Annotated in this window: 705 protein-coding genes, 3 tRNA genes, 2 other RNA genes, 1 pseudogene and 4 riboswitches (2 of these 715 only partly in view); of the genes and pseudogenes, 376 read left to right on the top strand and 335 right to left on the bottom strand. The window is 41.2% G+C overall.

From position 1 onward, the window contains the following. From BLU33_RS16880 to BLU33_RS16865, 4 genes are all read right to left on the bottom strand, one after another. Window positions 1-1,482, bottom strand: partial view of a phosphatase PAP2 family protein gene (locus BLU33_RS16880; protein WP_091375607.1) — the 5' portion only. Its footprint begins 72 nt before the window's first position; 1,482 of the gene's 1,554 nt are visible here — the first part of the coding sequence; its start codon is at window positions 1,480-1,482; its stop codon lies beyond the left edge, outside the window. Between the two features lie 11 nt (window positions 1,483-1,493). Then, window positions 1,494-2,429 (bottom strand): hypothetical protein, encoded by a 936-nt coding sequence (locus BLU33_RS16875; protein WP_157682196.1) that lies wholly within the window; start codon window positions 2,427-2,429, stop codon window positions 1,494-1,496. Window positions 2,430-2,655: 226 nt separating this feature from the next. Then, window positions 2,656-3,207, bottom strand: a complete 552-nt coding sequence (locus tag BLU33_RS16870) for a hypothetical protein (protein WP_157682194.1) — start codon at window positions 3,205-3,207, stop codon at window positions 2,656-2,658. Between the two features lie 263 nt (window positions 3,208-3,470). Further along, a complete protein-coding gene (locus tag BLU33_RS16865) occupies window positions 3,471-4,247 on the bottom strand; it encodes an SDR family oxidoreductase (RefSeq protein WP_091380742.1) in 777 nt (258 codons plus the stop codon). Between the two features lie 190 nt (window positions 4,248-4,437). On the opposite strand from BLU33_RS16865, the gene BLU33_RS16860 reads away from it, so the two are divergent. Together BLU33_RS16860 and BLU33_RS16855 are read left to right on the top strand one after the other, a co-directional pair. Next, a complete protein-coding gene (locus BLU33_RS16860; protein ID WP_091375599.1) occupies window positions 4,438-5,379 on the top strand; it encodes a helix-turn-helix domain-containing protein in 942 nt (313 codons plus the stop codon). A 79-nt stretch (window positions 5,380-5,458) separates the two neighbouring features. Continuing rightward, window positions 5,459-5,824, top strand: a complete 366-nt coding sequence (locus BLU33_RS16855; RefSeq protein WP_091375594.1) for a hypothetical protein — start codon at window positions 5,459-5,461, stop codon at window positions 5,822-5,824. Between the two features lie 38 nt (window positions 5,825-5,862). Here the strand turns inward: BLU33_RS16855 and BLU33_RS16850 are convergent, their stop codons facing one another. Both BLU33_RS16850 and BLU33_RS16845 read right to left on the bottom strand, forming a co-directional pair. Next, window positions 5,863-6,471 carry a TetR/AcrR family transcriptional regulator gene (locus BLU33_RS16850; RefSeq protein ID WP_091375591.1) on the bottom strand — a complete coding sequence of 203 codons (609 nt, stop codon included), beginning with the start codon at window positions 6,469-6,471 and terminating at the stop codon, window positions 5,863-5,865. A gap of 59 nt (window positions 6,472-6,530) precedes the next feature. Further along, entirely contained in the window at window positions 6,531-8,078 is a 1,548-nt protein-coding gene (locus BLU33_RS16845) for a DHA2 family efflux MFS transporter permease subunit (protein WP_091375588.1), read from the bottom strand. A 215-nt stretch (window positions 8,079-8,293) separates the two neighbouring features. Here BLU33_RS16845 and BLU33_RS16840 point away from each other — a divergent pair, with 215 nt between their 5' ends. Both BLU33_RS16840 and BLU33_RS16835 read left to right on the top strand, forming a co-directional pair. Continuing rightward, window positions 8,294-10,162, top strand: a complete 1,869-nt coding sequence (locus BLU33_RS16840; protein ID WP_091375585.1) for a CocE/NonD family hydrolase — start codon at window positions 8,294-8,296, stop codon at window positions 10,160-10,162. 261 nt (window positions 10,163-10,423) lie between these two features. Then, complete coding sequence (locus tag BLU33_RS16835; RefSeq protein ID WP_091375582.1) at window positions 10,424-11,368, top strand: DUF6515 family protein; 945 nt, start codon at window positions 10,424-10,426, stop codon at window positions 11,366-11,368. 124 nt (window positions 11,369-11,492) lie between these two features. On the opposite strand, the gene BLU33_RS16830 is transcribed toward BLU33_RS16835, so the two are convergent. After that, window positions 11,493-13,952, bottom strand: coding sequence for an AsmA family protein (locus BLU33_RS16830; protein ID WP_232009317.1), 2,460 nt, complete (start codon window positions 13,950-13,952; stop codon window positions 11,493-11,495). A gap of 81 nt (window positions 13,953-14,033) precedes the next feature. After that, window positions 14,034-14,918: an alpha/beta hydrolase gene (locus BLU33_RS16825; RefSeq protein ID WP_091375575.1), complete on the bottom strand. Its 885-nt coding sequence runs from the start codon at window positions 14,916-14,918 to the stop codon at window positions 14,034-14,036. Window positions 14,919-15,089: 171 nt separating this feature from the next. Then, window positions 15,090-15,295, top strand: a riboswitch (cobalamin riboswitch). A gap of 157 nt (window positions 15,296-15,452) precedes the next feature. On the opposite strand from BLU33_RS16825, the gene metE reads away from it, so the two are divergent. The 3 genes from metE (at window position 15,453) to BLU33_RS16810 (ending at window position 18,963) form a co-directional block, all read left to right on the top strand. Further along, on the top strand, window positions 15,453-17,756 hold the full coding sequence (metE, locus tag BLU33_RS16820; protein ID WP_091380739.1) for a 5-methyltetrahydropteroyltriglutamate--homocysteine S-methyltransferase: 2,304 nt from the start codon (window positions 15,453-15,455) through the stop codon (window positions 17,754-17,756). Window positions 17,757-17,974: 218 nt separating this feature from the next. Beyond that, window positions 17,975-18,361 (top strand): acyl-CoA thioesterase, encoded by a 387-nt coding sequence (locus BLU33_RS16815; RefSeq protein WP_091375572.1) that lies wholly within the window; start codon window positions 17,975-17,977, stop codon window positions 18,359-18,361. 98 nt (window positions 18,362-18,459) lie between these two features. Further along, window positions 18,460-18,963 (top strand): DUF695 domain-containing protein, encoded by a 504-nt coding sequence (locus BLU33_RS16810; RefSeq protein ID WP_091375569.1) that lies wholly within the window; start codon window positions 18,460-18,462, stop codon window positions 18,961-18,963. A gap of 1 nt (window position 18,964) precedes the next feature. Here BLU33_RS16810 and BLU33_RS16805 read toward each other — a convergent pair whose 3' ends face one another. From BLU33_RS16805 to sucD, 5 genes are all read right to left on the bottom strand, one after another. Continuing rightward, entirely contained in the window at window positions 18,965-19,177 is a 213-nt protein-coding gene (locus BLU33_RS16805; RefSeq protein ID WP_091375566.1) for a cysteine-rich CWC family protein, read from the bottom strand. 121 nt (window positions 19,178-19,298) lie between these two features. Continuing rightward, window positions 19,299-21,671 carry a ribonucleoside-diphosphate reductase subunit alpha gene (locus BLU33_RS16800; RefSeq protein ID WP_091375563.1) on the bottom strand — a complete coding sequence of 791 codons (2,373 nt, stop codon included), beginning with the start codon at window positions 21,669-21,671 and terminating at the stop codon, window positions 19,299-19,301. Between the two features lie 119 nt (window positions 21,672-21,790). Continuing rightward, complete coding sequence (locus BLU33_RS16795; protein WP_091375560.1) at window positions 21,791-22,765, bottom strand: ribonucleoside-diphosphate reductase small subunit; 975 nt, start codon at window positions 22,763-22,765, stop codon at window positions 21,791-21,793. 110 nt (window positions 22,766-22,875) lie between these two features. Next, window positions 22,876-23,087: riboswitch (cobalamin riboswitch) on the bottom strand. A gap of 289 nt (window positions 23,088-23,376) precedes the next feature. After that, a complete protein-coding gene (locus BLU33_RS16790) occupies window positions 23,377-23,742 on the bottom strand; it encodes a methionine-R-sulfoxide reductase (RefSeq protein WP_091375557.1) in 366 nt (121 codons plus the stop codon). Window positions 23,743-24,288: 546 nt separating this feature from the next. Then, window positions 24,289-25,164: a succinate--CoA ligase subunit alpha gene (gene sucD / locus BLU33_RS16785; RefSeq protein ID WP_091375555.1), complete on the bottom strand. Its 876-nt coding sequence runs from the start codon at window positions 25,162-25,164 to the stop codon at window positions 24,289-24,291. A 573-nt stretch (window positions 25,165-25,737) separates the two neighbouring features. Here sucD and BLU33_RS16780 point away from each other — a divergent pair. From BLU33_RS16780 to BLU33_RS16770, 3 genes are read left to right on the top strand one after another with little or no spacing between them, the layout of a single operon-like run. Next, window positions 25,738-26,880 carry a tetraacyldisaccharide 4'-kinase gene (locus tag BLU33_RS16780; RefSeq protein WP_091380736.1) on the top strand — a complete coding sequence of 381 codons (1,143 nt, stop codon included), beginning with the start codon at window positions 25,738-25,740 and terminating at the stop codon, window positions 26,878-26,880. Continuing rightward, window positions 26,870-27,685, top strand: a complete 816-nt coding sequence (locus BLU33_RS16775; RefSeq protein WP_091375552.1) for a purine-nucleoside phosphorylase — start codon at window positions 26,870-26,872, stop codon at window positions 27,683-27,685. Before BLU33_RS16780 ends, BLU33_RS16775 begins: the two co-directional genes overlap by 11 nt. Beyond that, the gene (locus tag BLU33_RS16770; protein ID WP_091375548.1) at window positions 27,685-29,808 is read left to right on the top strand and encodes a putative porin; all 2,124 of its coding nucleotides are present in this window, start codon (window positions 27,685-27,687) and stop codon (window positions 29,806-29,808) included. The genes BLU33_RS16775 and BLU33_RS16770 overlap by 1 nt, the downstream gene beginning before the upstream one ends. A 30-nt stretch (window positions 29,809-29,838) precedes the next feature. On the opposite strand, the gene BLU33_RS16765 is transcribed toward BLU33_RS16770, so the two are convergent. Together BLU33_RS16765 and BLU33_RS16760 are read right to left on the bottom strand one after the other, a co-directional pair. Next, window positions 29,839-30,924 (bottom strand): hypothetical protein, encoded by a 1,086-nt coding sequence (locus tag BLU33_RS16765; protein WP_091375547.1) that lies wholly within the window; start codon window positions 30,922-30,924, stop codon window positions 29,839-29,841. 72 nt (window positions 30,925-30,996) lie between these two features. After that, a complete protein-coding gene (locus BLU33_RS16760; protein ID WP_091375546.1) occupies window positions 30,997-32,277 on the bottom strand; it encodes an asparagine synthetase B in 1,281 nt (426 codons plus the stop codon). A gap of 277 nt (window positions 32,278-32,554) precedes the next feature. Between BLU33_RS16760 and BLU33_RS16755 the strand changes: the two genes are divergently transcribed. Further along, window positions 32,555-32,992: a peptidylprolyl isomerase gene (locus tag BLU33_RS16755; protein ID WP_091375543.1), complete on the top strand. Its 438-nt coding sequence runs from the start codon at window positions 32,555-32,557 to the stop codon at window positions 32,990-32,992. Window positions 32,993-33,086: 94 nt separating this feature from the next. Next, window positions 33,087-33,644, top strand: a complete 558-nt coding sequence (locus tag BLU33_RS16750) for a DUF5606 family protein (protein ID WP_091375539.1) — start codon at window positions 33,087-33,089, stop codon at window positions 33,642-33,644. An 868-nt stretch (window positions 33,645-34,512) separates the two neighbouring features. Here BLU33_RS16750 and BLU33_RS16740 read toward each other — a convergent pair. The 3 genes from BLU33_RS16740 to rlmH all read right to left on the bottom strand — a co-directional run bounded on the left by BLU33_RS16740 (window position 34,513) and on the right by rlmH (window position 37,028). Next, entirely contained in the window at window positions 34,513-35,451 is a 939-nt protein-coding gene (locus BLU33_RS16740) for a cation diffusion facilitator family transporter (protein WP_091375533.1), read from the bottom strand. Between the two features lie 71 nt (window positions 35,452-35,522). After that, window positions 35,523-36,449: an aspartyl/asparaginyl beta-hydroxylase domain-containing protein gene (locus BLU33_RS16735; RefSeq protein WP_091375530.1), complete on the bottom strand. Its 927-nt coding sequence runs from the start codon at window positions 36,447-36,449 to the stop codon at window positions 35,523-35,525. Between the two features lie 105 nt (window positions 36,450-36,554). Beyond that, the gene (gene rlmH, locus BLU33_RS16730; RefSeq protein ID WP_091375527.1) at window positions 36,555-37,028 is read right to left on the bottom strand and encodes a 23S rRNA (pseudouridine(1915)-N(3))-methyltransferase RlmH; all 474 of its coding nucleotides are present in this window, start codon (window positions 37,026-37,028) and stop codon (window positions 36,555-36,557) included. A 1,175-nt stretch (window positions 37,029-38,203) separates the two neighbouring features. Here rlmH and BLU33_RS25705 point away from each other — a divergent pair. After that, window positions 38,204-38,902, top strand: coding sequence for a MutS-related protein (locus BLU33_RS25705; RefSeq protein WP_394331798.1), 699 nt, complete (start codon window positions 38,204-38,206; stop codon window positions 38,900-38,902). A 61-nt stretch (window positions 38,903-38,963) separates the two neighbouring features. Here the strand turns inward: BLU33_RS25705 and BLU33_RS16720 are convergent, their stop codons facing one another. Then, on the bottom strand, window positions 38,964-41,438 hold the full coding sequence (locus tag BLU33_RS16720; RefSeq protein ID WP_091375520.1) for an outer membrane beta-barrel family protein: 2,475 nt from the start codon (window positions 41,436-41,438) through the stop codon (window positions 38,964-38,966). Window positions 41,439-41,765: 327 nt separating this feature from the next. Continuing rightward, window positions 41,766-44,603, bottom strand: coding sequence for a leucine--tRNA ligase (gene leuS, locus BLU33_RS16715; RefSeq protein WP_091375517.1), 2,838 nt, complete (start codon window positions 44,601-44,603; stop codon window positions 41,766-41,768). 271 nt (window positions 44,604-44,874) lie between these two features. Between leuS and BLU33_RS16710 the strand changes: the two genes are divergently transcribed. Then, window positions 44,875-45,474, top strand: a complete 600-nt coding sequence (locus BLU33_RS16710; RefSeq protein ID WP_157682190.1) for a hypothetical protein — start codon at window positions 44,875-44,877, stop codon at window positions 45,472-45,474. Window positions 45,475-45,533: 59 nt separating this feature from the next. Here BLU33_RS16710 and BLU33_RS16705 read toward each other — a convergent pair whose 3' ends face one another. The 4 genes from BLU33_RS16705 to dctA all read right to left on the bottom strand — a co-directional run bounded on the left by BLU33_RS16705 (window position 45,534) and on the right by dctA (window position 50,480). Continuing rightward, window positions 45,534-46,511 (bottom strand): integrase core domain-containing protein, encoded by a 978-nt coding sequence (locus tag BLU33_RS16705; RefSeq protein ID WP_091375511.1) that lies wholly within the window; start codon window positions 46,509-46,511, stop codon window positions 45,534-45,536. A 768-nt stretch (window positions 46,512-47,279) separates the two neighbouring features. Beyond that, window positions 47,280-48,218: a DUF5996 family protein gene (locus BLU33_RS16695; RefSeq protein ID WP_091375506.1), complete on the bottom strand. Its 939-nt coding sequence runs from the start codon at window positions 48,216-48,218 to the stop codon at window positions 47,280-47,282. Between the two features lie 45 nt (window positions 48,219-48,263). Next, window positions 48,264-49,184, bottom strand: a complete 921-nt coding sequence (locus BLU33_RS16690) for a serine hydrolase (protein WP_091375503.1) — start codon at window positions 49,182-49,184, stop codon at window positions 48,264-48,266. 48 nt (window positions 49,185-49,232) lie between these two features. Then, window positions 49,233-50,480: a C4-dicarboxylate transporter DctA gene (gene dctA / locus BLU33_RS16685; RefSeq protein WP_091375500.1), complete on the bottom strand. Its 1,248-nt coding sequence runs from the start codon at window positions 50,478-50,480 to the stop codon at window positions 49,233-49,235. A gap of 225 nt (window positions 50,481-50,705) precedes the next feature. Between dctA and BLU33_RS16680 the strand changes: the two genes are divergently transcribed. The 3 genes from BLU33_RS16680 (at window position 50,706) to pruA (ending at window position 56,415) form a co-directional block, all read left to right on the top strand. Then, entirely contained in the window at window positions 50,706-53,474 is a 2,769-nt protein-coding gene (locus BLU33_RS16680; protein WP_091375498.1) for a T9SS type A sorting domain-containing protein, read from the top strand. Window positions 53,475-53,856: 382 nt separating this feature from the next. Next, a complete protein-coding gene (locus BLU33_RS16675; RefSeq protein WP_091375495.1) occupies window positions 53,857-54,264 on the top strand; it encodes a hypothetical protein in 408 nt (135 codons plus the stop codon). Between the two features lie 513 nt (window positions 54,265-54,777). Then, window positions 54,778-56,415, top strand: a complete 1,638-nt coding sequence (pruA, locus tag BLU33_RS16670) for an L-glutamate gamma-semialdehyde dehydrogenase (RefSeq protein ID WP_091375493.1) — start codon at window positions 54,778-54,780, stop codon at window positions 56,413-56,415. Between the two features lie 22 nt (window positions 56,416-56,437). Here the strand turns inward: pruA and BLU33_RS25170 are convergent, their stop codons facing one another. The 4 genes from BLU33_RS25170 to BLU33_RS16650 all read right to left on the bottom strand — a co-directional run bounded on the left by BLU33_RS25170 (window position 56,438) and on the right by BLU33_RS16650 (window position 59,690). Beyond that, on the bottom strand, window positions 56,438-56,587 hold the full coding sequence (locus BLU33_RS25170) for a hypothetical protein (RefSeq protein WP_157682188.1): 150 nt from the start codon (window positions 56,585-56,587) through the stop codon (window positions 56,438-56,440). Window positions 56,588-57,233: 646 nt separating this feature from the next. Then, a complete protein-coding gene (gene can / locus BLU33_RS16660) occupies window positions 57,234-57,902 on the bottom strand; it encodes a carbonate dehydratase (RefSeq protein ID WP_091375487.1) in 669 nt (222 codons plus the stop codon). A gap of 24 nt (window positions 57,903-57,926) precedes the next feature. Then, complete coding sequence (locus BLU33_RS16655) at window positions 57,927-58,676, bottom strand: YoaK family protein (protein ID WP_091375484.1); 750 nt, start codon at window positions 58,674-58,676, stop codon at window positions 57,927-57,929. A 117-nt stretch (window positions 58,677-58,793) separates the two neighbouring features. Continuing rightward, window positions 58,794-59,690: a Nif3-like dinuclear metal center hexameric protein gene (locus BLU33_RS16650; protein WP_091375481.1), complete on the bottom strand. Its 897-nt coding sequence runs from the start codon at window positions 59,688-59,690 to the stop codon at window positions 58,794-58,796. A 538-nt stretch (window positions 59,691-60,228) separates the two neighbouring features. Here BLU33_RS16650 and BLU33_RS16640 point away from each other — a divergent pair. Next, the gene (locus BLU33_RS16640) at window positions 60,229-61,770 is read left to right on the top strand and encodes an acyl-CoA carboxylase subunit beta (RefSeq protein ID WP_091375476.1); all 1,542 of its coding nucleotides are present in this window, start codon (window positions 60,229-60,231) and stop codon (window positions 61,768-61,770) included. Window positions 61,771-62,171: 401 nt separating this feature from the next. Here the strand turns inward: BLU33_RS16640 and BLU33_RS16635 are convergent, their stop codons facing one another. Continuing rightward, window positions 62,172-62,519: a hypothetical protein gene (locus tag BLU33_RS16635; RefSeq protein WP_091375472.1), complete on the bottom strand. Its 348-nt coding sequence runs from the start codon at window positions 62,517-62,519 to the stop codon at window positions 62,172-62,174. A 194-nt stretch (window positions 62,520-62,713) separates the two neighbouring features. Here BLU33_RS16635 and BLU33_RS16630 point away from each other — a divergent pair, with 194 nt between their 5' ends. Further along, window positions 62,714-63,400: a hypothetical protein gene (locus tag BLU33_RS16630; protein ID WP_091375469.1), complete on the top strand. Its 687-nt coding sequence runs from the start codon at window positions 62,714-62,716 to the stop codon at window positions 63,398-63,400. Window positions 63,401-63,490: 90 nt separating this feature from the next. After that, on the top strand, window positions 63,491-64,219 hold the full coding sequence (locus BLU33_RS16625) for a CPBP family intramembrane glutamic endopeptidase (protein ID WP_091375466.1): 729 nt from the start codon (window positions 63,491-63,493) through the stop codon (window positions 64,217-64,219). A 2-nt stretch (window positions 64,220-64,221) separates the two neighbouring features. Here the strand turns inward: BLU33_RS16625 and BLU33_RS16620 are convergent, their stop codons facing one another. Both BLU33_RS16620 and BLU33_RS16615 read right to left on the bottom strand, forming a co-directional pair. Continuing rightward, window positions 64,222-65,571, bottom strand: a complete 1,350-nt coding sequence (locus BLU33_RS16620) for a MutS-related protein (protein ID WP_091375462.1) — start codon at window positions 65,569-65,571, stop codon at window positions 64,222-64,224. 771 nt (window positions 65,572-66,342) lie between these two features. Beyond that, entirely contained in the window at window positions 66,343-69,816 is a 3,474-nt protein-coding gene (locus tag BLU33_RS16615; protein WP_091375459.1) for a methylmalonyl-CoA mutase family protein, read from the bottom strand. 322 nt (window positions 69,817-70,138) lie between these two features. Between BLU33_RS16615 and pgmB the strand changes: the two genes are divergently transcribed. The 7 genes from pgmB (at window position 70,139) to BLU33_RS16580 (ending at window position 82,326) form a co-directional block, all read left to right on the top strand. Further along, on the top strand, window positions 70,139-70,789 hold the full coding sequence (gene pgmB / locus BLU33_RS16610; protein WP_091375455.1) for a beta-phosphoglucomutase: 651 nt from the start codon (window positions 70,139-70,141) through the stop codon (window positions 70,787-70,789). A gap of 117 nt (window positions 70,790-70,906) precedes the next feature. Continuing rightward, window positions 70,907-73,210: a glycoside hydrolase family 65 protein gene (locus BLU33_RS16605; RefSeq protein ID WP_091375451.1), complete on the top strand. Its 2,304-nt coding sequence runs from the start codon at window positions 70,907-70,909 to the stop codon at window positions 73,208-73,210. 156 nt (window positions 73,211-73,366) lie between these two features. Further along, window positions 73,367-75,076 (top strand): alpha-amylase family glycosyl hydrolase, encoded by a 1,710-nt coding sequence (locus tag BLU33_RS16600; protein ID WP_091375449.1) that lies wholly within the window; start codon window positions 73,367-73,369, stop codon window positions 75,074-75,076. Window positions 75,077-75,200: 124 nt separating this feature from the next. After that, window positions 75,201-76,577 (top strand): MFS transporter, encoded by a 1,377-nt coding sequence (locus BLU33_RS16595; protein ID WP_091375445.1) that lies wholly within the window; start codon window positions 75,201-75,203, stop codon window positions 76,575-76,577. 170 nt (window positions 76,578-76,747) lie between these two features. Continuing rightward, the gene (locus BLU33_RS16590) at window positions 76,748-79,204 is read left to right on the top strand and encodes a glycoside hydrolase family 31 protein (protein WP_091375442.1); all 2,457 of its coding nucleotides are present in this window, start codon (window positions 76,748-76,750) and stop codon (window positions 79,202-79,204) included. 635 nt (window positions 79,205-79,839) lie between these two features. Continuing rightward, entirely contained in the window at window positions 79,840-81,942 is a 2,103-nt protein-coding gene (gene glgB / locus BLU33_RS16585; RefSeq protein ID WP_091375438.1) for a 1,4-alpha-glucan branching protein GlgB, read from the top strand. Between the two features lie 189 nt (window positions 81,943-82,131). Beyond that, window positions 82,132-82,326, top strand: coding sequence for a hypothetical protein (locus BLU33_RS16580; RefSeq protein WP_157682187.1), 195 nt, complete (start codon window positions 82,132-82,134; stop codon window positions 82,324-82,326). Window positions 82,327-82,415: 89 nt separating this feature from the next. Here the strand turns inward: BLU33_RS16580 and BLU33_RS16575 are convergent, their stop codons facing one another. The 3 genes and pseudogenes from BLU33_RS16575 to yihA all read right to left on the bottom strand — a co-directional run bounded on the left by BLU33_RS16575 (window position 82,416) and on the right by yihA (window position 84,353). Further along, window positions 82,416-83,270 (bottom strand): UbiA-like polyprenyltransferase, encoded by an 855-nt coding sequence (locus BLU33_RS16575; RefSeq protein ID WP_091375433.1) that lies wholly within the window; start codon window positions 83,268-83,270, stop codon window positions 82,416-82,418. A 100-nt stretch (window positions 83,271-83,370) separates the two neighbouring features. Further along, a pseudogene (locus BLU33_RS25700) lies at window positions 83,371-83,693 on the bottom strand (endonuclease domain-containing protein). Between the two features lie 24 nt (window positions 83,694-83,717). Then, the gene (yihA, locus tag BLU33_RS16565; RefSeq protein WP_091380734.1) at window positions 83,718-84,353 is read right to left on the bottom strand and encodes a ribosome biogenesis GTP-binding protein YihA/YsxC; all 636 of its coding nucleotides are present in this window, start codon (window positions 84,351-84,353) and stop codon (window positions 83,718-83,720) included. Between the two features lie 54 nt (window positions 84,354-84,407). On the opposite strand from yihA, the gene BLU33_RS16560 reads away from it, so the two are divergent. From BLU33_RS16560 to BLU33_RS16515, 10 genes are all read left to right on the top strand, one after another. Further along, the gene (locus BLU33_RS16560) at window positions 84,408-84,896 is read left to right on the top strand and encodes a VOC family protein (protein WP_091375431.1); all 489 of its coding nucleotides are present in this window, start codon (window positions 84,408-84,410) and stop codon (window positions 84,894-84,896) included. 126 nt (window positions 84,897-85,022) lie between these two features. Next, on the top strand, window positions 85,023-85,754 hold the full coding sequence (ubiE, locus tag BLU33_RS16555) for a bifunctional demethylmenaquinone methyltransferase/2-methoxy-6-polyprenyl-1,4-benzoquinol methylase UbiE (protein WP_091375428.1): 732 nt from the start codon (window positions 85,023-85,025) through the stop codon (window positions 85,752-85,754). Beyond that, window positions 85,751-86,497, top strand: a complete 747-nt coding sequence (gene porT / locus BLU33_RS16550; RefSeq protein ID WP_091375425.1) for a type IX secretion/gliding motility protein PorT/SprT — start codon at window positions 85,751-85,753, stop codon at window positions 86,495-86,497. The genes ubiE and porT overlap by 4 nt, the downstream gene beginning before the upstream one ends. A 42-nt stretch (window positions 86,498-86,539) precedes the next feature. Further along, window positions 86,540-87,298 (top strand): SDR family NAD(P)-dependent oxidoreductase, encoded by a 759-nt coding sequence (locus tag BLU33_RS16545; RefSeq protein ID WP_091375422.1) that lies wholly within the window; start codon window positions 86,540-86,542, stop codon window positions 87,296-87,298. 174 nt (window positions 87,299-87,472) lie between these two features. Beyond that, on the top strand, window positions 87,473-87,922 hold the full coding sequence (locus BLU33_RS16540; protein ID WP_091375419.1) for a GatB/YqeY domain-containing protein: 450 nt from the start codon (window positions 87,473-87,475) through the stop codon (window positions 87,920-87,922). Between the two features lie 202 nt (window positions 87,923-88,124). Continuing rightward, entirely contained in the window at window positions 88,125-88,886 is a 762-nt protein-coding gene (locus BLU33_RS16535; protein ID WP_091375416.1) for an alpha/beta fold hydrolase, read from the top strand. Window positions 88,887-88,888: 2 nt separating this feature from the next. Next, a complete protein-coding gene (locus BLU33_RS16530) occupies window positions 88,889-89,551 on the top strand; it encodes a CBS domain-containing protein (RefSeq protein ID WP_091375413.1) in 663 nt (220 codons plus the stop codon). Window positions 89,552-89,685: 134 nt separating this feature from the next. Next, entirely contained in the window at window positions 89,686-90,564 is an 879-nt protein-coding gene (locus BLU33_RS16525) for an NAD kinase (protein ID WP_091375411.1), read from the top strand. 9 nt (window positions 90,565-90,573) lie between these two features. Next, window positions 90,574-91,362 carry a type IX secretion system protein PorG gene (porG, locus tag BLU33_RS16520; RefSeq protein WP_091375408.1) on the top strand — a complete coding sequence of 263 codons (789 nt, stop codon included), beginning with the start codon at window positions 90,574-90,576 and terminating at the stop codon, window positions 91,360-91,362. Window positions 91,363-91,756: 394 nt separating this feature from the next. Beyond that, window positions 91,757-92,272 (top strand): ExbD/TolR family protein, encoded by a 516-nt coding sequence (locus tag BLU33_RS16515; RefSeq protein WP_091375405.1) that lies wholly within the window; start codon window positions 91,757-91,759, stop codon window positions 92,270-92,272. A 59-nt stretch (window positions 92,273-92,331) separates the two neighbouring features. Here the strand turns inward: BLU33_RS16515 and BLU33_RS16510 are convergent, their stop codons facing one another. Beyond that, window positions 92,332-93,852: a S10 family peptidase gene (locus BLU33_RS16510; RefSeq protein ID WP_091375402.1), complete on the bottom strand. Its 1,521-nt coding sequence runs from the start codon at window positions 93,850-93,852 to the stop codon at window positions 92,332-92,334. Window positions 93,853-94,215: 363 nt separating this feature from the next. Between BLU33_RS16510 and BLU33_RS16505 the strand changes: the two genes are divergently transcribed. From BLU33_RS16505 to BLU33_RS16440, 14 genes are all read left to right on the top strand, one after another. Further along, a complete protein-coding gene (locus tag BLU33_RS16505; protein WP_091375400.1) occupies window positions 94,216-94,956 on the top strand; it encodes an isoprenyl transferase in 741 nt (246 codons plus the stop codon). A 62-nt stretch (window positions 94,957-95,018) separates the two neighbouring features. Next, a complete protein-coding gene (gene bamA, locus BLU33_RS16500; RefSeq protein WP_091375397.1) occupies window positions 95,019-97,580 on the top strand; it encodes an outer membrane protein assembly factor BamA in 2,562 nt (853 codons plus the stop codon). 17 nt (window positions 97,581-97,597) lie between these two features. Continuing rightward, window positions 97,598-98,128 carry an OmpH family outer membrane protein gene (locus tag BLU33_RS16495; RefSeq protein ID WP_091375395.1) on the top strand — a complete coding sequence of 177 codons (531 nt, stop codon included), beginning with the start codon at window positions 97,598-97,600 and terminating at the stop codon, window positions 98,126-98,128. 49 nt (window positions 98,129-98,177) lie between these two features. Further along, entirely contained in the window at window positions 98,178-98,693 is a 516-nt protein-coding gene (locus tag BLU33_RS16490; RefSeq protein WP_091375392.1) for an OmpH family outer membrane protein, read from the top strand. Between the two features lie 74 nt (window positions 98,694-98,767). Beyond that, entirely contained in the window at window positions 98,768-99,601 is an 834-nt protein-coding gene (gene murI, locus BLU33_RS16485; protein WP_091375391.1) for a glutamate racemase, read from the top strand. 135 nt (window positions 99,602-99,736) lie between these two features. Further along, window positions 99,737-100,807 (top strand): NADH-quinone oxidoreductase subunit NuoH, encoded by a 1,071-nt coding sequence (gene nuoH / locus BLU33_RS16480; RefSeq protein WP_091375388.1) that lies wholly within the window; start codon window positions 99,737-99,739, stop codon window positions 100,805-100,807. A 98-nt stretch (window positions 100,808-100,905) separates the two neighbouring features. After that, window positions 100,906-101,496, top strand: a complete 591-nt coding sequence (locus BLU33_RS16475; RefSeq protein WP_091375385.1) for a 4Fe-4S dicluster domain-containing protein — start codon at window positions 100,906-100,908, stop codon at window positions 101,494-101,496. Window positions 101,497-101,522: 26 nt separating this feature from the next. Beyond that, entirely contained in the window at window positions 101,523-102,041 is a 519-nt protein-coding gene (locus BLU33_RS16470) for an NADH-quinone oxidoreductase subunit J family protein (protein ID WP_232009316.1), read from the top strand. Then, entirely contained in the window at window positions 102,038-102,343 is a 306-nt protein-coding gene (gene nuoK, locus BLU33_RS16465) for an NADH-quinone oxidoreductase subunit NuoK (RefSeq protein ID WP_091375379.1), read from the top strand. Before BLU33_RS16470 ends, nuoK begins: the two co-directional genes overlap by 4 nt. 1 nt (window position 102,344) lies before the next feature. Continuing rightward, window positions 102,345-102,824, top strand: a complete 480-nt coding sequence (locus BLU33_RS16460) for a hypothetical protein (RefSeq protein WP_091375375.1) — start codon at window positions 102,345-102,347, stop codon at window positions 102,822-102,824. Continuing rightward, window positions 102,821-104,881: an NADH-quinone oxidoreductase subunit 5 family protein gene (locus BLU33_RS16455; protein WP_232009315.1), complete on the top strand. Its 2,061-nt coding sequence runs from the start codon at window positions 102,821-102,823 to the stop codon at window positions 104,879-104,881. Before BLU33_RS16460 ends, BLU33_RS16455 begins: the two co-directional genes overlap by 4 nt. A gap of 152 nt (window positions 104,882-105,033) precedes the next feature. Beyond that, on the top strand, window positions 105,034-106,638 hold the full coding sequence (locus tag BLU33_RS16450; protein ID WP_091375371.1) for a complex I subunit 4 family protein: 1,605 nt from the start codon (window positions 105,034-105,036) through the stop codon (window positions 106,636-106,638). Window positions 106,639-106,641: 3 nt separating this feature from the next. Continuing rightward, complete coding sequence (locus tag BLU33_RS16445) at window positions 106,642-108,153, top strand: NADH-quinone oxidoreductase subunit N (RefSeq protein ID WP_091375368.1); 1,512 nt, start codon at window positions 106,642-106,644, stop codon at window positions 108,151-108,153. A 103-nt stretch (window positions 108,154-108,256) separates the two neighbouring features. Further along, window positions 108,257-109,564 carry an ammonium transporter gene (locus BLU33_RS16440; protein ID WP_091375366.1) on the top strand — a complete coding sequence of 436 codons (1,308 nt, stop codon included), beginning with the start codon at window positions 108,257-108,259 and terminating at the stop codon, window positions 109,562-109,564. A gap of 142 nt (window positions 109,565-109,706) precedes the next feature. Here BLU33_RS16440 and BLU33_RS16435 read toward each other — a convergent pair whose 3' ends face one another. Both BLU33_RS16435 and BLU33_RS16430 read right to left on the bottom strand, forming a co-directional pair. Further along, window positions 109,707-109,922 (bottom strand): VF530 family protein, encoded by a 216-nt coding sequence (locus BLU33_RS16435; RefSeq protein WP_091375362.1) that lies wholly within the window; start codon window positions 109,920-109,922, stop codon window positions 109,707-109,709. A gap of 2 nt (window positions 109,923-109,924) precedes the next feature. Beyond that, window positions 109,925-110,749, bottom strand: a complete 825-nt coding sequence (locus BLU33_RS16430; RefSeq protein ID WP_197684514.1) for an alpha/beta fold hydrolase — start codon at window positions 110,747-110,749, stop codon at window positions 109,925-109,927. Window positions 110,750-110,871: 122 nt separating this feature from the next. Between BLU33_RS16430 and BLU33_RS16425 the strand changes: the two genes are divergently transcribed. Then, a complete protein-coding gene (locus BLU33_RS16425; protein ID WP_172829259.1) occupies window positions 110,872-112,245 on the top strand; it encodes a glycoside hydrolase family 28 protein in 1,374 nt (457 codons plus the stop codon). A 442-nt stretch (window positions 112,246-112,687) separates the two neighbouring features. Here BLU33_RS16425 and BLU33_RS16420 read toward each other — a convergent pair whose 3' ends face one another. From BLU33_RS16420 to BLU33_RS16390, 7 genes are all read right to left on the bottom strand, one after another. After that, complete coding sequence (locus tag BLU33_RS16420; RefSeq protein ID WP_091375356.1) at window positions 112,688-113,482, bottom strand: DUF4249 domain-containing protein; 795 nt, start codon at window positions 113,480-113,482, stop codon at window positions 112,688-112,690. 14 nt (window positions 113,483-113,496) lie between these two features. Beyond that, a complete protein-coding gene (locus tag BLU33_RS16415; protein WP_091375353.1) occupies window positions 113,497-115,860 on the bottom strand; it encodes a TonB-dependent receptor in 2,364 nt (787 codons plus the stop codon). Between the two features lie 41 nt (window positions 115,861-115,901). Continuing rightward, window positions 115,902-117,296, bottom strand: coding sequence for an alpha-L-fucosidase (locus BLU33_RS16410; protein ID WP_091375350.1), 1,395 nt, complete (start codon window positions 117,294-117,296; stop codon window positions 115,902-115,904). Window positions 117,297-117,409: 113 nt separating this feature from the next. Then, on the bottom strand, window positions 117,410-119,317 hold the full coding sequence (locus BLU33_RS16405; protein ID WP_091375347.1) for a class II glutamine amidotransferase: 1,908 nt from the start codon (window positions 119,315-119,317) through the stop codon (window positions 117,410-117,412). A 285-nt stretch (window positions 119,318-119,602) separates the two neighbouring features. Beyond that, window positions 119,603-120,907 (bottom strand): DEAD/DEAH box helicase, encoded by a 1,305-nt coding sequence (locus BLU33_RS16400; RefSeq protein WP_317040525.1) that lies wholly within the window; start codon window positions 120,905-120,907, stop codon window positions 119,603-119,605. Window positions 120,908-121,063: 156 nt separating this feature from the next. Further along, entirely contained in the window at window positions 121,064-121,864 is an 801-nt protein-coding gene (locus tag BLU33_RS16395; RefSeq protein WP_091375344.1) for a tRNA pseudouridine synthase A, read from the bottom strand. Window positions 121,865-121,980: 116 nt separating this feature from the next. Beyond that, the gene (locus BLU33_RS16390; protein WP_091375341.1) at window positions 121,981-122,205 is read right to left on the bottom strand and encodes a CDGSH iron-sulfur domain-containing protein; all 225 of its coding nucleotides are present in this window, start codon (window positions 122,203-122,205) and stop codon (window positions 121,981-121,983) included. A 213-nt stretch (window positions 122,206-122,418) separates the two neighbouring features. Here BLU33_RS16390 and BLU33_RS16385 point away from each other — a divergent pair, with 213 nt between their 5' ends. Both BLU33_RS16385 and BLU33_RS16380 read left to right on the top strand, forming a co-directional pair. Further along, the gene (locus BLU33_RS16385; RefSeq protein ID WP_232009314.1) at window positions 122,419-124,494 is read left to right on the top strand and encodes a beta-L-arabinofuranosidase domain-containing protein; all 2,076 of its coding nucleotides are present in this window, start codon (window positions 122,419-122,421) and stop codon (window positions 124,492-124,494) included. A gap of 93 nt (window positions 124,495-124,587) precedes the next feature. Then, window positions 124,588-125,631: a LacI family DNA-binding transcriptional regulator gene (locus BLU33_RS16380; protein WP_091375338.1), complete on the top strand. Its 1,044-nt coding sequence runs from the start codon at window positions 124,588-124,590 to the stop codon at window positions 125,629-125,631. Window positions 125,632-125,794: 163 nt separating this feature from the next. Here BLU33_RS16380 and BLU33_RS16375 read toward each other — a convergent pair whose 3' ends face one another. Further along, window positions 125,795-126,397, bottom strand: coding sequence for a GNAT family N-acetyltransferase (locus BLU33_RS16375; RefSeq protein WP_091380718.1), 603 nt, complete (start codon window positions 126,395-126,397; stop codon window positions 125,795-125,797). 199 nt (window positions 126,398-126,596) lie between these two features. Between BLU33_RS16375 and BLU33_RS16370 the strand changes: the two genes are divergently transcribed. The 7 genes from BLU33_RS16370 (at window position 126,597) to BLU33_RS16340 (ending at window position 140,647) form a co-directional block, all read left to right on the top strand. Next, window positions 126,597-128,354 carry an ABC transporter ATP-binding protein gene (locus BLU33_RS16370; protein WP_091375336.1) on the top strand — a complete coding sequence of 586 codons (1,758 nt, stop codon included), beginning with the start codon at window positions 126,597-126,599 and terminating at the stop codon, window positions 128,352-128,354. Between the two features lie 28 nt (window positions 128,355-128,382). Continuing rightward, window positions 128,383-130,143 carry an ABC transporter ATP-binding protein gene (locus tag BLU33_RS16365; RefSeq protein ID WP_091375333.1) on the top strand — a complete coding sequence of 587 codons (1,761 nt, stop codon included), beginning with the start codon at window positions 128,383-128,385 and terminating at the stop codon, window positions 130,141-130,143. 173 nt (window positions 130,144-130,316) lie between these two features. Beyond that, complete coding sequence (locus tag BLU33_RS16360; protein WP_091375330.1) at window positions 130,317-131,021, top strand: NUDIX hydrolase; 705 nt, start codon at window positions 130,317-130,319, stop codon at window positions 131,019-131,021. A gap of 157 nt (window positions 131,022-131,178) precedes the next feature. Then, entirely contained in the window at window positions 131,179-134,694 is a 3,516-nt protein-coding gene (locus tag BLU33_RS16355) for a PKD domain-containing protein (RefSeq protein WP_157682185.1), read from the top strand. A gap of 197 nt (window positions 134,695-134,891) precedes the next feature. Next, window positions 134,892-139,049, top strand: coding sequence for a T9SS type B sorting domain-containing protein (locus tag BLU33_RS16350; RefSeq protein ID WP_157682183.1), 4,158 nt, complete (start codon window positions 134,892-134,894; stop codon window positions 139,047-139,049). 381 nt (window positions 139,050-139,430) lie between these two features. Then, window positions 139,431-139,568 (top strand): T9SS type B sorting domain-containing protein, encoded by a 138-nt coding sequence (locus BLU33_RS25695; RefSeq protein WP_091380669.1) that lies wholly within the window; start codon window positions 139,431-139,433, stop codon window positions 139,566-139,568. A gap of 62 nt (window positions 139,569-139,630) precedes the next feature. Further along, window positions 139,631-140,647 carry a PorP/SprF family type IX secretion system membrane protein gene (locus BLU33_RS16340; protein WP_091375322.1) on the top strand — a complete coding sequence of 339 codons (1,017 nt, stop codon included), beginning with the start codon at window positions 139,631-139,633 and terminating at the stop codon, window positions 140,645-140,647. A gap of 121 nt (window positions 140,648-140,768) precedes the next feature. Here the strand turns inward: BLU33_RS16340 and rpoN are convergent, their stop codons facing one another. After that, complete coding sequence (gene rpoN / locus BLU33_RS16335) at window positions 140,769-142,244, bottom strand: RNA polymerase factor sigma-54 (RefSeq protein ID WP_091375318.1); 1,476 nt, start codon at window positions 142,242-142,244, stop codon at window positions 140,769-140,771. Window positions 142,245-142,394: 150 nt separating this feature from the next. Between rpoN and mscL the strand changes: the two genes are divergently transcribed. After that, window positions 142,395-142,802, top strand: a complete 408-nt coding sequence (gene mscL, locus BLU33_RS16330; protein ID WP_091375315.1) for a large-conductance mechanosensitive channel protein MscL — start codon at window positions 142,395-142,397, stop codon at window positions 142,800-142,802. A gap of 144 nt (window positions 142,803-142,946) precedes the next feature. Here mscL and BLU33_RS16325 read toward each other — a convergent pair whose 3' ends face one another. After that, on the bottom strand, window positions 142,947-143,825 hold the full coding sequence (locus tag BLU33_RS16325; protein WP_091375313.1) for a ChaN family lipoprotein: 879 nt from the start codon (window positions 143,823-143,825) through the stop codon (window positions 142,947-142,949). A 135-nt stretch (window positions 143,826-143,960) separates the two neighbouring features. On the opposite strand from BLU33_RS16325, the gene BLU33_RS16320 reads away from it, so the two are divergent. Further along, window positions 143,961-144,179: a hypothetical protein gene (locus tag BLU33_RS16320; RefSeq protein WP_091375311.1), complete on the top strand. Its 219-nt coding sequence runs from the start codon at window positions 143,961-143,963 to the stop codon at window positions 144,177-144,179. Between the two features lie 215 nt (window positions 144,180-144,394). Here BLU33_RS16320 and BLU33_RS16315 read toward each other — a convergent pair whose 3' ends face one another. Beyond that, entirely contained in the window at window positions 144,395-144,946 is a 552-nt protein-coding gene (locus BLU33_RS16315) for a hypothetical protein (RefSeq protein WP_091375308.1), read from the bottom strand. A gap of 73 nt (window positions 144,947-145,019) precedes the next feature. Here BLU33_RS16315 and ung point away from each other — a divergent pair, with 73 nt between their 5' ends. After that, window positions 145,020-145,709 carry a uracil-DNA glycosylase gene (gene ung / locus BLU33_RS16310; RefSeq protein ID WP_091375305.1) on the top strand — a complete coding sequence of 230 codons (690 nt, stop codon included), beginning with the start codon at window positions 145,020-145,022 and terminating at the stop codon, window positions 145,707-145,709. Between the two features lie 56 nt (window positions 145,710-145,765). Here the strand turns inward: ung and BLU33_RS16305 are convergent, their stop codons facing one another. After that, window positions 145,766-146,236 (bottom strand): Lrp/AsnC family transcriptional regulator, encoded by a 471-nt coding sequence (locus tag BLU33_RS16305; RefSeq protein WP_091375303.1) that lies wholly within the window; start codon window positions 146,234-146,236, stop codon window positions 145,766-145,768. Between the two features lie 126 nt (window positions 146,237-146,362). Here BLU33_RS16305 and BLU33_RS16300 point away from each other — a divergent pair, with 126 nt between their 5' ends. The 3 genes from BLU33_RS16300 to smpB all read left to right on the top strand — a co-directional run bounded on the left by BLU33_RS16300 (window position 146,363) and on the right by smpB (window position 149,572). Beyond that, a complete protein-coding gene (locus BLU33_RS16300; RefSeq protein ID WP_091375300.1) occupies window positions 146,363-147,013 on the top strand; it encodes a metal-dependent transcriptional regulator in 651 nt (216 codons plus the stop codon). Next, the gene (locus tag BLU33_RS16295) at window positions 147,010-148,899 is read left to right on the top strand and encodes an Nramp family divalent metal transporter (protein WP_091375298.1); all 1,890 of its coding nucleotides are present in this window, start codon (window positions 147,010-147,012) and stop codon (window positions 148,897-148,899) included. The genes BLU33_RS16300 and BLU33_RS16295 overlap by 4 nt, the downstream gene beginning before the upstream one ends. A gap of 220 nt (window positions 148,900-149,119) precedes the next feature. After that, window positions 149,120-149,572, top strand: a complete 453-nt coding sequence (smpB, locus tag BLU33_RS16290) for an SsrA-binding protein SmpB (protein WP_091375295.1) — start codon at window positions 149,120-149,122, stop codon at window positions 149,570-149,572. Between the two features lie 88 nt (window positions 149,573-149,660). Here smpB and BLU33_RS16285 read toward each other — a convergent pair whose 3' ends face one another. Then, window positions 149,661-150,317, bottom strand: a complete 657-nt coding sequence (locus tag BLU33_RS16285; RefSeq protein WP_091375292.1) for a protein-L-isoaspartate(D-aspartate) O-methyltransferase — start codon at window positions 150,315-150,317, stop codon at window positions 149,661-149,663. A gap of 363 nt (window positions 150,318-150,680) precedes the next feature. On the opposite strand from BLU33_RS16285, the gene BLU33_RS16280 reads away from it, so the two are divergent. After that, entirely contained in the window at window positions 150,681-151,028 is a 348-nt protein-coding gene (locus BLU33_RS16280; RefSeq protein WP_091375290.1) for a hypothetical protein, read from the top strand. A gap of 84 nt (window positions 151,029-151,112) precedes the next feature. Here BLU33_RS16280 and BLU33_RS16275 read toward each other — a convergent pair whose 3' ends face one another. Genes BLU33_RS16275 through BLU33_RS16265 form a run of 3 tightly spaced genes read right to left on the bottom strand, consistent with a single transcriptional unit; the run spans window position 151,113 to window position 154,480 of the window. Beyond that, the gene (locus tag BLU33_RS16275) at window positions 151,113-151,586 is read right to left on the bottom strand and encodes an OsmC family protein (protein ID WP_091375287.1); all 474 of its coding nucleotides are present in this window, start codon (window positions 151,584-151,586) and stop codon (window positions 151,113-151,115) included. A gap of 9 nt (window positions 151,587-151,595) precedes the next feature. Beyond that, on the bottom strand, window positions 151,596-154,085 hold the full coding sequence (priA, locus tag BLU33_RS16270; protein WP_091380665.1) for a replication restart helicase PriA: 2,490 nt from the start codon (window positions 154,083-154,085) through the stop codon (window positions 151,596-151,598). A gap of 8 nt (window positions 154,086-154,093) precedes the next feature. Further along, window positions 154,094-154,480 (bottom strand): DUF423 domain-containing protein, encoded by a 387-nt coding sequence (locus tag BLU33_RS16265; RefSeq protein ID WP_091375282.1) that lies wholly within the window; start codon window positions 154,478-154,480, stop codon window positions 154,094-154,096. Between the two features lie 359 nt (window positions 154,481-154,839). On the opposite strand from BLU33_RS16265, the gene BLU33_RS16260 reads away from it, so the two are divergent. Then, entirely contained in the window at window positions 154,840-156,429 is a 1,590-nt protein-coding gene (locus BLU33_RS16260; protein ID WP_091375280.1) for a hypothetical protein, read from the top strand. A 114-nt stretch (window positions 156,430-156,543) separates the two neighbouring features. After that, window positions 156,544-157,995: a DUF5723 family protein gene (locus BLU33_RS16255; protein WP_091375277.1), complete on the top strand. Its 1,452-nt coding sequence runs from the start codon at window positions 156,544-156,546 to the stop codon at window positions 157,993-157,995. A gap of 3 nt (window positions 157,996-157,998) precedes the next feature. On the opposite strand, the gene tsaB is transcribed toward BLU33_RS16255, so the two are convergent. The 5 genes from tsaB to lysS all read right to left on the bottom strand — a co-directional run bounded on the left by tsaB (window position 157,999) and on the right by lysS (window position 161,957). Next, window positions 157,999-158,682, bottom strand: coding sequence for a tRNA (adenosine(37)-N6)-threonylcarbamoyltransferase complex dimerization subunit type 1 TsaB (gene tsaB, locus BLU33_RS16250; protein WP_091375273.1), 684 nt, complete (start codon window positions 158,680-158,682; stop codon window positions 157,999-158,001). Between the two features lie 101 nt (window positions 158,683-158,783). Beyond that, window positions 158,784-159,026, bottom strand: coding sequence for a membrane protein insertion efficiency factor YidD (gene yidD / locus BLU33_RS16245; protein WP_091375269.1), 243 nt, complete (start codon window positions 159,024-159,026; stop codon window positions 158,784-158,786). Further along, window positions 159,023-159,409: a ribonuclease P protein component gene (gene rnpA / locus BLU33_RS16240; protein ID WP_091375265.1), complete on the bottom strand. Its 387-nt coding sequence runs from the start codon at window positions 159,407-159,409 to the stop codon at window positions 159,023-159,025. The genes yidD and rnpA overlap by 4 nt, the downstream gene beginning before the upstream one ends. A 75-nt stretch (window positions 159,410-159,484) precedes the next feature. Beyond that, complete coding sequence (gene rpmH, locus BLU33_RS16235) at window positions 159,485-159,643, bottom strand: 50S ribosomal protein L34 (RefSeq protein WP_091375262.1); 159 nt, start codon at window positions 159,641-159,643, stop codon at window positions 159,485-159,487. A gap of 592 nt (window positions 159,644-160,235) precedes the next feature. Next, window positions 160,236-161,957 carry a lysine--tRNA ligase gene (gene lysS / locus BLU33_RS16230; RefSeq protein ID WP_091375259.1) on the bottom strand — a complete coding sequence of 574 codons (1,722 nt, stop codon included), beginning with the start codon at window positions 161,955-161,957 and terminating at the stop codon, window positions 160,236-160,238. A gap of 144 nt (window positions 161,958-162,101) precedes the next feature. Here lysS and BLU33_RS16225 point away from each other — a divergent pair, with 144 nt between their 5' ends. From BLU33_RS16225 to BLU33_RS16210, 4 genes are all read left to right on the top strand, one after another. Further along, window positions 162,102-162,995: a helix-turn-helix domain-containing protein gene (locus tag BLU33_RS16225; protein WP_091375256.1), complete on the top strand. Its 894-nt coding sequence runs from the start codon at window positions 162,102-162,104 to the stop codon at window positions 162,993-162,995. A 76-nt stretch (window positions 162,996-163,071) separates the two neighbouring features. Further along, window positions 163,072-163,500: an ester cyclase gene (locus tag BLU33_RS16220; protein WP_091375255.1), complete on the top strand. Its 429-nt coding sequence runs from the start codon at window positions 163,072-163,074 to the stop codon at window positions 163,498-163,500. Between the two features lie 2 nt (window positions 163,501-163,502). After that, window positions 163,503-164,240, top strand: coding sequence for an SDR family oxidoreductase (locus BLU33_RS16215; RefSeq protein WP_091375252.1), 738 nt, complete (start codon window positions 163,503-163,505; stop codon window positions 164,238-164,240). Between the two features lie 125 nt (window positions 164,241-164,365). Then, window positions 164,366-165,187, top strand: coding sequence for a DUF2971 domain-containing protein (locus BLU33_RS16210; RefSeq protein WP_091375249.1), 822 nt, complete (start codon window positions 164,366-164,368; stop codon window positions 165,185-165,187). A gap of 134 nt (window positions 165,188-165,321) precedes the next feature. On the opposite strand, the gene BLU33_RS16205 is transcribed toward BLU33_RS16210, so the two are convergent. Then, window positions 165,322-167,235, bottom strand: a complete 1,914-nt coding sequence (locus tag BLU33_RS16205; protein WP_091375246.1) for an AMP-dependent synthetase/ligase — start codon at window positions 167,233-167,235, stop codon at window positions 165,322-165,324. 324 nt (window positions 167,236-167,559) lie between these two features. Between BLU33_RS16205 and BLU33_RS16200 the strand changes: the two genes are divergently transcribed. Next, entirely contained in the window at window positions 167,560-168,270 is a 711-nt protein-coding gene (locus BLU33_RS16200; RefSeq protein ID WP_157682181.1) for a nuclear transport factor 2 family protein, read from the top strand. A gap of 175 nt (window positions 168,271-168,445) precedes the next feature. On the opposite strand, the gene BLU33_RS16195 is transcribed toward BLU33_RS16200, so the two are convergent. The 3 genes from BLU33_RS16195 to BLU33_RS16185 form a co-directional block, all read right to left on the bottom strand. Then, a complete protein-coding gene (locus BLU33_RS16195; protein ID WP_091375239.1) occupies window positions 168,446-168,772 on the bottom strand; it encodes a HesB/IscA family protein in 327 nt (108 codons plus the stop codon). Window positions 168,773-168,884: 112 nt separating this feature from the next. Next, window positions 168,885-169,298, bottom strand: a complete 414-nt coding sequence (iscU, locus tag BLU33_RS16190; protein ID WP_091375236.1) for a Fe-S cluster assembly scaffold IscU — start codon at window positions 169,296-169,298, stop codon at window positions 168,885-168,887. Window positions 169,299-169,410: 112 nt separating this feature from the next. Beyond that, on the bottom strand, window positions 169,411-170,622 hold the full coding sequence (locus BLU33_RS16185; protein WP_091375232.1) for an IscS subfamily cysteine desulfurase: 1,212 nt from the start codon (window positions 170,620-170,622) through the stop codon (window positions 169,411-169,413). A gap of 102 nt (window positions 170,623-170,724) precedes the next feature. On the opposite strand from BLU33_RS16185, the gene mce reads away from it, so the two are divergent. Continuing rightward, window positions 170,725-171,138, top strand: a complete 414-nt coding sequence (mce, locus tag BLU33_RS16180) for a methylmalonyl-CoA epimerase (RefSeq protein WP_091375229.1) — start codon at window positions 170,725-170,727, stop codon at window positions 171,136-171,138. Between the two features lie 364 nt (window positions 171,139-171,502). Here the strand turns inward: mce and BLU33_RS16175 are convergent, their stop codons facing one another. Further along, window positions 171,503-172,495 carry a hypothetical protein gene (locus tag BLU33_RS16175; protein WP_157682179.1) on the bottom strand — a complete coding sequence of 331 codons (993 nt, stop codon included), beginning with the start codon at window positions 172,493-172,495 and terminating at the stop codon, window positions 171,503-171,505. Window positions 172,496-173,168: 673 nt separating this feature from the next. Here BLU33_RS16175 and mqnC point away from each other — a divergent pair. Further along, entirely contained in the window at window positions 173,169-174,293 is a 1,125-nt protein-coding gene (mqnC, locus tag BLU33_RS16170; RefSeq protein ID WP_091375222.1) for a cyclic dehypoxanthinyl futalosine synthase, read from the top strand. Between the two features lie 69 nt (window positions 174,294-174,362). Here mqnC and BLU33_RS16165 read toward each other — a convergent pair whose 3' ends face one another. Further along, window positions 174,363-175,241 carry a ferritin-like domain-containing protein gene (locus tag BLU33_RS16165; protein WP_091375219.1) on the bottom strand — a complete coding sequence of 293 codons (879 nt, stop codon included), beginning with the start codon at window positions 175,239-175,241 and terminating at the stop codon, window positions 174,363-174,365. 23 nt (window positions 175,242-175,264) lie between these two features. Continuing rightward, window positions 175,265-175,951, bottom strand: coding sequence for a ferritin-like domain-containing protein (locus tag BLU33_RS16160; RefSeq protein ID WP_091375216.1), 687 nt, complete (start codon window positions 175,949-175,951; stop codon window positions 175,265-175,267). 122 nt (window positions 175,952-176,073) lie between these two features. Between BLU33_RS16160 and scpB the strand changes: the two genes are divergently transcribed. The 3 genes from scpB to BLU33_RS16145 all read left to right on the top strand — a co-directional run bounded on the left by scpB (window position 176,074) and on the right by BLU33_RS16145 (window position 178,180). After that, entirely contained in the window at window positions 176,074-176,634 is a 561-nt protein-coding gene (gene scpB, locus BLU33_RS16155; RefSeq protein ID WP_091375213.1) for an SMC-Scp complex subunit ScpB, read from the top strand. Window positions 176,635-176,773: 139 nt separating this feature from the next. After that, window positions 176,774-176,971, top strand: a complete 198-nt coding sequence (locus tag BLU33_RS16150; RefSeq protein WP_091375208.1) for a hypothetical protein — start codon at window positions 176,774-176,776, stop codon at window positions 176,969-176,971. A gap of 84 nt (window positions 176,972-177,055) precedes the next feature. Beyond that, on the top strand, window positions 177,056-178,180 hold the full coding sequence (locus BLU33_RS16145; RefSeq protein ID WP_091375204.1) for an N-acetyltransferase: 1,125 nt from the start codon (window positions 177,056-177,058) through the stop codon (window positions 178,178-178,180). Window positions 178,181-178,246: 66 nt separating this feature from the next. Here the strand turns inward: BLU33_RS16145 and BLU33_RS16140 are convergent, their stop codons facing one another. The 6 genes from BLU33_RS16140 to BLU33_RS16115 form a co-directional block, all read right to left on the bottom strand. Then, window positions 178,247-178,588, bottom strand: a complete 342-nt coding sequence (locus tag BLU33_RS16140; protein WP_091375201.1) for a helix-turn-helix domain-containing protein — start codon at window positions 178,586-178,588, stop codon at window positions 178,247-178,249. Window positions 178,589-178,732: 144 nt separating this feature from the next. Further along, window positions 178,733-179,569 (bottom strand): 50S ribosomal protein L11 methyltransferase, encoded by an 837-nt coding sequence (gene prmA, locus BLU33_RS16135; protein WP_091375197.1) that lies wholly within the window; start codon window positions 179,567-179,569, stop codon window positions 178,733-178,735. After that, window positions 179,569-180,045: a hypothetical protein gene (locus BLU33_RS16130; protein ID WP_091375194.1), complete on the bottom strand. Its 477-nt coding sequence runs from the start codon at window positions 180,043-180,045 to the stop codon at window positions 179,569-179,571. The genes prmA and BLU33_RS16130 overlap by 1 nt, the downstream gene beginning before the upstream one ends. A gap of 232 nt (window positions 180,046-180,277) precedes the next feature. Beyond that, entirely contained in the window at window positions 180,278-181,048 is a 771-nt protein-coding gene (gene tpiA, locus BLU33_RS16125) for a triose-phosphate isomerase (protein ID WP_091375191.1), read from the bottom strand. 107 nt (window positions 181,049-181,155) lie between these two features. Further along, a complete protein-coding gene (locus BLU33_RS16120; protein ID WP_091375188.1) occupies window positions 181,156-182,343 on the bottom strand; it encodes a putative sugar nucleotidyl transferase in 1,188 nt (395 codons plus the stop codon). A gap of 65 nt (window positions 182,344-182,408) precedes the next feature. Next, window positions 182,409-182,657 carry a type B 50S ribosomal protein L31 gene (locus BLU33_RS16115; protein WP_076378181.1) on the bottom strand — a complete coding sequence of 83 codons (249 nt, stop codon included), beginning with the start codon at window positions 182,655-182,657 and terminating at the stop codon, window positions 182,409-182,411. Window positions 182,658-182,926: 269 nt separating this feature from the next. Between BLU33_RS16115 and BLU33_RS16110 the strand changes: the two genes are divergently transcribed. Next, window positions 182,927-183,484, top strand: coding sequence for a hypothetical protein (locus BLU33_RS16110; protein WP_157682178.1), 558 nt, complete (start codon window positions 182,927-182,929; stop codon window positions 183,482-183,484). Between the two features lie 237 nt (window positions 183,485-183,721). Here the strand turns inward: BLU33_RS16110 and BLU33_RS16105 are convergent, their stop codons facing one another. Next, window positions 183,722-185,224 carry an ATP-binding cassette domain-containing protein gene (locus tag BLU33_RS16105; RefSeq protein ID WP_091375180.1) on the bottom strand — a complete coding sequence of 501 codons (1,503 nt, stop codon included), beginning with the start codon at window positions 185,222-185,224 and terminating at the stop codon, window positions 183,722-183,724. A gap of 141 nt (window positions 185,225-185,365) precedes the next feature. Between BLU33_RS16105 and BLU33_RS16100 the strand changes: the two genes are divergently transcribed. Then, window positions 185,366-185,530 (top strand): phosphatidate cytidylyltransferase, encoded by a 165-nt coding sequence (locus tag BLU33_RS16100; RefSeq protein ID WP_091375177.1) that lies wholly within the window; start codon window positions 185,366-185,368, stop codon window positions 185,528-185,530. A 73-nt stretch (window positions 185,531-185,603) separates the two neighbouring features. Here BLU33_RS16100 and BLU33_RS16095 read toward each other — a convergent pair whose 3' ends face one another. From BLU33_RS16095 to BLU33_RS16080, 4 genes are all read right to left on the bottom strand, one after another. Next, the gene (locus BLU33_RS16095) at window positions 185,604-185,822 is read right to left on the bottom strand and encodes a hypothetical protein (protein WP_091375174.1); all 219 of its coding nucleotides are present in this window, start codon (window positions 185,820-185,822) and stop codon (window positions 185,604-185,606) included. A 135-nt stretch (window positions 185,823-185,957) separates the two neighbouring features. Next, a complete protein-coding gene (locus BLU33_RS16090) occupies window positions 185,958-186,161 on the bottom strand; it encodes a hypothetical protein (RefSeq protein WP_091375171.1) in 204 nt (67 codons plus the stop codon). Window positions 186,162-186,192: 31 nt separating this feature from the next. Then, window positions 186,193-186,432, bottom strand: coding sequence for a hypothetical protein (locus BLU33_RS16085; RefSeq protein WP_091375168.1), 240 nt, complete (start codon window positions 186,430-186,432; stop codon window positions 186,193-186,195). 216 nt (window positions 186,433-186,648) lie between these two features. Continuing rightward, a complete protein-coding gene (locus BLU33_RS16080) occupies window positions 186,649-186,831 on the bottom strand; it encodes a hypothetical protein (RefSeq protein WP_091375165.1) in 183 nt (60 codons plus the stop codon). Window positions 186,832-186,957: 126 nt separating this feature from the next. Between BLU33_RS16080 and BLU33_RS16075 the strand changes: the two genes are divergently transcribed. Both BLU33_RS16075 and BLU33_RS16070 read left to right on the top strand, forming a co-directional pair. Continuing rightward, window positions 186,958-187,527, top strand: a complete 570-nt coding sequence (locus BLU33_RS16075) for an RNA polymerase sigma factor (RefSeq protein WP_091375161.1) — start codon at window positions 186,958-186,960, stop codon at window positions 187,525-187,527. Window positions 187,528-187,539: 12 nt separating this feature from the next. Continuing rightward, complete coding sequence (locus BLU33_RS16070; RefSeq protein WP_091375158.1) at window positions 187,540-188,634, top strand: S1C family serine protease; 1,095 nt, start codon at window positions 187,540-187,542, stop codon at window positions 188,632-188,634. Between the two features lie 64 nt (window positions 188,635-188,698). On the opposite strand, the gene BLU33_RS16065 is transcribed toward BLU33_RS16070, so the two are convergent. From BLU33_RS16065 to pdxH, 3 genes are all read right to left on the bottom strand, one after another. After that, window positions 188,699-189,823 (bottom strand): NADH-quinone oxidoreductase subunit D, encoded by a 1,125-nt coding sequence (locus tag BLU33_RS16065; RefSeq protein WP_091380662.1) that lies wholly within the window; start codon window positions 189,821-189,823, stop codon window positions 188,699-188,701. A gap of 192 nt (window positions 189,824-190,015) precedes the next feature. Then, window positions 190,016-190,513: an NADH-quinone oxidoreductase subunit C gene (locus tag BLU33_RS16060; protein ID WP_091375155.1), complete on the bottom strand. Its 498-nt coding sequence runs from the start codon at window positions 190,511-190,513 to the stop codon at window positions 190,016-190,018. Beyond that, a complete protein-coding gene (pdxH, locus tag BLU33_RS16055) occupies window positions 190,510-191,157 on the bottom strand; it encodes a pyridoxamine 5'-phosphate oxidase (protein WP_091375152.1) in 648 nt (215 codons plus the stop codon). Before pdxH ends, BLU33_RS16060 begins: the two co-directional genes overlap by 4 nt. Before the next feature lie 111 nt (window positions 191,158-191,268). Between pdxH and BLU33_RS16050 the strand changes: the two genes are divergently transcribed. Next, a complete protein-coding gene (locus BLU33_RS16050) occupies window positions 191,269-191,832 on the top strand; it encodes a YqgE/AlgH family protein (protein WP_091375148.1) in 564 nt (187 codons plus the stop codon). A gap of 94 nt (window positions 191,833-191,926) precedes the next feature. Here the strand turns inward: BLU33_RS16050 and purE are convergent, their stop codons facing one another. From purE to BLU33_RS16030, 4 genes are all read right to left on the bottom strand, one after another. After that, window positions 191,927-192,430, bottom strand: a complete 504-nt coding sequence (gene purE / locus BLU33_RS16045; protein WP_091380659.1) for a 5-(carboxyamino)imidazole ribonucleotide mutase — start codon at window positions 192,428-192,430, stop codon at window positions 191,927-191,929. 31 nt (window positions 192,431-192,461) lie between these two features. Further along, on the bottom strand, window positions 192,462-192,812 hold the full coding sequence (locus BLU33_RS16040) for a four helix bundle protein (RefSeq protein ID WP_091375145.1): 351 nt from the start codon (window positions 192,810-192,812) through the stop codon (window positions 192,462-192,464). A 52-nt stretch (window positions 192,813-192,864) separates the two neighbouring features. Beyond that, window positions 192,865-194,004 (bottom strand): 5-(carboxyamino)imidazole ribonucleotide synthase, encoded by a 1,140-nt coding sequence (locus tag BLU33_RS16035; protein ID WP_091375141.1) that lies wholly within the window; start codon window positions 194,002-194,004, stop codon window positions 192,865-192,867. Window positions 194,005-194,506: 502 nt separating this feature from the next. Then, complete coding sequence (locus BLU33_RS16030) at window positions 194,507-194,896, bottom strand: hypothetical protein (protein WP_091375138.1); 390 nt, start codon at window positions 194,894-194,896, stop codon at window positions 194,507-194,509. Between the two features lie 136 nt (window positions 194,897-195,032). Here BLU33_RS16030 and BLU33_RS16025 point away from each other — a divergent pair, with 136 nt between their 5' ends. Continuing rightward, the gene (locus BLU33_RS16025) at window positions 195,033-195,650 is read left to right on the top strand and encodes a hypothetical protein (RefSeq protein WP_091375135.1); all 618 of its coding nucleotides are present in this window, start codon (window positions 195,033-195,035) and stop codon (window positions 195,648-195,650) included. Window positions 195,651-195,654: 4 nt separating this feature from the next. Here BLU33_RS16025 and BLU33_RS16020 read toward each other — a convergent pair whose 3' ends face one another. Beyond that, window positions 195,655-196,425, bottom strand: coding sequence for an SGNH/GDSL hydrolase family protein (locus BLU33_RS16020; RefSeq protein ID WP_091375133.1), 771 nt, complete (start codon window positions 196,423-196,425; stop codon window positions 195,655-195,657). 203 nt (window positions 196,426-196,628) lie between these two features. Between BLU33_RS16020 and BLU33_RS16015 the strand changes: the two genes are divergently transcribed. After that, a complete protein-coding gene (locus BLU33_RS16015; RefSeq protein WP_091375130.1) occupies window positions 196,629-197,672 on the top strand; it encodes a quinone-dependent dihydroorotate dehydrogenase in 1,044 nt (347 codons plus the stop codon). A gap of 24 nt (window positions 197,673-197,696) precedes the next feature. After that, window positions 197,697-198,956, top strand: coding sequence for a glycosyltransferase (locus BLU33_RS16010; protein WP_157682177.1), 1,260 nt, complete (start codon window positions 197,697-197,699; stop codon window positions 198,954-198,956). Window positions 198,957-199,126: 170 nt separating this feature from the next. Here BLU33_RS16010 and BLU33_RS16005 read toward each other — a convergent pair whose 3' ends face one another. The 3 genes from BLU33_RS16005 to BLU33_RS15995 form a co-directional block, all read right to left on the bottom strand. Then, a complete protein-coding gene (locus tag BLU33_RS16005) occupies window positions 199,127-199,300 on the bottom strand; it encodes a spore protein (protein WP_091375128.1) in 174 nt (57 codons plus the stop codon). A gap of 29 nt (window positions 199,301-199,329) precedes the next feature. Continuing rightward, a tRNA-Cys gene (locus BLU33_RS16000) sits at window positions 199,330-199,400 on the bottom strand. Window positions 199,401-199,448: 48 nt separating this feature from the next. After that, window positions 199,449-200,141 carry a TrmH family RNA methyltransferase gene (locus tag BLU33_RS15995; protein WP_317040524.1) on the bottom strand — a complete coding sequence of 231 codons (693 nt, stop codon included), beginning with the start codon at window positions 200,139-200,141 and terminating at the stop codon, window positions 199,449-199,451. Between the two features lie 41 nt (window positions 200,142-200,182). Between BLU33_RS15995 and tamL the strand changes: the two genes are divergently transcribed. Beyond that, window positions 200,183-202,585, top strand: a complete 2,403-nt coding sequence (gene tamL, locus BLU33_RS15990; RefSeq protein WP_449406512.1) for a BamA/TamA family outer membrane protein — start codon at window positions 200,183-200,185, stop codon at window positions 202,583-202,585. A gap of 120 nt (window positions 202,586-202,705) precedes the next feature. Here the strand turns inward: tamL and BLU33_RS15985 are convergent, their stop codons facing one another. The 3 genes from BLU33_RS15985 to BLU33_RS15975 form a co-directional block, all read right to left on the bottom strand. Next, entirely contained in the window at window positions 202,706-203,236 is a 531-nt protein-coding gene (locus tag BLU33_RS15985) for a hypothetical protein (RefSeq protein WP_091375119.1), read from the bottom strand. A gap of 229 nt (window positions 203,237-203,465) precedes the next feature. Then, window positions 203,466-204,308: a transglutaminase-like domain-containing protein gene (locus BLU33_RS15980; protein ID WP_091375116.1), complete on the bottom strand. Its 843-nt coding sequence runs from the start codon at window positions 204,306-204,308 to the stop codon at window positions 203,466-203,468. Window positions 204,309-204,322: 14 nt separating this feature from the next. Next, window positions 204,323-205,054: a peptidase gene (locus BLU33_RS15975; RefSeq protein ID WP_091375113.1), complete on the bottom strand. Its 732-nt coding sequence runs from the start codon at window positions 205,052-205,054 to the stop codon at window positions 204,323-204,325. A 143-nt stretch (window positions 205,055-205,197) separates the two neighbouring features. On the opposite strand from BLU33_RS15975, the gene BLU33_RS15970 reads away from it, so the two are divergent. From BLU33_RS15970 to BLU33_RS15950, 5 genes are all read left to right on the top strand, one after another. Continuing rightward, window positions 205,198-205,977 (top strand): ABC transporter ATP-binding protein, encoded by a 780-nt coding sequence (locus BLU33_RS15970; protein WP_091375110.1) that lies wholly within the window; start codon window positions 205,198-205,200, stop codon window positions 205,975-205,977. Window positions 205,978-205,989: 12 nt separating this feature from the next. After that, complete coding sequence (locus tag BLU33_RS15965; protein WP_091375107.1) at window positions 205,990-206,739, top strand: ABC transporter permease; 750 nt, start codon at window positions 205,990-205,992, stop codon at window positions 206,737-206,739. A gap of 575 nt (window positions 206,740-207,314) precedes the next feature. Next, complete coding sequence (gene proS, locus BLU33_RS15960; protein ID WP_091375103.1) at window positions 207,315-208,787, top strand: proline--tRNA ligase; 1,473 nt, start codon at window positions 207,315-207,317, stop codon at window positions 208,785-208,787. A 137-nt stretch (window positions 208,788-208,924) separates the two neighbouring features. Next, window positions 208,925-210,064, top strand: coding sequence for a cystathionine gamma-synthase (locus BLU33_RS15955; protein WP_091375100.1), 1,140 nt, complete (start codon window positions 208,925-208,927; stop codon window positions 210,062-210,064). A gap of 73 nt (window positions 210,065-210,137) precedes the next feature. After that, window positions 210,138-210,941, top strand: coding sequence for a TIGR02757 family protein (locus BLU33_RS15950; protein WP_091375096.1), 804 nt, complete (start codon window positions 210,138-210,140; stop codon window positions 210,939-210,941). Here the strand turns inward: BLU33_RS15950 and BLU33_RS15945 are convergent. Next, window positions 210,938-211,405, bottom strand: coding sequence for a hypothetical protein (locus tag BLU33_RS15945; RefSeq protein WP_091375093.1), 468 nt, complete (start codon window positions 211,403-211,405; stop codon window positions 210,938-210,940). The genes BLU33_RS15950 and BLU33_RS15945 overlap by 4 nt on opposite strands. 54 nt (window positions 211,406-211,459) lie before the next feature. On the opposite strand from BLU33_RS15945, the gene BLU33_RS15940 reads away from it, so the two are divergent. Beyond that, window positions 211,460-211,834, top strand: a complete 375-nt coding sequence (locus BLU33_RS15940) for a DUF5655 domain-containing protein (RefSeq protein ID WP_091375091.1) — start codon at window positions 211,460-211,462, stop codon at window positions 211,832-211,834. Window positions 211,835-211,939: 105 nt separating this feature from the next. Here the strand turns inward: BLU33_RS15940 and BLU33_RS15935 are convergent, their stop codons facing one another. After that, a complete protein-coding gene (locus BLU33_RS15935; RefSeq protein ID WP_091375088.1) occupies window positions 211,940-212,998 on the bottom strand; it encodes a nucleoid-associated protein in 1,059 nt (352 codons plus the stop codon). Window positions 212,999-213,173: 175 nt separating this feature from the next. On the opposite strand from BLU33_RS15935, the gene mnmE reads away from it, so the two are divergent. Continuing rightward, entirely contained in the window at window positions 213,174-214,541 is a 1,368-nt protein-coding gene (mnmE, locus tag BLU33_RS15930; RefSeq protein WP_091375085.1) for a tRNA uridine-5-carboxymethylaminomethyl(34) synthesis GTPase MnmE, read from the top strand. 355 nt (window positions 214,542-214,896) lie between these two features. Here the strand turns inward: mnmE and BLU33_RS15925 are convergent, their stop codons facing one another. The 7 genes from BLU33_RS15925 to BLU33_RS15895 form a co-directional block, all read right to left on the bottom strand. Then, window positions 214,897-215,331, bottom strand: a complete 435-nt coding sequence (locus BLU33_RS15925; RefSeq protein WP_091375082.1) for a hypothetical protein — start codon at window positions 215,329-215,331, stop codon at window positions 214,897-214,899. A gap of 105 nt (window positions 215,332-215,436) precedes the next feature. Continuing rightward, window positions 215,437-217,833, bottom strand: coding sequence for an ABC transporter permease (locus BLU33_RS15920; protein WP_091375080.1), 2,397 nt, complete (start codon window positions 217,831-217,833; stop codon window positions 215,437-215,439). 17 nt (window positions 217,834-217,850) lie between these two features. Next, entirely contained in the window at window positions 217,851-218,348 is a 498-nt protein-coding gene (locus BLU33_RS15915) for a hypothetical protein (protein WP_091375077.1), read from the bottom strand. After that, window positions 218,348-220,519, bottom strand: coding sequence for a peptidase domain-containing ABC transporter (locus BLU33_RS15910; protein ID WP_091375074.1), 2,172 nt, complete (start codon window positions 220,517-220,519; stop codon window positions 218,348-218,350). The genes BLU33_RS15915 and BLU33_RS15910 overlap by 1 nt, the downstream gene beginning before the upstream one ends. 23 nt (window positions 220,520-220,542) lie before the next feature. Continuing rightward, a complete protein-coding gene (locus BLU33_RS15905) occupies window positions 220,543-222,099 on the bottom strand; it encodes a vitamin K epoxide reductase family protein (protein ID WP_091375071.1) in 1,557 nt (518 codons plus the stop codon). A gap of 1,133 nt (window positions 222,100-223,232) precedes the next feature. Then, a complete protein-coding gene (locus tag BLU33_RS15900; RefSeq protein WP_091375068.1) occupies window positions 223,233-230,411 on the bottom strand; it encodes an RHS repeat domain-containing protein in 7,179 nt (2,392 codons plus the stop codon). Window positions 230,412-230,428: 17 nt separating this feature from the next. Beyond that, a complete protein-coding gene (locus BLU33_RS15895) occupies window positions 230,429-236,521 on the bottom strand; it encodes a hypothetical protein (RefSeq protein ID WP_091375065.1) in 6,093 nt (2,030 codons plus the stop codon). 375 nt (window positions 236,522-236,896) lie between these two features. Between BLU33_RS15895 and BLU33_RS15890 the strand changes: the two genes are divergently transcribed. Then, window positions 236,897-237,169: a hypothetical protein gene (locus tag BLU33_RS15890; protein ID WP_091375062.1), complete on the top strand. Its 273-nt coding sequence runs from the start codon at window positions 236,897-236,899 to the stop codon at window positions 237,167-237,169. Window positions 237,170-237,377: 208 nt separating this feature from the next. On the opposite strand, the gene BLU33_RS15885 is transcribed toward BLU33_RS15890, so the two are convergent. The 4 genes from BLU33_RS15885 to BLU33_RS15870 form a co-directional block, all read right to left on the bottom strand. Further along, complete coding sequence (locus tag BLU33_RS15885) at window positions 237,378-237,578, bottom strand: hypothetical protein (protein WP_091375059.1); 201 nt, start codon at window positions 237,576-237,578, stop codon at window positions 237,378-237,380. A gap of 74 nt (window positions 237,579-237,652) precedes the next feature. Further along, window positions 237,653-238,387, bottom strand: a complete 735-nt coding sequence (locus BLU33_RS15880) for a hypothetical protein (RefSeq protein WP_091375056.1) — start codon at window positions 238,385-238,387, stop codon at window positions 237,653-237,655. A gap of 67 nt (window positions 238,388-238,454) precedes the next feature. Then, complete coding sequence (locus BLU33_RS15875; RefSeq protein WP_091375053.1) at window positions 238,455-238,973, bottom strand: hypothetical protein; 519 nt, start codon at window positions 238,971-238,973, stop codon at window positions 238,455-238,457. A gap of 317 nt (window positions 238,974-239,290) precedes the next feature. Continuing rightward, window positions 239,291-239,827, bottom strand: coding sequence for a hypothetical protein (locus BLU33_RS15870; RefSeq protein ID WP_091375049.1), 537 nt, complete (start codon window positions 239,825-239,827; stop codon window positions 239,291-239,293). A 52-nt stretch (window positions 239,828-239,879) separates the two neighbouring features. On the opposite strand from BLU33_RS15870, the gene BLU33_RS15865 reads away from it, so the two are divergent. The 24 genes from BLU33_RS15865 to BLU33_RS15750 all read left to right on the top strand — a co-directional run bounded on the left by BLU33_RS15865 (window position 239,880) and on the right by BLU33_RS15750 (window position 280,552). Continuing rightward, entirely contained in the window at window positions 239,880-240,269 is a 390-nt protein-coding gene (locus BLU33_RS15865) for a hypothetical protein (protein WP_091375045.1), read from the top strand. A 478-nt stretch (window positions 240,270-240,747) separates the two neighbouring features. Then, the gene (locus BLU33_RS15860; protein WP_091375042.1) at window positions 240,748-243,531 is read left to right on the top strand and encodes a glycoside hydrolase family 2 protein; all 2,784 of its coding nucleotides are present in this window, start codon (window positions 240,748-240,750) and stop codon (window positions 243,529-243,531) included. 280 nt (window positions 243,532-243,811) lie between these two features. After that, on the top strand, window positions 243,812-244,783 hold the full coding sequence (locus BLU33_RS15855; protein WP_232009311.1) for a family 43 glycosylhydrolase: 972 nt from the start codon (window positions 243,812-243,814) through the stop codon (window positions 244,781-244,783). 432 nt (window positions 244,784-245,215) lie between these two features. Next, on the top strand, window positions 245,216-246,652 hold the full coding sequence (locus BLU33_RS15850) for a glycosyl hydrolase family 28 protein (RefSeq protein WP_091375034.1): 1,437 nt from the start codon (window positions 245,216-245,218) through the stop codon (window positions 246,650-246,652). Window positions 246,653-246,958: 306 nt separating this feature from the next. After that, the gene (locus tag BLU33_RS15845) at window positions 246,959-248,857 is read left to right on the top strand and encodes a glycoside hydrolase family 97 protein (protein ID WP_091375031.1); all 1,899 of its coding nucleotides are present in this window, start codon (window positions 246,959-246,961) and stop codon (window positions 248,855-248,857) included. 28 nt (window positions 248,858-248,885) lie between these two features. Then, entirely contained in the window at window positions 248,886-249,788 is a 903-nt protein-coding gene (locus tag BLU33_RS15840) for an ROK family protein (RefSeq protein ID WP_091375028.1), read from the top strand. Between the two features lie 105 nt (window positions 249,789-249,893). Further along, on the top strand, window positions 249,894-250,928 hold the full coding sequence (locus BLU33_RS15835; protein ID WP_091375025.1) for a LacI family DNA-binding transcriptional regulator: 1,035 nt from the start codon (window positions 249,894-249,896) through the stop codon (window positions 250,926-250,928). 572 nt (window positions 250,929-251,500) lie between these two features. Continuing rightward, the gene (locus tag BLU33_RS15830) at window positions 251,501-254,572 is read left to right on the top strand and encodes a SusC/RagA family TonB-linked outer membrane protein (RefSeq protein ID WP_197684513.1); all 3,072 of its coding nucleotides are present in this window, start codon (window positions 251,501-251,503) and stop codon (window positions 254,570-254,572) included. A 34-nt stretch (window positions 254,573-254,606) separates the two neighbouring features. Continuing rightward, window positions 254,607-256,403 carry a RagB/SusD family nutrient uptake outer membrane protein gene (locus BLU33_RS15825; protein ID WP_091375019.1) on the top strand — a complete coding sequence of 599 codons (1,797 nt, stop codon included), beginning with the start codon at window positions 254,607-254,609 and terminating at the stop codon, window positions 256,401-256,403. A gap of 69 nt (window positions 256,404-256,472) precedes the next feature. Further along, window positions 256,473-257,789 (top strand): IPT/TIG domain-containing protein, encoded by a 1,317-nt coding sequence (locus BLU33_RS15820; protein ID WP_091375017.1) that lies wholly within the window; start codon window positions 256,473-256,475, stop codon window positions 257,787-257,789. 85 nt (window positions 257,790-257,874) lie between these two features. Then, entirely contained in the window at window positions 257,875-259,158 is a 1,284-nt protein-coding gene (locus BLU33_RS15815; RefSeq protein ID WP_091375015.1) for an alginate lyase family protein, read from the top strand. A 328-nt stretch (window positions 259,159-259,486) separates the two neighbouring features. Continuing rightward, on the top strand, window positions 259,487-263,581 hold the full coding sequence (locus BLU33_RS15810) for a two-component regulator propeller domain-containing protein (RefSeq protein ID WP_091375012.1): 4,095 nt from the start codon (window positions 259,487-259,489) through the stop codon (window positions 263,579-263,581). Between the two features lie 248 nt (window positions 263,582-263,829). Beyond that, window positions 263,830-265,488 carry a hypothetical protein gene (locus BLU33_RS15805; protein WP_091375008.1) on the top strand — a complete coding sequence of 553 codons (1,659 nt, stop codon included), beginning with the start codon at window positions 263,830-263,832 and terminating at the stop codon, window positions 265,486-265,488. A gap of 28 nt (window positions 265,489-265,516) precedes the next feature. Then, window positions 265,517-267,550: an alginate lyase family protein gene (locus tag BLU33_RS15800; protein ID WP_091375005.1), complete on the top strand. Its 2,034-nt coding sequence runs from the start codon at window positions 265,517-265,519 to the stop codon at window positions 267,548-267,550. Window positions 267,551-267,606: 56 nt separating this feature from the next. Then, window positions 267,607-269,232, top strand: coding sequence for a hypothetical protein (locus tag BLU33_RS15795; protein ID WP_197684512.1), 1,626 nt, complete (start codon window positions 267,607-267,609; stop codon window positions 269,230-269,232). A 121-nt stretch (window positions 269,233-269,353) separates the two neighbouring features. Beyond that, the gene (locus BLU33_RS15790) at window positions 269,354-269,566 is read left to right on the top strand and encodes a hypothetical protein (protein ID WP_091374999.1); all 213 of its coding nucleotides are present in this window, start codon (window positions 269,354-269,356) and stop codon (window positions 269,564-269,566) included. A gap of 60 nt (window positions 269,567-269,626) precedes the next feature. Next, the gene (locus tag BLU33_RS15785) at window positions 269,627-271,468 is read left to right on the top strand and encodes a right-handed parallel beta-helix repeat-containing protein (RefSeq protein ID WP_091374996.1); all 1,842 of its coding nucleotides are present in this window, start codon (window positions 269,627-269,629) and stop codon (window positions 271,466-271,468) included. A 12-nt stretch (window positions 271,469-271,480) separates the two neighbouring features. Then, window positions 271,481-272,692 (top strand): alginate lyase family protein, encoded by a 1,212-nt coding sequence (locus BLU33_RS15780; RefSeq protein ID WP_091374992.1) that lies wholly within the window; start codon window positions 271,481-271,483, stop codon window positions 272,690-272,692. A gap of 34 nt (window positions 272,693-272,726) precedes the next feature. Next, window positions 272,727-273,515 (top strand): DUF4350 domain-containing protein, encoded by a 789-nt coding sequence (locus BLU33_RS15775; RefSeq protein WP_091374989.1) that lies wholly within the window; start codon window positions 272,727-272,729, stop codon window positions 273,513-273,515. 38 nt (window positions 273,516-273,553) lie between these two features. After that, a complete protein-coding gene (locus tag BLU33_RS15770) occupies window positions 273,554-274,744 on the top strand; it encodes a glycoside hydrolase family 88 protein (RefSeq protein WP_091374986.1) in 1,191 nt (396 codons plus the stop codon). Window positions 274,745-274,807: 63 nt separating this feature from the next. Further along, window positions 274,808-276,040 (top strand): L-fucose:H+ symporter permease, encoded by a 1,233-nt coding sequence (gene fucP / locus BLU33_RS15765; RefSeq protein ID WP_091374983.1) that lies wholly within the window; start codon window positions 274,808-274,810, stop codon window positions 276,038-276,040. Then, window positions 276,040-277,119 (top strand): serine hydrolase domain-containing protein, encoded by a 1,080-nt coding sequence (locus BLU33_RS15760; protein WP_091374980.1) that lies wholly within the window; start codon window positions 276,040-276,042, stop codon window positions 277,117-277,119. Before fucP ends, BLU33_RS15760 begins: the two co-directional genes overlap by 1 nt. Before the next feature lie 30 nt (window positions 277,120-277,149). Continuing rightward, window positions 277,150-278,832: a glycoside hydrolase family 43 protein gene (locus BLU33_RS15755; protein ID WP_232009310.1), complete on the top strand. Its 1,683-nt coding sequence runs from the start codon at window positions 277,150-277,152 to the stop codon at window positions 278,830-278,832. A 64-nt stretch (window positions 278,833-278,896) separates the two neighbouring features. Further along, complete coding sequence (locus BLU33_RS15750) at window positions 278,897-280,552, top strand: alpha/beta hydrolase family protein (RefSeq protein WP_157682175.1); 1,656 nt, start codon at window positions 278,897-278,899, stop codon at window positions 280,550-280,552. Window positions 280,553-280,618: 66 nt separating this feature from the next. Here the strand turns inward: BLU33_RS15750 and BLU33_RS15745 are convergent, their stop codons facing one another. The 3 genes from BLU33_RS15745 to BLU33_RS15735 all read right to left on the bottom strand — a co-directional run bounded on the left by BLU33_RS15745 (window position 280,619) and on the right by BLU33_RS15735 (window position 284,310). Beyond that, the gene (locus BLU33_RS15745) at window positions 280,619-281,833 is read right to left on the bottom strand and encodes a glycoside hydrolase family 27 protein (protein WP_091374974.1); all 1,215 of its coding nucleotides are present in this window, start codon (window positions 281,831-281,833) and stop codon (window positions 280,619-280,621) included. Between the two features lie 107 nt (window positions 281,834-281,940). Further along, window positions 281,941-283,356, bottom strand: coding sequence for an alpha-L-fucosidase (locus BLU33_RS15740; RefSeq protein ID WP_091374971.1), 1,416 nt, complete (start codon window positions 283,354-283,356; stop codon window positions 281,941-281,943). Window positions 283,357-283,407: 51 nt separating this feature from the next. After that, the gene (locus tag BLU33_RS15735; protein ID WP_091374968.1) at window positions 283,408-284,310 is read right to left on the bottom strand and encodes a glycoside hydrolase family 16 protein; all 903 of its coding nucleotides are present in this window, start codon (window positions 284,308-284,310) and stop codon (window positions 283,408-283,410) included. 785 nt (window positions 284,311-285,095) lie between these two features. Here BLU33_RS15735 and BLU33_RS15730 point away from each other — a divergent pair. From BLU33_RS15730 to BLU33_RS25165, 20 genes are all read left to right on the top strand, one after another. Beyond that, window positions 285,096-289,274 carry a response regulator gene (locus tag BLU33_RS15730; RefSeq protein ID WP_157682174.1) on the top strand — a complete coding sequence of 1,393 codons (4,179 nt, stop codon included), beginning with the start codon at window positions 285,096-285,098 and terminating at the stop codon, window positions 289,272-289,274. A gap of 208 nt (window positions 289,275-289,482) precedes the next feature. After that, window positions 289,483-292,590 carry a SusC/RagA family TonB-linked outer membrane protein gene (locus BLU33_RS15725; RefSeq protein WP_091374962.1) on the top strand — a complete coding sequence of 1,036 codons (3,108 nt, stop codon included), beginning with the start codon at window positions 289,483-289,485 and terminating at the stop codon, window positions 292,588-292,590. A gap of 14 nt (window positions 292,591-292,604) precedes the next feature. Continuing rightward, entirely contained in the window at window positions 292,605-294,056 is a 1,452-nt protein-coding gene (locus BLU33_RS15720; protein WP_091374959.1) for a RagB/SusD family nutrient uptake outer membrane protein, read from the top strand. A 43-nt stretch (window positions 294,057-294,099) separates the two neighbouring features. Next, window positions 294,100-294,330, top strand: coding sequence for a hypothetical protein (locus BLU33_RS15715; RefSeq protein WP_091374956.1), 231 nt, complete (start codon window positions 294,100-294,102; stop codon window positions 294,328-294,330). Next, entirely contained in the window at window positions 294,327-295,337 is a 1,011-nt protein-coding gene (locus BLU33_RS15710) for a glycoside hydrolase family 43 protein (protein ID WP_232009309.1), read from the top strand. The genes BLU33_RS15715 and BLU33_RS15710 overlap by 4 nt, the downstream gene beginning before the upstream one ends. Before the next feature lie 196 nt (window positions 295,338-295,533). After that, window positions 295,534-297,549 carry an alpha-L-arabinofuranosidase C-terminal domain-containing protein gene (locus tag BLU33_RS15705; protein ID WP_091374953.1) on the top strand — a complete coding sequence of 672 codons (2,016 nt, stop codon included), beginning with the start codon at window positions 295,534-295,536 and terminating at the stop codon, window positions 297,547-297,549. 4 nt (window positions 297,550-297,553) lie between these two features. Next, window positions 297,554-298,900, top strand: coding sequence for an alpha-L-fucosidase (locus BLU33_RS15700; protein WP_157682173.1), 1,347 nt, complete (start codon window positions 297,554-297,556; stop codon window positions 298,898-298,900). Window positions 298,901-299,389: 489 nt separating this feature from the next. Then, window positions 299,390-301,597 carry an RICIN domain-containing protein gene (locus BLU33_RS15695; RefSeq protein WP_091374943.1) on the top strand — a complete coding sequence of 736 codons (2,208 nt, stop codon included), beginning with the start codon at window positions 299,390-299,392 and terminating at the stop codon, window positions 301,595-301,597. Between the two features lie 196 nt (window positions 301,598-301,793). Continuing rightward, window positions 301,794-302,753 (top strand): PorP/SprF family type IX secretion system membrane protein, encoded by a 960-nt coding sequence (locus tag BLU33_RS15690; RefSeq protein ID WP_091374940.1) that lies wholly within the window; start codon window positions 301,794-301,796, stop codon window positions 302,751-302,753. Window positions 302,754-302,771: 18 nt separating this feature from the next. Beyond that, window positions 302,772-303,119 carry a hypothetical protein gene (locus tag BLU33_RS15685; protein ID WP_091374938.1) on the top strand — a complete coding sequence of 116 codons (348 nt, stop codon included), beginning with the start codon at window positions 302,772-302,774 and terminating at the stop codon, window positions 303,117-303,119. A gap of 571 nt (window positions 303,120-303,690) precedes the next feature. Next, window positions 303,691-304,350: an RNA polymerase sigma factor gene (locus BLU33_RS15680; RefSeq protein ID WP_091374933.1), complete on the top strand. Its 660-nt coding sequence runs from the start codon at window positions 303,691-303,693 to the stop codon at window positions 304,348-304,350. Between the two features lie 36 nt (window positions 304,351-304,386). Beyond that, window positions 304,387-305,496 (top strand): FecR family protein, encoded by a 1,110-nt coding sequence (locus BLU33_RS15675; RefSeq protein ID WP_091374930.1) that lies wholly within the window; start codon window positions 304,387-304,389, stop codon window positions 305,494-305,496. A 233-nt stretch (window positions 305,497-305,729) separates the two neighbouring features. Beyond that, window positions 305,730-309,140, top strand: coding sequence for a SusC/RagA family TonB-linked outer membrane protein (locus BLU33_RS15670; RefSeq protein ID WP_232009308.1), 3,411 nt, complete (start codon window positions 305,730-305,732; stop codon window positions 309,138-309,140). A gap of 12 nt (window positions 309,141-309,152) precedes the next feature. Further along, on the top strand, window positions 309,153-310,547 hold the full coding sequence (locus tag BLU33_RS15665) for a RagB/SusD family nutrient uptake outer membrane protein (protein WP_091380652.1): 1,395 nt from the start codon (window positions 309,153-309,155) through the stop codon (window positions 310,545-310,547). 86 nt (window positions 310,548-310,633) lie between these two features. After that, window positions 310,634-311,569 (top strand): ABC transporter ATP-binding protein, encoded by a 936-nt coding sequence (locus BLU33_RS15660; RefSeq protein ID WP_394331781.1) that lies wholly within the window; start codon window positions 310,634-310,636, stop codon window positions 311,567-311,569. 12 nt (window positions 311,570-311,581) lie between these two features. Continuing rightward, on the top strand, window positions 311,582-314,023 hold the full coding sequence (locus BLU33_RS15655; protein WP_091374922.1) for a Gldg family protein: 2,442 nt from the start codon (window positions 311,582-311,584) through the stop codon (window positions 314,021-314,023). A gap of 2 nt (window positions 314,024-314,025) precedes the next feature. Then, window positions 314,026-315,375, top strand: a complete 1,350-nt coding sequence (locus tag BLU33_RS15650) for a MutS-related protein (RefSeq protein ID WP_091374918.1) — start codon at window positions 314,026-314,028, stop codon at window positions 315,373-315,375. Next, window positions 315,372-316,700 (top strand): MutS-related protein, encoded by a 1,329-nt coding sequence (locus tag BLU33_RS15645; protein ID WP_091374915.1) that lies wholly within the window; start codon window positions 315,372-315,374, stop codon window positions 316,698-316,700. Before BLU33_RS15650 ends, BLU33_RS15645 begins: the two co-directional genes overlap by 4 nt. 51 nt (window positions 316,701-316,751) lie before the next feature. Next, entirely contained in the window at window positions 316,752-319,589 is a 2,838-nt protein-coding gene (locus BLU33_RS15640) for a M16 family metallopeptidase (RefSeq protein WP_091374912.1), read from the top strand. Window positions 319,590-319,592: 3 nt separating this feature from the next. Then, the gene (locus BLU33_RS25165) at window positions 319,593-319,736 is read left to right on the top strand and encodes a hypothetical protein (protein ID WP_157682172.1); all 144 of its coding nucleotides are present in this window, start codon (window positions 319,593-319,595) and stop codon (window positions 319,734-319,736) included. Window positions 319,737-320,125: 389 nt separating this feature from the next. On the opposite strand, the gene BLU33_RS15635 is transcribed toward BLU33_RS25165, so the two are convergent. From BLU33_RS15635 to BLU33_RS25690, 6 genes are all read right to left on the bottom strand, one after another. Continuing rightward, window positions 320,126-321,727, bottom strand: a complete 1,602-nt coding sequence (locus BLU33_RS15635) for a SusD/RagB family nutrient-binding outer membrane lipoprotein (RefSeq protein WP_091374909.1) — start codon at window positions 321,725-321,727, stop codon at window positions 320,126-320,128. 21 nt (window positions 321,728-321,748) lie between these two features. Further along, window positions 321,749-325,405: a SusC/RagA family TonB-linked outer membrane protein gene (locus tag BLU33_RS15630; RefSeq protein WP_091374904.1), complete on the bottom strand. Its 3,657-nt coding sequence runs from the start codon at window positions 325,403-325,405 to the stop codon at window positions 321,749-321,751. Between the two features lie 191 nt (window positions 325,406-325,596). Beyond that, window positions 325,597-326,577 carry a FecR family protein gene (locus tag BLU33_RS15625; protein WP_091374900.1) on the bottom strand — a complete coding sequence of 327 codons (981 nt, stop codon included), beginning with the start codon at window positions 326,575-326,577 and terminating at the stop codon, window positions 325,597-325,599. Between the two features lie 68 nt (window positions 326,578-326,645). Beyond that, window positions 326,646-327,227 carry an RNA polymerase sigma factor gene (locus BLU33_RS15620; RefSeq protein ID WP_091374897.1) on the bottom strand — a complete coding sequence of 194 codons (582 nt, stop codon included), beginning with the start codon at window positions 327,225-327,227 and terminating at the stop codon, window positions 326,646-326,648. A gap of 151 nt (window positions 327,228-327,378) precedes the next feature. Continuing rightward, the gene (locus tag BLU33_RS15615) at window positions 327,379-328,587 is read right to left on the bottom strand and encodes an ROK family protein (protein ID WP_091374894.1); all 1,209 of its coding nucleotides are present in this window, start codon (window positions 328,585-328,587) and stop codon (window positions 327,379-327,381) included. Between the two features lie 85 nt (window positions 328,588-328,672). Continuing rightward, window positions 328,673-328,861 carry a DUF2147 domain-containing protein gene (locus BLU33_RS25690; protein WP_157682171.1) on the bottom strand — a complete coding sequence of 63 codons (189 nt, stop codon included), beginning with the start codon at window positions 328,859-328,861 and terminating at the stop codon, window positions 328,673-328,675. Here BLU33_RS25690 and BLU33_RS25585 point away from each other — a divergent pair. From BLU33_RS25585 to BLU33_RS15600, 3 genes are all read left to right on the top strand, one after another. After that, window positions 328,814-328,948, top strand: coding sequence for a hypothetical protein (locus BLU33_RS25585; protein WP_262493816.1), 135 nt, complete (start codon window positions 328,814-328,816; stop codon window positions 328,946-328,948). The genes BLU33_RS25690 and BLU33_RS25585 overlap by 48 nt on opposite strands. Before the next feature lie 179 nt (window positions 328,949-329,127). Next, window positions 329,128-332,298, top strand: a complete 3,171-nt coding sequence (locus BLU33_RS15605; RefSeq protein WP_091374888.1) for a glycoside hydrolase family 2 TIM barrel-domain containing protein — start codon at window positions 329,128-329,130, stop codon at window positions 332,296-332,298. A gap of 20 nt (window positions 332,299-332,318) precedes the next feature. Then, complete coding sequence (locus BLU33_RS15600) at window positions 332,319-334,589, top strand: GH92 family glycosyl hydrolase (protein ID WP_091374885.1); 2,271 nt, start codon at window positions 332,319-332,321, stop codon at window positions 334,587-334,589. A gap of 21 nt (window positions 334,590-334,610) precedes the next feature. Here BLU33_RS15600 and BLU33_RS15595 read toward each other — a convergent pair whose 3' ends face one another. Together BLU33_RS15595 and BLU33_RS15590 are read right to left on the bottom strand one after the other, a co-directional pair. Then, window positions 334,611-336,209 (bottom strand): solute:sodium symporter family transporter, encoded by a 1,599-nt coding sequence (locus BLU33_RS15595; protein ID WP_091374882.1) that lies wholly within the window; start codon window positions 336,207-336,209, stop codon window positions 334,611-334,613. Between the two features lie 3 nt (window positions 336,210-336,212). Next, the gene (locus BLU33_RS15590; protein ID WP_091374878.1) at window positions 336,213-337,229 is read right to left on the bottom strand and encodes a GntR family transcriptional regulator; all 1,017 of its coding nucleotides are present in this window, start codon (window positions 337,227-337,229) and stop codon (window positions 336,213-336,215) included. A 585-nt stretch (window positions 337,230-337,814) separates the two neighbouring features. On the opposite strand from BLU33_RS15590, the gene BLU33_RS15585 reads away from it, so the two are divergent. From BLU33_RS15585 to BLU33_RS15565, 5 genes are all read left to right on the top strand, one after another. After that, window positions 337,815-339,794 (top strand): hypothetical protein, encoded by a 1,980-nt coding sequence (locus BLU33_RS15585; protein WP_091374875.1) that lies wholly within the window; start codon window positions 337,815-337,817, stop codon window positions 339,792-339,794. A 22-nt stretch (window positions 339,795-339,816) separates the two neighbouring features. Next, the gene (locus tag BLU33_RS15580) at window positions 339,817-341,253 is read left to right on the top strand and encodes a hypothetical protein (RefSeq protein WP_157682170.1); all 1,437 of its coding nucleotides are present in this window, start codon (window positions 339,817-339,819) and stop codon (window positions 341,251-341,253) included. A 60-nt stretch (window positions 341,254-341,313) separates the two neighbouring features. After that, complete coding sequence (locus tag BLU33_RS15575) at window positions 341,314-343,176, top strand: right-handed parallel beta-helix repeat-containing protein (protein WP_157682169.1); 1,863 nt, start codon at window positions 341,314-341,316, stop codon at window positions 343,174-343,176. A gap of 327 nt (window positions 343,177-343,503) precedes the next feature. Next, the gene (locus tag BLU33_RS15570) at window positions 343,504-346,596 is read left to right on the top strand and encodes a SusC/RagA family TonB-linked outer membrane protein (RefSeq protein WP_091374866.1); all 3,093 of its coding nucleotides are present in this window, start codon (window positions 343,504-343,506) and stop codon (window positions 346,594-346,596) included. Between the two features lie 11 nt (window positions 346,597-346,607). Beyond that, window positions 346,608-348,269 (top strand): RagB/SusD family nutrient uptake outer membrane protein, encoded by a 1,662-nt coding sequence (locus BLU33_RS15565; RefSeq protein ID WP_091374863.1) that lies wholly within the window; start codon window positions 346,608-346,610, stop codon window positions 348,267-348,269. An 82-nt stretch (window positions 348,270-348,351) separates the two neighbouring features. Here the strand turns inward: BLU33_RS15565 and BLU33_RS25525 are convergent, their stop codons facing one another. From BLU33_RS25525 to BLU33_RS15535, 6 genes are all read right to left on the bottom strand, one after another. Then, window positions 348,352-348,474: a hypothetical protein gene (locus BLU33_RS25525; RefSeq protein WP_232009307.1), complete on the bottom strand. Its 123-nt coding sequence runs from the start codon at window positions 348,472-348,474 to the stop codon at window positions 348,352-348,354. 236 nt (window positions 348,475-348,710) lie between these two features. Next, a complete protein-coding gene (locus BLU33_RS15555) occupies window positions 348,711-350,186 on the bottom strand; it encodes a SusD/RagB family nutrient-binding outer membrane lipoprotein (RefSeq protein ID WP_091374860.1) in 1,476 nt (491 codons plus the stop codon). Window positions 350,187-350,197: 11 nt separating this feature from the next. Next, window positions 350,198-353,416 carry a SusC/RagA family TonB-linked outer membrane protein gene (locus tag BLU33_RS15550; protein WP_091374857.1) on the bottom strand — a complete coding sequence of 1,073 codons (3,219 nt, stop codon included), beginning with the start codon at window positions 353,414-353,416 and terminating at the stop codon, window positions 350,198-350,200. A gap of 658 nt (window positions 353,417-354,074) precedes the next feature. Continuing rightward, window positions 354,075-354,956: a helix-turn-helix transcriptional regulator gene (locus BLU33_RS15545; protein ID WP_091374854.1), complete on the bottom strand. Its 882-nt coding sequence runs from the start codon at window positions 354,954-354,956 to the stop codon at window positions 354,075-354,077. A 5-nt stretch (window positions 354,957-354,961) separates the two neighbouring features. Further along, the gene (locus BLU33_RS15540) at window positions 354,962-355,330 is read right to left on the bottom strand and encodes a VOC family protein (protein ID WP_091374851.1); all 369 of its coding nucleotides are present in this window, start codon (window positions 355,328-355,330) and stop codon (window positions 354,962-354,964) included. Between the two features lie 163 nt (window positions 355,331-355,493). Beyond that, window positions 355,494-355,883, bottom strand: a complete 390-nt coding sequence (locus BLU33_RS15535; protein WP_157682168.1) for a hypothetical protein — start codon at window positions 355,881-355,883, stop codon at window positions 355,494-355,496. An 861-nt stretch (window positions 355,884-356,744) separates the two neighbouring features. Here BLU33_RS15535 and BLU33_RS15530 point away from each other — a divergent pair. The 15 genes from BLU33_RS15530 (at window position 356,745) to BLU33_RS15465 (ending at window position 376,073) form a co-directional block, all read left to right on the top strand. After that, window positions 356,745-360,005, top strand: coding sequence for a SusC/RagA family TonB-linked outer membrane protein (locus BLU33_RS15530; protein WP_232009306.1), 3,261 nt, complete (start codon window positions 356,745-356,747; stop codon window positions 360,003-360,005). Between the two features lie 4 nt (window positions 360,006-360,009). After that, window positions 360,010-361,461: a SusD/RagB family nutrient-binding outer membrane lipoprotein gene (locus BLU33_RS15525; protein ID WP_091374843.1), complete on the top strand. Its 1,452-nt coding sequence runs from the start codon at window positions 360,010-360,012 to the stop codon at window positions 361,459-361,461. A gap of 22 nt (window positions 361,462-361,483) precedes the next feature. After that, window positions 361,484-361,945: a hypothetical protein gene (locus BLU33_RS15520; RefSeq protein ID WP_232009305.1), complete on the top strand. Its 462-nt coding sequence runs from the start codon at window positions 361,484-361,486 to the stop codon at window positions 361,943-361,945. A gap of 37 nt (window positions 361,946-361,982) precedes the next feature. After that, window positions 361,983-363,263, top strand: coding sequence for a metal-dependent hydrolase family protein (locus tag BLU33_RS15515; RefSeq protein ID WP_197684511.1), 1,281 nt, complete (start codon window positions 361,983-361,985; stop codon window positions 363,261-363,263). 99 nt (window positions 363,264-363,362) lie between these two features. Beyond that, window positions 363,363-363,477: riboswitch (SAM riboswitch) on the top strand. A 250-nt stretch (window positions 363,478-363,727) separates the two neighbouring features. Next, window positions 363,728-363,798 (top strand) — tRNA-Cys (locus tag BLU33_RS25160). Between the two features lie 27 nt (window positions 363,799-363,825). After that, the gene (locus tag BLU33_RS15510) at window positions 363,826-364,272 is read left to right on the top strand and encodes a protein-disulfide reductase DsbD domain-containing protein (RefSeq protein ID WP_091374840.1); all 447 of its coding nucleotides are present in this window, start codon (window positions 363,826-363,828) and stop codon (window positions 364,270-364,272) included. Window positions 364,273-364,841: 569 nt separating this feature from the next. Continuing rightward, window positions 364,842-364,945: riboswitch (SAM riboswitch) on the top strand. Between the two features lie 194 nt (window positions 364,946-365,139). Continuing rightward, window positions 365,140-366,456, top strand: a complete 1,317-nt coding sequence (locus BLU33_RS15505) for a peroxiredoxin family protein (protein WP_091374837.1) — start codon at window positions 365,140-365,142, stop codon at window positions 366,454-366,456. Window positions 366,457-366,481: 25 nt separating this feature from the next. Further along, on the top strand, window positions 366,482-367,798 hold the full coding sequence (locus BLU33_RS15500) for a peroxiredoxin family protein (RefSeq protein ID WP_091374835.1): 1,317 nt from the start codon (window positions 366,482-366,484) through the stop codon (window positions 367,796-367,798). Window positions 367,799-367,887: 89 nt separating this feature from the next. Then, on the top strand, window positions 367,888-368,529 hold the full coding sequence (locus BLU33_RS15495) for a YceI family protein (protein ID WP_091374832.1): 642 nt from the start codon (window positions 367,888-367,890) through the stop codon (window positions 368,527-368,529). Window positions 368,530-368,593: 64 nt separating this feature from the next. Continuing rightward, entirely contained in the window at window positions 368,594-369,625 is a 1,032-nt protein-coding gene (locus BLU33_RS15490) for a cytochrome-c peroxidase (protein ID WP_197684510.1), read from the top strand. 87 nt (window positions 369,626-369,712) lie between these two features. Beyond that, window positions 369,713-372,478: a TonB-dependent receptor gene (locus tag BLU33_RS15485; RefSeq protein WP_091374828.1), complete on the top strand. Its 2,766-nt coding sequence runs from the start codon at window positions 369,713-369,715 to the stop codon at window positions 372,476-372,478. Window positions 372,479-372,498: 20 nt separating this feature from the next. Continuing rightward, window positions 372,499-373,338, top strand: coding sequence for a DUF4397 domain-containing protein (locus tag BLU33_RS15480; RefSeq protein ID WP_091374825.1), 840 nt, complete (start codon window positions 372,499-372,501; stop codon window positions 373,336-373,338). Window positions 373,339-373,355: 17 nt separating this feature from the next. Continuing rightward, window positions 373,356-374,102 (top strand): superoxide dismutase, encoded by a 747-nt coding sequence (locus tag BLU33_RS15475; RefSeq protein WP_091374821.1) that lies wholly within the window; start codon window positions 373,356-373,358, stop codon window positions 374,100-374,102. 198 nt (window positions 374,103-374,300) lie between these two features. After that, the gene (locus BLU33_RS15470; RefSeq protein ID WP_091374818.1) at window positions 374,301-375,053 is read left to right on the top strand and encodes an SDR family NAD(P)-dependent oxidoreductase; all 753 of its coding nucleotides are present in this window, start codon (window positions 374,301-374,303) and stop codon (window positions 375,051-375,053) included. 216 nt (window positions 375,054-375,269) lie between these two features. After that, entirely contained in the window at window positions 375,270-376,073 is an 804-nt protein-coding gene (locus BLU33_RS15465) for a phytanoyl-CoA dioxygenase family protein (RefSeq protein ID WP_091367682.1), read from the top strand. Window positions 376,074-376,361: 288 nt separating this feature from the next. Here the strand turns inward: BLU33_RS15465 and BLU33_RS15460 are convergent, their stop codons facing one another. Beyond that, on the bottom strand, window positions 376,362-377,132 hold the full coding sequence (locus tag BLU33_RS15460; RefSeq protein WP_091374815.1) for a DeoR/GlpR family DNA-binding transcription regulator: 771 nt from the start codon (window positions 377,130-377,132) through the stop codon (window positions 376,362-376,364). A gap of 294 nt (window positions 377,133-377,426) precedes the next feature. Here BLU33_RS15460 and BLU33_RS15455 point away from each other — a divergent pair, with 294 nt between their 5' ends. From BLU33_RS15455 to BLU33_RS15440, 4 genes are read left to right on the top strand one after another with little or no spacing between them, the layout of a single operon-like run. After that, window positions 377,427-379,019, top strand: coding sequence for a glycerol-3-phosphate dehydrogenase/oxidase (locus BLU33_RS15455; RefSeq protein WP_091374812.1), 1,593 nt, complete (start codon window positions 377,427-377,429; stop codon window positions 379,017-379,019). Window positions 379,020-379,066: 47 nt separating this feature from the next. After that, window positions 379,067-380,581, top strand: a complete 1,515-nt coding sequence (glpK, locus tag BLU33_RS15450; protein WP_091374810.1) for a glycerol kinase GlpK — start codon at window positions 379,067-379,069, stop codon at window positions 380,579-380,581. Window positions 380,582-380,605: 24 nt separating this feature from the next. Continuing rightward, window positions 380,606-381,337: an MIP/aquaporin family protein gene (locus BLU33_RS15445; protein ID WP_091374807.1), complete on the top strand. Its 732-nt coding sequence runs from the start codon at window positions 380,606-380,608 to the stop codon at window positions 381,335-381,337. Window positions 381,338-381,355: 18 nt separating this feature from the next. Further along, complete coding sequence (locus tag BLU33_RS15440) at window positions 381,356-382,132, top strand: hypothetical protein (RefSeq protein ID WP_091374804.1); 777 nt, start codon at window positions 381,356-381,358, stop codon at window positions 382,130-382,132. A gap of 158 nt (window positions 382,133-382,290) precedes the next feature. Here the strand turns inward: BLU33_RS15440 and BLU33_RS15435 are convergent, their stop codons facing one another. The 5 genes from BLU33_RS15435 to BLU33_RS15415 form a co-directional block, all read right to left on the bottom strand. After that, window positions 382,291-383,493 (bottom strand): glycosyltransferase WbsX family protein, encoded by a 1,203-nt coding sequence (locus BLU33_RS15435; RefSeq protein ID WP_091380636.1) that lies wholly within the window; start codon window positions 383,491-383,493, stop codon window positions 382,291-382,293. 89 nt (window positions 383,494-383,582) lie between these two features. Continuing rightward, a complete protein-coding gene (locus BLU33_RS15430; protein WP_091374800.1) occupies window positions 383,583-385,382 on the bottom strand; it encodes a RagB/SusD family nutrient uptake outer membrane protein in 1,800 nt (599 codons plus the stop codon). Between the two features lie 11 nt (window positions 385,383-385,393). Next, window positions 385,394-388,588: a TonB-dependent receptor gene (locus tag BLU33_RS15425; RefSeq protein ID WP_157682167.1), complete on the bottom strand. Its 3,195-nt coding sequence runs from the start codon at window positions 388,586-388,588 to the stop codon at window positions 385,394-385,396. A gap of 308 nt (window positions 388,589-388,896) precedes the next feature. Continuing rightward, window positions 388,897-390,039, bottom strand: a complete 1,143-nt coding sequence (locus tag BLU33_RS15420; protein WP_091374793.1) for a FecR family protein — start codon at window positions 390,037-390,039, stop codon at window positions 388,897-388,899. A 186-nt stretch (window positions 390,040-390,225) separates the two neighbouring features. Further along, window positions 390,226-390,816 (bottom strand): RNA polymerase sigma-70 factor, encoded by a 591-nt coding sequence (locus BLU33_RS15415; RefSeq protein ID WP_091374790.1) that lies wholly within the window; start codon window positions 390,814-390,816, stop codon window positions 390,226-390,228. A gap of 222 nt (window positions 390,817-391,038) precedes the next feature. Here BLU33_RS15415 and BLU33_RS15410 point away from each other — a divergent pair, with 222 nt between their 5' ends. Genes BLU33_RS15410 through BLU33_RS15385 form a run of 6 tightly spaced genes read left to right on the top strand, consistent with a single transcriptional unit; the run spans window position 391,039 to window position 398,275 of the window. Beyond that, on the top strand, window positions 391,039-391,875 hold the full coding sequence (locus BLU33_RS15410) for an ABC transporter ATP-binding protein (protein WP_091374787.1): 837 nt from the start codon (window positions 391,039-391,041) through the stop codon (window positions 391,873-391,875). Further along, window positions 391,868-392,638 carry a hypothetical protein gene (locus BLU33_RS15405; protein ID WP_091374784.1) on the top strand — a complete coding sequence of 257 codons (771 nt, stop codon included), beginning with the start codon at window positions 391,868-391,870 and terminating at the stop codon, window positions 392,636-392,638. The genes BLU33_RS15410 and BLU33_RS15405 overlap by 8 nt, the downstream gene beginning before the upstream one ends. Before the next feature lie 2 nt (window positions 392,639-392,640). Then, window positions 392,641-393,024 (top strand): GntR family transcriptional regulator, encoded by a 384-nt coding sequence (locus BLU33_RS15400; protein ID WP_091374782.1) that lies wholly within the window; start codon window positions 392,641-392,643, stop codon window positions 393,022-393,024. Then, on the top strand, window positions 393,008-393,739 hold the full coding sequence (locus BLU33_RS15395; protein ID WP_157682166.1) for a DUF2807 domain-containing protein: 732 nt from the start codon (window positions 393,008-393,010) through the stop codon (window positions 393,737-393,739). The genes BLU33_RS15400 and BLU33_RS15395 overlap by 17 nt, the downstream gene beginning before the upstream one ends. A gap of 1 nt (window position 393,740) precedes the next feature. Next, window positions 393,741-394,628 (top strand): ABC transporter ATP-binding protein, encoded by an 888-nt coding sequence (locus tag BLU33_RS15390; protein WP_091374775.1) that lies wholly within the window; start codon window positions 393,741-393,743, stop codon window positions 394,626-394,628. Window positions 394,629-394,639: 11 nt separating this feature from the next. Next, entirely contained in the window at window positions 394,640-398,275 is a 3,636-nt protein-coding gene (locus BLU33_RS15385) for an ABC transporter permease/M1 family aminopeptidase (RefSeq protein WP_091374772.1), read from the top strand. Between the two features lie 6 nt (window positions 398,276-398,281). Here the strand turns inward: BLU33_RS15385 and BLU33_RS15380 are convergent, their stop codons facing one another. Together BLU33_RS15380 and BLU33_RS15375 are read right to left on the bottom strand one after the other, a co-directional pair. Further along, on the bottom strand, window positions 398,282-399,532 hold the full coding sequence (locus BLU33_RS15380) for a sensor histidine kinase (protein ID WP_091374769.1): 1,251 nt from the start codon (window positions 399,530-399,532) through the stop codon (window positions 398,282-398,284). Further along, window positions 399,533-400,207, bottom strand: coding sequence for a response regulator transcription factor (locus tag BLU33_RS15375; RefSeq protein ID WP_091380632.1), 675 nt, complete (start codon window positions 400,205-400,207; stop codon window positions 399,533-399,535). A 140-nt stretch (window positions 400,208-400,347) separates the two neighbouring features. Here BLU33_RS15375 and BLU33_RS15370 point away from each other — a divergent pair, with 140 nt between their 5' ends. The 3 genes from BLU33_RS15370 (at window position 400,348) to BLU33_RS15360 (ending at window position 402,193) form a co-directional block, all read left to right on the top strand. Continuing rightward, window positions 400,348-400,833, top strand: a complete 486-nt coding sequence (locus tag BLU33_RS15370) for a VIT1/CCC1 transporter family protein (protein ID WP_091374766.1) — start codon at window positions 400,348-400,350, stop codon at window positions 400,831-400,833. Window positions 400,834-400,843: 10 nt separating this feature from the next. Then, window positions 400,844-401,512, top strand: a complete 669-nt coding sequence (locus tag BLU33_RS15365; RefSeq protein ID WP_091374764.1) for a cytochrome b/b6 domain-containing protein — start codon at window positions 400,844-400,846, stop codon at window positions 401,510-401,512. 135 nt (window positions 401,513-401,647) lie between these two features. Beyond that, complete coding sequence (locus BLU33_RS15360; protein ID WP_157682165.1) at window positions 401,648-402,193, top strand: YceI family protein; 546 nt, start codon at window positions 401,648-401,650, stop codon at window positions 402,191-402,193. Between the two features lie 18 nt (window positions 402,194-402,211). Here the strand turns inward: BLU33_RS15360 and BLU33_RS15355 are convergent, their stop codons facing one another. The 5 genes from BLU33_RS15355 to BLU33_RS15335 form a co-directional block, all read right to left on the bottom strand. Continuing rightward, complete coding sequence (locus BLU33_RS15355; protein WP_091374759.1) at window positions 402,212-403,501, bottom strand: DUF3570 domain-containing protein; 1,290 nt, start codon at window positions 403,499-403,501, stop codon at window positions 402,212-402,214. Between the two features lie 2 nt (window positions 403,502-403,503). Further along, the gene (locus tag BLU33_RS15350; RefSeq protein ID WP_091374756.1) at window positions 403,504-403,725 is read right to left on the bottom strand and encodes a DUF4266 domain-containing protein; all 222 of its coding nucleotides are present in this window, start codon (window positions 403,723-403,725) and stop codon (window positions 403,504-403,506) included. Then, on the bottom strand, window positions 403,725-404,681 hold the full coding sequence (locus tag BLU33_RS15345) for an FAD:protein FMN transferase (protein WP_091374753.1): 957 nt from the start codon (window positions 404,679-404,681) through the stop codon (window positions 403,725-403,727). Before BLU33_RS15345 ends, BLU33_RS15350 begins: the two co-directional genes overlap by 1 nt. Next, complete coding sequence (locus BLU33_RS15340) at window positions 404,668-405,105, bottom strand: thioredoxin family protein (RefSeq protein ID WP_091374750.1); 438 nt, start codon at window positions 405,103-405,105, stop codon at window positions 404,668-404,670. The genes BLU33_RS15345 and BLU33_RS15340 overlap by 14 nt, the downstream gene beginning before the upstream one ends. Window positions 405,106-405,392: 287 nt before the next feature. Beyond that, complete coding sequence (locus BLU33_RS15335; RefSeq protein WP_091374747.1) at window positions 405,393-407,072, bottom strand: GH39 family glycosyl hydrolase; 1,680 nt, start codon at window positions 407,070-407,072, stop codon at window positions 405,393-405,395. A gap of 513 nt (window positions 407,073-407,585) precedes the next feature. Between BLU33_RS15335 and BLU33_RS15330 the strand changes: the two genes are divergently transcribed. The 3 genes from BLU33_RS15330 to BLU33_RS15320 are packed head-to-tail and all read left to right on the top strand — an operon-like array spanning window position 407,586 to window position 408,475. Next, window positions 407,586-407,777 (top strand): cold-shock protein, encoded by a 192-nt coding sequence (locus BLU33_RS15330; RefSeq protein WP_091374744.1) that lies wholly within the window; start codon window positions 407,586-407,588, stop codon window positions 407,775-407,777. A 6-nt stretch (window positions 407,778-407,783) separates the two neighbouring features. Then, entirely contained in the window at window positions 407,784-408,233 is a 450-nt protein-coding gene (locus BLU33_RS15325) for a cold-shock protein (RefSeq protein WP_091374740.1), read from the top strand. A gap of 2 nt (window positions 408,234-408,235) precedes the next feature. Continuing rightward, window positions 408,236-408,475, top strand: a complete 240-nt coding sequence (locus BLU33_RS15320; RefSeq protein ID WP_091374737.1) for a hypothetical protein — start codon at window positions 408,236-408,238, stop codon at window positions 408,473-408,475. 183 nt (window positions 408,476-408,658) lie between these two features. Here BLU33_RS15320 and BLU33_RS15315 read toward each other — a convergent pair whose 3' ends face one another. Then, window positions 408,659-409,327 carry an NAD(P)H-dependent oxidoreductase gene (locus BLU33_RS15315; RefSeq protein ID WP_091374734.1) on the bottom strand — a complete coding sequence of 223 codons (669 nt, stop codon included), beginning with the start codon at window positions 409,325-409,327 and terminating at the stop codon, window positions 408,659-408,661. Window positions 409,328-409,426: 99 nt separating this feature from the next. Here BLU33_RS15315 and BLU33_RS15310 point away from each other — a divergent pair, with 99 nt between their 5' ends. The 13 genes from BLU33_RS15310 to BLU33_RS15250 all read left to right on the top strand — a co-directional run bounded on the left by BLU33_RS15310 (window position 409,427) and on the right by BLU33_RS15250 (window position 429,528). Further along, the gene (locus BLU33_RS15310; RefSeq protein WP_091374731.1) at window positions 409,427-409,798 is read left to right on the top strand and encodes a winged helix-turn-helix transcriptional regulator; all 372 of its coding nucleotides are present in this window, start codon (window positions 409,427-409,429) and stop codon (window positions 409,796-409,798) included. Window positions 409,799-410,141: 343 nt separating this feature from the next. After that, window positions 410,142-411,050, top strand: coding sequence for a helix-turn-helix domain-containing protein (locus BLU33_RS15305; RefSeq protein WP_091374727.1), 909 nt, complete (start codon window positions 410,142-410,144; stop codon window positions 411,048-411,050). An 85-nt stretch (window positions 411,051-411,135) separates the two neighbouring features. Continuing rightward, window positions 411,136-412,380, top strand: coding sequence for an MFS transporter (locus tag BLU33_RS15300; protein ID WP_197684509.1), 1,245 nt, complete (start codon window positions 411,136-411,138; stop codon window positions 412,378-412,380). Between the two features lie 296 nt (window positions 412,381-412,676). Then, a complete protein-coding gene (locus tag BLU33_RS15295; protein ID WP_091374722.1) occupies window positions 412,677-415,046 on the top strand; it encodes a glycoside hydrolase family 20 protein in 2,370 nt (789 codons plus the stop codon). Between the two features lie 87 nt (window positions 415,047-415,133). Beyond that, entirely contained in the window at window positions 415,134-415,718 is a 585-nt protein-coding gene (locus BLU33_RS15290) for an RNA polymerase sigma factor (RefSeq protein ID WP_157682164.1), read from the top strand. Window positions 415,719-415,828: 110 nt separating this feature from the next. Beyond that, window positions 415,829-416,971 carry a FecR family protein gene (locus tag BLU33_RS15285; RefSeq protein WP_091374716.1) on the top strand — a complete coding sequence of 381 codons (1,143 nt, stop codon included), beginning with the start codon at window positions 415,829-415,831 and terminating at the stop codon, window positions 416,969-416,971. Between the two features lie 212 nt (window positions 416,972-417,183). Next, window positions 417,184-420,867, top strand: coding sequence for a SusC/RagA family TonB-linked outer membrane protein (locus BLU33_RS15280; RefSeq protein WP_157682163.1), 3,684 nt, complete (start codon window positions 417,184-417,186; stop codon window positions 420,865-420,867). 18 nt (window positions 420,868-420,885) lie between these two features. Continuing rightward, a complete protein-coding gene (locus BLU33_RS15275; RefSeq protein WP_091374709.1) occupies window positions 420,886-422,727 on the top strand; it encodes a SusD/RagB family nutrient-binding outer membrane lipoprotein in 1,842 nt (613 codons plus the stop codon). Between the two features lie 498 nt (window positions 422,728-423,225). Continuing rightward, window positions 423,226-424,752, top strand: coding sequence for a sulfatase family protein (locus BLU33_RS15270; protein WP_091374706.1), 1,527 nt, complete (start codon window positions 423,226-423,228; stop codon window positions 424,750-424,752). Between the two features lie 480 nt (window positions 424,753-425,232). Further along, a complete protein-coding gene (locus BLU33_RS15265) occupies window positions 425,233-427,746 on the top strand; it encodes a TonB-dependent receptor (protein WP_091374703.1) in 2,514 nt (837 codons plus the stop codon). A gap of 13 nt (window positions 427,747-427,759) precedes the next feature. Further along, a complete protein-coding gene (locus tag BLU33_RS15260; RefSeq protein ID WP_091374699.1) occupies window positions 427,760-428,950 on the top strand; it encodes a PepSY-associated TM helix domain-containing protein in 1,191 nt (396 codons plus the stop codon). Beyond that, on the top strand, window positions 428,934-429,134 hold the full coding sequence (locus tag BLU33_RS15255) for a hypothetical protein (protein WP_091374695.1): 201 nt from the start codon (window positions 428,934-428,936) through the stop codon (window positions 429,132-429,134). The genes BLU33_RS15260 and BLU33_RS15255 overlap by 17 nt, the downstream gene beginning before the upstream one ends. A gap of 127 nt (window positions 429,135-429,261) precedes the next feature. Next, window positions 429,262-429,528 carry a DUF6686 family protein gene (locus tag BLU33_RS15250; protein WP_232009304.1) on the top strand — a complete coding sequence of 89 codons (267 nt, stop codon included), beginning with the start codon at window positions 429,262-429,264 and terminating at the stop codon, window positions 429,526-429,528. A gap of 25 nt (window positions 429,529-429,553) precedes the next feature. On the opposite strand, the gene BLU33_RS15245 is transcribed toward BLU33_RS15250, so the two are convergent. Beyond that, window positions 429,554-432,301: a substrate-binding domain-containing protein gene (locus BLU33_RS15245; RefSeq protein WP_232009303.1), complete on the bottom strand. Its 2,748-nt coding sequence runs from the start codon at window positions 432,299-432,301 to the stop codon at window positions 429,554-429,556. 344 nt (window positions 432,302-432,645) lie between these two features. Between BLU33_RS15245 and BLU33_RS15240 the strand changes: the two genes are divergently transcribed. From BLU33_RS15240 to BLU33_RS15220, 5 genes are all read left to right on the top strand, one after another. Then, window positions 432,646-433,983, top strand: coding sequence for a sugar porter family MFS transporter (locus BLU33_RS15240; protein ID WP_091374691.1), 1,338 nt, complete (start codon window positions 432,646-432,648; stop codon window positions 433,981-433,983). Between the two features lie 9 nt (window positions 433,984-433,992). Continuing rightward, a complete protein-coding gene (locus BLU33_RS15235) occupies window positions 433,993-434,913 on the top strand; it encodes a carbohydrate kinase family protein (protein WP_091374688.1) in 921 nt (306 codons plus the stop codon). A gap of 36 nt (window positions 434,914-434,949) precedes the next feature. Further along, complete coding sequence (locus BLU33_RS15230; RefSeq protein WP_091374685.1) at window positions 434,950-438,069, top strand: SusC/RagA family TonB-linked outer membrane protein; 3,120 nt, start codon at window positions 434,950-434,952, stop codon at window positions 438,067-438,069. Window positions 438,070-438,084: 15 nt separating this feature from the next. Continuing rightward, on the top strand, window positions 438,085-439,812 hold the full coding sequence (locus BLU33_RS15225; protein WP_091374683.1) for a RagB/SusD family nutrient uptake outer membrane protein: 1,728 nt from the start codon (window positions 438,085-438,087) through the stop codon (window positions 439,810-439,812). 264 nt (window positions 439,813-440,076) lie between these two features. Next, window positions 440,077-441,651, top strand: coding sequence for a glycoside hydrolase family 32 protein (locus BLU33_RS15220; protein ID WP_232009302.1), 1,575 nt, complete (start codon window positions 440,077-440,079; stop codon window positions 441,649-441,651). Between the two features lie 75 nt (window positions 441,652-441,726). Here BLU33_RS15220 and BLU33_RS15215 read toward each other — a convergent pair whose 3' ends face one another. Further along, window positions 441,727-444,627, bottom strand: a complete 2,901-nt coding sequence (locus BLU33_RS15215; RefSeq protein ID WP_091374681.1) for a glycoside hydrolase family 9 protein — start codon at window positions 444,625-444,627, stop codon at window positions 441,727-441,729. A gap of 225 nt (window positions 444,628-444,852) precedes the next feature. Here BLU33_RS15215 and BLU33_RS15210 point away from each other — a divergent pair, with 225 nt between their 5' ends. Together BLU33_RS15210 and BLU33_RS15205 are read left to right on the top strand one after the other, a co-directional pair. Continuing rightward, on the top strand, window positions 444,853-445,971 hold the full coding sequence (locus BLU33_RS15210) for a Gfo/Idh/MocA family protein (protein ID WP_091374678.1): 1,119 nt from the start codon (window positions 444,853-444,855) through the stop codon (window positions 445,969-445,971). Window positions 445,972-446,220: 249 nt separating this feature from the next. Continuing rightward, complete coding sequence (locus tag BLU33_RS15205; protein ID WP_091374675.1) at window positions 446,221-447,141, top strand: PepSY-like domain-containing protein; 921 nt, start codon at window positions 446,221-446,223, stop codon at window positions 447,139-447,141. An 88-nt stretch (window positions 447,142-447,229) separates the two neighbouring features. Here BLU33_RS15205 and BLU33_RS15200 read toward each other — a convergent pair whose 3' ends face one another. From BLU33_RS15200 to BLU33_RS15160, 9 genes are all read right to left on the bottom strand, one after another. Next, window positions 447,230-447,850, bottom strand: coding sequence for a tetratricopeptide repeat protein (locus tag BLU33_RS15200; protein WP_091374669.1), 621 nt, complete (start codon window positions 447,848-447,850; stop codon window positions 447,230-447,232). After that, entirely contained in the window at window positions 447,838-449,031 is a 1,194-nt protein-coding gene (locus tag BLU33_RS15195) for a hypothetical protein (protein WP_091374667.1), read from the bottom strand. The genes BLU33_RS15200 and BLU33_RS15195 overlap by 13 nt, the downstream gene beginning before the upstream one ends. Beyond that, a complete protein-coding gene (locus BLU33_RS15190) occupies window positions 449,010-451,169 on the bottom strand; it encodes an urea transporter (RefSeq protein ID WP_091374663.1) in 2,160 nt (719 codons plus the stop codon). Before BLU33_RS15190 ends, BLU33_RS15195 begins: the two co-directional genes overlap by 22 nt. Before the next feature lie 4 nt (window positions 451,170-451,173). Next, window positions 451,174-452,520, bottom strand: coding sequence for a type III PLP-dependent enzyme domain-containing protein (locus BLU33_RS15185; protein WP_091374659.1), 1,347 nt, complete (start codon window positions 452,518-452,520; stop codon window positions 451,174-451,176). A gap of 15 nt (window positions 452,521-452,535) precedes the next feature. Next, window positions 452,536-453,591, bottom strand: coding sequence for an ATP-grasp domain-containing protein (locus tag BLU33_RS15180; RefSeq protein WP_091374656.1), 1,056 nt, complete (start codon window positions 453,589-453,591; stop codon window positions 452,536-452,538). Then, window positions 453,578-453,838, bottom strand: a complete 261-nt coding sequence (locus BLU33_RS15175) for a PqqD family protein (RefSeq protein WP_091374653.1) — start codon at window positions 453,836-453,838, stop codon at window positions 453,578-453,580. Before BLU33_RS15175 ends, BLU33_RS15180 begins: the two co-directional genes overlap by 14 nt. A gap of 50 nt (window positions 453,839-453,888) precedes the next feature. Next, window positions 453,889-454,266, bottom strand: a complete 378-nt coding sequence (locus BLU33_RS15170) for a response regulator (RefSeq protein ID WP_157682162.1) — start codon at window positions 454,264-454,266, stop codon at window positions 453,889-453,891. A 114-nt stretch (window positions 454,267-454,380) separates the two neighbouring features. Then, window positions 454,381-455,076, bottom strand: coding sequence for a LytR/AlgR family response regulator transcription factor (locus BLU33_RS15165; protein WP_091374647.1), 696 nt, complete (start codon window positions 455,074-455,076; stop codon window positions 454,381-454,383). An 18-nt stretch (window positions 455,077-455,094) separates the two neighbouring features. Next, window positions 455,095-456,285: a sensor histidine kinase gene (locus BLU33_RS15160; RefSeq protein WP_091374644.1), complete on the bottom strand. Its 1,191-nt coding sequence runs from the start codon at window positions 456,283-456,285 to the stop codon at window positions 455,095-455,097. Window positions 456,286-456,633: 348 nt separating this feature from the next. On the opposite strand from BLU33_RS15160, the gene BLU33_RS15155 reads away from it, so the two are divergent. Beyond that, window positions 456,634-457,371: an NUDIX hydrolase gene (locus BLU33_RS15155; protein WP_091374641.1), complete on the top strand. Its 738-nt coding sequence runs from the start codon at window positions 456,634-456,636 to the stop codon at window positions 457,369-457,371. A 2-nt stretch (window positions 457,372-457,373) separates the two neighbouring features. Here BLU33_RS15155 and BLU33_RS15150 read toward each other — a convergent pair whose 3' ends face one another. Further along, window positions 457,374-457,994, bottom strand: coding sequence for a hypothetical protein (locus BLU33_RS15150; RefSeq protein WP_091374638.1), 621 nt, complete (start codon window positions 457,992-457,994; stop codon window positions 457,374-457,376). Between the two features lie 357 nt (window positions 457,995-458,351). On the opposite strand from BLU33_RS15150, the gene BLU33_RS15145 reads away from it, so the two are divergent. From BLU33_RS15145 to BLU33_RS15115, 7 genes are all read left to right on the top strand, one after another. Beyond that, window positions 458,352-460,895, top strand: coding sequence for a Kelch repeat-containing protein (locus BLU33_RS15145; RefSeq protein WP_091374635.1), 2,544 nt, complete (start codon window positions 458,352-458,354; stop codon window positions 460,893-460,895). Window positions 460,896-461,222: 327 nt separating this feature from the next. Next, window positions 461,223-464,447: a SusC/RagA family TonB-linked outer membrane protein gene (locus BLU33_RS15140; RefSeq protein WP_091374632.1), complete on the top strand. Its 3,225-nt coding sequence runs from the start codon at window positions 461,223-461,225 to the stop codon at window positions 464,445-464,447. A 12-nt stretch (window positions 464,448-464,459) separates the two neighbouring features. Then, a complete protein-coding gene (locus BLU33_RS15135; RefSeq protein WP_091374629.1) occupies window positions 464,460-466,397 on the top strand; it encodes a RagB/SusD family nutrient uptake outer membrane protein in 1,938 nt (645 codons plus the stop codon). 10 nt (window positions 466,398-466,407) lie between these two features. Next, window positions 466,408-467,163 carry a DUF3823 domain-containing protein gene (locus BLU33_RS15130; protein ID WP_091374626.1) on the top strand — a complete coding sequence of 252 codons (756 nt, stop codon included), beginning with the start codon at window positions 466,408-466,410 and terminating at the stop codon, window positions 467,161-467,163. 68 nt (window positions 467,164-467,231) lie between these two features. Then, window positions 467,232-469,409 carry a hypothetical protein gene (locus BLU33_RS15125; RefSeq protein WP_197684508.1) on the top strand — a complete coding sequence of 726 codons (2,178 nt, stop codon included), beginning with the start codon at window positions 467,232-467,234 and terminating at the stop codon, window positions 469,407-469,409. 163 nt (window positions 469,410-469,572) lie between these two features. Further along, on the top strand, window positions 469,573-471,849 hold the full coding sequence (locus tag BLU33_RS15120; RefSeq protein WP_091380618.1) for a GH92 family glycosyl hydrolase: 2,277 nt from the start codon (window positions 469,573-469,575) through the stop codon (window positions 471,847-471,849). A 161-nt stretch (window positions 471,850-472,010) separates the two neighbouring features. Next, entirely contained in the window at window positions 472,011-474,458 is a 2,448-nt protein-coding gene (locus BLU33_RS15115) for a glutaminase family protein (protein WP_091374623.1), read from the top strand. Window positions 474,459-474,511: 53 nt separating this feature from the next. Here the strand turns inward: BLU33_RS15115 and BLU33_RS15110 are convergent, their stop codons facing one another. From BLU33_RS15110 to BLU33_RS15100, 3 genes are all read right to left on the bottom strand, one after another. Further along, on the bottom strand, window positions 474,512-477,031 hold the full coding sequence (locus BLU33_RS15110; protein ID WP_091374619.1) for a glycosyl hydrolase: 2,520 nt from the start codon (window positions 477,029-477,031) through the stop codon (window positions 474,512-474,514). Window positions 477,032-477,191: 160 nt separating this feature from the next. Further along, entirely contained in the window at window positions 477,192-478,307 is a 1,116-nt protein-coding gene (locus BLU33_RS15105; RefSeq protein WP_091374617.1) for a DUF3472 domain-containing protein, read from the bottom strand. A 19-nt stretch (window positions 478,308-478,326) separates the two neighbouring features. Next, a complete protein-coding gene (locus BLU33_RS15100) occupies window positions 478,327-479,403 on the bottom strand; it encodes a phosphotransferase enzyme family protein (protein ID WP_091374613.1) in 1,077 nt (358 codons plus the stop codon). A gap of 280 nt (window positions 479,404-479,683) precedes the next feature. Here BLU33_RS15100 and chrA (BLU33_RS15095) point away from each other — a divergent pair, with 280 nt between their 5' ends. From chrA (BLU33_RS15095) to cysQ, 10 genes are all read left to right on the top strand, one after another. Beyond that, the gene (gene chrA, locus BLU33_RS15095) at window positions 479,684-480,910 is read left to right on the top strand and encodes a chromate efflux transporter (RefSeq protein WP_091374609.1); all 1,227 of its coding nucleotides are present in this window, start codon (window positions 479,684-479,686) and stop codon (window positions 480,908-480,910) included. Further along, complete coding sequence (locus BLU33_RS15090) at window positions 480,907-481,953, top strand: sulfotransferase family protein (protein WP_091374605.1); 1,047 nt, start codon at window positions 480,907-480,909, stop codon at window positions 481,951-481,953. Before chrA (BLU33_RS15095) ends, BLU33_RS15090 begins: the two co-directional genes overlap by 4 nt. A gap of 40 nt (window positions 481,954-481,993) precedes the next feature. Next, window positions 481,994-483,946: a M1 family metallopeptidase gene (locus BLU33_RS15085; RefSeq protein ID WP_091374602.1), complete on the top strand. Its 1,953-nt coding sequence runs from the start codon at window positions 481,994-481,996 to the stop codon at window positions 483,944-483,946. Window positions 483,947-484,420: 474 nt separating this feature from the next. Next, the gene (locus tag BLU33_RS15080; protein WP_197684507.1) at window positions 484,421-487,477 is read left to right on the top strand and encodes a SusC/RagA family TonB-linked outer membrane protein; all 3,057 of its coding nucleotides are present in this window, start codon (window positions 484,421-484,423) and stop codon (window positions 487,475-487,477) included. A 50-nt stretch (window positions 487,478-487,527) separates the two neighbouring features. Continuing rightward, a complete protein-coding gene (locus BLU33_RS15075) occupies window positions 487,528-489,045 on the top strand; it encodes a RagB/SusD family nutrient uptake outer membrane protein (protein ID WP_091374595.1) in 1,518 nt (505 codons plus the stop codon). Between the two features lie 94 nt (window positions 489,046-489,139). After that, entirely contained in the window at window positions 489,140-490,549 is a 1,410-nt protein-coding gene (locus BLU33_RS15070) for an aryl-sulfate sulfotransferase (RefSeq protein ID WP_091374590.1), read from the top strand. Window positions 490,550-490,610: 61 nt separating this feature from the next. Further along, a complete protein-coding gene (locus BLU33_RS15065; RefSeq protein WP_091374588.1) occupies window positions 490,611-493,598 on the top strand; it encodes a glycoside hydrolase domain-containing protein in 2,988 nt (995 codons plus the stop codon). 29 nt (window positions 493,599-493,627) lie between these two features. Then, window positions 493,628-495,160 (top strand): M60 family metallopeptidase, encoded by a 1,533-nt coding sequence (locus BLU33_RS15060; RefSeq protein WP_091374585.1) that lies wholly within the window; start codon window positions 493,628-493,630, stop codon window positions 495,158-495,160. Between the two features lie 22 nt (window positions 495,161-495,182). Beyond that, the gene (locus BLU33_RS15055) at window positions 495,183-498,290 is read left to right on the top strand and encodes a DUF5107 domain-containing protein (RefSeq protein ID WP_091374580.1); all 3,108 of its coding nucleotides are present in this window, start codon (window positions 495,183-495,185) and stop codon (window positions 498,288-498,290) included. A 23-nt stretch (window positions 498,291-498,313) separates the two neighbouring features. Further along, window positions 498,314-499,114, top strand: a complete 801-nt coding sequence (gene cysQ, locus BLU33_RS15050) for a 3'(2'),5'-bisphosphate nucleotidase CysQ (protein WP_091374577.1) — start codon at window positions 498,314-498,316, stop codon at window positions 499,112-499,114. Here cysQ and cysC read toward each other — a convergent pair whose 3' ends face one another. Beyond that, complete coding sequence (gene cysC, locus BLU33_RS15045) at window positions 499,115-499,657, bottom strand: adenylyl-sulfate kinase (RefSeq protein ID WP_091374574.1); 543 nt, start codon at window positions 499,655-499,657, stop codon at window positions 499,115-499,117. A 180-nt stretch (window positions 499,658-499,837) separates the two neighbouring features. On the opposite strand from cysC, the gene BLU33_RS15040 reads away from it, so the two are divergent. Genes BLU33_RS15040 through BLU33_RS15030 form a run of 3 tightly spaced genes read left to right on the top strand, consistent with a single transcriptional unit; the run spans window position 499,838 to window position 503,228 of the window. Beyond that, a complete protein-coding gene (locus BLU33_RS15040) occupies window positions 499,838-501,748 on the top strand; it encodes a tetratricopeptide repeat-containing sensor histidine kinase (RefSeq protein ID WP_091374571.1) in 1,911 nt (636 codons plus the stop codon). Window positions 501,749-501,803: 55 nt separating this feature from the next. Further along, the gene (locus BLU33_RS15035) at window positions 501,804-502,103 is read left to right on the top strand and encodes an ArsR/SmtB family transcription factor (protein WP_091374568.1); all 300 of its coding nucleotides are present in this window, start codon (window positions 501,804-501,806) and stop codon (window positions 502,101-502,103) included. A gap of 18 nt (window positions 502,104-502,121) precedes the next feature. Next, window positions 502,122-503,228 (top strand): NADH:flavin oxidoreductase, encoded by a 1,107-nt coding sequence (locus tag BLU33_RS15030; RefSeq protein ID WP_091374565.1) that lies wholly within the window; start codon window positions 502,122-502,124, stop codon window positions 503,226-503,228. A 69-nt stretch (window positions 503,229-503,297) separates the two neighbouring features. Here BLU33_RS15030 and BLU33_RS15025 read toward each other — a convergent pair whose 3' ends face one another. The 7 genes from BLU33_RS15025 to BLU33_RS14995 form a co-directional block, all read right to left on the bottom strand. Then, entirely contained in the window at window positions 503,298-504,302 is a 1,005-nt protein-coding gene (locus BLU33_RS15025) for an LLM class flavin-dependent oxidoreductase (RefSeq protein WP_091374561.1), read from the bottom strand. Between the two features lie 73 nt (window positions 504,303-504,375). Beyond that, window positions 504,376-505,062 carry a GNAT family N-acetyltransferase gene (locus tag BLU33_RS15020; protein WP_091374558.1) on the bottom strand — a complete coding sequence of 229 codons (687 nt, stop codon included), beginning with the start codon at window positions 505,060-505,062 and terminating at the stop codon, window positions 504,376-504,378. A gap of 92 nt (window positions 505,063-505,154) precedes the next feature. Continuing rightward, complete coding sequence (locus tag BLU33_RS15015) at window positions 505,155-507,293, bottom strand: glycoside hydrolase family 97 protein (RefSeq protein WP_091374555.1); 2,139 nt, start codon at window positions 507,291-507,293, stop codon at window positions 505,155-505,157. A gap of 52 nt (window positions 507,294-507,345) precedes the next feature. Then, window positions 507,346-508,980: an endo-1,3-alpha-glucanase family glycosylhydrolase gene (locus tag BLU33_RS15010; protein WP_091374551.1), complete on the bottom strand. Its 1,635-nt coding sequence runs from the start codon at window positions 508,978-508,980 to the stop codon at window positions 507,346-507,348. Between the two features lie 73 nt (window positions 508,981-509,053). Further along, window positions 509,054-510,913, bottom strand: a complete 1,860-nt coding sequence (locus BLU33_RS15005; protein WP_091374548.1) for a RagB/SusD family nutrient uptake outer membrane protein — start codon at window positions 510,911-510,913, stop codon at window positions 509,054-509,056. Between the two features lie 24 nt (window positions 510,914-510,937). After that, complete coding sequence (locus tag BLU33_RS15000) at window positions 510,938-514,066, bottom strand: SusC/RagA family TonB-linked outer membrane protein (RefSeq protein WP_091374545.1); 3,129 nt, start codon at window positions 514,064-514,066, stop codon at window positions 510,938-510,940. 421 nt (window positions 514,067-514,487) lie between these two features. Next, entirely contained in the window at window positions 514,488-516,092 is a 1,605-nt protein-coding gene (locus BLU33_RS14995; protein ID WP_172829258.1) for a DUF6377 domain-containing protein, read from the bottom strand. Between the two features lie 278 nt (window positions 516,093-516,370). Here BLU33_RS14995 and BLU33_RS14990 point away from each other — a divergent pair, with 278 nt between their 5' ends. The 5 genes from BLU33_RS14990 to BLU33_RS14970 all read left to right on the top strand — a co-directional run bounded on the left by BLU33_RS14990 (window position 516,371) and on the right by BLU33_RS14970 (window position 519,622). Beyond that, window positions 516,371-517,048, top strand: coding sequence for a pseudouridine synthase (locus BLU33_RS14990; RefSeq protein WP_091374542.1), 678 nt, complete (start codon window positions 516,371-516,373; stop codon window positions 517,046-517,048). A gap of 60 nt (window positions 517,049-517,108) precedes the next feature. Then, window positions 517,109-517,375, top strand: coding sequence for a hypothetical protein (locus BLU33_RS14985; protein WP_157682160.1), 267 nt, complete (start codon window positions 517,109-517,111; stop codon window positions 517,373-517,375). An 89-nt stretch (window positions 517,376-517,464) separates the two neighbouring features. Then, window positions 517,465-518,019, top strand: coding sequence for a DUF4337 domain-containing protein (locus BLU33_RS14980; protein WP_091374535.1), 555 nt, complete (start codon window positions 517,465-517,467; stop codon window positions 518,017-518,019). Window positions 518,020-518,075: 56 nt separating this feature from the next. Next, window positions 518,076-519,377, top strand: a complete 1,302-nt coding sequence (locus BLU33_RS14975) for a DEAD/DEAH box helicase (RefSeq protein ID WP_091374533.1) — start codon at window positions 518,076-518,078, stop codon at window positions 519,375-519,377. Window positions 519,378-519,391: 14 nt separating this feature from the next. After that, a complete protein-coding gene (locus BLU33_RS14970; RefSeq protein ID WP_232009298.1) occupies window positions 519,392-519,622 on the top strand; it encodes a DUF1456 family protein in 231 nt (76 codons plus the stop codon). Here the strand turns inward: BLU33_RS14970 and BLU33_RS14965 are convergent. The 12 genes from BLU33_RS14965 to spt all read right to left on the bottom strand — a co-directional run bounded on the left by BLU33_RS14965 (window position 519,603) and on the right by spt (window position 531,917). Further along, complete coding sequence (locus BLU33_RS14965) at window positions 519,603-520,178, bottom strand: CAP domain-containing protein (protein WP_091374526.1); 576 nt, start codon at window positions 520,176-520,178, stop codon at window positions 519,603-519,605. The two genes, BLU33_RS14970 and BLU33_RS14965, sit on opposite strands and share 20 nt — an antisense overlap. A 158-nt stretch (window positions 520,179-520,336) precedes the next feature. Beyond that, complete coding sequence (locus BLU33_RS14960) at window positions 520,337-521,065, bottom strand: hypothetical protein (RefSeq protein WP_091374523.1); 729 nt, start codon at window positions 521,063-521,065, stop codon at window positions 520,337-520,339. 234 nt (window positions 521,066-521,299) lie between these two features. Further along, window positions 521,300-522,238: a phosphatase PAP2 family protein gene (locus BLU33_RS14955; RefSeq protein ID WP_091374520.1), complete on the bottom strand. Its 939-nt coding sequence runs from the start codon at window positions 522,236-522,238 to the stop codon at window positions 521,300-521,302. A gap of 1 nt (window position 522,239) precedes the next feature. Continuing rightward, entirely contained in the window at window positions 522,240-522,860 is a 621-nt protein-coding gene (locus BLU33_RS14950) for a sterol desaturase family protein (RefSeq protein ID WP_091374517.1), read from the bottom strand. Window positions 522,861-523,111: 251 nt separating this feature from the next. Continuing rightward, complete coding sequence (locus BLU33_RS14945; RefSeq protein ID WP_091374514.1) at window positions 523,112-523,828, bottom strand: CDP-alcohol phosphatidyltransferase family protein; 717 nt, start codon at window positions 523,826-523,828, stop codon at window positions 523,112-523,114. A 27-nt stretch (window positions 523,829-523,855) separates the two neighbouring features. Then, the gene (locus tag BLU33_RS14940; RefSeq protein WP_091374511.1) at window positions 523,856-526,417 is read right to left on the bottom strand and encodes a DUF5686 and carboxypeptidase-like regulatory domain-containing protein; all 2,562 of its coding nucleotides are present in this window, start codon (window positions 526,415-526,417) and stop codon (window positions 523,856-523,858) included. A 13-nt stretch (window positions 526,418-526,430) separates the two neighbouring features. Next, window positions 526,431-526,802 (bottom strand): GtrA family protein, encoded by a 372-nt coding sequence (locus BLU33_RS14935; RefSeq protein WP_091374508.1) that lies wholly within the window; start codon window positions 526,800-526,802, stop codon window positions 526,431-526,433. Further along, a complete protein-coding gene (locus BLU33_RS14930; protein ID WP_091374504.1) occupies window positions 526,802-527,260 on the bottom strand; it encodes a phosphatidylglycerophosphatase A family protein in 459 nt (152 codons plus the stop codon). The genes BLU33_RS14935 and BLU33_RS14930 overlap by 1 nt, the downstream gene beginning before the upstream one ends. A gap of 5 nt (window positions 527,261-527,265) precedes the next feature. After that, complete coding sequence (locus tag BLU33_RS14925; protein ID WP_091374501.1) at window positions 527,266-528,588, bottom strand: inositol-3-phosphate synthase; 1,323 nt, start codon at window positions 528,586-528,588, stop codon at window positions 527,266-527,268. A 25-nt stretch (window positions 528,589-528,613) separates the two neighbouring features. Further along, window positions 528,614-529,600, bottom strand: coding sequence for an NAD-dependent epimerase/dehydratase family protein (locus BLU33_RS14920; protein WP_091374499.1), 987 nt, complete (start codon window positions 529,598-529,600; stop codon window positions 528,614-528,616). Beyond that, on the bottom strand, window positions 529,597-530,715 hold the full coding sequence (locus BLU33_RS14915) for a GNAT family N-acetyltransferase (protein WP_091374496.1): 1,119 nt from the start codon (window positions 530,713-530,715) through the stop codon (window positions 529,597-529,599). Before BLU33_RS14915 ends, BLU33_RS14920 begins: the two co-directional genes overlap by 4 nt. After that, window positions 530,712-531,917, bottom strand: coding sequence for a serine palmitoyltransferase (gene spt, locus BLU33_RS14910; protein WP_091374493.1), 1,206 nt, complete (start codon window positions 531,915-531,917; stop codon window positions 530,712-530,714). Before spt ends, BLU33_RS14915 begins: the two co-directional genes overlap by 4 nt. A gap of 349 nt (window positions 531,918-532,266) precedes the next feature. On the opposite strand from spt, the gene BLU33_RS14905 reads away from it, so the two are divergent. The 4 genes from BLU33_RS14905 (at window position 532,267) to BLU33_RS14890 (ending at window position 539,121) form a co-directional block, all read left to right on the top strand. Then, complete coding sequence (locus tag BLU33_RS14905) at window positions 532,267-533,619, top strand: TolC family protein (RefSeq protein ID WP_091374491.1); 1,353 nt, start codon at window positions 532,267-532,269, stop codon at window positions 533,617-533,619. A gap of 11 nt (window positions 533,620-533,630) precedes the next feature. Continuing rightward, window positions 533,631-534,758 carry an efflux RND transporter periplasmic adaptor subunit gene (locus BLU33_RS14900; protein ID WP_091374432.1) on the top strand — a complete coding sequence of 376 codons (1,128 nt, stop codon included), beginning with the start codon at window positions 533,631-533,633 and terminating at the stop codon, window positions 534,756-534,758. Window positions 534,759-534,822: 64 nt separating this feature from the next. Further along, window positions 534,823-537,999 carry an efflux RND transporter permease subunit gene (locus BLU33_RS14895; RefSeq protein WP_091374426.1) on the top strand — a complete coding sequence of 1,059 codons (3,177 nt, stop codon included), beginning with the start codon at window positions 534,823-534,825 and terminating at the stop codon, window positions 537,997-537,999. 561 nt (window positions 538,000-538,560) lie between these two features. Continuing rightward, complete coding sequence (locus tag BLU33_RS14890; RefSeq protein WP_091374424.1) at window positions 538,561-539,121, top strand: hypothetical protein; 561 nt, start codon at window positions 538,561-538,563, stop codon at window positions 539,119-539,121. A 173-nt stretch (window positions 539,122-539,294) separates the two neighbouring features. Here BLU33_RS14890 and BLU33_RS14885 read toward each other — a convergent pair whose 3' ends face one another. Continuing rightward, window positions 539,295-540,488, bottom strand: a complete 1,194-nt coding sequence (locus BLU33_RS14885; RefSeq protein ID WP_172829257.1) for a pyridoxal phosphate-dependent aminotransferase — start codon at window positions 540,486-540,488, stop codon at window positions 539,295-539,297. A 243-nt stretch (window positions 540,489-540,731) separates the two neighbouring features. On the opposite strand from BLU33_RS14885, the gene BLU33_RS14880 reads away from it, so the two are divergent. Genes BLU33_RS14880 through BLU33_RS14865 form a run of 4 tightly spaced genes read left to right on the top strand, consistent with a single transcriptional unit; the run spans window position 540,732 to window position 544,019 of the window. Next, complete coding sequence (locus BLU33_RS14880) at window positions 540,732-541,706, top strand: cation diffusion facilitator family transporter (RefSeq protein WP_091380608.1); 975 nt, start codon at window positions 540,732-540,734, stop codon at window positions 541,704-541,706. Beyond that, window positions 541,706-542,146 carry an NUDIX domain-containing protein gene (locus tag BLU33_RS14875; protein WP_091374420.1) on the top strand — a complete coding sequence of 147 codons (441 nt, stop codon included), beginning with the start codon at window positions 541,706-541,708 and terminating at the stop codon, window positions 542,144-542,146. The genes BLU33_RS14880 and BLU33_RS14875 overlap by 1 nt, the downstream gene beginning before the upstream one ends. Continuing rightward, window positions 542,143-543,408, top strand: coding sequence for an adenosylmethionine--8-amino-7-oxononanoate transaminase (gene bioA, locus BLU33_RS14870; protein ID WP_091374417.1), 1,266 nt, complete (start codon window positions 542,143-542,145; stop codon window positions 543,406-543,408). Before BLU33_RS14875 ends, bioA begins: the two co-directional genes overlap by 4 nt. A 2-nt stretch (window positions 543,409-543,410) precedes the next feature. Then, complete coding sequence (locus tag BLU33_RS14865) at window positions 543,411-544,019, top strand: hypothetical protein (protein WP_172829256.1); 609 nt, start codon at window positions 543,411-543,413, stop codon at window positions 544,017-544,019. Window positions 544,020-544,091: 72 nt separating this feature from the next. Here BLU33_RS14865 and BLU33_RS14860 read toward each other — a convergent pair whose 3' ends face one another. The 3 genes from BLU33_RS14860 to BLU33_RS14850 form a co-directional block, all read right to left on the bottom strand. After that, window positions 544,092-544,721, bottom strand: coding sequence for a DUF4412 domain-containing protein (locus tag BLU33_RS14860; protein WP_091374414.1), 630 nt, complete (start codon window positions 544,719-544,721; stop codon window positions 544,092-544,094). Between the two features lie 58 nt (window positions 544,722-544,779). Continuing rightward, on the bottom strand, window positions 544,780-546,885 hold the full coding sequence (locus BLU33_RS14855) for a ComEC/Rec2 family competence protein (RefSeq protein WP_091374411.1): 2,106 nt from the start codon (window positions 546,883-546,885) through the stop codon (window positions 544,780-544,782). A gap of 148 nt (window positions 546,886-547,033) precedes the next feature. Further along, window positions 547,034-547,369: a MerR family transcriptional regulator gene (locus BLU33_RS14850; protein ID WP_091374408.1), complete on the bottom strand. Its 336-nt coding sequence runs from the start codon at window positions 547,367-547,369 to the stop codon at window positions 547,034-547,036. 224 nt (window positions 547,370-547,593) lie between these two features. Between BLU33_RS14850 and alaS the strand changes: the two genes are divergently transcribed. Then, a complete protein-coding gene (gene alaS / locus BLU33_RS25520) occupies window positions 547,594-550,461 on the top strand; it encodes an alanine--tRNA ligase (protein ID WP_232009297.1) in 2,868 nt (955 codons plus the stop codon). A gap of 132 nt (window positions 550,462-550,593) precedes the next feature. Here the strand turns inward: alaS and BLU33_RS14835 are convergent, their stop codons facing one another. Beyond that, window positions 550,594-550,854 (bottom strand): RNA-binding protein, encoded by a 261-nt coding sequence (locus BLU33_RS14835; protein WP_091374406.1) that lies wholly within the window; start codon window positions 550,852-550,854, stop codon window positions 550,594-550,596. Window positions 550,855-550,992: 138 nt separating this feature from the next. Here BLU33_RS14835 and eat point away from each other — a divergent pair, with 138 nt between their 5' ends. From eat to eutC, 3 genes are all read left to right on the top strand, one after another. Next, on the top strand, window positions 550,993-552,414 hold the full coding sequence (gene eat / locus BLU33_RS14830; RefSeq protein ID WP_232009295.1) for an ethanolamine permease: 1,422 nt from the start codon (window positions 550,993-550,995) through the stop codon (window positions 552,412-552,414). A gap of 149 nt (window positions 552,415-552,563) precedes the next feature. Continuing rightward, window positions 552,564-553,958 (top strand): ethanolamine ammonia-lyase subunit EutB, encoded by a 1,395-nt coding sequence (locus BLU33_RS14825; RefSeq protein ID WP_091374403.1) that lies wholly within the window; start codon window positions 552,564-552,566, stop codon window positions 553,956-553,958. Then, the gene (gene eutC / locus BLU33_RS14820) at window positions 553,946-554,710 is read left to right on the top strand and encodes an ethanolamine ammonia-lyase subunit EutC (RefSeq protein ID WP_091374400.1); all 765 of its coding nucleotides are present in this window, start codon (window positions 553,946-553,948) and stop codon (window positions 554,708-554,710) included. Before BLU33_RS14825 ends, eutC begins: the two co-directional genes overlap by 13 nt. Window positions 554,711-554,881: 171 nt before the next feature. Here eutC and BLU33_RS14815 read toward each other — a convergent pair whose 3' ends face one another. After that, window positions 554,882-555,388: a DUF4251 domain-containing protein gene (locus BLU33_RS14815; RefSeq protein ID WP_091374398.1), complete on the bottom strand. Its 507-nt coding sequence runs from the start codon at window positions 555,386-555,388 to the stop codon at window positions 554,882-554,884. 271 nt (window positions 555,389-555,659) lie between these two features. Further along, window positions 555,660-557,543, bottom strand: coding sequence for a molecular chaperone HtpG (htpG, locus tag BLU33_RS14810; protein ID WP_091374395.1), 1,884 nt, complete (start codon window positions 557,541-557,543; stop codon window positions 555,660-555,662). A 294-nt stretch (window positions 557,544-557,837) separates the two neighbouring features. Here htpG and BLU33_RS14805 point away from each other — a divergent pair, with 294 nt between their 5' ends. Beyond that, window positions 557,838-558,464: a porin family protein gene (locus tag BLU33_RS14805; RefSeq protein WP_091374392.1), complete on the top strand. Its 627-nt coding sequence runs from the start codon at window positions 557,838-557,840 to the stop codon at window positions 558,462-558,464. On the opposite strand, the gene BLU33_RS14800 is transcribed toward BLU33_RS14805, so the two are convergent. The 3 genes from BLU33_RS14800 to BLU33_RS14790 all read right to left on the bottom strand — a co-directional run bounded on the left by BLU33_RS14800 (window position 558,461) and on the right by BLU33_RS14790 (window position 561,911). Next, window positions 558,461-558,985, bottom strand: a complete 525-nt coding sequence (locus tag BLU33_RS14800) for an NADPH-dependent FMN reductase (RefSeq protein ID WP_091374389.1) — start codon at window positions 558,983-558,985, stop codon at window positions 558,461-558,463. The two genes, BLU33_RS14805 and BLU33_RS14800, sit on opposite strands and share 4 nt — an antisense overlap. Window positions 558,986-559,201: 216 nt before the next feature. Further along, entirely contained in the window at window positions 559,202-560,566 is a 1,365-nt protein-coding gene (locus tag BLU33_RS14795; protein ID WP_091374387.1) for a sensor histidine kinase, read from the bottom strand. Next, complete coding sequence (locus tag BLU33_RS14790) at window positions 560,556-561,911, bottom strand: sigma-54-dependent transcriptional regulator (RefSeq protein WP_091374383.1); 1,356 nt, start codon at window positions 561,909-561,911, stop codon at window positions 560,556-560,558. The genes BLU33_RS14795 and BLU33_RS14790 overlap by 11 nt, the downstream gene beginning before the upstream one ends. A 368-nt stretch (window positions 561,912-562,279) precedes the next feature. Here BLU33_RS14790 and BLU33_RS14785 point away from each other — a divergent pair, with 368 nt between their 5' ends. From BLU33_RS14785 to BLU33_RS14690, 20 genes are all read left to right on the top strand, one after another. Continuing rightward, window positions 562,280-563,542 (top strand): efflux RND transporter periplasmic adaptor subunit, encoded by a 1,263-nt coding sequence (locus tag BLU33_RS14785; protein WP_091374379.1) that lies wholly within the window; start codon window positions 562,280-562,282, stop codon window positions 563,540-563,542. Window positions 563,543-563,650: 108 nt separating this feature from the next. Next, window positions 563,651-564,328 carry an ABC transporter ATP-binding protein gene (locus BLU33_RS14780; protein WP_091374376.1) on the top strand — a complete coding sequence of 226 codons (678 nt, stop codon included), beginning with the start codon at window positions 563,651-563,653 and terminating at the stop codon, window positions 564,326-564,328. 228 nt (window positions 564,329-564,556) lie between these two features. Continuing rightward, complete coding sequence (locus tag BLU33_RS14775; RefSeq protein ID WP_091374373.1) at window positions 564,557-566,902, top strand: ABC transporter permease; 2,346 nt, start codon at window positions 564,557-564,559, stop codon at window positions 566,900-566,902. Window positions 566,903-567,027: 125 nt separating this feature from the next. Further along, window positions 567,028-569,448, top strand: a complete 2,421-nt coding sequence (locus BLU33_RS14770) for an ABC transporter permease (protein WP_091380595.1) — start codon at window positions 567,028-567,030, stop codon at window positions 569,446-569,448. Window positions 569,449-569,571: 123 nt separating this feature from the next. Further along, a complete protein-coding gene (locus BLU33_RS14765; protein WP_091374369.1) occupies window positions 569,572-571,941 on the top strand; it encodes an ABC transporter permease in 2,370 nt (789 codons plus the stop codon). A 286-nt stretch (window positions 571,942-572,227) separates the two neighbouring features. After that, window positions 572,228-574,657: an ABC transporter permease gene (locus BLU33_RS14760; RefSeq protein WP_091374367.1), complete on the top strand. Its 2,430-nt coding sequence runs from the start codon at window positions 572,228-572,230 to the stop codon at window positions 574,655-574,657. A 121-nt stretch (window positions 574,658-574,778) separates the two neighbouring features. Then, window positions 574,779-577,154: an ABC transporter permease gene (locus tag BLU33_RS14755; RefSeq protein ID WP_091374364.1), complete on the top strand. Its 2,376-nt coding sequence runs from the start codon at window positions 574,779-574,781 to the stop codon at window positions 577,152-577,154. Between the two features lie 106 nt (window positions 577,155-577,260). Further along, the gene (locus BLU33_RS14750) at window positions 577,261-579,699 is read left to right on the top strand and encodes an ABC transporter permease (protein ID WP_091374362.1); all 2,439 of its coding nucleotides are present in this window, start codon (window positions 577,261-577,263) and stop codon (window positions 579,697-579,699) included. 104 nt (window positions 579,700-579,803) lie between these two features. Continuing rightward, the gene (locus BLU33_RS14745) at window positions 579,804-582,194 is read left to right on the top strand and encodes an ABC transporter permease (protein ID WP_091374360.1); all 2,391 of its coding nucleotides are present in this window, start codon (window positions 579,804-579,806) and stop codon (window positions 582,192-582,194) included. Between the two features lie 90 nt (window positions 582,195-582,284). Next, window positions 582,285-584,681 (top strand): ABC transporter permease, encoded by a 2,397-nt coding sequence (locus tag BLU33_RS14740; RefSeq protein WP_091380590.1) that lies wholly within the window; start codon window positions 582,285-582,287, stop codon window positions 584,679-584,681. 157 nt (window positions 584,682-584,838) lie between these two features. Then, on the top strand, window positions 584,839-587,214 hold the full coding sequence (locus tag BLU33_RS14735; protein ID WP_091374359.1) for an ABC transporter permease: 2,376 nt from the start codon (window positions 584,839-584,841) through the stop codon (window positions 587,212-587,214). Between the two features lie 239 nt (window positions 587,215-587,453). Next, a complete protein-coding gene (locus BLU33_RS14730; protein ID WP_091374357.1) occupies window positions 587,454-589,868 on the top strand; it encodes an ABC transporter permease in 2,415 nt (804 codons plus the stop codon). Between the two features lie 146 nt (window positions 589,869-590,014). Next, a complete protein-coding gene (locus tag BLU33_RS14725) occupies window positions 590,015-592,414 on the top strand; it encodes an ABC transporter permease (protein ID WP_091374354.1) in 2,400 nt (799 codons plus the stop codon). A 112-nt stretch (window positions 592,415-592,526) separates the two neighbouring features. After that, window positions 592,527-594,947 carry an ABC transporter permease gene (locus BLU33_RS14720; RefSeq protein ID WP_091374352.1) on the top strand — a complete coding sequence of 807 codons (2,421 nt, stop codon included), beginning with the start codon at window positions 592,527-592,529 and terminating at the stop codon, window positions 594,945-594,947. A 101-nt stretch (window positions 594,948-595,048) separates the two neighbouring features. Then, window positions 595,049-597,508 carry an ABC transporter permease gene (locus BLU33_RS14715; protein ID WP_091374349.1) on the top strand — a complete coding sequence of 820 codons (2,460 nt, stop codon included), beginning with the start codon at window positions 595,049-595,051 and terminating at the stop codon, window positions 597,506-597,508. A gap of 126 nt (window positions 597,509-597,634) precedes the next feature. Further along, window positions 597,635-600,139: an ABC transporter permease gene (locus BLU33_RS14710; protein ID WP_091374346.1), complete on the top strand. Its 2,505-nt coding sequence runs from the start codon at window positions 597,635-597,637 to the stop codon at window positions 600,137-600,139. A gap of 261 nt (window positions 600,140-600,400) precedes the next feature. Continuing rightward, window positions 600,401-601,078 carry an ABC transporter ATP-binding protein gene (locus tag BLU33_RS14705; RefSeq protein WP_091374344.1) on the top strand — a complete coding sequence of 226 codons (678 nt, stop codon included), beginning with the start codon at window positions 600,401-600,403 and terminating at the stop codon, window positions 601,076-601,078. Between the two features lie 26 nt (window positions 601,079-601,104). Then, window positions 601,105-602,427 (top strand): TolC family protein, encoded by a 1,323-nt coding sequence (locus BLU33_RS14700; protein ID WP_091374341.1) that lies wholly within the window; start codon window positions 601,105-601,107, stop codon window positions 602,425-602,427. Window positions 602,428-602,631: 204 nt separating this feature from the next. Beyond that, a complete protein-coding gene (locus tag BLU33_RS14695; RefSeq protein ID WP_091374340.1) occupies window positions 602,632-603,243 on the top strand; it encodes a porin family protein in 612 nt (203 codons plus the stop codon). A 114-nt stretch (window positions 603,244-603,357) separates the two neighbouring features. Beyond that, window positions 603,358-604,410, top strand: coding sequence for a glycoside hydrolase family 53 protein (locus tag BLU33_RS14690; RefSeq protein ID WP_091374338.1), 1,053 nt, complete (start codon window positions 603,358-603,360; stop codon window positions 604,408-604,410). Here the strand turns inward: BLU33_RS14690 and BLU33_RS14685 are convergent. The 4 genes from BLU33_RS14685 to BLU33_RS25640 form a co-directional block, all read right to left on the bottom strand. Then, window positions 604,407-605,459, bottom strand: coding sequence for a DUF3667 domain-containing protein (locus BLU33_RS14685; protein ID WP_091374335.1), 1,053 nt, complete (start codon window positions 605,457-605,459; stop codon window positions 604,407-604,409). The two genes, BLU33_RS14690 and BLU33_RS14685, sit on opposite strands and share 4 nt — an antisense overlap. Before the next feature lie 7 nt (window positions 605,460-605,466). Continuing rightward, window positions 605,467-606,726: a nucleoside permease gene (locus tag BLU33_RS14680; RefSeq protein WP_091374334.1), complete on the bottom strand. Its 1,260-nt coding sequence runs from the start codon at window positions 606,724-606,726 to the stop codon at window positions 605,467-605,469. Window positions 606,727-606,864: 138 nt separating this feature from the next. Beyond that, window positions 606,865-607,476, bottom strand: a complete 612-nt coding sequence (locus BLU33_RS14675) for a bifunctional nuclease family protein (RefSeq protein ID WP_091380587.1) — start codon at window positions 607,474-607,476, stop codon at window positions 606,865-606,867. Between the two features lie 29 nt (window positions 607,477-607,505). Then, window positions 607,506-607,856 (bottom strand): hypothetical protein, encoded by a 351-nt coding sequence (locus tag BLU33_RS25640; RefSeq protein WP_157682159.1) that lies wholly within the window; start codon window positions 607,854-607,856, stop codon window positions 607,506-607,508. Between the two features lie 121 nt (window positions 607,857-607,977). On the opposite strand from BLU33_RS25640, the gene BLU33_RS14665 reads away from it, so the two are divergent. Together BLU33_RS14665 and chrA (BLU33_RS14660) are read left to right on the top strand one after the other, a co-directional pair. Beyond that, entirely contained in the window at window positions 607,978-608,319 is a 342-nt protein-coding gene (locus tag BLU33_RS14665) for a tetratricopeptide repeat protein (RefSeq protein ID WP_091374329.1), read from the top strand. Between the two features lie 190 nt (window positions 608,320-608,509). After that, window positions 608,510-609,709 (top strand): chromate efflux transporter, encoded by a 1,200-nt coding sequence (chrA, locus tag BLU33_RS14660; RefSeq protein ID WP_232009294.1) that lies wholly within the window; start codon window positions 608,510-608,512, stop codon window positions 609,707-609,709. 110 nt (window positions 609,710-609,819) lie between these two features. Here the strand turns inward: chrA (BLU33_RS14660) and dnaB are convergent, their stop codons facing one another. After that, a complete protein-coding gene (gene dnaB, locus BLU33_RS14655) occupies window positions 609,820-611,379 on the bottom strand; it encodes a replicative DNA helicase (RefSeq protein WP_091374326.1) in 1,560 nt (519 codons plus the stop codon). Window positions 611,380-611,785: 406 nt separating this feature from the next. Between dnaB and rlmB the strand changes: the two genes are divergently transcribed. Both rlmB and BLU33_RS14645 read left to right on the top strand, forming a co-directional pair. Next, entirely contained in the window at window positions 611,786-612,556 is a 771-nt protein-coding gene (gene rlmB / locus BLU33_RS14650; RefSeq protein WP_091374324.1) for a 23S rRNA (guanosine(2251)-2'-O)-methyltransferase RlmB, read from the top strand. A 41-nt stretch (window positions 612,557-612,597) separates the two neighbouring features. After that, window positions 612,598-613,041 carry a hypothetical protein gene (locus BLU33_RS14645; protein WP_091374321.1) on the top strand — a complete coding sequence of 148 codons (444 nt, stop codon included), beginning with the start codon at window positions 612,598-612,600 and terminating at the stop codon, window positions 613,039-613,041. Between the two features lie 69 nt (window positions 613,042-613,110). Here the strand turns inward: BLU33_RS14645 and BLU33_RS14640 are convergent, their stop codons facing one another. After that, window positions 613,111-614,196: a mannose-1-phosphate guanylyltransferase gene (locus tag BLU33_RS14640; protein WP_091374318.1), complete on the bottom strand. Its 1,086-nt coding sequence runs from the start codon at window positions 614,194-614,196 to the stop codon at window positions 613,111-613,113. A gap of 238 nt (window positions 614,197-614,434) precedes the next feature. Here BLU33_RS14640 and recQ point away from each other — a divergent pair, with 238 nt between their 5' ends. The 4 genes from recQ (at window position 614,435) to BLU33_RS14620 (ending at window position 619,503) form a co-directional block, all read left to right on the top strand. Then, on the top strand, window positions 614,435-616,627 hold the full coding sequence (recQ, locus tag BLU33_RS14635) for a DNA helicase RecQ (RefSeq protein WP_091380581.1): 2,193 nt from the start codon (window positions 614,435-614,437) through the stop codon (window positions 616,625-616,627). 198 nt (window positions 616,628-616,825) lie between these two features. Beyond that, window positions 616,826-617,233: a DUF3052 family protein gene (locus BLU33_RS14630; protein WP_091374315.1), complete on the top strand. Its 408-nt coding sequence runs from the start codon at window positions 616,826-616,828 to the stop codon at window positions 617,231-617,233. A 105-nt stretch (window positions 617,234-617,338) separates the two neighbouring features. Further along, a complete protein-coding gene (locus BLU33_RS14625) occupies window positions 617,339-617,767 on the top strand; it encodes an OsmC family protein (RefSeq protein WP_091374312.1) in 429 nt (142 codons plus the stop codon). A 392-nt stretch (window positions 617,768-618,159) separates the two neighbouring features. Next, complete coding sequence (locus BLU33_RS14620; RefSeq protein WP_091374310.1) at window positions 618,160-619,503, top strand: OmpA family protein; 1,344 nt, start codon at window positions 618,160-618,162, stop codon at window positions 619,501-619,503. Window positions 619,504-619,569: 66 nt separating this feature from the next. Here the strand turns inward: BLU33_RS14620 and BLU33_RS14615 are convergent, their stop codons facing one another. Both BLU33_RS14615 and BLU33_RS14610 read right to left on the bottom strand, forming a co-directional pair. Continuing rightward, the gene (locus BLU33_RS14615; protein ID WP_091374306.1) at window positions 619,570-619,950 is read right to left on the bottom strand and encodes an SRPBCC domain-containing protein; all 381 of its coding nucleotides are present in this window, start codon (window positions 619,948-619,950) and stop codon (window positions 619,570-619,572) included. A 17-nt stretch (window positions 619,951-619,967) separates the two neighbouring features. Further along, window positions 619,968-620,564, bottom strand: a complete 597-nt coding sequence (locus BLU33_RS14610; RefSeq protein ID WP_091374303.1) for an acetate uptake transporter — start codon at window positions 620,562-620,564, stop codon at window positions 619,968-619,970. Window positions 620,565-620,671: 107 nt separating this feature from the next. On the opposite strand from BLU33_RS14610, the gene gpmA reads away from it, so the two are divergent. Next, on the top strand, window positions 620,672-621,358 hold the full coding sequence (gpmA, locus tag BLU33_RS14605; protein WP_091374301.1) for a 2,3-diphosphoglycerate-dependent phosphoglycerate mutase: 687 nt from the start codon (window positions 620,672-620,674) through the stop codon (window positions 621,356-621,358). A 136-nt stretch (window positions 621,359-621,494) separates the two neighbouring features. Here gpmA and BLU33_RS14600 read toward each other — a convergent pair whose 3' ends face one another. After that, window positions 621,495-622,502, bottom strand: coding sequence for a chitinase (locus BLU33_RS14600; RefSeq protein ID WP_091374298.1), 1,008 nt, complete (start codon window positions 622,500-622,502; stop codon window positions 621,495-621,497). A gap of 217 nt (window positions 622,503-622,719) precedes the next feature. On the opposite strand from BLU33_RS14600, the gene BLU33_RS14595 reads away from it, so the two are divergent. The 3 genes from BLU33_RS14595 to BLU33_RS25150 all read left to right on the top strand — a co-directional run bounded on the left by BLU33_RS14595 (window position 622,720) and on the right by BLU33_RS25150 (window position 623,843). Further along, the gene (locus BLU33_RS14595; RefSeq protein ID WP_091374296.1) at window positions 622,720-623,268 is read left to right on the top strand and encodes a cob(I)yrinic acid a,c-diamide adenosyltransferase; all 549 of its coding nucleotides are present in this window, start codon (window positions 622,720-622,722) and stop codon (window positions 623,266-623,268) included. 91 nt (window positions 623,269-623,359) lie between these two features. Continuing rightward, window positions 623,360-623,581, top strand: coding sequence for a DUF2795 domain-containing protein (locus BLU33_RS14590; protein WP_002996718.1), 222 nt, complete (start codon window positions 623,360-623,362; stop codon window positions 623,579-623,581). Window positions 623,582-623,696: 115 nt separating this feature from the next. After that, a complete protein-coding gene (locus tag BLU33_RS25150) occupies window positions 623,697-623,843 on the top strand; it encodes a lmo0937 family membrane protein (RefSeq protein WP_157682158.1) in 147 nt (48 codons plus the stop codon). Window positions 623,844-623,882: 39 nt separating this feature from the next. On the opposite strand, the gene BLU33_RS14585 is transcribed toward BLU33_RS25150, so the two are convergent. Together BLU33_RS14585 and queA are read right to left on the bottom strand one after the other, a co-directional pair. After that, complete coding sequence (locus tag BLU33_RS14585; RefSeq protein WP_091374293.1) at window positions 623,883-624,605, bottom strand: 2-C-methyl-D-erythritol 4-phosphate cytidylyltransferase; 723 nt, start codon at window positions 624,603-624,605, stop codon at window positions 623,883-623,885. 75 nt (window positions 624,606-624,680) lie between these two features. Beyond that, a complete protein-coding gene (queA, locus tag BLU33_RS14580) occupies window positions 624,681-625,730 on the bottom strand; it encodes a tRNA preQ1(34) S-adenosylmethionine ribosyltransferase-isomerase QueA (RefSeq protein ID WP_091374290.1) in 1,050 nt (349 codons plus the stop codon). Between the two features lie 260 nt (window positions 625,731-625,990). Here queA and BLU33_RS14575 point away from each other — a divergent pair, with 260 nt between their 5' ends. The 6 genes from BLU33_RS14575 to BLU33_RS14550 all read left to right on the top strand — a co-directional run bounded on the left by BLU33_RS14575 (window position 625,991) and on the right by BLU33_RS14550 (window position 633,868). After that, window positions 625,991-627,238: an ABC transporter permease gene (locus BLU33_RS14575; RefSeq protein ID WP_091374287.1), complete on the top strand. Its 1,248-nt coding sequence runs from the start codon at window positions 625,991-625,993 to the stop codon at window positions 627,236-627,238. Between the two features lie 225 nt (window positions 627,239-627,463). Next, window positions 627,464-628,750 carry a citrate synthase gene (locus BLU33_RS14570; RefSeq protein ID WP_091374285.1) on the top strand — a complete coding sequence of 429 codons (1,287 nt, stop codon included), beginning with the start codon at window positions 627,464-627,466 and terminating at the stop codon, window positions 628,748-628,750. 53 nt (window positions 628,751-628,803) lie between these two features. Next, window positions 628,804-629,943 carry an alpha/beta hydrolase gene (locus BLU33_RS14565; protein ID WP_091374281.1) on the top strand — a complete coding sequence of 380 codons (1,140 nt, stop codon included), beginning with the start codon at window positions 628,804-628,806 and terminating at the stop codon, window positions 629,941-629,943. Between the two features lie 28 nt (window positions 629,944-629,971). Next, complete coding sequence (locus tag BLU33_RS14560) at window positions 629,972-630,835, top strand: AMP nucleosidase (protein WP_091380578.1); 864 nt, start codon at window positions 629,972-629,974, stop codon at window positions 630,833-630,835. A 153-nt stretch (window positions 630,836-630,988) separates the two neighbouring features. After that, window positions 630,989-632,347: a cystathionine beta-synthase gene (locus tag BLU33_RS14555; protein WP_091374278.1), complete on the top strand. Its 1,359-nt coding sequence runs from the start codon at window positions 630,989-630,991 to the stop codon at window positions 632,345-632,347. Between the two features lie 159 nt (window positions 632,348-632,506). Continuing rightward, entirely contained in the window at window positions 632,507-633,868 is a 1,362-nt protein-coding gene (locus BLU33_RS14550) for an alpha-L-fucosidase (protein ID WP_091374276.1), read from the top strand. A 131-nt stretch (window positions 633,869-633,999) separates the two neighbouring features. On the opposite strand, the gene BLU33_RS14545 is transcribed toward BLU33_RS14550, so the two are convergent. The 4 genes from BLU33_RS14545 to BLU33_RS14530 all read right to left on the bottom strand — a co-directional run bounded on the left by BLU33_RS14545 (window position 634,000) and on the right by BLU33_RS14530 (window position 638,425). Further along, window positions 634,000-634,371, bottom strand: a complete 372-nt coding sequence (locus BLU33_RS14545; RefSeq protein ID WP_091374273.1) for a DMT family protein — start codon at window positions 634,369-634,371, stop codon at window positions 634,000-634,002. A gap of 101 nt (window positions 634,372-634,472) precedes the next feature. Further along, window positions 634,473-636,023, bottom strand: coding sequence for an ArnT family glycosyltransferase (locus BLU33_RS14540; protein WP_091374270.1), 1,551 nt, complete (start codon window positions 636,021-636,023; stop codon window positions 634,473-634,475). 133 nt (window positions 636,024-636,156) lie between these two features. Next, window positions 636,157-637,464 (bottom strand): UDP-N-acetylglucosamine 1-carboxyvinyltransferase, encoded by a 1,308-nt coding sequence (gene murA / locus BLU33_RS14535; RefSeq protein WP_091374267.1) that lies wholly within the window; start codon window positions 637,462-637,464, stop codon window positions 636,157-636,159. Window positions 637,465-637,672: 208 nt separating this feature from the next. Beyond that, complete coding sequence (locus BLU33_RS14530) at window positions 637,673-638,425, bottom strand: DUF4290 domain-containing protein (protein ID WP_091374264.1); 753 nt, start codon at window positions 638,423-638,425, stop codon at window positions 637,673-637,675. A gap of 697 nt (window positions 638,426-639,122) precedes the next feature. Between BLU33_RS14530 and BLU33_RS14525 the strand changes: the two genes are divergently transcribed. Beyond that, entirely contained in the window at window positions 639,123-640,220 is a 1,098-nt protein-coding gene (locus tag BLU33_RS14525) for a mandelate racemase/muconate lactonizing enzyme family protein (protein ID WP_091380575.1), read from the top strand. Between the two features lie 611 nt (window positions 640,221-640,831). On the opposite strand, the gene BLU33_RS14520 is transcribed toward BLU33_RS14525, so the two are convergent. Genes BLU33_RS14520 through BLU33_RS25125 form a run of 7 tightly spaced genes read right to left on the bottom strand, consistent with a single transcriptional unit; the run spans window position 640,832 to window position 644,105 of the window. Continuing rightward, on the bottom strand, window positions 640,832-642,205 hold the full coding sequence (locus tag BLU33_RS14520; protein WP_091374261.1) for a dipeptidase: 1,374 nt from the start codon (window positions 642,203-642,205) through the stop codon (window positions 640,832-640,834). Window positions 642,206-642,255: 50 nt separating this feature from the next. Beyond that, complete coding sequence (locus BLU33_RS25145; RefSeq protein ID WP_157682157.1) at window positions 642,256-642,426, bottom strand: hypothetical protein; 171 nt, start codon at window positions 642,424-642,426, stop codon at window positions 642,256-642,258. A 36-nt stretch (window positions 642,427-642,462) separates the two neighbouring features. After that, window positions 642,463-643,338, bottom strand: coding sequence for a pentapeptide repeat-containing protein (locus BLU33_RS14515; RefSeq protein WP_091374258.1), 876 nt, complete (start codon window positions 643,336-643,338; stop codon window positions 642,463-642,465). 54 nt (window positions 643,339-643,392) lie between these two features. Then, window positions 643,393-643,536, bottom strand: a complete 144-nt coding sequence (locus BLU33_RS25140; RefSeq protein ID WP_157682156.1) for a hypothetical protein — start codon at window positions 643,534-643,536, stop codon at window positions 643,393-643,395. A 40-nt stretch (window positions 643,537-643,576) separates the two neighbouring features. Further along, the gene (locus BLU33_RS25135; protein WP_157682155.1) at window positions 643,577-643,723 is read right to left on the bottom strand and encodes a hypothetical protein; all 147 of its coding nucleotides are present in this window, start codon (window positions 643,721-643,723) and stop codon (window positions 643,577-643,579) included. A gap of 55 nt (window positions 643,724-643,778) precedes the next feature. Beyond that, the gene (locus BLU33_RS25130) at window positions 643,779-643,928 is read right to left on the bottom strand and encodes a hypothetical protein (RefSeq protein WP_157682154.1); all 150 of its coding nucleotides are present in this window, start codon (window positions 643,926-643,928) and stop codon (window positions 643,779-643,781) included. 27 nt (window positions 643,929-643,955) lie between these two features. Continuing rightward, window positions 643,956-644,105 carry a hypothetical protein gene (locus tag BLU33_RS25125; protein ID WP_157682153.1) on the bottom strand — a complete coding sequence of 50 codons (150 nt, stop codon included), beginning with the start codon at window positions 644,103-644,105 and terminating at the stop codon, window positions 643,956-643,958. A 342-nt stretch (window positions 644,106-644,447) separates the two neighbouring features. Here BLU33_RS25125 and BLU33_RS14510 point away from each other — a divergent pair, with 342 nt between their 5' ends. Further along, entirely contained in the window at window positions 644,448-645,884 is a 1,437-nt protein-coding gene (locus BLU33_RS14510) for a tetratricopeptide repeat protein (RefSeq protein ID WP_091374255.1), read from the top strand. A gap of 79 nt (window positions 645,885-645,963) precedes the next feature. Here BLU33_RS14510 and BLU33_RS14505 read toward each other — a convergent pair whose 3' ends face one another. The 3 genes from BLU33_RS14505 to BLU33_RS14495 form a co-directional block, all read right to left on the bottom strand. Beyond that, entirely contained in the window at window positions 645,964-646,230 is a 267-nt protein-coding gene (locus tag BLU33_RS14505; protein ID WP_157682152.1) for a hypothetical protein, read from the bottom strand. Between the two features lie 235 nt (window positions 646,231-646,465). After that, window positions 646,466-646,834, bottom strand: coding sequence for a helix-turn-helix domain-containing protein (locus BLU33_RS14500; RefSeq protein WP_091380571.1), 369 nt, complete (start codon window positions 646,832-646,834; stop codon window positions 646,466-646,468). Window positions 646,835-646,998: 164 nt separating this feature from the next. Continuing rightward, window positions 646,999-649,272, bottom strand: a complete 2,274-nt coding sequence (locus BLU33_RS14495; protein WP_091374250.1) for an ATP-dependent helicase — start codon at window positions 649,270-649,272, stop codon at window positions 646,999-647,001. A gap of 186 nt (window positions 649,273-649,458) precedes the next feature. Between BLU33_RS14495 and BLU33_RS14490 the strand changes: the two genes are divergently transcribed. Both BLU33_RS14490 and BLU33_RS14485 read left to right on the top strand, forming a co-directional pair. Beyond that, complete coding sequence (locus BLU33_RS14490) at window positions 649,459-650,178, top strand: RluA family pseudouridine synthase (RefSeq protein ID WP_091374247.1); 720 nt, start codon at window positions 649,459-649,461, stop codon at window positions 650,176-650,178. Window positions 650,179-650,321: 143 nt separating this feature from the next. Beyond that, window positions 650,322-651,791, top strand: coding sequence for a tetratricopeptide repeat protein (locus tag BLU33_RS14485; protein WP_157682151.1), 1,470 nt, complete (start codon window positions 650,322-650,324; stop codon window positions 651,789-651,791). A gap of 44 nt (window positions 651,792-651,835) precedes the next feature. Here the strand turns inward: BLU33_RS14485 and BLU33_RS14480 are convergent, their stop codons facing one another. Continuing rightward, window positions 651,836-653,839, bottom strand: a complete 2,004-nt coding sequence (locus BLU33_RS14480) for a M1 family metallopeptidase (RefSeq protein WP_157682150.1) — start codon at window positions 653,837-653,839, stop codon at window positions 651,836-651,838. Window positions 653,840-653,981: 142 nt separating this feature from the next. Here BLU33_RS14480 and BLU33_RS14475 point away from each other — a divergent pair, with 142 nt between their 5' ends. Then, complete coding sequence (locus tag BLU33_RS14475) at window positions 653,982-654,719, top strand: carboxypeptidase-like regulatory domain-containing protein (protein WP_091374240.1); 738 nt, start codon at window positions 653,982-653,984, stop codon at window positions 654,717-654,719. A gap of 1 nt (window position 654,720) precedes the next feature. Here the strand turns inward: BLU33_RS14475 and BLU33_RS14470 are convergent, their stop codons facing one another. The 9 genes from BLU33_RS14470 to BLU33_RS14430 all read right to left on the bottom strand — a co-directional run bounded on the left by BLU33_RS14470 (window position 654,721) and on the right by BLU33_RS14430 (window position 662,834). After that, on the bottom strand, window positions 654,721-655,677 hold the full coding sequence (locus BLU33_RS14470; RefSeq protein ID WP_091374236.1) for a Ppx/GppA phosphatase family protein: 957 nt from the start codon (window positions 655,675-655,677) through the stop codon (window positions 654,721-654,723). 98 nt (window positions 655,678-655,775) lie between these two features. Further along, the gene (locus BLU33_RS14465; RefSeq protein ID WP_091374233.1) at window positions 655,776-657,026 is read right to left on the bottom strand and encodes an ABC transporter permease; all 1,251 of its coding nucleotides are present in this window, start codon (window positions 657,024-657,026) and stop codon (window positions 655,776-655,778) included. Next, window positions 657,023-657,940, bottom strand: a complete 918-nt coding sequence (locus BLU33_RS14460; protein ID WP_091374230.1) for an ABC transporter ATP-binding protein — start codon at window positions 657,938-657,940, stop codon at window positions 657,023-657,025. Before BLU33_RS14460 ends, BLU33_RS14465 begins: the two co-directional genes overlap by 4 nt. 118 nt (window positions 657,941-658,058) lie before the next feature. Next, window positions 658,059-658,661, bottom strand: a complete 603-nt coding sequence (locus BLU33_RS14455) for a hypothetical protein (protein ID WP_157682149.1) — start codon at window positions 658,659-658,661, stop codon at window positions 658,059-658,061. A 133-nt stretch (window positions 658,662-658,794) separates the two neighbouring features. Then, window positions 658,795-659,967 carry a molecular chaperone DnaJ gene (gene dnaJ / locus BLU33_RS14450; RefSeq protein WP_091374224.1) on the bottom strand — a complete coding sequence of 391 codons (1,173 nt, stop codon included), beginning with the start codon at window positions 659,965-659,967 and terminating at the stop codon, window positions 658,795-658,797. Between the two features lie 128 nt (window positions 659,968-660,095). Beyond that, complete coding sequence (locus tag BLU33_RS14445) at window positions 660,096-660,647, bottom strand: nucleotide exchange factor GrpE (protein ID WP_091374220.1); 552 nt, start codon at window positions 660,645-660,647, stop codon at window positions 660,096-660,098. A 164-nt stretch (window positions 660,648-660,811) separates the two neighbouring features. Next, entirely contained in the window at window positions 660,812-661,498 is a 687-nt protein-coding gene (locus BLU33_RS14440) for a cell division ATP-binding protein FtsE (protein WP_091374217.1), read from the bottom strand. 1 nt (window position 661,499) lies between these two features. Next, window positions 661,500-661,703, bottom strand: coding sequence for a fructose-6-phosphate aldolase (locus BLU33_RS14435; protein WP_091374213.1), 204 nt, complete (start codon window positions 661,701-661,703; stop codon window positions 661,500-661,502). 108 nt (window positions 661,704-661,811) lie between these two features. Beyond that, window positions 661,812-662,834, bottom strand: coding sequence for an acyl-CoA reductase (locus BLU33_RS14430; RefSeq protein WP_091374210.1), 1,023 nt, complete (start codon window positions 662,832-662,834; stop codon window positions 661,812-661,814). Between the two features lie 106 nt (window positions 662,835-662,940). Between BLU33_RS14430 and BLU33_RS14425 the strand changes: the two genes are divergently transcribed. Next, on the top strand, window positions 662,941-663,294 hold the full coding sequence (locus tag BLU33_RS14425; RefSeq protein WP_091374205.1) for a 4Fe-4S dicluster domain-containing protein: 354 nt from the start codon (window positions 662,941-662,943) through the stop codon (window positions 663,292-663,294). Window positions 663,295-663,408: 114 nt separating this feature from the next. Further along, the gene (locus BLU33_RS14420; protein WP_091374202.1) at window positions 663,409-664,182 is read left to right on the top strand and encodes a C40 family peptidase; all 774 of its coding nucleotides are present in this window, start codon (window positions 663,409-663,411) and stop codon (window positions 664,180-664,182) included. On the opposite strand, the gene BLU33_RS14415 is transcribed toward BLU33_RS14420, so the two are convergent. The 15 genes from BLU33_RS14415 to trpS all read right to left on the bottom strand — a co-directional run bounded on the left by BLU33_RS14415 (window position 664,183) and on the right by trpS (window position 678,978). Continuing rightward, on the bottom strand, window positions 664,183-665,091 hold the full coding sequence (locus BLU33_RS14415; protein WP_091374199.1) for a WD40 repeat domain-containing protein: 909 nt from the start codon (window positions 665,089-665,091) through the stop codon (window positions 664,183-664,185). A gap of 145 nt (window positions 665,092-665,236) precedes the next feature. Further along, window positions 665,237-665,824, bottom strand: a complete 588-nt coding sequence (hisIE, locus tag BLU33_RS14410; RefSeq protein ID WP_091374196.1) for a bifunctional phosphoribosyl-AMP cyclohydrolase/phosphoribosyl-ATP diphosphatase HisIE — start codon at window positions 665,822-665,824, stop codon at window positions 665,237-665,239. Between the two features lie 113 nt (window positions 665,825-665,937). Continuing rightward, window positions 665,938-666,453 carry a GNAT family N-acetyltransferase gene (locus BLU33_RS14405; protein ID WP_091374192.1) on the bottom strand — a complete coding sequence of 172 codons (516 nt, stop codon included), beginning with the start codon at window positions 666,451-666,453 and terminating at the stop codon, window positions 665,938-665,940. 5 nt (window positions 666,454-666,458) lie between these two features. Further along, window positions 666,459-667,223, bottom strand: a complete 765-nt coding sequence (hisF, locus tag BLU33_RS14400) for an imidazole glycerol phosphate synthase subunit HisF (protein ID WP_091374189.1) — start codon at window positions 667,221-667,223, stop codon at window positions 666,459-666,461. A gap of 133 nt (window positions 667,224-667,356) precedes the next feature. Then, a complete protein-coding gene (locus BLU33_RS14395) occupies window positions 667,357-668,106 on the bottom strand; it encodes a 1-(5-phosphoribosyl)-5-[(5-phosphoribosylamino)methylideneamino]imidazole-4-carboxamide isomerase (protein ID WP_091374186.1) in 750 nt (249 codons plus the stop codon). A gap of 4 nt (window positions 668,107-668,110) precedes the next feature. Beyond that, entirely contained in the window at window positions 668,111-668,779 is a 669-nt protein-coding gene (gene hisH / locus BLU33_RS14390; RefSeq protein WP_091374184.1) for an imidazole glycerol phosphate synthase subunit HisH, read from the bottom strand. A 36-nt stretch (window positions 668,780-668,815) separates the two neighbouring features. Next, window positions 668,816-669,964: a bifunctional histidinol-phosphatase/imidazoleglycerol-phosphate dehydratase HisB gene (gene hisB / locus BLU33_RS14385; protein WP_091374181.1), complete on the bottom strand. Its 1,149-nt coding sequence runs from the start codon at window positions 669,962-669,964 to the stop codon at window positions 668,816-668,818. After that, the gene (gene hisC / locus BLU33_RS14380) at window positions 669,961-671,007 is read right to left on the bottom strand and encodes a histidinol-phosphate transaminase (protein WP_091374177.1); all 1,047 of its coding nucleotides are present in this window, start codon (window positions 671,005-671,007) and stop codon (window positions 669,961-669,963) included. Before hisC ends, hisB begins: the two co-directional genes overlap by 4 nt. 120 nt (window positions 671,008-671,127) lie before the next feature. Next, complete coding sequence (hisD, locus tag BLU33_RS14375; RefSeq protein ID WP_091374174.1) at window positions 671,128-672,417, bottom strand: histidinol dehydrogenase; 1,290 nt, start codon at window positions 672,415-672,417, stop codon at window positions 671,128-671,130. A 98-nt stretch (window positions 672,418-672,515) separates the two neighbouring features. Then, window positions 672,516-673,367, bottom strand: coding sequence for an ATP phosphoribosyltransferase (hisG, locus tag BLU33_RS14370; RefSeq protein WP_091374171.1), 852 nt, complete (start codon window positions 673,365-673,367; stop codon window positions 672,516-672,518). Window positions 673,368-673,587: 220 nt separating this feature from the next. Next, a complete protein-coding gene (locus BLU33_RS14365) occupies window positions 673,588-675,120 on the bottom strand; it encodes an ATP-binding protein (RefSeq protein ID WP_091374168.1) in 1,533 nt (510 codons plus the stop codon). 4 nt (window positions 675,121-675,124) lie between these two features. After that, window positions 675,125-676,258 (bottom strand): FIST signal transduction protein, encoded by a 1,134-nt coding sequence (locus BLU33_RS14360; protein WP_091374165.1) that lies wholly within the window; start codon window positions 676,256-676,258, stop codon window positions 675,125-675,127. Window positions 676,259-676,407: 149 nt separating this feature from the next. Continuing rightward, window positions 676,408-677,145 (bottom strand): 3-deoxy-manno-octulosonate cytidylyltransferase, encoded by a 738-nt coding sequence (gene kdsB / locus BLU33_RS14355; RefSeq protein WP_091374162.1) that lies wholly within the window; start codon window positions 677,143-677,145, stop codon window positions 676,408-676,410. Between the two features lie 86 nt (window positions 677,146-677,231). Beyond that, window positions 677,232-677,846 (bottom strand): deoxynucleoside kinase, encoded by a 615-nt coding sequence (locus BLU33_RS14350; protein WP_091374159.1) that lies wholly within the window; start codon window positions 677,844-677,846, stop codon window positions 677,232-677,234. 136 nt (window positions 677,847-677,982) lie between these two features. Beyond that, entirely contained in the window at window positions 677,983-678,978 is a 996-nt protein-coding gene (gene trpS / locus BLU33_RS14345; protein WP_091374155.1) for a tryptophan--tRNA ligase, read from the bottom strand. 158 nt (window positions 678,979-679,136) lie between these two features. Between trpS and BLU33_RS14340 the strand changes: the two genes are divergently transcribed. The 4 genes from BLU33_RS14340 to BLU33_RS14325 all read left to right on the top strand — a co-directional run bounded on the left by BLU33_RS14340 (window position 679,137) and on the right by BLU33_RS14325 (window position 681,746). Next, complete coding sequence (locus BLU33_RS14340; protein WP_232009290.1) at window positions 679,137-679,769, top strand: lysophospholipid acyltransferase family protein; 633 nt, start codon at window positions 679,137-679,139, stop codon at window positions 679,767-679,769. Window positions 679,770-679,880: 111 nt separating this feature from the next. Beyond that, window positions 679,881-680,618, top strand: coding sequence for a lysophospholipid acyltransferase family protein (locus tag BLU33_RS14335; RefSeq protein ID WP_091380568.1), 738 nt, complete (start codon window positions 679,881-679,883; stop codon window positions 680,616-680,618). After that, window positions 680,615-680,905, top strand: coding sequence for an Asp-tRNA(Asn)/Glu-tRNA(Gln) amidotransferase subunit GatC (gene gatC, locus BLU33_RS14330; RefSeq protein ID WP_091374149.1), 291 nt, complete (start codon window positions 680,615-680,617; stop codon window positions 680,903-680,905). The genes BLU33_RS14335 and gatC overlap by 4 nt, the downstream gene beginning before the upstream one ends. Before the next feature lie 118 nt (window positions 680,906-681,023). Next, window positions 681,024-681,746 carry an ABC transporter ATP-binding protein gene (locus BLU33_RS14325; protein ID WP_091374146.1) on the top strand — a complete coding sequence of 241 codons (723 nt, stop codon included), beginning with the start codon at window positions 681,024-681,026 and terminating at the stop codon, window positions 681,744-681,746. A gap of 173 nt (window positions 681,747-681,919) precedes the next feature. On the opposite strand, the gene BLU33_RS14320 is transcribed toward BLU33_RS14325, so the two are convergent. The 4 genes from BLU33_RS14320 to BLU33_RS14305 form a co-directional block, all read right to left on the bottom strand. Continuing rightward, window positions 681,920-682,543 carry a hypothetical protein gene (locus BLU33_RS14320; protein WP_091374143.1) on the bottom strand — a complete coding sequence of 208 codons (624 nt, stop codon included), beginning with the start codon at window positions 682,541-682,543 and terminating at the stop codon, window positions 681,920-681,922. Between the two features lie 61 nt (window positions 682,544-682,604). Next, on the bottom strand, window positions 682,605-683,426 hold the full coding sequence (proC, locus tag BLU33_RS14315; protein WP_091374140.1) for a pyrroline-5-carboxylate reductase: 822 nt from the start codon (window positions 683,424-683,426) through the stop codon (window positions 682,605-682,607). Beyond that, on the bottom strand, window positions 683,423-684,262 hold the full coding sequence (argB, locus tag BLU33_RS14310; RefSeq protein ID WP_091374136.1) for an acetylglutamate kinase: 840 nt from the start codon (window positions 684,260-684,262) through the stop codon (window positions 683,423-683,425). Before argB ends, proC begins: the two co-directional genes overlap by 4 nt. A gap of 86 nt (window positions 684,263-684,348) precedes the next feature. Next, complete coding sequence (locus BLU33_RS14305) at window positions 684,349-685,341, bottom strand: alpha/beta fold hydrolase (protein ID WP_091374131.1); 993 nt, start codon at window positions 685,339-685,341, stop codon at window positions 684,349-684,351. Between the two features lie 385 nt (window positions 685,342-685,726). On the opposite strand from BLU33_RS14305, the gene BLU33_RS14300 reads away from it, so the two are divergent. Both BLU33_RS14300 and BLU33_RS14295 read left to right on the top strand, forming a co-directional pair. Further along, window positions 685,727-687,025, top strand: coding sequence for an NAD(P)/FAD-dependent oxidoreductase (locus BLU33_RS14300; protein ID WP_091374128.1), 1,299 nt, complete (start codon window positions 685,727-685,729; stop codon window positions 687,023-687,025). A 129-nt stretch (window positions 687,026-687,154) separates the two neighbouring features. Further along, complete coding sequence (locus tag BLU33_RS14295; RefSeq protein ID WP_091374125.1) at window positions 687,155-688,393, top strand: cation:proton antiporter; 1,239 nt, start codon at window positions 687,155-687,157, stop codon at window positions 688,391-688,393. A 7-nt stretch (window positions 688,394-688,400) separates the two neighbouring features. On the opposite strand, the gene BLU33_RS14290 is transcribed toward BLU33_RS14295, so the two are convergent. The 12 genes from BLU33_RS14290 to BLU33_RS14230 all read right to left on the bottom strand — a co-directional run bounded on the left by BLU33_RS14290 (window position 688,401) and on the right by BLU33_RS14230 (window position 700,619). Then, the gene (locus tag BLU33_RS14290) at window positions 688,401-689,012 is read right to left on the bottom strand and encodes an FMN-binding negative transcriptional regulator (protein WP_091374122.1); all 612 of its coding nucleotides are present in this window, start codon (window positions 689,010-689,012) and stop codon (window positions 688,401-688,403) included. Between the two features lie 51 nt (window positions 689,013-689,063). Then, window positions 689,064-690,011, bottom strand: a complete 948-nt coding sequence (locus tag BLU33_RS14285) for an N-acetylornithine carbamoyltransferase (protein WP_091374118.1) — start codon at window positions 690,009-690,011, stop codon at window positions 689,064-689,066. Window positions 690,012-690,119: 108 nt separating this feature from the next. Next, window positions 690,120-691,265, bottom strand: coding sequence for an aspartate aminotransferase family protein (locus tag BLU33_RS14280; protein ID WP_091374115.1), 1,146 nt, complete (start codon window positions 691,263-691,265; stop codon window positions 690,120-690,122). A 130-nt stretch (window positions 691,266-691,395) separates the two neighbouring features. Continuing rightward, window positions 691,396-692,427 carry an N-acetyl-gamma-glutamyl-phosphate reductase gene (argC, locus tag BLU33_RS14275; protein WP_091374112.1) on the bottom strand — a complete coding sequence of 344 codons (1,032 nt, stop codon included), beginning with the start codon at window positions 692,425-692,427 and terminating at the stop codon, window positions 691,396-691,398. Between the two features lie 37 nt (window positions 692,428-692,464). Further along, complete coding sequence (locus BLU33_RS14270) at window positions 692,465-692,821, bottom strand: cupin domain-containing protein (protein ID WP_091374109.1); 357 nt, start codon at window positions 692,819-692,821, stop codon at window positions 692,465-692,467. A 1-nt stretch (window position 692,822) separates the two neighbouring features. Further along, window positions 692,823-694,016, bottom strand: a complete 1,194-nt coding sequence (argG, locus tag BLU33_RS14265; protein WP_091374106.1) for an argininosuccinate synthase — start codon at window positions 694,014-694,016, stop codon at window positions 692,823-692,825. A gap of 109 nt (window positions 694,017-694,125) precedes the next feature. Then, window positions 694,126-694,773, bottom strand: a complete 648-nt coding sequence (locus BLU33_RS14260) for an N-acetyltransferase (protein WP_091374099.1) — start codon at window positions 694,771-694,773, stop codon at window positions 694,126-694,128. 409 nt (window positions 694,774-695,182) lie between these two features. Continuing rightward, complete coding sequence (locus tag BLU33_RS14255; protein ID WP_091380563.1) at window positions 695,183-696,148, bottom strand: YpdA family putative bacillithiol disulfide reductase; 966 nt, start codon at window positions 696,146-696,148, stop codon at window positions 695,183-695,185. A 142-nt stretch (window positions 696,149-696,290) separates the two neighbouring features. Then, window positions 696,291-698,348 (bottom strand): M3 family metallopeptidase, encoded by a 2,058-nt coding sequence (locus BLU33_RS14250; protein WP_091374097.1) that lies wholly within the window; start codon window positions 698,346-698,348, stop codon window positions 696,291-696,293. Between the two features lie 45 nt (window positions 698,349-698,393). Further along, window positions 698,394-698,999 carry a hypothetical protein gene (locus tag BLU33_RS14245; protein WP_091374094.1) on the bottom strand — a complete coding sequence of 202 codons (606 nt, stop codon included), beginning with the start codon at window positions 698,997-698,999 and terminating at the stop codon, window positions 698,394-698,396. Window positions 699,000-699,135: 136 nt separating this feature from the next. Next, window positions 699,136-699,235: signal recognition particle sRNA small type (gene ffs / locus BLU33_RS14240), an RNA gene on the bottom strand. Between the two features lie 763 nt (window positions 699,236-699,998). Then, a complete protein-coding gene (locus BLU33_RS14230) occupies window positions 699,999-700,619 on the bottom strand; it encodes a 2'-5' RNA ligase family protein (protein ID WP_091374088.1) in 621 nt (206 codons plus the stop codon). Window positions 700,620-700,691: 72 nt separating this feature from the next. Between BLU33_RS14230 and dinB the strand changes: the two genes are divergently transcribed. Together dinB and BLU33_RS14220 are read left to right on the top strand one after the other, a co-directional pair. After that, the gene (dinB, locus tag BLU33_RS14225) at window positions 700,692-701,876 is read left to right on the top strand and encodes a DNA polymerase IV (protein WP_091374086.1); all 1,185 of its coding nucleotides are present in this window, start codon (window positions 700,692-700,694) and stop codon (window positions 701,874-701,876) included. A gap of 91 nt (window positions 701,877-701,967) precedes the next feature. Then, complete coding sequence (locus BLU33_RS14220) at window positions 701,968-702,513, top strand: REP-associated tyrosine transposase (protein WP_091374084.1); 546 nt, start codon at window positions 701,968-701,970, stop codon at window positions 702,511-702,513. 80 nt (window positions 702,514-702,593) lie between these two features. Here BLU33_RS14220 and BLU33_RS14215 read toward each other — a convergent pair whose 3' ends face one another. From BLU33_RS14215 to BLU33_RS14200, 4 genes are read right to left on the bottom strand one after another with little or no spacing between them, the layout of a single operon-like run. After that, a complete protein-coding gene (locus tag BLU33_RS14215) occupies window positions 702,594-703,106 on the bottom strand; it encodes a GNAT family N-acetyltransferase (protein ID WP_091374082.1) in 513 nt (170 codons plus the stop codon). Window positions 703,107-703,134: 28 nt separating this feature from the next. Further along, window positions 703,135-703,725, bottom strand: a complete 591-nt coding sequence (locus BLU33_RS14210; protein WP_091374080.1) for a hypothetical protein — start codon at window positions 703,723-703,725, stop codon at window positions 703,135-703,137. Continuing rightward, window positions 703,712-704,212 (bottom strand): RNA polymerase sigma factor, encoded by a 501-nt coding sequence (locus tag BLU33_RS14205; protein ID WP_091374076.1) that lies wholly within the window; start codon window positions 704,210-704,212, stop codon window positions 703,712-703,714. The genes BLU33_RS14210 and BLU33_RS14205 overlap by 14 nt, the downstream gene beginning before the upstream one ends. Window positions 704,213-704,255: 43 nt before the next feature. Beyond that, window positions 704,256-704,783: a hypothetical protein gene (locus BLU33_RS14200; protein WP_091374073.1), complete on the bottom strand. Its 528-nt coding sequence runs from the start codon at window positions 704,781-704,783 to the stop codon at window positions 704,256-704,258. A gap of 62 nt (window positions 704,784-704,845) precedes the next feature. Here BLU33_RS14200 and BLU33_RS14195 point away from each other — a divergent pair, with 62 nt between their 5' ends. The 4 genes from BLU33_RS14195 (at window position 704,846) to rpmA (ending at window position 707,654) form a co-directional block, all read left to right on the top strand. Beyond that, entirely contained in the window at window positions 704,846-706,237 is a 1,392-nt protein-coding gene (locus BLU33_RS14195) for a dicarboxylate/amino acid:cation symporter (protein ID WP_091374071.1), read from the top strand. A 35-nt stretch (window positions 706,238-706,272) separates the two neighbouring features. Continuing rightward, window positions 706,273-706,782, top strand: coding sequence for a hypothetical protein (locus BLU33_RS14190; RefSeq protein ID WP_232009288.1), 510 nt, complete (start codon window positions 706,273-706,275; stop codon window positions 706,780-706,782). 73 nt (window positions 706,783-706,855) lie between these two features. Next, window positions 706,856-707,164 (top strand): 50S ribosomal protein L21, encoded by a 309-nt coding sequence (gene rplU, locus BLU33_RS14185; RefSeq protein WP_091374057.1) that lies wholly within the window; start codon window positions 706,856-706,858, stop codon window positions 707,162-707,164. Between the two features lie 49 nt (window positions 707,165-707,213). Continuing rightward, window positions 707,214-707,654 (top strand): 50S ribosomal protein L27, encoded by a 441-nt coding sequence (rpmA, locus tag BLU33_RS14180; RefSeq protein ID WP_091374051.1) that lies wholly within the window; start codon window positions 707,214-707,216, stop codon window positions 707,652-707,654. 100 nt (window positions 707,655-707,754) lie between these two features. Here the strand turns inward: rpmA and BLU33_RS14175 are convergent, their stop codons facing one another. The 6 genes from BLU33_RS14175 to BLU33_RS25400 form a co-directional block, all read right to left on the bottom strand. After that, complete coding sequence (locus tag BLU33_RS14175) at window positions 707,755-708,498, bottom strand: energy transducer TonB (RefSeq protein WP_091374047.1); 744 nt, start codon at window positions 708,496-708,498, stop codon at window positions 707,755-707,757. A gap of 29 nt (window positions 708,499-708,527) precedes the next feature. Further along, complete coding sequence (locus tag BLU33_RS14170) at window positions 708,528-709,247, bottom strand: hypothetical protein (protein WP_091374044.1); 720 nt, start codon at window positions 709,245-709,247, stop codon at window positions 708,528-708,530. Between the two features lie 155 nt (window positions 709,248-709,402). After that, window positions 709,403-710,377 (bottom strand): polyprenyl synthetase family protein, encoded by a 975-nt coding sequence (locus tag BLU33_RS14165; protein WP_091374040.1) that lies wholly within the window; start codon window positions 710,375-710,377, stop codon window positions 709,403-709,405. Between the two features lie 87 nt (window positions 710,378-710,464). Continuing rightward, a complete protein-coding gene (rnr, locus tag BLU33_RS14160) occupies window positions 710,465-712,600 on the bottom strand; it encodes a ribonuclease R (protein WP_091374037.1) in 2,136 nt (711 codons plus the stop codon). Between the two features lie 127 nt (window positions 712,601-712,727). After that, window positions 712,728-715,583 (bottom strand): TonB-dependent receptor, encoded by a 2,856-nt coding sequence (locus BLU33_RS14155; RefSeq protein ID WP_091374034.1) that lies wholly within the window; start codon window positions 715,581-715,583, stop codon window positions 712,728-712,730. Window positions 715,584-715,598: 15 nt separating this feature from the next. Continuing rightward, window positions 715,599-716,459: a hypothetical protein gene (locus BLU33_RS25400; protein WP_091374031.1), complete on the bottom strand. Its 861-nt coding sequence runs from the start codon at window positions 716,457-716,459 to the stop codon at window positions 715,599-715,601. 308 nt (window positions 716,460-716,767) lie between these two features. Between BLU33_RS25400 and BLU33_RS14145 the strand changes: the two genes are divergently transcribed. Together BLU33_RS14145 and BLU33_RS14135 are read left to right on the top strand one after the other, a co-directional pair. Continuing rightward, a tRNA-Pro gene (locus BLU33_RS14145) sits at window positions 716,768-716,841 on the top strand. A 308-nt stretch (window positions 716,842-717,149) separates the two neighbouring features. Beyond that, entirely contained in the window at window positions 717,150-717,407 is a 258-nt protein-coding gene (locus BLU33_RS14135; protein WP_091374023.1) for an Arm DNA-binding domain-containing protein, read from the top strand. A 4-nt stretch (window positions 717,408-717,411) separates the two neighbouring features. On the opposite strand, the gene BLU33_RS14130 is transcribed toward BLU33_RS14135, so the two are convergent. Further along, complete coding sequence (locus BLU33_RS14130; RefSeq protein ID WP_091374020.1) at window positions 717,412-717,792, bottom strand: helix-turn-helix domain-containing protein; 381 nt, start codon at window positions 717,790-717,792, stop codon at window positions 717,412-717,414. 223 nt (window positions 717,793-718,015) lie between these two features. Here BLU33_RS14130 and BLU33_RS14125 point away from each other — a divergent pair, with 223 nt between their 5' ends. The 6 genes from BLU33_RS14125 to BLU33_RS14105 all read left to right on the top strand — a co-directional run bounded on the left by BLU33_RS14125 (window position 718,016) and on the right by BLU33_RS14105 (window position 723,834). Then, complete coding sequence (locus BLU33_RS14125; RefSeq protein ID WP_157682148.1) at window positions 718,016-718,180, top strand: hypothetical protein; 165 nt, start codon at window positions 718,016-718,018, stop codon at window positions 718,178-718,180. A gap of 139 nt (window positions 718,181-718,319) precedes the next feature. Beyond that, window positions 718,320-718,493, top strand: coding sequence for a hypothetical protein (locus BLU33_RS25115; RefSeq protein WP_157682147.1), 174 nt, complete (start codon window positions 718,320-718,322; stop codon window positions 718,491-718,493). A 51-nt stretch (window positions 718,494-718,544) separates the two neighbouring features. Beyond that, on the top strand, window positions 718,545-719,255 hold the full coding sequence (locus BLU33_RS14120; protein WP_091374014.1) for a CPBP family glutamic-type intramembrane protease: 711 nt from the start codon (window positions 718,545-718,547) through the stop codon (window positions 719,253-719,255). A gap of 345 nt (window positions 719,256-719,600) precedes the next feature. Then, window positions 719,601-720,338 carry a CPBP family glutamic-type intramembrane protease gene (locus tag BLU33_RS14115; RefSeq protein ID WP_091374011.1) on the top strand — a complete coding sequence of 246 codons (738 nt, stop codon included), beginning with the start codon at window positions 719,601-719,603 and terminating at the stop codon, window positions 720,336-720,338. A gap of 150 nt (window positions 720,339-720,488) precedes the next feature. Then, on the top strand, window positions 720,489-721,649 hold the full coding sequence (locus BLU33_RS14110) for an HlyD family secretion protein (protein ID WP_091374008.1): 1,161 nt from the start codon (window positions 720,489-720,491) through the stop codon (window positions 721,647-721,649). A gap of 25 nt (window positions 721,650-721,674) precedes the next feature. Continuing rightward, window positions 721,675-723,834, top strand: coding sequence for a peptidase domain-containing ABC transporter (locus BLU33_RS14105; RefSeq protein ID WP_091374003.1), 2,160 nt, complete (start codon window positions 721,675-721,677; stop codon window positions 723,832-723,834). A 165-nt stretch (window positions 723,835-723,999) separates the two neighbouring features. Here the strand turns inward: BLU33_RS14105 and BLU33_RS14100 are convergent, their stop codons facing one another. Next, a complete protein-coding gene (locus BLU33_RS14100; RefSeq protein WP_232009286.1) occupies window positions 724,000-724,530 on the bottom strand; it encodes a phospholipase D-like domain-containing protein in 531 nt (176 codons plus the stop codon). A gap of 213 nt (window positions 724,531-724,743) precedes the next feature. On the opposite strand from BLU33_RS14100, the gene BLU33_RS14095 reads away from it, so the two are divergent. Further along, on the top strand, window positions 724,744-724,848 hold the full coding sequence (locus BLU33_RS14095; protein ID WP_091380560.1) for a carbohydrate-binding family 9-like protein: 105 nt from the start codon (window positions 724,744-724,746) through the stop codon (window positions 724,846-724,848). A 276-nt stretch (window positions 724,849-725,124) separates the two neighbouring features. Here the strand turns inward: BLU33_RS14095 and BLU33_RS14090 are convergent, their stop codons facing one another. Continuing rightward, a complete protein-coding gene (locus BLU33_RS14090) occupies window positions 725,125-726,150 on the bottom strand; it encodes a hypothetical protein (protein ID WP_091373998.1) in 1,026 nt (341 codons plus the stop codon). Window positions 726,151-726,558: 408 nt separating this feature from the next. Here BLU33_RS14090 and BLU33_RS14080 point away from each other — a divergent pair, with 408 nt between their 5' ends. The 10 genes from BLU33_RS14080 to BLU33_RS14035 all read left to right on the top strand — a co-directional run bounded on the left by BLU33_RS14080 (window position 726,559) and on the right by BLU33_RS14035 (window position 742,338). Further along, window positions 726,559-729,735 carry a SusC/RagA family TonB-linked outer membrane protein gene (locus tag BLU33_RS14080; protein ID WP_091373993.1) on the top strand — a complete coding sequence of 1,059 codons (3,177 nt, stop codon included), beginning with the start codon at window positions 726,559-726,561 and terminating at the stop codon, window positions 729,733-729,735. A 14-nt stretch (window positions 729,736-729,749) separates the two neighbouring features. Next, window positions 729,750-731,144 carry a RagB/SusD family nutrient uptake outer membrane protein gene (locus BLU33_RS14075; protein WP_091373990.1) on the top strand — a complete coding sequence of 465 codons (1,395 nt, stop codon included), beginning with the start codon at window positions 729,750-729,752 and terminating at the stop codon, window positions 731,142-731,144. Between the two features lie 40 nt (window positions 731,145-731,184). Continuing rightward, window positions 731,185-732,741 carry a flavin monoamine oxidase family protein gene (locus BLU33_RS14070; protein ID WP_091373987.1) on the top strand — a complete coding sequence of 519 codons (1,557 nt, stop codon included), beginning with the start codon at window positions 731,185-731,187 and terminating at the stop codon, window positions 732,739-732,741. Between the two features lie 134 nt (window positions 732,742-732,875). Then, complete coding sequence (locus BLU33_RS14065) at window positions 732,876-734,237, top strand: NAD-dependent succinate-semialdehyde dehydrogenase (protein ID WP_091373984.1); 1,362 nt, start codon at window positions 732,876-732,878, stop codon at window positions 734,235-734,237. Window positions 734,238-734,295: 58 nt separating this feature from the next. Next, a complete protein-coding gene (locus tag BLU33_RS14060; RefSeq protein WP_091373981.1) occupies window positions 734,296-735,627 on the top strand; it encodes an aspartate aminotransferase family protein in 1,332 nt (443 codons plus the stop codon). Between the two features lie 13 nt (window positions 735,628-735,640). Further along, window positions 735,641-737,095: an NAD-dependent succinate-semialdehyde dehydrogenase gene (locus tag BLU33_RS14055; protein ID WP_091373978.1), complete on the top strand. Its 1,455-nt coding sequence runs from the start codon at window positions 735,641-735,643 to the stop codon at window positions 737,093-737,095. Window positions 737,096-737,157: 62 nt separating this feature from the next. Beyond that, the gene (locus BLU33_RS14050; protein WP_091373976.1) at window positions 737,158-738,531 is read left to right on the top strand and encodes a Na+/H+ antiporter NhaC family protein; all 1,374 of its coding nucleotides are present in this window, start codon (window positions 737,158-737,160) and stop codon (window positions 738,529-738,531) included. Between the two features lie 11 nt (window positions 738,532-738,542). Next, window positions 738,543-739,202 (top strand): GNAT family N-acetyltransferase, encoded by a 660-nt coding sequence (locus BLU33_RS14045; RefSeq protein WP_091373974.1) that lies wholly within the window; start codon window positions 738,543-738,545, stop codon window positions 739,200-739,202. 194 nt (window positions 739,203-739,396) lie between these two features. Then, window positions 739,397-740,752, top strand: coding sequence for an aspartate aminotransferase family protein (locus BLU33_RS14040; RefSeq protein ID WP_091373970.1), 1,356 nt, complete (start codon window positions 739,397-739,399; stop codon window positions 740,750-740,752). A 5-nt stretch (window positions 740,753-740,757) separates the two neighbouring features. Then, window positions 740,758-742,338, top strand: coding sequence for an amidohydrolase (locus BLU33_RS14035; protein WP_091373967.1), 1,581 nt, complete (start codon window positions 740,758-740,760; stop codon window positions 742,336-742,338). Window positions 742,339-742,821: 483 nt separating this feature from the next. Here BLU33_RS14035 and BLU33_RS14030 read toward each other — a convergent pair whose 3' ends face one another. After that, entirely contained in the window at window positions 742,822-743,586 is a 765-nt protein-coding gene (locus BLU33_RS14030; RefSeq protein WP_091380557.1) for a hypothetical protein, read from the bottom strand. Window positions 743,587-744,135: 549 nt separating this feature from the next. Between BLU33_RS14030 and BLU33_RS14025 the strand changes: the two genes are divergently transcribed. Continuing rightward, complete coding sequence (locus tag BLU33_RS14025; protein WP_172829255.1) at window positions 744,136-746,826, top strand: ABC transporter permease; 2,691 nt, start codon at window positions 744,136-744,138, stop codon at window positions 746,824-746,826. Between the two features lie 189 nt (window positions 746,827-747,015). On the opposite strand, the gene BLU33_RS14020 is transcribed toward BLU33_RS14025, so the two are convergent. After that, window positions 747,016-747,927, bottom strand: coding sequence for a metallophosphoesterase family protein (locus BLU33_RS14020; RefSeq protein ID WP_091380554.1), 912 nt, complete (start codon window positions 747,925-747,927; stop codon window positions 747,016-747,018). A gap of 242 nt (window positions 747,928-748,169) precedes the next feature. Between BLU33_RS14020 and BLU33_RS14015 the strand changes: the two genes are divergently transcribed. From BLU33_RS14015 to BLU33_RS13975, 9 genes are all read left to right on the top strand, one after another. Then, window positions 748,170-749,252: an alkaline phosphatase family protein gene (locus BLU33_RS14015; protein ID WP_091373961.1), complete on the top strand. Its 1,083-nt coding sequence runs from the start codon at window positions 748,170-748,172 to the stop codon at window positions 749,250-749,252. 217 nt (window positions 749,253-749,469) lie between these two features. Further along, complete coding sequence (locus BLU33_RS14010) at window positions 749,470-752,649, top strand: SusC/RagA family TonB-linked outer membrane protein (protein ID WP_091373958.1); 3,180 nt, start codon at window positions 749,470-749,472, stop codon at window positions 752,647-752,649. Between the two features lie 26 nt (window positions 752,650-752,675). Beyond that, window positions 752,676-754,451: a RagB/SusD family nutrient uptake outer membrane protein gene (locus BLU33_RS14005; protein WP_091373955.1), complete on the top strand. Its 1,776-nt coding sequence runs from the start codon at window positions 752,676-752,678 to the stop codon at window positions 754,449-754,451. A gap of 116 nt (window positions 754,452-754,567) precedes the next feature. Further along, a complete protein-coding gene (locus BLU33_RS14000; RefSeq protein WP_091373952.1) occupies window positions 754,568-755,602 on the top strand; it encodes an alpha-L-fucosidase in 1,035 nt (344 codons plus the stop codon). Window positions 755,603-755,693: 91 nt separating this feature from the next. Next, on the top strand, window positions 755,694-757,166 hold the full coding sequence (locus BLU33_RS13995) for an alpha-L-fucosidase (protein ID WP_091373948.1): 1,473 nt from the start codon (window positions 755,694-755,696) through the stop codon (window positions 757,164-757,166). 37 nt (window positions 757,167-757,203) lie between these two features. Continuing rightward, complete coding sequence (locus tag BLU33_RS13990; protein WP_091373943.1) at window positions 757,204-758,172, top strand: metallophosphoesterase family protein; 969 nt, start codon at window positions 757,204-757,206, stop codon at window positions 758,170-758,172. Window positions 758,173-758,338: 166 nt separating this feature from the next. Then, a complete protein-coding gene (locus BLU33_RS13985; protein WP_197684504.1) occupies window positions 758,339-759,703 on the top strand; it encodes a DUF5690 family protein in 1,365 nt (454 codons plus the stop codon). Window positions 759,704-759,708: 5 nt separating this feature from the next. After that, complete coding sequence (locus tag BLU33_RS13980; RefSeq protein ID WP_091373941.1) at window positions 759,709-760,869, top strand: TIGR03364 family FAD-dependent oxidoreductase; 1,161 nt, start codon at window positions 759,709-759,711, stop codon at window positions 760,867-760,869. Window positions 760,870-760,971: 102 nt separating this feature from the next. Continuing rightward, the gene (locus tag BLU33_RS13975; protein WP_091373939.1) at window positions 760,972-761,568 is read left to right on the top strand and encodes a helix-turn-helix domain-containing protein; all 597 of its coding nucleotides are present in this window, start codon (window positions 760,972-760,974) and stop codon (window positions 761,566-761,568) included. Window positions 761,569-761,662: 94 nt separating this feature from the next. Here the strand turns inward: BLU33_RS13975 and BLU33_RS13970 are convergent, their stop codons facing one another. Then, the gene (locus tag BLU33_RS13970; protein WP_172829254.1) at window positions 761,663-763,327 is read right to left on the bottom strand and encodes a S8 family peptidase; all 1,665 of its coding nucleotides are present in this window, start codon (window positions 763,325-763,327) and stop codon (window positions 761,663-761,665) included. Window positions 763,328-763,716: 389 nt separating this feature from the next. Here BLU33_RS13970 and BLU33_RS13965 point away from each other — a divergent pair, with 389 nt between their 5' ends. After that, window positions 763,717-764,637 carry a family 2A encapsulin nanocompartment shell protein gene (locus BLU33_RS13965; protein ID WP_091373933.1) on the top strand — a complete coding sequence of 307 codons (921 nt, stop codon included), beginning with the start codon at window positions 763,717-763,719 and terminating at the stop codon, window positions 764,635-764,637. Further along, entirely contained in the window at window positions 764,621-766,315 is a 1,695-nt protein-coding gene (locus BLU33_RS13960) for a family 2A encapsulin nanocompartment cargo protein cysteine desulfurase (protein ID WP_091373929.1), read from the top strand. The genes BLU33_RS13965 and BLU33_RS13960 overlap by 17 nt, the downstream gene beginning before the upstream one ends. Window positions 766,316-766,359: 44 nt before the next feature. On the opposite strand, the gene BLU33_RS13955 is transcribed toward BLU33_RS13960, so the two are convergent. Genes BLU33_RS13955 through BLU33_RS13945 form a run of 3 tightly spaced genes read right to left on the bottom strand, consistent with a single transcriptional unit; the run spans window position 766,360 to window position 767,839 of the window. Next, window positions 766,360-766,644 (bottom strand): RNA polymerase sigma factor, encoded by a 285-nt coding sequence (locus BLU33_RS13955; RefSeq protein WP_091373927.1) that lies wholly within the window; start codon window positions 766,642-766,644, stop codon window positions 766,360-766,362. Continuing rightward, window positions 766,644-766,820, bottom strand: a complete 177-nt coding sequence (locus tag BLU33_RS13950) for a histone H1 (protein WP_091373924.1) — start codon at window positions 766,818-766,820, stop codon at window positions 766,644-766,646. Before BLU33_RS13950 ends, BLU33_RS13955 begins: the two co-directional genes overlap by 1 nt. 8 nt (window positions 766,821-766,828) lie before the next feature. Continuing rightward, entirely contained in the window at window positions 766,829-767,839 is a 1,011-nt protein-coding gene (locus tag BLU33_RS13945) for a hypothetical protein (protein WP_091373921.1), read from the bottom strand. 357 nt (window positions 767,840-768,196) lie between these two features. On the opposite strand from BLU33_RS13945, the gene BLU33_RS13940 reads away from it, so the two are divergent. From BLU33_RS13940 to BLU33_RS13930, 3 genes are all read left to right on the top strand, one after another. Continuing rightward, window positions 768,197-769,111, top strand: coding sequence for a PIG-L family deacetylase (locus BLU33_RS13940; protein WP_091373917.1), 915 nt, complete (start codon window positions 768,197-768,199; stop codon window positions 769,109-769,111). Window positions 769,112-769,517: 406 nt separating this feature from the next. Next, entirely contained in the window at window positions 769,518-771,326 is a 1,809-nt protein-coding gene (locus BLU33_RS13935; protein ID WP_091373914.1) for a glycoside hydrolase family 35 protein, read from the top strand. A gap of 64 nt (window positions 771,327-771,390) precedes the next feature. Then, window positions 771,391-772,734, top strand: a complete 1,344-nt coding sequence (locus tag BLU33_RS13930; RefSeq protein ID WP_091373910.1) for a Gfo/Idh/MocA family protein — start codon at window positions 771,391-771,393, stop codon at window positions 772,732-772,734. Between the two features lie 277 nt (window positions 772,735-773,011). On the opposite strand, the gene BLU33_RS13925 is transcribed toward BLU33_RS13930, so the two are convergent. Beyond that, window positions 773,012-774,040: a beta-propeller fold lactonase family protein gene (locus BLU33_RS13925; RefSeq protein WP_091373907.1), complete on the bottom strand. Its 1,029-nt coding sequence runs from the start codon at window positions 774,038-774,040 to the stop codon at window positions 773,012-773,014. A gap of 138 nt (window positions 774,041-774,178) precedes the next feature. Between BLU33_RS13925 and BLU33_RS13920 the strand changes: the two genes are divergently transcribed. The 3 genes from BLU33_RS13920 to BLU33_RS13910 all read left to right on the top strand — a co-directional run bounded on the left by BLU33_RS13920 (window position 774,179) and on the right by BLU33_RS13910 (window position 776,198). After that, window positions 774,179-774,655 carry a DUF1772 domain-containing protein gene (locus BLU33_RS13920; protein WP_157682146.1) on the top strand — a complete coding sequence of 159 codons (477 nt, stop codon included), beginning with the start codon at window positions 774,179-774,181 and terminating at the stop codon, window positions 774,653-774,655. 138 nt (window positions 774,656-774,793) lie between these two features. Beyond that, a complete protein-coding gene (locus BLU33_RS13915) occupies window positions 774,794-775,543 on the top strand; it encodes an SDR family NAD(P)-dependent oxidoreductase (RefSeq protein ID WP_091373901.1) in 750 nt (249 codons plus the stop codon). A gap of 73 nt (window positions 775,544-775,616) precedes the next feature. Then, window positions 775,617-776,198 (top strand): TetR/AcrR family transcriptional regulator, encoded by a 582-nt coding sequence (locus tag BLU33_RS13910; protein ID WP_091373898.1) that lies wholly within the window; start codon window positions 775,617-775,619, stop codon window positions 776,196-776,198. A gap of 82 nt (window positions 776,199-776,280) precedes the next feature. On the opposite strand, the gene pbpC is transcribed toward BLU33_RS13910, so the two are convergent. After that, window positions 776,281-778,674: a penicillin-binding protein 1C gene (gene pbpC, locus BLU33_RS13905; protein ID WP_091373894.1), complete on the bottom strand. Its 2,394-nt coding sequence runs from the start codon at window positions 778,672-778,674 to the stop codon at window positions 776,281-776,283. Window positions 778,675-778,679: 5 nt separating this feature from the next. Then, a complete protein-coding gene (locus BLU33_RS13900) occupies window positions 778,680-784,265 on the bottom strand; it encodes an alpha-2-macroglobulin family protein (protein ID WP_091373892.1) in 5,586 nt (1,861 codons plus the stop codon). 262 nt (window positions 784,266-784,527) lie between these two features. Between BLU33_RS13900 and BLU33_RS13895 the strand changes: the two genes are divergently transcribed. The 9 genes from BLU33_RS13895 to BLU33_RS13855 all read left to right on the top strand — a co-directional run bounded on the left by BLU33_RS13895 (window position 784,528) and on the right by BLU33_RS13855 (window position 793,836). Continuing rightward, complete coding sequence (locus BLU33_RS13895; protein WP_091373889.1) at window positions 784,528-785,379, top strand: phosphatidylinositol-specific phospholipase C/glycerophosphodiester phosphodiesterase family protein; 852 nt, start codon at window positions 784,528-784,530, stop codon at window positions 785,377-785,379. 216 nt (window positions 785,380-785,595) lie between these two features. Next, window positions 785,596-786,651, top strand: coding sequence for a UDP-N-acetyl glucosamine 2-epimerase (locus tag BLU33_RS13890; protein ID WP_091373886.1), 1,056 nt, complete (start codon window positions 785,596-785,598; stop codon window positions 786,649-786,651). Continuing rightward, window positions 786,652-787,464: a cytidylyltransferase domain-containing protein gene (locus tag BLU33_RS13885; RefSeq protein ID WP_091373884.1), complete on the top strand. Its 813-nt coding sequence runs from the start codon at window positions 786,652-786,654 to the stop codon at window positions 787,462-787,464. 10 nt (window positions 787,465-787,474) lie between these two features. Beyond that, window positions 787,475-788,338, top strand: a complete 864-nt coding sequence (locus BLU33_RS13880) for a transketolase (protein WP_091373881.1) — start codon at window positions 787,475-787,477, stop codon at window positions 788,336-788,338. A gap of 1 nt (window position 788,339) precedes the next feature. After that, a complete protein-coding gene (locus BLU33_RS13875; protein WP_091373878.1) occupies window positions 788,340-789,278 on the top strand; it encodes a transketolase family protein in 939 nt (312 codons plus the stop codon). Between the two features lie 13 nt (window positions 789,279-789,291). Next, complete coding sequence (locus BLU33_RS13870; protein WP_091373875.1) at window positions 789,292-790,638, top strand: aminotransferase class III-fold pyridoxal phosphate-dependent enzyme; 1,347 nt, start codon at window positions 789,292-789,294, stop codon at window positions 790,636-790,638. Between the two features lies 1 nt (window position 790,639). Beyond that, entirely contained in the window at window positions 790,640-791,443 is an 804-nt protein-coding gene (locus BLU33_RS13865; RefSeq protein WP_091373873.1) for an SDR family oxidoreductase, read from the top strand. A 14-nt stretch (window positions 791,444-791,457) separates the two neighbouring features. Further along, window positions 791,458-792,891, top strand: coding sequence for an N-acetylneuraminate synthase family protein (locus tag BLU33_RS25515; protein WP_091373871.1), 1,434 nt, complete (start codon window positions 791,458-791,460; stop codon window positions 792,889-792,891). Then, complete coding sequence (locus BLU33_RS13855) at window positions 792,892-793,836, top strand: sterol desaturase family protein (RefSeq protein WP_091373868.1); 945 nt, start codon at window positions 792,892-792,894, stop codon at window positions 793,834-793,836. A gap of 141 nt (window positions 793,837-793,977) precedes the next feature. Here BLU33_RS13855 and BLU33_RS13850 read toward each other — a convergent pair whose 3' ends face one another. The 4 genes from BLU33_RS13850 to BLU33_RS13835 are packed head-to-tail and all read right to left on the bottom strand — an operon-like array spanning window position 793,978 to window position 805,389. Continuing rightward, a complete protein-coding gene (locus BLU33_RS13850) occupies window positions 793,978-794,913 on the bottom strand; it encodes a PorP/SprF family type IX secretion system membrane protein (RefSeq protein WP_091373867.1) in 936 nt (311 codons plus the stop codon). Then, window positions 794,913-803,639, bottom strand: coding sequence for an MBG domain-containing protein (locus BLU33_RS13845; protein WP_157682145.1), 8,727 nt, complete (start codon window positions 803,637-803,639; stop codon window positions 794,913-794,915). The genes BLU33_RS13850 and BLU33_RS13845 overlap by 1 nt, the downstream gene beginning before the upstream one ends. 13 nt (window positions 803,640-803,652) lie before the next feature. Then, the gene (locus BLU33_RS13840; RefSeq protein WP_091373861.1) at window positions 803,653-804,816 is read right to left on the bottom strand and encodes an ABC transporter substrate-binding protein; all 1,164 of its coding nucleotides are present in this window, start codon (window positions 804,814-804,816) and stop codon (window positions 803,653-803,655) included. Between the two features lie 27 nt (window positions 804,817-804,843). Further along, on the bottom strand, window positions 804,844-805,389 hold the full coding sequence (locus BLU33_RS13835) for a phage tail protein (RefSeq protein ID WP_091373857.1): 546 nt from the start codon (window positions 805,387-805,389) through the stop codon (window positions 804,844-804,846). 314 nt (window positions 805,390-805,703) lie between these two features. On the opposite strand from BLU33_RS13835, the gene BLU33_RS13830 reads away from it, so the two are divergent. From BLU33_RS13830 to BLU33_RS13815, 4 genes are read left to right on the top strand one after another with little or no spacing between them, the layout of a single operon-like run. Beyond that, window positions 805,704-806,657 carry a metallophosphoesterase gene (locus BLU33_RS13830; RefSeq protein ID WP_091373853.1) on the top strand — a complete coding sequence of 318 codons (954 nt, stop codon included), beginning with the start codon at window positions 805,704-805,706 and terminating at the stop codon, window positions 806,655-806,657. A 10-nt stretch (window positions 806,658-806,667) separates the two neighbouring features. Next, window positions 806,668-807,165 carry a hypothetical protein gene (locus BLU33_RS13825; protein WP_091373850.1) on the top strand — a complete coding sequence of 166 codons (498 nt, stop codon included), beginning with the start codon at window positions 806,668-806,670 and terminating at the stop codon, window positions 807,163-807,165. Between the two features lie 12 nt (window positions 807,166-807,177). Beyond that, on the top strand, window positions 807,178-807,867 hold the full coding sequence (locus BLU33_RS13820) for an aspartyl/asparaginyl beta-hydroxylase domain-containing protein (protein WP_091373849.1): 690 nt from the start codon (window positions 807,178-807,180) through the stop codon (window positions 807,865-807,867). Then, window positions 807,860-808,819: a sulfotransferase family protein gene (locus tag BLU33_RS13815; RefSeq protein ID WP_091373845.1), complete on the top strand. Its 960-nt coding sequence runs from the start codon at window positions 807,860-807,862 to the stop codon at window positions 808,817-808,819. The genes BLU33_RS13820 and BLU33_RS13815 overlap by 8 nt, the downstream gene beginning before the upstream one ends. Before the next feature lie 6 nt (window positions 808,820-808,825). Here the strand turns inward: BLU33_RS13815 and BLU33_RS13810 are convergent, their stop codons facing one another. Continuing rightward, the gene (locus BLU33_RS13810) at window positions 808,826-809,845 is read right to left on the bottom strand and encodes a phytanoyl-CoA dioxygenase family protein (protein ID WP_091373842.1); all 1,020 of its coding nucleotides are present in this window, start codon (window positions 809,843-809,845) and stop codon (window positions 808,826-808,828) included. Between the two features lie 73 nt (window positions 809,846-809,918). Next, window positions 809,919-810,218, bottom strand: a complete 300-nt coding sequence (ppnP, locus tag BLU33_RS13805; RefSeq protein ID WP_091373839.1) for a pyrimidine/purine nucleoside phosphorylase — start codon at window positions 810,216-810,218, stop codon at window positions 809,919-809,921. 270 nt (window positions 810,219-810,488) lie between these two features. Between ppnP and BLU33_RS13800 the strand changes: the two genes are divergently transcribed. After that, window positions 810,489-811,991, top strand: coding sequence for a nicotinate-nucleotide adenylyltransferase (locus BLU33_RS13800; protein WP_091373837.1), 1,503 nt, complete (start codon window positions 810,489-810,491; stop codon window positions 811,989-811,991). Further along, window positions 811,992-815,384, top strand: coding sequence for a DEAD/DEAH box helicase (locus BLU33_RS13795; protein WP_091373834.1), 3,393 nt, complete (start codon window positions 811,992-811,994; stop codon window positions 815,382-815,384). 5 nt (window positions 815,385-815,389) lie between these two features. Here BLU33_RS13795 and BLU33_RS13790 read toward each other — a convergent pair whose 3' ends face one another. Further along, the gene (locus tag BLU33_RS13790; protein WP_091373831.1) at window positions 815,390-820,684 is read right to left on the bottom strand and encodes an Ig-like domain-containing protein; all 5,295 of its coding nucleotides are present in this window, start codon (window positions 820,682-820,684) and stop codon (window positions 815,390-815,392) included. Window positions 820,685-821,334: 650 nt separating this feature from the next. Between BLU33_RS13790 and acpA the strand changes: the two genes are divergently transcribed. After that, complete coding sequence (gene acpA / locus BLU33_RS13785) at window positions 821,335-822,732, top strand: acid phosphatase (protein WP_091373829.1); 1,398 nt, start codon at window positions 821,335-821,337, stop codon at window positions 822,730-822,732. A gap of 116 nt (window positions 822,733-822,848) precedes the next feature. Further along, window positions 822,849-824,645 carry a cytochrome-c peroxidase gene (locus BLU33_RS13780; RefSeq protein ID WP_091373827.1) on the top strand — a complete coding sequence of 599 codons (1,797 nt, stop codon included), beginning with the start codon at window positions 822,849-822,851 and terminating at the stop codon, window positions 824,643-824,645. 87 nt (window positions 824,646-824,732) lie between these two features. Here the strand turns inward: BLU33_RS13780 and BLU33_RS13775 are convergent, their stop codons facing one another. Together BLU33_RS13775 and BLU33_RS13770 are read right to left on the bottom strand one after the other, a co-directional pair. Further along, entirely contained in the window at window positions 824,733-826,469 is a 1,737-nt protein-coding gene (locus BLU33_RS13775; protein ID WP_091373824.1) for a phospho-sugar mutase, read from the bottom strand. An 84-nt stretch (window positions 826,470-826,553) separates the two neighbouring features. After that, window positions 826,554-827,639 carry a mechanosensitive ion channel family protein gene (locus BLU33_RS13770; RefSeq protein WP_091373822.1) on the bottom strand — a complete coding sequence of 362 codons (1,086 nt, stop codon included), beginning with the start codon at window positions 827,637-827,639 and terminating at the stop codon, window positions 826,554-826,556. Between the two features lie 346 nt (window positions 827,640-827,985). Here BLU33_RS13770 and BLU33_RS13765 point away from each other — a divergent pair, with 346 nt between their 5' ends. Together BLU33_RS13765 and BLU33_RS13760 are read left to right on the top strand one after the other, a co-directional pair. Continuing rightward, window positions 827,986-829,752 (top strand): ATP-binding response regulator, encoded by a 1,767-nt coding sequence (locus BLU33_RS13765; RefSeq protein ID WP_091373820.1) that lies wholly within the window; start codon window positions 827,986-827,988, stop codon window positions 829,750-829,752. An 85-nt stretch (window positions 829,753-829,837) separates the two neighbouring features. Beyond that, the gene (locus BLU33_RS13760) at window positions 829,838-830,161 is read left to right on the top strand and encodes a hypothetical protein (RefSeq protein ID WP_091373817.1); all 324 of its coding nucleotides are present in this window, start codon (window positions 829,838-829,840) and stop codon (window positions 830,159-830,161) included. Window positions 830,162-830,235: 74 nt separating this feature from the next. On the opposite strand, the gene BLU33_RS25110 is transcribed toward BLU33_RS13760, so the two are convergent. The 13 genes from BLU33_RS25110 to BLU33_RS13700 form a co-directional block, all read right to left on the bottom strand. Beyond that, window positions 830,236-830,397, bottom strand: a complete 162-nt coding sequence (locus BLU33_RS25110) for a hypothetical protein (RefSeq protein ID WP_157682144.1) — start codon at window positions 830,395-830,397, stop codon at window positions 830,236-830,238. A gap of 34 nt (window positions 830,398-830,431) precedes the next feature. Then, the gene (locus BLU33_RS13755; protein WP_091373816.1) at window positions 830,432-831,781 is read right to left on the bottom strand and encodes a sugar transferase; all 1,350 of its coding nucleotides are present in this window, start codon (window positions 831,779-831,781) and stop codon (window positions 830,432-830,434) included. Window positions 831,782-832,147: 366 nt separating this feature from the next. After that, window positions 832,148-833,014: a glycosyltransferase gene (locus BLU33_RS13750; protein ID WP_232009284.1), complete on the bottom strand. Its 867-nt coding sequence runs from the start codon at window positions 833,012-833,014 to the stop codon at window positions 832,148-832,150. A 102-nt stretch (window positions 833,015-833,116) separates the two neighbouring features. Continuing rightward, window positions 833,117-834,001, bottom strand: a complete 885-nt coding sequence (locus tag BLU33_RS13745; RefSeq protein WP_091373810.1) for a glycosyltransferase family 2 protein — start codon at window positions 833,999-834,001, stop codon at window positions 833,117-833,119. Beyond that, window positions 833,970-835,139, bottom strand: a complete 1,170-nt coding sequence (locus BLU33_RS13740; RefSeq protein WP_091373807.1) for an O-antigen polymerase — start codon at window positions 835,137-835,139, stop codon at window positions 833,970-833,972. Before BLU33_RS13740 ends, BLU33_RS13745 begins: the two co-directional genes overlap by 32 nt. Before the next feature lie 17 nt (window positions 835,140-835,156). Then, complete coding sequence (locus BLU33_RS13735) at window positions 835,157-836,044, bottom strand: glycosyltransferase family 2 protein (protein WP_091373804.1); 888 nt, start codon at window positions 836,042-836,044, stop codon at window positions 835,157-835,159. Then, window positions 836,031-836,891 (bottom strand): glycosyltransferase, encoded by an 861-nt coding sequence (locus tag BLU33_RS13730; protein ID WP_091373802.1) that lies wholly within the window; start codon window positions 836,889-836,891, stop codon window positions 836,031-836,033. Before BLU33_RS13730 ends, BLU33_RS13735 begins: the two co-directional genes overlap by 14 nt. Before the next feature lie 19 nt (window positions 836,892-836,910). Then, window positions 836,911-837,543, bottom strand: coding sequence for a DapH/DapD/GlmU-related protein (locus BLU33_RS13725; protein WP_091373799.1), 633 nt, complete (start codon window positions 837,541-837,543; stop codon window positions 836,911-836,913). A gap of 179 nt (window positions 837,544-837,722) precedes the next feature. Beyond that, window positions 837,723-838,787: a GumC domain-containing protein gene (locus BLU33_RS13720; RefSeq protein WP_091373796.1), complete on the bottom strand. Its 1,065-nt coding sequence runs from the start codon at window positions 838,785-838,787 to the stop codon at window positions 837,723-837,725. Window positions 838,788-838,811: 24 nt separating this feature from the next. Then, window positions 838,812-841,277 carry an SLBB domain-containing protein gene (locus tag BLU33_RS13715; protein ID WP_091373792.1) on the bottom strand — a complete coding sequence of 822 codons (2,466 nt, stop codon included), beginning with the start codon at window positions 841,275-841,277 and terminating at the stop codon, window positions 838,812-838,814. 305 nt (window positions 841,278-841,582) lie between these two features. Beyond that, window positions 841,583-842,059, bottom strand: a complete 477-nt coding sequence (locus BLU33_RS13710) for a DinB family protein (protein ID WP_091373789.1) — start codon at window positions 842,057-842,059, stop codon at window positions 841,583-841,585. 12 nt (window positions 842,060-842,071) lie between these two features. Continuing rightward, window positions 842,072-843,082, bottom strand: a complete 1,011-nt coding sequence (locus BLU33_RS13705; RefSeq protein ID WP_091373786.1) for a cytochrome d ubiquinol oxidase subunit II — start codon at window positions 843,080-843,082, stop codon at window positions 842,072-842,074. A gap of 10 nt (window positions 843,083-843,092) precedes the next feature. Next, window positions 843,093-844,400, bottom strand: coding sequence for a cytochrome ubiquinol oxidase subunit I (locus BLU33_RS13700; protein WP_091373783.1), 1,308 nt, complete (start codon window positions 844,398-844,400; stop codon window positions 843,093-843,095). A gap of 215 nt (window positions 844,401-844,615) precedes the next feature. Here BLU33_RS13700 and BLU33_RS13695 point away from each other — a divergent pair, with 215 nt between their 5' ends. After that, window positions 844,616-847,216, top strand: a complete 2,601-nt coding sequence (locus BLU33_RS13695; RefSeq protein ID WP_091373780.1) for an MGH1-like glycoside hydrolase domain-containing protein — start codon at window positions 844,616-844,618, stop codon at window positions 847,214-847,216. 96 nt (window positions 847,217-847,312) lie between these two features. On the opposite strand, the gene BLU33_RS13690 is transcribed toward BLU33_RS13695, so the two are convergent. Beyond that, complete coding sequence (locus BLU33_RS13690; protein ID WP_091373777.1) at window positions 847,313-847,759, bottom strand: c-type cytochrome; 447 nt, start codon at window positions 847,757-847,759, stop codon at window positions 847,313-847,315. Window positions 847,760-847,762: 3 nt separating this feature from the next. Then, a complete protein-coding gene (locus BLU33_RS13685; RefSeq protein WP_091373774.1) occupies window positions 847,763-849,049 on the bottom strand; it encodes a PQQ-dependent sugar dehydrogenase in 1,287 nt (428 codons plus the stop codon). A 255-nt stretch (window positions 849,050-849,304) separates the two neighbouring features. On the opposite strand from BLU33_RS13685, the gene BLU33_RS13680 reads away from it, so the two are divergent. The 3 genes from BLU33_RS13680 (at window position 849,305) to msrA (ending at window position 851,103) form a co-directional block, all read left to right on the top strand. After that, complete coding sequence (locus BLU33_RS13680) at window positions 849,305-849,970, top strand: hypothetical protein (RefSeq protein ID WP_091373772.1); 666 nt, start codon at window positions 849,305-849,307, stop codon at window positions 849,968-849,970. A 170-nt stretch (window positions 849,971-850,140) separates the two neighbouring features. After that, window positions 850,141-850,389, top strand: coding sequence for a DUF3820 family protein (locus BLU33_RS13675; RefSeq protein WP_091380551.1), 249 nt, complete (start codon window positions 850,141-850,143; stop codon window positions 850,387-850,389). Window positions 850,390-850,458: 69 nt separating this feature from the next. Further along, a complete protein-coding gene (msrA, locus tag BLU33_RS13670; protein ID WP_091373769.1) occupies window positions 850,459-851,103 on the top strand; it encodes a peptide-methionine (S)-S-oxide reductase MsrA in 645 nt (214 codons plus the stop codon). A 138-nt stretch (window positions 851,104-851,241) separates the two neighbouring features. On the opposite strand, the gene BLU33_RS13665 is transcribed toward msrA, so the two are convergent. The 9 genes from BLU33_RS13665 to BLU33_RS13625 all read right to left on the bottom strand — a co-directional run bounded on the left by BLU33_RS13665 (window position 851,242) and on the right by BLU33_RS13625 (window position 860,988). Then, entirely contained in the window at window positions 851,242-852,621 is a 1,380-nt protein-coding gene (locus BLU33_RS13665; protein ID WP_091373766.1) for a sigma-54-dependent transcriptional regulator, read from the bottom strand. 133 nt (window positions 852,622-852,754) lie between these two features. Beyond that, an RNA gene (rnpB, locus tag BLU33_RS13660) (RNase P RNA component class A) lies at window positions 852,755-853,147 on the bottom strand. A gap of 134 nt (window positions 853,148-853,281) precedes the next feature. Continuing rightward, window positions 853,282-854,139 carry a hydroxymethylglutaryl-CoA lyase gene (locus BLU33_RS13655; RefSeq protein WP_091373763.1) on the bottom strand — a complete coding sequence of 286 codons (858 nt, stop codon included), beginning with the start codon at window positions 854,137-854,139 and terminating at the stop codon, window positions 853,282-853,284. A 13-nt stretch (window positions 854,140-854,152) separates the two neighbouring features. Further along, window positions 854,153-854,737 (bottom strand): hypothetical protein, encoded by a 585-nt coding sequence (locus tag BLU33_RS13650; RefSeq protein WP_091373760.1) that lies wholly within the window; start codon window positions 854,735-854,737, stop codon window positions 854,153-854,155. 23 nt (window positions 854,738-854,760) lie between these two features. Continuing rightward, complete coding sequence (locus BLU33_RS13645; protein ID WP_091373756.1) at window positions 854,761-856,074, bottom strand: NAD(P)/FAD-dependent oxidoreductase; 1,314 nt, start codon at window positions 856,072-856,074, stop codon at window positions 854,761-854,763. A gap of 84 nt (window positions 856,075-856,158) precedes the next feature. Next, window positions 856,159-859,152, bottom strand: coding sequence for a protein translocase subunit SecDF (secDF, locus tag BLU33_RS13640; protein WP_091373753.1), 2,994 nt, complete (start codon window positions 859,150-859,152; stop codon window positions 856,159-856,161). A gap of 117 nt (window positions 859,153-859,269) precedes the next feature. After that, complete coding sequence (locus tag BLU33_RS13635) at window positions 859,270-859,752, bottom strand: dihydrofolate reductase (RefSeq protein WP_091380547.1); 483 nt, start codon at window positions 859,750-859,752, stop codon at window positions 859,270-859,272. Window positions 859,753-859,756: 4 nt separating this feature from the next. Further along, window positions 859,757-860,149, bottom strand: a complete 393-nt coding sequence (locus BLU33_RS13630; protein WP_091373750.1) for a four helix bundle protein — start codon at window positions 860,147-860,149, stop codon at window positions 859,757-859,759. A 44-nt stretch (window positions 860,150-860,193) separates the two neighbouring features. Next, window positions 860,194-860,988 (bottom strand): thymidylate synthase, encoded by a 795-nt coding sequence (locus tag BLU33_RS13625; RefSeq protein ID WP_091380542.1) that lies wholly within the window; start codon window positions 860,986-860,988, stop codon window positions 860,194-860,196. Between the two features lie 161 nt (window positions 860,989-861,149). Here BLU33_RS13625 and ispE point away from each other — a divergent pair, with 161 nt between their 5' ends. Beyond that, entirely contained in the window at window positions 861,150-861,968 is an 819-nt protein-coding gene (gene ispE, locus BLU33_RS13620; RefSeq protein ID WP_317040516.1) for a 4-(cytidine 5'-diphospho)-2-C-methyl-D-erythritol kinase, read from the top strand. Window positions 861,969-862,106: 138 nt separating this feature from the next. Here the strand turns inward: ispE and BLU33_RS13615 are convergent, their stop codons facing one another. From BLU33_RS13615 to tgt, 5 genes are all read right to left on the bottom strand, one after another. Further along, window positions 862,107-862,994, bottom strand: a complete 888-nt coding sequence (locus BLU33_RS13615; protein ID WP_091373748.1) for an NAD(P)-dependent oxidoreductase — start codon at window positions 862,992-862,994, stop codon at window positions 862,107-862,109. A gap of 4 nt (window positions 862,995-862,998) precedes the next feature. Next, entirely contained in the window at window positions 862,999-863,277 is a 279-nt protein-coding gene (locus tag BLU33_RS13610) for a LapA family protein (protein ID WP_091373745.1), read from the bottom strand. Between the two features lie 864 nt (window positions 863,278-864,141). Next, window positions 864,142-865,044, bottom strand: coding sequence for a DMT family transporter (locus BLU33_RS13605; protein WP_091373743.1), 903 nt, complete (start codon window positions 865,042-865,044; stop codon window positions 864,142-864,144). Then, the gene (locus BLU33_RS13600; protein WP_172829253.1) at window positions 865,044-866,150 is read right to left on the bottom strand and encodes an LptF/LptG family permease; all 1,107 of its coding nucleotides are present in this window, start codon (window positions 866,148-866,150) and stop codon (window positions 865,044-865,046) included. Before BLU33_RS13600 ends, BLU33_RS13605 begins: the two co-directional genes overlap by 1 nt. Further along, window positions 866,151-867,281: a tRNA guanosine(34) transglycosylase Tgt gene (gene tgt, locus BLU33_RS13595; protein WP_091373740.1), complete on the bottom strand. Its 1,131-nt coding sequence runs from the start codon at window positions 867,279-867,281 to the stop codon at window positions 866,151-866,153. Between the two features lie 216 nt (window positions 867,282-867,497). Here tgt and BLU33_RS13590 point away from each other — a divergent pair, with 216 nt between their 5' ends. From BLU33_RS13590 to rsmG, 3 genes are read left to right on the top strand one after another with little or no spacing between them, the layout of a single operon-like run. After that, on the top strand, window positions 867,498-868,616 hold the full coding sequence (locus tag BLU33_RS13590) for a glycosyltransferase (protein ID WP_232009276.1): 1,119 nt from the start codon (window positions 867,498-867,500) through the stop codon (window positions 868,614-868,616). Continuing rightward, entirely contained in the window at window positions 868,607-869,212 is a 606-nt protein-coding gene (locus BLU33_RS13585) for an RNA polymerase sigma factor (RefSeq protein ID WP_091373737.1), read from the top strand. The genes BLU33_RS13590 and BLU33_RS13585 overlap by 10 nt, the downstream gene beginning before the upstream one ends. After that, on the top strand, window positions 869,202-869,828 hold the full coding sequence (gene rsmG, locus BLU33_RS13580) for a 16S rRNA (guanine(527)-N(7))-methyltransferase RsmG (RefSeq protein ID WP_091373733.1): 627 nt from the start codon (window positions 869,202-869,204) through the stop codon (window positions 869,826-869,828). The genes BLU33_RS13585 and rsmG overlap by 11 nt, the downstream gene beginning before the upstream one ends. A 108-nt stretch (window positions 869,829-869,936) precedes the next feature. Here rsmG and BLU33_RS13575 read toward each other — a convergent pair whose 3' ends face one another. Both BLU33_RS13575 and BLU33_RS13570 read right to left on the bottom strand, forming a co-directional pair. Continuing rightward, window positions 869,937-871,466, bottom strand: coding sequence for a M56 family metallopeptidase (locus tag BLU33_RS13575; RefSeq protein ID WP_091373730.1), 1,530 nt, complete (start codon window positions 871,464-871,466; stop codon window positions 869,937-869,939). Beyond that, complete coding sequence (locus tag BLU33_RS13570; protein ID WP_091373727.1) at window positions 871,463-871,840, bottom strand: BlaI/MecI/CopY family transcriptional regulator; 378 nt, start codon at window positions 871,838-871,840, stop codon at window positions 871,463-871,465. The genes BLU33_RS13575 and BLU33_RS13570 overlap by 4 nt, the downstream gene beginning before the upstream one ends. Window positions 871,841-871,975: 135 nt before the next feature. Here BLU33_RS13570 and dprA point away from each other — a divergent pair, with 135 nt between their 5' ends. Then, window positions 871,976-873,073 carry a DNA-processing protein DprA gene (gene dprA / locus BLU33_RS13565; RefSeq protein WP_091373724.1) on the top strand — a complete coding sequence of 366 codons (1,098 nt, stop codon included), beginning with the start codon at window positions 871,976-871,978 and terminating at the stop codon, window positions 873,071-873,073. 115 nt (window positions 873,074-873,188) lie between these two features. Here dprA and BLU33_RS13560 read toward each other — a convergent pair whose 3' ends face one another. From BLU33_RS13560 to sppA, 8 genes are all read right to left on the bottom strand, one after another. Next, a complete protein-coding gene (locus BLU33_RS13560; protein WP_091373721.1) occupies window positions 873,189-873,659 on the bottom strand; it encodes a SixA phosphatase family protein in 471 nt (156 codons plus the stop codon). Continuing rightward, window positions 873,656-874,660 (bottom strand): glycosyltransferase family 9 protein, encoded by a 1,005-nt coding sequence (locus BLU33_RS13555; protein WP_232009275.1) that lies wholly within the window; start codon window positions 874,658-874,660, stop codon window positions 873,656-873,658. The genes BLU33_RS13560 and BLU33_RS13555 overlap by 4 nt, the downstream gene beginning before the upstream one ends. A gap of 26 nt (window positions 874,661-874,686) precedes the next feature. Next, window positions 874,687-875,292, bottom strand: coding sequence for a DUF4254 domain-containing protein (locus tag BLU33_RS13550; RefSeq protein ID WP_091373714.1), 606 nt, complete (start codon window positions 875,290-875,292; stop codon window positions 874,687-874,689). A 21-nt stretch (window positions 875,293-875,313) separates the two neighbouring features. After that, on the bottom strand, window positions 875,314-875,808 hold the full coding sequence (gene rfaE2, locus BLU33_RS13545) for a D-glycero-beta-D-manno-heptose 1-phosphate adenylyltransferase (protein ID WP_091373711.1): 495 nt from the start codon (window positions 875,806-875,808) through the stop codon (window positions 875,314-875,316). A 12-nt stretch (window positions 875,809-875,820) separates the two neighbouring features. Next, a complete protein-coding gene (locus BLU33_RS13540) occupies window positions 875,821-876,375 on the bottom strand; it encodes a D-sedoheptulose 7-phosphate isomerase (protein ID WP_091373708.1) in 555 nt (184 codons plus the stop codon). A gap of 2 nt (window positions 876,376-876,377) precedes the next feature. Next, window positions 876,378-877,364: a D-glycero-beta-D-manno-heptose-7-phosphate kinase gene (gene rfaE1, locus BLU33_RS13535; protein WP_091373705.1), complete on the bottom strand. Its 987-nt coding sequence runs from the start codon at window positions 877,362-877,364 to the stop codon at window positions 876,378-876,380. A gap of 63 nt (window positions 877,365-877,427) precedes the next feature. Next, window positions 877,428-879,101: a DNA polymerase/3'-5' exonuclease PolX gene (locus BLU33_RS13530; RefSeq protein WP_091373703.1), complete on the bottom strand. Its 1,674-nt coding sequence runs from the start codon at window positions 879,099-879,101 to the stop codon at window positions 877,428-877,430. Window positions 879,102-879,210: 109 nt separating this feature from the next. Further along, on the bottom strand, window positions 879,211-880,986 hold the full coding sequence (gene sppA, locus BLU33_RS13525; protein ID WP_091373700.1) for a signal peptide peptidase SppA: 1,776 nt from the start codon (window positions 880,984-880,986) through the stop codon (window positions 879,211-879,213). An 88-nt stretch (window positions 880,987-881,074) separates the two neighbouring features. Here sppA and folK point away from each other — a divergent pair, with 88 nt between their 5' ends. Together folK and BLU33_RS13515 are read left to right on the top strand one after the other, a co-directional pair. Further along, window positions 881,075-881,560, top strand: coding sequence for a 2-amino-4-hydroxy-6-hydroxymethyldihydropteridine diphosphokinase (gene folK / locus BLU33_RS13520; protein WP_091373697.1), 486 nt, complete (start codon window positions 881,075-881,077; stop codon window positions 881,558-881,560). Window positions 881,561-881,578: 18 nt separating this feature from the next. Further along, a complete protein-coding gene (locus BLU33_RS13515) occupies window positions 881,579-881,956 on the top strand; it encodes an Hpt domain-containing protein (protein ID WP_091373695.1) in 378 nt (125 codons plus the stop codon). On the opposite strand, the gene purS is transcribed toward BLU33_RS13515, so the two are convergent. From purS to rho, 3 genes are all read right to left on the bottom strand, one after another. Then, window positions 881,953-882,207, bottom strand: a complete 255-nt coding sequence (purS, locus tag BLU33_RS13510; RefSeq protein ID WP_197684503.1) for a phosphoribosylformylglycinamidine synthase subunit PurS — start codon at window positions 882,205-882,207, stop codon at window positions 881,953-881,955. The genes BLU33_RS13515 and purS overlap by 4 nt on opposite strands. Next, the gene (gene pssA / locus BLU33_RS13505; protein WP_232009274.1) at window positions 882,188-882,898 is read right to left on the bottom strand and encodes a CDP-diacylglycerol--serine O-phosphatidyltransferase; all 711 of its coding nucleotides are present in this window, start codon (window positions 882,896-882,898) and stop codon (window positions 882,188-882,190) included. The genes purS and pssA overlap by 20 nt, the downstream gene beginning before the upstream one ends. Before the next feature lie 92 nt (window positions 882,899-882,990). Beyond that, complete coding sequence (gene rho, locus BLU33_RS13500) at window positions 882,991-884,643, bottom strand: transcription termination factor Rho (protein WP_091373689.1); 1,653 nt, start codon at window positions 884,641-884,643, stop codon at window positions 882,991-882,993. Window positions 884,644-884,994: 351 nt separating this feature from the next. On the opposite strand from rho, the gene pyrF reads away from it, so the two are divergent. Beyond that, complete coding sequence (gene pyrF, locus BLU33_RS13495) at window positions 884,995-885,825, top strand: orotidine-5'-phosphate decarboxylase (RefSeq protein WP_091380526.1); 831 nt, start codon at window positions 884,995-884,997, stop codon at window positions 885,823-885,825. 28 nt (window positions 885,826-885,853) lie between these two features. Then, entirely contained in the window at window positions 885,854-886,549 is a 696-nt protein-coding gene (locus BLU33_RS13490; protein ID WP_091373686.1) for a hypothetical protein, read from the top strand. A gap of 114 nt (window positions 886,550-886,663) precedes the next feature. On the opposite strand, the gene BLU33_RS13485 is transcribed toward BLU33_RS13490, so the two are convergent. From BLU33_RS13485 to BLU33_RS13465, 5 genes are all read right to left on the bottom strand, one after another. After that, on the bottom strand, window positions 886,664-888,028 hold the full coding sequence (locus tag BLU33_RS13485; protein WP_091373684.1) for an exonuclease domain-containing protein: 1,365 nt from the start codon (window positions 888,026-888,028) through the stop codon (window positions 886,664-886,666). Window positions 888,029-888,224: 196 nt separating this feature from the next. Then, window positions 888,225-890,054 (bottom strand): membrane protein insertase YidC, encoded by a 1,830-nt coding sequence (gene yidC, locus BLU33_RS13480; protein ID WP_091373681.1) that lies wholly within the window; start codon window positions 890,052-890,054, stop codon window positions 888,225-888,227. A gap of 18 nt (window positions 890,055-890,072) precedes the next feature. Then, on the bottom strand, window positions 890,073-891,683 hold the full coding sequence (locus BLU33_RS13475; RefSeq protein ID WP_091373678.1) for a CTP synthase: 1,611 nt from the start codon (window positions 891,681-891,683) through the stop codon (window positions 890,073-890,075). 175 nt (window positions 891,684-891,858) lie between these two features. Next, window positions 891,859-893,367 (bottom strand): hypothetical protein, encoded by a 1,509-nt coding sequence (locus BLU33_RS13470; protein ID WP_091373675.1) that lies wholly within the window; start codon window positions 893,365-893,367, stop codon window positions 891,859-891,861. 8 nt (window positions 893,368-893,375) lie between these two features. Next, window positions 893,376-893,867: a D-glycero-alpha-D-manno-heptose-1,7-bisphosphate 7-phosphatase gene (locus BLU33_RS13465; protein ID WP_091373672.1), complete on the bottom strand. Its 492-nt coding sequence runs from the start codon at window positions 893,865-893,867 to the stop codon at window positions 893,376-893,378. A gap of 175 nt (window positions 893,868-894,042) precedes the next feature. Here BLU33_RS13465 and BLU33_RS13460 point away from each other — a divergent pair, with 175 nt between their 5' ends. From BLU33_RS13460 to BLU33_RS13450, 3 genes are all read left to right on the top strand, one after another. Next, window positions 894,043-895,434 carry a S41 family peptidase gene (locus BLU33_RS13460; protein ID WP_091373668.1) on the top strand — a complete coding sequence of 464 codons (1,392 nt, stop codon included), beginning with the start codon at window positions 894,043-894,045 and terminating at the stop codon, window positions 895,432-895,434. A gap of 262 nt (window positions 895,435-895,696) precedes the next feature. After that, complete coding sequence (gene gltB, locus BLU33_RS13455; RefSeq protein ID WP_091373663.1) at window positions 895,697-900,217, top strand: glutamate synthase large subunit; 4,521 nt, start codon at window positions 895,697-895,699, stop codon at window positions 900,215-900,217. Between the two features lie 2 nt (window positions 900,218-900,219). Next, complete coding sequence (locus BLU33_RS13450; RefSeq protein WP_091373660.1) at window positions 900,220-901,698, top strand: glutamate synthase subunit beta; 1,479 nt, start codon at window positions 900,220-900,222, stop codon at window positions 901,696-901,698. A gap of 170 nt (window positions 901,699-901,868) precedes the next feature. Here the strand turns inward: BLU33_RS13450 and BLU33_RS13445 are convergent, their stop codons facing one another. The 5 genes from BLU33_RS13445 to BLU33_RS13425 form a co-directional block, all read right to left on the bottom strand. Beyond that, the gene (locus BLU33_RS13445; RefSeq protein ID WP_091373657.1) at window positions 901,869-902,294 is read right to left on the bottom strand and encodes an SRPBCC family protein; all 426 of its coding nucleotides are present in this window, start codon (window positions 902,292-902,294) and stop codon (window positions 901,869-901,871) included. Window positions 902,295-902,329: 35 nt separating this feature from the next. Continuing rightward, a complete protein-coding gene (locus BLU33_RS13440; protein WP_091373654.1) occupies window positions 902,330-902,638 on the bottom strand; it encodes an ArsR/SmtB family transcription factor in 309 nt (102 codons plus the stop codon). Between the two features lie 192 nt (window positions 902,639-902,830). Beyond that, a complete protein-coding gene (locus BLU33_RS13435) occupies window positions 902,831-903,487 on the bottom strand; it encodes a YdeI/OmpD-associated family protein (protein ID WP_091373652.1) in 657 nt (218 codons plus the stop codon). Window positions 903,488-903,576: 89 nt separating this feature from the next. Continuing rightward, on the bottom strand, window positions 903,577-904,134 hold the full coding sequence (locus tag BLU33_RS13430) for an RNA methyltransferase (RefSeq protein WP_091373649.1): 558 nt from the start codon (window positions 904,132-904,134) through the stop codon (window positions 903,577-903,579). 50 nt (window positions 904,135-904,184) lie between these two features. Next, window positions 904,185-905,360, bottom strand: a complete 1,176-nt coding sequence (locus tag BLU33_RS13425) for a galactokinase (RefSeq protein ID WP_091373647.1) — start codon at window positions 905,358-905,360, stop codon at window positions 904,185-904,187. A gap of 164 nt (window positions 905,361-905,524) precedes the next feature. Between BLU33_RS13425 and BLU33_RS13420 the strand changes: the two genes are divergently transcribed. Beyond that, the gene (locus BLU33_RS13420; protein WP_091373644.1) at window positions 905,525-905,815 is read left to right on the top strand and encodes a YciI family protein; all 291 of its coding nucleotides are present in this window, start codon (window positions 905,525-905,527) and stop codon (window positions 905,813-905,815) included. 76 nt (window positions 905,816-905,891) lie between these two features. On the opposite strand, the gene BLU33_RS13415 is transcribed toward BLU33_RS13420, so the two are convergent. Together BLU33_RS13415 and BLU33_RS13410 are read right to left on the bottom strand one after the other, a co-directional pair. After that, complete coding sequence (locus BLU33_RS13415) at window positions 905,892-906,626, bottom strand: hypothetical protein (protein ID WP_157682143.1); 735 nt, start codon at window positions 906,624-906,626, stop codon at window positions 905,892-905,894. Between the two features lie 131 nt (window positions 906,627-906,757). After that, the gene (locus BLU33_RS13410; RefSeq protein WP_091373639.1) at window positions 906,758-907,618 is read right to left on the bottom strand and encodes an aldo/keto reductase; all 861 of its coding nucleotides are present in this window, start codon (window positions 907,616-907,618) and stop codon (window positions 906,758-906,760) included. A gap of 132 nt (window positions 907,619-907,750) precedes the next feature. Between BLU33_RS13410 and BLU33_RS13405 the strand changes: the two genes are divergently transcribed. The 4 genes from BLU33_RS13405 to BLU33_RS13390 all read left to right on the top strand — a co-directional run bounded on the left by BLU33_RS13405 (window position 907,751) and on the right by BLU33_RS13390 (window position 911,248). Continuing rightward, complete coding sequence (locus tag BLU33_RS13405; RefSeq protein WP_091373636.1) at window positions 907,751-908,185, top strand: DUF6526 family protein; 435 nt, start codon at window positions 907,751-907,753, stop codon at window positions 908,183-908,185. A 16-nt stretch (window positions 908,186-908,201) separates the two neighbouring features. Continuing rightward, window positions 908,202-909,635 carry a phytoene desaturase family protein gene (locus tag BLU33_RS13400; RefSeq protein WP_091373633.1) on the top strand — a complete coding sequence of 478 codons (1,434 nt, stop codon included), beginning with the start codon at window positions 908,202-908,204 and terminating at the stop codon, window positions 909,633-909,635. Between the two features lie 106 nt (window positions 909,636-909,741). Then, the gene (locus BLU33_RS13395; protein WP_091373628.1) at window positions 909,742-910,332 is read left to right on the top strand and encodes a TMEM175 family protein; all 591 of its coding nucleotides are present in this window, start codon (window positions 909,742-909,744) and stop codon (window positions 910,330-910,332) included. A 250-nt stretch (window positions 910,333-910,582) separates the two neighbouring features. Continuing rightward, complete coding sequence (locus tag BLU33_RS13390) at window positions 910,583-911,248, top strand: autotransporter outer membrane beta-barrel domain-containing protein (protein WP_091373623.1); 666 nt, start codon at window positions 910,583-910,585, stop codon at window positions 911,246-911,248. 56 nt (window positions 911,249-911,304) lie between these two features. Here the strand turns inward: BLU33_RS13390 and BLU33_RS13385 are convergent, their stop codons facing one another. From BLU33_RS13385 to BLU33_RS13365, 5 genes are all read right to left on the bottom strand, one after another. Beyond that, on the bottom strand, window positions 911,305-912,399 hold the full coding sequence (locus BLU33_RS13385) for a glycosyltransferase family 4 protein (RefSeq protein WP_091373620.1): 1,095 nt from the start codon (window positions 912,397-912,399) through the stop codon (window positions 911,305-911,307). Between the two features lie 49 nt (window positions 912,400-912,448). Next, window positions 912,449-914,635 (bottom strand): tetratricopeptide repeat-containing sensor histidine kinase, encoded by a 2,187-nt coding sequence (locus BLU33_RS13380; RefSeq protein WP_172829252.1) that lies wholly within the window; start codon window positions 914,633-914,635, stop codon window positions 912,449-912,451. Between the two features lie 627 nt (window positions 914,636-915,262). After that, window positions 915,263-916,915, bottom strand: a complete 1,653-nt coding sequence (locus BLU33_RS13375) for a SusD/RagB family nutrient-binding outer membrane lipoprotein (RefSeq protein ID WP_091380523.1) — start codon at window positions 916,913-916,915, stop codon at window positions 915,263-915,265. 20 nt (window positions 916,916-916,935) lie between these two features. Continuing rightward, window positions 916,936-920,223 carry a SusC/RagA family TonB-linked outer membrane protein gene (locus BLU33_RS13370; protein ID WP_091373613.1) on the bottom strand — a complete coding sequence of 1,096 codons (3,288 nt, stop codon included), beginning with the start codon at window positions 920,221-920,223 and terminating at the stop codon, window positions 916,936-916,938. Between the two features lie 190 nt (window positions 920,224-920,413). Continuing rightward, the gene (locus tag BLU33_RS13365) at window positions 920,414-920,986 is read right to left on the bottom strand and encodes a phosphonate degradation HD-domain oxygenase (RefSeq protein ID WP_091373610.1); all 573 of its coding nucleotides are present in this window, start codon (window positions 920,984-920,986) and stop codon (window positions 920,414-920,416) included. 188 nt (window positions 920,987-921,174) lie between these two features. Between BLU33_RS13365 and BLU33_RS13360 the strand changes: the two genes are divergently transcribed. From BLU33_RS13360 to BLU33_RS13350, 3 genes are all read left to right on the top strand, one after another. Next, complete coding sequence (locus tag BLU33_RS13360; protein WP_091373607.1) at window positions 921,175-921,753, top strand: helix-turn-helix domain-containing protein; 579 nt, start codon at window positions 921,175-921,177, stop codon at window positions 921,751-921,753. A gap of 133 nt (window positions 921,754-921,886) precedes the next feature. Continuing rightward, a complete protein-coding gene (locus tag BLU33_RS13355) occupies window positions 921,887-922,570 on the top strand; it encodes an HAD hydrolase-like protein (protein WP_091373604.1) in 684 nt (227 codons plus the stop codon). 2 nt (window positions 922,571-922,572) lie between these two features. Then, window positions 922,573-922,746, top strand: the 5' end (the start) of a protein-coding gene (locus BLU33_RS13350) for a DUF5690 family protein (RefSeq protein ID WP_197684502.1). Its footprint extends 1,143 nt past the window's final position; the window shows 174 of its 1,317 coding nt (coding positions 1-174); its start codon is at window positions 922,573-922,575; the stop codon falls past the right edge of the window.

Genomic DNA, 922,746 nt, shown 5'->3' with positions numbered 1-922,746 from the left:
TATCTCAATATCGCTGCGGTAATGTATAGCGCCATATAGCCTTGATAGTGCAGCCTGCTGAGCCAGATCGGTAAACTTTGTACCTCTATCAGGCAATAAGTAGGTTAACACAGTTGCCGCGGCGCTACTAAAATTGGAGTGCCCCGAGGTGTATGATGGAAAATTGGGGATGCCGGTATAGGTTTTAATTTTAGGATTAGCCTGTGTAGGCCGCTCGTTAAAATAGAAATATTTGGTATCCCAGCAGCAGATTGCGGCATCCATTTCGGCCATGTTAAGCAGGGCGAAATTGCGTGCCCAGCGTACCTCGCTGTAATTTTGCTTTACAAACTCGGCGGCAGCGATTGCGTTCCAATGTCCGGCAGGGGTATAAGTGCCGGGGCCATCAGCCCAGAAACTAACCTGTGCCTGCTGATCGCGGGTAGCGTTCTGGCTATAGTAAAGTACTTCAGCTACTTCTTTTTGAAAGGCCGGTGAGCCTGCTAAATTTGGCGGGCCCGGGCGCATTGTCACAACGGTAAGGGTATCAAACAAAAACGGGATCACTTTGCTGAATAAGGGCAATTGAGGCGGGCGTGCAGGTGATTCAAGGCTCACCCAATACTGATCGCCGCGTGAGGTTGCGTTGCTTTGTAATGATAACCATTCCGCCGGTGTTCCGATGGCTTTTCCGGCCCTGTCGGCACGTGCACGTGCTGCAAATACATCAGCTACCTGTGTGCCTAACAACTGGCCCGCGGTTAGCTCGCCACGCACATTAGCACCTGCCATTATGCGGTATTGCATTTCTTCAGCGGCTTTTTGCTCTATGTAAGCCACTTCCGTTGGGAACAATAACTTCATGATCTCCACAGTAGCGCCAGCTACCACAGCATCCTCGCTTGGGTATGATGGCAAAGCCGATTTGGGTATTAATGCCTGTATGCCCTGCATATTGTAAGGCGCTGCACGGTTATACAGCTTTTTAAAGTGATAAGCAGTTACCAACGCATCATACTGGGCCGCGCTCACATAAGCGTAAGCCCGTGCCGCATATGGAGGGTTAGAGAACGGGAACTGCGGGTAAGCGAACGGATTGGTGGAACTTGGAAATGGATAGCTCCCATCATCATTTTGATATGGAGGTAAATTGTGTTTAGCCACCAGATCACGCAGAATCTCGTTCCATCGTAATACGGCACCCGCGCTCCAGTAATTAATTATCGCCTGCTGATCGCTGGTTAAACCGCTTTGGTATCCTTTGATCTCATTCAGATCATTAACATATGCAGGCGAAGTAACAGCATCAGGCGCTGCAACGGTAAATACGGTTGGATCAGTTACGAGGATAGGTTTCCAGGTGTCGGCATTCAGATCAATATTAGTTGGATCGAGCGCTGTATACTTACTGGTTGGGTCAATTACATTTTTATTGCATGACACTAAAAAAACAGGTGCTAATAAAGCAACCAGTGTGAATTTGTGTAGTATATACTTTTTCATGTCGGTTGTTTTTATTTGGTTTTTGAAAGATTGAACAGGTAAAGCACACCACCGTAAATGGTTGTACTTTGGCCCACGTTTCTGCCATTTAAAATATAATTGCCGCCGGCAGTAAGCTCCAGCCCGGCAACCCTATCGAAGCTGTATTTAAATAGTACGCCGGCTTCAGAATAATTCATGGTGTTACTTGGGAAAGGCATATCATTTTTGCGGATATCGAACCCTCCCAATGAGGTAAACTGTTCAAACATAAACTGTGCATTAAACTGCGGACTGCGGTACCCGGCGCTGAGCATGTAATTATTGGCATTTGGGATATCAACACGGTTACTATTTATTAAATAGGTTGTGTAGTATGCAGTGCGATCAATGGTGATATCATTACGCCTGATGTACTGGCCCGATGCCGAAAGAAAAAACCCGCTGATCTGATAATTAACCAGTGCTCTGATTGCCGCTGCCTCGCTATGCAAACCGATTGACATTGGCTGAAAATCCGGCTGGTAATTACTTAACGGCGTGGAACCCTGAAGGAAGGCATAAGTGCTGAAAATACCTGTGCCAATCTTTGTTTTATAAGGCTCCCATTTAAGTGTAAGCGAAAGATCCTGAAAGCCTTGCTGCCCCTTGAGCGTTCCGGCTGACGCGTTGGTTGTAACATAGGGTACATTAAATAAAACATCGAGATTATTGAAAATACCATAGTTGCCAAAAATACTGTAGGTGTTTGTAGTTAGGGTGCCTAAGTTGCCATTATCACGCTTAAAAGTTCCTTCCCAGTAATTTTTCCAGGAGTTGTTGGTAAACATAGCACCCGCGCAATAAAAATTCTTAGGAATCATGAGGGCATCGGCATCTGTTTGGGCACTAACCATTTTAGGCAGGGCCAGGCAACAGCATATGAGTAAGCAGTATCTATAAAAATACAGAAGTAAAGATTTCATCATCTTTATTAATTGAAATGATTTTAAGTAAAAAGGTGATTATGTGCGGTGAAAATACTGTCAACTATACATTTAATTGCAAGCGTATAGATTAACCGCATAAAGGTGAAACTGTTATAAACTTGAATTCAGCAGGTATAAACCAGGCCCATGCAGATTTTTGCAATAACCTTGTTGAATTACACTCTGTAATAATAATACAAAGCAGAATGGAAGCTTAAAAGCAGTTTTAGCCGATGAAGTTCGGCGGTTTAACAGGAGATTCGATAAAAGGCCTGTCGAATTTTAGCGACACAGGCTTGTTGGTTTGTGTAAGAAATATTCCATAGCGGGAATATATATCCTGTAAAGCCAGTAAATTATACTCGCTTAGGGTATTGGCTTTTTTAGTGGTTTGCTCGTGGCTCTTTTTATTTAGCGGGATGCCATTTATTTGTTTGGCGTATATATTTTTCGCATTTATGATATGCGCCTTATCATGGTTGGGGATAACCATGAGGTACATGGTATCGCGGGTCATTTTAAGTGCCGCGTAATTGTAGCAGTTATCTTTAACCTTTACCTGCCCGCTAACGGGTTTAAACTCATCCCAGCTTTGAAAATTATTCAGTTGGACAGGGATCTTTACCTCAACAAGGTCGGCAGGTTTATAGTTATTGTTATTGATCTGCTGGGTGATAGAAACATCCGACTCATAAATAAAATATTGAAACAACAGCTGGTAACCGCCCAAATTAAAAAGGAACAGCACAAGCATAGCTATTGCAAATATTTTTTTCAAGTAAACAGGTTTAATCAGAATTAGTACTTAAAAAGTATTAAAATAAATTGGCTTTGCAGCATATGTTACGCTACATGTAATATGGTATAAATATATTATTTAATAAGCTTTATATCATAATATTATTTTTTCAATTACTATACTAATTATAACCCGGGAGGATAGAAAGTTGTGAATTTTCACGATCGGGAGGATTCAGTTGCAAACTGAATCTAATGAGTGGTTATTTACGGGACGACTTATTATATGCCATTGCGCCATTATTATCCTGCCATTTCCTTTGCACCCGGCTTGCTCAATTGTTTTAACATAAAAGCAGGAAAAATACGACTCATAATCAGCAATAAGCGGGCTATACCAGGGTAGATTTCCAATTTGTCGTTTTGTAGTCCTTTGATGGCAGTATCAATTAATTTGCCCGGTTCCATCAATAGTTTTTCATCAAAGCCATCCATGTTGTTAAACTTATCATTTAGCGGTGTTTTTGATCCCGGTGCAACTAATTCAAATACTTTAATATTGGTGTTTTTTAATTGTATGCGCAGGGATTTGGTATATGACCTAAGTCCGGCTTTTGTAGCACCATAAATAGGAGCAATAGGGAAGGGGATAAGAGCAATACCTGATGTTACATTCAATATAGCAGCAGATGGCTTGCTTTTAAGGTGAGGCAAAAATTGCTGCACCATTCGGATAGGACCTATGAGATTGATATCAATTTCACGGGTGATATCATTTATATCTATTGAAGAATCGTGCAGACTGATCTTGCGCATTTCGCCAGCGTTATTAATCAGCATATTAAGATCAGGAAACTGACTGGTTACCTGTTGGTATAACTGCGTAATCTGCTCAGCATCGCTAACATCGCTTTTAAATGTATGGATTTGAGGTAGTGTTTTTTTAATGAGATCGAGTTTGGTTTGATCCCGGCCGGTAATAATTACGATATTACCGAGGTTGAGTAATTTGGTGGCAAATTCATGGCCGAAACCACTTGTCCCGCCTGTTATCAATATAGTGTTATTCTTAAGTTCCATTTTCTTGCTTTTTAATGAAACAAAGGTAGGTTGCTGAAATGCCGGGAGTTTATCCAATTCAATCCATTGTTTATCAGATTCAAATGTGTGGTATTGTTGCCCTGGTAAAAGGTTATATTTGATAAGGTTAAAATGCCGGTTTGGTAAATTAATGGTTTATCATATTCAATTTAATTAATACGGATGCATTATGAAAGATTATACTGTAGATGATTTTTATAAAGATACATCAGCCGCTATTGATCAAAGCGTGGATTCGTTGTTGCCCGAGGGTATTAATAAGGAAATAGGGCATTTTAACGTGTTCAATGTTGAGGACCTGGTATCAAAGTTTATAGCAGATCCGGGGCATATGCCGTATAATCGGCGGGCATATTATAAGATAAGTCTGGTACAGGGCCGCAACGTTGCTGAATATGCTGACAAGGTGATCAATATTGAAAAGAATGCCCTGGTATTTGCAACTCCACATATCCCATATATATGGGTGCCTCAGGACATTGATCAGAAAGGCTATTTCTGCATTTTTACGAGTGATTTTTTAGTGCAATCAAAAAGCGGGGCTGTTTTAGATGAACTGCCCATATTTCGACCCGGTGGGTATCCTGTTTTCCAGATCTCAGATAAGCAGGCAGAAGACATAAAACTGTTATTTAAAAAAATGCAGGAGGAGATCGCATCCAATTACCTGTATAAGTATGACCTGATCCGCAACTTTGTAATGGAAATGATCCATTACGGGCAAAAGCTGGAGCCTTTAACCACCTATAATAATACCCATAATGCATCTGCACGGGTTTCTTCCTTATTTATTGAATTGCTTGAAAGGCAGTTCCCCATAGCATCGGCACAACAAAGGGTAAGCCTGCGTACCGCCAAAGATTATGCCGATAGGTTAGCAGTTCACAGCAATCATTTAAACAAGGTTTTAAAGGAAAGTACAGGTAAAACAACAACAGAACATATAAGCAGCCGCTTAATACAGGAAGCCAAGATATTGCTGCGACAAACTGATATGAACGTTTCCGAAATAGCTTATAGTTTGGGTTTTGAGCAATTATCTCATTTTTCAAGTTTCTTTAAAAAGCAAACATCGTTAACACCGGTTGAGGTAAGAACACAACTTATTTGAATTTGATAAACAATGGATTGATGTTTGTAAACATCGGTGCTTATAGGGATATAGCTTTGTATATTAAAATCAAGGTATCATGATCATTAAATTAATTAGCGGTGCGCTCATTCTCTTTACAGCATTTATGGGTATTAAACACGGTTGGCAAGGCTTAACCATGAAACCGGGTGACACCGGGCCCGAAGCAGACCTGTTTGCCAAAATAAATTTGAGCCAGGGTGTATCAAAAGTTATTTCGGTATTAAGCATATTAAGCGCGTTGCTAATACTGGTACCGCAAACATTTGTAGTAGGGAATATAATAAATGCTGCTGTAATTTTATTGCTGATGGTTTTGTTTCTTAAAGCAGGTGAATTTAAACCAGCCCTTATTGAAATACCCTTTTTGCTTATTCCGTTGTTATTAATATTTCTTAAACATCCGTTTGCCCAGAATATATGATATACCGATAAGACGGATTGCTTAACGCTCTGGCCTGATTATAAAATATTCATCATCCCTTTTAGCCAAATGGGAATGAGTTTTTTACGTTCCTGCATTAAGTTATAAAATTCATCAGCATTAAAATATCCGGCCTCTAATATTTGGGGGCGGGCCAGGAATGGGAACATGATCATACCCGAAATATTCCATATTAAGTGAACAGGCTGGAACTTGATACTGCCATTGGTTTGCAGCGCCCGGAGCTGTTTGGCAAAATAGGAATTGATTAACAATCGCAGATTGGCGATCATGGGTAGTTTGGTTGTGCCGGCCATTACCTCGTTCACCATAAAGAAAGGGAAGTCGGGGTTTTCTAATACCTGGTCTATATAATAACCAACGCAGATCTCTATTTTGGTTGATAGGGAAGTACTTTCATCGTTTAATACGGGCTCTATTTTATCAAAGAGTTTCTTTATCACCTCATCCATAATTACGGCAAACAATTTTTCCTTACTGCGGAAGTAATAATTAACCGATGCTACATTAATATCAGCCTCGGCAGCAATGTCTCGGACTGTAGTAGCCAGGAATCCTTTTTTTGTAAAGATCATCCTGGCTGCCTCTATAATTTTTTCTTCGGTTGATATTTCTGCTGTTACCATAATTAATTTGTTCTCAAATTTAATTATTCACAGCACATTTCAACTATATAATTTCGGTATTAATGGGAATCTGCAACTGCTTTTTGTCCTTTCTTAAAAGGTGCTAAGAATACTACCGGGATGGCGCAAAGCATCACTATACCAACTATCCAGTAAGCATCATTATAGGTAAGCAATAAACTTTGCCTGTTAACAGTGCCATCTATTGCTGCATAAGCAGATCGCGCAGCATCTGAAACAGTTTGCCCTTTGGCAACAAATGCCTGGACATAGCTGTTGTACCTGTCGGTAAAATAAGAGTTATAAGGGTTGATGCTATCTAAAAGGTTATTACGGTGCATTGCCTGGCGAACATGGATCATGGTGGTTAGGCCTGCAATACCAAATGAACCGCCTAACTGGCGCATCATATTATTTAAACCTGCACCCTGACCGATCTCCTGTCCTTTTAAACCACCGATAGCCAATGTAGTTAAGGGAACAAAAAGCAATGCTAATCCCAGGCCCCTTATCGCCAAAGGCCAAAAGAAATCAGTAGTTCCAGTAGCCAGGGTAGAGTGGCTCAGCATTAACGAAAATATATAAAAGAGGATCATGCCAACAGCAGCCATTAACTGGGCAGGCACACCCTTATTAAGCATGATACCCACTATTGGCATCAATGCTACGGTAAACATACCACCAGGGAACAATACTTCACCTGTTTGCTGGGCCGAAAACCCTAATAAACTTTGACAGAATACCGGGAACACAAATGTAGATCCATACAAGCCCACGCCCAATACAAAGGAAGTTACCATCCCTGCTGCAAAACTACGATGCCGCATGATCTTGAAATTTACAATGGGAAATTCGGTACTTAGCTCTCTCCATATAAATAACAGGAGGCCTATTACCGCGGTAACTGTTAATACGATGATATAGGTGGCCGAGAACCAATCGTCATCTTCGCCTTTCTCCAGTATAGTTTGCAGGCTACCTACTGAAACGGCGAGTAAAGCAATTCCCCACCAATCGATAGGGTTGCCCTTGCCTGTGCTTGGCGTTACCTTTACAAACAGGTAGGTACAGGTAGCTGCTAAACATCCAACCGGTATGTTCACATAAAAGATCCAGCGCCATGCGGCGTGGTCGGTAATATAACCACCAATAGTTGGGCCGATAGTAGGGCCCACGATAGCACCGAGGCCAAATAATGCTGTAGCTGTACCAACCTGCTCAGGTGGCCAGGTATCTAATAATATAGCTTGTGCGGTAGATATTAAACCGCCACCGGCAATACCCTGTAATATACGAAAGCCTATTAATTCGGTGAGGCTATGTGCATTACCGCATAAAAATGATGCGATGGTAAATACAATAATTGAGGTCAAAAAATATTGCTTGCGCCCGAAAAAGCTACCCAACCAGCCGGTCATGGGTAAAATAATTACGTTGGCTACGCTATAGCCGGTGACTACCCAGGCAGCATCAGTTAAAGTTGCACCCAAGTTTCCTTGTATCTGGGGGAGGGAAACGTTTACGATAGTGGTGTCAATGAGTTCAAGGAGCGACGCTGTAATTACAGTAATGGTGATGATCCATTTTTTTAATCCTGTTTCGGCCATTTTATTAATCTTATGAGTAGTAAATAATGGGACAAAATTAATCAATCGTTTGATTAAAACATATGTTTTAAATGTTGGTTTTGATTTATGGCATTTTTATGACAGCATGGGGATTTACGAAGGGAGATTGGGATTTAATAAGGGGGGATGAATCAAAATTATAATTGGATATAGTGGATCTTGTTTTTTGTAATTATATTAGTGTAATACCTATTATGCGCAAATACATTTATCTCATCTTCTTGTTCTTCCCTTTACTATCATTTGCCCAAAACATTGATTCGGCTTGGATAGTAGATCATTATTTAAAAAAGGAATTATATGTGCCAATGCGTGATAAAGCAAGGCTTTTCACATCGGTTTACATGCCGAAGGACAGTATTGAAAAAACACATCCAATTTTAATATTACGTACACCGTACTCCTGTGCGCCATACGGCAAGGAATGGATCTCTTTTTGGAAAGTTTATGTTAAGGACTATTTTAAAGAGGGGTATATTGTAGTATTGCAGGACGTAAGGGGCCGGTATATGAGCGATGGCGAATTTGTGAACATACGCCCGTTTATCCCCAACAAAAAAACAAACAAAGATGTGGACGAAGCCAGCGATACGTATGATACCATCGACTGGTTGATAAAAAATATACCCGGCAACAATGGCAAAGTAGGTGCCTTGGGAACATCATATGGTGGCTTTTATACAACTATGGCGGGCCTGAGCGGGCATAAAGCGCTAAAAGCGATTAGTCCGCAGGCACCGGTTACCGATTGGTTTATGGGCGATGATATTCATCATAATGGTGCTTTTATGTTGATGGATATGTTTGGTTTTTTTGTACGTTCGGGTTTCGGATACCCCCGCCCTAAACCTACAACTGTTGATGCACCGCCATTAACCGATGGAACAGATGACGCTTATGGATATTATTTAACAACAGGGGCATTTCCAAACTTTACAAGAATCGCTAATGATAGGGGGATTGCTTTCTGGAATGATTTGGTAGCACATCCCAATTACGATAGTTGGTGGATTGCCCGTAATGACCGTAATTATGCCGGCCGGATACCAGAGGGTACAGCAAGCCTGGTTGTTGGTGGTTTGTTTGATGCTGAGGATTGTTTTGGCGCCTTAAACCTGTACAAGGCTATTGAAACCAAGGCTAAAAACAATAATAAATTTGTATTTGGCCCCTGGCGGCATGGGCAATGGGGGAGTAGTATGGATGGTTATAACCTTGGCAATATCCAGTTTGGTAGCAATACCAGCGAGTGGTATGAAGAAAATATAGAGCTGCCATTTTTCAATTACTACTTAAAAGGAATAGGTTCTGCCGACTCACTTGCCGAAGCTACCGTGTTTTTTACCGGGGAGAATAAATGGCATAAACTGAAGCAATGGCCGCCTAAAGGTATTAAGCCGACAGATTTATATCTGCACAAAGGGGGCAAGTTATTATTTACTCAACCACAGGTAAGTAATAGTTACGAGGAATATACCAGCGACCCGGCTAAGCCGGTGCCTTACACCGATGGGATACACAAAAACCGGACGGCTGAGTATATGGATGATGATCAGCGCTTCGCAGCTACGCGCACGGATGTTTTAACTTTTGAAACGGATACCTTGACCAAGGATATGACACTTGCCGGTCCGCTGAATGCAGACCTGATGGTTAGCTTATCAACCACTGATGCTGATTTTGTGGTGAAGCTGATTGATGTTTTTCCGGATAATTTTAAATACAGTGATACGGATAAATATATTATGAATGGTTATGAAATGTTGGTTCGCGGAGATATTATAAGGGGCCGTTACCGCAATAGTTTAAGTAAGCCCGAGGCATTTGTGCCGGGCAAAGTTACCGAAGTGAAATATACGCTGAATGACATTGCCCACACCTTTAAAAAAAGCCACCGGATAATGGTACAAATACAAAGCAGCTGGTTCCCGATAGCGGATCGGAACCCGCAGCAGTTTATCGACATTTATCATGCCCGGGATACCGATTTTGTAAAATCTAATATCCGGGTGTATATGTCGGCTGGTGCAGGGAGCAAGATTGTGTTACTGGTTATGCAATAAGTTTTTGATGAACTGGATAGTTTAGGTTATACCCATAGCATATCCTTGAACGTAACATATCTATATCAATTAATTATTAGTCAGTCATTTTTATTTTTTAAAAGAATAATCATTTATATTTACTACTATAATGCCCTTTTTTAAAGTATTCACGGTTTATATAATGTGTGTACTTTGCTCATTTTAAAAGTATATTACCTAACCAAGTATTCGTCTCCTGAATTAATAAAGTTCCTCTATAAAATAAATAAGAATGATTTTATGAAAAACAACTATCAAAAATACCGGCATACAAGGATACTGGCGTTAATGCTGTTATTTGTATTGGGTACAGTAACAAGCGTTTTCGCGCAAAGAAAAGGGGGTAATAGCGGAGGAGGGCATTCAAAACCTAGTCCGCAACGTCCATCACCAAGTCGTCCATCGCCGGGTCATTCACCAAGTCCGCAGCGGCCGTCGCCAAGCAGGCCAACACCAAGTCGCCCGTCACCGGGTCATTCACCAGGCCCGCAGCGGCCGTCACCAAGCAGGCCTACTCCAAGCAGACCATCGCCTGGCCATTCAACAGGTCCGCACCGGCCATCAACCGGACATAGGCCCGGGGGAAGTGTGCATAGACCAGGTTATAATAATGGCCATAGAGTAGTAGCTGTAAGGCGCAATGTATATCGCCCGTATACAAGGCCTCCGCGTATTTATGGCGGCCGCAGGTATTATAGCTATCACCCATATTTTTACCATCCATACCGTCCTTATTATTGGGGACCTTCATATCATCCATGGGGCTTTTTTATAGCTGCAATTGCTACAACCGCTATAATAGTAAGTGTTGAAAGTCATCATTATCATTATGATCAGGGTGTTTATTATGCACCATCAAACGGAGGTTATACTGTAGTACAGGCGCCGGTTGGGGCTGTAATTACAACGCTACCGCCGGGATATCAAACGGTGACAGTAAGTGGTTCGGGGGGCACAACCGTTAATAATTATTACTACGGCGGCACTTATTACGAAAGGGAATCAGCTGGCTATAGAGTTGTGCCGCCTACAGCAGGAACTATAATTACTAATATGCCTGCAGGTGGTAAGGAAGTAAAAATGGGCGATGTAACCTATGTACAGGTTGGCGACACTTATTATCAGCCAATACAGCAGAATGGGCAGAATGTATATGAGGTAGTTGATGTAGAAGCAGTGAATTAAATTCAGTAACAATTGAATTGTATAGTTTATACATAAAAAAAGAAAGTCCGGCATATTTGTCGGGCTTTCTTTTTATACTAATTTGAAACTTCAAATAGAAAACCGCAATGAGAGGTTTATGCTTTTACAACAGTTTTTTATCCCTATTACGACCTATTTTTACTTTTCCTGTCCCATCATCCTTAGCACGCAGGTGTACTACTATACCTTTATTCCGTTTTTTGGCACGTTCAGCAGCATCGGTAATGGTTGAATCCTTGCCCGGGTCTCTTAAAGGAATATCAATAGTGATATCCGTTCCGTTTGTTAATCCGTAAACTCCGGCGACATCAGCATTGATTAGGCTTGAGGTGATCTGGAAGGGATGGATGGTTACCATGCGGTTGTGGATCTCAAAGTGCGCATCGAGTAAGGGTATAGATATATTATGCAGGTTACGGAATGGAAAGGCAAATTTACCGATGCTTATCAGCGGCTGATAATTTATTAACACGCCATTTTGTAAGTTAATATCCATTGTGCCATCAACTGATCCGGGCACAAGCGCACCTGCATTATTTACCAGCCCGCTGATGTTTGCCTTTGCCGATAAAAAGCCTTTCAGATTTTGGTCGGTAAGATCTTTTAACCCGAAACTATCAAAGGCATAAAAAAACTCGCGCACATTAACCTTTGAAATGGTGGTATTTACCGTAAAGTGGTTCTGCGTATTACCCTGTACCAGGGCGGCATCCATTTTTAATGAACCACCTGCATGTTTAAGGCTCACATTGTTCAGTTGAAGCCCATCTTTTGAAAAATGCAGGTCGGCGGTGGCATCAGTAGCCAAAAATTTAAAGTAATGCACATTTGCAGCCCTTATATGCATGGTAGCTTTTGCTTTGTTTAAGGCTACACTTAACTGTTTAACAACATTGCCACTGTTGGCTGGGTTTGTTTGTTTAGCTTTTACAGAAACTATCGCCGCCGAATGCTTGCTGTTCAAAAATCCTAAAAACTCACCTAGATAAAGTTGCGGACTATTAATCTGCCAGTTTACCAGTATTTTCTCAGGGGCATTGTAATACAGGTTTAGGAAATTATCTATGCGGCCTTGCATCAATACAATGCTTTTGCCGCTTTGGAGGCGGATATTATTTAATATAAGGTTGTTATTGGTAAAATCGAGCGACAAAGAGGTGTTTCTAAAGGTAAGGTTACGGGGCACGTATACGATATCGGAATTTTTTAAATTGATATGACCTGCAAATATGGGTTTGTTTATCCTGTAATTAACAATATCGGCATTAAAGCGCAGTGCCATTTCTGCCGTACCGCTATTGAATTTTGTTACGCCAGCCAATAAATAATTAAGATCAGCAGCGGGGAAATTAGCCCTGAAATTACCTGCTGCTATAGGCTTAATAAGGTTAATAATGCTACCGGTATCTATGGCAAATGGTATATGGTTATAAGTGCCTGTTAAGTGGGCCAGGCGGATAATAGAATTTTCGTCGCCGTTTTCCTTGCCTTTGGCATAGGTGTTATTGAACACGCCTTTAAAGCTGCAATCATCAATAACACTACCTGGGATGGTGAGCCTGTTATGGTTTACGTCGGCAGTTATATACAGGTACGGGTCGCCGCCACCACTAAAGCTGCCCGCTATTTTAGCGTCGACACCGATAGGGGAATCCATATTAAACATATTAAGCTTGAGCGAAATATTTGGCGTAACCAATTGCGAGGCATGCGACCATAACAACTGGGGCGCGGTGATGTGAAAAAGAAAGCTTGCCGGTTTTTTACCTACAGCAAAGCGTGCAATTATGCCAAAATCATCACCGCCTATGGTGAAATTGCTGGATGTTACATTAATATTCCCGGTTTTTTGATTGTAGCCTGCCGCCAGATCGCCACCAAGCACCTTGTCTTTTATAAAACTACCATGACTGGTGCTAAAAGCCATGCTTTTAGCCAGCACATTCAGATGCAGATTAGCGGTCCATCCACTATCGGGAAAATCCATTTTGGCCCTCAACTCACTTACGGCAAAGCTGAAAAGTTTTTTAGCCTTCTGATCGTCGATAATAAAGTTTACATTTTTGAGGCTGAACTTGCCCAGCTCGGCAGATGAACTGCCTTTGCTTTTATTATCTTTTTTGGTACTGCTCTTTTTGAAGATGGAAGTATTGCTGTATCCTGTACTATCGGTATAAAGATCAACGCTGGCACCGTTAATATCAATATGTTCAACACTAATGGTGCCTTTTAATAAGGCGGCAGTATTAACAACAACATCAAAGCTTTTGGCATCAAGCAATGTATGGTGGTGCTGCGCCCATTGTTTATCTTTTAATGATACATTTTTTAAGGTGAGTGCAAAATCGGGGAAACTGGTAAAAAATGAGGTCTCAATACTGCCAACGTTTATTTTACCATTCAGGTTTTCATTAAGCTTCTGGGTAAGCTGAGTAAGCACCTTTTCTTTATGACTGGAAACATATATGGATAAGCCCACTAATATCAGGATGATCAGCAGCAGTAAAGCCCCAATAATTTTTAGTGATGTTTTTAACCAGGCAGGCATATATAAACTTAACAATAAATATAGTGTTAAGTTTATATAATTATTTGATTCATAGCGTAAATAGTTGTAAAAGCCGTTGAGGGATGGATGCTCTTTTTAAAAAGTAGTGTTGAACAACCAATTTTGTAATAGTTTGGGATATCCTGCTAAATCACCCTCTGTTATTCTCATGCCGTAGCCGTGCCCGCCTTTGGGGTACAGGTGTATTTCAGAGGGCACTTTGAAATTTTTAAGTTCAGAATAATAGGTTAAGGCATTTTGTACATCAATGGGGTCGTCCTCGGTTTGTACAATAAACGTTGGTGGGGTATTGTCTGTTACCTGTACCTCGGGGGCAAGTTTTGCTGGGTCGGCGTTACTTTTTAAATAAGCAGGATATATTAGTACCGCAAAATCAGGCCGGCAGTTTACAGCATCGGCAGCATCAACCTTTAGATATGTTCTTTGTGTATTGTTATTACTTAAAGCAGCGGTAAGATGCCCTCCGGCCGAAAAGCCTAATATGCCGATATGATCCGGCTTGATATTCCATTTAGCGGCGTTGTACCTTACCAATCCCAGTGCCCGTTGCGCATCCTGTAAAGGCAATTCATACCTTAACTTGCCTCCGGGAGCCGGAACCCTGTATTTTAATAGGACAGCAGTAACACCTATAGAGTTTAGCCAGGTGCAGATCTCTGTTCCTTCCAAATCCAGAGCTAATATGGCATAGCCACCGCCTGGGCATACAATCACCGCTGTACCATTCGGGTTTTTAGGCACATAAATTGTAATTGTCGGGTCGCTGATATCGGCCAGGCGGATCACACCTTTGCCACCAGGTTTATTGTCGGTAGCTTTGGTTGCATCATGTTCAATTAGTTTATGCCCGTTTGCGGTATCAATGAGCCTGTTTTGCGGCCATAAATGAATAGGGGTTGGTATTTGAGCTTTTGCAATAGTCATGGTAAAACAAGCGAGCAGTAATATACAGTTTTTCATTTGTTAAGAATGGTAGATAGGTTAAATGATAATTGGAGCAGCATTTTCTACTACACAAATATAAATTAATCAGGCGCTATTTTAGTACTTCGGTTAGTTGGATTTTGCACTGCAGCGTTTAAAAATATACACCCTATAAGTTTAAAGCCTATATTTGATGCCAAGTTCTTTACTTTATTTTCAACAGTGAGGTTTCCGGGTCTATTAGATCCGGGATGAAAAAGGAACCGTGTGTAAATCACGGGCTGTCGCGCAACTGTAAGTAACATAAAAGGTTGTTGCCTTTACCATGTCCATTGTCTGATGCTCCCAAGCAGGATGAGAAGGACGGCAACAACGTTACAAGCCAGGATACTTGCCCCCTGTTTAAGACAATGCTTTCGCGTTTTGAAGCAGTAGTCAGAGCATAAAGGATACTTATGGCATTTTTGCCGATGTATTACTTTGTCTTTAATTACCATTTCCCGAAAGCATACCGAAAACCGTAAGGAGCATTAATTCAAATTAATGTTTAACCAAAAAAGTTTTATGCGTATGCTCAAAAACAATCTTGGGTACCCTCGTGTAGGGGCCCATCGTGAACTCAAAAAGGCCAGTGAACAATACTGGCAAGGTAAAACAGGCAGGCAAGAGCTGTTTGCCGCCGCCCGCAAAATCCGTGAAGAAAACTGGAAGTTGCAGCAGGAGGCAGGCATCGACCTGATCCCTTGTAATGATTTTAGCTTTTATGACCAGGTGCTGGATACATCGCTGATGCTGGGTGTTATCCCACAGCGATACACGGATGTATTGGCTAAAAACAGCCAGAACTCCGAGATCGACCTGTATTTTGCCATGGCAAGAGGCTATCAAAAAGATGGACTGGACATTACCGCCATGGAAATGACCAAATGGTTTGATACCAATTACCATTACATCGTACCTGAATTTACAGCCGATCAGCAGTTTAGGTTATTCTCTGACAAAGTATTTGAGGAATTTAACCTGGCGAAACAAATTACAGGCAGTACGCCTAAACCGGTATTAATTGGCCCGGTATCCTATCTTTTATTAGGTAAGGAAAAAGAAGCAGGTTTTGATAAGATCGACCTGATTAAAAAGCTAGTGCCTGTTTATGTGGAGATATTAACCAAATTAAAAGCACAAGGCGCGGTTTGGGTGCAGCTGGATGAACCATTTTTGGTGATGGATCTGACCCAAAAAGAAAAAGACGCGTTTACCTATGCCTACAAAGAGATCAACAAACAATGCCCTGAAATTAAGACCCTACTTACTACCTATTTTGAAAATCTTAATGACATCTCTTTAACCGTTAATCTACCCGTAAATGCCCTGCATATCGACCTTGTAAGAGCTCCTGAGCAATTGAATGATGTACTTGTTCAATCGCCTGAGAAATTGATCCTGTCACTTGGTGTGGTTGATGGACGCAACATCTGGAAGAATGATTATATCCGTTCGTTGGGCCACATTAAAAAGGCGATAGCCGTTGTGGGTAAGGACAGGGTGATGATAGCGCCGAGCTGCTCATTGCTGCATACACCGTTTGACCTTGATCTGGAAACAACCATCAACCCGGAAATAAAAAACTGGATGGCCTTTGCCAAACAGAAACTGAACGAGGTAAATGAACTGGATAAAATTTTAAGGGACGATAATGAGCTTTTACATAATAACCTGAAAGCGATATCGAGCAGAAACCTTTCTAAGCTCATTCATAAACAGGAGATCAAAAAAAGGGTAGAGGCTATTACAGAGGCTGATGCTAATCGTGCCAGTCAATTCATCGCAAGGCAAAAAATACAGCAGGATAACTTTAAGCTGCCATTATTCCCGACAACTACAATAGGTTCTTTTCCGCAAACGGATGATATCCGCCAGTTAAGGTCGAGATTGAAAAAAGGTGAGCTTACCACAGAGCAATATGATGCTGAAATAGAGAAAGCCACTATCGCCGCCATTCGCTGGCAAGAAGAGATCGGTTTGGATGTTTTGGTACATGGTGAGTTTGAGCGTAATGATATGGTGGAGTACTTCGGCGAACTGCTGGATGGCTTTTTATTCACCAAAAATGGCTGGGTGCAAAGTTATGGCAGCAGGTGTGTTAAACCGCCCGTTATTTATGGCGATGTAAGCCGCCCGAATGATATGACCGTGCGCTGGAGCAGCTTTGCCCAGGCAAATACCGAAAAATTAATGAAGGGGATGTTGACCGGTCCGGTTACTATTCTGCAATGGTCGTTTGTTAGGGATGATCAGCCAAGAGCAGAAACTACTAACCAGATAGCGTTAGCTATACGCGACGAAGTGGTGGCTTTGGAGCAAGCGGGTATTAAAGTGATACAGATTGATGAACCTGCCATTCGCGAAGGATTGCCATTACGTAAAGCGGATTGGGCTGCCTACCTGGATTGGGCTGTAAAGGCATTCCGTATTTCGGCAAGCGGGGTGAAGGACGAAACGCAGATCCACACGCACATGTGTTACAGCGAGTTTAATGATATTATTGAGCACATTGCCCAAATGGACGCGGATGTGATCACCATTGAAACATCGCGCTCGCAAATGGAACTGCTGGAAGCATTCTCTGATTTTAAATACCCTGCGGAGATTGGCCCGGGTGTGTATGATATTCACTCGCCGCGTGTGCCAACGGTTGAGGAAATGGTGAGTTTGCTTGAAAAAGCTGCCGCGATATTACCTGTTGAAAACCTTTGGGTAAATCCTGACTGTGGACTAAAAACCCGTAAATGGCCAGAAACACAAACCGCGCTTGAAAATATGGTAAAGGCAGCGAAAGCCGCAAGAGAAGTATTTAGTAAGCAGGTGGTTAATTAATACTAAGCCGAGCAGTAACTACATATGTCATTGCGAGCGATAGCGCGGCAACCTCGTCGCTTGCCTATTGAACGCGACGAGGTTGCTTCGTCGTTCCTCCTCGCAATGACATATAGTTTAGATTTCGCTGGTCGACCCTCTCTCCCGTAAACGGGAAAGAGGGTTAAGGCAGTTTACTTTTTTAATAATATTACTGTGCGGCTTTTATCTTTACAACAATGGATTTAGAACAAAGAATACAATTGGCCGAAACACGCATTTTTAAAGCTGTTTTCCCGAATACTACTAATCACTATGATACCCTTTTTGGCGGTACTGCCATGGCTTTAATGGATGAAGTAGCATTTATAACGGCTACCCGTTTTAGCCGTAAAACGATGGTTACAGTGTCATCAGACAAGATAGATTTTAATATGCCCATCCCGTCAGGAACTATAATAGAACTGGTTGGGAAGATATTGCACATTGGTAATACCAGTTTAAAGGTGTTAGTAGAAATCTATGTAGAAGAGATGTATGCTTTTGGCAGGCAGAAAGCAATTACCGGCTCATTTACCTTTGTGGCGATAGATGAGCATAAACAGCCGGTAAAAGTGGTGGATTGATTATGCTCAAATATAGTTTGAACTAATTAAAATGGAAAGAACTATACAGAGACCCCATTAATTTCTATATTTTTAGAGCCTAAGACTTATCATATTTAATGAAATTATCAATCGTTATAATGGCTGGATTTTTATCATTGATTTTTGGCGATAAAAGTCAAAACAAACAAGCTGTTTATCCTCCTGAAAAATTTTCTGTAGTTCAAGCTAAATTGAGCAATGGTAAACCGGTAGTTGGATCAATTAATATGGCTTACAAAAATTACCCAATGGCTGCAAAATATCCATGGTGTTTGACGATAAATATGGCGTTGGATTTGAAAAACGTTAGAAAAGACGGGCTACCGCTTCAATCAGAGTCGGATATTGCTAATAAGTTTGAAGATCAATTAATAAAGGAGATCAGCAAATTAGCCACGGTGCATTATATAGGTCATCTTTACAATGATACATTCCTGGATATATACGCCTATCTTGATAATCCTGAAAAAGTAAATCAATACTTACAAAAGGAAGTTAATAAAGAAGGGGTTACACGTGGTTTCAGATATGAGATTAAACAAGATCCTAAATGGAGTGTAGTGCAACCATTTTTGAGATAGATTAAGAATTTATTCCCATCATAACTTTATATTCTTGCTGCAAAACCAGCAGGCAATCGGCGCACAAGCAACCATCATAATTTTCACTCACATACTGGGTTTCATTCAGCGTAAGCTGAACCGTACTGCACTGGCATTTGGTGAATGAATTGGCTTTACATTCAAAGGGTGCTTTGCAACGTTCGCAGTGTACGGTTTCGTGTTTGGGATGCATTTTATTAAGTCCGAAAGTTGGTAAGACAGAAAGTCCGAAAGATAAAAAATAAAAAGACCGGAAGTTGGAAAAGTCTTTACTTTCTGACTTTTCCGACTTCCGGTCTTTCCGACTAAATAATTTATGCTGAGCAGGTTACGCAGCCTTCTTCCATTGAGCATGATGGGCCTTCAGGTACATCATTGGTTAGCTCTGCTACTGTTTCTGGTATTACAGCGTCCATGTTTTTGCCGCCCTGGTTCTCTACAGTAAACTTAACCGCTTGTGATGCAGCTTGAGTACGCAGGTAGTACATGCCGGTTTTTAAACCTTTCTTCCATGCGTAGAAATGCATTGAAGTTAGTTTCGACGCGTTTGGCGCATTGATGAACAGGTTTAATGATTGCGACTGGCAAACATAAGCACCCCTGTCGGCAGCCATATCAATAATGCTGCGCATTTTTATTTCCCAAACGGTTTTGTATAGTTCTTTAAGTTCAGTTGGGATCTCTTCAATTTCCTGTATTGATCCGTTTGCGGTGATGATCCTGTCTTTCATGGCAGTGTTCCATAAGCCAAGGTTTACCAGATCGCGCAGCAAATATTTGTTTACAACGATGAACTCACCGCTTAATACACGACGGGTGTAGATATTTGAAGTAAATGGCTCAAAACATTCGTTGTTACCCAATATTTGTGAAGTTGATGCAGTTGGCATAGGTGCAACTAATAATGAGTTACGTACACCATGGTTCATTACATCTAAACGCAGGTTTTCCCAATCCCAACGGCCGCTTTCAGGTGTTACGTTCCACAGATCAAACTGGAACTGACCTTTTGACAATGGAGAACCTTTGAAAGTCTCATATGGTCCGTCTTTTATAGCCAAATCTTTTGAAGCTGTCATAGCCGCGAAATAGATGGTTTCAAAGATCTCTTTGTTCAGTTGTTTAGCTTCTTCGCTTTCAAACGGTAAACGCAACAGGATGAAAGTGTCAGCCAAGCCTTGTACGCCTAAGCCGATAGGGCGGTGGCGCAGGTTTGAGTAACGTGCTTCTTCAACCGGGTAGTAGTTATTGTCGATAACCGTATTCAGGTTTAATGCTACCTGGTAGGTTACTTCGTATAATTTATTGTGATCGAAAACACCGTTCTGGATATAACGTGGCAATGCTAATGAAGCCAGGTTACAAACAGCAACCTCATCTTTAGAAGTATACTCCATTATCTCGGTACAAAGGTTTGAGCTTTTTATAGTACCTAAGTTTTGCTGGTTTGATTTGCCGTTGGCAGCATCCTTATATAATAAGTATGGTGTGCCGGTTTCTACCTGTGCATCTAATATGGCAAACCAAAGTTCCTGTGCTTTTACAGTTCTGCGGGCGCGGCCTTCTTTTTCGTAACGCTCGTAAAGGTCCTCAAACTCTTTACCCCAGCAATCAGCTAATCCCGGTGCTTCGTGCGGGCAGAACAGGCTCCATTCTTCATTGGCCTCAACACGGCGCATGAACAAGTCAGATACCCAAAGAGCATAGAACAAGTCGCGGGCACGCATTTCTTCCTTACCGTGGTTTTTACGCAGGTCTAAAAAGTCGAACACATCAGCATGCCATGGCTCTAAATAAATAGCGAAAGCGCCTTTACGTTTACCACCACCCTGATCAACATAACGGGCCGTGTCATTAAACACCTTCAGCATTGGGATGATACCGTTGCTGGTACCGTTAGTGCCGCTGATGTAAGAACCTGTTGCACGCACATTGTGGATGCTTAAACCGATACCACCAGCGCTTTGTGAGATTTTGGCAGTTTGTTTAAGCGTATCATAGATGCCATCGATGCTGTCATCCTGCATGGTTAACAAAAAGCACGACGACATTTGTGGTTTTGGCGTACCTGCATTGAACAGGGTAGGCGTGGCGTGGGTGAACCAACGCTCGCTCATCAGGTTATAAGTTTTTATAACGCTGTCGACATCCGCTTTGTGGATACCAACTGATACGCGCATAAATAAATGCTGCGGGCGTTCAACTATTTTACCTTCAATTTTTAACAGGTATGATTTTTCAAGGGTTTTAAAACCGAAGTAATCAAAACCGAAGTCACGGTCGTATATAATGGTGCTGTCTAATAATTCAGCGTTATCTTTTATTACTTCCCAAACATCGTCAGCAATTAATGAAGCATTTTTACCGGTTTTTTCGTCGATATACTCATGCAGCTTACGCATGGTTTCTGAGAACGACTTTACCGTATTTTTATGCAGGTTTGATACCGCTATACGCGATGCCAACAAAGCATAGTCGGGGTGTTTGGTCGTTAACGAGGCGGCAGTTTCGGCAGCCAGGTTATCCAGCTCGGAGGTAGTTACCCCGTCATACAAACCTTCGATCACTTTTTTGGCTACATCTATCGGATCAACCAAATTAAAACCATAACACAGCTTCTCGATGCGTGCGGTTATCTTGTCGAATTTTACTGATTCTCTTTTTCCGTCTCTTTTAATTACAAACATATTATTGGGTATTTAGTAGCTAGTATCAAGTAGTAAGACTTTTTACTTCGCTTAGTTAATATTCTATTTAATGCTGTAGCTATATCCTGATACTTGATACTAGCTACCTGATACTATCCTTAAAAGTCATCATCCAGTGAAAAACTTTTGCTGTCTGCCGTAGCATTCAGTACGCCACTTTTCTGGTAGTCGCCTACGCGTTTTTCAAAGAAATTGGTTTTGCCTTGCAGGGATATCATCTCCATAAAATCAAATGGGTTTGATGCTCCATAAACTTTGTCGTAACCCAGTTCACCAAGCCATCTGTCGGCAACAAACTCAATGTATTGGCTCATTAATTTTGCATTCATACCGATAAGGTTTACCGGTAAGGCGTCGGTAACAAATTCTTTTTCTATTTCAACCGCGTCGGTAATAATTTTGGTTGCAGCTTCTTTTGAAAGTTTGTTCTCCAGCATGCGGTATAATAAGCAGGCAAATTCGCAATGCATGCCTTCATCGCGCGAGATGAGCTCATTGCTGAAGGTTAAGCCCGGCATTAAACCACGTTTCTTTAACCAGAAGATAGAGCAGAAGCTACCTGAGAAGAAGATGCCTTCAACCGCAGCAAAAGCAATCAGGCGTTCGGCAAATGTGCCATTATTGATCCATCTTAATGCCCACTCTGCTTTTTTATTTACGCATGGTACGGTATCAATGGCGTGGAACAAACGGTCTTTTTCAGCCGGATCTTTAATATAAGTGTCGATCAGCAGGGCGTAGGTTTCAGAGTGGATATTTTCCATCATGATCTGGAAACCGTAGAAGCAACGTGCCTCTGGCAATTGTACCTCGCTCATGAAATTGATGGCTAGGTTCTCGTTCACAATACCATCGCTGGCAGCAAAAAAGGCAAGTATGTGCGAAATGAAATGTTTTTCGCCGGCATTCATGGTTTCCCAATGTTTCATGTCGTCGGAGAGGTCGATCTCTTCGGCGGTCCAGAAACTGGCTTCACATTTTTTATACATTTCCCAGATAGCGGGATACTTTATTGGAAGGATAACAAACCGGTCCTTGTTCTCTCTTAGTAATAATTCGTTTTCCTGATTCATATTTACCTTTTGTTATTTTATTTGGGTGTCGACAAAAGGCAGTGAACCGCCTGCGTTCATGATTGAAGCTACGGTAGACTTATCTTTTGGCAAAACCTTATTCGTGAAAGTTTCGTCAAGCTATGCAGGCAGGTGTCTGGCTTTGTAGTTGAAAGTTGTGAGTTGAAGGTTGAAAGTAAAGTTTGGTATAGCTAAATTTTACTTTCAACTTTTAACATTAAACTTATTACTAATCACACAGTTGCACGTCAGCCCATGATTTTAACATGGTTCCCTTTTAATGCCGGCAATAAAACCGGTAACCCTTATAGCGCTTGAAAGAACTTATAATCCAAAGATAAGGCATCCTGCTTTTATTGTGTTAGTGATAGTTTTTAACAACAGGTACAAGTTGTTAACAGTTGACTTTATTGAGTTGATTTAATGAGTACTTGGCTGGGTTTGTAAAGTTATTAGTGAGGTTAACCTTTGTTTTGATTGATTGTATCAGTTACTTACGCGCTTCGTTGACTCACCCGGTCGTTGCTTCGCTCCTATACCCTCTCTGCCGCAAGCGGCAAAGAGGGTATAGGAGCAAGTGCTGATCAAACTCCCCTTTAGGGGCTGGGGGCTTATTTTACCAGTGGCACAAATTTCATACTCACCGAATTTACGCAATGCCTTACATTTTTTGGTGTGAGGTATTCGCCTTCAAATACGTGGCCGAGGTGTGCTCCGCAATTGGCGCATACGATCTCCACACGGCGACCGTCGGCATCGGGTACGCGTTTTACAGATCCTAGGATCTCGTCGTCAAAGCTTGGCCATCCGCAGTGCGATTCAAATTTGGTAGCTGATTCATACAAAGGCGTATCGCAGCGTTTGCACACGTAAACTCCCTCAGCCTTGTTGTTTAATAAAGAGCCGGTGAACGGCCTTTCAGTACCCTTATGCAGTATAACCCATTCTTCGTCGGGTGTTAATTTATTATATTCCATTGTTAATTATTGAGTTATTGATGTAGTGAATTAGTGATTTCACTGTACATAAATATACGACAATTTTAGGGGAGATTATGTTTGCCGGGAGGATGTTTACAATGGGTTGACGGAGTAATATTATGGTTGAAGAAACGCGTCATTGCGAGGAACGAAGCAATCTAAAACTGTGCAGAGCGAACTTTCATACTGCTTACTTTCCTCATGGTATCGCTTGTCGCTAAGACGTCACTTTTTGTCTTGATACAAAAAGTAACCAAAAAAATCAAGTCAGCCGGAATGCTTCTTTGCGCACCCGGCCTTTGCCCTGCAAAACAGGCAGAACCTGGGCTGCAATATTTTGCCCCTTACTGCGCTCGCTTTTTTCTCTGCTTCTGCAAAATTTGCTATGCCCTGCAGCCGCCCTAGCCCACCATCGTTCTGCCCGTTTTCGGCTGAAGCTGTCCGGTTGACGGATTGCGGAAAATTATATCAAACAAAAAATCCCAGCCATACGACCAGGATTTTAAATATGTTTACTCGTTCCCCCTTTAGGGGGCTAGGGGGTTATAGTTTAGCTAATTCCTCTGCCATGGCAGCGCCAATTTCGGCAGGAGATTCAACTACGCGGATACCACACTCGCGCATGATCTTCATTTTAGCAGCAGCTGTATCATCGGCACCGCCAACAATTGCACCCGCGTGGCCCATACGGCGGCCCGGAGGCGCTGTTTGGCCTGCAATGAAACCTACAACCGGCTTAGTGCCGTTTGCTTTTATCCAGCGTGCAGCTTCAGCTTCCATGCCTCCACCAATTTCGCCTATCATAATGATGCCGTGAGTTTCAGGGTCGTTCATCAATAACTCAACCGCTTCTTTGGTTGGGGTTCCGATGATCGGGTCGCCACCAATACCTATAGCTGTAGTGATACCTAAACCGGCTTTTACAACCTGGTCAACGGCCTCATAGGTTAACGTTCCTGATTTTGAAACTACACCAACGTTACCTTTTTTGAAGATGAAGCCTGGCATAATACCAATTTTGCTTTCATCAGCAGTAATAATACCCGGGCAGTTAGGGCCTATCAGGCGTGAATCCTTATCGGTAAGGTATTCCTTAACCTGGATCATATCCTTGGTTGGGATACCTTCGGTTATACAAACAATTACCTTTATACCTGCTTCGGCAGCTTCCATAATAGCATCAGCGGCAAAAGCCGGTGGTACAAATATGATAGATACATCTGCGCCGGTTTTTGCAACCGCGTCGGCAACTGTATTAAATACAGGCCTGTCAAGGTGCTGTTGTCCACCTTTACCAGGTGTAACACCGCCAACTACCTGTGTTCCGTACGCTATCATTTGTGATGCGTGGTAGGAGCCTTCAGTACCGGTAAAACCCTGAACAATAACTTTAGAATCTTTATTTACAAGAACACTCATTGTAGTTTTTCTATTTAGTAGCGCAAAGCTAAAATTATTGACCCTAAAGTCAAATTAAATTTAGTCGCGATTGCGTTACATGTGATTTTTTTTACAATTGGTGGGTTTTTTTGATTTCGGATTTCGAATGTTCGATTTTGGATTTGGAATTTCCAGTTCCCCTCTTGAGAGGGGTTAGGGGTGTGTTATGCGCTGGTGAAGTACACTAATCACTTAATGAGGGCATTGCCTGCGGCCCGGGCTGTTCAGGGCTGCGCTTCGCTCCGGCCCTCCTTCGTCGGGCTAAACCCTTACCATCCCTAATGCGGAACTTCGACGCGCTCCGTTTACCCCCTCCGTCTCCTTCGTCGATACCTCCGCCTAAGTTTAGGGGAGGGCGGGAGGTCGGGTGAGGTGGGGGGATAAACGCGCTCCGTTGACTCACCCCGACTTCGCTGAGCTGGTCGACCCTCTCTCCGGCAAGCCGGAAAGAGGGTAAAGGGAAAATTAAATTAATTAATAACGATGGGTTTTAAACCCATCGCTATGGTTTTGGGTGAAAAAAATAAAATCGTTATATCTTTACGGCAATATATGAAATACCTGCGTTGGCTTTTATTCCCGTTCTCGCTGATCTACGGACTGGTTGTGGTTATCCGCAACTGGTGTTATGATGCGGGTATATTTAAAAGCTATTCGGCAGAAGTGCCTGTGATATCAGTTGGTAACCTTGACGTTGGCGGTGCGGGTAAAAGCCCCATGACTGAATATCTAATCCGTTTGTTTAAAGATGAATATAAGCTTGCTACATTGAGCAGGGGGTATGGGCGCGCGACTAAAGGATACGTTGTTGTTAAGTCAAAAGTTAAAAGTCAAAAGTCAAAAGTTGAAAATTCGGATTTACTTGCAACACACAACACACAACCTACAACTGTCCACACGCCACACGCCACACGCCACACGACCCTTACCACCGCCCAGCAAATAGGTGATGAACCGGCGCAGTTTGCGCAGAAATTTCCGGATATCACCGTCGCGGTTTGCGAGGCAAGGGTTGAAGGGATAAAGCAGTTGCAGGATGAGCATGATCTGATCATCCTTGATGATGCTTATCAGCACAGAGCGGTTAAGCCTGGCCTTAGCATTTTATTATTTGATTATAACCGGGTAAATGAACCTCACCTGTTATTGCCAGCTGGTAATTTGCGTGAGCCATTCAGCGGGCGTAAGAGGGCCGATGTGATTATTATCAGTAAATGCCCGGCGGAATTATCCGCGGATGAACAATCCACTATCATAAAGCGGATAAAGCCGTTCGAATATCAGCAGGTATTTTTTACTTCTATAGCCTATCAGCCTTTGCAGGATTTAGAGGGAAACGCAGCTGATGTTTCTATTACGGGTAATACTACGGTTTTTTTATTAACGGGGATTGCCAATGCAGATCCGTTGATCCGGTATATTAAAAGGGGAACATCTCATATTATCCATCATAATTATCCGGATCATCATCGCTTTAGCTTAAAAAATATCAGTAAACTTGCCAGTGAATTTTCGGCATGCACATCAAAAAATAAATTGATCATCACAACAGAAAAAGATGCGCAGCGTTTAGTGGAACATGAACTGTTGCCGCTTGTAAAACAACTGCCTGTTTTAGTGATGCCTATAGGTGTAAATTTCCTTAACGGTACACAGCAGCAGTTTAATAATTTTGTTATTAATTATGTTAGATAGTATATTAAACACCACCAACTATATTAAACACCGCATTGGTGATTTTGAACCAGAGGTGGGTATAATTTTAGGTACCGGCCTTGGCGCACTGGTAAAGGAAATTGAGGTTGAAAAGCAGCTGATGTATGGCAATATCCCCGATTTTCCTATTTCTACGCTCGAATTTCACTCAGGTAAACTGATATTTGGTACGCTTGCCGGCAAAAAGGTAGTGGCAATGCAGGGCCGTTTACATTATTATGAGGGTTATAATATGCAGCAGATCACCTTCCCGGTGCGGGTGATGAAAATGCTGGGTATAAAAACATTACTGGTATCAAACGCCAGTGGTTCGCTTAACCCTGATTTTAAAAAGGGCGACCTGATGGTGATCAACGACCATATTAATCTGCAACCGCAGAACCCGCTGGTTGGCAGAAATGAGGAAGAGCTTGGTCCGCGTTTTCCGGATATGAGCAGGCCTTATGAGCGCACACTTATAAATAAAGCTTTGGATATTGCCGCAGCTAACAATATTGCATGCCATAAGGGAGTTTATGTAGCTGTAACTGGCCCAAATTTGGAAACTAAAGCGGAATACAGGTACTTGCGGATAATTGGCGGCGATGCTGTTGGCATGAGTACCGTCCCCGAGATTATTGTAGCTAACCACATGGGTTTACCGGTATTTGCTATATCGGTACTTACTGATGAGGGTTTTAATGAAGAGTTGCAGCCAGTATCAATAGATGAAATTATAGCGATAGCACAGGAAGCAGAACCCAAACTAACATTGATACTTAAAGAATTAATTGCCGGTCTTTGATGCCTTATAAGAAGCTAAAATACTTTTTAATATTGCTGATATGTATATCGGCCCAGGCAGCTTTTGCCCAGTACTCACAAACTAATCAGTCAAATTATCCGGGACAGCAGCAGCAACGTTCTAATTTTTCTGACACTGCCCGAAAAACAACACAGACGTTGACTACCGACCAGGAATTGGATACGCTGCGTAAAAAGGAGGAAAATAAACGCGATAGTGTAATTTTTACTTCTAAATTCATCAGGGTAACCAGTGAGCGTTTATTAAGGGATAGTTCACAAACTTTTCCGCTTGATACAGGTATTAAAAATTTTGAGAATTATAGCCCGCTTTATCAGCCGGGCGATCCTAAAATTAATTTGGGTAATACAGGCCGATCAGAGAAAGATATGTTGTTTGTGCCCGATAAAACAATAGGTTTTGATGTAGGCCTGCATGCGTTGGATGCTTATTTACTAAATCCTGAGGATATTAACTATTACAATGCCAGGGTGCCATATACAGTGCTGTCCATGGTGTCAGGGGGGAAAGCAGAGCAGATCTTCAAGGCTATTCACACACAAAATATTAAGCCTAACTGGAACTTTGGTTTTAATTTAAACTTTATTGGCTCAAAGGGCGATTATAGTAACGCGGGCCTACTGGCACAAAATGTTAGCGATATTAATGCCGCCTTATTTACCTGGTATGAGTCGAAAGATAAGCGCTATAACTTATTGGGTAATTTAATATATAATAATTTAAAGTCGCCTGAAACAGGTTCTTTAGCATCGCAGTATGATGATATTTTTACTACACCGCCCAGCCTAGCTTTTAGTAAAGCCAATACGCCTGTAAAGCTGCCCAATACCTGGGAAAACTGGAAAGACAATGGCTTTTATCTGAAACAGAGTTATTATATCGGCCATATTGATACCGTAAAAAAAGCGGGTGATGTGTCAAAAATATTGCCTACACAGCGCGTGGCTTATACATTTTACTACAATGTGCGTAAATACAATTTCCTGCAAAATGATGCTGATACCGCCCATGTATTCCCTGATTATTATTATAGCTATAACCGTTCACGCGATTCATTGGTGGTAACGCATTTGCAAAACGATTTCTCCTATAGTTTTTATCTGCGCAGCAAAGCTCAAAAATCTGTAAAAAATGAAGCAAAGCTCGACTTGGGCCTAACGCAGGATATTTATAGTTATGCGCAATATGTGAGCGATTCAACCATAAATAAAGTGGGTGCTAAAGTTACACAGGTAGCCACAGTACAAAATAAAACTACATTTCAGGATCTTACGTTAAAAGGGAGGCTAACCTACAAATTAAGCGACAAGGCGGCGTTTGAAGGAAATGTAAATCAGATTGTACAGGGGCGCGATTTTGGTGATTTTATATATGATGCAAAGCTGATGATTGCCGGCGGCAATTATGCGGGTAAGATAATACTGGATGCCTATACGCAAAGTAGTACACCAGCATTAATATATACGGATTGGGTATCAAACCATTATATTTTTCATAATAGCTTCGCTAACCAAAAAACAAACAGTTTTTCATTTAACTATATTAATAATGCCCTGCAGCTTGATTTAAAAATCGAATATTTTTTATTGTCAGACTACCTGTATTTTACAGCTACCGATAACAGCAATGATGCTCACCCGGCACAATTAACAAGCCCGATTAATTTACTTAAAGTAACGTTGAGCAAGAACCTGGCATGGCGCAGGTGGCATTTTGATAATATACTGGTATATCAAAAAACCGATAACCCCGATGTATTGCGTACTCCCGAGGCTTATACTTACACCAGCCTGTATTATTCAAAGCTGCTTTTTAACGTGTTGAATACCAATATTGGTACCGATGTAAGGTATAATACACCCTATGTAGCACCATCATACGCAGTAGGGATAGAGCAGTTTTATAACGGGCCAAGTATCACTTATTCATCATACCCGGTTGCAAACGTGTTTATAAAGGCTACGCTATACCGCACCAATATTTTTGTGGCTTATGAATATGCTAACCAGGGCCTGTTCAGCAAAGGTTTTTATACTGTAAACCGTTACCCTATGCAGGATGCCCAGCTTAAGTTTGGGGTAGCGTGGACATTCTTTAATTAGCCTACCCGAAGAGATGGATTACCATGTTATTTAGTTGCAATAATTTTTTATGGCATCAAGTATCATGTCTTTGTTATCTCCAAGTTCAACGCTTTTGTTAAGATCGTTACAGATCTTAACTTTTTCATCGGCGGGAATCTCCACTTTATCTTTGGTGGCTAATACGGTTACTTCATTGTTACTGCTTAAAGTACGACTGCTTTTGAATTCATATTTCCGGATACGGGCAAATGCCCTGTTGGCAATTGCTTCCATATATAAAGGTTCAAGTTCAATAGCCTTATCAAAGTCGGTTACCGCATTGTCAAAATCAAGATTATCTAATTTGGCTGTGCCCCGGTAAAAATATACATCGGCATATTTACTGTTTAATTTCTCCGCTTCGTCTAACTTTTTAATAGCACCTTTATAATCTTCGGCCTGCATTAATTCTTGTGCCTTATTTTGCAGATCATAAAACTTCTTTTCATCTTTTGTCATATCGGGTATAAGATTTACAAAATTACATTGCCTTTTAATTGCTCCTGTAGAGTAGTAGTCTATCCACAGTCCGTCATCTTTGCCATCTTTAAAGCTGCCTTTTTGCCTGAGGTTCCCATTTTGAAAGTATTCTTCTGAATAGCCTTGGGCTACTCCGTTCACGTAATTCCTCATAAGATTTTTATTTCCATTTTGATAGTATGTAGTGCGTGAACCATTAACCACTCCATCCTTCAGTACACCTTCTCCTTGTATTTTTCCATTCAAGTAATAATCAATAAATTTCCCGCTGTATGGTGATGTTGCATCTTTCATATACCACACACCATCTTTTCTCTCCATCAATTTTGTTGTGGGGATTTTCTTTATATCATCGGGCCGTTTTGCATACTCTTTAGTAATAATATAAATGATCTTATCAATTGATGGATAACCAGCTGCTTTTATTTCATCTGCATTAGTAGCAACAGTTACATGGTCAATGTCATTATTAGTTATGTTACCCGAGTTTTCATCAGGATCATTAATAAGAGGGATACTATCAATTATATATAGCGTCGCTTCTTTCTTTTGTACTTCCTGGGCAAAGCAATGGATTAAAGAAAATGATAAAATGAGGCTTAGTACAATTTTCATGATTAAGGATATGGGCATAAATATATTACACCAGTTTCATAATCCGAAATGGCATCAGTATTAAAAGTTACCCTAGGTTTTCTGCTTTTTCTTCCTTGCTGCGGGGAACAGCACATTATTTAGTATGAGCCGGTATCCGGGAGAGTTGGGGTGGAGCTTGAGATCGGTTGGCGGGTCGCCTACCATGTGCTGGTAATCTTCAGGATCGTGACCACCGTAGAACGTCCATTGGCCTTTGCCGTATTCACCGTGGATATAGCGGGCCTCGTTAGCGGTTTTCATTTCGCCCATAATAATTACACCGGGTTTAAGCTTACTTTCGTTAAAAGCTGTGGTTAGGCCCATAAATCCTTTGATAACTTTATCATGATCCTGTGTGAGCATGCTGGGTACCACATCCCACTTGGCCGAAAAATCAAACAAGGTAAAAAAATCATGCGCCTGGTCAATCTGTCGGGTGGGGGTAACATCAATATTGCTGAAACTGTGCGATAGCGGGTTCATGTCCAGCGTAAAATTCTGAAAGGCGAAAGTCTGACTGAAATCCAATTTCGATTGTGCGTCGGGGTCGGCGGCATCACCATCAAACATGCTCTCGCAAATATCGGTGTTATGGGCTGCGAGGGCTATATCAAAAGTGTCGGTACCTGAACACATGGCGAACAGGAAGCCGCCACCCGCACAAAAATCACGGATATGTTCAGCTACTGCCAGCTTCATTTGCGATACCTTTTTAAAGCCCAGCTTATGCGCCATAGCCTCCTGATTGCGCACATCATCATTATACCATTGCGCATACCTGAAACCGCCGTAAAACTTGCTGTATTGCCCTGTAAAGTCCTCATGGTGCAGGTGTAGCCAGTCGTACTTGGGCAAATCGCCGCGGATTACTTCCTCATCGTACACTACATCATAAGGTATCTCAGCATATTTTAGCACCAATGTCACGGCATCATCCCAAGGCAACTTATCTTTTGGTGAGTAAACGGCCATGCGTGGGGCTTTCTCCAGCTTTACAATATCCATATTAACGGATGGATCGCTTACCTCGGTAACTATTTCATTTTCCTTGGCATCGGTAATAACTTCATAGCTAACGCCGCGTATCTTGCATTCGTCCTCAATCTTTTTGTCGTACTTAGTCATGAAACTGCCACCGCGGTAGTTGAGCAGCCAATCTACCTCCTCACCATTCTTGAGTACCCAAAAAGCGATACCATACGATTTCAGGTGATCCTTTTGCTCATCATCCATAGGGATAAGGATAGAAGCAGCCCTTGTTATTTGGGAGAAAAGGCTTAAAGCCAAAAGCAGAAAGGTGAAAGCAGGAAGATTTTTAAGGCGATGCTTCATTTTCAAATTTAACGAATAATTGTTGAAGGTAGTGTGGTGATTAGTTGATTTGTGATTAGAGATTGGGGTGGTTAGTACTCATTTAACGTGAGTCTTGTGCGTGCCTTTTCAGCGGTGCAACCATTCTGCCAGAATAAAACTAGTTCTACAGAGAACAACTAATAACACACCCCTAACCCCTCTCAAGAGGGGAACTATTACGCATAAACCTTTCATTCTTTACTCTTTCGCCTTTCGCCCCAAATTATTACCTTTGCCAACTATTTAAAAATTAGAAATGAGTAAAGCAATTATCAAAACCGAAAAAGGCGACATGACTGTCGAGTTTTATGATAACGACGCGCCTATTGCAGTGGCGAATTTTAAAAAACTGGCTAAATCAGGATTTTATGATAATGTAACTTTCCACAGGGTGATACCTAACTTTATGATACAGGGTGGCGACCCAACCGGTACAGGTGCTGGTGGCCCCGGTTACAAAATTGATTGTGAATTAACAGGCGAGAACCAATACCATGATCGTGGTGTATTATCAATGGCTCATGCTGGTCGTAATACAGGTGGTTCACAGTTCTTTATCTGCCATAGCCGTGCTAACACCGCGCATTTAGACCGTAACCATACCTGCTTTGGTAAGGTGATTGAAAATGTTGATGTTGTTGACGATATCCGCCAGGGCGATAAAATTTTAAACATCGAAGTAATAGAAGATTAATTTTAGAGTTAAAAGTTGAAAGTAAAAAGTTGAAGGTATATTCTGCCTCTTTTTTACTTTCAACCTTCAACTTTTAACTTTTCAATAAAAACATATGAACCTACAGGGAATTGTAGCCGTATCCGGCAAACCAGGATTGTGGAAAGCACTGTCGCAAAATAAAACAGGCTTTATTTTAGAGAGTTTGGACGCGCAAAAAACTAAACTGGTTGCAAACCTTTCAACAGCCAAATTAGCTGCTTTAGATGAGATAACCATTTTTGGTTATGACGATGATATTAAGTTAACAGATATTTTTGCGCGTATTAAAGCGGCTCAAAATGTGCCTGATGCTAAGGTTGACGGTAAAAAACTTAGAGAGTTTTTTAATGAAGTAGCGCCTGACCATGACGAGGAAAAAGTTTATGCCTCTGATATGAAAAAGGTGATATCCTGGTATCATTTGTTAAAGGATATGCCTTTCTTTAAAGAGGAAGAAGCGGCGGCAGAACCTCTAGTCGAAGAGGTTGCACCTGTTGAGGGTGAAAAACCTGCAGTGGTTAAAGTTAAAAAAGCGCCTGTAACTACTGCTCCTAAAGCGGTAACAAAACAACCGGCACCAAAAGCTGCTTCAAAGCCTAAGGCTGTTAGTAAGCCAAGAAGAGCTGAGTAATAATATTCTTTAAAACTTCACCAAGCGTCATTATAAGGTACGAAGCAATCCCCGATTGTTTGGTGTTTTGTAATGGCGCTTTTTTAATTCTTCTTAATCTATCGTCATTGCGAGGAACGAAGCAATCCCCGACTGTACAGAGTGAATTAGCATGTCGTCTACTTGCCTTATGCAGCCGCTCATTGCCGCGGAGGCTACTACTTTTGTCTTGATACAAAAGGTAGCAAAAAATCAAGTCATTAGAAATGCTTCTTTGCCGCACAAGGCCTTCCCTGCAAATCAGGCAAAACCTGGGCCGCTATATTTTTACCCTGCTGTCGCTACGCACCTGGCCTTTACGCTTCTGTAAAAATCTGCTATGCCCTGCCATTCCACACAAGGCCACCATCGTTTTGCCTGATTTCATCCGAAGCTATTCTACTGACGGGGAAAGGGAAAGATAATACTTCAATTAAATATCAGGCGACTTTAATTGAACCGTGATTAAAAAGCGGTAAATGCCCGACAAAAAGCGCGGGCCAGGGTGTTTTGCCTGTGGGCGGAAGGATCTTTTTGTCTTGACTTTTTGGTTCTTTTGTGTCAATACAAAAGAACTAGGGCTCCGCGCCCATGAGCGGCTTCAAGCGACTCAATCGATATACAAACCCACATATTCGCCCTGTACAGTCTGAGGAGTCTTCGTTCCTCCAGCAATGACGCTTTTCTATTTCACTTGCAAACTGAAATTAATATTGCGATAAAAATATAATCGTCATCAGTAGGCTTCAGTTACAAACTGAAGCCAGTGAAAGGGTAAAAGAAAAGGCATCAGTTTATAAACTGATGCCTTTCAAAACTCTTTATATTCCCCCTTCAGGGGGTTAGGGGGCTAACAATCCGGCTGTTTGCACTTTTCATCGGCAAATTCAGGCTCAAAGGTGCTATGAGTAATGTCGAGATGTTCAAGGCGGTGGCGCAGATCGTGCTTGATGTTATCAAACAGGCTGATATGTGCAGGGTCAACTACTAAATGAGCAGTTAATGCGTTTTCGGTAGTGCTCAGCGCCCAAACGTGCATATGGTGAACATCAACTACACCTTTGGCTTTCATTAGCTCAGTTTTGATCTTTTCCAGATCCATTTCCTTTGGTACGCCATCCATCTCCAGGCGCAGACTATCTTTTAACAGGCTCCAGGTGCCCCGTAATATAACAATGGCTATAATTAAGCTAACAACACTATCAATCCAGTACAGGTGCGTAAAATAGATGATAACGCCTGATATAACTACACCAAATGATACGATAGCATCCATTAGCATGTGCAGGTATGCGCCTTTTACATTCAGATCCTTGTCCTTACCCTTAACAAATAAGTAGGCGGTTATGGCATTTACAAATATCCCCGCCAGGGCAACAAAGGCCATAGTACTGCCTGATATTACTTCGGGGTGGATAAACCTGATCACAGCTTCATAGGCAATAACGCCAACTGATGCAAATAATATTACCGCATTAAAAAATGATACGATAATGGTTGAACGTTTATAGCCGTAAGTATACTGGCTGTTTGAACTTACTTTAGTCAATTTAAATGCTAAGAGAGCAAGGGCCAAACCGGCGACATCGCTCAGGTTATGGCCGGCATCGGTAAGTAATGACAATGAGCCGCTATATAAACCGGCAATTACTTCGGCAATTACAAATGCCGAATTTAATATGATGCCTACGATGAACGCGGCATTTAAGTTATCAATCTTTGGGGTATGATCATGGTGGTGATGACCATGCCCGTGTGAATGATCATGTGAATGAGAATGACCTGACATGTTGCAAAGCTAACCAATTAATGTTAAATGTGAATTAACAAGCGCATTAAAAGCCGGTTAGAATTGCCCGGTTATCTGAATATCAACCATAATATCAATACCATCAGTGCGTATTTTACGGCATAGTACAGGTTACGGTTATAAGCCTTCAGTGTTTTGCCAACCAGCCTGATAGAGTATATATAACGGAAGATCTTGTTAATGTTGCCGGTTTTGTCATCGCCCATATTTGGTGACGCCGCCGCCGCCATGATAAACCAACCGAAAAACTTGTTCCAGCCGCGACCAAACCAGGTTTTTACCGGACGCTCTACATCGCAAAAGAGGATCAGTCTGTCCATATTGGTTTTGTTTTCGGCGTAATGGATATAGGTCTCATCAAACAATACATCCTCGCCATCTTTCCAGTAATAAGGCTGTCCGTCGACCACAATATTACATGCTTCGGAATTGGGGGTGATTAGTCCTAAGTGATAACGTAATGAACCTGCATAAGGGTCGCGGTGCTGTAAAAGCTCGCTGCCTGCGGGTAATACGGCAAACATGGCTGCTTTAATTTCAGGCACTTGCTTAATCAGTTCAATAGTTTGCGGGCAGTATTTTTTGGCTGATGGATGAAAGTCATCATACCATTTTAAATAAAACCTTTTCCAGCCACGGCGGAAGAATGAGTTGAACCCAACATCGTTATATTTATCCGAGCCCTTTATCAGTTCTTCACGTTCCAATAAAATGGCCTCATCACGTATGGTTTGCCAATGATCTTTTAAAAGGGTTAGCTGCGGGAATGAAGCGGTTTTTATATAAGGTTTGTTTTCAACACCCGAAAGGGCATACATGGGTACATTAATAGGCGCCATAAAGGTGGAATGATCTGTAAGTTGCCTGAAAAATTTATACCGCATTTTACCGCGATAATGTATTATGATGGTAGAAATGATGAGCACGTAGAAGAAAATGAATTTCCCGGAGGTGAGTTCAGTAAATACTTGATGCATAGGTAGAGAATTAATTAACTGAAATAATAAAGATAGGCGCATTGCATTTAAGCAAAAAGCCTAAAAAATGTTTTTTACAGAAATTTGACCAAATCTCTACAATGTTCAGGAATGGTGGTAGGGCTCGCCTTTTATGATGGTGAAGGCACGGTATAATTGCTCAGTAAAAAATAAGCGTACCATTTGATGAGAGAAAGTCATGAGTGAGAGTGATAGCTTATCGTTAGCGCGCTGGTAAACCTGCTCATCAAAACCATAAGGGCCACCTACTATGAAGATCAGGTTTACACCCGATGAAACTGCTTTTTTATTGATGTAGCCGGCAAACTGTTTGGAGGTAAGCTCCATACCGTTTTCATCAAGCAGGATAACATAATCTGTAACACCAATTTTTTTCAGGATCATTTCGGCTTCCTTAACTTTTTGCTGTTCGGGCGTTAGGGCTTTGGTGTTCTTTAATTCCGGAAGTTCAATGATTTCAAGCCGGGTGTAATGCTTCAGTCGCTTTACATACTTTTCAATGCCTTCTTTTAAATAAGCATCCTCAGTTTTGCCAACGGTTAAAAAAGTGATCTTCATATTGAAAACAAAATAAGCGTTTATTTAAAATATAAGTGTTTATTTAGCCTGAATTTTATTTTTAAATGGAACAGGATATTATAAACGATTACCGCCAAAGGATACTAAGCGCGCAGGAACAGGTAATTAAATACAAAAAACTGGTGAATACTTATTCCCTAATGCGTTTAGGTGTATTTGGCTTATTTATAGTTGCGGTATCTGTTGCCATAATGCAAGATAACTTTAACATTATTGCAATAGCCTTTGTTATAATGCTGTTGTGTTTTGCATGGCTGGTATCAAAGCAAAGCGTATTTGAAACGCAAAAAAAATACTTTGAGAACCTGGTGCAGGTGAATGAGAATGAAATAAGCAGTATTACCAGTCATGCTAATATTTATGATAATGGTACACGCTTTGCCAACGAAAAGCACTATTACACGGCCGATCTGGACATATTTGGCCCGGCATCATTATACCAGTTAATTAACCGGTCGGCAACTATACCGGGTATTAATAAATTAGGAGAGTGGTTGACTGCACCATCGGCAAAAGCAACTGTTTTACTAAGACAGGATGCCGTAAAGGAGTTGGCGACTAAAAATGATTGGAAACTGGATGTACAGGCCAGCCTTTACTTTGCCAAGACAGAGGATACCGATCAGTTAAAACGACTTTTTACTTACCTGGGCCTGCCACTTAATTTATCGGGCGAAAAATGGTTGGGTACTTATGCTAAAATAGCGCCATGGTTATTGTCGGCAGCAATTATAGGTTCGTTCTTTAGCGGTTATGCCAAGGATATAGCCGTGCTGATTGGTTTTGTTAATATGGCCCTGGTGTTTTCAAAGGCGGAATACATTAAAAAAACCAGCATGATTGCCGATAAAATTGGCAGCACTTTAGCAGGTTACGCACAGGTTTTTAAAAAGGCGGAGGAGCAGCAATGGCAATCGGCCCGGTGCAAGGATTTGGCGCAGGTGCTTATAGCAGGTAAAACATCGCAAAGGATAAAGGACCTGTCGGTATTGATCAACAAGCTCAATTATCACCTCAATATCATAGTAGGCTTTTTGTTGAACGTGTTTTTTATATGGGATATCCGCCAGATCATAGCTATTGAGGACTGGAAACGCAACAACCATGAAAGCCTGGAAGCGGCCTTTGAGGTAATAGCAGAGTTTGAGGCGCTGATGAGCCTTACATCGCTGCATATCAATTATCCTGAGTGGGCTTTCCCGCAAATAGCGGATGGCGATGGTTATACCTTAACGGCCACAGAATTGGCCCACCCGCTCATCTACCCAAACAACAGGGTAGATAATGATTATGAGCTGGAGAATGCTTTTCATATCGATATCATAACCGGATCGAACATGGCGGGTAAGAGTACTTTTTTGCGCACCATCGGCATAAATACAGTATTGGCTTTAGCGGGTGCGCCGGTTTGTGCCAGCAGGATGGGGGTATCTGTTATCACTATCATCAGTTATATGCGTATAAAGGATTCGCTGAATGAGAGTACATCAACCTTTAAAGCCGAGCTCGATAGGCTGCAAATGCTACTGGCTGCTGTTGAAACCGAGCCTAAGATCTTCTTCTTAATAGACGAGATGCTGCGCGGCACCAACTCGGTTGATAAATACCTGGGCTCAAAAGCGGTGATAGAGCAGCTTATCCGCAAGAACGCGGTAGGCATGGTGGCCACACACGATCTGCAAATAGCACACCTTGAACAAAAATATCCGTCTTATGTACGCAATTATTACTTCGATATACAGGTAAAAGATGGCGAAATGCTGTTTGATTATAAGATAAAACACGGTGAGTGCAAAACCTTTAATGCCTCGCTATTGCTGAAACAGATCGGCATTGATGTGGATGCAGAATAGATAATTACAAAAAAGGCCCTCCGGATATCCGGAGGGCCTTTTTTAATGAATTTTATTGTGCTTATCGGCTACCACCTGCGCCGCCTATGCCCTGATCGCCTTGTTTTTCATCGTCATTATTATCCTTTTGTTTAGGATTGCTAAACGTTAACTTACCAAAGCTGTAGCTAAATGTTAAACCAATTGAACGGAACGGGAACGCGGTGCTGCTGGTTTGCGTAAAGCCCGGGCTCGATATGTTCTGATCAAAATATTTGTACTTGTTGAACGGTTGCAATACATTAAGGCCCAATGATGCTTTCTTGTTCATGAATTGCTTTCTCACGCCAAAACCTAACAAACTAAATGATGGGTTGGTGCCTTGTATAGTACGGCGCGGCGAGTTTTCGATAGTGAAGACCTGTGCTACGATATCGTGTTTCAGATCAAGCTCAGCCATGCCAAAGATGTTGTATTGTACATAAGTGCCGCTGGCGCTTTGGTCGGCAGCAAAATCACCTGATGGCACAGGGTTATAAGTATAGGCATTCGCGCTACCCCTTATAGTTAATATCTTTATTGGATTTATCGATCCATAAAAACTTGCACCCCATGAGTTGTTTGAACCGATGTTCCTGTAATCAGTAAGCGTTCCCTGTATCGAATCAGACGCCGGTAATGGTGTAGCAATACCCTCTATCAAATTGTTGATGTGTTTGTAATAAACTGAGAAGTTGATCACTGATGATTTGATGAAGGTGTTATAATTCAGCTCCACGGTCTGAGAGATCTCCGGAGATAATTCAGGGTTACCTTCTGTTTGGGCCTGAATGTTTTGCTTGTTAATAAACGGATTCAGATAAGTTAAGCTAGGGCGTGTAATACGTTTGCTGTAGCTTAATTTAAACGTTTGTGTGGTACCCAATTGCTTTTGTATGGTAAAGCTCGGTATAAATATAGGGTAGCTGTTGCTGAACTGTTGCAGGTCCTGTAATGAGTTTGATGGATCACCAGTTATATCGGTGCTCTCATACCTTGCACCAACTAATAACGTATAGCTTTTAGGTAATGTTATCGTAAATACGGAGTATCCAGCATAAACGTTCTGGTTATAATCGTAGGTATTGGTGTTAACCTCATCAACAGTATTCAGGTCGGCACCGCCAAATACATCATAAATACTGTTTAACCTGCGGATAATGGTTTTACCACCTGCCTCAAATTTAAATACCTTGTTTATCGGTAAGGTATAATCAACCGTAAAAGTATACTCGTTGTTTGTACCATCATTTATACCTCTTTGGTTTGGCAATGCCTCAGGCGTATAAAGGTTGGTATAATTGGTATTAACTATACTGTGGCTCCATTGACCGGAAAAGTCGATCTCATGGCCTTCTTTTTTAAACTTGTGGGTATAATCAACGCTCCAGTCGAAACCATCAAACAGGTTGTGCTGTGCAGTGCCGTTAGTATAAGCCTGATCGAGTGTTGGTGTATTGCTATCAGTATAATAGTTGTTAGATGTACCGTTTACATCAAATCCGCCACGGTTATACCTGAAGGTAGAACTGATGTTATTATAATTATTAAAATCATAAGCAGCGGTTACCGAGCTTATAGTACCATAGCGTTTAATAGTACTGTTGCGGGTATACCCTTGTTTAGCGGTATCGGCAAATGTTTGCGCAAAGTTAGTGATCGACTCTTGCGGCCAGGTAAGGTTACCACCGATATTAGCGGCGATGCTTAACCTGTTTTTGTTGTAGTTAAGATTAAAGTTGCCGTTGTTTTGGCGTGTGCCGATACCACCGCTAACAGAACCGCTCACACCTGAAACATTTTTTTGTTTGGTGATGATATTGATGATACCTGCTGAACCTTCTGCATCATATTTTGCTGATGGAGAGGTGATCACTTCAATACTCTTGATCTGATCGGCAGGGATGGTTTTTAATACATCTGATAAACTGGCCGACATAGCGCCCGATGGTTTACCATTAATAAGTACCCTAACATTCGCATCGCCACGCAGGGAAACGTTACCATTAATGTCAACCGCCACCAACGGAACTTTCTGCAATACATCGCTTGCATTACCGCCTGTGTTGGTAATGTCTTTTTCAGCATTGTAAACAAGCTTATCAATATGGTTTTCAATAAGCGGGCCTTTACCCGTGATCTGTACCTCGTTCAATACCTTATTATCAGGTGATAATATGATATTGCCCATATTGTTATCAAGTTTTGATGGGGTGGTAACTACCGGATTGATAGTTTTGGTTTTGTAACCGCCAATAAAGGTGATGGTGATCCTGTAACTGCCCGGTTTAATGCTGTACAGCTTGAAGCTTCCTTTTTCATCGGTTAATACACCGTTGATAGGCGCTTTGCCCTGACTTAAGTATATGGCAATACTTGCGTATTGAACGGGCTTTTTAGTAACAGAGTCGATAACAGTGCCCGATATTTTACCCGTAAGGGTTGAACCGCCTCCAAATTGGGCCTTAGCGGTAATAACGGAGCAGAAAAGTAATATGAGTATAATTATTCGTTTCATGTAATGTAAGGTATTTTTGGTTATTGGAGGCGAAAATACCTGAAATGTTACAATCAAAGTGTCATTTTAATGAAAATATCGGCTTACATATTGTAATTGTTACACTATTATCAAGTTAGCGTTAAAAATGGTGCTAAAACGAATGACGCTGCCACGGATTTAGCTGCCGCTGCCGCTGCCGCGGGTTTAGCGTAGCGTAACCCGTGGTATAGCATGGTGAAAGCTTTCAGCTTGTTAGGCGGTTCAAGCTAATAAGCTTGAACAATGCCGCCCACGGGTTACGCTGCGCTAAACTCGCGGCAGCAAAGGTTTTTTTTATGAAAAGGACTATACCACCATATTCACGATCCTACCTTTAACTACTATCACCTTTTTAGGTGCTTTGCCGTCCAGGTATTTTTGTACATCGGCATTGACCAGTACAAAAGCTTCTATCTCGGCAGGGGCAAGGCTCAATGAAATATTGAGGTTCATTTTTGTTTTACCGTTGATGGAGATCGGGTATGCAAATTCATCCTCAACTAAATAGCTTGGATTAAATTTAGGATATGCAGCGTATGACAATGTTCCGGCTGCGTTGCCCAATAAAGTCCACAATTCCTCGCAAATATGCGGCGCATACGGCGACAGAATAACTACCATATCTTGCAAAATAGCCTTGTTATTGCTTTTCAGATCGGTTAACTCATTAACAGCGATCATGAAGCTGGAAACCGAGGTGTTGAACGAAAAACGGTCAATATCTTCTTCCACTTTACGGATGATCTTATGCAGGGATTTTAACTCAGCTTTTGATGGCTCAGCATTGGATACGCTGAAGGCCCATTGATCGTTATGAAACAACCTCCAAAACTTGCGCAGGAACTTGAATACGCCCTCAATGCCATTGGTATTCCAAGGTTTGCTTTGCTCCAGCGGGCCTAAGAACATCTCGTACATGCGCAGGGTATCAGCACCATAACGTTCGATGATATCATCAGGATTTACTACGTTGAACTTAGATTTCGACATCTTTTCAACCTCAACACCGCATATGTATTTGCCGTTTTCTAATATAAACTCGGCATCTTTAAAATCCTCACGCCATGCTTTAAACTTATCTAAATTCAAAACTTCATTCTCAACAATATTCACATCAACATGTATTGGGGATGTTTTGTATTGCTTGATCAAGCCGTGCGATATAAAAGTGTTTGTGCCACGTCCTTCATCATCAATTAAACGATATACAAAGTTTGATCTTCCCTGTATCATACCCTGATTAATCAATTTTTTGAAAGGTTCTTCCTCAAACACAACGCCTATATCCTTCAAAAATTTATTCCAGAAACGGCTGTACAACAGGTGTCCGGTAGCATGTTCGCTGCCACCGATATACAGATCTACATCCTTCCAGTATTTAACTGCTGCTTCTGATGCAAATTCCTTATCGTTATTGGCATCCATGTAGCGGTACCAGTACCAGCTTGAACCTGCCCAGCCCGGCATGGTTGAAAGTTCATAAGCATATGAAGCCGACTCCTGACTCTTGACTCCTGACTCTTGCTTCTTGTAGCTCCAGTCTTTAGCTCTTCCCAAAGGCGGCTCTCCGCTTTCTGTTGGCAGGTATTTATCAACCTCTGGCAATACCAAAGGCAGGTCGCTTTCGTCAATCAGGTATGGCAATCCATCCTTAAAATAAACCGGAACCGGTTCACCCCAATAACGCTGGCGACCGAAGATCGCATCGCGCATCCTGAAATTTATCTTTGCTTTACCCAGGCCCAGCTCTTCCAGTTTGGCAATTACCGCGGCGGTAGCTTCCTTGTAAGTGAGGCCGTTGATAAAATCGGAGTTGATGTATAGGCCGTCCTTAGTAGGGTCGGCTTCAATCTCAATATTTTGTATATCCATGATCGGCACTATAGGCAGATCAAAATGTTTAGCAAATAAATAATCACGCTGATCACCTGATGGTACGGCCATTACCGCGCCGGTGCCATAACCTGCTAATACGTAATCGGCTATCCAGATCGGTACTTTCTCGTTATTCAACGGGTTAAGCACATAGCTGCCCGTAAATGCGCCTGATACCGTTTTGGTATCAGCCATACGGTCGAGCTCCGATTTCTTTTTTGTTTGGGCGATGTAGGCATCAATAGCACCTTTTTGTTCCGGCGTAGTTAATGCCGAAACCAGCTCATGCTCAGGTGCTATCACCAAAATAGTTACGCCAAATATGGTGTCAACACGGGTGGTAAACACCTCTATATAGTCGGTTGCAAGTTGTGCATTGTGGCCTGATCTGTCAATCGGGAACCTAACGCTTGCGCCGGTACTTTTACCTATCCAGTTGCGCTGCATTTCCTTTAGCGGTTCGGGCCAGTCGATGGTGTCCAACCCTTCCAGTAAACGCTGGGCATAGGCAGTTATGCGCATGCTCCATTGCATCATTTTCTTTTGCTCAACAGGGTAGCCGCCGCGCTCGCTAAAGCCGTCTTTTACCTCGTCGTTCGCTAATACCGTACCAAGGGCTGGGCACCAGTTTACGGTACTTTCGCGCAGATAGGTTATGCGGTATTTTAACAGCTCAGCTTGCTGCTCATCATGGCTCATGGCCTTCCATTCATCCGCAGAAAAAGTTAGAACTTCCTCATCGCTCACCGCGTTAATACCTGCTGATCCGTTCTGCTCAAAATGAGCGATCAGCTTATCAATTCCTTCAGCTTTATCAACCGTTTTGTTGTACCAGGCGTTGAACAGCTGCATAAAGATCCACTGTGTCCACTTATAATAACCCGGCGAACTGGTACGCACCTCGCGGCTCCAATCAAATGAAAAACCGATCTGATCTAATTGGCGGCGGTAGGTTGCAATGTTAGCCTCTGTAGTTAAAGCAGGGTGCTGGCCGGTTTGTATGGCATATTGTTCAGCCGGTAAACCAAAGGAATCATAACCCATAGGATGCAACACGTTAAAACCCTTTAAGCGTTTGTAACGTGCAAAAATATCAGAAGCAATATAGCCCAGCGGATGCCCCACATGCAGCCCCGCGCCCGAAGGGTAGGGGAACATATCCAGTACATAATACTTAGGTTTGGTACTGTTATCCTCGGCCTTAAAGGTTTGATTCTCGGCCCAAAACTGCTGCCACTTTTGCTCTATATCTTTAAATTGATAGTCCATTTTCTGATTTACGCGTATGAGGTTGCGAAATTAGTAAAATCCCTATTAGTTTGGTAGTTAATTGTGATAGTTGTGTGCTTCTACTTAACTTATCAGTGTCATTGTGATCGATAGCGTGGCAACCTCGTCGCTTGTAAATCGAATGTGACGAGGTTGCCGCGTCGTTACTCCTCGCAATGACATTATAATTATGCCTCGTAGTAATTCCCACTGTAACAAACCCACCCCATTGTTATCCAACAGTAACATGCACTTAAACCAAACCATTATTATGCAACCGCAAAAAGCACACATTCCTAAAATTGTAATAAAGAGTATTGGCGGCGGCCTATTGCTGATGGCCTTGTTTACCATGGCATGGGCAGGTATTGCATCCGGCGGATTGCCCGGTGCAGGTCACTGGGCTATATTGGTGGTGTTTGGCATCATCAGCATCTCATTTATAATTTATGGGATAAAGATGTTCACACTATCCAAATACTTTAGCACACCTGCCAATGAAAAGGACAGGGCAGAAGCTAAAAGACTAAGCATATGGTATGGCGTAATATTTGGCGCGGAGGGGATTGTAATACCTATTGTAGCTGGCGCGTTGGTGTATTTTCACAAAACTAATTTTATTGTACCCGCCATTGCCATGATAGTGGGTCTGCATTTTTACCCGATGGCCAGAATATTTAAACGCACCATTGATTACTACCTCGCTACCTGGACCTGCGTAGTAGCCTTATCGGCCATTATAGCAATTATGGATGATATAGCCGCCGAGGCTACCGTCCTTGCATTTTTAGGTGTTGGCGTAGCGCTGGCTACCAGTTGCTATGGTTTTTATATGATATATGTAGGGAAGGATATGACGGCAGGGGTGTAATGCTTTATAGTAAGCGTCATTGCTGTAAGGGTTTAGTAATTCGGTAACAGAATTAGGTATTATTTTTTGTTGTTTAGGGAGGCCATATCGATAGGTTTTTTGCCGTTGATGCCTTGATGTGGACGTTCCCAGTTGTAGTAGACGAGATACTTTAAGAGTTCGTCTTCCAATTCTTCTAGACTGTCAAAGTCTGTATCTTCAATCAGGTCTTCTTTAAGCGTTCGCCAGAAGCGTTCCACCTTGCCGTTGGTTTGTGGCCGGTAAGGCTGCATATAACGGCGCTTAATGCCTGTTTCCATCAGCATTCTTTCGAAGGGATGGTTGCGTTTTTGCAAACTGGTGGAAGTACCGAACTCCGGGCCATTATCAGCAATGACCTCCTCGAACTGGATACCGAACTCCCGCTTAAGTGCCTGCATGCAATGCAGGGCAGTAAACATAGTGGTAAGCGCGGTGATGTCCGGCATCACCTGTACCCAGGCCAGGCGGGAATAATCGTCCAATACGCAAATCAGGTAAAGCTTCCTGCTTTGTCCCCTGATCACGCTTTTACTCAGGTGATGACAGTCAATATGTCCTAACTGGCCCATACGTTCTTTGATGATCTTTCGCTTTACTTCTTTATCTGCGACGGTTAAACGGTTCTTATTGTGCCGCTTCAGGATGTTGTATACGCCTGAAGGCGATGGCGTAAAGTTATTAGCTTTTTGCTTAAACTGGTCGGCTATCTCGAACTTATTGCAGCCCCTCAACCGAAGGTCAAGTACTTGCTGCTCATCTTCAGGAGCGGGGCGTCGTGTACTGTACTTTGGCCCTCGTTTGGCAGGCAGCAGATCCTGTTCATTACCTGATTGTTTAAAACGGTTATAATACAGTAAAAAACTCCTTGGATCGGTATCATGGGCCGCATAAAACTCTTTGGCAAACCTGTAGTTCAGATGTTCACCCCGTTTAACCTGCTCATATTCGCTGATCAGAAAACGGTACTTATTCAGATAATTCCGTTTTAATGTGAGGTCATTATTAATGTTGCGCATAACTTTCTTAGCTTATTTGTTTAAAGCTAATTCTGTTACCGAATTATCTGACCTTTACAATTGCGAGGTACGAAGACAACCGACCGTAGGTAGCTCATTAATATCATTGGAAAACAAACACAGCATTAATAATCCCCGACTGTACAGCGCGAATATGCAAGGTGTGAATATCGCGCGAAGCCGCTCATAGGCGCGGAGCCCTATTTCTTTTGTCTTGATACAAAAGAACCAAAAAATCAAGACAAAAAGATCCTTCCGCCCACAGGCAAAACACCCAGGCCCGCTTTTTGTCGGGCATTTACCCGCTTTTGATTACGTTATTCTAAAAATGTCATTGCGAGGAGGAACGACGAGGTTGCCGCTCCTCTATTCAGCGGATCGCAATGACATGGTGGTAGAGTTTGTTTTTCTCTTCCCCGTCAGTAGAACAGCTTCGGGCAAAATCAGGCAAAACGATGGTGGCCTTGTGCGTGGCAGGGCATAGGAAGTTTTTTGCAGCGCATCAGCCAACGTGCGCACTATGGCCGCAAAAAGATTCCAGCCCAGGTTTTGCCTGATTTGCAGGGAATGGCCTTGTGCGGCAAAGAAGCATTTCTACTGACTTGACTTTTTGGTCCTTTTGTGTCGAAGACAAAAGGACTAGGCCTAGCGGCTATGAGCGATACCACGAGAAAAATAATCATTGTTTCATTCGCAAACTGAAAAATCATTCAGATACATGAAAGCATCGTCATCCTAAGGCTTCAGTTGCAAACAGAAGCCAGTAAATTACTTCTCATACCCTGTTAAATCACATTGCAAATGACTATCCCAATTACCAGTTTTTGCTGCCGCGATATAGGTTGACCGCAGGAACTGAAGCAGCTTGGCTGCGGGATTTTCTGATCGCTGTACTACTTCGTATAACAAGAAGAATTCACCCATTTCATTGCTGTAAAATGCCTCAGATGGTTCTACTACCTGTTCGCCGAAATCGGCTGGGGTAGGGTAGCAGTAGGCGTAAAATGCCGGGTGTGGGAACTGCTCGCTGCCACCCCAGAAACCAGCGCTGCTCACCTCATGCGAATAGGCCTCCTGCATCACACGGTCAGGCATATTGGGTGCGCCACCCGGATGCAAGGGGGCTTCACGGCCCGAGAAACGGGTTACTGCGAGGTCAAAAGCGCCCCAAAAAAGGTGTACAGGACTGCATTTACCCGTAAACTCCGATCTGAATTTTACAAATACCGAATTGATATTGACCAGCGCCTGCCAGTAAAGGTTCATTTGCACAGCATCGTAACTTTTATGCACTTCATCCTGCGCAAAAGGTATGGCCGGGTCAAGCTCATTTGGTTTAGCATAGATTTTAGCCTCAATACCCATGGCATCCAGTTTCTTAAATAATTCAGCATAAAAACTGGCTACGGTACGCGGGTAAAGGTTTAATTTCTCGGTTTTACCATTGCTGGCGATAATTAGGAGTTCATGTGCCACAAAATCAAAATCTATCTGAAAATTGCCATCCACATAAGGGATGCTGCCCGTAGTTAATCCCCTTGGCGAAACATAGAGCGTAACATGCCAGCTATGATTTATCCACGGCGTTTTTATCAGCCTGATCTTGCCCACAATCTGCGTCCATAGTTGTACCGTTGCAAGGGTATCTTTCAAGCTTTCAAAAGCCAGTTCAGGCCATTTCTTAGGGCAGATATTGGTGATAGGCATATAGATGGATTTAATGTTTAAATAACTGTTAAAAGCATAAAAAGTTTACTCGCTATCCACATTCATGAACTTATCGTACCCTGCTGGCTGATGCCATTTATCATCAGGCTCAAAATAATGCCATAACAGGGCTGAAACATTGCGTATGAGTATAAAACCTTCATTATCGTGCTTGTAGCTGGTGTCCTTTTGGTGGTTGGTGATAATGCTGAACACATAATTGCCATGCGGGGCACTTGCCAATACCGTTTCGGAGCGGGATGCATCAACAAAACCCTGTTTACTGGCGGTTTGTATATAAGGTGGTACCTGCGATATGGCATTATCATCCCAATAAATATGCGACAGGTTGCGGTACATGCGCTCGCTGGCCGCCGGACTCACCGCCTTACCTTCCCGTATCATGGTAAATAACTTGCACATCTCGCGCGGGGTAGTTACTCCCCAGCCATATATGCTGCGGATCCGCTCCCGGCCCTTTACACGGGAGTTCACCCGCATATTATCGAACCCGTTTTGCTGTAGCCAGTTGTTGATATATTCACCGGTTACCAGTTTTTGCAGCCACAGGCTGGCGGTGTTATCGCTCATGGTGATCATGAGCATGGCTACCTTGCTTAGTGCAATGGTGTCATTATTCTTTACCGAGCCGAGGATATCACCCGTGTCATAACGTAAGGAATCCTTGAAAATTAGGTTCTGGTGATAATCAAGCTCGCCTTTTTGTATCTTATCCATCAGGCCGCACATAATGCTCACCTTTATCATGCTGGCAGTAGGGAACAGGGTATCGGCATTTACCTCCGCAGATTTACCTGTTTTAAGGTTCTGTACATAAATGCCCACCTGTCCGTGAAAGTCTTTTGCCAGGGCATTTAGCTTTTTGGTAAGCTTTGAGTCGGTTTGCGCGAATGCGGTAGCCGTGCTGAGTAATAGCAGCAGGATCAGATACTTTATTGATTTCATTGCCGTAATATTAATATTTTCTTTCGGAAAGAATAGTCGGAAGTTATGCTAATCAAAAGCTCCCCCTTCAGGGGGCTGGGGGATAAACTCCCCCTCGCTCTTCGCTATCACAATTGTAGCAATACCGTTGCCTATCAGGTTGGTGATCGCCCTTGCTTCCGACATAAACCTATCCACACCAAGCAATATAGCCACACCTTCAACCGGTATGATTTTTATGGCCGCCAGGGTTGAGGTAAGTACGATGAAACCACCGCCGGTAACTGCTGCCGCACCTTTTGAGGTTAGCATCAGTATGCCGATGATCACCAGTTCCTGCTCAATAGATAGCGGGATACGGAATACCTGCGCCAAAAAGATGACCGACATTGACAGGTAAATAGTAGTGCCATCCAGATTAAAAGAATATCCCGTAGGGATAACCAAGCCCACCACCGATTTTGAGCAGCCGAATTTTTCCATCTTCTCCATCATGCTGGGTAATGCCGATTCTGATGAAGATGTACCCAATACAATTAATATTTCCTCTTTAATGAATTTAAGATAATGCCATAAGCTGAACTTATAGATACGGCAAATGATATTCAGCACTATAAAAATAAACAGGAACATGGTCAAATAAACCGAGCCCATCAGGTTTAGCATGGGTTTAAGCGTACTTACGCCGTAGGTACCCACCGTATAAGCCATCCCGCTGAAAGCGCCTATTGGGGCTACCAGCATCACCACTTTCATAATGTTAAAGAATACTTTGGATAGCTTATCTATAGCATCAACAATCACTTTGCCGCTATCACCCATCTTACTTAGTCCGTAGCCAAAAAGTATTGCGAAGAATAATATTTGCAGAATATCGCCTTTGGCAAAAGCATCAAATATGTTGCCCGGCACTATGTGCGCGAAAAACTCACCCCATTTCATATCGGCGGCAGCCTTTTCGTAGTCGGCAATTTTTGCGGCAGCATTCACTGCAGGGTGATTAATGAAATTGGCTCCCGGCTGTATAATATTGGCTACCGTAATGCCAATAACCAATGCAAATGAGGTTACTATCTCAAAATAAAGGAGCGCCTTGCCACCCACGCGGCCAACCTTTTTCATATCCTGCATACCAGCTATGCCCTGCACAATGGTAAAAAATATGATAGGCGCTATCAGCATAGTTATCATATTAATGAATGTTTTGCTGATGATTTGCGCTGTAGGGGCAAACCCTTTAAAGAATATGCCCACAATTACACCCAGTATTATCGCTATAATAACCTGGAAGGTTAAGTTGGTTAGTAAACGCTTCATGCTTAACAAGTATAGTAAATAAAAGCAATAATAACTGTGGTTACAGGCCTATTTCTTGCTTAATCATTAGGGTTTATAGTTGTATTGATTGACGAATGAAAATGAACAGAAATAACTGTAACCTTCCCGCCGGTTTTTCGTAATAAAGCAAACCCTGATTAACTAATGGTTTATTAATGGCGATCGTGATCTGCCTTGATAGATCATATTAACTTTTGATTTGACATGAATAAAAGCCTTACCAACCCCATAAGCACTATTAAGGCTTGCTTAGCGCTGATACTGTGTATTTACAGCTTAAATAGCTTTTCACAAACTGAACAACGTATAAAATTCGATACCATCACATCTAGTATTAACACCGGCATGGATTACTCGCCCTGGCTAAATGATAATGTTGACTCACTGGTGCAGGAGGTTTGGCTCAATAATTTTGTTTGGGTTGATGTTACTCTTAAGTTAACCCAGCGCAGTAAAATCACCCGGTTTTCCTTTTATGATTATGAGGGCGTTTTTACCGATGCGCCGGATTCCATCTATGCACTTAACGGCACTACCAAAACTTTCCTGGGCACTTTTACCGGTCCGGCTTATATGGTTTGGGATGGCTTTACGTTAGCCACACCTGTTGAGGCTGATGCTATCATCATTCATAAATACAGCAACAATATCCCCCAAAAGGTTGATATTTTCGGTTACCCCGATACTGTTGCTGCTGTACCTGTTACCCCTGTTGATACCAACCAAATTGTGAAGATCCCTATTGATACCACCCGCTGGTTCCAGCTAACCAATGCCAGCGGTGGCTTAGGGGGATTATTTGATGGCGACCTTACTACCATGGTAAATACCGGATGGGGCAAGCTGATAACGAATTATGATGCCTGGTACCCCGTTATGCCGGGCGAGAAGATAGACCTTACCAGCATGCGTTTTTATAATTACGAGGGCTCGCTTGGGCCATACCCTTTAACCGTTTCGGTTGTTGATAGCACGGGTACACGTACCGTAATTGGCACCTACTCGGGTGGTGGCTATATGACCTGGGATGGCCCGCGCCCCGGCGATACCTCCAAGCTGCTCACCACCCCAATGAAGAATGTAAAATTCATTGTGCTGAATTGCTGGTACCAGTTCCCTACCGAGATAGAGTTTTATGGCCATTATACCGCGCCGCCAGCTGCCACGCCATTGGTGCAAAAAAGTTATCCGCTTAACCAGTACTTCGGCATAAATGCCTTTGAATGGGATTTTGAAGATCCGAATAGTCCGCTGGTAGTTAGTCCGACTTTACTTGCCGCTGCCGAATCATTTACACAGTTGCGGCATTATATGGATTGGAATAAACTAGAATCGACCCAGGGTATGTACACCTTTGATCCGGTGCATAGCGGCGGGTGGAATTATGATGCCATGTATCAGGCCTGTCAGGCTAACAATATTATGGTGCTGGCCGACCTGAAAACCATGCCCGACTGGATGATAGCCACGTATCCATCAGGAGAGCAGGATTCAGAAAATGTGCCCGTGCCTTATGGCAGCGATTTTACCGACCCTAACTCCTACATTCTGCAGGCTAAGGTGGCCTATCAGTATGCGGCACGATATGGTGGTAATTCGGCAGTAAGCTCATCAACTTTAAGTGTGGATACCAGTATCCGCTGGACTGCCGACCCCAAGAATACCATTAAAAAAGGAACCGGCCTTGTTCATTACATAGAGTGCGATAACGAGCGTGATAAATGGTGGAAGGGCCGCCCGGCATACCAAACCTCGTATGAGTACGCCGCAAACCTGTCCGCTTTTTATGATGGGAATAAGAATACCATGGGCCCCGGCGTAGGTGTAAAGAATGCCGACCCTACCATGCAAGTGGTAATGGGTGGTATAGCATCGGCCGACCCAAGCTATGTACACGGTATGATTGAATGGTGCCGCCTGCACCGTGGCTACCGCTCCGATGGTACGGTGAATATCTGCTGGGATGTGATCAACTATCACCTTTACCCTAACGATGCCTATCCCGAAGGTAATGCTACCACAGGCGTAGCGCCCGAGCTTTCCATAGCTGCCAAAACCGCGCAAAGTTTTATACAAATGGCACATACCTACGCCGCCGATATGCCCGTATGGGTTACTGAAACCGGCTACGATATGAACCAGGGCAGCATACAAAAAGCTCCGCCAATCGGCAGCAAAACCGCCGCGCAGGTAGAGGCCGACTGGATACTCCGCATCTCATTGCTATATGCCCGTAACGGCATCGCGCGTGTATTCTTTTACGAGGAGTATGATGATAATGCCGCAGCCCCAACACAATATGCTTCATCAGGATTAATAAATGATGATAAGAGCCGCCGCCCTGCTGCGGATTATTTGTACCAGGTGAATAAGGTGTTTGGCAACTATACCTATAAACAAACCCTCAACAGCAGCCCGATAGTTGATCAGTATCTGTCGGCAAATAACCAGCCCGCCTATGTGCTGGTGATGCCAACGCAAACCGGCAGCACGGTAAACTACTCGCTCGATCTGGGTGCGGCTGATTCGGCCTACATCTACAACCCGGTAGCGGGCGCTAATGACATGACCTCAAACAAAGTAAAACTGGTAGGCGGCAAGCTAACATTAAACGCAACCGAAACCCCAACCTTTGTAATACCATCCGGCGTAGCCGAAACTGCCGCCACAAACCTGGCCCGGCTGAATACTGACATAGCTAACGCCAATAAGTTTGATGCCAGCATTACGCTGTTCCCTAATCCAACAGCCAGGTTCGCAACCATAGCTTTGAACAATGATATTAATGGTGCCGTCACCATAAAAGTAACCGATGTAAACCAGGGTAAGGTATACGCTATATACACAGCTTCAAAAAGCAGTACTACGTTTTCCCAGACTATCGATATCAGCAACGTGCCTATGGGGGTTTGCGTTGTGCAGGTTAGTCAGGGCAGCAAACAAAGCTTTAAGAAAGTGATAAAGACATACTGACCCCAACAGCAAGCCTCCGAGTGTCTGTAAGCCAGCCAGCAGAAACAGCACACCCACATGCATTAGAGCAGCCAGCCAGCCACTCTGCATGTGGGCCGGGTTTGCCTGTTGTCTTCGTTCATTAGTTTATTAGTTTTGCTGCCGCGGGTTTAGCGTAGCGTAACCCGTGGTGCGGCATGGTTAGAGCTTAAACAGCAGATAGCACAAGTGCAAGCTAGTAAGCTTGAGCAATAGCCACCACGAGTTACGCTACGCGAAACTCGCGGGAGCAGGGCCTTGGATATAACACCCTCTACCGCGTCCGCTTGTGGTTATCCAGGTTTTATTTTATCGTTCGTGTAGCAATGTTTGTACCTGATTCGTAATAATAAAAAACGCAAATATGAAACCAAAAGGATTGTTTTTTATTTTACTGCTATTGCTTAGTGTTGGCGGATGCAAAAAAGACAACAATGGAAAAGCAATTCTTGATGGAAATTACGCGGGTAAATTTCTTGTGAGTAGTCAAAGCGGCGCGATTTTAAGGGATAGCGTTGTTGTTTCCCTGCGACAGGGGCAATTCAATTCTTTAACAAGCCCCTCAACGCTGACAACAGGCAAAGGAAGCTATCTGATTCAAGGTGGGACGACGACCTTTACGAATATGGAAGCGTTTCCTGATAATACTAGCGTTGTAACTACTGCTGTGCTGAATGGCTCCTATACATACGTTATAAAAGGAGACAGTATATTTTTAGCAAAAACAGATGCCAGCCAAAATGTTTATACTTATAAATTGAAAAAGCAATAGTAAAAATGTATATTACAATCACCAGGTAATTGAAACTGCATTGGTCAGTCCATTACTTGCAGCCCCATCGCCGGCGCACGTGTGCCTAAAAAACTACAATCCCTTAGCAATCTTCGTGGTGCAGCATGACAAAAGCGTATAGCTTAAACAGCAGATAGCACAACAAGCTACAAGCTTGTACAATAGCCACCACGAGTTACGTTGCGCTAAACTCGCGGGAGCGGCGGTGGGAAACTGGAAAATTAAATCAAATCCAAGCGTCATTGCTTCGTACCTCGCAATGACGCGCGGTGAGGGAATTATCACTTTCAAGTAATTTGCAAACCATCCCCCGCTACCGCAAGCGTCCCGCTTGTGATTATCCGGCATGAAGAAAAATCAAAACCCGAAATCGAACATTCGATATCCCGAATCAAAACACGATGATTATCAATTGCATGTAATTTGCACATTTGCAAAACCGCACATCTGCGCATTAATTATTATCTTTGGTTGTTTTAACTGACTATCATTATGCTTAAAGGATTTTTCAGCGTTCCGCAACCGCAGAACGAGCCTGTATTGAATTACGGGCCGCGCAGTGTGGAGCGTGGTGCTCTCAAAGCCGCTTTAGACGAAGCGCGCAGCAAGGTAATTGACATACCGATGTATATCGGCGATAAACTGGTGCATACCGGCAAAAAGCTGGAGATTCGCCCGCCACACGATCATAAACATTTACTGGCTACTTTTCATGAGGGTGATGCCGCAACCGTTAATGCTGCTATTGATGCGGCTTTAGCTGCTAAGGCTGCCTGGGAGGAAATGCCCTGGGAGCAACGCGCATCGATATTTTTAAAGGCTGCCGAACTGCTTTCGGGCCCATACCGCGCTAAAATTAACGCGGCTACTATGCTTGGACAATCAAAAAATGCTTACCAGGCCGAGATTGATGCGGCATGTGAGTTTATAGATTTTCTGCGCTTTAACGTGCATTACATGGCGGAAATCTACGCACAACAACCCCCAATATCGCCAAAAGGCGTATGGAACAGGGTTGAGCAGCGCCCGCTTGAAGGTTTTGTTTTCGCGCTTACGCCGTTCAACTTTACTGCTATAGCGGGTAATTTACCTGCATCGGCAGCCATGATGGGTAACGTTGTGGTTTGGAAGCCTGCCTATCCGCAGATCTACGCTGCAAACGTAATTATGCAGGTGTTTAAGGAAGCCGGTTTGCCTGATGGCGTTATCAATTTAATTTATGTTGATGGCCCTGTAGCAGGCGAGGTAATATTTAATCACCACGATTTCGCGGGCATCCACTTTACAGGATCAACCAAAGTATTCCAGAATATATGGCAAACCATAGGCAACAACATCCACAAATACCGCACTTACCCGCGCATAGTGGGCGAAACCGGCGGTAAGGATTTTGTGCTGGCACACCCAAGCGCTGATGCCGATGTGGTAAGCACTGCACTGATTCGTGGTGCATTTGAGTACCAGGGGCAGAAATGCTCTGCTGCTTCAAGGGCATATATCCCGGCATCGTTGTGGCCTGCTGTTAAGGCTAACGTACAGCGTGATGTCGCTTCAATAAAAGTTGGTCCGGTTGAGGATTTTGGCAACTTTGTTAACGCGGTGATAACTGAAGCGTCGTTTGATAAACTGGCTAAATATATTGATGCTGCCAAGGCTGATAAGAGCGTTGAGCTTGTTGCCGGTGGTAGTTATGATAAGAGCCAGGGCTGGTTTGTTGACCCAACTATAATTAAAGTTGATGACCCATACTACGTAACCATGTGCGAGGAGCTTTTCGGTCCGGTACTAACTATTTATGTGTATGAAGACGACAAGTTCGATGAGCTATTGGATATAGTGGATAAGACTTCTATCTACGCCTTGACAGGTTCAATAATATCACAAGATAGATATGCTATTGCCAAAGCTACTTATGCTTTGCGTAACTCAGCAGGTAATTTCTACATAAATGATAAACCAACAGGAGCAGTGGTTGGTCAGCAGCCATTTGGCGGCGCCAGGGGATCGGGTACTAATGATAAAGCCGGATCGGCCCTTAACCTGCAACGCTGGGTATCACCACGAACAATAAAGGAAACTTTTGATCCGCCGAAGGATTACAGGTATCCGTTTTTGAATAAGGAGGTTTAGCCCTCTCTCCGAATAGGGAAAGTTAAAAAAGGCGAAAGATGTGCAATACTCTTTCGCCTTTTTGCATTTGTTTATTGTTCATGGTGGCATTTTTCTCGCCAAGCGTCATTGCGAGGAACGAAGCAATCCCCGATTGTGCAGAGCGGGATTGCTTCTCGTATACCTGTCTCATGGTATCGCTTGTCGCTAAGACGTCACTTTTTGTCTTGATACAAAAAGTAACCAAAAAAATCAAGACAACAAGGATGCTTCTCCGCTCCCTGCCGGTTCTACACGCTTTTTTCGCTGTTCGGCACATTCGTGCCTTCACATCACACAAAAAGCTAAACCGGCATTCCCGCCTCTACGCTGGCCCGCCCTTGTTGTCAGGGCCCATGCTTTTTCTTTTTTTCTTCCTGTCAGTAGAACAGCTTCGGGCGAAATCAGGCAAAACGATGGTGGCCTTGTGCGTGGCAGGGCATAGCAGATTTTTACTGAAGCGTAAAGGCCAGGTGAGTAGCGACAGCAGGGTAAAAATATAGCAGCCCAGGTTTTGCCTGATTTGCAGGGTAATGGCCTGTGCGGCAAAGAAGCATTTCTACTGACTTGCCTTTTTGGCCCTTTTGTGGCGAAGACAAAAGGACTAAGCCTTAGCGGCTATGAGCGATACCATGAGACAAGTAACAGACGATCTGTACAGTTAAGGGTGCTTCGTTCCTCTTCGCAATTGCGCTCGGTGAGAGATAAGCGGATTTGGTGTTGTTCGGTTTGTTTTATGTTACCCGTATTTAAAAACGGACGAACGACAGTTAATTGTTCACGTATATAGAACCAATGAACTATTTGAACTTAAACACATTCCCCATGTTAGCATTATCATAGGTACTAACGTTCATGTCTTTTATAATACCGGTTTCAATGCTGTAAACCCAGCCGTGTACGCCTAGCTCCTGACCATTTTGCCATGCATTTTGCACGATGGAGGTTTTGCAGAGGTTGTACACGTTTTCAACTACGTTGTATTCAACCAGTTTTGCAGCACGTTCTTTCTCGTCTTTTATCTGGTCGAGTTTGCTGGCGTGCAGGCGGTACACATCCTTAATGTGGCGCAGCCAGTTATCTATCAGGCCGAATTGCTGGTTGCTCATGGCAGCCATTACACCCCCGCAGCCGTAATGACCAGTCACTATTACATGCTTTACCCTTAATACATTCACCGCATAATCCAGTACCGAAAGCATATTCATATCGGAGTGTATTACCATGTTGGCAATGTTACGGTGCACAAATATCTCACCCGGACTGGTATTGGTGATCTGGTTGGCGGGTACGCGACTATCAGCGCAGCCTATCCATAATACCGGCGGGGTTTGGCCGCTGGCCAGCTTGGTAAAATAATCCGGATCCTCCTTTAAGGTTTCCTCAACAAACTGTTTATTGCCCTGTAGCAGGGTTTCGTAAGTTATAGTGTTAGTATCGTGGATGGGTTTATATATTTTGGGACACATGGTAGCTAATGTATTTTTTACTGGTTAAATATCTGCCTTTTTTTCGTTTGTTGAAAATAATCGCGCAAGCTTATGTAAAGCTATGGGCGAAAGATCGTAATATAGAATGGTAAACAATATCACCGGAATGAAATAAAATATAGCGAATTCGTATTTGTCAAAGAAATAACCACCCATAAGTGCCCCAAAAAAGTAAAAGCCGAGTATGGTAAAGCGGATATACAACCGGTTTCTTAATGCAGGTGTTTTTGGGGTATTGGGGTACAGCCATTCGGCTATATCGGCACCCAGATCGGTAAATAAGCCGGTTAAGTGCGATGTTTTGATCAAGCCGCCTGATATGTTTGATACCAGCCCGTTTTGTAAACCCATGGATAGGATAATGGCGCCAGTGATAACCTGCTTTTCGCGTAAGGTTTCCTCATAATAGTGATGACCATAAAATGCTACGAATAAAAGGATAATGGCTTCAATGATAATTGGCAGCGCATTAGCCCTGTAATTACTTTTATGCGATTGCCAGCGTACCAGGAAATTAGAGGTGAACGAACCCGCAAAAAAGAGGAACAGCCATAGAGAAAATACAATAACCTGCTGAAAATTCTTTTCGATAATATTTTCGGCAAGATTGGAGAAGTGCCCCGTTACATTAGCGGTAAAGGCTAAAAAAGCAACAACCCCTGAAACATTGGTCATGCCTGATACAAATGCAGTTGATGATGCCAGCATCAGGTTTTCTTTAAGTGTGCGATTTTCTTTTGTGTGTTTTAGCATATGAAATATTAACTGGTGCCTTAGTGGTTTTTATGACTTCTTTGTATTTGATTTTTACCGCAAAAATCTCCAACAGAAACACATTAAGAGGCACAGAGTTTTATTTTTATGGGATTATTAAGCGAATGAAAGCGAATTGCCGCAAACTATGTGGGTTATTTTTACATTGCTGATACGTTGTTTAAGCCAGTCGGCCATAAATGCTGATCCGGCTTCTTCGCTGGGGATGTGGCCGGTTACCACCAAAGCGATTGAACGGCCTTCGGCACGGGCATCACGCACGTATTCAGCGGTTTCCCACTCTGATATTTCACCGCATATCAGTACATCCGGTTTGTATTTGGATATGGCTTCTATCTGCGTTCTGCCGCCTGCGGCACCTTCTGCAAATATTACGGTTTTACAGGTTTGTTGCAGGTCGCCTATGTAGCGTACCGCAGGTGTAGCCAGTTTTTGTTTGAGCTGATCTATTAAAGCACCCAGCGTAATACCCGGGAAAATGAAAGTATTTGCGCCTTGCTGGTAATCTTTCCAACCCAGTTTGGCAATAACCCCGGTAAGTACACCGTCGGGTTTAATACTGTGGATGTAATCGTGATTGCGCCAGATGGCTATGTTGTGTTTTTTAAGCAGATCGGCTTTATAATTGTATACTTCATCATTTTGCAGCCAGCTCACATCATCGGTATGATTATAAAAAGTAGGCTCATGGCAGACGATAAAATTGGCACCCAGGTCGATGGTTTTCCTGATCACATCAACCGTAGGGAACATGGTGGTAACAATACTGGTAACCACAATATCCCTGTTACCCGCCTTCAGCGTATCAACCGTATTGGGGAACGGTGCGCCAGGCACGGTTTTAATAAACATATCCATAATTTGCCCAACGGTATAACTGTTATCAGTTTTGAAAAAATTACCCGCCCTGCTTAAAGTTGGCGTAGCTATAACAGCGGCGGTAGTTAAACTCAGGTTAGTGATGAATTTTCTGCGGGTATGGCCTTGTTTCATTGATGGTATGGGAATGATGAAGAAACCAAATGTAATTAAAAAAGTTTTCCTAAATCCTCTTTCCACCGCAAGCGAAGATAGCGTGGGTGTAAGGTAAAATGTCCGCATTGTCACATTACAACTCATATCTAAAAACGGACGGACGACACTCACCACCCGTCATCCCGAACTTGTTTCGGGAACTCATCATAAAAGTCGCCAGCATAATGGTTACCTGGCTTGTGGGGTGCTGAAACAAGTTCAGCATGACATGGCTTGGTATGTGTTTGCGTTAGTGATAGTAGCGGATACCGGCCCGCGCCTAATGCCTGTGCGCGTATGAGCGGATAGCACGGCCCGCTTCTATCAGCGGGAACGCCCAAGTGTGTCTGAACCCGAATTAATGGAATTATTGAATTCTGCTTATTCTGTAATTCAATAAATTCCGGTTCAGACAAATGAGTCGCTAATAAATAAAAAATACTTAACGCCACCTGTAACCTACACAACACTAAACTATAATTACTATTTTTAGCATCTTGCATATAAACCCCATACTGTGGATAATAGAATTAAACTGTTAAAGCAAAAACAAGCCGAGGCCCTTTTAGGTGGTGGCAAGGCGAGGATAGAGAGTCAGCATAAAAAAGGGAAGTTAACCGCCCGTGAGCGTATCCATTTTTTGATGGATGAGGGCTCTTTCCAGGAGATTGGGATGCTGGTGGCTCACCGGTCGGTTGATTTTGGGATGGAAAAAGAAAAATATCCGGGTGATGGCGTTGTTACCGGCTACGGTACTATAAACGGGCGACTGGTATATGTTTTTTCGCAGGATTTTACTGTTTTTGGGGGATCGCTGTCTGAAACGCATGCCGAAAAGATCTGCAAGATAATGGAGCTGGCCATGAAGAATGGAGCACCGGTTGTTGGTCTGAATGATTCAGGCGGAGCAAGGATACAGGAGGGGGTGGTGTCATTAGGCGGTTATGCCGATATATTTTACCGCAACACCATGGCGTCGGGTGTTATACCGCAGATCTCGGCCATTATGGGGCCATGCGCGGGCGGTGCGGTATACTCACCTGCTATTACCGATTTTATTTTAATGGTAGAGAATACCTCATACATGTTTGTTACCGGGCCCAACGTGGTAAAAACCGTTACGCATGAGGTGGTTACATCCGAAGAGTTGGGTGGGGCAACTACACATGCCACCAAATCGGGTGTTACACATTTTGCCTGTGCTAATGAGATTTCGGCCATACAGCATGTGAAACAACTGTTGAGCTATATGCCGCAGAATTGCGAGGATACCGCACCTGCTCTGCCTTATGAAACACAAAATGAGATTCGACCGGAGCTGAATACCATAATGCCCGAAAATAATTCGCAGCCATATGATATTCGCGAGGTAATAAACCATGTGATAGATGCGGATTCATTTTTAGAGGTTCACAAGGATTTTGCTGAGAATATTGTGGTAGGCTTTGCTCGTTTAGCTGGAAGAAGCATTGGTATTGTAGCTAATCAGCCTGCGTTTTTGGCGGGAGTATTGGATATACACTCATCAACCAAGGGCGCGCGTTTTGTGCGCTTTTGTGATAGCTTTAATATCCCCTTATTGGTATTTGAGGATGTACCGGGTTTTTTACCTGGCACCGACCAGGAATGGAATGCCATCATCACCAATGGCGCAAAACTATTATACGCATTTTGCGAAGCCACTGTGCCCCGCATAACCGTTATCACCCGAAAAGCTTATGGTGGCGCTTATGATGTGATGAACAGTAAACACATAGGTGCCGATATGAACTTTGCCTGGCCAACAGCAGAGATTGCTGTGATGGGCGCAAAAGGAGCAGCGGAGATCATCTTTAAACGCGAAATAAATGCTGCCGAAGACAAGGAAGCCAAATGGCGCGAGATGGAGCAGCTCTATTCTGACACCTTTGCTAACCCTTACCGTGCTGCTGAGCGTGGTTTTGTTGATGAAGTGATATTACCGGAAGTAACGCGGCTAAAGCTTATCCATGCCTTTAAAATGCTGGAGAATAAGGTGGTAAATAACCCGAGGAAAAAGCACGGGAACATACCGTTGTGATTTAGTTCATTGGTTCATTAGTTCACTGGTGCAGGGGCGGGTTATGATGTTCGGTTTGTTTCAATATGTGTTATATATAAAAACGGACGAACGGCGGGATGGTTGTTCATTGGTGCAGGGCGGGTTAGGTTGGTACAAAGGGAACTTGCAGGTGTGAATATCGCTTCGAATCGCTTTTCGCTAAGAAGTCACTTTTTTTCGCAAGTTGTTTATATTTTAAAGGAGCTCAAGAGGGCTCCGCCGTTTGTCTTGATACAAAAAGTAACCAAAAAACCGACCGGAGGGAGCTCATGAACACCTTTAAAAACAAACAACATGTGAATAAATCAAGACAACAAGGATGCTTCCGCGCGCGCTGCCGGTTCTTCACGCTTTTTTCGCTGTTCCGGTACTTCGTACCTTCACATCACCCAAAAAGCTAAACCGGCATTCCCGCCTTTACGCTGGCCCGCCCTTGTTGTCAGGGCCGACGCTTTTTCTTTTCTCTTCTTCTCGTCAGTAGAACAGCTTCGGGCGAAATCAGGCAAAACGATGGTGGCCTTGTGCGTGGCAGGGCATAGCAGATTTTTACAGAAGCGCAAAGGCCATGTGCGTAGCGACAGCAGGGTAAAAATATAGCAGCCCAGGTTTTGCCTGGTTTGCAGGGCAAAGGCCTTGTGCGGCAAAGAAGCATTTCGACTGACTTGATTTTTTGTTTCTTTTGTATCAAGACAAAAGAAATAGGGCTCCGCGCCTATGAGCGGCTTCACGCGACTCAATAAGCACTTCGCAAGCAAAAGCCTGGCAATAATCAATTCATTACAAAACAATCATAAAATCAATCACTTATATTTTCACCCCTCCCCATCTTAACATATAGCACTTTCTTTACATAAATTATATGTTAAATATTAAACTATACCCTATAATTTTGGTTAGATTAGCATAAACATTTACACAAGCTATGAAACTGAAAATTTTTGCCATTGCATTATTGTCCCTTGCAATTGGTTCGGTACATGCGCAGGACTTCTTAAAGGGATCGGTACATGAAAACGGGAGTGATACAAAACTGACCAATGTATTTATCCACGATATTAATAATAACCAGTTAAGCCTTGCCGATAAAAACGGTAACTTCCAGATAAAATCGGCCTCGGGGCATATCGTAATATTTACTTCACCCGGCTATGTGTCAGATACATTGTATGTTGTTGACATGACACCTAAAAAGATAAAAATGTCGGTGTTAACTATCGCGCTGCGTGAGGTTAATATTAACTCAACCAAGTCTACTTTTAATCCGCGTGAAGAATATCCTGAAATATATGAGAAAAGTAAGGTATATGTGCTCTCGCCAAGTAGCTGGTTTAGTAAGGACTCCAAAGATGCCCGCCGCCTGAAACGCTATTTTGCATCAGAAGAAGAGGATAGAAAAGTTGATGCTGCATTCAATATGGCCTATGTAGGCAGTCTTGTGCCGCTAAAAGGGCAGGAGCTGGAAAACTTTATGACCTTATATCGCCCAACTTATGATTTTGTAAAAAGTAACGACAGGGTATCAATGGCCGTTTATGTGAACGATTGCTATAAAAAATACCTGGCCCTGCCGCCCGATCAGCGTAAATTACAGCAGCTGACCACGCAATAAGCATACAAAAGGGATACTGGTTAAGTATCCCTTTTTTGTTGGTATATGCTAATCAATTATTATATTTAGGAGATTGATTAAACCCTACAAATGCCTGAACCTATACGCACAGATGATATCCCGGATGGCATAACTATTCATATCGATGAAAAAGTTAACATCCGTCGTTTCAATACGTTAATGATAAGTGGTATCGCATTGGCTATAATGCTGTACCCTTTTCTTTCCCTGCTTTTTTTATCACCCATGCAAGATCTGCTGTACAGGCTCATCTTTTCCCGGTTTTTGATATGGGCGGTTCTGGGCATACTTTATCTGTATGCACGTTATGGCGAAATGCAGCCATTCCTACTGTGGAAGGAAGAAAAATACGATGCTCTATTTTACATAAAAGCGATTGTTGGTGTTTACCTGCTATGCTTTGCATCGGCATTAGCTGCGCATATACCGGCATGGCTGGGTCTGCATGAGAATAATAGCATATTACATAAAATGGGTGTTATTATGCAGCAATATCCCGTTTTGTTGGTGTTTGCCGCAATAACCGCAGGTATTACCGAAGAACTTGTTTTTAGAGGCTACATATTAAGCCGGTTATCGCTATTCTTTAAAAACAGGCATTGGCCGGTATTGATATCTGCAGCCTTATTTTCCTTTATGCATTTAGGCTATAAAACTGTTAGTGAATTGCTCTTTAGCTTTTTAATAGGTGTTGTTATGGCCTATCATTACCAAAAATACAGGAATATAAAGGTGGTTATTATAGTACATTTTTTGGTAGATGTGATAGCAATGTCATTGTTTAGGGGGCATAGGTAAATTTATTTTTTAAGCAACAATTCTTCAATAATTTCTACTATGCCTTCATTTTTTACTATCCACATACCCAGTCGTTCTTCGGTAATTCCATCCATAAGTTTGTAGCTGTATTTGGGCATATCATTTTCAAATTCGGTCTTCATATATTTAAAGTTGATGGTTTCAATATCTACCAGATCATTGGCAACTTCAACAATATGGGTTGAGATCATAAAAAAGCCTTTCTTCAGTTTTGCAAATGCTGAAATGATTGACAAGGATGCATCATAAGCATCCTTAACATTGGTACCCCTGAACAGTTCATCAAATATCACCACCACGTTTTGTGATTGATGCATTTGTGTAGCTACATGCTTTACCCGTGATACTTCGGTATAAAAATGACTGCTTCCCTGATTAACGTTATCAGCCAGGTTGATAGTAGTTATCAGCCCGTCGAAAATGCTGGTTTCCATATAAGTAGCTGGCACGGGGAAACCCAGTTGCGATAAGAAAACTGAAATGCCCACTGATTTTAAAAAAGTTGATTTGCCCGCCATATTTGCCCCGGTAACAAAGCAAATGTTTTTGGCTGTGTTAAAATCAATATCGTTATCAACAGGATTTTTAATAAATGGATGGAATAACCCCTTGAAATTTAATATTTGCTCACCTGACTTATTAATTACCGGCAGGGAAAAACCAAACAGCTTTGCCCTGTTGCTTACAGTTATAAAAATATCCAACTGGTAAACTATATCAAGCAATAATTTCATGCGCTCATAGCCCTGGTATCTGAATAAATGATCGGCTTTAGCAATGTCTATCGCGCTGAGTTTTTGCTTGTTATATAGCGGTTTAACCAACGAAAAATCCGGGTGTTCAAGGGTGTTATTTATAATCTCCCGAAAACTTTGCAGTAATGCAGGCAGGTTATCATTTGCAGTACCGGCTGTAAAATGGAGCAGGTCATTCAAAAAAGTTAGGCTATAATTTATCCCTCTACTAATGGTATAAAAGTCATTATCATTATTGAAGATGAAATGCATTGCCCTGCGCTCAATAGCCTTTATTTTTGATACCGAAGTAGGCTTTTGAGCAAGTTTTAAATAATATTCAATACAATCGCAGGCTATCCTGTCGGGTTTAAAAGTTGTATCTGTACGTTGAAAGTATTTTATCGCGTTAATTCTTTGCTCAATTTGTGCAGCATCGGTTAAAGGAGAAAGAAATATATCTCTTAACTTTTCTTTACCACCAATGGTAATTGCGTAATCAAAAAGCCCTAATACAGATTGGCCGCCATTGTTGTTTGGAAAGATGGCCAGGTCTTCACGTGTTTGTCTGTCCAGTTCAAATACGTGTTGGGGCATATGCAGGTTGGGGTTTAATAAAGGGTTAACTCAATAATTTAAAGATTATTATATAAGTAGAATTAATTCAATAGTAATGTCGTCCGTTTTGTTACAACCCAATCCCATATCAAAAATCGGACGGACAAGGTATTTAAGTTTTAAGTTAAAGATCAAAAGGTGAAAGTCAAAAAAATTAAGCGTCATTGCGAGGAACGAAGCAATCCCAGACTATGCAGAGCGGTTAGGCATATACGTTACTTATCGCTCGAAGCCGCTCATTGCCGCGGAGGCTACTACTTTTGTCTTGATACAAAAGGTAGCAAAAAATCAAGTCAGTAGATTAGGCTTCTTTGCCGCACTTGGCCTGCCCTGCAAATCAGGCAAAACCTGGGCTGCTATATTTTTACGCTGCTGTCGCTACACACCTAGCCTTTACGCTTCTGTAAAAATCTGCTATGCCCTGCCGGTCTCAAGGCCACCAGCGTTTTGCCTGATTTCACCCGAAGCTGTTCTACTGACAGAAGATAGAAAAGAAAAAGCGTGGGCCCTGACAACAAGGGCGGGCCAGCGTAGGCAGGGCGGGTGGAAGCATCCTTGTTGTCTTGACTTTTTTGGTTACTTTTTGTGTCAAGACAAAACGGCGGAGCCCTCTTGAGCGCCTTAAAAAACAAACAACTTGCGAAAAAAGTGACGTCTTAGCGACAAGCGATACCATGCGATAAGTATCCGAGAGGTAATCACGCTCTGCATAGTTGGGGATTATTAATGTTGCGTTTGTTTTCAATGCTATTACATATTCCGCCTATACTGCCCGCCAACCTCATACAAAGCATGTGATATCTGCCCTAATGAGCAGTATTTACAGGCTTCCATCAGGCTTTCAAAAATATTGTCGCCGGCAATGGCTTTGGTTTGCAGCTCTTTTAACAGTTGCGGTACAATGGCTTCGTTACGCTGTTGAAAAGCTTGCAGTGTGCTGATCTGGTATTGCTTTTCCTCTTCAGTAGCCCTGATCACTTCGCCTGGTGTAATGGTTGGTGAGCCTTTTTTGTTGAGGAATGTGTTAACGCCTACAATGGGGTATTCACCGTTATGTTTAAGGGTTTCATAGTATAATGATTCTTCCTGTATTTTACTGCGCTGGTACATGGTTTCCATAGCGCCTAATACCCCGCCACGATCGTTAATCGCTTTAAATTCGGTCATCACGGCTTCTTCAACCAGGTCGGTAAGTTCTTCAATTATGAAAGAGCCCTGCAATGGGTTCTCATTTTTTGCCAGTCCCAGTTCACGATTTATGATAAGCTGTATGGCCATGGCCCTGCGAACGGATTCCTCGGTAGGGGTGGTGATGGCCTCGTCATAAGCATTGGTGTGCAGTGAGTTGCAATTGTCATAAATAGCATACAAAGCCTGCAATGTAGTGCGGATGTCATTAAAATCTATCTCCTGCGCATGCAGCGACCTGCCGCTGGTTTGGATATGATATTTCAACTTTTGCGAACGATCGTTACCCTTGTATTTATTCTTAACCGCCTTGGCCCAAATTCTGCGGGCAACTCTACCGATCACCGAATATTCCGGATCAATACCATTGGAAAAAAAGAACGACAGATTTGGCGCGAAATCATCAATATGCATGCCCCGGCTCAGGTAATACTCTACATAAGTAAAACCATTAGATAGTGTAAACGCCAATTGCGTAACAGGATTTGCCCCGGCTTCAGCAATATGATAGCCTGATATGGATACCGAGTAAAAGTTCCTTACTTTCTCCTTAATAAAATATTGTTGTATATCGCCCATCATCCGCAGCGCGAACTCCGTACTAAAAATGCAGGTATTCTGCGCCTGGTCTTCCTTTAAAATATCTGCCTGTACGGTGCCGCGCACTGTAGCTATGGCGTAAGCTTTAATTTTTGCGTAGATATCAGGAGGCAGTACCTGATCGCCGGTTAGGCCGAGGAGTATTAAACCCAGGCCATCGTTACCAGCGGGGAGTTCACTATCGTAATAAGGGCGGGAAAGATTTTTGTCATCATATACCTCCTTAAACTTCGCCTCCACCGCATACTCCAGGTGATGTTCCCGGATATATTTTTCACACTGCTGATCTATAGCTACATTCATAAAAAAGCCAAGCAGCATAGGGGCGGGGCCGTTAATGGTCATGCTTACGGATGTTGATGCACTGCAAAGATCAAAGCCGGAATATAGTTTCTTGGCATCATCCAGCGTGGCTATACTTACACCCGCATTGCCAATTTTGCCATAAATGTCAGGCCTGATATGCGGATCCTCGCCATATAATGTAACCGAATCAAAGGCAGTGCTCAGCCTGTGCGCAGGCTGACCGAGTGATACATAATGAAATCGTTTATTCGTGCGCTCCGGTCCGCCCTCACCCGCAAACATGCGGGTAGGATCTTCCGTATCCCGCTTTAGCGGAAACACACCTGCTGTATAAGGAAATTCGCCCGGCAAATTCTCAGTCAGCAGCCAGCGCAAAATATCTCCCCAGGCCTCATACTTCGGCAGGGCTATTTTAGGGATCTGTAATTGTGATAATGAAGTGTAAAACAAAGGTTGTTTTATCTCCTTATCGCGTACCTTATATATAAAATTTTCGGCCTTGTATTTCCTTACGGTATCCGGCCATTCATTCAATAAACGTTTACATTCCGGGTGCAGGTGGCTTTCTAAGTGTGTATAAATCTCCCGTAGAGACGCAATACTTTGCGTCTCCTGCTTTTGGTTTTTAGACGCAAAGTATTGCGTCTCTACATTGTTGTTCCCCTCTTGAGAGGGGTTAGGGGTGTGTTTTTCCAACAGATCTATCGTCCCCTGCACATTATATAGCTGTATAGCAACCGTACACTGCTCATCTACCCATTCAGCATAAGCCTTGCTGCTTTCTGCAATTTCAGCCAAATATCTTACCCTGTCGGGAGGAATGATATAGCTTTTCTCAGTTGGGGGAGATGCAAAATATTGAGTTTCTACACGGGGGCCAATCAAATCAACTCCAGTCTTAACTTTTATCACCCCAAGCAGCCCCGTAAACAGTTCGTTCATCCCCGGATCATTAAACTGCGATGCCATGGTGCCGAATATCGGCAGCTCATCATCCTTGGCAGTAAACAACTGGTGATTGCGCTTATATTGTTTACGCACATCGCGTATAGCATCCAGCGCGCCACGTTTATCGAATTTATTGATGGCCACCATATCAGCGAAATCCAGCATATCTATCTTTTCCAGTTGTGTGGCCGCGCCAAATTCAGGTGTCATTACATATAGTGATACATCACAATAATCGGTTATCATGGTGTCGCTCTGGCCTATTCCGCTTGTTTCTACTATAATCAGATCATAACCGGCAGCCTTGCAGATATCAATCGACTCCTGTACATGTTTGCTCAAAGCCAGGTTAGCCTGCCGGGTAGCCAGCGAGCGCATATAAACCCTCGGCGAGTTAATGGCGTTCATTCTTATCCTATCACCCAGCAATGCGCCGCCTGTTTTTCTTTTGCTTGGGTCGACTGATATAATGGCGATGGTTTTATCCGTCTCCATCAAAAAACGCCGCACCAATTCATCCACCAGTGATGATTTTCCTGAGCCACCGGTGCCTGTAATGCCTAAAACAACCCCACCTAAATCCTCCCCAAAGGGGAAGGCTTCACTTTTTCCCACACTAACTCTCTCTCGTTTGAAGAGAGTTGGGGTAAGGTTCCCAGCCTCAGCCAGTGTTATTAATGCCCCAATACTTTGACCATCCTTTTCGTTCAAATGCTTTAACTCGCCATTCAAATGCGTGCGCACCGGGTGATCACATTGCAGCAGCATATCGTTTATCATACCCTGTAAGCCCATGGTGCGGCCATCATCAGGCGAGTAAATGCGCGCTATGCCATAATCCTGTAATTCGACAATCTCTTTAGGCAGTATTACCCCACCGCCGCCGCCAAATATTTTGATATGGCCCGCCCCGCGTTCCTGCAGCAAGTCATACATGTATTTAAAATACTCCACATGGCCGCCCTGGTAACTGGTAAGCGCAATGCCCTGTACATCTTCTTGTATGGCACAGGTAACCACCTCCTCAACACTGCGGTTATGGCCCAGGTGGATCACCTCGGCACCGCTCGATTGCAAAATACGGCGCATAATGTTTATAGTAGCATCATGCCCATCAAACAGCGAGGCAGCGGTAACAAAACGAATTTTATTTTTACTCCGGTAAGCAGCAACACTTTCCATACGGTATATATAATTGGGATAAAGCAAAGATATGGATTTAATGTGCAGATGTGCTGATATGCAGCTATGCAAATGATTTAAGCTATGCTGCTTCTGGTTAATTTTTATATCAGGACAAACGGCGCAGCGCCTCTTGAATACCTTTAAAAATTAATCTGCAAAAAAGTGATGCCATTCACGACAAGGGATACTATGTAATAGGTAATCAATATTCTAGTTGTTCAGAGAATGCCTCCGCTTCCGTAATTGACAATGGTTAATTAATTATTCATTTCCAATCCCAAAAAAACTATACCTTAGTGTTAAATGTACAACACGATAAATGAATAGTATAAAAGCCTGTATTTTTGACCTTGACGGTGTTATTGTTGACACCGCCGTATACCACTACAAAGCCTGGAAACGCCTTGCAAACTCCCTTGGTTTTGATTTTACCGAAGAACAAAACGAAAAACTTAAAGGGGTGAGCCGTGTGCGCTCGCTCGAACTGATATTACAATGGGGCGGTATTACCAAAACTGCTGCTGAGCAGGAAGTACTTGCCACTGAAAAGAACACCTGGTATGTAGAGATGATAAGCCATATGAAGCCTGATGAGATACTGCCGGGGGCAAAAGAATTTGTACAGGCCTGCCGTGATGCAGGTATAAAAACCGCATTGGGTTCGGCCAGTAAAAACTCTATGATGATACTGGAGAAGATAGGTATGGTTGATCTTTTTGATGCTATTATTGATGGCAATAAAGTATCAAAAGCCAAACCCGATCCGGAAGTATTTCTGAAAGGTGCTGAAGCTGTAGGCGTTGCACCTGCTGATTGCGTTGTATTTGAAGATGCCATAGCAGGGGTAGAGGCAGCAATAGCTGGCGGGATGAAAGCGGTGGGCATAGGCTCACCCGAAGTGTTGACTGAGGCTAATTTGGTAATTAGTGGACTGGATAAGATGAGTATTGAGAAGCTGGATGAATTATAAATTATAAGCTCCACCATGTCATTGCGAGGAGGAACGACGAAGCAACCTCGTCGCGTGTATATTGAACGCGACGAGATTGCCACGCTATCGCTCGCAATGACAATTCATAGAAAATAAATGAAAGACTACATAAAAATTGATGAGTGGAAGATAATCGAAGACGGATTTAACTCCGCTCATAACAAGATATCTGAAAGCATTTTTAGTTTGGGCAATGGCCGGATGGGTCAGCGGGCTAATTTTGAGGAAGCCTACTCTGGTGAAACCTTGCAGGGCAATTATGTAGCCGGTGTTTATTATAACGACAAAACCCGCGTTGGCTGGTGGAAGAATGGCTACCCCGAATATTTCTCGAAAGTATTGAATGCCGCCAACTGGGTAGGTATTGATGTTGCGATAGATGGCGAACAACTCGATTTGGCTAAATGTGCAGTAAGCAACTTTCGCCGTGAGCTGAACATGAAGGAAGGTTATTTGAAAAGGAATTTCACAGCCAAAAACAATTCGGGTAAACAGGTTGAGGTTGAAGCTATCCGCTTTTGCAGTATGGCTGATGATGAAGCCGGAGCTATAAAATATACCATTACGCCTTTAAATTTTGACGGTGCATTAACTGTAACCCCTTTTATTGATGGCGATGTAGTTAACCAGGATGCCAATTACGACGAAAAGTTTTGGGATGAGGTAGCAAAGGGTTGCGATGACAATGACTGCTACATACAAATGCGTACCAAAAAAACGGGCTTTGATGTGGCTACAGGAATGCAGTTCAGTATTTTGCAGAATGGACAAGCGATTGAAACAGCACACGAGATCATCCAAAAGGAGAAATACATTGGTGCAAAAATAACGTTACAGGCACAAAAAGGCCAGCCAATTACTGTGTTTAAATATGCTGCAAACCTGTCCTCGCAAAATCATAAGGTGGAGGATTTAATAATCAATCTTAAAGCTACTTTAGATCGCGTAAGCAAAAAAGGATTTGATACCATGCTGGCTGAGCAAGCCGCTGCATGGGAAGAGAAATGGAAACACAATGATATTATCATCGAGGGTGACCCATCGGCGCAGCAGGCTATCCGTTTTAATATTTTCCAGCTTAACCAAACTTATACCGGTGAAGACGACCGGCTAAACATAGGCCCCAAAGGTTTTACTGGCGAAAAATACGGCGGTGTAACTTATTGGGATACCGAGGCCTATTGTGTGCCGTTCTACCTCTCGACAGCTGAGCAAAAGGTAACTAAAAACTTGTTGCTTTATCGGTATAAACAATTAGAGCAGGCTTACCAAAATGCAGGCATGTTAGGTTTCGGCAATGGTGCAGCACTTTACCCAATGGTAAGCATCAATGGTATTGAATGCCATAACGAGTGGGAGATAACTTTTGAGGAGTTACATCGTAACGGCGCTATAGCCTACGCCATATTTAATTACGTGCGCTATACAGGTGATGCAGATTATTTGGTTGATTACGGGCTGGAAGTACTCATCGGTATTGCCCGTTTCTGGAGATATCGGGTTAGCTGGTCGGCGGAGAAGGAAAAATATGTAATGCTGGGCATAACCGGGCCAAATGAGTACGAAAATAATATCAATAACAACTGGTATACCAATACTTTAGCAACCTGGTGCATGCAATATGCTATGGAGGTAATGGAAAAAGTAAAGGCCATAGATGCTGATAAATATGCTAAACTCATCGCCAAACTAAACTTTAACGAGGAGCAGGAAACTGGCAAGTTCACGCACATTATTGATAATATGTACTATCCGTATGATGAGCGCAACCAGGTATTTTTACAGCAGGATGGCTATCTCGATAAAGAACAGATCCTGGTAAAAGACTTGCCCGCATCCGATCGCCCGCTTAACCAAAAATGGAGCTGGGACAGGATACTGCGTTCATGCTTTATTAAACAGGCTGATGTATTGCAGGGTATTTACTTTTTTGAGGACAAGTATGATATAGATACCATCCGCAGGAACTTTGATTTTTATGAGCCGCGTACTGTGCATGAGTCATCATTATCGCCATGTCTGCATGCAATTTTAGCTGCTAAATTAGGCGATGAAGCAAGAGCTTATGAGTTTTATCTGCGTACCGCGCGCTTAGACCTTGACGATTATAACAACGATACAGAGGATGGCTGCCACATCACCTCCATGGCTGGTACATGGATGGCTGTTGTTGAAGGTTTCGGCGGTATGCGTATGCGCGATGACAAACTTTCATTCAAACCATTTTTGCCAGGCAAATGGGCCTCATTCTCATTCCATGTAGGTTTTAGGGACAGTTTGCTAAATGTTAGAGTGAGTAAAGAACAAATAGCTATCAAAAACCTTTCTGGTATAGAAACCACAGTGTTGGTGCACGATAAAACGTATTTAGTGAAAGCGAACAGCGAAGTAGTGATATAAAAAATGAAAAAGATGTTTATAAAAGGCCTGCGCGATTCCCCTCTTGAGAGGGGTGCAGGGGTGTGTTACTACGCCACATGTAAAATACACCCCTGCCACCACGCAATTCCACGCGCCCCCTCTCAAGAGAGGAACTTATAATTTTCATCATACCCAATGGATCCACAATCACACAAACTCATCATATACCAGCTATTGCCGCGCTTGTTTGGTAATGCTAATACCACCAATAAGTTCTATGGTTCGATAGAAGAAAACGACTCGGGTAAACTGAATGATATTAACGATACGGCCCTCGCCGAGATAAAGAAATTAGGAATCACCCACGTTTTTTATTGCGGTGTGATAGAACACGCCACCATGACCGATTATACCAAATTCGGCATAAAACTGGATGATCCTGATGTGGTAAAGGGTAGGGCAGGCTCACCATATGCGGTGAAGGATTATTATGATATAGACCCCGACCTGGCAGTTGATGTTAATAATCGGATTGGTGAGTTTGAGGAACTGGTTAAACGTACACACGCCAATGGGCTTAAAGTGATCATTGATTTTATCCCCAACCACGTAGCACGTACCTATGCATCGGATGCCAAGCCTGAAGGTGTGCGTGATATTGGGCAGGATGATGATAATACTAAAGCTTTCAGCCCTAAAAATGATTTTTATTATGTCTGCGGGCAGTCGTTCGTGGTGCCGCCGGGCTATAACCCGGGAGGGGATGGGTTCAGCAGTCCGCTTAAAGATGGTAAGTTTGATGAAAATCCGGCCAGAGTAACCGGTAATGCCTTTACAGCCACGCCATCAATTAATGATTGGTTTGAAACCGTTAAACTCAATTATGGGCTCGATTGTCTGAATAATTACAAAACCTATTATGATCCTATTCCTCCGCTATGGAACAAGCTGTATGATATTTTAGATTACTGGAGCAACAAAGGCGTTGATGGCTTTAGGTGCGACATGATAGAGTATGTACAGGTGGAGTTCTGGGGTTGGCTCATCCCTAAACTAAAAGAAGTGCACCCGGACTTAATATTTATAGGAGAGGCCTATCATTATAGCTTATACAACAAATATATTTTTGATGGCAAGTTTGATTACCTATATGATAAAACAGGACTTTATGATGCTGTAAAGAAACTTACCCGCAATGAATGGGGCGCGTCTACATGGAGTATCAATAACGTTTGGAATAACGAAACTAAAGGTATTGATGAACATATGCTCCGCTTTATGGAAAATCATGATGAGGAGCGTATCGCACATAATGCTTTCGCTGGTAACCCATGGCTCGCGATACCGGGTATGATAGTTACCGCTACGCTGAATACCGGCCCGGTAATGATCTATTCGGGGCAGGAGGTTGGTGAACCGGGGAATGGCTCAATGGGTTTTGGCGGCGACTCCCGCACCAGTATATTTGATTACTGCGGCGTGCCTGAGCATCAAAAATGGCTTAACAATGGTAAGTTTGATGGCGGGCAATTATCTATTGAACAAAAAAACCTGCGCGACTTTTATCATACCCTATTAAATATAGCTATTGATAATGAGGCCATACATTCAGGTGAGTTTTATGAGTTAATGGTGACCAATGAACATCAACCGGGATTTAATCAGGGCCTGTATATTTATGTGCGTTATACTGATAAACAACGTGTATTGGTGATAGCCAACTTTAACCGGGATGAACATAATATACAAGTAACGTTTGCCGGCGATCTGCTAAGCAAATTTAATTTGAGCGGAAGTATAGAATTTACAGATCTGTTAAAGGGCGTAAAGTATAATACGCCTGACATTGCGCAGGGCCTTAATATTTTTTTACACGCTACAAGTGGATTGTTACTGGAATTTTAGTTATTTGCTAAACCAAATTATAAGTATTTAAAAATTACCCGAATTACATGACTATTGAAATGCCCTTGCAATTTATATCAGGCAAATCTTTTAAATCTGTTTAATCCTGGTTCAATAACAAATTATGAGTACAAGAAAGATCGTTCCGAAACCGAGGCTGGATTTTTGGCAGATATGGAACATGAGCTTTGGATTTTTGGGGATCCAGTTTGGCTTTGCCCTGCAAACCGGTTACGCCAGTCGCATACTGGAAACCTTTGGCGCCGATGTAGGTAATATATCCCTGTTCTGGCTTGCCGCCCCACTTACCGGGATGATCATTCAACCTATCATTGGTCATTATAGCGACCGTACCTGGAATCGTTTGGGCCGTCGTCGCCCTTATTTTTTAACGGGAGCATTATTATCGGGTTTAGCTCTTTGTTTTTTACCTAATTCATCAGGTTTGGCATTTCTTATACCACCAATAATTGTGGGTGCAGGTATGTTAATGCTGATGGATGCATCCTTTAATGTAGCCATGGAGCCATTCAGGGCTTTAGTTGCTGATAATCTGCCTGATAGTCAGCACAATGTGGGCTTTTCGTTACAAACCTGTTTAATAGGTGTGGGCGCGATCATTGGTTCAGCACTGCCATCTGTTTTGGTGGACTGGTTTCATGTGCCATCGGTAGCTGCCAAAGGTATCGTACCCGACAATTTATTATATTCTTTCTACATCGGCGGGATCGTTCTCATAGCCTGTATTGTGTGGACAGTTGTTAAAACCAAAGAGTATCCGCCCGAAGTTTATGCGACCTTCCACGAAGAAGACCTGGAGATCTCAGACAAGAAAAGTGGCCTAGCTGAGTTTTTCTATGACCTCACCCACATGCCAAAAACCATGAAACAATTAGGCGTGGTACAATTTTTCTCCTGGTTCGCGCTGTTTTCCATGTGGGTATTTACCACGGCTGCGGTAGCCGATCATGTGTACCACATCCCGGCAGGTGATACCTCTTCAAAAGCATTTAATGATTCGGGCAACTGGGTAGGTAATATGTTTGGCGTTTACAACGCGGTATCAGCAATATACGCACTTTCATTACCATGGATAGTTAAGCATATAAACCGCAAACGTACCCATGCTTTTTCACTGGTAATGGGTGGCATAGGTTTAATATCCATATTCTTCATCCAAAATCATTACCTGTTACTGTTGCCAATGGTAGGCATAGGCTTGGCCTGGGGCAGTATACTGGCTATGCCTTATGCTATATTATCCAGCTCGATACCAGCCAAAAAAATTGGTATTTATATGGGTTTGTTCAACTTCTTTATCACGTTCCCCCAAATTGTTAACAGCTTAACCGGTAGTTTAATAGTTAAGTATTTTTTTAACAGTCAGGCTATTTACGGTTTGGTTATGGCAGGCGTATTCATGTTTCTGGCTGCTATAGCGGTATTATTTGTTGAGGATAGCGAGAAGATCAATATTATTGAAACGGGCTTTGAGGATTAGTCATTAGGAAGTTAGGAATTTGTATAGACAATGACCAGCGAACCGATGAACAAATGAACCAACTAAAACGAAAAACTGGCATAATTATAGGGTTATATTAAAGCAGATTATTGTATATTGCGTATAGGATATTGATAGGTGCGCGAATTATTAACGACTAATTACTTTTAATGGAAGATAAGATACTAAATACGGAGCTGTTAATCAATAAATTACTTGAAGAGGAAGAGGAGTTTCACCACGTAAATAACCCTGCGGCTGATATTAAGCCGGTTATAAAAAAGTATCTTGGTGTTCCCAATCATGCGGAACAATTGGGAAATAAAATCTACTTTACTGATGGCGACGCTAAGGTTGAGGTAGTAGTGGTTACTGATGAAATTATCCGGGTAAGATTAGCCCCGCACGGCGTGTTTTTAGATGAATTTTCCTATGCTGTACCTAAACTGGTGCATAAGGATGCCGCATTCATTTTGCTTGAAAACGAATCAGAATATATTGTTTCATCGCGTGTGGTAAACTGCCACATCCGCAAGAAAGACTTTTTTATATCATTTTCTGATAAGAAGAACCATATTACCAGTGCTGATGCTGTACCGATGCACTGGGAAGAGAACGTTAAATTTGGTGGTTATTATGTGTTCTGCACCAAGACCTGCGCTACCGAGGAAAGCTTCTTTGGCCTTGGAGATAAACCAACAGAACTTAACCTGCGTGGCAAAAGGTTAAAAAACTGGAATACCGATGCTTATTCATTCGCCTGGAACCAGGATCCGCTTTACCGTAGCATCCCTTTTTATATCAGCCTGAATGATAATATAGCTCACGGAATTTTCTTTGATAATACTTTTAAGGCACAGTTTGATTTTGGTGCCGAAGATAAAACCAAAACCAGCTTTTGGGCTGATGGCGGCGAGCTGCAATACTATTATATCCACGGCCCGCATATGATGGATGTGGTAAAAAGCTACCATATTTTAACAGGTACGCACCCTATGCCGCCACTGTGGGCATTAGGCTACCACCAATGCCGCTGGAGCTATTACCCGGAGGCTAAGGTTAGGAAAATAACAACAGGCTTTAGAGAGAATAAGATCCCTTGCGACGGTATCTACCTTGATATAGATTATATGGACGGTTACCGTTGTTTTACCTGGAACCGCAAATATTTTCCTGATCCAAAGAAAATGATTAGCGAATTAGCTGCCGAAGGTTTTAAAACGGTAGTAATTATTGATCCGGGTATTCGTGTGGATGATAATTATTCGGTGTTTAAAGAGGGTAAGGCCAACAGATATTTTTGTCGCCGTAGCGATGACTACTTTATGGAGGGCCACGTATGGCCGGGCCGATGTCAGTTCCCTGATTTTACCAACCCCGAGGTACGTACCTGGTGGGGTGGTTTGTTTGATGAGCTGGTAGAGATGGGCGTTGCCGGTGTTTGGAATGATATGAATGAGCCTGCCGTTTTTGGTGCAGGTACTTTCCCTGATGATGTGCGCCACCAGTACGATGGTTTCCGCGGATCGCACCGTAAGGCTCATAATGTTTATGGTATGCAAATGGTACGCGCTACCTATGAGGGTTTGCGCACCATCATGAAAAATAAGCGCCCTTTTACTATCACCAGGGCAGGCTACTCAGGCGTACAGCGTTATTCATCCGTGTGGACGGGGGATAACGTGGCATCGTGGGAGCATTTACAGCTGGGCAATATCCAATGTCAGCGCTTATCAGTATCGGGTATCCCGTTCTGTGGTACTGATATCGGTGGTTTTAGCGGCGAACCGGATGGCGAACTATTTACCCGCTGGATACAGATGGGAACTTTTTCACCATTTATGCGCGCGCACTCTGCGGGTGATACCAAGGAGCGTGAGCCATGGAGCTTTGGCGAGCCATATACTGCCATCAACCGCAAATTTATTGAGCTGCGTTACAGGCTGATCCCTTATTTGTATTCAACTTTTTGGGAGCATCATCGTTATGGTTTTCCAATTTTAAGGCCGATAGTGATGCAGGAGCAGGATGTGCTGCTGAATCATTTCCGCCAGGATGAGTTTACTTATGGCGATAAAATACTGATCTGCCCGGTTATGCAGCCAGGCCAAACCAGCAGGAAAGTATATCTGCCAAAAGGAAAATGGTATAATTTCTGGACAAATGAAATGGCTGACGGCGGACAGGAAACAATGGTTGCCACACCGTTGGAAACTATCCCAATCTTCATAAAAGCAGGTTCAGTTATACCTGAATACCCGGTAATGCAATACATCGGCGAAAAGGAAATTGAAGAAGTTAAACTGAATATCTATTACAGTGATTACGAGGTAAACTCTTTCCTTTTTGAGGATTACGGCGAAACATTTGCCTATGAGCAGGATATCTACCTCGAGAAAAAATTTGTGGTAAATGGCGATAATAAAAAATTAACCATACAACAAAGTATGGAAGGTTTATATACGCCAAGATACGAAGGCTATCATTTTAACCTGCTAGGCCTGCCGTTTAAACCAGGCAAGATTGTTGCCGATGGTAAGGAGATAACCAGTTTTACAACAGGTAAGGATAAAGTGACGGAGTTTAAATTCAGTAAGAATTTTAAGCACATAGAGATTTATAAGTAAAACCATTCCTCGCAATGGCGATTGAAGAAAAAGAAGTTCACCCTCTTTGCGGCTTGCCGCAGAGAGGGTTGACTAGTGAAACGAAGTCGGGGTGAGTCAACGGAGCGCGTCGAAGCTCCGCGTTAGGGATGGTAGCGGATACCGGCTTGTGACTAAGGCTTGTGCAGTATGAGTGAACAGCCCGGGCTGGAGGCAACGCCCTAATTGTAATATTATTTTAATGATTACATTAATGCAACGCCCAAAACATTACAGCGAAAATTTTCTTTAGTTTATACCAGAAAAATAAGCTTACATTTAATACCAATATAAAACCAATTATATATAGATACTGTAATTTAATGGCCGAAAAGGGTTGTTGAAATACCGCACCTTAAACTGACTTCGGAAAGTACTAAAACAGCGAATATTAAAAGTATATTTAGCAATCGCGGCGGTGTGAACCTGGGTTGTGGATTAATGGCCGTGTGTAATGAATTAGGACTACCTTAAAAAGCATAAGCATGTTCTGTTTTTTGTGATAAAATTTCAACCGGATTGTTGGATTTGAAAACACTTAGCAGTACCTGTATTGTTATAGATAATATAAAAAGGAACCCGGAATTATTATTTCGGGCTTCTAAATAATAAATACAATGGCTAAAAAGAAAGTTGACCCCGAAACACCTGAACCAGCAAAGAAACCGACAGCAAAAAAAGCAACAACAAAAAAAGCTGCTAAAGTTGTAGATGCCGAAACAAAACCTGTTAAGGCAGTAAAAAAGAGTTCACCGGTAAAAAAGAGTTCGCCTGCAAAGGCTACAGATCCTGTTGTTGAAGAAATTGTGCTAAAAAGTGTTGAGCCTTACAGTCGTTTTACTGATTTCGATATCGGCTTATTTAAATCGGGCAAGCACTATAAATTGTACGAGAAGTTTGGCGCCCATGTGGTTGAACATAAAGGTATTGTAGGTACTTACTTTTCTGTTTGGGCACCCAATGCGCAGTATGTTGCTGTGGTAGGGAATTTTAACGGATGGAACCGCGGCTCGCACGGACTTAATGCCCGCTGGGATGCATCAGGTATTTGGGAAGGTTTTATCCCCAATATTGGCGTTGGCGAAACTTATAAATACTACATAAAATCATCAACGGGCGAAGACCTTGAAAAAAGTGATCCGTTTGCTTTACGCTGGGAATTGCCGCCGCACACAGCGTCGATTGTTGTAGATACCTATTACGAATGGCGTGATAAGGAATGGATGCACAAGCGCTACGAGCATAATGCGCTTGACAGGCCTTATTCTGTTTATGAAATGCACGTTGGCTCATGGGCGCGTAGTGTGGAGAGCCCCGATGAGTTTTTAACTTACCGTCAGCTTGCTGCCAAACTGGTGCCTTACATACAGGAAATGGGCTTTACCCACGTGGAGTTTATGCCGATAATGGAGCACCCGTATTACCCAAGCTGGGGTTACCAGATCAGCGGTTTTTATGCGGCATCATCACGTTACGGCTCACCGCAGGACCTGATGTATTTGATAGAAGAATTGCACCAAGCTGATATCGGGGTAATACTGGATTGGGTGCCTTCGCATTTCCCGGGAGATGTACATGCCTTATATAATTTTGACGGCACACACTTATATGAGCATGCTGACGTAAGAAAAGGCTTCCATCCCGACTGGAAATCATACATATTTAACTATGGCCGTAACGAGGTACGTGCGTTCCTGATCAGTAACGCCCTATTTTGGCTTGACCGTTACCATGTGGATGGCTTGCGCGTGGATGCGGTGGCATCAATGCTTTATTTGGATTACTCGCGCAAAGCAGGTGAATGGGAGCCAAACATTTACGGTGGCAACCAGAACCTGGAAGCTGTATCATTACTTAAAGAATTTAACGAAGCTGTTTATAGTCATTTCCCCGATGTGCAAACTATTGCAGAGGAATCAACTGCATTTACAGGTGTTAGTCGGCCGGTATATTTAGGCGGTTTAGGTTTTGGCATGAAATGGATGATGGGCTGGATGCATGATACTATAAAGTATTTTTCTGAAGATCCGATTAATCGCAAATATCATCATAACCAGATCACATTCAGCTTAATATATGCCTTTACCGAAAACTTTATGCTGCCTTTTTCGCATGATGAGGTGGTATATGGCAAAGGCTCGATGCTGCGTAAAATGCCGGGTGATGAGTGGCAGCAATTTGCCAACCTGCGCCTGTGCTATAGCTATATGTTCACCCATCCGGGAGCAAAACTACTCTTTATGGGGGGCGAATTTGGCCAGGGAACGGAATGGAACTTTGAAAAATCGCTGGAATGGTATGTATTGGAATATCCTAACCATAATGGTATAAAAGAAACAGTTAAAGCATTAAATAAACTGTACCGATCAGAACCTGCTCTATATGAAAAGGCATTTGATGGTTCGGGGTTTGAGTGGATAGATGGCGGTAATGCTAATGATTCTATACTGATATATACCCGTAAAGGTTATGAAAGCGTAAACGACCTGGTGATAGTACTGAACATGACCCCGGTTGTACGTTATGATTTTAGGGTTGGTGTACCTGATAGCGGTCAGTGGAAAGAGATTTTCAACTCCGATGCTGAAAATTTCTGGGGTACCGGTATCATTAATTATGATGCGGTAACTTCAGAAAAAGTGAACTGGCACGGCAGGGAAGATTCCATTAACGTAACTATACCACCGTTGGGAGCTTCGGTATTTAGGAGGGTGAAGTAAATAATATCTAAAACCTCTTTGTCATTTCGACGAGGTACGAGGAGAAATCTTCTGCGACTTGCATATCCGCTTTGCATCTTCCCAGAAGATTTCTCTCTATCGTTCGAAATGACAGGAAGGCACCGCTGGTTTCAGTCTATGACTGAAACCCCGGATCATAACAGTTTACAACTGTGTAAAACGAAAATTATGAGCAAGAAATTCTTCTATTTATACCTGATCGGCGGCATCATCGCACTTATACTGTTGGTGAAAGATATTATAACCGCGTACCCATCAATGATAGCAACAAGAGATATTGCATTTGATGTTGTTCCGGCGGCTCTGTTTTTCTATCTCGCCTTTAAAACCTACCAGGAAAAAAACGATCAGGAATTACGGTAGTGAGTTGAAAGGTAAAAGGCGAAAGCTAAAAGGAGCATTGTGCATATACCTTTTAGCTTTCGCCTTTCAGCTTTAACCTTATTAAGAAACTATCGTATCCACAACCTATCCAGTAAAAAGAAAACCGCGAACACCACGCTGGCAATGCCATTGGTGGTCATGAATGCGAAGTTAACCCGGCTCAGGTCGTTAGGTTTAACCAGCAGGTGCTGGTATACCAGCATTGAACAAAAGAATATAATACCTATGTAATAGGGGATACCCACATGCGTAAAGAATACCGGCATAATCACAAATATGGCCGATAGTACATGCAAAAACGTAGATAACCTCAAAGCATTTACCTTACCCAGATAAGCGGGTATAGAATGTAATTTTTCATCCTGATCAAAATCAATATCCTGTAAAGCGTAAATAATATCGAAACCGCTCACCCAGCATAAAACTGATAGAGAGAAGAACAGTGGCGTAATTGCGAAACTCCCGGTAATCACCAAATAGGCGCCGATAGGTGCTAATGATAAACCCAGGCCTAAAACTAAATGGCATAAAGCCGTAAAGCGTTTAGTTGCGCTATAACCCAATACCACAAACAAAGCCACCGGCGAAAGGAAAAAACAAAGCGGATTAATAAACCAGGTGGTGCCAATAAACAGCAGGCAGTTAGTAATAGTAAAAGTCAACGCCGCCGCCGGACTGATCCTGCCCGAAGGTATATCACGCTGTTTGGTCCGCGGGTTTTTAGCATCAATATTTCTATCCAAATAACGGTTAAATGCCATCGCCGAGTTGCGGGCAAATACCATACACAATACCATCAGTACTAGTTTCACCCAATCAAACTTGTGTTCAGTAGTAGTCACCGCCAAAAAAAAGCCAATAAAGGCAAACGGCATCGCGAAAATAGTATGTGTAAAGGTTACTAATGATAGATATTTTTTCATTTGATGTATTTCTAGTTCCCCTCTTGAGAGGGGTTAGGGGTGTGTTCTGCGTTATTCTCGTATGCTAAAATGTACGTTTCAATCGTTCTCAAAACATTTGTTATGTTTTTTTTACTTCTTGCTCAGTAAATCTTATGATAGTTAAATTATAAGCTTCCAATTCCTTTTCACGCAACAAATCTAATTCATAAGTTTCAATATGGTTATGATAGCTTCCATCTATTTCTATCACCAGATCTAATTCATAACAATACAGATCTACTATATAATTTAAAAGCGGTTTTGTCGATGAAAATCATAACCATGAAATTGTTTATTCTTAATTTCCTTCCATAACAAAGTTTCACCTAATGTACTTTCATTCCTCAGCTTGCGGGCCAATTGTTTTAGGTTTGAGTTATAGGGTATGATTTTGCGCGGCATACTTTTATGTCGTATAACACACCCCTAACCCCTCTCAAGAGGGGAACCGAATGTTGCCGGCACTACAAACCCCTGGTTTATCCCTCCAATAAAACCTAAAATCTCATCCCGGCCGTCATGCGTTTCCGATGAGGTTACAAAAATATCAGGTACCTCATCAAATGTAGCTAAAAGCGCTTTTTTAAATTTAGCGATGTTCTGATCTGTCTTTACTGATGATTGCTTATCAGCCTTGGTAAATACCAACACAAACGATAAACCTTTTTCACCTAGCCAGTTGCAAAATTCCAGGTCGATCTTTTGGGGCTCAAGTCTGCTGTCTATCAGTGCCATTACGCATTGAAGGCTCTCTCTTTTATCCAGGTAAGTGTGAATGAACTTATCCCAGTCTGCTTTTTTGCTTTTTGAGGCACGGGCATAGCCGTAGCCCGGCAAATCCACAATATACCAGTTATCATTGATCAGGAAATGGTTGATCAGCTGGGTTTTACCCGGAGTTTGTGAAGTTTTTGCTAATCCCTTTTTAGCGGTAAGCATATTAATAAGGGACGACTTCCCCACGTTCGACCTTCCGATAAAAGCATACTCGGGCTTTACCGGTGGTGGCAGTTTAGAAATTTGGGTGTTGCTGCAAATAAACTCGGCAGATTTTACAATCATTGTACAAAGGTAAAATTTGTTTTCCTTAAATTTGATGTTTAAACATTTATTATTATGGAAGATTACAAAATTCCTGCCCAAACCCGTATTGGCCATGTACACTTAAAGGTTAGCGATCTGCAAAAGTCGCTTGATTTTTATTCCGGGTTGCTTGGTTTTGAGAAAATGGCTGCTTACGGCGATCAGGCCGCGTTTATTTCAGCAGGCGGCTATCATCACCATATTGGTTTAAATACATGGCACAGCAAAGGCGCGCCACCAGCACCTGAATATGCTCCCGGACTTTATCATACAGCTATATTATATCCTGAAAGAAAAGATCTTGCCCAAATACTGCAAAGACTGATCGATGCCAAATACCCCATCACCGGTGCATCAGATCACGGCGTATCCGAAGCTATATACCTGGATGATCCTGACGGCAACGGCGTTGAGCTCTATTGGGATCGCCCGCGCGAGGACTGGCCATTGGGTCCTGATGGAGAATTAACTATGTATACGCGGGCATTGGATGTAAGAGGATTATTGTCGCTTGCTCATTAGTTTACTGGTTCATTAGTTGATTGGTGCATAGCTGTAGATTGGTTGGCGATATTAACGCCATAAAAGACCAATGAACTAATGAACCAGTGAACCAATGAACGAAAAAAACTATCTTTGCCCCATTCTATGAGCGAAACTATAACCCCGTACCAGGATAAGGATGCTACCAAAAAAGCGCAGGTGGCCGATATGTTCAATAATATATCCAAAACTTACGATTTTCTGAATCATTTTCTATCGTTGGGTATTGATATCATCTGGCGTAAAAAAGCTATAAACGAACTGAAGAAAGATCAGCCGCAGTTAATACTGGATGTAGCAACCGGCACCGGCGATTTTGCTTTTGAGGCCTTATCCATCTTAAAACCGAAAAAAATTATCGGGGTTGATATTTCGCAGGGCATGCTGGATATCGCGCAACAAAAAATAGATAAACGCCAGCTCGGCGATAAATTTGAGATAAAACTGGGCGACTCAGAAAAACTCCCATTTGAGGCTGACGCGTTCGATGCGGTTACCGTAGCTTTCGGCGTTCGTAACTTTGAGAACCTTGAAGTTGGTCTTGCCGATATTCATCGCGTGCTAAAAACAGGAGGCAAAGCAGTGATCCTGGAGTTTTCAAAACCAAAAGCTTTCCCTATAAAGCAATTATATAATTTCTATTTTGCTTATATTACACCCGGCATAGGCAAGATATTTTCGAAGGATGCACGGGCATATAGCTATTTACCAGAATCGGTGGCTGCTTTTCCCGACGGAGAAAAATTTATCAGCCTGATGCATAAAGCAGGATTTAAGCATACCAAACACAGGCCTTTAACGTTTGGTATCTGTTCAATTTATACAGGCGTTAAATGATTAAAAAACGGTACTTAACCATTATTGTACTACTGTTTTGCAGTAATTTGTTATTTGCCCAGGAGGCCCCGAGCCCTTTTGCATGGGGTGGCGGTGCCGATCAGCAGGATCTGAGCTTTGGTTTTTCCTTTTCATACGTAAGCACCTATTTCAAAATATTAAAAAATCCCGACTGGCGCAGTCCGTTTTTAGATAAGCAAAATGGTAATGCACCGGTCACCAGTGATTTAAATAGTTTAAGTTCACCAAATTCACCCGGTTTCGCTGTTGGATTTTTAACACGTTACCGGATTACCGAGCACCTGGAAGCCCGTATTACCCCCTCGCTAATTTTTGCCGACCGCCAGCTGAGTTATGTTTATGCTAATCCAAGTGATAATGTTAAAAAATCAGTACAATCAACTACAGTTGATTTTCCTTTGTTATTGAAACTAAAGTCGGACAGGTTAGGTAATTTCAGGGCTTATTTATTGGGCGGTGTAAAATACTCTTATGCCATAGGGGCCAAAAAAAGTGATGCAGAAGCGGCCCTGCTTGATAAAACCGTTAAAACCGTGTCGGGCTATGCTTCTTATGAAGCAGGCTTAGGCTGTGATATTTATTTCGAATATTTTAAAATGTCGCCTGAGATTAAGCTCTCCAATTCAATGGGAAATGTACTGGTTCCCGAAAATCAGCCATTCTCGGCGCCTATCAGCAAATTGTCATTACATACTTTAATGTTTAGCCTGTACTTCGAATAGTGTTTAAAAAAAACTAATTTCGCAGCTAATAGTTATTACACTATGGCCAAAATTGCATTAATTACCGGAGCGACTTCCGGCATCGGAGAAGCTACCGCTCATCTATTCGCCCGTGAAGGGTATAATCTTGTACTAACGGGCCGCCGGCTCGACAGGTTGGATAAACTGGCAGCCCAGCTCAACAAAAAGCATAATATCGAAGTAGCAGTATCATCATTTGATGTGCGCGACCGCGCGCAGGTGATCGAAAACCTGGAGGCTTTACCCGCCAAATGGAAAAAGATAAATGTGCTGATAAACAATGCCGGCCTGAGTCAGGGCCTTGACCCGATTGATAAAGGCGATCTTGATGATTGGGATACCATGATTGATACCAATGTTAAAGGCTTACTTTACGTAACCAAAATAGTATCAAACTGGATGATAGCCAACGGTAACGGCCATATAGTTAATTTAGGCTCGATTGCCGGGATTGATGTTTACACTAATGGAAATGTATATTGCGCTACAAAACATGCGGTTGACGCGCTTAATAAAGGCATGCGACTGGATCTTTTGCCGCATGGTATAAAGGTAACTGCGATACACCCAGGAGCTGTTGAAACAGAGTTTTCAAACGTTAGGTTTAAAGGAGATGATGCAAGGGCCAAAAAAGTTTATGATGGCTTTGATCCGCTGGTAGCTGATGATGTAGCCGAAACCATTTGGTTTGCCGTATCGCGCCCTAAACATGTAAACATAAACGAACTGGTTGTTATGCCAACAGCGCAGGCAAACGGGAGTACTATATTTAGAAAGTAATTTAAGTCCGGAAGTCCGAGAAGTCGGAAAGTCCGGAAGTGAAAAAAATAAAAGAGTAATTTTTTAGTCCGAAAGTCCGGTAAGTCGGAAGGTCCGGAAGTAAAAAGTAAAAACATAAAATAAGATCTTCCGGACTTTCGGACTTTCCCGACTTCCGGACTACATAAAAAAAACATGTCACTAACCACACAAATAGACCAGGATATTAAACAGGCCATGCTGGCAAAGCAGGCCGACAGGCTGCGCGGATTGCGTGCAATAAAATCAGCATTATTACTGGCCCGTACCGAAAAAGGCGCTGCCGAAGAGGTAACACCTGAAGCCGAAACCAAAGTATTGCAAAAGCTGGTAAAACAGCGTAAGGAATCAGCCGAGATCTATAAAACACAAAACCGCGACGACCTGTACCAGGTGGAAATGGAAGAACTGGAAGTAATTGAGGCCTATTTGCCAAAGCAAATGACCCATGACGAGGTTGAGGCTTATTTAAAAGAGGTGATAGCCCGTGTTGGCGCTACATCTGTTAAAGATATGGGTAAAGTTATGGGTGCCGCAAATAAAGAGCTTGCCGGCAAAGCCGATGGCCGGACAATATCAGAGGTTGTGAAACAGTTGTTAGGGTAATTTGGTTGATTAGGTGAGTTGTTGATAAAGTTAATTAAGTTTTTAACCCAGTCAACTAACCAGCACAATCAAAACTTAATCAATTAAAAACAATAATAAAACTTGTAACTCAACCGCAATAAACTATTTTTATACCGGATAGCCGGAATTGAACCAAATAACAAACTGGTTCTGGTTATCAACTTAATATTAAAATATCTATATGGATTTCGTGCTTAAAGAGCAAAACGGGTTTAGTTATATCGATGAGGGCGAAGGTGAGGTGTTGTTGTTACTGCATGGCTTAATGGGTGCATTAAGTAATTGGGATGAAACTGTAAACTATTTTAAACCAAATTACCGGGTTATAATACCCATGCTGCCAATTTATGACCTGCCGTTGCTAACCACAGGTGTTAAGTCCGTTTCAAAATTTGTGCACAAATTTGTAAAGTATAAAAAGCTAAAGGATTTTACTATTATTGGTAATTCATTAGGTGGGCACGTGGGTTTAATATATGTATTGGCTCATCCTGGTTTTGCAAAGGCCATGGTATTAACCGGCAGTTCGGGCTTATATGAAAATGCTTTTGGTGGTACTTTCCCTAGGCGCGAAAGTTATGATTTTGTGAGAGAGAAGGTGGAATTTACCTTTTATGATCCAAAAACTGCAACAAAAGAACTGGTTGATGATGTTTTCAAGACTATAAATGACCGTCACCGCGTTGTTAGGATATTGGCTATGGCAAGATCGGCTATTCGTCATAACATGAAGGATGATCTCCATAAAATACATATTCCCGTAGGTTTAATATGGGGAAAGAATGATAAAGTTACACCTCCTGAAGTTGCTGTTGAATTTCATGAGATGCTGCCGAAGTCGGATCTGGTTTGGATAGACCATTGCGGGCATGCCCCTATGATGGAGCAGCCGGCCGAGTTTAATGAGGCCCTGAAGGAGTTTTTAAACAAACAAAAAATATAACCATGCTTGCAATTGAGCTGATTGCCGATGAAATTACCCCCATTCACACCTCTGACACTGTGCAGAAGGTGGTTGACCGTATGGTGGAGTTTCGTGTAAGGCACCTGCCAATTGTAAACGAGGATCAGTTCCTGGGTATGCTTGCCGAGGATGACCTGGTTAATGTAACCGACAATCAAACACAAATTGGCGCGCTGGCATTATCGCTGGTGAACCCTTATGTACGGGAAGATCAGCATATATATGATGTTATCCGTTTGTTTTATGAGCAAAAACTCACTGTTGTGCCGGTGCTTGATATCAAGAATAATTATTTGGGCCTGATATCTATCAACGCCATGAATGAGTATTTCGCAAGACTTACATCTGTATCACAGCCGGGCGGCATTATTGTACTGGAGATCAACAATAAAAACAATTCGCTGGCACACATGTCGCAAATTGTGGAGTCTGATAACGCGCAGATCCTGAGCTCCTATATTTATGCCTATCCTGATTCAACCCGTGTAGAAGTAACCCTGAAGGTCAATAAACAAGATATATCAGCCATTATAGCAACATTTTTGCGCTACGAGTATGATATTAAGGCTACCTTTAACCATACCGGCGATAACGACAACTCAAAAGATCGTTACGATTCATTAATGAATTACTTAAATTTATAAAAGTTCATAGTTGATGGTTCATAGTTCATAGTGTTTTATAAATTAGTTAAAACTATAAGTAACACAAACCAATTATTAGGTATGAACATTGAAGCTACCATGAACCATGAACTACCAACTATGAACCGCATAGCATGAGAATAGCAATCTACGGCAGGCCATTTAATTTAGATGTATTACCATACGTTCAGGAAGTGTTTGATAACCTGTCACAGCATGGGGTCGATATTTATGTGCACCATCAGTTGAGTGATTACCTGAACGATAAAATAAAGATCGTAACCTATCATGTTTTAGGATCTGATGTTAAGATAAAAGGCTTTATTGATCTTTTTATTACCCTGGGCGGCGATGGCACTTTGCTGGATATGGTAAGTGTCATCCGTAATACAGGTGTACCTGTAATAGGTATAAACTTCGGTAGGCTCGGTTTTTTGGCTACCATTAATAAGAGTGATATAGCTGCCGCCATATTCGCAGTAGTAAATAAGGATTATAGTCTGGATAGCCGTGACCTTATTAGCATAAACTCTGAAAACGAGGTTTTTGGCGATGATAACTTTGCACTCAATGATATTACCATCCATAAGCGCGATGATGCAGCCATGATCATTACCCGTGTGTACATGGATAATGAGTTTTTAAATGCCTATTGGGGCGATGGTATCATTATATCAACCCCAACAGGTTCAACAGCGTATTCATTAAGCTGCGGCGGTCCAATTATCTTCCCGCAATCAAACAGTTTGGTCTTAACGCCGGTATCACCGCATAACCTTAATGTAAGGCCGGTTGTATTGCCCGATAGCAGCACCATAACTTTTGAAGTAGAGAGCCGTAGCAGCAATTACCTGGTATCATGCGATTCGCGCACGGCTACAATTGATAAAACCATGCGTTTTAGTGTACAAAAGGCGGGTTTTCAGTTAAATTTAGTACGTTTAAATAATGAAAGTTACTTATCAACGTTAAGGAACAAATTATTATGGGGACTTGACGTTCGCAATTATTAAATTTAATTAATGCCAAAATTTGCAATAACTATACTTTTAATCTTTATCTCACTTAGTTTAAAGGCACAAACCTGGGAACTTGGCGGAGCTTTAGGTGCATCAGGCTACATGGGCGATCTTAACCCAACCAACCCGCTCAAGTTTAGTGGTATAGCTATCGGTGGTTACGTACAGCGTAATTTTAACGGTTACGTATCGGCCAAGCTAAACTATACATACGGTACGATAGCAGGAGCCGACAGTACTTCATCAAACCAGCAGTTTCGCAACCGTAATTTAAGTTTCAGAACCTCATTGCAGGAGCTAAGCCTTATAGGCGAGTTTAATTTTATGGAGTATATACCCGATGTGAGCCATAACCGGTACACCCCTTATATTTATTTAGGTATAGGTATAGTAGGGTATAACCCGCAGGCTACTTACATGGGGCAAACCTATAACCTCCGCCCATTAGCTACGGAGGGCGAAACTCCTTATTCCAAAACTGCCATCTCCATACCTTATGGTGCAGGTATCAAATATAATTTCTCGGGCAAATGGAACATAAGTGCTGATATTGGCTACCGCCAGCCCAATACCGACTACCTTGACGATGTAAGCGGGCTGTACCCTGATAAAAGCAAGCTAACTAGTCCCATTGCAGTCGCGTTATCCGATCGCTCAGGCGAAAAGACGGGCGTATATACCGGTGTTGCCGGTACCCAGCGCGGCGATTTGCGCCCGCATGATACCTACCTGTTTCTGCAGTTTGGCGTATCGTACACTTTCGTTACGGAGAAGTGTTATTTTAGCAGATAGAAGGCGAATCACAGATTTGAGCAGATTTTAATTATTTCGCTGATTTTTTTTGAATCTGTGAGATCAGCTGATCCGTTTAATCTGTGATTCTGACAAAATGCGTTAGGGATGGCAGCGGATACCGGCCTTGAGCCTAATGCCTGTGCAGTATGAGCGAACAGCCCGGCCCGCTGGATAGCGGGAACGCCCCAATTATCTGAACTCGAATTTTATGAATTTTTCGAATGAACAGAATTCTATTAATTCCTTAATGCATAAAATTCGAGTTCTGACAATTTATGAATATTTTATTGCATCAATGTTGCAACAAATACAATCCGCTTGCGTTATAAAGTAAAAGCGGCAAACCTATACGCCGTTTGATACCAATTCTTTAACCTTAATCCTTACAATCATGGCAGAGCTGAATCTTTCTTCCGGAAAATCAGGCGGCAGGCAAACCAGTAAGTTGCCCGTTCGCGTGGACCTAACCGCATTGGTTGATCTTGCATTTTTACTCATTACCTTTTTTATGCTCACTACCACGCTCGCCAGATCGCGCGCTATGTCGCTGGTTATGCCCGATAAGTGTGCTGGGGGAATGGCTGTACCCGAATCGTCCACCATGACTATCTGCCTGGGTAAAGGCCAGGCCATGTGGTACCTCGGTATGGCTGATAAGCCTGTGATAGCGCCAAAGGTTACCGCTTATGGCAATGATCTGAATAAAGCAATATTGGAGTTACGTAAGCAGGTAAAAGCAACCAGCGGTCGCGATATGATGGTGATTATAAAACCATCAGCACATTCGGTTTATAATAACCTGGTGAGCACCATCGATGAGCTGAATATCACCCAAACAAATAGATATGCGATAGTTGATATTGCAGCTAAGGATATTGCTCTTTTAAAACAAAAGGGCATTTATTGATTATATTAAAGTTTGCAGTTGACATCCGATTAACGTATTGTCAACTGCAAACTAAAAAACTAATACTTAGCCGCTTGTCCTGGCTTAGGTATTGATTCCTGTATAAACTTCCTTAAGTTTTCACTGGCAACGGCCAATTCCTCTTTACGTAAGTATATCATGTGGCCGCTTTTGTAACCTTCCCATTTCAGGCGATCCTTTAGTCTGCCGCTTGGGTCGAGCTGCCAAAGGCTGTATTTAGCATTAAAATAATCGCAGGCACCATCATAATAACCCGATTGTATGAGCAAATGCAGGTATGGGTTTTGTGCTATAGCCTGTCTTAAATTTTCGCCGGTTTGGTCGTTGGCATTATCCCATGGCCATACATCGCCAAACATATTGTATTTAAGATCGGTTTTATAATTGAGCTCATTACGTAGATAAATATTAATAGCAGGGGTAAACGACTGCAGCCATGCGGTAAGCTCGGCGTTATAATCAGGGCTGCTGCCGCTGGTTTGCCTGTCGATGCCTTTATAGCGTGAATCAAGCCTGCCTATAGTGAAACCTTTGTCACGTAAAAGCTCCTTCCAGTACAGGTCGTATGATACGTCAAGATTATTATCCAGTATCACTTTTTCTGATAGACCACTATATTTTGACATTTTCGCTGCTATGTCCTTTTTCTGTGCATCATCCAAAAAACCACCGCGCGATAGGGCAGGGATGAGCTGATTAATGGTGAAATCTTCCACTTCAGGTAAAAAATCGGTCAGCTCTTTTTTCTGTAATTCGGGTGATAGTGCGCCATGATACCAGGCCGTAGCGGCAAAATAAGGCAGTTTTAAAGCCGCGCTTACGGGCCCGCTGCGCTGAATACCCAAATCGGTTGGTGAAACCAGTACTACACCATTCAAATACATCCATTGTGAGTTCTGCAGTTCCAGCGCCAGGCCCGATACACGGGTAGTACCATAACTTTCGCCGATTAGAAATTTAGGCGATGCCCAGCGGTCCTTACGGGTAACAAAGGTATTTATCCATTCGGCAAGGTATTTAATATCTGCATTTACGCCGAAGAACTTTGTGCCGGGCGTGCTTTTATCTACAGGTCTTGAATAGCCTGTGTTAACGGGGTCAACATAAACAATATCGGCCACATCCAGTATAGAGTTCTTATTTTCGCCGATACCATAGGGCTGAACAGGATAGCCCTCGCTATCAACATTAAGTACCCGCGGACCTGTATAACCTATTTCCATCCATACCGATGGTGTGCCCGGGCCGCCGTTAAAAGAAATAACCAGCGGGCGGTTTGCTCTGTCGGTAACATCGTCACGTTCATAGTAAGTATAAAACACGCCGGCAATGGGTCTGCCGTCATTATCCCATATGGGCATGCAGCCCGCGGTAGCTGTATAGGGGATAACCTGGCCTTTAATAGTTACCTTATGTTTGGTAACCACCGCCGAATCAACCTGCAAAATCCGGCTTTTTGATATTGGTTGAGTGTTTGTTGCAGGCGCCTGAGGCGCTTGGGCAATTGCAGTGGCACTAAAAATGCATGCAATTGCAACTGAAGTAAAATACTTGTGCATATATAATAATGAGTTTAAAATGAAAGCGAGCTTTAAATATAGGATATAAAATTAAAATTTACATTCACAGGCTGTACATGCCACATACACATTGGATTACTGATAAGGGCTAAATGTTACCGGCTTAATTGTTTAAAAATATCCGAAAACAATTTCTTTCCCGGCATACTAAAAAAAATACAATTAAGTTTTACCTTTGTACCCTGAAAAAAATGACAATAAGGCTTATAAACCAGGCCAAAATGGGTCATTTTTAACGGATAATTAACTAAAGGTAATTTATTATTGATCATATTACTGGTCAAACTTTATTAAAAGCATGTCTTTGTAATCCAAATTACGGCTTTTATTAATCGGCATAAAATGGGATATAAGGATCAGATTGATTTGTTAAAATTGCCTCAGCACATAGCCATCATTATGGATGGTAATGGCAGATGGGCTAAAGGGAAAGGCAAATTGAGAATATTCGGTCACCATAATGGCGTACTTTCCGTTAGAGATGTTGTTGAGGGGAGTTGCGATGTGGGTTTGCAATATCTTACATTATACACCTTTTCATCAGAAAACTGGAACCGCCCCAAGCTGGAGGTTATGGCTATTATGGAGTTAATGGTAAGCACTATTCATAAAGAGATAGCCAACTTTATGAAAAAGAATGTACGCCTTAATGCCATTGGTGATTTAACCATGCTACCTGAAAGATGTTACCGTGAGCTAAAAAGCGCTATTGACCAAACAGCAGGCAATACCGGCCTGGTGCTTACACTTGCTTTAAGCTACAGTTCGCGCCGCGAGATTGTGCGCGCAGCCAAAGAAATTGCCGCTAAAGTGCAAAAAGGCGAAATAAATTTAGAGGATATTGATGAGGAGATGTTCGAGAATAATTTATTTACCGGCAATATGCCCGATCCTGAATTGCTGATAAGAACCAGCGGCGAATACCGAATAAGTAATTACCTGCTATGGCAAATTGCCTATGCTGAACTATATTTTACGCCGAAATTATGGCCTGATTTTCGTAAGGAGGATTTGTTTGAAGCGATCCTTGATTTTCAAAAACGTGAACGCCGTTTTGGCCTCACCAGCGAGCAGGTGAATTAAATTTTTGCGTTTAACACTTTTTAACAACTGTATAAATTATTTTTAGCCACTTAAATATTCGAATGAATAAATTTCTCTTTGCTATTCTTTTTACTGTTCTGAGTGCCGCTGCAATGGCTCAGGGCCCCGGCCAACCCAGGCAGTCGTTGTTAAAATCGTCAATTCCGGCTGATAGTTTAAGTTATCTTAATCCCAAGGATTATATAATAGGTGGCATTACTGTTACAGGTACTAAATATCTTGATAAAGATGTATTGATAACCATATCAAAACTTACAAAAGGCGATAAGATAAACCTGCCGGGTGAAGCTAACGCCAGCGTTATCAAAAACCTGTACCAACAAGGTTTGTTTGATGATGTACAGTTAAATGTTACTTCCATTAATATGGATACCATTTACCTGGAAATAGCGGTGCATGAGCTGCCACGCTTGTCGAAACTGCATATAACCGGTATCCGCAAGGGCGAGATAGACGATGTGCAGAAAAAATTGAGCGACAAAACCAACAAAATTGTAAACCAGAACTTACTGAGCACAACCGCTGCTATTATAAAAAGGCATTTTAATGAAAAGGGCTTTTTAAATACCACTGTTGATATTAAGCAGAGGAAAGATCCGGGAGATGCTAATAGTATCATACTTGATGTTGCGGTTAACAAGCACGAAAAGGTAATGATAAACGAAGTTACCTTTGAGGGTAACAAAGTGTTTTCGGATAAAAAACTCCGCAAATACCTGAAAAAAACACGTTCAAGAAAATGGTATAACCTGTTTGGTTCAAAAAAATTCAAGCAGGATAAATATGATGATGATAAGCAAAACCTTATCGATCAGATGCAGGATAAAGGCTATCGTGATGCGGCTATCCTGAGCGATACTGTTTATAAACATGACGATCAAACCGTAAACGTGCATATCAAATTGCACGAAGGCCCTAAATACTATTTTGGTAACATCAAATGGTCTGGTAATGCAAAATACCCTGCTGAAGCTTTAACCAGGATACTGCGTATTAAAAAAGGTGATATATTTAGTGAAGATCAGCTGAATAAAAGGCTTAGCGGCCCAACGCCTAACAGCGATGATGTGTCATCACTATACCTGAACGATGGTTATTTAACTTATCAAGGCGATCCGGTACAAACCAAAATATATAACGATACTGTTGATTTGGATATAAGGGTTTATGAAGGACCTCAATACACTATTAACCGCGTTATATTAAAAGGTAACGATGTAACCAACGATAAGGTGGTTATGCGTGAGATCCGTACCAAACCAGGCCAGAAGTTCAACAAGGACCTGCTGATTCGCAGTACACGTGAAATTTCACAGTTAGGTAACTTTGATGAGCAAAAAACAGAGCCTAAGCCAACCAACATTAACCCGGCTGATGGTACTGTTGATATTATCTTCAACGTGGTTGAAAAACCGTCAGATCAGATAGAGCTTTCGGGCGGTTTTGGTGGCGGACAGTTGGTAGGTACACTGGGCTTAACGTTCAATAACTTCTCTATCCGTAACATCTTCAATCTTAAAGCTTATAAACCACTGCCAAAAGGTGATGGTGAAAAGCTAAGCTTAAGAGGCCAGTCGAGCGGTAGAACATACCAGAACTACTCGTTCACTTTCTCTGAGCCATGGTTAGGTGGTAAAAAACCGATATACTTCGCAGTTTCGGCGTATACACAGTTAAGCTCAACAGGGCAATACTATGCAACTACCAACCCGCTATATAACAAGTTACGTATTAATGGTGTTGGTGTTACCTTAGGTAAGCGCTTAAACTGGCCTGATAACTACTTCCAGTTAAACTACTCATTAAACGTTGACCACTATAATCTGGATAACTATACAGGTTACCTGTTCCAGAATGGTACTTCATACAACATCAAGTTAACCCAGGAGCTTAGCCGTAACTCGTTGGATGTGCCTATCTTCCCAACACAGGGTTCAAACATGAAGTTAACTTTACAGGGTACGCCGCCATATTCATTGTTTAACAATATAAACTATGCGATTGCTACTCCAGAAGAGATCTACCATTTTGTGGAGTACTACAAAGTGAAGTTTGATGCGCAATGGTTTACAAGAATAGCCGGTAAGTTTGTATTGATGTCGCAGGTAAGGTTTGGCTGGTTAGGCGAGTACAACTCTAACGTACCGCAATCACCGTTTGAAAGGTTTAAGTTAGGTGGTGACGGTATGCAGAGCTACCAGTTTTTACAGGGTAGTGATATCATTGGTTTAAGAGGGTATCAAAACTTCTCTGTAATACCTGAAACTGCTCCATTAGGTACAACTGCTGATAACAACGTAGGTAGCCCGATATATACTAAATATACACTCGAGCTTCGTCACCCGGTTATTGCCAGTGAATCGGCAACTATATTCTTACTTGCCTTTGCTGAAGGTGGTAACGTATGGGATCATTTCAGTGATTATAACCCATTTGATATTAGGCGTTCAGTTGGTATTGGTGCACGTGTATTTTTACCTATATTTGGTTTACTTGGTCTTGACTACGGTTACGGCTTTGATAAAATACCAGGTATACCCGACGCGAACAAAGGACAGTTTAGTTTTTCAATCTCTCAGAGTTTAAGCGGAGGATTCAATTAACAACCAAAAATTATTTTATGAAGAGAATAATTTTAGTACTGTTTTTTACGTTCATAGCAGTTACAGGGGCATTTGCCCAGCGTTTTGCTTATGTTGATTCAGATTATATTCTGAAACATATGCCCGAATATATTTCGGTACAGAAACAATTGAATGCATTGTCTGATCAATGGCAAAAGGAGGTGGATAGTAAATTTGAGGAGGTTGACCGATTATACAAAGCATACCAGGCCGATCAGGTGTTGATGACCCCTGATATGAAAAAGCGCCGGGAAGCTGAAATTGCCGATAAGGAAAAGGCGGCTAAAGATTTTCAGCGCCTCAAGTTCGGGCCCGATGGCGAACTCACCCAGCGCAGTAACGCGTTGATTAAGCCCATACAGGATCGTATAGCTAAAGCTGTACAGGGAGTTGCAGAAAGTGACGATCTTGATATGATATTTGACAAAAACAGCGAAGTGATTATGTTGTACGCTAACCCGAGATATGATAAAAGCGCCGAAGTAATAACTAAACTGGGATTAAAACCAGGAGTACTTGCTAAATAAAAATTTTATATATATAATCGCACTAATTATTAAAACACAGAACAGAACAATGAAAAAATCATTAAAAGTTGCTTTAGTTGCAATATGCATGGTATTTGCAATGAGCAGCTTTACTAAGGCTCAAAGCAAAATTGGTTACATTAATACAAATCAGTTAATGGATCTGCTTCCGGAAATGAAAACTTTGCAGACTCAGATGCAGGCATATCAAAAAACATTTGCCGATCAATACGCTACGATGAATTCAGAGTATCAGTCTAAAGGTCAAAAATACGAAGCTGGTAGGTCAACAATGACAGATGCTTCACGCACAGCTGCTGAAGCTGAATTAACAGATCTGCAAACCCGTATCAAAGCATTTGCTGATAACGCCCAAAAGCAAATCGAAGCAAAAAGCAACGAGCTTTTAAAACCACTTACTGATAAGGTACGTGCTGCTATCACAGCTGTAGCTGCTGAAAAAGGTTATGCTTATGTATTAGATTCAGGCCAGGTTGAGCTTTTAGTATCACCTGCGGGAGATAACCTGATGGCACCTGTAAAAACTAAATTAGGGTTACAATAATTGTAATCTCATACTAAAAACATTTTATGTAAAGCGTTCCGTATATACGGAACGCTTTTTTTATTTTTGTTATCGTGGTAAAAAACAAACCTATTGGAATATTCGATTCAGGCTATGGCGGTTTAACCGTTTTTCGTTCAATATTCGAGCAACTCCCGCAATATGATTATTTATATTTAGGCGATACTGCCCGTGCGCCGTATGGCAATCGCTCGTTTAGCGCTATACATGAATATACGTGGGAGTGTGTACAAAAAATGTTTGCAATGGGCTGCCCACTTGTTATACTGGCTTGTAACACTGCATCGGCCAAAGCGCTGCGCACCATACAACAGCAGGACCTGAAAAACGAAGACCCGGCAAAAAGAGTGCTCGGCGTTATTCGCCCAACTGCCGAAGTTATTGGTAACTATACACAAACAAAAGAAATAGGGGTACTGGGCACAAAAGGTACGGTACAATCAGGTTCATATCTGATCGAGATAGATCACTTTTTTCCTGAATTGAAGGTTTACCAGCAAGCCTGCCCGCTTTGGGTGCCGCTTATTGAAAACGCCGAATACGATAAACCCGGAGCAGATTATTTTGTGAAGGAATACCTGGATCAGATTATGGCGCAATCGCCAAATATTGATACCATTTTGCTGGCATGTACCCATTACCCATTGATACAGGATAAAATAAATGCCTACCTGCCCAAGCATATTAAAACCGTTGCCCAGGGTGATATAGTTGCCAAAAGCCTGGTTGATTATTTGCAACGACATCCCGAAATGGAGCAAAGCATCACCCAAAATGGCACACAACAATTTTTTACTACTACTGATGATACCGCTGATTTCGATGTACATGCGTCAATGTTTTTCAACGCCCCGGTGAAATCACAGTTCGTGTCAATGAAGGGGTAAATTTGGCTGATCGTATTGATTTAGTTTTTTAAGTAGACTAAGTTAATGGGGGATATAGATAATATGCCTAAATCACCCGATCAGGCATCAACATAATCAACCTAATTTATTAAGTTTGCATTTTTGTAAACGCAATTGAATTTTTATATAACATTTTTTGGTATTGGTATCGGGCTGTTTGCTTTTACAGCCCTGTTCGCGTTATTCGCCGTTTATGCCGAACGTAAGGTATCCGCGTTTATACAGGACAGGCTCGGCCCAATGGAGACCGGCAAATTCGGCATGCTGCAAACCCTTGCCGATGGCCTAAAGCTCATCCAAAAAGAGTTAATTATACCTGCCGCTGCCGATAAATATTTATTTATGCTGGCCCCGGCTATTATATTTTTAGCCGTATACATGGGGTTCGCAGCTATGCCCTGGGCGCCGGGACTGGAGCCCACCCACATGAACCTTGGGCTGTATTACATTTTTGCCATTATAGCTATAGAAACCCTCGGCATATTAATGGCCGGCTGGGGATCGAACAATAAATATTCCATACTAGGGGCCATGCGTTCCGTAGCGCAGATCATCTCGTATGAGATACCCGCCGGTTTTGCGCTGATATCCGTAGTGATGATAGCCCAAACCCTCAACATGCAGGACATAGCCACGCAGCAAGGTATCTTATCAACGGAAAGCATAAAGTTTTTAGGTTTTTGGGATGTATCAAAAATCGGTGGTTTCTTCGGTTGGAACATTTTCCGTGCGCCACACCTCATTATCGCGTTCGTGATCTATTTTATAGCTTCACTGGCCGAAAGTAACCGCGCGCCCTTTGATATACCAGAGGCAGAATCAGAACTGGTGGCAGGTTTTCATACCGAATTTACCGGGTGGCGCTTTGCCTTCGTGTTTTTTTCAGAATATTCAATGATGTTCCTGGTATCAATGATCAGCGTTATACTGTTTTTAGGCGCCTGGAACACACCATTACCAAATATAGGATCGGTACATTTAGCAACGTGGACAACCGGCACCGCCTGGGGCATTATCTGGATAGTAATTAAAACACTATCATTGGTAGGCATACAGATGTGGATACGGTGGACGCTGCCACGCCTGCGGGTTGATCAGCTGATGAATCTTTGCTGGAAAGCGTTAACACCACTTGCGTTTATATGTATGCTTATATCGGGTATATGGAGGTTGTGGCTGATGTAGTTCACTAGTTCATTAGTTCATTGGTGCATAGTTCATGAAATTTTATGACGCCAGTGCACCAATGAACTAATGAACGAGTGAACCAATGAACAAAAGAAATGAACAATAAAGTAATAAACGGATTTACAACTGCATGGAAGGGCCTTAGTCTTACCATCAGGCACTTCTTTGCCTCAAACGGCAAGCGGGAGGTAATATCCGCGAGCGATAATAATTACTTTAAGCAGTTGGAAAAGGGCACTAATACCATACAATACCCAAGCCAGGAGCTGCCCGTGCCTGAAGTTGGTCGTTACCAGCTGGATGTGGAAATGGATGATTGTATTGTGTGCGACCTCTGCGCTAAAATATGCCCTGTAAATTGCATTGATATCGAATCGATCAAGGCTACGGAAGTTATCGGCCAAACATCCGATGGATCAAAGAAGATGCTTTATGCCGCCAAGTTTGATATTGATATGGCCAAATGCATGTACTGCGGTCTATGCACTATAGTATGCCCTACGGAGTGCATTGTGATGACCAATCAGTACGATAAAACGGTATTTGAGCTAAGCGACCTAACCTACCAGTTTTCTGACATGACAGCCGAAGAAGCAGCCGAAAAACGCAAGCTGCTGGATAAACAAATAGAAGAACGCGCGGCAGCAAAATTAGCAGCCATGAAACAAAAGGAGGGCGGCGCATGAACATAGCTCAGATCCTTTTTTACCTGATGAGTTTCATCACCTTGGCGTCAGCAATATTTGTAGCGTCAACTAAAAACCTTGTGCGCTCGGTATTTATGTTTTTTATTACGCTGTTTGGGTTAGCGGGGTTGTATGTATTGTCGCTGGCTGATTTTGTGGCCATTACACAGGTGGTAATATATGTAGGCGGTATTTTGGTGCTGATATTGTTTGCGTTCATGCTATCAGGTAAGGAAACGCTGGACGCCATTCAAAAACAAAAGAACCAGTTTATAAGTGCTAATAAAATAGCTTCGGTAATATTGGCGGTATTGTTTTTTGTTGTGCTAATACTGATGATATTTAAGGTTGATGTAAATAACCTGGTATGGATAAAAAATGCTACCGGCCAAAATAGTGATATCAAACTAAACTCAAATATGACAGATAACATCGGCATAAATTTAATGACCCGTTACCTGCTGCCATTTGAGGCGATATCTATTTTACTGATGATGGCCCTGGTAGGCGCTGCGCATTTATCACGAAAGGAGCAAAAGGCATGATCACCATGAATGATTTTTTGATTGTGAGCGCTGCTTTGTTCTGCATCGGGTTGTTTATGCTGGTATCAAAACGCAACGCCATACAAATATTAATAGGAATTGAACTGATGCTGAATGCTGCCATACTTAACCTGGTAGCTTTTGGTAAATATGATCGCTTTGCCAATGGCGGACAAATGTTCGCCCTGTTTGCCATAGTATTGGCCGCTGCTACGACAGCCGTGGCCCTGGCTATAATTTTAAATGTATACCGGAGATATAAAACCATTGATCCGGCGAAGGTTGATAAATTGAGGGATTAAAATGATGAAAATAAACGCTCTGTTATTCTGCTTATTTCTTTCAATATCTGCTTTTGCGCAAAATAAGGATTCGATTAAAGTTGATTCTGCTAAAAAAGCTATCGCAGCAGCTGACCAATCAATAATTGTTGACGGCAAAGAATATAAAGGCGATATAAAATCTATCGACCCGAAGAATATTGTAAATGTGAGTATTGTGAAAAACTCAACCATTATAGTTACCAAGCCCTATGCAACTGCGGCGTATCAGAAAAAATTCAGTGCTATCTCCAATAGTTATAAACGTTACCTGGAGAAAAAGCAAACCGATACCAACCTGCAATATGTGCTGAACAATACCATGATGAACCAGGACAGGAAGAGCACCATCCAGGAGTTTTATCAGCTTTCACCTGCAAACATTAAAAACATCTCCTTTAAAAGGGATTCGCATTTTACAACGGATGCAACCGTAATTATCACTACAAAAGAAGACAATTGAATACAGCCGTACCATACCAGGATATAACCACCATTTACCATGCGCTTGCAGCAGTATTGCTGCCCTTTGCCGCGTTTTTGGTAAATATTTGCCTGCCGGGTAAGCGTAATATTATCAGTGGATGGTTATCAACAGTGGCTATATTTATAAGTGTTGTTTTATCAGCTACCATATTTGCGCAGGTATGGAATAAACCCCAATTGCATGTACAACAATTATGGTTCACCATTGGTGCAACAAAACTGTACGCAGGTGTATTGTTGAACAACTTGTCGGTACTAATGCTGTTATTGGTTAGCTTGATTGCTTTGCCGGTACATATCTACTCCACAGCGTACATGAAGTACGATGAAAGCTATAAGCGCTATTTCAGCTACCTGAGTCTGTTTTGCTTCAGCATGCTGGCGCTGGTAGCGGTTGATAATTTGTTCTTATTCTATGCCTTTTGGGAACTGGTAGGATTTTCATCATACCTGCTGATAGGCTTTTGGTTCACCAAAGCAAAAGCGGTGCAAGCCAATAAAAAAGCTTTTTTGATGAACCGTATTGGTGATATCGGACTGTTAGTTGCCATACTTATCCTGTTTACCCAATTTCATACAGCGGATCTTGTCCAGCTTTTTGGTGATAACGGGTTAATTGCACAGTCGTTCATAAAATTGGATAACTGGGTTAGCGCGACTGGTCAAATGCCTGTTATTTGGCAATACATTGCAGTTGGTGGCATCTTCTTAGCTGTAGCTGCAAAATCAGCACAATTTCCATTGCATACCTGGCTGCCCGATGCCATGGAGGGGCCAACATCAGTATCAGCACTCATTCATGCGGCCACTATGGTTGCAGCCGGTGTATTTTTACTTGGCCGGGTTTATCCGTTGTTCAATAGCACCGAACTAAACATACTGGCGGTCATCGGCTGCTTTACCGCATTTATGGCGGCTACCATCGCCCTCACCCAAAACGATCTGAAACGGATTTTGGCTTACTCCACCATATCGCAATTAGGTTATATGACCATGGCCATGGGTATCGGTGCATATTCATCATCGTTATTTCATTTGGTTACGCATGCATTTTTCAAGTGCCTGTTGTTTTTGGTTGCCGGTATAGTTATCCACCAGATGCAGCATATCAAAGAAGAAAACGACCTTGATATCGACCCGCAAAATATCCTGCATATGGGTGGCCTGCGTAAAAAACTGCCGCTAACATTTATCGCGGCAGTTGTTGGCGCTGTGGCTTTAATTGGTTTGCCGTTAACATCGGGATACCTTTCAAAAGATGGTATATTGGTACAAGCCTTTGAATGGTCGGATGGCAAAAGCTGGGTTTACCGATTAATACCTGTTGGCGCGTTAGTTACCAGTTTATTAACTGCGTTCTATGTCGCCAGATTAATTGTAAAGGTTTTCTTCGGCGAGTTCAGGTTACAGAAAGCTAACCCGCACATTAAAATACATTGTGGCGATGGCGGTTGGCAATACACGCTTCCGCTTGGGCTGCTAGCTGTGTGCTGTTTGTTCCCATGGTTTAGCTTAAATCCACTGGTTTATGAGCATGCATGGATTTTAACGGGTTTTAATCCATCGGATTACCTGGAGCGTGTAAACATGTACCACACCATTATCCCGGCAGGTATAAACGTGCTGAACTTTGTGGTCATCTACTTTGCTTATGCGGTATATGTAAAACGTAACAGCTATACATTCCCACAAACTGGCTTGCTGTTCAAACTTTCGTACCATGAATGGTATATTGATAAAATATACAACAGCATCATTGTAAAACCGGTACTGGCTATCAGTAGGTCGGCATCATGGTTTGATAAAAATATTATTGATGGGTCCATCAACCTGTTAAAGAACACAGTGCTGGTACTATCAAAAATTACCGCCTGGCTTGATAAAAATATTATTGATGGTTTGTTACATTTACTAACCTCAATAACTTTAGGCATAGGCAACTTTGCCCGTAATTTTCAAAGCGGAAAAATTCAGTATTACCTGTTCAGCATGCTGGCTATTATACTGGCCGTGTTTATTTGGTTTTTAATATAGATTAGATATTAGATTTGAGCTATGAGATTTGAAACAAATACATTCCTACCCATTCCCCTCTCGAGAGGGGGCGCGAAAGACAGTGCGGCCGCAGGGGTGTGTTATACAAGTGCCACTCACCGCTCACTATTCACCATTCACCATTTCACTAAATGCTAAGCCTACTCATATTTATACCTATCCTGTTCGGATTAATAATTGTGGTGCTGCCCTCAAGCATGCGCGCAAGTTTTAAATATATTACCCTGCTGGCTACCATAGTACAGTTGTGTATAAGCGTTTGGTTGTATCTTAATTTTAAAACAGGCGCTGCATATGGTGGTATAAACCTTGAGAACCAATTTCAGTTCGTTCAAAAACTACCGTGGATAAACCTTAACCTGGGTGCCCTGGGCAAAATGCAGGTTGATTATTTTGTGGGGATAGACGGCATATCCATAACACTACTGGTAATGACATCATTAGTATTGGTAGTAGCAGCTCTGGCCTCATGGGAGATAAAAAGTAACCTGAAAGGCTTTTTCGCACTGTTTTTATTGCTGGATATGGCTTTGATCGGCGTATTCTGCTCGCTTGATTTCTTCCTTTTCTACATATTTTATGAGCTGATGCTGCTGCCACTATACTTTTTAATTGGCATGTGGGGCGGCGCGCGAAGGGAATATGCGGCAATCAAATTCTTCCTGTATACCTTATTCGGTTCGGTGTTTATGCTATTGGTGATGATCGGCCTATACCTGTCGGTAACCGACCCAGCAACCGGCAACCATACCTTTAACATGGTGCAAATGATGAACCCGGCGAATTATGCCCCAGGCTCAGTATTCTCTGCGTTAAGCCATCAAACTATATTCGGTTTCCCGGCACGTACGGTTGGGTTTATTGTATTGTTCATCGCATTCGCTATCAAAGTGCCGGTTGTACCATTACATACCTGGCTGCCCGATGCGCACGTTGAAGCGCCTACGCCGGTCTCCATTATATTGGCGGGTGTCCTGTTAAAAATAGGTGGCTACGGTATCATTCGTATCTGTATTGGTATTTTCCCGGATGTTGCCGCTTCCGGTGCTTTCTGGCTGGGTTTACTGGGCATTATCTCCATTATATACGGTGCGCTAAACGCGTTGGCACAGCGTGATTTTAAACGGATCATCGCTTATTCATCCGTTTCACAAATGGGTTTTGTGCTGCTGGGTATTGCCTCGCAAACTGCTGAGGGTATCAGCGGGGCAGTGTTCCAGATGGTGAGTCACGGGTTTTTAGCCACCATGCTTTTCTTCCTGGTAGGGGTGGTGTATAATCGCGTGCACGATAGGGATATATACAACTTCCGCGGACTGGGTTCGTTCATGCCTAAGTATACCGTATTTATCATGATCGCGTTTTTTGCCTCATTAGGTCTGCCGGGCTTTTCGGCATTTATTGCAGAAGCATTCTCATTGGCAGGTGCCTTTAAATCAGAGGCCGTTAACGGATTGGTGCCTCAATGGATGGCAGCAGTAGGGGCAATAGGTATATTATTCAGCGCCTGCTATTTTTTATGGACCTTGCAACGCATGTTCTTCGGTTCGCTATCCTTAAAAGGAGGGGAGATCTGGAAAATAGCTATGACCGATCTTAATACGCGTGAAATGATAACTTTAATACCATTGGCTCTCACTGTATTGGTTTTAGGGTTGATGCCATCGCTGGTATTTGAAAAGATCAATGATTCGGTGCTGGCACTGGTAAGTTTCACCAAAAATTTTGTACACTAAGTAATGCACGATCTGCTTCCATTAATACCGAGCTATTTAAATGATGTAGTTGACAGCATTAAATACTTTATGCCCGAAATATACCTGGCTGGGCTTTTCGTTGTAGTATTGGTAACAGATCTGCTTTTTGGTAAGAACTCCCGTTGGATAGTAAAGTTTATAGCTTGCGCAGGTATATTGGGTGTGATCATAAAGGATCTGCTACAGATATCGCTATTATTAATCAACGGACAAACCAACGGTCACTTTCTTTTTAATGAAATGCTGTTGCTCACCCGTACAGGTATCAACTTTAAATTTGTAATTGATGTGCTGGCGTTTATTCTGCTGCTATACTTTGATTGGGATAATAATTTAGCTAAGCACCGCAAAGGCTTATCCGATCTGTATTCCATCGTCATAGCCTCCTTAACAGGGCTGCATTTAATGGTGATGGCGGTTAATCTGCTGTCTATTTATTTATCAATCGAGATGGTATCTATTGCTTCATACCTGTTGGTGGCTTACCGTTCCGAAAGTTCATTCAGTACTGAGGCGGGTTTAAAATACGTGCTTTTTGGCGCGTCAGCATCTGCTATAATGTTATATGGTATTTCGTTACTCTATGTATATACAGGCTCGCTTAATTTGTTTGGAGGCAATCTGATACAGGGCTTAACACAGGTTAATCCTTTACCTGTTTCATTCGCGCTGGTGCTGGTACTGGCAGGCATAGGCTTTAAGCTATCATTTGTGCCGATGCATTTTTGGGTGCCTGATGTTTATGAGGGCGCGTCCACACCCGTTACCGCGTATTTGTCGACTTTGCCAAAAGTAGCAGGTTTTGCATTGCTCATTAACTTTTTAACCCCGTTCATCTTCTTTGCCAAATGGAACGCGTTTGATTTTCATCTGTTCCTGTCGGCTGTTGGTATTATTACCATAATAGCCGGTAACTTTGCTGCTTTATTGCAAACCAATGTGAAGCGGATGCTGGCTTATTCGAGCATTGGCCATACCGGGTTTGCTTTAATGGCCATAGTTACATTTAATTCGCAGGGTATATCGGCTTTAACTTATTACCTGTTGGTTTATGGTATTGCCAACATCGGTGCCCTGGCACTAGCGAGTTACTTTACCAATGTAACCGGTGCCGAAGATGTGACGGATTACAAAGGCCTCGGATTAAAATATCCTTTAGCTTCGGTATGTTTTGTAATTATACTGATATCACTCACCGGTCTGCCTGTTACCGCAGGGTTTACAGGTAAGGTATTTGTATTCTCAGCGGTGTATGGCATTTATCAGGAAAATCATGATATATGGCTATTGCTGCTTATGGTTACCGGGGCGTTGGCTACCGTAGTATCGTTATTTTATTACATCCGGATACCACTTTATTTATTTGTAAAACGGAATGAAAATACCCATGATGCCGTTAGAGGATCAAATAATCTGATAATTTTGGTAATAATAATCTCATTATTATTAATTTTTCTTGGTGTTTTTCCAGATCTGTTGCTCAGATATTTGTAAAACGTAAATTTTTTGTTCTTTTTTCGATATTTATCATCGTTTATTTCAATTTATATGAAATAAATCATACTTTCAGGCCTTTTTTAAATTATACTGAAAGTTAATGAAGCGTTATTTCCCCTTTTTTATAATCGTAGTCATTTTAATACTGACATTTATTTTCCCGTCGGTTGAATTAAATAATACCGGCAATCCCCATTTTAATACCGGCGATATTGCCTGGATGCTGATGTCGACAGCATTGGTTTTGATCATGACACCCGGTCTTGCTTTTTTTTACGGTGGCATGGTAACCAAGAAGAATGTGATTTCAACCATGCTGCAAAGTATTGTGTGTATGGTTATCATCACCGTAATGTGGGGCATATTTGGTTTTAGTTTGGCCTTTGGCGATAGTTTCTATGGCATAATAGGCGACCCGCGCACTTATTTTATGATGAAAGGCATGCTGGGCAACTCCACCTGGAAACTGGCGCCAACCATCCCGCTGCTATTATTTGCCATGTACCAGTTGAAATTCGCTATCATAACCCCGGCGTTGATTACCGGTGCTTTTGCCGGGCGTATCCGTTTTAACTCTTATATATTATTCGTTTGCCTGTTCTCTATATTCATATTTTCACCACTGGCGCATTGCACCTGGCACCCCGATGGCTTGCTGAGCAAATTAGGCGTGCTTGATTTTGCAGGCGGAACGGTTGTGCATATGTCGGCAGGCTGGGCGGCACTTGCATCGGCCCTGTACCTGAAACGCCGCAGCGACCAGGATCATACGCCCGCCCGTATTACTTATGTAATGATAGGTACCGGTTTATTATGGTTCGGCTGGTTTGGTTTTAATGCGGGCTCGGCATTTGGCGCAAACCATTTGGCGGTTACCGCATTGGCTACAAGCACAACGGCATCAGCAGCGGCAGGCTTAACCTGGATATTTTTTGATATGCTACGCGGTCATAAACCGTCGGCAATGGGTACTTGTATAGGTGCTGTAGTTGGACTGGTGGCTATTACACCTGCCGCAGGTTTTGTTTCCATTCCGCATTCACTGGCTATAGGTATTATATCATCAATAGTAAGTAACCTGGTGGTTGAATGGCGTACACGTACAACAATTGATGACACATTAGACGTTTTCCCTTGCCACGGCGTAGGCGGTATGGTGGGTATGTTACTTACCGGCGTTTTCGCTAATCAAAACGTAAACCCGGGCAACACTACAGGTAACGGTCTGTTCTTTGGCCAAACACACTTGTTTTTTGTACAATGTATAGCGTTGGTGCTGGTATCTATATTCTCATTTTTCGGCTCATTGCTGTTACTGAAAATTACCGATATGATATCGCCGCTGCGCGTTTCAGCTGAAGATGAGATCATTGGTTTGGATATTAGCCAGCACGGAGAAAAACTATAGCGATTCAACTATAATTCCCAGTCTTCCTTTGTGGTTTACTATAATTTAGAAAGAATTTTATCTGTTCATTGCCGTTGGTTTTAACCAGCGGCAATGAATATCACCACAAAAACCTGACTTTAGCGAAAATACCCCATGATAATCAGAGTTTGCTAAAAGTTTCTATATACAGATCCTCTACCTTTTTGCGTGCCCATGGCGTTTTGCGCAAAAATTTCAAGCTTGATTTAATACTCGGATCATCCAAAAAACAATTGATGCGGATACGGTAACCCAGTTCGGGCCAGCCATGATGTGCTACCAGTTCGTTCAGTACCATTTCCAGCGTTTTGCCGTGCAATATATTATTAGGCTGCATAACTAATTCCAAACATGAAAGGGTGTACTAAAAAACTCATCAACTTTTTTATTGAACTCAGCGGTATGGGCCCGGAAAGTAGCATGCGGTGAATCGGGCAAGATCCATAAATAGGCATGCGGAATATTCTGATATATTAAAACCGTATGCTGTATCACGATCACATCGTGGTCGCCGCCAATAATAAGTGACGGACATTTGATCTTTCTGAGCGCCAGCAAAGGTATGTTGGGTTGAAACCAATCCAGTAGAAATATCTTCTGGTCATTTTTTTCCTTGGCTGTTTTAAATATCTTGTTTTTTGAAGCATTATAATCATCCCGCTCGCCTATCCAGTCTTTAGGATTAATAGCAGTAGAATCCGGCCAGAGATTAGCCCCTGTTGAGGCCAGTTTTATCACCTTTTCGGGATGGCGCATGGCTAGCAGCAGTGCATTTATCCCACCGTCGCTCCAGCCGATCACATAGGTTGATTTGATGTGCATTACATCCAGCAGTGCTGCAAAATCATCGGCCATCATTTCAAAGCTTAGGGAATCACGGCTATCGGTTGATTTGCCCTGTGCACGGCTATCAGGTACTATAACCATATATTTTTTGGAGAAGTAGGGGATATTATTTGAGAACGCGCTGATATCGCCACCGTTGCCATGTATCATTAACAAGGGCTTACCTTTGCCATAAACTTCGCAGTACATTTTTATACCGCGAATGTTATAATACTTACCGGCGGCAGGGTTATTGCCGTAGGGTATCTGCTTATCCTGTGCAAACGCGATTAGTGTAAACAGCTGCAGCAAACAAAAAGTAAAAATTAGTCTTTTCAAGTGGATAACTTTAAAATGCGACTAAAGGTAAAATCTTTAATATAAATAAGGGTACTAAATATAATCATTTAAATTTACTCATCTTATTATCTGCCATGATAAACCAACGTAAACTTAGATACTTGCTGATAGCATTTTTTTTAATTCTTGCTGCCAATGCGGATGCTCAGCGTAAGCAAAAAACAGTATCCCCTGTCGACCAGATCCTTAAAAATATTAAAGTACCTGAGTTTAAAAGGGATACTTTCAACATCGTAAACTACGGAGCAATAGCTGATGGCAAAACAGATACCAAAGCTATTTTTAATAAGGTGATCAGCTTGTGCAGCGTAAGCGGAGGTGGTGAGGTTATTGTACCTCAAGGCAAATTCTACATCGCAGGTCCTGTTGTACTCAAGAGCCATGTTAACCTGCATTTTAATGATGGAGCTGAACTTGTATTCTCCGGCGAGCCAAAAGATTATTTACCTGCTGTACTTACGCTTTGGGAGGGTACGGAACTCTATAATTACTCGCCGCTTTTCTATGCCTACCAATGTTCTGATATTGCCATAACAGGCCACGGTATAGTAAATGGATCAGCCAGTAAAAATTTTGCCAAATGGCGACCGCAAGGCTCGCCGGAGCAAAACAGGCTCAGGCAAATGGGGCACGACCTCGTGCCTGTTTACCAGCGCGTATTTGGTGACAATAATGCGCAGTTGCCACCGGATATGATCCAGTTCTTCGGCTGTAAAAACATATTAATATCAGGCATAACCATTCTGGATGCGCCTTATTGGGTTATACACCCGGTGTTATGTAATAACGTTACGGTGCAGGATGTGACCATCAATAGCCATAATTTAAACAACGATGGTTGCGACCCCGAATCAACCACCAACGTGCTGATACAGCGCTGCAATTTTAATAGCGGCGATGATGGCATTGCCATTAAGGCCGGCCGCGACCAGGATGCATGGCGCATTGGACAGCCTACCGAAAATGTGATTGTGAGGGATTGTGTATTCCGGTCAAAAGCTAACGGACTTTGTATCGGTAGTGAGATGTCGGCAGGTGTGCGGAATGTGTATATGTATAACGTGCAGATAAAAAAATGCCTGAGCGCCATCTACTTTAAATCCAACCTTGACCGCGGTGGTTTTATCGAGGATATACATGTGCATAACGTGCAATGTGATACCGCGGTAGCCGGGTTTATTCGCTTCGAGAATAATTATCATGGCTCACGTGGCGGCCATTATCCCTGCAACTTTAACAACTTTACTATTGATAACGTAACCTGTAATTATGCTGGCGAGGTGGGTATTTATGCGGTAGGCGTACAGGGCAATCCCCTCAAAAATATCAGCCTGAAAAAGGTGACCGTGCTTAATACGCCCAAACCTGAAGTTATCAGCAATGCCGAAAACTTGACTTATAAGGGAGTAACAATCAATGGCACCAACCTGGCAAAACCAACAAATACGGGGGTTATTACGTTGCATACTGATTGATATGCATCTTCTTTTATCTACCCTCTTTGTCGCTTGCGACAGAGAGGGTGGTCGAGCGAAGCAACGACCGGGTGAGTCGGCGGAGCGAGTTTTACCCCCACCCGGCCTCCCCCTAAGCTTAGGGGGAGGTGTCGACGAAGGAGACGGAGGGGGTAAAATGCGTTAGTGATAGGAGTCGGATACCGGCCTTGTGATTAAGGCCTGCAGGCGTATGAGCGGATAGCATGGCCGGAGGTAACGCCCAAATAAGTCCCCGTCATCCTGAACTTGTTTCAGGATCCCACAGGACATGTCAACATCATGCTGGCCACTTAGCTTGTGAGGTGCCGAAACAAGTTCGGCATGACATGAATAATATTTTAATGCGCTCCGTTAACTCACCCCGACTACGCTACGCTGGTCGACCCTCTCTGCGATAAACCGCAAAGAGGGTGAAAAAGATCTACTTTACAATTATTGCCTTTGATTGCGTAGTGTGCGCGCTAAAATATCCGAGAGCGTTATTATTGAAATTTGATGGTGGGTTTGCTGGCGTGGTACCGCCGCCCGGGCCATTACCCTGTTGCTGGCTCAGACTGAACCAGTATTTATAAATATTTTTATCAATACATTCCATCTCAACTGTGGCGGTATCAAGTGGGTGTATATCTATGCCGTTTTGCAACAGGTCATCTTTTACATAACGGCCGTTTGTAAAACTATCATCGTTGGTAAAAATGGCGCCGGCTTGCTGACCGTTTATGTATAATATAAACCGGTACTGGTTGGCTATTTTTGCCGGATCCTGGTAATCGACTGTTACGGTGCGCAGATCTTTATTACTAAGAACATCTGTTTTTGTGGTTAATGTATCAAGGTTAACAGGGTAGGGCATGGTTGATTTTGCGGTATAAATTTTACCACCGGTTTGTACAGTTAAAGTATAAGTATGACCGGGTATACCACCAAAAGGATAAATAGAATATACCCCAGGATTACTTTGGCCTAACTTATGCTTATAGCCCAAACTATCAGCTATTGTAACTTCCGCATCGGTTACAGGCGGAAAGATATTGTCGCTGGTAAAGGACACTGATTTGGTAATAATTACATACTGCGGCCCGAATTGATCTGTAAGGTTACCCTCAATAACCAACTGCGGGGCGGCGTTATCGAGTTTCAGGTCGATAACTTTTTGGCATGATGTGGCCACAATTAAAAGTATTGCTGCTATTAGTAACTGATATTTAAATTTCATATACCGCATACCGTTTAAAATTTAAAGTTCCAGGTAACTGATGGTACTCTGCCGAATAAACTTGTTTCCACCGCCTCCGTTGTGCCAGGGTTTGTTTTGCTATCGCGAAAAGTAATAGCATATGGGTTACGGTGATTATAAATGTTATAGATACCAAATGTCCAGCTGGAATGATATTTTTTATGCGGCTTCCCCTCAAACGTAGCGCCAATATCCAGTCGGTTATTTGATGGTTCACGGTTAGCATTGCGTTGCGAATAATAATAGGTAGTTACCCCACCAATAGCATATTTACCATTTGGATAAGTAACTGCATTACCCGTACCATAAACAAAAGTACTTGAAAACGACCATCGTTTGTTCAGTTGGTAAATGCCCACTGCTGATATATCATGTGTACGGTCTTGTGTGGCCGGGAAGTAATTGCCGTTGTTTATGGCATCAAACTTCCGTTCGGTTCTTGAGAGTGTATAGCCTAGCCAGCCATTAAAGCGTCCGTATTTCTTTTTTAAGTAGAACTCGATACCATAAGCCCTGCCGGTACCATACACCAGTTGCGATTCCACATCCTGGTTCAGTATCAGCTGCGCGCCATCTTTATAATCTATCTGGTTTTGCAGCCATTTGTAGTATACTTCGGTCGAGAACTCAAAAATATTCTCGTCAAAATTCCTGAAATACCCGGTTGATACCTGGTCGGCAATCTCCGGCTTGATATTGTTGCTGCTCATGGCATACAAGTCGGTAGGTGTGCTGCTGTTTGAATTACTGAGGATATGAATATTTTGTGTATTGCGGTTATAGGATGCTTTAAGCGATGTTTGATCGTTCAGACTATAACTGGCTGATAGGCGCGGCTCCAGGTAAAAATAACTCTTTACCACATCACCCGATTGATAGGTCTTTGAAGATAATGTATTACCGTCGGCATTATAAGTGCTAAAAGTTCCCGGGCCGAATATAAATATGCCACTAAGGCGCGCACCATATAACAGGGTTAGTTTATCGTTTACATGCCATTCATCGCTAACATAAGCTGCGGTCTCCAATCCGTAGCGGCGTTGTATCACTTTAGTGTTAAAGCTCGAACTATCGTTCGAGGTCAGGCTGCCCGGTGCCAGGTTATGGTGCAGCGCGTCGATACCAAAGCGCAGGGTATGGTTGCTATTGATATAATATTGCAGGTCTTCCTTAAGGTCGATATCAGTTATTTTTGATACTGCTCTAAAATCATTCCCCGGTAAAAAACTTTGAATGGTGTAGTTATAATTACTGTATACCAGCGATGTATTGGAGAATAATTTGCTGTTAAACACATGGTTAAAACGCAAAGTCCCGGTAGCATTACCCCAGTTTGTGCCGAATGTATTTCTCAGTCCCAATACATCCTTACCAAAATAGCCTGAAAGATAAATGGCGTTTTTATCATCAAAATGGTAGTTGGCCTTGGCATTCAGATCATAAAAATAAAGCTTACTACCTTTTACCGTGCTATCTGATGATGCTTTTAAAAAGGCATCGATATAAGTACGCCGCGCGCTGATCATAAATGAACCCTTATCTTTCACAATCGGGCCTTCCAGTTTGATGCGTGATGATATAAGGCCTATACCACCTTCTACAACATACTCCTTGTTATTGCCCTCATCCATCTTAATATCCAGCACTGATGATAAGCGGCCGCCATATTGCGCAGGCATGCCACCTTTATACAGGCTTACATCCTTTATAGCATCTGAATTAAAGGTGGAGAAGAAGCCAAATAAGTGAGAAGCGTTATATACGATCGCCTCATCCAGCAATATCAGGTTTTGGTCGGATGCGCCGCCGCGAACATAGAAACCGGTATTGCCTTCACTCGCCGCCTTAACGCCGGGTAGCAAGGATATAGTTTTTAAAATATCACGCTCGCCCAACAAAACGGGCACATTATTTATTTGCGACATGTTTAGCTTTTCAACGCCCATTTCGGGCGATGTTACATTGTCGTTATTATGCCCTTTGGCGCTTACTACAACTTCAGTCAGATCGTTACGGGCATTCAATATAATATCCAGAGCCACATTTTTATGCAGCGAAACCTGGCGCGAAACAGTAACATAGCCAACGTAACTGATCAATAAAGTATAGTCGCCCTCAGGTGCTGAGAGTGAATAAAAGCCATAGTTATTGCTGGCAGCGCCATTTTGCGAAAGCTCCTTAATACGTACAGTAGCACCAATTAATACCTCGCCTGTTGCGGCATCTTTAATATTGCCGCTTATGGTGAATTTCTTTTGCGCGAAAGACGGAATACCTATAAAAATAAGTAATAAACAGAAAAACGTTTTTAACAGGGGATTATTAATATGGGCTAGTGGATAATTCAACTTTAGCATTGGCAGTGCTAAAGTTATAATATTCTGTTATTAAATAATCATTATCTGCGTTCATTATATACACCAAATTCGGCTATTGATACCTGGTGATCTGCCTTGCCGATCTGTATCCTTACTTTATTGCCCCATACCCTGTTAAACCGGTGTAGTTTGATGCGTTTACCATTTTCGCCATCAAAAAGTGTTTTCCATACCCCATTTTCACAATATTCAAGACGGTAATTGGTAATGTTTGCTTTTTCTTCGGCAATAGCTATTGCATTAAATGCTTTATCCCTGTCGAAGTCAATTTCATACCATGGCTGTTTTACTGTAGGATTTGATACCCATGAAGTAGTAAAATCATCATCATTGGCAAAATCCATAATATTCATATCATCGCTCCAACTGGAGTTTGATGGCTGATTTTTAGCCAGGTTTGATGATATAATTGGTGGCTCAATAACAGGTAGTTGAGGTGCCGGGCCATCATTTTTCCATATTTTTCCTATGCTGCTTAACGCGGCCAAAGCATTATCATCAATTAAGCCATCGCGGTTGGGCGATACATTCAGTATAAAGTTACAATCAACCTTGTTAAACGGAATAATGTAATCATTCACCAGTTTTACCGGGTCTTTTACCGGGCTGGTTGGATCATTCGTTTTCCAAAACCATGAGCCGTTAATTGGTAAGCAGGCCAATGCTGGCATGCGGTTATATTCCTTTGATATTCGCTGACCAGCTCCCATTTCGTAGGTTTTAATATCTGTATAATACAAACCCTCAGCCGGGTATTTCGCGCCGTTAAGGTCCATCATTACACAATTGGGCTGTAATGATTTTACAAGATTGTATATCTCTTCAAAAGGCACATCATCATATGATATCCGCGACCATGGCGCATCCCAGCCATCAATAATCAGGGCTGATATTGGCCCATAATTAGTTAGTAATTCTCTAAGCTGTGCTTTTATCATCTCCACATCCTTTTGAGTAATTGAATGTGGGCGTATTTTATGGTGTGTATCCAATATAGAATAATACAGCATCACCTTTAAACCATTTGCCCTGAAGGCATCCGTAAATTCCTTAACCACATCCCGTTTTAGCGGACTATTCATTACGTTATAATCGGTGGTTTTGGTATCCCAGATACAAAAGCCACTATGATGCTTAGTAGTAAGGCAACCATAGCTCATATTGGCAGATTTTGCCGCTTTTGCCCATTGGTCGCAGTTTAATTTTGTTGGATTGAATAAGGAGGGGGATGCTTCCGGATCAGGCCAGTCCTGATCCATATAAGTTGGGATATTAAAGTGTATGAACATCCCAAACCGCAGATCGACAAATTGTTGCTGAAGTTGTTGTAATGGCAGTTTATCCTGTGCCTTTATAGTAAACGTTAATAAAGTAAAAATGCAAAGTAACAGGTAGTTGGTCGGTCTCTTATTCATAGGTAAATTATGAAAGGCTAAGATATTAAAAAAGCCTCATCACACACAATGGCATAAAACAAAAAAGGGTATTATACTAAGTATAACACCCTTTAATTATATTCCAGATACGCTTATGCGTATGCTCTGTCCTTTTTACCTTCCATCCAGTTTACAAAGGCACGGTTAACAACCTTATTGCCACCCGGGGTTGGGTAATCACCACTGAAATACCAGTCGCCGGTATGATCCGGGCAGGCTTTATGCAGGTTATCCAGTGTTTGGTATATCACGTGTACTTTGGCATTGGTTTTTTCAGGTGTGATGATCTTTGCAATACGATCAGATATTTCCTGATCGGTAAATGGTTCGTAAATGGCCTTTACATAATTTACCACCTCTTCTTTAGTCAGATGGGCGCTATCCTTGCATTTCTGGTAAACATTCAGGATCACATCTTCCATGTTTTTCTCCTTCAGCAGGCTTATAGCCGCCTCAAAAGCCACAAACTCACCCATGCGCGACATATCGATACCATAACAATCAGGGTAACGGATTTGCGGAGCAGATGAAACTACAACGATCTTTTTAGGACCTAAACGATCCAGTATCTTTAATATACTTTGCTTAAGCGTAGTACCACGAACTATCGAGTCATCTAATACAACCAATGTATCGTCGCCATTTTTTATGAGGCCATAAGTGGTATCATAAACGTGGGCAACCATTTCGCTGCGGTCAGCATCCTGAGTGATGAAGGTGCGCAGCTTAACATCTTTAATAGCGATCTTCTCAACACGTGGCGCCATACTCAGTACCTCGGTCAATTCTTCTTCACTTATCTTATCCGCACGGTTCAATAAACGATCGCGCTGGTATTTCTTAATGTATTTATGTATCCCCTCAACCATACCATAAAAGGCAACTTCGGCTGTGTTAGGGATATAAGAGAATACGGTATTTTTAACATCATGTCCTACAGCATCCAATATCTGCGGACAAAGCAATCTACCTAACTGCTTACGCTCACGGTAAATAGAGGCATCACTACCGCGTGAAAAGTAAATACGCTCAAATGAACATGCTTTCTTTTCCTGCGGCTCGCTGAACATATCTTCAGTGATCTTGCCATTCTTCTTCACGATCAAGGCATGACCAGGTTTTATTTCCCTGATCTGGTCGATAGGAATATTGAAAGCTGTTTGTATAGCGGGACGTTCTGAGGCTGCAACAACTATTTCATCGTTGTAGTAATAGTACGCAGGGCGGATACCGATCGGGTCGCGCATTACAAATGCATCACCATGGCCCAGTATACCGGCAATGGTATAACCACCATCCCATGAACGGGCTGATTTACGTAGAATTTTGGCAACATCCATATCATTGGCTATCAGTTTGCTGATCTCCATGTTATCGTCCAAACCTTCGCGTTTATACTGATCAAAAAGCCCCTGATTTTCTGTATCCAGAAAGTGGCCTATCTTTTCAAGCACGGTAACGGTATCAGCTTTTTCTTTAGGGTGCTGGCCGAGGTCGTATAGTTGTTGCAGTAGCTCTTCAACATTAGTCATGTTAAAGTTACCTGCAATAACCAGGTTACGGGTCATCCAATTATTTTGCCTTAAAAAGGGGTGACAGTTTTCAATGCTGTTTTTGCCATGCGTACCATAACGCAAATGGCCCAGTAACACTTCGCCGGTAAAACTAACGTGTTGCTTGAGCCATTCAGCATCGGCCATTCTTTCAGGCGTCTCCTTTTCAATCTCAGCAAATTTTTTCTGGATGTATTCGAATATATCAGCAACAGCATTTGAAGCCATTGAACGGTGCCTGCTTATATAGCGCTTACCGGGTTCAACATCCAGTTTAATGGTAGCAACACCGGCGCCATCCTGGCCGCGGTTATGCTGTTTTTCCATTAAAAGGTATAGCTTGTTTATGCCGTACAGCGCTGTGCCGTACTTTTTTTGATAAAAAGAGAGTGGTTTCAGAAGACGAATAAACGCCACACCGCACTCATGTTTAATCTGATCGCTCATGATTTGTAATGAGCCGCAAAGGTAAAATTTTAAGTTTAATTTAAGCTAAATCGTTTGTCATTAAATCGTATTAAAATCAATTTAGTTTTTAACAAAATGTTAGGTATTCAATAGTCATTGGTCATTACGCTTCGCTGCCATTGAGTCATTAGGTGTTTGAACAGGGAATTTTAATGAGTTTTTAAAAATACCGTCTAATCCTTAAATTCTATAAACCTGGGTTTTGACTTTGCGCGTTTGTGCCGTCAGCGGGCGGGCGCTAACCAAAAATTATCGAAGCGAATCTTAATGCTTCCGTTTATTATTCATCTTGGCTTTAGTGCCCGAACTATAATTATAAGTTTTTGAGTTAGCCGCCTTCTTCTCGTGGAAAGCTTCACCTGCAACCGGTTCTGTTTTCTTTGATTTGGCAGCTGGTTTCTCAGCTGGCGCTTCCTTCTCCTTTTTATCGGTATCAATAACCAACTCATCAGGCAGCGCAGCTAAAGGCATTTTTTTGCCACTGGCCTGCTCAATTTTTTTAACAAGGGCAAGCTCAATATCAGTTGAGAAAGTTATAGCCAGCGTGTCGTCATCATCGCCGTTATTTACTATCCGATTAATAAATAGTTCTTTTTCTTCCGGTACATCTAAATGGATGAGGAAGGGAATGCCACTTAAATCAAGCTCGTCAGCATTTTCATTGGCAATGATCAATACTTTAAGCGTATCATCCTGCTTAAATTCAGCCACATCCTGTACGCTTTTGGATTCGTAGGAAAGCGGGTTAATAGTTACCACTGATTCCCTCATCCTATGCTTTAAGCTTTTCTGAACGGTTTCGGCAGTAACACGGGTATTTACAAATACTACCGTTTTGGTGAATAGCTCATCATCCTGCATAAATAAATTCAGCAGGTTTAGCTTAGTCCTGAAATTAGGTACATTATATAATAATTGCTGATGGGTATTCAGTGGGATAGCCTCCAGCTCTTCAGCCTCAACAATAGCCGGCATTTTCATAAAAGGATCAATCATTTTATGGAGCTTGGCATGCAATACCTCGGTAAATACCAGGTGTTGGCTTTTGGTGATACTGTTGGCGAGTTCGGCAACAGGCAGCTGCAGGCCTTGTTTTACCATATCTTCGGCATCATCAACTATTAAAACATCAATTTTATTAAGGTTGAGGCCAAGTTTAAGGTAGATGGCACGGGCCCTGTCGGGGGTGGCGACTACTATATCGGCGCCATCTGCCAAAGCGTTCATTTGCGCTTCAATGCCGGGCGTAACGTACAGGCCGACTATCTGTATGGTATCGTTTCTTTTAAGCTGATCAAACTGTTGCATCACCGCTTCAACACGTTCCTTATCAGGTACCAGGATCAATACCCTTGGGGCATCATCATAACCACGCGTAATGCGGTTTAATATGCCGATGATATAGGTGGTAGTTTTACCTGAGCCTTCGGGAGCAACAGCAATAACATCCTGCCCGCCAATTATACGCGACAATGTTTTTAGCTGGATCTCTTTAGGATTAAGGTACCCCGCTTCGGTTAATGTACGTGATAACCCCTTGTTCAGCTTAAATTTATCTAACCACACCATTCAAATAGTATTAAGCCGCGAAGATAAGGATAAAAATAATGATGTTATTACTCCCTTCTGTCATTGCGAGGAGGAACGACGAAGCAACCTCGTCGCATGCATATTGAACGCGACGAGGTTGCCACGCTATCGCTCGCAATGACATAGAGAGAAGAGTTACACTTCTTTCCAATCCCCACTCACCATCATCGTTGAAAATGCCGATCTTACCGGCAGATCCAGATAGGGATACGTTACTTTGGATAAATATAATCCCTGAGGATGTGCAGGTGTAATAATCTGTGGGGTAATTTTATCAGCTAAATAATGCTCAAACTCATCTACACTCATGGTACCCCGGCCAATTTCAAGCAGGCGGCCTGTTATTATGCGCACCATTTTGCTAAGGAAACGGTTGGCGGAGATGTGGAAGCGCAGCCTGTCGCCGGTGGTATCAGTATATAATCTGGCGGTGCTTACATGGCAAATGGTATGATCTATCCTGTCGGGCATTTTGCAGAAAGCGCGATAGTCATCATACTGCGGCAGCAATTGTATGGCGGCCTTCATTTTATGCAGATCAAGGTTATTTTCAGGATATAATGAGCTAAACCCGCTGAAAAATGGGTCTTTATAAGTATGGATAAAGTAATCGTAACCACGCTGTACAGCATCAAAGCGGGCATGGGGCAGGCCCTGCATGGGGATGATATCAAAAACGGCAATATCATCGGGCAATAATTTATTCAGTCTGAAAAGCAGGTCGAAATCCCATTCATTTTCAATATCAATATGAAAAAAGAATTGACTGGCATGCACCAGCGCGTCGGTGCGCCCGCAGCCGGTAATGGGGACAGGTTGCTTCAGGATCTTACCCAAACAGGTTTCCAAAACTTCCTGCACATTTACAACGCCCGGATGTTTCTGCCAGCCGCTGTACCGCGAGCCGTGGTAACCTATATGGATGAAGTAGCGCAATGTTTATGTGATGTAAAAAGGAGGGTGTCATACTGAGGTACTCGAAGTATACGGATAAAGGCCTCTGCGCTCACCCTTCGACTATCGCTCAGGGTGACACCCTTCTGATTAATAAATTATACCTTCTTCGGAGGCAAATCAAATGCGATAGCATCATGCTCAAAATGCCCTTTGTGTGAGCCATCGCAAAAAGGTTTGTTTGCTGATAGTCCGCAACGGCAAATTGATACTACCGTTCTGCCTTGTAAACCGTAGTTGTTACCCTGCATATCCACTATCTCAAAATCGCCATCTATTTTAACTGATCCGTTGTTGTTAATTGTAAGTTTTGTTGTAGCCATAAATTTTTATTTGCGACGAAGGTACAAACTTGACCTTACCAACTTTTACATAAGTTGTTATATAAACTCATTCTTAATACGTGTGGATGGATACATTGTAACAATTAAGCTTGAATTTTCAGAAAGAATTTGCTAAAACGTTTTTAAGTACTATCTTGACAGCAGATTTCTAAATCTACGTTTAAAACCAATTTGTACTACATCATCTGTTTTATGAAGAAATTGTTGCTGACTACCATCAATTTTAAAATCCGAAAATATGCCGGGCCTTTAATGGCGCTGTGCTTTTTACCAGGCGTAAGTAATGCGCAAACTGTTGTTTTTATTAGTAAACCTGCCAGTACCACATCCAACGCTTATTATGTAAGTAACAAAGCACCGCTAACTGCACAAAGCTTTGTAAAGCTGCCATTAAGTGCTATAAAACCCGGTGGCTGGCTAAAAAAACAACTCGAATTACAAAAGGATGGCCTTACCGGGCATCTGGGCGAGATCAGCATATGGCTTACCAAAACTGATAATGCCTGGCTCAATAAAGACCGGAAAGGTAAATATGGCTGGGAAGAATTGCCTTACTGGTTAAAAGGTTATGGCGATATTGCTTACGTGCTGCAGGATGAGCGCATGCTGAAGGATACCAAATTCTGGATAGATGCAGTGATAAATAACCAGCAGCCCGATGGCGATTTTGGCCCCATAATTTACAAAGGCGATGGCAAGCGCGACCTGTGGGCCAATATGCCGATGCTGTGGTGCATGCAATCCTATTATGAATATTCGAAAGACGCACGGGTGCTGAGCTTTATGAGCAAGTACTTTAAATGGGAGCTTGCTATACCTGATGATAAGTTTTTACAGGATTACTGGGAAAACAGCAGGGGCGGAGATAATATGGTGAGTGTGTACTGGCTATATAACCGTACCGGTGAAAAATGGCTGCTGGATCTGGCAACAAAAATAGACCACAACACGGCTAACTGGCGACAAAAAAATAACCTGCCTAACTGGCATAACGTAAATGTGGCCGAATGTTTCAGGGAGCCTGCTACCTATTACCAACAAAGTCATAATGCCAATGATCTTGCAGCAACTTATAATGATTTTAAGTTGATCCGCAATATTTATGGGCAGGTACCGGGCGGCATGTTTGGTGCCGACGAAAATGCCCGCAAAGGTTATGACGACCCGCGTCAGGCCGTAGAAACCTGCGGCATGGTGGAGCAAATGACATCGGATGAGTTTTTATTGCAATCTACAGGTGATACTTTTTGGGCCGATAACTGCGAAGATGTCGCATTTAACACCTTCCCGGCAGCTTTTACATCCGACTATAAAGCTCTGCGTTATTTAACCGCGCCAAATATGGTAGTGAGCGATAACAAAGATCACTCGCCGGGTATAGCTAACACGGGTCCGTTTTTAACCATGAACCCTTTCAGTAGCAGGTGTTGCCAGCATAACCACTCTGCAGGCTGGGTTTATTATGCCGAGAACAGCTGGATGGCAACTGCCGATAACGGGCTTGCCGTGCAACTATATTCCGAAGGTGAAGTAACGGCAAAAGTTGGCAAGGGTATCCGGGTTAAACTTACCGAGCAAACACATTATCCGTTTAACGATAGGGTGAACTTTACTATAAATACTCCGCGTAATGTTACTTTTCCGCTTTACCTGCGTATACCGGCATGGTGTAATGGCGCATCGGTAAGCATTAATGGTAAAACAGTGCCGGTTAATGCAATGCCTGGTGGCTATATAATGCTTACTAATAACTGGAAAAATGGCGATGAAGTTGCCCTGCAATTGCCAATGGCGTTGAAAGTGAGGGAATGGAATCAGAATAAAAACAGCGTCAGCGTAAATTATGGTCCGCTTACATTCTCCTTAAAAATTGCGGAGAATTATGTAAAAACAGATGCTACAACCGCTGTACAAGGCGATTCGGGCTGGCAGGCTGATGCCGATCAATCCAAATGGCCGGCCTATAACATTTACCCTGCATCAAGCTGGAACTATGGTTTATTGGTGGATACACAACACCCGGAATTATCATTTAAAGTAATTAAAAAGCAATGGCCTAAGGATGATAACCCGTTCACCAATGCCAATGCACCCATTGAGCTTGTTGCGCAAGGTAAACAAATACCCGGGTGGACAATTGACCAATATGGACTGTGTGGCGTATTACCTGTAAGTCCGGTAAAAACCGCTGAAAAAGTTACTAAATTAACGCTGGTACCCATGGGCGGCGCAAGGTTAAGGATTTCGGCTTTTCCTGTGGTGGAATAGGTTGAAAGCCCGTATAATTGCGAAATAAACAAATAGACGCTATATTAGATTTTTATATCAAAAATAAACTGACATCCAACAAGAGTAAATTAAATGGTAAACAAAAAATTATCAATAGTTGATATTGCTAACCAGCTGAATATTTCAAAAACCACCGTATCGTTTATATTAAATGGCAGGGCTAAAGAAAAGAGGATAAGCGATGAATTGGTGCAAAAGGTATTGAAATTTGTTGAGGAAGTTGGCTATAAACCCAACTCGTTGGCTAAAAGTTTACGTACCGGTAAATCAAATATCATTGGTTTGATGGTTGAAAACATATCGGATATCTTTTTCGCAAATATCGCCCGTTATATTGAGGACAGGGCTTACAAAAATGGTTACCGGATAATTTATTGCAGTACAGATAACGATGCGGCAAAAACCAAGGACCTGATAAACATGTTCCGCGACAGGCATGTGGATGGCTATATAATTGCCCCGCCTGTTGGCGTGGAAGATGATATTGCGGCCCTTATAAAAGATGACCTGCCGGTTGTGCTTTTCGACAGGTTTTTCCCCGAGCTTGAATCGAGCTATGTGGTGGTTGATAATTTGGATGCTACGTACAATGCCACCAAATATTTTATTGATCACGGGTATAAAAATATTGCCTTTATAACCTTCTCATCGCACCAAACACAAATGCAGGCGCGTATGGATGGTTATGAAAAGGCGCTGAAGGAACACAACCTGGCATCACATATAAAAGAAGTTGATTTTTACCAGGATCCGCAATTTATTATTGAACCAATTACCGAATTTCTTGAAAAGAATAAAGGGTTTGATGCCATATTATTCGGTACTAACCGCCTTGGGGTTTGCGGCTTAAAGGCGATGAGTAACCTGGGCATAAAAACGCCGGATGATGTAGCCGTTATATCATTTGATGATAATGAGGTATTTGAAATGTACTCGCCGTCAATTACCGCTATAGCGCAGCCTATTGAAGAAATTGCTGATAATGTGATAACTATTTTGCTGCACAAATTAAAAACACCGGCCGGCAGCCGCCAACTGGAGCAGGTTACTTTAAATAGCGAGCTCAGGATAAGAGGATCTTCTTCGGTTGATAAACCACTGGTAGGATCTAAGTAGAAAGATAATACTGATATTTATGATAGCGATGGGTTTTAAACCCATCGCTATTTTTTTTGCTTTAAAAAGCGTGTCATTGCGAGTGATAGCGCGGCAACCTCGTCGCTTGCAGATCAAAACGCGACGAGGTTGCTTCGTCGTTCCTCCTCGCAATGACATGGTTTTAAGAAAGTTTCCCCTTCAACGCTTCCTTCGCGCCACTTTCCCATTCATCTTTCAAAATACTTAACACAATGGTATTACGGCGTGTACCATCTTCTAATGGCATAACGCTCCTGAGTGTGCCATCAACTTTACAGCCTAATGCTTTCATGGCGGCAATGCTGCGGGCGTTATTGGCATCGGCCCTAAATTCAACACGTACCATACCCAATTGCTCAAAAGCAAATTGCAGCAGCAGGAACTTGCAATGCCTGTTCAAACCCGTAGCGCGAAATTTTTCGCCATACCAGGTGTAACCCAGTTGTAAGCTTTGGTATTGTGGCTGTATATCATAAAAACGGGTACAGCCGGCGTACTCATTGGTTTGTTTGTCATAAACAATAAAAGCATATTCTTTACCTTCTGCCCTGGCCTTAAGTGCACCATCTACATAAGTCCTCATTCCTTCTTCACCGGCAGGGTTAACTGCGGAGTATCTCCAGGTATCCGGCTCATTAATGGCGTAAGGCAACAGTATATTAAAATCACTGGCAACAAGCGGCCTTAGCAGCACGCGTTCATCCTCCAGTATGTATTCATCTTCGGAATTAAAGGGTGTTATCATAGTTTTATTTGGCAATTGCGTAAATGTATTTAAAATGTTTTTATCGCCCAATCGTCTGTAGTATTAAACGGATGTAAAATAAACACCTTGCTATGACGATTTCCCTTATTAGAATACAATATTTATGGCTGCTTAATAAAGCTTTGCTATTTTTACCCGAATTATTGAAAATGTGCGTTGCACTCATCTAAACTAAAGCATGGAAAAACCTAAAGATCAGTCTGCAAATAAACAGGCTAAAAAGCCCGGGATATTCAGTTTGCTTAAACCTTATATGGGTTTGGTAGCAATGCTGATAGTATTCGCGCTTTTTAGTAATGGTATTAACCTGTTACTGCCTAAAATAATTGCCAATGGTATTGATGCCTATACCCATAAGCAATTTGTTTATAAGCCTATTATTATTGAATTTACGCTAGCGGTAATTGCCATATTTATATTTACTTATCTGCAAAGTATTATACAAACCTATGCCTCTGAGCGTGTGGCGCGGGATTTGAGGAGCAAGTTGTCCGACAAAATATCAAAACAAAGCTATGCCTTTGTTGAAATGGTAAACCCATCCAAGCTGCTTACCAACCTTACTGCTGATGTTGATTCCATCAAAATGTTCGTATCGCAGGCGGTTGTGTCAATAGCTTCGTCGCTATTCATAATTATTGGTGCCAGTATTTTATTGCTGATCATCAACTGGCGATTGGCCCTTTGCGTTATTGCCATCATCCCTATTATCGGCGGCACATTTTTTTATGTGTTGAAGAAGGTAAGAGTGTTATTTAAAGAGAGCCGTGCGGTTATCGATTGGCTTAACAAGGTAATCAACGAAAGTATAATGGGTTCGGCGCTTATAAGGGTTATCAACTCACAACAGTTGGAATACGCCAAGTTTTTACAGGCAAATACGAGAGCCAAAGATTTTGGGCTGTCTATATTAAATCTTTTTGCCGGTTTGATACCAATCATCACCTTTACCGCTAACATGGCAGCCCTAAGTATTTTGGTACTGGGTGGTCATTATGTGATTGCAGGCAGCATGAGCCTGGGTAATTTCGCGGCATTTAACAGTTACCTGTCATTGCTGATATTCCCTATACTGGTTATCGGTTTCATGAGCAATATTATAGCCCAGGCAACGGCATCGTATGAGCGTATTAATATAGTTTTAAACGCCGCCGATCTGCCGCAAACAGGCACTGTTAAAGAGCTATTAAGAGGTGATATCGACCTGAAGGATGTAACTGTATTATACGGCCAAAAGCCTGCGTTGGAAAACGTTTCATTTTCAGTAAACGCAGGTTCAAAAATAGCGGTTATTGGCCCTACAGCTGCGGGAAAAACGCAGTTGCTTTATTTGCTTACAGGGCTTATCAACGCCAATAACGGTACGGTAGAATTTGACGGCAGAAGCTTAGCTACGTATGATAGCGAATCGTTCCACAGTCAGGTAGGTTTTGTTTTCCAGGATAGTATCATCTTTAATATGAGTATCAGGGAAAATATCGCCTTTAGCGATACCGTAACCGATGAATCGCTGGAGAAAGCTATTGATACTGCCGAACTAAGAGGTTTTATTGATGGGTTGCCTGATGGATTAAGTACTATAGTTTCAGAACGCGGGTCGAGCCTTTCGGGCGGGCAAAAGCAGCGTATTATGCTGGCAAGGGCGCTTGCTGTTAACCCGAGAGTTTTATTGCTGGATGATTTTACCGCTCGTGTTGATGGTAATACCGAAAAGAAGATATTGGCTAACGTACAAAAGAATTATCCCGGCTTAACGCTGATATCGGTAACGCAAAAAATTGGCGCTGTTGAGCATTATGATAAGATAATTGTATTGATGCAGGGCGAAATTGTAGCCAGTGGTAAACATGATGAGTTGATGCACAGTAGTCCTGAATATGTGCAGATCTTTAACTCGCAGCAAAGTACCAGCAATTATGAAACCGTTGCTAAATAGAAATTCCGGAAGTAAAATATAAATGCAAATGAACTACGATCTTAATAAACTTTCGGAAAAGCAGGAAAAGACATCAACCTATACAGCGCTTAAAAAGCTGATACAGTTGATTGCACACGAAAGAAAGAATTTATTAATGGCTTTAATGGCCATACTTACCAACTCAACGCTTAATTTATTGGGCCCGCTAATTATTGGGCTTACCATTGATAAGTATGTGCAAACCAAACAATACCATGGCGTATTAATTAACGCGGGTATATTGTTAGCCATGTACACTGCGGCATTGGGGAGCAGCTATATGCAAACCAAATTAATGGGCGGGGTAGGGCAACGCATGCTATTCACGCTGAGGAATGCTATCTTCAATAAATTACAGCAATTGCCTGTCGATTTCTTTAATTCGAACAAAGCAGGCGACCTGATATCTCGTGTGAATAATGACACGGATAAGCTGAACCAGTTTTTCTCGCAATCACTCATGCAATTCATCGGTAATATTGCTACTATGACGGGGGCTGGTATTGCTTTGCTGTTCATTCACTATAAATTGGGAGTCGTAGCGCTTGCGCCAGGTGTTTTAATACTGCTGTTTACCAGTGTGGTATCGCCATGGGTTAAGCGGAAGAATGCTACCAACTTAAAAAGCGTTGGCGGTATGAGCGCCGAGATACAGGAAAGTCTGAATAACTTTAAGGTGATTATTGCGTTTAACCGCCGCGATTATTTCAGAAAGCGCTTTGATGAGGCTAATAAAGACAATTATAGCACGGCAATAGGCGCGGGTTTGGCCAATAATATTTTCCTGCCTGTATATAGTTTTTTCTCGAGTATTGCCCAGTTGCTGGTATTGGCTTGTGGCATATACCTCATCAGTATTGGCGATTTTAGTATTGGTTTGCTGGTAAGTTACCTGTCATACGCTACCTTGTTTTATAACCCATTAAGGCAGTTAGCCGCCTTGTGGACAAGTTTCCAGGTGGCTATGGCCGGGTGGGACAGGATCTCGCAGATCTTATCGCTGGAAAGCAATTTGCCAACTGTTCAAAATGCCCTGGCCGAACCTGAGGCATCGTTATTAGAATTCAGGAATGTGCATTTTGGTTATACTGCTGACCATGAGATATTGCATAACATTAGCTTTAAGCTTGAACGTGGAAAAACCTATGCGTTGGTTGGCCCAACAGGCGGCGGTAAAACAACTACAGCTTCGTTAATAGCACGTTTGTATGACCCATCGAGGGGTACGATATTGCTAGATGGAAAAGATATCCGCTCCTACGATCCTTTAGAGAGAACCAAAAAGATCGGCTTTATTTTGCAGGAGCCTTTCCTTTTTACCGGTACTGTAAAAGAGAATATTTTGTATGGGAATGAGCTTTATCTTAATCATACCAGCGAGCAGTTTGAACAGGTAATAACCGATGCGAATTTAGGTGGCTTACTCGCACTTTTTGAAAGCGGACTGGAAACCAAAGTGTCATCAAGCGGGGATAGCATAAGTCTGGGCCAAAAGCAGCTGATAGCATTTATGCGCGCAGTTTTACGAAACCCGGATCTGCTTATTCTGGATGAGGCTACCGCCAATGTTGATACCATAACCGAAAAACTATTAAGCGATATTTTGGATAAACTGCCGCAGCATACCACACGTGTAATTATAGCGCACAGGCTGAATACCATTGAAAATGCCGACGAAATATTCTTTGTAAACTCCGGGGAAGTAACCCGCGCCGGTTCGCTGGATGATGCCGTGAATATGCTGTTGCAGGGAAAAAGAGTAAGTTAAAAGAGTCAGGAATTAAGATTCAAGAACCAGTTAAAGAGTCAGGAATTAAGAGTCAAGAATCAAGGTAAGACCAGAAAGCTTGATTCCTGAATCTTAATTCTTGATTCTATTTCTTCTCTCTTGATTCTCTTCTTAATTATCTTTACACTTGTACTTAAACTCTTAACCCAATTATGTATAAATACGCCGGTGAAAAAGGAATTTTAGTATCCATTGATTGTATCATTTTCGGATTTGATGGCTGGGACTTAAAATTATTACTTGTTCAGCGAAGTATTGAACCCCAATTGCATAAATGGAGCCTGATGGGCGGTTTCGTAAAACCTGACGAAAGTCCGGAAGATGCAGCTAACCGTGTGCTGGAACAGCGTACAGGACTGAAAAATGTGTACATGGATCAATTCCAGGTATTCGGTAAGCCTGATAGGGACCCTGTTGAACGGGTTATTTCCATCGCTTATTTCGCGCTTATTGATATCCATCAGTATGAAAAACAGCTGAGTGATGAGTACCATGCCGAGTGGGTTTTGCTGGATGAAATACCTGAGCTGATATTTGACCATACTGAAATGGTTAAGCTGGCCAAAAGACAGTTGCGTTATAAAGCCGCGCTTCACCCTATATTATTCCAGTTATTACCTGAAAAATTTACCATCCCACAGTTACAGGCACTTTATGAAGGCGTTTATCAAACCAAGTTTGATGACCGTAACTTCAGTCGTAAGTTATTATCAACCGGCTTACTGGTGAAATTGCCTGAGAAGGATAAGCAATCATCAAAAAAAGGGGCGTTCTATTATAAACTGGATCAATCTAACTACCAGGAAAACTTTGAGTCGTTCCTGAACCTGGTTCCAAATCCGGATAAGTTTTTTTAATACTAAAACCCATACGGGTATTTAGTAGGGACGTAACTTTTTTATTCATTTATAGGTATCTGTTTGCATGTAATATATTCTTTGATAGCTTTATGTGCTTTTAGTCAAAAAACATCTGTCCAAATAATAAACCGGCTATTAGTGATTTTTTATACGTGTGAGAACTTTGTATTCAACAGCGATAGCTGTTATATTTATTTTTTGTTGTTTACAGGGTTATTCGCAGGGCAGTACGAATAAAGGTACGGAGTTTTGGACGGCCTATATGGCTAATTCAAATCCACCGGGTACTACTATGGGAAGCCAGATGGACCTGTACATTACATCAGATGTAAATACATCAGGCACGGTTGAGTTTGAGGGTGGGAGCCCCTCCATGCCATTTAATGTTACTGCTAACCAGGTAACCGTTTTAAACATGCCGGCAGCCGCATATATAGGCGTCCAGGGGCAATCTCACAATACTATTCATATTACTTCATTAAAACCGGTAGCCATATACGCGCATATTTTTGCGGAGAATTCATCCGGCGCTACATTACTGTTGCCCGTAAATACATTAGGCAAGGATTATACCTCTATTAATTATACCCAAAAAGCCAACCAGACTGCTTATTCAACATTTATGGTTATAGGTACTGAGGATAATACCACTGTTGAAATTACTCCTTCTGTTGGATTGCTTGACGGTACACCCGCAAATAAAGCTTTCTCCGTGGTTTTAAACAAGGGCGATGTTTACCAGGGGCTTGCAGGTAATGACCTTACCGGCACTCACATACAATCAGTAAGTTCGGGCACTGAGGCTTGTAAAAAGATAGCTGTTTTTTCAGGCAGCACACGAATTCAAATAGGTTGTAATCCTAAGGATAATTCCTCCGATAATCTTTTTCAGCAGGTATACCCTACAGCATCATGGGGTAAGAATTATATAACAGTGCCCTTAAAAAACCGGGATTTTGATATCATTAGAGTGATTTTGAGCAATCCGGCTACCAATGTTACCATAAACGGGCAGCTTATGGCTCCAGGCTCATTTATAAATGGATTGTATTATGAGTTTAACTCATCGCAGCCAAATATCATTACTGCCGATGAACCTATCCAGGTTGCACAATACGCGGTTTCGCAAGGTAATACGAATACGACAACATGCGATAATGATCCTGCTGATATTGGTGATCCCGAAATGATCTACCTTACGCCGCTTGAGCAAACCCTGGATCATGTAACCCTGTTTTCAACCAGTAATTATTTGATATTAGCTAGTTATATTAATGTGCTAATAAAAACTGATGCCGCATCTTCATTTAAACTCGATGGGCAACCGTATAACCAGTTTTCGGTAGTGCCTAATAATAATTTGTACTCGTACGCGCAAATATCAGTGAGTAATGGCACACATAATATAAGCGCGAGTGATGGTTTTAATGCCATTGCCTATGGCTTTGGCGAACATGAATCATACGGCTACGCTGCCGGTGCCAATTTGCAAGATCTGGATGAATATATCGCACTACAAAACCCACAAACCAAGGCCACGCAAAGCAATGGTTGTACGGGTGTTAATTATAATTTACAATTAACACTGCCATATAAAACCACCAGTATACAATGGGATTTTCAAAACGGCACCACGCCTTATACCGATACCAAGCCTGTCGCTGTTGATTCAATAACAAAAGGAACCCAGACATTATATATTTATAGTTACCCTAAAAATCCGGTGATTTATAGCAGCGGAAGTTATTCGGTGATAGTCACTGTATTTAACCCAACAGCTGATGTATGCGGTTCAACAGAAACTATTGAGCTGGATTACACCATATCTAACCCGCCCGTTGCAAAATTTAGTGTAGATAAGCCTTGCTTTGGCGATTCAACCCAGTTTACGGATCAAACCGTTGCCAGTAACACCATAAAAAGCTGGTTATGGAACTTTGGGGATAACCAGCAATCAACCCTGCAAAACCCTGCACATAAGTATTTAAAACCCGGTAATTATAATGTGAGTTTAACGGTTACGGATATTGATAGCTGTACATCAGTTTTTAGTGTGCCCAATTTAACTATAGATGCCCGGCCGGTTGCTCTTTTTGCAGCATCAACCCCTGATTGTGAAACCCAGAATATAACGTTTACTGATCAATCAACTACTGCCACCGGCAACCTTGTAAAATGGATATGGGACTTTGGCGATGGTACAACAGATACAGTTACCTCTAAAACCGCGCTGGTTAACCATACATATGCAAAAGCTGGCATTGATACCGTAAAATTGATTGTAATTAATGATAGCGGTTGCTCAAGCCTGGCTTATGCACAGCCTGAAACAATTAACCCCATGCCTGTGGTTGATTTTACTCTGCCCGATGTTTGCCTGGCAGCCGCTAATGCCCAGTTTACAGATGCAAGCACTATTACTGATAATACACAGGACGATTTTACCTATCTGTGGAATTTTGGCGATGCCAACGCAAATGATGCGAATGCAAATACATCCAACCTGAAAAATCCTCAGCATAAATACTCGCAGGCAGCTAATTATAATGTTACGCTAACGGTTACCTCAAAATATGGTTGTTCGGTTTCAAAAACTCAGCTATTTACAGTTAACGGGTCAAACCCGGCAGCTCATTTTTTTGTGGAAAATAGTAATGACCTGTGCAGCAGCGATAATATTGTTTTTGAAGACAGGTCATCAGTTGATTTTGGTAATATAACCAGTATAGTATGGTATTTTGATTATAATAATAACCCTGCCAATTCTGTAGTTTATACCCGGAGCAATATGCCTGCCGATAAAAAATATTACCATCAGTATCCGCTTACCAATTCAGATAAGCCCCAATACTATGATGTGAGAATGGTGGTGTATTCAGGGGCCAGCCAGTCTTGCGCAAGCGAGCTTGATTCAACCATTACGGTGAACGGAAACCCTACGGTTACTTTAACACAATTGGGGACCGTATGTTCAGGATCGGCACCTGTGCAGATCATTGCAAATACCGGTGAATACACAGGCACAAGTGTATTTAGCGGTACGGGAATTTCACCGGCAGGCTTGTTTAGTCCGGGTGTTGCAGGGCTGGGTACATTTACTATTAATTATCTGTTTACGGCAACAAATGGCTGTACCTATACAGCATCGCAACAGGTTAATGTGGTTCCTACACCGCAGATAACTGTTGACTCAAGTATTACGATGCTTGAGGGATCGGAAGTTAGATTGAATGCCACAGCCACCGGCGATAATCTTACTTATAAATGGACGCCAGCAACCGGTTTAAACCGCGATGATATACCAAACCCGGTTGTAAGCCTCAATAATGATGTACAATACACGCTAACTATTACCTCGGGCAATAATTGTACTGCTACAGCCACCGTATTGGTTAATGTTTTAAAAAACCTGGTAATACCTAATACATTTACCCCTAACGGCGATGGTATTAATGATACCTGGAATATAAAATATCTGGATAATTACCCCAATTGCACAGTTGATATATTTAACCGTTATGGTGAAAAATTATTTACATCCGTTGGCTACCCTATACCATGGGATGGTAAATATAAAGGCAGTAATTTGCCGGTAGGTACCTATTACTATATCATCAACCCCAAAAACGGCCGTAAACAGGTTTCAGGCTATGTAACTATTATCAGGTAATAGTTTGTTTAGTATTTACAACTAAACGGTTAAAAATAAGCAAGTTCAATTATTAAATTAATTTATATTGATATATTTATAATCGGCAGAAAGCATAATAAAATAATTAATACGTGGGGATTTATAAAAGAGCAGCGGCGATAGTTATTGTATTTACTTGTTATTGTTTGTACGGTTATTCGCAGGGTACTACAAGCATGGGCACGGAATTTTGGACCGCTTACATGGCCAATACCAATCCCCCCGGTACCAGTACTGGCAGCCAAATGGATCTGTATATCACATCAAACGTAAATACTTCGGGCACTGTTACGTTTTCTGATGGAAATACCCCAACACCTTTCACCGTTACAGCTAACAAGGTTACTGTTTTAACTATGCCAGCGAGCACCTATATAAGTTCGCAAGGGACATTTAATGAAGGAATCCATATTACATCATTACAGCCGATAGCCATTTACGCACATATTTTTGCAAATGAATCATCAGGAGCAACTTTATTACTGCCTGTAAATGCCATGGGTAAGGATTATTATTCCATTAACTATACTCAAAAAGCTAATGAAGTAGCCTATTCTACCTTTATGGTTATTGCAACCGAGGATAACACTACAGTTGAAATTACACCTTCAGTAAACCTGCTTGATGGTACAGCTGCAAATACTCCTTTTACGATTACACTAAAAAAAGGCCAGGTGTACCAGGGACTTGCAAATAAGGATCTTTCCGGTACACGCATACGCTCTATTAGTTCAGGTTCGGGACCATGTACAAAAATTGCAGTATTTTCCGGCAGTTCACGGATTGAGATTGGCTGTAATGCTTCGCAGATATCGTCTGATAATCTTTTTCAGCAGGTATATCCAACAGCGTCATGGGGCGAAAATTATATAACTGTGCCGCTTGCAGGCAGGAGTTATGATGTATTCAGGATAATTTTGAGTAATCCTGCTACCAATGTACAGGTGAATGGCAAGGCAGTGGCAGCCAATTTGTTTGTTAACGGGTTTTATTATGAGTTTAATGCTACAACCCCCCAGGTTATTACTGCCGATCAGCCCATACAGGTTGTGCAATATGCTGTTACACAGTTTGATACTGAGTCGTGCGGGACTGATGAGAACGATATAGGTGATCCGGAAATGATCTTTTTAACACCGATTGAACAAACTGTAAATAACGTAACACTATTTTCAACCAGTAACTATAAAATACTTCATAGCTATATTAATGTAACCATTAAAACAAGTGATGTGCCCACATTCAGGTTTGATGGCCAAAATTATGCGTCAGCGTTTACCCGTGTACCTGGTGATGAATCATATTCTTATGCTCAACTACCCGCTGCATCCGGAACGCATACGCTAATTGCCGCGAATGGTTTCAACGCTATTGCCTATGGTTTTGGCCAGGCTGAATCATATGGATATGCTGCAGGAGCTAATCTGCAAAATTTAAATACCAACATCACATTACAAAACCCGCAAAATAATACCTTACAGGTAAACGGTTGTACGGATGTTAACTATAATCTGGAGCTTACCGTACCGTACAAAATCACAAGTATAACCTGGGATCTGCAGGATGGGAGCACACCCTATCAGCAAAATAATCCTGTAATAGCCAGTACCACACAAAATGGCTCGCAAACTATATATCACTATCTGTATTCTAAAGGCCCGATCAATTTTAACAGTGGTGATCATACCGTGATCGCAACTGTATTTGATCCCAGTACTGATGAATGTGGTTCAACACAACAAATTCAAGTGGACTTTAAAATAACAGATCCACCTGTTGCGAAGTTCGACGTGGATAATACGCAACTTGATTATGCCACAACATTTATTGATCAGTCAACTTCAACAGCTACAATAGAATCATGGGCCTGGGATTTTGGCGATGGGCAAACCTCATTTTTAGAAAATCCAACAAACTTATATGCAAAGCCAGGCAAGTATACTGTTACTTTAACGGTAACTGACGTTAATGGTTGTTCATCAGTTTATCAAAAAACAATATTTGTACCAATTGTAGCAACTGTAGTTAAAGGCTCAATAGGTGCATGTGCAGGTAGTGCTTCGGCAAGTCCAAATATCGAGCAATTTACAGTTTCAGGCAGTGGCTTATCTGATAATATTGTTGCCGCGGCTCCAGCTAACTTTGAAATCTCGTTTTCGCCCAATACCGGTTATTCAAGTGGATTAATTATCAATCAAAGCAATGGAACAGTAAATAACATTGTAGTATATGTACGCTCGATTGCAACAGCGCCTGTAGGCAATATTGCAGGTGATGTTACATTAACTTCAACTGGAGTAACGGGGCAAAAAGTGGCGGTAACAGGTATAGTAAATGAATTACCAAGTGTAAATGCTGTGGCTCCCCAAAAGATTACAAGCGGCGAACTTTCACAGCCTGTAAATTTTACTGGTACAAGTAATGGCTTTACTTGGGTTAATGACACACCCGGTATCGGCCTGCCTGCAAGCGGTATAGGGAATATATCAGCATTTACAGCGATTAATAATACTAAGAACCCAATTGTTGCTACCTTAAAGGTAACTCCAATGTCGTTAACAATTGCATATATAGCAAATGCCAATGCTAACAGTGTTTCGGTTATTAATACAGTAACAAACGAAGTAGAGGCTTCCATACCTGTAGGCCTTTACCCGCAAGGCGTAACGGTAAGTCCTGATGGGAGTAAAGTATATGTATCAAATTATCTTGGTAATAATGTATCAGTAATCAGTACTTATACTAATACAGTTGTAGCAACTATAACGGTGGGAATCACTCCTTTTGGCATGGCAGTAAGCCCTGATGGCAGTCGCCTGTATGTAACCAATACATTAGCAAATGATATTGTAGTGGTAAATACGGCGACCAGCAAAATTGAAGCAACAATTACAGTAGGTTCACGACCTGTAGGCCTGGCAATAAGCGCTGATGGCAGCAGGGTTTATGTAACCAATTCCGACCCTACCGCTAACAGTGTTTCGGTAGTTAATACTGCCACTAATTCAGTTATAGCCACAATACCCGTTGGCACTTCGCAGGGCGGAATAATATTAAGTCCGGATGGTAGTTTATTATACGTAGTAAATACCGGTTCAAATGCATTGTTAATTATTAATACCGCTACTAACACGATTACATCAACCATACAGGTTGGCACTTATCCTTTTGGAATATCAATGACGCCTGATGGCAAAAGATTGTATATAACAGATTCACAGGCAAACGTTGTTTCGGTGGTTAATACAGTAACAAATACTGTAATAGCAACAATACCGGTAGGTACCGATCCTTTTGGTGTAGATGTAAGCCCCGATGGAGCCCAGGTATATGTTGCAAACAATGGAACTAATACAGTGTCGATAATTAATACTGCTAATAATACAGTATCTAAAGTTCTTCAAACTGAACCGGGGCCAAGTTCCTTTGGTAAGTTTATTGTAGCCGGTACAGGTTGTACAGGACCGCCGGCAACATTTACTATTACGGTAGATCCATCAAATATTGTTATTACTGCAAATGGTAATTTACCGCCACTAAGCACCAACTATGGCATACCATCATCATCAGGCAGTTTTACAGTATCAGGAGATAACTTAAAAGAGCGTATATTGGTTACACCTCCACAAGGGTTTGAGGTAAGTACTGACGATATTCATTTTAGTAATACTGTTACAGTTGGCGCAGCCGGGAATGTTGCATCAACTACAGTTTATGTTAGATTAACAGCAACTACGCCGGTTAATAGTTATTCAGGTAATATTGTTTTAAGTAGTACAGGGGCCGGATCAGCAAATGTACTTGCTACCGGAGCTGTGTTACCAGCACCGTTAACTATAAAAGCTGACAACAAAACCCGAACTTTTGGAACAGCTAATCCACCTTTAACTGCAACATATACAGGATTTGTAAATAATGAAACGGCTGCCAAATTAGCTATTCAGCCATTAATTACAACAACTGCAATTATAACCTCGCCCATTGGTGAATATCCTATTACAGCAAGTGGGGCGGAGTCTCCCAATTATACCATTTCTTATTTGCCAGGAATTTTAAATGTAGTTGCTGCTGGTTTAGTAATACCAAATACGTTTACCCCTAATGGTGATGGTATTAACGATACCTGGAATATTAGATATATTGAGAATTATCCCAATTGTACGGTTAATATATTCAACCGCTACGGTACAAAGCTGTTTACATCAGTTGGTTACCCAATACCATGGAATGGGAAATATAATGGCACTAATTTGCCCGTTGGTACTTATTATTATATTATTAACCCGGGCAACGGGCAAGATACTGTTTCGGGTTATGTGGCTATTATCAGATAAAAATAATGGGCTTTTAAATTCCAATATTTAGTCTGTTTAGGCAGGCCTGATATTATTTTAGATCTGGAAAATGGCACCGGCATAATGTCGGGCTGGGTGGCGATTATAAAGATAATTATAAGATTACTGCTATCGTAGCAATAAAAATGAGGGTAAAGAGTTAGGGAAGGGTTAGGATAATATAGTAAGCAATAAAAGCAAATTCAATACAAGTTTTTCCATTAATTGTGCTTCAGTAACAACAACATGGCTGTTTTTTGCGTACAAGCCGTAAACCCGGCTGGAGCAATTAATCATACTATTACACATTTGGGGTAGGTTTATCCGGGAATAATAGTGTACTCTTTGCGGGATTAATGCAAATAGTGCCTGTAAGATAAAATATATATAGAAAATTATCCAAATTGTAAGGTAGACATATACAACCGATACGGAGAAAAGTTATATTCGTCAATTGGTTATCCTATCCCACGGGATGGGAAGTATAAAGGCGCTATTTTACCTATAGGGACATATTAGTATATTATAAATCCTGAGGATGGCGTAAGGCTATTGCTGGGTATGTAGCAATTATTAGATAAATGAAAAGAAAGTTACTTTTATTAATTTGTTTTGTTTCGATTATACAATTGGCATCCGCACAGCAAAAGCCGCAGTATACACAATATGTCTTCAATAATTTTCTTTTAAACCCAGCGCTCAGCGGTATTGAAAACTATACCGATGTTAAAGCCGGCTATCGCAGCCAGTGGACAGGTTTGCAGGGAGCGCCACAAACCAGTTACATAACATTAAGCGCACCGCTTGGCAGTGAGTTTTTAAATGGCGATGCTACCGAAATGCCGCCGGGTGGCGGAGAAGACCCTATGAGCAGGTCATATACACAAAACTATCAGGCTGCACCGGCACATCACGGTATTGGGTTTATGCTGGTATCAGACAAAGCAGGCCCTATCACCACTACAAATATTGATGCTACTTACGCTTATCATATTGGTTTAACAAGCAGGCTTAACCTGTCATTAGGTGTTGCGGCAGGTGTTGCCCGTACCAATTTAAATACGTCGGAACTTACACTTGAAAACGCTTTTGACCCTGCAGTTGATAATGCAAATAATGCCCAATGGAGCCCCGACTTGAATTTAGGTGTATGGGCATATGCATCAGATTATTATTTTGGTGTTTCGGTACAACAAGTATTGCCTGAGAAATTATATTTCAGCACTAATAATAAATACGACCAGAGTAAAACTGTGCCCCATTATTTTTTTACCGCTGGCTATAAGTTATTTTTATCCGATGACCTTACATTGCTGCCTTCATTCCTGATAAAACAGATAAATCCTGTTCCTTTAACTTATGATGTAAACATGAAAGTATCTTTCAGGGACATATTCTGGGTAGGAGGTTCATATCGCCATAACGATTCATTCGGTATACTGGCAGGCTTTAATATCAGCTCGCTTATTAATGTAGGTTATTCTTATGATATTACCACATCTGCCTTAAATACAGTAAGTAATGGTACGCATGAAATTGTGCTAAGCCTACTGCTTAATAACAGATATAAGGTTACTTGTCCACAGCACACGTTTTAGCCCCCTAACCCCCTAAAGGGGGAACTTTTTGATTTACTATTTTTCATCATACAATAAAGGCCCTGTTTTATTTAAAACAGGGCCTTTATTATTATTACTCCCCCTTTAGGGGGCTGGGGGGCTAAAGTTCTTTCCTCAGCCTTGCTACCGGGATGTTCATCTGTTCGCGGTATTTAGCTACGGTACGGCGGGCTATGTTGTAGCCGCTTTCTTTTAGTATGTCGGTTAGTTTTTCGTCGGCCAATGGGTGGCGTTTATCTTCTTTGCCGATGTGTTCTTCCAGTATTTTTTTAACCTCTTTGTTTGATACTTCCTCACCGCTTTCGGTTTGTATCGCCTCGGAGAAGAATGATTTTAACAGGAATGTGCCATGCTCTGTTTGTACATATTTTGAGTTAGCCACACGCGATACTGTTGAAATATCCATGTTTATTTTATCGGCAATATCTTTCAATATCATCGGCTTTAAATTCTTGTCATCGCCGGTTAAAAAGAAATCGTATTGATATTGCATTATGGCGTTCATAGTTTTCAACAGGGTTTGCTGGCGTTGTTTTATAGCATCAATAAACCATTTTGCCGAATCTAGCTTTTGCTTTACAAATTGTACAGCCTCTTTCAGTTTCTTATCTCTTTGTGAAGCTTTATCATAATGTTGAAACATTTCCTGGTAAGATCGGCTTACCCTTAACTCAGGCGCGTTTTTTGAGTTGAGGGTGAGTATAAGCACCCCATCGCTGTTAATGATATGAAAATCGGGGATCACCTGCATTTGCTTGGTGTTCACCTCGTTTGAGTCGCCTGGTTTTGGGTTGAGCTTTAATATTTCATTTACCACGCCACGCAGCTCCATGGAGTTCATGTTTAATGATTTCTCCAGCTTATCGTAATGCTTACGGGTGAACTCATCCAGGTAGTGCTCAACTACCAGTATAGCTTTTTTAACGATTGGGTCGTTTGGGTCTTTTTTGCGCAGTTGTATCAGCAAGCACTCCTGCAGGCTGCGTGCGCCAACACCCGGCGGGTCAAAGCTTTGTATTACGGCCAGCATTTCTTCCACTTCCTCATCTTCGGCCATTACGTTTTGCGAAAAGGCAAGATCATCGGTAAGTGAAGTTATAGGGCGGCGCAGGTAGCCGTCATCATCTAAACTGCCTATTATTTGTTTGCCTATTCTGAAATCTTTATCTGAAACCGGTAGCAGGTCAAGCTGTGCCTGCAGACTTTCAAAAAAAGAGCTTTGTACCGCAATAGGTATCTCTTTACGTTCGTCCTCATCATCACCATTCTGGTCATAGCGCGATCCGTAATCATTTACGTTGTCTTCCTGTAAATAATCATCAATATTAAACTCATCCATCTCGCCTTTCTCTTCATCGCCGTTGTAGTTATCTTCATCGGGATCGCGGTCGGGATATTGTTCTTCAGGCTCGTTCAGGTTGGTTAAACTAAGGTCTTCAAGCGCGGGATTTTCTTCCAGTTCTTCTTTAATACGGGTATCTAATGAAACCGTAGGTACTTGCAGCAATTTTATAAATTGTATTTGCTGCGGTGAGAGCTTTTGTAAAAGTTTTTGTTGAAGATTCTGTTTAAGCATAAATTAGATAGCGCAAAAATACAGTAATTAACAATAACTTTAAACAATAGTTACAGTATGCTGCATAAAGTTGTAAAAGTTTAAAAAGTACTATTTGTTTGGCTTTCTTGTTTTTTTATTAATAACTTTAATCAAATTAAAACCAATCTTATGTCAATAGTAAAGGAATTTAAAGATTTTATTAATCGCGGTAGTGTTGTTGACCTTGCTGTGGGTGTTATAATAGGTGCCGCTTTTGGTAAAATAGTAACCTCATTGGTAACCGATATTATAATGCCACCACTCGGTGTTCTGCTTGATGGTATCGACTTTAAAGATCTTCATTATACGTTAAAAGATGCAGTGGGTAAGAAGCCGCCCGTATCAATTAACTACGGTTTATTTATAAACAATATTATCGACTTTGTAATAGTAGCATTCTGTATCTTTTTGATAGTAAAAGGCGTGAACTCAATGAAGAAGGAAGAGCCTGTACCAGCCCCCGTACCTGATCCGGAACCAACAAAAGAAGAGCTGTTACTTACCGATATCCGAGACCTGCTTGCTAAAAGTAAATAGTTCATTTGCTCACTGGTTCATTAGTCTTGTAGCTTTTAGAATCTCTTTAAGAGAAACTTACGAAGTTTTCAAAACTTCGTAAGTTTATATACCGAAGGGCATACATCCTGCAAATCAATTTAATCTTATAAATCCCGGTTCTTCTTAGAATGTCTTCGGTAACTTAGGGTCGGTTAGTATAATATAATCGCCCATTTTGCTGAATTTGGCCCAATCGGGGTTATCGAAGCTGTCATCGGCATAAGCGGCAATATTTATTATGCGTGCTTTTGGGTTATACTTTAATAATTGTGCGGCCGTGCCCAGCTTTTCTTCGCTGTGGAAACCGCCGTTTATTTGCAGTATTTTATAATCGGGATGATTCTTCGTGAACCGGGCTATCGACCAGCCCATGGTCGCATCCCATAAATTTTGTGCCTGGTACATCTGCATGCCGGGCATGGAGGCATGGCCGCCCATAATTTGCACAAATTTATCATAGTAGGGTCCTGTAGCGGTATCAATAGGCAGGGGTGGTAACCAACTCTTGCCAATGGTGTCCAACTGTCGCAGGCTGCTTAATCCCAGTCGGTTAACCATACTGGTATAGCGTGATGGCGCATTTGCTGCTATAACTGGTATGTTGCTGCTTTTAGCCAGTTCTATCAGCGGACGATAGTCGCCATAATTTGGCCAGGCTTTGGCATCGTTTGTAAAATTGTTTTCGCTGATGAGTCCTTTCAAATATTCGTTCAAAACTGTTTGCCTGTCTGTCTCAAACATTTCCATTGATAAGGCAATTTTACGCGGATATTTTTCTGCTAAATTTTTAAGCAATATTAATTCCAACTGATGCCCTGTAGAATCATTGTGCTCTTCACCGAAAAATAAGACATCAGCATCGGTCATCTCATTTATGATATTGTCAATAGAGATCAGCTTTTTGCTGTGTGTATTATATATTTTGTAATGAGATATGGAGGTGTTCTGACTAAATGAAAAAAATGGGAGAAAGAGCACAAACAGATAGGTGGTAATTTTCATCAGGCAGGGTTAAACAGGATAATTACTTTAATTAATTTTAATAACAATTTGTTAATGAAACCTTAAAAGGAAACAAACTTATGTGAAAAATATGTTGTTTATTTTTATCAACACATAATATACAATAATTATATCATGACTAACTCAATTCTCGAAATTACAGAAAACGAATATTTAATAAAGCTAAACAGGCAAAATTTTAACCTGTCGTTTATTCGCAGCTTATTAAAAATGGTTGAAGTGGCAAACCCTGCTGATGATCATAACAATATGATGATGTCTGACAGGCGTATAATTACCAGTCAAAGTAATTCATCAGAGCCTGAATATTACAGCTCGATAGACGAAAAATAATAGCGTTTTAATTTTTTGTAGAGACGCAATACATTGCGTCTCCGAACCGCTATATTAAAAAAAAGACACAATATATTGTGTCTCTACGTGTTTACGTAGAATTTATCCTAAAAAGACGCAAAGTGTTGCGTCTCTACATCCTTTTTTAAATTTTCCGGGCATAAAAAAAGACGCAATATTTTGCGCCTTTCTATATTTTATTGAGGATGCCTGTTTTAGAACTGGCGATATCCGCCCCTTACTACCTGCTGTTTATCCATTTGCGCCATTTGGGCTTTCATCATTTTGATCTGCTCGGTAAGTAATTTGTTCTTATCGTCCTTAGTGGCTTCAGATAAGTACATCTGCGCTTCGCGCTTGTTGCGTTTTGCCATTGATATACCTGCCAGGCTTAGTTTAGCCAAAGCGATGTTGTGCGACATCTTCATGCCTAACTGCAGTGATTTTTTAAAGTATTTCTCTGATTTTAAAGGCGCTTTGCGCGATTCTATCAATCCGATAAGCAGGTTATAATAGCCATGCTGGGTTTTGTTCAGTTCCTTTTCGTAATCCTTAATTTTTAATAACCATAATTCGGCTTTTTCATTTTGTTCTTTACGCAAAAACCATTGTGCTATAATCATGTTTTCGTTAAAGAAAAAGCTAAGTAATACAATACCACCTAAAAGTAATACCAGTATGCCCCACCACCACGAGCCGGTAGCACAAAGTGCAACGGCACCGCCAAAGAACACACAGGCTATAATTAATCTGAAAATATTTGACATAATTTGAAATGCAATAAACTGAGTGCAAATATCCGTTAATTTGCACCATAAATCAACATCTATATTAATATTTATGGCGGTAGAAATGGAACCCTCATGGCTGCAGGTTTTGGGCGATGAGTTTGACAAAGATTACATGATAAAACTGAAGCAGTTTTTAAAGGAAGAGAAGGAAGCTGGCTACAAAATATATCCCAAAGGCAGCGATATTTTTAACGCTTTCTGGAAAACCCCGTTTACAGATCTGAAAGTTGTAATACTGGGGCAGGATCCATACCATGGTGCTAACCAGGCACATGGGTTATCATTCTCGGTACAAAAAGGGATTAATCCGCCGCCATCGCTAAAAAATATTTATAAAGAGTTGCAAACAGATATTCCTGGCTTTACCATACCCGAAACCGGCGACCTTACCGAATGGGCTGAGCAAGGCGTGCTGTTGTTAAACGCCACGCTAACTGTTAGGGCAAGCAGCCCCGGTTCGCATCAGAAAAGCGGATGGGAGATTTTTACCGATACCGTGATCAACAAGATTAGCGAAAAGAAGGAAGGTATCATATTCCTGTTATGGGGAAAGTTCGCGCAAAACAAAAGCGAGCTGATTGATGCAAGGAAACACCATATATTAAAGGCAGCCCATCCATCGCCATACTCGGCCAGTAATGGTTTTTTCGGCTGCCACCATTTCTCAAAAACGAATGAGATATTGAAAAAGGAAGGGAAGAGGGAGATTGATTGGCAGATCAGCCCCCCGACCCCCTAAAGGGGGAGGAGCAAATATGCTAATCAAAAGTTCCCCCTTTAGGGGGCGGAGGGGGCTTAATACTCCAACGGTACTATCGGTTCCTTTTTACTGGTTGACATGATCATCATGGTTTGGAACGTTTTAACCACGGTGATGCGGCTTATTTTTTCCATGATGAGCTGCTCATATGATTTGATATCGCGTACATAAACTTTTAGCAGGAAATCGCACTGGCCGGTTACGTGATGGCATTCGGTTACTTCCTTAATGTTCTGTATCTCATCAATAAAAGTCTGGATGGTGTTTTTCTGATGAAAATCCAGCGATATCTGTATAAATGTTTTTATACCCAGGCCCAGCTTCTCTTCATCAACCAGGGCATGGTAACTTTTAATATATTCGGCGTTCTCCAGCTTGCGCACACGCTCTAATGTAGGCGCTGGTGATAGGCCTATCTCATTGGAAAGCTGTAAGTTAGTGATCCTGCCATTTTCCTGCAGGATCTTAAGAATCTGTAAATCTATTTTATCGAGTTCTGTTGCCATAATGGATGCAAATATAGATTTAAGTTAGTTCACAGAATAAAATTTTTTGAAAATTACTTTTAACAGAAATAAATTTTTTTGTCATAAAATTTAGACTTGTCTAAATTTATAATTAGATTTGCTTAAATGAGCACGTTAGCCGAAGAAAATTATTTAAAATGCATTTATCACTTGTCGCTGAACAGTGAAAATGTGAGCACTAACCAGATTTCAGCTTCAATAAATACCCGTGCCGCTTCGGTAACGGATATGCTTAAAAAGCTGGCGGATAAAGAGCTCATTAACTATACCCGTTACCAGGGGGTAAGCCTTACTCCGGCAGGTGAAAAAATTGCTGTTCATATCATCAGAAAACATCGTTTGTGGGAATATTTTTTGGTGGAGAAGCTGGATTTTAAATGGGACGAGGTGCATGAAATGGCCGAGGAGATGGAGCACATATCATCAATGGAGCTGGTTGACAGGCTGGATAAATTTATGGGCTACCCAAAATACGACCCGCATGGCGACCCGATACCAGACAGCAACGGACAATTTAAAAAGCATGACCTGCAGCCTGTATCAACCATTGGTGTTAATGCTACAGGTGTAATTTCGGGAGTGCGGGATCATTCGCCCGGCTTTCTGCAATATCTTGAAAAACAACAATTAACTATAGGAAAGAAAATAACCGTGACAGAAATTAATACTTACGACCATTCAATGGTTTTGGAGATAGAGGATTCGGAAATACACATCAGCCGCGAGGTTGCCAATAATTTACTAATTACCTTATGACCGATCAGCATAACGAATCATTGGGCAGTGTGCACAGCTCAGTAATTACCGAGAATAAAACCGGTTGGCGTAAATTCATGGCCTTTATTGGTCCTGCGTACTTAGTGAGCGTTGGTTATATGGACCCGGGCAACTGGGCAACCGACATAGCAGGAGGCAGCGCGTTTGGCTATAAGCTGATATGTGTGCTGTTTGCATCGAATTTAATTGCCCTGTTGCTGCAATCATTAAGCGCGAGGCTGGGCATAGTGCGAGGGCTCGACCTGGCGCAGGCATCAAAATACAGCTATAACCGCTTTGTTAACTTTTGCCTTTATATACTAGCACAGATAGCCATAGTGGCCTGTGACCTGGCGGAGATTATTGGTATGGCGATAGGCTTGAACCTGTTATTTCATTTACCGCTGATATGGGGCGTATCGCTTACCATAACTGATACGGTGCTGATGCTGTTTTTAATGAACAAAGGCATGCGCAAGCTGGAAGCCTTTATTGTATCAATGATATTTGTTATCGGCTTATCTTTTTTGGTGGAGATGTTTATTGTAAAGCCCGATTTTGTGGAGGTAGCCAAGGGCTTTATACCAACCAGCTTAACCGGGAGCTCATTATACCTGGCTATCGGTATAATTGGCGCTACGGTGATGCCACATAACTTGTATTTGCATTCATCGCTGGTACAAACCCGTAAAATAACCCGTACTGATGCGGGAATAAAATCAGCCATTAAGTTTAATATATGGGATACGCTAATTGCCCTGAATGTTGCTTTCGTTGTAAATGCCGCCATACTTATATTAGCGGCCAGCGCGTTTTTTACAAACGGATATTTTCAGGTTGCCGAGATACAGGATGCTTATAAATTATTGGAGCACATATTTGGTTCGTTAGCACCGGTATTGTTTGCAATTGCATTGATTGCATCGGGCCAAAGTTCAACTATAACAGGAACGCTTGCCGGGCAAATTATAATGGAAGGCCATATTAACCTGCGTATTGAGCCATGGCTAAGGCGATTGCTGACACGTGTACTAGCTATTGTGCCCGCGGTTTTTACTATACTTTACTTCGGCGAAACAGGCTTGGGTAGCCTGATTATTTTAAGTCAGGTGGTGTTGAGCCTGCAACTGGGTTTCGCGGTTATACCGTTGATACATTTTGTGTCCGACCGTAAAAAGATGGGTAACTTTGCTATTGGCCCGGTGGTGAAAATATTAGCCTGGGGTTGTGCAATTATAATAGTGGGACTAAACGCGCAATTGGTTTATCAGCAGTTAGGCGATTGGGAAAAAGCATCGCCTACGGCAGCGCTTTGGATATATATAGCGGTGTTTCCCGTAGTTATAGGTATTGCTTTGCTGTTGATATATGTGTTTTTTCGCCCAATATTTTTTAAACATAAATATCAGCCTAAATATGTACCGCATGGGCTGGCTACGGTTATTGATGAGCTTGATGTTATTAAATATCACCATATAGCCGTAACTATTGATTTTTCACAGAATGATACGGAATCCATAAGGCATGCTATAATGCAGGGAGGTAAGCATGCCGATTACACGCTGATACACGTTGTTGAAACGGCAGGTGCCAGGTATTATGGTGATGAAGTGATGGATCAGGAAACGCAAAGTGATTTGGATAATTTAGATAAGTATGTAGATGCGTTAAAGAAGTTGGGTTACAAAGCCTCGCCTAAAATTGGATATGGTGCTCCGGCAGCGTCTATAGCCAAAATAGTGAATAATGACCATATTGATTTTATAGTGATGGGCTCACATGGGCATAAAGTGATTAAGGATCTGATATTTGGCACAACGGTGAATAGGGTGAGGCATATGGTGAATGTGCCGGTGTTAGTGGTGAAGAGGCCGCCAGCCTCCTAAAGGGGGAGTTTCTGATTTTACCCTCTTTATCGCTTGCGATAGAGAGGGTGGTCGAGCGAAGCAAAGACCGGGTGAGTTAACTATACGGGCGATAAGGCGTAAATGCACTGGCGGTGTTGACTCACCCCGACTACGCTACGCTGGTCGACCCTCTCTCCGCTGCGCGCAAAGGGGGTGGGGAGAACAGGACAAACAAAATTATTCGCATATTTGCAGTGTAATGATTGAGGAAAAGATATATATAAAGAATAAGAAGGCCTATTTTGAGTACCACATACTGGATAAATATGTAGCTGGTATAAAACTGTTGGGGACCGAGATAAAATCCATCCGTGAGGGTAAGGCAAACATTAATGATGCTTTTTGCACCTTTATAAATGAGCAGTTGTATGTAAGAAATCTGCATATATCAGAGTATTCCTACGGCTCATTCTACAACCACGAGGCCAAGCGTGATCGTGTGTTATTACTCAATAAAAAAGAACTTAAAAAACTCCTAACCCGCGGCGAGGAAAAAGGCCTGACCATTGTGCCGCTTGCTTTGTTCATCAGCGAGCGTGGTTTTGCTAAGCTGGAAATAGGCCTGGCACAGGGTAAGAAAACTTTTGATAAGCGCGAGACTTTGAAAGAACGTGATACTAAAGTGGAGATGGATAGGGCGATGAAAAGGTAAGCTCAGCCCCCCGACCCCCTAAAGGGGAGCAAAAGTGCAAGGCGAAGAATACGCTTATCAAAAACTCCCCCTTCAGGGGGCTGGGGGGTTACCACGCCTTATCACCCACCAACGGCACAAATCTAAAAGTATCCAATACTATTTCCTCATAATCATACTCACCAACCTTTAATACGGTTACCATTTTTTGTGATTTTTCATCACCTACCGGGATGACCAGGATACCGCCGATGGCTAATTGCTGCAGTAGTGTTTCGGGTATAACGGGTGCCCCCGCGGTTACTATTATTTTGTTGTAGGGTGCATGTTCGGGGATGCCTTTTGAGCCATCGCCTAAAAAGAAATTGGGCTTGTAGCCGATGTTTGGTAAAACGTATGAAGTGCGTTCATAGAGTTGTTCCTGTCGCTCAATGGTATAAACTACTGCGCCAAGTTTTAATAAGATACAGGTTTGATAACCGCAGCCGGTACCGATCTCCAGTACTTTGTCGCCTTTTTGGATGTGCAATAACTCGGTTTGATAGGCTACGGTGTAAGGTTGTGATATAGTCTGCCCGGCACCTATGGGGAAAGCGATATCCTTGTAAGCCTGGTTCCAGAAAGTTTCATCAAAAAAGAAATGGCGTTTTACCTGGCCTATGGCTTCCAGTACTTTTTCATCTGCAATTCCTTTTTTTCTTAATACCTCAACCAGTTTCTTACGTGCGCCCTGTTCCTTATAGTTATCGGTGAATTTGTATGCCATTGCATGGCTAATTTACTATCATTTTTAGGATTTAGGTAATGCTAATCACATAGGTAAATTTAAGGTGATGTAAGTAAGCAGGTTAAAATTATAAGCGGATTTATACATATTGACTTGCTTGTTTAATATTTTGGCTAAAGCCACTTTTATTCTAATATTATCCGTCCCATAAATGGGACGGCAATGAATGAGATGATAGCTGCTACAAGATTTAGCCTGCATTATATTCATTGCCGTTGGCTTTAGCCAACGGATAAAAATATTTGAATTAGGGCTTTAGCCAAAGATGTTTGCAGGATAAATCAGACTATGTGTAGCGTAGCAGCTACTTGCCCCGTACCATCTAATATATATTATAACCGAATGAAACTAAACCTATTCTACAAGTCAATTTTAAGCATTTCGACATTATCTGTTTGCGCAATTTTATCCTGCAAAAAAAGCGATCACTCAACTAATATTATAAATGCTGATGCAACTATTATAAACACAGGCTCGTCGGCAGCAGATGGCTGCGGCTGGCTTATACAAACAGATTCGCCCGACAGTACTTTCAGTGTTCCTGATCTTCCGGCTAAATACATGATAAACAATTTAAAAGTACATATTGCTTATCACAAACTGGCAACCAGGTTTTATTGTGGTCAGCTCCCTGCAGCAAAGGATCCAGGCTTTACAGAAATTGAACTGGATGCGGTAGAAACGCGTTAGTATCAAGTCAATAGTTGTTAGTCGCAAGTCTAAAGCCGTATTTCGTCGTTTTCGGCTTTTGACTTGAGACTAGTGAAGCTATGTTTACTTACTTAGTACTTCGCAAACAGGTTTATGTAGTATAGGGAAGTTGCACGAGTTGGCTATAAAACATAATTCGTTGGCTTTATGATGCAGTTCATTTGCCTTGTCAACCATAGCAGCATCATTTACAATAACAAGTGGATGTAACGTAACCTCAGTAAAATGGCCACCACCATTGGCGGTTTCTGTCATGGTGCCTGTTGCCGCATCGGTATAATCAACTACAATAACGCCTGCTTCTGAACATAAGTGAAGGTACCATAGCATATGGCATGATGAGATCGACATGACCAGTAATTCTTCGGGATTATACCTGGTGCCATCGCCGCGAAAGGCAGGATCAGACGAAGCGGGAACCAATGGCTTGCTTCCGGTATTGAGTTCATGATTTCGGCTGTAATCACGGTAAGCGCTTGTTCCTTTGCCCAGGTTGCCGGTCCACGTAAGGTTTGTTTTATATTGATGAGTTTTCATGCTAATATATTAATAAGGGTCAACATCAGGCTGAACTATGCTGCCCTTGCTCAATTTAGTGGTTTGAAACTGTGTTATCGTATCCCTGATAACAGTTTTTGCTTTATTAATGGATATGGCATCCTTTTCAAATTTTAGCAGGATGGATTGGATGTAAAAATTACGGATCCGGCTAACCAATGGCGCTTGCGGGCCAATTACCCGTTCATCACCAAAATGCTTGCGCAGCTCTTTTGCGAGATAAATAGCCTGGTGGTATAATACCTCCGGGTCTTTATGTTTTATATCTAAATTAATAAGACGATAGAACGGAGGGTATTTAAAGCTTTTACGTTCCGTCATCTCTGTAAAATACAGATCCTTATAATCGTTCTCAATCACTTGTTTTATCACCCGATGACCGGGATCATAGGTTTGGATAACTACCTTGCCCTGCTTGCCTCTGCGCCCAGCCCTGCCGCTTACTTGTGCCAGCATCTGGAAACTGCGCTCATTGGCCCGGTAATCCGGGAATTTGAGCAGACTATCAGCATTAATGATACCTATAACGGTAACATCAGCAAAGTCCAGGCCTTTGGCAACCATTTGTGTGCCAACAAGAATATCGATCTTCTTTTCTTCCAGGTTGTTCAGGATAGTTTGTAAAGAGTTACGCGAGCGGGTGGTATCCAAATCCATGCGGGCGATGCGGGCATCGGGGAGGATCAGGCTCAGTTCGTCCTCCACCTTTTCGGTGCCAAAGCCTTTATATTCCAGGTGAGTTGATCCACAAGCCGGGCATATAGTAGGTGAATCCTCCTTGTAACCGCAATAATGGCAGTGTAGTTTACCACTGCTTTTGTGAAAAGTTAGACTTACGTCGCAATTAATGCATTTTGGCGTGTAGGCACACATTTTGCACATCAAAACCGGGGCATAACCACGGCGGTTCTGAAACAGGATCACCTGCTCTTTATTGGCTAAAGCCTGCTGTATATCTGCAATCAACACACTGGTAAAGTGCGATTGTATAGTTTTCTTTTTGGTTTCCTCGGCTATGCTTACTATCTCTACTAAGGGCATTTCAACGCCGCCAAAGCGTTCGCTTAGTTCAGTAAAGCCATATTTATGGGTACGGGCATTGTAATAACTTTCAAACGATGGGGTAGCCGATCCTAACAGCACTTTGCCTCCGTGCATATTGGCTAAAAAAATAGCTGCATCACGTGCATTGTAGCGTGGTGCAGGATCAAATTGTTTGTACGATGTTTCGTGCTCCTCATCAACAATGATCAGGCCCAAATCATTAAACGGCAGGAATACCGATGAGCGAGCGCCCAGCACCACCTTGTATTCATTGTTCAATACCTTTTGCCAAACTTCCACACGTTCATTATCATTAAAGCGGGAGTGGTACACGCCAATATTAGCACCGAAATACACACGAAGCCGTTCAATAATATGCGTGGTAAGCGCTATTTCCGGGAGCAGATAAAGTACCTGCCTGCCGGTTTGGATCATCTCCTCGATCAGTCGGATATAGATTTGTGTTTTGCCCGATGAGGTTACGCCATGCAGCAATACCACATCCTTTTCAGCAAACTGATCGCTGACGCTTTTTAAGGCCTCCTGCTGTTGTTCGCTTAGCTCGAAGTTATTGATGGCTTCTTCTTCCTCAAAATACAGGCGACTTACATTCTTCTCTTCCGGGATGAAGACTTCTTTTTCAATTAGCGTTTTAATGCTTGCTGCTCCCGCGCCACTTTCTTCAATCAACTCGTTTTTTGAGATAGTTTTTTGCTGCCGCGATAGTTTAATATAAGCTAATACTGCATCCGCCTGCTTTGGTGCTTTTTTCTCAAGGATGCCAAACAGTTCCCGCCTGTTATCCGGGTCGTTATAAAAAGGGTTCAGCGTAATAAAAGTACGTTTGCGGGGTTTATACCGCTCGCTAACTTCTTCTGATATATTGATAACGTTCTTTTCGAACAGCAATTTCAATATCGGCATCACCTGTTTTTGACCGAGCAGTTTCACGATGTCGCTTACGGTTAGTTCGGGTTGGATATCCAAAGCCTCTACAATCAAAAACTCCTTATCGTGCAAAGTGCTACGGTCGACAGGGAAATCCTTGTTGAGCATGATCTTGGTTTCACTGGCCAACTTTAAGGCCGATGGTAGTGCGGCGCTCATTACTTCGCCAACATTGCACATATAATAATCGGCCAACCAGTACCAAAAATGTAGCTGTTCATGGGTTACTACGGGCTTGTCATCCAAAATTTCAACTAAATATTTAGCCTCATATTTTTCGGGGGCCTGTTTGCCAATGCCGGCTATTATAGCGGTGTAGAGCTTGCTTTTACCAAACTGCACAACGGCGCGTTTACCAATGGCAACGCTGTCATTGAGTTCATAAGGGACACGATAGGTGTAGTTTTTCGCTATCGCCAAAGGCAATATCACCTCTACAAAAAGTGTTTCCCTGTCGGTATGTTCGGCTTGGGCAAATTCTAACATGGATGTGCTCATTTACTTTTAAAAGCGGCCATAGCCAGCGTTGCCCAGCCAATAATAAACAGCAAGCCGCCAATAGGGGTTATAGGCCCCATTATCCACAGCCAGCTTAAACCGATCAGATCGCGGCAGGCCAGCAGGTATAATGACCCTGAAAAAAAGACGATACCTAAAGTAAAAAGGTAATAGCTGGCATTAATTAACCTATTTTTGGTGTGTGCAAATGTTGAAAGAAACAGCAAAGCAAAAACATGATAAAACTGGTATTGTACTGCAGTATGCCATACTTCTAATTGCGTAGCATCTAAATAAGCTTTTAAACCGTGCGCCCCAAAAGCGCCGGCTATAACAGCCAGCATACCAAAAACAGACGCTGTAATTATGATTTGTTTGTTCATCAGGAGATAAAAGGCTAAGTTAACCAATTGAATGTATTACTTTATTGACACATGGTAAAAATCCGAAGGGAATGCGTTAAAATATTAATCGGGATACCGATGGGTTTAAAACTTTGCATGTTCGAAATATCAAGATTCCCCTCTTGAGAGGGGGGCGTTGACAGTGCGGCTGCAGAGGTGTGTTATTCCGCATGTATAATGACACACCCCTACACCCCTCTCAAGAGGGGAATCGCACAAGGGCTCGTTTTCTTAAACAACATAGCGATGGGTTTTAAACCCATCGCTATGGAAAAAGCAATAGCGATATTTAGTGCTTTTTATCAGCTAAAAATCTAAATTGCATTATTAATTATTGAATGAAAAAACTGGTAATTACCACCTTAATTTTACTGATAGCTGCTGCATATATTACGGTTGTATATTTTAAAAATTTGAATACGCCGGGGTCGCATACCAGCCAGTTGATGGCCACCATACCGGATGATGCTGCATTAATATTTGAATTTAACAACGAACAAAGCTTTTATGATATCTTTAATCAGAACAAACTTTTAGAGTCTGTTATCGGGCAGGAAAAGATCAATAATATTGATACCCTGCGCGTTGAACTATTGAATAACCGTTTGTTACAGCAGTTTTTTGATGGGCAGAATGTGTTCATCTCCCTGCATCCCTTAAAAAATCAGGATGCCGACCTGCTGTTAACCATGGCCGCAGGTAAGGGGTTTGATACTGTAATGATGAACCAGCTGGCAAAAAAGCAACACAATGGTTTAATAATTACATCAACCCGGATAGGGGGGAAGCCGGGTTATAACATTTACATAAATGCTATAAAAAAGCGCTTTTATGTAGTTAACGAAGAAGATGATATTTTTTCGGGAAGCTTTTCTGAAGAATTGGCTGAACAGGCGGCCTCCTATAAACCTAAAAGCGACCGAAAGGATTTTGTGCTGTTATCAGAAAGACAAAACAATAACTCCCTGGCTGATCTGTATGTAAATTACAGCCAGATACAGCCGCTGTTTGATCAGCTGTTTAAAAATAAGAATACCGATGTACTGCGCAGTTTTAAATTACTACCCGCGATGTCGGTTTTAAGCCTTAATTATAAGAGCGATGCCTTTATGTTCAATGGCATTACCACCATTGAAACTGATGAACCATTAAGCTATCTGAATTTATTTGCCGGACAGCAGCCGGTTGTTAATCATTTAAAAGATATTTTCCCTTCAACTACGGCTTATAGCACTAATTTTTCGGTATCAGACCCATTAAAGTTTGAAAAAGACCTTGCATTGTGGCACATTAAAGCAGGCATAAAAAAGGAGAAAGACTCCATATTTAATAAGTTAACCGCTGAAAGTGGGGTGAATTTAAGAATTGAATTTACTAATCTGCTCAGCAATGAGTTTGCGATAGTGACGACCCGCTACCAGGAAAAGTATGCCATTATATCGTTAAAAGATGGTTCAAAGCTGCGGCCATTTATGGTGAATATCAGCCATATGGTTTCAGGTAATTCGGGCCAGTTCAATTATAATAAACTGCCATTTTTTTTATTGGGCGATGCTTTCAGCATTTTCCGGCGGCCGTACTTTATGATAGTGGATAACTATTTGATATTGGCCAATACCGCTGAGGAATTAACCAGTTATTATGATTCCTATATCAATCGTAAATTTATAAGTAAAACAGATAATTATAACCAGTTTAATGATCTCCTGTCTGAAAGGAGCAATATTGCCTTTTTTATCAATTTTAAAAACGCCCTGCCGGTCTTAAAAAAAGATCTGAACAATGGTTTCTATGATTCGCTTGAAAAAAGTGAACCCGGCTGGAAGAATTTTTATGGCGCATCGTACCAGTTTAGCGCTGCAGATAAAAATTTCTACACAAATTTTTGCATGAAACTAAACAATATTGATACTGCCGTGGTTAAATAATAACCAGGAGTTAAAATGCATACAATTGTTACATTTTGTTAATGATAATATTTTATAGCGCAATGGTATAATCTGCGTTATTGAATTATTTTTGGCGCGCGAGAAACAACCTTTATGAATAAACTATCAGTACTGTTTTTATTATTATTTTTCTTCTTTACAACAAAACTATTTGCCCAAACCTACTCACAATACAATACCGGTACATTATTTGATTCGTTTGAAAACCCCTCGCAGAGAAGTTTTATACCCGACTCAAGCCGGATGTATGCTTCTAACTTTTTGATTCCAAATATTGACGGTAATTTTTTCCTGACCGGTGATGCACAGAAAACACTTAAAAACCGATATTATAATGGTTACTATAAAAACGACCTCCTGAAAATAGGATCGGGTAATAATTATAATAATATAAACGCAAATGCCAATGCATATATCCTGATGTTTAAAGTCTTCACCAGCTTAAATGGGAATTCAGAATTGGGATTTTTTATACAAACTAAAGGCAATTTCAGAGGGGCATTTACCGACGAAAATGTAGCGTTGCTTAATGGTGCTACTGATTTTCCTAATAGTTCCTATACCAATGTACTTAATTCAAGATACAATTATCAGCTTTATGGGCAGGGCGGATTTACTTATCGTGAACAGGTGACTAAACAATTTGCTTTTGGTATAAAATTGGGATATGTAACCGGGATATATGATGCAACAGTTAATATAGACCAGTCGAAAATAAACTTTAATAAAAAGGCCGACACCGCGGCATTATATTTAGGCGGTACTTATCGTAAAACACGTAGTATAAATGCAATACCTATATTTAATCCGGGTTTAACGGCAAGTATCGGTACAACATATAAAACTGAAGATGGGTATATTATACAAGGTAATATAAAGGACCTTGGTTTTATTCATTGGAGCCATTTAATGAGGATTTATAATTTTTCGGTTGCTAACGAAACAACTATTAAAGGGCTTTCAACTCCTGAAAGGGAAAGCAATGTTTACGATGCTTTTATTTCGGCGATGCATAATAACGGGAAGGATATATCCTATACCACCCCACTTGATGGAACAGCCGAACTGAGCGTGTCCAAATTATATTGGTTGGGTGATAATAATGCAGTAAGCTATTCACCTACATTAATTGCCTCAAAAGAGTTATTTTATAATGGCTTTACTGGAGTGCTGGTTAATCCTGTGAGTTATCAAAATTATACAGCAACGGTTTCCATGTCATATGACAATAATCAACTGTTTAACCTTGGCGGGCAACTAATGATAAAATCGCCTAATGCTGAGTTTTTTATTGGATCGGATAAGCTTTTACAAAGCGGCAGATTAATACTTGCCGGTATGGGGTCGCAAAAGGAAATAAACGAGTATGGTTCGTTTACCGGGGCTGATATATATGTAGGAGTTTCATTTAAATTCGGGCCGATTATTGAGCACCCGATGAATGCAAGCTATATCCCGATAAATGAGGATGACAATAAAGGTTTTTTAGGCCGCATGTGGGATAAGATATTTAACCCGCATGCAGGATCATTACAAAATAACTAAGAGTTATACTGCCTTTTTGCCGGCAACAAAATCTTTAAGATAATAAGGCTCAAAATAGGCCACATCTTCAAAATCTTTAGCTATAAATTTTTCAGCAGCTTTTTGTGTAAGATGTGTGGCCGAGTTGGTGAAATCAGGTATGAATTGCGCATTAGGATTGTTGCCCAGTACTGCTATACATTTATCGGCACCATCGCCAAAAAATAAGATTTTAGTGTTTTTCAACAGTTCACTAAAACTGTTTTCGTCAATGATTTCGGCTGTTGTTGATTGTATTCTTTCGCCTTTGTTGTTAAATAGTGCGGTGTAAACTTCCATACGGCGGGCATCTATCATGGGGCATAGCAGCATGTCGCCATTAATGATCTGATCATCATTGATAACACCATATGCCATTGCCTCTAAGGTTTCGATAGCTATAAGTGGTTTATCTAACGCAAAGCATAAACCTTTGGCCGTTGATATACCGATGCGCAAGCCCGTATATGAACCTGGGCCGCAACTAACGGCTATAGCATCAAGGTTATCATAAGTAAGCCCTTCTGCCGTCAGTAATTCATCAATGTAAACAGTGATCACCTCGGCATGTATATTACGTTGATTGATCTGCCTGTAAGCTATAACCTGCCCATCCTTTGCCAGGGCAACTGAACATACAGTGGTAGCGGTTTCAATTTGTAGGATCATTTTTTAGTATCAAGTAGCTTTAGTTGGTATCAAGTAGCTAGTATCAAGTATCAAGTAAAGAGCTTTGCTTTTTGACTTTGAACTTTTGAATTTTGACTTAATCAAGGTACCGGGTCATGCCCATGGCCGCCCCAGGGGTTGCAGCTGGCAATGCGTTTCAAAGTTAACCATCCGCCTTTAAATGCTCCGTGTTTTTTTATGGCTTCAACACCATACTGCGAACAAGTGGGTGTGTAGCGACAAGATGCTCCTGTAAGCGGCGAAATAAAGTATTGGTATATCTTTATCAGTAAAACAAAGATACTGCCTATAATGGCCTTAAATATGTTATAAATGAACATCATTTGGCAAGCTGTTCACTCAGCTGTTTTAAAAGCTTAAGCATCTTTTTTTCGAAAAGATCGAAGGGTTCTATCTGCTTGCCTATATAGCCTAATGACAGTACTATCTTTTTATTGGTACTGGTAAGCAGATCATAAAGATGTTGTTGTTTTTGCAGGCGGTAAGCTTCGCGCAGGCGGCGTTTTATCAGGTTACGGTCCACAGCGTGTTTGTAACGCCTTTTTGAAACCGATATTAATACCTGTGCAGCGGTGGTTTGGGTTGCATTATCAACCAGCAGCCACGATGCTTTGAAGGGGTAACATAAAAAAGAAGAACCGTTATGAAAAAGCTCATCAATAAGCCTTTTATTACATAACCGTTCTTCTTTTTTAAAAGTATACATATTTTGCTGATGCTGAACCGAAAACTAATTACATAACCACGGCTCAAGCCCCTGCAAAGGAGAATGCAGCGTTAACTATGCTTTATGCTTGCCTTCGTCAGATACTGACAGTCTTTTTCTGCCTTTAGCTCTTCTTGCTGCTAATATTCTTCTGCCGTTAGCAGATGACATGCGCTCACGGAAACCGTGTTTATTTCTTCTTTTTCTTTGCGAAGGCTGGAACGTTCTTTTCATGATTGTTTTATTGTATTCGTTGTTTTAAAAACAAGAGCGCAAATGTAGTTATTTAATTCAAAAGTTAAAAGGTAAAAATCAAAATAGTTTGGTGGGAGTGATTAGTGGTTGGAGATTAGTGATTAGTTGGTTGATATGTTCGGTTGTAATCTATCTCCACGCGTCATTGCGAGGGACGAAGCAATCTCTATACTATACAGAGCGAATTTGATGAGCTTGTTGACCTGCCTACGTAAAGATTGCTTTGTACCGCGCAATTACGCGCGAAGAGTAAAAATGATTAATGATCAGTGACCAATGACTAACTCTCGCTCTTTGTTGATGTTGTCACCATAGGTGTTCGGAAGATTAATGGCGTTCCCTTCGGTCGGGCTCTTCGCTCATACTGCACAGGCCTTAGTCACGGCCTGCACTGGGGCCCTCGATTGGCCGGTATCCGCTGTGATCCCTAACGCAACTTATGATTAAAACAAAATTTTAATCCTGAGCGGTAGCTAAGTATCTTATCCGCGTTTTACCGCCGGACAGATGTTTCGCTACCGCTCAACATGACAATTAAAAAAATGACTGATGACCAGTGACCAATGACTGATTACTCAAACCACGCCATTACAGCGTCCTTAGTTGGCATATCAATATTTAGTTTCAATTTCTTGCGCATCCCGCCAAGGTCATTAAATACTTTGTTGGGGTTAGCTGCTTTTAGTTCTTCAACGGTGTTAAAGCCCATTTTATTTAATACGGGCACCCATTCCGGCGATACGCCTATATTTACAAAATCATCAAGCGTAGCAATTTTTGATTTTTTCTCAGGGCGCATCTGCGGGAAGAACAGTACTTCCTGTATAGTGCTCTGGTTGGTCATCATCATCACCAAACGGTCAATACCAATACCTAAGCCTGATGTTGGCGGCATGCCATATTCCAGGGCGCGCAAAAAGTCGTCGTCCATCGCCATTGCCTCATCATCACCACGCCCTGCCAGTAATAACTGGTCCTCAAAACGCTCACGCTGATCTATCGGGTCATTTAATTCTGAATACGCATTGGCGATCTCCTTGCCATTCACAAACAGCTCGAAACGTTCGACCAAACCATCTTTGCTGCGGTGTTTTTTGGCAAGCGGTGTCATCTCGATAGGGTAATCGGTGATATAGGTTGGCTGTATCAGGTTAGCCTCCACTTTAGCGCCGAAAATCTCGTCAATTAGCTTGCCTTTACCCATACTTTCGTTGGTTTCAATACCTAAGCTTGCACAGGTTTCGCGTAAGCCGGCCTCATCCATTGCCGATACATCAATACCTGTATATTCAAGGATAGAATCGTACATGGATAATTTCCTGTAAGGTCCCGCGAAGTTTATCTCGTTAGCCCCGTATTGTACAACCGGGATGCCGTGGATAGCACGTGTTACATGCTCCAGGCATTTCTCCACCATTTCCATCATCCATATATAATCCTTGTAGGCTACATATATCTCTACCGAGGTAAATTCAGGGTTATGGGTGCGGTCCATGCCCTCGTTACGGAACATTTTACCGAACTCATATACCCCGTCGAATCCGGCAACTATCAGTCGTTTTAAATAAAGCTCATTGGCTATGCGCAAAAACAGCGGCATATCCAATGTATTATGGTGCGTAGCGAATGGCCTTGCAGCAGCTCCGCCATGTACAGGCTGTAAAATAGGGGTTTCCACTTCCATCCAGCCTTCGCTGTTAAAGTAGTCGCGCATGCTGCTGATTACTTTTGAGCGGTTGATGAAGATCTGTTTAAAATCCGGGTTAACGGTCAGATCCACATAGCGCTGGCGATAGCGTTGTTCAGGGTCGGTAAAGCCATCGTGGATGTTACCTTCCTCATCGCGCTTTACTACCGGAAGTGGTTTTAATGATTTGGATAGTACGGTCATTTCCTGTACGTGTACAGAGATTTCGCCGGTTTGGGTCAGGAAAACAAAGCCTTTAACGCCAACGTAATCGCCGATATCCAGCAGTTTTTTAAATACAGTATTGTATAAGGTTTTATCCTCACCAGGGCAAATATCATCGCGTTTCAAATAGATCTGGATGCGACCTGTTGAATCCTGCAGCTCAGCAAATGATGCGCTGCCCATAATACGGCGCGTCATGATGCGGCCCGCGATGGTTACGTTCTGATAAGCATCGGGGTTAGCCTCAAAGTTGGCGGCAATGCCCTGTGCCCATGCGTTAACATCATAGGCTGCGGCAGGGTATGGGTCGATGCCTAGATTGCGAAGCTGTTGTAATGATTCGCGGCGTATAATTTCCTGTTCGGATAGTGCAATACTCATATTTTTATTAAAGTTGCAAAAATAGCGTTTTTTTGGATATGAGGGTGGGAGAGTTGTAAACTCTCTTTATCAGTAGGCTTCAGTCGCAGACTGAAGCCAGTGCTCATACATATGCATCATTTAAAAATCTTTAGCTTTGTGAATATGAATACACTCAATGCCGAAACGGTTATCCCCAAATATGCCTTTGAAGAGGATGTCGCCATAGGTAATAAAATGTTCAAGATCGTGAAAAGCTCGCACAGTGTAAGGTATCATAAAGCCGATATGCTGGTGCCGCACCGCAAGGATTATTACTTTTATGTATTTGTAAAGCAGGGGAACAGTCGGCACTGGATTGATATGACCCTGTATACCTTAAGGCCTGATACTTTTTATTTTAGTGTGCCCCACCAGATACATTTAAAAGAGGAGGCTAAGCCCTTCACGGGTTCCGCCATTAATTTTACTGAGGAATTTTTGGCAATGGAAGAGAATGGTTTTTTAAAACAATTGCCCATCATACAAAATCGCCATAACGGACATGAACTTAATTTGAACAGTGATGATGTTGTTTTTATAGAGGACTTGGTTGATAAGATCCACACGGAATATAATGCCAAACAAAACTGGCAAAACAGTATGCTGGTAGCTTATATGCATGTGCTGCTTATTTATTTGAGCAGATTATATACCGAGCAATTTACAGATGGAGAGCAAGCACCAGAAAAGCTACTGCTGAAAAGATACCTGGCCCGGATTGAAGATGATTATAAAGAGATACATGATGTTGCCGCCTATGCCGATATGCTGAACATTACCGCCGGGCATTTAAGCGAAGTGGTAAAAAAACAAAGCGGAAAAACGGCTATGGAGCACATCCATGAGCGTTTAGAATGGGAGGCTAAACGTCTACTTTTCCATACCGATCACTCCATAAAAGAAATAGCATTTGAGCTGGGTTTTGAGGATGCATCATACTTTAACCGTTTTTTTAAACGCCTGGCCGAGCAAACACCCGCCGATTACCGGAAGAGCACCCGGCATTTGTACCATTAATGCCTGTTTAAGTACTATCTGCAATTTTTGCAGGCACTTACTTTTGTGCTGTGTTTAAACCATACACATAAAAGTAATGACAGCACAGGAAGAATTAAATAAAGCTACGGTACTTCGCTTTAACCGTGAAGTGCTTGAAAATGGCAGCATTGATGCCATTAATGAACTCATTGCTCCCGATTTTATTAATTATACCGCGCCGCCGGGCACGCCAAATGGTCCGCAGGGAATAATAGACTTTACCATTAATATGATGCACAAAGCCTTAACCGGCATCAGCGTTAAAATACACGACCAGGTTATTGAGAACGATAAGGTGGTAACGCGCAAAACCATTTACGGCACGCATATTGGCAACTTTATGGGTGTAGCGCCAAGTAATGAGCAGGTAGCCATAAATATTATAGATATCATCACTGTTAAAAACGGGCAGTATACCGAGCATTGGAGCATACGCGATGCACAGGACATGATTAATAAATCAACAAAAGCAAATAACAGATAATTATGAAAACAGTATTGATAACAGGCGCCAATAAAAGCATTGGCTTTGAAGCCACCAGGCAATTATTAGCCAAAGGATATTACGTTTATTTAGGCAGCCGTGACCTTGAAAAAGGAAATGAAGCGGTCGCTACGTTAAAAGCAGAAGGACTTACCAATGTTGAACCGCTGCAAATTGATGTAAGCAACCCTGAATCCATTGCAAAGGCACGTGAAGTGTTGGGTACGAAATTAACATCATTGGATGTATTGATCAATAACGCGGGCATTCTCGGCGGCATGAATCAGACTGCATTGGCTACAGAAACAGATACCGTTCGCGAGGTATTTGCCACTAACTTTTTTGGTGTGATAGATGTGACCCGGGCTTTTCTGGATCTGCTGCAAAAATCTGACGAACCAAGAATAGTTAACGTAACTTCAGGACTGGGATCGCTTACCCTGCACAGCGACCCAAACTGGAAATACTACGCCGTTAAAACCGTGGCTTATGGCCCGTCAAAATCGGCATTGAATGCTTATACTATTGTTTTGGCCTATGAATTAAAGGATACCGCTTTTAAAGTAAATGCGGTTGACCCCGGCTATACTAAAACTGATTTTAACCATCACAGCGGCCCCGGGACTATTGAAGATGCTGCAGCGCGTGTAGTTAAATACGCTACAATTGGTGCTGATGGCCCTACGGGAGGATTTTTTAGTGATGATAATAATCCGGAGACGGGGGTGAGTCCGTGGTAGTCTGAATCAGAATTTATCGGATTTTTTTGATTTATAGGATGGTCATTAAGCTTCAGTAATTACAAAGCCTAATGATTCAAAAAACGGTAATTTTTGGACTATCTTTATAATACAATGTGTTATAAATGAGTGAGTCTGAAAAATATCCAAGATTAGTATATAAATATAGAAGTTGGAATGATGAAAATCATCGAAATATTCTTCTGAAAAATCAACTTTTTTTGGCTTCACCTAAAGATTTTAATGATCCATTTGATTGTAGAATACCAATCAATTATCTATTGCTGAATACACCTGACAAAATATCACAATATGCTACTGAATATACCATTCGTCAATTTGATAGATTAACAGAGCTGGGGGTAAATTTAGAAGATCATATAAAATTTATTGAAGATCGGTTAAGTAATGAAATTAGTGAAATTCAACAAGAGAATGAATATCGACATTTCAAGGAGCAAGATGAACGATATGGTGTATTGTCCTTAAGTAAAAAGTGGGATAATATACTGATGTGGTCACATTATGGTGACTTTCATAAAGGGTTTTGTATTGGCTTATGGGAAGAAAAATTACGCAATTCTAAATTCGTTGGAAAAGGCGGTCCTGTTATTTACAATGACAATGATGATTATCCAGAAATTAGTCCTTTAAATGAGCAAAATAATCTTGAAAAATCATTTATTGAAACTCACTACAAATCTAAAGATTGGCATTATGAAGAAGAATATCGGCTTACACGATTATTTTATCCTAATTATCCAAATTTGTCAGATAGAATAATTGAAGTAGGAGATGATTTTTTTGCTGAGATTATACTAGGAATACAAATTCCAAAAGAACATAAAGAGGAAATTATGATTATAGCAAAGAATAAAAGTATACCAGTTTATCAAGCTGTAAAAGTGCCAATGAAGTTTTTAATTGAAAGGATTGAGATTAATTAAATTATATCACTAGTGCGAATTGCAAACTCACCTGATCTTTAAGCTTCAGATTGAAGCTTGTGGGTGTTAAAGGATTTACAAGGTGCTAATCACATCATGTAAATCCTTTAATCCTAAAAATCATGGTTCCAACCTTAATCCGCATCTGCTTCCTGCAGGTACATCTCATCAATATCGCCGGCGTATTTCTTTTCTATCACTTTGCGTTTGGCTTTCATGGTGGGGGTTATTTCGCCCTCATCCATGCTGAACGGATTGCGCTTTACCTTGAAGCCTTTGATGCGCTCAAACTTGGCCAATTCGTTTGACAGGCGGCGAACATCCTGACCTATCCAGTCGGTAATTTCTTTTTCGTTGATGAACAGGTCTTTTTGTGCGAAGAAATCATCGGTTAAACCAAAAGTTTCCTGTAGTGCTTCACGTGCCGGGATGATAATGGCGGTAACATATTCGCGCTTATCGCCAATCAAAAATACGCCCTCAATGCGCGGACTTTTCAGGTAGGTATTCTCAACCGGGGTTGGGTATATGTTTTTACCGTAAGCGTTCACCAGCATATTTTTAAGGCGGTCGGTTATTTGCAGGTTGCCCTTAAAAAAACGGCCGATATCACCGGTATGGAACCAGCCTTCCGGGTCGATAGCCGCGGCAGTTTCTTCGGGTTTGTTCCAGTAGCCCTTCATTACGCAATGCCCGCGTACAATGATCTCACCTTCTTCCGACTGGTAGTTCTTGCTAAACGTATCATAGGTTTGCACGGTATAGATCTGGCGGGTTTCCACATTCTGTATGCCCACTTCAATACCAGGGATAATACGGCCTACGGTACCATAAACCTGCCTGTCGTTTTCAGTTACTGACATAACAGGTGAAGTTTCGGTAAGTCCAAAGCCTTCTAATACTTTAATACCGAGGTCGCCAAAAAACTCACCGATATTTTTGGGCAACGCGCCACCGCCCGAGATCATGAACTTTAATCGTCCGCCGGTTTTTTCCTTTATTTTGCTGAATACCAGCTTATCGGCTATTTTGTATTGATAGCTTAATATTGGTCCGGATTTTTTACCGGCTTCACTGGCTATACGATATTCTCTGCCAATTTTTAATGCCCACAGGAATATTTTGGCTTTCATGCCACCGGCTTCTGTGCCGCCTTTTATGGCTTTATCGTGGATGCGCTCTAACAAACGCGGTACGCAATTCATTACTGTTGGACGAACTTCTCCCATGTTTTTTGCCAAAAGATCGAGGCTTTGCGCAAATGCTATCTGGCATCCGGCAGCTAAACAAACGTGGTAGGTAGCAGTGCGCTCAAATACGTGCGATAGCGGCAGGAACGACAGGAATAAATCGCTGGATTCAATTACCGGGATCTGCAGTAGACAAACACGCACGTTTTCGCAAAGGTTATAATGGGTAAGCATCACGCCTTTAGGTGTGCCTGTAGTACCTGAAGTATATATTAAACAGGAAAGATCGGACGGTAAGATAGCTTCGCGGGCAATGTTAATAGCTAAGCGGTATTGGTGAACCAATGTATGACCTTCTGCTATCAGCTCTTTAAAACCGATAACTCCGGCATTTAATGCGTTTTTGCCCAGGTTCTTTTCAAAATCATCAAAGGCGGGGATGATACGAATAAGTTCGGGGCAGTTATTGGCTATTTTTGCTACTTTACGCAGCAGGAAAGGGTTGCCAACTATTAATGTTTTAGCGCCGGAATCATTTAAAATATACTCGATCTCGGTTTCGCTAAGGGTAGGGTAGATGGAAGTATTTACTGCGCCTATCTGTTGTAGCGCCTGGTCATAATAAACATAATCAGGACCGTTCTCAATGATTAGGGCCAGACGGTCGCCTTTTTTTACGCCAATTTCCAGAAACCAGGCTGATATGGCATCGATTTTATCTAGGGCTTGTTTATAGCTGATCACTACCCACTCGTTGCCTACTTTATGTTGAAGAAAAGGATGAGTTTCGTGATGTATGGTGGCAACGGTATTGCGTATAAACTTCGGAACTGTATTTATATCAGGTGTTATATTCATTTCGGAATAATCGGTAATTAACTAGCTAACAAAGCTAATTTATTTTTATTAAATGATTACACAGATTTTATTTGAGGGATTGCTTCGATTTTGGTTTGATTGCACCGATTTATATTGAGGGTTTAAATGCATATATTTATCGCATAATTACTTTCAGAACATATTATAAACGGATCACCAAAAATCCGGCCTGAGCACAGGTATTACACTGCGGAATAAGCAGGTGGTAATTTTTTTGCCTTTTTTATTTACTTAAAAATTTAAATGCATTTGTATGGTGTTAACGTGCGATTATGCAGTTATCCCATCGTAAATTATAAACTCATGGAAAGTATATCCAATAAAGAAATAGTATTAATATGTTACAGGAAAATAATCCGCGACCTTGACCTGTCACTTGTTGACAAGTATATAAGGGAGGATTATATACAGCATAGCCCTACGGTTAAGGATGGTATGGCAGGATTATGTGAGATGTTGCATTTTATGAAGACCTTGCCTCGCCCGACTGAGGTTGCACCATCACCCATTATCAGAATTATTGCCCAAAGTGATTTTGTGGCTGTTCACCTGGATATCAGGTTTATGGGTAAAAGGGCGGCTATTATTGATCTGTTCAGGCTGCAGGATGGTATGCTGGCAGAGCATTGGGATGCAGGGCAGGGAATAGGTGATGACGATGTAAACATGACCAATGGTACTATCACAATTAATGAAAGCGTTGATGCCAGGGAAAGTAAAATGATAGTGCAACAATATTATAATAATGATCTTTCAAAAGCTGACGTGTATTTAAGTGCTGATTACATTGAGCATAATACTGCCAGTACTTTATTGAATTGGCCTGATAGTATAAAAATGCACAGGTTAATTGCTGAAGGTGATCTTGTTTTTGCGCAATGTGAGGGTGTGAAATCCGGGAAGATATTTGCCTTGTACCACATATTCAGGGTTGAGACCGGTAAAATAGCAGAACATTGGAGCGTGGAGCAGGAGGTACCTGCGGTTATGGCGCATGGGAACGGGATGTTTTAGTGGTCTTTTTGCTCTTATTTGATTGTCATAGCTGAGCGATAGCGCGGTACCCCCGTCGCATGGCTATTGAACGCGACGAGGTTGCCGCGTCGTTCCTTACAGCAATGACAATTTGTTATCAAAACAAAAGAGGCATCTTTCGGATGCCTCTTTTATATATCATTTTCAGTAAATTTTAAACTGAGAAACTCTCTCCGCAGCCGCAGGTGCGGGTTGCGTTGGGGTTGTGGAAGTTGAAACCTTTACCGTTTAGTCCGTCGGAGAAATCAAGCTCGGTACCGGCAAGGTACAGGAATGATTTCATATCCAATGCCAAACGTACACCCTGATCTTCAAAAAACTGGTCGCCTTTTTTTATTTCGTTATCAAAATCAAGATTGTATGATAAACCGGAGCAACCACCACCCTGAACAGATACACGCAGAAAATACGACGCATCAAGCCCCGAATCCTGCATGAGGTGGTCTATTTTATCTTTTGCTTTATTTGTTACAGTTACCATTTGTTTAGTATTTAGTCACTAGTATCAAGTATCAAGACAGAAATCTTCTGCTTGGTTTATTTAGTACCGGGCATAAAAATCTTGATACCTGATACTAAATACTTACTACTAATTAATGATGTACTTTTTCGCTTGCTATCGGCTCCATGCCGTTTTTAACGCGGTAGTCATTAATTGCTGCTTTAATAGCATCTTCTGCTAATACCGAGCAGTGAATTTTTACTGGTGGCAGGGCAAGTTCTTCAACAATGTCCATGTTGTCAATCTTCATGGCATCGTCAATGCTTTTACCTTTAAGCCATTCGGTAGCTAATGATGATGATGCGATAGCTGAACCGCAACCAAATGTTTTGAATTTAGCATCGGTTATAACGTTGTTATCATCAACCTGAATCTGCAGGCGCATAACGTCGCCGCACTCAGGGGCACCAACTAAACCTGTACCTACTTTGTGGCTGGCCTTATCTAAGGTGCCAACATTGCGGGGGTTAGTGTAGTGATCAATTACTTTATCTGAATAAGCCATTTTATTTAGTATTTAGTCTTAAGTTTTGAGTCGGAAGTCAAATTTTCAAACTCTTTAAATATTATATATTAAAACATCTGCACATTAGCGCATCTGCATATTTGCACATTTATTAATGTTCCGCCCACTCAATTGAGTCAAGGTCGATACCTTCCTTAAACATTTCCCAAAGTGGTGATAGTTCGCGCAGGTGGGTAACCGATTTTTTAGTTACTTCAACAGCGTAATCTACTTCTTCTTCGGTAGTGAAACGGCCTAAGCCGAAACGGATAGAAGAGTGTGCCAGATCATCCGACAGGCCTAAGCTCTTCAATACATATGATGGCTCCAGCGAAGCTGATGTACAAGCCGAACCTGATGATACAGCCAGGTCTTTCATCGCCATCATTAAGCCTTCGCCTTCAACATATTTAAAGGAGATATTAGCTACATGCGGTAAGCGGTGTTCCTGGTTGCCATTTACATAGCTTTCTTCCAGCACTGTTAACTTAGCTTGCAGTTTATCGCGTAAAGCTGATAAACGTTTTGCTTCGCTTTCCATTTCCTGCATACAAAGTTCGCAGGCTTTACCTAAGCCAACGATGCCCGGTACGTTTAATGTACCTGAACGCATACCGCGCTCGTGGCCGCCACCGTCCATTTGGGCGGTAACTTTAACACGTGGTCCTTTACGGCGAACGTATAATGCGCCAACACCTTTAGGACCGTATATTTTATGTGCAGATAATGCCAGTAAGTCGATGCCATCAGCATTAACATCAACCGGGATCTTACCAACGGCCTGGACAGCATCTGTCATCATTAAAGCGCCATGCTTGTGGGCAATAGCAGCAATTTCTCTTATAGGTTGTATAACACCAATCTCGTTGTTACCATACATGATCGAAACCAGGATAGTATCAGGGGTCATGGCTGCTTCAAGTTCAGCAAGGTCAATTAAACCATCTTCCTTAACACCAAGATAGGTTACTTTACCACCCAGTTTTTCAACGTGTTTACAGGCATCAAGCACAGCTTTATGCTCAGTAACTGTAGTGATGATGTGGTTACCTTTTTCTTTATACATCTCGAACACACCTTTAATAGCAAGGTTGTCTGATTCTGTAGCGCCTGAAGTAAAGATGATCTCTTTTTCGCTTGCACCTATCAATTTTGCCACCTGTTCGCGGGCGTAGTCAACGGCTTCTTCGGCTACCCAGCCAAAGGGGTGGTTACGGCTTGCCGCATTACCAAATTTTTCAACAAAATACGGCAACATGGCTTCCAGTACCCGTGGGTCCATTGGCGTAGTAGCGTTATTATCTAAATATACCGGGATATTCATAGCTTTTAATTAAACATACAAAGATATACAAAGTTTTTATTTAAAATGATTCAAAACAAGGGTTAAAAATTGTAGGCCGTCATTAATTTGCAATATTTGGATATGGAAAGAATAGAGCATATAGGAATAGCCGTAAATAGCATTGAAAACGCTGGAAAAGTTTACGAAAAGCTGCTGAATACGCCTGTTTATAAAACCGAGGAAGTAAAATCAGAAAACGTAATAACAGCATTTTTACAATGCGGTCCCAATAAAATTGAACTGCTGGAAGCAACCTCAGAAGATAGCCCTATTGCCAAATTTATAGCTAAAAAAGGGGAGGGGGTACATCATATAGCTTTTGAAGTTTTAGACATCCGAGCCGAGATGGAACGGCTAAAAAGTGAAGGTTTTGTGTTGCTGAATGAGGAGCCGAAGATGGGTGCTGATAATAAGTTGGTTTGCTTTGTGCACCCGAAAGGGGTTAATGGGGTGTTGGTGGAACTTTGTCAGAACCAGGATTTTATTACTTCTTGATTAGGGTTGTATATGATTAGACTTGCATAAGGGCCACAAACGGGACGCTTGCGGCAGCGAGGGGATGATATAAGTTAGTCGCCAATTCGTTCAGCGAGTTTATTAGGCTGTATAGAGAAGATTTTAGTAAGGTGCTTATTTAGTGTTGTATTTGGGCGTTGCCTGCGGCCGGGTTATCCGCTCATACTGCACAAGGCATTAGTCACAAGGCCGGTATCCGCTACTATCCCTAACGCGGAGCTTAGACGCTTGCGGCAGCGATGCAATTTCGCGTTGCCGTTATTAAACAAATAAGCTTCCAATTTCCTGGAAGCTTATTTATAAATGCGTTTAATTGACCTGTTTATTTAGAAAGAGCAATTGATTATTGGAAATAGAAATCCACTTGTGAATTTGTAGTTCCGTTGTTAACAAACACTGTGTTGTTTCCGGATGGTGTATAAATTGCACCGTCACTGGTTTGAACCCAGGTTATTGGTTGATTTGTTGTACCTGAGCCAACATACTGAAGGTTCATCGATTGCATTGCCACTTTTTGATCAGGCGGGAATGCTAAGTAGGTATTGGAATAAGCTTCCCAGCATTCAATTGTCTGGTTTGCCGGTTCGGGGAAGGATTGTGTATAGGTGATGGATGAGTGCCCCGAAAAAGCTATAGTGTATGTATAATTTCCGCCTGTAGCAGATTTTTGTGTAATTACCCCGGTTACGGTTGTGCCGGAAGCTACATCAATCGCATTGGAATGAAAGTAATTTCCGTTTGCAAAGCCCCAGTTCTGAATAAACCAGGTAGCGCCATGGCCATCTTCCCAACCCAGTACGGGCTGCATAAACGAACTTCCATCTACGTTATCTGCGCCGTTCCACAAAAATAGTGTACTATCGCGACTCGGAGCGCTGGGAACAACCCAACTGGTAGAGAAAGACTTTATATCTTTTCCTGATGGAAGGTTGCCATAAACATAATAACCGTTGCCAACTCCTCCCGTTTGTGCAGCAAGTGCATGAATTGAGGCTAAGTGTGATCCTGAAATATTTTGAGTGCCGTTGGTAGCAGTAGTAACAGCACCGTAATCTTCAATTACAGCTCCTGTTTCAGAATTTATCTTTTTTACGTGCCCGTCAATTTGGGCTACTTCTGTGCCTTGTTCTATCAAGTGCACTTTAGATTCAGGCACCATACCAAAAGGCGTGGATACCATTTTTGTTTGATTAGCCGCGGCGGTATTGACTGCAGTTGAGGAAGCCGGTTTGGCACCGTCCTTTTTACAGCCCGTTATGGCGACTGTAACAATAAATAACGCTGATAACAGAAATGCAATTTTTCTTGGGGTTGGAATGAAATTTTCGTGTTTCATAGCTTTCATAATTGTTAAGTAAATAATTTAATAATTTGGTCAATTACTTCCAAGTTAAGAATACGAGTAGATGGTTTTCTTTAAAGTCTTGCACAATCGTTTGTTTACTAGTAAAATAGATGTTTTTCCTGTGAGTTAATTTTGTGATTTTCTGGTGTCTGATTGGTTTTAGCCCTCTCTGCACACAGTGGAGAGAGGGCCGACCAGTGTAGCGTAGTCGGGGTGAGTTGGCGGAGCGCGTTTATGCTGCCTTATATTTCAGCCAATTGTCTGAACTGGAATTTTTATGAATTTTTCGAATTAACAGAATTTCATAAATTCCTTAATTCTTCAAATTCGGGTTCTGATCATTTGGGCGTTGCCTGCGGCCGTGCTGTTCAGGGCTACGCTTCGCTTCGGCCCTCCTTCGTCGGGCTAAACCCTTACCATCACTAACGCGGGGCTTCGGCGCGCTCCGTTTTACCCCCTCCGTCTCCTTCGTCGACACCTCCCCCTAAGTTTAGGGGGAGGCCGTGTGGGGGTAAAACGTGCTTCGCCGACTCACCCGGTCATCGCTTCGCTTGACCACCCTCTCTTCGCCTGCGGAGGAAAGAGGGTAGTGAATCCCACTCTTAAAATTGTCATTTATTCCATCAAATTTAAATTCCATGTTACAACTCCGTATATTTGTTATATGAATACAGCCGATCTGTTGCAGCGCGCTTTAAATTTTGAATTTTTGAGCCAGGAAGAAGGGGTTTACCTGTATAATAATGCCTCAACTCCTGATCTGATGTATATTGCCAACGAACTGCGTAAAAAGCAGGTTCCGCATGGTAAGGTTACCTGGCAGATAGACCGCAATGTGAATACCACTAACGTATGCATTGCCAATTGCAAGTTCTGTAATTTCTTCCGCAGGCCGGGGCATGAGGATAGCTATATCACCAATATTGAAACCTACAAACAGAAGATAGAGGAAACTTTTCGTTATGGGGGCGACCAGCTTTTGTTACAGGGCGGTCATCACCCTGATCTGGGTTTACAATTTTATGCTGATCTGTTTAAACAACTGAAAGAATTATATCCAACACTGAAACTGCACTCTTTAGGTCCGCCGGAGATTGCGCACGTTGCCAAGTTGGAGAACATGAGCCATATTGATGTGTTAAGGGCATTGAAGGAAGCGGGCCTTGATTCATTACCCGGTGCGGGCGCCGAGATCCTGAACGACCGTGTACGCCGACTGATCTCTAAAGGAAAATGCGGTGGTAAGGAGTGGCTGGATGTTATGCGTGCCGCTCACCAGTTGAATTTACCAAGCTCGGCCACCATGATGTTTGGCCATGTAGAAACTATAGAAGAGCGTTTTGAGCATTTGGTTTGGATCCGCGAGGTACAATCAGAAAAGCCGGAAGGTTCGTTTGGGTTTGTGGCGTTTATCCCGTGGCCTTTCCAGGATGATGGCACCTTGTTGCGTAAAGTACGCGGTATCACCAATAATGTAACCGGCGATGAGTATATCCGGATGATAGCATTGAGCCGTATCATGCTACCGAATATCAAGAATATACAGGCCTCATGGCTTACCGTGGGTAAACAGGTTGCGCAAATATGTTTACATGCAGGGGCAAATGACTTTGGTTCTATCATGATCGAGGAAAATGTAGTATCCGCAGCCGGTGCACCACACAGGTTTACGGCAAGGGGTATACAGGAATCCATTATCGAGGCAGGTTTTGAACCACAGCTGCGTAATCAGAAATATGATTGGCGTGAAGTGCCTGTACAAATAGAAGAACAAGTGATCAATTATTAAAAAATATTCTCCTATAAAAAAGCCCCGTATATTAATTTATACGGGGCTTTTGATTGGAACGGCTATTAATTATTTTGTGTTCACAAACGCAGGTACTAAAATAGCAAGTACTTCAGCTTGTGTTAATGCCTCATCAAATGCTGCTGAGGCTACTGCTACTGATGTGGTGCTACCCTCAACACTTGTCAGTGAAAGAATATTTACGCCACCTTGTGCGGTATTATTTTCGGGTGTGGCGCCGCCATAATTGGCATTTACCTGTGGTATACCGGTATCATTACTTGCACTGGCTGTACTTGTTATCCATGGATTGATGGAAACGCCGTATTTACTTGCGCGTAAATAACGCACAGCTGATGCGTGGCGTGCCTCAACCGCGTGAATTGCTAATGCCGCTGTTAAATAAGTTTGGTTACCCAATAAATTACCTGCCTGGCCTTTGTATGCGCGTACACCAGTATCCTCAAAAGTTTCGGCAACTGCTAAAAAGGTTTGATAATTGGTGAAAACATCGGAGAAAGGACCATTATTTTTGCCACCGCCGCCGGTAAAATCAACATAAGCCAAATCATTAGCGCTAACAGGTGTGCCACCTGCTGCGGTAATTGCATCGGTTAAAAATGTTACGTGGTTGTTCTCGTCATTTTTAATATAGGTGATGTAGGCCGTATCGGCAACCAAACCTGCTTTTGCAAGGCCGGTATTGTAAAAGGTTGCTTCTAAAAGTTCCAGTGTTAAAGCAAAGTTTAATACCGCTATAACATCTGATGATGCTGCAGCGCCATATGCTTTTTTGAACAGATCGCCAAGTGCAAATGGGATGGCTGCAAGCGCTACTTTTGTACCAAAGCTCGACATGTTTTTTATCGCGTTGCGGCGCGGGCTAATCCTGTCATTAAACTCAGGATCAACTTTTTCTATTTCTTCTATTATACCAAATAAATTCATGATCTTAATTGTTTAAGGAGTGATTAACTGAAGCTTTTTGCTGATACTTTGGTTTTTAAATAAGTATTAGCCGCGGCCAATACAACGCTTGGTTTGTTGGTGGCGTTTAAGCCGGTAGTAGCATCAACCTGGTCTGAGCCTACAAAACTTACATCAAGCAGGTTGGCTATTAACGATGCGTGACGTGCTTCAACCGAAACAATTTTGCCTGCAAGTAATAAATAGGCCGGGTTTTGTACCAGGTATCCAACACCATCATAAGCAGTTACGCCTAAGTCTTCAAAAGTTTTTGCGGCACCTAAAACAGCTGCCCTGCTGGTAAAATCTATCGTGCTAAAATCTGGGGTTAGTGCCTGTATAGCGCTCGCACCTAATGCAGCTTTAAAAAATTCGCGGTGAGCAACTTCGTGGTCACGGATCTCAGTTAAGTAACTCAATTCTACTGATGGCATGCCTGAGTAAGGATGGGCAACCACCTGTATATAGAATGCTGCTTCCAATTGTTCTAAAGCATAAGCATAATTTAAAATGCCCGGATCGCCTGAGCCTACATCAATAGCGCCTGCTGTAGGAGTAACTGTGTGATCCTTGTGGCAAGAGCTTGCTGTAGCCATTAGTCCTACGCCTGCAACTCCCACACCCGCATAACGTAAAAACGACCTGCGGGCCAGATTTACATTGCCGTTTAAAAGTTCTGTTTCTGTTTTCATAAATGAATGTTTTGTTTATAATAAATGTTTATATTGTAAGTACGCTTATAAAATAGATGCAGTTTTAATTATGGGTTTTACTTGTTACAACCTCATAGAGTACTTATTTTGGCGCTTGAAATATGGATAATACAGAACTTTATATAGAGGCGCTGATCTTCTCATCGGAGCAGAGTTTACGGCTTGAGGAAATAGCCTATTGTTTACAGGCGGCTATTGAAAAGGACATAGCGGTTGAAGAGATAAACAGGTGCATTAATAATATACAGCAAAAATACCAGGATGACAGGATGGCGATTGAACTGGTTAAAGTAAATAACGGCTACCAGTTTTTAACAAAAAAGGCTTATCACCAGGTTGTGGCCTTGCTGCAATCACAACGATCAAAGAAAAAACTGAGCCAGGCAGCGTTGGAAACACTGGCAATTATTGCCTATAAACAACCGGCAACAAAAACAGATGTGGAGCAAATACGCGGCGTAAACTGCGACTACTCGATACAAAAATTGCTGGAAAAGGAATTAATTGCCATTGTTGGCAAGTCGGAAGCGATTGGGAAGCCCATACTTTATGGCACCAGTCCGCTTTTTATGGATTATTTTGGTGTTAACGATATAAAAGAATTGCCTCATATAAAAGAACTTACAAGTACAGGAAATTCGATTGGTGAGGCTGAAGAATAATTTTTTCAATCATATTTTTAATAAAAATGATTTTGATTAATTTTACTATCAAATAATTTAGTGTTACCATAAAGATGAGCCACTATTTTATTACATTTAGATATACATTGAGTTTGTTTTAAAAATAAAAATTCGTCCAATGGGAACGCCAAAAAAACCTGCAAAGAAGCAGCCGATTTCCAAAGCTACAGGCGCAAAAAAATCGGCTGATGAAGAGTTAGATCCGAAACCAAAAAAGAAGATCGTTGATGACGATGAAGATGAGGATTTTGATGTGCCTTTAGATGAACTGGGGGGATACGAAAGCTTTGACTACGAAGACGAAGACGATTATTGATCTTATTTAATTAAATAATATTGTAAAGCATTCAGATATGCCTCTGAATGCTTTTTTTATATTCAGAGGTGTACAAAATATATAATGGTTATAACCGAAGTTAACGATAAGGCCACCCGGAAAGCATTTTTAGATGTAGCCCGCGTAATTTATAAGAATGATGAGAATTGGGTTTGTCCGCTCGATAATGATGTGGAAGCGATCTTTGATCCGGCTAAAAATAGCTTTCATAAGCACGGCAAGATAACCAGGTGGCTGCTTGCTGATGATAATGGGCAAATAATTGGCCGTGTGGCGGCATTTATTAACGAGCAAAAAGCCTATAATTATGAGCAGCCAACCGGCGGTATGGGCTTTTTTGAGTGTATAAACGATGAAAAGGCTGCCTTTTTATTGTTCGATACTGCTAAAAAGTGGTTGCAAGATAATGGTATGCAGGCGATGGATGGCCCTATAAATTTTGGCGAGAATGATTCATTTTGGGGATTGCTGGTTGAAGGCTTTACATCGCCATCATATGGCATGAACTACAATCATGCTTATTACCAGGCTTTTTTTGAGAACTACGGTTTTAAAACATTATACGCGCAGATCACTAATCATTTAAATATACTGAAGCCTTTTCCGGAGCGATTCAGGAAGATAGCCAGCTGGGTTGCTAAAAAGCCGGGTTATGAGTTTAAGCATCTTAAAGCCAAGGAGATAGAAAAATTTGCTGCCGATTTTATAGAAATATATAACGATGCCTGGCAAGGCTTTGAGAATTTTGTGCCGATTACTTACGAAACCATACTGGAGAGTTTTAAGAAAATGAAGCCCCTGATGGATGAAAAGCTGATATGGTTTGCTTATGTAAACGGCGAGCCTGCCTCGTTCAATATTATATTGCCGGATGCTAACCCGATGCTGAAACCGCTGAATGGTAAGCTTGATTTAATAGGCAAGCTTAAGTTTTTATATTACAGATGGAAAGGTGTTACACGTATGCGGGCAATTGTAATGGGTACTAAACAAAAATTCCAGAATCATGGTCTGGAATCTGCGCTTTTTATTACGCTTGGCGAATATGTATTGCCACTGGTTCAGTACGAAGAGCTTGAACTATCGTGGGTGGGCGATTTTAATGATAAAATGATAGCTTTACATGCCGCAATGGGGTCGGTATTTGGCAAAAGGCATTTAACTATGCGCTGCGTGTTTAAGGACTGAATTATTGAAGGTTGAATTATTGATTAAAGGGGAATGAATCATTAATTCAATAGATCAATAATTGTTTTAAGCAGTTTCCCTGCGGTGCCTTAGTTCTTCAAACAGTTCAATCACCTTTTTTTGTAGTTCAATTACCTCGGTTTCCCGGTCGCTTAAGCGTTTATGAACATTTTCGAGCTCCGAAATAAATTTTTGATCGTGCTCTGCTTCATTAAAAGTAAGCAATTGTACTACACCCATATCAAACAACGTGGCAATTTGTTCCAAGCGCGACAAATTGATATCTGTTATACCTGTCTCAATTTTTGAGAAAGCAGGGATAGATATATCCAATCTCTTGGCAACATCTTCCTGACTCCAACCTTTTTGGTGGCGCAATAACCTGATTTTTTTCCCCAGTGTTTTCATTTTTAATTTTAATTCAGTGTGAATATGGTTTCGCAATAGTTAATAAAGTTATAATATTTTTTTAATAAAGTGAATAATTTTATAAAAAATATTTTGATTATTAAAATAAATCGCAATTAGAAGCGTTGAGGCCCTTTTTTTTATTTATTTAATAAATTTCGCAGCAACCCAGTCACTGTTTTTTTTATGAATAATGTATTTTATGCCGTATTTACGTGCCTCATCCATGATGATATCCAGGTCGGGCGATTCATAAAATCCGCTTAAATAAATTTCGCCATCGGGTTTTAATACCTCACTGTAACGCTGCATCTGGTCGAGCAGTATATTGCGGTTAATATTAGCCAATATAGTATCGTACAGGTCATTAGGAATGGTTTCCTTAGAGCCGCAAAGCACTTTTATATTGTCGATGTGATTAAGCTGCGCATTTTCGATAGTGCTGTCATAACATACAGGGTCATAATCAATTGCCATAACTTCGGCAACGCCTAATTTGGATGCCATAATTGCCAGTATGCCGGTTCCACAGCCCATATCCAGTACCTTTTTGCCTGCAAAATCATTCTCCAGCATCAGCTCCAGCATCATTGATGTAGTTTGATGATGCCCTGTACCAAAAGCCATTTTTGGGTCGATCACAATTTCATACTCGAACTCAGGCTTGGGGGCATGAAAAGTGGCGCGTACAAATATCTTGTCTTTTATAGCAATGGGCTCAAAATTACTTTCCCATACTTCGTTCCAGTTTTTTTGCGGGATGAGGGTAATTTCATAAGAAAAAGTGAACATATCCTGGTAGATAGTCAGCGCGTCATTCAGCTTGTCCTGGTCAAAATCATCTACGGGAATATAGGCTTTAAAGCCAAATTCCAGTTCTTCAAAAGTATCAAAGCCGATATCACCAAGGGTATTTATCAGCAGATCCTGTTGAAAATCCTCGGTGGTAATAACGGTAAAAAGTAGTTCGTAATAATTCATTATTCAGGTGCTTGTGTATTTTTAGCTTTTCTTTTGACAGGCATTTTTACCTTCACTTTTACTTTCCCCTCCAGCATCAACATTACAAAAGAATTGATGATCCAATAAATAAGCTGGATCATCAGCATCATTGCGGTCAGCCATATCAGGTGCAAACGGCCTGTATGTTCGTCCCATATAATGTAAGCTATATTTGCTGCAAGCAAGAAACAAATGGAACAGATAATGATAACTGTCATGTCCTTTGCCAGCATGGAGCGGTCCTCCACATAGCGCCAAACGGGGATGGCGATAAGGCCCTGCGTTAGGAGCGCGGTTATAAAGTACAAAGGCCAGCAGTAGTAAAAACAGGCCATGAAAGCATGGAGGTTCCCCTTGCCCATATCACTCATATGTGTTGGGTAAAAGATGGATTGCAATAGCACAATTACGCCGAAGATTGCAAAACCAACAAATGGAGGAACGAATACTTTCATTTGTTTTTACTTTATATAAAAGTATTAAATATTAATCAAAGCGTCATTGGGAGGAACGAAGCAATCTCTAAGCTTTACAGAGAGGTGTCACACTGAGGCACTCGAAGTGTGCGGGCAAAGGCCTTTACGCTTATGCTTCGAGTGCTTCAGCATGACCCAACGCACTTATTATCTACGTAGGGATTGCTTCGTTCCTCGCAATGACGCGTGGAGAAGATAGGTTAACTGCTTATTATTTCGAATTAAACACCTTTAAAATATCCACAAAATCACGTGATTTTAGTGATGCTCCGCCGATAAGGCCGCCATCAATATCTTTTTCTGAAAATAATTCAGGTGCATTTTTTGCATTGCAGCTGCCACCGTACAATATGGTAGTGTCGTCAGCTAGTTGCTGACCGTATTTTGCAGCTATTTCGGCACGGATAAAGGCGTGTATTTCCTGTGCCTGCGGAGCTGTAGCTGTTAAGCCTGTGCCGATAGCCCAAACCGGCTCATAAGCAATAACCAGTTGCGCAAACTGTGCGGCATCTAAATGGAAAACGCCATCCTCAAGCTGGTCCTTTATTACGCCGAAATGGATCTCAGCATCGCGTTCGGCCAGGGTTTCGCCAATACAGAAAATTGGTTTTAAGCCATTTGCCAAAGCAGTATCAGCTTTTTTGGCTAATAACTCGTTGGTCTCACCAAAATACTGGCGACGCTCAGAGTGACCTAATATTACATAAGTAGCGCCAACTGATTTTATCATTTTAGCGGAGATCTCGCCGGTATATGCACCAGACTCAGCCTGATGCGCGTTTTGCGCGCCAACTGATACTTTGCTATAGCCTTTAGCCATTTGTACCAGGCTGTGTAAATGAATGAACGGGCTGCAAACAACAGCTTCCTGCGCGCCGGTTATCTCATCCTTGATCATGTTTGTGATCTCAGAAAATAAGGCCAAGCCCTCGTTATAATCAAGGTTCATTTTCCAGTTTCCGGCTACTATTTTTTTTCTCATGTTTTTATATTGAGTGAATTAGTGTTTGAGTGAATTAGTGATTAATTGTTAATGGGTGTATGGTCTTAAACTCACTCATGCACTCAAACACTAATTCACTCAATAATTTAAAAATTTCTATATTTTTCGGTCAGTTCAAATATCGTTTTTATAATGTTTTGCTCGTTGTCATCAAAAGGGCGGTGTTCGCGGCGGGCGAAAACCTTTTCGGTGGTCTCGAGCATTTTTTTAAGCGAATAAGTTTCAATACCATACTGCGCGCCTCCCCACGAAAAATCGGGAATAAAATTTGGTGGAAAGCCAGCGCCAAACACATTGGAGCCCACGCCCACAACGGTACCAGTATTAAACATGGTATTGATACCGCATTTGGCATGGTCGGCCATAATTAAGCCGCAAAATTGCAGGCCTGTTTTACGGTAGCGCTCCGATGGGTAATCCCACAGCTTTACCTCGGCATAGTTGTTTTTAAGATTGGAGTTGTTGCTGTCGGCGCCTATATTGCACCATTCGCCAACTACGGAGTTACCTAAATAACCCTCATGCCCTTTATTGGAGTATCCCCAAACCACAGCGTTGTTTATTTCGCCGCCTACACGGCAGTAGGGGCCAATGGTGGTTGCGCCATATATTTTGGTGCCCATTTTTACCTGCGAGTGCGAGTTTAAAGCAAAGCCGCCACGAATATTGGTGCCTTCCCAAACCTCGGTATGTTTACCTAAGTAGATAGGGCCGTTAATGGTGCTGAATGTACAGCATTCGGTATTTACATCATCCTCGGCAAAAAAATCAGTACCTATAATGGTATTGGTTGAGCTGATAGCAGCACTGGTACGGCCTTTAGTTAACAGGGTAAAATCCTTGCGCAGCTCAGTATCGTTGTTCCTGAATATATCTTCAGGATGCTTTAATACGATAGGGGACTTGTTATAATTGCTGACACGGTCAAATTCGGCACCTGCGTTAAAACTATTGGCATCGCTTTCATTTAAACGTACAGCTATTAACTGTTCACCCAGCTTTAAAGCTTCGCCTGTTTGCAGTTTGTCTATAGCTTCAAGCAGATCAGCATCAGGGCAAAAAGCACCGTTGATGAATAAGTTATCTGTTGTGATTTTTATAGGGAACTTACCTTGCAGGTAAGCTTCTGTTTTAAAAGAGTATGCTACTTTTAAATATTTTGCCCACTTTTCGGCAATGGTAAGGATACCAATGCGCAGGTCGGCAACAGGGCGAGTGTAAGTTAGCGGTAGGAGTGTTTGGTGCGCGTTATCTTCAAAAAGAATGATTGCCATGGCGCAAAAATAAAAAAGTCTCCCAATGTATCGGGAGACTTCTGATATTATTTATAAACAAGTAATTATTTCTTGTTGTAACGTGTGCGGAATTTATCAATACGACCAGCAGTATCAACCAGTTTCATTTTACCGGTATAGAAAGGGTGTGATGTATGAGAGATTTCTAATTTTACTAACGGATATTCGTTACCATCTTCCCATTTTACTGATTCACGGGTATCGATGCATGATTTAGTTATAAAAGAGTAGTCGTTAGACATGTCTTTAAATACAACTAATCTATAATTTGATGGATGCAGATCTTTTTTCATTTGTATTTCTTCCTTATAAAGAGGGTGCAAATATAGTATTTAAATTGAAAAGTAAAAAGTGAAATGTGAAAATTTTTTTAGTGCAGGAAAAGCATTAAGTAACTGGCAATTATTTGTTTGGATTTAGTTTGTATATTTAATTTATGCTAACCAAAGCGCAATCTAAATTTAGTAAATTATACTTTCCCGGCCTCATCAGTTTGGTATTTCTACCTATGCTGTGCATTGTTTATTTGTTGAACGATGGATGGTTTCAGAAATTTTACGCAATGGAAATTATAACATATAGTGACCATGACTGGAAATATTTTGAGGACAATCTTATTAAACATAAAAGTATTGATAACCTTAGGAACTATACAGATGTATCGTTCACTGGTAATGTAAAGCACGATGTAGTCGAACATGTCAGATTAAATATGGCATTAAATAAACTAAACAAAACCAAAGACGTTATTAATGGAGTACGTATCTCTTACGGCCCCCATTCTAAATACAAAGATTTTGTAAGCGGTATTGACGATGTTTATCAAAGCAATGATGGTGATATAGGCGTACTTTTAAAGCGTAACCAGGTTTATGTATGGAATGCAAATAGATTGGATACTAAACCACTTCACGCACTACATCCAGCGTATATAATAGATTTTAGTCACGATGTGTTTTATACTCCAATACAGCCAACATTTTATGATCGTTTAAAAGAATACGCTACTAGATTTTATGCAGTTTTAATTGAATTTTGGCCATCGGTATTAGCGTTTATAGCGATGCTGTGGTTTGCGTTTTCAAAAAAGAGATATTATTTATTCAGAGCACATAACTAGTTGGCATTTGCAATGCCCGGGCGATACAATCGCTAACCCATTTTAAGCACTCGTCATAGATGAGCGCAATTAAGTATCATGGGATGGGTGTCACCCTGAGCGCAGAGGCCTTTGCCCGCATACTTCGACTATCGCTCAGTATGACACCCTTTTTTGATCTTCTGAATATCTATGTGACATTAGGGTATGCTGTTCCAAACTGTGCCACCTGTTTCACCCGTTCCGTGGCACACTCAGCTAATCAACTACCGATCCCTTCTCTAACTTCAACACCTTAGTTACGCTGTCGGGAATCTCGTGCTGATAGTGGGTTACATATATGAGGGTAACATCGCTCAGGGTGCAAATGGTGTTTACTATTTGCTTAAAGTGGGCCTGTTGATGGGCATCCATACCCTGGCAGGGCTCGTCGAATATCAGCAGATCAGGGTTTTTGATCAGCGCTCTTGCCAGCAGGCACAGACGCTGGGCACTGGCGGGGATATTCTTGAGCAGGGTGCGGGCGTATTTATCTATCTCCAGGGCCTGCATCCATTTGAGGGCTGTTTCAGTGCGTTTAGGCTGACTGGGCCTGAACAGTCCCAGCGTATCATAATAACCGGACTCAATCACCTGTAAACAACTATTATCCGTAGGGAAGTACTGGTGCAGTTCGGGCGATACGAAGCCTATCTTCTTCTTGATATCCCAAATACTTTCGCCTGTACCACGTTGCTTATCAAATAAAACAATATCATTGGCATAAGCCTGCGGGTTATCGCCGTTTATCAAACTCAATAAGGTCGACTTGCCCGCGCCATTAGGGCCAAGCAGTGCCCAGCGTTCGCCGGGGAGGATCTGCCAGTTTACGTTCTTCAGTACCTGGTTTTCGCCATACCTGATGTTTACGTTGTTCATCTTCACTATATAAGTGTAGGTCGGTTTAGGCTCAGCGGTTAACAGGGCTTTAAGCTGTTCTTTGTCTATATTATCGGCAGTGTTTTGGGTGAAGTGTTCCGGTTTAAAGATGCTTTTTGTAAGCTCTTGAGTGATATTGCCATCCTGTAAATAGGCAATATGCGTAATAGCTTCGGGGATCTCATAAGGTGATGTAGCCATAATCACCGTAATACCTGATGCGATGATCTCATCTATCATCAAACTAAAGGCTGCACGCGTTTGCACATCAAGGCCGGTTAATGGGGTATCCAATAATAATAAAGCCGGGTTCTTGAGTAATGCCGCAGCCAGCATAAGGCGTTTGGTTTCACCGTTTGAGAGCTTGATGAGCTCTTTAGAGCGTAAGGCTGCCAGGTTCAAGGTTTCGATCACCTTTTCAATGTTCCAGTAAAGACCCTCGCCTGCTGCCGGATGGATAGATTGCAGGTATTCATCAACGGTTAAGGCATCTTCTGAATCGGACGAATTATAGCGCTGCTGATAATAGAAATTACTGGTATTTGAACGGTTCTTGAAATGATGTTTTGATTCCACTAGTGCGATCAGCTTATGATGGGTTAAACCATCAGCATCGGTGGGGTGATGTACTAAAAACTCGTCAAAAAAATGATATTTCACTTCACCGCCGGTAACATTAAAGCGGCCTGCAATAGTTTGCAATAAAGCGCTTTTACCTGAACCGCTTTCGCCTATCAGCGCCCAGTTCTGGCCTTTGCTAATGTTAAATGTCAGGTGTTTAAACAGGGTATTATTAAGGTACCTTACGGTAACGTTATCTATAGAGAGTAGCGGGTTGTTCATCACAAATAAGTATGCGGTAAAAATACTTATCTATATCAATAGGGCTTAAAAAAGTTTAAATAAACTATGTTAAAGCGCTCTGGTAATTAGGGCCTGATTATTGTATTTAATTGCTTAATTATCAATACTCAAACATTTATCATGAAAAAACTAAACTTATTACTGCTGTGCCTGGTTGTGACGGCCATGAGCAGTTGTGCTGTCATCGGCGGTATATTTAAGGCGGGAGCTGTGGTTGGTATTATAGCTGTTGTTATAGTAATCGCTATTATTGTCTGGATAATTTCCTTATTCAGGGGAAAGTAAAACTGAAATGATTTATAAACAAAAAACGCCTTTGCATTGCTGCAAGGGCGTTTTTTGTAGTGTTGAAGAAAAATTACTTTTTCTTAGTAGTGTCTTTTTTAGTAGTGTCCTTCTTAGTAGTATCAGACATTTTCATTTTTGAAGTGTCAGCCATTTTAGTTGAGTCAGCCATTTTAGCTGAGTCAGCCATTTTAGCTGAATCCGCAGAAGATGCACCAGTTTTGCTTTTACAAGCTGCGAAAGAAACGGCGATAGCTAAAGCTAAAAAGCCAACTTTGAATGAATTTTTCATGTTTAGTTTTTTAAAGTGATTAATAGTTTTGTTATTAATACATAAAACGGCAAAAGGTAACCCATGATTTTTAGAAAAATCACAAATTACCTTATGCTTAGTTACAAAAAACTAATAATCAGTTTAAAAAACTAATTATTTTTTAGTTGTATCTTTTTTAGTAGTGTCTTTTTTTGCAGTGTCAACTTTAGTTGAATCTTTTTTAGTTGAATCAGTTACAACTTTAGTTGAATCAGTTTTAGTTGAATCAGTAGCTGAAGTTGAAGATTTGCTTTTGCAAGCTGCGAAAGAAACGGCGATAGCTAAAGCTAAGAAGCCAACTTTGAATGAATTTTTCATTTTTTGTGGGGGTTTTATATTAATTAATTTATTAATTCTTTTTTGTTTCTACTTTCTTGGTTACTGTTTTAACACTGGTGTCCTTAACTGTAGTATCCTTTTTAGTAGAGTCTACTTTAATACTAGTATCTTTTTTAGTAGTATCGGTTACAACTTTGGCTGAATCAGTTTTCGTGCTGTCAGAACCAGAGCCGGTTTTACTGCCGCCGCAAGCTGATACTGAAACAGAAATCACTAATGCTAAAACTGCAATTTTTAATGAGTTTTTCATGTTGATTTTAAATTTGATTCTCCATTAATACTATAAGTTGTAAAAGGTAACCCATAAAAGTTAAAATAATGTAAATTTTATTTTTTGACGCTTTGTACGGATAACTACTGCATTGTGTTTCAATGCTAAGCGAAGCCAGATCCGGATAATAAAAAAATAAAAAAGGTAACCCGTTTTAATGAGTTACCTTGTAAAATACCGGTTAACAAGCCCGGATTACATTTTTGTAGTATCTTTTTTTGTAGTGTCTTTCTGTAGGCTGTCAACTGTAGTTGTTTTAACGGTAGAGTCAACCCTTACTGTAGTGGTATCGGTGCTGGCGGCAGCTTTTCTGCCTGAACATGCGGCAAATGATAATACAGATATAGCTACCAGGCCTGTTTTAATAATGTTTTTCATGAGTGTATTGCATTTAAAATTTACTTTTGGGGTGATGTAACCGTTCAAAAAAGATAAACCTTAAATTATTAATTTAGTTTTTTTTAATAAAGATGGGTTACAATTTCACATAAATAGTATTAAGGAGTGTATAAAGAGGTAAAAGGTTCAATACCAACAGATAGTGAGGTTATTCTCGGGATACTAAATAATTCGGATAGTGTATTAAAGCGTTTATACGTGGCTTACTTTCCAATGGTATTGCAGCTTATTATAAATAATAACGGTACGCCTGATGATGCTAAAGACATATACCAGGAAGCCATAATTATACTTTATAACAAAGTAAAAGCAGGTGATTTTGAGTTAAGCAGCAAACTCAAAACATTTCTTTACTCGGTTTGCAGGCGGCTTTGGCTTAAAAGGCTAAGCCAGATGGCAAGGTATGGTGGGGATATAAGGGATTTTCATGAGTATTCGCCGGTTGACGATGAGGTTGAGAAGCAGAATGACATGGACATACAGTTTAATAAAATGGGGGTTGCACTCCAGTTATTAGGCGAGCCCTGTAAAACCATTATGGAAGATTTTTATATCAACAATCGCTCAATGCAGGAGATATGTGAACGGTTTGGCTATACAAATGCCGATAATGCGAAAACGCAAAAATATAAATGCCTGCAACGCTTGAAAAAACTATTTTTTCAGCAAAAATAAGGAGATAGGAAGATGAACGACAGTAACTTACTTGAAGAAATTGAACGGTACCTGAATGGTGAAATGACACCACAGGAACGTAAACAATTTGAATTGCTTCGTAAAGGCGACACAGCCATTAATAATAAGATAGCTGAACACGAGGAATTTGCTAAGATATTAAAGCAATACGGTGATCGACTGGCGTTAGAAACCCGCTTAAATGCTATACACGACGAGATTGATGTACACACATTGGCCGAAGAGCTGATCGTGCATCCATCGCGTATTGTAAGGTTATGGCGCAATCATCATTCAAAAATATCGGTAGCTGCGTCAATAGCTATTTTTGCCATATTAAGCACTTTATTTATAACCGGGAACTTAAGCAACCAGGAGTCGAAATATATTCAGTTAAGGCGCGAGGTTGGTATTTTGAAACAAAAAACAGAAACCCTGAATAAAAAGGCTGCGCAAGGTGCTACCAGAACTGTTGTAAGTGCAACAGACAGGTTTAGGGGTACAGGTTTCGCTATAACATCAGGCGGATTGATCGCCACAAATTATCATGTAGTTAACGGCGCTGATTCTGTATATGTACAGAACGCTGTCGGCAAATCATTTAAAGCCAAAGTATTATATACTGAGCCGCAAAATGATATAGCTATCCTGAAAATAGTTGATACTTCATTCAGAAACTTGGGTGCTATACCATATACTTTCAAAAAATCAGAAAGTGATTTGGCTGAAGACGTTTACACTTACGGTTTCCCACAAGATTCCCCTGTTTATGGCTATGGTAAGCTTACAGCAGCCAATGGTTTGAATGGCGATAGTTTAGACTACCAGATATCTGTACCAATTAACCCGGGTAATAGCGGCGGCCCTTTAATGGATGGCAGGGGTAATGTAATAGGCATTGTACAGGCTAAACAATCACAATTGGAAGGTGTGCATTTTGCAATTAAATCAAGCTACTTAATAAATGCTATTCAAAATATACCTGCTGATTCATTAAACAAAAAGATCAGCCTGAATACAAAAAATACTTTAGGCAATTTGAACTCTGTACAACAACTGAAAAAATTGAAGAACTACGTATTTATGGTTAAGGTATATGATAAATAAGAAATGAAATTCATTGCATAAGTTTAAAGGCTTCCACACGGAGGTCTTTTTTGTTGGATATTATTTAGCGGTCAACCTCGCCTAATACAAAATCTATAGAGCCTACAATAGCTATCAGGTCGGCTATCATAACGCCTTTGGCTAACTCCGGCAATACGGATAAGTTGTTGAAACTTGGTCCGCGTGATTTTACACGGGTAGGGATCTCTGATTTTCCATCGGCCATAAAATAAAAACCCAGCTCACCTTTGGCACCTTCGCAGCGTACATAATAATCCTGTGCCTTTGGTATGGTTTTGCGGGGCAGCTTAGCCCGCGGATCAAAATCCGGGGTGCGTTTCAGTTCATTCTGCAGGCGGTCGAGGCATTGCTCAATCATTTTTAACGACTGCTCTATCTCATCAACACGTACTTTATACCTGTCCCAGCAATCGCCAACAGTCCCCATTTCACCTTTTCCTACCGGGATATCAAATTCCAGTTCAGGATAAGCAGAGTAGCCGTCAATACGCCTCAAGTCCCATTTCAATCCCGAGCCACGCAACATAGGGCCGGAGCAGCCATAGTTAATAGCCACATCAAGCGGCAATACGCCTACATTGGCCGTGCGACTAATAAATACCTGATTATCGGTTAATAATTGATTCAGCTCAACCATTTTGGGCTTAAAATAGTCAACAAACTCGCGGCAGCGTTCTTCAAAACCAACAGGCAGGTCGTAAAATAAGCCACCTACCCAAATATAGTTATATAACATGCGCGAGCCCGATGCCCACTCCAGCATGCCCATTATATGCTCCCTATCCCTAAAGCACCACAAGAAAGGCGTAAAAGCGCCAATATCAATACCATAAGTGCCGATAGCAATCAGGTGTGAGGCAATGCGGTTCAGCTCGCAAACCAGTACGCGGATGTATTCAATCCGTTTGGGGATATCCTTATCAATACCCAGCATACGCTCAACACCCATCACAAAGGCATGACTGTTATTCATTGATGCCAGGTAATCCATCCTGTCGGTAAACGGAATGGTTTGCTGATAGGTGAGTGATTCAGCATGTTTTTCAAAACAGCGGTGCAGGTAACCAATGTGCGGTATCACCTCCTTAACTATTTCACCATCGGTGATCAGCTCCAGCCGTAAAACGCCATGGGTTGATGGGTGCTGTGGCCCCATGTTCAACACCATGTCTTCAACGGCCGCCGCGGCAATTTTTTTGTTATATGTTTCTAAAGCTTCGTTCACTTTATAATGTTATTGAGCGTGGGTGTCATACTGAGGTACTCGAAGTATGAGCGTAAAGGCCTTTGCCCGCATGCTTCGAGTGCCTCAGCATGACACCCTTTTATTACCGTTTTCTACAATGACGCTTTGATCAAATCAATCTATTTTAATCCCTTTATAATACTCTGCCGTTTTATAATCTTTCCTTAGCGGGAATCCTTCCCAATCATCCGGCAATAAAATACGCCTTAGATCAGGGTGCTCCTCAAAAAATATCCCTACCATATCATAAGCTTCACGCTCATGCCAGTCGGCTGTTTTATAAACCGGTACCACACTTGGGAACGATGGCAAATTTTCCTCGTTCCTGTCGTTCTCCTTACTTATTTTTAAAGTTAGCTGTGTTTTGTAGGGGATAGATGCCAAATGATAAACTACGCCAAAGCGGTTAGCCTCTGCGCCATAATCCACACCGGTAAGGCATGATAGGAAATCAAAATACGTTTTGGGATTATTTCTTAACTCAAGGCAAACTTCCGCTATTTTATCAGGCGTAATAAGTAGGGCTGGCTGCAAACCGGTAGTTTCCTCGCCAACTATAACCTCAGTGCCAAATTTTTCAGTAAGCAATAGTTTAATATCTTCAAAAATCATGGCGCCAAACGGACTTTTTTCCAGGTTTTGTTATCAATCTTTTTGTAAACTATACGGTCATGCAAACGACTGGGGCGACCCTGCCAGAATTCTATTATGCGTGGCTTTAAAACATAACCACCCCAATGCGATGGCTTTGGAACATCCTTATCGGCATATTCTGCTTCCAGTTCTTCCATTTTCTTTTCAAGCTGTGTACGGTCAGGGATCTCCTGACTTTGCGGCGATGCTACTGCACCTAGCTGGCTCTGTTTTGGCCGTACTTTAAAATATCTTTCAGATTCCTCTTTGCTTAGCTTTTCAATAGTGCCCTCAATGCGTACCTGGCGTTCCAGTTCACCCCAAAAAAACACCAGGGAACCTAGTGGATTTTTGGTAATCTCCTTGCCTTTGCGGCTCAGGTAATTGGTATAAAAGGTAAAGCCATCGTTACTAAAGCCTTTTAATAATACTATACGGGCTGATGGGCGGCCGTCGTGTGTAGCGGTAGCAAGTGTCATGGCGTTTGGCTCATGCTGCTGCGATGCTACAGCTTCATGAAACCATAATTCAAACTGCTTTATCGGATTATCCTTGGTTGAGGCTTCAGATAAAGTGGCGGCGCTGTAATCCTGCCGCAGGTTTTGTAACTCTTTTTGATCCATTAATGCAAACTTACTAATTAATTATACCGTACATATGTAAATTATAGTTCATTTTTTGCTAAAATGAACTTATTTTTATGATGTTTGTTATAGAGAATAAATATTAGCGCCATGCTTAGTCCAATTTCAGCGGCCATAGGTCATTTATTAATTTCGGAGCCTTTTATGATGGATCCGAATTTTAAACGTTCGGTTATTGTTTTAACCGAGTATTCTGACGCGGGTGCAGCGGGCTTTGTTTTAAATCACCAAAGCGAATATTTGCTGGGTGATATTTTGCCTGAGATATCCTACTCAGAAATGCCCGTTTATATAGGCGGACCGGTGGGTAATAACACTTTACATTTTATACACCACTGCCCCGATAAAATACCCGGAGGTATCCAAATAGCAGATGGTGTATTTTGGGGCGGTGACTATGAAACGGTAAAAGAACTGATAACCAATTACCAGCTGAATGAGGATGAGATCAAATTTTTCACCGGCTACTCCGGCTGGACCGCAGGCCAGTTAGAAGAGGAACTGCGTGAAAATACCTGGATAGTGACTGATAAGATCAGCCTGGATATACTTTTTACCCATGATGAGGAGAACCTATGGAAAGATGTGGTAATAGGCTTAGGTCAGCGCTACGCACACATAGCCAATTTTCCTGAAAATCCGGCGCTTAATTAGTTTATTGGTTCACTTGTTCATTGGTTCCTTAGTTCATTGGTGCAAAGTCGTATATTGACTTCAGGCTTAGAACTTCTGACTCACGACTTCATAATTATGACTCCCGACTCATTTCTTCTGCCGATTCCTCTACTTTTTTCTTCAGTTCTTCCTTAAAAGTGATGAGCTTTTGAACCAGGAATTCATCTGCTGTGGATAGTATCTGCGCAGCTAAAATACCTGCGTTTTTCGCGGCATTTAGGGCAACGGTAGCTACAGGGATGCCATTTGGCATTTGTAATATGGATAGGATAGAGTCCCAGCCATCAATGGAGTTGCTTGATTTTACCGGCACACCAATAACAGGCAGATGTGTTAATGAAGCCACCATGCCCGGCAAATGCGCAGCACCACCGGCACCGGCAATAATAACTTTTATACCACGATCAGCAGCGGCACGGGCGTAGCTGAACATACGGTCGGGTGTGCGATGTGCCGATACAACGGTGATCTCGTAATTAACACCCAGTTCCTTTAAAACATCGGCAGCATCCTGCATAATATGCAGATCTGATTTGCTACCCATGATGATTCCTATTTTTGGTGATCCTTGGTTCATAGTTGATGGTTCATAGTTCATAGCCAGATTGTTAAAATGAGTTTTTTAGTGCTGTTATCATTTTAACAATCGACTCATATTCATCATATAATTGTTTAAATAAATCTTCTTTTAAATAGCCTCTTGTTTTCGCTATAAATAAACAACTCACAACTTCTATGGCTGACCGAAGTGAATATGTTAGAAATAACTTAAAAACCGCCTTGCTTTGCCCCGTTGATCCTTCAGCAATGTTTAATACAACCGAATCAGCGGCACGCTTTATTTGTGAAGTTAATACATAAACTTCGTCTTTGGGAAAAGTTTTAGTCAATTGGTTTATCTGTTCGCTTAATGCCAATGCTCTATGCCAAACTTGTAAATCCTCAAATCTAAAGGCCATATATTTCGTATTCTTTCGGCTATGAACTATGAACCATCAACTATGAACTAAACTAACTTATCACCTTCAACGTCTCCTGCACAAATCTTGCTTTTTCAATCGCTTTTTCCCTGTCGGCATCAACAATGGTAACGTGACCCATTTTACGGAAAGGCTTGGTTAAGGCTTTGCCATATAAATGTACATACACGCCGGCAAGCTTTAATATTTTTTCAATGCCCTGGTAAATTGCCGGGCCTTCATAGCCGGGCTCGCCTAAAATGTTAACCATAATGGCATTGTTCAGGCAGGCGGTATCACCCATTGGCTGGTCAAATATTGCCCTTAAATGTTGCTCAAACTGTGATACTACATTACCCTCAATACTCTGGTGGCCACTGTTATGTGGGCGTGGGGCCAGTTCATTTACCAGTATGCGGCCGCTTTTATCTAAAAACATTTCTACTGCCAGTATGCCCACTATTTTAAGTGTTTCAGCAATGCGTTTGGCAATCAGTTCAGCTTCCTGGTGTACCTCAAATGGCAGGGTTGAGGGCGCTATCAGGAACTCCACCAAATTAGCTTGCGGGTTAAATTCCATCTCCACCATCGGGAAGGTTTTTACCTCGCCGCTTGCATTACGGGCAACAATAACGGCTATCTCCTTTTCAAAATCAACCAGGCGCTCAATCAGGCTCGGCTCGGTGAAAGCTTTATCAAGGTATGATTCATCAACCACCTTGTAAACACCCTTGCCATCGTAGCCATCGCGGCGTAGTTTCTGAATATATGGGAATGGGATATGGCTTTCCTTTAACTGCTCCATTGATGATATCACCTGAAAATCAGCCGTAGGTATATCATTCTCCTTAAAAAATTGTTTTTGCAGGCCCTTATCCTGTATCAGTCTGATGATGCGCGGTTGCGGATAAACCAATACGCCTTCTTTTTCGAGCTGCTCCAGTGCCTCAACGTTCACCTTTTCAATCTCGATGGTAAGCATGTCCACCTTCTTGCCGAAATTGTAAACAGTTTCATAGTCGCCCAACGAGCCAACTACAAATTCATCGCATAATTTACGGCATGGCGCCTCACGATCAGGATCGAGCACCTTAACGGTAACATTATAATTAATAGCCTGTTGTATCAGCATGCGCCCAAGCTGACCGCCGCCCAAAATACCAAGTTTTAAATCTCCGTAGAATGTTTTCATTATAATGATGCAAGTTTACCCTAAATCTTTCAAAAAGCCTAAAGTAGTGGTGTTAAGTAGGTGAAATTTTAATTTTCCACCCTCTTTCCGCACAGCGAAGAGAGGGTCGGCCAGCGTAGCGTAGTAGGGATAAGTCGGCGGAGCGCGCAAAAAGAAATCTCCGCAATAGTTCCCCTCTTGAGAGGGGTTAGGGGTGTGTTATACATTATGCAATTTGGGCGTTACCTTCGGCCCGTGCTATTCGCTCATACTGCACAGGCCTTAGGCACGGGCCTGCACTGAGGCTCTCGAAGTGGCCGGTATCCGCTACTATCACTAACGCGGAACTTCGCAGCACTCCGCCGACTCACCCGGTCATCGTTACGCTCGACCACCTCTCTGCGGCAAGCCGCAAAGAGGGTTAGGGATATTTTTTAACTTTCTACCCTCTTTCCACCGCAGGTGAAGAGAGGGCGACCAGCGTAGCGTAGTCGGGTGAGTCAACGGAGTGCGTTCTCACCAATTACCGCGCCTTTTTAACCGTCCTCGCATAAAAAAAGAAATGAACCAGGATGAAAATTGCACCGGTAATCAGGTCGAACAATTTATTGGCTATACTTAATGGCATAAATATAACAGTCCCAATAAAAACTATCGTACCTGAAAAATAAAGCAATAACCTCACCCATATGATATTCCAGAAATTAATATTAGCCAGGAACAGCATTGGCGATGCCATAATGGTTAAAATAATGGTCAGGAAAAACGTACCACCGGTAATTAACGGTACAGCGTGCTGGTAATCCTGTGTTAGATTACGCTGTATATAAGCATAATAAATGCTGTTTGCAGCAATAGCCAATATGGTTGAAAAAATAAACGTCTTAAACAGATTTACTGGAAGTCCTTTCATAGTGCTGCAAAAATAAATAATAAAAAATCTATTCTGAGAATAATAGCTTACCGGTCCTTTGGGGATCTATCGTAATTTTTTAATTACGTTATCATCGCAAAACAACAATACCCAAATAGAATTGTTATTTTGCAATATGGATGTTTCAGGCATTGTAGAAATACCTGCGCTGTTTCAAAATAAAACAGCCAAAAGGCTTACGTTCACTACAGAGGGTATAATGGTTGAGAAACCGTTAAGCTTCAGTTCGCCTGTTTTTATTCCTGCCGAAGATATCTGTTCGTTCAGGTACAGGGTGGTGGCTTTGCGTGGTTATGCATTCTCCTTTGGCCGGCAATATATTATCGAAACCAGGGATTTTCAGAATAACGTATTCCTGATAAAACTTACCAGCTTTTACGGCATCAGGCGCGAGGCATACCACAAATTATGGTATGCCATATTTAACCAGCTATGGGAAAATTACTTCAGCAGTACACTTAACTATTATATTGAGCTATACAGCATACAGCAGGTATTTGAATTAGCCGGAGTAAAATTCCACACTGATGGTATTAGTTGGGATAAACGGAACAAACTGTTATGGCATCAAATAGCTATGAGTAATTACCGCACGTATTTCATGATCCACCATGTTGAGAACCCGCATCAAAATAAAAGTTGTAGCTTTTCAATGGATTGGAACGCGCTGATCCTGCAAGTACTGTTAAAAAGCATTGTAAAACAGCACAAGCAAAGCCGCGAAATTTATTGATATACTATCCTTTTACAGCTTTCAACCAGGCTTCCGCCATCAGGCTTGCACCGGCAGGTGAAGGGTGTACCCCATCAAGCGACCAGTATTTAGCTGGTGCTACTTTTACGGCCTCATCCATAACCTTTTGATAGGGTACAAATACTGCCCCAAATTCATCGGCCACATCCTGTGCTGCCTGCCTGTAAGTGTCAAAAGCCGGGTACCATGATGCATCAACCGCTTTTACATCCTTAAGGGCAAAAGGTTCGCCTATAATTAGTTTTACATCGGGCAGGGCCTGTTTGGTGCGGTCTAATAGTTTTTTATAATCGGTTCTGTAAGTCTCAATAGTACCTTTATAGTTGCCGCTAAGCGTATGCCAGTAGTCGTTTACGCCAACCATAATGCTTAGTACATTTGGTTTTAATGCTAATGTGTCTGTATCCCACCTGTCGGCCAGTTGATATACTTTATTGCCGCTTATACCCGTATTATGTATCTGTAGATTTTTAGCCGCATAATCGCGTAACAGTACAGTTGCAGTAAGCAATACATATCCCGATCCTAATGCACCGAAATCATTTGCTGTACTTTTGGTTTTATCACGGCCCCATTCTGTAATCGAATCACCCTGGAAAAGTACCACATCATTATCGGCCAGTGTTACTTTTTTAGTTTTTGGTGCTGATGCAAAAGCTGATGATATAATGCCCGGTACCGCTAAAGCGGCTATAGTGCCCACGGCAGCGTCCCTGACAAAAGTTCTACGATTGGATGGTATAAGCTTACTCATTATTTTTTATTGCAGATGTTTACAGATCTATATATGCTTTTAAGTGCACAATTTTGGTTGCGCTAATATAGTTATTCTGTAATAACCATACTACGTATGCTAATTTAGTAGTATAAAATGTGAATAATGTATCATACCATACTATGCATCAACTATGTTACGCAAGGCATTAATAAAAAAATAAAAACTGGTAACTTCGCGGCATGTATTCTTTAATAAAACCTATACTATTTAAGTTCGATCCTGAAAAGGTACACTATTTTGTAACTCGTAACCTGCGTCGCTTTAACCGTTTCCCCGGCGGAGCGGCAGTAAGCAGGGGATTATGGGATCTGAAAGATGAGCGACTTGAAAAAGAAGTATTCGGCCTTAAATTTAAAAATCCGGTTGGTTTGGCTGCCGGTTTTGATAAAAATGCCGATGTGATCAGCGAGATGGCTAACCTTGGCTTTGGTTTTATTGAAGTAGGTACAGTAACACCATTGCCGCAGCCCGGCAATCCAAAGCTGCGTATGTTCAGGCTGCCGAAGGATGGCGCGCTCATTAATCGTATGGGCTTTAATAATTTAGGAGTTGATGTGGTGGCGGAGCATATTGCCGCTTACCGTAAAAATCCATCAGCAGCACAGAAAGGATTGATAATAGGGGGCAACATCGGCAAAAATAAAGTTACACCTAATGAAGACGCCGTAAGTGATTATATAAAATGCTTCGACCGCTTATTTGATGTGGTTGATTATTTTGTGGTGAATGTAAGCTCACCAAATACGCCCGGCTTGCGCGAGTTGCAGGAAAAAGAACCACTACTTCAATTGCTGGATACCTTGCAGAAACGGAACTCCAAAAATGGCATCAGCAGGCCTATCCTGCTAAAAATAGCGCCCGATTTAAGCAATGAACAACTGGATGATATTGTAGAGATAGTACAAACAGCGGGTATAGCGGGCGTTATCGCCACCAATACTACCATCAGCAGGGAGGGCTTAGCATCACCCGATAGACTGAAAGGCGAAACCGGCGGACTAAGCGGTAGGCCTTTAACACAGCGATCAACAGAAGTGATTACTTATCTTTCCAAAAAATCAAAAGGCACATTCCCGATAATTGGTGTAGGGGGCATACATTCTGAAAATGATGCTATAGAGAAATTAAATGCCGGTGCATCGCTCGTGCAGCTTTATACAGGCTTTATTTACGAAGGGCCGGGATTGATAAAGCGCATCAATAAAAAGATCTTAGCTAAATAAATCACACTCAAAACCCAAACCCCATTGCATTATTGTTTAGTAACATATGGTTCAAGAGGCGATGTGCAGCCTTTTATCGCTTTGGCTTTGGGGCTCATGGCCAATGGGCACACAGTAACGTTAGCTGCGCCCGGGAACTTTAAACCGCTGGCTGATAGCTACGGCGTTAATATCTATCCCCTTTATGGCGACGTGGAAGTAATGGTTAATTCGTCCCATATTCGGAAATCTATTAGTACGGGTAGTAACATCACATTTGTGCGCTCAATGTTAAAGGAAACGCATAATATGCGGGGCCCGCTGTTTGATGGTATTTGCGAGGCTTGCAAAACGGCCGATGCCATGATCGTAATAAATACCTGCATACTTTATGTAGCAGCTATTGGCGAAAAGTTTAATAAGAAATGGCTCATTGTGCAGCTTAATCCGCCGATGATACCAACAAAAGCGTTCCCGATGCTGATGTTTAATTTTCCTGATATCTCATGGCTGAATCCGTATTCCTATAAAATTATAAACTCAATGCTATGGCAGGTGAGTAAAAAGGACAATGCCGAGTTCAGGCAAAGGGTGGGTTTAAAGCCCTTGAAAGGATCTCTTTATGATAAGATCCTACACGATAAGGTGCCGATGATCCATGCCTATAGTCCTGAATTAATAGCAAAACCTTTCGACTGGGAAGAATATTTCACCATCTCCGGCTTTTTTACATTGCCTAAAATAACTAATGATAAAAGCCTGCCCATTGCTCTGCCCGATGGTTTAACAGAATGGTTAAACGCGGGTACTAAACCCTTATATATTGGTTTTGGCAGCATTCCTTTCCCCGATGAAAAGAAGCTTGCGGGTATGATAAACGATATATTGGCTACCTCAGCTACGCGCATTGTATATTGTTTGGGGTGGTCGCCATCAGCAGAGCTAAAACCGCATCCAAATCTATTTGTAATCCGTCAGGCAGATCATAGCTGGCTGCTGCCGAAATGCTGCGCTGCAATTATTCACGGGGGCATAGGTACTGTTGCGGCTGTACTAAAAGCAGGCATACCGGCTATTGTTGCATCTATATTTGTAGATCAGCCGGCGTGGGGTAAAATTATCGAGCAAAAGAAACTGGGTATCCATATCCCATGGAGGAAACTTTCGGCAGATACGGTTTTAAAAGCATTGACGAAGATGGAACAGCCACCTATTGCCGAAACAATAAAGGAGGTTAGCAGCAGGGTGAACGAGGAGGATGGAGTGGGAGCGGCTGTTAAAGTAATTGAGGCGTATTGTGGTTGATATTATTCCCCATTAATTTTTCCTGTAGAGACGCAATATATTGTGTCTCTACAGGAAAAAAAATCGGGATATTACCCAATAAAAAATCCTGCCGGTTAATAACCAGCAGGATTTATAATCTCTTGAAATAATACTAAAACGTAATATTTACGCCTCAATAAAGGATAGAATTATTTACCGGCAGCTTTTAATAAAGCAGCGTTGTTTTTAGCTATCTGACTGTTTTTAGGTTCAGCTGAACGGCTTCCTGGCTCCAGGTTGGTAGCATTTTTTAAAAACTGTACCTCTAATCTTGAAGTGGTTTTGTTTTTTCTATCTTTTCTTTTTAAACGAGTAACGCCCATGACTTTTATTTTAATTTTTTTAAACCTCGAGGTCGGGAGCGGATTCGAACCGCTGTAAAAGGTTTTGCAGACCTCTGCCTAGCCACTCGGCCACCCGACCATTTTTAAGGATTGCAAAAATAGTTATTTATTTTATGGATGCCAACTTTTATTTAAAGCTTTTCCTGTTTATTTCTGAACAAAATATTGCAGTAGCAATTCCTACGTTCAATGATTCGGCTTTACCCATACGCGGAATGGTTACTGCCTTGTGTACCAGCTTAATAATTTCGGGCCTTAAACCATTACCTTCGTTGCCCATTATTACCAGTCCTTCGGTGCCAAAATCGGTTTGGTAAATATTGGTTCCATCAAGCAAAGCGCCAAATACGGGAAGTTTTATGTTTAATAAGAAGTTTTGCAGGTCAATATAATGTACATTTATGCGTGATAATGAGCCCATTGTAGCCTGCACAACTTTGGGGTTATACACATCAACTGTATCATCCGAACAGATGATATGTTGTATGCCAAACCAGTCTGCCGTGCGTATAATGGTCCCCATATTGCCCGGATCCTGTATAGCATCAAGCACAATTGAAAATTTTTGCTTTAATAAATTATGATCCAGAACAGGCCATTTGGGCATTTTTACCAGCGCCAGCACATCTTGTGGGGTTTTTAAAGTACTGATTTTTTCAAGGTCATTTAACGAAATTTCATTTAAGTTTATATTTCGCGATAATTTCAGCAAATTTGGGTCGAATGCAAAGGTGTGATAAATAGCTTCTATTTGGTAGGCTGAATCGATGAATTCTTTTACTGATTTGATGCCCTCAACCAAAAAATAGCCATGTTCCATCCTAAACTTTTTTTGTTGTAAGGATTTTAATAAACTGATTTGTGATTTTGAAAGCATATAGCAACTGTAATAATTTCCGCCTTGCAATATTAAGTATAATCCTGGTTTTTACACTTTCAAACTGTAGTTTAACGCGCCGCCTAAAACCAGATCAGGCCCTCGTGCGCAAAATTACCATTAAAGGTATGGATAAGGAGTTTGCAGAGCTTGCAGTAAATTATGTAGATAAGGAACAGCAGCCTAACAATGTTATCAATCTCGAGTTCTATTATTTATTCAGTAAGAACGGTAAAAAGGATATAGGTGAGGCACCTGCTATTTTAGATAGCAGCCTGGTTGAGTTTTCGCGCATGCAGATAGAAAAATATATCCAGAACAAGGGGTATTTAAAAGCGAAAGTATCCGACTCGATAGTAGTAAAGAAGAAAAAAGCCGAGCTGATATTCACCACCGTTCAGGGGCCGATGTTCAGGGTGCGTGGTTTTAAAGATAGTATAGCCGATAAAAGAGTTGAAAGTTTATATCAATCGAACAAGGCTGTTTTTGCAAATGTTAGTAAAGGCAGCCGCTTTGATACCGACAGTCTTTCGGCCGACCGCGATGGGTTTTACCAATTGATGAAGCGTAATGGCTATTTTGATTTTTATCGCCAATACGTCACCTTTATTGTTGATTCTACCTTTGATAAGGGTGTGGTTGATGTTAAATTCGTGGTAGATAACCCTGATGGAAAATCAGCACACCCAATTTATAAAATCAACAATACATTAATTACTATTTCAAAAAGTAATGGCAAAACCACGGGTAAGGCCGATACCATTCAGCTCGATTCGCAGTTCAGGTATGTTGATTTTTCAGGTAAGTTTAAACCCCATACCGTAACTGATTACATTTTTCAGAAGAAGGGCGAGCTATACAATATTGATAAGCAAAACCTCACTACAACACGGTTATCGCAGCTAAATGTATTCCGCAATGTGCCCAACCCAACCTATACCAAGCTGGCTGATAGTACCAATAGGCTTGATTCAAAGATCGATATCATCCCGCTGAAGCGGATGTCGGACAGGATTGAGGGAGAGGTATTGTTTAATGCCGGCCGGTATGGCTTCAACGTAGGTAATACATTTACTGATCGTAATATTTTTAAACAGGCCGCTATTTTACAGTTTAAAATTAATGAGAGTATTTTATTGGATAATAATAACAATGTTGTTAACCAGGGCAGTATAGAGAACCAGGACCTGAATATTGGGTTAAACCTTATCTACCCGCGTATTATTTCGCCGTTTAATTTTGCCAAGCCGGGTAAATATGGCGTGCCGCACACAACGTTTGCAACAAATTTCACGCTGTTCTTTCAAAAAGGATTGGTTGAGCGCGAAAGTTTCCTGAGCTCTATTACTTATGACTTTTTTGAAACTCCCGATAAACAGCATATAGTAACTCCGATAGCCTTTCAGTATTCAAGAGGTATTATTGATCCGAGCGCGTACCAGGATTTGTTAAGGGCTAACTATTATTCCTATATATACCTTATTGGCCGCACCATTTTTACCTCGGGCAGCCAGTATAGCTATGTTTTAAATGCGAATAAGCTTAATACCTATAGTAACTTCGTCTATTTTAGGGGGAATATTGATGTAGGCGGTAACACCTTATACCTGTTAAGCAAAATATTTAATACGCCTAAAGATACCCTTGGCGAGCGTACTATTTTCGGTTACAGTTTTTCGCAATATAGCAAGGCTGAGATCGATCTCCGGTTTTACAAAAGCTTTGGAGGCGAGCAGCAATTAATATTCAGGATAAACCCGGGTTTGGGTGTACCCTACGGCAATAGCAACCAGCTGATATTTGAAAAGAACTTTTATGCCGGCGGCTCTGATGATATGCGCGCATGGCTGCCACGTACATTGGGCCCGGGTAATTTTAATAGGGCTAGCTATGGTGTTGGCGGTGCTGCCGATACATTACGATCGCGCCTGCAATACCTTGATCAGTTTGGTGAGGTAAAACTGATCACTAACCTTGAATACAGGTATAAGCTCTCTGACGACTTTTTTGGTTGTATACTTAGAGGGGCCGTATTTATGGATGCCGGTAACGTTTGGCGCTTACATAAGCAGGAGGAAGATCCGTATAACCCCCTGAACACACAAATAGAAAACCCGAACGGAGAGTTCAGGCTCAATAATATACTGCAATCATCCGCAATTGGTATTGGTACAGGATTAAGGTTTGATCTAGGTTTCTTCGTATTCAGGTTTGATGCAGCCTTTAAATTTAAAGACCCTGAATTTAACGGTTCAGACCAGTGGGTGCTGATCAATCACTTTGGTGAATTATTCCACACAGGTCCATTCAAAACGGCCTACACACAAACCAATGGCATAAACTACAATTTTATGCAGCTGAATTTTGGTATAGGGCTACCATTTTAGATGTGCAAATGTGCAGATATGCAAATGTGCAGATGGAAGAATGTATGATTTAGATGTGTGCAGATGGAAAGATTGGGCTTAATCATTTGCACATCCGCACATTTGCATATCTGCACATCCCTAAAAAATACTCTTCAACCCATCAATTATACTTTCAAAAAACGTGGGGACGCTTAAGCCATTGTGGTAATTAAAGTATACAAATATGCAGAAGATGATAGCGGCTATAATAATGAACCGCTTAAACATATAGGCCAGCAGTATAAGGCCAAGGGGTATGCACAGCATGGCTATCCAACTGATGTGGATACAGTTTAGCTTATCGTTTCTATAAATATAATAGAGCATGGCGTGGGTGCCACTATCATTTATATGTTTGGCATATATAAAACTGGAGTGTTGCAGCTTATGGTCATAAAAAGCAACGCCTTTATTAAATTTCAGCACTTCTTCAAACCCATTTATGGTAAAGGTGAACTGGCCGTCAACATCTGATTGTGTATTGTTTAGTGAGTCGGTTGCTACAATAGCTACCTGGTCCTGTGCAAAGGGGTTTTCCTTTACTACAAAATGATTTATAGCGATGGTATCCGCAAAAGCAAAGCTGACGGATGCTGTTACCAGGCAAAATAATAAGAATAGCTTCTTCATTTTAAACAATAGGTAGTGTTATAAAAGTGTATATACACGCAACTAAAAGTACATTTTTATCAGCGCCTGAATAAAAAAAATATCAAGATTTAATATACCCGAAAGCTTAACCACAAAACAAAACACAAATGCTGATGCTGTTGCTTTGTTGAGTTTGGCTGATAAAACATTATATGACTATAAACCAAATAATTAAGTATAAGTTTTATAATATTAAGAAGAACGCTTTTTATGGATATGACAACCCTTGCAATGCTGATCCTTCATAAAAGAAAGGTTCAAAGTTTTCATCAGCCAGCTCACAGGTTACTTGCATGGTGGTGAAAATGATATCGCCAAAAATGTTCGCTATGGCCGTATCAGCAGCATCGCGACCGTTTGCTATCTTCACCAGTCCATTTAATGGTACTAAGCGTGTCGCATCAAACAAAACCCATTCGCCGCCCAGGTAAGCTTCAAAGCAGGCATGAAAGTCTGCCGGTTTAAGGTGATAGGCATAGCCTGTAAAGTAACGGGCCGGGATGGTTAGTGCACGGCACAGGGCAATACCTAAATGCGCAAAATCGCGGCATACGCCGGCCTGTTGCGTTACCGTATCATAAGCAGAGGTTTGTGAATTGGAGAATCCGCTGATGTATTGCACGTTAGTATTTATCCAGTTGGTAAGGGCAATCACTTTTTCAAAAGGATCAGCAATTTTGCCAAAAAGATTATCTGCCAGCCTGTACAATTTATCCGATTGGCAATACCTGCTCGGGTAAAGGTAGGGCAGGATGGAGCTATCTAAGTGTGCAACCGGTGTTTCTTCCCTATGTGTATGATCACTTATGGTAAAACTGTTATCAACTGTAGCATTATAAGTTACTTTAATATTTCCTGCTTCAGGAATTTCAAAGCGTACCAGGCGGTTACCACTAGGCTCAACCAGTTCCTCGAACTTTATATATGGATCAATAACGAATGTTTCGTTCAAGACAGTTTGATTGGGTGTTCTTAAGGCATGGATGTTCAATACCAGTGTCCCGGGGGAGTTAACGGTATATTCCATTTCGGTGAACACGTCAAATTTCATAGCAGGTGTATAGTTTAAATTGTTTCTTTTTCAAGCTTGGTAAAAGCTTCATCCATCCAGTCTTCTTTTATATTTTCCAGCGCATGTTTCAATTCTTCGGCCCATTGGATGGAGATATTTTCCAGGTCTTTTTTCTCATAGCGTTGTTCCACTATATGAAAACTGTCTTTTTTATAAAGCACTACATCAATCGGGAAATCCACATTATTTGAGCTCACCCGCGTTGAATCAAATGATAAAAAGCCTGTTTTCAATGCCAGCTTTAAGCTCGAATTTTCAGTAAGTGTACGGTTAAGTATAGCTTTACCATGCCCTGAGTTGCCTATGATTACATATGGCGCTCCTTGACCCAGCTCAACCCAGTTACCTTCAGGGTATAGGAGGAATAGCTTATGCTCATCATCATCCTTTAGCTGCCCGCCTATAATGGTGTTCAGGTCGAAATTAAACCCCGCTCTTTCCAACGATGCCTTATCCTCAGTTGCCACCCGCTTAACCTGCTCGCCAAAGGCATTCACTGCCTTATATAATTTGTTGAATTCCTTTGTTTCGAGCAATTCATTAAAATATACAATGGCCTTATCCCTGGTTGATCTTAAGCCGCTGGTCATAATAAAAAGAGAAAAGTTATCTTTTTGTTCTATCGAAATTTTCTTTTTTACGGTAGTATCAGTTCCTGAGGTGATGCGTGTATCGGCAAGGGCCAGCAGGCCTTCTTTAACCTTTATTCCTAAACAATAAGTCATATGCTATAAAACAGATATGTTAAAAAAAAATAGAGTGCCAAAATAGCTAAATAATGAAGTAATTGCAGAACAACATAAAATATTAATGCATTAAGTGTAATATTATGAAAATCCCTGTATCTAACCCTCAAAATAAATAATACATGAATAACCAACAGGATAGTATTTTAAAGGTTACGGGTCTTAATGTACAATACGGCTCATTTACCGCTGTAAAGGACGTTTCCTTTGATGTACGCAAGGGTGAAATATTCGGACTGCTTGGGCCCAATGGTGCAGGCAAAACAAGCACACTAAGCTCAATTGAGGGCCTCGTAAAATTTAACGCAGGCTCTGTTGTGGTTGATGGCTTTGATGCCCGTGAGAAGCCGCTATATGCCCGGGCGGCGATGGGGGTGCAATTACAGTCGACCAGCTTTCAGCCTGAATTAAAGGTATCTGAGATATTACAGCTATATGCAGGTATATATGGCGTACCGCTTACCAAGGATAAATTAGAAGAAATACTTAAAGAGATAAAATTAGAAGATGCCGGGTCCAAAAAATTTGGGGAGCTTTCAGGCGGGCAGCAGCAAAGGGTATCATTGGTAATATCAACGATACATAACCCACGATTGGTTTTGCTGGATGAGCCAACCACCGGCCTCGACCCGCAATCGCGCCGCCAGCTTTGGGAGCGCATTGAAGCTATCCGCGAACGCGGGCATGCCGTATTGCTCACCACACATTCCATGGAAGAAGCAGAATCTGTTTGCGACCGTATAGGTATTATAGATCATGGCAAGGTGATCATTATTGATACGCCGCAGGCACTGATTGAAAAATATAAGGATGATCCCGAAGTGATAGCAGTATCGCGCAGGGGCAAAGTAACACTTGAAGACGTATTTATAGCACTAACCGGCAGGGCCGTTAGAGCGTAATTAAATTAAAGAATGGAAACAATTATACCAAAAACATCCACTGTATTTTCGGCATTATTAAGGGCCGACCTTACCACACAATGGCGCAACCGCCGTGGCGCAATACTGTCACTAATGGTGCCTGTAATAATTTTAATTTCATGGAAAGGTTATATACCCAAAATTGGTGGGCCTGCTACATTAGCCAATAGCTTATGTTATGGTTTGATATCCCTTGGGTTAATGGGGTATTCGAATTCTATAGCCCGCGACAGGGATAAAGGGATATTCCAGCGATTAAGGGTTGCGCCTTTACCATCATGGGCTATAATGATGAGCAGGCTTGCTGTACAATTGATAATGATATTGATTATAACTACAGGTATTTTTATTGTTGGTTTTAATGTTGATAAGATCACATTATCGCCGGCCGGGTATTTAGTTACCTATTTTACCGCAGCTGTAGGCGGAGCGGTATATTTAGCACTTGGACAAGCCATAGTAGGGTTAACAAAAAACGCGGAAACGGTTAACTCCGCTTCGCGACTGGTGTTTTTGGCCTTTATACTAATAGGTACGTTCGGCGGATTAGGCGCGCTGGGCCCGCAAATACAAGAAATTACCCATTGGACACCCTATGGCACAGTAGAAACCATAATGGCAGCCGGAATGGCACCTGCAAAGTGGGATATGGATGCGACCAATGCACTACTGGTAACTTTAGGTTATATAATAGTATTTGCCACCGTTGGTATTAAGCAATTTAAGTGGGAGAGTAAGTGAACCAGGATTCTGAACCAGGATTTATTGGATTTTGAATATTGACAGGATGATATAATCTTCCTGGACCCCTCTTTCCGCCGCAGGCGAAGAGAGGGGCGACCAGCGTAGCGTAGTCGGGGTGAGTCAACGGAGCGCGTTGAAGTTCAATCGCGTTATATCCCACCAGGCCTCCCCCTAAGCTTAGGGGGAGGTGTCGACGAAGGAGACGGGGGGTAGAATACGGGGCGCTCCGAAACTCCGCGTTAGGGACAGTAGTGGGTACCGGCCCCGCGCCTAAAGCCTGCAGGCGTATGAACGGATGGCCCGGCCCGCTGTATAGCGGGAAACGCCCAATTATCCGAACCCGAATTGGGGGAATTTAAGAATTTATAGAATTCTGCAAATTCATTAATTTAAAAAATCTGGTTCAGACAATGACCCAATGACAGCGCAGCGAAATGACTAATGACAACTGATAACCCATACTAATTCGCCCTAAACGCAGCTAATACTAAAAGATCAGCTTTGAATACGTTTAAATTTATAAATTTGGCGACTACAATTTTTTCAATTACGAACTATTCTATTATAATATAATGAGCAAAGGGGTTATAAGCAAGGAAGAAGATTACTCACAGTGGTACAATGATTTAGTGATAAAAGCTGATATGGCGGAGTATTCGCCGGTTAGGGGTTGCATGATCATTAAGCCGTATGGCTATTCCATCTGGGAAAAAATGCAGGCTGTGCTTGACAAAATGTTTAAGGAAACCGGGCATAGCAATGCTTATTTTCCGCTGCTTATACCTAAGTCGTTCTTTTCGAAGGAGGCGAGCCACGTTGAAGGCTTTGCTAAGGAATGTGCCGTCGTAACCCATTATCGCCTTAAAAATGATGGTAACGGCAATATTATTGTTGATGAAGATGCCAAACTGGAGGAAGAACTGATCATCCGCCCGACATCTGAAACTATCATCTGGAACACTTACCGTGGCTGGATACAATCTTACCGTGACCTGCCTATTTTGGTTAACCAATGGGCTAACGTAATGCGCTGGGAAATGCGTACACGCCTGTTTTTGCGCACCAGTGAGTTTTTATGGCAAGAGGGCCACACCGCTCACGCAACATCCGACGAAGCAATTGCTGAAACCGAACAAATGCTGGGCGTTTATGCTGATTTTGCAGAAAACTGGATGGCATTACCGGTTGTAAAAGGCCGTAAAACACCAAATGAGCGTTTTGCAGGTGCTTTGGATACTTATTGTATTGAAGCTTTAATGCAAGATGGTAAAGCCCTACAGGCGGGTACCTCACACTTTTTAGGGCAGAACTTTGCCAAGGCTTTTGATGTGAAATTCACCAACCGCGAGAATGTTCAGGATTATGTTTGGGCTACCTCATGGGGGGTATCAACCCGTTTGATAGGCGCGCTGATCATGGCGCACTCTGATGATGCAGGCTTGGTATTGCCGCCAAAACTGGCACCTATACAGGTAGTTATTGTGCCGATATATAAACATGATGAAGAATTGGAAAACATCACAGCTTTTGTTACCGCATTAACCAAAGAACTTAAAGCGAAAGATATCTCAGTTAAGTTCGATAAGCGCGATACCCACCGTCCGGGGGCTAAGTTTGCTGAATACGAACTAAAAGGCGTGCCTTTGCGCGTTGCCATCGGCAGTCGCGATATGCAGAACGGTACGGTTGAACTGGCGCGTAGAGATACTAAAACCAAGGAAACTGTTAGTCAGGATGGCTTGGCTTTGCATATCGAGGCTTTGCTGGATACTATTCAGGAAAACATCTACAAAAAGGCATCCGACTTTAGAGCAGAGAACACTACCGAGGTAGATACCTACGATGAATTTAAACGCATGCTTGACGAAGAGCCAGGATTTCTATCGGCACACTGGGACGGCACACCAGAAACTGAGCAGAAAATAAAAGATGAGACTAAAGCAACAATACGTTGTATACCTTTGGATAATAAACAGGAAGAAGGCAAGTGCATTTTGACGGGTAAGCCGTCGAAGCAGAGGGTGCTTTTTGCACGGGCATATTAACCCCCCCAGCCCCCTGAAGGGGGAGCTTTTTGAAAAGCATGGTGGGGTATAGTAGATAATAAAATTATTAACAGGATGTTGGCTTTAAGGTCAGCATCACAAATCAAAAATCCCCCCTTTAGGGGGCTAGGGGGCTTATGAAATTCGCAACTAAAGCTATACACGCAGGGCAGGAGCCCGATCCGTCAACAGGCGCGGTGATGACGCCGATATATCAAACATCAACCTACTGGCAACGTTCGCCGGGCGATAACCAAGGATATGAGTATTCACGTGGTACCAACCCAACCCGCAAGGCATTGGAAAACTGCCTTGCTGCTTTGGAAAACGCTAAATTCGGACTAGCTTTTTCCAGCGGAATGGGCGCTACGGATGCGGTGATGAAACTATTATTGCCAGGTGATGAAGTTATAACCGGTAATGATCTGTACGGTGGTTCATACCGTATGTTCACCAAAATATTTACGCCTTACGGCATCAAGTTTCATTTTATCGATCTTTCAGACCCTGAACTGATCAACCAGTATGTAAACGAAAATACCAAGCTGATCTGGATAGAGACGCCTACCAACCCAACCATGCGAATTGTGGATATTGCGGCTGTATCAAAAATTGCCAAAGCTAAAAATGTGAAGCTGGTGGTTGATAATACCTTTGCTTCGCCATACCTGCAAAATCCGATCGATCTGGGTGCTGATATTGTGATGCATTCGGTTACCAAATACATTGGGGGGCACTCTGATGTGGTAATGGGCGCTTTGATGCTGAACGATGAGGAAACCTATAAAAAACTATGGTTCATTTATAACGCCTGTGGTGCAACGCCCGGCCCTATGGACAGCTTTTTAGTGCTGCGCGGTATAAAAACCCTGCACCTGCGCATGAAAGCGCATTGTGAAAATGGCAGGGTAATAGCTGAGTTTTTAAAGACTCATCCTAAAGTTGAAAAGATCTACTGGCCGGGCTTTACCGATCATCCAAATCACGACATCGCCAAAAAGCAGATGAAGGATTTCGGTGGTATGATCTCTATCGTACTAAAAGATGCCGATCTGCAGGAAACCTTCAGGGTAGCATCCTCATTCAAAGTTTTCACCCTTGCAGAGTCATTAGGTGGCGTTGAATCACTCATTAATCACCCCGTAAGCATGACCCACGGCTCAATCCCCAAAGCAGAACGTGAGAAAGCCGGTGTGGTAGATAACCTATTGCGTTTAAGCGTAGGGGTAGAGGATATTGATGATTTGCTGGAGGATTTGAAACAAGCGCTTTCATAGTATCAGGTAGCAAGTATTTAGTATCAGGTAAAATGATGTTAAGTACTTGCTACTTGATACCTGCTACTAAACAATGATAGAAAATCTAAAATCGTTCCTTGACTTTAAAGTCGCCCAATACAATCAACCCGGCTTCATCACTAACGATCCCATCTCTATCCCGCACCTGTTTACTAAAAAGCAGGACATTGAGATCATGGGCTTTTGGGCAGCTACCTTAGCCTGGGGGCAACGCGTAACCATCATTAACAAATGCAGGGAGCTGATCCAACTGATGGATGGTGCTCCCTATGATTTCATCATCAACCACGAGGAGCCCGACCTTAAAAAGCTGCTGAACTTTAAGCACCGCACTTTTAACGATATTGATACGCTATACTTTATCGCGTTCTTTAGGCATCATTATGAGCGGAATGAATCGCTGGAAACAGCATTCATTTCCCCAACTGTCATCCTGAGCGATAGCGAAGGACCTATTAACCACCATACCAGTAACGAGGCTGAAGCTGCCCTCAACCACTTCCGGTCCTATTTCTTTTCCTTACCCGATTACCCGCATCGTACCAAAAAGCATGTGTCCTCTCCATCGCAAAAATCAACCTGTAAAAGGCTGAACATGTTCCTGCGCTGGATGGTGCGTAAGGATAATTGTGGTGTTGATTTCGGCATCTGGAACCAACTAAAACCTGCTGATCTCATTATGCCCTGCGATCTGCATGTCGATCGTGTATCGCGCAAGCTCAACCTCATTACCCGCAAACAAACCGACTGGCAAACCGCCCTCGAGCTCACCGAACGCCTCCGCGAATTCGATCCGGTTGATCCTGTGAAATATGATTTTGCCTTGTTTGGGTTGGGGATAGAGGAGAAGTTTTAACAGAGATGAATTTTACTTTTGTTAAATTCTAAAATATTTAATGATAATATTAAATCTAATAGATGCTTACCTTTTAAGTAGTTCATTTTTGAATGTTGAGTAGTGTCTTCTATTTCATAAGTAGAACTCCAAATAATTTGATAATGATTCGTCTTTCCTAAATCGATTACAGAATTTGCTGTTTCACCACTAGTTCTTGTCGAACAAATTATTAGGTCACAATTGTGACTGATTAAATTCGATAGCCTCTCATATAGTCCGGTTCCGGGATCTCCTTTACTTTCAATGCCAATCTTTTTTCCATTAATTTCTACAATCATGCAAAAATCTCCTTTGGATTTTATTGTTTTAGTGTTGATGGGTAATTCACTAGGAAATGATTCTAACAATAGCTTAGTAAACTCTTTTATTGTGTCGGTTTTTCCTTTCCCTGCTTTATTCCAAATAGCTACAATAGTTTTCATTTTGTGATAAGTCTTAGGTTTATAAATGTAATTTATTTCACGAGATTTATTTGCATGAATATTATTGATAATAACGACCTTTCCGCATTCCTCTCCGGCAAATCAGAACAAACGCTGATGCTCTTCAATCACTTTGTCAGTGAATATCAAAAGATAGCACCCGTAACCCTGCATCCAGCCAAAACCATGATCGGCTTAGCAAACGAACATCGCCGGATTGCCTGGGCAACGCAACTGGGTAAGAATTTTGTGCATATAGTTTTCCCATTTAAACAGGAATATCCGGATAATTTATGTTTCCAGAAAATAGCACAAGTACCTGGTGATACTCACCAGTTTAACCACCATTTCAGGATGTATAATGTGGATGATGTGAATGAGGAGGTGCTGGGGTTTATGCGGTTGGCGTATGAGGATGAAAATATATAGGATTTGTCAATTGCGAGCGATAGCGCGGCAATCTCGTCGCATTCAATAATACAAGCGACAAGGTTGCCGTGTCGTTCCTCCTCGCAATGACATATATTGAGAGCCCTACGCTTCCTCCTTAAAAAACACCTTATAATAATTCATGCGCTTATCATCATCAAAACCTTTCTCTATCAACTCCTTATCGCCATGGATATAAATATGGAAGTTTTTATCCAGCTTTAAAACACTCTTATAATCGCGCGCCTGCTTTTTAACCGCATTGCCAGATATCTCGAAAGTATTGGCAATTGGTGAATCAAATTCCTGCTCGTACTGGCTTTTAAATGTTTTGAACGATTCAATGGCCTTTTCGTTGCCGATCACTTCATTGCTGAACTCATCCATATCAAAAGTTTCCTTCTCCTTAAAATATTTCATAGAGCGGTTCAGCAGGTCAATCTTATCAGCTTTACTCATTTCAAACTCATCGTCGAGCTTTTGGGTAACAAAATTTTTGTAGACACCCAGTGTATTGCTGGTTTGGTTAAAGCTGTCGTTACGGATCTTTAATTGCAGAAACTCGTCTTTCCAGTAAACGGCGGCATCCTGCCCGCTGTTATTTTTATCTATCACAACCACTTTGTAGCCGTTTTCTTTCTCAATATTGAAGATGAGCACACCCTTATCCAGCTTGTTGATGTTGATAGCATTATCCTCGTAATCAACACCAAATCCGCCATCCTCGGGGTAAACCTTCAGGTAAGTTTCCTTATTCTCCGATTTAAAAATGCCGATAGTATCCAGCGGATTGCCTTCAATCTGCACCTTATTGAAGTAAACTACATATAACTCGCCAGGTTTAATATTGGGATGATTGGACACTTTGTACAGGTGCTTAGCAATCTGTTCCGATGCTTCGTGAAACTTGCTTTTATCCTCAAATACCTGCGTGGCAAAGTGGTGAAGCTCGTTCAGATTCAGATCTCCGCTGGTGTGCATGAGGTGATAAACCTCGTTCGCTTTTTCAAAAGGCTTTAAAAAATATTGCATTAGCAGGTTGGGGATCACTTCATCCTTTAGTTCAAGCGGCTTGGCCGATAAAGCATAAAATTCATTTTGCGCCTGGTTGCCAATGTGATGGACCGAAATAGTATCTAGCGAAGCTTCAAAAAAAGTTACCATAATTACCGGCGAATTTAGAGTTTTTTGGCAGATGACCGATGATATTATACTTACAAAAAAATGGCAGGAAGATTGGCCTTAAATAACGACTTTTGCAGCACGGTTCATAGTTCATGGTTGATAGTTCATAGCAATTATGCAAACCAATGACCAATGACAGCGAAGCGAATCACAAATGACTAACAAAGAAGAAACAATAGTTGCCCTTGCTACACCATCCGGAAGTGGTGCCATTGGTATTATACGCCTATCGGGGCCGGATGCCATTAGTATTGCCCAAAGTGTTTTTAAGGGTAAGGACTTAACCCAGCAGGAATCGCATACCATACATTTTGGCAATATTGTGGATGGCGATATGATTTTGGATGAGGTATTGGCTTCATTATTTGTAGCGCCACGCTCTTACACACGTGAAAATGTGGTGGAGATCTCTTGTCATGGTTCGGCGTATATTATTGAGTCGATCATTAAACTGCTGATAAAAAAAGGGGCAAGGGGGGCCAAACCGGGCGAATTTACACTGCGTGCCTTCCTAAATGGTCAAATGGACCTGTCACAAGCCGAAGCTGTTGCCGATCTGATTGCTTCCAACTCCAAAGCATCACAGCAAGTAGCACTGCAGCAGCTGAGAGGCGGGTTTAGCAACCAACTGCAAACCCTGCGTGAGCAACTGGTACAATTTGCATCGCTGATAGAGCTGGAACTTGATTTTTCGGAAGAAGACGTAGAATTTGCTAACCGTGATCAGCTTAAAAAATTAACGCATGATATTACCCGTATAATTGGTTCACTCATACAATCTTTTGAGCTGGGTAACGCTATTAAGCTTGGCGTAAATACCGTAATAGCAGGCAGGCCAAATGCAGGTAAATCAACCCTGCTGAATGCTTTGCTAAACGAAGAACGTGCCATTGTAAGCCATTTACCCGGCACTACGCGCGATACGATTGAAGAAGTACTGAATATTCGTGGCATTAATTTCAGGCTGATAGATACCGCCGGTATCCGTGAAGCCACAGATGCCATTGAACAGATAGGGGTACAGCGTACTATGGAAAAGATCAATCAGTCGGCCTTGCTGATTTATGTTTATGATGCCGAACAGATCACCATTGAAGAGCTTAACCAGGACATTGCAAACCTGCAAAAACCGGGCATTTCCATGCTGATTGTAGCCAATAAAATAGATCTTTTTTCGGACGCACAAGTGAGTGCATTGCCACACAATGAAAATACCGTCTTGATCTCAGCCAAAGACAAAGTAAACATAGATGAGCTTAAAAATGCTATCTATCACGCTGCTATAAAATATGAGCTAACGGGTAACGAAACGCTGGTAACCAATATCCGCCACCTCGAGGCGCTCCAAAAAACTGAAGAATCACTCATTAAAGTACTCAGCGGAATTGACAGCGACATCACCTCCGATTTTTTAGCTACCGATATCAAACAAGCCCTCCACTATCTCGGTGAAATAACAGGAGCTGTTACTACGGATGATTTGTTGGAGAATATTTTTAGCAAGTTTTGTATCGGCAAGTAGGCCTGCCAAATAACTCCAAATTACGACAATCAAATTGCTCATTGTTAATAAGTTATGTTTATTTCACTTGTCCAAATTCTTGGATTTCTGCCCCTGGCTTTCGTGCTTTTGTAACTGAGATGTAACTCAAAACTAAAATTTTTGAGTTACAGAAAAATACGGAGAAATTAGGGAGCTTATGGATGCTTATATCGCCTTATTTACCCTTAATAGCCCTTAATCGAGGGGATATTCCTGGAGATTATGATGAATGAGATCGAGGATTTCTATACGAAAATGACCGGACATACTACCCTACGCCCATCTTAAAAAGAAGAAAAGAAATAACCGATTCCACCATTTACCTGACTGATTATCAGAAAACACGACTGATTGGTACGGTAAATTTGGCATCCCACAAATGAGCGTTGGGAATCGTTTCATTAAAAAATGACTCGTATTGAAGATACGGTTCAAGGTTGACAGTGGGTAAACCTGTTTTATAAATTAGGGATATAGGTATACCCACCATGGTAGTGGCCAGGTAGCCATTCAGCGAGTATTGTTTATTAGAGATGATGTCGTCATGTGAATAAAGAATATCAACGCCGTAACTTCCGAATTTTGTATTCGGCAAAATTGCAACTAATTCCCCGCCAAAATTCGGAAGAACTCGTGTGTCCATATTAATATTATCTGTATAGGTTTCAAAAACCTGTTCATTTGTTTTTTGAATAAATGAGGTATCAGAGAGCGGATGAAAAGAATTATAGGTACTTGCCGTATATACTTCGGAAAACTCATCCTTCAAGCCAATCTGCGTATAGATGCTAGCATATAAATTCCAGCCACCCTTAAATCCCAGGAAATAATTGTAAGAGGCATTTATCGAAGGTGTTGGTATGCCTTAAGTTTATTAATTATCTGACTTTAAACTTTTCAATGGGCTCGAAACAGCCACCTTAACGATCTGAAAACTTATTATAGAAAACGCCACTACAATTATTAGAATACCAGAAATCAAGATGGTTATCCAATTAAAGGATATCCTATAAACAAATGTTTCTAACCATTTATTCATGAAGAACCATGTAATTGGTATAGAGATGATTATTGAAAAGACTATCAATCTAAAAAAGTCCTTAGTCAATAGGATAAATATTTCCGTTATACCCGCCCCAAGCACTTTTCTGATGCTTACTTCTTTCATTCTTTGGCTTATGGAAATCGCGACGAGGCTGAACAATCCAAAGCATGCGATACAAATGGCCAGTACGGTAAAAAAGTTCACGATCAACATCAGGCGTTCCTCTGAGGCGTAAAGTTGCTTTACCTTATCGTCAGCAAAACTAAAGTCAAAATGATCCCGCGGATAAAAGTCTCGCCATTTTTGCTCAATAAAGTGAAGAGTTTCAGGTAAATTCTGCATCTCTATCCTGATATAAGTTTGCCCAAAATTATTTTCTATGTTTGAACGAATAACGACATTAGGGGTGCTTGTATGAAATGATGTTCCCTGAAAATCTTTTATAACGCCAATGACCGTTCCCTGAAGTCCGCCATAATTCAATTCAGATCCAATAGGATTCTTGAGCTGTAATAGACTGACCGTTTTATCGGTTAATATGATAAGTTGTTCAGAGGTTTTTAGATTTTTAACTAATTTCGACGAGTCTGCGGAGACTAGCTTGATTTTTCTTTTCACATAAGTGCTAAAGTCTGTCCCGGCTAACAATCGAATATGCATGGTTTTTATAAAACTGTTATCTGCATCGACAAATGAGAATGCCCATTGTTTTGTTGTGTCTGCCGGATTACTCATGGTTGAATTACTTCCGTAATTTCCTCCGATATCAAAACTTGCAATGCTGACATCTTTAACATTTCCATTTTTTTCCAACTCGCTTTTGAAAGAGATCGCTGATGTCCCGAAATCATGCTCTTTCAAGATTAACAGGCCTGTCTTGTTAAAACCAAGATCAGCATTGTTAAGCAAGATCATTTGTTGCTTGATAAGAAGGGCAGAAATTATTAGCACCACGGAGACGGTGAATTGCGCTACTATTAGCACTTTTCTTATTGTAAATTTAAGGTTATGAGAGCTGGCAAGTTTTTTTAGAAGCGTACTAATATCTACTCTGGTAAGATAAAGAGCCGGAAATAGCCCTGATATCAATCCTGTTATCATGCAGATTAGCAACACCAGAAGTAAGGTTCCAGCATTAAAAAGATAAGTCGGTTCCACGTCAAGTCCTAATATATCAGAAAATTTCTTCCAGCATAAACTGGCTACCAAATATGAAATAGGAGAAGCGATAATAAATAATAGGATGGATTCTGTTATAAATTGAAAGAATACCTGGCTTTTATGCGCCCCCATAACCTTCCTAATACCGACTTCGACGGATCTTTGCATGAAACGCACGGTCGTTAGATTAATGAAGTTAATACAAGCGATTAATAAGACGAGGAAGCTAATGGTGGCATATATGTATATATATTTTACATTACCATTCTCAAATAGCTCGTCGCTGTAATTGGAGTGCAAGTGGATGCTGGTTACAGGCTGGAAAGTGACCCCTACCGATGCTGGAAAATTATAGCTTTTGTAAAAACACGCCAGCTTTTGTTGCATCGTTTTAGGGTCTGCTCCTTCCCGCATTAATACGTATTGAGAAGATGTATTATAAGCCGACAAGTTCAGAGGTTGCTGGTCGACATCAGATATTATCATAGCTTCGGCGTTGAAGTGTGTATTACCAGGAATAGTTTCAATTACACCCGCGATCTTCCAAGCGTGATTCGACTTGCTGATGATGCTCTGTCCCAAGGGATTATGTCCGGAAAAGTACTTATCAGCGAATTTTCTAGTAATTACAATACACTTACCTTCTTTCGAAACATCAACCGCGTTACCCTGTTCAAATCGAAAGTTAAATACCTTAAAAAATGAACTGTTGGTGATTAATATATTGGCGGACATCGGCTCATTCCGATAAGAGAATTGGAGAACAGATTTATTGATGCTTGTGGCCGCCTCAAAATCAGGAAACGATGTTTTTAGTGCCTGAGCTATCGCATTGGGGATAAGTACGTGATAATTTTTCTCTCCATTTACCACTTCCTGTTCAAGGATACGGTAAACACGGGGGGAATTGGTATAATATTTATCGAAGGATAGCTCATACTGTATGTATCCCATTATAACGATCACGAAGGATAGACTAGTGATTAATCCCAACAAATTAATCCCGGAAAATACCCTGTCCTTCCACAGATAACGCAATGCAATTTTAAAAATGTTCTTTATCATTTTTTGTGTTTTAATAATTATTTATTGAGCGAGATGTTAAAAAATGTATGGCTGATTTTTTTAAATAACCCTTCATCGGCTATTTTAATTTCAACTTTCGCTGTCGTAATACCTGTTAACCATGTTTTCCCCTTGGTCGTGTTAAGCAATATATTTATTATGTAAGTTGACCCATTATTAACAACGGCGTTAATTGTCCCGTCAACGACAAGGTCCCTGTTTTTCTGAGCGCTAAGTACCATTTTTTGACCGGTAAGTAAATTTTTGACCTCTTCCGAAGTCATTTCCACTTGACCATAGACGGCATTTCCCTCTTTATGAATCGTCATCTCCTTATTTACGGTTATCGTAAACTTTACACAGGAAATAGCCAAGAAAAGTAGTGCTATTGCCAATAAATATGTCAATAGACTTATTTTCAATACAGTAGCTGAACGGCTCCCCGTTATAGCAAGTAGTTCTTCTGTATGAATTGCTTCCTGAAAGTGTTGAAATTTGTTTTCCATACCTTCCATCAGATGCCAAGTTCAAGTTGATTTTTTATCAGTGAATAATAAGCACCCTGTTCTTTGATCAGGCTTTCGTGTCTGCCCTGTTCAATTAGCTTTCCCTTACTCATAACAATAATATTATCTGCATTTGTTACTGTACTCAATCGATGGGCAATAATAACAACAGTCTTCCCTTTGAAGAACTTATTAAAATTGGAGATGATCGTTCTTTCATTTTCTGCATCCAATGCATTTGTCGCTTCATCCAGGAAGACAAAATCGGCATTTTTATAAACGACCCGGGCTATCAATATTCTTTGCTTCTGCCCCTGACTCAAGCCAACTCCACCAACCCCTATCTTTGTATCCCCTTTTAATGCCAGGTCATTAATAAAATCACCGAGATTGGCAACTTCAATTGCTAAATCAAGCATCGCCTGATCATATATTCCGGTACTTACTGTAATATTTTTAATTATGGTATCAGAGAAGATATATCCATCCTGCATCACGAAACCGCAAGCCTGTCTCCACGCCCGGGGATCCATCTGTTCTATGTCAATATTTCCTACAAGTATCTTACCAGCGTCTTTGGAGTACAATTGCAATATAAGATTGACCAGCGTAGTCTTTCCACAGCCACTTTTTCCAACTATTGCGGTACTCTTACCATAAGGAATTTCAAAAGACAACTTGTCAATAACCGTTGGATTTCCCGCACCCGGGTAGCTAAAATCCAGGTTTTCTATGTAAATATTCCTGTTGTCAGGTAGTGATGAGCAGCGATCTTCTGTTCCTGAAAATTCATCATCCATTTGCTGAACTTCATTTAAACGCTCCCAACTGATTGTCGCATCCTGTACCTCTTGCACAAAGAGTGCAATGTACTCCACTGGACTGTTGAGTTGTCCTATAACATATAGCATTGCCATCATGGTACCAAGGGTTATTTCTCCATGAATAACATAGGTTGCACATAAATACGTTATAAGTATATTCTTCGATTCATTAATAAATGTCGCACCTATCTCCTGTACCTGGTTCAAGGAAATATTTTTCATATCCCATCTAAAAAGTTCGACTTGCGAATTCTCCCATTCCCATCTAAACTCGCGCTCACTATTATTAAGCTTAATTTCCTTAATTCCAAAAATAAGCTGCATCAATAAGTTTTGATTTTTCGAAGAGACATCAAATTTTTTGAAGTTTAAAAAACGGCGGTACCTAAGAAAACAAAGTACCCATAGTGAATAGGCGATTACCCCAATAAGAGAAATTAAAAAAATTACCTTATTGAAAAAAAATAGTAACACGCTGAAAACAATCAAGTTTCCCAAGGAAAATATTGTGTTTAGGAAGGGGCCTGTCAAAAAGCTTTCAATTTTAGACTGATCGTTTATGCGTTGCAGAATGTCTCCTGAAGTCTTGGAAAGAAAGAAGCTAATCGGTAATTTCATCAGCTTAAGCACAAAATCAGCCAGAATCGATAAGTTGATCCTCATGCTTAAATGAAACAACAGCCAGGAACGAATAAAATTAACAGCCGCCCTACCAATAAGGAGCATCACCTGAGCAATAATTATTAACTGAATAAAATTGATATTTCGATATCTGATGCCTGTATCGATGAGTGATTGGGTAAGAAAAGGCAGGACCAGTTGCAGCAGGCTGGCAATTGCAAGACCAATCAGGATCTGAAAAATTAAAGCCTTATAAATATAGAAATACCGCTTCAGAAACTCACCGCCATGTGAAGAATGGTTTTTATCTGACCCTTCCTGCAAAGCAGGCAGAGGTACCAGTTCAAGTGCGATACCATTACCATCCGCATTGCACCAACGTTCTGTAAACTCCGGTTTTGAAAACTTTATGATTGCTTTCGAAGGGTCCGCTACATAATATGTGTCCTTTTTAATTTTGAAAAGAACAACAAAGTGCTCTTTAGTCCAGTGAAGGATAGCAGGTAATTTAAGTTTGTGCAAATCTTTCAATGATAGTTCCAACCCGGTAGTTGAAAATCCTATGACTTCAGCAGCTTCCATAACTCCTAAAAGGCTTGCCCCCTGACTGGTTATCCTACACGCACGCCGCAATTCGACTATGCCAATTTTTCTGCCATAGTGCCCGCATACCATTCTCAGGCAGGTAGCACCACAATCCATAGTATCCTGCTGTTTAAAAAAGGTAAATCCCATGTAAAAACCTTATACTAAAACCGTTAAAAGAACCATTTTAGATCCTCAATATCATATACTTGCGGCAACAGATGATCATCAACGAAAATAGCAGGCGTATGGGGTATCTTATTTACAACACAGAATTGAGAATGAGCTTCTAACAGGCTTTCTACCTCGGAACCATCTACATCTACCGGGCTATCCGCCATCCACACATCCAGCTTACGCGGTGTTTCATACCAGGATTTATAGGCTTCATAAGAAACACAACTACCTTTTTCATTATATAAGGCGATGAGGTGCCGAATAAAGTTGTTCTCAAAGCTGTTCTTATCTGCGTTTCCCCAAAACAGGAATTCTACACGCAGGCTACTGTTTTCACTTAGCCAACGGTCAAGCTTCTTAAACATCGGCCCGCATGGGCCACAGGAAGGATTTGTAACACATTTGATAACGGTTGTGGCTTGTTCACTACCAAATGATATTGAGCCTACGGCTGCATTGTTAAATGTGAGCTTTTGCCGCTTATATAATAAGCTGTCGAAAAGTTCTCTATCTTTCTTAAGCTGCCCTAACTGTTTACTTAATGAGATTAAAGCAATGGCGTCGCTTTTTAACGGCACATATATGCGAAGCATTGCCATCAAAATGATAGAGAAAAATCCAAAAAATAAAATCGAATGAATATCAACCGATCTGAAATCGGCCAGATAATTATATTGAATCGCAAATTGAATAAGCAACACCACCTGAACAGCCAGACAGAGCCTGCACCATTTTTTTAATATGAGCCATTGAAATGTTACGGAATAAACCATATAGGGCAATGAACATAAGCTTAAGATAGCTAAAAATGAATGGTTTGATACTGTAAATTTTGATACTGTCAGCAACAGAAATATAGCGCTAAAATAGATAAAACCTATTTCGCTCCATTTGAATACATTAAATAATTTCCCACCTTTTCCAGAGGTAATCTCGCCGCAATCAGATCTTCCTTTGTAAGTGCATAGCTTGCGAACAAACGGATTCGATTCATCCATACTCTGATAGATCAACAACCCGCAAATTACAACGCCAACCAATGACAATACCGTTTGGCACAATGTATCAATGCTCCTATTCTGATTATAAGTAAAAACCAGTAATAAAATCGGGCAAATGACCGCAGTAAACCTGATTAACCATTTCGAGAATGTTGCGGAAAGTTGCTTCATGAAGTTGGCTTTGTAATCAGGTTCTCCGCTTAATTCAGAGGTTTCCGGAACTAATCCGATTCCAGACCAACTTAAAAGAAATTCGTGCTTTATCATCATTACTGCTTTTCCATTGTCTCCAACATAATTGATATGTGAATCATTAATGGCTGTCACCATGACAAACTCTTCCGGGCTGTTTTTTTTAGCTATAAAGGGTAACGAAAACTCACTTATCTTATCATCGCTTGTTAAATACGTTTCACTGGAAATTTTATAAGATTCCAACAAGTCAGTTATTGCCAATAGGCTGTTTGGAAAGGGATGCTGATCAAAATATGATCGTACATATGTATTCGTATATTTTATATTTAGCGATTTAAACAAATGGGATGCTATCATAATTAAATTATAAAATGAACGCGAAGTTGACAGCAGGATTTGCTAGCCAAAAAACAACCGATGATAAACAGACTACCCGGCAAGCCGAATAATCTGTTTACATAACTCAGAAATGTCCTCTCATTAGTGGATTACTCACGGAGGCGGAGGACAAGGCTTTGTTAATGTACCCGTTGCGCCTACGCATGAGCACGAAGTCGATGAGCAAGTCGCTGTTCCATTACAACTAGTGATTGAGCAGCCGCAGCTCGCCGTACAAGAGGTGGATCCACCGATCACACCCTTGAGTTCTTCTCGGGATAGTCTTTTCATGATAATTGTTTAAGTTATTTCCTATAAAGTTATAGGATCATCAAGCAAAAACGTTTGATGAATTTATCTGATAATAATTATATATTACCCCAATTAGTGATAAGATTGGATATTCCGGAAGGCTCGACCATGTGCTTCCGTGCTTTAAATTCATGTATTTGTGTGAGATGTATTACTAAATTGATTCTGCTCGTAAGAGTATTAGCATGATCAAAGTGTTTCGGAATGATATTTTTAATATCCCGGAACGAGGTGGTCAATGATCCCGGAATATCCAATTATGGACCTGAACGATAGGAATCAAACCTGTTTGTCCTTCTTTTTCGGTTTTTACATTTTCGCATCCAAAGGTAAAATTAATGTCGAACACTACCCGGAATTTGCCCCGGCGGTAGTTTGTATCTAAACTAACCCGGTCAAAATCCATACTCGTTACCTCCGGCTTTAAATTCACGTTGGATTTCATAGGCGAGCGTGTCGTAATTTTTAGATCCGGTATGAAATAGTTCGCTTAGTAATTTTGCTGCTGCTGCATGATTGTTCAGGCCGGAGATTCGAAATTTGGTTAGTTGGATTTGGAACTCATTCATGAGCTGCAAATATAAAATAATAAAGTCCCCTAAGCGCTCGCCGCCGGGGACTTTAAACCTAAACCTTATCACAATGGCGGCAGAGTGCCGCCTTGAATGATCAAAAATAGCAAGGGTTTGTTTGTCCTAGTGGTAGATAACTGAAAATTTAAATTGGAAATTTCCGCGTGTCTCTTAAACTTGCCAATCAATAGGTTATAAATAAATTCCCTGAAGTCTCTTTTGGCTAATCTATTTTGGTATTGGTGTTCGAGCTGGTTGTGGGTCAGTTGGAGACGGTGAAGACGATGGCGAAGGTGAGTGGGATGGCGAAGGTGTAGCCGTAGGCGGACAGGATGTATTACCTGAACCATTAAATTCTTCTAGAAAGCAATTAAATTTCTGCATGTAAAGAGGATCGCCTTTGCCATTATAGTTAAACATAGCTTTATCCCATCCTTTCCAAGAATAAGTTAAATGCCCGTTTGAGTCGTATTTAATTCCGTCTCTAAATCCTTTGATTGCAGTTAGCCTTATACCGGCATTAATAGAGACGTCAGGGCTCATCTCTGCGCCGTCCAATAACCTATCTTTTAATGATCGCATTGTTCCATTAGCGTCGCCTTTGTTGTCAAATTGCATGACATCTATTGGAGCGAGGTTCCCCAATGTAGATTCTACCATTATCTGAGCTTTCAACGCTGTAGGGTTCAACTCTTTTACATTGTCGGTGATAACGGATGAGGGTATTTTTTCACCTTCCGTTGGAAGTGAAAGTTGGCCTGCTTTTCTTAAATAATTAAATATGGCGACTTGCATGGCAATGGTAGCGTCCAAATCGGAAGGTTCACCTTTCGGCAATGAGTTTTCAATGTTCAACGGTAGAAAAAGTACTGGAGCTGCGCCATCTGGGTCAAATGTGTTGATGGGGTTATTTAAACTATAATTGTATGGGCTAAAGGAAGGATATCTACCGGCTAATGGATCAGCGCTAAGCCATCTTCCGATTCTCGGGTCATAGAACCGCGAGCCATAATCATAAGCATTTCCATCGCCAAATATCTCGTTGTCCTTTTCTTTACCATTGTATCCATAGCGATAAGCACCGGTTGCTACACCTGGTTCAGGCATGCCAAAGGGATAATAATTCTGTGCAGATGTTATGTCAGCAGTCCATCCGTTGCTTTGTAGAAGTCTTCGGTCTGATACGGTAGCCAGAACGCCCCCGAGGTTGTCAGTGATTTCATACCCCTTTGTGCCGCGGGCCGAAATCATCTCATCGGGGTCGAACGATTTAGTAAGGTCTAGGCCAATAGCTTCCGTTCCTAATCGACTGGCGCCATACAACGGAATTTGGTCTAGTTTAGCGCTATTTGGAGTGAAGGTATAAATTGCAAAAACGTTACCTTGCAGATCGCGCGTGTAATAAGTAAACGTGTTGTTTTGTTCATTGTATTTAAACGCCCTCTGCGTCAGTGCGTTGTAGGTGAATTGCTCGTTAAAATCGTCTTTTTTGATATTTGCAGGTTTGTTGAAGGAGTTCCAGGTATAAACCCAAGATGAGTTATTTTGAATCTCGGAAGTTAAGCGACCACTAGTATCATATTCATATTGCGTCAGTTGGTTCGACGTGGTTGCGGCCGTATTTACTATATGGTCCAAACGGTCGGCCGCTCCATAAGTATAATTCAGATTGTCAATGAGCTTTCCATTTTGATCGTTCCTTACAAGCTTTGAAAAGTTACCGTTGCCGTCGAAAATGTATGTATTTAAGTAGTCATCACCCATCGTTCCATTTGGCCAGGTGCCGGCAGGCTTAAAGAGTTTCATCCCGGCCAAACGATTGAGAGCGTCATAGCGATAGGCGTTATATTGAATACTATGATCAGGTGATGAACCGTTCGCAGGTATCGTCGTTATCATGCTGCTGATATTATCGTTGTATTGAGGCGCGGCATAACTGTTGTCAGAGCCGCCACTTAATAACGAGCCGGTTAAGTCGGGCATAAATGGCTGTTTCCCGACAGGTGTATAATCACCGGGGCAATATGAGAGGGCAAACGAGGCGACATCGCTTAAGAATACTTTTCCATCGTCGCCAATACCCGTGCCGGAATTAAGTGGCGTACCGTTCATTGCTTTCAGTTGGCCACCAATCGTGTAAATATAATCGACTCCCTGAATTTTTTCCTGCCCGAGTTCGATTCGGGCGAGGGGGCCGTGCGGGTAATATTGGTAGTGTGCGTCGAGGTCCATCTCGTCAATTGGCTCCCACTTACGCCTCGATGTTCTGACGTTTTCAAGCCGGTATGCACCGTCGTAAGAATACCGGGATACGAACTCGTCTGCTTGTCCAGGCTGGTACCAGACCATACTAACTTTGTCCGTGAAAAGGTCATATGTATATAGTGTTTTTTTAAGACGCTGCTCTAGATGTCCGTTTTGTAAGGTTGTCAGGTATCTAAAGTCCTGGTAAAGTTTCGTGACATGCCCCCTGACGTCATAGCTGTAAAAGTAAGCCTGCGTGTAGGGTATTTTAACTTTCAAGTCTTCGTTATAAACGGTAATTGCTACGCGGTTGCGAAGGTTTTCAAGTTTAAAATGATTAAGGTTTTGATCAAAACCATTAAATTGATATTTAAGGGGGAGATCGTCGTAATAGGAGTTGATAACATCGCTTTTATCATAGTTTGAGATCGCCAGATGCTTTTCAAAATTGCGATAAAGTAGTCGCGGGACCACAGGATCTTCATCCGGGATGATCTCGCCGGATTGCACAATACGTCCGCTCGGGTCATATTTTATAAAAGACGTCCGGTGATGGTCGTTGTGTTGTGCGGCAGCTTGCTGATAAATTACTCTGCCATATTCGTCGTAGCAGTAACGGGTTAGGCCTGAATTTGGACTGTTGCTGGTTATTAAACTGTTAGCGGAATTATAGGTATAACTGGTGGGATTGACGTGGTGAGTAACAACAGCACTGATTTTTCCGGCAAGCCGGTCATCCCTGATCTGTTTCAGCTGAGCGGCCGTTAAAGTATCGACGTCTCTTGGGGATATTGTTTTGGTGAGGTTACCTGCCTGGTCATAATAGCTCAATGTAGCCTGGTAAATGTTTTCGTCGAAATCTGCTGTGAAGATTTCAATGGGGCGCAGGCAGTGGTCGATATACTGCTGGCGCAACACTGCAGCCCGTTGATGTTTGAGCTGGTCGATGCGCTGTAGTTCGCTATTCAGGTATCGTGTCCGTGCCATAGCCGCGGGGTCCTCGGCAGGGAGTGACGAATTTTGTGGCATAACAGGCATGCAGCATAAGCTAGGCCCGCTCGCGCTTTTACAGGCTTTTCCAAAGGAAAAATCCATGGTGGATATGATTATGATGTCTTTTTTTGTTCCTGCCTGGTCTTTGATCCGCAATTTTATGGTATTGATATCCGCGCAGTCAGAAGGAACGGTTGCAGGGGAAACCAGTTCATATCCGTCAATGATCCAGTCCCTGAAATCGTTGATTTCACTGATGTCGTTAAACTGGACGGTAATATCCATGAGTTTATTGGCGTGGTCGGGCTGCGGAACTTCAGCTTCCAGCACCAGGGGAGATGTGGTGTAAGAGGTCGTGGGGACATACCATATACTGATGGGGCCGGGATCGGTGTTTTGGTCAGCGGTTCCTCCGAAAACTTGCTGGGCGGGTATTGATCCTGCATTGGCCGACTTTAACACTTGTTGCAGCATTCGCAAAAAAACCGGGTTGACCGCTGAAGCTGTCGTCTGGTCGCCAGGGTTTGTAAGGCCCGTACAGTTAGTAACCGCCAGGCCTGTTAGTATTTTACCTTGAATGGTGAATTGTTTACCTCCGGCATCTGTTACCATTAAAGTAAAGTTACTGGGTGGTCCGGTTGCTTTTAAACAGGTAAACGCGATCACTTTTTGCCAGTTTAGTGGGTCTTCGCCTGTCAGGGTAAGATCAATTATTTTTTGGGAGGTCTTTGCATCTGCGATACTAGCGTTCAGGACGGCGGCGCTTATAGTGGAAGTCCAAGTGATACCATCGCCCGCAGCGATCGCCGCATCCGTTTGCCTGTTGCCAATGGCGGCCAATATTCTTCCGTTCAAAGGAAATGTGCCAGAGAGTTGTTTTTTAACAGCCATAGTGTTAAAGAAGGACAGCATCGTTTGCGGCCCGTCACAGTTCAGGCATGGGGGAGGCCCATTAGGATTTATAGCGGACGCCAGCTCGTTTTTTGCAAGCGCCAAGCGCCTTATCTGATCTGTGTTGGCGAAAACAGGAATTTTGTCGGCGTACGAAACGCATGGAGATTTAGAAAATCCACTGAAGCAGTCCTGAGTGCCAATATATTTTTCTACTCTGCAACAAGACTCAGTACTTTGAATAGCGTTGTCTAAGACTTTCGCTCTTGCTGCGAGGTATGCAATTTTGATATACTGCCATTGTTCGTCAGAGTCGACATTTTTGCCGAAAAGCTGATGGGTTTTCAAATATTGACGTAATAGATCGTCGGATTTTCGGCCCGCACTAAATCCTGCAGCGGCTAATTCTGCGAATTCGCTTATAGTTAACGGAGGTGAAGGGACTCTGGGATTCAATAAAGCGTTGACGTCACTAAGATATTTGGTCATTTCCGTCCAGCGCCTCAGGCCTTCGGTATCAGTAGTGTCGAATAACGGATCTTTAGTTATGTCGATGGACTTACCTGTACCTGGCGTTAACCCCGGAAACTTTGTTTGTGCTTGTTTAAAGATATCTATCGCCATCAATGAATCCTGATAGGCGAAAAATGCCCTATGGCCGGCAGCCCATTCGTATGTGCAATATTCCGGATGGTATGGCAGGAGCGAGTAAGCCATGGATGGTTTCCAATACTGGAGAAAGAGTTGAAAGGAGAGTCCTTCCGGTTTGAGTTTTTTTCTTGCGCCATTTATGACAACGTCGATCAATATGGGCGAGCCGTCTTCGTTACGGTATTCAATTATCGGGTGCATCCAGTTCCCCTTGCTGGGCAATTTGTTATAGGCGTTTAACACGGATAAGGGATAATCCGTAATGTTAGGTAGCATTCCGTTGACTCCGCAACCGGGGCATTGGGCGTATTGTCCGCCCGGGGAGAGATCTGCCAACATTTTTTGTAAGACAAGGGATAAGTAGTCACTTCCCGGTCTGAGTATACATCCTTCGGTACAGGGTTTGATAACGGGCAGGTATCTGATCAACGGATTTATCGTTTGTTTTGCTGTATCGTTCTCGCAATTTTGGCGAATGGCGGTATCAGCGATGATGCAGGTTTTAACCGGGACTGATTGCGATGTGTCGGGCTGGACTGTGTTCCAGCATGGATCGTTGAGAAAATCGCTGATATAAGCTTCTACGGCGTGTTCGTCTACGGCCAGTACCTTGGTGACCGTATAAACACCGGGGCCGACCCTCCACTTTTTCTTAATATTTTGTTCGGCCGGATTTAATTCGCAACTTCTCAATTCATTTAACGTACCGATATGCACCATAGTGTCTAGTAGTTTTGTGTGGCACGCATCGGTAACAGAGATCGACAGGTTATAAATACAATCGTAACAGAGCTTGTCATTCTTGGTACAGACCGTGTCATTGTATTTTCGTGGCTGAAGATTATAATAGAGATTTAAATCGGTTGGTTCTGCTATCACTACAGATTGGGTAGACTCAATGGCATTATTTGCAGCATTAGGCCTGTTTCCGTCATCAATGAGGTTCACAATGATGTCATGACCGCTGGCGGTGGTAACAGGGTCGAGGTTAGCCTGAGTTTTACCGGTCAGCCCGGATAAAATCGTATGCCCGGAAAGATCCTTGATTATAATGTGAGCCTGGTTATTTTCATTGACGCGAACTTCCTTGGTGTAATGCGACGCTGTCCCGACGTCACTTCCAAAAAACTCGTCAAGTTCATCCTGCGAAGGATTGCCGTAATAAAATTTGATCCCATGTCCGCCACCGAGGCGATGGACAGCTCCCGGCCCCGATATACTCAGTATTCGCCCGGTTCCGTCCGGCGTGAACTCAGTCTGGCTGAAGGGATATCCGCCTGCATCAGGTACGTATGCCAACTGCCTTTTGATCCCTGGCGATGAAAGGTTCCAGAGGTCGTTGGCAGTGGAGTAATACTTACCCGCACCGGAAGTATTTGCTAATGGATCAGGGGCAGTGACACAGTCATTGGGTTGTTTATTCTTATCAAAGTTCTGCCAGTTGTAATCAGTTCCGCCAGTGTTTGTATTGAACTTATCCTGGTAAGCGATTTTGGGCAAATCGCCGAAGCTAAGGTCCGTGGGAAACACAGGAGCGGGTAGAACTTGGATGGCTGCTCTTCCAGAGTTGTCGTAAATGGTTTCACTAACGAGCAGGTTGTTTTGCGAGCTGAATGCGGATACCGTCTGCCTGGTGCGCAGGGTGCCATCGCTATAGAAGACCGAGTCTTTACGTTTTCCATTGGAAGAGAAAACGGCAATGTGCTGCCAATTTTTTTTATCGTTTTCATGTACCGTTGATCCCGATATCTTACAAAAAAAAGCGCCTTCTGCGCCCACTGTCTGTTCCGTTAATTTGTCGCCTGACTCATCAGTTGACCATTTGCCGGTGACGGGAATGTTGTTTTGGTTGCCCGCAAAACCAACCGGACGTACCCTGAATAGCAGAAATCCATTTTCATAAACGATCGGGATTTTATAGGAAGTAGCTGTAAGCCGTATGCGTGTGCTGTTAAACCGAAAGTTGTAGCCGACCTGCGCGGGGCTTAGGAACTGAGCGATATTGTCAGTATAATTATCTGCAAAGGCGTACTCTATGTCATAAGCCCGTGCCCAGGGTATATTGGCCCAGTCGAGGACGGCGTAACCATTATCGGTCGTGATTTTGATGTGCTGTAATTTGATCTTGTCGGTCGGATCAGGTTTTAAATAACGATCATATTGAAGTTGCTGTTTGAAGACGATGAGGCCTTTATTTGTATCAGTTATCGTAACGGTATTGTTGTTTGCATCGGTTATTGTCACGGACATTATTTTATAGGTCACAGCGGGGATATCTTCTTTTACCCATTCGTCTTTAGAATTGTAAGTACCCTTGTCGCTATAATTGACAACAAGCGTTTTTTCAGTATCTGCAGGATCGGTAAGAGGATGCTGATACCAGGCACCGATTTTAACAGCTACAGTGAAATTTTTTGCCAGCGCGAACGGCAGATTCGGGTTGACTTTTAGGATCATTACATGGCTGACATGCATGACCTGGCCGCCGGCCGGGTCCACCTGGCTTGTAATAGTGCTTCTACTTGCTAGCTGCTGCAAGTCCAAATTAGCATTGTTGACAATGATGTTCTGCGCGAGCACTTGATCAATTGCAAGCAAGAAAAAAAGTATATAAAAAATGATCTTCATCTCACGCAATTTTAATATTAAGGTAAACCCAACTGGGCAGTTTTTGGCTTCGAACTTTGAATTTCGCGAAGTGTCAGAATGCCATCTTCCGTCTCAGTTTTTACGCGTGTAAGCTGGCCTTGTTCATCATACTCATAAAACGTGGCGTAATTTTGGTCGTCGAGCGTTGCTGCAAGCCGACGCTGAACGGGGTCGTAGACGTACGTTTTCATACTGGAACTGAATGGTTGTATCCGGATATCATCAAAGCATACATTTTTATTGTCAGTACCCAATTCCAATGTAATTTTCTTAGCGTTAAGGGGGACGATAAACGATTCTGAAAGTTGTTGCCAGTCATCGATCACCGCTCCCTTTGCCCGAAAAATAGTGTCTTTGACCGGCGCTCCGGCTGCATCGGTAAAATAAAGCCTTGCATAGCCAACAGCTTTATCCACGTCGGCCGGAGCCCGGTCCTGGTTGAGCCACATGCTCAAAACATATTTGGTGCCTGCCACAGGACTAAAAGGCAGGATGATATCGCAGGTGTTCAATTTATAAGGCGAATCGTTCGCAGTGTTTTGCGTAAAAGGATATCCGCAATCGGTATAGATGTCGCGCACCATATTAACAGGCCCGTTTTTTACGACGACAAGCGAGCGATGTCCGGTATGACTGACGCTATCTGTCAGATGGCTCCCGTTTTTAATACTATCGAACTTGAAATGGGGGCGAAGGGCGCATTCTGCCATCGGGAATTTTACGTTGCCCAGGTAATCGTAGTCTTCAAACCCATCGTATGCAATTTCATAGTAATTGGCGTTTTCGGCTGTTGCAACCGGTAGGGAGAAGTTGTACCCGTAAAGTTCGCTGCTTGGATTCTTAATTAGGTCTAGTGACTCGAGGAGATTCCCATAAGGGTCATATACGACGCCATAGCTTTTCGTTGTCCAATTATCCTTTTTAGCAGAAGTGCCGAATTTAAAGCCTCCGGAAGGCGTGGAGTAAAGGCTGAATTCATTGTAAAAGCCCTGGTTTGTTTGCGTTCCGGATGTGTAGGTTCTTTCCGTATTATAGGTGTATGTTGCGTCAGCGCGCCAGTTTCCGAGCATTCCAAGCACATAAGGATTGACGGGCACGTTGCCGCCCGGAATGCAATCTAGCAATTTGACATCGGCAATAATGGAATCCTTGCATAACCGGGTTGGCTTACATTCAGAATTGAGCAGAAATTCTCCTTTGACGGTGTCCGAGTGTGATTGATTGATTTGGACAAGTAGTTCATAAGTGCCTTTACCGGTATAGGTCGTTACGCAGCAGGTATCCGGTGTTGATTTAAAATTCCGTAAATAAAGCTTCGCAGACAGTTCAATCGGGTTAAATGGGAGGGCTTTGTCAAGTTGTATCGTAATTTTGCAATTGTCCTCGATCGTGATTGTCGGGCCATTCAGACTGGCATTTGCAGGTGAAATGATATTTCCTGCCCTGTCGAAGCCGAAGGTCATGTCACCTAAGGGATTGATATCGACTCCGCAGCTACATCTGTTAACGGACATGGTTGGATGTACACCAAAATAGCCCTGCCATTTTTGGTTGTAGGTGGTATAAGATGCATTAATAACATTGGTGAAGGTTAGTAACGTGGTTTTTAGAGGGGAATCTTTTGTAACAATTTCCCCTGCGCTGAACGCCTGCATATTTTTCCTTCCGGATGACAACAAGCTTACGCTTTGGTAATTGCCGCTGATAGGATTGCCTTGTTCATCAATGATGGTTTTTACGCCTGGCAGACCCTCAAGAACCCAGGCCTTTCTGCTGATACGATCATGCAACACCAGTTCGTCGCCGCCCTTGAAAGTGGTTAAGTCTATCTGATTGACCCCTGTGTTACCCGTCTGAACTGTTGCGTGCTGAGCGGTAGGGCCCATCCCGCTGTTAAACCAATAAGCTGGCAATTTAGTCGTATAAATGGAATCATTAAACTCGTTTGGTCTCGAAGTGACTACGACGTTACCGCTGGCTGCGTCATACAATTCATTATTGGACATCGTTTCCTGACCATCGCTGACTGATCGTACATGATCAATAATTCCTGATCGGTAGATTACCTTTGTTGCTGTTATTCCTTTGAACTCAGTCACGCTTTGGCTATAGGATGGCAAGAGTGTCGCGAATGGCAGGGGAATACCAAACAGCGCCGGGATCATGTCGAAATTAAACTGGAGGTTCGGGCTTCTTACCTCACTTAATGTTTGTGTTGTAGAGACATTGAAATCAAAGGCGAGTCCTACCTGGCTTTGGCTGATTGTTCCACTGTCGGGGTCGATCGTGGTAACGGTATTGTCCAGTCGCCCGTTTTGGGTCTTATAAAAATATTCTACGCTTGATACAGGGCTTTTTGGATCGTTTTGGGCAAAAGCTTTATGAGCTTTAAGTTTACCGTTCATGTTGTTAAGCTCTACCAGGAAGCCCTGTGTTGCCGTATATAGGTTTTCATAATCAAAGGGATTAATAGACCGGTTGTTTTGATCCAGTTTTACCGTTCGGCTGGTGATCGTCGGGAAGTCTTTCGACGTGTAAAACTCGAAGGTCTCAGACCCGGTGCTATGCCTGATGACATCCTTATCCAGTATGTCCTTTACGGTAACTTTGCTGTATCCCACGCCGGGTGAAGGAAAAAAGGACTCGCCGAAGGGTTCTGTTTTATAATAATAGATATCCTCGGCGAGGGTATTGGCGCCATTAAAGCCGCCTGTGGGAACGACAAAGGGATTTTCCGCGTTACCGACCGGTTCGTAGCAGGCCACACCGGAACTGATCATTTTTTTTGTCACGCCGTCGATGAGGATTTCCTTGTCATAGCTATATTCCTGCCCGTACACGGCGTTATTGCCGGGCTGATCGGTCATTTTATTCCAATTGTCGTCAATGGTGATACGCTTTACACGGCTTCCTCCGCCAAATTTCCTGCCGTGCGGGCTATAAAGCCGGACGAATGAACCGAAGTCAGGATCGAGGTAATTCCCGCGTGACGCATTGGTCATTTGCGACTTAAAGTCTGTGATAAAACCAGGATAATTGGCCAGTATGCCCGGTATCCTGGTGGTGGCGCTAAAAACATTCGCAGTGAGTCCGGCTTTGAGACTAATCGGCGAAGGGTATAAAAATGCGCTCAGGTTTTTTTTCATTTTCTGCCATAAAGCCAGAGATACCGGGTTGATATCTTTTGTGCCGAGGTCAAGCGCGGCATAGCCTGGATGGCCGGGAATGTTTAACCATGTGATCGACGCAACGTCAAAATAACCGCTTACCTGTTCTAATTGATTTGCATCTACGTTGGGGTCGAAGGAGCCGATTTTCAGTATGAAATTCATATATACCTTTTCAGGCGCTGGAAGAAAATTTTTAACGGAATTTTCATCAACGTGCGGACCAAGGTCTACAATAAGGTATTGGCAGGAGTGGTCTTTGTCCATGTACAGCAATTGCGGAACCGGTAATGTGACTGCAGTGTTCGTCGATAACCCGATAACCTTGAACATTTGCATAGCGCGTTTATCCTGAACATAGGCGTAGTCTTTAGCTTCATAAGAAATATTCATCATGCCGCCTTCGGGTGTTGAAACTTGGTTTAGCAGCCAAGGCTGCGCATTTTGGTTGGCCGCGATTGGATCTTGTTCGGAGAAGGGATAGCGCACGTTGTTGAAATGTTTGTCGGTCGCTAGAGGTTTAAAAGCGCCCCAATCGTCAATCGCTTCCTCGTTGTAACGGTAAGCAGGATCCTTCTCATTATTGTAATGGAAGATATATTTGCTGAGTTTTCCTCTTGCTGATTTCTGATAGCTGAAATAGAGTTTTGATAGCGTAAGTTTGCCGCTGTTTTCGACGGTCTTATTTGCGTTAGTAGGAACAAAAGGGCACAGCGCATAACTGTAATCGAAATGAATCGTCTTCACAGGTACCGGGTTATCCGACTCGAAATTGTCACGGGTGTATAGTTTTATCTCATCGATCTTTTGCATTTTATTTCCCGCGTGATTTATGCCACCCGTTTCATCCTTAACTTCATTGCCGTCGGCCCGGGGCGAGCTATAAAATTCGACTATGTAATGCTTTGTTTCAATACTGTGGATGGTCCAGATCTCCTTTACCCCGTAAACATAACTGCCAAGGTCATCCCGTTTGTCGGCCAGGTTTCCGGGGCTGAGTACAGCACCTTTATTTGGCGTGCGCCATTTGAATTGTTCTGTGTTCCTGGTATAATTAAATTTGGTGTAGGTGCCAAGGTCATCGCTTGTGGGACCATCACCGGTAAGATCGACGTAATCCGGCGAGTAAACGGCGGTCAGATAATAGGCATAGGCATATCCCGGTGTAGTTGTTTTTGTAAAATAGTGGTACTCATCACCGGGGTCGTTGCTCACAGCGTGAGCCTGCACATCTGTTTTGATCTTGTTATAAAGGCTGTCAGCTGAAATGTCCGGGATATGAAAAGTAACTTCCTGTTGAGAAAGGTTATATGCGGCTATTCCGAATTCATAAACGGTCCCATCATCCTTTGTTATCCGGATAACAGATATATGATGCGGTCTCCGGACGCCATCCGGGCCATCTGTTCTGTTGATGGTCGTCTTTGTTGTTCCTTTTTTCCCATGGCCTGAATAGCTTTGAAACGGTATGGCGGCATCCTGCGCCTCCCGTGCGGTAAGGTACTGGAAACTGGTGTTCGACGGTTCCTGCCTTAATTTTGAAGGGAGGTTATAGAGTGTAGCATTTGCTGGCCCTCTGCCCGCTAGTTCAGAAAAATTAACTTTTACCGGATCGGTACCGCCTAGCGCATTCAATTCAGCCTGGTTACTGAAACCGGTCGTCTCGCTAACGTTTTTAAAATAGACCTGGGTGCTCAGAGGTAAACGGGATAGCCAGTTGTCCTGCCAGGCGCCAGAATAAGTGTGAGTGATGTTGGCCGTGATGTCGATGCCATCGTGCATATAGGCGCCGCCATGTATTTCCCCGCCGAGACTTCCGCCGAGATCATTGCCGTTCTGATTTTCATTGTGCGCGAGAGGAATGTCGGTTCGGAAGGGCCGGTAGGTGCCGGAAAGACCCTGGGCGGAAGCCGAGTAAACGTCGCTAGCCAGGTAGGTGATGGAGAGATTTGGGTCTTCCTGGTAGACAGGGCTTTCTTTTTCGGTACCGATATCCATGATAGCATCGCGGTCAGGCATGTCCTGGAGATATAAGTATCCGTAGGCCTGGGGTGTTTTCACGTGTGTTTGGAGGGACTGCTTCGTGAATTGACCGTAGACTTGCCCCCCGAGAGACATCCCCCAAATCTCTCCTCCGAGGCGAAAGTGAAAGTTCCCGGAAGTGGTTGAGATAGGGAAGTCAATGTCAGGAGTAAATGGTGTTTTCGCCATCAGTAAAGGGAAGTTCAATTGCCCACCGGGCGTGTAACCCTTGTTACTGGTGTTCAAAGAAAAGTATTTGAGCCCTTCGATCTGGCTTAGCTTGCCGGTCAGGTGAAGGGAGAAATCATTCGTACTAAGGCCGACATCAGGCGTTAAGCTGCTGCCGTCCTGTGTGCCGGATCCTAGGCTGAGCCCTGCGCTAAGTTTTGTTCCGCTGATGGTGCGCGAAATCCCAAAGCCTACGCTGTTGGAAATATCGAAGCCCCGTAGGTTGGAAAAGTTGAGGCCGGTGGAAAGACTTGGGCCGAAACGTAAAGGAAAACCGAGGAACTCGGCGTCTAGGCCTATGCCTATTCCGATAGTCAATTCTTCCGGCTGGTATAACTCTTTGGTAACGATGTCCCCGTCAAAGTCGTCAGGCAAGCCTCTAACTGTCCTGTTGATCCTGCCGATATTCAATTGCCAGCCAAATCCCACCGGACCGGCTTCTTCGGTCATGCTGACAGCAGAGGAGTAACTTAAATTGATAGGGTAGCCGCCATCGAGTTCCAGGAGGCTGATGTTATAATTTAAATCCCCAGTAAAGAGGTTTACGAGTTCTTTAGCGGAATTTGGGGTGAATTTTTGTACGTCGGGCGCGCTGGGGCCGCTTGTTTGCGCATAAACGGAATTCGCCAAGAGGGCAAATAAAAAAACCAGGAAACGACTTTTTCCGGTCATGTGAAATTGGGTTTATTTTGCTGCGGTAAGTTAAAAAAAACATTTTGGAATATTGCAAAATGTTAGTAATTAGTTGATTGCGACGTGAGTCGGCGAAAAATATTGATTTTTTGCTTTTCCCTGACTGGCCCAAATAAGAGCAAAGTGAATGATTCATTTAATTCATAACAACAAACCATCTTGGCTTGAACGGGAATTTGTTCAATTCCATAACGGGCACAATTGGAACAAATGTCCCGTAACCGTCGCCCTGGTTTTGAAACACGGCAATCGCATGTGGCATGATGTACAAAATCACCCCTTTCATTGCTGAAAAATCGGATTGTTTGTTATAACGTCAACAAATATCCTTGGATTGTTAATATTTATGACCTGATGATATTTGCCGATCTTATCAGGTCTGAAGATGAGTTTGTTGAATATCTTGGCTTGAGGCTATCGTTGAATAAATGGAAAGAGTTTATTACGAGTGATGAGATCAATCTGCTCATCCATTTTTTACTAGAAGGACTTCTATTCGAGGAAGAGCATCGTAAACCGGATACTTTTATGCTTCAAAAATACCTGAGTGATATTGACGAATACTATGCCGAAAAACAGGAAGGAAGGATAGTGCCAAAGCCTGAACGAAAGGCCGCAAGCCGGTAATATATCAAGGTCCTGGCTACCATGATACGCGAAGGCCTGGATGATGAAACGCAGATCCATTACAAAATGCAACATCTCTGGGTTTCCAGGGTAGAGTGTCATCAATCCGCAGGTTAAGGCCGGCTAATCGCGCACAAACAAACCGTAGGAAAGAAAGATGATAAGCTTCTCATAAAATCCGAAGTCGCCGTATGCGACTTCGGATTATTTACGAAATAGTTGGATCTGTTCTTACCGTAACGATCAGGTCGAAATAAATATCGTCTATATAGACCAACTTATTAAGATTACCGCTGATGATCTGCGGGAAATTTATCGTCCACGCACCATAAGGACTTAAATTATAAAAAGTGGATGTGCCCATCGTTTCCGGCGTACGAATAAAATCTCTGGTGCCGATCCGGCCCATCTTTAAAGACGGAATAGCAAAATACGGCTTCTTATAATCCAGCGGTTTGGTAACGCCCTGTGGCGTCCCATTGATCAGCCGGAGTAGGATGTTGGTGGCGGAATAATTTCCGCCATGATGCAACCATTCACCATATCAATATTGGCCTGTAATCTTTTGTACGGCGTCAATGAGACAAACATATTGATCCCACGTATCCGGACATGTTTTTGATTGAGGAACAAATGTTCATCAATATTGAATTGAAAAATGCCTTTCGCCAGCATTTGGCCATACGAAGTGCTTGAATCGACAGCCGTGGTATCAATTTCTGATTGTTTTTCCGGATTGAACGGTTGCGTTGACTTGATCAGTAAGTTTCGCAATGAAATGCGGAGAACATACGTTTGATCGAGCTTGGAGAACCGGTTATAATAATTAATCGCATTCCTGGTCCAGGTGATGCAGTCATCAAAAAGACCATCTTGTTCTGCGATATTAGGCAATGGTGCGCTATAACCATAAATTTTGTCCAGACCCAAGGAACAAACCTGGAGCCTGGCCAGCGCATTTAAAAAATCTTGTTTAAAACGGTCGCCTAGCGGTGTCAGCCTTTTATTATAATTTAAGATACCATTTGAATCATTACTGGACGCAATCTTTTTGTATTGATAAGCCCGCGAGATATTCGTCCGCCTGAACTGAAAATCACGGTTAGCCTGCTCCCAGTCGAGCGCTGCCCGCAAAGCATCAACTTTCATATTAGATATATCCAGCAGTTTTTGATAGGAGTTGTTCTGTAAATAGTTACTGCTATATTGGTTAGCCATGCTGGAATACTAAGGTCAGATCCCCGGCAATGGTTCCCGCATCATTGCCCAACTTTTGGTTTTCCAGCTAGACTGCCTGACTGTAATGGTTGATGATATCATCAATGATACCCGGTGCCCATTTACCAGCAAAAAAGTCCTTGTAAAATTCACTCGCAACTGTCAGTACGCTTTGCGTCATAAGCTCTGTATCCAGCAGCCGCTGGATATTATTGACCTGCTGTTGGTAGAACCCGTTGTTGACGCCCGCATACATGTGGTCGGTTTCTTCCTTATGTAAATTATCCAATTCGATAAACTGGTTAAACTCTATTGTCTGGATGAAATTTTTGATGGCCAGTTCATCCCATTGCGCCCGGTCTTTGGTAGCTCGGTCCAATAAAGAGGCAGCCTGGTCAAGCAGCATTTCGGCCTGTGTTGCCAGAAAGGTGGTTTTCAGGTTATCCATATCCGCACCTTTTAAGCCACCCAGGTATTGGTCTATCCTTTGCAATAAGGGATTATCATCGGTTGCGTTACCCGTTGAACTATCGATCTGCAAGCTTTTTTGCAGGTGAGCAACCAGTTTGGTTTTCAGTCCGCTCAAGTCACCGGAATAATCTTTTGCGCTAACATTACTCAGCGAGGCTTTCTGGTAAGCCTTATCGGTGCTCCCAAAATATTTTTTTCAAACGGTCTCCCATTTAGTGGGATCGGGGTCAGTGATGACATTCGTTCCTTTTTTGTTGATGGATGACGTTTTTCTAGTTGCCTTTGACTCGTTGCTAAAGCCTAACAGGCCTAGCGTAATGGCCGTAGAGGTCAAAATCGTTTTTTGTAACATCGATCGGCGGCTGTTCTGGGGATTTTCGGAGTTGGACATGTGTGATCGTTTAATGATGAGGTTATTTTAAGTTGAAGTGATCAAGGTATAAGGATTGTCGGAGGCTCTGCCGGCAACGGGCCATCTTTGGGGTTCCCGTCAAAAGGATTCTTAATATCATAGTTGATACCACCCAGCGTACCACCTTCATAGGTGCCGAAACCCTGGCCCAAAGTGATACCGGCTCTTGCATTTGCGCCGACCCATCCGACTGAAACGCCAATCTGCATGGATTGAAGATCGCCGTTTTTATCAAAGTTAAAAGACAAGTTTAACGAAGGGGCAGGGTCAAGGCCTGGCGGTAAGGGTACAATCGCGAAGCTGCCATCCGGATTGACGGTCAAAAAGATATTCCCGAAACCCCAATCCCCGGATTCAAGGTAATCAAAACCTGATTTAAGCGTGTCGAGAACAATATCGCCGATATTGCTTTCATTTGATGCTGGACCGAGATCATTAAACGTTCCTAAGCCAGGGTTGTCCGGATCGATCGGATCATTACCTTGTATAGGTCCGGCAGCAGCGCCCCAACTGGCAAAACCTGGACCTGAAAACAGATTCCGTTTTGGGATCAGCACCGATAAAGCCTATACCGAACTACTCCGCGGTAAAACACCGCATCAAGTCATCGTGGCCGTTATCGACGCCGGAGTAGACACCGCGCATGAGGATCTGAAAGATATCCATTGGGTAAATCCTAAAAAGAAAAAAGGCGATAACGGCACCTATGGCTGGAGCTATGTCGGCTCGGCCAAAGGTAATGTGCAGTTTGATAACCTCGAGTTAACCCGGCAGGTGCGCCAATATCAGCAAAAAGATACAGGCCGGCTGAGCAGCAACGACCTAATGACTTACCGCGCTGAAAGCAGCGAACTGAAAAGGAAGTTTAAAAGCCGCCAAAGCCTTCGACGCGACCAACAGGCGCATTGGCGCCAAACTCAGTCTTCCGGCCGATACCTTTCGCTTTTATATGACGGACAACTACCCACAGATCCAACAGCTACTTTACTTCCCAAATAAGAGTCATGCGACGGCTGATAATGTAAATAACAAATAGGACCAACTCTTTCAGGTGTTTTTATGATAGGTTGACGGCGAAACTCTTTTAATATTTTTAATTCACTCTCAATCTCATTATTATGGGGACGAGTTTCATTTTGCGGGGCATTAACTATTTTTGTAAAAATCTTTTTCAAATTCTGTTGTGTCTATCCCCGGAATTTATACCTCAATTCTTCCAGCTAAGGGTTTAATTTCAACACCTATTTGTCTACATTGAGAGCATGTGCGTATGATTAGTTTGATAGCCTAACTTTTATTAAAGAATATGAGTTATCAACATTTTTTACTATATTATATGTATTTTTGCCCTATTTGTTCCTCAAAGGTACTTTTTTCCTATTTTAAAGCATCAAAATCATAAATTATGCTTTTATCTAATTAATATCGCTTAACATTAACCAGCGGTGCTTAAACTAGTATTATTAAGAGCATTCTCATGAAATTATTTTATATCACTTTATCTATTATATATGGGTTTTTGTTGCCGGGCTCGTTGCTAAAAGCCAATGCGCAAACCACTCAAATCATGTACCTTTCCGGTACTGATAAAGATCATACGGTGACGTGGGATTTTTTCTGTACCACGGGCAGAAATAGTGGACACTGGGATAAAATACAGGTCCCCTCTAATTGGGAGCTACAGGGCTTTGGCACTTATAATTACTTTCAGGATACGAAAAACCCCGATGAACAAGGTTTGTACAAACATCATTTTAACATTGACGCAGCATGGAATAGGAAAAAAATATTCATCGTTTTTGAAGGCGCAATGACGGATACTAAGGTAATGATCAATGGCCAATTAGCCGGGCCCATACATCAGGGCGGTTATTATCGGTTTAAATATGACATTACTAATCTGGTAAAATCGGGCGATAACTTACTTGAAGTTACGGTAAGCAAAAAGTCGGAAAATGCATCTATTAATCTTGCGGAGCGGCGAGCCGACTTCTGGCAGTTTGGGGGTATATTTCGTCCGGTATATTTAGAGATTGTTCCTCATAATTATATTGATCATCTAGCGTTGGATGCAAAAGGGGATGGCAGTTTAAGAGTTAATGTTTTTGCGCCTGAATCTAAAGGTGACGACAAGATAACTGCAGAAGTACAAACTCTGGCCGGTCAAAAAGTAGGAGAGGCAATTGTCGCGAAAGCCGTGGCGGGTGAGTACCCCACGATATTACAAGGTAACTTCAAAAATATTGTCGCATGGAACCCCGAGTTTCCGCGCCTGTATAACTTGATAATATCCTTAGAGGATGCTAATGGAATCACCATTCACCAAATTAAACAACGTTTCGGGTTCCGTACTATGGAACTGCGTCTTCATGACGGTATATATGTTAACGGCAAAAAAGTTATTCTGAAAGGTGTAAACCGGCATAGCGAATGGCCGGAATCAGGGCGGACGTTGAGTAAAGTACTCAGTATAATGGATGTGAACCTGATGAAGGATATGAATATGAATGCGGTAAGGATGTCACACTATCCACCCGATCAACATTTCCTGGATGTTTGTGATTCGCTTGGTATGTTCGTACTTGACGAGTTAACGGGCTGGCAAAATAAGTATGATACAGTTGTCGGCAAAAAGCTGGTTAAAGAAATGGTGGTACGCGATGTTAATCATCCGTCCATCATATTCTGGGATAATGGAAACGAAGGTGGATGGAACACTGCGCTCGACGATCAGTTTAAAATTTATGATCCTCAAAACCGGGTAGTCCTTCATCCCTGGGAGAAATTTAATGGCACCGATACGCGGCATTATCCAGATTACAATTACGTAGTAAATTCGGCACTATATGGTAACGATGTGTTTTTCCCTACGGAATTTATGCACGGCAATTATGATGGGGGGGCCGGCGCCGGATTAGAAGATTTTTGGAATGCGATACTCAAACACCACTACGGAGCGGGTGGATTTATATGGGTATTTGCTGATGGTGGTATAAGGCGGGTAGATCAGGACAGTACAATGGATACTGCAAATGACAGTGCCCCGGATGGTATTCTTGGGCCGCACCGTGAAAAAGAAGGTAGTTTTTACACCATTAAGGAATTATGGTCGCCAATCGCCATTGATAGAAAAATCATTTCTCCTGTTTTTGACGGAAATTTAAGCATAGAGAACCGTTATATCTATACTAACCTAAACCAATGCAAATTCTTCTGGAAGCTGGTTAAATTCCCTCCGCCTACCGAAAATTCTGTTAAATACGAGACAATAGCACAAGGACAAACCCCATCTCCTTTATTGTCTCCCGGAGAAAAGGGGTATCTGCATATTGATTTACCACATGACTGGCAAACGGCCGATGCACTATATTTAACGGCCATCGATCCGCATGGCAGGGAGGTATTTACCTGGACCTGGCCGATCAAATTGCCGGATCAGGTTAAAAAGCCCGGTAACCATTCGTTAGCCTCAAAAATTACTGTGGAAGACTCAGCTACCAGCTTGATAGTCAATGCATCAGGGATAAAATGTTTTTTTAATAAAGCTAACGGGCAGCTTCAAAAGGTGATGAATAATAAAGGTGAGATCTCATTAACAGGCCCTGTTGAGGCAGGATTTGACCACAAGCTTGTGCAACTTAAAAGCTATGCTGAAGGCGCAAACTATATTATAGAACCTGTTTATGAGGGGGATACTTATTTTAATGTCAAATGGATTTTCGCACCCGGTAAAGCAGTAGAACTACAGTATCAATATACGTTAGAAAAACGCTGGTCACAGCAAACAGGTGTCGATTTTTCGGGAATAACCTTTAATTATCCCGAAGAGAAAATAACAGGCATGAAATGGCTCGGCAGGGGACCATACCGGGTATGGAAAAATAGGATGAAAGGCCAGCAGTTTGGTGTTTGGCACAAGAATTATAATAATTCGATCACAGGGGCAAGCTGGAATTATCCCGAATTCAAAGGCTATCATGCTGATCTGTATTGGGTCGTAATTGAAAATAAAGAATCACCATTTACGGTCTACACTGATGATGAATCCATATTCCTTCAAATGTTAAAACCAGATCATTCAAAGTATGAGCACGAAAGTCTTAAAGCAGCATTTCCTGAGGGTGATATCGGATTTTTAAACAGTATCGCTCCAATAGGTACCCGTTTTCAGGACCCGTCCCTTCTCGGTCCGCAAAGCCAGAAAAATATTCAGCTTAATTATGGGATAGTTAAAGGAACGTTATGGTTTGACTTTAGATAAATAATTTCGCCAACGATACCCCCACCGGTAAAAAAGCACGATTTTTTAAAAAAAATCGACAATAATTGTGTTGATAACAATAATATCTATTCATCAGTATTAATAGGTAACAATAATGATATGTTGAATTCACCCCTCTGATTTGACTGGATGCTCCCCTCTATGTTTGAATTATTATTTATTACTTAGCCATCAAATCATTCCTAACTTATAAATGAAATATTCATCACCAATCAAGCGGTTAATAATTTTGTTGGTAATTCTAATTCCCAATTTGGGTTTGGCTCAATCAAAAAATGATACTATAAAACCAACCGAAGTATGGCCCGATAAGCAAGGTAATCACATACAGGCGCATGGGGGCGGTATAATAAAAGTTGGAAGTAATTATTATTGGTATGGCGAGGAGCGTAAAAAAGGTTTAGATACTAACTATCGATATGTTAGTTGTTATACTTCAAAGGATTTGGTTAACTGGACATTTAAAAATGATGTTCAAATAGCAAAGCCGGATTCAGTATTAGTACATTGGGTGATTGAGCGGCCTAAGGTATATTACAATAAGCAAACAAAAAAGTATGTAATGTACATGCATGTTGATGGCGGCGTGAAAGATCCTGTAACCGGAAAAATTGCCGGTGGTTATGCGTATGCCAGGGTTGGCGTAGCAACCAGTAATAAACCAACAGGGCCCTTTAAGCTTATCAAAACTTTTCGTCCCCTCGGGCACGAGAGTCGTGACATTGGGCAATTTATTGATGACGACGGCACGGCTTATCTCGTTTTTGAAGATCGCCCGTTTGGATTTCGAATCGCAAAATTATCTGATGACTATTTAAATGTAGAAAAAGAAATGAGCCTTATACCCGCTCATATGGAAGGCGGCGCAATTGTTCATTATAAAGGTCTTTATTATGCTATCGGTTCGGCGTTGACGGGCTGGTCGCCCAATCCCAATAAATATGCTACAGCACTTTCCTTATCGGGTCCCTGGAGTGATTTTAAGGATATTGCACCGCCTGAAACGAATACCTATGGTGCACAATCAACCATGCTGATAAAAATTGTGGGAACCAAGCAAACCACAGTGATTTTTATGGGTGACATATGGAAACCAAAAACACAGTGGGATTCCCGTTATCTTTGGATGCCTTTAGAGATAGGGGAGGACAAATTGTGGCTGCCTAAACCACAACCGTGGACCCTGGATGTTAAAACAGGCGAAGCACAAGTAATCCCAAATGGCAAATAATGTTATGTGATTTATCGATCAGAAATTTGATGATTCTCTTTCTTTTTAAAACATGGCCCCTGCCGATGGAGAGTCAGCAAAGGGCCATTACCAATTAAAACCAATTAGAGAAAAGATCGTATGAATTAATATGAACCTCAGGACAGTTTCGGTCCTGAAATTACTTGAAAGGTCAATTCTTTTATCTGGTGCTAAATTAGTGCACTGATTGAAATGTAAAGGGGGACTATTCGATCAAATGAGGGGGACAATGATTTCAAGCCTCTAAACGAAAATCGGTCATCAGGACTGATTTTTAGGATAAATTTACCCCTTTGTTTAACCCAATTGCCCCCCCTGTTTTAAACCACGTTCAATTATTTTGGAGGCGGATTAATCTTAAGAGAACGTATTTTCTTAAGATTAACCTTAATCCACTTTTAATTTCTGGTCATGAATAGAGCTGCACTTCTTATTTTAATTTTTCTGATTTTTTCTCCGCATGTTTTTTCGCAATTAAAAATCTACAAAGCCCCCGATGGCATGGCCTTAAATGATGATTTTTCAGTTAAAGTAAGACAACCGGGCAAGGGTTGGCAACCACTTCCAATTTATATGGCCAGGGTTGCTGGCAATGTAGGGGTTGATGGCAGGATGCATAACGAAAATACTTCATTTTGTTATTTCGACTTTTCAGGCGTAGTTGAAGTTATGGCAACCTATAATAAAGGAATAGTGAAAAATGCCCGGGTAAGGCCGTTTTTAGGCGCCGATTCTGCAAAAATATCCGGCAATGTTATTTCATTTAAATTAATGCGACCACGAAATCTTTCTATAGAAGTGAACGGCGATATCTTTCATAATCTGCAGCTATTTGCAAATAGTTTGGCAAAGTATCACGTTAATCCCAATGATACCCGTGTAATGTATTTTGGCCCCGGTATACACCAAATAGATACGGTAACTCTTAAGTCAAATACAACTGTGTATATAGATGGCGGAGCTGTGTTAAGAGGTAGTTTCAAAATAGATCATGCTAATAATGTAAAAATTCTTGGACATGGAATAATAGAACACTCGCCGATGTCGGTGGAAATAAGTTATAGCAGAAACGTCACTATTGATGGACCAATTGTATTAAACCCCAGGCACTATACAACAACTATAGGCCAATCAGACAGCATTTTTGTAAGAAACATTAAATCTTTCAGCAGTGAGGGGTGGGGTGATGGCATCGATATTTTTTGCAGTTCGCACGTAACACTTGAAAACTTGTTTATGCGAAACTCTGATGATTGCATAGCAATATATGGGCATCGCTGGAAATGGTTTGGTAACACAACGAACATAACTGTATCAAATGCTATTCTTTGGGCCGATGTTGCTCATCCAATATTGATTGGCACCCATGGCGACACATTACATCCGGATACATTAGGCGATATGAAGTTTACTAATATTGATATCATGGAACAAAATGAAAATCAGATCAACTATCAGGGTTGTATCGCCTTAAACGCAGGGGATAATAATTTGATCAGGAATATCCGCTTTGAAAATATCAGGATAGATGATTTCAAAAAAGGGCAGTTTGTAAATCTCCGCGTAATGTATAACCGGAAATATAATACATCCCCGGGCAGAGGCATAGAAAATATATATTTTAAAAATGTTACCTATACCGGTATACATGCTAACACTGCAATAATTTCGGGCTATAACGAGGATAGGAAAATACAGAATATAGTATTCGAAAATTTGATTTTAAACGGAAAGGTAATTTCAGACACCATGCCGGATAAACCCGGCTTTTATAAAACCACCGATATGGCCAACATTTTTGAAGGCGAACATGTAGAGGGGCTTCGTTTTATTTCAACGGAAAAGTAAAGCTTAATCAAACAAAAAAACAGGGATTACGGAAAAAGCGGCCAAACAGTTAACAGCGATATTTTTTGTGCTCCATCTTGTTTCAATTTTTTGTTCTGTCTAAATCTCCCTGTTGTTTGACCTAATAGCCCCCTCTCTCCGATTACTCTTTACTATACTTTCGCTATTTAATTATAACACTGCGCAAATGTAGCCTTGTCATTTTTTGGTGTCATCTGATAATTTGAAGAGTTAACCAATAAGACGAGTCCAGTCCCCATTGTTGCGTTCGTAGTGATAATTATAAACCTGTTAGTATTAATTAATATGTATAATAGAATAGTCCTGGTTGTATTTATTTTGTTTTTTTACAATAATGGCATCGCACAAACAATGGTTTTTGACACTTTACGTGTGTATTCCCCCGATCACCGCCAATTAGTTAAATTTTATCAGAAAGAGGATTATGCCAAAAAAAGAATGATGTACTACCAGGTATTTCACAACAATAAACCGGTGATACTTGAGTCCTGCCTGGATATACAATTGGATAATAACCTATCTGAAAAAGCAATGGCGCTAAAAGTTGATAAACATGTAAGATGGTGCGAAAATCTGGTAGTTGACAAAGTGAGTTCACTAACAAAGGATACCGTATGGGTACCTGTAAATGGTGAACAGGCAAAAAATCGCGACCATTACAATGAGTCGGATATTGAACTGGTAAAGGATGATAATGCTATTTATGTAATGCAGGTTCAAATACGCGCTTATAATGAAGGTATCGCTATTCGCTATTTTTTTCCTGAAAATGTTAAGGGAACTTATTACAGCGTGACTGCTGAAAATACAACATTTCACCTGCCAACTGGTGCCGAAGCCTGGTTTGCAAATTGGGCACAGGGCCCATATTATAAACTTCCAATATCAAATTGGCCCGGTGAAAGCGAGCGCCCACTTACAGTGGAGTTAGCAGACAGTCTCTATATATGCTTGACTGAGGCAAGAATGGTGGATTATGCCCGCACTAAATTTAAACTGGATACTGGTTCGCCAAATACCATTATTACTGCGATGTATGATAGGGCCGATCTGATATCGCCGGTAGGTACGCCATGGCGGGTTATCATGATTGCAGATAAGCCCGGCGATCTGATTGAACATGATTATCTTATTCAAAATTTAAATGATGTCAGTAAAATAACTGATACCGGATGGATAAAGCCCGGTAAAATTATGCGGGTAATGACGCAGACTACTGCCGCTGCTAAAGCCAATATTGATTTTGCAGCAAAACAAAACTTACAATATATACTGTTTGATTGGAAATGGTATGGGCCTGCATTTGATTTTGCCTCTGATGCCACAAAAGTTGCTATACCTGATTTTGATTTGCCCGAAATAATTCGATATGGGAAAGAACGTAATATAGGAGTCTGGCTGTATGTTAATCAACAGGCCGCATTAGCTCAGTCCGACAGTCTTTTTGCAGTATATCACAAATGGGGTATAAAAGGCGTCAAAATTGGTTTTGTACAAGTTGGCTCACATAGATGGACCACCTGGCAGGAGAAGGTTATTCAACAAGCAGCAGACAATCATATTATGCTTAATATTCATGATGAGTGGCGGCCTACGGGTGAGCAACGGACATGGCCCAATCTCCTGACCGCGGAAGGTGTCCGCGGGAATGAAGAAATGCCGGATGCGACGCATAACACAATACTGCCATTTACCAGGTTTATTGCAGGCGCGGCAGACTATACTATTTGCTATTTTGATAAGCGAATTAAAACTACTCATGCCCATCAGCTGGCGCTGGCGGCTATTTATTATAGCCCATTGCAAACCCTTTTTTGGTATGATAAGCCATCCGATTATCACAACGAACCGGAGCTGGAATTTTGGAATAAGATACCCACAACCTGGGATGAAACAAAAGTTATACAAGGCGAACCAGGTAAATTTATAACCACTGCCCGGCGAAAGGGGCAAGACTGGTTTGTAGGAACCATTACCAACAACGATGCGCGTACATTGATTTTCACGCTGAACTTTTTAGATAAAGGCAAGCAATATGTAGCGAAAATATTTGATGACGATACTTCGGCAGCGGGTACGGCACAAGTGAAAATTGAAAGTAAAACCGTTACTGAAAATAGCTTAATTAAAGTTAATCTGAAACCATCCGGAGGTCAGGCTATTTATATAACGCCAAAAGATTAGATCAACAGAAAATACTATTATAATATATATGCGAACAAATGAAATCACATCAACATATATTTTAACCACTGATATTGGTGGTACACATATCACCTCAGCTATATGTAACCTGGAGCTAAAAACGATTATCCCGGAAAGTTTAACCAGGGTTGAAGTGTTTAGTAAGGGTGACGCGGATCACATATTTACTGCATGGGATACCGCATTTCAATACTCCCTTGCTAATGCTCCCGGCACTGTTTCTGGAATGGGAGTGGCAATGCCCGGTCCGTTCGACTATGAAAATGGAATTAGTTATATAAGAGGTTTGGATAAATATGAGCGTATTTACGGCTTAAATATAAAAAAGAAATTTGCCGAAAGCCTTAATTTAAATAGCTCAAACATTAGGTTTAGAAACGATGCTGAATCAACCGTTGCAGGCGAAATTATAGCAGGCGCAGGTCGAAAATATAACGATGTTGTTGGCATTACACTTGGCACGGGCTTTGGATCAGCTTTTAGTAAAAACAAAATAACCAGGGATGTTAATTGGGGAAGTGACAAATATAAAAATTCAATTGCCGATGATTATTTTTCTACCAGGTGGTTTCTGACCCGTTACCACGAGTTAACCGAAAGCTTTATTCCGGGAGTGAGGGAACTGGCAATTTTGGCGGAGAATGATGCGAATGCCATAAAGGTATTTAATGAGTTTGCCGTGGAACTAAATGCATTTTTGAAACAAAAACTACCTGTTTTTTCGCCGCAGGCATTAGTTATATGCGGAAATATTGCAAAGGCCAATCATCTTTTCCTGCCATACCTACAGGAAAACCTTAGCCCGGTAATTGTTGAATTAGGGCAACTGGGTGAGCATGCTTCGCTTTTAGGTGCCGCATCTTTATTTGAAATCCCAATTAATGTTCCTGTAAATACGTCTGTCAGTTGAATTAGTATGGTTTAATAAATAATAGGGGCAAATTTATATAGATCAGTGATTTTATGAAAAGTTTTTACGCTAACCAGTTCCTAAGCCTTTTTTAGTTTTTCATTAATGAAGAAAAAAATTACTATAGATGATATTGCCCGGGCGTTGAATGTATCAAAAACGGCTGTGTCTTTTGCGATAAACGGGAAAGCCAGTGAAAAGCTGATCAGTGTTGAGCTGGAAAACCGGATAATGAGCTATATAGAAGAGGTGGGTTATCGTCCCAATCATTTCGCCCAGGGCTTGCGTACCGGCAAAACTAAAATGATTGCCATGATGGTTGAGGATATTTCAGATCCGTTTTTTTCAGCTATCGCACGTTTGATGGAGGAGGCCGCCTATAAAAGAGAGTATAAGATTTTATATAGCAGTACCGAGAACGATCATCAAAAAACAAGGGATTTGATTGATGCATATCGGGGGATGCAGGTTGATGGTTATATTATTGCTCCACCTTTAGGCATCGAAAATGAATTAAAGGGATTAACCGATGACGGGTATACAGTGGTTCTTTTTGACCGTACCTTACCTGGCATTGAATTAAATAGCGTTGTGGTTGATAATTACACCAGCAGTTATTCAGCGGTAAATTATTTGTTAAACAATGGTTATGAAAATATAGCCATGATTACCTTATTATCTGAGCAGATACAGATGGCAGAAAGACGATTGGGTTATTTGTCTGCTGTGACGGAGGCGGGCAGGCCTTATCTGCTCAAAAGAATAGCCTACCATGATCAGCAGGAGCACGCCATTTTTGAAATAGAGGAATTTTTAAAAGCGCATCAGCAAATAGATGCGGTTTTTTTTGCAACAAACTATATTGCAGACAGCGGCCTTGAGGCAATCAGAAATCTAATGCTGCAAATACCTGATGATATTGCCGTGATCGTATTTGATGATGATAATTTTTATCGTTTACATACCCCCTCCATAACAGCAATAGCCCAGCCAATCAAGGAGATTTCGGAACAGGTCATCAATATGATCTTAAAACTACTGGCCAGCCCCGTGCCAGCCAGATCTGTCAACTCTATTGTGCTGCCCACAAAATTAATGATCAGAAACTCTACTTTACCCAAAGTATCCAATAAGAACTAGTGTCGTATCAACAGTATTTCGTCGTAAATCTAAAGTCAGATTGCGTTCTTTTGGGATCTTGACCTAGGGCTTTAGACTCACGATTAGTGATATTTTATGATTGATGCGACATTAGTATCATTTTTTTGTTCTACGGTCTTTGGCTTAACTGTATTATCAACACTAAATACTTGTTCATAAACTTGTTTGAAAGAATAAACATTATCTTTAATACACTTCGGATAAACTGTTTCTCAATAAGTTTTCTATGCCTCAGATAATTAATTTTTCAGCCACTTGCATCTTACGCCGTTTAACCGCGTGTTTTTATTTAAATCGGCCTTTTTTCGCATTTATACCCCTCTTGTTTGACCCAATAACCACCCTCTGAATTTGTTTAAGGCCTATACTTTAGTGACTGGATAATTACAAATTGATGATTGCGTGTCCATTCGCATAAATCTATAAATCCATTTAGTAACCAATTATTTATTATTAACCTATTTCAAATTATGGAAAATTTTACTTTTCAGTCCCGCTATAATATTGCGGCGATTTTTCTTTTTTTGTCCTTATTGTTTAGTTTGAATTCAATGGCCCAGACGACTGAGGTAAGGGGCAAAATCATCGATAAAAAAACAAATGAAGATCTTATTGGTGTCACCATAAAAATTAAAGGCACTACAGTAGCAACTACTTCAGATATGGCTGGAGGGTTCAAAATTAAAGCGGCCAAAGGCGATGTACTGCAAATAAGTTATATTGGTTACGATCCGCAGGAAATCATTGCCGATCCTACTAAGGAAGTAACTGTTGTATTGTCACCCAAAAGCAGTAACCTCGATGAGGTGGTGGTAGTTGGCTATGGAACACAAAAGAAAGCCACGGTAACCGGTGCCATAGAAACAGTAGGCAGCCAGGCATTTGCAAGCAGGGCAGTAACAGATCCATTGCTGGCTTTGCAGGGTGAAACCCCAGGTTTGTTGGTGACCAGAACCTCATCCCGCCCGGGTAACGAGGGAATTAGCTTACAAATCCGCGGTGCAACTTCGGTAAACGGCGGTTCTCCACTAATTGTAATAGATGGTGTGCCCGCTTCAACAAGCAATGCGTTAACTACGATGAACCCGGATGATATCGAATCAGTGACCGTATTAAAGGATGCGACAGCTGCGATCTACGGTGCGCGATCTGCCAACGGTGTGATACTGGTGACTACCAAAAGAGGTAAAGGCAAAATCCATTTGGATTATACGGCCAATGTACGTATGAATACCATTGGTATCAGAACACCGGTGCCCAGTGAACAGCAATATGCCACATTTTGGATAGACGCTAATCAGCAGGAGACCGTACCTGATTATTGGGGCTGGGGAACACTGGCTAATCTCGAAAAAATGCAACAAGGTGTACAGGGTATTTATTCAACTGTATACTGGGGCGACATTTTTATCGGCCAGGCAAACAGAATTGACGAGTTATTTGCAACACGTCCCTCCAATCAGCAAACGATGAGTATTTCAGGTTCGGATGAAAAGACAAACTATCGCCTGTCATTGGGTTATGCCAATAACCAGGGAAACCTGGCAACGGCTTATGACGGACAAAAACAATATAATTTAAGGTTAAACTATGATTACAAGGTAACAGACTGGTTTAAAGTACAATCCAGCGTCACTTACCAAAAAGATCAAACATCTGGCCCTTCCAGCGGTTTGGGGTTTGACCTGGCTGCGGAAGATCCACCATTTTTTCCTGCGAAAAATCCATATGGTGAATGGTATGCAAATTTTGGCAATGCGGGGAACCGCAACTCGGTAGCCAGTACCACAGATGGCGGCAGGAATATCAGCGGCAACGAATTGATACGTGCAGATTTGAAAGCCGACCTGGAATTGACCAAAGATCTTGAATTAGAAGGCTCCGCATCCATTCAATCCAACCAATACTCAAACACTACTTATAATCTTACTGTCCCACAGTATGAATGGGACGGAACCTTAGCGCCCTCAGCACTGAATCCGCAATCCAATATCAGTGAAGCATCGAATAATAATTTTTATCAGAACTATAGCGTGTTACTGCGCTATAATAAGTCGTTTGGCGATCATCATATTACTGCAGTGGGAGGCATGACTGCTGAAAAGAATGAATACAAAGGATTAAGTGCCAACCGTACCGGAATAACAAGTGACGGTGTATATGATCTTAATGCAGCACCTACAACGCTTGAAACCAATGCTGGTGGTGCTAATGATTGGGGATTTTTATCATACCTGGCAAGGTTAAATTATTCTTATAAGGATAAATATCTGGTGGAATTACAGGGTAGGCGCGACGGATCATCATATTTCGCACCCGGCTACCAGTATTCTAACTTTGGGGCAGCCTCAGTAGGATGGGTAGCAACAAACGAAGACTTCTTTAAAAACCTTGATCTAACCTGGCTAAACAACCTGAAACTGCGCGGCAGTTATGGTGTAACCGGTAACAATTCTGGAATTCCATTATACGGTTTTCTTTCTACCATTAACCAGGGCTCGCAAATTTTTGGCAGTGTAGCAGCCAATCAGCCAACGGCCTATTTAAGCGGTATAACTACCAATGATCGTACCTGGGAGCGCGTAAAACAGGAAAATATTGGTATCGACCTCGGGTTTCTTAATAATCGACTTACTTCCTCTTTTGACTATTACAAAAAGCAAAATAACGGGATGCTGATCAATGTTAATTATCCTTCTGTATTGGGTGGTACAGCCCCTTTCACCAACAGCGGCATTTTGCATACGCAAGGTTGGGAATTCCAGGTGGCCTGGAAAGACAAGGTTGGCGAAGTCAATTATAATATAGGATTTAATGTGGGTAACAGCACCAATAAATTAATAAAACTATACGGGCAAAGCACAATCGCTGCGGGGGAAAACGGTGCTATAGAGGGTTATCCGCTTAATTCCTGGTTTATGTATAAAACAGATGGTTACTTCCAAAATCAGGCCCAGGTAAATGCCTATTATGCACTGTATGGTGGTAAAGGAGAAATACCTTCTCAAACCGATCCTACTGTAGCATTACGGCCGGGCGATACCAGGAAGGTGGATCTGGATGGTAATGGCATTATCAGTGCCGTTGGCAGTAACGGGAGTTCAGGTGATTTAAAATATATGGGCGATGCCGCCCCGCATTACCAGTTCGGTTTAAATCTTGGTGCTTCATGGAAAAACTTCGATATCAGCTCATTTTTCCAGGGGGTAGGTTTACAGCATCTTGAACGTACAGGGACTTTGGAATACCCGTTTTACGCAGTCTACCTCAATTCCGACATTTCTTATCTGGGAAAAACCTGGACACCGCAAAATCCGAACGCTGAGTTTCCGCGATTAACCGTTTACGGTGCGCGTGCGCAGTGGGATTATTTGCATAATGACTTTATGTTGCAAAATAACCGGTATATCAGGCTTAAATCTTTAATTATAGGCTATACACTTCCTAAAGAGTGGTTTTCTAAATTAAATATTGCTAAGGTGAGGGTATATTTTTCGGGGGCCGATCTGTTTGAATTTAGCTCAATTAAAGATGGTTTCGATCCGGAGCAGGGCGCGACCTCACAGAACGATGGCTATCCGTTCATGAGAACATGGTCATTTGGCGTGAACGTGACTTTCTAACTTATTTATTATTGATCAGTTAACGATAACCGATATGAAAAAATTATTAATATTTCTGGCAATTGGCACTGTTGTTTTTACGGCGCCTTCATGCAAAAAAACTTATCTCGACCTGGTTCCTGAAGATGTACTTACCCAGGCCGCATATTTTAAAAATCCAGCTCAATTTAAAGCCGCTGCAAGTGACTTTTATAATAAAATGATCAGCTGGCAGTCACTTAATGGCAGCAATATTTTTGATTTTATGGACAATGGATCTGACCTTTCTGCAAACGTAACTGTAAACACAGAAGGTGGGTACGCAGGCTACGGACGTGGAACCGTGAACCCGAAAAGTACGGATCAGTATTGGGATAATTCCTATGCTTATATCAGAGAAAATAATGTATTACTACAACAGGCAGCTGCTTATACAGGCAGTGCATCAGACATTGCACAATATGTAGCCGAAGCAAAATTCTTCCGTGCATGGCATCATTTTTTCTTACTTAAACGTTTTGGGGGTGTTCCGATTGTAACAAGCGTTCTGGATCTTACTTCGCCCCAGTTGCAGGCACCTAGAAACAGCCGCTATGAAGTGATAACACAAATTCTGTCTGATTTGAATGATGCCATTGCTGGTCTTCCTACCGAACAGGCCATTCCCTCAGCCGACAAAGGCCGTGTAAGTAAATGGGCAGCAGAAGCATTCAAGGCCCGCGTTGAGCTTTATGAAGCAACCTGGCGTAAATACACCGGGACAACAACCGATTTTGCAGGATCAGGTGGCCCACCATCAAACCAGGTTTCACAATTTTTAACTGATGCTGCCGCTATGGCAAAAGATGTGATGACCAACGGCGGTTATGCTTTATGGAATTACAACACTCAACTTAACGATCGGAGTTCTTACTACCTGTTTAGCATCGACGGATCGGGTTCAAATCCGCTCGGACTAGATAAAACATCAAACAACGAATTTATTTTAAAAAGTATGTATGACTTTGTCCTGCATCAGGGTGGCATAAACCTTACCCATACGGTTACCGGCTACATGACGCCAAACCGTAAAATGATGGATATGTATTTATGTTCCGATGGTTTGCCTGTTGATAAATCTCCTTTATTCCAGGGTTATCATACAGCAGCTTCTGAATATCAGAACAGAGATTACCGCTTATACGGGTATGTGCTTGGCTATGGCAATGCGCCAACCGCCGGTTCCGTTCCTCTTACAACAGGCACCTCGGGCTATGGAAATGAAAAATTCGCCGCCTATAACTATCCTACTTACCGCAATGATGACCAGGAATCACAGGATTACCCGCAAATACGCCTTGCGGAAGTTTATCTTATTTATGCAGAGGCAACATTTGAATTAAATGGTAGCATCAGCGATGCTGATCTCAACCTCTCTATTAACTTGTTAAGAGCAAGGGCTGGGGTAGCACCACTTACGAATGCTTTGGCATCGACTTATAGCTTAGACATGCTCACTGAAATCAGGAGGGAAAGAACTATTGAAATGTGGGGCGAAAACTACCGTTTTGATGACCTGAAACGCTGGGGAATTGCAGAAGCATCCTTAAATGCACCTTTGTGCGGCCAGGTATTAGGCGATGCGGCTTACACAACAGATTATATCAATGCCAGCGGAAACCCGACCAGTTTGTACACGCCTAGCTTGTATGTTTATGGTGCAACAACGGTTGCTACCGGAAATGGTAACCTGCCGGCCATAACCATTGATGCCGCCGCAAACAGGAATTTCAAACGGATGCACTATTTGTTTCCTCTTCCATTAAAGCAAATTCAGTTGAATTCACACCTCGTGCAAAACAATGGTTATTAATAGTAAAACATATAACAACCTTATCAATAGGTGTTTAAGTTGAAAATTAAATATTAAAATATTTATATCATGAAATCGTATTTAAAAAAAATAAGCTATTTCCTGGCAATGTTTTGTATCATAGCCAGTTATGTTAGCTGCAACAAACCGGCCAATATAACGGTTTACTCTTATCCCGCGCCGCTGCCTTCAGGCATGACGCCCACATCAGGTTACCCTTTAACCAATGTTACTATCACCGGCAAAAGCTTTGGTACCTATCCAAATGCGGTGACCGTTTCTTTTGGTGGCATAAAGGCCGATACCATAAGATCATGTACGGATAACCAGATTGTGGTTCAGGTACCTGCCAATGCGGTCAGCGGTCGGGTAACCTTAAAGGTTTGGACACATACTGTGGATTCCATTGGTCATTTTACGGTTCTTACTCCGCCTGTCGTTAAGTCTGTTAGCTCGAATGCTGGCGCTCCGGGCGATGTTATTACCCTTAAAGGAACAGGTTTTGGTAGTGTTGTAGCAAACCTTGCGTTAAGTTTTAACGGCACTCCCGGCACTGTAAATACGGTGCTGAATGATACATTAATTACAGCAACAGTGCCTAATAATTTCACATCGGGTAAACTTATCCTATCCGTAGGGGGGTACCCTGTACAGGCCGGAACCTTCACCTATCTTACTTATGTGGCGGCGCCTGTTTACCAGTTAGATTTTGAAGGTAACCTAAATGCTACTATTGGTGGGTCGGCGGCAACCTATATCCAGGGTAAAGGTTCTCCGTACACTTTTATTAAAGGCATTGACGGCCAGGCTATTTCACTTGCAGGCTATCTGGTTGCAGATGGGGGTACTCACCAGGCTATAGTATTGCCGACAAATGCTGGCCAATATAATGAGCTTTCCGTTTCTTGTTGGGTGTATCACCCAGGGAATTTATCGTCCACTTACTTTGAACCGATTTTTGATTTCGGGACTTCAAATAACGCACTGAAAAATAATCAAATAGCTCTTTTGGCTGCTGCCGCCAGTTGGTGGAATTCAGCCGGTGAAAATGCTGTGGCGCGCTATATTTATGACATTAACGGGACCTATCAGGAGACAAATTCGATAACCTCCCAATCAATACCACAAACAGGATGGCACCACATGGTATTGACAGCGTCAAAAACGAACCATCAGATGATTACGTATATGGACGGTGCAGTAATAGGCACGATAGCCTTACCCGCTAATTATGATTTAACATTGGCTACCATGGACCATACATTTATTGGCTCCCATTCCGATTATTCCAATAATTGGGATTATGCAGGCGGTGTAGATAAATTTCAGATATACAATTATGTATTAAGTGCCAACCAAGTTTATACCCTCTACTATAAGAAATAATGAAAAAGTAATTTAAAGCGGGTTCGTTTTGACCCGCTTTAATTATTTGATATAAATATTAATTAATAACCAAAGCATTTATACCATGAAAAGATTATATTTTTATATTCCCTTGTTGGCTTTTAGCTGCTTGTCATTTGTCTCGTGTTCCAAGAAAATCGGAGCTTCACCGGCAGGTGATACAACGACAAAAAAAACTACAAGTTCGATTAAATACATCGATACACTTGCCGATAATGTCCCCATGAAGCATAATGGCATCCTGGCTACAACTACGGATTTTACACGCATTAAAGCGATGGTTGCAGCAGGTACTGAGCCCTGGGCCTCCGCATGGGCCAAGTTAATTGCCAATTCACATGCACAGTCATCATATAATCCAAACCCTACAACGCTACTGATAAGGGGCGGCAGCTCTCCTGAGCAGCCTTTACCCGATAATTATCCGAATGCTATGAATGATGTGGCGGCAGCTTATCAACTGGCTATCAGGTGGCAGGTAACCGGCGATACACAGTTTGCGGACAGAGTTATTTATATACTTAATTCATGGGCTTCCACCTGTACAGCGGTAAGTGGTGATCCCAATATAGATCTGACAGCAATTTATGGGTTTCAGTTTGCTGTTGCCGGTGAAATGATGAGAAGCTATACGGGGTGGAAAGCGGCTGATTTCATAGCTTACCAGCAGTGGATGCTCAAAGTGTTTTATTCCGAAGAGAATAACTATTTGCTACATCATCAAAATAGCTGCTGGCAGCTGTTTTGGTCAAGTTGGGACCTGTGCAACCTACAATCCATTATGGCGATTGGTATTTTGACCGATAAGCGGGTTATATATAATCAAGCTGTCAATTTTCTGCAGCATGCCGAAAGCAACGGGAACCTGGTGTATGCCATTAATAATGTATATACAGGCGCCAATGCGGGCTTAGCGCAAATGGAAGAAAGCGGACGTGACCAGGGGCACTGTACACTTGATATTGCCTTATTAGGAGCAATATTCCAGGTGGCCTGGAACCAGGGTGACGATTTCTTTTCATTTGATGATAACCTGTACCTTAAAGCCTGTGAATACGAAGCAAAATATAATGTAGCAAACCTGGATGTGCCTTTTACCAATTACAACTACTATAATTGCCAAACTACAGTAACACAAACTGTTGTAAGTTCCGATTCCAGGGGAACTGTTAGGCCGATGTGGGAAATAGCCTACAATCATTATGTAAAGATTAAAGGCTTAACAGCCACCTACACGCAGTTGGGCGTTAATACCACACGGCCCGAAGGCGGTGGTGGTGATTATGGCCCTAATAGCGGGGGATTTGATCAGTTGGGTGAAGGTACCTTGTTATACGCACTGCCATAGAGATTGCTTCACATCATGAGGGGGTGAAGTGAAATATAAAACAGCATCCCCGGGTTAATATGGGGAGCTGTTTTTAAATAAAAGGTATCATGCGGACATTTTTTGCGCTTTGGGTAGTAATAGGCCTGATAGTAGTTTGGTGTGCCACAAAGCTCATGCCCGGTGATGGGAACGATGATTAAAATGCTCGTAACCTATAAAAGCATTTAATTTAACCTGAAAATTTGGTTATATTTATGTTATAATCAATTGTCAGAACTGTTAATTAAAAATTAAGTTTAATAGCCAATCATCGGCTATTAAACTTATTGCCAATTTTTCGTGCTCAATGAAACTTTATAAACTATTGATACTTCTTTTTCTAGGTATTTGCGGGCCTGCACAAGGTCAGCAAATATCATTTTTGGGGATCGATCAGGGTTTGTCAAATAACTCTGTCAGATGCATCTACCAGGATCATGAAGGATTTATGTGGTTTGGTTCTTATGATGGCCTTAACCGGTATGATGGCTATGGCTTTAAAATATTTCGCAATAAATTCGCTGATTCCAGCTCATTGATTAATAATTATATCTTTTCTATCGATGAAGATCATGCCTATAATATGTGGATCGGGACCCATGGCGGCGCATGCGTTTATAATAACCTGTCCGGTAAGTTCTCAGCTGTCAGTTATCGCTCCAGAACAGATGGGCAGGTCAGGAAAATAACAGTCGGTGTCCGGGTTATAAAATCAGGGCTTAGCGGGGATATGCTCCTGGGAACTTTGGGAATGGGAATGCTGGTTAAAAGTGAGGACAGCCAATTTCCTGTCGAAATCCCGGTAGTCATCGGTAATAAACAATTTTGGGGTTATGATGTCCAGTCGATCAAAATAAACAGCAGGGGGGAAACATGGGTATTCGTTCCCCAAGTTGGTCTGTGCAAGCTTAGTGCCGACCAACATCGGTTAACGGTCATCAGCCAGGCGGTACGTAGCGCTTTTTGCATCGAGCCCCAGGACGACAATATATGGATAGGCACCGGAGATGGGTTGTTTTTGTTCAATGGCCAATCAAATACTGTTGTCAAAATCCTCGACCAGGCACCCGGCAAGCTTACTTTTAATAAGGTTTCTGACATGAAACTGGACCAAAAAGGGCAGCTATGGATGGCCATTAACGGGGGAGGGGTCAATATTTATAATACGCTAACACACAGGGTAAGTTACCAGAATACGGATAAAGCTGAAAATCCTGTTTCAAGTGACGCCGTTTATACCATATATCAGGATAAAGACAGCCGGTTTTGGATCGGTATCCTTAATGGGGGCGTTAACATTATAGATCCGCAAAAAGAACGGTTTAAAACCCTGACACATGACCCGGGAAATCCTAACTCACTGCCCAAGAAATCTGCATATGGCATGTATGAAGATGATAACAATGACTTGTGGATAGGAACGGAGGGAGCGGGTATTGCGGTTTGGAATCCACAGAAAAATGTTTTCAATCAATTTAAAAATCAGCCCGGCAAGCCCAGGTCGCTCAGCGACAATTTTGTAACAAATATTATTAAGGACGATGACAATAATATCTGGGTAAGTACATTTTTTAACGGCATCAACAGGTATGACCGTACCTCGCATGCTTTTGAACGCTATAAATGCATAAATCCCATTAGCGGCATCGAAAATAAGGTAATTTCTACCATTTGTTTGGCTGATAAAACGCTTTGGGTCGGAACGTTAAAAGGGGATGGAACTAATGGTGCTCTTTATCGGTTTGATAAGGCAAATAACCGATTTATCGCCTTTGATACCAATCTTTCTGACTTATGGAGCTTAATGGCCGACCAGCAGAACAGACTTTGGGCAGGGATGCTGACGCAACTGGTACAGATAGACAAACAAAACCGGAAGAATCATTTTTACGAGCTGGGCTATTATATACGAAGTATTTACGAAGACCGTCAGCATAACTTCTGGGTTGGTACCGAAGGTGGCGGACTGGTTCTTTTCGATCGTGTAAAGTCCAGGATTCTGGCGCGTTATACTACAGAGAATGGTTTATGCAATAATTCTGTATTAAATATACTGGAAGATAAGGAGGGTAACCTTTGGTTGAGCACCTTTAACGGATTGGCTAAGTTTAATCCTCAAACCAAAGTTTTTAAAAATTACTATAAAAGTGATGGCTTACAAAGTAATCAGTTTCATTATAACTCGAAGGCTGTTTTACATACCGGTGAACTGGTATTCGGAGGAGTAGAGGGCGTTAATGTTTTTCAACCCGAAGGTGTGAATGATATCAGTGATCATCCCGAATTGGTCTTATCCGGAATAGCTATTAATAATGTTCCGCTTGAAAAAAATGCATCATGGGTTAAGAAGATTTCTGAAAACAGAATAAAAGAGATAGAAGTTCCCTATAATAAGGCCATCTTTTCTATTCAATTTACCGCGCTGGAGTACACAGCTCCTGACAAAATTAAATATGCCTATTTTATGGATGGCTGGGACCGTGGATGGACCTATTCAGAAAACATACGTTTTGCGAATTACACCCACCTGGATGAAGGTACCTACACTTTCAGGGTAAAATGTACCAATGCAGAGGGAAAATGGATGCCGAAAGAAATATCCCTGCAAATACATGTGCTTCCACCATGGTACAGAACCTGGTGGGCCTATCTTTTATACCTGCTAATTATCGCGGCAGCTATATATGGTTATATATTCTATCATAAAAAACAATCGCAACTAGAATACGAAGTAAAGTTTGTAAAGGAATTGAACGAAAAGAAAATAGCTTTTTTTACCAATATTTCGCATGAATTGAGAACGCCCCTCACACTGATCGTTAACCCGATAAAAGACTTGCTGCACAGCAATGGTGTAAATCTGGATTTGGTTGATATCAGTGCGGTTTATCGTAATTCACGGCGGCTGCTCAGTTTGGTCGATCAGTTGTTGCTTTTCAGAAGCTCTGAAAATGAAATATCAGATCTGAAGCCAGGATGGTTAAATTTAAAGGACGTATGCTACGAGATTTTTTTATGTTTTAATAACCAGGTAAAAGCTAAGAATCTGGACTATACTTTTACTTGTAGCGACAATGAAACCTTAATATTTGCCGATCGGGAAAAATTCGAAATAGTGCTGTTTAATTTACTTTCTAACGCGATAAAGTATACACCAAATGACGGGAAAATCAGCCTTGAAGTAAATGAGAATGATCAGACGATAGAGATCCTGGTAAAAGATACAGGGCATGGTATTCCGGTAGAAACCGGCGACAAATTATTTGAAAAATTCTACCGTTTTCATAATGCTGATGAAATTATGCAGGAAAGCGGATTTGGAATAGGCTTGTTTCTGGCAAAGAAATATATGGACCTGCACAAAGGCAGTTTGACCTATACCAGCCAGATAGGTGCAGGTACAACCTTTAAGATCGTATTTCCGAAGGCAGATCAGCAACTACTGCCCGATGAGTATGTACATCATTCAATTGCTAATACCAACTCCCTGCTTAAAGAGCTTATTACCGAGGGCGATGAAACGCATGATAGTCTAAAATCAAATAATGATCATGTTGACGAGCTATTGGAAGGAATTGTGAACAAGCGCCCCGTTATATTATTAATTGATGACGATGCCGGGGTACGGGCTTACCTTAAAAATTTATTGAAAGACGACTATACCGTTTACGAAGCGCCCAATACAGAAAAGGGATTTGAAATTGTGCTTGAAAATGAGCCGGATATTATTGTTTGCGATGTTGTTATGAAGGGCATGAGTGGGGTGGAATTCTGCTCAAAAATAAAGGAGTCTCCGTCATTCAGCCATATTCCGGTCATCCTGCTGACCGGCAGTTCATCACCGGAAATTAAATTAAAAGGCATAGAATGCGGTGCGGATGATTATATAACCAAGCCTTTTGAGAATGAATTGCTGGTTGCCCGGATCAAAAGCATGTTAAAGGGAAGGGATACGCTGAAGAATTATTTCTTCAATGAGATCACGCTAAAGAACAACAGCTTAAAGATCCCTGCGGAGTACAGCGATTTTCTGTCAAAATGTATTTCGATTGTGGAAGATCACCTGGACGACGAGACATTTTCCCTGAAAACTTTTACTGACGAAATTGGGATGAGCCGGTCAAAGCTATTTAGGAAAATTAAATCGATTTCGGGCCTGTCCAGCACGGAATTCATCAGGTATATCAGGTTGAGAAAGGCGGCTGAACTGATGATACAAACGGATCTTCAGATTAAAGAGATATCATTTAGAATAGGGTTCCAGGATATTAAATATTTCAGGGAACAATTCCACAAATTGTTTGAAATGAACCCATCCGAATTTATAAAGAAATACCGGAAGACATTTATTAACAGCCACAACTTAAACTCGGGAATATCCCACCAAAAAAGCAGGGTTTAATAGCTGCTTATCTGGTTAATAGCTGTATATTTTTTAAAGTTTTTGCTATCGCGAAAAAGAAAAAACGAAAATAAATGCGCTGTATCATGAATAATACCCAAGTACAGTTTTACCCCCTTTTTAGACCCATTTACCACCCTTTATTTTTCCGCGTCGCATTTACCTTAGCACTTTATAACCAATTAAATTACGTAATAAAAATTTGCAGCCATAAGTTAATATTTAGCTGACAGAACAGCTCTTCATCTATGTACAAACGACTCTTTTTTTATCTTTTTTATCCCCTGGCTTTCTTACTATCCGTTCCTGATGCCAGGGCACAGCAGTCAAACTGGCAATGGTCTGTGCCGGTTAGCCATACACAATATGTGCAGGTGCCATCACGGGCTTATTTATGGATCCCCGTTGACTGTAAAAAAATCAAAGCGGTCATATTCGCGCAAAATAACATGGAGGAGCAATCGGTGCTGGAAAACACCATTTTCAGAAAAGCCATGGCCCGGCTCGGCGTTGCCGAAGTATGGGTGAGCCCGGCATATGACCTGATGTTTAATTTTGATAAAGGTGCAGGTGATGTATTTAACGGAATTATGAATGATCTGGCAGATGTCTCGGGATATACAGAACTTCGCTACGTGCCTTTTATTGGTATGGGGCATTCTGCTGCTGCCAGTTCGCCTTATTATATGGCGGCCTGGAACCCCGAAAGAGCATTGGCAGCTATCTCTGTTAGCGGACAATGGCCCTATTTCCGGCACCCCTCATTTGCCCCCGATATATGGGGTAAACAAACTATTGATTTTATTCCCTGCCTGGAAACCATGGGCGAATACGAGGCAGCTAATACCTGGTCGGCTGAGGGCTTGCTGGAAAGGCAGCAGCACCCTTTAATGCCGTTAAGTATGCTGGCCAGCCCTGCACAAGGGCATTTTGCCGCTACCGATGAAAAATGCGCCTATATCGCCCTGTATATAAAAAAGGCAATGCAGTACCGGATCCCCGCGCATACGCCAGATGATGCAGCCCCGAAACTTATTCCGGTTGATCCAACGAAGAACGGTTGGCTGGTTGATAAATGGCGATATGATCAAAAGCCGGAAGCCCCCGCAGGGCCGGTCAGCCAATATTCGGGAAATCCGCAACAGGCATTTTGGTTCTTTGATGAGGAAATGGCTAAGGCAACAGTTAAATATGAGGCTATCCACCGGTTCCAGAAGCCACAATTGATCGGCTATGTTCAGGACGGTAAAATGGTTGCCCAATATAATACGCACCAGCAGGTTAACCTGAAGTTCGAACCGGAAGCCGATGGTATAACCTTTAAATTGCATGCCGCTTTTTACGATACCGTTGGCAGCGGAAGCCCGAGGTTGGCGATGTGGGTAAATATGCCGGTCGGCAGTACTATCGGGCATGCCAGCGGCGGTGGTCCGATTATTATTGACCGGATAACCGGTCCTGTTATTAAAGTGGATGATTCCACATTCCAGCTGAGCCCGCAGCAGGGTTTCTGGCAGGATTCGCACAGCTACGAGCTCTGGTTTGCTGCAACACATCCGGGCGATGAACACTACAAACCGGCTGTTCAGCAGGCGCAGATGCTGGTGCCGCCGCGCAATAAAGATGGCAGAGAACAGCATATTACCTTTTTACCGGTTGCGGATCAAAAGCCGGGCGCAAAAAACGTCAGGTTACAAGCGGTTTCTGATGCGAAAGTGCCGGTATCCTTTTATGTACAGGATGGCCCAGTGGTAATACATGGTAACACCCTCGACCTGACGGCCATACCACCCAAAAGCAAATTCCCGATAAAGGTTACGGTGGTAGCCTGGCAATATGGTAACAGCAATGAGCCCAAACTGCAAACTGCTGAGCCGGTTGAGCGGGTGTTCTGGATTAATAAATAGTTCTGCGCAATAACAGTATTCTATCACTATGAAATGTATCCATAAAGTATTAACGATTATTTGCTGCCTGTTTTTAGTGGGCAGTCTTTCCCGTGCAATTGCGCAAGGTTTTACGCACCCCGGCTTGTTACAAAATACAGAAGATATTGAAAGAATAAAACGAGCGGTAGCAGATAAGCAAGAGCCGATATACAGCGGCTATCTGGTGTTCGCGGCAGACGCGCAATCGCAATATACCTATCAAATGCAGGGGCCAATGACCATGGTTGGCCGTAACCCTACCGTAGGCCAAAATATATACGATACGGATGCCGCTGCAGCCTATCAGAATGCCATAATGTGGGTCATCACCGGAAAAAAAGAATATGCCGCCAAGGCAGAGGAGATCATCAATGCATGGTCATCCACCCTGAAATCTATAACCGGGCGTGATGCTGTATTGATGACCGGCCTTGGTCCGTTTAAAATGATCAATGCAGCCGAAATATTGCGCTATACCGATGCAGGGTGGTCAGCCGCCGATATTGAAAAGACAGAAAAGCACTTTAGAGAAGTGATTTACCCGGTGATAAAAAATTACGCACTGTTTGCCAATGGTAATTGGGACAGCGCTGCCATTAAAACCGATATGGCCATAGGCGTATTTTGTAACGACAGGGCGATTTTTGAAGACGCGCTGCGTTACTATGTAAACGGAGCAGGCAATGGCCGGCTTTCAAATTATATTATAAATGAGGCAGGCCAATGCCAGGAAAGCGGGCGTGATCAGCAGCATACCCAGCTGGGTATCGCCCACCTGGCTGATTGTGCCGAGATCGCATGGCATCAGGGTTTAAATCTTTATGCTTATGATGATAATCTTTTATTGAAGGGATTTGAATATACTGCAAAATATAACCTGGGACTAGACGTGCCTTATACTCCTGTCATTGATAAAAGCGGCAAATACCTGCATAAGCAGATATCCTTAGAAGGCCGTGGACGGTTCCGCACCATATATGAGCAGGTTTACAATCACTACGTAAACCGGATGGGGCTGCCGGCGCCGTATACACAGCAGGTTGCCGAGAAAACAAGGCCGGAACAAAAGGGCTCGGGAGGCGATAATGTTGGTTTTGGCACCTTGCTTTATTCGAGGTCAGGATCGTCAAACAAAAAAACTGCTATTATAGCGCCAGCGCCTCCGGCTGGACTGATAGCTAAAACCACACCTGAAAACGGAAATATAATCAGTTGGATTGAACCGGTAAATGTCGCCAGTTATACGGTTAAAAGAAGTGAGTCCCCGCGAGGAGCTTTTAATATACTTGCTTCCGCTATTAAAAAATCCGTTTACAGAGATCACGATGCTATTCGTGGTAAAACTTATTATTACACCGTATCAGCAGTTAATAATGCCGGGCAGAGTAGTGATGCTTATCCTGTCGGGATAACTTCAGCGCTTCCCGCCGGGTGGAATTTAGCAGCATTGGATACTGCTAAGCAGGGATCTGTCGCATTTGATGGCAACGCATTTACCATACAAGGCGAGGGGGCATTAATTGACAGTGTACATGACTCAGGGCAATTCTTATATCGCCCGTTAACCGGGAATGGTACCATTATAGCCCGCTACGTGCCGCAGATCAGTTCACAGCTAACCAGTTTTGGCCTTACCATGCGGCAGGGCCTGAAAGCTGATGCGAAACAGGTTTCTTTGCTGATGAGCCCGGAAGCATCCCGGCAGGTTGAAGCACCACAATGGAATTTGAAATTGATACTCCGTAACACTGCCGGGTCTAAAGTTTTATCAGCTGTGAACGTCCCAATGGAAGATGAGTCTATAGTTACCTTTAGCAGGCTCACCGGCTATTGCTGGCTTAAACTGCAACGGCAGAACGACAAATGCTCAGCCTATTATTCAACCGATGGGATCACCTGGAAAATGATAGGCACAGTAAGCAATTCGTTTGACAGCCAATTATACATTGGTTTTTTTGTAGCCTCCGGCATGCCCGGATTGGCAACGGCGGTTCGACTGGATCAAATATCAGTCAACAATGAGCCATTAAGTAAAAATTAAATGATAAGTGATGTTATCTTAGATTGTTCAGTTGAATGCCTTTAAATTTAACCTTCATGTATTTAAAAAAGATCTGTAAGTTTTCGAGCTTGGTGTTCATACTGTTCTTAATGACGGCCAATACCTGTACGGCTGCCGTTTGGCAATGGTCTATCAACGTAAAAGGTGTGATTTCTTCGGAAACCAATGAGCATCCTACAGCCTTTTTATGGATCCCGTCAAATTGTAAACAAGTGAAAGGCGTTGTCATTGGTCAGCATAACATGCTGGAAGAAGGTATACTGGAACATCCGGAGTTTCGTAAAACGCTCACTGATCTGGGGTTTGCCGAAATTTGGATCACCCCAAGTATCGATATGGTGTTCGACTTTAATACAACCACACCGGCGTGTTTTGAAGGGATGATGAAAGATCTCGCAAATGTATCCGGTTACCAGGAGCTGGCTTTTGCCCCGGTGGTACCTATCGGCCACTCTGCGGCAGCAAGCTATCCCTGGGATTTTGGTGCCTGGGATCCGGACCGCACACTGGCCATATTATCTGTACATGGCGATGCACCTTTAACCACGCATACCGGCAGCGGAAAACCAAACCCCAATTGGGGGCAACGTAATATTGATGGTATACCTGCACTGATGGTAATGGGAGAATACGAATGGGGCGAACAACGGATATTACCGGCAATGCAATATAGAAACGATCATCCACACGCGGCACTGGCGTTTCTTGCAGATGCCGGGCATGGTCACTTTGATTATTCTGATGAACTAATCCATTTTCTGTGTTTTTTTTTGAAAAAGGCGGCAGAAAATCGGCTGCCAACTGCAATGCCGCTGGATGGCCCCGCAGTACTAAGGCCGGTTGACCCGGCAACAGGCTGGCTTGTTGACCGCTGGCGATTGGATAAACCATTGCATGCACCAGCTGCGCCATTTAAAGATTATACAGGAGATCGCAGAGAAGCGTTCTGGGTGTTTGATAAGGAAATGGCAAAGGCCACAGAAAGCTATTATGATGCGGCCCGCGGGAAAGTCAGGCAATATGTAGGTTTTAAACAGCATGGCGATTTGCTTTCGGGCGGCAATTCCTTCGCAGGTAACAAAATAGAATTTATTCCGCATGCTGATGGGATAACCTTTAATCTCAGCACCGCATTTAAAGATTCTGCACAGGCACGAACCGCTACCGACAAACATGCAAACGGCAAGATCAATATTACCAGGATCTGTGGCCCGATAGAAAAAGTAGATGATACCACTTTCCGCATTTCTTTTTACAGAATGGGATTTAATAATCCCAGACGTTCGGGCGATATATGGCTAATGGCCAGCAGCCCCGGCGACAAAATCTATAAATCAACAGTACAGCAGGCCAATCTTAAAATACCGGTACGTAATCATGAAGGAGATGATCAGCAGATCAGTTTCCCGGCTATCGCCGATCAATCTTCAAAACAGAAGTATATTGAACTAAAAGCCAGCTCCAGTGCCGGGGAGAAGGTTTATTATTATGTTAAAGAAGGCCCTGCCGAAATAGACGATAACAGGTTGATATTTACTAAAATCCCACCACGGACAAAGTACCCGGTTAAGGTTACCGTTGTGGCCTGGCAATGGGGTAAAACTAATGCGCCCAAGCTAAAATCCGCAGAACCGGTTACACAAAGCTTTAATATTTATTAAGGCTGAACTTCCTGCTATAATAAATCCCCCTTGTTTGACCTGTTTAACCCCCTTACGTATACGTGTTAATAGATACTTTTAGCCACCGATTTAAATAACCATTTACCCAGGTCTGTTTTCGATGAAATATTTAGTTTTCTCGTTTTTGCTTATTCTTATATTGTTAAGTTATGATAACAGTTTTGCCTGGGCCGGGAAAGATTATCAGGTAGTTTCCCCGGATAGGTCTACGGTATTACATATTGGTCTTGATACACAAGGGAAATTGGTTTACCGCATCGATTATGATCATCAGGCCAATGGTTTAAACCGGAAGATAACAAGAATATTATAATTAGTAAGATACTTTAAGATTGTAAATTTGACTATCATTAATGAACTTATAACACGTTTGATGAAAATGCAAACCGCTTTCATAAAACCAATAATATTCACCTTATTTTGGGGTATAGCCTGCCTGATGCCATTTGCTGTGTTAGCGAATCCAAGGAGCATCTATGTAGCAAAATCCGGCAACGATAAAAATTCAGGTAATGCAAGTTCTCCCGTACTAACCATTACAAAGGCCGAATCTATAGCTCTTCCCGGCGACAGAATTATTATATATAAGGGAACTTACCGTGAAATGGTCATTTTCCATAAAGGCGGCTCGCCAGGCGCAGCAATTTCTTATAGCGCCTCACCGGGTGAGGAGGTTATCATCAAAGGTTCTGAAAGGGTACGAACATGGGTAAAGGCACATGGCCGCACATGGCGTGCGACGATTAATGACGATTTTTTTAATGGAACTAATCCGTTTAAAGAATGGATCAACCGTGATTCTTCCTACCGGCATTTAGGCGAGGTTTATCTGGATAACAAACTACTTAACGAGCAAAAGATGAAGGGCGATGTTGAACGGGTGATCTACAGCTGGTTTACCAGCCAGGAAAATGGTAAAACCATCATCACTGCGAATTTCGGTGCAAATGACCCCAATCAGAAATTGACAGAGATCAATGTAAGACCCTCAGCCTTCGCCGCGGAAAAACCGGGAATAAGTTTTATAGTTATTGATGGTTTGAAGATCGCTCAGATTGCCAGCGCGCCTGCCTTTGTTAATGGTGTGCAGCCGGGCGCTATCAATGCAAATGGTGGTACGCATTGGGTCATAAAAAATTGTTCACTCAGCTATTGTAAATCTGTAGCGATCTCTATTGGGCAAACAGGACATGATTACCCCGGTTCCAGTCCGGGAAATCCGGAATATCGTGATCTTTCACAGGATATCTCAACTGTTGGTCATGATACCATCACCCACAATCATATATCCTATTGCGGGCAGGCCGGGATATTTGGCCTGCTGCATGGCACACAAAGTATAATTGCCGATAATTTGATTGAAGATATCAACTCAAACAATGACTTTCCGGGCAATGAGATAGCAGGCATTCGGCTTGCGCTTGCCGTGGATGTCTTGATCAGCCATAACCTGATCCGCAGGGTACATGGCACGGGCTATGGCATTTATCTTGGTCCGCTTTTTCAGGGGGCACGTATTAGCCGTAATGTCATCACCGAAACCAGTCAAAGCGCAATTTACTTGTATAATAGCCATGGCCCCGCGTTATTCGATAACAATATCATATCAGGCCCCGGAAAATCAACCGGTGAAGGCGTAAAAATGATTAGTGCAGAAGGTAATGTATTTGTTCAGAACTTATTTTATGACTGCGCTTTTATCAATCAAAAAGTACCGGGGCGTACATTTGCTACCAGTAATTTTTTGCCGCATTCGCTGGTCATCAAACAAACCATACCCGCACTGGCGATGGATGACCGCTGGTACAGTAATGTGTTTGTAAAGAGTGGCCTTGATAAGCTCAATAATGACCCGGATTGCCTTGCTGATTACAACGCCTATATACAGGGTGCGTTGCCAACTGCCTGGGGAGATAAGCAAAGTCACACTATAGCAGCAAACGCAGGCTTTGCACTGATCAATACCGCTAATTCTGCAAAATTGATGCTGGATCTGAAAGCCATACCGAAAGTTACCTGCCCAGTACTTAGCCCCGAGTATATTGGGTTCTTCGCCCTTAGTAAGCAATATCTTGAATACTCCAATGGGAAAGCCATCACGATAAATGAAGACTTTAAACATAAGCCAAAGGATGCATTATCAGGTTTCCCCGGTCCGTTTTATCAATATTGGGCAACCTCGGATAACAATCAAACATTATTATTCGCTTATTAATCTGGCAGCAAGATGAACACTATATCCCGATCTGAACGATTTTTAAAAGATAAGCATACCCGGATAGCTTTATATGTTATGCTATTGCTGCTGATGAACTGTTGTGCTAATCAATTGCAGGCGCAGGTGCTTAAATTGGATAGTCCCGCTTCCTATCACCCGCAACCTTTCGTACATCCAGGGCTCTTGCATACGGCAAAGGACCTGCAAAGAATAAGGGAAATGGTGGCAAAAGATATAGAACCCTGGAAAAGCGGCTTTGCCGTATTTAAGGCGAGCCCTTATTCAAGCGCGGATTGGGTTCCTCATCCTGCGGAACATGTGGAACGGAGCTTGCTCGCGGGAGCTGGCAAAAACATAGGCGACCTGGAAAAAGATGTGTGCGCTGCTTATCAGAATGCATTAATGTGGGCCATAACAGGGGATGATGCCCACGCGAAAAAAGCCATAGAAATACTAAATGCCTGGTCGGCAACCCTCAAGGTTTTTGACGGTACGGACGTAGAGCTTGGGGCGGGGCTGTGCGGATTTAAAATGACCAGCGCCGCCGAAATTATGCGTACTTATCCCGGATGGGCACCCGCTGATACTAAACGATGCCAGGACATGTTTATGCGGGTCTTTTATCCGCCTATTCAATACTTCGCATTATGGGCACACGGCAATTGGGATTTGGCTTGTATGAAAGAAATGATGGCCATTGGCGTATTTTGTGATGATCACGCACTTTTCAACAAAGCTGTTGATTTTTTCTACAAGGGCCCTGGTAATGGCAGTCTACCCCATTATATTATTAATGAAACCGGGCAGGTTCAGGAAAGTGGAAGGGATCAGGCACATACGCAATTAGGGATTGGCCATTTATCAGAGATGTGTGAAATTGGCTGGAGCCAGGGCATGGATATGTACGGTGCAAACAATAACCGGCTGTTAAAAGGTTTTGAATATGCTGCAAAATACAACCTCGGCGAGGATGTGCCTTTTCAGCCTTATACAGATATAAGCGGAAGATTCCCGGCAACCCATATTTCTGATAACGGGCGGGGAAAGTTGCGCTCGATATATGAAATGGTGCTGAATCATTATAAATACAGGGCAAAATTGCCTGCCGGTGAATATAAATACACGCAAATGGCCGCCGACAAATTAAGGCCAGAAGGAGCGGGGTTCAATGCTGATAATCCTGGCTATGGCACCCTGTTATTTTCATTGCAAGCGAATTAATAGAAGACAATTGTACATCTTAATAAATCATAAATTGAAAAAATTAATAACAGCAATCATTATTTTACTGGTTTTTAATATGACGGCTAAAGCGCAGTCGAAACTGGTAACACTCGACTCCTATTTTAACGATGAACATCGGATGGACGCCGTCGGCGCATTGGAGTCCTATCATTATAAATGGGAAGAAACAGATAACAATGGCTTTTCCATTTTGGCGGATGTTTTTAAAAAGCATGGTGCGGCATTAACAACGTTATATACTGCTCCCACAGCTGAAAATCTTAAAAAAACAGCCATATACATTATTGTGGATCCGGATACCAAAAAGGAAAGCCCTAATCCAAAGTATATATTTCCCGATAATGTACAGGTCATCAGTGAATGGGTGAAAAATGGCGGTGTGCTGCTCCTGATGGCTAACGATAGTGCCAACGTAGAACTCCCTCATTTTAATACGCTGGCCAAAAAGTTCGGGATGCATTTTACCGACGATCTGATCAGCCACGTGATCAATGATCAGCATTTTGAAGATGGCGCCATACCAACAGAAAATCATCCCATATTTAAAACTTCCACCAAACTTTTTATGAAGGATGCCTGCGCGATTACCGTAAGCGGCCCTGCCAAAGCTGAGCTATGGTCGGGCAAATCAATTATTATGGCAAGTGCTACTTATGGTAAGGGAGTAGTATTGGCCGTGGGCGATCCGTGGCTATATAACGAATATGTTAACGGACGTTTACCTGCCGGGTTTACCAATGATAAAGGAGCTGATGACCTGGTTGTATGGCTATTAAGCAAGGCTGCAGATAAAAAATAAAAATTATAATACCCATTCTCATAAATATATTGATACCCATGAGGAATCTAGTCATAAAAGCATCCGTCTTAAGCATCTTATTACTCACTTTGCAAACTGCTTATGCCCAGTTTAAACCCGCAGAGGCAATAAAGTACTGTGCTGTGCAGGCGGAGAAGACCCTGGCTGCCGCTCCCGCTGATACGCTGAATAACCTTCCGCGCAGCATCAATCATGATAAAACTAGTTGGCATTATGTAAATTATAACGATTGGTGCAGCGGTTTCTGGCCGGGTATTTTATGGAATTTATATGAAGCCACACACGATGAAAAATGGAAAATAGCAGCGGATAAATATACAAGGGAGCTGGCCCCGCTTGCTGTACACAGCGGGTTCGACCATGACCTGGGCTTTATGGTATTCAACAGTTTTGGGAATGGCTATCGCCTTACAAAAGATCCCGCGTACAAGGCAGTAATACTAAAATCGGCCGACTCACTGGCTACGCTCTTTAATCCAAAAGTAGGTACCATATTGTCGTGGCCCTCACAGGTGAAAAAGATGGGCTGGCCGCATAACACCATTATTGATAATATGATCAACCTGGAACTGTTGTTTTGGGCTTCCAAAAATGGCGGCGGGCAGCGACTGTATGATATTGCCGTAAAACATGCTGAAACCACCATGCAAAATCATTTCAGGCCCGATTATTCCGCCTATCATGTGGTAGTATATGATACAGTAACCGGGAAAAAGATCAAAGGCGTTACCCATCAGGGGTATGCTGATAACTCTATGTGGGCCCGTGGGCAATCATGGGCCATCTATGGTTTTACCATGTGTTACCGGGAAACTAAAAAGCCTGATTTCCTGGATTTTGCACAAAAGGTAGCCGATGTTTACCTGCGCCGCCTGCCTGCCGATCATATACCTTATTGGGATTTTGATGATCCGGCAATACCAAACGCCCCCCGTGATGCGTCGGCAGCTGCGGTAACGGCATCGGCATTATTAGAGCTGTCGGGCTTTGTAACTGATAAGGTAAAAGCGGAGTATTACCGTAAACAAGCCATTGAAATGCTTGCCGTTTTATCATCACCGCAATACCAGGGTGGTAATGTGAACAGCGCATTCTTATTACATTCAACCGGCCACCATCCGGCAGGCAGTGAGATAGATGCTTCTATTATTTACGCCGATTATTATTACCTTGAAGCCTTACTCCGCCTTAAAAACCTAAAATATTAATGAATACCGGCGGGTAAGCAATTAATCGTAATTATTCATGCCTTTTATAAACGCTAAAATCCAATGACAAACAAACCGGCCTTTACCGAGAAGAGATTTATTGTAACCTTCATTTTTGTGACCTCGCTTTTTTTAATGTGGGGCGTATTACACTCCATGAGTGATGTGCTCAACAAACATTTTCAAAATGTGCTGAACCTTTCAAAATCTAAATCCGGATATATTCAGATGTCCGTTTTTGGAGCTTATTTTATTATGAGTATCCCGGCAGGCTATTTTTTAAAGAAGTTTGGTTATAAAGCCGGTGTTTTAATGGGGTTGCTGCTATTTGCTGGTGGTATATTTCTGTTTGTACCGGCTGCAAACGCATTCTCCTTTAGTTTTTTCAGGATAGCCTTATTTATTATGGGTTGCGGAATGGCAACGTTGGAAACGGTTGCACACCCTTTTGCAGCAGCTTTAGGCGATCAGCGCCGAAGCGACCAGCGTATCAATTTTGCGCAAACATTTAATGCAGTAGGCACAATGATCGGTCCGGCTATAGGCTCCATGTTCCTGTTAAGCACGGATAACGTACACTCAACTGATCTCACTTCGGTAAAAACATTATATGTGGCCATAGGCTGTGTAATCCTGCTTATCGCAGTTGTATTTGTGTTTTTAAAAATACCGGCTCTAACAGATCCGCATGTTGACACAGCTACTATCGACGCGGCAGCCATCAATGTAGATGTTGATCCCGCCAGGAAACTGTATCAGCATAAGCATTTTATATGGGCCTGTGCTGCACAGTTCTTTAACGTAGCGGCGCAAGCAGGTACCTGGGCTTATTTTATTAATTACGGCGTTGATGTCATGCATTTTAGCAGTGAGAAGGCAGGTTATCTGATGATCGTTTTTATGGGTATGATGGTGCTTGGGCGTATCGTAGGTACTTCATTGATGACCTATATCGCGCCAAATAAATTATTGGCATCGTTTGCCTGTGGTAGTATATTGATGTGTCTTATTGTCGCCCAGGGATGGGGGTGGTCTTCTTATATCGCGCTGATGATGATCAACTTTTTCTTCAGTATCATGTTCCCGACCATTTTTAGCCTCGGATTGAAGAACCTGGGAGAACATACGAAGCAGGCATCCTCATTCATATCTATGGGCGTAGTCGGCGGTGCATTTTTCCCGCTGATCATGGGGCAGATTGCTAATCATAACGTTGCCCAGGCATATTACCTGCCGGTGATTTGCTACCTGGTTATCTTTCTTTTTGCATACCGGTTCTATAAAGTGAAATACTGATGAGGTTGAGGGTTACAGGTTTTCTGCTGGCTGTCAGCTTCATTTTTGCAATGCCGAAAGGCAGGGCACAGCAAGCGGTAAAAAAAGGCTATGATTTTTCTGCTTTGGATAATAAAATATCAGCCTGGGTTGATAGTGGTTACTACAAAGGTGCATCTATTATCATAGTCGAAAACAACCAGCTGATCCATCAAAAATACTTCGGTAACTATACGCCCGAAACAATAGCCTATATCGCTTCAGCCGGAAAATGGCTGGCCGCCGCTACTATTGCCGCAGTGGTTGACGAAGGCAAGCTATCATGGGATGATCCGGTAAAAAAATGGATCCCCGAAATTAGCGGCAGCAAAGGCGATGCCACCTTGCGGCAATTGCTATCGCATACGGCCGGTTATCCTGATTATCAGCCTAAAGGCAACCCTACAGATAACTATCAAACGCTAAAAGAATCCGTAGATCATATCATCCCCTTGCCAGCTGATACTCTGCCCGGCACAAAATTTAAATATGGCGGCCTTGCCATGCAGGTAGCCGGTCGCATGGCCGAACTGGCAACTGGCAAGGATTGGGAAACCATATTCCAGGAAAAAATTGCCCGGCCTTTAAACATGAGCCTCACCCATTTTACACCTGTGAGCGATGTGGGAGGTCAAAGCCCAATGTTAGGCGGCGGTGCCCGGAGCAGTTTACAGGATTATGCTAATTTCCTAAATATGATCAGTAACGATGGTGTATTCAACGGCAGGCGCATCCTGTCTGCAAAAGCCATCAGGGAAATGCAGGCCGACCAGGTAAAAGATGCCAAAGTAAACCCCGGTGAGTTTGTAGAGAAAGTCCGAAAAACCCATCGTACAGATATTTACGGCTTAGGGGAATGGCGTGAAGAGATTGACAGTGCAGGAAATGCGGTGCTGATCAGTAGCCCCAGCTGGGCTGGTGCTTATCCGTGGATAGACAAGCAGCACCATGTTTACGGCTTTTTCCTGGCGCGGGTGGACATGATGAAAAACGGCTTCAACCCTTTTTTGAGCAGTCCTGTACTGCCTGTGCTGGTTAGGAACATAATTGAAAAAAAATAAATGGGGAATAATGCCCGATACATTAAAGTGATGGCTGTTAAAAGAGATATGATCATGAATTATTTAACGACCGGGCGGTATGTGGTCATTGCTTTTTTCCTGCTGTTATTGCCGTTTGGTCTCACCGCACAGGCGCGAAAGGTGTCCGATGTATGGGTGGCGGATAATGGCAACGGGACCTATAAAAATCCGGTTTTGAATGCCGATTATTCCGACCCTGATGCCATAAGGGTAGGAGACGATTATTACCTGGTATCCTCCAGTTTTAATTGTATGCCGGGATTGCCTGTTTTGCATTCTAAGGATTTGGTTAACTGGGCGGTCATTAATTATGCTTTAAAAAAGCAGGAGCCTGCTACGCTCTATGATATTCCTCAGCATGGTAAAGGAGTTTGGGCACCTTGCATCCGGTATCATAATAACGAGTTTTATATTTATTATCCCGACCCGGACTATGGTATCTATATGATCAAAACAAAGGATGTGGCGGGCGAGTGGTCAAAGCCCATATTGGTATTGCCCGGTAAAGGTATTATCGATCCCGCACCATTTTGGGATGATAATGGGAAGGCTTACCTGGCAGTAGCCTGGGCTGCCAGCCGCGCATTCGTAAACAGCCTGATCACACTTTTTACTATGAACATCGAGGGCACAAAGGTTACAGATGAAGGCAGAAATGTTTACGATGGGCACGATGCTAACCCTACCATTGAAGGCCCTAAATTGTATAAGCGCAATGGCTATTATTATATTTTTTCTCCGGCGGGTGGTGTTAGTGCCGGTTGGCAGCTGGCCCTGCGTTCAAAGGAAATATATGGCCCGTATGAAGCCAGGGTGGTGATGGATCAGGGCAAAACAAATATCAACGGGCCGCACCAGGGCGCATGGGTTGAAACGCAAACCGGTGAATCATGGTTTCTGCACTTTCAGGATAAAGGCCCTTATGGCCGTGTGGTGCATTTAGAGCCCATGAAATGGGTGAATAACTGGCCCGTTATTGGCAATGATCCGGATGGTGATGGTAAAGGCGAACCCGTAGCTGTTTACAAAAAACCGGATGTAGGTAAAACTTATTCTATAAATACCCCTGCAGAGAGTGATGAATTTAATGATAGCCAGCCAGGCCTGCAATGGCAGTGGCAAGCTAACCCAAAAGTGCAATGGGCCGCGGAGATACCGGCCAGTGGGCATTTGAGGCTGTTTGCATTTCCATACGAGAAAGACAGTCCTAATTTATGGAACGTGCCAAACCTGTTGCTTCAAAAGTTACCTGCCCCCGATTTTACGGCAACTACAAAGGTTAATTTAAAAATAGAATGGGAAGTATGGCAAAGTAAAAAGGCAGGTTTACTCATGATGGGTAACGACTATGCTTACCTATCCATATCAAAGGACGATAAAGGCTATAAGGTTAGCCAGGTGATATGCAAAAAAGCGGCCGATGGAACTACCGAAGATGTGGTGGAAGAAAAAAGAATTAACGGTGCAGAGGTCTATTTGCGTGTAGCCGTAAAAGGGCCCGGCGCAGTCTGTCATTTCAGCTACAGTGAGGACGGCAAGAGCTTTAAGCCCATAGGCAGCGAGTTTTATGCGCAGCCTGATAAATGGATCGGTGCCAAAGTAGGCATGTTTTGTGTAAGCAGCCCGGATGTCCGTATCGGTGGCTATGCAGATTTTGACTGGTTCAGGGTGCAAAATATCAACCATGATTAATGAGGTAGCCAGACAAACCGAAATTGTTATACAACTAACTTTTAATAAAAGAAAAAAGCGAGGAATGAAAAAGCACCTTACCTTAATTTTTATAGTTAGCTTACTGATAGGGCTGAGCACATTTGTAATGGGCCAGGCCCGGACGTCAACAAATCCATATCCGTTTTATCAACCTGCGGATCATGTTTATCAATACATGGTAAAAGCCGGAGGGCGGAATGTTTATCTGTGGATACCTCCCCATTGTAGTAAAGTTAAAGGAGCGCTGGTTTCACTTTCAAACCTGCTTGAGCGCCAATGGCTGGAAGATTCGCTGATAAGGCATACAGCTGCCGATATAGGCTTGGCGATCATCTGGATAGGTCCGGCAAATAATGGCGATAAATCATTCACTGCCGATATGAAGCCGGGCATGGAAATTATATTTCAGCAGATGATGGATGAACTGGCCGATGAATCCGGCTATGCAGAGTTAAAAAAAGCCCCGGTAATTGCTATGGGGCATTCGGCGAACGGGCAGTTTGCCTGGACGTTCGCTAATGCCTTTCCTGATCGTACAATCGCGGTCATTCCCATCAAAACCATTCCGCCGCCCGATTCACTCAGGTTTAGCAATATTCCTTTTTGTTATATTGTGGGGGAAACTACCGAATGGCCGCAGTACCGGGTGCCAGATCCCGCAACAAAGCCGGGCGACCGTGATTTTTATTGGCCCATAGTACACAAAGCTGCACTGGCGCTACGATCACAAAACCCTGATAACCTGGTCGGGGTAGTAACAGACCCCGGTGGCGGACATTTCGACTGGTCTCCGCATCTGACACAATTTGTCGCTTTATATATCCGTAAAGCCTGTCGATACCGTTTACCGGATCAGGGGCAAAGCACACTAAAACCGATTACCAAAACTTCCGGCTGGTTAACAGGCAATGGCGGGATGGATAAGGATAAATATAAATATGCCCTTGCTCCATACGCGCTGTTTAAAGGCCCGGTAAATGAAGGCTACTGGTTTTTTGATAAGGAAACAGCCACAGCTGCTGTTGATTTTGAGGGAGACCGCATTAAAAGAAAAAAACAAATGCCCACATTTATACAGGATGGGCAATTGGTGCCGGTAGCTAAATTAGGTTACGCGGTATTGAAGTTTGAACCCGATGCAGATGGGGTATCATTTCATCTTCAGGGCGGGTTTTTGCCGCAATTACCTCCTGAGCTTATCGGAGCCGGAGAAACGTTGGGGCATTCATCAGGTGCTATTACATTCCGGGTAATTACCGGTCCCGCTATTCAAACAGGTCCTAATTCATTTAGGTTGCAATTTGACCGTGCCGGAATGGGCGGCGAATTATGGATACAGGAAACGCAGGTTGAGGATAGTGAATACCGCCATGCTGTACAACCCGGCATGATCCGTATTCCTGCAAAATTAACTGCCGGAAAACCGCAGGAAATCAAGTTTGCCAAAATACCGGACCTGAAAAAAACGACGACCTCCGTGTCTTTACAGGCTGTGTCAAACAGTGGCTTACCAGTCTCGTATTATGTTGTAGCAGGACCTGCATATGTTGAAAATAATCACCTTATCATTACCCCGGTTCCTGTTGAAAGTAAATATCCGGTAAAAGTGACAGTGGTTGCTTACCAATGGGGACGTGTGACTGACGAATTGTTTCAGTCGGCCGCCCCTGTGGAGCAAACTTTCAACATTTATCGGTAAGTGTAGCGAAAGTTTTCACTAATGGCCGCACGGGTACGATACTTCCTGATTGCTTTTTGCAAATACTTATTCTATCAGCAATAGCTTTACTCCGTGAGAAGGCACATCACATGCATAATTGTTTGAAAAATATCCTAAGTTTTTGTGCGACCAAACATCCCTGATTTTATGACGGCCATTTAATTTCAGCCTGTTAAAATCCAATGTAATTCTGGCCGGATTTTCTGATTTATTAAATAAAGCAACAGCATATTTTTTACCTGATACAGATTTTAATTTCTTAGTCCATACCTGTAACCCCGGAGCTTGTTCATAGGCCAAAGTACCCTGTATACCTAAGCTATCTTGGCTAATAGCAATTGCCTCCTTATTTGTTAATATGGAAAGCACCTCCTTAGATACAGACCGCAAATCATTTCCCAGCATTAATGGTGATGCGATCATGCACCACATGGAAAAATGGCTTCTCATTTCTTCAGGATTCATTACGGCCAATCTTCCATTATCACTTCCAACACCAATTAACATCATATCAGCGTCATTCCAATGGCCGGGCCCGGCTATTTCCGGGTATGCAGCAGATAAATTCAATTCATAAATTACGCCATCCCATTGACTTTTTTCTTTTGGCGTATGATCTATATCAGGGCCAACCCGCCAGCTATTCCCTATATAAGGAGCCCAGTTTTGATAATCTCTACCTCCCTGGTTACATATACTAAATATCATTGGCCTGCCAGTGTTTAATATAGCTTTAGCAACGGCTGTAAATTCTTTTTTATAGGCTACTGCTGTACGCATTGGCGCAAAATTCACATCTACCTTAACATAATCATAGCCCCATTCGGCAAACGTATCCATATCCTGCTGGTAATACCCCCCGCTAGCAAGCGTAGGGTAATTAGCCTTTGAACCTATGTTCGTATAAATACCTGCTTTTAATCCTTTACTATGGATGTAATCTGCCAAAGCTTTCATTCCACCGGGGAACTTTGCATTATCAACAATGATCTTGCCATTTGCATCTCTGCCAGTGCTCCAAAAATCATCTACATTTACATATAAATACCCGGCATCTTTTAACCCAGTGGCCACCATAGCATCGGCAGTTTGCTTAATTACAGCCTCGGTCGGATTTTTTTTAAATGTGTTCCAACTGCTCCAGCCCATTGGTGGTGTTAATGCAAGTCCGTTCTTTATCATATCCGGATTTTGCCCTGCAGCGGTTGTAAAAGGAGAAAAAAAACCAATAGTTAGTAACAGTAATAATATTGTTTTCATATTTCGATTTTCGGGGTAATCTGATCCGAAAAGTTACCATAAATTTATTGAATATTAAATGACACTCTTAAACTGGTGTTCAGTTTTTGAGGCCCGGCTTTTTGCATTTAAATACCGGATACGTTAAATATAGCGATACTCCGCATAACTGCAGGCTTTGACACGACACCGGTAGCTTTGAAACGTAAGGCGGTAGCTGTTACTGCCGGAAATTGGTCTATTCGCTTATGCCCAATGGTTTCACCCTTAACAATTTGATTCCATTGGCCATTTATTTTTGCTTCGATGACATAATTTGAAATTTTCTGGCCGTTATGCAAGTCTTCCATAGTAATGACATGATTGAAAGTTTTTGAACTAACAAAATTAATTGTTTGTACAGATGCTTTAGACATCGAGCTGGCAACCGGGTGACTGAACCGTCGTTTGATCTCATCCCCGGTTTCCTTAGCTGCGGTGACAAGATCTGCCGGAATTAGTCCGGAACGGTCGGGCGTTAAATTGATAATTATACTGGATCCACGTCCTACAGTTTCATAATAAGCCTTCATCCGTATTTCAAGAGGCTGGGGTTTACGCGGGCCATGCCACATCCACCCCCCGGTACTGAATGCATTGGTTGTGGGTGCAATTTGCGGACGATATAACTTGCCCAACGGATCACCCGTATTTGTGTGATCCCATTTATAGGTTTGGCTTACGGTGTATATAGTGCCATCTATTGTATTCAGGGCGTTCCACAAGGGATAACCCGCATGCCCGTTTTCATTGCCAACATGTTCCACATCCCGTCCCAATAACAAACAATGTGGCTGTAAACTGTGGGCATAACTGGTTACCGTCTTATAGAACTCTCTGAACTTGCCGCCATGTGGAATTGAGTCCAACACATCGGAGCGGCCAAAATGATCGTCCCAAATAAAAACCAATGGCCCGTAATTGGTCATCAGTTCTTTAATCTGTTCTTTCTCCTTTTTTAAAGCCAACTTGTATACTTCAGGATCGTTTAATTTATCAATATTGGCAGTTTCACCACCTTTATAACCGGTATGAATCGATTCCCAATGCGAGTCGATCCAGGGCGGCGTGTACAGGCCTACTTTCAGGCCATACTTTCTGCAGGCGGTTACGAACTCCTTGACAATGTCGCCATGTCCATTTTTATAAGGGCTTGATTTTACGCTATAATCAGTTGTTGTGGTAGGCCATAAACAAAAGCCTTGTTCATGTCGCGCGGTAAGGACTACATATTTCGCACCCATAGCTTTTGCGGCAAGCACCCATTGGTCGGCGTTCAAATGGGTAGGGTTAAATGCGAAGGCCGGCGTACTTCCCTGGATTGATCCGGGTGCCGCATAAGTGTCGATGCTGAAGTGTATAAAAACACCCATCTCCATATTTTGAAAAGCCAGTTGGTCGGTAGATGGTTTAGCTAATACAATGGACTGGCTTTTTCCAGTGATTGCAACGGTCGTCAGAAAAAGAGTGAGTATGAGATTAGGGAGCGATAGCTTAATTTTCATGTATTAATGTTGATGGATGACTTACTTTAAATATTGCATTAGCAATGATTCTTATTCACTTTTTTGATAAACTCTAACATAATCTACCTCGAACCGGGCCGGAAAGCTTGTTTTAGCAGGATCACCACCCTGCATGCCTCCAATGGCCAGATCTAAGAGTATATATTGAGGTTGTTGGAACGGGTACGTTTCTGATTTATCCCTGTTATACAAGTCTTTCATATATACCTGGTTCATTAATATGTCGTCTACATATAACGCTATCCCGTCTTTATCCCAATCCATTCGCCAGACATGAAATTTTTTAGACCAGTTCTTGTCTTTAAACGTTGATATATCTTTCCTGTTGGAGTACCATAAGGCTTTATGCGGTTCAGCTTCAACAGCAATATTTGCTAACAGGTAATGCCGGTAAAATTCCATAATATCTATTTCTCCATTGGCTGGCCATTGTCCCTGGTTCCCTAAGGTCCAAAAGGCCGGCCATAGCCCCATAGCTGTATTTATCCGCGCGCGCATTACAAAACGTCCGTATTTCCAACTTTTCTTTCCTGCGGTATTAATGGAACCTGAAGTGAAATCGACAAATTCCCTTTGCCTTTTCCAGTTCGTATCTGCTTTGTTATACGTGGGATTAGGAAAATGTGTCTTTTTAGCTTCAATAATTAAATAACCGTTTTCACATCTTACATTCTCTGATTGATACCATTGATATTCTTTGTTACGGACAAATCCTTTTTCAAAACGCCAAACAGAGGTATCCACAGGCCCGTTTTTATTGAATTCATCCGCCCATACTAATTTGTAACCGTTACTTTGAGGATCAATCAGGGTGTCTTTTTCTGTTATCAGGGTTCGGGTGCTGTTCCCCCTTTTTAGCCCCGAATTGCCGGCCTGACCGAAAACTGCTGTTACCAATAATATTATAGTAAAGACTAATTTGAGTTTATTCATTTTTAGGTTTGTGCATTACGGTAAACTATTATCACTAACATGAAGGCTTGACAATAATTGGCATCGCAAATAACTGAAAAGATGCGTTGAGTTATGCGCTGTAATAGGTTTAAAATGCGTTCAAATCGATTAAAATCATTTTAGCTGTAATGTTAGCGCAATGTTGGTAAGTCTATAAACTATCTGCTTCTTTGTACAATTTACTATGCTGGTTATGTAATCAATAAGCGTTGAATCCTTTCTTTTATGCTAATATCGCTTAATAAAAAGATAATTGTTAATATGACAATATAAGTTATATTTATTTTATTTGTTGCGGAAATGTTAATAGGCTCCATAAAACTGGTTTGAAGCGGACGTTAATAGAACTAAGGCGTTTTATCTGAATTAGTAATAGTTAATTAGTGTTTTTATAACATTTATATTTAAGGGTGAGAAAAAATATTAGCTTGCCCTCATTGACCTAAAATAATACCATTATAACCGTTAATCTTTAAAACACCGGATAACCTGTGTTTATTACTTTGTGTAGCTTTCAATTGATCTTAATAAAATAAATGTGCCTTTTTTATAGAGATCAAAATGAACACTATCCCTATAAACCGGCAGGAGGAACACTGCAATAAATGTTGCTTTATTAATACCAGAGTGGTAAATATTAACTACAAAACATAATACGGGAATAGCTTGGAATTATGCTATTTTGGTTCAATTATTCAGGCCGTTAATGTTCCTGATATGGTTTGAAAACCTTCAACTCAGATAGCCAATTCTTAAAGGATTTTATGATGAACCTAAAAGAAAGACCAATAAAATTCCTCAGGATAATATCAATCCTGTTTGTTTTTCTTGTTGTCAGGTGCCCAACGGTAAACGCGCAGCAAAATTCCTTGAAATTTTCTTATCTGACAGTTGATGAAGGGTTGTCACATACTGACGTAAAGGAAGTAAAGCAAGATAAGCTGGGGTTTATATGGATCGCGACTTTATATGGTTTAGATCGTTACGATGGCTACGAAATCAAGCGGTTCTATAATACGAACATACCCAAAAACTATTCTTTTAAGAACAGGATCCGTAGCATGTGCCTTGATGAAAATGACCGGATTTGGCTGGGATCGGAAGATGGCATACAGTTTTTTGATCCGCAATCAGAAAAATATACTAACGTCGATAATCCAGAACATAATACTGGAAAAAAAAGCTACTCCCGCCTGATCGCATTAAAAGGGGGTCTGTTGGCAACGCTGGCAGAAGATAAATTCAGGTTATTTAAAGTTAATGGCGCCGTATTGGAAGACATTCCCTTAATTTATCCTACCGGGGTCAGCTTTACAGATATAATGGCCGATGATAATAACGATATCTGGTTATCAAGCAATAATGGATTATGGAAACTTGATCAAAATCACATATTCAGTCATTTAATTATTGATAGCGCGAAAGTTCCTCATAACCTGCTGAAGGTCTTTAGAAACCGGAAGGGACAGCTAATAACGGTAGAAGGTACGACTGTTTTACTCACAAGGGAAAATATGTCATCGGGCGAAAAAACAGCCGGTTATACTTTACATACGCAACAGCGTTGTTTTATAGCCGGATGCTCAGCCATTCATGATGTAGTACAAGATAAAAACCTTGACTACTGGGTCTGCACAGATAACGGATTATTCCTACTGGGCCAGGATTTTAAATTGAAGCAATCCATTACTTCGCAGAGTTTTACACATAGCCTCAATACCAATTTTCTGGAAAAATTATTTATAGACAGGTCAGATTGTTTGTGGATATGCACTTTCGGAGGTGGTCTTGATTTTTGTGACTTAAACGCAAAGCAGTTTTACACTTTTCAGCGTAATCCTGAAATGTCAAATACCTTGTCAGGCAATCACATCCGGTCAATATTAGAAGAGTCGCCGCAAATTGTATGGCTTGGGACAAATACCAACGGTTTGAATGAGTACAATTATAAAACAAAGGAGTTTGTTCATTTTAATACAGAAACAAAAGGCGTCAGGCTGAAAAGTAATGAAGTGGACGCCCTGGAACTGGATAGAGCAGGGAATTTATGGGTTGGTAATGATAAAGGAATTGACATTATTAACAAGCAGCGAAACGGCATATATACACCACCTGGTAATGATAAATTTCCGCTTGCTATAACCAGCATAGCCAGGGACTGTTATGGCCATATATGGTTTGGCAGCTATTATAACGGATATGGTAATATCATACCTGATAAAAATGGAAATTTCAAGGTTAGTTATAGGGGGACAGGCTCGGGCTACCAGATCTGGGCCGATAAAAAAAAGCCTGAAATTATGGTTTCCACTATCAATGGGCTACAGCGCCTGGTCATTTCTGAATCCGGCGAGGTTATTAAAAGATTTCTCTATCAGGTTAATGACAAGTCAAACTCATTAAGTTCCAACTATATTTTCCCTGTTCAAAAGAAGAATGACAACACTTTTTGGGTGGGGACTATAGGCGGTGGGTTGAATTATCTGACGCTTGACAAAAATGACAATTATAACGTCAACATCTACGACAGTAAATATGGAGTTTTTAATGATGTGGAAGCAATGGAACTTGATGATAGGGGAAATGTATGGATGGGAGGAAACGGATTGGAGCGGTTTGATCCTAAAACAAATCAATTGACAAGATATGACAAGAACGATGGATTACAAAGCAATAGTTTAAAAGTTGGAGCATCGTATAAGGGCAGCGATGGGCGGCTATATTTTGGCGGCGTAAATGGGGCTAACTATTTTTTCCCAGACAGTATCAAACCCAATAGATTGCCTGCCCACCCCATATTTACCGATCTAATTATAAATAATAAGAATGTCCGGATTGATCAGGGCCATGATTTAGAAAACACGCTTCCGAAGGCTATTCCCTATAGCCATCACCTGGTGTTGAACTATTTACAAAATAATTTTATGCTATCTTTTTCTGGGATGCATTATGCAAACGCGGAAAAATGCCAGTATCGATATAAACTCGAAGGCTTTGACAAGGGCTGGAAATATACCAGTGGTAAGAATCCTACGGCAGCTTATACGAACCTGGACTATAGTGATTACAGATTAGTTCTTCAGGCATCCAATAATGATGGAATCTGGAGCAGTGACAGCGCCGTCCTTCAGATAGAAATCACTGCCCCATGGTGGAAGTCTCCTCTGGCGAAGGTGATCTATTCTATATTAATTCTTTCCGTATTGATCGGTATTTATGTTTATCAGGCCAGGTGGTTCCGGCTAAAGAAGGAACTGGCTGTTCGCGACGTCGAAGAAAAGAAAAGGGAGGAAATGCATATTCAGCGGGAAGAGCTTTATCAGCAGCAATTGCAATTTTTTACCAATATATCACATGAATTCCGTACCCCGCTAACATTAATATTAGGGCCGCTTGAGAATTTACTGATGGAAAATGCGAATACCGTTTATCAGCATACTTTCCAGATCATGCGGCGTAATGCAAAAAGACTTATTAATTTGATAAATGAATTAATGAACTTTCGCAAAGTTGCTGATAATGTTATCCCGCTTCAAGTGGCTGAAGTTAAACTTTCCGAGTTCACAGAAAAGCTTTATGAGGAATTTAAACCATTAGCAGAAAACAATCAAATGGACTTTTCCTTGAAAATCGGTGATGCAAAAGCGACAGCTTATTTAGATACACAGATTGTAGAAAAGATTTTATTTAACCTGTTAAACAATGCTTTTAAATATTCTCCCCCGGGTGGAAGCGTAATTCTGGAATCATTTAATGATTTTGATGATTATAAGCCATTATATTCCTCTGAGTTCAAGCTGATAAACAATTCGCGGGCGGAAAATTATACTTTTTTTAGAATTGCTGATACCGGAATTGGAATTTCTAAGGATTCTATTGGCCAAATATTTGACCGCTATTACAGGATCAGTAACAATCATATCGGATCAGGGATTGGACTAGCTTTGGTAAAAAGCCTTACTTTACTGCATCGCGGCGATATTTATGTCTACAGTGACAGAAACCAGGGAACAGAAATAATTATTGCGTTACCGCAGGGCCCTCAAAATTATTCTCCTGAAGAGAAAGCACGCCATGAGCGCGGTATTTCCTCAGTCATGCTCGAAGAGTTAGATAATTCGGTTGATTTAAATGCGGTCAACAATGCAAATGGCTTGGCGGATGAGAACAATTGTAATACGCAGAAGCAGCATATTTTACTTGTTGAGGACAATGGTGAGCTAAGATCTTTCTTAAAGGAAGTATTGCAGAAAAAATATTTTGTTTACGAAGCCATCAATGGAAAGGAAGGCTACGATATTGCTGTCAATCATATTCCTGACCTTATTATAAGTGATGTGATGATGCCGGTAATGAATGGGGTGGAAATGTGTCGTCTAATAAAATCTTCTTTCGAGACAAGCCATATACCATTTCTGTTCCTATCTGCTAAGAGCGCTCTGGATGCTATGCTTGAGGGACTTGAGTCAGGCGCTGATTATTACATTGCAAAACCGGTTAGTATAGACCTGTTGTTACTCACCATCGGTAACTTATTTGAACAAAAGCGTAAACTAAAACAAAGATATACGGAGGATTTTTACGCAGATGCTACAGAGTTGGTTCATTCTAATCAGGATAAGCAGTTTTTGGAAAAATTAATTAGAGTAATTGAAGAAAATATCCATAAACCCGAACTGGATGTGGATTATATCTGCAACGAAATGTTCACGAGCAGGTCAAAATTATATAAGAAAATCAAAAGCATCTCCGGGCAATCAATTAACGAGTTTATCAGAACTATCCGTTTAAAGAAAGCAGCATACATTATGACCCACGAGGATGTTACCCAAAACGAACTCGTAGAAAGAATTGGCATTTTGAGTTTGTCCTATTTTCAAAAAGCTTTTCGAAAAGAATTTGGAAAAACGCCCTCCCAGTTTATTCAATCAGTCAAGAAATAACGAATTATTTCGGCACTATTCCTAAATGGCGTATTCTAATGCTATTTAGCTTGTTTTATAGCTGTTTGAGCGTATTTAATATCAATAACAGCGCATCAATACCCTCTATTTATACATTTATTTGCATCAACCAATTATTAAATAATGCGGTGGAGAATGATTCCGTATTTGCTAATAACCTATTAATTAATTTAAACAATTACCAATTATGAGTAAAACCTTACTACTTGCTAATGGACGACAACCCATTAAGTTTAAACCAATTAAAAAATTAAAACGAACATCTTTGTTTCGACATTTTTTGTTCTTGTTTTTTGTACTGTCGACATTTGCACCTTTAATAACCTATGCTCAGTCGGCTAAAGTTAGCGGTGTTGTAAAAGATGAAAAAGGCGAAAGCTTGCCAGGTGTAACGGTGGCAGTGAAAGGAACAACAGCCGGCGTTGTTACCGATAAGGATGGCCATTTCTCTATTACTGTTGGTGCCGATAAAGCAACTTTGCTTTTTTCTTACGTAGGATATCTTAGCAAGGAGATTACAGTAACAGCTGGAAAAACAGTTAATGTTTCTTTAACTCCCGATACACGGGACCTGAATGAAGTAGTTGTAGTAGGCTACGGCACGCAGAGGAAGTCTGATGTCACCGGATCGCTATCAAGTTTATCGCCCAAAGATTTCAAGGACGAACCGGTAACCAGGATAGATCAGGCGCTGCAGGGTAGGGTAGCCGGCGTAGAAGTTGTTAATAATTCCGGTGCGCCAGGTGGTGACGTTTCGATCAGAATAAGAGGTGCCAATTCCATTTTGGGCGACAATAATCCCTTATATGTGATTGACGGATTTATAGGAGCGGACTTTAATAACTTAAATCCCGATGACATTGCCTCGATCGAAGTGCTTAAGGATGCTTCAAGTACCGCTATATACGGTAGCAGGGGAGCAAATGGTGTTGTTTTGATCACAACTAAAAAAGGAAATTCAAAAAAACCGGAGATTGATTTAACCTCTATTTTTTCTTCCTCTCAGGTATTGAAAAAAATGGACCTGATGAGCGCCTCAGTTTTTGCTACTACAGTAAACGAGCGCGATGCGGCAACAGGTCTATCGCCGACTTTCACGCCGGAACAGATAAGTGCATTCGCAACCAATGGCGGTACTAACTGGCAGGACCTGGTGTACCGTAATGCACCTGCGCAAGAGTATAAGCTAAGCATGTCTGGGGGTAATGCTGTGACTTCTTATTTTATTTCTGCTGACTACCTGAACCAAGACGGCATCATCATTAACTCAAACTACAAACGATATGCGATCAGGTCTAATATCAATTCGCAATTTTCAGATAAACTTTCTACACGGGTGAACATCTCAGCAGTCCGCAGGGAAGCACTAAATAACACCCAGGAAGGGATTGGCAGCCCGGCGAACCAGGCACTATCATGGGCACCCACAACACCGCTTAGAGATAGCACTGGCAACTATACCAGGGTTGATCCAACCAGTTCTATTTATGGTAACCCGGTCGCCAATGCCGTTGACGCGACAAATCTGTTGAACACCACCAATATGACCTTAAACGCCGGAGGTAATTATCATTTCTTTAAGGACCTTTCTTTGGATGTGACTTTTGGTGTTGATTATTCCAATATCCAGGGAGAATATTATGCGGGGCCTGAGATAACCAATAACATTCCCAGTGCAAGCCGCACATCGGAAGAAATGATCAATTTGCAAAATACAAATACCTTAAATTATTCGCACATTTTTAATGGTGTACACAGCCTGACTGTTACTGCAGTATTTGAACAGGAAAAGTATACCACTACTATGTTCAATGCCAATGCCAATGACTTGACCTATTCGAACCTTGGATATAATAACCTCGCTTTATCCACTACTCAATCTGCCGGTTCATCTTATTCTGAATCTGCACTAATCTCTCTTTTAGGCAGGATCAATTATGCCTACAAGGACAAATATTTGTTAACGGTTTCTTTAAGACGTGACGGTTCATCAAAGTTTGCCCCGGAGAACCAGGAAAGTACTTTTCCATCAGTAGCTTTAGGCTGGAGATTATCCGAAGAACCGTTTATAAAAAAACTTGGCATATTTGATCAGTTAAAGCTGCGCGGTAGCTGGGGTTTAACAGGCAGCCAGGCAATTAATCCGTATGCTACATTGGCAACCTATCTTACGGACGCTTTTGATGGAGCGGCCAGCTTAAATAATAATTCCGTAACTTCTGGTATAGTGCTGGGAAACGCAGCCAATCCTGCTTTAAAATGGGAAACTACACAAGCCGAAGATTTAGGCCTGGATGTTGCATTGTTTAACAACCGGTTGAATTTTACAGCAGATGGCTATGTAAAAAACACCAGGGACCTATTACTATCTCTGCCGTTGCCTGCGTTTGACGGCGGGGGCAATATCATTAGCAATGTCGGCAAGATGAAAAATAGCGGTATTGAATTTAATATCGGTGGCATTCCTATTCATTCCGGAAAATTTACCTGGGCAAGTTCATTTAATATCTCCTTCATGAAGAACAGGGTGGAGAATATTGGAAACCTATCAAGTATTTTCACTAATACTATTACAGGGAATGCCGGCGCAGGCCTTTCTACACAATCTGAATTTATTATTAAGCCAGGCTACGCGCTGGGATCTTACTGGGGCTTAAAATATTTAGGCACATGGAAACCGAGTGAGGCTGCAGAGGCGGCTAAATACGGTGAAAAACCAGGGGATTCACATTACCAGGATCTGAATGGTGATGGCGCGATAAATGGCAGCGATTTCCAGATCATAGGGAATGGAACCCCAACCAAATCACTGGGATGGAACAATACCTTTACGTATGGTAATTTCTCGCTGAATGTATTTGTTCAGTCATTATTAGGCTTCGACAAGCTTGATTATGCTTATGCGAGTTCTGTAACACCGAATGCTGATGCTAAACAAGCAACTAATGCTGATGTGTTGAATCGATATATTCCGGGTGTAAACGAAACTTCCAATATACCCGCTTTCAGCTCAACGAACATTGATTATTTTGAATCAACCCGCTTTTTGGAAAATGGCAGTTTCGTAAGGTTGAAAAATATTAACTTTTCGTATCACCTGCCAACTGAGCTCACTAAAAAGGTTGATGTGAAAGTATTTATAGGAGCTACCAATTTATTCACTATTACTAAATATAAAGGTATAGATCCGGAAGCAACCAATGCAACGTCAGGCACTGATGTTGCACAAAGCATTGATTTGGGATCCTACCCAAACTCCAAGACATTTAACATTGGAGTAACTGCGAAATTTTAATAAATAAAAAATATATGAAAAAGATTCTCATTTTTATTTTAGCAAGCCTGTCGGTGGTGGGCTGCAAAAAAGCGTTGGTGGAAAATCCAGCGGGTCAGGTAGTAGGCGATGTGGCGTTACAAACGGTTGCAGGCTTAAACGCTGCATTAGTTGGAGCTTATAAGCCGCTTTCAGTTAGTTATGTTACAGGTTTTAATAACGCTGCAGTAGTTGCGGTGCTGATGGGATCAGACGACTTAACTACGCATCCTGCAAGTAACAAAGCTGACTTAAGGGAATTCGACCAATATCACGTATCAAATCTTAATGATAGGATGCCCACTATTTGGAACGGGTGTTATAAATCAATACAAGGTGCTAATAATATTATTAGCAATTATACATCAACCTCGGGAGATGCGGCAACCATTAACCAGATTCTTGGGGAGGCTTATTTTTTACGTGCGTTTAATTACTATTGGCTGGTTAGGCTATGGGGCCCGATTCCACTTATCACTTCTGCAGTTTATTCAGCGGATGTGCTTAAAACAACTGTGTCGCAACCGGCCGATGTCTATAAATTAATTGAAAGTGATCTGGGCAACGCAATAAAATTGATGGGCGATAAGAAACTGGACGACGGACGGGCATCAAAAGGTTCCGCATCAGCGTTGCTGGCGGATGTTTATTTAACAGAAGGTGGATGGCCAATTAATGATAACAGTAAATATGCACTGGCAGCTACTCAGGCGCTGGACGTAATTAACAATAAAACTGCATATGGTTTTGACCTGGTGGCTGACCTGCCTACACTTTGGCTACAGACCAAAGAAGGAGTGGCAACCTCCGAAGAGGTATTTGCAATCCATAATTGCGGTACATGTAACTGGTTTAATGGTAATGTACTATTCGGAAACTCTCCAACGCCGGGTGAAGAAAATGGATGGGATGATTATTTTTCAGAAATCGCATTTTTTAATAATTTCCCTGCTGGTATCAGGAAAGATGTTACATTCCATACGGTGATCACACTGGCAAATGGAACTACCGAACCTTGGCAAAATGACGATGTAAAGCACCCTTATTTTCAAAAATTCCGTGCGGCAGTTGAGGATCGCACTAATAATGCGGGCAGTGCAACCGTACCTTTGATTCGTTATGCCCATGTACTGTTAATTTATGCAGAGGCACAGGCCAGAAGTGGCGCAGTTAATGCGCAGGCTTACGCCAGTATTAATGCGGTTCGTTCCAGGGCCGGTTTGGCAGCATTGAGTGGATTATCAAGCGCAGATTTTATTAATGCGGTTATCAATGAGCGGTCCTGGGAATTCGCTGGTGAATATACACGATGGTTCGACATCACCCGTCTCCAGATATTGCCCCAGATTATTGCGGCAAGGGATAAATCCGAGAATGCAGTAATAGGTACACCTCAGTATTATTTGCCAATCCCTGCAGCTGATGTGCAATTAGATCCAAACTTGTAATCTGCAAAACCTGAGCCTTAAATCTTGTCAAAATAATTTTATAATGATTCAACGAGCAAGATTCGTTAAAACGGCGGTTGTTTCCCTGATGCTGGTATTTCCATACCTGGCATCAGGGCAATTGCCTGTTACTACCAAAGTGACAGACGAGACTAATCCTATTTACTTCTCCGGACCACCGAACCCGACGTTCTTTAACATAATAAATATCAGGAGGGTTCAATTGGCACCCAATGCATCAACCACCAGCATTGTTGCACTATTTAAAAAATGAAATACACATATATGAAATACTTATTGATCTTCGCGTTAACACTTAGTTGCTATCAGTCATCTTATTCAAAATCGTTTAAATGCCTCGCAGATACAGCAACAGCCGGCAAAACCATCTTAGATGAGGATGGAAAGCCGGTAAATGCTCATGGAGGGGGTGTTCTTTACTATAAAGGTGTTTATTATTTTTTTGGTGAAATAAAAAAGGGAAACACCTGGCTGGTACCAGATCAGCACTGGGAAGATTATAGGGTTCCGGCAGGCGGTATTTCCTGCTATTCATCCACTGATCTTGTCCATTGGAAAAACAGGGGAGTAGCACTTAAACCCACAACAAATAATCCTGGTTACGATATTGACACAAGCAGGGTAATTGAACGCCCAAAGGTGATCTATAATAAAGAGACGAAGAAATTTGTAATGTGGATGCACATCGATAAGAATGACTATAAATATTCAAGAGGAGGTGTAGCCGTTAGTGATAAGCCATGGGGGCCTTATCAATATATAGGAAGCGTTAAGCCCAATAATCAAATGCTGAGGGATATGAACTTATTTAAGGATGATGACGGAAAGGCCTATTTGATTTATTCTTCAGAAGATAATAACACGATGCAGATATGCCTGCTTAGCAACGATTATCTTAAACCCACCAAACACTATTCCAGGATATTGATCAATAAAAAGAGGGAAAGTCCCGCTATATTTAAATACAGCGGAAAATATTATCTGATTACATCCGGATGTTCAGGATGGTCACCTAACGCTGCTGCTTATGCAGTTGCAGATCACATAATGGGGCCATGGGAAGAACACGGTAATCCTTGTAAAGGGCCCAATGCAGATTCATCTTTCTATTCGCAGGGAGGTTTCGTATTACCGGTGGCAAACAAACCGGGCTCCTTTATTTTTATGGGAGATATCTGGAATAAGTTAGACCTTGAACAGTCCAGGTATCTATGGTTACCCATCCGTTTTGTGAAGGGTGAGATCGAAATTTATAACTAATGCCGATATCGAAATATATAAGCCTAAACCTTATCTTAATTAACAAAAAAGATATTCAATAATCCAGGCAATGCAGAGATCACATGTCATCGAAGTGAAAAAAGGAATAAAAGACTTTATTGCAATAAGATCCGTCAATATTGATAAATTTAATATCCTGATCCGATGTAGATATGCAGCATAATAAAATTGTTAAATGATAAGTTTTAAAAGTATAATAAAAGGGAATATTATCTTATTTCTTCTTTTTCCTGAATTTGCCCATTCACAAGCATCTATTCTCCCGGCGACACCGGTAGCACCTTTTTCGCATCCTGCCAAGCGTATCAGCGCTGACCTTTTCGGCGTTTTTTTTGAAGATCTCAGCTATGCTGCCGATGGCGGACTTTATGCCGAATTGATTCAAAATCGTTCATTTGAATACAGTGCGAGCGACCGGAAAGGATGGAACTCATTAACCAACTGGGAATATACAACTGAAGGTTTTGGTTACGGAACTATTTCAGTTGAAACAAGCCAGCCTATTAACGCCAATAACCCACATTATGTAGTTTTAAATATAGATGATCCTGGACAGAATGGGGTAGGCATCACGAATCTGGGTTATGATGGGATAAGGTTAAAAAAAGGAGAGCGTTATAATTTTTCTGCATATATAAATCAAATATCATCCAAAGCTATTCCGGTTGAAGTTAAATTATGCGGAAGAAAAGGTGAAGTTTACAGCGTTTTTAAATTTAATACCAGCGGCAGGGGATGGCGGAAGTATACTAGCAGCATGTCAGTAAAGCGGAGCACAGATTCAGCAGTACTTACATTGGTCGCCAGGCAAAAATCGAAATTGGCCCTTGACGAAATTTCTCTTTTCCCGCAGGAGACCTTTAAAAATGAAGCTAACGGTCTTCGGGCTGACCTCGCACAGACGATCGCAGATCTTAAACCCAAATTTGTCCGCTTTCCGGGAGGGTGCCTGGTTCATGGCGACGGTGTCAATAATATCTATCGTTGGAAAAATACGATTGGACCGGTAGAAAACCGGATACAACAACGTAATATATGGTCCTACCACCAAAGCGTGGGACTGGGGTTCTATGAATATTTTAGATTTTGTGAAGATATAGGTGCAAAACCATTACCGGTAATTGCAGCAGGGGTTAGTTGTCAGAACTCTGGTGGAACCTGGGTAATCGGGAGCACCGGTCAGAAAGCGCTACCGTTTACCGAGATGAAAAGTTATATACAAGATATTCTGGACCTCATTGAATATGCCAATGGTCCGGTAACATCAACCTGGGGGGCTAAACGCGCCGCAGCGGGCCATCCGAAACCTTTTCACCTGCAGTATATCGGTATTGGAAATGAGGACAAACAAACGGATGCGTTCAGAAGTCGATTCAAAATGATCTATGACGAGCTGCGGGCAAAACATCCTGAAATTACTATAGTCGGAACGGTTGGCCCTTCACCCAATGGAGAAGATTATAACCTTGGCTGGGATTTTGCAAACAGACTTGCTGTTCCTGTTGTCGATGAGCATTTCTATGAAACACCACGGTGGTTTCTCGATAATAACAACCGTTATGACAATTACAGCCGGGCCAGATCGCATGTTTATATTGGCGAATATGCTTCGCAGGGGACTAAACTGATAAATGCCTTATCCGAAGCAGCGTTTATGACAAGCCTGGAACGAAACGGCGATGTTGTAAAAATGGCGTCCTATGCGCCCTTACTGGCTAACCTAAACCATACTTCGTGGAACCCTAATCTTATCTATTTTAATAACGATACGCTTGTTCGCACTGCTAATTATTATGTGCAGCAATTATTTTCAGTGAACGAGGGCGACACTTATATACCCAATATCATCTCCTTTGAACGCGATCAGTCGGCTAAAGATTCCACGCTTGCATCATCATGTGTAAGGGACAGTAAAACTGGAGATGTTATCTTGAAAATCGTAAACGCCGGTCCAACGGCAGCTGTTGCAAAGGTCAATCTTTCATTATTGAATGTAACAGGTGATCTGATTGTTTCAAAAATTTTAACGGGAAACCCTAATGACCAAAATTCTATCGATCATCCTGCGGTTGTCATACCAATAAGCACCCGCGTTAAACTAACAGACCTGGACAGTTTTCTTTCGCCAGCCTATTCTCTAACAGTAATACGTTTTTCAGCTAAATCCAACCAGCATCATGTTTCAAATTAAGCCCGTGAGATTCAAACTAATTATAGCAATTTTTATATCTCTATCAATTTCACTTCATACCCAGGCCCAGCAAATGGGTAAGGAAGAGTTGAAATCGATGGAGAAAAGTAATTCAGCATTTAAAGGCGGTATTAATGGGGTAAGCCAACCGGGGCTGAACTTGCCTCCTGAAAAAATGCAATGGTGGCAAAATGCGAAGTTCGGTATGTTTATTCACTGGGGCTTATACGCTATCCCCGCATCCGGCGAATGGACAATGTTCAATAAAAAGATATCTCCTGAGGAATATGCAAAGTTGGCAGATCAGTTTAAACCGCGTTCTTTTAATGCAGATCGTTGGGCAGCCATAGCAAAAGCAGCCGGCATGAAGTATATGGTAATGGTTGCCAAACATCACGATGGATTTGCCATGTGGAACAGTCCTTCCAGCTATCATCATTTTAATAGCATGGAAACGGCAGCTCATACTGATTTTATCGCGCAATATACTGCAGCCTGCAGGAAAGCAGGACTGGGTGTAGGTATTTATTACTCCCCTATGGACTGGCGCTTCCCTGGTTATTTTGATCCGAAAGGTCTGCCGGAAAATGCAGCATTGATGAAGCAGCAAGCCTATGGCCAGGTAGAGGAATTGATGAAAAATTACGGTAAAATAGATATTTTATGGTATGATGGTGGCTGGCTGGCGCATAAAGGAACTGACGCTGATGCAGCATGGTTTTGGGAGCCGCTGAAGCTAAACGCCATGGTTAGAAAGTATCAACCTGATATCGTTATCAATCCACGTTCCGGGATGTTTGGTGACTTTCAGGTAAATGAAGGCGGTGCGGAGGTTAAAGGACCAATTTTAGACTTTCCATGGGAAAAATGTTTAAGCCTGAATGGCACGGGCTGGGGATTTACAAAAGCGCAGAATTTAATGTCCGTGAAAAGCATATTGCAAATGCTGGTAAATGTTGTTGACAGGGGAGGCAATATGCTGCTAAATGTAGGCCCCGATCCAGATGGAATTATACCGCCGGCTCATGTGGCCATACTAACTAATGTAGGCAAATGGTTAGATAAAAATGGTAAAAGCATTTATGGCACACGTGCGGGTCCGTTTGAACCTGTAGATAGCTTATATGGCAGTACACACAAGGATAATAAGATTTATATCCACCTGATTAATTCAAGTAAGGTTACAACGGAATTACACTTACCAAAATATGACCGGCAAATACGATCATGTCGAATATTAAAGGGCCAAAATTTAAAATTTAGCCAGGATAAAAATGGTATCGATATCTCGATTGATAGTAAAGAACTTGATCCTGCGGTCACCACTATTGTTTTGACGTGCGCAGATTGATGTTTTCAAGTGATATGCCGAGCTCTTTTAAAAAGACAATGTCAAACAGGCTTCCTACACTGTCAGTAATCCGTCAGAGCTTCTGATTGTAACTCAACAATCAGTCAACAAGTAACGAATCATTTCGGAACTATTTCTAAGGTATATTTCTATGCTATTCGCTTATTTTATAGCTATTTAAGCTTAATTAATACCAATAACAGCGCATTAATAACTTTTGATTATACAGTAATTTGTATCAACCAATTATTAGAATAATGCGGTGAAGCATGCCCCGTATTTGCTAATAGTCTACCAATTAATCTTAACCAATTATCAATTATGCGAAAAACCTTACTATTTGCTAATGGACGAAAACCCATTAATGACAAACAAATTAAAAGAACGATTTCTGTATTTCGGTACGACCTCTTCTTGATTTTCTTAGTGCAGACCTTGCACGATTATAAACCATCACAAACAAACCTATCACATTAAAATATTACCCCGATGAAAACAATTAGAAACTTTAAAACGACTTTAACGACGAGCGTAAAGGCGTTGGCTATTATTATTTGCCTGTGCTTTTCGATTGCAAGCCATGCAACAGTGGTTACCTATCCTCAAGTCCCTGTTGTGCAGGCATGCCAATTCTCATATACTCTTAAGGCAAGAGATCATGGAACAACAACCTGGAATACGGTGTACTTATACAACACTCCTGTTACAACTGCTACCGGAGCTGAAACTAACACTACATGTGGTTATCTGAGCTGCAGCGGTTCAACAGATTATAAAATTATCTTTTCCACTACTGTTACCAGTGCAGCGATTTACCCTGCACCACTTAATATCACACCAACCTTTGCTGGTGATTCCATTATGTTCACCATTGCAGGACCCCAAAAATTCTATGTTGATATAAATGGGGATCATTACAATGATTGTATACATATTATCGCTGATCCCCTAGAAGTGAATCCGCCACATCAGGGGGATGCAAATGTGATATTTATCCCAAGCGGCACTTTTGTTGACAGTATTGTAAAAGTGCCCAGTGGAAAAACGCTTTACATACAAGGAGGAGCCGGTGTGCGCAGTATAAAACTTGACAGCACAACAAATACCCAGGTGCTGGGAAGGGGGGTTATTTTTCGCCCGACGTTTGACGCCGTTTCTATAATACGTGCCACTAATGTTACTATTGACGGTATTCTCGACTTTGACCATGGCTGGGGTGGAAATGGCGGTTGCGGGATCCGTTGCGGACAAAGCACCAATGTTGCTATTAGTAATGCGGTATCCTTCAGTTCTAAGCCCTGGGGCGATGGTTATGATATTTTTTCCTCTAACGGTGTTACTGTTAATGATGTTTTCCTGCGTACAAATGATGATGCCATTGCTTTTTATGGTGGAGGAAAGGATGGCTTCACGGGAAATTGTCATAATATAGTTGTTACCAACTCAACACTTTTGCCCGATAATGCACACGAGTTTTCCATTGGTGTGTATGGCGATCAGAATATCGACACACAAATACGTGATATCGTAGTGGCGAATATCGACATTTGTAGCTGGAGCAGATCGTCAGGCCAGGGCTGTTTCTATTTTAGCGTGGGCGACAGGGTGCGGGCGGCCAATCTTAAGTTCAGCAATATCCGGGTAAAGGATTTTATAGGCAGTGCCCTGATACGCATGGCGGTAGTTTATAATTCAACCTATAATTATAACCCGGGACGTGCTATTGATAGTGTTTTTTTTACCAATATCAATTATACCGGCACTGGTACTCCCGCATCATCAGCCAGCGGTTACGATACAACACGCCGGACTACAAATATTTTTTTTAATAACCTGATAATTAACGGCACTATAGCTACTAGCGCCACTGCAGCTAATTTCACCAGAGGCAGTTACGCCAGTAATATTACGTTCTCAGCCTTACCAGTCACCATCGGGCAAACTTATATAATGACTGCGGAAAATAGTAGTAAATGTGCTAATCCCAGCGGAGGCTCATCGTCTGCAGGAACAAACATTGTGCAGAATACCTATGCCAGTAACACCTACCAGCAATGGGTAGTTGAAGACGCGGGAAACAATTTTTACAGATTTAGGAATGTATATAGTGGAGATTATATGGATATTAGTGGGGCTTCGACTGCCAACTTGGCCAACGATATTCAATGGCCGTTGGACGGAGGGTTTAACCAACAGTTCCTGCTCCTTCCCCAGGGCGGCGGGTATTACTCCATTATGGCCCGGCACAGTGGTAAAGTGCTCGATGTTAACGGGAATTCCAGCAGTGACGGTGCAACAATTATTCAATGGCCATATTCCGGAAATAACAATCAACGTTGGTTATTTACAAATGCCAGTACTGGAATTATCGCCATGGCTTTAAAAATACCTGAGCCCACTTTACCGGCAGGCGATCCTGCTGTTAATTCTGCATTATCGCCCAATGGCGATGGGGTGAATGATGTGCTTACGATAACCAATATTGAAAAGTACCCCGACAATAAAATAATGGTGATGAACGTAAACGGCACCAAGGTTTTTGAAGCCAGCCATTACGACAATGCAACGCAGGTTTTTAACGGGCATTCAAACATTACAGGCCAGTTACAGCCCCAGGGTACCTATTATTATCAACTGCAATACACCGATAACGGGGTAGTAAAAAGTAAAACAGGATTTATAGTGCTGAAATATTGATAACCCACCCCTGGCAGCACACGTACTTTTTACAATAAACAAGAAAATAAAAAGAGCAGTTGGATAACGCTGACTGCTCTTTTTATTAAATCTGGATTCCGCTGTCAGTCTAAATAACTAAAAAACGCAGTTACGGATTAATAAAGATCTGAAATGTAAACTGTCAGAATTCAAACATCATACCGAAAAGAAAAAAATGAATTTCATTACAAATAACTTTAACATTATTGGAATTTTACGAAAAAAGGCATTTAAGTTATGCTCATTTACAGTTGTTTTCCTGGTTTACACCTTTAACCTATCTGCCCAAAGCACTACACCGTTCAGTTATTCACAGTATATGAATAATCTTACGCCTGTTAATCCGGCGTATTCAATGATTGGTCAGAGCGGTTCATTAACCGGAGTAGTAAGGAAACAGTTTACCGGGATAGACGGGGCGCCGTCAACCTATCTTGTAAATGCAAACATTCCGCTTCCGGACATGGGGGCGTCAGCCGGTTTTATTGTACAAAATGATCAAATCGCCATTGAGAAACAAATGGAGGCTAACTTCTTTTTCGCAAAATCGATCCAATTGGATGAACGGAATTTTTTGGCAGTCTCTGTGAATGCGGGTATAAGTTCATACAAGGCCAATTATTTATCAATTGATGAGAATAACGATCCTTTATTTGGAACTAATATTAATGAAACTAAAGCTAACTTAGGTTTTGGAGTATTGCTATACAGCGATACTTATTATATCGGCTTTTCTATGCCCGAGCTTTCTTTACGTAGCCTTGGAACAGCTTCACAGCAGGGTGATAACTATTTCAAAAATCGCTACTATTTGGCCGGGGCTTACCTTGCTGAGCTGAACGATGATTTTAAATTTAAGCCCTCAGCATTAGCAACCTATGCAAGTGGCTCAACTGTTACAACTAATTTTGCTGGTATATTTTATATAAGAGATGTATTAGGTATTGGGGCCAGCTATTCCACTAACAGCCTGGCAGCACTCCTGCTCGATGTAAATATTGGTACAATACGTTTAGGCTACAGTTATCAGTTTGGTACCAACAGCTCAAACCTGGGAGGCTTTAACAGCGCCATACATGAAATTATGCTCAGTTATCGTTTTGGCGAAGGAAGTTCTACTCCAAAAGTTTTGTAAACAATAAAAGCAAAAGTGATGGAACGCAATAGGAAAACAGGTACACGCCCAAATTTAAAAACCAAGCAATTCTCTACACTGCATATCGAGATATTTGAACAGATACTTGTTTCAGGCAAAACTAACTGGGAACTAAATAAACAATTTGGATACACTAAACGATCGCATTGTATAGTTGATCATTCACGCAAAGTAATGTACAAATTGCTTGCACTTGAAAAGCTTACGAGGGAAGAAAATATGGAAAAAGTGATTTATCCGCGCATATATAAATTTTGGTGGAAGCGTTTGCTTGACAATAACAGACAAGCTTTGCTAACAAACGCGATCATGCCTGAGTATTACGAAGAAATAAATGTCAATTAAAAATATTTAGCAGGCATGTGTGCGGGGTATTAGCAAAATAACATCTCCAATTTTGGCATCTTATTTGGAAAGGTTTACTGAAAGACTATTTTGATAATTGTTATTTGATTATTGCCTTATTTACATTATTAAGCTAATGATTGGATAACTATTCAATAGAAATATCCATCGTAATATTTGTTGTTAATACCCATTACTGTAGGATATATGATTAGTTATTAATATTTTTCATTATATTATTTATTTGTTACTCGTTTGTAACTAAAGCTATGTAAGTAATTGATAGTCAAATATTTGTTACTTTATGTATCGGTAAGTAGTCAATATAAAATATTGATAATCAAGTTGTTTTAATTTTCTTCAGAAAGTAAAAGTCCTATTCTGTTTTTCTTAACGTATTGGCATAAATAGCGTATAATAGCATCACCATGGTGATGAAAAGAAACTTTTTCATGATTTGTTTATTGTCACTTGAAACTAGATTAGGGAAGTGCAAATTATCAATTCAAAAAATTATTTGTTTAACATTGGGTTTTTATTTCTGTAACTTTATGGGAATGATTTCCCCGTCATGACAGTTTATAGCACCCATTCGGACTACGAATTAGCCTCCTTATTAAAGGATGGCGACCATGCGGCGTTTACAGAAATTTACCATCGTTATAAAGGTCTATTATACATCCATGCGTTGAAATTATTGAAAAATGAAGATGAAGCACAAGATGTCATTCATGAATTGTATACGGCTCTTTGGAATAAAGCCAGCGATTTTAATCTGGATATTCCTTTACGAGCCTATCTCTATCGAGGTGTAAAAAACCGGATATTTGATATTTTCGCCCATCAGAAAATACGATCCGGTTATATCGAAAAATTTGGAGAGGTCATAGAACGAGGCGAATGGATTACAGATGAAAAAATTAGGGAGAAAGAACTAATCTCCGCGATTGAAGAAGGACTGAATTTATTGCCCCCCAAAATGCGTGAGGTTTTTGAATTGAGCCGCTTTTCGGGCCTGTCACATAAAGAGATTGGAATAGAATTGAGCATCTCGGATAAAACCGTGAAAACTCAAGTTCATAATGCGCTCCATATATTACGTTTAAAGATCGGTTCTTTCCTGGTTATCCTGCTCCTGATACATGGAATTACTAGCCAAAAAAATAGCCATGTAAATTTTTTGCAAATAAATTGTAAAATCATCTACACCCAACCCACTGTTCAACCGTAGTGTGATAAAGGGGGGATCTTATCTCTCTTATGTACTATGGCTACAGAAAAAATTAAAGACCTTTTACAGAAGCAACAATCCGGTCAGTTAACTGACGAGGAAAAGGCCATACTTGATACTTGGTATTTAAAATTGAGCCAAACTGAAACGGCTGAGGTGAATGAAAGCGATATGACCAATCGCTTGGATGCCGTTTGGGCGGGATTGCAGGTCAATAAGAAGTCACCAGAGAAAATTTATAATCTTTGGCTCCGTATAGCCGCGGCCGCTTCAATCTTGCTGATCTTATCAATTGGTGGTTATTTGGCGCTTCGCAAACTACAGCAACCGGTACAAATTGCACAAACTCAAATTAAGGATATCCTACCGGGCCACAATCAGGCTACATTGACTTTGGCAAATGGACGGAAAATCGTATTGACCAAAGGTTTAACAGGGCAACTGGCCACACAGGGGGCGACGGTTATACAAGCCAATGGAAATAATATCAGCTATAATGACGAAAAAAAATCTACACCGATCAGCTATAATACGTTAGTTACGGCGCGGGGCGAGCAATCGCCTTACCCACTGATTTTAGCTGACGGTACTAAGGTATGGCTGAATGCGGCTTCCAGTATTACGTTTCCAACGGCCTTTCCGGGCAAGGAACGTATCGTAAAAATCACCGGCGAGGCTTACTTTGAGGTAGCGCATAATAATAAGCAGTCGTTTAAAGTCGAAAGCGCGGGGCAAGTTACCGAAGATATCGGCACGCATTTCAACGTCATGACTTATGCCGATGAACCTGTTTCTAAGGTTACCTTAGCAGAGGGTTCGGTAAAGGTCAATGGGCACCTGCTCAAACCGGGTGAACAGACGATCAATACGAATGGCCTGATCAAGATAGCCCAGGCGAACGTGGGGTTTGAGCTGGCCTGGAAAGATGGTTATTTCCGTTTTACTGGTTCGCCGATCACCTCAGTCATGCGGGAACTGGCGCGTTGGTATAATATCGAAGTAATTTACCAGGGCAAAATCTCTACCGATGGTTATTATGGTACCATTTCAAGGTATAAAAATATAAGCCAGGCATTACACATGCTTAGCTATTCAAACCAAGTGCATTTTAAGATGGAAGGAAGGAGGATAATAGTCACGGAGTAAAACCCTTACTTATTTTTTTTGGATAACCCAAAGATAAGCCACCCCGGCGGTAACCGGAATGGCTATATGACCTGGATTTTAACTAATTAATTAAAACTATTTAAACCCGCGTTTTACCTGCCCCATCTCGACAATGAAAAGGTGCGACGCTAAACCAAATCAAACAAATGTACAAATTTTACCCTAAAATTTTTGTGCAACCCCCTGGTTGCGCTTCCAAATTACTATTAGTGATGAAATTAACTACCTTACTAATAACCCTTACCATTTTACAAGTAAGCGCGGCAACTTATGCGCAGAAAATTACTTTGTCAGAAAAAAATGCGTCGTTGATAACTGTGTTTGATGATATCAAGTCGCAGACGGGCTATGACTTTATGATTTCAATGGGTGTTTTGCGATCTGCAAATACGGTTACAATAAATGTTAAAAATATACCGCTGCAAGAAGTATTAAAACAAATATTTCAAAATCAGCCATTAACGTATGAGGTAGCTGATAAAAGTATATTGGTAAAGCAAAAAGACCCTCCGTTGCTAACAAATGTCAAAGACAAAGTAGCCACACTCCTTGCCCTTCCCGCAGATGTAAACGGAAGAGTAGTTGATAGCCTGGGGCAACCTGTGATAGGCGCAAACGTAAGCCTTAGTATAAATGGAATGTCTTATGGTATAGCCACTGATAATAAGGGTGATTTTCATTTTAATAAGGTGCCGCAAGGGCGTTACACATTACTCGTGACTTATATAGGTTATAGCAAATTGGAAAAGATTGTGAAAGTGGATGGCAAGGATTTGACGCTCAATTTAGTAATGCGTAATTCAACTTCGGCACTTGATCAAATCCAAGTCATCGCTTATGGCACCGAATCCAGGCGTTTTAGTGTTGGATCTGTATCCACTGTTACTGCCGAAGATATCGAAAAGCAACCGGTAACCAACCCTTTACTTGCATTGCAAGGCCACGCTCCCGGCTTGGCTATCACCTCCACCGGCGGCATACCCGGGTCGCAGGTAACTGTTCAGATCAGGGGCCAAAATACTTTGCTGAGCAATTCGCTTACTAATACAACCAATCTAAAACCCTACGATCAACCCTTATTTATAATAGATGGTGTTCCGTTCGCGACAAAAAATGTTAATATCAATCAATTATCCACACTGGTGACTACAAGTAATTTCACAGGGGGGAGTAGTAACCAAACTCAGGGAGGTTTCAGCCCTTTTAACAACATTAACCCAGCTGACATTGAAAGCATCAGCATACTAAAAGATGCTGACGCAACTTCTATTTACGGTAGTGAAGGGTCTAATGGTGTTATCATTATTACCACTAAAAAAGGGAAAGCCGGCCCTACGGCGTTTGATTTGAATGTAAACACAGGCTTCAATTCGGCTGCCGATGCTGTTCAAATGATGAATACACAGCAATACCTGCAATTTAGAAACGATGCCTTTGCAGCAAATGGGGTAACACCAAGCAACAATCCGAATAATTTTTCAGCCTATGCTCCCGACCTTACCATTTTTGATCAGAGCAAATACACCAACTGGGAAAAGGTTATTTATGGCAAAACCACCAGTAATACCGATGTGCATGGTAGCCTGTCTGGCGGCACGGCTAATAATACTTTTATGATGTCAGCCGGTTATAACAAATCAACCTATAATTATCCTGGTAATTTTGCTGACCAGCGATTTACATTTCACAGCAACCTTCACCATATCTCCACAGATAAACGCCTTGCTATAGATATGATCACTGATTTTGGTTATGACCAAAATAACTCCGCATCTTCTGGGGGCGGGAAGGATATAGTTTTGCCGCCGAATTTACCCAGTTTGTTAAGTCCGTCCGGTGGTTTAATTTGGAATTATAAGGGGGTGGATCTAACCAGTGATCAATTTTATAGTGGATTGCAGCAGCCTACCACTTTGCAGAATTATAATTTTAATTACGCATTTCATATTTCCTATAAAATATGGGATGGGTTAAGCATAGGTGCTGATTTGGGTTATAACCGTAATAGTACAAACGAGCATAATATTAATCCGCTTTCGGCACAAAATCCGGCATTGAGCAATAGTATCGCTACTGCAACCTTCACCAACTCCATCAATGAAACGATCAACATAGAGCCACAAATTAAATACAACAAAACTTTTGGCAAAGGAGTTTTCAGCGCGTTGGTAGGTTCAACCTATAAAAAGCAACCAAGCTATTCAACCCAGCTAACGGGAAGCGGGTATCCAAATATTAACTTTCTCGGGTCGATTGACGGTGCTACAACAATATCCGCTTTTGATGCATCCAGCATTTATAAATATAGTGCAGGTTTCGCCCGTATAAATTACATTTATAACAGTGAGTTCATCTTTGAGTTGACAGGCAGGCGGGACGGCTCCAGCTATTTTGGCCCCGGGAAACAATTTGGTAATTTTGGCTCTGGTGCTGCCGGCTGGATATTTACGGAGGAGAAAATTTTTAAAAACGCTCCGTCTATATTGAGTTATGGTAAACTATCAGGTAGCTATGGAACTTCCGGGGGCAACGCTGGCCAGGCATACCAATACAATACTTTATACCAAACTATTCAATATGTCCCTAGTTTCCAGGGTAGCACACCAACTACTCCTTATAACGCCTACAATCCTGATTATAGCTGGGGTGTAAAAAAATCTTTGAACATAGCGTTAGACCTTGGCCTTTTTAATAACCGCCTTTTATTGAATGCTACTTTTTACAGAGACCGAGAAAGTAACCAGTTAGTAAATTATCCTTTACCCATACAAACAGGCTTTTCATCGGTACTTGGTAATTTAGATGCTACGGTTCAGAACCAGGGCTTTGAATTTTCCATCATCTCAACTAACATTAAAACCAAAGATTTTTCCTGGAAAACCAACTTTAATTTGTCTTTTAACCGGAATAAATTGATTTCGTTTCCAAACCTGGCAAATTCTTCTTATAGCGAGCAGTACGTTATAGGGCAGCCAACCTCTATCATCTACGGTTATAAATACAAGGATGTAAATCCTACTACCGGATTGTTTGAGTTTTACAAGGCTGACGGGAAAACGGTTACCTCTAATCCTACTGCTGGCGTGGCCTCAGTTGGTGGTGACCAGGTTCCTATTGCCAACCAGGAGGTAAAATACATGGGGGGCTTCGGAAATAATTTTAGCTATAAACAGTTTAGTCTTTATATTTTTTGTCAATTTTCCAGCCAGAACGCGCCGAGTTACTTATCACAATTATATTCCAATTATCCAAATGGATTTGAATTTAATCAACCTACGGCAGTGCTAAATAATTATTGGAAAGCACCCGGCGATGTTGCCCAGTTGCAGAAATTAGCAAACGGTTACAGCTCCTCCGCTTTTTTAACTGGGCTGAAATTTGACCAGTCAAGCGGAGTTTACACCGATGATACATATCTGCGTGTAAAAACTGTTTCATTGGCTTACCAACTACCTGATGCCTTTCTTAAAAAGATACATGTAAAAGGGGGAAGCGTGTTTATGAATGGCCAAAATTTGCTGACGTTCACCGACTATAAAGTGGGGGATCCGGAACTACCCGGTACATATACCTCTTTTCCTATACAGCGTATTCTGGCATTTGGTTTAAATCTCAAATTTTAAGTAAAAATGGTTATGAAAAAGATTTTTTTTAATACAAATAAAATAATAATCGGCCTTTTGTTGGTTGCCGGGTTATTTGCATCCTGCAAAAAACTCATCGAGATACCTGCAAATCCAACTTCACAGGTTACCCAGCAGGAAGAATTTGCTGATAGTGCATCAACTATGTCCGCTGTTGCCGGCGTTTATGTTTATAATGGAGGGAACGGTTTTGGCTATAGTGATGGAGATATGACTGTTTGCAGCGCACTTTCTGCTGACGAAGTGACAACCAGCATCTCAAGCGACGCGCAGCAATTTTATACCTATACCTTAACCTCGTTAAATAGTTATATTACTGGCAACTTGTGGTCATATCCTTACCAAAGCATGTTCCAGGTAAATTCGGTATTGAGTGGTGTTGCCAATAACAGTGCTTTGTCTGCTGCATTCCAAAAGCAGATCACGGGAGAAATGGAGGTTGTACGTGCCCTGTATTATTTCAACCTGGTGAATATATTTGGTGGTGTACCGCTGGTAACCACAACAAATTATGCTGCGACTGCCCATCTGCCGAGGGCTACTACTACTGCAATATATGCCCAGATAAAGGCCGACCTTACCGATGCCGAAAAAAAATTGACAGCAACCTATCCATCACCAGGGCGGTTCCGGCCCAATCTGTACACAGCAATGGCGCTGCTTGCAAAAGTTGATTTATACCTGGGTAATTGGCAAAGTGCTTATACTGAAGCCAATTCGGTTATCAATTCCGGTTTATATAATGTGGCCAATGTTCCTTTAAATGGTGTATTTCTTAATGGCAGTAATGAAGCTATATGGCAATTGCCGGCAAATGGTCTATTTGGAGTAAATAGTGATGCAGCGCATTTTCTACCTCTATATTCCGGAGCAACCCCTAATTACCCGGTAACACCGTTTTTGTTAAATGCATTTGAGGCCGGAGACCAACGCCTGCAAAATTGGATAGGCTCAACATCTGTAGGTAACCAAACGTTTTCTTATTCGAATAAATATAAAAATTTAGATGCAACCGTAACAACCGAAGATCAAATGATATTGAGGTTAGCCGAAGTGTACCTGATCCGCGCCGAAGCTGCCGCGCATATTAATAATTTACCCCAGGCTATAGCAGATATAAATACTATACGTACCCGGGCCGGGTTACCGAACACTACCGCTGATGTAACATCGCCAACTGCCGTACTTAACGCCGTTATGCACGAAAGGCAAACAGAGCTTTTTTGTGAATGGGGCAACCGTTGGTTTGATTTGAAAAGGACAGGGACAGCAGCAGCGGTGCTTGGCTCGGAAAAGACAGGTTACAGTACTAATGCCGCGCTATATCCCTTACCACAGACGCAAATTCAGTTAGACAATTTGCTGATCCAAAATCCAGGTTATTAATAATTAATATATTCTGATAGCAATACAACGTAATTACTTCCGGGATATAATTATATCCCGGATAGTGATTTTTATTTCAAAAAACAATGATTGAACATCCGATATTAAGTATAAAAAATTTATCACACCGATACAGTAGTAGTTGGGCTATACGTGACATTGATCTGGAAATAAACCGAACCGGGATTTTAGGTTTGCTTGGTTCCAACGGGGCAGGTAAATCAACCACCATGAATATCATGTGCGGTGTTTTAAACCAGACAGAAGGCAGTGTACTGATCAATGGAATAGATATCCGCGAGCAGCCAGAGCTGGCAAAAAGGCAAATAGGTTTCCTCCCTCAAAATCCACCTTTATATCTGGACCTGACGGTAGATGAATATCTTATTTATACCGCGGAACTACGGAAGATGGAATATAGGCAGATTAAACCCGCATTGGAAGAAGCTAAAGAACGCTGCGGAATAGCCCACTTTAGCAATCGGCTGATCAAAAATCTGTCGGGCGGTTACCGCCAGCGGGTAGGGATCGCGCAGGCTATTATCCATAAACCTAAGCTGGTTGTAATGGATGAGCCAACCAATGGTTTAGATCCAAACCAGATTACAGAGGTGCGCACACTGATCAAAGAAATAGCTGTAGAACACGCGGTTATTTTCTCTTCCCATGTTTTATCAGAAGTACAAATGTTATGCAAAGAGATCAAAATGATTGCTGACGGACGCATTGTTTTTTCCGATACGATGGATGCCTTTAATAATTACGTTGAACCGCATAGTGTATTGATGCAAATGGAAAACCCGCCGGTAACAGCGGAGCTATTAAAGATAGCCGGTGTGGATAAAGTGGACTTCGTAACAGAACGGCAAGCCCGCGTTTATTTTACCGGTGACCGGGAAATTACCGAACGGCTTATAGCAGCGAGCGTGCATAACGGCTGGCGCTTAAGCGAGATCAGCCTTGATAAAACGGCCCTCGATGAGATCTTCAAACAATTGTCTACTAAAACCATGCAATCCTAATTATTCCCTATAATGAAATTAATTTTAAAAATAGCGAGGGCAGAACTTCGCAATCTGTTCTATTCGCCTATAGCCTGGTTTTTAACCGTCGCTTTTATGGTAGAATGTGCGCTTACCTATACAGGTTTATTAAACAACTATGCAATTACACAGGAAACAGGTGGTGTAGGACTAACCTACATGTCTCAAATAACATATAAGACTTTTTCAAGCCCATTTGGATTATTCGTTGGTATCATGCAGAACCTGTATTTGTATATTCCCTTATTAACCATGGGCCTCATCAGCCGGGAAATTAATGGGGGCACCATCAGCCTGCTGTATTCATCTCCGGTAAAAATAAAAGAAATTGTTTTCGGTAAATACCTTGCTATGATGGCCTATAGCTTAATTCTGTTATTGGTGATAGGCATTTTTATGGTAGCAGGTGTTTTTGATATCAAGGCGGCAGACTATGGGATACTTTTGTCGGCCGCTCTTGGCTTTTATCTGCTGTTATGTGCTTATTCAGCTATAGGTCTTTTTATGTCAAGCCTTACCAGTTACCAGATAGTTGCGGCAGTAAGCACCTTTGTAATGATAGGGATATTGACTTATATAGGCACCTTATGGCAAAGTGTGGCTTTTGTGCGTGACCTAACCTATTTTCTATCGCTTACGGGCCGTACCCATCATATGCTTATAGGGCTGATATCTACAAACGATGTGATCTATTTTATTGTCATTGTATATATCTTTCTGGGCTTAACCATTTACAAACTGCAATCGGGACGCGAAACAAAAGCATGGTACGTAACCGGAAGCCGCCATCTGGCCATTGTTTTTTCAGCGCTTTTTATCGGTTATATAAGTTCTCGTCCAACCCTTATCGGTTACCTGGATACTACCGCTAATCAAGACAATACACTTACCCCTAATGCGCAGCAAATTATTAAGCAACTGGGCGATGGTAAGTTAGAGATTACCGCCTACAGCAATTTTTTAGATAGTTATTATTTTTTTGGATTACCGGAACAACGTAACGATTATTTAGCCAGGTGGGAACCCTATTTACGGTTTAAACCGGATATCGAATTTCATTTTGTGAGTTATTACGATACGCCTTTCGCCTTAAGTTACGACCTGTTTAGTTCTTACAAAGGCAAAACAATGAAACAGATAGCAGAGCAAAGGGCTAAAGCATCTGATTTGAATTTGTCTGCGTTTGAAACGCCGGAACAAATACAAAAAGACATTGATCTTAAACCCGAGTTGAACAGGTTTGTCATGAAGCTAACTTACAAGGGAAAATCTACCTTCCTGCGCGTTTTCAATGACCAGGCTGTATGGCCGGGCGAGTCTGAAGTTTCGGCTGCTTTTAAAAGGCTGTTACAAGCCAAAATGCCTGAAATTGCTTTTGTAACCGGTGACGGGGAACGCAGAACCGGTAAAAAAGGCGACAGGGAATATAAGACATTAACAGCTGAAAAAACATTCCGCTACGCGCTCATTAACCAGGGTTTCGATGTAGATACGCTTTCATTAGGTACTCGGGATATTCCGGATAATATTACCACGTTAGTACTTGCAGATCCGCAAAACGATTTGAGTGCAGTAGCTATCCAAAAAATTAAAGCCTACATTAATAAAGGAGGCAATTTGTTAATAGCCGGTGAGCCAGGCAGGCAGCAGCTACTTAATCCTTTACTGAAAACATTAGGCGTGCAGCTGATGAATGGTATGTTGGAACAGGAAAGTGAAGATCATGCACCCACATTGGTACCGCCTAATTTAACAAAAACTGCTATACGCTTATCCCCAATATTAGGTAAGCCATCTATAGACACCTTGCCTGTTTCTATGAATGGAGTGTCGGCATTATCTTATCACGACACCAGTGGATTTAATATACAGCCATTGCTGGTAACCAAAGCCGGGGCTGCCCAAAATACTATGGCACGTAACCCTGATTTGGATATGGTTAATACCAAAGGGGGGGCTGATATGGAATCAACAGGAGGGCATCCAATTATTTCTTCAGGTTTTCATGTCGTAAGGATGGGTGATGGAAATACACAGAATTTTGGTGCTAAAAGAGTTGTAAAAAGATATGCTTCAATGCCTGCAAACAAAAATAATTCAAAGGAGACCTATACTACGGCATTAGCCTTAACGCGACAAATAAATGGTAAACAACAACGCATCATTATAAGCGGCGATGCTGATTTTATGGGCAATGCAGAATTACTAAGATACGAGCCTAAAACGGCGAACTTTTATTTTAGTACTGCTTTATTCAATTGGTTGGATTATGGTCAATTTCCTATAAATACCTTGCGTCCGGATGGCAAAGACAACAGGGTAACAGTAAGTACAGATCGTGTAGCGTTTTTAAAGTTTCTGTATGTATGGCTATTACCTGGTTTGATATTAATCATTGCTGCCATCTTTTTAATTCGCCGTAAACGAAAATAGTTATGTTATTTACGACAGATAAGCAAACGCAGGAAGACTTGAATATTTATGGCAAGCAGGGAACGGATTCGATCCTTTCCCTGTTTAACAGGACGGCTACGCTTAACGGGGCAAAGTTGCTTGAAGAAATGTTCCGCTATCCGCTCTCGGATGCAGAGAAGATCAATATGCGAAGTGAAAAGATCAGCTACCTGAAAACCACCCTGGCGGTGTTCCCATTTAGCTCCGAAGGGTTCGATCAAGCAGAGCAGTATTTGGCTGTTACGGACGAAAGGACGAAGCTATCGGCGGAAAAACCCACGCTGGAAAAAAAGCTAAGTAACCTGGTAGCGGTGGATGCGGACTATAAGCAGATCACTAACGGAATAAGCGGACTCACGGAGATTGTACAGCAACTGCAGACCCTGTTAAAAGGCACCCTGCTATCAACAGATAGTCCTCTGAAGAATGACCCGGAAACACAACATATCCAAACATTATTGACCACAGAGCCGTTTCGTTTTCTTTTACAGGAAAATCCGAAGGCCAAACTGCCCTATGAAAAACTGGCAGGTTACGATACTATGCTTAGGTTTCGCTATAGGGAAGCGGTTAACCAAATATTACAATACATCTACCAATTGGATGTATATATAACGGTAGCCAGGACAGCCACCGAACGCAACTATATCTTCCCCAAAGCCCTGCCTAAAGAAGAACATGTTATCAAAATAGCAGGCTTTTACCACCCTCAGCTAAAGAACGCGGTAGGCAATAATCTAACGATTACACCAAACAGTAACGTTGTTTTTTTAACCGGGGCGAATATGGCAGGCAAATCTACGTTCATGAAATCGTTAGCTATAGCCATGTACCTTGCGCATATGGGCTTTCCGGTAGCAGCAAAAGAAATGGAGTTTTCGGTACTTGACGGTATTTATACCACGATCAATTTACCGGATAACCTGGGGATAGGGGCCAGCCACTTTTATGCAGAAGTATTACGGATCAAAAAGATAGCCAAAGAGCTGAGTACAGACAAAACCATCTTTGTAATATTTGATGAGATGTTCAGGGGCACCAATGTAAAGGACGCTTATGAAGCCACTATTGCTGTAACAGCAGCCTTTGCTAAAAAGCGCAACAGTGTATTTGTGATCTCCACGCACATTGTAGAAGCGGGAGCAATATTGAAGGAACGTTGCGCCAATATCAGTTTTAAATACCTGCCTACCCGTATGAACGGAACAAACCCTGAATACACCTATATACTGGAAAGCGGCATTACCGACGACCGGCACGGGATGATCATTATTAACAATGAAGGTATCCTGGAACTGCTAAAGAAAAATAAGGGGGTAACCGCAATATGAGCTTTATAGCCGATAAACAAACGCTGGAAGACCTGAACATTTTGGGTAAGTATAAACAACATTCTGTTTTCAACCTGTTCAACAAAGTTAAAACGGTAGGAGGGGAAAAACTGCTTAGCGAGATGTTTCAAAGTCCGCTCCTTAATCATGAAGCAATCAACCGGCGCAGCGCCATTTTTCAATACTTTCAAAGCAAACAAATCACTTTCCCATTCAGCAATGAACAGTTCAGCCGGTTGGAGAACTACCTGGGCAGTAGCAGCGCAAACAATTACCTGTCAACATTACTTACACTGGCCCAAAAGAAATTGTTAGGCGCTGTAATACGGGATGAAGAATACCAACATATTAAAACCGGCTTGCAGCAAACCATAGCCATATTAAACAGTTGCAAAATATTCATCAGCCAACTCGAAGAAACAAGAGAACAGCAATATCCCCCATTCTACGATGAATTGCTAACAGTAAAAAATATACTGAACAATCCAAAACTGCAATGGCTGGCAACATGGCAAAGCACCCGCCAAACATCCTTACAAAAAACAGCTAAGTACGACCACCTGTTAAGGCACACGATGCGGGCACCGTTAACAATAGTAATGAACATATTTCACCAGCTGGATGTGTATATAGCTGTAGCTGGTCTGGCACAGGAAAAGGGATTCAGCCATGCCCATGCCCTGCCTGCTGGAAGCAACCTCTTCATGGCCGTTGAATTAAGCCATCCTTGTATTGAAAAAGCGGTAGCCAACCCGGTAGACTTTAATCAGGAAAGCAACATGATCTTTTTGACAGGGGCGAACATGGCCGGCAAGTCTACGTTTATGAAAGCCTTTGGCATAAATGTTTACCTGGCACACATGGGCTTCCCTGTAGCAGCCAAAGAAATGAAGTTTTCAGTGAGAGAAGGCCTCTACAGTTCCATTAATGTACCGGACAACCTGGATATGGGCTACAGTCATTTTTATGCGGAAGTATTAAGGGTAAAAAAGGTAGCTGAAGCAGTAAGCAAAGAAAAAAGCCTGGTAATCATATTTGATGAGCTGTTTAAGGGCACCAATGTAAAAGACGCATATGATGCGACACTTGCAGTAACAGCTGCCTTTAGTGAGTACCGGAATTGCCTGTTCATAATTTCAACGCATATTATAGAAGCAGGAGAAGTGTTGCAGAAAGAGCAAGATAACATTCAACTCCTATATCTGCCCACCATCATGAATGGTACTATACCTGCTTATACCTACCAGCTGCAGCCGGGTATTTCTAGTGACAGGCATGGAATGATGATCATTGAAAATGAAGGTATACTGGAACTACTTAAGTAATTTTTAAATAAGCAAGCCGCAAATGCCGGCGATCCACAAAAAATAATCAAAATGAAAAAAAACTTTTATTATGTACGCCATATAATTTTACTGGCGTTGATTTTCTTATTTTCCATAAATGGAGATTGCCAGCAGGTTAAAAAAGAATCTTCAGTACTACCCTTGGATCCTATGGTTCGTACGGGAAAACTACCAAATGGCTTCATGTATTACATCCGTCACAATGAAGAGCCGAAGAACCGGGTAATGATGTACCTGGTGAACAAGGTAGGTTCAGTATTGGAAGATGAAGACCAGCGAGGGCTGGCGCATTTTATGGAACACATGAGCTTTAACGGAACTAAACATTTTCCGCATAACGAGTTGGTGGATTACCTACAGAAGGCAGGGGTACGTTTCGGTGCGGATATCAACGCCTATACCAGCTTTGACGAAACGGTATACGAGCTGCCGATCCCGTCAGATAAGCCTGAGCTGCTACAAGGCGGTCTGGAGATCATGCGTGACTGGGCGCATGAGGCACTACTCGACCCGGAAGAAATTGATAAGGAACGCGGCGTGGTATTGGAAGAAAAACGTTTGGGCAAAGGTGCGGGCGAGCGGATGCAGCGTAAATACTGGCCTGTAATTCTGAATGATTCACGCTACGCGGTCCGTGTCCCGATTGGTTTGGATACGGTACTTGACAATTTTAAACGACCAGTGATCGCCCGTTTTTATAATGACTGGTACAGGCCGGACCTGCAGGCATTAATTATTGTGGGCGATATTAATGTTGATCAGATCGAAGCAAGTATTAAACAACAATTTGCAAGTCTGAAAAACCCGGTACACGAAAGAGTACGCACCAAATATACCGTGCCATTAACCGGGAAAAACCAGTTTATGGCGGTAACGGATAAAGAAATGACCACCACGGAAGCTGAAATACTGATCAAACATAAAGCGCCTGAGCAAAGAACTGCGGAAGATTACCGAAGTGCATTGGTGCAGGGCCTTTTTGACCGGATGCTAAGCGAACGATACGCAGAACTGCTACGACAGGCAGATCCACCGTTTATAGCAGGTAGCGCAGGCATATCTGGATTTATGGGCGGATTGGATCTATATGACGCAAGTGTACAGACAAAACCCGGAGAGCTTGAAAAAGGACTGAAAGCTGTATGGCGGGAAACAGAAAGACTGAAACGATTCGGCTTTACGGCAACTGAACTGGAACGGGCCAAAACAGCAGACCTGAACGCAGTAGAAAGCGAGCTTAAAGAAAAGGACAAAACCAATTCGGGCAGTTATGTAAAAGAATACCAGGCTTATTTCCTGAGAGGTGAAGCCGCACCCGGAATCGAAAAAGAATATCAGTTAACCAAAAATGACCTGCCGGAAATCACGTTAGCTGATGTTAACAGCCTTGCTAAAACCTACATCACTGCTACTAATCGTGATATATTGATCTTAGCACCGGAAAAGGATAAAAGCAGCCTTCCTGATGAAGTAACCGTAAACCGCTGGTTAAAAGCTATAGAAACGGAAGACCTTACGCCATACAAAGATGAAGTGAGCAAGATGCCACTGTTGAGCGCGGTACCGGTAACCGGCAAGATTAAAAGTGAGGAACAGAACAAAGATCTGAATATCACCACCATCACCCTAAGCAATGGGGTAAAAGTATTGTTGAAGCCTACCGATTTTAAAAACGACCAGATCATATTCAGTTCTTTTGCACCCGGAGGTACCTCGTTATACAGCGATGCTGATTACCAATCAGCTGCAAATGCCGCAGGTATTGTTACAGCAGGCGGAGTGGGCAATTATAACACTGGCGAATTAAGCAAATACCTGGAGGGCAAACAAGTCAGCGTTAAACCCTATATCAATGAAAGATTTCAGGGTATTAGCGGCGGGGCTACGCCTCAAGACCTGGAAACAGCGATGCAATTGATTTATGCCTATTTTACCGAACCCCGAAAGGATTCAGCAATTTTTGAAGGGGCTATAGCACGTTCAAAAGCAGGGTTGACCAACAGGGCGAATGACCCTGCCAGTGTATTCAGTGATACGGTAAGTGCTGTTATGGGAAGCCATAATATCCGCAGGACGGGACCCTCACTTGAGAAATTGGAACAGATCAACCTGGACAGGGCTTACAAGATCTATAAAGAACGCTTTACAGACGCGGGTAATTTTACTTTCACTTTTGTGGGCAGTATTGATACAAATGTCATTAAACCATTGTTAGAAAAATACCTGGGTTCATTACCGGCAACAAATCAGCATGAACAGGCAAAGGACCTAAACATTCATGCGCCATCCGGAAAAATAGAAAGAACAGTTTATAAAGGCAGCGAGCCCAAGGCTACTGTTTATCTGGTATTCTCTGGTAAATATGATTATAGCCCGGAGAATGACGTAAAGATGGACGCCATGAAGGAAACCCTGGAGATACGACTGTTGCAGCGATTACGTGAGGATGAAAGCGGTGTATACAGCCCAGGAGTGCAGGAAAGCACTACAAAATTACCGCAACAGCGTTACAGCTTTCTGGTGCACTTTGGATGCGCGCCGCAAAATGTTGAAAAGCTTATTGCTTCCACATTGGATGAGATCGGTAAGCTTAAAACAGACGGACCGCTGCAGGAAAACGTAGATAAATGGCGTGCGGAAGATAGAACCAGTTTTGAACCGGCCTTAAAAACCAATAGCTTCTGGCTGGGCTATATCAACGGGCAATTACAGAACAGTCAACCTATTGAACAGATTAGCGGTTACAATGCCCTTGTCGACCGGGTTAATCCGGAAGGGCTGAAAGAAATGGCCAAAAAATACTTAAATGGTGATAATTATATCAGACTGGTACTGTTGCCTGAAACCAGTATAGCAAATAAACAATAACCGATGAATGTAAGAAATGCCACTTATCATGATGCAGGAATATCCGAAGTGTTTCAACAAAAGATTGATTTATGGCGAATAGCTAAAGTTGTTCCACGGGCACCTTACAAACGCTTGGTTAAAAATATCAAAAGACAAGGATTTTAGTGATTGATAAAATTGTCTTTGATGCTCCGTTCTTTATAAGATCAGTAAAGTAGTTAGTTACTGTCTGTTAGTTAATTAAATAAAAGTAGTCCCTTGAGCAAGGATCGCTTTTAATGTCTTAAATGATTGATTTATATTTAATTGACATATTCTCATCTTTGAACAGTATTGAGGCTATATTAGATGTTTCGGGTATTCATGCCCAAAGTGTAAAAAAACATAACCGGAGCAGGCTCCGGTTATGTAAACACTAAACTAACTAAACAATTATAATTGTCAGTGTTTTGCACTGACCGGTTTCATCACTTCAATTGAGTGACGCATGCATCGGCACCCAACCGTATGTGTATCACGCTAACCAATTTATATTAACAACAACTATTATCATACTATTTAACATCCCAAAATATTTTGGTTGTTCTGGTATCTTTAGCTTTTATGCTGTTATAATTCGTATTATAAGTAGTTTCAACCGTTGGATATAATAGCCTTGTTGGGGCATTCGCATAATCCGATGGACTGGATACGGGAAAAGTTAAAACCGGGTACTTAGTCCTACGGAATTCCGCCCATGCCTCGTCTGACTGTAGAAAACCAAAATGCACCCATTTTTGGATCCATATTAAAGCAAGCTTATGAGTTTGATCAGTTGCTGTAGTATAACTTACAGTAGGGCTCGCTTCCCAGGTGGCTATGGCAGCATCAGTTGGTGTTGCTACTGTGCCGCCTCCTATACTATTCAGATACTGATAAAAGTAAACCGACTGGTTTAAGGCCAGGTTATAGGCATTTGCTGCAACCCCCAAACCCCAGCGCTCATAAGCTTCTGCTTTAAGGAAGTTAACTTCAGATGCTGTTATAACTATACCTGGCATTTTAATGTTATTTAAAAATGTAGCAGAATCAACAATTGAATAATGCGAATAAGCGGTATCCTGCTGTCCTGTTCCATAAGTTACAGGCATTGCCCTGTAGCTAGTGTTTGGAACAAATACGCCATTAACGGTTGAACCGTATTTGTCAAACATAACCGGTATGCGTGGATCGTTTGCAGGTAACATTACAGTATTTAACTTATAATCCGGTGCCCAGTAGCTATCAATTTCTGTTAATGCTGAATATAATGTACTACTGGTTGTAGTTGTTAAAGGCTGTAAAAGTATATCCGTAGTTGCAGGGCTATAATCTGCCACACCTGCACCATCAATCAATGGGTAGGAGGCCGGGCTGCTTAGCATGGTTGTTACTGCCGCCTTTGCTGTTGATTCATCATAATAGGATATGCGCATTAACAGCCGTAAGCGTACAGAATTTGCATATTCCTGCCATTTAAGTACGCTGCCCTGGTTTAATATATCAGCTTTGCTAAAAGCCGATTGTACGTTGCCATCTAATTTTACAGATCCAAAGTAGGTGGCATCATCATTCAGATCGCTAATCAATGATAAGTAAAGGGCTTTCTGGTCGTCAAATACCGGATTCTTTATAGTACTTGCGGTTTCCAGGTTACCCGCCTGCGAAAAAGGAATATCGCCAAAAGCATCAATCATTTTAGCGGTTCTGTCATCCAGAACTATTTTTGCAGCTTCTAAATATACTTCCTGATCTGCCTGGTTTGCTGTTGAAAGGCCCGCGTAGGCCACTTGCATTGATCGATATACTGCCATAGGGCCGCTACCGTTACCGGCCGGATAGTAATAATCAGACCAATAATTGCCAACATATGAATCACTTTGCTGATACAAGCCCGGGCCATTATCAAATGTTGTGGTTTGCGCGTAAACCGAAAGCTGGGGGAAGAAATAGGTACGCAGGTTCCAATAGGCGGGCCTAACACGGTCGCTGTTTAACATTTCAGTAAAGAACCCGCTGATAATAGGTTTTGTTGATAGCTCGGGATTAAGATAATCCTGATCAATCGTTTTTTTGCATGCGCTAAACGATACAGCCAGCGTAAGCAAAACAGATGTATATATAAATATCTTTTTCATGTTTTTACTAATCTTAAAAAATTAAAAAGTGGCGTTCAATGAAAATCCATAGCTCCTTGTTGATGGTATTGAACCATTGTCGATACCCTGGTTGTACCATTGATTTCCTAAAGTAGTTTCAGGATCAAGGTTTTTAAGCGTACGGTATATGTATAAAAGGTTGCGGCCAATTAATGAGAACCTTATTTTCGACAATCCCAGATTTTTAACAAGACTTTTTGGCAAATAGTACCCTAAAGCAACCTCGCGAAGCTTAATATAACTGTTGTTATAGATAGCTGTCCCCTGGTTTACTGAATTAGGATCACCTGCATCAAATTGATTAAAATAATAATCAGCTGCTGAAATGATGATGTTATTAGGTTTCCCATCTGCTAAAACTCCTGATTGTATTAAACCATCATGGTATACAGTTTGACCAGTCGGCCCGGATGTTGCGCTTGATGGCAGTTGTACATTTACGCCGTTAGCATTGGTATAATAAGTTAAACCACCATCCTGGGTATCCCTGTATTTAAGTGTGCTTGTATACATACCGGCGCTTATGCCGTATTTTAAAGGAGTTGAGATCAATTGACCACCAAACCTGTAATCAACCAATGTAGTTAACGAAAAGCTTTTATAGGTAAAGGTATTGGATATACCTCCCGCAGCCTTAGGATTAATATTCCCTGATTTTACATAACGAGTTTGGTCATTATCATAATATCCGTTAGCATCCACTAAAGGTTTGCCATTTAACGTTTTAATAGGATAAGCATATATATTGCCTAATTCTTCGCCCGGCCTTGCAACAATCTTAATAGCACCACCTTCAAAACTTGAACCCGGCATAATTAATTCTTTCACATCAGGGGCAAGGGCATATACTTTTGTGTTAAAGAATGAATAATTAAGTCTTAGGTCCCACTTAAAGTTCCCTGTAAGGATAGGTGTAGCGTTTAAGGCAACGTCGAGGCCTTTAGTGCCTATTGTACCTACGTTAACAATCTGGCTGGCAGCCCCGTTACTGGGAGCTGTTGATAGCCCTAAGATCTGGTTGTTGATCTTGTTTGTATAAAAACTTACGTCAGCACCTAACCTATCATTTAAGAAACGTAATTCGGTACCAATTTCATATTCATGTTTTCTTTCCGGCTGTAAGGTATTGTTACCGTAAGCCGATGGTATGCTAAGTTGCGGTACTGATCCGTTAATGGTTTGCAACGAAGTTTGTGAATAGGCAATGTTTGATGTATATATAGGCGCAGGATTACCGTTCTGTGTATAAGAAAGCCTCAGTTTACCATAGCTTAAAAACGATGGCAAGCTTTTTCTAAGCAGATCACTAAAAACAAAACTTCCGTTAATAGCAGGATAATAATAGGTGTTATTCTGTGGTGGCAATGTTGATGAAACCTCCTGACGATAGGCGGCCTCTAAAAACAAGTAATCCTTAAAAGAAAGATCCAGCAAACCAAAGGTTCCTTTTTTTATTAGGTATTGCCTTTGATAGGAAGTACTAAGAATTCCTGTTGAATTGCTAAGCGAAAAGAAATTCTCTGTTACCAAGCCCTGTGTTGTGCCTGATGCCTGATCAAGATAGCTTTCGTGCCTGGCCGTGAAACCACCTGTTAATGTAGCGGTGAAATTTTTAACGATTTTCTTGCTGTAGCTTAATAACGCGTCACCGTATAATATTGAATAAATGCCTGATGATACATTGTAAGCACCTGTACTGGTACCGCCGGTATTAAATGCTACCGGGTAATTGTTATAATTTTCAGCGTCTGTATTACGGGCGGTATAATCATTACCCATTCTTAATCTTAATTTCAGGTCCTTGATGATTTCCCAGTTTAATGTAGCGCTTGAATACAACCTATTTTCGGTCTCTGTATATTGGTCTTTTAGTGTACTGAAAAAATAATCATATAAATTTGGCCTAACGTTAAATATAAAAGCCTCGGCGGGATTACGCTGGGTTTGATTGTAAGGCACATATTCAAAGCCGTCACTGGTAAGATATTTCTGCTCTACCAAACCCATATGCTCTTCACGTCCAAAAAAACCATCGAATGAATCGGCCAGCCTGTTGGTTTGATACGGACGATTATCGGTTATCGTATTTACGTAATTAGCAACCAGGTCAACGCTTACAGCTTTGTTCAGGATTAAGCTGCTGTTTAAGCCAAAGGTGTTTTTATGGACACCCGATTCCCTTTGTATACCATCATAATCCAGCCTGGTATATGATATTCTATAATCGGAGTTTTCAGTTTTATTTGATAAGGATACATTTGCACTGGAACTAAAACCGGTACGGAAGATATCCTTGTAATTGTTTGGCTGAGGGGAGTAGGATTGTATGGAGCCATCCCACCATTGTACCTTTTGTCCAAGCATCTTAGGGCCAAAATCAGCATAAGCCCTAAAGTTCGGGCGCCATCCTGATGGAGAATTAGCATCAGGAAAAGTGCCGTCAGCACTGGCACCAACTTCTAAATTTACATCAACCGGGTAACCTTGTCCATATACGTTTTGATAATTCGGCAAAAAGGCAGCCTGCTCTTCAGTGCCGTAATAATTGAAATCAACTGTCGGCCCTTTGCCTTTTATCCCTTTTTTAGTAGTAATAACAATTACACCACTTTCACCATCAGAACCATATAATGCTGTAGCACTACCACCTTTAAGTATATTTATTGATTCAATATCATCAGGGTTAATGTCTAATATACCATTGCCTTCAATCCTTTGGTCGGTATAAAAACCGCTGTTGTTAAATCCGGCCTGGCCGTATTGCTGTTGATTACGTATAATCACCCCATCAACCACATATAACGGGGGTTGGTTATAATTGATAGAGTTGATACCACGGATTTGTATACTAACCGCACTGCTGGCGCCACCGGGCTGTGTCCTTACAATTACACCGGCTGCCTTTCCATATAAGGCCGACGCAAAATTGGTACTTCCCGCTTCGGTAATGTCTTTCGCGCTTATGGTGCTTGTTGCATAACCCAACGCTTTTTGCTGTTGTTTTATACCAAAAGAAGTTACAACTACGTCATTAAGCTTATTGTCCAAAGGACCCAACGCTATATTAAATGTTGTTTGATCAATTACAGGAATTTCCTTTTTTTGATAACCGATATAAGAAACTACTATAATGGCTTTTTTATCAGCTACATCTAATTTAAAAATGCCGTTTTCGTCAGTACGTGTACCTGTTGCAGTTCCCTTTATAGATACCGTAGCACCAAACAATGGACTGCCTTTTTCATCTACAACCTTACCGGTAACAGGGATAGTAATTGGCCGTTCAACAATAGGCTTTTCAATAACTATTATTTTATCCTGCTGTTCCCTATACTCAAGCCTGGTGTTAAGCAGTAACATACCCAATATATCAGCTATCGTTTTATTTTTTGCTGATATATTGACTTCCTGGTAGGGCTTAACCATACCTTCATTGTAAATAAATTCAAATCCAGCCTTTTTACTTATTTGTGAAAAGGCTTCCTTTAATGACTTGTTTTGGAGAGTTATATCTATCCTGACATCTTTAACAGTTTGGCCATTAGATGAACTCGCCCAAAGTAATTGAGACGTTAATACAACGATTAAGAAAATATAAGACGTATACTTCATAATACGGAAAATATCTGATAGTATGCCCCGGGCATAATTTTTCATACCTTTATTTTGTTTTTATTAATGAATAATGAGTTAATTGAAAACATAATAATTACCGGTAAGTGATTGGCGTTACAACACCGGTATTATTAAATTTAGTACCGGAAAGTTTTAAAGCTCTCCGGTACTTCTTTTTTAAGTGGGTTAATAAAATTTTATATTCATACGCTTTATTTTTAAGGGGTTATAAATTAATTAAACATTAAAACTATTTTCTTGTCAGTTACATGGTATCTTAACTTATTTGAAATGCACAGCATTTTAATGATATCCAAAAGGTGATCTGTGCTATTAAAAGTTGCCGTTATATGATAATGCATTATGCTATTATCAGCAAACCCAATCTCTGTGTTGAACCTGTCGCTCAAAACATTGGCAACTTCACCCAGGCTCTTGTTATCAAATATTAGTTTACCGCTTGTCCAGCCCATTGCATCATCGGCCATGGCAATTTTGGAATACGTTGTTTTGCCTGATAATTTGTTAATGGAAATTTTATCACCTGGTAATAAAATTGACTTATTCAGCTTGCTGTTTTGGCCGGGAGCTGTAACAGAAACTTTTCCCTGGGTAACTGAAATACTAACAGATTTAAGGTATTTATAGAAACTGATATTAAAAGCTGTTCCTAAAACCTGTGTGTTGATGTTGCCCGATCGTACAATAAATGGTTTGTTTTTATCATGATAGATAGCACAATAAACCTCTCCTTCCAAAAGATCAACCTCGCGGAGCTTATTGCTGAACTTTTCGGGATAACGTAACCGGCTATGTGCATTTAAAAATAATACCGACTTATCAGCAAGCTCTATTCTTTTAATTTCACCTCTTTGGGTTTCTACTGTGTCATACTTTACAAGCTCAGCAGTATTGATTGGGTGAATACGGTGTTGAACGAAATAAAAACACGTTGAAAAACAAAGCAACAACATTGCGGCATATCCTAAAAGCCTTCTTAGGTTCAATTTTCTTTTTTCAGCATCCGGGTATAGCTGTACATCTTGATGACTTGTGTCTTCATCAGTATTTAATAATACATCCATCTCCTGTATCAGCGCATCTGTTATCAGGCCTTTTTCAATCAAATGAAAAAAAGCTTCAAGCTCCTCATCGGTGCATTGATTATTTAAATAGCGTTGTATTAATTTTTGTTGAAATTCCTTCTCATCCATAAAATATGGGCTGTTTATGGACTAAGACAATTAAATATGGCCGGAGGGTACCCCTGCAAAGAAATATTTTAAAATTTAATTAATATGAAGAACAAGCTTAAAGAGATACCAAACTCTTTTACTACCGAAAGCTTTAATGTGCGCATGGAACGCACCATATGTTTTTTAACGCAGCTGCGCGATATGCCAAGCAATTTTGCAACTTCATCATAGCTATGCCCTTGCTGCCGGCATAGTTTAAATACTTCGCGACTTTGGGGTGGGAGTGTATTTAAAATATTTCGTAAATAGTTCAGGTATTCGTTTGTTATTAAATTATCCTCCATCTCATTCCTTTTTTCACTTATGGAAGAATAGATAATACCCATGGCCTTTGAGTCGACGGATGCTCTTTTTAGGAAGTTTAATGTATGATTTTTAGTTATGGTATACAGATAGGGTTTAAAACTCTTTATTACCACAAGGCTATGGCGGTTCTCCCATATCCGTATAAATATCTCCTGGCAAAGATCGTCTGATAATTCAGGCGCTTTAATAAATTTATAGATGAACCTGTATATATCCATCCTGTAATGATTATATAATGCCTCAAAAGCAATACTATCGTCCTCCGATATTTTTTGTATTAGTTCATTTTCATTAAATTCCATTTCAGTTATCCGGATTATATTCAATCAATTACTAAGGATCAATACATTTATTTATAAGTATATAGCTCGTAACAATATTACCGGCGATAAACGAATGCGGTAAATTGCTGTTGAGATTAAAAGATTCTAAAACTTCACCATACTGGATGATTTAATGATGGGTTAATTGCTTTTTGTTCATTTCATTTTTTAACAACACATCATCAAGGTTTTCTATAACCATACCTGCAGTACCTTTTAATTGTGCGAATTTTTCAATTGGTGATAGTACTACACCGCTTTCATTAAGTAAGGTGGGGATACATAACTCATTTATTGCCTGCTCAATAGGAGCAAGCCATACCCTTCCGGCCTCGCGCCCCTTTCCGCTTAAAACCACCACCTGGGGGTTCATGATATGGATAAGAATAGCGATAGCCTGGCCTAAATGATATCCCGCTTCTGTAATTAATTTAATTGCTGCCGGACTACCTTCTCTTGCAAGCGCGAAAACTGCATTAATAATTTCCAGTATATTGCCGGTGTTTAGTGCCTGAAGCTCTGCAATTTCTGCCCTTGCTTTGTTTGCAATAATAATAAGGGAGGTTTCTGTTTCTAAACAACCTACTTTACCACAGCGGCATACTTTGCCATTCTTAAATAATGGGATATGGCTAAATTCACCGGCATAACCTGTAGAGCCACGAAAGATCTTGCCGTTAACAATCATGCCCAGCCCAATTCCCCAGCCTATATTTACAACCATAATTTCTTTTATGGTTCGTCCTAAGCCTAACTTCAATTCGGCTAAAGCTATAGCAGCCGAATCATTATCTATAAAAACAGGAATACCTATCCTTTCAGAAAGCATATCCCTGATATTTTTTGAATTATTTTTGAAATAACTTTTATTTACACCCTTTTCTATATCAATAACACCCGGCATTGATATCCCGACCGCCATAATTTTATTCTTTTCAATAGGCGAAACCCCAAAGAGATGCAAAACTTGTTCTATTACCAATTCAAGTGTGTTAACATCTTTGTAAATATCAATGTCGAACTGAATAATATCTGAAATAATACTGCCGGTAATATCCATGATAGCGGCCTGTACATTAAATTGGTTCATGGCCACACTTATAATGTATAAACTATCCGCTACCAGCGAGTACAGCAGCGGCTTCCGGCCCCCGCGCGAGTCGCCATAGCCATTTTCATAGACTATCCCGTTTCTAATCAGGTCGTTTATGTTTTTGGTAACATTAGGTATGCTGTTTTCAACCTGCTTACTAATTTCCAGGCACGTTGAATCGGGATTAAAATAAATTGCTTTAATAATGGCAATTGAACTTGCCGACAAGAGCTTGAAATCCGGCATTAAATGTTTATTTAAATAAATACTATTTTCAAATATAATATTTATTTAACTTTTTCAAAATATTATAAACTTTTTAAAATTTTTATTAAGTTTTGAAGTGATATATTTTTTCGGTTGTAATCGAATGGCCAAATAGCGGTACACCAATGTATCCCCAGATGTTCGGTTTGCCATCCTTTAATTTCAAGGCGCAATTGTATGTTTTACCGCTATAAAGATCATAGATATGACCATCATCACAGGCTCCATTGTGGTAAGTAAAAACGTTAAGCAAGATCAGGCCTTTGATGGAAATTCAAAGCGATCAAAAACCAACGTCAGCATGAAGCCAACGGAGCCCAAAGCGAGGAAAACCGTGTGAAGAATTGATGATAGCAGAATGTATTATTATCGAAGCGCGAGCTTTACCTGGCTGCCAAAATACTATAATGCCAGATTAATTAATAAATCATAATAGAACAGAATAGGATAAAAAATACTATTATTGCTTTACAATATTTATTTGACCAATTTTACTCCATTATCCCAATAATTAAATAGATGAAAAGCCTGCTTTTTTTGTTGTTATCCCTATGCGTATTTTCCGCTAAAGCTGTTGTAAGAATTAAAGTAGATACAGTCGTGCAGGGTGCTAATGTGCCATTGGAGATTGAGGATCCTCGCTGCATAGGCATCAATAAAGAACCCGCCCATGCAATTTTAATGCCTTACAAAAACTTACAAGAAGCACTAAGAGCTGATCGGCATGCTTCTTCTTTTTGCAGAAGTTTGAATGGGACATGGAAATTTAACTGGGTGGCCTGGCCTCAACAACGCCCTGTAGATTTTTATAAAGATAGTTATGATGTCTCCGGCTGGAAAGATATTAAAGTGCCATCTAATTGGCAGGTTGAGGGCTATGGTACGCCTTATTACAGCAATTATACTTATATTTTTAAAAAGGATTTTCCGCATGTGATGAGCGAGCCTCCCCGTAATTATACGGCGTATAAAGAACGCAACCCTGTTGGCAGCTATCGTCGTGATTTTACTGTTCCGGAGAACTGGAATGGCCGTCGCATTTTTATAACATTTGATGGCGTAGATGCCGGTTTTTTTATTTGGGTTAACGGGCAGAAAGTTGGTTATAGCGTAAATAGCCGTAATGCAGCTGAATTTGATATTACCCGATTTGTAAAGCCAGGCAAAAACATACTGGCGGTTGAAGTTTACCGGTTCACTACAGGAAGCTACCTTGAAGACCAGGATATGTGGCGACTAAGCGGCATTTTTCGCAATGTGACCTTATGGAGTACGCCGCAGGAACATATCAGAGATTTTTTTATAAAGACGATCCTGGACAAGCAATACAAGAATGCCACAGTTGATGTAACTGCCTGTGTGAAAAATTATGGTGACAAAGTAATTGCCGTTAATCGGTTGAGAGCGACATTATATAATGGCACAGTGGTTGTAACGAGTGCAAATGGAACCATACCGGCCCTTAAGCCGGGTGAAGAAAGGGTTGTTCATTTAAGTTTCCCGGTCAAGGATCCGCAGAAATGGACAGCAGAAACTCCTAAACTTTACACGGCGGTACTGACGATTGAAAAAGGAAATGATACCTTAGAAACCATTTCGTCCCGCACCGGGTTCCGCACCATCGAAATAAAAGGAAGGATTTTTACGATCAATGGTGTACGCATTAAATTAAAAGGGGTGAACCGCCATGAGAACTGGCCGAATGATGGTCATGCCGTTACTGAAGCACAAATGATCAGAGACATCGTCCTCATTAAGCAGGCAAACTGTAATCATGTCCGTACCTGTCATTATTCCGATGATCCGAGGTGGTATGAGCTGTGTGACGAATATGGCATTTACCTGGTGGCAGAGGCAAACCTTGAATGCCATGGTGCATGGGATGAATTTAACGAAGACCCCAGGATGAAAGATGCTATCATTGACCGTAATGTGGCAAATGTACAGAGCTTTAAAAATCATCCTTCGGTAATCATATGGTCGCTGGGTAATGAATGCGGCAGCGGTGGTTCCAATTTCAGGGCGGCACTCGCTACCGTAAAACAGCTTGATCCCTCGCGCCCCACACATTACCAGGGATTTGGCGTAGGCGAAAAGAACCCTGCCGATATTGAGAGTGATATGTATACCAGCTTACAGCAGGTGGAAGATTATGCAAAAGGAAATGAGCTTACCAAGCCGTTTTATCTGTGTGAATATGCACATTCCATGTTTAATTCGATGGGATCGGTGGATTACTACAATGCCCTTTTTGATAAATATCCTACCTTATTGGGTGGATGTATCTGGGAATGGCAGGATCAGGGTATTTACAATAATCGGGATCCCAAGCATCCTATTATTGCCTTTGGCGGCGGATTTGGTGAATATCCGAACGACCATTATTTTATCCATAAAGGAGTGGTATTCTCTGACAGATCCCCCAAACCTCAGTACCCTGCCTTAAAGCATGCTTATCAATGGATAGGCATAAAAGAAAGCAATTTGAAGAAAGGCATGGTAACCATTGTAAATAAATACCAGTTCATCACTCTGAATAGCTTTACCGGTAACTGGCAGCTCAGCGAAAATGGAATTGCGATTTCTTCCGGCACATTCAACCCTGGACAGGTTGGTCCGGGTACATCAAAAGATATTAAAATCCCTTTTATCATTACAAAAACAAAACCTGGTGCCGAATACTTTCTGCGTGTTTCATTTGTCACGAACAAAGACCAATTCTGGGCGAAAAAGGGATTTGAAGTTGCCGCCGAACAACTTAAATTGCCGGTGGTCGTACCTGCTGTAGCTGCAGATCCGGGTAAAATACAGTCACTCGAGCTGGATAATTCAAGTGACTTTGCCAGGATAAAAGGGAAGGGCTTTGAAATTGAATTTGATAAGAAAACCGGTGTTTTTTCCAGATTTAAAGAAAACGGGAAAGATATACTCCTGAGCAATGGCGGCCCGCAATTGCATTTGTGGCGGGCCCCTCACCGTAACGACGATATGTGGGCCGACGAAGGCTGGGTAAAATACGGTATTAAGTCACTTAACTGGGCAGCCGATAGTATAAAGGTTACTCAACTTTCACCCGGAAAAATAATCATCAGCGCAAAATTAACCGGTACGGGCAAAGCAGGCTTCATTGTTTATGAAAAGGTGGCATATGCCATTTCAGGAGATGGTGTAATAAGCGCAGATCATGATGTGGCTTTCAGTAATTCCAGTGTGGTTTTGGCCAGGCTTGGTGTGCGCATGTTTGTTAATAAGGACCTGAACAGCTTCAGCTATTTTGGGCGCGGGCCAATGGAGAATTATGCCGACAGAAAAAGCGCCTTTGATATTGGGGTGTACTCAAGTAGTGTGCTTCAACAAGTAACGCCTTATGAAAAACCGATGGAGAACGGTAACCATGAGGATGTTAGATGGGCCACGTTAACTGCTAAGAATGGTGCCGTACTAAAAATAGCTAAAGGCAGCGATGCGGCAGCATTGCAGGTATCGGCCCAGCCTTACAGCGATGAAGAAATGGAACCGGTTGAATACAAAATTGATATGCCCGGGAGTAAGGCGACAGTGTTATGTATAAGCCATCAAACATTAGGTGTGGGTTCAAACTCATGCGGCCCTAAGCCAATGGAACAATACACTGTTTATTCAAAACCTACACATTTTACCTATGAGATCCATTTATTAGCAGGCAATTAAGATTATCTAAATCCTATTAAATGAAACATTTTTTTTCTGCCTTATCCGTCCTTCCGTTACTACTGCTGTCTTTGTGTGGCTATGGTCAGAACAAAAATAAAGAGAGTAAGGAAGAGGTTGACTATGTTAACCCATTAATTGGCACCGCTTTTACCGGTTTTGCAGAGGGATTGGATGGCGGGGGCACTATGCCTTGCGTAAATGTACCCTTTGCCATGACTAATTTTGTTGCACAAACGGGTGAAAATAAAATGAGCAGGATGGTTTACCAATACGAAGATAAAAAGGTCATTGGCTTTACCGCAACACATCAGCCAACCGTATGGATGGGCGATTATGGGTATGTTTCTGTAATGCCGCAAATTGGGGAACTTAAAGTTTTGCCGGAAGAGCGGTCTTTGCCTTTTGATCATAAAGATGAGATTTCTACACCCTATTATTACGCCGTTACATTAAATGCCGGTAATGATCAAAAGATCAGGGGAGAAATTGCAGGAGGCAATACTTGTGGTATGTTTCAGTTCACCTTTCCCAAAAGTGATCAGGCACATCTTATCATTCAGGGGATTAATTTGAATCCCGCTTTAGCGGATTCAGCAAATAACTATTCTAACCGGATCGAAAAATTAAGGGGATATGTTCATATTGATCTTCTTCATAATGAAATAACGGGGTATAACCCTGACCGGCAGTCCGCGCAGCTTGGGCCGGAGCTGAAAAATTTCAAAGGCTATTTTGTTATTCGATTTGATAAAAAGATAAACAGCTATGGGACATGGGATAAGCAAACTATCAGTAAGAACAGTACCAGCCAGTTTGGAACACGTATGGGCGCTTATCTTTCTTTCAATACAAAAACAACCGAAGTAGTTAAAGTAATAGTAGCCACCTCTTTCATCAGCATAGAGCAAGCAAAAAGTAATCTTCAAAGAGAAATTAGCGGATGGGATTTTGGTGGCTTGGTTAAAAATACCCGCAAGCAATGGCAACAGCAACTAAAAGTAATGACGCTAAGTGGAGTATCTAAAGATCAAAAAACAATTTTTTATACCGCGCTATTCCACACGATGCTATTCCCGAGGCAATTTTCTGAGTACGGGAAGTATTACAGCGCGTTTGATGACAAGGTACACACCGGCACATCCTATAATGATTACTCTTTGTGGGATACCTTTAGGGCCTTGCATCCCCTGCTGATACTTACCCAGCCGCAACGGGTAAACGGAATGGTTCAATCGTTGCTGCAAATGTATAAAGAAGGTGGCTGGATGCCGATGTGGCCAAATCCTACCTATACAAATATTATGATTAGCACGCATGCGGATGCCGTAGTTGCTGACGCTTATGTTAAAGGGTTTCGTGGATTTGATCAGCAGTTGGCTTACCAGGCAGTGCACAAGGATGCTTTTACCGCGCCTGACGGTGACACCCATAAGCTATGGGGAGATCGTGATCTGTGGACAAGTTTTGAGGCCAGGGGAGGACTAACCTATTACCATCAGTTGGGTTATGTCCCGGCAGATAAGACCAAAGAATCCGTATCACGGACCATTGAATATTCGGTTGATGATTATTGCGTTGCGCAAATGGCTAAAGGAATGGGTAAAAAAAGTGATTATCAGCAGCTTGTTAAATGGAGCAATAACTACAAAAACGTTTACAATACCGTTACCGGCTTTATGGCTCCGAAAAATAGTGATGGCCGCTGGGCATCAAACCCGAATATAGGATTTACCGAAGGAACAAACTGGACCTATACATTCGGCGCTATGCAGGATATTCCAGCAATGATTGTACTGATGGGTGGTAAAAAGGCCTTTGCAGAAAAATTGACTAAAAACTTTGATGAAGGGCATTACCGGGCTGATAATGAACCGGGACACCATTACCTGTATCTTTTTAATTATTGTGGCATGCCCTGGAAAACACAGGAATTGGTTCGTGAACATACCTCAGCGGTAAACTTCCGTAACGCACCCGTGGGTATCAACGGGAATGACGATTGCGGGCAAACATCTGCCTGGTACTTGTTTAATACCATGGGCTTTTATCCGGTTTCACCGGCCAGTGGATATTACAGTGTTGGAGCACCACAACTTCCATTTATAACTTTGGATTTACAAAACGGGAAGAAACTAACAATTAAAGCGATAGGCTTATCCGAAAAAAATAAATATGTTAAGGAAGTACGTTTTAACGGGAAGCTAATCAAAGATCAGCTGATCTCACATAAGCAGATCATTCAGGGAGGCTCTCTGGTTTTCAAAATGACCAGTATTCCGCAAAGTTAAGATTAAGCGAAAGCTTTTGGCTTAACCAGCCAGTCCGGCTTTTGAGAATAATACAAATAAGGCTACCATAACAGCAACCAACAGGGCATTTACCCAATGACGTCTCCGCCAGGGAGTAAGATAGCTATTAATTACTTTTACCGGGCGTTTAACGGGCTTCATTGGTGCAAATTGGCCGATAATCAGCATTAATGCCGTAGTTGCAATAAATAGCAGCGCCAGTATATGAAGAAAATTTATACCCGTTTGAAAAACAAATTGTGTTAGCAGATAACCTGTGGCGCAGAAAACGATCCCACATTTTGCAGCTATTGGGGGCACCTTTTTGGTCAGGAACCCGACAAACATTACCGTAAAAATGGGGATGCTGAATGTCGCGTTAGCTTTTTGCATATAAGTATAAAAATTACTGCTGGCAAAAATGATCATCGGGGCCAATAATATGGCGATCAGCGCAGCTACAGTTTCAAATTTTCTGGATGCCAGTAATAATGTGCCGTCGTTAAATTTTTTCCTATGCCTGATGAGATAGGGTTTATAGATATTTAAAATGAAAAGCGTACCGGAACTATTCAATGCTTTTGAGAACGAAGTTATAGCTGCACCGAATACAATCGCTGCTATAAACCCGCAAATTGCCGGTGGTGTAAGATCCCTGACTAATTTAGGGAATACCTGGATAGTTTGCGGCATATGCTCATATGCATGTACCGCTATAATGCCCGGTAGCATAAAGAGAAACGGGCCCGCCAATTTTCCGCAACAGGTTAACGCGATACCTTTCTGGCTCATTTCCAAGTTCTTTGCAGAGAGCGCTTGTTGGACAATAACCTGCTCGGTTCCCCAATAAAATAAATTAACCAATAACATACCTGTAAAAATACCCGAAAAGGGAACAGCATCTGTAGCACTACCAATAGCGTTTAAATGTTCTTTATGCGTAGTCAATAATTGATGCCAGCCGGAACTCCAATCACCATTCCCGATATAACGCAGTCCAAAATAAGTAAGGAAAATACCTCCTGCAAATAAGCAGACTCCCAACAAAATATCGGATACAGCAATGATTTTCAGTCCACCCAATACGGAATAAGTGCCGCCTGCTATGCCCATAAAAAGCACCATGATAACGATTCCGCCGAAATAGGTGCAATGGAAAACATCAGAGATCCGGAACATGCCGTTAAGCGCGACTGCCCCTGTATAAAGTATAATGGGCAAAAGATTTACCATATAACCAATCAGGAAGATGGCACTCACCAGCATTTTTGTTCCGTTATCAAAACGTGTTCTCAAAAAATCAGGGGTCGTATTAATTCCGCCGCGCAGGTAAACCGGCATAATAAACTCCGAAACGATAACCATTGCAAAAACAGAGCTCACGCCCCAAGCCATCGTAGTCATATTATTAATATAAGCGGCTTCACTGCCGCCCAGGAATTCAGCGGCATTTACATTGGTGAAGAACAAGGCGCAGCCAACAGCCGCAAAGCTTAATTTCCTGTTGGCAAAAAACAGGCCCGCAACATTTTTTATTTTACTTTTTTTGGAAGTTAAGAGTGATACAGCAATAATGGCAATTATTACTGCCAGAAAACTAATTAAAGCTATGCCATTCATTTTTTAAAGCGAATCACGGCGTTTTAATACGGTAGGAATTACTTCCTGTACTTGTTCACGCCCAATTATAGCCTGCCCAACCCGTTTTCCCATTTGCACAAAATCCGTCGAATAAGTTGTGATACCACCGCCGATCAGTTCTTTAATTACCTCGTCATTGTGAGATAAAATACCAATATCTCTTCCCGGCTTCAGTTTCTTTACTTTACAATCCTTCAATATTTCCCAAATTTCCGCATTGTTCAATGAAAAATAGACTTTCCCTTGTTCTACCGATCCTGGAATGTATTCGGGAAGCATTCTTGCATTAATATCAAAATCTTTAACAAACTTTTTAAACGCACGTATAATTTCCAATGGATTAAGTGATCCCGGTAAATGGAAGAAAATCATTTCGTCGTATAGTTTGATTTTTTCTGCCAGCGCCGAAAAGGCTTCATATGAAGCTTTTTCAAATTCCTGGGTTACATAATTAAATTCCTCGCTTAGGGGTTCAAAACGATCAAACATAATGAACTTATTCCGTGGTAAAGGATCCAATAAATGTTTGGTTCTGGGGTGGGGGATCGGGGATACCACGTACATTCCATATTTGCCCTTAACCATATCCATAATACTTTCAAAGATCGTAATGTTGCCATGGTGAAAGAATACATCTATCTGAACATTAGCGCCCAATTCATCCCTGAAACTACGGTAAAACTGTTCCTGAAAAGAGTCCATAAGATACATCACTAAGGCAACCTTAAGTGTCTGATCGGTATTTTCGTTGGCTACATAAAAGCCCAAACGGTTTTTTGATTGAACAATTCCCCGGCTGATCAGATCTTTATACCCTTTCATTATGGTTGCCCTGGCGAAGCTCAACTTCTTAACCATAGTATTTACCGAAGGAAGCGCTTCGCCTTTAGAAACGATACTTTCGTTAATGGCGTTTATTATGCCATTAACAAACTGGTCGTGTTTAGAGAAGGATGGCATTTCTTCCAGTTCCAGGATTTTTTCATAAATGGTTACCATATGCGATTGTATAGATTATATAGGTTGTCAAAAGCTTAATCGCAAAAAAGTTTGCTCATAATCATATTTATTAACTCAGTAACAGTGTTAGGTTTGTAAATATAATCTGTTCTATTCTATTTACAATAGCAAACGTTAATAATTTCACCGGACTTTAAACCTTATCTGCTTTTTTCACAACGTTGGATCATTTTAAACAGTTTGCCCCGTTAATTACTCTCCAATAATTTTTCCAGCTTCCACATATATAAATGTAGCCTGCATTTTAATAATTAGAAGCTGCGATTATGTTAACTAATTAACAATAGATGGCCAATGGATTAATATTGGTTCAGAGTGGCCTGTTTTGTTGTTGTAATTGTAATCAAAGCGATACTATCTTCTGGTGGACTCATGTAAAACGGCAAAAAAGACAACATTTTTTTTAAATAATTTGATATAACAGAAAAAATATTTTTTCTTTACAAAATATAGAACAGACCAGAACAGCATTGTAATTTATTAAAAAGAATACTTCTCCGCATCTGCGGCTGTGGCATTCTTTGGCTTATTTTAACTGTGGTCTTTATTCTTCTAAAAATAATTATGATAAAGCGATATATATTAGTGATTTTTCTTTTTTACTGGTCCAACTCATTTGCCCAGCAATACCGGTGGAATTTGAATAAGGAAAAAGGGATAGAGTGGACTATAGGCAAAAATATAGCAAAGCATTTAGATCATGTGGAAATGAGCGGAAGGTTGGTTTCGGTGATTGTTACTTACGGTATTGACAGCCTTCAGCATGCGGTTATTCATAAAAGCGTGGTATTTCCTATGCTGCGTACCATTCCAAACGATACCCGGGGTAGTCTTCACAGTGATTTCGAACAATCCATCACGCCAATTATGATCAATGGCAGCGCGGTTACTGAATCACCGGTATCATTTTCCTTTAATGGAATTCTGCATATGGTATCAACAGCAGGTAGGGATATAAGTATTGAGCATAATATATTTCCTTCCTTTGATAAAGCAGCCGTTATCGAACAATGTGTCATCAGCAATAAGAGCAAGGAGGCTGTTGAAATTTCTATATCCGGTTGGGATCATAAAGATACAACAGATGCTGCTAAAGGTGTTTATGGCGCTTATGTGTTGGAAAGCAAGTTGTACGGTGGAGGCAAAGCTAGGTTATTACCTGGCGGGAAGTACACTTATTCGGTTATTATATCTGGCTATAAAATATGTGAGCAGTCATATTATTATTCTGCAAATTACGAGCACCTCAAAAGAATGGATTTTTTGAAAGAACTCAACCATGAACTGGTTTTAAAAACACCGGATGATACGTTAAATGCAATGTTCAACTTTTCCAAGATCAGGGCGAGTGAAAGTATTTATGATACTAAAAACGGTTTAATGCACGGCCCCGGTGGCGGATCATATTATGCCGCTATATGGGCAAATGATGAGGCAGAATATGTGAACCCGTTTTTTCCTTTTTTAGGTAACGGTGCCGGTAATGAATCGGCCATGAATGCTTTCAGGCTGTTTGCGGGCTATATGAATAGCAATTTTAACCCTATACCCAGTTCTATAACTGCCGAAGGAACCGGCTTTTGGGCAGGTGCGGGTGATAGGGGAGATCAGGCTATGATCGCTTATGGCGCATCAAGGTTTGCGCTGGCTTATGGCGATACATCGGAAGCGGAAAAGTTATGGCCGCTTATCAACTGGTGCTTTCAGTACCTTGAAAAAAAGAAAACTCCCAAAGGGGTGATCGCCTCTGATGCGGATGAACTGGAAGGACGGTTTCCTGCAGGCAAAGTAAATCTATCCACTAATGTGCTCGCCTATGGTGCAATGATCAGTGCTTCACACTTGGCAGCTGCATTGGGCAAAGGAGATGCTGCACAAGACCTGAAACAGCGTGCGGCAGCATTAAAGATAGCGATAGATAAATATTTTGGAGGTAAGGTTCAGGGCTTTGATACCTACAGGTATTATTATAGCAACACCACTTTACGATCATGGATAGGATTGCCATTGGTAATGGGGATATTTGACAGAAAGCAGGAAACACTTAAAGCACTTTATTCGCCATTTTTGTGGACAAAAGACGGTATGCTTACAGAATCAGGATCAAGCACTTATTGGGACCGCGCATTGCTTTATGCGTTAAGAGGATCATTTTACGCAGGCGCTACCGACAGTACTTTAAAATACCTGAAATACTATTCAGGAAAAAGGCTTTTAGGGGAACACGTTCCTTATGCTATTGAAGCCTGGCCCGAAGGTGATCAACGACAGCTTTCAGCCGAAAGTGGTCTTTATTGCAGGTGTATTACCGAAGGCTTATTTGGCTTGCAGCCAACAGGCTTCAATTCATTTTCAGTATCGCCGTATCTTCCCAAGGGATGGAATGAGATGACGCTTGAGCATGTAAAAGCTTTCAATAATGATTTTACGATCCGGGTTTTAAGGATTAAAAATGGCGGTGAAAAGATTATTATTGAAGACTCAAGCGGTAAGATAAAAACATATTTCTTTGATGGTAAAACCCCGGTGGATGTTTCACTATAATTATATGATGAATAGAGCAACTATGAGAAAATTTATATTAACACTGGTTTTAATCATCTCCTGCGGGTTGGTGTATGCGCAGAACAATAATTTGCAATTTAAATCTGCCGATACAGCTTTACAGACCGCATTTCAGCGGGCAAAAGTTATGGCTTTACATTATAAAGGAAAGCCGGGCGATCCGGTAGGCCCCTGGTATGAATCAGCATTGCCGCCACGTTTTGCTTTTTGCATGCGCGATGTCTCACATCAGAGTATAGGTGCAGAGGTGCTTGGCCTGGATAAAGAAAATAAAAACATGCTCACCCTCTTTGTCAAAAATATATCTGCAAACAAGGACTGGTGTACCTACTGGGAAATTAACCACTTCGGTAAACCGGCTCCTGAAGATTACAAGGATGACAAGCATTTTTGGTTTAACCTGAATGCGAATTTTGACATAATGAACGCCTGCTGGAATTTATATTTATGGACAGGTGACCAGGAGTATATTAAAGGCGCTGCCTTTAAGAATTTTTATGAAAAGACTGCCAATGAATATATAAAGACATGGATATTAGAGCCGGATTCGTTACTCACAAGGCCAGCACACCCTAATGTTACCCTGCCTTACGATTCGGAGGATGCCAAGAAACGATGCCGTGGTCTTCCTTCGTATTCAGAAGGGGTTCAGAATATAAAAATGGGCGCTGATCTGATCGCCGCCATTTACAGGGGCCTGCTTTCTTATGCTGAAATTTTGAAAGTCAACGGTGAAAATATGAAGGCATTGGCAGTTTTAAAGAATGCAGAAAAATACCGCCAGGCATTGGATTCTAAATGGTGGGATGAAAATGATCAGCTCTATTATACTTATTTTACCAGTGACAACAAGTTTGGTAAAACGGAAGGTGAAACTTTCCTACTGTGGTTTGACGCGATAAAGGATCCGGTAAGAAAACAGAAAACAATTCAGCATTTACTTAACAATAATTGGAACATAGAGAATCTTTCCTATTTCCCCTATATTCTATATGTCAACGGATACCCGGATCAAGCTTATAACTACATGCTGAAATTAACCGATCCTAAAACGGATAGAAGAGAGTACCCGGAAGTTTCCTTTGGGGTGATCAAGGGTTTTACCGAAGGTTTGATGGGTATTTCTGCTGATGCGCGCGTTAACCGGCTAACTACCCTGTATCGAAATACAGCCGATATTAGTTCTACCCTTATGTCAGTACCTGTACTCCATACGACCATTGATCTGACACATAAAGACAGAAAGACCTCAACTATTACCAATGTTGGCAAAATAGCTATTCAATGGAGACCTAAATTTGCAGGTAATTACGCTTCTATATTTATTGATGGAAAGCGACTTAAAGCCACTCACGAAAAGAATTGGCTGGGTAACCAATTTTCTTATGCCAATGTAAGTTTGAAAGCTGGACAAAAAATAACAGCTTTGGTGAAATAAAATAGGCAATCGGTTAGTATTAGTTAAAAGAGTTAGTGAATGAGCTTGAATATTACAAAAATGAAGAGGCTTTATTTAATTATAGTATGCATTGGTCTGTTTCTTTTATTGTCTGTTCAAGCTATTGCACAATCTAGTCGTATCGGCTATCTATCTATTAATCAGCGTAAGCATGCTTCTGAAAATGTTACCTATTATATCGACCCCCAAAAAGGAGCTGATCAAAATTCCGGTTTAAGTATCAAACAGGCCTGGAAGACTTTTAATCCTGTTAATCAGATTATTTTATCAGCAGGGGACAAAGTAAATATCTTATCGCCGGGGGCATTCCATGAATCATTGCTTGCTGTTGCCAGAGGAACAGCCAAAGCACCTGTTGTTATACAATTTGCACCCGGTAATTATAATTTTTACCCGGATAATTTTTATAAAAGGTTACTTGCAATTTCCAATACTAATGATACCCCTGATGAGCCAAAAGCAATTGCGATTTATTTGGCTGATTGCCGCTTTTTAAATGTTAACGCCGTGGGGGCAAATATTATCCTGCATGGGAAGGCCATTGAAACCTGCGTTAACCAATCTGAAAACGTTGTATTACACGGCATCAGTTATAACTATAACCGGCCTACAGTTTCCGAAATAAAAGTGGTAGATGTACAGCCGGGCTTTGCTGATGTTATGGTGCATCCGGATTCCTGGTATACTGTAAAGGATAGTTTATTAACGTGGCTGGGTGAAGGATGGTCATACCGGCCGGATAGTTACTGGCAGGTATATGATGCTGATTATGTTTATCGTCAAGGCATCCAGTTTAATAATATTCGCTGTGTTGTTTTGGGAAAGAATAAATTGCGGCTCTATTTTAAAACTAACCCGGGTTTTACCACTGGTTTAATTTATCAAAACCGCAACGTACTTCGCGATTGTGCAGGTATATTCTTTGCCTATAGCAAGAATATTGTTATGGACCATGTACGTATCTATTTTATGCACGGAATGGGGGTAGTTAGCCAATTTTGTAAAAATATAAAGATGGACCATCTAAGTGTAAGACCTGATGAAAAATCCGGGCGTACCTGTGCGGCCTGGGCTGATATTCTTCACTTCTCGGGATGCAGCGGCTTGATTGAAATAAAAAATAGTTATTTATCAGCCTCAAATGATGACGCGATCAACATCCACGGAACTTTTCTAAAAGTCGTTGAAAATCCGAATCCTCATCGAATAACAGTTCGCTTTATGCAGGGGCAGACCTTTGGCTTCAAGGCATTCATGAAGGGTGATAGTATCAGTTTCATCAATCCTTCAACGCTGCAATCTTTTGCTGTAAACAGGGTTATCTCAGTTAAAATGCTTAATGATAAAAATATGGCATTGATCCTCAAAGAGCCTGTTCCTCAAAATATCATAAACAATGTAGTAGAAAACATGACCTACACACCCAAAGTCTGGATTCATAACGATACGATCACTCGTATACCAACACGGGGTATACTAATCACTACCCGGCGCAGGTCTGTTATAAAAGATAATGTTATAAACCATACTTATATGAGTGGTGTGCTGGTTTCGGACGATGCCGCAAGCTGGTATGAATCCGGAGAAGTTACTGATCTTAAAATTGATAACAACATATTTCTGGATTGTGGTGAACCGGTTATCAATATCCATCCTGAAAACGTCCAACCGGGTCCGGGTGCCGTACATAAAAATATAATGATCTTAAATAACACCTTTTATTTGAGGGATAGGATGGCGCTAACTGCAAAAAGCACCAATAATATCAGTTTTACTGCAAATAAGATCTTTATGAATAAAAACTATGGCATCGATAGTTGCATCAGTTTTTATGATTGTTCAGGTACTTCCACAGGAAAAAATAAAATCAGACCGACGGATACTTTAAACTGTCCCCAATAAATTTCACATAACCGGTAATGCCAGTAAAAGGAATATGAAGAAATATTTCCTTACCCAGATGGCGTGCCGTAAAATTTAGTATCGCTACTTAGTCATAGCTTATTGTACTGTGGACCAGTCATTTCGGTGGAACCATAGAAAAGATTGTAAAAAAACGTTAACGAAATTTTACATGCAGTAAAATTAATTCAACCAATAGTTTATTCCAGGCTGATACAAATAATTTTATTTTTTTTTCAACAAAAGAATTTGGATGTATCGATAATGTTACTACTTTTACAATAATAATAGACCAGACTAGAATAACCTAATTTAAACCAACCAATTATGAAAAGAAAAGTACCACCAAAATTGGGCTTGTTATTGCTTAGCTGCTTTTTGCTGCTTTGTACTTTACAGGCTTTTTCTCAAGTGTCCAGAAGCATCAGTGGGCACATTACAGATGAACACGGGCAGCCACTGCCCGGAGTGAGTGTATTACTCCAGGGTACCTCACAAGGAACTACGACCGACCAGGACGGATTTTATAAGATCAGTGCTTCCAATGGGGCAACGCTTGTTTTTTCCTATATCGGCTATGACCGCAAGACATTAGAGGTAACAGCCGGCTCGGGCGGCGACGTTATATTAGCGGTAGATAAAAAATCAGGTACGCTTGGTGAAGTTGTAGTTATCGGTTACGGTACCCGGCAAAAAGCCAATGTAACGGGTGCCGTAAGCTCAATTAAGGGCGACGAACTGGAAAAATCGCCTGTAGCTAACTTATCCAATGCTATCGCGGGCGCAGTACCTGGGTTGATCGTAAATACGAACAGCGGAGAACCTGGTGCCGATGATGCTACTATCCTCATCAGGGGAAAAGGTACCTTAGGCGGCGGTTCAAATACGACGCCACTGATAGTAGTAGATGGTGTTCCCGACCGTAGCTTCAATCGCCTGGATCCGGGTGACATCGAATCCTTTACCGTATTAAAGGACGCGTCAGCTGCTATTTATGGCGCGCGGGCAGCCAATGGCGTTATATTAATCACCACTAAAAGAGGTAAGGCCGGCAAGCCCGTTTTATCCTTTACTTCAAATTATGCACTTACACAACCTACAAGGGTGCCTCAAATGCTGAGCTCGTGGCAATATGCGCAATCTGTTAATGAATATGACAATTTAATAGGGCAGAAACCGCAGTATACTGCCGCAGATATTCAGGCATACAAGGACGGATCAGATCCGCTCGGTCATCCTAATACAGATTGGTGGAGCGCGCTTATGAAAACCTGGACGCCCCAAACTAATAATGTATTGTCATTAAGTGGTGGTACCGATAAGATAAAATACTTCATATCAGGCCAGGACCTTCACCAAAACAGCATGTATAAAAGTGGAACCGATTATTATAATAATGATAACGGCAGGGTTAATCTTGATATACAGGCAACCAACAACTTTAAAATTGGTGTTGATGTGTTATTTCGTGATGAATATAAAAATGGCGAGGCTCCCGGTTATGATGCCAACGGTATCTTCAATCAGCTTTGGAGCGATTATCCTTATTTGGTACCAGTTTATCCAAACGGTAAAGTTGGTGTTGGTATAGGCGGTGGGCCCGGCAATAGTATGGTTTACGTGTTAAATGGCGACCTTGGCTATACGCATGATAACTATGATTTCCTGCAAACTAAAACATCGTTTAGCTGGGCGCTGCCAAAAATTACGTCGGGCCTGCACCTGGATGGTTACTTTGCTTACGATGATAACTGGAACCAGTTTAAAGGCTTTAATGCTATACCGCCGCCGGCTTATAGTTATAATAGTACAACACAACAATATGATGAATATACTTCAACCGTACCGGGAAGCCTTACTTTAGAGAATACGAAACAAATTAACAAACTGGTTCATTTACAGTTGGGTTATGATCATAAATTCGGCAAAAGTGCTGTAAGCGCGTTTGTGGCTTACGAGCAGGAACAACAAACCTATACCGAACTTGATGCTTACCGTACCGGCTTTCTGAGCAATAATGTAACTGAACTATCAGCAGGTAGTGCTCAGGGTGAAACAAATAATTCAGTGACTACGCAGTTTGCCCGTCAGGATTATATCAGCAGGATTTCGTATAACTATGATGATCGCTATATCATTGATTATAATATGCGTTATGACGGATCATCAAATTTCCCGGCAGGAAAACGTTTCGGGTTCTTTCCATCTGTATCAGCAGCATGGAGAATTTCGCAGGAAAAATTCTGGGATCCAAATTCAATTGTTGACAATCTCAAACTTAGAGCTTCATACGGATTGACCGGGAATGATGTGGTTGCATCTCCTTTTCAGTATTTGCAAACATATACTTTAGCCACCGGCCAGGGGAATGGCTATTATTATGGCCCTAATGCTACGCAACAGTCAGGTTTAACTCCCGGAGCAACGCCAAACCTGAATATTACCTGGGAAAGATCAAAAATGCTGAATATCGGTATCGATGCTGAGCTATGGCATGCACTGACTGCTTCAGTAGATGTATTTCATGAGATTCGTTATGATATCCTGGTACCGCCAACCCTGTCAACACCTGATTATGCTGGTATAAGCCTTCCTGATGAAAATTTGGGTAGGGTACAGAACCAGGGTATTGAACTTGACCTTGGCTATCGCAATAAAATCGGGAATTTTAACTATCACATAAACGGTAACATGACCTATGCGGTTAATAAAGTACTGTATGAGGATGAGCCGGCTAATGTACCGAGCTATCAGCAAAAAACCGGGTACCCAATTGATTCCTGGTTACTTTATAAGGCAGATGGGCTTTACCAAACACAAGCCCAGGTAAATGCCAGCCCGCATCCAAATGGATCTGGTCCTGGTGATATCAAGTATGTTGACGTGAACGGCGACGGGCAAATCAACGCGCTGGATGAAGTAAGAACAACGTTATCACCAACTCCACAGATCATGTTCGGCACAACCCTTGGCGGTAACTGGAAAAACTGGGATTTTACTATTTTCTTCCAGGGGCAGGCACGCGCCGAAGTTTTGGTGCAGCCGGGTGGCCTGAATATGGCGGAACAGTTTTTTACCGGACGCTGGCTACAGCCGGGTGATAATACCTATCCGCGCACATTTAACGGGCCAACGAATGCGACTTACGGCTCAAATACTTATGCATCAACATTTTGGTTGAAAAATGATGCCTATCTGCGGTTAAAAAACCTCGAAGTAGGCTACACCTTTGCCAGTTCGCTGTTAAAGAGTATCAGTGTACAGTCGCTAAGGATATACGTCAGCGGAAATAACCTGCTTACTTTTGATTCACTCGGGCCATCATTTGATCCCGAGGCGGCTTATAGCAATAATTCGATAAACGGACGCTATTACCCGCAGCAGAGAGTCATCAATCTTGGAGCAAACATTAAATTTTAATAAAGAAAGTCATGAAAAAAATATATATGTTAGTTGGGGTGGTGCTGGTACTGCTTACAGATCTTTCATGTAAAAAGGTATTGGACCTAACACCACAAAGTAGTTATAGTACAACTACGGTTTGGACGGACCCAAACCTAATACAGGTGTATGTAAACGAAGTCTATAAAGAGTCGGTTTACGCTTTTAAAGATGGCGGCTTCGGCTGGGGCTCACAAACAGATGAGCTGTACAGTAATTTTAACTGGTGTAGTGAAAATGTGTATGTACAGGGATTGGCCACGCCTGATAACCAAAACAGCTCTTTTCCATTAAACTATAGTTCTACATTGAACGACTGGACTACCTTATACAGTACCATATCAAAGGAAAACCTTTTCTTTCAAAACATCACGCAAGCTGATACTGTAGGTTATGGTCCGCAGCTTACTAACTTAAAAGGTGAGGTGCATTTTTTAAGAGCCCTTTGTTATTTTGAATTATTAAAACGCTTTGGTGGCGTACCATTGATCACTAAAGTTTTTACAGTTGATGATAAAAGCTTTAATGACGCAAGGGCCACCTGGGATGCAACCAGGGATTTTATTCTTGCTGACATCAATGCTGCTGCAGCGGTGCTTCCAAAAACGTATACAAATAGTGCCGATGATGGAAAAGCTACCTTGGGTGCTGTGCTTGCTTTAAAATCACGTTTGCTATTGTATGCTGCCAGTCCCGCATATAATACTACAAATGATATGACCAGGTGGCAATCCGCAGCAGATGCCGCTAAAGCGGTAATGGATTTGGGCACCTATTCGCTTTACGGTAATGCAAGCAGCTACAACCATATCTTTATTGATTTCTTCAACCCGGAGGTTATTTTTTCGAGGGTGTATAATGGTACAAACTATGAAGATAGATACAATACGCTGTACCGCGATTTAAGTCCTAACGGATACAATGGCTATTCGGCTTACAACGTTTTGGAGCAAATGGTAGAGGATTTTGATATGAAAGACGGCTCAGCATTCAGTTGGAGTAACCCCACTGAAGCCGCAAACCCATATGCCAACAGGGACCCGCGTTTTGGCGTTGATGTACTGTATAACGGTGCTCCGTTCCAGGGGCGTAACGCGCAATTTTATGAAGGCGGCTTAGATTCAAAAGAAAGTACCCTATCTCCATGGAATGCTTCAAAAACCGGATACACGATCCACAAAATGGTTGATGATACCTACAATTTTAACATCCAACCTTACAGCTCTTGCCAATGGGTGGCATTCCGTTATAGTGAAATACTTTTAAATTACGCCGAAGCTGAAGCGGAATTGGGTAATTCGGCAACTGCGTTAACGTATGTAAATATGATTAGGGAACGCGTTGGCATGCCTGATGTAACTGCAGCCGGGCAAACTGACCTGATCAATAAAATTCGCCATGAAAGAAGAATTGAATTGTGCTTTGAAGGCCATCGCTTCTTTGATCTCAGGAGGTGGGGCATCGCACAAAGCGGTAATGGAAATGGCCTTGGTATAATTATTACCCCAACTTCATCAGCAAATACTTCATTTACTTATAAGGTTGATACCATGCAGGTTAGAACATGGCAGCAAGGTTTCAATCTGTATCCTATACCACGTAAGGAATTAGAGGATGACCCGGCATTAAAGCAGAATCCTGGTTATAATTAGTAGTTTCATAATTAATTAAACAGATCAGTGGATGTTACAAGCATTTACTGATCTGTTTTTGCATAAGGATACCCGTTACTATTTAACTTATAATATAAACGTATGTCATATCCTCCATCAGATATGCCATTTCCTGCTTTGCCTGTGACATTACGAAGAAGCTTTGTATCTTTCCTACATCTGGTAGTTTTGACAACTTATTCATTAATAACTCGTTGTATTTGTCCATATCACATATAGCAATTCGCAATAAAAATCAAAGTCACCGGTCATATAACAGCAATCCATTGCTTCTTTTAGCGTATAATCGATCTTCATTGAATGCCCGGAAAAAAATAAATAAAAAACAGGCTGGGTATGATTTTCAATACAAGCCCATGCAAAAGTAAAAGAGGCTATCCCTTTTGAGACAGCCTCTTTTATGTTTAGTGATTTCTTAAATTATGGATTTGGAAGTCCCCACCAAACGGGTTTATAAATAGGAACAGTTCCCGGATAACTCGAATTTGAAGTTAATTCCGAGCTAGGATACAACATACGCAACGGCAGTTGTCCGGGGTCAATTAATGAATGTGCGGTAATAGCAAAGAAGGTTGGATAACCTGTTCTTCTCCATTCGGTCCATGCCTCAAAGCCCTGGAAGCCACACATTGCATAATACTTTTGTGTAATAATAGCTTTAACCTTGTCGTTAACGCTAGCTGTAGTTAAAGCCGGCAATCCGTTAATATACGTTGTAGGGTCTCCTGCGCCTGTGGCAGCAAAGCTTGCTGTTATACCAGCGTCATACAAAGCTGTTACATCACCTGCAGCCCAGCCCCTGGCAACGGCTTCAGCTTGTAAAAAATAACTTTCAGCGGCAGAAATTAATTTAACAGGCGCTGTAGCAGAGGCAGGATTATCTGCCTCACCGCCGACTAATGGCGATGGTGGAGACACTTTCTTATTGGGGTAGTCTAGAAAGCTTCCCTGCGGAATAGACTCAAGGGAATCAACAGGTGCGACTTTATCAATAAACAGTGTAAAAAACTTACCTAATCGAGGATCATTATTTTGGGTAAAGGCCTTTACAATAGTTGAGCTTGCCACCACATTTTGAGTCTGAGCCAATACAGGGCTGACCATTTCATTGTAAAGCGGGTTCTCGTTACCACCGGTAGCAGTGTAGGTTATGGTTGCATCTGTTGTTAAGAACGCAGGTTTAGTTGCGTACAATGCGGCAATACCTGCCTGAGCAGTAGCGGGATCAACGTTAGACAATCGTAAATACGCTCTGAGTTCAAGTGTATTGGCAAAAGCTACCCACTGGGTCATATTACCTTGAAATATCATATCCTGCGCTCCCAGAGAAGCATCACCTGTTGCATTCAGTAAAGGTAATGCTTTATGAATGTATACAAATATGCTATCATAAACTGCCTGCTGGGTATCATATTTAGGGTTTCTATATACAGTTGGTTGCAATGCCTGTGAAAGCGGCACATCACCAAAAGCATCCGTTGCCAGCTGAAATGTATAAGCCTTCAGCACGTAGGCAATACCGTTAAGATTAGCTGATGATTTTGGACTTTTTAGGATCATGTCGTCGTTTATTAAAGCAACGCGGTATAGGTTAAGCCATGGATTGTCAAAGTCGGTATTTGTCGGGCTGTATTGATCAATGGACTTGTATTGTGACGCCAGTGGGCTTTGGGTCCAATATTGAGCCCAAATATTGCCAAATACCTGAAATGAATTACCTACTACCTGGCTAATAGCTGCCTGTGTGGTAGGCAAAAGAAACGTAGGGTCGACATTCTCCGGATTATTTGGATTTTGATTTACGTCCAAATACTTTTTACAGCCCGAAAACCCAACCGCAGCAACAAGCATTATAAACAAGGCTTGTTTTAAATTTAATCTATATTTTCTGGTCATGATGTTTATTATTAGAATGAAACTTTCAAATTGATACCATAGTTACGCACTGATGGGTTTGCTGAAAAATCGAAGCCTTGCTCGTTGCCGGCACCACTTGAGTTTACTTCAGGATCTACATACGCATTGGATTTTGGCGTCCATAAAAACAAGTTGTTACCAAATACCCCAACGGTTAATGCACCAAATGGCAGGCTTTTCAATTGCGTTTTATCAAAAGTATAAGATATACTGGCGCTGCGCATCTTAATATACGATGCGTCAACAACGTTCATACCTGGTGTATTTCCTATTACGTTTGTATAATAATTATACACGGAGTAGGGTATACTTGTATTGGGTACGCTTTTGCCACTAGCATCCAGGGTAACCGAATTAGGGAACGGCTGGCCAAATCGGGGACCACCGGTTTCAGCTGAAGTTCCTACGAAATCTGTAAGAGACTTAGTTTGTGAATATAATACGCCGCCGTGTTTAACATCAAACAACACACTTACAGTAAAATTTTTGTATTTTACGTTTGTACCCAATGATGTCTGAAATTTAGGCTCGTATGAACCTAAGTATTGAGCCGTTGTTGTAGCTATCGGTTGCCCGGTAGTTTTACTAACAATAGTTCTTCCCTGGGCATCTGTTTGGTTTGTTACACCGTAAAATTCGCCATAAGGATGGCCTTTAGCTGCAACTATTGCCATACCACTGAAGCCACCTATTACTATCTGTCCAGCACCATTTGGCAAGGCAAGTACATCGCTGTTATTTTTAGTAAATGTGCCAAATATATTCCAGGTTAAATCACTGGTTTGAATGGGGGTTCCGTTGATGGTTAACTCGATGCCTTTATTTTGAATCTCACCTGCGTTTACCTCATTAAAACCATACCCTGTTGAGCCAGGAACCGGGATGGGTATGATTTGATTTTTTGAATTGTTGACGTAATAGCTGAAATCGAAGGAAAGTCTGCTTTGCAAAAATGCTAATTCTGTACCAATTTCAAATGAGCTTGTTTGCTCCGGTTTAAGTGCAGCATTGCCAAGTGTTGATCCAATTTGGTATGCGGGAACATTTCCGAATGGAAATGTAGTATTGCCAAAACTGCCATTAACGGTAGTCCTTCCATAAGTGGTTGTCAATTCGTGAGGGTCTGTATCGCTACCTACTTGTGCAAAACTCGAACGTATTTTACCATAACTTAAAATGTCAGCAATACCGGAGTTTTTAAGCAATTCGCTAAATACAAATGAACCGCTTACGCTTGGATAAAAATAAGAGTAGTTATTTAAAGGTAATGTGGAGGACCTGTCGTTTCTTAACGTACCCTCTAAAAACAGGTAGTCTTTATACGAAAGATTTAAATCAGCGTAAAATCCTATCAGTCTTTTTATTTCAATGTCGTCTGTAATTACGTTTACCGGCCCGTTACTATTGTCAAGATTATACCATCCTGGAACTACCAAACCACCGCTGGTGTTAGTGCTTGTTAGATTGGAAGTTGTAGAGCGTTCTCTAATATTATTACCCAATAATAATGATGTATGAAAATCTTTACCAAAATCATGGGTTGCAGTAACCATTAAATCATGCACCACTTCGTTTACATTATATTGGTCCACTTCATAAGATCCCTTGTTGGTAATCTTACCCCAGAGTCCGCTTCCCGACTCGTCAGCAGGCAGAAATGTGTATTTAGGTTGAATAAGCTTCCTACGGTCCGAATAAGAATCCGCACCTACGCGCTCTACTATATTTAACCAGCTAAGGGGTTTCCAAGCCAGGTTAACGTCGCCGGTAACTCGGTTAACGTCATCGAGGTTACTATAGTTTTGAAGAATATAATATGGGTTTGTAGTAAATGCACCATAAAAACCATACGTATTAGTAATAGAATTATAGCCATTATACTTATTGTTCAGGTTTCCCATTGTATTAATAGGGATATCCCTTGGCGTTTGCATTAAGTTAGTCCATATACCGTTTGAACCCTGGCCACCGGAAGGCGTATTTGCCTGAATTTTATTGTAGTTAAAATTAACACTTGCGGTAAAATTGTTTGCAAGCGTAGCCTTGCCATTAAATCTTACACCATATTTATCATAAGAATCGTTAGTCGGAAATATACCGCTGGAATTTAACGAGTTTAAGCCTAAATAGAAACTGTTCTTATCATCGCCCGATGCAATACCTACATTGTTGTCAGCGGCAAAACCGGTCTTAAAAAAATCTTTAATATTGTTTGGCAAAGCCGAATATGGCTTGGTTTGGGTAACGCCATCAATTTCCTGACCCCAGGGTTCTACCTTTCCGGTAAATGGTGCTCCCCAGCTAAAGTTATCACTGGCATCATTTATACCTGTAACGTAACCAGGGCTTGTAGCCGAACCTGACATATACCCCTGGCCATACTCATTTTGAAAAGTAGGTAATTTCAGAACTGATGAAAATGTATTGGTAGAGTTAAGCGTTATCTCCAGTTTTTTTCCATTTTTTGTGCCTGATTTGGTAGTGATCATGAGCGCGCCATTGGATGCCCTGGAGCCATAAAGAGCTGCCGCTGCCGGTCCCTTTAGCACCGTGATAGACGCTATATCATTCGGGTCGATATCATTGCCTCTGTTTCCAAAATCAACCGCTGTTAAACTACTTGCGCCGGATATGATGCTTGAATTGTCAATAGGGACCCCGTCAACAACCATTAAAGCCTGGTTGTTGCCGGTAATAGACGACCCACCGCGAAGAACAATCCTGGTTGAGCTACCAGGCGTATTTGACGTTGAAGTGATGTTAACACCTGCAACCAGGCCTGTTAATGAGGTAAGTGCGCTTGGGTTACCGCCCTCTGTTAGCTCCTTGTTGCTTACGGTTGGTGCAGAGTAACCTAAAGTTCTTTTTTCTCTCTTAATGCCTTGCGAAGTTACGACAACCTCGTTAAGCTGACTGCTTGCTGGTGTAAGTGTCACATTCAATACATCTCCCTGCACGGTCAGCTGCACCGGCAAATAACCGATAAAGCTAAACTCCAATACTGAGCCATTAGGTGCACTTATAGTGTATTTGCCTGCACTATTGGTTTGTGTGCCAACTTGTGTTCCTTTTATCTTTACGGTTACTCCCGGAACGGCTAAACCATCGTCTTTACCTGTTACCGTACCGGTAACTGTGTGGTTTTGGGCAAAAGCCTGGCAGAAAATGACCAGGCATAAACCCATAATTAAAAGTATTTTTTTGTTCATGTTAATCAAATTTTAAAGTAGTTTTTCTTGAATATGTTGTTTCCCCTTGTAATGGCGTCTTGAGTTGTACACGCCAAAAAGGAAAATTGCAGTGTAGATAGTCTGAAGGTTGCAATGGAATATCTTCCTTTGGTTACCTTGCAACCCTGTTGTTTGCCCCTTAATTTTTCACTGATCTACCTGGAATCGGAAGATGGTCTTTTTCACAGTAACCAGGCCGGTGGTTGTTCCGTCAGTGCCCGCGCATTTGTGTAAATAAGACTATTCAAATTGGTTAACGCCTCTCAGCCATCATCAAATCCTTCAAAACTGTTGCTGATATAATAAAATGGGAATGACATACAGCGTTTCATAATGAAAAAGTTAGGCTTCAGTTAATAGATTTTGGTAGTCTTATCGACTTTAAGTAGTAATATATTTGAAACTGTAATTTTAAAGCAAAATGATAGCACTAAATATTCCGAAATGACCAAATTAGCCGTGCGATGACAAGGGGGGAATTGCTGGTAGTTTATAAATAAAAAAAAGGATTACTCACCTCGCGTGGCAATCCTTTAATTAACTATTAACTGATCGTTATTAACAAAACGATTCGTTATGGGCAAACTTAGCTACTTGCTAAGAAGTAAAATATTCGAAAAAAACCAATATTAACACTTTAATTAACCGCATTATGCGAAGTTCTGTATTTCAACGGAGTAATCTTATGGCGTATTTTGAACAGCTTAATAAATGTACTTGGAGAATCGAGCCCAACAGTATTTACAATTTTATTTATCGGATAAGACGTGTTTTTAAGCAAAAATTCGGCTTGTTTTAGCCTTATGTTTATCAGAAACTGGTGGGGTGTAGTATGATATGCCTGTTTGAATGAGCGGATTAGATGCGTTGCCGACATACATGAATATTTTGATAATTCATATATGTTAATTTTTTGATCAAAATTTGAATATAAATATTCTTTGGCAAGGCTAAGTCGCCTATAGATTTCTTTTCGCGTTACAAATTGAAGATCTTTAAGCCTTTCTTCTACAAAACGCATATCTTTTTGGTAAAGCGTATAATAATTAAGTAAAATATGATAGAGGAATTCATTTAATAATAATTCATCGTTACAGTTTGATTTTATCAAAACCTTTAAATGTTCTATATTATATTTTAGATCCCCACGTAGCGGAAAAATGGTTTCATTTAAAGTTAAATTTTGTGAAGGCCGATGGTTTCCAAAATTATCTGGAAAAGAATTATCATTTTTAAGAAAGGATGTCTTAAAATCATCAATAAATCCTTTACCAAAACTGATTGAAAGTGTTTGAACAGGGCTATCAGAGTCAATTATATCAGAATAAAGCGTTTCAGGGTTAATTGCCAGGAAAGTGCGGGGAAACAAACGCAATTTCTTCTTATTTAAAACGAATTTTTCATTCCCGTTGAAATTGACATGTAAGCTAAAGTTATTATTCACCTCGGTTATATTTTTATAAGTCAATTTACTTGAACAAATACGATTTTCGTTACTTAATTTTAATACATTTTCCATGTTTTCTAGTCTTCCGTATATGATCTTTCTTCCAGTAAAATAAATTGATTTCCTTCCTTATCGGTAAATTCTGCTATCATTCCTGCCGAAACGTAGTAAGGTTTATGATTGAAAACAACCCCATTTTTAATGATTTCATGGTATTGTTTGAGACAATTTTCAGTATTAAAAATGATAACAGCTTTTTGGTTTAAGGTATCTCTGTTTGGTATGATCGCTATGTGTAGGTCACTATCGTTATTACTTAACAACTTGCAACGTACGTTTGGCCATAATTCTAGCTCTCCTTTACGCTTGAACCCCAAAAAATTCACAAAAAAGATTTCTTCTTCAGCAGTATTTACTGAAGGAATTGTAACGTATTTTATTCTCATTAGGTAAGAAATTAGTTTATTTTCCCGTATCGGGATATTTTTATAATATTTCAATTAGGATTTCCCTAAGTATTATTTCATCGCTTGGCTTTTATTTTTATAAATTATAATAGGTTAGTATGCTGCAAACTCTTTGTGAATAGCTTATCTCTGTTAGTGACAATTACGTTTCCCGCAACAGTGGCATTGAATGCTCCACCTTTAACCTTCTCAAATATGCACCCAGCGTACATTCAAAGTATTTAGCACACATGCTGGAAATACGCACCGGGTGCATCCTTACATGAAAATCGCGGGTGAACATATTGGGTTTGATGTTGTAATGGGGCTCCTGGTGGCGATGGTACAGTAAAGTCCCCGGCGAACAACGAAGCAATTCTTGCCGGGTCCCTTCCAGCACCTCTCCCTGCACAATAAACGTAAAATAAGCATGTTCATGATAGTGCCAATCCACATACGAATAGGTATAAATGGTATCGGTCAGTGTCAAACCATCCAGCCTTAAAAGTTGATCCGTATTACCAAAAAACTCACCCATTTTCAGTTGCATCATAACCATAAGACAAGTTTTACCTTGAATATGTTACAAAAAGGCAAATATTTGAAGACAGAAACCTTATATTCATTTTTTATAGTTTGCTTTTTTTGTCCTGCCGGCCGGGTTCATTTGATTCGGATTTGCCCCGGAACCTTCTTTACGTAAGTGGCAGCATCTAAGCCATTTTCGTAATGTTTACTTTGCCAGCATGGACATTCCGGAGCCATTGATCACCGCATTCCGAAAACTATAAACAGGCATTTCTGGCACACTTTGACCATATCAATTTATTGATTATTATTTGCAATTTTCCTAATTGCCTACACAATTCGGTGCTCCAATGTGCACGGAACAGCCTGCTCTAGCCTCTTGGAATGTCCAATAGGGAGGGCGATGAACTTCTAATATTCCTTCAATGGTGGAGTAGGAATAGAGCAGGTGGTTTTTGAACCCAAAGCATCTGGTAATAGTATTAGATAAAATAACCTAAACGATCGATAACATACTTAACAGGTGATATTGACATTGATATGTCAATATTCTACAATGTCTATGGATTTAATAGAATATATTATTATATTTGAAAAATATTTTTGATATAATATAATAATGCAATGACTGCAACCTTACTATCTCAATCCCAAGGGACGAAAGCCCTTATTTCTTATCGAATCCAAACTGATATTTGTCAAGTTCAAATAAACGCTTGTTGTAGCGACTGTTATTGTTGTTGAAATTCCTTAATCTGTTGATGGATTCATAGCTGATTTTTCATCGCAGTCAATCGCATTTCTCATTTTTTAACAATTCAAATTGATTCCTGGAATTGATTCAGGACTTTTTTTGCCCAAATTTTTACAAAACTCAAAAGCATTCATGATGAAACCAATACGTATTAAATGGCTACTGCTGTTTATTTTTTTATGCCCGCTGATAACTTTTGCGCAGCAGCAAGTTATACATGGCAATGTAAGTGATCAGGAGGGCGATTTGCCTGGTGTAAGTGTCAAAATTAAAAATACATCAAAAGGTACAATAACAGATGGCAAGGGCGATTATGCCATAAAAGCTGCCAATGGCAAAACGCTAGTTTTTTCGTTTGTCGGTTATAATAGCCAGGAGATTGCTGTTAACCAGTCAACTATAAATGTAACGCTAACCCATAATGCTAATAAGCTGGGTGAAGTAGTGGTGGTTGCGCTGGGCCTCTCCAGAAACAAGAGTGAGCTACCTTACTCTGCACAAACCCTAACCGGAGCGGAGGTAAACAGTAACCGCAATACCAATTTACTTGGTGAATTATCCGGAAAAATAGCTGGCGCGCAAATTAAACAGGCTAATGATATTGGCGGCTCAACAAATATTGTGCTCAGGGGACCTAAATCACTATCAGGCAGTAACCAGCCATTATTTGTGGTTGATGGGGTACCTATCGACAATTCAAGCGAACTTGAGCTGGGTGGCATGAGTAATGTAACCCAAAACCAACGTAATGGTAAGGGAGGGTATGACTATGGCAGCCCGGGCGCGGATATTAATCCGGATGATGTTGCCAGTGTTACTGTGCTGAAAGGCGCAGCCTCTACAGCGCTTTACGGATCACGGGCGGCAAATGGTGCCATTATTATTACCACCAAAAAGGGAAATAAAGGCCTTAATGTAGTTTTAAATACGGGCGTGCTATTTGGTTCGGTTGATAAAAGTACGTTTGCCCAATATCAAAAAGAGTATGGTGCAGGTTATGGGCCTTATTACGACCCGAATACCCCTGGTAGTCACTTTGATTATACTGATATATTGGGCGATGGAACTAAACAACTCGTAGTGCCTACCTATGATGATGCTTCCTACGGTCAAAAGTTTGATCCGAACCTGTTGGTGTATGACTGGCGATCATTAGATCCTACATCCCCCTATTACCATAAACAAACACCATGGGTGGCTGCAAAAAACGACCCTTCTACATTTTTTAATCATCCTTATACGCTTAACAACAGTTTATTTATTGATGGTGGTACCGACAAGGGTAATTATAAGATAGGCTATACACGGTCAGATGATTATGGCATATTGCCCAATAGCAGTATCGGTAAAAATTTGTTCAATTTTGGAGGCTCGTACAGGCTTACGGATAAATTAACTGTACAGGCTAGCGTTAATTATACGCAAACTGCAGGAAAGGGCAGGGGCGGAACCGGCTTTGGCGGGCAAAATGGTGAACCAATGAATATCCTGCAAAACTTCCGTGAGTTTTGGCAGGTAAACGTAGATGTACAGGATCTCAAAGATGCTTATTTCAGAACAAATAGCAACGATAACTGGAATGTTAAAAGCCCTACCGACCTCAGCTCTGCTTACTGGGACAATCCTTATTTTGTTCAATACCAGAATTATGAAACTGATGAAAGGGACCGTTATTTTGGTAATGTAAGCCTTGATTACAAATTGTTCAATTGGCTTGATATCGTGGGGCGTGCTTCAGAAGATTATTATAACGAGTTTCAGGAGCAGCGCATAAATGTGGGTAGCGTGGTTACACCATCATCATATTATCGCTTAAACCGTACCTATAAAGAAAATAATTATGATCTGTTGCTGAATTTCAATAAAGCCATCACCAGTGATATCAGCTTTAAAGGGGTTTTAGGCTTAAACGCTAGGCGGCAGAATATCAACTCCATCAGCGCATCAACCAACGGTGGTTTGGTGATACCGGGATTATTTGCTTTAAGCAACTCAGTAAACCCGATAGACTATCCGATTGAGGAGGTTGATCAGAAGGTAGTGACCGGTGTTTTTGGTGGTGTTACCTTTGGCTATAAAGATTTTCTTTTTCTTGACGGAACTTTAAGACGCGACCAGTCAACAACGCTGCCTGATAAAAACAATACCTATTATTATCCTTCTGTTGCCGGTAGTTTTGTTTTCTCGAGCCTATTGAAGGATTATACATGGCTTTCCAATGGTAAAGTAAAGCTAAACTATGCTGAAGTTGGTAACGATGCCCCGTCTCACAGCATTAACGAGGTTTATGATAAAGCGGCCAATTTTGGTTCTGAACCACTTTACTATGTATCTACAGTACGTAATAATGCCGACCTGAAACCGGAAAGAACTAAGAGCTTTGAAACCGGCCTGGAAGCATCCTTCCTTAAAAACCGTATAGGGTTCGACTTTACTTATTATAAAAATAACACCATTAACCAGATCCTGCCGGTATCAGTATCAACAGCAACCGGGTATGATGGCTTGTATGTCAACTCCGGTAATGTCCAAAATAAAGGTGTTGAGGTTACTGTAACTGGCAATCCGCTTAAAACTGATGACTTTTCATGGAACATCAACGTGAATTTCGCTAAAAATACCAATAAGGTTTTATCACTTTACAACGGGGTTAATAATTACCAGTTGGCGGCTTATAAAGGTGGCGTAACAACCAATGCTACTGTTGGCGAGCCATACGGAACTTTAAGGGGAACTGATTTTATTTACAAAAATGGCCAAAAAGAGGTTGATGCAACAGGCCATTACTTGTTTACATCCAACTCTAATAATGATATAGGCAATACTAATCCCGATTGGACTGGCGGTGTATATAATGCCTTCCGTTATAAAAATTTCACTTTAAGCTTTCTGGTTGACTTTAGTCATGGTGGAAGTATCTACGATGTAGATATGGTATTTGGCCTATGGACAGGATTGTATCCGGAAACAGCCGGGTTAAATGATCTGGGCAATCCTAAAAGAAATCCTTTATCACAAGGTGGCGGTGTTATTCTGCCCGGTGTTTATGCAAACGGCGCACCTAATACCACCAGGATCGACGCTTCGCAAAATCAATCAGCTTATGGCTATCAAACAGCGCCAAACAAAGCCTTTGTATATGATGCTTCCTACATTAAGCTGAGAGAAGCTGCATTTACTTATAGTGTACCCGCATCATTTGTACAGAAAATCGGCGCTGTAAAAGCAATCGACGTATCACTTAATGGCCGTAACCTTTGGATCATCCATAAGAACATCCCCTATGCCGATCCTGAAGATGGGCTTGGTGCAGGCAGCGCATACCAAGGGGTACAGCTGGGCTCATACCCTAATGTTCGCAGATATGGTTTTAACTTAAAATTTACCTTCTAAACAGATGAAAAAGATAATATTTACGCTGCTTACTGCCATGGCAATAAGCGGCTGTGTTAAAAAAGATGAATACCTGAATAATGATACAAAAAGCGCAACCGCTGTGCCTGCATCTACACTGTTTTCCTATGCTGAAAAACAACTGTCGGATGTGTTGGCAACCAGTGCCTACAACGTCAACATATTTAGGCTGACCGCCCAGCAATGGACAGAAACAACCGCAATATCTGAAAGTGACTACGACCTGAAATTGCGTAATGTACCAGATGGTTTCTGGAATGCTATTTATGTAAACGTATTGCGCAATTTGTACGAGGCGGACAAGCTTACCCAAGCTGATGCAACTTTATCGGCGGCACAAAAAAGCAATCAGCTGGCGCAAATCAATATCCTTGAGGTATATGCTTACGCGGTACTGGTAAATACTTTTGGCAACATTCCATATACCCAGGCGGTTGATTATACCAATACTACGCCGAAATATGACGATGCAAGCCAGATTTATGATAGCTTACTAAGTCGACTGGATGATGCACTGTCAAAGCTTAACACTACCGCTCCGGGGTTTAATACTGCAGACCTGCTGTTCAATGGCGTTAATGAGATCAGTTCATGGAAAAAGTTTGGCAACACCGTAAAGTTAAAAGTTGGGATTACTTTGGCTGATGTTGAACCTGCAAAATCCAAACTAGCTGTGGAAGCTGCTGCTCCAAATGCTTTGCAATCCAATGCTGATAATGTAAGCTTTAACTATTTAACCACTACCCCAAATACCAACCCGTTGTGGGTTGACCAGGTACAGGGGCATTTAATAGATTACGTTGCTGGGGCTACGCTTGTTGACCTGCTGAATAGTTTAAACGATCCAAGGAGACCGGCATACTATACCGCCATCGATACCAATGCGAACCCGCAGTCCAGTGATGTACTGGTATATAAAGGCGGTGCTATTGGTAAGGTTAATACCTATAATAAATTCTCCACATTCAGCAACACCATTGCCCAGCCAAATCTGCCATCACTATTAGCGGATTACTCGGAGGTTGAATTTGATTTGGCGGAAGCAATAGAAAGAGGATTTAATGTAGGCGGAACTGCGCAGCAGCATTATATCAATGCCATAACGGCTTCCATAACTTATTGGGGAGGCAGCGCTACTGATATTAGCACCTACCTGGCTAATCCTAAAGTTGCATATGCAACAGCTACGGGCTCTTATAAACTGAAGATTGGAACACAGAAGTATATCTCCCTTTATAACAGGGGGTATGAGGCCTGGACAGAGATCAGGAGGTTAGGGCTTGTGCTACCATTGCCACCAAATCAAACTTCGTATCTTAATCGTTTCACTTATCCAATAACTGAGCAAAATGTTAACCAGGCTAATTACAGCCAGGCAGCCGCGGCAATAGGTGGCGATAATATTGCTACAAAATTATTCTGGGATAAAAATTAATCATTTGTAAAAACTAAACGACATGAAAAAAGTAACCATGCACCACTTCAAATTATTAACAGTAGCGCTGATAGCAGTAATTCTGTTGATTTCCGGTAACCGCGCTTCGGCCCAAAAAGCAAACCCTGCCGAGTATTTTAAAATAGAAGATTATTACAAAATAAAGTGGGGGTATAGCGATGAGTTTATTGCCTTGTGGAAGAAGAATCACTACCCATTATTAAAAAAGTTACAGGAAAAAGGCGATGTAATTAGCATTGAGGCAGAAACTCCAAGATTACATAGCAGCGAAGAGAGTCGCTGGGATTTGAAAGTAAGCGTGGTTTTTAAAACGGCTGCGCTAGCCTTTGATTACAGCATTGTTGATCCTTATAAACTGCAATTATTCCCCGATCAGGAAACCTACAAAAAGGAAGAGCAGCGGAGATGGGAGATTGTATTGGCACACTGGGATGTTACTGTTGAAAATCTTCCATTAAATTAAAAATAGTATAGGCTAATAAATTTTTCAACGAAAAGATATGCAGATAAAAAGGATAATAGTGCTGTCGTTATTGCTGTGCTCACAAATTGTACAGGCACAGAAAACTTACCTGTACTGTGGTAAACTTATCGACGGGCTTTCAAATACTGTTCAAAATAAAGTAACCATAATTGTGGATAGCGGTCGTATACAAAATATAGTCAGCGGTTATCCTGAAGCAGGCAGTGCGGATAAAGTAATTGATTTAAAATCAAAAACCGTTTTACCTGGCCTTATAGATTGCCACGTACACCTGGAGGATATCCTTAGTACCAATACCTTGCTGGAAACCTTTACACTATCTGATGCGGATATCGCTTATCGTTCAGTAAATTTCGCTAAAAAGACACTTTTAGCCGGTTTTACTACTGTACGTGATCTTGGCGGTACAGGTGTAAATATCAGCCTGAGAAATGCGGTTGAAAAGGGTTGGGTTGATGGTCCGCGGATATTTACCGCCGGAAAGATCATCTCATCAAGCGGTGGTGCCAGCGACCCGACGAACGGATTCCGGGATGATGTATTTAATCATCGTCCCGGCCCCGAAGACGGGGTTGCCGATGGCAGGGACGAGCTGATAAAAGCTGTAAGGCTACAAGTAAAAGCTGGTGTCGATGTCATAAAGATCGCATCAACAGGAGGCGTTTTTGAACTGGGCGATAATAATAAAAAAGCGAAGTTTACCATTGATGAAATTAAGGCGGTAGTAGAAACAGCCAACGATTACGGCTTGAAAGTTGCCTGCCATGCACATGGCGCCGAAGGGATAAGGAGGGCTATATTGGGCGGTGTAACCTCAATTGAACATGGTACTTATATGGATGATGAGGATATTAGGCTGATGAAACAATATGGTACCTGGTATGTACCCACTATTATTGCCGGTAAAGCAGTTGCCGATTCAGCAAAAAAAGGATATTATCCTCCAATTATTGCCGGTAAAGCGATTGCCTTTGGCGATCAGATCCAGCGGACTTTCGCAAAAGCTTATAAAGCCGGAGTTAAAATTGCTTTCGGAACTGATGCCGGTGCGTTTGACCATGGGCTGAACTACCTGGAGTTCGGGTATATGGTTGACGCCGGGATGCCGCCAATAGAAGCCATCAAATCGGCGACCTCTAATGCAGCCATACTTTTAGGAAAGGAGCAGGAATTAGGCAGTATCAGCAAAGGCAAGTTTGCTGATGTAATTGCAGTTGACGGCGACCCGCTAGCGGATATTAAAGTAATGAAAAACGTAGTGTTTGTAATGAAAGCGGGGAAAATATACCTTAGGTGATACCTAAATACATATGAGGTATATTTAATTAATAAAATATATAATATCTATAGGAATAGTAGAATATATTCATATATTTGTATTATAATTGTTCTTTAATACTTATCCAGAAAGACAGAGGGAAAGGCCCTATGACGTCTTAGCAACCTGTACCTGCTTATATTAGCAAGTAAAAGGTGCTAATTCCTGCTCCGGAAACGGAGACAGATAAGAAACAGCAGACTATCAATTAAAGGCATATTCTCTTGTTTTCTTTCTGGTAAGTATTTACAAACAAGTAAATAATTATTAAGCAAATGAAAATATACTTCCACGAAATCGTAAAAAAGCAAGCTGATCCTGGCATATCCAGCAATGAATGCTCTTGTTTAACAAATTCATCCAGCAGTAAAACACTAACCAGAATTAATTACGCGATGGATATATTATCGCCAAATTTTCATTATTGCATATAAAACTAATACAGTCGCGTGACCGAGAGGATAGGTAAGGGCCTGCAAAACCCTGTACGGGAGTTCGAATCTGCCCGCGACATCAATAAACACCTAAATCACAATTAGAAATGAAGAAAATAATAATCGCGGCCTTAACTTTTATTATTTACGCCAATGCTTATTCGCAGGTACTTGCACCGGTAAAATGGTCATATGGCGCTAAAAAAGTTGATAATTCAACAGCCATAATATTTATAAAAGCCACAATTGATAGTGGCTGGCATATTTATTCGCAAACAGTTAAAGATGGCGGCCCTGTAAAAACCACATTAACTTTTACTCCCGCAGATGGTTACAGTTTATTAGGTATTACCGCTGAACCCAAACCAATTACTCATTATGAAAAGGCTTTCGATATGGATGTGCAGTATTTTGAAAAATCGGTTGTTTTTCAGCAAAAGGTAAAGCTCGCTTCTAATCAACAGCTAGTTAAAGGCAGTATACAATTTATGGCCTGCAACAGCAAGCAATGCCTGCCGCCTGATGATGTTGATTTTACTATACTTGTAAAATAGATTAGAAAAGCAGATTATATGATTTATATCATATAATTAACAAAAAAATAAACTTTAAATGCCGCCAGATTAAATATTTTTTTTAATTTGGTCTATAAAAATAAGCAGACAATAGCCACCAATTGATCTGTGAAACAAAGAGGCGAGACCTTAAAGTCTCCCCAATACTTAAACTATACCATGAACGCAGAGTTTAACTATTTTCAGTATAATCCTATAAACACACAGGCCGGTGGCAGCCATACCTGTTGTTGTCATTACAATATATAAAGCCTACTATCCATAGCGGTAATAACCTGTTAAGGTTAACATCCTGGCTGTGAAAATTGTATTTGCTTTTTGTAATGGTGGAAATTCATCGAGCTTACTTTCTACACAGTCCAGGGTGTTAACTCCTTCAGGCTATCGTTATGCAATTCAATTTATGTAGTTATAAAAATGCACAAATTGTAATTAAATATAGGAATGAAAAAAATAAAATAAATGTCTACTAAGTCTATAGATTATTTGTAAAATTGATTTTTATTGTTACCTTTACTACATCTAATTAAACCCACCATTAATTAGTTGATTTATTAAGAAGAAGGGAGAGGAAGCTCTGTGATCTTCTAGCAACTTTTCAGTAATTGAAATAAGTGCTTTACTTTTTCCTAAATGTTTAGGAAAATAAATTAACTAACATCATGAAAAAATGTAATTACTATTCTATCCCTGTACGTGTTGTTGCGCAACGATGTTGTTGCTGCTGCCTGTAACACGTAGTTTCCCTAAATAAAATCAGGATTTATTTATCGCATTGATGGCAAGGCTGTTGCTGCAAGGGGATTTTTATGTCAAAATTTTTAACATGTAAAATTTAACAACACTATGATTATCAAAAACTTATTTAAATCAACATGCCTGGTAGCGGGCATATTATTTAGCAGCGTATTACTGTCGGCCACAAATGATCCTGGCGGTAAATTCATAAAAGAAGGTATATGGCGGGGTGTATTTACTGTAAGCGAAACACAGGTGCCATTTAATTTCGAACTAAAGGGAAAAGATCCGGAACATGCGGTATTTACATTGTTAAATGGTTCGCGCCGTGATAACTTTCATGTGCAGCGCTTAGGTAAGGATTCATTATTTATTAAAATGAATACCTATGACGCGGCCCTGGTTGCAAAAATTAATGATGACGGCAGCCTAACCGGTGAATACCGTAGCCTGGTGCCTAATTTTAGAGGTAACTCATTACCATTTACTGCCGAGTATGGCAAAAGTTATCGCTTTGTGGAGCCAGGCAAAGATGTTGCACCAGCAGAAGATCTTACCGGTAAATGGGAAATCAAAACCTATAGTAAAGATGCTGTACCTGCATCAATTGCCTTATTAAAACAAAAGGGTAATAAAATTACCGGTGTTGTGATGACCGTTGTGGGTGATACCCGCGAAATAGAAGGTACTGTGCAAGGAGATGAATTTGCCTTATCTGGCTTTACCGGTCCAAGTCCTTTCATTATTAAGGGTAAAATTAATCCTGACCATACACTTACCGGCGAAGAGGGTTTCGGTATTTATAAGAACCTGAAGTTTGATGCCGCTAAAAATGCCGACGCGGAGTTGCCCGATCCATACAAGATTACTTTCTTAAAAGAAGGGTATAAAAAACTGGATTTTTCTTTCCCGGGCATTGATGGCAAGCAGGTATCATTAAGTGATGATAAATATAAGGGCAAGGTGGTAATTGTTGAAGTTATAGGCACCTGGTGCCCTAATTGCACAGATCAAACTGTTTTTCTGTCGCCATGGTTCAATAAAAACAAACATAGGGGAGTAGAAGCCATTGCCATTGGCTTTGAGCAAAAAGATAGTCTTGCTTATGCAAAATATACACTGGGCAAGCTTAAGGAAAAATATAATATTCAGTATGATATAGCGTTTGGTGGCCTGGCTGATAAAAAGCTCGTTTCGCAAAAACTGCCTGCCTTAAACAAATTCATTGCCTTTCCAACTACCATCATCATCGACAGAAAAGGCGATGTGCGCGAAATATATACAGGCTACACAGGTACGGTAACCGGCAAATATCATGAGGATTATGAAAAGAAATTTAACAAAGTGCTTGATGAACTAATCGCTGAACCAGTACCCGAAACAGTAACCGCATCTGTAGCAGCCGATAAGCCATCAAACCAATAACCCTTGTTATAAATCATACTATAAAATGAAAACCAATATTTTTTCAAAAACATTACAGTGCCTGCTTGCAGGCATATTATTAAGCAGCGCCGCATTTGCCGCTGGTAACCCTCCCGCAGAAAAGTTTATAAAACAAGGTGTTTGGCGTGGTGTGTTCACCATAAGCGAAACCCAGGTGCCTTTTAATTTTGAAGTTAAAGGCAAAGATGCCGAGCACGCTGTATTTACGTTGCTAAATGGTACCCGTCGCGACAATTTTCACGTTAAGCGCCTGGGCAGTGATTCGTTATTCATAAAGATGAATACTTATGATGCCGCCCTTGTTGCAAAAATTAATGACGATGGCACCATAAGCGGGGAATACCGCAGTCTTGTACCAGGTTTTAGGGGGAATTCTTTACCTTTTACTGCAGAGTATGGTAAAAAGTACCGTTTTGTTGAGCCCGGAAAAGATGTACCACCAACGGCCAACCTCACCGGTAAATGGGAGTTGAAGGTCTATTCAAAAGAGCAGGTTCCCAATAAGATAGCCTTGTTAAAGCAAAACGGGAATAAACTTACCGGTGTAATCATGCAGGTAACAGGTGATAGCCGCGAACTGGAAGGTACCGTACAAGGAAACGAGTTTGAATTATCAGGCTTTACCGGCCCAAGTCCTAAAATTTATAAAGGCCACATTAATGATGATGGCACTATAAGCGGCGAAATAGCAGCAGGTATTTATGATAACACCAAATTTGATGGGGTTAAAGATGATAAGGCCGAACTGCCAGATCCATATAAGCTAACTTATTTAAAGGAAGGATACAAAAAACTCGATTTTACTTTCCCTGATCTTAACGGCAAGCCAGTATCACTAAGTGACGATAAATACAAAGGCAAAGTGGTAATTATTGAAGTGGTTGGTACCTGGTGCCCTAACTGCACTGATCAAACAGTATTCCTTTCACCCTGGTTCAATAAAAATAAAGATAGGGGTGTTGAGGCGATCGCGATCGGCTTTGAACAAAAGGACAGCCTGAAATACGCCCAATATACTTTAGGCAAGCTGCGTGACAAGTACAATATCCAGTATGATATTTTATTTGGTGGCCTTGCCGATAAAAAGATCGTTTCACAAAAACTACCGGCGCTTAACAAGTTCGTTGCTTTTCCAACAACTATAATAATTGATAGGAAAGGTGATGTACGCGAAATATATACAGGTTACACGGGCACTGTAACAGGTAAATATTACCAGGATTATGAAAAGAAGTTTAACAAGCTTTTAGATGAACTGATAGCCGAACCTGCACCTGCAATAGCCGCAATATCCAATCAAGATAATAACAATAATAAATAAAAAGTGGTTCGTTTAGTTACCGTTGCAGTTGCTGCTGCAGCGGTTTTTTAAACCAAACCTTAACCCCAAATAAAGTAAAGAAAATTCACATGAAATTAAATTCCACCCTAATAGCAGCCGTTTTGATAGCTGCATCATTTTCTGTTTCGGCTACAAATAAAACATTACCTGCAGCCAAAAAAGCTGTTAAGCATATTGCAAAAGAGCAAACATTTAAAGTTGATAATCAAACCAGTAAAATTGGCTGGCTGGCAAAAAAGGCTACCGGCGAACATAACGGAAATATTAAAATAAGTGACGGTACCTTTAACGTACAAAATAATGTACTTAAAACCGCCAACTTTAGTATTGACATCAGTACGATAACTGATATTGACCTTACAGATCCGGCACAAAATGATAAACTGGTAAGTACCTTAAAAAGTGATACATTTTTTGATTCCGGTAAATTTCCGAAGGCGGATTTTGTAACTACATCTATTGTTAAAGGCAGTAACCAGCAATATACCATTACGGGTAAGTTAACTATAAAAGGTATTACCAATGAGGTTTCCTTTCCTGCAACAGTTGCTGTAACCAACAATAAGTTAACAGCTAATGCCAAACTTACTATCGATCGTACTAAATACGATATCAAGTTCCGCTCAAAGAACTTTTTCGAGAATTTGGGCGATAAGGTTATCTATGATGATTTTGATCTGGATATATCGCTTGTAGCTAACGCACAGTAATTTACACCAAAAAATCACATCGGTTTTAACGGCTTAATTAAGCCGTACAGGTATGTTTTGCAAAATGCAATCGGTAAAAATTAAGGATTTAACAGCAGAAATAAAGGCAGAAAAGCGCGAAAAGGGCCAGGTCATGAAAAAGAGAAATATAGTATTACTTTTTATAGCATTTAGTTTTTTAATGATAACGCAGTTTAGCTTTATGGCAGGCAGCGATCAGGTGCAAACTAAGGAACAATTGGGCGAAAAATTATTTTTTGATCCAATACTATCAAAAGACCATACCATAAGCTGTTCATCATGCCATAAGCCTGAATTTGGTTTTGCCGATACAACTGCCTTTAGTAAGGGTATTGAAGGGCATTTAACCGCGCGTAATTCGCCGGGACTTACCAATTTGTCGGGGCGGCCGCATTTCTTTTGGGATGGTCGGGCTTCATCATTAGAGGAGCAGGCCTTAGGGCCAATAACTTCGCCAACTGAAATGGGTTTGCCCATCGAAGAACTCGTAATGCGGTTAAATGATGATAAATATTATGCCGATGCTTTTCAAAAAGTATTTAAGGCCGCGCCATCAAAAGATAACGTGGTAAAAGCCATCGCATCATTTGAACGTACACTCGAAACAGCCAACAGCCCTTATGACCGCTATATAAATGGCGATGATAATGCGATGTCGGCATCGGCTATACGCGGGCGTTTACTGTTTATTGGAAAAGCTAACTGCAATAACTGCCACTCGGGCGAGGACTTTACAGCCGACAGGTTTAAAAGCATTGGCTTATATAATGGTAAGGATCTGAATGATCCCGGTCGTTCGGCTATTACCAAGAACGATGCGGAAATAGGTGAGTTTAAAATTCCTAGTCTGCGTAATGTAGCTGTTACTGCGCCGTATATGCACAATGGTAAATTTAAAACCTTACACGAGGTGGTCACCTATTACAATAATCCCGAAGCAGTTGTAAAAGGTGGCCTCAACCGCGACCTGGCATTAAGCAAGCCCTTAAATCTTACCGATAGCGAAATAGATGATATCGTATCTTTTTTAAAAGCTCTTACCGATGACAGGTTTGCCCAAAAGGTGAGTAAGTAAAATCTATAAAAATATTATCCCCTATGCACCCGGCTAATGAATATTAGCACGGGATGGCTTCCCTTACTTTAAACTATTGAAATAAAAATGAAAAAATTCATACTCTTTATATCCATTTTCAGCCTGTTTTACGGGCAAAAGATATTCGCGCAAAAGCGAACGCTAACCGGCACTGTAATAAGTGCTGATGATAACACACCCTTACCCGGGGTATCTGTAAAAATAAAAGGCCTTGATGAAGGATCAACCACTAATAAGGATGGCGCCTTTCAAATCATAGTACGAAACGGTAAATACCTCGTATTCTCATTTATTGGTTATGAACCACAGGAAGTATTAATTGATGGGACTAAGAACTTTAACATCAGCCTTAAACCGGCAAAAAGTACTTTAAATGAGGTGCAGATAGTTGGATCGCATAATGCTAACCGCACCAAATTAAATTCACCGGTGCCTGTAGATGTTATTGATCTTAAACCATTGCTTGAATCAGCTCCACAGACAAGTGTTACGCAGATCCTGCAATATATATCGCCTTCTTTCCACTCAGTTAATGGCAGTAATGCGGGTGACGCAGGCTCGGCTTTAAGTCTGGCGCAGTTACGGGGTTTAGGTCCTGATCAGGTTTTGGTGCTGATAAACGGCAAGCGCATGCACAAAAGCGCCAACGTAAATTATGGTGGCCTGGGTAATGGCTCAACCGGGTACGATCTTAACTCCATACCTACTGGCTCCATTGATCATATAGAAATATTGCGTGATGGAGCTGCCGCGCAATACGGATCAGACGCTATTGCAGGGGTTATTAACATTGTATTAAAAAAGAATACGGATGACCTGGCGGTAAGTACTACCGGTAGTGTACGTAAAAGAGGGGATGGAGCGGTTACGCTTACCAATGCGAATTATGGTGTAGCTGTGGGCAACAATGGCGGCTATATTAATGCCACAGTTGAATATGGCACCCAAGCCATTGCGTTACAGCCCGGTAACTCAACTGCGGGCTTGTATAATGGGCCTATTTATGGCGGAGGTGCCAATACCCGCGGCTACGATGCTATTTATACCCAGGCCATTGATAATGCCATACTAAGCTCAAGAGGTATTGACAGGCACTATTTTGATCAGCGGGGATCAGGTGCTAATGCAGGGCAAAATGCTTTGCTATATTTTAATGCGGCATTTCCGTTAAAGGGATCGGCAGAAGTATATGCCTTTGGCGGCATCAGCGACAGAAACTCCCAATTTACAGCTACTTATCGTTTACCGGGGTGGACTTCAAGAAACAATAACTTCATCTATCCCGATGGATTTTTGCCTGCAATGGAAAATAACATTGTTGATGAATCAATAGCAACAGGCATACGAGGTAAGATAAATGGCTGGAATGTAGATCTTTCAAATGTATTCGGGAAGAATATTTTTGGCAATCGTGTTGATAATTCATTAAATGCCAGTCTGGGTTTAACCAGTCCTACCAGCTTTGATGATGGCAGCTACAGTGCCGGTCAGAATACAGCGAGTTTGGATTTTAGCCGTTATTTCGACAAAGTTTTAAAAGGGCTGAATATTGCCTTTGGCGTTCAGGACCGTGTTGAAACCTTCCAGATAAATGCCGGCGAACTGGCATCATACCAAAAAGGCGACCAGCGAAATATTTATAATGTTGATACAACGGCAAATGGTATTACCTACCTGGCATCTTCAGGCACAACCTCATTGAATGGCCTTGCTGCCGGCTCGCAAATACATTTAGGATTTCAACCTGCAAACGCGGTTGATGTTAGCCGGTCAATAACCGCCGGGTATGCCGATGTAGAATTAAATGTAACCAAGGCATGGCTTTTATCGGCCGCGGGTCGTGAAGAGTATTATACCGATTTTGGAAACGTATTTACCTATAAGGCAGCCACCAGATATACCTTTGATCGCTGGCTAAGCATAAGGGGATCCGTGAATACGGGCTTCAGAGCGCCTGATCTGGCACAATCTTATTATACCTCAATTTCCACAACCTTTCAGCAGGGAGTAGGGGTTGATATTTTAACTGCATCAAACCAGAGCGCTGCTGCCAGGGCTTTAGGCATACCTAAGCTTACACCTGAAAGATCAAAAGGATATGCGCTTGGTTTAACCTCAGAACCGGTTGATAATGTTGAAATAACGCTTGATGGTTACCAGATAGATATTGCCAACCGCATAGGTAATACCGGCAACTTTACCTCTACTGATAACAATTTACCGGCAGATGTGAAAAACCTGTTCCAGCAAACAGGTGCCGCGCAGGCCAACTTTTTTTACAACGAATTTAGCACACGTACCTTAGGTATAGAGTTTACCAGTAGTTATAAAATATTGCTGAATAATGGCAACCTTACATTCTTACTCGGCGGTAACTTTGATAAAAATGAAGTAACCAAAGTCAATACCCCTCCGGGGCTCGAAGCTTACAAGAATGTTATCCTGAGCCCGTCAGAGCGTGCACGGGTAACTACCAACATTCCGGCTCAAAAAGTGAATTTACAGGGTATTTATAATATAGATAAATTCACTTTCCTGGCGCGTACTGTATATTTCGGTAAGGTAACTACAGCAACATTGCTAAGTGCCGCAGACCCGTTAAATCCGGTATATTACTACCAGACCCTGCACCCAATATGGGTAACCGATATATCAGCGGGGTATAAGATCACACCTAAAATACAAGGTACTATCGGCATAAATAATTTATTTAATGTTTTGGGTGATTATAGCAGCCCTGTAGTCTCCGGACTGAGAAACCCAACAATTGTGGGCATACAGGATGGTAATGCAGGTATACAACCATTTATAAGATTTACAGCTCATTTCTAATTTATAATCATTAAAAGATCATGAAATCATTATATCAATTTAAAAAATATAGCTTGGCTAAGTTAATTAAGCCAAACAAGTTTAATCTGTTAATCCTTTCACTTGCCTTACTTGCTATTACATCCTGCAAAAAAACAGATTATTTAAATGTTAACGCTGCAAACAGGCCCCCGCTGGCGGCATATGTTAGTTTTGTTAACGCGCTTGATGTGAACGAAGGGGTGCAGTTCTGGACTTATATAACCCAGGTTACAAAAACGCTGGTACCCTTAAATGGCTATACGTCGTACCTAAATGCACAATTTGGCGATGTGCAGATAAACGTTACACAGGGTACAAGCACATCATATATCGTATCGCGTGAGTTTGGCAACAGCGCAACCTTTACCAGCACAGGTGGCCCTAATGGCCCAATCGCTACTTATTATCAAACGGTTTTTGCTATTAAGAATACAAAAGCCACTGCCGATTCTCTGATCCTTTTTTATGATGACCTTACTACCCCCGCAAGTGGAAAAGCTAAAATACGGTTTGTGAACCTGGCACCCGGCGCCCCTAATGTTGATTTTGGTATAACTGGCCAAAGCACACCACTGTTTACCAATACAAAATATGGTAATGCAGGTGGAGCAATATTATCAGGTACAGGTTTAAACGCCTACTCAATAGGACCGTTTATTACTGTTCCTGCTGGTACGGTAAGCTTCAATGTTACTAAAACAAGCGATCAGTCGACTATTGCCATAGCCAATAATTTATTGAATAATATAACACTGGCTTCAGGTAAAATTTACACCATTTATATTAATGGTACGCCTAACAGCACTGATATAGGTGCAACAATCATCACACATAATTAATATTAAAATTATAAGATATGAAAATCAGCAATCGAAGAAAATTTTTACGCGGTACTTTAAAAGCCGGTATAGTAGCAGCGGCAGGATTACCAATAATTTCAGATAGTTTAGGTGCAATAGCGGCACCGAAACCTAAGTTACCAAACAGGGGATTGGCAGATGGCGGATTTAAATTCGCACAAGTGCCATTACCATATAGTTACGCTGCATTAGAACCCAATGTGGATGCGCTTACGCTTGAAATACACTATACCAAGCACCATGCTGCATATGTGAAAAATGTTAATGAAGCTATCGTCGCCGAAAATTTAAATTTCAGTTCAGAAAAAGACTTTTTTGATCATGCCTCGCAGCTTTCAGCCAAAGCCCGTAATAACGGTGGCGGAGCATGGAACCACAATTTCTTTTGGGAAAGCTTACAGGCGGGCGGTCCAACCTTGCCTGCAGGAAAATTGCAGGATGCTATACAAACGTCATTCGGATCTGTAGATAAATTTAAAGAGGAATTTGGGAAAGCCGCCCTTGGGCGCTTTGGCTCGGGATGGGTTTGGTTGGTAAATGATGGCGGAACCTTAAAAATTGGGTCGACAGCCAACCAGGATAATCCCTTATTTGATAATGCTCAGTTAAAAGGTAGCCCATTATTGGCTCTTGACGTGTGGGAGCATGCTTATTATATAAAATATCAAAACCGGCGTGCAGATTATATTAACAATTGGTGGAACATTGTCAATTGGGAAGCAGCAGGTAAAAGGCTCGGTTAATATTAATTGTCTTCTCTAAATGTCGTTTATAATTGGTTGTAAAGAGTTCCTGCCCATCAGGAGCTCTTTCATTAAACCATTAACACAATTTCAGATGATGCACTATCCGAGGATGCATTAGCACGCCGGTTGCATTTGGAATAAAGAAAATCGCATTACTATTCAATAAATTTTGCAGACTTTCTTATATTGTGGAATATGGATTCATATGCAGTAGTTACAGGAGCAAGTAAGGGAATAGGGAGGGATATAGCAATTTTATTGGCAAAAAAAGGATATAAACTACTTCTGATAGCACGTTCGGCAACTGAACTAAAACAACTGAATGAAGAACTACAGAACGGTTCATTGTATTTTGCTGTTGATCTTTCTGAACCCGGTGCTGCAAAAAAAGTGGCGGAATTTTGCGATAAGCTGCAGGTATCGGTTTTGGTTAATAACGCTGGTTTTGGCTTATGGGGTAATTTTGACGAATGTAATATAGAGCAGCAGTTAAATATGTTGCAGCTTAATATAAATGCAGTTGTCGAATTAACCCATTATTTACTGCCGCAACTAAAGCAACAGTCGTCTTATATTTTAAATGTTTCCAGTACAGCAGCCTATCAGGCAGTTCCAACGTTAGCCGCATACGCAGCTTCCAAAGCATTTGTACTTTCGTTTAGCAGGGCACTTAGGGTGGAATTAAAAGGTTCGGTATCTGTAAGCTGCCTTTGTCCAGGCCCTACAGATACAAGTTTTGCGCATCGTGCCGGAATGGATTCTTTGGCTGATCTTGCTGAAAAATTCAACATGAAGCCAGCTGAGGTAGCAAAGCTTGGGGTAGAGGGGATGTTTAAGAAAAAGGCCGAGATTATACCCGGGTTTTTAAATAAGCTATCATCAATTGGCGCACGGTATATAAATAAATCGCTAATTGAACGTATTACTGCAGGGCTTTATAAAAAATAGAAAATAAATTTTGGTATGATAAATATTTCTCTACATTTGTAATGTCTACTATATATATAGACATTATAGAGTTAAATGAATCAAAACAGTAAGATAAACACCGCAAACTCCATGCGAATGCCTTTCCCCCAGATTGGCTTGTGTTGCTGTTGTTGTTAAATGCCACAAGTATTTTTAATTAACAAATTCATTTATTATTCCTCCTTTTTATTTTTAATGGACACAACTTATCAAAGGTTCAGCCTTGGTACTGAAATTACTGACGAACAACAAGCTTTTTTTAACCGTAACGGTTTTATACATTTTAAGAATTTTATCAACCCCGAAACAGTGCGGGATATTATCCGTGCATCAAAAGAGGTGGAAAAAAACTGGACAGAGAACAACGTTGAAAAGATAAACGGTGTGCCGATCAAATATGGTAAGGACCTTGACGGATCCGTTATCGTGCAACGTTTTGCATTCGTCAATCAGCATCATCCCTTACTTTCAGAGTTTACGCTCGATCCGCGTTTCCAGACTTTATTAGATCTGGTACCGGACTCCCGTTTAGGAGTTGATGAAAAGGATGGTATGGTTTTTAATCATTATGTAAACAGTGAGGAAAGCAGCTTTACCAAAATGGGCTGGCATACCGATGGCTTGCGCGATATTTTCCACGGCACAAAATTAAACCCGATGCTGAACGTAGGCATACACCTGAGTGATGCATCGCCCAATAATGGTGGCCTGCGCATCCTGCCGGGAACACATAAACAAAGCCTGTACCAGGTGCTGTTCCGTAAAAAGTACTTTCTGGATCATGATGTTGATGAGAACGAAGTAGCTATTACGCCTAAAGCCGGTGATCTCACCATTCACGATGGGCGCCTTTGGCACCGGGTGGCTCAGTCATCGGTAGTGGGAGAGGAAAGCCGCAGGCGGGTAATTTATATTCCGATAGTAGCAGGGAAATATAAGCCGAAGAATGAGGATAGTCCTACGGCATTGTACCAGCGCCTGGCCAAAATTGTTAAATAAATTGCCATGATCATAGCAATTATTATTGGCTACTTTATCAGGCGGAAAAAACTGACGGCCGCAAAAGTTCAGGTATTAAGTTCAGGCAGATCTTAAAAACGCACACACATGGTCACTAAACTAAGTTGAATAAAGTATAAAGCACATAGATAAATATTTAATCGCCAATACATTAACTTTTATTTTTTTAACTATTACTGAATAAGCGTTTTTTGACGTGTTGCTTATTTGTTACTGAAAATTCATAGTTAGTATCGAAAGTTAAAATTAGCGGAAAAGCTGATTTATCTATTTTTCTACTATAGTAACATTAATGCCTTTGTCCTCCAGTAACTTAACTATAGATGTTGCAATGCCGTTATCCGTTATAATATGCTGTATTTGTTCCAGTCCGCATATTTTACCCAATCCGCGTTTTCCAAATTTTGAACTATCCGCCAGTACAACCGTAATTTGTGCTGCATCTATCATTTTCTGATTCAGGCGGGCCTCCATCAGGCTGGTAGTAGTAAGGCCCATCTCGAGGTCGATCCCATCTACCCCTAAAAAAAGCATGCTGCATGATACATCTTTCAGGATCTGTTCGGCATAAGGGCCCATAACCGATGATGAGTTTTGCCTTAATTGGCCGCCAAGCTGCAAAACATCCACATGCAGGTGACTGGATAGTTCGAGCGCTACATTCAGGGCCGAAGTAATTACCGTAAGGTGTTTCTCCGGGTTGATTGACCGTGCCAATGCCAGCATGGTGGTTCCCGATGCAATAATGATAGAATCGTTATGCCCGATCATTTTTGCCGCAGCCCTGGCTATCAGGTGTTTTTCATCAGCATGAAGCTGCTCTTTTTCGGCAACAGGTTTATCATTTATATAAGGGTTAGTTTTTGAACCGCCGCCATGTGTACGGAATAGCAGGTTTTTATCCTCCAGTAATTTCAGGTCCTTACGAATGGTTACGTGCGAAACGTTCATTTCCTTGCTGAGGTCCTGCACATTAACAAAACCTGCATCCTGTAATTTTTTCAAAATATACTGATGTCTTTCGGTAATACTTTTCATGTGCTGCTCCAAAACGGGTTGTTGTTAATCCAAAAATACGAATAAGCGTAGTCTTTTCGACTGATTTTTTAAAATAGATAAAAAAACGAAACTAAAAAAAAGTTTCATATGCTTACTTATTTGTTATGTAAGCTTTGTTTTGGTTAAAATAATGAAATAAAACAAAGTATTATATGAATTTTTGATAAAAATAACTTTCTTTATATTTCGATATTGTTTCTTTATGTTTCGTTTTATAATTTTGATTAGCAAAACGAAACAAATGTTTCGTTTTGCTAAATATTTGAAAAGATCATGATAGCAATAGAAAGAAATAAAATAGTAGCTGCACTGGATGATGCAGATAAAGTGTGGGATGTAATTGTTATTGGCGGAGGCGCTACCGGCTTAGGTACCGCGGTTGATGCTGCATCGCGTGGATTCCATACCCTTTTATTGGAGCAGGCCGATTTTGCCAAAGGTACCTCAAGCCGCAGCACTAAGCTGGTACATGGCGGGGTGCGTTACCTGGCGCAGGGCGATATAGCACTGGTTAGAGAAGCTTTATATGAAAGGGGCCTGTTGCTTAAAAATGCGGCACACCTGGTAAAAAACGAATCGTTTATTATTCCTAATTATGAATGGTGGGGTGGGGCATTTTATACTATAGGTTTAACCATATATGATCTGCTGGCCGGGAAACTAGGTTTTGGCCGGGCTAAACATATCTCAAAAAAGCAAGTGATCAGCAGGTTGGCCACTATTCAGCAAAAAAGTTTATATGGTGGAGTGGTTTACCACGATGGCCAGTTTGATGATGCCCGCCTTGCCGTAAACCTTGCCCAAACAGCTTTGGAGCAGGGGGCAACGGTACTTAACTATTTTAAAGTGGTTAATCTGCTTAAAAACAATAATGGTAAAATTAATGGTGTAACTACAACTGATATAGAAACCGGAACTAGTTATACTATAAAAGGCAAAACTATAATTAATGCCACAGGGGTTTTTGTTGATGAAATTTTAAACATGGACAAGCCCGAAAGAAAGCCAATGGTGAGGCCAAGTCAGGGTGTGCACATCGTGCTCAACAGGTCTTTTATGCCTGGCGAAGATGCATTGATGATCCCTAAAACAGATGACGGCCGTGTGCTTTTCGCTGTGCCATGGCATGATAAGCTGGTGGTAGGTACTACTGATACTCCTATTGATGAACACAGCCTTGAACCAAAGGCATTGCCCGAAGAAATAGATTTTATTATGCGTACCGCTGCCAAATATTTAACCAAGGCACCTACCCGCAAGGATGTGCTGAGTGTATTTGCAGGCCTGCGCCCGTTGGCCGCTCCTGAAGACGGATCATCGAAAACCAAAGAAATTTCCCGTAGCCATAAACTGATCGTTTCTGATTCAGGTTTGATTACTATAACCGGGGGCAAATGGACAACCTACCGCCGTATGGGCGAGGATACGGTTGATAAAGCCATTGAAGTTGGTGGTTTACCTCCTTCTCCTAACAAAACCAAAACATTACAGATCCACGGCAGCAAAACAGATGTTGACCGTAACGACCATTTATATGTTTACGGCAGCGACGAGGCTGCATTACTTGCATTAGGAAATGAAAATCCTGAATGGAAAGAGAAACTGCATCCACGTATGCCATATATAAAAGCCGAAGTTATATGGGGCGTAAGATATGAAATGGCCAGAAAGGTAGAAGATATTTTAGCCAGAAGGGTACGTGCCCTGTTTTTAGATGCCCGCGCAGCAATTGATATGGCGCCCGTCGTAGCCGACCTTATGGCTGCCCAACTTAATAAAAACGAAGCCTGGAAAAAAGAGCAGATAAGCACCTTTATAAAAATGGCTCAAACCTATTTGTTAGAGCCATACCAGCCAACAACCTGAACCAAACCAATTAATATATTATAAAACCAAGAGCAAACGTTAAAATTATGGAAGAGTACATTTTAGCCCTCGATCAAGGCACCACAAGTAGCCGGGCCATTATTTTTGATCATGATGGAAAAATAAGATCTGTTGCGCAAAAGGAGTTTAAGCAAATTTTTCCGCAGTCGGGATGGGTTGAGCATGATCCGAATGAGATCTGGTCGACGCAGGCTGGGGTAGCCGCAGAGGCAACCGTTAAGATGGGAATTAACGGTACCAACATAAAAGCCATAGGTATCACCAATCAGCGCGAAACGACTATAGTTTGGGACAGAAATACAGGCGAGCCGGTTTATAATGCTATTGTTTGGCAAGACAGACGCACCGCCGCTTTTTGCGATCAGTTAAAAAAAGATGGTAAAGAGGCTATGGTACGCGCCAAAACAGGCCTAGTGATTGATTCCTATTTTTCGGGAACAAAAATAAGGTGGATTCTGGATAATGTAGAGGGCGCACGCGATAAGGCAAATGCCGGTGAACTGGCCTTTGGAACCGTAGACAGCTGGCTGGTATGGAAATTTACCCGGGGCAAGGTACACGTTACCGATGTAACCAATGCCAGCCGTACCATGCTTTTTAACATCCGCACACAACAATGGGATGATGAGTTACTGGCTATGTTGGATGTTCCGAAAAGCATGTTGCCCGAAGTAAAGCAATCGAGCGAAATTTACGGCGAAACAGCCACCACCATATTTGCATCAAAAATACCAATTGCGGGTATAGCCGGCGACCAGTCTGCCGCGCTTTTTGGCCAGATGTGCATTGAAAAAGCCATGGTTAAAAACACCTACGGCACAGGTTGCTTTATGTTGATGAACATAGGCGATGAATTTATTGAATCAAAGAATAACCTGTTAACTACTATTGCCTGGAAAATTAATGGAAAAGTTCAGTATGCTTTTGAGGGAAGCATATTTATTGGCGGCGCTGTTGTGCAATGGCTGCGCGATGGTTTGGGGATCATCAAATCATCATCAGAAGTTGAAGCCCTGGCCCTAAGCGTGCCTGATACGCAGGGTGTATATTTTGTGCCTGCCTTTGCCGGCCTGGGCGCCCCTTATTGGAAACCCGATGTACGTGGTACCATTGTTGGTTTAAGCCGTGGTACTACAGCGGGCCATATTGCCCGTGCCGCCACAGAATCTATCGCTTACCAAACTATGGATGTTTTAAAAGCTATGGAAGCCGATGCAGGGATGGAGATAAAAGAGCTAAGGGTTGATGGCGGCGCAACAGCAAATGATCTGTTAATGCAATTTCAATCAAACTTGCTTAATTGTAAAGTGATAAGGCCTGTTATAGTTGAAACTACGGCCCTGGGCGCGGCTTACCTGGCCGGGCTGGCAGTTGGATACTGGAAAAATGTTGAGGAGATTCAGCAGCTTTGGAAATCAGAAAAAGAATTTATTCCCAAAGAGGATCTGCCAAACATTAAAAATGGAATCCTTGGATGGAAAAAAGCCATCCACGCTGCACAAAGCTGGAACGATGACGTTCCGGAAGAAGAATTGGTTTAGTATTCAACTTTAAATTTTATTGAGATGTCTCCATTTATTGCAGAATTAGTTGGCACTATGCTAATGATACTCTTAGGCGATGGCGTAGTAGCCAACGTAGTTTTGAAAGATACCAAGGGAAGTAACAGCGGCTGGATGGTGATTACCACCGCCTGGGGATTGGCTGTTTTTGTAGGGGTTACGGTTGCCGGTCCTTACAGCGGTGCACATTTAAACCCGGCTATAACCATAGGCTTGGCCATTGCAGGCAAATTTGCCTGGGCACAGGTAGTGCCATATATAATAGCCCAGTTTTTAGGTGCTTTTATGGGTGCATTTTTGGTGTGGATAATGTATTATGATCATTTTAAACGCACTAATGATCCCGGTTCCATTTTAGCAGTTTTTTGTACTGGTCCGGCAGTTCGCAATTATATATCAAATATATCCAGCGAAATCATCGGCGCTTTTGTGCTCATATTTACCGTTTTTTATATTACAGGGGCAGAGATAACGCCAACTAAAACACCCATAGGGCTGGGTTCGGTTGGGGCGTTACCGGTAGCTTTGCTGGTATGGGTAATAGGGTTATCGTTAGGCGGTACAACCGGCTATGCTATTAACCCCGCGCGTGATTTGGGCCCGCGTATTATCCACGCCCTTTTACCAATGAAAAATAAGGGTGGCAGCGACTGGGCCTATTCGTGGATCCCTATTATGGGGCCACTTATTGGGGTAACCATAGCCGCTTTACTCTATCTCCAGCTCCATGGATAAATAAATAAAAGAAGTATCATGAAAAATATAAGTAAAGTTAGCCTTTTGGCTTTTCTTGGGCTATGCCTTTGTCTTGATGGCTGGGCCCAGGATACTACAGCACGGAAAAAAGACACATTAAGCGTAAAGAAATATAAACCGTTTGATATTAATTTACAGGTACGCAACTTGTATATATGGCGTGGTTTCAGGGTCTCAAACAGCCCAATTTCAGATGCCGATCTCCATTACACCACCCGCGACGGCAACTTTGCTGTTGGCGTTTGGGGCGGCGAAAGCTTTGATGGCGAGTACCGGGAGTTTGATTACTATGTAAGCTATAAAACATCGGGGTTTAACTTTTCGGTTTGGGATATTAATAATTTTAGTAATTACCCCAATGCCAATCTGTTTAATTATAACCCGGCAAGCACTTCGCATTTTATTGATGTAACAGCGGGTTACCAGTTTGGCGATTCGTTTCCGTTGAGCATTAACTGGAGCACTATTGTGCAGGGGCGTGACACCTACACCAAAAGCAATGGCCAACTGGCTAATGCCTACTCTAATTATGTGGTGCTCGATTACCGTATCTGGAAGGAGGGTACTGCCGACCTGCATATTTTTGCCGGTGGTGGTTTTGCTTTTGGCCGCGATGAGAATTTTTATGGCTCAAAGCCTAATATTGTAAATACCGGGCTAACATTTAATAAGGATTTAAGGATATTTAGCTATCATTTGCCGCTCGCGGCTACAGCAATGGTTAGCCCCGAACATAAATATGGGGCATTGCAATTGGTGTTTAATGTTTTTTAGTTAGAATAGCTACAATTCAAAAAGCCATAACAATCAGATTGTTATGGCTTTTTTTGAATTTTGTAATCCTGAAGGAAAGCATCTGAACGATGGCCCACTTCACTACCTTTATAAATCGTTTGCTCAAGTAGTTCTGCAGGAAAACATTTCAAGGGACATCATTTTCCTCCAAACACTTCCTTCACAGCGTCAAGATATGCATAACCATGTTGCTTATCAGGTTCCAGGTAACTGCCTTCTGCCCATTCATTCCAGGCATTAATGGTAATTAATTTAGGCTGATCGGGATGGCTGTCAACATATGCTTTAGCCTGTAATAAAAAGCGTTTAAAGTCTGCGGGGTTTGCTTCTGTAACCCTGGCTTGTAAGGTCTTGGGAAAGCGCGGATTATTATCCCAGCTTATAGATACATGTGGAAAATATGGTACCGTAAATTCTTTGCTAAAGGTAGCCCATCTTTCAATTGCCTTAGCGCCCCACTTATCATACTTGTCCGCTGATACATAATGGATCCACTGGTAATTGGTGAGGCTTTTCAATCCCAACTCCAAAACTGTATTGTTCTGGGTAACACTGGTGTCGCCCGGCACTGCTGAAAGGCCCTTGGGTATTGCCCCCCATAAAACACCCTGTAAGTGCAAACCCGGAAAACCTGCTTCTTTTGTTTTTTGCGTAAAATAATCCAGCGCCTCTTTAGCCTGATTAATACCACCCATGCCTTTGATAAACGTAGCTAATTCATAAATGCTGATTACCGGCTCGCCATTGATCTTGTAATAGTTTGGCTGGCTAAAATAATCTTTTATGATATGCGCTATCATGGTATTAAATGTAGGCCTGTCTATCCCACCATACCAATATATTTTACTTTTATCATCGGTTGTGTAATCCAGGTAAGCACTATGATCATGATTGGCCCACATCAAGTAAAATTTCATCTTATTCCTGTTTTTCGCACCTAAAAAGCCTTTGTCCAAGCCGTTTTCCAGAAATGGTTTTCCATCATACCAGTACCAATCATAAATAAATACGTTTATACCATGCGATACGGCGGCATCAATTCTTTGCTCCACCGCCTTTGGATCGGCCTCATTAGTATAACCCCATAGTGGAACTTGTGGCTGCTTATCACCGGGGAATTTTGGCTTGGCATTGTAAATGGCTTCCCATTCGCCTTTGCCATCTTTAAATACACCAATGTCTTTAAATCTTGCATCGGGCTGGTAAGCCGGCCACACATAAGCTGCAATATCATAATGCTGATGGCCTGCATCCTGTGCGTGTACCGAAAATATACATGTTACAAATAAAAGGCTGGTATATATAAAAATCTTTCTAATGCTATTCTTGATCGTTATCATCTTGTTTTTATAGGTTTTATTTCGACTTTGTTCTTCGTAATTAAATTGCAGAGGATAAAACATAGTCAAACCCTCTGCAATCATTTTTATTATTTATAACCAGGGTTTTCAACCAAATTTGGGTTGTTGGCTGTCCGGGCTATTGTAATAGGTAAATAATAATTTTCCGGCCTGAACTGCGGGATATTTGATGTACCGTCTACATTATTGATGATCTGGATCTGGTATTTTCCGCTGGCAGCATCAAGGATATACCGAATGCCCGACCAACGTATGGACAGATCGTTAACTGCTGTACGCCATCTTCTCACATCCCAGTAACGGTGCCCTTCTAAAGCTAATTCCACTTTGCGCTCGTTATGTATAGCGTCCCGTGTTACAGCAGTGAGTGGCGCAATTCCGGCCCTGCTCCTGATTTGATTAATATCAGTCATGGCCTGGCCTGTATTTCCCGATTCAAAGGCAGCTTCTGCATCATTTAATAATATTTCAGCATACCTGAAGATCAGCCAGTCTTGTGCTGATGTAGCCCAGCCGGAGTTTGTTCCTGCCAAATTATCATGGCTTTCGTCCAGGTATTTCAGCTCACCTATACCAGTACCCTGGAAGTCCTGATCACCTGTTGCAGGGATGCCATTGTAAGCACCAGAGGTTATGATAGTCCCATTCGGCAATAGAAGGCCAGCATGGAAATCGAGTGTACTGCCTTTCCACTCCCAACCCTGGGTATAAAAAGTTGCATAAAAACGCGGATCCCTGTTACCCCAAACCTGGTCCATGGTATACAGGCCCTGTTGAATAGCCGTGCGGTCTAATGCACCGGATGTACCGTCAATCTTTTCAAATGATTCGGCTAACTCCAAATAGGCCTGGTCATATAATCCACGGCCCCAACCTTCCGGCCGCGGGCAATTGAAAAAGTCAACAGCCCAGCCGTTACCGCCGGATAATTCATTAACGGCATCATGCTTTTTACAGAAAATCACCTCACTATTATTCTTAACCAAAAAGATATTCCTGAAGTTGGTTGTTTTATCTGCATCTAAATTATAGAGTGCATATTTACCGCTTGTGATGATAGCTTGTGAGGCGGTCAATGATTTTTGATAATAGGCGTTAGCCTGGCCTGAGGGTATGCCGACAACCCCATTTAACTGTACCGTACCAAATTGCGCAATACTGCCGGCATATAAAGCCGCGCGGCTTACTAAGGCTAAAGCAGCATATTTTGATGGATGACCAAGGCTATCGGCATTTATCACCTCGGGTAAATCACTGGAACACGCATTGGCTTCGGAAATAATGAAATCATAAATGCTTTGCTCCGTAGCCCTTGCAGGGTATAACACAGATTTGGGGTCAGACTCACTTTGAACGGTCGTGATCAGCGGAACCCCACCATAGCGTTTTACCATGGCAAAGTAACAGAATGCCCTCAAAAAACGCGCTTCAGCCAGCTTAGATTTCACTACGCCAGCAGCGAGAGGAGAGCTGGGAATACTAGCTATAAACTGGTTGATCTCGCGTACAGTGCTGTATCCCCACCAGTCGAGGTTAGGGTCGCCACTGATATTCAGGCCACCATATTTATAGGTAAACGCATTGCTGGGGTTCCAGTCACGATACTGTGGAAACGCTTCGTCTGAAATATCATTTATATCCGGAAAATGCCATGCTGCATCGCCGTTCAGTCCGTTACCGCTACAGTCATTACCCAACCAGGGCATGTCGTAATAAATTTGAGTAAGATAGGCATCTATCAGCGCGGGGTCTTTAAAAACCTCGTCGCCTGAAATGATACTAAGGGGTTGTTTATTAAGGACTTCCTTATTACACGAAAAAAGTATCCCGGCCCCTAACACAACAAGTAGTATTAATAATTTTTTCATAATGTCTTAAATTATAATGTTAGATTCAATCCTAATGATATGGTTCTCTGCTGCGGATAATAGTATCCTCCATTGCCTGACGGTTCTTCAGGGTCGATATCATATTTTGCCAGCGGATTAATAGTTAACAGGTTTGTTCCAGCAAGGTAAATCCGAACATTTTTAATACCTGCTCTTGACAGTAAATCATGCGGCAGGCTATAGCCCAGCGCAAATGTTTTCAATCGTAAATAGTGGGTCTTTTTATCATAAAAATCCGAAGGGAGTGTGTTTGTTGATGCCCCGCCTAAACGCGGCACACCTGCCGAAGCATTATTATTTGCGGGGGTCCACCGTTCATCAAAAATAGCCTGAGAAAAATTGGCACCGCCTTGTTGCAGGTTCACGTTGGTAATGTAACCGAATGCCCCCTGGAGTAAAGATTGCAGGTCGAAATTTTTATATTTCAGGTTAATGGTTGCGCCGGTCATCCATTCAGGCACGGAGCCGTTGCCAATTTGTACTTCATCACGCCAATCAAGCGTACCGTCATGGTTAACATCAACGTATCTTATATCGCCGGGGCGTAACCCAGCGTTACCACCAGGGTATTGGAATGTTAAAGCATTAATTTGCTGCTGGCTTGTAAATACGCCATCTGATTTATATCCAAAGGTTCTATCTACCCACTGGCCTGACTCCTGGTATTCCCTTTTCTGGTCAGGATCGGTATAAGTTGGTTCATCGTAATGTTCCCACTTAGCACGCGCCCATGACAGGTTGCCAACAAACGTATAATTCAGCTCGCCTATATTACCGCTGGTTCCTAAGCTAAGCTCAAAGCCGCGGTTGTTCTGGCTGTTAAGATTTACCTGGGGCAATGCGGCGCCAAATGTACTTGGCAGCGTTAGTACCTGCGTAGCAGGGATGCCTGAAAGCGTTCTGTAAAATACATCTATAGTACCAAATAATTTCCTTTTCCAAAAGGAAAAATCGGTGCCGACATCATAAATATTTACCTTTTCCCAGGTTAGGTTAGGATTTGCTACACCTGTTGAAACAATACCCTGTGAGGTGCTTGTGCCAAAAAGATAATAGCCGCCAAAGTTATAACCTGTTAAATACTGGAAATTACCAACGTTATCGATACCAGAGCTGCCATAACTTGCACGCAGTTTCAATTCGTCTACAGCGCTTACTTTCTTCATGAAATCTTCCTGGTCAATACGCCAGCCGGCTGAAACGCTTGGAAAATATCCCCAGCGATGATTCGGGGAAAAAACGGCGGATGCGTCAGCACGGAATATAGTTTCTAATAGGTATTTATTTTTGTAAGCATAATTTATGCGGCCCACATAGCTTGCACGCCCCATCTGCGATGCCGAGCTGTTTGCAGTAGCGGTTTGCACCGAGCCGGCAAATAACTCCTGTATTTCATCGGTTAAGAAGTCAGTTCTTCCTGCCGTTAAAAAAGTGGTGTTGTAGTCAATTGCCTCATATAGCGCAAGCGCAGTAACATGATGATCCTGGCCAAAGGTATGATCGTAATTCAATGAAAACTGACGGTCAATGTTTTCGGCTGTATTTTCGTTGTAGTATAATTGTGCCTGCGTTCCTAAAGCACCTGCAAGCGTATATTGCTGGGTGGAATAATCATAAGTGTAAAAACTGTAGGGTTTACTAAAATTCTTTTCGTCAGAATAAGTTTTGTTGTAGTTGATAAAGGCCTTCGCGCTCAAACCATCAATAGCCCTGATTTGGTAATTGGCGACGAATGTTCCTTTTAAGTTCTGACTGTTAACATTGTCATAGCCAGCTATATCTTCATTGGAAACAAGTGCGATACTACCTACACCCTGACCATTTGCATAGGAGTTATAGCTTGCATCGGGCAATGTTGCAGGATATATCGGCAACGAGTTCCATAAATCCTGCCATAAGGTATTGATACCGGCGCCTTCGCCACGGTTTGGTTGCGATTTGTATTCGTTTACATCTGATATATCTAACTGGATGGATAGATCATTAGTTATTTTAGCGTCCAGGTTTGATTGAATATTATATCTTTTATAACCTCCGCCGTTTGTACGCCATATCGGGTCCTGATCCAGATAACCAAAAAATCCAAAATATTTAATGTTATCCGATCCACCCCGTACAGATAAATTTTGATTGGTTTGTGGCGCGAATGGCTTTGTAGCCACTTTCTCCCAATTTGTATTAGGATATGCCGGATCGTTACCTGCCTGGTATTTGTTGATCTGATCTTGCGTGTATGGAGCTTGTTTCCCCTCATTGGCATATAGTTCATTTTCTAATTCTGCGTATTCTGCCGAACTAACCGGCTGTGCCATATAAGTGTTATCCTGTAGTGTATAGGATGAATTGAAAGTTATATCGGGTTTGCCTGCTTTACCGCGTTTTGTGGTAACCAATATAACACCATTACCAGCACGTGCCCCGTAAATAGATGCTGCACCGTCCTTAAGTATACTGATCGATTCAATTTCATTAGGATCGATATTGTTAAAATCTGATTCAACACCATCAACGATCCAGATAGCCTGGCCAAAGCCGCGTATGCTGATCGACGCCTGATCTGCACCTGGCTGCCCGCTTGATTGTTGGGAAATTAACCCGGGCAGCCTCCCTGCCAATGAGTTAATCGTACTTGCTACGGGCGCAACAGTTATATCTTCAGATTTAACAGAGGAAATCGACCCGGTTATAGTTCCCTTTTTTTGCGTACCATAACCAACAACTACCACATCATTTAAACTATTAGCCTTGGATGTCAGGCTGGTACTTATTGAGGTTTTGCCGTTTACTGGTATTTCTTTACTGTTATAGCCAACACTGCTAAACACAAGCACAGCATCGGTATTGGTAACCAAAATGGCATACCTGCCGTTTTTGTCGGTTGTTACCCCCTGGTTTGTGCCTTTGATGGTAACAGATACTCCGGAGATAGCCTGGTTTTGCTCATCTGTAACGAGGCCCGATACTGTACTTTGATTAACTGTTTTCTGTTCGGCTTCTTTTGGTTTAGTAGTTACAATTACATTTTTGTTTTTTACAACATAAGTAAATGGCTGGTCTGAAAAGCATTGAACCAGCGCTTTGTCGAGTGGTAAATTCTTTACGTTGATAGTTACCGGGCTAGCCTGATTTATCAGCTCTTCATCATAAAGAAAATGATAGCCACTTTGTTGGCTTATATTGTCCAATAGTTGCTCAAAAGAAACTTTTTTAACGTTTAACGTTATATTTTGGGCATAAGTAGCTGCTGAAACATGTAACAAAGTACATAGACAGAGAACAAGCGTTAGTTTCATCTTTAAGAAGATATCAGGTCTATTACAGGACAGCATCCTGCAAAAAAAAATTGTAAATTTTTTATACATTTGAATGTTAGGTTAATGAATAATTGGTTGTTTCGAGCGATCATTGTGTTTACCTGGCGCAGCTCCCATTGCTGCTAAACCAGGAGCGGTGGAACGTTCCTGGTTTTACTGGTAAAACTTTTAGGTAATTATTATTTACATATCACGATTATCCTCCTTCCTTCAATTTGGAATTTTGCAATCCCTGTTAGTTCGAGATAGTTTAATAATTCAGCAATATTTTCGGCTCTGGATACTGTGCCACCCATTATTTTATCGGATATGTTTCCTCTGTATTCAATATCCACGTTATACCATCTGGCAATTTTATTCATCACTGTTTGGATGTTTTCTTTTCTGAAAGAAAAATATCCGTTTTTCCAGGCTACGGCGTCTTCAACATTTACAAAATGTAGTGTAATCTCATTTCTGTTTTTGGCTCCTATGGCCTGTTGCCCCGGAACCATGGTCGTGGTTATGTTTTTGGAGGTGAGTGATACCGACCCTTCAAGTAAAGTAGTGTTGACCGACGGCTCATTTTCGTAAGCCATCACGTTGAAATGCGTACCCAGTACCTTAATGTTTATATTTTCTGCCGCAACTGTAAAAGGGAGGTGCTTATTTTTAGAAATCTCAAAATAGGCCTCACCGCGTAATTCAACATGCCTTTCATTACCCTTAAATGTACTCGGGTAGGTTAAGGAAGATGCTGCATTAAGCCAAACATTGCTTCCATCAAGCAGTGTAATTTTAAACTGTCCGCCCTTTGGTGTGGTAATCGTATTGTAGACTATCTGTTGATCATTTGTTGATGGGTTATCATTGACTACCTTATACGAAATCTGACCAGATGCATTTTTTGTAATAACTGTATTTCCCTGCACTGCAATCTTCCCTTGATTAGCGCTATTCAAAAATATCTTTTTCCCGTTCCCAAGGGTTAAAGTAGCAACATTGGCCCCTGGTAGTATGATTTGTTTTTGGGGATTCTTTTGAACAATTTCTTTTGGACTACTCCAATGGCGGTTAACCAGGTAAATACTTGCTGTTACAAGAATTACCGCGGCAGCAACCATTTTCCACGGTTTTAAAAAGCCACCTCGCTTTTCTTCGTGCTTAATTTCCTCATTCAGGCGCAACAATATCCGTTCGCTGACACTTTCCCTATCATCGGGATACTCGGCATACTGCGAACCTATTTTACGATATAAGTTGAACAGTTCTTGCTTTTCCGTGTCATTAATGGAACGGTCTAAATATTTTTGCAGCAAATAGTTGATCCTTTGCTTATCCACTTTATAATTGGTTTATAATGACATGTCGTTGCGAAAAGCTGTTTACCCTATATCTTATTTGATTTTTTTTAATGGATCTTGGGCATTGAAAGCACATGGATAGCGAAAAGGCGTCCGGTGAAATTAACCCGGTCAAGAAGTAGATGAGGATTAGATGTAAATATCTAATCTACAATGTTACTTATTCTACAATTTAAAGGTCTTTAAAAGCTCATGAGATATTGTAATAACAAAGCCCGCAGTTTCAATGCTGTTTCTAATGATTTTTAAGGCACGCGTTAAATTCGCTTCAACTCCTTTTTCCGAGATATTCATTTTGGAAGCAATTTCAGAATTCTTCATGCCTAAGTGACGGCTGTAGTTAAATACTAATTTACATTTCTCGGGGAGCTCTTCAACTATTCCATTAATATATTCTTGTAAGAAAAGGGCATCTAATCTTTCCTCATCAAAACAGATATCAGAAAAATTAAAATTTCTTTCTGCCAGCTTACTCCGGCGCAGGTCTTTTCTATAATGGTCAAACACTACATACTTAACTTTTGTAGCCAGGAAGCCTCCAACATTGTATATTGATAAGCTATTTTTATTTTTCCAAAGTGAAATAAAAACTTCGTGAACGATGTCTTCAGCAGAAGACTTATCATTCGTATGGTTCCAGGCTATGAGTACCAGTTTTTCCCAATATCTTTTATATATCTGCGTAAAAGCAAAGTTATCTCCCTCTTGCAAAAGAGCCATGAGTTCCTGATCGGAAAGGACGTTAGGGGGAGTCATGTTTAAATTGGTTAATCTATTGGTCTTGATCAATGTCTTGCCTAAAATAGCAGACAATGACTTTTGAAAAAGCTAAACTAAATAAAACCAATAGCTTAACTGTGCTGAACTGTTACGGGGTATGGTTCCTTTATGTGAGATTTATTAAATGTTAATTTTTATTTGCAAATAAGAAAACAATGCTATATTTGTAGTGTACTACTATACTAATACACTATAAATATGCTTAATGTTTCTGGTTTAAGTTTTGGTTATCAGGGTAAGCCGCTGCTCTTCGAAAATCTCGATCTGCAGCTTAACGAGGGTCATATCTATGGATTGCTTGGCAAAAATGGAGCAGGTAAATCAACCTTATTAAAAAACATGGCCGGGCTTGCTTTTCCATCAAAAGGGAAATGCCTTTATAAGGGAATAAATACATCATCGAGGGCTGTTGCTGTTTTAGAGGATATCTTTTTTTTAGCCGAAGAACTTTTTACACCTTCATTAACGCCATTGCAGTTTGCGGCGGGTACCGGTGGGTTTTATCCTAAGTTTTCCGGGTCAGATTTCGATAATTATTTAAGATTATTGGATGTTGATCCCCGTGATGTTATGGATAAACAATCCTTAGGGCAGCAAAAAAAAGCCATGATCGCTTTCGGCCTGGCAACCAACACCAATTTACTAATAATGGATGAGCCTACCAATGGTCTTGATATACCCTCGAAAGTCCAATTTAGAAAATTAATGGCATCCGTGTTAACTGATGAAAGGTGCATCATAATTTCTACTCACCAGGTGCGCGATTTGGATAGTTTAATAGATACCTTATTGGTGCTCGATAACCGGGAGGTTGTAGTTAACCAGTTAATGGATGAAGTTGCTGAAAAATTGACATTCGGCTTTTATACTGACACTACCGATCTACCGGTATTGTATGAAGAAGAAAATATCCGTGGCAAAAATGCCATTTTAAAAAATACAGGCAAGTACGGCAAAGTGGACCTGGAGTTGCTTTTTAACGCCATCATCAGCGGCAATAAACCTGTTTTAGAAATATTGAAGAATCATGAATAACATATTTAATCCCGGCAGGTTCGGCAGGCTATTCATTAAGCATACAACCGAGCATTATAAGAACTATTTAATGTCATTAATAGTGCTGTTCGGCGTGATGCTTTTGGGTGCCAGTTTTTTAGTTTATCTCATCCATGCGCCAATAGATCTGGGTTTGCAAACAGCGATGTTTATAGCCATAATGCTATTGGCCGGTACCATTTTTACCAGTACCGTATTTGCTGATTTTGCTGAGAACAAAAAAGCAATTTCTTCATTAACCCTTCCTGCATCACATTTCGAAAAATACCTGGTTGCATGGCTTTATTCCTTCGTAATTTTTCTGATATGTTACCTGGCCTGTTTTTATTTGGTCGACTGGCTGGCTATTAATGCAAGGCATTATCCGGGGCAGCAAATTGTTATGTTAAATGTGTTCAACAGGTATATCATATTCTGTTTTTTGATATTTGCATTTCTGCATGCTATTGCTTTATGGGGCGCGATCTTTTATAATAAACTACATTTTGTAAAAACAGCATTTGCGTTTTTTATTGGCATTGCCTTGCTTATGCTCATTAATAAATTTTTGCTGGGTTATCTTTTACAGAAAAGCGTGCTTATGGCCCCGCCATTTGGTGCCCTCAGAATCATGGAGCATAACAGGGAGGTATCTTTTTTTATTGCTCAGGATGACGGCAACTTTGTGATATGGCTATTAGGAGCCCTGACACTTATATTTTGGGCAGCTGCCTATTATCGTTTAAAAGAAAAGCAGGTATAACTATGGAGTTTAGAGATAATGAAGCCATATACCTGCAAATAGCCGCTTATGTAAGCGAGAATATTTTGCTGGGCAAATGGCAGGCCGAACAAAAGATACCATCTGTACGGGATATGGCCATTGAGCTGGAGGTGAACCCTAATACGGTAATGCGTGCTTATGAACTTTTACAAACAATGGAAGTGATCTATAACAAAAGGGGGCTGGGGGTATTTGTATCACCTGATGCCCATACAAAAGTAAAGGCTTACCGTAAGGAGCGCTTTATGGAACAGGAATTACCCGGCTTATTTAAGGAGATCTTTTTGCTGGATATCAGCATGGAAGATTTGCAGCAGCAGTATGAAAAGTTTAAAAAGGAAAATTATAATGAAGACAAGCAATAAACTCATCGTTGCCGCAATGCTGCTCATATTTATTGCGCTTTTCATTTACGATGAAATGCTGAAGACGGAATATGTATCAGGGCGATATAGGGATCCTTACAGGAACTATGTTTCATTAAATTTTAAGGATTTTGACGCAATTGATATTAATTCATCAACTATAGCAAATGCCAAAATAGTACAGGGGCCATTTAGTATTAGAATTGATAAGGATGCCAAGGAGTATGTAAACATTACGCAAAAAGGAAACAGGCTTACTGTTAGCGCCGACTTTAAATATTCCTTTTTAAATAATGCTAACCCTTATGTTGTTATTATATCGTGCCCTAAGTTAAACCAATTGCATACAAGTGCCACCTATACATTGCACAACTCAGCAGTAACAGACACCATTGTGCTCTGGCAAATGCGTGAGGTATTGGTTGATGGCTTTAAACTGGATAGCTTACTGGTTAACCAGGATTACGGCAGCACAATACTTATTAAAAACAGCCATATAAATTACCTGAGCGGTGTTGTTGGTAAAGCTAATGGGAGCGGCTCAGTTATTAAACTTTTTAAGACTAATCAATTTGAAAGTGTAAAGCTGGATATTCAAAACCGTAGTCAGATGGAAGTGAATAATATACAGATTCCAAAGCTTGATTACCATTTGGCTGATAGTGCAAAACTGATATTAAACGGCGAGGCCGGCAATTACTTAAAAAAACCTTAATATGAAACTTGTCATCAACTCTCTTTCCAAAACCTATGCAAATGGTGTGCGGGCATTAAACAATGTTTCGCTTACGTTAAACAATGGCATGTTTGGTTTGCTGGGGCCGAATGGCGCCGGTAAATCTTCATTAATGCGAACAATAGCGACCTTGCAGGAGGCAGACCAGGGGAGTATTTTTTTGGATGACCTGGATGTGTTAAAAAACAAAACGCAGGTAAGGCAACTGCTTGGCTATTTACCGCAGGAGTTTGGCGTGTACCCTAAAATATCAGCCGAGCGTATGCTTGATCATATTGCCCAGCTAAAGGGGATCGCCAGTACCGGCGAAAGAAAGGACCTGGTCGATTATCTGCTGGAAAACGTAAACCTTACCAAAGACCGGAAGAAACATTTGGGTACTTATTCGGGCGGCATGAAACAGCGCTTTGGCATTGCACAGGCGCTGATCGGTAACCCCAAACTAATTATTGTTGATGAACCCACAGCCGGGCTCGACCCCGCCGAAAGAAACCGTTTTTATAATCTGCTTAGCCAGTTGGGGGAAAATACCATTGTAATCCTTTCTACCCACATTGTTGAGGACGTAAGCACGCTTTGCTCAAACTTTGCCATCATTTGTCAGGGCGAGGTATTATATGCCGGCGAACCGGATACGGCTGTAAAAGAAATGGAAGGTAAAATTTTCACCAAAGCCATCAGCAAGCAGGAGTTGCCACATTATCAGGATGATTTTATGGTGATATCAACCCAGCTCAAATCCGGCAAACTACATATCAGGGTATTCCAGGAGACAATTCCGGGAGATGGTTTTCTGCCTGTAAGTCCAAATTTGGAAGATGTTTATTTCAGCAATATCGCGGCACGCATAGATGTAACCACCATTTAAATTAAGCAATTATGTTCTGGAAAATATTTTTATTCGAGATCCAAAACAGGGTCCGCAGGCCAGCAATGTACCTATACTTTGCTGCAGCCTTAATATTTACGGTTGGCACATTCGCCACAGGGTCACTGCCTTTAGGTGAAAAAGAGCATATTAATGCCCCATTTATACTGGCTATGTGGTGTGGTGGCATAACCATGCTCATGATGGTGGTATCATCATCAATAATGGGTAATGCTTTATACCGCGATATTGAATACAACACCAAGGATTATTATTTAACCTATCCTATAACAAAGGCAGGCTATTTTTGGGGGCGGTATTTTGGCTCATTTGCTATTATGCTTTTTATAGCAAGCGCCATTATTATTGGTGCTTATGCAGGTACATGGCTGGGCCCGGTTATGGGTTGGAGGGATCCGGCGCAGTACGGCCCTAATAGGTTGATATATTATCTGCACCCGTTTTTAACCATTGCATTACCTAATCTGATATTTACATCATCACTGTTTTTTGGCCTGGTTGCTATTACCCGCAATGTAAAGGTGATCTATAGCGGCGGTATCCTGTTGTTTTTGGGCTATTTCCTGTCGATGGTTTTTCTTAGCAGAACCAATAATGAAACAGTAATAAACCTGGCAGATCCTTTTGGTTTAAATGGCGTTAGGCTGCAAACAATGAATTCAAATTCCATCCAGCAAAACACCACCCTAATATCCATAACAGGTTCATTTTTGCTTAATCGCATCATCTGGACAGGTGTAGGTTTAATAGTGCTGCTTTATACCTACTTCACCTTTAGTTTTGAAAGATTTTTTAGCGGTAAAAGGGATAAGGCCGCTATTGGTGAACGCTCATTAGATAAGCTTAAAAAAGCAAGTCCGAAAGTCAATATTAGTTTCGCCGGTTCATACAACCGTACCACCTTATGGAAACTGACCCGGATGGAGATCAGTAATATTATTCGCGATAATTATTTCTGGATCATACTATTAAGCGGCATGACTTTCCTGGCTTTTGTGCTTTGGATGGGTGACGGCAATAACGGTATAGCCGATTTTCCGCGTACGGTGATGCTTTTGGATACCTATAATGGCAATTTCCTGTTTTTTATCTTTTTTATCATCCTGTTTTATACCGGTGAAACACTGCACCGCGACAGGGTAACCCGTTTTGCCTTTATAAATGATTCCCTGCCGCCGCCAAACTGGGTGTTAAACGGGTCAAAATTTGTTGCATTGCTTGTTCTGGCCTTCTTTTTGGCATTAATTCCCTTGATTTTGGGTTTGCCCATTCAAATTATAAAAGGGTTTTACCATTTTCATTTTCTGGTATATTTCACGTATATATTTACACTCATACTGCCCCGTTTATTGGATATGGTTGCCTTTTGTTATGTGATACATGTAACATTGAACAATAAATTTGGTGCACATGCAGTAGCCATTTTCCTGTGGATCATATTCTTCTTTTTGGAAGATACGGGCACGTTTAACTATAACCTTTTAATGTATTCATACACGCCATGGTACGGTTTCTCTGATATGGATGGGATAGGGCATATGGCAAAGGCGGTATATTCGTTTCACCTGTACTGGTTGCTTTTTGCAGGCTTATTAGTTATTGTTTCAGGATTATATTATTACAGGGGAGTAACCTCAGGGATTAAAGAAAGATGGCAACTGGTTAAAGAACGCTTTGATACCAACACCCGGATAATTACAGGTTTAGTGGTTTTAGCCTTTTTATCAATGGGTGCTTACAATTATTATAATGTAAGCTACCTCAATAACTACTTAACAAAGGGGGAAGGAGATGACCGGGCAGAAATGTATGAGCGGCAGCTAAAGAAATATTCATTGCTACCCTTGCCAAAGGTAACGCGTATGGAGCTGCATACCGATCTGTACCCCGATAAACTGGAAGAATATACCCACGCTTTTGTAACCATAGCCAATAAAACCAACAAGCCGATAGAAAAACTATTGCTTGATGGGGATGAGTTATCTGATTACTCGATAAAACAGGATGGTAAATTGGTTTCTTTTACATCGCCATTACTTTATCCCCGTGGCATGTTCAATTGGTTCAGACCTAAAAATGATACGGCTGAGTTTCGTTTGTACAGGTTTCAAAAAGCATTAGCTCCCGGGGATTCTGCTGTGTTGGAAATTAATTCAGCAATAAGTTATAATGGCTTCAGCAATGGGCTTTATTCAAAGGATCTGCTGTATAACGGTACTTTTTTAAGTCCGGAACTACCTGGCCTGGGTTATGACGACGACGATGAATTGGACAGCCCGTATGAGCGTAAAAAAAGGCATCTATCTGTAAAAACAGAGAATGATATCCCGCAAAATGATCCCGAAGGTATCAGCACGCTTAAAGCAGGTAAAGCGGCTGATCTGTTGAAATTTGATATAACCGTTAGTACATCGGGAGACCAAACAGCGATTGCCCCAGGCGAGCTGGTTAAGCAATGGAAACAAGGCGGGCGGAATTATTTTCATTATGTGCAGGATAAACCCGGCATGTATGCACCCTTAGGTGTTTTATCTGCCCGTTACGCTATTATGCATGATACTGTAAACCTCGGTCATCCGGTAAATATCAATATCTATTATCATCCTGACCATAATGCCAACCTGGGGCGTTTTATGGCTGCTTATAAGGATGGTTTGCACTATTTTAATAAAGCATATGGTAATTTCCCCTTTACCGATATCCGCCTGGCTGAATCATCAATATATGGACCGAGTGCTGCATCAATGACAACGCTTTCGGCTTATGCCGAGCAATTCGCCTGGAATGCCAACTTTACGGATCCTAATCAAACTGATTATTGCTATTTTAATACAATAAATCTTTTAGCCCAGCAATGGTGGCGTTTTCAGGTTGCGCCAAATAATACGGTTGGCTCAATAGTGATCCCTGAGGGATTAAGCGGTTATAGCGCATTGGTTATGGCCGAAAAGAAATATGGTGCAGCCAATATGCGTTACATTGTTTTAGATCAGTTATGGTTTTACCTGTTTATAAGGCGCCGGATGGAGGATAAGGAGCATCCGCTTATAACGGCTGATCAGTGGGTTGAATACCATGGAAAAGCAGCCGTTGCACTATATGGCCTGCGTGATCTGATGGGAGAGGACAGCCTCAATGCCGCTCTGCGCGATTTTAAGAACGCCTATGCTTTTAAAAGCAAACCGCCATATGCAGGTAATAATGACCTATATAGCTATTTGCAAAAACATGTGCCCGATTCCCTGCAATATTATCTTATCGATACCTGGAAAAAGATCACTTTATACGATAATAAGGTAACCGAAGTTAAAGCTAAACCGCTCGGAAAAGACAATTACCAGGTAACATTAACGGTTAATGTTAATAAGGTTTGGATTGATGGGAAAGGTAATGATGTGATTGATAAAAAGATGAATGACTACATAGATATAGGCATTTTCGCGGCCGACGGTAAAAATAAAGATGGCAGGATAATAGCAAATCAGCTATATCTTAAAAAGTATAAATTAACTGCAGGCCTGCATACGTTTAATATTATAGTGAAAGGCAAGCCGCAGCGTGCAGGTATTGATCCGTATAGTAAACTGATTGACAGGATGCCGAATGATAATTTAAAGGATCTGTAATTGGCTTTAAAAATCGATCTGGAATACGTGGATGGAAGCTTCGTGAAAATAAGTAATGCCCCAATTATTGAGGGTGCATATGTTTTTCACTATGGCTAAACCTAAACCGGTGCCTTCGGAGTTATTGCCTTTTTTAAACCTATCGAACATGTTGTCAATATTAAAAGGTTGGGGTAAGCCATCGTTTTTGAAAACGAGTTTATCGATATCTAAAGTAATGGTCAATTTACCCTCCGGTATATTATGTCTTATAGCATTACTGAACAAGTTGTTAAGCATTATATCGATTAAGTACTTGCTGGCTGATATTTCTTTGGCTGATAGATGAGTTGTTACTTGTATTTGTTTGTCATTTATTAACTCATAAAACTGCTTTACCTTTTCTTCAATTAAAATATCCAGCCTTAATAACTCAATATCGTCAATCAGGTTGTTTTCAATTTTCACCAGCAATAATAGTGATTGATTTAGCCTTGCTAACTTATTTGTAGCACCATAAATATCATTGATCTGTTCGTATTGCTCAGTTTTTAAAGTTTCATCCTGTATTAATGTATCGAGCTTTGAAGTAATTACAGCCAATGGTGTTTGCATTTCATGTGAAGCATTTTCTGTAAACTCTTTTAAAGTTTGAAAGTCGTTTTTTGCTTTTAATGACATGGCCTGAACAGTGTTATTCAATTCATTAAATTCATCAATTTTAGTGCTTTTTAAATTGAGGCTTTTATCGTCTGAAATATTGAAGGACTTTAATTCGGTAAGTGTTTTATAAAACGGTTTCCATAAGCCGTTTAAAATGTACCTGCTGGTTATGAAGAGCGTGAGCAATAACCCAACTGATAAGGCAAGCGTTATTAAGCCGATGATCTGCACCAGGTATTCCGTATCCTCCCTTGATACGATTAGCGTAGTTAAATAATTACTGCCATTTAATGATACCAGGCACGAAACAGCCCTTCCCGCTTCTTTTTTCTTCTCTTTGGGGTTATTGTATGTAGTATCAAAAAAGCGCCTGTTAAACTCTTGTTTGTCGGTTTTTACAAATATTACAAGGTCCTCATCAAAATCAACCTGTTTGGGTAATTGATTATTGACCTTAATATAATCCTTCACCCCATCAATTTCTTCTATCAGGTTAATGTCGAGCTGATTTTTAGCAATGTAATTTATTGTAAAAAAATAGATAATACCCCCTATCAACAGTACAGATATAGTGATAATTATACTTGCTTTATTGTAATGGGCAGAGAGTTTCATTTATGCTTTAAATTTATAACCTATGCCATATATAGAGTGGATATAATCATTGCAACCGGCATCTAATAGTTTTTTTCTTAGGTTTTTAATATGCGTATAAATAAAATCAAAATTGTTATGCATATCCATTTCATCGCCCCATAAATGTTCGGCGATGGCATTTTTAGCTATTACCTTACCCTTGTTTGCAATAAAGTACAATAGCATGTCATATTCCTTCCGGGTAAGTATAACCGGGGTATTGTTAACATCTACTGTTCGGCCCAGTAAATTAATAGTAATCTCATTAAAAATTATGTTGTTATTGCTATTCGCAGCTTTTCGCCGGTAAACTGAGGCAACCCGGGCCTTCAATTCAGCCAAATGAAAAGGTTTTGTTAAGTAATCATCGGCACCTATATTAAGGCCTTTAATTTTATCATCTAATGAGTTTCGGGCCGATATAATGAGTACTGCCTCATCCTTCATTTCCTTTTTTAAAAAACTCAGCACCCCAAAACCTTCACCATCAGGCAAGCCGATATCAAGTAATACACAATCATAGTTGTAAGTAGATAGCTTATCAATTGCACCTGAAAGATTGGCGCAGCTTTCGCAAATATTACCATCCTCATTAAAATAAGTGGTTATATTTTCGCGAAGCGCTTGCTCATCTTCTATTATAAGTAGTTTCACTTTGGTTTTTATCAAATATAACGTTAGATTTTTTTTTAATATATGGGCTGGTGATATTGATAAACATTATAAATAATAATGTTTATAATAGTACTACAGAATTGCTTCAAATTCTACAATTACATTTAGACATATAAACTATGAGTAGAAGTACAAAAGCCACATTCGTTATACAAAAAGTTCAACCCGGACTTTTAGGATTAATGGACGGCTCCGTTTCAACACTTGCTCCCATATTTGCCACAGCAGGTTTAACGCATCAACCCATTAAAGCGTTTTATGTAGGCCTGGCAGCTTCATTAGGTGCCGGAATTAGCATGGGTTTGGCTGAAGCGTTATCAGATGATGGTACAGTTACAGGCCGCGGTAGTCCGCTGGTTAGGGGAGGTATTACGGCATTTGCAACCGCATTGGGTGGAATGCTACACACTTTGCCATTTTTGATACCCGATTTACATACGGCCCTGCATTTTGCATACATAGTAGTGATATGTGAACTACTGATTATAGCGTTTATACGCTACAAATTCATGAAAACACCATTGGTTAAAACTATACTACAGGTTATTGTAGGTGGCGGAATTGTATTCCTGCTTGGTATTTATTTAGGCAATGTAGGTACTTAATAAATTAATAATGACAACTATAGACCCAACACGTAAAGATCTTCAGCATCCATCTAAAGTTAAAAAGTATTCAGCAAGCCTGCGTTTATGGCATTGGTTAAACATGATTATTATAAGCGGGTCACTTATAACCGTGCTTATAAATTCCACGATAACCGATAAACACGCAATTACTGATCTTGTAAAAACAAGGATACAACAAACAAAAGGTGTTGATAATGGCCTGAGCCGCGCTGTTGCAGGTGCGCTTGAGGATAAGGTTTGGGCTATACATATCTACTTTGGTTACTGCCTTGCAGGGTTGTTACTATTTCGCCTTGTATTAGAGTTCTTTCAGTTGGCAGATCAGAAATTTATCAGAGGATTAAAAAGTGCCTTCGCTCAGTTTAAAGCAACAAAAAAAGACCGACAGGAGGCTTTACATGAGTTTGCTGTTAATGCAATATATGCACTGTTTTATTGTTTGTTAATTATTATGGTAGTAACCGGCTTGTCGCTTGCATTTGATGATGATGTGCCATTTCTTAAATCCATACATCATCCGGTTAAAAGCGTTCACGGCTTTTGTATGTATCTGATCCTGGCTTTTATTATTACTCATATTGCTGGTGTGTTTTTAGCTGAGCGTAAAAAGGATAAAAAAGGAATAGTATCAGACATGATTAACGGGGGTAATTAAATTGTAGGAGATGAAAAGGCTTTTAATTCCATTTATCTGGATTGCAGCAGCCATAATCATTATTATTTGGCTTTTAATTATAACTTTTTTGCCTTAATTCAATTATACATAGGTAACTGTATTAATCAAACCAATATGAAGGCTTATTCAATTATTATAGCACTATTTATCTGTTCTGTAAATAGTGTTTTTGCGCAGCATTATACGCCTGTTGAACAAAGCTCCACGGTGCAGTTTAAAGTGTCACATCAAATGATATTTAAAAGTACGGTTACAGGTACATTTAAAGGTTTGAAAGGGACCGTAATATTTGATCCGACTAATCTTACGCAAGCTGTATTTGATGTATCAATAGCTGCAGAAACTATTAATTCAGGTATTGGGATGAGGGATAACCATTTAAAGGAGGAAAGTTATTTCGACGTAAAGAAGCACCCATTGATAATTATAAAATCGCAAACCATTACCAAGGCATCTGGTGAGAATACTTATACCTTCACCGGTACACTTACTATGAAAGGTGTTACCAAGACCATATCATTCCCATTTACAGCTAAAGCCCAAAATGGCGGCTATGAATTTAAAGGGAGTTTTCAATTAAACAGGCTGGAGTATAATGTAGGCTCTGACAATTCAATTGATAAAAACGTTGAGGTTGATCTGGATGTTATTGCCAGATAACCTCAACATTCCTCTATATTATTTAAATCCAAGGCTTAATGATACCACATCGGATGTCAGATTGGTAGTTTGGGTATAATGGCCGTATCTGATCTCTAACTCGTGTAGGCTCTGCCAGCCGAATACTCCTTTTGGCGGCGCTATCCTAAAGCCTACACCAAAAAACTGGCTGCTGAATTTTGCATATTCATAATTACTGGTGTAATACTGATCGGTTGGGCTATGCTCTTCATAAGGTGCAAAATAACGCGCTGCCGATTGGTTATAATACCTGTAGAACGGTGATATAGAAAAGAATGGTGATACCTTGTACGCTATTTCAAGGTTAGCCGTGTTCGATCTGATGCCCCAGTTATCCAAATAATATCGGTAATACGATCTTAAGATGATGTTATCACCCAAAAAGTAATTGAGCCTGAAACCTAGCGGCAGCTTAAAGCGTGATGAAGGTAGTTTTTCAATAGTATCCTTGCCTGTTGTAAAGTATACCCGGTGAAAGGGCAGGCTTAAATAACCATTTTGCCCCACAACATCTGCGAGGAAAGCGATCTGCAGCCTTGAGTTAATGATCTGCGTATAGCCGAATGCTGCAGAATATGTTTCTCTTGGGCTACTCGGTATGTTTGCCTTATGGCCCCCACCAGAACTTGATGAGCTACTGGCCGATGTGATGGTTGTAGTAGTGGTACTTACCGGAATAAATTCAGATGGGTAAATCAGCTTTACGTGATCAAAATACCCCTGTAATTTGGCGCTGAATTCACCATTCTTATCATCAGTTTTAACTGAAAAATGTAAATCGGCACCTAACGACTGATAATTATATTCACTCGAGTAATAAGTACCTACTCCAAATGTGTTGCCGGTTTTAGCATTTTCAACCGTCCAATCCAATGATGGGTAAAGCCGGGTGCCATTTGGGCTGGATGCCCCTGTTTTTGAAACAAAGGCTTGCGAAGCAGCAGTGTGGGCATCAAATCCTAAACCAACAGCCAATGTGTTTTTATTCTGATGCTGGTTTGTCCAAACAAAGTTCAGGTTAATGCTATTTGCAAAATCGGTCACCTTTTCTGTCCCAATTCCACCTGTAACAGCCGAATGATCGCCGTTTTGGGAATAGTAACTGGATACAAAATCAACTTCGTCTAATCGTAATTTCCGGGGATTATATTGCGTAGAATCCTGGTCCGGGGTATTGTATAAACTAAATGCTGGTTTATTACTAACGCTATCCTGCTTAACCTGTGCATGTGCATTAAGCCGGCATATCATTGAAAAGCCAACTACAGATAAAAATATCTTCCTCATAATTAGTTACAGCCACAGCCTCCACCTGTTTTACCTGCGTTTGCGCCAGAGGCTGCTTCCCGGTATGATTGAAAATTCAATTCGTTTTTTTCAACCTTCCGGTTACTTAAAACCATTTCTGAATCATTTATCCTGCTTTTCTGGTATTCTTTTAGATGAACACAGGAAGTGCATCCTATTGCTATAAGTAAGCAGGCTAATACTTTCATCGTTTTAGTTATCATTATATAGGGGTATTAATTTTTATATTTTTTGAAGTATATATTTTATTGTTATCATCAATAATAACAGCTTCTATGTTTTTCATTTGATTGATCATATCGAGCCCAGCATTAATTCCCATAATCATTACCGGTGTGGCCATAGCATCGGCAATCTCAGCATTGGTAGTTATAATGGTTACTGCTTTAATACCGGTTACAGGCAAGCCCGTACGCGGGTTTATGGTATGTGAGTATTTCTTTCCATCAACCATAATAAATTTTTCATAATTGCCCGATGTTGCTACGGCCATATCCGTAATATTTATATAGGAGAATATCTCATTTGATGAATCAGGGTTAGCAATGCCAACTGTCCAGGGCTTACCATTGGGCTGTAGTCCCCATGTATTTAAGTCGCCTGATGCATTTACCACACCGCTTTCAACACCATTTAGTTTCATTACATGCTTAGCACGTTCGGCGGCATATCCCTTGCCAATACCACCAAAACCAATGCGCATACCTTTTTCACTTAAAAAAATAGTACAGGCTTCTTCATCTAACAAAATGTTTCTGAAGTTTATAAGCCGGACCATTTTTTTTGCTGTTGCCTTATCAGGCAGGCTCGTCATGGTTTGATCAAAATTCCACAACCGTTTATCAATCGAGCCATAAGTAATATCAAAGGCTCCTTGCGTAAGCTCACTTATTTTTATTGATCGTTTTATAAGATCAAATACTTCCCTGTCAACCGTTACAGGCGCTATACCCGCATTATGGTTTATAGCATTAGTTTGGCTATCGTCGCTAAACGTTGTTAAAAGTTTTTCAATTCTGCTTATTTCAGCTATGGCTATGTCAATACATTGCTGGCCCCACTGTTCATTGTCACTAACTACACTTAATTCAAAGCGATTGCCCATTAATTTAAGTGCGCGCTTTTGTATTAATAAATTAATGATTTCAGTTTGCTGCATGTATAAATGTGGCTATTTGTGCTACAAAATTCTCAGGCGACTCATTTGGAAACCCGTCCCAATCCTTTAACACCTTACCATTTTCATCAATTAAAAGGGTATATGGAAATTTGCCATCGGGATTGTATTTATCTGCCAATGCCTCATTAAGCTTTACCTGTTCCTTACTCAGCTGATTTTTACTTTGCCTCGGAAAATCTGCCCTTACCAATACCAGGTGATCTGAAGCGAAACTTTCAAATGCATCGTTTTCCAATATTTCTTTTCGTTCACGTATACAAGGGCCACACCAGTCTGATCCTGAAAAATTTATCAGTATAAGTTTATGTGATTGGGATGCTTCTGTTTTAGCCTGACCAAAATCACCCAGCCAGGTAACATTTATTGAGAGCATGGCAGAAAATAGAATAATTAAAAATTTCATATATAAAAATATGTTTATGTTTTTTATTATAAATAATTAATCGATAATTGAACCAATTGTATCGATTAACCTATGTTTTTAGCATATTACTACTACAATAATAGAATGAGATTCTGTAGTTAGTATGAAAAAGCCTTATTTAACATAATTTTAACATTTGAAAACCGAATATAAGGTGCATGAAAAATTCAGGCTGACGGGAGATATGGTCAGCCTAAATTTTGTTATTAAAAGAAGCCTGAATATTGGCAACGAATGTCTTGTTACCCGAAAGCTGAAGTTAAAGCCTACAGGTAATTTATAACCAGTAAGGATACGCCTTGTTGCGGTAACGAAACATTAATATTTACCGAGCCTGCTTTTACTTTTAGCTGAGCCGGTTTACCTATGGTTTGTAATTGCCCTGCTTTTTCAAGTATGGCTATCTGCTTTGTGGTAGGTTGTTGTGGCGACCCCATATTTTTCCAGGCGGTATAGGAGTTGCTATGCGTTTCGTCAATCCTGTATTCAGTTACATTAACGCTGGTTGTTTCTACAGGTATACCATCTATATTTATACTTACCGGTTCTCCCGCACTTTGTTTGTCCTTATCCGCATAGTTCCATACCAGTACCGTTGCTGATTTTTTATCCTTTGCTGCAAGGCCGCCTATGTCAGTTTGCTTACCGCGGATGCTGGAATCAAGCACGGTTTGCAGTTTGTATGCACGGTTGCTGATAACTGTAACTCTTTCACCCTTCATCATACCCAGCATGCGGAAAATATTCAATACCGGCTTATCAACACCATTGGTAGCCAGATCACGGTAACCTGCAAACCAGGGCTGGTTCTCAAACTCAAACGACCAGTTAACTGCACCTATCAGGTTTTCATTGTACATGTCTTTTAAATCGTATATCCGGGCCAGTGCAGCCGCGGTATAGCTGGAATACATAGTGCCATTGCGGTAAGCGTTCTCGGGGTTGGTGGCCATCCCGCAGGCAGCGCAGCCTTCCGGGTCAGATTCACCAATAACAATGGGGATATTCTTGAGCTCAGCAAAAGAGTTGATCTCCTTAAAATGGCCGTTAATATCACGTAGTTGTTGCCTGATACCCATCACCACCGTATCGTTTATCACCTTCGGCGAACCCTTGGCATGAAACAGTACCAGATCGAGCGGTGAGCCTATTTTACCTGTTACGTAATTAGTATCAGTTAGGCAATGTTTTAAAAAGCCTCCGAGCCATTTTTCTGCTCCGCCTGTTACATCGGGCCCACCAACATGGGCTGTTGGCAGCGCGCGTTTAACACCGGCTGCGGCATAATCATAGAGTTTGTAAAATTCCTGAGTTGTACCTTTCCAATAAGCGCCATTGGGCTCGTTCCAAACCTCCCAATACCAGCTTTCAACCTCCTTTTTTCCATAGCGGGCTATGCAGTGGCTTACCCATTGATAGATCAGTTCTTCCCATTTTTTATAGTCTTTGGGCGGATAGGCCCAGCCGGTCTCAATCTTGCCATAATCAACACCGGGTTTCCAGTGGTGTTGATAGGGTTGGGGGTGAATTGATAATGCCTCTGGCATAAAGCCGATCTGTGCCAAAGGTTTCATGCCCCGTTTTATATAGGTGTCAAATATGCTGTCGGTTATATGGTAGTTATATACCGCATTGCCCCGTGCATCCTCCGTATAAATATTTGTTGAACCCCATTTTAAAGCAGGAATGCCATCGCCTGAGGTAAGCAGGTTGTGTGTACGTACATATACGGGCACCGGGCTTAAAGCGGCAAGCTCAGTAAGCAGCTTGCAGCCATCCTTCATGTAGGTAAAGTTGGGTTCGTCATAGCCATACCATGCCCAAATGGGCTTCATTTCACCCTTGGTTTGCTCAAGATTTACGTGAATAACCGCCGGTACATTTTGCGCGGAGGCATTCATGCCGGATAACAGCAGCACTAACAACAATAAATAAATAGGTTTCATGGATTTGACTATTAATAAATTATGCAGGAAATTCTTTTCTCTGGTCAAGTTTATAATGTAAAGAAAAGGAAAAAGAAGTATAAGTGTTTAAATAACATTAAATACTTGTTTGTTTTCAAACAAGTACCTGAAATCAGGTGAAAAATGAACGTTGCTATTTTGTGCCTCAAAAGGCATAACCATTTTAATAGGGAGTATAATATTCTTGTATAAATAAAAAAACCGTTTTAACTAATTCATTATCAGCGTCTTATTTGCTTTTTGGTATAAATAAAAAATAGGTCTTTATTTCTTTTTATCTGGTTGATTTTCAAATTTTTATGTGAAAATACCGTATGGTGTTTTACCCTTTTTATTCCTCAAATAATGTTTTAAACGCTATCTGATCCCAGTTGGCAATTTCATTATTTAACAAAAGGAAAATGATAGGTTGTCCGGGCTTGATAATTAACAGTCTTTTATCCAATAATTAACAGTACCTTGCGCACTTACATATATATAATATAATACACCATGGCAACAGGAACAGTTAAATTTTTTAATGAATCAAAAGGCTTCGGCTTTATCACACCAAGTAATGGCGGCAAGGAAATCTTCGTGCACGTTACAGGATTAATCGATACTATCCGTGAAAACGATGAAGTTACTTTTGATGTAGAAGAAGGCAAAAAAGGCCCGGGCGCTGTTAATGTTAAAATAGCATAAGCAAGTTTGGCAAAATCTACAGCAACATTCAGTAAAAACGAAAAAGAAAAGGCCCGCTTAAAAAAAGCGAAGGATAAAAAGGAAAAAGCCGAAGAACGGAAAGCGAATACCGGCAAGGGCAAAAGCCTGGAAGATATGATGGCCTATATTGATGAATATGGAAACATTACGTCAACGCCGCCTGATCCTTCAAGAAAATTAAAGATCAACGCTGAAGATATTCAAATTGGCGTGGCCAAGCAGGAAGATGTGCCGCATGACACCGTTAGGAACGGTGTTGTGAGCTTTTTCAATGAATCGAAAGGTTATGGCTTTATTAAGGACCTGCAAACACAGGAAAGCATTTTTGTGCACATTAATGCCTTAACTGAACCGTTGAAGGAAAATAATATGGTCACTTTTGAAACCGAGCAGGGGCAAAAAGGATTATCAGCAATCAAAGTGAAAAAGAAATAATTATGATTGCAAAAATTACAGCAACAGCAGTTCAAAAGGAAAATTTCAAAGCCAAATTTGCGGAGATTGTAAAAAATAATGATCGACTTAAAGATCAATATAGTATACAGTTTTTTGAAACAGCTCAAAAAAGCAACTACGGTTTTACCGGGCGTGACGGCAAATCACTTAATATCTTATCAAGCCTTACCTTAGAGGAGGCTGATAAGTATAAGCAATTGAAAAGTTCCTGGCAGAATTGATGCGTTTTGTATTATTAGATTTGGTAAAGCAATTATGCTAGCTTACCTGTTCTTTGAATAGGATGAATATTCCGCAATACTTTGATCGGGCTAATTACTTATGTCCAGGGTTAATTTAATAAACCTGGACATAGATAAACCTCCCGGAGTATCCAATTCAGCGGCTGATGAAGGCTTGCGGATCTAATACTTCCCAACCACAACCGGTGATTCTTCAAAGATCCCATCCAGCCTTTTTTTCCATTTTTCCAATTCCTCAACAAGTATTTCCTGGCGCTGCCTTGCTGGCGCGTGAATGATCTGCGGGCGTAATACCGAAAAGCCGGTAAACTCAAAAATGCCGCGATGCAGCGGTCTTAAAACCCCTGCTATGTCACCATTGAAGCCATCATCAACATAACTATCTGCGGAGCTCCCGGTGGTTAAAGAGAGCAATGCCTTTTTCTCTTTAAAGATTCCGGTACCATAAAGATGGCCATTTTTAAAAAATCGCCCCATCGCGAAAACGCGGTCTACCCAGCCCTTTAATATGGCTGGTACTGAAAACCACCATAAAGGAAATTGCCAGATCATCAGGTCGCACCATTCCACTTTCTCCTGTTCGGCGTTGATGTGTTCAACAAAACCATTAGTCTCAGTCGCATGCATCTCTTCCAGCTGTTGTTTAAAAAAGGAGGCATCATGCATGCTGGTAAAATTGCCACGATCTGAAACAGGGTCAAACCGCATCGCATACAGATCCGATGTCTTCACGTTATGACCGGCGGCCGTTAAATGTTCAATTGCGGTACGGTACATGGCCCCATTCATGCTTTTTGGTTCGGGATGGGCATATATGATCAGGATATTCATTTTTGTTTCTTAATTTTAATTTCAGGTACAAAATTATCAGTTGCTATGTATTTTAGCGCAGCTGCAGCCCATTGTAAGCAACACACAAAAATGTAAGTCATGAGTAAAAGAAAAGCCGCGTCCACAAACAGCATTAACCGTGAAGAGTTGAAAGATTTGTGCGGGATGGTGTATGCCCTGTATATGCTGGCCGGCCGGTGGAAACTAGTCATTCTGCATAAGCTGGAAATAGATAAGCTTCGTTACACAGAGATCAAACAACTGATGCCTGGTATTACAGACCGCATGCTTACGCTGCAACTAAAAGAGATGGAGCGGGACGGTTTGATCACCCGGACAGTTTACCCGACAGTTCCGGCACGGGTTGACTATGAGCTAACACCAAGCGCGCGTGCCCTGGTACCTGTATGGCAGGGCCTTGAACAGTGGGGGGCAGCGCACCGGGAGCTGCTGGAAAGTGTGATAAAATGAGCCCCGGCTTTGTTTTTTACGCTTATGGTTGTCCCGGTATTTTTTGTTGAGGTATTGACTACTATATAATCGCCCACCATTATGTTTTTAATTCCCTCCCATGGGAGGGGTGCGGTTGGATGTGAAGTGGCAGGGAGGGTTTATACGTCACCCTATCTGTTAAACCCCACCCTTCCCCGCCCCAAGGCGGGAATCGCACGAGGCCAATGCTTCCTTTTTCTATCTTACGAACATCCATGCTCATGACACAAGGTTTGTAAGTGCCGGGTAATTTTTCGTGATCAGGCATACTTGTTTGCCAAGCATTATTACATTTGTGTTTGATTTGTATAATAGCGAGATCATGCAAATAGGAACAGAAACGCTTCCGGAGTTTTATCAGCGCACCAACCAGGCCATGCCTGCCGACCTGCTTTCCAAAGCCAATGTCAGCCATTTTAATGTAAGGGAACGTACCTGCCTCAATAAACTTACGCCCTATAACCGCCGTGATTATTATAAGATCTGCCTGATCATTGGCAATGGTGTCCATACGGCAGCGGGTAAGGAAGCACTGATCGAAAACACAGGAATGATATTCTCTAATCCATCTGTTCCGTCGGCATATCGCGCAACCTCTGTATCACAATCAGGCTTCTATTGTCTTTTTAATGATACTTTCTTATTGAATACTATCAGGCAGGACATCAGATATCAGAGTGCCCTGTTTAACCCGGCTATTCCACCAGTTATCCCTTTAACCGCCGAACAGGTTGGCCGCTTTACTAATTTGTTTCGCGAAATGGAGGCTTTGCTCTCAGGGCAGTATTTTTACAAATATGATATGATCAGGAGCCTCCTCCAAATGATGATATTGGAAGGTATCCGCGTACAGGGCCCTGTGTGGCAGCAAAATGCAAATGATCGTCTTATCGCCAGGTTTTTCAGCGTACTTAACCAACAGTTTCCGGTTGATTCTCCCGAAAATCCGTTAAAGTTATTGACCCCGGCAGCTTACGCCGACCAATTGAATATTCACGTTAATCATTTGAACAATGTGGTGAAAAGATCGACTGGCAAAACCACCCGTGAAATTATCCATGAACGTATTGTTGAAGAGGCAAAAACACTGCTGTTAAACACAGATTGGGACGCGGCGCAGATTGCCTACACCCTTGGCTTTGAATATCCTTCGCACTTCAATAAGTATTTCAAACAAAATACCCACACTACTCCGCTACTTTTCAGGGAACAGGTAAAACATGCCGGTTAATATTTGATTTGTATAAGCATTGCTTTGATTCATCTTACCCGGGGGGCGGTTTGCCGTGGTAACTTTGCGCTATCAAATGCGACTTATGAAAAACATCAAAGCATCAAATAAAACAATAGGTACTATCCTGGCTTTTTGTCTTATCCCGATCACCGGTTTGGCTCTGGATATCTATATACCATCATTACCCGATATGAGCGCGAAACTGGGCGCAACACCAGCAGCTATACAACTATCAATTTCTATATTTTTAGCGGCTTATGGAGTAGGGCAGTTATTGATAGGAGGAGTGCTTGACAGTTATGGCCGGTTTAGGCCAAATATTATCGCACTGGCGGGGTTCAGTCTTGCCAGCTTCGTTATTGCAAACACCCAAAGTTTACAAGTGATCTATGATATGCGCGCGGTACAGGGATTCATGTCTGCCGTTATAGTTGTGAGCAAAAGATCGTTTTTCTTCGATCTGTTTTCGGGAGAAAAGCTCAAGCACTATACCAGCCTTTTTTCTGTGATCTGGTCGGCAGCACCCATTCTTGCGCCTTTCGCGGGCGGATATTTGCAAACTCATTTTGGATGGCAGTCAAATTTCTATTTTCTCGGCTGCTTTGGGTTGGTGTTTCTTTTTTTAGAACTGATCTTCAGTGGCGAAACCATCGCATTTACAGTACCATTTCGCTTAAAAACAATTGGTAGCGCCTACAAATCAATGATCAGCACCTGGGATTTTACGTCGGGGTTGCTTATTTTGGGCCTGTCCTATGGCGTTTTGATGATCTACAATATGTCAAGCCCTTTTCTGATTGAAAAAGTGATGCATTATCCGGCAACAGTTACCGGCAATTGTGCAATGATCTCAGGTCTTTCCATGCTGGCCGGGAGTTTAGTGTCGAAAGCTTTTATTTCCAGGCCATTTTTTAAGAAGATGTTTGCTGCAGCCGTTGTTCAGCTCGTACTATCCGGCTGCCTCATCTTACTCACCTTGCATATTCAAAATCTGTATACCTTAATGGCCTATGTGGTTTTGCTTCACGCATCGGCCGGGTTTATATTTAATGGGATGCTGGCTTATTGCCTCACCCGGTTCTCGCAATATGGAGGCATGGCCAGTGGACTAACCGGGGGAGGATTTATTATTTCTACCTCTGCTTTCAGCTATATGGTTGTAAAAATTATTAGTATCAATAACCAGGTATGGCTGGGTGCAGGCTATACGGTATTGATCCTTGGCGTGCTGGCGCTTATACTGCGCACCAAATGGATTGAACATACCCGGCAACAGCCCGGTGGTAGTCTGGTTAAAGAGCAAGATCCGGTACTTGTGATGGAGTAAGTAAATGCATTTTATGCGGTAATATTTGCTTATAGTTCATTTAGCCCCAAGGCAGGAGTTTATAACGATGCTCAGTACATTACCAAAAAGTTTGCCTGAAACGAGCTTTTGGTAATGTCAGTTTGAATTTCAACTGTCTCAACCATTTTCTCTGCAAATATTGTGCTCTCATTTCATTGTCTTCCAAAGTATTATCTCTGTATCGCCTTATCAAACGTTTGCGTAATTTTTTTGTGTTATGTCGATCATACTACATAACCCATAATTATTATATTGCGATCCTTATCTACCAATGTATGCCCCGTAATATTAAATTGTTGCTGAATTTCTTATCTAAAACTATTTCCGGTATGCCCAGGCATACGTTGGCTGCTTTTATTTTATTTATCGTTTTTAGCCAGTCTGAGCATGTTTTTGGTCAGGCGGCAAACATTATACCTTATCCGCAAAGTATAAAAAAGATATCAGGCGAATTTGTTATAAAAGCTACCACCAAAATTATTTATAAACAGCCTGGTAATAAAGAGTTAATCACCGCTGTAGCGTCTTTAGTTTCAAAACTTCAACAGGCCGCGGGTATTACGCTGAATAGTGTTGTTAAAAAAAAGCGCAATAATTTTATTGCCGTTGAACTTACCAAACAGATTACCGGGGCTGAAGCTTATCATATAACGATAAATCCAGATAGCATCAGTATTGAGGCAGGAACGCCTGCGGGGGTATTTTATGCTGTACAATCGTTATTACAATTGCTCCCGGCTGATATAGAGAGCCCTGCTCTTGCAAGTAACGTTAAATGGGCTATCCCGGCAATGGTTATTGATGATGCACCCGCGTTCTCTTATCGTGGATTGATGCTGGATGTGGCACGTCATTATATGCCCTATGATTTTTTAGAAAAAATGATAGACCTGATGGCAATGCAGAAGATGAACACCCTGCATCTGCATTTAACTGATAGCCAGGGCTGGCGGTTTGAAAGCAAAAAATATCCGAAACTTACACAAATTGGCGCTTATCGTAAGGGTACTGCCTTAAATACAACGTATGATTATGCCTCAAGGCCCAATGATACACTGTACGGCGGCTATTATACACAGGAACAGTTAAAAAAACTTGTTGCATACGCCCAATCAAAGTTTATAACCATCATACCTGAAATTGAGATGCCTGCCCATTCAGAATCTGCATTGGCGGCTTATCCTCAATTTGCTTGTTTGGATAGTACAGGCAAGCCGTTTCCATATCCATCACAAATACAGAATGAGTATTGTACCAAGGATTCAACATTTATTTTCCTGACCGATATATTAAGCGAAGTGATGGATGTTTTTCCGTCAAAATATATCCATATAGCGGGCGATGAAGCCAGCAAAGAAAATTGGCGCAAATGCCCCATATGTCTTAAAAGGATGAAAGATGAACATCTGAACTCGGTAGATGAGTTGCAGAGTTATTTTATAAAACGGATAGAGAAGTTTGTGAATGAGAAAGGCAGAACTGTAATTGGATGGGACGAGATTTTAGAAGGAGGCTTGGCACCTAATGCAACAGTAATGAGCTGGAGAGGCGAACAAGGTGGAATAGATGCTGCCAGGCTGGGGCATAACGTGGTTATGACGCCTGGTGATTATTGTTATTTTGATCATTACCAGTCTGCTGATCCTTCGGAACCACTGGCAATAGGTGGGTTAACCACATTGGCGCAGGTTTATAATTATCACCCGGTTCCGGCGGTATTAAATGCGGAACAAGCCAAATTGGTAATTGGGGCACAGGGGAATTTATGGACAGAATATGTGCCAACACCGGCGCAGGCTGAATATATGTATTTTCCCCGTTCAATAGCATTGGCAGAAGATACATGGACAGGGACTAAACAACCTTATGACCAGTTCCTGAACCGCCTTTTACCTTACTTAAAAAGATTGGATGAGCATAAGGTTAATTACTCGCGCCATATGTTCGATATCAAGCTGAATACTTTTGTTGATTCAGTAACTCATCAATTAAAAGCAATGGCTGTGGGTATTCCTGCTGGTTATGATGTATATTATACCACTGATGGCTCAAGGCCGGTGAAATCATCCCCTAAATATGCAGGGGCTATTGCTATAAATGCGGATATTATATTAAATATTGGTGTAATATATAACGGGCAACTTATTGATGATGTACAAAAAACGTTTACAGTAAATAAAGCGACAGGTCGGCCATCATGGTTAAAAAATCAGCCTGATAAAAGTTATAGTCAAGGTGGTGAACATGCCTGGAACAATGGGATAGTTGGTAGCGATAACAGGTTTAATGACGGCGAGTGGCTGGGTTGGAGCGGACAGGATTTTGAAGGAACTGTTGATTTAGGATCATCGCAGAATATTAATGTGCTAACAGCGAGATTTTTTAATAAACCATCTGACTGGATATATATGCCTTTATGGCTTAGTGTATCGGTTTCAGACAATGGAATAGATTTTAAAGAGGTTTTAAGAAAGACAGATCTACAGACAAATAAGGACGGGTTGCAGGAACTAAAAATGGATATTGGCGCAATTAAAGCGAGATATGTAAAGATAATTGCAAAATGCTCGGGTACTATACTAAAAGGAAACCCGGGTGAAGGAAACCCGGCCTGGCTATTTGTTGATGAGGTTAAAGTAGACTAAGTGTAAGTAACTTTAAAAAATAATTTCACATTAATGTTTTTTTTGTGAAAATGGGAACAATTTTTTGTATAGATTTATCAGGCAAATTTGATAAGATTGATACCCTATAATGTACTTACTGACCCCCAATTGGCCGGCCTTCTTAGTAAGGGCGACGAGGGTGCATTTAATGAAATCTACAGCCGTTTTTGGCGAAAGGTTTACAACGAATCACACAAAAGATTAAGGGATATTGAATTGACGGAAGACATAGTACAGGATGTTTTTGCCGACCTCTGGACAAAAAGATTTAACAGGGATATTGAAAATCTGGGCGCCTATCTGGTAAGTGCTACCCGCTACCAGGTATTTATGTTATACAGAAAAAATAATAAGCAGCCGTTTTTTGAAATGCCATTGGAATGTATGACTCATCCGGCCTTGTTTTCTGATTCTGTTTATGAAGTAAAAGAATTAAAGGATTGCATAAATGAATGGATGAGTTTGCAGCCCGAAAAACGCAGGGAGGTTTTCAGACTGAAATTTATAGAAGATAAATCAACAAAAGAGATAAGTGAGGTGTTAAACATCTCCCAAAAAACGGTGCAAAACCAGTTTACCATTTCATTACATAGCCTGCGATCTACTTTAAGCAAATTGTTATTATTGCTATTAATTCTCACCTCCCGGTAATTCTGTAATATTCAGACCATAGCAACTAAACAAAGAAATTAAAATTTATTTTTTTCGGCATGGGATATTATACGGTTTTCATACACTGTTAGTATATAGCCCTATAAGCCATGTCTGTCCAACTGACAAAAGAATTCCTGGAGTTAAAAAAGAAGTATTTGAACTGCACAGCCTCGCCTGATGAAATTCAATTACTTGAACAATACTATGATCTGTTTGCTGACGAAGCAAATGCTATTGATGAAATGACCGAATCGGAAATAGCTGAACTGGAAGAATACCTGAAAAAAAGCATTACCCAACGCATAATAGCGAAAGAAAAACCTGTAATCCCTTTTCACAAAAGAAACTTAATACGTGCTGCTGCAATCCTGGTGTTTTTCTCAATCGGGATTTGGTTGCTGTATAACCGGCAATCGCAACAGGTAGCCAGCAACAAACCCATTACGCATGATGTAGCACCTGGCGGTAATAAAGCCATATTAACACTTTCAAATGGTGCCAAAGTAGTTTTAAATAATGTTAAAAATGGTGATCTCGCAACGCAGGCAGGTGCACAGGTTATTAAGCAAGATAGTTTGCTATCATATAAAGCAACAGCCGCTAAGGTTAGCCAGGTTTCTTATAATACCATTACCACGCCTAACGGGGGGCAATTCCAGATGGTATTGGCTGATGGTACCAAAGTTTGGTTAAACGCGGCATCATCATTAAAATTCCCTACTGAATTTATTGGTAAGGACAGAACGGTTGAACTAACCGGTGAAGCATATTTTGAAGTGGCTAAAAATAAGAACAAGCCATTTAATGTAAAAACAGCAACCCAAACTGTACAAGTATTAGGCACACACTTTAATATCAACTCATACAACGATGAAGCTGCTGTAAAAACCACGCTGCTTGAAGGCAGTGTTAAGGTGTTTTCGGCAGCAGAAGCTGTAATGATAAGCCCTGGGCAACAAGCCATCCTCACCAATAATGAACCATTCCTGGTGAAAAATGATCTGGATGTAGACGAAGTAATAGCCTGGAAGAATGGTATGTTCCAGTTTAACGAGGCTGATATACAAACTATCATGCGCCAAATCTCCCGGTGGTATGATATTGATGTGGAATTTAAGGGACCAATACCTAACTATACCTATCACGGAAAAATATCGCGAAACTCGAATGCATCAGAAGTGCTAAAAATACTCGGGTTAAGCGGTATAAACTTTACCATAGAAGGGAGGCGAATTATTGTAAAATCGTAGCTGATAAACTATAAGCTAAAGGCAAGGCCCGTTGGCTTTTTTACCAGCAAAAAAGCCGGAAAGTGTTGGAGCACTTCCGGCGATACCGGCTGGGAAACCTGATGATATTTTGCGAACCATTGTTTAACCCAAAACCAAACAAATGTATGGAAATTTCTACTATTTATCCGTTGTGGTATAACCACCCGCGGCTTAAAAAACCCCTATTGGTTATGAAACTAACCATTTTACTGATCGTCGCCACATGTATGAACCTAAGCGCAGCAACAAGCTTTGGTCAAAACATAACATTGAACGAAAAGAGCGCATCACTCGAAAAAGTGCTGAATAAAATTGAAAAACAAAGCAACTATACCTTTTGGTACAATACAAAGCTGATAAAACAGTCACCAAAAGTTTCAGTAGATGTAGAAAACTCTAGTATTGAACAAACACTTGACGCCTGTTTTAAAGATCTGCCAATAAATTATACCATTGTGCAGAACACTATTGTTTTAAAACAGAAAACATCCGGTGTTGCTGTTATACAGGCCTTACGTGTCGACCCCATTGCTATAAGCGGTAAGGTTGTTGATGAACAGAATTTACCATTGCCTGGTGTAACCGTATATGTAAAAGGTACAAAAACAGGCACTGAAACCAATACTAATGGCCTTTTTAAAATAAACGCTCCTGATAAAGGCGCTGTCCTTGTTTTTACCTTTATTGGTTATAATCCAAAAGAAGTAGCAGTTGGCGATAATACTACTAACCTGGTGGTGAGTATGCAAATATCCGCCCAGGGATTAAATGAAGTATCTGTTACCTCTTATGGTATTGAAAAGAAAACAAATGATCTTGGATACTCCACAACTACTATAAAAGGAGATGATCTTGATCGTACCAATACTGTAAACCCTATTACCGCTTTACAAGGTAAAGTAGCAGGTGTAGTAATTAACACCACAAGTTCATCAGGCGTACAATCATCACCTTTTATACAAATAAGGGGTGGTAATGCTATAGGGGGTAATAACCAGCCAATTTTTGTTGTTGATGGTAATATCTTATATAATAATATATCATCACCTGATGGTACAGACGGCGGCTCGCAGTTAAAAAACTTAAACCCTGATGATTATGCATCAATCACTGTATTAAAAGGTGCAGCCGCTACTGCATTATACGGTTCAAGAGGGCTTAACGGAGCTGTAGTTATTACTACCAAAAGCGGAAAGGCAAGAACTGGCATGGGTGTTGAATATAGCACTACGCTATCTACTACCGATGTTTATAAAAATTTTATGGCCCTCCAAAATGAGTTTGGTATGGGTTCATACAATAGGGAGGGCGCTTTTGCACCAGATGGTACCCAAACACAAACTACCAGCAACTGGGGCCCCGCGTTTGACGGTACAATGCACCCTGCTGTTTATGATCCAAGTATAAAAGTACCTTATGTTGCGCAGCCTAATAACTGGAAAACGCTTTATCAATCGGGTAAATACTTTAACAATAACCTTACTTTAAGCGGAGGAGGTGAGAATTCTACTTACAGAATTTCATATTCCAATACCAGTGACGACGGCTTGCTGCCTAAAAACTCTTTAACAAGAAATGCGCTGGATATTAAATACACCGGTCAAATAAACAAGGTGTTTTCAACAGAGCTTGGTTTGAATTATGCGAATACTATAACAAATAATTATTTTGACCAAAGCAGGTATGCCTATGGTGGCGGATCAAACCTTGGTTTTGATGTTTATTATTCACCCCGCAATACCAATTTTGCTGCATGGCATGATGATTACAGGAATGCCGATAACTCGCTTAAACCCGATCCGTTTGGTACCGGTTGGTTGCCAAATGCCTTTAGTAACCTGGACAAGAACAATTATGCCAATCATGAAAACTCTGGTCTGGCATATATACTGATCAAAGCCCAGGTAAATCCATGGCTTGATTTTAGTGCCCGTGGTAACGTAAATTACTATACCCAGTTTGGTGAAACCAAAGACTTTGGAAATAATGTAGACAATACCGGCGGCGAATATGGTACAAACGGATCAAGTACTACCAACTATAACCTGTTATTAATGGGGCATGCTACCAAAAAATTAATGCATGGCGACCTGAATGCTGATTTCCGTCTGTTAAATGAATATTATGGTAATACTTTGAGCCAAAATTATTTTGCACATACTGATGGCGGCCTGATTGTACCTAATCAATTCGCGTTAGATAACTCTGTAAATACACTCAAATACAGTACCGATAGCAATGGTAATCCTAATGGTGATATTGGCTATACCACACTTCCACAAAACCTGATGACCATAGGTGTGGGCGGTGTGTTAGACCTTAACTATAAACAATACCTTAACCTGGAAATAACCGGGCGTAATGATTGGTTATCAACACTTACCTACCCTGCAAGCTCACAAGGGGCCAACAATTATTCCGTATTTTATCCTTCAGCAAACTTATCCTACTCTTTTTACGATCAGTATAAAGATAAAATGCCATCATGGTTATCATCAGGCAGGATAAGGGCCTCATTGGCATTTGTAGGTAATCAGGGCATAGCCGGCGCCTATTCAACCAGTAATGGTTATACCGGAAGTACAGTTGTTGATCAGAATGGTAATTCTATTTCTGTAGCCAACCAAATAAATGGAAGTGTAAGGATCAACCCTGACCTGAAACCCCAGATACAGCGGTCAATTGAGTTAGGTACCAATTTCTCATTATTTAAAAACCTGATAACTGTTGATTTTGCCTGGTATAAGAACAATACATTCCATCAGCTTTTATCTAACCCAGGTGTAGTAGAGACCGGATATAGCACCGATTATTTTAATGCAGGGAACATTCAGAATTCAGGCGAGGAAATTGCCATCGATGTAAACCCGATCAGGTCAAAAGACTGGAATCTTGATTTCTCAATCAATGCAGCACATAACGGCAGCAAGGTTATTTCTTTAGCGCCGGGAATAAATGCATGGCAACTGAGTGGCTATTATGAAGGCGCTATGGTATACGCTTACCAGGGTGGTGCGTTTGGTGAACTAACGCTCGATCCGAACACTACCTTTAAGCTAGATAAAAAAACCGGTTATCCGATTATTGAAAATGCACCGAGGGCTACTAATACTAATGCTAATACCGCATATAGCTTTGCTGATTATCAATATGTTTATAATTCAGCCACAGCTGCTCAGCCGCGTGTAAATATGGGTAAGGTGGAACCAAACCTTACCGGTGGTATTACTACAACATTAAGGTATAAGAGCTTTACCTTGTTTACCCAGATTGATGCCCGTTTTGGTGGTTTAGTATACTCGGAATCATATACCTATGCCATGGGGCAGGGAACGCCGCTTGCTTCGCTCCAATACCGCGACCAGGCACATGGTGGTGTTGCTCGTATCAACTCTTATACAGGCAAAACTGTATATGACGGAGCTGTACCAAATGCAGTTTTTGCTGCCGGACAAACGAGCCTTCTCAAACCCGGTGTTAACATCGGCGGTATGACCTTCGCGCAAGCTTATGCCCAAGGCCTTGTTGAATCATGGTATGCACCTGCTTACTATGATGGCGGTCCGGGTTTTAACGGTACTTACGACTGGGAAAACGGCCTGAACTATAATGGAGCGGTAGCTACCGATAGCTGGATAATGCTGCGTGAAATCACCTTTGCATATCAGTTGCCAACGGCTTGGGTTGCAAAAACAAAAGTGCTGAAAAGCGCCAAGTTGAGCGTTACAGCCCGTAACGTAGGTTACCTGTACAAAACACTACCTGCCGACCAGAACCCGGAATCGTTACAAAGTAATGATCCGTTTAATCCATATATAACCGGTGGTGTGCCATATGCACGTACTTATGCTGTTTCATTAAGTGTTAGGTTCTAAACTTTTAATTAAAAAGAGATGAAAAAATTAAATAAATATATAATCGGGCTTTTAACACTCTCAGTATTAGCCCAATCCTGTAAAAAGGATTTTATTGGGGTAAATACCAATCCCAATAAATTGGATAATGTACTGCCGCAATTTCTTTTCTCTGGTGCTACTGTTGATCTTGATGATGCTTCTCGGTCACAAGTAATAGCGCGTTACAGCTTCATGAATTTTATGCAATATATTGTTCCTGATGGTACAAACGCTAACCTGAGTGCAAAATATTGCGACCCTACATTAGCAACAGGCCCCGATGCCGGGGTTAACTACTACAGTGATTACTACACAGGCATCGGAAAAAGCATGAACCTTATTATAAGTAATATTGATGCTATGCCTGCCGCACAGGCATCAACTTATGCTCAACTGAGGGCAATTTGTGTAATTTTAAATACTTATCATGCATGGCGTACTGTTGATATATTTGGCGCTATGCCTTATAACCAGGCTTTCAACCCAACCGGGTTCCCATTGCCTGAGTATGATTATGATTATACCTTATACAAAGCTTTTGACAGCCAACTAAAACAGGCCGCTACCGTACTGCAAAGCCCGCCTGCAGGCCAGGTTGCGTTAGGCAATCAGGATTTCTTTTATGGGGGAGATATACCAAGCTGGCTTGCCTTTGTCAATACGCTGCGTATAAAAATTGCCCTGCGTTATGAAAAAAGGGATCCGGCTAACCTTACCTCGGTTTTGGCTGATATACAAAGCAATTTTAAGGGTAATGTTATATCTAGCAATGCTCAATCTTTTGGCGTTAATCATTCACAAACCTATAATGATGACACGGATGATATGGATGCTATTTTAGATAACTACGATGCAGGCTACGCGTTTGTAGAGTTCCTGAAATCAACCAATGACCCGCGTTTAGCTTTAATGGTAAGGCAAAATGATATGGGAACTAACTCGGTTGCTTATAATACCGTTTTGGCAGGTGGTGATGCCACCGCGCAAGCATTTCTGGCGCAGCCAGCTAATAAGGTGCGTTATTATGGCAAGCATGCATTCCCGGCATCGCAGGATGCTTCATATGGTTTAACCGGTAGTGGAAGATATGTTCCTTTTAACGTAGGGACAGCTACAACACAGTTAGATTATATTTCAGTGATACAGGGGCGTTATTATGTAAAAAATGGTGGTTTTACTAATAATGCATCTGTTAGTCAGGTAATTGCAATGGAGCATACCGATGAGACATTTCCTGATCCAAGCACTATAAAAATGCGTTCGCTTTGGCTAACCTATGGCGAAACCTGCTTTATGATGGCTGAAATAGCCCAAACAAGCGGTGGTAGTGCATTAGGTCAAACTGCAACACAATGGTATAATGCAGGTGTACAGGCATCATTTGCTCAATATGCGGCAGCAGGCGCTATGGTTGGTGTGCCTAATGCAAGTTCAATAACCATTGGCGATTATTTGAGCAGGTACCCTTACGATGGTACATTACAGCGCATTTATTCGCAGGAGTGGGTGCATTTCCTGGTACAGCCAGAAGATGCTTATGCCATGTGGAAACGTACCGGCTATCCTCAATTTGTTAACTACAGGGCAGGGCAACCAACCACACCTGGTAATATTGGTGATGGCAGTGGTACTGCTTATCTGGAAAATCTGTGGAATGGCACAGAAAACCTGGTTATACCACGCAGAATGGGCTTTAATTTAAGTGGTGGTACTGTAGCGGGATCAACGATTAATAGTGCTAACTTTTTCAATGCAATTACTACCATGCAAAGTAAGGACGCCAGTTATGGTGCCAGTGGCCTTGATACCAAGGGGAGAATATGGTGGGACCAGCAATAGTTTTTTAGATAAATTAGATAGATTAATAAGAAGCTTGGCCCGGAAAATGCCGGGCTTCTTTTATCGTGGATTATAGCTATTAATAACTGTTCTGCGTTATTATGATCATACTAATAGCATTCTATTCAGGAATATTTATTTTATTGACATTTATAATAATACTATACTTAAATGTTAATTATCAAACGTTTGTGTAGCATTTGCAACGCATTGTTTGCATTACATCTCCTTATATTGCATTAATCAATTTTATAACAAAGCGAAATAATTAAAGCTAAAATAATCACAATCAGCGCTTGTATTTTACCATAACCACCTTGTGAAATTACTATAGGCAACACGTGGTCCTACCAAAAAACATGAAAAAAATATTTTCCCATCTGTATTTTTCCGATAGCTTTTTCCCATTGTAATGGCAGGCTAAAATGAATACAGACGCTGGCAAACTGATATTTCCATTATATAAATTACTTAGATTACAGGCATAAATATTTTACCATGAATAAAAGCATCTTAACATTACTTCTTTTTTTTACCATATTCACTGCAGTTGGTCAAACTGCTAAAGAAACAAAAGTTAATCAGCCAAATGTGATTTATATTTATGCTGATGATTTAGGCTACGGCGATTTAAGTTGTTACGGGGCTACTAAAATTCATACACCCAATGTGGATAAGCTTGCTGCAGCGGGTGTCCGTTTTACAAACGGGCATTGTACCTCGGCAACCTGTACGCCGTCGCGGTATGCCCTGATGACTGGTGAATATCCCTGGCGCAAAAAAGGAACAGGTATTTTACCGGGGGATGCAGCTTTGATTATCCCTACCGATAGAGTTACCTTACCCAATATGTTTAAAAAAGCCGGATATAAAACCGGGATTGTAGGTAAATGGCATTTGGGTTTAGGAAATGCTGTGGCAAAAGACTGGAACGGGGAAGTTAAACCTGGCCCTAATGACGTAGGTTTTGATTATTCCTTCATCTTTCCGGCAACGGCAGACAGGGTGCCTACCGTTTTTTTAGAGAATCATAAAGTGGTAGCGCTGGAAGCTAATGACTCTATTGCTGTAGACTATACCAAAAAGATAGGGAATGACCCTACAGGGAAAGAGCATCCCGAGTTACTAAAATTAAAATCATCGCCAGGGCAGGGCCATGATGGAACTATTGTAAATGGCATAGGCAGAATTGGTTATATGAGCGGCGGTAAATTAGCCCGCTGGGTTGATGAGGAAGTGTCATCAACTTTTTTGGCAAAGGCAGAAGGTTTTATCGAAGAAAATAAAAACAGGCCATTCTTTTTATATTTTGCTATGACGGAGCCGCATGTACCCCGTATGCCGGCAACACGATTTAAAGGTAAAAGTGGTTTAGGCCTGCGGGGCGATGTTATTTTACAACTGGATTGGACGGTGGGTGAAATTATGAAGCAACTCAGGTACCTGGGCATTGAGAAGAATACCATAGTGATATTTACCAGCGATAATGGCCCTGTTCTGGATGATGGTTATCAGGACGAAGCCGTAGCAAAATTAAATGGACATACGCCCGCCGGCCCAATGCGGGGTGGTAAATATAGTGCCCTGGAAGGGGGGACACGAATCCCATTTATTGTCAGATGGCCCGGGGAAATAAAGCCCGGGGTTTCGGATGCATTAGTTTCACAAATGGATTTACTGGCCTCTTTCTCCGGATTTCTTAAACAACCAATACCTGCCGGGAATGCAAGCGATAGTGAAAACGTGATGGATGCTTTATTGGGTAAATCCAATCAGGGCCGTTCGGTATATATTGAGCAGGGTGGAGCACTTGCTATTGTAAAGGATGGGTGGAAATACATTACACCCAATAACGGCGCCCCATATGATAAGTTAGTAGACATAGAAACAGGCAACTCCCCCGAACCCCAGTTATATAACCTGAATGAGGATATTGGAGAAAAATATAACCTAGCTGTTCAATACCCTGCAAAGGTTAAAGAACTTGCCGATTTGTTGGAGTCAATCAAAAATAAAAAGCAATAGACTATTTATTTATTGCTATCCTATGGCCAGCAGTTGGAAGATAAGCCATTAATCCAGGTAAACTCAGTTGTATATAAAACGCGTAATTATAGCTAATTACGCGTTTTCCTTTATACTCAGATATGAACTTTCGCTCCGGATTTGAGTTTTGTGGTTTTACCAAGGTTTCTTAAAGCCCCATTTGTTCCTCAAGCTAGAAACTGGGCGAAATCACTGCGCTTATTTACACTCAATACTATTCCTGTAACTTAAAATATTAGTCTTATTTTTATTTGGATTTATTCTAAATAAGATCTTACTTTGTCGTCATCAACTTATTTAGTCGCTAAATCCATGAAACAAGAATCACCCATACCTCTCGATATATCAAATCCACCCTAAAAATATATACAATAAAAAAGCCCGGTGATCCATCGCCAAACTTCACACCGGGCAAACGCTAATTCATTCTTCAACAAATTAATCATTCAAAGCAAAACTATGAATTCTTTATTACTATGCAGTAATACGTACAAAGCCTTATACCGGAAAATTGTACCCGATCTATTTTTAATCCCTAAGCTGCCCGGCTGCAAAATTTTTCTTTTATTATTGGTAATGGCTGTTCAATCCTCTTTGGCCTATGCCCAGTCGGCTGTTACCGGTGATATTAAAGGAACCGTTAAAACATCCGACGGCAAGGTTGCCGAAGGGGTAACAGTCACAATTAAGGAACTAAAGAGGGGCACTACCGTAAACCGTGAAGGTAAATTCACACTTAACCACATCAAAACAGGAACTTATATTTTATTTGCCAGCTATGTGGGCCTAAAACCACAAATATTGCAGGTTACTGTTGCCACAGATGAAACTGTAAACGTTAATCTGATATTAACCGCAAACAGTCAGCAGTTGACTGAAGTTGTAGTCAGGGGCCAAAAAGCCAACCGCTTTGCTACAACTAAAAGCGATGATGTAGCCAAAATGCCGTTGAATGACCTGGAAAATCCGCAGGTATATTCAACTGTCAGCAGCAGCCTGATGACCGACCAATCGGTTCATAATATTGATGCCGCACTAAAAAATGTGCCCGGCGCATATCAATTATGGGCTGCTACGGACCGGTCGGGTTTTGGCAACGGCAGTTCCTTTGTCCTGCGCGGTTTTCAGCTCAATACTTATTTGAGGAATGGTATAGCATCCAACGTGAGCACCACTATTGATAATGCCAATATAGAAAGCATAGAAGTGTTGAAAGGCCCCTCAGCTACCTTATTTGGCAGTGCCGTAACATCTTATGGCGGCCTCATTAACAGAGTGACTAAAAAGCCTTATGACCAGGCAGGTGGTGAGATAATTTATAGTGGCGGCAGCTATGGTTTTAACCGCCTGACCGCAGATGTAAATACGCCATTGGATTCAGCAAAAAAACTGCTGTTCCGTATCAATACTGCTTTAAATACCCAAAATTCCTGGCAGGATGCAGGCTTCCACCGTAATATATTTTTAGCGCCCAGCCTAATCTATAAAGCTAGTGACCGCTTGTCATTTTCTTTCGATGCGGAACTCTATGCATCGGCAGGAACTACACCTCAAATGTTCTTTTTTAATACAACAGTTGCAGCGCTTGGCGTTAACAGCGCTGACAAGTTAAACCTGGATTATAACCGTTCTTATATTAGTAATGACCTGGTAATGAATTCATCAAACCTGAACTTCTCCGGGCAGATGAATTATAAAATGTCAGATAACTGGACCTCGCAAACCAGCATTTCGGTTGTCAACACTAACTCCAATGGCCCGATGCCTTATTTTTACTTGATGCCGGGTAATAACGAGATACAGCGGAATGTATGGACTATTGAGGGTGGCGATCAAACCTTTGATCTACAGCAGAACTTTATCGGAAAATTCAATATCGGCTCCGTGAAAAACCGTGTAGTGGCCGGCATTGATTATTATAACTATAACGCTAATGTTCGCTATAATGAATTTATGGGCACAGCAGGCGGCCAAACCGCAGCCGATTTATTTGATGTGATAAATACGACAGGTAATATTCCAAACTACCTGAACTTTAACAAAGCTAAAGTTGATTCGGCCTATGCCAACAGCCCGGCCGATCCTTATCCTTATACCATTTATACCAAAGAATATATTACCAGCGCCTACGTGTCAGATGTAATAAATATTACCGATCAACTGATTGCCAATGCCGCTTTACGCGTTGATCATTATGATTTCGCCGGAAATTATAATCCGGTAAATGGTACTACTTCAGGTGGCTATAAACAAACCGCTTTATCGCCCAAGTTTGGCCTGGTGTATCAATTGATTAAAGACAAGGTATCCTTGTTCGGTAATTATCAGAATGGCTTTACCAATGAAACAGGAACGGATTTCCAGGGCCATAGCTTTAAACCAGAGGAAGCAAACCAACTGGAAGGCGGCGTTAAGCTGAATGCCTTTGACGGTAAACTGCGCGGAACTTTTAGCTATTATGATATAAAGGTAGATAATGTATTGCGTACTGATCTTGACCATCCTCAGTTCTCGATACAGAACGGCACGCAGCTTAGCAAAGGAATGGAAGCTGAAGTAACAGCCAATCCCTTTACCGGTTTTAATGTGGTTGCAGGCTATGCTTATAACGATAGCAAATATACCAATGCAGATGCCGATGTAAACGGGTTAAGGCCAAACACATCTGGCCCACAGAACATGGCTAACCTATGGTTGAGTTACCGCTTTACGCAAGATGGAATTAAGGGCTTAGGTGCAGGTTTTGGCGGCAATTACGCTGGAAAAAGCTTAGTGGAAAGCAGTAAAAGTGAGGGGCAGTTTTATGTTCCTGCCTATACCGTATTAAACAGTACGGTGTTTTACGAGACAGGCAGGTACCGTTTTGCTGTATCTGTTGATAATCTGACGAATAAGGAATACTGGATCGGTTGGTATACTGTTAATCCGCAACAGCCGCGCAGCATTAACGGAAGTGTCGCCTTCAGATTTTAACGAATATTAATATATGGCCCAGCTTAAAAGTATTAAAAAATGGTTTTGGTGGCATCGGTGGACGAGCCTGATCTGCACCCTGTTTCTGCTCATGTTATGTATCACCGGCTTGCCGCTGATCTTTGGAGACGAAATAGACGGCTGGCTTAACCCAACCCATTATGCAACCCTGCCGAAGGATACGCCAATGGCTGATCTGGATGGCATGGTAAAGGTTGCCCATGGGCGTTATCCCAAACAACTGGTTGCGTTCATTTTTGTGGATGATGATGAGCCGCAGGTATTAGTTAACATGTCGCCCACCTGGAATCCGGTTGATCCGCTGCGCCATTCCCTGCAGTTTGATAGCCGCACCGGTAAACTGCTGAATGATGAGCCGCCGTTCTCTCAAAAGCCGGCAAGCTTTATCGATATCATGCTGGACCTGCACCGCGGATTATTCCTTGATTTGCCGGGCGAATTGTTTTTAGGGTTGATGGGCGTATTGTTTGTCATTTCCATCATTTCAGGGGTCGTATTATACGGCCCCTTTATGAAGAAACTGGACTTCGGAACTATAAGGAGTGATAAATCCCGCCGACTCAAATGGCTCGATTTGCATAACCTGCTGGGCATTGCTACTGCCGTGTGGCTTTTGGTAGTAGGGACGACGGGTGTGATGAATGAGCTTTCGACACCGCTGTTTGGAATATGGCAGATGACGGATGTAAAAGCCATGCTAAGTAAATACCAGGGCAAGCCATTGGTAAAACAAGACGGATTGAGCTCGGTACAGGCTGCCTATAATACAACCCAAAACACATTGCCGGGTATGCAAATTATGAGCATGGTTTATCCGGGCAATACCTTTGGCAGCCCTTATCATTACTTGGTCTGGACAAAAGGAAATACACCATTGACTTCTCAACTATTTAGTCCGGTTTTGGTTGATGCCAAATCAGGCAAATTGGCTGCTGTGGTGAAAATGCCTGTTTATTTGCGGACGCTTGAGCTTTCGCGGCCATTGCATTTTGGGAATTATGGCGGTATACCGTTAAAAGTAATCTGGGTGCTATTTGATCTGGTTGCTATAGTGATGCTCATCAGTGGGGTTTACCTATGGGTTGTTCGCCGTAAATTTTATAGGAATTATTTTGAACGCCTTGCCGAAGCTGAATTAACTGAGCCCCATCCCAAACAATTAGATCATGAAACAAAATTTTAAAAAAATCTGGCGCATACCTGTGCTGCTTTCTGCCTTGATACTATTTGGTTTGCTGGCCGCTTTGTTAGGTACAGGTTTTTGGTATTGGTTAGCCTGGGCGGCGCTGCTTGTTCCGCTGTTTGTTATTTGCCGGAAGCTCTGGAAACCCAATAGTAGTATAAAAGAAAATGTAATTAAGAATTGAAAATATCAAGTCCTGCTTACCTGCTGAGGATGATCTATCTATGCAGGTAATGCAGGCACTAATTTATCAGTTTATGTGTCAAACCATCGTTTTATGTCGTAAAGGTCCGACTGTTATCAGCCAATGCATGGAGTGTAAGATCCTGAACATTTGGTTGCGAAACCTGCTGTTGAATTTTACACCAGAGCAGTTTAAAATGTTCAAGGATTTTACATCACAGCTGGATGTGGAACAAAGCATGTTTCCTTTCCCTGATGGAGAAGAAAGGCTTGTGTTGCGCACACCTCATAGTGATATCTGCTTTACGTTTAGTATAACCGAATGGGAGGATTTCCAAATGGCAATGGAGGAAGCAGAATATATGCAGCAGGTTTACCAGCTGATACATCATTGAATAAACAGGTTATAAAGCTGACTTATTAAGCATCCTGCTTGCGCTTAAATTCGCTGGGTGTACACTCGTATTTGGCCTTAAATACGGTTGAGAAGTAGTTAGGACTTGAAAAGCCCACCATATAGGTGATCTCTGATATGGAATGGCTTTCGTTAATAAGTAAATATTTGGCTTTTTTTAGTCTGCGGTTCAAAATATAATCTGCTATGCTGCATCCAAGCAAGGCTTTAACTTTGCGGTAAAGCTTTACCCGTGATATTCCTATCAGTTTGCAAATATCATCAACGTTAAAGTGTTCGTTGCCCAGGTTCTGCTCTACAATGCCTGCAAAGTCGTTCAGGAATTTTTTATCCAGTCGCTTTGAAACGGGCATTTTTGCCAGGTCAATATCACTTATAAAGTGTTCTTTAAGTATCAGCCTGTTTTTAATCAGGTTGTTTATAGTGGCTAATAGGTAATCAAGGTTAAACGGTTTGGTAATATAAACATCAGCCATACTGCGGATACCATCAATCTGCTGCTCCACATTGCTTTGCGCAGTTAATAATATAATAGGGATATGCGATGTTCTGATATCAGTTTTTAGGCTTTCCGCGATCTTTTTGCCCGAAATACCAGGCAATACCACATCAGATATCACCAGATCCGGCACACGCTCAAAAGCTTCATTCAACCCTTTCGATCCATCATCGGCAGTAAATATTTCATAGGTTTCTCCCAGTTTATCGCTTAGATAATAAAGCAGGTCGGTATTATCTTCTATAATTAATATGGAAAGCTCTTGTGGCGTACTAAAAGCAGCCGTTGGGTCGGTAATCACCTGTTCATCCAGATCGGCCGTATAAAGCTGGGTGTTATAATCTGTTTCAAGGCGCTCAATAGGATGTTGAGAGGTTTTTTTAGTCGTATTATCCAATGGTAACTTTATGGTAAAGGTTGTTCCCTGCCATTTTTTACTGCTTACCTCAATAGTGCCCTGGTGCAGTAAAACAATTTCCTTTGATAAGGCCAATCCCAACCCCGATCCTTTGGCAGCGCCATTATCAGCCTGGTAAAATTGTTCAAATATATGCTCAACCTCATTCGGCTCCATACCTATGCCATTATCGGTAATGGTTATATCAACCGTGCTGTCGTTATTTTTAGTGACGATAACCTTTATACAGCCATTATTCTTAGTGAATTTTAAGGAGTTGGATAACAGGTTGAAAAATACTTTATCCAGCATATTTACATCAAACCATGCGGTAATATTGGGCTCGCTTGTGCTAAAGGTGAGATGGATATTACGTTTTTGCGCATTATGCTGAAAGTTATCCAGGATATCCTTTACAAAGTCTGCAATATTATTGGGCGATGCATGGATCTGTTGTTTGTCGTATCCGATTTTACGGTAGTCTATCAGTTGGTTGACCAGGCGTAGCAATCTGAATACGTTTTTGTGCATCAGCTTTAAACTCTTTCCGGCAACCAGGTTTAGTTTTTCGTTGCGCATCATATCCTCAACAGGGGAGAGGATGAGCGTTAACGGTGTGCGGAACTCATGCGATATATTGGTGAAGAAATTAAGTTTAGCCTCTGTTGCAGCTTCAGCCCGGGCCGACATTTCAATCAGTTGGTTCCTTTGTGATAATATCTCAGTATTTTTTGTTTCAAGACTTTTGTTGATCTTCCTGTTTTCCATTAGTGAATAAAAAGCCAGTCCCCCGAAAACAATCGCCAATACCAGTGATATCACAATGATGTTGAAGATCACCTGCTGACTGTTATATAACTCCCTTTGCTCTGCAAGCAATGCCTGTTGCCTTTCAATATCCTTTTGCTGACTGTTAATCCTGTTCCATTGCAGCTTCATTAACTGCACGTTGGTTGAATCAATAACTACAGATTGCAGTATGTTTTCCTTAGTGAAAGGTTCCTTGTTCAGTATACGAAAGGCCGTCATGATGGCTTCCTTACCACCGGTTGGATATACCAGGCTCGCATCAATAAGTTTTGATGAAACCATTTGGATACCACCGCCATTGCCGGGCAATGCATCAACCCCAATAACTTTTATAGGGTGTTTTATATTAAGCCGGGTAAGTACATCGCGCGATCCACGGGCCATCACATCGTTATGCGCAAATACAGCATTTACATCGCTAAGATTGTTGCCTAGCTTCATTAACTGGGTTTCAGCATTTGCTTTTAGCCAGTCGCCATACACCTGTGCAGTAATATGTATGCCTGGATATTTTTTAATCCCGTCATCAAAGCCATTTTCCCGTTCAATAGCAGGCGAGGAGCCCGGCAGGCCCATTACTTCAAGCACGTTTCCTTTGCCCTTAAGTAAGTTACCCAGGTATTCCCCGGCCATTTTACCAATCTGGTAATTATCAGCACCTACATAAGCGGTGTATAAGGTTGATGAGGTTTTCCTATCGATCACAATTACCGGGATACCTTTATCATAGATTTGTTCAACAATATCAGTAAGCGGCTGGGCCTCATTAGGGGAGATGATTAGCAGATCAATCCCTTTATTCAGCATTTGCTTTACCTGCTCTACCTGTTTGTTGCTGTTGCCGTTGGCATCTGCATAAATAAATTTAGCGTCAGGGTGCAGGGAGAGCTCCATCTTCATCTCATCCAGCATGGTTTGGCGCCACAGGTCCGACCCAACACACTGAGAGAAACCTATAGTGTATTCCGACTTTACATCTGCCTTATGGCAACCCATTACCACAACGGTTATACATACCATTGCCAGCAATTTAATGCAGCGCCTCATGTTTAAAGTCATCAGCCTTTATAACGTTAAAAATGTGTTGAGTAAAAGATTTAATACTTGGTTTGCAATCTCCGGGGAGTGCATAACAAACTTACCAATAAAAACATTCAAAAATAAAAACGCCGCCCTGGCCCTGGAGCTGCTAATGAAACAAAAACAAACAAACACGTAACAAAATCAAACATTTTTACCTGATTTGTAAAGTTTTTTAATTTTAATCTATTGATTATCAATTGAATGAATGTTTGTGCGTTTTTTATACGCTTTTGATACAAAACCGATAACAGCAGCCTGTTTGATTCTTCATTTTTGGAAAGTAAATCCAATAACACCTTTTATTAATTATGAGAAAACATTCTGTCATGGCATGGTCCATGGTTGTGGCCCTTGGTGGCTTTCTGTTCGGGTTTGATACGGCAGTTATATCAGGCGCCGAAAAATCCATTCAGCAATTCTGGCACCTTTCAGCATTCGAACATGGCTTAACTATATCTATTGCTTTAATAGGAACCGTAATTGGTTCATTGTTAGGCTCCCGGCCATCTGATCGTTTTGGACGTAAAAATACCTTGTATTTTGTAGCGATCGCCTACTTACTATCTTCGCTTGGTACAGCGCTGGCCGATAGCTGGTCAATATTTCTTGTTTTCCGCTTTTTAGGCGGCTTGGGTGTTGGCGCATCTTCGGTAACAGCCCCTATTTATATATCTGAAGTTTCACCGGCTGATAACCGTGGGAAACTGGTTGGCCTGTTCCAGTTCAATGTTGTTTTGGGGATATTGGTTTCATACCTGTCAAATTACCTGATCAGTCAGGGTGGTGATAACTCATGGCGCTGGATGCTGGGTGTGCAGGCCGTACCGGCTTTCATATTTTTATGTTTGATTTATTTAATACCTGAAAGTCCGCGCTGGCTTATTCTTAAAAAGGGTGATACCAAACGCGCTTTGGAAATATTGCGCATCATCAACCCTTTAAATTGTGAACAGGAACTGGTTTCCATTCAAAAATCAGGCACGGACGATCAGGGCAATAAGCACGCTAAGGAGAGCCTGTTCTCGGGTAAATATAAAACCCCGATTATACTGGTTGTGCTGTTTGCCTTTTTTAACCAGGTATCGGGCATTAACGCCATTATTTACTATGCGCCCCGCATTTTTGAAATGGCAGGTTTAGGTCCGCATTCCTCGCTATTATCAACTGTTGGCATCGGGATGATCAATTTTATTTTTACCCTGCTGGGGATAAATATTATAGATAAAGTAGGCCGCCGGGTACTGATGCTGGTAGGTTCTGTAGGGTTGATCGCTTCGCTCTTTGCGGTAGCTTTTACTTTTTACTCGGGGCATTTAAGCGGTTTTGCCATCCCTGTTTATATGATGGTATTTATTGCCTTTTTCGCTTTTTCACAAGGCGCGGTTATATGGGTATTTATTTCGGAGATATTCCCTAACCAGGTTAGGGCCAAGGGGCAAACGCTGGGCAGCTCAACACACTGGATAATGGCGGCTATTATTGCCTTTGGTTTTCCATCAGTTGCAGAATCACTCGGTGGCGCGCCGACTTTCTTCTTCTTTGGCTTTATGATGATGCTGCAACTCATTTTTGTTTGGTTTTTTATGCCGGAAACCAAGGGTACTTCGCTTGAACAGATCGACGCTAAAATTGCAGTACTTCACTAACCTGAAAATATGAAAACAACAGAAAATTATATAACCCCTGCAATTTGTTTCGGCGAAATTTTATGGGATGTTTTGCCTGATGGGCCGCAGCCTGGTGGTGCACCGCTTAACGTAGCTTATCATTTAAATAAAATGGGTATGGCAACCAGCCTTGTAAGTAAAATAGGGAACGACGAAGACGGTAAAAAACTTGCACAACTGCTGGATGATTGGGGTATAAAAAGCCACCTGCTGCAAACAGATGAGGAATACCCAACCAGCCAGGTTATTGCCAAAATGAATAATGGCAATGAGGTTTCCTACGAGATCATCTATCCGGTAGCATGGGATTTCATTAATTATTCAGATAGCATCACAAAGCAGCTTCAGCCATCAACCTACTTTATATATGGCAGTTTGGCTTCGCGGAATGAAACTTCAAGGAAAACACTTTTTGAAATTTTAGAAAGCGATGTGATAAAAGTTTTGGATATTAACATGCGCCCGCCCTATATCGGTAAAGATTTGCTGGGTGATCTTCTTGAAAAGGCCAATATTGTAAAGTTTAACCAGGCCGAACTGGAAATGGTTCAGATGCTTTTCGGAAGTACATCATATAATGAAGCTGCGCAGGTGATATTTATACAGCATCATTTCAATATATCGGAAGTGATCATTACCAAAGGAGAATTTGGGGCATCCTATTACAAAAATGATAAGGGCTACCATGTATGGGGCAGCGAGGTTAAGGTAGTTGATACTATAGGCAGCGGCGACTCATTTTTAGCAGCTTTTTTAGCTGGACATTATTTAAATGAAGAGCCACAGGTAATATTAAAAAATGCTATAGCGATGGGCGGATTTATAGCAACAAGAAAGGGCGGTTGCCCTGATTACCAGTTAAGCGAATACAATGTTTTCAGAGAAAAAATTTTCAAAACCAAATTATAAACCAGCCATACAAATTAAAAACCAATACTTAGAATTATGAGAAAACTATTACTCTTTTGTTCCTTGCTTGTGATGTTAGCAGGCGGAGCTTATGCACAAACCCGGCAAATCAGCGGCATCGTGTCTGACAAAAATTCGCAGGCACTTCCGGGTGTAACGGTTGTTGTATTAGAAACCCAAAAAGCAACTATAACAGATGCCGGCGGCAAATTCAATGTTACGGCAGCAGTTGGCCAAACGCTCAGATTTTCATATGTAGGGGTAAAACCTATTATAGTGAAAGTAGCAGATGGCACTAAAACGCTGAATATTGTTTTTAAGGAAAGCGCAACTGATTTAAATGAGGTTGTAGTAACCGGTTATACATCTGAAAAGAAAAAAGACCTTACAGGTGCCGTTACCGTAGTAAATGTAAACGATATTAAGGATATACCGGAAGGTAATGCAGTAAAAGCATTACAGGGCCGGGTACCCGGCATGACCATATTTGCTGATGGATCGCCAAACGGAGCGGTAACAGTAAGGCTGCGGGGAACTACCACACTAAACGATAATGATCCGCTATATATTATTGATGGTATCCCGACTGAAAGGGGATTACAGGAAATTAATCAGAATGATATTGAATCTATCCAGGTTTTACGTGATGCTTCGTCGGCCACTATTTACGGATCAAGGGCCGCCGCCGGGGTTATCATCATAACAACAAAAAAAGGCAAGAATGGCACACAAAGAATTGATTTTAATGCATCAACTTCGCTGCAATATTATAACAGCAAACTGTCGCCGCTTAACACCATACAGCATGGGCAGGCTTACTGGCAGGCACAGGTTAATGATGATGAATTTGGCCCCAATGTAGCTAGTCCGATCGACCCATCGGTTAGCAATGGTATATATACTTATGACTGGAATAAGAATTACAGCAACCCGCAGTTAAACAGCGTAATTGTACCTGCTTATATTGATGCTGCTCATACCATGAAGTCGGCAAATACCAATTGGTTTAATGAAATATCACAAACCTCCATCTTACAAAATTATAGCCTTACCATATCAAACGGATCGCCGCATGGTAATTCATTGTTTTCGGTTGGATACTATAATGATAAAGGTATTATTAAGGAAACTGGCGATACAAAATATAATGCCAGGTATAACTCTGATTATAATTTCTTTAATGGCAGGCTAAAAATTGGCGAAACGCTTTCTGCTACTTATATGAAGGACCCTGTATTGCCAACCTCAAGTATAACCATTCTATCATTAATTGAGAACCCTATTATTCCGGTTCATACAGTTGATGGTGGTTGGGGAGGCCCCGTTGCCGGTATGGATGACCGGGATAACCCGGTTAGGCTTATTGAGGATAACAAGCAAAATGTTAATGCCTTCGGAAGGGTGTTTGGTAATGCTTATATCGATCTGGCTATTCTACCAAATCTTCATTTTAAAACTACTTACGCTGCCGACTTTGCAGGTAATTATTTCAGGTCGTTGCAATTACCTTATGTGGCAGGCTTTTTATCCAATCCGGCAAACCAGGTTGGCCAGTCAACCGATTATGAGGTAACAGAAACATGGCAGAATCAATTAACCTACGATCTTAATCTGGGTAAAAGCAAGTTCAACTTTTTGGCAGGTGAGGAAAATATCAAGGACAAATACCAGAACTTTAACGCAAGCGCGCAGGGGCTGGCATTAAATAATATTGACTATGCCTACCTGAGCGCGGGTACAACTAACATAGTTGTTAACGGTGGCGGTAGTGGTGATGCCTTGCTTTCCTATTTTGGTAAAGCCACCTATTCATACGATGATAAATACCTTGCATCTGCAACAGTAAGGAGGGATGGGTCCTCAAAATTTGGTTCCGATAACAGGTATGCGGTTTTCCCCGCCGGGTCAGTTGGGTGGAGAGTGAGCCAGGAGGATTTTGTAAAAGATAATATGCCGTTTATTTCAGATCTGAAATTACGTTATGGATGGGGGCAAACAGGTAACCAAAACATCAACAATAACGCAATTTATTCACTTTACCAGTCTATATATGGTAATGCAGCAGCCTTTAGCGGCGATAGCGGCAGCGCGTATGATTTAAATGGTAAAGGTTCAGGAACATTACCTTCCGGCTTTACATCAACCCAAACAGGCAACCCTAAGCTAAAATGGGAAACTACAACACAATCAAACTTTGGTTTAGATTTTGGCTTATTCAACAATAAATTCACCGGGTCATTTGATTATTTCATCAAAAACACCACCAATATTTTAATTGAGCCACCATACCTGGCTGTACTTGGCGAGGGTGGTAATGAATACCTTAACGGTGCATCAATGGAAAATAAGGGTTTTGAAACGCTACTTTCATACAATGGTAATATAACACACGATATTACATTTAATGTAACAGGCAATATCGCGGCCTATCGTAATAAGGTAACTAAATTACCATCAGATGTACTTACCGGCTACCCGGGCAATGGCACTACAGAAACCGTATTGGGCCGTTCTATAAACTCCGAATACGGGTATGTGGTACAAGGGATATTTACATCAGCTGCCGAGGTAGCAAATTCAGCCGCTCAACCTGGTAAAGGATTAGGCAGGATAAGATATGAGGATTTGAACAATGATGGTGTGATTGACCAGAATGACCAGAAATTCCTGGGTACATCTGACCCTAATTTCACTTATGGCTTAAATACTTCAATCGGGTACAAAGATTTTAATCTTACATTTTTCTTTCAGGGGGTTGAGGGTGGTTTAGTGTATAACTCTTATAAATACTTAACCGATTTTACCTCGCTTGCGCCTGGTTCAAATTGGGGGACAAGGACGCTACAGGCATGGACACCGCAAAACCCTAAGTCAACTATTCCGGCGCTTACATTAATCGATGCTAATAACGAGGGGCGTTATTCTACCTATTTTCTTGAAAGCGGCTCATATCTTAAACTTAGGAATATACAATTGGCTTACGACCTGAAAAACGCGCTTAAGAAAATAAAGATCCAGCGAGCTACAGTATATATACAGGCCAGCAATTTATTAAAGTTCAAGAGTTCAACTTATACAGGGCCTGATCCGGAGAACCCGGGTAATGCTTATCCAATACCGGTAATAACAACAATAGGCGTTAATTTTTCCTACTAGTAAATATATAAGAACATGAAAAATTTTAAATATATAGCGGCACTTATTTTATGTACAGTATTTGTGTCGTGCAAAAAATACCTGGATGAAACACCACAGGGCGTAGTTTCATCGGCCGATCTGACAACCCCTGCTAATACCGATGCTATGGTTACCGCAGCGTATTCATACTTAGGTAATGACCATTATACTTATCCCTTCAGTAGCATGTGGGCCTTTGGTAGTATCCGCAGCGGCGATGCCTATAAAGGCGGGGGCGGCTCGGGTGATGTAGTTGAGTTTAATGAATATGAAACCTTTTCAACCAATGTGATCACCAATGCGTCAAGTGATGCGGTGTTTTACCAGCTATACGTAGGTATTGCAAGGGCAAATACGGCCCTTACCTTAGTAGAGGGCCAATCAGTGGCTAATTATCCTCAAAAAGTTGAAAGAGAGGCTGAGCTACGGTTTTTGAGGGGCCATTTTTATTTTCTTTTAAAGATATTGTTTAACCATGTTCCATGGATTGACGAAACACTTCAAAAATCTGCTGCCAGTTATGGCGCGGTTTCAAATGTGGCTTTAACCAGCGATCAGCTATGGACAAATATTGCTAATGATTTCCGTTTTGCAGCTACAAACTTACCGGCAATACAATCACAGGTTGGGCGGGCAAGCAAAGGCGCAGCACAATCTTACCTGGCTAAAACGCTTTTATACCAGGCCTACACGCAGGATGATAATAATAATGTAACAGGCATAGATCAAACAAAGCTGGCCGAAGTAAATACATATTGCGACAGTGTGATCAATTCAGGGCATTATAGCCTTAATCCAGACTTTGCAAATAACTTTTTACCACAATATGGTAATTCCTCCGAATCCATATTCTCCATTCAATATTCTAAGAACGATGGTACGCCTCTGGGCAGGCTTGATTATGGCCATTGTCTTGATTACCCTATGAATGTACAGTATGGCTGCTGTGGTTTCCACGTGCCAAGCAACAACATGGTTAATGCCTTTAAAACCGGCGCCAACGGCTTGCCTGAGTTTGATACGTTTAATAATACTGACGTAGTATCTACAGACGGCTATTCATCCAATACATTTGATCCGCGGCTCGATCATACTGTGGCTATACCGGGCCATCCTTACAAATACCAGACAGCTTTATTGTACGATGCATCGTGGGCGCGTGCACCACAAACATATGGTCCGTTATTAAGTATGAAGGAAACCGTTGCTTATACTGATCCATCGTTCACCAGGTTCCCGCCATTTATGTCGAGCTCAAAGGATTGGGAGATTATCCGCTATGCCGATGTATTATTAATGAAAGCTGAAGCATTAATAAAAATGGGACAGGAAAATGCTGCATTGCCATTAATAAATGAAGTGAGGCAAAGAGCCATGAATAGCACGGCTTTACTTGTACAGGCCAATGGCCAGCCAACGTCAAACTATAAAATGGATATTTATAAGCCCGGTGTTAATTGCACTTGGACAAATGATTATGCCTGGCAGGCGCTGATGTTTGAACGAAGACTGGAGTTTTCAATGGAAGGGTACAGGTTTTTCGATCTTGTTAGGTGGGGAATTGCCGATACCTATCTTAACAGTTATTTCGCTGTGGAAACAACCCGTACACCTCACTTAGCCGGGGCGCATTTTACTAAAAATCGTGATGAGTATCTCCCAATATCATTAAACCAGATAAACTTTAGTAAAGGTTTATATAAACAGAACCCCGGGTGGTAATATTAAAATAAATAGTTTGTGTTAATGAACTGTTCATCATTATTGATGAGCAGTTCTTTTATCTAGGTGTTCGGAAGATTAAAAAAGGGAGTCATGCTGAGGTACTCGAAGCATGCGGGCAAAGGCCTTTACGCTTACCCTTCGAGTGCCTCAGGGTGACCCCGCGCTCAATATTTATAAGAAAATATATCTTCCGAACATTTATGATCATTTTATACAAATGCAAACCAACAAACATAACTCATGCTAACTAATTATATTACAATGCCAATTTTAACCCATAAATTTAAAACCATGTATAAAGCAAAGTTCATTGCATTGCTGCTGATGCTGGCAGCCGTAAAGTCAATTGCGCAGCAGATAACACCAACCCCGCAATGGCGCCCGGTATATCATTACAGCCCGCCAACAAATTGGACTAACGACCCCAACGGGTTGATGTACCTGAACGGTGAATTTCAGCTATATTATCAAAAAAATCCCTTTGAAAATAAATGGGGGCACATGAGTTGGGGCCATGCGACCAGTAAGGACCTGGTACATTGGAAAAATTATCCGGTAGCCATACCCGAAGTTGTTACAAAGGATACCACAACCTCGATCTTTTCCGGCTCAGCAGTGCTGGACAAGGACAATACAAGCGGTTTTGGTATAAATGGTAAAGCACCGTTGGTTGCAATTTTCACAGCCGATCAGCCTAAGCAAAAAAAGGAATCACAATTTATTGCCTATAGTAATGATAATGGCTTATCCTATAAACTGTATGCCCATAACCCGGTTATCGATCTTAACAAAAGCGACTTTCGTGACCCCAATGTTTTTTGGTACGCGCCAACTAAAGAATGGGTTATGACGGTATCAATGGTTAACGAGCATATGGTGAGGTTTTACGGTTCGAAAAATTTAAAGGACTGGACAAAGCTGAGTGACTTCGGTCCGGCAGGCTTTACTAAAAACGGTTGGGAATGCCCGTCAATATTGCCGTTAACTGTTGATGGTGACCCTGCTAAAACCAAATGGGCGCTTTTTGTATCATCAGGTGGCGGCCATGGTCCGCTGATCCAATATTTTGTTGGTGATTTTGATGGTATAACATTTAAAAATGATAATGCTGACGACAAAGTTTTAACGGTAGATTACGGCGATTGCTTTTACGCTGCGATAGCCTGGCGAAATGCTCCTGCCAATAAAAAGATACTTTTAGGCTGGCTGCAAAATGGTAAGCCTGAAACTTACCCTTGGAAGGGCCAAATGGCCATCCCCCGCGATCTGTCATTAAAAACAATGGATGAGGGCTTAAGGTTAATCCAAACTCCATCTACTATTATTAGTTCATCTTTATCAAAACTAGTTAACAATAATGTATTTACAGCTAAAGATCTGGCTATTGGCAGCAAAGGTGTTAAACTATCGAAACTCGGCCACTTCGATAGCAATGCTTATTGGATCGACGCGGAGTTTAAACTAAACGGTGCAAAGAAAGCAGGCTTTTATATTACAGAACTAAAGGGTGCTGATGGAACGGTTGCAAAAAAAGTAGCCGTTGGTTACGATGCTGTTAAACAGGAATTGTATATTGATTGCACCACTGCCGAAAAGGAAAATAAACCTGCCGATAACCTGGTTTTAACAGCCCCAATGAAAGCTGTAAATGGCAAAGTTAGGATACATGTACTGATGGACAGATCATCCCTTGAAGTATTGGGTAATGGCGGCGAAAAGGTAATTTCAACCATGATATATCCTGAAGCAGGCGCTAATGGATTATCAGCATTCAGCGATGGCAAGGCAGTAATAAGCAGCCTGAAGATGTGGGATATGAGTATATTGGGAAAGTAGTTTGTTAATATAAAGTTCATTATAAAAAGGACAGGGCATAATTTATGCCCTGTCCTTTTTGTTCATAGCGTATCGTTAATCCTTATCCCAGGCTGTGCCCTTGAGTTCTTTGCGTTCGGCAAGCTTATTATCGGGGATAGCTACCGCTACCCATGGTTTGTTCATTTCCCCGATATGCCCATGCCATATGAGTTGAGCAGTTTTTCCGGGTTGCAGGTTAATTTCCTTCGAAGCATCATCCAGCGTTAAATTATCGGTGCGGAAACTGAAATGATGGCTGCCATTACCCTGTGCTGTTAACCTGATCGTTACCACGCCGTTCGCATCAGTTTGTTTTGATACAGTATAGTTTAACATTTCGACCGGCCTGCATTCCAGTTCATAGGATGAACCCGGTAAAAAAGTTTGTGTTTGGGTACGACCGCCGCTGGTGACTTTGTATTCACCTTCGGGGATAGTCGTTTTAAAATGACCTGATGTTGCACTTACAGTGATACGTTGGTGCGTATGCAATTCCTCAAAAATTATCGGTGCATCCGCCAGGCCCTGAACCATAGCAGGCCCCTCGATGGCCGATAGCAGCCAGATCCAGTTGGTTACCGGATGCCCCCAGATCTCCTTATAGGTCCACATGGCCTGTACCGGCCAGTAAGGGGCGTCGGCATCACCACGGGTTTGTATCCCCACAGGTAAACCGCCCACCATGTCTCCGGATGACGGGGAGTAAAGTGGTACAAAATCATAACCCTCGCCATACATGGTGCTTTCCGCAAAGGGATTTCGCCCGATGATCCACTCCAGTTGGTGGGTCGCCAGTCCCTCAGCGGCTAAATCACCACGCAGCTGCCCAGCGCTGGCCAAGGCCTGGGCCTGCGGCAAAATGGTGCCAAAGTTGCCCCGGTAGTCCATCCATACCGGAAAGATCCGCAGGTAATGGTCCTTGCCTAAAGATATCCCCTGCAATACCTGCTGGCGGAATGAGGGTTGCCGGCTTTCGGGCACATGGCGGTATTCAGTGTCGGTATAAATTGATGCAGGCATCATATCATATGGCGCGGAATATTTTGCAATGGTTTTAAGATATTCGGCATAAAGTGTTACCGATGCATACCATTTTATCCAGTCATGGTGATTGGGGAAAGCATTGCAAAGCGCGGTTAGCGCCATGGCTGGTGCCTGTTCGCGGCCCCGATGGCAATAATGCAGTATGCGTTCCTTAGTGGTAGTGGTATAAAAGAAGCCGGTTAATGGTGTGTCCCAATCTGTGCGCTGCTGTTGCTGGGCATTCATGATCACAGGCGCTAACGAAGTTGCCAGTTTTTCATATTGCTGATCGCCAGTCGCTTTCCACAAGTTTACCGATGCAAGGATAGCCTGAGATGGTAATTCATCCTCCACATTATTTGAGTCGAATGTACCACGCCATATATCTTTTGATGGCTTAACAAACGGCATCCCCGCTAGGGCAAACTGCCAATCGCTTTCAGCGGTTTTTAAGGCATAGGCCGCTAAGTCAGGGTCGCTGTCTTTTAATACACGGTAGGCCTGGGCTTCAACGCCTGACGCTTCAAAATTGGCCATAGGGCTGTTTTGCGCGGTAGCTATTGGATCATCATCATCACCGATTATATTATTGGTCCTGCGGCTGTTTAGCGAGCCTGTATTGCGGTAGCCATCACCAAAATTATTCTTCAATATCCAGTCGAGGCCCCATTTAGCTTCTTCAAGCACACGGTCATACAATTCGGGGTTGTTATCTCGCTGGTGCAGTTTTTCAGCCATGCTGAATAAAGCAGCGGTGATCTCCTCCGTGCCTTCAAAGCTTTGAGAAAGATCGCCTGCATCGTGCCAGCCGCCGTTGGTCACTATTTTCCTGTTTCCGTGGGTACAAACCCAGTCATTATGTTCGTTGCCATGTATGCCGGGTATAGCTATGCCGCAGCGTTCAGCATAAAAGAAATTGAGGGCTTTCCATACGGTACGTTCGTAAACATCATCGCCGATGCGGAAAGGCTTGGTCACCACATCCCCGGCTACCAATACATAATTGCCTGGCTTTCTTATCTCCGAAAAATCCATCACCTGGAATTTTCCGATAGCGGAGCTGACATTAGCCACAGGTTTACTCAATACTACTTTATGGCTATCCTGATCGATCAGCCGGAATATTTTTGCATCGATATTACTGATAATAGCACTTTTTTGAGCCCCGGTTTGGTAGCCGGTATGTGGGTAAGAAATGCGGCCTTTCCATACATCCCAGCCTTCTATCTTGTCTGGGTCAACCTTTTCCAGGTCCAACTGATCAAAATAAAAACGGATCTTATCGGCTTCGCCGGGATAGCTGCCGGATAAACCGTAGGATATTTCAAAGCTGGTTACTTTATCCCGGGCAACGTTGCTGATCTCCCAAACCACATGGTTCCACTGGTGGTTTTTTAACACCCACGAGGTTTGCCCTTCCTGTCCGAATATAGCAGGCAACTTTTCCTTGCCATCGTTATAAAGCTGTGCATCCAGTGCTGTGGTATAAAAACCGGGCAGGTCGGGATAGATCCAGATGGAGATGCGGTTATATTTTGTCCAGTCCTCGCCATTGAATATGCGCCTGATGCCCGATCTTCCCCAGCCACGGCCATTCAGCGGCGCAGGGCCATTAAGCCGGGTAGGAGTTGTCATTAATAGCGATTGACTGCCCTCATGAACAAATTGTTTAGACAATTCAATGGTGGCTACAGAGCTGCTGGAATCGGGGGTGGTGATCACCTTTCGGGCATCAACAACCTGTACACCTGATGAAGTGAATGATCGCCAGTTGTCGAGGTGCTCCATATCATCCAGCGGCCGCTTATCATACACCTTTTTATTTAGCCAGCGGTAGGCTGCCGAATCTTTAAATTCAGCTTCCAATGGCTTACGTTCAACATAAAACCCGGATAACAAAGCAAGGGCCAAAAAAGGATAAAGATGTTTCATGCGGAACTGATTGACTTATAAAGTAAAAGAAGTGTTTTTGGCTGACATTTTCTTGGATCGGACAAAAATGCAGGCGGTTTTGGCCTCTACATTACTTCTACAACAGTAAGTGCATTGTTTTTATGCTCAATTTCGATAAAAAAATACCATCTTTTGATACGTTTCCTTTGAAAGGAATCCGCTAACTTGAAAGTTCTTTAGGTTAAACTAATTATAGTACTACTTATGAATACCAGGAGAGATTTTTTGAAAAAAGCAGGCCTGGCCAGTTTAGCACTGCAACTGGCTCCGGTTTTATCATGGGCTGACAGGCCTGTGGCAGCTAAAGCAGTTAATGAGGGCCGCGTACTGCGGGTAGCCATTATGGGCCTGGGAAGTTACGGTACAAGGGTAGCTGAAGCCATGCTTTCATGTACACGAGCTAAATTGGTTGGTGTGATCAGCGGTACACCCTCCAAGATCACCGACTGGCAGAGCAGGTATGGTATACCAGAAAAGAACTGCTACAATTATGAGAATTTTGATGCTATTAAGGACAACCCCGATATCGACGCGGTGTACATAATAACACCTAATGCCCTGCATCATGACCAGGTGATACGTGTAGCCAAAGCAGGCAAACATGTGATCTGCGAAAAGCCAATGGCTATAAATGCTAAAAAAGGGCAGGAGATGGCAGATGCCTGTAAAGCGGCGAATGTGCAATTACTGGTAGGTTACCGGATGCATTTTGAACCCAAAACATTGGAGGTGATCCGTAAAAGAAAAGCGGGCGACTTTGGAAAGATCACTTTCTTTCAGGGGCTATGCGGGTTTACTATTGGCGACCCTACACAATGGCGTTTGAATAAGCAACTGTCGGGAGGCGGATCAATGATGGATATAGGTATTTACGCCGTGAATGGCGCCCGTTACATGGTAGGCGAAGAACCTGTTTGGGTTACGGCCCAGGAAACTAAGACCGACCCGGTTAAATTTAGGGAGGGCATAGATGAAACCATACAATTTCAATTTGGCTTTCCGAGTGGCGCAGTAGCATCTTGTTTGTCTACTTACCATATGAACTACCTGGACAAGTTTTTCCTGAACGGCGAAAAGGGTTATGCGGAGATGCAGCCATCAACAGGTTATGGGCCGATAATCGGGCATACGAATGCTGGCGAATTGACGCAGCCGGTAACCAACCACCAAACAGTGCAGATGGACGAGATGGCAGCCATCCTGTTTGATGGAATGCAGCCTGTTGTACCGATTGACGGGCAGGAAGCAATCAGGGACTTGAAGGTGATCGACGCGATATATCTTGCTGCAAAAACAGGTAAAAAGATCGGGATCTCTATTTAATAATCTATTACTATCAGCCAAGGCGCTAACCTTATAGTAGCCAGATACACAGCTTACAGTTTACGTAAGCTGTGAATTGCAACTTTGTGCTCTTCAATTAATGAGGTAGCATCATCCTTTCGTTATGTAATTTCACCAACACTTTATTCATCGATTTAAAGCACGCGTTAATCGATTCATTTCGAGCTTTGAATTGGCGGCCCTTTATTTTTAATACAAATTTTAAACCCCTATAAAATCTCTATTAAAATGAAAAAGAATTACGCATTTTTAATAGCAGCAGGCATGCTGCTATTGTTTTCTTCATGTTCAAAAGATGCTGCTAAATCAACAAAAAGCAGCTCTTCAACAACATCAACAACAATTACATCAACGGCATTAAGCAGTGTGCAAGGCATATCACTTGCCGTAACTGATTCAACCGGCAGCAGTGATACACTTTATGCGATTAAGTGTTATCCAAAGGGTGGCAAGCCTGATTCCATCGCATTCAGCAGTTTGCCAACCGCTGTCGGTACTTATTTAACTGCTAATTATTCGGGCTATACGTTTTTAAGGGCCTTTAAAACGTTAACCCAATCAGGCAGTGTTGACGGTTATGTAGTGGTCATAAAATACAATGGCAAGCCCGTTGCGCTTAAATTTGATTCCAGCGGAACTTTTATTGCAGTATTGGAGCAAATGGACATGAAGGATATGAAGTCAGGTCAGCCATGGCACCCCGGCGGCCCGTTTGGTAACCGTAATGGCATGCATCAGGACACCGTGGCTATCAGCGCGTTGCCAGCCACAATCACCGCTTATTTTAAAGCAAATTACCCTGCCGATACGCTTTTACACGCGGTAATAAACCCCGACAGCAGTTATACCATCATCAGCAAGGATAATAGTTTATTTGTGACCAATTTCTCCGCCAAACTAAAATTTGTGAACCGGATTGAAGTTCTGCCTTTTGAACCACAAAAACCTATAAAGGAGGCTGATCTTTTAACCAGTATAACTACCTATTTAACAACTACCTATCCCGGCTATGTGTTCGATAACGCTTTTGAAATACTGAAAGGCAGCACAGTTGAAGACTATGTAGTATTTATTGATGCTAATAATACACGTTACGCCATAGCGTTTAACTCAAGCGGCACATTTATAAAAAGTGTTACCCTAAAATAACCCCTGTTATCCTGTTTTATAAATTTATAAATAAGAAAAGCTATCCCAATTGGATAGCTTTTCTTATGCTTGATTTTCTAAAAATGTCTTATCTGCACTTGCTCAAGCCATCTGCGCTTGAATCATCGCCGGGTTTAATAATAAGGGCTTTTTCAAAATAACCTTTAGCTTCTTCCTTTTTGCCATTCATTAGCAGCGACCACCCCAGCATGTGGTTGCCATCATAATCATAAGGATATAAAGTAGCTACCATTTTAAATAACCTGATGGATGCATCATATTGCTTACGGTTATAATAAATAATACCTGCCCAATAACTGGCTTGCGTATTTTGCGGGTCTATTTTTAAAATAGCCATATATTGTTCAAGCACCTTATCCCAGTTTTGCAAAAAAGACAAAGGCTTTACAAAGCCAAACTTTGCCTCAATAGAGCTGGGTTTAAGCGTAACCGCTTTTTGGTAGTAACTTTTTGATGCGTTATAGTTTTGATTTAAATAATGCAGCCAGCCCAGTCGTATATTTATTTCGTAACTGTTATCAGTATAGTAAGGTGATATATCATTTATGGCGGCAGTATAATTTTTGTTCAATTCATCGGTATAACTGTTATGGAAAGCCTTTTGTAATACTGCGTTGCTTTGGGCATGTACAGTTACAACCAGCAAACACATCGGAACCAGTATTAAACTTCGTTTTAAAATTTCCATACAATACCTACAGTAACTGAGTTTTGATCATATTTTAAAGACTGGTATGCATCAGACTTCCTTTCGTAAAAATAGTTTAATTGCAATTGCACATTATTATTTAACTGATAGTAGGCCGCTTCGCCACATTTAAATGTAGTGTTATCAATGCCATTATAAACATACAATCCATCCGCATCTAAATAATCATCCAGGTTACCCAATGCAACAGAAGATTCGAGCCAGGTGTTTTTAATTAGTTTAAAACCTATCGTTTGGTCAAAAATAAAATTTCTGTCCGAATTTAATTCTTTAACCGATGCCCTGCTAATAGTATATAAGTTAAAATTACCAAAAGGATAATAAGTTAATTTAGCATTATATTGCTCCAAAGGCTCAGCATCAAGCCTGCCAAAATTAACATCGGCTTGCGCATCAATATACGTGCCGGTATATTTTAAACCTATTAAACCCAGATTGCTGTTGTATGTAATGTTATCAAATTTGGTGTTAAGATAATGATAAGAACCAATAATTGCCATATTTTGGTTTACGGCAAAACTCAGTTTAGCATAATATTCCTTTTGCTGATCGGCAAGATGTAACGTTGTGGTGGTGGTTCGGCGCCTGTCGGTAACATCATACAGTTTAAAAATACCCTGGTCAAAATACGCCGCAGACTGCTCCAATTGTAATCGCCAGCCGATACGGTTACCAATACCAACGCGTGAATAAAATGCATTATTACGGTTAATATCATCATTTTGCTTGATGCCGGTTTCAGCATTTATATCAGTGAATATTGGTGTATTAATGCCATCCTTGTGCAGGGTTTCCTTATCCAGATAGGATAAATTATAAGTGGCGTGCAGATCGTCAGCAAGGTATTTATTGCAGTAATATGCGTAATAACGTGCGGTTATGTTATAGGGGTCTTTGGCTAAAACTTTATTGTATTGTTTTAAAGCATGTTTATAATCACCGGTTATAAAGTTAGCATAGGCAACCCTAAGCCGCAGGCCGGTAAAATCCACCCCGGTGGCTATGGATTGATTGCCGTAGGCGATGAGTTGTTTCCAGTTGCCTGCATTGTATAAATCAGTTGAGACACTATCCGCCACTTGCAAAGCACTTAGCTGCGCTTTGGCCGAATGTATCATCGCCATAAAAAACAAGAGAATTAAGTACTTTCTTTTATCCATTCAGCCTTAGTATCGCGTCCGTTTATTTGAATATCAAAATCATGTATGCTGTTATCGACTATATTTATGGTAGCCGTCATAGTTTGCTTTTGCCTGCCAAATATCTGTTTAAATTGTACAGCTTTTATAGCCAATCCTGTTTTTTGCGGCAAATAACGGCTGCTATAATTAATACTGATAAACCGATAGAACGGTGCCACCAGGTCTTGTAGCCAAAGCTGTAATTTATTGGCTGATAGCTGCACAGGCAATGTGTCATGAACTATTACATCCTCATCGCTGCTGAAGATAATTTTATAGGCCGACAGATAGAAATAGTAGAGCAACGAATTTTTATCGCCATAAAAGCTGGTGAAATAAAATAGGGTACCGTTATTTATAAAATAAGCGATGGCTCCGGTTTCTTTACAATAAAAATAGGTTTGATTAAATTCATCCGTAAAGGCTTCGATAGATTCTTTAGCTGTTGCTAAAGTAATGGTAGCCGTATATCCCGGTGGAAAATCAAATGCTCTTTTTATGGAAGTGTTAATGTTTACCGGGTTTAAAATATCCTCTTTTGCAGGAATTTCAAAGCTGTTAAACTTGTTTTTATTTGCTTCCCGGCTGATGTAACCGGCAAATGGATAGGCCAGGGTTTTAGCATCAATATAAGAAGTAGTTTGCACCTGGAAATGCAAATGCGGCTCGGGCGAGCGGCCGGAGTTACCGCAAAGCCCTATCTGGTCGCCTTGTTTTACTACATCGCCGGGCTTAACAGTTATTGACTTTTTTTTAAGGTGCGATACCTTGGAATACAACCCATCCAGATGTTTTATTACTACGGTATTGCCCCAATTATCTTTGGTGTTTACCTCGCCAATAATGTTATCCTCTATATGATCTGTAACAGTAGTTACCACACCATCAGCGCAGGCCAAAACAGGCTTGTTAAAGCAATAAAAATGCTCCGGCAAAGTGCCGGGAAGTTTATAGGTGTGCTTTTCTTCGTCCTCAATTACAAAATCCAGGGCCTTGCCCCAATCGCCTTTGTGGGTGATATCGCCATCATAACCTTGCGAAACAGTCCAGCTGCCCATAAAAGGCAAATAGAACCTGAAATATTTAAGATCATTTAACCGGCTTTTTTGGTTGATGAACTGGTATAAATTACGTTCGGGCGAATAGTGCTGTATGGGCACGAGTTGCAGTTTTCCGGGATATCTGCGCAATAAAAGAAAGTAAAGAAACCCGATATTAATAATGCAAAATGGCAATGAAAACACTGGTAGATTATAAATGCTCAGCAATGTAGTGAGCGCGTTTATCAGCACAAACACTATCAATACACACACAATTGCCCACAGATAGGAGCGCAAAGATGGTATAGTAAAAAAGCTGCCGATGGCTACCGACGTAAGCATAAAATTAGCCCCTAAATGGTAATAGCTGATGCCATCGGGATATACATGGGTGATATTATTGAAGTAAAGGGCCGTTATAAAACCAATAATAAGCAGACTGAACGTGATACGGGAGTGAACAAGCAGCCCAACACTGATGAGTATCCCCGTTATTACATTATTTTGAAAAAGGATGGCGCTTAGCGAGCGAAAGAACAGGTTAAGGTAAAAGGGTAATTTTAAATATAGATACTCATGAAAACTACCCAAATTGCCTGTTCCATTATACAACTCACCTAAAATGTAGCTGCTTTTAGGTTCAAGGCCGGTATGGAATACGCTGTTGGCAGCCAGCAAAACAATCCAAAAGCAAAAAATGAACGGTAATGATAAAACCGGCAAACCCGATCTGCCCAGCCTTTCAACCAAAGCAACACTTACTATAGTGGTAAACAAACAGGCCAAAGCCAGCCATACGTAAAAAACTCCATTTACATTGTAAAAGCTGCCGAAGGCTATGCCCAATAACAAACTGTTAAAACTGTAAATACCTGCATTTATGGTTTCTGTCCGGTAGCCGAGTAGATTTGTTACAGCTAATGAGAATACAACACAGCATAAGCCACAAAGCCCTGCCACAGGATTAAAAAAACTTACCAGCAACAAAATAGCCCCAAGCACTTTATTTTGCGAGAAAAACAAAATGGCATAGCTATTTACAACAGCCTTTATAAATAATTGAGTCCTGTTTTTCACTTGGTTATTTTAAATGCCCCGGCACATGCTCGTCACGCTCTATATAATCCAGCGTTTCCTTTGCCTTTATAAGGTGTACCTGTTGCTGCTCATCAATAAGCACCACGGCAGGCCGCAGGGTTATAAACTGCATCCACTGGGTCATATTATAGGCACCCACTTTATGCACTACTACATTATCGCCCGGGTTTAATAGTGGCAGGTTAATACTTTCGCGTATTACATCAATATTCATACACAAAGGGCCGTAAACCACCATGTTTTCTATATTGGGGGTAAATTCCTGCGCCGGACTTATCTGGTGCTCGTACCAAAACGATGTAAATAACACGTTTACACCAAAATCAACAATGGTTGCCCGTTTGCCCTCGCTCAGGCGTTTATTGGCTATAACAGTACCCAACAGGTAACCGGCATCATCAATTAACACCCTGCCGCTTTCCAGTATCAACAGTGGTAATTCATCATGGGCGAAACCTGCTTTTGTTAAGATACCGGTTATTTCCTCTGCAAAATCATCAATAGTTGGCATGGTATCGGTCCCCGGCAAATAAGAGCCCTTTAACGTGTTGGTTGATGGAAAACCACCACCCATATCAAGGTAAGCTATAGTATGTTGTAACTCAGCTTTACAACGCAAAGCCAGGCTGGCCATTTTTGCTGCCGCTATGCCGTATGCGCCTGTAACTTGTACATACGTACCTATATGGCAATGCAGGCCTGCCAGTTGCAATTTGCCCGAATTTATAACTTTTAATATCGCTGCCCATGCATCGCCACTCTCATAATTAAAGCCAAAGCGATCCCAAATAGGGTATATGCCGGTATCCATATTTACCCTGATGCCCACGCGGGGCTTGTTTGGCTTGCCTTCGGCGAGGATGATTAATTGGTTTAATTCTTCCAGATGATCTATATGGATGAGCGAATCGTTTTCAATAGCCAGTAACAGTTCATCTGCTGTTTTACCCGGGCCGTTGAATATGATTTTATTGCCCGGTACGCCATTACCCAAAGCTTTTTGGTATTCAAAGCCTGATACCACCTCGGCCCAGCTGCCTTCCTGGTGAAAGATATTGCAGACTGCGTTCAGGTAATTGGTTTTGTAGCTCCAGGCAAACTGCACTTTTGGGTAGCGTGTGCTGAATGCCCTGTACGCCGCACGGTAATTACGGCGGATCTGCTTTTCTGATAATACGAATAGTGGCGAACCATAAGAGGCGATCAGGCTTTTTACTGATACATTATCGATATATTCAAATGGCTTGCCACCACTGCGACTGCCAAATTTATTCATGACACCAGCAGTGAGTTTTTTTATATATGGCCGTTCGTAAACAAGTTTTTGCATGATGATCTTATCTCTTTATAATTCGCCAAGTGCTGATATTCGTTGAAAATCGGCAATATCAACTACCTGGTCCCATGAATGCCTGATAAATAGTTTGCCTGCCTGGTATTCCTCAAAACGGTTAAGTTTTTCACCTAAAGCCATTTTTACCAATGCAAGTGGCTGGTTTTGCCCCGCTGCTGCCGTAAGGTATATCCAGGCCGGGAACCGGGGATTAATCTCCAATATGAACAGTTTGTCATCCGCATCGCGCATGATCTCCAGTTCATAGCCTCCCCGCCAGTTGGTTGCTTTGGCAAACTTATCCGCCAGCGCTATCAGCGCTGCATCCTCAATGGTTACACCTGCCCAGGCTTTTCCTTTATCAGTAATATACAATTTCCGCATAGGCACAATGCTGTTGTTGTTGCCATCTCCATCGCCTAATGCAGCTATATTTATTTCAGTTCCTTTAATATACTGCTGCGCTATAACCGGGTAACCCCATGTTGCTGCTAATTGGTTAAATGCCTTTATTACCGCCTCTTTGTTGTGAGCGATGTAGGCCTCATAAAATTTCCCTTTCACCACTACCGGGAAACCAAGCTCCTCTGTAGCCTTTTGAACATCATCGGCTGCGTATAACTTATGATCAGTAGGCACATGAAACCCGTTCTTTTGACCGAAGTCATATAAATTAACCTTATCCCTAAGCATCAATTGCTCAATTGATGGCAAAAAGGTACGGATACCTATTTGTTGCAATTGCGGGGCAAGCTTTATAAAATTATGTAGTTCAGCATCAAAATTGGGGATGATGAAATTGAGCTGTTCCTTATCATTTATATAAGTTAAACGTTCGAACAGTGCGGCAGTTCCTTCGGTTGGGTAGGGTATGCTGTAGGTTTTATCAACCATATCATGCATATATATCCCCGGCTCTAGCGATTCATAAGATAAACCTATGATCCTGAGCCCGGCACCCAATCCTTCCTTAAGCGCTCTTATTACTGCTACGCCTGGGCCTGGGTTATCATTGGCATTAAGGCCGGTTACCCCAATACAAAGTCCGGAGTAGTTATTTGCTGTCATAAATTGCGGCTTCCAGCAAATTAGCTTCTTTCAGCTGTACTATCCAATCCTCCCAATCGCGATTAAGCTGCGTTGCGCTAACTTCGTATTTTTGTAATAGGTGTTGTTTTATCTGCGCTTCTGTATCCCCATTCTTCATGGCCAGCAATATTTCCGAGGCCATTGCATTGCCTGAAAATGAATCGCCTGTAGCCGGGTTAAAAATAAACCCGTTCTCACTTGTGGCTATGTTCTTTTTCAGTTTCATTTATTTTGATATATGTATTGCAGGCTATAAATGTAATATTTTTACAATTATTACGAAGCCATTAAGTAATCAATCCTTGATGCCAGTACTTCCATATCCATCGGTTTTAAAAATAAGGCATCACACCTGTATGCTGCCGAACGGATCTTTTTGCTCCTGTAGGTACTCACCACAATTACCGGAATGTTTTCGAGGCCCTTCTCCTCTTTCAGATCATTACAAACTTGTTCGCATTCATTGTTCAGCAACAAATAATCCAGAATGATCAGATCGGGGTGCATAGCTTTGGCCTTATCGCAGATAGCATTCGAATCGTAAACCGTAAGAATATCAAAATCACCGTAATGCATAATTTCATTTACAACTGATAACATCCTGCCACTATTATCTAGTACCAGTATCCGTTTTTGTTTGCTTATTATTTCCATCTTACAATAGTTTAAATGCTTATGTAAAGGTGTTATTATCAGCATTTAAACAAAAGAATGTGTCGCTAAATCAGCATTATCTACCGATGAAACCAAATTGCGCTTAAGGTTCCTTTATTTCGACCATGACTGTATAAAATCGGAATAGTTGTTACCTATAGGTAACTCAATTGTTTTCAGCTTTGCTTTATGGTTATGTATGGATTTTATCTTTTTTATAGCCACTGCATAGCTCCTGTGAATGCGTGCAAATTCCGCTTGCGGCAACTTCTCTAATACACCTTTAAGCGACATAAGTGTTAAAACAGGCTTTTCAATATTGCTCAGGTATATTTTTATATAATCCTGCATGCTTTCAATATATTCTATTTCTTTCAGCTCTATTTTTATCATCCGGTATTCGGAATGCACGTATAATGAACCATCCATCTCGCTTTGCCCAGTCGCTTTGTATTTGGCGTAATCAATAGCCTTATTTACCCCGGCCGAAAAACGTTTAAGGTCTATAGGTTTTAGCAGGTAATCCAGTGCTTCCAGCTCAAAGCCTTCATAGGCAAAGTTTTTATGGGCCGTTGTAAATATTACCATCGGCTTTTCTTTAAGCGAACGCACCAGCTCAATGCCCGTGATGTCGGGCATATCGATATCAATAAAAAGCAGGTCTATCGTATTATTACGTAAGTATTCAGCGGCTGAAATAGCATCCTCAAACGTATGCAGCAGTTTCAACTGTGGAAAATCCGCGATGTGTTTCTTTATCACCTCAAGCGCCAGGGGCTCGTCATCAATGGCTATACATTTCAACTCCATATATGCTGTGTTTTATACTTAACAATCAATTTCAAGGTTTACAGTAAACAGGCTATCCTTGGCGTTAACGTCCAGTTTATGCCTGCCGGGATATATCAGCTCAAGGCGCTGTTTTGTGTTGTTTATACCTATCCCTCTGCGGGTGCTAGGCTTATCTTTATCAAAAATAGTATTTTGGCAAAAGAGCTTTAGTTTATCGCCATCAGCTGTTATCCTAATAGTTATAGCCGAAGTTTTATGATTGCTGATACCATATTTAAATAGATTTTCAATAAAGGTCATTAATACCAGGGGAGCAATTTTTTTATTGCTAAAATCTCCGGTGCTGGTAAAATCGAGCTTGGTTTTGTTACCTAAACGCAGTTTTTGCAGGTCGATATAATCATTTATGCAATCAACCTCGCTTTGCAGCGATACAAAATTCTCAGTCACATCATCCGTAACATAACGCATAATGTTCGACAGCTTCATAATACTCTCAGATGTATGCTCACTGTTAGTAACCGATAGGGCATAAATATTATTCAGCGTGTTAAACAAAAAATGGGGATTGATCTGCGCTTTTAAGAACGATAGCTCCGCGTTAGCTTTTTCAGCTTTAGCTTTAACTACCACCTGCTCAGTTAACTGCCATTTTTGTACGGTGCTTACCGCAACACTTAAACCCATTACCACAATAAATATAAATAAGCCAACCATATCAATATTACCCGATTGGTGTATAAATATGATACGGTTTGATGGTTTAAAACGCGGGTCTTCCATGCGGAGGTCCTGATGGGGCAGGGGGCCAAACGGTAAATTTTTGGGCCCGGTACTGTCGGTAATACCTGTAGCTGATTGATTATCTGCCGCCATGGATGGTGCAGCTGCCTGCTGGGTGTTTAGGTTTTTATTTTTAAGCAGGTTATGGCCAAGCAGGTTATCAAATGGCTGCAAAAAGTAAACACAACCCGAAAGCAGCAATACTATTATGCCATAGTAGAAATACTTTTTCCTGAAAACAAGCCTTGGCACCAGGTACCAGGCGTTCAGGTAAAACATAAAAATATAGGTTAAGCAAAACAGCCAGTAAAATGGCGACAGTAATACAAAATAACTATTGTGCGTATTCTCCTGTGTTTTATTCATGAACAGCAGTGGAAAGCCCAAAAAGATGAGCCAGCCGGTAGCATGAATAAAAAACGTAGTAAGCCTGGAGCGTAGCATATTAATGTATGTTTCTCAAAAATAGCCTTTGCATTATATATTATCGCTGTTAATATCAATCATTTTTCAGGCCGATTTTTGTGATGGGTGCTTTTTAGTAAAACATTAGCATAAATTGAGCACCTGCTATTCACAGGCGCTCAATTATGAAAACTGATCTCAATAATGCCATCATGCTGATCTCAAAATTAATGGCACAATGTAAAGGTGATCAATAATCTGTATACCGGTAACCATCTATCGGCGAATGATACTTATGTATAGATGAAGTAAATTAAATAAGTGTAGATTTATATGCCCAACATGAATTTCCTAAACTTTATTATTTGAATCATACATTTGTATGTTATGAGCATCGCTGAAAAGATCCTATCGCGCAGTCAGAAATTATGGGAAACCTGTATTCCGCATTTATCGGTGGATAACGTGGTATTCGGGTTTAATAATGGTAAATTAAATGTGCTGCTGTTACAAATAATTGGTGATACGCGGTGGGTGTTACCGGGGGGCTATGTTAAAAAAGAGGAGAATGTTAATGATGCTGTTAAGCGTGTTTTAAAGGAACGTGCTAATGTTGATGATGTGTTTTTACACCAGTTCAGCACATTTGGGGATGTTAACCGCTCTGAGCGTTTTTTTGAAGGCTATCCTGATTATCTTTGGCATAAGCAGCGTTTTATATCCACGAGTTATTATGCTTTGGTTGATCATACAAAAGTGGTACCTGTTGCTGATGAATTTTCTGCTGCCTGTGAGTGGAAGCCTGTTGATGCACTGCCTGAACTGGTGATGGATCACCGGGAAATAGTTGATAAAGCATTGCAGGTTTTGCAGGAACAGTTGAGCTATAAACCCATAGGCTACAATTTGCTGCCAGAGGAGTTTACTTTAACTGAGCTTCAAAACCTATACGAATCAATATTAGGTACACAGTTGAACCGCGGTAACTTTTATCGCCGCATTATGAAGTTTGATATATTGATAAAGCTGCCGAAAACAAGAAAAGGAGGGGCGCACAAGTCACCTGACCTGTATAAATTTGATGTAGCTAAATATGAGGCATCATTAAAAAACTTTACCTGGTAAAATCAGCCAATTTCATTTTTTATTTGTGGATTATATCCTGCACGAAAAGCATTGATTGTTGATCTGGGAGTTAGTACCGTTACTTTTTCTAAAACAGGCAACGGCGTACTTTCGTCATAGCCAAAGGGTGTCCAATGATAAATATGGTGTCCTGCCAATAAATAGGGCTCATCTTCAATCAGTATAAATGTACCATCGGGGAGCTCGTTTATAGAGGTTTCAAAAGTTACTTTGTTTCCTTTCCGGTCAATTCTTTCGTTATGTATTATTTCATCTATCTCACGGATGGATGTTTTTTTATTAAAACCGTATTCAGGGTTGCCTTTTATCCAAAGGGATTTAAAACGATTATAATCTTCCCTGCGGCATTCAAAACAAGGCCTGTGCCCAGCTGCAAAAGCGGTTGCCTCATCCAAAAAGAACAATTCAGTGTAAAGGTTAGGTGCCATTACCTGCCTGTGCCGCTCTTTAAATTCAAGCAAACATATAAGCCAGGCTTTAAGTTTAAAAGGCCTCAGTATGTGCTTACCGGCATCATGCAATTGCCCGCGGTTACCCATCCAGGCGCCACGTGCGCTGGTGCTAATAATATTCCCTGTTGGATCTACACGGTTTTGTAACATATGGTGGTTGAAAAATAAGATTTAAACAGTAATGATGATATATAAAAACTGGTATTTTAGCTATGCAATAATTTTATTGAAATTGTTGCATATATTACTTATGATCAACATTTTCTGGTTACAATTGTTGCATATGCAGCAGCGATATTTAGTATTATTTATTGGTGTAATAAGTGGATTTATTTATTAATAAAGAGATAATAGTTTCTAAATTAAAAATACTGTAATTCAGGTGATTTATTACAAGCAGCAGCGAACAAATACAAATTACTATTTTTTCGCTCTTTAAATTCTAATTTAGCGTCATAAACCAAAATATACATAACTATATATAATTTTTAAAACGAAAAACCCTTAATGCGAGAATCTGATAACTTTTTATTGGTCAACATTAAAATTTATAGAATTGCTTTTTTCTTATTTGTATTCTTTCATTTAACAGGTGCGCATGCCCAGGGCTTAATGTTTAATTCAAATGACAGCCTGTTAAACAAGCGCACGTCATATACGGTTTTTAGTACTAATCCGCCTTTGTTTCGGGATAATCTATCCATCAACTTTGATCTTTCGTTGTGGGATAATAAAAACCTGGGCTACATTTTTAACCTTACCAGTAAAAATAACTCCTACAGTTTAAGCTACCTGTACCTTAATGGTACGGGTTATTTATACTTTAATATCGATAGAAAAAGCAACAAGCTAAATATCCCCATACAGACATCGCAGCTGCATAAACGCAAGTGGATAAAGGTAAAAGTTGATTTTAACCTGAAAGATGATAAGGTTGATGTTTATATAGATGATAAGGTATACCATGCCTATCAGTTGGGTTTGGATGATACGGTTTCAGCTAAAATAGTATTCGGTAAAAATCAATATTATGTTGAAGTGCCCGATATGGCTATAAAAAACCTGACGGTTGGCAACGATCAAAAAAGTTTTTCATTCCCATTAAGTGAATCGGCCGGTAATATAGTTCATAGTATTGATGGTGATGAGTTGGGTATAGTTGAAAACCCGGTTTGGCTCATCAATGATTCCTACTACTGGAAACCGGCTTACAAACATTCATTTAAACAGGTGGCAGGCCTCAATTTTACACCTATTGATAACAAGCTATTCATATTTACCCGTGATTCTATCATTTTTTATGACAGCGAGAATGGGAGCACAGTTGCATCGGCATTTAAAAGACCTTCGCCTGTACCGTTATTACTGGGCAAAAGTATTTTTAATACCAGGGAGAATAAGTGTTATATATATGAGGCCTATCACGAACACCCAACTGAACCTAGTGTAGCCTCACTGGATATGAAATCGCTCACTTGGAGTGCGATAGGCAAAGTAGAATTTAAAGGGCAAAGGCATCATCACAATATCTTTTATAGCACCAGCCAGGATAGTATATATCTGTTTGGTGGTTATGGTTCTTACAGGTATTACAATGATTTTTTTAAGTATAACCCCGGTAAAGACCAATGGGAGAAGGTCGCTTTTAAAGGCGATACCATTACCCCTCGTTTCTTCTCAGCGGTAAGTAATGTAAATAAGGCCAATGAAGTGTATTTATTCGGGGGCTATGGCAATGAATCGGGCAACCAGGTAGTGGGCGGCAGGCAATACTATGACCTGTACTGCATAAATCTGCAAAATCACACCATAAAAAAATGTTGGGACATTCACCCTAATAATGATGTTTTTGTGCCTGCAAATAACCTGGTGCTCTCTGATGATGGCAAGTATTTTTACGCCATGTGCTATCCGCACGAAATATTTAAGACCAGCATAAAGCTCTACAAATTCTCTATTAAAGATGGCTCGTACCAGGTAGTAAGTGCCTCGATACCGGTGATATCTGAAAGGATAGAAAGCGATATCAATCTCTTCCTGAATAGTAAGACCAATCAGCTGTTATGTACCATACAGGAGTTTACAGATCCTAATAAATCTACTATAAAAGTATATTCATTGGCATATCCTCCGGTAAGTAATACCGGTTACCAGCAAACCAGCAAATGGCGGGCTAAATCCTTTATTAAATTAAAATATATAGGAGGACTGATTATCATACTGTTCATTGGCGCATTGGTATGGCAGTACACAAGAAGAAAGCAGAACCCGTTTATACCCGTTGGGGCTGAGCCGGAGGGTGAAATGCTGGTTGATGAAAAAACTGAGGAACAAAAAATAAATTCAGTTTACCTGTTTGGCGAGTTTATGGTTATTGATAAAAAGGGCAGGGATATTACTTATCTGTTCAGCCCGAAAATTAAACAGCTGTTTATCCTCATCTTATTAAACAGTAAGGAAAATAATGGTATAATTTCCAAAAAAATATCGCAGTTGTTATGGCCCGATAAAGACATCTCCAAAACAAAGAATATCAAAGGCGTTACATTTAATCACCTGCGAAGCGCTATGGGCGATATTGAAGGTGTTGAACTTACTTTTTTAAATGATATATACTTCTTTAATACTAATGAAACTTTCTTTTGCGATTACTATCAGGTAATAGATGCCCTTAAAAAGACCGGAGCTGAAAAAGATAGATTAATTGCCGATCACTTTGAGCTGATTAACCGTGGATCATTTTTAAGTGATATGACCGATGTTTGGCTGGATGATTTTAAAGTTAATTACGAAGAACAGTTAATGAATGAACTGCTACCTCAATTGCAGAAATCATATGCCGAAGAAAACTATAAAGTAGTATTAGAAATAAGTAAACTGATATTAAATACCGATCCTTTTAATGATACCGCTTTAAAGTATCAATTAAAAAGCTACAGACGGTTAAAAGGAATTGATCACAGCAAAAAGATCTATGACCAGTTTGTAACCGAATATAAAAAATCATTAGGTGTTGATTATCCTATCAGCCTTGATAAGATACTGCACTAACTATTTGTTGCCGATCTGCCAATATGTATGCCTGTAACCACAGGCATTCAATAAACTCAATATTCATTTCACCATATTAAATAGTAATAATGCTATTTATTGATTTATTTAACTGTTGGGAAATATTTTGTCGACTTATGTTAATCCCCCTGCCTGTTATTTGCTGAGATTAATATATTTTTTCACTTATTAACCCATTTATTAACCCATTTTTTAATACTGTGCGGCCTATCATTGTGGTATCAAACCAAGTGAACAACCCTCCGTACCCGGCCGTCCTGGCTCCCGGTAGGTAATCACAATTTTTAACCAATTAACCAATTTATTATGAAGAAAATTTTTACAAGTTATGGTCGGCTTATTACCCTTTGCCCGGCAAAACTAAAAGTTATCCGATCTCCACACCTCTCGCTTCTGGTGTGTTTGTTACTGCTCCCGGCATTTATATTTGCACAAAGCACTAACAAAATTCAGGGTACAGTTTTAGACGAAAAAGGCAATACCATGCCTGGCGTAAGTGTGATGATAAAAGGCACCACTTACGGTACAACTACCGATGTTTCCGGGAAATTCACTATCAGTGCCACTAAGGGCACTGCCCTTGTTTTTACTTTTGTTAGCTACGGCAAAAAAGAAGTTGTTGTAGGCGATCAGCAAACAATAACTGTAAAGTTAGCCCCTGCATCCTCAAATCTTGATGAAGTTGTGGTAGTAGGTTACGGTACGCAGAAAAAGGTATCCTTAACAAGCGCGGTTACATCTATCAATGCAGCTGAAATTGTTACTACCAAAAACGAGAACGTTGAAAACATGCTTACGGGTAAAATTGCGGGTTTACAGGTAGTACAAAATACTGCTGAGCCAGGTGATTTTGCCAACAATATTTCCATAAGGGGAATGGGTAACCCGTTAATCGTTGTTGACGGTGTGGAAATGCCCGATTTCAGTGTTACCGGTGGTAATGGCGATAATAGCGTAGGTTCAAGTAATATTTTAACCAGGCTTGATCCTAATGATATTGAAAGCGTATCCGTACTAAAAGATGCTGCGGCTTCAGTATATGGTGTTAAAGCAGCGAACGGTGTTATCCTGATCACCACCAAAAAAGGTAAGGCAGGCACACTTCAGCTTACTTATTCAGGCACATTTGGCTCACAGGTGCCATCAGGCTTACCTAAGCCCGTGGATGCTACACAATACATGACGCTTGTTAATCAGCAATCACAGCATCAGGCTAATGGTGGCAGGATCATTTATGGCCCTGCGGATTTTGCTGCTTATGCTGACGGCTCCAAACAAAGTACTGACTGGTACGATGCGGTTTTCAAAAAATCAGCCATGCAGGAGCAGCATAACCTAACCGCAACAGGTGGAACCGAAAATACGCAATACCTGTTAAGCGCGGGCTTTACCGATCAGGATGGGATATTAACCAGTAACGATCTTAACTACAAACGTTATAATGTGCGCTCAAATGTTACCAGTAAAATAGGAAAGAACATTACGGTTAACTTAAACATGAGTGCTATAATGGATCAAAAGAATTCTCCGGCTCAATCATTCTGGTATACTACCAGGGAAACATGGAGGGAATTGCCTACTGAAACCTTCTATGCTAACAACAACCCCATGTATTTATGGCAGGGTAGTGTTGATGGGGGAAATCCTATAGCATATGAAAACTCAAATATTAATGGGTACAGCACTCAAAATAATAAGTTCTTTAACGGATCAATCAGTATTGATTACAGGCTGCCTTTTATTGACGGGCTTACCCTTAGAGGCTTGTATAGCTACAATGATCAGATACAGAACAATAAATTATACCAGCAATCATACAACCTGTATACCTATAATTCGGCAACACAAACTTATAATGCAGCATTAAACAATTCACCTGCATTTGTTCAAAGGCAGTATTATGATTATCCCCAAAATACCGATCAGCTTTCATTAAACTATGCGCACTCTTTTGGCAAGCATAACCTAAGTGCCTTGCTACTTTATGAAGGTAATGAGCAAAGCGCTGATAACTTTGAAGCATACAGGCAGCTTGCTATACCCGTTGACCAGATAATTGCCGGTAATGCAGCTAATCAAAATGCAACACAAACTTCCAATGGTTTGTCCGACTATGCCACAAATTCACTTGTAGGCAGGGTTACTTATGATTATAATGGCAAATACCTGGGTGAATTTAGCTTCAGGAATGACGAATCCTCAAAATTTGCACCGGGCCAAAAATCAGGGTTCTTCCCTTCAGGTTCAGTAGGATGGCGTATATCTGATGAGGACTTCTGGAAGAATTCATCGGCATTATCATTTATTGATAACTTAAAGTTCCGTGCATCATATGGTGTTTTGGGTGATGATGGTACCTTGTTTTACCAGTTCCTGAGCGGATATAATTATCCTGCAAATGGTTCAAACAACCAGTTACCTACAGGTGCGGTATTTGGTAATAATTTTGTAAATGCAGTACAAAGCACAGGTTTGCCAAATCCAAACGTAACGTGGTCAACCTCGCATACTTTTGACGTAGGTGCTGATCTTGACATGTGGAAAGGCATGTTAGGTATTACATTCGATTATTTTATACGTAATAGAACAGGGTTGTTGGCAACCTCAATATTGCAGGTGCCTGATGTACTTGGTGCAGCCCTGCCTGAGCAAAATATTAACGGCGACAGGACCAAAGGTTTTGACTTTGAAGTGAGCCACCATAATCACATTGGTAAATTCAATTACAATGTAAAAGGTACCTTCTCATTCGCCTATACCATGAACACTACCTATGCTGAATCTAAGCATGGTAACTCCTACCTTGATTGGTTAGATAATCAAGCCAACAGAAACCAGGGTATACAATGGGGATATAGCGGAGCAGGCCAATATCAAAACTACGGTCAAATTGTTAACAGCCCTGTTTATGTAAACCGTGGCACAGTAGTAGGTGATTACATTTACCAGGATTGGAACGGCGACGGGCAGATTGATGGTAATGATAACCACCCAATAGCTTATGGCGGTAACCCTAACGGCCTGCCAACAACGCCTAAAATTACTTACGGCCTTACCTTAGGCGGTTCATACGATGGGTTTGATATCAGTATGCTGCTACAGGGAACCAGCATGTACAGCGTTTCATATATCGAGCAATTAAACATCCCGCTTTGGGGTGGTGGCAGCGCGTTAACCCAATTTTTAAACGATTATCACCCGGCTGATCCTAATGCCGATCCGTACAACCCAAATACTGTATGGGTGCCGGGCCATTTTGCCTACACTGGTACTACTGCCAACACCAATTCAACATTTAACTTTCAAAATGCTGCTTACTTAAGGCTGAAGAGCTTAGAGATCGGCTATAATTTACCTAATAAATTTTTATCACAGATAGGAGTTAAGGGGGTAAGGGTATTTGTAAACGGCTATAACCTGTTTACTATTACCGATGTTAAGTATGTTGATCCTGAACACCCTTCAGGTACTTACGGCTACTTGTACCCGCTTGATAAATTGTACAACGTAGGTTTAAATGTTAAATTCTAATTGAAAGAAATCATGAAAAAATATAACTATATATTATTAACATTATTTGTGTGTTTAACGGCTTGCAGAAAGCTGGATATACCACCAAAAAATATCATCCAGGACCCTGACGTATTTTCTACCCCAGCGGGTATACAAGCCTATATGGCACGCCTTTACAGTGAGTTGCCTATTGAGGATTTCAGGTATTCACCTCAGCGTGGGTTGAATTTTTTCTGGATCATCAGCCCAACACCGGCTACAACAGGTGAAGCCCTTAGCCGCGACCAAACAAGCTCTATGCAGGAGAACTTCGGCGGCTGGAATTGGGATATATGGGGTGGCTCATATACAACCATTCGTGATTGCGATTACTTTATTCAAACGTTACCCTCATATGCAAGTAATTTCAGTACGGCTCAGGTAAATGCCTGGCTAGGCGAAGCCTATTTTGTGCGTGGCATGACTTATTTTGGATTGGTGAAACGCTTTGGCGGCGTGCCCCTCGTTAACAAAACCCTGAACTACACAGTAGGTACAAGTACCGATGAATTGCAGATACCCCGCTCATCAGAGCAAGCTGTTTGGGACCAGGTAGCCAGCGATTTTGATTTCGCTATTGCTAACTTACCTGCGGTAAATACTGATGAGGCTGATGGCAGCCGTGCAAATAAATATGTTGCAGCAGCATTTGAATCAAGGGCGATGCTGTATGCGGGCACCATTGCCAAATACAATACCACCACTTTATTTGATGGTCAAAAGAATCAGCTTTGCGGTATACCATCCAGCGCTGCCAACGGTTATTTCCTGAAAGCATATAATGCCGCTAAAACGCTTGACGGTGTTTATAGCCTGTATTTAAAATCATGGTCGGCCACTGATAAAACAGCACAGTACCAGAATTTTGTGAACCTGTTCTCAGATGCGGGAAGCAGCGAAAGCATATTTGTAAGGGAATACCAGTATCCAAACTCGGTGCACGGTTATGATGCCTACAACGTGCCACGCCAGCTGATCGGGCCAAATGGTTATTCATCTGAAGTAAACCCAACCCTTGATTTTGTGGAGATGTTTGATGGTATACCGAAGAACTCAAATGGTACTATTCAAAACCTTGATGCGAGCGGTCATTACCTTCTGTTCAGCAACACTATGGACTTGTTTGCTAACGCAGAACCAAGGCTGCGCGCTACAGTTATATTGCCGGGCGATGTATTTAAAGGGCAAAGTATAGATATACAACGTGCTATATATACCGGTCCATCTGCAGGTGGTATAAGTCCGCTATTACCAGCCGGTTCAAGATCTCAGTACCCGCTTACAAATCTTGTTGTATCAGCTACCGCATCACAAACGGCCTACAAATTACCTGATGGAACATTAATGAACCCTGCCGGTTTGAGCGGCATTTTTACAGGCGACCAAACCTGCGCAATTTCAGGCTTCTCGGTACGTAAATGGTTAAATCCTAATTTACCAACATCACAGGTGCTGGAAAATAACGAAACCCAAACATGGATAGAGATGCGTTATGCCGAAGTGTTACTGAACCGTGCTGAAGCAGCTTTTGAATTGAACAGCGCGGGTCAAAGCGGTGCTACTAATTATTCGCAGGATGCCTTTACTATCATCAACCAAATACGTTCAAGGGCTGGTGCAACATTGTTAACAAGTGCCGGATCAATGACCATTGATACTGTTCGTATTGAAAGAAGAAAAGAACTGGCGTTTGAGAATAAAACCTATTGGGATTTGAAAAGATGGAGAACATTCTCAAAAGAACAAAACGGAACCATATACCGTATCCTGATGCCATTCTATTCAGCACAAGCAGGCAAATATTTCTTTGATGCACGTACAGATGAGCGTAACGATGTTTACACCTACGACCCAAGATGGTACTATGAGCAAATACCGCAGGGCGCTATATCAAAGAGTCCAAACTTAGTTCAAAACCCAGGTTATTAATATATTAAAGATGAAAAAGCTATTCTATTATACAGCATTCTGTCTGGCAGTTATTGCCGGCAATTCGTGCAGCAAAATTGATAATTACCCCGCGCCATCCGATACCATAAACGGCAGCACAATTGACGAGGGCACAGGGGCTACCGTACAAACAGAAATTGGCGGCGGCGGTACACGCGTTAAATTGCTGGAGATTAGTTACAGCGCTAATCCTACGCCTGAGTATTTCCAATCGATGCAGGATGGTACTTTTAACGACGATAAAATATTTGCTGCAACTTATAAGGTTTCGGTTGAAGGGCCGTTTGTACCGTTGGTGACTACAGATAATACCGGTACGGTTACAGCCGACTCAAGCCAAACTATTAAGTTAACAAGCAAGGCAACGCTTAACTTTAAAGTTCAGCCTTTTTTAAGGGTTGAATGGGTAGGTAAGCCGGTGTTTAATGCTGATAGTACAGTTACCGTACAGGTTAAAATTACCCGCGGTACCAGCAATGCGAACTACCAGCAGGATATAACCGATATTAACCTGTATGTAAGCAACACACAGTACGATGGCAATAATAATTACGACCCAAGGTACTCAAAACTGGTTTCATATGGTGGTTCAACCGGTACCGCGTTACTGGGCCAGGTTATAACCATTACCACTACCGGCGGCGCAATGCCGGCGCAGGATGTATATTTCCGTGTTGGCGCAAGGATCAATGCCGGGCTTGATGAGTATAACTACAATGCCCCAATGTCTGCAAAATATCCGTGATCATAATTTATAAGGAGGGTTAACAGCCCTCCTTTTTTATAAAATAATAGAAATAATAAAGCATCTACATGAAAAAAACTGCCCTTTTTTGTAGTTTAATAACTATCTCACTTGCTGGTTTAGCGCAAAATAACCCGGATACCGGTCGACAAAAAACAGCTTTCCAAACCAGTAGCCCCTGGATACCCCAAATTGATGTACGATCAGACGTAGCGATTGTATACGGTACTAATGATCGCCCCGGCGTAACATTTGAACAGCGCGTACAATCATGGCGCGATAGGGGTTACCAAACCGCTTTTATGACCGGTATTGCATGGGGTACATATTTCGATTATTTTCTGGGTAAATGGGATGGCAAAAACCACCTGGGAATAGGGCAGGTAACACAAAAAGGCGATACTATTTTTCATGGCAAAAACATGCCTTATGTAGTTCCGGTACAGTCGTTTATTGAGTACATGAAAACCGCGGTGGTAAAAAGGGTGATTGATGCCGGTATAACTACCATATTTTTAGAAGAGCCCGAGTTTTGGGCACGAGCGGGTTATAGTCAGCCGTTTAAAGAAGAATGGCAAAAATATTACGGGTTCCCTTGGCGTCCGCAGGATGCATCGGCAGAGAATACCTACCTGTCGAGCAAATTAAAATACCAGCTATTTTATAATGCCATAAAACAGGTTTCAAATTATGCCAAGGAGTACGGCAAAAGTAAGGGCAAGGATGTGAAGGTTTATATAGCAACGCATTCGCTGGTAAACTATTCTTCATGGCAAATTGTGAGCCCTGAAGCTAGTTTGGCATCGTTGCCTGGTATTGACGGTTACATAGCCCAGGTTTGGACAGGCACTTCGCGCGAGCCGACTTATTTCAACGGTCAGCGAAAAGAGAGGGTATTTGAAAATGCTTTTCTTGAATATGGCTCAATGGTATCAATGACCGCGCCAACAGGGAGGAAATTATTCTTTTTAACCGACCCGATAGAGGATTGGCCACGTGACTGGGCCGACTATCGCAAAAACTACGAAGCTACATTCACCGCTGAAATACTATACCCCACGATTGATAATTATGAGGTAATGCCATGGCCCGAGCGTATCTATACCCGCCCGTATAAAGTGGCATACAGCGATTCGAGCGTGCTGATACCTAAGTCTTACTCAACACAAATGCAGATCATGATCAATGTGCTGAATCAAATGCCATTATCACCGAATAAGGTAACTGGGGTGAATAGTATTGGGGTGCTAATGAGCAATTCATTAATGTTTCAGCGTTTTCCAACGCATAATGGTTTTGAGGATCCGCAATTCTCTAATTTTTACGGACAAACGCTACCGCTGTTAAAACGCGGTATCCCGGTGCAAACCGTACATATGGAAAACCTTGCTTATGCGCAAACGCTGCAAAATATTAAGGTTTTGGTAATGAGTTACTCAAACATGAAACCAACTAACCCGGAGGTGCACCAATATATTGCCGATTGGGTTAAAAAAGGCGGTGTACTGATTTATTGCGGCCGCGATAATGACCCATACCAAAGTGTAATGGAATGGTGGGATACAAAAGGCAATAAGTTTACTGCTCCATCACAGCATCTGTTTAAATTATTACATATTGATACCAGCGTTAATAAACAAGGGTATAAAGTTGGTAAGGGCATGGTTTATATTGTAAGGCAAAACCCTAAGGAGTTTGTATTACAGGCAAACAGTGATGCTGATTATACCAGCCTGGTAAAGCAAGCTTATGAAAAAGATGCCCATGCGGGTAAAATAACATATAAAAACAGCTTATATCTTGAACGTGGTCCTTATGATATTATCTCTGTAATGGATGAGAATGATGACAGTAAGCCATATACGGTAAAGGGCCCTGTTATTGATCTTTTTGATCCGCAGTTATCGGTACTTACTGAGAAAGTTGTAAATCCGGGCGAGCAATCTTTATTGTACGATCTTAGTCGCGTAGCAGATAAAAACAAGCCCCAGGTACTGGCATCAGCATCAAGAATATATGATGAACAGGTACAGCCTGGCAGTTATTCATTCGTGGCAAAAAGCCCTAAAAATACATTGAACAGTGTACGTGTGCTGTTACCATCGCAACCAAAAGAAACTGTTGTTACCGATAGTAGCAGTAACACAATAACCGATGTGAAAACATCGTGGGATAAAAGTACAAATACGTTATACATGGGCTTCGATAATACTCCCGATGGTATAAAGGTGAACTTAAAATGGTAATTTTTTTAATAATTGGTTTAGTAGTAGTTTTACTTCCCGTACATAGAAAATATGTACGGGAGTTTACTGCTTTTGGGCCTGTTGTTACACGTATTCCAGCGCCGCTTTATCACAATTTACATAACATAATACAACAGGGTGCTTGCCCGAAAAAAAACTATTGATGAAAAAAACACTTCTAACGGCACTAGCCTTTTTACCCCTGATTACACTAGCACAAGTTAAAGATGCCAACCTGGTTGATTATATAAATCCGCTAATGGGAACGGCATCAAAGCCCATCATGTCAAACGGCAACACTTATCCTGCCGTAGCCGTGCCCTGGGGCATGAATTTTTGGACGCCGCAAACCGGTAAAATGGGCGATGGCTGGCAATACACCTATGATGCCGATAAGATACGCGGCTTTAAGCAAACCCATCAACCCTCACCATGGATGAATGATTATGGCATGTTCTCCATTTTTCCTGAATCGGGCACATTAAAACTTGATGAAAATGATCGCGGCAGCTGGTTTTCGCACAAGGCTGAAACGGCTAAACCTTATTACTACAGCGTTTACCTGGCCGATTACGATATCACTACCGAAATTACTCCAACTGAGCGTGCGGCAAACTTCAGGCTTACTTTTCCGAAAAGCGATAGCTCACATATCATTATCGATGCTTTTGATAAGGGATCATATGTAAAGATCATCCCCGGTAAGCAGGAAATAATTGGTTATAGCACCAAAAACAGTGGCGCTGTTCCTGAAAATTTTAAGGATTACTTTGTTATTTATATCGATAAGCCTTTTGAGCAAACATCGGTATGGGAAAGCCTGAAGGAAAATAAAGGAACGTTAGAGTATAAGGGTGATCACGCGAGCGCGGTTGTCAGCTTTAAAACCAAAAAGGGCGAGCAGGTGCATCTTCGGGTAGCTTCATCATTCATCAGCATTGAGCAGGCCGAACTGAATTTAAAACGCGAGCTGGGTAACGATAACTTTGATGCTACCGAACAAAAAGCCAAAGCGGTATGGAATAAAACCTTAAACCATGTAAATGTTGAGGGTGGCACCATCGATCAAACGCGCACATTTTACTCGTGCCTGTACCGCATGCTTTTCTTCCCGAACAGGATGTATGAGGTTGATGCAAAGCAGCAGATAGTACATTACAGTCCGTTTAACGGCAAAGTGATGCCGGGTTACCTGTTTGCCGGTACCGGTTTCTGGGATACTTTCAGAGCGCTTTATCCATTCCTTAACCTGGTTTATCCATCCATAAATAAAGAAATGCAGCAGGGGCTTGTTAACGATTACAAAGAAGGCGGCTGGTTGCCGGAGTGGTCGAGCCCGGGTTATGCTGATTGTATGGTGGGTAACAATTCCGCCTCGGTAGTTGCCGAAGCTTACTTAAAAGGCGCGCGTGGTTATGATATTGAAACTTTGTTCGAGGCATTAAAGCATGGTGCTAACAATACTGGTCCAAACGCCACAGGCCGCAGGGGAGTAGAGTACTATAACAAACTGGGTTATGTGCCTTACAATGTTAATATAAATGAAAATGCTGCCCGTACACTGGAATATGCGTATGATGATTTTGCCATTTACAGTTTAGGCAAGGCGCTTGGCAAGCCTGAATCAGAGATTGGTATTTACAAACAGCGCAGCATGAACTATAAAAACCTGTTCGACCCGGAAACCGGTTTAATGCGGGGCAAAAATGAGGATGGTTCATTTGAAAAACCTTTTAATCCGTTTAAATGGGGCGATGCTTTTACTGAGGGTAACAGCTGGCACTATACCTGGGGAGTTTTCCAGGATATACGGGGACTAATGAACCTGATGGGTGGCCGGGAAAAGTTTGTAGCTAAGCTTGATTCTGTATTTTCTCTACCTCCAATTTTTGATGACAGCTATTACGGAACAACTATACATGAGATCCGTGAAATGCAGGTAGCCGATATGGGCCAGTACGCGCATGGTAACCAGCCTATACAGCACATGATATATTTATACGGTTATGGCAGCGAACCATGGAAAACCCAATACTGGGCACGCGAAACTATGAACCTTATGTATAGAGCAACACCTGATGGCTATTGCGGTGATGAGGATAACGGACAAACATCGGCATGGTACGTGTTTTCAGCAATAGGTTTTTACCCGGTATGCCCGGTTAGTACGCAGTATGTACTGGGTGCGCCACTATTCAAAAAAATAACAGTAAACCTGGAGAACGGCAAAAAGATAATAGTTAACGCACCAAAAAATAGTGCCGATAATAAATACGTGAATACAATGACCTATAATGGCAAATTATATGATTTGAACTGGGTGGGCCATTCGTCATTATTACAGGGCGCGGTTATCGATATGGACATGGCAGCTAAACCGAATAAAGCAAGGGGAATTAAACCAGCCGATGTTCCATTTTCCTTATCAGATGAAAAATAAATTTTTAACGCATATTTTTTAAAATAAAGGATGTTTTCTGGTTTAAAATACCCTATAATTGAATGTCCCGATCTGCAAAACACCACAACTTTTATACAGTTGTGGTGTTTTTGAGCATACAAGGCCTATAAACAAAACCAACTTATATACAACCATTTACTATGAACAAATTAAGTTTTTTAATGCTGCTGCTATTTTCAGGCAGCACTGTTTTTGCCCAGGAGCGCAAGGCCCCGGCTTATCCGCTTATTACACATAATACATATTTCAGTATCTGGTCGAATACAGATAGCCTTAATGAATCGACAACTCATCACTGGACGGGTAAAAACCAATCCCTGCTTGGCTTTATTAAGGTAGATGATAAAGTGTACCGTTTTATGGGTAAAGAAGCTGAGGCTTATAAAACCATACTTCCTGCAGCAGATGAAGCTAACTACCCGGTAAAATATACCGAAACCGAACCTAAAGGCGATTGGAAATCGGCCCAATACAATGCAGCCGACTGGAAAGATGGCCTGGCACCAATAGGTACCGATGATTTTGATAAAACCAAATGGACTACCCATGATATTTGGGTTAGGCGCACATTTACAGTAGCAGATGCCAGCATGATCAACAAGCTGATATTAAAGTTATCACACGATGATGATATTGATGTTTACCTGAATGGTGAAAAAGTATATCAAAAAGTAGGTGTTACCAATGATTATGGCATGGTTCCAATCGCCAATACTTTAAAAAATGGTGAGAATATATTAGCTGTACACGTGGTTAATACCGGAGGTGGTTCAAGAGTTGATGTTGGTTTGGTTGATCAGATCAACCAAAAACTACGCAGAATAGAAGTAGCAAAACAGACCAGTGTTGATTTAAATGCCACACAAACCATTTATAAATTTGAATGCGGTAGTGCTGATCTGCAGCTAACCTTCACTTCGCCTTTATTACTGAATGACCTAGCGCTTTTATCAAGACCGGTATCTTATATCTCGTATAAGGTTAAATCAAATGATGGTAAGCAGCACAATATCAAAGTATTCTTCAGCGCATCGGCTGATATTGCCCGCGATAGGCCGTCGCAAGCGGTAACAGCTCAAAAAATAACATCAGCCAGCTTATCTATGTTAAAAGTGGGTACCGACGAACAGCCTATTCTGAAAAAGAGTGGTGATGATGTGCGTATTGATTGGGGATACCTGTATGTAGCAGCACCTAAGGCTACTAATGCGCTGCAATACACTGGTAGTAATGCTGATGCAGTTGGCTCATTTGTAAATAATGTAAGCACAACCACGGCTAAACAAGGCACGGATATCGTTTTAAACACTGTAATACCATTTGGTAATGTAGGTAATACCCCGGTAGAGAAATTTATTGAGCTGGGTTATGATGATATTACCCCGATCCAGTATTTTCATACCAATTTAAAACCATGGTGGCAAAATGCTCAACTAAAAACCATTGTACAGGTACTGGAAAAATCAGCTGCGGAATATCCATCTGTGATTAAGAAATGTGAGGTATTTAACGCTTCGATGTACAAAGATGCTATACATGCAGGTGGCGATAAATATGCGAAACTATGTGTATTGGCTTACCGCCAAAGTATTGCGGCTCATGACCTGGTTAAAAGTCCACAGGGACAGATCCTATGGCTATCGAAAGAGAACTTTAGCGGTGGCTTTATCAATACGGTTGATGTTACTTATCCGTCAGCTCCGTTATATCTGATCTACAATCCAAAACTAATGGAGGGGATGCTGAACGGGATCTTCTATTTCAGCGAGAGCGGCAAATTTAACAGGGATTATGCATCACATGATCTGGGTGAGTATCCTTTAGCCAATGGCCAGCTGTATGGCGAAGGTATGCCAGTGGAGGAATCCGGCAATATGATCATCCTGGTTGCTGCTATTGCAAAGGCTGAAGGTAATGCAGAATATGCACGCCCGCATTGGAAAACATTAAGCCGTTGGGTTAATTATCTGGTTAATGAGGGTTTTGATCCTAAAAACCAGCTTTGTACAGATGACTTTGCAGGTCACCTGGCGCGTAATGCCAACTTATCAGTAAAAGCAATTGTAGGTATTGCCTGCTACGCACAGCTGGCAGATCAGCTGGGCGAAAAGCAAACTGCCGCAAAATACCGTGAAATAGCCAAAGGCATGGTAGGTAAGTGGATCCAATTATCAGCAGATGGCGACCACTCAACCTTAACATTTGGTAACCCGGGCAGCTGGAGCCAAAAGTACAATATGGTTTGGGATAAAGTTTTGGGCCTTAAATTGTTCCCGCAATCGGTTTATGATAAGGAGATAAAATTCTATCTCACTAAACAAAACGCTTTTGGTTTACCGTTGGATAGCCGCAAAACCTACACAAAATCCGACTGGATAATGTGGACCGCGACACTGGCAAGCAATCAGGTTGACTTTGAAGCATTGCTTGACCCGATATATAAATATGCGATAGAAACCCCAACCCGCGTACCACTTAGCGACTGGCATGAAACCACCGATGGAAAACAGGTAGGTTTCCAGGCAAGGAGCGTAGTAGGAGGGTACTTTATGAAACTATTGGAAGAAAAAATGACTGCTAAGAAATAGGGGTATTTAAAAGAAGTCATGGCAGAGCCCGGAGAAATATTTCTCCGGGCTTTTTAATTCTCACTCATTATCCTAACCGGGCCCATTAGACCGGAAGATATCAGCGGCGAATCTTTTGTAAAATAGTTCCAGGTAGTAAAGCAGTACCTGCCTTTTGATGGGCGAGGCTCATTCTTTAAAAACCATTCGGGGAACTCCTTTAAATACTTACCACTATCATATAAATACTGGCTGGGCAGCCATTTACAATCGTCAGGTTCCTGCTCATCGCCAATAAGGCGATTGGCCCAAACGTTGGTTACTTCGACTACTAAGGTATTGCCTGTTTTTTTAAGTAAACCAGCAGGTATTTTTACACTCCATGGCGCCGTCCATATTACGCCCATATCCTTATTGTTGATTATAACATGGGCTATGTGTTTTACTTTACCCAAATTTAAATACAAGGTCTTTTTGGTGTTGGTAGCTCCCTGGGCATCAAAATTTATGGTGTAAATTGCTGTGCCGCTAAAATATTTAATGCCGTTATCTGTGTTTGTTGTCCAGTCAGTTAGTGAGTCCAATGTTATTGGTTTTTCCGGGCCGCCCCAGCGATGGTCGAACTGCACCTGCCATGAGCCCTTTATAACAGCCAGCTGTGTTTGCACTGGAAAATCGTTCTTTTTTGATGGAGTACGCGTTGCCACGGGATGCCTGAATACAACAAAAAAACTTTGCGCATCATCGAAATTTAAGGAGATGGAGGTGAATTTTCCATCATCCTTAAATTGCTGCAGGTCACGTATCGATCCGGTTACGGCGTCCCATAGCTCGGGCTGCATACCGCTTACCTTAAAGGTGCAGGTAGCCGAGCCCGCACGGTGCGATAGGTTCGCAACAAAATAAAGACTGGTATTGTCCTGTACACGGTTAATGTTCCGGAGCATGATGCTGTCCTTTATATCGCTTACAAACATATTGGTATCGGTAGCCGCAAATTTGCCCCATTGCAATAATGCCTGGCAGCGGGTCCAGTATTTTACGGTGGCGGCGGCAGGTTTCCACCAGGTTTGGGTACGGTCAAAGTGTGTACCCCATTGGCCCATGGCCTCGCCCGGCTGGTAGCGATCGTCCCAGGGCTGTTGCGCAAAGCGGTGGATGATGATACGATTAACACCCACACAAAAAGCGGCATCGCCAATAGGTTTTAACCATGCGGGGTATTCGTCCCATTTGCTGTAAGCGGGCTGCCCGGTAAAGGCCTCTGCCTGTATCAGGTTCTGACCCGTTTTTCTGATAGCAGCCAACGTTGGCACCAGCTCATAAGGCGAATACGCGCCCTTGTCGGTCCAAAACTCCACCATGGTACGGTGAACCTGTGGTACTACATCATCGGGCCTCCAGGGGCCGCCGTAGGGCTCGCTTAAGAACCTCAGGTTAGCTTCCTTTAGTTTTTTTGATATGGTGGCGAAGTAAACATCCCGGTACAGGTCGCGCACGGTATTATCAAAATCGAGTCCGAATTTTATGGAATCAAGTTTACTGCCCACCCGCCTGTTAGCAAGAGTGATCAAGAATGGGGTAATATCATAACCCTTACGCTTCAAAAACTCCTGTTTCATATTCGGCGTCCAGGTAACATCATCAATTTCGTAGCTGTCGAAATAAACATCGGTCATTACCGTACCGGCTAAATTGCCCAGGTGCTTTTTTATTTCGCTGATCATGTGATCCATATGAAAGCTTACCGCTTTTTCGCTCATCTTATCACACTCCAAACCCGTTGCCTGCGGTTGCGCAGGCTGAATAAGCGCACCGGTAGTGGTATGTCCAAAGCGATAGATCATCCAGTTGCCGGCGGGTGCATCCCACCTTAACCTGCCATTCAGGTCCATTTTGTCTGAAATATCTATAACGCTATCCTTGCTTACCGGCCCTTTTGCAGGCACTGCCAGCACGGATATATCACGGTAATAAGAACTCCTTTCGGGTATCTCCGGGTTTTCTACCAACCCCGTATGTGGGTTATACACCGGGAAACGCATATTGGCACGCGGGTTAACCGATGGCCTTAATAGTTGAACACTAACGTGGGTGTTGCCTTTTACTACCTTAGTACTCCAGCATAGTTCCTGCATGGATAGTTCAGGAGTAATCCATGGGCCGCCCGAGGCTTCATAGCCGGGGCAGTTGAATAATCCCAGGGTCATATTCAGGCGCTTGGCTTCTTCGGTAGCATAGCGTACCAGTTTCCACCAGGGTGCTGTCCAGCCAATAATTTCAGGGGTGGGGGATTTTTTAATAACAGCGCTCCAGGGCATGGTAACATCAGCCAGTGTGGACATGGTTGCGCTGTTAAATCCCTCGGCCTTTAATGCTTCCAAATCTTTTGTAATGCCCTGCTGACTTACATTCGATCCCATCCACATCCATAAAACCCCGGGTTTGGCATCTTCGGGCGGGTTATTAAAAACATATTCAGGATCATCCTTTGGGATTAACGGAATTTGCTTCTTGCGTGTTTGGGATATGGCATTGCTTACAATCAGTATAAAAAAAAGAATAGGGGTGATCTTACTATAACTGCATTGCATAATGAAAAGAATAATTGCAAGTTGATAATGCTAATATATTCTTTTACAGGATGATATTTTACACGGTGCTATAATTAAATTCTGCACTGCTCTCAACATTATGAAAAAAGCAGCGCAGAATTTAATTAAACAGACATGAATAGTTTGTATAAAACAAATTTTACGGTTTTAACTCGGCCAGTACAATTTTCTTAACTGGTGATACCTGCCCAAAAATGTCAGTTATTTGAAGGGTGATGTAGTAATCCTGGCTTTTAAGGTTCAAATCTTTTACTGCAATGCTCACACTGGTTAAATCCGGATCGGTGCCTTTTAGTGATGCGATAGCGTTACCCGAGTATGTGCTGTTATCAAATATATGCACCTCATAACTTAACTGCGGGGTAGCTGTTTGCAGTACGCTCCAGTCAACAAATATCTTTTTTTGTGAATGATCGTAATAAGCGGCAAGGTCATAAACATCAGCAGGGATAATTTCGGGCCTATCTTTTTGCTTCACTGCATACTTGGTCTTTTTTTGCCACGGACTTGTGCCGCATGATGTTGCCTTAACGCCATCATCGCCATAACGTTCTGCTTTCCACGAGCCTTCCCCAGCTTCAGCTACCAATGAATCAGGGTGTACCCATTTATACTGGTCGGTTAACATCCAGTATGATTTATATATGGCTGTGCGGCTATGTTTCTGCTCGTCGGCAAAATTTTCAAGAAAGCTGCCAATATCGCCATGCAGCATCGCATCTTTTTCCGGAACTGTAAAGGTTACATAATGCGTATAGGTTTTTGCGGTGTGATCATATATCCAATAACCAACTTGCGTGGTTGAATCATTGATGGTCCAACGTTTTACAATGTTGGTATACCATTGGCCTGGTTTCCAGCCGAAATCAGCATGGGAGTGCAAGCCCGTACCTTCGCCGCCAAAGCCACCAACAAAGGTTAAAGGAGCTTTATAGGCTGAGGAGATCTGTATTTTGTTAGGGAAGTCCCAAATAGAGAAAATGTTATTCGGTATGCGGCCCTCTGTTGGTCCGGCTAATTGAATACCGCAATAACCGCCACTTTTTCCTATACCAAATTGTACGCTGCAGGCATAAGTAAAAGGTGCAAGCCCGTCAGCAGGGATCATAACATCGGCCATCATTAGCTCGTTTTTGTTTTTTGCCATGCCAACTGTTTTTACATACGGCCCCCATTTTGGGCAACTTTGCTGCGCAAGGCTGTTAAGTGCGATTGCAAAAACTAAAATAGTTGTTAACAGATGCTTTGTTTTCATAACAGGTTTATCTTTAATATTAATTATGGGTTAATGAATTACCTTGCGCTTTAGCAAACAGCAGCTCAAACTGTTTTTCTGAATTTAAATACTTGTTAAGCAGGTCGAACTGATTTTTGGCCCTTACTAAGTTGTGGCCCGGGTATTTAGTTTCGTAATAAATATCGTTATTCAAAAAATCAGTTAAAAAGCGGATGGCCTGCATATATATCATCAGCTTGCCCGAGAAAATAAAATACTGTTTTTCTGTTTCTGTAAGTATTTTACCCATATCAGCCATATAGCCTTTGCATACCGCCATAAAAATATCTTCCCTGATCTGGATCTTTGAGAAATCCTGTTCCTCTTCATTTACAGGCGATAGGTAGGTCCGCATCATATCGCCCACATCACTAAAAAAGTAGCCGGGCATTACAGTATCCAGGTCAATTACACATAATCCGTTCTGCTTGTCGTCAAACAGGATATTATTGATCTTGGTATCATGATGGATAACCCTTACCGGGACCTGGTTATTAGTTATTAACTGATTATATTGCTGTAAAATAGTATAGTGGTTATACACCTCTTTTACTTCCTGGGCTGCCTCCATCAAATTCTCTTCCCGGGCATTTTGGCAAGCTGTTTTAAACTGATCGAACCTTAGTTTAAGGTTATGAAAGTCGGTCAGCGTATACTTTAGCTGATTAGCATCAAAGTCTTTAAGCATGCAGGTGAACTTCCCAAATTGCCTGGCCGCTTCAAATGCCTCTTTATTATCACTTATAAAATCAACAGTTCGTGATCCTTTAACAAAGGGGAACAGCCTGTAATATTCACCTTTATCGGTTTTAACCAGGTAATCGCCTGTAAGGGACGGTAATGGAGCCACGAAATTATAATCGGGATAGGTGCTGTTAAAATACGATTGCAGCAGGGTTAAGTTACCGGCTATCTGATCGGGCGCTTTAAAAACATTGACATTAATTCTTTGCAGAATATAATCCTGTCCGTTGCCTGATACTTTTAATGTGTAGTTTATTAATCCCGAACCAAAGGGTTGAACTGTGTATTGTGAAGGTTTTAGTCCAAAGGCAACCAGTATTTTATTAAGCATATTTATATGTGATTAACCAAACATACTAAAACATAGCAAGCGTATTTATAAAGCCGTTACACAAACGTTTGTGCCATTTTTTTAAGCTTTTATAACAATGCTTTGTACAAAAAAAAGTGTGGCATATAGTAGATTTATTTGGAGTAGATAGATTGATTTTGTTGTTAACAAAATCAGGCAAAAATCAATGATGTTCCAATGTTTGCAAACGTTTGCGTTAAGAGATTAAGATTATGTAAAGTAGTTTATCATTAAATTCATAAAAACTTTAAATAAGTAAATGGAACTTGCAATAAAAAGTATAAGCATGGCTAAAAGCAAAAAAGTAACGCTTGGCTACCTTTTCTATACTTTCCTGAAAATAGGAGCTGTAAGTTTTGGTGGTTATATGGCGCTGGTTTCATTAGTGCAGAAAATAATGGTTGATAAGGATGAAACCTTAGACAATGAAGTAATAATTGACAGTATAACCGTGGCCAGCCTTATACCAGGGCCTTTAGCTGTAAACATTGTGGCCTATATTGGGTACCACCTTAAAGGAAAAACCGGCGCATTATTAAGCATGATTGGGGTGTTGCTGCCAGCCTCCATGCTGATGCTGTTATTGGCATGGTTGTATTTCTCTTATGCCTATAAGTTTGAGTGGGCTAATATCATGCATTATGTGGTGGCTGTGGTAAGTGCCATAATATTATCAACCGGTTTCAATCTGTACAAAAAAGAGATCGGTAAAAATTATAAAAAAGCTTTGCTATGCCTTTTTACCATTATTGTTATGGTATTAACCAGCAGCTACCTCATAACCCTGGGGTTGATTGCTTTGGGGGCAATAATGGGGCTGATTATTGAACGTAGTAACATCAACCTAAATAATTTAAAAAGCAACGGCTCTTTTAAGTTGAATGCCATTTATAGCGCGGTTATCAGCTTATTTATAATAAATGAGGTTTTATTTATAAGTGGGACCTATAAATTTTTTAATAGTCCTATCCTAAAAATAAGCATGGTTTTTTCGGGGATCAGTCTTTCCCTGTTTGGTGGCGGATATGTAATGATCCCGATAATGCAATCCTTATTTGTAAACGAGCTGCACTGGCTTACCCGGCAGGAGTTTATTGATGCTATTGCCTTTAGTCAGGCTACGCCGGGGCCAATACTGGTGAGCGCGACGTTTATTGGTTATAAGCTGGCTGGGGTAATGGGGGCTATAATTGCAACTGCTGCCATGTTTGCGCCATCGGCCATTGTAATGATAATGGTAAGCAAGCTATTTAAAAAAACTAAAGACCATTCACTGGCAAAAGATATGATTGCAGGCGTAAAAGCAGTAGTAATAGGTCTTATTATAGCTTCAGCCATCAGGATTTTATACACGCAACCATTTTCATTCGGTATAGCATTGGTTGCAATAGCGGCTTTAATACTAAGCTTTAAATACAAAGTGAGCCCGGTTTATTTAATTGTAGCATCTATATCAATAGGTATCATCACAAATTTTTTAATATGAGTAATTCTACCCAACCATTAGGTATTCAAATTATCGGCACACAACGTTCCGGTTCAAATTTATTAAGGGTGATGCTTGACCAGTCGAGCGAGATTGTATCGCCTCACCCTGCGCATGTATTGGTTACGTTTGTGCCTTTGCTGGAGCTTTATGGCGATCTGGATACCGAAACCTATAAGGTGCTGATAAATGATGTGGTAGATTATGTGGAAGCCAACCCTGTACCCTGGGATGGTATCACCATTGACCGCGACTGGATATTCGAAAACTCAAACGTTTACAGCCTGTTTGAAATAAACCGACTGATATATGAGCAGGCCGCCATCTGCAAAAAAGCTAAATACTGGTGTTGCAAAAGCATGGCTAATGTACACTATGCTGATGAACTGGAAAGCCATAGCCCTAATCTGAAATATATTTACCTGTACAGGGATGGGAGGGATGTTGCCGTTTCATTTAAAAAAGCGATAGTAGGCGAAAAACATATTTATCATTTGGCCCGCCAATGGAAATACGACCAGGAAGCATGTATTGAACTGGCAGATCGCATTGAAAAGGATCGCTTTTTTGCCCTTAATTATGAAACGCTTATCGCGCAGCCAGAGGCTGTTATCAAGGATTTGTGCAGCTTTTTGGATATTACTTATAATGAGAATATGCTGAGTTTTTACAATTCACATGAATCAAAAGCTACGGCCGCGGCCGGGGAAATGTGGCAGAACCTGGAAAAGCCGATCATGCGCAATAATACCGGTAAATTCCACAAGGAACTGACCCATGAGGAGATAGAAATTTTTGAACTGGTGAACCAAAACGTTCTGCAAAAACTGGATTATCCGTTATTTACAGCATTAACCAATACCCAACTGATCTCGGAAGACGCGATTGAACAATATGGTATGGATAATAAGATACTGAAAAAAGAGATCCTGGTAAAAGCCCGCAAATCCGACCTGGAACACAGAGAGCCCCAGTTAATTATCCTACGGAAAATAAAGGAACGTGCTGCGGAATTGGTCATCCAGTCAAGTGCTGGCCTCTAGTATTCTGCCGTTTATAGTCTAGTAATTTAATTTTATATCAATGATAAAATACAAACACCTGCATAAGCTGTTGCTGTTATGTGCAGGTTTTCTGCCTTTGGCATCTATCGCTCAAACTAAATCGGCTTATAATGAATTGCAGGTTTTCGATCCCTCATTTTTTACCCATAACGGTAATGAGTATCGCAGTGCAAACGGATCGCCCGGACCCAAATACTGGCAGAATGCAGCCAGCTATGTTATTAAGGCTGAGTTGAATGAGAAGGATACCACGGTAAAAGGTTCGGTTAGTATTAAATACACCAATAATAGTCCGGATACACTTAATTATCTATGGCTGCAAGTTGATCAGAACTTATTCAAGGCTGATTCACGTGGTACTGCTGCTACAAGAATTTCAGGCGACCGCTATGCCGTGGGTACATATACCAAGGGATACCAGATAGGAGCGGTTACCATCACCTACATGGGTAAAACCTATAAGGCCGAAACAGTGATCAGCGATACCCGTATGCAGGTGCGCTTGCCTTTCCCGGTAAAGCCGCATGGCGACCAGATCAGTGTAAAAGTAGATTACTCTTTCTTCATTCCTGAGCATGGCGCTGACCGTATGGGCCGGTTAAATACTAAGAACGGAACCATTTACCAGTTGGCGCAATGGTACCCGCGCATGTGTGTTTATGACGATGTGGAAGGTTGGAATACACTGCCCTACATGGGCGAGGGTGAGTTTTATTGCGAATACGGCGATTATGATTACTCCATAACCGTACCTGCTGATATGATAGTTGCCGGTTCAGGCGATCTGCAAAACCAGCAAGAGGTTTTAACAGCCACACAAATTGCACGTTTGGCTAAAGCCAAGAAGAGTGATAGTACGGTTAGCATTATTGGCGCAAATGAAATTGGGAAAGCCGCTATAAGGCCTAAGCATGAGGGTACTTTGACCTGGCATTTTAAGATGAAGAATACCCGTGATGTATCATGGGCTGTGTCGAGGGCGTTTATATGGGATGCCGCGCACGTAAATTTAGCATCGGGGACAGGTGGATTGGCAATGGCCGTTTACCCTGTTGAAAGTGTGGGTAAGAACAGGTATAACCGGGCGGCACAATACTTAAAACATAGTATCGAGTTCTATTCAAAAACTTATTTTGAGTATCCATGGCATTCAGCTTATGTGGTTGCGGGTGTGGCCTTGGGTATGGAGTACCCGGGGATTGTATTCTGCAGTTACAGCATACATGACGATGACCTGTGGCGTGATGTTACCCACGAGATTGGGCATAACTGGTTCCCGATGATAGTAGGCAGTAATGAAAGGCGCTACATGTGGATGGACGAAGGCATGAATACCTTTATCAACGGCTATTCTTCCGCCTCATTTAATAAGGGCGAGTATAATGATACATCAAGTGCAGCTGTAAAACTTACCAGAGGGTTGATTAAAGAACATGATCCATTGATGACAGCGCCGGAGGTATCAAACGAGGGTGGCATGTATTATTATAAAACAGCCTTGGCACTGAATATACTGCGTAATGAGGTTTTAGGAGCCGATAGGTTTGATTATGCCTTTAAAATGTACATAAAACGCTGGGCCTATAAACATCCGCAGCCCGATGACTTTTTCCGTACCATGAATGATGCAGCAGGCGATAATCTGAATTGGTTCTGGAAAGAATGGTTCTTTACCAACTGGACTTTGGACCAGGCGGTAACAGGCGTTAAATACATTGGGGATGATGCGAAGAACGGTGTATTCATCACCATTGAAAACCTTGGCGAAATGGCCCTGCCGGTACGCTTAAAAGTTACGGAAGAGAATGGCAATACACAAATTGTAGACCTGCCTGTTGAGGTTTGGCAACGGGGTGCAAAGTGGGTGTTTAAATATAATTCAACCAGTAAAATTGCTACTGTGGTTATCGATCCTGAGCACCGTTTACCGGATACCGACCGTAGCAATAATATATACAGAATGCCTCAATAAGGAGTTCATTTTAAGGGCTTTTCCAGTTTAATTTTCCTGATCCGTTGTAAGCAATTACACCGGATTTTTTTGTTTAAAAACACCCCGTGGTAAAATTATTTTTACAATAGAATTATAAGTTTTTTGAAAGATTACTAAATAATAGAATATTCCCGGGTGATAATTTAAAAATATAGCACAATTAAGGCCGAAAAGCGAAAATATTGCCACCCTATTTCGGTGCAATATGAATTGAATGTTAGTAAAACAAACGTTTGTGCAGCTTAAAATTCTGTTTGACAAACGTTTGCGTAATCTCGAAGCCTCCTTTGTCTTGCTTTTGCTATGCTTTACAACTAATTTCCATTATTCAAAAAATCAAAAAATAGCGCTAACTAAAACTAAAGACAACTAACATTAAAACTAAAATGTATGATTAAAATTTACACTCAACTTGGATTAGATTTTAAGGGATCAATCTTTCCAATTAAGTGCATGCCAAAAGGGGCGTTCTTCAGAAAGATCTGCTGCTACCTGCTTTTACTTTTACCGACGGTAGCAAGTGCACAAAAAATAATATCCGGTAATGTAAAAGATAATAAGGGCATACCGGTGATTGCCGCCACCGTATCTGAGAAAGGCGCGACAAACTCAACCGCTACTGATATGAACGGTAAATTTAAAATTACCCTGAAAAACAGTTCAGGAGTTTTGGTCGTATCATCGGTAGGTTACAAAACACAAGAGGTACCGGTTGGCAGCAAAAGCGACATATCAGTTGTTTTGCTGGATGACTTGAACCAACTGAACGAGGTAGTGGTTGTAGGTTATGGTTCGGTTAAAAAGTCGGACCTTACGGGCTCTGTAAGCACCATAAAAAGTAGTGAACTGACTTTAGGCGGTACGGTTTCAAACGTAGGTCAGGCCATACAGGGTAAAGCTGCCGGTGTAACCGTTCAGCAAACAAGTTTTGCACCGGGCGCGGGCATACAGATCACTATACGTGGTGGTAACTCCATTAATGCCAGTAACGAGCCTTTATATGTAATAGATGGTTTTATTTCTGATTACGGCAACAAGATCAACCCTAATGACATTGCCGACATCGAAATATTAAAGGATGCTTCGGCAACAGCCATATACGGTTCGCGTGGTGCCAACGGTGTTATATTGATCACTACAAAGAAGGGAACTGCAGGCCAGGTATCTATTGATGCTGATGTATCTAATGGCTGGCAATATAATACCTATAAGCCGAAATTATTAACAGGCCAGCAATATACCGATATCCAAAATGCTACAGCTATTGAAGACGGCAAATCAGCGCCATATGGCCCGAGTTTCGTGCCGGCTAATACCAATTGGCTGCAAGCTGCCACACAAACTGCTAAAGTTGATAACAGAAGCCTTAGTGTAAGCAGTAACACTAAAGATTCTAAACTTTATGCATCGGTAAATTATCTTAACCAGGTTGGTGTATTAAAAAATACTGGTTTTCAACAATATTCAGCGAGGATAGGTGCCGAGAAAACATTAAATGATAATATAAAGTTGGGCGCTAACTTTTACGGTGCAAGCTCAACTTCCAGTATACAATCATATTCGGGCGATATTACTGCACCTATATTTGCTTTATTGGTTGCACCGCCTAATGTGCCAATTTATAAGGCCGATGGCACCTACAATATATTCTATAACCCGCAAACAGGTGGTAATGGTAACCCGCTGTATAGCTTGCTGGCATTAACCAACACCACAGAAAATAAGTTAGGTAATGGTAACGTATATCTTGATTATAATATATTAAAAAATCTTACTTTTCACGTAAGTGCAGGTGCTGAGTACAACCAAACAAATGCGGGCCAGTATCAACCCAATAATATTGCATTGGGCCTTACAAATCCGGGTATAGCTGCTGATCAATGGTATTCTACCTTTAGATGGCTGGTTGAAAACTATTTTACTTATAAATTCAACGTTGGTAAAGCAAACGCCTTTACCGTGTTGTTAGGTAACTCTAATCAAAAGGATGTTGACGAGGGCTTGAGCGGAGGCTCTCAGGGTTATTCGAACAACTCGTTCCTGTATTATAACTTAGTGGCAGGTTCAGTAACAAACGCGTCTAACAGCTACAGAACACAAACAACAGGTACTGACTATTTTACAAGGGTAAATTACGCCTATAATGATAAGCTGTTAGCTACCTTTACTTTAAGGGATGATGGGTCATCAAGGTTTGGCGCTAATTACAGGCATGGTATTTTTCCATCAGGCGCTGTAGCTTATAAACTTGGAGATGAAGACTTTATTAAGGACTTACATACTTTTTCTGATCTGAAAGTAAGAATAGGCTATGGTGTAACAGGTAATGACCGTATTCCTGCTCCTAATATTTATTTAAGTACATACAGCGCATGGAACACCGTGCTTGCTCCGGGTGGCCCACTACAAATTGGTATTGAACCGGCTTCGTTAGCTAATCCGAATTTAAGGTGGGAAAGTACAGCCCAGTTTGATGCAGGCCTTGATATGGGCTTCTTTGGCGGGCGTGTAAATGCTACGTTAGATGTTTACAGGAAAACGACTTCTAACTTATTGTCAAACGTAACTGTTGGACAGTGGTGGGGTTTTAGTACTGAGCTTATCAATGCCGGTTCTATACGTAACCAGGGAATTGAATTAGGGATAAATACAACTAATATAAGATCCGCCGGATTTTCCTGGACCTCAACCTTTAACGCTTCTTACAATAAACAAAAAGTTTTGTCATTTGCCCCTGGGGTTAATTCAATAACCAGCACTACTGCCAATCCAAGCGGAACGGTTTCGGGCCAGCAGTTTACAAACTTAGTGGTAGGGGGTGAGTTAGGTGAAATTTACGGTTACAAATATATAGGTGTGCTTAAAACCGGCCAGAAATATGCACCGGAGCCAAATGCAAAACCAGGCGATCCATTATATGCTGATCTTAACGGAGATGGCGTTATAAGCCCTGCCGACAGAACTAATTTAGGTAATACTAACCCGCATTACACAGCAGCTTTAGGTAATAACTTTAATTACAAAGGTTTTTCTTTAGGTATTTTCTTCCAGGGTGCATTTTCTTATGATCTGTATAACATGAACGAATTGGTATTGGAATCAACAACAGGCGCAGCCGCATTAAACAGGTTTGTACCGGGTGTAAACGAAAATACCAATATACCGCGCGAAGGTTACTTTTTAAGCCAGTATGGCAGTTACGTTAACTCAAAATTTGTTGAGAACGCATCTTATGTTCGCTTAAAAACAGCTTCGTTTAGCTACACTATTCCATCTGCTGTGTTTGAAAAAACGCCATTCGTTAGAGGACTTACTGTATATGCAGAAGGACAAAACCTTTTAACCTTTACCGGTTATAAGGGTACTGACCCAGAAGAAAATGTTCACCAGGGCCAGGCGATCAATGGAGCTGGTGGTTACAGTGGTAGTAATGTGTCCGGTGGTTTGGATTTTGGCGGTTTCCCGGCATTCCGCACCTACATCATTGGTATAAAACTTTCTGTTCATTAATAAATAATAAAGTTTCTATCTATAACGGATCGACATAAATTTTAAAAGAAATGAAAAAATATATTTTATTACTCATCCCGGTGATTATACTGCAGTTCTCCTGCAATAAGAACCTCGACCCCAAAGTGACTAGCAGCCTTACCAGTGTGAATGCTTTTACCACTGAGTCTGACGCTATTGCAGCGGTAAACGCTGTTTATGCCCGTTTAAAAGGGCCATCAGTAGGCGATAATTTTGATTATTGGACTGTAAGGCACTTCGCTTTAACTGACCTGCCAACGGATGTGGGCCATTGCAGCTATGGCGGTGACCCTGGTCAGCTTTCATTAGCTACCTGGAACTCCGCAAATGGTTTGCTTGCCGAAGATTGGAGACAGATATATAAGCTGATATCAAATGCCAATAGCGCCATTTACAATATTACACCAATGACATCAATTTCGGATGTTCAAAAAGCCCAGTTTTTGGCAGAAGCAAAATTTTTGCGTGCCGTGGCTTATATGGACCTAACTGATGCCTGGGGGCCTGTGATTTTGGCAACAGAAAAGGACCTTGCTAACCCCAATTATTTAAGTCAGCCGCCGGTTACTTCAGTTGCTGATATTGAAACATTGTTGATATCAGATTTAACAAGTGCCGCTGCTGTACTGCCGGTTAATTATGTTAATAACCCAATTTATAGTACTAATGATGTGGGCCGTGCTACCAAGGGTGCAGCCATGACATTATTGATGAGGCTGTATCTGCGCCAGCATCAATGGCAAAAAGCGGCTGATATGGCACAAGCTGTAATAAGCTCAGGAACATATTCATTATACCCTTCATATCAGGGCTTATTTTTAGAGGCTAATAAATGGTGTTCTGAAAATATATTCTCGGTATTAAGTGATGCTAACGTAAACGGAACTGAATTAATGAACCACTTTGGGCCGTTGGTACACCCGGTTATAACAAACAGGTGGCAATATTACGCGGCAAGCTGGCCTTTTTATCACAGTTTTGCCGATAATGATGATCGTAAAAAAGAGTTCTTCCCTAAATATAAAGGAACTGACAAGCTGATACACGAAGAAGCGCCAACGCTAGGCGCTACACCACCTGCCGGCGTATTGTATATGCCTGATGTTGCGACTTCAAAATACGCCGATTCAACCGGTTCAATAAATAATTACTATGATGGGCACAGTGTAGACATTTTGCGTTATGCTGATGTGTTAATGAGCAGGGCAGAAGCTTTGAACGAACTAAACGGCCCTACTTCTGAAGCTATAGGGTTAATAAACCAGGTTAGGCAACGTTCACATGCCACACCGCTTGTTTTAGGTAACTATACACAAACATCTTTAAGGTTAGCAATTTTACAAGAGCGGGGATGGGAGTTCTTCTATGAAGGAAAAAGAAGGGCCGATCTGTTACGTATGGGCCAGTATGATGTGATTGTAAATGCCTATCTTAAAGCTATAGGGCAAACAAATACAATAAGTTTACCTAAAGATCAATACTTTTCTTATCCGCTTAACCAGGTTCAGATCGATCCGAACCTGAGTAATGCAGGAAGGGAACAATAAAACAGGTTTATACCTGTAATATCAAGAATATATTATGCAATAAAACGCATAATATATTCTTGATTATTATTTAGCTATGTGCGTAAATTGCCAAATGAAGAAAAATATTTTTGGATATATAATCCCGCTCCTCCTCACCATTATCTTTTCGGGATGCTTTAACAGCGGTGGAAATATTATAAAGGAAATACATATCGGTTTACACAACAATAATCAACTAAAGATTCAAATAGATGTGTTAACTGATGAACCGGTTGATGCCTATGCTGAATATTGGACAGGGAACGATAGTACAAATACTATGCGATCCACCACGGTGAAAAATGCAACGCAGCACTCACTTGTACTTTGCAATATATCCCCTAAAACAAATTACGCTTATCGCATTATTACTATTGATAATGGGGTTAAAAAAGTAAGTAAAACTTACACATTTAAATCACACGACCTCCCGCTGTGGTTGCAGGAACAATTTAAAGCCATTAATACTTTCCCTAAATTAATACCACAGCAATTTAAGGATGGATTAATACTGCTCAATAAAAATTATGCACCCGGTACTGCTTTTTTGGTTGATTATAAAGGGCAGCTCAGATGGTATCACACCGTTGATGGTATGGCCTATAAGGTTGTGCATTATACAAAAGATAAAACTATACTTGCCCTGTTGGGCACAAATGATGACCCTACCAGTTATGGCAGGCAGATACTGGAAGTGAATTTACTGGGCGATACCATCCTGAATTTGAAAAAAGGTCAGGGGGATTTTACGCAGATCATTCACCACGAAATTTTAAAGAACGATAAAGGCCAATTAGTGACCCTTAGCGTTGATAAGAAAATTATGGACCTGAGCTCCGTTGGTGGTAGCAAACAGGATACCGTTAACAGCGATGGCATTATTGTATTTGACAGCCACGCAAAAAAGATTTGGAAATGGAGCGTTTTTGATGCCGTCGACCCGCTTAAAGACCCCAATATCCTTAAAACAAAAAAAGACTGGACACATGCCAACAGCCTGAATTATGATACCGATGGTAATTACCTCATCTCATTTTTCAATACCGGCCAAATATGGAAAGTCGACTCAAAAACTGGTAAAGTAATATGGAAATTTGGCAAAGGCGGCACCGTTGCCATGCCTGCCGAATGTGATTTTACCCAGGCGCATGCCGTCCACATTAACCAGGATGGTAACCTGATGTTTTTTGATAATGGCGTTAAAAAGCAGCAGTCGGGCGTATTTGCCATGAAACTGAACGAAGCCAAACAAACCTCAACTATAGATTTTCACATACAGCTACCCAAAGAAGTATTTAATGGCCGGATGGGTAGCGCTTACATGATAAACGATACCTCATTATTGGTTTGCTGTTCAAAACGCCACATATTGGTTTTGGCTGATAAAAAAGGCATATTGTTATGGACGATGGAAATGGCCATGCCGAGCTACCGGGCTGAGTTTGTGAGAATAGATCAGCTTGCACCATATTTAAAACCTTAAACAAGAATTATTAATACCCTGGTTTTTAACAAAAAACATAAGTACCTACTAAATTATTTTTATGAAAAAAGTATTGTTCGCTCTTACTCTTCTTTTATCAGGTATCAGCGCTTATTCCCAAAGTATTCCCTACACCAATTGCGAAAAGTGCTGGCTGCCGGATACATTAGGTAATCACAGGGTTGTATTAACATTTAGCGGCTCCGGTAAAATAGCAAAAGCTATTATCCCGTGGCGGAGAAGAGATAATGACCCCGAAAATAAACGCATCATTATCCAGGATGGAGCAACATCACAAAAAATAACCAACGTAAAAACCGGTAACATTAATCGCGAAACCGGTGAGATCTATTTTGAGCCAACATCAGGCAAGGGCACTTACTATGTGTACTATCTGCCATCAAAAAATGAGGGACGTTCCAACTATCCTAAAGGTGTTTATTTAAAGCCGGAAATAACAGCCAGTACTGATTGGTTGAGTGCTTTAAGTTCAGCAACTGCAATTCCATTGGCTAATGTAAAGGAGTTTCAATCAATTGATGGTTTCAATACTTTTTACCCGATGGAAGTTATCGCTACAAAAGCTGAAACGGATCAGCTATTGAGCAAACATACAGGTGAAGATTTTCTGGTTTTCCCTGAAGATAGGATCTATTCCATCCGCATGACAGATGACCTACCGCAGCGCTGGATTGAGCGTGGCCCGCAATCTCATTTTGACGGGGAAGCCGCGCGCAATGAGAATTTCGCATTTCAATTAGGGTTATACGCTTTGCGTGATCTGCAAAATGTAAAGGTGAGTTTCACTAATCTTACTGCTGCAGGCGGTAAAGTTATTGCGGCCAACAAACTGTTTTGTATCAACAATAATGGTGTTAGCTACAGTGGTGTGCCATTCAGCAAAACAGTGGATGTGACCAAAGGCAAAATTCAGGCTTTATGGTGCGGGATTGATGTGCCTGAAGATGCAGCGCCTGCAACTTATACAGGTAAGGCAATCATCAGCATAAATGGAAAAACTGCTAAGGAGATTACCATATCCCTGAAAGTTAACAGTCAGCTGTTAAAAGATGGTGGTGTAAACGAGCCATGGAAAATGACCCGCTTACGTTGGTTAAATTCAACTATGGCGCAGGATAATACAGTAATTGCACCGTATACACCGTTAGTAGTAAAAGGTAATGAGATCAGTTTATTAGGTAGAAAAGTAACCGTTAATAAAGATGGTTTCCCGAGCCAGATCCAAACGTTCTATACCCCGGAAATGACGGAGTATTCCAAAACGCCAAATAACCTGTTGACTGAGGCCATTCATTTCCACTTTGTTAAACCTGATGGTAAAAACATGGTGCTGAAAAGCAAAGGCGTGCAATTCACCAAAACAGAGCCGGGCACTGTACAATGGGCAGCCACTAGCAGTAACGATACCCTGAAAATGGAAGTAACAGCATCGCTTGAGTTTGATGGTTTTATTGCCTACACCGTAAAAGTTGAAGCATTGAAAGATGCTGATCTGAAAGATATTGACATGCATATCCCTTTTAAAAAGGATGTAGCTAAATACCTGATGGGACTGGGCCAAAAAGGTGGCTACCGCCCGGATAACTTTGAGTGGAAATGGGATGTGGCGCACAAAAATCAGGATGGTGCATGGATAGGTACCGTAAATGCCGGTTTACAATATTCACTGCGTGATGAAAAATATGTAAGGCCGCTGAATACAAACTTCTATCTGCAAAAACCATTGTTATTGCCAACCTCATGGGCTAATGATAACAAAGGCGGTATAACCGTAGCTGAAAAAGGTGAGGCCATATTAGCCAATAACTACAGCGGCGAAAGGCAAATGAAAAAAGGCGATGTGCTGTATTATAACTTCAACTTGCTGATCACACCGTTCCATACAATTAATACCGATTTTCAATGGGACAATAGATTCTATCACGCATACAAACCTATCGATACGATTAAAGCAGCAGGTGCAACCATCATCAATATACACCACGCTACGGCAATCAATCCATTCATCAACTATCCGTTCATCGCCTGGAAAAAAATGCAGGCTTATATTGACAGCGCGCATGATGCTGGTTTGAAGGTGAAGATATATAACACTATCCGTGAGTTATCTGATCATGCTTATGAAACTTTTGCAATGCGCAGTCTGGGTCATGAGATCTATTCGCCGGGTAAAGGTGGCGGCTTTAGCTGGTTACAGGAACATTTAGGCAACGATTATATAGCTGCCTGGTTTGTACCTGAATTAAAGGATGCAGCCATCATTAACAGCGGCCAGAACCGCTGGCACAACTACTACGTGGAAGGCATGAATTGGCTTACGCAAAATGTAGGTATTGATGGTATTTACCTGGATGATGTGGCATTTGACCGTGTTACTATGAAACGTGTTAAGCGTGTATTGACCAAAGACGGTCACCCGGGAATTATCGACCTGCACTCAGCCAACCAATATGATAAGGCTGATGGTTTTAATAACAGCGCCAATTTATACATGGAGCACTTCCCGTACCTGAACCGTTTATGGTTTGGTGAATACTTCGATTACGAGCATAACACGCCTGATTTCTTCCTGACTGAAGTAAGCGGGATCCCGTTTGGTTTAATGGGTGAGATGCTGCAAGGTGGTGGCAATGCCTGGAGAGGTATGGTATACGGCATGACTAACCGCTTGCCATGGAGCGATGGCGCAGACCCTCGCCCGATATGGAAAGTTTGGGATAGCTTTGGCATGAAGGGCACAAAAATGATAGGCTATTGGGTAGATACCAACCCGGTTAAAACTGATAATGATAAAGTATTAGCAACGGTTTACAAAAAGAACGGTGCGGTACTGGTTTCAATTGCAAGCTGGGCTGATGCGGATACTACTATCCAGTTAAAGATTGATTGGAAACAGTTAGGCATCGATCCGTCAAAAGCGACTATTACCGCGCCAGAGATTGATAAATTCCAGACTGCACGCAGCTTTAAATTAGATGAAAAGATCCCGGTTGAGAGGGCTAAAGGCTGGTTGCTGATTATTAAATAATATAAAATACAAGATCAAAGCTTTTCATTATGAAAAAACAATGGTTTATCACCTTTTTTATATGCTCGGCAATAGGTAACGTTTATGCTCAGGATAAAAAGGATGCTATAACGCCTGCTAATATTATCATCACACCTGAAAAACCGCTGTCGGCTAAGGATACTGTATTTCGTGCCCAGGTTGCAGCGTGGTGCGATGCCCAATTAAAAATTGAAGATTACAAGAAAATAAAGGCGCACCCTTCGGCTGATAATTTTCCGGGTAAAGTAAAGGACGGTTATGTTTTTACAAACCGCGTGGTGAAAATAAAACACCAAAAAATAAGGGATAAGCTGGTACCTATTGCTTCAAAATTAGATTACTCCGACCAATGGGCCAACATTATGTACAGTACCGGGCTTTATGCCGTGCCGGGGCAATATGTTGAAATAACTATTCCGGCCAGTTTAAAAGATAAGGGCGTGGTAGTACAAATAGGTTGCCACTCGGACAGGCTTAATGAATGGGTAGCGGCTAAAGAAAATTGGCGAAGGATACCAATTATTGTAAAAACCCAGGAATTGAAGAAGGTAACTACCAGGGTGGCTTCTCCTTTCGGCGGGCTTATCTATATAACTGCTTCGCCACGCTCGGCTGATTGGGAGCAGGACATAACCATCAAACATGCCGTAGCGGCTCCGCTTTATAAATTAGATGAAACAACACAGCAAGAATGGGAAGCACAGCTTAAAAATAATAAAGCCCCATGGGGAGAGCTGGCATCGGATAATATTATATTGACTATTCCTGATTCCGTATTACAGAAAGTACAGCATCCTGACCAAGTGATGAAATTATGGGACCTTATTCTTGAAGGTGAAATGGACCTGGCGCAAATTCCGCAACCATTTTACAGGGCAGAACGCCTGGTTATTGATGAACATATCGGGGGCGGTTTTATGCATAGCGGGTATCCTATTATGGTGCATCACTCGCCCGTAAAACATATGCTTTCCGAAGATATCATAGCCAATCCTGAGCTGCTTATGCAACCGAGCAAGGGTGGGGCCAACTGGGGCTTTTTTCATGAAATTGGGCATGATATGCAAAATATGGATTGGGTATTTGGCGGTACTACAGAGGTGAGCAATAATCTGTTTTCGATCTATATGTTCGACCGTTTGATGGGTGGGCGCGATAATGCACACGGCAATATTGCTAATGCCTATACCCAAAAAGCTATGAAAAAATATTTCAACGATGGCGTCAGTTATGAAAAATGGCAGAAGGATCCGTTCTTAGGATTGATCACTTTCCGACAGCTGCAGGAAGGTTTTGGATGGGAAGCATTTAAAAGCTTTTTTCGCGAGTACCAATCAATGGCAGCTAAAGATACTACCGGCAGTTATGCCAATACCGAACAGAAGAAACTGGATCTGTGGGTAACCACATTTTCAAAAGTAACGGGAAGAAACATCGCTCCATTTTTTGAAGCATGGGGGCTTCCTGTTAGCCCAGAAGCAAAAAAACAAGTAGGTGGCCTTGAAAAATGGATGCCTTATAATTTTCCGCCAGTAAATTAATTGAACTGCTAAAATACTCAACATGCGAAAATTAGTTTTGTTATTTTTTCTCTGCTATTGTATCCCTGGTTTTGCGCAGAACAATGCGACTATCAACGAGTACAATAAAACGTTTACCACCTACCCGTTTTCGGATCCAAACCCTATACCCACGTATACCAATATCTATCCCTATTTCCGTTACGATGGTTTTACCGATAAACCGGTACAAAAGGAATGGAAAATAGTAGAGCTGGAAAACGATTATATCAAGCTGATGATATTGCCGGAGATAGGGGGCAAGATCTGGTCGGCCGTTGAAAAATCCACAGGGAAATCTTTTATTTATTATAACCATGCGGTTAAGTTCCGTGATATTGCCATGCGCGGCCCGTGGACGAGCGGTGGTATTGAGCCCAACTATGGTATTATCGGACATACGCCAAATTCTGTTACACCGGTTGATTATCTCACTCGTAAAAATGAGGATGGCAGCGTAAGCTGTATCATTAGTGTGCTTGACCTGCTCACCAGTACCTACTGGACGATGGAGATCAACCTGCCGAAGGATAAAGCGTACTTTACTACCAAATCATTCTGGTATAACTCAAACACAATTGAAGAGCCATACTATCACTGGATGAATACCGGGATAAAGGTAAAGGGCAATTTGCAATACATTTTCCCGGGTACGCATTTCCTGGGCCATGAGGGTGAGCATGGCGACTGGCCAATAAATAAGCAGAATGGCAAGGATGTTTCTTTGTATGAGAACAACAATTTTGGCGCTTACAAATCATACCACGTGTTCGGTAAATACACCGACTTTTTTGGCGCTTACTGGCACGATGATGATTTCGGTATGGCCCGTTATGGTGGTCACGAGGATAAAGCGGGGAAGAAGATCTGGATCTGGGGATTATCGCAACAAGGCATGATATGGGAAAAACAACTCACCGATACCGATGGGCAATATTCAGAAATTCAATCGGGCAGGTTATTTAACCAAACTGCTGATAAAAGTACTTTCACGCCATTTAAACACAAAAGCTTTGCACCCAATGCGGCTGATACCTGGACAGAATATTGGTACCCTGTTTTAAAAACCAAGGGTTTTGTAGTGGCTAATCAATATGGGGCGTTGAATGTGAAATATGAGAATGGTTGGTTAAAACTATATTTAAATCCTGTTCAAAAGTTAACCGATACGCTTCAGGTTAAAGATGGTGATAAGATTGTCTACAACAACACAGTTTCCTTAACTCCGCTTAACACATTTGCCGATTCTGTTAAAATTAATGTGAATGCAGATAACCTGGTAGTAACATTAGGCGGCAATAAGCTAGTTTATGATTCAAAACCTGATGCAGGCAATATTAGCAGACCACTGGATTCACCAAAGGATTTCGACTGGAATTCTGCTTACGGATTATATATCCAGGGTGCTGAGCTTATAGATCAGAAAATGTATCCATCCGCAGAAATAAAACTACAGGCAGCTTTACAGAAAGATCCGAACTACTTGCCTGCTTTAGTTAAAATGGCGGAGCTCCAATACCATAACATGCGTTATGCGGAGGCTTTGCAATTAACTAAAAAAGCATTGAGTATTGATACGTATGATGGTGGAGCTAATTACTACTATGGTGTAATTAACGCGCAATTGGGTAATACAATTGATGCTGAAGATGGCTTCGATATAGCAGGCCTGAGTATGGATTACCGGAGCGCCGCTTACAATGGCCTGAGCAGTTTACACATAAAAGAAAAGAACTGGGATAAAGCATTGGAGTTTGCTTCAAAAGCGCTTAGCTTTAATAAGTATGATATTGCCGCGTTAGAGACGGAAGCGATTGCTTATCGTAATAAGGGCGAAAAGGAAAATGCGGGTAGGGTGCTGGATACAATTTTGTCTTTTGACCAGCTTAACCACTTTGCGCAATTTGAAAAGTACCTGCTGCAACCATCAAAAGAAAGTAAAACGGCATTTACTTCCATGATCCGTGATGAGCAACCTATTGAAACTTATTTGCAATTAGCCACAGACTATTATAAAATGGGTTGCTATGCTGAAAGCGAAAAGGTTTTGCAACTATCACCTGAAAACGCGTTGATTGATTACTGGCTGGCATTTTTAGAGAATAAAACGGGAAGATCATATTCTACTTATTTAGATAAAGCCAATAATGCATCACCGGCATTTGTATTCCCATACCGTTCGGCTGACGAAGAAGTATTGCTTTGGGCGATGCAAAAAGGTAATAACTGGCAGCCTAAGTATTACCTGGCTTTATTATACAAGGACAGGAACCGCATAGCAGAAAGTAAAAAGCTGTTCACAGCCTGTGGTAATGAACCGCAATTTGCACCGTTTTATGCTGCCCGTGCCGCTATGGTTATGGGTGCAACAGATGTAACCGATCTGCAAAAAGCGGTAAGCTTAAACAAAGGCGAGTGGCGCTATTGTAAATTATTGACGGAATATTATATCGACCACGACCAGCCTGCCAATGCATTGGCTACTATTGAGCCATTCTATAAGTCGCACAGCGAAAATTATATAATGGGTATGCTATATGCAAAAGCGTTACTGCTAAACAAACGTTACAAACCATGTACCGATCTGTTATCGAAAATTGATATCCTGCCATTTGAAGGAGCTACTATTGGCCGTGAGTTGTACCGTGAGGCTGAGCTGATGCAGGCTATTGATGAGATGAAGGCAAAAAGATATGCATCGGCATTAACTTTTATTACTGATGCAAAAAAATGGCCGCTCAATTTAGGTGTGGGCAAACCTTATCAGGATAACCTGGATGAACGTTTAGAGGATTGGATGACTTACCTCTGCTACCAGCAATCAGGGCAGCGCAAGGAGGCCAATGAAAGCCTGCAAGCCATTGTGCAGTTTCAGCCTAAAATTGAGAATACGGTTAGCAATTTTATCCCGGCTAATGATCTGGCAGCTGCCTGGGCTATTGAGAAATTGCAGGGAAAAGCATCAGCAACAAATTGGCTGAATGCACAGGTAAAGCAATATCCTGATAATAAAATAGTAGCCTGGTGCAAACAAGTGTTTGAAAATAAAAAATCAGCAAAAAGTGATATAAATGACTCCGGAGTTCGTATAATTGAGCGGTTAACTGACTGACGATTAAAATCCGGGTTCTAAAAATGATATTCAATATAAATAACGACCATAAAATCGATATTGATAAACTGCTTGCCATTGCAAAACAGGCTGGTGCAGGCATATTAAAAGTGTATAACGATGACCCGGAGAATAGCTCGGTAACCTATAAGGCCGATGAATCGCCGCTTACGCTGGCCGATTCAGTTTCTCATCAAATTATTGCCGCCGGATTAGCTGCATTAACGCCTGAGATTCCGCTGTTATCCGAAGAAGGCAAGAATATTCCTTACGAAGAACGGAAAGCCTGGGATTATTACTGGTGCGTTGACCCATTGGACGGCACCAAAGAGTTTATTAAACGCAACGGTGAATTCACCGTGAACATCGCTTTGATCTATAAAGATAAGCCTGTTTTAGGTGTGATTTATGTGCCGGTAACCGGTATTATGTATTTTGGCGGCTCAAAGATCGGTAGCTGGAAGATAGCGGCTGACGGAGGGGTAAAACATCTTTTTTTATCCCCGAAAATTGATAACTGGACAGCTGTAGGCAGCCGTACACATTCATCGGATGAAGAAGCCGCTTTATTGGCAAAATATAATGTAACCAACATCATATCTGCAGGCAGCTCGCTAAAGTTTTGTATGATAGCCGAGGGAAGCGCCCAGGTCTATTACCGCCATGGCCCAACTATGGAGTGGGATACCGCAGCGGGCCATGCCATAGCTATTTACAGCGGGGCTTATATGGCTATGCCCAATGGCGAGCCCTTCGTTTACAACAAACCCTCATTACTCAACAGCAGCTTTATTTGCAGCATTAGCCGCGTAATTGCGGAGTGATCAGAATTGCTTTAACAGGAAATCATACAATATCTGCATAGATGCCTGCGGGGTAGAATCGGCAGTTAGCAATACCAGGTCTGCATGATTTGCATACTCAAAACCGGAGTCTATTCCGGTGAAATTTTCGATCTTTTTTGCCCGTGATAGTTTGTATAGGCCTTTCACATCGCGGCTTTCACATACTTCCAGCGGGCAATTAATAAATATCTCGTAGAAATTCTCATTGATGATCTTCCTGGCCAATGCCCTGTGTTCCTGTAGCGGGGTGATGAGGGCGCATATCACCAGGATGTTATTCTTTGCCAGCAGTTTTGCCATCTCGGCCACCCGCCTTATGTTTTCTGATCTGTCGGCCTGCGTAAATGAAAGGTCGTTATTAATACCACTCCTTAACTCATCACCATCCAGTATAATTGATAAATAGCCTGCCTGGCTAAGCTGCTCCTTAAGTAATTTGGATATAGTAGTTTTACCAGCGCCCGAGATGCCATAGAGCCAGATAACGCCTCCATTCTTATCAATATTAGCCTCTTTCCCCATCTTTTAAAATCATTAATTACTTCCCTAATATACGGCCTGCGCTAATAAAAATACAACTAATTCAACTTTCAGTCAACAGCTTGCGTTAAAGAGAGTTATATGCATTTTTATTAACAGCCTTATTTTATATTAGGTATTTATATTTTTTATTTTTAGCTTGTCGTACCTGATCCATATCCAATGAAGAGAGTTTTGGTATTGGTTGCTTTATTGGTATTGATGTGTCGTTTGTGCTATGCGCAATTGGATAACATCAGGCAAATACAAAAGCAACTGCCATATATACATGATAGTCTGCGCTATGTTGATGCCCTCAACAGACTGGGAATGCTATCTTATGAAAACAACCTAGACAGCTCCTTTTACTACACAGACCGCGCCCGCAGTATAGCCGATAGGTTGCAATATGCCAAAGGCAAAGCCGATGCCACAAATAATCTGGGTATCATATTCGATATGCGGGGGAACCTGCAATTGGCGCTCCGTTATTACAATGATGCTTTTAATAGCTACAAAGCAATAAACGACACGTCAAACATGGTGCTGGCTACCATGAACATAGCTATGGTATACCAGGAAATAGGGAAGAACCAGAAAGCTATAAATACATATAAACAGGCCATTGAAAAGGGTAAAAGCTTAAGCCGCGATTCCATCATGTCATTGGTTTTGTACAACTATACCCTGCAATATCCAGGCAGTATTAGCAAAGATTCTATTTTGATTTATATTAACCGGGCAAAGCAAATTGCTACAAAGTATAATGATAAAAGGGTGTTGCTGGCCATTGAACAGCTGATAGCAGATTATTATATAAAGAATGGTGAGCCCGCTAAAGGCATAGCATTATTACAGCAGGATGCAGCTAATACGCTAAGCAGCAATCTTTATTATTTATCGCTGGATATGCTTATTGACCTTGGTGATCAGTTTACCCTAACTGATTCGGCAAAGGCCATAAATTATTATAGGCAGGGCCTTGAAATAGCCAGACAAAAAGGATATGGAGTTTATAATAGCTTAATTATTAGAAAATTATATGATTTTTATATTGCAAAAAAAGATAATGCAACTGCTTTTTATTACAGCCGCGAATTGCTAGAGCTGAATGATATGCAGGAAAAGATTGATAATAATTCGGGGATTGATTATATAGAATATGCCTTGAAAGATCAGCAACTTGAGTCGGCCCATGTGCAATCCACCTACCAGCAGCTGTTTTTGACACTTGCCGTATTGGTATGTATACTAACTATTATTATACTGCTGATATTATGGCGTAACTGGAAAAAACTAAACAGGACCGCCGAAGCATTGCGCTTACAGTTTCAGCAATCGGAGTTAACTATGGAGGCCCTGGATGTGATGAATAAGGACTATGCCCGTGTAATTAAAATTGTAGCGCATGATCTTCGTAACCCCATTGGGGGCATCAGCGCTATTGCCGGTATTGTTCAGGCTGATAGAAACTTATCGCATGAAGCTAAAGAATTGATGAACCTATTGCAGGAATCAAGCAAGAATTGCATGGAACTGATAAACGAACTGATGGATACTGATTTTGATCAGCATAAGAACGTTAAGAGAGAGGGTATAAACATTGACGAATTATTACATCAATGCGTACACCTGCTTAGTTTTAGGGCAAAAGACAAAAATCAGCAGCTTGTATTAAGTACCAATTTGCAGGTTATCATCCAGGGCGATAAAGAAAAGCTTTGGCGGGTAATGAATAATTTGATCATTAACTCTATCAAGTTTAGTCCGGCAGGGAGCGAAATACATATTGATACCAAATTACTGCAAAATAAGGTATTGATCATTGTAAAGGATACAGGCATGGGCATCCCAACTATCATACAAAATAAGATATTCGATCCGTTTACCACTGCTAAACGTAAAGGCACGCAGGGCGAGCAGCCTTATGGGCTGGGTTTATACATCAGCAAACAAATTGTGGAGGCCCATAACGGTAAAATATGGTTTAAAAGCGAAGCAGATATGGGAACAGAGTTTTTTATAGAGCTGCCTATAAACAGCAACCATCAGGTTACCCGCTTAACCTTGTTTGACCCTCCAATATCAGCTTAGCGTCATAACCTCAAGATAATTGGTATATCGGGAATAATCGATATATCTTTGTACTATGGATCAGGTAGAAATTTTTAAGGCACTCTCCAATAAAACCAGACTGCAGATATTAGCATGGCTTAAAGACCCTGAGTTTAGTTTTCCGGAACAAGCAGTTCATGGCTATGCCGATGGGGTTTGCGTTGGTCAGATCCAGCTAAAAACAGGGCTTACGCAATCTACAGTATCAGAGTATCTATCTGTTTTACAGCGTGCAGGCCTGGTTACCTCAACCCGTAAAGGGCAGTGGACCTATTACAAAAGAAACGAAGAAGCATTTGCAGCTTTAAGTCAATTAATTCAATCAGAAATTTAAAAAATTAAACATACATATATGAATACCGATAGCTTATTCAGGCCATTTAGCCTCAAATCATTAAATATAAAGAACCGCATAGTTATGGCGCCCATGACGCGTTCATTTTCGCCTAATGGCATTCCTACAGCTGACGTTGCCGCGTATTACCGTAAAAGGGCCGAAGGCGAAGCTGGTTTGATCTTATCAGAAGGAACGGTAATTAACCGTGTATCTTCATCAAATGATGCTAATATTCCTCATTTTTATGGTGAACAAGCATTGGCCGGCTGGAAAAACGTAATTGATGGTGTGCATAGCGCTGGTGGTGCCATGGGGCCTCAGATCTGGCATATGGGCATTATGGACAATCATCGTTCGGGTTGGGTGCCATCTGAACCATTTGAAGGGCCATCAGGTTTGAATCGCCCCGGTTTTAACAATGGTAAAACCATGACCGAAAGTGATATTGCCGATGTTATTAAAGCATATGGCCAGGCAGCGGCCGACGCTAAAAGCTTAGGTTTTGATTGTGTAGAGATACATGGCGCACATGGTTACCTGATCGACCAGTTTTTTTGGGAAGGTACAAATGAACGTACTGATATTTATGGTGGTAAAACCTTGCCTGAGCGCAGCCGTTTTGCTATTGAGGTTATAAAAGAAGTGAGAAAACGTGTGGGTGAAGATTTCGCCGTTATTATACGTTTATCGCAATTTAAACCGTCGGCTTATACTAATCAATTAGCTAAAACCCCGCAGGAAATGGAAGCCTGGATAAACCCTCTAGCTGATGCAGGTATAGATATATTTCATGCTTCGCAACGCCGCTTTTGGGAGCCAGAGTTTGAAGGTTCTGACCTGAATTTTGCCGGATGGGTAAAAAAGGTTAGCGGTAAAGCTACTATCACCGTTGGTTCGGTAGGTTTAACAGGCGATTTCTTCGGCGCATTTGCCGGTGAAAGTTCTGAGCCTAGCTCATTGGATGAGTTAGTTAGACGCATGGACAGGGGCGATTTTGATTTAGTAGCCGTAGGCAGGCCAATATTGGCTGATCCTTTCTGGCCTCAAAAAATAAAAGAAGGCCGTACCGATGAGTTAAAAGGCTTTAGTAAAGAAGCACTTGGTGAACTGGTAATGTCATAAACCGAGAAATCTATATAAAACAAAGAAAGCCTGATGGATTACATCAGGCTTTCTTGTTTAAAGTCTACGTTACTTTAAAGCCTCTGCAAGCAGTTGGTATGATTTTAACCGCGCTTTATGGTCATATATATGCGAAGTTGCCATTACCTCGTTAATTCCTGTTTTATCAATAAAGGCCTGCATGTCTCTTTTTATCTTTTCCGGTCCGCCTATAAAAGAATAGGCCAGCATCTGCATAACGGCTTCCTTTTCAATGTCGTTCCAAACGGTACGCATATCATGTACAGGCGGCTGTAATGGTTTTCTTTTCCCGGTTACTATGCCCATAAATAGTTGCTTTACCGAGGTTGATAGGTATTCAGCTTCCTCATCAGTGTCAGCCATTACCACATTCACACAGGCCATTACATAAGGTTCTTTTAAATGTTCTGATGGCTTGAAGTTTCGGCGGTAAAGCTCAATCGCTTCCAAAAAATAAGTGGGGGCAAAGTGACTGGCAAATGCATAAGGCAATCCCTTAGCGGCAGCAAGTCTTGCGCTATCCGTACTTGAACCTAAGATCCATATGGGTATATCAATCCCTTCGCCGGGGATGGCGCGGACCTTAGCATCATAATTATCTGCTGAAAAAAAGTTTTGCAGGCTTTGTACATCCTCGGGAAAATAATGCGAAGCATGGAAGTTTTCACCACGGATAGCCATAGCTGTTACCTGGTCGGTGCCCGGTGCGCGGCCCAGGCCCAGATCGATACGGTTGGGGTATAAAGAGGCTAGCGTACCAAATTGTTCGGCAATGATTAATGGCGCGTGGTTAGGCAGCATAATACCACCGGATCCAACCCTGATAGTTTTAGTACCACCTGCAACATAGCCTATTAAAACAGCGGTGGCAGAGCTGGCAACATTTGCCATATTATGGTGTTCGGCAAACCAATAACGGGTATAACCTGATTTTTCAGCCTGTTGAGCTATTTCAAGGCTATTATGATAGGTACCTTGAATAGTCTGTCCGGCAACAACAGTTGCCAAATCAAGTACTGAATAGGATAGGTCGCTTAATTCTTTAGAATACATATTCAAAAATAAAGCTTATGATGTGCACTCATTGTCAGGTTTCGATAAATGACTTTGAGTTCACATTTTACTATCAGGCAGATTCTTTTTGGATGATATAGATGGAAATTTCCTTACGGGTTTCAAATCCCAGACTTTCATAAACATTTATAGCTCTTGTATTTTCAGCTAATACATGCAGAAACGGAATTCCCGAAGCTTCTTTTATCCTGTGCATCTGATTTAAAAGCAGTTGTTTGGCATAACCCTTTCCTAAATAATCGGGATGTGTACAAACTGCGCTGATCTCTGCATATTGATAAGGGTTCATGCGCTGCCCTGCCATGGCTACCAGGTTATTCTCCTTAAAAATACCCCGGTAATGACCGAAATCGATGGTCCGCGTTGCAAATGGACCGGGATTGGTTAATTGCGTTAGGGTAAGCATTTCAGGTACATTATGTTCGCCTAAGGAGATAATTTCATGGTTTGCGGCAACAGTTTCCAGTGGTTTATCAAATACCATTTGTAAAACATTTATGTGCCGGGCAATTTTCCAGGGAGCCGGGATCGAGACCTCATTATTTGTTACGAACCCGAAGAAACCATCAAAAGGGATGGTATCATACAGGAGTTGAAAGTTATCATCGTTTGTTTCCTTCAGGCCTACAAAGGGTGATACTTCCTTGGCAAAATATTTAACGTTTTCATTGCCGTTTGCCAGATGTTTATTGCCGGAATTTAAAGCATTCCAAACCAGGTTATCAAGTATATGTTCCACAATATGGGGTGTAAAATAAGATGGCCAAAGTTATAAAACACCTCATTGTATATTGTAGTGACTATTTCATTTTGTTTACCCGGCTTACTTTTTTATTTATACTTCTTTATGCCTTTAGTATCAGCTGTAGTAAGTTTTATGCTGATAGCAGCGCCGCCACCCGGAGCCAGTTTTAATTTGAGTTTAGTGCCTGCATCCACTATATATGTAGTGATTTTATAGGCTTCAGGATTGGTTTTCCAGTCGGCATCGGGAGCATCAGCATAGATGGTGGCAACGTATTGGGTTCCTTTATTCAAAAAATCCAAGGGAACTACTTCATCGCGGCCATTTTCATCGGTAACGGCGCCAATAAACCAGTTTTCGGTGCCTTTTTCCTTACGTGCAGTGGTAATATAATCGCCGGGTTCAGCGGCAATAACTTTGGTATCATCCCAATCAACCCCAACATCCTTAATAAACTGGAAAGCATCCATGTATTTCTCATAATTCTCCGGCAGGTCAGCTGCCATTTGTATCGGGCTATAAAGTACCACATATAAGGCCAGCTGTTTTACGAGGGTTGTATGAACCCGTTTGCCAGGCAGAATTGTAAAATCCTGTACTTTAAATATGCCGGGGGTATAATCCATCGGGCCACCCATAAAGCGGGTAAAAGGCATTATGGTTTCATGCTCCGGCATGTTGCCGTGCCCAAAGGCATTATATTCATTACCACGACCAGCCTCACAAGCCATCCAGTTAGGATAGGTGCGCTGCAAGCCTGTAGGCCTAACCGGTTCGTGTGCATCCAGCATTATATGGTACTGGGCGGCTTTTTCGGCTACACGAACGTAATGGTTCACCATCCATTCACCATCGTGGTGCTCACCGCGTGGGATAATGCGGCCCACGTACCCGGTTTTAACCGAAGTGTAGCCATACTTGTTCATGAACCTGAAAGCCGTATCCATTTGCCGTTCGTAATCAGTAGCCGAGGCTGAGGTTTCATTATGCATGATCATAACCACTCCTTTTGCTTTGGCGTATTTGGTTATGGCATCTACATCGAAATCAGGGTAGGGGGTTACAAAGCTAAATACATGCTCTTTCCAGTTACCGAACCATTCTTCCCAGCCGTAGTTCCAGCCTTCAACCAGTACACCCTGTATGCCATTTTTTGCGGCAAAATCAATATACCGCTCCACATTAGCGGTGTTGCCGCCATGTGTGCCATTGGGGATGAGCAGTCCATTTGCACCAACCGTATCGGCACGTGCCGAATAGTTCCAGGTGCTTTTACCAGTTTGCATTTCCCACCATACGCCAACAAATTTCATTGGTTTTATCCATGATGTATTCTCAATTTTTGATGGGTCATTTAAATTGAGGATCATTTTTGATTCCAGTATATCGGTAGCTTTATTACTTACTATAATGGTGCGCCAAGGCGTGTGGCAAGGTGTGCCGATGTATGCCTTATTGCCCAATGCATCGGGTACCAGACTGGCGGTTAGCTTATAGGTGCTGGTATCCACATGCAATTGCATGGCCGAATAGTTTACCAAAGCAGCTTCATGTATGTTGATATACAATCCCTCTGGTGTTTTCATCATCAACGGAGTTTGCACAGCATATTTATCAGGCGCTACCCTAACCGCGATATCGTCGGATGAATTAACCATATGCTGGTTATTGATCTCGCTGATGTTTGATGTAGTATAAGGATATTCGTTGGTATCATAATCACCAGGGATCCAGAATGTTTTATTGTTACCGGCTAAGGCAAATTCCGTTACTTCATCTGATACGATGAAATATTTCAGATTATTCTGTTTAGGAAATTCATACCTGAAACCTACGCCATCCTCAAATACACGGAAAACAATATCCAATAACCTGCCAGCCTTATTTTGTTGCCTGAGATGAAAAGTTACCTGGTTATAATGATTGCGGATATTGCTTACCTCTCCCCAAACTGGTTTCCATTGTTCATCAACAGTTGTTTTCTCGGTGCCCGTTACCACGAAGTTGCTGTCCATGCCAACATCATTCAATATTTTGATGCCTAAATGTGATGGCTTTATCACCGGCTTTTGGTCGTAGTATATGGCATATGTTGGGCGACCGTCGGCATCCATCATAAACTCCAGCTTAACTTTATTCATGCTGACGGTTGTTGGCTGCGATTGGGCCTTTAGGTGGTTGAACACAAAAAGACTTAATATGATGCAGGTAAGTAATTTTTTCATTGTGGTATCAGTTTATTGTTTAGGCCGTATTCCGGCTAAAACTTATTTGTTATTAATTATTCTGGTCGCTTTTAACAAAGCCGGGATTGTATTCGTGCGAATACTCCGGTGTAAAGCCGGGATAGAGGTCTTTGTAAAAACGGTTAAATTCGCTGCTAAAACTATAGGTGAGCCTGTCCGCACGATACGGGTGGCTGGTAATTCCTTCGGGTGTGGTAAAATGCACGGTTACTATATCATTTCGCGAAACAGATACGTTTACCGGCCCGTCACTCATCTTAAATTTTGTTGAAACCAAGCCTGCGGCAACCTCTTTATATTGCCCGTTAACGTTTAACCGGCCTTTAGCTTTCAACAGTGTTACCACTTCAATTGAATCTTCCCACACAGTGGGTATAACCTCCCGTTGAAAGCTTTTTACCGGTATGTTGTAAGGTTTAGGCGTAATATTATGTTTGTATTTTTTAAAGAAAACAACGGCTACGTCCCTGTCGCTATAAGGTGATGGCAAGTCTTTCCACACACTTTTATAATAATTGAGCAGGATGGAGAAACCATCGTTATGATTTATTTCGGGGGCAAGGTGATGCCCTTCGGGATAATCGTTCCAGGTTATAACATTTATAATGGGCACATTCTGTTTTATGCCGAACTCAAACAGCTTACGGAAATTATAGGATAAGCCGGTTATTATATACTTGCGTTCAACATTGCTTATACCTGCGTCTGCAGCTTCATTTGCTGTGTGATACATATCCCAGGTTCCTTTTTTTAATAATTTGGAAGTATAGAAATCCGAAAAAACAGATCCTGTAAAGTTGCGGTTGCGTGCTTTGCACTCATCAGCCACCATGTTGCCAAGATAATCGTTACTATAAGGCAACGTCCAGATCCATACCGCAGGGAAATAATCCAGTATATCATCCAGCTTTTGCTTGTTTATCATGGTGTTTATGGTATATACACAGGCAAAACGTTCATGTACATCATCCGCTAGTCTTTTATAGGCCCGTGCTATATAAAATTGATCGGGTAAGCCTTGTTTATCGGCAGGTATGTCCGCAAGTCCATCGCCTAGCCACTGGTAAACTACCAGCCTGCCATCGGGTGTGCGCAGCCAGTGCGGGTTATTATGGCCTACCTCGTCCATTATACCATTAATACGCCTTGCATATTCGGCTACCTTTAAAGCCTCGGTACCGCCGTTAGGGTGGGAGATGCAGACTGTGAATTTAAAATTGAGGTGTTTTGCTTCAGCTACGCGGAAATAGGCTTTTATAATATTATCCCAATCCGGAAGGCCCAAAACATAATAAAATTGAAACCCATCTATCCCTGAGCGTATGGCCGCCCTCATCTCAAACTCAACCGATTCATCCAGCGTAGCATTGGCCATCAGGTCATTTGCCATTGGCTTAACTTGTGTTAAACCGCCCAGTGGCGCTGTAATATTTCCGGTTTTATCATAAAAATCAGGGTTGCCGCTATCTTCATAGGGGTGATCTTTATAGCGGATAATATTAGTCATGCAGTGGGCTATAACCAGTTTTTCACCGGTTAATGGCAAGCTGTATTCAGGCAAATTCTTTAATGAATCCTGCGCATGAACGGAGCAGTTGATGAAAAATAAGAGCAAAAGAAGTAACTGAGAGCATTTTGTATATCTCCCTGAGTGTTTAAACTGCATATGGCTATTTGTTGGGGGAATGGATAAAAAGCGCGAAGCCTTTTTTAGGGGCTCCGCACTTAACCAACTATAATTAATACCCTGGGTTTTGGTCGGCTTGAGTGATTTTACTATTACTGTTAATCTCAGTCAATGGAATAGGCCATACATACGATTTACTATCGGTAAAAGTTAGCGGACTAGGAACTCCTATGGCTGATTTATAATATGCCGCTTCCGAATCACCCAATTTCCACCTGCATACATCAAACCACCAGGTGCCTTCGTTAAATAATTCAGCCCAGCGTTCGTAGTATAAAGGATTATGACCCAAAACAGGATCAGGGCTAACAGGATTAGCAGCAGGTGTAGCATCAGTTAGTGATTTATAATCGACAACCGATGGTGTAGTTATAGGTAAACTATAAGCCCTGCGTTTAATTCTATTGAGGTATTCAAGCCCATTTATATTGTCGCCAGAACCTATGCAGGCCTCAGCATATAATAAATAAACATCCGCTAAACGAAGCAGGTAGTAATCCCATTTATCTGAAGTAACAGTAGTGTTCGCAGATATATTATAATCAATTGGCGAATATTTTCTCAGCGACCATCCGTATGCCGGAGATTGTGGAGTTTCTACAATCGGATTCTCTGAAATCGGATTCTTTGCAATCAGCGCCCAATGTATGCCATCAAATTGCACTGAATCAACCCGGGGTTGCAGGGCATTTACATATAAACGCGGGTCGGTAGTGTTGTTTGTTCTTGCCTGCAAGGCGGCGTGCTGATACGTTGGGTCGATTACCTGCTGCTGATTGTAATAAGTGGGTCCTACAGCTGCATTATATTTAGGATTAGCAACCAACGAGTAGTTCCCAAGCGTATAACCAAAACGCAAAATATTCTGATCATGAATGTAAAAATTGCCGCCATAACCCAAAAACTGTACTGAGTTGTTTGTCCCGTTATAAGGGGTTGACCCATTATATCCGCCAAAAGTAACAGGCGGCCATAGAAGCCCATCAATAGTTGCCGAGTTTGAAACATTACCACTATAAATACCATACCCTCCTTGTGGATTGGGATCTATATATAACTCAAGCAATGATTCGGTGTTGAATTTATTAGCACCATTAAACGCATTATGGTAGGTGGCATACGGCATTAATGATTTACCGCTGTTTGTTATAACATCAATTAAAGTGGCTTTGGCATCGGCCCAGTCCTGCGTATAAACGTAAGCTTTACCTAACAACCCTTTTGCCGCCCATTCAGTGGCCCGTGCCTCATCGGTAGAAGGCCAAACTTGTCCTTTAAGTAATGTTGCGGCTTGTTTTTCATCACTTATAATTAATGCCCATACATCTTTTACAGGGCTGCGTGCTACTTGTGTTGCAGCTAAACTTTGAGGCACTTCAGTATATAACGGAACTCCGAGTTTGTCGCCGTTTACACCGCCTGCCTGCATATATGCTTCGCCATACAAACATTCAAGCTGCATATAATACCATCCCCTAAGGCAATAAGCCTGGCCAATTATCAGGTTAACAGTTGCCTGATCTACAGATGGGTTTGTTTTTAATAATACACCTGCTGAATAAATAGTAACGTTACAATTTTTTACACCTACATATAAGGCGTTCCATGTTTCCTGTGCACCTCCATCTCCTACGGTAAGGTTGTTAGCCGCCATTTCGCCGGTAAATGAAAAAGGATTTCCGTTAAGCACATGCGTTGATTGTCCCAACATCCTTGGCAAAAAGTCAAACCCAAACAGGCCAACATCCCGCAAATCAGAGTAGCACGATACCAGGACTGTTTGCAGTTGTGTAATAGTTGTAGGGTAATTACTGCTGCTATATTGATTTGGAGGCCCAACGTTAACCGGGGCTTTTTTACATCCCGCTATCAAGATAAATGCGAGTGCAGCTATATATTTTTTCTTTATCATTTTAATAAATTTTGAAGGTTATTACTATAAACTAACATCAAGTCCTGCTGAAAAAATACGGGCCTGAGGATAATTTGTTACCGCATCAATACCCTGCGTAGTAGGACTAACAGTACCACCTGTAGTAAATGCACTACCCAGCTCAGGATCAAGGCCTTTATATTTTGTGATGGTGAATACATTGTTTGCCATTACAAAAACCCTCAGGCTTTTAATGCTGACCTGTTTTAAAGTATTATTAGAAAAAGTATATCCTAATTGCAGGTTTTTAAGCTTCACATAAGCGCCACTTTCAACAAAATAGCTGTTTACAGAAGAGTAATTTTGGTTTGCATCCAACGCATTTCCGCCTCCGGGAGTAGGGCTAAGCAACCTGGGTTGCGATGTAAGGCCGTTTGAACCTAAGAAAGAATCGTTGAAGACCTGCGATGTAGTATTCCCATCCTGGAAAAGCGATTGTTCATAGGCTTTTACGCCATTAAACAGTTGTACGCCGGCAACGCCATTAAATAATGCGGCTAAATCAAATCCGGCATAGTTAAGGCGGATATTAAATCCATAAACAAATTTAGGGTTGGGGTTTCCAATTGGCTGCCTGTCATTCTGATCAATTTTGCCATCACCATTTAAATCCTGGTATTCCAAGTCTCCTATATCAGCTTTATGACCATTAACAACTTGCTTTTGAGCGTCGGCCTCATTTGAAAATATTCCCAACACCTTGTATCCATAAAACTCACCAAAAGGAAGGCCTACCTTGGTAATTGTTAATTGTTGGTTAGGCATTTGACTAAAGCTGGTATTACCCATGCTGTAATAATTATAGCCACCATAAACAGCATCAGTTGCAGCGCCGCTTAGTTTGGTTACATTATTTTTATTATAGCTTATATTTCCACTTACGTCAAAACCGAGCTTGCCAATTTTATTACGATAACCTGCCATCAATTCAACTCCTTTATTGTCAACATCCCCGATATTTGTAATATATGGTTGAGTGAATCCTGAACTTGCTGATAATGGTAATTGATAAATTAAATCAGAAGTCTTTTTGTTATACACTTCAACTGTGAAATATAAACTGCCACGTAAAGCTTCTCCATCCAGGCCCAAATTAGTTTCAGTAATTGTTTCCCAATGCAAATTTGGATTAGGTATGCCAGTTAAAGTATTTGCTATTTGAAATGGCTGACCAGGAGCGAAACCTTGTGCACCAACAGAATAACCATTAGCATTATTAAATTGGCTATAGGTTGAAGTAAATGAATATGGCGAAACGTTGGAGTTACCAAGTTGTCCATAGCTTCCGCGAAATTTCAGGCTATTTATAGATGGCAATAACTTTTTAAAGAAAGGCTCGTTACTGATTGTCCAGCCGGCAGATACCGCCGGAAATACACCTTTTTGTTTATCAGGTCCAAACACATCGTAATTAGCATCCTGCCTTATAGAACCAGATAAATAATAGCGCTCGTTATAATTGTAATTCACCCTTGCAAATTGCGATTTTATAAGCCCTTGAGGGTCATATGTACCTGAAAGGGCCAGAGATGAAGCAGAAGTTTGAATATATGAATAACCGGGTTCACCTATTGAACTCATTGATGAATAGACGTTATTTGTTTTATTAACGATCTGCTCGTAGCCTGCTAAGGCACTGATATTATGTTTTCCAAAACTTTGATTATAGGTTAACACATAATTGGTGAGTAACTGACTGCTTTGCGCATAGGATTTACTAAGGCCATTAGTTGAAGATGCAACAGGGCCAAAATTATAGGAGTTCTGATAAAAATCAGTTGTTTCTAAAAAATAGCTGTATCCTAAAGTGGTCTTGAAATCCAGGTGAAAAGGAAGTTTCACATCAGCATATGCATTTCCCTGGAAATTATTTTTCACATCCTGTGCACCCGCTGAATTAACTGCCCCTAAAGGATTCGGCCCTCCAAAAGCAATTTTATATCCTGGAGGCTCTGTTCCCCAGCTTCCATCCGGGTTATAAACAGGGATAATAGGCTGCGTGCGGAACGGCGCATTATGCAAATCGGCCTCGGCGCCAACCAGTGGAGAAGTTATCCGTTGAGATACATCAATTTGCTCGCCTATGGTAAGGTATTTACTTAGTTTATAATCTGTATTAATGCGTGCGCCTCCAATATTTGAGTAGTTTTTAATGAAAATACCTGTTTGCTGGTTGTAAAACCCGGAAGCAAGGTAATTCACATTAGCAGAAGCGCCAGAAACTGAAAGATTATAATTTTGTTCGGTACCATTGCGGTATAATAAATCTACCCAATTGGTATTGGCGAGCGTATCAGTTTTGGTAGCTCCGGCAAAGAATGCTGGATTAACAAGGTTTTGTAGCTTTATGAAGTCACTGGTACCAAGTAATTGAACCAATTTAGGTTTGGTAATACCATACCTTGAGCTAAAAGATATTGAAGGCGGCGCTCCAATTCCCGAACCCTTTTTGGTTGTAACAAGTATAACACCACCTGCAGCCGCAGAACCATAAATAGCTGCTGAAGCAGCATCTTTCGCAATATCCATGGATACTATATCCTGCGGGTTAAGATTGTTTAAGTCGGCTTGTCTAACTCCATCAACTATGTATAAAGGATTGGGCTGATAAAATGAAGCCACACCCCTGATAATTACTTGTGGAACGGCATCAGGAGCTGCAGAATTTTCAATTATGTTAACACCAGCTACTCTTCCCTGCAAGCCTTCAATAGGGTTGGTAATAGGCTGATCTTTAAAAACTTCTCCTTTAACTGAAGATATAGAGCCGGTAAGGTCCTTTCTCTTTTGAGTGCCGTAGCCCACTACAACCACTTCATTTAATTGCTGAAGATCTTCTGCCATCGCAACGTTGATAACGCGTTTACTGCCAACGGTGATCTCCTGTTTTCCGTAGCCAACTCCTGAAAATACAAGTACGTCAGTGCCGCGGGCATTGATCTTGTAATTTCCATTTGCATCGGAATTTGTTCCTTGTGTAGTTCCCTTTATTACGATGGTTACACCAGGGAAAGGATTGCCTTTTTCGTCGGTAACTTTACCTGTAATTGGTGCCTGTGCGAAGGTGGACAGAGACATCAATAAAAGCAAAGGACAAAAAAGTAACTTGAGTAGTAATTGTTTTTTATACATAATGATTTTATTTTAGGTTTAATAATTGATAAGCTGGTAATTGGTGCTTTTGGCTGAATGCCGCGGATATGAAACTATCCTGAAAACAAGTGGTCATTAAAAGGCTTTTTGCGTTTGTGAAAAATATTGTCACATACATAAAAGCGTTTCAATACCGGGTTAAGGGCTTGATACATTTTCATAATAAGTACGGGTTAAAAAAAACAGTTTATAATTGCTTATTGCTTACACGATATAGTAGGCTGCAATTGGCATATCAAAGAGAAGATATAAAAGATATTACATCAAGTTTCAAAATCAAAATATAAAGAATATTAAGGTTTAAGTTTAGTTAATTATCTTATTATCAGTTATTTGTGTCGATTTTAAATTAGTGAAAATATAAACTCCATATAAACAAATATGTTGTAAAACAAGATTGTTACATCGCTTTTATGGCCATTATAGCGTTGTCAAACTCATCATTATGAATGATCGACTTGCTTTTTATGCGGGTTTTATAATTATAGATGGTATTTACCGAGTATTCCAGGATATGGGCTATCTTCTCCGTGTCGTTTATTCCAAGCCTAACGAGGGCAAAAATACGGAGGTCGGTGTTTAATAATTGGTTCGGTAATAGCTTAACACGGTTCTCTTCGCAAAACAGTTCATTGTAACCATTAACAAAGTTGGGGAATATCTTGAGAAAAGCCCTGTCAAAATTGATGAACAACTCTTCACGTTCTTTGGTAAGGTTGATGTTATTAACCAGTACCCTTATATCCTCATACCGTTTGGTGGTGAGTTTATTATCAACGGAGCGTTTAAATTTATCCAGCTTATTAATGTATTCCGATATCAGGTTAAAATAATAGCCTATATATTCTTCCTTGATCTTATTGGCTTCATTAAGTTCAATAATGCTTCTTTCAAGGTTGTGATTGGTATCCAGTATTATTTTATCAGCAATTTTTAGTTTTTGCAATTGCTTGTAAATAATAAAGGCGAATGCTATCACCAAACATACCAGTATAGTTAACAACGACGCGTAAAAGAATAGGGCACGTTTTTGTTCTTCCTCGTAATTTATCCTGTCGCTGGCTATAATGGGCAGTATGGCGCTAACCTGTAGCTTTCTTTGGCGTGCCCCATAAAAAATGGCATCATCCATAGCCTTTTTAATATAGATATAGGCATTTTTTACATCGCCGCTTTTATAGAGCAGTTGGGCCAGGTTAGTCATTGCCGCTGCTTCTTTGGTTGATGAGCGTACATCGGCCATGGCTGCCAGTATTAACAGGTTGATGGCACTATCCGGAGAGTTTTTTCTGATGTAGATATCACTTAATGTTGATGCTGTAACCGCAAACTGATGGTCGGTTAACTTATAATGGCTAATGAGCACTTGCAGATTGGTAACGGCCATATTGGTATTGCCTGTTTTAAGATAGCGCAGTCCGGAATAATAAACATACTCAAATGAGTTGCTCGCGCATAGGGTTTTGGCCGAATCAATATATTTACTAGCCCAGCTATTATAAATGGGGGTATAAAAATTGTCCTTATCAAAATCAGCAAGATCATAATACGTGCGGGCATTCAGAAAATAATACTCTTTGCGGGCGGAATCATTAAGCAGTTTTACATTAACGGTCTTCAGCGAATCAAAAGCCTCCTTAAACATTCCCGATGACAACAGGATAAACCCGAGCTTAACTTTACTATAAGCTACTTTTACCGGATCGTGCAATAAATGCCCGGTTTGCTGTAGTTTTTGTACGTTGTAGAAAGCTTTATCATAATTAAAGGATTTATACTCATCATACAGGCTTAAATAAATATTGTAGCGTGCGTTAAGGTCTGTTGTTTTTGTATTGTTTAAATATTTTTCAAGCTTCTCAATCCGCAGGTTTTTCTCCTCATCATACTCCTGTTTTTTATCCAGTACATCATTTAGCTTATAGAGCAACGTGTCGTAGCTTTTACCGGCAAACACTGAATGAAACAGAAATAAAAAGGGTATAAGGAGTACTACTCGTTTCATGTAAGGCGTAATAGTTAAATATTTATAAAATACTGTATAATAAATTAGGTCAATTATTTAGCCGGTTTAGGAGCTTGCTTGGTTTATGCTTTTAAAATTATGAAAAAAAATCCAATCTGTTATCAAGCTGAAATCTAAAATTAAGCTATTAATAATTGTTTGAAATACAGTCAATTATAAAAGCGCCTCATTTATAAGGTTATAAATATCAGGCCGCTTATCTGGTGCAAATAAGTGCTTTGTTCAAAGCGTTAAAATATTCATAGTTTTGCTGTCGCATGTTAGATATTTTATTCAGGGATGACGATCTTATAGCTATTAATAAACCGCATGGGCTGCTGGTGCACCGCTCATCAATTGCGGCGGATGCTGAAGAGTTTGCTTTGCAGCTGTTGCGGGATCAGGTGGGGATGAAGGTAAACCCGGTTCACCGGCTCGACAGGAAAACGGGTGGCGTACTGCTATTTGCCTTTAATAAGCAAACCGAAATAGCCATGCAGCAGCAATTCTCGGATAATCTGGTAAAGAAAAGATACCTGGCAATAGTACGTGGCCATACGCCTGATATGGAGGATATCGATTATCCACTCAGGAAAGAAAACGGAACCTTACAGGAGGCTTTTACACATTTCCATACACTACAACGCGCCGAACTGGATGTGCCACTGGGCGCGCACCCAACATCGCGCTATTCATTAATTGAAGTTGCGCCTGAAACCGGGCGTATGCACCAGATCAGGAAACATATGAGCCATGTGTTTCATCCCATTATAGGCGACCGTACGCATGGTTGCAATAAGCAAAACAAATTGTTTACTGAACGCTGGGAAATGAACACCATGCTGCTGCATGCGTTGAGTTTAGGCTTTAAACACCCTGTGAGTGGGATCTATGTTAATATTGAGGCCCCGCTGCATGATGAGTTTAAGCGGGTAATGACTATAATGAACTGGTGATTACTACAAATACCAGAAACAAACACAGCTGTAATTTGTACTAATTGTATGACCAAACCAATGCACTACACCATTACGTTAAATGGTGATGAACACCATATCACTATATCTCCTGTTATTGAAACCATACATGGCAGCGATAAATACGTTACCGGCGTGTTTAAACTAAGCGAAGGGCATGTAGATATGGGCGAAATTGTTTTTGATGATAATATGAACCAGTGGGAATACACCGGCGAAGGGGATATCACACACCGCGAAGCGGGAGAGATTGCCGATTTTATTCGCAGATATAAAGAGCCGGCCGCTGATAATGGCTTCATTTAAAGATAACATGTAATTGTTGGTGTTAAATAATTACAGCATTATCTTTGTCTCCCGTATATTTATAAATGATAATCAAAAAACTATAAAACATGGATGAGATAGAAGATTACTCCGAATCAATTCATGAGCAAAGTAATGAGCATGCACATAAGATAGTGCATGAAAGTGGTGGTAAAGAAAAGTGGGTGATATTTGTAGCGCTTACAACAGCAGTAATAGCTGTGTTGGCTGCCATCACCGGACTTTTGGCCGGCGATCATGCCGATGAAGCTATGCTGGCGCAGATGAGATCTTCAGATCAATGGGCATTTTACCAGGCAAAAGGTATTAAGGCTGATATCCTTAGCTCATCAAATAATATGCTTGTTTCCATTGGCAAAGCGCCTGATACCGCCGCTGCCAATAAGGTTAAAAAGAACAAGCTGGATCAGGTGGAGATAATGGCTAAGGCTCAGGATTATGAAAAGGAATCAAAAGAACATGTGGCCAAACATAAGGTTTTAGCCAGCGGCGTAACACTTTTCCAGATAGCTATTGCCATTGGCGCTATATCCATTATTACCAAGCGTAAATTGCTGTGGGTGGTAAGTATGGGCTTTGCAGTAATTGGTATATATTTTCTGTTACATGGCACTGTGTTCTGATCGTGTTTAAATAAATAAGTCCCGGCAGGAAATTCAATTCAGTATCTTTACCGGCAATGATAAAGAAAGCACTGGAAAACCTTGGAATAGCCGAGCTGAACGAAATGCAGAACGCGGCTATAAGCGCTGCCAAAAAAGGGGATGTAATATTACTTGCGCCCACAGGCTCGGGTAAAACGCTGGGGTTTTTGCTACCGCTGCTGTCAGTTTTAGATTCGAACGTAAGTCAGGTTCAGGCATTGATAATGGTGCCATCGCGCGAGCTGGCTTTGCAAATAGAGCAGGTATTTAAAACCATGGGAACAGGTTTTAAAATAAACTGCTGTTATGGCGGCCATTCCACAAAAATTGAGAAGAATAACTTTATACAGCCACCGGCAGTATTAGTTGGTACGCCCGGCAGGATAGCGCATCATATCCGCCTCGAAAATTTCGCGACTGATAAAGTGCAAACACTAATATTGGATGAGTTTGATAAAGCGCTTGAATTTGGTTTTCAGGATGATATGGAATATATCATCAGGCAATTGCCGGCTATAAAAAAGCGCATACTTACCTCGGCTACTAAAATGGATGAGATACCACGTTTTACGGGTGTCAGCAATCCGCTTAAGCTCGATTTTCTGAATAACAAAACCAATGCACCTGATCTGCAACAAAAGGCAGTTATTGCTGAGGCTGCCGATAAACTGGAGGCGCTGTTCGCTTTAATATGCAAGATAGGCACGAAAGCTACTTTAGTTTTCTGCAATCACCGCGAAGCTGTAGACCGCATCAGTGATATGCTTTGGGAAATGGGCCTGCCGAATGATATTTTTCATGGCGGGATGGAGCAGGAGGACAGGGAACGGGCATTACTGAAATTCAGGAATGGGAGCCATAAGATTTTGGTTACTACCGACCTGGCATCAAGAGGGTTGGACATACCTGAGATTGAGTATGTGATACATTACCAACTGCCACATAATGAGGAAGCTTTTTTGCACCGCAATGGCCGCACGGCACGTATGCACGCTAAGGGCACATCTTATTTAATATTATCGCCTGATGAAAGCCTGCCTTATTTAAAACAACAGCCCGAGGTGGAAGTGCTGCCGGGAAAAAATGTGATCCCTAAACCCAGCGAGTGGGCCACGCTATATATCGCCGCAGGCAAAAAAGATAAAATAAATAAGGTAGATATTGTAGGTTTGTTATTGCAAAAAGGCCAGCTGGCTAAAGAAGACCTGGGTTTGATAGAAGTTTTAGACCATACCTCATATGCGGGTGTAAAACGTAACAAGATAGAGCAGGTGGTAAAGCTTGTAAGAGCTGAAAAGATTAAGAATAAGAAAGTTAAAATAGAGATATCAATATGAGTAATAATGATATAATGAAGAAACTTAGGGTAGCGCTTAAGTTTACCGATGACGATATTGTAGAGGTTTTAAATTTAGCCAATTTCAGGATCACTAAAACTGAACTGGGCGCTATATTCCGCAATGAAGATCACCCAAACTTTAAACCCTGCGGCGACCAGATACTGCGCAACTTTTTAAATGGCCTCATTATTTATAAACGTGGCCCTAAGCCTGCTGTTAATACTAATGAGAAGAAGCCGTAGGCACTTCTGTAACATGTAATCTGCCGCTTTTAATTAACCGCTGCTGCTCGGTCGAGAAAGATTCACGTGCGCCAAAATCCTGTACCCAGTAGTGATGATTTTCGGCAACGCCAACTTCTTTAAAGGCGGGGTTCATGAGGTTTTTGCAATGGCCCTCGCTTTTAAACCAGCCGTCCATTACTTCTTCAATGCTTTCCTGTCCGGCGGCAATGTTTTCGCCTATCATAAAGCTTTTATAACCCTTAATACTATAACCGGCTGCCACAATACGGTCTTCCATGCTGCGGCCATCCTTACTGGTATGGCTAAAGTATTTATTGTTCGACATATCCCATGCATGGCCCTCAGCTGATTTTTGCAGCAGGTCGTTCCATACCAAAGGCGGGGCAGGGGGCATATAAATTACACCGCAGGTACAGCCTTTGGTACGTACACTGTTTATCCGATTTAAAAACTCCTTTTTAAATTCCTTTTCACCGTCGGGCTGCCGGGTATGCGCTGCTACTCCTAAAAAAGTAACAACGGTTAACAAGCAGCCAAAAATCAATTTCTTCATAGTGATACTCTGACAATAAGAACGCTGGAAAGTTTAATAGTAATATAGGGGATATCAGGTTTTGGGTCGCCTGATGTTTGCCCGCCATTTGTTGCGCTTTTTACGACGGTAAATGAGCATTATGGAAACAGCTATCAGTACAATTACTGCAATAAGGATTATAATGATGCTATCCTTTTGAAATACAAGTTGTTGTAAAGTTTCTCGTTGTTGGCTGTATAGAATTTTTTTTTATTTTCAAATGCTTCTTCAGCTTTGATCCTGGCTGCAAGTACGGCCTCGTCATGCTTGCGGATGCTATCGTTTATGAAATCATGTCTTTTGAGGGCCACATCACCTTTATCGTAGTTATCTGTAAGGTTATAGAGTATGGCAAAACGTAACTGTACAGCGGATTCAGCCCTGTTGAGATGATTTTTGGTTGATAATTTTAATGCCTCGTTCAAATCGCTAAGAGCTAAGGGATAATCCTTTATATCCATCTTAATGGATGCAATATCAAGCAAGGAAGAGATAATGCCTGATACATCACCTTTGGCCCTTGAAATGGCATTGGATTGCAACGCAAACCACTTTGCCTGGCTGTATTCTTTTTGTGACCGGTAAACCCTTGATAAGTTATTAAAGCATCCGCGCAAGCCAATGCTATCTTTTGCCCTTGAAAAATAATGCAGGGCCAGCATAGTGTACTTAATAGCTTTAGTTTGATACGCTAATTTTTTATCCTCATCGGTAATGGTATCATAGTGCATATATCCATTAGCAATTTGAGAGTAAATAGGAGCCTTCAGCAGCTTGCCTGTAATTGATAAAGTATCAAGCGGAGCGGCAAATAATTTGCTTATACCCAATAGAAAAATAGCAACAATTGTAACAGGTATCTTCATAAATGAACTTGAATATATATACTATATTCAAATAACATGCCCTTTTATAATTATTTAACCATCCAATACAAAATAAATTTCTTTTTGTTTAAATAATGCTCTTTAGGTAAAGATGGAAGAGGTTTTTAAAACGCGACGGAGTGCTATTAATTATAAGCACAAGATAATAACTGATACTAACAGCCCTGGAATGGGTATAGTAATTAGTACAGATCTATTGACTGCAGATTGTAATTATTCAATTATTGCTTCGTACTTTTTAATGAAAGTCTGCATGAATTTTACCTTCGAAATTAAAAGGTTAAAGAGGCTTATACCGATGATTGCGCAAGTAATACCTGCCAACACATCCAGCACAAAATGATGACTGGCGTATACAGCTGTGAACCATATGCCGATAACCACAATGAAGAACAGGATATTTATAAAACCCAGGCGGTTTTTTAATCCATAATATAAAACTATAACAGGGTATGCCGAGTGCAGTGAAGGCATAGCCGCAAATACATTTGAGCCTTTGGCGTATATGGATTTAAATAGATTGATATGGAAATATGCATCAAACTTTGCCAGTCCGCCGGTATTGCCTATGGTTAGGGGGTGGAAGGTAAAGCCATAATTTTCGATATACCAGGGTGGTGCGGCGGGGTATACATAGTAAACCACAAAGCCAAGCAGGTTAACCAGTAAAAAAGTTAGCGCGAAATATAAAAATTGCCTTTTTCTGGTGAAGAACAGGTATGCTGCGAATGACAGGGGAACTGGGATCCAGCATAGATAGAACAAACCGGTAACTATATCCAGAAAGGTTGTGCCTTTTAATCTGAAATACTCATTGGGGGTTACCAGCTTACCATTAAGGTTAATGCCGAATAGGTGCTTTTCGAAATTATACAGATCGGCAATGTGAACGGTATTGTAATTATAATTAGGGAAGGCCTTCATATAATCAAAAATCACCCAGTAAAAAATGAATATAGAAAAGCCGAGTATAAACTTGCGTGTACCTACCGACAGGTAGAACATGCTGTTGAATATACCAATAAGTACCAATTGATCTACCTTATAACCTACCAAAAAGATGGAAAGCAGCAGATATGCAACCGATAGTAACGAAACAACAATTATTGATTTGATATTTACTGTTACGCCATTGTTAATAGCATCCTTCATGCTATTTTTTAATAAAATCTGAACGGAAAATCTTATCCCATAGGGGAGAGCTCACACCATATCCCTTGTCAGGATCCTGGTAATGATGCAGCATATGATGTTGTTTAATTTTTTTCCAGATATTGCCCTTAAAGTTAAAGTGATGTATGGCATAATGCGATATATCATAAAAAAGGTAGCCTAAAATAAAGCCCGGAAAAAATCCCCAGATATCATTAACCGGCAGTATGGCATTAAACAGAAAATAGAAACCTGTTGCCAGTGGTATACTTACCGATGGGGGTAATACCAGCCTTTTAGCATCGCTGGGGTAATCATGGTGTACACCGTGAAATATAAAGTGTAAACGCATCGCCCATGGTTTATCGGCAGGTACGTAATGAAACACAAAACGGTGCATTATATATTCAACCAGCGTCCATACAAAAAGGCCGAGTATAAACAAGCCAAAGAAAGCAACTACACCCAATGACAGTACAAACGATTTATAAATGCAGAAAGCAATAACCGGAACAAAGATGAATAGGGGCACTGTAAAATGAACCTTAGAAAGCGATTCTAACAGATCGCTTTTAAACATTCGTACAGACTCCTGTGAATTGGAAATATATTTTTTTTTCATAATGCCTCAGGGTTTAAAACGTTCATAATTTCTCTGCCTGCTAAATGGGAAAACTGATCCATTTTAATGTTTCTCAAGCCATTTTAAAATGAAACGGTTCAATTTTAATAAAGATATTTATAAGTATAAATAAATTTATATAATTATTGCGAAGATATGATATTTTCAGGGGCTTGCCTTCATCACCACATCAAAATTACATATTGTGCCAGTGAGTTAATCCGACTTTAATATTTTAACACCAAAATGGGTTATTTATTTTCTTCTTCAGCTATGATTTTTTTAGCATCCCTTAGCCTGTTAAACGCGGTAACATTAGTTAATAAAGCTAATACTGTTATAGGAATGGTAAATATCGACATGGTTTCGAAAACATGAAAACGAACACCCGGGATATACAGTTTATAATTACCACCGATATACATTGATGAAACACCGCAAATAATGGCAAATACGCCAATGGTTACCACGCGTTCAGGTCGCTGCATTAAGCCGCCTTTAACCTCTATTCCAAGGCCTTCGGCACGTGCGCGTACATAACTTACCATCATTGAGCCAATAAGGGCTATAAACGCGAATATGGAGCTTAAAAAGTAGTGGTGAGCAACCAGGTAATAGCAAATGCCAAAAAACATGATCAACTCGCTATAGCGGTCGAGCACCGAATCATACAATGCACCGAAGGTTGATTTCATGTTGCCAAGCCTTGCCACCTGCCCGTCGAGCATATCAAAAAGACCTGCAAATAATATGAGGCCACCGGCCCAGCCTATATAGGTAAGATCGCCGCGGTTGCCTTCTTCGGCCCCTATAATAAATATAACAGCCACACCTACATTCAGTACAAACCCAATTGAAGTGACAGCATTAGGGGTTAGCCCTAATTTAATAAGCACTTTAACAACCGGGTCAATAACTTTATAGATACCTAGCTGGAGGTTTTTCCGCACGGACGTTTGTTGTTCCATTTGTTTATACAGGTTATTCAAATATAGTTAAAAATCAAATTGAACCAATACACGAACACCCCATTTCGGGGCATTAAGGTAATCTAAATAGGTAAACCGTCTAACAAGATCTACACGTACAAATTTAAATATGTTCTCAACGCCAACACTACCCTCAATATAAGGAGTGCTTCCTAATGCGTGTGTTATAGCCTGGCCGTTTCCATCAACAGGGAATTGGTACAGGGCTGGGTGTAGTAAAGGATCATTCTTATCGCTTAAGCCACCATATATGCCTTTAAATGATGCCACCTCGCGCCATTTCAGTTTTTTCAACAGCGGGATCTTGTTAAAGAAGTATCCCTGGAAATGCTGATCGATATTTATGCTTTCGTTATGGTCGCCCACAAACTCTAAAAAGTTCATTAAGTTGTAGGAGTAAAGGTCATACGCATAAGTTTGGTTGGCCCGGAAAATATTTAACAGGGGATAAGGTACCTGGCCAAAAATTTTCGCGCCTTCAACCCGTACATCAGCAAAACCAAATTGTGACAGATAGAAACGTTTATCGATCTGGGCATGGATTTTGGCATAGCTGTAACTGCTGTTAAACAAATTATTTATTCCCTGGGTATAGTTTAACTGAAATATAGGATACTTGGTAGGGATGGGGGTCCTGTATATTTTACCCTGGTAATATTGCTCGTTAGGTGCGTACCTTAATGTTGTAGTAACATCAGATGTAGTAAGGTTGGTAACCGTATTAGGCTCACCGTTTATCACATTATTAAAGTATAATGAGCCGGCCGCTGATTGCGTATGGTTTGTGAAGACTACTTCATATGAGAAATGACTTTCATATTCGTGTTTATAGTCAAGTCTGTAGTATGCATTGTATAAATACTTGTCGTTATTACCACGTTTAAATGAGAGCAAGAAATTATCTTCCTGCACAAACTGTAAATCTTCGCCCGGTATGGTCACATCTTTCTGAACACTTGCCCGTATATAATCCTGTGGGAACTTATATATTGTTTTATTGTTTAGTGAATAGGTGGCACTGAGAAAATATTTCCATTTCTCATCCTTAAAGCCATATGCGGCATAGGTTTCAAAATAATAACGTTTGCTTAGTTCTGGCGTCGTTCGGCCACCAACACGCAACCTGAAACCTTCAACAGGGTCAAAGCTGTAAAAAGTATTGGCAGGCCCAAGCTCAAACCAGTCGAACGATTTATAACCAGCCAGTAACAAGGTAGCTATATCCATAGTACGCTTGTATGAAGGCATAGTTTTTAGGCTATCAATGTTATGGTAAGTGTTGTATTCGGTAGTGGTTAGGGTATCGAGCCTGTTTTGTACCCAAAATTGATCGGTCCGGTGCTTTACTTCATCAGAGTTGGCTGATGCATCTGCAATGTAAGTGGTATCGGGATGTGGCTTATTTACAGCATAACTGCCAAAGGTGCGCGTTCTTATACCATATAAACCACCGCTTTTACTTTTTGTTAGTCCAAAATCAGCATATACTGTGCTTTTGCTCAGGTGGTAACGTTCATCCGGATTTTGTTCAAAATCCAGGTTTACATGCATTGTTTTTACAAAGTTAAGGTTGATGTTTTTGTTGATGTAAAGTTTAGCATGCTGCACTGCGAAATGACCATCAAGTGTAACATATATTTTCCCTTCAAAAAGCATATCAGTAGTATTACGCGGGGTAAAGCTAAGCTCAACAACCTTGGTGTTATTTATAACCAGTGTATCGGTAATGAAAAACTTGTAATAAGTTGGTGCACTTTCAGCAATAGGGCTTAAAAAGTTATTGGTCATCAGGAAGATGCTATTATCGTAAATATCAATATCAGCATACATATGCTTAAAATACTGACCGATACCTTCGCTATCAACAGCACCACCAAAATCAACGTGTTTTTCGCCTAATACAGTGGTTTTTGTTTTTTCAGGACTTTTGCGGTAATATATCTGCGCTATTTTCTCATCCACATAAATAGGAAGCAATGATTTTCCCGGTACCGATGTAGTATCACGGTTATCAATTACAAATTTGTATTTGCGGAAAAATTTCTTTTCAGTTATTTTGGGATTAACGTTAACAAATGAAAATACCATTTTATCGTACTCCTTATACTCAACATAGGGGTAACTTTCAGGGCGGTTTTGCTTTTTATGGGCAATAACCTGACGAATAAGTTCAACAGCGGGGTTATCCTTGTTACGATATTTAACTTTTTTGCCAGATTTTATATCAACCTCTTTAAGTGTTTGAGCTTCAGGAAACAGTTTTACGTTTATTACCTGTGTTTTGCCGGGTACAACCGGTAAAATAGCTTCTTTATAACCTACATATGATATTTTAATATGATCATAAGTTGGGATGTTTGTACTGACAGTAAATTTGCCCTGGGCATCGGTATTGGTGCCGATAGAAGTTCCCGGAAATGAAACTGTAACAGCTATAAGGGGTTGTCTGTTGCCCGCGTCTGTTACTACGCCTGTAATCACAGTATTTTGCGCAAACAAAAACGACGACGTAAGGAATAAAAAGAACGTTAAAAAAAATAATCTTTTATAAAAGTTTCTACAATCCATGTACTTTATGCAATTATGCAAATACAAATCTCTTTTGCAGCAGATAGTTATAAGTAACACCCACTGTAACAGATACTATTATTTTTGATATAATATAACTTAATCCTAAATAATGAGTAACTATAAACACGCCTAAAGTTGATAGTAATAAATTACCATTCCAAATTATAAGGTATTTTAATACCTGCATAGGTATCTTTTTTTCCTTACGGTTGAAGACCCAGTTTCTGCCCAAAGCAAAATTGGTAACACCTCCAACTATAGTGCCAAGTAAACTCGCAATTACGTACCAAAAGTAGAAAAATTCCTTACAGACTATTGTGGTCAAAAAGTCAAAAAGGGTGGCGATAATCGAGGAGGCCTGGGCTTTTATAAAAGTTGACATTAAAATTTCAATAGTTTAAACGCTACAACGAGTTGCAGCAGGATGTTAGTATAAATGCCGGCCAGCACATCATCCATCATAATTCCCCATCCGCCGGGTAAAAGTTCCATTTTTTTGATGTATAGGGGCTTTACTATGTCAAAAAAGCGAAACAATAAAAGTGCACATAACACATATGTTACATTCACCGGTAAAAAAAGCATGCTGATACACATACCGGCAACTTCATCAATTACCACCCGGGCCGGATCTTCGCCCCAAAGTGGCACAACTTTGTTTGATGACCAAATGCCAACAAACAATATACATACGGTAATTATTACCGAAGGGATTGCCTGATATGCACCGGCCCAGGCAAGGTACCAGCAAATACAGCAAGCAACAGCAGCAACTGTTCCGGCTCCTTTGCCAATATATCCAATGCCCAGGCTGGTGGCAACCAGTTTATGAAACAACATTCTTATTATAGGGTATCAACCAGTTCCTGGTAGTAATCCAAGCCTAAGTGAGTGATCAAATCTTCACCCATCATGTGGCGTAATGTATTTTGCAGTTTCATTAATTGTTTGAAAATATCATTTTCAGCAGGCAAGCCTGGTGCAGTTTGCGGTGATTTTAAGTAGAAGGATAACCACTCCTGTATACCGCTCATGTTAGCACGTTTTGCAAGGTCAACAAATAAGGCCAGATCCAGTGCGATAGGCGCTGCAAGAATTGAGTCGCGGCAAAGGAAATTGATCTTGATCTGCATTTTGTAACCTAACCAACCGAAGATATCGATGTTATCCCAGCTTTCTTTGTTATCGCCATGCGGAGGGTAGTAGTTGATCCTGATCTTGTGGTAAAGGTCGCCGTATAATTCAGGGTTTCTTTCAGGTTGTAAAATGTCTTCCAGTACACCTAATTTTGAAACTTCTTTTGTTTTAAAGTTATCCGGATCATCCAATACCAAACCATCACGGTTACCTAAAATGTTGGTTGAGAACCATCCTGAAACACCAAGTGAGCGTGCAGCTAAGCCTGGTGCTAAAATAGTTTTCATTAATGTTTGGCCGGTTTTGAAATCCTTACCTGCAATAGGGGTATCAGTTAATTTAGCCAACTCAATTAAGGCCGGGGTATCAACTGTTAAGTTAGGTGCGCCATTTACATAAGGGATACCTAATTTTAAAGCAGCGTAAGCATATATCATACTTGGCGATATCAGCTTGTTGTCATCTAATAACGCTTGCTCAAAATTTGCAAGGGTTTCATGTATTTCTGATGCTTCGTAATAGATCTCGGTTGAACCGCACCATAATACAACTATACGGGTACAGTTATTTTTTTCTTTGAAGTCCTGGATGTCTTTCATAACAGCCTGGGCAAGCTCATATCTTGTGCCTTCTTTAACGTGAGTTGCAGTAAGGTTTTTAGCATAGTTTTGGTCAAATGCAGCTTTCATCGGAACAACTGCTTCCAGTTCAGCTTTTACTGAATGTAATAAACCTGCTTCAAGCACTTTAGCGTGCGTGGCTGCTTCAAATACGTTATCGGAGTACACATCCCAGCCTCCAAAAACAATATCGTTTAAATCAGCTAATGGTACAAATTCCTTAACCTTGGGGTTACGGTTTTCCGTTCTTTTACCTAAACGTATGTTTCCCATTTGGGTAAGTGAGCCAATTGGCTGCGATATCCCTTTTTTTACAGCTTCAACACCAGCAATCAGTGTAGTAGCTACGGCGCCTAATCCCGGAATCAAAATCCCAAGTTTTCCTTCGGCAGGTTGAATGTTACTTTTCATTTACTTTAATTTATTATTATACTGGCTACAGCCATTTGTTCTTTTTGTACCAGGCAAGCGTTTCGGCAAGGCCTTTATCCAGGTTATAAATGGGGTAGTAACCCAGTTCGTGTTTCGCTTTCTCAATATCACAATCCCAGTTTACGGCTGTTAGCTCTTTTAACTTATCGCTGTTGAGTATTGCGGCTTTGTTGCGCAAAGAACTGACATTTTCTGATATTGAAGCTATTATTTTTACAAAATTTACAGGCAGATGAAACTTTAAGGTTTTCAAATTTAGTACATTTTTTGCGATTGTTCCCAATTCGTATCTACTGTAAAAATTCCCGTCGGATAAATTATAGGTCTTTTGGTCGCACGTATACAAGGCCTTAATAGCTGCTTTAGCCAAATCCTTAACATATATGAAACTAAGCTTTTGCTCTGCCTGGCCAATATAAGGTTCAATTCCTCTTTTTAATTGTTGAAAAAAGATGAAGATCCCTGTATCTCGTGGTCCATAAACGGCTGTGGGCCTAAGTATAGTATAGTGTAATGAAGATATACTTTTTAATTGCTCCTCAGCCAGTAGTTTACTTCTGCCATAGTCAGTAATAGGGTTGGGGATGGTATCTTCGGTTATGGTGCCGCTTAAAGTATTGAGCGGGCCAACTGCTGCCAGACTGCTGATAAACACAAAGCCTTTTAAATTAATATCAGCTGTTTGTGCTGCCGCTGCAAGGTTATAAGTGTATTCGGCATTTATAGTATTATATTCGTTTTGCGACCGCGCCCGGGTGGCGCCGGCAGCATGTATAATATAATCGTATTGTTTTTCCTTAAGTTCTTTTTTTAAGGATATAAGGTTATCAAACTCAGGGTAGGTGTATTGGATATTAAACTCTTTAAGATGGCTGATGTCGCTTGTTTTTCGTACAGCAACATAAACATCAAGGTTGTTATGCAAAGCCTCCTCAATTAAATGATAGCCTACAAAACCACTTGCACCGGTTATTAAAACCCGCTTTTTCATATATCCTTTTCGTATAGCCTGTATTTTTTGTAAGGATCGCCTTTTATGGCAGCAATAGCATTGTTTATAAGGGTATTGTTTTCAAGTGTCCATCCTGCTTCGGCGCATTTAAAGCCTTTGCGTTTGTATTCCTTTATTATGGTGCCGTATAAGCAGGCTTCGATACCCATTTTGCGGTATCCATCAATTACGCCCAAAGCATATATGCGTATACGCGATATTTTTTTCTTGTTGAACAAGAGCTTGAAAATGCCTGTTGGTAATAAGCGGCCACGCTTAATAGTTTTAAATATTTGGTTATAATCAGGCAGTGCCAAGCCAAAACCAACAACTTTACCATCCTGTTCGGCAACCAGGCAAAAATCCGGGTCGAGGATCAGTTTAAGGTCTTTTGCAAGGTAATCAAACTCTTCATCAGTTAAGGGAACAAAGCCTGTATTATGGTCCCATGCCTTGTTATAAACCTCACGCAATTTGGCGGCTTCGTTTTTAAAGTCCTTAAGATTTATATTACGGATAGTAATATTGCTCCTTTTTAAACGCTCTTGTAAGGTGTTGAGCAGGCGTACCGATTTATCATCGTAATTTTGGCCTTCCCAGTTCCACGAGATCAAATCGATCTGTTTAGTATAACCTTGATTTTCTACCAGATCTATATAGTAAGGAAAGTTGTAGGTATCCATTAAAACAGGCGAACTGTCAAAGCCTTCAACCAGTAAACCACAGGGTTCATTGGTTGAAAAGTTAACCGGGCCTATGATTTTTTGGGTAACCCCTTTTTCCTTTAGCCAGTTTGCCGCTGCAACAAAAAGCGCATCAGCTACTTCCTGATCGTTAATGCAATCAAAGAAGCCGAAGAAGCCATCATTACAATTGTTGAACTTATTATGGGCATTATTTAAAATAGCGGCAATACGGCCAACTATTTTGCCATCCTTATAAGCCAGGAAAGTTTGTAACGAGTTATGCTTATGAAAGGGGTGCTTTGTTAGCAGGTCCCTTTGAGCAATAAATAGCTCAGGTACGTAGTATGGGTCGTTTTTGTAAAGATCGTGTGGGAAATCAATAAAATCAGTCAGCCCTTTTTTAGGGCTGACGGGAATTACTTCAATCATATTTTTTCTTTAACAGTAGTTACGCCTACTTCTTTAAATGCCTTGGCTATTTTATCAACGGCTTCATCAATCTGGTCGAAAGTATGAGTTGCCATTAATGAAAAGCGCAGTAAAGATGAATCTGAAGGCACAGCAGGTGATACTACCGGGTTTACAAATACACCAGCTTCCTGCAGGTATTTGGTAACCAGGAAAGTCTTATCGTTATCACGAACATATATAGGCAATATTGGGCTTTCTGTAGGGCCAAGGTCAAAACCTTCGTCTAATAAAAGCTTCATTGCGTAGTTGGTGTTATCCCAAAGTTTCTGGATACGCTCTGGTTCTGATTCGATAATATCAAGAGCGGCAATAACACTGGCTACAGAGCCCGGTGTCATACTGGCGCTAAACATAAGTGACCGTGCACGATGTTTTAAATAATCAATAGTTTCAGCATCACTTGCAATAAACCCGCCTAATGAGGCTAATGATTTACTGAATGTACCCATTATAAGGTCCACATCATCAGTAAGGCCAAAGTGCGAAGCTGTACCAGCTCCTAATTTACCAATAACACCAAGGCTATGGGCATCATCAACCATAATATTAGCACCGTATTTGTCGGCAAGCTCAACAATTTCAGGTAGCTTAACTATATCACCCTCCATGCTGAATATGCCGTCAACTACAATAAGTTTAACAGCTTCTTCAGGCAGAATGCTCAGCTTGCGCTCAAGATCCTGCATATCATTATGCCCGTATTTTATAACTTTTGAGAATGAAAGCCGACTGCCATCTATTAAAGATGCATGATCATATTCATCAAGTATTAAATAATCATTACGGCCTGTTACACATGATAAAACGCCAAGGTTTACCTGAAAACCTGTGCTAAATAATACAGCAGCAGGTTTCCCTACGTATGCTGCTAATCTGTTTTCTAACTCGATATGGATATCAAGCGTACCGTTCAAAAATCTGGAACCTGCACAGCCAGTACCATATTTATCAATTGCTTTTTTTGAAGCTTCTTTGATCTTGGGATGATTTGTTAAGCCCAAATAAGAATTAGAGCCAAACATAAGCACCCTTTTATGATCGATCATAACTTCAGTGTCCTGTCCCGACTCAATAGGCCTGAAATAAGGATATAGTCCCTTTTCCCTGATCATATTAGCATCCTGGAACTGAGCAATTTTTTCCTGTAGTTTTTTAACCATGTATATTAACCCTGCTTAAATTTTTTGTAAAAATACCATGAATAAGTTTATAACCTAAATTTTAGTGTGTAATTTTTTAAACACTGCTATTTTGGAAGCCTTAATCTCACTCGGCAAATTAATTAAATTTTTTGTTTAATTAATACCCCTATTTTTCATTTAGTTGTAAAAACATTATATCTCAGTATAAATAACGTATTTTTTTCTAAAAGTTGCGTAAAATTACAACAGCTAAATTTATATTCGTAATAAATTTAACATCCTAGTTAATCTTTACTTATATTGATGAAATTAATGAGCGCCAATCTCATTAATGCGATTTATAATTGCCCTACCACACATCTAATATATGAAAAAAATATATCTACTACTACTAATTAATTTAACATTATGTTTACCCAGAGTTGTTTTTGGCCAGGCAAGTACCGATACGGTTGTTACTTTAAAGCAATGTATTGAGTTTGCTTTGCGTAACCAACCCGCGGTAAGGCAGGCAGCAATTGATGAGCAGATTAATGAAAAGGATGTTAAAATAGGTCTGGCGGGGTGGCTGCCGCAATTAAGCTCATCAGGCGAGTATGAACATTATTTTAAAGGCAGTGTGCCGGTAGCGTTCAGCACTGGAACCACATCAACAACAACCGGGCAGACGGTGGCCGCACCAAATCTTGATGAATATTCGAGCTTAGGACTACAGGCCAGCCAGGTTATATATAATAGTGATGTGTTATTAGCTGCCAAAACAGCTAATTATTCGCGGTTATACTATAAACAAAATACACTGAGCAGCCAGATCAATGTATTGTCGGATGTGAGCAAAGCATTTTTTGATGTACTGCTATCACAAAAGCAATTGGATATATTAAATGAGGATATTGTAAGGCTGCAACGGAGCCTGAAAGATTCTTACAGTAAGTATCAGGCTGGTACTGCAGATAAAACAGATTATAAGCAAGCTACCATAGCGTTAAATAATTCAATAGCCAGCCGTAAGCAAACAACCGAATCAATAAAAGCCAAATTAGCCTATCTTAAACAAATAATGGGTGTAAAAGCAGGTACTACTTTAACCCTGGCTTATGATTCTGCCCATTATGAGAGTGAAGCATATATTGATACCAATCAGCAGCTGGATTATAACAAGCGCATTGAATATCAGCAATTGCAAACCACAAAAACATTACAGAATATAAACGTAAGTTATTATAAATGGCAATTTTTACCTTCTGTATCTGCCATAGGAGCATACAGTCTTAATTATATAAGCAGTAAATTTTCCAGCTTGTATAATAATGATTATCCCTCAGGCTATTATGGGCTTACATTATCATTTCCCATTTTTCAGGGAACAAAGCGCCTGCAGAATTTAAGTAAGGCCCGGTTGCAGTCTAGTCGTGCCGATATTGATATAGAAAATTCACAAAATACGATCAATACCGAATATGTGCAGGCACTGGCCAGCTATAAGAGTAATTATACCAATTGGGAGATACTGAAGCAAAACGTTGACCTGGCAAAAGATGTATATAAGGTAGTGAGCCTGCAATACCGGGAGGGGATAAAAACTTACCTGGATGTAATTGTTGCACAATCAGACCTGCGTACCGCGGAATTAAATTATTATAACGCTTTATTCCAGTTATTATCCAGCAAAATAGATCTTGAAAAAGCATTAGGAACCCTTACACCACAATCAAATTGAATTACCATCATATGAAGAACAGATATATCCTTTTCCTTACCCCAATTGCTTTGCTGTTTGCTGTATCATGTGGCAAAAAAGGCAAATCTAATGCGGAGCTGCCACCAACACCGGTAAATGTTGCCGAAGCCAAAACCGCTGAAGCTATTTATTATGACGAGTATCAGGGAACTGTTACCGCGTTAAATATCGTAGAGTTAAGAAGCCAGGTTTCGGGCTTTATTACCGGCATATTTTTTAAAGAAGGTGATGTGGTGCCGCAGGGTAAAGAGCTTTATGAGATTGACCGCCGTAAATATGTTGCGGCCTATAACCAGGCTGAGGCGAACCTCGGCAGCGCGAACGCAAACCTGGTAAAAGCGCAAAAAGATATTGACCGCTACAATATGCTGCTGCAAAACGATGCTGTGGCGCGCCAAACGGTTGACCAGGCCCAGGCTGCTTATTTATCAAGCAAAGGTGATGTTGATGTGGCCAAGGCGACAGTACTATCAGCCAAAACAGATCTTTCCTATGCAACTATAACCGCGCCGTTTACCGGCAGGATAGGCATTTCGCAGGTTAGGCTGGGGTCGCAGGTATCACCGGGCACTACATTATTAAATACCATATCGAGCGAGCACCCCATTGGTGTTGATGTGGTGATCAACGAACAAGATATTGCCAGGTTCTATAAATTAAAACAAAGTGGTACCGATTCTACCTTTAAATTAAAGCTGTCAAACGATAGTGCTTACAATGAGCCGGGCAAAGTTTTGGCGATTGACAGGGGCGTGAATAATCAAACAGGTACAGTTACCGTGAGGATACAGTTCCCGAATAAACAGGATGTGCTAAAGGATGGCATGAGCTGCGTGTTGCAGGTGTTGAACAGTGAATCGGGTAATCGTTTAATAATTCCATATAAGGCAATAACCGAGCAGATGGGTGAGTTTTTTGTGTTTGTATCACAGGATACTATTGCTCTTCAGCATAAAGTAAAGTTGGGACCACGTATAGGGGCAAATGTGGTTATCATGTCGGGAATAAACGAGGGCGATAAGGTGATAACAGATGGTTTCCAACGCTTGCGAGATAAGGGTAAGATAACTTTGGGCAAGCCTGCTGCGGCAGGCGCACCTGCAGGCGGGGCTAAATAACAATTGGCCTCCGGATACAATACACAAAATTATTACGAGATAAATTTCTCCTAAAAGCAAACGAATGATCGCAGATACTTTTATACGAAGACCGGTTACGGCAATTGTAATATCAATTGTAATTGTTGTAGTTGGTATTTTAGCTATTAGCAGTTTAGCCATAGGGCAGTACCCTGAAATAACACCGCCAACGGTAACGCTCTCGGCTACCTATAACGGTGCCGATGCATTAACGGTGGAACAAACCGTAGCAACACCTATTGAGGTACAGGTGAACGGTACATCGGGCATGACCTACCTGCAAAGTAACAGTACCAGCAATGGCCAGTTTAGCATGACAGCAAACTTTGAAGTGGGTACCGATGTTAATAATGCTGCGGTGGATGTTCAAAACCGGGTGAGTATTGCTACGCCGCTTTTACCGCAGGAGGTACAACGGCTGGGCCTAACCATACGTAAAAAAAATCCAAGTATATTGATGCTGGTAGCATTGTTTTCGCCTAAAGGGTCGCATGATGTTACTTACATGGATAACTATACCAACGTTTTTATAAAGGACGCTTTAGCGCGTACCGCAGGTGTAGGTGATGTAATTACCCGGGCAGATGACTTTAGTATGCGTATTTGGCTTAAACCCGATAAACTTGCCGCGCTGGGCTTAACGGCTACTGATATTATCAACGCTTTAAACGAACAAAACGCCCAGGTAGCGGCAGGAACGGTTGGTGGTACACCACAGAAAAAGCTACAGCCTTATGAGTATACAGTATTGGTAAAAGGCCGCCTGTCGGAGCCGGATGAATTCGGAGACATAATTGTGAAAACGCAACCCAATAACGGCGCAATAGTACATTTAAAAGATGTTGCCCGTATTGAACTGGGTAAGTTTAATTATGCAAATAACTCTTATGTTGATGATAAACGTGCTTCATACCTGCTGATATACCAGGCACCGGGCAGTAATGCGCTTGCAACTGCCGATGCGGTTTATGCTACCATGGATCAGCTTAAAAAATCATTCCCTGCGGATGTTGATTATGTGGTTCCGTTTGAGTCGATTACTGTGGTAAAGGTATCAGTACATGAGGTGGTGGAAACCCTGCTGATAGCACTGGCGCTGGTTATTTTGGTTGTATTCTTGTTTTTACAAAGCTGGCGCACAACGCTTATCCCTGTGCTGGCTATACCTGTATCTATTATAGGTACATTCATATTTTTTATACCACTGGGCTTTACTATTAACACGCTTACACTTTTTGGCTTTGTACTGGCGATAGGTATTGTGGTGGATGATGCCATTGTGGTGGTTGAAGCGGTGCAGCATTATATGGATGAAAAGGGGATGTCGCCAAAAGAGGCTACTTCACATGCCATGAAGGATATATCGGCCCCGGTAATAGCCATCGCGTTGATATTGGCGGCGGTGTTTGTGCCTGTTGGGTTTATACCGGGTATTGTTGGCCGGCTTTATCAGCAGTTTGCTATCACCATAGCTATATCGGTATTGATATCGGCCTTTGTGGCGCTTTCATTAACACCGGCATTGTGTACGCTGATATTACGCCCGCATAAAATTGATGAGCACTCAACCAACTGGCTGGATAAGCTTTTTCATAAGTTTAATACCTGGTTTGAGCGGACGACCAACAAGTATCGTAACGGGGTTGACAGAAGTATAAAGCATGCCAAGTTTGTAATTATTATACTGGTATGTATAGTGGTAGGTACCATATTATTATTTAAATATAAGCCAAGCGGGTTTATTCCGCTGGAGGATGATGGGCGCTTGTATATTACCTATGATATACCTGAAGCTGCATCAACACAAAGAACTGTTAGTGATTTAAATAAAATGATGAAGGTACTGGATAGTGTACCGGGTATTTTACACTATGCTGCATTGGGTGGGTTAAACGTGGTGAGTTTTGCAAGTAAATCAAACAGTGCTACCATATTTGTGCAGCTTAAACCATGGGCCGAACGTACCGCCGATAGTTTACAGATAGGTGCTATATCTGCCAATCTACAAAAGAAATTATCGAAGTTTAAGGAGGCAAGCGTGGTGGTAATTCAACCGCCGGCCATACCGGGGTTGGGTAGTACGGGCGGGTTTTCATTTATATTGGAGCAGAAAGAATCAGGTGGCGATATTAAATTGTTTGAACAAACCCTTAATAACTTTACGGCAGCTATTAGAAAGCGACCTGAAATTGGTAAGGCATTCTCCTTTTTTACGGCAAGTACACCGGCTTACCAGTTAACTATTGATCGCGAAAAAGCCAAAAAGCTGGGCGTAGCCATAAGTGATATAAACGCGGCGCTGGAAACTTATATGGGTAGTGAATTTGTGAATGATTTTACTATTTACGGTCGCGATTTTCACGTAGTGGCGCAGGCTGATACCAATTATCGCACAAATATTCAGAACATAGGGCAATATTTTGTGAAAAACCAGGCAGGTACAATGGTGCCGCTGAGTACACTTACATCCTATAAAATGATTGAGAATGCGCCATTAATATCGCATTATAACCTGTTCCGTTCGGCAGAGATTGATGGTAGTCCGGCTCCGGGGTATAGTAGCGGTGATGCGCTAACCGCTTTAAAGCAGGTTGCAGATCAAACGCTGCCGCAAGGGTTTGGTTATGAGTTCTCGGGTTTAAGCCGCGAGGAGTTGCTATCCGGTTCAAAAACGGTGTATATATTTATGCTGTCGGTAGGGTTCGTGTTCCTGTTTCTGGCAGCATTGTATGAAAGCTGGTCGGTGCCGTTCTCGGTATTGCTGGCTGTGCCATTGGGTGCGTTTGGGGCTATTTTGTTCCTCACATTCAAAACGGGTTTAACAAATAATGTTTATGCGCAGATAGGTTTGATAACGCTGATAGGTTTGGCCGCCAAAAATGCCATCCTGATTGTAGAGTTTGCCAAAGAGCGAGTCGACAGGGGTATAGAACTTGAAAAGGCCACGCTTGAGGCTGTAAAGATTCGTTTAAGGCCGATCATCATGACCTCGATGGCGTTTATATTGGGTGTATTGCCGCTGGTAGTTGCATCCGGCGCAGGCGCGCAGGCAAGGCAAACCATAGGTTGGACGGTGTTTGGCGGTATGCTTGCGGCAACATCAATGGCTATATTTATTGTGCCGGTATTGTTTTATACCATAACCAAATACGCTTACGGTAAAGAAAAACTTGATGAACTGGTACGGAATTATAAACCTGATCCGGAAGAGTTAGAGTAGTTGGATAGAATCAAGAGTAAAGATTCAGGAATCAAGATAGAATGAGCCTTAGGGAGTTTTTAAAAACTTTGTAAGGCTTTTTTTATATAGAGACGCAACATTTTGTGTCTCTTTTTTAACGTGGTGGATAAAGACACAAAATATTGCGTCTCTACATAATCCATCGTTGGGTAAAATCAAATTTATAATTTTATTTTACCTTGTTTGGCATGAAAAAATGATGAAAAAAGAGGATGTGTAATTACCAAAAGGATGTTTTTATACCAAATAACATACACCAAAATATATACATAAAAGAACATTTTAATCGCGATAGTTAAATTTTTTATCTGACTATTTGATTGTGACGGTCATTTGACCAATGATTAAAAAAGCGGTTTGAACTGCATGATTATCAATTCATAAGGATGGCCCGTAAATTTTAAGTTGCGATATGACACTATATGATATGCCTGTTTGAGTGGTATGCAGGCTTAATATTTTTGCACATTGGCAGAGTATTTGTAAAGATGGTGTTAAATAAAGAATAATTTATTTGACACATCTAACAAAAACACAACAATGAAAAAGGTAACCAATTTATTAGCTGCAGCTGTAATAGCTGGAGCTATATTTTTCGGATCGAGTGCGAAAGCACAAACAATTACACCAGATAAATTCCGTTTTGGAGTAGGTGTTGAGGGAGGCTTGGCTACAGGTTGGGCCCACAATTATTCAAATCTTGAATTAGGCGGTACCGCACGCTTGCAATATGGTTTATCAAACAATTTAGCCCTTACTTTAACCTCAGGGTATTACAACTTCTTTGGTAAAACAGATCCTGCAACAGGTGACAAATATCAATCATTAGGTATGGTACCAATTAAAGCTGGTATTAAAGCGTTCTTTACAAAAAACTTATACTTCGGTGCTGAAGTAGGTGCTGGCATTGAAACCAAAGCATTTGCAAGCCAGGGGATAGATGAGAACAACGTTGGTAAAGAAACCAAGCTGATATTATCACCAGGCGTAGGTTATGCTAATAAGCACTGGGATGTTGGCGTACGTTACGAAAACTTCTCAGGCCAGGGTAATAACTATGGCTTAGCAGCCTTACGTGTAGCTTATGGTTTCGGACTGTAATAAACTTTTACACACAACTAAAAAATCCCTTTACCAATTTGGTAAAGGGATTTTTTGTTATAACAAAAAACTCATGTCATTGCGAACGATAGCGCGGCAAACTCGTCGCTTGCATAATGAACGCGACGAGTTTGCCGCGTCGTTCCTCCTCGCAACGACAATTAGAGGATGTATTATTTTAATTTACCTAAAGCAGCTTTTATACGTTTAACAGCTTCTGTCAATTTTTCTTCAGATGCTGCGTATGATATACGTAATGATTTTGGATCACCAAATGAATCACCACCAACGGTAGCTACGTGGCCTTCTTCTAAAAGGAAGATGCTCAACTCGTCAGAGTCGTTAATAGTTCTACCATTATAGCTTTTACCAAAGAAAGAGGTAACGTTAGGGAAGAAGTAGAACGCACCCTCAGGGAGGTTAACTTTCAAGCCTTCAATATCGCTCAGCAAGCTGTAAACCAGGTCGCGGCGTTTTTTGAATTGCTCACGCATTTGCAGTACGGTTTCTAAACCACCTTCATAAGCAGCAAGGGCTGCACGTTGAGTGATAGAGCTGGTTCCAGAAGTAACTTGTCCCTGCAGTTTGTCAAAAGCAGCTGCAGTTTCTTTGCTTGATGCTGAGTAGCCTATACGCCAACCCGTCATCGCGTATGATTTTGAGAAACCATTGATGATAACCACACGATCCTTAATGCTATCGAACTGAGCTATTGACTCATGTTTTTCGCCATAATTGATGTGCTCATATATCTCGTCAGACATGATGTATATCTGTGGATGTTTTTCAAAAACCTTTGCTAAGCCTTCCAGTTCGCTTTTGCTGTAAAGGCTCCCTGTAGGGTTGCTTGGCGATGAAAACATGAATAATTTTGATTTTGGCGTAATAGCCGCCTCTAATTGCTCAGGAGTGATTTTAAAATTCTGCTCAACAGTAGTATCTATAAATACGCTTTCGCCTTCGGCTAATTTTACAATTTCAGAGTAAGAAACCCAGTAAGGAGTTGGTATGATCACTTCATCACCAGGATTAACCAAACATAATACTGCATTGGCAATAGATTGCTTAGCGCCGGTTGATACAACTATCTGGCTAAAATCATAGTCAAGGTTATTCTCGTCCTTTAATTTCTTGACAATTGCCTTTCGCAATTCAGGGTAGCCTGATACGGGTGTATAATAGGTGTAATTTTCATCCATAGCTACCTTGGCAGCCTCCTTAATGTGTTCAGGTGTATGAAAATCCGGTTCGCCAAAGCTAAGGCTTATGACGTCAACGCCTTTTGCGGCAAGCTCGCGGCCCATTTTGGCCATCTTGATGGTTGCCGACTCAGACAGGTTATTGATCCTGTTACTTAATGCACTCATTTTGTTTTTGTTCTTATTGCGGCAAATATAGAAAAGTTTGCAGTTGACAGTTTGCTTTATTTTCAATAAATGGGCTTATGAGGTTTTAAAGCTGGGTAAGTTTAATTATTAGTAACGAATTGCCTATCGCCAACTATAAACTACACACAGCCAACCGCAAACCGCCCGCTGTTAACTTTTACTGCCAACTGCACACTGCCAACTGCGAACTATTTTATAGCTTTGCCCGTAAATAAAATAACCTTGCGCGAACACAAACGGATCATACTCATTTCGCTTATCACCGGTATTGTACTGATGATGGCCAAGTTTGGAGCCTACTTTTTAACAGCATCAAACTTTGTACTTACCGATGCTGCCGAAAGTATTGTGAATGTGCTGGCAAGTTCATTCGCCTTTTTTAGTATCTACCTGGCTTCGCAGCCGCGCGATGAGAACCATCCCTACGGGCACGGTAAAGTGGAGTATTTCTCTGTTTTTATCGAGGGTTCACTAATTGGAATAGCAGGGCTTATCATTATCTTTAAATCTATCTACGGGCTGTTTTACCCCAATGAGATTCATGATCTTTTATGGGGTGCAATCATCATCGGAACCACTGGTTTAATAAATGGTGGTTTGGGCTTTTACATGATACGTAAGGGTAAATCGCTGCCATCAATAACCATTGAGGCCGATGGGCGGCATTTGATCACAGATATGATCACCAGCTGTGGATTGGTAGTTGGCTTATTACTGATATATTTTACCGGCATTAAGATGCTGGATAATGCGCTATCCATATTTGTAGGCCTGTATATTGTATTTACCGGCTATAAACTGGTGCGTAAATCGGTAGGCGGATTAATGGATGAGGCCGATTTTGATGTGGTGAAAGAAATAGTGAAAGTGCTGGATGAGCAACGCCGTGATGAATGGATTGACCTGCATAATTTTCGCGCGCAAAAGTATGGTAATGAGCTGCATATCGATTGCCATTTAACGTTGCCCAATTACTTCGACCTGAACCGTGTACACATGGAAGTAAAATTGGTTGATAAGCTGATTAACAGTGAGATAACAAAAACAGAACTTTTTATACATACCGACCCATGTTTGCCCGATTGCTGCCACTATTGCAGCATGCACAATTGCCCTATCCGGTCGGAGCCTAAAACTGAGCGTATTACCTGGACAATGGATAAGGTTATTCGCAACAAGAAACACTTTGAAGATTAATGTACAATTTTAATGTTCGCGTATATGGCCTGCTGATTAATGATAATGATGAAATACTCATTAGCGATGAGCAGGAGTATGGCATGCGTTTTACAAAGTTCCCCGGTGGCGGTTTGGAGTATGGCGAGGGTTTGATAGATGGCCTGAAACGTGAGTTTGTTGAAGAATGTAATGCTGAGGTAGAAGTGATTAGTCATTTTTATACAACGGATTTCTTTATACAATCGGCATTTAATGATTCGCAGATCATCAGTGTATATTATATAGTTAAAAATATTAGCGAGCTGAACCTGAACATTAAAACAAAGGTATTTGATTTTGATGGCGAGGGCGATGTGCTGCAGGCTTTCCGTTGGGTGAAATTATCGGAGCTTGATCCGGAAGAGATCACTTTCCCTATCGACAGGCATGTGGCAAAGCTTTTAATAACACAATTATGAGTTTAGTTGACAGAGATTTAAGCGTAATATGGCATCCCTATACACAAATGAAAACTGCCTTACCACCGGTACCAATAGTACGCGGAGAGGGCGCTTGTTTGTATGGTGAAGATGGTAAAAAATATATAGATGGGGTATCATCATGGTGGGTGAATATTCATGGGCATGCGCATCCGTATATCGCCAAAAAAGTAGCGGAGCAGTTAACCAAACTGGAGCATGTAATATTTGCAGGCTTTACGCATGAGGGTGCGGTTGAGTTAGCAGAGCGTTTACTCAAAATATTACCCAGCAATCAAAAGAAGGCCTTTTACTCTGATAATGGTTCAACAGCTATTGAAGTAGCCATAAAAATGTGCTTACAATACTGGCATAACCAGGGCATAAAACGCAACAAGATACTGGCATTTAAAAATGCCTATCATGGTGACACCTTCGGGGCTATGGCAGTAAGCGGCAGGAGCGCCTTTACTGCACCTTTTGATTCAATGTTATTCGAAGTAGAATTTATTGATCTACCTGAGCAATCCAATATTGATAGTATCAAGTATCAGATATCAAGTATCAAGAATGAAGCTGCTTGTTTCATCTTTGAGCCATTAGTACAGGGCACTGCTGGCATGGTAATGTATGAGCCGCAATACCTGAATGAGTTGATGGCACATTGTCGCAAGGAAGGTGTATTGATGATTGATGATGAGATATTTGTAGGTTTTGGCCGTACAGGAAAGCTTTTCGCTTGCGATCATGTTATTGAGCAGCCGGATATCATGTGCTTTTCAAAAGGACTAACAGGCGGTACTATGGCGCTGGGATTAACTACCTGTACACAGCAGATCTATGACGCGTTTTTGTCGGATGATAAGCTGAAAACTTTGTTCCATGGGCATTCTTTTACGGCTAATCCTATTGCGTGCTCAGCAGCGTTGGCTAGTATGGACCTGCTGATGGAGGATACTACCATGGTAAACATCAAGCGGATAGAGGCGTTACATCAGCAATTTGCAGCCAGGATAAAAGATCACCCTAAAATAAAAAACATACGCCAAACCGGTACTATACTGGCTATGGACTGGGAAACAGGTGATAATACCTCGTATTTTAGTACACTGCGCGATAGGTTGTACCTATATTTTTTAGATGCCGGTATTATTTTGCGACCGCTGGGCAACATCATTTATATTTTACCTCCTTATTGCATTACCAATGATGAGCTAACCTATATTTACAGCAAAATTGAGCAGGCCCTTGAAGAATTGTAATTATGGAACTGAATAACATACTACCTACTATAATAGCCCAACCCCAACTGCATGCACGCTGGTTAAACACATTATCATTAATGGAAAATACCGGGGCGCGCAAAATATCAGCCAGTGAAGATCCGGTTACTGTAACTTATATCATACTAAAACATGCCGCCGAGGAGCATCGCCATGCCTTCTACCTTAAAAAGCAAATTGAGAAAGCAGGCGAGGGGTTATGCCCAACCTATGCAGGCGAATATTTATTAGCTCCGGCTTATAGTAAATATTATTTAAACCAGTTGGATGTAGATGTATGCCGCTATCTAAAGAAAGAACTGAAATTAACAGGTAGTGAACTGCGTTTTGCAGCCTATTTGCTGGTAACTTATGCTATTGAGGTACGTGCGGATGAACTTTACCCTGTTTACCAGGAAGCCCTTGACAATGTTGGCAGCAAAGTAAATGTAAAATCGATCATATTAGAAGAAGAAGGGCACCTGGAAGAGATGATCAACCAATTGAAAAAATTCTCGCCTGATTGGGAACTACATGCGCAAAAGGCAGTTGATATTGAAACCTGCTTGTTTGGCCAATGGGTGGAAGCGCTCTCAACAAGTCTAGCTTAAAACATATTATTCTATAATAAAAAACGCCTTTCTGTTTATCAGAAAGGCGTTTTTTATTGGAATGTATTTTTATTATGGATGCAGATCGCTCATACCTACTTTTTCAAAGTCTGGTGCAATAGCGTATGTTCCGGCAGGTGCTTTGCCATCGGTTATCGATTTGATGGTAATTGTGGTTTCCTGGCCTTGTTGAAAAGCTGTGTATTGCACCGGATAGCCACCTACACTAGCATAATAAAAAGGTAAAGCAGTAGGTGGAACAACAATGTCATTTGTTATCCATATATCATATGTTTTACCGCTTTTATTATCCTTAGCTGTAACTTTTTTACAGTTAAAGCCTGAAATTTGTTTTGTTTCAGTTGTGGGGGTAAAGGTAAATGTAGGGTAATTGGCAGCACCTTCTTCTATTTCCGCAGGTGTAGCAATGCCAGCTTTTTTCAGTCCCGCAACTGGAATATCAAGGATAACAGCCAGATAATCATGTTTTGCAGTGGTTAATATTTTAACGGTGCCCGGTCCAAAGCTTATGGTAGTAGCTGATGAGTCGGCTTTAAAATATTGTTTGGCTTCGGCAGGTTGTCCCTGTATAGTTGTGCTAAAGGTAGCAACGCCCTCATTAATAGTTTTTTGCGCTTTGGCATTAATGGCAATACAGGTTAAGGCAATGCCCAGGGTAGATGTTAAGGTCTTAATATTCATGTTTTTAGTTTATTTGATACAATTTAATGCTTTTTATTTATTGAAAACAAATTTATTATTATTCGTTAGATACGGTAATTAACGATTTGTTACGCTTTAATAAGCTGTATTTTATTTGCAGTGTATCAGCTTGTTTAATAACGCTGCTTATAAAATGATCGCTGTTGGTAGCATCTATAACGAGTAACTGGCACACATAGTTTTTATTTATTGAATTTATAGCTGCGTAGGGGTTGTTGGTAAGGTAAATGTAATCTGTTTTAAGCTTTTTATTAAGCGGTGCATCACTCAGGTCTTTATTAAACAGCACTAATCTTTTATTCATGAATTGGATGAGATTTCCCTTTTTCAACACAAAAGCCGACTGGATATCCTGCTTTAAATTATACACGCTTATAGTGCTGATCCCGCTACTATCCAGGTATGGCTGTATCGAGTATCGGTAGTTTTTATCGGTGTCGCTTAAATCAGAAATCACTACAGCCTTAGTGCCATTTTTTATCACTAAACCTATGTGTTTGTGCAGGTTAAGGAATGCTATACTGTTTGATTGCTGCGCGTAGATCTTTTTAATGCTGATGCTAATACTCAGCAATAAAAGGCAACCTAAACATGCTTGCAACAGCCACGATTTTTTGTAATAAAGGTAATAAAACAAACTGATAATAATGGCGTAAAGTAATAGATACTCCGTTGTGCTGAGCCATATTTTGTTTATGCTAGCAAAGGGTAAATGCTCCATAAAAGTCAGCACCTTGTTCATGATCAGGATAGTTTTATCCAGTAGGTAGGCGAGCGCGTTTGATATGCCAGGTATCTGCGGCAGCAACAAATAAATAAAACCGGTGTACATAATTATAGTAACCGGAATAAACACGAACAAGTTACTTACCAAAAAATAAACAGGGAACTGGTGAAAATAGAATGCGCTTAAGGGGAAGGTAACTACCTGCGCGGCTATCGATAGGGAGCATAGTCCCCATAATTTATCGGCCCATTTGTTTTTGAATTTGAGCCAGCTATAGACTATCGGCCTGAAAATAATTAAGCCGCTTATGGCTATGTAGGATAATTGAAATCCCACTTCGGTAATAAAATATGGATCATAAAATAAGAGCAAAAATGCCGAAACCGCCAATAAATTCAGCGAGTTGATATAGCGGCTATAAGTTTTGCCGATCACTATCAAGCTCACCATTAACACCGCCCGGCACACGGCAGGCGAAAAGCCGGTAAGCAATGCGTAATAGCATAATATGCTGATGATGATAACAGCCCTGATGAGCCTGCCATATTTATACTGCCACAGAAAACCAAGCGCCCAGCTCAACATTAGATAAATTACTGCTACTTGTGCCCCCGAAACCGTGAGCACGTAAACAGTACCCGTTGCTGAGTACGCCTGCAATACATTGCTGCTCATATCAGCTTTGTAACCAAGTATAATGGCTGATGCTACGGCAACCGCCGAAGTGTCGGTCATGCCAGCCTTAAACTTTTGAATCAGGCGCTGTTTTAACCGCAAGGAGTAGGCAACAACAGCATTTTCCGTATTGTAGGCTATAACTGCGTATTGATGCGGGTATAAAAAGGATTGATAATGAATATTCTGGTAGGCTAAATATTGTTTGTAGTTAAACTCTGCCGGGTTAAACGGCGGATCAACCGGTTTATAGTTTGCCGGGATAAGCAGTTCATCGCCATAATAAAGATTTTTTGCTGATGTGTCTTTTATAGTGATGAGCAAATTGCCTGTAACCGGTGTTTGCTTTCCGTTTGAGACGCTTTCTTTAACATCAGCTTTAAATCGGAATAAACCGTTTTTGAGTACAGGCTCATTACTGATCTTTACAATAGCATATTGCGCAGTTGTTTTTGAGAAATGGGTCGAACGGTTAAGCTCATTATAATTGATAACGCTTATACAGCCAAACAATAATAATATACCAACCATTAATGATCCGCCAAGCCATCGGTATTTATAAATATTGAATCTTTTATAAGTAAGGTTTAGCGCGATGAAAATAAAGCTTAATGAATGGAACAGGATAGTGAGCGGGGTTACATCAGTAGCATGGGTAAAGTTTAGTCCAACGCTTATACCCAGTAAAAAAGGAATAATTAAAACTACAAAAGGGATCTCGCCTCTGTGATTTGCTATCATAATCTCTATTTGTCATTGTGAGGAGGAACGACGCGGCAACCTCGTCGCTTGCATATTGAATGCGACGAGATTGCCACTCCGCTTCCAGCGGATCGCAATGACATGGTTTTTATTTAGGAAAAAATAAAGATAACTTTTACCCCGTAATCTACAACTGATCGCGTACTTCGAGCAGGAATTTTTTTATATTTTCGAGGGAATCCAGAACGCGCTGGGTATCCTTGGTATCACCTGAGTTATTTTTCAGGTGATCTTTAGCGCCGTTAAGGGTATAGCCTTTATCACGTATCAGATGAAAAATGATCTTGAGGTTCTCGATATCCTCGGGGGTGAAATAACGGTTGCCCTTTTTGTTCTTTTTAGGCTGAAGAACGTCAAACTCCTTTTCATAAAAACGGATAAGCGACTGATTTACATCAAACATGGCAGATACCTCGCCCATGGTGTAGTACATCTTGTTTATATCGCGTTCTTTATAAGGCATGGTACAAAGGTAGGTGATTTTTTTGGGAGTCGGAAAGTCTGAAAATTTAAAACCACGTGTCATTTCGAACGATAGTGAGAAATCTTCTGCGATATGTATAACCGCTATGCAAACCGCAGAAGTTTTCTCCTCGTACCTCATTCGAAATGACAAAGCTTATTAACTTTTTACTTTCCGACTTTCCGTCTTTCGGACTTTCCGACTAAACTCTATCTTTGCACCTTATGACAGCTACCGAAATACGCAAGGCTTTTTTAGATTTTTTTGCAGCTAAGGGACATACCATCGTGCCTTCAGCGCCAATTGTGGTTAAAAATGATCCAACCCTGATGTTCACCAACGCGGGAATGAACCAGTTTAAAGCCATTTTTTTGGGCGAGGAACCTGCCAAATATCCGCGCGTTGCCGATACGCAGCGTTGCTTACGTGTATCGGGCAAGCATAACGACCTGGAAGAAGTGGGTATTGATACCTATCACCATACCATGTTCGAGATGCTGGGCAACTGGAGCTTTGGCGACTACTTTAAAAAGGAAGCCATTGCCTGGAGTTGGGAACTGCTGACTGAAGTTTACAAACTGCCAAAAGACCGCCTGTACGTGAGCTACTTTGAAGGCGACGAAAAGGAGGGACTGGCAAAGGATACTGAAACCTACGACCTGTGGAAACAGTATGTTGATGAGGCCCATATTTTACCCGGCAACAAAAAGGATAACTTTTGGGAAATGGGTGAAACAGGTCCTTGCGGGCCGTGTACGGAGATCCACTTTGATAGTCGCCCGGATGCGGAGCGTGCCGAGGTAAGCGGTGCCACACTGGTAAATGCCGACCATGACCAGGTGATTGAGATCTGGAACAACGTATTCATGCAGTTTAACCGCCTCAAAGATGGTTCATTGCAAACCCTGCCTGCACAGCATGTGGATACCGGGATGGGCTTTGAGCGCTTGGTAAGGGTGTTGCAGGGGAAGTCATCTAATTATGACACGGATGTTTTTCAGCCGTTGATCCAATTTATAGCTGAGAAAAGTAATAAGAAATATAACAGCGCCGCCAAACCCGGCGAAGAAGGTTGGAACGATGCCGTTGCCATGCGTGTAATGGCCGACCATATCCGCGCCATCAGCTTTGCTATATCAGACGGTCAATTGCCATCAAACAATAAAGCAGGCTATGTTATTCGTCGCATTTTAAGAAGAGCCGTTAGATATCAATATCAATATTTAGGATTTAAAGAACCGTTTTTAAACCAGTTGGTGCTTTTACTGGCAGAGCAGTTTAAGGGTGTGTTTGATGGGTTGTATAATCAGAAAGATTTTGTGCAGCGAGTTGTTTTACAAGAGGAAGAATCATTTTTAAAAACACTTGCTACCGGTATAGAACTATTAATGAGGAATATAGTATATCTGAATAAGATTAGTGAGTTTTTACTTGACCATAAAGGAAAAAATTGGCATCAATTTGATATAAACCATATTTCAAAATATGGGTCAGATGATGTAAATACCGTTGTGCAAAATTTAGCTCATCACGTTTCTGAGATGCCTGTACCGTTACGGGGATTTAGTTTTTATTCACTAATGAATGAACTTCTAAATTTAACGGACTATAACACAGCATTTAAAAAGCTGTTTGATATGGTTCAATATATTCCGGGAGAGACAACTTTTATATTATATGATACTTATGGATTCCCATTTGACTTAACCAGATTAATTCTGAATGAACATATGTATAAAGCAGATGAAGATATATTCGATCATTATTTGCAAATTCAAAAATCCCGCTCTCGCGCTGCTACAGCTATCGATACCACCGATTGGATCGTTTTGAAAGACGACGACACCGTTGAGTTCACCGGTTATGATGAAACGGAAAGCATTGCCCATGTGGTGAAATACCGCAAGGTAACCGCCAAAGGCAAGGAGCAATACCAAATCGTGCTGGATAAAACACCATTTTATGCCGAAAGCGGTGGGCAGGTGGGTGATACCGGCGAACTGGTTTTCCCGGATGGGGAGGTGATCGATGTTACCGATACCAAGAAAGAGAATGGCCTGATCGTTCATTTTGTAGATAAGCTGCCGGATGATATTGACGATGCATTAACCGCTATTGTTGATGCCGATAAGCGCAACAGTACTAATAATAACCACTCGGCTACGCACCTTTTGCACGCTGCCATGAAACAGGTGTTGGGTACGCACGTGAATCAGAAAGGCTCATTGGTAAACTCAGAATACCTGCGTTTCGATTTCTCGCACTTTGCCAAAGTAACCGATGAGGAACTGGCAAGGATAGAGGCTATCGTTAATGAAAAGATCCGCGAGAATATCGCCCTTAAAGAAGAACGCGATGTGCCTTATGATGTAGCTATCCAAAGCGGTGTAACCGCATTGTTCGGTGAAAAATATGGTGATAAGGTACGTGTCATCACTTTTGATGAAACCTTTAGCAAGGAGCTTTGCGGGGGTACGCATGTAAAAGCTACCGGCTTTATTGGTTACTTTAAAATTACATCCGAAAGCGCCGTAGCTGCCGGTGTACGCCGTATCGAGGCCATCACAGGTATCGCTGCCGAAAACTTTATCAACGAGCAAAGCAAGCTGGTTAATCAGTTAAAAGACCTCTTGAAGAATCCAAAGGATATCGCTAAAAGCGTTGAAAGTCTGCTGGATGAAAATGCGAAGCTTAAAAAGGAAATAGAAAAATCCATCCTCGAAAAATCGTCGGGCTTAAAAAATGAGCTGGCTAAAAAGGTAGAAAGCATAAATGGTATCAACTTCATCGCCCAAAAAGTGGAACTGCCTAATGCCGATGCGATAAAGAACCTGGCCTACCAGTTAAAGGATATTGTATCAGACTTGTTCCTGGTATTGGCTGCGGATATCGACGGCAAACCAAACCTAACCGTAATGTTGAGTGAAAACCTGGTGAAGGACAAAGGCTTAAACGCGGGCAATATTGTGCGTGAATTAGCTAAAGAAATACAAGGTGGTGGTGGTGGTCAGCCGTTTTTTGCTACTGCTGGCGGTAAGGATTTGGGGGGGGTGGATAGAGCTTTGGAAAAGGCAAAGAGTTTTGTAGCTTAAAAAGGAGAGGCCAAAGTGCGATTCCCCTCTTGAGAGGGGTGTAGGGGTGTGTTTGTGCAAGCAGCAGAAACCCACCCCTGCCACTACACCATCCATCGCGCCCCCTCCAGGGAGGGGAACTAAAAAACACACCTACGCCGAATGCGCGTAAGTTCTCACAAACATATCTTTCTCAATAGCAGCAATAAGCTCATTGCCTGCTTTTTTCTGTGAGCCTGAAAGTTGCCTCAATTGATTAGTGTAGTCAATCGCCTTTTCCTCATCATCAAAAAGCAGTACAAGGCTATTATTTACCTCGCTATCAATACCATCAGGCATTGGTAACATAAAATTACTAAAAGTTGAATAATCAATCTTCGCAGGACCGTTTGAAGGAATACTGATACGTAGCATGTTAATAACTTTTATAGGTTTATTTTATATAGATTGAACAATAGGAATGAAAAGGTGTTTTGTGCAGTTTATGTTTATTTGTAATTTTTTTGTCACAGATTCAGCGTTTTAAGCATCCTGCTTAACAATTAAATAACATTGGCCGATTTTGAAATCAGCTATTCATTGACTAATTTAAGGCAGAATAAGACCTCTGGCCATAAATCAATGACTGAAAAAAGCACTGAACAATTAAAAAGAGTTTTAAAACCCATACATCTGTGGGCCATAGCGGTTGGGTTGGTTATCTCCGGCGAATATTTTGGGTGGAACTATGGCTGGGGCGTTTCGGGTACAATCGGCTTTCTGATAGCTACGCTCATCATCACGGTAATGTACGTTACCTTTATTTTTAGCTATACCGAGTTGACTACGGCCATTCCGCATGCAGGCGGCGCTTTTGCTTATGCGTACCGTGCAATGGGGCCGTTTGGCGGGTTAATAGCCGGTTATGCCACCTTGGTCGATTTCCTGTTCGCTACACCTGCCATAGCGGCGGCATTGGGTAGTTACCTTCACTTTTTATATCCGCAGATACCTATAATACCCTCGGCAATGGTGTTTAATCTGCTATTTGTTATTATTAATATATCGGGGGTAAAGGAGTCGGCTACGTTTTCTGTTTTTATAACCATATTGGCTGTTGGCGAACTATTGTTGTTCATGGGCATCATCGGGCCGCATTTTAAGATGGCTAATTATTTGGCCCACCCTATGCCTTTTGGTTGGGGAGGGGTGTTTGCCGCGTTGCCATTCGCGGTATGGTTTTATTTGGCGATAGAAGGCGTAGCCATGGTTGCTGAGGAAGTAAAAGAACCCAAGAAGAATATCCCTAAAGGCTACATATCCGGCCTGGCTACATTGATATTTTTAGCCTTAGGCGTAATGATATTAACAGGCGGCATTACCGATTGGCGCATCTTCTCAAAAAATATGGATTACCCCTTGCCCGAGGCTATCGCTATAGCTTTAGGCAAAGCTAACGGCTTAACTAAAATATTTGCCAGCATAGGCCTGTTTGGGTTGATCGCATCGTTCCATGGTACTATACTGGCGTCATCAAGACAGGTTTTCGCTATGGCCAGGAGCGGTTATTTGCCGCGGTTTTTATCAGGAGTAAACCATAAATTCAAAACGCCGCATTGGGCAATTATTGTAGCCGGGCTTATCAGTTGTTTAGCTTTATTATCAGGTAAAACCGATCAGATCATAGTGTTGTCGGTATTAGGCGCTATTGTAATGTATTTAATGAGCATGGCGAGCCTGTTTATCCTCCGTAAAAAAGAACCTAATTTAGAGCGGCCTTTTGCTTCGCCATTTTACCCGGTGTTCCCGGCTGTGGCCTTGTTTATATCTGCGGTATGTTTGTTCGCTATTATGTATTATAACTTTTATATCAGCCTCCTATTTTTTGCAGGGTTGGCAGTGGCTATTGCCATTTTTGTGCTAATGGGGAAACATAAGGTGAGGTTGACGGAGGAGAATATGGTAGCTGAACCGGGATTCGTCGGATTAAATTGATTACATGATATAGTAACCGCGCAAATAAAACTTACGAAGTTTTTAAAACTTCGTAAGTTTCGTGTAAAGTGACTAATGATAGCGCAGTGAAATGACCCAATGAGTAGTAATTGCGAAGCGACACCAATGAACTAATGAACAAGTGACCAGTGAACTACAAAACCACAATTAAAGGAAAAGTATACAGGTTTAACGACCTGAAAACATTGCTTGCAAAGGCTTCGCCTTTTCGTACTGGGGATGCGCTGGCGGGTTTGTGTGCCGATAGTTATGAGGAAAGGGTTGCCGCGCAGATGGTTTTAGCTGATGTGCCTTTGAAGAATTTTTTGAACGAAGCCATCATTCCTTACGAACAAGATGAAATAACAAGGCTGATAATTGATAGTCACGATGCCGGTGCTTTTAACACAATAAGTAGCCTAACGGTTGGCGAGCTGCGCGACTGGCTGTTGAGCGATGATACTGATGCCGCAGTTTTAAAAAATATCGAGGCTGGTTTAACGCCTGAGATGGTTGCGGCGGTATCCAAACTAATGGGTAACCAGGACCTGATCGCGACAGCAAAAAAGATTGAGGTGGTAACACGTTTCCGTAATACTATTGGTTTAAAGGGACATTTTTCAACCCGTTTACAGCCTAACCACCCCACAGATGACCCCAAAGGCATAGCCGCCAGTATAATTGAGGGCCTGCTGTATGCCAGTGGCGATGCGGTTATCGGTATTAACCCGGCAACTGATAGTCCGGCGGGAGTGATGCAACTACTGCGGATGATAGATACTTTGCGGCAGCAGTTCGAGATACCTATACAATCATGTGTGTTGAGCCATATTACTACCACACTTGAGCTTATCAATAATAATGCTGATACGCCTGTTGATCTTTGTTTTCAATCCATAGGTGGTACAGAGAAAACTAATACCAGCTTCGGCATAAACTTAGCTTTAATTGAGGAAGCTTACCAGGCAACGTTGTCGTTAAACCGGGGGACAATCGGGAAAAATGTAATGTATTTTGAAACGGGGCAGGGCAGCGCCTTATCTGCAAATGCGCACCATGGGGTTGATCAGCAAACCTGCGAGGTGCGGGCTTATGCCATAGCCCGTAAGTTTAATCCGCTATTGGTTAATACCGTAGTTGGTTTTATCGGCCCCGAATATTTGTACGATGGTAAGCAGATCATTCGCGCTGCGCTGGAAGACCACTTTTGTGGCAAATTATTGGGCTTACCGATGGGAGTAGATGTGTGCTATACCAACCACGCCGAAGCCGATCAGGATGATATGGATAACCTGCTTACGCTGTTGGGCATTGCAGGTTGCAATTTTATTATGGGGATACCAGGTTCGGATGATATTATGCTGAATTACCAGTCAACCTCATTTCATGATGCTTTATATTTGAGAAAAGTATTGGGATTAAAACCCGCGCCCGAATTTGAGCAATGGCTGATGAAGCAGGGTATTATGGACGAAAAGGGCAGCCTGACTTCAAAGAATCAGGCAGGGTTATTGAGCCATTTCGGAGGGTTATGGATAAAATAACAAAAGGACAGTTAAAACTTGAAGATCCGCTGAACCTGTTAAAGGAATTTACCGCGGCAAGGATAGCTATTGGTCGTGCCGGGACGAGTATTCCGATAAAACAAACCCTTGAATTTAAACTGGCCCATGCCCATGCCCGTGATGCAGTGTATTCGGTTTTGGATATTGAGGGCATATTAAATAATCTTACGCAGTTTAATTTACCGGGCTTATTATTACACAGTAAGGCCAATAGCAGGGCTCAATATCTGCAACGCCCCGATCTGGGCCGAAAACTGAATGAGGCATCAGCAGAACAACTAACAACCAATAGCGGTAATTATGATGTTGTAATTATTATAGCCGACGGACTTTCCGCTACTGCAGTAAATGAAAATACGAGTGGAATACTAAAATATCTTATTCCGCTTTTGCAGGATGCTAAATTAAAGATATCCCCTGTTTGTCTGGTGGAGCAGGGTAGGGTAGCCCTTGGCGATGAACTGGCATACCTGTTAAAAGCCCGGTTTGCCATAATGCTGATAGGCGAACGCCCCGGACTGAGTTCGGCAGACAGTATAGGGGCTTATCTTACCTACAACCCCAAGCCGGGACTAACCGATGAATCACGCAATTGCATTTCCAATATTCGCCCGCATGGGCTAAAATACAAAGCAGCAGCAGGTAAAATATTTTATTTGGTGCAGGAGGCTTTTAGGTTGAAATTGTCTGGTGTCGGGCTGAAGGATAACCAGGGGTTGATTGGTTATTAGTCATTATACTTCGCTGTCATTATGCTTCGCGTCATTAGTCATTCGCTGCGCTGTCATTAGTTCACTGAGATCGCTTCTCAAACAAACTTACGAAGTTTTCAAAACTTCGTAAGTTTGTTTTCGTCGATTATTACATTCTATAAATCAATCAAATCCTAAAAATCCTGGTTCCTATTTCTTCTTATCATCCTTTATATACCCGCTAAAGCTTATCGCGTCGCGGCCATTGCTGAGGGCTTGTACACTGGCGGTACCATTGGTAAATATATCAATATTTAATTTGCTGGTTCGCCTCACATCCTGCAGCGTGATGGTTATGGTCCAGCCGCCTTTTTTCTTGGGGGTTACCACATAAGTAAACTTTGTAGAGGTAAATTTCACACCGTCATCAGTTGCTCCGTATGGCACATCCATATATGCGCGGCCAAAATAGGGCAGATATGCAATTACAGAGTCCTTTCTGACTTTCAGATCATAATCAGAGGTAAGATATTTTTGTCCGCCCCTTAATGGTAGTGCATATTGGGCAACAAAAGTATAGCGCTGCGCATCTATCTTGCTTTTTATGGAGGCTGCTTTAGCCTGCTCCTTGGCTTGTTTATCTGTTTGCTGTGCGTTTGTTGTTCCAACAATAAGAAGCAGGGCGATAATAAATGCTGATGATACTAAGGTTTTCATGGTGAATGGTTTATATAGGTATAACGTAAAAAATGGTGTTGTTGATTTAAAGTTAGGGAATAATTTATATTAAAAAAAATGTCATTGCGAGGAGGAACGACGAAGCAAACTCGTCGCGTTCAATATGCAAGCGACGAGTTTGCCACTCCGATGCCAGCGGATCGCAATGACATCGGTGGACTGGGGTTCAACAAAAAAGCCACTCTTTAGAGTGGCTTTTCCATATTCGTGTAATTCGTGAATTAAATCAATTCGTGTAATTCGTGAATAATTATATCAAGTTCACGCTTCTGTTAACAAACTCAGTAAGCTCAGCACCTTTTAACAGGCCTTGTGAAAGCAGGGCTAGATCAAATGCTTGTTTAGCCAGTTGTGCTTGTACTTCTTCGTTTTCATCACCCAAAATACGGCTGATGAGTTTGTGGTTGCCATTAACTACAACTTTATAGTTATCGGGCATGTTGCCATAAAAGCCCATGCCGCCACCCATTGCAGCCATATCTTTCATGCGGCGCATAAATTCGTCCATGGTTACAGTTACCGGTAGCTCATCAGGATTAAGGCTTTCCAGTTCAACCTTAAAGGCAGGTTTGTTTATAGCCTTATCAAAAATTGATTTCACTTTGGTAACCTGCTCTTCAGTTAAAACACTTTCAGGCGCTTCGCCTTTGTTGATCAGCTTGTCGGCTACATCAGCATCAACACGTTTTAATGATGTTTTTTCAAGCTTTTGCTCCAGTTGACTGATGAAGTGGGTATCAATAGGTGTATCCATCAGTAACACATCATAACCCTTTTTATTAGCTGATTGGATAAATGCATCCTGTTTCGATGGGTCATTAGTATAAATGTACACCAAACGGTCATCCTTATCAGTTTGTACCGGAGCTACTTTCTCCTTGTATTCTTCTAAAGTGAAGTTCTCTTTTGTGGTGCTGGTAAGCAAAACAAAGTCTTTGGCTTTATCATAAAACTTCTCTTCGGTTATCATACCGTATTTTACGAAAACGCCAATGTCGCTCCATTTTTCTTCATAAGCCTTGCGGTCGCTTTTGAAAAGCTCAGCCAGTTTATCAGCCACTTTTTTGGTGATATAGCTGTTGATTTTTTTAACATTGCTATCAGCCTGTAAAAAGCTACGTGATACGTTCAACGGAATATCTGGTGAGTCAATAACACCATGCAGCAGCATTAAAAATTCAGGTACAATGTCCTTCACCTCGTCGGTAATAAATACCTGGCGCGAGAAAAGTTTGATCTTGTTTTTTTGTACCTCGAAATCGTTCTTCAGCTTAGGGAAGTAAAGCACGCCTGTAAGATTGAACGGATAATCCACATTCAGATGGATCCAGAACAATGGCTCTTCAGAAAACGGATAAAGTTCTTTGTAGAAATTCAGGTAATCCTCGTCCTTCAGTTCAGATGGAGCTTTTGTCCAGATAGGGTTGGTATCGTTAATGATGTTATCAACGGCAACTGAAATATATTTTGGCTTGCCTTCTTCATCAACACCATCTTCTTCTTCCTGGGTTTTTGTGCCGAATTTGATAGGCACAGGCAGGAATTTGCAATATTTATCCAATATCTCCTGTAAACGGTGCTCGCTTAAAAACTCTTCACCCTCCTGGTTAACGTGCAGGGTTATTTCTGTACCGCGTTCAGCTAAAGTGCCTTCGCCAATTTCAAACTCGGTGCTGCCATCGCATACCCAGTAAGCCGGCTCAGCGCCATCCTGGTAGCTCAGTGTTTGTATTTCTACCTTGTCAGCCACCATAAATGCCGAGTAAAAGCCCAAACCAAAACGGCCGATGATCTCGTTGGCATCTTTAGCCTCCTTGAATTTTTCCATAAACTCAGTAGCACCTGAAAATGCGATCTGGTTAATGTATTTTTTAATTTCATCGGCTGTCATACCCAAGCCATTGTCGGATATGGTTATTGTCTTTTTGTCTGCATCAAAAGCAACTTCTACGCGCAGGTCGCCAAGTTCGCCGTTGTACTGGCCCAATGAGGCAAGGCGTTTAATTTTTTGTGTTGCATCTACCGCGTTTGATACCAGCTCGCGCAAAAATATCTCATGATCGGAGTATAAGAACTTCTTAATTATCGGGAAAATGTTCTCGGTATGTATCGAAATCGTTCCTTTTTCTTGCATAATATTTTCTTGTATTGTTTAATTAATGATTGTGCTCGTACTATATCAATGCCTGTTCCAAAAGGAGCGGGGTTGTCAAATTGGCAGTACGTTGAGTTGAAAGTTTAAGGTAGAAAGTTTAAAACTAATAGCCCATCAGTGTATAAAAATGATGAATAAATAAAATATCAGACATGAACAAATGTTTTTTCATAAAAAACAGGAAATTAACTGTAGAGCTCAACAGTTAAGTTTATAAGGGCACCCTATTGCCATTAACTAAAGCCTTAAATTGGTTGTAAATAATTAACCGACATGAAAAAGACCTTACTTACTATCACAATGTGTCTGTCATTTGCCGGGATGGCATTTGCGCAGTTAGGACAATCCTCGCCAGATATAGCTTTTGGCGTTAAAGCAGGAGCAAATTTATCGTATCTTCCGCAAAATGGTGTTTATAATAATACCAACAAAATGGGCTACCAGTTTGGTGTTTGGGGCAGGGTAGGCGGTGATGTTTTTCAGTTTCAGCCCGAGGTGTATTTAACCGATAAGAATGTTAAAATTACCGACAATACCTTTACTCACACCACAAACAGTGCCAGCTTTACCAGTATTGATGTGCCCTTATTAGCCGTTGCAAAAGGTGAGCTTTTTGATGTAGCAGGCAGGATATATACCGGCCCGTTATTTTCGTTTGACCTCACCCGAAAACAGGTTTACCCATCAACAACAACAACTTTTACCGATAACGATTTTGTAAAACTGGACTATAAAAATATAAACTACGCCTGGGTATTTGGCGTTGGCGCTGATTTTAACAGGGTTGGTGTTGATCTGCGGTATGAAGGTGGCTTAAACAGGATAGCTTATAGCAACTATCAATACTCGCACACCCGCATGAGTTTGTTTGAGGTAAGCATATCATACCAGATACTCTAAAGCAGGGCCAGTAATTTAGAGAAGGCATTTTCAAGGCCTTCTCTCGTTTGCTTATCAGTAATATTACCTTCATCATCCATTTTAGCACGGATAAAGGGGATGAGTAGGGTAGCTTCTTCTATAACATTTGCAGATAATGCGCCGAGGGTAAGCAACAGCGCCGTATGGGCGTTATTGCCTACGGATGAGGCTGTGATAAGTGATACCGGTTTGTCAACCAGTGTACTGCTGGATACCAGCCAGTCCAAAGTATTTTTAAGCTGACCGGGCACGCCGAAGGCATATTCAGGTGTGCAGATAATAACAGCATCGGCATGGTTTATAAGATTTCTTAGTTCGGTTACAGCATTTGGCGGGGTTTCATTATCCAGTCCGGGGTCAAATGGTGGTATTTGTGCTAAATTATTGTAGATGTTGTAAGCGGCATGAGCAGGCGCCATCGTCCCTATAAATTTAAGGATATTATGATTTGATGAGCCGCTGCGCAGGCTGCCGGATATGGCGAAGATGTTTTTGTTCATTGATGACAAAATTATGATTTGCAGGAATAAATCATCTATCAGATAGTGGGGCTAAATCCAAATTTTACTTTATTTATACCGTCATCGCTCGTTCAAGCGTCCACGCTAAAAGCCTCTTTAAAATCATCTTATTTTAATGCAAGGTAAGCGTGGACGCTTACAAAAAATAGCATTCAAGCGTGGACGCTTGAACGGGCGGGGGGAGCCAATTTTTTTTTACTGCCCCTGCGGACTAAACTGCATCACAAATGCCGAACCCACACCTTCTGTTGATTGCACCTGGATATTGCCCTTGTGCAGCAGCATGATCTGCTTGCATAAGCTTAACCCAATACCGCTGCCCGTTTTACGGGTGCTGAAGAATGGGATAAAGATCTTGTCCAGCAATTCAGGCGGCATGCCAAGGCCATTATCGGATACTTTAACCAGCGTTTTGTTGTTGCTTTGCATTTCTGCAGATAGGATGATGCGTGGTTCTTCCCTGTCCTTTACAGCTTCAATGGCATTTACCAAAAGGTTAATGAGCACCTGTTCAATCAGGTTAATATCCGCCTCAATGGCGAGCGCCGGGTCGCGGAGGATGATCTCTAATTCTATATGCTTTTTTTCTAAGGTAGGGCGCATTAAGTTGCTCAGGTTCTCAAACAGGTTGCGCACCAGTATTTTAGTAAGATCGAGCTTGGTTATTTTGTTGAGGCTGCGATAGCTTTCGGTAAATTTAAGCAAGCCCTCGCTGCGGCGTTTTATGGTATCGATCCCCAGTTCCAGGTCTTCCAGTTCGCTGCTTACTGGGCTGTTTGCAATTTCAGGGCTTTTTAACCGGTTTTTCAGTGTATCAGCCAATGATGATATTGGGGCCACTGAATTCATGATCTCATGTGTCATTACATTCAGCAGCTTTTGCCATGCCTTTGATTCCGTTTCGTCCAGGGCTTCGCTCACATTTTGAAAGGCTACCAGTTTTGAGAGCTTCTCATCGCTGCGCAATATGCTGGCAGTTACCAAAATTTTAATCAGCTGCTGGTTGCGGGTCATGGTTACTATCTTGCTGTCGCCGGGTTTAAGGGCGATCACTTCCTTGTACAGATCCGGCTCGCGTTTCTCAAGCGAGTGGATGGTTTTTAGGTAGGGGACACCTATTAATTGCTTAAAGGCTTCGTTTATCCAACCTGTATCGCCGGTTTCCAGTTCGTATGATAATATGCCGGTATCAACCAGTTCCAATATCTTTTGCAAATAGTGATATTGTGTCTCACGCTCGCGGCTGATGAGTTTGAATGTTGAATTGATCTCATTAAAACCCTTACGCAATGGCTTCAATTCATTTGGTGCTTTGCGCACATCAAAATGGCGCGAAAAATCACGATAGTGGATAGACTCCACAAACTGGCTCACCTCATCCTGCGCCTTTTTCTGAAAGCGGATCAGATCAAGCGTTTCATAAATAAGCAGGGGCACGGTTACTGCCAGGTACAAATACCAGGTCTTGTCAGCAACAATTATAAACGCTGTTGCAGTTAGTGTAATAAACAGGAACAATATGCGCAGCAAAAGTCGCCACTCGTAACGGTTAAATATCATATTTGCTCAATCTGCGGTATAAGGCGGTACGTGTTAGGCCAAGCTCTTTTGCTGCCCGGGTAATGTTGCCGTTGTGCTTTTCAATTACCTTTAAAATGGCATTTTTTTCCATAATGCTTAAAGGCACATTGTCATTATCAGGAGTTGTATCGGCCGGGTTTTCCAGTATCGAAAATATCAGGTCATCGGCATGCATTATATGATCGTCGGCCATAATTACGGCGCGTTCAATAGTGTATTGCAGTTCCCTTACATTACCGGGGTAGTTGTACATCCGTAGTTTTTGTAAAGCGGCCGGTTCAAAATCCATCGCGGGTTTAAGGTATTTAGTAGCATACATTTTTGAAAAATGCCGTGCTAATACTACAATGTCCTCGCTACGCCTGCGCAATGGCGGCATATTAATTTCAACGGTGTTAATACGATATATCAAATCCTTACGGAAACGGTTTTCATTGGCTAACTCGTTCAACGGTAAATTGGTGGCGCATATCAGCCTGATATCAATATCAACAGCTTTATTGGTACCCAAACGCGTTACCTGCCTGTTTTGTAATACGGTTAATAGCTTGGCTTGTTGCTGCAGGGTAATGTTCCCGATCTCATCTAAAAATAAAGTACCGCCCTGTGCATCTTCAAAACGGCCGGTACGATCCTCACGTGCATCAGTAAATGCTCCTTTTTTATGCCCGAACAGTTCACTCTCGAACAAAGTATCAGTAAGCGCGCCCACATCAACCTTAACAAATGGTTTATCGGCACGTAACGAACGTTCATGAATAGCTTTTGCCATCAAATCCTTGCCGGTACCGTTTTCGCCTAAGAGCAATATATTGGCATCGGTAGGGGCAATTTTATTCACTTTATAAAAAATATCCTGCATCACATCCGATTCACCCAGAATAGATGTTCCCCCATTTGAGCTTTTGACAGATGTTTTAGCAGGTTTTACGCCCTCCTGTTTATCGAGCAGGTCTTTTATGGTGGTTATCAGCTTTTCATTGTGCCATGGCTTTACCACAAAATCATCAGCGCCTTCTTTTAGTGATCGTACAGCCAGGTCAATATCGCCATAAGCTGTAATCATTATCACACATACGTTGGGCTTCCATTCTTTTATCTTTTTAAGCCAGTATAAACCTTCATTGCCGGTGTTGATGGCGCTGTTAAAGTTCATATCCAGTAAAACAAGATCAACCTGGTTGCGCTGCAAAAGCCAGTTTAAATTTTCCGGGTTTTTCTCGGTGATCACTTCCTGTGCCTCGGTTTTAAGCAGTAGCTTAACAGCCGTTAATACATCGGTATCATCATCAACAATTAAAACGGTAGCTTTTTTAAGTATCATTATTTGTTCATTAGTTCAAGGTTCATTAGTGTCATAGTTTACACCAATTCAATTGCAAAATACTAAAGTATCATTAATTAATGGGTATTGTATTTTACTATGAACCTGCCAACCATTCAACAATTTTTGTGCTAGATATAAATATGAAAATAGATGTTGCTTGTAAATCATATAGTTACGAACTTAACACCAATGAACTAATGAACCAGTGAACTAATGAACCATAAAACCACTGTATCATAACCGTACACTTGCTGTAACAGAAGCGTACGCTTTAATTTGATATTTAGCATGTAAAATGCTGAAAAACAGTTATTTAATTTGTGGCATATCTTTTTGTAATCACTATGGAAATATAAATTATAACAGTGGACAGAATTATAGAAAAAAAGAAGTGGAACAATAAACGAATAATGATAATTGCCGGTGTATCGGCGCTTGTTATATTCATCGTTTTCGTGGTGGTTACAGGTGTGGGTGGCAAGAGTAAACTGGATGTTGATACCGATCGTATTACTATTAGTGAAGTTACAAAGGGCCCTTTTCAGGAAACTATACCTGTTAACGGTGTTGTACTGCCTATTACTACTATTTATTTGGATGCAGTTGAAGGTGGCCGTGTTGAAAAGCTTTATGTTGAGGATGGCACCCAGATGAAAGCCGGTGACCCCATCATGAAATTATCCGATCTTGACCTTGAACTAAGTCTGGCTAACCAACAAACTGCTGTATTTAACGTGCTTACGCAAATGCAGATCTCGCGTGATCAGGCACAACAAAATACCATTGGTAAATTACAGAATATGGCCGATGCTGATAACGCGTTCAGGGATGCATCACGTGTTTATAAACTGGATCAGAAGCTTTACGCGCAAAAGGCTATTGGGTTGCAGGAATTTCAGATAGCTCAAAATACTTATGATTATGCCTTACGCAAAGAAAAACTAAATGCCCAGATCTTGAAACAGGATTCAACATCAGTAAAACAACAGGCGCAACAGGCGCAGGAATCATATGCCAATATGAAAAGTACTTTAGACCTGATGAAGCAAAAGGTTGGCGACCTTGTGGTAAAAGCACCGGTTGATGGTCAGCTAAGCTCAATGGATTCTGAAGTTGGACAAAATATTACAAAGGGGGAACGTTTAGGAGAAATTGACGTCTTATCAGGGTTCAAGGTAAGGGTTAATATTGATGAGCACTATATTTCACGTGTTTACAAAGGCTTAAAGGGTGATTTTCAATTTGCTGATAAAACCTATAACCTAAAAATAAAGAAGGTATTTGACCAGGTGAAAGCCGGAACAGGGCAGTTTCAGGTAGATATGGAGTTTGTGGGAGCCGTACCGCAAGGCATAAGAAACGGGCAAACTTTGCAGATACGATTGGCATTGAGCGATGCAACGCAAGCCATATTACTACCTAAGGGCGGATTCTACCAACAAACAGGTGGTAACTGGATATTTAAAGTAAGTGCCAACGGTAAAACCGCTTACAGGGCTGATATACAATTAAACAGGCAAAGCCCTGATTACTACGAAGTAATAAGCGGCTTGCAGCCGGGCGATAAGGTGATTACATCAAGCTATGATACTTATGGCGAGATGCAGGAACTGATATTAAATAAATAACCCCACCCAGCCTCCCCTGAAAGGGATGAGTTAGGTGGACAATTTAAAATAGAAACTAAACTATATAAGGATTAATACCCTTCGCAGGGAAAACTTAAGTAAACTACAATGATAAAAATTACCGATCTCGAAAAATTTTACCGTACCGAAGAGGTAGAAACCATTGCACTAAATAAGCTGTCAATGGAAGTTGGAACAGGCGAATTTGTTGCCATAATGGGTCCATCGGGCTGTGGAAAATCAACATTGCTGAACATTTTAGGAATGCTTGACGATCCGGATGAAGGCAGCTATATGTTCAACAGCATTGAAGTTGCACATTTCAATGAGCGTAAGCGTGCCGATCTGCGCAAGCATAACATTGGTTTTGTGTTCCAGAGCTTTAACCTTATTGATGAGCTTACCGTTTTTGAAAACGTTGAGCTGCCATTGATCTACACCGGCGTGCCATCGGCAGAGCGTGTGAAAAGGGTGGAAGAAGTGTTGGACAAAATGCAGATAATGCACCGCCGCAATCACTATCCGCAGCAGTTATCAGGTGGTCAGCAACAGCGTGTGGCTATTGCCCGTGCGGTAGTTAACAAACCAAAACTAATACTTGCGGATGAGCCCACAGGTAACCTTGACAGCAGCAACGGTAACGATGTAATGGAACTGTTAACTGATTTGAACGAACAGGGCACCACTATTATAATGGTAACACACTCCGAGCATGATGCTCGTTACAGCCACCGTATTATCCGCCTGCTTGACGGACAAACAGTGATGGAAAATATCATGATCTGAGATAAAAATACTGATTTGGTAAGCAGTTTAATGTAGTTAATTAAATGTCTCCGGAGCCCCTCCCCGGATGGGAGGGGCGGTTTGGAGAAAAGCGGTCAATCAAGATAATTGGTCATTAGTCATTAATTTGGCTTCCCCAATAACCAATGACCCAATGACAGCGAAGCGAAATGACTAATGACACGAAGTAAAATGCCAGCGTAGCGTAATAACTAATACTAGTAAAAAATGATCAGGAATTACTTTATTATCGCTTTCAGAAACATACGCCGTAATATGAGTTACGCGTTCCTGAATGTTTTTGGATTAACGCTTGGTATCGCTTCCTGCCTGGTCATATTTCTTATTGTAAGAAACGAACTGAGCTATGATGCCTTTAACCATAAGGCCGACAGAACCTATCGCGTAACCCTGCACGCGCTTGATTTCAATTCAAATATATCAGTAGCTATAGTACCTCCCATGCGGCTGGATTTTCCGGAGCTGGAACAGGTTACACAAGTATTTTTTCAGACCGATGGCCTTATAAAAGTTGGCAATAATCGTTACGACGAAAAGAATTTTGCTTTTGCCGATGCGCATTTCCCGGCGGTATTTGATTACCGATGGATAGCCGGCAACCCTAAAACGGCCCTTGCTGAACCTAATACCGTGGTGTTAACAGAAAGCATCGCCAAAAAATATTTCGGGCAGAAAGATGCCATGGGGCAGGTAATTAATGTTGATAAGCAATTCCCGCTTAAAGTTACCGGTATAATAAAGGATGTGCCGGGTAATACCAGTTTGCCCTTTACCTTTTTGATCTCCTTCATCACCATACAAAAAGATTTCAACCATAATTTTTGGAATATACCTGGTGGCAGTTATGTGTACATCGTTCTTCCAAAAAATCAATCTATAAAAAATATCCAGGCTAAAATACCGGCCTTTATTAAAAAACACTGGGGCGATGATATCGCAAAACAGGCGACACTGCCACTACAGCCGCTTAAGGATGTGCATTTCGATCAGCGTTATATCAATAACGTTGTTACCCCAACATCAAGAGAAACTTATTATGTTTTGGGCGGCGTAGCATTGCTCATTATTATTACGGCATGCATCAATTTTATTAACCTGGCCACAGCGCAGGCCATCAGGCGCGCCCGGGAAGTAGGTGTTCGCAAAGTGCTTGGCGCAGGTAAAGGGCAACTAATAGCGCAGTTTTTGGGCGAAACTACTGTACTGGTATTGCTGGCTCTGTTTATGGGCATTGCAATAGCATCCATATTCCTCACACGGGCCAATAATATATTGGGCATAAATATAAACGCATCACAATTGAGCGAACCTGCTGTGATGGAGTGTATAGCCGGTTTAACGGTGCTGGTAATATTACTTTCAGGCCTTTATCCAGCATTTGTACAGTCAGCATTTCAACCTGTGGATTCACTTAAAAATAAAGTGGGCATCTCAACCGGAGGCTTAACACTACGCAAAGGTTTGGTTATAGCCCAGTTTGCCATTTCACAAATATTAATAGTCGGCACCATTGTAGTTGCCCGGCAAATGGACTTCTTTGAAAACCAGAACCTCGGCTTTAACAAAGATGCTATAGTAACGGTAGATATACCTGATGTTGCCAAAGGCGAGGCTTTAAAACAGCAGTTACTTGCCGAACCGGGAATAAAGGATATTAGCTTTTCATCGGCAGCGCCTGCTTACAGTAGTAATTTTTGTCCGTTTTCAGCAAAGCAACTGGGTTATCCTAAGGATAATGTAACCGAACTTAAAAATATTGATGAGCGCTATATAGATATGTTTGGCCTGACCATGCTTGCAGGTAATAAAGTAGCTAAGGACGATACCCTGCACCATGTAGTGATAAATGAAACGCTGATACATGATATAGGCATACAGGATCCCCAGAAAGCTATTGGTCAGCAGATAGAAGTTAATGGTAACAAGGTTGCTATAACCGGTGTAGTAAAGGATTTTCAAAGCGAATCAAAACATAAAAAGATAAGGGCTTGCGTGCTCATGTACGATCGTAGCAATTTTTACTCGGTAAGTATGCTTGTACAGCCGGCGGCCATGCGTCAAACTATTGATCATGTAGGCAAGAAATGGTCGGCCATATTTCCTGATGATCTGTTCAGCTACCAGTTTATGGACGACCGTATAGCTGGATTTTATCGCCAGGAGCAAAAGGTTTATACCGCGTTCAGGCTGTTTTCATCTATCGCCATACTTATTGGCTGCCTGGGCTTGTACGGCCTTATAAGTTTTGCCGCATCACAACGCACAAAAGAAGTTGGTATCCGCAAGGTATTGGGTGCATCGTTAACCAGCATTGTTGCCCTGTTTTCAAAAGAGTTTATAGTATTGATAGGCATCGCATTTTTTATTGCCGCCCCGCTTGGTTATTACATGATGAACAACTGGCTGCAAAACTTTGCCTACCATATAAATATTGGTGCCGAAACATTTGTGGTAGCCATAAGCGCCTCATTTATAATTGCATCAGTTACTATTTTATACCAGGTTACAAAAGCCGCGCTGGCTAACCCGGTGAAAAGTTTGCGGTCGGAATAGTCATTGTGTCATTGGTCATTGAGTCATTAGTTTGACGTTAACGAATGACCAATGACAGCGCAGCGCAATGACTCAATGACGCGAAGCAAAATGACAGTGCAGCGAAATGACTAATGACTAAAACGATGATAAGAAACTATATAAAAACAGCTTTTCGGTCCCTTCGAAAAAATAAGGGGTTTACAGCCATTAATGTGCTTGGGCTTGCGCTTGGTTTAGCTACTTGTTTGCTTATTGTATTTTATGTAGCCGATGAGTTAAGTTATGACAGGTATAACGAAAATGCCGGCCGTATATATCGTGTAAACGAGCAATTGAAATTAGGCGATAACAAGGTGGAGTATGCTGTTTGCATGCCGCCACTTGCCAAAACGCTAAAAAACGATTTCCCTGATGTAGAAAATACTGTGCGGTTGAAAAACCTTGGCGGCATGCATGTTAAAAAGGGAAATGAAAATATTCTCGAATATAATACCCTGTTTGCCGACCCATCTATATTTGATGTTTTTACCCTGCCAATTCTCTATGGTAACAAAGCAACTGCTTTAACCGAACCTAACACAGTGGTGATCACCGAATCAACCGCTAAAAAATATTTTAACAAGGTTGATGTGGTTGGTGAAAATTTAATCACCGATGGAAACAAGGCATTTAAAATTACCGCGGTAATAAAGGATATACCGCAACAATCGCATTTCCATGCCGATTTTTTGGTGTCGATGTCCTCATTTCCTGATAGCCGCTCCAATGAATGGTTAAGAAGTGATTATAACACCTATGTTTTAATGCGCAAGGGCGCCGACTATAAAAAGCTGGAAGCGCAGTTCCCGCAATTTTTGCGCAAATATAGTGGCGGACAAATGCAGGATGAACTAAAAATGAGTTATGACGCATTTGAAAAAAATGGCAGCTATTTCAGGATGAATATGATTCCGCTGATCGATATACACCTGCACTCTAACCAAACCGGTGAACTAGGCATAAATGGCACCGAGCAATACGTGTATATCTTCTCGGCTATAGCCATATTTATATTATTAATAGCTTGTGTAAACTTCATGAACCTCTCAACAGCCCGTTCAGCCAACAGGGCACGGGAGGTTGGTGTACGCAAGGTATTGGGGTCGGCAAGGAAGTATCTGATAGCCCAGTTCTTATCCGAATCAATGATCGTTACATTGATTGCGGTAATCATATCAATAGTGCTTGTTGTATTGTTTTTACCGGCATTTAATCAGTTTGCTGATAAAAATATCATTATAACAGCGCATACACTTGTTTGGCTCATTCCAGTGTCATTATTGGCAGTCCTTGTGATCGGCTTTTTAGCAGGCTTGTATCCGGCCTTCTTTTTATCAGCCTTTCAGCCAATTGATGTGCTGAAAGGGAAAATCTCAAGTGGGTTTAAGGGTGGCAGGTTAAGGAGTTTCCTGGTTGTTTTCCAGTTTTCTATATCCATATTTTTAATCATAGGTACATTGGTTATTTATAACCAGCTGCATTATATCCAAAGCCGCGATCTGGGTTACAACCGTAACCAGGTTTTAGTTATACACAACGCGTTTGAGCTGGGTAATCATTCGCAGGCGTTTAAGCAGGAAATAAGACAACTGCCGGGCGTACAAAATGCTACTTTAACCGGGTTTTTGCCTACCTCGCTAAACCGTAGTACGGCTATTTTTTATAAGGAAGCAGTAGCAGATCCTAAAAAATCTATATTCCCGCAAACCTGGAATGTAGACGAGGATTATGTAAAAACACTGGGTATGAAAATAGCCGCAGGGCGTAACTTTTCAAATCAAATACTATCGGATTCTAGCTCGGTGGTGATCAATGAAACAGCCGCAAAATTTTTAGGCTTTACCGATCCGGTTAACAAGATCATTTACAAATCATCCGGCGGCCCAAATCCTACATTTAAAGCCTATACCATTATCGGAGTTGTTAAGGATTTTAATTTTAGCTCTTTAAGGCAAAATATCGACCCGGTAATTATGCAGTTAAACGAGGATACCGGTAATTTAAGCATAAGGGTAAATACCGCTAACATATCTGGCCTACTTACCCAGGTTGAGGATAAATGGAAGGGTATGTCGCAGGCGCACTTCGAGTATTCATTTATGGATCAGGATTTTGATAAACTTTACCGCTCGGAGCAACGTACCGGAACTATATTTATGGTATTTACAGTACTGGCAATCGCTATCGCATGCCTGGGCCTATTTGGCTTGGCGGCTTATGCGGCCGAACAGCGTACAAAAGAAATCGGCATCCGCAAAGTTTTAGGTGCCAGCATTCCGAATATCGCAGGCATGCTATCAAAAGATTTTATAAAACTGGTGTTTATAGCCATCGTGATTTCATCGCCTATAGCCTGGTATTTAATGCAAAAATGGCTGCAGGATTTTGCTTACAGAGTAAACTTCCACTGGTGGATAATTGCATTGGCAGGCGTGGCGGCTATACTTATTGCTTTAATAACTATCAGTTTTCAATCCATTAAAGCGGCTATTGCCAACCCGGTTGAAAGTTTGCGTTCTGAATAGTCATTAGTCATTGTGTCATTGGTCATTAGTAAAATACTCAATGACAGCGAAGCGTAATGACCTAATGACCAATGATGCGAAGCAAAATGACAACGAAGTGAAATGAACTAATGAATCAATAAAATGATAAAGAATTACATTAAAATCGCCTGGCGAAACATTAAAAAGCATGTGGCATTCTCGCTTATAAATGCGGGTGGATTAACTTTAGGTATTGCCAGCTGCTTGCTGCTTTTGCTGTATGTGTCCTATCATTTAGGATACGATCATCAGTTTAAAAATATCGACAATATTTACATTGTTGAGAACAATCAGCCCGGTGATGGTAAGATATATACCTTTTCTGCAACACCCTCACAGGCTGCCATGGCTATTAAAAATGAGGTGCCGGGTGTGTTGCAAGCCGCACGTGTAATTGATTATACAGGCAATGGGCTTTTGGCATACAATAACAACAGTTTTAAAAAACAGGGATTGTATACTGATCCGGGCTATTTCTCCATATTCTCTTATCACTTTATTAAAGGCGATCCTGCAAAGGCATTAATTCAGCCAAATTCAATAGTTATTACTGAAGCCCTGGCCAAAACCCTGTTTGGCAATAAAGACCCCATGAACAAAGTGGTTAGTTTTAACAGTAATATACCCTTAATGGTTACGGGTATTATTGAAAATATGCCTGCAAATACCTCATTTAAATTTGATTATGCTATACCTTATGTACAATATGAAAATGCAAATGCATGGACTAAATCAGGCAACTGGGGCAGTAATTTTTGCCGCACTGTTGTATTGTTAAAAGATCCCTCAGCTCTTGCACGTGCCAATAATATATTGGGCACAATGGTAGGTAAGCACGATCAGGGTAATAAGAACCAGCTTTTCCTTTTCCCGTTTACAAAGCTTCACTTATATAATAAGTTTGAAAATGGTAAATCAGCAGGTGGTGAAATTCAGCAGATACACTTGTTTGAGATACTGGCTACCTGCATATTGCTGATAGCTTGTGTAAATTTCATGAACCTTTCTACCGCACGATCCGAAGAGCGGGCAAAAGAAGTGGGTATCCGCAAGGCAATAGGCTCAGGTCGTGGGCCGCTGGTAACTCAATTTATTATCGAGTCGCTTATCTTATCCTTCATATCAACCATATTAGCTGTAATTGTGTTGAGCATATGTGTGCCGTTCTTTAATAACCTGCTCAATATAAAGCTCGTTTTACCAATTGGTAGTTGGCCCGCATGGCTGCTGGTTGTTGGTCTGGCTTTATTTACCGGGCTTATTTCAGGTAGTTACCCTGCTTTTTACCTGTCATCATTCCAACCTATAAAAGTTTTAAAAGGTGTGTTTAAAGGCAGCAAAAGTGTATTGCCTATTCGTAAGGTTTTAGTGGTGATACAGTTTGCCTTTGCTGTATTTTTAATTACAGCAACCATTTGTATCTATCGTCAGATCCGTTACATACAATCTATGCCAAATGGCTATGATAAAAATAGCCTGGTTGAAGTACCTGTTGAGGGCACACTCAGTAAAAAAGCTAATGCACTTATAACCGAGCTTAAAAATAATGGGGCTATTATCCATGCCTCAAACCTATCACAAAGTATTACCGAAAATGGTAGCAACACCTGGGGCATCGACTGGCAAGGCAAAGATCCTAACCAAAAAATATTGTTTGATATATTTTATGCCGGCTTTGATCTTACTAAAACAACAGGGGTAAAGCTGGTAGCGGGCCGTGAATTCTCGGCGGAGTATCCTGCCGATACAACTGCTAAAATTCAAACGGTTATGATCAATGAAACTGCGGCCAAACTCATGAAACAATCATTGGGTGCCATAATTAAATGGGGAGATCAGCCTGTTACCATCGTTGGTATTTACAAAGATTTTGTTTGGGGCTCACCTTACCAAAAAACGCCGCCTATGGTAACCTTTTGTAATGGTTTTGGTGGTTCAGTTATAGCTTTGCGCCTTAACCCGGCAAAAAGTACTACTGCCAGTATCGATCTGATCAACAAAAGCCTAAAAGAGATAAATCCGGCCTACCCGCCAACCATTAATTTTGTGGATAAAGAATTTGAGCAAAAATTCCAGAACGAAAAGGTGCTGGCATTACTGGCAAATATATTTGGTGGCCTGGCAATTGTTATCTCATGCCTGGGTTTATTCGGCTTAGCTGCCTATGCTGCAGAGCAAAGGACAAAAGAAATAGGTGTACGTAAAGTATTAGGTGCCAGTGTAACCAACCTGGTTGGCTTATTATCAAAAGACTTTTTGATACTGGTTTTAATAGCTATTGTACCGGCTATCGCATTATCAATATATGTGTTAAATAAATGGCTCACTAACTATGAATATCGTATAACACTAAGCTGGTGGATAATGGCCCTGGCAAGTGTTATTACCATAGTTATTGCGCTGTTAACGGTTAGCTACCAGGCCATAAAAGCCGCGGTAGCCAACCCTATTAAAAGTTTGCGTAGCGAATAATGTTCATTAGTTCACTGGCTCACTTGTTCATTAGTAATGCAGTTGGCAATACTGATGAGCTAACTAACATAGGACAAGACCAATGAACTAATGAACAAGTGAACCAATGACGCGAAGTAATGTGTATCATAACCGGACATAAGGTGTTTCACTTGCGTACACATTGCGCATGCTTGTTGGTTTTAACTATCTGATTATTAATAATTTGTATTTTGGTATAGGTTTGGTCATTATCTGTTATTGACCTGGCTTTGCATTCAAGCATTTTAAATTAATAACCACTATCATGATAAAAAACTATATAAAAACCGCTTTCCGTTCCCTTACCAAAAACAAGGGTTTTACAGCAATAAATGTTTTGGGCCTGGCTTTAGGCCTGGCTACTTGTTTGCTGATCGTTTTTTATGTTTTTGATGAGTTAAGTTATGACAGGTATAATGTAAATGCCGATAGGATCTTCCGTGTAAACGAGGCCATAAAATTTGGCGGTGCCGATAACAAATATGCAGTATCACCAGCCCCTATGGCTGCTGCTATGAAAAGCGATTTTCCGGAGATAGATGAAATTGCAAGGCTCAGGGATCGTGGTGGTTTTCAGGTAAAAAAAGGTACGCAGAATATACAGGAGAACACCATGATATATGCTGACCCTGCGATCTTTAAAATATTTACACTGCCTGCTATAAATGGCAACCCGGTTGCTGGTTTGAAAGAACCGCACAGTATTGTAATAACCGAACGCGCCGCTAAAAAGTACTTTAACAGCACCAATGTAGTAGGGCAGATGATGACTTTTAATGATACTGCGCTTTACAAAATAACCGCTGTAATATACAATGTGCCAAAACAATCGCATTTTAATTATGACTTTTTTATCTCCATGTCGACTCTTGATCAAAGCAGGGACGATTCATGGTTCAGCAGTAATTTTAACACCTATTTATTGCTGAGGCCGGGAGCAGATTATAAAAATCTTCAATCAAAATTTGATCAGTTTTTCAAAACTCATGCAGGCCCGCAATTGCAAAGCATCCTGCATTTAACTTTTGATAAGTTTGAGCAGGGAGGTAACTTTTTCAGGCTTACGCTTATCCCGCTTACCAAAATTCACCTGCAATCAAATATGGTAGGCGAACTGGGTATGAACGGTAATATGCAATACGTATATATGTTTTCGGCAATAGCCATATTTATATTGCTGATAGCCTGTGTAAACTTCATGAACCTGTCAACCGCACGCTCCGCAAACCGCGCCCGTGAGGTTGGGGTAAGAAAAGTATTGGGCTCACCGCGTAAATACCTGATTTTCCAGTTCCTGGCCGAATCAATAATGGTTACACTGGCTGGTGCAGTAATTGCGGTAATTGCGGCATGGCTCTTATTACCATTATTTAATAATATGGCTGATAAAGACTTAGTCATTACCCGTCAAATATTAGTGTGGTTAATACCAACCTTGTTACTTATTATAGTGTTTATTGGGGTACTGGCAGGTTCATATCCGGCATTCTTTCTGTCAGGTTTTCAGCCGATACAGGTGCTTAAGGGCAAACTATCAGCAGGTTTTAAGGGTGGAAACTTACGCAGCTTTTTGGTGGTGTTCCAGTTTGCAATTTCCATATTCCTTATCATCGGCACACTGGTTATTTATAACCAGCTAAAATATATCCAAAATAAAGATCTCGGCTTTAACCGCAATCATGCATTTACTATTTGGGATGTATATACATTGGGCAACAAGGCCAGTAGTTTTAAAGAAGAAATAAAGCAATTACCGGGTGTGCAAAATGCTACGCTTACCGGTGCTTTGCCTACAACCAATTATGGTAATAGTTCAACAGTATTTAAAGGTCCGGTTGCAGATCAGAAAAATGGCGTATTATTAACTGAATGGTATGCCGATGAGGATTATGTGCCGACACTGGGATTGAAAATAATAGCAGGCAGAAACTTTTCACACCAAATGGCTACTGACACTGATGCCGTACTTATTAACGAGGCTGCTGTTAAAATGCTTGGTTATGCTGATCCGCTAAACCATGTGATCTATGATCCACAGGATGAAAAGGCTATGAAATTAAAGCCATACCACATTATTGGGGTAATGAAAGATTTTAATTATCAATCACTGAGAAATAATGTAGCGCCCATGGTGCTTTTTAGCGGGCATGACCTGGGTGGTTTAACCATTCGTTCATCAAATACAGCTGATATTACTGCATTGCTAAGCCGGGTAAAAGCTAAGTGGGCGCAATTCTCGCCAAATCAAACCTTGAATTATTCCTTTATGGATCAGGATTTTGATAAAATGTACCGCTCTGAGCAGCGCGTTGGGGGCATTGCCATAGCATTTACCTCACTGGCTATCATTATTGCCTGCCTGGGCTTGTTCGGCTTAGCTGCCTATGCTGCCGAACAACGTACCAAAGAGATAGGCATCCGCAAGGTATTAGGCGCAAGCATGTCAACTATAGTTGGGATGTTATCCCGTGATTTTATAAAGCTGGTGCTGATCTCTATAGTTATAGCCTCGCCATTTGCTTGGTATTTTATGAACAGGTGGTTTTTGCAAGGGTTTGCCTACCGCCAGAATATACAGTGGTGGGTTTTCGCACTGGCAGGCGTTGCCGCAATACTTATAGCATTTGTTACTATCAGTTTTCAATCAATAAAAGCAGCATTAACAAACCCGGTTAAAAGTTTGCGGTCGGAATAAATGTTCATTGGTTCACTGGCTCATTAGTTCATTAGTAATTGCAGCCGGCAATACTGATGAATTAATAAACGTAGGACAAGACCAGTGAACCAGTGAACAAATGAGCTAATGAACCAAAGAAATGATAAGAAACTACATAAAAACAGCTTACCGCAGCCTTACCAAAAATAAGGCTTATAGCTTTTTGAATATTTTCGGTTTGGCAATAGGTATTGCCTGCGCTGCGCTCATTTTCTTATGGGTAGAGGATGAGGTTAATTTTGATGCGGTAAATATTAAAAAAGACAGGTTGTACATGGTGGAGGAAAACCAGCAGTATGATACTTATGTGTTTACCGAATCATCAACCCCCGGCCTAATGGGTCCGGCTATGAATACCGAATTACCCGGCGTTGCCAATACCTGCCGCAGCACCGAAGGCGGAACAACTTTATTATTTGGTAACGGTGATAAAGCTGTTTTTGCAACCGGTATATATGCAGAACCGTCACTATTCAGCATGTTTACCCTGCCCTTTGTGCAGGGTAATGCGACTTCGGTTTTCTCACAGGTGCATTCAATAGTCATCACCGAAAAAGCAGCTAAAAAGTTTTTTGGTAACAATAAGGATGTCATCGGTAAAACCATCAGGGTTGATAATAAGCAGGATTATGCCGTAAGCGGTGTTATAAAAGATATCCCGGCAAACTCAAGCGTGCAGTTTGAATGGGTAATGCCATTTAAAATCTACTTTGATCAAAGTCCGTGGTTAACCAGTTGGGGTAATCAATCCGTAACAACTTATGTGGAGTTGAAACCCGGTGTAAGCCCGCAAACGGTTAATAAACAGCTTTACGGTTATATACAGAAACGGGTGCCTACAGCATTGGGTCATGCCTTTTTATTTAGTATGAACGACTGGCATTTGCGCGATGATTTTAAAGATGGTAAAATGACCGGTGGCGGGCAGATCGAATATGTTCACCTGTTTACCGTCATCGCGTGGATTATCCTGTTCATTGCCTGTATCAACTTCATGAACCTGGCCACAGCCCGCAGCGAAAAACGTGCCCGTGAGGTAGGGGTACGTAAAGTATTAGGCGCCGGTAAAAACCTGCTCGTCATGCAGTTCATCGGCGAAGCCATATTTATGGCAGTTATAGCCGCGCTGGTATCGGTATTTATTATCATACTTGTTTTACCAGCCTTTAATATGCTGGTGCAAAAACAGCTTACGTTAGGTTTGGGTAATCCAATGCATATTATTGCCTTATTGCTGATTACCCTGATATGCGGATTGGTTGCTGGCAGCTACCCATCGTTCTACTTATCATCATTTAACCCGGTATCGGTACTTAAAGGGGTGAAGCTAAAAACCGGTGGTGCGGCATTTATTCGTAAGGGTTTGGTGGTGATGCAGTTCAGTGTTTCAATTGTGCTCATCATCAGTACTATAATTGTTTATCAGCAAATACAGCATGTTAAAAGCAGGCAGTTAGGTTTTAATAAGGATAATCTTATAGAAATTCCGTTGCAGGGCGATATGGGTAAAAACTTCAATGTAATTAAGCAGGACCTGCTTAATACCAATTATATCGCTAATGCAGCGCTGGCCGATCATTCATTGATCTATGGCGGGAACAATACATCCGGACTTACCTGGGATGGCAAACCAGCGACCTCAAAAGTGCTCATATCGCAACGCTATATATCGCCTGAATTTATGGAAACAACGGGCTTAAAGGTATTAGAAGGAAGAAATCTAACGGCGAGCGATACCGCAAGGCCAATCCGCATGATCATTACCCAATCGCTGGCGAAGCTAATGGGCAAAGGCAGCGCTATAGGCAAAAGGATCCATGGTGAACAGGATACAACATCGGCAGTAGTAGTTGGCGTGGTAAATGATTATGTATATGGTAACATGTACAACAAGCAACCCGATCCCGTAATGTTTTTCAGCGCCTCACCTCAGGGTGAAACAGTAATGTATGTGCATGTTAAAAAGCAGGCCGATATTGAAAAATCAATAGCAGCAATACAAGGTGTTTTGAAAAAGGATAACCCCGCTTACCCGTTTGATTACCGCTTTGTTGATGATCAGTTTAACCAGATGTTTTTAACGGAGATGCTGGTGAGCAAGCTATCGCAGGTATTTGCTACGTTGGCAATCATCATCTCCTGCATGGGTTTGTTTGGCTTAGCAGCTTATACAGCCGAACGTCGTACAAAAGAGATAGGCATCCGCAAAGTGCTGGGTGCAAGTGTATCAGGAATAGCCACTTTGCTTTCAAAGGACTTTTTACAACTGGTGATCATATCGTGTGCGGTATCATTTCCGCTTGCCTACTGGGTAATGCAAAAATGGCTTAAAGGTTATGATTACCGCATCGGCATAAACTGGTGGGTATTTGTAATTGCTGGTGTATCAGCTATAATAATTGCGGTGGTTACGGTTAGCTTTCAATCTGTAAAAGCAGCGGTAGCAAATCCGGTTAAAAGTTTAAGATCGGAATAGTCATTAAGTCATTAGTTTGATTCGGTAAATGACCAATGACAGCGAAGCGAATGACTCAATGACTAATGACGCGAAGCAAAATGAAATGAACTAATGAACCAGGGAAATGATTAAAAACTATTTAAAGGTAGCACTCAGGCAATTAAGCAAACAAAAGTTGTATGCCGCTATCAAAATTGGTGGTTTTGCAATGGGCATTGCCGCCTGTTTATTAATTGGTTTATACATCAGGAACGAGGTGAGTTATGATCGCTCATACCCTGATACTGCCAATATTTACCGTGTTTATGGTGTAGATAATGATAATGGTAAGATAGAAAAGGGCACTGACTTCCCGGCGCCAATGGGTAAGGTTTTAAAAGCCGATCTGCCTGAAGTGGTATTATCGGGCCGTTTAATGCCTAACTCGCTTTTTGGGGGAGCTGGCAGTAATGAATTGCGCCGTGCCGATCAAATGCAGAATAGCTATGAGCAGGGCTTTACCTATGCTGATCAGCAAATGCTGGATATATTACAACTACCTATGGTTTATGGCGACAGAAAAAGCGCGCTTAAAGAGCCGTTGACCATGGTGATGTCAAAAAGTAAGGCCGACAAATATTTCCCCGGTCAAAATCCCATAGGCAGGGTAATGTACCTCAACAATGATAAAACCAAGCCTTATACGGTTACCGGCGTTATGCAGGATATCCCCCAAACATCGCACCTGCATCAATATGATTTTTTATTAACGCTTAGCGGCGTTGCATTCTGGCCCGGCGAGCAACAAACCTGGGAGGCTAGTAATTATCCTGATTATATTCAATTACGCCCTGGAACAAATATCGCTCAATTTGAAAAAAAGATGACTGACGATATTATTAAGAATTATTACCTGCCTGATCTGATTAAAGGTGGCTTTAAGAATCCGGAAGCCATGCTTGCAAAATTCCACCTCAAATTGCAGAGACTTCAGGATATTCATTTATACTCTTATGATATTCAGGAAGATGGGTATACACACGGTGATATACGTTTCGTGTGGCTGTTTGGAGCCATAGCGGGCTTTATTTTGATCATCGCATGCATTAATTTTGTTAATCTTTCAACAGCTAAATCAGCTAACCGGGCAAAAGAAGTTGGTTTAAGAAAAGTGGTAGGCTCACGCCGTAGCAGCCTCATCTACCAGTTTTTATCTGAATCGCTGGTTTACAGTTTCTTTTCGTTTGGTATTGGTATTTTGCTTGCATGGCTGTTATTGCCATATTTTAGTGTGCTGGCCTCAAAATCATTATCGATGCCGTGGCTGGCGTGGTGGTTCATACCGGTTATGCTCATATCAGCAGCCATTGTTGGTGTGGTGGCTGGTTTGTACCCTGCATTTTATCTTTCAGGCTTCAAACCTTCACAGGTACTAAAGGGCAGTATCAGCAATGGCAGTAAAAGTTCAACATTAAGAAACAGCCTGGTTGTTTTTCAGTTTGCCGCATCAATTATCTTGCTCATCAGCACATTTGTTATCTATAACCAGGTGCATTATATTCTCAATAAAAAGGTAGGGTTTGATAAGGATCAGGTAATAGTTATACAAGGCACCAATACTTTGGATAATACTGTGAAAGATTTTAAAACTGAGTTGTTAAAGCTATCAACAGTAAAAAATGTAACCATTAGTGATTTTCTGCCTATAGCAGGCACTAAACGCAATGGCAATACTTTTTATAACGATGACAAAACAAAGGGAGAGACAGGTATCTTCAGTCAATCGTGGACGGTTGATGGTGACTATATCAAAACCATGGGCATGAAAATAGTCGCCGGGCGCGATTTTTCTCCAAGCATGCCTACTGATTCTGCCGGGGTTATCATTAACCAGGCTATGGCTAAACAGCTGCATTTAAAAGACCCGATAGGTAAACGCATTACCAATGGTAATGGTACATTCCCTATAATTGGTGTGGTGCAGGATTTTAATTTTGAATCGATGCATGATAATATTGGTCCGCTGGTGTTCCATCTAGGGATCAGTCCATCCATCGTATCAGTGAAAGTGGCCGGTATGGATGTAAAGAACACCATTAGCAACATTACCTCGGTTTGGAAAAAGTTTTCGCCCGATCAAACCATCAGGTACACGTTTATGGATGAGCAATTTGCCAACATGTATGCCGACGTGCAGCGTACAGGCTACATATTTACCAGCTTTGCTGTATTGGCCATCATCATCGCCTGCCTTGGTTTATTTGCGCTTTCAGCTTTTATGGCCGAGCAGCGGAGCAAAGAAATCGGTATCCGCAAAGTATTGGGCGCAAGCGTAAGCGGTATAACAGCCCTTTTATCCATAGATTTTATAAAACTGGTATTTATAGCCATAGTTATTGCCTCGCCGATAGCCTGGTGGGCCATGAACAAATGGCTGCAGGAATTTGCGTACCGCATAAGCATACAATGGTGGATGCTGGCAGTAGCAGCCTTTGCCGCAATAATAATTGCCCTGGTTACCATAAGTTTTCAATCAATTAAAGCAGCAATTGCCAATCCGATAAAAAGTTTGCGTTCCGAATGATATTCATTAGTTCATTGGTAACTGAGCCAGCGAAACCAATGGATCAGTACACATAAGATAAGACCAATAAACTAGTGAACAAATGAACGAATGAACCAAATAAGATGATAAGAAACTATTTAAAAATAGCATGGCGCAACATTGTAAGCAACAAGGTTTATAGTGTCATTAATATATTCGGACTTGCAGCTGGTATGGCGGTTGCATTACTGATCGGTTTGTGGGTGATCAATGAATTCTCCTATGATAAGTTTCTGCCTAATTATACCCAGCTTTACCAGGTTGAATTAAATTTTACCAGTCAGCATGATGGTGAGCATACACAAACTGCCATGGCAATACCGCTGGCTGATGTACTCCGCAAAGAAGTTACCGGCATTAAACGTGTTGCCGAAACCGATTGGGTTGGTATGCAATGGCGTGATCTGATGGTTGGCGATAAAAAACTATATCTGCCCGGTGGTGCAGCGCATCCTGATTTTTTGAAGATGTTTCAGTATCCATTTAAACTGGGTAATGTAAACAGCGCGTTAACTGATCCTTATTCCATTGTTTTAACAGAGGAAACCGCTAAGGCCTTATTCGGCGATGCTAACCCAATGGGTAAATATATTCGGTTGGATAATCAGAACAATCTAAAAGTAACAGGGGTATTAAAAGATCTACCTAAAAATTCCACCCTCCAATTTAGCTTTCTTACACCATTCAGCTTTAAAGAGCAAACAGAAGGCTGGATGAAAAACGCGCGCACCACATGGACAAATAATTCATTTAACTGTTACCTTGAACTGGAACCAGGCGTAACTTATGCCCAAATTGAGCCTAAAATATTAAATCTCGTATATCAGCATAGCCCGCAAATGCGGCCGGGTAAACCCAAAGTGGTGCTGCATGCTGTAAAATACTGGCATTTGTATGATGAGTTTAAAAATGGCAAAGAGGCAGGAGGCTATATTGATTATGTGCGTATGTTCAGCATTATTGGTGTGTTGGTACTCATTATCGCATGTATCAATTTCATGAACCTGTCAACCGCCCGTTCCGAAAAGCGGGCCCGTGAGGTAGGGGTGAGGAAGGCAATAGGTTCGCAGCGCAAGGATCTGATATACCAGTTTTTAATCGAGTCGATCCTGATCACATTTATTTCCTTTTTGGTAGCTATAATTTTAACACAACTGGCGCTGCCCGCATTCAACTTACTAACCGGCGATTTTATTAGCATTCCTTACGGCAACCCGCTATTCTGGCTGGTGATGGTATTGTATGTGCTGATCACCGGTTTACTGGCTGGTAGCAGGCCCGCGTTTTATTTGTCATCATTCAACCCGGTAAAAGTTTTAAAAGGAACTATACAGGTTGGCAAAGCAGCGGCATTGCCGCGTAAAGTATTAGTGGTGTTGCAGTTTAGCTGTTCAATTGCTCTAATTATAAGTACCGTTATAATTTATCAGCAACTGCAATATGCAAAAAGCAGGCCTGCCGGCTATAGCGCCGATCGTTTAATGTCGACAGACCTAAGCGGCGATCTAAATACACATTACGATGCCCTTAAAAATGACCTTTTAGCCAGCGGTGCGGTTGAAAGTGTGGCTATGTCATCCAGTCCGGTTACAACTATCTATAGCCATACTTCACTTGATAAATGGCCGGGGAAAAACGCGGGAGATGAGTCGGTAGATATTGCCACCATATATGTATCCGACACCTATTTCAAAACAGTGGGGATGGATCTGATTGATGGTCATGATTTTTCAAGCGATTATAATGCTGATACCTTAAATGTTATTGTAAACGAGGCAACAATAAAGCGCATTGGTCTGAAAGATCCCATCAACCAAATGATTACCTGGAATGACAGGGCTAAGCCTGTACGTATTATTGGTGTGGTAAAGGATGCGGTAATGGGTTCTCCATTTTCGCCGGTTGCGCCAGCAATTTTTGCACATAGCCGTACCGGTAATGAGGTTATTTACCGGTTAGCGGCCAATGTAAATACCCATACAGCAATTGATAAGATCTCTAAAATATTTAATACCTATAACCCGGCATATCCTTATTTATATCAATTTACTGATGCCGAATATAACCGTAAGTTTAGTCTGGAACTATTGGTAGGTAAGCTGGCCGGGGTTTTTGCAGGGCTTGCCATATTTATATCGTGCCTGGGCCTGTTTGGGCTTGCCGCTTATATTGCTGAACAGCGCACAAAGGAAATAGGCATCCGCAAGGTGCTGGGTGCATCCATTGCGCAGGTTTGGTTATTGCTATCATTTGATTTTATATTGCTGGTAACCATCAGCTGTATAATTGCATCGCCAATTGCGCTGTACTTTTTACATAACTGGCTGCAAAAGTATGATTACCGCATAACCATAGGCCCCGGAGTATTTATATTATCAGGAATAGTTGCCCTTGCTGTTACCATTATAACCATAAGTTTTCAGGCTATAAAGGCAGCAATTGCAAACCCGATAAAGAGTTTGAGATCTGAATAGTCATTGGTTATTGAGTCATTAGTCATTCGTAAAATGGCTCAATGACCCAATGACTAAGGACGCGAAGCAAAATGACTAATGACCAAAAACATGATAAGAAACTATATTAAAACCGCCTACCGTTCCCTTTTGAAAAACAAGGGCTTTACGGTATTGAATGTGCTGGGGCTGTCCGTTGGACTGGCTACCTGCCTGCTGATTGTATTTTATGTAGTTGATGAATTTAGCTACGACCGTTATAATACCAACGCCGACAGGATCTACCGCATCACTGAAAATGCAAGACTGAATGGTAACGAAGGTTCATACGCCGGAACTGAAAAGCCTTTGATGGATGCTTTAAAAAGCTTTCCGCAGATTGAAAAGACGGCAAGGTTGTTCCCTAAGGAAACACTGTTTATATCTTCTCAAAAGTTCAGCATCAGGAAAGGGAATAATAACATTCAGGAAAAGAATGTCGTTTTTGCGGAATCAAACCTGTTTGATGTTTTTACCTTGCCCATGACTGATGGCAGCCCGTCAACCTCATTAACTGAACCGCACTCCGCAGTTATAACTGAGAGCATGGCTAAAAAGTATTTCAATAAAACGAATGTTGTCGGCCAAACGCTTACTATTAACGATACCAGTGTTTATAAAATTACCGGTGTTATAAAAGACATCCCATCACAATCACATTTTAATTACGATTTCTTTTTATCCTATTCATCATTACCAGAAAGTCGCGCGGGCGGCTGGGGGTATAGCGGCATACATAATTATGTGTTGCTAAAACCCGCCACAAATGTTAAGGCCCTTGAAGCGCAGATCCTGAAAGTAGAGCTCAAAAACTCGCCTCCGGTTTGGACTACTGGCAGCAATTACCTGAAGATAGTTTTAACACCCCTGCTTGATATCCATTTGAAGTCGACCAGCCAATATGAGCTGATGCAGAATGGCAATATCGAGTACGTATACATTTTTTCGGCAATAGCCATATTGGTATTGCTGATAGCCTGTGTTAATTTCATGAACCTTTCAACAGCCCGCTCGGCAAACCGGGCCAAAGAAGTAGGTGTGCGTAAGGTATTGGGTTCAGCACGTAAATATTTGATCGCCCAGTTTTTAACTGAGTCCATTTTGGTAACACTGGTATCAACTTTTATTGCCGTAGCGTTGGCATGGCTGGCAATGCCGCTGTTCAACCAAATGGCCGATAAACATTTGGCCATTACGCCGCACGCATTTACCTGGTTATTACCTGCGTTATTGGTTATTGTATTAGTAATAGGTTTCCTTGCGGGATCATATCCGGCATTTTTCCTGTCCGCCTTTCAACCTATAGACGTATTAAAAGGAAAAGTTGCTTCGGGTTTTAAGGGGGGCTTTTTACGCAGCTTTTTGGTGGTTTTCCAGTTCTCTATATCTATATTTCTGATCATCGGTACACTGGTTATTTATAACCAGTTAAACTATATTCATACCAAAAGCCTGGGTTATAACCGAAGCCAGATGCTGGTGATAAAGAATACAAATGTATTGGGTAAACAGGCAAAAATATTAAAGCAGGAAGTAAAGCAAACGCAAGGTGTTGCAAATGCTACCATGACCACCTATTTGCCTACCGGCGATGATAGAAACATAACAGGCCTATTCCCCGAACTACCTATCGACATAAAACATGACCTCCTGACTGAGTTTTGGCCGGTTGATGAAGATTATATCAATACTTTAGGTATCAAACTAATCTCAGGGCGTAACTTCTCGGCCCAACTGGCATCAGATACAGCCGCCTTAATAGTAAATGAAGCTTTTGTAAGGAGATTTGGCCAAAAGGATCCGTTAAATAAAACCATTTACCGCGATAGCTATGGTATACAGGCTTTTCATATTATTGGTGTGGTTAAGGATTTTCACTACAGCTCATTACGCGACGAAATTAAACCACTGGCATTAGTATATAATGAAGACAAGGGCTCAATTACAGCCCGCGTTAGTACCGCAAATCTGCCTGCTTTAATGTCACAGATACAGGATAAGTGGAAAGATCTGTCGCCCAATAACCAGTTTACCTGGTCGTTTATGGATCAGGATTTTGATGCTACCTATCGCTCTGAGCAGCGCATCGGTACTATATTTATATCGTTCACTGCTTTGGCTATAGCAATTGCCTGTTTAGGTTTATTCGGCCTGGCAGCGTATGCCGCTGAGCAGCGCAACAAAGAGATCGGTATACGCAAAGTATTAGGTGCGAGTGTATCAACCATAGTAAGCATGCTATCAATGGACTTTATAAAGCTGGTGTTTATCGCTATATTGATATCATCGCCATTAGCATGGTGGGCCATGAACAAATGGCTGCAGGACTTTGCCTATCGTATAAACATACAATGGTGGATAATAGCATTGGCAGGTTTTACCGCCATATTCATCGCATTTATAACTATAAGCTTTCAATCTATCCGGGCCGCATTGGCAAACCCGGTGGAGAGTTTACGTTCGGAATAGTTTGCTCATTAGTTCACTGGTTCATTAGTTCATTAGTAATGTAACCGGAGAAAAATGAACCAAGCGGATTTGGTAAAATTGCTAATACCAATGAACTAATGAACATAAAAGGTCTAAGGACAAGACCAATGAACCAGTGAACAAATGAACTAACGTTATGATAAAGAGCTATTTTAAAATCGCCTGGCGAAATTTGATCAAGAGCAAATTTTATACCGCCATTAACATTGCCGGCCTTACAGTTGGGCTGGCTGTAGGTTTGCTTATTTTACTATGGGTAAACGATGAGTTGAGCTTTGATAAGTTCAATACCAAAGCTGATAATATTTACCGTATTGAAGCACAAATAGGTACCGGCGGCACACAGCAGATCTGGGGTGGCATACAGGCCCCTGTTGCTACTTTTGGCTTGAAGGAAGTCCCCGGCATAGTAAATGCCGTGCGTATAGTAGAAAACTGGAATTACTCTTTGTACAAATACCGTGATAAATCATTAGACGTTGGCGATAATGGCGCGTTTTACACCGATCCGTCTTTATTTAAGGTTTTTGATTTTAAACTACTGGAAGGCAATCCTAACCATCCTTTTCCTAATGATCAGTCTATCATTATCACCCAAAAAACAGCCAAACGTTTTTTTGGCAATGCGGACCCGATGGGGAAAGTATTACAGGCCGATAACCACGATAACTATACCGTAGCCGGTGTTGCGGCCGACATGCCGGGCAACTCCAGTATTAAATTCGATATGCTTTTTTCTATCAATGTAATAGCAAAAAAGAACTATGATGGCAAAGGCTACTGGAAAACTATGGATAGCGACTGGGGCGACTATTTCTATGATACCTATTTGCAACTGCAGCCGGGCCTTTCAGCACAAGCGGTTGCCGATAAGCTTACACAAATCCATATAAAAAACCAACCGGGTGAGGGCAGCGCGAATATAAAATACCTGTCGCAGCCTTTGGGGAAAATGCATTTGTATAATGCGGATGGTAGCCCATCAGGTATACAAACCGTCAGAGTGTTTTTAATTGTGGCTATTCTTATTTTATTGATCGCTTGTATCAACTATGTAAACCTTTCAACCGCGCGTGCTATGCTGCGGGCAAAGGAAGTAAGCGTGCGTAAAATAATAGGCGCGGGCAAAAAGCAATTATTCATTCAGTTTGTGGTCGAAACAATTTTGTTTTTCTCCATAGCGCTTGTGCTTGCTTTTGTGCTGATTGAAGCATTAATGCCTTTATACAACAATGTATCGGGCAAACAAATGGAGTTTAATTTGCTGGATGCAGGTGTTTGGAAAGTGGTAGGTATTACCGTAGTCGCTACACTCGCGGCATCCAGCATTTATCCTGCATTTTTATTGTCGTCATTTAAGCCGATCAACGCGCTTAAGGGTAAACTATCTCTGGGTGTTGGTAACACAACATTCCGTAAAACGCTGGTGGTTTGTCAGTTTGTATTTTCTATTGGTTTGATCATCGGTACACTGATCATCAACAGCCAGTTAAAATTCATCAGGGAAAAAGAACTTGGTTATGATAAATCCTACGTATTTACATTCGGTATGCGCGATATGCAAAAGAATTATGAATCTGTGCGTTCACAATTATTGAGTCAACCGGGCATAAAAGATGTTACCACCGCCAGCGATAATATTGTAAGCTTAGGCGGTAATACCGGTGATACCGATTGGGACGGTAAAGCACCCGGCAGTAGTTTTGAGATCCATCCATTGGGTATCAGCAAAAATTATGTCGACTTTTTTAAACTGAAAATTATACAGGGAGGCAATTTTATAGGTATAAAGGCCGATACCGCGCACTATATCCTTAACGAAACCGCGGTACGTGAGGCTGGCATCAAGGATCCGATAGGTAAACGTTTTAAGCTGCACAATCAGAACGGGATCATTATTGGCGTGGTGAAGGATTTCCACTTTGCATCGCTCAAACAAAAAATTGAGCCTGTCATATTCTTTTATACTCCTGACAATTGGCGCATGTTTGTAAAAACAACAGGTAAGGATGCTCCACTGGCCCTGGCTTCAGTGCAAAAAGCCTGGAAACAATATAACCCTGCCTTTCCTTTCGATTATGAATTTCTGGATCAAACCTTCAATGATATGTACAAAGTCGATCAGCGTTCAGGTACACTGTTCAGTTGGTTTACGGGTATAGCTATTTTAATATCATGCCTGGGTTTATTTGGCCTGGCTACTTATACCGCGCAGGTAAAGGTAAAGGAGATAGGTATTCGTAAAGTATTAGGGGCTAGTGTTGCCAATATTACCACCATGCTTTCAAAAGACTTTTTAGTATTGGTAGTGGTATCCATTGTTATCGCAACGCCAATAGCCTGGTACGCCATGAACAAATGGCTGCAGGCTTTTGCCTACCGGATAGAAATACGATGGTGGATATTTGCTTTAGCCGGAGTACTGGCAATTGTGATAGCCTTTATAACTATAAGCTTTCAGGCTATAAAGGCGGCTATTGCAAACCCGGTTAAGAGCTTACGGTCGGAATAATTTGGTCATTGTGTCATTGGTCATTGAGCCATTTGTTTAACTACAAGACAAATAACCCAATGACAGCGCAGCGAATGACCCAATGACCAATGACGCGAAGCATGACTGTATCATAACCGTACATATAGTGTTACACTTACGAACAGGTTGATTATTTTATTTTGATATAAAATATTGATTATAAATACTTTAAATTTTGGTATGGCTTTTAATTGTATTTGCTTGTAACCACCCGCATCATGATAAAAAACTATATAAAGATCACCCTAAGAAACATGTGGAAGTACAAAACTTTCACATTTATTAATGTAGTGGGGATGGCTGTGGCATTCGGTGCGGTATTGTTGCTGGCGCTTACTGCCTTTTATGAGCTCTCATATGATGATTTTCATATAAATAAGAGCAATATATACGAGGTATATTTGGAAGAACACCATGCCAATGATGTAGAGGCCGACGCGGCTATGCCTGTGCCCATTACACCGGCATTAAAAGCTGAGTTCCCTGATGTTGTACACGCATCGCGCTATGGTGATTTTGGCGGCAGCGTATTACGGTACGGGAATAAGGAGTTTAATTATGATGTAAGGTGCGTTGATCAGGATTTCTTTAAGATGTTCACTTTCCCAATTGTAAAGGGAAATGATCAGAATCCGCTTAGTGATAAAAATGATGTAGTAATAACTGAAAAAACGGCTAAAAGTATTTTCGGGGATGTAAATCCGGTAGGTAAGCTTATTGAGTTAAAGATTAATAATCAATGGAAAAGCCTTAATATATCTGCAGTGGCTGCTGATCCGCCGCAAAATTCAAGTTTGGATTTTAACTTATTGTGCAGGTTTGAGCAGCATCCTGATTATGAAGTAGCTAAAACCCTGTGGGAAGACAGGTTCCACAATGTTTTTGTACAGTTACCTGCAAATGAAAAACAAGCCGGATTTGAGCAAAAACTAAAAAGCTTTGTACATAAATACTATGCTGCAAGTATAAAACAATTAAGGCATGACGGTGCCCAGTCTGACAAGGAAGGCGAAGTTTTACGCCTGCGCCTAATACCAATGGCCGATGTCCATTTTAGTCCTATAGCATCACAAAGCAGGGCGGTTAGCAAGTTTTACCCGTACCTGGTTTTATTAATAAGCATATTTATTTTATTTATAGCCTGTACCAATTTCATCAACCTGTCATTAGGCCGGGCATTTACACGGGCTAAGGAAATAGGCGTGCGTAAGGTAATTGGTGCTACAAAACAACAACTTATCACCCAGTTTTGCAGCGAATCATTGGTGATTTGCGGTGTATCGTTAATACTGGGGGCAGTAGCGGCTTATTCGCTTATGCCGCAATACAAACTGTTGTTTAATCAGCAATTATCATTGAATGTGCTAAGCTCTCCATTAGTTATTTTATACTTTTTGGGTGGTTTTGTTTTAATAAGCCTGATAGCCGGCGGCTACCCCGCATGGCTGATGGCTATACAAAATACATCGCAGGCAGTAAAGGGTAAAGTTGTTGCAGGCAAGGCCAATGGCTTGCGGAATAGCTTAATGGTTGTTCAGTTCGCATTATCAGCGTTGCTGATAATTTGCACGGTTATTACCTGGCAGCAGCTCAATTTTATGCGTAATAAACCGTTGGGCTATGATAAAAGCCAGGTGGTCAGCATCCCGATAGGCAGCAATATTGAACCTGAAAGAGCGCTGCAATTGATGCGATCAAAGTTGGCAGCTTACCCTGATGTGGTAAGTGTAACCGGTACTGATATGAATTTAGGTACAGGGCTGGATAACAGCGCATCAACCTCGATCATGACGTTTAGTTACAAGGGTAAGAATGTTAAAACCAATTGGCTTAGGGTTGATTACGATTATGTAAAAACGCTGGGCCTGCAAGTGGTGAACGGTCGTGATTTTTCCCGAACATACGGTGCCGATACTACGGTTGTGCTCATCAACCAAAAAATGGCTGAACAGTTGGGCGAAACGAACCCGGTTGGTGCAATATTCCCTACCGATGGTGCCAAATTACAGGTTGCGGGTGTTGTTAAGGATTTTAATTTTAAATCCCTTCATCAGCAGATAGCTCCGCTTACTATGGTTATACGCCCAACGTGGCCTGTAAATTATATACTGGTAAAGGTAAAACCTGCTAACCTGCCTGCAAGCATGGCAATTATCAATAAGGTATGGAAAGATGTAAACCCACGTTCGCAAGCTGAATCATCGTTCCTTGATGAAAACGTCGACCGCCAATATAAAAAGGAAACCAGGTTATCTAAAATCTTCATAACAGGCGCAGTTATAGCTATCGCGATATCGTGCATGGGCTTGTTTGCCATAGTGATATTGATAATAACCCAACGCACCAAAGAGATCGGCATCCGTAAGGTATTGGGCGCAAGCGTAAACAGCATTGTTTATTTAGTAGCGCAGGACTTTTTAAAACTGGTATTAATAGCTGTATGCATAGCCTCGCCAATAGCGTGGTATGCCATGAACAAATGGTTGCAGGATTTTGCCTATCGCATACAAATAGAGTGGTGGGTGTTTGTAATGGCCGGAGTAATAGCCATTATTATAGCCTTTATAACCATAAGCTTTCAATCAGTTAAAGCAGCAATTGCAAACCCGGTTAAGAGCTTGCGGTCCGAATAATTTAGTCATGGAGTCATTGGTCATTGAGTCATTAGTTTGCATATGAGTAAAATGACTCAATGACAGCGCAGCGAATGACCCAATGACCAATGACGCGAAGCAAATGACCAGTCACAACGAAGTGAAATGACTAATGACCAAAAGAAATGATAAAGAATTATTTTAAGATTGCCTGGCGAAACATCTGGAAAAACAAGGTTTTTTCAACAATAAACATTGTTGGCCTTGCCGTAGGTATGGCTGCATTTATGGTTGTTATGATGTTTGTTTCGTATGAAAAGAGCTTCGATAACTTCCATACAAAAAACATTTATCGCTTAAATGAAGTGCAAACCATCGGACAACAAAATGCTACCCAAAAAGTAGCCTTATCCATGTTCCCGATGGGGCCGAGCCTGAAGCAGGAGTTTCCGGAAATTAAAAGCTTTACACGGGTAAACTGGCATCAGAAATACCAGATGACCTATGATAACAAAAGGGTATTTCTGCCGCAGGTTTTCTTTGTTGACTCTACGTTCCTGAAAATATTCGATTTTAAGGTTCTTCGTGGTGATAAGGTTACAGGTCTGTTAAAACCTCACACCGCCATGATCACTGAGGAAACAGCGCAAAAATTATTTGGTGATGCTGATCCGATAGGCAAGGTAATAAACCATTATGGCGATGATACCACTACTTTTACCGTAACCGGGGTACTAGCCAATGTGCCTAAAAATTCACAATTGCAATTTGATGGTTTGTTTTCATTCAGTACCATTTATAAACCCTGGATGTTCAATAACTGGGGCGGCAACTGGCTAAATACTTATCTGGAACTTGCACCCGGTACAAATGTAGCTGCGCTTGAAAAAAAATTCCCTGCCTATCTTAAAAGGCATCTGCAGGGCGACAGTTGGAAATACTATCAATTATTTGTTCTGCCGCTTAAGGATGTGCATGCCAACTCAGCCGATATAGGACTTGATTACATCAATTATCAAAAGTTTGATAAAAAATCTACCCGGCTTTTTGCCATAATCGCGCTGATTGTATTGGTAATAGCTTGTGTTAATTTCATTAACCTGTCAACCGCGCGTTCGGCAGAAAGGGCTAAAGAAGTAGGTATTCGTAAATCAATCGGGGCGCACCGCTTTCAGTTGGCTATACAGTTTTTGGGTGAAACCATACTCATCTCATTAATAGCATTAATACTCGCGCTGATATTGGTTGAGCTGGCGTTGCCCTACATCAATAACCTGAGTGAAAGAAGCATTACGCTACCTATATTTAGCAGCTTAGGGTTTATTGCTACCATATTCGCAGGTACAGTGTTTATCGGGCTTATATCAGGTATTTACCCGGCTATTTACTTATCTTCATTCCAGGCGGTAAAGGTTTTAAAAGGCTCTATACAGGTTGGGAAAAATAAGAGCTCACTAAGGAATGTTTTGGTTGTTACCCAATTTGCCAGCGCTATCTTTTTGATGATAGCTACCATTTTTGTGCTGAAGCAATTAAAGTTCATGCAAAATCAGGACCCCGGTTATAACCGGGATCAGATCGTTAATATTCCATTGGATGGGGTTACCTCAAAAAAATATAGTTTGCTTAAGGATGAGCTATCAGGCAATACGCTTATCTCGGGTGTAACTGCCTCGCAGGATGTTTTGGGCAGTCACCTTGATCAAACAGGCGTTGATTTTAAACCGGCAAATGGCCCTAAGCAGCAGTTTGGTACAACATTGCTGGTGGTTGATAATAATTACCTCGATCTGTATAAGATAAAACTGGCAGCAGGCAAGAATTTCTCTACCGATAAAACCCAGAATGGCAGGCAATACATCATTAACGAGGCGCTGGCTAAGGAGTTATTGAAAGATCATCCCAAAGCACCAATGTCATCGTTACTTGGTGATCAGTTTGGGTTTGATTCATTGGGCACTATTACCGGCATCGCCAAAAATTTCAATTTTAACTCCCTGCATTATAAGGTTGAACCCATGTTTATGGTGAGTCAAAATCAATGGGGTTTCAGGGATGTATCGGTTAAAATAAATGGTGGCAACACAAAAGCAGCAATAGCCTTCATCAAATCTAAGTGGGATAGCTTATATCCTGATTATCCTTTTGAGTATCAGTTTCTGGATGATCATTTTAATGAGGTCTACAAAGCCGATAACCAGGTAAGCCAGATAGTAGGGATACTGGCAGGTTTAACTATACTGATCTCCTGCCTGGGCCTGTTCGGGCTGGCATCATACTCAGCCGAAAAACGGGTGAAAGAAATAGGGGTAAGGAAAGTACTGGGCGCATCGGTACAAAATATAGTAATGCTATTGGCCAGCAATTTTATAAGGCTGGTGCTGATAGCCAATTTGATAGCCTGGCCACTAGCCTGGTGGGCCATGAATAAATGGCTGCAGGATTTTGCCTACCGCATAAATATACAATGGTGGGTGTTTGTACTGGCCGGTGGTGCCGCAATTATGATCGCGTTTTTTACAGTAAGCTTCCAGTCGGTTAAAGCGGCGGTTGCCAATCCGGTTAAAAGTTTGCGGTCGGAATGATATTCATTTGTTCACTGGTTCATTAGTTTATTAGTAATGTAACCGGTAACCAATGACGGATGAGAACGAAGGACAAGACCAATGAACTAATGAACCATTGAACTAAATAAGAATGATAAAGAACTATTTTAAAATTGCCTGGCGAAGCTTGTGGAAGCATAAAGCTTACTCGTTTATAAACATTGTTGGCTTAAGCATTGGTTTAACCGCATGCCTTATTGTGGCTACGGTTGTGTTTGATGAATTATCATATGATCATCAATGGAAAAAAGCGAATGACATTTACCGTGTAATCTCAATCAGCAATAATGTTAATAGCGAGCAGCCCATGCCGGTGAGTTTTGCGGGCCTGGGGCCGGTGCTTAAAACAAATTTTCCTGAGGTTGCTGATTATTGCCGCATGTCGGTTAGTAAAGAGCGGCTGCAATTGGGTAATCTTAAACAGGGTGTAGCATTTCAGCAATTGATCGCGGAATCTTCCGTTTGGAATGTACTTGATTTTAATATCATAAAGGGAAATCCTCAGAAATATGTTAAAGGTTATGTTAATCTCGTCATCACCAAAAAAATTCAGCAGCAATATTTTGCCGGGCAAAATCCCATTGGTAAATTAATATACACCCAACCCGAGTTTGGTAAGCCGCAGCCTTGTTTAATTACCGGTGTTATTGACCATATTCCTCAAAACAGTCATCTACGGGCAGATTTTATAAGTATTGTTGAATATAGGGCAAGTGATAACCACCTGCCTCAAAAAGGTGAGGGCTATAGCTTTTACCCGCAATATATTTTGTTAAAGCCGGGTACATCCGCCACTACTTTTACAGCTAAGGTTAACCAATGGTATGCTAAGCAGCCGGGAGCTAAAGACGCAAACTATTCTTTCCATTTTCAGCCAATTAAAGATGTTTACTTACGGTCGGATTTTAATGGCGTGCAGGCAGTGCATGGTAGCATAAAAAATGTTTACATATTTGCTGGTGTGGCAGCCCTACTACTTGTAATTGCCTGTATTAACTTCATTAATTTAACCATTTCAAGGGTTTTTAACCGCTCAAAGGAGACAGGTATCCGCAAGGTATTAGGCGCCGAAAAGTTTCAGCTTATCATACGCTTTTTATCGGAGTCGCTTATATTTTTTATACTTTCCTTTGCCCTTGCCATTCTGTTATATCCGCTGTTTATTAAACCGGTTGAAACTTTTCTTGATCATCAGCTGGTATTAAACCTGTATAACGGATCGTTTTTAATAATTGCTATAGGCTGTGTTTTTGGGGTTAGTTTCCTCACCGGCCTGTACCCGGCATGGTACCTGTCGCGCCCTAAGCCTATTGTAATATTAAGGAATAAACTTGCATCTGATGTTCAGCTAAATGTGCTTAAAAAAGGTTTGGTTATCGGCCAGTTTGTAATATCGGTAACCATTATAATGGCTACTATCATTGTTCATAATCAGTTAGGATATATGAATAATAAGGACCTGGGATTTGATAAAAATAACTTGCTGAATATTTCCTTTACCGATTGGGCTGAAAGTGGAGCAGCATTTAAACAGGCTGTTAAAAAAATACCGGGTGTTCAAAATGTGAGTATTGCAAACTGGGCCCCTACAGAGGGTTCGGGTAGTATGTCAAGAGAGGTTTCTGTTCCCGGGCAAAAAGGCAAGATTGAGGTGTTCTTTATTGAAGGCGATGCTGATCTGCCCGCTACATTGGGCTTTAAGCTAAAACAGGGCCGTATGCTTAACCCAGCCCTTGCTACAGATGCCATGAACAGCGATTCGGCAATGAGTGGTACCAGCGCCGCCACAAAGGCTGAAAGATTAGCCTGGCCATTACTGGCAACAAATTATACCGCCAGTCTGCTAGGTATGAAGGTTAATAAAACTGTTGCCGATATTGACGGAGTACCGGTAGGCATAATTGAAGACTTTAACAGTGAATCATTACACAATAAGCTAAAACCTACTTTTATACAAGCGATTAGTGATTCTAAATATGGCAATATGCTGGTGCGTATAAAACCAGGTTATGAAAAAACCGCATTAACCGGTATAAGCGCCGCTTATAAATCCTTTTATCCTGAAAAAACTTTCGATTATAATTGGTCGGGTGATCAGATTGATAATCAGTACAAGGCAGAATTTAAATTGCAGCGATTATTTACCTGCTTTAGCCTGCTTATTATATTTTTAGCCTGCCTTGGCTTATTCGGTCTGGTAAGCTTCACAGCTGAGCAGCGTGTAAAAGAGATTGGCATCCGTAAAGTACTGGGGGCTAGCGTAAGCAATATAATTACCTTAATATCTAAAGATTATTTGGCTTTAGTTATGATCTCAGTTGTTATTGCATCGCCAATAGCATGGTATGCTATGAATAAGTGGCTGCAGGATTTTGCCTATCGTATAAGCATACAATGGTGGGTATTTGCCCTAACGGGGATATTAGCCTTATTGATAGCATTTGCAACGGTAAGCTTTCAATCTGTAAAAGCAGCATTGGCTAATCCGGTAAAAAGCTTGCGTAGCGAATAGTCATTGGTCATTGAGTCATTTGTCATTAGTGAAAGAATGACAACGAAGCTAATGACCCAATGACCAATGACACGAAGTAAAATGACTAATGACTAAAAGAAATGATAAAGAACTATTTTAAAATTGCATTCCGTGGTTTTTGGCGGCATAAGCTGTTTACGCTGATAAATGTTATAGGCCTATCCATAGGTATCAGCGCTGCGCTGGTAATTTACCTCATCGTTCATTTTGACTTTACGTTTGATAAGTTTCAGCCCGATAACAATCGCATTTATCGCGTGGTAACCAACTACTCTTATTCGGGCGAGGCAGGTAACAACAGTGGTGTTTGCGGTCCGTTGCCGGAAGCCGTAAAAAGCCAGGTTACCGGCGTTGAAGTAACGGCTGCTTTTTATTCTTTATATCAGCCCAATGTTTTTGTTCCCGGTATTAAAAATGTACCGGTAAGGTTTAAGAATCAGGATAACGTTGTACTTGCCGACGCTCAGTATTTTAAAATAGTTAATTATAAATGGCTGGCCGGTTCGGCTGCAACTGCATTAAGCGCGCCTAATCAGGTGGTATTAACTTCCAATCAGGCAAAAAAATACTTCCCAACGCTTTCGTATGATCAAATAATGGGTAAGGTAATTACCTACGATACGTTAAAAACCGCGGTTACAGGTATTGTACAAACCATAAGCGATAATACCGATTTTGCCTTTCATGATTTTATCTCCTACAGTACAAATGCGGCTAATAAAGATCTGAAAGATCAGCTTCAGCTAACCCAATGGACTAATACCAACTCTTCATCGCAGCTATTTATAAAGTTATCGGCCCAAAGCAATGCACCACATGTAGAAAAGCAGTTGAACGATCTGCTTAAAAAGAACTCAAAACCATCTAAAGATTATACCCAGAATTTTAGCTTGCAGCCATTAAGCGATCTGCATTTTAATGAAGCCTATGGCAACTTTGATGGTGGGCGTACTGCAAGTAAAACCACATTGTATGGTTTACTTGCCATAGCAGCTTTTCTTTTGGTGCTTGGCTGTATAAATTTTGTGAATTTAACCACAGCGCAGGCAACGCAAAGGGCTAAGGAGATAGGCATCCGTAAAACAATGGGCAGTAGCCGCAGGCAGCTTATATTTCAATTTTTAAGCGAAACGTTCTTTATCACCTTAATTGCAGTTATAATTTCGGTTGCAATTACTCCATTAATACTAAAGCTATTTGCTGATTTCATCCCGGCGGGTATAAAAGTCGATCTGTTATTCAAACCCGGGCTGGTTGTGTTTTTGGTGATATTAACAGTAGTTGTAAGTATTTTGTCGGGATTTTATCCTGCCATATTATTGTCGGGTTATAAACCGGTTACAGTCCTTAAAAATCAGGCCGCTTCAAATAGCAGTAAAACCCGGAGCGCCTACCTGCGCAAATCATTAACAGTTACCCAATTTATAATAGCGCAGTTTTTCATAATGGCGACTATATTGGTCAGCAAGCAAATTTACTACGCCTTACATAAGGATCTTGGCTTTAAAAAAGACGCAATTATAATTATAAGTACGCCATGGAAGGCCCTGCGATCAAATCAAAAGCAGGTATTCCTTAACAAGCTGCATTCTATACCGCAGGTAGCGATGGTGAGCGTGGGCGGCGCTGCTCCCTCGGCGGGTGTTACCATTTCGACCGAAGCAACGTATAAGAATGGCAAACACGAGATAAAAACCGATGTACAGCAAAAATTTGCTGATGAGAATTATCTTAAAGTTTACCATATAAAATTGCTTGCCGGCCGTAACCTGCAACAATCGGATACGACCAAAGGCTTTTTGATCAATGAAACCTATGCAAAAGTTTTAGGGTTCAAATCACCCGCCCAGGCTGTAGGTAATTTTCTGGATTATAACGGTACCAGCACAAAAATGCAGATTGTGGGTGTTGTTGCCGATTTTTATCAGAAATCATTACGTACACCAATTAAGCCTATAGTGATTGTAAGGGGAAATGGTATTTATAACAATGGCACTTTCCACATCGCATTAAAACCTGAAACAGCGGGTGGGGGAGAGTGGAAAAAAGCAATTGCACAAATGGGCATATACTGGAAAGAATCGTACCCGGATGATGATTTTGATTACCAGTTTTTTGATGATAACATTAAAAAGTTTTATGAAAGCGAGCAGCATACCTCAACCTTGTTAGCATGGGCAACCGGCTTATCTATATTTATTAGCTGCCTGGGTTTATTGGGCTTAGCTATTTATACAACCAACCAGCGTACCAAGGAGATTGGCGTCCGAAAAGTACTTGGCGCATCTGTGGCGCAGATAGTAACCTTGCTCTCAACAGAAATGATATTACTTATACTACTGGCATTTATAATTGTAACCCCTGCAACCTGGTGGGCTATGAACAAATGGATGCAAAGTTTTGCCGATAGAACCTCCATCAGCTGGTGGATATTTGCCGCAAGCGGCGCAGGCATGCTGATACTGGCTGTATTTACATCAGGTTTTCAAACGGTAAAAGCGGCGGTGGCAAACCCGGTAAAAAGTTTGAGATCGGAATAGTCATTGTGTCATTAGGTCATTGAGTCATTAGTTTTATTGCAGATGAGATGACCAAATCACAGCGCAGCGAATGACCCAGTGACCAATAACGAGAAGCAAAATGAACCAGTGAACAAATAAACTAACATGATAAAGATCAACCTGAAATTAGCTATAAGGAATATATTCCGGAATAAATTATATTCTGCAATAAACATTATTGGGCTTAGCGTGGCCAGCGCGTTTTGCATACTGGTTTATTTGTATGTAAAGAACGAGCAGTCGTTTGATGATTTTCATAAGGATGGCGATAGGTTATTCAGAGTTGAGGAATCGGATGTGTTTTCAGGATTACGTAATACTGAATCGAAGAAAAGTTTTTTTTCATTCCTAACACAGGATGCGGATCAAAAGAATATGATACAAACACCGGTAGTGTTTGCACCTGATCTGAAAAGGAATTTTCCTGAAATTGAGAATGCAATACGTATAAGACCATTGTACAATCCAATTATACGTGTAGGCAATCAAAGTTTTAAGGAGAGTGATCAAAGCTCAGCATATGTTGATCCTGATTTTTTTAGGGCATTTGATTTCCCGTTGGTAAAGGGTAATAAACAATCGGTGCTATCAGGTCATAATTCTGCTGTAATAAGTGAGCAGTTTGCTAAAAAGTATTTTGGGAATGATAATCCGGTTGGTAAAACTTTAAATATTACCAGCGAAGGGTTGCTGGTAAATGTAACCGGTGTTGCTAAGGCTTTTCCGGATAATTCAAGTTTTAAATTTGATGTAATTATTACCCGAGAAGCAGATGCTGATTATGCAGATGAATTAAAAAGGGGGGTAGAAACTTTCAGCGATTTACTGGTTGTGAGGTTAGCAAAAAACACCAATGTTGCTGCTTTTCAAAAAAAGCTTAATGCCTTTGCGCCAAAGTACTTTAAATCGCTGACTGATGAGATGGCTAAGAATGATCCCAAAACTAAGCCGGCACCTTTTCTGGTATTTTTAAGGCCGTTTGCCGATGCGCATTACAATCAAAGCCGGGGCTGGAACCATTACACAGACCTGAAGAATATTTACCAGTTGGTTTGCCTGGCCATAGTTATTTTATTGATAGCTTGTTTAAATTATGTGCTGCTAACACTTACCAGTGCCATATCGCGCTCACAGGATGTTGGCGTTCGTAAAACTATAGGGGCAGGGCGCAGGCAAATTGTATTGCAATATTACACCGAAACACAATTACTTGCTTTTATAGCTGTTATTGTTGGGTTTATGGTAGCTGTAACCTGTTTGCCATTTTTCAGCAGCTTAACAGGTTCGGTATTAAATCTGTCGGCATTTTCAATAAGTAATTTAATATTGATGTTATTACTGTTGTCAATTACATTAGGGGTGCTGGCTGGTATTTATCCTGCTTTGGCTATGTCTGGCTTAAAACCACTAAATATTATGCGTGGTTTTTCAACTTATCGCATAAGCCCGGTTTTATCAAAATGCTTAGTGGTTTTGCAATACAGTATTTGTATTATACTGGTGATCTCGGCATTGGTTATAAATAAGCAAATGCATTTTATAAGTGAAACCAGTATGGGTTTTGATAAAGACCAGATAATTGTATTGCAAAATCCCTATAGCTGGACCGACGAAAAAGACCGCGGCTCATTAAAAGAAAGGTTAACGCAATTTGTTGTAAGCCAACCTTATTTACAGGGGATAACCAGTACCTATTTTGATTTTGAGGGATATAGTACAAGCGGATTTATAATTAATGGTAAGCAGGTAGGGTTTCAGGAAATGGGAGTTGATTTTGATTATTTTAAATTTAATAAGATCCCGATTGTTGAAGGCAGGGACTTTTCAAGGGATATCGCAAGCGACAGTACCCGTATAAAACTTGTATCAGCACAAATGAATCCTCAAAGCTCACGTGTAAACCATAGTGTTGTTGTTAATGAAACATTGTACAATATGCTGGGCAAACCAAAGCTTGATGTACTTAATTACCAAATAGGTGGGATAATTATTGGTGTTTGTAAGGATTATCATACCGATGATCTCACAAAAAAGATAGAACCGGTATATCATCAAATTAGTGGTAACCCCGACGCATGGTTCTGGATAAAAATAAAAGCTGGGCAAAGTATACCAAATGCAATGGAAGATTTAAAACTGAACTGGAACAAGATGACGAACAATATGCCATTCAGCTATACTTTCCTTGATCAGGATGTGGCAAAAAGCTATGATGCCTACCAGCGCTGGATGACCACCATTACCACATCATGCATATTAGCCATCATTATTGCCTGTCTGGGTTTATTTGGGTTGTCGGGGCTTACTACTATCAACCGCACCAAGGAGATCGGTATCCGTAAAGTGCTGGGTGCATCTATCTACAACCTGTTCGTGATGCTTAACCGCGGAACTTTATTATTAGCGGCCGGTTCGTTTATTATAGCCTCACCTATAGCATTATATATGGTCCATGAATGGCTCGATAACTTTGCCTACCGCATAAAACCCGATTGGCTATTATTCGGTTCTGCAGGGCTGATAGCTATGCTTACAGCCATAATAGCCGTAAGTTACCACACCATTAAAGCCGCCATGGCCAACCCGGTTAAAAGCTTGCGGTCGGAATAGGTTTGTTCATTAGTTCATTGGTAATACGGCGGTAATAAATACACTAATTAAGCAAAGTGCTAAGACCAATGAACCAGTGAACCAGTGAACCAATGATGCGAAGCAACTGTATCATAACCGTACGCTCCATGTTACGTAAGCGAACAGTTTTTAGTTAAAGACTATCTATTAATGTATTGATAGTTAATGATTTATAACTTTGGTATGTTATTCAATCTAATATTGCTAGATTCAGTAATTTAAAAATCAATAAATAATTAAATGTTATCACTTCAGCATATTTCAAAATACTACCAAAACGGCGGAAACAAGAACTTTGTAATTAATGATATCAGCCTTGATATTGATGAAGGCGAGTTTGTTTCTATTATGGGGCCATCAGGTTCGGGCAAATCAACGCTTTTAAACATCATCGGTATGCTTGATGAGCCTACAGATGGCTATCATTATTTTGTGAACGAAGCCGTGCATCAGCTTAAAGATAAACAGCGCTCGGCTTTGTATAAAAAATACATAGGTTTTGTTTTCCAGGCTTACCATTTAATTGATGAGCTTACCGTTTATGAAAACATCGAGACCCCGCTTATTTACCAGGATTTTAAAGGCGCTGAACGCAAGGCCATGGTGGCCGATATGCTTGACCGTTTTCAGATAGTGGGTAAAAAAGATCTGTTCCCTGCGCAATTATCAGGCGGCCAGCAGCAACTGGTGGGTATAGCACGCGCGCTGATAGCTAAGCCTAAATTATTATTGGCTGATGAGCCTACCGGTAACCTTAATTCAAAACAAGGTGAGGAGATCATGGACCTATTCAGGAAATTGAATAAAGAAGACGGCGTAACTATTATACAGGTAACCCACTCCGAAAAAAATGCAGAGTACGGCAGCCGTATCATCAATCTTTTAGACGGCAGGATAGAGTCATCAAAAAAATTCTGAGCAATTATAAAAATATCAACATAGAAATGTCATTCCGTAACTACATCATAATTTTTTTACTGGTACTCGGTTTTAACGCGCACGCGCAGCAACAAAGTAATATAATAACATTGCAGCAGTGTTTGGATACTGCTATAAAAAATAATTTAACCGTACAGCAAAGTGCCATAGCTGCCGAGCGGGCACGTATAGGTTATGTACAGGCAAAAGACAACCTTATACCCACTGTAAGCGGTGGCATATCACGTGAGTTAAGCACAGGCCGTGCAATTAACCCTGTTACCAATACTTATATCAACCAGGCGGTTACATCTGATAATTATGCATTATCTGGTGGCGTAACTGTATTTAATGGCTTGGCGCTTCAAAGCGCTATTAAACAGACCTCATTGGCCTATCAGTCGGGTAAAATGGCTTACCAGGCGGCAAAGGATATAGTTACGGTAACCGTTATAACCAGTTATCTGCAGGTATTGGATGCCGAGGCTATTTTAAATCAAACCAAAAGCCAGCTGTCGGTTGCCAAAGAAGGTGCCGATAGGGTGGAGATATTGGAAAAAGAGGGTGCTAATAAACTGGCATCGGATGTATACGATCAGCGAGGCCTGTTACAGGCAAGCAATGTTAATGTTGTAACGGCCCAAAACTCACTACGATCAGCTATGCTGAACTTATTCCAGGTAATGAACATACCATATAATCGCGACGCGGAACTACAGCCACTGAACGCGGAGGACCTGAGAGGGGACAAAGATGTTTTGCCAGATCAGGTATATCAAACAGCATTGGAGCAATTGGCAGATGTTAAAGCTGCAACCTTAATGCGCCAGAGTGCTGAAAAAGAGGTGAAATATTACAAAGGTCTGTTATTCCCGTCGTTGGCACTTGGGTATGGGGTAAACACAAACTACACTAATTCAAACCCTATCAGTTATACCAATCAGTTTAAGAACAACTATGGTACTTATGCGCAACTGGGCCTGAATATTCCCATATTCACCAACCATTTTAAAAAGAACCAGGTCTCATTAGCCAAACTTGATCTATTAAACTACAAGTATGTTGAGGAAAACACAAAAATAACTTTAAGACAAAATGTTGAACAGGCCTATTACAACATGATGGCTGCTTATAATAAGTACCAGGCGTTGGATGCAGAGTCAAAAGCATATTCTGAAAGCTTCAGGATCTCAAAGATCCGCTATGAGGCGGGAGTACTTACATCGGTTGATTATATCACCTCAAAAAATAACATGGATGCCGCTAACCTAAACCTTATCAGCGCTCGTTATGATTACTTTATCTACAGTAAAGTACTGGATTATTACCAGGGTAAATTGTCTTTTTAATTTTTTTAAACAAACTGTTTGCATTAATTAAAAATTTATACATTTATCCCAGATTTTACATCCAGATATCCGGTTTGTGTTAATAGATTTTAACATGAACCGGATATTTCCAGTTTATAGCGGTTTGTTATCTCAAATGATAATTTATATCGGCAGGCAAACACAAAAATCCCATTTTCTTCGTTATTGTATAAAAACATCCCTATGAAAAAAATAATACTTACACTGCTTATCTGTTCAGTTTTTACAGGTTTTGCCTCGGCACAAGTTATACCAAACTTTGAGTTTGGTGTTAAAGGCGGTATGAATTTAGCCGCTTTTCCGCAGAGCGGCGTTTTTAACAACAGCAACCAGGCTGGTTATGTTGGCGGCGTGTGGGCCCGGTTTGGCGCACTAGGCTTTAATTTCCAACCGGAATTATATCTTACCGGCAAGGATGTTAATACTTCTTATTCAGACAATAACCAGGTATATACCAATAAGGTGAAATTTACCAGTCTTGATCTGCCCTTGTTGTTTGGTGGTAAAATAGGAGCCTTTGGCTTTGGCGCCAGGTTTTATACCGGCCCGGTAGTATCATTCGCCATAAATAAAGACCAAACACTTTCTGATGCGGCGCATAACGCAGGTACACTTGAATTTAAAAATCAAAACTACGCATGGCAATTCGGTGGCGGGGTTGATATCAGGAGCCTGTCGATAGACTTACGCTATGAAGCCGGTTTAAATAAGGTTGCATATGGTTCAGCGGATGATTCTCATACCCGTATTAACCTGTTTAGCCTCACCCTGGCTTACAAACTATTCTCGCTTTAGGGCTTTTTTAATTGGTATAAATGTAGATAAAGTGTAATATATACAGTTATTGTAAATAATTATTACATTTGTGCAACCATTTATACCAATTATTAAACAATATATCCCCTAAAAATGAAAAAAGCTACATGGCTTAGCGCTCTTGTATTGTTATTTTTGAATGTTAGCTGTTCAAAAAATAACGGTTCTGCACCAGCGCAAACTACTACAACAGCTACTTATAAATCACCTGTTGTTGCCTCAACTTTTGCTAAAGGGGCTGATATAAGCTGGATTACACAGATGGAGGCGTCAAACTATAAGTTTTACGATAAAACCGGTAAGCAGCAGGATCTTTTTGCTTTAATGAAAAGTATTGGTATGAACTCCATCAGGCTTAGGGCATGGGTAAACCCGACTGGTGGCTGGTGTAATACCGCTGATCTGGTAGCGAAAGCAGTACGTGCTAAAAACGCCGGCATGAAGATACTGATCGATTTTCACTATAGTGATACCTGGGCCGATCCCGGTGACCAAAACAAACCGGCTGCATGGGCAAGCCTTGCCTTCCCCGACCTGGTAACAGCCCTGCATGATTATACTGTGCACGTAATGGATACCCTGCAAACCAATGGTATAACACCTGATTGGGTGCAGATAGGTAACGAAACAAGTAATGGTATGCTTTGGGATGATGGCAAAGCATCAACCAATATGGCAAATTTTGCCGCGTTGGTGCTTAGTGGTTATAATGCGGTTAAATCAGTAAGCAGTACAACAAAGGTTATCGTTCATTTAGCAAACGGTTATGATAACACTACCTATCAATGGTTATTTGACGGTTTAAAGGCCAATGGTGCTAAATGGGATATCATCGGTATGTCCTTATACCCAACAACTGCCAATTATGGTACTTTAGATGCCCAGTGTTTAACCAATATAAATGCTATGGTAGCTCGGTACAGCACCCCGGTAATGATAGTAGAGGTAGGCATGGAAGCTGACCAGCCACAAACCACGCGCGATTTCTTAACGGATATTATCACCAAAGTAAACGGTGTTGCAAACGGGCAAGGTCTGGGCGTATTTTACTGGGAGCCTGAAGCCTACAATTGGCTAAGTTATGGCTTGGGTGCTTTTGATACTACAGGAAAGCCAACTGCTGCTTTGGATGCTTTTGCTAATTAAGCGGTAAGCGCGGTAATTAAAAAAGCCAATCCAACACAGAGCGTAAAGCCAATCATATACATAAATGATGCACCTGTTAGCTTGGTAATTGTTCGCCATGTGCTGCGTTGGTAAACAACTTTTAATGACCGGTATATATACCAGATAGTAGTAATTGTTGCGAATAAATTAAGCCAGCTTGTTACGCCTTTCCAGCTTGCCGGGTATATCCATTCCAATACCATTATGATGGTTAGAAAGAGGAATAAAAAGCAATGCAGGTGAAATGAATAGATCAGGTATTCAACATAATATTTCTTGTTGTTCCAGAATGTTATCATCAGTATTAATGCGCACAATGGCAGCATCAGGAACATCATTTTGGGTATGTTGTGTTTAAATTGCTCAACAATTACCTCCTTGGTACGTTCGCCATACTCTGCCTTGTAGGCAAATGCCTTTTTATTATACAACTGCAAAAAAATATCGTCTTGTTTGTCCTCAGGGAGTTTTTGTTGTGCTGATAAGTAAGCATTGTAGCTAGTATCGTTACTTTTTGGCGATAGAAAGTATTTTGATGAATTAGCATCATCATCAGTAATTATGATCTTCCCATTCTTCTGGTTACCTTTTTTTAGCTCACTGATAGCTTCGTTTTTTGCAAAAGCAGGGATATCTGGATCTTTTTCAATAGAATCGATCAACAATTGAACATCGGTTGATTTAGCGGGAATTACATGATTTACTTTTACCGGATTATGCCCGGTTTGAAAAAGCACTATGAAATAAACCAGACTTATAAAAATATACATTTTTACCGGGTGCAGGTAACGTGCGCGGCGGCCTGCCAAATATTCAGTAGTAAGAAACCCTGGTTTAAAGAAAAGTGGTTTTAGGGTATGAAAAAACTGATCATCGAAGTGGAAATAGTCGCTTATGGTATGGCTCATCATATGGCCAAAGCTTTCCTTTATCTCCAGGTTCTCCTGGCCGCAATTATAACAGAATTTACCTTGCAGTGTAGTTCCGCAATTAAGACAATCGTTTTCTTTACGGTAATGTTTTTTCATGGTTTAATTATGCATGTTGTATGGCATGTTCAAGCGCGGCATTATGTTTATATCTGAATACAAATGGAAATATAATAGCTATAACCAGGGCATATGCTGCAAAGCAAAGCCATATGCCCTGCCAGTTTTTAGTATGATCGGCCATGGTGAAAAACTTATCAATTATTACTCCGCTTGTAAAACTGCCGAACAATGCCCCAAAACCATTCACCATCATCATAAACAGCCCTTGCGCGCTGCCCCTAATTTCGGGAGTTGTTTGTGTTTCAACAAATAATGAGCCCGAAATATTAAAGAAATCAAAGGCCATACCGTAAACTATACACGATAAAATGATCATCCATAGTCCACCTGCCGGATTGCTAAACGCAAAAAGACCAAAACGCAATACCCAAGCCAGCATACTGAATAACATCACGTATTTAATGCCGAATTTACGCAGGAAGAACGGAATAGCCAGGATAAACAATGTTTCAGATACCTGCGATATAGACATAATAATAGCCGGATATTTTACTGCGATAAGGTCCTGGTAAGCAGGTACGTTTTTAAAATCGTGTATGAAGGTATCACCGTATGCGTTTGTAAGCTGTAAAGCTGCGCCCAATAGCAGGGAGAATGCAAAAAAGATGGCAAATTTCGGGATCTTAAACAATGCGAAAGCATTTAAACCTAATAGGTTAACAAACGACTTGTTACTTACCTTGCTTAAAAGCGGCGGACATTTTGGCAATGTAAAAGAATATATGCCCAATGCAAGTGCGACTGCAGATGCGATATAAAACTGGTTTACAGAGGTTTCGTTATGTGAAAGGCTTACTACCCAAAGCGCTGCTATAAAGCCAATGGTGCCCCATATGCGTATAGGAGGGTAGTCTATTACCACATCCTTATTACTGCCTTTTAAAGCCGCATATGCAACTGTTATTGATAACGACAGCGTTGGCATGTAGAAGATCATATTAAGTAATATCACCCAGAAAAATGTGGTTGGATCTTTTACCAGCGGCAGACTGGATAAAGTTAATGCACCTAAAATATGCAGTATTCCGTAGAGTTTTTCAGCGTTTATGAACCGATCGGCAATAATACCGGTGAGGGCAGGCATAAATATGGCTGAAATACCCATGGTGGAGAAAATAGCCCCGAATTGTGCGCCCGACCAACCCTTATTTTGAAACCAATAGGCCCCAATTGTAAGTAACCAAGCTCCCCATATAAAAAATTGCATGAAATTCATCAGTATTAAGCGAAACTTAATATTCATATGGAGCCCAGTTTAGTAAATCTTGTTCAGTTAAAAATTAATGACGGAAAATAGAGAAATTATTTGATAATGTGAAGCTTTGAAAATGCAGGTCACAATTTTCAAATTACTAAATCTTCAAATCAGCTTGTTTTCAAATCAAGAAGCTTTTCTTCTGTTCAGCTCATCGCGGATTTTGGCGGCCTTTTCGTATGCCTCTTCAAAAAGGGCTTCCTGTAGCTTTGATTTTAGTTCATCGGTACTTAATGAATTGAATCCACCGGTAGCACCCCCGCTGGCAGCAGTAGCTGTTTTCTCTTCAGGTGTTTCGTTGATGTTCTCCAGGTAAACAAAATCGTTGCCCTCAATCACTATGCCCGCTGTTGAAAGGATAAATTCATAGGTATAGATCGGACAGTCGAACCTAACCGCCACCGCAATAGCATCAGATGTGCGTGCATCAATCTCCACTGTTTTTTTACCATCAGAGCAGATGAGTTTTGAATAGAAAATGCCATCAACCAGGTTATAAATAATAATTTCCTGTATAACAATGTGGTAAGCATCAGCAAAACTTTTAAACAGATCATGGGTAAGCGGCCTGCTTGGCGTCATCTTCTCAATCTCTATAGCTATGGCCTGGGCCTCAAAGGCGCCTATAATAATGGGCAAACGGCGGCGGCCGCTAATCTCACCCAAAACTAAAGCATACGCACCGGATTGGGTCTGACTGTATGACAACCCAACTATATCCAGCTTAATTTTTTTCATGTTATTGCCCATCACAACAAACCCTTTTATTATGAAGTTTTATATTTTTTAACTGTTGCTAATTTTGGTATTACATCAAAAGCATCGCCAATAATACCGTAATCTGCATCGCTAAAAAATGGTGCTTCAGTGTTTTTATTTTTTGAGGAATTGATTTTTGTTAGGGGAGTTTTTGGCCCCGCAATTCCTATTGCAATATACAAATTTGTGCTGATTGAAATATGAGTTTGTGCAACATCTTCAATGTGTGATTGCCAACCGTGATACGGATTCAATATAAATTGCGACGCGGTGGTATTAAATTGCGTGTTATTATTAGTAAAGGCTATTTTTGTGGAGGCATCAGGAACATTACTCATACATACCATGATCTTCATCATAAATGGTTTTTTAAAGGTAAATGTTGAAATCCTAAATAAATTATTCCGTATTTGTTTGCTAATGCGGATGTTATTATACAATGGGTTTGTGCAAATTTAATTAAAAAAGAGAGAGTTTAAAATGCAGATGAGCAGATTAGAGAAGCTACTGGAGTTTATTAAAAATGAGCCTGAAGACGAGTTTTTAAAGTATGCGCTGGCTACAGAATACCTTCGCCTTAATGATACCGCAAAGGCGCTTGAATACTATGAAGACCTGGTAAATAATCACCCTGGTTATGTGGGTACTTATTACCATTTAGGTAAGTTATATGAGGCGCTTAACCGTAAGGAAGATGCCATTGCCACCTATGAAAAGGGGATGAAAACCGCACGTGAAAAACGGGACAATCATGCATTATCAGAATTGCAGGCGGTTTATAATGAACTGGCAGGAGTTGAGGACGACGATGATGACTACTAGCCGGTTGTCATTTCGACCAGAGGGAGAACTTTCTCTTGAGCAGGAATTGCCTGGGTTGTGTGAGCGAAAAAATCTTCTGCAACATACAAAGCGAACTATACAAGGCGAAGAAGTTTTCTCCTCGTACCTCGTTCGAAATGACAAGAAGGTCGAAACGACAATAGGGGTTAAGATTTTAAATTAATTTACCTTGAGCAGACGGGAACTTTTATTCATTCGCGATTCCATCATCTACACCTTCACTTCCTTTGGTGGTCCGCAGGCGCATATTGCTATTTTGCTGCGCGAATTTGTTGAAAAACGTAACTACATCAGCGAAGAGGAATTGATGGAGCTACTGGCGCTTAGTCAGCTGTTGCCGGGCCCGTCATCTACCCAGACCCTGGTAGGTATTGCCTGGAAAGTAGGAGGGTTGCGCCTGGCCATCATCACTTTTTTAATTTGGATATTGCCATCGGCTACGGTGATGTGTTTAGCAGCAATCAGTTATGAAATGTTTGAGGGGCGGGCTAAATTTACTGAGGTATTAAAGTTTATACAGCCCATTGCTGTTGGTATTGTTGCTTATGCTACCTATACGTTTGCTACAAAGTTCCTCAAAACAAGGGTGAGCGTTATGCTGGCCATAGGCTCACTTATAGTTACGCTGATACTGCAAAACCCATATGCGTTCCCTATACTGATCTTATTAGGCGGCATCATATCATCCGCAATGGAAACCCAGCCACAGGAAAATGAACTGCGGACAAAACTTTTTGCCAATGTAAACCCTAACAAAGTGGCGTACTTTATTGGTATTTTGCTATTCTTCGCGGTATTGGGCGCTATCATCAATCAAACTTCACCATTCAGTTTACCTATACGTTTGTTTGAGAATTTTTACCGGAATGGTATCCTCATTTTTGGCGGTGGACAAGTATTGGTACCCCTAATGTACACCGAGTTTGTTGGTGTAAAGCACTATTTAACCAGCTCCGAATTTCTTTCGGGATATGCCTTACAACAGGCCTTACCGGGACCTACATTTTCCTTTACCTCTTTTTTAGGGGGGATCACCTTAGGTAATAAAGGTTACGGTATTGGCGGGCAGATAATAGGCAGTATTGTGGCTGTTATTGGCATTAATTTGCCGGGTTTGATACTTATCTTGTTCATCGTCCCTTTTTGGAATGATCTGAAAAAAATAACGCTGATAAAAAACTCGCTGAGCGGCATTAACTCCGTTGCGGTGGGCTTTATGGCAACAGCATTTATACTCCTTGCCCGGCCTTTTGGTACCGAGTGGCTATCTTATGTATTAATGTTAGGTACGGCTTTGTTGCTTTATTTTACTAAGATAAAAACACCGGTAGTTATTATTATTGGGATAGTACTGGGCTTGATATTTTAGGCCGGGTGAAAGTTGCAAACTTTCACCCGGCCTGTAGGCTTCAGTCGCAGACTGAAGTCAGTGGTATTCTTTATGCTAGTCAAAAGTTCCCCCTTCAGGGGGCTAGGGGGTTAAAACGGTGCTTCATCATCAATATCATCCATACGCGATGGCCTGATAATAAAGTTGCTTGGCTTATCAAAATCCTGTGATGGGTTTAAGCCCGCAAACGGACTAGCCGCCGATGGGAAGCCGTCCATGCCCTGGTCAAGATCGATGAATTTAACAAATTTGCCTACAAATTTTAAACGTACTGTGCCTGTTTCGCCATTACGGTGCTTGGCTATAATTACTTCGCCTACGCCTTGTGTTGGCTGGCCATTTTCATCCTCGGTTAATCCGTAATATTCAGGGCGGTACAGGAACAATACCATGTCCGCATCCTGCTCAATAGAGCCCGATTCACGCAAATCTGATAGCATAGGCTTTTTAGAGCCACCCGGCCTGCTTTCAACTGCACGGCTTAATTGCGATAGTGCTATCACCGGTACATTTAACTCTTTAGCAACGGATTTTAGTGCTCTTGATATACTACCAATTTCCTGCTCACGGTTACCACCACCTTTACTATCAGACTTACCATGCATCAATTGCAGGTAATCGATGATGATTAACTGTATATCATGCTGCGATTTTAAACGACGGCACTTGGCCCTGAACTCAAATATATTTAGTGCCGGGGTATCATCAAGTATCAGCGGAGCTGCCTCAAGCCTGCCTATTTTGGAGTGGATCTGCTGCCATTCCCATTCCTCTAAAGTTCCTTTACGTATCTTTTCCTGCTCAATTTCGGTTTCACCTGATATTAAACGATTAACCAATTGAACTGACGACATCTCGAGCGAGAACACAACAACCGGTTTATCAAACTCAACTGCAGCATTACGGGCGCAGGTAAGTACAAAGGCTGTTTTACCCATCGCAGGGCGGGCAGCGATGATCACCAGGTCGGATTTTTGCCAGCCCGAGGTCATGCGGTCGAGATCGGTAAAGCCGGAAGGCACACCTGTTAATCCATCCTTTTTATCTTTAAGGGCTTCAATCTCCTTTAAAGTTTCATGCATCAGGTCGTCCATCTTGCGCGAATCACGGCGCAGGTTGTTTTGGGCGATCTCGAAAAGATTTTTTTCTGCCTTATCCAACAGATCGAGTACATCGGTAGTATCCTCGTATGCACTTTGGATAACTTCGGTAGAGATTCGGATCAGTTCACGCTGTATGAATTTTTGGATGATAATACGCGCATGGAACTCAATATTTGCTGCCGATGCAACACGGTTGGTAAGCTCGGTTATGTAATAAGCGCCGCCTATCATCTCTAATTCGCCTAACTGGCGCAAATGGGCGGTTACCGTAAGTATATCTACCGGTGATGATTTTTCAAATAGCTGGTGGATAGCATGAAATATCTTTTGGTGTTTATCTACATAAAAAACCTCGGGTTTTAAGATGTCAATAACAGATGATAAGGCATCTTTTTCCAGCATCAATGCGCCTAGTACAGCCTCTTCCAGATCTATCGCCTGAGGGGGTAATTTCCCCAGCCCGCTAAATGGCGTAGGATTAGTGGGGCGGCCTCTGCGCTCACCTGTATTCTGATTGTAATTAGGTTTATCGTTCTCAAAAATCATCGGACAACAAAAATATATAAAATGTTATATGTATTGTTTTTTTAAGAAGTTAATATCTGTTTTGGCAGGCAACAGCGGTCATTAACAACTACATAAATTTGAGCATCGGTAATTAACAAAGCTTGTTGGTAAAAACACTTTTATAAACAGCGGATTGTTAATAAAGTGTTAATGTGTTGTGATATGCTTTGATTGTCAATTACTTAAAACCATGTGAATAAAGATACGAAATGTTAATTAAATAAAAAAAACCAAATTGGCACACGAGTTCAATAAGTGCTTAATCAATTAATATAGCTACTTTTGGGGCTTAAACAGATGGGTTATATGGAATTTAGGATGTTAGAAAATAGTGGATATTTTCCGGCTCAAAGCTCATATCTCACATCTCAAATTAGAAAAGGAAATGACATTTAATTCGAGGCCTGTACGCGAGAGTAATCAGATGGTTTTTGGCATTCGCGCGGTTGTTGAGGCTATCCGGTCGGGTAAGGAAATTGAGGCTTTGTACATACAAAGAGGTATTGGCGGCAGCCTGCTTAATGAGTTGCGGGAACTTACTGTTGAGTATAACATTACCCCCCAGCAGGTCCCGGTTGAAAAGCTGAACCGCCTCACTATGAAGAACCATCAGGGTGTGGTCGCTTTTATTTCACCAATTATTTATCAAAAGGTTGAAGATATTATACCGCAGGTGTTTGAGAAAGGGGAGGTGCCCTTAATTTTAGTGCTTGATGCTATTACCGATGTACGCAATATGGGCGCCATTGCCCGCACCGCCGAATGCGCGGGTGTACACGCCATTGTTATACCTGCGAAAGGCTCGGCACAGATCAACCCCGATGCCATAAAAACCTCGGCAGGGGCATTGTATAAGATCCCGGTTTGCAGGCACGATAACTTTATGCAAACGGTAAAATTTCTGCAGGAATCTGGTCTGCAACTGGTATGCTGTACCGAAAAAACCAAAGAAGATATTTATGCGCCAGATTATACCTCGCCCACAGCCATTATCATGGGGTCGGAGGAAGACGGTATTCGCAATGAGATCATCAGAATTTCCGATCACCTGGCAAAGATCCCTATGTTTGGCGAAATTGAATCATTGAACGTATCGGTATCAACGGGCGTGATTTTATACGAGGCGATAAGGCAGCGCGGGTTAAAAGCTAATTAAATAGTTTCGCTTATTTTAATGTTTGTGTTACTGATTTTATTATGATTACAATAGTTAAACGGGCAGGTATTTTGTTGGGCCTATGTATGAGCCTCAATGTTGCCTATGCACAAACTGAAATTACAGCTAATGACGCTCCAAAATATATTGGAAAAACAGTTGACTTTTTGGAGATGGTCAGCAAGGTGAATTTTGACCCCGCTTCGAGAATCTGTATTATAACCTTTCCTGATCCACGCGTAAGAGAAAATAGCCCCGAAATAAGTATTGTTATCCATAATGTGCAGGGTGCAAAGCATATTCATTGGCTACGGTCTTTAGCAGGCAATTGGCTCAATGTTCACGGTAAACTGCTGATTCACAATGGTAAATTTATAATCAATGGTGACGATCCTCATACTAAAATGAGTGTCTTTTATGGGTCAATAGATCCTGCACCCATAGATCCTGGTCCACCACCGCCAGACACCTCTCATCATAAATAATACATAAAAATAGCGATGGGTTTCAAACCCATCGCTATTTTAGTTTTCAATCAGTTTTTTGATTGAAAACTAAATATACTTCGTCCCAAACTTCTGTTTCACATCAGCCACAACCTGTTTAATATTTTGCTCCTGGTCGCGGGGGCAAATGAGGAGGGAGTTGTTTGATTCTACAACGATATAGTCGTGCAAGCCCTGTAATATCACCAGTTTTTCGCCGGGTACGTTAACCATGCAGTTGGATGAATCATACATGATTACTTTTTCGGCTGGAATAACAGCGTTGCCTACATAGTCCTTATCGGCAAGATCATATATAGAAGCCCAGGTGCCCAGGTCGCTCCAGCCAAATTCTGATGGAAGCACGTACACGTTATCAGCTTTTTCCATTATGCCGTAATCGATTGATATGTTGGTGCATTGCTGGTAAGCGGTATGGATATGCTTTTTCTCGTTTTCTCCATTGTAAAATGCGCGTGCTTCAACAAAAATCTCATTCATATCAGGCAAATATTGGCTAAAGGCTTTAACAATAGCCTTAGCCGACCATACAAATATGCCCGCGTTCCATAAAAAATCGCCGCTTTGTAAAAAGGTTTTGGCTATTTCAAGATTTGGCTTTTCTGTAAAGGTTTTTACCTTATGAAAATCATTTTTAATAGTTTGATCCGTGTATTGGATGTATCCATAGCCTGTATCCGGTCGTGATGGTTTTATGCCCAGGGTTATCAGGTAATCATGCCCTGCCACGGCCTGCAACGATTTTTCAATACTGGTTATAAACGCCGGTTCATCCAAAATTAAATGATCTGATGGCGCAACAACTATGGCAGCATCAGGATTAAGGCTTTCAATCTTAAAGCATCCATAAGCAATGCATGGCGCGGTATTGCGCATTACAGGTTCAGTTAATATTTGGTTATCTGCCATATCAGGCAGCTGGCTTTTTACAAGGTGAGTGTAGTTTTCGTTGGTGACAACATAAATGTTTTCTTTAGGGCATACTTTTAAAAAACGCTCATAAGTGTTCTGTATTAAAGTTTTACCGGTGCCCAGTATATCAATAAATTGCTTTGGATGCGATGTTCTGCTGATTGGCCAAAAACGACTCCCGATGCCCCCAGCCATGATTATGGCATAATAATTTTTATTCATGTGTAGTAGAGAATTTTAATTGCTAAAGCGGTGGCAAATTTGAACAATATTCTGTGAAATAAATACTAAATAAAATTAAATGAACTAAAACTTGCACCAGCCATTCTTTAAAATAAATAATTGCTTAAAATGTTTTTTAAGTTTTATCATTTTTGTATAAAATTTTAAAGTAAACTCATCGTTAATTGATAAAAAAATGTTATTTTTAATTTTATTCTAAGAAATTGATAAGTAGATGATAGAGACCAAGAAGTCGCTTTTTGATAATCTCCAGAACTTTTTTGGGTTCGATAACTTTAAAGGAGAACAGGAAGCGATTATAACTAATATTTTAGCGGGGAACGATACGTTTGTGATTATGCCTACCGGTGGCGGCAAATCCATGTGTTATCAACTGCCCGCGTTAATGAGCGATGGAACAGCGATTGTGATCTCGCCATTAATTGCATTGATGAAAAACCAGGTTGATCAATTGAGAGCATTCGGCGGATCAGACAGCATAGCGCATTTCTTAAATTCGTCATTAACCAAGGCTGATATTGCAAGGGTTAAAGAGGATGTTTTAAGTGGTGTAACCAAACTATTATACGTTGCACCAGAGTCATTAACCAAACAGGAAAATATTGATTTTTTACGCCTGAACCATGTATCATTCGTGGCAGTTGATGAGGCGCACTGTATATCGGAATGGGGCCATGATTTCCGCCCGGAATACCGTAAAATAAGACAGGTTATCAGCAATATCGGCGAAAATATACCTATCATCGCCTTAACAGCAACCGCTACTCCAAAAGTTCAGCAGGATATTCAAAAAAACCTGCAAATGAACAATGCCACCATTTACAAATCATCATTTAACCGTGCAAACCTGTTTTACGAGGTACGTGCAAAACGTAACGTAATTAAGGAGATAGTAAAGTTTGTTAAGCAAAACCAAGGGAAATCAGGCATCATTTATTGCCTTAGCCGTAAAAAAGTTGAGGAAGTAGCCGAAGTGCTGAGCCTTAACGGGGTTAAAGCATTACCATACCACGCAGGCCTGGATCCTAAAGTAAGGGCTGATACACAGGATAAATTCCTGATGGAGGATGTAGACGTAATTGTGGCCACTATAGCCTTTGGTATGGGGATAGATAAACCCGATGTGCGTTACGTGATACACCACGATGTGCCTAAAAGCATGGAAGGTTATTACCAGGAAACCGGCCGTGCCGGGCGTGACGGCGGGGAAGGGGTTTGCGTAGCTTTCTATTCGCAGAAGGATATTGACAAGCTGCAAAAATTCATGAAAGATAAACCGGTTTCGGAACGCGAAATTGGTACCCAGATATTAAAAGAAGTTATTGATTACGCCGAATCATCAGTATGCCGCCGCAAGCAATTGCTGCACTATTTTGGTGAAAACTTTAACGAGGCCGGTTGTAATTGCATGTGCGATAATTGCAGTACCCACAAAGAGCACTTTGATGGCGAAGAGCAACTGCACAGGGCACTGAGCCTGATCAAACAGATAGGTGAGAAGTTCGATGATCACCACATCATCAGTGTATTGATGGGTCAGGATAACCCGCAGGTACATAACTACGGGCATCATTTGATCGATGCCTTTGGATCAGGTAAAGCCGATGGCGAAAACCTTTGGAACTCGTTGTTAAGGCAGGCCTTGCTGAATAATTTTCTTTCAAAGGATATTGACCAGTACGGTTTGTTGCGCTTGACCCGCACAGGCCACGCGTTTTTAGATAACCCATACAGCATCCGTTTTATATTGAACACACCTATTGAGGCTACGGATGATGATGACTCGGAAGATGGGCCAAAACAGGGTGGGGGCGCTTTGGATACAGAGCTGTTGCAAATGCTGAAAGACCTGCGTAAAAAGCTGGCTAAGCAAAAAGGATTGCCTCCGTTTGTTATCTTCCAGGATCCGTCATTAGAGGAAATGTGTACGCACTACCCGATTAATACCGAAGAGCTGAAACAGATTTCGGGCGTTGGGGCAGGCAAGGCACTAAAATTTGGTGCTCCTTTTGTTGATCTGATCAAGAAGTACGTTGAGGATAATGATATAGATCGCCCTATTGATATGGTGATCAAGAGTGCCGCCAATAAATCAGCGCTTAAGGTTTACATTATCCAGAATATTGACAGGCACTTGAACCTGGAAGACATTGCAGCTTCGAAAGGTTTGAGCTACGAAGAGATATTAAAAGAGATTGAAACCATAGTTAACTCAGGCACCAAGCTTAACCTTAACTATTATATCGACGAGGTAATTGATGAGGATAAGCAGGAAGAAGTATTTGATTACTTCCGCGCCGCTGAGATCGACTCAATAGATGATGCTTTGGTTGAACTCGGCAACGATGATTACACTCGTGAAGAGGTTCAGCTAATGCGCATAAAATTCATGTCGGAACTGGGGAACTAAGTTTAATTTTTGAATTAATGATATTTAAGGCCTTTAATTAAGTTTAAAGGCCTTAAATATTATATAGAATGCCATGCTGAACTTGTTTCAGCACCCCACATTTAGATATACGCCAAGCATACAGCTCAGCTTGTGGGATCCCGAAACAAGTTCGGGATGACGGTGCTTTTAGTTATCTTAGTAATAAATATCATCATTATGGCAGGCTACTCAAGCACACCACTTGCAAAGAAACTAGGTATAAAGCCCGGCTTTAATATCAGCCTTATTAATGCACCCGACTATTACTTTGAGCTGTTTACGGATCTGCCCGCTGACCTCATATTTGCCGATGACGACAAAAACTTTAAAAGGGATTTTATCCATTTCTTTACCCAGCTAAAAGACGAATACCTGGCTAACCTGTCCTTATTAAAGCAACAGCTTAAGCCAAATGGTATGATATGGGTATCATGGCCCAAGAAAGCATCAAAAGTTATTACAGATATTACGGAGGATATCATCCGGAATTATGCCTTAGAGATAGGCTTGGTTGATATTAAGGTTTGTGCTGTGGATGAGGTATGGTCGGGTTTAAAATTGGTTATACCGGTTAAAGACAGGTAATTTTCAGAATAATATCATCTTTACCCAAAAAAGTATAGAAGCAGGCCTAAAAGGCCATGTTATGATCATACAAATAGCTAACTTAGCTTATTATTAATATTTGTTATGCCTAAAATAGAACTTGCGCGCGTTAATGGCGACTGCGGCTTTGTAGCTACAGATGAAAATGGACATTCGGTTAAAATGGATAGTAACCCCCAAAGCGGAGGCCTTGATTTTGGTGTGCGCCCAATGCAAATGCTGTTAATGGGCTTAGGCGGCTGCTCGGCTATCGACGTGATCGGTATACTGAAAAAACAGCGCCAGGAAGTAAAAGATTATAAAATGATCATCAACGGTGATCGTGAGGCAGGCAAGGAGCCTTCTTTATGGAGCAATATTGATATTGAATTTCACCTTTATGGTAATATCGACCCTGATAAAGCCCAGAAAGCCGTTGAATTATCGGTAGATAAATACTGCTCAGTTGCTGCTACTTTAGAGAAAGCCGGCGCCGAAATTAAATACAAGGTGTTTGTGCATCCTGCAGCATAGTCTTCAAAAAATATCCATTTTTTTTATTGTTGATTTACAAATGCATAATATAGCTTATAGCTATATTATGCATTTGCTATGATATATTATCAAAATCATAATTTTAGTATGAAATTTTGATGAAATTAGCAATAAGCCTACAGAAGTGTATGTTTTTAAATTCATATTAACATATAGCTGGCTTTTTAAATAATTCCACTTAAATATATATTTCCGGGCGCTTTCACAAGTACTGATACCTATTGCATATCAGTGTTTTATCCGAAAAAGTCAACATTGATTTAACATTGAAAACTATCGCCAAAAGTGTTTGATGGCATTAATGTTGCCTTTAAGCGGGAAGTTATGTCCTAATAAAATCACGAGGGCACGACTCACTTAAATACATTATTATGAAATCAAATTTAAAAAAAGCCTCACTACTACTTACAGGAATAATGGTAGGTGGCAAACTTCTAGCCCAAACCCCTGACACTACAGCGTCAAAAAATTATGTAAAGCCTTTCTCTGATGGCAGCGCATTCCGCACGTGGTCAATAGGTGTTAACGGCGGTGTACTTACCCCATACACTGTGTTCGGTATTAAAAAACAAGACTTCCAGTCGCCGCATAATCAAATAGGGTACGGTGGTTATATTAAGGATCAGATTTTGCCGTCATTCGGTTTACAGGCCGATTTCCTTGCCGGTAAGGTTGCAGGTGCAGTTACACCAGCTGATCAGGTGAATGGAACGTATACCAGCTTCAATACCAAAATAAACTATTCGGTTGATCTGGCTGCTAACTTTACTTTAGCTAACATTAACTGGAGGCACGAGCAGGGTTATATACAACCTTACTTAACAGTAGGTGGTGGTTACATTGCTTATACACCAACCTTAACAACAGCAAGTGGCCCAACCAATGAAGGTAAACAACATGATTTCTTTATCCCGGTAGGTGCAGGCTTGAAATTTAACGTGGCCAATGGTGTAAACATCGATTTGGGTTACCAGGTTAATTTTGTTAATGCTGATAACTTTGATGGCAGCGTACAAGGCGCAACAAACGACAGGTTCGGTTATGGACACATCGGTTTAGAATTTGCACTTGGAAGCAGCAAAAAACCACAATTAGCTACACATAATCCGGTAGCATCAATGCGTACAGAATATTTAATGGATGAACAAAGATTACAAATACAAGTTAACCAACAGCAAGCTGCCAACCAACAATTAAGAAGCGACTTGAATGCTACTAACGCTAACTTAGCTAAATTTACAGTCGATTCTGATGGTGATGGCGTGCCTGATGTTTATGACAAATGCCCTAACACACCGGCAGGTACACCTGTAGATGGTTCAGGCTGTCCATTGAAAAAACCAGAAGTTAAGGTTTACGTAACGCAACAGGATAAAGAAGTTGTTAACCAGGCTGTAAGAAATCTTGAGTTTGATTTTGGTAAAGCGACAATCCGTGAACACTCAGATGAAAGCTTAAATAAATTAGCCCAACTTTTAGTTGCAAAAGGCTTTAACTTAAAACTGGCCGGTTATACTGATAATGTAGGTTCAGTTGCTGCCAACTTAAAGTTATCAAAAGCTCGCGCCGAAGCTGTTAAAACATACCTTGCACAACAGGGTGCTGATGCTTCAAAAATACAGGCAGAAGGTTATGGTAAAGCAAACCCAATAGCTACTAATGCAACTGATGCCGGTCGTCAAATAAACCGCCGTGTTGAATTTAGTATATATTAATAACCAGATTTATAAAAGAAAAAAGTGGCTCAATTGAGCCGCTTTTTTCTTTTATAAATTTCTTTGTTAGATACTGAAAAACTCGAATAAAGAACCAAAATAAGCATCGTTCCAGCCTTCGGTTATATCCTCATAATCACTATCCGGAATATTCGTATGCCTTAATTCTGCAGATGTGCCGTTTTTGTCTTCGTGAAGTTTAATGGTAACGATAGATTCAGCTTCCTGTCCATCAAAATACCATTGCTGTACTATTCTTTTGTTCTCTTCAAACTCGATGTTCTTACCAACGATGCTGCCATCCCACATAGAGAATTCTGATCCGGGTTCGGTAGTCATTTCCGCCGGTTCGCCGGTCCATAGCTCAATGGTTAATGGATTAGTTAAAGCAGTATAAATTTCCTCCGGAGCCGCCGGAAGAACGTAATATTTTTTAAAATCTTTCAAGTTGCAAATCTAATAATTTATGATTGTACAGGGCCTATCGGCAATACAGTTTTTCCATAAACTTCATTTAGTAAATTAGCCATGCCTGTATATATGGCTGATGCACCACAGATGATACCCTCATAACCGGCTATTTGTCCCAAACCTTTATTGCCTGTGCCATCACTTATAGCTAATAGGAGAAATAAAATAGTTAGTGAGCCAAATACAAACTGCAATGCCCGGTTTAACTTCAGGGTGCCAAAAAACATCAGGAAGGTAAACAGTCCCCACATACCCAGGTAAGCACTCATACCAGCTTCTGATGGTTTGGGCATCCAGCCAAGTGATGGTATAACAATCAGGCCCACCAGTGATAACCAGAAGAAGCCATAAGATGTAAAGGCGGTTAAGCCAAAGGTGTTGTTCTTTTTGGCCTCGATTATGCCGGCTATAACTTGTGCCAGTCCGCCATAAAAAATGCCCATGGCCAGTATCATGGAGTTGATCTCGATAAAGCCGGCGTTTTTAAAGTTTAATAATACGGTGGTCATACCAAAGGCGCAAAGGCCGAGCGGTGCAGGATTGGCAATGTTATCCTTTACGGTAACAGGAGCCTGTACAGTTGGAATCATGATGTTAAGAGGTTTTAATTGGGTTTATACCTGCAATTTATGGCTTTAAATCTATTTAGCAAATTTTTTTACAAACCGATATCCTAAATTAGCGTTAAACAATAGCTATGCAAAAACTCGTATTAATACGCCACGGCGAAAGTATCTGGAACCAGGAAAACCGCTTCACCGGGTGGACGGATGTTGACCTATCGCCTGAAGGCGTAGAGCAAGCTAAAAGGGCAGGCCAGCTATTACTAAAGCATGGCTATAATTTTGATGAAGGCTTTACATCGTTACTAAAGCGATCCATAAAAACACTGCATATTTTGTTGGAGGAACTGGATCATCTGTGGATTCCGGTTCAAAAATCATGGCGCTTAAATGAACGTTTTTATGGAGCTTTACAGGGTTTAAATAAGGATGAAACCATAGCTCAATATGGTGCAGAGCAAGTGCAAAAATGGCGGAGAGACCCCAATGAATTTCCGCCTGCCATAACAAAGGAAGATCCCCGCTATCCGGGCCATGATATCCGTTATAAAAATTTAACAGAGCGTGAACTACCCCTAACCGAAAACCTAAGCGTTACAATGGATAGGGTGTTGCCCTTCTGGAACGAAAGTATTGTTGACGCTATCCGCAAAAATCAGAAAGTGATTGTATGCGGGCATGGCAATAGTTTGCGGGCGCTGATAAAATATATTGATCATCTGAACGATGAGGAAGTTACCCAACTCGATTTGCCAACCGGTGTACCAATGGTTTATGAGCTGGATGAAGGATTGAACAGGATACGACATTATTATTTGTAATCCCCTAGCCACCTAAAGGGGGAGCAAGTATTGAAAGTTATAAACTTTCTTGATCTATAGTCTTCAGTCGCAGACTGAAGACTATAAAGTGGGATAGAAGCCATTATGCAAATCAAAAAGTTCCCCCTTTAGGGGGCTAGGGGGTATACGGTTTCATACTTTCACATGAGCAAGTGCAATTCGGATCGTTCACACCCAGTTTCTTTAAAAAATGCTGATAAAAGCCAATGCGGTCATTCATACTGCTTATGTTATCACCTTTGTTACACTCAATTTGTCCGTTTATAATATTAATTGTCATTCCGAAGCCAGGTGAGCGGCCTTTAGCTTTGTCAGCAGCGCTGGGTTGCCATTTGCCGGTCATTACATCATGTGCCGATGGTTTGGGCGGCTGTGGTGTCATCCAAAAATAGATAGCAGTTTTAAAGGCTACTACCGGGTCTTTTTCCACTAGTTCGGGATTATTTAACAGCACTTTCTTATCGCCAAAAATACAATCAGAGGCATAGCCATAATTGCCATTATAGCTTATTTGCATCGGGCCGCGGCCATAATATTTTTTGCCTTTAACAGCAGGGTACATATCATTATCAGCAGTGTAAGCCTGTGTGGTATCATATTCATGTATAAACATCAAACCATCGTTGTATTTGCCGTCTTCGCCGTGGCGTGTTTCGTGCGATATTTCAGCGAAAAAGGCAGCCAGTTCTTTTTTATTGGTTTGCGCATCAGCGGCAGTACAAAAGTTGCCATAATCGACTATGTAGGTTGAGTCTGGTTTTGCTTTAGCCCAGGCCTCGTTCCAATCAGCATCCTGGCGTATAGTTGTAGCTTTGCCGGTAGTTTTATCGGTACGTATAAACTGGTATATCCAGGTTGAACGCCGACTCACCTGTAGTTTTACCTGCCCCAGTTCATCAACAGCTTTTATAAATGCCTTATAGCTGTAAAATTTATCATGCATTGGAAAAAGGTCATTGAACTGTTGCTCGCTTAAAAAGCTGGCAATGCTTACTTTTTTTATAGCGGGCGCATTATTGCTTGATGCATTATTACTGCTTGCATTGCCGCAGTTAAAGCTTAACAAAGCAATGGTAACTAATAAAACGCAGATGAATTTTGTTGATAAAAGGGCAGATCTCATTATAGTGTAACAGATATAGTTATTGATAGTTTAACTTTCAACAAGTTTAAATAAAACATTTTAAAATGTATTTTTATATGCATATTAAACTCGCTATTTGTTATCTCGAACGCTAGTGAGAGATCTTGCTTAAATATGCAATGCGGTAATGCAAGTCGCAGAAGATATCTCACTAGCGTTCGAGATGACAAGAGGGAGTGAAAAATCTATCGACAAAATGAAAATATATACTAAAACCGGTGATAAGGGGTTTACCTCATTAATAGGAGGTACGCGTGTACCCAAGCATCACCTGCGTATTGAAAGCTATGGTACAGTTGATGAACTTAACTCGTACATAGGGTTGATACGTGATCAGGAAATAACCGCACACGATAAGGAGATATTGAAGCATATTCAGGACAGGTTGTTTACTATTGGCTCATCATTAGCGGCTGATCCTGAAAAATCAAGAATGATCATCCCCGATCTTCACCTGGCGGATATTGAGCTGCTGGAAAAGGAAATGGATAGGATGGATGGGGAATTGCCACAGTTAAAACATTTTATTCTGCCGGGTGGTAGTAATACCATTTCATTTTGCCATATTGCACGATGTGTATGCCGCAGGGCTGAAAGGATAACGGTACACCTTGCTGAGGAAAGTGCAGTTGATGAAAAGGTTAATATTTACCTGAACAGACTGAGTGATTACCTTTTTACCCTGGCACGTAAGATTGGGAATGAACATAAAATACCTGAGAATGAGTGGATTCCAAGAATTTAAAAAAATAGAAAAAAAATATTGATAATCAATTTAAAAATATTATACTTTTGCGAAAAAGTAATTTAGTAAAAAATTATTATAAAAATAAGATATGTACTGGACACTTGAACTTGCATCACACCTTGAAGATGCTCCCTGGCCCGCAACAAAAGATGAGTTAATTGATTATGCCATACGTTCCGGCGCACCTGTTGAGGTTATAGAAAACCTGCAGGCATTGGAAGATGATGGTGAGCCTTATGAAAATATAGAAGAGATCTGGCCGGATTATCCGACTAAGGACGACTTCTTTTTTAACGAGGACGAATATTAATTAAACTTACCCGAAATAAAGAGCCCTGTATTTTACAGGGTTTTTTTATTTGAGAACATTTTGGAATGATTTTAGTTATTGATACAACATATTCATCAACTAAAACTTTAACAAAATGAGAGGTCTATTGTATATCATTGCCGTTATCCTGATTATAGGGTGGGCATTAGGAGTGTTTCTTTATTCAGCAACGGGTTTAATACACGTGCTGTTGGTAATAGCTATTATTGCTTTACTTTTAGGTTTGATCAGGCGGGCGTAGCTCTTAATTATCAATAATTATTTAAGCCATTTGTCTTTTTCAGGCAGATGGCTTTTTGTTTAATATAGCCTCGGCAATGGCAATGTCCTCGGGGAAGGTGATCTTAATGTTTTTGTAGTTACCCTCTATTAAATTTATAGCCATGCCTGATTGCTCAGCAACACTTGCGTCATCAGTGAATTTGGCATCATAACCATGTTCATAAGCTTTTTTGAGTTGACTTAACCTGAAGGTTTGCGGGGTTTGTATCAAATAGATATCATCGCGCAGCAAACTAACTGAACGGCCATTTTGCACCTGGCGAATAGAATCACGGCTTTTTACAGCAACTATTGCATTGTCATGCTCGAGGGCATAAGTAAATGATCTGTCAATGATCTCCTTGTCAGTCAATGGCCTTACGGCATCCTGTACGGCAACTACGGCATTAATATCATCAGGTATACGGTCCAGTCCATTTTTAACGGAGTGGAAGCGGGTTTCGCCACCTTTTATTAATTGATGGGGAACCGTGAAATTATGGTCGGCACATAGCTGTTGCCAGTAGGTGTGAAAATCAGTATTTAAAACTAAAATGATATGGGGTTGCGCTTTACAGTTATGAAATGCCTCAATGGTGTGCATTAAAACCGGCTTGCCATTCAATAAAAGGAACTGCTTAGGTATAGTCGCCCCCATTCGTGTGCCTGAGCCACCGGCAACTATTATAGCATGATTGTGAGTGGTGAGTGGTGAATGGTGAGTAGTTGAAAGCGAGCTCATGAAAAACCGTTTAAAATAAAAATGAGATTTGAATAAGTTCAAATCTCATTTTTTATATTTCAAATCTAATGATAATTATATAATCAGCATAGCATCGCCGTAGCTGTAGAAACGATATTTTTCTTTTACGGCTACTTCGTAAGCATTCATTACATGTTCGTAACCGCCGAATGCACATATCATCATCAATAAAGTTGATTCAGGCGTGTGGAAGTTAGTTACCATTGAGTTAGCAATGCTAAAGTCGTATGGAGGGAAAATGAACTTGCTTGTCCAGTCGTTAGCAGCTTTTAAAGTTTTATTAGCTGATACAGCTGATTCAATAGCGCGCATTGAGGTTGTACCAACGGCGCAAATGCGTTTCTTTCTTTCAATGCCCCTGTTTACAATATCGGCTTGTTTTTGCTCGATGATGAATTGCTCTGAATCCATTTTGTGTTTGGTCAGATCTTCAACCTCAACCGGGCGGAAAGTCCCTAAACCTACGTGCAGGGTAACTTCAGCAAAGTCAATGCCTTTAAGTTCAAGGCGTTTCATTAGCTCACGGCTAAAGTGCAAGCCTGCAGTTGGTGCTGCAACAGCTCCTTCGTGTTTAGCGAAAATAGTTTGGTAACGCTCTTTATCTTCAGCGGTAGCTTTACGTTTAATGTATTTTGGCAGTGGTGTTTCGCCCAGGATCTCCACATTGCGGCGGAATTCTTCGTCGGTACCATCAAACAAAAAGCGGATAGTACGGCCACGTGATGTAGTATTGTCAACAACTTCAGCAATTAACAAATCGTCATCACCAAAGTATAATTTGTTGCCAACACGTATTTTACGGGCCGGGTCAACCAAAACATCCCAAAGGCGTAATTCCTTGTTTAATTCGCGAAGTAAAAAAACTTCAATAGTAGCGCCGGTTTTTTCTTTATTACCGTACATACGGGCCGGGAACACCTTTGTATTATTAAGGATCATTACATCCTGATCATCATAATAATCTAATATATCCTTGAATATTTTATGCTCAATTTTACCTGAATCTTTGTGTAAGACCATTAAACGGGCTTCATCACGTGCGTGAGACGGAGTGTTAGCTATTAATGCATCAGGTAAATTGAATTTGAATTGCGATAATTTCATGCTTATATATATGAATTTTCAGGGCGCAAATGTAAGGTTTTTTTTGTTTATTTCGTTAATTATTTTAAGGAGGTGTGCTCCACTTTATGGTTGCGCCGATTTATTTACAATTGGTTAGTGATATTGTTTTAAGTTTACACAGCTAATCTAATTATTTAATAATACTTAAATAAAAAAATACTGTAACTTAAGTGTTGTGTTATCGTCTAAACTATATCAGCTCCAAAATCAGGCTATCACCGGTGTAATCAATTAATGATATGATATTTTTAAAACTTTTAAGGGAAAGCTTTTTGTTTGCGTATGATGCCTTAAGGCAAAATAAGCTGCGTACTATGCTTTCATTACTGGGGGTGACTATAGGTATTTTTACTATTATAACGGTACGGTCGGCAGTTGATACCTTGCGGAATAACCTGCAGGAGAGCGTAAATAAACTGGGGAACAACAGTATATATATACAAAAATGGCCATGGATATTTGATGGTGACTTTCCGTGGTGGAAATACATGCAGCGGCCGGTTCCAACCCTGCGGGAATATGATCAGTTGCAAAAGCGCAGCACACTTGCTTTCGGCATCTCCTACGAGATCGCTTTTAGCAGTCGTACCATAAAATACAAAAGCAATACCATTGAAGGTACGTACATTAACGCTGTAATGCAGGATCATGACAAGGTTTGGAACTTCGACCTGGCACAGGGCCGGTATTTTACTGATATAGAATCAAAAACCGGCGCACCTGTCGCGATTATTGGGTTTGATATCGCGCAGCATCTTTTCCCGGATGGTACGGCCGTTGGTAAGCAGTTAAAGGTAATGGGTCGCTATGTGAACATCATTGGCGTATTCTCAAAAGAAGGTGATGATATGCTGGGCAATAGTGATGATAAGAATGTGCTGATACCGATAAACTTTGCCAAAGATGTTATAGATGTGCAGAATGAAAACTATCAGCCGCAAATAGTTGTACGCGGTAAGGATGGGGTAAGTGATGATGAACTGGAAAGTGAATTGCATATGCTTATGCGCTCCATAAGGCGGTTAAAACCCAATGCTGATGATAACTTCTCGCTTAACAAAACAACTATGCTCTCTGATCAGCTATCAAAGGTGTTTAGCGTGCTGGATATCGGTGGTATAATTATAGGTGGTTTTTCTGTACTGGTGGGTGGTTTTGGTATTGCCAATATTATGTTCGTATCGGTAAAAGAGCGTACCAATATTATAGGTATCCAAAAATCATTAGGGGCCAAAAACTACTTTATATTATTACAGTTTATGATCGAGTCTGTTATCCTGTGTTTAGTAGGCGGTATAATTGGTTTGTCATTTGTTTTTCTGGGGACATTGGCCATTAAGGGTATGTTTGATGTAAAGGTGGTGCTTGGTGCAAGTAATATCATCAGAGGTATGAGCATTTCAATTATTATAGGCCTTTTATCCGGTATTATCCCGGCCTATTCTGCTTCACGGCTTAACCCGGTTGAAGCCATCCGGTCGAACTAAGCTGAAAAATAAATTTTCTGTTTAACATTATTAAGTTAGTTTCCTATCCGCCGTTAGTTGTTGTTATTAACGGTTATAATTAACCCTGTTTTGTTATTGAATTAACAAATTGATAAAATAGAGGGTAATAATGTCAGATCAAGCTAAATTTTTACAATTAACAAGGGTAAAATCCGGGTATTAATAAGGTAGATTTACTACATTTGTTGCAAATACAAATATTCTATGTCAGAAATAGCTCAATTAATAATTGGCGATAAAACTTACGAACTTCCGGTTATTGAAGGTTCAGAAGGTGAGAAAGCCATTGATATATCGAAACTAAGAGATCAAACAGGTTACGTAACTTTAGACATCGGTTATAAAAATACCGGCGCAACGCAAAGTGCTATCACATTTTTAGATGGCGAACTGGGGATACTTAAATACAGGGGTTATCCAATTGAGCAACTGGCCGCAAAATCATCATTTATTGAAGTAGCATACCTGCTTATCTACGGCGAATTGCCAACCGAAGAGCAGATAAAGAAATTCAACTTTGATTTGAGCCACCATACCTTAGTGCATGAGGATATGAAGAAGTTTTTTGACGGTTTCCCGTCAAAGTCGCACCCAATGGGGCAGCTTTCTTCACTGGTATCTTCGCTGTCGGCTTTTTATCCTGAATCATTAAAGCCAAATCAAACTGCTGAAGAGCTTAATTTAAGCATCATTAAGGTACTGGCTAAAATGCCTACCATAGTTTCATGGATCTATAAAAAATCATTAGGGCATCCATACATCTACCCACAAAATAAATACGACTACGTTACCAACTTCCTGAACATGACGTTCGGTCAGCGTACTGAAGTTGTGGAGATAGATCCGGTAGTTGTTAGCGCAATGAATACCTTATTAATATTGCATGCTGATCACGAGCAAAACTGTTCTACATCAACCGTGCGTATAGTAGGTTCATCTGCATCTAATATTTACGCTTCGGTATCTGCAGGTATATCGGCACTGTGGGGCCCGCTGCATGGTGGCGCTAACCAGGAAGTTATCGAGATGCTGCAAAAGATACAGGAAGATGGTGGAGATACCGATAAATGGATTGCTAAAGCAAAAGATAAGAATGATCCGTTCCGTTTAATGGGCTTTGGCCACAGGGTTTACAAAAACTTTGATCCACGCGCTAAGATCATTAAAAAGGCATGTGACGATATATTAGAAAAATTAGGTATTGATGATGAGGTACTTGAAATAGCTAAAAAGCTGGAAGAAGTTGCCTTGAAAGATCCTTATTTCATCGAGCGTAAATTATACCCTAACGTTGATTTTTACTCAGGTATTATTTACCGTGCATTAGGTTTCCCAACTGATATGTTTACGGTATTGTTTGCATTGGGCCGTTTACCGGGATGGATAGCGCAATGGAAAGAGATGAAGGTTCACAAAGAGCCTATCGGTCGTCCGCGCCAAATTTATACCGGTGCAACCAACAGGGATTATGTAGATATACAGGATCGATAAAATATTAAAAAATAAAAAGCCCCGTATATCGGGGCTTTTTTGTAAACTTAAAAATGGTAAAAAATATAACGTTACTGGTGTTAATGGTATTTGTAAAGACATTGTTATTTGCACAGGTTACAGTTACGTTTAAAACTGATAAAGTCCCTCCGTTTAAAACAACAGCAAAAGCTATTTTTTTAGCCGGAGATTTTAATGGCTGGAGCCCGGCGGCTACGGCCTGGCAATTACAGCCGGATCAATCAGGCGAATACCAGCTCATAAAAAATCTACCTAAAGGTAACTATAGTTTTAAGGCAACCAGGGGCACCTGGGGAACGGTTGAATGCAATACCAGCGGTAAGGATATAGATAACCGTAGCATCAGTATTGTGCACGATACCACCATTGTATTAACTATTGCCGACTGGAAGGATAATTACGGCCCTGTTGAAAAAAAGCATACCGCCAGCGCTAACGTACATATCATTAACGAAAAATTTGATATGCCGCAGCTTGGCAGGCAACGCAGGGTGTGGATATACCTGCCGGCAGATTATGCATCATCAAACAAAAAGTACCCGGTTATTTATATGCACGACGGGCAAAATCTTTTTGATGAATTTACATCTGGCTATGGCGAATGGGGCATTGATGAAATTATGGATAAAATATCAGCCGCGCAGCAATGTATTATTGTGGGCATTGACCATGGTGGTGATTATCGAATTACTGAATATGATCCTTATGATTCCAAATACGGCAAAGGTAGGGGGAGTGATTATGTAGAGTTTTTGGTAAAGACGTTAAAGCCCTATATTGATAAAAATTATCGCACTAAAAAAGATGCCCGGCATACTACCATTGCAGGTGGCTCGATGGGGGGATTGATATCTATGTACGCTGTGTTGAAATACCCTGATGTATTTGGTAACGGGGGAATATTCTCGCCCGCATTTTGGGTAGCACCAGATATATTCACCTACGCGCAGCAGCAGCAATTGCCTGCTAAAACCCGTTTTTATTTTGTTTGCGGCGATGCCGAGAGTGATACTATGACCGGTGATATGCAGAAAATGGCTGATATTATACAAACGAAAGGTATAAGTAAGCAAAATACACCCACAGTAATAGTAAAAGGTGCCAAGCATAATGAGAAGCAATGGAACGGTGATTTTCCTGCTTTTTATAGCTGGCTGACCAGTAGTTATTGACTTATTTATACTGAAAAATTATATGAATATGAATGAAGAAAAAGAAATAAAGAAAGACGGACAGATCGTCAATCAATCAAAGGGTGTTGAGGAAGTTCAAAGCCCTATAAGAGCCGGTCTTAAAACCAAGGAGGCTATAGTTGCCAACTGGTTGCCACGCTATACGGGCCGTAATCTGGAAGATTTTGGTAAATACATTATCTTAACCAATTTCTCAAAATACATACAGCTGTTTTCGCAGTGGAATGATAATGCCCCGATTTTGGGACTTGAAAAGCCTATGCAAAGTGTTACAGCAAACGGCATCACTATTATCAACTTTGGTATGGGGAGCTCGGTAGCAGCAACGGTAATGGATCTATTGACAGCTATCAGCCCTAAGGCGGTAATATTTTTAGGGAAATGCGGCAGTTTGAAAAAAAGGGTTAACGTAGGCGACCTTATACTGCCTATAGCCGCTATAAGGGGCGAGGGGACATCAAATGATTATATGCCTGAAGCGGTGCCAGCATTACCCGCATTTGCCTTACAGAAGGCGATATCAACCACCATCCGTGATTTCTCGCGTGATTACTGGACAGGAACCTGCTACACCACCAACCGCCGTGTTTGGGAGCATGATAAAGTGTTCAAAAAATATTTGAAAGAACTAAGGGCCATGGCTGTTGATATGGAAACAGCAACCATATTTGTTACAGGTTTCGCTAACAAGATACCTACGGGGGCATTGCTGCTGGTATCAGACCAGCCAATGATACCTGAGGGTGTTAAGACAAGTGAAAGCGATTCGAAAGTTACCGAGCAATATGTGGAAACGCATTTGCATATCGGTATTGAATCGTTAAAACAGTTGATAAATAATGGTTTAACGGTGAAGCACTTGAAGTTTTGAGTGGGAAAAGAATCAGGAATTAAGAGTCTGGAATCAAGAAGAAGCCTGAACTTTTGTCTTGATTCACATTAATTACAGAATATATCACTCAATAAAGTTATTTTTGAGCCAAATCCCGGCTTAATATACCGGGTTAATAGACAATAGAAATTTATGTGGTATAATAACATACTGGAAACTATTGGTAACACACCAATGGTTAAATTAAACAAGGTAACCAAAGATATCCCGGCTACGGTTTTAGCTAAAATTGAGACCAGCAATCCTGGTAACTCCATTAAGGACCGTATGGCCCTTAAAATGATTGAAGATGCTGAGAAAAGCGGTAAGCTTAAACCAGGCGGTACTATTATTGAAGGCACATCAGGCAATACAGGCATGGGTTTGGCCATTGCAGCGGTTATAAAAGGTTACAAGTGTATTTTTACCAGTACTGATAAACAATCAAAAGAAAAATTTGATGCCCTGCGTGCCTTTGGCGCGGAGGTAATTGTTTGCCCAACCAATGTGGAGCCAGAAGACCCGCGCTCTTATTATTCTGTTTCATCGCGTTTGGAGCGTGAGGTGCCAAACTCATGGAAGCCAAACCAGTATGATAACTTATCAAATTCACAGGCTCACTATGAATCAACCGGGCCGGAGATCTGGGAGCAGACCGAAGGTAAGATCACGCATCTTGTAGCAGGTGTGGGTACAGGCGGTACCATCTCAGGCATTGCAAGGTATTTAAAGGAACAAAATCCCAATATTAAGGTTTTAGGTATTGATACATACGGATCGGTATTTAAAAAATATAAAGAAACAGGGGAGTTTGATAAGAATGAGATCTACCCGTATATCACCGAAGGTATAGGTGAAGATTTTCTACCTGCCAACGTAGATTTTAGCCTGATAGACCATTTTGAAAAGGTAACCGATAAGGATGCCGCTTTAATGACACGTGAGATTGCACGTAAGGAAGGGATCTTCGCCGGTAACTCAACAGGCTCGGCTATTGCCGGGGTTATACAGATGAAAGATATGTTTAAGGAGGGTGATGTGGTTGTGGTGGTATTCCCAGATCATGGTACACGTTATCTGGGCAAAATGTACAACGATGATTGGCTGCGCGACCGTGGATTTTTAAAGGATGGTAAGCTTACTGCTCATGATATCATCGCTAAAAAGGAAAGTACCGAAATCATTACTATCGATCTTGATAAATCCGTTTTAGAAGCGATCAACACCATTAAATCATTAAATATTTCACAGATACCAGTTACCCAAAAAGGTATGGTGATAGGTAAAATAACCGAGAGTGATATTTTGGATGCATTGCTGGAAAATCCGTCGCTAAAATCTCAGCCTATAAAAAATATTACTACCGCTCCATTCCCGTTTGTAGATCTGAATACTTCTATCGATAGGATCTCAGCCATGATAAACAAAGATAACATAGCTGTATTGGTAGAGGATAATGGTAAAATTGAGATCATTACGCAGTATGATATTATAAACGCGATATCGGCTTAATAAGGCTGAAAATCTGTGATTTGAAGATTTGAAAAAAGGTGTTGGGTGATGAATCCAACACCTTTTTTATTTTCTGCCAATTTCATTTATTCCTTTGCGTAATTTGAATAACAAATTATTAAGTTTATTAAATAGGTTTGATAAAAACCAATTATAATTATGAAGAGATTACAAGTATTGATGTTGTTGCTATTTATAGCATCGCCGTCGCTGTTTGCGCAAACAAAAATGATCGGTAATGAAACCGATGTGCAAAAGAAACAGCGCCTGGAATGGTGGACCGATGCCCGTTTCGGCATGTTTATCCACTTTGGGTTATATTCAGGAGCTGCAAGGCATGAATGGGTAAAGCACAATGAGGCTATGACCGATGCGCAGTATCAAAAATATTTTGATGAGTTTAACCCGGATCAGTTCGATCCGACTAAATGGGCTAAAGAGGCAAAAGCCGCAGGTATGAAATATGCGGTGTTAACCACCAAACACCACGAGGGTTTTTGTTTGTTCGACTCTAAATACACAGATTATAAAGCCACCAATACTAAGGCCAAACGCGATCTTGTGCGTGAATACGTAAATGCTTTTAGGGCACAAGGTTTAAAGGTTGGGTTTTACTACTCACTGCTCGACTGGCATCACCCCGATTACACCATGGATAATTGCCATCCGCTTGTTCAAAAAGATACAAGTAAGGCTAACTATACCCGCTTAAATAAAGGTAGGGATATGGCCAAATACCGCCAGTACATGATTAACCAGGTTACTGAATTGCTAACCAATTATGGTAAAATTGATGTGATATGGCTGGATTGGTCGTGGAGTAAAGAGGATCAGAAAAAAGGTGTTGGTAAAGGCGCGAAAGACTGGGGATCAGTGGAGTTGATAAAACTGATCAGGAAATTACAGCCAGGCATTATTGTTAATAACAGGCTCGACCTGGCTGATTATAAAGATGGTGCTGATTTTGAAACACCTGAACAGGTAAGTACCAAAGAATTGGCGCCATACAGAGGTAGAACCTGGGAAACCTGCCAAACCTTTTCAGGTTCATGGGGATATTACCGTGATGAAAATACCTGGAAAACCCACAGGCAATTGCTTGATCTGCTGATCACATCGGTAAGTAATGGTGGTAATCTGATCCTGAATGTTGGTCCTACTGGTCGTGGTGAATTTGATTACAGGGCAACAAACGCTTTGGATAGCTTAGCTTACTGGATGCATGCCAATAGTAATGCCATTTATAATTGCACCTACGCACCAGATAGCTATAAAGTTCCGGAGGGAACAAAGCTTACCTATAATAAGGCTGCAGGGCATCTGTACGTACATTTATACGAGTATCCAAAGGATGGTAAATTGATATTGCCGGGTTATAACGGTAAAATAAAGTACGCGCAGTTTTTAAATGATCATTCAGAGTTGTCGTATAAAACATCAGGGAATGATGATTTGGAATTGACGCTACCGGCTAATAAACCTCACTATGAGATTCCGGTGGTTGAGTTGACATTGGAGTAGGTAAATGGTCACACTGAGGTACTCAAAGTGTGAGGGCAAAGGCCTTTACGCTTATGCTTCGAGTGCCTCAGCATGACCTTACGCTCTGCTTACCTGCTCTTCCATTGTCATTGCAATGACAATTAGTGCAATCACCACTTTTTAAATATCACAAATACCGCCAATACTATCAACCCAAAACCTACCAAATGGTTCCATGCGAGTTTTTCGGTTTTGAAGAATACGGTGGTGAAGATCATGAATACGGTTAGCGTGATGGCTTCCTGAATAGTTTTTAGCTGCACGAGGTTGAATGGGCCTCCATCACCTTCATAACCTGCACGATTGGCGGGTACCTGGAAGGTATACTCAAAAAAAGCCAGCCCCCAGCTGATGAGTATAATGGCAAATAATCCCAGGTTTTTACCCCATGAATAATCCTTGAATTTTAAGTGCCCATACCAGGCAAAAGTCATGAAGGTATTGGAAATGAAGAGGAATAGGATAGTTTTTAGTCCACGCATAAGAATTTATTTGTTTATAAACTTGCTATGTGAAGATTTTGTTTGTAGCAAAGCAATGGTTGATCAATAATGTCCCTTGTTATAATCAAGACAAACGTATGCTATTCCGACAATTTTTTAGCACGTTCACTTTGATATATTTGCTGAAATTGTGCTTTATTGGGCTTGGTCAATAAATAAATTTCAGTTCCCTTTTCACGGGCTAGAGGATAATCTATCTCGCCTATTTTTTTATAGCTCTGTACCCATGGTGCAAGCCTTCGGGTTACATTATTATCGTCATCTATATAAATAATATAATCCGGGTCTATGCTTGGTGGTGTCCAAAGGGTAAAGCTGCTATCCAGGCTATATACATCGGGTAAATTGTATTGCTTGCCATAATGATGCATGGCGCCTGCTTCGCCGTAATTGTCGGCCCATATAATAGTATGTTTTTGCTGATCGGGAGTTAGGGAATTATAGGTGTCAGCAACTTTTTTTGCCAGTTCATCCCAGCCGAACATATCCGCATAATCCTGTGTTGTGGCATGCTTTTTTTGATCTTCCCAGATAACCGTAAACTGCAGGACAGGGACATTTTTATCTGTGAACCTAAAAAACGCCATTGTTTGGTTTAATGGTAATACAGGTAATAGCATCGGGAGAAATATCAGGTTAGGTAGTGTAAACAAACAAATGATCACCGTGCGCAAGGCATAATTCTTTATCCATCGTTCAAAACCAAAACCACCGGCTGCAAAGAGCATGGGGTAGGCACCAAAGATATAATAGACTTTGCCGCTCATCTCCAGCAGGAAAATGAATATAGCTAAATAGGCAAATGCCAGGAACTGATACTTACGAAGCTTAAATGAGAATATCAGGAAGAAAAACCCTGTTAGCCAAAGAAATACTGCTATGCCGTGAACCAGTAATTGCTGATTAATGAAATCAGCTGGTTTTATATTATCGAGTTGGGTGGCGCGCAGGGTTGCCATATGGTGCACCACCGGCAAGTGATGCTGAAACTGCCATATGGCGTTAGGTAAAAATAGGAGCAAAGCTACAGCGATGGCTCCTAAAATATGTTTATTAAATAATATGCGGCGTTGTTTGGTGATCAGCAGGCCTATGATAAGGGCTATGGTAAAAAAGCCCATAGTATATTTGTTAAGCAAGCCCACACCAATAGCTATCCCCAAAAAATACAGGTACTTAACCGATGAACTGTTAATATATTTTACCACCAGGTAAACAGCCAGCACCCACCAAAACTGATCAAATATTACAGGTTGGAGTAAATAATCTGATGCAACAAATGCAGGGGAGAAGATCATTGCCAGACAGGCCAGCGCTATAGCAAATTTTTTGCCGCCCAGTTCAACCGTGATGAGGCCGGTAAACCAAATGATCAATCCGGCGAAGATGGTACAGAATACCCGTGCGGCAAATATGGAGCTACCAAACAGTATGGTGGATAATCGTGCTATAATTGCGACAAAAGGTGGTACTTCTTTATATCCCCAGGCCAGATGGTCGCCAAGGGCAAGGTACAACAACTCATCGCGATGAAACCCAAAATGCGGCATAGCCAGCAGGTTCAGCACAACTTTTATGGCAACAAATATCAATATAAAACCAGCGTAGGTAGATCTGCGATTTTGGTACATCGATTTATTTTGGATCGAATAAAGATAGTATTTTGAGTTTAAAGTAGAATAGGCTTAAAGGTGCAATAAGGTTAAAGGCGAAAGCTCAAAGCTGAAAGAAAAAGCTTTTTGCTTTCAGCCTTTAACTTTTACGCTATATTCTCTTTATATCAGCTCCAAGCGCTCTTAATCTATCGTCAATATGCTGGTAGCCGCGCTGTATTTGCTCAATATTGTAAATAGTTGATTTGCCTTGTGCTGATAGCGCCGCGATAAGCAGCGATACTCCTGCACGGATATCAGGCGAGGTCATGGAAATGCCTCTTAGTTTTACCTGGTGATCCAAACCAATAACAGTGGCACGGTGTGGATCGCAAAGGATGATCTGCGCGCCCATATCCAGTAGTTTATCTACAAAAAACAGGCGGCTTTCAAACATCTTTTGGTGGATAAGTACCGAACCCTTGGCTTGTATGGCAACAACCAGCACAATGCTCAACAGGTCGGGGGTAAAGCCTGGCCATGGGGCATCGGCAATGGTCATGATAGAACCATCAATAAAGGTCTCTATCTCGTAATGCTCCTGTGCTGGGATATAGATATCATCACCCCTTAATTCCAGCTGTATACCTAAACGGCGGAACACATCGGGTATCATTCCCAGTTCCTTGTATTTTACATCTTTAATGGTGATCTCAGAACCCGTCATGGCCGCAAGGCCGATGAAAGAACCGATCTCTATCATATCGGGCAGCATGCGGTGTTCTGTTCCGCCTAATACTTTAACGCCTTCAATGGTTAATAAATTTGAACCAATGCCACTTATTTTCGCGCCCATGCGGTTAAGCATTTTGCATAATTGCTGCAAATAGGGTTCGCAGGCGGCGTTGTAAATGGTGGTTATGCCTTCGGCTAAAACGGCAGCCATTACAATGTTGGCTGTACCGGTTACCGAGGCTTCATCCAACAGCATGTAAGTGCCTTTAAGGTTTGAGGCATCTACATTAAAAAAGCCATTTTCGGGATTATAATCAAAACGGGCACCCAGTTTTTCAAAACCCAGGAAGTGGGTGTCCAGTCTGCGGCGGCCAATTTTATCGCCACCCGGTTTTGGTATGGATGCTTTGCCAAAGCGGGCCAACAGCGGACCTACTATCATGATAGAGCCACGTAATCCGCCGCCTTGTGCTTTAAAAGCATCTGACAGGAAAAAGTCCTGATCTATGTTTTTTGCTTCAAAACTGTAGGTGTCCGGGCCAAGGCGTTCAACCGTAACACCCATATCGCCCAGCAGCTCAATGAGTTTATTTACATCCGTAATATCAGGAATATTGCTGATGGTTACTTTTTCGCTGGTTAATAATACAGCTGAAAGTATTTGTAAAGCTTCGTTTTTTGCACCCTGCGGCGTTATTTCGCCTTTTAAGGGTTTGCCACCAATTATTTCAAAGGCGTTATTCATAATAGTTTATTAGTTCGCTGGTTTATAGTTAGTTTCAGTTCATGATTCATAGTTGATAGTTCATAGCAAAAATGAGCATGTCATACTTTCTTTCGTTGTTTGCAAAGATTAAAATAAATCGTCGACTTATCATAAACTATGAACAAAAGAGAACGTGCTGAGTTTTGCGAAATCAACTATGAACTATAAACCATTACCCATGAACTAATTAATATTTTCTTGAGCCTCCGCCACCGCCGTTATTGCGGTTACGGTTGTTTTGGTTGTTATTATTATTGCGGGGATTGTTGTTATTGGTACGACCACCACCTCCTCCTCCGCCACCGCGATTGTTTTGGTTATTGCTGCGGCCGCGATTGTTGTTATTGGTATTGATTTGCGGTGCAGCACGATACTCAACACGGTTAAGATTAATGGTTTCGTCAACCTTTAACTCACCGCCCGACATGGCTGTTAAATCAGCCAGGATGCTTTCATCCGTAACAGAATCCTTGTTCCATTGCACATAAGCCATTTTCATGAAATTGGCTATAGACTGTATCATGTGCTTTCTGCGCTCAGGCTCCTCAATGGCTTTAGCTTTTTCCATCATCAGCTCAATGGTTTTGCCATAGTGCTTGTATTTTATACGCTGATGCGGGTACCTTAACGGCTTTGGCTTCATGTGTACAGCCTCTGGCGTAGGTTTTGGATATGGTGAATCCACATCAATCTGGTAGTCGGATATGATGTGCAGGTGATCCCAGAGCTTATGCTTAAAGTCGGCAACATCGCGCAGGTGGGGGTTTAAAAAACCCATCAGGTCAATTACTACTTGTGCGTAGCGGTTGCGTTCTTCCTTGGTTGGCAGCGCTACAATATATTTAACCATATTTTGTACGTTGCGGCCGTATTCCGACAGGATAAGTTTGTTCCTGGTTGAGTTATAATCAAAAATCGCAGGCGTGTTTTCTTGAGCCATGTTAATTGTTTGTTTTTATGAAGATTTTAAATTAGCCAGGCAGCGTTCCCGGAAAACGGGATTGGCGGCTAAAATTGAATTATTATTTAACGAAGAAATACAAATGTAAGGTATTGAAATTAGAAAACAAATTTTTAATGATTGGGGGTTAGTTGGTTGCGTAGTATTTTCTTTTTGTGACACTTGCGTTAAGGATTGGAGGGGTTTAGCCACGGCGGGCAGGGGTAAGTGTGCGGCAAGTGGCCGAAGCGACAGCGCAGCCCTGGAAAGCCTGACCCGGAGGGAAACGCCCAAATTGTCTGAACCCGAATTTTCAGAATTAACGAATTTTTAGAATTCTGTTCATTCTAAAAATTCAAGAAATTCGAGTTCAGGCAATTTGGGCGTTGCCTTCGGCCGTGCTATACGCTCATACGCCTGCAGGCTTTACGCTCAGGGCCGGTACCCGCTTCTATCACTAACGCTGAACTTCGACGCGCTCCGTTTTACCCCCTCCGTCTCCTTAGTCGACACCCCCGCCTAAGCTTAGGGAAGGCCGGGTGGGGGTAGAATGCAGTTTGTTGACTCACCTGGTCTGAGCTACGTTTGAATATGTGTAAATACCATAAGGACTAAAATAAATGGATATTCAAACGCATCTCCTCATCTTATTTCCCTAAATTGCCGTATAATAAAATAAAATACTTTGGCTGACAGACTGATTATTACCCGGATTGATATTTACAGGTTTAGTATCCCGATGGTGCCGTTTACTATTGCTACGGGTACTATGGATCATGCACAGAATGTGTTTATACGTGTGCATACTGATGCCGGATTTTATGGGGTGGGTGAGTGTTCAGCGTTCCCGATGATTGTTGGTGAAACGCAGGATACCTGCTTAATTATGGCACGCGAGTTTGCCAAGCTATGGAAAGGGAAGGATGCCTTGCATATTGAGGACCGCCTGCAGCAACTGAATGATTTTACAGCGGGGAATACCACCATTAAAAGTGCTTTCGATATGGCATTATATGATCTGGCAGCTAAACATGACGGTTTGCCACTTTATAAGTTTTTGGGTGGCGAAAGGCGTATTGTGGAAACGGATATAACCATTGGTATAGCAAGTCCTGAAGTGATGGCGCAAAAGGCAGTTGAGTTTAAAGATTTGGGAGCGCGGATATTAAAGGTAAAGCTAGGCAAAGGTGCAAGTGAGGATATTGCACGGGTAAAGCACATTCGTAAAGCTGTTGGGCGGGATATGAAGATACGTATTGATGCTAACCAGGGCTGGAGCTTTGATGCCGCTGTATATGCCCTGCAAGCCATGGGCGACTGCGATATAGAGTTTTGTGAGCAACCCATGCGTACCTGGTATGATGACCGCCTGCATGAGCTAATGCAGTTGTCGCCGGTAAAAATTATGGGTGATGAAAGTATTTATAATCATCATGATGCCCGTAAGCAGATCAATAGCCGGTCGTGCGATTATATTAATATTAAGTTCGCCAAATCGGGTGGGATATTTGAAGCTACGCAGATTCATGATGTGGCGGCTGATAAAGGTATCCCCTGTATGATGGGTGGGATGCTGGAAAGCAGGATCGCCTTAAGCGCCAAGCTGCATTTTGTATATGCGAGCCCTAATATTAAGTTTTATGATATGGATACCTGTATGCTGGGCCACAAGGTTGACCCTTGCATTGGCGGTGTAATGTATGACGGGTATTTATTGGATATTACCGATGCCATTGGTATTGGGGCTGACGCGAATGATGAGTTTTTAAAAGGGTGCGAACTTTTTGTTATTTAGCTTCGCTGTCATTGAATCATTCGCTGCGCTGTCATTGGGTCATTGGTTTTTATCAGCGCGTCATTGCGAGGAACGAAGCAATCCCCGACTGTACAGAACGGGTTGCTTAGCTACTTGGTATCGCTCATAGCCGCTAAGGCCTATTTGTTTTTCGCAAGTTGTTTGTTTTTCAAATGTGCTCAAGAGGGCTTCGCCGTATTGTCTTGATACAAAAGAAATAAAAACCGACCGTAGGGAGCTCATGAATACCATTGAAAAACAAATAATAGATGAATAAATCAAGTCAGTAGAAATGCTTCTTTGCCGCACAGGGCCTTTGCGCTGCAAATCAGGCAAAACCTGGGCTGCTATATTTTTACCCTGCTTGCGCTACGCACTTGGCCTTTGCGCTTCTGTAAAAATCTGCTTATGCCCTGCCACGCACAAGGCCACCATTGTTTTGCCTGATTTCACCCGAAGCTGTTCTACTGACGGGGAAAGAAAGAGTAAATTCTCTTGAAGCGTCATTGCGAGGTACGAAGCAATCCCAAACTATACAGAGCGGCTCTGCTAATCGGGGATTGCTTCGTACCTCGCAATGACGCTTGGTGAAAGAGACTCTGTATGTGTTGTTATTCCGCGCTTAACTCCGCAAAATATTTGTGGAACAATGGGATAGTCTCAATGCCTTTATAATAATTATAGATATCGTATTTCTCGTTTGGTGAATGCAATGCATCACTATCCAAGCCAAAGCCCATCAATACGGTTTTAATGCCCAATTCAGCTTCAAATAGTGCTACGATAGGGATACTGCCGCCGCCACGGGTTGGGATCGGTTCTTTACCAAATGATTCGGCAATAGCTTTTTGTGCTGCTTTATAAGCAATGCTGTCGGTAGGTGTTACCACTGGTTCGCCGCCATGGTGTGGGGTTACTTTTACTTTTACCGATGCCGGTGCAATTTTCTCAAAATGCTCGGTGAACAGTTTTGTTATTTCCTCTGATGTTTGGTTTGGCACCAAACGCATTGAGATCTTTGCATTTGCTTTTGATGGCAATACTGTTTTCGCGCCTTCGCCAATGTAGCCGCCCCAAATGCCATTTACCTCAAGTGTTGGGCGGGTGCCGGTACGCTCGAAGGTAGTGTAACCTTTTTCGCCCCAAAGCTCGGCTACATCAAGATCCTTTTTGTATTCTTCCTCATCGTAAGGTGCTGCATTAAGTTCCTTGCGTTCCTGTGGGGTTAACTCTGCAACCTTGTCATAAAAACCAGGTATGGTGATATGATTGTTTTCATCATGCAACGAGGCTATCATTTTAGCCAATATAGTTGCAGGATTAGCTACAGCACCGCCGTAAACACCTGAGTGCAGGTCGCGGTTAGGGCCGGTTACTTCAACTTCAAGATACGATAAACCGCGCAAACCGGTTTCCAGTGACGGGTGTTCCATACTGATCATGGAGGTATCTGATATTAATACTACATCGGCTTTAAGGCGTGATTTGTTTTGCGCAACAAATATGCCCAGGTTGTTTGAGCCAACTTCTTCTTCACCCTCAATCATAAATTTGATGTTGCATGGCAGTGTATCTGTTTGCATCATCAATTCAAAAGCTTTTACGTGCATATAAAACTGACCTTTATCGTCGCAGGCACCACGGGCATATATTTTGCCATCGCGTATTGTGGGTTCAAATGGCGGGGTTTTCCATAGCTCCAGGGGATCGGCCGGTTGTACATCATAGTGGCCATAAACCAGTACAGTAGGCTTTGAGGCATCAATCATTTTTTCACCATAAACAATAGGATAACCTGCTGTTTGGCAAACTTCTACCTTGTCGGCACCAGCGGCACGCAGCTTTTCAGCTACGTATTCGGCGGTTTTTAGCACCTCGGGTTTGTATTTTGGATCTGCGCTTACTGATGGGAAACGCAGCAGGTCGAATAGCTCATCTAACAAACGTTGTTTGTTGTCTTCTACATACTGTTTTATGGTCTGCATATAAATTATTTATTTGCGACAAATATACCTTTTATAACCAATTGGTAATATTAATCAGCTGTTGCCAGATCTGATTTTGGCGCGTTTATGTTTTTTAGCGCAAAATCAGATGTCTGAATTTTTAATGTAGTGATATCCTTTTTCTCATCTTTCCTGCTTAATGCAAATGCAGTTATAACTGATGATAATACCACTACTGCTATAATGATGATCTTTTTCATATTCTTTGATTTTAAGATTTGTTAGGTTGATAATGATTATACTAATTGAAAATCACCGCTGCCTAAATCTTTTTTCTCAAAAGCAAGGTTCTGGAAATCACCACTGCCTAAGTCTTTTTTCTCGAAAGCAAAGTTCTGGAAATCACCACTGCCTAAGTCTTTTTTCTCAAAAGCAAGGTTTTGGAAATCACCACTGCCTAAGTCTTTTTTCTCGAAAGCAAGGTTCTGGAAATCACCACTACCTAAATCTTTTTTCTCGAAAGCAATGTTCCGGAAGTCACCGCTGCCTAAATCTTTTTTCTCGAAGGCAATGTTTTGGAAGTCACCACTACCTAAATCTTTTTTCTCGAAAGCAATGTTCTGGAAGTCACCGCTGCCTAAATCTTTTTTCTCGAAGGCAATGTTTTGGAAGTCACCACTGCCTAAGTCTTTTTTCTCAAAAGCAAGATTCTGGAAATCACCGCTACCTAAGTCTTTTTTCTCGAAAGCAATGTTTTGAAAATCACCGCTGCCTAAGTCTTTTTTCTCAAAAGCAATGTTTTGGAAATCGCCGCTGCCTAAGTCTTTTTTCTCAAAAGCAATGTTTTGGAAATCGCCGCTGCCTAAGTCTTTTTTCTCAAAAGCAATGTTTTGGAAATCGCCGCTGCCTAAGTCTTTTTTCTCGAAGGCAATGTTTTGGAAGTCACCACTGCCTAAGTCTTTTTTCTCGAAGGCAATGTTTTGGAAATCACCACTGCCTAAGTCTTTTTTCTCAAAAGCAATGTTTTGGAAATCGCCGCTGCCTAAGTCTTTCTTTTCGAAAGCAATATGTTTAGCTGGAACTTTTTTATGTATAGGGGAAGCAGAAACGTTGTTTGTATTTGCTAAAAGAGTTGAAAACATTACTGCTGATGCTATGATTATTTTTTTCATGATTTTATATTTTATGATTATGATTTTAAATTTTGTTTGTTGTATTGTTTGAAATTAATCCCCGTTGGCCAGTTCTTTTTTGTATTCGAAATAAGAAATGTGAATTGTAGAAACAGGTTGTATATGGCTCACTTTGGTATTTAATGATAAAATACCTGCACTGAAAACTATGATAACTGCTAAGAGGATCTTTTTCATTGGGTTGTTTTTTAAATTATTATTGATGATCACGTATCAATTAATCAGCACTAGCCAGATTCTTCTTTTCACACATAAATGTTCTAACTAGCACAACCGTAGTTGTTTTGATATTAGTTTCCTTGTTGCATGAGGAAAGAATGCCTGTAGTAAAAATTACTGCTGCTGCGATGATTATTTTTTTCATGATCTGTATTTTTAAAAATTGAATAATGTTATTAATAGATAATAGGGGTAATTAATTAGTCGGCGCTGGCCAAATCTTTTTTCTCGGTTGAGATGTTAAATTTTTGTATAGAAACAGAAGCCGGATGACTGTTGTTCACTTTTGTTTGTGAGGCTAAAATGCCTGTGGTAAAAATTAGTGTTGCTGCGATGATGAGCTTTTTCATATGTTTATATTTTTTAAGGGTGATCTTTTAATCGGCACTTGCCAGGTTCTTTAAATTATTTGAAAAACTAAACCTTTGTATAATAACAATAGGCTGTTTAGTGTTTTCTTTTTTAGTTTGGAATGATAAAATACCCAAACTAAAAACTAATACTGTTGCCAGAATTGTCGCTTTCATTATTTTTTTATTTTTTTTATATTAAAACGATTATTAATAGTCATTAAATACTAATGACCCGGAGCTTACATGTTTTTATTACGATAGAATGGTAATAATTGATATACGTTGCTTATTGCATGTAACTATTACTTTATTCATAAAGTAATAAGCAAGTATTTTTACCATTGATAAAAATTTGATTATCAGTTAATTAACAAATCAAAGGTACTTATGTTTTGTTGCACTTAAAGAAAGTTTCTTTAAAAAAGTAAACGGCTATGTTTTGGTTGTTGTTATAATAATGTATTTTATTAGTATGTTTTTTTTAACTTTCGTCGCGATTAATCATTATATTTATTGATGAAGAAATTCTTTCCGGCCATATTTTTCATGTTTTTTGCGCTCCATATTTATGCAAATGGTGTGGATGGAGTTAACGGAGTTATTGGTCAGGATACAGATGCCGTTATTCAATTAACCAAACAGGCTTATGAAGCCAGGTTAACAAATGCACAGCAAACAGTAAATACAGGGGATAAGGCGCTGGAACTGGCCACCAAATTAAATTACAATTCTGGAATTGCAGAAGCTTATAGGGTAAAAGGGATAGGGCAATATTATATGAATGACCCTGAAGCGGCAATAAATAGTTACATAAATGCGCTAACTTTTTTTAAAAAGGCTAATAACAAAAAGGGAGAGGCTAAAGTTTATAATAATATAGGCAATTTATACCGGGATAATAATTACGGTGCATCATTAGAATATTTTCAAAAAGCGCTTGATATTGGACATGAAATAGCTGATAATGCACTGGTAGCTACTGCTTATTTAAACCTGGGGAATTTGTATTCCAGGGAAAAAAGCTATAATCAGGCATTAAAGTACTATAAGGAGAGTGAAGTTATTTTTAATGTTTTGCATGATTCGGTAAACCTTATACAATGTGCCCAAAATAGGGGAGTGGCCTACTTTTCCCTGAACCAGCTGGAAATGGCTGAGCAATTACTAACAAGCGCTAACAAAAGAGCTAAAGAAAGAGATTTAAATGAAACTGTTGCAAGTATAGACCTTACTTTGGCCTTAGTGTATATTAAAGAAAATAAGTTTGAGATTGCCAGTAAAATTGTTGCAGAAGGGCTTGCATATTCACATATTATAAATGATGATAAACTGGAACGGGATTTTGAATATACCAGTTATCAATTAGAGTTTAAACGCGGTAATTATGAGCGGGCGGTGCATTATTTGAGTGATGTATATTTACTGGATAGCGCGCTACAAAAAACAATGTTATATGCCCAAATAAACATATATGAAATTAAGCATAAACAGGAGCAGCAAGAACAGCAAAATATTATAAACGACCAGACCATTAAATATGAACGTGCCCAATTTTGGGGCGCAATTATCGCAGCGTGTTTACTACTGATAGTTATTGGCTTACTGATCAGTAATGTAAAACGGAAAGCCAAAACCAATGCACAGCTTACTGAACTTAATGAAGAGGTATCAAGACAAAAGGATAACCTTGACAGGGTTAATCATCACCTGGAAGAGATAATTGATGAAAGAACCAAGGACCTGCAATTAAAGAATAAGAAGCTTTCAGAATATTCATCCTATTTATCGCACCAGATACGCGGGCCTATAGCTACACTTAAAGGCTTAATGAACCTGGAAAAGGAAGGCCTGGTTGATAAGCAGGAATGTATTGTGATGATGGACAAATGCGTATCGGAAATTGATGAGAAGATCATTGAAATGAGCGATATGATGCACGACCCGGGGAAGTAGTCGATCATTAGTTCATTAGTTCATTGGTTTTTGCATGCGACACAGGCGGTGAAGTTCATACTAATGAACTAATGATCGACTATAATGGCCAGTTAGAATGTATCTGAGCCTCAAACAGGCCTAAATACAGACAATACCATGATATCATGTGCAGAATAAGTAATTGACGGTGTTTTTTGTAACCTTCAGTTTCAAAGGCTATGGTTTCATTGCCTGCGGTTACAAAATAAGTGATTTCCCCTTTTCTGGGGGTGAACTTTGTTTTAAGCGTGTCAATAACCTTAACCTTTAGTTTGGTATTAGGGTCGTGGATGGTGCCATCTTTTAACGCCTGATTTTTTGACATGGATAATAAGTAATTTTGCATCACACAGTTTTTGTTTACAAACTGTGTGATGCAAATCCTACTCCAAAACAACTAGCAAAACTTTAGTTTTATTGACTTTTAGACTTTTAGGTCTTGTTTTCTCTCATTAAATAATAATGTTAATTATTATTTAAATTATTAAATACATATTTAATAAACGACTGTGTTAAAAAATAGTGATAACAATACACTTGTCGTAATTAGTGAACAGGATTTAAACCGCTATAGCAGTTTTGTTCCTTAGTTCTTCATAAAGCAAAATTACTTTACGTTGTAAACTGGCAATTTCAGCTTCGCGATCAATTAATTTCTTTTGGGCGATGCTCAGGTTTGAAGGCTCATGTTCAGCTTCAGTAATGTCCATTGCTAATAAATAAACAACACTTACCTCATAAACATTGGCAATTTGCTCAAGGCGTGATAAGTTAATATCAGTTACACCGGTTTCGATTTTCGAAAATGCCGGTATTGAAATACCTAAACGATCGGCTACATCTTCCTGGCTCCATCCATGTTGATGACGCAGGGTTCTGATGTTCATCCCAACGGACTTGTTTGTTTTCTTTTTAAGAGTGTCGTTCATATAAAACATATGGTTAAAATTAATTGGGGAAAAGGATATTAATTATTAACCAAAGGATATGCCAATATTAATTTAGGCGCAATCACGCATGTTTTATAGGTTTTGTGATAACGCTATCACAAAACGGGGAATTTATTGCCCAAAACGAAGTAATAAGTGGGGGATTATTTGCTTACTATACTCAGTTTGGCAAACTTTAAAAGCAGTTGTTTTTGCCCTATTTCTTTAAAAAAAATAGTTGCTTTCACATCGGGCTTATTGCCTTCAAGACTAATAACTTTACCAAAGCCAAAGCGTTCGTGTTCAACTTCCATACCCACCTGCAGGTTTGAGGTGTCAGACGGTGCAAAGCCGGGCGAAGGTACGTGCGCTTTTGCCAGTATGGATGTGGTTTTAACCACAGCTGGTTTCGGTTTCGAGAATGTATCGGTTTTCCTGCTCCAAGCTTCACGCTCATCATCAAAAAATGAGCTGCCGCCCGATGCCGGTTTGGCAGAAAAATCAAGCTCGAGGTATTTGGCATCAATCTCATCTAAAAAACGGCTGGGCTCGCAATTTATGAGTGTGCCGAATTTAAAGCGTGATGTAGCATAGCTTATTGTAAGTTTATTTTCTGCACGGGTGGTAGCTACATAAAACAAGCGGCGTTCCTCTTCCAGATCACTGCGGGAGTTGAGCGACATTTGCGATGGAAAAAGGTTTTCCTCAAGGCCCACAACGTGCACCTGCGAAAACTCCAGGCCTTTTGAAGAGTGGATGGTCATTAATGAAACGGTATCGGCGTCTTTATTTTTGTCGCTATCGTCATTAGTGAGCAGGGCCACATCCTGCATAAAAATATCCAGTCCTTTTTCTTCAATATCTTCCCGTTCCGAAAATTCTTTTATACCATTCAATAGTTCCTGTATGTTCTCGTACCGGTTAAGTCCTTCAATAGATTTATCGGCATACAAGTCTTTCAGCAACCCCGAATGTTGTGCAATATGTAATGCCGCCTCATAAGCTGTAAGTGTTTTGGTGATCACCTGGAAGCTCTGGATCATGGTAGAAAAGTTACCCACCGATGCCGATGTGCGGCCATCCAGGTATTGGGATGGGTTTATGATCACTTCAAACGGTGTGATATTGTTTTGATCGGCGCTTACTATTATCCGGTCAACTGTTGTATCACCAATACCGCGGCGCGGATAGTTTATAACACGCTTTAATGCTTCCTCATCATTAGGGTTAAAGGTAAGCCTGAAATAGGCTATAAGGTCCTTAATCTCCTTACGCTGATAAAAGGACAGGCCTCCATATATTTTATACGGTACACCCAGCTTGCGCAAGGCTTCCTCCATGGAACGCGATTGTGCGTTAGTGCGGTACAGGATGGCAAAATCGTGCCATTTTAAGCCATGTGTGGTGCGCTGGAACATGATAGCCTCGGCTACCATTTTGCCTTCCTCGTTATCACTGAAGGCGCGCATAACCTTTATTTTATCGCCGGCTTCTTTTTCAGAAAATACATTCTTTTTAAGCTGCTCTTTATTATTGGCTATAATGCTGTTGGCTACGTTAACTATATTTTGGGTTGAGCGATAATTTTGTTCCAGCTTAAATATTTTCAGATCGGGGTAATCCTTCTCAAAGTTTAAGATATTTTGAATGTTGGCACCACGGAAAGCGTAGATACTTTGCGCATCATCACCCACCACACAAATATTCTCATTTACGGCAGCCAGTTTTTTTACAATCAGGTATTGCGAAAAGTTCGTATCCTGATACTCATCAACCATCAAAAACTTAAACTTGTGCTGATATTTGTTAAGTACATCAGGGAAGTTTTTTAACAACTCATTGGTTTTAAACAGCAGATCGTCAAAATCCATAGCACCTGCACGGTAGCAGCGCTGCGCATAGGTTTCATATATTTTGCCAAGATGTTCACGGCCGGATGAACGATCATCAGCCTGGATCTGGTCGTTATTCTGGTATTCATGCCAGCCAACTAAATTATTTTTAGCTGCTGATATGCGGTTAAGTACAAAGTTTGCATTATATAGCTTATCATCAAGGCTCATTTCTTTCAGAATGGCCCGCAGTAAGCTTTTGCTGTCGTCGGTATCGTAAATAGTGAAATTGCTTGGATACCCCAATTTATCGGCCTCAACCCTAAGTATTTTTGCAAAAACGGAGTGGAATGTACCCATCCATATATTTTTGGCTTCGGGGCCAACCAAATGATTTATACGCTCACGCATTTCGCGCGCGGCTTTATTGGTAAACGTTAGTACAAGTATGTTAAATGAGTCAACGCCGTTGCGGATCAGATGCGCTACACGATAGGTAATAACGCGGGTTTTGCCTGAACCTGCACCCGCTATAATCATTACGGGGCCCTTTATTTGCTGTACGGCTGCCTTTTGTTCGGGGTTTAATCCCTGTAAGTAATCCAAACTTTTTCCTCTTTTCTTAGACTGCGAAATTAAGGTTTTTGTGCCGATATGAGGAAAGTAAAAGTAAAATTGAGGTGATTAGTGATTAGTTGACTAGAGATTAGTTAAATACAGAATATTGAAAGGAAGTGATTACCTACAGGGATGTTTTACGGTTTAATTTAATAACCGTATTTTTGCGGCCTTATGAAGATCCCCAAATTTGCCGACCTGATATTATTTGAGAACGACGATATAATTGTTGTGAACAAACCGCCGTTCATAAGCTCACTTGATGAGCGTGAGGGCGGGGAGATCAATATGCTGCGTTTGGCAAAGCAATACTCGGATGATGCTCAAGTATGCCATAGGCTGGATAAAGAGACCTCGGGAGCATTGATCATTGCTAAAAATCCCGAAGCTTATCGTGCCATATCTATGCAGTTTGAAAAACGGCAGGTAAAAAAGATATATCACGCGGTTATTGAGGGCACACATGTTTTTGAAAACCTTTTCATTGATCTGCCCATACTGAATGTTGGCAAGGGAAATGTTACCATTAGCAGACAGGAGGGTAAAAGGGCCGAAACCTGGTTTCAATCATTAAAATACTTTAAACATTATACTTTGGTGGAGTGCCGCCCGGTTACCGGCCGTATGCACCAGATACGTATACATCTGGCCACGCAGCGGGCATCCATTGCAGGCGATGAAATGTACAAAGGTAAGCCGGTTTTTCTATCGGCACTAAAGCGCAAATATCATTTGGGTAAAGACCAGGAGGAACTGCCAATAATGAAACGCTTTGCATTGCATGCATTTGAGGTAAGTTTTAAATTGTTGAATGGCGAGGAAATCACAATCCATGCACCGTATCCAAAAGATTTTGAAACATTGCTGAAATTGCTGGAAAAGTTTGATTCATAGCGGGGAAATACAAAAAATAAACAACTGAGTAATTGAATAGTAGTAAGTTCAATTAAAGTTAAATGGCTGATAGCTAATTATTATTTCCTGATTTTTTGTTTTTATCATATGCTAATGTAGATTTATATAAAAATCTGCATTAAATGCTAAAGAAGATCGTCCTTTTACTTCTGTGTTTTTGGTATACTCTTCATGCTGATGCAATGCCGCCTACAGGCAATGCGGATAGTTTAAAATATGCACTGCGCTTAAATGATCAGTATTTAAAAGAAAAGAAACTGATTATCTATATTAAAACCTATTACGGCTATATCCCTATCGATAGCATTAAAAGCGCTAATGCCAGAATGCATGAGATATTTTTAAAAAACAACCTTGAAGATAGCAGGGCATTTGAACTTTTTAGCGAAAGTATTTATCAGGACAGGTTATTACATACCAATGAAGCAAAGAATGCTTTGTTTGCAGCGGTTGAACTGGCTGCAAAAAGCAATGATCATTATCTATTATATGAATTTTTAACGCATATAGCATTTATAGAATCGTACGAAGGCAATGCTATTGGTGCCATATCAAGCTTCAGGATGGCCAAACGGGAAACCATAATACTTAATGATGCTTACTTGCAGGCAGCTGTAAATGTTAATATTTCGGATATATATTACAGGTACAACTTTTATAATCAATCGTTATATTACTTAAGTCAGGCGCTAATGATAAGTATAAAGCATAAAGTGCGTGAACCTCGCCTTAAAAATGTTATATATTATAATATATCAGAGAATTACTTTAGGATGGGGCGGCTTGATTCCCTGGAAAATTATAATCAAAAGCTTAAGGATTCGAAGGACAAATCATACAAATTATATACCTACATAAAACGAACTGATTATTATATTGACCTGTTGCAGCGTAATTATAAAAATGCTATAGATAATATTTTAATGCTGCAAAAGGACAATTTATATAAATTCGAAAGCCTCGATAAGCAAAATCTTGCAATTGCGTATTACAATGATAATACATTGGATTCTGCCAAGAAGTTAATAGAGCAGGTATTGATTGATAAAGCACAAAATAACCATCCGGAAATAAAATACAATTTATATGAACTTTTGGGCGAGATTGCAGTAAAGCAAAATGACCAGAAACGGGCCGCTATAAATTTTAATATGGCGCTGCAGCAATCAAAAGACAATACAAATAAACTGATAGAGGTAGGCGATGTTGCATTGCGTATGAAACTTGATGATGTGGAGAATGCCTATAATCAGCATGTGGAGACTTATAAAAGCGAGCGCCTATGGTTGATAATGGTAGTAATTGTAGCCTTGTTAACGATTGCCTTTATTACCTTGTTCTACAGAAATATAAAACAAAAAAGGCATTACGAGAAGTTGTTATTTGCAGCTCAAAAAGAGGAAATATCATTCATCAACTCGCATAATATACGCAAGCACCTATCGAACATACTGGGGATAATAGATGTAATAAATAATAGCGAGGATAAAGGGAAGGAATATTTGGAGGCAGAAAACTACCTTACTTATTCAGCGAAAAAACTGGATGAGGCAATAAAGAATATTTCGGAGAAGTTGGAGAATGGAGATTAGTTACTTTTAAAAGTAACTAATCTCCATCTGATAATTTCTAATCACTATTTCATCCTTATCGTATTATTAGCCTTGTTCATATCCGGCAAAGCATTGTCCGGATCAACGGTTACACTTTCCACTTCAGTTGTAGTTGAGATGGTAAAGGTGATTGCTTTTTGCTGCAGCCAGGTTTCAACAGGCAGTTTTATACGCTGTTTGCTGCCATCTTTTAGTTTAACCTCAACGGTAAAAGGCATAGCCATTTCTTCCTTGTTGGCAACGGTTACTTTTATGCCATTTTTAGGGTCTTTATCTACATACTTTACATCTATCAAAGCCAGATCAAGTTGTAGGTTGCTATAGAACCAGCCTTTCCAGAACCACGACAGATCCTCACCGGTACCATTATCCATCGATCTGAAGAAATCATCGGGCTGCGGGTGTTTATAGGCCCATTTATTTATATAGTTTCTGAACGCGTAATCGAACCTATCATTACCCAATATCTGCTCGCGCAGCAAAACGAGGCCGAAAGCTGTTTTATAATAAGTAACAGGATGACGGTATTTTTCAGTTACACCATCAGCGGCCGTCATTATCGTTATAGCGTCAGGATCGGCAATTGTTGGGATGATCTCATCAGCAGGGTTGCCACCTTTTGGCGCGTATTCCCCATCGCGTTTTGGTGCATATTCGCCTTTGTTAAATATATCTGTTGCATAAATATCAATAAAAGTATTCAAACCCTCATCCATCCAGGCATAGCGGCGCTCATCAGAGCCAACAATCATCGGGAACCAGTTATGACCAATCTCATGGGCGATTAATCCGAACAGGTCGCCCTTTGTAGCCCTGGGACTATCAAATGTAATGCCCGGATATTCCATACCTCCGGCTTCACCTGCCTCATTTATAGCAACAGGATAGGGGTACACAAACCATTTCGATGAAAAGTGTTCCACCGATGCTTTTAAATATTCAGTGGCACGGCTCCACGCGGTATCGCCAACACTTTCCACAGGATAAACCGACATAGCCAGCGATTTTTTACCGCCTGGCAGGTTCATCCGTGCGGCATCCCATATATAGGCCTTTGATGCCCCAAAGGCAACATCGCGGGTGTTATACATTTTAAAGTGCCAGGTAAGCTTACCGGTATGCACCGGGCGTGATGACGGATCGTTAACCTCGCTCAACGGGCGTATCATTACCGTTTTATCGCTATTACGGGCCGCTGCAAGCCTGCTTATTTGTTTTGAGGTAAGTACTTCAGCCGGATTTAATAATTCGCCTGAGCCCGCTACAAGCATGTCCCATGGCACGGTTACGGTGTAGTCTACATCGCCATATTCAAGGTAAAACTCCCCGCTGCCTAAAAATGGCAGGGTATCCCATCCATGTGAGTCGTCATATACGCACATGCGGGGAAACCACTGGGCAATCTCGTACATTTTGCCGTTTTTGGTATTGCTATAATCAGTACGGCCGCCAAATTCGCTGCTTGGTATAGTGTAATGATATTTTATTAATACGCTGATCTTACCGCCGTTTGGACTAAGCGCCACAGGCAGGCGTAATTGCATGCGGGTATCGGTAATTATATAATCTGCTTTTTCAGTTTTGCCATTCTGCACAATTTCAACCGATTCAAACTGGTAACCATCAGTATGCTGGTTTGGTTTTGGGGCAGCGCTCGTATAAAAATTGGAGCGGGCATCTTTTTTATAAGTGTTCTGATCCAGTTGCAGCCATAAGTATTGCAGCGCGTCCGGACTGTTATTAGTATAGCTTAAATTTTCGCTGGCTGTAAGCGTTTTGCTAACCGTATCAATAGCAGCCTTTAATTGGTAATCGGCCCGGTTTTGCCAGTATTTTGGTCCTGGTTCGCCATTGGCTGAGTGGAACTCATTGCCCTTATTGGTATAAAAAGTAGTAGAGAATAAAGTTGAGGGATTGTACCTGGAGGCGATGGTGTCATTTGTATTGGGCGCGTGTTGCCTGCGCTGTGCTTGTGATGAAATAGTAGAAAAAAGGATAAGTCCCAGGCCAATAAATTTCAGTTTCATGAAGAGTTCAGTTAGTGGCAGCAATATACAAAGGATGTTTTAGAATATTCAATCAGGTTGAAGAATGGGAGTCGAAAATATTTTATGCGCGCATTTATGGAAAACCGGTTTGATATGCATCCTGTAAGAAAAACTTAACAATATGTCACAGCTCAATAAGATCAACATTCCCAAACCATGCCATCAATCATGGCAGCAAATGACACCCGTTAATGATGGCAGGCATTGCCAGCAATGTTGTAAAACAGTTACCGATTTTACCACCATGACTAATGATGAAATAATTAACTATCTGACAGTAAATAATAACGTTTGCGGAAGATTCGGAGAACAGCAGTTAAATAATATAAACTATCAGATTTTGCCGGAAAATCTGCCTGTTTCAAAAAGGTATAAAATATGGGCGATGGCAATAGGTCTGGCAGGATCTATACCCTTTTATAAAGCGGACGCGCAAACCAAACCTGTAACAGTGCAAATAGCAGTGCAACCGCAAAATGTATGTGAAAATAGAGTTATTGGAAAAGTACTATCACCGAATTTATTAAATACAAAAGAGATTAAGGGCTGTGTAACCGATGATCAAAACATTGTTATACAGGGTGCATTGATAAGAATAAAAGGCAGCAACTTAGGTGCCATTACAAATATTCACGGCGACTTTAATTTAAGGGTGCCTATATCAGCAACGCAATTTATAGTTAGTAATATTGGCTATAGCGCCCAAATCATTAATATTAATGCAGATGCAAACTACACTGTAAAGCTCCATGAGGCTGTACTCTTAGGTGATATAGTAGTAATAAAACAAAAACAACCATTTTTTAAACGGATCTACTATAGGTATATACGCAGACCAATCCGCAAAATATTTAATTGATTTAGCCCAGTGCTTCTGCCAACACACCCTCTTTTAACGAATACGATGTCATCAATACATCGTCAATGCCCAATTTTGTCATTACAAAGCGGGTAATGAGCGATGCTACAACGATCATATCTACACGTATTGGTATAATGCCCTTGGTGTTTTCCCTGTCGAAATGGGTTGATTCTATAAGCCAGTCGGTGATGTTTAAAAACTCGGTTGTGTCAAAATGATATTCCCGTGTTTTCTTCAGACTAAATTCATTGCCTTTTTTTAATTCTATCACCTCGGCAAAAGTTTCAAAAGCACCTGATGAACCTATGATGCTTTCAATCTTTATACCGGCAAGCGCTTCAGATAAGGGCGTTAATACCCGCTCAAGATAAGTGTTAAGTTCATGTATGGATGATGCGGGGATAGGGTCCTTTTTATGGAACTTATCCATTAACCGGGCAGCGCCAATTTCAAAGCTTTGTTTCCATTGAATGCCTTCATTATTGCCCAAAACAAATTCAACGCTGCCGCCACCAATGTCGAGTATCAGGGAGTTTTGATGGGTTAAGCAATTGCCGGTTTTAACACCTTCATAAATATATTTGGCTTCCTGCTCGCCGTTCACAGTTTCAATGGCGATGCCGGTTTTGGCTTTCACCTCTGCAATAAAGTCCTTACCGTTTGAGGTGGTACGTAAGGCTGATGTGGCGATAGCCTTTACCCGCCCCGCCCCATATTCAGTAATATGCTGATGGAATTTTAACAAGGTGTCAATACCACGCTGGTAAGCTGCTGGCTGTATAATACCGCTATTGATACCCCCCTCACCTAAGCGAACAGGTATTGTAATATGGAAAAGCTCTTCCGGGTTTGCCGCAGTGCCACGGGCAATTAATAAATGAAAGGTGTTTGTACCAAGATCCATTACCGCTACAGTATTGTTGTCTACTATAGCAGGAGTATTATTATCGCCCATAAATGCCTAAACCCAAATATGCAGAAAATGTTTAGCCTCCTGACCTCCTAAAGAGGATTTTTTATCCACTCACTATTCACCACTTACCGCTCACCAAATCATTCTTTATAAAAGAACCATTTAACCAGTTCCTTATAGCTTGCCTTTTTGCCATACATCAATATGCCAACTCTGTATACCCGCGAAGCAATATAAGTAGTGAACAAAAAGCCTATTACCATCATCAGCATTGATAATGCCATTTGCCAGCCGGGGACGCCAAAGGGTAAACGTACCATCATGGCCACGGGGGCCGTAAACGGTATCATGGAAAGCCACACTGCCAGCGGACTATCTGGTACCTGGAATAAGTAGGATACCGATAAAATGTAAGTGAACAGCAGGGGCAGGGTTATGGGAAACATAAATTGCTGCGTCTCCGTTTCACTATCAACCGCTGAACCTACAGCGGCAAACAACGCGCTGTACAGCAGGTAGCCGGTTATCCAGTAAAACATAAAAAAGCCAACTTCAGCAACAGCATTAGCCCCCAGGTTTTTTGCAAAGCCCATTACCGGGTTGGTGGGTACCGTAAAGAAATGCCCTGCTATATAACTTACCGCTGTAGATAGAATTATCCACAGCAGAAACTGTGTAAGCCCAACCATACCCACACCAATTATTTTACCCAGCATTAGTTGAAAGGGTTTTACCGATGATATGATCACTTCAACAATGCGGCTGGTTTTTTCCTCAATCACCCCGCGCATAACCTGTGCGCCATAAATAAATAGTGAAATATAAATTAATATAGCCCCGGCTATGCCCGCGCCATAGGCTGCGCCAACATTAGCGTCTGCATCACCGGTATCGGTTATTTCGCGGGCACCAACCGTTATATGGCTGGTTTTAGCGGCATTTAGCTTAACCGGGTCAATACCCATTTTTATAATGCTGTTATTAGTTGCAATAGCGTTCATCTGGTTTTCAACCTCGCCGGTAATAGTTAAGCTGGGTTTCTTTTTTGAGAAGAATTGCACGGTATCTATTTTGTTGATCTTTGCCGGTATCCATAACAGATAGCTGTCCTCATCTTTTTTTACTTCAGCTTTAGCTTTAGCCAATGGCTCATGGATAGCCTGGAATTTCAAATTCTCTACATTGTGAAACTTGCCTGCATAATCGCCGCGTTCATCAATAACTTTTATAATGTGTGCCTTATTCAGTTCGTCGTTATTCAAGGCTAAAAAAGCTATGATGCCATACATACACACTATTAAGGAGGGCACCAGCAAGGTCATTACTATGAATGCCTTTTTTCTTACACGGGTAAGGTACTCGCGTTGTATAATGAGTAATACTTTTTTCATACTGTAACAGCTTTAAGGTTTACCTTTTCAATAAAAATCTCATTCATGGTGGGCACAACTTCCTGTAGCCTGTTTATGCTTGTTTTGGGGATAAGATATTGCAGCACATCATTAGCGCTGGCAGCGGTATCCAGTTTTATTTTGATGGTGTGGGTGTCGTCACTATTTTCAGTTTCCTCAACCAAATTAAATGGCTGTGATCCATCAAAATTAAGTTTATGACCGTTGTACTCGATGAGATAGGTTTCGTTACGATAAGAGTTTTTGATATCCTTAACCCGTCCATCCAATACTTTCTTTGCTTTATTGAGTAGGGCGATAGAATTGCACAACTCCTCAACGGATTCCATACGATGGGTGGAGAATAGGATGGTTGCGCCTTTACGGTTCAGTTCCAGTATTTCGTCTTTTATCAGTTCGGCATTAACCGGATCGAAGCCACTGAAAGGCTCATCTAAAATGATCAGATCGGGCTCGTGCAAAACAGTAGCCACAAACTGGGCCTTTTGCTGCATGCCCTTTGATAGTTCCTCGATCTTTTTATGCCACCACGATTGCATTTCGAGTTTCTCGAACCAAAATTTTAACCTTTTGGTAGCCTCAGAACGGCTTAGCCCCTTTAACCTGGCCAGGTAGATCATCTGCTCGCCGATCTCCATTTTCTTATATAGTCCGCGTTCCTCTGGCATATAGCCAATGCGCTCAATATGCGACTGGTTAAGCTTTTCGCCTGCAAAATATACTTCGCCGGAGTCGGGTGCGGTAATTTGGTTGATGATGCGGATAAGCGAAGTTTTACCGGCACCATTTGGCCCAAGCAGACCGAAGATCTGCCCACTTTCTACTTCTAAACTTACATCGCTTAAGGCAGTATGCCCGGCGTATTGTTTCACAATATGGCGAATACTCAGCATTGTTTAAGTATTAAGGTTTTGCTGTTAGATACGGCGATTTTTAAAATGTTACGTTTTATTTGATCTGCAACATTGCGTTTTGTTTGGATACCTCGTGGGTCTAAAAGTAATCGTATAACTATGACGTAAAAGCAGGTGTTGTTTGGCTGATAAGTGTTTTTGATCTGTATATAACATAAAGCGTAGGCAGCATAGGCAATAAAGGCATATAACTCATATAGCGGGATGCTCTTAGATAAAAATCAAAACCTGTAATAAGCGGCAGTAGTAATGGAACTCCCCATTCTATAAGTATTACAAGTATATATACGATAGCATATATTTTAAAGGGAGTAGTTAAAGCGGGATTTTTTATAAGGAATGAAACCACGATCACGCAAATTTCTATCAGCGCTATGACAGCACCTATAACAAGAAGAATAGTTGATAGGTATGAACTCGTATTAGAGATGAAATTAAACAGAAAGCTGATGATCTTTCCCGCAAGCAAGGCGTAAAAACAAGTGATGATAAACTGTTTCTCCTGTACATATTTTAATAAAGTGATCAGGTAAAAGAAGGGTAGAAGGTAAGTTATTTCAGATACGAACAGTAATATATAATAGGTGAAAATACCTTCATGCATATGGTTATACCGTCTTATGTTTAGGATGACGAACAGAACGATATTAATCATTCCCAGCAATATCATAAGTGTGGCGTTTCTTTTACTGACTTTCATTTGTTAAAGTTTTATGAGTAGATAATATCAATCGTCTGTAAATTGTTTGCTAACAAAAAAGCCCAAAACTATTATAGTTCTGGGCTTTATATATCTTTCGGACTTTCCGTCTTGCCGACTTCCGGACTAATAACTACTCAAAATATTCCTTCATCCGTTCAAAAAAGCTTTTTTCGTTTTTGCCGGGGTTGGGTTTGAAGTTTGGTGAGCTTTGTAGTTTTTCAAGCAATTCACGCTCTTCACGGCTTAATGCCTTTGGTGTCCATATATTAATATGCACCAGCTGGTCGCCGCGATGGTATGAGTTTACTTCGGGAACGCCTTTACCTTTTAAGCGTAATATTTTACCGCCTTGTGTGCCGGGTTCAATTTTTATTTTGGCTTTCCCATCAATGGTCGGTACTTCAACGCTGGTACCTAAAGCGGCATCAACAAAGTTAATGTGCAGATCGTAAATGATATTGTTACCGTCGCGTTTTAAAGTTTCGTGAGGGATCTCTTCAATCAATATGATCAGATCTCCCGGCATGCCACCACGTGGGGCCGCGTTTCCTTTGCCGCTCATGCTCAACTGCATGCCTTCGCTTACGCCGGCAGGTATGTTTATAGTAATGGTTTCTTCACCACGTACTAATCCATCGCCATGACAAACAGGGCATTTTGAGGTAATTACAGAGCCTTCGCCATTACAGGTAGGGCAGGTGCTGGTAGTTTGCATCTGGCCTAGTATGGTATTGGTCACCCTGCGCACAGCGCCCTGGCCACCGCAAGTTTTACAGGTTTGGATAGATGATTTATCCTTAGCGCCCGAACCATCGCAGGTTTTACAAACTATCTGCTTGTTTACCTTTATTTTCTTTTCGGCACCATTGGCAATTTCTTCAACAGTAAGCCTTACCTTAATACGCAGGTTGCTGCCGCGCGCCACACGACGGCCACCGCCGCCTTGTCGGCCTCCGCCACCACCGCCAAAGAAACCTTCAAACGGACTGCCACCACCAAAAATATCACCGAACTGGCTAAATATATCTTCCATGTTCATGCCCGCACCGCCATAGCCGCCACCACCGTTTGGTGATTGTGCGTTGGCAGCGTGACCAAACTGGTTGTAACGCTGGCGTTTTTCAGGATTACTTAGTACTTCGTAAGCTTCGGCAGCTTCCTTGAATTTTTCTTCAGCTTCTTTATCACCTTCGTTTTTATCCGGGTGATATTTGATAGCCATTTTACGATATGCCTTTTTTATTTCATCAGCATCAGCGCCTTTTGCTACACCAAGCACATCGTAATAATCTCTTTTAGCCATAGTTTTATTTCGGATTTCGAAATTTTGATTTCGAATTTATCAATTATATATAAGTTTTTATCAGGGTGAGAATTCTAAATATCCAATTCAAATAAATTCGAAATCGAACATCCGAAATCCCAAATCAATTAAGCACCTACTATTACTTTAGCAAAGCGTGCTACCTTATCGCCCAGGTAATAGCCTTTTTCCATTACATCTATCACCTTGCCTTTTAAATCATCAGTAGGGGCAGGCACATTGGTAATAGCTTCATGAATGTCAGCATCAAATGTTTCGCCTAAAGCATCCATAGCTTTTAAGCCTTTTTGTGCAAGTGTGCTGCTTAATTTATTGTAGATCAGTTCAATACCTGTTTTGATAGCATTGACATCAGTAGCATTATCCATCGACCGGATGGCACGCTCAAAATCATCCATCACGGGTAGCATAGCAACGATTACATCTTTACCTTCAGTTTTTCTTGCTTCTTCACGTTCCCTTACTGTGCGCCTCCTGAAGTTATCAAACTCGGCAAACAAACGCAGGTATTTGTCATTGGCTGCCGATAATTCTTCCTTCAGTTTATCCTCTGCAGACGGGCCTTTTGGTGCTGCTTCTGCTTCGGTACCCTGTATATTTTCATCTATTACACCTTCTTCCGGTGTTTCTGTATTTTCTGTGTGTTTCTTCTTAAGCATATTAATATTATAAGTAAATAGTGCAAGACAAGTATCTTGCCATTGTTTAAATAACGACAAGCTGTCAGCGTATTACATGAGTTTGGTGTAGTACTGACATACCTCACCTGCATACTGACAGGCAGCGTCAGTTTTTGAATTTTGAATTTTAACTTTTGAATTAACTAAGCTATCTGCACATCTTCCAAAACCTTACTGTTTTCGCATTTAATAATGCGCGAAGGGAATGTACGGATGATATGATAATCATGCGTGGCAATAATTACCGCGGTGCCTAATTGCTGGCCTATTTGTTTAAGCAGCAATACAATTTCTTCGGATGTATCAGGGTCGAGGTTGCCTGTTGGCTCATCTGCCAGGATAATTTCGGGGTCGTTAAGCAAAGCTCGGGCAATTACTACGCGCTGCTGCTCACCGCCTGAAAGCTCATGCGGCATTTTCTTTAATTTAGAACGCAGGCCTACCTTCTCCAAAACATCAAGTGTACGGTCGGCTATTAATTTTTTATCTGTCCAGCCGGTGGCGCGCATTACAAAATGCAGGTTTTGCTCAACCGAGCGGTCGGTAAGTAACTGAAAATCCTGGAAAACTATACCCAGTTTACGGCGAAGAAAAGGAATTTCCTTGCTCCCAAGTTTGTTAAGATCGTAGCCGCAAGCAATACCGCTGCCTGATGAAATGCTCAGATCGCCATAAATAACCTTTAGCAAGCTGCTTTTACCTGATCCGGTTTGGCCAATAAGCCATACAAAATCATTTTTATCAATATGCAGGTTAACGTTTGATAACACCAGGTGCTTTTGCTGAAAAATATCAACACCGCTTAGCTTTATAATAGAGTTTCCAATCATGTTACAGGTCTAACTTTAATATCTGCCCAAACGGCAGTTCTTTAACAATATTCATTATGTAATCGGTCTTATCACCAAGCCCGGCCTTATCCAGTGATTTTTCAGGCCTGTCGACCCTGAAATAAGCCAGCAGCGTAAATTTATCGTCCCTTAACTGTACGTAATCGGGTATTTTAGCTACGCCTTTAACTTTAATTATATACATTTTTTTTAGTCATTGGTCATTGAGTCATTGGTCATTAGTTCGTGCGGGTAAATTTTACCAATGACTAATGACAAGTGACTAATGACCGTTCCCAAAGATATTCTTATTTTAAAGATTTGACAAGAAATTCATCGTATCAATACCATCGGCGTAATCCCATAATTGGGGCTGCTGGCTTTCACCAAAGCCTACCACTTGGTTTGTTACCTGCAATGGTATCGCGCTAACCACACATTGTATCTTTTCGCTTTCAGTGTTTATCAGATCTTGTACCGACTGTACATCAGTATAATTGCCATAAAATAAAACAGCTAGGGGCGAGGTGAACCTGTCATCCTTTTTAAGCAGGAGGAAGCCATTGTCAAAATGATCGTCGCGGTTTACAAGGTATATAGACTTGTTATAGTCGTAGTTGTTATTGTATTTATGATGATTGATGATCTGTTCATAATCTTGTATCGACTCGAAAAAGAAATTGAAGTTATAACCTTCGGGGACCAGTACTTTTGACACATTGCGGCATCCGAGGCCATAATAATCAAAAATATCATGCCCGAGTTCATGCAGCTGTTCAGCTGTTTCATTGCCTGATAATACGGCTATACTGTTCCTGTTTTTACGGATGATGTTTGGAACTTTGCCGAAATAATATTCAAAATAACGCGAAGTGTTATTACTGCCGGTGGCTATAACCGCATCAAAGTTTTCCAGTCGTTCAATAAAACTAAACTGGCTGGCAAAGCTGTTATCTAACTCAACCAGCAGGTTAAGCACATATTTAATCATACGGCTGTCCTGCGATGATGATTTGATAAGCGCGTGATTGCCAGTAGCCAGTACGCACAACACATCATGGAAACCCACCAGCGGTATGTTGCCTGCCAATATTAAGCCTACTTTTTTATTGCCCCGGTTATCGAGGTTGTATTTGCTGAGCCATGTTGTAATATCGGCTGTATTTAGCATGGCGCCTATGGATGTTACGGCTTTTGCCACATTATCAGGAGTGAACCATGCGTTGTAATATAGTTCATTGTTGATAAGCTCGGTTAACTGTTCATCAGGACTGCTTAACTGTTCTCCTAATGCTGCTAAAGTATCTGTTAATGCTATTGCATTGAATTTTGACATATAAATGGTATGTATTTAAACCCTTGAAGTGTTTTTTTGTTATATTTGCGTTCCCTGTTTAATTACGGGGCAAAGTTAATTGAGAATATAAGATATTTAGAAAAATATGGCGATTATAATCACCGATGAATGCATTAACTGCGGAGCCTGCGAACCAGAGTGCCCAAATAATGCTATTTATGATGCAGGAGCGGCATGGCGGTTTTCAGATGGTACAGGTTTAAAAGGCGTTATTGATTTTGGCGATGGCGTTACTTTGGATGCAGAAGAAGCACAAGCTGCTTTATCTGACGATATTTATTATATAGTACCTGACAAATGTACAGAGTGTGTTGGTTTTCATGATGAGCCACAGTGTGCTGCTGTTTGCCCTGTTGATTGCTGTGTAGATGATGAAAACGTGCGTGAAACAGAAGAAGAACTGATTGCCAAAAAAGAATGGCTTCACATGAATGAATAATACTTTTTATTTATATTTAGGAAATTTATAAAAAAGGAAGGCTTTATGTCTTCCTTTTTTTATATTGTATCCTAATTAAACTATTATACTTCTAGAAGCGTCTATTTCTTATATATGGAATACGGTATTTGTAATTTAGCGGTAGTTCCCATGCGTGCTGCACCAAATGAACAAAGCGAAATGATATCACAGATATTATTTGGTGAAGCATTTGAAATTTTAGAATGGGCTGAAAAATGGGTACTTGTAACTACAAACGCCGATAATTATACAGGTTGGATAGGCCGGTTACAGTTTACCATGCTTAGCCACATGGGCTGGCTGCAGCTTAAACGCGAGAAAGCCCCCTTAACCTATGGTGCTGTAACCCAGGCCTGGAAAAAATCTGATAACACTATTTTGTATTTACCTATAGCCAGTTCACTTGCTTTTTTTGAAGGTAATAGCTGTAAAATAGGTAATGAAAAATTTGAAATACTTGGACCTAAAGGAGATATTGAAAACTTTACAAATACAGCAAAATCTTTTTTAAATGCGCCGTATTTATGGGGCGGCCGTACACATTTTGGTATCGATTGCTCGGGCTTTACACAAGCTGTTTATAGGCTGTACGGTATAAACTTAAAGCGTGATGCCAGTTTACAGGCTGAACAAGGCGATACTATCCCTAATTTATACGAAGCGAATTTAGGCGACCTTGCTTTTTTTCATAATAAAGATGGCCGTGTAGTACACGTGGGGATAATCCTGAAAAATGAGAAGATAATCCATGCCTCGGGCAAAGTGAAGATTGATATTATTGATGAGAAGGGGATCTATTCAGAAGAATTAAAGCGCTATACACACGATTTTCATTCAATTAAACGCCATACTGCATTGCTGTGGTAATTAATGGAATTTTATATCCCAGATAATTATTTTTTTATCGTCGCTTACAGAAATTAGCTGATCACCATTCCACACCACCTTATTTATGGATAGGAAATGACTGGCGAAACCTTTTTCGCGGCTGATGACCTTGTATAATTTAAAATCGTCGGCCCCCCAAAGCTTTATGCTTTTATCCATGCTGGCGGTAGCAAAATAGGGCTGTGTGGGATGGAAGGCGATGTTATTTACAGCAAACAGGTGAGCCGGAATATTCTGGAGCAGTTCAAATGACCGGGCATCCCATAATTTTACCTGTGCATCCCGACTGCCTGAAACCAGGTATTCACCATTGGGCGCGTATTGCAGGGAGAATACTGCCATACTATGGCCAGCCAGGGCTTTTATTGGGGTATAATCTTCCAGGTCATAAACCCTCACCAAATTATCGCGGCAGCCGAAAGCTACCTGTTTTTCATCGGGAGAGATACTAATGCAGCGTATAGTATCGTCAGAAATCTTAACCGTATGTATTAATTCAAGGGTATTGATGTTCCAGATAGAAATAGTACCATCTTCTGAAGCTGCGAGCAGTTCGTTTTTACTGCTTGCAAATTTAATATCAAATATAGGCTTAACGTGGTGCTTTAATAGCTTGATAACTTTTTGCTGGATAAAATCGAATACTACAATATCGCCTGTACGTAAACCGGCAAACAGATAGGGGAATCCCGACGGACAAAGTATAGCATACACAGAAGCAGGCACCGGGAACATTACTTTTATAAAAGCATTGTTCTTCAGGCTCCATTCCACCACACCCTTATCATTACCACCGGTAAATAATATACCCGGTTTTTGTGAAAGTTCGGCAGTGAAAATAGGGTTGCTGTGCCCGGTAAGTTCTGTTATTTTTTCTACGGAGATCATTTTTTTGAGTTGAAAGTTGAAGGTTCAAAGTTGAAAGTATTTGGCTTTATAACTTTCTACTTCAGACTACCCTTTAGTTGAAAGCTCAAAGTTGAAAGTGCTTTTTTTGCTTTTAACTTTCTACTTTAAACTTTCCACTTAAAACTTACTTATGTCGTTGCTCTAAATTTTTGGCGATAGTTTCAAGCGTAAGGCCTTTTTCGCGCAGCAATACCAGTAGATGAAATACCAGATCGGATGATTCATTGATCAGGTCGAACTCGGTTTCAGCTAAGGCGGCTATTACGGTTTCAACACCTTCTTCGCCGACTTTTTGAGCTATTTTGTTTAAGCCTTTATTACGCAGTTTATTTACATACGAGCCTTCTACCGGGTTTTCATAACGGTCGGCAATGATCCGCTCTAACTCTAATATAAAGTTCTGGTTATAAGTAGTTTTAAAGCAGCTACGGTCGCCGGTATGGCAGGTCGGGCCATCGGGTTTAACTTTTATCAGGATGGTATCCTTATCGCAGTCGATATCGATGCTTTTTACATGCAGAAAATTATTGCTGGTTTCGCCTTTGGTCCACAGCCTGTTTTTTGAGCGGGAGAAAAAGGTTACTATGTTTTCCTTTACGGTTTTATCATAGGCTGCCTGGTTCATGTAGCCAAGCATTAGTACTTCAAGCGTATGCTCATCCTGTATAATAACCGGAACTAGGCCGTCTGTTTTATTGAAATCTATTTCCATTTTCTTTTCATTCCGCTGTCTGTGTCCTCACAGACAGCAATATTTTTATCAGTCGCGGAGATGTTTGTGAGGACACAGACATCGGGAAGGAATGTAGTCTGTGTCCTCACAAACTACATTCCCCAATTCTCTTTTGTAATTACATAAACGACACCGGGTTGTTCACCGCAATCGTTATCATGACTATATTTTAAGCCGAGTTTCTTAAACACATTTATTGATGCTGTGTTCTCCTTCATGGCTGTGCCGATAATTTTATCAAGATTAAGCACTTTAAAGCCATAATCCAAACAGGCTATTGCAGCTTCGGTAGCATAGCCTTTGCCCCAATGGCGTTTAAGCAGGCGATAACCAAGATCCGAATAATTTTTATCGGCTAAATATTTCAATCCGCACCAACCTATATATTCGCCGGTTTGTTTGTTGAACATATTTAAACGGCCCTGTGCGTATTGCTCGTATTGGTTGTAATTCTTGATGAAATTACGAACATCATCTATACTTTTATATGCACCTTCACCAACGTAACGGGTAACATCGGGATCATTGTTTAGTTCGAACAGATACGCTGCATCTTCTTCACTAAACTGCTTTAATATCAATCGATCTGTTTCCAGTTGAATAGCCATGGGTATTATTCAGCAAGGGTTCTTACCTCTATATTGTTTTGTCTTAATATTTCTTTCAGGTCAGGGATCAGGATCTCGCCGTAGTGAAATACCGATGCTGCCAAAGCTGCATCAACATTAGTTTTTTCAAACACATCAACAAAATGCTGCACTGAGCCCGCTCCGCCAGAGGCAATAACGGGGATGTGCACCGCATCATTAATGATCTTCAAAAGCCCGTTATCAAAACCCGCCTTTGTGCCATCATGATCCATGGAGGTTAGCAATATCTCACCTGCGCCACGACTTTCCGCTTCCAGTATCCAATCCAGTGTTTCCTTTTCAGTAGGGATACGGCCGCCATTTAAATGCACTATATTTTTATCACCTGATGCTCGTGTATCCACCGCAATAACCACAAACTGTACACCGAATGCCTTAGCCAGTTCATCAATTAAAGCCGGGTTACGCACGGCTGCTGAGTTGATGGAGATCTTATCGGCACCAGCATTAAGCAGTGCATCGGCGTCAGCAATTTCATTAATACCGCCGCCAATAGTAAAGGGGATGTTTACCTGTCTTGCAACAGATTTAACCAGTTCAACCATGGTTTTGCGGCGTTCATGCGTGGCGGTAATATCAAGGAATACCAGTTCATCGGCACCCTGGCGGGAGTAGTTCCAGGCCAGTTCAACCGGATCGCCAGCATCACGCAGGTCAACAAAGTTTACGCCTTTAACAGTGCGACCGTCTTTAACGTCGAGGCAGGGGATGATTCGCTTAGCAAGCATGATTTATTAATAAGAGCGTCATTGCGAGGAACGAAGCAATCCCCGATTTGCAAATCCGATCTGCATAGTTTGGGATTGCTTCGTTCCTCGCAATGACGCGTTGATTTTTTGAGTTTGAGCCTACGGCTCAGCATTAAATCGACATCAGCGATTCTAAATTCCAGTTCTTTATTTCATCAATAGTGATATGGCCTTCGTATATGGCTTTGCCAACCACGCATGATTCCACTTTGAGATTACTCAGTTGTTCAATATCATGCATGGAACTTACACCGCCCGAAGCTATCAGTTTAATGAAAGGTGAATGATCAAGCAGTTTTTCATACAGGTCGATGCCTGCGCCGCCCAGTTTGCCATCTTTGCCAATATCGGTACACAGGAAACGGAAGAAGCCCAAAGCCAGGCATTTATCAACGTAATCCATCAGCTTAATGGGCGAGCTTTCCATCCAGCCGGAGTATTTGATCACCTCATCCAAAACATCAATGGCGATAACCACACGATCGCCATATTTGTCTTTGCCGACTAAGGCCTTGCTCAGGTCCTTTAAAAAGTCAGGGTTAGTGATGGCCTGTGTGCCTACAATAACACGCTGCACGCCTGCATCAAGCAATTCCTTTACCTTTTCAATACTGCGGATACCGCCGCCGTATTGTACCTGCATGTCTGTTTTTTTGATCACATCAAACAGGTATTGCTGGTTGGAAAAATCGTTTTTAGCACCGTTAAGGTCGATGATGTGGATGAAATTTGTACCGTGCGACTGGTACCGTTCTATCATTTCTTCTAAAGTAACGTCATATTCAGTTACCTGCTGATAATCACCCTCGCGCAGCCTCACCACTTTTTTATTTAAAATATCAATAGCAGGAATAATATACATGGTCTTATATTTTTGAAAAGTTAGTTAAAAGTGTTTCACCGTATTTGCCGGATTTTTCGGGGTGAAATTGTACCCCGAAGAAATTATCCCGCCAAATTGATGCCGAAAATTTATTGTTATAATCAGTTGATGATAAAGTATATGCTTCATCATACTCAATAAAGTATGAATGTACAAAGTAAAAATGTGATCCGCCGGGAATATTTTCAAAAAGTGGGTTTCCTTTTTCGGGGAAAGTCTGGTTCCAGCCGGTATGTGGCACTTTGTAATCAGCGCTGTCTTTAAAACGCAGGGTTTTAACGGGGAATATATTCAGCAGATTTGAATCACCTTCCTCGGAGTGGGCTGTAAGCAATTGCATACCTACGCAAATGCCCAAAACAGGTTTGGTAAGCGATTTTATTTTAGGGATGAGCCCGGTTTGTTCCAGCTTGTTCATTGCTGCACCTGCATGCCCAACACCCGGAATAATGTAACGATCGTACTGGTCAAAATCCTCTTCCTTAAAGATCATACCATAGGGAATCCCCAACCGCTCCAAAGCAGCAGTAAGTGAGAAGATGTTTCCGGCGCCGTATCGAATGATGCCGATGCCCCCCGACCCCCTAAAGGGGGAGGATTTGTCCTCAGGTTGAGGATTAGCGGTTACATTATCTACTATAGAATCTGACATATTAATTAAAAATTCCCCTTTAGGGGGTTAGGGGGCTTACAATACTCCCTTAGTACTCGGTAAAACCATATTATTTACATCGCGCCTTACGGCCATTTTTATGGCTTTGGCAAAGGCTTTAAATATAGCCTCAATTTTATGATGTTCGTTCTGTCCTTCAGCCTTTATGTTCAGGTTGCATTTCGCGGCATCCGAAAACGATTTGAAGAAATGATAGAACATCTCTGTAGGCATTTCGCCTATTTTTTCCCTGTTAAACTCGGCATCCCAAACTATCCAGTTACGGCCGCCGAAATCAATGGCAACCTGTGCTAAGCAATCATCCATCGGCAGGCAAAAACCATAACGCTCAATGCCTCTTTTGTTACCTAATGCTGTGGCGAAAACTTCACCTAATGCAATGCCGGTATCCTCAATGGTATGGTGCTCATCAATATGAAGATCACCCTGTGCAATAATTTCCAGGTCGATGTTACCATGTCTTGCAATCTGATCCAGCATGTGATCAAAAAAATGCAGACCAGTGCTTACTTTAGCCTCACCTTTTCCGTCGAGGTTTATTTTTATTTGGATATCTGTTTCTTTGGTGGCACGATGATTTTCGGCAACGCGCTCGCCCAGTTTCAGGAACTCATAGATCTTTTCCCAGTCGGTAGTTTCAAGCGCTACAGTGCTATGTATCTTGGCGTTTTCCTCTTCTGTAAACTCTTTGCCGCCCAGACCTGGATTTTCATTCAGCCAGATGGCTTTTGCGCCGAGATTGTAGCCTAATAGCACATCATTCTTGCGGTCGCCTATGGTGAAGGAGTTGTGCAGATCGTATTTTTCTGTATCAAAATACTGGGTTAACAGGCCTGTACCCGGTTTGCGGGTAGGGGCGTTATCAGCAGGAAAAGTACGGTCAATACAGATATTCGAAAATACAACGCCTTCATTCTCCAATGTTTTAAGGATGAAGTTTTGTACCGGCCAAAAGGTGTCTTCAGGAAAGGAGGCTGTGCCTAAACCATCCTGGTTGCTTACCATCACCAGTTCAAAATCAAGCTCCTTAGCTATTTTAGGCAGGTATTGCAGCGCGCCGGGGTAAAACTCCAGTTTGGCAAATGAGTCTATCTGCTCATCTGTAGTCTCTTTTATGATCGTTCCGTCGCGGTCAACGAAAAGTATTCTTTTGGGGTAACTCATTTGTAATTCTGTAATGTTTGCAGTAAAATATCATTTTCCGCAGGCGTACCAACGGTTATACGTAAACAACCCTCACAAAGGTCTACTTTTGAGCGATCGCGCACAATAATGCCTTTGTCTACTAAAAAGTTATAAATTCCTTTAGGATCGGTTGTTTTAACCAGAATAAAGTTAGCGTCAGACGGATAGATATCCAGCACAAAATCAAAATCTTTGAGTGTTAGTACCAATCTATCGCGTTGTAGCAGGATCTCTTTTATCCAGCCATTCACCTGGTCAACATTTTGCAAGGCTTTTAAAGCCAGTTCCTGAGATGCCTCGTTGATGTTGTAAGGTGGTTTAACCTTGTTCATCACCTCGATGATCTCCTCGCTGGCGAAGGCCATACCTACACGTAAGCCGGCTAGTCCCCATGCTTTTGAGAGGGTTTGCAATACTACAAGATTTGCGTACTCGGTAAGCTCCTGTATAAATGTTTTCTGGCGACTAAAATTGATATAAGCCTCATCAATAACTACCAATCCGCTGAAATTAGCCAGTAAGGTTTCAATATCATCGCGGTTAATGGAGTTACCCGTTGGGTTATTTGGTGAGCAGATGAAGATCATTTTGGTATGATCATTAATTGCTTCGGCAATACCTTCCAGGTTAAGTTGATACTCTTCGGTAAGCGGCACTTTGTTGATCTTTATATCATTGATATTGGCCGATACCTCGTACATGCCGTAAGTAGGCGGTACCAGTATCACATTGTCCACACCCGGGTTGCAAAAGCTGCGGAACAGCACATCTATTGCTTCATCGCTGCCGTTGCCTAAAAATATGTTGCGTGGTGGTACGCCTTTTATATCGCTTAGGCGCTTTTTTACTTTGTATTGCAGTGGATCGGGATAGCGGTTGTATTGCTGCTCCAGTGGTGAACCAAATGCGTTTTCATTGGCATCTAAAAAAACACTCGCCTCACCTTTAAACTCATCACGTGCGGATGAGTAGGGTACGAGTTTTTTTATGTTTTCTCTTAATATTTTATTTATGCTGAACATGGTATTATTATCTTCTGCTCGTCATTGCGATCCGCTAACTAGCGGGGGTGGCAATCTCGTCGCCTGGATATTGAACGAGACGAGTTTGCTTCGTCGTTCCTCCTCGCAATGACATGTTAATTATTGCTTTTCTAATCTCACACTTACCGCGTTTTTATGTGCCTGTAAGCCTTCCAGCTCCGCTAAAACTTCAACGGTGCGGCCTATATTTTTAACGCCTTCCCGCGATAGATGCTGGAAAGTGATCTTCTTAACAAACGAATCAACCGAAACACCTGAATAGGCCTTTGCAAATGAACTGGTAGGCAGGGTATGGTTTGTGCCTGATGCATAATCACCGGCACTCTCCGGGGTCAAATTACCCAGGAATACCGAACCTGCGTTAACTATTTTATCGGTTATGTTTTTCCAGTTTTCGGTAGCTAATATCAAATGCTCGGGTGCATATTCATTACTGAACTGCATAGCCTCATCCAACGTATTTGTTATCACGATGTAAGAGTTGTCTATTGCTTTTCCTGCAATTTCTGCTCGTGGTAATACCGGTAATTGCTTCTTTAATTCTGCAATGGTTTGCTCTGCAATTTGTGCTGATGTAGTAACTAATATAGACTGACTATCAACACCATGCTCTGCCTGTGCAAGCAGATCGGCAGCTATGTAAACCGGGTTAGCTGTTTCATCGGCAATAACCAGTACTTCTGACGGGCCCGCAGGCATATCAATGGCTGTTGTAGTAGTTGATTGTACAATGGTTTTAGCCTTGGTTACAAATTGGTTGCCTGGGCCAAAGATCTTATCGGTTTTAGTAATGGTTTTTGTGCCATATGCCATTGCCGCTATTGCCTGCGCACCGCCTGTAAGGTAAACGGTATCAATATCCAACAATAAGGCCACGTAGGCGATAAACGGATTCACCTTGCCATTCTTTTGCGGTGGCGTGCAAACCACTATTTCACTGCAGCCTGCAATACGGGCAGGTATACCCAGCATTAAAAAGGTGCTTGGTAAAACCGCTGTACCGCCGGGGATGTATAAGCCTACTTTTTCAATAGCCCTTACCTCGCGCCAGCAGGTTACACCAGGCATGGTTTCTACCTTGTCCTCGGTTTTTAGCTGTGTTTGGTGAAACTTGTAGATGTTGTTATAAGCGGTATCTAATGCAGTTTTTTGTTCAACTGATACACCTTCAGCAATTTCTGAAAGCTCACTTTTAGTAAGGTAGAGCTTATCCAATACTACTTTTTCAAACTTAAGCGCATAATCATAGAGTGCCTTGTCGCCATGTAGTTTTACTTTGGCGAGAATTTCCTCAACTGCATCGCGCACCTCATGCGCCGGGTCAACATTACGCTGAACCAGTTTGCTGATGTTTGCTTTGCTTAAGTCTGAATACTTGTATGTTTTCATTTTTATCCCCCAAACCCCCTAAAGGGGAGTTACGTCCTGGTGGTGATTATTAATTATATATTGTTGCCTATTCCTCCCCCTTTAGGGGGGCGGGGGGCTTATAATATTATCTTCTCAATCGGCATTACTACAATGCCTTGCGCGCCCGCTTGTTTTAGCTGACTTATCCTATCCCAAAAATCACGTTCAGGGATTACGGTATGTACCGCAACCCAATCACTCTCGGCCAATGGCACTACCGACGGGCTTTTAACGCCGGGCAGTAAAGCGATGATAGCTGGCAGGTTATCTTTAGGCACATTCAATACAACATACTTGGTTTCCTTGGCACGTAATACAGATTGTATGCGTTGTACCAGCTCTTTTATCAGTTCGGAGTCGCCGTTTTTGTTGTTGCAGATCAGGATCGCTTCGCTCGACATTACATCGGCAAAAGGAATAAGTCCGTTGCTTTTTAAGGTGCCACCGGTTGACACCAGGTCGCAAATCGCATCAGCCAAACCTAAGCCAGGAGAGATCTCAACAGAACCGGATATGGTGCGGATATCTGACTGTATACCTTGTGCTTTCAAAAATTTGCCCAGAATAACCGGGTAGGTAGTAGCAATTGACCTGCCGTTAAGCTGGCTCAATTCGTTTATGGTATTATTGTTTGGCACTGCTATTTTTAATGAGCATTTACCAAATCCAAGCCGTTGCAGGTAGTTTACCTCAACTTCGGTTTCCTCAATCACGTTTTCGCCAACTATGCCCAGATCGGCAATGCCATCCTGAACGTATTCAGGGATATCATCATCGCGAAGAAAAAGAATTTCTAAGGGGAAATTGGAGACAGGAGAGATAAGCGAGCTCTTATAATTTTCAAAGTTAAGGCCGCAGTTTTTTAGTAGTTCAACGGATTTTTCGTTGAGCCGACCCGATTTTTGGATCGCTATTTTTAGTGTTTTCAAAATTTGTGGTATGAGGGTATTAAACTATAAAATGGGGGTTCGAGTTTCACGAAGAAACAATACATTATCTGGTCGCCATATGGTGGCGATGATGCAGATGTAGATGATGTAAGTTAAAACGTCCCATTTTTTGTTATAGTAAAACGATAGACAAGCTGCTGCAAATATAACCTTAAATAAAAAGAATGCAAGTAAAAAATAAGCAGGATCTGTTAAAAAACTAATTCTTGTTACTGTACTCCACTATTTTACGATGTAACTCATTGGGGTTAAATGGCTTGCTGATATAATCATTCATGCCTACGGTAAAAGCCTGATCCTGTATATCCAGCATAGCCGACGCCGTGAGCGCTAATATCGGCAGCTTTTTGTATTTCTCTCCTTCCAGTTCCCTTATAGCTATTGTTGTTTGATAGCCATCCATCTCGGGCATTTGCAGGTCCATCAAAACCATATCGTAATTATTGGTCTTTACCAGCATTAGGGCTATTTCACCATTCTCGGCCACATCACAGTCCACATCCCACTGCTTCATAAATTCTTTGGCCAGTATAACGTTTATCAGGTTATCCTCGGCAATCAACAGCTTAGTGCCTTTTAAGCTTTTCAACGAGTAAAATTCATCGCTGTTTAAGATGTTGTTGATATGCTTACTGCTGTTTTTAAAGGTGAGTGAAAATGTAAATTCCGAGCCTTTGCCATATTCGCTTTTTACATAAATATCGCTGCCTTGTAATTGTAATAGCCGTTTAGTTATGGTTAAACCTAGGCCACTGCCGCCAAATTTGCGGGTGGTATCAGAGCTGGCCTGGCTAAAGCTATCAAATATATAATCCAGTTTATCGGGCATTATGCCTATGCCGGTATCAGCTACCTCAAAATCAATGGTGGAGTGTTCATTATCGTGCTGGGCTAATGACGCAGTAATGGTTACTTTACCGCTGTTGGTAAACTTTACCGCGTTGCTTATTAAGTTGGTCAATATCTGGCCCAGGCGCACAGGGTCGCCTATTAATGCATTTGGCAGGTCCTGATCAAGCATTAGCTTAATTTTGATATCCTTTTCATTTGCTTTTTGCAGTAACGAAAGGCGGGTGTTCGAGATCAGGTCCTTTATACTAAAATCTACGCTTTCAAACTCTATTTTGCCGGCCTCTATCTTATTAAAATCAAGTATATCATTGATCAGCACCAGTAGGTTTTCGGCAGAGAATTTAAGGAAATTAAGAAACTCCACCTGTTCGGGCTTTGGGTCCTGATGAATGAGCAGGTGTGTGAAACCAATTACCGCATTCATGGGCGTACGGATCTCATGGCTCATTACAGAAAGGAACTGTGTTTTTGCCAAAGCGGCCTTCTCAGCTACATCTTTGGCATTAATGAGTTCCAGCTCAAGCAATTTGGCTTCTTCAATACGTTGTTTAAGGAAACTGATGATATGTATAAGGTCATCGTCCGAATCATCCATCTTAAATTCTGCCTTAGGATCAAGCGATTTTATGGCTTCTTTTATCTGCGAAATGGAACGTTGTTTTATTTTATTCTGCTCGCGCAGATTGGCGGTTACCTGCTGATATTCTTGTTCGCTAATGTTAAAAGCATGGTCGGCCAGGTTTTTAGCCTTATCAAAATTATTAAATGAGTTGTTTATAGCATTTAAAAACTGAACAATGGTATCATCTTCCAGATAACTTTCAGGAAGCAGCTTTTTAACTTGTTTGTTTAAAAGATGATGATAATCCATGGTCTGCATTAGCTCAATTTTCTGTAAAAGTGGTAATGGTCATGGTTTGGTTGTGCAGCTCGCATTGCGTGCCTTTATTAAAGGGCGATAATTCGCCATAGGAGTAAAAGCCGGTAATGGCTGTTTTATCACCAAAAATTTCCTTTGCAGCCATCAGTTCTTCATCAGTCCTGTCGTTCAAAACCAACTTGCGGCCAACACAACTCACCAATACCGCCAATTCCACTTTATGAGCGCCAGTGGCATCTTCGGCAGCGCTTGATGAGGCATTTATGAGTTTTTCGAAATTGGCTTTCATTAGCCTAACCTTGCTTCCTACAGGTAGATCTCCGGCAAAAGTCATGATTTTTTTATCTTCGTCAATGCTTAAAATAGTTCTTACCAGGGTATTATCGGCCCCGCTGAGTTTTAGCGAAAGCGGGAACAACAAAGCTGAGCCTGGCAGTTCTTTTACGTAATCGCCTAAATATTGTTTATACAGATCGAGCGCGTTGCTGCCATCAATCTCAAACAATACATTTTTATCAGCTTTGGTGATGGTGCGCTCGGGGCCAAATTCATCCCAGCCACCGCATGAACCATGGTAAACAGAAAGGCCATCGCCGTAAAAACCAATAGCTATTACATTGCCCTGTGATGGTACCGCATTTATACTGGTAAAGGTGCTGCTGAACCTATCGGCATCGCCGGCCATGCCGCCGGTAACGGGCACATGGCCTGGGTTATTGGCATTGAACCCGGCTACCAGCTCGCTGCCATTAATAAAAGTGCCATCGGAGATGATAAACACACATTTTAAGCCCGGTTTATTTAATTCCTGCATTAAATAAGCACCACTCTCGAAGCTGTTGTTATGTTTCTTTATGTGCGTATTGGAGCAGGTGATGGTTGCATGGGCTAATTCAATGGCGGTTACCACAATGGTATCGTCATAAACATTATCGTCAATTATTTCGCCCGATGTGGATGAAAAAACAATGTTTGCTGCCGGGTATTTGACTTTGAGGTGGTTATATATTTCAGGATCAACTATTAATGCCGGAGAGCCAAACGCAAGTACCAACTGACATTTCTGAGTATCTAATGAAGGATTTATAGAATAATCCTTCCAGACTTTATTGATATAATGATGCTGATTGATCCTCATATTTAGGTGATAATTAGCTTGGGCAGTATTATCTTGCTAAATTAAGTAACTATAAGTTATTATTTGCTAATATTCTACACTTATTTGTTAATATGCTATATTGATTGTTTTTATAATTAATAATAATCTCAAGGAAATTTATTGAGGCATTAAAGGTTAAGTTTTAGCAGCTTTTCCAGGTCTTCGGGGATATCAATGGCATGTGTTTCCAGCCCGGTTTCTGCAACTTTAATACGGTAGCCGTTTTCAATCCAGCGGAGTTGTTCCAGGCTTTCAGCTTTTTCTAATGAGGATATGGGTAGTTTGGTTACCTGCTGCAAAACATCGGCCCTGTAGCCATAAATACCTATGTGTTTAAAGTAAGTGTAATGGTTAAGCCAATCCTTGTACTCGTGCCCGCGCAGGTAGGGTAGCGGGGTGCGTGAAAAGTAGATAGCCTCAGCTGATTTATTGATGATAACTTTTGGTGAATTAGGGTTGTTCAGCTCATCAAATGACAGGATCTTTTTGATGAGTGTAGCCAGCTGCACACCGGCTGAAGTAAAGCAGGTGGCAACTTTTGTTATCTGTTCCGGATCGATATAAGGTTCATCGCCCTGTATATTGATGATCACATCGTATTGTGGATGGAGTAAGGCTACTTCAGCACAGCGATCGGTACCGCTTTGGTGGTGTGAGGCTGTCATTACTGCAACGCCCCCAAAGCCGATTACATGGTCATATATGTGGTCGTCATCTGTGGCAACAATAACCTCGGTTAATGAAGTGCATTTTTTAGCCTGCTCGTAAACACGCTGTATCATGCTTTTGCCTGCAATATCAACCAATGGTTTGCCCGGAAAGCGGGATGATGCGTAGCGTGCAGGTATGATGCCTAGAATGTTCATTACTATGTTGTGTGTTATGTGTTGTAAGTTGTGAGTTATAAGCGGATATAATCATACAACTTACAACACACAACCTGCAACTAAATCTAAAATAACCCGTTTATTTCCCGCTCAATCAACTGTACAACGGTAGCCATGTCTTCGGTATTGTTGGCAAAATCAATTACGTCTTTATCAATTATCAGCAATTTGCCCAGGTTATAACCGGTTATCCATTTCTGGTATTTTTCGTTAAGTTTTGATAGGTAATCTATCCTGATACCAATCTCATATTCTCTGCCACGGCGCTGGATATTGTTAACCAGCGTAGGGACAGATGCCTTTAAGTAAACTAATAGATCGGGTGGTTTAATATAGGCGGTCATATTATCAAATATGGAACGGTAATTCTCATAGTCGCGGGTGGTCATTAAACCCATATCATGCAGGTTTTCGGCAAAAATGAAGGCGTCTTCATAAATGGTTCTGTCCTGAACTATATTACGACCGCTTTTCTGGATATCCATCAGCTGACGATAGCGGCTGTTTAAAAAGTAGATCTGCAAATTAAAGCTCCATCGTTTCATGTCATTATAAAAATCCTCCAGATAAGGATTGTTATCAACGGCTTCAAATAGTGGTTCCCAACCGTAGCTTTTGGCTAATAATTCAGCAAGCGTGGTTTTGCCTGCGCCTATATTTCCTACAATAGCAATGTGCATAATATGGTTAGTTCATAGTTGTTAGACGATAGATCATATATTATTATAGTTTATTCTGCGTAAAGTGCTATTATAATAGAAACAAACTTCCGACTAATATACATTATGAATAATGAACTATCAACAACGAATGGTACTAAAAACTTCTGAAACCGATAATTTCTCTTACTTCGCGAATCGTTTTTGACGCGCTTTCGCGGGCTTTCTCGGCACCAAAATGAGCTACCTTTTTAAGGTATGCGGCATCATTTGCAATTTCGTTGATCCGGGCACGTATAGGGGCCGTGGCGATGATCATATCTTCAGCAAGCTGTTTTTTCAGATCGCCATAGCGTACCTGGCAAGTGTTATACAGATTATCAAAATGTTCATAAGTATCGGGCGAAGATACTACAGCCATCAGGTCGAAAAGGTTTTGTATTTCTACAGGTTTTTCCTGATTTTCAACTGTAGGGCCGCCATCAGTAACAGCGCGCATTACTTTTTTGCGGATCGCCTCCGGGGTATCCGACAGGAAAACGGCATTGCCTTCACCTTCGGATTTTCCCATTTTCCCTTTGCCATCCAATCCGGGTATTTTTACCAGGTTGCTGCCGTAACTGAACGCGTATGGCTCGGGGAAATAATCGTGATTATATAACCTGTTAAAGCGGTTGCCAAAGGTGCGCGCCATTTCAAGGTGCTGCTCCTGGTCTTTGCCCACGGGTACTTTGGTAGCTTTATGGATGATAATATCGGCAGCCATTAATACAGGGTAGGTAAGCAGGCCAGCGTTAACGTTATCGGGGTTGGCGCGTACTTTATCTTTAAAAGATGTAGCTCGTTCCAGTTCGCCCAAATAGGCGTTCATGTTAAGATACAGGTACAGTTCAGATATTTCAGGTACGTGCGATTGTACGTATATGGTAGCTTTCTCCGGGTCGATACCGGCGGCTAAGTATTCCACCAGTACCTGTTTTACATTGTTATGCAAATTTTCAGGAGTAGGGTGGGTGGTTAATGAGTGCAGATCGGCAATAAAAAAGTAGCAGTTATATTCATGCTGCATTTTTATAAAATTCTGTATCGCTCCGTAATAATTTCCAAGGTGTAAGTTCCCGGTCGAACGTATACCACTAACAACAGTTTCCATGAGGGCGAAAGTAAGGAATTTTTATATTTTTGGTGTAGATGAAATTGTTAATCAAAAAAGTCCATGTATATCTTTACATGGTCAGTGTAGCTTTATCTTACTTTTTATTCTGGCCTGCATTCTACTTATTTTCCCGTAAACCAAGTGGTTATAAAAATATGAACCGGCTAAGGCGTGTATGGGGATTTGTAAGCTCAGGGCTGGCTGGTTTTTTCTTTCGTTATGAGTATGAGGAGGCTATAGATTGGAGTCGACCCTATATCATTTGCCCTAACCATACTTCAAGCCTTGATATTGCCGCCATGTGCCTGTTAGTGAAAAACGATTATTGCTTTATTGGAAAGGATACGCTGAAGGATGGCCTGGTTACCGGTTTGTTTTTCAGGACGGTTGATATCCCTGTTGATCGCGACAGCAAGATGTCATCATACCGTGCCTTTAAAATGGCTGCGGAGAAAATTCAACAAGGGACAAGTGTTATCATCTTCCCCGAAGGGAAAATAAGTGATGATTATCCGCCGGTATTGCACGAGTTTAAAAATGGCCCTTTTAAACTGGCAATTGATTTGAAAGTGCCTATCATACCGGTATCATCAATAAATGCCTGGAAAATGCTGTGGGACGATGGGATCAAATATGGTACTAAACCGGGTATTTGCAATTTTTATGTGCACAAACCCATTGATACAACAGATCTTACATCAGCCGACGCTGATGCCCTGCGTGATGAGGTTTATGCTATCATCAATCAAAGGTTTGATAGTAATAAACTTGTTACAGAAATGTTGTAATTGGCTTATTGTTAAGCAAGTTTCATTTTTAGCATAAAACCGTTTAAACAAAAAGTTTAAAAACCATCATTTTATGCCAAAAAGATAAGGATTTCGTTATTTTTGATGAAAATGAAAACCTCATTAAAAAGACTATACACTTTCTTTTATCGCTTTAATGTAGGATTTATTTACATTGTATTCTGGCCGCTGATGTATTACTTCTCCCGCAAGGAAGAACGGTACCCATACTTAAATAAAATGCGCAGCGCATGGGGATACATCAGCTCATTACTCTCGGGCATCAGGTATCATTATGAGATAGAAAAAAAACCTATCGACTGGAGCCGGACCTATATCATTTGCCCTAATCATACCTCAAGTCTGGATATTACCGCTATAAGCATACTGGCTAAAAATGTGAACTACTCATTTATGGGTAAGGATGAGTTGCTGAATGGTTTTGTTACCGGTTTGTTCTTCAGGTCTGTTGATCTGCCGGTGAACCGTAAAAGTAAGGTAGAATCGTTCCGGGCATTTAAGCGGGCCGGAGAGCTTTTACAGAACGGCACAACCATGATCATTTTCCCTGAGGGGACTATATCGGGCAATTATCCGCCAAAGGTAGTAGAGTTTAAAAACGGGCCGTTTAAGCTGGCAATTGAAATGAAAGTGCCGATAATACCGGTAACAGCATTAGATACCTGGAAAGTTTTGTGGGATGAAGGCATAAAATATGGCAGCAGGCCGGGAGTTTGTCATATATTTGTACATGAGCCTATTGAAACGGCGCATTTAACTATTGATGATATAGATAAGCTGCGCGATACGGTTCATGATATAATGGAGAAAAAATTAGCAGAACAATGATAATTGATAAAGAAACAGTAGAAAAGGTAGCTAACCTGGCCCGCCTTGAACTTGCCGAGGATGAAAAAGAGGCGATGATAAAGGATATGAGCAAGATACTGGATTTTATGGCCAAACTAAACGAGATTGATACATCGGGTGTTGAGCCGCTGGTTTATATGACCAATGAGGTGAATGTATTACGCGAAGATGTTGTTAAACAAACTATTACTACCGAAGAGGGATTGAAGAATGCACCTAAGCATAATGAGGATTATTTTTTGGTGGCAAAGGTGATAGATAAGTAAGAAGTCGGGAAGACCGTAAGTCGGGAAGTCCGAAAGTAGGAAGAAAAGACTTTCGGACTAAAAAAACAAACTACTGTAACAAAGCATCCTGTTCAGCAGTCAAACTAAACAAAAACGCATGGAGCCATTAATTACCATTAAAGATATCGGACGGAAATATGTGATAGGTACTGAAATTATTCATGCCATTAAGTCGGTATCGTTAACGATAAATAAGGGTGAATTTGTGGCGTTAATGGGGCCTTCCGGTTCCGGGAAATCAACATTAATGAATATTTTGGGATGCCTTGATACGCCCACTAAAGGCGATTACATACTCAATGGTATTAATGTAAGTCAGATGACCGAAAATCAACTGGCCGAAGTGCGTAACTCTGAAATTGGTTTCGTCTTTCAAACATTTAACCTGCTGCCGCGTAACAGTGCGTTGGATAATGTTGCCCTGCCGCTGGTTTATGCGGGTGTAAGTAAGGAGCAGCGCCAGGAACGTGCCAGGCAAACATTAGAAAATGTTGGCCTGGGCCATCGTGTTGATCACAGGCCTAATGAACTTTCAGGTGGGCAGCGCCAGCGTGTGGCTGTAGCGCGTGCACTCATCAATAATCCTTCTATAATTTTAGCCGATGAGCCTACGGGCAACCTCGATACCAAAACATCTATTGAAATAATGGGTTTGATTGAAGATATTCATGATAAAGGTAATACTATCATTTTAGTAACTCACGAAGAGGACATCGCACAACATGCTCATCGCATTGTACGTATGCGCGATGGTCTGGTTGAAAACGACTATGTTAACCCTAATATACAAAGGGTTGATAGGACTAGTGTGACGCTGTAGAAGGAACCTGGATATAACAGATTTAAAAAGATTTTCCTGATGTTTTGATGATAGTTGCAAACTGTCATGATCCGTAGTTTCAGTCGCAGACTGAAACCAGTAGGGGGCTTTATATTATACTGGTTTCAGTTTGCAACTGAAGCCGACAGATAAAGAAAGTTCGCAACTTTCTTTTAACAAGTAGAAGCAACCCGCTCAATAAATTCCGCCAAATAGATGGCCTTTTCTGCCGATATGGGTTTTGTGCTGCCGATAAGGAGTGTATGCTCAACGATCTCTATTACAAAATCATCAGCTCTGGTGTCCATTACTGCATTCCTGAAGTTACGGTCGATGCCGGTTACAGCTTTTTCATGATCGTTAACCAGTACATAAAAGGTATCGCTAAAGGCTTTATCTTCTTTAAAATCTACCTCAACAGGATGAATAATTTCAATTATCTTATCGGCTAGTGTTTCAGGCCGTATTAATACACGGCCAAAATCTTTTTTCAGATAGGCGAGTGCCCATACCTGGTATTCTACATGCTCAGTTGTATGAATATGTCCCTTGTCGCGATGATTAAAGTGAGCTTCAATAAACAATACATAGCAGTCATTATCACATTGCTTAATTACAAAAGAGCCCCGTGTGTTAAGCGCTGTATAGTCTTTGAATACCCCGAACTGCTCTAAATGAAAATCAATATGCCCCGTAGGCGATATAGTAAATTTATTTTTGAGCGCTGTGTGCGTGGTATAAAACCTGTCTACGCCATCCAGTGAAAGTCCTACGGTATTAAAAGGCAGATAATCCATTAACAATTTTTGATTTTGCTAAAAGTAATTAATAGCCATTAATAAACAAAAACGAGTGTTGTTAAGCCTCATCTTTATGGTACAGATCTCCGGCTTTCTCAGCTGAAAGCTTAATGCCTTTTATCATAGCCGAACTAAAGCCATTATGTTCCATCTCATTTAGGCCGGCAATAGTACAGCCACTTGGTGAGGTTACCTTATCAATTTCCTGCTCAGGGTGGGAGTGCAGTTGCAGTATCAAATCGGCAGCGCCTTTGGCGGTTTGCGCAGCCATTTTTAAGGCATCATGCGAATGGAAACCAATCTCGGTCCCACCTTGTGATGCAGCGCGGATAGAGCGCAAGAAGAAAGCTATTCCGCAGGCGCATAACGCGGTTGCGGATGTCATCAACTCCTCGTTTATCTGTATGCTTACGCCAACGGTATCAAAAAGAGAGCGTACCAGGTTGATGTTTTTTGTAGTGCCATTGTCGGTAGCAATACAGGTCATGGAGTGGCCTATGGCAATTGCTGTGTTAGGCATGGCACGGATCACCTGCACATTCATATCCAATTGCTGACGGATATCGGCACATGTTACCCCTGATACTACCGATATCAATAACTGTTTTTCGGATTTTATGGCCGGCGAAATCTCATCCAATAACTTGTTTAGCTGTTGTGGTAATACAGCCAGCACAACAATATCGGCCCTTTTTACAGCCTTGAGGTTATTGTCGGTAACATAGTAGCCAGCATCAGCCTGCGCAGCCAATGCTGCAATGTTTCTGCGGGTAAGCATTATTTGTTGTGGCTTGCATATCCCCGACTTTACCAATCCCTTTGCTAATGATAAACCAATGTTTCCGCTGCCTAGTATGGCAATATGTTGTTGTGAATTCATGCGTTGTTAATTAAACGTGTCCCAAATGTTTTATTTTCTGTTAAATGCCCCAGCTTTTCAGCATGGCCTATTATTACTGCCTTAACACCGCATGCAATTGCGGTAAACGCATTATCCAGCTTTGGCAGCATGCCGCTGTGAATTATTTGTTGTTCCTTTAGTTCTTCGTACCGCTTAGGATCTATCTCCTCAATAAGCGAACTCTCATCATTTATATCTTTTAACACGCCCTGTTTCTCGAAACAATAAATGAGCGTTGTGTTATACAATTTTGATAGAGCCACAGCCAAAGCCGATGCAATTGTATCGGCATTGGTGTTTAATAGCTGCCCTTCGCCATTGTGCGTTATGGCACAGAAGGCAGGCGTAAAACCAGCATCCATCAGCCGCTTTATATTAGCAGCATCGATAGATCTTTCATCCATATCACCTACAAAACCATAATCAATAGTTGTTACAGGGCGCTTTTTGGTGCGGATAAAATTGCCATCAGCACCGGTAAGCCCTATGGCGTTGGTGCCGAACTGTTGTAACTGGGCCACTATGTTTTTGTTGATGAGCCCACCATAAACCATAGTTACTATTCGTAGCGTTTCAATATCCGTAATACGGCGGCCATCAACCATTTTAGCTTCTATACCTAAGGTTTCAGAAAGCTGTGTGGCTACCTTGCCACCGCCATGTACCAATATTTTATATCCCTTAAGCGCTGTAAAATCTTTCAGAAAATTGTGCAGGTTTTCTGAATTGTCTATTACATTTCCGCCAATTTTAATAATGTATAAATCGCTTTTGTCCTCAATGATATCCTGGCGATCGTTATTAATTTTATCCATCAATCAATTTTCCTGTTCACTTTTATTCTTAAACTATGCCATGCTCTTAAATAGAGGCCGCAATAAAGCGGTAAAGAGAGGCTCGTTTATTTCGCTAAAAAATCATTTATTATTTTAAAGTCTTTTTCAGGTTCTTCAACCTGCGGATTATGCCCCGACCGCTCAAACATTACAAACTCAGCCTGCGGACAATATTCTTTAAACTTAATGGCCATCCATGGCACCGCAACACGATCAAATCTTCCTGTCTCTATCAGTACCGGCATTTTAAGGTACTTAAGCTGCTTGCGGTAATCAAATGTGCCAATGTCACTGCCTACAATAAAATCACCATCCTTGCCTACCATCTGGTAGTATAGTTTTGTATTGTTAGGGTTTGGGTATGCGCCATTTTTTTTATAGCCTTTATAGATCAAATTAGCCGTGTCACTATGTGCAAAATTTGAGGGGTTATAGGCATATAAAAAGCCATAAGGAACCTTTCCGTAAATCCGCTGATGTTCAGGATCGCTTGATATAGCTCCAGCTTCGCGAATCTTCATCAATTGTTCCCAGATCTCAGGGTAATTGGTTTTTATTTCACGGTTGGAGTTATCATCGTTCTCCTGCCACATTACGAAACTGTGAAAGGTATCGGCCAAAATTAAATGACTTAAATGCGCCGGATATTTCAATGCGTACCCCTGTGCAACTACACCACCGTATGAATGCCCTAAAACCGTTACTTTATCAAGTTTTAATGCTATACGTAAACCTTCAATATCCTCAATATCACGGGCCAGTGTATATTCGCTTACATTTTTAGCCGTGTCGGATTTTCCCCTGCCAAACGCATCAAAGTAAACTATCTGATGATGACTATCGGCAAGCGGGTCAAATTCACGGTAGCTTAAATGCGCGCCACCCGGTCCGCCCGGTATAATAATTATAGGGTCGCCTTCGCCTACTGTAACCACCCATAAATTGGCGCCGTTTACTTTTACGTATTTGCCGTCGGTCCAACTGTCAACCTTTTTTACTTGTGCATTTACAACTCCAATAAATAGGAATACGCAAATAAAAAGGGCTATTTTTTTCATTTTTGAACAATATAAGGCTTAAAATTAATAAATTCTATTTATTTCTCTATAAAAAACAAACAAAATGACATAATAATATCCTTATGGGCGTGCAAAAATAAATGATATGATATTTATGAGTACATGTTTTAGCTTATTTTATGTCATATTTCACCAAAATTCTATGGATTTAGTATATAATATACCAAGGAATGCCTGTAATGTTAATTTTTTATTGATTTTTTTACAAAGAGCCCTTTCGGCATGAATAATTAACATGCTTTATCGGGCTTTTTAAAATGGGAGGTTTTTAATAATTATCATTCATAATTAATGTTATTGTAAAAACTTGGGAGCGTTTATTAAATTAATAAACAAATGGTAGTTTTATTGTTTAATAGAATATATGCAAAAAGAGACTACTACCATACCCCGTGTATTGATTATTGGCGGTGGCTTTGGCGGAATACAATTAGCTAAGAACCTTAAAAAAGCACCGGTTAAAGTGATGATGCTCGATAAGCACAACTATCACACCTTTCAGCCATTATTATACCAGGTAGCTATGGGGGCCATTCCGGCGGATTCTATTGGCTTTCCGCTCAGGCGGATATTTACAAAGCAGGATAATTTCAGGTTCTTTTTGGCTGATGTACAAAAGATAAACCCGGAAAGCAAAACAGTAAGCACCGATATTGGCGATATTACCTATGATTACCTGGTAATAGCTACAGGATCAGACACCAACTTTTTTGGAAATAAGGAGATTGAGCATTATTCAATGCCGATGAAAAATATACCGGAGGCATTGAACCTGCGCAGCTTGATCCTCCAAAACCTTGAAAAAGCGCTGGTAACCAAAACTTACGATGAACGTGAAGCGCTCATGACCTTTGTTGTTGTTGGCGGCGGCCCAACCGGAGTTGAACTAACCGGTGCCTTGGCCGAAATGCGGCAGCTTATATTGATGAAGGATTATCATGGCTTAAAAAAGCAGCACATGCGTGTTTATTTGGTTGAGGGTAAGGATAGATTGCTGGGCGCTATGTCAGAACAAGCATCGGCTTATGCTAAAAAGGCTTTAACTAAGGGCGAGGTAACCATATATAACAGCGTACACGTGCAAAGCTATGATGGTTATGAGCTAAAGATTGATGACGGCACCGTAATAAAAACCCGTAATGTGTTTTGGGCAGCAGGTGTAAGGGGAGAGGTACCTGCTGGTGTTCCCAAGGAGATCATCACCAAAGGAACCCGGATACAGACTAACGAAATAAGCAAGGTTGAGGGTTATGAGGATATTTTTGCCATAGGAGATGTTGCGGCTATGATAACTGCTGATTATCCCAACGGACTGCCCGGTGTTGCACCGGTGGCCATGCAGCAGGGCGAGCACCTGGCCAAAAACATTAGGCATATGCTAAAAGGAGAGCCAACTGTGCCGTTTAAGTATCTGGATAAGGGGACATTGGCAACTATCGGCAGGAATAAAGCTGTTGCTGATCTGGGGCCATTCCATTTTAAGGGTTTTATAGCATGGCTGTTATGGGGCTTTGTGCACATATTAACGCTTGCAGGCTTTAGTAATAAAACCAATGTGTTCTTAACCTGGTTCCTGAATTATTTTAATAAAAATAGCGACAACCGTTTAGTGGTAAGGTACTTTGATACCGAAACCATGATGACAGAGCCTGTTGCTAAATAGTATTTGAAGATAGAATCAAGATATAAGAGTCAAGAATTAAGATAAGAAAATAAAAATCATATTGCAGGTGATATACAATTTCCTGATTCTTAACTCTTGTATCTTGACTCTTAATTCTAAACAATAATTATGGATCTGTTTATCATATTAACGTTACTGGTAACATTAGGCGCTGCTTGCTCATATATTAATGAGCGCTTTATAAAGTTGCCCGGTGCTATTGGTATTATAAGCATAGCCATATGTATTTCGGTAATTACCCTAATTATTGATAGGCTGAACCCGGATGCAGCACATCATCTGGCCACGTTAGCAAAAGATGTTGATTTCCCCGGAGCTGTATTAAATATAATGCTGGGCTTTTTGCTTTTTGCAGGGTCATTCAATTTGAATAATCAAAGGCTGAAAAAGGAAATGCTCCCGGTATTTGTACTTAGCACAATAGGGGTTATTATATCGGCAAATATTTTTGGTGGATTGTTTTATGGGGTTACGCTCCTTTTTAATTTGCATATACCGTTGATATACTGCCTTTTGTTTGGCGCATTGATTTCACCAACCGACCCGGTTGCAGTAGCTGCCGTTATAAAAGGATCCAAACTGCCACAAAATTTAGAAACCATTATTTCGGGCGAATCATTATTTAATGACGGGATAGGTATAGTGCTTTTTATCACCATACTTGAAATTGCCCAATCAGGCACCAGTAATTTTGATATAAGTAAAACGGGCTTATTGTTTTTAAAAGAAGTTGGCGGTGGCGTTGCATTGGGTATTGTTATGGGTTTTATTGCCTTTCGGTTAATGAAATCAATAACTGATTTTCAAACTATAGTATTGATCTCGCTTGCGTTGGTAATGGGGCTTTCTGCTGCAGGAACTTATTTCCATTTATCCGTTCCGCTGGCAGTAGTATCAGCAGGTTTGTTTGCGGGGAATAGCTCCATCAATAAAGATGATACAGAAAATACGCACCATACCCTCGAAAGCTTTTGGGAACTGATAGATGAGATGCTGAACACTGTTTTATTCATGATGATAGGCCTGCAAATGCTCATCATACCTTATCTTGATCATTACTGGTTGATAGGCGGTATAGCGATCATTCTTTTGCTGATTGCCCGTTGGCTAAGTATTATGCTGCCATTAACCTTTTTAAGGCGATCATTAAAAGTAAACTATAGCAGTGTAAATATATTAACCTGGGCAGGCCTGCGGGGTGGCGTATCTATCGCGCTGGCATTGTCGTTACCAGCATCGCCCTATAAGTATATCATCCTCGCCGGAAGCTATTTTATAGTGATATTCTCCATTATAGTGCAGGGGTTAACCTTAAATAAGCTTATTGATGCATCGTTTAAAAAATAAAGCACGATTACTTTTTCAACGAAGCCATATACGCGGCAATCTCTCGCTCGCTTTCAGATTCACTTTTGCCTAATGTGTTTATGATGTTTTGCTTTTCTGCAGCAGACCTGTTCTGACTCAGTTTGCTTTTCGCCTGAAGATCGGTAACCACAATTTCAAACCCGGTAATACCCTTTATCATTTTCGATCGGTATTCATATGGTAACTGCATCCACTGGTCAAAATAATCAGCTTCATAAGTTTTTATGGTATGTTCCAGCAGGTTCAGGTGTTCCTGTTCGGTTTCCAGTAAACGTGCCTTACCATAAGCATGTACCGCTATATAGTTCCAGGTGGGTACATTAGCCTCTTTTTCGTAGTTTTTGGGGGAGATATAGGCGTGTGGCTCCGTGAAGATCACCAATATATCATTATTCAAAATATCCTTCGACTGCGGGTTTGCTTTAGCAAAGTGCGAAGAGATCATTACCTGGTCATCCTTAAGCTCTACCAAAAAAGGCAGATGCGTAGCAAAAGGCAGATTGTTAACCGAAGTTACAATTGTACCGAAACTATACTTCTGCATAAAGCTGATAACTTCCTGCTTATCGGGAAAAGCATTAAATGACGGGATATACATGGTATGAATTTAGTTAATCAGGATGAATTATGCGTTTAGAACTTAATCAACCTACAAACTCTCCAACATGGTTTTTAACACAGCTTGCGCTGCCCAAACACGGTTGCCGGCTTCATGTACCACAAGAGAATTTGGGCCGTCTAATATTTCATCAGATAGTTCCAGGTTACGCCGTACAGGCAGGCAGTGCATTACTTTGGCATTATCAGTAATTCCCAATTTTTTGTTGGTCAGCATCCAATCTTCATTGCCCGGCAATACCTTGCCATATGGCTCATAAGCCGACCAGTTTTTTACGTAGATGAAATCAGCACCGGCTAGAGCCTCATCCTGGTTATGGGTGATAGTAGCGCCTTGTGTAAAATCGGTATTCAGCTCATAGCCTTTAGGATGGGCTATAGTAAAATCAACATCGGCCTTGCACATCCATTCAGCAAATGAATTGGGTACAGCCTGCGGCAATAGTTTAATATGTGGCGCCCATGTTAATACCACTTTCGGGCGTGGCTTAGTCTTTAGTTCTTCAATAGTAACCAAATCGGCAAGGCTCTGTAAAGGGTGGCGCGTGGCCGATTCTAAACTCACCACCGGCACACCGCAATATTTTACAAACTTGTTAAATACCTCTTCGTTATAATCTTCTGCTCTGTTCTTCAACCCCGGGAATGAACGCACGCCGATAATGTCCACATACTGGCCCAGGACAGCAGCTGCTTCGCGGATGTGTTCTACACTACTGCCGTTCATTATGGCGCCGTCCTGCAGTTCTAAAGCCCATCCTTCCTTATCCATGTTGAGCACCATTACGTTCATGCCTAAATTTAAGGCAGCCTTTTGGGTGCTCATGCGGGTACGCAAGCTTGGGTTCAAGAAAACAAGCCCTAAGGTTTTGTTTTTACCCAGGTCCTGGTTTGCATATGGATTTTGCTTCAATTTTAAAGCCTCAGCAACAAGTGCATTGATGTCGGTTACATCATTAACAGAAGAAAATAGTTTCATTAGCCCTAATTATATTATAAATACTCAATGTCATTTCGAGCGATAGCGAGAAATCTTTTGCGCCGTGCAAAGCGGAAACGCAAGTCGCAGAAGGTTTCTCTTCGTTCCTCATCGAAATGACAAGACGTTTTCGTTCAGTACAGTAGTAAATGCTTCTAAAAATCTATCAGCATGTGCTTTGGTTAAGTTAAGCGCAGGTAAAAGCCTGATCACGTTTGGCTTAGCCTCACCGGTAAAAATATGGTGCTTGAAAAGCAGGTCCTTACGGGCATTAGCCAGCTCGGCAGGCAGTTCAATACCTATCATTAATCCGCGACCGCGTACTTCTTTAACTTCTTTAAATTTCTTAAGCTCGCTGATGAGGTAGCCGCCAACTTCGGCCGCGTTTTGCATCAGGTTATCCTGCTCCATTACCTCTAACACAGCTAAACCGGCAGCACAAGCCAAATGGTTGCCACCAAATGTAGTGCCCAACATACCATAAGCCGGCAATATTTTTGGCGATATAATAATACCGCCGATAGGGAAGCCATTGCCCATTCCTTTAGCCATGCTATAGATGTCGGCATTGATGCCGGCAAAATCATGGGAGAAGAATTTTCCTGTACGGCCATAGCCACATTGTACGGAATCAGCTATGAAAACAGCGTTATATTGGTCGCATAATGAACGGATCTTTTGTAAGAAGCCTTCGCTTGCCACCCTGATACCACCAACGCCCTGTATGCCTTCAATAATTACCGAAGAGATATCATTTTCAGCAAAAGCCTGCTCTAAAGCGGCTTCATCCTGCCATGGTACAAATATTACGTTATCAGTTTCATTTACCGGGGCAACTATTTTTGGGTTATCAGTAACTGCAACCGCCAGTGAGGTACGACCATGGAATGCATTACGGAACGCGATCACTTTCTTTTTGCCATTGTAAAACGATGCCAGTTTCAGCGCGTTCTCATTAGCCTCGGCACCTGAATTACACAGGAATAATTGATAATCTTCTTTACCTGAAACTTTACCCAGCTTTTCAGCCAGTTGCTTCTGCAAAGGTATTTCGATAGAGTTTGAGTAGAACCCGATCTGGTGTAACTGGTCTTCCAGGCGCTTTACATAATGCGGGTTAGTATGGCCAATAGATATTACAGCATGACCGCCGTAAAGGTCAAGGTACTCAGTTCCCTTGTCGTCATAAACTAAACTGCCTTTTCCGTTGGTTATGTTTATATGGTTGATAGGATAAACATCAAATAATTTCATAGTAGTAAGTTATTAGTCAATCGTTAATCAATTATCTCAATCCGTCATCCCGAACTTGTTTCGGGATCTCACTTACACAGTAAACTGCTTGTGGGATGCTGAAATAAATTCAGCATGACCTGTATTTTTTTTAGAACCCAATGGCTTTGAGTCGCAAGCCCGCTGTTTCCTCCAAACCGAATAGTAAGTTCATGTTCTGCACCGCCTGGCCTGATGCTCCTTTTAATAAATTATCTAATATGCTGATAATAAATAATTTATTGCCATGTTTTTTAACCTGTATAAAGCATTTGTTGGTGTTCACAATTTGTTTAAGGTCGATATTGCGCGAGGTTACATGCGTAAACGGATGTGCTGCATAATAATCCTCGTATAACTTTAATGCTTCGGCCTCGGTAAGGTCGCTATCTAAATAAATAGATGCGATAATGCCGCGGGTGTAATCGCCACGATAGGGGATGAAGTTTAAAGTCTGTCCAAAACCAGGTTGCAGTTGGTTTAGCGATTGCCCTATCTCACCTAAATGCTGGTGGTCAAATGCCTTGTAAACCGATAAGTTATCATTACGCCATGTAAAGTGCGTAGTAGCTGACGGGCTCTGTCCCGCGCCGGTTGAACCGGTTGTTGCAGTGATATGCACCTCGCTGTTTAACTGCGCGTTTGCAGCCAATGGCAATAAGCCTAATTGCAGGCACGACGCAAAACAACCAGGGTTAGCAATATTATCGGCGGTTTTGATGCTTTCACGATTCAACTCGGGCAAACCGTAAGTGAAATTTTTACTTTTTACTTTTGAATTTTGACTTAAACGGAAGTCCTGGCTTAAGTCGATGATCTTTACTGTATCAGGTATATCATTTTCCGCCAAAAACTTCTTGGCATCGCCATGCCCAACGCACAGGAACAATACATCAATATCGTTTGATAGTTCGCCTGTAAATTTCAGGTCGGTATCGCCAAAAAGATCGGTATGTACCTCGTATATATAGTTGCCGGTATTGCTTTTGCTGTTCACAAAAACGATATCTACATTGGGGTGGTTAACCAGTATCCGCAGCATTTCGCCGCCGGTATAACCTGCACCGCCAATAATTCCGGCTCTAACCCCCCGGCCCCCTGAAGGGGGAGTGATTGCATCTTTTATATTGTTATTGTCGCTCATTTCAATCTCTTGAGTTTTAAATTCCCCCTTTAGGGGGTTAGGGGGTTAAATTTATTCGGTCACCCTTTGTAGATGGTGTTGAGTATAAAATAAATTCCAGGTCGCTGTTTTCTTTATTGCTGATGAAGTGCTTTTGGCCGGGTTTAATTTCTATTCCCTGCTCAGGTTTTAAAACGCTGATCACTCCATCAATATTAAAAGTTGCCCTGCCTTTTAAAATGAAAAACACTTGTGAAGATCTTTCATGATAGTGCAGCTGTTCAGCAGTATCTGGAGGCATTAACTCCTGTTTTACCGATAACGCATCGGTATCAATAAAATTCCAGCCATAACAATCGTCTCCCCATTTATAATGGCTCAAGCATTCGCTTTTTGAAAAAATGGGGTTCTCCATATTATTCGTGGTTGTTTACTTTATGATAGATCATTACCTGGTTGCCAAATATTTTGGAGAAACCTTTTACATCCTCACCACTCCATGAGTTGTTCATTTCGCCATAAGTGCCAAATTTGTTCGACATTAGATCATGATCTGATTCAATACCAATAACCTGGAATCTGTATGGATGCAATTGTACAAACACTTTACCGCTTACATTTAACTGTGTATCAGTTAAAAATGCCTCGATATTGCGCATGATAGGGTCATGGAACTGACCTTCATGCAACCAGTTGCCATAGAATGATGACAATTGATCTTTCCATGAAAGCTGCCATTTGGTTAGTACGTGTTTCTCTAATGTATGATGCGCTTTGATGATTACCATTGGAGCAGCAGCCTCAAAACCTACACGGCCTTTGATACCAATAATGGTATCGCCTACGTGAATATCGCGGCCAACGCCGTAAGGCCCTGCAATAGCTTGTAGAGCCTGAATAGCTTTGGTTGGGTGATCGTATTTTTTACCATCAATGGCAACCAATGCGCCTTGCTCAAATTCCAATTCGATGTTACGTGGCTCAGTTTCGCTAACCTGTGTAGGCCATGCATCTTCAGGCAAGCCTAAATTTGAGGTAAGGGTTTCCTTGCCACCAACTGATGTACCCCAGATACCTTTGTTGATAGAGTATTTAGCTTTCTCAAAATTCATATCAACACCATGATCTTTCAGGTATTGGATCTCAGCCTCGCGGCTTAATTTCAAATCGCGGATAGGGGTGATGATCTGTACATCCGGTACCAGGATATTAAATATCATGTCAAAACGTACCTGGTCGTTACCTGCTCCGGTGCTACCATGTGCAACAAACTCAGCGCCTATTTCCTTCGCGTAGTTAGCAATAGCAGTTGCCTGGCTTACGCGCTCAGCACTTACTGAAAGCGGGTAGGTGTTGTTTTTTAACACATTACCGTATATCAAATACTTAACACAAGTGTTGTAGAAGTTCTCTGTTTCATCAACCACATGGTGCGAGGTAACGCCCATTTTGTAAGCGCGCTCTTCAACCCCCTTAAGCTCTTCATCGCTGAAACCACCGGTGTTTACAATTACCGAGTGCACTTCGTAACCCAAATCCTGTGTTAAATATATACAGCAAAATGAGGTATCTAAACCGCCGCTGTATGCTAATACTACTTTTTTCTTCATTTGTTAGCTAAAAGCGGAAAGCTGAAAGTCTAAAGCTTTTTGCTTTCCTGTTATATAATTTTATGAATTCTCTCTAATTCTCTTATAAGCCCAATTAACATGAACTTTTTTAGCCTTTATCCGTTTGACTAAAGCTCTTTATCGCGTTCTCAATGCGCTCAAATAGTGTTGCCTTGCGAGACATTTCCTTTGTTTTTTCTTCTATTTGCTTAGCCTTTTCAACCGGATCGAACAACATGGCGGTGCACATGCAGTTTTTGCGCTCTTTGCTGGTCAGGATATCATAGTTAACACAGCTCTTGCAGCCTTTCCAGAAATCCTCGTCCTGCGTAAGCTCTGAATAGGTTACAGGTTCATAGCCCAGCTCTGAGTTTATCTTCATTACCGCCAGGCCTGTGGTTAAACCAAATAGTTTTGCCTCAGGGTATGTGCTGCGCGATAATTCGAATATTTTATGCTTGATGGCCTTTGCCAATCCCACTTTTCTGAATTGCGGGTTAACAATAAGTCCCGAATTGGCTACGAAATCGCCATGGCTCCATGTCTCAATGTAGCAAAAACCTGCCCAGGTACCGTCTTTGTGTAAGGCGATAACTGCTTTGCCTTCCAGCATTTTATTAGCAACGTACTCAGGAGAGCGCTGCGCTATGCCTGTGCCACGCGCCTTTGCTGATTCAGCCATTTCATCGCATATCTGCTGGGCGTAATCAACGTGTTGTGCTGTGGCAACTTGTATGTCAAAATCTTGTATAGTCATTAGTGTAGAAAAATTACCGTTAAATTATTGGCCATGCAGCCGTAATTATTTAGATGGTTTTTTTGGAAGAAGTTTAGTTTAAACTTCATTTGGGTTTGTTGGGATGGTGAAATTAAACCCGGGGCATAAATAGCCTTCGTCGTGATGGAGAAATAACGAAGACAGTTGTAAACAAAGCAGCGGCAACCTGAACAAATTTTGTTCTGATCACTACCTTATATAAGCTTTGCTGACTCATTTTTTGCGTTTTTTTAATTTACTGCAAAAGTTTACATTAATTTTTATTTATGCAAGAAAAATATGATTTAGTTACGATGAAGTTACATTAAATAAATATGGTGTTTAAATCTCTACGTTTAGCCCAATCACAGGACTTGCATTAAAAAAGGATGTATGAAGCTAAAACCACTCAACCATTCACTCTTTTAGCCACAATATCATCAATGATCATATCAGCATGTATGCGCGAGTTTTCGATGAACCACAAATGCGTATCCATTCCGCCCACTACTACACCTGCCAAATACATGCCGGGTACATTGCTTTCCATGGTTTCAGGATTATATTGAGGAGCGAATTTATCTTCTGATAATATAATGCCCATCTTTTTCAGGAAGGCGAAATTGGGTTTATAACCTGTCATCGCCATCACAAAATCATTTGGGATGGTTATAGTGCCATGGGGTGTTTCAATATCCACTTCATGTTCGCGTATGGCTTGCAGGTTAGAGTTGAAATAAGCCGTTATACTGCCTTCTTTTATCCGGTTGATAATATCAGGCCTTATCCAATATTTAACCCGGCTGCTCACCTCATTGTCACGGATCACCAAAGTAACTTCGGCGCCTTTGCGGTAAGTTTCCAAAGCCACATCAATTGCCGAGTTGCTGGAGCCCACTACCACCACCTTTTGCATAGCATAGTAATTGGGGTCTTTATAGTAATGCTTCACTTTAGGCAAGTCTTCCCCCGGAATACCGAGGTTTACAGGAATATCATAAAACCCCGTTGAAACAATCACGTTTTTAGCCTGATAAGTAGCTTTGGTGGTCGTAATCGTGTAACCATCATCCTCTTTAATAATACCCGTTACCTCTTCAAATAATTTGATGGGCATATGGTTCGATGTAGCCACCCTGCGGTAATATTCCAACGCTTCGGCTCGCACCGGCTTGTTGCTGATGGTAACAAAAGGAATCCCGCCGATCTCCAGTTTTTCCGAAGTGGAAAAGAAGGTCATGGTAGAGGGATAGTTGTATAATGAATTTACCAGGCAGCCTTTTTCAACTATCAGGTAGCTTAAGCCAGCCTTTTTTGCGGCCAGTCCGCATGCTATTCCTATCGGGCCACCGCCTATTATGAGTATATCGAGCATTAGATAGATATTTTTATTATATATTAACTTCATGTCATGCTGAACTTGTTTCAGCACCCCACATGCCGGGTTTACAGCATGCGGGTGACTAAGCGTGTGAGATCCCGAAACAAGTTCGGGATGACATTGAATTAGTTGTTATTTATTTTATCCCCAATGATTTCAAAAACGCTTTTGAATTAGGCTCTCTGCCTAAAAAGTGCCTTAACATAGCCATTTCATCTTCCTGGGCGCCTTCCTGTAATATCTCTTTACGGTATCTTACACCTGTAGCCTGATCCAACACGCCATGCTGTTCAAAAACGGAGAAAATATCCTGGGCGTATACTTTCGACCATAAATAACCATAATAGTTTGCACCATAGCCATTCAGGTGACCAAAGCTACAGATAAAGTGACTGCCTTCCGGATATGGTGTTTGGTTCATGGTCCACAGGTCTTTTTCAACCTGGTCAATACCTCCGGCTTTAATAGTATTGAAACGATCCTCAAAAGTAAAATCGATCATGGCTAATGATACCTGCCTGATGTATTGGATACTTACGCCGGCATTTTGCGCGACTTTCATCTTGTCAAAAAGTGATTTAGGCAATATCTCGCCGGTTTTGTAATTTTTGGCGAATAGTTTTAATACATCATAATTCCAGCAGAAGTTTTCAAGGAATTGCGATGGTGCTTCAACAAAGTCGCCCTTTACACCAAATGCCAGCTGACTGTTTATAACCGGATGACAAAGCAGGAAATGGATCAAATGGCCAAACTCATGGAACATGGTGATCACATCACTATGGTCAAGCAATGATGGCTCTGTTGTTGTACCTTCCGGGAAATTACAGATCAGCGTACCAACCGGCAATATTTCTTTACCATTTGCTATGCGATAGGTTGAGATTGGAGCAGTTTCAAAGTGCGTGTATTTGTTAGGGCGGGGGTAAAGGTCAAGGAAAAAGGTTCCCATTTTTTTGCCGTCCATATCCAGTTCGTATGATTTAATCTTGGGATCCCATACCGGTAAGCCTTTTATTTCGTGTATTTGGATGTTAAATAGCTTTTGGTACACAGTAAACATACCCTGTATGGTATTATTCATCTCGAAATACTGCCTTACCAGTTCGGTATTCAGCTTGTATTTTGTATCAAGTAGTTTGTTGCTGTAATAGCCGATATCCCAGGCATATATTACAGCAGGATCGTTTGGCTGCTGTTCTTTTTTCAACTCTTTCAGCTGATCCAGCTCCGGGCCTACATGCGGAGTTAGCTTATCTTTCAGATCATCTAAAAAAGACCATACTGTAACCGGTTTTCCTGCCATTTTGGTAACTAATGCATATTCAGCATAAGTTTTATAACCAAGCTGGTCGGCTAGTTTTTGGCGATAAGAGAACAAGCTATCCATAGTAGCCATATTTGCAGGATATGCACGGTTCTGATATTTGAGGTACATAGCCTTACGGGTAGCCTCCACATCGCCAAATTTTAAAATGTTAATGTAATTTGGGCCATTTATCCTTACCATGTAGCGGCCATTTACACGTTTCCATGGAGTTACGTATGCCTCTGGTATACCTTGCAGATCTGTTAATGAAAACTCAATGCTGTCTTTAGATTCGGCTATGTTCCTGTCGAATTGGTTACCAAAACTGATCAGTTTATCATTTATAACTTTCAAGTTGGCGCGGCCTTTTTGATCCAGCTTCATGCCGTTGATCTCAAAGGCGATAATGGTTTCCTTTAAAAATTTATGTTGAGTTGGCGATAACGTTTTTGCAGTTGCTGATAGCGAAAAAGCTTTAAGCGCTTTATATAAACCCTCATTTAAATACAGGTCGCTGCCATATGAGCCCAGTACCTGGCTCTGATCATTAGCAGCGTTACGGGTAGCATCATCAGCATAAGTTGAAGCGATAACACTTAGTTTAGCACCCAGGTCGCTAAGGTCATAGCTCAATCCATCAAAGCCCATTAAAGTATTGGCAATAGTTTTTTTTGCTGCAGGTATAGCTACAAGGGTTTTAACACGTGCGTCAGTAACCTTAATTACGCTTGATACAGCATCCTTTATCACCTGTGCGTTTACTTTATTAAACTCGATAGGGGCATTGGAATGAACCAGCAGTGGATTGGTTAACCTGGGGTTTTGTGCTGATACAGCAAAGGGTATGATGCTCAGTAATATACCCAGTTTTTTAGTGATCTTCATTTTGATGGTCAGTAACTTAAAATAGTATGGCGAATATAAAAGATTTTATTCTTTGGGTTGATTTAATATTTCTTGATGCGCTGCCAGCATTAGTGTATATACTTTATTATCAATTGATTTTATTTTTAGTAAAGAATCGGCAATTTCTTTTTTCGGATGAACTCCATCAAAATAAAAATACCAAAAACTTTTAATCTGCTCTTCTGGCAAACTTTTAAGGATATATACAATAAGTTCAGGTTTGAATTCGGTTCTATTTCTTAAACCATGCTGGAAATAATTTACAGCATCAGCATCCCAATGACCATTGATAGCTATTGAAATGATTTTCTTGTAATAGAGTGTATCATTTATATTTTGAAGGTTATTGAATAATTCCAAAATATGTGCTGCACTTTCAAAATACAATATAGCAGGTTTACTATTTTCATACCCATATAAATCATTTAGTCCTTTAAACGTATTTGGAAATTCATCGAAAAATTGTTGTTTATATACATCTTTCATGTCGCTGGAAGATGCTGTAGAAAGTACATATAAGTGCTTTAATTTTTCTGCTTTAGTTTTAATGCTATCTCCAGAATTGTTTTGAGCCTTTGTTATAGATAGGTTTAAAAAAACGGGCATAATAATTAAGTAGAATATTTTCATTACAATCTGTCTGTACAATAAGTGAATGAATATACTAAATACGACGCTTAAGAAAACAAAAAAGCTATCTGCCTGATGACAAATAGCTTTTTGATATTTTGATTGCCCGACTGATGGACAAATTGGGTTAAAATAAAAAGGGTAAGCTACTTTTATCGCGCCGCTACAACTCTCTACCCTTGCTGCGTTCCCACCCTGGGGGAGTTCAAGAGGAGCTGGCCGTAAAAGACTTACCCCGGCGCAAATATAGGAAAACTGTTGGTTAGCGGTTAATAAATTGTTAAAAAATGAGTAAGGGGTTGATTATCATTTGGTATAAAGTATCAATCTCTGCACACGTCATTGCGAGGAGCGAAGCAATCCCCGACTGTGCAAGACTGCTTGTACTCGTGTTTACCTATCATGTGAAGCCGCTCATGGGCGCGGAGCCCTAGTGTCATGTCAACAGTCTTTAGTCGTAAGTCTAAAGCCATATTTCGTTCTTTTTGAATTTTGACTCAAGACTTTAGGCTCATGACTAGCGACATTTTATGATTGACACGACACTAGTTCTTTTGTCTTGACACAAAAGAACCAAAAAGTCAAGACAAAAAGATCCTTCCACCCACAGGCAAAACACCCAGTCCCGCGCTTTTTGTCGGGCCTTTACCCGCTTTTAATTACGTTTCAATTAGAGCCCTCTCCTTTGGAGAGTGTTGGGTGAGGCATCTTCCTCCGTCAGTAGAACAGCTTCAGATGAAATCAGGCAAAACGATGGTGGCCTTGAGCGTGGCAGGGCATAGCAGATTTTTACAGAAGCGCAAAGGCCAAAGTGCGTAGCGACAGCAGGGTAAAAATATAGCAGCCCAGGTTTTGCCTGATTTGCAGGGCAATGGCCTTGTGCGGCAAAGAAGCATTTCTGCTGACTTGATTTTTTGTTTCTTTTGTATCAAGACAAAAGAAATAGGCCCTAGCGGCTATGAGCGACACCAAGCGACTCATTAGACAGAGCAGGTATTATCAAAACAAACTAATCTGGTTCTCATCCACATTATCAACACTACGAATCACTTTCTTTTTATCCATCAACACATTCAACCTGGCATCACCTCTAAAAGTGATATCCCTGTAATGCTTCCATACTTTATCATAGCCATAGGTTTCTCTTTGGAGTATGGTGAGGCGGTTAATCTCAAACTCATCGGTCCAGGGGCGGTCCTTAAACTTGGGCCATAGCTTTTTGGCCAATTCATTGGGTATTTGCCGGGCGATGGTGATATGAGGCACGGCTTTCTTTTCGCTCAGGCATTTTCTTAGACGTTTAAACCAATCCTCCATGCCTGGTGTCGACCTGATGGCGGCATAAATAGTGGTGAAATCCGTAGGCAAAAATGTAGCGAAGCCATTAATTTGCAGGGTGATGGGTTCTATCAGCGATAGCTCCTTTTCCAGTTGTGCAAATAAGGGTTCTGTCCAGAATGGTTTTTGCCGGGGCAATTGTTTTAGGGTGATATGCGCTTTGCCATGCATGCCTTCAAAATTGCCGATAAGCCTCGCACTGCTTTGCCTGAACTTTTTTACATGCTCGTTAATAAGTGCAGGCGGCGATAGTATGATCATATAGTCTTTATAGCCAGTCATAATGATTCAATTTATAATTCAAAATTGCTAATAAAATTAGCAAAATATCAAATCTTTTTTCATCTTTGTGCGATGGCTGCCAAAAGGTATATTGTACATATCGACCTTGATTCGTTCTTCGTTTCGGTTGAGCGAAAGTTCAACCCGGAACTGATCGGCAAGCCTGTGATTATCAGTGGTTCGGCAGAGCGAGGGGTAGTGGCATCATGCAGTTATGAAACGCGCAAGTTTGGGGTTCATTCGGCTATGCCAACTAAACAGGCGTTAAAGCTTTGTCCGGATGCTATTGTGATACATGGAAGCCATGACAGATATTCAGAAGCATCGCGGCAGGTTACACAGATCATTCATGATGCCGTGCCACTTTATCAAAAATCATCTATTGATGAATTTTACATCGACCTGAGCGGTACCGAACGCTTTTATGAGCCGTATAAACTGGCATCGCAACTTAGGCAGAGGATCATTAAGGAAACCGGCTTGCCTATCTCATTCGGCATGGCATCTGGCAAAACCCTGGCCAAAATGGCAACCAATAAAGCCAAACCTAATGGGCAAATATTTGTGCCGCATGGCAAAGAACTGGAGTTTTTGGCGCCATTGCCTATCTCCGCCATCCCCGGTTTAGGTGAAAGCACCTGTAATAAACTTTACGCTTACGGCCTCGAAAAAATTGGTGACTTGCAACGTGTTGAGTTACGGTTTTTGGAAACGGTTTTTGGTAAAGCGGGCACTTGGATATGGGAAAAGGCCAGGGGGATTGATTCTGGTGAGATCGTGCCGCACTCAGACCGGAAATCCATCTCAACCGAGCATACCTTTAATGATAATGTATCAGATAAAAAAACGCTGGAAACGGTCATTATCTCCATGACGGAGGAATTAGCGGGCAAACTCCGCCGTGAAAATAAGCTGGCATCATGCCTGGCAATAAAGATCCGTTACGGGAATTTTGAAACGCATACCCAGCAGGAAAAAATACCGCTCACAGCTGCCGAGCATATCATGATACCCGGAATAAAAAATCTGCTCAGTAAAGCCTGGAACCAAAGCCGGTCAATAAGATTGATAGGGGTGAGGCTTAGTCAGCTTACAACCGGCAGTTACCAGATAAACCTGTTTGAAGATAATGAGGAGCGCATCAGGCTTTACCAGGCCATGGACAGGATCAACTTTAAATTCGGCGATAAAACTGTTTGCCGCGCTGCAGGTATGGAAATTGGTACAAGGAATTTTAACCCGTTTTTGAAAGATTAAAAATATTAATTGCTGCCGCGAGTTTAGCGCAGCGTAACTCGTGGTGCAGCATGGCAAAAGCTTCCAGCTTAAAAATGAAAACCATTAAAATATGAGCAGTAATTACAAATTCCGCAATAAAGAAAATCTCCATTTCGTAACCTTTTCAGTTATAAGATGGATAGATGTATTTACCAGAAGATTATACAAAGATATTCTTGTTGACAGCATCAAATTCTGCATTGCAAATAAAGGACTTGAAGTATATGCCTGGGTTATTATGAGTAATCATGTACATATGATTATCGGGACAAGAGATAAGCCTCTGCATGATATTTTAAGAGATATGAAAAGGCATACTTCAAAAACGCTGATTAAAGCCATCAATGAAAATACACTGGAAAGCAGGCGCGAATGGATGTTGTGGTTTTTTGAACGGGAAGGTAAACTTAATCCAAATAATGAGCAATATCAGTTTTGGCAACAGGGCAATCATCCTATCGAGTTATATAGTAATGATGTGATGGATCAAAAGCTTGATTATGTACATAATAATCCGGTTACTGCCGGTTGGGTTGATGAGCCGGAGCATTATTTATATAGTAGTGCGAGGGATTATGCAGATGGTAAAGGGTTGATTGATATTGTTTTGTTGTAGTTTGTTATTTAAGCTGAAAGCTTAAACAATGCTGCACCACGAGTTACGCTGCGCTAAACTCGCGGCAGCAATAGCTTTTATTATTTCAATTCTTTCCGCATCAACAAATCCGTTTGATGGTCATCTCCCAGGAAAAAATCATGAGTGCTAAATGCTTTAAAACCATGGCGTTCATAAAAACGGATAGCATTATGGTTGTTATCCCAAACGCCAAGCCATATGTATTGCAGATTATCTTTTTTAGCTAGATCTTCAGCAAAATCTAAAAACTGTTTACCTATTTGTTTGCCCTGGGCGCTTGATAATACATAAATGCGTTCAACCTCTACTGCATTTTTATCCTTAAATTCAGTTTGAGCTGATGCATAGTTGATTTTAATATAGCCAACTATTTCATTGTCTAACAAAGCAAAATAGAACGCAGAATCAGGATTATTAATCTCCGTGAGTAATTTATCAGTACTAAAAGCTACGGATGCATAAGCTTCTATATCCTCGGGCTTGTTCAGATGAAAAAAAGCATCGAAGAAAGTTTTCCGACTAAACGAAACAAGCATATCAATATCTGTAGCGAAAACTTTTTTAATGATCATATTCAAATTCTCAGATCAACAAATCTTTTTATTCAAACTGCCCCTGCAAGCGTTCCAGTTTTTCAATAATGAGGTTAAGCTTTTCTTCTTCGTTCTTGAAGATTCGTTTTTTGTAGTAAAACGTTAAAAAGAAGATCCAGATAATGGTAAGGCCATAAACCGCTATTTTATAGTATATAGTAGCGCCTTTAAGTACCTCAACAAAATAAAGTGATAGGCCCAGGCTAATCAGCAATACATACAGGTAATAAAACCAGCCTACAATTTTTGCCCGCTTTTTTTGATATTCTTTTAAATCCTGCAAATATTCAGTTGGGTTAATAGTGGCATCGCGTTTATTTAATATGCGGTAATTCCGGATGATCATAACGGCATACAATAGCATGGTTACCAGCATAATAATAATGCCTACATACGTTAACCATGATTGGAATACAAAAAAGAACAGTATGAAAAAGGTAAGCGCCAGCATGGCAATCATTGCCACTACGCCCCAATACAACTGACTGGTGATACTCCTAATTCCCTTCTTTACCTGTTTCAGCACCTCGTCCACCGAAAGCTGATCTTGTTTTGGCTGCGCTTGCCAAACAGACATTAAATGATCAAAGTCTTTCATACTGGTTGTATAATTCTGTTAGTTTCTGTTTAATACGATGAATTTTAACCCGCAGATTTCCTTCGGATATACCGGAAACTTCCGCAATTTCAGGGTACGGTACTTCATCAAGCACCAGCGTAATAATTATTCTCTCTGATTCTTCCAACTTCGATATACACTTATAAAGCAGTGCTACCTGCTCATTTTTCTCTGAAAATTCCTCTCCTTTTGTTTCCGCTATCAGCGGTGTAAGCTCCTCTTTGCCTTGTCTTTTTTCTGATCGCAGATAAGTAAGGCAGGTATTTACCGCAATACGGTATATCCATGTTGAAATAAGCGCCTGGTTACGGAACTTATCCAAATTTTGCCAAACTTTTAAAAATGTTTCCTGTAAAAGGTCGTTCGCAGCATCATCATCCCCGGTGTAGCCATAGCACAAATGGTAAATCTTTTTTGAATTAGCTTCAAATATTTCCTTAAATGCTGCTTCTTTATTGTCGGCCACTTATTCAGTTAATTTATATTTAGATGTAGGTTTATACTATTTGTTACAACAAGTAATCATTCTTATTCATCCACGGAAATTTTGCTTCCGCTTCGCTAAGCATGGTATTATAGCTCTCGCTAAAATCAAATTGCATATCCTCGTGCAACTTACCAATTAAAGTTTTAACCTTTATAATTTGTCTGATTAAAATTAATCTTAACGGTTTGTATGAAGATTTTCTGTCGCCATATTGAATATAATTGGTGCAAAAATTAAGCAACAGATCTATCTCCGCCTCTTTTGAACCCATAAATTTCGTGTACTTGCTCAGCAACCTTAATATTTTGCGCATGCTTTTAGCCGCATTATAACTCTGTACCGGCAGCTGACTAAACATAAAACCCGCTTCAGCTTTTATCTTCTCCACAAAGCCGGCTTCGTTATCTGCCTCAAACAATAAGTAGGCCAGCAGTTCCTTGTTCTCTTTTTTATAACGGGCAAGGCGTAAGCATAGTTCAGCCATTTGCAGGGGGCTTAAATGCTGTATCTCTTTTTTAATATCCTGTAAACCGTAGGTAGTAATGCTCATGCCCTATATATATTTCAGCAAAATAACTAAATTTTGTAGTTTTGCGCCCTCCATTAAAGTAAATGCACAAAAGCAAACTCACCCTTTATATTTTTATTGCACTTATTTTGGGTGTAGTAGCCGGGTACATTTACAATGTACATGTAATAGGCGAAATTAATAATAAGATAAGCAATGCTGATGCCAATATTAAAAGTATCAGTACGCGTTTGCTTACTTTAAAAGATACTACCACTGTCGATTACAGATCCCTCAAAGTACAAAAGGCAGCCCAGGCAGTTATCCGCAGTAAAAATGATTCGCTGCGTGATGATAAGCTGGAGGGCTTCACCATTTTAAGCGATATCTTCTTAAGACTGATAAAAATGATCGTTGGTCCGCTGGTATTTACAACGCTGGTAGTTGGGGTGGCCAAAGTTGGTGATATTAAAGCTGTAGGTAGGATAGGGGGCAAAACACTGCTCTGGTTTTTAAGTGCTACTTTGGTTTCGCTGCTATTAGGTATGCTGCTGATAAATATTTTTAAACCTGGCGCTGCCATGAACCTGCCTCTGCCGGATAGCCATTTAGGTACAGATATTAAAGCAACCGGAGTATCATTAAAAGACTTTATTGGTCACGTTTTCCCAAAAAGCTTTTTTGAGGCGATGGCCAATAACGAGATACTGCAGATAGTAGTATTCTCCATATTCTTTGGTGTAGCAACCGCTGCCATTGGCGAAAAAGGGGAGATAGTTATAAAGGCAATGGATGCCATTGCCCACGTGATATTAAAAATAACGGGCTACGTAATGAAGTTGGCTCCGCTTGCAGTGTTTGGTGCCATTACTGCTGTAATAGCAAAGCAAGGTTTAGGCATATTATCCACCTATGCCATATTTATAGGCGAGTTTTATTTTTCGCTGATCATGTTATGGCTCATCATTGTAATGGCCGGCTTTTTTGTATTGCGTAACAGAGCATTCACGTTGGTGAACCGCATAAAGGACGCTATGCTGATAGCATTTGGCACATCAACCAGCGAAGCAGCCTATCCAAAAGTATTACTGGAACTGGAGCGTTTTGGATGCAGTAGTAAAATAGTAAGTTTTGTACTGCCTTTAGGTTATTCGTTTAATTTGGATGGCTCGATGATGTACATGACCTTTGCCTCCATATTTTTAGCACAGGCTTATGGTATTCATTTAACTTTCGCCCATGAAATAACTATGCTATTAATATTGATGGTAACCAGTAAAGGCGTAGCCGGTGTGCCGCGCGCTTCATTGGTGGTAATAGCTGGTACGATAGGTATGTTCAATATCCCAGAGGCTGGTTTAGCACTATTAATAGGTATTGACCCGCTATTGGATATGGGCCGTTCAGCAACAAACGTATTAGGCAACGCCATGGCCACAGCAGTAGTAAGCAAGTGGGAAAACGAATTGGCAGCAAGTGATGCCGATCTAACATAAATCAATAACTCTATAATTCAATAATTATAAAACCCATGATGTCGAAAAGTTTAAAAAAGATATTCCTGTCGCTAAGTATTGCGCTGCCGTTTTTAATATACTGTGTGTACTATTATGGTATGATGATAAAGAATGCGCCATACAAGTTTAGTGAGTTTGAGTATGTCGTATTCCAATACGGTAATGGCGATAGCCTGGTTAATAAATATGACTCAAGAACAGGCGAATATCAGTACCTGAACGCGCATGACTCCTTAATAAAAAAACACCTGCACCTGCGCAGCGACGATTTTTTATTAATACACCGTGCCGCAGCTGAGATGGGTTTTTGGAACTTCCCGGCAGTTGAGGTGAATGATTCACTGAAGAAGAAAGGCGTAGTTTCGCCACATTATCTGATAGAGTTTAACTATAAACGCAAGAGTAAAACAGTGTTGTATGATGCCGGCTTTGATGGCGACCCTAAACTTAAAGATGCTAATGAAGAGTTAATAAAGCAGATACAGAAGGTTTTGGACGATGCAGAAGGCCGTGAAATAAAATAAATTACGTGTTGCTTTTTATATAAGCAATCCCTATATTTGCACCTCGAATTTTAAAACAATAATTAACAAACACATGTACGCAATAGTAAGTATAGCCGGACAGCAATTCAAAGTTGCAAAAGACCAGCAGATCTTTGTACACCGTTTACAGGGAGATGAAGGCGCTAGTATTGAATTTGACAATGTATTGTTAGCAGAAAACGAAGGTAAATTCAAATTAGGTTCTGATTTGAAAAGCGCTAAAGTATCAGCTAAGATCGTGTCTCATTTAAAGGGTGATAAAGTGATCATCTTCAAAAAGAAAAGAAGAAAAGGTTACAAAAAGAAAAATGGTCACCGCCAGCAATTCACCAAAATAGAGATCACAGGTATCACATTATAATTAAGATTTAAACAGGAGCGGCGCAAGCGGTTCCATAAAAATATCAAAAATGGCACACAAAAAAGGGGCCGGTAGTTCCAGAAACGGCCGCGAGTCACATAGCAAGCGTTTAGGTATCAAGATCTTCGGTGGTCAGCCGGCAATCGCAGGTAACATCATCGTTCGTCAGCGTGGTACTAAACACAATCCAGGTTTAAACGTAGGTATCGGCAGAGACCATACCTTATTCGCTTTAGCTGAAGGTATTGTAACTTTCAAAAAGAAAGCTGATAACCGTTCATACGTATCAGTATTACCATTGGAAGCTGCACCGGTTGCTGAAGTAGCAGCACCTGCTCCAAAAGCAAAAGCTGAGCCTAAAGCAGTAGCAGCGCCAGCACCAGTTGCTGAGGTTGAAGCTACTGAAGAAGCACCAAAAGCAAAGAAAGCTGCACCAAAAGCAAAGAAAGCTGATACTGCTGAAGAAGCAGAAGCTCCTGCTGCTGAGTAATTAGCGATCCGCATAAAACATTAAAGCCCTGATCTTATTGGTCGGGGCTTTTTTTGTTAAAACAAGTTACACCAGTTATAATAAGATACGCGTTAACGTGTTATCTGGCAGGAAAATAAATTGGACAACTAAACTGCACACGCACTGGTTTACCATTCTGCATTGCTGGTGCCCATTTTGGTGATTGGGTAATTAATCGTATCACCTCCTTATCTGCGCTTTCAGACAAGCTTTGAGTAATCCTAATATTAGTTAGACTGCCATCTTTTTCTATTACAAAAGCCACTCTTACTGTACCTTCATTATTTTTACTTTTTTCATTATTCCGGATGTATCCAGTAAAAAACCTCATTAAACCACCTGGAAATTCGGGTTCTACGTCCGTTTTTTTATAGATAGTCGTATCATTACTACTCGTATTAGTTTTGAGTAAAACTGAACTGTCTACTTTCTGAGCCGGTAAGTTCAACCGAAACGTAATGGGAATAGTAAAACTAACAGGAACGGGTCGGCCATTTTGTATCCCGGGTTTCCAGGGTGGTGAACTATTTACTACTCTTAATGCTTCAGCATCAATATCAGGGGAAACAGAACGTACTATTTTAGCATCGCTAAGTTTTCCATCTTTTTGAATTATAAATTGAACAAATACTTTACCCTGGATATGATCCTTTACCGCGCTGGCAGGGTAAAGGATATTTTGGGCTGCAAAGGTTAAAAAATCGCCTTTTTTGAACTCTGGTGGATTCTCAATAGTAACATATATACTATCTTTTTGTGTGTTTTGTGCTTTTGAGGTTATGGCTGCTAGTAGAATTAATAGGACAAGTAAAGGTTTTTTCATCCCATAAATATATCAAATGTTAATTGACACTACTGATATTCACTTTCAATTTCCGCCTTTATCTTTTTGGCTTGCTCTAAACACTGATCGTAATTGCTTGCTACTGATTTTGAATAACCAATAGCAAACTGAAGTATCAACTTACCCCGATAAGATGCCAGCAACCTTATAATATCAACAGGTTTATCGCCCATTACGTCTGAATTGTTGATGAGCAGGTCTGTCAGCCTCTTTTGATTATCATTAAATGCGTTTTCTGTAAAATCAAGCGTTGGTAAATCCTGCTGATAAAATTCCAGTATATCATTTCTTAACGAATCATTTTCAATGGTCTGTATTTTTCCGCTTGATTTAAAGCCATCATAACGCCCATTAACTATACGCGTGTTAAAACTGGCAATGTTAAACGACCTTTTTATGTGAGTATTTTCGAGGCTATCTACGTCTGATCCTTTTAACTTCATAACCATGGTATAATTACTCCTTGTGGAGTCCATATCTTTTTTGCTTTGCTGCAGCATGTTTATCTCATCTCGAAGGTCGCCTTTAAGGCCTATCAGAAATTCTTTGGCTTCAGCTTTTTCCTTGTAATGTTCGCGGGTGCGCTCTATTAATGCGGCAAAGCTTACTGCAAATACAATAATGAGTATTTCAATGATAATTTCCTTAGTCTTTTCCTTAAAAGGCTTATCATGCGATTTCATTACTTTAATAGCCTTTTTTGTATGGCCAATGATCTCGTGTTCCATGAGCTAAAGATATTAATTCTGTTTAATCAAATAGCTATGTCATTTCGAACGATAGAGAGAAATTTTCTAAAAGACGCAATGCGAATATGCTAATTGCAGAAGATTTCTCTCTATCGTTCGAAATGACAAGAGGGGGGAAGTGATATGATGTGATATTAATTCTCCCTCACCAGCAAACCATCTGCAAAATCGTGCAGGTATTGCTTATGGTCTTCGGGTAAATTGATCTGCTCGAGGGCATTAAACGCGTTATCGGCGTATGCTTGCATGGCTTCCTCGGCATATTGCCTTATTTGCAGGGAATTGTATATGCGGGTTACGGCTGCAACCTTTTCGGTGTTATCAAATTTCGTTGCATTTATCAAATTGCTCAGTTCAGCAGCATCTTCGCCTTTTGCCAGTTCAAGGGCTTTTATAAGCAAGTATGTTTTTTTGTTGGATATGATATCACCGCCAACCAACTTGCCGAATTTTTCCGGGTCGCCGTAAACATCCAGTATATCATCCTGTAATTGGAAGGCTATGCCCAATTGTTCGCCAAAAGTGCTTAACAGGGCTGCATCCTTTGCAGGAGCTCCACCTATCAGCGCGCCAATCCTGAGGGCGCCACCAAGCACTACAGCGGTTTTAAGGCGTATCATGTTGATGTATTCATCAATGCGCACATCATGCTGCTGCTCAAACTCCATGTCAATCTGTTGACCTTCACACACCCCCACAGCAGTTTCATTAAAAATATCGAGTACCTGGCGCAAAATACTGTTATCAACCTGCATCATCAGCTTATAGCCTTCAATCAGCATTACGTCGCCCGATAGGATACCTACATTCTGGTTCCATTTTTCGTGTACCGTAGTTTTGCCGCGGCGCAGGGGGGCATTATCCATAATATCATCATGCATCAGCGTGAAATTGTGGAATACTTCAATAGCCAATGCAGGCGAAATAGCCTTGGTAACATCGCCGCCAAATAGCTCGCAGGCCATTAGCAACAGGGCAGGGCGCATGCGTTTGCCGCCCAATGATAATATATAACTTATAGGTTCGTAAAGCTGACCAGGATGCTCAGGATAGGTTAATTCATTAACCGCATCGCTGATCATCTGCTGTAAATCACTAAGTTTATTCATGTGTTTTATAATTAGTGAATGAGTGATTTAGTGAATGACTGAATTTTAAAATCACTCATTCGCTCAATCACTCATCCACTCAATAGCCTATTCCTGTACTAATGAAAAATCAATTTGTTTTTTGGTAAGATCAACGTTTTTTACTTTGATCCTTACCTCATCGCCCAACTGGTAAATCTTCTTTTTACGCTGACCGATGATGGCATAATTTTTCTCGTCTAAGGTATAAAAGTCGTCCGAAATATCACGCAGGCGTATCATGCCTTCACATTTATTTTCAATGATCTCAACATACATACCCCATTCGGTAACACCCGATATCACACCGCTAAAGATGTTACCAACCTGATCGCGCAGGTACTCAGCCTGTTTGTATTTAACTGATGCGCGTTCGGCGTCGGCCGCTTTTTTCTCCATTTGCGAGCTGTGCTGACACAGCTTTTCATAATGCTCAGCATTGGCTGATTGGCCGCCGTTTAAATAATGGAATAACAGCCTATGCACCATTACATCCGGATAACGGCGAATAGGTGATGTAAAGTGGGTATAATGATCGAATGCCAAACCGTAGTGGCTGGATGATTTGGTGGTATAAATAGCCTTGGCCATAGAGCGGATAGCCAGGTGTGTAAGCACATTCTGCTCTTTCTTACCTTCAACATCCTCCATTAAATAGTTAAGGGATTTAGCTGTCTCTTTATCAGATTTTGTGTTGATCTTATATCCAAACCTTGCAGCAAACTGCGCGAAATTAGCCAGCGCCTCCGGTTTAGGAGAATCATGCACACGATAAACGAAAGTATATTTGTGCTTTCCTTTGCCCATTTTGCTTACATGCTCAGCAACCTTACGGTTTGCCAGCAGCATAAAATCTTCTATCAGTTTATGGGCATCCTTGCGCTCTTTAACATAAACGCCGATAGGCTTGCCGGTTTCATCCAGCTTAAATTTTACTTCAGTGGTTTCAAAGCTGATGGCGCCGTGTTTAAATTTACGGTCGCGCAGTTTATAGGCCAGTTGATTTAGCTGTGTTATTTCTTTTTCGTAATCACCTTCTTTACTTTCTATGATCTCCTGTACTTCCTCGTAGGTAAAACGTCTGTCGGAGTGGATAATGGTTTTACCGTACCATTCATTAACAATATAGGCATCCTCATCCAGTTCAAATACGGCAGAGAAAGTCAGTTTGTCTTCTTTGGGGCGCAATGAGCATAAGCCATTTGATAAGCGCTCAGGCAGCATCGGGATCACCCTGTCAACAAGATAAACTGATGTGCCACGGTCCAGTGCTTCCTTATCCAGTGCGGAGTCAGGGATGATATAATGCGATACATCAGCAATGTGTACACCCACCTCATAATTGCCATTCTCTAAATATTTAAATGATATGGCATCATCAAAATCCTTGGCATCAAATGGGTCGATGGTAAAGGTGAGCACATCCCTGAAATCGCGTCTTTTAGCTATTTCCTGTTCGCTTATTTTGTCGGGGATCTGTTCTGCTTCATGCTCAACTTCAGCAGGGAAGGATAGCGGAAAACCGTACTCGGCCAATATGGCGTTCATTTCGGTGTCATTCTCGCCTTGTGCCCCTAAAATATGCTTAATGCGGCCTATTGGGTTTTTTGCATCTGCGGGCCAATCGGTAATTTCAGCTACTGCTTTTATGCCGTTTTTAGCGCCGTTCAGATCATTTATCGGGATGAAGATATCGTGCATCATCTTCCGGTCGTCGGGGATGAAGAAAGCAAATCGCTCAGAGAGTTTTACAATACCTGTAAACTCCATTTTGTTGCGTTGCAGTATCTCAATTACTTCACCTTCCTTATGTTTACCCTTGCTTTTGGCATACACGTAAACCTTAACACGGTCGCCGTTAAGTGCGTTGCGCAATTTGCGCGGCGCTACGAATATATCGCTCTCAAACTCATCATCAGTAACAATAAAGGCTGAGCCATCGTTGGTAAGGTCAACCTTACCTTCAATAAATGTTTTAAGCTCAAGTAGTTGGAATTTTCCGGGGGATAGTTCTTTAAGGATATCTTTTTTAGCTTCTTCTCTTAAAATTTCAAATATTATATCGCGTGATTCCGGATCGCGCACATTGAGCTTTGCCGAAACCTGCTTGTAATTTAGTGGTGTATTTCCATTCTGTTCAAACACATCAAGTACCATTTGGGTAAGTACCTGCTTAACAGAGGAGTTATTTTTCTTTTTAGACATTAATGCAAAGATAGGGAATTGTGGTTAGAGATTTGTGATTCGAGGTTAGAGATTAGTTAGGGATGACTTTATTAACATCTCACCAAATTAAACCTAATCTCTAATCACTAACCTCCAACCTCTAATCTCACTCAATAAAACTACCATCACCTCTGCGCTGCATTAGCTTGCCATGGCGTTTGGGTGCGCCGCTCCATTGTTGCAGGTTCATCCTGAAGCTTACCATTACATAGCGGCTTAAGGCATTGGTTTTGGTATCTGTATAACCTGTTGGAGTAATTACCCGGTTTATGAAGTTGTTCTGGTCGAGTATATCAAAAAATTGCACGCTCAGGATGCCATTTCTTTTCTTAAAAAACTCTTTCTCGAAATAAGCATTCACTACAAATGGGTTCTTGGTAACGTTTGAGCTGATGCCTGTCACATAGTTTTTGCTCGCGCTGTAGCCTATCATCCATGTTTGCAGAAAGTACACTTTGCCGTCAACACTTAGAGCCAGTGTTTTGGTGTTATTGTCCAATGCATCGGGCAAACTGTTTGATGATGTGGTAACATTATAGGAAACATAAGGATTTACTTCCAGCCAATCGTTAGGATCAATTCTCGGGCCGAAGCGCTCGTTAAACCGCCAGGTGGAGGAGAAGCTCTCCACATTATTGCTCATGGCTATGTTGCGGCCATAAGTTACGTTGCCATTCAGTTCGAGATTGTATTTACGGTCATCATATTGTTTGGCAACATTATAATTTCCGCTTACAGTATAAGCGCCATTTAGATTGGTATAATGGGTGTAGGGTATTAAGCTGGTATCGCGTAAGGTTTCTCCTGTGGTAGGATTTCTTTTGGTGACGATAGTTGGCGTGAGGATGTTATTGGTTACAACCTGGTTATTAACAAACGAGGCATTAACATTTGCTGACACATTAAACTGCGAATTAGCTATATAATCGTTATAAATAGCGTTAATGGAATGGGTGAACGATGGTTTAAGATCAGGATTACCTATTACAGGGTTTTGCGGATTTGTAAGATCGGTAAAGGGTTGCAGCTCATTAAAAGTAGGCTCAGTTGGTGTGCCTGAATAATTTATGGAAAACCTTTCCTGCCGCGACCACATGTACATATACCTGAAAATAGGTATCAAATTAAAGTCAGAATGATCTACTGTTCCTGCATATCCCTGCCGCTCGCCTTGTAAAAGGGTTGGGATAGCCGTAACGCCCAATGATAGGCTATACTTAGGCTTGTTGATCCGGTAATTCAAAGCGATGCGCGTTTCAGCAAAGGAATAGTGGTAAACATTGGTTAAACTGTCAATTTGGAAGGTGCGGCCCAGGCTATCAACATTATCGGTATAAGCATTGTTATTATATCCCCGGTAAATATATTGCGCATTAAATTCAAATTGCGAAAGCGGACCTACCGGCTCAACATAAGTTAAACTGGCCCGATAGCTGTTGGTTAAACTCCCGCGCTGAATAACCCGGTGTACCAGCGAATCCAGGAATGGTGTGCCGGTAGTAATGGTATCCCGGTAATAAAGGATACTATCTTCCTGCATGCTATTCATTTGCGCATCAGAATGGGTATAGCTCAACTGCAGTGAGATATTCCTGCGTTTCTTTTTAAATATATGCTGATAAAACAGCACAGCACCATACGTAGGTGATGACGAGGTACTGCCATTATTGTTAAGCGATGTTTGGTTAATTACCCCGGTTTGGTAATACTGCGATAAATTATCGCTGTTAGTACCCGAAAAGCTGTAGGTAGGTGTAAACCTCATGTAATTGGCGCTGTCGATATTATACTCCATATCGAAGCTGGCCGTATGAGTTTTGCTGTTGTTGTTCCCGGTACTGTTGTTAGTGAAATTGGTATTGCCTAATGAGCTATATTGCTTACCTACGCTATTATTGATGGAGTAAACATCATTATAGGCATAAGTATAACTCATGTTCACCTCTATTTTTTTGCCCCAGTCATCGCGGTAATTAAAGGCAGGCCCGCCGGCTTTTGTAGTACCTCCGCTGCCGCCGCTGCTGCTTTGGCTGCCTAAGGAGCCATTGCTGGCACCGTTGAGGCCTGTGCTGGCAACGCCGTTCACCGTATTACGGAAATTGGCAATTACACCAATTTGCTGGTTAGCATCAATACGCTGGCCAAAAACACGGTCGTCATACCTGCTGTCGCTGCCTTCGCCTGCGGTAAGGCGGGCAATATTACCAACCGATCTATCGGCACGCGTAGTAATATTCAATACCTTTTGCGGGTTACCGTCTTTAACACCTGTACGGGCTGCTTCATCGCCATAGTCATCAACTATTTGTATCTTATCAACTATATCGGCAGGCAGAGTCTGTATAGCCTGGGCCACGTTGCCGCCAGCATAGTCTTTGCCATTCAATCGGGCTTTCATTACCTGCTGACCCTGGTGGGTTAACGTACCGTCAGATCCTACTTCCATGCCTTCCATTTTTTTGAGCAGTTCGTCAACAGTGGCATTTTCGCGTACTTTATAATCGCTGGCCTTATACTCAACGGTATCTGTTTTATAGGTGATGCTTGGTGTGCCGTTAATATTTACGGTTTTAAGCATATTATTTTCGGGCTTAAGCACAATGGGGTCTAAGACAATATGCTTAACCGCGTCATTATTGAGGTATTTACGGGTTGTTGTCGCAAAGCCGATCTCAGAAATAGTAAGCACAAAGGTGGCTGCCTTTACATTTTTCAGTACGAATACACCATCGGTATTGGTGGCTGTTCTTAAAGTATCAGTTTTTGATTTTAAGGTGATAATGGCGCCGATAACTGTATTGTCGGATGTATCCTTTACAATGCCGCTCACTTCTCTGAGCGCAATAGGCGGCGAGAGCGGGGTAGAGGGTCCCCTGGCTGATCCGCTTCTTCCCCCTCCACGCTGAGCAAATAAAGCCTGCGTTAATAATGTTATAACCAGCAATAGGTATAATTTTTTCATCCGTGATCAGAACTATTATTTAGTTGGGCCTGTAGCCAATGTGTATTTACCCCAAAAATCTGTCGGACTCATCATATCCGACACATCCAAACTTTTACCGCCTCCAAAAGTTGGCCCTCCGCCGCCGCCAAACCCTCCACCGAAGCCGCCTCCACCGCCGCTAATTCGATTGCCACCGCCTATACTAATGCTGTTACTGCCAAGTTGTAAGCCATTAACTTTAATGTCATAAGCTATCTCTTTTTGATCGCCGGGCGCAACATCCAGTAACTTTAACGGGATGGATAATTCATAAACAAAAATCCCCTTATCATCAATGTTTGCTACCGCTTTAATACTGTATTCGTTATAAATAGATATGACGGTATCGGTAATATCCTTAAATCCTAAAGCGCTTAGCTCTTTGGCTGTAGCCAATGTTTGTTTTTGCAGTTCGACAATAGAGGCAGTATCCGGGGTATCCTGTTGACCAAAGCCTCTTTTTGAGCGCCCGCCGCGTCCACCGCCACCTGTATGACTTACCATAGGGTAGGTGATATTAAATGCATTCTTGTCCTTTTTTTTACCAGCAGTATTCAATATGAAGCTTATCCCGCCGGCTAAAATTTTATTGTTATTATCCATATCGGTTGATTTTATGGCGAGGTAAATATTCTTATCATCATTGGCAATGGTATACCAAAGCTTTACAGTTTTATTATAAGCCTGTAAAGTGATGCCCCATTCTGTAAGCTTACCATCAATTTTTACTGTTGATGGCGCCCATAAATTGCCTGCCTGTACACTTTCTGTTTTTTGGGCTCTCAGGTTACTATATATGCAGGTTAAAATGATTAAAAGTGTAACTGATTTTGATATGGATAATACTTTTTTCATGCCTGTTTAATTATAATACCGGTAAAAGAATAAAATATCAGGTGTTATAGCATTAGTGATAAATATTCTATTTAGGATTTGATGTGAAAATACAGCGAATGTTTAATCAAAATAGGTTTGTCATATAAATGTTGCTTTTATGTCATATAATTGTTGCACAGACACTTAAGAAGCTGGGGATTCAATGGGGTTTTACGCTTCATCTATTGAAGCAAAATGGACCGTTTTACAGCCTCAATAATTATGGAAAAACTATTTAAAAAAAGATTTGCATCAATAATTTTAAAGCTTACCTTTGCATTCCCTTTCGGGATGTAGCGTAGCCCGGTATCGCGCCACATTTGGGATGTGGAGGCCGCAGGTTCGAATCCTGCCATCCCGACAAAAGCGATACCAATCGAGTCGGTAAAACCCCTTAAATCGTATGATTTAAGGGGTTTTTTATTTTATTCCAGCCCAATTTATTCAAGTTATATCAAAGAAAATGTGCCCTATTCGGTGCCCCAAATTTATATTTTATATTTGGGTACAAATAGTAAATTAAGTATTTTATAGTCAATTGATTAGTTTATTTTGATTGTTTTTAGCCCCTTTTGATATGGGTTTAAAAACCCGGCAAATTGCCTCCCAATGCAAAAGCCGCTAAAGACTGTCAATCTGATGCTATCTGTAACTTAATAATTGACGAATATGAAAACAGTAAACAACACCTTTGGCGTTATTTTTTACCTAAGAAAGTACAAGGCCACTAATGACGGCAAAACCCCAATCTATGCAAGGATTACCGTTAATGGAAGCCGAATTGATCTTTCAATTAAACGTAGTATAGAACCGGGTAACTGGAATTCAAACAAAGGAATGGCAAAAGGAAGCCGGGAAGAAATCATCAAACTGAATAAATACCTTGACCAATTGCAACCTGATAGTCTACTTTTTAGACTAGAATAGTAATTTAAAGTTTTTGCTCATTAGATTTATGCATATCTTTCAATAAAAAATCCACCTGAGATGATAATTTCAGGATCAAGTCATCTTTTTTAGACAGTTGGTCAACTAATTGTTCTACTAGATAATAATTTAGCTTGGAATCGTCTGGCCCAGCAGTACTATTGTTTTCAAATATGCCGTTTTGGGGATTCGATTCGGATATTAATTCAGATAAGGGCACATTAAATATTTTCCCGAGTTGTTTTATTCGTGACTCATCAAGTTTTGTAGTACCTTTTTCTATTAAACAATAAGCATTTTGACTTATAAATAATTTATCGGCAAGTGATTTTTGGGATAAGCCGGAGGCAACCCTCAATTGTTTTAATTTGTTCTTTGGTATCATTAATATAGCTTAGGTGTTTCAAATATAGAGATATTTGATATAATAAAAGAAGTTTTGATATTATTGTGGCGAAAAACCCTCTATATTGTGTTAATCAACTTTGGCCAAATATTGATGTGGGCTTACCTTTTCTGAAACCCACGCATAGTGCGAAAAAGTAAGAGAGCCTTTACAAAATAATATGATACAATCATTTAATTTAAAGCAATACGATTTGACTGAATTGTCACAAGATCAGACTGTTAGTATTGATGGCGGGTCACTCTTCGGAACCCTTGTAGACACTGCAATTTCGGTGCTTAATTCTACACCAGCTGGTGTAGTCGCTGCCGGTGGACTTGGTTTAGCAGCTGGTCTTGTACGCGGGTTTGTGGCTGGCATAAAATGATTATTGAGAATTGAGAGATCGTTCCTCGATAATTTGTGGCAAAGCGTTTTTCTTCACACGGATACATTTAACAATTTGAAGTTAAAAATGAAATTTGCTTTAAACCCAATCTAATTATTAAATAAATTAATAGCTTATTATGAAAACATTCAGTGAATACAATTTAGATGAGCTTTCGCTGTCAGAAATGCGCGAACTCAATGGTGGAACAGTTCCAGGAAACACTCTCCCAGAGAAAGTTGGTTACGCTATCGGCCACGGCATTGCAGCAGTGGTAAATGTGGCAACTACATTATTTTTCCCTTGGGTTTAGATGTTACTTTAAAATGGGTAATTATTATTACCCATTTTTTATTTTTAAATTATGTTGACAATTGCAAAGAATATTTATCTATTCTATAAATCTCCTCTTTCAAATAACGAATCGCTTCAATTCAGTAAATCAAAGTTATTTTGGCAAGTTCTATTAATTTATTTTTTAGGATTATTTATCGTCGCTCCACTATCTAACGCTATCACGGCGATTATACCTTTAATATCAGGATATAAAAACCCAATGGATATTTTCCATTCAAAATTGAATAAAGTAAATATGCTTTATGGCTATTATCAATTTTTGTTAGTGTTATTAATAATGCCAATAGTAGAAGAAGTTATTTTTAGATTGCATTTGATATATAATTGGCATAACGTCGTCATTTCACTTACTGTAATATTGCTTTATGCGTTAATAAGCTTTTATAAATTAAATTACACCTTTAACGTATCATTGGTGCTCTTTCTCTTTTGTGGGCTGGGGGCGTTGTTAGCAACAGTAGTACTACATGATACGAAACAGCTTGGTCAATGGCCTTTTGTTATTTCTGCAGTATTGTTTGGATTCGCTCACCTTGGTAACTATGGAACGTTACATATCAGTATATTTTATTTTTATATTTTCTTGGTTTTACCTCAAATTTTCGCTGGGCTTATTTTGGGATACATCAGAGTCAACATGGGGATAGTATATGCAATTTTAATGCATATTTTAATTGACGTTCCGGTGATGTTAGTTCAGTTTTCTAAGCACTACTAATATTAAGTATTATATCTATTACTATCATAATTGAATAAAAAATCAATCGCAATGGCTTCAAAAAAATATTTTCGCTATGGAATGATTATAATATTACTTGTTATAATCGTCCTGTTTATCCTTAACTATAAGGATTTTATGCACGGATTTGAAAAAGGATATAAGAGCAAATAGTCTATCTTCCTTCAAACTTCAAGTATATTCCATATCGTGATGATCCGTTTTGCTTATTTTTTGCAAGCATTCAGTATTTATGCAAGACCATGAAAATTGATCCATTTTTTACTATCTATGGCACGTTATAAGTCAATTACACTGATTCATATTCTCTCGATAATTTAATTTATGGAAGAGACAATAAATAAATTTGCAGAAGAAATATTGGATTTTAAGAACTACCCGAATTTGATCGTTTTCCAGAACAAAAAAATTCGGGAAAAATTGGTCTTACTATTTATGACGTATTTCTTTATATTTTTGTTAATAGTCTTATCTGGGCTAATAATCTTAGGAACAGACTTTATTGTATCAAATGTTCTACATTTTAAAAACATTCACAATCAAGATACAACCCAGCTAAAGGTCGAATTTACAAAATTTGGTCTTGTGAAGGGGGCATTAGTGATGGGTTTATTAGGCCCGTTGATCGAAGAAACCATATTCAGGTTACCATTATCATTAAATAAATATCATATAGCAATTGCCCTGTCATTAGCTATGCTTTTTTTTAGCGGAAAAATATATACTCTGCAATATATAGATTGGGCGTTCGCAACACGTTTATTGATTGCAATTGCACTGTTTTTAATTATTGTAAAATGGATGCCAGCGAATCTTTCACAAGTTGACAATAAGTATAAAACATTTATAAATATTAGTTCTATCGCTTTGTTTGGCCTGGTACATATTACCAATTATAGCCCTATTCAATGGCCAATCTTTTTTTTATATCCCATTTATGTATTGCCGCAAATATGCCTTGGCTGGGGACTTACATATATCAGATTTAGAAATGGTTTTTTTTGGGGGTTACTCTTACACTGTTTCTTAAATATAATTTCATACGTAGTTACTTTTCTATGAATTCATCTTTATGAAATTTGAGAGACACTTCCACTATATAATAATGACTATTGTTTTTGGTAAAGCTATATTATTTGCATTTAAGTGTACAGAGATAATACCTGCTTTGAATGTGATCTGTGCAAGAGAGATATTTACAAATAACATATTATGCTGATTTCTATTTCACAGATATCCAACACCACTATCAATTACCTACCAGCATTTCGTAAACGCAGCTATATTTTGTATTGGATAATATTGCTCATGGTAATAACTACTCTTGTAACATTGCCCCTGATACATATTACGATAGCCGTAACAGCCCAAGGTATTACACGGCCGATACGCGAACGCACTGATGTAAAGACGGTAATAGGAGGAATTATTGATTCGGTCTACTATCATGAAGGTAGCACTATTAAAAAAGGTGCTACGTTATTACGTATAAAAGATGCTGTTACCAAAGGCAAAAAGTTGCTGAATAACTATGAAATTAGTCAACACACGCAATGCATTCATGACTTGCAATTACTTACCACACATCAACTTAATGAAAGTATTATATCCCAATTATATTCACCCTTATATAAAGAACAACTTAGTCATTACTTGCACCAGAAAACCGACCAAGATGCTTCGCTCAAAAAAAACACGCAAGAGTACAATACAGACGCTGTTCTCTTAAAAGGGAAAGTAATTACGAACAAAGAGTTTTTTGATGCTCAAATAGCCTATGAAAAGGCAACAGCAAATGCCAAAGCATTTGAGGTTGAACAACAAAGTAGTTGGCAGCAAGATTTAGTTCGATACAACCTCGAATTATCACAATACAAGGAAGAACAAGACGAGGTGAACATTGACGCATCGTACTTCGAAGTTAAAGCTCCCGTATCCGGTACTTTGCAAGGTATCAACACACTATATACTGGAGGGCTATTACAATCCAACGAAACCCTATGCACAATATCACCTGATGGCAGCCTGATAGCCGAATGCTATGTGTCTACCAAAGATATCGGACTAATAAAACAAGGGCAATCCGTTCGTTTCCAAATAGATGCCTTTGATTATAATTATTTTGGCGCACTAACCGGAAAAGTTATTTCCGTGGATAATGACTTTACTACGCTAAATGGCAACATAATATTTAAGGTACGTTGTCGATTCGACAGCACCCAATTACATTTAAAAAACGGGTATGCCGGTAACTTGCAAAAAGGACTTACCTTCCAAGCTCGATTTATAATTGGGGATCGTACGTTATGGCAATTATTGTGGGATAATATAAATAATTGGTTAAATCCAGCTGCCCCTCAACACACAACTTAATTTATTCACTATCTATTTTAATTACATGCGCAAAGCGGTAAAAATAAAACAGCGAGATATTACAGATTGCGGCGCAGCCTGTATAGTATCTGTTGCCGCACATTATCAATTGCAATTACCTGTTAGCCGAATACGGCAGTATGCCGGTACAGATAAAAAGGGTACCAATATATTGGGAATGATCGAGGCAGCAGAAAAATTAGGTTTTCAAGCGAAGGGAGCTAAAGGTGGCTTGGATAGTTTATCTAAAATACCGTTACCGGCTATAGCACATGTAATACTAAAAAATGGATTACAGCATTTTGTGGTTATTTACAAAGTAAATCAAGGACGTGTTACCTACATGGATCCCGCTGATGGGAGTATTTATAAAGTACCTCTCAATGATTTTAAAACAAATTGGACTGGGGTAATTATTTTATTGCTGCCCGGTGAGCACTTTTCAAAAGGAAATGAAAAAACATCAAATGCTAAACGATTTTGGCAATTGTTGGCTCCGCATAAAGTTATGATGTTTCAAGCGTTAATTGGCGCTATCATTTACACTATACTTGGTTTGAGTATGGCCATTTTTGTGCAAAAAATAATCGATTTTGTTTTAACGGATGGAAATATACACTTGCTTAATCTAATGAGCATTGCAATGATCGCTATATTGCTGTTTCAGATCATCATTAATTTTTACAAATCTCTGATCGGCCTCCATACTGGACAGATGATGGATGCCCGATTAATACTTGGCTATTACAAACATTTACTAAAACTACCACAGCGTTTTTTTGATACGATGCGGGTAGGTGAGATTATTAGTCGTGTGAATGATGCGGTAAAGATTAGGGTATTTATAAATGATATAGCAATGAACATGGCTGTTAACGTATTGATTATAGCGTTTTCTATGTCCATCATGTTTTTATATTATTGGAAATTGGCGCTTATTACACTTTCTATTATCCCCGCCTATACAATAGTTTATTGGATTAGTAACCAAGTCAACAAAAAATGGCAACGTAAACTAATGGAAACTAATGCCGAATTAGAGACACAATTGGTAGAGAGCATTAACTCAGCGGCAACTATTAAACGCTTTGGTTTGGAAGATTATTCCAATTTAAAAACGGAAAATAACTTTATTGAATTGTTAAAATCAATTTACATAAGCAGTGTAAAAGGACTGCATTTAAATAATGCAGCTGATTTTTCTACACGGTTAATAACTATTATTATTTTGTGGTCTGGCAGTTATTTTGTGATACAACGCGAATTATCACCGGGTGAATTATTATCATTTTACGCGCTAATCGGGTACTTTACGGGGCCAGCTGCCTCCCTAATAGGCGCCAACAAAAATATACAGGATGCTTTAATAGCTGCGGATCGTTTATTTGAGATCATTGATCTGGAAACAGAGGCCGTAGATGATAACAAGATAATATTCACTTCGGACATGATAGGTGATATCCAGTTTAATAATGTACACTTCAAGTATGATACTAGAACAGTTGTTTTCAATGGATTAAATATAATTGTTCAAAAAAATAGTACTACAGCCATAGTTGGTGAAAGTGGCAGCGGAAAATCAACACTACTTTCCTTAATGCAAAATTTGTATCCATTAAAAGAAGGTAATATTACAATTGGAGGATTGGATATAAAATATATCAGCAATAGTAGCTTAAGGAGAATTATTTCGATAGTACCTCAAAAAATTGATTTATTCGCTGGAACTGTAATAGATAATATTGCAATTGGTGATTACGAGCCAGATATTAAAAGGGTTATAGATTTGAGCACGTTACTAGGAATAAATGAGTTTATAGAAAAACTGCCGGATAATTATTACTCTGTAATAAATGAACAAGGCGCGAATTTATCAGGTGGTCAAAAACAACGAATTGCGATCGCTAGAGCATTGTACAGAAATCCAGAAATATTAATAATGGATGAAGCTACATCATCTCTTGACCCAACGAGTGAGCAAAAAGTACAAACAACCCTTGCATGGTTTAAAAAACAAGGTAAAACTATCATTATCATTGCGCATCGATTATCAACAATAAAAAATTGCGATGAAATACTTGTATTGAGGAATGGAGAATTAGTCGAACAGGGATCACACAGTACTCTATTGGAAAGCAATTCTTATTATAAAACACTTTGGCAATATCATGTTGAAGGAGTATAAAAATCTAAATAATTTACCAACTAACAAGGATGATAACAGTGGTTCGATATTTAATTTATAGGTATGGCCGTAGTTTTTTCTTAATTATTAGTATACGCAGTTGATCGGGATTACTGAAAGCTACAGATCCTTTAAATGATGAGCACTTTTGTTAAATGGGCTTAATCATTTTTCCTTTATCAATTGATAGAAAGCTTCCTGTGTATCATTTCCACATTCTGATCCAGGCTCTATTGGTATTGATTTAAGATTTTGATCAATCAAACTTGATTTTCTATAAGGCGCTAACTGAAGCTTTATAAAGCTGAATATTTCGTCTTTGCAGGCTTCATCATACACGGGAAATACTACTTCTACCCTTGATCGCAGATTGCGCTCCATCCAGTCTGACGAACCGAGAAAAACCTTTGGCGCATTATCATTGTTAAAAATAAATATCCTCGAATGTTCCAAATACCTCCCTATAACGCAGGTCAGTGTAATGTTTTCACTAAGGCCGGGCACACCTGGCCTCAAACGACAAATACTGCGTACAATCAGCTCTATTTTTACGCCGGCATTAGAAGCTTCATAAAGTGCATCAATCATCTCACTATCTTCGAGGTTATTCAGCTTAATAATAATTTTGGGAGCATTAAAGGTTAGTGCAAAATGCGCTAACCTTCCAGCCCAACCTGCTGATAGTGTGTATAGCATTATGAAAAAGGTGCCCGCTTTGGTTTTATTTTTATTCAGCGTTTGTAATATATTTGGGCAGGGGTGTCCGATCATTCCTCTTCCAAATCATTTTGAAAAAGTAAATGGTGCTTTCAAGGTAAGTAATAATGTTGCTATTGTTTATAATAACGCTGATCTGCAAAGCGATGCAAATTATCCTGTAAAACAAATTTTTATAAATGTGGCGACGATCTGCCGCAACCTCACTTCCTGGCCTGGAATAATATTGAATCGGAGCATCCGAATTTTCATTTATCGGATTTTTTTGGAAAAGCCTTGTTTTTACCACAGGAATAGATACAGGTGAAATACTAAGAATCCTGATGCTGGTGCGTTTGAAATAATGAAAAGTGGAAGACAACGAATAAGAGTATGGTAAAAACAGCTCCGGCAAGTTGCTGTAGACCTGTGAGGCTGTTGTGTATGCATAATTCTTTGGATAAAGTCGCTGGATCTGTTTAATTAACCATAGTCGGGGCCCGACATATATGCTGTATTTCACTGGATAAGCCCATCTGCCGAACTATTTTGCTGTGGGTTATGACCGGACCGACTTTAAATTCTATTTGGTGTTTATCCGGCCACCAGTTTTTTAACATCATCCAGCTTGCGGCAGCTGTTGGTGGTTATTATATAATTGGTGTTATGTTTAAAGTAGTTAACTATAATGGCTTCCTCGCCATCTACAGTAAAAACTTTATCAATTGGTAATTCAGTTTCAGGGATGCCATCGAAATTCTTCTGGTCCCGGGTTTGTTTAACTAATATATTTTTCAAAGCTACCGGTCGGCGGTTTCTTACGCTTACGGTTGTGCTAACACCAAACAGCACTTCTGGCTTGGTTTCAAGCCCTATATTAAATACATATTGCTCCATTTCCTCAAAATCGAGGTTCTGGCAGTTAATATACAGGCATCCGTCCCTTATCCCTATTACTTTTCCGCTGTAGCGGTGCCCTTCAGAAACCGATTTTACGATGATCTGCCCATTATCAAGCTCCTTTAATATAAAGGGGGTTTTTACAATGTTACGGCTGCCATCGGTTTTAGGGTAATAAAGAAAGTAATTACCAAGGTAATAGCTTTTTATTATAGCCATTGATGATCGGTTAAAACCATTGCCTGCAAATGAATGCCTGGAGAGGCTACTATTATACAGGTCCATCCGTTGATCCGGGATCTTTTGCCATTCGTCCCACTCCGCAAACGGGACCTGTAAAAAAACGGTCAACGCGTTTACCTTAACATATTTGGCATCGCCACCATTCCAATAGCTTTGCAATGTTTTGCCGCTTACCCAGTTAAAAACACGGTATTCGCCCAGTGTGCTTAAATATTTTATAAAATCATATATATGGCTTGACCGTAAGGCGCGGAGCTGCTTCTCGAAGTTTTGCTTGCCTATAATAAGGCTCATCTCAACCAGGTCGGGGTTAACCAATACTTCCTTGCTGATCTGCTTATTGATGACCTTTGCAACCAAATTAAACTGCGTACGTGTAAAACCTTCCCACCTGTTTTCACGGCTCTTGTTTTTTAGTGCTGCAATAATGCTGGGATGATCTTCAATTGCGGTCTTTAATTTTTCAGTTAGCTGCATATTTTTTAATTATACTGATGTTTTTTCAAAAAATCACGCTGATTGGTTTCTATTTGGCATTAAAATAGGCTAAATTTTATGAATAAATCATCTGGTCATAACAATATAGTTTTGTCAAACTTTTGACCAATAAATATACTTAAATTTGACTAAATGTAACTATCTGTAAATCAATATTTAAAAAATAAATCGAAAAAATATTTTGACTTATATTTTTACTCATCTGACTTAGTGATATTTAGATTTATAATAATAACGGGTGTTTTTTCTAAATGAGGTGATTTATATTGATTAGTGAGGGGATTTTTAGACTGAAATGCTGGTCCTGACTTAAAAATTAATTTATACGGCATATATAATTGATGATTTTTAGACAAAAAACTTCCATTAACCTCCAAAATCACATCCATGAAGCAAACTTTACGTTTATTATTTAGTCTTGTAATCCTCTGGCTTTGTTGCACGGTGCCGCAGCTAGCCGCCGCACAGGATCGAACCTTAAAAGGAACTGTTAAAGATGCGCAGGGCAATCCTGTAATAGGAGCATCCATACTTATAAAAGGCACTAATGAGGGGGTAAGCACCGCTGTTGACGGCAGCTTTACACTCAAAGTGAATGGTACTGATGCTGTACTGCAGGTATCATCAGCCGGGTATGATAAAAAGCTGGTTGCAGTTAAAGGAGCAAGCAATATTGCCATAGTGCTCGACCAATCAAAGAACGAACTTAAGGAGGTGGTAGTAGTTGGTTATGGTACCCAAAAGAAAAGTGAGGTTACAGGTGCCATATCATCAATTAAAAATAAGGAATTTAAAGACCAGCCGGTATCAAATCTGGCAGCCAGTATTGAAGGTAAGCTATCAGGCGTAAACGTAACGCAGCCATCAGGCACACCAGGTGCAGGCTTACTGGTAAGCATCCGCGGAGCGCAAAACCCATTATATGTTATTGATGGTGTACCCATGGAAAGTGAAAGCAATTCATCATTAGGTACTGCTTATAACCTTACAGGGCAGTCAACAGGCAGCGGTCAAAATATAAGTTCAATTTCGGATATCAACCCCGATGATATTGAATCAATAGAGATATTAAAGGACGCTTCAAAGGCTATATATGGCTCGCGGGCAGCTAATGGCGTAGTATTGGTTACTACCAAACGTGGCAAGGCAGGAGAGACTGTACTTGATTTTAATATGAGTTATGGGGTACAGTCGGTTGCAAAGGAAATTCCATTTTTAAATTCACAACAGTTTTACGATCTGACAGAAAAGGCAATTTCAGAGGATATCTGGGTTTACCATAATGATATTGCCACAAATAATCCCAATCCTCATTTTTCTTTATCGGATATGATAAGCGCAGGTATTGTTGATGCTAATGGCAATGCTATAGCTAACCCTGCCGCTCCATATTATAATTTGGCCAGCGGTATAAACACCAACTGGGAGAATGCAATATTTCGTAACGCGCCCGTTGTTGATTATGAGTTATCAGCTCGCGGTGGTACAGATAAAACCAAATTCTTTATCGGTGGCAGTTATTATGATCAGGATGGTATCATTATCAACAACTATTACAAACGCTATAACCTGCGCGCTAATATTGATGACCAGGCCACCAAGAATTTAACATTTGGAATGAATATGAGTGCATCCTATTCGGACGATAAACGTAGCTTTAATGATAATACCTATACTGGTATAGTAACCAATGCGCTGGGAGCATCGCCATTAATGCCGGTTTATTCATCGCCGGGTGTATATGCCGATTTCACCCAATACCAGGCCTATTGGTTATCTGACAACCCGGTTAAATCAGCCAATGAGATCAATGCACATACTTATACCGACAGGTTCATTTCTTCGCTTTTTGCAGAATATAAAATAGCAAAGGGATTTAAATTTAAAACTACCTGGTCAATTGATTATAATGATGTGAATGATAATCAGTTTTTCTCAGCACTTACGGTTGATGCGCAGGCGGTTGATGGCAAGCTTTTATTAGGTGAATCAAGAACGTTAACATGGTTAAATGAAAACCTGTTGACGTATCAAAATAGCTTCGGCAAAAATAACATCACCTTATTGGCGGGTTATTCACAGCAGCAAAGTAAGATCCAGTTGTCGCAAAGCGGAGGAGAGGGTTTCCCGCAAACAGGTGATGTTCAAAATATTAATAATGCGGCTACACCTTTAGTATTTATAGTGCCGTATCCATTGGTGTACGATGCGCTCCGGTCGTTTATTTCGCGTGCCAATTATGATTATGCCGGCAAATACCTGTTCTCATTTATTATGCGTGCCGATGGTTCATCAAAATTTGCTCCGGGTCACCAATGGGGATATTTCCCATCTGCTTCAGCAGGATGGAACCTATCCGACGAGAATTTTTTACAGGATAATAAAGTAGTTAACTCATTAAAACTACGTGTCAGCTACGGTTTATCAGGCGATCAGGATAATGTGCCCTCATACCAGGATTATGCTTACTGGGGTGCTGCAAAATATAATGGCGACGCGGGCTTTGTGCCTTATAACATCTTAGGCCCACAGCCGGTGACCTGGCAAACCAATAAAACCTTTAACATTGGTACTGATTTCGATTTGTTTAACCACTTTATAAATGGCTCAATCGAGTATTTTGTTTCTGATGAAACCAAACTGTTAAATCAACAACAGATACCGGGTACTACAGGCTTTCAATGGGCTTACGCAAACTCTGGGAAAATCCAGGATCAGGGCTTGGAAATACAGTTGAACACCAATAATATTAAGACCACTGATTTTACCTGGACAAGCTCCTTCAATATCTCGTTCCTGAAAAATACTATTAAATCATTGGCTGTTGATAATCAATACATCAGCGCTTATAACGATCAGTCGCCTACCAATATTTTAAAAGTTGGTCAGCCGGTTGGTACATTTTTGGGTGTGCGATTTGCTGGTGTTAACCCTGCTAATGGCGATGCGCTATATTATGCGGCAGATGGTACCAAGGAACGCGCCGACCAGGTAAATTTTACCCGTGATGCAACGGTAATTGGTAATGCAAGGCCGAAATTCTTCGGTGGTTTCAATAACTCATTTAAGTATAAAAAATTCGATATGCTTATTACCACGCAGTTTAGTTATGGTAATAAAGTGTTCAACCTTATTCGTACTACTTATGAAAGCTTAGGCTGGAGCAGCGCGTCAACACCATCAGGTGCTTATTTAGGAGGCGTTTATGCCAATAACGATACTCGGGTACTGAACGCATGGTCGCACCCGGGCCAGATAACTGACATTCCGCGGCCTTCATTTTTAACACAAAATTATTTTCCTAACTCAAGCGAGTTTCTGGAGGACGGTTCATTCCTGAAAATCAGGACGGTTAATATTGGCTACACCTTTAGCAAACCAAAATATTTCAGCAGCATAAGGATATACGCACAGGCCCAAAACTTGCTAACGGTGACAAAATATATAGGCTTTGATCCGGAAGTGAGTTCGACAGGTGGGGGTAATGCTGAAACTGCGGGTATTGACTATGCAGCCTATCCGCCGGCGCGCACTTTTAGTTTAGGTGTTGATGTTAAATTTTAAACAAACGTAAGACCATGAAGAAATTAATATATATAGCAGCTTTTAGTTTTATCGCAGTCTCATTGCTCATCATGAGCAGTTGCGCCAAGCTAAATCAAATATCACCAACGGCTGTACAGGCATCGCAGCTTTTTAAAGATTCCACCGGACTGTCATCAGCCATAACAGGGATGTATAGCACATTAGAGGTGCAGGATTATTACGGAGCAAACTACCCGATGATGTGCGACCTGAACAGCGATAATGGCGTTGCAGGCGGTTATAACAACACCTCGTTAAACGAATTTGGCGCTTACAGCGTTACTTCGTCAAATATCTTTATCCAGAATACTTATGTGGCTATTTACAAAACGATTGCTGCAGCAAACGCCATTATAGCCGGTGAAAGCACCGTTAAAGGTGCATCTCAATCATATTTGGATGCAGTAAAAGGGCAGGCCTTAACATTAAGAGCAATGGGGCATTTTGATCTGCTGCGTGCCTTTGGTTATCATTGGGATCTCACTTCTTCTTATGGTATCCCGGTTGTAACCACCGTACAAACAAGTACCAGTGTTGTTCCGCGCAGCACCGTAGCTGCAACTTATACTGCTATTATTAACGATCTGTTGCAAGCGGCAAATCTGTTAAAAACAAGTACCGATCGTAACCCAAACTATGTAAACCCTGCAATAGTTAATGCTTTATTGGCCAGGGTATATCTTTATAAAAAGGATTATACCGATGCCGCAAAGTACGCTACATTGGTAATTAACGATGGAGCGTTCACTTTGCTTGATAAAAACAATTTCACGGAAATTTATACCTCAAAAAATAGCAAGGAATCTGTTTTTGAATTGCCATTCGATCAGCAAAATCAAAGTGAGTATAACGCTACTACTTATGCTAGGCCGGATGCAGCTTCAACCGAAGTATTATTTATCCTAAACCCTGACCTGCAAACCTTTTTTCAAAACCGCCCCGGCGACCTACGGTATAATTTAGTTGATACCACTAATCCTAACGGCTATCTGCGCACACTGAAATACAGCAGTGATATTAAGCAAAAGGACAATTCTGCATATGTGATCCGCATTGCTGAAATGTATATGATAAGGGCTGAAGCATTGGGGCGTGCCAAAGGCCTTGCCGATGTAAATATGATCAGGACAAATCGTGGCTTAGCAGCATTAACGGCCGCCGATGTGCCCGATAATGATACCTACGCGCAAGTTGTAGCCGATGAGGACCGTGCGGAATTCAACTTTGAAGGCCACCGTTATTTTGATCTGGCGCGCTTAGGGCAGGTGGTTAATGTATTACAGCCCTTAACCAGCACAACTATAACCATAACAAATTCTTGCTTCCCTATACCGTTAAGAGAAATAAGCGCCACTAATGGTGTAGTCATACAAAACCCGGGTTATTAAAATCAAATCAATAATTCAGTAACTCAATAATTAACTTCCGATGGCTCACAATTCAATAACCCGGCTTTTACAATCAGCATTTCATACAGCACTGCGTGAGGATGAGGAGGCATTGGTAAGTTTTAATGAATGGAATGAAGGCCGGCGCAGGTTTTTAAAACAGGCAGCCATTGCTGGTGCAGGCGTGATGCTTACACCGCCATTATTGAGCCTAACATCGTGCAACAAAACAAAAAACAATGATATTGCCATAATTGGCGCAGGGATAGCCGGTTTAAATGCTGCTTATCAGTTACAAAAGAAAGGGATTAAAGCAACAGTATATGAAGCCTCGGGCCGCATTGGCGGGCGTATGTATACCCTGCATGATGAATTTGGTAAGGGCATCACTACTGATGTTGGCGGCGAATTTGTGGACTCAACTCATGCTGATATCTTACAGTTGGCAAAAGAATTAGGCTTATCGTTCTATGATCTGCGGACGGATCCACTAATCCGTAAGACTTTTTACTTTGGTGGCCAACGGTATAGCGAAGCCGACCTGGTAAATGCGCTCAAGCCATTTGTTGCTCAGTTGGTAAAGGACATTACTTCCTTACCTGATATTATCAGCTATCACTCTGCGGCAAAATTTCAACATTTAGATAATCAATCTATAGATGCTTACCTGAAATCAATAGGCATAACAGGCTGGCTTTATGATTATTTGCACGTAACGCTAACACGCGAGTATGGCATGGAGGCATCCATCCAATCCGCGGTTAATTTCCTCATCATGTTTGTAGCACCCGTGGCTACTGAAAAAAGCTATGAGTTATTCGGCCCCGATCATGAGGTTTTTAAGATAAAAGGTGGCAGTATGCACTTAACCACTGCGCTTTATGAAAAGGTAAATTCATCGGTAAAAACAGGATATAAGTTTATTGGGATAGAGAAAAATGAATCGCAGGGCTATGATCTGAAGTTCGATCAGAATGGAACAATCACCACGGTCACTGCCGCACGTGTTATCATTGCTATCCCCTTCACCATATTAAGGGGTATTGACTTTAAAATACCTATGCCCGAAGGTAAACGGAAATGTATTGATGAGATAGGCTATGGCAATAGCAGTAAATTTTTTATCGGTGTTACAAAAAAACCATGGCGCGCGCATGGTGAACAAGGCTACACGTTTACCGACCTGGATTTTGGCTGCGGATGGGATGGTGGCCAAATGCAATCAGAAAATGAAGGCACGTTCACCGTTTTTGGCGGTGGTGATTTCAGCGATATGGTAAATAGTGAAAGCACAGAAGTGTTGGCGGCAAAGTTTGTCCCCGCCTTAAATACCATTTATCCGGGCATGGATGAGGCTTTCAGTAAAAAAACGATAAAGTTTCTGTGGCAAAATAACCCATACTCTAAAGCGGCTTACAGCTCATTTAAAATCGGGCAATGGAGCACGTTGGCAGGCTGGGAAGGTGTGCCTGTCGGCGATATATATTTTGCAGGGGAGCATGTAAGCCGCGATTTTCAGGGCTATATGAATGGTGGCGCGCAAACAGGCAGGGTAGCAGTGGAGACGATGTTAAAGGCAATGGCTATTAATAGCTAAACAGCTTGAGCTTATATTTTATGACCAATTTTTAAACAATTACAATGATAAAGGGATTAATATTTTACTACAAAGGCGCACCGTTAATCAATCGGTATGATCTGTTTTCCTAATCTGTGTAATCAATAAATATTATGAGCGTATTTAAATCAATTTTCCCTTATAACCAGCAGGTAATTGCTGAGTATCCGTTAATGGATGACCATGCAATTAACACTATCCTTACAGATAGCGCCAAAGCTTTTACGCATTGGTCATTACAAAGCTATGCGCACAGGGCCGGCATCCTGAATAATGTAGCAGCCATCCTAAGAAAAGAAAAAGAGCAGCTGGCAACTATTATAACCAATGAAATGGGCAAGGTATTAGCAGAAGCAAAAGGTGAGGTAGAAAAATGCGCTGTTACCTGCGAGTACTATGCCCAAAATGCCGAAGCTTTTTTAGCTGATGAAATAATGGAAGCGGGTTATTACAAAAGCTTTGTTGCCTACCAGCCAATAGGTGCGGTATTAGCCATCATGCCCTGGAACTTCCCCTTTTGGCAGGTGTTCCGTTTTGCAGCCCCCACCTTAATGGCAGGGAATACAGCTTTACTAAAACATGCACCAAACGTAACCGGATGTTCGCTGGCTATTGAACGTGTATTTAAGGAAGCAGGTGCGCCAAAGGGTGTATTTCAATCACTGATTATTGATGTGCCTGAAATAGAAAAAATTATTTCTGCCGATATCGTTCAAGCGGCAACATTAACCGGCAGCGAGCGGGCAGGTGCATCAATGGCAATACTGGCTGGCAAACATATCAAAAAATCGGTACTGGAATTAGGTGGTTCAGATGCCCTTATTGTTTTGGCTGATGCTGATATTGAAAAAGCTGCCACTGTCGCCATCCAATCGCGTATGCAGAATGCCGGGCAATCCTGCATCGCATCAAAAAGGTTCATTGTAGAGCAGAAAATACAGGAGGAGTTTGTAAACCAATTACAGTTGCAAATTCAGAAATTAAAGCAGGGCGATCCATTCAATACCAATATAACAACCGGGCCAATGGCGCGAATAGACCTCGCGCAGCAACTGGAAAAGCAAATGCAGAACTCCATAAAGTCAGGGGCCACATTACAGCTTGGTGGCGAGGTTGACGGTGCAAATTTCAACCCGTCCTTATTGCTGAATGTAAAAAAAGGCATGGCCACTTTTGATGAGGAAGCCTTTGGTCCCGTAGCGTCAGTAATAACTGCCGCAGATGAGCAGGATGCAATTAACATTGCCAATCAATCAAATTATGGTCTCGGCGGCAGTATATGGACTAAGGATGTAGAAAAAGGCATCGCCCTGGCCCGTAAGGTAAACAGTGGTGCTGTGTTTATTAATTCACTGGTAAAATCAGATCCAAGATTACCATTCGGCGGCATAAAACGATCAGGCTATGGCAGGGAGTTGGGCAGGCACGGCATATTAGAATTTGTGAACATAAAAAGCATAGCAGCCGATCAATAAATGAAAACATATAGGTAATCGGTGAAATCAAAACAAAATCGGTGTAATCATCAAAGAAATGGAATCAAAAAGTAAAAAGATATTAGACCGGAGAAAGCAGTTTGTGCCCAATGCCATAGGCATATTTAACCCATCAACTGCGGTGAGCGCCAAGGGAGCAATTATTACTGATGCCGATGGCCGCGAAATGATCGACTTTGCAGGCGGTATAGGTGTAGTTAATGCCGGGCATTGTCCGCCGCCTGTTGTTAAAGCTATCGCCGATCAGGCTGCACAGCTTATCCATTGCAGCTTCAATGTGGCATCGTATGATTTGTACATGCAATTGGCCGAAAAGCTGGCTACCCTGTTCCCGCATGGCGATCATACTAAGGTTATGCTTACCAATTCAGGTGCAGAAAGTGTGGAGAATGCCATAAAAATAGCCCGTCAGGGCACAGGCAGGCAAGCCGTTATCTGCTATGGTGGTGCTTTTCACGGTCGTACCATGATGAGCATGACCCTTACCTCAAAAGTAGGTTATAAACTGGGTTGCGGCCCTTTCGCGCCCGAAGTTTACAGGATCCCTTTTCCGGATTATTACCGCTATGGCAATGGCATGGATCTGGATCTGTTTTCAGATGTACACCTGCGCGAACTGGATGATTTCTTCCATACCAATGTGCCTGCAGAACAAGTCGCCGCAATCATTATCGAACCTGTTCAAGGTGAAGGTGGTTTTAATGTTGTTCCTCAAAAATACCTGAAAGACTTGCGCAAGGTTTGCGATAAGTATGGCATCATGCTCATTTTGGATGAAGTGCAGAGTGGCTTTGGTCGTACCGGCAAATGGGCAGCTTATCAGCATTACGGCGTTACTCCGGATATATCAACCTGGGCAAAAAGTATGGGTAGTGGCATGCCAATAGGGGCGGTCATCGGCAAAGCCGAAATAATGGATGCCTGTAAACCATCAACCATCGGTGGTACTTATCCCGGCAACCCGGTTTGCTGCGCCGCATCATTGGCAACCATAAAATATATGGAAGAGATGGACATCAACAAACTTGGCGAACGTGTGGGCAATATTGTCCGCGAGCGTTTCAATGCCTTTAAACAACAATTTACAGCTATTGGCGATGTGCGTGGATTAGGAGCTATGATGGCCTTTGAATTGGTAAAAGATAACGATCCATTTCAACCAGATACAGAGCTTTGTAAAAAATTGATAGCTTATTGTGCCGATAATGGCCTTATCGTTATCAATGCCGGGGTTAATGGCAATGTGATCAGGGTGCTTAGTCCGCTGATGATTGAGGAAGAGCTATTGCATAAAGGATTGGATATTATCGAAGGTGGCTTACATCAATTATTGGGCGACCAACAGGTAGGCGGCAAAATCAAAAATTAAATCAACCAGGATTATGAGCGGATCAGTGAAATCGGTACAAAACAAACAATATATAAACGGCGCGTGGGTTAACGCGGTTGATGGTGCACAAATACCATTAATAAACCCGGCAACGGAGGAGTTAATCTCCGAAATTAGTTTCGGAAACGAAAAAGATGCGGCATTGGCTATTGATGCCGCAAGTTCAGCCTTTAAAACCTGGAGTAAAACAACGCCCTATTATCGTGCTGAAATACTAAAAAAGGCTGCCGACTACCTGCGCCAAAACCTGGATACCATAGCTTTTGATATGGTACTGGAAAGCGGCAAGCCATTACTGGAAGCCCGTGGCGAATGGACAGTTGCCGCCAACTTATTTGAATGGTATGCCGAAGAGGGCAAGCGTGCTTATGGCAAAGTGATCCCAACCAATCGCGTTGATAAAAGGAGCTCGGTTATTTATCAGCCCATGGGCGTTATCGGTATCATCACCGCCTGGAATTTTCCGGCGTATAACCCGGCACGTGCATGGGCAGCAGCATTGGCAGCCGGGTGTACGGTTGTTGCAAAGCCATCGGAAACTACGCCATTAGCAGCCTATCATTTGGTTGATGCGCTGGTGCATGCAGGTTTACCCACCGGGGTATTAAACCTACTGATAGCAGATGCGGCACCGGTAGGCGAGGCTATGCTGAATGATCCTCGCTTAAAAAAGATCAGCTTTACAGGCAGCACTCGGGTTGGTAAGTTATTAATGGATGGCGCTTCACGCACCAGTACCAAGCTTTCGCTCGAATTGGGGGGCAATGCACCCGTAATAATTTTTGATGATGTAGATGTTGATGCCATAGCCAAAGCGGCTTCTATTGCACGGTTCCGTAATAATGGACAGGTTTGTGTATCACCGCAGCGTTTTTATGTACACAAAAATATTTATGACCAGTTTGCCGAAGCGATAAGTAAGTATGTGTCGGCCCTTAAAGTAGGTAGCGGTTTTGAAGATGGGGTGAATGTGGGTCCGCTTATCACCAGTAAACAACGGGATAGTGTAGTTGATCTACTCAAAAAAGCAAAAACTGAAAATGCCACCGTGCTTACCGGGGGGCATTTTCCTGAACACACAGATAAAGGCTATTTCATACAGCCTGCTGTAGTAACCAATCTCGATCAAACCTCAACGCTTGCCCGTAATGAAATATTCGGCCCGGTATTACCGCTTTTTAAGTTTGACGATTTGGAAGATGCGCTGGCAAAAGCTAACGATACCGAATACGGACTCGCGGCCTATGTCTTTACCAATAATTTAAAAACAGCTATACAGGTTTCAGAGGGATTGGAATTTGGCATCATCGGCATTAACGAATGGGCGCCTCATGGTACAGAACTCCCATTCGGCGGTTGGAAACAAAGCGGGCAAGGCCATGAAAGCGGGAGCGAGGGCCTGTATGAGTATATGGAAAAGAAACTGATCAGCATAGGCGGTATTTAATAGATAACATAAGTAATGAAATTCACTAATTCACTCACCCACTAAATCACTCATTCCCCAAAATGGCTTACGGCGCAATAGCATTAATACCCCCGGCAGTAGTTATCATACTCGCCATAAAACAACGTACCTCGTTCGAACCCTTATTGATCGGCTGTTTGGTAGGCTATGCTATTATTGGTTATCACGAGCATACCAACTTCTTTACCAATTTTGTTAACTCCTTTGAAAAGGTGATGGGTAACAGTGATTCTGTATGGGTGATATTGGTGTGCGGGTTGTACGGGTCATTAATTGGGCTGATGGTGCGCAGTGGTGGCACTTTCAAATTCGGCGAATGGGCGCTGAAAAGAATAAAAACCGAAAAAGGCGCGCTAATGGGTGCCTGGGGGATGGGGCTGTTTATCTTTTTGGATGATTACCTGAGCGCACTTACCGTTGGCCTATCCATGCGCAAAATAACCGACGCCTTTAAAATTCCCCGCGAAAAACTGGCCTATATCGTGAATACCACAGCACCACCATGGTGCGTAGTAGTGCCAATCTCCACCTGGACTATCTTTATAGGTAATATCCTCGAAACATCGCACGTGGCCCCAAAAGGGCAGGGCTTGGCTACCTATTGGAAAATGATACCCTATGTGGCATACGGATATGTATCGGTACTAATTATTCCATTGTTTATCTATGGCGTTTTACCATGGTTCGGCAAATTGAAGCAGGCTGATATCCGCGCACAGGAAACTGGTCAGCTTACTGCATCCGAGTTTAATGATACCGCAACTATGGATATCACTGCCATGAACCCGGCCAAATCATCAAAGATCATCTACTTTTTACTGCCTATTATCGTATTGCTGGCAGCTACTATTTTCTTTGATATTGATGCCTTAAAAGGTGTTATGGTTGCTGTGGCCTTTACGTTTGTTTATTACCTGGTTATCAAAGTCGGCACGTTCAGGCAATTGTCGGAAACGTTGTTTGGCGGTTTTAACAGCATGATATATGCCTTAGCCATATTAATGATGAGCTATGTGTTAAAGGATGTGAACGATAAAATGGGCTTAACCCAATATGTGCTGCATTCTGCATCGCCATACCTCAATAAGGAGTTTCTGCCGGTTATCATATTTGCATCGCTTTCCATAATCTCGGTTACTACCGGTTCATCATGGGGTTTGTATGCTATTGCCATACCACTAGTTGTACCGCTGGCGCAGCATTTCGGTTCAAACGTATTGCTCAATTGTGGCGCAGTGATCAGCGCGGGTGTGTTTGGTGCTAATGCCTGTTTATACTCTGATGCTACCGTATTAACGGCGCAAAGTACCGAATGTAATAACCTGGATCATGGTTTATCACAATTGCCTTACGCGTTGATAGCTTTTTCTATATCTGCACTTGTTTATGTTTTGCTGGGCTATGTTATTCATTAAAAAATTAAGAAATGCAAACCATTATTAATACTTATACTACTGTTGAAAACTCAGGTTTGTTGATACAAAATACCAGGCCCGAGCATGCCGGGCAACTGGAAGAATTGCAAAGAATTGTATTCCCAACTTTATCGGCTGATGAGCATATCAGGGCGGTGCATTATTTAAGGCACCTTGAACTATTCCCCGAGGGGCAGTTTGTGATAACTGATAAGGATAAAGTGATCGGCATGACAACCACCATGCGCACCAACTTCGATTTTGCCAACTACCATCATACGTTTGCCGAAACTATCGCAGGCGGATGGCTAACTAATCATGACCCTACAGGCGATTGGCTTTATGGCCTGGATATGGGCATATTGCCTGCCTATCGCGGTCAGGGTTTGGCCCGGCTGCTGTACAGGGCCAGGCACGAAATGGCGAGGGCGCTTGGCTTAAAAGGACAGTTAACCGTAGGCATGATGAGCGGCTACGGTGCGGTAAGTAATGAGATAAGTGGTGAAACCTATTATCAGGAACTAATTGCAGGCAAGCGTAAGGATCCAACCCTCACCAAACAAATGAAAATCGGATTTGAACCCATAGCCCTGATGCCTGAGCACTTGAATGACCCTGTATGCGGTAATTACGGTGTGCTGATTAAAATTGAGATAGATAAGGAGATTTGAGTTGAGTGAGTCGGAAAGACCGAAAGTCAGGAAAGTCCGCAAGTCGGAAAGACGGAAAGTCAAAAAGATAAAAGCCCAATAATCAGATAACAAAAAAATAAACTTCCGGACTTTCCGACTTATCGGACTTTCGGACTAAAAATAACAAACTTCCGGACTTTCGGTCTTTTCCGACTTCCGGACTAAAAAAACATATGTCGTTTATAAAACTGAAAACAGCATTACCCGGCCCTAAAGGACTGGCTGCTTTGGAGAGAAGAAAAAATGCATTACCTAATGGTTTGGCAAAATCAACAGATATTGTTGTTGAACGTGCTGAGGGCGCTTTGGTATGGGATGTAGATGGCAATCAACTGATCGATTTCGCGGGTGGTATAGGTATGATCAACGTTGGTCACGGCAACCTGCAGGTGGTAAACGCTATAAAAGACCAGCTGGATAAATATATCCATACCTGCTCACTGGTTACCACAATGGAACCCTATCTTGACCTTGCCGAACTGCTTAACAGCATAACGCCGGGCAACTTTCCTAAGAAAACATTGCTGGCAAACTCTGGCTCCGAAGCTGTAGAGAACGCGATAAATGTTGCCAAATATTACACCAAACGCAACGCCGTTTTGTGTTTTGAGGCGGCTTATCACGGTCGTACCTTACTAACATTGAGCCTAACCAGCAAGTATACCTTATTTAAAAAGGGCTTTGGCTCATATGTGTCTGATATTTACCGTGTACCTGCGCCAAACACCTATCGGGGCATTGAAGGAATGAGTGAGGATGAATACGTTGCCTGGTGTATTAAAAAGCTCGAAGAAGCGTTTATTTCACAGGTCGATCCGGAATCGTTGGCAGCCATTATTATTGAACCAGTACAGGGTGAGGGTGGCTTTTTGCCGATGCCCGACGCTTATCTATATAAGCTACGAGAAATATGCGATCGTTACGGAATTGTTTTTATTGTTGATGAAATTCAATGCGGAGCAGGTCGTACCGGTAAGTTTTTCGCTGTTGAGCATAGTGGTGTAGTGCCTGATATTGTAGTAAGTGCCAAATCCATTGGTGCGGGTATGCCGATCAGTGCTATTACCGGCAAGGCGGAAATTTTGGATGCTCCGCATTTGGGTGGTGTTGGCGGTACTTATGGCGGTAGTCCGGTTGCATGTGTGGCAGCTATTGAAGCTATAAAAATTATAAAAAGCGATGCGTTTTTGAACAGGGTGAATGAAGTAGGTGAGATCATCCGCACAACCCTTGAAAGCTGGAAGGAAAAATATCCATTAATTGGCGATGTACGCGGTATAGGCGCCATGCGCCTGGTTGAATTTGTAAAAGATCGCGATAGCAAAGAACCCGATGCTGAAGCAACGCTGGAAATAATTAAAGATGCCGTAGCGCACGGACTATTAATGATCCGTGCAGGTTTATTCAGTAATTGCATCCGTTTGCTGCCGCCTATAGTTATTACAGATGAACAATTAACCGAAGGCTTACAGGTTTTGGAAGATGCCATTGCCCGCGCGCAGGAAAAAAGAGCAGTAACAATCAGTTAATTTATATGGCAAATCTCATCATTCATAATGCAAACCTGCTTTCCCTTCACCAGGGATTTAAGCAGGATAGTGGCGATACTATTGCCATTGAAGGTAATAGCATTAAAGCTATTGGCAGATGGGATGAGCTAAAGTCATTGGTGCATGCAGGTACAACCGTAATTGATGCCGGTGGCAAAACGGTAATGCCGGGTTTTAATGATTCTCATATCCACATCTGGAAAGTGGGTAACCTTAAAACTTTTATGTTAGATGTACGGTCGGCGGGCAGTTTGGATGAGATGCTAGGCATGATCCGCGATTATCATTGGCGAAATCCTGATGTATCCTGGATAACCGCCCGTGGCTTTAATGAAGCAGGTTGGAAGGATGGCCGCATGCCCGATAAAAATGACCTGGATAAGGTTGTCAATAATAAACCCGTTTACGTAATCCGTACCTGTGCGCACATAGCGGTAGCAAATACCCGGGCGCTGGAGGCAAGTAATATTACGGCAAATACACCTGTGCCCTCAGGCGGTATGATGTATATAGGAGCGGATAGAAAGCCTAACGGTGTTTTCTCCGAGACTGCATTAGGTTTGGTGAGTAAGCATATACCAGCTTATACAAAAAGTGAGTTGAAGGTAATGGTTAAGGCGGCCCGTAATGAATTATACAGCCTCGGCATTACCGCTGCTACCGACCCTGCTGTTGATCCCTTATTATTACAGGCTTATTATGAAATGCATGAGGCTGATGAATTAGGATTCCGATTAAATGCTATCCCCATTTTATTGCCCGATGGCGGTGAAAAGCCCTATGAGCTGCCCGAATATTATTCATCGGATTGGTTTAATGTAAATACTGTAAAATTTTTTAGCGATGGCGGTTTGAGCGGTAAAACAGCTGCCCTTAAACGTTATTATAAAAATACTAAGGAGCAGGGGATACTTCGCCTGCAAAAAGAACAATACCTGCAACTGGGTAAAGCCGCTATGGAAAAAGGCCTGGGATTAGCTACCCATGCCATTGGTGATGCTGCTATTGAATTTGTGGTTGACAGTTACCGTCAATTAACTGAAATATTCCCCAATACCATAAAACGCATAGAACACTTGGGTTTGCCTGAAGAGAAGCATTTGGAAACCATGGCTAAATACAACATGGCTACATCCATGCAAACCATATTCATCAGTGAGCTGGGTAAAAACTTCAGGCAATATCTGGATCAGGAATACCTGGATCAATGTTACCCGGTAAAATCGGTCTTAAAACATGGCATATTAACCGCTTTATCATCCGATGCACCTGTGGTTAGTGATCTCAACCCACTTAAGGGTACTCAGGCCGCCGTTACCCGTAAGGATAATGAAGGATATGCTGTTGCTCCCCGGGAATCTATTAGTGTTGCTGAGGCCTTAAAGGCATACACCATTAACGCGGCTGCTATAGGTAATGCAACCCAATACGGTGCGTTACAACCCGGCCAATTGGCCGATTTGATCATATTAAGCCATGATCCTTTAAAAACAGCAGCAAATGAGCTGTCACATATTAAAATTGAACGCACATTTGTTGATGGTAAATGTGTGTTTCAAGTTTAAGTCTATTAGAGAAAGGAACACAAAAAGAATCTTTTTAGCATTTATGCACTCATAAGTAAAAGCGCTGCCAATTTTCTCAAATCATACAGCAAAAGGTTCGAAATTTGTACAGGCAGGGCGACTTAAACAAGGGCGTTCCCGCTGATAGAAGCGGGCGGGCTATCCACTCATACGCCCGCAGGCGTCCCGCTTGTGGCCTGTTTGCTTAGTATACGATTGCGATAAACTTTGTGTTTTAACAAATAAACATTCATCAAAAAGAGGTCATCTTGCATGTTGGCCACAAGCGGGACGCTTGCGGGAGCAAGGGGATAAAGAAAAGAATAACAACTTCACCTGAATAAAAGCGAATGGCTAGCAAGTAAAAATGGTTAAATCAGCAGATAGGCATGTATATTCCGGGAGGTTAGACCATGTGATTCCGTGCTTCACGTTCATGTACTTGTGTGAGATGTCCCAGAATGTCCAATTTATGGATTAAACTTAAAATATTCGCCCTATAATTATCTTAAAAATAGCTTTTTCAGTGCCACTGGTAAATCCATAACCCACGCCACCGTTAAACTCCCAATCAGGACTGGTATTCAGGTCAGTCGCAACAAATAGCTGTTGCATTTGCTTTTGGAACGGATCATAGTTAAAAAATGGGCCGGTGCTGCCATAATATTCTAATCCAAGGGCAACTACTTTAGTTACATCATAACTTCCCTTCACATTAGGGGAAAAGATAAAGCCGCGGTTTTCGTCAGGTCCCGCAAAGCTCTTATCCAGTGTTGGATTTACCGAAATATAGATTTTATTCCATTTCTTATCTGCAATCGGCCTAATTTCCAGGGTACAGGTATTATTGGAAAAGGCTTGTTTCTGAAATCCGAATTCTGTTGAAATGCTTGCACCTATCGGCCAGTTCCAGCTTAAAGGGGCCGCAAAACGTGGTCTGATATGCGAGCCGACATAAGCGGTACGGCCTTCACTTCCAATCGAATTAAAGAAATAAAATCCAGTTTCAAACCAAGGTGTCCAACCGTGCGTTATTTCAACTGTTTCATGCACTTCATGATTGTCGGGCAACTGGCCATCCATAACTGTTTTAAATCCATTAGCGGTATAGTTGCTGTGTAGTTCCACCATCGTCCGGCCGGAGTCAACAGTTGCTGATCCATAAACCTGTATTTCGTAATTGTCCTGTGCTTTAACACCGGTTGCCAGTAGTACAACGCAAATTAAAATGAGTATAAATCTTTTCATAGCTTTAGTTATTATTGATATTTCCTCCATTGATCATGTGTGAGGCGATCCCCCGCCACTATTGCATTCGTCCAGTGCCAAAAACGGAGTGGCGCTGATTTTTTTTGAGTTGACGTTTTGATTTGAGATCCTTCCGGTTGGGTTCTATAATAGCCATTATTGACATGATTATATTTCTTTGGTTAAAAGTATAAATGCAAATTGAAGAGATTCTGTAGTAACTGGACCGTAAGGCTGAATAGTTTTAACAGGTATTTTGTCTATATACTCCCGCTCCCGCAAGCTTGTAGCTCGTGGCTGTGCATAGCTACAGTTTGCAAACTGAATATACTTATATATAATATAGCAGTAGCGTTCAAAGCTCACAAGACATGGGCCGGGATTCGTATGAGTTATAATCGGCTCTTTAACCTGTCCCTTACCGTACAGTAAGTGTTCGATATCGCACGTTGTTGGTTGGTAATACACAAATAAATTGCTTAATATCAAATTGATACATCAATGGCATAATCTATGCGGCGATTTGCCCGGACATCGTACAATTGCATCATGGAAGAGCACATTTGGTTTCTGGTTGAGTTATTTATCTCGGGTAAAGCGACTGAAGCTGAAGCAAGTGAGCTTGCCTATCTATTAGGTAGCCACGCTGATCTGCTAAACATGGTCAAAGAATTCCTGGGTGAATACAACGACCCTGATCCGCAGGTAACATTCAGCCAAAAGCAGGCTTTACTGAACCGGGCCGAAAACATCCATAATGAATTTGCTTACCTGCGCCAACCCACTCAAACCAGGCAGCGCGTACAGGTTGTTAACGATAATGTCCTCTCTAAAATTCCAAAGATCAGCTTTGCGGACAGGGTAAGACACGAAAGCCTGATATTCAGTCAGCTGCTTAAAATAACCATCCGGCAGCTCCGCCGTAACCGGGCCATTTCCTTTATCAACATCAGCGGGCTGGCTATTGGCATGGCCACTGCCATACTTATATTTCTTTGGGTGGCCAATGAATTGAGTTACGATCAGTTCCATACAAATAAAGACCGCATTTACGAGGTTTATAGCCAAACAAAGGTTAATGGGCAGCTACGGGTTGACGGTGGACTACCATCAATACTTGCGCCGGTATTAAAAGCCAATTATCCGCAGGTGGAAGAAGTTAACCGCCTTTCGGGAGTAGGTTCCTTTGTTTTAAAGCATGGTGACAAGCGTTTTGAAGGCAGGGGGGTGTTAACAGATCCTAATTTCTTTAAATTTTTTAGCTACCAGTTTTCAGAAGGCAATGCAGCGACAGCATTAACGGGTTTACATACCATTGTATTAACCCAACAAATGGCGCACAAACTGTTTGGCAATGAAGACCCGATGGGGAAAATTGTGAAGATAGACAGTATTGCCAATTTTACCGTGACCGGGGTGCTTAAACCATTACCTGCCAATACCGTGCTCAATTTTGTTGAATATTTTGTTCCGTTAAGCTATATGAAAGAGGTGCATTGGGCAAGGGACGATTGGGGATCAAATACAGTACAGACATACGTCATGCTCAAGCACGGAATAAGCCGCCAAACCGTTGAGGGGCTTTTCTGGAACGTTTTCAGTAATCAGCATGTGAACCCGGGTACAAATGCCGTAGTACAGCCCATGGCAGATTGGTGGCTATATTCTGATTATGAAAACGGAAAATTCCTGCCCGGCAGATTGGTAATGGTGAAATGGTTTGCGCTGATTGCTGCACTGGTGATGCTGATAGCTTGTATCAATTATATGAACCTAGGTACCGCCCGTAGTGCCAAACGCGCTAAAGAGGTGGGTATACGTAAAGTGGCTGGCGCAGGCCGTGGAATACTAATAAAACAATTCCTTGGTGAATCGGTGCTCACCGCAATTACGGCAGCAGTACTGTGCATCGGACTAGTGCAGCTTTGTCTGCCTGCATTTGACAATTTAGTAGGGGATAACCTTACCGTACCTTATGGCAACCCTTTGTTTTGGCTGGCTGTGATATCATTTGCATTTATTACAGGTATTTTTGCGGGTATTTACCCAGCATTCTATCTTTCGGCATACCGGCCAGTAAAAGTGTTGAAAGGTATTTTGACCTCTGCTGGGTCGTTACTCGCGCCCCGTAAAGTTATGGTTGTGATGCAGTTTACGCTGGCCATCACCTTTATTATTTGTACGCTGGTAATTTACCGGCAGATAGATTTTGGATTGCACCGCAGCAAAGGTTATGATTCAACCAACCTGGTCAATATTTACATTAAGGGTGATATAGAAAAAAACTACCCGGTTATAAAGCAGGAATTACTGGAAAGCGGTGCCATTACCGGTATAACGCGCACAAACTCATCGGTTGATGATATATGGACAGCGAATGATGATTACAGCTGGCAGGGCAAAAACCCATCAGTCAGTATTACATTTGAAGAAAACTTTACCGACCAGGACTTTACGCAAACCTCGGGCATTACACTGCTTGAAGGGCGTGATATTGATGTGTATCGTTACCCAAGCGATACTGCCGCCGTATTGCTTACCGAAACTGCAGTGAAAAAAATAGGTTTTAAAAATCCTGTAGGCCAATTGATTAAGAAGGGCAACATCAATTTACATGTTGTTGGTGTAATAAGGGACTATATTGCTGGTTGGGCCTATGAGTTACCCAAACCCATTATTATACGCGGAACCACTAAACAATATGGTGCTATGAACTTCAGGTTAAGCAACACACAGCCGGTGAGCACCAGCCTGTCAAAGATTGGCGCCATAGTCAGAAAATACAATCCCGATTATCCATTTGCTTATAGATTTGTGGACAATATATATAAGGACCGTATAAAAGGCGACGAAAACTTCGGTACAATGGCGGCTGCTTTTGCGGGCCTAGCCATTTTTATTTCGTGCATGGGTTTGTTTGCTTTGGCTACGTTTATGGCCGAAAACAGGATAAAGGAAATCGGTATCCGCAAGGTATTAGGTGCATCTGTAGCCGCCATCACAACCCTGTTATCAAAAGACTTTTTGGCGTTGGTGGCAATAGCGTTCGTTATCGCGTCGCCCATAGCCTGGTGGCTAATGAACAAATGGCTCAGCAATTATCCGTTACATATCAGTATAGGTTATTGGGTGTTTCTGCTAACCGGCGCGGCATCTATCCTGATTGCTTTGGTTACGGTGGGTTTTCAGGCGCTAAAAACGGCTATACTTAACCCCATTAAGAACCTGAGAACTGAATGACCTGCAGGCAAATGAGCAGCACTATAAAAATTAATCAATAGGAGTTTATCCCGCCGGTTTCTTCAAATCATGTAGAAAGTGATTCTGAAATTGTCCTGCCAATACGACTTAAACGATATTAATCAATGTCAAAAAGCCTTTAAATTATAGACTTAAAGGCTTTTTTCATTTTCTCTAATAGGTGGTGGGTTAGTATGAATGCGGCGTATATTTATTTATTACGCTGCCATCCTGGTATAATTCAAGTATAGCATAGCCGGGCGGGGTCTCTTCATAATATCCTTCGCCTGCAGATTTATCATCGCCTTTACCCCACCAATAGCCACTCATTGCGCCGTTACAAAAATATTGTGTGCCATTGTAGGATGCGGTATCCAATAAATGATTGTGACCGCTCAGGCATACTTTTACTTTGTCGCGATGTTGATAGAATAAGGCTTTTAATTTTTTATAGTCGGAGTGCATGCCTCCTTCCCAAAATGGGGTTACACCCAGGATAGGGTAATGTGACATGATTAAAACAGGCTGATCTGCAGGTAATTTTTCAAGCTCATTTTTTAACCAGTTGAATTGCTCGTCATCTAAAGTGATGGATGGATTATTACCATCAACTATAATAAAGTGCCAGCCAGCTTTGCTAAAGCTGTAATACCTGTTAGGTATACCTAAACGCTTTACCACATAATCTTTGCCATACATTGCATCTGATTTATCAGGTGCAGCCCACCAGGTATCATGGTTGCCGATGCAACTATGAACTTCATAACCATTTATTCCTTTAGTGCAATCATCCCATAAATTCCATAACTCTGTTACGCGCTCCTTTTTTACATCATCATATGATGCGTCGAATATAGAATCACCACCATTCAGGAAAAAATCTATTTTTTGCTTTTTTATTTCTTCCAGGCACTTTTTAAATTTCTCCGGTGCGTCTAAGTCAGGCCTGATATGAACATCGGTTATGTGTGCAACCCTTAATGCAAGCTTGGATTTGCTTTTCGCTTCAGTTATAGCAGCATTTGCAATATTGCTTTTGCTTGTTATCAGACCGGTAGCTGCCAATATACCGGCGCTTTTAATAACATCTCTTCTTTTCATAGCTATATTTAATCTTTGTTTAGCAAAACTAAACATTGTTTATAAATATATTACTAATTTAAAGTTAACTCTATATATTATTCATTGTTCAAACATTTGCTTACTGATTTGGGAAAAGGCGCAAAATTCTCTGTTGTCTTACCTATAAGGCATGTGATTATTGGTGTTTACATATACTTAACAATGTTTTGTTTGTTTATTTATAAACAATGTTTAGTTTTGCTAAACAAACCATTTGAACAATGAAACTTAAATTAGTTATTTTATTAATGTTGATCACCGCTTCTGTTGTAGCACAGGGCAGGAAAACAAAGAATATTGTATTCATTTCAATTGATGGGTACCGCTGGCAGGAAATCTTTCATGGGGCAGACTCCGCTCTTTTGAGGGTAAAAAAATTCAATCAGCAGGATTCAGCTTCTGTTGCAGCCAAGTATTGGGCGCCTACAATGGACGAGCGCCGCAAAAAGCTTATGCCATTTTTTTGGAGTGTTATTGCTAAAGAAGGCCAGTTATATGGCAACCGTGATTTAGGTAATAATGTAAATGTTAAAAACAGATTTTGGTTTTCATACCCCGGCCGTAGCGAAACCATATGTGGTTATTATGATCCGGCTGTAAATTCTAATTCTTATCCTGATAATCCTAATATAAATGTGTTTGAATTCATAAATAAACAAAAAGGTTATGAAAACAAGGTGGCAACCATTGCCGGTTGGGATGCGGTAGCCAGGGTTGTAAATCGTGATCGTAACCATATGCTGCTAATCAACCCATATGAAAACGTAACGGGCCCAAACCTAACGGAGGCGCAGAAACTGGCTAATGAGATTCAGAATTATTTACCGGATTATTTTGGAAGGGATGTGCGTTGGGATATGAATACTTATGCCATTGCAAAAACCTATATTATGGCTAATCATCCCAAGGTTACTTATATAGATTTTGATGATCCTGATGAATTAGGACATGCCGGGCAATATGATTCATTTTTAGATGCTGCTCATTATTTAGATGCAATGATTGGGAAACTGTGGGAAACCTTGCAAAAGGACCCTTTTTACAAAAACAATACAACGTTTGTTATCTGCCCTGATCACGGTCGCGGTATTGGTGATCTGTGGACCAGTCATGGAACAAGCGCGCCGCATTCAAATGAAACCTGGTTGGCAGTTTTAGGGCCTGATACCCCGGCAATAGGGGAAGTGAAAACTTCCGGGCAAATTTACCAGGATCAAATAGCGCAAACGATAGCTCAATTACTCGGGTTTACATTTACTGCTAACCACCCTGTTAACAATAAAATCGAAACAGTTTTTAAATAGATTTTTTTAAGCCGGAATGATGCGCTCACCTGTCATTCCGGCTTACACTTTTTTGCAAAATTATCGCCCCATAAACTCATTGATTAATCCTCACCTACAACTACCTATAGGTAAATGAGTATAAATGCCTCGACTGTGTTTACAAATACTTAACATAAGTTTAGTAATGTGTTTATAAACAAAGTTTAGTTTTGCTAAACAAACTAACAGCAAAATTATGACACAAATTTATACAAAAACGGGAATGCTGTTCACAGCGCTCCTTTTGTTTTGTTCATTACAAATGTATGGGCAAACGAAAATTTCAGGAACCGTTGTTGATGAGACAGAAGCGGTTTTGCCAAATGTTACTATCAGGTTAAAAACTAATCCATCAACCCTTACCAGTACTGACTCAAAGGGGCATTTTCAAATTAATGTTAATAATGAAAATGAGTACCTGATTTTAAGTTTCGTAGGCTATGCCCGGCAGGAAGTTGCAGTAAAAGGCAATACCGCGTTAACCATCCATATGAAGCCTACAGCCGGAGGATTAAACGAAGTTGTGGTGGTTGGCTATGGAACACAGAAAAAGGTTGATTTAACCGGCGCTGTGAGTACCGTAAGCGGTGAAGTATTGGAAAATCGCCCTATAGATAATATAGGAAGGGGTTTGCAGGGAGAGCTGCCAGGCTTAAATATAACATCATACAATGGCAAGCCCGGAACTCCGGCAACCTTTAATATCCGGGGTTTTACCTCCATTAATGGCGGTGGGCCGCTAATATTGGTGGATGGAGTTGAAACCAGCCTTGATGACATCAATCCCGATGATGTAGCGAGCGCAACAGTGCTGAAGGATGCAGCTTCTTCGGCTGTTTATGGCTCACGCGCTGCATTTGGGGTGTTGCTGATCACTACCAAATCAGGCCATACAGGTGCTCCTAAAATTACTTACAACTTTAATTACTCAGTACATAAGATCACCAATTTACCTGACGTTGTAACCGACCCGGGTACAGTTGTTGATTATAAAAACGAAGCCTACTCTGCTTATTATGGCTCAAATCTTTACAATGCTACCGAAACAGCTTATGCGCACCAACGGTCGGCAAATCCAAGCCTGCCCGCAACTATAGTCGACCCATCAACCGGGCAATATGATTACCTGGGCGGTACCAATTGGTTTAATGAAGCATACAAATCTGGGAATCCCAGCCAAATCCATAACATAAGTGTTAGCGGTGGTACTGACAAAGTTACTTATTACTTTTCAGCCGGCTATAATTCACAGGATGGGATATTTCGTTATAATCCGGATTATTATGACCGTTATAACCTGCGTGCCAAATTGGATATTGAACTTACAAAATGGCTGCACATAACAACCAATTCTGCTTATAACCGTACTACTTACAACTCTCCATCTTTACAGAATGGTTACTGGGTATCACAAGGCGATTTTTTCCATGCAATAGGGCGTGAAAATTCATTAGCTGTACCTAAAAATCCAGATGGTTCATGGACTTCAGCAGGGGTAGCTATCGGATTTTTAGAACAAGGTGGCCGCACAGATACAGTAAACAACCGCACACAAAATACTATTGGTTTCAATACATCTTTCTTTAACAATAGCTTGCGGATTAAAGGTGATTATACCTTCCGTTCTACTAATAATTATATGCAAGGTTACCAGATACCGGTACCTTATGAAACCGGACCGGACAAGACGGTATCTTATGCAGGAACCAGTCTTGCCTATGCAGCAGCAGATGATCAATCATATTATAACATCAACTTGTATGCTGAATATGAAAAAAACTTTGGTACGAAAAATTATTTCAAAGCCGTATTGGGTTATAATCAGGAAGAAAATAATTACAACTCGTTTTCAGCAAGTAATAATAATTTGATCAGTAATTCAATAGGCACGCTTAATGAAACAACAGGCACACCACCGTCGGTAGGTGCCAACGGCTATCAATGGGCGCTTAGAGGATATTTTGCCCGCCTAAATTATGAGTACGACAAAAAGTATTTGTTAGAAATAGCAGCACGTGAAGATGGTTCTTCGCTTTTCCCATCTGATCAGCATTATGGTTTTTTCCCATCCGCTTCTGTTGGCTGGAGGGTTTCAGAAGAGCCATTCTTCAAAAGCCTGCTCAATGTGGTTAACAGTCTTAAGTTCCGTGCATCGTATGGCTCATTGGGAAATGACCAAAGTTTGCAAAATTACCAATTTATCCCGGTGCTCACTTCCGGAACAACCGGCAGCATATTGGGCGGTACCCAGCAAACTTATGTAGGTGCCCCTAATTTAGTATCACCCAATATTACCTGGGAAACCATTACTACAAAAAACCTGGGTATAGACGTTACTTTCTTTAAAAAATTAAATGCAACGTTTGATATTTACCGCCGCTATACCAATAACATGATTACCCAGGGATTTGCCCTGCCAGCTGTATTGGGAGCAACCCAGCCACTGGAAAACGCGGCCGATCTGCGTACCGATGGATGGGAATTAAATCTTACTTACAATGATGAAACCACTATAGCCGGAAAGCCATTTAAGTATGGTATACATGCTAACCTTTGGGATAATCAATCAATAATTACGAAATATTATAATCCTACTGGTTATTTCCTTAACAACCCCATAAATGGTAGTCCGGCTTATTATAACGGTGCGCATGTTGGTGATATCTGGGGATTAACCGACATTGGGATATTTCAAACCAATGCAGCCGCTAAAGCAGCGCCTGATCAATCACTTTTCCAAGGCTATTATAACCTGAACCAGGCGGGTGAACTACAGTATAAAGATCTGAACCACGATGGTAAAATAACCTATGGCAATGGTACAATATCAAACCCGGGAGATATGAGTGTAATTGGTAATACCACGCCTCGGTATAACTTTGGGTTTGGCGGTAACTTTACCTATGATAATTTCGACTTTAGTGTTTTCTTCCAGGGGGTAGGTAAGGAATCTTTCTATCCTGGTAATAGCGGGTATTACTGGGGCATGTTCTTTGCACCATGGGAAAACGTTTACCAGAACATAGTTGGTAATACCTGGACACCGCAAAATACAAATGCTTTTTATCCATCCCTTAAAGGCTGGCGAGCAGGCGATGCAGGTTCATTGTTAGACCTGGCCACTCCACAATCACGATACATATACAGCGCCGCTTATATACGCCTTAAAAATTTAACCGTAGGCTATACATTTCCGATGCCTATGCTAAAGAAAATAGGTGTTGACCGCATACGGGTATATGTGAGCGGTGAAGACTTGTGGGAAAGTGATAAGCTGCCGCAAGGGTATGATCCGGAAGGATTGAGAGGGTATGCGTCAGGCGAGTTATATCCTTTCCAGCGCGCGTATTCTTTTGGGGTTGATGTGAAGTTCTAATATTAAATTTTAAGAAATCAATAGTCATGAAAAAGATATATATAATTCCACTATCGTGTATGCTGATAAGTATGTTATCATTATACTCATGTAAAAAAGATAGTTTTTTAAATAGATACCCGGTATCAAGTATCACCGCAGAAAGTTTTTTTAATAATGCAGCTGATTTAAATACCTATTGCAATAGCTTGTATAGCTATGTTCCGGGCAGTACATCGGTGGCGCTGAATGATCAGCAGAGTGATAATTATGAGAGTCGTCCTTTTAACCTGGTAACAGCAGGTCAAATTACAATACCAGCTACTGCAAGCGCAAGCACGGCATGGAATGGCGCAAGCTGGAGCTGGTTGTTTTTGTACCAGGTAAATTATTTTCTTGAAAACTACCAAAAAGCAGTTGCTACTCCCGCAGTAATAGATCATTATGTGGGCGTTGCCCGGTTTTTCAGGGCATGGTTTTATTTTGATAAGGTAAAAGCATATGGTGATGTGCCATTTTATGGCAGAACCGTAACGACAGCGGACAACGCCGACTTATATAAGGCGAGAGATCCGCGTGCGTTAGTAATTGATTCTGTAATGGCCGATCTCAAATATGCAGCTAAGTACGTGAATTCTACCGGTCCTTCCGGAACAATTACAAAATGGGCTGCGTTGGCGCTTATGGCGCGGGTAGGGCTTTATGAGGGGACTTACAGGGAATATCGTTCCATTAGCGGTTGGCAGCAACTTTTGCAAACAGCAGACAGCGCTGCCCTGGTGGTGATGCAAAGCGGGCAGTTTAAATTGTTTAGTACAGGAAACCCAAATACAGATTATCAAAACTTATTTATTACCCATTCGCCTTCTGATCCACAGAGTGCGGAAATCATATTGGGCAAATTCTATAGCAATACCATTCCTGTATATACACCACTTGACGGCGACATCTATGCTTATGGCGTTGCTTTTTCAAAAGCGTTCATGAATAATTACCTAACCTCAAGCGGCACTCCTTTTACCTCTGTTCCGGGTTATGATACAATGATGATAAAAGGCGAATTTACCAATCGCGACCCAAGGATGAAACAATCTGTTTTACCGCCTACGGTAACGTATGGTAACCTTAACGGCGCTCAAACCATGACCGATGCGCGTTCGGGTTATTTGCAGATCAAATATTATGACCCTGCTACACCTTCTTATAATACAAATTACAATGCTGCCATCGAGTTCCGTTTGGGAGAGATGCTGCTTGTTTACGCAGAAGCGAAAGCCGAACTGGCCAACAGCGGAGGGGGCACATTTACCCAGGCCGATCTGGACATGTCTGTTAATTTATTAAGAGACAGGGCAGGTATGCCGCACCTGTTAATGACCGTCCCGATCGATCCCGTTTTGGCAGCAAATTATTCAAATGTATCTGGTCAATTAGAGAATGTGCTGCTTGAAATTCGCCGTGAACGACGCGTAGAATTAGCCTGTGAAGGATTAAGATATGATGATATTATGCGGTGGAAGAACGGCCCTTTGTTGGCAAAACCTGGTTTCGGAATGTATTTCCCCGGTTTAGGAACTTATGACCTGAACGGAGACGGCGTTCCGGACATTGCCCTGGTAACAAGCTTACCTGCAAATAAGGTAACAGGTATTTCTTATTTCGTGCTGGGCACTGACTTTGGTCTTAGTAATGGCACTTCGGGAAACATCGTACCTAATCCTGGTTTAGTAAAAACATTTACTGATCCTAAGGATTACCTAATGCCTTTACCAACCCAGGAGCTGTTACTTAATAAGAATTTAAAACAGAATCCGGGCTGGTAGTAAAACGGGGGTAAGATATTTTTTTGATTAGTTTGAGTTGTTAAATAGGGCCGCAGTAGCTGCGGTCCTATTTTAAATATCATCATTAATCAGTAATAAGGCAACATATCATTAATATGCAAAGGATCACCACTTTATTTCTATTCGTTTATCTTTTTTCATTTTCAGTAGTCGCTCAATCATCTTATATCCCTTCTAAAAGCAATATTGAAAACCGGAAATGGTTTGAAAATAGCAGGTTGGGTTTGTTCATTCATTTTGGCGTTTATACACAGTTAAACGATCCTGATGAAGCTTGGGCCATGCGAAGATATGGCGTACCACAATATGAAAAGTTTGCAGATGAGTTCGATCCGAAAGATTTTAACGCAAAGAGATGGGTGTCTGAAGCGAAGAAATTAGGATTCAAATATATTACGATCACTACTAAACATCACGATGGTTTTTGCCTGTTCGATTCAAAATACACGGATTGGACTATTATGCACCATGGCAAATACCGTCACGATATAATTAAAGATATCGCGGAAGAGTGTCATAAACAGGGAATAAAATTATGGCTGTACTATTCAATATTAGATTGGCATCACCCGGATTTTGTATTTCACAAAGAAGATGGCGGAGTTTACGCACATCAGCTACCCAATCCAAACAGGGACGAGAAAAAATATATTCAATATATGAAGAACCAGCTAACGGAATTATTGACTAATTACGGAACTGTTGCAGGGATTTGGTTTGACGGATATTGGTCTAAAAACACGGATAGATGGCCATTTGGTGAAATTTATAGCTTGATCCATAAAATACAATCGGCCTGCATGATCATTAATAACCATGATATGTTTTATATTCCAGGAGAAGATGCCATGGTATATGCGCTATATGACCCATTTCCGCAACATGATTATGACAACGATCCTATTTTGAGAAAATTGCCGCTGCAAGCAATGGATAAAAGCTCAGATAAATGGGGATATTGTTCTAAACAGATATACAAACCAGTTGATACCCTTCTAAATAATATGCGCAAAGTATCAGAAAGGCACGCTACGTTTGTGCTAAATACAGGGCCATTGCCTGATGGTAATATTGATCCTCATTTTATAGACTCGATGGAAATAGTTCATGACCAGTTAATAAAAAAATAAGAGAAAAGTACTGACGAAAAAAATAACTTACGACCTAATTGGCCGTAATAATTAGAACCGCTGATGTTTGCAAACTTTAAGATAATTTACGATGATAAGAAAGATTAAAAAAATAATTGTTTTTATACTAATTATCGTACTTAAATGCTTCTTGGCGAATGCGCAAGAATATAAACCTACATGGGAAAGTCTTGATAAAAGGCCTGTACCTGAGTGGTTCAAAGACGCTAAATTTGGCATCTTTATTACATGGGGGGTGTATTCAGTTCCTTCATACGCTCCAAAAGGGCAATATGCTGAATGGTACCAATACTGGTTACAAACCGGAGCATTTAATGGTGCTGTGGCAAAATACCATAAACGAGTATTTGGCGACGAAACTTGCTATGATCTGGCAAAACATTTTAAAGCCGAGTTATACGATCCGGATGAGTGGGTAAAGTTGTTTGAAAGATCGGGGGCAAAGTATGTGATACCTGTGGCTAAACATCACGATGGTTATTGCTGGTGGCCAAACAAATACACTGAACAAGCATGGGGCTTTCCCTGGACTGCTGCTGATATAGGCCCCCAAAGAGATTTATTGGGCGATTTATTTAATGCCTTGCACAAAACATCGCTAAAAGCGGGCGTATATTTTTCATGGTACGAGTGGTTTAATCCATTATATAAATCCAATCCTGAAAAATATGCTTTGCAATACGCTATACCTCAAGCAAAAGATTTGATAGAAAGATATAAGCCTGATGTTTTCTGGACTGATGGCGACTGGGAGCAAAGTGATACCACCTGGCATTCAACTGAATTTTTAAACTGGTTGTATAATGAAAGTTCGGTGAAAAACGAAATTGTTACCTATGACCGTTATGGCAAGGGCATAAGGTTTAAACATGGCAGTGTATACACACCAGAATACCAGCCCGACATGGAGTTTGGTGATCATTATTTTGAGGAAAGCCGGGGGATTGGATTTTCATATAGCAATAATAAAATGGAGGATGCATGGGATTACAACTCGCCACAAATACTTGTACTCTTGCTGAGTGATATAGTAAGCAGGGGTGGAAATTTACTGCTTGATATTGGCCCGGATGCTTCTGGAAAAATTCCACCAATTATGCAGGAACGACTTTTACAAATAGGCGATTGGCTCAAAATAAATGGGAAAGCAATCTATAATACCCGGAAATGGATCAGACCATGCCAATGGAGCATTGGACGAAAAGATTATAAACCTAAAAGAACCGAGGGTGATTTTAAGGCAAATGGTGGTTTTATGCTGAAACTAACCATAGATCCTGATCCAGGTTACGCCGTTAAAGAATGTTTCTTTACAGTCAATCCAGGTACTAAAGAAGTGTTTGCCATATTACCAAAATGGCCGGATAATAACCGTTTTACGATAAAGGACATGCAGTTAAAGCCCGGAACAATTATTCGACTATTAGAAACAAACGAAACATTGAAGTGGAAACAGATCGGCAAAGATGTAATACTGACTTTCCCGGCATTTGCCCCCAATAAATATAAAAGTCAATATGCCTATGCCTTAAGCATACAGTAAGGTTTATCTAAATAAAATTAAGCACGAAAAAAGCAAGATGGATAGAAAAGAATTTATAGCAAAAACAAGCTTTGCAGGTAGCACACTTTTATTTGCCCGTATTCCGGATTTGAAGCCGAAAAGTAAAAAAATAAGATTTGGCGTAATTACTGATTTACACCACGATATTATATACGATGGGTTGCCTCGTTTATCAGCATATATTGACGAGATGAATATAAAAGCGCCTGATTTCATAATCCAAATGGGTGATTTTTGCATTCCAAAAAAAGAAAACCTTTCATTGATCGACGTTTGGAACAAATTCAAAGGGCCCAAATATCATGTAATTGGCAATCATGATACTGACGGGGGATATACCCGTGACCAGGTAATTGAGTTTTGGAATGCAAAGGCTAAATATTATTCTTTTGATGTTAATGGTTTCCACTTTGTAGTTTTAGATGGTAATGAACATAATCCATCGCCCGACAGGCCGGCAGGATATGCACGCTACATTTCACCTGCCCAGGTAGAGTGGTTAAAAACTGACCTGGATACAACCACATTCCCTATTATCATATTTTGTCATCAAGGGTTGGATAATGATGCCGGGGGGCTTGAAAATGGCACCTTGTTAAGATATACGCTTGAACAGGCTAATCAAAAAGCTGACCGGCAGAAAGTTATATTGGTATTGAGCGGACACCATCATCAAGACTATTATAATCACATCAATGATATACATTATGTGCAGATAAATAGTGCTTCATACCAGTGGTTGGGCGATAAGTATAAAGAGATCCGTTATTCTCCGGAAGTTGACAGTGCTCATCCAAATGTTAAATATACGGTGCCCTACAAAGACCCACTATGGGCAATTATTGAGGTCGACAATAGCGGAAAAATAAGAGTTGAAGGCAAAAAGACTGTTTTCGTTGGTTCCTCCCCTGAGAAATTGGGTGTAGACATGACTGCGTATGTTTATCCTATAGTGCCATATATTTCTGATAGGGAAATTAAATAAAATCTGCGATTTTATATTTTTAACATTTTGACAATCAGTAGTATAATAAAATGTTAATTAAATTAATAGTATTCGATATGGCCGGTACAACGGTTGGTGATGAAAATCATCCTACGCATCTCATCGATTATATATCAGAAGTTATTTTAATCATCAGGCAATGCTAATGAAGATTTTGGATTCAGGCCGAGAGAAAGTACGCAAATGGCCGGCTTTAGCAATTACCTTACTGGCTTCCCTGGCGGCATTTAGCTGCTATACCAGTATGTATGCCTTTCGTAAGGCATTTGCAGCAGGCACATTTGAGCATTTGAGTTACCTGCATGTTGATTATAAAGTGTGGCTGGTATTAACACAAATGATTGGTTATACCTTAAGTAAATTTTATGGCATAAGGTTTATCGCCGAATCATCGAGTAAGAAAAGAGCAGCAAACCTAATCAGGCTGATTATGGTATCATGGCTGGCATTACTCTTTTTTGCACTGGTTCCCGCACCCTGGAATATTGTATTTATGCTCATTAACGGCTTCCCGTTAGGCATGATATGGGGTTTGGTTTTTAGCTATCTGGAAGGGCGTAAAGCAACGGAATTTATGGGGGCGGTTATGTCAATCAGCCTCATATTTGCTTCGGGATTTGTAAAAACGGTGGCACGCACCTTAATGGGTATTTTGCCTGTTAATCAATACTGGATGCCATTTTGTACGGGCCTGATTTTCCTGTTGCCATTTTTGCTAAGCGTTTACTGCCTTGAATTAATACCTGCACCTACAAAAGAAGATCAGCAGTTAAGAACAAAAAGAGCACCTATGAATGCGGCACAGCGAAAAAACTTTGTAAGCAGTTTTTTGCCGGGCATAATTATTACGCTGATTATTTATGTATTGCTAACTATCCTGCGCGATATGAGGGATAATTTTGAAGTGGAAATATGGGCCAATTTTAAAATACACGACAATCATATTTATACTAAAACCGATACCATTGTATCCTTAGCAGTTTTACTTATTATAAGCCTGCTTATACTTATCAGGGATAATTTAAAGGCCTTTATGGTTATACATTTAATTATTATTACAGGTTGTGTGCTTGCCGGGGTAGCAACTTTTATTTTTGACCGTAGCTACATTGGGCCAGTTGCCTGGATGTGTATGGTAGGGCTGGGGCTATATATGGCCTATATACCCTATAATGCCATTTTTTATGAACGGATGATTGCCAATTTCCACTTTAAAAGTAATGTTGGTTTCATTATTTATATATGCGATTCAGTTGGCTATCTGGGAAGCGCATCGGTATTAATATTTAGAGAATTTAGTACCGTAAATATTAGCTGGGGAGTGTTTTTTAAACAAACGGTGTACACCGTATCAATAGTAGGCGGTATTTGTGCTATAGCTTCATTAATATATTTCCGGAATAAAACAATCTACCACAATAAAGAAAATTCAACTAAACATAATGATGAAATAAGTAAGCCAGATCATCAGCTTGATAGCGTTGGTGAGCTTATATTACAAGATAAATAAGATATATGAATACAGATAAATATGATTTGATTGTAGTAGGTGGTGGCATTTTGGGTACGTTCCATGCCTATCATGCTTTACTGCTTGGGAAAAAAGTACTACAGCTGGAAAAGGATAATTATCCGGTGGGAGCAACAGTACGTAATTTTGGTATGGTAGTTCCGTCAGGAATGACAGACGAATGGTTTGAATATGGCGTTCGTTCGCTTGAAATCTATCAGTCGATACAAAAGGAGTTTGATATTTCAGTGCGGAAAAATGGGAGTGTATATATTGCCTCCGATGACGATGAGCAAACCTTGATTAATGAATTAAAAACTTATTATGATACCAAAGGCTATACTCAAAAAATACTTAGTAAAGAACAGATTTTACAAAAGTATACTTCAGTAAAAGCCACTTATGCTAAAGAAGCTCTTTTTTTTCCCCAGGAGATCAGCATAGAACCTAACCTGATGATTTACCGTTTGCAGGAATATATGCGGCTTAAATTCAAGGAGTTTACGTTGTTATATAACTCACCTGCTATTGATTGTTTGCCAGTGGGTAATGATGTTGAAGTAACCATAACTAATGGTAAGAAATTTAAATCGCTCAAAGCAGTAATATGTAACGGTTATGAATTTAAATTACTATTCCCGGATATTTTTGCAGAGAGCGGGCAGGTGGTTACCAAACTTCAAATGATGCGAACTGTTTCAGACCATTCAAGCGGATTGGAAGGAAATATATTAACGGGTTTAACTATTCGCAGATATGAAAGCTTTGAAGAATATTGTCCTTCTTTTAAAAGCATAAAAACACCTGATCATTACGCTGAACTGAAAGCCTATGGTATACACTTGTTGTTTAAAAAAGCAGCGGACGGAAGTATTATAATAGGAGATTCTCACGAATATGTCGGTGTTTCGCATTTTGATGACTTGGGTTTTGCTACTAACAATTACATTAATGAGTTGATGCTTGCTGAGGCGGAACGAATAGTAAACATTGATGTTAGAAGCATTGCAGGCACATGGAACGGCTTTTATCCGCAACATCCTAAAAAAAATATTTTGGAATATGACCTTGATGATCGCATCCACATTCGCACTTGCATTGGAGGCAAAGGAATGACGGCGGGTGCGGGTTATGCTGAAAATAGCATACAGCAGATTTTTCAATAATTGATTTATTCCCAGACTAATTACATAGCGGTCATTTATTAAATATTTATTTAATATTTAATAAATGACCCGGTATTAGTATTTTCGGAAGATTAATCAATTATGGAAGAAAATACACTACTTGAAATTAGTACAAGAATTAAAGAAATAAGAAGAGATAGAAATATTACCGTCCAGGAACTTGCAGACCGGGTTAGTGTCAGTAAGGGGTTGATCTCACAAATTGAAAATAATCGTACTGTACCTTCTTTATTAGTTCTGGTAAATATTATAAGGGCTTTAGAGGTTGATCTGAATCAGTTTTTCAAGGATATAGCTAAAAATAGCTCGCTGGCTCCTGTGATTATAAAAAGAAAAAATGAATATGAGTCATTTGAAAAGGAACAGGCCGTAGGATTTCTCTATCAGCGGATTTTTACTAAAGCCTTTAAAAACTCAACAGTTGATATCGTTTTGCTTGAATTAGAACCCGATGCAACCAGGCCGATGGTTGTCACAGAGGCTTTTGAATATAAATATATCCTCGCAGGGAAAGTTGACTATATTTTTGAAGATCAGCAATATAGCCTTTCCGAAGGAGATTCTATGCTTTTTGACGGGCGTTTACCACATACGCCTAAAAATGTAACAGATCAGAAAGCGATAATGCTTATCATCTATTTTTTTGAGCAAAATGGTAATACCCCTGTTGCAAATTAACATTCAATACAGGTAGCTTGGCAATCCTGTTTTCTTTCACGTTAATCAGCATAAGTATAAGCACTAACAACAGGCTCTCTTTTTATTTACACAATTATTTAAGATCAGAAACTGTTTTAGCTAATAGCATTGCCTTTTGCATATCAACTTTACCATAACCATAAGGCATTACCGGGCTATCAAACCTGTCTGCAGATTTTCTAATCACATCCAGGAGATCTTTATTCGTCAATTTGGGATAGGCCTGCCACAGGCAGGCTGCCAGTCCGCACATAATGGGGCTTGCATAGGAGGTGCCGCTCCTGACCATAGACTTGCCATCAATGTCAATAACACCTGCACCACCACCCAAAGCCATAACATCGGGTTTAACACGGCCATCAACGGTGATGCCAAAAGAACTAAAAAAATCAACTGTACCGGTTTTGTTGACGGAGCCTACTGTTAATACACCGGGTGCATCAGCAGGGGCGCCCACCCAGCTCTGCTCATTACCGGCACAGCATACTATGAAAATGCCTTTATCCACAGCTATATCGGCGGCACGGCTTGCAACGGCCGTTTTGCCGTCCATACTTTGGTAGGTGTAATTGTCTGTCGGGCCATCATGATAGGTATAAGTTAAGGAGGTGTTGACCATATCAACGCCCAGACTATCAGCGTATTCTATAGCAGAAGCCCAGTAATCTTCCTCAATCGGAAATTCAGAGGATTCATCTTCAGTTCGTAATAACCAATAATTAGCCGCTGGTGCCGTGCCTACATAATTGCCGGGCTGATCGACACCCATGCATGAGGTAACCCATACGCCATGGCTGTCAATAGCAAAAGGATCAGCATTTTCATAAACAAAAGACTTGGCTCCCTTAATACTGGTGTTGTTAAAGGTTGAATTAGTATTCAAGCCTTTAAATCCCGCATCTATAACCGCTATATCAATCCCGGCACCCTCATACCCATTTTGGTGGAGCACCTGTCCGTTACTCATGCTGATATCAAGCCATGATGCACCGTAATAGGCGGCGTTTCTTGTCGCTGTAGCTGATGATGTACCTGTTTTTTGTATAATATCATTTGATCCGGGCTGTGGTATCTGCGTAACTTTTTTACCTTGCCATACCTCGAAAACATCTTTCACAAAAGGAAGCTTCTTATATTCATATGCTAAAAGTTCATCGTCGCAATACACACTTACTGTGCCTAGCCATTTGCTTTTGGCTACAATCACTCCGCCTACTTTTTGTATGGCTTTGATATAATCAGCGGAAATGGGTAAATCTTTATCATCTATTGCAATATTGCGTTTTTGACGCCGCGCTATGGCTTTAGCAGAAAGAAATTGCGAGGGGTTACTAATGGAAAATCCCGATGTGCCTTTATCTTTTAACACGATCCGGAATTTATAGGAATTGGTGTCGATTACAGTGATCTTGCATATGGCGCTGCCTTTGCCGTTAAGCAGCGTTGCCGTGATATCGGTCTTCCCCGCAGCCAGAGCTGTTACGAAACCCTGACTGTTAACCGTTGCAATCCTGATATCAGAAGAGCTCCATGTTATATCAGCGGCCGCTACCAGGATATTATCCAGCTTAACATCCAGCCGGTAACTTGTTATCGGGCTTTTTGATATGTTTAGAGATGATGGATCAAATACAGGAGTGGATGGCTTTGCAGCGGGTTCCGGAGATTTCTTGCATGCTGTAAAAAGAAAGCATAAACAGATCAGAAAACAGCAGCGTAACAGAATAGGTAGTTTCATGTTTAGGTATGTAGTAAGTGTAATCGACCATATCCGTCGAATAGACCGCAAAATAACCATTTTCAATTCTCAAAAACAAGTGTTTGCAAATGTGAAACCGGTAGGGAAGAGTGAAAGCTAAAAATAGGGTTGGCTGATATTTGCTCCAATAAATACACTTCCTGGTACATGATTGCCCGGGACTGAATTCGGATACCGGGAAATTTAAGGGCTTTTCAGCTCAGTTTTATATTCACGCAAACATTAACCAGCATTATTAAAAGTTCGCATTCCGTCTGTTAAAAATAAAGGCTAATAAATCTATGTATTTAGTAGTGTATTTTATATACTTGTAATATGAACCTTGTATAACAAGCTAAAAACAATTTTTTATATCAATCTTAATTAACATGGCAGATCAAAAACCAAAACAAACAGCATTAGGCGACGTTGCCGCAAGGCAGTTAGCTATAGCTACACGTACTGTTCCCCAATTATCAAGAATTACCCCGCGCTGGTTGCCGCAATTACTGAACTGGGTGCCGGTTGAGTCGGGCGTATACCGCTTAAACAAAGTAAAAGACGCGCAAAATGTTGAGGTTGATTGTTCTTCACGTGATGAGCGCGAGTTGCCATCAACCTTTGTCGATTATGTTGATGACCCGCGTGAGTATAATTTAAGCGCGGTAAATACCGTGTTGGATGTTCATACACGGGTTTCTGATCTTTACAGTAAACCTTATAATCAGATCAGCGAACAGCTTCGCTTAACTATTGAGATTGTTAAGGAAAGGCAGGAAAGCGAACTGATAAATAACCAGGAATATGGATTATTACACAGTGTTGTTGCCAGCCAGAAAATTAAAACAAGGCTGGGCCCGCCAACACCTGATGATCTGGACGAACTGATCACCAAGGTTTGGAAGGAGCCGGGTTTCTTTTTACTTCATCCATTAGCTATTGCCGCTTTTGGCAGGGAATGTACCCGTCGGGGTGTACCGCCGCCCACTGTTTCTCTTTTTGGTTCGCAGTTCATTACCTGGAGGGGTATACCGCTTATCCCGTCTGATAAATTGCCTATCGAGAATAATAAATCCAAAATTATCCTTTTACGTACCGGCGAGAGCAGGCAGGGAGTAGTAGGCTTGTTCCAGCCGGGCTTACCCGGTGAGCAGTCGCCAGGCCTTTCTGTTCGCTTTATGGGCATCAATAACAAGGCTATTGCATCCTACCTTGTATCATTATATTGCTCTTTAGCTGTATTGGTAGATGATGCTATTGCTGTTTTGGAAGATGTTGATTTAGGAAACTATTATGAGTACAAATATTAATCCCGGTAATTTACCCGATCTGCAGGAATTGCAAAGGCTGGCTAACCAGTTCTTTAAATCACAGCCTAACGAAGATATTGCCTTGCCTGATTTAAACCCTTATGATGCGGCTAAACCGCCTGTATCGGTAGCGGGTAGCGGTGTTTCTCCATCGGCTATTCATCAGGGTAACGCGGTTAATCTTCAGGATCCGCAAACCAGTTTTAGTGATCCCGGTTTAAAGGCTTCCATTCAACCTGCCGAGCATGACCTCGGGCGAAGTTTCCTGCCCTTTGAGTTGATTCCTGACAGTCTGTTTCATTTACCCTTTCAGCAGGAGCAACCTTTTGAAAAACAATTACAGGTAATTTTAAACCAGATAGCCATACCATCGCAATCACCCCAACTACCTGCAAGCGGCTTTGGGGCGGATCCTGCAGCCTATTATTTTTTAAAGGATAAGCCGGCGGCTACGGTTCCGGGTTTTGATGTGAATTTCATCCGGAAGGATTTCCCGATCCTTGCGGAAAATGTAAATGGTAAACAATTAATATGGCTGGATAATGCCGCCACCACGCAGAAGCCAAGGCAGGTTATTGACCGTATCAGCTATTTTTATGAGCATGAGAACTCTAATATCCACCGGGCCGCGCATGAACTTGCTGCCCGTGCTACAGATGCCTATGAGGGTGCCCGCAAAAAGGTACAGGCTTTCTTAAATGCAGGGTCGGTTAATGAGATAGTTTTTGTACGAGGTGCAACAGAAGCCATAAACCTGGTGGCAAAAAGCTGGGGAGAGCAGCACCTGTATGATGGTGACGAGATCATTGTAAGTCAACTGGAGCATCATGCCAATATTGTTCCATGGCAGCAACTGGCCGCTAAAAAGAATTTAAAAATTAAGATTATTCCCGTTGATGACGACGGTCAGATTCTGCTGGATGAATATGTAAAACTGATAGGTCCTAAAACTAAATTGGTTGCTTTTACACAGGTATCAAATGCGCTGGGAACAGTAACACCCGCGGCGCAAATTGTACAGATCGCGCATTCAGCCGGGGCAAAGGTTTTGGTTGATGGTGCGCAATCGGTTTCGCATATGCCGGTTGATGTGAGAGCACTGGATGCTGATTGGTTCGTTTTTTCGGGGCATAAAGTATTCGGGCCAACAGGTATCGGTGTACTTTATGGCAAAGAAGACTTATTAAATGCTACCCAACCATGGCAGGGTGGGGGCAACATGATAAAGGATGTTACGTTTGAGCATACCACTTATCATAATGCGCCGGGCAGGTTTGAAGCAGGTACGGGGAATATTGCCGATGCAGTTGGCTTAGGTGCTGCTATTGACTATGTTACACGCATTGGCATGGGAATAATTGCGCAGTATGAACATTTCCTGCTTGAATATGCAACCAGCCTGCTGAAACAAGTACCGGGTATACGCCTGATAGGCACCGCCGCTGAAAAAGCAAGTGTGCTATCATTTGTATTAGATGGTTATAAAACCGAGGAAGTAGGTACTGAACTGAATAATCAGGGAATTGCAGTACGTTCAGGGCATCATTGCGCGCAGCCTATTTTGCGCCGTTTTGGAGTTGAGAGCACAGTAAGACCATCATTAGCATTTTATAATACTTGTGCCGAAATTGATGTTTTGGTGCATACACTGCACCAGCTTAGTAGTAAAAGAAGATAATGAATCCGGAGCTGTGAGGTAAATCCTTTCGGTTCCGGATCTTTTTAATTTGCTCCGGGCAATGGCAGATGTTCAAATAGCATTCGTGGAGGATTTACAATATAAATGCATTCCTTTTTCATCAACTTGAAGACTTCATTTCTTACTGCTTTTAGCAAAAAAATAATCACTTCCTCAGCATTTACCTGCTCTTTGTTTAACCACAATTGAAAGAAAGCTTCCTGAGTTATTTCTGATGCCTTTTGAGGATCAAATAAGCGTTTGAAAGCTGAGTTATATATTGGCAGCCAATAGTTTTTATAAATGATATCAAAGGCATCCCTATCCATTATTTTCTCCTTTTTTTCTCCACTATTTCCTGGCGGATCGCGGTTGCCGAAACTTTAACTTGCTGTAGCGTTAAACGCAGGCGGGTACCTGCGGCGCTGTTGCCTTTTTCATAAAAAGAGGCCGCATCTTTTTCTGCCGTCGCTATCAGTTCTTTTAATATTTTAAAATTATCCATATAATATATCAGTTATTTAAATTAATCAGCAAATCTTTGGCGTTGCCTGTATCGGCATTGTCGAATTTACCGCCGATGATACTCTGGCCGGTAAAGGCAGGATTATTACCACTTCCCAATGGCCAACTGCCTTTGGTATCCCAGATATCCAGTCCGGCTAATGCTGCCGCCTTTAATCCAAAATCGGTACAATTGTTTTTGGAAAGATGATAGGCAACATTGTTATACTGTTGAGTAAGTGCCAGTATTTTCCAGAACCTGCGTTTTGATATGAATTTACCTACAACCTCGTCCCAGGCATGTTCTGAGTCATCTTTAAATGTTGACGAAGTAGAGGGAATAATAGGCGTAGCCGATAGCAGGTTGTCTTTTTTAGGATAAAAGCCAAAGGAAATTGACGCGTAAGTAGAATCTGAATTGTATTTAATGAGCGTAATAAAAGTATGACCGGTATTTGCGAATTTAAATATCCTGGGTTTCCCCCTCACCGGTTGTTTAACATGGAATATTAAGGCATAGGCAATAGCCGTTTTACCATCGTTAAAGGTGTTAACAATTTTGTCGCAGCTAATTGGTTTACTTTTTACCTCTTTATTAGTATCAGGTCCCAGAAGGTCAACCTGTTTTTCCAGGGCAGAATCATCAACAGAAGTGATGGATAAATTTCCTGTACTAATACTATCCGTGTCAAACTGAATGGTTTTAAAAAAGCACTTCATTGCAAGCGGATACAGGCGTAGTTTTGTAAATAGATTTGCCAGCCTGTATAAATGCCGTACCCTGGCCTGGTTATAATTCACATCAGCTGCTTCAATACCTTTAAGATAGGCCATTAGCCTTTTTCTTTGTTGTGGTTTGCTCAGGTTATCGTTAGTGATTTCTGCAACTTCCGGGCTACTGGTGACGTTTCTAAGCTGTTTTTCAACTGCTGCTAAATAAACAGGCGACTGAGCTTTAACCGTGGTGGTTAAGCAACCAAAACAAAGTAAGAAAAGCAGAAAATAATATCGAAAAGGCATGAGTTTTATAAAATATAGGGTTGTTTAAGCAAGGTTTGGCTTAATGGCAACAACAACATATTTTATTAACGGTGATCATGGAACAAATGTATATGTATAAAATTTTAGTGGATTGTGTCTTTTTTACAACCAGCCAGTAATCGCTAATCATATATTAGGTTTAAAAGGTAAAGTAAGGGCTCCTGATGAGCAGGAACCCCTTACAACCAATTATAAACCTAGTTATGAGAAGACAATTATTATGAGGTCAGCAAAATAAATCCTTTCATTATGTATGTTGGCAAATATACACTTATATTCTATAATGTCTATAGATTTTATAGAATAAATAATAAATTTGTATGATATTCATAAAATATGCTGCGTTTCCCTATTCTCCGATATATTGTTTTCCTGATTTTTTGCTGCTTATCCATTAATTCAAATGCTCAAATTAATAATAAAGTCCCTCATGTACTGGTAGTTATAGCTCACCCTGATGACGAGAGCGTTTTTTCAGTAACCCTATACAAAATTGCTAAAGAGCATCACGGAATAATTGATCTGTTTGTGATCACTGATGGCGAAGCGGGGTATAAATATGCCACACTGGCTGAAAGTTATTATGGGCTTGTACTTACAGACCAAAAGATAGGCAGGAGTGAATTGCCGAGGATTAGGAAACGGGAGTTGAAGAATGCCGGTCATGTGTTAGGAGTGGCTCATTATTATTTTATGAATCAGGAGGATAGCCATTATGGCTTAAGTGAGCATGATCCGCTGGATACCAGTTGGGACGTAAAGGCTGTTAATAAAAAGCTGAATAAACTGCTCGCCGATAATCATTATGACCTGGTATTTTGCCTTTTACCAGAGCCTTCAACACATGGCGCGCATAAGGCTGCTTCATTATTAGCGTTAAACGCCATAGCAAAAATGCCGACAAATAAACGTCCATTAATTTTAGGGGCAATTACACACGACAAAACCGATAGCGTTACTGAATTTTCACAATACAAGGACTATGAGATTACACAAACTGTAACGGATAAGCCTCTTTTCAGCATTGACCGCACGGCTTGTTTTAGCTACCGAAACAAGGTTAACTATAAAGTTATAGCCAATTGGGAGCTTGCCGAACATAAATCACAAGGCTTTACTCAAATGAGCATGAATGACGGGGATGTGGAGGAGTTCTGGTATTTTAAGCTGAACGGGACAGCAGGAATTACAAAATGCGATAGCTTGTTTAAGTTGCTAAGTCTGGTACCCTATGCTCAGAAAATTTACTAAGCACTTAGCCATACCTAAAAATAAAATTGATTTAGATGATTTTCCAAGCGACTAATCATCATAAATCAGCATTGATTATTTGTTATTTTCAGCTCTTGTCCCGCTTCATCCTGGCTAAAATAGAATAATTATCAAGTCCGTAGTATTTAAGTTATCACCTATACCAGGGGTATCAAACGTTTGCGCTGTGTTTTTATTCCCATGTTTATCTAATCATATTACCTTGCATTATCGTAATCATCTAGATCAATAGAAATAGCTGAGGTATGTTATTATTTAAGGATGTATCGCTAATTGATATGCAAAATCCTGGTATCAATTAAAAGCGGTATATACTGGAAATTATAACTATAAAGGTAAGGCCTAAATATTTTATAGCTGATTATTAATTAAAAGCCATTATTCCGTGAAAAAAAATCTTCTCGCATTATTTTTCCTCTTTTTATCTGCTGCCTGCTTTGCTCAGCAAAAACATATGTTTAGTCTCGGTAAAAAAGATTTTCTGCTGGATGGAAAGCCGTTTCAAATCATCAGCGGCGAAATGCACCCGGCACGTATTCCGAGGGAATACTGGCGAAACCGTATCCGTATGGCGAAAGCTATGGGCTGCAATACCATTGCTGCGTATGTTTTCTGGAATTACCAGGAGGTCAGCCCCGGTAAATTTGATTTTACTACCGGTAACCATAATATCGCTGAATTTATCAGGATTTGTAAAGAAGAAGGAATGTGGGTATTGCTGCGCCCGGGACCTTACGTTTGTGCCGAATGGGACTTTGGCGGCTTGCCGACCTGGCTGCTAAAAATACCTGACATTAAAGTCAGGTGTATGGATACCCGGTATATGGCTGCGGTTAAACAATATATTAGCCATCTTGCTGCCGAGGTGCGTCCATTGCTGTGTACTAATGGCGGTCCGATTTTGATGTCGCAGATTGAGAATGAATATGGCAGCTATGGTAATGACAAAGTATACCTGGAAACATTAAGGCAATTGTGGCAGCAAAATGGTATTAATGTGCCTTTTTATACCGCAGATGGTGCCACTCCCTATATGCTGGAAGCCGGTAACATCATGGGTGCGGCTATTGGCCTTGATAGCGGAACCAGCGATGCAGATTTTGAACAGTCAAACGATTATAATCCTAATGTGCCATCATTTAGCAGTGAAACTTATCCGGGTTGGCTAACGCATTGGAAGGAAAAATGGGCCAAAATAGATACTATTGATATAAAAAAAGATATAACCTATTTGCTTGAGCATCATAAATCTTTCAATTTGTATGTAGTGCATGGCGGAACAAATTTTGGCTTTAATGCCGGTGCCAACGCTTTCTCGTCAACACAATATCAGCCGGATGTTACCAGCTATGATTATGACGCCCCTATAAATGAGCAAGGTCAGCCTACACCTAAGTATTTTATGTTGCGTAACCTTATCGCAAAATATGTTAGCTATAAAATACCCGAGGTTCCTAAATCAATTGAAACAATCAGCATTCGACCTATAACATTAAAGCCTTTTACCAGTATTTGGCAACAACTTCCACAGCCTTTTAATTCGCCTCAACCGTTGCCTATGGAATATTTTGGTCAAAATCAGGGCCTTATGTTGTATCGCACCAAATTAATTGGTCATAAAAACGGAACATTAACCATTACCGAGCCGCATGATTATGCACTCATATTTTTGGACGGAAAGTTTATTGATACCGTTTATCGTAACGGCGGCAAATGGAGCGTAAAGTTACCTGTGAGTACTACTAAAAATCCGGTGTTGGATATTTTAGTGGAGGGTATGGGGCATATCAACTTTGCGCAATATATAATTGACCGCAAGGGGATAACCGACCGGGTAACGCTTGAGGGTATGACCCTGATGAACTGGCAGATTTATCCTTTGCCCATGAACGAAGACTTTGTTCAGCAATTAAAACCTTTAAATTTTGATAAAAGTGCTAACACTAAAGGTTTATTTTTTAGCGGCGATTTTAACCTGGAAAAAACAGGTGATACGTATTTTGATTTAAGCAAATACAGTAAAGGCATAGTTTATATAAATGGCCACAACCTGGGCCGTTACTGGAATGTGGGACCACAGCAAAGGCTATACTGCCCGGCATCATGGCTTAAAAAAGGGCATAATCAAATCATCGTTTTCGATTTCCATCAGGCGGAAGCACGGGAAGTAAGCGGGGTGACCAGTCTTCAATAATATTGTACGGAAATGACATCTGCATCAATTAATAATAGATTAAACTAAAAACTAAATTATATATATGAAAAGAAGAGAATTTATCCAGACCGGAGCGGTGGCAACGGCGGCTTTCTCAATCCTACCAACAGGAAGTTTGTTTGCGAGCACTAATGGCAAAGTAAGATTAGGTTACATTGGCGTAGGTGCACGTGGGATGAGCCATATTTCAGAGGGCCTTTTACGTGACGATGTTGAGATAGTTGCCATTTGCGATACACAGGAAAGCTCATTAAAGATCTGTCGTGAGAAAATTGCCAGAAGTGGTAAACCTGCTGCAAAAGAATACACCGGTGGAATAGATGCTTATAAAGGGCTGCTGGATAGAAAGGATATCGATGCCGTTATCATAGCTACTCCATGGCAGTTTCACCACCCGCAAGCTATTGATGCGATGAAAGCCGGTAAATACGTTGGTTGCGAAGTAATAGCCGGCTTAACTGTGCAGGATCACTGGGATATAATTGACACACATGAAAAAACAGGGATCCCTTACATGACACTTGAAAACGTATGCTACCGGAGGGATGTAATGGCTGCACTTAATATGGTAAGGCAAGGCCTGTTTGGCGAACTGGTACACGCGGAAGGCGGATATCAGCATAATTTACGTAATGTTTTATTTAACGATGGCAAACATTACGCTGGAGGAGGTGTGGAGTTTGGGCCGAAGGCATTAAGTGAAGCCCAATGGCGTACCCAGTTTAATATTGACAGGGACGGTGATCTGTACCCAACACACGGTGCAGGCCCTGTTATGCATTATCTTGACGTTAATTATGGCAACCGCTTTACCAGTATTGTTTCATTCAGCTCGAAAGCACGCGGACTTGCTGCTTATGTAGAGGAGCTGGCGCCGGGCAATCCTAACGCCAAAATCAATTATAAAAATGGTGATATAACACAAACTATGATCAGTTGCGCCAATGGTGAAACCGTTATGCTTACGCATGATACGCACTTACCAAGGCCATACTCATTAGGTTTCAGGCTTGATGGAACAAAAGGCACCTGGATGGATGTGAACAACTCCATATATATTGAAAATCAATCCAAAGACGATGAGTGGGATTCAGCTAAGGTATGGCTTGATAAGTATGATCACCCGCTATGGAAAAGATATGAAAAAGATGCGGCAGGCGCTGGGCACGGCGGTATGGACTGGTTTGTGTTCAATGCCTTTGTTGAATCTGTAAAACAGAAAAAACAAACCCCTATTGATGTTTATGATTCTATTACGATGAGTGTAATTGCGCCTTTATCAACCCAATCAGTTGCAGAGGGCAAGACGCTGGAATTCCCTGATTTCACGAGGGGGAAATGGAAAACCCGTAAAAACACATTTGCACTTGATGACAGCGGTTTTTAATAAAGCAGTTGGTACCGATCTGAAAACAATCATCATGTAACAAGAAGCGGAGAAAACGCCTATTGATCACTTCCTCAATTAAAAGTAATTCCGATATATATCGGAATTACTTTTTTAAAGCATGGGAAAAGGAATTTGATAGGATGTCGCTAAACGACATAACCAGTGTCGTGTCAATCATAAAATGTCGCTAGTCATGAGCATAAAGTTTTGAGTCAAAACTCAAAAAGAACTAAATCTGGCTTTAGACTTACGACTAAAGACTGTTGACTTGATACTAGTGCCTTTCCGCCCAGGCGAGTCCATCAGCGCCCCGTACTGGGATATGAGCGGTTACCTCCAGCGTTTTCAGGTTCACCACCGCTATGTAATCGTCAGCTGTGCAACCAATAAAAGCACGTGAGCCGTCATCATCCACCAGTATACCCGCTGCGCCGCGGCCCGTACTGATTTTTTTGATCAGATGGTGTGTGGCTACATCAAAGATGAACAGGTCGCCTGTGCGCAGGCTGGTAATAAGCGCCCTTTTGCCATCAGGCGTGAATTTTAGCCGGTTAGCTCCCGTTACCTGTGCATCCAGTTGAACGGACACTTTTTTGGAAGCAAGGTCAATAATGGTAATTACTCCGTCGTCGGCTCCGGCCGTCCATAATTCCCGTCCGTCTGGCGATACATCAAACCCTTCCGATCCTTTGCCTACGGGGATCAGTGTTTGCACCCAGTCGCGATGTGGGGGAGGAGTAAACCCGCCACCATGATTTTCAGGTTTCAGCAGGCTGTCGGTTAAAATACTTACGGTAGCCGAAGCCACGTTCGTAGTGTATACTTGCTTCCCGTCGGGCGTCACGTACAGCATGTGTGTCCGGTTTTGTCCGGTACCCATGGCCCAGTCGAACTTTCCGCTTGCCGGATCATAGCGGGCTACTGATTTGGCACCTTCAGCACTGAACCATACTTTACCATTATTAAAGACTAATCCATGTGGGCCATTTAATGGTTTGGTATCAATTGTTGGTAGTGGTTTTTGCGTTACCAGGTCGATCACGTTAATTTCGTGCAGGCTACCGCCGCCATAGATCGATACATAGGCAGTTTTTCCATCGGCCGAGGCGATCACTTCATGCGGATCCTGTCCTACAGGCACACTCGCGATAACTTTTAAAGAGGTCGGATCGATGACCTCAAGTACATGATCGCCTTTGGATAGTGCGAGCAATGTACGCTGTGCGGAACATTCTTTTGAGGAAATTAACAGGGTTATGCCCGACAGCATCAGTATGAATAAGCAGGATCTTAAGGTTTTCATAGTATATAGTTTATTTATTAATCACCGGTCAGGTAAATTTAATTTAAAAACTCCGGATATAACCATCTAATAGATGGTGGCTCAGCAAACGCCGACGAATCGTTTAAAATCACCGGGGAAAGCCTGTTTAAAATCTTTTTGCTGCTGGATCGTCCATATCTATATGGCCCATTTTCTTTTATTGCTGCGCTATTTGCCCTGATGCTGGTCTGCGGGGTGTTCTGGGGACTGTATTTTGCGCTGAGCCGCTCGTACCAATTATTTACAGCAACAGAGTTGGCGAAGATCGCCCATATCATAGTTGCCAACCTGGAGGTGCCGATGCGCAATATCTCCCTATTTTGCGTTATGTTGATGGGCTTATCCATTGTATTTTACCCCGACAAAAGCAATTGGGAGTTTTGGGTGATGATAAGTTCGTTGTTGCTGATAGTTGGTGCATTGGTGATCACAACCGCTATTGAAGTGCCGATTAACAGGCAGGTTGTGACCTGGACAAATGAAAACGTTCCGGCAAACTGGGAACAATTACGGAGCCGCTGGCAATATTATAATGTAGTGCGGACGATCCTGGCACTATTGAGCTTTGTGTTATTTGCTGCTCCTGTGCTGTAGGTTCTCTGATGATCTAAGGGCGAACAGATACCTTTTGTCATCCATAACTAATAATAATTCTTATTTGGAACGTTCGTTCCAAATTGATTTTATATTTGCGGAACGATTATTCCAAAAATAGAAAAATTAATACACAACATGAAAAAGTTAGCAAACAAAGTAGCAGTAATAACAGGCGCGTCAAAAGGTATTGGTGCAGGTATAGCAAAACACCTTGCAGCAGCGGGTGCAAGCGTAGTTGTAAATTATGCTTCGGCAAAAGCTGATGCAGATAAGGTAGTTGCTGAAATCACCACAAATGGTGGTAAAGCCATAGCTGTGCAAGGCAATGTATCCAGCGAAGCTGATATCACCCGTTTATTTGAAGAAACCAAAAAAGCTTTTGGAGCGGTAGATATTTTGGTGAACAATGCCGGTGTTTATAAATTTGGCAGTATTGAAGAGCTTAATGCAGAAGATTTCCACACCCAGTTCAACACCAATGTACTTGGCTTATTGCTGACCACACAAGGAGCGGTAAAGAACTTTAATGAGAATGGTGGCAGCATCATTAACATTGGTTCGGCAGTTAGTAATATCGCGCCTCCGGGAAGTTCCATTTACACGGCCACAAAAGGTGCAGTTGATGCCATTACCCATGTATTGGCAAAAGAATTAGGTGGTAAAAAAATACGTGTAAACTCAATCAACCCGGGTATGGTTGAAACTGAAGGCACGCATACCGCTGGTTTCATCGGTAGTGATTTTCAGACAGAGTTAGTAAAAACAACTCCGCTTGGCCGTATCGGTCAGCCTGATGATATTGCTGAAGTAGCTGTATTCCTGGCGTCTGAAGATTCACGCTGGTTAACCGGCGAGTTATTACTGGCCAGTGGCGGTGTAAGGTAATACCCGCTGTTTTAACAGAAAAATAATTAAAAATGAATAGCTTTGCTTTTAACAAGCAAGGCTATTCCAGGATATGGCAAGAACGAAAGATTTTGATGAAAACGAAGTGCTGGCCAAAGCTATACAGCTTTTTTGGTACAAGGGCTACAATGGTACGTCTATGCAGGATTTGGTGGATGGCCTGGGCATTAGTCGGTCGAGCTTGTATGATACTTATACCGATAAGCACACGCTGTTTGTTAAGGCATTAGAGAGCTATCAAAATGCAGGTGCAGCTCAAATTAAGGAACTCATCAATCACTCGGGATCAGCAAAAGATACTGTCAGAAAATTATTAGAGTTGGCTACCAACGATTTGCTGGGCGATAAACAGCAGAAGGGCTGTTTTATGGTGAATGCTGAGGTTGAAGTTGCGCCACACGATGCCGAAGTAAATAAGCTGGTCTGCAAGAACGATCAACAGATGGAGGAAGCCTTTTACCTGGTAATTAAAAAAGGGCAGGACAGTGGCGAAATCAAAAATCAACAGGACGCGAGGGCATTGTCTCGTTTTATCTTTAATACGGTTAAGGGCATGCGTGTTACCGCAAAATCAGTTACCGACCCGTCTGTTTTTGATGACATCATCAAACTAACTATCTCCGCGCTCGATTAATTTTTCGGCGTACTCTTTACTTTTTTTCAGGGAAGGAATAACGACGATTAAAAAGATCACTGCTTAGCAACTGATCGCGTTTTTATTTGTTCTTATCCAGTATTTCAAACTTTGTCTGCAATGTATTGCCTTCACCGTCTACAAGGGTAAGGGTATGCACGCCGGGTTCGGGATTCAGCGCTATCTGGTGATAATCTTTAGTGACACCGATATACTGATCGTCCAGGTGCCAAAATATCTTTATACCAGACTGCCTGTGCGCGGCATTGCAGATCATACGCCCCCGCCTGCCATCAGCTTCCAGCGGGATATAGATTTTCGCGCCATCTTTTGGGTAGATGAGTTCCATAGGCATGCCCTTATCGGCTGAAACACAGTCGGCCCTGAATGGTGGTAAACTGTGATATTGGTAGTTTTTGCCTTTGTAATAGTATTCCATAGCGGGTGGCAGTACAAACCATGTTTTATTCACGATCTGATCGGGTGGAACGCAGTCGCTGTTTACCTGCCAGTGTTCAGTTTTGTCGAGGTGTACCAATTGATGATAAAGGCATACTGGTGATCTCAGGCCTGATTTTGGCACCCACATTTCGACCGTATCTGTACAATATTCTCCGGCGCGGTAACCGCTTTGTCGGCACACGCTTATTTTTACCATTCCGTTGGCAGGCATCTCAAACCAGTCAGAACTTACAGGCAACTGCCTGAATATTTCGAACAGGGCAGGGGCGGCGGTATTTATACCTGTCAACCCGGCCCGGCCTTCGCCGCTGGTGTTGCCAACCCAAACGCCTACCACATATTTGGGAGTTATGCCTATTGCCCAACCATCCCTGAAACCAAAACTGGTGCCGGTTTTCCAGGCAATGCGCTGGGTGGAACTAAATTGCCGCCAAAGCATTTCCTCGCCGGGGCGCATCACTTCTTCCATAGCCTGCATGGTGTAGTAAATAGAGCCGGCATCCAACAGGCCCGAGTTTTCCAGTTTAGGTTTTACAGCGGGAACGTGCGTGTATACAGGTGAATGATAATCAGCTGGGTCATATTTGCCCATGTATTTGTCGGAGTGATTAAGTACCCGCGCCATATCAGCATAAGCACCGGAGAGTTCCCACAGGGTATTTTCACCACCACCCAATATCAGCGACAGCCCATAATAATCAGCCGGTTGTTTCAGTGTAGTGATGCCTGCTTTTTTCAGCAGATCATAAAAACGGTCGTACTTGTATTTCTGTAGCATTTTTACAGCCGGTACATTCAGGGATCGTGCCAATGCTCTTGAAGCCGGTACCGCGCCATCATAGCTCAGGTCGAAGTTTTCGGGGTGATACCCTGCTATTTGCGTAGGGATATCAGGCATTAAACTGTTTGGTAGTAACAGCCCATCATGCAGCATAGCGGCGTATAACAATGGCTTTAAGGTACTCCCCGGACTGCGCGGCGCGTTGATTACATCAACATTACTTTCCATAGTAGTATCTTCCGGGTGATAAATATTCCCAACATAGGCTAAAGCTGCACCTGTTTCCACATCCAGTACAATGGCGGCGATATTGTTGATATGATTGGCAGCCAGTACCTGGTGATGCCTCTCCACAATATCGCTTACCTGTTGCTGCAAACCGGCCTTTATAGTGGTATTCATGCGTGTAGGGCCTGTATGTGCGCCGGTTTGGCAATCGTGTTTAAAGCGCTCCAGTAAATGCGGGGCTAGTACGGGTAATGGTACGGGCCTGTCGGGTACAGGTTCCAGTTTTGACAGTTCCGAGGTATTTTTATCGATGATACCCTGCCGACTGAGCTTATCCAGTAACAGGTTTCTTTTTTTTAGTAAGATAGCCCTGTTTTTCCCCGGATGCACTAATGAGGGCGAATTTGGCAATACCGCAAGCGCCGCCATTTCGCCCCATGATAATTGTTCCGGGCTTCGCCCAAAATACCGCCAGGAGGCTGCATCAAGCCCTACTACGTTGCTGCCAAAAGGGGCATTGCTGCTATACAAGGCTAAAATTTCCTGTTTGTTATAAGTGAGTTCAAGGCGCAGGGCCATGAACATTTCCAGTAATTTGTTTAGGAAGGTACGGTTATGATGCGTTGCCAGCCGGATCACCTGCATAGTAATGGTACTGCCGCCACTGCTCACACGCCCCGATTTGATATTCTGCCGGATAGCCCTGCCAAATGCCAGTAAATCTACCCCAAGATGGTGTTCAAAGCGCTTATCTTCAAAAGCGATAATGCATTTTTTGAATTTTTCAGGTACTATGCTGTCATAAGGGAAACGCCATTGCCCGTCGGTAGCAATAGCCGCTCCTAATAAACCTCCCTGATCATCGTTGATGACATAGGCAGTGGGTTTATCGAATAATTTCGATGGCAAACAAAACCAGAATAGCCCGAACAAGACCAATGCCGATGCGATCAGCACCAGCCTTGTACGGGTTAGCCATGCAGGCCTTTTATAAGAAAACCGCATCCCAATTACTTTATAACCTGTACCCATTTGCCCTTTTGCAGCGCATTGATCGACGCGTTGTACATCGCACCACAATACGTAGCCGGCAGGTAATAGCGCCCGGTATAAGCCGCATTCAGCATTACATAATAGGTAACCTGCTGCCTTTCGTCGATGCCGAAATAAGTATTCACCCGGTCATCACGGATATCCTGGTAATCCGATGGTGAGGATTTAAAAGCCTCATCATTATTCAGCATCCGGGTGTTCAATATTTCCCATCCCGAAGGGAAAATCTGGGTCAAGGCCATATTGAAATAAGCCCCCTTATGCCCCGGATTTTTGACGATAACCTGTGCCACAAAATCTGTTCCCTGTTTCAGGTTGGTAATATTTATAGGCTGACCTTTTAGTGTCATATAATTAACCTGCATGCCCAGTATATCATCGTTATTTACACCAGCAGGTTCATCGCTCGGTGCGGGCTGACCTTTTTGTATCAGTCTTAGGTATAAAATATTATTGCCTTTATTTTTGATGGATACATTGCCACCTGTTGCTGAAAGCGGGGCTTGCCACAGATAGGAGCTTGAGGTAACAGCCGTATTGCCATAATCAAACATCAGCTTGTTACCGTTCTTATTCTGGCCGCAGTATTGGGCAATAGCCAGCAAGGCGTAAGCCGTAGTTTGTGTGCTGTACCAATCATCCTGCGATAAATGTGCTGATACGGTCTGTAACATAGCCGCCGCTTTTTGATGCTGGCCAAGCAGGGTGAGGGTTTCCAGTATCATGGCTTCATCGCGTAAATCAGATCCATACGTACCGTATAGCTGGTCGTAAGGTTGAATAGTAAGCGGCAGGCCTTTGATCATCTGCAGTGCTGTTTCGGGCTGACCAGCTAATTTATAAGCAGCAGCCAACCGCCATTTTGCCTGCGGCGATAGGTAAGCAAATTCCTTTAAACGGTTCATGGCACCCAACTCGGGTGTGCGGGCCAGTGCAAGCAGGTACAAACGGTAAGCCTGAACAAGGTCCTCGTCATAATAGCTACGTTTACCCGGTGTCCAGTTCACGGCTTGCTGATGCTGATATCTTTTCCATGAATCTATAAAGCCAACGGGCAGGGCATAGCCTTTTGCCTGCGCGGCGAGCATAAAATTGCCTGCATAGTTGGTACACCATTCATCGGCCGGACCCCCATCAGGCCAGTAACTGATACCACCACCGGGTGCCTGGAAATTGGTGAGCCTTGCAATTGTCGACCTGATATTGCGCTCCGCATCAGCCTTTTGGCGTTGAGAAAGATCGGTAAGTTGATCGAGATACAATTGCGGAAAGCCCGCCGAAGTAGTTTGTTCGGCGCAGCCATAAGGATATTCTATCAGGTAATCCAGTCGTTTGGCAAGGTTGAGGGAAGTAATGGACGATACTTCCATCGTGGCCTTGTTAGTGCCATACATACCCACCGGGGTATAAGGTGTGCTCCATGTTTCGCCCGGTTTTAGTTCCTTTTCCAGCGTTTTGGTAATTGGCGGGTTGGGGTTGCGTACATTCAATTCAACACTGTATTCAGCCGTTTCATTACCACTTTTGGCGGTTATTTTAACACTTCCAACCCCAACAAAGTTCTTTACATTTAAGTTGAAAGTAGCCATCTGGTCGCCCGGCGCGTTAAAGGTAAGGGTTTGTTTATCGTTACCCTGTAAATTGCTGAAGGCGTTCGACTGCACCTGTATGGTAACCGATTTTATATTCTTCTCCATCGCGAAAACAGTAACCGGTAATTTGATCTGCTCATTTGGCCCGAGTACGCGCGGCAAGGTTGCCAGCAGCATCAATGGCTTTTTAACGGCTACGGCTTTCTCTGCAAAACCATAAGCCCCGTTATGCCCGGCTATGATCATCGTCCGTACCGAACCTACATATTGTGGCAGCGTGAACTGATGAGTTTGTTTGGCACCAGCGTTGAGGTGATATGGCCCCAGGAATTTCACCACAGGTTTAAAGCGGTTAACGGATACATTCTGATTCCTGTTCAACGATTCATCACCACCTATGCTCAGGATACGTTCCAGCCCGCCCCCATAAGCACCGATCACATAATCAAAAAGGTCCCAGGTTTTAACGCCCAGCGCTTCACGGGCGTAAAATGCCTGGTGTGGGTCGGGCGTTTTGTAATTGGTGAGATCGAGTAAACCTTCATCAACTATGGCAATGGTATAGGTCATTTCCTTGCCTTTTGCTTCGGAAACTGTGATGGCTGAGGTACTTTCAGGCCTTATTTTATCCGGCATGGTTATCACCGGTTTTAATACGGTTGCGGGGTCATCCACGATTAGCGGGATAACGCCATACATGCGGATAGGCAGGTCGTTTACCATTTGCGCATGGTGCTGCAGCATGGTTACGTTAACAAACACGTTGGGCGACATGCTGCCATCTACCTTAAATTTATAGGTCGTTTGCCCCTGGTAGGTATCAATCCATACCGATTTGATGACCCTGCTGCCGCTTTCAAAGCTGATGAGTGCGCGGCCGTTATTACCTGTTGGTATGGTAAGGGTTGCTGTTTCGCCAACCTTATAACTTTTTTTATCGGATGCAAAGGAAAGCATTACCGCGTCGGTAGCGTTTGTCTGCTGCAGGCGTTCCGTCCAATCCAGGTAAACAATTTTGCCGGTTGCATGCCCGGTTTGCTCATCTTTTACACGGATGAGGTAGCGGCCCCAGTCATCCTGTTTTACATGCAGGTTCCATTTGCCTTTGCCATTTACCAGTTTAATAGTTTCTGTGCTTACCAGTTTGTTATATTGGTTTTGGGTGAAATTACTCAGTTCATCCCCGGTTTGGTCCCACCACCAGCGCCATTGTATTTTGTATAGTTCAACAGTAACATCACGGGTGCCGAGGAAAGGATTGCCGTTCACATCTACATCAGCAATACTAATTGTGTTATCCTGACCAACGCCCAGCATGCCGCTATAAGCCGAGCCCTCCGGTGTTTTAATGCCGACATAGCCGGTATATGCATTGTAAGGCAATATAACCTGCTGTATGCTGAAATTACCACCCGGCTCAAACACCTTTACTAAGAAGTTAGCCCTGAGTTGTCCGGGAGCCTGCTTATCTACCTGTATATTGGCGTTTATTCTGGCAGTTCCACCTGCATCAAGTCGGCCATCAAATACTGTTTGGGTTTGGGTGTTAAAGGCTAGGGTCGGATCGTCAAACACATAACCATCAAAGTTTTTAAAGGCGGTTACCTGCGGACTAACAAAGGCATCTACCTTGGCTTTCAAATTTTGAGCGATACCGCCAAAAAGCCATGTCGATTTCAGCGTTCCGCCCATATCGCCGCCTTTGGTTAAAGCCGTTTTGCCGCCAAATGAAAGATCGATCTTGAGGCGGTTAGGCATAATGGTTTCCACCTTGATATTCTTTTGGAACGCTGCGCCGCCAACGTTTACCTTAGCCATCCATGTGCCGGTAGGCGAAGAGGTAGTGGTAGCCGTGTGGAAACTATAGAAACCATCAACCGAATTGGTACGGGTAATGCGCTTGTACAACTGCCCCGCAGGATTGTAAAGCTCAAACTGCACAGGATGATCCGGTGGCAGTGTTTTAAGCTGATCCTGCAAAATAAAGGATACGAAAATGGAATCACCTGGCCTCCATACGCCGCGTTCGCCATAAATAAACCCTTTTAAACCGTTTTGCACCTGCTCACCACCCACATCAAATTTGGAGAGCATCAATGCGCTGGCATCATCAAGCTTTAAATAACCACGCTCATCTCCCTTTTTCGCGACCAGCAAAAATGGCTTATGTTTTAAACTGATATGCGCGAAGCCATTAGCATCAGATACAGATTTGGTAATCACCTGTTTCTGGTAATCCAATAAAGTAAGTTCAACACCCGGCATAGGCGCCGCGTTAAGGATGTTGGTTACTGCAACCAGCATGTTGTTATCGTTGCCTTTTTTAGCGATGAGGCCAATGTTGGATACGATAACGTTGCGTGTTGCCCATTTGTCTTTGGTATAAAAGGAATTACTGCAAGGATCGTCGCGCTCTTTCCATTTATAGCCATCCGGGTAATAGCTGTCATAACGTGCCCAGAAAGCATCGTAATCGTCAAGCTTATCGCCTGCTGAATTAGAGCCGTAATCATCACCCTCTTCAACTTCGTCCTCATCATTATTACCACCGCTAACCCTGGCAACGCCGCCTGCTTTGCAATTAAAGAGGGAATATTCCTTCCTGAAACCAATGATCACCCGGTAAATAGCACCCGGTTCGGTCCGTATCAGCGAATCAATATCCAGCATAAAGCGATTTTTAGCTGTTAGTTTCAGGCTTTTATCTTTATCCAGCCTGATGGTAGTTTGTACAACCGGCTTACCTACCTGTCTAAGCCCTTGCTCTGTGGTAAGATCATTGTTTTGCAGGAACTGGGTTACATTATTTGCATAGATCTTAACGATGGTAACATCCACCGCCTTCAGGTTAACTGCATCAAAAGGCAGCATCAATCTGCCTGAATCGGGCAGAATTACGCCTTTACCGGGTATGATGACCCCGGGCAGCCGGTTTTCAAAAAATACATTGGCCGTAAAGGGAGCAGTGATCTTTTCGCCATAAATATCCTTTACGCCTTCGTTTACAAAAGCATTGTAGTTACCCAATAAACGATCGGAGGCAAATATTTTAACCAAACTGCCATCAATGGTATAGGATGGTTCGCTAACGTTGTTCATTCCTATCAGTCCGCTAAGTTCCTGACCTATCATAACCGGGTTAGAGAACTGCACCTCCACGTACTCGTCCTGATCTTGCACGGCACGGATATCCAGTACCTTGAAAACGCCGACAATCGGGATGTCAAATGCCTGGCTATCGTTACTCTCAATACCCAAAGGAGAGCCATTCCAACGCACGGTTAACTGTGTAGAGGCGGCTGTTGGCCTGTTAATATTATCAATAGTGAAAGTGTGTGTGTTGGTCACATTATCATGCTGCCAGGTGATCACTACAGGCGTAGTGTATTCGGCGTGGATGATCTTTTCTATTTTTAAGGGATCTTCTTTATCTGCGGTTTGGATAACTCCGATTAATTTCATTTTATCCCTTGAAGTGTTGGTAGCGGTTTGCAGGCCGTTAAAGGTGACGGTAAAGTCGGGTTTAATGGTCTTAAACTGAAAGGCGAAATGATGCAGTGCAGATGGTACACTGGTAATCTTTGCAAGGTTAAAATCCCCCTCATAAAATTCATCAGCCTGCATGGCATTTTTAGGCCTGAATTCAATCGTTTGCGCATCTATCCAATAAGCTTTCCCATCAATAGCCGGGGAGAATTTGAAAACGCCGTCCTCAATTGGCTCATTTTGGGCATGACTGGTTTGCACTTCGCCGGTAAGCTTAATTCGTATTGCCGCCACGCGCGAAACAACCCCGCTGGTATACGATTCAATGTATTTGCTGAACGCCGGGTTCACATTGGTCTTCCGCTGGTGTTTAACCAGTAGAATGATCCCAGTGATGAAAATGACAATAAACAGTACAGCAAGTAAAGGCTTGCGGTATTTCAAAAGGTAAGGGTGAAGGTTCATAATGAATTGGAGATGCTTATCAAATATAATGATGAAAAAGCGAGGAATTATCAGTTTGCAATAATTCCTGAAAATATTTTTTCGGGTCGCTGATAAGGCTTATTTTAGCTATAAAAACTCAGGAAATGCCTTGGGCAATACCATCAAAGTGATGTTAATTTATTGTGTATTTTTCTGTAAATAGCTAATGATTAAGTAACTTAAACTTAATGACTGACTAATAGGAGAGTGCTACTATTGCATATAAATAATTGACATTTATATGCGCTTATTTAAAAACCCCTTATTACCCTCCCAAATTTTCCTGATTGCCTTACTGACCCTCTTCCTGAAACTAAATACAAAAGCCCAATGCGTGCCACTTTTAAACGGGTTTGCCCATAATGATTACTGGCATAAACGGCCCTTACTAGACGCGCTCGATAACGGTTATACTTACATTGAGGCTGACGTTTATGAGCGCGATGGCAGGCTTATTGTAGCTCATATACTGCCTGTATTAAACCATCACCGCACACTTGAAGATCTGTACCTGAAACCCTTATTTGATCATGTATTAAAAAACAATGGTGAAGTGTACCCGGGTTATCGTAACTCGGTTACGCTGATGATCGATGTAAAATCAGACGCTGATAAAACTTACCTGGTTTTAAAGGATATGCTTCAGAAATATAGTGGTATGCTGTCGAGTTATTCAAACGGTAATATTCATATAGGGCCGGTTACTATTGTAATATCAGGCCATAAACCCGAGAAGTTATTAAGTACTGAATATGCCCGGTTTGCCTTTGTAGATGAAGACCTGCGACTGGTACGAAAAGATACGCTTACCGACATGTATATGATGGCTAGTTGTAAGTATTCCAAACTATTAAACTGGCGTGGTGACGGTGCTTTGCCCGATCAGGAAAGACAACGCCTTTGTTCGTTTGTAAATGTTGCTCATAAGTTTAATCGGAAAGTGAGGCTATGGGCATCGCCTGAGAATACCGTTGTTTGGAAGACCTTATTAAACTGTGGCGTCGACCTTATAAATACTGATAAACTGGAAGAATTGAAAACGTTCTTAATTAATGACAAATCAACCAAGGTTGTGAGTATTAAGCAATTATAGATTTGTTTAATACAAGGTTTACACAAAGTTTAATATGCTGTTAAAATTAACATTACCTACCCTTATAATTGAAGCTCAGTTAACACTAATATTACATAAGAGCCTGAATGTAAATAATATATTAGTTAAATATTAAATATTCATGAATGTTTATTTTTCATAGTAAATCACGAAAAGCTATTTTATAAGTTTGGGAATATTGATTGAAAATAGCAGATGAGAAAGAATATTTTATTCATTACAGGATCCCTTAATCAGGCCTCTCAAATGCACCAGATCGCTTCCTTATTACCGGAGTACGATTGTTGGTTCAGCCAGATTTTTACTGATTCAAAGTTTCTTAATTTCCTTATAAAATATACACCCCTGGCAAACGGTACCGCCCTTGCCGGCCAGTTCAGAAAAAATACTGAAAACTACCTTGAAAGCCATAACCTGCAAATGGATTATAAAGCGCAAAAAAATAACTATGACCTAGTAGTTTTTTGCAGTGACATGATAGTGCCAACCCGTTTGCGACACAATAAAACGCTATGGGTGCAGGAAGGCATGATTGATAAGGCTACACTAATGACTCATATTGTTAAAACACTTGGCTTACCTATTGCCTTCACCGGTAATACATCGCTAAACGGCTCAACAAATATTTGTGATATATACTGTGCGGCATCTGAAGGGTACAAGGCTTTTTTTACAAAAAACGGAACTGAAAACAACAGGATAATAGTTACCGGCATACCTAATTACGATAACCTGGAACGCTTTACTGATAATAATTTTCCGTATCGCGATTATGTAATGGTGGCCACAACTGATATGCGTGAGACATTCCGGCATGAGGACAGGCCGGCCTTTATTAAGGAGGCGGTAAAAATTGCCAATGGCCGTCGGCTATTATTTAAGCTGCACCCAAATGAAAATTTTGAGCGTGCCGAAAGGGAGATCAGACAGTACGCCCCTTTAGGCACATTACTTTATCATACAGGTAACACCAACGAGATGATCGCTAATTGCAGCGAGCTCATCACCCAATACTCAACAGTGGTATATACGGGGATTGCTTTGGGTAAGAAAGTATACTCCTGGTTTGATGGTGAGCAATTGAAGGCGCTGATGCCCATACAAAATCAGGGTACATCGGCCCAAAATATAGCGGGTATTTGTCGGGACTACATGGAGTTTAATGGCAATAGAAAGTTGTTCTTAAAACGCTACAAATACCAGGCAGTAGCAATTTACAAACACGAAGAAGAATTAGTTTTTCAAGCATAGATGGCTCAAAATATACTAATCGTGGTGCAGGCGCGCATGGCTTCAAGCAGGTTGCCGGGCAAAGTTATGCTGCCTTTGCTAGGCAAAAGCTTGCTGACTAGGATGGTGGAACGTTTGCAGATGATAAGGCATGAGGCTGCCATTGTTATTGCTACCTCAGTTAACGCTGAAGACAATATAATTGAACAGGAAGCAGCTGCTATTAATATACCCTGTTATCGCGGCAGCGTTAATAATTTACTGGAAAGGCATTACATGTCGGCAGTAAAACATAATGCGGATATCGTACTGAAAATACCCTCTGATTGCCCGTTGATAGATCCACAGATCATTGATGAAGTGCTTGATTTCTTCTTTCAACACCCAGGCAAATATGATTATGTAAGTAACTTGCACCCAGCTACCTGGCCCGATGGCAATGATGTGGAGATCATGACCATGGCCTGCCTCGAAAAAAACTGGCGGCTGGCTGAACGTCCTTTAGAACTGGAACATACCACGCCCTACATATGGGAAAATCCTGATCAGTTTAACATAGGTAATGTGAGCTGGGGTAAGGGTTTGGATTACTCTATGTCGCACCGTTTTACTATTGATTATCGCGAAGACTACGAGTTTATCAACAGGGTTTATGAAGAATTGTATCTGCAAAATCCAGGTTTTTCCTGCGATGATATCATCAATCTCATAACTGAAAAGCCTGAGATATATGAACTTAATGCAGTCTATGCAGGTGTAAACTGGTACAGGCACCATTTAAATGAACTGAATACTATCTCGGCTGATCAAACAAAAAAAGCAGCCAATAAATAAGCTAAATAATATGCAAAATAATATACGCGACAATAAAGAGCTGGAGGCAATAGCGCTGAATGTACGGGAGCATATCATCAAAATGTCGACCGATGGGGGATGTTTTACCGGGGCTTCATTATCGGCAGTTGATATGATCGTTTACCTGTATGCTGAATTTTTAAACCTGCATAAAGATAACTTAACAGATCCTGAGCGCGATTACCTGTTCCTGTCCAAAGGCCATGATGTGCCTGCGCTATATGGCACTTTTGCCGAGCTGGGTTTGATTGAAAAAGAAAGATTGGCCAATCACTTATCTATAAACGATCATATCTACTGGCACCCAAACACGCATATCCCGGGTATTGAATTTCATTCCGGCTCATTGGGGCATTTGCCATCGGTAGCTATTGGCGTTGCTATGGATATCAAGATTCGTGGCGGCGCTAATAAAGTAATATGCATTATGGGCGATGGTGAACTGAACGAAGGCTCGTGTTGGGAAGCAGTTTTGGTGGCCAATGCCTATAAACTGGATAACCTGATTTTTGTTATCGACCGTAATAAATTCCAGGCCAATATGGCTACAGAGGATTTGATCCCGCTGGAACCATTACATAATAAATTTACTGCTTTTGGAGCTGCTGTAAGCCGGATAGATGGACATGATTTTAACGAACTGCGCCGTGCATTTGAAAAATATCCCTTCGCCGAAGGCAAACTGAATGTAGTTATAGCCGATACGATTAGAGGTAAAGGCCTGCCAAGCATTCAGGCCCGCGCCGACCGCTGGTTCTGCAATTTCTCTGCCGATGAAGTGGAGCAGCTTTTACAGGAGCTGCATGGCGAACACACAACTCAATTAACATCAGAAACTTTAGTGGTTAGATAATATGTCGTACGAAGAATTACTTACTGAATTGTCGCTGGCTGATGAACGTTTTGTCGTAATGACTGCCGAAAATCGTGCGCTGATACGTAACCTGCCCCAGTTATTAGGCAAACGTTTTATTGATACCGGCATAACCGAACAAACCATGATAGGAGCAGCCGCTGGTCTTGCTTTGCGTAATCGCATACCCGTTGTACATGCGCTGGCTTCTTTCTTATCCATGCGGGCGTTTGAATTTATCCGTACTGATGCAGGGATACCGTCATTACCTGTAAAATTAAGCGCTTTTATACCGGGTTTATTATCAGATGCCAATGGCCCAACCCACCAGGCTATTGAGGATGTATCCATTATGCGCGGTATCCCCAACATGACGGTTTTTGCTCCGGCAGATGAGGATGATATGGTGAAAATGATGCCTGAAATATGGGCATCACCTAAACCCGCATATACTCGCATCAATACCCGTAAAACAAGCTATGTACATGCCCCATTTGAACCCGGCAAAGCCGAGGTGATCGAACAGGGTACTGATGTAACTATCCTCACTTATGGATTGCTTTTTGAACAGGCATTGATAGCTACTGAAATATTAAAGAGTGAAGGTTTATCAGTAGGCCTTATCAATATGCGCAGCCTTAAACCGGTTGATGAGCAGGCCATATTGAAAGCTGTTGACCAAAGCGAGCTTATTGTAACGCTTGAAGATCATTTCCTTACAGGTGGACTGTACACCATTGTTGCCGAAGTATTATTGAAACATCAAAAAACTGCAAAGGTATTGCCTTTCGCACTCAATGAAAAATGGTTTAAACCGGCGTTGCTGCCTGCTGTAATAGAGTATGAGGGCTTCAGCGGTAAACAGGTTGCGGAAGTTATACTTGGCTACCAAACCAATCATATCCAACCAGAAATTTTAAAACCTCAGTTCGCTGAATAAAAGAAACTATTATATGTCTAACAAAATAGCATTTAACGAGAATTATCCGGACATCACCCAATCCGATAAATTATACGAACGCGCGCTTAAAGTGCAAAAACCGGTTACACAAACGCTGGCAAAAGGCCCCGGGCAGTTTACCAAAGGTGTAGCACCTAAATATTTGGTAAAAGGCAAAGGATCACATGTTTGGGATGCTGACGATAACGAATACATTGATTTTAACGCTGCCATTGGCCCGGTATCATTAGGCTATGCTTACCCGGCTGTTGATAATGCGATAAAAAAACAACTGGAGAATGGCATCACCTTTTCACTGATGCACCCACTTGAAGTTGAATTATCAGAACTGGTACAGCAGGTTATCCCTAATGCAGAGGCTGTGAAAATAGCCAAAACGGGTGCTGATGTATGTTCCGCAGCTATTCGTGTTGCAAGGGCGTTTACAGGGCGCGATAAGGTGTTTTGCTGTGGCTATCATGGCTGGCACGATTGGTATATCGGTATCACCAGCCGTAACGCGGGTGTGCCTGAGCCCGTACAGGACCTAACCTTTACGTTTGAATACAACGATATCGAATCCATAAAAGCTGCGCTTGATGAAACTGTAGCGGCCTTAATATTGGAGCCTTTTATCTTCCAGGCGCCAGCTCCTGGTTTTCTACAGGAACTGGCAGAGGTATGTAAGGAGAATGGTACGCTGTTGATATTCGACGAAATGTGGACAGGTTTCCGCATTGCCGTTGGCGGCGCGCAGGAATATTTTAATGTAAAAGCTGATCTGGCAGTTTACTCAAAGGCATGTGCAAATGGGATGCCTATCGCCTTGTTAACCGGCAGGGCCGATGTGATGGAGCTTTTCAATTCAAAGGTATTCAGCTATACCACTTTTGGCGGCGAGGCTTTATCGCTGGCAGCTTGTATAGCTACAATAAATGAGCTGATCGACAAAAATGTACCGCAATATTTGGATGAAAAAGGCGCATTGCTAAAAGATGGCTACAACAAATTAGCTATTGAACTGAGTATGGATAAATACACTAATTGTATCGGTTTTAATTGCCGCACAATGGTAACATTTACGCCAGAGGCTGGCAATGGACTTGAGGTTAAAACCTTAATGCAGCAGGAAATGATAAAACGCGGCGTATTGTGGGCAGGTTTCCATAATATGTGCTACAGCCATACTGATGAGGATATTGACTATACACTTTTAGCTTACCGCGATGTACTGCCAATAGTAAAAGAGGCTATTGAAAGCGGCAACATCAAGCAATACCTGAAAGGCGAAGTATTGGAGGCTGTTTTCCGCAAGGTGAGCAACTATAATATCAAACCTAAAAACACATTGGCCAGCTAATATGGATTTGTTTTCATTAAACCAAAAAACGGCTGTTGTTACCGGCGCGCTCGGGCTCATTGGTAAAAAACACTGTGAAGCATTGGCTTTAGCTGGCGCGAATGTGATGGTTGCTGATGTTAACGCTCAAAAGTCCGCTGAATTTGCGCAGGAACTGGGCGCTCAGCATATGGGTATTGGTATTGATGTTACCAATAAAGCATCTGTTACTAATGCCTTGAACGAGGTAATCGCTAAATACGGTTCGGTTGATATATTGGTAAACAATGCTGCTATAAATGATATGTTCGAGAACCCGGCATTGGCGAAAGATCTTTCAGCATTTGAGAATTACCCGCTGGAGGTTTTCCAAAAATCATTGGATGTTAATATAACCGGTGTGTTTTTATGCTCGCAGGTATTTGGTTCTGTAATGGCTGAGCAGGGCAGCGGGAGTATCATCAACATCGCATCAACCTATGGCATGGTTGGCCCAGACCAAACTATTTATCGTAATGAATGCGGTGAGCAAACTTTTTATAAGTCGGCGGCATACCCGGTTACCAAAGGTGCTATCATCAATTTTACACGCTTTTTAGCGGCATACTGGGGCGATAAAGGGGTGAGGGTGAACACGCTTTCGCCGGGTGGTGTAGAGAATGGGCAGAACGAGTTTTTTATTCATAATTATTCAGCAAAAACATTATTGGGCCGCATGGCCAAAGCAAACGACTACCAGGGCGCGCTAATTTTTCTGGCAAGTGAAGCATCAGCTTACATGACCGGGGCAAACCTTGTGGTGGACGGTGGCTGGACAGCAATTTAAAAATCAACCAGATCATGAAAAATATCTTACAAGAAAAAGCATCACGCATTAAATTATTGATCACCGATTGTGACGGCGTTTTAACTGATGGCGGCGTTTATTATGGTGAAGAGGGCGAGCAGCTAAAAAAATTCAATATACAGGATGGGATGGGGGTTGAACGCCTGCGCAAGTTGTTGGGCATTGAAACCGCGATTATAACCGGTGAGGCATCACCATCGGTAGTTAAAAGAGCTCAAAAATTACAGATAACCGAATTGCATTTGCTGGCAAAGAATAAGCCTGCAATTTTAAAAGAAATGCTATCACGCCTGCAATTAACAGGTGAGGAAATTGCCTATATCGGTGATGATTATAATGATCTTGAAATAATGAAGCTGGTGGGCTTTACAGCAAGCCCAGCTAATGCCTTGCCTGGTATAAAAGCGCAGGTTGATTATGTATGCGAAAGCAAAGGCGGCGAAGGTTGTTTCCGTGAATTCGCCGAGCTGATCATCGACCTTAAAAGTGAAGTATTTGAGTTAGCAAACGAGGTGATCACCCTTAACAATGGTCGCAAAATAGGTAAGGGCGAGTCATGCTATATTATTGCAGAGATTGGTATCAACCATAATGGTTCATTAGAGATCACAAAAAAACTGATTGACGAAGCAGTGGCAGCTAAGGCTGACGCAGTTAAATTCCAGAAACGGACCCCGGAGATATGTGTGCCCAAAGACCAGTGGGAGGTAATGCGCGATACGCCTTGGGGCCGTATGAGCTATATCGACTATAAACGTAAAACAGAGTTCGGCATAGCCGAATACGCAACTATTGATCAATATTGTAAAAAAGCAGGCATCGACTGGTTCGTATCAACCTGGGATGTGCCCTCAGTTGATTTTATGGAGCAGTTTGATACCGTAATGTACAAGCTGGCATCGGCTTCACTTACTGATTTTGAGCTGATAGAAAGAATATTGGAAACTGGTCGCCCATTGATGCTCTCAACCGGCATGTCGACTATGAAGGAGATTGAAAATGCACTGGCATTTATCAATGCTTTCAGCCCGGATTACCCACTATTTGTAGCGCATTCAACTTCAGCATACCCTTGCAAGCCTGAGGAGCTTAACCTTAAAATGATCCAAACGCTTGAAAATAAATTTCCGGGCATACCGATCGGTTATTCGGGACATGAGACAGGTTTGGCTACTACCGTCGCAGCCGTTAGCATGGGCGCAACTTTTGTTGAAAGGCACTTTACGCTTGATCGTGCCATGTGGGGATCAGACCATGCTGCATCTGTTGAGCCGCAGGGCCTGCAACGCCTGGTACGCGACATCCGCGATGTGGAAATTGCCGCAGGCGACGGCGTAAAAAAAGTTTATGAATCAGAACTTGGGCCAATGAAAAGGCTGCGGGTGAATATTAGTGATGAGTATAAGACAAAGCCTTTAATTAGCTAAATGACACAGGAGGAAGTAGTTACTATAACCACTATTACACTTGCCTGCTGGGCAGTCTTTATTATCGCGTGGGAACGGATCTCACCCTATCGTAAAGGCTTGCCCTTTTTCAGGGAGGGCTTTTGGGTTGATTTGGTTTGGTACACTATTATTCAAAGCTATTTTTTAAAGATCGTCATCTTTGATTATATCATAATGCCGGTACAAAAGAGCTTCGACTGGTCGCATATTCAATTTGTGTCGCACTGGCCAATTGCTGTACAGGTGCTATTCTTTTTGGTTACGCACGATCTGTATATCTATCTTTTTCACAGGTTCCAGCATTCCAGTAAATTCTTTTGGCGCACACATGAGGCGCATCATTCCGGTAAACAAATTGATTTCCTGTCGGGATCAAGATCGCATATAGTTGAGATACTGATTAACCAAACCATAGAGTTTGCACCCATAATTATATTAGGTGCTGACCCTATGGTTGTACCGATTAAAGCTATGCTTGATGCCATGTTCGGTATGTTTATCCATGCCAACATCAATGTTAAAATGGGCAAGCTAAAATATTTCCTCAATTCTCCTGAGCTACATTTGTGGCACCATGCCAATTACCAGGAGGTTTTTCACGCTAATTTCTCGACCAAGTTTTCGGTATGGGATCACCTCTTCGGTACGGTATATGATCCGGGCTTTGCACCAGGCAATGAGCCTGAAAACTGGGGCCTGTATTATGATTATCCTAAAGATTACTTTTTGCAGCATGCCTTTTCGGTAAAGCGTTTTGATGAAAAGGCCTTATTGAAATATAAGTGGTTCAATAGCTACTACACCTTACGGCATCGGCTTAATCACAGCATCCAACAATTACTATCGCGTAAACGAAAAACGGTAAACGAGCCTGCAGTTACGCAATTGCAACCGGAGGAAGAAGTGGTTGAACAAAGTATTTGATCAATATAAATTATATAAAATGTAAAGATTTTGCTTATCGCAGCTCAATAGACGATAGAAAGCCATTCCATCAGTTCAGCAACAAAAGGAAAGCACAATATTGCTATTGTGCTTCAATAAGTTGTCATGTATTTTCAGGGCCTATAATAATTTAGGTTTATCTGATCCTTTGCCAAAGCGGTAACCCAGGGTAATTTCATGCGTTGGCATATTAAAGCCACCCAGGTTATCAGATGCCAGCCCGAACTGGTAGCTATAGCCAATGTGGAAATTGCTTACGTTCAATGTAAAGATGCCGGCCATTTCATTATTGGTACGGTAATTTATGCCCAGGCCTATAACCTGCCTAAAGATCACTGTGCCCGAAATATCAGCAATCATCGGCACCCCTTGCACATAGGATACCAATGTAGCAGGTTTTACGGCCACATCCTCATCAATATTTGCTATGAAAGCTCCTGAAAAGTAATAGTGGTTCTTGAAGTTGTTATTATCCTGTACAGATGCTGTTCCCAGGCTGGTGATAGATAGTTCGGGCACCGATATACCAACATAATACCAGTCGGTGTAAAACATCACACCAAATCCTAAATTGGGCTTGGTTTCCCTCACATCACTGGCAAATACAGGGTCATTGGCATCCAGACTTGAATAGTTGGCCACATAGTTGCGTATCCCTGCGTTTAATGATACCGACAAAAAGTTCTTCGGACTAAGCTGTATCGCTTTTGCAAAGTAAGCGTTTACCTCGGTTTGGTGTTCTATGGCAAACTTGTCATTCATTACGATCAAGCCCGCTGCCCCGTCTACAGATTCGATAGGGACATTGACATTAGCCATAAAAGTTGTAGGCGAGCCATCAACCCCCAGCCACTGCCTGCGGGCCAGGGCATTAACCGAGGCTGCTTTATCCAGCAGCGAATAAGCGGGGTTAAAAGGCGTAAGGTTATCCATATACTGCGTATAGCTGAACTGACTGTTCTGCGCATGTACATTTGCGGATAATGTTAAAAAAAACAGGATGCTTACCAGCGTTGCGGTAATACCATTGTTTATAGGTTTCAATTTCATCTTCATTACTGATATTTTAGTACTAAAAATCCTGTTTTACGTTTGCTCTCTCCGTTAACTGTATATTCAAGCAGGTAGAAATATGTTCCGGCCTGCTGCAGGGTTCCTGTGATATTTGAACGGCCATCAAAAACGCGGTAAGCATTGTCATAGCTGCGGGTCTGGTACACTTTTACACCATTGCGGTTCACAATGGTCACCTGGTTATCCGGATAGTTCTTGATGCCCTCTATTAAGAAGAAGTCGTTAATACCATCACCGTTTGGCGAAACAGCCTGGTGTACTATGATCTCATCACCGGCATTATCGGTAACCGTAATTACAGCGCCTGTAGTTGATGCAGCGTTATAATTATTATCACCCGGCTGTGATACCGTTAAGCTAGTTGAACCTATGTGGAGGGCATTTAATGTTTGCCCGTTTACACTGGCTATGGTAGGGTCGCTTACAGTAAAGGTAAGCGGCAGACCTGAACTGGAGGTGATCACGCTCAGGTCATATTGGCTACCCTTTATCAAGGTTGGTATACTCAGCACACTGATGGTTTGATTAGCTTTATTGATCACTAAACCCTGGCTTGCTGTTGGCGTTGTGGTATAGTTCGAATTAGCAGCCAAAGTTGCAGTTATTAAAGTGTTTCCCGCTCCGGTGATATGTATTTTACCATTTACAATAGTGGCAGCAGCAGGGTTGCTACTGGTATAAAGTACAGTTTCACCATCACTGGCCACTGCACCCGGGTCAAAGTCTGGGCTGCCATAGGTTTCTACAGGTAAAGGATTAAAAGTAAGTGTACGGACAGCCTGTTTTACGGTTAAAGTACCAGCCACGTAGCTAATGGTATAATTGGCATCAACCGCACTGTTTGCTGTAATAGGGTAGGTACCTACCGGTGATGTGCTGGTGGCTGTAGTGGTAATAGTTGGCGCTGTTGTTAAACTTGCAGCATTATCACCATTTACAAAGCCGGTATAGGTGGCGGTAAAGGTTGGTAATGGTAATCCGTAAGTTGTAGTTTGGTCATTAGCTGTTATGGTTAATGGTACTTTGCCTATGCTTAGTGTACCTGCTACGTAGGTAATGGTGTAGTTAGGGTCAACCGCGCCGCTGGCTGTTATAGCGTAAGTGCCTGCAGGCGATGAGGAAGTGCCTGTAGTAATTATTGTTGGCGCAGTGGTTAAACTTGCGGTGTTATCACCATTAACAAAACCGCTGTAGCTGGCGGTTAATGCCGGTATAGCACCACCATATACTGAGGTTTGGTTATCGGCAGTAATAGTTAAAGCAGCTTGGCCAATAGTTAATGTACCCGCTACATAGCTGATGGTATAATTAGGGTCAACAGCTCCGCTTGCATTTATTGGATAAGTGCCTGCCGGTGACGATGCAGTACCTGTAGTGGTGATAATTGGCGCAGTAGTTAAGCTTGATGCATTATCACCATTTACAAAGCCGCTATAGCTAACAGTTAGGGCAGGTATTGCCGAACCGTAAGTAGAAGTTTGGTTATTAACAGTTATAAGCAGTGCAGATTTACCTATTGCCAAAGTACCTGCCACATAGCTGATGTTATAGTTAGGATCCACAGCGCCGCTGGCAGTAATAGGGTAATTACCAGCCGGTGATGCGGACGTGCCCGTTGTGGTAATAGTTGGGGCGGTGGTTAGGCTTGCCACGTTATCATCATTTACAAAACCGCTGTAGCTGGCAGTTAGTGCCGGTATAGCGGCACCGTGGGCTACACTTTGGTTATCGGCGGTAATGGTAAGGTTTGCCTTTCTGATGGTTAATGAGCCTGCTACATAGCTGATGGTATAGTTAGCATCTACGGCTCCGCTTGCTGTTATAGGATAACTGCCCGCAGGTGATGAAGCAGTTCCTGTTGTGGTTAATATAGGTGCCGTAGTTAAGCTAGATGCATTATCGCCATTAACAAAGCCGGTATAACTGGCTGTCAGAGTAGGTAATGCCGAGCCATATGTTGAGCTTTGATTATCTGCTGTAACTGTCAATGCTGCTTTGCCGATGGTTAATGTACCTGCAGTGTAGCTTATGGTATAATTCGGATCAACTGCCCCGCTTGCTGTAATTGGATAGCTGCCTGCCGGTGATGCTGATGTACCGGTAGTAGATATGGTTGGTGCAGTTGTTAAACTTGCCGAATTATCGCCATTAACAAAACCACTATAACTGGCGGTAAGCGTTGGTAATGCTGCACCATAGGTTGAGCTTTGATTATCAGCCGTAACTGTTAATGCTGCTTTGTCGATAGTTAACGTACCGGGAACATAAACAAAGGTGTAATTAGGATCCACTGCACCGCTTGCGTTAATAGGATAAGTACCTGCCGGTGATGCCGTTGTAGCAACTGTGCTAATAGTAGGCTGAGTGGTTAAACTGGCCGCATTATCACCGTTTACAAAACCACTATAACTGGCGGTAAGGGTAGGCAATGCTGATCCGTATACGGAAGTTTGATTATCAACCGTAATAGTTAACAGCGCCTTGCCGATAGCTAAAGTACCGGCCACATAACTGATGTTATAGTTAGGGTCAACCGCGCCGCTTGCAGTAATAGGATAGGAGCCTGCCGGTGATGCTGACGTACCGGTTGTACTTAATGTTGGTGCAGTGGTTAAACTTGCCACGTTATCACCATTTACAAAACCGCTGTAGCTGGCAGTTAGTGCCGGTATAGCGGCACCGTGGGCTACACTTTGGTTATCGGCAGTAATAGTAAGGCTTGCCTTGCCAATGGTTAAAGTGCCAGTCACATAACTGATGGTATAATTTGCATCCACCGCACCGCTTACATTTATTGGGTAAGTATTTGCCGGTGATGCTGAAGTAGCTGTTGTGCTTAAAGTTGGTGCCGTAGTTAAGCTAGCTGCATTATCGCCATTAACAAAGCCAGTATAGCTTGCTGTAAGCGCAGGTAATGTTGAGCTATACGTTGAGTTTTGGTTATCAGCAGTTACGGTTAATGCCGCCTTGCCAATCGTTAAAGTGCCGGCAACATAGCTGATATTGTAGTTCGCATCCACCGCGCCACTAACAGTAATTGGATAGCTGCCTGCCGGTGATGCAGCTGTGGCTGTTGTTGTTACGGTTGGTGCAGTGGTTAAGCTTGTTGCGTTATCGCCATTTACAAAACCGCTGTAACTGGCTGTTAGTGTTGGTAATGCTGCACCATAGGTTGAGTTTTGATTGTCAGCAGTAACGGTTAGTGCCGCTTTGCTAATAGTTAAAGTACCAGGCGTGTAGCTAATAACGTAATTAGGATCCACTGCGCCGCTTGCGGTAATAGCGTAAGTGCCTGCGGGAGATGCTGCCGTGGCGGTAGTGCTGATAGTAGGTGCAGTGGTTAAACTTGCCGCGTTATCTCCATTTACAAAGCCGCTATAACTTACTGTAAGGGTGGGCAATGCTGATCCATATACTGAGCTTTGATTGTCTACCGTAACAACCAACAACGCCTTGCCGATAGCTAAAGTACCTGCCACATAACTGATATTATAGTTAGGGTCAACCGCGCCACTTGCAGTAATAGGGTAGCTACCTGCCGGTGATGCTGATGTGCCAGTGGTACTTAATGCTGGTGCGGTTGTTAAGCTTGCTGCATTGTCGCCATTTACAAAGCCACTGTAACTGGCAGTTAGTGTTGGTATAGCTGCTCCATGGGCGATGCTTTGGTTGTCTGCGGTTATGGTAAGGTTTGCTTTACCAATGGTTAGCGTCCCCGCAACGTAACTGATGGTATAGTTAGCATCAACAGCTCCGCTTGCCATAATAGGATAGCTACCTGCCGGTGATGCAAAAGTTGCTGTAGTGCTTGAAGTTGCTGCGGTGGTTAAACTAGCCTGGGTATCACCGTTAACAAAACCGCTGTAAGTGACTGTAAGTGCAGGTAATGCAGAGCCGTAAGTTGAACTTTGGTTATCAGCAGTAACAGTCAGTGCTGCCTTGCCGATGGTTAAAGTACCTGCCACATAGCTGATGGTATAATTCGGGTCAACTGCACCGCTTGTATTAATTGTATAATTACCTGCCGGTGATGATGCTGTGGCTGTAGTGCTTGCAGTTGCCGCCGTGGTTAAACTAGCTTGGGTATCACCATTTACAAAACCGCTGTAGCTAACTGTAAGTGCAGGTAATGCCGCGCCATAAACTGAGCTTTGATTGTCAGCGGTAATAGTCAATGCTGCTTTGCTAATGGTTAATGTACCAGGTGTGTAGCTAATGGCATAATTAGGATCCACTGCGCCGCTTGCGGTAATAGCGTAAGTGCCTGCGGGAGATGCAGCTGTGGCGGTAGTGTTGATAGTAGGTGCAGTGGTTAAACTTGCCGCATTATCACCGTTTACAAAGCCGCTATAGCTTACAGTAAAGGTCGGTAGTGCTGACCCGTAAACTGAGCTTTGATCATTTACAGTAACAACCAATATGGTTTTACCAATGGCTAATGTACCAGCCACATAGCTGATGTTATAGTTAGGATCGACCGCACCGCTGGCGTTAATTGGATAAGAACCTGCCGGTGATGCTGATGTAGCAGTAGTACTGAGTATTGGCGCAGTGGTTAAGCTCGCCGCATTATCACCATTAACAAAACCGCTATAGCTGGCAGTTAAGGTTGGTATTGCAGCTCCGTGTGCTATGCTCTGGTTATCTGCAGTAATGGTAAGGCTAGCTTTGCCGACCGTTAAAGTACCCGCTACGTAGCTGATGGTATAGTTAGGGTCAATTGCTCCGCTTGTATTAATTGTATAATTACCTGCCGGTGATGCAGCTGTTGCTGTTGTGCTTGCTGTTGCCGCCGTGGTTAAACTGGCCTGGGTATCACCGTTTACAAAACCGCTGTAACTGACAGTAAGTGCAGGTAATGCAGAGCCGTAAGTTGAACTTTGGTTATCAGCAGTAACAGTCAGCGCTGCCTTGCCGATGGTTAAAGTACCTGCCACATAGCTGATGTTATAGTTAGGGTCAACTGCTCCGCTTGTATTAATTGTATAATTACCTGCCGGTGATGCAGCTGTGGCCGTTGTGCTTGCAGTCGCTGCCGTGGTTAAACTGGCCTGGGTATCACCATTTACAAAACCGCTGTAAGTGACTGTAAGTGCAGGTAATGCTGCGCCATAAACTGAGCTTTGATTGTCAGCGGTAATAGTCAATGCTGCCTTGCCGATGGTTAAAGTACCTGCCACATAGCTGATGGTATAGTTAGGGTCAACCGCTCCGCTTGTATTAATTGAATAATTACCTGCCGGTGATGCTGCTGTGGCCGTTGTGCTTGCGGTCGCTGCAGTGGTTAAACTAGCCTGCGTATCGCCGTTTACAAAACCGTTGTAATTGACTGTAAGTACAGGTAATGCCGAGCCGTATGTTGAACTTTGGTTATCAGCGGTAACAGTCAGTGCTGCCTTGCCGATGGTTAAAGTACCGGCCACATAGCTGATGGTATAGTTAGGGTCAACCGCTCCGCTTGTACTAATTGTATAATTACCTGCCGGAGATGCTGCTGTGGCTGTAGTGCTTGCAGTTGCCGCCGTGGTTAAACTAGCCTGGGTATCACCATTAACAAAACCGCTGTAGCTGACTGTAAGTGCCGGTAATGCTGCGCCATAAATTGAGCTTTGGTTATCAGCGGTAACTGTCAGTGTTGCCTTGCCGATGGTTAAAGTACCTGCCACATAGCTGATGATATAGTTAGGGTCAACTGCGCCGCTTGTATTAATTGTATAATTACCTGCCGGTGATGCTGCTGTGGCAGAAGTGCTTGCGGTTGCCGCAGTAGTTAAGCTTGCCTGGGTATCACCATTTACAAAACCGCTGTAAGTGACTGTAAGTGCAGGTAATGCCGCTCCATATGTTGAGCTTTGGTTATCAGCGGTAACAGTTAATGCAGCTTTGCCGATGGTTAAGGTGCCGGGACCATAAGTTATTGCATAGTTAGGGTCAACTGCTCCACTTGTATTAATTGTATAATTACCTGTCGGAGATGCTGCTGTGGCTGTAGTGCTTGCAGTTGCCGCCGTGGTTAAACTTGCCTGGGTATCACCGTTAACAAAACCGCTGTAACTGACTGTAAGTGCGGGTAATGCCGCGCCATAAATTGAGCTTTGGTTATTGGCAGTAATGGTTAATGGGGCCTGGTTAACTGTTAATGATTGTGTAACATTGGTTGCAGCTGAATGCGTAGCATCGCCTGCCTGTGAGGCAGTAATATGTGCTGTACCAGCACCTACTATATGAATATTGCCGCTTACTATGGTGGCTACTGCTGTGTTATTGCTACTATAGGTAATTGCCGGTGTACCGCTGTTGGTACTGGTTGCGCCGGGCGCAAAATCGGCATTGCCATAGGTTTTAGTGGGCAGTGCATTAAAAGTAATAGTTTGCGGGGTTAATGACGGCGCGACAGTAAAAGTTGCCGATGAGCCTGATGCTGGTGCCAGATTTCCTGCCAGATCTGATGCTGTTCCGGCACCTATGGAAATACCCAGAGTTCCGGTACCGCTAATGCTTGAAATGCTTACCGTGTATGTTGTGCCTGATCCGGTTACGGCAACAGTACCTGCGGCTGTACCTGTAGTAATAAGCGAAACATTGCCTGTCGCCAGGGTACTAGTGTTAAAATTGACATCAGCATAGGTTACGGTGTAGGTTACGGGGCCCGTTGAGGTACTGCTTACTGAGGGGCTACCAATGGTAACTGTTGGTGCAGTTTTATCAAACGTAACCAGATCACCTGCGGCGAGATCATTATATGAACTTTGATTCCCGGCCAGATCCGTAAACTGAACTACATATGGTATTCTCCCCTCAGCATCGCTACTAGTCATGGTATAACTTCCGGAATAACTATTTCCACCTAAATTTGATACTGTGACTGAATGCCCGGCTATGGTAAGCGTTGGCGTTTGTACAGCTTCATTTGTGCTGAATTTAAGGGTTACAATATCTCCCGTTTTGGCAAAAGCGCTGTTTGTGTTATTTGAAGCATAAAGAAGACCGGTTGCAAGAGGGGCCGTTTTATCTATGGTATAAGCCTGGCCCGCAAACGGCAGGGTTGTACTTATGCCCGGACTCAAGCCTGTAGCATTGGCAAGGTTTAATGCGATAGTTCCATCTCCTGTGCCTGTATTAGCAGTTACTGTATAGGTTGTGCCAGAGCCTGCGATTGATGTAATACTTGCACCGCTAATACCACCTGTAGTTGTTAATGAAAAATTACTTGTTGATAACCCTGTTACTGCCGCGCCAAAAGTTACAGTATATTGAACTGAGATGGCATTGGTTGGGCTTGTTGTTACCAGGTTGATAGAGCTAATAGTTGCAGAGGCTACAGGGCTTACATTGTTAGGATTGTTAGTGCCTGTTGTTGTAAGATAATTTTCGCTGCCGGCAGGGCCATTATATTCAACAGCCATTACCCGGTAAGTATTACCTGCTGTAAGGCCTGTAATGTTTACTGTTGAGCCCGTGCCATTATATACACAATACCATCCGCTGCCACCAATTTGTGTGCCGGATGCGTATGTTGTATTAGCAGTGTAGGTAGTGCTATTTACAGGTGCCGGACTGCCCGTTGATGCCTGTGTTATAAATACAGCCCTTGAAGCACCGCTGCCATTTGTCCAACTGGCGGTAGTGCCGGTTGCTGTAGTGTTAGTGAAGACTACATTGGTGGCTTGTGTAGCTGGTATGCCAATTAATTGTATAATATTTCCCTGGTTATCAGTCGTGCCATTGGTGCCGCCATCGTTCACATAAATATTTGTTGGACTTATTATGGCTATACCATAAGGGAAATCATAACTATCACTGCTTAAACCGGTGTAAATATTTGTTGGCGTACCTGTGCCATTGGTGTATTTTACCAAGGCATAAGCCGGGTAAGTATTAACCTGTGAAGCATACAAGTTGTTAGCAGCATCAACTGCTAAGGAGGTTGCATATTGATTAGTGGATACGGTTGACACCGCGTATGAGCTTGCTTTTGTTAGTTTATAAATATGGCCGCCATCATTATTAGCGCCATCATCATCAAAAGCATCAGCAACATAAACATCACCGAGAGAGTTTACCGCCAGACCTGCAGGAGGAGTATAATAAAAGCCGCTGAGTAAGCCAACTGCATCTAACTTATCATATAAAACAGTACCGGCTGAACCTGCAGCACTGCCGGCGGCATATTCAACAACTTCATAGGCGCCGATCCCGCTGTTGCCGCCATCGGCATTTATATTATATTGTATAGCATATATATTATCGCTTGCATCAATAGCAAGGCCGGAATAATACCCTAAGCTTGCAGTTCCCGTTTGGTAAACTGACGCTGTATATGATGTGCCGCCATTAAACTTTAGTTTAATGATATTGCCATAAGGCAGGGTGGGGCCATCGTTATCAGTAGTGAAGTAAATATCACCGGTGCTGGTTACAACAAGGCCTGTGCCGTAATCACCTTGCTGGTCATTATCCGGAAATCCATCATAAATTACGGTAGGAGCGCCTGTGCCATTGGTATATTTTACAACTTCGCCCTGTGTGCCGCTGGCATCAGTTTGTAAGGCATAAATATTACCGCTGGCGTCTTTTGCTAACGCAGTTGCCAGGGCATTTGTTGAGAGTGTAACGTTCGTAAATTGTGCACGGGCAGGCAACGCTGTTCCAATAAAAAGAATTATTGCTGAAACAATGTAAAAACCTTTTGTAAATAATGTTTTCATACTTTTTTGGTTTTTATATACACAGGTATGGGTTTTGCCAGCCACTTACACTTTCCTCATGAATCTCTTTAAAATCCGGTGAATCGAATTTTAAGCCATTGCCCTGACTTATTACTGTTTTATAGATCTTTTTTGATGATGTTTTGATAGAAACCACATCAATTACCGGTAATGAAAAACCGGATAACGGATAAAAATTACGCTCGCCCCTTGGCCCAACCACTGATTCCTTTTGAAGGAGGGCCATAGCTATGTTCCAATCACCTTTTAGCATATGTGATTTAACTTCCTTAAGTGCAAGGCCGGCTTCATAGCCGAGTAAACCATAAATGTTTGCCATTTGGCCGGCGGTGTTTTCGTATTTCTTTACAAATTCTTTATTATGGGGGTTTTCGGCATTGCGGTTCCATGATATGGCGGCATGTAATTCCAGGTCGAGCCCGGCTATATCCTCCAGGATATCATCATATGCCATATTTTCCACTACGCTTAGGGGAATCAGTTTGTGAAATTCAGATTCACGCCATGCTTTTAAAAACTCGGTCCCCATAGTACCTGCAAAAACGGCATTTATATATGAAGGCTTGTTCTTTTTTATTTCGCTAAAAAAGCCATCAAGATTCAATCTTTTTATATCCGTGGGATCACGCGGGATAACGTGCAGGCCCATTTGTTCAGCTCCGGCAACACAAGCCCCTTTATAAAAGGCGCCGCTCAGGTGATAACCGGCTTCATATACAGGCATTACCATAATGCCGGTGCCACCGTATTCTTTATGTGCCCAGTGACCCAGGGCATATTGTGATTGCCAGATCTGCTGTGAAGAATAAAATATACGCGGACTTAAATGATTGAAATAAGGAATGTACTCACCTAAATCAAAAAAGAATGCCAGTTTATTATAAGATTCAATTACCGGTACTATATCTGGTATTGATTTATAGCTGATCAATCCTGAGATCATATCAACCTGGTCAAAAAAAATAAATTTGTTAACCGCTTCCGATACACTTGCGGCATCGCCCATTTTGGTATAAACAGGTATAAATTGTATTTCATCCTGTTTTACAACTCCCGGGTATAAGCCCAATAGTATGCCAGCCATTAAATGATGGCCATAAAACGGATAAACACCCGAATAGGGTGTTAAGAAACCTATTTTTATTGGCTTTGCCATTTTAATGAAAATTACTAAGCTAAATGATTAGTTTCTGGATGGGAAAATACCAAACATTGCTATGATATAAGAGACTGCAAGGTATGGTTGCAGAATACTAATTGGGATGTTGCTGCCTGTAAGGCCAATAGCATTTCCGGCCAAAGTTGTATTGGGTGCAGTAGTGGTATAAATTTTCCCTACCTCAGCAGTAGGCCCTGAACCGGTTACTGGCCCTTTTGATAAATAGGTGGTAGTGCCGGGTATACCAGTGGTTCCCGTGCCATTGTTTACATTAAGCGTGTGCGTATGTGATGGTAAGTTACTTATAAGAATAGAAGTGTTTTCAGTACCACTGGCTTGCCCTAAAACATAATTGCTTAAGCCGGGCCCTTGTCCCTGGCCAATCGGAGCACGGCCACGCAGATCTGGCAGAGCAAAGGTATTTATACCATTACCGCCATACGTAGTACCTAAAAGAGAAAATACAGCCGCATTGCTGGATATTGATAAAAGCTGCCCGGAGCAAAATAAAAACCCTTGTGGTGCAAAATTACTGCCAAATGCAAAGATCATTGCTAAAAGTGGATTCATAAGATTAGGTTATAATTGGTTAATATTATAAATCAATATTAAAGATATTTTTCTTCATATTTTACATTTTTGGAAATTTTTTTTGAAAAAATATACTGATAATCAGTGTTTTAAGTGTGTGTAAATAAAATATCGCTATTGTTATTTTTTTTAATATAAACACATTTATTTTTAGTTAGGCTTAAAAATGAACAAGGTTATTATTAAAAGATTTTAATTAATAAACAGTTGTTTATCAGGTTGATGCAGGGGCAAAAGTTTTTTTGTGTTTTCTAAAAAATTATTTAATACATTTAAATACCAAATAAACCCAAATGAACAATCAGCGCAGGTTATTTCTCAGTCAAATGTCATTAGTGGCCGGCATAGCTGCATTAAGCAAGCCAATGAATTCAATGGCTACCATCAGTAAGCGCATTAATACCTTATATACTGCCAAAACTGATGTTACTATTTATCATACTAATGATTTACATGGTAATATTGATGCCGTATATAATAATATGGGCGGTCTGAAGCAAATAAAAACCATGCTCAATAACCAGGAAACAGATGGCCTGTTATTGGATGGCGGGGATTTTTTAGATCGGTCAAACAGCGTTGCGCAGCAAAGAGAAGTAATTCATACTATGAATGCCATGGGCTATCATGCAGCGGCTATAGGTAATCATGAACTTGCATTTGGGCAGGATCATTTAGCAGCGCTTGTGCCGCTAATGGAGTTTACGCTGGTGAATTGCAACTACCATTTTAATAATAAGTTAGGCGAGCTTGTAAAGCCTTATATCATAATTAATAGTGGGCAATATAAAATAGGTATTACAGGTGTTGGCCAGCAGGTTGCAGGCGTGTTTTATAACGATGCCATACAATGTGCCAATAAAATGGCAAAACAGCTTAAAGAGGATGAACACTGCGATCTGGTTATCTGTCTTTCGCATTTAGGATGTCAGCAGGAAAATGGTAATCCTGATAATAAGATGCTGGCGCGTGAGTCGGAGCATATTGATATGATAATTAGTGGCCATAATCAGGAATTGATGAATGGTCAGTTGGTGATGCAAAATAAAAATAAACACGAGGTGATCATTAGTCAGGCTGCATGGAATGGCCTGATGATAGGCAAAACCGTATTCAGCTTTAGCAACGGAAAGCAAAAATCACATATTGATGCCCGGTATTTAGTGCCCGGCCAGCCATACGGGCAAAAATTCGCAACCTCATTTGCAGGTTTGCGTTTAATAAAAGAGCAATCTGTATTAGTATAAACTTATTGCATTGAGCACCGCGCCAATAGATAATATTATTCGCTTTTTAGGATCGGTGGGTATAAAAGTAATTATACGGCCCATAAACGGCCATACCTTTTTGCCTGGTTTGCAACTGGAAGATGGTAAGCTTATTATTGATACCGAAAAGCTGTTATATCCTGGGGATATTCTTCATGAAGCCGGGCATTTGGCAACCATGCCACCTGAACTGCGTAAAACGATGAGTGATATCCTGCCAAATAATGATTTAAACCAGGGCGGGGAGATGATGACATTGGCATGGTCATATGCCGCTTGTATACATCTTGATATTGACCCGGCTTTTGTTTTTCATACTGAAGGATATAAGGGTGAAAGTGAAAATATCATCCAAAATTTTGCTGAAGGCAGATTTGTAGGACTACCCTTATTGCAATGGGCTGGCATGTGCTATGATGAGCAAAAAGCCAGGGAATTAAACAAGCCGCCATATCCGAAAATGATACGCTGGCTTCGTGAAAACTAATAGAGCGCTTTTATGATCCGATATGCCAAATTATCGCTACCGTTTGATGCTGAGCTTACCCAAAGCGAATTATTAACAATAAAAGCAGAGTGGCTGCCCCATTTTAATACCTCGTATTATGCGGGCTCATGGAAAGGTATTGCTTTACGATCGGTAGAAGGGAAGCACGAAACTATCATACCTGAATTGATGGGAGAGTTGGAATACCGGGATACTATATATATGTCACGTTTTCCATCGGTCATTAAATTACTTTCAGGGTTTAATTGCCCGGTGATGTCTGTACGTTTTTTAAACTTGCAGACCGGAGCAATTATTAAAGAGCATATAGATGAAGGCTTGCTTTTTGAACAGCATGAAGTCCGTTTGCATTTCCCGGTGTTTACCAACCCGGGTGTTGAGTTTTATGTAGATGGTGAGCGCGTAATAATGGATGTGGGCGACTGCTGGTATATGAATGCGCATTTACCCCATAGCGTGACAAACAAAGGCACTACAGACAGGATTCACCTTGTTGTTGATTGTAAGGTGAATGATTGGTTAACGCGACTTATTGAGTCATCTGCTGTAATTTCAATTAAAGAAAATGAACTTGATCCTCAACTTTTAATGGTAATTAAAGAGTTGCGCATACAAAATACGTCTACATCAAACGCATTGGCTGATGATATGGAACGACAATTAAATAAAGATCATGCTTGATTTTCCACTTAATTGGGTCCCGTACAAATTGTTAGCAGTTGATGGCCAGATCAAATGCTGCTGGCTAAATACTTATGGCGAACCATTTATTGAACCATTTTTTGATGAAACTATTTTAAAATGCAGGGGGCTGGATGGCCGCCATGCTGCCATATCATCGGTTAGTGATTTAATGATGATAGCGGAGTGGACGCGAGGGGTATCAGCAATAGAACCAACGGCTTTTATTTTTCATATTTCGCGCTGTGGCTCAACACTAATTTCGCAGCTGTTGGCCACGTTGGATGAAAATATAGTTCTTGCTGAAGTTCCTTTTTTTGATGACATACTGCGTTTGCCTTACAAATACCCGGAATTTAATCAGGCTGCAATTGCAATGCTATTTACTGATGCTGTAAAATATTACGGACAAAAACGGCCCAATAAGGAAAAGAACCTATTTATTAAAACAGATAGCTGGCATTTGTTTTTTTATGAACAGTTGAGGAAGCTTTATCCTGATGTTCCTTTTATTATACTGTATCGCAAGCCAGATGAGGTGTTCAACTCGCACCGCAAGCAACCCGGTATGCAGGCTGTAAATGGGTTAATTGAACCACAATTGTTTGGGCTTGATGCCAATAAGGTGGCTAATATGAGCCCGGATGCTTACCTGGCCGCGGTAATTGAAAGTTATTTTAAAAAATGCCTTGAAATTGCAGATGTGGATGACCAATGCCTGCTCCTGAATTATAATGAAGGTGCAATGCAGATGATTGAAAAGATTGCAGCTTTTACAAAAACAACACTCACACCGCAGGATGTTTTAAATATGACGGAAAGAAGTCGATATCATTCCAAAAAACAAGGTGAGATTTTTTCTGAAAAAGTTACCCACCACGTGCCATCAAACCTTAATAAGGCTGTTGAGTTATATAATTTACTGGAGGAGAAGAGAAAAGCGACAAACTAATTGCTTTTATAACCAGATGTCGCTTTCCTGCTTGCCGGCAGGTTCATAATTAATGTATTGCACAAACCTTGGTAGTGATGAAGTATTTGGGCTGCTGCCATGCGGAAGAGCATGGTGCCATATGATAAAATCACCAGCATTGGCAGCTATTGGCTTAGCCCCTAAAGTATACAGATCCTGTTTACGTGGGTCTGCACCAAGGGGTAAACCTTTTAGCCAATCTTCTATCCTGTTTTGAAAACCCGGTACAAGTGTAAATGCGCCCTGATTTTCGGCGGTATCCGCTAAATAAAGCAATCCTTGTGTACCCAATGGCATGGGCGGCTTGATACTGCTATCCCAATGCAGGCGCGGCCCTTGAAAAGGATAAGATTGAGTTACCGGTGGGTTAAAGCCAACCCTATCGGTATTTACCCAAATATCAATTCTGTTCCAGATTTCCTCGAAAGCCTTTCTGATTTTAAAGGCATTGCGGTTTTGCTCAAGCGCCGGGTGTTGAAAAAGCTGCACCATAATGCCCTGTTTTGCGGGGTGGTTATTGTACCATGTAGCCGGATCATGCCTTTTTATATTAATATGATCGCAAAGCGCCTCAATTGTCTCATCACAATTCTCCCTGGTCACGGCATTCCTGATAATGACATAGCCATTTTGCTGCCAGAAGTCCCAATCCTCATTGCTTAAGACATTGTCGTTTTGCGTTATGCTGTTCTCAGCGATACTATCATTAGTAAATAGCGGATTAAACCGGACTATTTTTTCAGATTCGGGTTCACCAGTAACCTGTAATATCCAGTCTTCAAATTTTTCAAATGATGGATTTTCGAGGTATATATATTGAATGGTTGGTTCTAACCCTAAACCTAGTGCATTTAATAAAGTAATATCCAGCGTCCATTCATCAGTAAAAGCATCAGGCTTAATTTCATTGTTCCTTTTTAAAACAGATTTATGCCAATAACGCTTTAAATGCATTACCGGCAATTTGCCTGTTTCAGTGGATGAAGCTATAGCTTGAGTGGGCATCTTTTTACGGATTATATCGAAGTTTTGGATTGAAAATAATACATGTTATTGCATAACATGTGGAAAGGCTTAATTATTCGTAATAGCAGATATAAGCTACATCGGTATCGCATATAATATCGAATATAACACCCGATGCTACATCAAATTCATCCTTTTCGTAATATTTTGTCCAGCTGCCTTCAGGTAATTTAACATCCATGATGCCGGCGATAATGATCATCTTTTCGGGTGTGGAAGTTGAGAATTGGTAGTTTCCTTTTTTCATTACACCAACAGTAGCTTTGCCTTTATCCGTGTCAAGCGCCAGGCTTTTTACTTTGCCATCAAAATATACATTGTGGGATACTGTTCCCTCAGTTGAATCACTCATTATTAGTTTGTATTTGGTTTGATATGAAAAGCAAATATATAATCCCGAATGGATAGAGCGATAAAAGATTGATGAAAAAATTCAACAACATATATTAATGTATGTATATCATTGATTGGTAGTTGCTGAAATAGCGGGTTAAACTATTGTTAAGGAATAGCCATCTTATTTGCATTTTTCTAATTCTTTCTGTCGCATTCTCTAAAAAGTCGTACTTTTAATCAACTAATTACTTCAGGCTACTGGCAACAGTAAATAAATATAAATTGTATGAATAGCATTCATAATAAGGACATTGGAACCAAACAAAAAGCGCTTGCCATAAATCTCGATCCAAAAATTTATGGTTCTTTCGCTGAAATTGGTGCCGGACAGGATGTGGCTGCTAATTTTTTTAAGGCTGGCGGTTCATCAGGTACTATTGCCAAAACCATGTCGGCTTATGACATGACTTTTTCTGACGCTATTTATGGTGCCATGCAAGTACGCCGCTATGTAAGCGAGCCAAGGCTAAAATCAATGCTTAACCATGAGTATGGTTTACTAATTGAGCGTCTGTCTGAGCTGCGTGGTGATTCAACCACATTTTTTGCTTTTTCTGATACGGTTTCGGCCCTCAATTATAATAAAACTAACGACGGTCATGGCTGGATGGGCGTACGCTTTCAGTTAGAGCCCAACGGCGAGTTTAACGATGTGGTTATTCACGTAAAACTATTGGATAACGATAATAACCTGCAACAACAGGCTGTAGGCATTTTGGGTGTTAACCTGATGTATGCCTGCTTTTATTATAATGAAGTGCCGCCGGTGTTCTTGCTTTCATTGATGGATAACTTGTCAAGGGACCGTATCCAGATAGATATGATCCGTTTTGAAGGGCCAAACTTTACCAAGGTTGATAACAGGCTGATGAGCTTGCACCTGGTTAAATATGGTTTTTCGGATGTAGCGGTTTTTGGTCCGGATGGCAAGAACCAGCAACCATCAGAGGTATTGTATAAAAAGCATATTGTGGTAATACGCGGCCGTTTTCGTCCTATTATTAATGTGCATATAGATATGCTTACTACAGGCGTTAAGCAGTTTATGCAGGAGCCTGATGTGGATAAGGATAACGTGATGGTAGTTACAGAGCTTACCCTGCAATCGTTAAAAGAAAGAAATGCCGACGAAACGGCTGAAATTGATGAGAAAGATTTCCTTGACCGTGTAGATATCCTCTGCTCACTCGGGCAAACGGTACTGATCTCAAATTTTCATGAGTATTATAAGCTGATAGCCTACCTGTCGAAGATAACTAAACTTAAATTGGGTGTGGTTTTAGGCTATCCGAATTTGGAATATATTTTCTCTGAAGAGCATTATAAAGATCTTCCGGGTGGCATTTTGGAGTCTTTTGCAACATTATTCAGCCGTAAGGTTAAGCTGTTCATATATCCTACCTTGCGCGATAAGGTTATTTACAATTGCCTGAGGTTTAACCCGCCTGCGCACCTTATCGATCTGTACCGCTACCTGATAGCCAATAATAAAATAGAAGATATTCATCATTACAATGAAAATAATCTGCATGCGCAAACCGATAAAGTGCTGGAGCTTATAAAACATGGTGAAGCTGGATGGGAGGAACATGTACCACCAGAAGTAGTGACCATGATAAAGGAACGCTGCCTGTTTGGATATCCATGCGCTGTCAATCCTGAAAAAGAGGAAAAAGAAAATCTGACCAAAGCGGATGATAATCCGGGAGCTGTATTGGATAAGGTGTAGATGCAGAAAATACGGGTAAGCAAGTTAAGGTTCGATCAGGATGAGCCATCCCGTAATCATACGGTTGTATTTGAGGGTGTTGCTATTGATACTTTAACCGAGGTACTTATTGCGCAGCATAGCACTGGTGATATCTATTCAGATCAAACGGGCAATCGCAGCATTTCTGCGCTTTCGCTCGAAATTAACCACGGCACTTTTACAAATCAATATAAAAAAGCAGCATTTCCCGCAGTTGCGGTTGTCAATGAAAATAACAGGCTGATACTGGCCTGCGATTGCTATGCTGAAAACAATAAGTTTTGCGAACACCAGGCCGCGGTATTATCCGAGATCATAAAACGGGATGAGTTCCGCATATTTTTTGATGAAAAGCTGCGCCATAGTAGACTGAAGAAATTTGCAGTTGATTATGGACTGGAACATAAACCCGACCTTGATAGCTTTTTCAAGATTGAGCTTCTCAACAGTAAACTGGAAATTACTCCTGTTTTAACATCCTTACTGCCGGTTACTAAGGAAAGCATAGGGTTGCTGAAGTCGGTTATTGTGGCTGATGTTCCGCCGGTAGCTATAGAAGAACAAACCATTTGCATCGTATTAAAGCAGCATAAGTATTATAAGTATTTGTTTGTGGAGCTGTATTCGGCACAAACGACCAGGGAAGGGAAGATTAAAAATCCTTTAACGCCTATAGCTCCGCTGGATATGATCTGGCAAACGGAAGATGCGCAGCAATTGAAGTTCTTTACGGGGATACATAAGTTTCAGCACCATATTAATAAAATAGTCAGCGAGGCTGATATAATGGCTTTAAAAGCCATTGTCAAAAATCCTTTGGATTATGATTTTTATTATCATGATAATGAGGTATCAGAAAATATTACCGCAAATTCGATTTTCCCGGTAAAGGTTGAGTTGCTTACAGCAGAACCTAAACTAACCGTAAAACCTAAAGATCAGTTCTTTGAGCTATCGGGTACGCTTGAAATAGATCAGCAGATATTTGATTTTAAAAATCTGAGCATTTGGTTTACTTATTTTGTGTGGACGGGTACCAAGCTTTGTTTAACGCCTAATCTGCAACAGCTGAATGTGATAACTCTGCTAACCAAAAAGCAGGATAATATACTGGTGCATAGTTCCAAATTTGATGAGTTTAAAAAACAGTTACTCACCAAGCTGGAAGAAAAGGTAAGTATTGATTATCCGCATATTAAGCCCGCTACACCGGCTCAGCTAAAAAAGCAGGGCTTTAATAATGAAACTGAAAGGATAATTTATTTGTCGGATTTTGGTACACATGTGATGCTGATCCCGGTGATGCGGTATGGTGAGGTGGAGATATCCGTACGTACCAAAAGGCAGATCTATTCGGTTGATGAGCGTGGAAAGGAGTTCTTGGTAAACCGGAACGATGCAGCCGAGATTGATTTTACTGCCTTACTGGTAAAGCAGCACCCTTATTTTGAGGAGCAACTGGAAAACGACCTGCAATATTTCTATCTGCATAAAAAAAGATTTTTGGATGAGGATTGGTTTCTGGATGTGTTTGATGAGTGGCAGAATCAAAAAATAGCCATACTTGGTTTTAATGAGCTGGAAGGTAATAAGCTAAACCCTAATAAGGTAAAGATCAGTATTAAAGTATTAAGTGGCCTTAACTGGTTCAATGCCATTGTTAACGCGCGTTTCGGGCGTAAGCGGGCAGCTTTAAAACAGATCTATCGCGCGGTAAAGAACAAAACCAAATATGTGCAGCTTGATGATGGCACAACAGGCATTTTACCGGCTGAGTGGATAGAAAAATTTAACGATTATTTCAATTCAGGCGAGATAGCTGATGATGAAACCTTGCAGATAGCGAAGTCGAACTTTACGGTGATAGAGCAACTATTTAATGAGGCTGATTTGGATGAAAAGGTACAGAACGAGATAAGTATCTACCATAAAAAGTTAGAAAACTTCGAAGCAGTTAAATTATTTCCAACCCCAATTGGCTTTAATGGCGAGCTGCGCCACTATCAACAGCAGGGGTTAAGCTGGCTTAATTTTTTGGATGATTTCAACTTCGGCGGTTGCCTTGCGGATGATATGGGCCTGGGTAAAACTATACAGGTTATAGCGTTTATTCTATCTCAACGCGATAAAAATAAACACAATACCAATTTAGTGGTGGTGCCCACTTCACTAATTCATAACTGGCAGCTGGAGATCGAAAAATTTGCACCAACAATGCGCGTGCATACTATTTATGGGGCCGATCGTATTAAAAGTATATCAGAATTTGATAAATATGAGGTTGTCCTCACCTCATACGGAACTTTGTTAGCCGATATCGTTTTCCTGAAGGATTATGAGTTTAATTACGTTTTTCTTGATGAATCACAGCAGATCAAGAACCCTGAATCTCAGCGTTATAAAGCAACCAGACTGTTAAAATCCAGGAACAAAATTGTGCTTACAGGCACACCTGTTGAAAATAATACATTTGATCTGTACGGGCAGTTATCTTTTGCATGCCCGGGTTTGTTGGGTAGCAAGCAATATTTTAAGGAGATCTATTCTTCGCCTATTGATATGTTTAAAAGTAGCAAGCGGGCTAAGGAGCTGCAAAATAAGATCAGCCCGTTCATTCTCAGGCGTACCAAGCAGGAAGTAGCATCAGACCTGCCCGAGAAAACCGAAATGGTTTTGTACTGCGAAATGAAGCCTGAGCAGCGTAATATTTACAATGCCTACGAAACTGAGTTTCGCGACTATATATCGGCTACAACGGGCGATGTGCTGAAAAAATCACCCATGAATGTGCTAAAGGGTATAACCCGCCTGCGGCAGATCTGTGATTCGCCATTGTTGCTTAAAGGCGAGAAGATGCCGGGTAATGCCTCGGCTAAAATAGATATGCTGATAGAGGAGATAGAGGGCAAAAAGCATCAGCATAAAATATTGGTATTTTCCCAGTTTGTAACCATGCTCGATCTGATAAAAAAAGAACTAAAGAGCAGGGAGATAGGCTTTAGTTATTTAACCGGGCAAACCCGCAACAGACAAGCGGTTATTAATGATTTTCAGACTGATGCGGAGATACGTGTTTTCCTGATCAGCCTGAAAGCAGGGGGCACCGGCCTTAATTTAACTGAGGCCGATTACGTTTACCTGGTTGACCCATGGTGGAACCCCGCAGTTGAGAACCAGGCCATAGATCGCTGCCATCGTATTGGGCAGGACAAAAATATTGTTGCCGTACGGCTGATATGCCCCGGTACGGTTGAAGAAAAGATAATGGTGATGCAGGAAAACAAGCAATCACTCGCTAATGATTTGATCAAAAGCGATACATCGTTCGTTAAAAACCTCTCAAAAACAGACCTGCTTAACCTGTTGAATTAATATTGCTACCTTATAATTGTTAATGATCCAGACAATACCTGGTTGTTTACATTGGTATTTATAATATAATAATACGTGCCAACGGGCAGCTGCTGTCCGTTATATTTTCCGTCCCACGGTGTGGGGTATCCCACTGAGTGATAGAGTTTTGCACCGTATCTGTTAAACACATCAATAATGGCATTGGTATAGGCAACCAGGCCCTTAATCTCCCAGTAATCATTAATGCCATCGCCGTTGGGTGTAAAGGCATTAGGTATAACCAGTTCTGGAGATACTATGATTTGGGTTTGAGCATAAGTTACACAGCCCAGGCTATCGGTAACCTGCAAGGTATAGCTACGATCGATATTGCCGGTAATAACTGGATTTTTTGCAGTAACATTGTTAATATCAATATTTGGCGACCATAAATAGGTTACATCATTCTCGCTCACCACAGGATCTAAAATAATAGTGTGGCCACGCAAAACATATCGTATGCCACCTGCATTAACTGTTGGCGGCGGGCTAAATTTCACCAGCATAGTATCCGTGGCTAGATAACACTGGCCGGGATTATTAGCGGTTAGTGTTAGTTTTACTGATCCGCTTTGTTTATCGGCAGTAGATGGGGTATATGTTGCATCTAAGTCATCTACTGAAGGTGTGAAACTTCCACTACCTGAGGTACTCCATTTACTTCCACCCGGAATAAATATTTGTGCTTTTAGCGGAACGCTGGCATCTTGTATACAAACATTTCTATTCCCGCCTGTACTTACTGCAGGCAAAAGTCCGAAAGTAATGGTCATGCTTGAAATAGAAAAATTGCAATCGTCAGTACTGGTTGATTGAAGGGTTAATGTTACGGATCCGACTGCTTTATCTTCCGCTGAGGGGATATATTGGGCATTCAGATAGTTTTTTCCGGGTATAAATGTTCCTGATCCCGATGGTGTCCATATACCTGTTGTAGTGCCACCGGTAACCTTGCCGGCCAATTGTACCGATGTGGCATTTATACAAACTAACTGGTTGGGGCCGGCATCAGCTTTTGGTGGTTCATGTATCCTTACCTGCGTAGTGCCGGCCGGGCTGGTGCAACTGTTAACGGTAACATATAATTTGTATATGCCTGTATCAGCGAGTGTGACGTTTTTAATATCAGGGTTTTGCAGATCTGAAGTATAGCCATTTGGCCCCGTCCACAAATAACTGGCATTTTGAACTATAGGTGTGCGCAATTGTACCGTGCTGCCCAAACAAACAGGGGTGTTACTGTTAGCTACAGGCATTGCAGGCTGCGGGTTCAATGTAACTGTATAGGCAAAAGCAGCGCCCGGGCAACCAAACGCAATTGGTGTTATAATATAACTAACCTTTACCGGGTTAGGGCCGGTATTAACTAAAGTTTCATCAATAGTTGCTGATGTTTGATTGCTTATAGGTTTATTACTGATGTTGTTTGCTGTATCCCGTTTCCAGCTAAATGTGGCCGACGGTATGTTTGATGTAATGGTATAGTTTTGCGGTGTGCCACTGCAGATTGTTCCTGCAGCAGCACTGGTTATGTAGGCAGTAGGGTTTACGGTTTCTGTCCAGGTAAATGGTTGTGCCTGGCAATCACTGGTTTGGTAGTTAATGGTATACGGAACTGCAATTGGCGCCGTAGTAGTATTAAAAAGCACCTCACGTATGGTGCCTGCTGTTTGGCCTGATACTGCTGCGTTGCTTATCCCCGGAACAGCCGCGCGGCCCCAGGTAAATGTGGTTTGTGGCAAACTAAAGGTTATGGCGTAATCATCGGTTGTATTATCGCAAATTGTGGCCGTAGGGCTGCTGGTAACGGCTGGGGTTGGATAAACGGTAACCACATATTTAAACACGGGCCCTGAACAGCCATTGTTTGATGGTGTTATCAGGTAGGTTACATCAATGGGGGCGGCGGAGGTATTGATCAGGGCCTCAGTAATAGTGCCCGATGTTTGAGCGGTCACCGCTGGGTTACTGATGCCCGTTACCTGTGCCCTGCTCCATGAATAGGTAGCCCCGGGAGTATCAGAAGTAATTACATAATTTAATGGGATACCACCGCAGGCATTATTATTGGGTGAACTGGTGATATTAGGTGCCGGATTAACTGATACGGTTACTTTTGTACGTGGACTAATACAATCATTTATTACTGCCTGAACATAGTAGATAGTATTTGATAACAATGGAGATGTTGTAAATGTGCTGCCTGTGGCTAATAAATTTCCACCGGCTGCCGCGTCATACCATTTATATGTGCCTGTTGAGCCGCTTGCCGTTATTATTGCCGGGCTGCCCATGCAAGTGCCTGTCGGCGCCACAACAGGAGCTACAGGTGTTTGATTAACGGTTACTATAACAGCGGTTCGTGCGCTGGTGAGGCCGTTTGCAGTTGTTTGTACATAATAAGTAGTAGTAGCTGTAAGCGGTGGGGTTATATAATTGGGCCCGGTTGAAAGTAAAGTACCGCCGGTGGCAGAATCATACCAGCGATAAGTACCTCCGGGAGCCAATGCCGATAGTGTTGTGCTACTACCCATACAGACAGGGATTCCCGGGGCTGTTGGGGCCACTGGCACCGTATGAATAAAGATTTCAACCTTTGCCGATACGGGTCCACAAACGCCCGCAGAATTGGTTGTTGTTAGGGTAAGTGTTACATCACTTTCGCCCGTTGCGGGGGTATATACCGCATTTAGTAAGTTAGGATGAGAGAAAGTGCCTTTACCGCCAGACCATATGGCACCCGAGGCACCGCTTATACTTCCTGCCAGTTTCACGGGTTGTCCGGCTTGAACGCTCTGGTTCGGCCCTGCGTTCACCATGGCTACAGGGTCAATGGTTACATTGGCAGTGGCTACTTCCGGCGATCCGTCGGATAAAAGTAATGTATTGCTTACGGTGTACGTGCCTGGTTTGCTGGCATTAAGATTTATTTGTCCTGTTGTTTTGTTTACAAAAACCAATCCACTGGGAGAGGCACTGAATGTACCTGCGCTTGAATTGCTTGCAAATGTGGGGTAAGGGTTTGATCCGCTTTGGCAATATGGGCCATTATAATAAAAATTGCCACTAGGTATAGAATCAGTTACAAAAACAACACTCGAAGTACCCGGGCATGGGCCATTGGTGGTAAATACTATAGTGTATTGGCCCTTTTTACTTGCTTTAATATTTACTTCGCCGGTGGTATTACTTACAAAAACAAGGCCTGCTGGCGATGACGTAAAAGTGCCGCCTGCGGGATCAGCAATTACAGGAATTGGGTTACTGGCTGTACCGCCGTAAGTACCATAAGTATATTCAAATTGTGCATCGGCAGTTGGTGTTACTGTTACGGTTACCGGCGTTCTGTCGCCGGGGCATGTACTTGAGTTGCTTTCAGCATAATATGTTGTGGTTTCGGTTAGAGCGGGAGTAGTGTAGTTATTGCCCGATCCCAGCAAATTGCCGCCGGTAGCTGCATCATACCACAATATGCCGCCACTTGCAGTAGTACTGGCCGAAACAGTTGCAGTTGAACCCGCGCAAACAGATGTGGCACCACTTACTGTTGGCGATGGTGTAATCGGAGTTATGGTTACGGTAACCGGAGTGCGTGTACTTTCACAGCCATTGCTTGATGTTTGTACATAATATGTTGCGTTGGCTGTTAACGCAGGCGTAACATATACCTGGCCCGATGATAATAAAGTGCCGCCTGCCGGGCTATCATACCAACCATAGTTACCCGATCCTCCGGATGCGGTTAGTATAGCATAATTCCCGGAGCAAATAGTAGCACCCGAAGCTTTAGGAGCAGCAACCGGTGGAAGCACAGTTACCGAAACCGCGGTTCGCGCGCTGGTACAATCGCCAACAACTGTTTGTACATAATATTTGGTGGTAGCAGTTAATGCCGGGGTGGTGTAAGTGGAGTCTGTAACCAATAATGTACCGCCTGTTGGTGCATTGTACCACTGGTAAATACCTCCTTTTACGGTTGATGTTGCAGTTAGTATAGTTGCCGATCCTGAACAAACTATTGCCCCCGATGCTGAGGGAGCCGCTACAGGTGGATTTACAATAACTTGTACGGGCGTACGGCTACTGATACATCCTCCGTTAACGCTTTGAATATAATAGGTGGTTGTATTATCTAAAACAGGTGTTTGGTAAGTTGTGCCGCTTGTTAATAAGCGTCCGCCCGTTGCAGCATCATACCACTGATAGGTGCTGCCATCTGCTGCAGAAGTAATTGTTAAATTGGTGCTGGTTCCATAGCAAATAGTGCTTGTTTGCGCTGCAGGAGCCGGAGGTATTGGGTTTACGGTTACTGTTACAGGGGTGCGCGCGCTTTCACAACCGTTTGCTGAAGTTTGCACATAGTAGGTTGTTGAAGCGGTAAGTGCGGGGGTAGTATAGTCGGGACTTGAAATTAATGACGTTCCGCCGGTTGGCACATCAAACCAGTCAAAGATTCCGGACGCCGCATTGGCATGTAAGCTTGCAGCCATACCCGAGCATATAGTAACATTGCTTGATGTTGGCGTTGGCGGCGGTGGACTTATATACACAATTACAGCTGTAGGCGCACTAACACATCCGTTAACAGTTGCCACCACATAATAAGTTGTTGTTTTTGTAATCGCCGGCGTGGTATAGGTAGGTCCGGTGGCTAATTGATTGGTTTCAGCAGCTGAATCATACCAGACATAATTAGTGCCTCCGCTGGCTGTTATGGTAGCCCCATTACCCGAGCATACTGATGTATTTGTAACGCTTGGCCGGCCTGCTGTATAAACAGTTACGGCAGTGCGTGCACTTGTACAATTTGATAGGGTTGTTTGTACATAATAAGTAGTGGCAGTAGTAATAGGTGGTGTAGTAAATGTATCGCCAGTAGCTAAAAAATTACCGCCGGTTGCAGCATCATACCACTGATAAGTACCGCCTGGGGCCGTGGCTTTTAGCGTTGCCGGACTGTTTTCACAAACAGTAGTACTACTGGCTGTAGGGGCATTGGGCATTGTGGAAACGCCAACTGATATACTTGCTGTAACAGCGGGGCAGCTTGTGGCTTTATCGGTTACTGAAACAGTATAAGTTCCGGCCTTATTAACGCTGATGGTTTGAGTTGTTTCGCCGGTACTCCATATGTAATTATATGGCCCTGTACCGCCCGAAAGGGTAGGCGTTAAAATTACAGCGTTACCTGAGCAGATATCAGGAGATGATGATGACAGACTATCTTTTAATGTGCATGACTGGCTATATCCCTTAACCGATAAAAGCAGTAACAGCAAAAAAAATAAACGAGTATTGACAAAATATCGTGCAATCAAAGCTTTTTAGTACTAAGTGCCTGACTATCAGTTTTTGACCTTTAAATAAAGCATAAAGCGATGCAGACCGTATATGTAAATTCATTAATTATATAGTCTAGGTTTATATTTGTACGTAATAGTTTTAAGAAATGTTCGTATAGATTAAAAAACTATCAAATAAAATGGCAGCAACTATTATAAATAGGGGGTAATTTATTAAATGATAGTATTTAAGAGGAGGCCGAATATGTGCCTTTTTGGCCAATTAAGCCAATAAATTAGGGTTTTATGAGGATAGGTATTAATTTGTATGCTAAGGAAAGAAAATACTTATTATTTAAAATATTTTATTTTGATTTTAATCTTTAGTAAATAGATGTTAATGATCGATAATGTGCTATCTGATTAATAAACAGGTAAATAGCAGATAAGGATCTGGCCTGAAGCCTAATTGCTTTAGTGGAGTTTTGTATAGAACAGAATTTGTTCATTAATATCAAATTGTTAATGTATTATTAACTTATATTATAACAGGGTGAAAAATATTGCTTAATATTAATAAGATGGTTACCGGAAGGTAATATTCAGTTTATGATATGCCTGTACTTTTATATCATAAATCAAAACCGATGAAAAATAAGTACAATCCCTTTAAAAGCAGCTTTCAACTAAATACTAAACAACTGGCAACTGGCAGCCTTAGTGTTTTGTTTTTGAGCTTATCTTTTTTTAGCTGTCATAAATCCAGCACTGTTAAGCCAACAGCAACAGGTATAAACCAGGTAAATCACGTAGTGGTTATCTATATGGAAAACCACAGCTTTGATAACCTATATGGTGAGTTTTCAGGAGCCAATGGCATATCAAATGCAACACCGGCTAATTCTATACAGGTTGATGCTACTGGTAAAGCTTATACTACACTGCCTCCTATACCGGGCACGCCTGTATTCCCGACAAATTTGCCAAATGCAATTTTTAATATTGATCAATACGTAGCTAATGATGTTATTACACAGGATGTGTTGCACCGTTACTACCAGGAGCAAATGCAGATTGATGGTGGTAAAATGGATAAATATGCCTTATATAACAGCAACTCTGCAGGTTTATCGCAAGGTTATTATAAAACCAGCTTATTGCCGTTATTAGCTTTAGCTCAAAAATATACTTTGTGCGATAACTTTTATCACAGCGCTTTCGGCGGTTCATTCTTAAACCACCAATGGTTAATTGCTTCGGCAAGCCCAACTTTCCCTAATGCGCCTACCGGTATTACTGCAGTAGTTAACTCAACAACTGGTGCTGTAATAAGTGATGGCCAGGTTACACCTGATGGGTTTGTTGTTAATACCAGCTATTCAGTTAACGCGCCTCACCCGGCAAGCGTGGCTACTGCAAACCTGGTTCCTAACCAAACTAACCCAACTATTGGTGATAGGTTAAGCGCTAAGAGCATATCATGGGCCTGGTACTCAGGTGGCTGGGATAATGCACTGGCAGGTAACCCTGATCCAAACTTCCAGTTTCACCACCAGCCGTTCATCTACTACAAAAATTATGCAGATGGAACCCAGGCCAAAAAAGATCACTTAAAAGATGAAACCGAATTTATAGCTGCTGCCCAGGCCGGTACATTGCCTGCAGTATCATTTGTAAAACCATTGGGTACTTATAATGAGCACCCGGGTTATTCTGATGTATCATTAGGTGAAACTCATGCGGTTCAATTGGTAAATGACATACTTAACGGCCCGAATGGTAAAGACGTAGTTATCATTATCACTTATGATGAGAACGGTGGTTTCTGGGATCACGTAGCTCCTCCGGTTATCGACAAGAAATGGGGCCCAGGTACACGCGTTCCGGCTATCATCATCTCTCCGTTTGCAAAACAAGGTTATGTGGATCATACCCAATATGAAACTGTAAGTATCCTTTCATTTATCGAAAAAAGATGGGGCCTTACACCACTTGCAACACGTGATCAAAATGCTACACCGCTTACAAACGCGTTTAATTTTTAATAGAATAATATAGATCTGCGTAACCATCTATAAACATAAATAACGGGGGAGCGGCTATTGACCGCTCTTTCATTATTTATGATACTACCGTAAAAATAGTCCAAATTTTTGCAATATTGAAGAAGATCTTATTAATATCGATACTGATAGTTGTTGTTGCCGTTGCTGCTTTTTTCTCATTAAGAGCAGGAAAAGTATCGTCTGAAAAAGCTATCGAGCAAAATTTATTGGTACAAATTGACAGTTTTACTAATCTGAAAAACCAATTGCTTGCCGCTGCGGAAAGTAAGGATATTAACGAAAAGCAATTACAGCAATTATTTCGTGATACCAGGTTAGCATATAAGAGATTTGAATGGGCTGCTGAATATTATCAACCCATAGCCACCCGGTTTATAAACGGGCCGCCTGTAAAGGAAGTGGAAATAGATGGCACCACATTTAACCCGGCAGGGCTGCAGGTTATCGAAAATTATTTATATCCCAAATATGACAAAACAAAAAGCAAGGAGTTAATAACCGAGCTTAAAAAGCTTGATGACAATATAACAAAGTACAAAGTTTATTTTGGTAATGTTGATATACTGAACTGGCAGATATTTGATGCCACGAGGCAACAGATCTTCAGGGTGCAGGCATTGGGAATAACTGATTTTGATAATCCTTTATTGCAGAATAGCTTAATGGAATCGGCCACGAGCCTGGAAAGTATTACAAAAATATTAACCTATTACACTAATGGGAGCGACACAAAGCTTATTGAACAATTAACTGCTGCCACAAATTATTTAAGAAAGAACAACAATTTCAACTCATTTAACCGGGCAGTATTTATTGCAGATTATGGTAACCCTGCAAGTATCAGCATAGCCAATCTGATTGTTGCATTAAAGATCCCGGTTATAAGGTACAACCGCTTGTTGAACCAGGATGCCAAAACATTGTTTGATATCAATGCCTATAATGTAAATGCTTATTCAACTGATCCATCTTTTTTTATTACTGATAAAAAGGTAGCGTTAGGTAAAAGGCTTTTTGCTGATCCAATTTTATCGGGTACACATACCAGGAGCTGTCAGTCGTGCCATCAGCCTGAAAAAGCATTTACTGATGGCTTTACAAAAAATACAGTGATAAACAGCACTGTATTGCTCCGCAGAAATACACCAACACTAATAAATGCAGCCTTGCAACCGGCACAATTTTATGATCTGAGGGCAGCTATGTTGGAAGATCAGGTGCTGGACGTAGTGGCAAATAAGCAGGAAATGCATGGTTCTATAAAACAGGCAACGGCATTGTTATATAAAGATAAAGAATATATGAAGCTGTTTCATGATGCGTTCCCGAAGATAGATACGGCTGGTATACCGGCATATGAGGTTAGCAACGCCATCGGTTCATATATCCGTAGCCTGGTGATGCTTACCAGTCGTTTTGATGAGTATATGCGAGGTAATAAGGCGGCGATGAACCAAAGTGAAATAAATGGCTTTAACCTGTTTATGGGCAAGGCTAAATGTGCTACCTGCCATTATATGCCATTATTTAACGGTACGCTGCCCCCTAAATTCATAAGGATAGAATCGGAGGTTATTGGTGTGCCGCGGTATGCGAAGAGCATGGAGGTAGATACCGATATGGGGCGGTATAATTTAGTGAGGATTGATGATTATAAGCATTCGTTTAAAATAACAACCGTTCGTAATGCGGCCCAAACAGCGCCGTATATGCACAATGGCGTATTTACTACCTTAGAGCAGGTAGTTGATTTTTATAACAAAGGCGGTGGTGCAGGCATGGGTTTAAAGGTTGATAATCAAACCCTGGCAGCAGATAAACTAAACCTTAGTCCTAAGGAATGTGGTGAACTGGTGGCATTCATTAAGAGTTTAGATAGTAAGAAGATGTAGGTGTATCAGTTTATTCAGACAGATAAGGCCTAAACAATAAATCCCGGTGTATTGCACCGGGATTTATTGTTTAATAATAATATGAACTTATACGCCGAGATCCTTCATAATAGCTGAGATCTTCTCGTCAAGCTGTTTATCAGTTTCAGCATAAGCCGCGGTATCGGTCAGTTTGCCGTTAACGCTGCAATAGAATTTGATCTTAGGCTCTGTACCTGATGGGCGGGCAGAGATAATGCTGCCATCTTCAGTTATAAACTGCAATACATCAGATGCAGGGAATTCCAGAGGCTGGGTTGTATTGCTGGTCAGGTCGGTTTCAATACCTTTCTCATAATCTTTAAGCGTGATCACTTTTGAGCCGCCCAGCGTTGCCGGTGGATTGGTTCTGTAAGTTTCCATCATCGCTTTGATCTCTTCGGCGCCTGTTTTGCCTTTTTTGGTAAGGGAGATAAGTTTTTCTTTATAAAAACCGTACTGTACATAGGTATCAAGCAATGCCTCAAATAAGCTGCTGCCTTTGTCCTTATAATAAGCAGTCATTTCCGCAATAAACGCGCTCGAAACTACCGCGTCCTTATCCCTTACCAGTTCACCTATCAGGTAGCCATAGCTTTCTTCACCGCCGCCTATAAAGGTTTGTTTACCTTGAAATTTGGTCATCAGTTCGCCAATGTATTTAAAGCCTGTTAAGGTGTTGTAATAGGTGACATTTTTGGCTTTGGCTATCTGCTCAATAAGGTTGGTGGTTACAATGGTTTTAACAATGTATTCCTTACCGGTAAGCTTGCCTTTTTCTTCCCATGCGCTCAATAAATAATTGATAAGCATGGCGCCGGTTTGATTGCCATTAAGCAGTATAAACTCGTTATCAGTATTTTTTACGGCTATACCTACACGGTCAGCATCTGGGTCGGTTGCCAATACCAGATCGGCATCCACTTCCTTGGCCTTTTTAAGGGCCAGTGTTAAAGCTTCTTTTTCTTCGGGGTTAGGATATATCACCGTAGGGAAATTGCCATCAGGGGTGATCTGTTCTTCAACCAGGATCACATTCTCAAAGCCGAAACGTTCCAATGCCTGCGGCACTAAAGTAATACCCGTTCCGTGGATAGGGGAGTAAACAATTTTCAGGTCCTTTTGGCGCTGTATAGCTTCTGGTGAAACTGAAAGCTTGGTTATCTCGCTTAAATACAGTTCATCTACTTCCTTGCCTATTTCTTCAATATTGGCATCAATACGATTGAATTTAATTTCATCAACACTGCTGATCGCTGCTACTTCATCCATAACAGCCTTATCATCAGGTGATACAAACTGACCGCCATCGGCTCCGTAAGCTTTGTAGCCGTTATACTCCTTTGGATTATGTGAAGCAGTTAGCATTACACCACTTTTACATCCAAAATGGCGTACCGCGAATGATAGCTCAGGAGTAGGGCGTAAGGCATTGAAATAGTAAACATGTATATCATTTGCCGAAAATACTTCAGCAGTAATGGTCGAGAAAAGATCAGCATTGTTACGGCTGTCGTGCGCTATGGCAACTTTAACTTTTTCGCCCGGGTATTTCTTCTTCAGGTAGTTTGCCAGGCCTTGTGTGGCAGCACCAATGGTATATTTATTTATACGGTTTGAACCCGGACCCATTGTTCCGCGTAGTCCGCCAGTTCCAAATTCAAGATCACGATAAAATGAATCAGTTAGCTCAGTGTAGGCTTTCTCATCAAGTAAACTCTGAATTTGTTGCTTAACATCATCGTCATAACTTCCTTGAAGCCATGAATTTACCTTTTGGAGAATGGTTGGGTCTAAATCCTGCATATGTGTTTATTTATTTTTAATTAATAGGTAGTCTCGCGTAGTTCAAATATATAACTTTTGAGTAGAATCATAAGTTTTCTGCTGTTAATTATCGGGTTTCTCTAGTCCTGTCTTATTTTGCTGATAACGGGTTTGCGGCAAGCTTAGCGGCAGGGTTTCACTAATATACTTTAACAGGTTTTCGCGCATATAACAACGCAGATCAAAAGCATCAGAAGAATTGCGGGCACTCACCAATATCCTTAATTCAATGGTATGTTCTTTTGAGTCGGTTACCTGTAATTTCCCCACTCTTTTGTCCCACAATTGAGTGGTTGTCAATAACCGGTTAAGTTCGGTTCTTAAGCTTTCAACAGGGAAGGTATAATCGACATAAAGAAACACGGTCCCTAAAATTTCCGAGGTGCTTCTCGTCCAGTTTTGGAAAGGCTTTTCAATAAAGTAGGTAATCGGCAAAATGAGCCGGCGCTGGTCCCATATGCTAAGTACTACATAGGTTAGGGTTATATCTTCCACGCGGCCCCATTCGCCTTCAACTACCAGCACATCATCAATGCGTATGGGTTGTGTAAAAGCAATCTGAAATCCTGCTAAAAAGTTACTCAATGATTTCTGCGCGGCAAAGCCTACAATAATACTGCTGATACCTACGCCGGTTAAAAGCCCGTCGCCAATTTTACGGACATTATCAAAGCTGAGCAAAATGATGGCAATGGTTACTAATACTATGAAAATGATGATCACTTTGCGGATGAAGATAAGCTGGGTTCTAACCTTGCGTTCTCTTAGATTATCGTCTTTATTAAGATCGTATTGGTGATATACATAATCCTCAAAAATTTTGATGCTGCTGATGAGCAGGCTGGCAAACGATATGATAAGTAGTATACCGATGATCCGATCAAGAGGAGTTAGGTACATCGGGCTTAATTTTAAGAAGGATTGCATGAAATTAAGCGTAAGCAGCGGCACAAATATATTTAACGGCCGGCCTAAGTGAGTAATGATGGATTTGAACAGGGAGTAATCCTTCTGTTTTTTATAGAAATGGAGAATACCGGTGATAATGGCTTTTATAATAAAACCCAGTAATAATGAAAGAATAACTATGCCTACATTCCAAACCCATGTGGGGAATTGTTGCGACCAGGATTGCAGTTGGTTATCCATAAATAAGGTTAAGAAGATTATTCATATTGAACCAAAGCTAAATGATATTAGTATAGCCTATATTATTTTATGGTGAACATAGATTTAAGAAAAATGTTTAATGGTTCGCTTATCTACAATAAAAAATGAGTATTACCCATAGTGACAACCTTATTTTTGCTTATGGATTAACAGTTGATAAGTATTTTTAAATCGGAAGTTAAATTTTAAAGGGTTTGAGCTTAAAATAATTTCATTTGTTCATTTTATTCGATATTTGGTATGTCAGTTATACCCGGTAATTTTAAAATACTTTTATAAAATCAGCACTATTCAACCCTTTATATGTTAGTAGAGGTGAAAGTATATGGATTCAAGTCAAATGGTGAACAATACAGGAACAGATAAATATCATAAACCGATCAAAGATGATGATAAGCATCTGAACCCGCTTTATGATATGAAGGAAGTACCCAAAAGGACATATCAGCTGGGTATTGCTGCTTTGTTGATAGGTATTGGGCTTTCTTTTTATGACGCAGGTATCGGGCTATATGTTTCATCGTTCTTAGTGGCATGTTTTTGTTTTGCTACATTGATGTTCATTCTTTTGAAATACAATGAAGCAATAGAAAACCTGCCCATTACTATTATTATACTGATTTGTGGTATGATAATATCTGCAACCTTGTTTGAGGGACTGGATACAGATCAATACCTGTATTTTTTCCCTATACTGATAGCTGTACCAATTATTGTTAATCTTAAGCGAACCAGGTACCGTGAGTCGGGTATTTATATTGCCATTATTCTTTTTTCATTTTGCGTTACTATTGTCGCAGGCCGTTACATTAATCATCTTGAACACTTAACAGCAGCACAAATAAGTAAACTGGTATTGTTTAACCGAATTGTTGCTATCTCATCAACCATATTGTTTGCTATTGCCTACACTTTTTTCGAGGAAAAGTACATTCGTGAGCTAATGGAACAAAGCAAACGGGTGGTAGATTCCAGAACACGCTTTCTGGCCACAATGGGGCATGAGTTGCGCACACCTTTAAATGGCATAATAGGGGTTATAAACCTATTAAAACAAGAACATAGTATAGCGCAGCAAGATGAGTACATACAGGTATTGAAGTATTGCTCAGACCATATGCTGCAACAAATAAATAACATACTCGATTTTAATAAGATAGAGGCTAATAAGCTGGAAATACACCCAGTTAGCCTGAACTTGAAGCAACTGATGCAGAATGTGAGTATGCCCTTTACGTCCCTTTACCAGGAAAAAGGGATCGAGCTTAAAACTGAAATTGGCCCGGGACTGGATGTTATTGTTTTGGTAGATGATCTGCGCTTAATACAGGTTTTTAATAACCTTTTCTCCAACGCCCTGAAATTTACAGAGAAAGGATATGTTAAATTAAAGGCTACCATGAAAAGCAGCAGTAAAACTGCAGCAGTGGTAAGCTTTAGCGTGGAAGATACAGGTATAGGTATAGCCAAAGAGGATCAGAAACAAATATTTGAGGGGTTTTGGCAGGTGTATAATGGTAACACTAAAACATTGCATGGCACAGGGCTGGGGTTGAATATTTGTATGCGCCTGTTAAAACTCATGAATAGCTCCCTTAATTTAACCAGCGAAAAAGGTAAGGGGAGTATATTCAGCTTTGATCTAAAACTTGATTATGTACAACATAAATCAAGCTCGGTAACAAATACGGAGAGTGAAGATAATTTGGCTGGTACCCGCGTTTTATTGGTAGAAGATAACCAGATAAATATGATGGTAGCAAAAAAGGTGTTAATCAATTATAAAGCCCTGGTTAGCGGTGTTTTTAATGGTAAAGAGGCACTAGATGCACTGGAAAAAGATGCAGCCTATGATGTTATCCTGCTGGATTTGGAAATGCCGGTTATGAACGGTTATATTGCTATTTACGAGATAAAAAAAATGTATCCGCAAATTCCGGTAATCGCGTTTACAGCATCTGTGGTTGACCAGGAAATGCTTACTAATCTAATAGCCAGTGGATTTTCTGATTGTATTACAAAACCATTTCAACCTTATCAGTTATTATCTATCATAAAGAAGTATATAAAGAAGGCGGTTGCTGTTCAATAACTCTGTTTTATTTAAGACACTTGTATGATAATTTTAGGACACTAATTATTGGTTGTTGCCCGCATTATTCTTTAATTTTACTTACATGGATCAAAAATTTCACTACGCCACCGTTACCGAGGCTATAAGCCAGTTAAAAGAGCAGGGTTATACGCTTGATTTTAATTTAATAGAGAATCAGTTTAAAGCGGGGGAGCAGGCATTTGCTGCCAACGAATTTGAGATAGTAGACCTTTACCGTTATGAAGGTGCTTCTGATCCGGCTGATGAGGCAATCGTTTATGCGCTGGCATCAGCATCGGGCATAAAAGGTATACTTGTTTCAGGTTATGGTATTTCAACCGACGATGCTTCAACAGAAAGCCTTCAACAACTCCATTATAAATACCAGCAATCCCAGCAACGCTGATCTTATTTAGGGGAACAAAAAAAGCTTTCAAAATGAAAGCTCTTAATCATAGGTAGATGTAGTAGTACGTAGGATCAGGCTATTAAACCTGTGTATTGCGGATTGTATATTTTATTATTACGCAGAAATTGCATGTTGGTAGCCTTAAAGGCATCTATATCTCTTTGAAGAATGGCCCTGATCAATTTTTCGGTAGTTTTAAGAGGGGCAGCGATTTTTAAATCTAATACTTTCATGTAGCACCTAGTGCCAAATCTGTGCCAAACTTTGTTATTTACCTTTTCTTTGTATCATTACCTTAACTGTTTTGTATATGATATTGATGTCAGCATTCAGATTAACGTTATCTAAATAAATAAGGTCGTACCTCACACGGTTGCACATCTCATCAATATTTTCGGCATATCCGTATTGAACCTGGCCAATAGAAGTAATACCGGGCCTTAAACTTAACAGCTTTTTGTAATTAGGATTCTTTTCAACTATTTTGTCAATATAGAACTGTCTTTCAGGACGTGGGCCAACAACAGACATTTCTCCTTTTAATACGTTCCAAAATTGTGGTAATTCATCCAGTCGGGTTTTTCTGATAATCACCCCCCATTTTGTAATTCGCGGATCATTATCTTTTGAAAGCTGCGGGCCGAATTTTTCAGCATCAACATACATACTTCTGAATTTATAGATGTAAAACGGTTTGCCGTTTCTACCTATTCTTTCCTGTTTATAAAAGGCTGGCCCTTTTGATGTTGTTTTTGTAATAATGTATAGCAAACCAAACACTGGCAGCCCGGTAGTCATTAAAACCGAGGAAAAAATTATATCGAAAGTGCGTTTTAAAAAACGGATCTTTAAATCGATAGAAGATTGTGCACTAATGTGTAATATCGGAAACGTGTCATAGGTAACTAATTCGGCATGGTTACTATTCAGCATCACGTCTGGTACTACTTTTATTTTAATTGAATGGTCTTCGCCAATCTGTATAAGTTCTTTTAAAAGCGTATCATTCATTTGTTTAAAGCAGATGAAAATTTCATCGGGTTTATTAGCCAGGATTTTGTTTAAAAGAGGGGTGTCTGCTATTTTAGTGAGTTCATCTTCTGAAATGAAATTGGTAAGATCATATCCATATTCCGGATGTTGTGAAAATGATTTTGCCAGCCTTACCGCAATATTTTTATCGCCTACGATCATTATTTTACGCAGGTTGTAGCCATGTTTACGGTAATAATCAAGCGAGACAAATAAAACAGACCTGGTAAGAATTACAAGTATTGGAAAAATGAGATAAGCAATAGTTACTTCTTTCCTTGATATATTATCAATCTTTAAGAAATAGATCGCACTGAATATTAATAATAAATGATAAATTAACGTAACCAGAAAGGTATGTATATTATCTTTTAAAAATAATGGGCGTTTTACTTGAAAGCTTTTTGTTGTTAGTGAAGCAATAGTCCATGCAATATTTGCAACTATAATAAAAAGCAATGATTCATTTTGTGGTGATAGATTGTGAAATGTTGCTAAATGTGCTATGTATAGTGCCAGGTTTAGCAGCAACAAATCGGCTATGAAAATAGTTGGAGGCAGATGTTTTGAGTAACGTACAGGCATAGGTATATGATGCAAAAATACAAAAATTATTAATTAAACGAACCTTTATTAAGAGAATTTATATTTATTATACTGTTCATAATTATTTGTAACAATTATAGCACCAAAATGATTTATAATTATTGTATTATATTTTAGGTGATATTATTTCCATTTAATTGAATGTCTCGGTTTTATACCTTTGAGTTGAAAACTTGAATATATGCTTTACAATTTCAGTATGATCAAATTGTTTTATATTTTTCAAATAAATTTATAGCTTCTATAATCGATTCGGAAGACTGTTTATTAAAACACACATCTGTCTTGTTTTTTATAATGCTTTTATTGTTGATCCATATATAATATTAAATGTTTGTAATAAATTTAATATTGTTTCCAATAAAAGGAGTGCATGGATAATTTCTTTACCAGGCTCTTTGGCATTTTTTTGAAAAATCCCCCGCTATTATACCCAAGCCATTTCGCAAAAATAGAACTTATAGATTTAACTATTCTGATTTTATCATGTTTGATAATATAAAGCAATTCCGATTTAATAAATTTAAAACCTTCGCCGGTAGGTTTACCAAAATCATCGATCAACCATTTATTTTGTTCATGAAATACACGGGTATCAAAATAGCGTTTAAATTCTTCACTAAGTGTATAACTATGCGAATGATAAACCGTAGCATCGGCCACATAGGCTTTTTTATAACCTGCAATTAACATTTTCGCAGCTACAATTGCATCTTCACCCATTATTGAATCGGTTGGAAAACCCCCGACAGACTGTAGCGTACTTCGGCGATAAGCCGAGAATGAATTAGAGCAAAAGAAAATTTTAAAGCCTTTTTTATTCAGATCGTTCATTGAAACAACTTCGGGACTATCCGGATAATTAAACAGCCGGGCATGTGTTTCTAAAGCCTTTGCATTTTTGTGTGGTAATTGTCTTCCGTAAGCAATACCAACCTGCGGGTCGTCAAAAGCTTTAATAATATTGGCAATACTATCAGGGGAAGCTAAAATGGCATCCTGTGTTAAAAAAACGCATATATCAGTATCTTCAGATAGATCAACTAATAATTGTCTGGTAGCTCCATGATTAAATTCAGAGGAGGAGATTTGATTAACCAGAAAGCCATTTTTTTTTGCAAGTATAATAGTATCGTCTGTTGAACCTGAATCTATTATGATTTTTTTTATATTGTTATATGTTTGCTCATTTATACTATTTAAAACTGACATCCAGTTTTTTGAAGCATTAAGGGTTGGTATTAAAAGTGCAATGGTAGGTTGTTGTGTCATTTAATTTCTAATATCCATTAACTGGAATAATTATTGAAAATTCTAAGATTTATTGATATCGGCATATGCTTTAGTATGTGCGTTTGCATATTTAACAGCACTTAAAAACTTATATGAGTTAAAAAACAGTGCAAAAAAAACTTTGCAAAAAATTACAATCAGTTTAAATAGATTTACTCCATTAGGGTATCGTTCTTTAGCATTTATTTTTACCCGTTTGTAAACATCGTTTAAGGTTTCATTGTGACTGTGTTTTACATTTAACATATGGAAATAGTATATTTCTCCTCCTGTTTGCATGATTTTAGTAGACCAAAAATAATCCTCGCTGGCACCAACTTCTTCAAAGTTTACTGTGCTCCAATGTCCTCTGTAAACCAATGAGGCAGCATTTGAAAAGCTATTATTTTGTGGTGTAGCCAATATGGGAAGAGGAACATTATTATAAGATTTATATCTATACTTTAAAAAAGTTTTATCATAAATGGAACAACCAACCACATAATTAGGCACTTGCCTGAAATAGCCGGAAATAGGAGGATTTGTTTTGATATAATTAACAACGGTTTCAATGAGTTTGTCGCTTTCCAGAATTACGTGGCCGGAGAAAAAACACACATACTCGCTTTCGGTAAGTTCTAAAACCAAGTTGCAAGTATCTCCAAATGAGAATTCGCTTGGAGATATAGTATATAAGTTACAGTTTAATTCCTTAAGAAATTCAAGTGTTCCGTCAGTACTTCCGCTATCAATAAAAAGAAGTTCTAAATGTTCAAAATAAGTTTGTTTTTTTATCGACTCCCAAAAACTCTTTATTGCACTAATTTCATTTTTTACTCTAACCCCTATAGCTATTTTGGGTTGATTATATTTTAATGATGTGTTTAATTGTCTTTTAATTAGGCTTAATGATCGGTAGTTCCTCATTTTTGTAATTTCCCAAAATTATTAATATCCAAACAAACTGAAACGATACAGGCAAGTAAAAGAAGTGATTAAAAAATATAGACAATATAAGTATTTGTGCAATTATGGCCCTGAAAAATATCCGTTTAATGCCTTTACACCACCATACAACATTAGTAAAGGCTCCTGCAAAAACTGAAAATAACATAATTCCATAATAGCCCATATCCTGGTAAGGTGATGCGAAAGCACTGCTTACATTAAACGCATCGGTTACTAAATTGCCTGATACATCCCCTCCTTCAGGGCCATAAATAAGCCCCCTAATAAAGCTTGGGAAAAGTAATGACAAGGTGTTAGGGAACAAAAACTGGTAATGTTTTACAGTAAATGTAAAGCTGAAAAGTAAATTATTAAGCGGGGTAGTTATGTATATGTATACCCATAAAAATCCAGATGGGAGCCAATCAGGCCAATTATCAGTTGGTTGAGCCAATTGCGTGAAGTTGTCAGCTCCACTTCGAGCGTCCCCGGCTATACCAAATAGTATTACGAATAATAACGATGATATTAAAATATTTCTTAGGAGTTTTAATTTATTATCTGATAAAAGGAGATAAACAAAAAATACTTCAACAATCAACACTACATCTACTTGTCTAGTGATTATTATAAGGTTCCATAGGAAGAAAGTAAAAGTTAAGAAAAGGAATTTTTTTTCTTTTGTTACCCTATATACATAATATCCTAATACCCCCAATGAAAGTTCCAATGCATTCATTAGTCCATGTATGGAATGGATACCAAAATCCATATAGTCTTTTGAACTACCTGTAAACAGCCATACAATCGGAACCCCTCCTGATGCAATAATTTCAAAAATCGATACAATTGCCCATAAATAAAAGAACTTAAAAATTCTTTTCTTCAGCTTTTCAGTAATTGTTAATAATTGTATTTTACCTATGCTTAGTTCTTTATTAAATACAAACATTCCAAAATAACCTATCAAAAAAAAGAATAGAGAAATACCATAAAATATATAAGCGTAGTTAATATCCTGATTTAGGAGATAACTAAAGCGAAAGGAAAATAACAGTATAACAAACAACCATACGGAGGCAAATAAAAGTACTGGTTGAAAAATTTTAAATCCCATTTTTTTATTGCTGATAATTATGGCTTTGCTTTTTTGTATCTGAAAGTTTGCATTCTTTTAATAAAAGTACTATGGTTTTGCAAGTCAATAAATTTATTTATTTCAATAGTTTGCAAAACTGTTAAATTTTGCTGGTATAAATTATAGAACAGCTTTAGTGTTTTTATATGATTATCTAAGTCAACTTTTCTGTTTAATAAATAATCAAGCAGTTCTTTAATAAACTTATGGTAAACGGCATCATTAGCACTAGTAACATTATTATTATGGCGCCTGTATTTTATTAATGGTTGGTTAATATACACATGTTGACCAAAGGTAAAAGCAATTAAAGCAATCCAATAGTCATGCATAAAAACATCATTGGGCATACTGTCAAAATAATTGCGCATACAAGGATTAAATAATGTTGCGCAGCCTATTACCTTATTAGAGTACATTAATGATCGTAGTTGTTCAAATTGAGGATCTACTTTAACAATTTCTTTAAAAAAAGATTGATTAATAGTTTTATTATCACCATCAATAACATTGAGATCTGAAAAAACAAGTGCAGGTATGTTTATATCAATTTTTTTTAATTGAGTTAAAGCTGTTTCTAGTTTTTCTGGAAGCCATATATCGTCTTGATCCGCTAAAGCAATAAAATTATCTTTCTTACAGTGTTTTACTGCATTTTTAAAGTTAGGTACTACTCCATTTTTGCCGTTGTTTGTTAAATATATAATTAAGCCCTTAGCCTGATATTCTTTTAATATTTCTTTTGTACCATCGGTAGAGCAATCGTCTGACACAATAATTTCATCGGGGCTATAGGTTTGGTTAATAATGGAATCTATTTGTTGTTGCAGATACATTTCGCCATTATAAGTAGTCATTGCTACAGATATTTTAAATTCTGCCATACTTTGATATTAAAAAATCATACGTGCCTTTAGCAATATATTTGTAATATGTTATTCTATCGGGGTAGTAAAAAGTTACTTCGCCAACAAGCCTTATTAAATTTTTTATTCGATTAAAAATTAATCCTGGGTTGGTGAAGATGTATTTTTTCCATAAAAATAAATTATTGCGGGTCATGTAATACACCCTCGCCGGTGAATGCGTTGTTAATTGGCGAGTTTGTCTAGTTATTATATTTTTTTTAAAATACTTAATTCCCAAGTTATGTTTTAAGTATATGTTTTTAGTTGCTTGAATTTTATAACCTGCTTTTATAGCTCTGATGCAAAATTCATTATCTACTTCATCAATAAAGAATTTTTCGCAAAAGCCGCTTAAACTTTTCCAAGCCCCCAGATTAAGTAAATTAGCAGAAGTAATAACTGTACCTGTCGAAATGAAGCCAGGATAAATGCTGGGTTCTGGTTTATAAAAAAAGCTGTTGTAGCTTGCGGCAATTATTGCGTTCTGGAAATCAGAAAGTAATGGCTTCGCAATATCAAAAAAGCCATTATCTATAGAAGAATCCTGATCCATCGTTAAAATCCACTTATAGCCAGCCTCATATGCCATATTACACCCTGTGTTAAGAGCTGTAGCTACACCAAGATTACCACCTAAACTGAGGTATTTTATTTTATTGCCTAATGTATTAATCGAATCAACTATCTGTTTATCAATTGATTCTGAGTTATCTATTACATATAAGCAGGACAAAGTGTTGAGATATGAGGTGATATTACCAATTACATCTTTATCAGGATTGTATAAAATAATAACTCCACTTAAACTTTCGCCCACTACCATGATTATATCTGAATAATAATTATTCTATATATTTAATTAACTTGGCAGGATTACCCCCGATTATACTGTTTGCGCCAAAGCTTTTTGTCACAACAGCATTACTACCAATTATACAGTTTTCTCCTATTTTTACTCCAGGTAAAATAGCACATCCTTCACCTATCCATACGTTATCACCAATAACAATTGGCCCTTTTGAAACCAATTCTCGTTGTAAGGGAGGATATTTAATATCGTTGAGTGTGCTGCTTCCATGGGCATGATCTATAATCAATACTTTGCTGGCAATTAATACATTGTTTCCTATTTTAATACTATCAATGCAGCCTATATGACAATCAAAATTAATATTAACATTATTGCCAATAACTATTTGGGGAGTGTAGTTTGTATTCATGAACTTATCGTAAGCTTCAATTCTTAACCTGGCACCTGCAATAAAGTTATCGCCAATAGCAATATACTTACTGCCATATACAAGCAGGGGTGAATCAACATTAAAGTTTGCACCGACACTTTTAAATTGCCGCTTAATATAACCGCTAAAAATAGCGGATCTGAATCTCCGCACATTTATATATATAGTGAACGGAAATATGAAGGATAAAATGTAACCGATATTTTTAAAAAGAGATTCTAATGCTTTTTTCATCAAATACTTATACTTAATAGCTTATTTCGGTTATTGTATTAAATATTGTACTAAACAAGAAATAATTAAGTGGATATGTGTATGTAAATATATGTTAACTTTTAATTATGGTGCCTGGCCCATCTGCAAGCAAGACTACTTTCATCTTTTTTGTATATTGAATCGTATCGTTATTATGTCTATTTAATCAATTTTCTAATAGCCAGTATTATTGTTATAAAGAATGCCGATGTCAAAAAGCCTACCAAAAAGCCTTTTATTTTGCTTGTTTTATTTACGGTTAAAGGTAGTACAGGACTATCAATTATTTGTATTAAAGGCATTTCTTGACGTAGTGAAATTTTTGCTAATTCCAGGTTTTGTATCATTGCACTATATATAGCTGTATTAGTTTGTACGTCTACCTGCCTTTTTTGGGATGGTACTCTTAGTGCAATTAATTGTGGATTAGCGTTCGGGTCAGCATCTATTGCTGATGCCACACCAATTATAGATGAATTTAAAGCCAGTTTTACGCTATCTGCCCTATGTTGTAAAATCTGGACATTTTGGTATTCCTTTTTTGTTTTTGTTTGTATGTAAAAATCATTAACAGTTTTAACTAGCTGATCTGTAAAGGTTTTAGAAAACAGTTCATCTTTAGTAATAACTGTTACATTGATAATATCAAGCTTTTTATCTGGTTTTGATACATCCAGAATTTTTGCATTAAATAATTCAACAAGATTGGAGATTATACTATCTTGTTGCCTGTTAAATTTATCCGGATCACCATTAAAGTTTATATTGGTTAATTTACTGTCCGTCCATTTTTCTCTAATTTTATAACTTTCAAGAAATCTATCTATCAACAGTGATTTTTTACCGTTAAAATCTGCAGTCCCAAGCAATGCTTTTTCAATCATTGTTCTTGAACTGTATAATTGAAGTATGTTATCGCCCTGAAAAATACCTCCGCTACTGCCTCCAATATTTATTCCCGCTAATGAAGCAAGGCCAGCATATTGGCCGCCAAATCCACCGCTTTTAGCATCATCAAGTACAAAAGTGCAAACCGCCTTATAAAGTGGCTTAGTATAAATAGAATATGCTATTCCTAATGCTCCTCCCAGAATTGCAACAACAAGGATATTCAGCCATTTATGTTTAAGATATACTATCAGTTTTTTTATTTCGCCTGCCAAATCCATAACATAAATTTCTTCATTAATAACAGTTTTTTTTTCAAGATCAGCTTGATTCATAGTTGTTTGTATTAATGTAGCTGCTTATTTATGTAAACTTAATATACCCAGAATTATGGCACCTAATGATGCCAGGGCAGTTGTATACCCTATTATTTTTCCTGTAGTATCACCTTTGGGTTCCGGTTTTTTAGGTACATATATTTCGCTTCCCGGCTTTACTTTGGGGTGGGTGTTGAAGAATAGGAATTTTGATGTTCCTTTTACTGTCCCGTTAGCATAAACAATATATGCGCCTCTTTTTAATGCTTCAGGTGAAAAGCCCCCGGCATTTAATACATAATCTTTAAAGCTCTTTCCATCGGTGTACACAACGGCGCTGGGGTACAGGACTTCGCCATTAACCCTCACTATTTGCTGTTGTTTAGGTATTCTTATCTCATCTCCATCCTCAACCAGCAGGTCAATATTGCTGCCTGGTTTTTCTAAAATCCTTTTTAGGTCTATTCCTACAAAGTTATTTCTAAGTGTAGTATCTTCTGCAACGTTTGTTGAGTCTTTATAGGTCTTATGTAAGCGTGCTAAACGCGCTATTCTTTCCCGGGCCAATTCTGCTGTATCTGTTTTGTTTTTATCAACGCCGAGTATAGCAGTGTTACTACGTTTAAGTGTACCACCCTCCACATCTGCTGATGCTGATAAACCACCTGCCCGTGCCACTATATCCGATATCTTTTCGTTTTTATTTTTGATAACATAATAACCCGGATACAATACTTCACCATCAATCTTCACCGTTCTTTGCATTTCATATCCAGGCAGGCTATAAACTGATACAATATCATATGGTTTTAGCCTGAAGTTTACCAATTCCTTATCAAGTTCCGCATTAACATCAACCTGAAATACCTGTGCTACTGAGCTGCTTTTTGAGTTAGGGTCGCTATCATTTACACGGCGTGCTACTTCAATACGCTTAGGGCTTCCACCTTCGGCAAAGCCGCCGGCTTTAATAATCAGGTCTTCCACACTAATGCTATCAGCATAAGCAAATATCCCACCTCTGCGTATCGCTCCTTTTATAGTAACGGTATATTTGTCACGCAAATCAAAAATGGATGATATGCTTATTACATCCTCCCGTTGTAGGGGGATATCTGCAATAGTTTTATTAATAAGGTCTTTTAAATTAAAGGATATGATCCCGGTGGTATTATCAGGATTTAACCTTGTAATAGTACCCAGGCCCGTAAAAGCATCTTCCTTTATACCAGCGGCTTTTTGTATCAATTGCATTAATGTTAAGCCTTTTTGTAATTCATATTGCCCAGGCCTGAAAACTGCACCATTTATGGTAACACGGTTTTCAAAACGGTTCAATATATGGTCAACGGTATAAATATCACCACGCAGCGGGATGTAATTTTTATAATCAGCTTCGGTAATATCTGTTATTTTGCGCTGCTGGTCACTGATCTGGGAAACTTTAATCAGTGCCGTATATGCCTGATCGGTAAAACCACCGGCAAATCCTATCACATCTTGTAAGGTTTCACCCGGTAGAACCTCAAACAGGGCAGGAGTCTTTACTTCGCCTGTCATTTGAACACGGACGCGGTAAGTAGGGATCCGGATAATATCCTGATCCTGTAAACCAATATTGTCTTTCTGCTCACCTTTAACTAAAAAGTCATAAACGTCTAACCGCCTGATGATACGGTTGTTTCTGATAACCTCAATCTGGCGGAATGAACCATTTTTAGTGGGCCCGCCAGCGGCATATAATGCATTAAATACCGTTGCTAATGATGGTAATGTATAGGAACCGGGTTTTTGCACTTCGCCAACCAAAATCACTTTAATACTCCTGATATTGCCTAAACTAACCTGTACATTGGTGCCATGCCCCACGGCATAGTTATTAGCTGCCAGTTTACTTTTTATAAGCGCGGTAGCTTGCTCAATAGTTTTACCGGCAACATTTACTATGCCGATACCTGGGATGTTGATATTCCCCTCGGGTGATACATTCAGTTTCCAGTTAACTATTGAATTGCCATAAACATTTATATTTAGCTGGTCGCTAGGGCCGACTATGTAGTTTACCGGTGTTGCTAAATTTAAATTGGGTTCAAAAGTTAAGTTGTTATTTCTAAACAGGTCTGCTCCAAATATCTTTGGTGCAGTATCAGCCTGGTTCGAATATGGCTTTTGCTGATTTAATCCGGTACTATTGTAGTTGAGCGCACGCGACTGAGATTGGGTTGCATCACTATCTGTTTGTGCACTTGTTCCCGAGCTTCTCAAAGCCTCTATGCGTTTTTGCAGGAGCTGTCCCTGATCGGCAGACATGCCCTTATCTTCAGCCTGCTGTACAATTTGATTATCACTTAAGCCAGCAGCATGTGCCTGCTGTACCATTTGCTGAACTTGGGCGTCAGACAAATTATTGACATTTACGCTTGATATATTTTGAGCTGAAACAGGCTTAGTACTCAAACAAAAGGTTGTAATTATTACAGAAAGCAGGGCGAATTTTAAATATTTCATATGGGAGAAATCACAACACAAACAGCTGATGATACTATTTGTTTGGCGCATTTTAGCACAATAATAGGACAAATTATAAAAGAATAAAAGTCTTTTTAGTTCCAACGGGTGATTTAGGGTGTTTGTTATTGCGGCAAAGATATTATTTATAAGTAACTAACTACAGAAATAATGATTGTATTTTGAAGTAATAGTTTATAACTTATAAGATAATTTAAATTGAAAACGTAGATTGATATGCATAGAACAGCTTTTGTACTGATGCTAACCATAAGCAATGGCACCACGGATATTGCAGCTGTAATTTAAGTACGGATAATATCTGTATCCGGTGGCGGATAACCCAATAGGCGGCACATGGTCATCACCTGGCCTTTGTGATGAAACTCGTGGGTTGTAACATGGGTAAATAATTCAAGCGGAGTGGCTGTGATTGTGCGGTTACGTGAGAGTGTGCTGGTAATAGGTTCATCTAATTTATCAGCAAATCTTTCCAGAAAGTTTTTTACCAGATCATCGGTATCTGCATATAGCGAACGTATACCAGCTACGGTCCGAAATTCTTCATCATTAAAAAGTTCAAGTTTATTATCCATGGCAAAATTGTACATCCATTGTAAATAACAATTGGAAACGTGTACCAATAAATAACGCATTGTGCTTTTTTCAAAAGCGTCAACAGGTGCATTCAATGCTTCGCCTACCTCTGTCTCAATAAAGTTCAGCGCTACTTCTCTTGAACCCTGAATGAGTTTATATTGTTGTTGTAATATAGAGATCATAATACAGTGGTTTTATGCTTCTTTCTTTTTTTGAAAACTGTAATATAAATAACCTAATGCTGGTAATATAAACAAGCTACCCACTAAAAGCGCCCAGCCCAGGTCATTAATTGTTGCTGCAGGTGCATGGTTGGTAAGTAATGACAGGTTGTTGCCGCCCTTTACCATCATAACATTCGGGAAGTGCCGATAACCTACAGATACTAATATCATTGTAACCTGAAAGCCGGCCAATATCCTGATGACTTTGGTTTTGCCCTTACTTAACAGATACCAAAGCAATACTAATGATACTGATGCCGCTATTACTGCTGTTAAACTAACTGGGTTGCCAAATATCCAATGGGCAAGATGCACGTTTTCAACCTCGGCGGCTAAAAAAACCAGGCCACCAAAGCCCACTGCAGCCGCATTCATTATAACTGCTTTTTTGGTGAAGCGTTTAACATCAAATTGTTCTTTAGCTTCGCCGATAAGGTATATCGCCGCCAGGAAGCCGCATAAGGCCACCGTAAAGAAACCTACTGCTACCGAAAACCAGTTGAGCCAGCTAAATACAAAGGCTGTTAAAAAGCTATCAGCAGCAGGGTCTACCTGCCGTGAAATAACGCTCCCTGCAGTAATGCCCAAAAACAAAGGTGTTATAAAGCTGGAGTAAACAAATATATGGTTATAAAGATTCTGCATTTTATCATCCTTAACAGCATCATAGTTGCGGAATGAGAATGCAGTACCACGTGCAGTAACCCCCATCAGCATAATTAAAAGGGGAATATGCAGGTAAGTGCATATCTCACTATAAATAACCGGGAAGCCTACAAATAAAATAACAATAGCTATGATGAGCCACATATGGTTTGCCTCCCATATAGGGCCAATGGCCTGGTAGCTGGTATGGCGGGTACGCGATTTATTATCATCGGAGGTAAAGAGTTCAATTATACCCGCGCCAAAATCGGCACCGCCAAGCAGGAAGTATAAAACAATAGCAAAAAACAAAAAACCAATAACTACATACAGCATATACTCAGTTTTAACGATCGTACAATTCCGGAACCATTTTAATTTGCCTGCTCAATAAAAATACTACCGCAACGCTCAGCGTAAAATACACAAAGGTGAACAGGTAAAAAGAATATTGTATGCCGGGCATAGGGGTAACTGCCTGGCTGGTGAGCATAACGCCCTGTATTATCCATGGCTGTCGGCCTACTTCGGTCACCGTCCAGCCTGCTTCAACGGCTATAAAACCAAGCGGTGTGGCTATTACAAATAGTTTGAAGAACCAGTCTTTTGTAAGCCATTCCTTTTTCTTCCATAAGGCAAAAAAGTAAATAAGGGCTATCAACAGTAAAAACATGCCTATGGCAACCATTAGCTGAAAGGCGTAATGCGTAACCGGTACATTTGGCTGATATTGTTGCGGTATTTTATCCAGGCCCGTTACCGGGGTTTTAAAATCATCATAAACTAAAAAGCTCAGCAGACCGGGTATTTCAATGCCATAATCCACTTTTTTATTAAGCGTATCGGGTATACCGCCTATAAGCAGGGGCGAGTAAGGTACAGTATGGTAATTTGCTTCCATCGCTGCTGATTTGGCCGGCTGTCTTCTGGCAGCACCTTTGGCTGATATATCGCCACTTAGCGGTTGCAGAATAGCCGCCACCGCGCCAAACACAATAGCTATTTTAAATGCTTTGGTGTGGAAGTTTACGTTCCTTTTTAACAAGATCATTAAGGCATGTATGCCCGCTACGGCGAAACCTGTTGCGGCGAATGCCGCGATGGTCATGTGTAATGCCTCTGAGAACCAGGCCTCATTAAACATGGCTTTAAGGGGATCGATGTTTATATATTGTCCATTAACATAATCAAAACCGGCCGGACTGTTCATCCACGAGTTGGCTGATACGACCAATATGCCCGAAATAACCCCGCTAACACCAACAACTATACCTGTAACCCAGTGAAACCATTTGTTAAGGCGGTTCCATCCGTAAAGAAAAAAGCCGAGGGCTATGGCTTCAATAAAAAATGCAACACCTTCAAATGAAAAAGGCATACCGAATATAGGCCCGGCGTGTTCCATAAATTTGGGCCACAACAGCCCGAGTTCAAACGATAGCATGGTACCTGATACCGCACCGGTAGCAAAAAATATAGCTACGCCCTTGCTCCAGGCCTGGGTTATGTTTTTGTAAACGTGATCATTGGTTTTTATCCACTTATAATGTGATATCGCCATAAAAACAGGCATCACCATACCAATGCATGAATATATGATATGAAAGCCTAAGGATAAGGCCATTTGCGAGCGGGCTGCTAAAAAATCATTCATATTTTTTAATATATCCAAAAGTACTTAACATACAATATAATAGCTTATGGTATTTATTATTTAGCATGTATATAAATTGTATTAAAAGTAGGATATCAGCCAAAAAATAATTAAACACTAACACCTGTGTGTAATAAATTCTTTATAATAATATTTTATAAAAACTTAATTTATAAAAGCTACTTTAACCCTTATAACATTAGCCTCGAATATACATGAACACAGAACAAACGCGACTGCAGGATTTAAGCTGGAAAAAATGGGGCCCATATGTAAGCGACAGGCAATGGGGAACCGTTAGAGAGGATTACAGTGCCGACGGTGATGCCTGGAATTTCATTACGCATGATATGGCCCGCAGCAAGGCTTATCGCTGGGGTGAGGAGGGCGTAGCCGGGATATGTGATGATGACCAGCTGCTTTGTTTCGCTGTGGCTTTATGGAACAAAAAGGACCCGATATTAAAAGAGCGTTATTTTGGCTTAAGCAACCCGGAGGGTAATCATGGTGAGGATGTTAAGGAGCTGTATTATTATTTGGATAATACGCCAACACATTCGTACATGAAAACGCTGTATAAATATCCGCAGCAGGAATACCCGTATGCATGGCTGGTTAATGAAAATAAAAGGCGTGGCAGAAATGACCCGGAGTTTGAGCTGATAGATACCGGCTTGTTAAATAACGATCAGTATTTTGATGTATTTACCGAGTATGCTAAAAATGCGCAGGATGATATCTTAATAAAAATCACCATAAATAACAGGGGGGCACAGGATTGCAGTTTAAATGTATTGCCAACCATCTGGTTTCGCAATACATGGGCCTGGGGATACGATAACTATGTGCCGGAGCTATTGGCCGATTCGCATGGGGTTATTGAAGTGTACCATAAGGACCTGGGGCAGATGTGGCTGAATGGTGAAGGATCGCCGGAATTGTTGTTCTGTGATAATGAAACCAATACCAAACGCTTGTATGGATATGATGATGGTAAGCCATATTATAAAGATGGTATAAATGACTATATAGTAAATGGCGCCGATACCGTAAATCCGAAAAAGACGGGTACTAAGGCTGCCATTAATTTTGACATAACTGTTAAGGCTAAGCAAAGCCATGTGGTTAGGCTGCGTTTATCCAAAAACGCTAAAAATGATTTTACTGATTTCGACGCGGTGTTTAATGCCCGTATAACTGAGGCTGACGAATTTTATAAGGATGTACAAAAGGAAAACCCAGATGCTGATAGTGTAATGGTGCAGCGCCAGGCTTTTGCAGGTATGTTGTGGACAAAGCAGTTCTACCATTATAACATACACCACTGGCTAAACGGTGACCCCGCAGGACCAAAACCACCTGCAAGCCGGATGAACGGCCGAAACAGCAAATGGATGCATTTAAATACGAAGGATGTAATATCCATGCCCGATAAATGGGAGTATCCGTGGTTTGCATCATGGGATCTGGCTTTTCATTGCTTGCCACTTGCCCGGCTTGATATGAATTTTGCCAAGAACCAGCTAATGCTGCTGGTAAGGGACTGGTATATGCACCCTAATGGCGAGTTTCCGGCCTATGAGTGGGATTTTGCCGATGCTAATCCGCCGGTACTTGCAAAGGTTGCTATGACAATTTACAACCTGGATAAAGATAATAATGAGGGCAAGGGGGATACTTACTTCCTGGAGCGGATCTTTCATAAGCTGATGCTCAACTTTACCTGGTGGGTAAACCGTAAGGACGCTGCCGGTAATAATATATTCGAAGGTGGCTTTTTAGGTCTCGATAATATTGGGGTATTCGACAGGAACGCGCACTTGCCAATGGGTGAGCATCTGGAGCAGGCTGATGGTACAAGCTGGATGGCCATGTACTCATTAAACCTGTTGCGTATGGCTGCTGAGCTGGCTGTTTATAATAAGGCTTATAATGATATCGCCTCCAAATTTTTTGAGCACTTTATATATATAGCCGGGGCAATGGCAAACCTGGGTGATAATAATCAGGGTTTATGGGATGATACCGATGGTTTCTTTTATGATCAGATCCGTTTGCCTGACAATAGTACTGAAAAGATGCGGATAAGAAGCTTGGTTGGCCTAATCCCATTGTTTGCAGCAGAAGTATTGGATGAGAATGATATACTCAATAACCCGATCTTTAAAAACAGGCTAAAGTGGTTTGCTGATAACCGCCCTGATTTGGCCGCATTGGTATCACGCTGGAATGAAAAGAGTAGCACCGGTAAACATCTGATAAGCTTATTGCGCGGTTACCGTATGAAAATGCTGCTTAAATATATGTTGGATGAGAATGAATTTTTAAGCGATTACGGCATCCGCTCAGTTTCAAAATATCATTTGGAACACCCTTATGAAACTACCATAAATGGAGTGAACTTTAGTATTAAATATACACCTGCTGAAAGCGACAGCGGTTTATTTGGCGGCAACAGTAACTGGCGGGGCCCTATATGGATGCCGATGAACTATCTGCTGATAGAAAGCCTGCAACGTTTTTATCAATACTATGGCGATGATTTTAAAATAGAATGCCCAACAGGTTCGGGCGTATTCATGAACCTTAAAGAAGTTGCAAACGAGTTGTACAAACGGGTATCAAGTATATTTTTGCGTGATGATACAGGCAGAAGGCCAGTGTTTGGGGCCTATGATAAAATACAGTATGATGCGTCGTTTAAGGATTATGTGCTGTTCTACGAGTACTTTGATGGCGATAACGGCCGTGGGGTAGGAGCATCACATCAAACAGGTTGGACGGGGTTGATCACAACTTGTTTATATAAGGAGTAAACGGATTATAAGAAAAGGTGTTATGCTGAGCGATAGTCGAAGCATGTGGGCAAAGGCCTCTACGCTCATGCTTCGACTATCGCTCAGCATGACACCCTATTTAGCTGGCTTATTATTCGCCCTTACTGTTTTTACCTGCGATGCTGTAACCGCGCTGGCTTTGTTGGTAAAGCTGTTACGCACATAGGTAAGCACATCGGCAATTTCCTGATCCTTTAAAAAATCATGTGATGCCATGGTGTTTTGGTAGGTTTGGCCGTTGATCTCAACATTATCGCTGAATCCATTCAATATGATCTTTATGAGTGTGGTTTTATTACCTAAAACATAAGTGGTTTTTATTAAGGGCGGGTTCATATTGCCAGCGCCGCCGCCATCAGTTTGATGGCAGCTTGCACAATTCTGAATATAGATATTTTTACCATTGGCTATTGATGTAGCCAGGCTTACATGTGTTGAACTTTTATGCTTGGTTTGCGCATATGAGCCCAGCGAAAATGCTATTAACAGGGACAGCAATACAGCGGTTCTTTTAGTATTCATGTATTATTTTTTGTAGGTAATCTTATAAATAGTCCCTTTTGAATCATCACTTACATACAGCGAACCATCAGGCCCTTGCGCTAAGCCGCATGGACGGTGTTCGGCACGGCCAGATTCTTTTTGTGCTTGTGTGCCTGCAAAACCATCGGCGAACACTTCCCATTTCCCATCTGGTTTCCCATCCTTAAACGGTTGGAATACCACGAAATAGCCTGCCTGTGGTTCAGGTGCACGGTTCCATGAGCCATGGAACGCTATGAAGGCACCGTTTTTGTAACGCTCAGGGAACTGGTTGCCGGTGTAAAATAATAAACCATCAGGTGCAAGGTGGCCCGGGAATGCTACTGTAGGATCAATAGTGCCTTCGCCAGCGGTTTTTTTGCTGTCGCCGCCATATTCGGGTGCCAATATTTTTTCATGTCTTTCCTGATCGTAATAAATGTAAGGCCATCCGGCATCATCGCCTTTTTTTAATGCATATAAGCACTCGGCTGGTTCAACGGCTGATTGTTGTACGGTATACAGATCAGGGAACAGATCATGCAGTTGATCGCGGCCATGCTGCATAACATATAGTTGATTGTTCTGCTGGTTCCAGTCGAGGCCCACAGTGTTCCTTATGCCTTTTGCATAGTGAACGCCATCGCCATAATGCTGATCAAGCTTATCGGCTTTAAATTGCCATATACCGCCCGCTGAGTCCAGTATAGGACAACCAGGTCTGCCTATGGAGCCTTTTTGCCTGTCCTTAAACTGGCATGAGTTGGAGTAGGCCCCAACATTCACGTATATATTGCCATCGTTATCAAGCACGATTGATTTTGACTCATGTTCGCGGCGGTTTAACAAGCCAGATATGATCTTCTCAGGTACATCGGGATTTATAACCTCACTTTTAGCATTTAATTTATAGCGGTAAACGTCTTCATCAGATGATGCATATAAGTAGCCATCTTTAATGTACATGCCGGTACCACCATAGTTGCCAAAGCTATTAGCTACTGTAGCTTTATCACCATTTTGGTGCAGAAACAGGATGCCCTTACCGTTTTTAAAATGGTTAAGCTTTACATAAATGTCATTTTGAGGTGTAATAGCCAAATGCCTGGCTTGCCCTAAATTATCGGCTACTACGCTGGCTTCAAAACCAGAGGGCAGCGTGAGACCAGCATCGGCAGCAACTGTTTTTGTATGAGGAACTGTTTTTTTGTTTGTTATCGGGTTAGTTAATATCAAAGCCGGAATGAGGGCTAACGGCATAACTAATGAAAATAAGCTATTGGTTTTCATAACGAGAGGATTGGTGGACTAAAATTAAACTAAATTCAACTCAAACAAAATTTCTGTTTAATAAAATACATTATTGTTACAATTTATAAATCTGATACTTAGGTAGATAAATAATTAATAAAGTATAATGTTTTGAGCTTTGTTTATTATTCGGAATATTATTCTGAAAATAGCCATATCATCTATATGAAATTATTATTCTGATTAAACTTTTTAAAAATGGTATAGTCCTAACTATATAAAATTTAAAACACCATGAAAAAGTTAGTTTTATTATCAGCAATAGCAATAAGCGGTTTATTTTATAACACTGCCAATGCGCAAATAAGAATTCATTTAGGTATAAATTTATTCCCACACCATATATATGTACGCCCCGCTGTTGTAGATGTACAGCCTGCACCAGTAGTATATACAGATAACGCACCTGCTGATTATAACAGCGATGACGACTACTATTATTTACCTGATGTAAACGCTTATTACAACGTTGCACAGCAATGCTACTATTATAATGATGGCGATAACTGGATCTCTGCTGCTTATTTACCCGGCGAATACCGTAATTATGATTGGATGCATGCCCGCAGGTTTGAAGTACGTTCACCACGCCCATACTTACACAATGATCTCTACATGAACAGGTATCATGGTGCAAACTACCAATGGGCACACAGGGACGACCATTTCCAGGGAGGCTATGCTAATCACTTTAATGGTGGCGACCAACATTTTGATAATCGTGGTGGATATGCCCAGCATTTTGATAACAGGAATCAGAACAACTATAACCAACAATATAATCAGAACCGTGACAACCGCGGCCAGCAATTTAACCAAAACCGCGGTAACAGAGGCGACGATCAGCAACGTGTTGCTCAAAACGATAGGGGACATGATTTTGGCAGAAGAAGATTCTAAATATAACCACCTCAATATATATGTTAAAAGCTCTCCGTTTATGCGGGGAGCTTTTTTTTGAAATTTTGAACCAGGATTTATAGGATTTTACGGATTTTCGGGATATGGGTTATTCGCATCTTTATGATCATTTAAATCCAACAAATCCTGGTTTATCATATCTTTACAGCATGGAAAGTGCTCAGCCCGATTCTAAGATCCTGATTGAAATTGTACAAACCAAAATGCCCTTTGGCAAATACAAAGGTACTTTGATATGTGATATGCCCATCTCTTATTTGGAGTGGATGCATGGCAAGGGTGGTTTTCCTCCCGGCAAGTTGGGTATGTTATTATCAACCGTGTACGAAATCAAGACCAACGGCTTACAAAGTATAATTACCATGGTTAAAACTTCGCTCAGAAATCAACGTTCATAAAATATATTACCGCTCAATGACAACCGCTCAGCTTTAGCGTGCGTATATTATTAAAAAAGTAAATATTTTATGAAAAGATCCATTTTATATATAGCCTGCCTACTGTTATTTGCAGGCTGCGCTCAGGGGCAATCCAATTCGTTTGCTAGTTTACCACAACCTAAACCCGGAGAGAAAGTTGCTGATTTTGCTGCCGGGTGTTTTTGGGCCAGCAGCGAGGCCATGTCTGAACTTAAAGGAGTTGACCAGGTAGTTGCCGGTTATTCTGGCGGTAATGCGCCCCGTCCAACGTATGAGGAGGTGTGCTCTGATAATACAGGCCATGCTGAAAGTGTGCAGGTTTATTATGATCCTAAAGTGATTAGCTATGCTAAATTGGTTGAAGCATTCTTTTATGCCCACAACCCAACAGAGCTTAACTACCAGGGCCCGGATCATGGTACCAGTTACCGTTCAATAGCTTTTTATCGCACACCTGAAGAGAAAGAGATCATCGAAAATACTATAAAGAGCATCAATGCTTCAAAGTACTATGGCTCTGCGCCGATAGTTACAGAGGTTGCACCATTTAAAGTATTTTACCCGGCTGAAAAATATCACCAGAACTATTACAAGCTTCATCAGGATAACCCTTACATACAGGGCGTATCAGTACCAAAGGTTGAGAAGATGAGGAAGAAAGAAAAGGGGCTGCTGAAACCGGAGTTTAGTTAAGAAGCAGTTAACTCTTATAATAGAGGGGTGTCATGCTGAGGCACTCGAAGCATGTGGGCGAAGGCCATTACGCTCATGCTTCGAGTGCCTCAGCATGACACCCATTTCTTTTGTGAGTTATTTAAGATTACTCCCCGATTATTCCCCGCGTTTCAATCCGTACTTCTCTATCTTACTATACAGGTGGCTGCGTTGTATATCAATATCATCGGCAGTTTTTGAAACGTTCCAGTTGTTTTTTTCCAGCTTGAATTTGATGTACTCGCGTTCAGCAAAATCTTTATACTCCTGAAAGTTTTTGAACTGGTTAAAATCAGTTTGGCTTGATGATGAATCGTTTGATGAAGCTGGAGCTGGCGCTGACGGATTGGCGAATGCCTTAACATCGCCATCGGTAATGGTCTTATCGCTCAAAATAATTAAACGCTCAACCATGTTGCGCAGTTCACGTATATTACCTGTCCATGGCAAGGCTTTAAGGGCATCAAGCGCAGCTTCAGAGATCTTTTTAACAGGCATGCCGTATTCATTGCATATCTCATCCAAAAAATTCTGGGTAAGCAAGGTAATATCGTCTCTGCGTTCAGTTAATGGCGGTACATGAATAAGGATCACACTTAAGCGGTGGTAAAGGTCCATACGGAAATTACCGGCTTCAATTTCTTTTAACAGGTCTTTATTTGTCGCAGCTACTACGCGTACATCAACCTCAATTTCTTTTTCGCCGCCTACACGGGTTATTTTGCTTTCCTGTAGTGCACGTAACACCTTAGCTTGCGCTGAGTGGCTCATATCGCCTATCTCATCCAAAAATAAAGTTCCGCCATTAGCTGATTCGAATTTACCAATACGTTGCTTTACAGCCGATGTAAATGAGCCCTTTTCGTGCCCGAATAGTTCACTCTCAATCAGTTCAGAAGGTATTGCGGCGCAGTTAACTTCAATCAAAGGTGCATTTGATCGGTTTGATTTTTCATGCAGCCAGCGTGCAACCAGCTCTTTACCGCTACCATTGGCGCCGGTAACCAAAACACGGGCATCAGTAGGGGCAACGCGATCAATGGTTTCTTTAATTTTTGCTATGGCCTGTGAGTTACCCAATATTGGGCGCACTTTTGAAACCTTACGCTTTAATACCTTGGTTTCAACAACCAAACTTCCGCGGTCGAGTGCGTTACGTACGGTAATTAAAAGACGGTTCAGGTCGGGTGGTTTTGATATAAAATCGAAAGCTCCCTTACGACTGGCTTCAACAGCTGTTTCAACGGTACCATGGCCAGAGATCATAATAAATGGCAGATCCGGTTTTATGGCTAAACCTTCGGTAAGCACTTCCATGCCATCCATCCGGTTCATTTTAATATCGCAAAGCACCAGGTCATAATCATTTTTGGCTATCATGTCCAGGCCATCCTGCCCATTATCAATATCTTCGACCTGGTAATCTTCGTACTCTAAAATTTCGCGCAGGGTGCTTCTTATAGCACGTTCATCATCAATAATTAAGATTTTTGCCATTTTTTATCCTATGTTTTTCGAAAAAAGAGTGAATGGTTCGGCGCCCAAATATATGGGATTTGTATAGAAAAATAAACACTCCACCTATATACAAAAAATAACCCCCTTCTGTTTTGCAGAAAGGGGCATTTTTTTCAGCAGCAAAGCTATAAGCCGGGTTCTGTTCCGTCGGTTGAAGGACGGTTTCTATCATTAATCTGGCCCTGCCATTGCTGACAGGTTCAAGCAACCTACCCATCCTGACGATCATCTGCCAGTGGCAAACAATCAAAAGCGAGTAACTTCCGATTCAGGACCTATTTGGTTTTTCAACTCCTGAGGTTTACCGCGATCCCGGTCGCCCGGAAAAGCCGTGAGCTCTTACCTCACGTTTTCACCCTTACCCATGATAAATCACAGGCGGTATATTCTCTGTGGCACTTGCTGTCGCCGGCTGCCGGCGCCTTCCCGTTAGGAAGCAGGATACTCTATGTTGCCCGGACTTTCCTCTCGCGGTTTGGCCGTGAGCGATAGAACGTTTTGCAAGGGCAAAGATACGTATTAGAAGCAAGAGTTAAGAATCAGGAATCAAGACGGGAGTGGAAAGAGTCGGGAATCAATAGTAAGGAAGAAAAATGCAGCTTCCTGATTCTTGCATCTTAACTCTTGATTCTATCTCCCCTACAAAAAAACGGTAGAAGAATACTCCAATGCTTCCCGTAGTTTATCGAAATTAAGCTCAAGGAGCTCGTTTTGGGATTGAAGATAACCTATCAGGTTTTCGGTGGCGATGTTGCCTGTAAGCTCATCTGTGGCCATGGGGCAGCCGCCGTAGCCTTTTAGTGCGCTATCGAAACGGGTGCAGCCGCTTTTATAGGCTGCTTCTATTTTTGTGTGCCAGTTATTGGGTGTGGCATGCAGGTGCAGGCCAAATTCTGTTGACGGGAAACTCTTTGTTAATTTGGGGTAGATGTCACTTACCTGTTCAGCGCTTGCAACGCCCACAGTATCAGATAATGCTATAATTTTGATGCCTTCGTTAACCAATTTTTCTGTCCAGTACTGAATAATATCTATATTCCATTCATCGCCATAAGGGTTGCCAAAGCCCATTGATAGATACACCAGTAATTGCTTGTTTTTGGATGATGATAGCTCATTAATCCTTTGTACGGCATCAAAGGATTGCAGTATGGTAGTATTTGCGTTACGCAGTTGGAATGTTTCTGATATAGAAAAGGGATAGCCTAAATAAGTAATTTCCTCATGCTGTGCAGCTTCTTCTGCTCCGCGATAGTTGGCTATTATGGCTAATAGTTTGGATTTTGTAGTGCTCAGGTTGAGTTTCTTTAAAACCTCCGCGGTATCCTGCATTTGAGGGATTGCCTTTGCTGATACAAAGCTCCCGAAATCAATAGTGTCAAAACCAACCTGCAGCAGCAAATTAATATAGGCTGCCTTTATTTCAGTGGGGATGAAATCATGAATGCCCTGCATGGCATCGCGCGGGCATTCGGTTAATTTTATTTTTTGCGGCATACTTTACTGATTGCTAAAATTTTGTACTGTCAATAGCACCTTTCTTTTCTACAGCCTGGTACAATTCACCGGTGAGCGAGGCAATATATCTTTCAAACGAGTCTAATACCTTTTTAGCGTCCCTTGCTACCCGTTTTGATTGTGTGTTGGTGGCCTTCAAATACATATCATACAAGCCTAAACGCCTGTTGCCGGTTTCAGTAGGCATGTAAAAAACTACGTTGTTAATGGTATAGCGGTAACGCCTGTTTTTCATATCAATGGTGATAGAAAACTGAACAGTATAAGGGTCCACATTGTCGCCCTCATCACCCACATAAACTTTATTGGTATTCAGGTCCTGTGCAGTAGTGCAAATCAGTTTGCCTTCCTGATCGAAGCCGTAATTCTGCTGAAAGTTCTTGGCAGCGAAAAATTCAAGCGATCTTAAATAGATCATACTTTCCATAATGCTGCTATCAACCTTAACCGTTTTTTGGTAGTAGGCGTTTGTGCCATCAACGCGTAACGAAACAGAGTCGGGATTCGCAGTATTACCCTGGCACCTGGCCGCAAAAGCCAGGAGTATGAACGCAAAGCTTAAAAAAAGTGTTTTCACAATATGTATTATAATGAATAGGTTTATTTATACTTTGTAACTTCTTCGGTGGTGTTTTTAACGGTTCCCCGTGTAAAACGCCTGATGATGAGCCTGCTTCCGCCGTTATAGTTGATATAGTTACCGATCCAGTTTATAAATACAATAACCCGGTTGCGGGTGCCGACCAATGAGAACAGGTGCACAAAGATCCATATCAGCCAGGCAAAAAATCCCTGGAATTTAATCTTACCCAAATCGGCCACAGCCTTATTACGGCCAATGGTGGCTAATGAGCCCTTATCGTTATATACAAACGGAACGGTTGCTTCTCCTTTGATCAAATGTACAATGTTTTTACCAACGTTTTGCCCCATTTGTATAGCTACCTGCGCTACACCCGGATGGCCTTTTGGGGTGTCATCGGTTATCATGGCGGCTACATCGCCTATGGCAAATACATTGTCGAAACCTATTACACGGCAAATATTATCTGTACGGATACGGTTGCCGCGCTCAACCAGATCTTTTGAGATACCATGAGGTATAACACCCATAACCCCCGCCGACCATATTACACTTTTGGTTTTGATGCTTTTACCATCCTCGAAAGTTATAGTGTGGCCATCATAGCCCTGCACTTTAGCGTTCAACAATAATTCGACACCCAGTTTGTGCAGATAATCCTGTGATGCTTTTGATGCCTGTTCTGACATCGGGCCCAATACCCTTGGCAAAAAATCGACCAGATAGATCTTTACATCATCCTTTTTAAGTTCAGGATAATCCTTCTCTAGTACAAAATTACGGAACTCTGCAATTGCGCCCGCCAGTTCCACACCTGTAGGGCCGGCACCAACCAGTACAAAGGTGAGGTAGGGTTCACGCTCTTCTTTTACCTTTTTTAAAACAGCTTCCTCTAAATTCTGGAAGATGAGGTAACGCAAATTTAATGCCTCGGGAATGGATTTCATAGGCATGGCGTAATGCTCCACATCCTTATTGCCGAAGAAATTGGTGGTTGAGCCCGTGGCTATCACCAGGTAATCATAAGCTATTTCGCCTATGGTGGTATCTATGGTGTTTTTTTCGTGGTTTACTTTTGATACCTCAGCTATACGGAAACGGAAATTTTTTTGTCCACCGAAATTCTTTCGTAATGAAAATGCAATTGACTCCGACTCTAAACTACCCAATGCGACCTGGTAGAGCAGGGGCTGAAAAGTGTGGTAGTTATGCTTATCGAGCATTAAAACCTCCACAGGTTTATCTTCAAGCTGTTTAGCAACTTGCAAACCGCCGAAACCACCGCCAACAATAACAATTAAAGGGAATTTTGATTTATCGGTAGATTCCATATGATATAGTTAAGCGTTTCCATGTATAAAACAAAAAAGGCTCCAAATGTTCTTTGGAGCCTTTTAAATATAATGATTAAATTATTATCTCAGATCTTTTTTTCCAAAGTCGACGATTACCGGGGTTGCTATACAGATTGATGAGTATGTACCGAAACATACACCAACCAATAACGCGAACGAGAAGCCTTTAATAGCATCACCACCAAACACGAACAATACGATCAGTACGAACAATACGGTTAGTGCGGTAATAATGGTACGGCTTAATGTTTTGTTGATCGCATCGTTAATAACAACTTTAGGGTCATCAGTTTTTGCATGGTGAAGGTCAAGGAACTCACGGATCCTGTCGAATACCACCACGGTATCATTAATTGAGTAACCGATTACTGTTAATATCGCAGCTATAAACGCCTGGTCAATATCTAAAGAGAATGGAAGCACATTCTTAAATAAAGTAAAGAATGATAATACCATTAATGCATCATGTGCAGTAGCGATCATCGCGCCTAAGCTGAACTGCCACTTACGGAAACGAACCAATATATACGCTGATATAATTACAATGGCGAATATTACGGTCCAAATAGCTGATTTTTTAAGTTCATCAGCAATAGTAGCACTAACTTTTTGTGAGCTTAATATATCTGATTTAGTGATCTTGGTTTGTGGGTTGCTGTTCAATGAAGTGATCAGCGCTTCGGTTACCTTGCTTTCAGCCGTTGCTGATGTATCATTGATCAGGTAGTTTGTAGTGATGCTCATGTCTGATCCGTAGGTTTTAACCTCGGTACCGCGGCCTAATGTTTTATCAACCGCATCATGTATCATCTGCTCATTTACGCTCTTGTCTTCAAAACGAACCACGTAAGTACGGCCGCCTTCAAAATCAACACCATAGTTGAAGCCTTGTGTAGCCATTGATATGATACCTGCAAGGATGAACAAACTTGAGAAGATATAGAATTTAAAACGGTTTTTTACGAAAGCGAAATTAGCGTTTTTGAAAGTATGTGAGCTCCATGGGTTTGAGAACTTGATGTCCCAGCCTTTCTCCAGCATCCACTCAAATATTAACCTTGAGATCAATAATGAACAGAATAATGAAGTAATGATACCGATCATCAATGTAGTAGCAAAACCTTGTATCGGGCCTGAACCAAAAATGAACAGGATTAAACCGGTTAAGAATGTACTGATGTTAGAATCGAGGATGGATGATAAAGCATGTTTAAAACCATCTGATACAGCAATACGAACAGATTTGCCTAAGGCCATTTCCTCTCGCACACGTTCGTATATCAATACGTTGGCATCAACCGCTATACCCAGCGTTAATACTATACCTGCAACACCCGGCATGGTTAATACCGCGTGTAAACCAGTAAGTACACCCAGCAGGAAGAACATGTTAACAATTACCGCTACCACAGCTACAGTACCCGCACGATTGTAATAAGCGATCATGAATACCAATACAACCAGTAAGCCTAAGCCTTCTGATAATAAACCGGCGTGGATAGCTTCTTCACCTAATGATGGGCCTACCACGTTTTCGCCAATGATAACAGCAGGAGCAGGTAAGCGGCCCGCTTTTAATACGTTGGCCAAATCCTTGGTATCATCAATAGTAAAGTTACCTGAGATGGAAGAATTACCGCCTGATATTTCATTATCAACACGCGGTGCTGAGTAAACATTATCATCAAGAACAATGGCTATTGATTTTTTATTGTTTGGATCAGCAGAGGCCTCACGGGTTATAGTAGCCCATTTTTGTGCGCCTGCAGAGTTCATGTCCATAACCACATTTGGCTCACCTCTCTGGTCAGTTTCAGCTCGTGCGTCATCAACAACATCGCCTGATAATGCAGGGCCATTGTCAGCACCGGTAAGTTTTACAGCATATAATTCAAATACCTTAGTTTTAAATTCAGGATCTGGTTTTACACTCCAAAGGAATCTCATGTTTCTCGGAATGATTGCTTTTACATCGGCGCTGTTCAAGTATGAGTTTACTTTAGCAGTGTCTTTTAAAGCGCACCAGCCAACAACAGGTCCCGGGCGTAATTGCATCTGGCCTTTTTGATCCTGGTAGCTTGGAGGTGACAACAAAGCAAAAAGAGGGTTGTCCTGCGCAGCCTTTGTTTTGCCTGCTAAGTTGGTTGAATCTTTACCTGCATTTTTCTGAACCTTGCTTAATAATGATAAGCCACCTTTTGCAGCAGCAGTAGTATCTTTAGTAGCGGTAGTTGGTTTTGCAGCAGAATCTTTTACAGCAGTTTTATTTTTTGCGGCTAACAGGCTATTGATGCTTGCTAAAGTTTGGTAACCTTCCAACGGGCGACCGGTTTGATCGGCGTTTTCAAAAGTTTGATAAAACTCAAGCTTTGCAGTACCTGATAAAAGTTTACGAACGCGTTCGGGATCTTTAACACCCGGTAATTCGATCAATATGCGGTTTGTGCCTGCCTGTAACTGAATGTTTGGAGATGTTACGCCAAACTGGTCGATACGGGTATTTAAAACTGTATATGATTGTTTAACCGCTGTAGCAGCCTGATCTTTCAAATAAGTTTCAACCTCGTTGTTTGATGCGTTGAACTTTAAGTGAGCCTGATTATCTTTAGTTGAGAAAAGCGAAGCTAATTTCCCGTTAGGGTTCAGCTTTTCATATTCAGCAACAAATAGCGTGATATAATCCTTTTGGCTGGAACGTGTAGCAGCCTCAGCGTTGTTTAATGCCTGGTTAAATACAACATCAGGGTTATTATCAGCTAATTTTTTTACCAGGTCTTTCAGCGAGATCTGCATGGTAACGCTCATGCCACCTGCAAGGTCGAGACCCAGCGCTAACTCATTAGCTTTGCAATAAGCATAGTTATGACCCAAGATAGGATATACCGGCAGGGTGGACACTGAGTCCAGATAAGCCTTTTCTTTTAGAATATCGCCCCCCGCATAAGTCCTCGCCTTGTCTTCAACACTGCGGGAAACCCATGTAAATGAAAGCTGGTACAAACACACCACCGCCAGCAATATGGCGAAAAATTTAACAACCCCTTTACCTTGCATCTTATATTATATATGTAATTAATTAGTTTATAAGCTTTTTTAAAATAGACGGCAAATCTAATAAAATTTCGCAATCATGAAATTTAAAATTAAAAAACAAAATAACGCTGCCTTTTGTTAGCTGCGTTCAAGTGTTATGAATGAATAAGGATAGGCATTTTTTTCATCGGCCTGGTGGTCTTTCCTTGAAATTTCCTTCCATTCAACCTTATCAATTTCAGGAAAAAAGGTATCAGCATCAAACGAATGATGGATTATAGTGAGATAAATACGATCTGTTAAATGTATAGCCAGTTTGTATATCTCGGCGCCGCCACCAATAAATACTTCGTCCTCGCCTTCGCAAAGTGCCAAACCATCTTCAATTGATTTAACCACTTCACAGCCCGGAATGGTGATATCCTGCCGGGTAACAACAATATTTCTGCGCTTTGGCAGCGGCTTGCCTACCGAATCAAATGTCTTTCGGCCCATGATGATGGTGCGGCCAGAGGTGATCTCTTTAAAATGTCTCAGGTCATTTGGCATGTGCCATAATAACTGGTTGCTTTTGCCTATGGCGTGGTTTTCGCCTATGGCGACTATGATGGATACTGTCATTGGGTCATTGGGGCATTGGGGCATTGGGGCATTGTTGTTGACCTTTGCCAATGTATTTAATGTAAATGTTTAGTTTATGATGTATAGTTTCTAATTGTTGGATTAATGATAGAAAAGTATCTTCATCAATCAATTTCCTGGTATGAGCTTTTTTTAGCCAAACCTTAGTTTCAATTATTGATCCTCTGCTAAAGTAACAGAAGTTTTTGTTTTCTTTATAATGATACCGGCCAAAACCTTCGGCAATATTAGCACCTATTGAATCAGCCGATCGTACAAGTTGTTTTCCAATTGTGTCCTTGGCGAAAAAATCCCATTCCAATACCAGGAACCAAATTTTGTCGCCAAATGGTTCAGATAGGGTATAGATCTCCAAATCTTCTATTCGATTACTCATGATAAGGTTGAACTGTTCAAGGATTTAATGACCCAATGACAAATCTAAACCGCGACAATCCCCTTAATATGCGGATGCGGATCATAATTCTCCAAAGTGAAATCTTCAAACTTAAATTGAAAGATGTCCTTTACCTCAGGATTGATCTTCATGGTGGGCAGTGGTCTTGGCTCACGACTTAGTTGTAGCTTGGCCTGCTCCAGGTGATTGTTGTAGATATGGGCATCGCCAAAGGTGTGGATGAAGTCGCCATACTCCAGGTCGCATACTTGCGCCATCATCATTGTGAGCAGGGCGTAGGATGCAATATTGAAAGGCACGCCTAAAAATATATCGGCGCTGCGCTGGTAAAGCTGGCAGGAGAGTTTTCCGTCCAAAACATAAAACTGGAATAGACTATGGCAAGGTGGGAGCGCCATTTGGTTTACATCAGCCACGTTCCATGCTGATACGATCATGCGGCGGGAATCGGGATTGTTTTTGATTTGGTTAACCACCTGGCTGATCTGGTCGATGTGGCCGCCATCGGGCATTGGCCATGAGCGCCACTGGTAACCGTAAACCGGGCCGAGGTTGCCATCAGCATCCGCCCATTCATCCCAAATGCGCACGCCGTTATCTTTTAAATATTTTATGTTGGTGTCGCCGGTTAAAAACCAGATGAGCTCGTGTATGATGGATTTGAAGTGAAGCTTCTTGGTTGTTACCAACGGGAAGCCATCCTGCAAATTGAAACGCATCTGGTAACCAAACACACTTATGGTTCCCGTGCCGGTACGATCATGCTTCTGCGTTCCGGTTTCCATCACATGGTTCATTAAATCCAGGTATTGCTTCATTTGTTTAGTTGATTGGGTTGATTGGTTGATTGGTTGATTGGGTTGATAAGGTTGCAGTTTCAAAACTCACTCATCCACTCAATCACTCATTCACTAATTATACAAATGCAAATAAAAATAATCTAATTTTGTTATCCTACGGATGTGTATAAATACATGCTGTGTTAAATATTCTTATGGTCATTTTTCCTAATGCTAAAATTAATATCGGTTTAAACATAATTGAGCGCCGTGCCGATGGCTATCATAATTTAGAAACTGTTTTCTATCCAATAAAAATTAACGACGTACTCGAGATCATCGAAAGCGATGAACTGAGCTTTGAATCTACCGGCCTGGATATCCCCGGCAGGGTTGAGGATAACCTTTGTGTTAAGGCCTGGCACATGCTGAAAAAAGATCACGACGTGCCGCCGGTAAAAATTCACCTGCACAAAAATATCCCAATAGGGGCAGGGCTTGGCGGTGGATCGGCTGATGCTGCGTTTTTTATCAGGCTGATGAATGAAACCTTTAATTTAAAACTGAGCGTTGACGACATGCAGAATTATGCCCGCAGGCTGGGTGCCGACTGCGCTTTTTTTATCGAAAGCAAACCGGTGTTCGCCTTTGAGGTAGGAGATGAGTTTGAGGCTATCAAATTAGACCTCTCAGCTTATAAAATTGTTTTGGTGATGCCCGAGGTTCACGTGTCAACTTCGGAGGCTTATAGGGGCGTAAAACCGGCCGATGTGAAAACCTCCCTGATCGAACTGATCGATATGCCCGTTGCCAATTGGCGCAAGTACATCAAAAATGATTTTGAAGAATCTGTTTTTAAAAATCATGTGGAGATCCGCGGTGTTAAAGCTGCCCTGTACGAAGCCGGTGCTTTATTCGCCAGCATGAGCGGGAGCGGGGCATCGGTGTTCGGGATTTTTAATGAGCTACCCGACCTGTCGCATCTGGAAGGAGAGAACCAGGTGTTTTACGATATTTAAGATTTTTGATTTGAGATTTCGGATGTTCGATTTGGGATTTATTTAAAACAGTATATAATTCATTTAAATCCCAAATCGAACATCCGAAATCAAAAATTGCATATTCTAATTCCGAAATCGAACATCCGAAATTCGAAATCAGACTCCCGCATCTTCACTCACGCCACGGCCTACACCTTCAACCCAATCCCGGTCGCCCCAACCTTTGGCTACGGCTGATAATAACCTGTCGTGAGCCAGCGTTGCAGCGGGCATTGGTGTTTGGCTCAGTTGCGCCAGTTTAACGGCTAAGCGCGCGTCCTTGTAGCCCAGGCTGGCCTTGAAGCCAACCGGCTCGTATTGTTTGTTGGCGATAAGCTTGCCGTAGTTTTGATAGATGGGTGCATTGAAAATTGTCGATCCAAAAAACTCGGCAACCTGTACGCGATCCAGGCCGTTTTTCTCAGCCAGGGTAAATGCTTCGGCCATTATCTCCAGCGAGGCCAGGATCATAAAATTACCGGCAACCTTCACCACATTTGCGCCGCCAACCTTGTCGCCAAAATCAACAATACGCTGCCCTAAATTTTCAAGCACGGGGGTTGCGATTTCTTTAGCATCCTTATCACCCGAAATGCAAATGAACAGCTTCTTCGCTTCCGCAGCTTCCGGCCTGCCGAAGACAGGGGAGGCGATGTATTTGCTGCCATGTTGCTGGTGCAATTTGGCGAGTTTCTCAGCCGTATCAGGGCTGATAGTGCTCATGGATATGTGCACAGCATTCGCAGGAAAAGTTTTTAAAATTCCTTCTGCACCTACAGTCGATTCTCGCAGCACTTCATCCTGCGATAACATACTGATCAAAATGGGTACGCCGGTGGCTGCCTCGGCAGGAGTTTTGCAAACGGTTACCGACGCCTGATCGAGCTCCAGGATCTTTGCTTCGGTGCGGTTATAAACCTGCAGGTGATAGCCTGCCTTTATTAAATTGTTAGCCATGTGGATGCCCATGTTGCCAAGACCAATAAATCCGATTTTGTTTTTCATAGTGTTAGTTTATATATTCCCTGTCTTCGTCACTTAGTGTATTGGGGTTTGTGTGGTCTGGGTTTTCATCTATAGGGTCTCCGCCTAGTCGTTTAACCTTGTTAGGTCGACCAACCAGTAGGCCAATAACAAAAGCGACCACGGCTACGATTAATAGCATTGTTAATTTCGATACGCTGAAATCGGCCCACAAAAATGAAAAAGTTACCCGGCCGGTATTTTGCATAAGCACTACAGTAAATAATACTGTTATCAGAATGATGATGATCGTTTTTATTCTCATGGTTTTTTAGTTGAACATTTAATTACAATATCCGGTTTTTATATGTCTTATAAAAGTGGAGGTTTTGGGTAACTAAACTCACAAAAAAAATGGGCCGGGGGCGGTGATTTTTTCTGCAGATTTTGATGGTTTAATTATTGCCCGGTAATTGAATTACCCTGCTCAACGCGTTTGTCAAAAAATGGATAAGACGTAATGTCTCATTATCGATTTTTTTTCCTGCTGATAGCTGCTGATTTTTCTGAAATCCTGTTTTACGAAAATGAGTGATTTTTCAGGAAAATCCTGTTCCTGCTGAAAGTTCTCTCCCTGCCTGCTTTTTATTGAAATTTTAATTTTTAAATTTCAATACACTTTGACTAAATTCTAACCCACGTCTACCTAAATGTATTTTTACTTCATTTGAAAGTATTTAATTATTTGATTCTTAATTTTATATAATGATAATTTAGATTGTTTAATCATGTTTACTAAATTTGTTAGTATTTCATCTTCCTTTAATTTGCTTTTTAGGTAAACTTATCATTTTTATAAAATTTATAATCGTCTGATTATAAAAGTTATATTATATTTATATAAAACACAGGTTTGATTTTTTTAAAGAATAATTGTCGGATATTTTTTGCTTTTTTGATGATTTTAGCTATCCTGTTAAAGTTTTAATTCAATACACTAATTGGAAATTGAATTTGCCCTGTATGGCACTCATTTTATAAGATTGGAGTAAAGTGTAGCTGCGAGAAATTCGCGCTTAGAAAGGCTTAAAATGCGCCGTATGTATACGGATTTTCTTATCTCCTATCTAGTGGGAGGTTGGTGAATCATGAAATTGTGCAGTAAAATTCAGGAAATATTGATGCAGAATTATCTTGCTCTACGTTTTGCAATTTGCTTTTGAGCCAACGGAAACATAAAGATTGTCGACAGGATAATGATGGCACCTGCCCAGAAACCCGGGCTTAATTTGTGCATATCATCAAAGAAAATGAATGCCATAATGATGCCATATACAGGCTCAAGGTTGGTGATGAGTGCCACCTTAAAGGCTGAAAATTCTTTCATTACCGATACCCCGGCAACATAGGCGAGCGATGTGCAAACGGTACCGAGGATAAGTAAATACCCAATGTCTGAATTTTTCAGGATCATGTCGTGAGCAAAGCCATGGGTGAAAAACAGGTAGACAGAGATCCATACAAAAGCTCCCGACAGTTCATAAAAAGCAATAACAGGAGCGTCGGTATGCTTTACCTGGCGGGCGTTGATGATGGAAAAAAGGCTTGCACATACAGAGCTAAGCAGGCCTGTTATAATACCCTTAGTGTATTGTGTTTCGAATTTGAATATGAGGATAATGCCAATTATGATTAAAAGACCCGCAACTATTTCCATTTTTGAGATCCGTGTGCGGTTAATTATTGGCTCCAAAATAGCAGTAAAAAGTGTATTGGATGACAGGCAAACCAGCGTCACAGAAACGGTTGAAAGCTTTATAGCAGCAAAGAAAAGTATCCAGTGGCCGCCGACTAAGGCGCCTGTTGCCACCAGTTTTAGCAGTGTTTTCCGGCTTATTTTGTACGAAGTTTTATTGAATTTGAAGTATAAAAACAGCGAAACAGTGGCAATAACTACCCTGTACCATACCAATTGTACGGCTGCAATGGAGATCAATTCGCCCAAAATACTGGTAAATCCCCATATAAAAACAGTAAAATGGAGTATTAAAAGGTTCTTGTTTATTCCTGCAGAAGTAGGGGTATCGGGCATTATTTGGGTGCTTTATACAATAAATAAAGCCCTACCAAACCAAACATAAAGTTGGGGATAAACACAGATAATATAGGCGGTAAGGCACCTTTTTCGGCAAATACAAAGGAGAACTTATCAAGAATTATATAAGCGAAACATAGGATGATCCCTATCCCAAGTGGTAATCCAATTCCCCCGCGAACCTTGCGTGATGATAAAGATACGCCCATTAAGGTGAGCACAAACGTAGAAAAAGGGTATACAAAACGACGGTATTTTTCAAATAACATGTTGTCTAAAACCCCCGATCCCCTGATCCTTTCCTTGGTAATACCGGTATTAAGCACGCTTAATGACATCGCATTATACGAGTTATCATGCAGCACATCAAAGTCGGAAGGGCGCATATCCAGCACCGTATCCTTATGTATACCGCTTAATTGTTGCTCGTGCAAACCATTTACATACCTGATAGTACAGTTGTTTAAGGCCCATTTTTTCTTCAGCGAATCATATACTATTGTTTGAGCAAATAGCTTTTGTTTAAGCTCATCACCATTAAATTTTTCCAGTATAAAGGTGTATCCGGTATGTACTACAGGGTCATATGATTGCAGGTAAACATAGGTATGCTTGTCCAGTTGCAGGTGCACTTCGCTCTTGGTTGGGTCAGTATCACCATTAAAACCGTGGGAGTTTTCGAAGTCATTTTTCAGCCTGTTGGTATAAGGAATAAGGTATACATTGGCAAAAAATGATACAATAAATATGAGCGTAGCGGCTATAAAATATGGTCTTAAAAAGCGGTTAAAACTAGCCTTTCCACTCAGGATAGGTACTATCTCCGTCTGATCTGCCATCTTTGCCGTAAAGAAAATTACCGCCAAAAAGTTAATCAGCGGCGACAGCATATTGATATAAAAAGGGATAAAACCGGCGTAGTATTGGAAGGCAATTTCCTTTAATGTGGCGTGTTTAGATAAGAAGTTATCCAGGTGTTCTGAGATATCAAAAACCACCGATATCACGATAAAAATACCCAGCGTGAACACGAATGTACCCAGGTATTTGTTGATGATATACCTATCAATAACCTTTATGTATTTATCTAAAAACTCCTTCATTTATAGTCGTTGGCCTAAGCGGTTAACCATTATTTTTTTCCAGTTATAAAATTCGCCTGCTATTATTTTTTCACGTGCTTCAGCAACCAGCCACAGGTAAAAATGCAGGTTATGCAGGGTGGCTATCTGCGCGCCCAGCATCTCGCCAGAGTGTATTAAATGCCGCAGATATGCTTTGGTATAAGCGGTATCAGCAAACAGGTCACTATCAGCTTCAATAGGCGAAAAATCATTCTTCCATTTCTCGTTTTTTATGTTGATGATGCCATCTTTTGTAAAAAGCATACCGTTACGGGCATTGCGGGTAGGCATTACACAATCAAACATATCAATTCCTAACGCAATATTTTCCAATATATTAACCGGTGTACCTACGCCCATCAAATAACGTGGTTTTTGCTCTGGTAATATATCGCATACAATTTCTGTCATAGCATACATTTCCTCAGCCGGTTCTCCAACGGATAAACCACCTATTGCATTGCCCTCACGCTCAAAAGAAGCTATAACTTCCGCCGAGCGTACACGCAGATCCTTATATACAGATCCCTGTACAATAGGGAAAAATGTTTGGTCGTAGCCATATTTCGGTTGGGTAGAATCAAAGCGGTCGCAGCAACGTTTAAGCCAGCGGTGCGTCATCTCTATCGACCTTTTGGCGTAGTTATATTCGCACGGATAAGGTGTACATTCATCAAAAGCCATAATGATATCAGCACCAATTGTACGCTGAATATCCATCACATTTTCGGGTGTGAACAGGTGTTTTGAGCCATCAATATGTGATCGGAACGTAACCCCTTCTTCCTTTATTTTACGTACTTCGGTTAATGAATATACCTGGTAACCGCCACTATCGGTTAAAATTGGGCCATCCCAGCCATTAAATTTATGTAGGCCGCCGGCTTTTTCAATAGTATCCAATCCTGGCCTTAAGTATAAATGGTAGGTGTTCCCCAGTATAATTTGTGCTTTTATGTCGTTTTTTAGCTCATGCTGATGCACGGCCTTAACAGTGCCTGCTGTACCAACAGGCATAAAAATAGGCGTTTGAATGGTTCCGTGATCGGTTGTGATCTCACCTGCGCGGGCTTTTGAAAGCGGATCCTGGGCTTTTAAGTTAAATTTCATTATAAGAGCGCAAAATTAACAAATAATTGCTCTTTAAAGGTTTGTTTATTTTTAAGCTTAAGTTAAAGATAGTGATAAATAGCTTCGGCTTAAGGGATAACGTGTTAACTGTACTATCGGGTTGTTTTTCCACAACGCTTCATGTGGAAACTTAGCCGAATTAAACCACGATAAATTCATCAATTTTTAACAATTTTGTCCGATATTGATTATTGATTGGAAAACTATATTAAAGAAGCGCTGGTACTGCTGCTCCAGCTTTGTTTTATAATTCAACTGTATTACCTGGTAGGCGATCATAGCCTGCTTACGGCTTATAAGCCAATGGAGGAACTGATTCCCGCGAATATTCCTATATCTGTTATCATCAGCGCGCGTAATGAGGCGCATAATTTAGGCAGATACCTGCCTTTAATATTGGAGCAAAATTACCCTGATTTTGAAGTTGTAGTAATAAATGACTGCTCTTACGATACTTCGGATATTGTGCTGGAAGAACTACAGGCTAAGTATCCACATCTTAAAGTAGTAACAATTACCGAGCATGATCGCTTTAAAACCGGTAAAAAGTTCGCGCTTACCTTAGGGATAAAGGCAGCAAAAAATGAGCATTTGTTGTTTACCGATGCCGATTGCGAGCCTGCTTCGCCTAACTGGATAGCCCGTATGGCAGCTAATTTTACTACACCGGCACAAATAGTATTAGGGTATTCGCCTTATTATAAAAGCAGGAACTTTTTAAACCCGTTTGTACGGTTTGAGACCTTAAAATCTGCTATAAATTACCTGTCGGCAGCGCTGGATGGCGACCCTTATATGGGGGTTGGCCGTAACCTGGCTTATACCAAAACCTTGTTTTTTAACGCCAAGGGTTTTGCTTCGCATATGCACGTAATATCAGGCGATGATGATCTGTTTGTAAATGAAAATGCTACAACAGATAATACTATAATTGAAATACACCCCGAAACGTTTACCTATACCACCGCAAAAACTACCCTTACAACCTGGTACAGACAAAAGAAAAGGCATATGGGTGTAGGTAAATTGTATAAAAACAGGCACAGACGCCAGTTAAGTTTTGATGCCATTACCGGGTTTTTATTTTACGTGGTGCTCATATTATGTTTGGTTTTCAATTTTGAACCTTTGCTTGCGTTAGGTATATTTATGTTCAGGTTGATACTACAATTTGTGATCTATAAAAAGGTATTTAAAAAACTGGATGCATATGGTCTTTTTTGGTATCTGCCTGGTCTCGATTTGTTTTATTATATATATTTAAATGTGTTCGGCCTTATAGGTACCTTTATAAAAACCAAGCAATGGAAATAAACGCAAATTTCACCGAAAACGCTAAGAACGATTTTCACCTGGTGGTTAAGGCGCGTGAGGGCAATCAAAAAGCCTATGCTGATCTGATGCACCGTTATAAGGATTCCATTTATTTTATGGTACTTAAAATGGTGAATAATAAGGAAGATGCCATGGACTTAACCGTGGAAACCTTTGCCAAAGCATTTGAAAAACTGGATAAATACCAGCCTGATTATGCCTTTAGTACCTGGCTTTTCAGGGTGGCTACCAATAATTGTATAGATTTTATCAGGAAAAAGAAGCTGAATACCATGTCGATACACGGCATGATGGATGAGGATGGCGATGATAAAACCTTACAGATAAAGGCCGATGTTTTAAATCCCGAGGAAACATCCATCAAGAAACAACAAACCGAAGAATTAAAATTACTGATAGAAAACCTGCCCATACGTTACCGTAACCTGATCACGCTGAGGTACTTTGATGAGTTATCATACGAAGAGATCGCCCAGCAGCTTGACTTGCCTCTGGGCACGGTAAAAGCGCAGTTGTTCAGGGCCAGGTATTTGCTTGGCAACATACTCAATCGTTTTAACCGCGATGACATCTGATAGTCTTATAAAATATTTCCCCGATATCACTCCACTGCAATTACAGCAGTTTGAGCAATTACCCGAACTATATAATTTCTGGAACAACCAGATCAATGTGATATCTCGCAAGGATATTGATCAATTATATGAGCGCCATGTTTTACACTCGTTAGGAATAGCCAAAGTGATGCCTTTTCGACCCGGCGAAAATGTGCTGGATGTAGGTACAGGCGGCGGATTTCCGGGTATCCCGCTGGCTATTTTATTTCCTGAAACACAGTTTTTTTTGGTGGATTCCATCGGGAAAAAGATAAAAGTGGTGAAGGAAGTAGCCTCGGCGTTGGGTTTACAGAACTTAAAAGCCGCGCATTTACGTGCTGAACAGGTAGATGAAAAGTTTGATTTTGTGGTATCGCGAGCAGTAACACGACTAAAGGAGTTTTATCCCTGGGTGAAAAACAAGTTCAGTAAGGATTCAAAAAATATACTGCCGAACGGCATTCTATACCTTAAAGGTGGCGATCTGGGCGAAGAAATAGCCGAATCTGGCTTAAAAGTGAAGCAATATTCCCTGAAGGATTTTTTTAACGAGGAGTTTTTTGAAACCAAGCAGGTGATCTACGTAAAGGCTTAATTATAAGTAGCCTTAAACAGGCAATTGCCGAGCCGGAAAAACAGTTCAGCAATACCCAACTCAAAAACCATGAGAAAGATTATGTAAAGCAGATGGTATCAGTATACCCTATTTCGAATATATAACACGCCCTACCAGCATCTTTTGCTTTTTTTCGAAACCTCCTTTTAATGTATAGAGACTATCAAAAACTTTTGGAGTCTTATTTGATGAGATTGAAGAATCGAAATTAGGATAAGTTATGCTACTTGTGGCTTTTGCATTAACTGACGAATGAACGCGGCGCACGGTGTCTGCGCTTCTCTTAAGTTCTCCATCTGCTGATGCAGCAGACGGAGATGGTGAAGGGCGCTCGTCTATACTTGTTTTCGGTGCCTCCTTGGCGGGCGGTGCTAATGGTGCTGGCGGCGGCGGTGGTAATTTAGAATATATCGACATATTAGGGAATGAATACCCATACTTATCACGCAACATTTTAATTTGTTTAGCGCTTGCTGTATTTTTAAAATAGGACGTTTGCGTGCCATCTTTTTCTACAATAATCACTCTGAAATCACTTTTGCCGTTTATTAAATAGCCCGATTCAGCATATTTATATCCCTTTTTTGTGATCTCGCTGGGAGAAGCTGGTGCGGCAAATCTCACATTTTCGCGAGTTGGTGGTGGTAATAAGCGTACATCAGTCACCTTTACTTTTGGCGGTGCAGGCGGTGGTGGTGGTTTAGCTATAGTGTCTGACTTTGGCTTCATCAGCACAACCCAGCCATAATTTTTACTGAATGCCAGTGTTGAAACACACAGCAGGCCGCCACATATGGGCACAGCCAGCAGGTATTTTAGCCTTGCTAAACTACCCGAACGTTTTTGATTTAACATAATGATCCTCTTTTTTAATAGGTTATAATTGAAAAATGAATGCGTAATTGAAGACCCGCTCAAGCCGTAAGCATTATGCACCAGGAATGAGGAATAGGTGAGGGCATCGATTTCGGTAGCTGCCGTTTTTTCATCAGCTATATATTCATGTATGGCTTTAAGGCTATATTGCAGTATATAAATAAAGGGATTGAACCAGTTAATGATTTTTAATATCTCAATAAACACAATATCGGCAGAGTGTTTTTGGTGGATATGCACCAGTTCGTGCTTAATAATGGTTTCCTTGCCGTCAGCTTTTGTGCCGATGAATAGAAAATTGAAGAAAGAAAAAGCAGTATTGGAGCCATTAAGGTAGACCAGTTTATAACCCGCGTTTGTTGGTTTATTACTTTTGCGCGTTATCCTTACCAATTGGTAAAGCTTGAATAATAACACCAATAACAGCACCGCCGCGCCAGCCAGATAGATATAAAAGACACCATCCTGCCAAGTGAATTTTTCAGGTGGCGGAATTAATGTAACTTCTATCGGCTTTACCATTACACTATGGTAGTTAACATATTGCACAACCGGAGCTTGTGGTTCATGCTTTAAAAATCCTAATTGTACTACCGGTATTATGAATGAAACCACGCAACTCAGTAATAAATAGGCCCTGTTTAAAGTGTAGTGTGTATCGTTGCTTAAAAACACATAATAAACGGTATAAAATACCGCGAGGTACAGGTTAGCTTCCATCAAATAATGCAGCCAGTTCATTGTTTTTTGTTTTTAAGGTTGTCAATCAGGTTGGTTAACTCATCTAGCTCCTTTATGCCGAGCTTTTTTTCATTGGCAATAAATGAAACGAGGCTTTTGTAGGAATCATCAAAATAGTTCCTCATCATCTTATCAAAAGTGAACTTTTTATACTCCGCTTCACTGATAGTAGGGAAGTACACATGTGAATTACCATAGGCTTTATGATCAATGAACCTCTTGCCCTCTAACACCCTAACCACAGTTGATACGGTGTTATACGCGGGTTTTGGCTCGGGTATTTTATCGATGATCTCTTTTACAATAGCTTCATTTAATTGCCACAGTATCTGCATTATTTGCTCTTCGGCTTTTGTGAGTTCCTTGATCTGCATAGTAAACTAGTTTTATAGTTAGGTAAATTTACAACTATTTTCATAGTTCACAAACTATTTTTATAGTTTTATTATTTTGCTAATTATTATAGCATTATTGTGATTCTTTTTTTATTTTAGGCTGATCTTATCACTATGTCTGTATTACACCAGGTTGCCCTTACTTATGTTAAAAATGTTAGCCATGTGCTATCAAAATCGCTGATTTTATCGCTGGGGAGTGCCGAGCGGATATTTACTGTATCTAAATCAAGATTGCTGGAAATTCCGGGTATCGGTATCAAAACAATAGAGCAGTTAAATTTAGACGATGCGCTGCGCAAGGCAGAAGAGGAGGTGAAATTCATCGAAAAGAATAATATTGATGTTATTTTTTATACGGATCCGCGCTACCCTAAACGCCTGAAGTTATGTAATGACTCACCTATATTATTATATAGTAAAGGTAATGCCGATCTGAATAATCAACGTGTTATCAGTATAGTAGGTACCCGTAACGCCACTGAATATGGTAAGCATTTGTGTAAAGAGCTAATTGAAGAATTACAACAATACAACGTGCTGATAATAAGTGGACTGGCATTAGGGATTGATGTAGCAGCGCATAAGGAGTGCCTGCGCTTAGATATGCCTACAGTTGGTGTCCTGGGACATGGTCTGGATCGGTTATATCCTGGTCAAAATCGCGCGACAGCTGAAAAGATGCTCGAAAATGGCGGATTATTGTCGGAATATCCGTCAGGCACTATCCCTGACAGAGAAAATTTTCCTGAACGTAACCGTATAGTAGCCGGTATGGCCGATGCTACGGTGGTTATTGAAGCCAGTGTAAAAGGCGGTGCGCTGATCACCGCTGAAATAGCAAACTCTTATAACCGTGATGTTTATACTTTCCCGGGCAGGATAGGAGATGAGTTTTCGGAGGGTTGTAACTTCCTGGTACGACATAACAAAGCGGCATTACTCACTAATCCGGCTGATCTGGCGTATAGTTTAGGTTGGGAAAAGGATGAAAATATTAAGGCAGTTCAGCAATTTACTTTACCTATTGATCTGACAAGGGATGAGCAAATTATTTTTGATACGATAAAGGATCACAAAGCCCCGCTTGCCATTGATGATCTCACCATAAAAACCAATATGACCATGAGTACGCTGGCTATGAACCTGTTAAATATGGAGATGCAGGGCTATATCCGCTCGCTGCCAGGGAAGACGTATTTGATTAGTTAATAGGACTAAAGAGAAAAGGGTAGGTGTCATGCTGAGCGTAGTCGAAGCATGTGGGCAAGGCCTTTACGCCTATACTTCGACTACGCTCAGTATGACCCTCAAATTGCATCTTTTTTTACACCTCATCATAAAGCACCAGCTTCCCGGTGCCGCCGCTTATTAATTTCCATTCATCAAACTCAAAATCAATTACAGCTATGGCACAGGGAGGCACATCCTTTATTTGCCCTGTTAAGTGATAAAGCATCTGACTTATAGCGGGGTTATGCCCAACTAAAGCAATAAAGTAATACTGATCAGGAAACTCGTTGATGATATCTAACAAGGTAGCATCGCTTGCCTCATATATGGCTTTATCAGTTTGAATTTTGGTTACTGAGAGATGTTCAGCAAAAATATCAGCCGTTTTTTTTGTACGTACCGATGGGCTGCTGAAAATTATCTGTGGTATATATGACTTTGTTTTTAGGTGGTCGGCCATTATTTCAGAATCTTTTATGCCTGATTTTTTTAGCGGGCGATCAAAATCCTTATAATCAGTGTCATGGGTGGCCTTAGCATGGCGAATTAATAATAACCTTTTCATCGAGTGTATTGAGTTAATTTATCAACTATAGTTTCGGCTTTTATACGGTTTAAACAGGCATAATCCTTTCTAAAACATGGTTTATTACCGTATACAGAACATGGGCGGCACTCAATTGTGTCGGCTACAATATCATTTTCTGATTGTCCATAGCCCAAAAAGCCGGCATAATGATGCGTCGCCCCCCAAACTGATATTACCGGCGTGCCTTCAAGCGAAGCTAAATGCATACCTGCGGAGTCCATACTAAGCATTACATCCAGGTTATTGATAAGCACAAATTCCTGCTGCATATTTAATATACGGATGGTGGAAACCACATTCGCATATCTTTTCTCCCATTCATTGCATATTTCCTGCTCGCTAATTGATCCTCCAAAAAGGAAGATTTTTACATCTTGTTTGTTTAATTCAGCAATCACTTCCTCCATTTTTTCAAGTGGAAGGATCTTCCCTTTATGCTTGGCGAATGGTGAAATCCCTATCCATGGGGAGGTTTTTTCACCAGTTATTTTAATAATATCATCAGCTAAAGGCTTTGATTTTTTCACCAGTTTATAGTCCAGTGTAACATAAAAACCTATCTTGCGGAACACATCTGCATAGCGTTCAACAGTGCGTTTTAGGGGTTTTAATACCTTGTTTGGGAAGCGTGTTAACAGTTTTTTTTCAGCCCTGCCTTTATCCAGTGCGGCAGTTTTTACGCCTGTTAGCCTGAATAAGCGCCTTAATATTTGGGTGCGCAGATTGTTATGCAGATCAGCTACCGCATCAAAATGTTCCTGATTTTTCAGGTGATTGAAGAGTTTTATCAGGCCTCCAAAGCCCTTATAAAGTTCTTTTAAATCGGCAGGATAATATTTTAAACGGGGTATATTTTTGAAGAATTCAGCAAATTCAGGGCGGGAAATATAGGTAAGAGTAACCTCAGGATTTTGATCTAACAGTGCTTTAACAACCGGAACGGTCATCGCCACATCGCCCATAGCCGAAAAACGCATGACCAATATGTGCTTTGGCCCCGGCATTATTTTTTGTTATTGTATAAAACAGGGTTAAGTTCAGGATCATTATACATCTTCATCTGGCGATAAACCTTCATGTATTTTTCTCCTTTTTCTATATCTTCCAGCAGCTCATCAATAGCTGTTGACAGGTCAACACGTTGCTGTAATAATATAGCCAGTTTGTTTTTGCACTCCGTAATGTGCGCTTCATCAGCATCTGTACGCAAGCTCTCTTCACGCATATGGTATATTTTCAGGGCGAGGATCGACAGGCGGTCTATGGCCCAGGCAGGACTCTCGGTGTTTATCCGGGCCGATGCTAAAGGCTGAATATTTTTATATTTTTCGTGAAAATAAGAGTCGATATACTCCACCATGTCGGTACGATCCTGGTTGGAAGCATCAATACTACGTTTCCATTTTACCACTTCAAGCGGTTGGATAGAGGGGTTACGGATCTCATCTTCCATATGCCATTGCGCGGTATCTATCCAGCATTTGGCGTATAATAAATTATCTAAAGTAACGGGAGCAAAAGGGTTTTCACATTGCTTTTCTACTTCATTAAACCGATGATAGTCGCCTATCGCCTGCTCAAATATCTGGTTGCAATGTTCACTTATCATATTTTTCAAATGCGGGTAAGCTTATTTTTGTTGGATCTTCTTAATAATTGACGTTGAAGAATAGCCCTCTACAAAAGTAATAGTTTTAACTTCACCGCCATTGGCAATTACTTCTTTAGCGCCAACAATATTTTCAATGGAGTAATCGGCACCCTTTATCAGTACATCAGGCATTAAAGTGGTGATCAGATTTAATGGTGTATCCTCTTCAAAAACTACTACCGCATCCACAAAAAAGAAAGATGCCAGTAATGCCGCGCGACTATCCTGCCCATTAACCGGGCGACTTTCGCCCTTTATCCGCTTAACAGAAGCATCTGAATTTAAGCCGATGATCAATTTATCACCTAATTCAGCCGCTTTTGAAAGGTAAGTGATATGGCCAATATGAATCAGATCGAACACGCCATTGGTGAAAACCACTTTTTTATCCTCACTCTTCCAGATAGCAACCTTTGTTTTTAGTGTTGATAGCTCATTTATTTTGCTGGAAAGGGTCTTTTCAATATCGCGCATGGTACTAAATTATTAAAACAAGTCGTCAACCGCCTTGCAAAATATGTGACCTATCAGGATGTGCATTTCCTGTATACGGGCTGTAACATTAGATGGAACAATGATATTCAGATCGCAAAGTCCATTCATTTTACCACCATCCCGGCCGGATAAACCTAAAGTTTTACAGCCAAATTCTTTTGCTGATTCAAAGGCTTTTAATATACCTGGACTGTTTCCGCTGGTTGAAATACCAACAAAAAGATCACCCGGCAGGGCCAGCGCCTCTAACTGGCGCGAGAAAACATACTCATAACCATGGTCGTTGGCTATTGCCGTAATGGCCGAAGTGTCAGTAGTTAGGGCCACGGCGGGTAATGCTTTACGGTCTTTTACAAACCTTCCGCTTAATTCTGCTGCAATGTGCTGTGAATCAGCTGCACTGCCACCGTTTCCGGCTAACAAGATCTTATTACCGCTTAATATGGTTGAGGTAAATAATTCACAACCCGCCTCAATATCGGCAGTAAGCAAATCAATTACTTTTTTTATTAAATTTTGATGATCGTAAAGTTCCTCACTAACCATGTTTAACGGGTATTATTAATGTCGTCAATAATTTCATCTATTGTAGTTGTGGCGCTGCCAATGTGCCTTATCACTATTGCAGCGGCATGATTTGCCAGGTCGCAGGCTTCCTCAACTGATAAGCCTGATGCTATAAAATAGGCTATTGCGGCCAAAACAGTATCACCAGCTCCGGTAACATCAAATACTTCGGTAGCCTTAACAGGGAGTATTTTGCAATCATCTTTGCTTACAATTGCCATGCCTTCTTCCGATAAAGTTACTATCAGGTAAGTGACATTTGTTTGCTCAAAAATAGCTTTGGCCGCTTCCCGAACATCGTCAATACCTTTTATTTTCTCGGCTTTAGCAGCCTCTGTAAGCTCTTTTTTATTAGGCTTGATGATGAACGCACCTTTATATTTCTCATAATTTAAGCCTTTAGGATCAATAATCACCTTTTTTTGACGATCGTTTGCAGCTTTAATTACCTTTTGGGTAAAAGCAGGGGAGAACAGGCCTTTATTATAATCAGACAATACTACGATATCAGCTTCATCTATGTGTGCTATTAACTTATTTAAAAGTTCATCTTCCAGTTCAATAGTAAGTGCATCGGTAAGCTCCCTGTCGATCCTTACAATTTGCTGATTGCCAGCTAAAACACGGGTTTTTATAGTTGTGGGCCTGTTGATATCAGTAATTATAGTATCTGATTGTACGCCTTCATTACTTAATATTTCTATTAATTGCTTACCAGCTTCATCATCACCTTTAACACCGCCCAGCATAACTTTAGCACCAAGGCTAACCAGGTTCTGGGTTAAATTACCCGCACCACCCAGCGTAGTAGTTTCCTTTTTTACATTAACTATAGGTACAGGAGCCTCAGGGGATAATCTTGTAGCGCCACCCCATATATAATGGTCGATCATAATATCGCCGATAACCAATATGGATGGCTGCTTACCTGATTTTTGTATGGAACGTACTTTGTCTATTATGCTCATTAGTTCATTGGTTCATTAGTTCATGGGTCTTTTTGTTTTCAGACTTTGAACCTCATGACTATATTAACCTTTTTTGTTATTGAAATATTGTTGAATTTCCTGCAATGATAAGGCATTTAAACATTTTTCCTTGTATAAACCGCCTTTTCGGGCTACAATTACGCCATAATGCATATCTAAAAAGCCTTCGTTACGGTGTGCATCCGGGTTAATGGATAGCATAACGCCTTTGTCCAGTGCATATTGGTGCCAACGCCAATCAAGGTCGAGGCGGAGTGGATTGGCATTTATTTCAATAACCACCTTGTTTGCTGCGCAAGCATCTATAACTTTTTTATAGTCGATAGGGTAGCCTTTTCTGCTTAACAACAAACGCCCGGTTGGGTGGCCAAGTATAGTGGTGAATGGATTTTCAATTGCTTTTATTAAGCGGGTAGTCGCTTTTTCTTCATCCATTTTAAGGTTGGAGTGTACGGATGCCACGATAAAATCAAATTTTTTTAGGATCTCATCCGGGTAATCCAGCGAACCATCGTTTAAGATATCCGACTCAATGCCCTTGAAGATTTTAAAGCCGTCCAGTTTTTTATTCAGGTGATCGATCTCTTCGTGTTGCTGTAATACCCGTTCAATGCTTAATCCTTTAGCATAAAACGCGCTTTTACTGTGATCGCACATACCTAAGTATTCCAGTTTCAAGGTATCACGGCAGTATAAAGCCATTTCTTCAATGGTATTCACGCCGTCGCTCCAGGTACTGTGGTTATGCAGTGTGCCTTTCAGGTCGTTATAACTAATGAGTTGAGGCAATGCATTATCTCTTGCCCGGGCAATAAAGGTATCTCCCTCACGCAGTTCGGGCTTCATAAATTCAAGACCTGATTTTGTGTAGATCATTTCCTCGCTTTCAGGCTGATCTATCACATCTGCTATACGGCTAATAACCGCTTCCACATGCTCATCATTACCCGTTTGTAGGAATAACTCTTTATAAAAGTCGCGCTTTTCAACACAAACTATATCAACCAGGAGGCCATTAGGCATTTCGCCATTAATATGGTTGCCGTTGGCAGTTATATTATTAAGTATCTCTGATTTTAATAATGAATCAAAAGCAATGGTTTGATCGCGGCTGCCTAATACAATAACCAGCTCATTAACTATTTCGCAAAGTCTGCGAAATTCTCCGCCAAATTCAAATAACGCGCCGGGGAATAAACTTTTTAGCTGATCCAGCAGATCATTGGCTTCTTTTTCTATCTGTGCATACAGGAATTTACCATTGCTCGCCATCCTGAACTCAATAGCTTTGCTGATCTCTTCCTGTGTTTTTAAGCCGAAGCCTTTGGCTTCAATCAGGCGGTTCTCATTACATGCATAGTATAGTTCACCTGTATTTTCAATGCCCAGATCATGCCAGATAATAGCTACCTTTTTGGGGCCGATACCTTTTATGCCCATCATCTCCACAACACCTTCGGGGGTAGCTGTAAGTAGTTCCTGTAGCTCCACCATTGTACCGGTATCCTGTAATTCAATAATTTTGGCGGCTATACTTTTGCCAATACCATCAACTTTTTCCAGTTCTTCAAAGCTTTTACCGGCAACCGGGAATGGCAGTTTATCAACCTTAAATGCTGCATTGGCTATCGACCGTATTTTAAACGGGTTAACCTCATGTAGTTCCATCAATTGCGATAATAAGCGGAGCGTTCGGGCTATGGGTTTATTTTCCATAAATAGATTATGGTGTAAAAGTACAAAAGCTGTGCCTTAATTTCTAGAATTGTTCATAGTTCATAGTTTTTATCATTTTACTATGAACTATCGACCATGAACCAATAGCTTACTTTATCTGAATTTCATAAGGCAACCTTGCCTGCGGGGTACGCATCATTTGGGTTACGCCCTTTATTTGCTGGTAGTATATATAGTTTTCGCCCAGTTCTGATTTTATGGTGCGCATCTTTATCTCGCTGTTCAATAACGAGCCCACTTTGTTCAGCTTGCTTTTTTGGTCGGGGTAAGTGTCTATTTTATAGTGTTTCAACTTAGCCATTTTTGCTGCAGATGCAATGGCGTCATTAATATTCCCCAGGCGGTCAACCAGGCCAATTTTTACGGCTTGTGCACCAGTCCACACACGACCCTGCCCAATACTGTCGATATATTTTTGTGTTTTGTGGCGTCCTGCTGCAACGGCTTTTGTAAATTCGTCATAACCACGGTTAACCTGGTTTTGTAAAATTGCTCTTTCGTCAGGACTTAAAGGCCTGCTAATGTCACCCAAATCAGCATATTTTCCGGTAGTTACACCATCAAACGTAATACCCAGCTTATCATTAAACAGTTTTTGCAGGTTAGGTAATATGGCGAAAATGCCTATGGAGCCGGTAATGGTATTTGGTTCAGCAATAATAGAATCTGCCGCGCACGAGATATAGTAACCGCCCGATGCCGCATAATCACCCATAGATACAATAACCGGTTTTGCTTTTTTAGTAAGCATTACCTCGCGCCATATCACATCCGATGCCAGCGAGCTGCCACCAGGCGAGTTTACACGTAAAACAACGGCTTTAACCTTATCATCAAGGCGTACTTTACGTAAAGCCTCTGATATTCTTTCAGAACCTATGCTGTTATCATCGCCATCGCCACCACTAATTTCGCCGGATGCATATACAATAGCGATCTTGTTTTTGGAGTCTTTTTTGTCACTATCGTCATCGCTGGCGCCGTCGTTCTGGTTATATTCATTGATCTCAACGCTATGAATATTCTTTTTAGCCTCGATTCCAGTACGTTGCCTGATCTCGTCCAGAATTTCGTCTTTATATTTTAAGCCATCAACCAGTTTGTATTTTAACGCATCCTCCGGAAATTGTATGCGGAACTGGTTGGCATAATTAAATAATGAATCTTTATTTATACCCCTGCTCAAGCTGATCCCGGTTAAAAAATGATCATACATCGAGCCAAGGTAGGAGGTAACCTGCAAGCGGTTGGCATCGCTCATTTTAGTAAGAAAATAAGGTTCAACCGCACTTTTATAGGTGCCTACTTTAATAATTTGTGCCTCGATACCCAATTTATCCATAGCGCCTTTTAAAAAGGTAATCTGCGAGCTGAAACCCTTAAATTCAAAAATACCTTTAGGGTTGATGTAGATTTTATCGGCTACTGATGCCAGATAATAAAATTGTTGTGTATAAACCTCGGAATAGGCAATAATGAACTTGCCTGATTTCTTAAAGTCGATCAGGGCATTGCGTACTTCTTCAACGGTAGCCTGGCCCGACATCATGTCGCTTTCATCTAAAAATATGCCTTTAATATTATCGTCAGTTTTGGCCTTTTTTATGTTGGCCAATATATCATTAAGGCCGATGTCCCTATCCTCATCAAGCCCTAAAAAGCCTAAGCCTGAAAATGGGTTTGAAGGTGTACGTTCCGGAATATCCTTGGTAAATTGAATATGTAAAACTGAATCTGAATCAACCTCAGCGCTTTTATTATTGCCTGATGAAGCTATATAAGCTATGAAAATTAATATAATAATAACTATAGTTAACAGAAGGCCAAAGAAGCTGGCAAGGACGAATTTGAAGAATTGTTTCATTAAAAGTTATAAATACATTATTTATGCAAACTTAGTAATTCAATACCGTATAATATTAAGAGCTTTGTCCATAATATTTGTTACAACAATGATTGATGTTTATTTACTGTTAGGCAGTAACCTTGGTGATAGAAAGCTGTTTATGGATGAGGCAATCCGCTATATTGAAGCAGATATAGCACCGGTTATAAAAATATCACCTGTATATGAAACGCAATCATGGGGTAAGAGTGATGCGCCTGATTACCTAAATCAGGTAATATTTTTAAAAACCGATATCCCGGCACAGGATGTTCTTAAAAAGATATTAAATATTGAACTGATCCTTGGAAGAAAAAGGGAGGAAAAGTGGGGATCGCGGACTATTGATATTGATATATTGTTTTATGGCTCGGATATTATTAGTGAGGATGGCCTGCAGGTGCCGCACCCCGAATTACACAAAAGGAGGTTTACCCTTGAGCCACTCAGTGATATTGCCCCCGATTTAATACACCCGAACTATAATAAAACTATATTACAATTGAAAAATGAGTTGCGGGACACCTTAATTGTAAAAAAGTTATATTTTTGAAGTACAACTAATTATTATATGCCTGACACTTCACCAGATAAAGATATTGATCTATCAACATTATATGATATTGCCGATGGCAGCAATGAGTTTATCGTTGAATCTATAACCATGTTTTTGGATCAGGTGCCTGGTTTATTACAGGATATTGGAAATGCTATTGCCGGTAACGAGTGGCCTACCGCTGCTGCGGCTGCCCATAAAGTAAAAGCCAACCTGAGTTTCTTCGGTATGTTCTATAGCCAAACGTTGGTGCAGGAACTGGAAATACTATGTAAATCAGCTAGCCCTGATCCGGCAGAGATAACAGCCAAATTTAATCAGTTAAATGATATGATGGCTGATAACCTGGCTGCCCTTGAACTGGTAAAAACCGAAAAAGAGGCTAATCTTTAAACCGCCTCTATTTTAAACGTATAGCTTTCCATTATTAAGTTAGCCAATAAGTTTTTACAGGCTTCTTCAACTTTAGCGTGGGCTATTTCAGCAGTAGGGGCTTCAATTTCAAGTGAAATATGTTTGCCTATACGTATATTTTGTATTTCGGCTAAACCAAGGTTTTTCATGCTGCCTGTTACTGCTTTTCCCTGAGGGTCAAGAATTTCTTTCTTTGGCATTACATCTATTTCAGCCTGGAACTTTATCATGTGCTATTTTGAATTGAATTATTGATAAGGTGATATAGAAAAGTATAACCACCGGAACTGCCGCGAATTTAAAAAATAGAATCAATATAGCCGAAAATAGTAGCAGTAAATAGCGATAAATATTTTGGTTGAAGTCGCGGTTCTTGAATTTAAGGGACATTAATGGCAGCTCAGCAACTAATAAAGCGCACATTACCAGTACCAAAACTGATAAACCATACTGGTTTAAAATATAGTGTGATGAACGGCTGTGCTGCTCCATAGTTAGCGGGAGCGAAGCTATTAATATAGCATTTGCAGGAGTTGGTAAGCCAATAAAGATCTCCGCCTGCCGGGTGTCAACATTAAACTTAGCCAATCGCAGTGCCGAAAATATGACTATTGCAAAAGGTATAAAATTTAAGTATGGGCTGATATTATTTATTTGAGGGCTTTGTAAAAATAGCTCATATAATATAGCTGCGGGTAAAAAACCAAAGCTCACCAGGTCGGCTAGCGAATCCAGGTCTTTACCTATACCCGAATAGGATTGCAGTACACGTGAGGCCAGGCCATCGAAAAAATCAAAAATAGCTGAAAGAAAGATGGCATATGATGCTATTACCAGTTCGCCTTGAAAGGCGAAAACGATTCCTACACAACCGCTGAACAGGTTGGCACAGGTTATGGCATTTGGAAGGTGTTTTTTCACTCGCTTCTTCATTATGGCATGAAGGTATCAGAATTATATTAAGTATTTATGAAGTTATGAGTTAAAATAATAACTCCATAAATACAAAAATATTATGAATTCATTGATATGAGAAATTCTTCATTAGTTTTTGTTCCCCTAATTTGCGCCTGTAAAAACTCCATTGATTCCTGAGAGTTCATATCAGCCAAGTGGTTACGCAATATCCAGATACGTTGTAAGGTGTCGCGGTCAAGCAACAGATCGTCACGACGGGTACTTGAAGCGGTAATATCAATAGCCGGGAATATACGTTTGTTAGACAACTTACGATCCAGCTGCAGCTCCATATTACCTGTACCTTTAAACTCTTCAAAGATAACCTCATCCATTTTTGAGCCGGTTTCGGTAAGCGCTGTAGCTATAATGGTTAATGAACCACCATCCTCAATGTTACGTGCGGCACCAAAAAAGCGTTTAGGCTTATGTAATGCGTTTGCATCAACACCACCCGATAATATTTTACCTGATGCCGGTGCAACTGTATTGTAAGCACGTGCAAGGCGTGTGATAGAATCCAGCAGGATAACTACATCATGACCGCACTCAACCATACGTTTTGCTTTTTCAAGCACGATGTTGGCAATTTTTACGTGGCGCTCAGCAGGTTCATCAAATGTTGATGAAACAACTTCGGCACGCACGCTGCGGGCCATATCGGTAACCTCCTCAGGGCGCTCATCAATTAACAGGATGATCAGGTATACTTCGGGATGATTTTTTGCAATCGCGTTAGCAACATCCTTTAGTAACATGGTTTTACCAGTTTTAGGCTGTGCCACAATTAAACCACGCTGCCCTTTACCAATAGGCGAGAACAGGTCCATAATACGGGTTGAATAGTTACCCGCATCAGTAAACAGGCTCAGCTTTTCTGATGGGAAGAGTGGCGTTAAGTGGTCGAAAGGTACACGGTCACGTACTTCAGCAGGTATACGGCCATTAATAGCCTCAACACGTACCAAAGGGAAGTATTTTTCACCTTCTTTTGGTGGCCTTATGCTGCCGCGCACAGTATCGCCGGTTTTAAGACCGAACAATTTTATCTGCGATTGCGATACATAAATATCATCAGGAGAGGTAAGATAGTTATAATCAGATGAGCGTAAGAAACCATAGCCATCAGGCATAATTTCTAACACGCCTTCATTTATAATAACATTATCAAAATCAAGGTTTATAGCTGGTTCCTGATTTTTTGACTGACCATTACCGTTGTTCTGGTTGCTGTTTATGCGGCGCTCAAATTTTTGAGGGCGTGCTTCAGCAACAATTTCCTCAGTTTTTGGAGCAACATCATCAGGTTGGCCTTGTTGACTAACGGGAGCTTCAACTTCTGCAGGAGCTTCTGTTTCTGCCTCGTCTGCCTGGGCCTCATCATCGGCTATATCAAACAGGTTTGTATCATCAAGCGGCACCTCAATGCGTGGGGCGGTGCTATTTTTAGTTTTTATAGTACGTACTCTTTTACGTGATTTTTCACCGGCATCAGCTACTGTTTCAGTGCTTTCTGATGAGATGGGAGCGTAATTGTTTGCAACAGCATTTTGCTGAGCCCTTGCGGCTTCTATCAAATTTTGCTGTTCAACAATAGCGGTGATAAGCTGAGCTTTTCTAAGTTCGTCAGCGTCAGCGATACCTAAACTTTTTGCAATTTCGCGCAACTCCGAAACGAGTTTGTCGTTCAATTCAATTGTACCAGACATGAGATGGATTATAGTTCAAAAAAGATTTTTATTGTTTATTTGTTTTTCAACAATAAATAAGCTGTGTGTTTTTGTTAATCAATATTTAATACGATTACACCTGAATATTTATCTGAAAGAAGTTTATCCCACTAACTTTGTTATGCAACATCTAAAACCATGTACTAGTAATAAATAACGTGGAGTTTTAATTGTTTCTTTAGTGCAAGAAAAATTCAAAAGGAAAACGATGCAATTGTAATTAAATTATTTTGAAATACAAACTTTTAAAATAAATATCATTGTTAATTTAACACTTAGATTATTTTTTAGTTTTTTTGACGCTGTAAAAAAAATAATATTCCTACCATGATTTCCCGCCAGCAGCTTATAGACCAGATAAAACAGAAAAGATCATTTTTATGTGTTGGTCTTGATACAGATATTGAGAAAATCCCCTCGTTTTTAAAGGCATACCCTGATCCTATATTTGAATTTAATAAACGTATAATTGATGCTACACAGGATTTGTGCGTGGCCTATAAACCCAATTCAGCTTTTTACGAAGCTTATGGCGTAAAGGGTTTACAGAGTTTAATAGCTACCTGGGAGTATTTGCCAAAGGATTGTTTAAGTATTATTGATGCCAAGCGTGGCGATATAGGCAACACATCAGATAAATATGCAAAGGCATTTTTTGATGAAGCATCGTCAGGGATGGGTTTTGATGCCATAACCGTAACACCTTATATGGGTAACGACAGCGTTACGCCTTATTTAGCTTATGATAATAAATGGATCATCATACTGGCGCTTACCTCATCGGTTGGGAGTAAGGACTTTCAGTATTTAACTACGGAGAACGGATTTTTATATGAAACCGTTATACAAAAAGCCAATACCTGGGCCGGTGCCGACCGTATTATGTATGTAGTAGGTGCTACCAAAAGCACCGAGTTTACCAATATCCGCAAATTCGCTCCCGATAACTTTTTACTGGTACCCGGCGTAGGTGCACAGGGCGGTAGCCTAGAGGATGTTTGTAAATACGGCATGAACAAGGATTGTGGTCTGCTGGTTAATGCATCACGCTCCATTATATATGCCAGCAACGGCGAGGATTTTGCTGATGCGGCAAGGGCCGAGGCGCTGAAAATGCAACAGCAAATGGAAGTGGAGTTGGAAAAGGCTGGGGTGATATAAGCATATATTTAATTATTGAAATTATACTATGAAAAAATCATTATTAATTATAATTTCAGTTTTTTCTATCTTATTTATTGGTTTTATTATCGCAGGTAATAATGCTCGCAAGGCTATTGAGGCGGATCAATTAAAAAATCTTAAGCAAGTTCCAAAAGAGTATGAACAAATCTTAAATCACGATGATCGCTTGCTTTTACAACATTCAACCTATAGTAAAACACGTAACCCTGTTTCAGAATTCACTTATGATAAAAAATATCGTATAATTCTATATAAAATTGGAATTATAGATAAATTGAAACTTAAGGCATCAATACAAGGCAATCAATATATTGATACAGGTAATCCTTTAGGTGGTTATCATGTATTTACTGCAATAGACGAAGAAAGTCCATTTGAGATTCATTACAGAATGGGTATACCTGATTCTATAAAAGAAGTATTACTTACTTTATCTGGTAACAAAACTCATGTTATTGAAAAAAACGATAGCATCGCCTATTATCATTCAGACTTTAAATATTTTTCTATACAAAACGATAAAGATAGCCCATTAGACTTTTATGGTAAGATGAGGGAAAAAACGGACAATATTAGTTTGCCGTTAGAAATTATTTTTGTTAAACGTAATCACAATTTATACTTAGTAGTGCTTTCTGTAATTGATAAAAATGTAAAGGTTAATGAAGGTATGCTCTATAGCTTACTAAAGAAAAATTAAAATTTCATTTCGAACGATAGTGAGAAATCTTCTTCAACAGAATTGCGGACTATGCATAGTGCAGAAGATTTCTCACTATCGTTCGAAATGACAATGTGGATAGTAAAATAATACTTAGGCAAACACCACCTTCCGCTCCGGAAATCTAGTGGCGTAGTTGGATACCATATTCTTTATATAATCATTACCCGGGTAGGGTGTGAGGTGATTTTTTAGTTGCTGCAGGTTATCTACATCAAAATAATGGGAGATATAACCCATGCCGTAAAACTGCCCTTTTTCAATCAGGATACAACTGTTTTCTTCACCTGTGCGACCTTCATCGCGGATAGCGTAGGTGGGTAATGCCTGTTTTAATTCATCAATGGCCAGGTTTACCTTTTTGTTGTAATCATCGGCACTTTCATGGCCTGTACAGGCGCATGATGTTTTGGTATTTCCTGTACAAGGTTCGGTATTGCGCTGTATAAAACACAGCTTTGGGCAAAGGTCGAAGGTTTCAATTAACTTAACCAGTAAGCTGTGGCCTTCAAGTAAAGAGTTGCAGGTATATAATGGCGTATTGTATTTGCGGTGTTTATCTACAGCTAAGCGCAGGTAGCCGCTCTGATCTTCAAATGCATACAGGGCATAGGCATGCTCAAAACGTTTTAACGAACGATTATATTTGGGCCACAGGCGTTTTATTTCAACAGCTTCCAATACAAATGCAATCAGCTCCGTGCCGCATTGCTGGTAGGTGATGTGGCAGATATTGCGCAGAAATTCCTGTCGCTGTAAGCCCGGGTTATTACCGGTAAAATGACTGCTTACTCGTTTTTTAAGATTTTTGGCCTTGCCCACATATATTACTTTCCCTTTTTGATCATGGAAATAATATACACCGGGCATGTTGGGTAATTGTTCCAGGTCATTTTTAGGCAAATGGGGTGGGAGCACCTGTTCCTTTGATCGTTGTTTTAACGCATCAGGAATATGGTTGCCTTTATCGCTTTGCAGTAGCAGGGTAAAGAGTTGTGAAGTAGCTTCGGCATCACCTGCGGCACGGTGACGGCTTTCATTGGTAATACCCAAATGATGACATAGCTTACCTAAGCTGTATGATGGCAGCCCCGGCAGTATTTTACGCCCAAGCCTTACGGTACACAGTTTATTGCATTGCAGATCGTAGCCGGATGCCAGCAAATGATGGCGCACAAATGAATGATCGAAATTTACGTTGTGGGCTACAAATATTTTACCGTTAAGCAGGTGATAAACGTCATGGGCCACATCCTCAAATAATGGAGCATCACGCACCATATCATTGGTGATACCCGTTAACGCGCTGATGTAGATAGGGATATCCCGTTGTGGATTAACCAGGGTTGAATAGCGTTCTATTATCTTTTTGCCATTATGTATGCATATGGCAATTTCCGTTATGCCATTGGCGCTGGCATGCCCCCCGGTGGTCTCAATATCAACAATTGCATACATGGCGTAAATGTAATAAGTTATTGCTAATAATGTTAGTGTTTTTTTGAAAAAGACCGTAAGTCAGTAAGTCGGAAAAGACCGTAAGTCAGCAAGTCCGGAAGATGTGTAGCAAAAGACCCCGTTAGGTATACCTAACGGGGTCTTGTATTTTTAAACTTTCAGACTTGCTGACTTACGGTCTTTCCTGACTCAAAAACTACTTCTTCTTAGTATCCGCCAGTTGTTTTTGTTTCATCATTTCTTCCATACGTGCCTGGAAGCCTGATTTCTTCTTTTTGGTATCCTCAGGTTTCTTTTTGTTTTCCTGTATCTGCGCATGTATCTTCTTGTCATCAACCATAAACCTGATTAGGTATTGTTGCAGGAAGGTTAACATGTTCGCCAAGAAGTAATAGTAATTCAAACCAGCAGGGTAGCTGTTCAGCGTAACCAGGAATATAACGGGGGTGATATAACCGATATATTTCATCTGGCCTGTAGCACCTGAGATCTGATTATTAAAGTAGGTATAGATTAATGTAGATATGGTCATCAGCAAACACATCAAACTCAAGTGATCTATACCGATCACTGGGATACGGGTGAAAGTTATTACAGCATCATACGTTGATAAGTCATGCATCCACAGGAAGCTCTGGCCACGCAGCTCAAATAAGCTTGGGAAAAAGCGGAAGAATGCGAAAACTATCGGCATCTGTATCAATAACGGCAAACATCCACCCAATGGATTTACCCCGGCCTTTTTATAGAGCTTCAGGTATTCCTGTTGTAACAGCGTAGGGTTATCTTCACCAACTTTAGCTTTTATCTCGTCCATTTCAGGTTTCAACACCCTCATTTTGGCCATCGATAAGTATGACTTATAAGTAAGCGGCGATAAAACCAGCTTTAATATAACGGTAAGCGCTAATATGATTAAGCCGTAGTTCCAGTTAAACTGTTTAAGGAAATCAAATACCGGCAGCGTAGCAAACCTGTTGATATACTTTAACGGACCCGGACCTAAGTTGATCTGTTTCTCCAGGCTATAACCTTCGGCTTGCAGCATGTGGAACTGGTTCGGCTCAAAGTAAAAGCTCATAGGGAAGGTGCCGTCAGCGCTTTTTGCAAGCTGCAGGTCGGCCTTCATTTGTTTGGTATTTACGTGGTCGCTGGTATCAATTGCAACTGAAATATTTGTTTTTGCAAAACCGTTGTTTGCTAAAATAACATCAGAGAAAAAGTGCCCTTTAAATGAAACCCACTGTGCTTTACCATCGGTGATATCTTTTTGATCATCCTTGTTTTCGCTCAGGTAATCAACGTTATCATCAAGCGTTTTATAGTATACGGTTGAATAGCGGCGCTCCAACTCCATGTCCTTTTCCTGTTTTTTCAGGTAGGCTGTCCAGTTAATGTTAAGCGTGTTGCTGTTGGCAACCACATTATCAAGCCCGGTTGGTTTAATGGTGAAACCTACTTTGTAACCAGTGCCGTTCAGTGTATAAATATAGTCTATATACTGGGTTGCGCTGTAGTTTAAACGCAGGGTAACTGATCCTGAATCCTTATCAGCAACGGTAATGCCGCTTGTAGCCGATGTAAAATACAGGTTGTTGGTATCAAAGTTCTTGTTTTCGGCAGCCAGGTTTATACCAAAGCTGTTTTGCGTGCCATCAAATAAAATGAGCGGCTTGCCGTCAAATGTTTTAAAGTTCTTTAACTCAACTGAATATATTCTGCCGCCGTGAGTAGTTAACTTTAAGCGTAGGTCTTTATTTTCAAGTGTGATAAATTTTTCAGTACCTGCTAATGCTGGTCCGAAAGCACCTTTTAATTGCGCGGAATCAAGCTTAACGGCAACTTTACTGGTATCAGCTTTAGCTGCTGTGGCAGGGGTAACAATTTTACCTGCCTTTTTTAAAGAGTCAATATGCTGTCTTTCCTGTTCTTTTTTGATCTCTTGTTTTGATGGTTTCATCAAATAAAACGAGCCAAAAACTATCAGCATGATCAGGAATAATCCTGTGAACGAATTTCTATCCATTATGTGTTCAACAATTACTTATTTCTTGCGGGCGTAAGCCAGCGAAGCGGCGACAAAGTTAATAAAAAGTGGGTGAGGATTTGCAACAGTTGATTTTAATTCCGGGTGAAATTGCGCGCCTATGAAAAACGGGTGGTTTTTAAGTTCAACAATCTCAACCAGATTGTTTTCCGGGTTGATGCCTGATGGCATTAAACCAGCGTTTTCATAGTCTTTCAGGTAGGTATTATTAAACTCATAGCGGTGCCTGTGGCGTTCGCTGATATGTGCTTTGCCATATATAGCCGCAGCCTTACTGTTCTTTTTCAAATCGCATGGATAAGCTCCCAGGCGCATGGTGCCGCCTTTATGGATAACTTTCTTCTGATCTTCCATCATGTTTATAACCGGGAACTCCGTTTCAGGGTTCATTTCGGTACTGTTAGCATCTTTCAAGCCTAAAACATTGCGGCCAAACTCAACAACGGCGCACTGCATACCTAAACAGATCCCAAAGAATGGGATATTGTTTTCGCGTACATAGCGTATAGCCTCAATCTTACCCTCAAAACCACGCTGACCAAACCCTGGGGCAACCAAAACGCCATGCAGGCCTTTCAGGCGTTCAACAGCGTTTTCGATAGTTAATTGCTCGGAGTGGATGTAATCAACCTTAACCTTACACTCATTTTTTGCACCGGCGTGTATAAATGATTCAACAATTGATTTATAAGCATCGGGCAATTCAACATATTTACCTACCAGGCCAATTCTTACTTCGGATGTAGGATTTTTTAAGCGGCCCAAAAATTCCTTCCAGTTTTCAAGGCTGGGCTCATTTTTGTGCGATAGCTTTAATTTGGTTAATACTGTTTTATCCAACTGTTCTTTCAGCATCAGCAAAGGCACATCATATATAGTTGATGCGTCAATTGATTCAATAACCGCGTTGATATTCACATTACAGAACAAGGCTATCTTTTTGCGGATATCCATGGTGAGGTGATGCTCGGTACGGCAAACCAAAATATCAGGCTGGATACCATACTCCAACAACATTTTAACAGAGTGTTGTGTAGGCTTGGTTTTTAATTCGCCTGCTGCTGCCAGGAAAGGGATAAGTGTTAAGTGAATAACCAGCGAGTTGCTGCTGCCTACTTCCCACCTGAACTGCCTTACAGCCTCGATGTATGGTAATGACTCAATATCACCCACGGTACCACCTAATTCGGTGATCACGATATCATACTGGCCGCTTTCGCCCAGTATGCGAATGTTTCTTTTTATTTCATCGGTTATGTGCGGAACTACCTGTACAGTTTTACCTAAAAAAGCACCTTCACGCTCTTTATTGATAACATTTTGGTAGATACGGCCAGTGGTAATATTATTTGCTTTGGAGGTAGGCGTATTCAGGAAACGCTCGTAGTGACCAAGGTCAAGATCGGTTTCAGCACCATCTTCAGTAACATAGCATTCGCCGTGCTCATAAGGGTTAAGCGTTCCGGGATCGATGTTAATGTAGGGATCGAATTTCTGAATAGTTACGCTGTAGCCGCGCGATTGCAAAAGTTTAGCCAGTGAAGCTGAAATAATGCCTTTTCCTAACGACGAAGTAACGCCGCCCGTAACAAAAATGTATTTAGTCATAAATTTTTTGTGATTTTAATGCCGGTTTTAGGCCGGAATAAAATGTTTGTGTACGGGATACAAAAGTAACAATTTTTTCAGGTTTTGTTACAATTGTTGAGAAAATAGAATTGTGTGCAATAGTTTGCTGAATACGAAGCTATTAACAATAATTAAGCGATAATTTTAAATCGGCTCACTTATCATCAGCATTATACTCATACACCGCGCCTTCGGGAAATGAGTATAGTGTGGTTAATTTATGTTGTTGCTGGATGTCTTTCAGGCCGATCAGCTCCGTATTATTTAAATTTTTGAACCAGATTAAATAATAATGCTTAACTCCATAAAAATGAGCTACAGTATTGGTGAAATACCGATGTGGCAGTAATGTAGCGGTAGTGCCGGTAAAGAAATATACGGCTTCATCCGCATCGGAATATTTGGGTACGCCTGGTTTGTAAATATCCTTATGTGTTTTCAGGAAGGTGATGAATTTTGAGGTATTCCAGTCGTCATCGGTATAACCGGGAACGCCGTAATCGCCCTCATCGTCATAGCGCTGGTAATCTGTTGCGCCTACGGAGTATTCAAAGGCCAGCATAAGCACCACAAATGGTATGGCATAAATTAGTTGTTTTTTAAGCTGTAGTCCGTTTAATATATCCGGTACCCAGCTGGTGCAGGCTATCAGCAAACAAACAAACATCGGCGATAGCAAACGACTGTTAAGTGGCTCAAAGCGCGAAACACTCGCCAAAACAGGAATGAAAATACCATAGAATGCGGCAAACATAATTACAATGTTTTCCGTAGTGTTCATCTTCCGGTTATAGGCCCGCCAAGCTAATAGAGCAACCAACGATAATAATATAATACATGCTATGGCTATTGCATAAGGATAGAATGTATTAGGTAATCCCATCCAATCGCACATAACTGTGCCGGCATAATACAGGTTTCTGCTTAAGGGGGTTACCGCAGGTTCGCGGGTGCCGGTGCTTAAGCCTGTTGAAAGCCGGTTTTTTATCAGGTTTAATACTAATAATGAGATAGAGGAGAAGCCAAATATTAATATATGCTGTATTTTCTTGCGAATAACAAGCTCATCATCGAGCAACATCAACAGTCCGCCCGCACCTATTAGAGTAACGCCTGCATAGCGGGTTATACAGCTTACGGCAACTAATAGGCTAAGTAATAGCAGGCTTTTCATACTATGCTTTAACATGTAGTTACGGTAGACCAGCACAAATAATACTGTCTCTAGTATAAATAGCGTTTCAGACCATAAATAAGTATAGATCTCGAGCAGGGCTGGGCTTAATACTAATGCTATCAATATAAGCCACTTATAAATAAAGGGTTTTGATTTGAATTTTGATACAATATACCCGGTGATGAATATTACAGCGGCAAACAATAAACCATTTATATAAGGTGCAGCCGTAACCGTATCAACCCTTGAAATAAATAATGCAATACTTAAAAAGAATGGATAAAAAACCGGGAAGAAAACCAGCGGTGAGCCATTAAATGTTAACAGCGAGCCATGTTCATAAATATTCCGCGCTGTACTGGCATACATAATTGAATCGGGCGAAATGCCGATACCGCTATAGGCAGTATATAAATGTACAGCATAAAAACCAGCTATTGCTGCTAAAAGTGAATCGAGGTTTTTTAAGTATTTAGGTAAAGCCATGTATAATATTACTTTATCAAATCTAATATCGTACTTATTGGTTGATCGCTGTTAATTAATATTCCGTTTACACCTGCGGCAGTGCCTGCCTCTACATCACGCTCCCTGTCGCCAATAAAATAAGATTGGGTCGGGTCGAGGTTATATTTTTCAATTCCCCTTAATAATAAACCCGGTTTTGGTTTGCGGCAGTCGCACTCACCGGTAAAATCAGGGTGATGTGGGCAATAGAACATGTCGGTAAATTCAACACCGTGGGCATGGTATTGTTTTCTTAGTTCGCCATGCATTTTTGCCAGCTCATCCTCTGTATACCAGCCTTTGGCTAAGCCGCCCTGGTTGGTGGCAACTATCAGCAAATATCCTTTATCCTGCAATGTTTTTAAGGCCTCAAAGTTATCGAGTATGTGAAAGTCCTCCATACGGCGAACGTAATCGCCCATTTCCTGGTTCAATACTCCATCACGGTCTAAAAAAACTGCTTTATTTTTTGCTGACATATTACTTTATCTGTTTTGTCGCAAAATTAATATTAATTACCATATTCGTTCTGTATCGAACAACAGGTGTACGTTTCCGAACGTTTTATGTTTTGAATTTACGATATAAATATTTGATTGTTAATTATTTATGTAGTTAGCATAGAAATTGCCTTTACCTCCGAAAATCCATACTATGAAAAAACTGTTTACTGCTTTTGCCGCTTTAGGCCTGTTTTTGTCTATATCAACTAAATCATTTGCGCAAATTGATACGGTTGCTAATCTGCCTGATGCTGATAAACTTTATGGTTTAAGTAAATTTTGGGAAGAGACCAGCTATAACTTTGCCTATTTTGATCACGCCCATGTAAACTGGGATAGTACCTATCGTGCATATATACCTAAAATATTAGCCACTAAAAATACCTGGCAGTATTACGAGGTGATGGAAAAGTTTTGTGCATTGTTAAAAGATGGGCATACAGGTATTGGTTTTCCCGGGCAGTTGCTTACGCATAAATCGCGCTATAAATGGATCTATATTGAGAATTTTGACAAGCACTTTTTTGTAACCGATATACCTGTGCAATACAAAGACCAGGTGCCGCTGGGTTCGGAACTGACAACTGTTGACGGTGTGCCTGCAAAAGAATATGCTGAAAAAGAGATCATACCTTATATAAGTGAATCAACAGAGCATGTGTTATGGAATAATGCTGCCTATATGATGTTTTATGGCACGGATTCAACCCGGGTATGGCATTTGAAGCTACGCACGCCAAAAGGTAAAATGATCGATTATAATTACCAGTTTCATACAGTAAGAACCCAATGGGTAAGGCGTAAATTTAATACTCCCTATAAGGCGATGGATTTTAAAAAGATAGGAGACATAGGTTATGTTAAGCTGAATACCTTTGGCGATGATTCGCTCATCTATAAATTCAAGGCAATACTGCCCGAACTATATACTTGCAAAGGTATAATACTGGATATACGTGATAACGGGGGAGGTGATACAGGTATAGGTGCTGAAATTTTAAAATATTTTACTGATAAAAGACTGGTCGGATCAACCTGGCGAACCCGCGATAATATTTCGGCTTACAGGGCCTGGGGTACCTATGCCATGCGGGATACTACTAAGTTTGAACATCTGGATGACTGGCATAAAAAAGTAGTGCTATCAGCCAAAGGTAATTACTGGTACAAAGGTGATACTATGACATTTGACAATGATATAAAGGTGAAGAAGATCACTTGCCCGTTAATTGTGCTTACGGGCAACAATACCGCATCCGCAGCAGAAGACTTTTTAGTTATACTGGATGGTTTAAAACCACGGGCGACAACAATGGGACAGCGCACTTACGGTAGTACCGGGCAGCCAATGCCGATTAAACTGCCGGGGTTGGACGAGAGCAGGATATGCACAAAGCGCGATACGTACCCCGATGGGCGTGATTTTGTGGGGATAGGAGTGATACCTGATATTGAAATTCCGCGCAATGTAAATGACGTTATTGATGGTACCGACAACGTGTTGGATGCAGCTGTTAAGGAGATGAACAAAAAAATAAAATAGGGCAAGTATTCTAAAAAGTGCATTTAAAACCCATCTAATTTGGTATAATTAGGTGGGTTTGGAATAAAATTCTGTCCGCTTTTATGATTTTGATTATGATTTTATCAATAATAAACGCTTAATGGTTATCAAATCCTAAATTTTGGCATTTTTAGAGTATCTTATTTTAAAATAATCCCAAAAATTAAGAAAATATCGTAATTTTTTTTTGATTTTCTGTAACTTCGTGATTACACCTAGTTTTAAACGGTTAGTTTTTACGATGAACCAAGATGATAGCCACCAGGGCCTTTATAGGCCAGAATTTGAACACGATTCCTGCGGGACAGGGTTTATAACCAACATTAACGGACATAAGTCGAACCAGATTATTGATAATGCCCTTACCATGCTCGAGAATATGGAGCATAGAGGCGCTTGCGGATGTGACCCGGATAGCGGCGATGGCGCCGGTATACTAATTCAGTTACCCCATGAATTTTTAATGGAAGAATGCTCAAACCTTGAGATGAGCTTGCCCGAACCCGGCGAATACGGGGTAGGGATGATATTTTTCCCAAAAGATCCTTCAATTAAGAAAGCCTGCCGTAATGTTATAACCAATGCCATTGAAAAGCTTGGCTTGCATAAATTAGGTTACCGTAAAGTAGCGGTAAACTCATCAGTTATTGGCGAAACCGCCCGTGCTGTTGAACCTGATTGCGAGCAACTCTTCATTTTAAGGCCGCACCATATTACCAATACTGATGATTTTGAACGTAAGCTATACGTATTAAGAAGATATATTAATAAAACGATCACCGAAACGATTAACGGAGCGGCTGAGTACTTTTATTTTACCTCACTATCATGCAAAACTATTATATATAAGGGCCAGCTAACTACTTACCAGCTGCGCAATTATTATGCTGATCTTTCTGATCCGCGTATTGCATCGGGCTTTGCCATGATCCACTCGCGTTTCTCAACCAATACTTTCCCGTCATGGAAACTGGCACAGCCATTCAGGCTGATCGCTCACAATGGCGAGATCAATACCCTTACAGGTAACCTTAACTGGTTCTATTCGGGCTTAAAATCTTATGCTTCGTCTTATTTCACCAATGATGAGATGGAGATGTTGTTGCCGGTTATTGACAACAATCAATCGGATTCAGCTTGTTTGGATAACATCATCGAGATCCTTTTACACACCGGCCGCTCATTACCGCACGTAATGATGATGCTGGTACCTGAAGCTTGGGATGGTAACGAGCAGATGGACCCGATTAAAAAAGCTTTCTATGAGTTCCACGCTACTATAATGGAACCTTGGGATGGCCCTGCTGCCATAACCTTTACTGATGGCAAGCTGGTAGGTGCTTTGTTAGACAGGAACGGATTGCGCCCATTACGTTATGTGATCACCAATGATGGCCGCGTTATAGCAGCTTCTGAAGCTGGTGTATTAACTATTGATGAGTCGACCGTTATTAAAAAAGGCCGTTTACAGCCAGGTAAAATGCTGTTGATCGATACCGAAAAAGGTAAGATCATTACTGATGATGAAATCAAACACCAGATAGCATCGCGCCAGCCATATGGCCGTTGGTTAGAGAACTATAAAATTAATCTGAGCGAATTAGCTGAACCGCGTTTAGCTTTCGCCGATCTTTCACCCGATTCTGTATTCCGCTACCAGCAGGTATTCGGTTACAGCCGTGAAGATATCGATACTATCATCAAGCCAATGGCGGTTGATGGTAAGGAGCCTATCGGATCAATGGGTACTGATGTGCCTTTGGCGATATTATCAGATAAACCACAGCACTTATCAAGTTATTTTAAACAATACTTTGCACAGGTTACCAACCCACCTATCGATCCGATACGCGAGCGTTTGGTAATGAGTTTGGCTACTTTTATAGGTAACAACGGTAATTTATTGGATGAAGATAAAATGCATTGCCATTGCGTAACGCTGAAACACCCGATATTAAAAAATCATCAGTTAGAAAAGCTGAGAAGTATTGATACCGGTATGTTCCATGCGAAAACGTTGCAAACTTACTTTAAGGCTGATGGCCTGCCGGGTTCAATGCAGAAAGGTATTGAGCGTGTTTGCCGTTATGCTGAGGATGCTGTTGATGACGGTTTCGAGGTATTGATTTTATCAGATCGCGCTATCGATTCAGAGCATGCGCCTATACCGTCATTACTGGCAGTATCTGCAGTGCATCACCACCTGATCAAAAAAGGTCGCCGTGGTTCTGTAGGCCTGGTTGTTGAAGCGGGCGACGTTTGGGAAGTACACCATTTTGCTTGTTTACTGGCATTTGGCGCTACTGCTATCAACCCGTACCTGGCACTGTCAACCATTCAAACTGTTAAGAGAGATGGTAGCTTAGAAACCAGTCTTGAAGAAAAATATTTATTAAAGAACTACGTAAAATCTGTAAATGATGGCTTGCTGAAGATCTTCTCAAAAATGGGAATCTCAACACTGCAATCATACCATGGTTCACAGATCTTCGAAATATTAGGCTTAAACAAGGATGTTGTGAGCAAATACTTCTGCGGGGCGGTAACCCGTATTGAAGGTTTGGGCCTTGATGAAATTGCCCGTGAATCACTTTGTAAACATCGTATAGGTTTTGGCAGTTCGAACACCGAGAGCCATTTATTGCCTGAAGGTGGTATTTACCAATGGAAACGCCGTGGCGAAGCACATTTGTTCAATCCAACAACGGTGCACTTACTACAGCATGCAACCCGCAGCAATGATTACAATGTGTATAAAAATTATGCGCGCGTAATTAACGAGCAGGGTGAAAAGCACTTCACCATCCGTGGATTGCTTGATTTTACGCATCACCGTGAATCTATCAGCATAGATGAGGTTGAACCGGCTGAAAACATCATGAAACGCTTTGCAACAGGCGCCATGTCGTTCGGCTCTATCTCTCACGAGGCACACAGCACTATGGCAATCGCCATGAACCGCATTGGCGGCAAAAGCAATACCGGCGAAGGTGGTGAAGATGAAATGCGCTACGAAAAAATGGAGAACGGCGATTCTATGCGCTCGGCTATTAAGCAAGTTGCATCGGCACGTTTTGGGGTAACATCAAACTACCTTACCAATGCTGATGAGCTACAGATCAAGATGGCGCAAGGCGCAAAACCAGGTGAAGGTGGTCAGCTGCCGGGCCACAAGGTGGATGACTGGATCGCTAAGACCCGTCACTCAACACCGGGTGTAGGTTTGATATCTCCACCACCGCACCACGATATTTATTCTATCGAGGATCTTGCACAATTAATATTCGACCTTAAAAATGCTAACCGTGCCGCACGTATCAACGTTAAGCTGGTATCAAAAGCAGGAGTAGGTACTATAGCAGCAGGTGTTGCAAAAGCACATGCCGATGTTATTTTGATCGCCGGTTATGATGGCGGTACAGGTGCATCGCCAATAAGCTCTGTAAAACATGCAGGCTTACCTTGGGAGCTTGGTTTATCTGAGGCTCATCAAACACTGGTACGCAACAAACTGCGCAGCCGTGTGGTATTGCAAACAGATGGTCAGCTAAAAACTGGCCGTGATTTGGCTATAGCAGCTTTATTAGGCGCAGAAGAATGGGGTGTTGCAACTGCGGCCCTTGTAGCAGGCGGCTGTATAATGATGCGTAAATGCCATTTAAATACCTGCCCTGTGGGTGTTGCCACCCAGGATCCTGAATTAAGGAAACTGTTCTCAGGCAAACCAGAGCACGTAGTAAACCTGTTCCGCTTTATGGCTGAGGAATTGCGCGAGATAATGGCTGAATTAGGTTTCCGTACCATTAACGAAATGGTTGGCCGTGTTCAGTTCCTGAAAGTTAAGGATAACCTGCAAAACTGGAAAGCTAAGAAAGTTGATCTTTCGGGCATATTACACCCTGTAACCAATGCTAAAGGTTTAACGCTTTACAATAGCGAAAAACAGGATCATGGTATGGATGCTATCCTTGACCTGCAATTGTGGGAAGCTGCAAAACCTGCGCTTGAGGATAAAACCCCGGTATTTGCGAGTTATGATGTGAAAAATACCGACCGTACTTTAGGTACTTTATTATCTAACGAAATATCAAAAATATACGGTTCAGCAGGTTTGCCTGATAATACCATCAACATTAAATTCAAAGGTTCAGCCGGACAAAGTTTCGGCGCTTTCACAACCAAAGGTATTGCCTTTGAACTGGAAGGCGAGGCTAATGACTATGTAGGTAAAGGTTTATCCGGTGCGCAACTGGCTATCTATCCGTCAGAAAAAGCAACATTTACACCTGAGGAAAATATCATCATTGGTAACGTTGCCCTGTATGGCGCAACATCAGGTGAGGTGTTCATAGGTGGTATGGCCGGCGAACGTTTCGCTGTACGTAACTCAGGTGCAACCACTGTTGTTGAGGGTATAGGTGATCACGGTTGTGAGTATATGACCGGTGGCCGCGCGCTGATATTAGGAAAAACAGGCAGAAACTTTGCTGCAGGCATGAGCGGTGGTATTGCATGGGTTTATAACCCGGATAACACGTTTGCTGAAAACTGCAACATGGAGATGGTCGACCTGGATCCGCTATCAATAAAAGACGAGGAGGAGATCCTTTCATTATTGCGCAAGCACATACAATTAACAGGCAGTAAAGTAGCTCAGGAGCTATTAAACAACTGGAATAAAGTATCTGCGCAATTTGTTAAGGTATATCCAAAAGAGTATAAAAAAGTTTTAGAAAAATTACAATATCAAACTGTAAGCTAAGAATGGGAAAAGTAACAGGATTCCAGGAGTTTAATAGGGAACTCCCTGAAAAAGTATCACCTGCAGAACGTGTTAAAAATTATAATGAGTTTGTTGGGCTATATTCTGATGAGAAATTAAACCAGCAATCTGCAAGGTGTATGAACTGCGGCATTCCGTTCTGTCATTCAGGGTGCCCGCTGGGTAACATTATCCCTGAATTTAACGATGCCGTGTATCGCAAAAACTGGGAAGAAGCTTACCAGATATTATCATCAACCAATAACTTTCCGGAGTTTACCGGCAGAATTTGCCCTGCTCCGTGTGAGTCGGCATGTGTGCTGGGCATTAACAAACCTGCCGTAGCTATTGAGGAAATTGAAAAACACATCATTGAAATAGCTTACGCTAATAACCTGGTTAAACCTACAGCGCCTGTTATTAAAACAGGTAAAAAGGTTGCCGTTATAGGCTCTGGTCCGGCTGGACTGGCTGCTGCTGCGCAACTGAGCAAGGCAGGCCACTCGGTTACCGTTTACGAACGTGACGATAAAGCAGGCGGTTTATTACGCTACGGTATCCCTGATTTTAAACTGGAAAAATGGATCATCGACCGCCGTATACAGGTGATGGAAGAGGATGGCGTTGAGTTTAAATACAATGTTGAAGTAGGTAAAGATCTTTCAGCCGAGGAAGTGGTGCGTAACCATGATGCAGTTGTATTGAGCGGTGGTTCAACCATCCCGCGTAACTTACCTATGCCAGGCAGGGAATTAAAGGGTATTCATTTTGCGATGGACTTTTTAAAGCAACAAAACAAACGCGTTGGCGACAGTAAATTTGATACTGAAGATATTTTTGCAACAGGTAAAGAGGTGGTAGTGATTGGTGGCGGTGATACCGGCTCTGATTGCGTGGGTACATCAAATCGCCAGGGTGCGACATCGGTTAAGCAGTTTGAAGTGATGTTCAGGCCGCCTGAGGCACGTACACAACACATGCCTTGGCCAACATACCCAATGGTATTAAAAGTAACCAGCTCGCATGAGGAAGGTGCTGACCGCTATTGGGGTATCAATACAAAAGAGTTTTTAGGCGATGAAAATGGTGAATTGCGTGCTATCAGAGTAAGCGATGTTAGCTGGGAAGTTGATGTTTTGGGCCGCCCGGTGAAATTTACCGAGGTTGAAGGTTCAGAGCGTGAGATACCTTGCCAAAGGGTTTTCCTGGCGATGGGTTTCTTACATCCGCAGCACGAAGGTTTACTTAAAAAATTAGGTGTTGAACTTGATGTGCGCAAAAATGTAAATGCCAACGATGTTACTTATCGTACCAACGTAAGCAAAGTATTTTCAGCAGGCGATATGCGCAGGGGACAATCACTGGTGGTTTGGGCAATATCCGAAGGCCGCGAATGTGCCCGTAAGGTAGATGAATTCCTGATGGGGCATTCTACTTTAGAAAGCAAAGATGCTGTAAATCAGTTTGAACAGGTTTTTTAAGCCCTGACTTCCTGAAAGGGAATAATAAAACGAAGCCTTTATTAACCAATCATATCAAGCCGGATAATTATCCGGCTTTTTTTGTTTTAATAGATAATCTACACTAGATTGAAACTTACGAAGTTTTAGAAACTTCGTAAGTTTTGTGCAATAGGCTTTTTAGTTGAGAGTTATTTCTCCAGGTATTCTTTCAATGATGTACCTGTAATATGTGTCCAGCCTTTGGTAAAGCTTTCTGTTGCAAAATCTTTATTGTCTTGCTGGAAGGTTTCAAGGCCTGTGTGTGTGAGCTTTAGCCTGGTTTTGCCGCCTTCATCAAACAACTCCCAGGTTACGAATGATTCACCCGGGTAATCTTTATATACCCAGCTGTGAGCAAGCTTTTTACCGGGAATAACCTCTGTTATCTCACAAAGGTGGATATAGGTTTTTTCTTTGGAACCGCCCTCGAAGGTGAATTTAAAGCCAATTTCGGGTTTAAAATCCTCCAACTGGAAATACCATTCCTTCATTTTGTTGTGATCGGTTAATGCTTCCCACACTTTGCTGATAGGGGCGTTGTAGGTTCGTTCAATTACAAATGGTTGTGTGCTCATATTATTTAATTTAGGTGGTTAATTGTCTCTACGGGTTATTTTTCTTCATCCAAAAATTTGCCTAGGGCATCCAGCTTATCAGTCCAGAAAACGCGGTATTGCTCTATCCAGTCGGATACTTCTTTAAATTGCTTGAAATTGGCTTTACAATAGTGCTCACGACCCTGTTGGGTAATGGTAACTAAACCACATTCCGTTAATATTTTTATGTGTTTGGATATAGCGGGCCTGCTTACTGTAAAATTATCAGCAATGGAATTTAAGTTTAATGATCTGTGGGCTATCAGGTTGATGATTTCCCTGCGGGTAGGATCGGCAATAGCCTGGAATACGTCTCTGCGCATATATTATATATAGGTAACCGTTTGGTTACAAATATATAGGTAACCATTTGGTTACGCAAGGGATTTTTTATAATTTTTTCTCCGCACATCATGGCGTGGGAATCCCCGACCATGCAAGTCGATGATGCTTTTCTGTTCGCTCTGTAAAGTTTGGGATTGCTTCGTGCCTCGCAATGACGTGTGGCTATAAGTTTACTTTTCAGCCGGATTCTTCTTGTCGCCAAGCAATTTGTCAACCATCTTAACTAATCGTTCCTCACGTGTTTTCTCCTGTTTGGCAGACAGGATCCAAACTACATATTCCTTTTTATTCGAGTAAGAGAGTTGCTGATAAAAGGCCATAGCCTGTGGTTTATCTTGTAGGATCTCAGCCATATCAGCAGGAAGCGTTATTTGTCTGTTTTCAATATCGATATAATCACCATATTCATTTTTGGCGATATTGGCGTTGCGACTATCGGAAAGTTTGGTTAGTTCAACAGGTTTAAAGCGCAATGCGGTCCATGTTTCATTTACGGATACTGAGGTGACTATCCGCAGGCCAAGATTTGTTAACTCATCCCAGCTACCCATCATTTCCAGCCCACTATCCATGCCCGAACTTTTCTTGGGATAGGTCACCCAAAATACGGTATCTGGCTTTAATATGGGTTTAAGTATGGTTAATGATGATGTAAGTTCAGCGGCATTTTTTATGAATAATTGTATACCATCAAATTCTCCTGTAGGTTCATAGCTTACCGTTACATTATCTGGTAATGGTTCAATTACAGTAAGGTAATTGCCTGGTGCGTTAAAGAATAACCAGTGCTTGCCCGATTTTATCTGAAGTTTTTGAGGTAAGTTCATTGGTTCATTAGTTCAATTGTTCATTGGTGCAATGGTTGAATAACAAAGCTAATTTACAAATAAATCAGCCATGAACTATGAACCATCAACTAAACTACCATCTTCGAAAAGAAATCCCACAAAACAATACCTGCAGATACAACGATATTGAAGGAGTGCTTGGTGCCAAACTGCGGTATCTCAATACAGGTATCTATCTTCTGCATTACATCGTCGCTTACACCGTTTACCTCGTTGCCAAAAATAAGGGCATATTTTTCATCCCCGGCAGGGTTAAAATCATTTAACATGATGCTGTTTTGGGCTTGTTCAATAGCGATGATCTTATATCCCTCAGTGCGCAAATGCTCAACAGCCTGTAGCGTATCGCCAAAATACAGCCAGCTAATGGATTGCGTAGCGCCAAGTGCGGTTTTTTCAATTTCACGGTGGGGGGGCTGGGCTGTAATACCGCAAAGACAGATCTGCTCAACTGCGAAACCATCTGATGTGCGGAATATAGAGCCTATATTGTGCATACTCCGCACATTATCCAATACAACCGCAACCGGAAGCTTTTTCTGCGCTTTAAATTCATCTACCGAAGCGCGGTTCAGTTCATCCAGTTTTAGCTTTTTATAGTCGTTGTTTATCGGGTCATTAGTCATTTGCGGTATTCTTTAGCAATAAAGCGGCAAATATACCTAATCCTGATACTTTATACCCTGATTGCCTGTTCTTCCTTTAATAAACCAACGCCATCGCCAATTAGTGAGCTATAAACAGAAGGAGCATAGCCGATTTTTTTGGTGTAATACTCCGTTACTTCCTTTGCGAATTTTTCGAATGACGATTCTTTAACCAATGCTATGGCACAACCACCAAATCCTGCTCCGGTCATACGTGCGCCTGCAACGTCCGGGTTGGTTTTGCTGTATTCAACAACGGTGTCAAGTTCCTTGCCGCTTACTTCGTACAAGTCGCGAAGCGAGTCATGTGAGGCATACATCAAACGGCCAAATTCTGCCAGATTATTATTGGAAAGTGCTACACCAGCTAATTTAACACGGTCGTTTTCTTTAATAACATGCTCTGCACGCTTTTTAACTATCGCGTCGGTAATTAAATGCTCATATTTCTCAAACGTTGCGGTGTCAATATCACAAAGGTTATGAATATCCAGTTCCTGCTGTAAGGCTTTTAATGCAGCTTTACATTCTAAAACGCGTTCGTTATATTTTGATTCAGCCAGTTTGCGCGGTTTATTGGTATTGATGATGGCTAAAATATGATCGCCGAGGTTGCTATCAACGGCCTGGTAATCGAGTGTATCGCAGTTTAACATCAGCGCCTTGTTTTTTTCGCCAAAAGCTACTGCAAACTGGTCCATAATGCCACTATTTAAGCCAATAAAGTTGTTTTCAACTGATTTTGCCAGTTTAACAAGATCAAGTTTTGAGTAATCGCACTCAAAAAGATCATTCAAAGCAAAGGCAGTAACCACCTCAATTGATGCTGATGAAGAAAGGCCCGAGCCGATAGGTATATTACCGAAATACAGAAAATCCAGACCTTTTAAAGATTTGTCATCCTTAACAAAATGTTGTATTACCCCTAATGGGTAATTGTACCATGTTTTGCCATCTTTTTTATAGTCTTTTTGTAATGGTATTTCAAACTGCTCGTCAAAATTTACACTTCTGAAACGGAAAACTTCTTCATTATTAGGCGATACTAACAGGTAAGTGCCTAAAGTTACGGCGCATGGCATTACGAGGCCGCCATTATAGTCAATATGTTCACCTATAAGGTTAACCCGGCCGGGTGAAAAATAGGCGTGTTCGGCTTGTTTTTGGTATGTTTTTTTAAACTCTATTTGTAGAAAATCTCTCATTGGTTTATAAAATTCAGAATCGGATAAATGCAAATATATAGGTTATAAAATATAAAATGTAAAAAATACAGTTTTTAATTTGAGTGATTAATTTATAAACTAAACAGAAGCTGTTTTTGCTTGTTATAAGCGGGTAGAACTAGTAAATTAATTATTTTAGCATTATGAATCAATATATTGTTACCGGGTATGACTATACCGATGATGGGGCTTTAAAACGCCGCATGGATGTTAGGCCTCACCATTTGGATGGGGCAAAGGACCTGAAAGAAAAAGGCAACTATGTAGTTGGTGGCGCTCTTTTAAACGAGGGTGGTAAAATGATAGGTTCGGTTATGATCCTTCAGTTTGAAAACGAAGAGGGACTTGAAGCCTGGAAGCAAAGCGAAATATACATCACCCAAAAAATATGGGAATCTGTTGATGTAAAGCCTTTCAAGGTAGCTGATGTTTAATCAACCTTGATTACAAAAAAAGCAGCCATGATCAACCATGGCTGCTTTTGCATTTGTTATAGATTATTAATAGATATTAGTGCCTGGTTTTTATACCAGTTGCAAGGTCAATGGTATAAACAGTGCCGTTTAACGTTAATGTTGCGGTGTTGCCTCCATTAAATACCAGCACACCATTAAAGCTAAATGAGCCGGTTTTTGTTGACATGCCCGAAACTGTAATTGTTGCCGTACCACTTTTAATAATATGCTGTGGTTTTGTAAGTACCAGATCGGTTACCACAACATCTACACTGTTGCTGCCCGAATCTGTTTTACTTTGATAGGAGCCCGCACGTTTGTACTCGCCGCTTAAACCAAGGGTGGTTGAGCTTTTTCCTAAACCTGAAAGTGTGAAATTTGAACTTCCTGAATTAGTTGAGGATAGGTTAGGGCCGGTAAAACTGCCGCTATATGATGATATGGCTGTTGTGCTGCCGCTGAAAGTGTTGCTGTTAGGATTGCAGTTTAAAGTATAACTGTATTTTGCAGTATAGCTGTATGACGGCACCTGGCCGGTTGGCGTTTTGCGTGTAATGCTATCGGCCCATACGGTGCCGCATAGGGTATCGATACTGACTTTTACCTGGGCTTCAACCGAGACATCGCTTATGGTGTTAAATGCGCCATCCGTGTTAACAGCAAGCGAAGTTGTTACCAGGTCGGCTGCCTGGTCAGTAGGTGCGGTGTTGTTTGAGTTTACTGTCCCCTTTGTACAACCTAACGCTCCTAATACCAGAAGCGATAGCATAGATCGTCTGAATGTTTTCATATCAACAAAATGAGTTTAGTGGTTCATAATATTTTGATATGATAGGAAAAAAAGCAAAAGGTTTAATTTGTATGTAATTTTTTTTCATACAATTAAACCTTTTTCGCTTTAGTCCTGAAACAAATCGCCGTTTAACCTGCAATCTTATCCAGGTGTTGCATATCATCGGCAGTAAGTTCAACACTAACTGCTTTATGATTTTCTTCAAGGTGTTTTACGCTTGATGTGCCGGGGATAAGCAGGATGTTATCAGCATGATGTAAAAGCCAGCTTAATGCAGTTTGATAAACTGTAGCGCCATGTTTGTCGGCTACTTCTTTAAGTTTGGCCTGACTGGCAACATTGGCCGCGTTAAGCGGAAACCACGGGATAAAGGCAATATTCTTCTCTTTTGTATATTGCAAAACAGGCTCCCATTTGCGGTTATCAACACTATACATATTTTGTACCGATACCACTTCAAAAAACTCCCGGGCCTTTTTAATATCATCCACACTAACTTCTGACAGTCCTATGTGTTTGATCTTGCCATCCTCCTGCGCTTTTTGCAAAAACTCAAAGGTTTTTTCAGTAGGTACTTTTGGATCGATTCGGTGTAGTTGATAAAGATCTATCTGATCCAGCTTCAAACGTTTTAAACTGCCTTCCAAAGCTGTTTTCAAATGATCGGGATGGCCATTCACAGGCCATTGATCAGGTCCGGTACGTTCAAGGCCGCCTTTGGTAGCAATTACAAGTCCATCTGCATAGGGGTGAAGCGCTTCTGCTATCAATTCTTCTGATACATACGGGCCATAGCTGTCGGCTGTATCAATAAAATTAACGCCTAATTCAACTGCACGTTTTAATACGCGTATAGCCTCGTCTTTATCGCTCGGTGGCCCCCAGATGCCTTTGCCAGTAATGCGCATGGCTCCGTAGCCCATCCGGTTAACGGTTAAGTCGCCACCTATGGTGAATGTTGGTTGATATGAAACTGATGTGTTTGCCATAATATAATTATTGATTTATTATTTAACCCAATAGTAGCGCATTTGTTCGTTCACAAGTCAATGGTAATGTCATTTTAATAAGCGGATCGGTACGCCAAATAATGGTATATTGGCATAAAAAATTAATCAATTATGAACGAGCAAAATTTTGCTAACCATCACCGTTATGCAAAAGGGTATCACTTTCTACTCAGCAGTTTAATCCTGATAGGGGTAATTGCATCAATAGTAAATGTTGCAAGGCATTCGCCCGATGAAGGTGATTATATGAGCACCGTACTTATTGCACTGCTATTTATCTGCGCGGCATTAATATTCTGGTTTATGCGCAGATTTCCGCTTAAGGCACAGGACAGGGCGATCCGTGCTGAAGAAAACCTAAGATATTTTATACTTACCCGCAAACCCATTGACAACCGCATAACCATTGGGCAAATAGCTGCCTTGCGCTTTGCACCTGATGATGAATTATTGCCGCTTGTTGATAGGGCTGCAGCCGAAAATCTATCACCAACAGCTATTAAAAAGGCAATTAAAAACTGGAAAGGCGATACTCATCGTGTATAATACTTTACTTGTGTAAATGAAGCTTGATAAACGCGATTTTGATGCCATAGTTGTTGGTTCAGGCCCGAACGGGCTTGCTGCTGCTATTCTATTGCAGCAAAAAGGCTTGTCGGTTTTAATAGTAGAAGGTAAAAGTGAGATAGGTGGAGGCCTTCGTAGTGCAGAGCTTACGTTGCCAGGTTTTACACATGATATTTGTTCGGCCATACATCCGCTTGCTGCAGGATCGCCATTTTTTAAAACGCTCCCGCTTGCAGATCATGGATTAGCATACATCTACCCCGAAATAGCGGGCGCCCATCCATTTGACGACGGTACGGCGGCAGTGCTTAAAAAATCTGTTGAAGAAACCGCCAGGTTGCTTGGGGTCGATGAACAGGCTTACCTTAACTTGATGCAGCCGGTAGTTAACGACTGGCCCCTGATTGCACCGGATGTGCTTGGCCCGCTGCATTTTCCCAAACATCCGCTGGCTATGGCAAGATTTGGATTGCCTGCTTTAACATCTGCTGCTTACCTTGCTCACAGGTTTGATACTGAAAAAGCAAAAGGGCTATTGGCAGGTATGGCAGCGCACTCCATGCAACCGCTTACCAATGTAGCCACATCGGCAATTGCATTGGTTTTAATTGCATCGGGACATTTGCAGGGTTGGCCTATACCAAAAGGCGGCTCAAATAGTATAGCTAATGCACTGGCTTCTTATTTTATATCGATAGGCGGGAAGATCGAAACTGATTTTTATGTGAGATCGCTTGAGCAATTGCCATCGTCGCATGCTGTTTTGTTTGATGTATCGCCAAAACAATTATTGCAGATAGCCGGGCATAAGTTCTCATCATTATACAAATGGCAGTTGGAGCGATACAGATATGGCATGGGCGTTTTTAAGGTAGATTGGGCGCTTGATGCACCCATACCATTTACGGCTCCTGAATGTACGCAGGCTGGTACTATCCACATAGGGAATACCATGCGTGAGATAGCCTACACCGAACAGCAAACATGGAGCGGCAGTCACCCCGAAAAGCCATTTGTGTTACTGGCCCAGCAAAGCCTGTTTGATAGTACACGTGCACCCGCCGGTAAACATACAGTATGGGCCTATTGCCATGTACCCAACGGATCAACCGTGGATATGACCAGCGCTATTGAAAATCAAATAGAACGTTTTGCTCCGGGCTTTAAGGAAAGAATATTGGCCAGGCACACCATGAACACAGCACAAGTCGAGGAGTATAACCCCAATTACATCGGCGGTGATATCAACTGTGGCGTAATTGATATTGGCCAGCTGTTTACCCGGCCGGCTTTGCGGTGGTCGCCATATAAAACATCGGCAAAGGGTATTTATTTGTGTTCTGCAGCAACACCGCCAGGTGGAGGAGTGCATGGCATGTGCGGTTATTATGCAGCCAAAAGAGTTTTGAAGGACGTTTTTGGTCGTTGAGTCATTATGCTTCGCGTCATTCGCTTCGCTGTCATTCGGTCATTGGTCATTTGCTTCGCGTCATTAGTCATTACCAATCTCACAAATATTTATTATTTTCGGTTCTATGGATAAGGGACGTTTAGAGGCTTTTAGCGATGGTGTGATAGCCATTATCATAACTATTATGGTTCTGGAACTTAGGGTGCCACATGGCGACAGTCTGCAAGCGTTGAAGCCACTTATCCCTGTATTTATAAGCTACTTACTTAGCTTTATTTATATCGGTATTTACTGGAACAATCACCACCATATGTTCCAGGTGGTAAAGTCGGTAAATGGTTTTGTGCTTTGGGCCAATTTGCATTTGCTGTTCTGGATGTCGCTTGTTCCATTTGTTACCGCCTGGATGGGTGAGAACAACTTTACCAAATGGCCCACTATATTTTATGGCATATCATTAATTATGTGTGGCGTAGCTTATCGCATATTGGTTATCTCGCTGATAAGACATGAGGGTGAAAACTCCTTGCTTGCAGAAGCTGTTGGCAATGATTTTAAAGGGAGAATATCCGTTGTGATCTACGCTATAGCCATCGCTTTGGCTTGGGTAAATCCATGCATAAGTTTTGTACTGTATGGTGTGGTAGCATGTGTATGGTTTATCCCTGACAGAAGAATTGAAAAAAAGGTAATGCACGAAGAACATCCTCAATAATTTATGAGTCTGATTGTATACACTCTCCATAATATATTATTATTTCTTTTCTGAAAAGAATAAGGCTTTAAAACAGATTATTCATCTACGCTAAAACCCAGTTAAACGCCGTTTTAAGGACTATGTTATTCATATTTAATACATTAACATAATATTTAACACTTAACATTTATTAACAATTTAACAGGCCTCTTTGGTGAAATATCTGTGTTTTTACCCCGTTTAGCTTGCTCACTAAACAATGAAACACATGAAAAAATTAATGATTCTTATCGCAGCGTTTTTATTTGCAATGCAGATCTCAAAAGCGCAAACTGAAAAAGGTGATCAAAACCTGGGGGTTAATTTGGGGTATACATTACAGAAAAGTAACACCTTTAATATAAATCCCGGTGATAATACCTCATCAACTGTAAATAATAAATATAACAGTTTCAGTGCAGGCCCAGACTACAGTTATTTTATTGCAGATAAGCTGGATATAGGCGCTTCCTTGTCATACACTACAGCATCAGTGAATAATATGGATGGTGCTGATATTTCAACGCAATCCTCAAAAAGTTATAGTGCCACAATTTTTATAAGGAAGTATTTTATGTATCACGACAAAATAGGTTTCCGCATGGGGCCGCAAATAGGATATTTTGGTGGTACCCAAAAGCAAACTTATAGTCAACAGCCTGCACCTTATAATGAAAATACTACCAGCAACGGTTATACAGCAGGTTTTAACCTTGATTTCGTGTATTATCCGGCCAAGAATATCGGCCTTTCAGCTACCATTGCCAATTTAGAATATGCACATACAAAGGATAATAACCACAGCCTGGGACATGGTGATAGTGATAACCTGAATTTAGATTTCATAAATAACGGGCTTAATTTATCGGTATTCTACGTTTTTGGTAATAAGTAAAATCAACCTAAACCTTGTTGCCTGCCGGTAAAGTAGAAATACTTTGCCGGTTTTTTTTATTTTATTAATAATACAACTTCTTCGAATCTTCTAGCAATAGCTTCAAAAGAAAGATTAGACCTGAAATATTCCAGCGAAATCTTTTGTTTTTCGGCGATATTGATTTGCGGCGTTTGTATTAATGCTGATAATAGTGCTGCCTCATTTCCCGCCTCATAAAGTAATCCGCAGCGGCCATTGTCCGTTATCATCCTGAACGAATTGATATCGGTTACTAACGGCATACACCTGCACGACATCGCCTCACAAACTGCTGTTCCACTGCCCTCATAATGCGACCCTGAAATAATAATATCAGCGCTATTAAACCAGTATTGCAGATCGTCATGAGGGACTTTACCTATTAATTTGATGGCTTTCCCGTTAGGAGATAACTCAAGTTCGGTTTTTATTTGGGGCAACAGCTCATCTGTATGATAGATCATGTATAAATGAGCCCCGGGCTGCATATTAACAAATTGTAAAAAGGCCCTCACAACAGTTAAGGGCGCTTTATTTTTATTCAGCCGCCCTACCCATAAAAACACAGGGTTGCCCGTAATGGCGGTCTTCCGGGCAGCTATAGTTTTATCCATCGGTATAAATACCGAGGATACCTCCATTACCTCATGTATCTTTTTGACTGATGCCAGGTTGCCTTTTTCTATCCATTCCATACCCATATTATGTGAGGCAAACAGGTAAGCATCAGCAAACCTATCAGCTAATTTTTGCAGGTGTTTTTTTAGTCCTGTAAATGGTCTTTCAGCATGATTTTGTATGATGATCTTTGTTTTCTTGCCAAGCAACAGCCGCAACTGTATCACCTGCAATGGGAAATGCAGACCTTGTATCACCACTACATCAGGGTTTAACTGCTTAATAAAACGATGTGATTCAATAGGGAATAAGTTATGGGAGAAGCGCTTGAAAAAATACTGTACGCCATTTTTTATGTGTTCGCCCTCATAATCAATTTGTTCAATGCTTATTACCTGGTGGGTTTTGGCTAATTTATCCAATACCCCGGCATAAAAGCTAATCCTGTTTAACCATTTAACAGGGTCATTAAATTCATGGGTATAAACATAGCTGGCAAAAACAAATTTCATCTATACTATACGACGAATGCTGCCCGGCTATGGTTGCCTGTCAAGTTTACTAAGCTAAGCTTGCAGGTACGGTGAATGAAAATTCAGTGCCTACATTTTGCTCGGTGGTTACCCATATATGGCCGTTGCATTTTTCAACCAGATCTTTGCAAAACATAAGGCCCATGCCGGTCCCCGACTCATTATTTGTGCCGGTTTTGCTGTCAATTTTACTTTTGAAAAGCTTGGCCAGTTGTTTTGGCGGAATACCTATACCGGTATCCTTTATCCTGATCAGTATGTTTTGCTCATTATCGGGCGAGGCGTAGATCTCCACAGTATCATTCTTCTTTGAGAATTTAATGGCATTGGTTATCAAATTGCGTATCACAATCCTTATAGAGTTAGGATCGGCGGTAGCCATCAGGTAATGCGGTACATGATCAATTAGTTTTATTCCTTTTAGTGCAGCCTGTTCCTGGTAATGTTCTATCTCATAAGCCACTATCTCTTTTATTGAAAAGCTTTTTACCGAGCTTTCAAAGTTCTCCATCTGGCTGTTCATCCAAAATAAAAGGGTATCTAAAAAGTCGGATGTATATTCTAGATTTTTTAGCACGTTGGGTATCATTTCAACCAGTTCTCTATGGCTGATGGTGTTATCCTGCAATAAGCTAAACAGGCCGCGTAGTGTGCTAAGCGGTGCCCTGAGATCATGTGCTAATACCGAAATAAGCCTGTCTTTTAATATATTAAGCTCATTTAATTTGTGTGCCTGTTCATCAATGCTGGCTTTTTGTTGCAATACTTCTTTGTTCCTGTCTTGCAGCATCGCATTTATCCTTTTTTGCTTTTGTTTTTGCCTGTAATAAACAACTGAAGTAGCTATCATTGCCAGTATAATAATCAGGAAGATGGTGTTCAACAACCGTTGGTTATGTATTTTTTGTTGAAACAGCAGTTCATGTACCCGTTGCTGCTGTTCCAGCTGGCGCTGTTTGGTTACAAAGTTCAGCTCGTAATTATAGGAGGTGAGTTTTTGGATACTTTCATTATCCTTTAGCTGATTCTTTAGGTCGATATACTGGTTCAATAAAACATAGGCCTGGTGGTATTGCCCTAAGCCCGCTAAAGTTTGGTTGAGTTGCAAAGCGGCACTGGCACGTACTGATAAATTGCGAAGCTTTAAGGCAAGCGCCTGACCCTCCATTGCATATTTATAAGCGTTTTTATAATCCTTTTGCATATTATACGCCGTAGCCAGGCCTATTGACGCGTATGCCTGGTTATAAACAAATTTGTATTTTTCTGCTAATCCCAATGCTGTATCAAGGTAGCTGATAGCCAGTTTCATTTGATCTTTATGCGCATAGCATAAACCCAGATCAGCATAAACAGAACTTAAGCCATCAATGTCGTTTTGTTTTTTGGTAATAGCTAATCCCTTTTTTAAATAAACAATAGCATTATCATATGATGTTTGAGCAAGTAAAACTTCGCCAATATTCTCATTCATTGTGCTAACGCCCTGCAAATCATTTTCATTCTGAATAATATTGAGCGCTTTTTTATAATATTCAAGTGCGTTGGGGTATACCCCCATGTTTTGCAGCACAACACCTATGTCATTATATATTTCGCCCGAAAGAATAGTGGAGTGATTTTTAACAGCGATAAACAGGGCTTTATAATAAAAATCAAGCGCGTTTGGCAATTGCCCCATGGCATAATAAACAATGCCAATGTTTTTATAGGTATCAGCTAGCCCTTCTTCATTATTGATATGCTTGTTTGCCTTGGTTGCTAAATTAAGGTAGTTAAGGGCCAGGTTATAATTGGCCAGCAAAGTGTACATGCGCCCATAGGATATATAGCAGGCACTTAAGCCCTTATAATCACGCAGGTTTTTAAAGATAGTTGTTGCTTCATCAAAATCTTGTCGCGCTTCTGCCGTCTTACCATTAAAATAACTTACATGGCCTGTTTGCAGTAGGCCGCGGGCTAGACCCGCACTGTAATTTATTTTTTTAGCCAGGGCAATACTTTTCTTTGCATAGTAGTAAGTACTATCGGGGTTGGTATGAAAATAATCTTCAGCAAGTTTATTTAAGCGGTTTATAGTAGCCGTGTCGGCATTGGTGTTATTATTAAGCGAATGGGGTAGTAAACCTTTAATACTATCAATACTGCCGTTGCTAAAAGCAGCGAAACCTGTTAGATAAAATAATAAGAATGTTAACGTAAAGGAAAACTTCAATTTTGTAAATAAATTATTATTTAACGCACTCATTAACTGGATATGTCATTATACGCATGTTGTAGTTAATAATGTTTGGTTTGCCCCCAGATATTTTTATAAAATAGATAAAATATCGACCTATAAAGTTACTTAATAGTTAACGTTGTTTGTGTGTAATATCTCCGGTATTTTGCAATATTTTAAAATGAGAGTAATAGTTATTATCAGCCATGCTTGTTGAGTGTGTTTTTGGTGATAACAATTACATAAATGCCTTGAAAACAAGTTTTAATTAAAAATATATTCTTTACGTTTCAGCTTTATAAGTCTAATCCTTTTTACATGCTGAAGCCTTATTTTCAACCTGTTGTAATATTGGTTTCCGGTTTTATTCATATTCCTGTCTGAAAAATAGAACCTGATAATCCGGGGGCTTATTTCTTTTGATATTACTGTCCGATTGGTTAACCATAAAATGGTACAGTAAAAAATAACCTGGTAAATAAAAGCGCTGATGAGTAAAATTGTAAAGAGGCAGAATATCAATTGAAAAGTAGGCTAGCGTTTAGGGTGTTGAAACAATCATATAAAAAAAGAAAGCCCATCCTGTATAAGAATGGGCTTCCCAATTTATGAAAGTGATTACTATTTCAGTATCCACATAATACCGTTTATATCATCATTGCCACCATATTGGTTAGCTAATGCTGTATTATAATTGGCAGTATTTGCGGTACGCTCGCTTGGCGGATATTGGAAACGTTGTGCTATACGCTGACCGTTATCTGTACCCGGGCCAGTAGTAAAGGTTGGCACACCGGTACGGCGATAGGTAAAGTATGCCTCCAAACCTGAGTGTCGGAATAATGCCAGGTATTTCTGTTGTAATATCTGGGTTAAACCAGTTGTACCACCTGCATATTTTACAGCTGTTTGGTTATAATAAGTGTTCCAGTTAGTGTTAATAGTGTAAGCATCATAATTACCTAACACAGCAACACTTGTTGATCCAGGGCGATAAAAATATGCTGTAAATGAACCGGTTGTTGGGATGCTGTATGATGCCATTGAAGCCTGTATGCCAGCCTCGTAGTAGGTTTCGGCATTGCCCGCAGTCCAGCCGCGGTTTATAGCTTCAGCTATGTTAAACTGTAACTCAGCATAACCAATTTGTATACTTGGCTCACCTGTATAAGTTGAGTAGTAACGTTTGCGGTTCAGGAACGAATAGCGTTGTAAACCTGCCTGGCTATACATTACACCAAGGTCTAATCCGGGATCAGCACCAACGAATGATTTAAAATCAGTTGGGCTTTGTTTCAGGGTATCAACCAAATACCTTGCAGGCTCGGCAGTTACAAAAACGCGCGGATCCTGTAATTTAGTAAGTAGGCTAATGTAAGTTGCAGATGTATTTTGCCTTGAACCGCTTTGACCAAAATTGTCAGGTGTTTGCGGATAGTAATTTGTTGGGCTAACAAATACATATTGCAGGTTATCAGCAGCACTTTGTATTAGCGGATATTTTGTTGGGTTGGTAACAATACTGTTGAATTGCGATGCAACATTCAAATCAGGATCTGATACTTTTTTGCTTAATTGTATCAATAATCTTAATCTGAAAGTGTTTACCACTTTTTGCCATTCAACCAGGTTATTACCGAAATAGATGTCGCCGCCTAAGGTTGCACCTAAGCCCGTACCGCCAATTGATGGGGTTGCGATTAATTGGGTCATGTCAGCGTTAGCGCTTTCAAGCCATGCTAAAGCTTGTACCATCACCGCTTTTTGGGTGTCATAAGTAGGGGTAAGATTGCTGAGGCCTTTTAATGCCTGGGTCATAGGTATATCACCTCTCTCCATGCTCATTTTGCTGAAGAAATAAGCTCTGAAGAATTTACCCATTGCCTCGTAAGGGTTGATAGCCGCACCACCTGCGCTAGCAGCCACCGTTTCCATTGTTACAACATTTTTTATTGTTGTGTAGTAATCGGCTCCGCTATCAAAATCATAGGTATTATTACCATAATAGTTATAGTTATAAATGTAGTATTGACTCCAGATCTCAGCTTTGTTTGATGCTGATGCATACACCATGCTACCTTGTGTGCTGCTGGTTGTGGCGCCATCAGGCAGATCGGGTAGGTTGGTTAATATACCGTTCATTAACAATGCAGCAGGTACACTGCTTGGATTGTTGTTGTTTTGAGTTAATTCGACAAAACTCTTTTTGCAACTGGTTAATGCCATTAATGACAGTGCCGGCACCAGTAAATATATTTTAAATGTTTTTTTCATGATCATTTATCTAATTTAATTTAGAATGAAAGTTTAAGGTCAAGTCCGTAGCTGCGTACTGTTGGCGATTGTAGCACAGAGGTAGCTTGCGGGCTGTTATATTGGTCCAGATCCACATCTTTAAACCTTGCATCTTTGTAGAAGTACAAAAGGTTACGACCAAATAATGATGCTGATGCGTTTTGGATGAATGTATGTGCTAACCATTCTTTAGGGAATGCATAAGCTATGGTTACCTCACGCAGTTTTGCATAAGTTTTGCTCATTAAGTTTGCTTCGTCGGTATTATAATATTGGCTTACATACTCCTGTACAAAAGCAGTTTGTGTATTTGGAGCAAATTGCAATTGGTTATAGTTAAGAATTGCACCTGTTTTTGAATCATAGTTTGGAGCAACGCCGTTAGAGATAACAACACCCGGACCTACGTATGAACCATTGTAACCTTTTTTACCAAAGTTCACCCAATCCTGGTAACGGGCAGCGCCAAGGGCACCTTCAGCAGTTTCAAGGTTAGCACCACCAACCATGGTTTTCTTGTGCATGTAATCAACCATAACACCACCAACTGAGCCATCAAACTGGAAACCTAGAGTAATTTGTTTGTAACGGAAACTGTTATAAATACTCCACTGGTAATCGGCATTTAAGTGGCCCAGGAATTGATCAACCGGGTTTACCAATGGCTCACCGTTTGAACCGTTTACGATCTGACCTTGTTTATTACGTACGAATGCAGTACCATAAAAATTATCTATACGTTCGCCTTTGGTAAAATAACCGTTGTTATACGGATATAAAGTTTGGCCCGCAGGTAATTCATCAAATACTTGTTTATAAGTTGATACGTTAACCATAGCATTCCATGTAAAATCATTCGATTTTACAGGAGTACCGGTTAATGAGGCCTCATAGCCTGTTTTTTTAGTTTTTAGAGCGTTTGTATATTCAATATTATAGCCTGTAGCTGTTGAAATGGTATTAGCCAATACTTCAGGGCCATCAATATATTGGAAAGCAGTCGCACTTAATCCAATACGGTTCTTTAAGAATTTGATATCAAAACCTTCTTCATAATTAACACGGGTTGAAGTAACTAATCCGGTCTGATATAAGTTATTGGTATTATAACCGGCAGGCTGATTATTGTATGGCTTACCTTGATTATAAGCAGGATTCAAAGAATAATTAGGCCCATTATACGGTGATAGATAAGTACTGCCATAACCTAATGGGTTATCATATAATGAAGGGCCTGTACTGCCACCAAAAGCTGTAATTGAACTGAATGGAGCAGGGCCTACGGTTGGGCTGGTTTCGTCAGAACGTACATTTGAATAGGAAGCCCTAACTTTTAAGAAGGAAATAAAATCAGGCAGTTTTACATAATCAGATATTACTGATGCTGCTGATAAGCTTGGATAATAATAGGTGGTTGGTGTTTGGAAAGCTGATGATTTATCAACCCTGCCAGTGCTTGATATGGTCAGGAAGTTGCCAAATGTAGCATCTAATGAGTAAAAAGCACTTAGCACACGCATTTGTGAATTAAAGCTGGTTGCCTGTAATGGGTTTAAAGAGTTATTAAAAGAATATACTCCCGGTACACTCAAATAATCAGTAGATACCCAGCTTGAGTTATAGCTGAAGTTACGCAGGTTACCACCTACCAAACCGCTAAGATTTACAAACTTTTTAATAGTGTAATTATAGTTTAACAATAACTCAGTGTTGTTATCAAACAAATCGCGACGATCTTCGCGATAATCACCCATGTTGCCTTCACGGCCGTATGGGTGTGCAGAGTATGGCAGATCTTCAGTACGTAAGATGTTATAAGTATCAATAGCACTACGTAATGTTACGTTCAGGTTGTTATCGATCTTAAAGTTTCCTGATAAGTAGCCATAAGTGTCATTTTTGTAATGACCGCGTTTCCAGTCCTCAACCATAAACCATGGGTTATGGTAACGGGTGTACTCTTCAAATTCTGATTGCACGCCAACTTTACCCGGCTGCCATACAGCTTTAATTATCGGTTGGTTAACACTCCAGTCAGCACCTGTCCATATAGCTAAATCATAGATTAAGCTGTTAGGGCCGTAGGTAACGTCAGGAAACTGATCAGTAGTTTGCCTGTTAAAATCAATATTTGCTTCGATTGTAAAGCGGGAATCTATTGGATGGAATGAAGCATATAAGTTAGCATTAGCAATATCCAGGTAGTTATCAGGTATATAGCTTTGCTGATGTTGTTGTGAGGCCGAAAAACGGATATTATAAGTATCGCCTACCGCGCTTAATGCTACTTCGTTATTGGTTTGATAACCAGTTTGTAAAAAGTTAGCTAAGTTGTTAGCACCACGGGCAGTCCACGGTGTAGCAGTACGCACACCGTTAACAACAGGGCTGTCAAACTGCGGGATCAGCTGACCTGCAAAATATGGTCCCCAAATATCATAATCACTATCCACACCACCGGGAGCACCACCTTTACCATCAACAAACTCATAAAATTCGTTTTCGCCCGGGCCGTATGAGTGTTGTACACGTGGGAAGGCAAGGAATCCCTTGTTAATAATAGTACTGCTGTTTAAATCAACAGTAAAGCCTTTTTTGTTTTTATTACCCTTTTTGGTAGTAATCAGAATCGCTCCGTTTAAAGCACGGCTACCGTATAATGCAGCTGCAGCAGGGCCTTTCAACACAGTATAGCTTTCAATATCATCAGGGCTAATGTTGAAGGTATCTGTATTGATAGGGAAACCATCTACTACATATAAGGTAACTGCATCACCCCGTATCAATACATTAGGTGTACCCAATAACTCGGCTGATGCACCAACTGATAAACCTGCAACCTTACCTGCTAAGCCCGTAATAGGGTTAGGGTCGCGGGCTGTAGTTAAGGCATCGCCATCAACTGTTTGAGTAGCATAGCCAATACGTTTTACGTCTTTTTTAACATTTAGCGCGGTTACCACCACCTCGTTTAATGCTTTAGCACCGCCTTGCATGCTAACATTAATAACAGTTTGGCTGCTAACCAATATTTCTTTTTTATCATAGCCGATAAAGCTGAAAACCAAAGTTTGGTCACTGTTCGCTTTAACTTCAAAACGGCCATCAATATCGGTAACTGTACCTTTTTGACCGCCTTTGATCGTTACGTTAACACCCGGCAGCGGCAGTTTATTCTCATCGGTTACGATACCGCTGATCTTTGTTTGCCCGAACGTTATAGCCGGAATCAGAAAGAATAACAATGCTGTTATTGCAATCTTTAATTGCTGGTAAATTTGTTTCATTTGCTGTTTTTAATTGAGGAATAATGAGATTGTTTCATGCAGCAATACTAAACTTAGTTTATTATTTATAAACTAAGATAATATTACCGTATGGTCAAGATTATATGTAGGGAATGTTAAGCAGGAAGATTTAAGGTAACGGGAGTGTTACAATCTGCTTACAATAAATTAATCTTACGAGAGTTTAAGATTAATTGTCTTTATTTAAATGCTTAACAGCTAATGATTTAATATGATTGATATTATCTACCGGGATATGCATCTCCTTAGCCTTATCGTCCCAGTATCTTAATTTAATAATTAACTCGGCATCGGGGTTGGCTTCAAAGGTGTGTGCCTCCTCTGCGTTCATCACTCCGCCCTGAAACTCGAGTGTAGTTTTGCTTGCGGGTGATAATTTGTTATAATATTCAGGATACTTATAAGTAAGGTATCGTTTGGCAACCACGTGGCTTTCAACCAAAGTAGCCAGGCGTTCAGAAAAACCAAGTTCGCGCAAAAAGTCGGCGCCTAGTTTTTCGTGGTCAACATTGCCCATGCCGTCCATACTTTCCACTTCGCCCGGGGCGCACAAATGACCGATATCATGAAAAAAGGCGGCAAGTATCACCTCGTCATCATGCCCCTCAGCCTCAGCCAATGCTGCTGCTTGTGACATGTGTTCCAGTTGTGAAACCGGTTCGCCTATATAATCCTCATCACCATATTTTTCATACAGGGCAAAAACTTTATCAACTTTGGTTTCGGTACTTAAGGCTAACATGGGATATGATTTTTGGCAAATGAAACTTATTAAAATTAGTTAATTGTTAACTTTTCATAATATTGTTCACTAACTTATTTATTATGCTGATTAGTAACCAACACTTAAAAATTTAACGCTTATTAACAAAAATTAACTTTGTACAGTTATTACTAATAATAACTTTGACGCTCCAAGACTTAACCTCAATGGAAGAAGATACCCTCATACAGATTAGTAATCATATAAAAGAAAAGCGCCGCGAAAAAAATATTACGGTACAGGAACTCGCTTTGCGTGCTAATGTAAGTAAAGGCTTGATTTCACAAATTGAAAACAGCCGCACTATTCCATCGCTTATGGTATTGATTGATATTATTAAAGCGCTGGAGATAGACCTGAACGAGTTTTTTAAAGATATACGCACTAAAAGTAACCATCCCCCTATATTGGTTAAACGTAAAAGCGATTATGAGCATTTTGAAAAAGAGCATGCCATTGGCTTTCATTATCAGCGCATATTTACAGAGGTAATCAGTCAATCAACGGTTGATATTGTAATATTGGAACTGGAGCCAGGCGCTGAAAGGCCGATGGTGGAAACCGAGGCATTTGAGTATAAATATATATTATCGGGCGAGATAGTTTACCAGTTTACTAATGAAAGTATCACCTTGTCACAAGGCGATTCCTTATTATTTGATGGCCGGGTACCACACACACCACAAAATCTTGCCTCACAAACGGCTACCATATTGGTGGTTTACTTTTTTGAAGAGAAGAAGTAATTTCAGCATCTGGATTATTACCGTAAACACTGGGCAGTTCTGTCCCTTCGATTAATTAATTTTATCTTAATATTAATTTAGTTTGATATTAATAAACTAAGTTTAGCATTGCTGAACATTATTTAATCTTTTTATGGCTATAAAATTAGTTGTTTTTGACATTGCCGGTACCACGGTTAAGGATAATCACGAAGTAAGTAAAGCTTTTCAGTCGGCTTTAAAAAAGTATGATTACCATGTAGAGGTAAGTACTATTGATCCGTTAATGGGTTATGAAAAAACTTTAGCCATAAAGCAGATATTGCGTTCTGTTGAACGTGAAAAAAATATAACGGCAGAGCTTGTTGGTAAAATACACCGTGCTTTTGTGGAGCAAATGATAGCATATTACAGCACATCGCCTGATATTGAAGCATTGCCAAATGTTGAAGAAACTTTTGCCGCGCTACATGAACAAGGTGTGCAGGTGGGTATCAACACCGGGTTTTCAAAAGATATTGCCGAAACGGTGGTCAGCCGACTGAACTGGAAAGAAAAAGGTTTAATAGATTATTTGGTAGGATCAGACGAAGTAGAGCTGGGGCGCCCGTATCCGTACATGATCCAAAAAATGATGCGCGAGGGAGGGATATTACGAAGTGAAGAAGTTGCAAAAGTTGGTGACACCGAAGTAGATGTTCGCGAAGGCCAGAATGCCGGTTGCCTATATAGTATAGGTGTAACCACAGGTGCTTTTAGCCGCGATGAGCTGGAACCGTACAAGCCAACTCATATTATAGATGATATAGCACAGGTTATTGATATAATTAATCAATAGTGATGAAACTGACCCACAGCCTGCGGGCAAAAGTTGCCAAATGGCCATATGGGGTGATCTCCGTATTGGCTGCTATCTCGTCCTTTGGGGCATATACCTGTATGTATGCTTTTCGCAAAGGGTTTTCAGCCGGGACGTACAGCGGCCTGCAGTATTTTCATATCGATTATAAAGTT

This window comes from Mucilaginibacter mallensis (assembly GCF_900105165.1).
Lineage (GTDB): Bacteria > Bacteroidota > Bacteroidia > Sphingobacteriales > Sphingobacteriaceae > Mucilaginibacter > Mucilaginibacter mallensis.
Note: the sequence above shows the minus strand (reverse complement) of the source record. Positions and strands in the feature narration are given on the sequence as shown.

Excerpts from the sequence above, each read along its gene's own strand:
- BLU33_RS16875 (WP_157682196.1), bottom strand. The coding sequence starts at position 2,429 with ATGATGAAATCTTTACTTCTGTATTTTTATAGATACTGCTTACTCATA.
- BLU33_RS16865 (WP_091380742.1), bottom strand. The coding sequence starts at position 4,247 with ATGGAACTTAAGAATAACACTATATTGATAACAGGCGGGACAAGTGGT.
- BLU33_RS16860 (WP_091375599.1), top strand. The coding sequence starts at position 4,438 with ATGAAAGATTATACTGTAGATGATTTTTATAAAGATACATCAGCCGCT.
- BLU33_RS16855 (WP_091375594.1), top strand. The coding sequence starts at position 5,459 with ATGATCATTAAATTAATTAGCGGTGCGCTCATTCTCTTTACAGCATTT.
- BLU33_RS16850 (WP_091375591.1), bottom strand. The coding sequence starts at position 6,471 with ATGGTAACAGCAGAAATATCAACCGAAGAAAAAATTATAGAGGCAGCC.
- BLU33_RS16845 (WP_091375588.1), bottom strand. The coding sequence starts at position 8,078 with ATGGCCGAAACAGGATTAAAAAAATGGATCATCACCATTACTGTAATT.
- BLU33_RS16840 (WP_091375585.1), top strand. The coding sequence starts at position 8,294 with ATGCGCAAATACATTTATCTCATCTTCTTGTTCTTCCCTTTACTATCA.
- BLU33_RS16835 (WP_091375582.1), top strand. The coding sequence starts at position 10,424 with ATGAAAAACAACTATCAAAAATACCGGCATACAAGGATACTGGCGTTA.
- BLU33_RS16825 (WP_091375575.1), bottom strand. The coding sequence starts at position 14,918 with ATGAAAAACTGTATATTACTGCTCGCTTGTTTTACCATGACTATTGCA.
- metE (WP_091380739.1), top strand. The coding sequence starts at position 15,453 with ATGCTCAAAAACAATCTTGGGTACCCTCGTGTAGGGGCCCATCGTGAA.
- BLU33_RS16815 (WP_091375572.1), top strand. The coding sequence starts at position 17,975 with ATGGATTTAGAACAAAGAATACAATTGGCCGAAACACGCATTTTTAAA.
- BLU33_RS16810 (WP_091375569.1), top strand. The coding sequence starts at position 18,460 with ATGAAATTATCAATCGTTATAATGGCTGGATTTTTATCATTGATTTTT.
- BLU33_RS16805 (WP_091375566.1), bottom strand. The coding sequence starts at position 19,177 with ATGCATCCCAAACACGAAACCGTACACTGCGAACGTTGCAAAGCACCC.
- BLU33_RS16800 (WP_091375563.1), bottom strand. The coding sequence starts at position 21,671 with ATGTTTGTAATTAAAAGAGACGGAAAAAGAGAATCAGTAAAATTCGAC.
- BLU33_RS16795 (WP_091375560.1), bottom strand. The coding sequence starts at position 22,765 with ATGAATCAGGAAAACGAATTATTACTAAGAGAGAACAAGGACCGGTTT.
- BLU33_RS16790 (WP_091375557.1), bottom strand. The coding sequence starts at position 23,742 with ATGGAATATAATAAATTAACACCCGACGAAGAATGGGTTATACTGCAT.
- sucD (WP_091375555.1), bottom strand. The coding sequence starts at position 25,164 with ATGAGTGTTCTTGTAAATAAAGATTCTAAAGTTATTGTTCAGGGTTTT.
- BLU33_RS16780 (WP_091380736.1), top strand. The coding sequence starts at position 25,738 with ATGAAATACCTGCGTTGGCTTTTATTCCCGTTCTCGCTGATCTACGGA.
- BLU33_RS16775 (WP_091375552.1), top strand. The coding sequence starts at position 26,870 with ATGTTAGATAGTATATTAAACACCACCAACTATATTAAACACCGCATT.
- BLU33_RS16770 (WP_091375548.1), top strand. The coding sequence starts at position 27,685 with ATGCCTTATAAGAAGCTAAAATACTTTTTAATATTGCTGATATGTATA.
- BLU33_RS16765 (WP_091375547.1), bottom strand. The coding sequence starts at position 30,924 with ATGAAAATTGTACTAAGCCTCATTTTATCATTTTCTTTAATCCATTGC.
- BLU33_RS16760 (WP_091375546.1), bottom strand. The coding sequence starts at position 32,277 with ATGAAGCATCGCCTTAAAAATCTTCCTGCTTTCACCTTTCTGCTTTTG.
- BLU33_RS16755 (WP_091375543.1), top strand. The coding sequence starts at position 32,555 with ATGAGTAAAGCAATTATCAAAACCGAAAAAGGCGACATGACTGTCGAG.
- BLU33_RS16750 (WP_091375539.1), top strand. The coding sequence starts at position 33,087 with ATGAACCTACAGGGAATTGTAGCCGTATCCGGCAAACCAGGATTGTGG.
- BLU33_RS16740 (WP_091375533.1), bottom strand. The coding sequence starts at position 35,451 with ATGTCAGGTCATTCTCATTCACATGATCATTCACACGGGCATGGTCAT.
- BLU33_RS16735 (WP_091375530.1), bottom strand. The coding sequence starts at position 36,449 with ATGCATCAAGTATTTACTGAACTCACCTCCGGGAAATTCATTTTCTTC.
- rlmH (WP_091375527.1), bottom strand. The coding sequence starts at position 37,028 with ATGAAGATCACTTTTTTAACCGTTGGCAAAACTGAGGATGCTTATTTA.
- BLU33_RS25705 (WP_394331798.1), top strand. The coding sequence starts at position 38,204 with ATGAGCCTTACATCGCTGCATATCAATTATCCTGAGTGGGCTTTCCCG.
- BLU33_RS16720 (WP_091375520.1), bottom strand. The coding sequence starts at position 41,438 with ATGAAACGAATAATTATACTCATATTACTTTTCTGCTCCGTTATTACC.
- leuS (WP_091375517.1), bottom strand. The coding sequence starts at position 44,603 with ATGGACTATCAATTTAAAGATATAGAGCAAAAGTGGCAGCAGTTTTGG.
- BLU33_RS16710 (WP_157682190.1), top strand. The coding sequence starts at position 44,875 with ATGCAACCGCAAAAAGCACACATTCCTAAAATTGTAATAAAGAGTATT.
- BLU33_RS16705 (WP_091375511.1), bottom strand. The coding sequence starts at position 46,511 with ATGCGCAACATTAATAATGACCTCACATTAAAACGGAATTATCTGAAT.
- BLU33_RS16695 (WP_091375506.1), bottom strand. The coding sequence starts at position 48,218 with ATGCCTATCACCAATATCTGCCCTAAGAAATGGCCTGAACTGGCTTTT.
- BLU33_RS16690 (WP_091375503.1), bottom strand. The coding sequence starts at position 49,184 with ATGAAATCAATAAAGTATCTGATCCTGCTGCTATTACTCAGCACGGCT.
- dctA (WP_091375500.1), bottom strand. The coding sequence starts at position 50,480 with ATGAAGCGTTTACTAACCAACTTAACCTTCCAGGTTATTATAGCGATA.
- BLU33_RS16680 (WP_091375498.1), top strand. The coding sequence starts at position 50,706 with ATGAATAAAAGCCTTACCAACCCCATAAGCACTATTAAGGCTTGCTTA.
- BLU33_RS16675 (WP_091375495.1), top strand. The coding sequence starts at position 53,857 with ATGAAACCAAAAGGATTGTTTTTTATTTTACTGCTATTGCTTAGTGTT.
- pruA (WP_091375493.1), top strand. The coding sequence starts at position 54,778 with ATGCTTAAAGGATTTTTCAGCGTTCCGCAACCGCAGAACGAGCCTGTA.
- BLU33_RS25170 (WP_157682188.1), bottom strand. The coding sequence starts at position 56,587 with ATGAGACAGGTATACGAGAAGCAATCCCGCTCTGCACAATCGGGGATT.
- can (WP_091375487.1), bottom strand. The coding sequence starts at position 57,902 with ATGTGTCCCAAAATATATAAACCCATCCACGATACTAACACTATAACT.
- BLU33_RS16655 (WP_091375484.1), bottom strand. The coding sequence starts at position 58,676 with ATGCTAAAACACACAAAAGAAAATCGCACACTTAAAGAAAACCTGATG.
- BLU33_RS16650 (WP_091375481.1), bottom strand. The coding sequence starts at position 59,690 with ATGAAACAAGGCCATACCCGCAGAAAATTCATCACTAACCTGAGTTTA.
- BLU33_RS16630 (WP_091375469.1), top strand. The coding sequence starts at position 62,714 with ATGAAACTGAAAATTTTTGCCATTGCATTATTGTCCCTTGCAATTGGT.
- BLU33_RS16625 (WP_091375466.1), top strand. The coding sequence starts at position 63,491 with ATGCCTGAACCTATACGCACAGATGATATCCCGGATGGCATAACTATT.
- BLU33_RS16620 (WP_091375462.1), bottom strand. The coding sequence starts at position 65,571 with ATGCCCCAACACGTATTTGAACTGGACAGACAAACACGTGAAGACCTG.
- BLU33_RS16615 (WP_091375459.1), bottom strand. The coding sequence starts at position 69,816 with ATGGAAAGTGTTGCTGCTTACCGGAGTAAAAATAAAATTCGTTTTGTT.
- pgmB (WP_091375455.1), top strand. The coding sequence starts at position 70,139 with ATGAATAGTATAAAAGCCTGTATTTTTGACCTTGACGGTGTTATTGTT.
- BLU33_RS16605 (WP_091375451.1), top strand. The coding sequence starts at position 70,907 with ATGAAAGACTACATAAAAATTGATGAGTGGAAGATAATCGAAGACGGA.
- BLU33_RS16600 (WP_091375449.1), top strand. The coding sequence starts at position 73,367 with ATGGATCCACAATCACACAAACTCATCATATACCAGCTATTGCCGCGC.
- BLU33_RS16595 (WP_091375445.1), top strand. The coding sequence starts at position 75,201 with ATGAGTACAAGAAAGATCGTTCCGAAACCGAGGCTGGATTTTTGGCAG.
- BLU33_RS16590 (WP_091375442.1), top strand. The coding sequence starts at position 76,748 with ATGGAAGATAAGATACTAAATACGGAGCTGTTAATCAATAAATTACTT.
- glgB (WP_091375438.1), top strand. The coding sequence starts at position 79,840 with ATGGCTAAAAAGAAAGTTGACCCCGAAACACCTGAACCAGCAAAGAAA.
- BLU33_RS16580 (WP_157682187.1), top strand. The coding sequence starts at position 82,132 with ATGAGCAAGAAATTCTTCTATTTATACCTGATCGGCGGCATCATCGCA.
- BLU33_RS16575 (WP_091375433.1), bottom strand. The coding sequence starts at position 83,270 with ATGAAAAAATATCTATCATTAGTAACCTTTACACATACTATTTTCGCG.
- yihA (WP_091380734.1), bottom strand. The coding sequence starts at position 84,353 with ATGATTGTAAAATCTGCCGAGTTTATTTGCAGCAACACCCAAATTTCT.
- BLU33_RS16560 (WP_091375431.1), top strand. The coding sequence starts at position 84,408 with ATGGAAGATTACAAAATTCCTGCCCAAACCCGTATTGGCCATGTACAC.
- ubiE (WP_091375428.1), top strand. The coding sequence starts at position 85,023 with ATGAGCGAAACTATAACCCCGTACCAGGATAAGGATGCTACCAAAAAA.
- porT (WP_091375425.1), top strand. The coding sequence starts at position 85,751 with ATGATTAAAAAACGGTACTTAACCATTATTGTACTACTGTTTTGCAGT.
- BLU33_RS16545 (WP_091375422.1), top strand. The coding sequence starts at position 86,540 with ATGGCCAAAATTGCATTAATTACCGGAGCGACTTCCGGCATCGGAGAA.
- BLU33_RS16540 (WP_091375419.1), top strand. The coding sequence starts at position 87,473 with ATGTCACTAACCACACAAATAGACCAGGATATTAAACAGGCCATGCTG.
- BLU33_RS16535 (WP_091375416.1), top strand. The coding sequence starts at position 88,125 with ATGGATTTCGTGCTTAAAGAGCAAAACGGGTTTAGTTATATCGATGAG.
- BLU33_RS16530 (WP_091375413.1), top strand. The coding sequence starts at position 88,889 with ATGCTTGCAATTGAGCTGATTGCCGATGAAATTACCCCCATTCACACC.
- BLU33_RS16525 (WP_091375411.1), top strand. The coding sequence starts at position 89,686 with ATGAGAATAGCAATCTACGGCAGGCCATTTAATTTAGATGTATTACCA.
- porG (WP_091375408.1), top strand. The coding sequence starts at position 90,574 with ATGCCAAAATTTGCAATAACTATACTTTTAATCTTTATCTCACTTAGT.
- BLU33_RS16515 (WP_091375405.1), top strand. The coding sequence starts at position 91,757 with ATGGCAGAGCTGAATCTTTCTTCCGGAAAATCAGGCGGCAGGCAAACC.
- BLU33_RS16510 (WP_091375402.1), bottom strand. The coding sequence starts at position 93,852 with ATGCACAAGTATTTTACTTCAGTTGCAATTGCATGCATTTTTAGTGCC.
- BLU33_RS16505 (WP_091375400.1), top strand. The coding sequence starts at position 94,216 with ATGGGATATAAGGATCAGATTGATTTGTTAAAATTGCCTCAGCACATA.
- bamA (WP_091375397.1), top strand. The coding sequence starts at position 95,019 with ATGAATAAATTTCTCTTTGCTATTCTTTTTACTGTTCTGAGTGCCGCT.
- BLU33_RS16495 (WP_091375395.1), top strand. The coding sequence starts at position 97,598 with ATGAAGAGAATAATTTTAGTACTGTTTTTTACGTTCATAGCAGTTACA.
- BLU33_RS16490 (WP_091375392.1), top strand. The coding sequence starts at position 98,178 with ATGAAAAAATCATTAAAAGTTGCTTTAGTTGCAATATGCATGGTATTT.
- BLU33_RS16475 (WP_091375385.1), top strand. The coding sequence starts at position 100,906 with ATGAACAATAAAGTAATAAACGGATTTACAACTGCATGGAAGGGCCTT.
- BLU33_RS16470 (WP_232009316.1), top strand. The coding sequence starts at position 101,523 with ATGAGTTTCATCACCTTGGCGTCAGCAATATTTGTAGCGTCAACTAAA.
- nuoK (WP_091375379.1), top strand. The coding sequence starts at position 102,038 with ATGATCACCATGAATGATTTTTTGATTGTGAGCGCTGCTTTGTTCTGC.
- BLU33_RS16460 (WP_091375375.1), top strand. The coding sequence starts at position 102,345 with ATGATGAAAATAAACGCTCTGTTATTCTGCTTATTTCTTTCAATATCT.
- BLU33_RS16450 (WP_091375371.1), top strand. The coding sequence starts at position 105,034 with ATGCTAAGCCTACTCATATTTATACCTATCCTGTTCGGATTAATAATT.
- BLU33_RS16445 (WP_091375368.1), top strand. The coding sequence starts at position 106,642 with ATGCACGATCTGCTTCCATTAATACCGAGCTATTTAAATGATGTAGTT.
- BLU33_RS16440 (WP_091375366.1), top strand. The coding sequence starts at position 108,257 with ATGAAGCGTTATTTCCCCTTTTTTATAATCGTAGTCATTTTAATACTG.
- BLU33_RS16435 (WP_091375362.1), bottom strand. The coding sequence starts at position 109,922 with ATGCAGCCTAATAATATATTGCACGGCAAAACGCTGGAAATGGTACTG.
- BLU33_RS16420 (WP_091375356.1), bottom strand. The coding sequence starts at position 113,482 with ATGAAATTTAAATATCAGTTACTAATAGCAGCAATACTTTTAATTGTG.
- BLU33_RS16415 (WP_091375353.1), bottom strand. The coding sequence starts at position 115,860 with ATGCTAAAGTTGAATTATCCACTAGCCCATATTAATAATCCCCTGTTA.
- BLU33_RS16410 (WP_091375350.1), bottom strand. The coding sequence starts at position 117,296 with ATGAATAAGAGACCGACCAACTACCTGTTACTTTGCATTTTTACTTTA.
- BLU33_RS16405 (WP_091375347.1), bottom strand. The coding sequence starts at position 119,317 with ATGAGCGATCAGATTAAACATGAGTGCGGTGTGGCGTTTATTCGTCTT.
- BLU33_RS16400 (WP_317040525.1), bottom strand. The coding sequence starts at position 120,907 with ATGGTGTGGTTAGATAAATTTAAGCTGAACAAGGGGTTATCACGTACA.
- BLU33_RS16390 (WP_091375341.1), bottom strand. The coding sequence starts at position 122,205 with ATGGCTACAACAAAACTTACAATTAACAACAACGGATCAGTTAAAATA.
- BLU33_RS16385 (WP_232009314.1), top strand. The coding sequence starts at position 122,419 with ATGAAGAAATTGTTGCTGACTACCATCAATTTTAAAATCCGAAAATAT.
- BLU33_RS16380 (WP_091375338.1), top strand. The coding sequence starts at position 124,588 with ATGGTAAACAAAAAATTATCAATAGTTGATATTGCTAACCAGCTGAAT.
- BLU33_RS16375 (WP_091380718.1), bottom strand. The coding sequence starts at position 126,397 with ATGATAACACCCTTTAATTCCGAAGATGAATACATACTGGAGGATGAA.
- BLU33_RS16370 (WP_091375336.1), top strand. The coding sequence starts at position 126,597 with ATGGAAAAACCTAAAGATCAGTCTGCAAATAAACAGGCTAAAAAGCCC.
- BLU33_RS16365 (WP_091375333.1), top strand. The coding sequence starts at position 128,383 with ATGAACTACGATCTTAATAAACTTTCGGAAAAGCAGGAAAAGACATCA.
- BLU33_RS16360 (WP_091375330.1), top strand. The coding sequence starts at position 130,317 with ATGTATAAATACGCCGGTGAAAAAGGAATTTTAGTATCCATTGATTGT.
- BLU33_RS16350 (WP_157682183.1), top strand. The coding sequence starts at position 134,892 with ATGGGCACGGAATTTTGGACCGCTTACATGGCCAATACCAATCCCCCC.
- BLU33_RS16340 (WP_091375322.1), top strand. The coding sequence starts at position 139,631 with ATGAAAAGAAAGTTACTTTTATTAATTTGTTTTGTTTCGATTATACAA.
- rpoN (WP_091375318.1), bottom strand. The coding sequence starts at position 142,244 with ATGCTTAAACAGAATCTTCAACAAAAACTTTTACAAAAGCTCTCACCG.
- mscL (WP_091375315.1), top strand. The coding sequence starts at position 142,395 with ATGTCAATAGTAAAGGAATTTAAAGATTTTATTAATCGCGGTAGTGTT.
- BLU33_RS16325 (WP_091375313.1), bottom strand. The coding sequence starts at position 143,825 with ATGAAAATTACCACCTATCTGTTTGTGCTCTTTCTCCCATTTTTTTCA.
- BLU33_RS16320 (WP_091375311.1), top strand. The coding sequence starts at position 143,961 with ATGACTAACTCAATTCTCGAAATTACAGAAAACGAATATTTAATAAAG.
- BLU33_RS16315 (WP_091375308.1), bottom strand. The coding sequence starts at position 144,946 with ATGTCAAATATTTTCAGATTAATTATAGCCTGTGTGTTCTTTGGCGGT.
- ung (WP_091375305.1), top strand. The coding sequence starts at position 145,020 with ATGGCGGTAGAAATGGAACCCTCATGGCTGCAGGTTTTGGGCGATGAG.
- BLU33_RS16305 (WP_091375303.1), bottom strand. The coding sequence starts at position 146,236 with ATGGCAACAGAACTCGATAAAATAGATTTACAGATTCTTAAGATCCTG.
- BLU33_RS16300 (WP_091375300.1), top strand. The coding sequence starts at position 146,363 with ATGAGCACGTTAGCCGAAGAAAATTATTTAAAATGCATTTATCACTTG.
- BLU33_RS16295 (WP_091375298.1), top strand. The coding sequence starts at position 147,010 with ATGACCGATCAGCATAACGAATCATTGGGCAGTGTGCACAGCTCAGTA.
- smpB (WP_091375295.1), top strand. The coding sequence starts at position 149,120 with ATGATTGAGGAAAAGATATATATAAAGAATAAGAAGGCCTATTTTGAG.
- BLU33_RS16285 (WP_091375292.1), bottom strand. The coding sequence starts at position 150,317 with ATGGCATACAAATTCACCGATAACTATAAGGAACAGGGCGCACGTAAG.
- BLU33_RS16280 (WP_091375290.1), top strand. The coding sequence starts at position 150,681 with ATGAAACTAAACCTATTCTACAAGTCAATTTTAAGCATTTCGACATTA.
- BLU33_RS16275 (WP_091375287.1), bottom strand. The coding sequence starts at position 151,586 with ATGAAAACTCATCAATATAAAACAAACCTTACGTGGACCGGCAACCTG.
- priA (WP_091380665.1), bottom strand. The coding sequence starts at position 154,085 with ATGTTAGAATTTGCCCAAGCCGAACATACCGACAGGGAAACACTTTTT.
- BLU33_RS16265 (WP_091375282.1), bottom strand. The coding sequence starts at position 154,480 with ATGAACAAACAAATCATAATTACAGCGTCTGTTTTTGGTATGCTGGCT.
- BLU33_RS16260 (WP_091375280.1), top strand. The coding sequence starts at position 154,840 with ATGAAAAAACTGGTAATTACCACCTTAATTTTACTGATAGCTGCTGCA.
- BLU33_RS16255 (WP_091375277.1), top strand. The coding sequence starts at position 156,544 with ATGAATAAACTATCAGTACTGTTTTTATTATTATTTTTCTTCTTTACA.
- tsaB (WP_091375273.1), bottom strand. The coding sequence starts at position 158,682 with ATGATCCTACAAATTGAAACCGCTACCACTGTATGTTCAGTTGCCCTG.
- yidD (WP_091375269.1), bottom strand. The coding sequence starts at position 159,026 with ATGATGTTCATTTATAACATATTTAAGGCCATTATAGGCAGTATCTTT.
- rnpA (WP_091375265.1), bottom strand. The coding sequence starts at position 159,409 with ATGTATACTTTTAAAAAAGAAGAACGGTTATGTAATAAAAGGCTTATT.
- rpmH (WP_091375262.1), bottom strand. The coding sequence starts at position 159,643 with ATGAAAAGAACGTTCCAGCCTTCGCAAAGAAAAAGAAGAAATAAACAC.
- lysS (WP_091375259.1), bottom strand. The coding sequence starts at position 161,957 with ATGAGTATTGCACTATCCGAACAGGAAATTATACGCCGCGAATCATTA.
- BLU33_RS16225 (WP_091375256.1), top strand. The coding sequence starts at position 162,102 with ATGAATACACTCAATGCCGAAACGGTTATCCCCAAATATGCCTTTGAA.
- BLU33_RS16220 (WP_091375255.1), top strand. The coding sequence starts at position 163,072 with ATGACAGCACAGGAAGAATTAAATAAAGCTACGGTACTTCGCTTTAAC.
- BLU33_RS16215 (WP_091375252.1), top strand. The coding sequence starts at position 163,503 with ATGAAAACAGTATTGATAACAGGCGCCAATAAAAGCATTGGCTTTGAA.
- BLU33_RS16210 (WP_091375249.1), top strand. The coding sequence starts at position 164,366 with ATGAGTGAGTCTGAAAAATATCCAAGATTAGTATATAAATATAGAAGT.
- BLU33_RS16205 (WP_091375246.1), bottom strand. The coding sequence starts at position 167,235 with ATGAATATAACACCTGATATAAATACAGTTCCGAAGTTTATACGCAAT.
- BLU33_RS16200 (WP_157682181.1), top strand. The coding sequence starts at position 167,560 with ATGGAAAGTATATCCAATAAAGAAATAGTATTAATATGTTACAGGAAA.
- BLU33_RS16195 (WP_091375239.1), bottom strand. The coding sequence starts at position 168,772 with ATGGTAACTGTAACAAATAAAGCAAAAGATAAAATAGACCACCTCATG.
- iscU (WP_091375236.1), bottom strand. The coding sequence starts at position 169,298 with ATGGCTTATTCAGATAAAGTAATTGATCACTACACTAACCCCCGCAAT.
- BLU33_RS16185 (WP_091375232.1), bottom strand. The coding sequence starts at position 170,622 with ATGAATATCCCGGTATATTTAGATAATAACGCTACTACGCCAATGGAC.
- mce (WP_091375229.1), top strand. The coding sequence starts at position 170,725 with ATGGAAAGAATAGAGCATATAGGAATAGCCGTAAATAGCATTGAAAAC.
- BLU33_RS16175 (WP_157682179.1), bottom strand. The coding sequence starts at position 172,495 with ATGAAACACGAAAATTTCATTCCAACCCCAAGAAAAATTGCATTTCTG.
- mqnC (WP_091375222.1), top strand. The coding sequence starts at position 173,169 with ATGAATACAGCCGATCTGTTGCAGCGCGCTTTAAATTTTGAATTTTTG.
- BLU33_RS16165 (WP_091375219.1), bottom strand. The coding sequence starts at position 175,241 with ATGAATTTATTTGGTATAATAGAAGAAATAGAAAAAGTTGATCCTGAG.
- BLU33_RS16160 (WP_091375216.1), bottom strand. The coding sequence starts at position 175,951 with ATGAAAACAGAAACAGAACTTTTAAACGGCAATGTAAATCTGGCCCGC.
- scpB (WP_091375213.1), top strand. The coding sequence starts at position 176,074 with ATGGATAATACAGAACTTTATATAGAGGCGCTGATCTTCTCATCGGAG.
- BLU33_RS16150 (WP_091375208.1), top strand. The coding sequence starts at position 176,774 with ATGGGAACGCCAAAAAAACCTGCAAAGAAGCAGCCGATTTCCAAAGCT.
- BLU33_RS16145 (WP_091375204.1), top strand. The coding sequence starts at position 177,056 with ATGGTTATAACCGAAGTTAACGATAAGGCCACCCGGAAAGCATTTTTA.
- BLU33_RS16140 (WP_091375201.1), bottom strand. The coding sequence starts at position 178,588 with ATGAAAACACTGGGGAAAAAAATCAGGTTATTGCGCCACCAAAAAGGT.
- prmA (WP_091375197.1), bottom strand. The coding sequence starts at position 179,569 with ATGAATTATTACGAACTACTTTTTACCGTTATTACCACCGAGGATTTT.
- BLU33_RS16130 (WP_091375194.1), bottom strand. The coding sequence starts at position 180,045 with ATGAAAGTATTCGTTCCTCCATTTGTTGGTTTTGCAATCTTCGGCGTA.
- tpiA (WP_091375191.1), bottom strand. The coding sequence starts at position 181,048 with ATGAGAAAAAAAATAGTAGCCGGAAACTGGAAAATGAACCTTGATTAT.
- BLU33_RS16120 (WP_091375188.1), bottom strand. The coding sequence starts at position 182,343 with ATGGCAATCATTCTTTTTGAAGATAACGCGCACCAAACACTCCTACCG.
- BLU33_RS16115 (WP_076378181.1), bottom strand. The coding sequence starts at position 182,657 with ATGAAAAAAGATCTGCATCCATCAAATTATAGATTAGTTGTATTTAAA.
- BLU33_RS16110 (WP_157682178.1), top strand. The coding sequence starts at position 182,927 with ATGGAAATTATAACATATAGTGACCATGACTGGAAATATTTTGAGGAC.
- BLU33_RS16105 (WP_091375180.1), bottom strand. The coding sequence starts at position 185,224 with ATGAACAACCCGCTACTCTCTATAGATAACGTTACCGTAAGGTACCTT.
- BLU33_RS16100 (WP_091375177.1), top strand. The coding sequence starts at position 185,366 with ATGAAAAAACTAAACTTATTACTGCTGTGCCTGGTTGTGACGGCCATG.
- BLU33_RS16095 (WP_091375174.1), bottom strand. The coding sequence starts at position 185,822 with ATGAAAAATTCATTCAAAGTTGGCTTTTTAGCTTTAGCTATCGCCGTT.
- BLU33_RS16090 (WP_091375171.1), bottom strand. The coding sequence starts at position 186,161 with ATGAAAAATTCATTCAAAGTTGGCTTCTTAGCTTTAGCTATCGCCGTT.
- BLU33_RS16085 (WP_091375168.1), bottom strand. The coding sequence starts at position 186,432 with ATGAAAAACTCATTAAAAATTGCAGTTTTAGCATTAGTGATTTCTGTT.
- BLU33_RS16080 (WP_091375165.1), bottom strand. The coding sequence starts at position 186,831 with ATGAAAAACATTATTAAAACAGGCCTGGTAGCTATATCTGTATTATCA.
- BLU33_RS16070 (WP_091375158.1), top strand. The coding sequence starts at position 187,540 with ATGAACGACAGTAACTTACTTGAAGAAATTGAACGGTACCTGAATGGT.
- BLU33_RS16065 (WP_091380662.1), bottom strand. The coding sequence starts at position 189,823 with ATGGTGTTGAACATGGGGCCACAGCACCCATCAACCCATGGCGTTTTA.
- BLU33_RS16060 (WP_091375155.1), bottom strand. The coding sequence starts at position 190,513 with ATGATTTTTGAAGATATTAAACTATTGCTTACTGAAAAATTTGGCACT.
- pdxH (WP_091375152.1), bottom strand. The coding sequence starts at position 191,157 with ATGGATCAAAAAGAGTTACAAAACCTGCGGCAGGATTACAGCGCCGCC.
- BLU33_RS16050 (WP_091375148.1), top strand. The coding sequence starts at position 191,269 with ATGCTTAGTCCAATTTCAGCGGCCATAGGTCATTTATTAATTTCGGAG.
- purE (WP_091380659.1), bottom strand. The coding sequence starts at position 192,430 with ATGAACCAAGGATCACCAAAAATAGGAATCATCATGGGTAGCAAATCA.
- BLU33_RS16040 (WP_091375145.1), bottom strand. The coding sequence starts at position 192,812 with ATGGCCTTTAGATTTGAGGATTTACAAGTTTGGCATAGAGCATTGGCA.
- BLU33_RS16035 (WP_091375141.1), bottom strand. The coding sequence starts at position 194,004 with ATGAAAACATTCTACGGAGATTTAAAACTTGGTATTTTGGGCGGCGGT.
- BLU33_RS16030 (WP_091375138.1), bottom strand. The coding sequence starts at position 194,896 with ATGAAAGGACTTCCAGTAAATCTGTTTAAGACGTTTATTTTTTCAACC.
- BLU33_RS16025 (WP_091375135.1), top strand. The coding sequence starts at position 195,033 with ATGGATGTTTCAGGCATTGTAGAAATACCTGCGCTGTTTCAAAATAAA.
- BLU33_RS16020 (WP_091375133.1), bottom strand. The coding sequence starts at position 196,425 with ATGAGTAAGCTTATACCATCCAATCGTAGAACTTTTGTCAGGGACGCT.
- BLU33_RS16015 (WP_091375130.1), top strand. The coding sequence starts at position 196,629 with ATGTATTCTTTAATAAAACCTATACTATTTAAGTTCGATCCTGAAAAG.
- BLU33_RS16005 (WP_091375128.1), bottom strand. The coding sequence starts at position 199,300 with ATGGGCGTTACTCGTTTAAAAAGAAAAGATAGAAAAAACAAAACCACT.
- BLU33_RS15995 (WP_317040524.1), bottom strand. The coding sequence starts at position 200,141 with ATGGAACATGGCTATTTTTTGGTTGAGGGCATCAAATCAGTAAAAGAA.
- BLU33_RS15985 (WP_091375119.1), bottom strand. The coding sequence starts at position 203,236 with ATGAAGAAGCTATTCTTATTATTTTGCCTGGTAACAGCATCCGTCAGC.
- BLU33_RS15980 (WP_091375116.1), bottom strand. The coding sequence starts at position 204,308 with ATGAAATTTGACGTGTTCACCGAAATGGAATATACCGTTAACTCCCCC.
- BLU33_RS15975 (WP_091375113.1), bottom strand. The coding sequence starts at position 205,054 with ATGACTTATTGTTTAGGAATAAAGGTTAAAGAAGGCCTGCTGGCCCTT.
- BLU33_RS15970 (WP_091375110.1), top strand. The coding sequence starts at position 205,198 with ATGAATAACCAACAGGATAGTATTTTAAAGGTTACGGGTCTTAATGTA.
- BLU33_RS15965 (WP_091375107.1), top strand. The coding sequence starts at position 205,990 with ATGGAAACAATTATACCAAAAACATCCACTGTATTTTCGGCATTATTA.
- proS (WP_091375103.1), top strand. The coding sequence starts at position 207,315 with ATGAGCAAAGGGGTTATAAGCAAGGAAGAAGATTACTCACAGTGGTAC.
- BLU33_RS15955 (WP_091375100.1), top strand. The coding sequence starts at position 208,925 with ATGAAATTCGCAACTAAAGCTATACACGCAGGGCAGGAGCCCGATCCG.
- BLU33_RS15950 (WP_091375096.1), top strand. The coding sequence starts at position 210,138 with ATGATAGAAAATCTAAAATCGTTCCTTGACTTTAAAGTCGCCCAATAC.
- BLU33_RS15945 (WP_091375093.1), bottom strand. The coding sequence starts at position 211,405 with ATGAAAACTATTGTAGCTATTTGGAATAAAGCAGGGAAAGGAAAAACC.
- BLU33_RS15940 (WP_091375091.1), top strand. The coding sequence starts at position 211,460 with ATGAATATTATTGATAATAACGACCTTTCCGCATTCCTCTCCGGCAAA.
- BLU33_RS15935 (WP_091375088.1), bottom strand. The coding sequence starts at position 212,998 with ATGGTAACTTTTTTTGAAGCTTCGCTAGATACTATTTCGGTCCATCAC.
- mnmE (WP_091375085.1), top strand. The coding sequence starts at position 213,174 with ATGACTAACAAAGAAGAAACAATAGTTGCCCTTGCTACACCATCCGGA.
- BLU33_RS15920 (WP_091375080.1), bottom strand. The coding sequence starts at position 217,833 with ATGATAAAGAACATTTTTAAAATTGCATTGCGTTATCTGTGGAAGGAC.
- BLU33_RS15915 (WP_091375077.1), bottom strand. The coding sequence starts at position 218,348 with ATGGAAGGTATGGAAAACAAATTTCAACACTTTCAGGAAGCAATTCAT.
- BLU33_RS15910 (WP_091375074.1), bottom strand. The coding sequence starts at position 220,519 with ATGGGATTTACCTTTTTTAAACAGCAGGATACTATGGATTGTGGTGCT.
- BLU33_RS15905 (WP_091375071.1), bottom strand. The coding sequence starts at position 222,099 with ATGATAGCATCCCATTTGTTTAAATCGCTAAATATAAAATATACGAAT.
- BLU33_RS15900 (WP_091375068.1), bottom strand. The coding sequence starts at position 230,411 with ATGAAGATCATTTTTTATATACTTTTTTTCTTGCTTGCAATTGATCAA.
- BLU33_RS15895 (WP_091375065.1), bottom strand. The coding sequence starts at position 236,521 with ATGACCGGAAAAAGTCGTTTCCTGGTTTTTTTATTTGCCCTCTTGGCG.
- BLU33_RS15890 (WP_091375062.1), top strand. The coding sequence starts at position 236,897 with ATGATATTTGCCGATCTTATCAGGTCTGAAGATGAGTTTGTTGAATAT.
- BLU33_RS15885 (WP_091375059.1), bottom strand. The coding sequence starts at position 237,578 with ATGGGCCGGATCGGCACCAGAGATTTTATTCGTACGCCGGAAACGATG.
- BLU33_RS15880 (WP_091375056.1), bottom strand. The coding sequence starts at position 238,387 with ATGGCTAACCAATATAGCAGTAACTATTTACAGAACAACTCCTATCAA.
- BLU33_RS15860 (WP_091375042.1), top strand. The coding sequence starts at position 240,748 with ATGAAATTATTTTATATCACTTTATCTATTATATATGGGTTTTTGTTG.
- BLU33_RS15850 (WP_091375034.1), top strand. The coding sequence starts at position 245,216 with ATGAATAGAGCTGCACTTCTTATTTTAATTTTTCTGATTTTTTCTCCG.
- BLU33_RS15845 (WP_091375031.1), top strand. The coding sequence starts at position 246,959 with ATGTATAATAGAATAGTCCTGGTTGTATTTATTTTGTTTTTTTACAAT.
- BLU33_RS15840 (WP_091375028.1), top strand. The coding sequence starts at position 248,886 with ATGCGAACAAATGAAATCACATCAACATATATTTTAACCACTGATATT.
- BLU33_RS15835 (WP_091375025.1), top strand. The coding sequence starts at position 249,894 with ATGAAGAAAAAAATTACTATAGATGATATTGCCCGGGCGTTGAATGTA.
- BLU33_RS15830 (WP_197684513.1), top strand. The coding sequence starts at position 251,501 with ATGGCCCAGACGACTGAGGTAAGGGGCAAAATCATCGATAAAAAAACA.
- BLU33_RS15825 (WP_091375019.1), top strand. The coding sequence starts at position 254,607 with ATGAAAAAATTATTAATATTTCTGGCAATTGGCACTGTTGTTTTTACG.
- BLU33_RS15820 (WP_091375017.1), top strand. The coding sequence starts at position 256,473 with ATGAAATCGTATTTAAAAAAAATAAGCTATTTCCTGGCAATGTTTTGT.
- BLU33_RS15815 (WP_091375015.1), top strand. The coding sequence starts at position 257,875 with ATGAAAAGATTATATTTTTATATTCCCTTGTTGGCTTTTAGCTGCTTG.
- BLU33_RS15810 (WP_091375012.1), top strand. The coding sequence starts at position 259,487 with ATGAAACTTTATAAACTATTGATACTTCTTTTTCTAGGTATTTGCGGG.
- BLU33_RS15805 (WP_091375008.1), top strand. The coding sequence starts at position 263,830 with ATGTACAAACGACTCTTTTTTTATCTTTTTTATCCCCTGGCTTTCTTA.
- BLU33_RS15800 (WP_091375005.1), top strand. The coding sequence starts at position 265,517 with ATGAAATGTATCCATAAAGTATTAACGATTATTTGCTGCCTGTTTTTA.
- BLU33_RS15795 (WP_197684512.1), top strand. The coding sequence starts at position 267,607 with ATGTATTTAAAAAAGATCTGTAAGTTTTCGAGCTTGGTGTTCATACTG.
- BLU33_RS15790 (WP_091374999.1), top strand. The coding sequence starts at position 269,354 with ATGAAATATTTAGTTTTCTCGTTTTTGCTTATTCTTATATTGTTAAGT.
- BLU33_RS15785 (WP_091374996.1), top strand. The coding sequence starts at position 269,627 with ATGAAAATGCAAACCGCTTTCATAAAACCAATAATATTCACCTTATTT.
- BLU33_RS15780 (WP_091374992.1), top strand. The coding sequence starts at position 271,481 with ATGAACACTATATCCCGATCTGAACGATTTTTAAAAGATAAGCATACC.
- BLU33_RS15770 (WP_091374986.1), top strand. The coding sequence starts at position 273,554 with ATGAGGAATCTAGTCATAAAAGCATCCGTCTTAAGCATCTTATTACTC.
- fucP (WP_091374983.1), top strand. The coding sequence starts at position 274,808 with ATGACAAACAAACCGGCCTTTACCGAGAAGAGATTTATTGTAACCTTC.
- BLU33_RS15760 (WP_091374980.1), top strand. The coding sequence starts at position 276,040 with ATGAGGTTGAGGGTTACAGGTTTTCTGCTGGCTGTCAGCTTCATTTTT.
- BLU33_RS15755 (WP_232009310.1), top strand. The coding sequence starts at position 277,150 with ATGGCTGTTAAAAGAGATATGATCATGAATTATTTAACGACCGGGCGG.
- BLU33_RS15750 (WP_157682175.1), top strand. The coding sequence starts at position 278,897 with ATGAAAAAGCACCTTACCTTAATTTTTATAGTTAGCTTACTGATAGGG.
- BLU33_RS15745 (WP_091374974.1), bottom strand. The coding sequence starts at position 281,833 with ATGAAAACAATATTATTACTGTTACTAACTATTGGTTTTTTTTCTCCT.
- BLU33_RS15740 (WP_091374971.1), bottom strand. The coding sequence starts at position 283,356 with ATGAAAATTAAGCTATCGCTCCCTAATCTCATACTCACTCTTTTTCTG.
- BLU33_RS15735 (WP_091374968.1), bottom strand. The coding sequence starts at position 284,310 with ATGAATAAACTCAAATTAGTCTTTACTATAATATTATTGGTAACAGCA.
- BLU33_RS15730 (WP_157682174.1), top strand. The coding sequence starts at position 285,096 with ATGATGAACCTAAAAGAAAGACCAATAAAATTCCTCAGGATAATATCA.
- BLU33_RS15725 (WP_091374962.1), top strand. The coding sequence starts at position 289,483 with ATGAGTAAAACCTTACTACTTGCTAATGGACGACAACCCATTAAGTTT.
- BLU33_RS15720 (WP_091374959.1), top strand. The coding sequence starts at position 292,605 with ATGAAAAAGATTCTCATTTTTATTTTAGCAAGCCTGTCGGTGGTGGGC.
- BLU33_RS15715 (WP_091374956.1), top strand. The coding sequence starts at position 294,100 with ATGATTCAACGAGCAAGATTCGTTAAAACGGCGGTTGTTTCCCTGATG.
- BLU33_RS15710 (WP_232009309.1), top strand. The coding sequence starts at position 294,327 with ATGAAATACACATATATGAAATACTTATTGATCTTCGCGTTAACACTT.
- BLU33_RS15705 (WP_091374953.1), top strand. The coding sequence starts at position 295,534 with ATGATAAGTTTTAAAAGTATAATAAAAGGGAATATTATCTTATTTCTT.
- BLU33_RS15695 (WP_091374943.1), top strand. The coding sequence starts at position 299,390 with ATGAAAACAATTAGAAACTTTAAAACGACTTTAACGACGAGCGTAAAG.
- BLU33_RS15690 (WP_091374940.1), top strand. The coding sequence starts at position 301,794 with ATGAATTTCATTACAAATAACTTTAACATTATTGGAATTTTACGAAAA.
- BLU33_RS15685 (WP_091374938.1), top strand. The coding sequence starts at position 302,772 with ATGGAACGCAATAGGAAAACAGGTACACGCCCAAATTTAAAAACCAAG.
- BLU33_RS15680 (WP_091374933.1), top strand. The coding sequence starts at position 303,691 with ATGACAGTTTATAGCACCCATTCGGACTACGAATTAGCCTCCTTATTA.
- BLU33_RS15675 (WP_091374930.1), top strand. The coding sequence starts at position 304,387 with ATGGCTACAGAAAAAATTAAAGACCTTTTACAGAAGCAACAATCCGGT.
- BLU33_RS15670 (WP_232009308.1), top strand. The coding sequence starts at position 305,730 with ATGAAATTAACTACCTTACTAATAACCCTTACCATTTTACAAGTAAGC.
- BLU33_RS15665 (WP_091380652.1), top strand. The coding sequence starts at position 309,153 with ATGAAAAAGATTTTTTTTAATACAAATAAAATAATAATCGGCCTTTTG.
- BLU33_RS15660 (WP_394331781.1), top strand. The coding sequence starts at position 310,634 with ATGATTGAACATCCGATATTAAGTATAAAAAATTTATCACACCGATAC.
- BLU33_RS15655 (WP_091374922.1), top strand. The coding sequence starts at position 311,582 with ATGAAATTAATTTTAAAAATAGCGAGGGCAGAACTTCGCAATCTGTTC.
- BLU33_RS15650 (WP_091374918.1), top strand. The coding sequence starts at position 314,026 with ATGTTATTTACGACAGATAAGCAAACGCAGGAAGACTTGAATATTTAT.
- BLU33_RS15645 (WP_091374915.1), top strand. The coding sequence starts at position 315,372 with ATGAGCTTTATAGCCGATAAACAAACGCTGGAAGACCTGAACATTTTG.
- BLU33_RS15640 (WP_091374912.1), top strand. The coding sequence starts at position 316,752 with ATGAAAAAAAACTTTTATTATGTACGCCATATAATTTTACTGGCGTTG.
- BLU33_RS25165 (WP_157682172.1), top strand. The coding sequence starts at position 319,593 with ATGAATGTAAGAAATGCCACTTATCATGATGCAGGAATATCCGAAGTG.
- BLU33_RS15635 (WP_091374909.1), bottom strand. The coding sequence starts at position 321,727 with ATGAAAAAGATATTTATATATACATCTGTTTTGCTTACGCTGGCTGTA.
- BLU33_RS15630 (WP_091374904.1), bottom strand. The coding sequence starts at position 325,405 with ATGAAAAATTATGCCCGGGGCATACTATCAGATATTTTCCGTATTATG.
- BLU33_RS15625 (WP_091374900.1), bottom strand. The coding sequence starts at position 326,577 with ATGGATGAGAAGGAATTTCAACAAAAATTAATACAACGCTATTTAAAT.
- BLU33_RS15620 (WP_091374897.1), bottom strand. The coding sequence starts at position 327,227 with ATGGAATTTAATGAAAATGAACTAATACAAAAAATATCGGAGGACGAT.
- BLU33_RS15615 (WP_091374894.1), bottom strand. The coding sequence starts at position 328,587 with ATGCCGGATTTCAAGCTCTTGTCGGCAAGTTCAATTGCCATTATTAAA.
- BLU33_RS25585 (WP_262493816.1), top strand. The coding sequence starts at position 328,814 with ATGACCATCATCACAGGCTCCATTGTGGTAAGTAAAAACGTTAAGCAA.
- BLU33_RS15605 (WP_091374888.1), top strand. The coding sequence starts at position 329,128 with ATGAAAAGCCTGCTTTTTTTGTTGTTATCCCTATGCGTATTTTCCGCT.
- BLU33_RS15600 (WP_091374885.1), top strand. The coding sequence starts at position 332,319 with ATGAAACATTTTTTTTCTGCCTTATCCGTCCTTCCGTTACTACTGCTG.
- BLU33_RS15595 (WP_091374882.1), bottom strand. The coding sequence starts at position 336,209 with ATGAATGGCATAGCTTTAATTAGTTTTCTGGCAGTAATAATTGCCATT.
- BLU33_RS15590 (WP_091374878.1), bottom strand. The coding sequence starts at position 337,229 with ATGGTAACCATTTATGAAAAAATCCTGGAACTGGAAGAAATGCCATCC.
- BLU33_RS15585 (WP_091374875.1), top strand. The coding sequence starts at position 337,815 with ATGATAAAGCGATATATATTAGTGATTTTTCTTTTTTACTGGTCCAAC.
- BLU33_RS15580 (WP_157682170.1), top strand. The coding sequence starts at position 339,817 with ATGAGAAAATTTATATTAACACTGGTTTTAATCATCTCCTGCGGGTTG.
- BLU33_RS15575 (WP_157682169.1), top strand. The coding sequence starts at position 341,314 with ATGAAGAGGCTTTATTTAATTATAGTATGCATTGGTCTGTTTCTTTTA.
- BLU33_RS15570 (WP_091374866.1), top strand. The coding sequence starts at position 343,504 with ATGAAAAGAAAAGTACCACCAAAATTGGGCTTGTTATTGCTTAGCTGC.
- BLU33_RS15565 (WP_091374863.1), top strand. The coding sequence starts at position 346,608 with ATGAAAAAAATATATATGTTAGTTGGGGTGGTGCTGGTACTGCTTACA.
- BLU33_RS25525 (WP_232009307.1), bottom strand. The coding sequence starts at position 348,474 with ATGAATAAGTTGTCAAAACTACCAGATGTAGGAAAGATACAAAGCTTC.
- BLU33_RS15555 (WP_091374860.1), bottom strand. The coding sequence starts at position 350,186 with ATGACCAGAAAATATAGATTAAATTTAAAACAAGCCTTGTTTATAATG.
- BLU33_RS15550 (WP_091374857.1), bottom strand. The coding sequence starts at position 353,416 with ATGAACAAAAAAATACTTTTAATTATGGGTTTATGCCTGGTCATTTTC.
- BLU33_RS15545 (WP_091374854.1), bottom strand. The coding sequence starts at position 354,956 with ATGGAAAATGTATTAAAATTAAGTAACGAAAATCGTATTTGTTCAAGT.
- BLU33_RS15540 (WP_091374851.1), bottom strand. The coding sequence starts at position 355,330 with ATGAGAATAAAATACGTTACAATTCCTTCAGTAAATACTGCTGAAGAA.
- BLU33_RS15535 (WP_157682168.1), bottom strand. The coding sequence starts at position 355,883 with ATGATGCAACTGAAAATGGGTGAGTTTTTTGGTAATACGGATCAACTT.
- BLU33_RS15530 (WP_232009306.1), top strand. The coding sequence starts at position 356,745 with ATGATGAAACCAATACGTATTAAATGGCTACTGCTGTTTATTTTTTTA.
- BLU33_RS15525 (WP_091374843.1), top strand. The coding sequence starts at position 360,010 with ATGAAAAAGATAATATTTACGCTGCTTACTGCCATGGCAATAAGCGGC.
- BLU33_RS15520 (WP_232009305.1), top strand. The coding sequence starts at position 361,484 with ATGAAAAAAGTAACCATGCACCACTTCAAATTATTAACAGTAGCGCTG.
- BLU33_RS15515 (WP_197684511.1), top strand. The coding sequence starts at position 361,983 with ATGCAGATAAAAAGGATAATAGTGCTGTCGTTATTGCTGTGCTCACAA.
- BLU33_RS15510 (WP_091374840.1), top strand. The coding sequence starts at position 363,826 with ATGAAGAAAATAATAATCGCGGCCTTAACTTTTATTATTTACGCCAAT.
- BLU33_RS15505 (WP_091374837.1), top strand. The coding sequence starts at position 365,140 with ATGATTATCAAAAACTTATTTAAATCAACATGCCTGGTAGCGGGCATA.
- BLU33_RS15500 (WP_091374835.1), top strand. The coding sequence starts at position 366,482 with ATGAAAACCAATATTTTTTCAAAAACATTACAGTGCCTGCTTGCAGGC.
- BLU33_RS15495 (WP_091374832.1), top strand. The coding sequence starts at position 367,888 with ATGAAATTAAATTCCACCCTAATAGCAGCCGTTTTGATAGCTGCATCA.
- BLU33_RS15490 (WP_197684510.1), top strand. The coding sequence starts at position 368,594 with ATGCAATCGGTAAAAATTAAGGATTTAACAGCAGAAATAAAGGCAGAA.
- BLU33_RS15485 (WP_091374828.1), top strand. The coding sequence starts at position 369,713 with ATGAAAAAATTCATACTCTTTATATCCATTTTCAGCCTGTTTTACGGG.
- BLU33_RS15480 (WP_091374825.1), top strand. The coding sequence starts at position 372,499 with ATGAAATCATTATATCAATTTAAAAAATATAGCTTGGCTAAGTTAATT.
- BLU33_RS15475 (WP_091374821.1), top strand. The coding sequence starts at position 373,356 with ATGAAAATCAGCAATCGAAGAAAATTTTTACGCGGTACTTTAAAAGCC.
- BLU33_RS15470 (WP_091374818.1), top strand. The coding sequence starts at position 374,301 with ATGGATTCATATGCAGTAGTTACAGGAGCAAGTAAGGGAATAGGGAGG.
- BLU33_RS15465 (WP_091367682.1), top strand. The coding sequence starts at position 375,270 with ATGGACACAACTTATCAAAGGTTCAGCCTTGGTACTGAAATTACTGAC.
- BLU33_RS15460 (WP_091374815.1), bottom strand. The coding sequence starts at position 377,132 with ATGAAAAGTATTACCGAAAGACATCAGTATATTTTGAAAAAATTACAG.
- BLU33_RS15455 (WP_091374812.1), top strand. The coding sequence starts at position 377,427 with ATGATAGCAATAGAAAGAAATAAAATAGTAGCTGCACTGGATGATGCA.
- glpK (WP_091374810.1), top strand. The coding sequence starts at position 379,067 with ATGGAAGAGTACATTTTAGCCCTCGATCAAGGCACCACAAGTAGCCGG.
- BLU33_RS15445 (WP_091374807.1), top strand. The coding sequence starts at position 380,606 with ATGTCTCCATTTATTGCAGAATTAGTTGGCACTATGCTAATGATACTC.
- BLU33_RS15440 (WP_091374804.1), top strand. The coding sequence starts at position 381,356 with ATGAAAAATATAAGTAAAGTTAGCCTTTTGGCTTTTCTTGGGCTATGC.
- BLU33_RS15435 (WP_091380636.1), bottom strand. The coding sequence starts at position 383,493 with ATGATAACGATCAAGAATAGCATTAGAAAGATTTTTATATATACCAGC.
- BLU33_RS15430 (WP_091374800.1), bottom strand. The coding sequence starts at position 385,382 with ATGAAAAAATTATTAATACTACTTGTTGTGTTAGGGGCCGGGATACTT.
- BLU33_RS15415 (WP_091374790.1), bottom strand. The coding sequence starts at position 390,816 with ATGACTCCCCCTAACGTCCTTTCCGATCAGGAACTCATGGCTCTTTTG.
- BLU33_RS15410 (WP_091374787.1), top strand. The coding sequence starts at position 391,039 with ATGCTTAATGTTTCTGGTTTAAGTTTTGGTTATCAGGGTAAGCCGCTG.
- BLU33_RS15405 (WP_091374784.1), top strand. The coding sequence starts at position 391,868 with ATGAATAACATATTTAATCCCGGCAGGTTCGGCAGGCTATTCATTAAG.
- BLU33_RS15400 (WP_091374782.1), top strand. The coding sequence starts at position 392,641 with ATGGAGTTTAGAGATAATGAAGCCATATACCTGCAAATAGCCGCTTAT.
- BLU33_RS15395 (WP_157682166.1), top strand. The coding sequence starts at position 393,008 with ATGAAGACAAGCAATAAACTCATCGTTGCCGCAATGCTGCTCATATTT.
- BLU33_RS15390 (WP_091374775.1), top strand. The coding sequence starts at position 393,741 with ATGAAACTTGTCATCAACTCTCTTTCCAAAACCTATGCAAATGGTGTG.
- BLU33_RS15385 (WP_091374772.1), top strand. The coding sequence starts at position 394,640 with ATGTTCTGGAAAATATTTTTATTCGAGATCCAAAACAGGGTCCGCAGG.
- BLU33_RS15380 (WP_091374769.1), bottom strand. The coding sequence starts at position 399,532 with ATGAAACTCTCTGCCCATTACAATAAAGCAAGTATAATTATCACTATA.
- BLU33_RS15370 (WP_091374766.1), top strand. The coding sequence starts at position 400,348 with ATGAGTAGAAGTACAAAAGCCACATTCGTTATACAAAAAGTTCAACCC.
- BLU33_RS15365 (WP_091374764.1), top strand. The coding sequence starts at position 400,844 with ATGACAACTATAGACCCAACACGTAAAGATCTTCAGCATCCATCTAAA.
- BLU33_RS15360 (WP_157682165.1), top strand. The coding sequence starts at position 401,648 with ATGAAGGCTTATTCAATTATTATAGCACTATTTATCTGTTCTGTAAAT.
- BLU33_RS15355 (WP_091374759.1), bottom strand. The coding sequence starts at position 403,501 with ATGAGGAAGATATTTTTATCTGTAGTTGGCTTTTCAATGATATGCCGG.
- BLU33_RS15350 (WP_091374756.1), bottom strand. The coding sequence starts at position 403,725 with ATGATAACTAAAACGATGAAAGTATTAGCCTGCTTACTTATAGCAATA.
- BLU33_RS15345 (WP_091374753.1), bottom strand. The coding sequence starts at position 404,681 with ATGCAGCAAACTGAAATCATTAATTTATTAATACAAAAGCGCGCACTT.
- BLU33_RS15340 (WP_091374750.1), bottom strand. The coding sequence starts at position 405,105 with ATGAAATTTTTAATTATTCTATTTTCTGCCATGCTCTCAATAAATGTT.
- BLU33_RS15335 (WP_091374747.1), bottom strand. The coding sequence starts at position 407,072 with ATGAAACCTATTTATTTATTGTTGTTAGTGCTGCTGTTATCCGGCATG.
- BLU33_RS15330 (WP_091374744.1), top strand. The coding sequence starts at position 407,586 with ATGGCAACAGGAACAGTTAAATTTTTTAATGAATCAAAAGGCTTCGGC.
- BLU33_RS15320 (WP_091374737.1), top strand. The coding sequence starts at position 408,236 with ATGATTGCAAAAATTACAGCAACAGCAGTTCAAAAGGAAAATTTCAAA.
- BLU33_RS15315 (WP_091374734.1), bottom strand. The coding sequence starts at position 409,327 with ATGAATATCCTGATCATATATGCCCATCCCGAACCAAAAAGCATGAAT.
- BLU33_RS15310 (WP_091374731.1), top strand. The coding sequence starts at position 409,427 with ATGAGTAAAAGAAAAGCCGCGTCCACAAACAGCATTAACCGTGAAGAG.
- BLU33_RS15305 (WP_091374727.1), top strand. The coding sequence starts at position 410,142 with ATGCAAATAGGAACAGAAACGCTTCCGGAGTTTTATCAGCGCACCAAC.
- BLU33_RS15300 (WP_197684509.1), top strand. The coding sequence starts at position 411,136 with ATGAAAAACATCAAAGCATCAAATAAAACAATAGGTACTATCCTGGCT.
- BLU33_RS15295 (WP_091374722.1), top strand. The coding sequence starts at position 412,677 with ATGCCCCGTAATATTAAATTGTTGCTGAATTTCTTATCTAAAACTATT.
- BLU33_RS15285 (WP_091374716.1), top strand. The coding sequence starts at position 415,829 with ATGTCTGTCCAACTGACAAAAGAATTCCTGGAGTTAAAAAAGAAGTAT.
- BLU33_RS15280 (WP_157682163.1), top strand. The coding sequence starts at position 417,184 with ATGAAACTAACCATTTTACTGATCGTCGCCACATGTATGAACCTAAGC.
- BLU33_RS15275 (WP_091374709.1), top strand. The coding sequence starts at position 420,886 with ATGAAAAAATTAAATAAATATATAATCGGGCTTTTAACACTCTCAGTA.
- BLU33_RS15270 (WP_091374706.1), top strand. The coding sequence starts at position 423,226 with ATGAATAAAAGCATCTTAACATTACTTCTTTTTTTTACCATATTCACT.
- BLU33_RS15265 (WP_091374703.1), top strand. The coding sequence starts at position 425,233 with ATGAATTCTTTATTACTATGCAGTAATACGTACAAAGCCTTATACCGG.
- BLU33_RS15260 (WP_091374699.1), top strand. The coding sequence starts at position 427,760 with ATGGCCCAGCTTAAAAGTATTAAAAAATGGTTTTGGTGGCATCGGTGG.
- BLU33_RS15255 (WP_091374695.1), top strand. The coding sequence starts at position 428,934 with ATGAAACAAAATTTTAAAAAAATCTGGCGCATACCTGTGCTGCTTTCT.
- BLU33_RS15250 (WP_232009304.1), top strand. The coding sequence starts at position 429,262 with ATGGAGTGTAAGATCCTGAACATTTGGTTGCGAAACCTGCTGTTGAAT.
- BLU33_RS15245 (WP_232009303.1), bottom strand. The coding sequence starts at position 432,301 with ATGAGGCGCTGCATTAAATTGCTGGCAATGGTATGTATAACCGTTGTG.
- BLU33_RS15240 (WP_091374691.1), top strand. The coding sequence starts at position 432,646 with ATGAGAAAACATTCTGTCATGGCATGGTCCATGGTTGTGGCCCTTGGT.
- BLU33_RS15235 (WP_091374688.1), top strand. The coding sequence starts at position 433,993 with ATGAAAACAACAGAAAATTATATAACCCCTGCAATTTGTTTCGGCGAA.
- BLU33_RS15230 (WP_091374685.1), top strand. The coding sequence starts at position 434,950 with ATGAGAAAACTATTACTCTTTTGTTCCTTGCTTGTGATGTTAGCAGGC.
- BLU33_RS15225 (WP_091374683.1), top strand. The coding sequence starts at position 438,085 with ATGAAAAATTTTAAATATATAGCGGCACTTATTTTATGTACAGTATTT.
- BLU33_RS15220 (WP_232009302.1), top strand. The coding sequence starts at position 440,077 with ATGCCAATTTTAACCCATAAATTTAAAACCATGTATAAAGCAAAGTTC.
- BLU33_RS15215 (WP_091374681.1), bottom strand. The coding sequence starts at position 444,627 with ATGAAACATCTTTATCCTTTTTTGGCCCTTGCTTTGTTATCCGGGTTT.
- BLU33_RS15210 (WP_091374678.1), top strand. The coding sequence starts at position 444,853 with ATGAATACCAGGAGAGATTTTTTGAAAAAAGCAGGCCTGGCCAGTTTA.
- BLU33_RS15205 (WP_091374675.1), top strand. The coding sequence starts at position 446,221 with ATGAAAAAGAATTACGCATTTTTAATAGCAGCAGGCATGCTGCTATTG.
- BLU33_RS15200 (WP_091374669.1), bottom strand. The coding sequence starts at position 447,850 with ATGGAAATTTTAAAACGAAGTTTAATACTGGTTCCGATGTGTTTGCTG.
- BLU33_RS15195 (WP_091374667.1), bottom strand. The coding sequence starts at position 449,031 with ATGGATAAAAGAAAGTACTTAATTCTCTTGTTTTTTATGGCGATGATA.
- BLU33_RS15185 (WP_091374659.1), bottom strand. The coding sequence starts at position 452,520 with ATGCAAAAACTTGTTTACGAACGGCCATATATAAAAAAACTCACTGCT.
- BLU33_RS15180 (WP_091374656.1), bottom strand. The coding sequence starts at position 453,591 with ATGACAGCAAATAACTACTCCGGACTTTGTATTGGGGTAACCGGCCTT.
- BLU33_RS15175 (WP_091374653.1), bottom strand. The coding sequence starts at position 453,838 with ATGAAACTGAAAAAGAACATAGCCACAAGTGAGAACGGGTTTATTTTT.
- BLU33_RS15170 (WP_157682162.1), bottom strand. The coding sequence starts at position 454,266 with ATGGAAATAATAAGCAAACAAAAACGGATACTGGTACTAGATAATAGT.
- BLU33_RS15165 (WP_091374647.1), bottom strand. The coding sequence starts at position 455,076 with ATGGAGTTGAAATGTATAGCCATTGATGACGAGCCCCTGGCGCTTGAG.
- BLU33_RS15160 (WP_091374644.1), bottom strand. The coding sequence starts at position 456,285 with ATGCTACGCTCCAGGCTTACTACGTTTTTTATTCATGCTACCGGCTGG.
- BLU33_RS15155 (WP_091374641.1), top strand. The coding sequence starts at position 456,634 with ATGAGCATCGCTGAAAAGATCCTATCGCGCAGTCAGAAATTATGGGAA.
- BLU33_RS15150 (WP_091374638.1), bottom strand. The coding sequence starts at position 457,994 with ATGTTACAAAACCGTGTAGATCCAACAGGGAATATTATTAGCACCAGC.
- BLU33_RS15145 (WP_091374635.1), top strand. The coding sequence starts at position 458,352 with ATGCGAGAATCTGATAACTTTTTATTGGTCAACATTAAAATTTATAGA.
- BLU33_RS15140 (WP_091374632.1), top strand. The coding sequence starts at position 461,223 with ATGAAGAAAATTTTTACAAGTTATGGTCGGCTTATTACCCTTTGCCCG.
- BLU33_RS15135 (WP_091374629.1), top strand. The coding sequence starts at position 464,460 with ATGAAAAAATATAACTATATATTATTAACATTATTTGTGTGTTTAACG.
- BLU33_RS15130 (WP_091374626.1), top strand. The coding sequence starts at position 466,408 with ATGAAAAAGCTATTCTATTATACAGCATTCTGTCTGGCAGTTATTGCC.
- BLU33_RS15125 (WP_197684508.1), top strand. The coding sequence starts at position 467,232 with ATGAAAAAAACTGCCCTTTTTTGTAGTTTAATAACTATCTCACTTGCT.
- BLU33_RS15120 (WP_091380618.1), top strand. The coding sequence starts at position 469,573 with ATGAAAAAAACACTTCTAACGGCACTAGCCTTTTTACCCCTGATTACA.
- BLU33_RS15115 (WP_091374623.1), top strand. The coding sequence starts at position 472,011 with ATGAACAAATTAAGTTTTTTAATGCTGCTGCTATTTTCAGGCAGCACT.
- BLU33_RS15110 (WP_091374619.1), bottom strand. The coding sequence starts at position 477,031 with ATGCAATGCAGTTATAGTAAGATCACCCCTATTCTTTTTTTTATACTG.
- BLU33_RS15105 (WP_091374617.1), bottom strand. The coding sequence starts at position 478,307 with ATGAAAACAAAGCATCTGTTAACAACTATTTTAGTTTTTGCAATCGCA.
- BLU33_RS15100 (WP_091374613.1), bottom strand. The coding sequence starts at position 479,403 with ATGCTTAATAAAATACTGGTTGCCTTTGGACTAAAACCTTCACAATAC.
- chrA (WP_091374609.1), top strand. The coding sequence starts at position 479,684 with ATGGAACTTGCAATAAAAAGTATAAGCATGGCTAAAAGCAAAAAAGTA.
- BLU33_RS15090 (WP_091374605.1), top strand. The coding sequence starts at position 480,907 with ATGAGTAATTCTACCCAACCATTAGGTATTCAAATTATCGGCACACAA.
- BLU33_RS15085 (WP_091374602.1), top strand. The coding sequence starts at position 481,994 with ATGATAAAATACAAACACCTGCATAAGCTGTTGCTGTTATGTGCAGGT.
- BLU33_RS15080 (WP_197684507.1), top strand. The coding sequence starts at position 484,421 with ATGCCAAAAGGGGCGTTCTTCAGAAAGATCTGCTGCTACCTGCTTTTA.
- BLU33_RS15075 (WP_091374595.1), top strand. The coding sequence starts at position 487,528 with ATGAAAAAATATATTTTATTACTCATCCCGGTGATTATACTGCAGTTC.
- BLU33_RS15070 (WP_091374590.1), top strand. The coding sequence starts at position 489,140 with ATGAAGAAAAATATTTTTGGATATATAATCCCGCTCCTCCTCACCATT.
- BLU33_RS15065 (WP_091374588.1), top strand. The coding sequence starts at position 490,611 with ATGAAAAAAGTATTGTTCGCTCTTACTCTTCTTTTATCAGGTATCAGC.
- BLU33_RS15060 (WP_091374585.1), top strand. The coding sequence starts at position 493,628 with ATGAAAAAACAATGGTTTATCACCTTTTTTATATGCTCGGCAATAGGT.
- BLU33_RS15055 (WP_091374580.1), top strand. The coding sequence starts at position 495,183 with ATGCGAAAATTAGTTTTGTTATTTTTTCTCTGCTATTGTATCCCTGGT.
- cysQ (WP_091374577.1), top strand. The coding sequence starts at position 498,314 with ATGATATTCAATATAAATAACGACCATAAAATCGATATTGATAAACTG.
- cysC (WP_091374574.1), bottom strand. The coding sequence starts at position 499,657 with ATGGGGAAAGAGGCTAATATTGATAAGAATGGAGGCGTTATCTGGCTC.
- BLU33_RS15040 (WP_091374571.1), top strand. The coding sequence starts at position 499,838 with ATGAAGAGAGTTTTGGTATTGGTTGCTTTATTGGTATTGATGTGTCGT.
- BLU33_RS15035 (WP_091374568.1), top strand. The coding sequence starts at position 501,804 with ATGGATCAGGTAGAAATTTTTAAGGCACTCTCCAATAAAACCAGACTG.
- BLU33_RS15030 (WP_091374565.1), top strand. The coding sequence starts at position 502,122 with ATGAATACCGATAGCTTATTCAGGCCATTTAGCCTCAAATCATTAAAT.
- BLU33_RS15025 (WP_091374561.1), bottom strand. The coding sequence starts at position 504,302 with ATGTATTCTAAAGAATTAAGCGACCTATCCTATTCAGTACTTGATTTG.
- BLU33_RS15015 (WP_091374555.1), bottom strand. The coding sequence starts at position 507,293 with ATGAAAAAATTACTTACCTGCATCATATTAAGTCTTTTTGTGTTCAAC.
- BLU33_RS15010 (WP_091374551.1), bottom strand. The coding sequence starts at position 508,980 with ATGCAGTTTAAACACTCAGGGAGATATACAAAATGCTCTCAGTTACTT.
- BLU33_RS15005 (WP_091374548.1), bottom strand. The coding sequence starts at position 510,913 with ATGATAAAGAAAAAATATATAGCTGCACTCGCATTTATCTTGATAGCG.
- BLU33_RS15000 (WP_091374545.1), bottom strand. The coding sequence starts at position 514,066 with ATGTATAAAAAACAATTACTACTCAAGTTACTTTTTTGTCCTTTGCTT.
- BLU33_RS14995 (WP_172829258.1), bottom strand. The coding sequence starts at position 516,092 with ATGAAACGAGTAGTACTCCTTATACCCTTTTTATTTCTGTTTCATTCA.
- BLU33_RS14990 (WP_091374542.1), top strand. The coding sequence starts at position 516,371 with ATGTTAGATATTTTATTCAGGGATGACGATCTTATAGCTATTAATAAA.
- BLU33_RS14985 (WP_157682160.1), top strand. The coding sequence starts at position 517,109 with ATGCACTACACCATTACGTTAAATGGTGATGAACACCATATCACTATA.
- BLU33_RS14980 (WP_091374535.1), top strand. The coding sequence starts at position 517,465 with ATGGATGAGATAGAAGATTACTCCGAATCAATTCATGAGCAAAGTAAT.
- BLU33_RS14975 (WP_091374533.1), top strand. The coding sequence starts at position 518,076 with ATGATAAAGAAAGCACTGGAAAACCTTGGAATAGCCGAGCTGAACGAA.
- BLU33_RS14970 (WP_232009298.1), top strand. The coding sequence starts at position 519,392 with ATGAAGAAACTTAGGGTAGCGCTTAAGTTTACCGATGACGATATTGTA.
- BLU33_RS14965 (WP_091374526.1), bottom strand. The coding sequence starts at position 520,178 with ATGAAGAAATTGATTTTTGGCTGCTTGTTAACCGTTGTTACTTTTTTA.
- BLU33_RS14960 (WP_091374523.1), bottom strand. The coding sequence starts at position 521,065 with ATGAAGATACCTGTTACAATTGTTGCTATTTTTCTATTGGGTATAAGC.
- BLU33_RS14955 (WP_091374520.1), bottom strand. The coding sequence starts at position 522,238 with ATGAAGGATGCTATTAACAATGGCGTAACAGTAAATATCAAATCAATA.
- BLU33_RS14950 (WP_091374517.1), bottom strand. The coding sequence starts at position 522,860 with ATGAAAAAAAAATATATTTCCAATTCACAGGAGTCTGTACGAATGTTT.
- BLU33_RS14945 (WP_091374514.1), bottom strand. The coding sequence starts at position 523,828 with ATGGAACAACAAACGTCCGTGCGGAAAAACCTCCAGCTAGGTATCTAT.
- BLU33_RS14940 (WP_091374511.1), bottom strand. The coding sequence starts at position 526,417 with ATGGATTGTAGAAACTTTTATAAAAGATTATTTTTTTTAACGTTCTTT.
- BLU33_RS14935 (WP_091374508.1), bottom strand. The coding sequence starts at position 526,802 with ATGTCAACTTTTATAAAAGCCCAGGCCTCCTCGATTATCGCCACCCTT.
- BLU33_RS14930 (WP_091374504.1), bottom strand. The coding sequence starts at position 527,260 with ATGTTGTTTCATAAACTGGTTGCCACCAGCCTGGGCATTGGATATATT.
- BLU33_RS14925 (WP_091374501.1), bottom strand. The coding sequence starts at position 528,588 with ATGAAAAGTAACATTCAACCTGCCGAAGGAAAACTTGGGATTTTGATT.
- BLU33_RS14920 (WP_091374499.1), bottom strand. The coding sequence starts at position 529,600 with ATGAAAAAGCGGGTTTTAATAACCGGTGCAAGTGGTTTTGTAGGCTAT.
- BLU33_RS14915 (WP_091374496.1), bottom strand. The coding sequence starts at position 530,715 with ATGATTGAAGTAATTCCCGTCAGCCCTAAAAAAGGGCTGACTGATTTT.
- spt (WP_091374493.1), bottom strand. The coding sequence starts at position 531,917 with ATGGTTAAAAAACTACAGGAAAAAATTGCTCAGTTCCAGGATGCTAAT.
- BLU33_RS14905 (WP_091374491.1), top strand. The coding sequence starts at position 532,267 with ATGAAAAAAATATATCTACTACTACTAATTAATTTAACATTATGTTTA.
- BLU33_RS14900 (WP_091374432.1), top strand. The coding sequence starts at position 533,631 with ATGAAGAACAGATATATCCTTTTCCTTACCCCAATTGCTTTGCTGTTT.
- BLU33_RS14895 (WP_091374426.1), top strand. The coding sequence starts at position 534,823 with ATGATCGCAGATACTTTTATACGAAGACCGGTTACGGCAATTGTAATA.
- BLU33_RS14890 (WP_091374424.1), top strand. The coding sequence starts at position 538,561 with ATGAAAAAGGTAACCAATTTATTAGCTGCAGCTGTAATAGCTGGAGCT.
- BLU33_RS14885 (WP_172829257.1), bottom strand. The coding sequence starts at position 540,488 with ATGAGTGCATTAAGTAACAGGATCAATAACCTGTCTGAGTCGGCAACC.
- BLU33_RS14875 (WP_091374420.1), top strand. The coding sequence starts at position 541,706 with ATGTACAATTTTAATGTTCGCGTATATGGCCTGCTGATTAATGATAAT.
- bioA (WP_091374417.1), top strand. The coding sequence starts at position 542,143 with ATGAGTTTAGTTGACAGAGATTTAAGCGTAATATGGCATCCCTATACA.
- BLU33_RS14865 (WP_172829256.1), top strand. The coding sequence starts at position 543,411 with ATGGAACTGAATAACATACTACCTACTATAATAGCCCAACCCCAACTG.
- BLU33_RS14860 (WP_091374414.1), bottom strand. The coding sequence starts at position 544,721 with ATGAATATTAAGACCTTAACATCTACCCTGGGCATTGCCTTAACCTGT.
- BLU33_RS14855 (WP_091374411.1), bottom strand. The coding sequence starts at position 546,885 with ATGATAGCAAATCACAGAGGCGAGATCCCTTTTGTAGTTTTAATTATT.
- BLU33_RS14850 (WP_091374408.1), bottom strand. The coding sequence starts at position 547,369 with ATGCCTTATAAAGAACGCGATATAAACAAGATGTACTACACCATGGGC.
- alaS (WP_232009297.1), top strand. The coding sequence starts at position 547,594 with ATGACAGCTACCGAAATACGCAAGGCTTTTTTAGATTTTTTTGCAGCT.
- BLU33_RS14835 (WP_091374406.1), bottom strand. The coding sequence starts at position 550,854 with ATGCTACGTATCAGTATTCCTTCAAACGGTCCTGCGAAGATTGATTAT.
- eutC (WP_091374400.1), top strand. The coding sequence starts at position 553,946 with ATGGATAAAATAACAAAAGGACAGTTAAAACTTGAAGATCCGCTGAAC.
- BLU33_RS14815 (WP_091374398.1), bottom strand. The coding sequence starts at position 555,388 with ATGAAAACCTTAGTATCATCAGCATTTATTATCGCCCTGCTTCTTATT.
- htpG (WP_091374395.1), bottom strand. The coding sequence starts at position 557,543 with ATGCAAGAAAAAGGAACGATTTCGATACATACCGAGAACATTTTCCCG.
- BLU33_RS14805 (WP_091374392.1), top strand. The coding sequence starts at position 557,838 with ATGAAAAAGACCTTACTTACTATCACAATGTGTCTGTCATTTGCCGGG.
- BLU33_RS14800 (WP_091374389.1), bottom strand. The coding sequence starts at position 558,985 with ATGAACAAAAACATCTTCGCCATATCCGGCAGCCTGCGCAGCGGCTCA.
- BLU33_RS14795 (WP_091374387.1), bottom strand. The coding sequence starts at position 560,566 with ATGATATTTAACCGTTACGAGTGGCGACTTTTGCTGCGCATATTGTTC.
- BLU33_RS14790 (WP_091374383.1), bottom strand. The coding sequence starts at position 561,911 with ATGATACTTAAAAAAGCTACCGTTTTAATTGTTGATGATGATACCGAT.
- BLU33_RS14780 (WP_091374376.1), top strand. The coding sequence starts at position 563,651 with ATGATAAAAATTACCGATCTCGAAAAATTTTACCGTACCGAAGAGGTA.
- BLU33_RS14775 (WP_091374373.1), top strand. The coding sequence starts at position 564,557 with ATGATCAGGAATTACTTTATTATCGCTTTCAGAAACATACGCCGTAAT.
- BLU33_RS14770 (WP_091380595.1), top strand. The coding sequence starts at position 567,028 with ATGATAAGAAACTATATAAAAACAGCTTTTCGGTCCCTTCGAAAAAAT.
- BLU33_RS14765 (WP_091374369.1), top strand. The coding sequence starts at position 569,572 with ATGATAAAGAATTACATTAAAATCGCCTGGCGAAACATTAAAAAGCAT.
- BLU33_RS14760 (WP_091374367.1), top strand. The coding sequence starts at position 572,228 with ATGATAAAAAACTATATAAAAACCGCTTTCCGTTCCCTTACCAAAAAC.
- BLU33_RS14755 (WP_091374364.1), top strand. The coding sequence starts at position 574,779 with ATGATAAGAAACTACATAAAAACAGCTTACCGCAGCCTTACCAAAAAT.
- BLU33_RS14750 (WP_091374362.1), top strand. The coding sequence starts at position 577,261 with ATGATTAAAAACTATTTAAAGGTAGCACTCAGGCAATTAAGCAAACAA.
- BLU33_RS14745 (WP_091374360.1), top strand. The coding sequence starts at position 579,804 with ATGATAAGAAACTATTTAAAAATAGCATGGCGCAACATTGTAAGCAAC.
- BLU33_RS14740 (WP_091380590.1), top strand. The coding sequence starts at position 582,285 with ATGATAAGAAACTATATTAAAACCGCCTACCGTTCCCTTTTGAAAAAC.
- BLU33_RS14735 (WP_091374359.1), top strand. The coding sequence starts at position 584,839 with ATGATAAAGAGCTATTTTAAAATCGCCTGGCGAAATTTGATCAAGAGC.
- BLU33_RS14730 (WP_091374357.1), top strand. The coding sequence starts at position 587,454 with ATGATAAAAAACTATATAAAGATCACCCTAAGAAACATGTGGAAGTAC.
- BLU33_RS14725 (WP_091374354.1), top strand. The coding sequence starts at position 590,015 with ATGATAAAGAATTATTTTAAGATTGCCTGGCGAAACATCTGGAAAAAC.
- BLU33_RS14720 (WP_091374352.1), top strand. The coding sequence starts at position 592,527 with ATGATAAAGAACTATTTTAAAATTGCCTGGCGAAGCTTGTGGAAGCAT.
- BLU33_RS14715 (WP_091374349.1), top strand. The coding sequence starts at position 595,049 with ATGATAAAGAACTATTTTAAAATTGCATTCCGTGGTTTTTGGCGGCAT.
- BLU33_RS14710 (WP_091374346.1), top strand. The coding sequence starts at position 597,635 with ATGATAAAGATCAACCTGAAATTAGCTATAAGGAATATATTCCGGAAT.
- BLU33_RS14705 (WP_091374344.1), top strand. The coding sequence starts at position 600,401 with ATGTTATCACTTCAGCATATTTCAAAATACTACCAAAACGGCGGAAAC.
- BLU33_RS14700 (WP_091374341.1), top strand. The coding sequence starts at position 601,105 with ATGTCATTCCGTAACTACATCATAATTTTTTTACTGGTACTCGGTTTT.
- BLU33_RS14695 (WP_091374340.1), top strand. The coding sequence starts at position 602,632 with ATGAAAAAAATAATACTTACACTGCTTATCTGTTCAGTTTTTACAGGT.
- BLU33_RS14690 (WP_091374338.1), top strand. The coding sequence starts at position 603,358 with ATGAAAAAAGCTACATGGCTTAGCGCTCTTGTATTGTTATTTTTGAAT.
- BLU33_RS14685 (WP_091374335.1), bottom strand. The coding sequence starts at position 605,459 with ATGAAAAAACATTACCGTAAAGAAAACGATTGTCTTAATTGCGGAACT.
- BLU33_RS14680 (WP_091374334.1), bottom strand. The coding sequence starts at position 606,726 with ATGAATATTAAGTTTCGCTTAATACTGATGAATTTCATGCAATTTTTT.
- BLU33_RS14675 (WP_091380587.1), bottom strand. The coding sequence starts at position 607,476 with ATGAAAAAAATTAAGCTGGATATAGTTGGGTTGTCATACAGTCAGACC.
- BLU33_RS25640 (WP_157682159.1), bottom strand. The coding sequence starts at position 607,856 with ATGATGAAGATCATGGTATGTATGAGTAATGTTCCTGATGCCTCCACA.
- BLU33_RS14665 (WP_091374329.1), top strand. The coding sequence starts at position 607,978 with ATGCAGATGAGCAGATTAGAGAAGCTACTGGAGTTTATTAAAAATGAG.
- dnaB (WP_091374326.1), bottom strand. The coding sequence starts at position 611,379 with ATGATTTTTGAGAACGATAAACCTAATTACAATCAGAATACAGGTGAG.
- rlmB (WP_091374324.1), top strand. The coding sequence starts at position 611,786 with ATGACATTTAATTCGAGGCCTGTACGCGAGAGTAATCAGATGGTTTTT.
- BLU33_RS14645 (WP_091374321.1), top strand. The coding sequence starts at position 612,598 with ATGATTACAATAGTTAAACGGGCAGGTATTTTGTTGGGCCTATGTATG.
- BLU33_RS14640 (WP_091374318.1), bottom strand. The coding sequence starts at position 614,196 with ATGAATAAAAATTATTATGCCATAATCATGGCTGGGGGCATCGGGAGT.
- BLU33_RS14630 (WP_091374315.1), top strand. The coding sequence starts at position 616,826 with ATGGCAGGCTACTCAAGCACACCACTTGCAAAGAAACTAGGTATAAAG.
- BLU33_RS14625 (WP_091374312.1), top strand. The coding sequence starts at position 617,339 with ATGCCTAAAATAGAACTTGCGCGCGTTAATGGCGACTGCGGCTTTGTA.
- BLU33_RS14620 (WP_091374310.1), top strand. The coding sequence starts at position 618,160 with ATGAAATCAAATTTAAAAAAAGCCTCACTACTACTTACAGGAATAATG.
- BLU33_RS14610 (WP_091374303.1), bottom strand. The coding sequence starts at position 620,564 with ATGATTCCAACTGTACAGGCTCCTGTTACCGTAAAGGATAACATTGCC.
- gpmA (WP_091374301.1), top strand. The coding sequence starts at position 620,672 with ATGCAAAAACTCGTATTAATACGCCACGGCGAAAGTATCTGGAACCAG.
- BLU33_RS14600 (WP_091374298.1), bottom strand. The coding sequence starts at position 622,502 with ATGAGATCTGCCCTTTTATCAACAAAATTCATCTGCGTTTTATTAGTT.
- BLU33_RS14595 (WP_091374296.1), top strand. The coding sequence starts at position 622,720 with ATGAAAATATATACTAAAACCGGTGATAAGGGGTTTACCTCATTAATA.
- BLU33_RS14590 (WP_002996718.1), top strand. The coding sequence starts at position 623,360 with ATGTACTGGACACTTGAACTTGCATCACACCTTGAAGATGCTCCCTGG.
- BLU33_RS25150 (WP_157682158.1), top strand. The coding sequence starts at position 623,697 with ATGAGAGGTCTATTGTATATCATTGCCGTTATCCTGATTATAGGGTGG.
- BLU33_RS14585 (WP_091374293.1), bottom strand. The coding sequence starts at position 624,605 with ATGAGCTCGCTTTCAACTACTCACCATTCACCACTCACCACTCACAAT.
- queA (WP_091374290.1), bottom strand. The coding sequence starts at position 625,730 with ATGAAATTATCGCAATTCAAATTCAATTTACCTGATGCATTAATAGCT.
- BLU33_RS14575 (WP_091374287.1), top strand. The coding sequence starts at position 625,991 with ATGATATTTTTAAAACTTTTAAGGGAAAGCTTTTTGTTTGCGTATGAT.
- BLU33_RS14570 (WP_091374285.1), top strand. The coding sequence starts at position 627,464 with ATGTCAGAAATAGCTCAATTAATAATTGGCGATAAAACTTACGAACTT.
- BLU33_RS14565 (WP_091374281.1), top strand. The coding sequence starts at position 628,804 with ATGGTAAAAAATATAACGTTACTGGTGTTAATGGTATTTGTAAAGACA.
- BLU33_RS14560 (WP_091380578.1), top strand. The coding sequence starts at position 629,972 with ATGAATGAAGAAAAAGAAATAAAGAAAGACGGACAGATCGTCAATCAA.
- BLU33_RS14555 (WP_091374278.1), top strand. The coding sequence starts at position 630,989 with ATGTGGTATAATAACATACTGGAAACTATTGGTAACACACCAATGGTT.
- BLU33_RS14550 (WP_091374276.1), top strand. The coding sequence starts at position 632,507 with ATGAAGAGATTACAAGTATTGATGTTGTTGCTATTTATAGCATCGCCG.
- BLU33_RS14545 (WP_091374273.1), bottom strand. The coding sequence starts at position 634,371 with ATGCGTGGACTAAAAACTATCCTATTCCTCTTCATTTCCAATACCTTC.
- BLU33_RS14540 (WP_091374270.1), bottom strand. The coding sequence starts at position 636,023 with ATGTACCAAAATCGCAGATCTACCTACGCTGGTTTTATATTGATATTT.
- murA (WP_091374267.1), bottom strand. The coding sequence starts at position 637,464 with ATGAATAACGCCTTTGAAATAATTGGTGGCAAACCCTTAAAAGGCGAA.
- BLU33_RS14530 (WP_091374264.1), bottom strand. The coding sequence starts at position 638,425 with ATGGCTCAAGAAAACACGCCTGCGATTTTTGATTATAACTCAACCAGG.
- BLU33_RS14520 (WP_091374261.1), bottom strand. The coding sequence starts at position 642,205 with ATGCAGACCATAAAACAGTATGTAGAAGACAACAAACAACGTTTGTTA.
- BLU33_RS25145 (WP_157682157.1), bottom strand. The coding sequence starts at position 642,426 with ATGAAAAAGATCATCATTATAGCAGTAGTGGTATTATCATCAGTTATA.
- BLU33_RS14515 (WP_091374258.1), bottom strand. The coding sequence starts at position 643,338 with ATGAAAAAAATAATCATAGCATCAGCAGTAATGTTTTCAACTCTTTTA.
- BLU33_RS25140 (WP_157682156.1), bottom strand. The coding sequence starts at position 643,536 with ATGAAAAAGATCCTCTTAGCAGTTATCATAGTTTTCAGTGCAGGTATT.
- BLU33_RS25135 (WP_157682155.1), bottom strand. The coding sequence starts at position 643,723 with ATGAAAAAAATAATCATCGCAGCAGCAGTAATTTTTACTACAGGCATT.
- BLU33_RS25130 (WP_157682154.1), bottom strand. The coding sequence starts at position 643,928 with ATGAAAAAGCTCATCATCGCAGCAACACTAATTTTTACCACAGGCATT.
- BLU33_RS25125 (WP_157682153.1), bottom strand. The coding sequence starts at position 644,105 with ATGAAAGCGACAATTCTGGCAACAGTATTAGTTTTTAGTTTGGGTATT.
- BLU33_RS14510 (WP_091374255.1), top strand. The coding sequence starts at position 644,448 with ATGAAGAAATTCTTTCCGGCCATATTTTTCATGTTTTTTGCGCTCCAT.
- BLU33_RS14505 (WP_157682152.1), bottom strand. The coding sequence starts at position 646,230 with ATGTCAAAAAATCAGGCGTTAAAAGATGGCACCATCCACGACCCTAAT.
- BLU33_RS14500 (WP_091380571.1), bottom strand. The coding sequence starts at position 646,834 with ATGAACGACACTCTTAAAAAGAAAACAAACAAGTCCGTTGGGATGAAC.
- BLU33_RS14490 (WP_091374247.1), top strand. The coding sequence starts at position 649,459 with ATGAAGATCCCCAAATTTGCCGACCTGATATTATTTGAGAACGACGAT.
- BLU33_RS14485 (WP_157682151.1), top strand. The coding sequence starts at position 650,322 with ATGCTAAAGAAGATCGTCCTTTTACTTCTGTGTTTTTGGTATACTCTT.
- BLU33_RS14480 (WP_157682150.1), bottom strand. The coding sequence starts at position 653,839 with ATGAAACTGAAATTTATTGGCCTGGGACTTATCCTTTTTTCTACTATT.
- BLU33_RS14475 (WP_091374240.1), top strand. The coding sequence starts at position 653,982 with ATGTCACAGCTCAATAAGATCAACATTCCCAAACCATGCCATCAATCA.
- BLU33_RS14470 (WP_091374236.1), bottom strand. The coding sequence starts at position 655,677 with ATGGGCGATAATAATACTCCTGCTATAGTAGACAACAATACTGTAGCG.
- BLU33_RS14465 (WP_091374233.1), bottom strand. The coding sequence starts at position 657,026 with ATGAAAAAAGTATTACTCATTATACAACGCGAGTACCTTACCCGTGTA.
- BLU33_RS14460 (WP_091374230.1), bottom strand. The coding sequence starts at position 657,940 with ATGCTGAGTATTCGCCATATTGTGAAACAATACGCCGGGCATACTGCC.
- BLU33_RS14455 (WP_157682149.1), bottom strand. The coding sequence starts at position 658,661 with ATGAAAGTCAGTAAAAGAAACGCCACACTTATGATATTGCTGGGAATG.
- dnaJ (WP_091374224.1), bottom strand. The coding sequence starts at position 659,967 with ATGGCTAAAAGAGATTATTACGATGTGCTTGGTGTAGCAAAAGGCGCT.
- BLU33_RS14445 (WP_091374220.1), bottom strand. The coding sequence starts at position 660,647 with ATGCTTAAGAAGAAACACACAGAAAATACAGAAACACCGGAAGAAGGT.
- BLU33_RS14440 (WP_091374217.1), bottom strand. The coding sequence starts at position 661,498 with ATGATTGGAAACTCTATTATAAAGCTAAGCGGTGTTGATATTTTTCAG.
- BLU33_RS14435 (WP_091374213.1), bottom strand. The coding sequence starts at position 661,703 with ATGTATATAATTAAAGTTAAAGGCGTAGCTAAAATACCCGATTACGTA.
- BLU33_RS14430 (WP_091374210.1), bottom strand. The coding sequence starts at position 662,834 with ATGTCAAAATTCAATGCAATAGCATTAACAGATACTTTAGCAGCATTA.
- BLU33_RS14425 (WP_091374205.1), top strand. The coding sequence starts at position 662,941 with ATGGCGATTATAATCACCGATGAATGCATTAACTGCGGAGCCTGCGAA.
- BLU33_RS14420 (WP_091374202.1), top strand. The coding sequence starts at position 663,409 with ATGGAATACGGTATTTGTAATTTAGCGGTAGTTCCCATGCGTGCTGCA.
- BLU33_RS14415 (WP_091374199.1), bottom strand. The coding sequence starts at position 665,091 with ATGATCTCCGTAGAAAAAATAACAGAACTTACCGGGCACAGCAACCCT.
- hisIE (WP_091374196.1), bottom strand. The coding sequence starts at position 665,824 with ATGGAAATAGATTTCAATAAAACAGACGGCCTAGTTCCGGTTATTATA.
- BLU33_RS14405 (WP_091374192.1), bottom strand. The coding sequence starts at position 666,453 with ATGGCTATTCAACTGGAAACAGATCGATTGATATTAAAGCAGTTTAGT.
- hisF (WP_091374189.1), bottom strand. The coding sequence starts at position 667,223 with ATGCTTGCTAAGCGAATCATCCCCTGCCTCGACGTTAAAGACGGTCGC.
- BLU33_RS14395 (WP_091374186.1), bottom strand. The coding sequence starts at position 668,106 with ATGTATATTATTCCTGCTATTGATATTTTAAATAAAAAAGTGGTGAGG.
- hisH (WP_091374184.1), bottom strand. The coding sequence starts at position 668,779 with ATGTCAGATTCTATAGTAGATAATGTAACCGCTAATCCTCAACCTGAG.
- hisB (WP_091374181.1), bottom strand. The coding sequence starts at position 669,964 with ATGAGTTACCCCAAAAGAATACTTTTCGTTGACCGCGACGGAACGATC.
- hisC (WP_091374177.1), bottom strand. The coding sequence starts at position 671,007 with ATGTTCAGCATAAATAAAATATTAAGAGAAAACATAAAAAAACTCGTA.
- hisD (WP_091374174.1), bottom strand. The coding sequence starts at position 672,417 with ATGAAAACATACAAGTATTCAGACTTAAGCAAAGCAAACATCAGCAAA.
- BLU33_RS14365 (WP_091374168.1), bottom strand. The coding sequence starts at position 675,120 with ATGCAGACCATGGATTATCATCATCTTTTAAACAAACAAGTTAAAAAG.
- BLU33_RS14360 (WP_091374165.1), bottom strand. The coding sequence starts at position 676,258 with ATGAGGATCAATCAGCATCATTATATCAATAAAGTCTGGAAGGATTAT.
- kdsB (WP_091374162.1), bottom strand. The coding sequence starts at position 677,145 with ATGAACATTCTAGGCATCATACCTGCACGCTACGCATCATCCCGCTTT.
- BLU33_RS14350 (WP_091374159.1), bottom strand. The coding sequence starts at position 677,846 with ATGCACATTGCTATTGTAGGAAATATAGGCGCAGGCAAAACCACGCTT.
- trpS (WP_091374155.1), bottom strand. The coding sequence starts at position 678,978 with ATGGAAACTGTTGTTAGTGGTATACGTTCGACCGGGAACTTACACCTT.
- BLU33_RS14340 (WP_232009290.1), top strand. The coding sequence starts at position 679,137 with ATGAACCGGCTAAGGCGTGTATGGGGATTTGTAAGCTCAGGGCTGGCT.
- BLU33_RS14335 (WP_091380568.1), top strand. The coding sequence starts at position 679,881 with ATGAAAACCTCATTAAAAAGACTATACACTTTCTTTTATCGCTTTAAT.
- gatC (WP_091374149.1), top strand. The coding sequence starts at position 680,615 with ATGATAATTGATAAAGAAACAGTAGAAAAGGTAGCTAACCTGGCCCGC.
- BLU33_RS14325 (WP_091374146.1), top strand. The coding sequence starts at position 681,024 with ATGGAGCCATTAATTACCATTAAAGATATCGGACGGAAATATGTGATA.
- BLU33_RS14320 (WP_091374143.1), bottom strand. The coding sequence starts at position 682,543 with ATGGATTATCTGCCTTTTAATACCGTAGGACTTTCACTGGATGGCGTA.
- proC (WP_091374140.1), bottom strand. The coding sequence starts at position 683,426 with ATGAATTCACAACAACATATTGCCATACTAGGCAGCGGAAACATTGGT.
- argB (WP_091374136.1), bottom strand. The coding sequence starts at position 684,262 with ATGGATAAAATTAATAACGATCGCCAGGATATCATTGAGGACAAAAGC.
- BLU33_RS14305 (WP_091374131.1), bottom strand. The coding sequence starts at position 685,341 with ATGAAAAAAATAGCCCTTTTTATTTGCGTATTCCTATTTATTGGAGTT.
- BLU33_RS14300 (WP_091374128.1), top strand. The coding sequence starts at position 685,727 with ATGCAAAAAGAGACTACTACCATACCCCGTGTATTGATTATTGGCGGT.
- BLU33_RS14295 (WP_091374125.1), top strand. The coding sequence starts at position 687,155 with ATGGATCTGTTTATCATATTAACGTTACTGGTAACATTAGGCGCTGCT.
- BLU33_RS14290 (WP_091374122.1), bottom strand. The coding sequence starts at position 689,012 with ATGTATATCCCGTCATTTAATGCTTTTCCCGATAAGCAGGAAGTTATC.
- BLU33_RS14285 (WP_091374118.1), bottom strand. The coding sequence starts at position 690,011 with ATGAAACTATTTTCTTCTGTTAATGATGTAACCGACATCAATGCACTT.
- BLU33_RS14280 (WP_091374115.1), bottom strand. The coding sequence starts at position 691,265 with ATGAAATTATTTGATGTTTATCCTATCAACCATATAAACATAACCAAC.
- argC (WP_091374112.1), bottom strand. The coding sequence starts at position 692,427 with ATGAGCGACAATAACAATATAAAAGATGCAATCACTCCCCCTTCAGGG.
- BLU33_RS14270 (WP_091374109.1), bottom strand. The coding sequence starts at position 692,821 with ATGGAGAACCCCATTTTTTCAAAAAGCGAATGCTTGAGCCATTATAAA.
- argG (WP_091374106.1), bottom strand. The coding sequence starts at position 694,016 with ATGAAGAAAAAAGTAGTATTAGCATACAGCGGCGGTTTAGATACCTCA.
- BLU33_RS14260 (WP_091374099.1), bottom strand. The coding sequence starts at position 694,773 with ATGACTATACAAGATTTTGACATACAAGTTGCCACAGCACAACACGTT.
- BLU33_RS14255 (WP_091380563.1), bottom strand. The coding sequence starts at position 696,148 with ATGCTCGATATACTCATAATAGGCGGTGGCCCGATAGGAATAGCATGC.
- BLU33_RS14250 (WP_091374097.1), bottom strand. The coding sequence starts at position 698,348 with ATGAAGATCACTAAAAAACTGGGTATATTACTGAGCATCATACCCTTT.
- BLU33_RS14245 (WP_091374094.1), bottom strand. The coding sequence starts at position 698,999 with ATGAAAATATTCTACTTAATTATTATGCCCGTTTTTTTAAACCTATCT.
- BLU33_RS14230 (WP_091374088.1), bottom strand. The coding sequence starts at position 700,619 with ATGACTGGCTATAAAGACTATATGATCATACTATCGCCGCCTGCACTT.
- dinB (WP_091374086.1), top strand. The coding sequence starts at position 700,692 with ATGGCTGCCAAAAGGTATATTGTACATATCGACCTTGATTCGTTCTTC.
- BLU33_RS14220 (WP_091374084.1), top strand. The coding sequence starts at position 701,968 with ATGAGCAGTAATTACAAATTCCGCAATAAAGAAAATCTCCATTTCGTA.
- BLU33_RS14215 (WP_091374082.1), bottom strand. The coding sequence starts at position 703,106 with ATGATCATTAAAAAAGTTTTCGCTACAGATATTGATATGCTTGTTTCG.
- BLU33_RS14210 (WP_091374080.1), bottom strand. The coding sequence starts at position 703,725 with ATGAAAGACTTTGATCATTTAATGTCTGTTTGGCAAGCGCAGCCAAAA.
- BLU33_RS14200 (WP_091374073.1), bottom strand. The coding sequence starts at position 704,783 with ATGAGCATTACTACCTACGGTTTACAGGATATTAAAAAAGAGATACAG.
- BLU33_RS14195 (WP_091374071.1), top strand. The coding sequence starts at position 704,846 with ATGCACAAAAGCAAACTCACCCTTTATATTTTTATTGCACTTATTTTG.
- BLU33_RS14190 (WP_232009288.1), top strand. The coding sequence starts at position 706,273 with ATGATGTCGAAAAGTTTAAAAAAGATATTCCTGTCGCTAAGTATTGCG.
- rplU (WP_091374057.1), top strand. The coding sequence starts at position 706,856 with ATGTACGCAATAGTAAGTATAGCCGGACAGCAATTCAAAGTTGCAAAA.
- rpmA (WP_091374051.1), top strand. The coding sequence starts at position 707,214 with ATGGCACACAAAAAAGGGGCCGGTAGTTCCAGAAACGGCCGCGAGTCA.
- BLU33_RS14175 (WP_091374047.1), bottom strand. The coding sequence starts at position 708,498 with ATGAAAAAACCTTTACTTGTCCTATTAATTCTACTAGCAGCCATAACC.
- BLU33_RS14170 (WP_091374044.1), bottom strand. The coding sequence starts at position 709,247 with ATGGAACACGAGATCATTGGCCATACAAAAAAGGCTATTAAAGTAATG.
- BLU33_RS14165 (WP_091374040.1), bottom strand. The coding sequence starts at position 710,377 with ATGAATAAACTTAGTGATTTACAGCAGATGATCAGCGATGCGGTTAAT.
- rnr (WP_091374037.1), bottom strand. The coding sequence starts at position 712,600 with ATGTCTAAAAAGAAAAATAACTCCTCTGTTAAGCAGGTACTTACCCAA.
- BLU33_RS14155 (WP_091374034.1), bottom strand. The coding sequence starts at position 715,583 with ATGAAAAAATTATACCTATTGCTGGTTATAACATTATTAACGCAGGCT.
- BLU33_RS25400 (WP_091374031.1), bottom strand. The coding sequence starts at position 716,459 with ATGAAAAAAGTATTATCCATATCAAAATCAGTTACACTTTTAATCATT.
- BLU33_RS14135 (WP_091374023.1), top strand. The coding sequence starts at position 717,150 with ATGAAAACAGTAAACAACACCTTTGGCGTTATTTTTTACCTAAGAAAG.
- BLU33_RS14130 (WP_091374020.1), bottom strand. The coding sequence starts at position 717,792 with ATGATACCAAAGAACAAATTAAAACAATTGAGGGTTGCCTCCGGCTTA.
- BLU33_RS25115 (WP_157682147.1), top strand. The coding sequence starts at position 718,320 with ATGAAAACATTCAGTGAATACAATTTAGATGAGCTTTCGCTGTCAGAA.
- BLU33_RS14120 (WP_091374014.1), top strand. The coding sequence starts at position 718,545 with ATGTTGACAATTGCAAAGAATATTTATCTATTCTATAAATCTCCTCTT.
- BLU33_RS14115 (WP_091374011.1), top strand. The coding sequence starts at position 719,601 with ATGGAAGAGACAATAAATAAATTTGCAGAAGAAATATTGGATTTTAAG.
- BLU33_RS14110 (WP_091374008.1), top strand. The coding sequence starts at position 720,489 with ATGCTGATTTCTATTTCACAGATATCCAACACCACTATCAATTACCTA.
- BLU33_RS14105 (WP_091374003.1), top strand. The coding sequence starts at position 721,675 with ATGCGCAAAGCGGTAAAAATAAAACAGCGAGATATTACAGATTGCGGC.
- BLU33_RS14100 (WP_232009286.1), bottom strand. The coding sequence starts at position 724,530 with ATGCTATACACACTATCAGCAGGTTGGGCTGGAAGGTTAGCGCATTTT.
- BLU33_RS14090 (WP_091373998.1), bottom strand. The coding sequence starts at position 726,150 with ATGCAGCTAACTGAAAAATTAAAGACCGCAATTGAAGATCATCCCAGC.
- BLU33_RS14080 (WP_091373993.1), top strand. The coding sequence starts at position 726,559 with ATGAAGCAAACTTTACGTTTATTATTTAGTCTTGTAATCCTCTGGCTT.
- BLU33_RS14075 (WP_091373990.1), top strand. The coding sequence starts at position 729,750 with ATGAAGAAATTAATATATATAGCAGCTTTTAGTTTTATCGCAGTCTCA.
- BLU33_RS14070 (WP_091373987.1), top strand. The coding sequence starts at position 731,185 with ATGGCTCACAATTCAATAACCCGGCTTTTACAATCAGCATTTCATACA.
- BLU33_RS14065 (WP_091373984.1), top strand. The coding sequence starts at position 732,876 with ATGAGCGTATTTAAATCAATTTTCCCTTATAACCAGCAGGTAATTGCT.
- BLU33_RS14060 (WP_091373981.1), top strand. The coding sequence starts at position 734,296 with ATGGAATCAAAAAGTAAAAAGATATTAGACCGGAGAAAGCAGTTTGTG.
- BLU33_RS14055 (WP_091373978.1), top strand. The coding sequence starts at position 735,641 with ATGAGCGGATCAGTGAAATCGGTACAAAACAAACAATATATAAACGGC.
- BLU33_RS14050 (WP_091373976.1), top strand. The coding sequence starts at position 737,158 with ATGGCTTACGGCGCAATAGCATTAATACCCCCGGCAGTAGTTATCATA.
- BLU33_RS14045 (WP_091373974.1), top strand. The coding sequence starts at position 738,543 with ATGCAAACCATTATTAATACTTATACTACTGTTGAAAACTCAGGTTTG.
- BLU33_RS14040 (WP_091373970.1), top strand. The coding sequence starts at position 739,397 with ATGTCGTTTATAAAACTGAAAACAGCATTACCCGGCCCTAAAGGACTG.
- BLU33_RS14035 (WP_091373967.1), top strand. The coding sequence starts at position 740,758 with ATGGCAAATCTCATCATTCATAATGCAAACCTGCTTTCCCTTCACCAG.
- BLU33_RS14030 (WP_091380557.1), bottom strand. The coding sequence starts at position 743,586 with ATGAAAAGATTTATACTCATTTTAATTTGCGTTGTACTACTGGCAACC.
- BLU33_RS14025 (WP_172829255.1), top strand. The coding sequence starts at position 744,136 with ATGGAAGAGCACATTTGGTTTCTGGTTGAGTTATTTATCTCGGGTAAA.
- BLU33_RS14020 (WP_091380554.1), bottom strand. The coding sequence starts at position 747,927 with ATGAAAAGAAGAGATGTTATTAAAAGCGCCGGTATATTGGCAGCTACC.
- BLU33_RS14015 (WP_091373961.1), top strand. The coding sequence starts at position 748,170 with ATGAAACTTAAATTAGTTATTTTATTAATGTTGATCACCGCTTCTGTT.
- BLU33_RS14010 (WP_091373958.1), top strand. The coding sequence starts at position 749,470 with ATGACACAAATTTATACAAAAACGGGAATGCTGTTCACAGCGCTCCTT.
- BLU33_RS14005 (WP_091373955.1), top strand. The coding sequence starts at position 752,676 with ATGAAAAAGATATATATAATTCCACTATCGTGTATGCTGATAAGTATG.
- BLU33_RS14000 (WP_091373952.1), top strand. The coding sequence starts at position 754,568 with ATGCAAAGGATCACCACTTTATTTCTATTCGTTTATCTTTTTTCATTT.
- BLU33_RS13995 (WP_091373948.1), top strand. The coding sequence starts at position 755,694 with ATGATAAGAAAGATTAAAAAAATAATTGTTTTTATACTAATTATCGTA.
- BLU33_RS13990 (WP_091373943.1), top strand. The coding sequence starts at position 757,204 with ATGGATAGAAAAGAATTTATAGCAAAAACAAGCTTTGCAGGTAGCACA.
- BLU33_RS13985 (WP_197684504.1), top strand. The coding sequence starts at position 758,339 with ATGAAGATTTTGGATTCAGGCCGAGAGAAAGTACGCAAATGGCCGGCT.
- BLU33_RS13980 (WP_091373941.1), top strand. The coding sequence starts at position 759,709 with ATGAATACAGATAAATATGATTTGATTGTAGTAGGTGGTGGCATTTTG.
- BLU33_RS13975 (WP_091373939.1), top strand. The coding sequence starts at position 760,972 with ATGGAAGAAAATACACTACTTGAAATTAGTACAAGAATTAAAGAAATA.
- BLU33_RS13970 (WP_172829254.1), bottom strand. The coding sequence starts at position 763,327 with ATGAAACTACCTATTCTGTTACGCTGCTGTTTTCTGATCTGTTTATGC.
- BLU33_RS13965 (WP_091373933.1), top strand. The coding sequence starts at position 763,717 with ATGGCAGATCAAAAACCAAAACAAACAGCATTAGGCGACGTTGCCGCA.
- BLU33_RS13960 (WP_091373929.1), top strand. The coding sequence starts at position 764,621 with ATGAGTACAAATATTAATCCCGGTAATTTACCCGATCTGCAGGAATTG.
- BLU33_RS13955 (WP_091373927.1), bottom strand. The coding sequence starts at position 766,644 with ATGGATAGGGATGCCTTTGATATCATTTATAAAAACTATTGGCTGCCA.
- BLU33_RS13950 (WP_091373924.1), bottom strand. The coding sequence starts at position 766,820 with ATGGATAATTTTAAAATATTAAAAGAACTGATAGCGACGGCAGAAAAA.
- BLU33_RS13945 (WP_091373921.1), bottom strand. The coding sequence starts at position 767,839 with ATGCCTTTTCGATATTATTTTCTGCTTTTCTTACTTTGTTTTGGTTGC.
- BLU33_RS13940 (WP_091373917.1), top strand. The coding sequence starts at position 768,197 with ATGCTGCGTTTCCCTATTCTCCGATATATTGTTTTCCTGATTTTTTGC.
- BLU33_RS13930 (WP_091373910.1), top strand. The coding sequence starts at position 771,391 with ATGAAAAGAAGAGAATTTATCCAGACCGGAGCGGTGGCAACGGCGGCT.
- BLU33_RS13925 (WP_091373907.1), bottom strand. The coding sequence starts at position 774,040 with ATGAAAACCTTAAGATCCTGCTTATTCATACTGATGCTGTCGGGCATA.
- BLU33_RS13915 (WP_091373901.1), top strand. The coding sequence starts at position 774,794 with ATGAAAAAGTTAGCAAACAAAGTAGCAGTAATAACAGGCGCGTCAAAA.
- BLU33_RS13910 (WP_091373898.1), top strand. The coding sequence starts at position 775,617 with ATGGCAAGAACGAAAGATTTTGATGAAAACGAAGTGCTGGCCAAAGCT.
- pbpC (WP_091373894.1), bottom strand. The coding sequence starts at position 778,674 with ATGCGGTTTTCTTATAAAAGGCCTGCATGGCTAACCCGTACAAGGCTG.
- BLU33_RS13900 (WP_091373892.1), bottom strand. The coding sequence starts at position 784,265 with ATGAACCTTCACCCTTACCTTTTGAAATACCGCAAGCCTTTACTTGCT.
- BLU33_RS13895 (WP_091373889.1), top strand. The coding sequence starts at position 784,528 with ATGCGCTTATTTAAAAACCCCTTATTACCCTCCCAAATTTTCCTGATT.
- BLU33_RS13890 (WP_091373886.1), top strand. The coding sequence starts at position 785,596 with ATGAGAAAGAATATTTTATTCATTACAGGATCCCTTAATCAGGCCTCT.
- BLU33_RS13885 (WP_091373884.1), top strand. The coding sequence starts at position 786,652 with ATGGCTCAAAATATACTAATCGTGGTGCAGGCGCGCATGGCTTCAAGC.
- BLU33_RS13880 (WP_091373881.1), top strand. The coding sequence starts at position 787,475 with ATGCAAAATAATATACGCGACAATAAAGAGCTGGAGGCAATAGCGCTG.
- BLU33_RS13875 (WP_091373878.1), top strand. The coding sequence starts at position 788,340 with ATGTCGTACGAAGAATTACTTACTGAATTGTCGCTGGCTGATGAACGT.
- BLU33_RS13870 (WP_091373875.1), top strand. The coding sequence starts at position 789,292 with ATGTCTAACAAAATAGCATTTAACGAGAATTATCCGGACATCACCCAA.
- BLU33_RS13865 (WP_091373873.1), top strand. The coding sequence starts at position 790,640 with ATGGATTTGTTTTCATTAAACCAAAAAACGGCTGTTGTTACCGGCGCG.
- BLU33_RS25515 (WP_091373871.1), top strand. The coding sequence starts at position 791,458 with ATGAAAAATATCTTACAAGAAAAAGCATCACGCATTAAATTATTGATC.
- BLU33_RS13855 (WP_091373868.1), top strand. The coding sequence starts at position 792,892 with ATGACACAGGAGGAAGTAGTTACTATAACCACTATTACACTTGCCTGC.
- BLU33_RS13850 (WP_091373867.1), bottom strand. The coding sequence starts at position 794,913 with ATGAAGATGAAATTGAAACCTATAAACAATGGTATTACCGCAACGCTG.
- BLU33_RS13845 (WP_157682145.1), bottom strand. The coding sequence starts at position 803,639 with ATGAAAACATTATTTACAAAAGGTTTTTACATTGTTTCAGCAATAATT.
- BLU33_RS13840 (WP_091373861.1), bottom strand. The coding sequence starts at position 804,816 with ATGGCAAAGCCAATAAAAATAGGTTTCTTAACACCCTATTCGGGTGTT.
- BLU33_RS13835 (WP_091373857.1), bottom strand. The coding sequence starts at position 805,389 with ATGAATCCACTTTTAGCAATGATCTTTGCATTTGGCAGTAATTTTGCA.
- BLU33_RS13830 (WP_091373853.1), top strand. The coding sequence starts at position 805,704 with ATGAACAATCAGCGCAGGTTATTTCTCAGTCAAATGTCATTAGTGGCC.
- BLU33_RS13820 (WP_091373849.1), top strand. The coding sequence starts at position 807,178 with ATGATCCGATATGCCAAATTATCGCTACCGTTTGATGCTGAGCTTACC.
- BLU33_RS13815 (WP_091373845.1), top strand. The coding sequence starts at position 807,860 with ATGCTTGATTTTCCACTTAATTGGGTCCCGTACAAATTGTTAGCAGTT.
- BLU33_RS13810 (WP_091373842.1), bottom strand. The coding sequence starts at position 809,845 with ATGCCCACTCAAGCTATAGCTTCATCCACTGAAACAGGCAAATTGCCG.
- ppnP (WP_091373839.1), bottom strand. The coding sequence starts at position 810,218 with ATGAGTGATTCAACTGAGGGAACAGTATCCCACAATGTATATTTTGAT.
- BLU33_RS13800 (WP_091373837.1), top strand. The coding sequence starts at position 810,489 with ATGAATAGCATTCATAATAAGGACATTGGAACCAAACAAAAAGCGCTT.
- BLU33_RS13795 (WP_091373834.1), top strand. The coding sequence starts at position 811,992 with ATGCAGAAAATACGGGTAAGCAAGTTAAGGTTCGATCAGGATGAGCCA.
- acpA (WP_091373829.1), top strand. The coding sequence starts at position 821,335 with ATGAAAAATAAGTACAATCCCTTTAAAAGCAGCTTTCAACTAAATACT.
- BLU33_RS13775 (WP_091373824.1), bottom strand. The coding sequence starts at position 826,469 with ATGCAGGATTTAGACCCAACCATTCTCCAAAAGGTAAATTCATGGCTT.
- BLU33_RS13770 (WP_091373822.1), bottom strand. The coding sequence starts at position 827,639 with ATGGATAACCAACTGCAATCCTGGTCGCAACAATTCCCCACATGGGTT.
- BLU33_RS13765 (WP_091373820.1), top strand. The coding sequence starts at position 827,986 with ATGGATTCAAGTCAAATGGTGAACAATACAGGAACAGATAAATATCAT.
- BLU33_RS13760 (WP_091373817.1), top strand. The coding sequence starts at position 829,838 with ATGGATCAAAAATTTCACTACGCCACCGTTACCGAGGCTATAAGCCAG.
- BLU33_RS25110 (WP_157682144.1), bottom strand. The coding sequence starts at position 830,397 with ATGAAAGTATTAGATTTAAAAATCGCTGCCCCTCTTAAAACTACCGAA.
- BLU33_RS13755 (WP_091373816.1), bottom strand. The coding sequence starts at position 831,781 with ATGCCTGTACGTTACTCAAAACATCTGCCTCCAACTATTTTCATAGCC.
- BLU33_RS13750 (WP_232009284.1), bottom strand. The coding sequence starts at position 833,014 with ATGTCAGTTTTAAATAGTATAAATGAGCAAACATATAACAATATAAAA.
- BLU33_RS13745 (WP_091373810.1), bottom strand. The coding sequence starts at position 834,001 with ATGAGGAACTACCGATCATTAAGCCTAATTAAAAGACAATTAAACACA.
- BLU33_RS13740 (WP_091373807.1), bottom strand. The coding sequence starts at position 835,139 with ATGGGATTTAAAATTTTTCAACCAGTACTTTTATTTGCCTCCGTATGG.
- BLU33_RS13735 (WP_091373804.1), bottom strand. The coding sequence starts at position 836,044 with ATGGCAGAATTTAAAATATCTGTAGCAATGACTACTTATAATGGCGAA.
- BLU33_RS13730 (WP_091373802.1), bottom strand. The coding sequence starts at position 836,891 with ATGGTAGTGGGCGAAAGTTTAAGTGGAGTTATTATTTTATACAATCCT.
- BLU33_RS13725 (WP_091373799.1), bottom strand. The coding sequence starts at position 837,543 with ATGAAAAAAGCATTAGAATCTCTTTTTAAAAATATCGGTTACATTTTA.
- BLU33_RS13720 (WP_091373796.1), bottom strand. The coding sequence starts at position 838,787 with ATGAATCAAGCTGATCTTGAAAAAAAAACTGTTATTAATGAAGAAATT.
- BLU33_RS13715 (WP_091373792.1), bottom strand. The coding sequence starts at position 841,277 with ATGAAATATTTAAAATTCGCCCTGCTTTCTGTAATAATTACAACCTTT.
- BLU33_RS13710 (WP_091373789.1), bottom strand. The coding sequence starts at position 842,059 with ATGATCTCTATATTACAACAACAATATAAACTCATTCAGGGTTCAAGA.
- BLU33_RS13705 (WP_091373786.1), bottom strand. The coding sequence starts at position 843,082 with ATGCTGTATGTAGTTATTGGTTTTTTGTTTTTTGCTATTGTTTTATAC.
- BLU33_RS13700 (WP_091373783.1), bottom strand. The coding sequence starts at position 844,400 with ATGAATGATTTTTTAGCAGCCCGCTCGCAAATGGCCTTATCCTTAGGC.
- BLU33_RS13695 (WP_091373780.1), top strand. The coding sequence starts at position 844,616 with ATGAACACAGAACAAACGCGACTGCAGGATTTAAGCTGGAAAAAATGG.
- BLU33_RS13690 (WP_091373777.1), bottom strand. The coding sequence starts at position 847,759 with ATGAATACTAAAAGAACCGCTGTATTGCTGTCCCTGTTAATAGCATTT.
- BLU33_RS13685 (WP_091373774.1), bottom strand. The coding sequence starts at position 849,049 with ATGAAAACCAATAGCTTATTTTCATTAGTTATGCCGTTAGCCCTCATT.
- BLU33_RS13680 (WP_091373772.1), top strand. The coding sequence starts at position 849,305 with ATGAAAAAGTTAGTTTTATTATCAGCAATAGCAATAAGCGGTTTATTT.
- BLU33_RS13675 (WP_091380551.1), top strand. The coding sequence starts at position 850,141 with ATGGAAAGTGCTCAGCCCGATTCTAAGATCCTGATTGAAATTGTACAA.
- msrA (WP_091373769.1), top strand. The coding sequence starts at position 850,459 with ATGAAAAGATCCATTTTATATATAGCCTGCCTACTGTTATTTGCAGGC.
- BLU33_RS13665 (WP_091373766.1), bottom strand. The coding sequence starts at position 852,621 with ATGGCAAAAATCTTAATTATTGATGATGAACGTGCTATAAGAAGCACC.
- BLU33_RS13655 (WP_091373763.1), bottom strand. The coding sequence starts at position 854,139 with ATGCCGCAAAAAATAAAATTAACCGAATGCCCGCGCGATGCCATGCAG.
- BLU33_RS13645 (WP_091373756.1), bottom strand. The coding sequence starts at position 856,074 with ATGGAATCTACCGATAAATCAAAATTCCCTTTAATTGTTATTGTTGGC.
- secDF (WP_091373753.1), bottom strand. The coding sequence starts at position 859,152 with ATGCAAGGTAAAGGGGTTGTTAAATTTTTCGCCATATTGCTGGCGGTG.
- BLU33_RS13635 (WP_091380547.1), bottom strand. The coding sequence starts at position 859,752 with ATGACAGTATCCATCATAGTCGCCATAGGCGAAAACCACGCCATAGGC.
- BLU33_RS13630 (WP_091373750.1), bottom strand. The coding sequence starts at position 860,149 with ATGAGTAATCGAATAGAAGATTTGGAGATCTATACCCTATCTGAACCA.
- BLU33_RS13625 (WP_091380542.1), bottom strand. The coding sequence starts at position 860,988 with ATGAAGCAATACCTGGATTTAATGAACCATGTGATGGAAACCGGAACG.
- BLU33_RS13615 (WP_091373748.1), bottom strand. The coding sequence starts at position 862,994 with ATGAAAAACAAAATCGGATTTATTGGTCTTGGCAACATGGGCATCCAC.
- BLU33_RS13610 (WP_091373745.1), bottom strand. The coding sequence starts at position 863,277 with ATGAGAATAAAAACGATCATCATCATTCTGATAACAGTATTATTTACT.
- BLU33_RS13605 (WP_091373743.1), bottom strand. The coding sequence starts at position 865,044 with ATGCCCGATACCCCTACTTCTGCAGGAATAAACAAGAACCTTTTAATA.
- BLU33_RS13600 (WP_172829253.1), bottom strand. The coding sequence starts at position 866,150 with ATGAAGGAGTTTTTAGATAAATACATAAAGGTTATTGATAGGTATATC.
- tgt (WP_091373740.1), bottom strand. The coding sequence starts at position 867,281 with ATGAAATTTAACTTAAAAGCCCAGGATCCGCTTTCAAAAGCCCGCGCA.
- BLU33_RS13585 (WP_091373737.1), top strand. The coding sequence starts at position 868,607 with ATGGAAATAAACGCAAATTTCACCGAAAACGCTAAGAACGATTTTCAC.
- rsmG (WP_091373733.1), top strand. The coding sequence starts at position 869,202 with ATGACATCTGATAGTCTTATAAAATATTTCCCCGATATCACTCCACTG.
- BLU33_RS13575 (WP_091373730.1), bottom strand. The coding sequence starts at position 871,466 with ATGAACTGGCTGCATTATTTGATGGAAGCTAACCTGTACCTCGCGGTA.
- BLU33_RS13570 (WP_091373727.1), bottom strand. The coding sequence starts at position 871,840 with ATGCAGATCAAGGAACTCACAAAAGCCGAAGAGCAAATAATGCAGATA.
- dprA (WP_091373724.1), top strand. The coding sequence starts at position 871,976 with ATGTCTGTATTACACCAGGTTGCCCTTACTTATGTTAAAAATGTTAGC.
- BLU33_RS13560 (WP_091373721.1), bottom strand. The coding sequence starts at position 873,659 with ATGAAAAGGTTATTATTAATTCGCCATGCTAAGGCCACCCATGACACT.
- BLU33_RS13555 (WP_232009275.1), bottom strand. The coding sequence starts at position 874,660 with ATGCGTTTTTCGGCTATGGGCGATGTGGCGATGACCGTTCCGGTTGTT.
- BLU33_RS13550 (WP_091373714.1), bottom strand. The coding sequence starts at position 875,292 with ATGATAAGTGAACATTGCAACCAGATATTTGAGCAGGCGATAGGCGAC.
- rfaE2 (WP_091373711.1), bottom strand. The coding sequence starts at position 875,808 with ATGCGCGATATTGAAAAGACCCTTTCCAGCAAAATAAATGAGCTATCA.
- BLU33_RS13540 (WP_091373708.1), bottom strand. The coding sequence starts at position 876,375 with ATGGTTAGTGAGGAACTTTACGATCATCAAAATTTAATAAAAAAAGTA.
- rfaE1 (WP_091373705.1), bottom strand. The coding sequence starts at position 877,364 with ATGAGCATAATAGACAAAGTACGTTCCATACAAAAATCAGGTAAGCAG.
- BLU33_RS13530 (WP_091373703.1), bottom strand. The coding sequence starts at position 879,101 with ATGGAAAATAAACCCATAGCCCGAACGCTCCGCTTATTATCGCAATTG.
- sppA (WP_091373700.1), bottom strand. The coding sequence starts at position 880,986 with ATGAAACAATTCTTCAAATTCGTCCTTGCCAGCTTCTTTGGCCTTCTG.
- folK (WP_091373697.1), top strand. The coding sequence starts at position 881,075 with ATGATTGATGTTTATTTACTGTTAGGCAGTAACCTTGGTGATAGAAAG.
- BLU33_RS13515 (WP_091373695.1), top strand. The coding sequence starts at position 881,579 with ATGCCTGACACTTCACCAGATAAAGATATTGATCTATCAACATTATAT.
- purS (WP_197684503.1), bottom strand. The coding sequence starts at position 882,207 with ATGATAAAGTTCCAGGCTGAAATAGATGTAATGCCAAAGAAAGAAATT.
- rho (WP_091373689.1), bottom strand. The coding sequence starts at position 884,643 with ATGTCTGGTACAATTGAATTGAACGACAAACTCGTTTCGGAGTTGCGC.
- BLU33_RS13490 (WP_091373686.1), top strand. The coding sequence starts at position 885,854 with ATGAAAAAATCATTATTAATTATAATTTCAGTTTTTTCTATCTTATTT.
- BLU33_RS13485 (WP_091373684.1), bottom strand. The coding sequence starts at position 888,028 with ATGTATGCAATTGTTGATATTGAGACCACCGGGGGGCATGCCAGCGCC.
- yidC (WP_091373681.1), bottom strand. The coding sequence starts at position 890,054 with ATGGATAGAAATTCGTTCACAGGATTATTCCTGATCATGCTGATAGTT.
- BLU33_RS13475 (WP_091373678.1), bottom strand. The coding sequence starts at position 891,683 with ATGACTAAATACATTTTTGTTACGGGCGGCGTTACTTCGTCGTTAGGA.
- BLU33_RS13470 (WP_091373675.1), bottom strand. The coding sequence starts at position 893,367 with ATGGCTTTACCTAAATACTTAAAAAACCTCGATTCACTTTTAGCAGCA.
- BLU33_RS13465 (WP_091373672.1), bottom strand. The coding sequence starts at position 893,867 with ATGTCAGCAAAAAATAAAGCAGTTTTTTTAGACCGTGATGGAGTATTG.
- BLU33_RS13460 (WP_091373668.1), top strand. The coding sequence starts at position 894,043 with ATGAAAAAACTGTTTACTGCTTTTGCCGCTTTAGGCCTGTTTTTGTCT.
- gltB (WP_091373663.1), top strand. The coding sequence starts at position 895,697 with ATGAACCAAGATGATAGCCACCAGGGCCTTTATAGGCCAGAATTTGAA.
- BLU33_RS13450 (WP_091373660.1), top strand. The coding sequence starts at position 900,220 with ATGGGAAAAGTAACAGGATTCCAGGAGTTTAATAGGGAACTCCCTGAA.
- BLU33_RS13445 (WP_091373657.1), bottom strand. The coding sequence starts at position 902,294 with ATGAGCACACAACCATTTGTAATTGAACGAACCTACAACGCCCCTATC.
- BLU33_RS13440 (WP_091373654.1), bottom strand. The coding sequence starts at position 902,638 with ATGCGCAGAGACGTATTCCAGGCTATTGCCGATCCTACCCGCAGGGAA.
- BLU33_RS13435 (WP_091373652.1), bottom strand. The coding sequence starts at position 903,487 with ATGAACTTACCTCAAAAACTTCAGATAAAATCGGGCAAGCACTGGTTA.
- BLU33_RS13430 (WP_091373649.1), bottom strand. The coding sequence starts at position 904,134 with ATGACTAATGACCCGATAAACAACGACTATAAAAAGCTAAAACTGGAT.
- BLU33_RS13425 (WP_091373647.1), bottom strand. The coding sequence starts at position 905,360 with ATGAGAGATTTTCTACAAATAGAGTTTAAAAAAACATACCAAAAACAA.
- BLU33_RS13420 (WP_091373644.1), top strand. The coding sequence starts at position 905,525 with ATGAATCAATATATTGTTACCGGGTATGACTATACCGATGATGGGGCT.
- BLU33_RS13415 (WP_157682143.1), bottom strand. The coding sequence starts at position 906,626 with ATGAAAACATTCAGACGATCTATGCTATCGCTTCTGGTATTAGGAGCG.
- BLU33_RS13410 (WP_091373639.1), bottom strand. The coding sequence starts at position 907,618 with ATGGCAAACACATCAGTTTCATATCAACCAACATTCACCATAGGTGGC.
- BLU33_RS13405 (WP_091373636.1), top strand. The coding sequence starts at position 907,751 with ATGAACGAGCAAAATTTTGCTAACCATCACCGTTATGCAAAAGGGTAT.
- BLU33_RS13400 (WP_091373633.1), top strand. The coding sequence starts at position 908,202 with ATGAAGCTTGATAAACGCGATTTTGATGCCATAGTTGTTGGTTCAGGC.
- BLU33_RS13395 (WP_091373628.1), top strand. The coding sequence starts at position 909,742 with ATGGATAAGGGACGTTTAGAGGCTTTTAGCGATGGTGTGATAGCCATT.
- BLU33_RS13390 (WP_091373623.1), top strand. The coding sequence starts at position 910,583 with ATGAAAAAATTAATGATTCTTATCGCAGCGTTTTTATTTGCAATGCAG.
- BLU33_RS13385 (WP_091373620.1), bottom strand. The coding sequence starts at position 912,399 with ATGAAATTTGTTTTTGCCAGCTATGTTTATACCCATGAATTTAATGAC.
- BLU33_RS13375 (WP_091380523.1), bottom strand. The coding sequence starts at position 916,915 with ATGAAAAAAACATTTAAAATATATTTACTGGTGCCGGCACTGTCATTA.
- BLU33_RS13370 (WP_091373613.1), bottom strand. The coding sequence starts at position 920,223 with ATGAAACAAATTTACCAGCAATTAAAGATTGCAATAACAGCATTGTTA.
- BLU33_RS13365 (WP_091373610.1), bottom strand. The coding sequence starts at position 920,986 with ATGTTAGCCTTAAGTACCGAAACCAAAGTTGATAAAGTTTTTGCCCTG.
- BLU33_RS13360 (WP_091373607.1), top strand. The coding sequence starts at position 921,175 with ATGGAAGAAGATACCCTCATACAGATTAGTAATCATATAAAAGAAAAG.
- BLU33_RS13355 (WP_091373604.1), top strand. The coding sequence starts at position 921,887 with ATGGCTATAAAATTAGTTGTTTTTGACATTGCCGGTACCACGGTTAAG.